The sequence below is a fragment of the Ktedonobacter sp. SOSP1-52 genome (assembly GCF_016587395.1).
Genome location: NZ_BNJH01000004.1, coordinates 110,001 through 1,032,746, shown reverse-complemented (window position 1 = coordinate 1,032,746; position 922,746 = coordinate 110,001). Strand labels below are relative to the sequence as shown.

768 protein-coding genes, 17 tRNA genes, 7 rRNA genes, 10 pseudogenes and 1 other annotated feature (2 of these 803 running past the window's edge) are annotated in these 922,746 nt (G+C 54.2%); of the genes and pseudogenes, 454 read left to right on the top strand and 348 right to left on the bottom strand.

The window, feature by feature from the left end; translation table 11 throughout:
• Positions 1 to 1,471: the 3' portion of a hypothetical protein gene (locus JMJ16_RS39605; protein WP_201390438.1), read on the top strand. Its footprint begins 1,133 nt before the window's first position; 1,471 of the gene's 2,604 nt are visible here — the last part of the coding sequence; the start codon falls outside the window, past its left edge; its stop codon occupies positions 1,469 to 1,471.
• A gap of 72 nt (positions 1,472 to 1,543) precedes the next feature.
• Here the strand turns inward: JMJ16_RS39605 and gyrB are convergent, their stop codons facing one another.
• Both gyrB and JMJ16_RS39595 read right to left on the bottom strand, forming a co-directional pair.
• Positions 1,544 to 3,550: a DNA topoisomerase (ATP-hydrolyzing) subunit B gene (gene gyrB / locus JMJ16_RS39600; RefSeq protein WP_236601900.1), complete on the bottom strand. Its 2,007-nt coding sequence runs from the start codon at positions 3,548 to 3,550 to the stop codon at positions 1,544 to 1,546.
• A 541-nt stretch (positions 3,551 to 4,091) separates the two neighbouring features.
• A complete protein-coding gene (locus tag JMJ16_RS39595) occupies positions 4,092 to 4,670 on the bottom strand; it encodes a zinc ribbon domain-containing protein (protein ID WP_201381999.1) in 579 nt (192 codons plus the stop codon).
• A gap of 904 nt (positions 4,671 to 5,574) precedes the next feature.
• Here JMJ16_RS39595 and JMJ16_RS39590 point away from each other — a divergent pair.
• Positions 5,575 to 6,609, top strand: coding sequence for a glucosaminidase domain-containing protein (locus JMJ16_RS39590; protein WP_201390436.1), 1,035 nt, complete (start codon positions 5,575 to 5,577; stop codon positions 6,607 to 6,609).
• A gap of 9 nt (positions 6,610 to 6,618) precedes the next feature.
• Here JMJ16_RS39590 and JMJ16_RS39585 read toward each other — a convergent pair whose 3' ends face one another.
• Together JMJ16_RS39585 and clpB are read right to left on the bottom strand one after the other, a co-directional pair.
• Positions 6,619 to 8,016, bottom strand: coding sequence for a response regulator transcription factor family protein (locus JMJ16_RS39585; protein ID WP_201390435.1), 1,398 nt, complete (start codon positions 8,014 to 8,016; stop codon positions 6,619 to 6,621).
• Positions 8,017 to 8,224: 208 nt separating this feature from the next.
• Complete coding sequence (gene clpB / locus JMJ16_RS39580; RefSeq protein WP_201390433.1) at positions 8,225 to 10,819, bottom strand: ATP-dependent chaperone ClpB; 2,595 nt, start codon at positions 10,817 to 10,819, stop codon at positions 8,225 to 8,227.
• A 492-nt stretch (positions 10,820 to 11,311) separates the two neighbouring features.
• On the opposite strand from clpB, the gene JMJ16_RS39575 reads away from it, so the two are divergent.
• Positions 11,312 to 13,738 carry an FtsK/SpoIIIE domain-containing protein gene (locus JMJ16_RS39575; protein ID WP_201390431.1) on the top strand — a complete coding sequence of 809 codons (2,427 nt, stop codon included), beginning with the start codon at positions 11,312 to 11,314 and terminating at the stop codon, positions 13,736 to 13,738.
• Positions 13,739 to 13,816: 78 nt separating this feature from the next.
• The gene (locus JMJ16_RS39570; RefSeq protein WP_201390429.1) at positions 13,817 to 14,938 is read left to right on the top strand and encodes an FtsK/SpoIIIE domain-containing protein; all 1,122 of its coding nucleotides are present in this window, start codon (positions 13,817 to 13,819) and stop codon (positions 14,936 to 14,938) included.
• A 399-nt stretch (positions 14,939 to 15,337) separates the two neighbouring features.
• On the opposite strand, the gene JMJ16_RS39565 is transcribed toward JMJ16_RS39570, so the two are convergent.
• Positions 15,338 to 15,622, bottom strand: a complete 285-nt coding sequence (locus JMJ16_RS39565) for a hypothetical protein (protein WP_201370016.1) — start codon at positions 15,620 to 15,622, stop codon at positions 15,338 to 15,340.
• Between the two features lie 342 nt (positions 15,623 to 15,964).
• Here JMJ16_RS39565 and scpB point away from each other — a divergent pair, with 342 nt between their 5' ends.
• On the top strand, positions 15,965 to 16,699 hold the full coding sequence (gene scpB, locus JMJ16_RS39560; RefSeq protein ID WP_201390427.1) for an SMC-Scp complex subunit ScpB: 735 nt from the start codon (positions 15,965 to 15,967) through the stop codon (positions 16,697 to 16,699).
• Positions 16,700 to 16,750: 51 nt separating this feature from the next.
• Entirely contained in the window at positions 16,751 to 17,629 is an 879-nt protein-coding gene (locus tag JMJ16_RS39555; protein ID WP_201390425.1) for a deoxyribonuclease IV, read from the top strand.
• Between the two features lie 147 nt (positions 17,630 to 17,776).
• Here the strand turns inward: JMJ16_RS39555 and JMJ16_RS39550 are convergent, their stop codons facing one another.
• On the bottom strand, positions 17,777 to 20,599 hold the full coding sequence (locus JMJ16_RS39550; RefSeq protein ID WP_201390423.1) for a choice-of-anchor D domain-containing protein: 2,823 nt from the start codon (positions 20,597 to 20,599) through the stop codon (positions 17,777 to 17,779).
• A 468-nt stretch (positions 20,600 to 21,067) separates the two neighbouring features.
• Between JMJ16_RS39550 and JMJ16_RS39545 the strand changes: the two genes are divergently transcribed.
• The 4 genes from JMJ16_RS39545 (at position 21,068) to JMJ16_RS39530 (ending at position 25,328) form a co-directional block, all read left to right on the top strand.
• A complete protein-coding gene (locus JMJ16_RS39545) occupies positions 21,068 to 22,084 on the top strand; it encodes a Gfo/Idh/MocA family protein (RefSeq protein ID WP_201390421.1) in 1,017 nt (338 codons plus the stop codon).
• Positions 22,085 to 22,181: 97 nt separating this feature from the next.
• Positions 22,182 to 23,195: an AraC family transcriptional regulator gene (locus JMJ16_RS39540; RefSeq protein ID WP_236601899.1), complete on the top strand. Its 1,014-nt coding sequence runs from the start codon at positions 22,182 to 22,184 to the stop codon at positions 23,193 to 23,195.
• Positions 23,196 to 23,338: 143 nt separating this feature from the next.
• Entirely contained in the window at positions 23,339 to 24,334 is a 996-nt protein-coding gene (locus tag JMJ16_RS39535; RefSeq protein WP_201370020.1) for a Gfo/Idh/MocA family protein, read from the top strand.
• Positions 24,335 to 24,515: 181 nt separating this feature from the next.
• Positions 24,516 to 25,328, top strand: a complete 813-nt coding sequence (locus tag JMJ16_RS39530) for a site-2 protease family protein (protein WP_201370021.1) — start codon at positions 24,516 to 24,518, stop codon at positions 25,326 to 25,328.
• A 39-nt stretch (positions 25,329 to 25,367) separates the two neighbouring features.
• Here the strand turns inward: JMJ16_RS39530 and JMJ16_RS39525 are convergent, their stop codons facing one another.
• Entirely contained in the window at positions 25,368 to 25,931 is a 564-nt protein-coding gene (locus JMJ16_RS39525) for a GNAT family N-acetyltransferase (RefSeq protein ID WP_201390417.1), read from the bottom strand.
• A 17-nt stretch (positions 25,932 to 25,948) separates the two neighbouring features.
• Complete coding sequence (locus JMJ16_RS39520; protein ID WP_201370023.1) at positions 25,949 to 26,227, bottom strand: Lrp/AsnC family transcriptional regulator; 279 nt, start codon at positions 26,225 to 26,227, stop codon at positions 25,949 to 25,951.
• Positions 26,228 to 26,468: 241 nt separating this feature from the next.
• Between JMJ16_RS39520 and JMJ16_RS39515 the strand changes: the two genes are divergently transcribed.
• Entirely contained in the window at positions 26,469 to 27,656 is a 1,188-nt protein-coding gene (locus JMJ16_RS39515; protein WP_201390415.1) for a carboxylate-amine ligase, read from the top strand.
• A 38-nt stretch (positions 27,657 to 27,694) separates the two neighbouring features.
• Here JMJ16_RS39515 and JMJ16_RS39510 read toward each other — a convergent pair whose 3' ends face one another.
• Entirely contained in the window at positions 27,695 to 28,186 is a 492-nt protein-coding gene (locus tag JMJ16_RS39510; protein ID WP_201381969.1) for a hypothetical protein, read from the bottom strand.
• 320 nt (positions 28,187 to 28,506) lie between these two features.
• Here JMJ16_RS39510 and JMJ16_RS39505 point away from each other — a divergent pair, with 320 nt between their 5' ends.
• The 4 genes from JMJ16_RS39505 (at position 28,507) to JMJ16_RS39490 (ending at position 32,925) form a co-directional block, all read left to right on the top strand.
• Complete coding sequence (locus JMJ16_RS39505) at positions 28,507 to 29,175, top strand: hypothetical protein (RefSeq protein ID WP_201390413.1); 669 nt, start codon at positions 28,507 to 28,509, stop codon at positions 29,173 to 29,175.
• Between the two features lie 85 nt (positions 29,176 to 29,260).
• Positions 29,261 to 30,445, top strand: a complete 1,185-nt coding sequence (locus tag JMJ16_RS39500; protein WP_201390411.1) for a CaiB/BaiF CoA-transferase family protein — start codon at positions 29,261 to 29,263, stop codon at positions 30,443 to 30,445.
• Positions 30,442 to 31,611, top strand: coding sequence for a M20 family metallopeptidase (locus JMJ16_RS39495; RefSeq protein ID WP_201390409.1), 1,170 nt, complete (start codon positions 30,442 to 30,444; stop codon positions 31,609 to 31,611). Before JMJ16_RS39500 ends, JMJ16_RS39495 begins: the two co-directional genes overlap by 4 nt.
• Before the next feature lie 108 nt (positions 31,612 to 31,719).
• Positions 31,720 to 32,925, top strand: a complete 1,206-nt coding sequence (locus JMJ16_RS39490) for a pyridoxal phosphate-dependent aminotransferase (protein WP_201390407.1) — start codon at positions 31,720 to 31,722, stop codon at positions 32,923 to 32,925.
• A 52-nt stretch (positions 32,926 to 32,977) separates the two neighbouring features.
• Here JMJ16_RS39490 and JMJ16_RS39485 read toward each other — a convergent pair whose 3' ends face one another.
• Positions 32,978 to 33,829 carry a methyltransferase domain-containing protein gene (locus JMJ16_RS39485; protein ID WP_201390405.1) on the bottom strand — a complete coding sequence of 284 codons (852 nt, stop codon included), beginning with the start codon at positions 33,827 to 33,829 and terminating at the stop codon, positions 32,978 to 32,980.
• 212 nt (positions 33,830 to 34,041) lie between these two features.
• Between JMJ16_RS39485 and JMJ16_RS39480 the strand changes: the two genes are divergently transcribed.
• Positions 34,042 to 34,605: a PadR family transcriptional regulator gene (locus JMJ16_RS39480; protein WP_201390403.1), complete on the top strand. Its 564-nt coding sequence runs from the start codon at positions 34,042 to 34,044 to the stop codon at positions 34,603 to 34,605.
• A 62-nt stretch (positions 34,606 to 34,667) separates the two neighbouring features.
• Entirely contained in the window at positions 34,668 to 35,546 is an 879-nt protein-coding gene (locus JMJ16_RS39475) for an isoaspartyl peptidase/L-asparaginase family protein (RefSeq protein ID WP_201390401.1), read from the top strand.
• Positions 35,547 to 35,603: 57 nt separating this feature from the next.
• Here the strand turns inward: JMJ16_RS39475 and JMJ16_RS39470 are convergent, their stop codons facing one another.
• A complete protein-coding gene (locus JMJ16_RS39470; protein WP_201390399.1) occupies positions 35,604 to 36,779 on the bottom strand; it encodes a protein kinase in 1,176 nt (391 codons plus the stop codon).
• Between the two features lie 110 nt (positions 36,780 to 36,889).
• Entirely contained in the window at positions 36,890 to 37,954 is a 1,065-nt protein-coding gene (locus JMJ16_RS39465; protein WP_201390397.1) for an ROK family protein, read from the bottom strand.
• Between the two features lie 402 nt (positions 37,955 to 38,356).
• Between JMJ16_RS39465 and JMJ16_RS39460 the strand changes: the two genes are divergently transcribed.
• Entirely contained in the window at positions 38,357 to 38,854 is a 498-nt protein-coding gene (locus JMJ16_RS39460; RefSeq protein ID WP_201390395.1) for a hypothetical protein, read from the top strand.
• Positions 38,855 to 38,926: 72 nt separating this feature from the next.
• On the opposite strand, the gene JMJ16_RS39455 is transcribed toward JMJ16_RS39460, so the two are convergent.
• Positions 38,927 to 40,069, bottom strand: coding sequence for an ABC transporter ATP-binding protein (locus tag JMJ16_RS39455; RefSeq protein ID WP_201390393.1), 1,143 nt, complete (start codon positions 40,067 to 40,069; stop codon positions 38,927 to 38,929).
• 243 nt (positions 40,070 to 40,312) lie between these two features.
• Here JMJ16_RS39455 and JMJ16_RS39450 point away from each other — a divergent pair, with 243 nt between their 5' ends.
• The 7 genes from JMJ16_RS39450 to JMJ16_RS39420 all read left to right on the top strand — a co-directional run bounded on the left by JMJ16_RS39450 (position 40,313) and on the right by JMJ16_RS39420 (position 47,512).
• A complete protein-coding gene (locus JMJ16_RS39450) occupies positions 40,313 to 40,726 on the top strand; it encodes a helix-turn-helix domain-containing protein (RefSeq protein ID WP_201390391.1) in 414 nt (137 codons plus the stop codon).
• A gap of 160 nt (positions 40,727 to 40,886) precedes the next feature.
• Positions 40,887 to 41,390: an HIT domain-containing protein gene (locus JMJ16_RS39445; RefSeq protein WP_201390389.1), complete on the top strand. Its 504-nt coding sequence runs from the start codon at positions 40,887 to 40,889 to the stop codon at positions 41,388 to 41,390.
• Between the two features lie 409 nt (positions 41,391 to 41,799).
• Positions 41,800 to 42,930, top strand: a complete 1,131-nt coding sequence (locus JMJ16_RS39440) for an ATP-binding cassette domain-containing protein (RefSeq protein ID WP_201390387.1) — start codon at positions 41,800 to 41,802, stop codon at positions 42,928 to 42,930.
• A complete protein-coding gene (locus JMJ16_RS39435; RefSeq protein ID WP_201390385.1) occupies positions 42,917 to 43,777 on the top strand; it encodes an ABC-2 family transporter protein in 861 nt (286 codons plus the stop codon). The genes JMJ16_RS39440 and JMJ16_RS39435 overlap by 14 nt, the downstream gene beginning before the upstream one ends.
• 4 nt (positions 43,778 to 43,781) lie before the next feature.
• On the top strand, positions 43,782 to 44,591 hold the full coding sequence (locus tag JMJ16_RS39430; RefSeq protein WP_201390383.1) for an ABC transporter permease: 810 nt from the start codon (positions 43,782 to 43,784) through the stop codon (positions 44,589 to 44,591).
• A 147-nt stretch (positions 44,592 to 44,738) separates the two neighbouring features.
• Positions 44,739 to 46,094, top strand: coding sequence for a hypothetical protein (locus JMJ16_RS39425; protein WP_201390381.1), 1,356 nt, complete (start codon positions 44,739 to 44,741; stop codon positions 46,092 to 46,094).
• Between the two features lie 140 nt (positions 46,095 to 46,234).
• Positions 46,235 to 47,512 (top strand): pitrilysin family protein, encoded by a 1,278-nt coding sequence (locus JMJ16_RS39420; protein ID WP_201390380.1) that lies wholly within the window; start codon positions 46,235 to 46,237, stop codon positions 47,510 to 47,512.
• A 67-nt stretch (positions 47,513 to 47,579) separates the two neighbouring features.
• On the opposite strand, the gene JMJ16_RS39415 is transcribed toward JMJ16_RS39420, so the two are convergent.
• From JMJ16_RS39415 to JMJ16_RS39390, 6 genes are all read right to left on the bottom strand, one after another.
• Entirely contained in the window at positions 47,580 to 48,497 is a 918-nt protein-coding gene (locus JMJ16_RS39415) for a WD40 repeat domain-containing protein (RefSeq protein WP_201390379.1), read from the bottom strand.
• Positions 48,498 to 48,574: 77 nt separating this feature from the next.
• Positions 48,575 to 49,060 carry a molybdopterin adenylyltransferase gene (gene mog / locus JMJ16_RS39410; protein WP_201381926.1) on the bottom strand — a complete coding sequence of 162 codons (486 nt, stop codon included), beginning with the start codon at positions 49,058 to 49,060 and terminating at the stop codon, positions 48,575 to 48,577.
• Between the two features lie 95 nt (positions 49,061 to 49,155).
• A complete protein-coding gene (locus tag JMJ16_RS39405) occupies positions 49,156 to 49,806 on the bottom strand; it encodes a CpXC domain-containing protein (RefSeq protein ID WP_201390378.1) in 651 nt (216 codons plus the stop codon).
• 191 nt (positions 49,807 to 49,997) lie between these two features.
• The gene (locus tag JMJ16_RS39400) at positions 49,998 to 51,272 is read right to left on the bottom strand and encodes a DNA double-strand break repair nuclease NurA (RefSeq protein WP_201390377.1); all 1,275 of its coding nucleotides are present in this window, start codon (positions 51,270 to 51,272) and stop codon (positions 49,998 to 50,000) included.
• 87 nt (positions 51,273 to 51,359) lie between these two features.
• On the bottom strand, positions 51,360 to 54,506 hold the full coding sequence (locus JMJ16_RS39395) for an AAA family ATPase (RefSeq protein WP_201390376.1): 3,147 nt from the start codon (positions 54,504 to 54,506) through the stop codon (positions 51,360 to 51,362).
• A 262-nt stretch (positions 54,507 to 54,768) separates the two neighbouring features.
• A complete protein-coding gene (locus JMJ16_RS39390) occupies positions 54,769 to 57,183 on the bottom strand; it encodes a cation-translocating P-type ATPase (RefSeq protein WP_236601898.1) in 2,415 nt (804 codons plus the stop codon).
• Positions 57,184 to 57,770: 587 nt separating this feature from the next.
• On the opposite strand from JMJ16_RS39390, the gene JMJ16_RS39385 reads away from it, so the two are divergent.
• On the top strand, positions 57,771 to 58,037 hold the full coding sequence (locus JMJ16_RS39385) for a metal-sensitive transcriptional regulator (protein WP_201370059.1): 267 nt from the start codon (positions 57,771 to 57,773) through the stop codon (positions 58,035 to 58,037).
• A 38-nt stretch (positions 58,038 to 58,075) separates the two neighbouring features.
• On the top strand, positions 58,076 to 58,291 hold the full coding sequence (locus JMJ16_RS39380; protein WP_201390375.1) for a heavy-metal-associated domain-containing protein: 216 nt from the start codon (positions 58,076 to 58,078) through the stop codon (positions 58,289 to 58,291).
• Positions 58,292 to 58,350: 59 nt separating this feature from the next.
• Here the strand turns inward: JMJ16_RS39380 and JMJ16_RS39375 are convergent, their stop codons facing one another.
• Entirely contained in the window at positions 58,351 to 58,989 is a 639-nt protein-coding gene (locus JMJ16_RS39375; protein WP_201390374.1) for a TMEM175 family protein, read from the bottom strand.
• A 295-nt stretch (positions 58,990 to 59,284) separates the two neighbouring features.
• Between JMJ16_RS39375 and JMJ16_RS39370 the strand changes: the two genes are divergently transcribed.
• The 4 genes from JMJ16_RS39370 (at position 59,285) to JMJ16_RS39355 (ending at position 61,395) form a co-directional block, all read left to right on the top strand.
• A tRNA-Ile gene (locus JMJ16_RS39370) sits at positions 59,285 to 59,357 on the top strand.
• Between the two features lie 169 nt (positions 59,358 to 59,526).
• A complete protein-coding gene (locus JMJ16_RS39365) occupies positions 59,527 to 59,841 on the top strand; it encodes a hypothetical protein (protein ID WP_201390373.1) in 315 nt (104 codons plus the stop codon).
• Between the two features lie 313 nt (positions 59,842 to 60,154).
• On the top strand, positions 60,155 to 61,090 hold the full coding sequence (locus tag JMJ16_RS39360; protein ID WP_201390371.1) for a tyrosine-type recombinase/integrase: 936 nt from the start codon (positions 60,155 to 60,157) through the stop codon (positions 61,088 to 61,090).
• Between the two features lie 65 nt (positions 61,091 to 61,155).
• On the top strand, positions 61,156 to 61,395 hold the full coding sequence (locus tag JMJ16_RS39355) for a hypothetical protein (protein ID WP_201390369.1): 240 nt from the start codon (positions 61,156 to 61,158) through the stop codon (positions 61,393 to 61,395).
• A gap of 123 nt (positions 61,396 to 61,518) precedes the next feature.
• Here the strand turns inward: JMJ16_RS39355 and JMJ16_RS39350 are convergent, their stop codons facing one another.
• Together JMJ16_RS39350 and JMJ16_RS39345 are read right to left on the bottom strand one after the other, a co-directional pair.
• Complete coding sequence (locus JMJ16_RS39350) at positions 61,519 to 62,205, bottom strand: hypothetical protein (RefSeq protein WP_201390367.1); 687 nt, start codon at positions 62,203 to 62,205, stop codon at positions 61,519 to 61,521.
• Positions 62,206 to 62,310: 105 nt separating this feature from the next.
• Complete coding sequence (locus tag JMJ16_RS39345) at positions 62,311 to 62,541, bottom strand: helix-turn-helix transcriptional regulator (RefSeq protein ID WP_201390365.1); 231 nt, start codon at positions 62,539 to 62,541, stop codon at positions 62,311 to 62,313.
• Positions 62,542 to 62,685: 144 nt separating this feature from the next.
• On the opposite strand from JMJ16_RS39345, the gene JMJ16_RS39340 reads away from it, so the two are divergent.
• From JMJ16_RS39340 to JMJ16_RS39320, 5 genes are all read left to right on the top strand, one after another.
• Positions 62,686 to 62,907, top strand: a complete 222-nt coding sequence (locus JMJ16_RS39340; protein ID WP_201390363.1) for a hypothetical protein — start codon at positions 62,686 to 62,688, stop codon at positions 62,905 to 62,907.
• Between the two features lie 215 nt (positions 62,908 to 63,122).
• The gene (locus JMJ16_RS39335; protein ID WP_201390361.1) at positions 63,123 to 63,503 is read left to right on the top strand and encodes a hypothetical protein; all 381 of its coding nucleotides are present in this window, start codon (positions 63,123 to 63,125) and stop codon (positions 63,501 to 63,503) included.
• A gap of 6 nt (positions 63,504 to 63,509) precedes the next feature.
• On the top strand, positions 63,510 to 63,911 hold the full coding sequence (locus JMJ16_RS39330) for a hypothetical protein (RefSeq protein ID WP_201390359.1): 402 nt from the start codon (positions 63,510 to 63,512) through the stop codon (positions 63,909 to 63,911).
• A gap of 452 nt (positions 63,912 to 64,363) precedes the next feature.
• The gene (locus JMJ16_RS39325) at positions 64,364 to 64,543 is read left to right on the top strand and encodes a hypothetical protein (protein WP_201390357.1); all 180 of its coding nucleotides are present in this window, start codon (positions 64,364 to 64,366) and stop codon (positions 64,541 to 64,543) included.
• Between the two features lie 83 nt (positions 64,544 to 64,626).
• Positions 64,627 to 64,842, top strand: a complete 216-nt coding sequence (locus JMJ16_RS39320; protein ID WP_201390355.1) for a hypothetical protein — start codon at positions 64,627 to 64,629, stop codon at positions 64,840 to 64,842.
• 381 nt (positions 64,843 to 65,223) lie between these two features.
• Here the strand turns inward: JMJ16_RS39320 and JMJ16_RS55005 are convergent, their stop codons facing one another.
• Together JMJ16_RS55005 and JMJ16_RS55000 are read right to left on the bottom strand one after the other, a co-directional pair.
• Complete coding sequence (locus JMJ16_RS55005) at positions 65,224 to 65,856, bottom strand: IS630 family transposase (protein ID WP_236601897.1); 633 nt, start codon at positions 65,854 to 65,856, stop codon at positions 65,224 to 65,226.
• Positions 65,745 to 66,206: a helix-turn-helix domain-containing protein gene (locus JMJ16_RS55000; protein WP_236601896.1), complete on the bottom strand. Its 462-nt coding sequence runs from the start codon at positions 66,204 to 66,206 to the stop codon at positions 65,745 to 65,747. The genes JMJ16_RS55005 and JMJ16_RS55000 overlap by 112 nt, the downstream gene beginning before the upstream one ends.
• 30 nt (positions 66,207 to 66,236) lie before the next feature.
• Between JMJ16_RS55000 and JMJ16_RS39310 the strand changes: the two genes are divergently transcribed.
• The 3 genes from JMJ16_RS39310 (at position 66,237) to JMJ16_RS39300 (ending at position 69,509) form a co-directional block, all read left to right on the top strand.
• The gene (locus JMJ16_RS39310) at positions 66,237 to 67,418 is read left to right on the top strand and encodes a hypothetical protein (protein ID WP_201390354.1); all 1,182 of its coding nucleotides are present in this window, start codon (positions 66,237 to 66,239) and stop codon (positions 67,416 to 67,418) included.
• Between the two features lie 259 nt (positions 67,419 to 67,677).
• Positions 67,678 to 68,892, top strand: coding sequence for an IS256 family transposase (locus JMJ16_RS39305; protein WP_201381603.1), 1,215 nt, complete (start codon positions 67,678 to 67,680; stop codon positions 68,890 to 68,892).
• 281 nt (positions 68,893 to 69,173) lie between these two features.
• Positions 69,174 to 69,509, top strand: coding sequence for an endonuclease domain-containing protein (locus tag JMJ16_RS39300; protein ID WP_201390352.1), 336 nt, complete (start codon positions 69,174 to 69,176; stop codon positions 69,507 to 69,509).
• A gap of 811 nt (positions 69,510 to 70,320) precedes the next feature.
• Here JMJ16_RS39300 and JMJ16_RS39295 read toward each other — a convergent pair.
• Complete coding sequence (locus JMJ16_RS39295) at positions 70,321 to 70,572, bottom strand: hypothetical protein (RefSeq protein WP_201390350.1); 252 nt, start codon at positions 70,570 to 70,572, stop codon at positions 70,321 to 70,323.
• A 211-nt stretch (positions 70,573 to 70,783) separates the two neighbouring features.
• On the opposite strand from JMJ16_RS39295, the gene JMJ16_RS39290 reads away from it, so the two are divergent.
• Positions 70,784 to 71,248 carry a hypothetical protein gene (locus JMJ16_RS39290; protein WP_201390348.1) on the top strand — a complete coding sequence of 155 codons (465 nt, stop codon included), beginning with the start codon at positions 70,784 to 70,786 and terminating at the stop codon, positions 71,246 to 71,248.
• A gap of 604 nt (positions 71,249 to 71,852) precedes the next feature.
• On the opposite strand, the gene JMJ16_RS39285 is transcribed toward JMJ16_RS39290, so the two are convergent.
• The 3 genes from JMJ16_RS39285 to JMJ16_RS39275 all read right to left on the bottom strand — a co-directional run bounded on the left by JMJ16_RS39285 (position 71,853) and on the right by JMJ16_RS39275 (position 72,193).
• Positions 71,853 to 71,925 (bottom strand) — tRNA-Met (locus JMJ16_RS39285).
• Between the two features lie 92 nt (positions 71,926 to 72,017).
• A tRNA-Met gene (locus JMJ16_RS39280) sits at positions 72,018 to 72,093 on the bottom strand.
• Between the two features lie 24 nt (positions 72,094 to 72,117).
• Positions 72,118 to 72,193 (bottom strand) — tRNA-Met (locus JMJ16_RS39275).
• Between the two features lie 525 nt (positions 72,194 to 72,718).
• Here JMJ16_RS39275 and ftsH (JMJ16_RS39270) point away from each other — a divergent pair.
• Positions 72,719 to 74,725, top strand: a complete 2,007-nt coding sequence (gene ftsH, locus JMJ16_RS39270) for an ATP-dependent zinc metalloprotease FtsH (protein WP_201390346.1) — start codon at positions 72,719 to 72,721, stop codon at positions 74,723 to 74,725.
• A gap of 111 nt (positions 74,726 to 74,836) precedes the next feature.
• Here the strand turns inward: ftsH (JMJ16_RS39270) and JMJ16_RS39265 are convergent, their stop codons facing one another.
• Complete coding sequence (locus JMJ16_RS39265) at positions 74,837 to 75,748, bottom strand: toll/interleukin-1 receptor domain-containing protein (protein WP_201390344.1); 912 nt, start codon at positions 75,746 to 75,748, stop codon at positions 74,837 to 74,839.
• Positions 75,749 to 76,540: 792 nt separating this feature from the next.
• Here JMJ16_RS39265 and coaA point away from each other — a divergent pair.
• The 3 genes from coaA to JMJ16_RS39250 all read left to right on the top strand — a co-directional run bounded on the left by coaA (position 76,541) and on the right by JMJ16_RS39250 (position 78,375).
• Entirely contained in the window at positions 76,541 to 77,500 is a 960-nt protein-coding gene (gene coaA / locus JMJ16_RS39260; RefSeq protein WP_201390838.1) for a type I pantothenate kinase, read from the top strand.
• A gap of 253 nt (positions 77,501 to 77,753) precedes the next feature.
• Positions 77,754 to 78,089 (top strand): hypothetical protein, encoded by a 336-nt coding sequence (locus tag JMJ16_RS39255; protein ID WP_201370073.1) that lies wholly within the window; start codon positions 77,754 to 77,756, stop codon positions 78,087 to 78,089.
• A gap of 136 nt (positions 78,090 to 78,225) precedes the next feature.
• Entirely contained in the window at positions 78,226 to 78,375 is a 150-nt protein-coding gene (locus JMJ16_RS39250; RefSeq protein ID WP_201390342.1) for a hypothetical protein, read from the top strand.
• A gap of 88 nt (positions 78,376 to 78,463) precedes the next feature.
• Here the strand turns inward: JMJ16_RS39250 and JMJ16_RS39245 are convergent, their stop codons facing one another.
• From JMJ16_RS39245 to JMJ16_RS39230, 4 genes are all read right to left on the bottom strand, one after another.
• The gene (locus tag JMJ16_RS39245; RefSeq protein WP_201390340.1) at positions 78,464 to 79,411 is read right to left on the bottom strand and encodes an LLM class F420-dependent oxidoreductase; all 948 of its coding nucleotides are present in this window, start codon (positions 79,409 to 79,411) and stop codon (positions 78,464 to 78,466) included.
• Positions 79,412 to 79,417: 6 nt separating this feature from the next.
• Entirely contained in the window at positions 79,418 to 80,665 is a 1,248-nt protein-coding gene (locus tag JMJ16_RS39240) for an RNA polymerase sigma factor (RefSeq protein WP_201390338.1), read from the bottom strand.
• Entirely contained in the window at positions 80,658 to 81,032 is a 375-nt protein-coding gene (locus JMJ16_RS39235; RefSeq protein WP_201390336.1) for a YciI family protein, read from the bottom strand. Before JMJ16_RS39235 ends, JMJ16_RS39240 begins: the two co-directional genes overlap by 8 nt.
• A 403-nt stretch (positions 81,033 to 81,435) precedes the next feature.
• Positions 81,436 to 82,053 carry a TetR/AcrR family transcriptional regulator gene (locus JMJ16_RS39230; RefSeq protein WP_201390334.1) on the bottom strand — a complete coding sequence of 206 codons (618 nt, stop codon included), beginning with the start codon at positions 82,051 to 82,053 and terminating at the stop codon, positions 81,436 to 81,438.
• A 296-nt stretch (positions 82,054 to 82,349) separates the two neighbouring features.
• Between JMJ16_RS39230 and JMJ16_RS39225 the strand changes: the two genes are divergently transcribed.
• From JMJ16_RS39225 to JMJ16_RS39205, 5 genes are all read left to right on the top strand, one after another.
• Complete coding sequence (locus tag JMJ16_RS39225) at positions 82,350 to 83,117, top strand: SDR family oxidoreductase (protein ID WP_201390332.1); 768 nt, start codon at positions 82,350 to 82,352, stop codon at positions 83,115 to 83,117.
• Positions 83,118 to 83,185: 68 nt separating this feature from the next.
• Complete coding sequence (locus JMJ16_RS39220) at positions 83,186 to 84,367, top strand: acyl-CoA dehydrogenase family protein (RefSeq protein WP_201390330.1); 1,182 nt, start codon at positions 83,186 to 83,188, stop codon at positions 84,365 to 84,367.
• A 150-nt stretch (positions 84,368 to 84,517) separates the two neighbouring features.
• Positions 84,518 to 85,048 carry a flavin reductase family protein gene (locus tag JMJ16_RS39215; protein WP_236601893.1) on the top strand — a complete coding sequence of 177 codons (531 nt, stop codon included), beginning with the start codon at positions 84,518 to 84,520 and terminating at the stop codon, positions 85,046 to 85,048.
• A 116-nt stretch (positions 85,049 to 85,164) separates the two neighbouring features.
• A complete protein-coding gene (locus JMJ16_RS39210) occupies positions 85,165 to 86,055 on the top strand; it encodes an SDR family oxidoreductase (RefSeq protein WP_201390328.1) in 891 nt (296 codons plus the stop codon).
• A gap of 465 nt (positions 86,056 to 86,520) precedes the next feature.
• Entirely contained in the window at positions 86,521 to 88,179 is a 1,659-nt protein-coding gene (locus JMJ16_RS39205; protein WP_201390326.1) for a glycosyltransferase family 39 protein, read from the top strand.
• A gap of 78 nt (positions 88,180 to 88,257) precedes the next feature.
• Here JMJ16_RS39205 and JMJ16_RS39200 read toward each other — a convergent pair whose 3' ends face one another.
• Both JMJ16_RS39200 and JMJ16_RS39195 read right to left on the bottom strand, forming a co-directional pair.
• Positions 88,258 to 89,001, bottom strand: a complete 744-nt coding sequence (locus JMJ16_RS39200; protein ID WP_201390323.1) for a TetR/AcrR family transcriptional regulator — start codon at positions 88,999 to 89,001, stop codon at positions 88,258 to 88,260.
• A 564-nt stretch (positions 89,002 to 89,565) separates the two neighbouring features.
• Positions 89,566 to 89,907, bottom strand: coding sequence for a hypothetical protein (locus tag JMJ16_RS39195; RefSeq protein ID WP_201390321.1), 342 nt, complete (start codon positions 89,905 to 89,907; stop codon positions 89,566 to 89,568).
• A gap of 299 nt (positions 89,908 to 90,206) precedes the next feature.
• Here JMJ16_RS39195 and JMJ16_RS39190 point away from each other — a divergent pair, with 299 nt between their 5' ends.
• From JMJ16_RS39190 to JMJ16_RS39175, 4 genes are all read left to right on the top strand, one after another.
• A complete protein-coding gene (locus tag JMJ16_RS39190; RefSeq protein WP_201390320.1) occupies positions 90,207 to 92,234 on the top strand; it encodes a hypothetical protein in 2,028 nt (675 codons plus the stop codon).
• Positions 92,235 to 92,503: 269 nt separating this feature from the next.
• The gene (gene modA / locus JMJ16_RS39185) at positions 92,504 to 93,334 is read left to right on the top strand and encodes a molybdate ABC transporter substrate-binding protein (protein ID WP_201390319.1); all 831 of its coding nucleotides are present in this window, start codon (positions 92,504 to 92,506) and stop codon (positions 93,332 to 93,334) included.
• Positions 93,335 to 93,349: 15 nt separating this feature from the next.
• Positions 93,350 to 94,180, top strand: coding sequence for an ABC transporter permease (locus JMJ16_RS39180; RefSeq protein WP_201390318.1), 831 nt, complete (start codon positions 93,350 to 93,352; stop codon positions 94,178 to 94,180).
• Positions 94,181 to 94,354: 174 nt separating this feature from the next.
• Positions 94,355 to 94,816: an SRPBCC family protein gene (locus JMJ16_RS39175; protein ID WP_201390317.1), complete on the top strand. Its 462-nt coding sequence runs from the start codon at positions 94,355 to 94,357 to the stop codon at positions 94,814 to 94,816.
• 71 nt (positions 94,817 to 94,887) lie between these two features.
• On the opposite strand, the gene JMJ16_RS39170 is transcribed toward JMJ16_RS39175, so the two are convergent.
• The 3 genes from JMJ16_RS39170 to JMJ16_RS39160 form a co-directional block, all read right to left on the bottom strand.
• On the bottom strand, positions 94,888 to 96,378 hold the full coding sequence (locus tag JMJ16_RS39170) for an aldehyde dehydrogenase family protein (protein WP_201390316.1): 1,491 nt from the start codon (positions 96,376 to 96,378) through the stop codon (positions 94,888 to 94,890).
• Positions 96,379 to 96,589: 211 nt separating this feature from the next.
• Positions 96,590 to 97,858 (bottom strand): transcription termination factor Rho, encoded by a 1,269-nt coding sequence (rho, locus tag JMJ16_RS39165; RefSeq protein WP_201381872.1) that lies wholly within the window; start codon positions 97,856 to 97,858, stop codon positions 96,590 to 96,592.
• A gap of 528 nt (positions 97,859 to 98,386) precedes the next feature.
• Positions 98,387 to 98,911 (bottom strand): hypothetical protein, encoded by a 525-nt coding sequence (locus tag JMJ16_RS39160; RefSeq protein WP_201390315.1) that lies wholly within the window; start codon positions 98,909 to 98,911, stop codon positions 98,387 to 98,389.
• 520 nt (positions 98,912 to 99,431) lie between these two features.
• On the opposite strand from JMJ16_RS39160, the gene JMJ16_RS39155 reads away from it, so the two are divergent.
• The 3 genes from JMJ16_RS39155 to JMJ16_RS39145 all read left to right on the top strand — a co-directional run bounded on the left by JMJ16_RS39155 (position 99,432) and on the right by JMJ16_RS39145 (position 101,877).
• Positions 99,432 to 99,884: a hypothetical protein gene (locus JMJ16_RS39155; RefSeq protein WP_201390314.1), complete on the top strand. Its 453-nt coding sequence runs from the start codon at positions 99,432 to 99,434 to the stop codon at positions 99,882 to 99,884.
• Between the two features lie 293 nt (positions 99,885 to 100,177).
• Positions 100,178 to 100,660 carry a septum formation initiator family protein gene (locus JMJ16_RS39150; RefSeq protein ID WP_201370115.1) on the top strand — a complete coding sequence of 161 codons (483 nt, stop codon included), beginning with the start codon at positions 100,178 to 100,180 and terminating at the stop codon, positions 100,658 to 100,660.
• A gap of 437 nt (positions 100,661 to 101,097) precedes the next feature.
• A complete protein-coding gene (locus JMJ16_RS39145; RefSeq protein WP_201390312.1) occupies positions 101,098 to 101,877 on the top strand; it encodes a gamma-glutamyl-gamma-aminobutyrate hydrolase family protein in 780 nt (259 codons plus the stop codon).
• Positions 101,878 to 102,221: 344 nt separating this feature from the next.
• Here JMJ16_RS39145 and JMJ16_RS39140 read toward each other — a convergent pair whose 3' ends face one another.
• The 5 genes from JMJ16_RS39140 to JMJ16_RS39120 all read right to left on the bottom strand — a co-directional run bounded on the left by JMJ16_RS39140 (position 102,222) and on the right by JMJ16_RS39120 (position 109,699).
• Positions 102,222 to 103,319: a BMP family protein gene (locus JMJ16_RS39140; RefSeq protein ID WP_201390311.1), complete on the bottom strand. Its 1,098-nt coding sequence runs from the start codon at positions 103,317 to 103,319 to the stop codon at positions 102,222 to 102,224.
• 354 nt (positions 103,320 to 103,673) lie between these two features.
• A complete protein-coding gene (locus JMJ16_RS39135; protein WP_201390310.1) occupies positions 103,674 to 106,436 on the bottom strand; it encodes an NYN domain-containing protein in 2,763 nt (920 codons plus the stop codon).
• 532 nt (positions 106,437 to 106,968) lie between these two features.
• Positions 106,969 to 107,730 (bottom strand): CDP-alcohol phosphatidyltransferase family protein, encoded by a 762-nt coding sequence (locus JMJ16_RS39130; RefSeq protein ID WP_201370118.1) that lies wholly within the window; start codon positions 107,728 to 107,730, stop codon positions 106,969 to 106,971.
• Positions 107,731 to 108,169: 439 nt separating this feature from the next.
• Complete coding sequence (locus JMJ16_RS39125) at positions 108,170 to 109,033, bottom strand: PHP domain-containing protein (protein WP_201390309.1); 864 nt, start codon at positions 109,031 to 109,033, stop codon at positions 108,170 to 108,172.
• Positions 109,034 to 109,297: 264 nt separating this feature from the next.
• Entirely contained in the window at positions 109,298 to 109,699 is a 402-nt protein-coding gene (locus tag JMJ16_RS39120; protein ID WP_201370120.1) for a helix-turn-helix transcriptional regulator, read from the bottom strand.
• A gap of 437 nt (positions 109,700 to 110,136) precedes the next feature.
• Here JMJ16_RS39120 and JMJ16_RS39115 point away from each other — a divergent pair, with 437 nt between their 5' ends.
• Positions 110,137 to 111,045 (top strand): LLM class flavin-dependent oxidoreductase, encoded by a 909-nt coding sequence (locus JMJ16_RS39115; protein ID WP_201390308.1) that lies wholly within the window; start codon positions 110,137 to 110,139, stop codon positions 111,043 to 111,045.
• A 48-nt stretch (positions 111,046 to 111,093) separates the two neighbouring features.
• On the opposite strand, the gene JMJ16_RS39110 is transcribed toward JMJ16_RS39115, so the two are convergent.
• From JMJ16_RS39110 to JMJ16_RS39075, 8 genes are all read right to left on the bottom strand, one after another.
• Positions 111,094 to 111,168 (bottom strand) — tRNA-Lys (locus tag JMJ16_RS39110).
• A 163-nt stretch (positions 111,169 to 111,331) separates the two neighbouring features.
• Positions 111,332 to 112,819 (bottom strand): cell wall metabolism sensor histidine kinase WalK, encoded by a 1,488-nt coding sequence (locus JMJ16_RS39105; protein WP_201390307.1) that lies wholly within the window; start codon positions 112,817 to 112,819, stop codon positions 111,332 to 111,334.
• A 53-nt stretch (positions 112,820 to 112,872) separates the two neighbouring features.
• Positions 112,873 to 113,616 (bottom strand): response regulator transcription factor, encoded by a 744-nt coding sequence (locus JMJ16_RS39100; RefSeq protein WP_201390306.1) that lies wholly within the window; start codon positions 113,614 to 113,616, stop codon positions 112,873 to 112,875.
• A gap of 233 nt (positions 113,617 to 113,849) precedes the next feature.
• Complete coding sequence (locus JMJ16_RS39095; RefSeq protein WP_236601912.1) at positions 113,850 to 114,422, bottom strand: NUDIX hydrolase; 573 nt, start codon at positions 114,420 to 114,422, stop codon at positions 113,850 to 113,852.
• Positions 114,423 to 114,606: 184 nt separating this feature from the next.
• Positions 114,607 to 115,002 (bottom strand): response regulator, encoded by a 396-nt coding sequence (locus JMJ16_RS39090; protein WP_201390302.1) that lies wholly within the window; start codon positions 115,000 to 115,002, stop codon positions 114,607 to 114,609.
• Between the two features lie 334 nt (positions 115,003 to 115,336).
• Complete coding sequence (locus tag JMJ16_RS39085; RefSeq protein ID WP_201390300.1) at positions 115,337 to 116,971, bottom strand: benzoate-CoA ligase family protein; 1,635 nt, start codon at positions 116,969 to 116,971, stop codon at positions 115,337 to 115,339.
• Positions 116,972 to 117,120: 149 nt separating this feature from the next.
• Complete coding sequence (locus tag JMJ16_RS39080) at positions 117,121 to 117,882, bottom strand: TlyA family RNA methyltransferase (protein ID WP_201390298.1); 762 nt, start codon at positions 117,880 to 117,882, stop codon at positions 117,121 to 117,123.
• A 69-nt stretch (positions 117,883 to 117,951) separates the two neighbouring features.
• Entirely contained in the window at positions 117,952 to 118,968 is a 1,017-nt protein-coding gene (locus JMJ16_RS39075; protein WP_201390297.1) for an ROK family protein, read from the bottom strand.
• A 281-nt stretch (positions 118,969 to 119,249) separates the two neighbouring features.
• On the opposite strand from JMJ16_RS39075, the gene JMJ16_RS39070 reads away from it, so the two are divergent.
• The 4 genes from JMJ16_RS39070 (at position 119,250) to JMJ16_RS39055 (ending at position 127,796) form a co-directional block, all read left to right on the top strand.
• Entirely contained in the window at positions 119,250 to 120,434 is a 1,185-nt protein-coding gene (locus JMJ16_RS39070) for a lysylphosphatidylglycerol synthase transmembrane domain-containing protein (RefSeq protein ID WP_201390295.1), read from the top strand.
• A gap of 220 nt (positions 120,435 to 120,654) precedes the next feature.
• Entirely contained in the window at positions 120,655 to 124,173 is a 3,519-nt protein-coding gene (locus tag JMJ16_RS39065) for a DNA polymerase III subunit alpha (RefSeq protein WP_201390293.1), read from the top strand.
• Between the two features lie 148 nt (positions 124,174 to 124,321).
• Entirely contained in the window at positions 124,322 to 126,076 is a 1,755-nt protein-coding gene (locus JMJ16_RS39060; RefSeq protein WP_236601911.1) for a PrsW family intramembrane metalloprotease, read from the top strand.
• 445 nt (positions 126,077 to 126,521) lie between these two features.
• A complete protein-coding gene (locus JMJ16_RS39055; RefSeq protein WP_201390289.1) occupies positions 126,522 to 127,796 on the top strand; it encodes an MFS transporter in 1,275 nt (424 codons plus the stop codon).
• Positions 127,797 to 127,821: 25 nt separating this feature from the next.
• Here JMJ16_RS39055 and JMJ16_RS56225 read toward each other — a convergent pair whose 3' ends face one another.
• The gene (locus JMJ16_RS56225; protein WP_255553279.1) at positions 127,822 to 127,950 is read right to left on the bottom strand and encodes a hypothetical protein; all 129 of its coding nucleotides are present in this window, start codon (positions 127,948 to 127,950) and stop codon (positions 127,822 to 127,824) included.
• A gap of 73 nt (positions 127,951 to 128,023) precedes the next feature.
• On the opposite strand from JMJ16_RS56225, the gene JMJ16_RS39050 reads away from it, so the two are divergent.
• From JMJ16_RS39050 to JMJ16_RS39035, 4 genes are all read left to right on the top strand, one after another.
• On the top strand, positions 128,024 to 128,791 hold the full coding sequence (locus JMJ16_RS39050) for a kanamycin nucleotidyltransferase C-terminal domain-containing protein (RefSeq protein ID WP_201390287.1): 768 nt from the start codon (positions 128,024 to 128,026) through the stop codon (positions 128,789 to 128,791).
• 759 nt (positions 128,792 to 129,550) lie between these two features.
• Positions 129,551 to 130,864: an aspartate--tRNA(Asn) ligase gene (gene aspS, locus JMJ16_RS39045; protein ID WP_201390285.1), complete on the top strand. Its 1,314-nt coding sequence runs from the start codon at positions 129,551 to 129,553 to the stop codon at positions 130,862 to 130,864.
• Between the two features lie 152 nt (positions 130,865 to 131,016).
• Entirely contained in the window at positions 131,017 to 131,553 is a 537-nt protein-coding gene (locus JMJ16_RS39040; RefSeq protein WP_201390283.1) for an NUDIX domain-containing protein, read from the top strand.
• A gap of 28 nt (positions 131,554 to 131,581) precedes the next feature.
• The gene (locus tag JMJ16_RS39035) at positions 131,582 to 132,130 is read left to right on the top strand and encodes a GNAT family N-acetyltransferase (protein WP_201390281.1); all 549 of its coding nucleotides are present in this window, start codon (positions 131,582 to 131,584) and stop codon (positions 132,128 to 132,130) included.
• Between the two features lie 20 nt (positions 132,131 to 132,150).
• On the opposite strand, the gene JMJ16_RS39030 is transcribed toward JMJ16_RS39035, so the two are convergent.
• The 4 genes from JMJ16_RS39030 to JMJ16_RS39015 form a co-directional block, all read right to left on the bottom strand.
• The gene (locus JMJ16_RS39030) at positions 132,151 to 132,939 is read right to left on the bottom strand and encodes a class I SAM-dependent methyltransferase (RefSeq protein WP_201390279.1); all 789 of its coding nucleotides are present in this window, start codon (positions 132,937 to 132,939) and stop codon (positions 132,151 to 132,153) included.
• A 74-nt stretch (positions 132,940 to 133,013) separates the two neighbouring features.
• A complete protein-coding gene (locus JMJ16_RS39025; RefSeq protein ID WP_201390277.1) occupies positions 133,014 to 134,432 on the bottom strand; it encodes an aspartate ammonia-lyase in 1,419 nt (472 codons plus the stop codon).
• A 239-nt stretch (positions 134,433 to 134,671) separates the two neighbouring features.
• Positions 134,672 to 137,869 carry a protease pro-enzyme activation domain-containing protein gene (locus JMJ16_RS39020; protein WP_201390275.1) on the bottom strand — a complete coding sequence of 1,066 codons (3,198 nt, stop codon included), beginning with the start codon at positions 137,867 to 137,869 and terminating at the stop codon, positions 134,672 to 134,674.
• Positions 137,870 to 138,592: 723 nt separating this feature from the next.
• Entirely contained in the window at positions 138,593 to 140,125 is a 1,533-nt protein-coding gene (locus JMJ16_RS39015; protein WP_201390273.1) for a zinc ribbon domain-containing protein, read from the bottom strand.
• Positions 140,126 to 140,317: 192 nt separating this feature from the next.
• On the opposite strand from JMJ16_RS39015, the gene JMJ16_RS39010 reads away from it, so the two are divergent.
• A complete protein-coding gene (locus tag JMJ16_RS39010) occupies positions 140,318 to 140,815 on the top strand; it encodes an NUDIX domain-containing protein (RefSeq protein WP_201390271.1) in 498 nt (165 codons plus the stop codon).
• 30 nt (positions 140,816 to 140,845) lie between these two features.
• On the opposite strand, the gene JMJ16_RS39005 is transcribed toward JMJ16_RS39010, so the two are convergent.
• From JMJ16_RS39005 to JMJ16_RS54990, 4 genes are all read right to left on the bottom strand, one after another.
• Positions 140,846 to 142,015 carry an RNA-guided endonuclease TnpB family protein gene (locus tag JMJ16_RS39005; RefSeq protein ID WP_201390269.1) on the bottom strand — a complete coding sequence of 390 codons (1,170 nt, stop codon included), beginning with the start codon at positions 142,013 to 142,015 and terminating at the stop codon, positions 140,846 to 140,848.
• Positions 142,002 to 142,181 (bottom strand): Arc family DNA-binding protein, encoded by a 180-nt coding sequence (locus JMJ16_RS39000; RefSeq protein WP_201390267.1) that lies wholly within the window; start codon positions 142,179 to 142,181, stop codon positions 142,002 to 142,004. Before JMJ16_RS39000 ends, JMJ16_RS39005 begins: the two co-directional genes overlap by 14 nt.
• Before the next feature lie 609 nt (positions 142,182 to 142,790).
• Positions 142,791 to 143,288 (bottom strand): IS5 family transposase, encoded by a 498-nt coding sequence (locus JMJ16_RS54995; RefSeq protein ID WP_236601241.1) that lies wholly within the window; start codon positions 143,286 to 143,288, stop codon positions 142,791 to 142,793.
• Complete coding sequence (locus JMJ16_RS54990; RefSeq protein WP_236601243.1) at positions 143,233 to 143,658, bottom strand: transposase; 426 nt, start codon at positions 143,656 to 143,658, stop codon at positions 143,233 to 143,235. Before JMJ16_RS54990 ends, JMJ16_RS54995 begins: the two co-directional genes overlap by 56 nt.
• Positions 143,659 to 143,877: 219 nt before the next feature.
• Here JMJ16_RS54990 and JMJ16_RS38990 point away from each other — a divergent pair, with 219 nt between their 5' ends.
• The 3 genes from JMJ16_RS38990 (at position 143,878) to JMJ16_RS38980 (ending at position 145,695) form a co-directional block, all read left to right on the top strand.
• A complete protein-coding gene (locus JMJ16_RS38990; RefSeq protein WP_201390266.1) occupies positions 143,878 to 144,153 on the top strand; it encodes a hypothetical protein in 276 nt (91 codons plus the stop codon).
• Between the two features lie 232 nt (positions 144,154 to 144,385).
• Positions 144,386 to 144,790 carry an aspartate 1-decarboxylase gene (gene panD / locus JMJ16_RS38985; RefSeq protein ID WP_007912939.1) on the top strand — a complete coding sequence of 135 codons (405 nt, stop codon included), beginning with the start codon at positions 144,386 to 144,388 and terminating at the stop codon, positions 144,788 to 144,790.
• A gap of 251 nt (positions 144,791 to 145,041) precedes the next feature.
• A complete protein-coding gene (locus JMJ16_RS38980; RefSeq protein ID WP_201390264.1) occupies positions 145,042 to 145,695 on the top strand; it encodes a RecX family transcriptional regulator in 654 nt (217 codons plus the stop codon).
• 99 nt (positions 145,696 to 145,794) lie between these two features.
• On the opposite strand, the gene JMJ16_RS38975 is transcribed toward JMJ16_RS38980, so the two are convergent.
• A complete protein-coding gene (locus tag JMJ16_RS38975; protein ID WP_201390262.1) occupies positions 145,795 to 148,080 on the bottom strand; it encodes a serine/threonine-protein kinase in 2,286 nt (761 codons plus the stop codon).
• Between the two features lie 622 nt (positions 148,081 to 148,702).
• Between JMJ16_RS38975 and groES the strand changes: the two genes are divergently transcribed.
• From groES to JMJ16_RS38960, 3 genes are all read left to right on the top strand, one after another.
• On the top strand, positions 148,703 to 149,005 hold the full coding sequence (groES, locus tag JMJ16_RS38970) for a co-chaperone GroES (RefSeq protein WP_007912946.1): 303 nt from the start codon (positions 148,703 to 148,705) through the stop codon (positions 149,003 to 149,005).
• An 82-nt stretch (positions 149,006 to 149,087) separates the two neighbouring features.
• Positions 149,088 to 150,725, top strand: a complete 1,638-nt coding sequence (gene groL, locus JMJ16_RS38965; RefSeq protein ID WP_374229150.1) for a chaperonin GroEL — start codon at positions 149,088 to 149,090, stop codon at positions 150,723 to 150,725.
• Positions 150,726 to 151,244: 519 nt separating this feature from the next.
• A complete protein-coding gene (locus JMJ16_RS38960) occupies positions 151,245 to 152,024 on the top strand; it encodes a class I SAM-dependent methyltransferase (protein ID WP_201390260.1) in 780 nt (259 codons plus the stop codon).
• A 64-nt stretch (positions 152,025 to 152,088) separates the two neighbouring features.
• Here JMJ16_RS38960 and JMJ16_RS38955 read toward each other — a convergent pair whose 3' ends face one another.
• From JMJ16_RS38955 to JMJ16_RS38945, 3 genes are all read right to left on the bottom strand, one after another.
• On the bottom strand, positions 152,089 to 153,633 hold the full coding sequence (locus JMJ16_RS38955) for a carboxypeptidase M32 (protein ID WP_201390258.1): 1,545 nt from the start codon (positions 153,631 to 153,633) through the stop codon (positions 152,089 to 152,091).
• 15 nt (positions 153,634 to 153,648) lie between these two features.
• Entirely contained in the window at positions 153,649 to 155,577 is a 1,929-nt protein-coding gene (locus tag JMJ16_RS38950; RefSeq protein WP_201390256.1) for a prolyl oligopeptidase family serine peptidase, read from the bottom strand.
• 183 nt (positions 155,578 to 155,760) lie between these two features.
• Positions 155,761 to 159,420, bottom strand: a complete 3,660-nt coding sequence (locus JMJ16_RS38945; protein WP_201390254.1) for a helix-turn-helix domain-containing protein — start codon at positions 159,418 to 159,420, stop codon at positions 155,761 to 155,763.
• Between the two features lie 263 nt (positions 159,421 to 159,683).
• Between JMJ16_RS38945 and JMJ16_RS38940 the strand changes: the two genes are divergently transcribed.
• Together JMJ16_RS38940 and JMJ16_RS38935 are read left to right on the top strand one after the other, a co-directional pair.
• On the top strand, positions 159,684 to 160,382 hold the full coding sequence (locus JMJ16_RS38940) for a hypothetical protein (protein ID WP_201390252.1): 699 nt from the start codon (positions 159,684 to 159,686) through the stop codon (positions 160,380 to 160,382).
• Positions 160,383 to 160,626: 244 nt separating this feature from the next.
• Positions 160,627 to 161,961, top strand: a complete 1,335-nt coding sequence (locus JMJ16_RS38935) for a hypothetical protein (protein ID WP_201390250.1) — start codon at positions 160,627 to 160,629, stop codon at positions 161,959 to 161,961.
• Positions 161,962 to 162,036: 75 nt separating this feature from the next.
• On the opposite strand, the gene JMJ16_RS38930 is transcribed toward JMJ16_RS38935, so the two are convergent.
• The 3 genes from JMJ16_RS38930 to JMJ16_RS38920 all read right to left on the bottom strand — a co-directional run bounded on the left by JMJ16_RS38930 (position 162,037) and on the right by JMJ16_RS38920 (position 163,770).
• On the bottom strand, positions 162,037 to 162,519 hold the full coding sequence (locus tag JMJ16_RS38930) for a peroxiredoxin (RefSeq protein WP_201390248.1): 483 nt from the start codon (positions 162,517 to 162,519) through the stop codon (positions 162,037 to 162,039).
• A 65-nt stretch (positions 162,520 to 162,584) separates the two neighbouring features.
• Entirely contained in the window at positions 162,585 to 163,010 is a 426-nt protein-coding gene (locus JMJ16_RS38925) for a DUF3037 domain-containing protein (protein ID WP_201390246.1), read from the bottom strand.
• Positions 162,988 to 163,770, bottom strand: coding sequence for a HipA family kinase (locus JMJ16_RS38920; protein WP_201390244.1), 783 nt, complete (start codon positions 163,768 to 163,770; stop codon positions 162,988 to 162,990). The genes JMJ16_RS38925 and JMJ16_RS38920 overlap by 23 nt, the downstream gene beginning before the upstream one ends.
• A gap of 506 nt (positions 163,771 to 164,276) precedes the next feature.
• Here JMJ16_RS38920 and JMJ16_RS38915 point away from each other — a divergent pair.
• Together JMJ16_RS38915 and otsB are read left to right on the top strand one after the other, a co-directional pair.
• Positions 164,277 to 166,448 (top strand): amylo-alpha-1,6-glucosidase, encoded by a 2,172-nt coding sequence (locus JMJ16_RS38915; RefSeq protein ID WP_201390242.1) that lies wholly within the window; start codon positions 164,277 to 164,279, stop codon positions 166,446 to 166,448.
• Positions 166,449 to 166,540: 92 nt separating this feature from the next.
• Positions 166,541 to 167,368, top strand: a complete 828-nt coding sequence (gene otsB / locus JMJ16_RS38910) for a trehalose-phosphatase (protein WP_201390240.1) — start codon at positions 166,541 to 166,543, stop codon at positions 167,366 to 167,368.
• Between the two features lie 197 nt (positions 167,369 to 167,565).
• On the opposite strand, the gene JMJ16_RS38905 is transcribed toward otsB, so the two are convergent.
• Positions 167,566 to 169,137: a trehalose-6-phosphate synthase gene (locus JMJ16_RS38905; RefSeq protein WP_201390238.1), complete on the bottom strand. Its 1,572-nt coding sequence runs from the start codon at positions 169,135 to 169,137 to the stop codon at positions 167,566 to 167,568.
• An 833-nt stretch (positions 169,138 to 169,970) separates the two neighbouring features.
• Between JMJ16_RS38905 and JMJ16_RS38900 the strand changes: the two genes are divergently transcribed.
• From JMJ16_RS38900 to JMJ16_RS38885, 4 genes are all read left to right on the top strand, one after another.
• The gene (locus JMJ16_RS38900; protein ID WP_201390236.1) at positions 169,971 to 171,137 is read left to right on the top strand and encodes a hypothetical protein; all 1,167 of its coding nucleotides are present in this window, start codon (positions 169,971 to 169,973) and stop codon (positions 171,135 to 171,137) included.
• 12 nt (positions 171,138 to 171,149) lie between these two features.
• Positions 171,150 to 172,262: a histidinol-phosphate transaminase gene (gene hisC / locus JMJ16_RS38895; RefSeq protein WP_201390234.1), complete on the top strand. Its 1,113-nt coding sequence runs from the start codon at positions 171,150 to 171,152 to the stop codon at positions 172,260 to 172,262.
• 306 nt (positions 172,263 to 172,568) lie between these two features.
• Positions 172,569 to 173,873: a phosphopyruvate hydratase gene (gene eno, locus JMJ16_RS38890; protein WP_201390834.1), complete on the top strand. Its 1,305-nt coding sequence runs from the start codon at positions 172,569 to 172,571 to the stop codon at positions 173,871 to 173,873.
• 322 nt (positions 173,874 to 174,195) lie between these two features.
• The gene (locus JMJ16_RS38885) at positions 174,196 to 175,065 is read left to right on the top strand and encodes an alpha/beta fold hydrolase (protein ID WP_201390232.1); all 870 of its coding nucleotides are present in this window, start codon (positions 174,196 to 174,198) and stop codon (positions 175,063 to 175,065) included.
• A 67-nt stretch (positions 175,066 to 175,132) separates the two neighbouring features.
• Here the strand turns inward: JMJ16_RS38885 and JMJ16_RS38880 are convergent, their stop codons facing one another.
• A complete protein-coding gene (locus JMJ16_RS38880) occupies positions 175,133 to 175,417 on the bottom strand; it encodes a hypothetical protein (RefSeq protein WP_201390229.1) in 285 nt (94 codons plus the stop codon).
• A gap of 26 nt (positions 175,418 to 175,443) precedes the next feature.
• The gene (locus tag JMJ16_RS38875) at positions 175,444 to 176,214 is read right to left on the bottom strand and encodes a hypothetical protein (protein ID WP_201390228.1); all 771 of its coding nucleotides are present in this window, start codon (positions 176,212 to 176,214) and stop codon (positions 175,444 to 175,446) included.
• A 426-nt stretch (positions 176,215 to 176,640) separates the two neighbouring features.
• On the opposite strand from JMJ16_RS38875, the gene JMJ16_RS38870 reads away from it, so the two are divergent.
• On the top strand, positions 176,641 to 177,471 hold the full coding sequence (locus JMJ16_RS38870) for an XdhC family protein (protein ID WP_201381768.1): 831 nt from the start codon (positions 176,641 to 176,643) through the stop codon (positions 177,469 to 177,471).
• Positions 177,472 to 177,499: 28 nt separating this feature from the next.
• Here the strand turns inward: JMJ16_RS38870 and JMJ16_RS38865 are convergent, their stop codons facing one another.
• Both JMJ16_RS38865 and JMJ16_RS38860 read right to left on the bottom strand, forming a co-directional pair.
• Positions 177,500 to 178,870 carry a glycoside hydrolase family 18 protein gene (locus JMJ16_RS38865; RefSeq protein WP_201390225.1) on the bottom strand — a complete coding sequence of 457 codons (1,371 nt, stop codon included), beginning with the start codon at positions 178,868 to 178,870 and terminating at the stop codon, positions 177,500 to 177,502.
• A gap of 259 nt (positions 178,871 to 179,129) precedes the next feature.
• Entirely contained in the window at positions 179,130 to 180,074 is a 945-nt protein-coding gene (locus JMJ16_RS38860) for an LLM class F420-dependent oxidoreductase (protein WP_201390224.1), read from the bottom strand.
• 494 nt (positions 180,075 to 180,568) lie between these two features.
• On the opposite strand from JMJ16_RS38860, the gene JMJ16_RS38855 reads away from it, so the two are divergent.
• Positions 180,569 to 181,387, top strand: coding sequence for a helix-turn-helix transcriptional regulator (locus JMJ16_RS38855; RefSeq protein ID WP_201390222.1), 819 nt, complete (start codon positions 180,569 to 180,571; stop codon positions 181,385 to 181,387).
• A gap of 305 nt (positions 181,388 to 181,692) precedes the next feature.
• On the opposite strand, the gene JMJ16_RS38850 is transcribed toward JMJ16_RS38855, so the two are convergent.
• The 5 genes from JMJ16_RS38850 to JMJ16_RS38830 all read right to left on the bottom strand — a co-directional run bounded on the left by JMJ16_RS38850 (position 181,693) and on the right by JMJ16_RS38830 (position 187,380).
• A complete protein-coding gene (locus JMJ16_RS38850; protein WP_201370170.1) occupies positions 181,693 to 182,148 on the bottom strand; it encodes a carboxymuconolactone decarboxylase family protein in 456 nt (151 codons plus the stop codon).
• A 391-nt stretch (positions 182,149 to 182,539) separates the two neighbouring features.
• Positions 182,540 to 183,262, bottom strand: coding sequence for an NAD-dependent deacetylase (locus JMJ16_RS38845; protein WP_374229148.1), 723 nt, complete (start codon positions 183,260 to 183,262; stop codon positions 182,540 to 182,542).
• A 178-nt stretch (positions 183,263 to 183,440) separates the two neighbouring features.
• Complete coding sequence (locus JMJ16_RS38840; protein WP_201390218.1) at positions 183,441 to 185,036, bottom strand: ABC transporter ATP-binding protein; 1,596 nt, start codon at positions 185,034 to 185,036, stop codon at positions 183,441 to 183,443.
• A gap of 17 nt (positions 185,037 to 185,053) precedes the next feature.
• Complete coding sequence (locus JMJ16_RS38835; protein ID WP_201390216.1) at positions 185,054 to 185,998, bottom strand: ABC transporter permease; 945 nt, start codon at positions 185,996 to 185,998, stop codon at positions 185,054 to 185,056.
• Positions 185,999 to 186,000: 2 nt separating this feature from the next.
• Entirely contained in the window at positions 186,001 to 187,380 is a 1,380-nt protein-coding gene (locus JMJ16_RS38830; RefSeq protein WP_201390214.1) for an ABC transporter permease, read from the bottom strand.
• A gap of 351 nt (positions 187,381 to 187,731) precedes the next feature.
• Between JMJ16_RS38830 and JMJ16_RS38825 the strand changes: the two genes are divergently transcribed.
• Both JMJ16_RS38825 and JMJ16_RS38820 read left to right on the top strand, forming a co-directional pair.
• Positions 187,732 to 188,946, top strand: coding sequence for a GAF domain-containing sensor histidine kinase (locus JMJ16_RS38825; RefSeq protein WP_201390212.1), 1,215 nt, complete (start codon positions 187,732 to 187,734; stop codon positions 188,944 to 188,946).
• A 30-nt stretch (positions 188,947 to 188,976) separates the two neighbouring features.
• Positions 188,977 to 189,660, top strand: a complete 684-nt coding sequence (locus tag JMJ16_RS38820) for a response regulator transcription factor (protein WP_236601891.1) — start codon at positions 188,977 to 188,979, stop codon at positions 189,658 to 189,660.
• Between the two features lie 76 nt (positions 189,661 to 189,736).
• Here the strand turns inward: JMJ16_RS38820 and rsgA are convergent, their stop codons facing one another.
• From rsgA to JMJ16_RS38805, 3 genes are all read right to left on the bottom strand, one after another.
• A complete protein-coding gene (gene rsgA, locus JMJ16_RS38815) occupies positions 189,737 to 190,786 on the bottom strand; it encodes a ribosome small subunit-dependent GTPase A (protein ID WP_201390208.1) in 1,050 nt (349 codons plus the stop codon).
• Between the two features lie 880 nt (positions 190,787 to 191,666).
• Positions 191,667 to 192,380 carry a zinc ribbon domain-containing protein gene (locus JMJ16_RS38810; protein WP_201390206.1) on the bottom strand — a complete coding sequence of 238 codons (714 nt, stop codon included), beginning with the start codon at positions 192,378 to 192,380 and terminating at the stop codon, positions 191,667 to 191,669.
• Positions 192,381 to 192,560: 180 nt separating this feature from the next.
• A complete protein-coding gene (locus JMJ16_RS38805) occupies positions 192,561 to 193,109 on the bottom strand; it encodes a DUF4288 domain-containing protein (protein WP_201390204.1) in 549 nt (182 codons plus the stop codon).
• A 462-nt stretch (positions 193,110 to 193,571) separates the two neighbouring features.
• Here JMJ16_RS38805 and guaA point away from each other — a divergent pair, with 462 nt between their 5' ends.
• The 3 genes from guaA (at position 193,572) to JMJ16_RS38790 (ending at position 197,386) form a co-directional block, all read left to right on the top strand.
• Complete coding sequence (guaA, locus tag JMJ16_RS38800; protein ID WP_201390202.1) at positions 193,572 to 195,218, top strand: glutamine-hydrolyzing GMP synthase; 1,647 nt, start codon at positions 193,572 to 193,574, stop codon at positions 195,216 to 195,218.
• Positions 195,219 to 195,309: 91 nt separating this feature from the next.
• Positions 195,310 to 196,125, top strand: a complete 816-nt coding sequence (locus JMJ16_RS38795) for an NUDIX domain-containing protein (protein ID WP_201390200.1) — start codon at positions 195,310 to 195,312, stop codon at positions 196,123 to 196,125.
• A gap of 241 nt (positions 196,126 to 196,366) precedes the next feature.
• Entirely contained in the window at positions 196,367 to 197,386 is a 1,020-nt protein-coding gene (locus tag JMJ16_RS38790) for an ADP-ribosylglycohydrolase family protein (RefSeq protein ID WP_201390198.1), read from the top strand.
• 23 nt (positions 197,387 to 197,409) lie between these two features.
• Here the strand turns inward: JMJ16_RS38790 and JMJ16_RS38785 are convergent, their stop codons facing one another.
• Entirely contained in the window at positions 197,410 to 197,760 is a 351-nt protein-coding gene (locus JMJ16_RS38785; protein ID WP_201390197.1) for a hypothetical protein, read from the bottom strand.
• Between the two features lie 262 nt (positions 197,761 to 198,022).
• Here JMJ16_RS38785 and JMJ16_RS38780 point away from each other — a divergent pair, with 262 nt between their 5' ends.
• Complete coding sequence (locus tag JMJ16_RS38780; RefSeq protein ID WP_201390195.1) at positions 198,023 to 198,661, top strand: hypothetical protein; 639 nt, start codon at positions 198,023 to 198,025, stop codon at positions 198,659 to 198,661.
• 300 nt (positions 198,662 to 198,961) lie between these two features.
• Positions 198,962 to 199,171, top strand: coding sequence for a hypothetical protein (locus JMJ16_RS38775; protein WP_201390193.1), 210 nt, complete (start codon positions 198,962 to 198,964; stop codon positions 199,169 to 199,171).
• Positions 199,172 to 199,253: 82 nt separating this feature from the next.
• Here the strand turns inward: JMJ16_RS38775 and JMJ16_RS38770 are convergent.
• Positions 199,254 to 199,766 (bottom strand): annotated as a pseudogene (locus tag JMJ16_RS38770) (aminopeptidase); the annotation flags it as partial.
• A 426-nt stretch (positions 199,767 to 200,192) separates the two neighbouring features.
• On the opposite strand from JMJ16_RS38770, the gene JMJ16_RS38765 reads away from it, so the two are divergent.
• A complete protein-coding gene (locus JMJ16_RS38765; RefSeq protein ID WP_007913050.1) occupies positions 200,193 to 200,522 on the top strand; it encodes a hypothetical protein in 330 nt (109 codons plus the stop codon).
• Positions 200,519 to 200,932: a type II toxin-antitoxin system PemK/MazF family toxin gene (locus JMJ16_RS38760; RefSeq protein WP_201370191.1), complete on the top strand. Its 414-nt coding sequence runs from the start codon at positions 200,519 to 200,521 to the stop codon at positions 200,930 to 200,932. Before JMJ16_RS38765 ends, JMJ16_RS38760 begins: the two co-directional genes overlap by 4 nt.
• Before the next feature lie 55 nt (positions 200,933 to 200,987).
• Here the strand turns inward: JMJ16_RS38760 and JMJ16_RS38755 are convergent, their stop codons facing one another.
• From JMJ16_RS38755 to JMJ16_RS38735, 5 genes are all read right to left on the bottom strand, one after another.
• The gene (locus JMJ16_RS38755; RefSeq protein ID WP_201390191.1) at positions 200,988 to 202,943 is read right to left on the bottom strand and encodes a hypothetical protein; all 1,956 of its coding nucleotides are present in this window, start codon (positions 202,941 to 202,943) and stop codon (positions 200,988 to 200,990) included.
• Between the two features lie 249 nt (positions 202,944 to 203,192).
• Positions 203,193 to 204,788, bottom strand: coding sequence for a WD40 repeat domain-containing protein (locus JMJ16_RS38750; RefSeq protein WP_201390189.1), 1,596 nt, complete (start codon positions 204,786 to 204,788; stop codon positions 203,193 to 203,195).
• Between the two features lie 37 nt (positions 204,789 to 204,825).
• A complete protein-coding gene (locus tag JMJ16_RS38745) occupies positions 204,826 to 205,359 on the bottom strand; it encodes an RNA polymerase sigma factor (protein ID WP_201390187.1) in 534 nt (177 codons plus the stop codon).
• Positions 205,360 to 205,550: 191 nt separating this feature from the next.
• Positions 205,551 to 206,387 (bottom strand): TRM11 family methyltransferase, encoded by an 837-nt coding sequence (locus JMJ16_RS38740; protein ID WP_201390185.1) that lies wholly within the window; start codon positions 206,385 to 206,387, stop codon positions 205,551 to 205,553.
• Between the two features lie 239 nt (positions 206,388 to 206,626).
• Positions 206,627 to 208,012, bottom strand: a complete 1,386-nt coding sequence (locus JMJ16_RS38735; protein ID WP_201390183.1) for a hypothetical protein — start codon at positions 208,010 to 208,012, stop codon at positions 206,627 to 206,629.
• Positions 208,013 to 208,325: 313 nt separating this feature from the next.
• Between JMJ16_RS38735 and JMJ16_RS38730 the strand changes: the two genes are divergently transcribed.
• The 15 genes and pseudogenes from JMJ16_RS38730 (at position 208,326) to JMJ16_RS38660 (ending at position 225,214) form a co-directional block, all read left to right on the top strand.
• Positions 208,326 to 208,679, top strand: a complete 354-nt coding sequence (locus JMJ16_RS38730) for an NADH-quinone oxidoreductase subunit A (RefSeq protein ID WP_201390181.1) — start codon at positions 208,326 to 208,328, stop codon at positions 208,677 to 208,679.
• A 59-nt stretch (positions 208,680 to 208,738) separates the two neighbouring features.
• Positions 208,739 to 209,194: pseudogene (locus JMJ16_RS38725) on the top strand (NADH-quinone oxidoreductase subunit B); the annotation flags it as partial.
• 550 nt (positions 209,195 to 209,744) lie between these two features.
• Entirely contained in the window at positions 209,745 to 210,383 is a 639-nt protein-coding gene (locus JMJ16_RS38720; protein WP_201390179.1) for an NADH-quinone oxidoreductase subunit C, read from the top strand.
• A gap of 190 nt (positions 210,384 to 210,573) precedes the next feature.
• A complete protein-coding gene (gene nuoD, locus JMJ16_RS38715; protein ID WP_374229154.1) occupies positions 210,574 to 211,746 on the top strand; it encodes an NADH dehydrogenase (quinone) subunit D in 1,173 nt (390 codons plus the stop codon).
• Positions 211,743 to 212,261 (top strand): NADH-quinone oxidoreductase subunit NuoE, encoded by a 519-nt coding sequence (nuoE, locus tag JMJ16_RS38710; protein ID WP_007913085.1) that lies wholly within the window; start codon positions 211,743 to 211,745, stop codon positions 212,259 to 212,261. Before nuoD ends, nuoE begins: the two co-directional genes overlap by 4 nt.
• A 26-nt stretch (positions 212,262 to 212,287) precedes the next feature.
• Positions 212,288 to 213,619, top strand: coding sequence for an NADH-quinone oxidoreductase subunit NuoF (gene nuoF, locus JMJ16_RS38705; protein ID WP_201390176.1), 1,332 nt, complete (start codon positions 212,288 to 212,290; stop codon positions 213,617 to 213,619).
• Positions 213,620 to 213,660: 41 nt separating this feature from the next.
• Entirely contained in the window at positions 213,661 to 215,850 is a 2,190-nt protein-coding gene (gene nuoG, locus JMJ16_RS38700; protein ID WP_201390174.1) for an NADH-quinone oxidoreductase subunit NuoG, read from the top strand.
• The gene (gene nuoH / locus JMJ16_RS38695) at positions 215,843 to 217,081 is read left to right on the top strand and encodes an NADH-quinone oxidoreductase subunit NuoH (RefSeq protein WP_201390173.1); all 1,239 of its coding nucleotides are present in this window, start codon (positions 215,843 to 215,845) and stop codon (positions 217,079 to 217,081) included. Before nuoG ends, nuoH begins: the two co-directional genes overlap by 8 nt.
• 182 nt (positions 217,082 to 217,263) lie before the next feature.
• Positions 217,264 to 217,890: an NADH-quinone oxidoreductase subunit NuoI gene (gene nuoI, locus JMJ16_RS38690; RefSeq protein ID WP_201390172.1), complete on the top strand. Its 627-nt coding sequence runs from the start codon at positions 217,264 to 217,266 to the stop codon at positions 217,888 to 217,890.
• Between the two features lie 12 nt (positions 217,891 to 217,902).
• Positions 217,903 to 218,427, top strand: a complete 525-nt coding sequence (locus JMJ16_RS38685; RefSeq protein WP_201390171.1) for an NADH-quinone oxidoreductase subunit J — start codon at positions 217,903 to 217,905, stop codon at positions 218,425 to 218,427.
• 115 nt (positions 218,428 to 218,542) lie between these two features.
• Positions 218,543 to 218,863, top strand: coding sequence for an NADH-quinone oxidoreductase subunit NuoK (gene nuoK, locus JMJ16_RS38680; protein WP_201370208.1), 321 nt, complete (start codon positions 218,543 to 218,545; stop codon positions 218,861 to 218,863).
• Positions 218,864 to 218,875: 12 nt separating this feature from the next.
• Positions 218,876 to 220,894: an NADH-quinone oxidoreductase subunit L gene (nuoL, locus tag JMJ16_RS38675; RefSeq protein ID WP_201390170.1), complete on the top strand. Its 2,019-nt coding sequence runs from the start codon at positions 218,876 to 218,878 to the stop codon at positions 220,892 to 220,894.
• Between the two features lie 5 nt (positions 220,895 to 220,899).
• Positions 220,900 to 222,471 carry a NuoM family protein gene (locus JMJ16_RS38670; protein WP_201390169.1) on the top strand — a complete coding sequence of 524 codons (1,572 nt, stop codon included), beginning with the start codon at positions 220,900 to 220,902 and terminating at the stop codon, positions 222,469 to 222,471.
• Positions 222,472 to 222,522: 51 nt separating this feature from the next.
• Positions 222,523 to 224,238, top strand: a complete 1,716-nt coding sequence (locus JMJ16_RS38665; protein ID WP_201390168.1) for an NADH-quinone oxidoreductase subunit N — start codon at positions 222,523 to 222,525, stop codon at positions 224,236 to 224,238.
• A 181-nt stretch (positions 224,239 to 224,419) separates the two neighbouring features.
• Positions 224,420 to 225,214: an alpha/beta fold hydrolase gene (locus JMJ16_RS38660; RefSeq protein WP_201390167.1), complete on the top strand. Its 795-nt coding sequence runs from the start codon at positions 224,420 to 224,422 to the stop codon at positions 225,212 to 225,214.
• A 108-nt stretch (positions 225,215 to 225,322) separates the two neighbouring features.
• Here the strand turns inward: JMJ16_RS38660 and JMJ16_RS38655 are convergent, their stop codons facing one another.
• Positions 225,323 to 225,757: a helix-turn-helix domain-containing protein gene (locus JMJ16_RS38655; protein WP_201390165.1), complete on the bottom strand. Its 435-nt coding sequence runs from the start codon at positions 225,755 to 225,757 to the stop codon at positions 225,323 to 225,325.
• Between the two features lie 318 nt (positions 225,758 to 226,075).
• Between JMJ16_RS38655 and JMJ16_RS38645 the strand changes: the two genes are divergently transcribed.
• Positions 226,076 to 227,068, top strand: coding sequence for an NADPH:quinone oxidoreductase family protein (locus tag JMJ16_RS38645; RefSeq protein WP_201390161.1), 993 nt, complete (start codon positions 226,076 to 226,078; stop codon positions 227,066 to 227,068).
• A gap of 161 nt (positions 227,069 to 227,229) precedes the next feature.
• Here the strand turns inward: JMJ16_RS38645 and JMJ16_RS38640 are convergent, their stop codons facing one another.
• Complete coding sequence (locus tag JMJ16_RS38640) at positions 227,230 to 227,637, bottom strand: DoxX family protein (RefSeq protein WP_201390159.1); 408 nt, start codon at positions 227,635 to 227,637, stop codon at positions 227,230 to 227,232.
• A 185-nt stretch (positions 227,638 to 227,822) separates the two neighbouring features.
• Here JMJ16_RS38640 and JMJ16_RS38635 point away from each other — a divergent pair, with 185 nt between their 5' ends.
• The 4 genes from JMJ16_RS38635 to JMJ16_RS38620 all read left to right on the top strand — a co-directional run bounded on the left by JMJ16_RS38635 (position 227,823) and on the right by JMJ16_RS38620 (position 231,470).
• Positions 227,823 to 228,833: a phosphotransferase gene (locus JMJ16_RS38635; protein WP_201390157.1), complete on the top strand. Its 1,011-nt coding sequence runs from the start codon at positions 227,823 to 227,825 to the stop codon at positions 228,831 to 228,833.
• Positions 228,834 to 229,099: 266 nt separating this feature from the next.
• Entirely contained in the window at positions 229,100 to 229,669 is a 570-nt protein-coding gene (locus JMJ16_RS38630) for an RNA polymerase sigma factor (RefSeq protein WP_201390155.1), read from the top strand.
• Positions 229,669 to 230,715 carry a hypothetical protein gene (locus tag JMJ16_RS38625; RefSeq protein ID WP_201390153.1) on the top strand — a complete coding sequence of 349 codons (1,047 nt, stop codon included), beginning with the start codon at positions 229,669 to 229,671 and terminating at the stop codon, positions 230,713 to 230,715. Before JMJ16_RS38630 ends, JMJ16_RS38625 begins: the two co-directional genes overlap by 1 nt.
• Positions 230,716 to 230,792: 77 nt before the next feature.
• Positions 230,793 to 231,470 (top strand): hypothetical protein, encoded by a 678-nt coding sequence (locus JMJ16_RS38620; RefSeq protein WP_201390151.1) that lies wholly within the window; start codon positions 230,793 to 230,795, stop codon positions 231,468 to 231,470.
• Between the two features lie 165 nt (positions 231,471 to 231,635).
• On the opposite strand, the gene JMJ16_RS38615 is transcribed toward JMJ16_RS38620, so the two are convergent.
• From JMJ16_RS38615 to JMJ16_RS38580, 8 genes are all read right to left on the bottom strand, one after another.
• On the bottom strand, positions 231,636 to 232,268 hold the full coding sequence (locus tag JMJ16_RS38615; protein WP_201390149.1) for a DUF899 domain-containing protein: 633 nt from the start codon (positions 232,266 to 232,268) through the stop codon (positions 231,636 to 231,638).
• Positions 232,269 to 232,595: 327 nt separating this feature from the next.
• On the bottom strand, positions 232,596 to 233,234 hold the full coding sequence (gene purN / locus JMJ16_RS38610) for a phosphoribosylglycinamide formyltransferase (RefSeq protein ID WP_201390147.1): 639 nt from the start codon (positions 233,232 to 233,234) through the stop codon (positions 232,596 to 232,598).
• Positions 233,235 to 233,370: 136 nt separating this feature from the next.
• A complete protein-coding gene (gene purD / locus JMJ16_RS38605) occupies positions 233,371 to 234,633 on the bottom strand; it encodes a phosphoribosylamine--glycine ligase (RefSeq protein WP_201390145.1) in 1,263 nt (420 codons plus the stop codon).
• 18 nt (positions 234,634 to 234,651) lie between these two features.
• Positions 234,652 to 236,157, bottom strand: a complete 1,506-nt coding sequence (gene purF / locus JMJ16_RS38600) for an amidophosphoribosyltransferase (protein ID WP_201390143.1) — start codon at positions 236,155 to 236,157, stop codon at positions 234,652 to 234,654.
• Between the two features lie 31 nt (positions 236,158 to 236,188).
• A complete protein-coding gene (locus JMJ16_RS38595; RefSeq protein WP_201390142.1) occupies positions 236,189 to 236,947 on the bottom strand; it encodes a phosphoribosylaminoimidazolesuccinocarboxamide synthase in 759 nt (252 codons plus the stop codon).
• Between the two features lie 158 nt (positions 236,948 to 237,105).
• Positions 237,106 to 239,043: a phosphoribosylformylglycinamidine cyclo-ligase gene (purM, locus tag JMJ16_RS38590; RefSeq protein WP_201390141.1), complete on the bottom strand. Its 1,938-nt coding sequence runs from the start codon at positions 239,041 to 239,043 to the stop codon at positions 237,106 to 237,108.
• Positions 239,040 to 242,060, bottom strand: coding sequence for a phosphoribosylformylglycinamidine synthase subunit PurL (purL, locus tag JMJ16_RS38585; protein ID WP_201390140.1), 3,021 nt, complete (start codon positions 242,058 to 242,060; stop codon positions 239,040 to 239,042). Before purL ends, purM begins: the two co-directional genes overlap by 4 nt.
• Positions 242,061 to 242,602: 542 nt before the next feature.
• Positions 242,603 to 243,994 carry an N-acetylmuramoyl-L-alanine amidase gene (locus tag JMJ16_RS38580; RefSeq protein ID WP_201390139.1) on the bottom strand — a complete coding sequence of 464 codons (1,392 nt, stop codon included), beginning with the start codon at positions 243,992 to 243,994 and terminating at the stop codon, positions 242,603 to 242,605.
• 410 nt (positions 243,995 to 244,404) lie between these two features.
• Here JMJ16_RS38580 and JMJ16_RS38575 point away from each other — a divergent pair, with 410 nt between their 5' ends.
• Both JMJ16_RS38575 and JMJ16_RS38570 read left to right on the top strand, forming a co-directional pair.
• Positions 244,405 to 244,908 (top strand): RNA polymerase sigma factor, encoded by a 504-nt coding sequence (locus tag JMJ16_RS38575; protein WP_201390138.1) that lies wholly within the window; start codon positions 244,405 to 244,407, stop codon positions 244,906 to 244,908.
• Positions 244,908 to 246,437, top strand: coding sequence for a WD40 repeat domain-containing protein (locus JMJ16_RS38570; RefSeq protein ID WP_201390137.1), 1,530 nt, complete (start codon positions 244,908 to 244,910; stop codon positions 246,435 to 246,437). The genes JMJ16_RS38575 and JMJ16_RS38570 overlap by 1 nt, the downstream gene beginning before the upstream one ends.
• Before the next feature lie 73 nt (positions 246,438 to 246,510).
• On the opposite strand, the gene JMJ16_RS38565 is transcribed toward JMJ16_RS38570, so the two are convergent.
• The 3 genes from JMJ16_RS38565 to tilS all read right to left on the bottom strand — a co-directional run bounded on the left by JMJ16_RS38565 (position 246,511) and on the right by tilS (position 249,999).
• Positions 246,511 to 247,521 (bottom strand): NAD(P)H-dependent glycerol-3-phosphate dehydrogenase, encoded by a 1,011-nt coding sequence (locus JMJ16_RS38565; protein WP_201390136.1) that lies wholly within the window; start codon positions 247,519 to 247,521, stop codon positions 246,511 to 246,513.
• 181 nt (positions 247,522 to 247,702) lie between these two features.
• The gene (gene hpt, locus JMJ16_RS38560; RefSeq protein ID WP_201390135.1) at positions 247,703 to 248,290 is read right to left on the bottom strand and encodes a hypoxanthine phosphoribosyltransferase; all 588 of its coding nucleotides are present in this window, start codon (positions 248,288 to 248,290) and stop codon (positions 247,703 to 247,705) included.
• Between the two features lie 212 nt (positions 248,291 to 248,502).
• A complete protein-coding gene (gene tilS, locus JMJ16_RS38555; RefSeq protein ID WP_201390111.1) occupies positions 248,503 to 249,999 on the bottom strand; it encodes a tRNA lysidine(34) synthetase TilS in 1,497 nt (498 codons plus the stop codon).
• Positions 250,000 to 250,126: 127 nt separating this feature from the next.
• Between tilS and def the strand changes: the two genes are divergently transcribed.
• Positions 250,127 to 250,636 carry a peptide deformylase gene (def, locus tag JMJ16_RS38550; RefSeq protein ID WP_201381664.1) on the top strand — a complete coding sequence of 170 codons (510 nt, stop codon included), beginning with the start codon at positions 250,127 to 250,129 and terminating at the stop codon, positions 250,634 to 250,636.
• A gap of 85 nt (positions 250,637 to 250,721) precedes the next feature.
• Here def and JMJ16_RS38545 read toward each other — a convergent pair whose 3' ends face one another.
• The 8 genes from JMJ16_RS38545 to JMJ16_RS38510 all read right to left on the bottom strand — a co-directional run bounded on the left by JMJ16_RS38545 (position 250,722) and on the right by JMJ16_RS38510 (position 259,039).
• Positions 250,722 to 251,087, bottom strand: coding sequence for a hypothetical protein (locus tag JMJ16_RS38545; protein ID WP_201390109.1), 366 nt, complete (start codon positions 251,085 to 251,087; stop codon positions 250,722 to 250,724).
• A gap of 200 nt (positions 251,088 to 251,287) precedes the next feature.
• Positions 251,288 to 252,190, bottom strand: coding sequence for a phytanoyl-CoA dioxygenase family protein (locus JMJ16_RS38540; RefSeq protein WP_201390108.1), 903 nt, complete (start codon positions 252,188 to 252,190; stop codon positions 251,288 to 251,290).
• Between the two features lie 75 nt (positions 252,191 to 252,265).
• A complete protein-coding gene (locus tag JMJ16_RS38535) occupies positions 252,266 to 254,821 on the bottom strand; it encodes a response regulator (RefSeq protein ID WP_201390107.1) in 2,556 nt (851 codons plus the stop codon).
• A 172-nt stretch (positions 254,822 to 254,993) separates the two neighbouring features.
• The gene (locus JMJ16_RS38530) at positions 254,994 to 255,614 is read right to left on the bottom strand and encodes a chemotaxis protein CheW (protein WP_201390106.1); all 621 of its coding nucleotides are present in this window, start codon (positions 255,612 to 255,614) and stop codon (positions 254,994 to 254,996) included.
• A 53-nt stretch (positions 255,615 to 255,667) separates the two neighbouring features.
• Positions 255,668 to 256,066, bottom strand: coding sequence for a response regulator transcription factor (locus JMJ16_RS38525; RefSeq protein ID WP_007913149.1), 399 nt, complete (start codon positions 256,064 to 256,066; stop codon positions 255,668 to 255,670).
• Between the two features lie 348 nt (positions 256,067 to 256,414).
• Entirely contained in the window at positions 256,415 to 257,224 is an 810-nt protein-coding gene (locus JMJ16_RS38520) for a hypothetical protein (RefSeq protein ID WP_201390105.1), read from the bottom strand.
• Positions 257,225 to 257,388: 164 nt separating this feature from the next.
• Complete coding sequence (locus JMJ16_RS38515; protein ID WP_201390104.1) at positions 257,389 to 258,546, bottom strand: cell wall metabolism sensor histidine kinase WalK; 1,158 nt, start codon at positions 258,544 to 258,546, stop codon at positions 257,389 to 257,391.
• A gap of 418 nt (positions 258,547 to 258,964) precedes the next feature.
• Positions 258,965 to 259,039, bottom strand: a tRNA-Asn gene (locus tag JMJ16_RS38510).
• Between the two features lie 323 nt (positions 259,040 to 259,362).
• On the opposite strand from JMJ16_RS38510, the gene JMJ16_RS38505 reads away from it, so the two are divergent.
• From JMJ16_RS38505 to JMJ16_RS38495, 3 genes are all read left to right on the top strand, one after another.
• Positions 259,363 to 259,911: an HD domain-containing protein gene (locus JMJ16_RS38505; RefSeq protein ID WP_201390103.1), complete on the top strand. Its 549-nt coding sequence runs from the start codon at positions 259,363 to 259,365 to the stop codon at positions 259,909 to 259,911.
• A 383-nt stretch (positions 259,912 to 260,294) separates the two neighbouring features.
• On the top strand, positions 260,295 to 260,825 hold the full coding sequence (locus JMJ16_RS38500) for a DinB family protein (protein WP_201390101.1): 531 nt from the start codon (positions 260,295 to 260,297) through the stop codon (positions 260,823 to 260,825).
• A 166-nt stretch (positions 260,826 to 260,991) separates the two neighbouring features.
• Positions 260,992 to 262,191: a helix-turn-helix transcriptional regulator gene (locus JMJ16_RS38495; protein WP_201390099.1), complete on the top strand. Its 1,200-nt coding sequence runs from the start codon at positions 260,992 to 260,994 to the stop codon at positions 262,189 to 262,191.
• A gap of 104 nt (positions 262,192 to 262,295) precedes the next feature.
• Here the strand turns inward: JMJ16_RS38495 and JMJ16_RS38490 are convergent, their stop codons facing one another.
• The 3 genes from JMJ16_RS38490 to JMJ16_RS38480 form a co-directional block, all read right to left on the bottom strand.
• Positions 262,296 to 262,925, bottom strand: a complete 630-nt coding sequence (locus JMJ16_RS38490; RefSeq protein ID WP_201390097.1) for an alpha/beta hydrolase — start codon at positions 262,923 to 262,925, stop codon at positions 262,296 to 262,298.
• A 161-nt stretch (positions 262,926 to 263,086) separates the two neighbouring features.
• Positions 263,087 to 264,052, bottom strand: coding sequence for a ring-cleaving dioxygenase (locus JMJ16_RS38485; RefSeq protein WP_236601890.1), 966 nt, complete (start codon positions 264,050 to 264,052; stop codon positions 263,087 to 263,089).
• Between the two features lie 268 nt (positions 264,053 to 264,320).
• Positions 264,321 to 265,247, bottom strand: coding sequence for a DUF6612 family protein (locus JMJ16_RS38480; RefSeq protein ID WP_201390093.1), 927 nt, complete (start codon positions 265,245 to 265,247; stop codon positions 264,321 to 264,323).
• 548 nt (positions 265,248 to 265,795) lie between these two features.
• On the opposite strand from JMJ16_RS38480, the gene JMJ16_RS38475 reads away from it, so the two are divergent.
• Positions 265,796 to 267,565: a trypsin-like peptidase domain-containing protein gene (locus JMJ16_RS38475; RefSeq protein ID WP_201390091.1), complete on the top strand. Its 1,770-nt coding sequence runs from the start codon at positions 265,796 to 265,798 to the stop codon at positions 267,563 to 267,565.
• 279 nt (positions 267,566 to 267,844) lie between these two features.
• Positions 267,845 to 268,957 carry a ubiquinol-cytochrome c reductase iron-sulfur subunit gene (locus JMJ16_RS38470; RefSeq protein WP_201390089.1) on the top strand — a complete coding sequence of 371 codons (1,113 nt, stop codon included), beginning with the start codon at positions 267,845 to 267,847 and terminating at the stop codon, positions 268,955 to 268,957.
• A 102-nt stretch (positions 268,958 to 269,059) separates the two neighbouring features.
• Here JMJ16_RS38470 and JMJ16_RS38465 read toward each other — a convergent pair whose 3' ends face one another.
• The 3 genes from JMJ16_RS38465 to JMJ16_RS38455 all read right to left on the bottom strand — a co-directional run bounded on the left by JMJ16_RS38465 (position 269,060) and on the right by JMJ16_RS38455 (position 270,839).
• Positions 269,060 to 269,830: an enoyl-ACP reductase gene (locus JMJ16_RS38465; RefSeq protein ID WP_201381636.1), complete on the bottom strand. Its 771-nt coding sequence runs from the start codon at positions 269,828 to 269,830 to the stop codon at positions 269,060 to 269,062.
• A gap of 249 nt (positions 269,831 to 270,079) precedes the next feature.
• Positions 270,080 to 270,427 carry a rhodanese-like domain-containing protein gene (locus JMJ16_RS38460; RefSeq protein WP_201390087.1) on the bottom strand — a complete coding sequence of 116 codons (348 nt, stop codon included), beginning with the start codon at positions 270,425 to 270,427 and terminating at the stop codon, positions 270,080 to 270,082.
• Between the two features lie 166 nt (positions 270,428 to 270,593).
• The gene (locus tag JMJ16_RS38455) at positions 270,594 to 270,839 is read right to left on the bottom strand and encodes a hypothetical protein (protein ID WP_201390086.1); all 246 of its coding nucleotides are present in this window, start codon (positions 270,837 to 270,839) and stop codon (positions 270,594 to 270,596) included.
• 316 nt (positions 270,840 to 271,155) lie between these two features.
• Between JMJ16_RS38455 and hutI the strand changes: the two genes are divergently transcribed.
• The 7 genes from hutI to JMJ16_RS38420 all read left to right on the top strand — a co-directional run bounded on the left by hutI (position 271,156) and on the right by JMJ16_RS38420 (position 279,349).
• Complete coding sequence (gene hutI, locus JMJ16_RS38450) at positions 271,156 to 272,448, top strand: imidazolonepropionase (protein WP_201390085.1); 1,293 nt, start codon at positions 271,156 to 271,158, stop codon at positions 272,446 to 272,448.
• Positions 272,449 to 272,505: 57 nt separating this feature from the next.
• Entirely contained in the window at positions 272,506 to 273,579 is a 1,074-nt protein-coding gene (locus tag JMJ16_RS38445) for a hypothetical protein (protein ID WP_201390084.1), read from the top strand.
• 265 nt (positions 273,580 to 273,844) lie between these two features.
• Positions 273,845 to 274,201, top strand: a complete 357-nt coding sequence (locus tag JMJ16_RS38440) for a hypothetical protein (RefSeq protein ID WP_201390083.1) — start codon at positions 273,845 to 273,847, stop codon at positions 274,199 to 274,201.
• A 185-nt stretch (positions 274,202 to 274,386) separates the two neighbouring features.
• A complete protein-coding gene (locus tag JMJ16_RS38435) occupies positions 274,387 to 275,265 on the top strand; it encodes a hypothetical protein (protein ID WP_201390082.1) in 879 nt (292 codons plus the stop codon).
• A gap of 334 nt (positions 275,266 to 275,599) precedes the next feature.
• Complete coding sequence (locus JMJ16_RS38430; protein WP_201390081.1) at positions 275,600 to 276,172, top strand: GNAT family N-acetyltransferase; 573 nt, start codon at positions 275,600 to 275,602, stop codon at positions 276,170 to 276,172.
• 424 nt (positions 276,173 to 276,596) lie between these two features.
• Positions 276,597 to 278,201 (top strand): histidine ammonia-lyase, encoded by a 1,605-nt coding sequence (hutH, locus tag JMJ16_RS38425; RefSeq protein ID WP_201390080.1) that lies wholly within the window; start codon positions 276,597 to 276,599, stop codon positions 278,199 to 278,201.
• Between the two features lie 290 nt (positions 278,202 to 278,491).
• On the top strand, positions 278,492 to 279,349 hold the full coding sequence (locus JMJ16_RS38420) for an SDR family oxidoreductase (protein WP_201390079.1): 858 nt from the start codon (positions 278,492 to 278,494) through the stop codon (positions 279,347 to 279,349).
• A gap of 115 nt (positions 279,350 to 279,464) precedes the next feature.
• Here the strand turns inward: JMJ16_RS38420 and JMJ16_RS38415 are convergent, their stop codons facing one another.
• Entirely contained in the window at positions 279,465 to 280,220 is a 756-nt protein-coding gene (locus JMJ16_RS38415) for an SDR family NAD(P)-dependent oxidoreductase (protein ID WP_201390078.1), read from the bottom strand.
• 241 nt (positions 280,221 to 280,461) lie between these two features.
• Between JMJ16_RS38415 and JMJ16_RS38410 the strand changes: the two genes are divergently transcribed.
• The 5 genes from JMJ16_RS38410 to JMJ16_RS38390 all read left to right on the top strand — a co-directional run bounded on the left by JMJ16_RS38410 (position 280,462) and on the right by JMJ16_RS38390 (position 286,689).
• Complete coding sequence (locus JMJ16_RS38410; RefSeq protein ID WP_201390076.1) at positions 280,462 to 281,991, top strand: pyridoxal phosphate-dependent aminotransferase; 1,530 nt, start codon at positions 280,462 to 280,464, stop codon at positions 281,989 to 281,991.
• Between the two features lie 501 nt (positions 281,992 to 282,492).
• On the top strand, positions 282,493 to 283,506 hold the full coding sequence (gene gap / locus JMJ16_RS38405) for a type I glyceraldehyde-3-phosphate dehydrogenase (protein WP_201370261.1): 1,014 nt from the start codon (positions 282,493 to 282,495) through the stop codon (positions 283,504 to 283,506).
• A gap of 3 nt (positions 283,507 to 283,509) precedes the next feature.
• Entirely contained in the window at positions 283,510 to 284,703 is a 1,194-nt protein-coding gene (gene pgk, locus JMJ16_RS38400; protein ID WP_201390075.1) for a phosphoglycerate kinase, read from the top strand.
• Positions 284,704 to 284,813: 110 nt separating this feature from the next.
• A complete protein-coding gene (gene tpiA / locus JMJ16_RS38395; RefSeq protein ID WP_201390073.1) occupies positions 284,814 to 285,623 on the top strand; it encodes a triose-phosphate isomerase in 810 nt (269 codons plus the stop codon).
• A gap of 175 nt (positions 285,624 to 285,798) precedes the next feature.
• The gene (locus JMJ16_RS38390; RefSeq protein WP_201390070.1) at positions 285,799 to 286,689 is read left to right on the top strand and encodes a maleylpyruvate isomerase N-terminal domain-containing protein; all 891 of its coding nucleotides are present in this window, start codon (positions 285,799 to 285,801) and stop codon (positions 286,687 to 286,689) included.
• A gap of 23 nt (positions 286,690 to 286,712) precedes the next feature.
• On the opposite strand, the gene JMJ16_RS38385 is transcribed toward JMJ16_RS38390, so the two are convergent.
• Positions 286,713 to 287,486: a DeoR/GlpR family DNA-binding transcription regulator gene (locus JMJ16_RS38385; protein WP_201390068.1), complete on the bottom strand. Its 774-nt coding sequence runs from the start codon at positions 287,484 to 287,486 to the stop codon at positions 286,713 to 286,715.
• Between the two features lie 150 nt (positions 287,487 to 287,636).
• Between JMJ16_RS38385 and JMJ16_RS38380 the strand changes: the two genes are divergently transcribed.
• Positions 287,637 to 288,860, top strand: coding sequence for a sugar MFS transporter (locus JMJ16_RS38380; RefSeq protein WP_201390066.1), 1,224 nt, complete (start codon positions 287,637 to 287,639; stop codon positions 288,858 to 288,860).
• A 162-nt stretch (positions 288,861 to 289,022) separates the two neighbouring features.
• Here JMJ16_RS38380 and JMJ16_RS38375 read toward each other — a convergent pair whose 3' ends face one another.
• The 3 genes from JMJ16_RS38375 to dnaG form a co-directional block, all read right to left on the bottom strand.
• Positions 289,023 to 289,622 carry a hypothetical protein gene (locus JMJ16_RS38375; RefSeq protein ID WP_201390064.1) on the bottom strand — a complete coding sequence of 200 codons (600 nt, stop codon included), beginning with the start codon at positions 289,620 to 289,622 and terminating at the stop codon, positions 289,023 to 289,025.
• 280 nt (positions 289,623 to 289,902) lie between these two features.
• On the bottom strand, positions 289,903 to 291,147 hold the full coding sequence (gene rpoD, locus JMJ16_RS38370) for an RNA polymerase sigma factor RpoD (protein WP_305068358.1): 1,245 nt from the start codon (positions 291,145 to 291,147) through the stop codon (positions 289,903 to 289,905).
• 190 nt (positions 291,148 to 291,337) lie between these two features.
• Positions 291,338 to 293,524, bottom strand: coding sequence for a DNA primase (gene dnaG / locus JMJ16_RS38365; RefSeq protein ID WP_201390062.1), 2,187 nt, complete (start codon positions 293,522 to 293,524; stop codon positions 291,338 to 291,340).
• 2,133 nt (positions 293,525 to 295,657) lie between these two features.
• Here dnaG and JMJ16_RS38360 point away from each other — a divergent pair.
• The gene (locus JMJ16_RS38360; protein WP_236601909.1) at positions 295,658 to 296,548 is read left to right on the top strand and encodes a transporter substrate-binding domain-containing protein; all 891 of its coding nucleotides are present in this window, start codon (positions 295,658 to 295,660) and stop codon (positions 296,546 to 296,548) included.
• A gap of 58 nt (positions 296,549 to 296,606) precedes the next feature.
• Here the strand turns inward: JMJ16_RS38360 and JMJ16_RS38355 are convergent, their stop codons facing one another.
• On the bottom strand, positions 296,607 to 297,347 hold the full coding sequence (locus JMJ16_RS38355; RefSeq protein WP_374229147.1) for an HD-GYP domain-containing protein: 741 nt from the start codon (positions 297,345 to 297,347) through the stop codon (positions 296,607 to 296,609).
• 523 nt (positions 297,348 to 297,870) lie between these two features.
• Between JMJ16_RS38355 and JMJ16_RS38350 the strand changes: the two genes are divergently transcribed.
• Together JMJ16_RS38350 and JMJ16_RS38345 are read left to right on the top strand one after the other, a co-directional pair.
• A complete protein-coding gene (locus tag JMJ16_RS38350; RefSeq protein WP_201390059.1) occupies positions 297,871 to 299,169 on the top strand; it encodes a metallophosphoesterase in 1,299 nt (432 codons plus the stop codon).
• A 71-nt stretch (positions 299,170 to 299,240) separates the two neighbouring features.
• Positions 299,241 to 303,131 carry an AAA family ATPase gene (locus tag JMJ16_RS38345; RefSeq protein WP_201390058.1) on the top strand — a complete coding sequence of 1,297 codons (3,891 nt, stop codon included), beginning with the start codon at positions 299,241 to 299,243 and terminating at the stop codon, positions 303,129 to 303,131.
• Between the two features lie 69 nt (positions 303,132 to 303,200).
• On the opposite strand, the gene miaA is transcribed toward JMJ16_RS38345, so the two are convergent.
• Both miaA and JMJ16_RS38335 read right to left on the bottom strand, forming a co-directional pair.
• Complete coding sequence (gene miaA, locus JMJ16_RS38340; RefSeq protein WP_201390057.1) at positions 303,201 to 304,133, bottom strand: tRNA (adenosine(37)-N6)-dimethylallyltransferase MiaA; 933 nt, start codon at positions 304,131 to 304,133, stop codon at positions 303,201 to 303,203.
• Between the two features lie 20 nt (positions 304,134 to 304,153).
• Entirely contained in the window at positions 304,154 to 306,598 is a 2,445-nt protein-coding gene (locus tag JMJ16_RS38335; protein ID WP_255553283.1) for a serine/threonine-protein kinase, read from the bottom strand.
• A gap of 413 nt (positions 306,599 to 307,011) precedes the next feature.
• Here JMJ16_RS38335 and JMJ16_RS38330 point away from each other — a divergent pair, with 413 nt between their 5' ends.
• The 10 genes from JMJ16_RS38330 (at position 307,012) to JMJ16_RS38285 (ending at position 314,029) form a co-directional block, all read left to right on the top strand.
• Positions 307,012 to 308,292 carry a glucosaminidase domain-containing protein gene (locus tag JMJ16_RS38330; RefSeq protein ID WP_201390055.1) on the top strand — a complete coding sequence of 427 codons (1,281 nt, stop codon included), beginning with the start codon at positions 307,012 to 307,014 and terminating at the stop codon, positions 308,290 to 308,292.
• 147 nt (positions 308,293 to 308,439) lie between these two features.
• Positions 308,440 to 308,521: transfer RNA gene (locus JMJ16_RS38325), tRNA-Leu, on the top strand.
• 68 nt (positions 308,522 to 308,589) lie between these two features.
• A tRNA-Val gene (locus tag JMJ16_RS38320) sits at positions 308,590 to 308,663 on the top strand.
• Positions 308,664 to 308,904: 241 nt separating this feature from the next.
• A complete protein-coding gene (locus JMJ16_RS38315) occupies positions 308,905 to 309,645 on the top strand; it encodes a GntR family transcriptional regulator (protein ID WP_201390054.1) in 741 nt (246 codons plus the stop codon).
• A 166-nt stretch (positions 309,646 to 309,811) separates the two neighbouring features.
• Positions 309,812 to 309,961: a hypothetical protein gene (locus tag JMJ16_RS38310; protein WP_201390053.1), complete on the top strand. Its 150-nt coding sequence runs from the start codon at positions 309,812 to 309,814 to the stop codon at positions 309,959 to 309,961.
• A 289-nt stretch (positions 309,962 to 310,250) separates the two neighbouring features.
• The gene (locus JMJ16_RS38305) at positions 310,251 to 310,850 is read left to right on the top strand and encodes a glucosaminidase domain-containing protein (RefSeq protein ID WP_201390052.1); all 600 of its coding nucleotides are present in this window, start codon (positions 310,251 to 310,253) and stop codon (positions 310,848 to 310,850) included.
• A gap of 218 nt (positions 310,851 to 311,068) precedes the next feature.
• Positions 311,069 to 311,401: a hypothetical protein gene (locus JMJ16_RS38300; RefSeq protein ID WP_201390050.1), complete on the top strand. Its 333-nt coding sequence runs from the start codon at positions 311,069 to 311,071 to the stop codon at positions 311,399 to 311,401.
• Positions 311,402 to 311,480: 79 nt separating this feature from the next.
• The gene (locus JMJ16_RS38295; RefSeq protein WP_201390048.1) at positions 311,481 to 312,407 is read left to right on the top strand and encodes a hypothetical protein; all 927 of its coding nucleotides are present in this window, start codon (positions 311,481 to 311,483) and stop codon (positions 312,405 to 312,407) included.
• 384 nt (positions 312,408 to 312,791) lie between these two features.
• The gene (locus JMJ16_RS38290; RefSeq protein ID WP_236601889.1) at positions 312,792 to 313,772 is read left to right on the top strand and encodes a hypothetical protein; all 981 of its coding nucleotides are present in this window, start codon (positions 312,792 to 312,794) and stop codon (positions 313,770 to 313,772) included.
• A complete protein-coding gene (locus tag JMJ16_RS38285; RefSeq protein WP_201390046.1) occupies positions 313,769 to 314,029 on the top strand; it encodes a hypothetical protein in 261 nt (86 codons plus the stop codon). Before JMJ16_RS38290 ends, JMJ16_RS38285 begins: the two co-directional genes overlap by 4 nt.
• Positions 314,030 to 314,076: 47 nt before the next feature.
• Here JMJ16_RS38285 and JMJ16_RS38280 read toward each other — a convergent pair whose 3' ends face one another.
• Positions 314,077 to 314,334, bottom strand: a complete 258-nt coding sequence (locus JMJ16_RS38280; protein WP_201390044.1) for a hypothetical protein — start codon at positions 314,332 to 314,334, stop codon at positions 314,077 to 314,079.
• A gap of 39 nt (positions 314,335 to 314,373) precedes the next feature.
• Here JMJ16_RS38280 and JMJ16_RS38275 point away from each other — a divergent pair, with 39 nt between their 5' ends.
• A complete protein-coding gene (locus JMJ16_RS38275) occupies positions 314,374 to 315,813 on the top strand; it encodes a hypothetical protein (protein WP_201390042.1) in 1,440 nt (479 codons plus the stop codon).
• 11 nt (positions 315,814 to 315,824) lie between these two features.
• Complete coding sequence (locus JMJ16_RS38270) at positions 315,825 to 316,847, top strand: tyrosine-type recombinase/integrase (protein WP_201390040.1); 1,023 nt, start codon at positions 315,825 to 315,827, stop codon at positions 316,845 to 316,847.
• Between the two features lie 362 nt (positions 316,848 to 317,209).
• Here JMJ16_RS38270 and JMJ16_RS38265 read toward each other — a convergent pair whose 3' ends face one another.
• From JMJ16_RS38265 to JMJ16_RS38250, 4 genes are all read right to left on the bottom strand, one after another.
• Complete coding sequence (locus JMJ16_RS38265) at positions 317,210 to 317,398, bottom strand: hypothetical protein (protein WP_201390038.1); 189 nt, start codon at positions 317,396 to 317,398, stop codon at positions 317,210 to 317,212.
• 356 nt (positions 317,399 to 317,754) lie between these two features.
• Positions 317,755 to 319,401 carry a PQQ-binding-like beta-propeller repeat protein gene (locus JMJ16_RS38260; RefSeq protein ID WP_201390036.1) on the bottom strand — a complete coding sequence of 549 codons (1,647 nt, stop codon included), beginning with the start codon at positions 319,399 to 319,401 and terminating at the stop codon, positions 317,755 to 317,757.
• On the bottom strand, positions 319,398 to 319,943 hold the full coding sequence (locus JMJ16_RS38255; protein ID WP_201390035.1) for an RNA polymerase sigma factor: 546 nt from the start codon (positions 319,941 to 319,943) through the stop codon (positions 319,398 to 319,400). The genes JMJ16_RS38260 and JMJ16_RS38255 overlap by 4 nt, the downstream gene beginning before the upstream one ends.
• A 222-nt stretch (positions 319,944 to 320,165) precedes the next feature.
• Positions 320,166 to 320,525, bottom strand: coding sequence for a hypothetical protein (locus tag JMJ16_RS38250; RefSeq protein ID WP_201390034.1), 360 nt, complete (start codon positions 320,523 to 320,525; stop codon positions 320,166 to 320,168).
• Positions 320,526 to 320,759: 234 nt separating this feature from the next.
• On the opposite strand from JMJ16_RS38250, the gene JMJ16_RS38245 reads away from it, so the two are divergent.
• Positions 320,760 to 321,797 carry an endonuclease/exonuclease/phosphatase family protein gene (locus tag JMJ16_RS38245; protein ID WP_201390033.1) on the top strand — a complete coding sequence of 346 codons (1,038 nt, stop codon included), beginning with the start codon at positions 320,760 to 320,762 and terminating at the stop codon, positions 321,795 to 321,797.
• A gap of 85 nt (positions 321,798 to 321,882) precedes the next feature.
• Here the strand turns inward: JMJ16_RS38245 and JMJ16_RS38240 are convergent, their stop codons facing one another.
• From JMJ16_RS38240 to JMJ16_RS38210, 7 genes are all read right to left on the bottom strand, one after another.
• Positions 321,883 to 322,290, bottom strand: a complete 408-nt coding sequence (locus tag JMJ16_RS38240) for a response regulator (RefSeq protein ID WP_236601888.1) — start codon at positions 322,288 to 322,290, stop codon at positions 321,883 to 321,885.
• Between the two features lie 307 nt (positions 322,291 to 322,597).
• On the bottom strand, positions 322,598 to 325,204 hold the full coding sequence (locus JMJ16_RS38235) for an FAD-binding oxidoreductase (protein WP_201390031.1): 2,607 nt from the start codon (positions 325,202 to 325,204) through the stop codon (positions 322,598 to 322,600).
• Positions 325,205 to 325,607: 403 nt separating this feature from the next.
• Positions 325,608 to 328,575 (bottom strand): 23S ribosomal RNA (locus JMJ16_RS38230).
• A 298-nt stretch (positions 328,576 to 328,873) separates the two neighbouring features.
• Positions 328,874 to 330,355 (bottom strand): 16S ribosomal RNA (locus JMJ16_RS38225).
• 86 nt (positions 330,356 to 330,441) lie between these two features.
• Positions 330,442 to 330,699, bottom strand: a complete 258-nt coding sequence (locus JMJ16_RS38220) for a hypothetical protein (RefSeq protein ID WP_201390030.1) — start codon at positions 330,697 to 330,699, stop codon at positions 330,442 to 330,444.
• Positions 330,700 to 331,169: 470 nt separating this feature from the next.
• Complete coding sequence (locus JMJ16_RS38215) at positions 331,170 to 331,625, bottom strand: MaoC/PaaZ C-terminal domain-containing protein (protein WP_201390028.1); 456 nt, start codon at positions 331,623 to 331,625, stop codon at positions 331,170 to 331,172.
• A 36-nt stretch (positions 331,626 to 331,661) separates the two neighbouring features.
• Positions 331,662 to 332,123 carry a MaoC family dehydratase N-terminal domain-containing protein gene (locus JMJ16_RS38210; protein ID WP_201390027.1) on the bottom strand — a complete coding sequence of 154 codons (462 nt, stop codon included), beginning with the start codon at positions 332,121 to 332,123 and terminating at the stop codon, positions 331,662 to 331,664.
• A gap of 351 nt (positions 332,124 to 332,474) precedes the next feature.
• Between JMJ16_RS38210 and JMJ16_RS38205 the strand changes: the two genes are divergently transcribed.
• The gene (locus JMJ16_RS38205; RefSeq protein WP_201390025.1) at positions 332,475 to 333,629 is read left to right on the top strand and encodes a glycoside hydrolase family 3 protein; all 1,155 of its coding nucleotides are present in this window, start codon (positions 332,475 to 332,477) and stop codon (positions 333,627 to 333,629) included.
• Between the two features lie 21 nt (positions 333,630 to 333,650).
• Here JMJ16_RS38205 and JMJ16_RS38200 read toward each other — a convergent pair whose 3' ends face one another.
• On the bottom strand, positions 333,651 to 335,126 hold the full coding sequence (locus tag JMJ16_RS38200; protein WP_201390023.1) for a serine hydrolase: 1,476 nt from the start codon (positions 335,124 to 335,126) through the stop codon (positions 333,651 to 333,653).
• Between the two features lie 447 nt (positions 335,127 to 335,573).
• Between JMJ16_RS38200 and accC (JMJ16_RS38195) the strand changes: the two genes are divergently transcribed.
• From accC (JMJ16_RS38195) to JMJ16_RS38185, 3 genes are all read left to right on the top strand, one after another.
• Positions 335,574 to 336,926, top strand: coding sequence for an acetyl-CoA carboxylase biotin carboxylase subunit (accC, locus tag JMJ16_RS38195; protein WP_201370286.1), 1,353 nt, complete (start codon positions 335,574 to 335,576; stop codon positions 336,924 to 336,926).
• A 219-nt stretch (positions 336,927 to 337,145) separates the two neighbouring features.
• A complete protein-coding gene (gene fabF, locus JMJ16_RS38190; RefSeq protein WP_201390021.1) occupies positions 337,146 to 338,384 on the top strand; it encodes a beta-ketoacyl-ACP synthase II in 1,239 nt (412 codons plus the stop codon).
• A gap of 6 nt (positions 338,385 to 338,390) precedes the next feature.
• The gene (locus JMJ16_RS38185) at positions 338,391 to 338,846 is read left to right on the top strand and encodes a biotin/lipoyl-containing protein (protein WP_201390019.1); all 456 of its coding nucleotides are present in this window, start codon (positions 338,391 to 338,393) and stop codon (positions 338,844 to 338,846) included.
• 92 nt (positions 338,847 to 338,938) lie between these two features.
• Here the strand turns inward: JMJ16_RS38185 and ilvA are convergent, their stop codons facing one another.
• The 5 genes from ilvA to pdxS form a co-directional block, all read right to left on the bottom strand.
• Positions 338,939 to 340,246: a threonine ammonia-lyase gene (gene ilvA / locus JMJ16_RS38180; protein ID WP_201390017.1), complete on the bottom strand. Its 1,308-nt coding sequence runs from the start codon at positions 340,244 to 340,246 to the stop codon at positions 338,939 to 338,941.
• Positions 340,247 to 340,788: 542 nt separating this feature from the next.
• A complete protein-coding gene (locus tag JMJ16_RS38175) occupies positions 340,789 to 342,612 on the bottom strand; it encodes a R3H domain-containing nucleic acid-binding protein (RefSeq protein ID WP_201390015.1) in 1,824 nt (607 codons plus the stop codon).
• 11 nt (positions 342,613 to 342,623) lie between these two features.
• Positions 342,624 to 343,661 (bottom strand): hypothetical protein, encoded by a 1,038-nt coding sequence (locus JMJ16_RS38170; RefSeq protein ID WP_201390013.1) that lies wholly within the window; start codon positions 343,659 to 343,661, stop codon positions 342,624 to 342,626.
• Between the two features lie 40 nt (positions 343,662 to 343,701).
• A complete protein-coding gene (pdxT, locus tag JMJ16_RS38165) occupies positions 343,702 to 344,313 on the bottom strand; it encodes a pyridoxal 5'-phosphate synthase glutaminase subunit PdxT (protein ID WP_201390011.1) in 612 nt (203 codons plus the stop codon).
• A gap of 22 nt (positions 344,314 to 344,335) precedes the next feature.
• On the bottom strand, positions 344,336 to 345,223 hold the full coding sequence (pdxS, locus tag JMJ16_RS38160) for a pyridoxal 5'-phosphate synthase lyase subunit PdxS (RefSeq protein WP_201390009.1): 888 nt from the start codon (positions 345,221 to 345,223) through the stop codon (positions 344,336 to 344,338).
• A 393-nt stretch (positions 345,224 to 345,616) separates the two neighbouring features.
• Between pdxS and JMJ16_RS38155 the strand changes: the two genes are divergently transcribed.
• Positions 345,617 to 346,042, top strand: coding sequence for an MSMEG_6728 family protein (locus JMJ16_RS38155; RefSeq protein ID WP_201390007.1), 426 nt, complete (start codon positions 345,617 to 345,619; stop codon positions 346,040 to 346,042).
• Here JMJ16_RS38155 and JMJ16_RS38150 read toward each other — a convergent pair.
• The 14 genes from JMJ16_RS38150 to JMJ16_RS38085 all read right to left on the bottom strand — a co-directional run bounded on the left by JMJ16_RS38150 (position 346,020) and on the right by JMJ16_RS38085 (position 362,303).
• Positions 346,020 to 346,802 (bottom strand): class I SAM-dependent methyltransferase, encoded by a 783-nt coding sequence (locus JMJ16_RS38150; protein WP_201390005.1) that lies wholly within the window; start codon positions 346,800 to 346,802, stop codon positions 346,020 to 346,022. The two genes, JMJ16_RS38155 and JMJ16_RS38150, sit on opposite strands and share 23 nt — an antisense overlap.
• 105 nt (positions 346,803 to 346,907) lie before the next feature.
• Positions 346,908 to 347,576 carry a response regulator transcription factor gene (locus JMJ16_RS38145; RefSeq protein ID WP_201390003.1) on the bottom strand — a complete coding sequence of 223 codons (669 nt, stop codon included), beginning with the start codon at positions 347,574 to 347,576 and terminating at the stop codon, positions 346,908 to 346,910.
• A gap of 17 nt (positions 347,577 to 347,593) precedes the next feature.
• Entirely contained in the window at positions 347,594 to 349,333 is a 1,740-nt protein-coding gene (locus JMJ16_RS38140) for a sensor histidine kinase (RefSeq protein WP_201390001.1), read from the bottom strand.
• A gap of 196 nt (positions 349,334 to 349,529) precedes the next feature.
• A complete protein-coding gene (locus tag JMJ16_RS38135; RefSeq protein ID WP_201389999.1) occupies positions 349,530 to 350,054 on the bottom strand; it encodes a hypothetical protein in 525 nt (174 codons plus the stop codon).
• 225 nt (positions 350,055 to 350,279) lie between these two features.
• The gene (locus JMJ16_RS38130; RefSeq protein ID WP_201389997.1) at positions 350,280 to 350,621 is read right to left on the bottom strand and encodes a hypothetical protein; all 342 of its coding nucleotides are present in this window, start codon (positions 350,619 to 350,621) and stop codon (positions 350,280 to 350,282) included.
• The gene (locus tag JMJ16_RS38125; RefSeq protein WP_201389996.1) at positions 350,582 to 351,712 is read right to left on the bottom strand and encodes a zinc ribbon domain-containing protein; all 1,131 of its coding nucleotides are present in this window, start codon (positions 351,710 to 351,712) and stop codon (positions 350,582 to 350,584) included. The genes JMJ16_RS38130 and JMJ16_RS38125 overlap by 40 nt, the downstream gene beginning before the upstream one ends.
• Before the next feature lie 201 nt (positions 351,713 to 351,913).
• Positions 351,914 to 352,825, bottom strand: coding sequence for a hypothetical protein (locus tag JMJ16_RS38120; RefSeq protein WP_201389995.1), 912 nt, complete (start codon positions 352,823 to 352,825; stop codon positions 351,914 to 351,916).
• An 8-nt stretch (positions 352,826 to 352,833) separates the two neighbouring features.
• Entirely contained in the window at positions 352,834 to 354,762 is a 1,929-nt protein-coding gene (locus JMJ16_RS38115; RefSeq protein ID WP_201389994.1) for a cyclic nucleotide-binding domain-containing protein, read from the bottom strand.
• Between the two features lie 3 nt (positions 354,763 to 354,765).
• Positions 354,766 to 356,853, bottom strand: coding sequence for an FAD-dependent oxidoreductase (locus JMJ16_RS38110; protein ID WP_201389993.1), 2,088 nt, complete (start codon positions 356,851 to 356,853; stop codon positions 354,766 to 354,768).
• 100 nt (positions 356,854 to 356,953) lie between these two features.
• Positions 356,954 to 358,531, bottom strand: coding sequence for a protein kinase (locus JMJ16_RS38105; protein WP_201389992.1), 1,578 nt, complete (start codon positions 358,529 to 358,531; stop codon positions 356,954 to 356,956).
• Between the two features lie 232 nt (positions 358,532 to 358,763).
• Positions 358,764 to 359,576, bottom strand: coding sequence for an RNA methyltransferase (locus JMJ16_RS38100; protein ID WP_201389991.1), 813 nt, complete (start codon positions 359,574 to 359,576; stop codon positions 358,764 to 358,766).
• Between the two features lie 62 nt (positions 359,577 to 359,638).
• The gene (locus tag JMJ16_RS38095; RefSeq protein WP_201389989.1) at positions 359,639 to 359,782 is read right to left on the bottom strand and encodes a hypothetical protein; all 144 of its coding nucleotides are present in this window, start codon (positions 359,780 to 359,782) and stop codon (positions 359,639 to 359,641) included.
• A 545-nt stretch (positions 359,783 to 360,327) separates the two neighbouring features.
• Positions 360,328 to 361,530, bottom strand: coding sequence for an FIST N-terminal domain-containing protein (locus JMJ16_RS38090; protein WP_201381533.1), 1,203 nt, complete (start codon positions 361,528 to 361,530; stop codon positions 360,328 to 360,330).
• A 248-nt stretch (positions 361,531 to 361,778) separates the two neighbouring features.
• Complete coding sequence (locus JMJ16_RS38085; RefSeq protein ID WP_201389987.1) at positions 361,779 to 362,303, bottom strand: hypothetical protein; 525 nt, start codon at positions 362,301 to 362,303, stop codon at positions 361,779 to 361,781.
• Positions 362,304 to 362,565: 262 nt separating this feature from the next.
• Here JMJ16_RS38085 and JMJ16_RS38080 point away from each other — a divergent pair, with 262 nt between their 5' ends.
• The 4 genes from JMJ16_RS38080 (at position 362,566) to JMJ16_RS38065 (ending at position 370,650) form a co-directional block, all read left to right on the top strand.
• Complete coding sequence (locus JMJ16_RS38080) at positions 362,566 to 363,078, top strand: NUDIX hydrolase (RefSeq protein WP_201389985.1); 513 nt, start codon at positions 362,566 to 362,568, stop codon at positions 363,076 to 363,078.
• A gap of 233 nt (positions 363,079 to 363,311) precedes the next feature.
• Complete coding sequence (locus tag JMJ16_RS38075) at positions 363,312 to 363,959, top strand: helix-turn-helix domain-containing protein (RefSeq protein ID WP_201381529.1); 648 nt, start codon at positions 363,312 to 363,314, stop codon at positions 363,957 to 363,959.
• 311 nt (positions 363,960 to 364,270) lie between these two features.
• On the top strand, positions 364,271 to 367,753 hold the full coding sequence (locus JMJ16_RS38070; RefSeq protein WP_201389983.1) for a transglycosylase domain-containing protein: 3,483 nt from the start codon (positions 364,271 to 364,273) through the stop codon (positions 367,751 to 367,753).
• 488 nt (positions 367,754 to 368,241) lie between these two features.
• Positions 368,242 to 370,650: a transglycosylase domain-containing protein gene (locus tag JMJ16_RS38065; protein ID WP_201389981.1), complete on the top strand. Its 2,409-nt coding sequence runs from the start codon at positions 368,242 to 368,244 to the stop codon at positions 370,648 to 370,650.
• Between the two features lie 71 nt (positions 370,651 to 370,721).
• Here JMJ16_RS38065 and JMJ16_RS38060 read toward each other — a convergent pair whose 3' ends face one another.
• A complete protein-coding gene (locus JMJ16_RS38060) occupies positions 370,722 to 371,582 on the bottom strand; it encodes a PHP domain-containing protein (RefSeq protein ID WP_201389979.1) in 861 nt (286 codons plus the stop codon).
• 418 nt (positions 371,583 to 372,000) lie between these two features.
• Between JMJ16_RS38060 and JMJ16_RS38055 the strand changes: the two genes are divergently transcribed.
• From JMJ16_RS38055 to JMJ16_RS38015, 9 genes are all read left to right on the top strand, one after another.
• Positions 372,001 to 374,517 carry an ATP-dependent helicase gene (locus tag JMJ16_RS38055; protein ID WP_201389977.1) on the top strand — a complete coding sequence of 839 codons (2,517 nt, stop codon included), beginning with the start codon at positions 372,001 to 372,003 and terminating at the stop codon, positions 374,515 to 374,517.
• A gap of 384 nt (positions 374,518 to 374,901) precedes the next feature.
• Positions 374,902 to 375,606, top strand: a complete 705-nt coding sequence (locus tag JMJ16_RS38050) for a hypothetical protein (RefSeq protein ID WP_201370310.1) — start codon at positions 374,902 to 374,904, stop codon at positions 375,604 to 375,606.
• A 678-nt stretch (positions 375,607 to 376,284) separates the two neighbouring features.
• Positions 376,285 to 377,922 (top strand): MDR family MFS transporter, encoded by a 1,638-nt coding sequence (locus JMJ16_RS38045; protein ID WP_201389975.1) that lies wholly within the window; start codon positions 376,285 to 376,287, stop codon positions 377,920 to 377,922.
• Between the two features lie 75 nt (positions 377,923 to 377,997).
• On the top strand, positions 377,998 to 378,651 hold the full coding sequence (locus JMJ16_RS38040) for an HlyD family secretion protein (protein ID WP_201381514.1): 654 nt from the start codon (positions 377,998 to 378,000) through the stop codon (positions 378,649 to 378,651).
• A gap of 33 nt (positions 378,652 to 378,684) precedes the next feature.
• On the top strand, positions 378,685 to 379,215 hold the full coding sequence (locus JMJ16_RS38035) for a hypothetical protein (RefSeq protein ID WP_201389973.1): 531 nt from the start codon (positions 378,685 to 378,687) through the stop codon (positions 379,213 to 379,215).
• Between the two features lie 272 nt (positions 379,216 to 379,487).
• Positions 379,488 to 380,126, top strand: a complete 639-nt coding sequence (locus tag JMJ16_RS38030; RefSeq protein ID WP_201389971.1) for a TetR/AcrR family transcriptional regulator — start codon at positions 379,488 to 379,490, stop codon at positions 380,124 to 380,126.
• 291 nt (positions 380,127 to 380,417) lie between these two features.
• Positions 380,418 to 382,616: a tetratricopeptide repeat protein gene (locus JMJ16_RS38025; RefSeq protein ID WP_201389969.1), complete on the top strand. Its 2,199-nt coding sequence runs from the start codon at positions 380,418 to 380,420 to the stop codon at positions 382,614 to 382,616.
• A 33-nt stretch (positions 382,617 to 382,649) separates the two neighbouring features.
• Complete coding sequence (locus JMJ16_RS38020) at positions 382,650 to 383,912, top strand: VWA domain-containing protein (RefSeq protein WP_201389967.1); 1,263 nt, start codon at positions 382,650 to 382,652, stop codon at positions 383,910 to 383,912.
• A gap of 87 nt (positions 383,913 to 383,999) precedes the next feature.
• Positions 384,000 to 385,592: a tetratricopeptide repeat protein gene (locus JMJ16_RS38015; RefSeq protein WP_201389965.1), complete on the top strand. Its 1,593-nt coding sequence runs from the start codon at positions 384,000 to 384,002 to the stop codon at positions 385,590 to 385,592.
• A 129-nt stretch (positions 385,593 to 385,721) separates the two neighbouring features.
• Here JMJ16_RS38015 and JMJ16_RS38010 read toward each other — a convergent pair whose 3' ends face one another.
• From JMJ16_RS38010 to JMJ16_RS37975, 8 genes are all read right to left on the bottom strand, one after another.
• Positions 385,722 to 386,135, bottom strand: coding sequence for a hypothetical protein (locus tag JMJ16_RS38010; protein WP_201389962.1), 414 nt, complete (start codon positions 386,133 to 386,135; stop codon positions 385,722 to 385,724).
• 170 nt (positions 386,136 to 386,305) lie between these two features.
• Positions 386,306 to 387,265: a hypothetical protein gene (locus JMJ16_RS38005; protein ID WP_201389960.1), complete on the bottom strand. Its 960-nt coding sequence runs from the start codon at positions 387,263 to 387,265 to the stop codon at positions 386,306 to 386,308.
• A gap of 9 nt (positions 387,266 to 387,274) precedes the next feature.
• Positions 387,275 to 387,583 (bottom strand): 4Fe-4S dicluster domain-containing protein, encoded by a 309-nt coding sequence (locus JMJ16_RS38000; RefSeq protein WP_201389958.1) that lies wholly within the window; start codon positions 387,581 to 387,583, stop codon positions 387,275 to 387,277.
• A 3-nt stretch (positions 387,584 to 387,586) separates the two neighbouring features.
• Positions 387,587 to 389,623, bottom strand: a complete 2,037-nt coding sequence (locus JMJ16_RS37995; protein WP_201389957.1) for an NAD(P)/FAD-dependent oxidoreductase — start codon at positions 389,621 to 389,623, stop codon at positions 387,587 to 387,589.
• A gap of 82 nt (positions 389,624 to 389,705) precedes the next feature.
• Entirely contained in the window at positions 389,706 to 390,053 is a 348-nt protein-coding gene (locus JMJ16_RS37990; protein WP_201389954.1) for a hypothetical protein, read from the bottom strand.
• A 285-nt stretch (positions 390,054 to 390,338) separates the two neighbouring features.
• Positions 390,339 to 391,727 carry an L-seryl-tRNA(Sec) selenium transferase gene (gene selA / locus JMJ16_RS37985; protein ID WP_201389952.1) on the bottom strand — a complete coding sequence of 463 codons (1,389 nt, stop codon included), beginning with the start codon at positions 391,725 to 391,727 and terminating at the stop codon, positions 390,339 to 390,341.
• A gap of 258 nt (positions 391,728 to 391,985) precedes the next feature.
• A complete protein-coding gene (locus tag JMJ16_RS37980) occupies positions 391,986 to 392,417 on the bottom strand; it encodes a type II toxin-antitoxin system PemK/MazF family toxin (RefSeq protein ID WP_007913369.1) in 432 nt (143 codons plus the stop codon).
• Positions 392,418 to 392,546: 129 nt separating this feature from the next.
• Positions 392,547 to 392,771, bottom strand: coding sequence for a hypothetical protein (locus tag JMJ16_RS37975; protein ID WP_201370324.1), 225 nt, complete (start codon positions 392,769 to 392,771; stop codon positions 392,547 to 392,549).
• A 614-nt stretch (positions 392,772 to 393,385) separates the two neighbouring features.
• Between JMJ16_RS37975 and JMJ16_RS37970 the strand changes: the two genes are divergently transcribed.
• The 14 genes from JMJ16_RS37970 to JMJ16_RS37905 all read left to right on the top strand — a co-directional run bounded on the left by JMJ16_RS37970 (position 393,386) and on the right by JMJ16_RS37905 (position 404,231).
• Positions 393,386 to 393,469, top strand: a tRNA-Tyr gene (locus JMJ16_RS37970).
• A gap of 25 nt (positions 393,470 to 393,494) precedes the next feature.
• A tRNA-Thr gene (locus tag JMJ16_RS37965) sits at positions 393,495 to 393,566 on the top strand.
• Between the two features lie 245 nt (positions 393,567 to 393,811).
• Positions 393,812 to 395,017 (top strand): elongation factor Tu, encoded by a 1,206-nt coding sequence (gene tuf / locus JMJ16_RS37960; protein WP_201389950.1) that lies wholly within the window; start codon positions 393,812 to 393,814, stop codon positions 395,015 to 395,017.
• A gap of 118 nt (positions 395,018 to 395,135) precedes the next feature.
• The gene (gene rpmG, locus JMJ16_RS37955; protein WP_085954412.1) at positions 395,136 to 395,306 is read left to right on the top strand and encodes a 50S ribosomal protein L33; all 171 of its coding nucleotides are present in this window, start codon (positions 395,136 to 395,138) and stop codon (positions 395,304 to 395,306) included.
• A 75-nt stretch (positions 395,307 to 395,381) separates the two neighbouring features.
• Positions 395,382 to 395,765 (top strand): preprotein translocase subunit SecE, encoded by a 384-nt coding sequence (secE, locus tag JMJ16_RS37950; protein ID WP_201389948.1) that lies wholly within the window; start codon positions 395,382 to 395,384, stop codon positions 395,763 to 395,765.
• Positions 395,766 to 395,797: 32 nt separating this feature from the next.
• On the top strand, positions 395,798 to 396,388 hold the full coding sequence (nusG, locus tag JMJ16_RS37945; protein WP_201389946.1) for a transcription termination/antitermination protein NusG: 591 nt from the start codon (positions 395,798 to 395,800) through the stop codon (positions 396,386 to 396,388).
• A 140-nt stretch (positions 396,389 to 396,528) separates the two neighbouring features.
• The gene (rplK, locus tag JMJ16_RS37940; RefSeq protein WP_201389944.1) at positions 396,529 to 396,951 is read left to right on the top strand and encodes a 50S ribosomal protein L11; all 423 of its coding nucleotides are present in this window, start codon (positions 396,529 to 396,531) and stop codon (positions 396,949 to 396,951) included.
• A gap of 82 nt (positions 396,952 to 397,033) precedes the next feature.
• The gene (gene rplA / locus JMJ16_RS37935; RefSeq protein WP_374229146.1) at positions 397,034 to 397,744 is read left to right on the top strand and encodes a 50S ribosomal protein L1; all 711 of its coding nucleotides are present in this window, start codon (positions 397,034 to 397,036) and stop codon (positions 397,742 to 397,744) included.
• A gap of 270 nt (positions 397,745 to 398,014) precedes the next feature.
• A complete protein-coding gene (rplJ, locus tag JMJ16_RS37930) occupies positions 398,015 to 398,551 on the top strand; it encodes a 50S ribosomal protein L10 (RefSeq protein WP_201381489.1) in 537 nt (178 codons plus the stop codon).
• A gap of 48 nt (positions 398,552 to 398,599) precedes the next feature.
• Positions 398,600 to 398,977 carry a 50S ribosomal protein L7/L12 gene (gene rplL, locus JMJ16_RS37925; protein WP_201370330.1) on the top strand — a complete coding sequence of 126 codons (378 nt, stop codon included), beginning with the start codon at positions 398,600 to 398,602 and terminating at the stop codon, positions 398,975 to 398,977.
• A 358-nt stretch (positions 398,978 to 399,335) separates the two neighbouring features.
• Entirely contained in the window at positions 399,336 to 399,605 is a 270-nt protein-coding gene (rpsO, locus tag JMJ16_RS37920; RefSeq protein WP_201370331.1) for a 30S ribosomal protein S15, read from the top strand.
• Positions 399,606 to 400,131: 526 nt separating this feature from the next.
• The gene (locus JMJ16_RS37915) at positions 400,132 to 402,573 is read left to right on the top strand and encodes a polyribonucleotide nucleotidyltransferase (RefSeq protein ID WP_201389942.1); all 2,442 of its coding nucleotides are present in this window, start codon (positions 400,132 to 400,134) and stop codon (positions 402,571 to 402,573) included.
• Positions 402,574 to 402,747: 174 nt separating this feature from the next.
• Complete coding sequence (locus JMJ16_RS37910) at positions 402,748 to 403,389, top strand: uracil-DNA glycosylase (RefSeq protein WP_201389940.1); 642 nt, start codon at positions 402,748 to 402,750, stop codon at positions 403,387 to 403,389.
• Between the two features lie 323 nt (positions 403,390 to 403,712).
• On the top strand, positions 403,713 to 404,231 hold the full coding sequence (locus JMJ16_RS37905; RefSeq protein ID WP_201389939.1) for a L,D-transpeptidase: 519 nt from the start codon (positions 403,713 to 403,715) through the stop codon (positions 404,229 to 404,231).
• 49 nt (positions 404,232 to 404,280) lie between these two features.
• Here the strand turns inward: JMJ16_RS37905 and JMJ16_RS37900 are convergent, their stop codons facing one another.
• Complete coding sequence (locus JMJ16_RS37900; RefSeq protein ID WP_201389937.1) at positions 404,281 to 404,784, bottom strand: hypothetical protein; 504 nt, start codon at positions 404,782 to 404,784, stop codon at positions 404,281 to 404,283.
• A gap of 142 nt (positions 404,785 to 404,926) precedes the next feature.
• On the bottom strand, positions 404,927 to 407,803 hold the full coding sequence (locus tag JMJ16_RS37895) for a transglycosylase domain-containing protein (protein WP_201389935.1): 2,877 nt from the start codon (positions 407,801 to 407,803) through the stop codon (positions 404,927 to 404,929).
• A 471-nt stretch (positions 407,804 to 408,274) separates the two neighbouring features.
• Here JMJ16_RS37895 and rsmA point away from each other — a divergent pair, with 471 nt between their 5' ends.
• Positions 408,275 to 409,159 (top strand): 16S rRNA (adenine(1518)-N(6)/adenine(1519)-N(6))-dimethyltransferase RsmA, encoded by an 885-nt coding sequence (rsmA, locus tag JMJ16_RS37890; RefSeq protein ID WP_201389933.1) that lies wholly within the window; start codon positions 408,275 to 408,277, stop codon positions 409,157 to 409,159.
• Positions 409,160 to 409,333: 174 nt separating this feature from the next.
• Complete coding sequence (locus tag JMJ16_RS37885; RefSeq protein ID WP_201389931.1) at positions 409,334 to 411,577, top strand: tetratricopeptide repeat protein; 2,244 nt, start codon at positions 409,334 to 409,336, stop codon at positions 411,575 to 411,577.
• Between the two features lie 77 nt (positions 411,578 to 411,654).
• Here JMJ16_RS37885 and JMJ16_RS37880 read toward each other — a convergent pair whose 3' ends face one another.
• Complete coding sequence (locus tag JMJ16_RS37880) at positions 411,655 to 412,137, bottom strand: PRC-barrel domain-containing protein (protein WP_201389929.1); 483 nt, start codon at positions 412,135 to 412,137, stop codon at positions 411,655 to 411,657.
• Positions 412,138 to 412,408: 271 nt separating this feature from the next.
• On the opposite strand from JMJ16_RS37880, the gene JMJ16_RS37875 reads away from it, so the two are divergent.
• The 3 genes from JMJ16_RS37875 (at position 412,409) to JMJ16_RS37865 (ending at position 414,961) form a co-directional block, all read left to right on the top strand.
• Positions 412,409 to 414,151 carry a serine/threonine-protein kinase gene (locus JMJ16_RS37875; RefSeq protein ID WP_201389927.1) on the top strand — a complete coding sequence of 581 codons (1,743 nt, stop codon included), beginning with the start codon at positions 412,409 to 412,411 and terminating at the stop codon, positions 414,149 to 414,151.
• 199 nt (positions 414,152 to 414,350) lie between these two features.
• Positions 414,351 to 414,467: ribosomal RNA gene (gene rrf, locus JMJ16_RS37870) — 5S ribosomal RNA — on the top strand.
• 101 nt (positions 414,468 to 414,568) lie between these two features.
• Positions 414,569 to 414,961, top strand: a complete 393-nt coding sequence (locus tag JMJ16_RS37865; RefSeq protein WP_201370340.1) for a MerR family transcriptional regulator — start codon at positions 414,569 to 414,571, stop codon at positions 414,959 to 414,961.
• 61 nt (positions 414,962 to 415,022) lie between these two features.
• On the opposite strand, the gene JMJ16_RS37860 is transcribed toward JMJ16_RS37865, so the two are convergent.
• Positions 415,023 to 415,712: a response regulator transcription factor gene (locus JMJ16_RS37860; RefSeq protein ID WP_201389925.1), complete on the bottom strand. Its 690-nt coding sequence runs from the start codon at positions 415,710 to 415,712 to the stop codon at positions 415,023 to 415,025.
• A 211-nt stretch (positions 415,713 to 415,923) separates the two neighbouring features.
• Between JMJ16_RS37860 and JMJ16_RS37855 the strand changes: the two genes are divergently transcribed.
• Complete coding sequence (locus JMJ16_RS37855; RefSeq protein WP_201381474.1) at positions 415,924 to 416,145, top strand: ATP synthase F0 subunit C; 222 nt, start codon at positions 415,924 to 415,926, stop codon at positions 416,143 to 416,145.
• A gap of 251 nt (positions 416,146 to 416,396) precedes the next feature.
• Positions 416,397 to 417,119 carry a histidine phosphatase family protein gene (locus JMJ16_RS37850; RefSeq protein WP_201389923.1) on the top strand — a complete coding sequence of 241 codons (723 nt, stop codon included), beginning with the start codon at positions 416,397 to 416,399 and terminating at the stop codon, positions 417,117 to 417,119.
• Positions 417,120 to 417,205: 86 nt separating this feature from the next.
• Here JMJ16_RS37850 and mgtE read toward each other — a convergent pair whose 3' ends face one another.
• The 3 genes from mgtE to JMJ16_RS37835 form a co-directional block, all read right to left on the bottom strand.
• A complete protein-coding gene (gene mgtE / locus JMJ16_RS37845) occupies positions 417,206 to 419,143 on the bottom strand; it encodes a magnesium transporter (RefSeq protein ID WP_201389921.1) in 1,938 nt (645 codons plus the stop codon).
• 1,005 nt (positions 419,144 to 420,148) lie between these two features.
• A complete protein-coding gene (locus JMJ16_RS37840; RefSeq protein ID WP_201389919.1) occupies positions 420,149 to 420,937 on the bottom strand; it encodes a thymidylate kinase in 789 nt (262 codons plus the stop codon).
• A gap of 16 nt (positions 420,938 to 420,953) precedes the next feature.
• Positions 420,954 to 421,736: a thymidylate kinase gene (locus tag JMJ16_RS37835; protein WP_201389917.1), complete on the bottom strand. Its 783-nt coding sequence runs from the start codon at positions 421,734 to 421,736 to the stop codon at positions 420,954 to 420,956.
• Between the two features lie 464 nt (positions 421,737 to 422,200).
• Here JMJ16_RS37835 and JMJ16_RS37830 point away from each other — a divergent pair, with 464 nt between their 5' ends.
• The 3 genes from JMJ16_RS37830 to JMJ16_RS37820 all read left to right on the top strand — a co-directional run bounded on the left by JMJ16_RS37830 (position 422,201) and on the right by JMJ16_RS37820 (position 424,243).
• Entirely contained in the window at positions 422,201 to 422,860 is a 660-nt protein-coding gene (locus tag JMJ16_RS37830; RefSeq protein ID WP_201389915.1) for an alpha/beta hydrolase, read from the top strand.
• Positions 422,861 to 422,955: 95 nt separating this feature from the next.
• Positions 422,956 to 423,429 carry a GNAT family N-acetyltransferase gene (locus JMJ16_RS37825; protein ID WP_201389913.1) on the top strand — a complete coding sequence of 158 codons (474 nt, stop codon included), beginning with the start codon at positions 422,956 to 422,958 and terminating at the stop codon, positions 423,427 to 423,429.
• Positions 423,430 to 423,547: 118 nt separating this feature from the next.
• Positions 423,548 to 424,243 carry a hypothetical protein gene (locus JMJ16_RS37820; RefSeq protein WP_201389911.1) on the top strand — a complete coding sequence of 232 codons (696 nt, stop codon included), beginning with the start codon at positions 423,548 to 423,550 and terminating at the stop codon, positions 424,241 to 424,243.
• A 141-nt stretch (positions 424,244 to 424,384) separates the two neighbouring features.
• Here the strand turns inward: JMJ16_RS37820 and rrf (JMJ16_RS37815) are convergent.
• Positions 424,385 to 424,501: ribosomal RNA gene (gene rrf, locus JMJ16_RS37815) — 5S ribosomal RNA — on the bottom strand.
• A 304-nt stretch (positions 424,502 to 424,805) separates the two neighbouring features.
• Here rrf (JMJ16_RS37815) and JMJ16_RS37810 point away from each other — a divergent pair.
• The 8 genes from JMJ16_RS37810 (at position 424,806) to JMJ16_RS37775 (ending at position 431,325) form a co-directional block, all read left to right on the top strand.
• On the top strand, positions 424,806 to 425,177 hold the full coding sequence (locus JMJ16_RS37810; RefSeq protein ID WP_201389910.1) for a hypothetical protein: 372 nt from the start codon (positions 424,806 to 424,808) through the stop codon (positions 425,175 to 425,177).
• Between the two features lie 233 nt (positions 425,178 to 425,410).
• Complete coding sequence (locus JMJ16_RS37805; protein WP_201370351.1) at positions 425,411 to 425,734, top strand: hypothetical protein; 324 nt, start codon at positions 425,411 to 425,413, stop codon at positions 425,732 to 425,734.
• A gap of 393 nt (positions 425,735 to 426,127) precedes the next feature.
• Positions 426,128 to 427,069, top strand: coding sequence for a phosphate ABC transporter substrate-binding protein (locus JMJ16_RS37800; protein WP_201389908.1), 942 nt, complete (start codon positions 426,128 to 426,130; stop codon positions 427,067 to 427,069).
• Between the two features lie 179 nt (positions 427,070 to 427,248).
• Positions 427,249 to 428,145: a phosphate ABC transporter permease subunit PstC gene (gene pstC, locus JMJ16_RS37795; RefSeq protein ID WP_201389906.1), complete on the top strand. Its 897-nt coding sequence runs from the start codon at positions 427,249 to 427,251 to the stop codon at positions 428,143 to 428,145.
• A complete protein-coding gene (gene pstA / locus JMJ16_RS37790; RefSeq protein WP_201389905.1) occupies positions 428,142 to 429,074 on the top strand; it encodes a phosphate ABC transporter permease PstA in 933 nt (310 codons plus the stop codon). The genes pstC and pstA overlap by 4 nt, the downstream gene beginning before the upstream one ends.
• A gap of 78 nt (positions 429,075 to 429,152) precedes the next feature.
• The gene (locus JMJ16_RS37785) at positions 429,153 to 429,383 is read left to right on the top strand and encodes a hypothetical protein (protein WP_007913455.1); all 231 of its coding nucleotides are present in this window, start codon (positions 429,153 to 429,155) and stop codon (positions 429,381 to 429,383) included.
• Positions 429,384 to 429,548: 165 nt separating this feature from the next.
• Positions 429,549 to 430,484: a phosphate ABC transporter ATP-binding protein PstB gene (pstB, locus tag JMJ16_RS37780; RefSeq protein WP_236601887.1), complete on the top strand. Its 936-nt coding sequence runs from the start codon at positions 429,549 to 429,551 to the stop codon at positions 430,482 to 430,484.
• Positions 430,485 to 430,590: 106 nt separating this feature from the next.
• Complete coding sequence (locus JMJ16_RS37775) at positions 430,591 to 431,325, top strand: response regulator transcription factor (protein ID WP_201381456.1); 735 nt, start codon at positions 430,591 to 430,593, stop codon at positions 431,323 to 431,325.
• A gap of 77 nt (positions 431,326 to 431,402) precedes the next feature.
• On the opposite strand, the gene ppk1 is transcribed toward JMJ16_RS37775, so the two are convergent.
• A complete protein-coding gene (ppk1, locus tag JMJ16_RS37770) occupies positions 431,403 to 433,565 on the bottom strand; it encodes a polyphosphate kinase 1 (protein ID WP_201389904.1) in 2,163 nt (720 codons plus the stop codon).
• A 326-nt stretch (positions 433,566 to 433,891) separates the two neighbouring features.
• On the opposite strand from ppk1, the gene JMJ16_RS37765 reads away from it, so the two are divergent.
• The 7 genes from JMJ16_RS37765 to JMJ16_RS37735 all read left to right on the top strand — a co-directional run bounded on the left by JMJ16_RS37765 (position 433,892) and on the right by JMJ16_RS37735 (position 441,259).
• A tRNA-Leu gene (locus JMJ16_RS37765) sits at positions 433,892 to 433,974 on the top strand.
• A 97-nt stretch (positions 433,975 to 434,071) separates the two neighbouring features.
• Positions 434,072 to 434,146: transfer RNA gene (locus JMJ16_RS37760), tRNA-Gly, on the top strand.
• A 224-nt stretch (positions 434,147 to 434,370) separates the two neighbouring features.
• Positions 434,371 to 434,445 (top strand) — tRNA-Gly (locus tag JMJ16_RS37755).
• A gap of 377 nt (positions 434,446 to 434,822) precedes the next feature.
• A complete protein-coding gene (gene tig / locus JMJ16_RS37750) occupies positions 434,823 to 436,256 on the top strand; it encodes a trigger factor (protein WP_201389903.1) in 1,434 nt (477 codons plus the stop codon).
• A gap of 68 nt (positions 436,257 to 436,324) precedes the next feature.
• Entirely contained in the window at positions 436,325 to 437,599 is a 1,275-nt protein-coding gene (gene clpX / locus JMJ16_RS37745; protein ID WP_201390826.1) for an ATP-dependent Clp protease ATP-binding subunit ClpX, read from the top strand.
• Positions 437,600 to 437,735: 136 nt separating this feature from the next.
• Positions 437,736 to 440,351, top strand: a complete 2,616-nt coding sequence (gene lon, locus JMJ16_RS37740; RefSeq protein ID WP_201389902.1) for an endopeptidase La — start codon at positions 437,736 to 437,738, stop codon at positions 440,349 to 440,351.
• Positions 440,352 to 440,659: 308 nt separating this feature from the next.
• Positions 440,660 to 441,259 (top strand): DUF4870 domain-containing protein, encoded by a 600-nt coding sequence (locus JMJ16_RS37735; RefSeq protein WP_201389901.1) that lies wholly within the window; start codon positions 440,660 to 440,662, stop codon positions 441,257 to 441,259.
• 161 nt (positions 441,260 to 441,420) lie between these two features.
• Here JMJ16_RS37735 and rrf (JMJ16_RS37730) read toward each other — a convergent pair.
• The 3 genes from rrf (JMJ16_RS37730) to purK all read right to left on the bottom strand — a co-directional run bounded on the left by rrf (JMJ16_RS37730) (position 441,421) and on the right by purK (position 443,498).
• Positions 441,421 to 441,537: ribosomal RNA gene (rrf, locus tag JMJ16_RS37730) — 5S ribosomal RNA — on the bottom strand.
• 156 nt (positions 441,538 to 441,693) lie between these two features.
• Positions 441,694 to 442,302 (bottom strand): AIR carboxylase family protein, encoded by a 609-nt coding sequence (locus tag JMJ16_RS37725; protein WP_201389900.1) that lies wholly within the window; start codon positions 442,300 to 442,302, stop codon positions 441,694 to 441,696.
• A 32-nt stretch (positions 442,303 to 442,334) separates the two neighbouring features.
• Entirely contained in the window at positions 442,335 to 443,498 is a 1,164-nt protein-coding gene (gene purK, locus JMJ16_RS37720; protein ID WP_201389899.1) for a 5-(carboxyamino)imidazole ribonucleotide synthase, read from the bottom strand.
• A gap of 229 nt (positions 443,499 to 443,727) precedes the next feature.
• On the opposite strand from purK, the gene JMJ16_RS37715 reads away from it, so the two are divergent.
• Genes JMJ16_RS37715 through JMJ16_RS37705 form a run of 3 tightly spaced genes read left to right on the top strand, consistent with a single transcriptional unit; the run spans position 443,728 to position 444,500 of the window.
• Complete coding sequence (locus tag JMJ16_RS37715) at positions 443,728 to 443,949, top strand: carboxymuconolactone decarboxylase family protein (RefSeq protein ID WP_052568254.1); 222 nt, start codon at positions 443,728 to 443,730, stop codon at positions 443,947 to 443,949.
• A 36-nt stretch (positions 443,950 to 443,985) separates the two neighbouring features.
• A complete protein-coding gene (locus JMJ16_RS37710) occupies positions 443,986 to 444,240 on the top strand; it encodes a carboxymuconolactone decarboxylase family protein (protein ID WP_201381440.1) in 255 nt (84 codons plus the stop codon).
• A gap of 14 nt (positions 444,241 to 444,254) precedes the next feature.
• Positions 444,255 to 444,500: a hypothetical protein gene (locus tag JMJ16_RS37705; RefSeq protein ID WP_201389898.1), complete on the top strand. Its 246-nt coding sequence runs from the start codon at positions 444,255 to 444,257 to the stop codon at positions 444,498 to 444,500.
• 66 nt (positions 444,501 to 444,566) lie between these two features.
• Here the strand turns inward: JMJ16_RS37705 and JMJ16_RS37700 are convergent, their stop codons facing one another.
• The 3 genes from JMJ16_RS37700 to JMJ16_RS37690 form a co-directional block, all read right to left on the bottom strand.
• Positions 444,567 to 444,818 carry a YtxH domain-containing protein gene (locus JMJ16_RS37700; protein ID WP_201370363.1) on the bottom strand — a complete coding sequence of 84 codons (252 nt, stop codon included), beginning with the start codon at positions 444,816 to 444,818 and terminating at the stop codon, positions 444,567 to 444,569.
• Positions 444,819 to 445,244: 426 nt separating this feature from the next.
• Positions 445,245 to 445,646, bottom strand: coding sequence for a PleD family two-component system response regulator (locus tag JMJ16_RS37695; protein ID WP_201389897.1), 402 nt, complete (start codon positions 445,644 to 445,646; stop codon positions 445,245 to 445,247).
• 478 nt (positions 445,647 to 446,124) lie between these two features.
• Positions 446,125 to 446,196, bottom strand: a tRNA-Lys gene (locus JMJ16_RS37690).
• A gap of 292 nt (positions 446,197 to 446,488) precedes the next feature.
• Here JMJ16_RS37690 and JMJ16_RS37685 point away from each other — a divergent pair.
• The 4 genes and pseudogenes from JMJ16_RS37685 to JMJ16_RS37675 all read left to right on the top strand — a co-directional run bounded on the left by JMJ16_RS37685 (position 446,489) and on the right by JMJ16_RS37675 (position 449,010).
• Positions 446,489 to 447,028 carry an NUDIX hydrolase gene (locus JMJ16_RS37685; RefSeq protein WP_201389896.1) on the top strand — a complete coding sequence of 180 codons (540 nt, stop codon included), beginning with the start codon at positions 446,489 to 446,491 and terminating at the stop codon, positions 447,026 to 447,028.
• A 224-nt stretch (positions 447,029 to 447,252) separates the two neighbouring features.
• Positions 447,253 to 447,369, top strand: a 5S ribosomal RNA gene (rrf, locus tag JMJ16_RS37680).
• Positions 447,370 to 448,143: 774 nt separating this feature from the next.
• A pseudogene (locus JMJ16_RS57525) lies at positions 448,144 to 448,275 on the top strand (WD40 repeat domain-containing protein); the annotation flags it as partial.
• A gap of 3 nt (positions 448,276 to 448,278) precedes the next feature.
• Positions 448,279 to 449,010, top strand: a complete 732-nt coding sequence (locus JMJ16_RS37675) for a WD40 repeat domain-containing protein (protein WP_236601886.1) — start codon at positions 448,279 to 448,281, stop codon at positions 449,008 to 449,010.
• Between the two features lie 168 nt (positions 449,011 to 449,178).
• On the opposite strand, the gene JMJ16_RS37670 is transcribed toward JMJ16_RS37675, so the two are convergent.
• A complete protein-coding gene (locus JMJ16_RS37670) occupies positions 449,179 to 452,358 on the bottom strand; it encodes an efflux RND transporter permease subunit (RefSeq protein WP_201389894.1) in 3,180 nt (1,059 codons plus the stop codon).
• 348 nt (positions 452,359 to 452,706) lie between these two features.
• On the opposite strand from JMJ16_RS37670, the gene ruvB reads away from it, so the two are divergent.
• The 5 genes from ruvB to JMJ16_RS37645 all read left to right on the top strand — a co-directional run bounded on the left by ruvB (position 452,707) and on the right by JMJ16_RS37645 (position 458,994).
• The gene (gene ruvB / locus JMJ16_RS37665) at positions 452,707 to 453,741 is read left to right on the top strand and encodes a Holliday junction branch migration DNA helicase RuvB (protein ID WP_201370369.1); all 1,035 of its coding nucleotides are present in this window, start codon (positions 452,707 to 452,709) and stop codon (positions 453,739 to 453,741) included.
• On the top strand, positions 453,723 to 454,862 hold the full coding sequence (queA, locus tag JMJ16_RS37660) for a tRNA preQ1(34) S-adenosylmethionine ribosyltransferase-isomerase QueA (protein WP_201389893.1): 1,140 nt from the start codon (positions 453,723 to 453,725) through the stop codon (positions 454,860 to 454,862). The genes ruvB and queA overlap by 19 nt, the downstream gene beginning before the upstream one ends.
• Before the next feature lie 187 nt (positions 454,863 to 455,049).
• Positions 455,050 to 456,990, top strand: coding sequence for a S9 family peptidase (locus JMJ16_RS37655; protein ID WP_201389892.1), 1,941 nt, complete (start codon positions 455,050 to 455,052; stop codon positions 456,988 to 456,990).
• Between the two features lie 205 nt (positions 456,991 to 457,195).
• The gene (gene yjjX / locus JMJ16_RS37650) at positions 457,196 to 457,747 is read left to right on the top strand and encodes an inosine/xanthosine triphosphatase (protein WP_201389889.1); all 552 of its coding nucleotides are present in this window, start codon (positions 457,196 to 457,198) and stop codon (positions 457,745 to 457,747) included.
• 140 nt (positions 457,748 to 457,887) lie between these two features.
• Positions 457,888 to 458,994, top strand: a complete 1,107-nt coding sequence (locus JMJ16_RS37645) for a peptidoglycan-binding protein (protein WP_201389888.1) — start codon at positions 457,888 to 457,890, stop codon at positions 458,992 to 458,994.
• Positions 458,995 to 458,998: 4 nt separating this feature from the next.
• Here the strand turns inward: JMJ16_RS37645 and JMJ16_RS37640 are convergent, their stop codons facing one another.
• The 4 genes and pseudogenes from JMJ16_RS37640 to JMJ16_RS37630 form a co-directional block, all read right to left on the bottom strand.
• Complete coding sequence (locus JMJ16_RS37640) at positions 458,999 to 459,511, bottom strand: PaaI family thioesterase (RefSeq protein WP_201389886.1); 513 nt, start codon at positions 459,509 to 459,511, stop codon at positions 458,999 to 459,001.
• Positions 459,512 to 459,650: 139 nt separating this feature from the next.
• A complete protein-coding gene (locus JMJ16_RS37635) occupies positions 459,651 to 460,478 on the bottom strand; it encodes a protein phosphatase 2C domain-containing protein (protein WP_201389885.1) in 828 nt (275 codons plus the stop codon).
• 20 nt (positions 460,479 to 460,498) lie between these two features.
• Positions 460,499 to 460,612 (bottom strand): hypothetical protein, encoded by a 114-nt coding sequence (locus tag JMJ16_RS57520; protein WP_374229153.1) that lies wholly within the window; start codon positions 460,610 to 460,612, stop codon positions 460,499 to 460,501.
• 47 nt (positions 460,613 to 460,659) lie between these two features.
• Positions 460,660 to 462,087: pseudogene (locus JMJ16_RS37630) on the bottom strand (PAS domain S-box protein); the annotation flags it as partial.
• A 438-nt stretch (positions 462,088 to 462,525) separates the two neighbouring features.
• Here JMJ16_RS37630 and JMJ16_RS37625 point away from each other — a divergent pair.
• Positions 462,526 to 463,791 (top strand): nitrate/nitrite transporter, encoded by a 1,266-nt coding sequence (locus tag JMJ16_RS37625; protein ID WP_201389883.1) that lies wholly within the window; start codon positions 462,526 to 462,528, stop codon positions 463,789 to 463,791.
• Between the two features lie 127 nt (positions 463,792 to 463,918).
• Here the strand turns inward: JMJ16_RS37625 and JMJ16_RS37620 are convergent, their stop codons facing one another.
• Positions 463,919 to 464,839 (bottom strand): RNA polymerase sigma-70 factor, encoded by a 921-nt coding sequence (locus tag JMJ16_RS37620; protein WP_201389882.1) that lies wholly within the window; start codon positions 464,837 to 464,839, stop codon positions 463,919 to 463,921.
• 153 nt (positions 464,840 to 464,992) lie between these two features.
• Between JMJ16_RS37620 and JMJ16_RS37615 the strand changes: the two genes are divergently transcribed.
• Positions 464,993 to 465,805: an SDR family oxidoreductase gene (locus JMJ16_RS37615; RefSeq protein ID WP_201390824.1), complete on the top strand. Its 813-nt coding sequence runs from the start codon at positions 464,993 to 464,995 to the stop codon at positions 465,803 to 465,805.
• An 82-nt stretch (positions 465,806 to 465,887) separates the two neighbouring features.
• Here JMJ16_RS37615 and JMJ16_RS37610 read toward each other — a convergent pair whose 3' ends face one another.
• The 8 genes from JMJ16_RS37610 to JMJ16_RS37575 all read right to left on the bottom strand — a co-directional run bounded on the left by JMJ16_RS37610 (position 465,888) and on the right by JMJ16_RS37575 (position 474,502).
• Positions 465,888 to 466,439, bottom strand: a complete 552-nt coding sequence (locus tag JMJ16_RS37610) for a TetR/AcrR family transcriptional regulator (RefSeq protein WP_201389881.1) — start codon at positions 466,437 to 466,439, stop codon at positions 465,888 to 465,890.
• A gap of 16 nt (positions 466,440 to 466,455) precedes the next feature.
• Entirely contained in the window at positions 466,456 to 467,406 is a 951-nt protein-coding gene (locus JMJ16_RS37605) for an alpha/beta fold hydrolase (protein WP_201389879.1), read from the bottom strand.
• Between the two features lie 94 nt (positions 467,407 to 467,500).
• Positions 467,501 to 469,048: a tetratricopeptide repeat protein gene (locus JMJ16_RS37600; protein ID WP_201389877.1), complete on the bottom strand. Its 1,548-nt coding sequence runs from the start codon at positions 469,046 to 469,048 to the stop codon at positions 467,501 to 467,503.
• 141 nt (positions 469,049 to 469,189) lie between these two features.
• Positions 469,190 to 470,392: a tetratricopeptide repeat protein gene (locus JMJ16_RS37595; protein ID WP_201389875.1), complete on the bottom strand. Its 1,203-nt coding sequence runs from the start codon at positions 470,390 to 470,392 to the stop codon at positions 469,190 to 469,192.
• Positions 470,393 to 470,566: 174 nt separating this feature from the next.
• On the bottom strand, positions 470,567 to 471,517 hold the full coding sequence (locus JMJ16_RS37590; protein ID WP_201389873.1) for a YafY family protein: 951 nt from the start codon (positions 471,515 to 471,517) through the stop codon (positions 470,567 to 470,569).
• Positions 471,518 to 471,548: 31 nt separating this feature from the next.
• The gene (locus JMJ16_RS37585; RefSeq protein ID WP_201389872.1) at positions 471,549 to 473,063 is read right to left on the bottom strand and encodes an MFS transporter; all 1,515 of its coding nucleotides are present in this window, start codon (positions 473,061 to 473,063) and stop codon (positions 471,549 to 471,551) included.
• 361 nt (positions 473,064 to 473,424) lie between these two features.
• On the bottom strand, positions 473,425 to 473,586 hold the full coding sequence (locus JMJ16_RS37580) for a hypothetical protein (protein WP_201389870.1): 162 nt from the start codon (positions 473,584 to 473,586) through the stop codon (positions 473,425 to 473,427).
• A gap of 49 nt (positions 473,587 to 473,635) precedes the next feature.
• Positions 473,636 to 474,502 carry a TIGR03560 family F420-dependent LLM class oxidoreductase gene (locus JMJ16_RS37575; RefSeq protein ID WP_201389868.1) on the bottom strand — a complete coding sequence of 289 codons (867 nt, stop codon included), beginning with the start codon at positions 474,500 to 474,502 and terminating at the stop codon, positions 473,636 to 473,638.
• Positions 474,503 to 474,641: 139 nt separating this feature from the next.
• Here JMJ16_RS37575 and JMJ16_RS37570 point away from each other — a divergent pair, with 139 nt between their 5' ends.
• Positions 474,642 to 475,142: an Lrp/AsnC family transcriptional regulator gene (locus tag JMJ16_RS37570; RefSeq protein ID WP_201389866.1), complete on the top strand. Its 501-nt coding sequence runs from the start codon at positions 474,642 to 474,644 to the stop codon at positions 475,140 to 475,142.
• Between the two features lie 29 nt (positions 475,143 to 475,171).
• Here JMJ16_RS37570 and JMJ16_RS37565 read toward each other — a convergent pair whose 3' ends face one another.
• Positions 475,172 to 475,954, bottom strand: a complete 783-nt coding sequence (locus tag JMJ16_RS37565) for a sulfite exporter TauE/SafE family protein (RefSeq protein ID WP_201389863.1) — start codon at positions 475,952 to 475,954, stop codon at positions 475,172 to 475,174.
• 191 nt (positions 475,955 to 476,145) lie between these two features.
• On the opposite strand from JMJ16_RS37565, the gene JMJ16_RS37560 reads away from it, so the two are divergent.
• Entirely contained in the window at positions 476,146 to 476,439 is a 294-nt protein-coding gene (locus tag JMJ16_RS37560) for an antibiotic biosynthesis monooxygenase (RefSeq protein WP_201370389.1), read from the top strand.
• 80 nt (positions 476,440 to 476,519) lie between these two features.
• On the opposite strand, the gene JMJ16_RS37555 is transcribed toward JMJ16_RS37560, so the two are convergent.
• From JMJ16_RS37555 to JMJ16_RS37525, 7 genes are all read right to left on the bottom strand, one after another.
• Positions 476,520 to 476,999, bottom strand: a complete 480-nt coding sequence (locus tag JMJ16_RS37555) for a hypothetical protein (protein ID WP_201389862.1) — start codon at positions 476,997 to 476,999, stop codon at positions 476,520 to 476,522.
• A gap of 123 nt (positions 477,000 to 477,122) precedes the next feature.
• On the bottom strand, positions 477,123 to 478,862 hold the full coding sequence (locus tag JMJ16_RS37550) for a phospholipase D-like domain-containing protein (protein ID WP_201389861.1): 1,740 nt from the start codon (positions 478,860 to 478,862) through the stop codon (positions 477,123 to 477,125).
• A 128-nt stretch (positions 478,863 to 478,990) separates the two neighbouring features.
• Positions 478,991 to 479,308, bottom strand: coding sequence for a Nif3-like dinuclear metal center hexameric protein (locus tag JMJ16_RS56220; protein WP_255553282.1), 318 nt, complete (start codon positions 479,306 to 479,308; stop codon positions 478,991 to 478,993).
• Positions 479,309 to 479,340: 32 nt separating this feature from the next.
• On the bottom strand, positions 479,341 to 479,742 hold the full coding sequence (locus JMJ16_RS56215) for a Nif3-like dinuclear metal center hexameric protein (RefSeq protein ID WP_201389860.1): 402 nt from the start codon (positions 479,740 to 479,742) through the stop codon (positions 479,341 to 479,343).
• Positions 479,743 to 479,786: 44 nt separating this feature from the next.
• Positions 479,787 to 481,163, bottom strand: coding sequence for a CCA tRNA nucleotidyltransferase (locus JMJ16_RS37535; RefSeq protein WP_007908735.1), 1,377 nt, complete (start codon positions 481,161 to 481,163; stop codon positions 479,787 to 479,789).
• Positions 481,164 to 481,382: 219 nt separating this feature from the next.
• Positions 481,383 to 482,360, bottom strand: a complete 978-nt coding sequence (locus JMJ16_RS37530; protein ID WP_201389859.1) for a tetratricopeptide repeat protein — start codon at positions 482,358 to 482,360, stop codon at positions 481,383 to 481,385.
• Positions 482,249 to 484,228 (bottom strand): helix-turn-helix domain-containing protein, encoded by a 1,980-nt coding sequence (locus tag JMJ16_RS37525; RefSeq protein ID WP_201389858.1) that lies wholly within the window; start codon positions 484,226 to 484,228, stop codon positions 482,249 to 482,251. The genes JMJ16_RS37530 and JMJ16_RS37525 overlap by 112 nt, the downstream gene beginning before the upstream one ends.
• A gap of 347 nt (positions 484,229 to 484,575) precedes the next feature.
• Here JMJ16_RS37525 and JMJ16_RS37520 point away from each other — a divergent pair, with 347 nt between their 5' ends.
• The 3 genes from JMJ16_RS37520 (at position 484,576) to JMJ16_RS37510 (ending at position 487,162) form a co-directional block, all read left to right on the top strand.
• Positions 484,576 to 484,977: a response regulator gene (locus JMJ16_RS37520; protein ID WP_201370394.1), complete on the top strand. Its 402-nt coding sequence runs from the start codon at positions 484,576 to 484,578 to the stop codon at positions 484,975 to 484,977.
• Between the two features lie 289 nt (positions 484,978 to 485,266).
• The gene (locus JMJ16_RS37515; RefSeq protein WP_201381381.1) at positions 485,267 to 485,965 is read left to right on the top strand and encodes a hypothetical protein; all 699 of its coding nucleotides are present in this window, start codon (positions 485,267 to 485,269) and stop codon (positions 485,963 to 485,965) included.
• Positions 485,966 to 486,223: 258 nt separating this feature from the next.
• The gene (locus JMJ16_RS37510) at positions 486,224 to 487,162 is read left to right on the top strand and encodes a metallophosphoesterase (RefSeq protein ID WP_201389857.1); all 939 of its coding nucleotides are present in this window, start codon (positions 486,224 to 486,226) and stop codon (positions 487,160 to 487,162) included.
• Positions 487,163 to 487,173: 11 nt separating this feature from the next.
• Here JMJ16_RS37510 and JMJ16_RS37505 read toward each other — a convergent pair whose 3' ends face one another.
• A complete protein-coding gene (locus JMJ16_RS37505; protein WP_201389856.1) occupies positions 487,174 to 488,205 on the bottom strand; it encodes a glycosyltransferase family 2 protein in 1,032 nt (343 codons plus the stop codon).
• Between the two features lie 843 nt (positions 488,206 to 489,048).
• On the opposite strand from JMJ16_RS37505, the gene JMJ16_RS37500 reads away from it, so the two are divergent.
• Positions 489,049 to 489,315, top strand: a complete 267-nt coding sequence (locus JMJ16_RS37500; protein ID WP_201389854.1) for a hypothetical protein — start codon at positions 489,049 to 489,051, stop codon at positions 489,313 to 489,315.
• Positions 489,316 to 489,520: 205 nt separating this feature from the next.
• Here JMJ16_RS37500 and JMJ16_RS37495 read toward each other — a convergent pair whose 3' ends face one another.
• Complete coding sequence (locus JMJ16_RS37495) at positions 489,521 to 490,189, bottom strand: transaldolase family protein (RefSeq protein WP_201389853.1); 669 nt, start codon at positions 490,187 to 490,189, stop codon at positions 489,521 to 489,523.
• A gap of 4 nt (positions 490,190 to 490,193) precedes the next feature.
• Between JMJ16_RS37495 and JMJ16_RS37490 the strand changes: the two genes are divergently transcribed.
• The 7 genes from JMJ16_RS37490 (at position 490,194) to JMJ16_RS37460 (ending at position 500,489) form a co-directional block, all read left to right on the top strand.
• Positions 490,194 to 491,222, top strand: a complete 1,029-nt coding sequence (locus tag JMJ16_RS37490; protein ID WP_201389852.1) for a class I SAM-dependent methyltransferase — start codon at positions 490,194 to 490,196, stop codon at positions 491,220 to 491,222.
• 359 nt (positions 491,223 to 491,581) lie between these two features.
• Positions 491,582 to 492,508 (top strand): alpha/beta fold hydrolase, encoded by a 927-nt coding sequence (locus tag JMJ16_RS37485; protein ID WP_201389851.1) that lies wholly within the window; start codon positions 491,582 to 491,584, stop codon positions 492,506 to 492,508.
• A gap of 99 nt (positions 492,509 to 492,607) precedes the next feature.
• On the top strand, positions 492,608 to 494,227 hold the full coding sequence (locus JMJ16_RS37480) for an amidohydrolase (protein ID WP_201389850.1): 1,620 nt from the start codon (positions 492,608 to 492,610) through the stop codon (positions 494,225 to 494,227).
• Positions 494,228 to 494,415: 188 nt separating this feature from the next.
• A complete protein-coding gene (locus JMJ16_RS37475) occupies positions 494,416 to 495,162 on the top strand; it encodes a LysM peptidoglycan-binding domain-containing protein (protein ID WP_201389849.1) in 747 nt (248 codons plus the stop codon).
• Between the two features lie 519 nt (positions 495,163 to 495,681).
• Entirely contained in the window at positions 495,682 to 498,357 is a 2,676-nt protein-coding gene (locus JMJ16_RS37470) for a GAF domain-containing sensor histidine kinase (protein ID WP_201389848.1), read from the top strand.
• 1 nt (position 498,358) lies between these two features.
• Positions 498,359 to 498,736, top strand: coding sequence for a response regulator transcription factor (locus JMJ16_RS37465; RefSeq protein WP_201381364.1), 378 nt, complete (start codon positions 498,359 to 498,361; stop codon positions 498,734 to 498,736).
• Positions 498,737 to 498,767: 31 nt separating this feature from the next.
• On the top strand, positions 498,768 to 500,489 hold the full coding sequence (locus JMJ16_RS37460; protein WP_201389846.1) for a hypothetical protein: 1,722 nt from the start codon (positions 498,768 to 498,770) through the stop codon (positions 500,487 to 500,489).
• On the opposite strand, the gene JMJ16_RS37455 is transcribed toward JMJ16_RS37460, so the two are convergent.
• The 5 genes from JMJ16_RS37455 to JMJ16_RS37435 form a co-directional block, all read right to left on the bottom strand.
• Complete coding sequence (locus JMJ16_RS37455; protein WP_201389844.1) at positions 500,458 to 501,963, bottom strand: acyltransferase; 1,506 nt, start codon at positions 501,961 to 501,963, stop codon at positions 500,458 to 500,460. The two genes, JMJ16_RS37460 and JMJ16_RS37455, sit on opposite strands and share 32 nt — an antisense overlap.
• 154 nt (positions 501,964 to 502,117) lie before the next feature.
• Entirely contained in the window at positions 502,118 to 504,007 is a 1,890-nt protein-coding gene (locus JMJ16_RS37450; RefSeq protein ID WP_201389842.1) for a hypothetical protein, read from the bottom strand.
• 509 nt (positions 504,008 to 504,516) lie between these two features.
• Complete coding sequence (locus JMJ16_RS37445; RefSeq protein WP_201389840.1) at positions 504,517 to 505,056, bottom strand: hypothetical protein; 540 nt, start codon at positions 505,054 to 505,056, stop codon at positions 504,517 to 504,519.
• A 30-nt stretch (positions 505,057 to 505,086) separates the two neighbouring features.
• Positions 505,087 to 505,323, bottom strand: a complete 237-nt coding sequence (locus JMJ16_RS57515; RefSeq protein ID WP_201389838.1) for a CPCC family cysteine-rich protein — start codon at positions 505,321 to 505,323, stop codon at positions 505,087 to 505,089.
• Positions 505,324 to 506,012: 689 nt separating this feature from the next.
• Positions 506,013 to 506,085: transfer RNA gene (locus JMJ16_RS37435), tRNA-Phe, on the bottom strand.
• Between the two features lie 444 nt (positions 506,086 to 506,529).
• Here JMJ16_RS37435 and JMJ16_RS37430 point away from each other — a divergent pair.
• From JMJ16_RS37430 to JMJ16_RS37420, 3 genes are all read left to right on the top strand, one after another.
• Complete coding sequence (locus tag JMJ16_RS37430; RefSeq protein ID WP_201389836.1) at positions 506,530 to 508,191, top strand: ribonuclease J; 1,662 nt, start codon at positions 506,530 to 506,532, stop codon at positions 508,189 to 508,191.
• 149 nt (positions 508,192 to 508,340) lie between these two features.
• Positions 508,341 to 509,768, top strand: coding sequence for a hypothetical protein (locus JMJ16_RS37425; protein ID WP_201389834.1), 1,428 nt, complete (start codon positions 508,341 to 508,343; stop codon positions 509,766 to 509,768).
• A gap of 137 nt (positions 509,769 to 509,905) precedes the next feature.
• Positions 509,906 to 513,064, top strand: coding sequence for a DNA translocase FtsK (locus JMJ16_RS37420; RefSeq protein WP_201389832.1), 3,159 nt, complete (start codon positions 509,906 to 509,908; stop codon positions 513,062 to 513,064).
• A gap of 200 nt (positions 513,065 to 513,264) precedes the next feature.
• Here JMJ16_RS37420 and trmD read toward each other — a convergent pair whose 3' ends face one another.
• Positions 513,265 to 514,017, bottom strand: coding sequence for a tRNA (guanosine(37)-N1)-methyltransferase TrmD (gene trmD / locus JMJ16_RS37415; protein WP_201389831.1), 753 nt, complete (start codon positions 514,015 to 514,017; stop codon positions 513,265 to 513,267).
• Between the two features lie 320 nt (positions 514,018 to 514,337).
• Between trmD and JMJ16_RS37410 the strand changes: the two genes are divergently transcribed.
• The 6 genes from JMJ16_RS37410 to JMJ16_RS37385 all read left to right on the top strand — a co-directional run bounded on the left by JMJ16_RS37410 (position 514,338) and on the right by JMJ16_RS37385 (position 519,889).
• Positions 514,338 to 516,053: a cell wall metabolism sensor histidine kinase WalK gene (locus tag JMJ16_RS37410; RefSeq protein WP_201389829.1), complete on the top strand. Its 1,716-nt coding sequence runs from the start codon at positions 514,338 to 514,340 to the stop codon at positions 516,051 to 516,053.
• The gene (locus JMJ16_RS37405; RefSeq protein WP_201370429.1) at positions 516,053 to 516,775 is read left to right on the top strand and encodes a response regulator transcription factor; all 723 of its coding nucleotides are present in this window, start codon (positions 516,053 to 516,055) and stop codon (positions 516,773 to 516,775) included. The genes JMJ16_RS37410 and JMJ16_RS37405 overlap by 1 nt, the downstream gene beginning before the upstream one ends.
• Positions 516,776 to 516,808: 33 nt before the next feature.
• A complete protein-coding gene (locus JMJ16_RS37400; RefSeq protein WP_201389827.1) occupies positions 516,809 to 517,795 on the top strand; it encodes a uroporphyrinogen decarboxylase family protein in 987 nt (328 codons plus the stop codon).
• Positions 517,796 to 518,377: 582 nt separating this feature from the next.
• Entirely contained in the window at positions 518,378 to 518,893 is a 516-nt protein-coding gene (locus JMJ16_RS37395) for an NUDIX hydrolase (RefSeq protein ID WP_201370432.1), read from the top strand.
• A gap of 4 nt (positions 518,894 to 518,897) precedes the next feature.
• Positions 518,898 to 519,209, top strand: a complete 312-nt coding sequence (locus JMJ16_RS37390; RefSeq protein ID WP_201370433.1) for a hypothetical protein — start codon at positions 518,898 to 518,900, stop codon at positions 519,207 to 519,209.
• A gap of 17 nt (positions 519,210 to 519,226) precedes the next feature.
• Positions 519,227 to 519,889, top strand: coding sequence for an MEDS domain-containing protein (locus JMJ16_RS37385; RefSeq protein WP_201370434.1), 663 nt, complete (start codon positions 519,227 to 519,229; stop codon positions 519,887 to 519,889).
• An 89-nt stretch (positions 519,890 to 519,978) separates the two neighbouring features.
• Here JMJ16_RS37385 and JMJ16_RS37380 read toward each other — a convergent pair whose 3' ends face one another.
• The 6 genes from JMJ16_RS37380 to JMJ16_RS37355 all read right to left on the bottom strand — a co-directional run bounded on the left by JMJ16_RS37380 (position 519,979) and on the right by JMJ16_RS37355 (position 527,920).
• On the bottom strand, positions 519,979 to 520,968 hold the full coding sequence (locus JMJ16_RS37380; protein WP_201389825.1) for an AIM24 family protein: 990 nt from the start codon (positions 520,966 to 520,968) through the stop codon (positions 519,979 to 519,981).
• Positions 520,969 to 521,132: 164 nt separating this feature from the next.
• Complete coding sequence (locus JMJ16_RS37375; protein WP_201389822.1) at positions 521,133 to 521,516, bottom strand: hypothetical protein; 384 nt, start codon at positions 521,514 to 521,516, stop codon at positions 521,133 to 521,135.
• 85 nt (positions 521,517 to 521,601) lie between these two features.
• Positions 521,602 to 522,909 carry a bifunctional phosphopantothenoylcysteine decarboxylase/phosphopantothenate--cysteine ligase CoaBC gene (gene coaBC / locus JMJ16_RS37370; RefSeq protein WP_201389820.1) on the bottom strand — a complete coding sequence of 436 codons (1,308 nt, stop codon included), beginning with the start codon at positions 522,907 to 522,909 and terminating at the stop codon, positions 521,602 to 521,604.
• Between the two features lie 262 nt (positions 522,910 to 523,171).
• Positions 523,172 to 526,303, bottom strand: a complete 3,132-nt coding sequence (locus tag JMJ16_RS37365) for an FHA domain-containing protein (protein ID WP_236601885.1) — start codon at positions 526,301 to 526,303, stop codon at positions 523,172 to 523,174.
• 259 nt (positions 526,304 to 526,562) lie between these two features.
• Entirely contained in the window at positions 526,563 to 526,784 is a 222-nt protein-coding gene (locus JMJ16_RS37360) for a hypothetical protein (RefSeq protein WP_201389816.1), read from the bottom strand.
• Entirely contained in the window at positions 526,781 to 527,920 is a 1,140-nt protein-coding gene (locus JMJ16_RS37355) for a hypothetical protein (RefSeq protein ID WP_201389814.1), read from the bottom strand. Before JMJ16_RS37355 ends, JMJ16_RS37360 begins: the two co-directional genes overlap by 4 nt.
• A gap of 244 nt (positions 527,921 to 528,164) precedes the next feature.
• Here JMJ16_RS37355 and JMJ16_RS37350 point away from each other — a divergent pair, with 244 nt between their 5' ends.
• From JMJ16_RS37350 to JMJ16_RS37320, 7 genes are all read left to right on the top strand, one after another.
• Positions 528,165 to 529,118, top strand: a complete 954-nt coding sequence (locus tag JMJ16_RS37350; RefSeq protein ID WP_201389812.1) for an MBL fold metallo-hydrolase — start codon at positions 528,165 to 528,167, stop codon at positions 529,116 to 529,118.
• The gene (locus tag JMJ16_RS37345) at positions 529,115 to 529,855 is read left to right on the top strand and encodes a site-2 protease family protein (protein ID WP_201389810.1); all 741 of its coding nucleotides are present in this window, start codon (positions 529,115 to 529,117) and stop codon (positions 529,853 to 529,855) included. The genes JMJ16_RS37350 and JMJ16_RS37345 overlap by 4 nt, the downstream gene beginning before the upstream one ends.
• A gap of 131 nt (positions 529,856 to 529,986) precedes the next feature.
• On the top strand, positions 529,987 to 530,514 hold the full coding sequence (locus tag JMJ16_RS37340; protein WP_201370442.1) for a hypothetical protein: 528 nt from the start codon (positions 529,987 to 529,989) through the stop codon (positions 530,512 to 530,514).
• Positions 530,515 to 530,520: 6 nt separating this feature from the next.
• On the top strand, positions 530,521 to 531,429 hold the full coding sequence (locus JMJ16_RS37335) for a ScpA family protein (RefSeq protein ID WP_201389809.1): 909 nt from the start codon (positions 530,521 to 530,523) through the stop codon (positions 531,427 to 531,429).
• A 234-nt stretch (positions 531,430 to 531,663) separates the two neighbouring features.
• Complete coding sequence (locus JMJ16_RS37330; protein ID WP_201389807.1) at positions 531,664 to 532,230, top strand: nucleotide exchange factor GrpE; 567 nt, start codon at positions 531,664 to 531,666, stop codon at positions 532,228 to 532,230.
• A gap of 147 nt (positions 532,231 to 532,377) precedes the next feature.
• Entirely contained in the window at positions 532,378 to 533,391 is a 1,014-nt protein-coding gene (locus JMJ16_RS37325) for a DnaJ C-terminal domain-containing protein (protein WP_201389805.1), read from the top strand.
• Between the two features lie 24 nt (positions 533,392 to 533,415).
• Positions 533,416 to 533,808 (top strand): MerR family transcriptional regulator, encoded by a 393-nt coding sequence (locus tag JMJ16_RS37320; protein ID WP_201389803.1) that lies wholly within the window; start codon positions 533,416 to 533,418, stop codon positions 533,806 to 533,808.
• Positions 533,809 to 533,866: 58 nt separating this feature from the next.
• On the opposite strand, the gene JMJ16_RS37315 is transcribed toward JMJ16_RS37320, so the two are convergent.
• From JMJ16_RS37315 to JMJ16_RS37300, 4 genes are all read right to left on the bottom strand, one after another.
• Positions 533,867 to 535,690: a glycoside hydrolase family 3 N-terminal domain-containing protein gene (locus JMJ16_RS37315; RefSeq protein WP_201389801.1), complete on the bottom strand. Its 1,824-nt coding sequence runs from the start codon at positions 535,688 to 535,690 to the stop codon at positions 533,867 to 533,869.
• Positions 535,691 to 535,837: 147 nt separating this feature from the next.
• The gene (locus tag JMJ16_RS37310; protein WP_201389799.1) at positions 535,838 to 537,811 is read right to left on the bottom strand and encodes a zinc-binding dehydrogenase; all 1,974 of its coding nucleotides are present in this window, start codon (positions 537,809 to 537,811) and stop codon (positions 535,838 to 535,840) included.
• Between the two features lie 212 nt (positions 537,812 to 538,023).
• Positions 538,024 to 539,271 carry a cell wall metabolism sensor histidine kinase WalK gene (locus JMJ16_RS37305; RefSeq protein WP_201389797.1) on the bottom strand — a complete coding sequence of 416 codons (1,248 nt, stop codon included), beginning with the start codon at positions 539,269 to 539,271 and terminating at the stop codon, positions 538,024 to 538,026.
• 42 nt (positions 539,272 to 539,313) lie between these two features.
• Positions 539,314 to 540,072, bottom strand: coding sequence for a response regulator transcription factor (locus JMJ16_RS37300; RefSeq protein WP_201389796.1), 759 nt, complete (start codon positions 540,070 to 540,072; stop codon positions 539,314 to 539,316).
• Positions 540,073 to 540,530: 458 nt separating this feature from the next.
• Between JMJ16_RS37300 and JMJ16_RS37295 the strand changes: the two genes are divergently transcribed.
• From JMJ16_RS37295 to rpsI, 43 genes and pseudogenes are all read left to right on the top strand, one after another.
• Positions 540,531 to 540,968 carry an Rrf2 family transcriptional regulator gene (locus JMJ16_RS37295; protein ID WP_007908625.1) on the top strand — a complete coding sequence of 146 codons (438 nt, stop codon included), beginning with the start codon at positions 540,531 to 540,533 and terminating at the stop codon, positions 540,966 to 540,968.
• A 330-nt stretch (positions 540,969 to 541,298) separates the two neighbouring features.
• Entirely contained in the window at positions 541,299 to 541,709 is a 411-nt protein-coding gene (locus JMJ16_RS37290; protein ID WP_201381310.1) for a response regulator, read from the top strand.
• A gap of 41 nt (positions 541,710 to 541,750) precedes the next feature.
• A complete protein-coding gene (gene cysK, locus JMJ16_RS37285; protein WP_201381308.1) occupies positions 541,751 to 542,704 on the top strand; it encodes a cysteine synthase A in 954 nt (317 codons plus the stop codon).
• A 491-nt stretch (positions 542,705 to 543,195) separates the two neighbouring features.
• A complete protein-coding gene (locus JMJ16_RS37280; RefSeq protein WP_201389794.1) occupies positions 543,196 to 544,029 on the top strand; it encodes a hypothetical protein in 834 nt (277 codons plus the stop codon).
• Between the two features lie 1,015 nt (positions 544,030 to 545,044).
• Complete coding sequence (locus JMJ16_RS37275; RefSeq protein WP_201389792.1) at positions 545,045 to 548,536, top strand: DNA-directed RNA polymerase subunit beta; 3,492 nt, start codon at positions 545,045 to 545,047, stop codon at positions 548,534 to 548,536.
• An 85-nt stretch (positions 548,537 to 548,621) separates the two neighbouring features.
• Positions 548,622 to 552,974, top strand: coding sequence for a DNA-directed RNA polymerase subunit beta' (gene rpoC, locus JMJ16_RS37270; protein ID WP_201381301.1), 4,353 nt, complete (start codon positions 548,622 to 548,624; stop codon positions 552,972 to 552,974).
• A 100-nt stretch (positions 552,975 to 553,074) separates the two neighbouring features.
• The gene (gene rpsL / locus JMJ16_RS37265; RefSeq protein ID WP_007908613.1) at positions 553,075 to 553,524 is read left to right on the top strand and encodes a 30S ribosomal protein S12; all 450 of its coding nucleotides are present in this window, start codon (positions 553,075 to 553,077) and stop codon (positions 553,522 to 553,524) included.
• Between the two features lie 649 nt (positions 553,525 to 554,173).
• Entirely contained in the window at positions 554,174 to 554,644 is a 471-nt protein-coding gene (gene rpsG, locus JMJ16_RS37260; RefSeq protein WP_201389790.1) for a 30S ribosomal protein S7, read from the top strand.
• Between the two features lie 9 nt (positions 554,645 to 554,653).
• Positions 554,654 to 556,729, top strand: a complete 2,076-nt coding sequence (gene fusA, locus JMJ16_RS37255; RefSeq protein WP_201389788.1) for an elongation factor G — start codon at positions 554,654 to 554,656, stop codon at positions 556,727 to 556,729.
• Positions 556,730 to 557,226: 497 nt separating this feature from the next.
• Positions 557,227 to 558,432 carry an elongation factor Tu gene (tuf, locus tag JMJ16_RS37250; protein WP_201381297.1) on the top strand — a complete coding sequence of 402 codons (1,206 nt, stop codon included), beginning with the start codon at positions 557,227 to 557,229 and terminating at the stop codon, positions 558,430 to 558,432.
• An 81-nt stretch (positions 558,433 to 558,513) separates the two neighbouring features.
• Positions 558,514 to 558,831, top strand: a complete 318-nt coding sequence (gene rpsJ, locus JMJ16_RS37245) for a 30S ribosomal protein S10 (RefSeq protein ID WP_201370456.1) — start codon at positions 558,514 to 558,516, stop codon at positions 558,829 to 558,831.
• Positions 558,832 to 559,175: 344 nt separating this feature from the next.
• A complete protein-coding gene (gene rplC / locus JMJ16_RS37240) occupies positions 559,176 to 559,964 on the top strand; it encodes a 50S ribosomal protein L3 (protein WP_201370457.1) in 789 nt (262 codons plus the stop codon).
• A 5-nt stretch (positions 559,965 to 559,969) separates the two neighbouring features.
• Positions 559,970 to 560,674, top strand: a complete 705-nt coding sequence (rplD, locus tag JMJ16_RS37235; RefSeq protein ID WP_201370458.1) for a 50S ribosomal protein L4 — start codon at positions 559,970 to 559,972, stop codon at positions 560,672 to 560,674.
• A gap of 17 nt (positions 560,675 to 560,691) precedes the next feature.
• The gene (gene rplW / locus JMJ16_RS37230; protein WP_007908592.1) at positions 560,692 to 560,988 is read left to right on the top strand and encodes a 50S ribosomal protein L23; all 297 of its coding nucleotides are present in this window, start codon (positions 560,692 to 560,694) and stop codon (positions 560,986 to 560,988) included.
• 12 nt (positions 560,989 to 561,000) lie between these two features.
• Positions 561,001 to 561,837 carry a 50S ribosomal protein L2 gene (gene rplB, locus JMJ16_RS37225; protein WP_201370459.1) on the top strand — a complete coding sequence of 279 codons (837 nt, stop codon included), beginning with the start codon at positions 561,001 to 561,003 and terminating at the stop codon, positions 561,835 to 561,837.
• A 3-nt stretch (positions 561,838 to 561,840) separates the two neighbouring features.
• Entirely contained in the window at positions 561,841 to 562,128 is a 288-nt protein-coding gene (gene rpsS / locus JMJ16_RS37220) for a 30S ribosomal protein S19 (RefSeq protein WP_201389787.1), read from the top strand.
• A gap of 2 nt (positions 562,129 to 562,130) precedes the next feature.
• Entirely contained in the window at positions 562,131 to 562,481 is a 351-nt protein-coding gene (gene rplV, locus JMJ16_RS37215; protein ID WP_201389786.1) for a 50S ribosomal protein L22, read from the top strand.
• 15 nt (positions 562,482 to 562,496) lie between these two features.
• Positions 562,497 to 563,237: pseudogene (gene rpsC, locus JMJ16_RS37210) on the top strand (30S ribosomal protein S3); the annotation flags it as partial.
• Between the two features lie 294 nt (positions 563,238 to 563,531).
• The gene (rplP, locus tag JMJ16_RS37205) at positions 563,532 to 563,963 is read left to right on the top strand and encodes a 50S ribosomal protein L16 (protein WP_007908579.1); all 432 of its coding nucleotides are present in this window, start codon (positions 563,532 to 563,534) and stop codon (positions 563,961 to 563,963) included.
• A complete protein-coding gene (gene rpmC / locus JMJ16_RS37200; RefSeq protein WP_201370462.1) occupies positions 563,950 to 564,156 on the top strand; it encodes a 50S ribosomal protein L29 in 207 nt (68 codons plus the stop codon). The genes rplP and rpmC overlap by 14 nt, the downstream gene beginning before the upstream one ends.
• A gap of 2 nt (positions 564,157 to 564,158) precedes the next feature.
• On the top strand, positions 564,159 to 564,539 hold the full coding sequence (rpsQ, locus tag JMJ16_RS37195; protein ID WP_007908576.1) for a 30S ribosomal protein S17: 381 nt from the start codon (positions 564,159 to 564,161) through the stop codon (positions 564,537 to 564,539).
• Between the two features lie 21 nt (positions 564,540 to 564,560).
• Positions 564,561 to 564,929, top strand: a complete 369-nt coding sequence (gene rplN / locus JMJ16_RS37190; protein ID WP_007908574.1) for a 50S ribosomal protein L14 — start codon at positions 564,561 to 564,563, stop codon at positions 564,927 to 564,929.
• An 11-nt stretch (positions 564,930 to 564,940) separates the two neighbouring features.
• Entirely contained in the window at positions 564,941 to 565,324 is a 384-nt protein-coding gene (gene rplX / locus JMJ16_RS37185; protein WP_374229145.1) for a 50S ribosomal protein L24, read from the top strand.
• Positions 565,325 to 565,329: 5 nt separating this feature from the next.
• Complete coding sequence (rplE, locus tag JMJ16_RS37180) at positions 565,330 to 565,875, top strand: 50S ribosomal protein L5 (RefSeq protein WP_201370463.1); 546 nt, start codon at positions 565,330 to 565,332, stop codon at positions 565,873 to 565,875.
• A gap of 14 nt (positions 565,876 to 565,889) precedes the next feature.
• A complete protein-coding gene (locus JMJ16_RS37175; protein ID WP_007908564.1) occupies positions 565,890 to 566,075 on the top strand; it encodes a type Z 30S ribosomal protein S14 in 186 nt (61 codons plus the stop codon).
• 100 nt (positions 566,076 to 566,175) lie between these two features.
• Positions 566,176 to 566,571 (top strand): 30S ribosomal protein S8, encoded by a 396-nt coding sequence (gene rpsH / locus JMJ16_RS37170; RefSeq protein WP_007908563.1) that lies wholly within the window; start codon positions 566,176 to 566,178, stop codon positions 566,569 to 566,571.
• Between the two features lie 12 nt (positions 566,572 to 566,583).
• Positions 566,584 to 567,159, top strand: coding sequence for a 50S ribosomal protein L6 (gene rplF, locus JMJ16_RS37165; RefSeq protein WP_201370464.1), 576 nt, complete (start codon positions 566,584 to 566,586; stop codon positions 567,157 to 567,159).
• A gap of 360 nt (positions 567,160 to 567,519) precedes the next feature.
• On the top strand, positions 567,520 to 568,110 hold the full coding sequence (locus tag JMJ16_RS57510; RefSeq protein ID WP_374229144.1) for a 50S ribosomal protein L18: 591 nt from the start codon (positions 567,520 to 567,522) through the stop codon (positions 568,108 to 568,110).
• Between the two features lie 47 nt (positions 568,111 to 568,157).
• A pseudogene (gene rpsE / locus JMJ16_RS37150) lies at positions 568,158 to 568,655 on the top strand (30S ribosomal protein S5); the annotation flags it as partial.
• 213 nt (positions 568,656 to 568,868) lie between these two features.
• The gene (gene rpmD, locus JMJ16_RS37145) at positions 568,869 to 569,078 is read left to right on the top strand and encodes a 50S ribosomal protein L30 (protein ID WP_201370466.1); all 210 of its coding nucleotides are present in this window, start codon (positions 568,869 to 568,871) and stop codon (positions 569,076 to 569,078) included.
• 5 nt (positions 569,079 to 569,083) lie between these two features.
• Positions 569,084 to 569,539, top strand: a pseudogene (gene rplO / locus JMJ16_RS37140) (50S ribosomal protein L15); the annotation flags it as partial.
• Between the two features lie 254 nt (positions 569,540 to 569,793).
• The gene (gene secY, locus JMJ16_RS37135; protein ID WP_201381289.1) at positions 569,794 to 571,125 is read left to right on the top strand and encodes a preprotein translocase subunit SecY; all 1,332 of its coding nucleotides are present in this window, start codon (positions 569,794 to 569,796) and stop codon (positions 571,123 to 571,125) included.
• A gap of 162 nt (positions 571,126 to 571,287) precedes the next feature.
• Positions 571,288 to 571,947, top strand: coding sequence for an adenylate kinase (locus tag JMJ16_RS37130; protein WP_201370469.1), 660 nt, complete (start codon positions 571,288 to 571,290; stop codon positions 571,945 to 571,947).
• Between the two features lie 789 nt (positions 571,948 to 572,736).
• Positions 572,737 to 572,955: a translation initiation factor IF-1 gene (gene infA / locus JMJ16_RS37125; protein ID WP_007908553.1), complete on the top strand. Its 219-nt coding sequence runs from the start codon at positions 572,737 to 572,739 to the stop codon at positions 572,953 to 572,955.
• A gap of 171 nt (positions 572,956 to 573,126) precedes the next feature.
• Positions 573,127 to 573,243 (top strand): 50S ribosomal protein L36, encoded by a 117-nt coding sequence (gene rpmJ, locus JMJ16_RS37120; RefSeq protein WP_007908552.1) that lies wholly within the window; start codon positions 573,127 to 573,129, stop codon positions 573,241 to 573,243.
• A gap of 92 nt (positions 573,244 to 573,335) precedes the next feature.
• On the top strand, positions 573,336 to 573,716 hold the full coding sequence (gene rpsM, locus JMJ16_RS37115) for a 30S ribosomal protein S13 (RefSeq protein WP_201370471.1): 381 nt from the start codon (positions 573,336 to 573,338) through the stop codon (positions 573,714 to 573,716).
• Between the two features lie 20 nt (positions 573,717 to 573,736).
• On the top strand, positions 573,737 to 574,138 hold the full coding sequence (gene rpsK / locus JMJ16_RS37110; RefSeq protein WP_007908550.1) for a 30S ribosomal protein S11: 402 nt from the start codon (positions 573,737 to 573,739) through the stop codon (positions 574,136 to 574,138).
• 25 nt (positions 574,139 to 574,163) lie between these two features.
• Positions 574,164 to 574,796 carry a 30S ribosomal protein S4 gene (gene rpsD / locus JMJ16_RS37105; protein ID WP_201370472.1) on the top strand — a complete coding sequence of 211 codons (633 nt, stop codon included), beginning with the start codon at positions 574,164 to 574,166 and terminating at the stop codon, positions 574,794 to 574,796.
• A gap of 203 nt (positions 574,797 to 574,999) precedes the next feature.
• The gene (locus tag JMJ16_RS37100) at positions 575,000 to 575,980 is read left to right on the top strand and encodes a DNA-directed RNA polymerase subunit alpha (RefSeq protein ID WP_007908548.1); all 981 of its coding nucleotides are present in this window, start codon (positions 575,000 to 575,002) and stop codon (positions 575,978 to 575,980) included.
• 1 nt (position 575,981) lies between these two features.
• On the top strand, positions 575,982 to 576,608 hold the full coding sequence (locus JMJ16_RS37095) for a bL17 family ribosomal protein (RefSeq protein WP_201389784.1): 627 nt from the start codon (positions 575,982 to 575,984) through the stop codon (positions 576,606 to 576,608).
• Between the two features lie 192 nt (positions 576,609 to 576,800).
• Positions 576,801 to 577,595, top strand: a complete 795-nt coding sequence (truA, locus tag JMJ16_RS37090) for a tRNA pseudouridine(38-40) synthase TruA (RefSeq protein WP_201389783.1) — start codon at positions 576,801 to 576,803, stop codon at positions 577,593 to 577,595.
• Positions 577,592 to 578,062, top strand: coding sequence for a 50S ribosomal protein L13 (gene rplM / locus JMJ16_RS37085; protein WP_201389782.1), 471 nt, complete (start codon positions 577,592 to 577,594; stop codon positions 578,060 to 578,062). Before truA ends, rplM begins: the two co-directional genes overlap by 4 nt.
• 54 nt (positions 578,063 to 578,116) lie before the next feature.
• Entirely contained in the window at positions 578,117 to 578,488 is a 372-nt protein-coding gene (gene rpsI, locus JMJ16_RS37080) for a 30S ribosomal protein S9 (protein WP_201387060.1), read from the top strand.
• Positions 578,489 to 578,730: 242 nt separating this feature from the next.
• Here rpsI and JMJ16_RS37075 read toward each other — a convergent pair whose 3' ends face one another.
• Entirely contained in the window at positions 578,731 to 579,654 is a 924-nt protein-coding gene (locus JMJ16_RS37075; protein ID WP_201389781.1) for a branched-chain amino acid transaminase, read from the bottom strand.
• Positions 579,655 to 579,781: 127 nt separating this feature from the next.
• A complete protein-coding gene (gene rocF / locus JMJ16_RS37070; protein ID WP_201389780.1) occupies positions 579,782 to 580,675 on the bottom strand; it encodes an arginase in 894 nt (297 codons plus the stop codon).
• A gap of 618 nt (positions 580,676 to 581,293) precedes the next feature.
• On the opposite strand from rocF, the gene JMJ16_RS37065 reads away from it, so the two are divergent.
• The gene (locus JMJ16_RS37065; RefSeq protein ID WP_236601883.1) at positions 581,294 to 582,802 is read left to right on the top strand and encodes a peptide ABC transporter substrate-binding protein; all 1,509 of its coding nucleotides are present in this window, start codon (positions 581,294 to 581,296) and stop codon (positions 582,800 to 582,802) included.
• A 392-nt stretch (positions 582,803 to 583,194) separates the two neighbouring features.
• On the top strand, positions 583,195 to 584,448 hold the full coding sequence (locus JMJ16_RS37060; RefSeq protein ID WP_201370480.1) for a Glu/Leu/Phe/Val dehydrogenase: 1,254 nt from the start codon (positions 583,195 to 583,197) through the stop codon (positions 584,446 to 584,448).
• Between the two features lie 69 nt (positions 584,449 to 584,517).
• On the opposite strand, the gene recJ is transcribed toward JMJ16_RS37060, so the two are convergent.
• The 6 genes from recJ to rpsF form a co-directional block, all read right to left on the bottom strand.
• Positions 584,518 to 586,338 carry a single-stranded-DNA-specific exonuclease RecJ gene (gene recJ, locus JMJ16_RS37055; RefSeq protein ID WP_201389776.1) on the bottom strand — a complete coding sequence of 607 codons (1,821 nt, stop codon included), beginning with the start codon at positions 586,336 to 586,338 and terminating at the stop codon, positions 584,518 to 584,520.
• Between the two features lie 19 nt (positions 586,339 to 586,357).
• Positions 586,358 to 587,602 (bottom strand): radical SAM family heme chaperone HemW, encoded by a 1,245-nt coding sequence (hemW, locus tag JMJ16_RS37050; protein ID WP_201389774.1) that lies wholly within the window; start codon positions 587,600 to 587,602, stop codon positions 586,358 to 586,360.
• A gap of 126 nt (positions 587,603 to 587,728) precedes the next feature.
• Positions 587,729 to 589,198: a peptidylprolyl isomerase gene (locus JMJ16_RS37045; protein ID WP_201389772.1), complete on the bottom strand. Its 1,470-nt coding sequence runs from the start codon at positions 589,196 to 589,198 to the stop codon at positions 587,729 to 587,731.
• A gap of 134 nt (positions 589,199 to 589,332) precedes the next feature.
• Positions 589,333 to 589,626 (bottom strand): 30S ribosomal protein S18, encoded by a 294-nt coding sequence (gene rpsR, locus JMJ16_RS37040; RefSeq protein WP_374226773.1) that lies wholly within the window; start codon positions 589,624 to 589,626, stop codon positions 589,333 to 589,335.
• Between the two features lie 21 nt (positions 589,627 to 589,647).
• Positions 589,648 to 590,055, bottom strand: a complete 408-nt coding sequence (locus tag JMJ16_RS37035; protein WP_201389771.1) for a single-stranded DNA-binding protein — start codon at positions 590,053 to 590,055, stop codon at positions 589,648 to 589,650.
• A gap of 82 nt (positions 590,056 to 590,137) precedes the next feature.
• On the bottom strand, positions 590,138 to 590,650 hold the full coding sequence (rpsF, locus tag JMJ16_RS37030; RefSeq protein WP_201389769.1) for a 30S ribosomal protein S6: 513 nt from the start codon (positions 590,648 to 590,650) through the stop codon (positions 590,138 to 590,140).
• Between the two features lie 432 nt (positions 590,651 to 591,082).
• Between rpsF and JMJ16_RS37025 the strand changes: the two genes are divergently transcribed.
• The 4 genes from JMJ16_RS37025 (at position 591,083) to JMJ16_RS37010 (ending at position 594,760) form a co-directional block, all read left to right on the top strand.
• The gene (locus tag JMJ16_RS37025) at positions 591,083 to 592,840 is read left to right on the top strand and encodes a hypothetical protein (protein ID WP_201389768.1); all 1,758 of its coding nucleotides are present in this window, start codon (positions 591,083 to 591,085) and stop codon (positions 592,838 to 592,840) included.
• A 390-nt stretch (positions 592,841 to 593,230) separates the two neighbouring features.
• Positions 593,231 to 593,434, top strand: coding sequence for a 50S ribosomal protein L35 (gene rpmI / locus JMJ16_RS37020; protein WP_007908521.1), 204 nt, complete (start codon positions 593,231 to 593,233; stop codon positions 593,432 to 593,434).
• Between the two features lie 35 nt (positions 593,435 to 593,469).
• The gene (gene rplT / locus JMJ16_RS37015; RefSeq protein ID WP_007908520.1) at positions 593,470 to 593,835 is read left to right on the top strand and encodes a 50S ribosomal protein L20; all 366 of its coding nucleotides are present in this window, start codon (positions 593,470 to 593,472) and stop codon (positions 593,833 to 593,835) included.
• Positions 593,836 to 593,929: 94 nt separating this feature from the next.
• Complete coding sequence (locus JMJ16_RS37010; protein ID WP_201389766.1) at positions 593,930 to 594,760, top strand: RNA methyltransferase; 831 nt, start codon at positions 593,930 to 593,932, stop codon at positions 594,758 to 594,760.
• 84 nt (positions 594,761 to 594,844) lie between these two features.
• Here JMJ16_RS37010 and JMJ16_RS37005 read toward each other — a convergent pair whose 3' ends face one another.
• Positions 594,845 to 597,106, bottom strand: a complete 2,262-nt coding sequence (locus tag JMJ16_RS37005; RefSeq protein WP_201389765.1) for a methyl-accepting chemotaxis protein — start codon at positions 597,104 to 597,106, stop codon at positions 594,845 to 594,847.
• A 232-nt stretch (positions 597,107 to 597,338) separates the two neighbouring features.
• On the opposite strand from JMJ16_RS37005, the gene accC (JMJ16_RS37000) reads away from it, so the two are divergent.
• A complete protein-coding gene (gene accC / locus JMJ16_RS37000) occupies positions 597,339 to 598,904 on the top strand; it encodes an acetyl-CoA carboxylase biotin carboxylase subunit (protein WP_201389764.1) in 1,566 nt (521 codons plus the stop codon).
• Between the two features lie 46 nt (positions 598,905 to 598,950).
• On the opposite strand, the gene JMJ16_RS36995 is transcribed toward accC (JMJ16_RS37000), so the two are convergent.
• The 4 genes from JMJ16_RS36995 to JMJ16_RS36980 form a co-directional block, all read right to left on the bottom strand.
• The gene (locus JMJ16_RS36995; protein WP_201389763.1) at positions 598,951 to 599,832 is read right to left on the bottom strand and encodes a PHP domain-containing protein; all 882 of its coding nucleotides are present in this window, start codon (positions 599,830 to 599,832) and stop codon (positions 598,951 to 598,953) included.
• 101 nt (positions 599,833 to 599,933) lie between these two features.
• A complete protein-coding gene (gene rny, locus JMJ16_RS36990) occupies positions 599,934 to 601,490 on the bottom strand; it encodes a ribonuclease Y (protein ID WP_201370491.1) in 1,557 nt (518 codons plus the stop codon).
• A 6-nt stretch (positions 601,491 to 601,496) separates the two neighbouring features.
• The gene (locus JMJ16_RS36985) at positions 601,497 to 601,724 is read right to left on the bottom strand and encodes a hypothetical protein (protein WP_201389762.1); all 228 of its coding nucleotides are present in this window, start codon (positions 601,722 to 601,724) and stop codon (positions 601,497 to 601,499) included.
• A 453-nt stretch (positions 601,725 to 602,177) separates the two neighbouring features.
• Positions 602,178 to 603,470, bottom strand: coding sequence for a mannosyltransferase family protein (locus tag JMJ16_RS36980; RefSeq protein WP_201389761.1), 1,293 nt, complete (start codon positions 603,468 to 603,470; stop codon positions 602,178 to 602,180).
• 291 nt (positions 603,471 to 603,761) lie between these two features.
• On the opposite strand from JMJ16_RS36980, the gene JMJ16_RS36975 reads away from it, so the two are divergent.
• Complete coding sequence (locus JMJ16_RS36975; RefSeq protein WP_201389760.1) at positions 603,762 to 604,244, top strand: NUDIX pyrophosphatase; 483 nt, start codon at positions 603,762 to 603,764, stop codon at positions 604,242 to 604,244.
• A gap of 122 nt (positions 604,245 to 604,366) precedes the next feature.
• Here JMJ16_RS36975 and pcaF read toward each other — a convergent pair whose 3' ends face one another.
• The 4 genes from pcaF to JMJ16_RS36955 form a co-directional block, all read right to left on the bottom strand.
• Positions 604,367 to 605,563, bottom strand: coding sequence for a 3-oxoadipyl-CoA thiolase (pcaF, locus tag JMJ16_RS36970; protein WP_201389758.1), 1,197 nt, complete (start codon positions 605,561 to 605,563; stop codon positions 604,367 to 604,369).
• Positions 605,564 to 605,656: 93 nt separating this feature from the next.
• Complete coding sequence (locus JMJ16_RS36965; RefSeq protein ID WP_201389757.1) at positions 605,657 to 606,433, bottom strand: enoyl-CoA hydratase-related protein; 777 nt, start codon at positions 606,431 to 606,433, stop codon at positions 605,657 to 605,659.
• Positions 606,434 to 606,580: 147 nt separating this feature from the next.
• Entirely contained in the window at positions 606,581 to 607,366 is a 786-nt protein-coding gene (locus JMJ16_RS36960) for a CoA-transferase subunit beta (RefSeq protein WP_236601882.1), read from the bottom strand.
• A gap of 56 nt (positions 607,367 to 607,422) precedes the next feature.
• Positions 607,423 to 608,337, bottom strand: a complete 915-nt coding sequence (locus JMJ16_RS36955) for a CoA transferase subunit A (protein WP_201389756.1) — start codon at positions 608,335 to 608,337, stop codon at positions 607,423 to 607,425.
• A gap of 367 nt (positions 608,338 to 608,704) precedes the next feature.
• Here JMJ16_RS36955 and JMJ16_RS36950 point away from each other — a divergent pair, with 367 nt between their 5' ends.
• Complete coding sequence (locus tag JMJ16_RS36950) at positions 608,705 to 608,974, top strand: hypothetical protein (RefSeq protein ID WP_201389755.1); 270 nt, start codon at positions 608,705 to 608,707, stop codon at positions 608,972 to 608,974.
• A 117-nt stretch (positions 608,975 to 609,091) separates the two neighbouring features.
• Here JMJ16_RS36950 and JMJ16_RS36945 read toward each other — a convergent pair whose 3' ends face one another.
• Positions 609,092 to 610,159 (bottom strand): ribonucleotide-diphosphate reductase subunit beta, encoded by a 1,068-nt coding sequence (locus JMJ16_RS36945; RefSeq protein WP_201381249.1) that lies wholly within the window; start codon positions 610,157 to 610,159, stop codon positions 609,092 to 609,094.
• Positions 610,160 to 610,344: 185 nt separating this feature from the next.
• Positions 610,345 to 612,885 carry a ribonucleoside-diphosphate reductase subunit alpha gene (locus JMJ16_RS36940; protein WP_201389754.1) on the bottom strand — a complete coding sequence of 847 codons (2,541 nt, stop codon included), beginning with the start codon at positions 612,883 to 612,885 and terminating at the stop codon, positions 610,345 to 610,347.
• Between the two features lie 862 nt (positions 612,886 to 613,747).
• Here JMJ16_RS36940 and JMJ16_RS36935 point away from each other — a divergent pair.
• Positions 613,748 to 615,367 carry a response regulator transcription factor family protein gene (locus JMJ16_RS36935; protein ID WP_201389753.1) on the top strand — a complete coding sequence of 540 codons (1,620 nt, stop codon included), beginning with the start codon at positions 613,748 to 613,750 and terminating at the stop codon, positions 615,365 to 615,367.
• A gap of 41 nt (positions 615,368 to 615,408) precedes the next feature.
• Here the strand turns inward: JMJ16_RS36935 and JMJ16_RS36930 are convergent, their stop codons facing one another.
• Positions 615,409 to 616,209, bottom strand: coding sequence for a response regulator transcription factor (locus tag JMJ16_RS36930; RefSeq protein WP_201389752.1), 801 nt, complete (start codon positions 616,207 to 616,209; stop codon positions 615,409 to 615,411).
• A 184-nt stretch (positions 616,210 to 616,393) separates the two neighbouring features.
• On the opposite strand from JMJ16_RS36930, the gene JMJ16_RS36925 reads away from it, so the two are divergent.
• On the top strand, positions 616,394 to 617,074 hold the full coding sequence (locus tag JMJ16_RS36925) for an HD domain-containing protein (RefSeq protein WP_201389751.1): 681 nt from the start codon (positions 616,394 to 616,396) through the stop codon (positions 617,072 to 617,074).
• Positions 617,075 to 617,120: 46 nt separating this feature from the next.
• On the opposite strand, the gene JMJ16_RS36920 is transcribed toward JMJ16_RS36925, so the two are convergent.
• The 3 genes from JMJ16_RS36920 to JMJ16_RS36910 form a co-directional block, all read right to left on the bottom strand.
• Positions 617,121 to 619,046, bottom strand: coding sequence for a serine/threonine-protein kinase (locus tag JMJ16_RS36920; RefSeq protein WP_201389748.1), 1,926 nt, complete (start codon positions 619,044 to 619,046; stop codon positions 617,121 to 617,123).
• Between the two features lie 349 nt (positions 619,047 to 619,395).
• Positions 619,396 to 620,715: a serine/threonine-protein kinase gene (locus JMJ16_RS36915; RefSeq protein ID WP_201389747.1), complete on the bottom strand. Its 1,320-nt coding sequence runs from the start codon at positions 620,713 to 620,715 to the stop codon at positions 619,396 to 619,398.
• A gap of 259 nt (positions 620,716 to 620,974) precedes the next feature.
• Positions 620,975 to 622,081 (bottom strand): dipeptidase, encoded by a 1,107-nt coding sequence (locus tag JMJ16_RS36910; RefSeq protein WP_201389745.1) that lies wholly within the window; start codon positions 622,079 to 622,081, stop codon positions 620,975 to 620,977.
• A 143-nt stretch (positions 622,082 to 622,224) separates the two neighbouring features.
• Here JMJ16_RS36910 and JMJ16_RS36905 point away from each other — a divergent pair, with 143 nt between their 5' ends.
• The 7 genes from JMJ16_RS36905 (at position 622,225) to JMJ16_RS36875 (ending at position 629,702) form a co-directional block, all read left to right on the top strand.
• Positions 622,225 to 622,581, top strand: coding sequence for a stress response translation initiation inhibitor YciH (locus tag JMJ16_RS36905; RefSeq protein WP_201389743.1), 357 nt, complete (start codon positions 622,225 to 622,227; stop codon positions 622,579 to 622,581).
• A 403-nt stretch (positions 622,582 to 622,984) separates the two neighbouring features.
• Positions 622,985 to 624,241 carry an RNA-guided endonuclease IscB gene (iscB, locus tag JMJ16_RS36900; protein ID WP_201389741.1) on the top strand — a complete coding sequence of 419 codons (1,257 nt, stop codon included), beginning with the start codon at positions 622,985 to 622,987 and terminating at the stop codon, positions 624,239 to 624,241.
• A gap of 65 nt (positions 624,242 to 624,306) precedes the next feature.
• Positions 624,307 to 624,783 (top strand): hypothetical protein, encoded by a 477-nt coding sequence (locus JMJ16_RS36895; protein ID WP_201389739.1) that lies wholly within the window; start codon positions 624,307 to 624,309, stop codon positions 624,781 to 624,783.
• Between the two features lie 139 nt (positions 624,784 to 624,922).
• Positions 624,923 to 625,579 carry a hypothetical protein gene (locus JMJ16_RS36890; protein ID WP_201381235.1) on the top strand — a complete coding sequence of 219 codons (657 nt, stop codon included), beginning with the start codon at positions 624,923 to 624,925 and terminating at the stop codon, positions 625,577 to 625,579.
• 748 nt (positions 625,580 to 626,327) lie between these two features.
• Positions 626,328 to 627,542 (top strand): 1,4-dihydroxy-2-naphthoate octaprenyltransferase, encoded by a 1,215-nt coding sequence (gene menA / locus JMJ16_RS36885; RefSeq protein WP_201389738.1) that lies wholly within the window; start codon positions 626,328 to 626,330, stop codon positions 627,540 to 627,542.
• 614 nt (positions 627,543 to 628,156) lie between these two features.
• Complete coding sequence (locus tag JMJ16_RS36880) at positions 628,157 to 628,630, top strand: hypothetical protein (RefSeq protein ID WP_201389736.1); 474 nt, start codon at positions 628,157 to 628,159, stop codon at positions 628,628 to 628,630.
• A 199-nt stretch (positions 628,631 to 628,829) separates the two neighbouring features.
• Complete coding sequence (locus JMJ16_RS36875) at positions 628,830 to 629,702, top strand: hypothetical protein (protein ID WP_201389733.1); 873 nt, start codon at positions 628,830 to 628,832, stop codon at positions 629,700 to 629,702.
• Positions 629,703 to 629,916: 214 nt separating this feature from the next.
• On the opposite strand, the gene JMJ16_RS36870 is transcribed toward JMJ16_RS36875, so the two are convergent.
• A complete protein-coding gene (locus JMJ16_RS36870) occupies positions 629,917 to 630,552 on the bottom strand; it encodes a hypothetical protein (protein WP_201389732.1) in 636 nt (211 codons plus the stop codon).
• A 164-nt stretch (positions 630,553 to 630,716) separates the two neighbouring features.
• Here JMJ16_RS36870 and JMJ16_RS36865 point away from each other — a divergent pair, with 164 nt between their 5' ends.
• On the top strand, positions 630,717 to 631,313 hold the full coding sequence (locus tag JMJ16_RS36865; RefSeq protein ID WP_201389731.1) for a Uma2 family endonuclease: 597 nt from the start codon (positions 630,717 to 630,719) through the stop codon (positions 631,311 to 631,313).
• Positions 631,314 to 631,389: 76 nt separating this feature from the next.
• Here the strand turns inward: JMJ16_RS36865 and JMJ16_RS36860 are convergent, their stop codons facing one another.
• Positions 631,390 to 632,181, bottom strand: a complete 792-nt coding sequence (locus tag JMJ16_RS36860) for a helix-turn-helix domain-containing protein (protein ID WP_201389730.1) — start codon at positions 632,179 to 632,181, stop codon at positions 631,390 to 631,392.
• 835 nt (positions 632,182 to 633,016) lie between these two features.
• On the opposite strand from JMJ16_RS36860, the gene JMJ16_RS36855 reads away from it, so the two are divergent.
• From JMJ16_RS36855 to JMJ16_RS36820, 8 genes are all read left to right on the top strand, one after another.
• Positions 633,017 to 633,223: a hypothetical protein gene (locus JMJ16_RS36855; RefSeq protein ID WP_201389729.1), complete on the top strand. Its 207-nt coding sequence runs from the start codon at positions 633,017 to 633,019 to the stop codon at positions 633,221 to 633,223.
• Between the two features lie 242 nt (positions 633,224 to 633,465).
• Positions 633,466 to 633,630 (top strand): hypothetical protein, encoded by a 165-nt coding sequence (locus JMJ16_RS36850; protein ID WP_201389728.1) that lies wholly within the window; start codon positions 633,466 to 633,468, stop codon positions 633,628 to 633,630.
• A gap of 291 nt (positions 633,631 to 633,921) precedes the next feature.
• Complete coding sequence (locus tag JMJ16_RS36845; protein ID WP_201389727.1) at positions 633,922 to 634,242, top strand: hypothetical protein; 321 nt, start codon at positions 633,922 to 633,924, stop codon at positions 634,240 to 634,242.
• Between the two features lie 20 nt (positions 634,243 to 634,262).
• On the top strand, positions 634,263 to 634,967 hold the full coding sequence (locus tag JMJ16_RS36840; RefSeq protein WP_236601881.1) for a hypothetical protein: 705 nt from the start codon (positions 634,263 to 634,265) through the stop codon (positions 634,965 to 634,967).
• A 340-nt stretch (positions 634,968 to 635,307) separates the two neighbouring features.
• On the top strand, positions 635,308 to 635,466 hold the full coding sequence (locus JMJ16_RS54965; RefSeq protein ID WP_236601880.1) for a hypothetical protein: 159 nt from the start codon (positions 635,308 to 635,310) through the stop codon (positions 635,464 to 635,466).
• Positions 635,467 to 635,469: 3 nt separating this feature from the next.
• Positions 635,470 to 636,072: a SprT-like domain-containing protein gene (locus JMJ16_RS36830; RefSeq protein WP_236601879.1), complete on the top strand. Its 603-nt coding sequence runs from the start codon at positions 635,470 to 635,472 to the stop codon at positions 636,070 to 636,072.
• A gap of 11 nt (positions 636,073 to 636,083) precedes the next feature.
• Entirely contained in the window at positions 636,084 to 636,413 is a 330-nt protein-coding gene (locus tag JMJ16_RS36825; protein WP_201389725.1) for a hypothetical protein, read from the top strand.
• A gap of 574 nt (positions 636,414 to 636,987) precedes the next feature.
• The gene (locus JMJ16_RS36820; RefSeq protein WP_201389723.1) at positions 636,988 to 637,362 is read left to right on the top strand and encodes a DUF488 domain-containing protein; all 375 of its coding nucleotides are present in this window, start codon (positions 636,988 to 636,990) and stop codon (positions 637,360 to 637,362) included.
• 393 nt (positions 637,363 to 637,755) lie between these two features.
• Here JMJ16_RS36820 and JMJ16_RS36815 read toward each other — a convergent pair whose 3' ends face one another.
• Complete coding sequence (locus JMJ16_RS36815) at positions 637,756 to 638,394, bottom strand: pentapeptide repeat-containing protein (RefSeq protein WP_201389721.1); 639 nt, start codon at positions 638,392 to 638,394, stop codon at positions 637,756 to 637,758.
• 613 nt (positions 638,395 to 639,007) lie between these two features.
• Positions 639,008 to 639,613, bottom strand: coding sequence for a hypothetical protein (locus tag JMJ16_RS36810; protein WP_201389719.1), 606 nt, complete (start codon positions 639,611 to 639,613; stop codon positions 639,008 to 639,010).
• 146 nt (positions 639,614 to 639,759) lie between these two features.
• Here JMJ16_RS36810 and JMJ16_RS36805 point away from each other — a divergent pair, with 146 nt between their 5' ends.
• The 8 genes from JMJ16_RS36805 (at position 639,760) to JMJ16_RS36770 (ending at position 644,184) form a co-directional block, all read left to right on the top strand.
• Complete coding sequence (locus JMJ16_RS36805; RefSeq protein WP_201389717.1) at positions 639,760 to 640,836, top strand: hypothetical protein; 1,077 nt, start codon at positions 639,760 to 639,762, stop codon at positions 640,834 to 640,836.
• 634 nt (positions 640,837 to 641,470) lie between these two features.
• On the top strand, positions 641,471 to 641,800 hold the full coding sequence (locus tag JMJ16_RS36800) for a hypothetical protein (protein WP_201389715.1): 330 nt from the start codon (positions 641,471 to 641,473) through the stop codon (positions 641,798 to 641,800).
• Entirely contained in the window at positions 641,782 to 641,940 is a 159-nt protein-coding gene (locus JMJ16_RS36795; RefSeq protein ID WP_201389714.1) for a thiol:disulfide interchange protein, read from the top strand. Before JMJ16_RS36800 ends, JMJ16_RS36795 begins: the two co-directional genes overlap by 19 nt.
• Positions 641,941 to 641,971: 31 nt before the next feature.
• Positions 641,972 to 642,181 carry a hypothetical protein gene (locus JMJ16_RS36790; RefSeq protein ID WP_201389713.1) on the top strand — a complete coding sequence of 70 codons (210 nt, stop codon included), beginning with the start codon at positions 641,972 to 641,974 and terminating at the stop codon, positions 642,179 to 642,181.
• Positions 642,182 to 642,185: 4 nt separating this feature from the next.
• The gene (locus tag JMJ16_RS36785) at positions 642,186 to 642,473 is read left to right on the top strand and encodes a hypothetical protein (protein WP_201389712.1); all 288 of its coding nucleotides are present in this window, start codon (positions 642,186 to 642,188) and stop codon (positions 642,471 to 642,473) included.
• A 72-nt stretch (positions 642,474 to 642,545) separates the two neighbouring features.
• Positions 642,546 to 642,779: a hypothetical protein gene (locus JMJ16_RS36780; protein WP_201389711.1), complete on the top strand. Its 234-nt coding sequence runs from the start codon at positions 642,546 to 642,548 to the stop codon at positions 642,777 to 642,779.
• A 29-nt stretch (positions 642,780 to 642,808) separates the two neighbouring features.
• A complete protein-coding gene (locus tag JMJ16_RS36775; protein WP_201389710.1) occupies positions 642,809 to 643,012 on the top strand; it encodes a helix-turn-helix domain-containing protein in 204 nt (67 codons plus the stop codon).
• Between the two features lie 8 nt (positions 643,013 to 643,020).
• Positions 643,021 to 644,184 carry a site-specific integrase gene (locus tag JMJ16_RS36770; protein WP_201389709.1) on the top strand — a complete coding sequence of 388 codons (1,164 nt, stop codon included), beginning with the start codon at positions 643,021 to 643,023 and terminating at the stop codon, positions 644,182 to 644,184.
• 211 nt (positions 644,185 to 644,395) lie between these two features.
• Here the strand turns inward: JMJ16_RS36770 and JMJ16_RS36765 are convergent, their stop codons facing one another.
• The 3 genes from JMJ16_RS36765 to JMJ16_RS36755 all read right to left on the bottom strand — a co-directional run bounded on the left by JMJ16_RS36765 (position 644,396) and on the right by JMJ16_RS36755 (position 646,236).
• A complete protein-coding gene (locus tag JMJ16_RS36765; RefSeq protein ID WP_201389708.1) occupies positions 644,396 to 644,860 on the bottom strand; it encodes a hypothetical protein in 465 nt (154 codons plus the stop codon).
• Between the two features lie 190 nt (positions 644,861 to 645,050).
• Positions 645,051 to 645,983, bottom strand: a complete 933-nt coding sequence (locus JMJ16_RS36760) for an ISAs1 family transposase (protein WP_236601878.1) — start codon at positions 645,981 to 645,983, stop codon at positions 645,051 to 645,053.
• Complete coding sequence (locus JMJ16_RS36755; protein ID WP_201389704.1) at positions 645,928 to 646,236, bottom strand: transposase family protein; 309 nt, start codon at positions 646,234 to 646,236, stop codon at positions 645,928 to 645,930. The genes JMJ16_RS36760 and JMJ16_RS36755 overlap by 56 nt, the downstream gene beginning before the upstream one ends.
• 557 nt (positions 646,237 to 646,793) lie before the next feature.
• Between JMJ16_RS36755 and JMJ16_RS36750 the strand changes: the two genes are divergently transcribed.
• From JMJ16_RS36750 to JMJ16_RS36735, 4 genes are all read left to right on the top strand, one after another.
• Complete coding sequence (locus JMJ16_RS36750; protein WP_007908437.1) at positions 646,794 to 647,000, top strand: hypothetical protein; 207 nt, start codon at positions 646,794 to 646,796, stop codon at positions 646,998 to 647,000.
• Between the two features lie 214 nt (positions 647,001 to 647,214).
• Entirely contained in the window at positions 647,215 to 647,694 is a 480-nt protein-coding gene (locus tag JMJ16_RS36745; RefSeq protein WP_201389703.1) for an Hsp20/alpha crystallin family protein, read from the top strand.
• A 159-nt stretch (positions 647,695 to 647,853) separates the two neighbouring features.
• The gene (gene lon / locus JMJ16_RS36740; protein WP_236601877.1) at positions 647,854 to 650,709 is read left to right on the top strand and encodes an endopeptidase La; all 2,856 of its coding nucleotides are present in this window, start codon (positions 647,854 to 647,856) and stop codon (positions 650,707 to 650,709) included.
• A gap of 200 nt (positions 650,710 to 650,909) precedes the next feature.
• A complete protein-coding gene (locus JMJ16_RS36735) occupies positions 650,910 to 651,326 on the top strand; it encodes a VOC family protein (protein WP_201389702.1) in 417 nt (138 codons plus the stop codon).
• An 82-nt stretch (positions 651,327 to 651,408) separates the two neighbouring features.
• On the opposite strand, the gene JMJ16_RS36730 is transcribed toward JMJ16_RS36735, so the two are convergent.
• Complete coding sequence (locus tag JMJ16_RS36730) at positions 651,409 to 651,711, bottom strand: RadC family protein (RefSeq protein WP_201389701.1); 303 nt, start codon at positions 651,709 to 651,711, stop codon at positions 651,409 to 651,411.
• Positions 651,712 to 652,299: 588 nt separating this feature from the next.
• On the opposite strand from JMJ16_RS36730, the gene JMJ16_RS36725 reads away from it, so the two are divergent.
• The 4 genes from JMJ16_RS36725 (at position 652,300) to JMJ16_RS36710 (ending at position 656,742) form a co-directional block, all read left to right on the top strand.
• Positions 652,300 to 653,001 (top strand): response regulator transcription factor, encoded by a 702-nt coding sequence (locus JMJ16_RS36725; RefSeq protein WP_201389700.1) that lies wholly within the window; start codon positions 652,300 to 652,302, stop codon positions 652,999 to 653,001.
• Positions 652,998 to 653,999, top strand: a complete 1,002-nt coding sequence (locus JMJ16_RS36720) for a HAMP domain-containing sensor histidine kinase (RefSeq protein WP_201389699.1) — start codon at positions 652,998 to 653,000, stop codon at positions 653,997 to 653,999. The genes JMJ16_RS36725 and JMJ16_RS36720 overlap by 4 nt, the downstream gene beginning before the upstream one ends.
• Before the next feature lie 84 nt (positions 654,000 to 654,083).
• On the top strand, positions 654,084 to 654,848 hold the full coding sequence (locus JMJ16_RS36715; protein WP_201389698.1) for an ABC transporter ATP-binding protein: 765 nt from the start codon (positions 654,084 to 654,086) through the stop codon (positions 654,846 to 654,848).
• Positions 654,823 to 656,742, top strand: a complete 1,920-nt coding sequence (locus JMJ16_RS36710) for an FtsX-like permease family protein (protein WP_201389697.1) — start codon at positions 654,823 to 654,825, stop codon at positions 656,740 to 656,742. Before JMJ16_RS36715 ends, JMJ16_RS36710 begins: the two co-directional genes overlap by 26 nt.
• Here the strand turns inward: JMJ16_RS36710 and JMJ16_RS36705 are convergent.
• A complete protein-coding gene (locus JMJ16_RS36705) occupies positions 656,696 to 657,277 on the bottom strand; it encodes a UPF0758 domain-containing protein (RefSeq protein WP_201389695.1) in 582 nt (193 codons plus the stop codon). The genes JMJ16_RS36710 and JMJ16_RS36705 overlap by 47 nt on opposite strands.
• 207 nt (positions 657,278 to 657,484) lie before the next feature.
• On the opposite strand from JMJ16_RS36705, the gene JMJ16_RS36700 reads away from it, so the two are divergent.
• The 3 genes and pseudogenes from JMJ16_RS36700 to JMJ16_RS54955 all read left to right on the top strand — a co-directional run bounded on the left by JMJ16_RS36700 (position 657,485) and on the right by JMJ16_RS54955 (position 659,654).
• Complete coding sequence (locus tag JMJ16_RS36700) at positions 657,485 to 658,075, top strand: RNA polymerase sigma factor (RefSeq protein ID WP_201389693.1); 591 nt, start codon at positions 657,485 to 657,487, stop codon at positions 658,073 to 658,075.
• Positions 658,072 to 659,436 (top strand): annotated as a pseudogene (locus JMJ16_RS57505) (PQQ-binding-like beta-propeller repeat protein); the annotation flags it as partial. The gene JMJ16_RS36700 and the pseudogene JMJ16_RS57505, both read left to right, overlap by 4 nt.
• Before the next feature lie 41 nt (positions 659,437 to 659,477).
• A complete protein-coding gene (locus tag JMJ16_RS54955; protein WP_236601875.1) occupies positions 659,478 to 659,654 on the top strand; it encodes a hypothetical protein in 177 nt (58 codons plus the stop codon).
• A 71-nt stretch (positions 659,655 to 659,725) separates the two neighbouring features.
• On the opposite strand, the gene JMJ16_RS36690 is transcribed toward JMJ16_RS54955, so the two are convergent.
• Positions 659,726 to 660,106, bottom strand: coding sequence for a hypothetical protein (locus JMJ16_RS36690; protein ID WP_201389689.1), 381 nt, complete (start codon positions 660,104 to 660,106; stop codon positions 659,726 to 659,728).
• Positions 660,107 to 660,635: 529 nt separating this feature from the next.
• Complete coding sequence (locus tag JMJ16_RS36685) at positions 660,636 to 662,339, bottom strand: molybdopterin-dependent oxidoreductase (RefSeq protein ID WP_201389687.1); 1,704 nt, start codon at positions 662,337 to 662,339, stop codon at positions 660,636 to 660,638.
• A 217-nt stretch (positions 662,340 to 662,556) separates the two neighbouring features.
• Between JMJ16_RS36685 and JMJ16_RS36680 the strand changes: the two genes are divergently transcribed.
• Complete coding sequence (locus JMJ16_RS36680; protein WP_201389685.1) at positions 662,557 to 663,381, top strand: class I SAM-dependent methyltransferase; 825 nt, start codon at positions 662,557 to 662,559, stop codon at positions 663,379 to 663,381.
• A 76-nt stretch (positions 663,382 to 663,457) separates the two neighbouring features.
• Here JMJ16_RS36680 and JMJ16_RS36675 read toward each other — a convergent pair whose 3' ends face one another.
• From JMJ16_RS36675 to JMJ16_RS36665, 3 genes are all read right to left on the bottom strand, one after another.
• Positions 663,458 to 664,294 carry a GNAT family N-acetyltransferase gene (locus JMJ16_RS36675; protein WP_201389683.1) on the bottom strand — a complete coding sequence of 279 codons (837 nt, stop codon included), beginning with the start codon at positions 664,292 to 664,294 and terminating at the stop codon, positions 663,458 to 663,460.
• The gene (locus JMJ16_RS36670) at positions 664,295 to 666,169 is read right to left on the bottom strand and encodes an ABC transporter ATP-binding protein (protein ID WP_201389681.1); all 1,875 of its coding nucleotides are present in this window, start codon (positions 666,167 to 666,169) and stop codon (positions 664,295 to 664,297) included.
• A 110-nt stretch (positions 666,170 to 666,279) separates the two neighbouring features.
• On the bottom strand, positions 666,280 to 668,070 hold the full coding sequence (locus tag JMJ16_RS36665; RefSeq protein WP_201389680.1) for an ABC transporter ATP-binding protein: 1,791 nt from the start codon (positions 668,068 to 668,070) through the stop codon (positions 666,280 to 666,282).
• Between the two features lie 617 nt (positions 668,071 to 668,687).
• Between JMJ16_RS36665 and JMJ16_RS36660 the strand changes: the two genes are divergently transcribed.
• Together JMJ16_RS36660 and JMJ16_RS36655 are read left to right on the top strand one after the other, a co-directional pair.
• Positions 668,688 to 669,698, top strand: coding sequence for a YafY family protein (locus tag JMJ16_RS36660; RefSeq protein ID WP_201389679.1), 1,011 nt, complete (start codon positions 668,688 to 668,690; stop codon positions 669,696 to 669,698).
• A 268-nt stretch (positions 669,699 to 669,966) separates the two neighbouring features.
• Positions 669,967 to 671,397, top strand: coding sequence for a DUF512 domain-containing protein (locus JMJ16_RS36655; RefSeq protein WP_201389678.1), 1,431 nt, complete (start codon positions 669,967 to 669,969; stop codon positions 671,395 to 671,397).
• An 80-nt stretch (positions 671,398 to 671,477) separates the two neighbouring features.
• Here JMJ16_RS36655 and JMJ16_RS36650 read toward each other — a convergent pair whose 3' ends face one another.
• The 3 genes from JMJ16_RS36650 to JMJ16_RS36640 form a co-directional block, all read right to left on the bottom strand.
• On the bottom strand, positions 671,478 to 672,137 hold the full coding sequence (locus JMJ16_RS36650; protein WP_201389677.1) for an SOS response-associated peptidase: 660 nt from the start codon (positions 672,135 to 672,137) through the stop codon (positions 671,478 to 671,480).
• A gap of 148 nt (positions 672,138 to 672,285) precedes the next feature.
• Entirely contained in the window at positions 672,286 to 673,512 is a 1,227-nt protein-coding gene (locus JMJ16_RS36645; protein ID WP_201389676.1) for a YafY family protein, read from the bottom strand.
• A 263-nt stretch (positions 673,513 to 673,775) separates the two neighbouring features.
• Entirely contained in the window at positions 673,776 to 674,975 is a 1,200-nt protein-coding gene (locus tag JMJ16_RS36640) for a M20 family metallopeptidase (protein WP_201389675.1), read from the bottom strand.
• Positions 674,976 to 675,368: 393 nt separating this feature from the next.
• Here JMJ16_RS36640 and yedA point away from each other — a divergent pair, with 393 nt between their 5' ends.
• Entirely contained in the window at positions 675,369 to 676,304 is a 936-nt protein-coding gene (yedA, locus tag JMJ16_RS36635; protein ID WP_201389674.1) for a drug/metabolite exporter YedA, read from the top strand.
• 69 nt (positions 676,305 to 676,373) lie between these two features.
• On the opposite strand, the gene ychF is transcribed toward yedA, so the two are convergent.
• Positions 676,374 to 677,549, bottom strand: a complete 1,176-nt coding sequence (ychF, locus tag JMJ16_RS36630) for a redox-regulated ATPase YchF (RefSeq protein ID WP_201389673.1) — start codon at positions 677,547 to 677,549, stop codon at positions 676,374 to 676,376.
• A gap of 213 nt (positions 677,550 to 677,762) precedes the next feature.
• Positions 677,763 to 678,473 carry a GerMN domain-containing protein gene (locus JMJ16_RS36625; protein ID WP_201389671.1) on the bottom strand — a complete coding sequence of 237 codons (711 nt, stop codon included), beginning with the start codon at positions 678,471 to 678,473 and terminating at the stop codon, positions 677,763 to 677,765.
• Positions 678,474 to 678,782: 309 nt separating this feature from the next.
• Between JMJ16_RS36625 and JMJ16_RS57500 the strand changes: the two genes are divergently transcribed.
• The 8 genes from JMJ16_RS57500 to hemH all read left to right on the top strand — a co-directional run bounded on the left by JMJ16_RS57500 (position 678,783) and on the right by hemH (position 685,750).
• Positions 678,783 to 679,100, top strand: a complete 318-nt coding sequence (locus tag JMJ16_RS57500) for an FmdB family zinc ribbon protein (protein ID WP_374229143.1) — start codon at positions 678,783 to 678,785, stop codon at positions 679,098 to 679,100.
• 144 nt (positions 679,101 to 679,244) lie between these two features.
• Positions 679,245 to 679,757, top strand: coding sequence for a hypothetical protein (locus JMJ16_RS36615; protein ID WP_201389668.1), 513 nt, complete (start codon positions 679,245 to 679,247; stop codon positions 679,755 to 679,757).
• Between the two features lie 255 nt (positions 679,758 to 680,012).
• Positions 680,013 to 680,783 (top strand): ParA family protein, encoded by a 771-nt coding sequence (locus JMJ16_RS36610; RefSeq protein ID WP_201370574.1) that lies wholly within the window; start codon positions 680,013 to 680,015, stop codon positions 680,781 to 680,783.
• Positions 680,776 to 681,795, top strand: coding sequence for a ParB/RepB/Spo0J family partition protein (locus JMJ16_RS36605; RefSeq protein WP_201389666.1), 1,020 nt, complete (start codon positions 680,776 to 680,778; stop codon positions 681,793 to 681,795). Before JMJ16_RS36610 ends, JMJ16_RS36605 begins: the two co-directional genes overlap by 8 nt.
• A gap of 79 nt (positions 681,796 to 681,874) precedes the next feature.
• Positions 681,875 to 682,378, top strand: a complete 504-nt coding sequence (locus JMJ16_RS36600) for a DinB family protein (RefSeq protein ID WP_201389663.1) — start codon at positions 681,875 to 681,877, stop codon at positions 682,376 to 682,378.
• 235 nt (positions 682,379 to 682,613) lie between these two features.
• Entirely contained in the window at positions 682,614 to 683,693 is a 1,080-nt protein-coding gene (hemE, locus tag JMJ16_RS36595; protein ID WP_201389661.1) for a uroporphyrinogen decarboxylase, read from the top strand.
• Between the two features lie 20 nt (positions 683,694 to 683,713).
• Complete coding sequence (gene hemE / locus JMJ16_RS36590) at positions 683,714 to 684,787, top strand: uroporphyrinogen decarboxylase (protein WP_201389659.1); 1,074 nt, start codon at positions 683,714 to 683,716, stop codon at positions 684,785 to 684,787.
• A 30-nt stretch (positions 684,788 to 684,817) separates the two neighbouring features.
• On the top strand, positions 684,818 to 685,750 hold the full coding sequence (hemH, locus tag JMJ16_RS36585; RefSeq protein ID WP_201389657.1) for a ferrochelatase: 933 nt from the start codon (positions 684,818 to 684,820) through the stop codon (positions 685,748 to 685,750).
• 59 nt (positions 685,751 to 685,809) lie between these two features.
• Here the strand turns inward: hemH and JMJ16_RS36580 are convergent, their stop codons facing one another.
• Positions 685,810 to 689,832: a tetratricopeptide repeat protein gene (locus tag JMJ16_RS36580; RefSeq protein ID WP_201389655.1), complete on the bottom strand. Its 4,023-nt coding sequence runs from the start codon at positions 689,830 to 689,832 to the stop codon at positions 685,810 to 685,812.
• Between the two features lie 513 nt (positions 689,833 to 690,345).
• A complete protein-coding gene (locus JMJ16_RS36575; protein ID WP_201370581.1) occupies positions 690,346 to 690,840 on the bottom strand; it encodes a YajQ family cyclic di-GMP-binding protein in 495 nt (164 codons plus the stop codon).
• Between the two features lie 597 nt (positions 690,841 to 691,437).
• Between JMJ16_RS36575 and JMJ16_RS36570 the strand changes: the two genes are divergently transcribed.
• Positions 691,438 to 691,761: a hypothetical protein gene (locus tag JMJ16_RS36570; protein WP_201370582.1), complete on the top strand. Its 324-nt coding sequence runs from the start codon at positions 691,438 to 691,440 to the stop codon at positions 691,759 to 691,761.
• Positions 691,762 to 691,816: 55 nt separating this feature from the next.
• Here the strand turns inward: JMJ16_RS36570 and JMJ16_RS36565 are convergent, their stop codons facing one another.
• The 4 genes from JMJ16_RS36565 to JMJ16_RS36550 form a co-directional block, all read right to left on the bottom strand.
• Entirely contained in the window at positions 691,817 to 692,986 is a 1,170-nt protein-coding gene (locus JMJ16_RS36565) for an outer membrane lipoprotein carrier protein LolA (RefSeq protein ID WP_201389653.1), read from the bottom strand.
• Positions 692,987 to 693,121: 135 nt separating this feature from the next.
• Positions 693,122 to 693,568 carry a FixH family protein gene (locus JMJ16_RS36560; protein ID WP_201389651.1) on the bottom strand — a complete coding sequence of 149 codons (447 nt, stop codon included), beginning with the start codon at positions 693,566 to 693,568 and terminating at the stop codon, positions 693,122 to 693,124.
• Positions 693,565 to 694,419 (bottom strand): ubiquinol-cytochrome c reductase iron-sulfur subunit, encoded by an 855-nt coding sequence (locus tag JMJ16_RS36555; protein ID WP_201389649.1) that lies wholly within the window; start codon positions 694,417 to 694,419, stop codon positions 693,565 to 693,567. Before JMJ16_RS36555 ends, JMJ16_RS36560 begins: the two co-directional genes overlap by 4 nt.
• 22 nt (positions 694,420 to 694,441) lie before the next feature.
• Entirely contained in the window at positions 694,442 to 695,008 is a 567-nt protein-coding gene (locus tag JMJ16_RS36550; protein ID WP_201389647.1) for an RNA polymerase sigma factor, read from the bottom strand.
• A gap of 53 nt (positions 695,009 to 695,061) precedes the next feature.
• Between JMJ16_RS36550 and JMJ16_RS36545 the strand changes: the two genes are divergently transcribed.
• The 3 genes from JMJ16_RS36545 (at position 695,062) to JMJ16_RS36535 (ending at position 697,090) form a co-directional block, all read left to right on the top strand.
• Positions 695,062 to 695,235 carry a hypothetical protein gene (locus JMJ16_RS36545; RefSeq protein ID WP_201389645.1) on the top strand — a complete coding sequence of 58 codons (174 nt, stop codon included), beginning with the start codon at positions 695,062 to 695,064 and terminating at the stop codon, positions 695,233 to 695,235.
• Between the two features lie 455 nt (positions 695,236 to 695,690).
• Positions 695,691 to 696,110 carry a hypothetical protein gene (locus JMJ16_RS36540; protein ID WP_201389643.1) on the top strand — a complete coding sequence of 140 codons (420 nt, stop codon included), beginning with the start codon at positions 695,691 to 695,693 and terminating at the stop codon, positions 696,108 to 696,110.
• Positions 696,111 to 696,184: 74 nt separating this feature from the next.
• The gene (locus tag JMJ16_RS36535) at positions 696,185 to 697,090 is read left to right on the top strand and encodes a 4-hydroxy-3-methylbut-2-enyl diphosphate reductase (protein ID WP_201389641.1); all 906 of its coding nucleotides are present in this window, start codon (positions 696,185 to 696,187) and stop codon (positions 697,088 to 697,090) included.
• 71 nt (positions 697,091 to 697,161) lie between these two features.
• Here JMJ16_RS36535 and JMJ16_RS36530 read toward each other — a convergent pair whose 3' ends face one another.
• Positions 697,162 to 698,049: a nucleoside hydrolase gene (locus tag JMJ16_RS36530; RefSeq protein WP_201389639.1), complete on the bottom strand. Its 888-nt coding sequence runs from the start codon at positions 698,047 to 698,049 to the stop codon at positions 697,162 to 697,164.
• 408 nt (positions 698,050 to 698,457) lie between these two features.
• Between JMJ16_RS36530 and JMJ16_RS36525 the strand changes: the two genes are divergently transcribed.
• The 3 genes from JMJ16_RS36525 to JMJ16_RS36515 all read left to right on the top strand — a co-directional run bounded on the left by JMJ16_RS36525 (position 698,458) and on the right by JMJ16_RS36515 (position 701,912).
• The gene (locus tag JMJ16_RS36525; protein ID WP_236601873.1) at positions 698,458 to 699,240 is read left to right on the top strand and encodes a polysaccharide deacetylase family protein; all 783 of its coding nucleotides are present in this window, start codon (positions 698,458 to 698,460) and stop codon (positions 699,238 to 699,240) included.
• Positions 699,241 to 699,717: 477 nt separating this feature from the next.
• Positions 699,718 to 700,662 carry a ribose-phosphate pyrophosphokinase gene (locus tag JMJ16_RS36520; RefSeq protein ID WP_201381145.1) on the top strand — a complete coding sequence of 315 codons (945 nt, stop codon included), beginning with the start codon at positions 699,718 to 699,720 and terminating at the stop codon, positions 700,660 to 700,662.
• Positions 700,663 to 701,072: 410 nt separating this feature from the next.
• On the top strand, positions 701,073 to 701,912 hold the full coding sequence (locus JMJ16_RS36515) for an alpha/beta fold hydrolase (RefSeq protein WP_201389636.1): 840 nt from the start codon (positions 701,073 to 701,075) through the stop codon (positions 701,910 to 701,912).
• Positions 701,913 to 701,977: 65 nt separating this feature from the next.
• Here JMJ16_RS36515 and JMJ16_RS36510 read toward each other — a convergent pair whose 3' ends face one another.
• From JMJ16_RS36510 to JMJ16_RS36495, 4 genes are all read right to left on the bottom strand, one after another.
• Positions 701,978 to 703,084: a peptidoglycan bridge formation glycyltransferase FemA/FemB family protein gene (locus JMJ16_RS36510; protein WP_201370592.1), complete on the bottom strand. Its 1,107-nt coding sequence runs from the start codon at positions 703,082 to 703,084 to the stop codon at positions 701,978 to 701,980.
• A 157-nt stretch (positions 703,085 to 703,241) separates the two neighbouring features.
• Positions 703,242 to 704,522 carry a peptidoglycan bridge formation glycyltransferase FemA/FemB family protein gene (locus JMJ16_RS36505; protein ID WP_201389634.1) on the bottom strand — a complete coding sequence of 427 codons (1,281 nt, stop codon included), beginning with the start codon at positions 704,520 to 704,522 and terminating at the stop codon, positions 703,242 to 703,244.
• 225 nt (positions 704,523 to 704,747) lie between these two features.
• On the bottom strand, positions 704,748 to 705,326 hold the full coding sequence (locus JMJ16_RS36500) for a GNAT family N-acetyltransferase (RefSeq protein WP_007908294.1): 579 nt from the start codon (positions 705,324 to 705,326) through the stop codon (positions 704,748 to 704,750).
• A gap of 170 nt (positions 705,327 to 705,496) precedes the next feature.
• Positions 705,497 to 707,266 (bottom strand): serine/threonine-protein kinase, encoded by a 1,770-nt coding sequence (locus JMJ16_RS36495; RefSeq protein WP_201389632.1) that lies wholly within the window; start codon positions 707,264 to 707,266, stop codon positions 705,497 to 705,499.
• 253 nt (positions 707,267 to 707,519) lie between these two features.
• Here JMJ16_RS36495 and JMJ16_RS36490 point away from each other — a divergent pair, with 253 nt between their 5' ends.
• From JMJ16_RS36490 to JMJ16_RS56205, 4 genes are all read left to right on the top strand, one after another.
• Positions 707,520 to 708,182, top strand: coding sequence for a hypothetical protein (locus JMJ16_RS36490; protein ID WP_201389630.1), 663 nt, complete (start codon positions 707,520 to 707,522; stop codon positions 708,180 to 708,182).
• A 268-nt stretch (positions 708,183 to 708,450) separates the two neighbouring features.
• Positions 708,451 to 710,196 (top strand): AAA family ATPase, encoded by a 1,746-nt coding sequence (locus JMJ16_RS36485; RefSeq protein ID WP_201389629.1) that lies wholly within the window; start codon positions 708,451 to 708,453, stop codon positions 710,194 to 710,196.
• Between the two features lie 160 nt (positions 710,197 to 710,356).
• Positions 710,357 to 711,901: a glycosyltransferase family 39 protein gene (locus tag JMJ16_RS36480; RefSeq protein ID WP_201389627.1), complete on the top strand. Its 1,545-nt coding sequence runs from the start codon at positions 710,357 to 710,359 to the stop codon at positions 711,899 to 711,901.
• A gap of 19 nt (positions 711,902 to 711,920) precedes the next feature.
• Positions 711,921 to 712,049: a hypothetical protein gene (locus tag JMJ16_RS56205; RefSeq protein ID WP_007908285.1), complete on the top strand. Its 129-nt coding sequence runs from the start codon at positions 711,921 to 711,923 to the stop codon at positions 712,047 to 712,049.
• A 53-nt stretch (positions 712,050 to 712,102) separates the two neighbouring features.
• On the opposite strand, the gene JMJ16_RS36475 is transcribed toward JMJ16_RS56205, so the two are convergent.
• Positions 712,103 to 713,278: a glycosyltransferase family 1 protein gene (locus JMJ16_RS36475; protein WP_201389625.1), complete on the bottom strand. Its 1,176-nt coding sequence runs from the start codon at positions 713,276 to 713,278 to the stop codon at positions 712,103 to 712,105.
• Positions 713,279 to 713,907: 629 nt separating this feature from the next.
• On the opposite strand from JMJ16_RS36475, the gene JMJ16_RS36470 reads away from it, so the two are divergent.
• The 6 genes from JMJ16_RS36470 (at position 713,908) to JMJ16_RS36445 (ending at position 721,348) form a co-directional block, all read left to right on the top strand.
• On the top strand, positions 713,908 to 715,767 hold the full coding sequence (locus JMJ16_RS36470) for an LCP family protein (protein ID WP_201389623.1): 1,860 nt from the start codon (positions 713,908 to 713,910) through the stop codon (positions 715,765 to 715,767).
• Positions 715,768 to 715,781: 14 nt separating this feature from the next.
• On the top strand, positions 715,782 to 717,029 hold the full coding sequence (locus JMJ16_RS36465) for a PD40 domain-containing protein (RefSeq protein ID WP_201389621.1): 1,248 nt from the start codon (positions 715,782 to 715,784) through the stop codon (positions 717,027 to 717,029).
• Between the two features lie 183 nt (positions 717,030 to 717,212).
• Positions 717,213 to 718,184: a protein kinase gene (locus JMJ16_RS36460; RefSeq protein WP_201370602.1), complete on the top strand. Its 972-nt coding sequence runs from the start codon at positions 717,213 to 717,215 to the stop codon at positions 718,182 to 718,184.
• Positions 718,185 to 718,388: 204 nt separating this feature from the next.
• The gene (locus tag JMJ16_RS36455; RefSeq protein ID WP_007908269.1) at positions 718,389 to 718,778 is read left to right on the top strand and encodes a RidA family protein; all 390 of its coding nucleotides are present in this window, start codon (positions 718,389 to 718,391) and stop codon (positions 718,776 to 718,778) included.
• A gap of 43 nt (positions 718,779 to 718,821) precedes the next feature.
• Positions 718,822 to 720,369: a chromosomal replication initiator protein DnaA gene (dnaA, locus tag JMJ16_RS36450; RefSeq protein ID WP_201389619.1), complete on the top strand. Its 1,548-nt coding sequence runs from the start codon at positions 718,822 to 718,824 to the stop codon at positions 720,367 to 720,369.
• A 190-nt stretch (positions 720,370 to 720,559) separates the two neighbouring features.
• Positions 720,560 to 721,348: an HAD-IIA family hydrolase gene (locus tag JMJ16_RS36445; protein ID WP_201389616.1), complete on the top strand. Its 789-nt coding sequence runs from the start codon at positions 720,560 to 720,562 to the stop codon at positions 721,346 to 721,348.
• Between the two features lie 87 nt (positions 721,349 to 721,435).
• On the opposite strand, the gene JMJ16_RS36440 is transcribed toward JMJ16_RS36445, so the two are convergent.
• A complete protein-coding gene (locus tag JMJ16_RS36440; protein WP_201389614.1) occupies positions 721,436 to 722,059 on the bottom strand; it encodes a hypothetical protein in 624 nt (207 codons plus the stop codon).
• Positions 722,060 to 722,180: 121 nt separating this feature from the next.
• Positions 722,181 to 722,795 (bottom strand): PadR family transcriptional regulator, encoded by a 615-nt coding sequence (locus tag JMJ16_RS36435; RefSeq protein WP_201381119.1) that lies wholly within the window; start codon positions 722,793 to 722,795, stop codon positions 722,181 to 722,183.
• A 799-nt stretch (positions 722,796 to 723,594) separates the two neighbouring features.
• On the opposite strand from JMJ16_RS36435, the gene glmS reads away from it, so the two are divergent.
• Positions 723,595 to 725,466: a glutamine--fructose-6-phosphate transaminase (isomerizing) gene (gene glmS, locus JMJ16_RS36430; RefSeq protein WP_201389611.1), complete on the top strand. Its 1,872-nt coding sequence runs from the start codon at positions 723,595 to 723,597 to the stop codon at positions 725,464 to 725,466.
• 324 nt (positions 725,467 to 725,790) lie between these two features.
• Here glmS and JMJ16_RS36425 read toward each other — a convergent pair whose 3' ends face one another.
• Together JMJ16_RS36425 and JMJ16_RS36420 are read right to left on the bottom strand one after the other, a co-directional pair.
• On the bottom strand, positions 725,791 to 726,687 hold the full coding sequence (locus JMJ16_RS36425) for an ABC transporter permease (protein ID WP_201389609.1): 897 nt from the start codon (positions 726,685 to 726,687) through the stop codon (positions 725,791 to 725,793).
• A 2-nt stretch (positions 726,688 to 726,689) separates the two neighbouring features.
• Positions 726,690 to 727,736: an ABC transporter ATP-binding protein gene (locus JMJ16_RS36420; RefSeq protein WP_201389607.1), complete on the bottom strand. Its 1,047-nt coding sequence runs from the start codon at positions 727,734 to 727,736 to the stop codon at positions 726,690 to 726,692.
• 395 nt (positions 727,737 to 728,131) lie between these two features.
• On the opposite strand from JMJ16_RS36420, the gene JMJ16_RS36415 reads away from it, so the two are divergent.
• The 3 genes from JMJ16_RS36415 to JMJ16_RS36405 all read left to right on the top strand — a co-directional run bounded on the left by JMJ16_RS36415 (position 728,132) and on the right by JMJ16_RS36405 (position 730,683).
• Positions 728,132 to 729,037: a serine/threonine-protein kinase gene (locus JMJ16_RS36415; protein WP_201389605.1), complete on the top strand. Its 906-nt coding sequence runs from the start codon at positions 728,132 to 728,134 to the stop codon at positions 729,035 to 729,037.
• Positions 729,038 to 729,210: 173 nt separating this feature from the next.
• Positions 729,211 to 729,876 carry a response regulator transcription factor gene (locus JMJ16_RS36410; RefSeq protein ID WP_201370613.1) on the top strand — a complete coding sequence of 222 codons (666 nt, stop codon included), beginning with the start codon at positions 729,211 to 729,213 and terminating at the stop codon, positions 729,874 to 729,876.
• Positions 729,877 to 730,104: 228 nt separating this feature from the next.
• On the top strand, positions 730,105 to 730,683 hold the full coding sequence (locus JMJ16_RS36405; RefSeq protein ID WP_201389603.1) for a general stress protein: 579 nt from the start codon (positions 730,105 to 730,107) through the stop codon (positions 730,681 to 730,683).
• A gap of 351 nt (positions 730,684 to 731,034) precedes the next feature.
• On the opposite strand, the gene JMJ16_RS36400 is transcribed toward JMJ16_RS36405, so the two are convergent.
• Positions 731,035 to 731,727, bottom strand: coding sequence for a bifunctional 2-polyprenyl-6-hydroxyphenol methylase/3-demethylubiquinol 3-O-methyltransferase UbiG (locus JMJ16_RS36400; RefSeq protein WP_201389601.1), 693 nt, complete (start codon positions 731,725 to 731,727; stop codon positions 731,035 to 731,037).
• A gap of 368 nt (positions 731,728 to 732,095) precedes the next feature.
• Between JMJ16_RS36400 and JMJ16_RS36395 the strand changes: the two genes are divergently transcribed.
• Together JMJ16_RS36395 and rsmD are read left to right on the top strand one after the other, a co-directional pair.
• Entirely contained in the window at positions 732,096 to 733,421 is a 1,326-nt protein-coding gene (locus JMJ16_RS36395) for a hypothetical protein (RefSeq protein WP_201389599.1), read from the top strand.
• Positions 733,402 to 733,986 (top strand): 16S rRNA (guanine(966)-N(2))-methyltransferase RsmD, encoded by a 585-nt coding sequence (gene rsmD / locus JMJ16_RS36390; protein ID WP_201389598.1) that lies wholly within the window; start codon positions 733,402 to 733,404, stop codon positions 733,984 to 733,986. Before JMJ16_RS36395 ends, rsmD begins: the two co-directional genes overlap by 20 nt.
• Positions 733,987 to 734,078: 92 nt before the next feature.
• Here rsmD and JMJ16_RS36385 read toward each other — a convergent pair whose 3' ends face one another.
• Entirely contained in the window at positions 734,079 to 735,281 is a 1,203-nt protein-coding gene (locus tag JMJ16_RS36385; RefSeq protein ID WP_201389597.1) for a sensor histidine kinase KdpD, read from the bottom strand.
• Positions 735,282 to 735,612: 331 nt separating this feature from the next.
• Between JMJ16_RS36385 and JMJ16_RS36380 the strand changes: the two genes are divergently transcribed.
• The gene (locus tag JMJ16_RS36380; protein ID WP_201389596.1) at positions 735,613 to 736,107 is read left to right on the top strand and encodes a helix-turn-helix domain-containing protein; all 495 of its coding nucleotides are present in this window, start codon (positions 735,613 to 735,615) and stop codon (positions 736,105 to 736,107) included.
• Between the two features lie 45 nt (positions 736,108 to 736,152).
• On the opposite strand, the gene JMJ16_RS36375 is transcribed toward JMJ16_RS36380, so the two are convergent.
• Positions 736,153 to 736,902 (bottom strand): SDR family NAD(P)-dependent oxidoreductase, encoded by a 750-nt coding sequence (locus tag JMJ16_RS36375; RefSeq protein ID WP_201389595.1) that lies wholly within the window; start codon positions 736,900 to 736,902, stop codon positions 736,153 to 736,155.
• A gap of 243 nt (positions 736,903 to 737,145) precedes the next feature.
• Between JMJ16_RS36375 and JMJ16_RS36370 the strand changes: the two genes are divergently transcribed.
• Positions 737,146 to 738,021, top strand: coding sequence for a metallophosphoesterase (locus JMJ16_RS36370; RefSeq protein WP_201389594.1), 876 nt, complete (start codon positions 737,146 to 737,148; stop codon positions 738,019 to 738,021).
• 20 nt (positions 738,022 to 738,041) lie between these two features.
• Here the strand turns inward: JMJ16_RS36370 and JMJ16_RS36365 are convergent, their stop codons facing one another.
• From JMJ16_RS36365 to JMJ16_RS36355, 3 genes are all read right to left on the bottom strand, one after another.
• Positions 738,042 to 739,013 carry an HAD family hydrolase gene (locus tag JMJ16_RS36365; RefSeq protein ID WP_201389593.1) on the bottom strand — a complete coding sequence of 324 codons (972 nt, stop codon included), beginning with the start codon at positions 739,011 to 739,013 and terminating at the stop codon, positions 738,042 to 738,044.
• A gap of 120 nt (positions 739,014 to 739,133) precedes the next feature.
• Complete coding sequence (locus JMJ16_RS36360) at positions 739,134 to 739,613, bottom strand: YggT family protein (protein WP_201389592.1); 480 nt, start codon at positions 739,611 to 739,613, stop codon at positions 739,134 to 739,136.
• A 112-nt stretch (positions 739,614 to 739,725) separates the two neighbouring features.
• A complete protein-coding gene (locus JMJ16_RS36355) occupies positions 739,726 to 740,325 on the bottom strand; it encodes an AAA family ATPase (protein WP_201389591.1) in 600 nt (199 codons plus the stop codon).
• Between the two features lie 345 nt (positions 740,326 to 740,670).
• Here JMJ16_RS36355 and alaS point away from each other — a divergent pair, with 345 nt between their 5' ends.
• The 6 genes from alaS (at position 740,671) to JMJ16_RS36325 (ending at position 751,145) form a co-directional block, all read left to right on the top strand.
• The gene (gene alaS / locus JMJ16_RS36350; RefSeq protein ID WP_201389589.1) at positions 740,671 to 743,313 is read left to right on the top strand and encodes an alanine--tRNA ligase; all 2,643 of its coding nucleotides are present in this window, start codon (positions 740,671 to 740,673) and stop codon (positions 743,311 to 743,313) included.
• Positions 743,314 to 743,590: 277 nt separating this feature from the next.
• Positions 743,591 to 744,934: a cell division FtsA domain-containing protein gene (locus JMJ16_RS36345; protein WP_201389587.1), complete on the top strand. Its 1,344-nt coding sequence runs from the start codon at positions 743,591 to 743,593 to the stop codon at positions 744,932 to 744,934.
• Positions 744,935 to 745,315: 381 nt separating this feature from the next.
• Positions 745,316 to 747,994 carry a baseplate J/gp47 family protein gene (locus JMJ16_RS36340; RefSeq protein ID WP_201389585.1) on the top strand — a complete coding sequence of 893 codons (2,679 nt, stop codon included), beginning with the start codon at positions 745,316 to 745,318 and terminating at the stop codon, positions 747,992 to 747,994.
• Positions 747,995 to 748,247: 253 nt separating this feature from the next.
• Positions 748,248 to 748,730, top strand: coding sequence for a Holliday junction resolvase RuvX (gene ruvX / locus JMJ16_RS36335; RefSeq protein ID WP_201389583.1), 483 nt, complete (start codon positions 748,248 to 748,250; stop codon positions 748,728 to 748,730).
• Positions 748,727 to 749,857, top strand: a complete 1,131-nt coding sequence (mltG, locus tag JMJ16_RS36330) for an endolytic transglycosylase MltG (protein WP_201389581.1) — start codon at positions 748,727 to 748,729, stop codon at positions 749,855 to 749,857. The genes ruvX and mltG overlap by 4 nt, the downstream gene beginning before the upstream one ends.
• A 376-nt stretch (positions 749,858 to 750,233) precedes the next feature.
• Positions 750,234 to 751,145, top strand: coding sequence for an undecaprenyl-diphosphate phosphatase (locus JMJ16_RS36325; protein ID WP_201389579.1), 912 nt, complete (start codon positions 750,234 to 750,236; stop codon positions 751,143 to 751,145).
• 99 nt (positions 751,146 to 751,244) lie between these two features.
• On the opposite strand, the gene fmt is transcribed toward JMJ16_RS36325, so the two are convergent.
• Entirely contained in the window at positions 751,245 to 752,222 is a 978-nt protein-coding gene (gene fmt, locus JMJ16_RS36320; RefSeq protein ID WP_201389577.1) for a methionyl-tRNA formyltransferase, read from the bottom strand.
• Positions 752,223 to 752,512: 290 nt separating this feature from the next.
• Between fmt and JMJ16_RS36315 the strand changes: the two genes are divergently transcribed.
• From JMJ16_RS36315 to JMJ16_RS36300, 4 genes are all read left to right on the top strand, one after another.
• A complete protein-coding gene (locus JMJ16_RS36315; RefSeq protein ID WP_201389575.1) occupies positions 752,513 to 754,678 on the top strand; it encodes a tetratricopeptide repeat protein in 2,166 nt (721 codons plus the stop codon).
• A 141-nt stretch (positions 754,679 to 754,819) separates the two neighbouring features.
• Complete coding sequence (locus tag JMJ16_RS36310) at positions 754,820 to 756,472, top strand: spermidine synthase (protein ID WP_201389573.1); 1,653 nt, start codon at positions 754,820 to 754,822, stop codon at positions 756,470 to 756,472.
• Positions 756,473 to 756,713: 241 nt separating this feature from the next.
• Positions 756,714 to 757,994, top strand: coding sequence for a pitrilysin family protein (locus JMJ16_RS36305; protein ID WP_201389571.1), 1,281 nt, complete (start codon positions 756,714 to 756,716; stop codon positions 757,992 to 757,994).
• 84 nt (positions 757,995 to 758,078) lie between these two features.
• Positions 758,079 to 758,954 (top strand): sugar nucleotide-binding protein, encoded by an 876-nt coding sequence (locus JMJ16_RS36300; protein ID WP_201389570.1) that lies wholly within the window; start codon positions 758,079 to 758,081, stop codon positions 758,952 to 758,954.
• 130 nt (positions 758,955 to 759,084) lie between these two features.
• Here JMJ16_RS36300 and JMJ16_RS36295 read toward each other — a convergent pair whose 3' ends face one another.
• Complete coding sequence (locus JMJ16_RS36295; protein WP_201389569.1) at positions 759,085 to 760,317, bottom strand: sorbosone dehydrogenase family protein; 1,233 nt, start codon at positions 760,315 to 760,317, stop codon at positions 759,085 to 759,087.
• Positions 760,318 to 760,976: 659 nt separating this feature from the next.
• Between JMJ16_RS36295 and JMJ16_RS36290 the strand changes: the two genes are divergently transcribed.
• Positions 760,977 to 762,410, top strand: a complete 1,434-nt coding sequence (locus tag JMJ16_RS36290) for a glutamine synthetase family protein (RefSeq protein ID WP_201389568.1) — start codon at positions 760,977 to 760,979, stop codon at positions 762,408 to 762,410.
• A 66-nt stretch (positions 762,411 to 762,476) separates the two neighbouring features.
• On the opposite strand, the gene JMJ16_RS36285 is transcribed toward JMJ16_RS36290, so the two are convergent.
• The 4 genes from JMJ16_RS36285 to JMJ16_RS36270 all read right to left on the bottom strand — a co-directional run bounded on the left by JMJ16_RS36285 (position 762,477) and on the right by JMJ16_RS36270 (position 765,521).
• Complete coding sequence (locus JMJ16_RS36285; protein WP_201389567.1) at positions 762,477 to 763,172, bottom strand: metalloregulator ArsR/SmtB family transcription factor; 696 nt, start codon at positions 763,170 to 763,172, stop codon at positions 762,477 to 762,479.
• A gap of 112 nt (positions 763,173 to 763,284) precedes the next feature.
• On the bottom strand, positions 763,285 to 764,382 hold the full coding sequence (locus JMJ16_RS36280) for a glycosyltransferase family 4 protein (RefSeq protein WP_201389566.1): 1,098 nt from the start codon (positions 764,380 to 764,382) through the stop codon (positions 763,285 to 763,287).
• The gene (locus JMJ16_RS36275) at positions 764,379 to 764,789 is read right to left on the bottom strand and encodes a 6-carboxytetrahydropterin synthase (RefSeq protein WP_201389565.1); all 411 of its coding nucleotides are present in this window, start codon (positions 764,787 to 764,789) and stop codon (positions 764,379 to 764,381) included. The genes JMJ16_RS36280 and JMJ16_RS36275 overlap by 4 nt, the downstream gene beginning before the upstream one ends.
• Positions 764,790 to 764,810: 21 nt before the next feature.
• Complete coding sequence (locus JMJ16_RS36270) at positions 764,811 to 765,521, bottom strand: SDR family NAD(P)-dependent oxidoreductase (RefSeq protein ID WP_201389564.1); 711 nt, start codon at positions 765,519 to 765,521, stop codon at positions 764,811 to 764,813.
• Between the two features lie 584 nt (positions 765,522 to 766,105).
• On the opposite strand from JMJ16_RS36270, the gene JMJ16_RS36265 reads away from it, so the two are divergent.
• Complete coding sequence (locus JMJ16_RS36265) at positions 766,106 to 767,368, top strand: DUF4388 domain-containing protein (protein WP_201389563.1); 1,263 nt, start codon at positions 766,106 to 766,108, stop codon at positions 767,366 to 767,368.
• 125 nt (positions 767,369 to 767,493) lie between these two features.
• Here JMJ16_RS36265 and JMJ16_RS36260 read toward each other — a convergent pair.
• The 8 genes and pseudogenes from JMJ16_RS36260 to uvrC all read right to left on the bottom strand — a co-directional run bounded on the left by JMJ16_RS36260 (position 767,494) and on the right by uvrC (position 776,576).
• Positions 767,494 to 768,986: pseudogene (locus JMJ16_RS36260) on the bottom strand (aldehyde dehydrogenase family protein).
• Positions 768,987 to 769,225: 239 nt separating this feature from the next.
• A complete protein-coding gene (locus JMJ16_RS36255) occupies positions 769,226 to 770,605 on the bottom strand; it encodes a helix-turn-helix transcriptional regulator (RefSeq protein ID WP_201389561.1) in 1,380 nt (459 codons plus the stop codon).
• Between the two features lie 231 nt (positions 770,606 to 770,836).
• Positions 770,837 to 771,151 carry a hypothetical protein gene (locus tag JMJ16_RS36250; protein WP_007908158.1) on the bottom strand — a complete coding sequence of 105 codons (315 nt, stop codon included), beginning with the start codon at positions 771,149 to 771,151 and terminating at the stop codon, positions 770,837 to 770,839.
• A 495-nt stretch (positions 771,152 to 771,646) separates the two neighbouring features.
• Entirely contained in the window at positions 771,647 to 772,489 is an 843-nt protein-coding gene (locus JMJ16_RS36245; protein ID WP_201389559.1) for a sensor histidine kinase KdpD, read from the bottom strand.
• Between the two features lie 136 nt (positions 772,490 to 772,625).
• The gene (locus tag JMJ16_RS36240) at positions 772,626 to 772,850 is read right to left on the bottom strand and encodes a hypothetical protein (protein ID WP_201389558.1); all 225 of its coding nucleotides are present in this window, start codon (positions 772,848 to 772,850) and stop codon (positions 772,626 to 772,628) included.
• A gap of 350 nt (positions 772,851 to 773,200) precedes the next feature.
• Positions 773,201 to 773,371, bottom strand: a complete 171-nt coding sequence (locus JMJ16_RS36235; RefSeq protein WP_201389557.1) for a hypothetical protein — start codon at positions 773,369 to 773,371, stop codon at positions 773,201 to 773,203.
• A 562-nt stretch (positions 773,372 to 773,933) separates the two neighbouring features.
• Positions 773,934 to 774,257, bottom strand: coding sequence for an FmdB family zinc ribbon protein (locus JMJ16_RS36230; protein ID WP_201389556.1), 324 nt, complete (start codon positions 774,255 to 774,257; stop codon positions 773,934 to 773,936).
• Between the two features lie 246 nt (positions 774,258 to 774,503).
• Positions 774,504 to 776,576 (bottom strand): excinuclease ABC subunit UvrC, encoded by a 2,073-nt coding sequence (gene uvrC, locus JMJ16_RS36225; protein WP_201389555.1) that lies wholly within the window; start codon positions 776,574 to 776,576, stop codon positions 774,504 to 774,506.
• Positions 776,577 to 776,877: 301 nt separating this feature from the next.
• On the opposite strand from uvrC, the gene JMJ16_RS36220 reads away from it, so the two are divergent.
• From JMJ16_RS36220 to JMJ16_RS36145, 16 genes are all read left to right on the top strand, one after another.
• Positions 776,878 to 777,858, top strand: coding sequence for an ABC transporter ATP-binding protein (locus JMJ16_RS36220; protein ID WP_201389554.1), 981 nt, complete (start codon positions 776,878 to 776,880; stop codon positions 777,856 to 777,858).
• Between the two features lie 53 nt (positions 777,859 to 777,911).
• On the top strand, positions 777,912 to 778,823 hold the full coding sequence (locus tag JMJ16_RS36215) for an ABC transporter permease (RefSeq protein ID WP_201389553.1): 912 nt from the start codon (positions 777,912 to 777,914) through the stop codon (positions 778,821 to 778,823).
• A gap of 210 nt (positions 778,824 to 779,033) precedes the next feature.
• Positions 779,034 to 781,073 carry a selenocysteine-specific translation elongation factor gene (gene selB / locus JMJ16_RS36210; RefSeq protein WP_201389552.1) on the top strand — a complete coding sequence of 680 codons (2,040 nt, stop codon included), beginning with the start codon at positions 779,034 to 779,036 and terminating at the stop codon, positions 781,071 to 781,073.
• A 485-nt stretch (positions 781,074 to 781,558) separates the two neighbouring features.
• Positions 781,559 to 783,490: a protein kinase gene (locus tag JMJ16_RS36205; protein ID WP_201389551.1), complete on the top strand. Its 1,932-nt coding sequence runs from the start codon at positions 781,559 to 781,561 to the stop codon at positions 783,488 to 783,490.
• 343 nt (positions 783,491 to 783,833) lie between these two features.
• Positions 783,834 to 785,252: a glycosyltransferase family 4 protein gene (locus JMJ16_RS36200; protein WP_201389550.1), complete on the top strand. Its 1,419-nt coding sequence runs from the start codon at positions 783,834 to 783,836 to the stop codon at positions 785,250 to 785,252.
• Between the two features lie 18 nt (positions 785,253 to 785,270).
• Positions 785,271 to 786,698 carry a glycoside hydrolase family 57 protein gene (locus tag JMJ16_RS36195; RefSeq protein WP_201389549.1) on the top strand — a complete coding sequence of 476 codons (1,428 nt, stop codon included), beginning with the start codon at positions 785,271 to 785,273 and terminating at the stop codon, positions 786,696 to 786,698.
• Positions 786,699 to 787,084: 386 nt separating this feature from the next.
• Positions 787,085 to 788,152, top strand: a complete 1,068-nt coding sequence (locus tag JMJ16_RS36190) for a lytic transglycosylase domain-containing protein (protein ID WP_201389548.1) — start codon at positions 787,085 to 787,087, stop codon at positions 788,150 to 788,152.
• 229 nt (positions 788,153 to 788,381) lie between these two features.
• The gene (locus tag JMJ16_RS36185) at positions 788,382 to 789,341 is read left to right on the top strand and encodes a Phenylacetic acid catabolic protein (protein WP_201389547.1); all 960 of its coding nucleotides are present in this window, start codon (positions 788,382 to 788,384) and stop codon (positions 789,339 to 789,341) included.
• Positions 789,338 to 789,691: a metal-sulfur cluster assembly factor gene (locus tag JMJ16_RS36180; protein WP_201389545.1), complete on the top strand. Its 354-nt coding sequence runs from the start codon at positions 789,338 to 789,340 to the stop codon at positions 789,689 to 789,691. The genes JMJ16_RS36185 and JMJ16_RS36180 overlap by 4 nt, the downstream gene beginning before the upstream one ends.
• A complete protein-coding gene (locus tag JMJ16_RS36175; protein ID WP_201389543.1) occupies positions 789,688 to 789,936 on the top strand; it encodes a hypothetical protein in 249 nt (82 codons plus the stop codon). The genes JMJ16_RS36180 and JMJ16_RS36175 overlap by 4 nt, the downstream gene beginning before the upstream one ends.
• A 27-nt stretch (positions 789,937 to 789,963) precedes the next feature.
• Complete coding sequence (locus JMJ16_RS36170; protein ID WP_201389541.1) at positions 789,964 to 790,740, top strand: Phenylacetic acid catabolic protein; 777 nt, start codon at positions 789,964 to 789,966, stop codon at positions 790,738 to 790,740.
• Complete coding sequence (locus tag JMJ16_RS36165; RefSeq protein ID WP_201389539.1) at positions 790,740 to 790,979, top strand: hypothetical protein; 240 nt, start codon at positions 790,740 to 790,742, stop codon at positions 790,977 to 790,979. Before JMJ16_RS36170 ends, JMJ16_RS36165 begins: the two co-directional genes overlap by 1 nt.
• Positions 790,976 to 791,779, top strand: coding sequence for an enoyl-CoA hydratase/isomerase family protein (locus JMJ16_RS36160; protein WP_201370668.1), 804 nt, complete (start codon positions 790,976 to 790,978; stop codon positions 791,777 to 791,779). The genes JMJ16_RS36165 and JMJ16_RS36160 overlap by 4 nt, the downstream gene beginning before the upstream one ends.
• A gap of 158 nt (positions 791,780 to 791,937) precedes the next feature.
• Entirely contained in the window at positions 791,938 to 792,069 is a 132-nt protein-coding gene (locus JMJ16_RS36155; protein WP_201389537.1) for a MerR family DNA-binding transcriptional regulator, read from the top strand.
• Between the two features lie 279 nt (positions 792,070 to 792,348).
• On the top strand, positions 792,349 to 792,951 hold the full coding sequence (locus tag JMJ16_RS36150) for an enoyl-CoA hydratase/isomerase family protein (protein ID WP_201389535.1): 603 nt from the start codon (positions 792,349 to 792,351) through the stop codon (positions 792,949 to 792,951).
• A 537-nt stretch (positions 792,952 to 793,488) separates the two neighbouring features.
• Positions 793,489 to 795,486 (top strand): HAMP domain-containing protein, encoded by a 1,998-nt coding sequence (locus JMJ16_RS36145; protein WP_201389533.1) that lies wholly within the window; start codon positions 793,489 to 793,491, stop codon positions 795,484 to 795,486.
• Between the two features lie 104 nt (positions 795,487 to 795,590).
• On the opposite strand, the gene JMJ16_RS36140 is transcribed toward JMJ16_RS36145, so the two are convergent.
• Both JMJ16_RS36140 and JMJ16_RS36135 read right to left on the bottom strand, forming a co-directional pair.
• Positions 795,591 to 796,508 (bottom strand): DMT family transporter, encoded by a 918-nt coding sequence (locus JMJ16_RS36140; RefSeq protein ID WP_201389531.1) that lies wholly within the window; start codon positions 796,506 to 796,508, stop codon positions 795,591 to 795,593.
• 496 nt (positions 796,509 to 797,004) lie between these two features.
• Positions 797,005 to 797,931 carry a phosphate ABC transporter substrate-binding protein gene (locus tag JMJ16_RS36135; RefSeq protein WP_201389529.1) on the bottom strand — a complete coding sequence of 309 codons (927 nt, stop codon included), beginning with the start codon at positions 797,929 to 797,931 and terminating at the stop codon, positions 797,005 to 797,007.
• 237 nt (positions 797,932 to 798,168) lie between these two features.
• On the opposite strand from JMJ16_RS36135, the gene JMJ16_RS36130 reads away from it, so the two are divergent.
• The 5 genes from JMJ16_RS36130 to JMJ16_RS36110 all read left to right on the top strand — a co-directional run bounded on the left by JMJ16_RS36130 (position 798,169) and on the right by JMJ16_RS36110 (position 802,343).
• Positions 798,169 to 798,756 carry a hypothetical protein gene (locus JMJ16_RS36130; protein ID WP_201389527.1) on the top strand — a complete coding sequence of 196 codons (588 nt, stop codon included), beginning with the start codon at positions 798,169 to 798,171 and terminating at the stop codon, positions 798,754 to 798,756.
• A 296-nt stretch (positions 798,757 to 799,052) separates the two neighbouring features.
• On the top strand, positions 799,053 to 799,820 hold the full coding sequence (locus tag JMJ16_RS36125) for a Stp1/IreP family PP2C-type Ser/Thr phosphatase (RefSeq protein ID WP_201389525.1): 768 nt from the start codon (positions 799,053 to 799,055) through the stop codon (positions 799,818 to 799,820).
• 337 nt (positions 799,821 to 800,157) lie between these two features.
• A complete protein-coding gene (locus JMJ16_RS56200) occupies positions 800,158 to 800,703 on the top strand; it encodes a cation:proton antiporter (RefSeq protein WP_201389524.1) in 546 nt (181 codons plus the stop codon).
• 2 nt (positions 800,704 to 800,705) lie between these two features.
• Complete coding sequence (locus tag JMJ16_RS56195) at positions 800,706 to 801,443, top strand: cation:proton antiporter (RefSeq protein ID WP_307813326.1); 738 nt, start codon at positions 800,706 to 800,708, stop codon at positions 801,441 to 801,443.
• A 108-nt stretch (positions 801,444 to 801,551) separates the two neighbouring features.
• Positions 801,552 to 802,343, top strand: coding sequence for a LarC family nickel insertion protein (locus JMJ16_RS36110; RefSeq protein ID WP_201389522.1), 792 nt, complete (start codon positions 801,552 to 801,554; stop codon positions 802,341 to 802,343).
• A gap of 66 nt (positions 802,344 to 802,409) precedes the next feature.
• Here the strand turns inward: JMJ16_RS36110 and msrA are convergent, their stop codons facing one another.
• Complete coding sequence (gene msrA, locus JMJ16_RS36105; RefSeq protein ID WP_201380978.1) at positions 802,410 to 802,892, bottom strand: peptide-methionine (S)-S-oxide reductase MsrA; 483 nt, start codon at positions 802,890 to 802,892, stop codon at positions 802,410 to 802,412.
• Positions 802,893 to 803,306: 414 nt separating this feature from the next.
• On the opposite strand from msrA, the gene JMJ16_RS36100 reads away from it, so the two are divergent.
• Entirely contained in the window at positions 803,307 to 803,900 is a 594-nt protein-coding gene (locus tag JMJ16_RS36100; protein WP_201389521.1) for a YIP1 family protein, read from the top strand.
• A 90-nt stretch (positions 803,901 to 803,990) separates the two neighbouring features.
• Here JMJ16_RS36100 and JMJ16_RS36095 read toward each other — a convergent pair whose 3' ends face one another.
• Positions 803,991 to 804,515 carry a GNAT family N-acetyltransferase gene (locus JMJ16_RS36095; RefSeq protein WP_201389520.1) on the bottom strand — a complete coding sequence of 175 codons (525 nt, stop codon included), beginning with the start codon at positions 804,513 to 804,515 and terminating at the stop codon, positions 803,991 to 803,993.
• Between the two features lie 396 nt (positions 804,516 to 804,911).
• Between JMJ16_RS36095 and JMJ16_RS36090 the strand changes: the two genes are divergently transcribed.
• The gene (locus tag JMJ16_RS36090) at positions 804,912 to 805,982 is read left to right on the top strand and encodes an LLM class flavin-dependent oxidoreductase (RefSeq protein WP_201389519.1); all 1,071 of its coding nucleotides are present in this window, start codon (positions 804,912 to 804,914) and stop codon (positions 805,980 to 805,982) included.
• Here the strand turns inward: JMJ16_RS36090 and JMJ16_RS36085 are convergent.
• The 4 genes from JMJ16_RS36085 to JMJ16_RS36070 form a co-directional block, all read right to left on the bottom strand.
• On the bottom strand, positions 805,871 to 807,157 hold the full coding sequence (locus tag JMJ16_RS36085) for a M48 family metallopeptidase (protein WP_201389518.1): 1,287 nt from the start codon (positions 807,155 to 807,157) through the stop codon (positions 805,871 to 805,873). The two genes, JMJ16_RS36090 and JMJ16_RS36085, sit on opposite strands and share 112 nt — an antisense overlap.
• A 185-nt stretch (positions 807,158 to 807,342) precedes the next feature.
• Positions 807,343 to 808,092: a sugar phosphate isomerase/epimerase gene (locus JMJ16_RS36080; protein WP_201389517.1), complete on the bottom strand. Its 750-nt coding sequence runs from the start codon at positions 808,090 to 808,092 to the stop codon at positions 807,343 to 807,345.
• Between the two features lie 242 nt (positions 808,093 to 808,334).
• Positions 808,335 to 809,219 carry an alpha/beta fold hydrolase gene (locus JMJ16_RS36075; RefSeq protein ID WP_201389515.1) on the bottom strand — a complete coding sequence of 295 codons (885 nt, stop codon included), beginning with the start codon at positions 809,217 to 809,219 and terminating at the stop codon, positions 808,335 to 808,337.
• 31 nt (positions 809,220 to 809,250) lie between these two features.
• Positions 809,251 to 810,048, bottom strand: a complete 798-nt coding sequence (locus JMJ16_RS36070) for a helix-turn-helix transcriptional regulator (RefSeq protein ID WP_201370686.1) — start codon at positions 810,046 to 810,048, stop codon at positions 809,251 to 809,253.
• 214 nt (positions 810,049 to 810,262) lie between these two features.
• Here JMJ16_RS36070 and JMJ16_RS36065 point away from each other — a divergent pair, with 214 nt between their 5' ends.
• The 5 genes from JMJ16_RS36065 (at position 810,263) to JMJ16_RS36045 (ending at position 818,154) form a co-directional block, all read left to right on the top strand.
• A complete protein-coding gene (locus JMJ16_RS36065; protein ID WP_201389513.1) occupies positions 810,263 to 812,050 on the top strand; it encodes a long-chain fatty acid--CoA ligase in 1,788 nt (595 codons plus the stop codon).
• A 46-nt stretch (positions 812,051 to 812,096) separates the two neighbouring features.
• Positions 812,097 to 813,887 (top strand): acyl-CoA dehydrogenase family protein, encoded by a 1,791-nt coding sequence (locus JMJ16_RS36060; protein ID WP_201389511.1) that lies wholly within the window; start codon positions 812,097 to 812,099, stop codon positions 813,885 to 813,887.
• Positions 813,888 to 814,088: 201 nt separating this feature from the next.
• Positions 814,089 to 814,493 (top strand): MaoC family dehydratase, encoded by a 405-nt coding sequence (locus JMJ16_RS36055; protein ID WP_201370689.1) that lies wholly within the window; start codon positions 814,089 to 814,091, stop codon positions 814,491 to 814,493.
• 62 nt (positions 814,494 to 814,555) lie between these two features.
• Positions 814,556 to 815,755 carry a thiolase family protein gene (locus tag JMJ16_RS36050; RefSeq protein WP_201389509.1) on the top strand — a complete coding sequence of 400 codons (1,200 nt, stop codon included), beginning with the start codon at positions 814,556 to 814,558 and terminating at the stop codon, positions 815,753 to 815,755.
• Positions 815,756 to 815,757: 2 nt separating this feature from the next.
• Entirely contained in the window at positions 815,758 to 818,154 is a 2,397-nt protein-coding gene (locus tag JMJ16_RS36045) for a 3-hydroxyacyl-CoA dehydrogenase/enoyl-CoA hydratase family protein (protein WP_201389507.1), read from the top strand.
• Positions 818,155 to 818,447: 293 nt separating this feature from the next.
• Here JMJ16_RS36045 and JMJ16_RS36040 read toward each other — a convergent pair whose 3' ends face one another.
• A complete protein-coding gene (locus tag JMJ16_RS36040) occupies positions 818,448 to 819,554 on the bottom strand; it encodes an ABC transporter ATP-binding protein (protein WP_201370692.1) in 1,107 nt (368 codons plus the stop codon).
• Positions 819,555 to 820,324: 770 nt separating this feature from the next.
• On the opposite strand from JMJ16_RS36040, the gene JMJ16_RS36035 reads away from it, so the two are divergent.
• Positions 820,325 to 820,558 (top strand): hypothetical protein, encoded by a 234-nt coding sequence (locus JMJ16_RS36035; RefSeq protein ID WP_201370693.1) that lies wholly within the window; start codon positions 820,325 to 820,327, stop codon positions 820,556 to 820,558.
• Between the two features lie 367 nt (positions 820,559 to 820,925).
• On the opposite strand, the gene JMJ16_RS36030 is transcribed toward JMJ16_RS36035, so the two are convergent.
• Positions 820,926 to 821,885, bottom strand: a complete 960-nt coding sequence (locus JMJ16_RS36030) for a methyltransferase domain-containing protein (protein ID WP_201389505.1) — start codon at positions 821,883 to 821,885, stop codon at positions 820,926 to 820,928.
• A gap of 523 nt (positions 821,886 to 822,408) precedes the next feature.
• Between JMJ16_RS36030 and JMJ16_RS36025 the strand changes: the two genes are divergently transcribed.
• Entirely contained in the window at positions 822,409 to 823,599 is a 1,191-nt protein-coding gene (locus JMJ16_RS36025) for a GAF domain-containing protein (protein WP_201389503.1), read from the top strand.
• A 173-nt stretch (positions 823,600 to 823,772) separates the two neighbouring features.
• Positions 823,773 to 824,717, top strand: coding sequence for a hypothetical protein (locus JMJ16_RS36020; RefSeq protein ID WP_201389501.1), 945 nt, complete (start codon positions 823,773 to 823,775; stop codon positions 824,715 to 824,717).
• A 148-nt stretch (positions 824,718 to 824,865) separates the two neighbouring features.
• On the opposite strand, the gene JMJ16_RS36015 is transcribed toward JMJ16_RS36020, so the two are convergent.
• The 3 genes from JMJ16_RS36015 to JMJ16_RS36005 all read right to left on the bottom strand — a co-directional run bounded on the left by JMJ16_RS36015 (position 824,866) and on the right by JMJ16_RS36005 (position 827,344).
• Positions 824,866 to 825,078 carry a helix-turn-helix domain-containing protein gene (locus JMJ16_RS36015; protein ID WP_201370697.1) on the bottom strand — a complete coding sequence of 71 codons (213 nt, stop codon included), beginning with the start codon at positions 825,076 to 825,078 and terminating at the stop codon, positions 824,866 to 824,868.
• Positions 825,079 to 825,365: 287 nt separating this feature from the next.
• The gene (locus tag JMJ16_RS36010) at positions 825,366 to 826,373 is read right to left on the bottom strand and encodes a hypothetical protein (RefSeq protein WP_201389499.1); all 1,008 of its coding nucleotides are present in this window, start codon (positions 826,371 to 826,373) and stop codon (positions 825,366 to 825,368) included.
• Between the two features lie 281 nt (positions 826,374 to 826,654).
• On the bottom strand, positions 826,655 to 827,344 hold the full coding sequence (locus JMJ16_RS36005) for a response regulator transcription factor (protein WP_236600654.1): 690 nt from the start codon (positions 827,342 to 827,344) through the stop codon (positions 826,655 to 826,657).
• A gap of 641 nt (positions 827,345 to 827,985) precedes the next feature.
• On the opposite strand from JMJ16_RS36005, the gene JMJ16_RS36000 reads away from it, so the two are divergent.
• Positions 827,986 to 829,296: an FHA domain-containing protein gene (locus tag JMJ16_RS36000; protein ID WP_201389497.1), complete on the top strand. Its 1,311-nt coding sequence runs from the start codon at positions 827,986 to 827,988 to the stop codon at positions 829,294 to 829,296.
• An 18-nt stretch (positions 829,297 to 829,314) separates the two neighbouring features.
• Here JMJ16_RS36000 and JMJ16_RS35995 read toward each other — a convergent pair whose 3' ends face one another.
• A complete protein-coding gene (locus tag JMJ16_RS35995) occupies positions 829,315 to 830,028 on the bottom strand; it encodes an MBL fold metallo-hydrolase (RefSeq protein ID WP_201380950.1) in 714 nt (237 codons plus the stop codon).
• Between the two features lie 334 nt (positions 830,029 to 830,362).
• Between JMJ16_RS35995 and JMJ16_RS35990 the strand changes: the two genes are divergently transcribed.
• Positions 830,363 to 831,610, top strand: a complete 1,248-nt coding sequence (locus tag JMJ16_RS35990; protein WP_201389495.1) for a 3-oxoacyl-ACP synthase III family protein — start codon at positions 830,363 to 830,365, stop codon at positions 831,608 to 831,610.
• 69 nt (positions 831,611 to 831,679) lie between these two features.
• On the opposite strand, the gene JMJ16_RS35985 is transcribed toward JMJ16_RS35990, so the two are convergent.
• Positions 831,680 to 832,576, bottom strand: coding sequence for a GNAT family N-acetyltransferase (locus JMJ16_RS35985; RefSeq protein WP_201389493.1), 897 nt, complete (start codon positions 832,574 to 832,576; stop codon positions 831,680 to 831,682).
• A 189-nt stretch (positions 832,577 to 832,765) separates the two neighbouring features.
• Between JMJ16_RS35985 and JMJ16_RS35980 the strand changes: the two genes are divergently transcribed.
• Positions 832,766 to 833,584, top strand: coding sequence for a phosphatase PAP2 family protein (locus JMJ16_RS35980; RefSeq protein WP_201389491.1), 819 nt, complete (start codon positions 832,766 to 832,768; stop codon positions 833,582 to 833,584).
• Positions 833,585 to 833,657: 73 nt separating this feature from the next.
• Here JMJ16_RS35980 and JMJ16_RS35975 read toward each other — a convergent pair whose 3' ends face one another.
• Positions 833,658 to 834,389 carry a hypothetical protein gene (locus JMJ16_RS35975; RefSeq protein ID WP_201389489.1) on the bottom strand — a complete coding sequence of 244 codons (732 nt, stop codon included), beginning with the start codon at positions 834,387 to 834,389 and terminating at the stop codon, positions 833,658 to 833,660.
• 366 nt (positions 834,390 to 834,755) lie between these two features.
• Between JMJ16_RS35975 and JMJ16_RS35970 the strand changes: the two genes are divergently transcribed.
• Positions 834,756 to 835,244 (top strand): PaaI family thioesterase, encoded by a 489-nt coding sequence (locus JMJ16_RS35970; RefSeq protein ID WP_201389487.1) that lies wholly within the window; start codon positions 834,756 to 834,758, stop codon positions 835,242 to 835,244.
• Positions 835,245 to 835,338: 94 nt separating this feature from the next.
• Here JMJ16_RS35970 and ftsH (JMJ16_RS35965) read toward each other — a convergent pair whose 3' ends face one another.
• Together ftsH (JMJ16_RS35965) and JMJ16_RS35960 are read right to left on the bottom strand one after the other, a co-directional pair.
• A complete protein-coding gene (gene ftsH, locus JMJ16_RS35965) occupies positions 835,339 to 837,369 on the bottom strand; it encodes an ATP-dependent zinc metalloprotease FtsH (RefSeq protein ID WP_201389485.1) in 2,031 nt (676 codons plus the stop codon).
• Positions 837,370 to 837,715: 346 nt separating this feature from the next.
• The gene (locus JMJ16_RS35960; RefSeq protein WP_201389484.1) at positions 837,716 to 838,537 is read right to left on the bottom strand and encodes a hypothetical protein; all 822 of its coding nucleotides are present in this window, start codon (positions 838,535 to 838,537) and stop codon (positions 837,716 to 837,718) included.
• Between the two features lie 476 nt (positions 838,538 to 839,013).
• Here JMJ16_RS35960 and minC point away from each other — a divergent pair, with 476 nt between their 5' ends.
• The 5 genes from minC to JMJ16_RS35935 all read left to right on the top strand — a co-directional run bounded on the left by minC (position 839,014) and on the right by JMJ16_RS35935 (position 844,248).
• Positions 839,014 to 839,787: a septum site-determining protein MinC gene (gene minC / locus JMJ16_RS35955; RefSeq protein ID WP_201389483.1), complete on the top strand. Its 774-nt coding sequence runs from the start codon at positions 839,014 to 839,016 to the stop codon at positions 839,785 to 839,787.
• Positions 839,788 to 839,977: 190 nt separating this feature from the next.
• Positions 839,978 to 840,814, top strand: a complete 837-nt coding sequence (gene minD, locus JMJ16_RS35950) for a septum site-determining protein MinD (protein ID WP_201370709.1) — start codon at positions 839,978 to 839,980, stop codon at positions 840,812 to 840,814.
• A gap of 12 nt (positions 840,815 to 840,826) precedes the next feature.
• Entirely contained in the window at positions 840,827 to 841,186 is a 360-nt protein-coding gene (gene minE, locus JMJ16_RS35945; protein ID WP_007908016.1) for a cell division topological specificity factor MinE, read from the top strand.
• A gap of 1,275 nt (positions 841,187 to 842,461) precedes the next feature.
• Complete coding sequence (locus JMJ16_RS35940) at positions 842,462 to 843,148, top strand: hypothetical protein (RefSeq protein ID WP_201389482.1); 687 nt, start codon at positions 842,462 to 842,464, stop codon at positions 843,146 to 843,148.
• Between the two features lie 131 nt (positions 843,149 to 843,279).
• A complete protein-coding gene (locus JMJ16_RS35935; RefSeq protein WP_201389481.1) occupies positions 843,280 to 844,248 on the top strand; it encodes a VOC family protein in 969 nt (322 codons plus the stop codon).
• Between the two features lie 65 nt (positions 844,249 to 844,313).
• On the opposite strand, the gene JMJ16_RS35930 is transcribed toward JMJ16_RS35935, so the two are convergent.
• Together JMJ16_RS35930 and aroE are read right to left on the bottom strand one after the other, a co-directional pair.
• Positions 844,314 to 845,258 (bottom strand): fumarylacetoacetate hydrolase family protein, encoded by a 945-nt coding sequence (locus tag JMJ16_RS35930; protein WP_201389480.1) that lies wholly within the window; start codon positions 845,256 to 845,258, stop codon positions 844,314 to 844,316.
• Between the two features lie 123 nt (positions 845,259 to 845,381).
• Positions 845,382 to 846,284 (bottom strand): shikimate dehydrogenase, encoded by a 903-nt coding sequence (gene aroE / locus JMJ16_RS35925; RefSeq protein ID WP_201389479.1) that lies wholly within the window; start codon positions 846,282 to 846,284, stop codon positions 845,382 to 845,384.
• A gap of 309 nt (positions 846,285 to 846,593) precedes the next feature.
• Between aroE and JMJ16_RS35920 the strand changes: the two genes are divergently transcribed.
• Positions 846,594 to 847,385 carry a hypothetical protein gene (locus JMJ16_RS35920; RefSeq protein WP_201389477.1) on the top strand — a complete coding sequence of 264 codons (792 nt, stop codon included), beginning with the start codon at positions 846,594 to 846,596 and terminating at the stop codon, positions 847,383 to 847,385.
• A 28-nt stretch (positions 847,386 to 847,413) separates the two neighbouring features.
• Entirely contained in the window at positions 847,414 to 848,214 is an 801-nt protein-coding gene (locus tag JMJ16_RS35915; protein ID WP_201389475.1) for an MBL fold metallo-hydrolase, read from the top strand.
• Positions 848,215 to 848,332: 118 nt separating this feature from the next.
• On the opposite strand, the gene JMJ16_RS35910 is transcribed toward JMJ16_RS35915, so the two are convergent.
• Positions 848,333 to 850,015 (bottom strand): AarF/ABC1/UbiB kinase family protein, encoded by a 1,683-nt coding sequence (locus JMJ16_RS35910; RefSeq protein ID WP_201389473.1) that lies wholly within the window; start codon positions 850,013 to 850,015, stop codon positions 848,333 to 848,335.
• Between the two features lie 438 nt (positions 850,016 to 850,453).
• Here JMJ16_RS35910 and JMJ16_RS35905 point away from each other — a divergent pair, with 438 nt between their 5' ends.
• The gene (locus tag JMJ16_RS35905; RefSeq protein WP_201389471.1) at positions 850,454 to 853,123 is read left to right on the top strand and encodes a M1 family aminopeptidase; all 2,670 of its coding nucleotides are present in this window, start codon (positions 850,454 to 850,456) and stop codon (positions 853,121 to 853,123) included.
• An 86-nt stretch (positions 853,124 to 853,209) separates the two neighbouring features.
• Here JMJ16_RS35905 and JMJ16_RS35900 read toward each other — a convergent pair whose 3' ends face one another.
• The 4 genes and pseudogenes from JMJ16_RS35900 to JMJ16_RS35885 form a co-directional block, all read right to left on the bottom strand.
• A complete protein-coding gene (locus JMJ16_RS35900) occupies positions 853,210 to 853,509 on the bottom strand; it encodes a DUF2752 domain-containing protein (protein ID WP_201389469.1) in 300 nt (99 codons plus the stop codon).
• Between the two features lie 7 nt (positions 853,510 to 853,516).
• Positions 853,517 to 853,750, bottom strand: a pseudogene (locus JMJ16_RS57495) (TM2 domain-containing protein); the annotation flags it as partial.
• A gap of 385 nt (positions 853,751 to 854,135) precedes the next feature.
• A complete protein-coding gene (locus JMJ16_RS35890; protein ID WP_201389465.1) occupies positions 854,136 to 854,774 on the bottom strand; it encodes an HD domain-containing protein in 639 nt (212 codons plus the stop codon).
• Positions 854,775 to 854,808: 34 nt separating this feature from the next.
• The gene (locus JMJ16_RS35885; protein ID WP_201389463.1) at positions 854,809 to 855,429 is read right to left on the bottom strand and encodes a PadR family transcriptional regulator; all 621 of its coding nucleotides are present in this window, start codon (positions 855,427 to 855,429) and stop codon (positions 854,809 to 854,811) included.
• Between the two features lie 305 nt (positions 855,430 to 855,734).
• Here JMJ16_RS35885 and JMJ16_RS35880 point away from each other — a divergent pair, with 305 nt between their 5' ends.
• From JMJ16_RS35880 to JMJ16_RS35870, 3 genes are all read left to right on the top strand, one after another.
• Positions 855,735 to 857,432: an FHA domain-containing protein gene (locus tag JMJ16_RS35880; RefSeq protein ID WP_201389461.1), complete on the top strand. Its 1,698-nt coding sequence runs from the start codon at positions 855,735 to 855,737 to the stop codon at positions 857,430 to 857,432.
• A gap of 158 nt (positions 857,433 to 857,590) precedes the next feature.
• Positions 857,591 to 857,828, top strand: a binding site (T-box leader).
• A 180-nt stretch (positions 857,829 to 858,008) separates the two neighbouring features.
• Positions 858,009 to 860,735 (top strand): valine--tRNA ligase, encoded by a 2,727-nt coding sequence (locus JMJ16_RS35875; protein ID WP_236601872.1) that lies wholly within the window; start codon positions 858,009 to 858,011, stop codon positions 860,733 to 860,735.
• Positions 860,736 to 861,663: 928 nt separating this feature from the next.
• The gene (locus JMJ16_RS35870; protein WP_201389459.1) at positions 861,664 to 862,209 is read left to right on the top strand and encodes an RNHCP domain-containing protein; all 546 of its coding nucleotides are present in this window, start codon (positions 861,664 to 861,666) and stop codon (positions 862,207 to 862,209) included.
• A gap of 54 nt (positions 862,210 to 862,263) precedes the next feature.
• Here the strand turns inward: JMJ16_RS35870 and JMJ16_RS35865 are convergent, their stop codons facing one another.
• Positions 862,264 to 864,219: an ABC transporter ATP-binding protein gene (locus JMJ16_RS35865; protein ID WP_201389457.1), complete on the bottom strand. Its 1,956-nt coding sequence runs from the start codon at positions 864,217 to 864,219 to the stop codon at positions 862,264 to 862,266.
• A 508-nt stretch (positions 864,220 to 864,727) separates the two neighbouring features.
• A complete protein-coding gene (locus JMJ16_RS35860) occupies positions 864,728 to 865,411 on the bottom strand; it encodes an RNA polymerase sigma factor (RefSeq protein WP_201389455.1) in 684 nt (227 codons plus the stop codon).
• Positions 865,412 to 865,995: 584 nt separating this feature from the next.
• On the opposite strand from JMJ16_RS35860, the gene JMJ16_RS35855 reads away from it, so the two are divergent.
• Positions 865,996 to 868,143 (top strand): MerR family transcriptional regulator, encoded by a 2,148-nt coding sequence (locus JMJ16_RS35855; protein WP_201389454.1) that lies wholly within the window; start codon positions 865,996 to 865,998, stop codon positions 868,141 to 868,143.
• 128 nt (positions 868,144 to 868,271) lie between these two features.
• Positions 868,272 to 868,958: an AAA family ATPase gene (locus tag JMJ16_RS35850; RefSeq protein ID WP_201389453.1), complete on the top strand. Its 687-nt coding sequence runs from the start codon at positions 868,272 to 868,274 to the stop codon at positions 868,956 to 868,958.
• Between the two features lie 81 nt (positions 868,959 to 869,039).
• Here JMJ16_RS35850 and JMJ16_RS35845 read toward each other — a convergent pair whose 3' ends face one another.
• On the bottom strand, positions 869,040 to 869,723 hold the full coding sequence (locus tag JMJ16_RS35845) for an RNA polymerase sigma factor (protein WP_201389452.1): 684 nt from the start codon (positions 869,721 to 869,723) through the stop codon (positions 869,040 to 869,042).
• A gap of 493 nt (positions 869,724 to 870,216) precedes the next feature.
• Between JMJ16_RS35845 and JMJ16_RS35840 the strand changes: the two genes are divergently transcribed.
• From JMJ16_RS35840 to JMJ16_RS35820, 5 genes are all read left to right on the top strand, one after another.
• A complete protein-coding gene (locus JMJ16_RS35840; protein WP_201389451.1) occupies positions 870,217 to 872,361 on the top strand; it encodes a MerR family transcriptional regulator in 2,145 nt (714 codons plus the stop codon).
• A 317-nt stretch (positions 872,362 to 872,678) separates the two neighbouring features.
• Positions 872,679 to 873,323: a hypothetical protein gene (locus tag JMJ16_RS35835; protein ID WP_201389450.1), complete on the top strand. Its 645-nt coding sequence runs from the start codon at positions 872,679 to 872,681 to the stop codon at positions 873,321 to 873,323.
• 101 nt (positions 873,324 to 873,424) lie between these two features.
• Complete coding sequence (gene rho, locus JMJ16_RS35830) at positions 873,425 to 874,327, top strand: transcription termination factor Rho (protein WP_201370733.1); 903 nt, start codon at positions 873,425 to 873,427, stop codon at positions 874,325 to 874,327.
• Positions 874,328 to 874,649: 322 nt separating this feature from the next.
• A complete protein-coding gene (locus JMJ16_RS35825; protein ID WP_201389449.1) occupies positions 874,650 to 875,408 on the top strand; it encodes a zinc ribbon domain-containing protein in 759 nt (252 codons plus the stop codon).
• Between the two features lie 75 nt (positions 875,409 to 875,483).
• On the top strand, positions 875,484 to 876,791 hold the full coding sequence (locus tag JMJ16_RS35820; protein ID WP_201389448.1) for a thymidine phosphorylase: 1,308 nt from the start codon (positions 875,484 to 875,486) through the stop codon (positions 876,789 to 876,791).
• 65 nt (positions 876,792 to 876,856) lie between these two features.
• On the opposite strand, the gene JMJ16_RS35815 is transcribed toward JMJ16_RS35820, so the two are convergent.
• From JMJ16_RS35815 to dnaB, 8 genes are all read right to left on the bottom strand, one after another.
• Positions 876,857 to 879,466 carry a protein kinase gene (locus tag JMJ16_RS35815; protein ID WP_201389447.1) on the bottom strand — a complete coding sequence of 870 codons (2,610 nt, stop codon included), beginning with the start codon at positions 879,464 to 879,466 and terminating at the stop codon, positions 876,857 to 876,859.
• A gap of 262 nt (positions 879,467 to 879,728) precedes the next feature.
• Positions 879,729 to 881,684: a hypothetical protein gene (locus JMJ16_RS35810; RefSeq protein ID WP_201389445.1), complete on the bottom strand. Its 1,956-nt coding sequence runs from the start codon at positions 881,682 to 881,684 to the stop codon at positions 879,729 to 879,731.
• A gap of 8 nt (positions 881,685 to 881,692) precedes the next feature.
• Positions 881,693 to 882,526: an alpha/beta fold hydrolase gene (locus tag JMJ16_RS35805; RefSeq protein WP_201389443.1), complete on the bottom strand. Its 834-nt coding sequence runs from the start codon at positions 882,524 to 882,526 to the stop codon at positions 881,693 to 881,695.
• A gap of 30 nt (positions 882,527 to 882,556) precedes the next feature.
• Positions 882,557 to 883,264 (bottom strand): class I SAM-dependent methyltransferase, encoded by a 708-nt coding sequence (locus JMJ16_RS35800; protein ID WP_201389442.1) that lies wholly within the window; start codon positions 883,262 to 883,264, stop codon positions 882,557 to 882,559.
• A 196-nt stretch (positions 883,265 to 883,460) separates the two neighbouring features.
• Entirely contained in the window at positions 883,461 to 884,117 is a 657-nt protein-coding gene (clpP, locus tag JMJ16_RS35795) for an ATP-dependent Clp endopeptidase proteolytic subunit ClpP (protein WP_305068353.1), read from the bottom strand.
• Between the two features lie 255 nt (positions 884,118 to 884,372).
• Positions 884,373 to 886,148 (bottom strand): ATP-binding protein, encoded by a 1,776-nt coding sequence (locus tag JMJ16_RS35790; protein ID WP_201389441.1) that lies wholly within the window; start codon positions 886,146 to 886,148, stop codon positions 884,373 to 884,375.
• Positions 886,136 to 886,894, bottom strand: coding sequence for a DnaD domain-containing protein (locus JMJ16_RS35785; protein WP_201380881.1), 759 nt, complete (start codon positions 886,892 to 886,894; stop codon positions 886,136 to 886,138). The genes JMJ16_RS35790 and JMJ16_RS35785 overlap by 13 nt, the downstream gene beginning before the upstream one ends.
• A gap of 18 nt (positions 886,895 to 886,912) precedes the next feature.
• Positions 886,913 to 888,256, bottom strand: a complete 1,344-nt coding sequence (gene dnaB, locus JMJ16_RS35780) for a replicative DNA helicase (protein WP_201370742.1) — start codon at positions 888,254 to 888,256, stop codon at positions 886,913 to 886,915.
• A gap of 503 nt (positions 888,257 to 888,759) precedes the next feature.
• Between dnaB and JMJ16_RS35775 the strand changes: the two genes are divergently transcribed.
• Entirely contained in the window at positions 888,760 to 889,731 is a 972-nt protein-coding gene (locus tag JMJ16_RS35775; RefSeq protein WP_201389440.1) for a peptidylprolyl isomerase, read from the top strand.
• 82 nt (positions 889,732 to 889,813) lie between these two features.
• Positions 889,814 to 890,326 carry a peptidylprolyl isomerase gene (locus JMJ16_RS35770; protein ID WP_201370744.1) on the top strand — a complete coding sequence of 171 codons (513 nt, stop codon included), beginning with the start codon at positions 889,814 to 889,816 and terminating at the stop codon, positions 890,324 to 890,326.
• 155 nt (positions 890,327 to 890,481) lie between these two features.
• Here the strand turns inward: JMJ16_RS35770 and JMJ16_RS35765 are convergent, their stop codons facing one another.
• The 7 genes from JMJ16_RS35765 to JMJ16_RS35735 form a co-directional block, all read right to left on the bottom strand.
• Positions 890,482 to 891,756, bottom strand: a complete 1,275-nt coding sequence (locus JMJ16_RS35765) for a phosphatidylserine/phosphatidylglycerophosphate/cardiolipin synthase family protein (RefSeq protein WP_201389439.1) — start codon at positions 891,754 to 891,756, stop codon at positions 890,482 to 890,484.
• A gap of 186 nt (positions 891,757 to 891,942) precedes the next feature.
• Positions 891,943 to 892,479 carry a signal peptidase I gene (gene lepB, locus JMJ16_RS35760; RefSeq protein ID WP_236601871.1) on the bottom strand — a complete coding sequence of 179 codons (537 nt, stop codon included), beginning with the start codon at positions 892,477 to 892,479 and terminating at the stop codon, positions 891,943 to 891,945.
• A 244-nt stretch (positions 892,480 to 892,723) separates the two neighbouring features.
• Entirely contained in the window at positions 892,724 to 893,284 is a 561-nt protein-coding gene (locus tag JMJ16_RS35755) for a hypothetical protein (RefSeq protein ID WP_201389437.1), read from the bottom strand.
• Between the two features lie 159 nt (positions 893,285 to 893,443).
• Positions 893,444 to 893,998, bottom strand: coding sequence for a signal peptidase I (lepB, locus tag JMJ16_RS35750; RefSeq protein WP_201380870.1), 555 nt, complete (start codon positions 893,996 to 893,998; stop codon positions 893,444 to 893,446).
• 246 nt (positions 893,999 to 894,244) lie between these two features.
• A complete protein-coding gene (locus tag JMJ16_RS35745; RefSeq protein ID WP_201389436.1) occupies positions 894,245 to 895,915 on the bottom strand; it encodes a hypothetical protein in 1,671 nt (556 codons plus the stop codon).
• A gap of 120 nt (positions 895,916 to 896,035) precedes the next feature.
• Positions 896,036 to 898,201 carry a glycosyltransferase gene (locus tag JMJ16_RS35740; RefSeq protein WP_201389435.1) on the bottom strand — a complete coding sequence of 722 codons (2,166 nt, stop codon included), beginning with the start codon at positions 898,199 to 898,201 and terminating at the stop codon, positions 896,036 to 896,038.
• Positions 898,198 to 899,574: a lipopolysaccharide biosynthesis protein gene (locus tag JMJ16_RS35735; RefSeq protein ID WP_201389433.1), complete on the bottom strand. Its 1,377-nt coding sequence runs from the start codon at positions 899,572 to 899,574 to the stop codon at positions 898,198 to 898,200. Before JMJ16_RS35735 ends, JMJ16_RS35740 begins: the two co-directional genes overlap by 4 nt.
• Before the next feature lie 337 nt (positions 899,575 to 899,911).
• Here JMJ16_RS35735 and JMJ16_RS35730 point away from each other — a divergent pair, with 337 nt between their 5' ends.
• Positions 899,912 to 900,280 (top strand): hypothetical protein, encoded by a 369-nt coding sequence (locus tag JMJ16_RS35730; protein WP_201389431.1) that lies wholly within the window; start codon positions 899,912 to 899,914, stop codon positions 900,278 to 900,280.
• A gap of 48 nt (positions 900,281 to 900,328) precedes the next feature.
• Here the strand turns inward: JMJ16_RS35730 and JMJ16_RS35725 are convergent, their stop codons facing one another.
• The 4 genes from JMJ16_RS35725 to JMJ16_RS35710 form a co-directional block, all read right to left on the bottom strand.
• Complete coding sequence (locus JMJ16_RS35725; RefSeq protein ID WP_201389429.1) at positions 900,329 to 900,964, bottom strand: RNA polymerase sigma factor; 636 nt, start codon at positions 900,962 to 900,964, stop codon at positions 900,329 to 900,331.
• Between the two features lie 389 nt (positions 900,965 to 901,353).
• Entirely contained in the window at positions 901,354 to 902,499 is a 1,146-nt protein-coding gene (locus tag JMJ16_RS35720) for an AI-2E family transporter (protein ID WP_201389427.1), read from the bottom strand.
• 130 nt (positions 902,500 to 902,629) lie between these two features.
• A tRNA-Gln gene (locus JMJ16_RS35715) sits at positions 902,630 to 902,703 on the bottom strand.
• A gap of 66 nt (positions 902,704 to 902,769) precedes the next feature.
• Positions 902,770 to 902,840 (bottom strand) — tRNA-Gln (locus JMJ16_RS35710).
• Positions 902,841 to 903,068: 228 nt separating this feature from the next.
• Between JMJ16_RS35710 and JMJ16_RS35705 the strand changes: the two genes are divergently transcribed.
• From JMJ16_RS35705 to JMJ16_RS35695, 3 genes are all read left to right on the top strand, one after another.
• Complete coding sequence (locus tag JMJ16_RS35705) at positions 903,069 to 903,479, top strand: hypothetical protein (RefSeq protein ID WP_201389425.1); 411 nt, start codon at positions 903,069 to 903,071, stop codon at positions 903,477 to 903,479.
• A gap of 137 nt (positions 903,480 to 903,616) precedes the next feature.
• Positions 903,617 to 904,543: a malate dehydrogenase gene (gene mdh, locus JMJ16_RS35700; RefSeq protein ID WP_007907923.1), complete on the top strand. Its 927-nt coding sequence runs from the start codon at positions 903,617 to 903,619 to the stop codon at positions 904,541 to 904,543.
• Between the two features lie 194 nt (positions 904,544 to 904,737).
• On the top strand, positions 904,738 to 905,964 hold the full coding sequence (locus tag JMJ16_RS35695; RefSeq protein ID WP_201389423.1) for an FHA domain-containing protein: 1,227 nt from the start codon (positions 904,738 to 904,740) through the stop codon (positions 905,962 to 905,964).
• A 91-nt stretch (positions 905,965 to 906,055) separates the two neighbouring features.
• Here the strand turns inward: JMJ16_RS35695 and rsmI are convergent, their stop codons facing one another.
• Together rsmI and JMJ16_RS35685 are read right to left on the bottom strand one after the other, a co-directional pair.
• The gene (gene rsmI, locus JMJ16_RS35690; protein WP_201370757.1) at positions 906,056 to 906,760 is read right to left on the bottom strand and encodes a 16S rRNA (cytidine(1402)-2'-O)-methyltransferase; all 705 of its coding nucleotides are present in this window, start codon (positions 906,758 to 906,760) and stop codon (positions 906,056 to 906,058) included.
• 1 nt (position 906,761) lies between these two features.
• Positions 906,762 to 908,336, bottom strand: coding sequence for a long-chain fatty acid--CoA ligase (locus tag JMJ16_RS35685; RefSeq protein WP_201389421.1), 1,575 nt, complete (start codon positions 908,334 to 908,336; stop codon positions 906,762 to 906,764).
• A gap of 789 nt (positions 908,337 to 909,125) precedes the next feature.
• Between JMJ16_RS35685 and JMJ16_RS35680 the strand changes: the two genes are divergently transcribed.
• The 3 genes from JMJ16_RS35680 to JMJ16_RS35670 all read left to right on the top strand — a co-directional run bounded on the left by JMJ16_RS35680 (position 909,126) and on the right by JMJ16_RS35670 (position 912,713).
• A complete protein-coding gene (locus JMJ16_RS35680) occupies positions 909,126 to 910,508 on the top strand; it encodes a helix-turn-helix domain-containing protein (protein ID WP_201370759.1) in 1,383 nt (460 codons plus the stop codon).
• 205 nt (positions 910,509 to 910,713) lie between these two features.
• Positions 910,714 to 911,625 (top strand): hypothetical protein, encoded by a 912-nt coding sequence (locus JMJ16_RS35675; protein ID WP_201389419.1) that lies wholly within the window; start codon positions 910,714 to 910,716, stop codon positions 911,623 to 911,625.
• 32 nt (positions 911,626 to 911,657) lie between these two features.
• Complete coding sequence (locus JMJ16_RS35670; RefSeq protein ID WP_201389417.1) at positions 911,658 to 912,713, top strand: hypothetical protein; 1,056 nt, start codon at positions 911,658 to 911,660, stop codon at positions 912,711 to 912,713.
• A gap of 12 nt (positions 912,714 to 912,725) precedes the next feature.
• Here the strand turns inward: JMJ16_RS35670 and moaC are convergent, their stop codons facing one another.
• Both moaC and JMJ16_RS35660 read right to left on the bottom strand, forming a co-directional pair.
• Complete coding sequence (moaC, locus tag JMJ16_RS35665; RefSeq protein ID WP_007907906.1) at positions 912,726 to 913,238, bottom strand: cyclic pyranopterin monophosphate synthase MoaC; 513 nt, start codon at positions 913,236 to 913,238, stop codon at positions 912,726 to 912,728.
• A 145-nt stretch (positions 913,239 to 913,383) separates the two neighbouring features.
• The gene (locus JMJ16_RS35660; RefSeq protein WP_201389415.1) at positions 913,384 to 914,742 is read right to left on the bottom strand and encodes a helix-turn-helix domain-containing protein; all 1,359 of its coding nucleotides are present in this window, start codon (positions 914,740 to 914,742) and stop codon (positions 913,384 to 913,386) included.
• A gap of 546 nt (positions 914,743 to 915,288) precedes the next feature.
• On the opposite strand from JMJ16_RS35660, the gene aroC reads away from it, so the two are divergent.
• Complete coding sequence (aroC, locus tag JMJ16_RS35655; protein WP_201389413.1) at positions 915,289 to 916,440, top strand: chorismate synthase; 1,152 nt, start codon at positions 915,289 to 915,291, stop codon at positions 916,438 to 916,440.
• Positions 916,441 to 916,681: 241 nt separating this feature from the next.
• Complete coding sequence (locus tag JMJ16_RS35650; RefSeq protein ID WP_201389411.1) at positions 916,682 to 918,313, top strand: penicillin-binding transpeptidase domain-containing protein; 1,632 nt, start codon at positions 916,682 to 916,684, stop codon at positions 918,311 to 918,313.
• 120 nt (positions 918,314 to 918,433) lie between these two features.
• Here the strand turns inward: JMJ16_RS35650 and JMJ16_RS35645 are convergent, their stop codons facing one another.
• Positions 918,434 to 918,889, bottom strand: a complete 456-nt coding sequence (locus tag JMJ16_RS35645) for a Fur family transcriptional regulator (protein WP_201389409.1) — start codon at positions 918,887 to 918,889, stop codon at positions 918,434 to 918,436.
• 390 nt (positions 918,890 to 919,279) lie between these two features.
• On the opposite strand from JMJ16_RS35645, the gene JMJ16_RS35640 reads away from it, so the two are divergent.
• The 4 genes from JMJ16_RS35640 to JMJ16_RS35625 all read left to right on the top strand — a co-directional run.
• Positions 919,280 to 919,564 (top strand): hypothetical protein, encoded by a 285-nt coding sequence (locus JMJ16_RS35640; RefSeq protein ID WP_201389406.1) that lies wholly within the window; start codon positions 919,280 to 919,282, stop codon positions 919,562 to 919,564.
• A gap of 23 nt (positions 919,565 to 919,587) precedes the next feature.
• Positions 919,588 to 920,466 carry a formate dehydrogenase accessory sulfurtransferase FdhD gene (gene fdhD, locus JMJ16_RS35635; protein WP_201389404.1) on the top strand — a complete coding sequence of 293 codons (879 nt, stop codon included), beginning with the start codon at positions 919,588 to 919,590 and terminating at the stop codon, positions 920,464 to 920,466.
• Between the two features lie 46 nt (positions 920,467 to 920,512).
• Complete coding sequence (gene mnmE / locus JMJ16_RS35630; RefSeq protein WP_201389402.1) at positions 920,513 to 921,937, top strand: tRNA uridine-5-carboxymethylaminomethyl(34) synthesis GTPase MnmE; 1,425 nt, start codon at positions 920,513 to 920,515, stop codon at positions 921,935 to 921,937.
• A gap of 671 nt (positions 921,938 to 922,608) precedes the next feature.
• Positions 922,609 to 922,746 (top strand): 16S ribosomal RNA (locus JMJ16_RS35625); it runs 1,345 nt beyond the window's last position.

The window sequence follows — 922,746 nt, the reverse complement described above, 5'->3', positions numbered from 1 at the left end:
GGCCTATACCCTCTTTCAGGCCTGGGGCAACACGCCTGAACAGTTTGCAGACGGCTCTGGGCAGCTCCTGCTCTCAATGCTCGATAGCTGGCAGGGGCAAGAGGGGGCGGAGCAACGCTTGATTGATGAACTCATTGGTATGCCCTTGTCCTACAATGGGCAGGGCGAGCTAGCACGCTCTAAACGGGCTTTGCACTGGCACTACACCTACGAAGCCCCCAGCCACCAGGTCATCATCATGGATACACGCACACAGCGTCACTACGATAGCCCCAAGGCTTTTCCGGGCCTGCTCTCGCCCCAGGCCTTGCAGGAACAGATTGTCACGGCTGTACGACCCGAGGCGCAGGTCAACATAATCATTTCAGCGGCCCCGGTACTGGGCATCGACTTCATCGAAAATATTCAATTCTGGAATCAGCTGCGCGCCCACGACAATTATTCTATGGACTGTGAGGCCTGGGGGCTAGAATGGGGGGCGTTCCAACAATTTTTGCGGGCCGTAAGCGGCCTCAAGCGTGCCGTGATTCTGGCTGGAGATGTGCATTATGCCTTTGGCTCCAGCATGGAATACTGGGATATGCACACAGGCGAGACGGCCAGGCTAATCAACTTTACCGCTAGCCCACTCTGCAACGAGGGCGCAGGCGAACATATGGCCGTCCTGGCGCTTGGCTATCCACGCCTCTTGCGCCTGCAAAGTCGTGGGCGAGATCCCTATGTCAGCTTCCTGGCCTGGGATCTCAAGCCGGACAGCAATCTCATTTTCCAGACTGTGGTGAGAAACATTAGCCAGCACCTCTTCCGCTTCTGGTGGTCCCTGCCAAGGCTTATGGCGGCCCACAGGTCCCAGCGGGAGATAGTGTTGCCCTCCAGGGGCTGGCTGCCAGGCACCTTTAAACAGATTCCGCCAGATCGCGTCTATCGCATTCGTTACCTGCAAAACACGCGGGCGCCTGAGACAAGGCAGCGGAAACGGGGCGTGCTCCTGCGCTTTAGCCGCCTGCTACAGCGTCCGCAGCGCCTGGCCCTGGGCATAACCTGGTTACTAGAAAGCGCGCTCAGGAGGATACGGCAGAGGACTACGCGCCTGCATCAAAAGACAGAGCGCCAGCCCTTGAGTGTGCGCTGGCTGCTCGACCGGCCTACCCATGCCGTTACCCACGAAATTCTGGATAAAAGTGCAGACCTGGAGCAAGCGTTGAGCAAGCGCCGCAACGCCCTTGTCACGACGCTTCTCAAGGGCCGCAACTGGCTCAATAAGTGGAAGGCGGGCACGCTTATCGTTGGCTATAACAATATTGGCGAGATCTACTTCACGCCCGGCGACGAGGGGCTGCGCGAGGTCCGTCAGCGCCTCTGGTGGTGGCGGCAGGATGACGAGGGACAGAGCGGCGATATGATGCAAAGCACAGAGTACCGCGAGCGCCTGGCGCTGCCCACAAGCGCCGAGCGCCCCCCGCTGCCGTAGTTGTAGGTAGAAAAGCGAGAGAGACCTACAGCAATGCATTGCTGTAGGTCTCTCTCGCTTGTTATTTCTCTCTTAGATGTCCAAGTTGGCGTTGCGGGCGTGGCTCTCGATGAAGCGGCGGCGAGGTGCGACCTCGTCACCCATGAGCATGCTGAAGACCTTGTCGGCCTCGACGGCCTCATCGACGGAGACTTTGAGGATGGTACGACGCTCAGGGTCCATGGTGGTCTCCCAGAGGGTCTCCGGGTTCATCTCACCCAGGCCTTTATAGCGGCCAACCTCGGGTTCCTTGCCGTTGTGCGTGGCCTTGTATTCGTCGATCAGGGCATCACGCTCTTCTTCTGTGTAGACGAAGTGGATCTGCTTACCAAACTTGACGTGGTAGAGAGGTGGCTGCGCGATATAGAGATGGCCTCCACCGATCAGTTCGGGCATATAGCGGTAGAAGAAGGTCAGCAGGAGGGTGCGAATATGCGCGCCGTCAACGTCAGCATCACACATAATGACGACGCGGCCATAGCGCAGGCGGGAGAGATTGAACTGCTCACCAATACCCACACCCACGGCGGTAATGATATTTTTGACCTCTTCGTTGTGCAGGATCTTGTCCAGCGTGACGCGCTCGACGTTGAGGATCTTACCACGCAGGGGAAGGATGGCCTGGAAGTGGCGGTCGCGCCCTTGCTTAGCACTCCCACCAGCGCTATCGCCCTCGACCAGGTACAGCTCACAGCGGTCTGCGCGTCGCTCGCTACAGTCGGCCAGCTTGCCGGGGAGGGTGGTATCGAGCACGTTTTTGCGCTGGACGAGGTCACGTGCGGCCCGGGCGGCCTCACGTGCCTTGGCGGAGGTCAGACACTTGCTGATAATGGTCTTGGCCTCGCTGGGGGTCTCCTCGAGGTAGCGGTTGAGCATGTCCGCGGTAATGTTTTCGACAATGGGGCGGACCTCGGCGTTATTTAGCTTGCTCTTGGTCTGCGCTTCGAACTGTGGATTGGGGATCTTCACGCTGACCACTACGGCCAGGCCCTGGCGTACATCGTCGCCAGTTAGATTGGGATCCTTCTCTTTGAGCAGACCAGCCTTGCGGGCATAGTCATTGAGAGAGCGCGTGAGAGCGCTACGAAAACCAGTGATGTGCATGCCACCGTCTACGGTGTTGATGCCATTGGCAAACGAGAACTCGGTGGTTGACCAGCTATCATTATATTGCAGGGCAATATCGACTTTGACTTTATCAATCTCGCGGCTGGCGCTCGCGGGGCGTGCCTGAAGCGTGTTGCGATTCTTGTTAAGGTAGCGAACAAAGGAGACCAGGCCACCCTCGAAGTAGAAGGTTGCTTCACGGTCGCTACGCTCATCGCGAATGCCAATGGTCATGCCGCGATTGAGGTAGGCCATCTCGCGGAAGCGCTGGGCGAGGATATCAAAGTTATAGTCGCGTGTCTCCATAACGGAGAGATCGGGCAGAAAAGAAGTCCGGGTACCCGTGCCCTCGAAGCTGCCTACGGCGGCTAGCTTGGTGACAGGCGTGCCCTTTTCATAGCGCTGGCGATAGATTTTTCCATCGCGCCTGACATCGACCTGGCACCACTCTGAGAGCGCGTTCACCACCGAGACACCGACGCCATGTAGACCACTACTGATCTGGTAGCCGCCACCGCCAAACTTACCACCGGCATGCAGGACCGTCATCACGACTTCAAGCGTCGACATGCCCGGGCGCTGGTGATGCTCTTCAACAGGGATACCGCGACCATTATCCTCAATCGTGACCGAGCCATCGGCATGAATGGTGACCTGGATAGTATCGGCATAGCCGGCCATAACCTCGTCAACACTGTTGTCGACCACCTCCTGGATGAGGTGATGGAGGCCACGCTGATCGGTCGCCCCGATATACATACCTGGACGCACACGTACAGCTTCTAAGCCTTCGAGAATCTGAATATTCTGGCCGCTATAGCCATTGTTGCCATGATTCTGAGTGGTGCTACCCAGGTCAACCTCATCACTGCTAGAGATTGTATTGGCAGGAGTTGCTAGGGCCTCCTGCTCATCTGAAATGTGCTCTGCCATTATTGATTCTCTTGTCTTTGCCATAGAACCTGTACATTCCTTTTGCTCAGTAAACACGGAACTGCGGCGGAGGCCGTTGCGCCTGGATAAACAACGGACAAGCCGCGGTCTGATACGAATTGCTGTTCTTTGAGTGATCGTCGTGGCTGGTCCCCCTACCACAATGGCACAACAGTAGTAGCGCTAGGAACAGGGGGCGAGTTATAGATGTAGAAGCTAGCCCCAATGCCTGCTGGTTGGACGTCTTCAGGTTTTCGCCTGGCGTTCGCCTTATACATGACACGTGCTATGCACGTTCCAGGATGAGCAACAGACGACTGTGGAAGGCTAGTATTTCTCTGTGTAAGTATTCTGCTTGAGCATAGAAAAAGTGGCAATGAAAGCCACTGTGCGCCACATCATTATAGCACATTTTGCTTGATAAACAAAGCAGAGAAGTGGGTTGAACGGACAACCGCAGGGGAAAGAAAAGGGAAGAGATGAAGTGTGTCCCCTGGTGGCCCAGGCCACCAGGGGACACACTTCATCTCGCATAGTTTGGCTAGAAACGGTTCCCGGGAATCGGTCCCCCCATAGGAATGTTTGAGTTGGGAACGCCCGGCATATTAGCCATGCCTGGCATACTCGGCATAGGCGCGCCTGCCAGATTGGTTGTGCAGTACGGGCAAAAGGTCCAGCGCAGTTCCAGCAAGCGCTCGCACTTGGGGCAGGAGCGCTTGAGCTTTTGGCCACAGGAGGGGCAGACCTGGAAATCCGACTCGATGCGTGCATGGCAATTGCTGCACGTCTGACGCTCGGTCATTTCAGCCAGGAGCGACTCTTCTTCCAACTGGCGCTCATAGATCTCGGCCAGGGTCTGGCGGGGGCGCAGAATCATATACACAAAGACGCCCGCAATCGGAAAGATGGCGACAGCGACGGTAGAGATAATCTGCAGGAGGAAGTCTTGCGTGCGCGCGCGAATGTCGCGAAACGTCCAAATAACGGTGCTCAGCCAGAATACTACCAGGAAGGCCACCATACAAGCGACCATAGGACCGACCAGGTTTTGCAGTGTTGTGAGCCAGCCGGGCTGGGTAGTGGCCAGGGAGGTGCTCAGATTTGCATATACAAAATTCACAGGACAGACGCCCCTTTCAGAAAATAGAATAAAGTACTATTTACTACTCGCAACTTTTGCTTGCGTCGCTCCACTATTTTTTATCTGGATTAACGAGTTACATACACTCTCTTACAACGTTCGTTTCCCCTAGCATGATGACGACATAGGACTATAAGCTGGCAGAGTTTTTGCTATCTTCTTTATATAATACTCTACAAACGCCATATAATCACCTATGAATACCTCCCTGACCCTTCGCACCTGTATCCACATACCCTTACCCGCCGGGGGTGTGAAGGCTGCTGAGCTAGTCTCAGCAGTTGAGGCAGAATGGTTCCTGTTGGCTCTCAAGCCTGGTAAATAGCCTCTCTCTAATATATATCGAGAGGGATACGAAAAAGGAACATTTTCGTAACTTACCCCAACCTATAGGCTAGGTGCCGACGCTGCAAAAGCAAGCGTCTACATATAATGGCCCTGCATATCGCCTCTGATGTCCTCTCCCAGAATAATAATATGTTTGTGAAGGCTCGTCCTGGGCAAGCCCATGCCAGCAAGGACCCCGCATACTCTTTTATTCTCCAGTGCTGGGCATGATATTGTGGGCCGGGCGGATGCCCGGCCCACAATATCATGCCCAGCACTTTAAGATTCTAAGCAAATTCTAATGTAGTTCGAAAAACAGGACTTAACTCTTACTAGTTTAGATGTTTTAAAGGTGATATGATAGTTTCTAACTAGAGGTTTATCATGAAGGCTGCGGTTATAGCGCCAGTGAGAATATGGTAGACCTGTATCTGGCCCCGCTTCAGCCGCAAGCGGAACGTGTAGCCAGAGAAACGTATAGGTAGGAAACTTGTGCGGTTCTGAGCATTATGCTACAATAGAACACTAGTTCAAAGGCCCTATAAGGAGGTTATTCATGGCGAGTGGTAACTACGCCAGGAAGCGCTCACCACGCCAGCCAGTCGACACGACTTCACCCATACCCGCTCGAGCTACTCGACAATTGCCAGCCGTACAACAGCATCCCTTTGATGATGAAGATATTCTGACGGAATCGCTTCCGCCGCGTACACGCCCTACACCCACGACCACTGCGGCAATCAGGCGGACGACAGCGGAGGCACAGCGTCAGACGAGTGAGTTCAGGCGGGCGGGCACACCAGCGCCACGTGCGGCGCGCCCATTACAACCAAATAGGAATACTACACGTAAGCCCGCATCCAAACGTCGCTACCAGGTCATCGACGATTACGCGCCGCATCCATTACACCGGCATCGCCGCTGGCTCAATCCACTCGTCTATAGTTCACTCATTGGCGTTGTCTTCCTGGCTCTCTTGCTCTGGGCCGCTATCGCGCAGCGACCGGGTGCGCCGATGCTCTTACCATATGCGGGAGGACAGGTCTACAATATCCAGGTTGGCGCCGATAAGGCGGGGACCTGGGAGTCCCCTAAGCCCGCGCCCCCTAAGGTTCCGGTCCCAACAGGGCCCTACTCGATCCTGGGCAAGCCCACGGTCACCGCCGACTTTATTAATAAGGTGCTGGCTAACGCTGGCTCTCCGGCGGCAGGCAAGGGGCAAGCCATGTATGACCTGGGTGTGCAATATGGCATTGATCCGGTCTTTGGCCTGGCCTTTTTCCAGCATGAGAGCACCTTTGGAAAAAATGGCGAGGCTCGCACTACGATGTCGCTGGGCAATCTGCGCTGTATCCCGGACCATGAGTGCATTGACCAGGACCGTGGCGGCTACGCCAAGTTTAATGGCTGGGAAGATGGCTTTCGCTCATGGTACGCACTTATGCGCAACCTCTACGTCGCCCAGTGGGGACGCAGTACCATCGATACTATTATTCCCAAGTATGCCCCCAGCGCGGATAACAACAATGAAGCGGCATATATCGCTTCGGTCAAACGGGCAGTCGATAACTGGCGCGCTGGCAACCTTTGATGTGGAGTATCATCGCGCTTCCACGAGGCCTTGAGCCAGGGCTTTGCTCAAGGCCTCAGTCCGGCCTGAGACATTCATCTTCTGGTAGATATTCGCCAGGTGAAAGTTGACGGTACGCTCACTGACATAGAGGCGGGCCGCGATCTCTTTATTACGCAAACCACGTGCCAGGAGGCGCAACACCTCCAGCTCACGCGTAGTAAGCGCCTCGCTACGCGCTCCCCGTTCACGCTCACGCCCCACACGCGAGAGAAGACGGCCAGCAAGCTGTGGCTGCACCAGGACCTCTCCACGCGCCACTACGCGCAGCGCCTCAGCCAGCTCCTCAGATGAGACATCTTTTAAGAGATAACCATCGGCTCCGGCACGCAAGGTTTCATACAGGTAATCTTCCCGCTCCTGCGTTGAAAGCATCAGGACACGCGTGTTGAGGTTCAATTGCTTGATCCGGCGCAGGGCCTCCAGGCTCTGACCTTCAGGAAGCTGGGCATCGAGCAAGACGACCTGGGGTCCCAGTTCTAATGTCTCGCTCACGGCCTGCACCCCATCTCCAGCCTCACCCACCACCCACAGGTCCGCGTAGCTTTCCAGCAGGTGATGCAGGCCCGCGCGTACGACTGGTTGCGCATCGACTATGAGCAAGCTGAGGCGCGCTTCAGGCTGGGATGGTGCCGAGACAGAAATAGGGGCCGCGAGTTCCGCAGGCACTACTGCTTGCGCTCGTTCATGCTGATAGGGGAGGCGCGCCTGCACACGCGTTCCCTGCGTAAGCACCTCGCTCGTCAAGGTACCCCCCATCGCCTCAAGGCGGGCACGCAGGTCACAATAAATATGTTCGGAGAAGTTTCCTACTCCCTCTTGCACGTCAGACCAGAAGGGCGGAGGATCATCGGGGGTAGGAAGATCCGAGGGCGCGGCTAGCGTTGGGAGTGTGCCATCATCCTCAATCGCCAGGAGGATATCCTCCTGTGTATAAGCTAGTGTCAGGCGCACGCGCCGCGCTCCTTGATGCTGGCGCAGTTGATACAGCGTCTCCTGCGCCAGGAGAAATAGCAGATATTCAGCATGAGTGACGCCCGCGTCCTGGGCGTGTTCCTCCGCACCTGTCAGGGTGACCCGGCTGGAGAGTCCAAGCTGCTCCGCAGTAGCATCAACTAGCTGCTCAAGCGCCTCGCCAAGCGTATGCCCTTCTAGCTCGGGCAGGACCAGGTAGTCGCTCGAGGTGCGCGCCAGGTGCAGGGCCTGCCGGGTCATCTGCTCGAGTGAGCATAGATGGCTCGCCAGATCTGGCATGTGTTGCAGGTCTGCACTCGCAGATAGCACCTGGAACTCAATGAGCATAGCGCTCAGTGTCTGGAGAAGTTGCTCATGCTGCTGTTCTTGTGAATGCGCATTCTCGCTTGCCATATTTGTTTCTCACGATTCATTGTGAATTTGTTGTAGTTTCTCGCCGCAGGCGAGAAACTACAACAAACAAGATTTTCTGGGGACACCCCAGGCCCCGGCAGGAGGGGAAAACCCCTCCTGCACCTCCCCATCTGTAGATGTTAGATGGCCTGGATAGCGGCAGAGTGCAGGGCCAGTTTGCCCTCCTGCACCTCCCCATCTCTAGATGTTAGATGGCCTGGACGGCAATGGAGCGTAGGGTTAGTTTGCCGTTCTGGATGTCGATCTGGACGGTGTCGCCGTCGCGCACGGAACCATCGAGGATAGCGCGCGCGATGCGGTTCTCGACCTCCTTCTGGATCGTCCGTTTGAGTGGACGGGCGCCGAAGTGGGGGTCGTAGCCCTCCTCGGCCAGGTAGTCCTTAGCGGCGTCGGTCAGTTGGAGCGTGATATGGCGCTCGGCCAGGCGTGGGCGCAAGCGGTTGATCTGAATATCGACGATGTTGCGCACCTGCTCCTTGCTGATGGGGTGGAAGATGATGACCTCATCAATACGGTTGATAAACTCGGGCCGGAAGCCCTCCTCGCGCAGGCGCTGGCGCACCGAGCGCTGTACGTCTTCCTCGTCCATGCCATCATACTCATGCAACCAGGCTGTGCCGACATTACTGGTCATGATAACGACAGTGTTACGGAAGTCGACCGTACGCCCCTGGCCATCCGTCAAACGCCCATCATCCAATAGCTGCAACAGGACGTTAAAGACTTCGGGCGCGGCCTTCTCGATCTCGTCAAGCAAGATCACACTATAGGGATGGCGGCGCACAGCCTCGGTGAGCTGGCCGCCTTCTTCGTAGCCCACATAGCCAGGAGGCGCTCCGATCAGGCGCGAGACTGAGTGCTTCTCCATGTACTCTGACATATCGATACGCACCATGGCCTGCTCATCATCAAAGAGGAACTCGGCCAGGGCACGCGCCAGCTCGGTTTTACCAACGCCGGTCGGACCCAGGAAGAGGAAGCTCGCCAGCGGACGATTGGGATCTTGCAGACCCGCACGCGAGCGACGTATGGCGTCTGAGACCGCCTCAAGTGCCTGCTCCTGGCCCACAACACGCTCACGCAAACGCTCCTCCATGTGCAGGAGCTTCTGCACCTCGCCTTCCATCATTTTGGAGACGGGGATATGCGTCCATTTCGAGACGATATTCGCGACATCCTCGGCATCCACCTCTTCTTTGAGCATACGCGAGGACCCTCCAGTCGAAAGCTTGGCCTCCATCGCCTGGATACGTTCCTCAAGCTCTTTGATGGTACCATAGCGCAGGCGCGCCATGCCCTCGTAGTCATAGGAGCGCTCGGCCTGCTCGTACTGAACCTGGGCCTCTTCAAGCTGCCTCTTGAGCGACCTCAGCTCATCCACGGGAGCACGCTCGCTCTCCAGGGCCAGTTTCAGGGAGCGCAGTTGCTCATTCAAATTGGCGATATCCGCCTCAACACGCTCGCGGCGCTCACGGCTGGCGGGATCGGTCTCTTTCTTCAGCGCCTCCTGTTCCACCTGTAACTGGCGTATGCGGCGGTCCAGGGCATCGATCTCGGTTGGTGTGCTATCCAGCTCTACACGACGATGACTGGCCGCCTCATCGATCAGGTCAATGGCTTTATCGGGCAGGAAACGGTCTGTGATATAGCGATTTGAGAGCATGGCTGCGGCCACAATGGCGCTATCCTGAATGCGTACGCCATGATGGACCTCGTAGCGTGGTTTCAGGCCACGCAGAATACTAATGGTATCTTCAACACTGGGTGGATCGACCAGCACTGGCTGGAAACGACGCTCAAGCGCGGCGTCCTTCTCAATATGTTTGCGATACTCATCGAGCGTGGTCGCGCCAATACAGTGTAGTTCACCACGCGCCAGCATTGGCTTGAGCATGTTTGAGGCATCCATGGCGCCCTCAGCGGCTCCCGCTCCGACAAGAGTATGCAACTCGTCGATAAAGAGGATAATGCCGCCCTGGGCACTGGTGACCTCCTTCAGGACCGCTTTGAGTCTTTCTTCAAACTCGCCACGGAACTTGGCGCCTGCGACCAGGGCGCTCAGGTCCAAGGTCACGACCTGCTTATTCTCCAGCGTCTTAGGAACATCACCACGCACAATACGCTGGGCCAGGCCCTCTACAATGGCTGTTTTTCCAACGCCAGGCTCGCCAATCAAGACGGGATTATTCTTCGTGCGGCGGCTCAGCACCTGGATTACGCGCCGGATCTCTTCGTCGCGCCCAATGACGGGGTCAAGCTTTCCCTCGCGCGCCGCCGAGGTCAGGTTACGCCCATACTTCTCCAGCGCCTGGTATTTCCCCTCGGGATTCTGATCGGTCACGCGCTGCGCACCTCTAATAGATGTCAAAGCCTGTAAGACAGAATCGCGACTCAAGCCAGCAGATTGCAGGGCTTTGCGCGCCTCGGTATCGCTGTCGAAGAGCGCCAGGAGCAGGTGCTCGACGCTCATATATTCATCTTTAAATTTCCCCATCTCGCTCCACGCATCATCCAGGACTTTGTGCAAGCGAGGTGAGATGCCAGGATCACTGCCGCCATAGACGCGCGAGAGTCGATCCAGGTCGCTCTCGACACGGCGCAGAACGGCCTGCGTGCTTCCACCAGCTTTTTGAATAACCTGGGGTACAACCCCGCCCTCTTGCAACAGGAGTGCGTTCAGCAAATGCTCTGGCTCTACCTGCGCATGATTGCGGCTACGCGCAATCTCCGATGCCTCATATATGGCCTCGCGGGCTTTCTCTGTAAAGCGCTCTATTTTCATATGCAGCCTCCATCGCACCCTGAAATGATTTTTTTACGCTATCACTATACTACAATGAGTAGTAATCTAGCAAGAAGTTTGAGTGCTTATCTATCAAACTTTAACATTTCTTTGTGGGCTATTTATTCCCACATCTGCTAGGAAATTGAGAAACGCCCCGCTCCGGTAGGGGCCCGCTTTAGCGCGCCCAAAGGCGATTAATCGCCTGTAGGCGCAGCCTATACGTTTCCTCTTGATTGTATTGCCTACCCACGACAAAACCAGGCTTGCGCCGCACTGCCATGAATGGCATTCGGACGCGCTAAAGCTGGTCCCTACCGGTTTGGGAAGCCGCCTCGCGTGGCTGAAATAAATCGCTGAAACGCTGTAGGCACGAAGGTTTATAAGAACGTCCTAGAAATTTGCAATAATATAGAAGCTTTGTTACCATAACATAAGAGTAGAAAGATATGCAAACAAGTAAATCCGGTTTATGTTGAGAGGGAGGGGTCAGTGTCTCACCAACAAGCTACGTCTAAGCCTGCCAGTCATGTGATCTCGCGTAAGGCCCGCATCTGGCCGGAGATTCCCCAGGAGAAGGTTCTATTACCTAGCGCGCCACAGCTCCCACAGGGGCCGCAGGTGGGGACACTTTCTTTTGTGCTTTTTAATCTGCTGGGCATGGGACTCTATGTGCTTATCTTTAGTACCTTCAAAATTGGGGGAGGCGCTCAGTTCTTTTTGCTGCCATTTATCGCCATTTCGGGCATGATGGCGCTGGGGACGGTGGCGAATTTCCTGGTACAACACTTCAGCACGAGACGTAAGAGTAAGGCATTGATGGAACGCTATGAGGCACAGATACAGAAGATAGAGCAGAGACTCCAGAGCTTGCACTGGAAAGAACGGCAGGCGCGCCTGGACCTTGATCCGCCACTTCTTCCCCCCAGGCCTGAGCAACAACTCTATCAGGGCCTGAGCATCGTGCCCTTGATAGAGCGTGGCTTCGATGAACAGGATACTCAGCTCTGGGCGCGCAAGCCAGATGATCCAGATTTCCTCACTGTGCGCATCGGCATGGGCAGCCAGCCAGCTACGTATGAAATTCAGGCTCCCCCCACGGCAAACACCTTCCCCAACCAGCCGAGCCTGGAGGCCTCCCTGGCGCGTGTCCAGGCCTTACAGGAGAGGCATAGCACGTTAAAGGTCCCCATCACAGTCAAGCTCAACGAGCCAGGGCCTATCGCGCTAGTGGGGACACGCGACAGGCTTGAGGCGGCGCGTGAGTTGCTACAGGCCATGGTTTGCCAACTCGTCTATCACCATTCACCTGAAGAGGTGCGCATCATCATCCTGACACCACGCTCACAAGAGCAGGCCTGGCGCTGGGCAACGGCTCTGCCTCATACGGTACTATATGATCCACGCCAGGCAGAAGAGGTTGTGGACGAGAGTAATCAGAGACACGCCGTCGCCATTGGCGCGGGGGCGATCCTTGAGCATTTGCCCTTAATCTCGCGGGAGCTGGGGCGGCGCGAACTCCTGCTTGGCGATACACGCCGGGAGGCAGGGCAACACCTCTTACCTCACCTAGTAATTGTCGTTGACCACTTCGATCTCTGGCAGGATCTAGATCAACCCTCGGCTCCGCAGCCCGTGGTCTCGCCCCATAACTCTATTCAGCGCACTGGCTCGCTTGAGCACCGGCCTCAGCTCTCCGTCTCTCCCCTCAAGCGCCCCGAGATGACGCTGGCGCTCAGCGGACCTACAACCCTGGGGGTCTCAGTGCTCTGCCTCTGCGCACACAAGGCGGATGTCCCCATGAATAGCAACCTGCTGGTGGATATCACACACATTCAGGATGATAAGCAGGCAGGAAAGGAGAGTTATACACACCAGGCGCAGGTGCGCCGGCTCTGTCCCAATCCGCCACCTGCTATTACATGCGACGAGGTAGATGGTGTGCCCTTGCAGGCGTTGAGCTACTTCTCACAGCGCATGTTCCCGCTGCATGTCAACCGCACTAAACGCCTGGAGTTGCGCACGCAGGTCGATCTGCGCACGCTCTTCGAGCCGCCACTTGACCTGCTCTACTATGACCCCTTCGCCTACTGGAGCGATCCTATGTTCCGTGGACGTGACGCGAAGGGCAAAGAGATGCCCATGATGCGTATTCCCATTGGGACGAAGATAGGTGATGAAATTCAATATCTGGACCTGCTCAAGGATGGCCCTCATGGCCTGCTCATCGGGCAGACTGGTTCAGGCAAGAGCGAGCTACTCCAGACCATTATCATGGCGCTCTCCATCATCTATCGCCCCAATGAGGTCAATTTTCTGCTGATCGACTATAAAGCGGGGCTGGCGCTGGAGCCTTTCCGCCATTTGCCGCATACCATCGGCTTCCTCTCCAACGTCTCCTCGCCCGCGCTCATCCAACGCTTTATTACGATGTTACGAGCCGAGGCCACGCGTCGCGAGATCCGCCTGAAAGAAGGCAAGAAATCGCCGCGCCTCATCATCATCATTGACGAGTTTGCCGAGATGGCCAAGCAGACCGATTCTGTTCTAGATGAGCTCTTCACGATCACACGCGTTGGGCGCGAGATTGGCATGCACCTGCTCCTGGCATCACAGCGACCCGAGGGCATTATCGCCACGCGCGTCCGAGACTATGTCCAGTACAGACTCTGCCTGCGCTGCGCCTCGCCGGAGGACAGTCGGGAGATCCTGCGCCGCGTCGATGCCGCCTACCTGCCCGCTAGCATTCCAGGGAGAGGCTATCTCCTGCATGGAGACAATCAGCTTGATCTCTTCCAGGCGGCCCGCGTCTCGATTCCTGTTACCCTTGACCAGCTCTATGTCAAACCCAATGGGATCGAGACCCCGGTCGATCCCACCAACGACGTCTTGATCGCCCAGCTAGCAGCAGAAAAGTAATTTTGTGGTGGAGGGTGCACGCTGACAGCCAGCGGCTGTCAGCGTGCACCCTCCACCACAATAGAAAGAGAGAGAAAGATGAGCACTCCCCATTTACAAACATTTCAGAATGCACAGACGGTTGCCGAGGTTCTGGTTGGACGCATTACCGAAACCTACTCGCGCGAGGATGCGCGCAAGGCTGGCATTTACTACTGGCCGGAGCCGCTGCCAACGCCCAGCCAGCCCCTTGATCCCGATCCATTGATTCTTTTTCGTCCCGGGGGTGAGCATGAACAGCTAGCAGGCTCCCGTCCTGGGCGCGTATCGCTTGTGCGCGGAAGTATCGCCGAGTTTCTTGCCAGGCATGAGCGAGAACGCCTCAAACCAACAATGCAGCTTCCACTGGGCCTTGTAGACAAGCCTGAGCAGCAGAAGCAGGAGACGCTTATCGTCGATCTGCATGGTTCAGCGGGAGCTTTGAGCGGCGGCCCGCTTTTGATCGCAGGCGCGCAGCATAGTGGCAAGAGTACGGCACTGCAAAGCATCCTGCTCTGGCTCACCACGTACTATGGCCCCAACCAGTTGCGCTGCGCCATCATCGACCCACACTATGAACTGGATGTCTTTCGCGAACTGCCTCATCTCCTTGATGGCGAAGGGCATCAACTCTGGACTGATGGTAGCAGCGACGAGAAGTTGGAGGAGTTCGCGCGAAACATGCATGGTCTACTGGCCAAACGGCGCGAGGCACTCCCTGAGCAACGTTGGACCGAGAACAGCCTGGGTCAGCTCTGGGCACAGGGGCATGTTATTCCTCAGATACTACTCATTATCTGCCACTATCATAGCTTTGCCGAGCGCTTCAACGCCGCCATAACGCTGAAGAAGCTTGCTTTAGCGATGGCCGAGGCCCGTACCATGGGAATGTACCTGGTTGTCAGTAGCGCCGAGGTAGGGTACCGCTTCCTCTCGTCAGAGCTGATGGGGAAATTTGGCACCAGCATCGGGCTGTACCTCAATGAGATCCAGCGCTTAGACCTCTTCGGGCGTCCCCCCATCCTTCCGGACCCCATTCCTGGTCGTGGCCTGATCCTGGCACCAGATCGCAGCATTCACCAGGTGCAACTGGCCCTGCCCATTGCAGGCCCCAGCGAGAGCGTGCGCTACGAAATACTCAAGCATGAGATCGCCAAACTTGCTACACGCTATAACGCTTGAGAGCCCACTACTGGCATACGCGGCTACTGTGGGGCTGCCAAACACAGGCGCGCCATGTACCGGTGGCGTCTCTGTAATTTGGTTTGGGAAGTTAGTTTGCTTTGTTGGAGGGGATTTGTGGTAAGAAAACGAGGAAGGAAGGCGTGTGAGTTCTCAGGCACAAGACACCACAAAGAGACAAGTAATAATGGGCAAAGAAGGCCATCGAACATACACGCCCAATACGTGGGATCGGCAGCCAGGCACAAACGCCCTCGGTACCGGATGTGGGAGGTTTGTATATGACCCTGACAAGGGATTGGGCCTATACAAACCCATCACATTGCGTGACCCTTTATCTTTACATGGTCACCTCTCAAATACACAATAGTTGTGTATGTATCCTGCCGGTTCAGGAAATTAGTGCATGCCGTTGAGGCGGCTTATGTGGCTGCTGCTATCATCCAGCATATTCTGCAAAGCACCGTTGTAGCGCCCCATCTGATCGGTGATGTTGGCGACGTTAGTGGTCCAGCTATTCAGTGAATCCTGAAAGTTCGCAATCTGGTTGCCATTGAAAGAGTTGTTCAAGAGGTTGTTCGCTACATGAAAGTCCTTCAAGACATTTGTCAGGTTAGCCTGAATGTTGCTCAAATTAGAAATCAGGACACTAAGGCTTTCGAGATCCAGATTTACACCTGCCATTTTGAATATTCTCCTTACTACGTACCTTCTATAGTATTCTGGCCTTGTGACGTTTATATTGGCCATTAACGGATTTATCTTTCCGTTGTCAATACTTTATCAGAGTATATTTTTAAAGTCAATACATTTTTACACTAAAATATCGTAGATTAATATATTTTAATTGCAATTATATGCAAACATGTTACTTTATCTATATATTTTGCATAAAATGCAATCAGGACATGGGCGATATGAAACGACCTTCAAACTCAGGTGTTCTTCATGTAATGATTGTTCAGAGGGATAGGCATGGTGGCGAGTTGGCTATTAGATAGAGAAAGAAGAAGAATTTTCTGGTGATTGTGTTATACTTTTCTCACTATGCAAGAGAACAAGCTCGAACCATCGCTTGAGAGGGCCATAAGCGCCCAGGGGCCAGTTTTGGCGCCCGAGGCACACCAGTTGGGGGCAGCTATCGAAAGCCTGCTCTTCGTCTCTGGACGCCCCTTAGAACGTGCGGAGCTGCGCAAGTTGCTGGGTATCGGGAATGAGCAATTGGAGCCCGGCATCAGGGCGCTGGAGTCTACGCTTCAGAATGGGCAGCGAGGGATTCGCCTCCAGCGGCTGGGTGAACAGGTGCAGCTTGTCACTGCGCCAGAGAATGCGCATTATGTCGCGGCCCTGCTGGGGCTTCCCATGAGCGCGAAGCTGACGAATGCATCCCTGGAAACGTTAGCGGTCATCGCTTACCGCCAGCCCATGACGCGCAGCCAGATTGAAGCCGTGCGCGGCGTGAACAGCGACCGTGCGCTGGCAAGCCTGCTGCAACACGGGCTGGTGGCTGAAGTCGGTCGCGCCCAAACAGTGGGACGCCCGGCGCTCTTCGCGACCACCGCCGAGTTTCTACAGCAATTCGGCCTGACCAGCCTGGAGGAGTTGCCACATATCGACCTGGCAACCCAGCAGATGCGTATTGTGCCAACTGAGACGGCGGAACAAAGTACGCCCAACGGTGAGAGTGGCCAACCTGGCCAGAATTCCGCCGCCAGCCAGCCAAATCTCCCTACGTTTCAGGTGCCCCAGGGCACAGACTAAGCTGGCGCCTGATTTATTTATTTTGCGGCGGATCGCGAGGAAAAGGATAACATGCGTATTGGACGACATATGCCCACAGGCTCCAAGCCCCTCAAGGCTATTGAGACCGCCCGGCAGATTGGTTGCCAGGCCATCCAGGTCTTTGCCAGCAATCCCACAGGTTGGAAGCTGCCAGTTCTCGATGAGAAGAGTGGCCAGGCCTTTGCCATGGCGGCACGCGAGCAGGAACTGAACCCCATTGTGCTCCACGCACCCTATTTAATTAACCTGGGCACGCTCGACGCCACCATCTGGGAGAAGTCTATTCTCCTATTGGCTGGCACACTTCAGCGAGGCGCGCAGCTCGGAGCATCCTATGTTGTTTTCCATACCGGGAGTCACCGGGGTGCGGGCGTGCCCACAGGTCTGGCGCGCATCGCACAGGGCATTGAGCGTGTCATGGACCAGAGTCCCGCCAAGGTCATGCTACTCCTCGAAAACGATGTTGGGGCTGGCAACGCCCTGGGGCATAGCTTTGAACACCTGGCCACTGTTCTCGCGCATCTCCCACAGTATAGCCAGCGCCTCGGCGTCTGCCTGGATACGGCCCACCTCTGGGGCGCGGGGCACGACATAAGTACCCCCCAGGCCGCGCAGCAGGTGCTTCAGCATTTTGATGACACTGTTGGGCTAGCACGCCTTAAGGTGCTACACCTTAATGATACCGCGATGGCCCTAGGCAGCCATAGAGATGTGCATACACGCCTGGGTGAAGGCATTATTCATCCCACTGGCCTGCGCGCCCTGCTCACTGATCCTCGCCTCTCACATGTAGACGTACTTATGGAGACGCCTATTGAGACAGACGAGGATGGCAAAGAGGACTGGGTCCATGACGCGGGACAAATCGCCTACGCCAAAAGCCTGTGTCTCCCCGAAAAGCGCTGCTAAAACTCTTTTAAGGAATAATCCGAGAATGTCCGTGGGAAGCTGCGCTGCGTCGCCCCAGGTACCATTGATGCGTGAACATGTTTCGCCTGGTATTCTCAGATTATTTTTTTAAACAGCATTAGCACGCGCATAACGTTTCGGGCCACTTCAGGGGGTAGGTGTGCCTCCAGGCGTAGAGATGGCAGGCACCACCACTGTCACGGTGACTGGCTGAGGGCTTCCTACGATAGCGGTCCCGCCTTGCGTGGCAGTCACTTGAAGCGTCGCGCTATAGGTACCCGTGCTCAATGTGGGATCCACCAGGGTCACAGTAAAGGTTGTGCTCGCGCCCGGTGCTACAGTGACCGTTTGCGGCGTGACGCTCAACCAGCCTGAACCAGTACTATAAGAAGTCTCTGGCATGACGGTGATATTCCCCTGGCAGGTGTTCGCGACTGCGAGCGAAAATTGTGCAGTGGTTATGGATGGAGATAGATCCAGGCTTGCTGGCGCCGCGGACTGAATACTGCAAGGCGCTACGATGTTCAACCGCACAGTGATGCTATGGGGGGCGCCTGTCGTGGTCCCGGTATCCGCGTCAAAGGTGGAGAGGGAGACAGCACCCTGGTAGACTCCAGGTGAGAGGCTAATGCTGCTTGCGCTCACGGTAAGAATCGTTGAGGTACCAGGATCCAGCCCACCAATTTTTTTACCCACGCTTAACCAGTTCCCGCCACTGGTCGCGCTGGCCTGCCAATCCAGAGACTGCGCGCATGAGGCGGGTTCTTGCAGTGTGATGGAGTGCTCAACCGGCGTAGACTGATAGGCGGGCAGGGTGAGAGAGAGCGTTCCAGGCGTCACACTGATATCGCACGTAGCGGGTGGTTGAATCACCAGGTTCACTGGAAGCACGTGCTCACTTCCAGCAACCGGGTGGCCAGCCGCGTCCAGGCTCTTGATGCTCAGAGAGCCATTATACGTCCCCGGCCCCAGAGCTCCAGCGGGCTGGGCAGAGATGTGCAAGGTCAACGACTTGCCTGGATTGAGGGAACCCGCAGCGGGAGAGACACTCAACCAGGAGCCGCCAGAGGAGGTAGAGGTTGTGGCTTTCCACACCAGCCTGCCTGTGCCGTTATTCGCGAGAGTCACATCTTGTCCGACCGCTGTTGCCTGCCCCTGAATTGTGGTTAGTGAGACCCGAGTCCTGGAGAGCGTGATCGCAGGCACAGGCACGGCTGCTTGTAATGACAGGGTGACTGGTAGTGGTTGCACTCCCGAGGGAGATGAAAAGAAAAGGGTAGCATGATAGTCACCTGGCACAAGCGCGGAGGGGTCAACACTCACATGGAATGTGCTGGGGAGTGTTCCCTGATCTGCATCGAGGTGCAACCAGTTGGCATCGCTCTTGACACTCCAATTCACGGGACCACTACAACCCTTTGTGCCTCCAAGCTTAAGAGATTGCGCTTGGGGCAGTGCTCCTTGATAGGTCCCTGTAAATGTAAGACTGGTGGGAGCGGCCTGCAAGAGACAGCCCTGAGTGACGGTCACACTCACAAAAAGCTTTTGCGGGCTACCAGGCACATCCTGCCCATCCCAGTCCTGCCCCCGTAGAGTCACCGCCGCTTGATAGATCCCCGGCAACAAAGCGTGTGTATCGACTGAGAGGCGCAGGTTCCCATGTTCGCCTGGGACCAGGGTGTGGGTCGCTGGATCAGCTTTTAGCCAGGAGGCATCACTGGTCGCGCTCCAGTTCAGTGAGCGGATTCCAGCATTCAAGAGAGTAACATCCTGTGGGGAAGGCGAGCTATCCCCATCGGCTGCCAGGAAGGAAAGCACAGGAGGACTGACGCTCAGTGCTCCAGACGAGAAAAACGGCGCGGAGACGACGCGCATCCGGGTCGTCAATCCATTGTTGCCCGCATCCGAGGTAAAGGCGACATGCCCGCTGTAGGCTCCAGGCTGCATATGTGAGCGATCAATTGCGATAAAGAGGCGCATACTCTGTCCACTGATGAACGTCCCGCGCGCCGGACTAATCTTGAGCCAGTCCTGGTCGGATTTCGCCTGCCAGTTAATCGCTCCACTGCCCGTGTTTGAGAGCGTCAGCGTTTTCACCCCATTGGTAATGGTGTCGCCAGTACCAAAATCAAAGACCTCACTGGAGAGACGCAAGTGTGCCGGGCGTAGCACGCCTCCATTCCCCTTTACCAAAAGAGAGAAGGTGGCAAATGTATGCGTCTGCGCATCCTCGGCACGTAACGTATGCCAGCCCTGAGACCACTCGCTCAAGGCAACCACCGTATCCGTAAAATTTCCCTGCTGATCAGCCTGAATGATAGCTTTCCCCACAGTATCCACAACAGGGAAGCCATGGTCACGAGAGAGGCCAACCTGGCTCCCGGGCGAGAAATGCGACCCATGTAGCGTCAGTGTCGCGCCAGCAGTAACAGTGCCAGGCGAGATCTGGAGCGTCATCCGCGTGAGGCCTGCGCCAAAGGCGGAGAAGACGCCAAAACTGCCTCCCGCGACCAGTACAACCAGGACCAGGCAGGAGAGCCAGAAGAAGAGCGTCGGTGAGATAGACCGTCGTGTCGCGGTTCGTGGCTTAGGAGGCACGGAGGATTCAACGTGTGCAATCGCATTACGCACCTCTTTATACCAGGTGCTAGCATAGCTCTCAGGCACCAGGATAGAGGTCTCTGAAAGTCCTGGCTGCTCTTCATCTTCCGGAAGAACCTGGATACGAGGTACATGGTGGTACGCATCCTGAAGCGGGTCCTGAAGTGTGATGTCCTCATCGCTTTCAAGAGACGCAAAAGGGCTGCTCACGGCACTCAAAGCGGGATGGAGATGTTCGTACAGTGGGATGGTTTGCGCCTGGTCTTCCGGGCATATATGCTCACAGGGAACCACGGAGCCGCCACATGAGGGGCAAAAGATAGCATCCTCCTGCAATTGCGCGGCGCAATGAGGGCAAGATATCAACATGAGTCGTGGTCCCTCTTTTTTCTGTTCTTACGCAAACGCGGTGTGCACCTTTTTGGTGTGACGCCTCCCACTCTGGTTAGTGGTAAGATGCAGTAGCCCGCTACTTGTGTACGTGGCTACTTGCACCCATCACACTCCCTACCCGAAAGAACTTGCACATGGCGCTATCAATGCATCTATATAGTAAGACGCGCTTTCATGGCATTTTGTGACGCCCACTTTGGATTTTTAGAATTTTTTCCCATTGATGCGCGTCACACTCTTCACCTCGTTCCAAATTGTCGCAATTTCGCAGGGCATAGAGCGACTTTGTCGCGTGGGTGCATTGTCATTCTTCAGTACCAGAGATTACAATGGATAGAGACGCATTGTGCTCGGTCGCAATTTCGCAGATTGGTGGGGCTTGCTGTCTAGAGCACACAACATTCTAAGCGCGCCACTCCATACATTGAAAGGAAACGCAGATTTATGATTCGAGTTGCCATGGTCAGCTTCTGGCATGTGCATGCAAACGACTATAAGCGCCAGGCCCAGCAGCATCCATCAACACAAATAGTCGCGGTCTGGGACGAAGATGTCCAACGAGGGCGTCGTTGGGCAACAGAGTTAAGCGTCCCTTTCTATGAGAATCTCAATGAGCTACTGAGCCAGCCCGATATCGATGCCATCATCGTTGATACCCCGACCAGCATGCATCATGAGGTGCTCCTGGCTGCGGCACGCGCGGGCAAGCATATTTTTACCGAAAAGGTCATTGCGCCCACGCTTCACGAGTGTAACGCTATCATTAAGGCAGTTGAAGAGGCCTCTGTCAAGCTCACGGTCTCCCTCCCACGCCTTAGCGCAGGATATACCCAGGCCATCCAGAGCCTCATCCAGCGCAACGCTTTTGGGCAGTTGACCCTGGCACGTGTACGCCTCTCACACAACGGAGCACTCCCCAACGAGCGTTCACCTCTCGGCTGGTTGCCTGAACACTTCTTCAATAAAGAGCTATGTGGTGGCGGAGCTATGATCGACCTGGGATGCCACCCTATGTATCTGACGCGCCTCTTCCTGGGCATGCCCGAGAGCGTCAGCGCCAACTACGGCTATGTGACCGGGAAAGAGGTCGAGGATAACGCGCTGGTCTCGCTCCACTACGCGAACGGAGCGATTGGTGTTGTCGAGGCGGGCTTTGTCAATCCGTACTCGCCCTTCACTATCGAGCTGCATGGGACGGAGGGTAGCTTGCTCTTTGGCACACCCGAGGAGCAGCTCCAGATTCGTAGCCGCCTCTTTGCAGAGGGTCAGCAATGGAACACAATCACCGACCTGCCCGCGGACGCCCCACTGCCCTTCCAGCAATGGGTCAAACATATTGAGGAAGACACACTCGCCTCCGAAAACATCCAGGCAGCCATTGACCTGACAACGCTGATGGAGGCGGCCAATCGCTCCGCGCAAGAGGGGCACGCCATCAAAATTTCCGAGCTGGCACACTAGACGCAAAGCGCGCTAGTGGTGAGCGGTCAGCAAAGCCATGATCGATCTGGCGCGCCTTTTGAGGGTTGACAGATTCGCAGAGCAGGAGGAGGCTTTCGTGGCAAAAGCGGCTCGAGAACTGGACCGAGGTGCCATCCAGGCCTTGCGCAAGCAGGGCGGTCCTTTTCTCTTTGCGCCCATGCAGGCGGAACCTGATGCGCTTGACCGGCTTGATATCAGCTTCCGCTGGGGTCATTATGGCATTCGTATACTCCGTTGTCATCTTATCGCCTTTCAGGCAGGGCATGTTATTCCCTATCATAAGCACCATAACTACGAGTTTCACTTCATTCCGCGTGGACAGGGGCGCTTGATCCTGCAGGACGGAAGCTATCCCCTGCACGCGGGGATGTTCTACCTTACCGGGCCACAGGTATTTCACCAGCAGGAGGCGGGACCTCGTGAGGCTATGTACGAACTCTGCCTGCACCTGGACATCGTGCCCCTGAAGGAGCCAGACACCAGCATGGAATGGGGTGAGCAATGGGAGATTGTGGAAGCCGATGCCTGTATCCAGCAACTAAGCACTATGGAGGCCAGGCCAGTGCTTGACCAGTATAGTGCCATGAACTGGTTTCTTACAGCCTACCAGGCGTGGCAGGAAGGCGAATTTGGTGCCTTTACCACGATTCGTCAATCCATCATTCAAATCTTGCTGCGCACAGCACGCGTCCAGCATACGTCGCAACATCAACCGTCGCTCCCTTCACGCGATATGAACACGTATCGCTACCAGCTCGCGACACAATATATACGCGACAACTATGCGCGCCCCTTGACGCTCAGTGAGGTCGCAGAGAGCCTGCATATCTGTGGACGCCAATTGCAACGCATTCTGGACCAGTATGCTAACGAGACCTTCAGCGGCTACCTGGAGCGCTATCGCCTGGCGCAATTGTGCCAGGCCCTGACACACTCTGAGCAGACGATTGAGCAGCTAGCATATAACCACGGCTTCTCAAGCGGTAGCTACCTGCACTACGTTTTTAAGAAGCGCCTGGGTATGACACCGGCCCAGTACCGCCAGCGCCAACAGCAAACGTTGGCTAATGGGTACCACGAACCCTGTTAATTTTGCGCGCTCATCCGTTGTAAAGAGTTTAGTGTATGTGATGTGAATTGGCGGCCCAAGGCCGCCAATTCACATCACATACACGACCCGGAAAAAATTGTGCATGACATTCATAAGGTTCATTCTTCTAAGGAGAGAGAAAAATGACGATTAAAGTTGGACTAATCGGCTGTGGTGGTATCGCCGCCGTTCACGTCGGTGGCTATAATAAATTGACTGATGCAAAAATAACGGCGGTCTGCGATGTCGTAGAGGAAAGCGCACGTATTCGCGCTGAGGAGGCCGGCGGAGCCGATGTCTATACCGATATGGGCAAAATGCTCCAGGAGGCAGACATCGATGCTGTAGACATCTGCCTGCCCCATCACCTGCATAAAGGCGCGATCATTGCCGCCGCGCAGGCAGGCAAGCACATTCTCTGCGAGAAGCCGCTCTGTCTCTCGCTGCAAGAGGCCGACGAGATCCGCCAGGCCGTCGAGGCCAATGGGGTCACGCTGATGTGCGCGCACAACCAGCTCTACATTCCCGCGGTCCAGTACGCCAAGCGCCTGATCGCTGGTGGTACGATTGGCGATATCTATGAAATCCGCACCACCGATTCGTTCTATCACACCTTTGATCCCAAGACCATTGGCTGGCGTGGTCAGCGCCAGTTCATTGGCGGTGGCGAATTGATCGATACGGGCTATCATCCCTCCTATCTCTTGCTCTACCTGGCCGATAGCAAGCCCGTCGAGGTCACCGCCATGACGAGCAACCATCGCCTGAGTTTTATGGATGGTGAAGACTCGGCCCAGGTCCTAGTCCGCTTTGAGAATGGCGTGGTCGGCAACATCGTCACCAGCTGGGCCTACGAGCCAGGCGACAACACCGAGAAGTTTGGCATCGTCGGCCAGCGCGGCTACGCCTATAGCAAGGGTAGCGACATCACCTACAAGATGCGTATGAGCGAACCACCTGTGGTGAACACGGTGAAACTCTCGGGCATCAATACCTTCGACGCTGAGATCGCCGACTTCGTCAAATGCCTGCAAGAGCAGCGCCGCCCCATCAACAACCACGAGGATGGCATCAACGTCCTCAAGATCATTCTCGGCGCATACCAATCAGTCGAGCAGAAACGCACCATCGAGCTATAGCCCGCTACTAGCGTACACGGCTACTGGCGGTGGCATACCCTTTATAGAATCAAGGTGTGTCGGTGTGGGTTTCGGGCGGATGCCCGAAACCCACACCGACACACCTTTACTTTTTGCCGGGTCGGCGGGTTATAATTAAGGGAGGATAAACACAAAAAGCTAATCTGAGAAACGGTGAACAGTGCAGAAACGTCCCCTCTCGCCTCAAGCGCGCTTCTGGCTCCAACAAACGCTTGCGATCCTCTCTCTGATCGTTAGCACCCTGGTGCTGGGCTTGATCTTTCGCTCATGGCCTCTGGCGATTGCCTTTATGCTGCTGCTCCTGGTCCATGAACTGGGGCATCTGCTGGCGCTACGCATCAAGAAATTGCCCGCGCGTGGGCCATATTTCATTCCGCTTATTGGCGCGTTCGTGGCCATGCCCAGGCTACGCAAGCCCGCAGATATTACCTTTGTCGCGCTGGCAGGCCCCTTTCTGGGAGGGCTGGGAGCTATTTTCTGCTATGGAATATCATGGTATGTGAGCGCGCGTAGTTGCTACGGTCCTGTCTTTACGAGTATCAATACGCTGATCCCCCGGCTCTGTTTTCTGCTCGATGGGGGACACTTCTGGCTGGTACTGGCAAATGTTGGCTTCTATCTGAATCTACTCAACCTCTTGCCTCTACACCCGCTGGACGGAGGGCGGGTCGCACCGCTGATCTCGAAGTGGCTCTTCTTACTGGGCATTCCCCTGGGTATATTCTTACTCTTTGATTCATTTTCGACCAGGTCTCCCCTGGAGAGCGTCTTTAGCCTGATTACCCTGGTACTGGTTATTGTCAGCGTGACCTTAACCGTCGTTAATATGCGCAAGCCACCCTACCGGGTGCTCCCTGCTCGTGGCCGCACGAAAATCATAATAGCCGTAGCCTATGTGGCCATGGTGGCCATGCTAGGCTACGGCTGGTGGCTGACTTATCACTTATTGAACATTGTCAACGGGTTCTCGTAACATATGTAGTATATCCTGGTGTAGTATATCCGGTGCCGCTTATACGGAAAGAGAGTCATTTGCTTGCTGAGCACGCCATTCGCTGGCGAGAATGCCATAGACGAGGGTGTCCCACCAGCGTTCTTGCATCCAGCCATTTTCGCGCAAGTGCCCCTCCAGGCGCATGCCTATCTTTTCCAGGACATGCGCTGAAGCAGTGTTTTCGACGACGCATTGCGCGTAGATACGATGCAGGCGTAACTCGTTGAAACCGAAGTCGAGCAACGCGTGTGCAACCTCGGTAGCATAGCCATGGCCCCAGTGTGTGGAGGCAAATTCATAGCCGATATGGGCCTCCCAGGGTTGCGCATGCGTTGAGCGAATACCGCCATTACCGATCAGTGTACTGCTCTCTGGCAAGATCACAGCGAACTGGTAGCGGTAGCGAGGGCGCTCTTCACGCCAGTTAATAAACATCTGCACAAAATCGCGCGCATCCCCTTCTGTGCGGTACGTCCAGGGAGTATAGCGCAGATAGAGTAGATCGTTCTGATAGGCCTGTACGGCCTGCCAATCGTCCTCCTCGAATTCGCGCAGTTGGAGACGAGCGGTAGAGAGAAGCATGCAACGATCCCTTATCCTTACTCGATACCAATATCCCAGGCCTGTTGCAGGTCTGCGCGCGAAAAGCACTTAAAGGCCATCAGCGTATGGGTCTTTTCGATGGAGGAGATCTTCTGCATATGCGTCGTCACCACCGTTGACAGATCATCGTACTGCGTCACACGCACCAACGCGACCAGGTCATATTCGCCAGTAACAGAGTACACATCAGAGACGCCGTTGATCTCTAACAGTCGTTGCGCGGTCTCATTGACCTGCCCACGCGCTACATTGATTAACACTATCGCGGATAGCATAGAGTCTCGACCTTGCCCTTTCTTCAAAGTTTGTATGTAGTATTTCTACTCTATCATGCAACACCAGAAACCGACAAGAGAAAGGTGGTGTTGTATTGAATGGGGACGGGCGAAGCGCAACCCCCACTCAATACAACACTATCCCAGTATAAGTAGATTTGAAGCCGTCCGATAGCAACCAGGCGTATTGCAGTAGGGTCTAACGAAACGTACTTCATCCTTCACATAAGGAGACAAACCCATGTCCACTACCGAAGTATTCTCGCTGGGGGTTGAGGAGGAGTATCAAATTGTCGACCCAACCAGTCGAGAACTGGATTCGATAGCGGAAGAAGTTGTGCAGGAAGCGCAAAAAACACTGGGCAAGGATGTACAACTCGAAATTCAGCTGTCACAGGTCGAGGTCGCAACTCCCGTATGCGCGAACCTGGCCGAAGTCAGAAATCAGCTTACGCGTTTGCGTGGCGCGGTCATAGACGCAGCCCACGTCTTTCATAAACGCATTGCCTCTTCGGGGACGCACCCGTTCTCCCTCTGGCAAGAGCAACCCTTCACGCCTCGTGCTCGCTACCTGGCTCTTGAACGCGATTACCAACAGCTGGCACGCGAACAGGCCATCTTTGGCTGTCATGTGCATGTCGGCATCAGTCAACGCGAGCTTGGACTCCAAATCATGAACCAGGCTCGGACCTGGCTTTCACCGCTGATCGCGCTTACCGCGAACTCGCCCTTCTGGTGCGGCCTGGATACAGGCTATGCCAGCTATCGCATCCCCCACTGGGGACGCTGGCCACAGTCGGGCCTACCACAGCATTTCTCCTCGCTGCGAGATTATGATAATCTGCTCCAACTCCTGGTCAAGACGCGCAGTATCGATGATCCAACTAAGATTTATTGGGATATTCGCCTCTCTGAACGCTATCCTACAATTGAGGTACGCATCGCGGATGTCTGCCTGACTATTGACGAAGCAGTCATGGCTACTGGCCTTATACGGGCCCTGATTCGCGCCTGTCATGAACAGGTAATCCAGGGCCAACAAGCGGAACCAATCCGTATGGAGCTCTTACGCATGGCCCACTGGCGCGCCGCACGCTACGGCCTGGAGGGCGACCTGCTGGATGTGCACGCGCAAGAGACCGTGCCCGCACCAGTCATGATTGAGCGCTTCCTGACCTTCCTGCGCCCATCGCTGGAAGCCTCTGACGACTGGCAAGAGGTTTCGACGCTGGTCCAGAAAACGCTGCGTGAGGGCAATGGTGCAATGAGGCAGAGGCGGATCTATCGCCAGCGTCAGGAACTACGCGATGTCGTGGATTATATCGTGCAGGAGACTGCAGAAGGCGCCCTGAGGTCACCCATAGACCCATCCTTATCTCAGTATATCAATCCAGGCCTGAGTGGCGGAGCCGAATCCAATCCAATGTAACCCCATCAAGGTAAGCGTAGCACGCCAGGTCTCCGCTCCTATGAGAAGGCAGAGGGCATCATCGTTCGCCAGGGAGTAGGTGGTGAGGCAATGACGGCTGGTTCCCAGCCTATTTCACCATAAAGGATCGAACCATCCCAGGTAGGATTTTTATGGAAATAGCGATAGCGCACCTGCCAATGCCGCCCCACTTGCTTCTTCTCATAGCAAGCGGTCACGACGTTGAGATGAAATGCCAGCAACTGCGCATAGTATGGTTGCAAGTTATACTCCATTTCATCTGTATCCAGTGTATGTTCGTTGAACGAGAACTGAATATTAAAGCAATAAGGATACTCTATAACTTCAGGATCCCGCTCCTCCTCTTCAGTGCATTGCACAAGCACAAACATACCCAGCGTCTCAAACTGACAATAGGGTGAGCCCGCGAAAGATTTATCGGTAAAGGGGGGTAAATTAAGAAGCGCACGTATCTCCGTTGCAAGCTGCTGCAATGATTGGTGCGTTTTAATAGAGATCTGCAATGCCATAGAACGGCTCCTTAGCAATACGGAGATTTACGTATACGTTCCATGAAAATATGTAATCAATATCTTACGACTGATAAGGAGCGGTGTCAAGCAGGGGAAAACAGAGAAAATAGTTGCGATGGCAGATTATGACTGGTATACTCAAAAGGATTGAACAGTACTTCCGCAAAAATAGGCGAAAAGAAGAATTCTTCTCTATCACTACTCTCATCTCTATAGACGAAAAACTCAATACCCGGTATGGATGGGAGACTCTGGTGTAACCCGAAATTACCTTGAGCAGGCAGTAAGTAGCGCGGCTCTAGACCATCTGAGGATATATGACCACGACAAAGAAGAGCAAAAACACGCGGACGCGACGAAGCATGGCTCCTGTTCCCCCCACATTGATGGGTGCCCCCTGCATTTATGGAGATCGAACGACCTTACAGCACTGGCTCAAGCACTACTGGCAGAAGCTCCAACTTCCCGAACACGAACTGGCTCACCTGGCTATTACCCAGGACCGGCAGGAGTTTATGCGCTGGACCGGGAAACGCCTCAACCTCATGACACTGGGCTGCTATTGCTATGTCACTATGGCGCAGGCTTTACGCAAGGAGTACTGGCACCTGATCTTTATTGAGCCAGATCTGCAACCCAAATCAATCGAGGTCACGGTCGCCCATGAGCTCATCCACCTGGCGGATCGTGTCAATGGCACGCCCCGCAAACACCGGCACCACGGCTATGACTCAATCGCCGCTGACGAGGCGGCTGTGACTGGTTATGGGTTGGAAGAGTTACGCGCGCTCCTCTTTGAAGAGAGCAAACGCCGCGAAGAGATGCGCCGCGCACGCCGCCCCATCCGCTACATCTATGAATGCCCCAGTTGTGGCAAGCAGTATCCGCGGACCCGCCGCTACAGCCGCCCGGTCTCCTGTAGCAGCTGTGATAAACACTATAACCCGCAGTTTCGCCTCCAGGAGAGCAACGCCGCCTCGGCATAAATAAATTGTTGTGGTGAGCGCCGCAGGCGCGAGGAGCTAATTAAGGCTGGGGTATACTGAGAGCAGAGAAAAAGGAGAGAGAATCATGGGCTTGCCTCTACAATCGATACGCGTCCTGGACCTGTCTCGCCTCCTCCCGGGCGCCTATGCCTCCCAGATCCTGGCGGACTTTGGTGCCGATGTGATCAAGGTCGAAGATCCTGAGAGCGGCGACTACTCGCGCAGCCTGCCGCCTTATGGACCTGGAAACATGGGCCTCTATTTCATGGCGGTCAATCGCAACAAGCGGAGCATCGCCCTTAACCTGAAGAGTGAGCAGGGAAAAAACCTCTTCCTGCGCCTGATCAAAGAGGCGGATGTGCTGCTAGAAAGCTTTCGGCCTGGCGTCATGGAGCGCCTGGGTCTGGGCTATGAGCGGCTGAAACAGGAGCAACCGGGCCTGATCTACTGCGCGATCAGTGGATATGGGCAGGATGGTCCCTATCAGCAGCGCGCGGGCCATGACCTCAACTATGTAGGCTATGCCGGGCTGCTCCATTACCAGCGCGATGAGTCGGGGCGCCCGCTTATGCCTCCCACGCAAATGGGTGATCTGGCAGGCGGGAGCTTTATGGCGGCCATGGGTATTCTTACCGCCCTGGTGGGGCGTGCCAGCAGCGGCGAGGGCCGCTTTGTCGACGTGGCCATGACCGAGGGCGTGATGTCACTCATGCCCCTGGCGATGACGGCGTATTTAAATACGGGCAAGATGCCGATACCTGGTCATTCCTCACTCGATGGTGGACTTCCCTGCTACAATATCTACGAGACGCAGGATGGCAAGCATATTACCCTGGCGGCCCTGGAACCCAAGTTCTGGCATACCTTCTGCACCAGAATAGGGCACCTCGAACTCCTGCCGTTTCACTCGCCCGTTGGACGCGGGGAGCGCGACCAGGCCGTTGAGATACTTGCAAACATCTTTAAGACGAAGACGCGTGACGAGTGGCTGACGGAATTCGCCGACATCGATGCCTGTGTCGGGCCAGTCTACACGCCAGAGGAGGCCATGCAGGATCCCCACATACAGACCAGGGGCGTCGCCTTACAACACGGCGAGGGCGGGGCGCGCTTTCAATCTCTGCTCAGTTTTCCACGCCTCTCGGGCGTTCAGATTGAGCAGCGCTACGCGCCGCCCACACTGGGCGAACATACCGGCGTGATTTTGCGCGAGGCCGGCTATAGTAACGAAGAGATAGAACGTTTACGCGAAGAAGGAGTCATCGCATGACGGAGCACCACCCACGCATTGACCAGGCCCGGCAGCTACTTCCCGAGCTGCTCAAAGACCTGGAAGCCATCGTCAATATCGATTCAGGAACATATAACAAAGCAGGCGTAGATCAGGTCGGCGCATACCTACAAAAGCGCTTCACAGACCTGGGCTTCTCCACCTCATTTGATTCCCAGCAGGAGTATGGAGACCACCTGATCGCGACCCGCAAGGGAGGCAATCCCCAGGGGGCGCGCGTGCTCCTGATCGGGCATATGGATACGGTCTTTCCCGATGGCGAGGCCGAGAAGCGGCCCTATACCCAGACCATGCTAGATGGCCGAGAGATCGCCAAGGGGCCTGGCGTACTGGACATGAAAGTTGGCCTGCTTATGGGCATGTATAGCGTGGACATGCTGCTCCAGGAGGACTGGAATTCATATCAGAGCATCACCTTTGTCTTTAATAGCGACGAGGAGATTGGCTCGCCCGTCAGCAAGGAGCTGATTACAGAGTGGGCAAGAAAGTCGGATGCAGCTCTGGTGCTGGAACCTGGCCGTACCCTGGAGACAGTGGTTTCGGCACGCAAAAGCTCCGGACTGTATCGTGTCGAGGTCTGGGGACGTTCAGCCCACGCGGGTGTTGAGCCAGAAAAAGGCCGCAACGCCATCATCGAGCTCTCGCACCAGGTCCAGGCCATGCAGGCGCTCCATGAGAGTTTCCCTGGCGTCTCAGTCAACGTGACCAGCATCCAGGGTGGCGACCGCAAGAACGTCATTCCAGACTATGCCTACTGTGATATGGACGTACGCGCCAGCAACATGCGGGGCATTCACGAAATCGAAGAAGCCATGCAGCGCGCCGTACGCCAACAGCATATTCCCGAGACGCAAGCTCAGGTAAGCGGTTCGATGCGCAGCCTCCCCTTTGAGCATTCAGAGGTCAACGCACCCCTGATCCGTATGACCCAAGAGGCCGGGGCAGAGCTGGGCATAGCGATCCATGACGTCGCCAGCGGCGGGGCCTCAGACGCCAACAACACCTCGCCTGTAGGCGTTCCCACGCTCGATGGCCTGGGAGCAGGGGGCGGCCTGGCGCATAACCCGGACGAGTATGTCGAACTTGAGTATCTACCAGAGCGTATCGCCCTGCTCAGCGGGCTGATAGAGCGCATTTGTAGATAGGAAGCATTCAGGAACATATCCTTAGACAAAACCAACGCCCATTCGGGGGCGCAGCGCCCGCTCACGCGGCTAGCGCTTGCGCGCTCAGGTTTTCGAGAGGCACCACGCATGAAAATTGGCAAAGAGAGTATTTATAACCAGCCAGCAGGCGGCTTCGGCGCGGTAAGTGCCTATGCGCGCCAGCTACAACGCGAGGCCCAGGAGCACGGAGAGGCCCTTCCGCCTCCCCACCCACTCCAGATGGGGGAGCCAAATTTCCTCACGCCCATGCACATCCGCAAGGCCGCCATTGAAGCTCTGGAACGCGAGGTCATTCCCTACGGTCCGCCTCCAGGTTGGCCCTGGTTCCGTGAGCTGCTGGCGGAGAAGATCAGGCGTGTCAATGGCTATCATGTCGGCGTCGAGAACGTCGTCGCCACGATGGGCGGCACCAACGCTCTGCAATCTATCTTTCACGCCACCGTGGGACCTGGTGATGAGGTACTCATTCCCGATCCCTGCTGGCCGGTCTACTACACACAGCTACTGGCCTGTGGCGCGACCGCCATTCCCTACCGGCTCGATCCCGCCAACGAATGGCTGCCCTCAGTCGCCGAGCTGGAGCAACTGGTCACACCGCGCACGCGCATGCTGCTCATCAATACGCCGGGCAACCCTACAGGCGCGGTCTTCCCCCGCGAACTGATCGCTGACCTGCTGGCCTTCGCCTTGCGCCATGACCTCTATCTCCTCTCGGACGAATGCTATGACCAGATCGTCTTTGAGGGCGAGCACGTCAGTCCCGCTACACTGCTGAGTGCAGAAGAGCTAGAGCAGGGGCACTTTATCGGGGTCTATACCTTCTCCAAGACCTATGCCATGACGGGCTGGCGCGTGGGCTATGCTGTGGCCAGCAAGGCCTTAATCAAGTCCATCACAGAGGTCCTGGCCGGTAGCCATACTAACGTGAGCCTGATTGGGCAGCGCGCCGCCGCCGCCGCGCTCACGGGACCACAGGACTGCGTCACCACCATGCGCGAGGCCTATCGCCGCAGGCGCGACCTGGCAACGCGGCTGCTCAAAGAATATGATCGCTACATCTATACACCCCATGGCGCCTTCTACACCCTGATCGACGTCCGCGACCGGGCGGGTCGGGTCTCGCGCCGGGACAACCAGTTCGCCCTTGACCTCCTGCGCGAATATAACGTCATGATCGCGCCCGGCAACAGCTTCGGCGCCACCTCAGCCGAGTTTGTACGCATCTCGCTTGCCGCCTCCGACGAGGACGTGGAGTACGGCGTGCGCGCCATCTGCGAATTCGCCGACAAATAAAGAGAAAATGGGATGTGGGGCGACTGATGTCACTCCACATCCCATTTTCTCTTTATTTATACGCCAGGATACCGAAGGCTTCAGGGCGCTTGATGACGCGCTTAAAACCGGCCTCTTGCAGGCGCTTAAACGCGCCCTTGGCCACCGTCCCGCCCGACTTGCTCTCCAGATTCCCAATGTAATGGAAGAGCCGCCCGCCTTTTCTCAGCACGCGGTAAAGCTCGCGGTAGAAGACAGCTGAGTAGAGCTGGCCCGCGAGGCTAAAGACGGGGGGATCATGGACGATGCGGTCAAAGCTGTTATCGCCAAAGGTCGGCACGACCTCGTAGGCATCCCCCATCACCTGGCGAATCTTCGGATTATCAAAGAGCTCGTGGGACCAGGGATTCTGGCGCGCGATATGCTGCGCACCGGGATCAAACTCAATTGTCGTCACCTGCTCGGCGCTTTTGGCGGCGGCAATCGCCGTATAACCCAGGCCGGTCGCCGTATCCAGCACGCGTCCCACCACAGGCGTCAACGTGGCCATCTTCTTGCGCGTATCCTCCATGGGATCGATATCCACAATGCGGTGCATGGTAAAGCCAGCAATTAGCATGGTAGGCGCGCCACGCGTGGGCATCAGGCTACACATGCGGTTGGTATCCTCAGAGAAATACTGGATGGAGCGGATCTCATTCTCTTCCACCACAAAGCAGTTCACCTCAGAGACGGCAATCTTCTCTACCTGAGTCCAGCGTAGATGGACTCCGCCAGGAAAGACTACCCCGCTATCTGACAGTTCAACTGTCACACGCGAGAGGCCCAGGTCAGGCGAAATGCTTGTCTGCTCCTGACCGCTTTTATAGGCGGTGCGCAGCTCCCTGGCCTGCATAAAGGCCAGCACAATCGGTGGCTGAGACATGATACAAAGATGCTCCCAAAAATATAATCAAATGGCATATTGCCGCTCATAGAGCACTGGAAATGTAGCATATTTGCTACCTTGGCGCAACAACCATCCCTAACGTCTCAGCTCACAAGCTCACCGCAGGCGCGAAGGAAGGATAATGTGCATGATAATGTTATAATGGGCGGCAAGCTTAGCTATTTCTTGTTGGAGGGAGGATGAGACGCATGCAGATCAGTGAGCCGGCGGAATACGCGCTGCTGGGGCTTTTACAAGCACAACCAATGCACGGTTATGAAATGTTCCAGGAATTTGAGCGAGGCACGCTGGGCGAGATAATTCATCTTGAGATGAGCCAGCTATACGCCTTTCTCAAGAAACTGGAGCGCCTGGGATATATCGAGGTCACCGTAAAAGAGCAGGGAAGCCGTCCGCCACGCAAGGTCTATCACTTGCGCGAGGAGGGGAAGGCGCTCTTTCATACCTGGCTGCTAGAGCCAGTGGAGAAGCCGCGCGATATTCGCATCCACTTTTTGATCAAACTCTATTTTCTGCGGCCATACGCGCCCGAGCAGACCATCGCGCTCGTACAGCGCCAGGCCGAGGCCTGTGAGCACTTCCTTCAGCACCTGGAGCTGCGCCAGCAGGCCAGCATCGATGATAGGCAGGACCCAGAACACTTCTTAGCCCATGTAGTACTACGCAGCCGTATCTATCAGACACGCTCGCTTCTGGCCTGGCTCACGGAATTGACCGCAGAGTTGCGGGATGAGAGCCGCCCGAGCTCTTGATGGCTTCGTGATAAAATGGATGAGCGTCTAATTATCTTATTTACATATTGGAGATAGCAAGCATGTCAGTAGCAATTGTTGTTCATGGTGGGGCGGGAACCATTAGCCCGGAGCGGATCGGTACCGGTATGGCGGGCTGCCACGAGGCGGCACAGGTCGGAATGCGCATTCTTGAGCAAGGGGGCACGGCCCTGGATGCCGTTGAGGCCGCTGTGCGCGCAATGGAAGATAATCCCAACTTCAACGCAGGCACAGGCTCCTGTCTGACCTCTGAGGGCAATATCGAGATGGATGCCGGCATCATGGAGGGACACACCCTTCAGGTTGGCGCGCTTGCGGGCATTGAACTGGTGAAGAACCCGATTGCCCTGGCACGCCTGGTCCTTCAGAGTCCTCATGCCATGCTGATTGGCCGGGGGGCCAGCCTCTTCGCCGAAGAGCAGGGTGTCGCATTCTGCCAGCTTGAAGACCTGCTTACCGAGCGCCAGTATAACAACTGGAAGCGCGCCCAGGCCCAGGCTCAGCATACAACCGAGGCCGAAGATCTCTTCGAGGAGAAAAAGCATGGAACAGTGGGCGCCGTCGCCGTCGACAGCCATGGGCATCTCGCGGCCGCGACCTCCACAGGTGGCATCGTCAACAAGCATCCCGGGCGTGTTGGAGACTCGCCCCTGGTCGGCTGCGGCTTCTACGCGGACGCGAGCGCGGCCATCTCCTGCACAGGCTATGGAGAAGACTTCACGCGCCTGATGATCGCCAAACGTATCGCGGACGCCGTTGGCACAGGCAAGACAGCCCAGGAAGCAGCGGACGAGGTCATCGCCTTCCTGGGAACTCAGACAAAAGAGACTGGGGGCGTCATCGTCGTCGATAAACACGGCAACACTGGTCAAGCCTGGAATAGCGAAAACATGATGTACGGCTCCGCGCAAAACAAATAGGTGCATAAAGAAAAAGCGAGGGGCGCCATCCTGCAGATGGCGCCCCTCGCTTTTTCTTTACTTTAATACCATTTGGGCCAGGAAGTAGCCGATGACAAAAAATAGGGCGAATAGCAGCAGACCAGCGACGATCAAGACTGGCATATTTACGCGGCTGGGAGCCTGTTGGGCTTCGGGATAGGGAAGCGCCTGGTCCGTCATGGGAGACTGGGCGAACTGGGGATCTGCCAGGGCGGCAGCAGCCGGGGGGGCATCCGAAACAGCCAGGGAGCCAGGCTCAGAGCGATAGTTGGAGAGCAGACCTGGCTGTGAGCGCTCCTGGCGGACTCCAGCAGAGGCTGAGCTTAGCTTGCCAGTGCCAGTAGGCAAGACCTGGTGTGGCTTTAAGACATCCTCTGGCTTGAAGGTGGACACGGGTTCATAGGGTTCCAGGGCGTCGGCAATCGCTTTGAGTTCGCTATAGAGGGCATCTGGGGTCACGATATTTTGAGGATGCTGGCGAATGAGCGCCCGGGCAATCACATCGCAGACCTCAGGCGGCACATTGCGGTGAAAACGCAGGCGGCCATCAGTGGGCGCCTCAACGGAGGTCGCGCCCTGAGGTCGACCCGAGAGCAACTGGTAGAGCAGGATACCGACCGCGCGTGTGTCATCCGCAAGCCGATTCTCGCTCATCTGTCCCCAGGGGGTCTCGGCATCGAGCAGGGCAACTCCATCGGCCCCTACAATGCTCCAGGCATTAAAGTAAGCCATGTCAGGAGGAGAGGCAAAATTGCTTAAGCGCACACTGCCACGACGATCACGTAAAATAGTGGCGGGCGTCAGATCTCCATGACAAACTTTGCGTGAAGAGGTATTGGCGTACATGAGCGCCTGGCAGATCTGGCGACCGAGGTCAGCAATTTGGTAGATAGATGGCTGAGCCTGGAGCAGCGTAGCAAAATCATCGCCGTCTACATATTCCTGCACAATATAGAGGCCATCAGCTTCAGGAATCACATCATATACACCAATGATATTAGGATGTGAGAACTGAGATGTCAGTCGGAGCGAGGCCCGATATGCGGGAATCTGTTCAGCGGGAGCAACCTTGACTGCAACCACACGCTGCAATACCTGGTCGAATCCTTGATAAACAGCACAGACCTGGCCCTGCTTCACCAGACGTTGCAGCAGGTAGCGCCTTTGTATGACTCGACCTGTTTCTACCATAAGCCCCTCGAGATTCTGCATTATTCCTTACGATCTTATTCCGAAACCCAACGTCACTGACGTGCCTAGCGCTTCCCCCATTCGGGGGCACAGCGGCCGCGCGCTCAGGGTTTTCGGAGAAGAAGTACATGTCATAAATCCTGGAGAGCCAGTGTGACGGCTCCAACCAGGCTGGCATCCACTCCTAGATGCCCTTGCACGACCTTTAGATCCTGGCACACCTCGGGCAGACACAACTCGTGTATCTGCTGCTCCACGGGTTTCACGAGGAGATCGCCAGCCTGGGCGACCGATCCTCCCAGGATAATCATACTCGGATTGACTAAATGCACGATATTAGCAAGTGCGATGCCAAGTGAGGTATGCACATCTGATACGACGCGCTGTGCAACCTGGTCGCCCTCATCGGCCAGTTGAAAGACCTGGGCAACCGTCAGGCGCTCCGCCCAGTTATGTGAGAGGCGCATAATCGCGGCATGCGTCTCTGTCACCTCAACCGAGAGGCCAAGCGTGGTACTGATAATCGCTCGCGCCGACGCGATGGCTTCAAGATGCCCATAACCACCACAGGAGCAACGGGGGCCCTGCTCTTTCACCAGCATATGGCCAATCTCTCCGGCCATCGAGTTCACCCCGTGATAAATTTTCCCGTTAATGATCAGCCCCCCGCCGATACCTCGCCCCAGGCCAACATAGAGTATCACACGCTCGCCAATACCAGCCCCACGCTGATACTCAGCCAGGGCCGCGGCATTTGCGTTATTATCAATAATACAAGGAGCATCAAAGCGCTCAGTGAAATAATCCTGAAGCGGAAAATCTTTCCATCCATGAGCGTGATACAGCCTTCGCACCATACCACGCGAAGCATCTACCAACCCTCCGACCGCAATCCCTACACGTAAGATGCGTCCGTCCACAAGGCGCTCAGGCGAGGTGACCTCGGCCAGCATCGCCTCCAGTTGCTGCAAGACAGTCGCACTATCAGGAACAACCTCCAGTGGGCGGCTGATACGGAAGAGAATGTCTCCATCCAAATTGGCTAATGCTACCGATTGGCGCAGACCGCTACTGCTAATCTCGATGCCTACGACATAGCCATGAGTGGCAAGCAGTTTGTCTGTAACGCGCTGTGGATGTACCAGCCCTGTGGAAAAAGATCCGGTTGGCATATCGGAAGAGTGCTGTATAGACACGGCGGTTCTCCCTTTCACGCGACCCTTCGCCCACGCGCCTAACGATTTTCCCGAGAAAGATCTTATTCCGAAACCCAACGCCGCTCTCACGACTAGCGCTCCCCCCATTCGGGGGCACGCGCGCTCAGGGTTTTCGGATAAGCAGTAAGCGACGCAGGGCGGTCTTCTCTAAGGCCCCTTGTGACTGATTAATACAGGTGCTACCGGGCAACAAGGCATACTACCCTACCGGGACAACGTGTTCAGTATATCATACTGGTCGGGCAACGCAAAGGTGCTAGGATGCCTGTCCCAGTTTTGGCATGTTGCATTGTTTTCGCCCTATTGTTACAATACCTGTTACTACTATACTGCGTTAACATACGTCCGCCTATATTTATAAATTTATGGGAGCAGTTTTCCATGGCATCATCTCCTGCCTCCTCCAAGCAGGTCTTTATAGGACCCGGCCTGAGCCGCTTTAAGCTCGTTGTGACCGTTATAGGCATTATTGCTATTACAGCTTTAGTGCTCTGGATCGCTATTCATCAGGGTGCGTCGGTACTGGCCAGCACCATTATCGCCATCCTGTTTATCCTGGGCTTCGCGATCTATCTGCGCATCGTTGCCCCCATCCCCTTTACCATCTCGCTCGAGCCAGATGCCCTGGTCAGACGCAATAAAAGTGGCGAGGACGTTGTCATTCCCTGGGAGAACCTGACTAAAATCAAAGAGGAGTTTTTTCCCAATGGCAAGCGCATCAGCGTTATCGCCTACCGCAAGGTGACAGAGCCTGGCATGAAGGCTAAGGCCTGGGCGGTCTATCGCGACGACGTTACCGACCTCGATGGACTGGCCGAGGCCCTCAAGCAGAATCATCCCGATACCTGCCAGTGGGAGAGCGAAACCGTTCATGAGTAGTTAATGTTTTGGCTATGTATGATGAGTGCTGTCAGCCTGCGGCTGACAGCACTCATCATACATAGCCAAAACTTACATATATGCGTGAGCGGCGGAGGCTTTGAAGGAGGCGTAAATCTCCTGGCCCTCGTGCAGGTTCAGGCGCGCGGCGGAGGAGGCCGTGATCTCAGCCGTTAGGGAGATGGGCGCGGACGCCACACCGTCGACGGCCATACTGACACGGACGCGCCCCTCAGAAGGCGAGGGCAGATGGAGCAGTTGCACAATACGCCCCTTGCAACTATTGCGCGCCGAACTCTCGGGGGGACCAGGGTGCAGCGTGATGTCACGCGGCTCCACCACGACATAAATCTCACTCTCGCTCGGGGGCGCTCCCTGGCGCTCCTCAAACATGACCGTCAGATCCAATGCTGGCTGAGATTGCGCGATACGCACCACACAAGAGCCGTCGTCCTCGGTACGCAGCAGGCGACCATGTAGAAAGTTCATACCGACCAGCTCGGCCACATAGGCTGAGCGCGGCTGCTGCGCCAGGTCAAGCTGCGAGCCCTGCTGCAAGACCTGTCCCTGGTCCAGCACCAGGATATGCTGACCAAAGACCAGCGCATCCACATACTGGTGCGTCACAAAGACCGTCGTAATACCCGCCTCAGTCAAGATACGGCGTAGTTCCTGGCGTATCTCGCGCCTCGTCTGTACATCCAGGGCAGAGAGCGGCTCGTCCAGTAGCAGTAGCTGTGGCTGTAGAACCAGGGCGCGTGCCAGCGCCACGCGCTGCTGCTGTCCCCCCGAGAGCTGGGCAGGATAACGTTGGGCATAGCCCTCCAGGTGTACCTGTGCCAGCGCCTCTGCAACCCGCAAGCGTATGCGCGAGCGCGCCTCTGCCTGCGCTCGTAAACCAAAGGCAATGTTCTCAAAGACCGTCAGGTGCGGAAAGAGCATATACTCCTGGAAGACATAGCCAAAGGGGCGTGCCTGGGGCGGTAACGCCAATCCGCGCTTGTTATCGTAGTAAACCTGCTTATCGAGGATGATATGGCCTGCCTGAGGCTGCAAGAGGCCCGCCAGTAAACGCAGAACGGTGCTTTTCCCCGCGCCACTCTCTCCAAGCAGCACCGTCGTTGTTCCCTGCGGCACGGCGAAGCTTACATCCAGCGTAAAGATATCCAGTTGTGTTGAAAGGGAGACATCCAGCATACCGCTAGTGTAGCACAAATCCCCCCACCAGGCTCACGAGCTGGCCTTATAGGAGAACCTTCGCGCCTGCGGCACTCAGGGAAGTGGCCACTATATAACAAAAGTATGAGGGAAGAAAAAAGCTTTCCACTTACTTTTTAGCTGTATCCATCCTTGCCTTAGAGAATAAAACATGGTATACTTACAAGTAATTCTAAACAGGCGCTTTTTATCCCTATTGGTACAATCAAGGTACCTGTGAAATGGCAGGTAGGTGAATCCATGGCTACAAAGCCTACAACCTCAACAACATCGGCGCAAGACTCACCGGCGCGCATGTGTCCTCGCTATGAGCACGCGGTTCAGATACTTGGCAAACGCTGGACAGGTCTCTTATTGAACACGCTTCTTAATGGCCCGTGTCGCTTTGGTGAGCTGACCACAGTCGTCGAAGGACTTTCTGACCGCGTATTGAGTGACCGCTTACGCGAATTGGAGAGCGAGGGCATCGTTAAACGCGTTGTCTACCCCCAAATTCCTGTGCGCGTCGAGTATCAGCTCACGGAGAAAGGGCACGCCCTTAAACCGGTCGTTGATGCGATCCATCTATGGGCCGAAGACTGGATTCCACTGCGTACAGAAGCCGAAGGCTGTCCCGCACTGGAAGAACAACCAGAAGAGTCCATACAAATGTAGCCGCGAAAACGTGTTTTCGCGGCACGTTTCTTTTTCCCTCTCCAACACCTACAGCATCCACTCCCAAACATAGCAGGCTTCGCTGTGATGTGATACTCTCTCTAAGAGCAGCTCTTCACGAGAACAAAAATTTTCAACTTGCACACTGTAGAGGATGTCTATGGAAAATTTATGGGCGCCATGGCGCATGGCCTTTATTCAACCCAAAACTCCACCCAAGCCCGGCTGTATCTTCTGTACCCAGCCAGCCGAAGGGCGCGACGAGGAATATCATATCCTCCAGCGCGGCGAGCACTGCTTTGTAATGCTCAATCTCTATCCCTATAGCAATGGACACCTGATGGTCGCGCCCTACCAGCATATCGGCGCACTAGAGAAGCTTGATGCCGCGACGCTGGCCGAGATGATGGCCCTGGCTCAACTCGCCATCAAGGCCCTGCGCCTGGCTATGAATCCCGATGGCTTTAATATGGGATTTAACCAGGGGAAGGTCGCGGGCGCGGGCTTCGCGGAACATATTCACTTCCATGTCGTTCCGCGCTGGAACGGCGACACCAACTTTATGCCCGTCCTGGCCGATATCAAAGTCATGCCTGAACACATCGATACCGTCTACCAGCAGCTCAAAGAGGCCCTGGCAAAAGTCCAGAACAACCAGGAATAGATAAACTTTCTCCAGAGAAGGGTATGTGGTGGCGTGCTGGCTCCGCCAGCACGCCACCACATACCCTTCTCTGGAGAAAAACTATTTGACAAAGCGCGAACTTTATCTGTACAATTGCTCTAAGTTATATATGTGCTTAGAGTAGAAGGATGGCGATAACCACCATGCAGGCGCAGAGCGTATGGTTTACCACTACCATGTTTGCCTCCATTGCCCAATGTTATTCCCTTGTGGAATATCCTCGGGTAAGGTGTCGTTGTCCTCTAGCTCATTCTCCATCAGTAGGCTTACCGTTACAACGTAGCTGTCAATAGGCAGAATGAGGTAAAGAGAGAGGCGCAGGCGACACACCTGCGCCTCTCTCTTTTTTTACTCTGGATCTACTTTTCTCAGGCAAAGGAGGGTATGTATGCCAATCGTCGAAGTGGAACAATTAGCCAAGACCTTCAGGATTCGGGAGCGGGCTTCGGGTCTTGCTCAGAGTCTCCAATCGTTTGTGGCGCCGCGTTATCGGACACGTGAGGCCGTGAAGCATATTAGCTTTGCCCTTGAAGCGGGTGAAGTGCTGGCCTTTATTGGTCCCAATGGAGCTGGTAAAAGCACGACCATTAAGATGCTGACCGGTATTCTCCACCCTACGGCAGGCAAGGCACAGGTGCTTGGGTTCACCCCCTGGCAACAGCGGAGACAACTGGCTTACCACATCTCCAGTGTATTTGGGCAGAAATCACAGTTGTGGTATCACCTTCCACCACAAGACACCTTCAATCTTCTGGCACGCATCTATGAGTTGGATATGGATGAGTACCGCAAGCGACGAGACTTTCTGATTGAGGTCTTTGACATTGCTGACTATATTCACACGCCAGCACGGAAATTGAGTCTAGGTGAGCGCATGCGTTGTGAATTGGCGGCAGCCTTTCTGCATAAGCCACGTATCGTCTTTCTGGATGAGCCAACGATTGGCCTGGATGTCATTGCCAAGCAGCGCATTCGAGACCTCATAGGTCTGCTGAATGTGGAAGAAGGCGTGACCGTGTTTCTCACCTCACATGACGCTGGCGATGTCGAACAGGTCTGCCGCCGGGCAGTGGTCATCAATCATGGAGAGATCATCCTGGATGAATCGGTGGCGATTCTGAAGCGCGATTACCTGAAAGCGAAGACCATTGAGCTGCAACTGGCTGAGAATGTTGAGAGTCTGATCACTAGCGATCATGCTCCTCAATCCCGGTTGCAAATGAAGTTAGCTACGCCCGCATTCGCCCAGGAAGGCATCCAGGTTTTAAAGGCGCAAGGGCATAGTCTCACGCTCGAAGTCGATACTGCCCGCTGCCCACTAGAGCCGGTCATTGCAAGCATTATGCAGCAACAACATATTCTGGATATGACCATTTCGGACCCGCCGATGGAGAAAATTATCGCCTCGATCTATGGGGAACAGAGGGAGAAAACAAGCAGTACCACTCACACTCAGGTTGAAGAGGTCGTACAGCAGCAAGCAGGAGCGGAAAGGGAGCTACTCCATGAAGATGTATAGCGAGAGGGAGCCAGCAGGGGGAATCGTTGAGCGCATCCAGAAACGAGGCCGCCTCTCTACCCTCAAATACCTGGCCGTCTTACGGGTGAGTATCTTAAATAACCTGGCATACATCATGGAGGTCTTCTTTCGCGCATTATTGCTGGTCGTACTGGTCTTCGTTCTCACCCAACTCTGGAAAACGACCTTTGCCCTGCGTGGAACCAGCGTCCTGAGCGGTTTTAGTATCGCGGATATGATCTGGTATCTCGTCGCGGGTGAGGCCATTGCCATGAGCCTACCTGCCTTAACCAGGCGCATTGATCAAGAGGTCCGTTCTGGACAACTGGCCTACCTGCTAGGACGTCCCAGCAGTTACGTGCTTTACAATTATGCTCACTACCTGGGGGAGCGCCTGGTTCGTCTGCTGATGAATGCACTGATAGGGACGGTGCTGGCTTTTATTATGGCTGGTCCTCCCCATTTCACCTGGCAAGGAGTGCTGGCCTGGCCGCTTGTCGCCTTCCTCGCGCTCAGCATTGACTTCGTCATGCACTTTAGCATTGGATTAATGGCGTTCTGGAGCGAGGAAACACAATCGTTTTCACTCATTTTGAGTCGGCTCACTCTAGTACTGGGAGGCGTACTGGCGCCGCTTGAAATCTTTCCCCAGCCATTACGCAGTATCGCCCAGGTCTTACCATTTAGCACCATTCTCTATGGGCCATCGCGCACCCTGGTACATTTTGAAACCGCTCGCTTTACAGGCCTGCTCGTGCAACAATTCGCGACACTGGGAGTGGGAATAATTATTATGCTGAGCATTTATCATGCTGCAGTGCGTCGCGTCAACATCAATGGAGGGTAGAAACATGGCTATGAGCTGGCTTAAACGTTGCATTTCTGAGGTCCGCTTGATCCATGCCTATACCATCGCGAATACGCAAGCGGCGCTCGAATATCGTTCCGCCTTTATTGTACAGGTCGTTGCTATGCTCGCAAACGACTCGCTCTGGCTCTTCTTCTGGTGGAACTACTTCCAACAATTTCCTCTCGTGAATGGGTGGCAAGGGAGCGATATTGTCATTTTATGGGCCGTTTCGGCCTGTGGATTTGGCATCAGTGTCGCCATATTTGGCAATGCCCGCCAGATTTCGGCTCTGGTGATGAATGGAGGTCTGGATGCGTATCTGGGGATGCCTCGCTATGCACTGATCCATGTATGTATTGCCGCGACTGATCCGACTGCATGGGGAGATATCATCTTTGCCATTGGCGCCTACCTGCTCTTAGTGCGACCAGACATAGGTCATATCGGACTCTTTATCCTCCTGGTATTGCTGGTCTCACTCATTTATACCGCTTTTATGGTGTTGCTTAACTCGCTTGCATTTTTTCTCGGCAACACTGAAGGGATGGCTCAACAATTGTTTGGTGCCCTGATCTCATTCAGCACATACCCGATGGATATCTTCAACGGATTTGTGCGCGTGCTGCTCTTCACCGTTCTACCTGCTGGTTTTATCTCGTTTGTGCCATTACAACTCCTTCGTCATTTTTCATGGTCACTACTGGGCATCCTTATCAGTGCAGTAGCCATATTCATCCTGGCTGCTGCTGGCCTGTTCGAAGCTGGCTTACGCCGCTATGAAAGTGGAAATTTGATGGGTTCACAAATGTAGTTAGAGAGTGGAGCATGCTGGCAGCCCGAGGGCTGCCAGCATGCTCCACTCTCTTTCCCCTGGAAGAGATGTGCCAGGATTGCTTTTCTGCGCTATCATTGCTAGAGGCACACTACTTTCAACACGAGATACGAGGAAGCCAGGCGTATGCACCAGTTACCCGAACATGAATTTGATGATAAGACAATAGAAGTCAGCGATCTGCCAGGCGCGGAGAAACAGGGCGGAGTACGCAGGCTCTGGCTTGGATCACGCCTGACACGCAAGCAGAAGCGGCGACGCCTTTTCTGGACAAGCGCACTTATCGTCCTGGCGCTGCTTGGTCTTCTGGCAAGCCTGGCTCCAGTACGCGTGCTTATTGGCGAGAGTTTCTCAGGGAACAACACTCCTGGCCCCAATGCGCGCAACCTGTATTTTGTGCAACTCTTGCCCGGCTGGGGACAACTCAGCGTCGATGGTAAGCCGTATAATAATTCTAATAGCCCCTTGCCGACAGTCCTCAATGAGCAACCCATACACCTGGCCAGTGGAATCCATACGCTCACCTGGGAGGGCGAGCCCTTTGCCCCTCTTACCTGCCAGCTTACCGTGCCGGGCGCAGGCAGCGCGCCTCCAGCCAGGGGGCAGGCCTGCCTCACCAGCAGCGCCAACACGGCTCAGTACAAAGCCAGTGTCATTAGTTTTCCGCGTGCCGTCAATCTGACAAGCCTTCCAGGCGATGAGCAGACGAACCTCAAGCAAGCGGTCCAGGGCTTTCTGGACAAACAAGGTAGCAGCGAGTATGTGCAGCCCGGCGAACAGTATAAGCTGGACTATGATGCTCAAGAGACCTTCACCGCGCACCAGCGTATCCAGGCAACGCAGAGCTTTCTCCTGGATACAGATACGCAACGGCCAGGCGCCTGTGATGGACCAACTGTCGGCCCGGGCTGTACACTGCAACAACAAGACTGTCGCCTCTTCTGCACGGTCCCAGTAGGCAATAACCATCAAGCTGACAGTCAGCATTACTGGGACACCTTCGTTGTGGTACGCGAGCATTGGAGCTTTCAGGGAGACAATACCAGCCAGCAATCGCGCACCAATCACCAGACCCTGGTCCTGCTCCGTATTAGCAGGGTCAAAGATAGCTGGCAGATCATGTTTCTCCCCCAGGGATATAGTGGCTTTAACAACCCTGCCTGTACACTCACCATGGGAACGGTCTTTGGCGATCCCCGCTATCGACAGATTACCCAGAAGCAGCAGGACGCGGACTGGCAGTTTGCGACAGGCGATAGGGGGGCACGAGGTTGCCTGGCGGCGGCGCAGTTTTATATCAACTATTCCCGGACCTCGACCCAGAGTGAGCTGAGCAACGCCGACGCCTATCTCTTAGCGCGCTTCAACATCCTGCTTGCTGGAAACGCCAAAGCGCACGAGATCTGGCCCGACCTGCCCCTCGCCAGCTTGGAGGCGCGCCAGGCCACCGACGAGATTGTCCAACACCCTAAGATCATTTGACAATTAATCCACAGCAGGTCTATCATGCTAGTAATATGTCCTTTTGCCTGTTGAAGAGAGAAGGCACAAACAGTATATCTTTCGGAGGCGAGGCTTCACGTAGTGGGGGTGGCGCAGCCGAATTGTGAAAGGAGCATTCGATGTCAGAGAGCCAGAATAATGGCGCTGTGTTTCATACGCACCGGCTGAGCAATGGTCTACAGATCGTGGGCCAGCCCATGCCAGACTTTGAATCGGTGGCAATCGCCTATTATGTCCGCACCGGCTCACGCGATGAGTATGATCCAAAGGTCGCGGGCGTCTCGCACTTCCTGGAGCACATGGTCTTCAAGGGAACCCAACACCTGGACTGGCAGGAGATCACGCTGGAATTCAATAAGATTGGAGCGGAGATCAATGCCTTTACCTCCCACGAGGCGACCGTGTACTACGCTCGCGTGCTCGGCGAGTACCTGGATCGCGCCATGGAGCTATTGAGCGACATGATGTATCCACGCCTAGACGAGAACGATTTCAATATGGAGAAAGAGGTCATCGTCAACGAGATCGCTCGCTCAGAGGATCAGCCCTATAACCTGACCTATCGTCGCATGATGCAGACGTATTTCGGGGAGCATCCCCTTGGCCACGATGTCCTGGGCACACGCGAGAGCATTCGCGGGATGCACATTGAGCAGATGCGCGAGTACTGGCAGCGGCGCTACGCGGCCAACAACCTGGTCCTTACCGTCGCCGGTAACTTCGACTGGGATCACCTGGTCGAAATGGCCGAGAAGCACTGTTCAGGCTGGCGTACAGGCGATGCCAGTCGTAACGCGGCCCACTATGAACCAGCGCAACCCATCAATAATATCGTGGTCGATCCCAAGCTGAAGCAGCAGATCATGATCCTGGCCATGCCCACCGTTGACGTCAAACACCCCGACTACTACGCAGCCATGCTGGGTGGTAGCATCCTGGGCGATAGCGATGGCTCGCGTCTCTTCTGGAACATCTATCAGCGCGGCCTAGCCGAGTCGGCCAGCGCGGGCATCTGGTCCATGGAGGGCACCGGAATTATGATCATGGAGTCCAACACAACTCCTGATAGCGCCCCCCGCGTGCTCAAGATGCTCCGCGATGAGCTAAACAGCCTGCTGGCAGACGGCGTCCACGAGGACGAGCTACGGCGCGCCAAGGATAAGCTGATCAGCAGCATCGTCATCAGCAATGAGTCCACCTTCGTCCGTATGCGGGCCCTGGCCAGCGATTGGGTCATTGAGGGCCGCCTGCTAAGCGTCGAAGAGGAGATTGAGCGCATCGAGAAGGTCACGCCAGAGGACGTCATGCGTGCCCTGCGCAGCTTCCCCTTGCAGGAGAAACAAGTGCTCACCGCGCTTGGTCCCCTGAACGAAGAGGAACTGCTAGCAGAAGTTTAGTAAGTACTGAATGTGGGTGTGGTGGGTGCTGGCAGCCGCAGGCTGCCAGCACCCACCACACCCACATTCAGTACCAGAGATAAATATCAGAGGCGCTGGCCGAGGCCAGGCATGTGCCGTCGGGCGACCAGGCCAGGGCTCTCACCCAGGCGCGATGCTCGGTAAAGGTATGCAGCGTCGCGCCTGGTTCGGTCGCGAACGGCTCATAGACATTCACCAGCTTGTCCTCGCCCGCGCTAGCAAGTCGCTCGCCACCTGGCGACCAGGCCAGTGTTTTAATGGGACGCGTATGCATGGGCAAGACACGCGGCTCAATGATTGCCGGGGCCGAAGCAGACTGATGGCCGATTCCTGGCACACTCCAGATATGCACCTCCGCATCCTCCCCAGCCGAGGCCAGGTAGCCATGAACAGGTGACCAGTCAAGCGCATAGACTGGGCCACTATGGCCGCGATAGATGAACACGGGCACTCCATCCGGCACCGACCAGACATGCACACTGCCATCAAAGCTGGCCGAGGCCAGATAGACTCCATCTGACGACCAGCCAAGCGAGAAGATGCGATATTGAGCGGTATACGTTGTGAGTAGCTTCCCCGACGTGGCTGACCAGACCTGCACCGTATTATCTCCAAAGTCACCACCAGAGGCCAGGTAACGCCCATCTGGCGACCAGGCCAGGCAGCGCGCAAAGCGCCGATGTCCACGATAGATTAGCTGGGGTTTGTCGGATCCTGTCGCCACATCCCAGAGAAAAACCGGGCCAGTGGTCGAGCCAGCCGCGAGGTAGCGCCCATCCGGCGACCAGGCCAGGGAGAGGAAACAGGTGGTCGAGGGTTCATGATAGGTATATTGGAGCCGTCCCGAGGTGAAATGCCAGAGATGCACCTTGCTGTCACGGCCAGAGGAGGCCAGGAATTCACCTGTAGGAGACCAGGCCACAGCAAAGATATTATCGCTGTGAGCATCGAGCAATGTATGCATATGGCCTCCATTTATCATTGTAGGTGGGCTACGGATTGGCTGCCTTCGGCAGCCAATCCGTAGCCCACCTACAACCTTTAATGTTCCTTTGGGCCTTCTACAAGCAGGTTGATGGCATGGGGCAGGACAGGCAGGATATATTCCAGGCATTCTTTGACGGCCTTGGGGCTGCCTGGAAGGTTGATGATGAGCGAGTTGCCACGCACGCCTGCCACGCCTCGGGAGAGCATCGCCATAGGCGTATATTGCAGGCTGTTGAAGCGCATGGCTTCGGCGATGCCGGGAGCCTCGCGCTCGATAACGTCAAGTGTGGCCTCGGGGGTGACGTCGCGTGGCGCCAGGCCAGTCCCGCCGGTCGTCAAGATGAGGTTCAGGCGTTTCTCATCAGACCACTCGCGCAACAGGGCTGAAATCTGGTCACGCTCATCTGGCACGATTGCGCCTGCTTGAATAAGCGCCTCTGGGAGCTGCGTCACCAGGGAACGGATGCGCGCCCCGCTCAGATCCTCCCGCTGCCCATGCGAGGCACCATCGCTGATCGTCAGTACACCAATGGTAATCATGGTATTTATCCTACTCTATCCTGTAAAAACATAATTGATGGTGTGGATGACGAGGCTTTGCCTCGTCATCCACACCATCAATTATGTTTTTATGATTACCCTCCAGGGGCGAGTTCGCGCATGAGGGCACCGATCTGACGCCGTGAACCGTAGAGCCAGACAACATATTCGTCGGGGAGACTCTCCACCTCCACGCTACAGTCCATCTCGCTGGCAAGCTTGCGCGCGATACTGTAAAACTGGCCGCGCTCCGCATCGTTCCGGCTCTGAGTGCTCAGTGCGAGCTTACCCAGGCGCTCTTCCGGCGCGAGTACTCCACTGATAAGTTCTGAGAGCTGATCCAGGCCGAAGACCACCTGCAATGGGGGCAGGTCCTGGGCCTGGCGAGGGGAGAGCGTCGCGATATGATCGCCAGGCCCATCGGCTCTATCACGAGCCACGAGCAGCGCCTCGACGTTCTCATAGGCCGAGCGCAGATTCTCTAAGATGAGCAGCCGTGCCTCCTGAGGAGCATCGCCACGTGGATGGACATAGGCCAACAAATTGTGAGCCGGGTCTGAATATATGAAAGGCGTCGAGATAGCCGCTTTCAGTCCACAATTGGGGCAGACGGAGACGTTGAGCAGGCCCGCGAGCACGGTATAGCGGAGACCGGCATCTTTAGCGACGTTGACATACTCGTATATTGAGCTGGAAAACACTTCGCCACAGGGGCAAGTGAAAGTGTGTATTGTTGAACGAGACATATGTGTTAGGTTCTGTTTCTCACTTCTCGCGCCTGCGGCGCTCGCTGTAGATAGTGGGTGTGTGCTGTGGGTTGGCAGCCGAAGGCTGCCAACCCACAGCACACACCTGACGCTAGTTTATGAATCTTTTCTCTATTGTAACTTAGTATAACACATGAGCGAGGAAGAACCTTCCCTCAAAGAGGGTTGAATTAAGGATAGCGGCGGCGTCCTTTGCTCATAGACTTCTGTGAGTAGGTGAACTTCATGCCCTGATGCTGGATAAAATCTTGAAACTGGTTGTAGAAGATGTCACGGTCAACCGAGCGAATGACTGAGACCTGGTCGGCGGTTTCAATCGCATAGGGATAGCCCTTGCCAATAATAATCTCGGCACGTACTACATCCATCACTGGCTCTACAAGTCCGTCATCAAGCATCCAGCGCGGGAACTCCAGGCGAGCAGGCGGGCGCGTAGAGGAGGTTTGCAGGTACGAGAAGGCGACGCGGTCGCGATAGGGCCCATAGCTATCGAGGATATCGTTACGCGCACACAACATGGCAGGCGTGCGATCACCCCAGTTCATATGTCCCTGCCAGAGCAGGGCGTCGTGGATCTTCTTGGTATCCCGCAGAATAGGTTGGCGGTCGGCCCCATCCACACGGCGCAGCATGGTAATCATATCGCGGGCATAGCTGGTATCGATATACCCAATCAAAGGAACGCGCAAGTCCTCGGAGAGCTTTAGGAGCATTACCGCCGAATCAACATATTTCTGGCGATACTGCGGAAGCATGGTCAAGGCGAACGAGACCACCAGCGAGCCATCGAAGAAGACCACGGGGCTATGAGCAGGATCATCGACGCGACGGTTACGCGCCTGCTGTTCCATCAGATTACAAAGCGTCTCAATCTCCAGCAGATAGCGGCGCAGCGTCACCTGCATATCGGAGTAGGGATAGCTATCGGGGTCATCCCCTTCTTTGCGTGCATCCTCCATGATCTCATCTGGGGCTAACACTTCAAGGCGTACATCCTTCGTGTAGGGACGGTTGTGCCCGTGCGGATTGACAAAAAAGCCCACCTGGACCAGCGCGACTGGAATCGAGGCATCGCGCCAGGGAAGCAACTGGCTGCCATCCACGGCAATCGTGGTGACGCCCTCGATACACTCGGCCCACTGATTGGCCTGTTCATGATTGGCAAAGGCCTGACCAAAGGGATAGTGGGGCCCGCGATATTCACGCAAAGCGGCCTCAGCCAGCCAGTGGTCAAACTCGATGGTTGGGCGAGCACCAGCAGAGGGCATCCCTGCCTCTGCTGGTGGCAGAATCTGCTCCAGCGCTGCGCTGGAGGGATAGCGATGATAGAGGTTCTCCAGCACATGGCGATAGGACTTGAGCTGGTCGCCAAAGCTGCCGTCATAGAGCGAGAACTGACCGCGCTTCAAGTTCAGGGCAGCGAGCAGCTTGCCTTTGTGCAGCATGAGCAAACTCCTTTTTGTTAAGTGTGATGTTGGTGTGTAGAGGACCCTGGCGGCCTAGGCCGCCAGGGTCCTCTACACACCAACAGATTAAACATGCTCCATGGAAGGCTCATTGGACCCGTTGGGGTAGAGCGCTTCGTCGCTAAAGGATGACTCAGAGAGTCCCTCCTGTTGGAGCTGGGTCTCGCCGCTGGCCTTGCGCAGACGAATCAGGCTATCCAGCCCCTGCTCAAATGTATCGTCGTGGCTGATGACGATCAGCTGCTCAAAGCCACGGACACGGCGGATCTGCTCGGCAAGGTTCATGCGGCGTAGCTCGTCCATGTTCTGCGTTGGCTCATCGAAGAACGCGAGATTGAGTGTCGAGAGCTTCTTGAGCAGGGCCAGGCGCACAGCAAGGGCGGCGCTCATCTGCTCGCCACCGCTCAACTGTGCAAAGGTACGAGAAACGCCCTGACGGCGTAGCACCACCTCGTAATCGTTCTGCCAGGAGAGTTGAGCGCTACGGTCACCCATGATCTCGCCAAAGATACGATTAGCCTCGGCCGAGATATCGTTGAGCATGGCCTTGAGAACGTAGGGCGCGGCCTCCTTGATCACCTTGCGGAAGTATTCCATCATAGTGTGCAGGTCTTCCAGCTCGCGGTACTCCTGACGCACCTCCACCAGCTCGTGCAACTGCTGCTCAGCGTTCTGGATACGCTGCTCAGCCTCGTTGATGGCACGTTGGATCTGCTGCATCTTCTCCGCGAGGCTGCTAATCTCGCCGTGCAGGTCGCGTCGCTGCCTGCGCACCTCGTCAAGCTCCTGCTCATTGAAGGTGGCTCGGGCCTGCATGTATGCCTGCTCGGCCTCGCGCATACGCTGGTGAGCCTGCTCGGTCTCCTGCTCCTGCTGGTGGCAGACACGCTCGTGCTCAGGCAAGGCTCGCGCCTGCTCGATGTGCTTGAGGTAGTTCTGATGCGCGCCCTGGGAGCGCTGGCGTAGCTCCTCCTGTCCCTTGATACTCTCATCAAGCTCATAGTAGGCCGCAAGCTGTTCATGCAGGGCGGCGAGTTGGGTGTTTAGTTCCGCAAGCTCCTGCTCCGCCTCGGCCACTTCCTTCTGAAACTGGGCAGCCTGGGCGACGATATTTCGCTGCTCACGCAGTTGCGCGCGTGGATCGTTGAGGGTAATCAATTGCTCGTTGACCTGCTGTAGACGCGGCTCACTATCGCGCAACTGGTTGGCGCGTTCGCGCATCGTCTGGATATCGGTCTCGTACTGCGTGATGAGCTGCTCGTTTTGCTGGAGCTGATCGCGCAGCCCTGGCAGAGTGGCGACCTTCTCGCTTGCGAGTTTACTCTCTTTATACTGTTCTTCGTTTTCACGCACCCGACTATCATGCTCTTTGAGCATCTCAAGCTGGGCTTCCAGTTCAGCATATGTCTCCTCAAGCTGCTCCATTTCCCTCTCTAGCTGCTGCATCTGCCGCTTGAGATCATCGCGCTTCTCGACATAGAGGCTATATTTGCCCAGGGCATCGGCATATTTTTTGATCTGCTCGATGCGAGTCTCAACGTCCTTGCGCTCAATGAGGACCTGCTGCCGCTGCGCACGCTCCTCGACGAGCAGGTTCTCGAAATAGGATTCCAGGCTGACCATACCCCGATTCTTGATATTGAGGCAGGGTTCGCGCAAGAGGGGACACTGCCCACCCGCCGACTGCTTGAGGGAATCACTATAGGCCTCGATGTTGCCATCCAGACGATGAAGGCGGGCGTTGATTTCATTCAAGCGCTCCTGAAGCGCAGGCATCTCTTCCGCTTCAGCACGATTCTCATCGATAAGCTGGACATTGCGCTCGGCCTTTTGGAGTTTGGTGAGCAGGGGCGCATGCTGATCGTGTCGCTCCTGCAAGGCACGCCGCTTCTCATTTAGTTGCTGAAACTTGTTCTTGCGCTCGACGCTCTGTACTTGCAAGCGCGAGCGCGCCAGGTCAAGCTCTGGCAGGCGTTGAGCCAGCTCTACCAATGGTTCAATCGCCGCGATACGTTGCTCCAGCACACCGCCAGTCTTCTTCGTGCTCTCCAGGCGTTCACGCTGGTTCTTCCCCTCTTCGCAGATGGACTTATAGAGCTTGACGTTCTGAAGTAGCTCATCGCGTCGCTCCTCCAACTCTTGCTGACGCTGTACATCTGGCTGGAGCGCCTCGATACGCAGGCGTGCCTGCTCTACCTCCTGCAAACGCGTATGCAGCCCCTTCGCCTTCATCTCAATCGAAGCGTGTTTATTACCCAGACGTGCCTGCTCCTTGAGCAAGCGATTGCGCTGCTGCTCCTGCTGGCGCAGTTGCTCAAGCACGCTCTCAGCCTGGAGATACTGCTGATAACCCTTCTCTGTCTCGCGGGCGATCTGTTCGGCGGCCTGGGCCTGTGCCAGAGCTTGCTGATAGTTTGCCAGGATGCTACGGGCAGAATCATACTGGCTGGCGCGCGCCTCGGAAGAGCGGCGTAGATCCTGGAGCTGGTTATATTGCGCATTCAGCTCCTGCTCGCGCTTCTCCAGTTGTGCCAATGTTGTTGTAAGCTCGGCATTACGCACCTTCTGCTGCGCGTCCTCCTGGCGAGACTGCTTCAACTGCTCACGCCACTGCTCAAGCTCGCGCGTCTCATACTCAAGCTGATCAATGCGGCTCTGACGCTGCTGCATCTGTTCGCGGTAATCTTTCTGCGAATCCAACAGATACTCGGCGGCGGCCTTGTAATCTTCAATCTGGAGCAGCGCATCAAAGGTCTGCTTGCGCTTACTCGCTGCCTCAAGAAAGATGGAGGTAAAGGTTCCCTGGGGGACGCCCAGGGCATCGCGGAAGAGCGAATCGAGCGGACGTTCGCGATCAATGCCGAAGAGCTCATGTAGTTTATCCAGTACATCGGCGCCCTGCTCGATGCGCATATTGGCCTCTTCATCGTGAATCAGCCAGCGCGAGCCGGAGCCACAGCGACGCTCCACGACATACGGACGCTCATCTCCGCCCAGCAGATGGACAAGTACCCGGCCCCACTTCTCGCCCTCGCGCACGAAACGCGCCTGGCTATAGGGAAGGGAATCAAAAAGGGCGAAACCAATAGCCTCAACCAGAGTGGTCTTGCCGGCCCCGTTTTCACCACTAATGGCCGTCGTCCCACGGCGAAAATCTACGCTAAAATGACGGTAGCTCTTGATATTCTCTAACTCAATACGCGTAATGAGCATTGCAGGTCAGCCAGCCTTCCCAACAAACGACACAGACGATCAAACTCTCCCAATTTGCTTTTCTTGCTCAGCGGGGCAAAAGCGGAAAAGAAATACAAATGTACCGCCAGATTATAACATAATCTAGTGGTACACCTTATGTCTACGGGGCGAGCGCCTGCGGCGCTCGCCCGGGTAAGGGTGTGGAGGGTGCTGGCAGCCGCAGGCTGCCAGCACCCTCCACACCCTTACCGGTTATTTGTCTAAGGTGAAACCCTACCCATTATTTAACGCGGAAGCCGCGCAGGCGTAGGGAGTTTGTCACTACTGTGACGGAGGAGAGCGCCATTGCGCCTGCGGCAAAGATGGGGGCCTGGGTCTGTAGGAAGGGGATCAGCGGCGAGAGAATGGCCGTAGGAATCAAGAGCACATTGTAGGCGAAGGCCCAGAAGAGGTTCTGCTTGATTGTACGCATCATGGCCCGCGAAAGCTCCAGCGCGCTCACCACGCTTTGCAGATTGCCCTTCACGAGAGTAATATCCGCCGCCTCCATAGCGATATCGGTTCCGGTCCCCATGGCGATGCCGGCATCGGCCTGCACCAGGGCAGGCGCATCATTAATGCCGTCACCCACAAAAGCCACGACCATGCCCAGGTCTTGCAGGCTCTTGACCTGCCTGGCCTTCTCCTCGGGCAGAACATCAGCCAGTACATGCTCGGCATCGATGCCCACCTGCTCGGCAATGGCCCGGGCCGTGCGTTCGTTATCACCAGTAATCATCCAGACCGCCAGGCCGCGCTGCTTCAGTTCGGCGATGGCTGCGGCCGAACTCTCCTTGACCGTATCCGCGACGGCGACCAGACCCGCCAGATTGCCATCCACACTGATCAGCATTGCTGTCTTGCCCGCCTGCTCCAGAGATTCAAGTTGTGACAGTAGCGCGTCAAAGGCGATTCCATGCTCCTGAATAAGGCGCCGATTCCCAATCAGCAACTCACGCCCCTCCACCAGGGCCTCGACGCCCCGTCCTGGAAGTGCGACGAAGCGCGTGGGATAGTGTGCCAGGGCAAGGCCCCGCGCCTTCGCGCCCTCGACGATGGCCGCCGCCAGTTGATGCTCTGACCCTTGCTCGGACTGCGCGACCAGCCGCAGCAGCGTCTCCTCGTCCAGGGTCTCATCCAAAACTAATACATCCGTCAATTCAGGCTTGCCTCGCGTAACGGTACCGGTCTTGTCGAGCATGACGGCCTCGATGGCCTGAATGCGCTCCAGGCTCTCACCGCCGCGGATGAGAATGCCCTGCTCGGCACCCTTGCCCGTTCCAACCATAATTGCCGTTGGGGTCGCCAGACCCAGCGCACAGGGGCAAGCCACCACGATGACCGTGATCGCCGTTACCAGGGCGTTGACTGTAGGGTCCATATGCATGAGCATGTTCATCAGGTGGCCGCCCATATATATCGGCATCATCATGGGGGGCAGAGAGAAGAGGTTGCCATAGATCAACCAGCCAACGAAGGTGAGCAGGCCAACTACGAGCACCGCTGGAACAAAGATACCCGAGGCAGTATCGGCCAGGCGCTGGATCGGTGCCTTTGAGCCCTGGGCCTGCTCTACCATACGTACGATCTGGGCCAGCATGGTATCGGCGCCCACCCTGGTTGCCCGAACCTGCAACAGACCCTGCTGGTTAAGGGTTGCGCCAATGACCGTGTCGTCCTCAGCCTTCTCGACAGGCAGGCTCTCGCCGGTCAACATCGACTCATCGACAGAGGATTGGCCCCCCAAAACCTCGCCATCCACGGGGATCTTCTCACCAGGGCGCACGCGCAAGATATCGCCCACGCGGACCCGCGCCACGGGAATATCCATCTCCTGGCCCTTGCGCACAACGTGGGCCACATGAGCCTGTAAGCCAATCAGCTTCTTCAGAGCATCATTCGTGCGTAGGCGCGCGCGTGCCTCCAGATATTTACCCAGGTAGATCAAGGTAATGATCAGCGCGGTCGTATCGTAAAAGGTCATAGTTCCCAGCGAGGGATTAAAGGTGATTGCGATACTGAGAGCAAAGGCTGCCGTCGAGCCAAAGGAGATCAAGGTATCCATCGTGGCGCTCAGATGGCGTAGATTCTTCAGCGCGTTGCGGTGGAACTCCCAGCCAACCATGCCCCAGACTGGCGCGGTAAACGCCAGCAGCATGGTATTCATATTGCCCATGCCGGGCATGCTAGCACCCATAAAGAACATGTTGAAGAAGACCACAATAGCGCTCAGGATAACGCCCACAATGAGCAGGCTGCGTTTGCGCTCAAGCTCGGCGCGGTGGCGCGCGCTCTGCTCCTCCTGGCGCTGGGCAATGAGCTGCAGGGGATCGAGGGCCTCGCCCTCCTCCTCTTGCTCCTCCTCGTCTGCTGGACGAACCACCACATCGGCGCGAGGAATAGCCTTATAGCCCAGGGCATCTACCTTCTGCGCCATCTGCGCAAAATCGACCTGCTGAGGATTGAAGGCCACGCTCGCCATCTCAGAGGCCAGGTTGACGCTAGCCTCATTGACACCTGGCAGCTTCTTCAAGCCCTTTTCTATACGCATCGCGCAGGCAGCACAGGTCATCCCCTCCACCGCGAAGGAGAGCTGCTCGGGCATATATGTCGCCTGAGAGAGACTCTCAGACGGTGTATGTGTCTCCATACTCATGGGAACGAACCTCGTTCTAACAAACGAATCACATCAAATTTATAATATCGGCGAGTCCAAGCTTGCATGAACATTGAAGCTGAGCAAGTCTCGCCCCTACACATTGCATACGCATTACTACCATGATACGAATTACTATCCATACCCCCCCGGTAGGGGTACAGCAGACACTATACCCCACAAAAAGAGAGAAGTCAAACCTCATCCGGAGGGTACAATTCATGTTTTCACGCATTCAACACAAACTGAGGGAGACGCTCCCCGCTCGGTAGGGACCAGCTTCAGCGCGTCCGAAGGCGATTAATCGCCTGTGGGCGGAGCCTGAAGTGTATCCATGTGCCATGTCATGTATAAGGTCGCTTTTCACAGGCAATAAAAGGCTAGCACCGCACTGCCATAAATGGCGTTCGGACGCGCTGAAGCTGGTCCTTACCAAAAATTTTACCAGCCTAACTTGTAGATGCCGACAACACATGTTATAATACACCCCATACCCCCCGGTATGGGGTGTAGACAAAACATATCAAGCAGGCCGGCGGCTAAGGTGACCAGTCGTGTTGCTGAGATGAAGAAGCAGGAGAAAAGGAATGAAAGCCGAAAAGCAAGATGTCCTGAAGCGACTCAATTACATTGAAGGTCATGTCGCGGGTATTCGCAAGATGGTCGAAGAGGACAAATACTGTGTTGACGTACTGCGCCAGACGCATGCTGTCCGCAAGGCCATTGAGAAGCTTGAGCAATTAATTCTCAGCGGACACCTGGAATCATGCGTTGTGGAGGGCATCAAGGAGGGGCGTGAAGAGGCGGTTATCGATGAGCTGCTCCAACTCTACAACGTCGCCGGCAATAAATAAATCCACCTTATTCCGCATTAAAGATAGAGGAGAATATCATGAAGGAAGTCACGCTTTCAGTACCTGATATGAGCTGCGAGCATTGCGTCAATGCCATCAACAAGGCCCTCACCGGACTGGATGGCGTCGAAGACGTCAACGTCAGCCTCCCCACGAAGACCGTCTCCTTTGGCTACCAGCCCGAGCAGGTCTCCATGGAGAAGATCGAGGCCGCCCTCGACGATGCAGGCTACACCGTCGCCGGCGTACAATAAGCATAAACGATGGTGGAGGGTGTGGTCAGCTCATGGGCTGACACACCCTCCACCATCGTTTATTCTGGCTTCTGGCTTGTCGAAAGGGCGATCCCTGGCAGTAGAAAAAAGATCGCCAGTAGGGTATTCACCGCCAGGCTGATCCAGGGATTTACGAAAGCCAGGGCAAAAGCAATGGTGTAAAAAAGTGGTCCCAGCAAGTACTGCCGATCAATACGCCTGACTGCCTCCATATTTACATTTGGACTCAGCAGGCGTCCTTTATATGTGGCATAGAGCCAGAGCAGATGATAGCCAAGCGCCACAAAGAGAAATACGCCATTATACAGAATGGTCGCCTGCTTAAAATTGGCCTCATTATTCGCTACATCCACGCCATATCGGCCCAGTAAAGCTGTGGGGAAGGGCACCACGGTCGCGGCCAGCAGCAAAAGAAGATTGAGCACAAGCAAGTTATGATCGGCACGCACGATCAGCGTGAATAATCTATGATGATTTAGCCACATAATACCGATGGTGGCGAAACTCAGCAAAAAGGCCAGCAGCACCGTCCACTGCTGGCGAAGCAAGTCAAAGAGCTGAAGCTTTGATGCGTCACTAAACGCAGACGTTACATCCAAAATTAGCAATGTAATAGCGATAGCAAACACGCCATCGCTAAAGGCTTCGACCCTCGATGTTTCCTTCTTCTCATCCATAAAGATACAACCTCTCTTTATTCATCGCCCCATATAGCACAGTATAGCTGCTACAGGCGTGCGCGGCTACTCTCTACTTTTTATTCCATTCCACCCATTAGAGATTTTTGTATTTCCTTTAACCAATAAAATCCGAAAATAACCTTGACAAAACGCAAAATGAATGTTAATTTGTCAATTAATAAAAGCAGTAACAAAGCACCATTTCTCTTAACACAACACATCGAAAAAAATACATACTATTAGCTTTGCAGCTGAATATAACATAGCGATATATTCAGTTTCTGCGCTTCCTAGTGGCATAGCTCAATGGTGAGAGCATCGTCCTTATAAGACGGGGGTTATGGGTTCGAATCCCATTGCCACTACTACTTTGCTCATCTATCATTTCCCACGCCTTCATTGTCTCAAGTGCCGCGTGAAGTGCTCGCGCGTCCTTTTTAAGCACAGGTGGCTAGCCTGGGACGACTGGCGCGACCTGGCAACAGACCTGGTAGGGCTGACGCTGGCATATACGTTGGCATGGGGTTGGTATGCGTGGCGAAAATCACGCATGAAGTGCGAGAATACGCCATTCCTAATAGATTAGTCAAAAAACTTATCCACAACTTATCCACATATTTATCCACAAAAGTTGAAAAACGACATTCCGCTTTGATACATAATGCTATCCCCATGGAATGGTCAATCTCTTGTGAAATGGAAACGCTAGATAGCAAAAGACACAGCAGCTTTGGGCCTGAAAGAAATATTCTGACCTACCAGGTTTCCGCCAGCCAGAAGAGCTTCACGCTCGCATTTGAAGCCGGCCTTCTCTCCTCAGGCCAGACCGTCTGGGACCTGAGCATCTAGTTCCCGCCCTGGGTGACTTCTCTGAGGTCAGAGAGGTCGCTCTTTTTCTTTATTAGGAGCCACGTCCCCTATACCCTTTAGGATAGCTATTGGAGCATGATGAAGATGTCCCTGGTGCGCCCCCGCCGATGTAGTAGAATAGCCAAAAATAAAAAACACCCCCGACCTGCTCTAAGAGCTAGTCGAGGGCAACTGAGTAGCGGCTACTGGACTCGAACCAGTGACACAGGGCTTATGAGTCCCTTGCTCTCGCGAATCGGCCTGTATAGCGGTTTTATGCGGTTTCTCGGCGTAACTAAGAAAGGGACGACACATGCCGAAGAAACCAGTCACCAAAACCACTATCGAAGAAGCCATCGAAGTCTACGAAGTCTCCAACAGCAGCCTCTCCGGCGAGACGCTTATCTGGTACCATAACAAACTCAAGGTGTTCGCGGCCTGGTGCAAGGAACAGAAGATCGAACTGGAAGACATCACACCCAAAACCGTCCTCACCTTCCTGGATTATCTCAAGACGCGCATCAACCCTCGCACGAAGAAGCCAATCACCTCTGATACTCTCCACGGCTACATTAAAGTCGTCAAGCTGTTTCTGGGATGGTGTGCCGAAGATGAGGAGTACTCACAACACGTCAAGGCACGAACCGTCAAGCTAATTGCCAGGCCAAAGGTCGAGCAGAAAGTCATCGAAACGTTCACAGGAGACGAATTGAAGGCGTTTTTCGCTGCGGCTAGTGCCTCGGATATGCCTCATCGAAATATAGCTATTCTTTCGCTTCTCCTAGACACAGGGGTACGTGCAAGTGAGTTGTGCACCCTCACCCTTGAGAACGTCGTCATCACACGCGACGATGCCTACATCCGCGTTATGGGCAAGGGGAGGAAAGAGAGGGAGATAGGGCTAGGAAAACAGTCCCGCATCCAGGTCCAGAAATACATCCGGCAATACCGCAAAGGAGCCGAAGAAGGGGATGTGGTCTTCATGAGTCAGCGACGTGAACCTCTGACCATCAACGGCCTCGATCAGCTCCTTTACCGGCTCCGTGACCAGGCCAAGCTCGATGTCTCCGCTGGCGCTCACAAGTTCCGTCACACCTTTGCAGTCAATTATCTTCTCAACGGCGGCGATGTCTATAAGCTCAGTCGTCTCATGGGCCATACGTCAGTCAGCACTACAGAACGGTATGTGAGGTCGATGAAGCAGAGGGACGCCAGGAAGGGGCTATCAGTACTAGACAACCTGAAATAGGCGATTGACAGAGAAGAAGGGATTAGACGATGATACTGAGACAGCGGAAGAAAGGAGGCGGATACATGGATGAGAAAGAACTAGAGGAAATGTACGGACCAGCCGCGCCCTATAGCGAGCACAGGCGAGGCGAGAAAATCACCTTCATAGAGGCCGGAGAGACGTGTAGTGGGGTCATCCTATGGGTATGTGCTGCTGGGACCGTAGGAGGGCGGCAGACGCCAATAAGCTACCTCGTAGAGTCAGATCAACAAGATGACTTCCCGCTTGTCGTGTGGCCTGGGGACATCATAGAGAGCGATTGACAGATAACAAGGATAAGAGAGAGCCTAGAGGGCATTTTAACCCTTTAGGCCCTTTCTTTCGCTTCTACGCAGTCTCTTCGGCCTGCTCCCTTAGTCAATCCTCTGCCACTGCCTCAGCTAAATTTAATCGGTTGCAGAAGCGGTAATTCCTACAAATATTTTCGTCTTAGCATCGTACACAGTCCATAAGTAGCTTCCCCACCAATCATACCCCTCGTAAAAGCACAGATAGTCTACCCAATCAGTGGACCATTGATAAACTACGATACCGTCGAGGTTCTCTCCAAATAGCTGCTTATTAATGGCCGCAAAGAGCGCATCAATTTCTGCTTGAGGAATACGTCTATGCAAACTTAGGGTATAGGGTGGATCACTGAAAGCATGGCAATAACTTCTCGAATCAAGAGGCTTATCTCTATACTCTTCTAGAGAACCAAGAAGCGGTTTGACATCAATCCGTACTCCATCCTGCACCACCCACAGCTTATCTGGAGCAAAGAACTCAGCTATCGATATCTGCTGTCCCTTTGCTTCATCTGGCCTCATCTGAAGACCTTTTCGCTCCTCGATTAACAACGCTTCTAACTGGGAAATATCTTGCTGAGTTTTTAACAAATAGCCAGTAAGATGTTGCTTGTGCCGATTTACCAATGTTGTAGCAGTAAAGATGGCGGCTTCTTTGTGAAGTTCATAGGGATCTAGAGAAACACTTGCATCCCAACCACTAAGAACATAATCAACAACCCCACCCCAACTTTCGAACGTACGCAATAAAGACGCCAAGGGTTCTGAAGGAAGAATTTCGTACATCGCTCGAATCTCTCCTTATACACCACAAAGCAAAAAATCACAGAGAGCAATGCAACCTATAACCAGATACAAAAATAGCAAAGCTAAAGAGGGCGAGAAGAAAACTTACTCATCATTGCTTACTTCATCCTCATCCACATACTCGATAAGGTCTGCTATCTCCGCCTCTAGCGCATGGGCAATCTTATCTAATGTATCAAGAGAAGCATCACGGTATGGGTCATCGTAAATCAATTTGATCGTTCGATATGATACATCAGAAGAGCGAGACAGTTTTCCCATACTCATCTTTTTCTCTGCTGCTACTTCTTTGACTTTCAATCGTCTACGACGCATGTCTATTCCTCAGTCTAGCTCAATTTGGCCGCATTGTAACAAAGTACTACACTTGAAAATAGTCCTAACGTAATGCTAGTATTATTATTGTCAAAATTAGATACTAGTAATGTATTACTACTACCCAGCAAAAAGGAGCTATGAATGAGTGAAGTCGCACGTCTTCGCAAGGAGTTTGAATTAGAGTGTCTGGGGATACAGCAAGCCCTCTATGGTCTCTCTTCAATCGCACGTCACAAGATTATCGCTCGCAAATATGCAGCTCTGGACACGTACCAAGAGCAGCTTACCCCACTGGTAGGAGAGCAAGAGGCATTGGATATTACGAACGCGATATTTAGTAAGGCGGTGCAGGACAATGCTTAAGCGAAAACCCAACCTCGTGCAACTGCTCAACTATCACCGGGTAACTATGCCTCATCTCGCTCGCATTATTGGCGTTAAACCCGCAGAGATCTATGCTATAGCTCTCGGTGTAGCAGTAGACAGAAGGCTTGCAGAACAAGTGCTGGCAGCGTTCTATCCCCTTGTAGGCGTCAGGTATACCGTTGATCTCGTACAAGTGAATGTGAGGGAATCTCATGAGCATTACCACACCACCTCTTCGGCTAATCACCTCCAATCAGCTTCTTACGTACCAGGCAACCAGTACCGAAATCCAACTTATGCTCACAGTGCTCCAACAATACCTTCACTTCCTTCGCGGCAAAACTACACCAACGCAGGATGAGCGACAGACAGCAGAGACGATTGACACGATTCTGACCAGACTGGATGAGCAGATGGAGACGCGAGGAATCGGACCAACGTATCGAGATACGATTAAGACGCTTGACCGACTGAACAAGGCAGAGACTATGCAGGAGTTTCAGGAGTGCTACGAATGGTTTATCTACCACGGCATACACATCACCCAGGCCAGCGAGCCGAGGAGATGGATACTCTTAGAAGGGATGGTATAGCAAACGATGGGAGAGCCACCACTAACGCCCTGGATCGTCGATATAAGCACACAGAGGAAAAGTGGCGAGGCTGGGAAGATGATTGTGATTTGGGCACGAGACGAGGCCGACGCAAGAGAGCAGGTAGCAATCCGAGTGCAGCTCCATCCACATCTCCCTATCCACCGTTTCGTCAACTGCACAGAAATGTTTCCAGACCTGGCTCGCACACTTCCATGCCCTGCTACATACCAACGCCATCCAACGCAGGAGGAACACGAAGCCCTGGAGCGACTGAAGAGACTCGACAATCCTACCAGTAAAGGAAAGGCAAGAGAGGCTGGGATAAGGCGAGCATGCCAATGGTTTGAGCAGCACGGCATGAAAGCTATTTTCCACCAAGACATACGACAATGGATAGTGTTGTGATAATAGTGCTTGTTCTAGCCCTGTAGAGCGATCTGCGGGGCTTTTTCTTTATCCCCAAACTGTCCACATATTTATCCACATTTAACGTGCAGTGTCTCTTGCGGCTCACACACAATAACACATGTGTCCGTTCGTTCCCCTGGTTTTCCCTATCTTATCCACAACCATTTTGAGCTTATTTACAACCTTTAAAATTTTCAGGGTTTCTAATAAATTCCCTCTAAAACGATGATAAATGCTAAAGAATCCTTACTTAATTACCCGATAATTCCCTATAAATAGCCATTGCACTCAACAAAAGACACGCTTTACGAGTTTTACAGGAACAAAAAATTAGTCTCAAATGTGTCTTTTGGAAGGCCTGTTTTTAGTATGATAGATACAGAGATAGTAATTCAAATCCCCAAGTTCTCGTTCACATTTCATTCCCCAAATTTGAAAGGAGCTTTGCTGTGCCCCTATTACCACTCAAGGATGCCGCCAGAGCTATTGGGATTCCATACAATTCTGTGTGGCATCATTATAAGCTTGGTCGCATTCCAACCCAGCTAGCCGGGCGATACCACCTGATTGACCCAGATGTGCTACAAACAGTACTTCTAGCATACGGTTACCGAAAACGTCAGCAATAAGAAGAATAAGCAATCAGCCAAAGAAAGTATCAAGCCAGAGCACCCCATGCCCTGCTTTTTCTTTGTCACAGAAAGGACTCACTATGGCCTATCTGCGTAGCATTGACCACCCCTACCATAGCACCCTGCAAGAATACTGCTTCTATTGTGGAAGCCCTATCAGCTACCCAGCAATTCATAGAGTAGGAAACACAGGCTCAATTACTCTGCATACCAATTGCGCGGTAGACCTCTCCATCAAGATTATGGCAGATGTCAACCATATGCAAAATGACATGCAACGGCGCATACGCCTGTAAATACCTGCACTTCGATCTTTCAAGCCGACTCATCTCTTGGTGAGTGCGCTGTCTTTTTGGAAATCGGCCTGGGAGAGACTTATCTTTTCCAGGTTTAAGGAAAGGGCCAATCTTTTGAAGCTTTACACTGAACAGGACCGTTTGATCCAGATGCACCCTGCTCTTGATATAGTGAACGGCGTAGTATATGTAACCGTAAGAGCCAGAGACGAAAAAGGACGATCACTCAATGCTATCATTACAAGCGAGCAAGAAGTCTACGATTATGAGGAGTGGACATTAGAGCAGAAAAAACGCGGGTTGGAGCCATATACTGACGTAAATCTTGAGTACGGTTCTAGATGGAGTCATAAGGGCATTACTACCTTCTTACAGCAGTAATCAAAAGGCTTGAGCCTCGAACTGTTGTGCTTCTGTAAAGATGGCATTCTCCTCACGGGCGAGATAGCCGCAGTGAGTAAACCAACCATGGGCATCCTGAGCAGTGACTGCCTCCAAGGCTTCGGCAATCGCCTGTTGGAGCGCCTCCCGTGTCCGAGCTCCCTTGCGCCGTAAACAGGTTTTCATCTTGGAGAATGCCTGCTCAATCGGCGAGAGATCAGGTGAATAGGATGGTAGGTACAAGAGATGGCATCCTTGGGCCTCAATGGCCTGACGAACACGTGGGCCTCGATGCGTACTCAAATTGTCCATGACCACGGTTTGCCCTGGCTTTAAGCTAGGAGCCAGGACCTGCTCGATGTACACCTCGAAAGCGCAAGCATCCGCTGCACCGTCTAGAAGCAACGCCTCACCCATCCCAGTCACGCAAAGCGAGGCGATCAAGGTGATATTTGCTCCATAATTGCGAGGAACGTTGCCGTAAGCTCGTGTCCCTCGAGGTGAGCGGGCATACAAAGGAGTCAGGGCAATGTGCGTTCCACATTCATCGACGAAAATCCAATCCTCCCGCTGTTGCTGTCCGGCTTGGACTCGCCAAGCGGCTCGCGCCTCCTCGTCCCGCTCGGCGGCCACCAGCGTCTTTTTTTTCGCGTCCAGCCCAGGTTCTTGATGGCACGGCCCATCGTTGCTGCACTGACCTGTTGCCCATGCGTGACTTGCCAGATGTGGCAGTGTTCTTCCAGCGTCGCCTCTCGATTGGCTTCTAGCTGGCTCCACACGTCTGATCGTAAGGCATCTCCTTTGGTTGCCGGGCGACCAGGAATGGGTTTGGGGGCCAGATTCCCAGTTTCTCGATGTTGTTTCGCATAGCGTTTGATGGTTGCGCGAGATACCCCGAAGAGCTGGACGATTTCTTCGCGTGGGCGGCCTTCTTCGGCGGCACGCACCACGCGTGCTCGTAGGTCTGTTGAATAGGCTTTCATCTCTCTAGCCTACTCTTTAGCTCAAAACTTATGCGTAACGCTCTAGATGACAAATTAGAGGCTCCAACATGGAGAGAAACATACGAAGCCATTTATCAAGCCTATGACGAGCGGCTGGTAGTCAGCGATCAACGGTATCTCGTGGTACTGACACTTCATGCGATGATGACATACTTTCATCCACTCTTTGACTTCTTGCCCATTCTCCATTTGCGTGGGCCAGCCGAAAGCGGAAAGAGTAGAGCAGGAAGCGCACTCGCCAAAGTCGCCTTTAACGGAAAGATGGACGGTAGCGCAACACCTTCAACAATTTTCCGTAGAGCGAACGAAGCTAGATACACTCAGATCATTGCGGAAACTGACCATCTAGCACAGCTCGGCTCGGGTGATGCTTTTGCTAGACAGCTTCAATCAGGATGCAGTAAAGCAGAGGCAACAGTAGAAGTCTCTGAAGGCAGGTCCAATAAATCATTTACTCCAATAAGCTATAGGATATTCAATCCACGAGTATTGCTCTCTACAAAGCAATTCAAGTCCCAACCACTTCGTAGTCGATGTATCCGCCTGGACCTCATGAAACAGATGGGAGCCGATGAGACAAAGCTGCGCCGATCACTAGAAGACGAAACAGTGTGGGGACCTTTGCGAGACAAGCTCTATAGCCTGCTAATGCTCAAGTGGAAAGAAGTTGCAAACACGCGGGATTACCTTAAGAGAGAGTGGAGCGGACTTCCTGGCCGAACCTTCGAAAAGTGGTTACCCTTGGCTACTATCGCCGGGCTAGTGTCGCAGGAAGTATTCAACGACATACGTCAACTTGCGGAAGAAAGCCTTGAAGAGCAGCAGGAAGACGCAGAGAACGTGTATGATGCACTCCTATTCAAGTTTGCCGCCAGGGTTGTCCAAAGCGGTGATCAGTTCCTATCTCGCGGTGAACTGTATGACATGTTTGTCTCGCCTTCTGGCACTAGCTTTGGCGGTAACGATGCCGAAGAGCGAGCCCAATGGGCCGAAGACACAGACGCAGCCATCACCACCACTAAACTCAAAAGATGGATACGTAGTGACAGAATGCTAATCAGTGAATTGAAACGGCTCCATTTGATCCCGCAAAATGCCAAACATACCAGAAGTGGGGATAGATATGAACTCAACCAAGCGGAAATTATGCGCATCGTTGGAGCATACATTGGCACCAACTTCCTCAAATAGGCATTCACCCACCAACCACGCCTTCTAGGCTCTTTGTCAACCGGTGAAGCTAAGATGCTGCGGCAGTGATGGTGTAGAGTTCCTTTTACTTTACACCTTCACCATTTCTTCGGCCGGGGAGCGGGTTGAGCGGTGGCGTGAAGCTGTGAAGATGACTAGATGATGAAGACTAGACAGATTAGATCTTGGTACTGTAAAGTATTTTGTGTAGAGGTCATACTGAATAGAGAGAGCAGTAGCAGCAGAAAGGAATCATCCCATGACCATACGCAAAGAGATACTTGACGAACTTCTCAAGGATTACGCTGACCCCAAGGATATTCTCGCCGAAGGTGGTCTCCTCAAGCAACTGACCAAAGCCGTCATTGAGCGCTGCTTGGAGACGGAACTTGAGCAGCATCTGGGCTATGCCAAATACGCTCCCAAAGCCGAAGGAAGCAGCAATGCTCGCAACGGGAAAAGCCGGAAACTGCTCCAAAGCGAGCAAGGACCTGTTGAGATCAGTGTTCCTCGTGACCGAGAAGGCAGCTTTGAACCCCAGCTCGTGAGAAAGCATCAGAGCCGTTTGGAAGGTCTCGAGCAGAAGATCCTCACCCTCTATGCTCACGGACAAACCACCCGTGATATTCAGGCCCAATTGCAGGAGATGTATGGAGTGGAGGTCTCACCCACCTTGATCGCCAATGTGACCGATGCCGTCATCGATGAGGTGCATCAATGGCAAACCCGTCCTCTTGATGCTCTCTATCCCATCGTCTACGTCGATTGTCTGGTCGTCAAGGTCCGTGAGAGCCAACGGGTGATCAACAAAGCCTTGTATCTGGTGCTCGGCATCACGATGCAAGGACAGAAAGACCTTTTGGGGATGTGGATCTCACAGACAGAGGGCGCCAAATTCTGGCTCTCCGTGTTTACAGAACTGCACAATCGAGGGCTCAAAGATATCTTCATTGCCTGTGTTGATGGCCTCACCGGTCTGCCAGAGGCCATCGAAACGGTCTTTCCTCGTACCCAGGTGCAACTGTGCATGGTCCATTTGGTGCGCAATTCCTTGCGTTTTGTTGCCTACAAGCACAGCCGAGAGGTAGCCGCTGACCTGCGGGCGATCTACACGGCGAGTACCCAAATGGAAGCTGAGTTCAACCTGGAACTCTTCGCTGAGAAATGGGATCAGCAGTATCCTACCATCAGTGCCTCTTGGAGAGCACACTGGACCAACGTGATCCCGCTCTTTGCCTTTCCCGAAGACATTCGCAAGATCATCTACACGACCAATGCCATTGAATCACTCAATATGACCCTGCGCAAAATGACGCGCAATCGCCGTATTTTCCCTTCGGATGAGTCCGTGTTCAAGATCATGTACCTGGCTGTCCAAACCGTCTCCAAGAAATGGACCATGCCGCTGCGTGATTGGAAAGCCGCCCTCAACCGCTTTGCCATCGAATTCGCTGATCGTTTTCCTACCAATTAGCTGAAAGTCCACAAAATACTTGACAGACCCTAGATCTTAATCAAATCAATCATCAACATCACATCCTCACAACTCCACCATCCCCACTCAGGCCGCTCCCCAAGCCGAAGAAATGATATAACAGTAACATCACTCCAACCTCACCAAGCCGCGCCTCCTTCCGCATAACCTCACATCAGGCCGCTGTAGATTCACGTTCTCCATGTCCTCGGCCTATTCAGGCTCACCCCTACCCCTTCTACAAATCCTCCTGATCCCATTCGTGAAAGGATATCCTCTTCATGTCCTACACCCCGTTTGTACCCAAAACCTCTTACATTGAAGACCGCTTCTTCGGCTTCTGGCAGAAACATAACATCCCCTACCAGCTTATCCGGCAATATCAGATAGGCCCCTACTATGCAGATTTTGCGCATCCTGAAAGCCACGTGGTAATTGAGATTGATGGGAAAGCCTATCACTCTAATCCTGAGCAGGTAGCACGAGACAAGCACCGCCAGGATCAGCTAGAGCAGTGGGGCTGGATAGTCATCCGATTTACAGGAAGCCAAGTCTATAGAGACCCCGTACGCACTATCTACCGCGCCAGAAACACAATAGAACGGCAATTATATTAGCATCACCAAGTAAAGGCGTGGATGCCCGAATTTTTTATTCAGCCGCCGAATTTTTTATTCAGTGTCATGTGTGGATTCTCCTGGCTAGTTTGGGGTGGGATAAAACGGGGAAAGGGGAAACGCTGCTTTAGCTGCTTACTTGGTGCATCGCGTATTTGGATGTGTTAATATATATACCTGTTTCAAATTGGAACTCCTTGGGAAAGTTGTTGAAAAACATGTTTTCTGAGGGGAAAAGTGATAAGAACACGAGGTCGAAGACGTGTTCTGAGTCGCAACCACTGATTAGTCAATCTGCGGTTCAGATAGCAAAGAGAACTCGCACAAGCAAGCGGAAGTCTCAATCTCAAGAAGATGCAATAAAGTTAATAATGCAAATACATAAGCCAATGCTGATACTCATTGTAGTTGCGTTATCCTTTGTGCTTTCTCTCTACAAGATTGATTCGCCATTGTTTACGCAGGTTGTTTGGATGGTAGGAGGGTATTGTGGAGTAGAGACAGGTGTGAGGAGGCTTACCGAGCGTTTGACTCTACAGCAAGAACCTCCAACCAACGCATGATTGAAAAGATCGGGAAAGGTCAGCCATCTCCGGCTGGCCTTTCTTTTTGTTTCGTTGGTTCATTTAAGAAACTGCACAAACACACCGACACACAAATTGATTAGAGGGATTATTTTGTGAGGCAACTGCCGCAATGCTCCCCCCCAGAAGCCGCGCACCGAAGCAAGGACCTCCTCAAAGTTAAGATAGCTCCCTCCAATCAGTTCTATCGCCGCCCTATTCTCATGTGGTTTATATCTTCGGCTACTTCACTTCCTCTGCTCTGCTCTGGCCTGGCTAGCACGCCCTGACTTCTCCCCACGATCTTCCACTACATAGGCATCGACCTGAGCTTTAGGATAGAGGCTCAGGCGCGTGTTGATCTTCTTAGGAGTCAGCTTGCCATACTTCGCCAGTGTACGCACATAATCAGGGCCAATCGCCTTCCCACTGTTCCTACTCAGCACCTCAGCCGCTTCCTTCGCTGTGTAGTACTGATCAAGGTCTATCTTATCAGCCATCGTCATTCGCCTCTCTTTAATCGTTCCAGTGTATTCAATACAACACAATCACACGCTATTGCGCACTTTTTAACACTGATTATAACACTATAACGAGTTTTTAGGAAGCAGGATAAATCGGCCTGAAAAGCTATTGACATCAATAACCCTACATAGTATTATTAGCACATCGAAGGGGTACACCCCAATAAAACAAAGGAGTAACACCACAATGGCAGCCACAACCAACTTTACCACCGTTACCGAAGAGCAGATCGACCGCTGTACCCGTGTGATTGATATGCAGACAGGAGAGCCGTTCTATATGGTTCTGAGTGAGTCTGATGAACTTACCACCTACAAAGTGCAGTACCACAAAGATCCTAAGCGCCCTGGCAAAGGATATTTCACTTGCACCTGTCCCGCTGGTCAAGAAGGCTTCATTCATTGTAGCAGCCTCTCCTGCAAGCATGTACGCTGGTCTATCGCGGCAGCTCGTGTCTACAAAGCGAACATGAAAGCACAGGCACAAGCGCAGGCAAAACAACGGGAGCATCTCTTGATCGTAGACGGGAAGGAGGTGGATGAAGAAACCTATAACCGGGTGATGAATGCAAAGCCCTACGCTTGGACTGAGGAGGAGATACAACACGATTTTAAACGCTACCAGGCACGCCCCTTTAGTCTGATGAAGTAGGGGAAAGGTGAGAGGGTTGGCAACCACGCTAGCCCTCTCCAATGAATGCTAAGGAGTCAAACACCACAGACACTCATCCCTCGCCCAGCAGACAGAATACCACACTGAGCAACCACCCCCAACCACCACGCTTCGTGTCAATCGCCCTCTCCTGCCTCTTCTAGCAAAGCAACGTAGTGTTTCTTCTTCGGCTGTGTCTGCTACGTGTTCACCGCGTGCCCGTGACAAAGGACGAGGTAGAGTACTATGGGGGAACATACACAGGCAATGAGTATGAGTGCCTCGAATGTACCTGCGGACAGTCTAATCTCATCAAATCGGGGCGGGCGTTCCCATCGGTGGGGCTGCCCCTTTTCTTTTGTGTCATTCCCATGTAGAATACAAGCAGAAGTCACATAGGGAACCAAAGATAGTATGTGGGCATGGACGAAAGCTTTGGCGGCGTTTAGCTCCTATGTCCCTATGTGAAGAAAGCTGTAACTGACAAAGGGAAACCGCATAACCGACAAAGGGACCTGCAATATTTGACATCAGATTCGCGTAGAAAAGCCGGGCATAGAAAAAGCCCCCGATTGGCTTCTGAAGCGTATCGAGGGCAACTGAGTAGCGGCTACTGGACTCGAACCAGTGACACAGGGCTTATGAGTCCCTTGCTCTACCACCTGAGCTAAGCCGCCATATGTTTCGTCCATCATATTACCATATGCTGTCAAGCGGGCGTATTGGACGATTTACGAAAGTTCACTGCACATGTGCAGTGAACTTTCTTTGGTAGCGGGAGCAGGATTTGAACCTGCGACCTCCGGGTTATGAGCCCGACGAGCTAACCACTGCTCTATCCCGCGTCAATTTATTAAGGTCTTGCGACCTGGTAGCGGGGGGAGGACTCGAACCTCCGACCTTTGGGTTATGAGCCCAACGAGCTAACCACTGCTCCACCCCGCGTCGGTGTTTACATAATACTACAATCTTTGTTTCCTGTCAAGTATCTAGATTTTCTTGTTTGTGTAGGCCATCATGATGCTTGCCGATAAGGAACTCAATTGCACTGGACTATTATAGCCCAAAATGTTATGGACAGGCAAGCTCTTAGGGAATACAATATGCACATCACCAGATTGCTCTATATTCTTAAGATGATTCTTAGACGAAAACCAGTGCCATTCTCGTGGCTAGCGCTCCCCCCATTCGGGGACAAGCGCGCTCAGGTTTTCGAGAGGCAGGTAATTCTTAGAGATGGCTTAGAGATGGCAGGGGGCAGGACTGTCAAACTCTGCGGTGTAACCTTTCCTTACCCACGACGTATCACAAAGTAAGAGGTTACTTTCTTGCACACACGATACGAAATTTTGCCACGTATCGTTTTACATACAATTACTCTTTCAGGCGTCTTCTTTTGAAGACGTAGGAAGCATCCGGCTTCATCCTATCAAAGACATGTCGTCAGACAAAGAAAGCAGGTCTGAACATATGGACGCTCAGGCTATATATATGTACCAGAACAATAACTCAAATGATCAACGCACTCCTGGCAACCATCAGCCGGATAACGGTAGTAATGGGAATACTCCAGGAGGCCCCAGTAATGGCGGCTCCTCGCTCTTGATTCGCGTCGTTTTGCTCGTTGTCCTCTTGCTGGGAGTCTGGTATTTCTTCCAGTTCTTCGTCTCCGGTTCCGGCGGCGCCAGCGCCAATGCGATTGAGGTCCCCTACAGTAAGTTCTATCAGCAGGTACAGAATGATAACGTTAGTTCTGTAACCTTCCAGGGACAGGACGCCTTTGGCAAATTCAAAAACGCGATCACGATTGTTGATGCCAATGGACAGAGCAAGACCGGCCAGGACTTTCACTTTACCCAGCTCCCCAACGGGGACCCGCAACTGACACAACTGTTGATACAACATAATGTCACATTCTTGTCGAAGCCCAATAGCGATAATAACCTCTTTTGGACCTTCCTGCTCAATGTCGGTCCCTGGATTGGTTTGATTGTCGTCTTCTTCTTCATCCTGCGCCGGGCCAATCAGAGCCAGCAGAACATCTTTAGCTTCGGCAAGAGCCGGGCGAAGATGGTACTGGAGGATCGTCCCAGCACCACCTTTGGGGATGTCGCGGGCGTAGATGAGGCCAAGAATGACCTGGTTGAGGTGGTCGAGTTCCTGCGCACACCTCAGAAATTCCAGCGCCTGGGTGGTAAGATTCCTCGCGGCGTCCTGCTGGTAGGCCCTCCAGGAACTGGTAAGACCCTGCTGGCACGCGCGGTCGCCGGTGAGGCCAGCGTCCCCTTCTTCTCGATGAGTGGTTCCGAATTCGTCGAGGTACTGGTGGGTGTTGGTGCCAGTCGCGTACGCGACCTGTTTGAACAGGCCAAGAAGGCGTCCCCAAGCATCATCTTTATCGACGAAATCGACGCCGTTGGTCGTCAGCGTGGCTCTAGCATCAACAGCAACGACGAGCGTGAGCAGACCCTGAACCAGTTGCTGGTCGAGATGGATGGCTTTGATACTCACCAGGCCGTGGTCGTGATCGCGGCGACCAACCGCCCCGATGGCCTGGATAAGGCGCTCCTGCGCCCTGGACGCTTCGACCGCCGCGTGACGGTTGATCGCCCCGACTGGAATGGTCGCCTGGCGATCCTGAAGATACACTCACGTGACGTTCCCCTGGCTTCCGATGTGGACATGATTACCATCGCACGCGCCACGCCTGGCATGGTGGGTGCCGACCTGGCGAACCTGGTGAACGAGGCGGCTCTGCTGGCGGCTCGCCGCAACCTGGATGCCGTGACTCAGCGCTGCTTTGAGGAGGCCCTCGACAAGATCCTGCTCGGCGCCGAGCGCCCGCTGATCTTGAGTGAATCCGATCTGAACGTGGTTGCCTACCACGAAGGTGGGCACGCGCTCACGGGTATTCTGACCGAGGGTGTCGATCCCGTCACGAAGGTGACGATTGTGCCTCGCGGCCAGGCCCTGGGCGTTACCCAGTATACGCCGCTTGACGACCGCTATAACTACTCGAAGGATATCCTGGAGGCACAGTTAGTAACCGCGCTGGGTGGACGCGCAGCCGAAGAGGTCGCGATTGGTCGCATCACCACAGGCGCGGAGAACGATCTGCAACGGGTGACAGCTATCGCGCGCCAGATGATCACACGCTGGGGCATGAGCGAGCGCCTGGGCCAGATCTCTTACAGCGAGCGCGAAGATCCCTTCTCGGGCACGGCCCTGGCGAGTAACTCTCGCGAGTATAGCGAGCGTACAGCCACCATCATCGACGAGGAGGTTACGCGTATCGTGAACTGGGCACATAACCAGGCCGTCACGCTGCTGCGTGAGAACAAAGAGGCGCTTGACCGCATCGCCAAATCGCTCCGCCTCTATGAGACAATTGACGCCAAACAACTGCGCGAGATTATGGTCGAGACCGGCTCAATTAATGCCGCTCCCGAGTCATACCGCGCGGAGGTCACGGCCTAACACCCCAAAGAGCGAAAGCAGGCAGGCTGGAGGATACATATCCTCCAGCCTGCCTGCTTTTCTTGTCTCAATCTTTCACAGGTGCCAGACATTCTAGGATTCATTGCGCGCCTATGAGATTGGAAAAGCGTACACACTCATCAGCGCCAGGAGTGCCATCGTCACAACGACGATCACGACAACGGTGGCCTTCTTCTGGGACATGTGGCTGCGAATGATACGCGTAATATTCTCTGAGAGCGAACGCGCATCGCGTTGCTCAATTGCATGTTTGCTTTCATACACCCTGCTTAACTGGTCTAACTGAAGCGTCTCCTGGAAAAATTGTTTTGCCTCACCTGGCGATGCAGATGCTTGCGTATCGCCTCTTACGCGCTCTTCAACCAGGGAATCACGTGGAAGAGACACTACGGGGAGCGAGGGATCGGTTGTGCGTAGTTGCTCGCTGGTAAGGGTTGGCGTAGCCCAGCCAGAAGGTGCGCGTTGAGCGCGTTCATTTTCAAACAGGAAATGGGAAACGGGTTGTTCGGGGTCTGTCTCGCCCTCACGAGGATGCATCATCACGGCTCGCAACTCGTCGAGGATAGTTGCGAGCACAGCGGAATCGAACTTACCGCTCTCGGGCCTGAGGAGCACGCCTCCCTGCGAGGGCAGGGGACAGAGATTGCCGAAGCTTGTTGTCACCCAGGATGTTTTGCGCACTACTATTGGATAGACAGAGACATCACCGCGCTGCTCCCGCTCTAGAATACGCTGTATTTCACGGGGATTGCCGAGGCTCAGCGTCTTGAAGTGCTCGCTTACCAGCAAGAGAATGATGTCAGCCTCTGTGATCTGGACCGCGGCCTCAACCGCCTCGTAGCGACCAGGGCTCAGATTTAAGCTCTGCCAGGTAGCAGGCACCTGCTCGCGCGAGAGACCATCGAGGACATACGTTTCAAGCCGGGCCTGGATCAGCCGGTCCTCTTCTGCGTAACAGCACAGAAGACGATAGTTTTTCCCAGAACGTGTAAGCATCTGCATTCTTTATCCCCTTCCTTAGAAAAGTGGTTCAGGTAGGCTAATTTCTACTTTTCACTTCGCCAGTCCAACCATGACTGGCGTCGGCAATGACTCGTATTGCCAAATCTTTATGGCGACGAGAGTCAATTCAGGGAGACGCGTTCTCAATGATCTTCTTAGGCGAAAGCCTGGATGACTAGATGACGAACCCGATGTTTTTTTACCAGGCTCAGCACTAGCGATATCTTCAGCTCTCCTTGACCACCGTTTGCGACACTGCAACAGGCACGCTTCTCTCCAGAATCATGCACGGCGTGCATCAAGTATGTATGATACACGTCAAGTAGAAATAAAGAATGCAGTGTAAGGCACTTTATGACCAGAAAATTTATACTTTGTAAAACTACAAATTTACAATTGTAACATTTAGCATATAGACGACAAAGGAAGACAAAGTATAAAACAGTTGAAGCAAATGTCGCTCTATCTAAACAGACCTCATTACGCTCCAATCGTCTGACAAGACATTGTTCAGGCAATCAAAAATGTCGGAAGGTTGTTGGAAAGCGCCCCATCTGTACACAAGCCACAGCATGACCGCGCACCACTTAGACGTCCTCTCTCCCCTGAAATTAAAGGTGTTCATAATGTCCGCGGAACAGGAAAGTGTAGTACAATGGAGCAGGTTTGCCAGTATTTTTATAACCACAAAGGAGTGAAGCGGCCTGGAGCAGTGTGCAGGAGCAATGAGCCGTGATGGCCGGGAGCAATGAATCAATCTTTCTGCACCCTCGCCCAGGCCGTTATATCGATATGCATCTATCAAAAATCACACCCAAGGAGCACTCACGGTTTCTCACATTTTCGCGTGAAGCATGGGCCAGCCTGCGTGCCAGTACGCCTCTAACCCTTTCAGAAGAGCGCCTGAACGCTCTGCGTAGCTTGAATGACCGCATTGACCTCAACGAGGTTGAGCAGGTCTATCTGCCACTTTCCCGGCTACTCAACCTGTATGTGGCAGCCGCGCAAAAGCTACATACCGCAACGTCGACCTTCCTGGGGCACCATACCGCCCAGGTTCCCTATATTATCGGTATCGCAGGCAGTGTCGCAGTTGGGAAGAGCACAACCGCTCGTCTCTTACAGGCACTGCTCTCCGATTGGCCTTCACGCCCCAGGGTTGACCTGATTACAACTGATGGTTTTCTCTATCCTAATCGTGTTCTGTTGGAGCGTGACCTGATGCAGCGCAAGGGCTTCCCACAAAGCTATAATCAGCGCCGCTTACTGCAATTTATGCTCGACGTGAAGGCAGGCAAACCAGAGGTCAACGCACCCATCTACTCCCACCTGATTTATGACATTATTCCCGACCGTGTGCAGACGATTAGCCAGCCTGATATCCTCATTGTTGAGGGTTTAAATGTCTTGCAGGCCAGGCGCCCCACCGGGCGCTCGGCTCAGCGCCTCTTCATCTCGGATTTCTTTGACTTCTCGATCTATGTCGATGCCGAAGAGTGCGATGTTGAGCAATGGTATGTTGAGCGCTTCCTCACCCTGCGTGAGACGGCTTTCCGCGATCCCTCATCCTTCTTCACCCGCTACGCACGCCTCTCTGAGCAGGAAGCCATCGCCACCGCACGCGACATCTGGCAGCAGATCAATGGCTTAAATCTGCGTGAAAACATTCGCCCAACCCGTGAACGTGCGCATCTTATCCTGCGTAAGGGGCGCAGGCATGCCGTTGAAGAGGTTCGCCTGCGGAAAATCTAGCGCCTCCCCAGGCAGGTAGTTCACTGTACACAACTGGCGAACTTCTCTTTGTATCGGAATTCGCTCGCAATGCGTATTCAGAGTATGAAGAAGCTACGTTTTCCGTGTCATCTTCACGTAGTATGCCTGGCTACGCATTATGGCGTATACTATATAGTACAAACTCGCAGCACCTCTTCGTAGTCATTTGCGCGCGAATTTGGTTGCTTAGGGCATGGCTGTCTACCAGCCTGCCAACAGGGAGGAATGCAAGATGGGGCAAGAACGGGGTATCAATAGGCACCGCCTGCGCGTCTTTTACCGGGCGGTCAAGAGCAAGGCCAATAAGTATACGTGGAGTGGTCTGTTTATATTCGTCCTGGGAGTCGTGTTTATCGCAGCCGGCGTCAGCCTGAGCCGGGGAGTCTACTACTCTACGCCAGGGCTTCTGATTGGGCTAGGCGCTATTATCGCCATTATCGGTTTGATTCGTCTCGCAATCGGCTTTATCAATCCCCAGACGCCCGAGGATCTGCCACCATCACCAGAAGAAGAGCTGGTAACAAATGCGCAACACACCATCGCTGTCGATGAGCTTTTCGAGGCGTAGAAGGAAAGGGCTCGACGCTATACTATAAGATACGCGTCGAGCCCTTTCACCAATGCACAGGCAGGGCCTCTGCGGCCCGAATTGAAGACTCAGGTGGTTCTGGAGGTCCTCAAAGGACAGAAATCCTGGCAGAAATTTGCCGGAGCATGAAGTCGCTTCGGATCTGGTATGGTATTGGCGGGATGTGTTTCTGGAACGCGCTCCCCAGATCTTTGTCGATCCGCGAGGCAAAGGCTCAGGTAACGAGCAGGGCCTTGCCGACCTGGAACGGATGGTTGATACTTAATGATGGATCTGGACCAGCAAAAAAAGCCTTGAGGCCGCACCTTTGATTTCTGATCACCGAAAGCGAGAATGATATCCTTATGTCTGGTCTACATAATGAACGTCCGAGCGAAACGACGAATGTCATCCAGATGGGTTGCATCAGAGAAACTGATCACGAGTTCCTGGACACCAGCAGACTCATAGGCGGCTAGCCGCTTACGGATGGTCTCAAGGGTACCAATGAGGCCATATGACCCGACGTCTCCAGGGAACACAGCGCCCGCCCATCCTGGTATTAGAGCCCTGGCCTGCTCATCGGTCTCACCAATGATACAGAGCGTGAGGGCTGTACGATGTATGCTCTCGTAGTCCCGCCCAACCGTCTCGCAGTGCTGTTTGAGCACCGCAAACTTGTGCTTGAGCGTCGCAAGGTCGCCGCTCACATTACACGCATCGCCGTATCGGGCCACGAGCTTGAGCGTCACCTGCTCACCACCTCCGGCGATCATCATGGGAATATGTGGTTGCTGCACCCCTTTGGGCTGATTGATCGCACCTCTAATCTGATAATAGTTCCCTTCAAAGGTGGCTTCCTCCTGGGTCCACATGGCCAGAATGATCTGCACAGCTTCTTGTAGCTGGCGCAGGCGTTCCGGCCCATCAGGATACGTGTAGCCATAGGTCCGATAATCGGGTTCATACCAGCCAGCTCCTATGCCAAAGGTGAGCCGTCCATGCGAGAGGACATCGAGAGTTGAAGCCATTTTGGCTTGTAAGGCGGGGTTGCGGTAACTATTTCCTGTCACCATCTGGCCGATACGCACCCGCTTCGTATCGCGCGCCAGAGCTGCTGCCATGGTCCAACACTCAAAGACCATTTCCTGCGATGGAGGAGCCGTTATAAAATGATCCGAGATCCAGACCGAATCATAGCCAGACCGGTCAGCCGTTTGCGCCAGGAGGGTCAGCGTTTCATACGCTTCCACCGGATCCTTGATGCCAGCCAGTTCATGTGTAAACCCTTGGGGAAGGAAGAGACCATATTTGAGAGACATACGTATTTACCTCTTTGAATTTAAATGACTTTGGAGGCGCTGATGAAGGAGGAATTGTTCGGCCTGGTTGCCTGTCAGCGCAAGGGCACGCAACTCGGCTGCGTGAGCCTGCTCGCGGCGACCGAGTTCCAGCAAGAAATCCCCCCGAATGGCGTGGAAGAGATGATACCCCTCCAGATCACGCGCGAGTGTTTCGACTTCGGCCAGCGCTGCTTCTGGACCGGCCACATAGCGCAAGGCCACTGCACGGTTCAGTTGGATGACTGGCGAAGGCGTCATGCACAGCAGCAGATCGTAGAGCGCCAGGATTTGTGGCCAGTCAGTCGCCTGCCATGATGAGGCTTCCGCGTGACAAGCCACTAAAGCCGCCTGAATCTGATAGGGGCCTGGACGACCTAGCCCCGCCGCTTGCTCAATCAGGGCTCCCGCCGCTGTAATCATCCGTCGATTCCAGCGTGAGCGATCCTGATCGGCAAGCAAGATCAGTTTGCCCTCGGCATCGAAGCGCGTGTCAGATCGCGCCAGATGCAGACGCATCAGCGCGAGCAACCCCAGAGGCTCTGGTTCTCGAGGATAGAGCCGCGTGAGGAAGGCCCCCAGCCAGGCTGCATCTTCGGCTAGATCGCGACGCGCCGAGGCGTTGCCTCTGCTGGTGAGATAGCCTTCGTTAAACATCAGGTAGAGTGCTGCCAGTACTTCGCCCAACCGCTCATCGAGGTCCTCATCACGGGGAACGTGGTAGGGAATACCAGCCTGCACAATCTTCTGTCTCGCCCGTACCAGACGCCGCGCGACCGCCGCTTCGGAGGTCAGGAAGGCGTGGGCGATTTCTGCGGTTGTGAAGCCACAGACCGCTCGCAGCATCAAGATCACCTGGGTCTCGCGCGAAAGCGCTGGATGGCAGCAGGTGAACATCAGCCTGAGGCGGTCATCTGGCTCTTGCACCACCGGGTGCTCCAACTCAGCGAGCTTGTCGCGGTAGCGTGCGTCACGCCGGATCTGGTCGATGGCTCGACGACGAGCGACCGTCAGCAACCAGGCGCCAGGCTGAGTTGGAATACCTTCGACCGGCCAACGTTCTAGCGCGATCAGCAGAGTATCCTGGACAATCTCCTCAGCGACCTCGAAGTTGCCCAGGATACGTAGAAGCGCTCCCACGATCCTGCCCGCCTCTTCGCGAAAGACAGCGCTAAGCGCGGCCTGGATCTCGCCACTGGAGACAGGGGGTAACAGGGGTCTTGAGGTCTCAGACATGGGGATGCTGTTCCTCCACCACCGGCCAGATCTCGACCACATTGTAGCCTGGGGCCTGAACAGACCACTCCTTGGCGAGGTGCAACGCCTCATCAAGGTCAGCCACCTCGATCTCAGCTATACCTCCGATCACTTCCGTTCCCTCAAGGAACGGGCCATCGGTCACCAGAGGTTGGCCACCCGAGCCAACGTGGACGCTGGTAACGGTATGGGGGAGATGGAGTCCATAGCTCTTTCGGATCTGGGGGCGGTGTTCGTGTATCCACTGACCGGCCTGCACACGCTTCTGGGCAATATCCTCTTCAGACAGCTCCTGCCATGCTGCCAGATCCTGGGCATCGGTGCAAAACAAAAGGAGATATTTCATTGTTTCTTTCCATTCTAGAAGTTGCTCTTTAAAAGATGCTCAGTATTCAGCCTTTATACATACGACGAACAGACCCGACCCGAAAAGGACATTCTTAAAGCTGAATATGGCGGCAGGAGCAATATGATTGGCATTTCATCTCTTTGGAAGCTCTCACATTTTCACACGTGCCGCGTTGCGCCCACATTCGGCTTCAAAGATGTCCTTTTCGGATCGTGCCTGTTCCCAAACTAAAACAACCGCTGCCCCAGTTGAATTACCTCAACCTGGGGCAGCGGTTGTTTTCAACCATGCTGTTCGGAATTGTCCCTCTTCTGTAGCTGCTTCTGACTACGAGCAGTTACTTGAGAGATACACCGATGACAATCTGTCGCTGGAGATCGGGCCTGGGGTAAAGTTTTGCTCAACCAAGAAGAGGTTCAAGGTAACGCTGCAACGCGGTTTTGAGTTCATGTACAAGCGATCTTCGATCAGCCTCCTCTGCCTCGAGTATGAGTGGGAGGACAGCCTTGAAGAGTTGAACACTCATCGTGGCGCACAAAAGGCGTTGCGCTATCGGGAGGTTGGGGGCGCGTACCTGAAAACCCCGCTCAAAGTTGGCTTGCATATCTTTCGGCAAAGCTTGCGTAAGACTCGCCAGAGACATCGATGGAGTGGGAATTGTGAGAAGGATGTAAAAAGCAGGATGGGCCAGGTGAAATGCAATCAGGGCATCAATAACCTGATCCAGCCAGAGAGAGAAGGTACGTGATGCTGCCTCGCGCGAAAAAATAGAACCATATACCTGTCGGAGTTCCTCGGTATACCGAGCAACCAGGGCCAGAGCAATCTCTTCTTTGTTAGAGAAGAATTGATACAGAGAGCCGGGCGAGATCCCGGCCTGCGCTGCAATATGATTGGTCGTTGCCTCATCATAGCCCATTTTCGCAAAGACAATTTCAGCGGCATCAAGAATGGAAGCAATACGCTGTAAACCTCGCGCGCGCCGCTGAACAGGCCGTGCGTCTTTCTGCTGATCCATACGATCCTCCAAACATTCATTCCAAACAGCATCAGTATATTTTTTTACGCTGGCAAATCTCTTGACAACACGAGTTTTTACTCGTATAATTCTTTGATAGGACGAGTTTTTACTCGCCTATGTAGTATAGGATATCAGGGCGGCTTTGTCCACAAGAAGCGGGGCTTGCCGAAAGTTATCCTGAAGTATCGCCCATGGTATCCATGCTGATCCCGGTCGTTTCGATTTCAGGACTTTTATCATGATGACCATACGTCATGTTAGGTGAATTGGTTGTTATAGAAGAAGGATCGCATATGAACACATCAGCCGAGACGAGGCGCTTAGATAGCAAGAGCGTGGTCGTCATTGGAGGCAGTAGAGGTCTGGGACGCGCCATTGTGGCCGCAACTCAGGCTGAAGGTGCACATGTGCTTACTGTAGCACGCCAGGAAGAGCCACTCAAGAAGCTCGTCGCAGAATATCCAGCCGTGCAAATGCTCAGACTCGATGCAAGTGACGAAAACGCTCCTGCGAAGGTCTTTGAAACGCTTTCGCCAGACGTCCTGATTATCTGCGGAGGTGCCATACCCCATAATGTGCCACTTTCGGAGCAAAGTTGGGAGCAGTTCTCACGCAACTGGAATACTGATGTCAAAATATCGTTGCTTTTCTCGCAAGCCGCGCTGACCAGGCCGCTTCCTGCGGGAACGAGTGTTATCCTCATTTCAAGCGGTGCGGCCATTGGTGGTTCTCCACTTTCGGGCGGCTATGCTGGCTCAAAACGTACACAGATGTTCATCGCCAGTTACGCCCAGAAAGAATCTGATCGCAGAGCACTTGGTTTGCGCTTCTTTGCTCTAGCGCCCGGAAGCATTATGCCAGAAACAGACCTTGGAAAAGCCGCGGTCTCGGCCTATGCTTCTTCGCTCGGCATTTCTGCCCAGGACTTCGTCAAAGGCATGCCATCACCGCAATCGCCGGAACGTGTCGCAAACGCGGTGGTAGAAATTGCGAGCAATCCAGGCAACAGAGAGGGGAATGTGTTCCTGATTTCTGGAAAAGGCATTGAGGCTTTACCATAGTTTTTAGATTAAGAAAACGCTACCTGTGTTCCCAGGAGTGTAAGACAACTCATTGAAAGTGAGATAGAATGACAATCACTTCTCTTCCAACTCGAGCAGAGCTCGTGAGCCGTGCGAGCGCTATTGTACCTCTTCTCCAGAAACATGCGCAATGGCACGAGGAGCATCGGCGTTTGCATGAAGAAACAATCGAGGCGATGGCACGAGCTGGCATCTTCAAATTGCGCATCCCCAAACGCTACGGAGGCTACGAAAGCGATATCCAGACCGTGGTGGATGTGCTCACTGAGATCGGGCGAGGGGACGGCTCATCCGCGTGGACGGGGCAACTCTGGTTGCATGGCGCATGGATGGTTGGCCTATTTCCCGATGCCGTCCAGGAGGAGGTCTTCTCCACCCCTGATGTCCGTGTGAGCGCGCTTTTAAGCCCAACAGCGACAGCGGTGCACACAGAGGATGGGGTCGTCGTGAGTGGGCAATGGCACTTCAATTCCGGCGCGCTACACAGCCATTGGGACCTGGTCAATGCCATATCCATCACAGACGAAGGAGCACCGGAGCCGATCCTTGCACTCATTCCGATGTCGCAGCTTGAGATCATCGACGACTGGGATACCTCGGGCCTGCGAGGAACCGGCAGTGTCACCACCGTGGCAAAAGAGGTCTTTGTTCCCAATGCCCGCGTGCTCTCGATCACCGCTTTAACGCAGGGGCAGTCCCAAAGTGCCTTAAACGCTGATCTCCCCCTGTACCGCAGCCCGGTGATCCTGACGGGCGCGACACTCTCCAGCGTGACCGGGCTTGGTCTGGCGAAGGCTGCCCTGGAGGCCTTTCTCCAGCGGCTCCCTGGTCGACACATTGCCTACACAGCCTACGACAACCAGGCTGAGGTACAACTTACCCATCTCCAGGTCGCTGAGGCAGCGATAAAGATTGAGGAGGCTGCGTTCCATGCCTCACACGCGGCAAGCCTTCTGGACACGAAGGCCGCGAGCGGTGAGACATGGAGTGTGGAGGAGCGCAGCCGTGTTCGTCTCGACGCAGCTCTGATCGCGTTGAGAGCCAAGGAAGCGGTAGACATACTCAACACCGCCAGCGGAGGATCATCGGTTTACAGCAGCGTGCCCATCCAACGCATCGCGCGCGATGTTCAGGTGCTAAACCTGAACGGACTGCTGCATCCCAATACCAATCTCGAACTCTATGGGCGGGTCCTTGTTGGCCTTCCCCCGAATACGCTCTACCTCTAGACGTGTTCTTGCCCACGCCACACGACCCGGCAGCGATCTGCTAAAAGCAGGATTGAAGGCCATCGACTATCCTTCACAAGGCCACTTTCGCGCTTTGCGCAACACCCAATGGTACATCCCCCTGGGGCCGCGTGGCTCATCGGAGAAAACATGGAACAGGCTGCATCGAAAACACATCACAATGAGTCACGGCTGGTCGATCAAGAACGCTTTCGGAGCGTGATGAGCCACTTCGCCAGTGGGGTAAGCATCATCACTACACGAAACGCAGGTGTTGACTATGGCCTCACCGCCAGCGCCGTCACCTCGCTCTCACTCGACCCGCCCATGCTTCTCATCTGCCTCAACAAAGCCTCGAACACACGAGATGCCATCGCAGAGGCACAGGCTTTTGCAGTCAACATTCTGCGGGAAGATCAGAGCGAACTGGCGCGCCGGTTCGCCACCTCTCAACCAGGCAAGTTCGAGGGCCAGAGCATCTCCTATGGAGAGCTCGGTGTGCCTCTACTGGACAACATGCTGGCTACCATGGAGTGCCGCGTTGTCGAGGTCGTTTCAGGTGGCACCCACTCAATCTTCCTGGCCGAAGCGCAGACAGCCCAGGCCACAACAGAGATGCCATTGACCTACTTTCGAGGAAGAATGGGCCGCTTTACCTTCCTGGGCGCCGATGCCAAGTGAGCAGCGATATAGTATGGAAGAGGCTGAAATATGATTCGAGAGAGGGTGCACCGAGCCTCGACCTGCCAACGTTATCTGAGACAAAACATGTACTAACGTAAGGAAAGGAATACCTTATGATTCTTGTAACTGGAGCGACCGGCTTGAGCGGATCTGCTGTGATCCACGAGTTCGCCCAACAAAAGGCGCCAGTACGCGCGCTGGTTAGGAACCGCGCGAATGCACAAGACTTGGAGGCGTTACCCACCGTGGAGGTTGTAGAAGGAGATATGCTTCGGCCTGAGACACTCAAAGCCGCGCTACGCGATGTAGACCGTGTCCTCATGATCTCTTCAGCCAGTAAACGGATGGTGCAGACACAATGTATGTTCATTGACGAGGCCCGCGAGGCTGGAATCAGCCATATCATCAAGTTTTCCGGCAAGGAATCAGGTATTGGCTTCAACCCGAATCACTTTCGCTCTACATGGGAGCACGAACACATCGAGGACTACCTCGAACACTCTGGGTTGGCATGGACACATCTGCGCCCCAGCCAATTCATGCAGTTTTACCTCCCACCAGCGCCGACGGCGGTGAATGTGGCCAAAAGCGCGCTCTTGCTCCCCATGGAGAATGCCAGGCTCTCACCCGTTGATGTTGAGGACATCGCGAAAGTCGCTTTTGCGTTGCTTCATAGTGAAGGACATGAGGGCAAGAGCTATGACATGACGGGGCCCGAAGCCCTGACAATGGCGGAGGTAGTCGAGCAGATCTCTCAGGCAATTGGCAAACCCTTCCGCTATGTCAATATCCCGCTGGAGGAAATGAGGCAGGCGTGGTTGGCGGCAGGTATCCCCACCGAGCGCGTTGACACCATCAGCGAAGTGCTCAGTGAGCGCATCAGATGTGTCGACTCGAGAGTCACCCTCGACACACACAAGATGTTTGGGGTTCGCCCTACAACGTTCGCCGAGTTTGCGCGCCGGAATGCAGCTGTGTTCCGTGGGGAAACGATGCCGTTGTAATTGCTTTGCTACCAACCTGACAACTGAGACACGCTTGCCACTATCTTGTGAGAGCCCGACGCGCTGTTTCTGAACAGAAGGCTAAGGGCTTTTCACGGGTAGGTTCCTTTTTTGCTGCGACTGGTAGGTTGGTTCCAATCGCGGTGCTCCACGTATGATCGTGGGCAACGTGATTGGGACCAATGTCACCAATGTCACTAACGATTACAGAGCGATTACAAGTTTATATGCAGTTCAGGACACTTCCATCATTGAGCGCTAGATTGCACCTCTTTCTTGAGTGGGGGCATCGTGGCACACCTGGACGAGGTGTAGCAGCGGGCCAAAACCATAAAACGCCAAAAGGTATTCACTAGCCACTCTAGTCAATTTGTCACCCTTTTCATATGAAGGCCGTTTATCATTGATGAATTATTATTTAAGGATTCTTTCGTAGCCGCACAAAACAATACTTAGGAGAGAGTCTTGCAATCTTTTAGTAAAGAGCTGCCTTCATCGCTTGAGAAGCAGCAGAATGAAGATGATGTGTCGACTCGCAGGCGCTCCTTGCCTGGACGCATCATAATGGAGAGCTGGCTACCTGGCCTGCTCGTCGTGTGTGTCGCCCTCGGGCTTAATTTCTACCGGTTGGGAGATCCTAGCCTCTGGTTTGACGAGATTCTCTCGGTCACCAGGGCAATTCAACCATTACCTGTGGTATGGAAAATCATCTGGACAACCCAACCCAATATGGCCTTGTACTATCTCCTCCTCCACTTCTGGCTGGATGTCACTAACGCGCTTGGCTTCGCGCCAACTGAGACGGTTGTGCGCCTCCCATCGGCCATTTGCGCGGCATTGAGCGCGCTGGTGGTGTTCCAAATGGGACGTCGCTACCTTAGCCTCTCGGTGGCACTCCTGGCATCTGGTCTCTACGTCATTAATGCCTTGCAGCTAACCTATGCCCAGGAGACACGTTCATATGGCTTGCAACTACTCCTGCTCAGCCTGGCATGGTACGCACTCTTGAACATACTGGCACAGGAGAAGTTGTCCTGGCGCTGGCTCGTCGTCTATGGGCTCACGGCCACGCTCTCAGTATATACCCAGATCTTTAGCTTGCTCGTCTTGCTAAGCCAGGCCATAGCGGTCGTCTGTCTACTTGTGCTGCCAACCACCTGGCGCGAGCGTACACGCCAACGCTTCCGCCCCCTGCTTTTCTGCGGAATTGTCGTAGGCATCTTGCTGGTCCCTATTTTGTTGGCGAGTCAGGGAAATGACAAGACTGGCTGGATTCCCATTCCTGATCTCGGGGACGCCCTCCATGTCTTCACCGTCATCAGTGGAGCGCAAAAAATCTACGAGGTCATCCTGCTTGGCTTATGCCTCCTGAGCGTGATTGGCGCGCTCTGTGTACAGAGTACACGCCTACGCACGCTGATTCTACGCCTCCCAGTCTTCGCGTCCCTTGGCAAGCAACCACACATACGCCAATTCTTCCCGATCATTGTCGTACTGACTTGCTGGTTTGTGATTCCCTTTGTGCTCAGTTATATCATCTCGCAAGGCTCGACACGCCTGTTTATTCCCCGCTACCTTGTCACGATTGTGCCGCCACTCATGTTACTGGCGGGCGCCAGTTGTATGCTTATCCCCTGGCGTTACCTGCGAGTAACGCTTATGGTAGGTGCGCTCCTTGTGGCAAGCTGGGCAGTACCGCTGTATTATCAGAGCGCCGAGGTCGAGGATTGGCAGACGCCTACAGCCTGGCTCCAGGATCACTACCAGTCTGGCGATGGTATGGTCTGTTACGATAACGATCAAGGCTGCGAGGTAGGCATCGAATATTATCTGCGCGCTTATCCCACCGGTGTCACTTTCCCTGAAGATGCGCCTGGCGCCTTTCCCTGGGTCCACTACGATACAACCAATCAGCTAGGGGACTCGGAATCCGCGCTTGATACAACCCAGTTGGCGACCTATGTGGCTCAACACAAGCGCCTCTTTTTTATTGTCGCGCGCCTCAGCAGTGATGACCAGGTCGCGCGGGTCAAGGCTACCCAGCAATGGCTTAACAGCCACTATCAATACCAGGACCAGGTAACGACACCTACCATGACGATCTATCTCTACAAAGTGAACTAATATAGGTGATTGCGTGGCTCACCGGGTAGGGTGTGTAGTGGCAGGTTGGAGGAGCCAACCTGCCACTACACACCCCTTTTATTGGGCGGGTTCTTCCGTCTCGGAAACCAGATCTTCTGAGAGATGTATAGGGGGGAGAGTAGGCTTTGCGTCTGTCCGATGGCTGGCCAGGCCGAAGAGTAGTATAGGCACAACCTGCTCAGCCTGTTCCAGGTAGCCAGGCTGATAAGAGGTCTCAGGCAATGAGGGATGGGATTCAGAGCCAGCAGGTCTGAGGCGCAGCGCATGTAGAATAAAGCGTTTGAGCATATTCATAAACAAGTCGGCTGCCATAAGTGCATCAACGCCATAGGTCTGCTCATTGCAAAGGAAGCCCTGGCGGATTCCATCCTCAAAAATAGAGGCAATAGGCATAAGCATACCCGCGTGAAATTCCTGATGTAAGTCCGCACGCGCGCGCTCGTGCAGTTCATGCTCGATATCGTGCAGCATCATACCAATATCGATACGATTGGTGCTTACCAGAAAACGTGCCACCAGTCGCAGGCGTTCAGGCACGCTTTCATTACGATGCGCGATCAGCTCAAGTCCAGCCCGGGACCTGGCGATAGTCTCCTTCACAACCGCGAAATACAAATCCTGCTTATCGGAGAAATGGTGGTAGAGGGCGGGCTGTGTCAGACCACAGGCGTCAGCAATCTGACGCGTGGAGACAGCGCGAAATCCGTATTCCATGAAGAGCTGATGCGCTGTGCGCAAAATCGTATTACGTGTCTCTTCTATATCCTCGCCTGTACTTGATCGTCTTTGACCGCGTGGCATACGTATGACTTCCTCTCTAAAGTTGGCACAATGATCTATAGCAGGTGGAAAATTGTTGGGGGCACTTGACTCTAATAGAACATCCTTACGTGTCAAAACTATATGACACGGCAGGTGTAGTGTCAAGAGGTGAGGAGGATAAGCTGAGAATACAAGAGATATACCTTCTAACCACCAGGAGCGAGAGGTTCGAGTAGGCAGACCTCTCGCTCGCAAACGAGCGCATCCTCTTGACCGCTAGAGTATGCGTCGTATACAGGAGCATGCCACCCCGTAGGGCAACATGGCTTGCGAGGAACACAAGGAGGGCGACAGGGGGTGCTGTAAGTAGTAGTCTGTCGATACAGACCCGCCGTCCAGCGCGCTTCAATGTGCTCGTTTGTTTCCTTCAACGATACTTATTTTAACGAGGTCGTGTTAAAGGAAAGTTATATGCATGTAAGCATACCGCAAAGGATAGGTAAAATGCGTATTAAGCAAGCGAGAGGAGCCAGAACCTTGACATTGGTTCTGGCTCCTCTCACTAGAAGCTCATCCATCAGGGTATTGATGGGTAAGCGCGGATCATTGCTGAGGGTATGATGGATAGCCGGGGCCGACTGGTGGCTGCGGATAGCCAGGACCAGCCGGTGGTTGTTGCGGATACCCGCCAAAACCAGAGCCACGTCTCAACGCCGCCAGTTCCTGAAGCACCGGCCATTCAGCAAGCGCCAGGTAGAAAAGCAACACAATCTCCGCCAGGGGAACAAAAGCCACTAACAGGCTCAGCGCGCCGCTATAGCCTGCTTTCGAGAAAATCTTCCACCAGACAAAAAGCTTAATCGCAATACTGACAAGCGCAATAACGCCTACAACAATAAAATACGTTGTTAAAATAGCTGTAAGCTGTGGTTGACTATTGTCCATCAATTGCCTCCACTGAAATATCTATAAGTAAAACTATTCACTCTATTAAACTCAACTTTTTGTTTGAGGTAACATATATCGTTAAGATGCTCTCAGCATACCATACCTCAACACGCGCAACAATGAAACAGCTCATAAGCCAAAAGTGAGTTACCTCACCCAGCAAGCTATTTGTTGACAAGGTGGGGGTGGACTCGTACAATCTGAAAAGACACATATTGGCAGTCACGTTACCGGATTGGTAGGAGTCAACACGTAGCGCAGGCTGTAGAGATAGTGCATCGAGTGTAGAGAAGAAGATGAGCGAGAAGCAGCAGCACGAGGAAGCCCAGGCCCTCTATGCCCAGGGCCTATGGTATAGTAAACAGGCAGAAGGAGAGCGCCAGGACTACCTGGATAAAGCGATAGCCTGCCTGCAAAAGGCCCTGGAGCTTTATAGTATCCATGAGACACCCACAGAGTGGGGGCGCGCGCAAAACGCGCTGGGCGAGATCTATGGCAGCCTGGAGAGAGGGAATCGCCAGCTTAATCTCAGGCGGGCTATTGCCTGCTATCAAGCCTCACTAGAGATCTTCACGCGTGAGCAAGCGCCGGGCGAGTGGGCGCAGGCCCAGTATGGATTAGGCCTGGCCCATCTCTCACTGCCCGGAAAGGATACGCGCCAGAGCCTGGAAAAAGCCCTACTCTACTTCCAGAACGCACTCAAAGTCTACACGCTACAGGACTATCCCCTGGCCTGGGCCATGGTCAACAATAGCCTGGGCAATCTCTACTGCCTCCTGCCAAACGAAGATCGCTACAATACACTGAAACAGGCCATTAGCTGCTACGAGAACGCGCTCAAAGTCTACACCAGAGATCGCGCTCCAGAAAACTGGGCCATGACACACCAGCACCTGGGCAATGTCTATGCCTTTCTCCCAGGTGGAGAAAGGCAGACACACCTGCGCCGCGCCATAGAGCACTATCGCGCCTCCCTGGAAATCAATACCTATGAGCATACACCGGAGCACTGGGGCGACATCATGCATAGCCTGGGCAATGCCTACCGTAATCTCCCCCCAGGCGAAGGCGAGGGCGAAGAAGCCAATCTTCGCCAGGCCATTGACTGTTATAGCCAGGCCCTGCGCGTCTACACCCGCGAGGCATATCCCCTGGAATGGGCCTCCACGCAGACCAATCTCGGTATTACCTATAACCTGCTGCCGGAGGGCAATGAGCAAGAACGCCTGGAGAAAGCTATTCAACAATTCCAGAATGCGCTTGAGGTCTATACGCTTGAGGAACATTCTGTCGAGTGGGCCAAGACGAATAATATGCTGGCCCTGACCTACCTGGACATGCCAGATGGGAATGAGCAGGAGAACCTGCGCCAGGCCATCACCTGCTTTGAAAACACCCTGCGCGTCTATACACGTGAGCAGTTTCCTATTGGCTGGGCCAATGTACAAAGCAACCTGGGACAGGCCTATAGCCGCCTGGAGAGTGGAGATATCCAGCAGCACCTACACCAGGCCATCAGCAACTTTGAGGCCGCGCTCACCGTCTATAATCGTAAGGCCTACGCCTTTGACTGGGCGCGTGTACAATTCTCCCTGGGAGGCGCGTACGGCTCCTTATTAGAAGAGCGCCAGGAGCACCTTCAGAAGGCCATTACCTGCTACCGTGCGGCCCTACTTGTCTATAATAGCGAGTACACGCCCCTGGAGTGGGCTGCGACCCAGACCAACCTCGGCACCTCCTACTGCCACCTGCAAGACGAGAAACCCGAGGTCCGCCAGGAACACCTTGAGCATGCGATTGCCAGCTTTGAAGCGGCTCTCAAGATCTACCAGCCAGAGCTACACCCCCTGGACTGGCAGAAAGCCCAGAGCAATCTGGGCTTTGCCTATGCCGAGCTTCCTCATGGTGATCATCAAAGTAACCTCTACCATGCGATATCGCACTATGAGGCCGCGCTCCAGGTCGACTTCGCCCAGGCGGCTCCCATAGAATGGGCCTCCCTGGTCTTCAACCTGGCCAACGCCTACCGCGAATATCAGGAAGGCAACCGGCAGAAAAATCTGGAGATGGCTATCGCCCTCTATCAGGCAACCCACAAGGTCTATACCCCCACCACCTTCCCTCTCGAATGGGCCGCGACACAGAATAACAGTGGTAACACCCTGCGTGAGCTTCAGATCGGCGACATCCGCGCTAATCTGCAAGCCGCCATCACCTGCTACGAGAACGCACTCCAGGTCTTCTCAGCCCTCAGCATGAACACATACGCCCTGGCAGTACAGGAGAATATAGCCTCCGTCCAGAAAACGCTCCAGACGCTTTAGGTGGGTCAGAGTCCCCAAGCATATACGTCCCTTGCAATCCTCATAGCACCTTCTAAACAAATTATTGTATGTGACGCTGGCTGGCGGCATTCACCAGCCAGCGTCACATACAATAAAAATCTAACCTTGACTTCCATAAGTCCTGCTCGTATACTCAATCATTGAGTACTTGTTTGCTGAGTATAAGAAGCTGGGCGCGAGCTGATGGGCTAAGATACAAACATCCCTATGTATCACGCCTGCGCTCGGATAAGGAGGTCCTCATCATAGTGCGCAAATATCGCAGCTTATCGATCCTATTGTCACTATTTACGCTACTCCTGATGGCCTGCGGAGGCACGGACACATCGACGAACACCAAACAAAATACGGCGAGCGCCTCGCCTGTGACCCTCAATGTCTTCGCCGCTGCCTCGCTTACCGAGTCTTTTAAGGATATAGCCACCCAGTATAAGCAGGCGCATCCCAAGGTGAACATCACATATAATTTCAATGGCTCGCAACTCCTTGAGCAGCAGATCGCTAATGGAGCCAGCGCCGATATCTTCGCCTCGGCTGATCAGACAAATATGAAGAAGGCCAGCGATGCCAGCCTGGTTACCACCAGCAAGGTTTTTGCTCGCAACAAGCTGGTGGTCATTGTTCCATCCAGCAATCCTGGCAAAATTCAAGCGCTGAAGGACCTGGCCCAGAAAGGCAAGAAGATCGTAGTCGCGGCCCCTTCTGTCCCGGTTGGAAAGTATATGTTGCAGGTTTTGGATAAGATGGGCAAGTCCACCGACTACGGTAGCAGTTATGAGAGCGCCGTCAAAGGCAACTTTGTCTCTCAGGAGGAGAACGTCAAGGCCGTCGTACAAAAGGTGCAGACGGGCGAGGCTGACGCGGGCTTTGTCTACCTGACGGATATCACGCAGGCCGTTTCGTCGAAGGTAACGATTATTGACATCCCTGATACCCTTAACGTCATCGCCGAGTACCCTATCGCTGTCACCAAAGACGCAAAACATGCTCAGGATGCGCAAGCGTTCATTGATTTCGTGCTCTCCACGCAGGGCCAGGCCATTCTCACACACTACCACTTTATCAGCGTGAATAGTTAATAAAGGAGAGGGCATATGGAGCAGTCAAGCAAGCAACACCTCACGTACCGGACAGGGCAGTGGCGAGGGCGCTGGGGAAACCTCCTCTTTCGCCTGGGCATCGGACTGTTGAGCGCGCTTTTTCTCCTTTTTCTGGGTATTCCCCTGGTCGCGCTGCTCTTTCACGAGGCCCCTGCTGTCATCTGGAGCGAGTTGCAACAGCCAGATATCCTCCAGGCCCTACAAATCAGCCTGTTCACAACCACAGTGAGTACCCTCCTGGCCGTTATCTTTGGCCTGCCCGTGGCCTATCTCCTGGCGCGTGGTAAATTTCGTGGGCGCGGCTTTCTGGAAACCTTAGTAACCATGCCAACCGTTCTTCCACCAGTGGTCGCGGGCGTGGCCCTGCTATTGACTTTTGGACGCATGGGACTGCTTGGGAGCTATCTTCGTACTTTTGGCATCAGCATCCCCTTTACCGCTGTCGCCGTCATTATGGCCCAGACCTTTATCGCCGCCCCTTTCTTTATCAATAGCGCCAAGGCCGGGCTAGAGCAGATGGATCGGCGCTACGAGCAGGCGGCCTATACGCTGCGGGCCTCCGCCTGGTATACCTTCGAGCGCGTGACCCTCCCGCTGATTCGTCCCGCGCTGCTGGCGGGAGTTGGCCTGAGCTGGGCGCGCGCCCTGGGTGAATTTGGCGCGACGATTACCTTCGCGGGCAATTTTCCCGGCATCACCCAGACGATGCCCACCGCCATCTATCTCGCCTCGCAGGACGACCTGGATAAAGCTATCGCTCTGGCCGTAGTGCTGCTCGCCGTCTCCTTTGGCCTACTGCTAGCCCTACGCATCAGGCGCGTATAAAAGGAGTGTAAGCATGTAGGTAGACCCGGTTCGCTTGGTGTGGCGTGTATGTTGATAATAGCAATGACAGGCGAGCAGCACAGCCTGTGCACAGGCATCGCCAGGAAGAGATAACACATTAAGCAGAACCGGGGCTGCCCATCAGCCCACCACCAGGAAGGGAAGGTTTTCACTATGGGAGAATATGAGCGCTCTATTAAGATACAGGCATCCAGACGCCAGGTAGAAGACTTTATGTCGGACGTGAGCAATCTGCCCAAGTATCTGCCGACGACGAAGCGCGCGGAGCCACAGCAAGGAGAGCGTGTACGCGTCGAGGGCGAGGCTCATGGACACCACTATGACTCTGATGGCTTCTTCCGCGTCGACAAGAGCCATAATCGCATGGAATGGGGTTCCGATGGCGAAGAGCGCTATCGCGGCTGGCTCGCGGCCAAAGGCGATGAAAGCAAAGGCCCGACCGAGGTCACCGTTCATCTATCTTTTGAGCCATCCCCTAAGATGAGCCGCAGCCTGGAAGAACCAACTGGCTCACAGGAACAGACCATCAACGAGAGCCTGGACCACGCCCTGCAATCGCTCAAGAACCTCGTTGAAGGTACTGGCGGCAAGATTGAGGGCCGCGCTGAGCGTTAGCAAATTAATAGTTAGAATAGAACCGAAGAGAGGGACCTGCCCACGGGCAGGTCCCTCTCTTCGGTTCTATTCTAACTGTCTATCTGGGCTTTCTGGAGTTTGCCGCTGTAGTCGGTGTAGACCACCTTCCACTCGGTGAAGACATCAAGGCCAGCAATGCCCGCCTCGCGGTGACCATTGCCGGTGCCACGGGTGCCTCCGAAGGGGAGCTGGATCTCCGCTCCCGTGGTGCCGGAATTGATATAGAGGATACCCGTGGTCAGATCGCGCATGGCTCGCTGGGCGTTGTTGATGTTCTGGGTATAAATCGCGCTGGAGAGACCAAAGGGCGTCTGGTTGTTGACCTTGATGGCCTCGTCAAAGGTGTCGACTGCGATCACGGAGAGCACCGGACCAAAGATCTCCTCCTGGGCGATGCGCATCTCCGGGCGCACGTCTTTAAAGAGCGTCGGGCGATAGAAATTCCCGGAAGTCAGTCCTTCGCCTTCAGCACACGCTCCACCTGTTACCAGGGTCGCTCCCTCGCCCTGGCCAATCTCGACATAGGCATGAATCTTCTCAAGCTGGCTGGCATTGATCACCGGCCCGACATCTACCTGCTCATCCAAACCATCACCCAGGCGCAGTTGCTCAATACGCGGCAGCAACTTCTCTAGCAAGTGGTCATGCACGCCACGCTGTACGATCAGGCGGCTACAGGCGGTACAGCGCTGGCCCGTGGTACCATAGGCACTCCAGAGAATGCCCTCCACCGCTAGTTCCAGGTCGGCATCATCGAGAACAATAACGGCGTTTTTGCCACCCATCTCCAGCGAGACGCGTTTCAGCGATTGCGCCGCCTCGACCGCTACATGGCGCCCCGATTCAGTCGAACCGGTAAAGGAAATGACCGCTACGGCGGGATGGTGAATCAGGGCCTCGCCTACCTCCTGACCAGAGCCACACACGAGATTGACTACGCCCTCAGGCAGACCAGCTTCCTGAAGGATCTCGACCAGACGCAAGGCACTCTGTGGTGTATCCGAGGCGGGTTTAAGGACAATGGTATTGCCGGCAACCAGCGCCGGAAACATCTTCCAGGTCGGGATGGCAATGGGAAAGTTCCAGGGCGTGATGCAGGCCACAACCCCCACGGGATCGCGCAGAGCCATACCACTCTTATTGGGTAGCTCCACGGGCACGGTATAGCCAAAGAGGCGGCGGCCCTCACCGGCCATGTAGTAGGCCATGTCTATGCCTTCTTGCACATCGCCGCGTGTCTCTTTGAGTACCTTCCCCATCTCGCGCGTCATGATACGCGCCAATTCCTCTTTGTGGCGCGAAAGCAGCTCGCCAACACGAAAGAGAATCTGGCCGCGCTTGGGCGCGGGAACGAGACGCCAGCTCTCAAAGGCCTGGCGGGCCGAGGCGACAGCCGCATCTACGTCGGCCGTGGACGAGAGCGGGAAATAACCGAGTACTTCGCCCGTGGCAGGATTATAGTTGGCAAAGGTTCTTCCCTCACGCGCGGCCTGCCACTTGCCACCAATGAAGTTTTGAAATGTCTGCACAGTAGTCGTCATGCAATACCTCCTGACAAAAAATACAGCGCTCCACCATCTGGACCGCTCAAGCGATGAGACGAGAGAAGGCCAGTTCTGCTAGCTGGTATCCTGCTCGTTGTGGTTCTACTAGCATTTAGTATGCTATGCCAAACCACCAGTCAGGCGCAAGAGCGAGGTGATGCGCTGTATATATCAGGGAATATGCGATTGTGAAGCAGTCAAACGACTGTTACGAGATGCTCCCTTTGAGGGTCGCCAGGAACTCCATGTTGTTGCCTGTCTTCGACATATGCTGCAAGAGAGCCTCCATGGCCTCCAGACCCGTGCGGCCTTGCTGATCGGACAGGGTCGCGAACATGCGGCGCATGACCACAACGGCGCGTAGTGTCTTCTCGTCGAGCAGGAGTTCTTCGCGGCGAGTGCTGGAGAGGGAGATGTCGATGGCGGGGAAGATGCGGCGTTCGGCAAGTTTACGATTCAGGACGAGCTCCATATTGCCGGTACCTTTGAACTCTTCGTAGATCACATCGTCCATACGGCTGCCTGTATCAACCAGGCAGGTACCAATAATGGTCAGGCTACCACCCTCTTCAATCTTACGGGCGGCACCGAAGAAGCGCTTGGGGGGGAAGAGCGCGCTGGGATCGAGACCACCGGAGAGGGTACGCCCACTTGGCTGCACAGCCAGGTTATAGGCGCGACTCAGACGCGTGATACTATCGAGCAGAACGACGACATCGCGTCCACCTTCCACCAGGCGCTTGGCCCGTTCGAGCACCATCTCAGCCACGCGTGTATGCGCCTCTGTTGGCTCGTCGAAAGTTGAGCTAATGACCTCGGCCTTCACGGAACGCTTCATATCCGTGACTTCCTCAGGGCGCTCACCAATCAGGGCGATCATCAAATGCACATCGTCATAGTTCGCGGTGATGGAATTGGCGATGGACTTGAGGAGCATGGTTTTACCGGCTTTAGGAGGGGAGACGATCAGGCCGCGCTGTCCACGACCGATGGGGGAGACAAGGTTAATAATGCGTCCGGAGATGTTGGAGGCACCCGTCTCGAGGTTGAACATCTCTCGTGGGGAGATCGGCGTCAGAACCTCGAAGTGGGGTCGCCGTTTAGCGACTTCCGGATCGACACCGTTGATCGCCTCGACGCGCAACAGGCCATAATACTTCTCGTTATCCTTGGGTGGGCGAACCTGGCCTGACACCATGTCACCGGTACGCAGGCCAAAGCGGCGAATCTGCGATTGCGAGACATAGACATCCATATTTCCGGGCAAGAAGCGCTCTTGACGGAGGAAGCCAAAGCCATCTTCAACGATCTCCAATACCCCTGCGCTAAAAATGTTGCCTTGCTGTTCAGTGTTGGCCTGGAGGAGTCGGAAAACGAGGTCTTGTTTCTTGAGGGTGCTGTAGCCGGAGAGTTCGAGGTCGCGAGCGATATCACGTAACTCCGGCAGCGTTTTAACTTCTAACTCTGCAATGTTCACGGTATGTAGGGCGGCGAAGCATTCAATTGCTTGAGGAAAGCGCCCCTTCTCCTTTCTGGGTTGAACCTAGATGAAATTGGTGGGAAAGAAACAAAGCTTTTAATGGAAACAAAGCTTTTAATGAAAGTACAATCATGCGGGAAGAGCAGACCTCCCCTGTAAAGCGTGGTTGTGGCATCGGGTAGCTTTGATGAAGTAAGAGGTGCCAGCTAATGGTCCAAAGAGCATGTACGACTTCTCAACACATAGCCATCGTTGGCGTGTAAAATTTTGGAATTTGCACTTGGAATTTGCATTTGAATTTGTGTGCCTGGAATTTGCTTGGACCTGGTTGTTCACCAATGGTGGCGTGGCACACATCTTTGGAGCTAGCATGAATATATCATATGGTATAAAGAGATGTCAAGAGCTGGAGTACATATCTACCTTCACATCCACTGGAGCAGTGATCAAGGCTGATTGCCAGGATCAGGAGTGTAGAAGAGAGAAGGGAGAAAGGATATCAACAGCAGCTACACTCACAGAGGACTAGCGCGACCTACGACCACGACGCGCAGAATACCGCGCACTCAGCCAGCTCACCCAGCCAGCTTTCTGTTGCTTATCATAAAAGGGATACCACTCTTTGTCAACCCACTCATTACAAAGGTATAGCTGTTCACCCAGCGAGCGCTGCTCTAGCTCTTTATCAACAACACTATTAGCATGAGGATGCTGATATAGGCGCGGACGTGGAGAGCCGAAGCCGTGCACATAGTGCACCAGTTCATGCGCAATTGTCGTGATTAGCACACATTCTGGCACTTGCGCAACCTGGAGCAAGGAGTTAATGCCAATGAAGGATGTGTTCTCATCTAACGTCATGCGAATCACTCCCAGGCGCGTCTTCCAGGGATAACAGTAGGCAATACAAACCTCGTTGACAGGTTGAATATCAGCAAAATAACTTTTCCAGATGTGCTCAAGGTACACATTTATATCTCGCTCAGGAGAAAACACACTTGCATCATTTATAGAATTTATGACAGGAGACTCTGCGGTCATTAAGAGCATTTGTGGACTCCTTATGATGGTAACACAATAGGTACTTTAAGACTAGTATAGCAGCACTGCTCTAATCGTGAACATAAGTTTTTATATCTGTAAGAGGTAACCTATCAGGACTTCTCGCCACTACGTGGCTCGCAGGGGTATAGGATGTGTGGTGGAGATGGGTCGGCTTCGCTGACCCATCTCCACCACACATCCTATACCCCTGCGAAGCGTCGCAGACGCTGAGAACATCATGTCTAACAAGAGCTCAGCATGACTTTAGTCTTAAGGGAAAGTGGGGGAATTTCGAAGTGTGCGGATGGGCAAGGGGAGAGTAAGGACAACCAGAGAAAAGGGCGTGGTCTTCACCCTAAGAATCCTTGGGCCAAAAGCTTAAAGGCAGATTGTAGAAAATTAGATTCCACTTAAAGCTGCAAAAAGTGCGCCAAATCTGGCCAATATTGGCAAGTTTTTCGTCATATTTCCGATACTTCTACTCGTATAGAGAATAGATGTGTAGTAGGAATAAGGAGGAGACACAATGTCCTGTACATTGAGCAGCACAATCGAAGCCATTGAAATGCCTCTGTGGTCTCAAGAAATTCCGGCCACATCAGAGGCAGCATACAAGAGATATGAGACCGCGCCTATGGTTGCGATCGCGCCAGTACCTGCCACCAGGGTTTCCCCTACAACCGACAAATTGAGTGAAGAAGAGCTTCACAGCTCATTTGAGGAAGCGCTGGAAGAACGCATCAACTCTGGAGAAATGCGCCGCATCAGCGCCTTGCTTGAGGAGTTGCCTTCTTCTCACCCATTGCCCCACACCGGGCCGCTGGCACCGAAACAGATGGTGCCATCCGAGTTGCAGAAGTTACTCTCCACCCTGGGAACACTAAGCGCGAAGAGCTATGCCTTGCTCATCGGCTTCGGACTCCTGTGTGTGCTGCTTGGCTTCGATCTCCTGGGTCTCCTCCTCCTCACGACACGCTAGTCGCCGGTGTGCAGGGGAAACCTGCCCTCCTGCCATAGAATAGGGATAGCGCTTTTTCCCTCCTCCTTCTCTCGCTTCTGGAAATACTTTCGGTCCGTGAGACGTTGTAGTATACAGGTGTGTTTTTCTGGTTGGGAATGTGGTGCATCTGGCTGGCGAGGCCAGCCAGATGCACCACATTCCCAACCAGAAAAACACAAAAATGCTACTTCTAGCGCGTTTATTTCGTATTAAGTACTAAAGGCAAGGGCGCAGGTAGTTACGCGGCGTCTCGCCGATTGAGAGGAGCGATTGTGCAGCGACGATCAAGGAAGCCACAATTTCCTGCACGCCCCGAGGAGAGTTACGGTCATGTGACCTCCGCCATAGGTCTGGAGGAGACCTTCGGTCACCAGCGGGCCAGGAGGCAGTCTCTCTTCAAGCAAACGCTGATGTGGATTACGGGGCTAATCTGCGCGGTGCTTCTGCTAGGAACCCTGGCTCAGGCCTGGTCCAATAGCCAGTTGACGAGGACGGTACAGAGCGAGCAACTGCGCTTACAGTCCCTGCAACAGCGCAATGACCAGCTCAAAAAAGACGTAAACAAGTATAAAGATCCAGCCGTAATCGAAAGCGAAGCCAGGCAGCAGTTAGGCTATGTACGTCCAGGCGAGAAGCCTGTTGTGGTCGTACAAGCTGATACGACAACCACAACCAGGACAGCATCCACCAGGACCACGAAGAGTGACTCAGGCTACTGGCTGGAGTGGTTGCAGGCCCTCTTTGGCAATGGCTAAGCCATCTCGATAAGCCAAAGGTCCTCTTGTAAGCGTCCAATTCTTGACATTACTTGTATGATAAATGTATAACATCTGTATAGAAATGTCATAACAAGCTTAAACGTCAGGTAACAACAGATGAAGCAACAGCGTGTTCTTGCGGCAAAAATTACCCTTATGATTATTCAGCTCCAGCATTGGCTGGAGCTTACAAGGTTTGTAGTAAGAACATTGCGTTTCGTGGAATGAGGAAGTAGCAGCTACCCGCTAGCGAAACGCACAAACGCAAGTTTGGTGTTTCGCTTTTTTTATTATGATTTTATTCCGAAATCCAACCCCCATTCGGGGACAAGCGCGCTCAGGATTTCGGATAAGAAGATCTTTCTTGCGGATGTTTTCACCGCAATCATCAATGTGAACGAGTTTGAACACATTTAGAAAGGCAGTAACTGGTAATGCGTCCATTAATCGGTATACCTTGCCATGCAGGCGTGGGGGCTGAGTCGGATCGGCCCATATTCTACAACAACATAGCATACATACGGGCAGTGGAAGCAGCGGGTGGCGTCCCTATTCTCATCCCTATTCTTGACGATCTCGCTGGCCTCCAGACGCTTCTGCCTCGCCTTGATGGCTTGTTACTCTCAGGTGGAATCGACCTGCATCCACGTCACTATAATGAAGAGCCACATCCTATGCTGGGAAAAACCAACCCGCAGCTCGATGATTTGGAGCTGGAACTGGTTCGCTGGGTTGTGCGGGAGAATCTTCCCACAATCGGTATTTGCCGTGGTATGCAGATGTTGAATGTGGCCCTGGGTGGCAGCCTCTACCAGGATCTGGAGGCACAGTATCCCCAGAGCTTGAAGCATCCTAACTGGGAGTTACCGCGCAATCAGATCGTCCACCGCATCAACGTTCAGGAGGAGAGCCGCATGGCTGCTATCCTGGGCAAGTACGATCTGGGCGTCAATAGCCTACATCACCAGGCGGTGAAAGAACCTGGTTCCGGGGTCATCATCAGTGGACGAGCAGAGGATGGAGTGGCGGAGTTATTGGAGATACCTGATCATCGCTTTATGCTCGCGGCCCAGTGTCATCCCGAAGAAATCTGGAATGATGAGCCAGCATGGAAAAATCTCTTTGGAGCCTTTATTGAGGAATGCTCTCAGCCTGTAGTCAAGCAACTTCATGCCATGGATACAGTACTCGAGGTTAGTGCCAGGACGGCCTAAGGATTTTTGACCCATGAGAGACGCCTGTACGTCTGAAGTCAGGGATTACGCCCTTCTTTATCTTCACTCGCACACACGTTTACCTGAGCCTACCTCTTATGCGAAAACCAACGCCACTCTCGTGGCTAGCGCTCCGCGCTCAGGTTTTCTGATAAGGCCTACAGTAAAATTGATAATAAACAAACCTATGCCAATGTTGTCATACTTGGTTCTTATTCCGAAATCCAACGCCGCTCTCGCGACTAGCACTTCGTGCTCAGGATTTCGGATAGGTAGACACTAAAAAGTCGAAAGCGGCCACCCAGAGTAGAGTAACCGCTTTCGACTTTTGCGTTTGATCGTATTTATTTGTCCGCAGGAATGTCAGCAGGCGGCGTCAGCGTGCCGCTCTTGATCATCTGCGCGAACTCGTCGGCCTTGGCCTTGGCGTCGGCAGGAACATCGCTCGAAGGCGTCGCATACCCAACACCATCCTGCTTCAGGTCGAAGACGGGAGGAGTGTTGGTGTACTGGTTCTTCGAGAAGTTGACAATCGTGCTGTAGACAGCGGTATCAACGCGCTTGAGAGCGCTGGTGATGACATCGCTGTGCAGGTAACCCTGGTCGGCGTCGACACCAATACCATACACGCCCTTCTGGTTGGCAGCGTCCAGTGCGCCGATACCACAACCACCAGCGACCTGGAAGACGATGTCCGACTTCTGCTGGTCGATCTGGGTCAGGGCCATGTCTTTACACTTGGCGACGTTGGCGAAATCCTGGGAGAAGCCAACCACAACTTTGACCTTGGGATCGACCTTCTGCGCGCAGTACTTGTAGCCCGCGATGTAGTGGTTCACGGGGGGGATCGCCTGGCCACCAACCGCGCTAATGACATTTGAACCGGAGAGCTTTGGCAGCTTGCTCTTGCCATCAAGCTCCATCTGGCCCGCCATCGCACCTACGAGACAACCCGCCTCCTGCTCTTTGAAGAAGAGCGGCGCAACGTTTGGCAGGGTGGTGCAGTCAGACTGACCTGGAGCCGTGGCACAGCCATCAATGATGGCGAACTTTTTGTTGGGGAACTGCTTAGCAACCTGGTAGATAGGGGTCTGCATCAGGAAGCCAACGGCGAAGACGAGGTCAGCAGCCTGGGCAGCCTGGGTCAGGTTTGAGACATAGTCGTTCTGTGATGTCGACTGGATGACGCGCTCGTCGAAGTTCAACTCTTTCCTGGCTTTGGTATAACCAACATATGAGAGGTGGTTAAAACCATTGTCGTTCAGGCCGCCGATGTCGGTTACCAGGGAGACCTTGATGGGGGCAGCGGCGTTACCACTATTAGAATTGTTACCACCATTTGAGCTACCACCACAAGCAGAGAGCACTATGGCCACGAGCGAGAGCAGCAGAGTAATCTGGATGAACCAGCCATACTTACCACGCAAATACGGGCGACGCATTCGATAGGGTCCTTTCTCCTCTATAGATAGAGAAATATATAAAAAAATGTGAACATAGCAACCAGTTATCACAGGTGGCTTGTACGATCACAAAATCGTCACATATAGATCCACTGATATAGAACTGGTATTCCTCAGATTTTGAAGGGTAAAAAATGACCCTTAACAGGACATCTCTCCCCCTGCTTATTTCCACGCACGCTCTCAGGGAGAGTGTGAAAGCTTTTTACTGCCTGCCAGTTTCGTAGTATAGCATTCTTATTGCTGTGAAGCAAAAAAATGCATCCTGAATCAGCACGAAAAAATGGCAGGGTTAAAAACCGCTGCCATTTTAACATATTTTCTCTGGGATTACTACGAGCGAATTTCTTCGAGCAATGAGAGATTGACGAAGAGATCGCAACTCTGGCGCAGGGTGGCAGACATCGCCTCGTCAAAGGCCGCCACTTCAACGCGCACACCATGATCGGAGCAGTAGTCAAGCATAGGCATAAAGTCACTGTCACCACTAACCAGCACAATGCAGTCGACCGCGCGCCCCTCAACCAGGCGTACGACATCCATACACAGATCGAGGTCCAGGTCGGCCTTTTTCGCACCGCTGGAGAAGGTCTTGTAGTTCTTAGTGGTAATGCGATAGCCGAGACCCTTCACGGCCTGCAAGAACATCTGCTCATCACCGGCCTGGGGGCTGGTGGGACAATAGGCCTGTGCACGCACCAGGCGGCGATTACCGCGCAGGAAGTCCAGCAGCTTGCCAAAGTCAACCGACATGCGCAGGGTACGCGCTGAGTAGAGCAGGTTAGCCACGTCGACGAAGACGCCTACGCGCTCGGTCGAGGGGAAAGGAGGCAGGGTGACCGAGACATTGGTGGGAGCCTGCGCTTGACGGCGCATCTCTGTCACCAGGCGGTCTGACTGCAACTGCAAGGCCTGCACTATCGAGTTGGTAAAGTGATTAAACGCGGCGGCGCTGGGCATACCCTCCTGGCCACGACCCGAGCCAGGCGTTGAGACCGGGTAGGAAGGCGTGCGCTGAACCTCGGCACGGGCAATAGTGCGTCCTCCATCGCGGCTCACGACACTGCCACGCGCGGGCGAGGGATCAGGTCCCATAAATGGGCCGGGCAGATCGCCGCCATGATTCATCTGGTTGATCGTGTAGCCCGACACGATGGAATATGCCATCCCTGAAGGAGACTGAGGCAATGAACTCATTGGTGTCGCGAGTTCATTGCTCTGTCCACGCGCGGGTGCGGTTGGCTGCGCTAGCGCTGGTGCGGGTGTTGGCTCTGAAGGCGTCGGAGTAACCGGCGCGCTTGTGCTACCTGTCGTAGGACGATGGCGACGACGACGACGTGAAGATGCCGCCTTCTGCAATTCAGAATATTCCAGGGGTGGCAGATCTTCAGGCGCGATCTCCTCGACGGCCGCCGCCAGGGTTGTATATGTTGGTGTATTATCCGAGTTTGGCGCTACAGGGGATGTTGCCATAGTGCTTATCACTTCTTTCTGGCGCTCATGTCCCCGACGACGCCCATTCTCTTTGACGGGTGGCGTCGCTGTTTCGGAGGCAGTAGAATCCTGATTAGCTTTCTTGCTTGTCTGTCCTTCGCGACCCGCTGCGGTCTCCGCAGCTTTCGGCGCCACTTCTGGCTGGGCTTCGGCTTCAACTGCGCGGATCTCCGGGGTCTCTTTGGTCTCTTTGGTTTCTTTAGGCTCTTCGGCACGCATGGCTGGAGCTGAAGGGGTCGTCCCGTTGAGGGCACTGGGCGCGCCACTGGTGGCAGGCGCCGGCTTAGCCGCTGCTGCTTTTGAGGCAGAGGGACGGTCGAAGCGATAACGACGCGCGGGACGTGGCGGTGTGCTCTCAGCAGGCGCGGGCGCAGCTTCGGGCTGGGCCTCAGCTTCAGGCTGGACCGGAGCCTCAGCCTCATTTGAGGTGGCTTTCTCCTTTTCGCGCTCCTCGCGCAGGTGACGGGCACTATGACGAGGGAAGCGAATACGCGAGGCCGGGCGCAAGAGAGGTGAGACCGCTCGCTCTTTTACTGGCTGAGCGGCGCCCTCCTCTTCGCTCTTCTCCGACTCCACATTTTTCTTCTCTTCGCTCTCGCTCATGCTTGTAGGTACCTCTTCCGTCGTGCGCTCAGGCACTGTCTCCTGCGTGTCAGCAGGGCTAGAAATCGTCTCGTCCAAACGCTCAGGCTCGGCAACGGGAGTAGAGCTAGTCGCCTCTTCTCCTGCCACCATATCCTGGCTCTCTTCCTGCTCCTGCCCAGTCTGCGTACGCTCCACATGGCGCTGAGCCAGGGGTGAAAGCAGCGCGAAGGCCTCTAGCTGAGACTCACGCAGCGAGGCATCAAAGCGCGCCTGGGCCTCGGCCTGGCGAAATTCTTCAATGAAAGAGGTAAAGGAACGAACCTCGTCTTCCTTTGACGGATGTAGCGAGGCAAAGCTTTCCTGACCAAATGGAGACAATTTCTCCTCGATGGCCTGGACATCTACTTCAATCACCGTCGGGGGCTGAGACTCAGGCGTCTCGGCCTCGCTGGAGCCTACTACAGGCAGCAGCTCCTGCTCAGGCGTCGTGGGTGCCTCCTGCACCTGCTCTTCTTTCGCACGCGGGGCTTCGACCGTCTCCTCTTGAGCGGGGATCTCCGCATCAGCTGGTTGCGTTACCTCGGCGCGATTTGTGTCCGTCTCTGAGAGTGTCGATAGCTCCTTCTGAGAGGCATCGGCAACGCTTTCGGCCTTCTCGGCAACGGGTGCAGCCTCTTCCTGCTCGTGTGCGGACGAGGCGGTGCTCAGCTCAGGGGATGGTGCAGATGCAGAAACCTCACTTGACGTGGGCAAAGATGCCTCAGTATCAGTGGAGGAAGATGCTACTGGAGTTGTAGGCTCTTCAGCCTGCTGCTGAGCCTCCTCCTCAACATGCTGCTCCTGAGAAACAGTGTCAGCAACGACAGGAAAGGAGGAACCTGTCACAGCCTCGGACTCAGAAGAAGTGGCGGTTTCAGATGCGGTCGACTCAACCGTTGAGTTGGGGTCTGACGGATGCTCTACAATGTTCGCATCAACGTCATTGTGATCATCAGAATGAGAATGTTTTGTTGTCACTAAGATCTCCAGTCTCAGTCACTACGGACAGAGCACAGGGAATCATCATAGGAAGCACGACCGAGGGATGTGGGCGAAACACTGCACGATGGCTTCTATTGGGAAGGCCAGATAAGCCTATCAGCCCTGAGGCAGATGCTTATCAACAAAGGCCTCTAGAAGTATCTCAATCAGATGCAGTTTCACGACCTACCTGGTGCGTCATCAGCATTTATGCGATTGTGCGTAAGCGAATATACTACCTATTTGAAAACCTGAGCGTGTGAGCGCTAGTCACGCGAGTGGCGCTGTTCCCCTCGCATGGGGAGTTGGTTTTCTCATAAGAAGGTACCAGGGCGAAGTGAAGATCTTTTCTGATGAATCATCGTAGTCAAGTCTCCGCCCTCCATCAACTCTTAGCAGTCCTGCCCTATGGAATGATGTTTACGAACAAAGCACGCAGGCCTTCACCATAAGTGTACACAGCCTCGTGTTATACACGCATGTGTTCTCTGTACTCTAATCCGATCTCGCAAAGTCTATGCCGTTAGAATCATTCGTGTTTTATGCCCTCATTGAGAGGCGAAACACTCGAGGGCAAGGGACGAGGGTTCGATTGAACGTTTTTGTCCGTCCCCGTGTTCAAGGTTGTATAAGGTATCGAATGACGCTGTTCGGGTTTACTGGTATCGTGTTGCTCATGAGATTGCTGTCGGGACGATTGCGCGACCTGAGCATGTGCGGACCGGCGAACAGACAGCCAGACCGCGAGCATCCGCTCTATAGCGGTTACGTTTGAGAGTACCGCGAGCAGGGCCAGCGCCCAGATACCAGTACCAGTAATAAGACCTAAAGCCAGTAGGATGACACGTTCCGGGCGAGCCAGAAGTCCGACCTTGCACTCGATACCCAGGCCTTCAGCGCGCGCTTTTGTGTAACTGACCATCAGCGATCCGACAACAGAAACAAAAATCAGAGTCACCATCCAGCCTTGCTCAAAGGGAGCAGGCCAGACTACGTCATGTACATTGGGATGCTGTAACGCATAGATGAGCAATCCCAGGAGAATGATACTCTCTGAATAGCGGTCGATGGTCGAATCGAGAAAAGCGCCAAAGGTGGTCGCGGCATTTTGGACGCGGGCCATTGCCCCGTCAAACATGTCAAAAATGCCCGCAAACAGCACCAGCCATCCCCCAAGTACCAGTGATCCCTGCGCAATGACTACTGCGGTAAGAATACTCAGCACCAGTCCAATGCCGGTCAACATATTGGGGGTAACACCCGAGCGAGCCAGGGGTTGTACGATGTACATTACCAGTTGCCTGGCTCGTTGCTGTATGCGCCTACTAAACATATATCTATTGTATCATACTTCGCCCCGATGGGACTAGCTCTTTTTGGTAGAAGATGGGCTTTCTCTAAAAAATGGTTGTCAAGCAGACAAATTTCCTATGCAGCATGGTTGGGGAGAACCTGGCTAGCAGCCATGGTGGACCGGTTCCGCGCTTCCTCGTCTCGACCAGGTGCATAGAGGGAAGAAAGTCGCTCCTTTGCATCTTGCTTAACCACCAAAAAGTCTTAGGAGAAAAGTTTGCCCCTCTGTAGGAAGGGCAGTTCTATAGCAACAGTCAATAAGTGGCCTATTATAGCAGAAACTTGTGAGCAGCACCAGGGCGTAGCTCCCTAGTAGCCGCGTACGCCAGTAGCGGGCTCCAGGAGCCCGCTACTGGCGTACGCGGCTACTATTTTGTTTAGGCGATTTGCGCGATATCGGTATTGATTCGTTCGCGACGGGCCTCGCGCCCTTGCTTGCTCATCAGGTAGCGTACCCATTGCGCGTACGCCCCTACATTCCAGAGCTTGCCGCCAGGGGCCGTCTGACCCGCCAGGATCATCGTGCGCAGGTCGGCCGCGTTCTCGCCCTCAAACCAGGTGACGCCACTAGCGATGGCGCTCAAGGAGTGCGCGTCGCTATTGCCCAGTTCCGGCAGGCCATAGCGCTGGCGATTGATGCTCATAGCGACGCCATTGGCATAGATGCCACAAAAGCTGGCGTTCCAGGTCTCCGCGCCGTCGAACCAGACGTCTTGCGCGGCGTGGATGCGATCCATGACGGTACGCTGACAACTATGGCGGAAGAAGCGATGCAGGGGGTGCGCAATAATTGCCAGGCCACCCTGTTCGTGAATCAGATCGATGCTCCGCTCCATGCTCAAACCGGCGGGAATACGCTTCTCGATAAAGAGGCCCAACAGATGCCCCTCTTTCGTGGTTACCTCTTCGCCAACAATAAAGTCGAAGCGGTATGATCCCTCGCGCCAGAGGTCACGTGCGCGCAACGACCCCTCAATCACATCATGATCGGTGATCGCGATGACATCCAGACCGGTGTTATGCTCGACATGTTGGAGTATCTGCTCAATCGTTGCGCTACCATCGCTATAAGTACTATGCATGTGGACGTCGGCTTTGCCATGTTTGCCAGCGGCCTGAGCCTGCTGCAATGTCATTTGTTTGCGGCGCGCCAGTTCTGCGGTCCCAAGCGAAGCGATCGTGTTGCTATTAAGTGCTTTGTTCTCATTGCCAGTGCCATTGTAACCATCACGAGTAACCATGTAGCTCCTTCTATACCTTTCATATCACAAGTGCATACGTACCGATTATTTCACTACAGACAGTACCATGAATGCGTTAAGTTTCCCTCTTAAGACAAGGTAAAATGCGCAAAGTTTTTGTAATATCAGGTAAATTTTGTTAAAAAAATTTCCTCTTCTGCGCATACTCAACCTCGGAAAAAGCTCTGGGAAACGCGCGTTATGCCGAGGCAAGGGTGGCATATCTGTATGATGTTGTCGAAACGTAGAGTTTTTTAAATGCATCTAGTCATTCATGCTCGCGTCGGCCTCGATGAGAGCACTCCCTACGGGAAGCACCTCTAGAATCTGAGAGGGATCTACTAACCGTCCCAGGCGCTCAAGACACTGCTGAAAACGCGAGTGATTTAAAGAACAATACACCTGGCGACCCGTACGGCGCGTCTGAATCAGGCCCGCACGACGCAGTTTACGCAGATGCCATGAGACCAATGGCTGACTGATGTTGAGCATTGCGGTCAGGTCGGTCACCGAAATCTCAGGCTGGCGGGCCAGGTGATAGACGATGGTGAGTCGAGCGACGCCACCCAGGGCTTTCGTCATCATTTTTAGATCGCGCCAGTCTTCCATAAACTGCCTATCACTCTCCAGAGAAGTTGCTTCTCTTTCGTCAACACTTACAACCAACTAGCTCTCCTCCTAAACTATATTATCGGCTAGGAGAGGTCCAGCCTTAACATATAAAGCTTTATTTATATTTTATCCATCTCTCTCCCACATGTCAAGGTATCCATCAACATTTCTTTATGTACCAACAAGGGACTTCTCTGTTTTATGCCCTGGGTTGCCGCCTGCGGCGGCAAGAGAAAAAAGAAGTTGGGGACACCCCAATCCCCGCCAGGGGCGCTGCCCCTGGACCCCGTTTGCCGCTAGAGAGGGGACGCGGGGCACACCCCCATTCCCGCCCTGGACCCCGTTTGCCGCTAGAGAGAGGGGACGCGGGGCACACCCCCATTCCCTGCCCCTGGATCCCGTTTGTCATGCCTTTTTAGGACTCTGGGGTTCGCACAATGGCTGCTCTTGCTGCTAGAATGAGTATATATTCTGATAGAAGGAGTATCTTCATGAAAATAGGTGTAGCACTTCCTATCGCCGAGCGAGAAGGGCAACAGGTGGAGTACGACGAGATCCGCGCCCTGGCGCTCCAGGCAGAAGACGAGGGGCTGGATTCTATCTGGTTCTATGATCATTTGCTCTTCCGCTCGCAGGGAGAACCTACGCGTGGCATCTGGGAATGTTGGACACTTTTGAGCGCCCTGGCCGAGGCGACAAAGCGTGTCGAGTTAGGTACTTTAGTCCTATGTACTGCCTTTCGTAATCCAGCGTTGCTAGCGAAGATGGCTGTGACGCTTGATGCTGTCAGCAAAGGTCGCCTGATTCTGGGGCTGGGCGCAGGCTGGCATCAGCCTGAGTTCGATGCCTTTGGCCTTCCTTTTGACCACCTGGCTGGTCGCTTCGAGGAGGCACTGAGCATCATTGTTCCACTGGTACGCGAGGGGAAGGTCAATTTCGAGGGTAAGTACTACAGCGCCAAAGAGTGCGAGATGGCGCCCGGAAATATTCGCGCCGGTGGGCCGCCTATTTTGATTGGTGCCTCGCGACCGCGCATGCTGGAACTTACGGCGCGTCACGCTGATCTCTGGAATACTTGCTGGCTGGGCCCTGTGGCAGCCCTTGCTCCACGCCTGGCACCTCTTGAGGAGGCTCGCCAGAAGGTGGGACGTGAGGCTGGCAAGCCAGGGGTGACCGTTGGCGTGTCCGTCCATATTCTGGCGGCAGGGGAAGAGGTTCCAGCCGCAGTTGATCGTGAACGCGTTATTGTGGGCACGGTTGAGGAGGTTGGACAGGCCCTGTACGACTATCAGCAGGCGGGCGCGGTTCATTTGATCTGCGCGCTGCGCGAGAATACCAGCCAGGCATACACCCGGTTGGCCCAGGCCGCGCAATACTGCCGCAAGCTACAAGCTCAGTAAAGCCTCGGCAACGACAAAAAACCCGCTTCTCGTGAGAAGCGGGTTTCCTGGTGGGTGACCAGGGAGTCGAACCCTGAACCTGTCGATTAAGAGTCGAATGCTCTGCCATTGAGCTAGTCACCCGTGCGACGCCATTAATACTACCACAGGTCATATACGAAGTCAAGCATTCTGCCAATGAATTTTTTATGATTGGAAAAAAAGATCTGTATGGTTGGCTGGTGGGCGCAGCCCACCAGCCAACCATACAGATCTTTTTTTCCAATTGACCCCTGATTTTGCGCTACTATGTCAGAGCAGGCGTGAGGGCTTTCTCGGCCATGGGGAGGGAGAAGCTGATACGTGTTCCCTCGCCGGGTGTGCTCCTGGCCCAGACCTTGCCCCCGTGGGCGGTGATGATCGCACGCACGATAGAGAGGCCCAGGCCGCTACCACCAGTGGCACCTGTGCGCGAGCGGTCGGCACGATAGAAGCGCTCGAAGATGTGCGGCAGGTCTGCCGAGTCAATGCCCACACCCGTATCCTCGATCCAGACCTCCACAGACTGCCCCGATTCTCCAGGGTGCGCCCCAACCGTTATCGTCCCCCCTACTGGAGTATGACGGCGGGCGTTATCCAATAAATTCAACAAAACCTGGGTAACGCGATCACTATCGGCCTGTACCAGGGGTACATCGTCCCGTGTTTCGTTATGGACGACAATGCCCGCGTGCTCACACTCTGGCTCAATAACGGCTAAGGTCTCCGCTATGAGCTCATGGAGTGAGAGTGGGGCCAGGTCAAGCCTCGTCCGACCAGACTCTAGGGAGGTCATCTGTTGTAGATCTGCTACCATACGACGCAAGCGCTGTACCTCTCGCCCAATACGTTGCGCAGTCTCCTGGCGCGCAGCCGGATCCTGGATCATATCGTCGGCCAGGGCCTCGCTAAAGCCCTGGATAGCTGTCAGAGGGGTGGCCAGGTCATGGGCGATATTGGCAAGCAGTTCCCGGCGCGCCTGCTCCTGGCGCCGCAATTCATTGACATCGGATTCAATAGTATCAGCCATTTCATTGAAGGTCTGCGCCAAAAGCCCCAATTCATCCTGGGCCGCGGGGACGGGCACACGCTGGGCATATTTCCCTTGCTTCATCTGTTCCGCGGCGAGGGTCAGCCATTTGAGGGGCCGCGTCATGCTGCGCGTGAGCAGGAGGCTAAAGAGCAGAACCAGGCTGCCCACAATCAGCGCCGTCAACTCGATTGAACTATTGATGCGATTGATTAGGGCATCCGAGTCGGCCTTGGGATCAGAGATAAACAGGGCACCAATGATCTGTCCATTAATTCTCATGGGAACACTGATATAGATTGACAGGAAGGACCCCTTGGCAGTGGAGACGTTTAAGTAGCCATCATCCTCCTGTCCGTTCAGCGATTTGTGCAGAGCGTTACCGAGCGTAGGATCTTTACAAGAAACGAAGCCATAAGGCTGGAAACATACAATATCCTGCCCACTGGCATCCACAATTTTCTGAATCTCAGGCTCACTAGAAACCAGAGTGCCATATTTATTGCCCCAGGTATAGCCCTGCTGGCGGTATTTATTCTCGTAATAGCCAGCAAAATAGATGGCCTTCTGACGGAGGTTGTCGTGCTGGGCCTCGCGATAAAAACTTTGGATCGCCAGCGAGATCACGATGGAGAGAATCAGGATCGCGCCAATGGTCACAAGCAATAGACTAAGCGTAAGCTTGGTGCGTAGACCAACTTGTGTGATATCGAAAGGCCTCTTCATGCTTCACCTTACCTGCCTGCATCCAAATACCCAGCCAGAGTGGGCCTAGCTCCTCAAGAGGACGACTCCATGCCTGGAGGAACAAACTTATATCCCACGCCCCAGACCGTCTGAATGACCTGTTGCACCTGTTTCGTAGACTCGAGCTTCTTGCGCAGCGTGCCAATGTGGACATCGACCGTACGCCCATCTCCCAGGTAGCTATAGCCCCAAACCTGGTTGAGGAGCGTCTCGCGTGTGAACACCCGGTCTGGAGCCTTCGCCATGAGCGCCAGCAGGTCAAACTCTTTGACGGTCAGCGAGAGCGCCTGTGGGCCGACGGTGACGCGTCGCGCGGGTATATTAATCAATAGGGGACCATAGCTCAGCTCTTCACCTGAGGCACTCTTCTCGTCGGTATGATGCCCCTCGCCCTCCACACCGGGACTGGAATAGAGGCCTGCCCGGCGCAGGATGGCCTTGACACGGCTTATGACCTCGCGGGGGCTAAAGGGCTTAACCAGGTAATCGTCCGCGCCCGAATCCAGGCCTGCGATGCGGTCCTCTTCGCCCTGGCGTGCGGTGAGCATCAGGATAGGCGTATTGGCCCAGGTACGAATACGCCGACATACCTCCATGCCATCGAGCATAGGCAGCATCAAGTCTAGGATCACTAGATCTGGCTTCTCGCGTGCATGGAGTTCAATACCAGCTATGCCATCGTTAGCAGTAACGACGGCATAGCCCGCCTGTTCAAGATAGAGGCGGAGTAACTGGGCAATATTTGCTTCATCTTCAATGACGAGAATCTTCATCATTCTCTACAACCTGTTTCCCTGGAAGAATATGGTGTTACTATAGCAGACGCACATCAAAGAACTTTAAGAAATATGTAAAGCTTTTTTAAGCCACGCACTGACTGCTACTACTCTGTTAAACTTCATTTGAAAGGTATTCATGCCGCCTGCGGCGGCGGGGGAGTGCAGAGGGGCGTTAGCCCCTCTGCACTCCCCACTTCCTCTCCGTTTTCCGCTTCGCGCCATGTTCCAGTCTACTCTCTGGGCCTGAGGTATCCCAGGCGCTCCAGGGCCATATATGCAGCCGCAATCTGTCCCTGTACCAGAAACTCCCCGTGATGAATAAGCTCAAGTAGCTCCGCTGGTGTAACCAGCAGGTTCTCAATGACCTCCAAAGGGTCGGGCTTGGGGACTCCTGTTTGCTGGATATTCCGTGCCAGGTACCACCAGACGCGTGTGCGCGCCCCTGTGGGATTGGCATACATGTGAGCCAGGAACTCCATATCCTCGGCCACTGCGACGCTATAGCCAGTCTCCTCCATCAGCTCACGGTGCGCCGTCATAAGCGGATTCTCAAATTCATCTGGATCGATTCCCCCGGCTGGAAACTCTAGCACCACCTGGCCGATACCATGCTTGTACTGGCGATTGAGCAAGAAGCGACCATCCTCTGTAACGGGTACCACGCCCGCCCAGCCGAAGTTCTCAATGATGTAATAGTCTTCAACGATTGGTCCCCCTGGTACCTCTACGCGCTCGCTACGCACCCGCAAATAGGGAGTATCTAAAAGCCGCCGTGATGATAGTGTCTTCCATGGCTCATGCATATCCTTCAAAACAGGGGTTCTCCTTCACTATAGAAGTATACGAAAATGGTTGCACACACATTGTAGCACTGTAGTAAGGTATGTGGTGTGGAAAAGGCATGCTGGCAGCCACAGGCTGCCAGCATGCCTTTTCCACACCACATACTTGACTCTGGATAGGTGGGGGGCTGGTTTCGAAAGAATTTCATTGACTTAATAACTGGTTGATGGTATTCATCAGAGTATCAATGTCAAAAGGCTTCTCTAGCCCCAGGAGGTGACGTTCCTCTAGTTCCTCGGTGCGCTGGCCCAGGCTCGCGCTGGTGATGATTGTAGGAACATGAGAGAGATCTTTCATGGCATGAAGGCGGTCATAGAGTTCGATTCCAGTCATTTCGCGCAATAGATAATCGATAATTAACATATCAACTTGTATACTATGCGCCAGGTTGAGCGCTTCATGCGGGGTTGTGGCAAGCAGGGTATAAAATCGTGGCTCCTCGGAGAGAGCCATTTTCATGACCTCACCAATGGCCTCGTCATCTTCAACAACGAGAATCACCTTGAGGGTTTTGTTCTCCACATTCTGGTCTTTCACCATATTCTACCTTCATTCCACTTAGTGCAAAACAGTTGACATTTCCATTTTTCTCTTGTTATACTCTTTTTGCCGATATAAGCCGGCTGCGAGAAAAGGTTGCTGAGCTACCACAACATTTCTTCGATCCGTCTGAGGATCCTGCAATCAAATGGGTTATCACCATTCTCTATCCTTATCGACAACACAAAGGTGGAGATGAAGGTTGGAAGCAAGCTGCCAAGTGAGAGATCTTCCCCAGCCAGTAGGGACCAGCGTCAGTGCATCCAAAGGTGATGAATCGCCTTTGGATGCACTGACGCTGGTCACATCGAGTTTGAAACATTTCTTAACAAAATCAAAAACTAGTCGCATCAAGTGGAACCGTTTCGCCGGTGCCTCGCAATAGGAAGCGCTGGATTTTGCCTGTCGCGGTCTTAGGGAGCTCGGCGCGGAACTCGATGTAGCGCGGATACTTGTGGGGTGCCAATCGCCCCTTCACAAATTCCTTAAGCTCCTCTTCCAGGGCCTCCGAAGGCTCTATACCCTGCTTGAGAACCACATAAGCCTTGGGCTTGACGAGCTGTGCCTCGTCTAAGTCAGCTACTACCGCCGCTTCAAGCACCATGGGATGCGCGATCAGGGTGTTCTCGACCTCTACTGGTGAGACCCACTGCCCACTTACTTTGAGCATGTCATCGGAACGCCCACAATACCAAAAGTACCCCCCCTCATCGAGATAATATTTGTCACCAGTAGAGATCCAGTGTCCCTTGATCGTATCCTTCGTCTTCTCGTGTTTGTTCCAGTATGAGGCGGCAATACTCTCGCCACTGATCAAGAGGTTGCCGATATCCCCCTGAGGTACAGACTGGCCCTGTTCATCGACCAGGAGCGCCTGGTAGCCTGGAACAAGCTTGCCCGTGCTGCCGGGCCGGATATCGTCAAGGCGATTGCTGATAAAGATGTGCAGGATCTCAGTTGAGCCAATGCCATCGAGAATGGGTACCTGGAAGGCATCCTGCCAACGCCGCAGGAGATCGGCGGGCAGCGCCTCACCAGCGGAGACACAGACACGCAGCGAGGAACAATCAAAGCGGCGTGCAGCCTCAGGCAGCGCCAGCATACTGGCATACAGGGTGGGAACGCCAAAGAAGATGCTCGGGCGATACTGCTCAATCACACGGAACATGTCTTCCGCCACGGCGCGCCCTGGATAGTGGATAGCGGAGCCACCAACGCCAAAGGGGAAGTAGAGACCATTACCCAGGCCATAGGCGAAGAAGAGCTTGGCAGCGGAGAAAGTGACATCCTGCTCATGTATGCCCAGAACGGCGCGGGCATAGTACTCTGTGCAGTACAACATATCGTGCTGCAAGTGTACGCAGCCCTTGGGGAAACCTGTGCTACCCGAGCTATAGAGCCAGAAGGCGCTATCATCCTTGCTGGTTGCCGCCTCCTCCAGGCTCGCCGAGGCCCGCGCGATCCACGGCTCAAATGCATGCGTCCGGGCATCAGGTGCGCTCTGTGTGCCGCTCTCTTCAACGATCACAATATGGCGCAGAAAGGCCAGTTGTGGGCGTAAGGCCTGGATAATTGGCCAGAGCGAGGCATGGACCAGGAGCACACGCGCACGGCTATCATTCAGCATATAGAGATAGTCAGCAGGGCGGAGCAGGGTATTCATGGGAACGGGGACCGCGCCAATCTTGATCGCGCCAAAGAAGGCCGCGGCAAAGTAAGGAGAATCGAGTAAGAGCAGGGCGACACGTTGCTCCTGGTCTACTCCCAGGTCGAGGAGCGCGTTGCCCACGCGGTTCGCCAGTTCGCTTACCTGGGCATAAGTGTAGGTCTGGCCCTCGTAATAAATGGCGGGACGCTCGCCGCGCCCCTCTACAAGATGACGATCCAGAAAGACTGAGGTCGCGTTGAGCTGATCGGGAACAATAACCTGTGGCGTCGCGGGGTCGTGTACGGGCTTAGTGTAGAACATTGGCACACCTCTTTCATCTTCGAAAGATAGCCAACCAGGCGCGCAGGCGCGTCTCGTATGGCAAGCAAACGACATCCAGACGATTGGAGGTAAGCTACGAGACGCGGTTGTGCGTATGTACGCGTATGTACGCGTACATAAAATAGCGCTTACACTTCTGCGCGGAAGCGTATATGAAAGAGGAACTCACGGTTCCCATCGCGTCCCAAAATTGGAGAATCACACACCTCCAGTACTTGTAGCGCTGTATGCTGGGGAATCCATTCCTGCAATTCACGCAGGACACGTTGGTGAACCTCGGGATCGCTAATAATACCACTGCCTCGGTCCACCTCGGCCTTGCCAGCCTCAAACTGCGGCTTGACAAGCGAGGCGATCCAGGTTTCGGGCGAACGCGCTAAGAGGGGTTCAAGCGCGGGTAGCACGAGGCGTAGCGAGATAAAAGAGACATCAATAACGGCGCACTGCATTGGCTCTGGGAGTGACTCCAGGTGCCGGATATTGGTGCGCTCCATCACGACCACGCGTGGATCGTTGCGCAGAGACCAGGCCAGCTGGCCATGCCCAACGTCGACCGCGTAGACAAGCTGTGCTCCATGTTCAAGCAGGCACTGGGTGAAGCCGCCAGTTGAAGAGCCAACGTCTATCGCCACGCGACCAGTTGGATCGAGATGAAAGGCGTCCAGGGCCTTCTCCAGCTTCAGTCCGCCACGGCTGACATACTTCATTTCGGGCGTGATCTCTGCAAGGCGACACGCTACATCGAGTGGTATCATCGAACCCACCTTGTCAACCATGCGCTCGCCGACAAAGACCTGGCCGGCCATGATCAGCGCACGCGCACGCTCACGACTTGGTACCAGCCCCCGCCTCACCAGGGCGACATCGAGTCTCTCTTTATTCGCGGCCATAAAAATGCTTGTGCATCCTCCCACACTCCATGCAAACCATGTTCTTATTTAGTATACCTTATTTTTCGCTTATGCCTGGTTGTAGTAGATCAGGGCACCTGCGCCGACGAGACCGACGTTGGGACCCAGTTCGGCGGGTACGATGCGCGCCATCTCGCGAGGCACCTGCATCGCGCGCTGCTGGACGATGGCACGCGCGGGTGCCAGCAGTTGCTCGCCCATCTGCATCAGCCCACCACCCAGGACAATGAGTTCGGGATTAAAAATATGAATGATGTTGACCAGGCCAACACCCAGCGCCTCTGAAGCCTCGCCCAGGACCTGCTGGGCCAGGAACACACCAGCCGTGGCGGCCTGCGCGACCAGGCGCGCGTCTACACGTAGCTCTTCGTCCGCATGCAGCCCAGACTGTTGCTGGCGCGCAAAGCGCAGGAGTTCTTCGCCCTCGCCACGGGCGATAGCAGCCAAGACACGGCGCGCGATGCCCGTTCCCGAGGCCAGGCCCTCCAGGCAGCCAACATTACCACATCCACATGGCTCACCACGCCAGTCAACGGTAATATGCCCCAGTTCACCCGCGGCTCCCGCGATCCCCTCCAGAATCTTGCCGTTAGTGATCACGCCACCACCGATGCCAGTGCTGATGGTCAGATAGACCATTTCATTGCTGCCACGGCCCGCGCCAAAGAGATGCTCGCCCAGGCCAGCCGCGTTCGCGTCGTTCTCCAGGTAAATAGGTAGCTGGTAGTGTTCGGCAAAGATGTCTCGCAGGGGGATATCGGTCCAGCCTGGCAGATTGGGGGGTGAGATCACGACACCAGTGCGGTTATTAAGTGGCCCCGGCGCGGCAATGCCAATGCCCGCTATTTGGGCAGGCGTGAGCTGAGCATCAGCTAAGGCCTGATCTACCGCCTGGAAGAGGCGTGGAATTACACGTTCGGGGGTACCGTTGTCACCGGTAAGCAGATTCGCGCGCGAGAGCAAGGTCGCACCCTGCAATACCGCCGCCCGAATCTGCGTCCCTCCAAGGTCAACTCCTACCACCAGAGGATAGGAAGCGTACGTTGTCTGGTTGTCACCAATCATATCAGCTCCACAGGTCTGCTTTTTTGTTAGATGATACTCCATTTCCCCAAGAGCGACAAGATTGATAGAGATGTACTTTGGTACATTTATCTATTCCGAGTTACTACAATATGCTCATGCCGTTCTTTTACTTGAAAGCGGTAAATACCAGGGAGCAACCGTTTATTCATACAAAATATGGCAAATGATCGTCTTTAGTCGCGGCTTCCGCGCCTGACCTCTAGCAGTGGGGGAGCCGTGTAACATCAAATGATGTGCTTTGTGGATGAGGAGGGTGAGAGATGACGACGCTACCAAACCCAGGCCCCGATATGCCTTTGCGGCCTTTTCACAGCCTGCGCGACTTCGGCGCCTTTCAACACGTCCCCCAGACAACCCCACACGTAACAGTACCGGGCGCCCCCGAACCCCGTCAACCCATGGCGTATGCTACGCATCGTCCCCAGGTCAGGCAATCCCAGGTAGCGAGTACACAGATAGACACAGGCAAAGTTGCGACCGATACAGAACAGCTACAGCATGAGCAACGAAAGCGCAGGCTGATGATCAGCCTGCGCGGGAGTGTGAGCCTGATGCTGCTTGGCTACCTGCTTATTACGGCTCCCTGGACATCTTTGTTCACAACATTGCATGCGCTAAATCTCGGTCTCGTGGGCATCGCTTTCCTCCTGGGTGGCATGAGTAGCGTGGCCTACGCCTTTCAATGGCATCGCTTGTTGCGCGCCGAACATATTCGCTTTGATCTGGCGGACCTTATCAAGCTTCACCTGGTCAGCCTAACATTCTACCATTTTCTCCCGACCAGTATAGACGGGGATACGCTTAAGGCTACCTATGTTGGCAAATGCGCCGATAACCCTACCGGGGCGGCGAGCGCGATGATGCTTTGTCATGTCACCAGTTTTCTTGGCATGCTTGTGATAGCAGTGCCTATGCTGGTGTTACGCCCTGAGCGTTTTCCCTTCGCTATAAGCATGTGGTTTGTCCTGCTTGCGCTTGGCATTGGTGCGCTCTTCAGTGGCGCGCTTCTCGTCTCCTTGATGCTGCCAGAGATCATCTTTGGCAAATGGCTGGAGTATCGCCCGGTACGCGCCCTGCTGCTCCTGGGCAATGCCCTTAGTATCAGCCTCAATCGACCACGCTCTCTGCTCTTCGCCATTAGTTATGGCCTGCTCTCCTGGCTCTGCGCCATCTTTAGCTGTCAGACCTGCGCCCTGGCTCTGGACATGCATATACCGCTCGCTTTCTACTGCGTGGCTGTGCCCCTGGTCACCCTGGTTTCAATCCTGCCTATCTCGCTCTGCGGCTTTGGTCTGCGTGAAGTCATTCTTATCGCTGTCTTTAGCGCCGCGCCCATCCCAGCGGGAAGCGCGCTTGCCCTGGCGCTGCTCCTGGATGCCCAACTCCTCTTCTTTAGCGCGCTTGGAGGCTATCACTACTTCACCCTAGGACGCCATAGTGTTTAAATAGTTTGAGAGTGTGCTGCGTGCTGGCAAGCTGCCAGCACGCAGCACACTCTCAAACTATGCCTACATACATAGACACTCAACCGTATATGTCGTACACTGATACAATCTTCCAGACCTTGACTGAATGAACAAATGTTCGTATTCTATAAAGTAATATATTGACGGTATAATATTTTCCCGTTACAGGCACATATGAATCGCGCATGGAGGAGGCGCCATGGGGGCAGATTTCGCACACTTGCACGTGCATACCGAGTATTCTTTGCTCGATGGCTTGAGCCACATCAAAAAACTGGTACAGCAGACAAAAGAGCTAGGTATGCAGCACCTGGCGATCACCGATCATGGAGCAATGTACGGAGCGCTTGAGTTCTACAAGGCCTGTCGCGCGGGTGGCGTCCATCCTATTATTGGCTGCGAGGCCTATCTCACGGAAGATATGCAGGACCACTCCAGGCGCTTTAGCGATGACTATTACCACCTCCTCCTGATCGCGAAGAACAATACCGGGTATCGCAACCTGATGAAATTGACGACGATTGCGAATACCGAAGGCTATCATCTGCGCCCCCGCATCGATAAAAAAGCCCTGGCACAATATGCCGAGGGGCTGATCGTCACCTCAGGCTGCCTCTCCGCCGAAATTCCCAAACTGCTCCTGGCGGGTAGACAGCAGGAGGCGCAGCAGGCTGCACGCTGGTACCAGGATGTCTTTGGACCCGAGAACCTCTATCTTGAGATTCAGGAGCACCACGGCGTCTGGGATAATGATACTCCTTCCCCCCAGGAACGCCTCAACCAGATGCTCTACCAGATGCACAAGGATCTCCACATCCCTTTGATCGCCACCAATGACCTGCATTATATTCGCGCCGAAGACGCTCAGTCTCATGATGTGCTCTTATGTATCCAGACCGGCAGGCAGATCGATGCCCAGAAACGCTTCAAGTTTGATAGTCGCGAGTACTACCTCAAGAGTCCAGCGGAGATGCTCCAGCTCTTCCCCGAACTTCCGGACGCCTTGAGCAATACGGTCCGCCTGGCCGAGCAGTGCGAGGTCGATCCCCTGGCTCATAAAGCCAGCCTTCCCCAGGTGCAGATCCCAGCGCAGTATGCCTCCGCCAACGACTATCTCTACGCCCTCTGCCTTGAAGGCGTGAAGTATCGCTTTGGCGAGCTGACGGAGCCTATCAAGCGCCAGCTCGACTACGAGTTCAGCATTATCATGCAGATGGGCTACGCGACCTATTTCCTGGTAGTCTGGGATTACGTTAACTATGCGCGCTCGCATGGCATTCGCTGTTCCGCACGTGGCTCGGCGGCTGGCAGCCTGCTAGCGTATGTGCTGGGCATCACTAACGTCGATCCCCTGCGTTACCAGTTGCTCTTTGAGCGCTTCCTCAACCCCGAGCGCGCCGATATGCCAGATATCGATATGGACTTCCCGGATGATCGCCGTGAAGAAGTTATCAACTATGTCGCGCAGAAGTATGGCGTGGACCACGTGGCGCAGATGGTCACTTTTAACACCATGGCGGCCAAGCAGTCGGTCAAAGACGTTGCGCGTGCCATGGGACGGCAGGACGTCGGCGACCGCATTACGCGCCTCATCCCTACTGGTCCCCGTGTTACCCTGCGCGGCTCGCTGGAGAGCGTGCGTGACCTGACCTCTACCTACGAACAAAATCCGGAGGCACGCGAGATCATCGACCAGGCGCTGGAGCTGGAAGGTGCCGTGCGCAATACTGGCATCCACGCCGCAGGCGTCATCATCTCCTCGGAGCCGCTGGAGCTCTTTGCGCCCCTGCAACTGCGCGACTTCCGCGATGCCAGTAAGGGCTTTATTACCCAGTTTGAGCAATCACACCTTGAGGAGTTGGGGCTGGTCAAGTTTGACTTCCTAGGCCTCTCCAACCTGACCATCGTCGATAACACGCTCAAGTTTATCAAAGAGGCGCGCGGCGAAGAGATCGACCTGGAGAAGCTGCCCCTTGATCTCACGGGCGACCCCAAACAGGATCGTAAGCGCGCTAAGGCTTTTGAGCTGCTGGCCGCAGGCGAGACAACCGGCATCTTTCAGCTTGAGGGGGCGAAGATGCGCGAGTATATCAAACAGCTCAAACCCACCAGTGTCGAAGATATTATGGCCATGATCGCCCTCTACCGGCCCGGTCCTATGGAGAGCATTCCGCACTTCATTGATGCCAAGCATGGACGTCGAGCCGTGCAGTATCTCGATGAGCGACTCAAAACCTGGCTGGAGGAATCGTACGGCATTATCGTTTACCAGGACCAGGTGCTCCTCATTGCCGTCAACCTGGCGGGCTTCTCCTGGGGCAAGGTCAACAAGTTCCGCAAGGCTTTGAGCAAGAAGATCATGCACGAGGTCGAGGGTTATAAGGGCGACTTTATTCAGGGCTGTATCCATAATGGCATGTCGCCTAAGATCGCCGAGGAGCTATTTGAGCAGATCAAGCCCTTTGGTGGTTATGGCTTTAACAAGGCCCATGCCGCCAGCTATGCCGTTGTAGCCTTCTCTACGGCCTACCTCAAGGCCAACTATACCGCCGAATTTATGGCCGCCACGATGACGACCGAGGCCGCGGACGCCAGGAAGATCGCCAACGCCATTGCCGAATGCAAGCGCATGGGAGTCAAAATCCTGGGTCCAGACGTCAACAAGAGCAGCAAGGGTTTTACCGTTGAAGAGGGCGGTGTGCGCTTTGGCCTGCTGGCGATCAAGGGCATTGGCGACGCCCCGATTGACGCCATCATTGAGGCCCGCCAGGCCAAGGGACCCTTTAAATCCCTGGCGGACTTCTGTATCCGCGTTAATCCTCAGTCGGTCGGCAAGGGTGCCCTCGAAACGCTCGCCAAGGCCGGGGCATTGGATTCACTTGGGCGAGGCGAGCGCCACGTCCTGCTGGCCTCGCTGGAGCGCGCCATGCAGTATGGCAAGGGCGAGCGCGAGGCACAGGAGCGCGGCCTGCTCAGCCTTTTTGGCGATATTGAAGAGCATGGAGGCGCCCTGGCCTTTAGCCTGGCCACCAATGTTGAGGAAATTCCCATGCAGCAGTTGTTGGATTGGGAGCGCGAGCTGATCGGTGTCTACATTACGCAACATCCCCTGACGCACCTGAGTGACACCCTGGCGAGCAAGGGCGTCACACATCACCTGGGGCAGATCACAGATGAACTCACTGGCCAGAAAGTCATTGTTGGAGGCATGATCAAAGAGGCTCGGCGCATTACCACCAAAAAGGGCGACGATATGTGCGTCATCCAACTAGAAGATATGTATGGTACAGTCGGCGTGACCGTCTTCCCACGCCTCTACGCTCAGACCAGGGAGCGCTGGGTAGAGCATAGCATCGTGATCATAAAAGGGGGAGTTCAGGTACGGCGCGACGAACCCGAAATCATCTGCGACGCCGTCGCGGTCCTGGAAGTTGAAGAGGTGGAGGCCCCGCGCAAGCCCTACCAGGTCTGGCTCACGATCCAGATCAGCGGCAACGACCAGCAGGCCATTGAAAACGACATGCTCAAAGTGCAGGATATCTATCGTTTCATTCAGGAGCGTCCGGGACGCGACCACTATGAGATCCTGGTTAGTAATGGAGAGTGGCAGGTACGCCTGACGCCCGGTGACAACACCATGCACTACAGCGAAGAACTGCATCATAAGCTTGAAGATGTTCTGGGTGAGGGCGCGGTGGAAGCTACGCTTGCCGGTTGATTCTCGCAGCGCGGACCTTTTTTCTTTGACAGCAGAGATGGTCAGCCGTTATACTTAGTAGCAACCATTAACCCTAGCAATTCGTACTAAGTATTAATCGCAAAAAATATACATATCTAAATAGTTTAAAAGAGAAGGCTTGAATATCGTGGGCGCAGAATATCGCGAGTCACCAACTGACTCAAGGCCAGTCTCTGGCCCTACTTCTAGCAACATGCCGCCGCATGAGCCACGCCAACCAGGCTCACAGCCCGCGGCCAATCCAGGGCAACACCCATTCGACAAACACCAGGTAGTGGAGACACCTCGTCCCGCGATCCAGGTCTCTTCTCATCACTATAATGATTATCCAGGTGACAGCTACCAGGAACCTGTGTACCGGGAGCATGTTTCTGGCTATCTAGGGGCGCCATACCGGCCACCCTTCCCTCCTACGCAGGCTGGACAGCCAAATGGACAGGTGCATCAGCCATACCAGCCTCAGGCGGCCCATAATGGGGCTTATGGGGCACAGCAACCCTATGCCCCTCATGCGCCCTATAATCCTTATGCTCCCGCTTCCTACGCACAACCCCATTACTACTATGGGCAGGTGCCATATGGCTATCCATACACCTATGGCTACCCTTATGGTTACTATGTGCAACCCGAGGTTAAGGAGCCAGGGCGCACCTACCAGCTCACAATGGGTATTATTACCCTGATTGCATCGGCCCTCGCCTTTCTGGGAGGTCTCTTCTGTGTGCTCATGCTGGTGCTTACCTCGACCTTAGAGACCGCGACCTCCAACCTGCCTGCGGACCAGCGCTTCGCGTCGATCAGCCTGTTCACGGCCCTCGCCTTCGCGGGCATCATTGGTGGCGCAGCCTGCGGCTATCACAGCATTCGCGCGCTGCTGCGTAAACAGTCATGGGCCTTTAAACTTCCACAATTCTGGATTTTCCTGGCCCTCTATGTGGTCTTGATCGGTATCGCGATCGCGATGTCCATTGGCGGTGTGGCCACCGCTAGCATTCCCCTGACACTATTCTTGATTGCCCTGGCGGGCGTCTTCCCAGCCCTTACGGTAGCCTCCCTGGCCATTCGCCACATTCGCAAACCGAAGACCGCCCCCTGGCCCACGACCTGGAGACGTTTTATCGTCGCCATGGTTAGCGGCGCCACCATCTCAATTGTGCTGGCCTCAGTGCTGGAGCTACTACTCGAAGTGGTAGTCAGGCTCGTCCTGGGGACCTCCAGCAGTATTCTAAGTAATCCCGATCAACTCCCAAGCGATCCTCGGAGTATCATCGCCTTGCTGGTCACGCTGTCGATCATCGCGCCCCTGGTTGAAGAGGCCGTCAAGCCCCTGGCCGCGATCACGATGCTTGGGCGCATGCGCAGCGCTGCCGAGGCCTTTGTCATGGGCATGGGCTGCGGTATCGGCTTCGGCTTGGTGGAGACCGTGATGTATATCAGCACGGGCTACCAGGACTGGCTCCAGGTCGCGCTCCTGCGCAGTAGCGCCTGCCTGCTCCATGGCTTTGGCGCAGGCATGGTCTCGCTGGGCTGGTATTATCTCACGCATAAAAACTCCACCAAGAAATACAATCGCATCTTGCTGGGCATCGGGTGTGGCGCATACGCTGTACTCCAGCACGCCATCTGGAACGGCTCAACCGGGCTGGAGCTACTCCCTTTCTTCCCCAAGGACAATTTCCAGCTTGGCACCTTCTCGCTCAGCCCCGAGTGGGCGATTGTACCCGTCTACGTCGTGCTCTCCGCGCTTATGATCGCCTTCCTCCTCTTTGTCACCAGGAGGTTGCGCACACAAAACAGCCAGAGCACACCCAAAGAGGCACAGCCCCAACAGCAACCACAACAGGCATGGAATGCTGTTCCACAACCAGCCCGCGTTAGCTAGAGTAAGAATGACAGTATGGTGGGTTTGAGCAAAAGCTCAAACCCACCATACTGTCATTCTTACTTTATTTTACTTGCTTTTTCACGAACGCCATGTTATAGTTGGGCTATATATACATACTCTTCACATATAAGAAAAGGAGTTATACATGTCAGCCACCACATTCTCTCTCTTCGGCGCCGTAGCCTCACATGGCCGCGTAAGTGATGAGCATGAGTGTTGTGGGTATTCATGTATGGCAACAATCTCCACACTCAGCCTCAGGTAAGCTCTCTCCGCGAGATGTCCCTGCTCTATTACTCATTCCTACGCTCAAGCAGCTAGCTTGAACAGCCAGAGTGCTACGCTCATGGCCTTTTTCTATCCACTTTATCAAGGACCACCATGAGGAATGCGCCCTAAGGCTTTTTTTGTCTGCTTTTTTCACTGAGGAGAAATAGAGCATATGCATTCTATGAGCCGGAAGCTCAATGCTTATAGCGTATACCTGCTTATGGTCGGAATCGATTCCCTGGCCCGCAGTATTATGTTTCCCCTTAACCTCATTTACCAGGCCGAGGTCGTCCATCTCAATCCCTTGCAGCTCGTTCTGGTTGGGACCACGCTGGAAACCGCCTGCTTTCTGGCCCAGATTCCCACCGGTGTCATCGCCGATGTGTATAGTCGTCGCCTCTCGGTCGTCATTGGCTATCTCCTGACGGGAGTGGGCTTCCTGCTTGAGGGCCTGGTACCCACCTTCGCGGCTGTCCTGCTGGGAAATATCCTCTGGGGAATCGGCGCAACCTGCATCGATGGCGCCCAGGAAGCCTGGGTCGTTGACGAGGTCGGCGAGAAACACGCCGGCCGCATCTTTACTCGTGGCTCGCAGATAGGCCAGATTATGGGTCTGATCGGCATCCCTATCAGCGTCGCCCTGGGTAGCCTGCGCCTCAATGTTCCCGTTGTTACAGGCGCGCTGCTGATCACGCTCCTGGGGCTAGTTCTCCCCTTCATCATGCGTGAGGATGGCTTTACGCCGACGCCCCGCGAGGAGCGCAATTCCTGGAAATCCATGGGACGCCAGCTCACGGATGCCCGACACATGGTCAGCCTCAAGCCCATGCTGGTCAGCATCTTTGGCGCAACCCTCTTCATGGGCCTCTCCAGCGAGGGCTTTGATCGCCTGAATCAGATACACTTTCTACAGGACTTTACCTTTCCAATCCTGTGGGGCCTTACACCCGTCATCTGGTTCGGCATCATCAGCGCGGTCGGCTCACTCCTGGGCATCGCCACAACTGAGCTGGTCAACCGCCGCCTGAACCTGAATCACGCACCCTCCCTGTTACGCGCTCTAACTATCATCAATTCGTTGTTGCTCATCAGTATGCTTAGTTTCGCCCTGGCTGGCAACTTCTACCTGGCCCTCATCGCTGTCTGGGGCGTCGGGGTCATGCGTACCGCAAGCCGCCCGCTCTATAACACCTGGGTCACACAGAACAGCGACTCACGAGTGCGCGCCACCATCTTCTCAGCCACAGGCATGATCGATGCCATTGGGCAAATCGGCGGTGGCCCAGCCGTTGGCTACATTGGCGAGCGCGTCTCTATCCGCGCCGCCCTGACAGCTGCAAGCCTGCTCTTGAGCCCCATCCTCTTCTTCTTCCTACGCAGCTTCCGCCTGTTCCAACAAGGGGAAAATACCTCCTTGGAGGGCCAACCACCGGAAGTCGCCACGTAAATAGAGTAAGAGAGACGGGTACTGGTTATGTGCGAATGCACGTGACCAGTACCCGTCTCCCTTTCCCTTTGAGCGCCGAGCTATTGAATTCTCTTTTGCTCCTTGCCTCGGCTTGCTCCGCCCATACCCTCTTCCCGCGAAACGTCTGCGGCATGAAGGCACTCCTGAAGAAAGAAAGACATGAGATAGGTAAAGATTGCTATAATCTGTAGCACAAGGAGGAAGCTATGATGCATTATCCGGTGAAAAAGACACATGAAGAGCGCTTACAACTTGCGCAAGAAATCGTGGCAAAATTAAAAGAGCGATATCGGGATAATTTGCTGGCGGTTGCCATTATTGGTTCGGTGGCACGGGGAGAAGATAAAGATTTCTCTGATCTCGATATGATTGCCGTGATACAGGGCGCAGGTATCGCAGACGATTTTAACGCTATCATTGATGGGTTGAAGTATACAGTTGATGTCTTCAGCCAGGATATCATCCTCGGAAAAATCACAACCGTGCATATGCGCTGGCCCTTTCTGGCGGGCAAATTTGTCACGGCTATCCCTTTATATGATGAGCAGGAAGTGTTTGCCTCGTATAAAGAGACCTTCCAAACCCTTGTACAGGGAGATTTTGCACCTTATGTGAGGCAGGTGTTTGTCGAAGAGATCTACGAGGAGTGCAACAAATTCATCAACATAACCTATACTGGCAGCATGGGCCAGGCCTACTACAATGCCTATCACCTCTTCACCAAATTCGCCATCTTTCTTGGCATTATCAACAAGTCGTTTTATACCAGTGCTGTTGCCCTGCCTGAGCGGGCAATGGCACTCCCAATCAATTTCCCTTCATTTAGGCTTCTTGGGAGATTTGTCACAGGAGAAGTCATCCATAGTCCTGAGCAGCTGCGAGATTTTGTTGAAGGTATGATGCTTGAGGTCATAGACTATCTGCGAAGCAAAAGCATAGAGTTTGAGACGAGAGAAATCTCCTTTGAACTTTGAACATGAAACCTTTTCAGAAAGGGAGCGCGAGGTGCCCCCGAAAAAGCTCTTTTCCTGCTTTTGCTCACCGCCGCAAGCGCGAAGAAGACTTAGCAACCCCATTGAAGGTCAAAAAAAAGCTTGACAGCGCCATCAAAGCCATGTTATGCTATATAGAACAAACATTAATCGTATACAGGCGATGAATGGGACATATTAAGTAGTTATCCCAACACACAGAGAGCGATGCCATGGCTGCAAGCATCACAGTTGGTCCTGCTTAATGACACCCCTGAGCCAGGCAGTGAACCGCCTACAAAGAACGATACACTAGGCGCAGTAGCTGTTCCTTCGGGATCGCGCCCGTTAACGCGCGACGGTTTTACTCTTGCGTAAGCACAAAGATAAAACCGACTGAGGCTCCTTGAGAGGTCTGCCTTGTAAAGGCTACAGACTGCTCGGGGCAAATGGTGGTGGTACCACGACAGGCAAAAAGCAAATGATGCCCTCGTCCTCCAAAGGATGAGGGTTTTTTGTTTTGTCCGTCAAGCCGGCACACGTGACTTCTCGCGCCTGCAGCACACCGCTTACCCAGAAAAGAAATGCACACCGAGAAAATATAGCGGAGAAAGGATGCCTATGGAGAGTGATGACGGTAATGACGACGATGACAACAATTTGAACCTTTGGGGAAGCACCTGACAACTGCATGTCTGTATGACTCCAGGTATGCTTCCCTGCGCTCAAAACACAGAAATTTTATGAGAAGGAGCATACACCATGCAGAAGGCAAGAACATTAACTACGGAAATCCATAAACATGTCGGTGAGCGCGTACGCGTGCAGGGCTGGTTGCAATCCTGGCGCCAACTTGGCAGTATTCATTTCCTCGTTATTCGCGATGGCTGGGGCCAGATTCAGGCCGTGGCCGAGAGCGAGGCAGAGATCACACCCCTAACCAAGGCAGAGGCGGGAGTTGAAAGCCTGGTCACGATTGAAGGGCTGGTCGAGAGCGTTCCCCAGGCCCCCGGCGGCATTGAGCTCCACAACCTGGCGATTGAGCTTATTGAGCCGATTCGCGAGACGCCTCCCTTCCCTATTAACAAGCGCAAGATCAACGCTCAGCTTAGCACGCTGCTTGATCACGCCGTAATCACACATCGGCATCCTACCCGGCGAGCAGTGCTGCGCCTCTCGTCCGTTCTGTCACAGGCCTTTCGCGAGAGTGTGCTCACCCGAGGCTTTACCGAGATCCACACGCCCAAGATCCTTGGCACGACCACGGAGGGTGGCGCCAACGTCTTCAAGCTCGATTACTTTGGACGGCCCGCCTACCTGGCGCAAAGTCCACAGCTCTACAAGCAGATCATGGTTGGTGTCTTCGAGCGCGTCTTTGAGGTTGGTCCCGTCTTCCGGGCCGAGGAGCATGACTCAACACGCCACCTGAACGAATATGTCAGCCTAGACGTAGAGATGGGCTTTATCGAGAACCATTTCACGATTATGGCGCTCCTACGCGACATCCTGGCAGACATTATTGGCGCTTTTCAGGAGCACTGCGCACCCGAACTAGAACTGCTCAAGGCCAACCTGCCTGTTGTGCCGGCCGAGATCCCACATATTCACTTTCAGGACGCCCAGGAGCTTATCCTGAAACTGCACAAGGTCGACGTCAGAGGCGAGCCAGACCTCTCGCCCCAGGACGAGCGCTGGCTGGGAGAGTGGGCGATGAAGGAGTTTGGTAGCGACTTCCTGTACGTAACGGGCTATCCCACGAAGAAGCGCCCCTTCTACACCCATACAGACCCGGAGCGGCCTGAATACACTAACTCATTCGACCTGCTCTTCCGTGGCCTGGAACTTGTGACCGGTGGCCAGCGCCTGCATCGCTACGCGGACTACCTGGAGGCGCTCCAGAGCCGCAACATGTCCATGGAGCCATTTGAGCACTACCTGGAGGCCTTCCGCTATGGCATGCCACCACATGGAGGGTTCGCCATTGGCTCCGAGCGCCTGCTCATGCAGCTGCTCGGCGCGCCCAACGTACGCCTGACAACGACCTTCCCCCGCGACATGCACCGCCTCGTGCCTTAAGCTTTTGAAAGAAGAATGGGCCAGCCTGGAGACTCCCAGGCTGGCCCATTCTTCTTTCAAAGACTACTATTCCATGAAACGAAGCCTGAATGCTATAATATTTGCACACAAGCTAGAACATAGCGAAGGTTAGAAAAGAGGAGCAGCACGCCATGACGGAGCCAGAAAAGATACTCAACGAGCCAGTGGCACGCCCTAAGCGTCCCCTGAGCCTGGGCGCGGGCGCCATCGTGGTTCACGATAACAAGGTCTTGCTAGTACGCAACCGCTATGGCGTCACCAAAGGGCGTTACCTGCTGCCTGCGGGGCGTGTAAAGGCAGGCGAGTTGCCGGACCAGGCAGCTGCGCGCGAGACCTTCGAGGAGACAAACCTGCGCGTTGAGATTGAGGGTCTGCTTGGAGTGCGTCTATGGGTGATGGATGATGGCGAACATAACTACTTCTTTATGTACAAGGCCCATCCTATCTCACCTATCAGCGAACTGCTACCCAATCTGGCCGAGGTCGATGATGCTCGTTTCTTCTCGCGAGAAGAGATGGACGCGCTGGGACCGGACGAGACGTGGTCTGGCGCCATTGCCATCGCCTATAAAGGGCTGGATTCTGAGGCTATCACCTGGCCCAATCACGCTCACCTCTCCGATTCATCCGGCGTAGAGAATGCGGAGAGATGGCGCATCTGGCTCTAGAAGTGCATGTGGTAGAAGAGAGGTTACTGTGCGCATACGCTTGCTCACCCTAGGCCCCCAGGAGATCAAATACTGGACAGAACAGATTCTTGATGTCTATCGCCAGGCCTTTGCGGCCCCTCCCTACAACACACAGGAAGAGGGAGTGCAGAGCTTTGGGCTGGTCCTACCGCGCCATAGCCTGCGCTCTGGCTTTCGCTTCCACGCGGCCTACGACGAAGAGGCTCAGCGAATTGCAGGCTTTATCTATGGCTATACCAGCCGCCCAGGCCAGTGGTGGCATGATACGATCCGCGAGGCTATGCCTCACGCCATGGCGTGCGAATGGTTCCAGGATACGCTGGAACTGGTGGAGCTAGCGGTGCTGCCAGGCGCGCAGGGCCGTGGCCTTGGAGGCTGGCTCCACGATATCTTGCTCCAAAACACGCCCCACCGCACAGCTCTGCTCTCAACCTATGACGGCGAGACCAATGGTATGCAGCTCTATCGCAAACGTGGCTGGCTGCCCCTCCTGCCTCACTTCTACTTTCCCAGCGGCGACAAGCCCATGAGCATTATGGGGCGCCAGCTTCGCTAATCATTACAAATGGAGTGGGGCTATGCCTTCTCGGCGCGCAAGAGCAGTTTGTCGTCGGTAAAGGTCACTGGCGTGCCATCATCCAGGAAGCTGATCTCATAGTGCTCCCTGGCGGCTGGCGAGGCCTCGACGAAGGCCTGGTACACGCCCTGCCTGGTGGCTTCATCCACACCGGCGCGCCGCAGCCAGTCGGCAATGGTATGCGTCTTGCGGAAAATCTGAGCTTCGCCGACCCTGAAGCCTGCCTGCTCCAGGAAGCGCCGCCACTCCATCTCACTATAGGAGCGCACATGAGTTGGATCGCGCATCTTCTCGACAGTATTAATAAACTGGTCCAACTCCTGCGCTTCTGGGACCAGGCTATCTTCAAGCGCAAAGATACCACCCGGGCGCAGGACGCGCGCGATCTCATGTACCGCGCGCTCAATATCCAGGAAGTGGTGAGGGGCGATACGGCAGGTCACAGCGTCGAACGCCGCGTCTGGAAAGGGCAGATCTTCGACGTCGGCCACCTGGGTAGAAATATTAGTCACGCCACGCGCCTGGCATAGCTCCTGGACGCGCTCCAGCATCTCGGGTGTGAGGTCAGAGGCCACGACTTCCTGCACATATGGCGCTACCGCCAGCGCCGTGTGGCCACCGCCCGTCGCGATATCCAGCACACGCATGCCTACTTGAGGTGCTAACAGGTTCAGCAGGAGTTGCAAGTCATGTCCCTTAGCATGGGTCACACTCTCGACATAGGCATGAGACATACGCCCAAACTGGCGCTTTATATCGTCCTTTGAAGGTTGAGACATCGAAGCCATAAAGCCCTCCTTGACACAGTCTATTTCCCAACGAAAAAAGAAAGACCGGAACTGAGCGTTCCGGTCCTGTCTGTTTAGCCTGCGGCAGGTCCTCCGTCCAGGCCAGGTTTAGTCATGCTTGAGGGGTCCAGGATGCGGTCCAGGTCCGCCTCGGAGAGGTCGGTCTTCTCGCGGGTCACCTCGCGAATGGTCTTGCCCGTTTTATGCGCCTCTTTCGAGATCGCTGCTGCGGCATCATAGCCAATCACTGGCGCTAGCGAGGTACAGATCGCCAGGCCACGCTCGACCATCTCGGGTCCTTTCGTCGTCGCCTTCAGTCCCTTGATGCACTGACGTGTGAAATTGCGCGCAGAGGCCGCCAGCAGTTCAATCGACTGCAAGAGATTGTAGGCCGTGACCGGCATCATAACGTTGATCTCGAAATTACCCGCCTGCCCCGCGACTGTAATCGTCGTATGATTGCCCATCACCTGGGCGCAGACCATGCAGACCGACTCAGCGATAACTGGATTCACCTTACCCGGCATAATTGAGCTACCGGGCTGTACGGCAGGCAGTTCAATTTCGCCAATGCCCGCGCGAGGACCAGAGCCAAGCCAGCGAATATCGTTCGCGATCTTCATCAGGCTGACCGCCAGAGTATTGAGCGCGCCGCTCGCCTCTACGACGTTATCCAGCGTGCTCTGCGCCTGGAAGTGATTGCTCGTCTCGCGTACCTCGATGCCATTGACTCTGGAGAGGCGCTGGCAGACACGGGCCGAGAACTCGGGATGCGTATTCACGCCAGTCCCAACGGCTGTTCCACCCAGGGCCAGCTCAGCCAGTTCACCCTGCGTGTGGCGCACACGAGCGATGCCGCGTTCAATCTGGCCTACATAGCCCAGAAACTCCTGACCCAGGCGAATGGGGGTCGCGTCTTGCAGGTGGGTGCGCCCGGTCTTGATCACGGGCATAAACTCGTCAGCCTTCTCCTGCAAAGCCTGCTGAAGCTCCTGAAGTGCAGGAACAAGGTCTTTCTCTATGCTGACCAGTGCCGAGAGATGCATCGCCGAGGGAATGACATCGTTGGAGGACTGACCAAAGTTGACATGATCATTGGGATGCACCTTGCGCGAGCCACGCGAACCACCCAGCAGTTCGCTGGCGCGGTTGGCAATCACCTCATTGGCGTTCATATTGGTCGAGGTGCCAGAGCCAGTCTGAAAAATATCCAGCACAAAATGCGCGTCCAGCTTGCCATCAATGACCTCTTGCGCCGCCTTAACGATGGCTTCAGCGATAGCGCCATCAACGGTCCCCAACTCCTCATTGGTCTGCGCGGCTGCCTGCTTAATCTGGCCAAGCGCACGAATGAAGGCGCGGGGGAAGCGCAGGGAGCTAATAGGGAAATTTAATACGGCGCGCTGTGTGCTCGCGCCATAATAAGCGTCTATAGGAACCTGCATCTCGCCCATTGAGTCGCGTTCGATGCGGGTCTCTTGAGTCATAGTCATATCTATCTCTCCTCATCGAGCATAGTTGGTAATAACGCTGGTATTATATCACGCTCACCCATTTCAGTGAGTGCCCAGGCAGAACATGGGGCGATGCGTGGCACGACAGCGCCACATCCTCCATACCATTATATGTAGACGCGTGCTTTAGCAGCGTCGGGACCTTAACAAAAAACGACGACCCTGGAAGGTTTCCAGGACCGCCGTTTGCAGATCAGTTCAGATCTGCTCTGCCATGCTTATTTGCCAGTATAGCCGACGATGTCGGTGCCGCCATTCTTGTCATGGTAGCCGAAGTACATCACGCGCTCGGCCACAATTGTGCCGCTCATCGCCTGCACCGTCGAGGAGTTGACACCTGACCCGAAGGGCAGGATCGTGTCGCCCACGTTGACCAGGATGACCTTGTGTGCCTTCACCACAAACTGCTGCTGGAAGACGCGGTTATCACCAAAGTAGGTGATCACCACCGTCTCATCAGCATCCGTCGGGTTCTGCACACTGATGTACTCCGAGAAGGAGGAGGTGACGTAGCCTTCAGCGAAGGAGTAGACTCCCTGCGACTGAGGCGCACCGATCACATCCGTCAGGCCCGACTCGTTGGCTGGACCATAGTGGAAGAACTGCTCGCGATCCACTACCACTGGCTGATCGGAGGTGATCTCCGCGCCAAAGATAGCAGGCTTGCCAGCGTTCAACTGGTTCACATCCACTGTCGCCTGGCTGAATGGCAGAACCTGCACATTGGCGGTGTAAGGAGCCGTAGAATCGGAATAGGTCAATTTAACGGTTACGGTAGCAGGGGCCGCACTGTAGTTCGCCACCACGTAGTACTGCTGATACTTCGAACCAGTGTTACCCTGCGCGAAGTCCCAGGTCGTTCCAGGGATGGTCGCACCAACCTGGCTGGCCGCGCCAGTAGTCGTGCCACCCGCAGTCGCGATGTTGGTCTTCACATACATTGGGCGCTCAACCACGATGGGCTGGTCGGAGGTCACCGAGACCGCCACCTTCTTCAGCAGACCCACCGCCGAAGGCGTGCCAGTGCCACGCATGAGCGCGCCAACGCTAATCGTCTGTGTTTTACAAGCTGCCTGTCCGCTGGCACCGCAGGTGCCATCGTAGTAGGTCAGTGTTACATGAGCCGTCTGACTCGTGCTTGGATTCAGGATACTAATATAGGTCCACGACAGCGTGCTATCCTGGCGCGTATCGGCCAGCGGGAAGTAATAGCTGGTGCCAGGATTGGAGGCGCCCAACACATCGGTACCGCTGCTGATGATGCCACGATAGTTGAAGTACATGGGGCGTTCCGCCACAATCCCAGGTCCGCTCGTCACCTGAACAATTGTCGAGATGGCGTACTGTGTGCTCTGGGGCAGGCCCAGCTCACCATTGACGTTGACGGTGAAACGCGAGCTTGGACTGACCGTGTACTGCTTCACGCGCGATGGCATGTTCGTGAACAGGTAGGTAATGTTTACCAGAGACGCGGTCGTCGTGCTCGGATTCTGCAGGGTGATGAACTCCTGGAAGGCCCCACCACCACCGACGCTGCCCTCGGCAAAGTACCACGTCTTGCTCGTGGGAGCTGCTGGACGTGCTCCCTTGCTCACGTTCGCTGCCGCTACCAGGTCATTGGCCAGGTTGGCGGCGTTGAAGCTACCCAGGCCCGTCGCCATATCATAGCCAGCCGTGGCTGGATACTTACCGCCCTGTAGATTGTTAAAATCATTGGTGCCGCTGGTGACATCATGGAAATCGTTGTTGTAGCTACTACCACTGGCGATCTGGTAGAGGAAGGGATTGATAAAGCCCAGGTTATAGCCACCATTCTTGATCGACTGCTCGTTTGCCAGGGTCACAAAGGATGCCCACATGGGAGCCGCGGCAGAGGTGCCCCAGGCAAACCACCAGCCAGCCGTGTTGCAACCTGTTGCCGTCACAGAACAATACATCCGGTACGCCTCCCCTGAGGCGGCTTCTAACGAAACGTCGGGCACCTGGCGATTCACGCCCGTATCTGTACCAGGAGCGGTCTGCCACGCGGGATGTGCCCAGTAGGAACTGATACCGCCGCCACCGGCACCAGTAGTATCGTTCCAGCTAGTCTCACTGGTATAGTTGTTGCTGCTATTAACTGACACCAATGTACCACCTACGCCCGTTACGTAAGGCTGGCTGGCTGGATCATCTACAGAGAGAGAGGTATTGCCGGAAGCAGCTCTATTACAATCGGAGCTACCAGCATCTCCAGATGCAGCTACAACTGTTTGCCCTTGAGCTGCCGCCATCAAGAAGAGGTTATTCTCGGCATTCTGATCATTGGTACCCTGAAAAGCTTCACACAATCCCCAGCTGGTGCTCACCACCGGAACGTTGTCGGCAATGATCTGCGCCCACTCGCTGAAATAACCAGCATTGGTATTGTCAGCTTCATAGATACGCAGCTGGTTAAGGTTGGGAGCCATGCTTAGTACGATATCCGCATCCAGCTCGACCTCGAATGCTCCGCTCGCATCCGGGGCCGTGGCTGATGCCTGGATGGTGCGAATACTGGTCGGAGTGTTTTGATCGTAACAACTGATAAAAGTCTGTACATCGCTCGCTGAGTAGGTTGACAACTCAAAGAGCGCCACTGATTGCCCCTCACCTTTATCGCCCTTGGCATACAAACCGTTGTAGTTGTAAGCTGTCGCAAATTGAGAAGGGAGCAGATATCCCGAACCCGGAGTAGGGCAGGAAACGCTATTCGCAACCGCAGTGTTGGCGCTGCTACTCGTCGCAGGTGTTGTTTTGTGAATTGGTGGATGAGAATACTTCGCGTAGTTATCCAAACCCACAATACTCTGCACCACACCAGCGAGTTCCTGAGGAACCGTTGGATCATTGGCGTTGGCGTAGTACTGCTTGCCTTTGGCATCGACATAGTTGTTGATCTGCACATGGAAGGCGTTCTCCACCTGGGAGGCCGTACCACTGAAGGAGATCAACAGGCGATGATTGTAGGTGTGATCAATCTTGAAGCCCTGAGATTGCAAGTAGCTCACGACTGCGTCATAGCTTTGCTGCGTCGGTGAGAAGGAGTTCTGCACCTGGCTGGCCGTGAGATGACGACCGTAGTTGATCGATTTCTTATTCTTGGAGTCCTGCAGCAGGCCTTGCAGGGCCTCTTTGTTCCGCAGCTTAAGGCTGATCGCCAGCGAGAGGGTCTGGTCGCCCGAGACCGCGCTGACGTTCTTACTATGTGCCACGACAGCGGGAACCGATCCGGGAATGGACGACAATGACTTTGCCGAGGCTGACATATTCAAATTTACAAGGACGGTCGTGACCAGTCCGAGCAGGAGCGCGAGTCCAATTGAGGCGCCAATAAACCAGGAACGTCGTCCGCGTGGTTTAGGCTGCTCGCCACTCACAGGAGACTTAAAGGGCATATGCTTTTTACCCCCAGAAAATAAACTCAACAATTAAAGAAGAGACGTCTCCATCGACAAGCATCTATACAATAGTCGAGGAGAAAAGACGAGAAAGATGAAGGGTTAGAGGTTCACCATAGGAGGTAGAGAGGGATGGCTCGCTCAACTACCTGCATACTCAAGAAGTTTCTACAACAAAAATTTTTACATAGGCAGAAAGTGCAACATTTACATTGTTGCTGATCAATATATTGCACCGGAGTCGCCGAGAGTTCGACTTCGTGCGCACCACGAAAAACTCCCGCATAGAAGAGATTAACATAAAATCTTTTGGAAACGCAAACATACAAGCATAAAAAGAATAAAGTACTAAAGACAAAAAATGTCTTGCAAGACGCAGAAGCTTCACAAAAATACAGAGAGAAACTCATCGAGACACAATACTTCTTTTGCCTGCAAGCGTGTGAAACTGGTTGACACCTTTAGCATGGTACAATATTCAGAAATTAGAGGCTCAGGGCGTTTTCTGCTTCTCTACTTGAGAGACATTTTCCGCTGGAAACGGGCATAAGCGTGCAGCAGGCATGAATGCGTCTGTCAAGTCTGCAAGCCTGTCGTCTGTGCCTATGAGCCGCTGCCGGGATCGTCGTTTATGCTGCTAGTGACACTCCGCGTCGGCTAAAGCCGAGCAGCTTCTGACACTGTGCCGTAGTCGGATTCGTGAGATATGTGGCGTAGCCACTACTCAAAGTGAATCCGTAGTTGGGACGCAATATCTGGGAGAGGCGCGCCCATCCGGCGCCTTCCTCTCTGGGCGGTGCCATGCCCGTTGGCATGATCTCCACGCCTTGCCGCAGGGAGAGATGGTCCCAATTGGCGTTTGGCATCCTGGGAGATCCCAACACCTGAGCCTTTCGGCTCCCTCTTCGCACGTCGCGTCAGAGCATGAGGCTTTTCCTTCAAAGGTGCTTGCGTACGTTCGATCAAGCGCTGTCCGACTCTCAGGCTGGCATTTCTGTCGGCATGGTCGCGCATCTGACACTGTGGGCAGAAGCAGAGGGCGGCGCCGGGAGTATAGCCCTCCTGGGGTTGTCCCTGGTTGTAGCGCACGACCAGGCCATGACAGCGATGGCATTCCCGGCTTGTATTGCGCGGATTCACACGGGCCGTGATGATACCGCCTCCATTCCACGCCTTGTACTTTGCGTAGCGGAAAATGCGGCCCTTCATCCAGTAGGCCCGTTTCGTATTGCCCCGACGCGAATACTTGCCCTGCTCTGGTCGCAGGTTGCCTAGATGCTCGAAGACGAGAATACTCGCCTCGTGCTTGGTGGCGAACTGGGCAATGCGGCTGCTCACCAGGTGCGCGATCTGTTCGTCCACGTGCCTGATTTTGGCCCAGAGGTCGGCATTGTCCTGTTCGTTCTCGGCAATGATGCCAGTCTGAGATCGGTTGCGCGCAATACGTCCAAGCAGTTTCTTCCTACAGCCCGATACCGCTGTGCCATTCCCAATGAAGGAAGTAGCCAGGATGGTGCCGTCAACGGTCTGGACGCTGCACACGGCTATGTGATGATCAAGATTGAGATCCACCGCGCAGAGACGTGTATCGGCGGCGGTGAGTTGCTCTCTGACTTTTGCGGGCGCCTCGAAGGTCTTTTCGATAGGGGTATGCAACCACCAGCGATCTCCCTTGCGGACGAGTTGCGGACTGCCCATCAGATCACCATCAGGGAGATTGCGACCGAGCGTGTGTATTTTGAGCCAGGACCAGCATGAGCCGGTCCAGACTTTGAGCATGATAGAACGGGTACAACGCTCGCGCCAAAGGCTTGCGTAGAAGGGAGCTGACTTATTCCATGATCGGGGCGGAACTGGTGGCCGCACCCTGAACGGTCTACTCTTGCCCTTCTTCGTTTGTTTGGCTTCGTGTTTCTGCTTACGTGCTCGCCATGTTTTGAGAGAGGAGAAGAAGGAGCGAGCCGAGCCGAGCGCGGCATTGATAGCAGCGCGTCGGAACATAGCAGGGATATCTGGCGCGAGATCGGTGAGTGGCATGATCGGATTGGGGTTGGACTCCGTTGTATGCGTGAGTTTCTCCAGGGCCGTGAGGGCCTCCTTCTTGTTGAGGGCAAGAAGACCTTCGTGTGCCTGGATGACTTCAAAATAAAAGGCCACGACGCGATTGAAGAGGACCTGGTTTGCCGCGAAGTAGGCAGCATACTGCGGTGGATAGTGTAACGCCTGCCTGACGGTTTTCGTGGCTTTTGCCATGTAGTACCTCCTCTCGCAAAAATATATGGTATCTCTCTTCGAGAATACCAGACTGATGTAAAATTGTCAAACATGCGTTCTATATAGTATGATATTGTACAAGGGCTAAAGCCTAATAACACGCCTCACCACGGTCTCAAGAACCGTGGCTTGCGGCGGGCTAAAGCCCTATCCGGTCAGGAGAGTATACGAATGTCCGATCTGCACATCAAATATTGCCCGGTATGTGCTACACCGCTGGTCAAAAAACAACTTTTCAACGCAGAGCGCCTCGCCTGCGAGAACTGCGGCTATATCTTCTTCCTCAATCCCAAGGTGGTCGCGATAGTCGTAATCCGCCACGAGGGAAAATTTCTGCTTGGCAGGCGCAATATTAATCCAGGCAAGGGTAAATGGGGCTTCTCCGGCGGGTACGTGGACCGGGGAGAGACCGTTGAAGAGGCCGCACTACGTGAAGTTAAGGAAGAGACTAACCTGGATATAGAGCTGGGCGGCCTGATTGGTGTCTATAGCGAGACCAGCAGTCCCCATGTCATCATCGCCTACCAGGGCACCATCCTCGACAACACACTTCATACCCTCTCGGCCCAGGCAGAAGAGGTCAGCGAGCTAAACTTCTTTCAGCCCGATGCCCTCCCTGAACTGGCCTTCCCCGTAGACCAGCAGATCCTTGACGACCTTTTCAAGTGACGACTCCCCACGGCTCAAGCCGGGGGCTTCTCAGGAGGCTTGCGCTTCCTGATGGCTCCGTCCGAGCCAAAGAGCTTTGATGTTGAGAGCAGCGTTGTGGTCTCGATCCAGTTCGCAGCCGCATTCGCACGAATGCCAACGCTCTGCAAGCGTCTTCTTGCGAACAGTTCCACAACTGCTGCACACTTGGCTGGTATATTTGGGGTCAACTTTCACCACCTGTACCGTACCAGCCTCTTCCGCTTTGTACTCACAGAATGCAATGAACGTTGACCAACCAGCATCCATGATTGATTTATTCAGGCCAGATTTCGCACTGGCTCTGTTGGGAAGATACTCGCCTGTTTCCTCATCCTGTTTGGGCTTGGCCCGTTTCGAGAGATTGGCAGGAGCAATATCCTCAAAGACAATCGTTTCATAGGTGTTCACCAAGCGACGCGACCACTGATGAAGGTAGTCATTACGCTGATTTCTCACCTTGCGATGCAGACGAGCTACACACTTGACTGCCTTCTTCCTTCTCTTAGAACCACGCTTCTTTCTCGACAAGCCTTGCTGTGCTTTCTCAAGCTTCTTCTCTGCCTTGCGATAGTAATGTGGGTTCTCAATGACATCACCTGTGGAGAGGGTTGCCAGCTTCGAGACACCCAAATCAATCCCCACTGCTTCATCTATGTAGGGTGTGCGTGAGCAAGCCTCCACTTCACAAGAAAGGCAGACGTACCAGCATTCTCCCTCTCGCTTGATTATGCAGGTCTTGATGGTGCCAAGCACCTTACGATGCAACTTGATTTTGATATGTCCTATCTTGGACAAGAACAACTTGCCTTGCTCATCGATGGAGAAGCCTGCTTGTGGGTAGGTAAAGCTATCGTAGTGATCGCGCCCCTGAAACCTGGGATAGCCCGGTGTCTCATGATTCTTCACACGACGGAAGAAGTCTTTGAACGCTTTCTCCACACGCTTCAAAACATCCTGCAACACCTGAGAGTGGATCTCCTTGTACTCTTCCCTGATCTCCTTCATCTCAGGGAGTTGATTGGCTTGCGCGTTGTAGTTGGTGCCTTTGCCAGTGCACTTATACATCTCACGACGCTCTTGCAGGGCTGCGTTGTACAGCTCACAGCACCGTCGTAAGGTCCATTCAAGCTTCTCAGCTTGCTTCCTGGTTGGGAACAAGCGATACTTAAACGTTTTCATGCCCATCTGGCTTCCTCTCTTTCTTGAAACGGGCTATGCGTTCGCGTATCGCCTGAACAATTTCCCAATTAATGGAACGTTCCTCATGTTCTGCCATATGTTCCAATTCATTCCATACAGATTGAGGAATACGCGCCTTAAATGGATGTTCTTGTTTCTCTTTCATGATATCATTTTAATATTTTAATGATATCATGTCAAGCATACTATTCCACCAACCACCCTATCCACCACAAAAGAACTCGCTTCTATCCCCCTGCTTCAAGGCTGTCTCTTATACACAAATATGCGATCTGGAGAAAGAACACGGAAACGATGCGCTACACATGCCCCGTTTTTTCCTACACGAGAGGTGACACACGTTCGCTGAAAAAGTCGCTTGTCTCGCCAAGCTGAAAGCACATCATTGTGTATCAAGGGGCGTTTTTTCAACACCTTTCCCTCGCATCATGCTGAGGATCTTCTGCAAACTTTCATATTTGTGTATAAGTGACAGGCCTCAAGGCAGGGGTTTTACGCTCGGTCCGATAAAAAATTGTTCTCTATAATAGGCTCATCAATACTCTTTGAACTCTCACAAATGATGGATTGTAATATGAAGTGCGACAAATGCTTTTAAACTGTTCACTCTGATTTGCGCTTAATCCATTCATTCTGTTAATAGATGGGGAGATGTTTATTTGGGCGCTTGGCGCCCAAATAAACATCTCCCCATCTATTAACCTCTGAGCGCCGCAGGCGCGAAGAGACTAAGAGTGTGTCTTAAGACGAATAATTAGTATCGGGAAGGAGCCAAACGGGTCAATAAAAGACGAATGGAAGCCACCTGGATGAAGGCCTCGCTGCTTGAAGGCAACCCCTCGTAATCGCGAGCGAGTCGTCGGTAGCGGATAAGCCAGCCAAAGGTTCGTTCCACGATCCAGCGCTTGCGCTGAACCTGGAAGCCTCCCTTTGGTTTGCGAATCTCGACCGGCTGCCCATTGATGAGCGCCCACTCGGTATGCACCTCACGCTCTTGCTGGGGAACGATTTCGATCTCCCATCCAAGATGGTGTTGGAGCCATTGCTCAAAGGGTTCCCCGTCATAGCCATGATCGGCGAACAGATGCGAGAGACGAGGGAACTGGTTGGCGAGCCCTTCTAACAAGAGGCGAGCGCCAGTCACATCGGCGATGTTGGCTGCAAGGACCATGACAGCCAAGATGAAGCCCTGAGTGTCAACAAGGAGGTGCCTTTTGCGTCCCCAGATTTTTTTTCCCGCCATCATAGCCACGCCCGATGCCTGGGACTGGACTGGTCTTGCTCGATTGGCTGTCGATGATACCGGCGCTAGGTTCTTCCTCTCGCCCCATCGAGCCACGCACCTGGCGGCGTAAGGCATGCATCGCTTTTTCCCAGGTCCCATCCCGTTGCCAGCAACGGAAATAATGAAACACCGTTTTGCCATTGGGCAGGTCGTGAGGCATTTGTCGCCAAGAACAGCCTGTCCGCAGGACATACAGAATGCCATTGACGATTTCTCGTCTGGGAATCACTTCCTGGGTTGCGTTGGGGGATGGTGGTGGGATGAAGGGTGCCAACAGGTCCCATTGTGCATCGGTAAGATCCGATGGATAGCGCTTTCTGTTGATGCTCTCATTCATCAGCTTCGACTCCTTCTTGCTCAGTTTGGCGTTCCTTTATTGTCTCCTTTCAGTTTACTCCTGGCTCTCTGAGCCTCTTAAGACATACTCTAATCTTCCAGGCAGTGAATACTCCAAAAACAGCGTGAAGCCGATGGCGATGTTGGGGAGTAAATATAATAGAGATAGCAGTTTGTTGCAGAGTTATCTATATCACAGACAACACAGGTGGAATATCTTATGCTTTCTACAGAGACCCAGGCACGTTTACAACAGCAAGGCCTTAGCGCCTTCGACGAAGTTTCCTTGCGCGAAGAGCTGGAGAAACACGCGTCAACCTATACGCTTATTCGCCTGGCGGCCTGGCCCGCACGCCGCTGGAAATGTCACTATCGCTTGATGCTAGGCGACGCCATCCATGATGCCCAAAACGTAGCCGAGGCCTATGCGATGGCTCTCCTCTCGCTCCTGGAGCGCCCTCTCGTCGAAGCCGAGCCTCAGCCCAGCCATAGTTAGCAGGCGGCAAGCAATCGCCGCGCCACGCGAGCAAACAACCAATTAGTAATAGCCACTCTGCCTAAATATAGGACAAGTGGCAAAAGTATGGCTATAATAAGGGTGCGGATCGTTTATTCTTATGAATAGTTATAATAAGGGTAGAGTATTCAATACTCAGCCATTGTTAATGCGTATCGTTAGTTCTACATAAGCACATCATTTTGTAACGCGGAAAGGAACAACCACTATTATGCTGCGTACCATGTGTAAAGGGAAAATCCATCGCGCCACCGTTACTCAGGCCAATCTCAATTATGTTGGTAGCATCACGATTGACCAGGATCTGTTGGATGCGGCAGGCATCTACCCTTACGAGAAGGTACAGATTGTCAACATCAATAATGGTGCCCGCCTCGAGACCTACACCATCGCTGGCGCGCGTGGTTCCGGTGTCATCTGCTTAAACGGTGCAGCCGCTCGCATGACCGCTGAAGGCGATCTGGTCATCATTATTAGCTATGCTGATTTCACGGAAGAAGAGATTCGTACCCTGACTCCACATCTTGTATTCGTCGACGAGAATAACCGTTTGACCGAGAAAAAAGACGTTCCTCTGTACGAGATGTTGCCAGAGCCTGAAGCCGCCCTCTTCTAGGAGCGCAAGCTTCAAGTAGTCATTTCATTCAGCCAGGAGGTTGGATGAATTACTACTTACATCCAGCCTACCAAACGTTTGTAAGGTTCCCTCCAAACCCTCCTCATTTCACAGATCCACTCTAAGATTAGACCCTCTTCCACTTTTATAAGTATGTTTAAGAATAGGAAGGAAGCGTACTTTTGTCCGTAGGAAAAGGCTTATATGTGCCTCCACTTGGAGCCACACCGTAAAAAAACTATAATACCCCTATGCGAATTACATCACTGCAAACACAGGTCAATAATCCTGACCGTATAAATATTTTTGTCGACGAGCACTTCCTGCTCGGCGCCAATGCGATGCTGGTCTTACAGATGAGCTTACATGTGGGACAGGAGATCACTCCCGCCCAGGTTGAGCAGATCCAGCAAGAGGAGGCCCTACAGCAGTCAGTCGACCGCGCCTTGAACTACCTCTCATTTCGTCCCCGTAGCCGCCAGGAGGTTCGTAACTATCTTCGCCGCAAAGGTACCACTCCCGAACATATCCAAGTGGTACTAGAACGCCTGGACCGCATGGACCTGGTCAATGACCGCAGCTTTGCCTCGTTCTGGCTGGAGAATAGAGAGCAGTTCAGTCCCAAAGGCGCTCAGGCCCTTAAGAATGAACTGCGCCAGAAAGGCATACAGCGCGAAGTCATTGACGAGCTTGTAGATGAGGAGAACGACGAGGGGCGCGCACAACGCGCCGCAGAGAAGAAGGCGCGCAGCCTGCTACGCCAGTCCAGTATCGACTACGCCACATTCTATCGTCGCCTGGGAAGCTTTCTGCAACGTCGTGGCTTCAGCTTCGAAATCACCAAGCGCATCGTCAAGCGTATCTGGGAGGAACAGCGACAGGAGACGGTAGGAGAGGAAGAATAGAACTGAGACGCAGGAGTTGGGCGTGGCCCGCTACTGGCGTACGCGGCTACATATCATGCCCTATATATAGCCGCGTACGCCAGTAGCGGGCAGTTTTGCTCACTGCCCCATATAGCGAGGATCATATGGCGGGAAAGCCGGGCTACCCATACTGTTATTGTCATCGTTATTGTCGGAATTATCCGTCGTAGGCGTATTCTGCGGCGTGGGTACTGCTGGTAGCTGGACGGAGGGCAGGGTCGCGGGATTCTGGCTTGACACTGCGATCTGCTGCACATTGCCAGGAAGTGTATCGCCGTACGAGAGATTGACCGAAACACTATTGGGATCAATCCCCTCCTGCTTTGCGATATACGCCCGGGCATCGCTTTTCTTCATGCTCTTGAGATGATTCTGCATAGCCTGGAGTTTCTGAGGCGTGATCTGATAGAGTAGCACGCCGGCAATCGGCACCAGCAGCGTTGCCCCCTGCGCATCAGTTCCTTTAAGCACGGGTTGGCCTACGCGTACCGTAGAATTCATCACCTCAAAGTTCGCCCCCGCATCCTGCAACAGTTTCTGGCGCGCCACCGCCTGCGCATCGCTGTTGCTGTAGTAGCTCAGTATCCCCTCCTCCGTCAGCGTCACGGAGACGGTAGAACTCTTCTGGCCAACTTCGGGCTGGTAGGAACTCTGCTTATCGTTAAAGGAAGGCTGCCCCAGCGGACTGGCGTTTTTGCCTTTGACCTCGTTATTCAAATCCTGGGTTAACTGTTTAATTAGACCTTGTTTGGTTTCAATACCCAGGTTAATAATATCGTTGCTGGCAACCACGGTTGGGCAATTAAAGAGGCAGAAGAAGGGTCGACCCGTTGCTGGGCCAGAGCGTGTACCCGTCTCGGTCTTACGAGCCTCATTAATAGGAATGGTGCCCGCGTTGGTATCCACATGAGAGGTTCCATCGACAGCCCGGATAGTATACACCTTACTGATCGTCTGCACCTGTGGGCTAAATGTCACTTTGGCCGTAATGGCATTCTGAAAGACAAAGAGCGACATCCCAACAATCAGTACAACAATTGCTACGATACCAATGGGAATCAGAAGGGCTAAAGGACGCCTGTTCTTTTGTGGCCTGGGTGCTGGAGGACGACTTGTCTGTGGTGAGGATTGCCGCAATTGCGCAGGATCTACAAATGAGGTGGGCGCATCATAGTCGCCACCGCCAAAGGACTTCGTACTGCCAGGCAGGATAAACTCTTCGCGCTGCAAGACCGCCTGCTCCTTGCGAGGCGGAATAGGACTCTTTTTTCCAGGCAGTCCTTGCCCGAGATCGGGTGAGCTCTTCCCCCGCACCTGCATGCCCTCGGCTGAGGCAACTTGGTAGCTACGTGGAGAGGCAGGAATCGCGGGATAAGCTCCCGAGGGCGTGCCAGACGCTGTCTTACTAGCCAGATCACGTCCCTGACGTGTGGGCGTTGGTGGTAGATTGGATGGTCCAGCAGATTTTGGCGTAGGCGAGACGGCAGGAAATTTATCGCTCAGGCCAGAGGGCCGCGTCTCGGGCGACACACGTAGAGATCGGTAGGCCTGCTCAAATGCCTGAAGTAGCTCGTCGGCGCTGGCATAGCGGCGCGCAGGATCAGGGGCGACAGAGCGCGCAACAACCTCCTCAAGTGGAGGTGGCAGCATCGTACCGGTGCTGATATGTGGCAGGTGCCCCGTAATCATTTGATAGAGAATAATACCCAGCGAATAGATATCGTTGCTGGGAGCTGCGACGCCATCAGCCCGTTCAGGCGCCATATAAGCCACAGTCCCCACCTCGTGATCAGCCGTGGTCAGAGGAGGACTGGCAAGCGACCCCTGGAGTGAGGCAATCCCAAAGTCGATTAGACGCACATAAACCTGATTCCCATCATCCTCGCGGTCCAGCAGGATGTTACTGGGTTTCAAGTCACGGTGAATGACGCCTCGCTTATGAATATAGGCGATAGCCTGCACCAGTGCCTTGAAGAGCTGATAGATTTCGCCATATGAGAGCGGCCCCTGCTGCAAACGCTGCGCCAGCGTGCCGCCCTTGATATAGGGGGTTACGAGAAAGAGGCGCCCCTGCTCCTCACCAAACTCGAACAAGGGAAGAATATGCTCATGCTTCAGATGCGCGCTGACCTCGGCCTCGCGCAGAAAGCGCTTGCGCGCTACACTATCATAGGCCAGGTCCGAGCGGATAATCTTGACCGCGACTTCACGACCAAAAGCACTACGCTGGCGCGCCAGGTAGACCTCGCCCATACCACCCACGTCGATACGATGCACCAGGTCATAGTTGCCAAATTTCTGCGGGTTCGCTTGACCATCTGTCGCACCAGGCAAATTTCTCAGATTTCCACGCTGTTCTTTCATGAGTTATTTTTCGAGGGCCATAGAAAAGACGGACTCTGTAGAGTACTACGAAGACAGAAGCTTATAAGTTCTTATTCCGAAACCCAACGTCACTGGCGTGACTAGCGCTTGGCGCTCAGGGTTTCGGATAAGTAGTAAGTCGCAAGAAGATAAACGTTTTTCAGCCCAGTTTTCCACGTCCTCTCCTCCCAGGTAGCTCTCGTTGTCTACCACACCTATCAGTATACATTCTCAACAGGTATCCACCAGGAGCAATTCACAAGCTCGCATTGGGTAAGGTGTGTCTGGTTGAATAATTCCCATATTGGCTCTATTTTGCAGTATAGCACCTAAAAGGAAGGAATGGAAGAGAAGCTTATCATGAGAAGAGAAGGGGCGAAGGCAGTAACGTACTCATAAATATAACGTAGAGTCTCTCGCTAGCGCGTTATAGCTTTTCGTGTCCCTTAGCTGCACGCCATAGGCAAAATTTGGGTACGAAACCCTTGCACATTCGCTATTGATGGTGTATTATGTATGCGGTTCGCACTCTCATGCGCAGAGTGCTAAAGTTAAAGGTCATACAAAGATCCGATCCAGTTGCCTGGAATAAAGCAAAGCAGTAATCAGGGAGAAAAAGAGTATGCCAACTGTGAGTGTCAAGCTTCGACCACTTGGTGATCGCGTGGTAGTTAAACCCCTGGCTCGTGAAGCCGTCACGAAGAGCGGTATTGTCCTGCCGGATACAGCCAAAGAGAAGCCTCAGGAAGGCGAAGTGCTAGCAGTTGGTTCTGGCAAAGTGCTAGACAACGGCAAACGCACCACTCTCGAGGTTCAGGTTGGTCAGACCGTCCTATTTGCGAAATATGCTGGTACTGAGATTAAGCTCGAGGGTGAGGAGTATCTGATCCTCCGCGAGAGCGACATCATGGGTATTATCGAGTAGACCAAGACACACATCATTGAAGAGAAGCAAACAACTTCTCCAAGAAATACAACCAATGTACCATAAATAGGAGAGATGTATCGTGGCTAAACGTGTACAGTTTGATGAGAAAGCACGCTATTCTCTGAAACGGGGCATGGATGTGCTGGCCGACGCCGTCAAAGTGACGATTGGTCCTAAGGGCCGCAACGTTGTGCTGGACAAGAAATTTGGCGCCCCCACCATTACCAACGACGGCGTCACCATCGCCCGCGAGATTGAACTGCCCGACCAGTTCGAGAACATGGGCGCTCAGCTGCTCAAAGAGGCGGCGACCAAGACCAACGATGTCGCTGGTGACGGCACCACCACCGCCACTGTGCTGGCGCACGCCATCGTGACCGAGGGCCTGAAGAACCTCGCCGCAGGCGCCAACCCCATGATCCTGCGCCGTGGCCTGGAGAAGGGCTCCGAGGCTGTCATCAACGAGATCAAAGCGATGAGCAAGCCCGTTGAGACCCGCGAGCAGATCGCCCAGGTCGCCTCGATCTCCGCCGCTGATCCTGAAATCGGTGACCTGATCGCCGAAGTCATGGAGAAGGTCGGCAAAGACGGCGTGATCACCGTCGAAGAGGGCCGCGGCATCGAGATGGAGAAAGAGTATACCGAGGGTATGCAGTTCGACCGTGGCTTCATCTCCCCCTACATGACGAGCAACAACGAGCACACCCTGGCCGAGCTCAACGACCCCTACATCCTCATCACCGACAAGAAGATCAGCGCCATCGCTGACATCCTGCCCATCCTGGAGCGCGTGCTTCAGAGTGGCCGCAAGGACCTGGTGATTATCTCTGAGGATATCGACGGCGAGGCCCTGGCAACCCTGGTTGTCAACAAAATGCGCGGTGCCTTCAACGTCCTGGGCATCAAAGCTCCTGGCTTCGGCGATCGCCGCGAGGCCATGCTGGAGGATATCGCCATCCTGACCGGTGGCGCTGTTATCACCGAGAAGAAGGGCCTCAAGCTTGAGAGCACTTCTCTCGACGACCTGGGTAGCGCCCGCTCCGTAACCTCGACCAAGGACTTCACCACCATCGTCGAGGGTGCCGGCTCCAACCAGGCCATCCAGGCTCGCATCGCCCAGATCCGCACCCAGATCCAGGATACCACCAGCGACTACGACCGCGAGAAGCTCCAGGAGCGCCTGGCCAAGCTGGCTGGTGGCGTTGGCGTTATCAAAGTTGGTGCCGCGACCGAGGTCGAGATGAAAGAGAAGAAGCATCGTGTTGAGGATGCGCTCTCCGCGACCCGCGCCGCAATCGAAGAGGGCATCATCCCTGGTGGTGGCTCCGCGTTGATCAAGGCCCTCAAGGTCCTCGACAACGTCCAGGCTCCCGCGGGTGACGAGGCTACTGGTGTGACCATCCTGCGCCGCGCGCTCGAAGAACCTCTGCGCCAGATCGCCAAGAACGCCGGTCTCGATGGCTCCGTTATCGTCGACCAGGTCCGCAAGGCCGATGGCTTCGTTGGCTTCGACGCCTACGCGAACCGCTACGTTGACATGTTCGAAGCTGGTATCATCGACCCCGTGAAGGTGACCCGCTCGGCCCTGCAGAACGCGGTCAGCATCGCCGGAATGGTCCTCTCGACCGACACCCTGGTCTCCGAGATCCCCGAAGAGACCCCCGCAGCCCCCGCCGGCGGCATGCCCGGCATGGGCGGCATGCCCGGCATGATGTAGTATTGCCGAGGAATAAAAAAACAAGAGGTGGTCCTGCGTATGCAGGACCACCTCTTGTTTTTTTTATTCCTCGGCAATACTCAGGAGCATGAAGCCTGTATGACCCAACGTTGCTGTAGGAAAACTAATCGTCCAGAGAGACTGTTCCCTCGGGAGTAAGAGTCGAAGGAACCTCACCTTTCATCAATGTTTCAGCATGCTATAATACGCCTTCACTCTCTGCTGACGCTCTTCATCAAGAAGCATTTTGTACCTCAACAACAGGCTATTAGAGCAGACAAAAATATGAGTAAGATATATTACACATGCGTATATCTAATCTCATGCATTATAGGGGCTACAATGCCTGCTTGTCTATAAATGGCGCATGAAAATCTTTCGCAGGAGAAGTTCAAGCTAGCCTGGGCTCTACAATTTATCAGGGAAGCACTGCTGCGCTTTTGAAAGAGAGGTAAGCGATGTGGTACCATGACGGGCGGTATTTATCGAAACCTACGGATAAGGAAGGGAACCACCGCTATGCCTATCAATTTTCACGCCTCAAATAATCGCAACTCCTATACTGACCGCCAGGCCGATGACTCCTGGAAGCGCTTTGTCTCGGCACTTGTGGAGATACCAGGGAAAGAGGTCGCCGATATCGCCTGTGGCGGGGGCATCTATAGTATCGCCTTCGCGGAGCTAGGTGCAGCCCATGTTACAGGCATCGACTTCTCGCAGGAGATGCTGGAGGCGGCGTGTGCATTCAGTCGGGACTATCCCACGATCTCCTTCCAGCAGGGGAATGCGCTGGCAACCGGGCTGCCTTCCGCCAGCGTCGACATCATTCTAGAGCGTGCGCTGACCCATCACCTTAAGGTAGAGGAGCTACCCATCGCCTTCGCGGAGGCCAGGCGTCTGCTTAAGCCAGGTGGCACCCTCTTGATCCAGAATCGTACGCCGCAGGATTGCCAACTTCCAGGGAGTGCCTCCAATCCACGCGGCTATTTCTTCGAGCGCTTCCCTCGCCTGCTGGAGATTGAGATTGGCAGGCGGCCAGACAATGAAACTATACAAGGAGCGCTAAAGCAGGCAGGCTTTACACAGATCGGGGAGCATCACCTGCTTGAGCACAAGGAGACCTTCCCTGACTTCGAGGCCCTGGCGCAGAACATTCGCTCGCGCAAGGGCCGCTCCATCCTGCACGACCTCTCAGACGCGGAACTGGCCGAACTGATCACGCACATGCGCGAGCGCTACGAGGGGCACACAGGTCCCATCGAAGAGACCTGCTGGGGGACCGTGTGGAGCGCAAAATAAAAAGATCAGAAAGAATGGGTGCACCTACTAAATACAGGTGCACCCATTTTGTTTGCAACAACAGTTATAGGCCGTAAATTCCAGAGAACTTCTCGGTCAGGTAACGGACGAAGTACTGGGGATCGGCCTCCTCGCCCACGACACGCTTGAGCAGGTCGGCAGGCTTGTAGGTCGCGCCATAGGCGTACATGTTTTCCTGCAACCAGCTCAGAACGAAGCGGGTATCGCCCTGCTCCAGGCGCGCATCGAAATCGGGGAAGACGCTGCGCAGCTTGGAGTAAATTTGGGCGCCATACAGGTTGCCCAGGGTGTAGGACGGGAAGTAGCCAAAGCCAGAGGACCAGTGGACATCCTGCAACACGCCCAGGGTATCGGTTGGCGGCTCAACACTCAGGTACTCTTTGTACTTGCTGTTCCAGATGCTGGGCAGCGACTCAACGGCGATATCGCCGTTGATCAGGGCGCGCTCGATCTCAAAACGAATGATGATGTGCAGGTTATAGGTGACCTCGTCGGCCTCGGTGCGGATCAGGCTTGGCTCCACATGATTAAGCGCGTGGGCAAAGGTTTTGGCATCCAGGTTCTGGAACTGCTCGGGGAAGGCGCGCTGGACCATGGGGAACTGGCCACGCCAGAAGGCCTCGGAGCGACCAATCCCATTCTCCCACAGGCGCGACTGCGACTCATGCACGCCCATTGAGGCACCACTGGCCAGCGGGGTGCGTAGCAGCGAGGGCGCACAGCCCTGCTCATAGACAGCGTGACCGCCTTCATGCAGGGAGGACATGATCGACCAGGGCAGATTCTTCTCGTCGTAGCGCGTGGTCAGGCGCACATCGAGAGGCGAGCCAAAGCTGGTGGTAAAGGGGTGCGCGGAGACCGCCATCTGCCCACGATTAAAGTCATAGCCCATGCTCTCCAGCAGGTGCTTATTCAGCTCTTGCTGCTTCTCGACAGGGAAGGTGTTGGAGAGGCTACTGGTGTCGACCTTGTGACCACTCTCCTGAATACGCTTGAGTATGGTGGCGCTGACATCACGCACGGGAGCGAAGAGCACATCGACGCGGCTGGCAGTCAGACCCGGCTCGTAGAGATCGAGCAGGGCATCATAGCGGCACTCCTGGTAACCAAAGCGGTCTGCGACCTCGCGCTGAAACTCGACCGTGCGCTGGAGCCAGGGCGAGAAGCTGGCGAAGTCGTTGTTGTGGCGTGCCTTGACCCAGGCCTCGAAGCTCTTCACGCGCACGCGCTCCATCTCTTCAACCATCTCGCGTGGGAGCTTGGTCGACTGGTCATAGGAGCGACGCGCATGATACACCAGGCCACGATCAGCATCGGTATACTCCGGCTGCTTGACGACCTCTTCGAGCTGCAATACCAGCTCACCCAGGCGAGGATTGGTCAGGCGCTCATGAATCAGACCCTGCATGGTTGCCATCTGATGCGCACGCGCCTCACCCGCTCCCTCTGGCATGCCCGTCTGCTGGTCCCAGTCGGCCAGGGCGGAGAAGGCTCCCAGGTCGGAGATAATATTCATATGCGTGAGCAGTTCGCTGATGCGTTCGTCGCTGCTCGTAAATTGAAGATTCTTCGGTTCTGTCACCGTCACGGTATGTCCTCTCTTCTATAAATTCTCTATCTCGACTGGCTCAACCTCGTCTGCAAGGGAGAAGCCAAAGATACGGGCGTAAAAGTATAGTTCGGCCTCCAGGGAACGTTTGATGTTCTCCGCCTTGCGGAAGCCATGCTGTTCTCCCTCAAAGGGGAGATAGGCCACGGGAATTTTCTTGGCGCGCAGGGCTTCAACCATGACCTCGGCCTGGCTGGGAGGTACGATCTTATCTTCAAGCCCCTGGAAGAAGATAATCGGACGAGCAAGCCGGTCTACGTAGGTCATGGGCGAACGCTCAACATAGAGCTGCTTCGCCTCGGGATAGGGACCAACCAGGCCAAAGAGGTAGCGCGACTCAAACTTGTGTGTGTCATGCACAAAGGTCGTGAGATCGCTGACGCCAAAGTGACTGGCCCCGGCGGCAAAGGTGTCGCCGAACGAGAGCGCACACAGGGTTGTATACCCACCCGCGCTCCCGCCATGAATGAGCAGGCGCTTGCCATCGGCCAGCGAGCGCTCAACCAGGTAACGCGCGCCATTGACGCAATCATCAACATCTACAACGCCCCACTGGCCCTTCAGGCGCTCACGATAGGCCCGACCATAGCCAGTACTGCCACCATAATTGACATCCAGGAGCGCGAAGCCCCGGCTGGTCCAGAAGAGGCGCCCCAGACCCAGGACACTCGATGTCGAACTGGTCGGGCCACCATGGATCTCCACAATCAGCGGGGGAAGCTCGCCCTCCGGCGCCTGAAACTCGGGATTGGTTGGCGGATAGTAGTAGGCGTACGCCGTCTGGCCGTTGGTAGTGGGAAACTCGATTGGCTGGGGTAAGGCGAAGTAGCGCTCGTCGAGCGCAACAGCTTCAGCGGCACGTAGGACCTCAAGTTTCTTGTTGGCGAGATCATACTGCACAATCGCCGGGCGCTGGGTCGGCGAGCCAGCGGTGAAAACGACGCGCTCAGAAGAGATGGCGGGTGAACTCAGCGCGGTATAGGGAGTCTCGATCTCCGTTAATATACCGGTCTTCAGGTCGATGCGTCCCAGGTGGTCGCCATTCTGGCCATAGATGCATACCAGGCGCTCAGCCGAAACAAAGCCATAGGTGCTTGTACCAAAGACCCATTGCGGACGCCCAAACTCGGCCTCCATTGGGCAAACGGCCTCGATGAATTCGCCCTTCAGGCGGTAGAGGTTCCACCAACCGCTGCGATCAGAGACGAAGTAGAGTGTGCCATCAGGCGACCAGGCAGGTTGAAAGATCGACTCGCTCGCTCCCCCGGCGACATATTGGGCATAGCTCACAAAGCCGTTGGCATCCAGTTCGCCAACCCAGAGTTCGGTGCCATCCCAGGGCATGTTGGGATGATTCCAGGTCAGCCAGCAGAGGCGTGTCTTATCGGGACTCAGGCGTGGTGTGGAATAGAAATCATTGCCCGCGACCAGTGTATGAACCGAACCGCTTCCGTCCAGGGCGATGCTCACCAGAGTATTGACGGCCTCGCGCTGTGTATTGGTATGGTCCTCACAGACACAGAGCAGGCGCTGGCGCTGCCCATCGATAACCAGGTCGGCATAGCGCTTATTGCCGGCCTCAGTTAGCGGCTCTGGCTCTCCACCCAGAGGCTGACGGTAGAGGCGCTGGTCGCTAAAATTCGCGAAATACACTGTATTTTCGTGAACTATATAATCGCCGCCGCCATATTCGTGGACCCGCGTGCGGGCGTTAAACGGGGCTGGTGTGATATCCTGCGTCACACCATCGGCTCCCTGGCACACGATTACACCACGCCCACCTTCTTCGGGGCGCACTTCCAGCCAGTAGGTATCCTGGCCCTGGACCTGTACCTGTCCCCGCCTGACCGCTTTAGCGACAATCATATCGGTCGTGATAGGAGATGCCCAGGCACCATAGGGGGCAATTTGTGGTTTTGTCATGATGTGTATTCTTCTCCAAATATATTCTTCCCTGCTATATACTAGCACATTGCCATATGGGCCAACTACTTTTCTATGTTCTCCTGAGGCGGGTATAGATACCATTTGGGATAGATGATATGGTGCGCCCTGGCAACCAAAGGTTGCCAGGGCGCACCATATCATCTATCCCAAATGTTGTTATTACTCTTCTACGGCTCCAAGGGCGCGGAGCATGGCGCGCTGAGCGGATGAGATGCCAGTCACTCCGCGAATATTCATGCACTCGTATGGGCGCTCCCGGCGGAGCGTTTTGAAGCACTCGCCGTTCTGCACGTCCCAGAGGCGAATGGTACCATCATAGCTCCCGCTGGCAACCATATGCCCCTGAGGGTGAAAGGCCACGGCATAGATGCGCTTATTATGCTCGCTTCCCGTCCAGAGCAGGCGCCCGCTTGCGATGTCCCACAATCTGACGCTATTGTCATCCCCACCGCTAGTCAGGCAGCTCCCATCGGGGCTGAAGGCGACCGACCAGATCCAGTTGATATGGCCCTTAAAGATGCGTACACATTTGCCGGTCGCCAGTTCCCAGAGCCGGATTGTACTATCATCGCTACAGCTTGCCAGCACCAGGCCATCCGGGCTAAAGGTGACGGAGCGCACACGCCGCTCGTGCCCATGCAGTTCTCTCAGGCATTCACCCGTCTCCTTGTGCCAGAGGCGCACGACGTTATCCTCACCCCCACTGGCAATCGTATGGCCGTCCGGGCTGAAGGCGACCGACCACAGGCGGCTCTGCCGATGCTGTAAGATGCGTATGCAGAGACCAGTGTTGACTTGCCAGAGGCGCACAGTCTGATCATCGCTACCACTCACTAGTTGCGTACCGTCCGGGCTGAAATCGACGGCGCGCACCCAGTTCTCATGCCCTCCCAGGGTACGCAGGCAATAGCCAGTATTCACATCCCAGAGGCGAATGGTCTGATCATCACTGCCACTGGCGACAATATTGCCATGGGGACTGTAGGCCACGGCATAGATCCAGGTGCTATGGCCTTGCAGGGTCTTGATGCTCTGGCCACTTGCCACATCCCAGAGGCGCACGGCGCGATCATCGCTACCACTTAAGAGGCGCGTGCCATCCGGGCTAAAGCGCACCGAGCGCACACGGCTACTATGACCCTGGAGCGTTTTAAAACACTGGCCGTCCTCGCAGTTCCACATGCGAATGGTCTGGTCATCACTGCCACTGACGATGACGCGGTTGTCAAAGCTATACGCCAGCGCCCAGACACGATTATGATGCCCCCTGAGCGTGGAGAGGCACGTCCCGCTGGCGACATCCCAGATACGGATAGAGCGGTCCTCGCTACCACTGGCAAGCTGCTTGCTATCATAGCTAAAGCGCACAGGCCAGATGCGCCCGGTATGTCCCTGTAGGTTTTGTACACACTCACCGCTTTGTAGATCCCACAGGCATATTGCCTGGTCCTCACTTCCACTCGCCAGGTAACGCCCATCGGGGCTGAAGGTCACAGAGTGCACACGCCCGCTATGTCCCTTGAGCACACGCACGCACGCGCCACTCTCCACATTCCAGACACGCACAGAAAAATCGCTGCTCCCACTAGCAACATAGGCTCCATCCGGGCTATAAGCCACAGACCAGATGCGGCTCTCATGCCCGCGAAAGATGCGCAGACACTCGCCCTTCTCCAGGTCCCAGAGCATCAAGGTCATATCATCACTACCGCTGATCGCCCGGTCGCCCGTGGGTGCGAAGGCGATTGAGCGAATGCGGTTGGTATGACCCACCAGGGTCTTCAAGCACTGTGTAGTCCTGGTATCCCAGAGGCGAATGAATTGATCGTCGCTGCCGCTGATCACACGCTTACCATCGTAGCGAATATCGACCGCGCGCACCCAGTCGGTATGCCCCTGACAGATACCCTGTGGCGCACCCGTATGGGCGTTCCACAATCTGACGTCGCCATTAGCAGTGCCCGCCGCCAGGCGCTCCCCATCGTTGCTGATGGCCACTGAGAGGATACTACCAAAGGTATCACTGAAGACACAGCGCTCCAACTGGGCATTGGAGAAGTCAACCTCGGGGAGTGAGACATCTTGCAGATAGGCGTTCCAGACTACCAGGTTAGAGAAGTCATAGCCACGCAGGTCAATCTTAAGCTGGACCAGCAGGTTGAGAATATTCCCCGCCACATATTCAGGCGTTTGCGGGCGCTGTAGCTGGAGGTTGCGCAGCATCGTCTTCAGCCGCGCCCCACACTCCACCATTCCCAGGCGCGTGAGGAGTTGAAGCGCGATTGGCTCCAGAAAGAGGCGCACCTGGTTGTTACGAATATGGTCCTTGGCCTCGGCCCGCACCAGGGCGTGGCTGGTGAGGAGCGCGTATTCATCTTGCTCAATCTCACGACAGAAGCTGCTCACCAGGGCATCTGTCACATACTCCATGATGACAGGCTGGAGGCCGAAGCGTGCGCCACTACTATTCTCAATCATAGAGCGCCGGCGTAGAGAATCAAGGGCGGCAAGGAGCATACGACGCGGCACGGGACGCACAATCTCTTTGGAAATATCATTCAGAGAGACCGGCTCGCAGGCCAGCGCCAGCCAGTAAATCATCTCGCGTTCCTCGTCTGAGAGACGATGAAACTGTTTATCAATGAGGTCATAGACATCGCCAATTACCATGCCACGCTCGGCAAGGAACTCCGCGATATCTCCACCAAAGACCTCGCGGATAGGCGCGGCAACCAGTTTGAGCGCCAGGGGGTTTCCGGCATAGCTCTGGATCAGTTGGGAGTAATCCTCCTCGCTGCCAAGAAGCTCACGTTCTTGAAGGATCATACGTCCCTCATCCAGGCCAAAACCGGATAGATGAAGCACCTGCCGCCGGGGATGATTCCAGAACTCTACCTCCTGGGGCAACTCACGACTCGTCAGCACCAGGCTACTCATATGCTCGCTATTGCCAACATATTCAATAAACTCGCCATATCCCTCGTAGCCAGGGCGATAGCTCCCTACGCTCTGGCCGCTCGCCAGAATGGTCTCCATATTATCCAGAATCAAGAGGCAGCGATGGGCGCGCAAATATGAACCAAGCTGTTTAATCAGCTCGCCAACGTCATCTGGCAGCTCTACCTGTTCCAGACCTGAGAGAAAGCGAATACAGTCTACGAGAAATTCTTCCAGGGGGAGTGCATTTTGGAGTGTCCGCCAATAGACAAAATCAAAAGTCTCTCTCAGGCGTTCCTTAAGCATAGAGGTTAGCGTTGTCTTGCCAACTCCGCCAATGCCCAGGACAGCCGCAATACGACAGTGATCCTGCGCTAACCACTGTTCCAGGGTCGCCAGTTCCTGGTTACGTCCATAGAAGTTTGTAATACGGGGCGCTTCACTGGTCTGCTCCTGCGCGCGAGCGGCTTCTAGTACCGTGGCCTGCTCACTTACAGCTAGATGCGCGGCCCGCTTATGATTGGGCGCCTCCGGTTCCTCTTCACCAGGCTCAGTTCCATGTCTTTGCATCTCCATATCTGGATGCAGCACACTACTGCCAATGCCAGCCGTGACAGGCTGGGCCACGATCACAGGTTTACTGATCTGCTCCAGCAGCGTTCCTCTCGCAAGTGCTAACGCCTGTTCATATGCCAGGAGTAGTTCTTGCGAAGGGCGACCATACCCATTTTCAACTGCGGAGAGTCGACTTTTGGTGTAGCCGATCTGACGCGCCATATCAGAGAGGCGAATGCCCTTCTCCTGGCGTGCCAAGCGCATCCTGGCCCCTACCGAGGTTGCCTCCCCATTCTCAAGTTCGATATGCTTTTCTTTTCGACCCATCGCGTTTTCCTCCTCTTTCACAGTATAACGTAAAAAGAGTAAGAACAAAATAGTTTTGTCAACAAAAATTGCTCTGTAATGTATTGCCCTCTTATAGTTTTCCATGTTATTATTGTTTTGTAAGCGACAATGAAACAATGAAACAATTTGAACTGTTCTCCTTTAAAAACAAAAACAATTTTTACTGTAGGGAAGAACCCACGTAGTAAAGTAACACCTATGGATGGACACCACAGCAGTAAGCCATATAAGGAGACTCGATCATGCAAGCGACCATGGCGGTGCCAGTAGACACAGAACCTCCCCTATATCCTGGTGGACAAGAGATAGACCGCTTTTTTGACCAGTACGACAGCTACATCAGTCTTCAGGCACAGCGCCGCTTTAGCCGGAAGAATAGTATGGCCCGCGCCGAGACATATGATCTGGACGTGGATGATGTGAAGCAAAGCCTGCGCCTGCATTGCTGGCTCGTGCTGCGCCAGCACACCATCGAAAATCCCAGGGCCTATATCAGCCGGGCGGCCTTCAATGAAACAGTCTCGCTCGCGCGCCAATATAAACCATGCAGTCAGCTTACCCTTGACGATGATGGCGAGCTCTTCCAGGGCAACATCTCTCAGACCTTTCATACGAGCAACCAGGACCCCGATCCTGCTGAAGTGCTGGAACATAATGAAGACGCCACTCACTGGCTGGAGCTAGCCATTAACGCCATAGTGCAGCTACCACAAACACAGCGTTATGCCATGCTCAGTTCAATCAAAGAGCGCTTCGATGATCCGCAACAGTTGCGCGCCGTTTGTCATAAACACAATATCGATCTGGATGACATTCAATGGCCTGAGCATCCAGTTGAGACGCAGCGCCTGCGCGCCTCGCTCTCGGTCGCGCGCAAAAATAAAACGATGCAGCATCTACGCCTGGCCCTTCAGCATAAGCTGGAAAATCCCGCTGAATAACTTTTCGTCTACCTGTTGACAGGATGATAGTTATGCCTTACTTTATACTGGATATAAAGGAGCCTGCACACCGAGAAGGTCACAGCTCACTGGTTTTCTCAGCACAATAACAAAACTAGAATTTTCTCTGGCATTTCATAATTTTTATCCGGCCTTCTTAGACGGAAACCAACGCCACTCTCGTGGCTAGCGCTCACGCGCTCAGGTTTCCGAGAGGCACAGTATCAAAGTAAGGCAACAACATATGGGAAGTAGTATTCAATTGCCAGCTTATGGGCATAGATTGCAGGTCCGTTTGCAGAAAGGCGACCTTTATCGCCTCTTTACTTCTCTTGAAGATGCAAAACATGAGGAGGCTATACTCCGCCAGCTTGGGCCTTTGCGCGAGGCCTTCGCCAGTTTCCTGGGGCACGAGCGAGAGCTCGATCCACCCGATAACGCAACGCTGGCACGCTATTTTGACGCCTGTAGTGACCCAGAACAGGGCCCACAGGAGCTGCTAGAAATCCTGCGGCTCCTCGCGCCGGGCAATGGACATATCGGGCGAAACCAGGTCAACTTTCTGGCCGATCACCTGCGCACACGCGTTGAACACTTTCTACAGAGCAAGCAGCAGGATCTATCGCTTCTGCACACACACGACCATGTTTTCGGTAGCGGCGGTGACTTCTGCAAAACAATTCACGCTAGCACAGCCGCCGCGATTGTCGCGGCTCCCCTGGTAAAGATTTGTAAGACCGGCACCACCAACGTTACTTCCTATCATGGTAGTGCCCAGGCGATGGAGACCTTTGGCTATCGGCACCCGCACTTATCTATTCCTACACTCAATCAAGAGCTTGATAGCAACGGCTTTACCTTTATCCCACTCTCGGCCTTAAATTTCCCCTACTCCCAGGCACTCAAACAGGCACGTGAGGCGCTCTGGCACGAAGCCATGAAGCAGTTAACTCAGCACTGTGACGTGGGCGACCCCAACTGGCAGGAGATGCTACGCACCACCCCGCTTACGCTGGATATCTTCAAGATTGTTTCACCTAACGCCCAGGTCCTTCGTCCTGCTCACCACTCCACGGGCGTCTGTAGCCTGGCAATGATTCCCTACGTGCTCTCACTCTATCTTCACCTGAGGAGTGAAGGCATCATCGTGCATTGCTATGATGGCATTGATGAGCTCTCCAATGCCTCCAGCGTTTCTGATCCCCAGCAACCCATCAACCTGCTCATCCAGGTCACACGCGACGAGGTCATTTTCGAGGAATGCTCACCGGAGGATATCGGCCTGACACGCGCACAACTTGCGGATATTCGCGAAGAAGTAGATTTAGCAGCCACTCAGAGCGACATATGGCATATCCTCTCAGGTGAGGAGCAGGGGCCCAGGCGTGACTTCATCGTCGCCAATGCCGCCCTGCTGCTGGTTGCCAACCAGGGCATCATCCCACCTCAGGACAGCCTGCACATCCAGCTACGTGAGGCCATCGCCCGCATCAACGCCGTAATTGATTCGCACCAGGTCGCCGACAACTTCACCCAGCTCCTCAATGCTCACCAGCAACAATATACACAACAGCAATAACGACTATGGATGATACAAAAGTGGCTCTCGGCGCGCGCCGAGAGCCACTTTTGTATCATCCATAGTCGTTTTCATCTAAAACTGTTTTAGAATCTTTAATGCCTCATCAACATGCTTTTGCGGCGCGAACTGCGACGAGAAGATGTGGCGCACAATTCCCTGCTTATCAATAATATAGGTCACGCGCCCTGGCAAGAGACCAAGCGTCGAGGGAACTCCATAGCTCTTCCGAAGCGCACCGCCCTCGTCGCTAGCGAGAATAAAGGGAAGATTGTTCTTCTTCGCAAAGTTTTCGTGAGACTCGCTCGAATCTGAACTTACGCCAATCACTTCCGCGCCGGCCTCCTGAAAGACCTCGTAGCTATCGCGGAACGAGCAGGCTTCAGCAGTGCAGCCAGGGGTACTATCCTTGGGATAAAAATATAATACGACGTTTTTCTCACCACGAAACTCACTCAAGCTGACCTGGTCACCCTTTGCGGTTGGGAGGGTAAAGTCAGGAGCCTGGTCGCCAACCGTGACGCTCCCCGAGGTACGTTCCTGTGTGCTCATGCTCATACTCCTTATGATTAGAGAACATATTTTTATTCTCTGCTCTAAATAAACATACCATAAGCCAAACTTTATTTCCCACTAGTGCCAGCTCGCACTATCTTCTGCTTGCGTAAGCGGACCATGGTATCGAGGAGATGCTGGAGCGCTGCGGCAGGATCGCTACAGAGACCTGAGTGAACCGCCGAGGTCTGGATGATAGCGCTACGCGGCGCGACCAACCAGTGGAAACGCTCGGAAAGCGAGAGGTGCGCAATTGGGCCTCCTTCCGCCTTCCCCTCACAAATCAAGGCGATGGTCTCCAGGTGCTCGCGTACCGCCGCCACGTCGATATCTGGATCGAGCGCGAGCAGGCGCTGCTCATCAAGCTCGATGCGCGCGCAGAGGAACTGGCGCGTGCGGCAGAAGAGGATCACACCCACATTGAGGCACTCACCACGCTCCACGCTTGGCACTACACGCACAAGGGCGTAATCATACGAGCTGTTCGCGAGCATGCAACGCCTCCTCTACAAAAACATGTGAAGCCAACAAACGATCCTGTAAATAGGCCAGGTACGCGGCTCGATGCGCATCGGGATCGGTATAACGTTCGTCATTCTCCAGCCAGGATGTAGGGATGGCGGCGACAATATCGGCCAGACGCGCAACAGGCAATAAAGCCTTCATGCGCGCGTCCACCTCTTGCAAGCCATTGGCAAAAGGCAGGAGAACATGATCTTTGATAGCCGCAAATGGCGTACGACTGCGCTCCATATAGTTGATTGGCATATGGTGAAAATAGAGCGAGGAGCCGTGATCAATCAGGATCAGGCGGCGATGCCAGAGCAGCATATTCGTATTGCGTGGCGTGCGATCCACGTTGGAGACATAGGCGTCGAACCAGACAATGGAGGCGGCCAGGAATGGATCTAGCTCACGCGCATCGCGTGGATCAAAGGCCAGCGCGCCCGGCAGGTAATCTAGCGCCAGGTTCAGGCCCGCGCTCTGCTTGATCAGGGCCTGGATCTCAAAATCTGGCTCAGAGCGACCCAGCACAGGGTCCAGCTCCACAAAAACAATTTCAGGCACGGGGAGATCAAGCGCACGACCAATCTCGCCAGCAACCAGTTCGGCAATCAAGGCCTTTGGTCCCTGGCCGGCGCCGCGAAATTTCAGCACATACAGACCATCATCATCGGCCTCTACAATCGCGGGCAGTGAGCCACCCTCGCGTAAGGGTGTCACATACCGTGTGGCGGTGAGTGTTCTTAACATGGGGTTATTGTAGCATACATTAGACCAAAAAGTCCTATGCAACCTTCGCTCTCTTTTCTTAAGGCCGAGAGAAACCTTATATGCCTACAAGCAAACAAACAGCCCATGAGTACTAGGAGGGCACTACACATTTTTGCCAGGCCCCATCATCAAAAGCATTTCCCTGTTATTATTTCTCTAATCTCTGTGTTAACTCAGGCATAGAGACGCTTGCAGGAGCCTGTAAGCACGCTAGAGTGCTCTCTGGTAAGATGTCTTTCTCGTAGTATCACGCTACGTCACTTTCTGCCCGTAACCAGAGGAGAAGAAAGTCGCATTCAGAGATTGAAACATGTCTGAACTTTAGCATCGGTACAATTAAAGCTAGCCCCTGGAAGGGTGTAACACGGGCAGGAAGCATATAACATACCGGGTACCCCTCACACTCCTGGCGTTTCGCGCGCCTGGCGTGACTGTTCACTCTTAACGCATCGTAGCGAAGTATCAGGTAGAAAGTTATTAGCATTATGACGGATCACAAGCCAGATGTACTGCTGCTTCCAGCAGAAGAAGGCCCCGATGGAGCCTTCAAGCAACCAGAGATAGTCGAAGAAAAGGCCCATTCAAGCGCCACACACATTACTTTGAAGAGCGGAGATGCTTTTCTTGTCGCCAATATACGCGGCGATTTGTTGGGCGCGAACCAGGCTATGGGTCTCTACTGGCATGGGACGCGCTTTCTCCGCGAGAACAATTTCTTTCTGGAGGGCCACCCTCTCGCCATGCTTTCACACCACATCTCACCAGCGGGACTTGCCAGCCAGGTAGATTTAACGAATCCAGCGCTCAGAGTCGACGCTGACACCTTCATTGAGCAAGGCGAAATCTATGTCAGTCGACTTCTGGAGCTACATAATGAGGAGATGATCCAGACCTTTACCATTACAAGCTTTCGCGAGCTTCCACAACCGCTCCGTTTTAGCCTCAAGTTTGGTAGCGACTTCTGCGACCTCTTTGAGGTGCGAGGACTCAAACGCGAAGAGCATGGTCAGTTACAGCCGGCCCAGGTTACCGACAAGGGTGTAACTCTGAGTTATATCGGACGTGACCAGGTCACGCGCGAGACGCAAATTACCTTTACGCCACATAGCAAATATATCAGTGAGGATCGCGTCCACTGGTCGCTCCAGCTTGAGCGTGGCAAACCAGTCGTGCTCCAGATGCGCGCCCAACTGCGCGAGCTTAATGCCGAACGCTTTGCCAAACATATCGAAGTTGAGGGCGTTCATCCTCTTGAGCGCCCAACAATACATACCGATGACTATCTCTTGAATCGCCTGCTCAAGCGTGGGATGGATGACCTGTTAATGCTCTGCACACTGACGCCTTATGGCTACTATCCCTACGCAGGCATTCCCTGGTTCTCCTGTCCCTTTGGGCGCGATGGCCTGATTACCTGCCTGCAATATCTTCCCTGGTTCCCCCAGGTCGCACGCGGCACGCTGGCCTTCCTGGCTATGCACCAGGGTACAAAAACTGACGATTTCACTGAAGAAGAGCCAGGCAAGATGTTCCACGAGATGCGCACAGGCGAGATGGCAAACTGCCGCGAGATCCCCTATGTGCCTTACTATGGAAGTATCGATGTCACACCGCTCTTCCTCATCACCCTCGGCGAGTATATTCGCTGGACCAATGATCTCGATTTTCTGCGCCAGCTCTGGCCAAACGCACAACTGGCCGCGCGCTGGATGATTGAGTATGGCGACAAAGATGGTGACGGCTTCCTGGAGTACCACCGTATCCTTGATAGCGGTATCTCAAATCAGGGCTGGAAGGACTCCTGGGACTCCACCTCTCATGAGAACGGCGAGCTGGCTCGCTCTCCCATCGCGCTCAGCGAGGTTCAAGGCTACGCCTTTGCCGCGTATCGCAATATGCATTACCTGGCCGGGCACCTGGGTTACCAGGATGAAGCTGAACGCTGGGAGCAGAAGGCAAGCGAGCTTCAGGCCAATTTCATGCGCGCTTTCTGGTGGGAAGAGGAGCAGAGCATCTATATCGCGCTGGATCGCGAGAAGAAGCCTTGCAAGACGGTTAGCTCCAACGCGGGCCAGTGCCTCTGGAGCGGGATTGTCCCCAAAGAGCAGGCAAAGCTGGTCATCGAGCGCCTGATGCGCGAGGACATGTTCAATGGCTGGGGCATGCGTACCCTCTCGGCCAATGCCATTCGCTATAATCCTATGAGCTATCACAATGGCTCGGTCTGGCCACACGATACGGCCATGGTTGGAGCTGGCTTCGCACGTTACGGCGGCAAGTCTGAGGCGTCTCAATTGCTCAAAGGACTCTACCAGGCCAGTCAACACTTCGAGGATGCGCGCCTGCCCGAGCTGTTTTGTGGCTTTATCCAGCGCGAGGGCTTTGGTCCGACGCGCTACCCGGTCGCTTGCTCACCCCAGGCCTGGGCCACGGGCGCACCTGGACAGATCTTTAACGCGCTCCTTGGCCTGCGCGCCGACGCCGAGCAGAAGCGGCTGGTGCTCGAACAACCGACCTTACCCTCCTGGGTCAATATGCTGGAGGTGCGCGGCATCTACATAGGTGACCAGCATGTACACTTCCACGTACACCGTCATGGCTCACAAATAGAGGTTCAGCCAGGCACAGAGAACGAAATAGAAATTATAGTCAACTAAAAAGAAGTCCGCTGGGCAAATTGCCCAGCGGACTTCTTTTTAGTTGACTATAATAAGGGGGACGGCACCATATTTAGGAGAGAAAGGCATGTATGAGCAAGATACAATTGCAAGATGTTCTGGCACAGCGGCCGCTGGGACTGGTTTTTGACATTGATGGTACTCTAAGCGAGATCGTTCCTACCCCTTCAGAGGCCCGCCTCTACCCGGGCGTCGCTGAGCTCCTCACTGAGCTGGCTGGCTACGCTGAAGTAGCCATTATGACGGGCCGGGCCGCAGAGGATGGCGCGCGAATGGTTCAGGTTTCCAGACTGACATATATAGGAACACATGGACTGGAGTGGAGTGAGGACCTGCCGACAAGCAGCGCCCAGATCCAGCTTGTGCCCGAAGCGCTGAATTATGTAGAGCCTGGTAAGCGCCTGCTGGCCCTGGTAGAGCGCGAAATGGCACATGAAACCGGCATTATTGTCCAGGCCAAAAGCGTGGGTGGCTCCATTCACTATCGTCAGTGCGCCAATCCAGACGGGGCGCGTGAGCAAATTCTGGCGCTGCTCGAAGAGCCTGCGCGCCAGGAGGGTATGGTGATCGGCGAGGGAAAGCGTGTCGTCGAGGTACTCGCGCCCTTAAAAATCAACAAGGGTGAGGCGCTCAAGCGCTATATAGAACGCAAGCGGCTTCGTGGCGTGGTCTTCGCGGGCGATGACCGCACCGACCTCAACGCCATCTACGCGGTACGTGAGCTACGCCAGGAGGGATTCACCGGCTATACCATCGCCGTCCGGCATACTGACGCCCTACCCGAACTGCTGACAAGCGCGGACGAAGTAGTGGACGAGGTGCCCGGCATGGTAGAACGCCTGCGACAGATACGGGATATGCTGGCTACACTGCGGCAATCCGGAAGGCATGAGGAGTAGAGTGGGAGGGGAGAAGAGAAAATAGAAGCCCGCTCTTCGGTGATGACGCAACCATTGCGTCCACCGAAGGTGCTTCCAATCCTGATATATAGATGACCTCTATGAGGATACTATCGAGGGTGCGAGAAGCCAGCTTGTGGGCTGCTGGCATCTATTCATCTATCTAAAGAGTTCGCTCAGTTCGCTACGAAAAGCCTCTACCCAACGTTCGCGACGACATCGTCTGGGGAACCTTCGGCTTCTTCAACTGGCGTCTCCGCTGGCTCGCGCTCAAGGAGATCATTAATATCATTGATCTGCTTCGCTAGCCAGGTTGTCAGATTGCTACGCTCCACCGCCTGGCATGCGAAGGTCGCCTTCGCGTGACGCTCCTCTTTCGACATTGTCAGCGCCTTATAGAGCGCCTGCGCTGTCTCCATCACATCTGTGGGCGAGGTAGGAACCGACCCCTTCGCGAGTTGCTGGAACGCGCCAACGGTACGCGAGAGCACCAGCACCCCATCTCTCTGATTGACGACCGGCCCTTCTTTGGCAACCAGGTTCATACCATCAATAATGGGGTTAACCAGCAGCACATCATAGAACTGCATAGCCGCAAGGGCGCGTACACGATCATTGCCATAAAAGGCGTGAATAGGCGTCCAATTGTCGGTACTATATTTCTGATTGATCTCCTCTACAATCGCCTGAACCTCCGCAGTTGTACGGCGGTAGATGGGCAATGATTGGCGTGAAGGCACCAGGAAAGCCAGGAAGTTCACGCGACCGATCAGCTCTGGATGCTCCTCAAGCATGTAATCATATGCCTGGAAGCCACGAAGAATGTTCTTGGTGGGTTCAATACGATCTGTGCGCATGATCGTAAATTCGTTGAGGAGAGGCTTCATCTCCTCGGCGGCACGTTTACCGGGCGCGCTTTTCACAACGCGTCGCTCTTCATGAACGGAGATCGAGATGGGATAGGCTCGCGCCTGCGTGCGGTGGCCCTGCCACCAGACAGCCCCCTCTTCAAAATCCACCACGGCTCCCTCTAAGAGGGTGCGTGCCCCTTCCAGGAAGTTGCGTGCATCGCGTTCTGTCTGAAAACCAATGATATCGTTGCCTACCAGACCACTATAGATAGCCTGGGTGATATTGCTTGGCAGAAAATGCCAGCAGCGAACATCGGGCCAGGGGATGTGAATAAACTGCTGAATAACGATTGAGGGGTGGACTTTGCGAATGAGCGAGGAGACTAAGTAGAGATGATAGTCATGTAGCATAACAACTGGCATCGAGTCTTCGCGCTCAATTTCGTCGACTACAGCATCCGCGATAGCCTGGTTGGCCTCGCAATACCCATTCTCCCAGGCGTCTTGCAACTGTCGCATGTTGCTTTGAACGGGATCATACATATAATGCTGTAGGAACCAGAGCAGTTCATTACTAATCTTATCATAATGCTTACGGTAGGTTGTTTTGGGAACCGAGACGTAATGCAGTTTCATCTTCTGACCACGTAGTGGAGAAGGCATTACGCCTCCATGTTGCTCCATCTCCTTGAGGATCATGCGATCGCCTTCGGTCATGGTCATCGCAACCCATGTCATATCGAGTTGGTTCCCAACATCAATGAGGGCAGTTACCATTCCACCTGCGCCACGTCTTGCTTTGAGCGTATTATCCTGGCCGAGTTGGAACTCAACGGGACCGCGATTGGAAGCAATAATCAGACGACGCGCATGCTTCAACTGCGGAAGATGAACATCCGTCTTCATCCGCGTGGGCATGAGGTTTGTCCTTTCTAACAGGTGCTTACTGTTATAGCCTGGGAGACCGGCTACAATTGTTTCCTCCAGGTGGGAAGCAAATTTACCCCTCTTATCTCAAGAGTACACCTGGCACATACAAAGGTATGATCAGACCAGACAATATAAGAAAGCGTTACGCAAGACACCATGTGTAATGTTACCATACAATGGAGCAGAATTACCAGAACACACCAATGCCTATGGAAATAATGCGACGCTGCACCCGCATTCAAGGCTCTCTTAGGAGCTATGCCTTTATCTCGACAGTACTTTGAGAACACAGGACGGTTCCTTCATCTATGATACGAATCAGTAGATGAAAATAGACTCAACAAGTGGTTCCTATGGGGAGTGAGGTGCGCCAGAGGCGTAAGGATCCCCCAGAGAGTTAGACGCAAATCGTAGCCATCCTATCAAATAGCCCGTTAGAGAGTAGCCAAAAGTTTCATCGTTCTCCCTCTAAAAGCTATCGCATGTTCAGTACCATAGTACTGCCTGTCGTTTCTTCTCACGACGCTCCTCGTTGTAAAGAAGAGAAAGAAGGCAAATAACTGTCGTGTGCCAGGACTGCCACCTCGTTTTTCCGCGCCTCCCTGGTCAAAAACATGCCTCGCTATCTGTTATTTAAAGATAACATCGAAATAAAATCAAGGTAGCGCAGAAGCATCGACATCACCCATAACTACCTGCCTTCTAGACAAAATTTGCAGTTAAATAGGGCGCATGCTAGAATCAGCTTTGCATAAGCCCAAGAAACGTATCGCAAAAATAGTACTCTGTCGAACCAGTGGCAGAACCGAGAGGAGCGCATTTTGGAAGAGAGGAAAGGCAATAGCTGGCTAAAACGCATCCTGGATTTTGTGAATCCACTGCGCGATCCTAGCCTGATGGTCGCCGCAGTACTAACCTTCATAGAAGAAGCGGGAAATCGTGACCCCTGGTACATGATTGTCATTCTGGCGCTCGTAAACTGGTTAGCAGTGCGCGGTATCGTCTGGCTGGTCGTCAATTTTACATTTGCCTCAACGTTCCTGGTCCGCCGCTTCTGGTGGGCAATGAAACATCCTCGCCTGGCCTGGCGCATTCTGGATGCCGTAGGCCACGAAGAGATCGTGATTGGTGGCCTGCCCTCAGAGGGTGTACTCCTGCAAGATGGAACCGCCATCATGGGACCCATGCTTGGTGCCAGTGGCATTCAAGTTATTGGTGAGCTCCCCGCAGGCACTGAGATTCCTATGCTTGGTCTTCCCAATCCCAATGGGCAGATGGGCCAGTTTACGACCGATGGTCAGAACATGCATACTCCTGGGTTCTTTCCCGGTGCTGGATCATTCGCGAATGTCAATGGTTTCGGCAATCAGGGTATGGGCAATAATAATTATATCAGCACGCAGAGCACGGATGGCTTACCGCGCAGTTTCCCTCAACGTTCATCTGAAGAGGAAGAGCGCCTGCGCCAACAACTGGCTACCTACTCGCGCCTCCTCGACGACTGGATTCAGTTTACCGAAGAGAAATGGCGCACGATCAGCGACGGCCAGCTTGGCTGGAAACCCCTCCGTGGCCGTTGGAGCGACTGGGACGATATCTTCCAGGATGTTTACGCCGCCAAAACCTCCGACCCCATGGCCGAGGCCGCGCAAGCCGCGGGTGCCGCGACATCTCGACGCTTTGACTCCTCTCGCGAAAAAGGGTCCGCTGCCTCAGCTGTCGCTTGCTTTATGCGTGATATGATGACACTGCGCCAGGGTCTGGATATCTTGCAGGGTTCAACGAATGCCGGAGACGAGGCTTCCAGCACAAATGCCCAGCAGCAACAGTCCCCTGGCTCGCCACTTAATCGCTCATTCGGAGGCATGAATAGTGGCAACCTGGGCAGTGGCAACCTGGGCAGTAGCACCACAGGCAGCTTTAGCCCGCGCAGCACTCTCATTCGCAGGCCCGCGCAGATCTTCGTCGACGCCGATTCAGAGAAGTAGGACTAGTCGTACATGTATACATACTCTTCTCCCCGTCTTGTTACGGTGCGCCCAGAGATGGATCGCCTGGCTCAATATGCTCCAGGCGAGTCTCTGGAGGCATTTAGCGAGCGCACAGGTATTCCCATAGAGGATATTATTAAACTTAATAGTAATGAAAGCCCCTATGAACCCGCACCTACAGTATTGCAAGCACTCAGCAATTTTAGAAACTATAATAATTATCCCGACGCGAACTCAACCGCTTTACGCAATGCACTCGCCGATTATACTGGTGTCGATGGACGCCATATCGTCGTGCATCATGGGAGCGCCGAGCTTATCAATCTCCTCTGGCACCTCTTTCTCTCGGTAGGAGATAACATTCTCTGCTGCCCCCCAACCTTTTCACTCTATACCTCGGTCACGACCTTCTGTGGCGCGCATGTACTGGAGGTTCCTCGCAAGCCAGGCTATGGGCTTGATATCGATGCCATCCTCGATGCGCTCACTCCTGAAACCAAGCTCATTGTGCTAACTTCGCCCAATAACCCCACTGGCAACTCCATTTGCGAGCAAGATATATTGACGTTGCTCGATACAGGTCGCATCGTGATTGTGGATGAAGCATATGTGGAGTTCGCGGATAATTCTCGCGGCTTCGCGTACCTGGTACCTCAGCATGAAAATCTGATCGTGATGCGCACCTTCAGTAAATGGGCCGGGTTAGCAGGACTCCGCATCGGCTACGCCCTGACTCCTGAGTGGATTCAAGCCTATATGCGCCGCGCACAGTGTCCCTTTGAGGTGAATGTCGCCGGTCATATCGGCGCGATTGAGACCCTCAAGGCCCTGGATTATACTCTGGATAACGTCCGACGCATTACGCAGGAGCGCGAGCGGCTGTACGCCCTCCTGGACAGCTACTCCTTCCTTCATCCAGTACCCTCGCAAGGAAACTTTATCCTGATGCGCGTAGATGAAGACCAGGTGAGTGTGCGAGAGATTCGCGCAGCGGTTGAGGCCCATGGCATCCTGCTCCGCTACTTCTCGCAGCCAGAGATGCGCGACTTCATCCGCGTCACCGTGGGCAAGCCAGAGCACACCGACAAGATCGATAGCGCTCTACATAATCTCTTACCATAACACGGTACCTGCCTATGCTAGTGTCGAAGAGAGGTACATGGTCTATGCTCGCCCTCGGGTGAGCATAGACCATGTACCTCTCTTCGACACTAGAGGGATTGCTTGCCCACCTCCCTCTCCAGGATGTACAATAGCCACGGCGAGGATGTATGGCACTTACTACATCCTGTACTGGTATGGCTATACTACCTATATATGGTATAGCACAGCTTCGAGGGTCCCGCATGGCGCTATCATAGCAATGCACTAGATATCGAATCTTGTTTTCGTGGAGGATTTTGTAGTATGCCATTGAACACGGATGATCTGACAACAATTGAAGAGGTTACCGCGCACGAGATACTCGACTCGCGTGGCAATCCAACAGTTCAAGTTGAAGTGCTTCTGATGGGTGGAGCACATGGGATAGCAGCGGTTCCCTCGGGCGCGTCAACTGGCGCCCACGAGGCCGTCGAACTGCGCGATGGCGACAAGAGCCGTTATGGCGGCAAGGGAGTACTCAAGGCCGTTGAGAACGTTAACGACCAGATCAGCGATGCCCTTGTTGGCCTGGACGCCTCCGACCAGGTAATGATCGACGAGATCATGATCGAACTGGATGGAACCTCTAACAAAGGGAAACTGGGGGCGAACGCCCTCCTGGGCGTTTCTCTGGCCGTTGCCAAAGCCGCAGCCCAGGCCCATCAGCAGCCGCTCTACCGCTACCTGGGAGGTGTCTCGGCTCGTACGCTACCTGTACCAATGCTCAATATTTTAAATGGTGGCAAGCACGCCGATAATTCGACCGATTTCCAGGAATACATGATTCTCCCCGTTGGTGCGCCTTCCTTCCGCGAGGCTCTGCGCTGGGGTGCCGAGGTCTATCAGGGCCTGAAAAAGGTGCTGCACGGCAAGAGGTTTAATACCAACGTCGGCGACGAGGGTGGCTTCGCGCCTTCGCTCTCATCCAACCGCGAGGCTCTTGAGCTGATAGTCGCCGCCATTGAGGCCGCAGGCTACAAACCAGGTGTGGATATCTTCCTGGGTATGGACACAGCCTCGACCGAGCTCTATGAGAATGGGAAATACGTGCTCGCGCGCGAGGGTCGCACCCTTAACTCTAAAGAGATGATCGATCTCTATGAGCAGTGGATTGGCGAATATCCCATCGTTACCATCGAGGATGGCCTGGCGGAAGACGACTGGGAAGGCTGGTCTATAATGCGCCAGCGCCTGGGAGGCCGCGTCCAACTGGTAGGCGACGACCTGTTTGTCACCAACACCACTCGCCTCAAACGTGGTATCAGCGAGGGCTCAGCGAACTCCATCCTGGTCAAACTGAACCAGATCGGTACGCTGACCGAGACTCTGGAGGCCATTGAGATGGCCAAGCGTGCGGGCTATACCGCAGTCGTCTCGCATCGCTCCGGCGAGACCGAGGATACGACAATTGCCGACCTGGTCGTGGCCACCAATGCTGGGCAGATCAAGACTGGCGCACCCGCCCGCAGTGAGCGCGTCGCCAAGTACAACCGCCTGCTGGTGATCGAGGATGAGCTAGGGGCTGAGGCGGCTCGCTATGCTGGCTTTAACGCTTTCTACAACGTACCTGCTCTGTACGCCAAAGCCTAGCTAAGCCGGTAGGGACCAGCTTTAGCGCGTCCGAAGGCGATTAATCGCCTGTAGGCGGAGCCCGAAACGCTTCCATGGCACCATATTGGGTGGGCGATCGTTTGCTGCTCACTCAAGGTTTCGGCTTGCGCCGCACTGCCATAAATGGCATTCGGACGCGCTAAAGCTGGTCCCTACCGAGGTCCGAGAACTGCGTGCTTCAAATGTTTCAGCCATTTATCTGCCTTTCGTTCAACGAGAGGGTTCTTGCCTGCATGGACGTCTCCAACGTGGCGCGCTATAGTATATAGATGTCATCATTTATCCAATTAAGAGAGGACTTATGCCTACAAGTACCAATACCTCACGAGAGCGGCGCACAGGGCGCGCCATCCATTACAAATATAGCTACATCGTCCAGAATGCCGAGCGTGGTCCCGAGGGGGCAATCGTGCTCCTGCACGACCTCCCCGCTGGCGCCTTCGCCTGGGAAGAGATTATGCCCCAGCTAGCTGGCCTGGATCGCGCGGTCTATGCCTTCGATATGCTTGGCTATGGCCAGTCGGATCATCCCTGGCCCGCCGATACCTCGGTCTGGGGACAGGCAGACGGCCTGGCCCTGCTCTTCAAAGACCTCAAATTGAATAATATCATCCTGGTCGGGCATGGCGTTGGCGGTGGCGTCGCGCAGATCCTGGCGACGCGTCTCTATCGCGAGCAGACTTCGGCCCTGGTCCTCCTGGATACGATTAGCTACCTCCACTCCTTCGACGAGAACTGGCCCCTGTCCGAGATGAGCAAGCGCCAGGATTTTGACGCTCCCAAAGAGACTTCAGTCGAGGATGTCGTGCGCGATCTGCGTGAGACCCTGGGCAAGGGCGTGGTCAATGTCAAAGGCTTCGCCAACGTGATCGATAACTATATCGCGCCCTGGGACAGCGAAGTAGGCAAAGAGGTGCTCTACCAGCACATTCGCCTGCTCATCCCCTACTATACCAATGCCGTCTCAACCGACCTGGCGGTGCTCAAGAAGCCAGTCCTCCTCATCTGGGGTGAGAAAGATCAGCAGATGCCGCTCACATATGCCGAGCGCCTGCACCGTGAGATTCCCCATTCCAGGCTGGCAATCATCCACAACGCCGGCCACCTGGTCAACTTCGACGCTCCTGAGGCCGTGGCCACAGAGATCGTCAATTTCGTCAATGGCCTGTAATATGTAGGTCAAAAAAGCGGGCGCAACCAGATGGGTTGCGCCCGCTTTTTTGACCTACAATATCACCCTACGAGGCTTTCCTACGTTGACGACGCTCCTTTGGGCGCTCCTCGCCCTGTGACACACACATAAGCTGCTGCGAAGTCCGCACAGCGGGCAGTGTGCTTCTGGCCTGCTGCTGCTCCACGAGATAGGACTCGGAACATCGGTTATACTCTTCGACAGCGAGCATATACGTGTTAAAGAGCCGCTCAAGGGTCGGGAGCGAGGCTCCCTGCTGCTCGGCAAGCGCCAGGTCATACCATTTCTGTTTCATACGCTTTTCGGCGTACTCGATATCGTTGGGAGTCATGTAGAATCAAGCTTTCTGGAGGATGCTCAGGACGCCTTTTTCTGTTGCTTCTGCGCCCTATACTCCTCCGTAAACTGCTGGAGCAACTGTTTCGCATTTAAGAAGGTCAGGTTCGAGAGGTTGTCTGGTTCTGGCTTCTCCAGATGCTGACAGAGCTTCTTAATGCTAGAAATCTGCTGCTCCGTCGCAGCCGCATCAGGCGCTGGTTCACTCTTGCTCGCGCCTCCATTTGGGCCCTGCGCATTCGCGCTCTGCTGCCCCTGGCCGCTAAAGCGCCCATTGGCGGTGGCCGCAAAACCACCCTGTATGTGACTATTGCCATTGCTACCAGCATAGCTGCCATTCGTGGGCCGCTCTACGGGCGCATCGACAATGCGCTGCTCCTCATTAAGTTCTGGCGCGAACTGTGTGCCATAGCCAAGCGCGGCCAGGGCACGGCCAATAGAGCCCGACTCGGCCTTCTCGATAAAATCTGGAAAGTTCGCCGCGTTCTCCGACTTGGTCCCCGTCGCCGATCCGCCCTTGCCATCATGGACAGTCGCCCGGAAGATGGCCACACCCTTTGCCGTCTTCACGACCTTCTCGCTGCGCCGCTTCTCGGCGTTCCACACAAATGCCTCGGCCTCGACATCCTTATCCAGGTCCAGGTGTACGATTTCGGTTTCAATCGTACCTTGAGGGCACTCCTGGCGGAACCACACCAAACGCCACTTCACCTCCAGGTACTCCGATACGCCCTTCCCATTCTTAATATTTATCAGGTGTTCTCTAGGGTTAAACGTCTGGCCGTTACTCATTGTTAACACTCCTATTAGATGATCAATCACGTTGTCTTCTCTGGGAAATATGCGCTTTGCCCAGTATGTACGCCTACTCAATACAACTCTACTGTGCCATCCCTGACAGAAACACCTATTCACATTCCGCTAGAATCTCGCCCCATTCAATCCATACCTTGAAAATTTGTTCTAACATTATAGAACAACCTGGAGCATGCTGTCAAGTTATGAAGATTGGTCACGAGAAGGCTGCTAGCGTGGCTTGAACCCTATATCTACCTCGCCTATCGCAAGGAAGATTCTCGTTATCGTGTCACTATCATATTCTTTTCACGTAGGCAAAAAGAGGAAAATACTAGCGACCAGGGGAGAGGTTGCAGTCAGCGTAATAGTATAATAACAGGATAAGTATTCAGTGATTGAGTAGTGCGCGAGAGGTGGGCAATGACTGCCATTACTTTATACAATGAGATTCAGGCGGCCCTGCGACGTGGTGAGCGCGTCGTCGTGGCCACAGTTGTGAAGACGATGGGTGCGGCCCCCTGCGAGATTGGTACCAAGCTGCTAATCGCGGCGGACGGTACACCCCAGGGGCATATGGCGGGACCCGTCACAGATAAAAAGGTCGTCGATGAGGGATTGAAGGCACTGAGTGAGAATCACTCACACCTGGCACATATCCATATCGATGCCGATAACGGCGAGTCAGTCGGCAGTTGTGGCGCGACGCTGGAGGTCTTCTTTGAGGTCCTACGCCCCGAGCCACGTCTGGTTATCGTAGGCGCGGGCTATGTGGCACAGGCCCTGGCGCGCCTGGCGCATAGGCTGGACTTCCGCATTGTCGTGGTGGACGACCGGCGCGACCTGGCCGATCCTCAGCTCTTTGGCGAGAAAGTACAGCTCATTTTCGGCGATATCCCCGCGACCATCCAGGCCCTTGAACCTGATGAATCAAGCTGGCTAGTGATCGTCACGCGTGGGCATCAACTAGATAGGGACGCCCTAAAGGCCGCGCTATCCACCCGGGCAGCCTATATCGGTATGATCGGGAGCACCAGCAAGGTTAAACAAATTTTTCACCACCTGCGCGAAGAGGGCATCCCACGCAAGCAGCTGGAGCGCGTCCACGCACCCATAGGCCTGGACCTTGGCGCGGAAACTCCTGATGAGATCGCGCTGAGCATCGCCGCGGAAATGGTGATGCTACGCCGCCAGGGAAGCGGCCTCTCGCTCAAAAACAAGCACAATCTTCTAGAGGATGAGGTGCTCGCCTGAGCACCTCATCTCACACGCCAGGAATAGACTAATCGTCTGAATCAGAGTGGAAGCCGTTGTAGACCGTCGTGGTCAGGGTAGCCGAGCTATCATCCCCATCCAGCGACCAGAACATTGCGCCAGCCAGATCGTGGCTTTTCACATAATGGACCTTAGTAGCTACCGCCGTGGCATCGTCAAACGACCAGAAGGTGGTGCCATCAAAAATCCAGGATGCTTTTGTAATGGGGTCGCGATACGTAGGATAATTGAGCTGTGCCAGGACGTTGTAGTCATTAGTGCCAGCCTCGTACACGCCTGGCGCGGGCTGCATGTCCGGACTGCTCTGATAGAGTCCATGGTTCTGATTTGGTACATTCGTCCAACCATGACCATAGAAGGGAATACCGACCACCAGTTTTTCTTCCTCAAAGCCCGCTCTCAAGTAGGCGCGCACAGTGTTATCGACGCTGTACGCGTTTGTGGGAGCAGGGGAGGGATCCTTATGGCTGCTATAGAGCGGGGCAGCAAAATCGGTTGGTCCCTGGGCATCCCATGCCCCATGCAGATCATAGGTCATCAGATTAGCCCAGTTCAGGTAATGACCAATCTTATTTAGCTCGATCTTCTGATACTTATCCGGGCCAGCAGGCAGGGCGGCCGATAGGAGATAGCGCTTCCCAGTCTGCTTGCTTAAGGCATCAAGCTGATGGCGGAACTCGGCCAGCAGGGCCGTAAAATTCTGCGTATCCTCGGGCCGATAAACGTTACCAGTGTTACCAGGCGCGGCTGGATACTCCCAGTCAATGTCAATGCCATCGAAGACGCCAGCCCCCGCGCCATTGGCGGATGGCAAATTGCCCTTGATATAGAGATCGATGCAGGACTGGACAAAGGCCGCCCGGTTCTGAGGTAGTGCCGCGTCCGAGAAGAGCACGGACCAGCTCCAACCGCCAATCGAGATCATGGTCTGGAGACCGGGATGCAAGGCTTTCAGCTCTTTAAGCTGATTAAAGTTGCCCCGCAAGGGATCAGACCAGCTATCGGCCTGGCCGTTCACGGCCTCGGTGGCAGCGAAAGGCCTGTCGGTATCCGCCCAGCTATCCCCAAGCTGACATTTAAGATCGCTACTGATGTTGCTAAAAGCATAGTTAATGGTCGTCAGCTTGCTGGCCTGACCATTTACATCTACGTTATGCAAATTATAGTTGCGTCCATAGATGCTCCAGGCCGTGAAATAACCCACAATGCGCTTGCTCGCGGGAGCTGGCGCGGCGAACATGTCATTGCCGCTCTTAGTAGCGGAGAACGTCTGTGCATAAGCCTTGCCACCACCATTGAGCAGGGTAAAAGCACAGAGATAAAAGAGGAGTAGAAAGAGGGTGCCTCCCAGCACCAGGGGTCGACGAGAGTGCGTCATACAGCTCTCCTTTCTGGCAATCATTGCCAGCACATTTTAAATACCCTTTTTAGGGCCTATACCCGAACAATATATTCTAAAAGCAACATTACCCACTTCCTATGACTTTGTCAAGACATCTAGACCACTAGACCTTATAAATAAAATTGTAGGGTCCATGCCGGAATGGACTGCGAGCGAAGCGATCTTCCCGCGTCAGGGGATCGTCCTGCCGGCCCCGAAGTCCATGCCAGCATGGACCCTACAATGACTGTTCCGTTTATGCAATGAACTCTTGAGCGAAGAAGCGCAAGGTGTCCAACTGCAAACTATCGGAGGAGAAACTAATGATTACTTCCTGGATACCAGCTTCCTCCAACTCAGCAAGCTGACGGCGAATAGTATCTGGACTACCGATCAGCGCGCCTGCTGCTACCGGTCTGCCCAGGAGCGCGGCAGGAAATTTCGCCCTGGCCTGCTCATCGGTCTCGCCAATGGCACATAGACAGGTGATCGTGCGATGAATGCTCTCGTAGTCGCGCCCAACCGTTTCGCAATGCTCTTTGAGCACGGCCAGTTTATGCTTGATGTCTTCTAGATCGCCGCTCAGGTTGCATGCATCAGCATACTGCGCGACCAGCTTGAGAGTGACTTTTTCGCCGCCACCTCCAATGAGCAGGGGAATATGCGGCTTTTGCACACCTTTAGGCTGGTTGATAGCTCCACATACCTGGTAATGTTTCCCCTCGAAGGCGGCTTCCTCCTGAGTCCACATGGCTCGAATAACTTGAACAGCCTCTCGCAGGTAACGCAAGCGCTCAGGGGCCTCGGGATAGTCGTATCCATAAGCGCGATACTCATGCTCAAACCAGCCTGCCCCGATACCAAAGTTGAGTCGCCCATGCGAGAGCACATCGACGGTACTGGCCATTTTCGCGAGCAACGCGGGGTGACGATAGCCATTGCAGGTAACCAACTGGCCGATGCGCATACGCGTCGTATCACGTGCAAGGGCTGCGGTAGTGGTCCAGCATTCAAACGTGAACTCCTGGGATGGGCGTGGGATAGTATGAAAGTGATCAACAAGCCAGGCGGATACAAAGCCCACTTCTTCAGCAACCTGAGCCACGCGCGTCATTGCTTCATAGGCTTCGACTGGATCCTTAATTCCCTCCAACTCCATTGCCCAGCCTTGCGGCAGGGATACACCAAACTTCAGAGACATAGAATAATTTCCTCGCTTCTAAGCAAACATTTACAGAGCTTCCAATGCTCTTCTGACTCTCTTCTGACTCTCACCTCGGTCCTCCACACCATCCCTCTGACTCTCACCTCGGTTCGTCAGTCTTCAGGGGTAAGGGTGTGCGCGTCAATATTTTGCAAGAGCGCTTCCAATCCCATAGGCGCCCCGTTTACGGCGCGCAAGGCGATTTATCGCAGGAGTACAGAGTTGCGACCGATGGAAGAGCGTGGTGTGGCTTGCCCTAGGGCGTCAGAGTGTTCTGGAAAGATGCTCTTCATGCTGTATTCTTGCGATAAATCGCCTTGCACGCGATTTATCGGGTGCCTATGGGATATATTGTGCAAAAATATGGCGCATACCCAAGGAGCCCGGCCCTGTTGACGCAGGTGCCTGGCTTGACTATACTCTGTTGCTGATGCCAGGAACAGGGTTTCTTAATCATAGGTCTCTCACCACCAGGATAAGGAGCAACCAATATGCATGAGCGTGAACGCCGTCAGACCCTCGCTACTTTTTTACGCCAACGGCGGATGCACCTTTCGCCCACCGATGTGGGACTGCCGCCTGGTATCCGCCGTCGCACGCCAGGACTGCGCCGAGAGGAGGTAGCACAGCTCGCCAATATTGGCACCTCCTGGTATGTCTGGCTGGAGCAGGGACGCGATGTGCATCCCTCGGCCCAGGTTCTTGAGAGTATCGCCCAGGCGCTCAAGTTGACCTCAAATGAACGCCGGCACCTCTTTGTGCTCGCCGGGCAACCACTGCCGACTCCGCTTTCTCCTACACACGAGAGTGTTAGCCCGGCGCTCCAACAAGTGCTTGACGATCTCAATCCGTCTCCCGCTTATGTCATGGGCCGCCGGTATGATTATCTAGCCTGGAATAAAGCCGCTGATGTCATCTTCTCCATTTCAAACACAACCTCCACATACACGCGCAACCTGATATGGCGCCTCTTTACCAGCCCCACGATGCGGACACGCTCAAATTGGGAGACAATTGCGCGAGGCACATTAGCAGAGTTTCGTGCGGCTAGCGCGCGCTATCCCGACGATCCCTATTTTGAGGAGTTAATTGAGGATTTGAAGCAGGTAAGTCCCGAGTTTTGCCAGTGGTGGCCCCACCATGATGTACGGAGCGCGCTAGAGGGTCCCAAGGTCATAGAGCATTCAACCCTGGGCACTCTGGAGTTTGAGCATTTCACCTTGCAGATGCTTGGTAGCGCTGATATCAGGCTTATAATCTACACACCTAATAGCCGGACCCGAGCAATCCTGCAAAGCCTTAACATTTGAAACCTCGCCAAGGATGCCCCTCGTTTTATTTCCTTTGTCTCCGTCATGGGATCGGAAATACCCTCTTCCCACTCTCAAGACGAGCGCTCCCCTCTCTTACTCACCTTGTCGAGCTTCCTCTTTTGCGCCCAAGCTGTGCATCGTTGGTGATAAGAAGCCGCCTGCCTCTTGACATGATACGACACCGAACGTCCGAGATGGGAAGATGAACGTGTGTATCGAAGAAATCTGTAACGACGGAGTTAAAATCGGCGCGAATCTCAAACCGGCGCGAATCGTGCCCGGTTTGAGATTCATCATTCACATTACCAATTCTGGCCCGCCACCTGCCTGGTAGTGGCGTTGAGGCGGTTGAAGAGGTTGGTCGTGGCAATCATAAGGACGATGGCCGCGAGCCCTTTCTCGTCGTAGTGGCTGGCGGCCTCGTTCCAGATCGAGTCTGGGACCGGGTCAGTCCGGTCGGCGAGGCGGGTGGCAGCCTCTGTGAGCGCGAGAGCGGCACGTTCGGCGTCGGTGAAGTAGGGCGTCTCGCGCCAGGCTGCCACAGCGAAGAGCCGCTCATCTGTTTCGCCTGCCTTTTTGGCGCTGCGTGAGCCTGAGTCAACACAGGCACTACAGCCATTGATCTGGCTCGCACGCAGGTGAACAAGCTCAAGCGTCTGCTGCGGTACGCCGCCCTTTCTCGTGGCTTTGAGCAGGGTGAGTATGGCATTCATGGCGTCAGGAAGAATCGTTGCGGGATTGCTCATTCGTGCTTGCATGATGGATTTCTTCTCCTTATAGGTATCTTTGTTGTACATGGTTAGGTGATGCTGAACCGGGATACTGGTTTACGCACGTTTTAGCATGCTGCCGATACCATCAGTCAGTTTCCCAAGTATGCGGCTTTATGGTCGAAGCGCCCAGGAAGCGGCAATGAGAAGAACTACGGAACCGGTCGCGATGAGGTGGATTTCCCTCATCACTTCTCTGACGGAACGCGGCGAGGAAATGTGACCGAAATCTCGACTCTCTTTGCGGTTCTCCTATGCCAAAGAATAGCGTATGGGCTGTGTATTGACAGACGCCAAAATTCTACCTCACGGGAGAATGTTGAAAAGGGAAGAGACAGGTGTTGGGGAGGAAATGAGCAATCCTGCAAAGCCTTAACGTTTAGCCCTCTTCCCGCCAGGCCTGGCGCACTAGCTCCGGCAGGATCTGCCCGGCAGGTCCATTGAGCTGGTAGAGGTCGGGTGAGGCCAGTGGCTCGACTTCAAGATTGATGACGACAATAGTGGCCCCGGCCCGGCGCGCGACCTCTGTCAGCGAGGCGGCTGGCTCCACAAGACCCGAGGTACCGATAGAGAAGAAGAGATCGCAGAAGATCGCGGCTTCTAGCGCCTGCTCAAAGGTCTCCTCAGGCAGCGATTCCCCAAACCAGACCACGTCTGGTCGTAACAGGCCGCCACAGCGAGGACAATGCGGAGGCACCTCGCCATTCGCCGACCAGGACTCCACCAGCGTATCCTCTTCAAAGCACCTGGTGCGCGTTATATTGCCATGCAGTTCCAGCACATTCCGGCTGTCCGCTCGCTGGTGCAAACCATCGATGTTCTGGGTGACGAGCGTAAAGGTCGCGGCATGCCGCTCAATAGCTGCCAAGGCCGCGTGCCCTGGATTGGGCTGAGCCTGGCCCATCAGCTCGCGCCGATGCGCATACCATTCCCAAACCAGTTTAGGGTTGCGCTGGAAGGCCTCAGGAGTCGCCAGGTCCTCCGGGCGAAACTTCTCCCAGAGACCCGTCTGGGGATCGCGAAAGGTAGGCAGGCCACTCTCAGCCGAGATGCCCGCCCCCGTCAGGGCAGCAATGCTTTTCGCGCCACGCAACGCCTCCACCAATCCTGGGGAATCGAGACCGCAGATTGCTCACTCATGGTTCATCTCTTCTTTCTTAGAAAATCAGCTTGCCTCTATTTTAATATTACCCGCAAACAAAGACATAAACAAATAGAGGGTGTATGGGTACGGGTTGGCCGAGCCAACCCGTACCCATACACCCTCTATTTGTTTATGTTTATCTCTCTTCGTGGTGCGCTCCGCCGCCGGTCATGAGCACGCCGAGTTCCTCCTCGGTGACCTCTGGTCCGACGATGTCTACGATTCGCCCTTCGTACATGACCGCGATGCGGTCGGAGAGAGAGCGGATCTCATCCAGCTCGGCTGAGATCAGGAGCACAGCCTTACCAGCATCACGCTGCTCAATCAGGCGGCGATGAATGAATTCGATGGCACCAATATCGACGCCACGCGTAGGCTGGGCGGCAATTAGGGCCTCGGGATTGCTCGCAAGCTCGCGCGCGATGATCACCTTCTGCTGGTTACCACCGGAGAGCGCTCTGGCGGGAATATCAACCGATGGCGTACGCACATCAAAGTCCGCGACTAGCTTGCGCGCCGTCTCGCGAATCTTGCCCAGCGAGAGCAAGAATTTACCGCGTGCGAACTCGGGCCAGCGCTGACGTCCCAGGATGATGTTGTCGCTAATTGACTCGCTGAGCACCAGGCCGCTCTCGCGCCGGTCTTCGGGAATATGCGCCAGGCCCATTAAGCGCTCATCATCGGCGTGCATATTGGTCAGATCGACGGTCTTGCCTGCCTTCCCCTCCTTGACCGGAGTGATGGTGATCTGCCCCGAGGTCGCCTTGCGCATGCCAGAGATAACCTCGATCAGTTCAGACTGGCCGTTGCCCTCGACGCCCGCGATGCCCAGGATCTCGCCTGAGCGTACCTCGAAGTTGATATCATGCAACACATCAAGGCCCAGATCGGACTTAGCACAGAGATCCTTCGTTTGCAGCACCACTGATCCCGGCTGGGCAGGCGTTTTCTCCACCCGCAGCAGTACATCGCGGCCAACCATCATACGCGCGATCTCGCGCCGGTTAGTGTCCCGCGTCACCAGGCTGCCAGCGTTCTTACCCCGGCGCAAAACCGTGATGTTATCGGTCAGGTCCAGGACTTCGCGCAGCTTGTGGGTAATGAAGATGATGGTCTTGCCCTGCTTGACCAGGCCACGCAGCACACCAAAGAGTTCATCCGTCTCCTGGGGTGTGAGCACACCTGTTGGCTCGTCCATAATCAGGATGTCCGCGCCTCGCGCCAGGACCTTAAGGATCTCTACGCGCTGCTGCAAACCTACCGAGAGATCTTTGATTTTGGCGTCGGGATCAATGGGCAGGCCATACTGATCGCTCAGGCGTTTCAGCTCGGCGCGCGCCTGCTTTAGATTCAAAGTACCAGCCACACCGCCGGGTTCGCGTCCAAGAATGATATTCTCTGCCACCGTCAGGGGTGGGATGAGCATAAAATGCTGGTGCACCATACCAATCCCGAGGCGAATGGCATCACGTGGCCCGTGAATGGAGACCGGTTTGCCATTGACCAGGATCTCTCCGCTGTCGGGTCGAATCAGACCATAGAGAATATTCATCAAGGTCGACTTGCCCGCGCCATTCTCGCCCATGAGGGCATGAATCTCGCCCTGGCGCACTTGCAGGTTGACATGATCATTGGCGATCACGCCAGGCCAGGCCTTGGAGATCTCACGCATCTCTACCGCGTAAGGAGCGTTGCTCTCGCCCACGGGTTGTATAAGCGTGCTTTCTTGCATAATTTTTTAATTACCTCCTATTCCGTGCCTGGCTCGTAAGGAACGCCATCGGCGGCTGGTGGAATCGTGCGACCAACCAGGCCAACGAGGGCGAACAGCGTCAGGATATAGGGCAGCGTGCTCAACAGGTTAGGATCAATGCCCGGTCCCTGTAGACGTGAGACCAGCGCCTCACCCAGGCCAAAGACTATACACGCGCCCGCGGTCCCCCAGGGAGTCCATTTGCCAAAGATCATCGCTGCTAGCGCGATAAAGCCTGTGCCAGCCGTCATGTTGGAGGTAAAGACGCCAGCGATGCCCAGCGAGAGATAGGCGCCCGCCAGGCCAGCGAAGGCACCACTGGCACCCACGCAAATGTAGCGCATCAAGCGTACATTAACGCCCGCTGTATCCGCGGCGTGAGGGTGCTCACCGACCGCGCGGATACGCAGGCCAAAGTTGGTATGGAAGAGCAGGAACTGCGTCGCGAATAGGATCACCACCGCGACATAGAAGATGATATTCTGTTGTAGGAAGACGGGACCGATAAAGGGAATGTTGGAGAGCGGGCCCAGCGAGACCTGGGGCAGGCGCAGCGAATCATTCAGCGAAGGCACGCCCTGGCCCGCCGTCTGGATAAAGACGATATAGTTAGTCAGGCCCAACGCGAACAGGTTGATCGCGATACCGCTGACGACCTGGTTGGCCTTGAAGTTAATCGAGACCAGCGCATGAATCAGGGAGATCAGCGTAGCCGCGACAATCGCGCCCACGACGCCTAGCAGCACGTTATTGGTCGCACGCGCCACCATGACACCCGCGCACGCCCCGGTCAGCATCATGCCTTCCATGGCAATATTAGTGATACCGCTGCGCTCTGAGATCACGCCACCCAGCGCGGGCAACAGCAGCAGGGCGGCAAACTGAAGCGTCGCGGCCCATAGGTCGCTTGAACGCAGCACACTCAAGATTAAGCCAAGCATTACTAACGACCCTCCTCAATGGGATTTGATGGGCGCTCCTCGGAGTGGACGCTCTCGACAGGAACCCCCTCGTGCTTTGTTGTCACCGCGTCCGACGCGCCAGGCTCGACTTCGTGCAAGCTATCGTTCTCAATCACGATCAGGGGATTGCCAACGATGGGACCCGCCAGCGGAACCTCAATCGCAGGCACCGCCGCGCGCCTGGACCGGCGACGGAAGGCGCGTGTGAGCGCGGGCAGGAACTCGGAAGCGATACTAAAGAGCACCAGCGCCTGAATGACATACACCATGTCGCCAGGAATCTTGGCAAAGAGTTGCATCGTGGTTCCCCCCTGGCGCAGGCCACCAAAGAGGAGGGCGCTCAAGAGAATACCAACGCCCGTGGTCCGCCCGAGCAGCGAGACGCCAATCGCGTCAAATCCGGTCGGGTCAATCGCGAAGGTCGAGCCAAACAATTGATACGGAGGTTGGCCCATGAGGTGGATCGCGCCCGCCAGGCCAGAGAAGGCACCAGACAGCGCCATCACCAGGAACATATTGCGCCTGGTGCGGATACCCGCGTATTGCGCGGCCCTGGGATTCTGCCCAATGACGCGAATTTCATAGCCAAAGGCGGTCCGGCTCGTAAGGAACCAGTAAAAGATGAGAACGACAAGCGCGATCAGCAAGCCGACATCGGTAAGATACTGCTCAGGATTAGTAATCTGAGGCAAGAACTGGCCCAGGGTATTATTATAGGTCGTGGCCAGGAAGGGAAGTTGCGCCTGAGTTGGCAGAGATGGCGTCTGCGTCGCCTGGTGAGGAGCCTTGTAGGGGCCAGAGATGAGATAGTCGGTTACATAGAAAGCGATCCAGTTGAGCATGATCGTGGTCACCACTTCGTGCGCACCACGCCAGGCTTTAAGCAGGCCGACAATACCACCCCAGATACCACCAGCGACAATGCTTCCCAGCAGCATCAGTGGCACAAGCACGATGCCCGGGAGGGTGGGAAAGGTATAGGCGATAATACCCGCGGTCATGGCTCCAACAGCGAGCTGGCCTGCGGCACCAATGTTAAATAGGCCAGCCCGGTACGCAATAGCGACAGAGAGACCAGTCAGTATCAAGGGACCTACGCGCACAAGAGTATAGGAGAGACTCTGTGGATCGCCAAAGGAGCCCTGAAAAAGGTACTGATAACCGCTAAAGACGGTGTTCAGTCGCACATCAAACGCGCCTGGAGTCGTCGCCATGATAAAGATACCGCCGACAACCAATGCCAGCAGCACCGAGAAGAGAGGACGGCTCAGAGCAATCCAGATTCTATACAACCAACCGAGAAATTTCGACGCCGAAGAAGGTGTACTCTTCGCTTCGCGCCGACCTGGTGGCACGGCCATAAGGCTTCCTCCGAAACAGGAGACGGCATGATGCGCCGCCAACAAATTGTAAGTCAGGAATGTATATCGACAATCAGGAATGTATATCGACAAATATGATAACATTAGCAATGGAGATAACACAAGCATAGATCTGGGGTGGCAAAGAGACGCAACATGGCATAACGAGAACTAGCCCTACAGCTTCCAAAGAGCCAGCAACGCATCATCTCGTGCTTCTAACGAGATAGCAGGCACCCGCTCGACACCCTCACCCAGCGGTGTTATACTTCTCTTAGCGCTGAGAATCTTCTATCAAGTGCGCTCCTACCAACTAACCGTAATGGCTATATCTTTCTCCCTGTGTGAGCAATGACACAAGAACCATTTGAGAAACAACCAGTTGAAACTCCTTCGCTGCTACATAATAACCGTGACCTGGCGGTGCTCTATGATATCGCGAGCTATCTGAATCATAGCATCGATGTTCACGAAGCCCTCCAGGAGGTCCTGGTCCGTGTCACGGACCTGCTCGGGCTACGCACGGGCTGGGTCTGGCTACTAAATGAATGGGGCAGTACCTATATCGCGGCCTCGCAGGATCTCCCGCCCTACCTGGCGGACCACCCTGAGCGCATGACAGGCTCCTGTCAATGTCTCGATACCTTCTTAAGTGGCGAGCTTTCGGGTGCCTCAAATATCGACGTGCTACGCTGTAGCCGCTTAAAGAACGCGGAACGCAACAGCGATCCATCGGCGCTTGGCCTACGCTTTCATGCCAGCATTCCTATTTACGCTGGTGATACGCGCATCGGCGTCCTCAATGTCGCCAGCGAAGATTGGCGCGAGCTACAACCAGAAGAGCTACAACTGTTACACATCATCGGCGACCAGATCGGCCTGGCAATCCAGCGGGCGCGCATCTCGTCGCAACACATGCGCGCCGCGGCCCGCCTGGCAACCATCGAGGAGCGCAACCGCCTGGCCCGCGAGATTCACGACACGATTGCGCAAGGCCTGGCCGCGGTCACCCTACAACTGGAGACCGCCGACGCCCTGGCCGAGAGCAAGCCCCAGCGCGCGCACGAGGCCTTGCAGCGCGCGCTCCGCCTGGCTCGCGGCAACCTGGAGGAGGCGCGACGCTCAGTGATGGATCTGCGTGCCGCGCCACTCCAGGGGCGCACCCTACCCGAAGCCCTTGAAGCCCTGGTCCATGAGGAGAAGGCGCACGAAGAGCAGGTGCCGCACGCACTGGTTAGTTTCCAGTACGCGCCAGAAGCCCTCTTTCCGCCGCTCCCGGCGAGTGTGGAGTCTGGTCTCTACCGCATTGCGCAGGAGGCGCTCAACAACGCCCATCGTCATGCCCAGGCCACGCATATTCACCTGGAGCTGACCGCCAACGAGCACCAGGTCCAGCTAAGCATCAAAGATGATGGTCAGGGCTTCGACCTCGACACGCTTGCCACCCAGGAGGGCCACTTTGGACTCAAAGGCATAGGCGAGCGCGTCAAGCTTCTCAATGGCACGCTCTGCCTTGAAAGCGATCCCGGCCAGGGAACATATCTCTATATCGCGGTCCCCTACTAACGGGAAGGGTCCATGCAAGCATGGACTAACATGAAGAGAAAGGCACAGACAATGATCCATATATTGCTGGCAGACGATCACCCTATCGTACGCGAGGGATTGCGCGCGGTACTGGAGACCCAGCCCGACTTTGAGGTCATCTCAGAATGTGCCAGCGGCGACGAGGCCATCCGCCAGGCCGAACTCCTCAAGCCAGATATCTTGCTCTTAGACCTGGAGATGCCCATTATGGATGGAGTCGAGGCCATCAAGCAGCTCCGCCAGCGCCGGCAGAATGCGCGTATCATTGTCTTTACCGCCTTTGATACAGATGAACGCATCATTCACGCCATCCAGGCGGGCGCGGACGGCTATCTGCTCAAAGGCTCGCCCCGCGATGAGATCTTCAAGGCTATTCGCCTGGCGATGGAGGGAGGCTCGCTCCTCCAGCCTCTCGTCGCCTCTAAGCTGCTGCGGCACATGGGCCAGCGCGAACGCGAGAACAATTACCGGACCCTGCAAGGCATTCCCCAGGTTGAAGAGCTCACCGAGCGCGAGCTGGAGGTGCTGGGCCTCCTGGCTCAGGGTATGCCTAATAAAGAGATCGCCTCCCATCTCGTCATCAGCGAGCGCACCGCCAAATTTCACGTCAGCTCCATCATGAGCAAGCTGGGCGCGACCAACCGCACCGAGGCCGTCGCCCTCGCCGCCCAACGCGGTTTAATAGACTTATAAAATTTTGATAAGAGAAGTGAGGCCCTCTGGCAGCCGCAGGCTGCCAGAGGGCCTCACTTCTCTTATCAAAATTTTCTTACCGTTCATCCCCATGATAAATGCGAACATAGCTACGATAGCGGTGCTTATCAATCACATCGTCCTCTACGGCCTGAATAATAGCACAGCCCTCTTCGTCGATATGGTTACAATCGTTAAAGACGCATTCGCCCAGGTAGGGGCGGAACTCGACAAAGCAGCGCGGAAGATCCTCTGGCGAGACATCCCAGGCAGCGAGAGCGCGAATACCCGCCGAGTCCGCCAGCCAGCCGCCAGAAGAGAGCGGATAGAGCTGCGAGCCGGTCGTCGTATGTCGACCCTTGCCCGTCGCCTCGCTAATCATCCCCGTACGAATCGCCATCTCTGGCTCAATGGCGTTCACCAGCGAGGACTTGCCCACGCCTGAAGGCCCGGTGAAGAGAGTGGTGCGGTCCTTCAGGATCGCGCGCAGGTCTTCTATCCCCTGTCCAGTGTGCGCACTACTCCAGACAATGGGGTAATCCAACTTAGCATAAAGATCGGCGGCCTCCTCCACACGCGAGGAATGAGGAAGATCGGCCTTATTAAGACAGATGATGGAGCGAAGTTGCGCCGCCTCACAAATGACAAGGTAGCGATCCAGAAAAGCGAAATGCGGCTCTGGCTGGGCCACCGAAAGCACGATAATCACCTGGTCAAGGTTTGCCAGCAGTGTCTGCGGAATCGCTTTACGTTCCGTTGAGCCAGCGTCCAGGCGCGAGAGCTCGCTCTGGCGCGGCAGAATCTCTTCGATCAGGCCTGTACTCTGATCAAGCTTACGAAACTTGACATGATCGCCTGCCGAGAGGCGTGATTGAATAGGATTTTCGGGTTCAGGTGCGGTTTTACTATTTTTCTCACGTTCACGTTCGGCGCGTCGCAACTGATACTCATTCAGCTTGCGCCCTTTAGCAACAACCTGCGTGTTCTGAGACTGGACGCGTGCGAAGGCTTTCTTTAATTTCCCGCGCAGCGTACAGCGAAAGACGCCAGCATCAGTGTGAACGTCATAGATGCCATGTGCTCCATTGAGCACAACACCGGTAAGCAAAGCCGGATCATCAATCAAGCTTGTTCCCTCCCAAGGAATTGCAGGAAAAACGGCAGCCATATTGCCAGGCAAACATAGCTATCTCTTGAAGAGAGGTATGCTGCACTGGTTCATCGATAGAAGAATGGCGCGCTACAAACAACGGCATGAAGGTGTCTGCCACGTGGGAGGGAGTGTCGACCTCTCAACTGGGGAAGCACTACGTTGAGAGCCTTTTCCAGTCAACCCATGGCCTCCTTATACGAAAACCAACGCCGCTCTCGCTTGTCCCCGAATGGGGGCAGCTAGCGCTCACGCGCTCAGGTTTTCGGAGAGGCATGACCGGAAGCGATACAGACAGGCAATACTAGCATGCGCCAGGTACCTGCTGAACCAGGAGAATCAAGGGAACCTGACGGGCGAACGACTGTCTATAACACTCGCCTCATGCCGGACAGACAAGGTGCATTCAAGCACACAGTAACAGGTTTTGTGCTCTTGCATAGAACTGCACCTCCTTTATACTGGCCAGGCCAGAATTTGAACGAACGGTTCCTCGTACTCAAAGCATACTCGGAACCCATCGTTTTTGTCAACGTTCGCTCTTCTCATTATCGACATTTCGCCAAAATTCATTTGCTTTCGCGCCTACGGCGCTCAAGGGTAAGATGTATGAGTTGTGACGTGGGCGTTCGCCCACGCCACAACTCATACATCTTACCCGGGTTGTGTGACCACAAAAAGACAAGGAAAACTCTACCACATGAGGAGAGATAGTAGGCTAGTGGGATAGGAGGAGAAGTGCGCTACATTGCGCCTTTCACTGAGCGGCCAGTGAGTCGTGTAAACATCCATTACTTTCAGAAGGGTTACCAGGTAGGCATTGGCACTGTCGGACGATGCATATGGGTCAAAGAGATTAAAGTTCGTAGTAGAGAATGCGACCACAATTGGTGCAGACCTGAAGTTCAGGACTACGGAGCGCCTCTTGTAATTCGCTGGGGGCAAGCACGGCCAGGCACCACTGGCAAGAACTCTGTTCAACTCTGGAAATGGCTCGTCCTTGCTTGGTGCGCCGCATCAAGGTATAGCGCTCAAGCAGGTCCATTTCGAGAACTGAGGTAATCAGGGAACGCTGCTGATCGAGATTGGCGCGCTGCGCCTCAAGTTGTTGCTGGCGAGTCAGTTCCGTGGAATTGTCCCGTGACCATGACTCTTGTGCCTGCTCTAACTCGTGCGCCTGACGCTCGGAGGTTTCTTTCAGCGATTCAGTAACGTCTACAATCTCACGCAGGGACTCTTCCTGGCGAGCGTGCTGAGCTCGAAGCTGCTGGACCTCCTGCTGAAGCGCCTGCAAATCCCGCGCATTGCTCAGACTCCCACTGTTAAGGCGCTGCTCTTGCGCCTCAATACGCTTCGTCAGGTCTTCGAGATGCCATTCAGCCTCGCGTTGTGTCTGGAGACTGGCCTGCAACTGTTGCGCAATGCTCTGCTGCTCAGATTGTAGCTTACGCAGCTTATAATTGTTCTGAAGAGATTGCTGAAGGGACTGAAGCTCAGCCTTGACGCGGTCGAGATCCAGGTCGAGCTCCTGTAGCTGGAACAACCGCGCGGCTAGCTGGGTCGTACTCATGAGTAGAATTTCTCCTTTCAGCGCGTCCGACATTCTACCATAGATTACTATTGTACTGCTATCCAGGAGGAACATCAATAGCATTTTCCCTTTTGCCTACATTATTCACATTTTTCATAAAGAGATAGAAAACAGGGTGTTCTGGTGCGTACGCACCAGAACACCCTGTTTTCTATCTCTTTATCTATAGTCTTCGCGTGTGTCGCGAGGCTCACGTAGAATACGCTCTACCTCGGCCAGCACAGCCTGGGGATCGATCTCTTCCAGATCTTCTTCAGCGGTTGCGGACGCTTCAACCTCGTAGGCTGGCTGCGACGCCTCCTCTAAGAGTGCTCGCGCGCGAATATCGGGAACATCTGAATCTTCCTCTTCATTCCACTGGCGAAAGATATCCAGCTCATCCTTGGGCAAGAGCATACTCTGAATCTCATCTTCATCGAGACCCACCCACTGATAATAGGTAATCTCCTCCCCATCCTCCAGATCGGTATAGATCTCCGTCAGGTTGCTCAGCCCACGAAAAGTCGAGGTTACACGCTGGCCCTGGGGATTATCATAGATCATCTCCCCCTCCTGTCCATGAGCCATAGCCTTCTGGAATGCCTCTTCTGCAGAGTTCGCCCGAATCAGGACAAGGTTTCTATGGACAACATTCTCTTCCGCCCCCTCCACATGAATCTCCTCAACTATTTCGGCAACATACCATTTTCCCTGTTTAGACGCCCCCATAGCATGTTCCTTTCTTGCTCGGACGCAGGCCCTGCTTCGATTCCCAGGGTATCTCAAAAATCACCTCTTCTCTTATTCGGCTCCAGGCTTCGCTTTCATAAGCAGCCCAGGCACAAAGAGAGAGAAAAAGGCTATTCCTTGAGCCACCCTGCTTCGACTCCTACTTTGACGATGACGAAGGTGCAATCTGTGGTATACTCAAACATCATATCTTAAATTGAGGCAAATGTGTAGAGGTCTACACGCGAGTATCAGAAGTATGAGGATGTGGAGTTGGAAATGCCGCGGCATTTCCAACTCCACATCCTCATACTGGACGATTTAAGGGACGAGGAACTAGTACAAGCGGCGTATAGATCAAACTATTGACCGCTTTGGACGATTAGATATACTTGCAAGCAATGCTGACTGAATTATTTCGCTCTTCACCACTATAGCATCGATATTAACAAAGAGGGATATATGCAACTGGAGCGCCGTCAGGCAATTATTGTACTAGATTATGGATCGCAGGTTAGCCGCTTAATCACGCGCCGCATTCGCGAGTGCCATGTGTATAGCGAGCTAGTGCCTGCCTCGACCACGCTGGCCGAGCTACAGGCCAAAGACCACCTGGACATCAAGGGTTTTATCCTCTCGGGCGGTCCCTCAAGCGTCTATGACGAGGGCGCCCCAAGCTGCGACCCGGCCATTCTCCATAGCGGCTTGCCCGTGCTCGGCATCTGCTATGGCATGCAGCTCATGGCCCAACAGCTAGGCGGCCACGTCGAGCCCAAGCATGGCACACGCGAGTATGGACCCGCGACCATCGAGGTTATGGCAGACGCAGAGCAGGATTACGCGACCTATCGCATCTTCGAGGGCCTCAAGCCCTCCCCAGAGCAGACTACCCACCTGGATCGCCCTACGCAACATACCCCGCTGCGCCTGCCGGTCTGGATGAGCCATGGAGATAGCGTGGACCAGCTCCCCGAGGGCTTTAAAATCCTGGCGACCACTGAGAGCAATCCCGTCGCGGTCATCGCACACCCCAAGGGGCTGATCGGATTCCAGTTCCATCCCGAGGTCACGCACACACCCCAGGGCAAAGAGCTCATTAAGAACTTCCTCTTCCGTATCTGCGACTGTGAGGCCAGTTGGACACCGGAGAAGGTCATCGACGAGACGGTCGAGCGCATTCGCCAGCAGGTCGGCAAAGAGCGCGTCCTCTGCGCCCTCTCGGGCGGCGTTGACTCCGCCGTCGCGGCCCTGCTAGTCCATAAGGCCATCGGCGATCAACTCACCTGCATGTTTGTGGATACCGGCTGTATGCGCGAGGGCGAGGGCGAGCAGGTCGTCGAGACCTTCCGCAACCACCTGCATATCCCCCTGGTCGCCATCGACGCCGAGGACCGCTTCCTCGGCAAGCTAGCCAGTGTGACCGATCCCGAGCGCAAGCGCAAGATCATCGGCGAAGAGTTCATTCGCGTCTTCGAGGAAGAGGCCGTCAAGCTCGCTACAGAGCAGGGCAAGATCGGCTTCCTGGCCCAGGGCACGCTCTACCCAGACGTCATCGAGAGCACCAGCCACGACACCGCCAATACCGCCAAGCGCATCAAGACACATCACAACGTAGGTGGTCTCCCCGAAGAGATGGTCTTCAAGCTCGTCGAGCCACTGCGCATGCTCTTTAAGGACGAGGTACGCGAGATCGGCCTGGAGCTGGGCCTGCCCGAAGAGTGGGTCTGGCGCCATCCCTTCCCCGGTCCCGGCCTAGCCATTCGCGTTATCGGCGATATCACAAAAGAGAAGCTCGACATTCTGCGTAAGGCCGACAAGATCGTCATCGACGAGATCCGCCGCGCGGGCGTCTATCGCGAGCTAGGGCAGGCCTTCGCCGTGCTCACACCCATTCAGAGCGTGGGCGTCATGGGCGACGGTCGCACCTACGGCAACCTCGTTGCTGTGCGCGCCGTGACCACAGGTGACTTTATGACTGCCGACTGGGCGCGCCTCTCGCCCGAACTCCTGGCGCGCATCTCCAACCGCCTCGTCAACGAGGTCCATGAGATCAACCGCGTCGTCTACGACATCACCTCCAAGCCACCCGCCACTATCGAATGGGAATAAAAATACGCTGAGAACATGATGTGGCTGGCGGCCGATGGCCGCCAGCCACATCATGTTCTCAGCGTATGTAATACATAGAGAAAGGTTATTTATGTTGGAATTTGAGATCCTGGCGCAGGGCTGCTTTCCAGCAGACAAGGTCGACATTCTCTATCAGCCAGAGGAGCGTATGCCCATGACTCCTGCCATTCAGGCCTGGATGGACGCGCTCTGGGAGGAGAGGCTGAGCCAGGCCCGCGCCCTCAACAAGCGCCTCTTTGATGCCCCGCTCTACCGCCTCGTAGGTGCCGAGACAACGGGCGAGAGGCTCACGCTCCACCTGGGCGATACCAGCTATAAAGAGTATGTCACGACACGCGAGGCCAGCTTCACCCGCGAGCGAAGGCGCGACGAACTGGGGAACGCCATCGGCGTCTGCTCCGTGGTCGAGACCAGCGACGACTATATCCTGCTAGACAAACGCCAGGGCGTCGACGTCTATGAGGGGCGCGATCACGTCATCGGTGGCTTCTTCGAGCGTGGCCTGGACGTCCAGGGACAGCGACCAGATCCCTTCGCCGCCATTCGCCGCGAGATCCGCGAGGAGACCGGTATTCAAGAGGCCGATATCCGCGAACAGTACTGCCTGGGCGCAGCCTACGACCTCGCCATGCCCCACGGCGAATTCCTCTTCCTGACGCGCCTGCACATTCCTCTCTCCGAGGTCCAACAGAGAGAGCCCGAAGAGGACGAAATCAAAGAACTCCGCTTCCTGCACGCCACAGAGGAGAGCCTACGCGCCTTTATTCTGGAGCACCATGGACGCATCTCCGCCACTGGTGAACCCAACCTCCTGCTCTATGGTACCTGGAAGTTCGGCCAGCCCTGGCTCGCCTCCCTACTCCCAACCCTGGAGAGCCTGGCATAGCCCAGCATATTTCTAATCCAAATATTTTCCATGCTAACTCTGCTCCACAACCACCTCCAGGGTAAGAGGTCTGTATACCTTTTGCGCGGCAATCGCCGCGCAAAAGGTATACAGACCTCTTACCCTGAGCGCCGCAGGCGCGAAGTGTCGCGATCTCTCATGACAAAGATTGAACAGGTATGATATAGTATTTCAACATATTCTATGTTTTGCCGGGCCGATAGTAGAGGATTTTTTTAAGATGAATAAGGAAAGACAGAGAAGAGCGTCGGGGAGCCTGTTCGGGCTGGCATTTGGCGACGCCCTGGGAGCCGATACAGAGTTTATGAGCATCGAGCAGATTAGCGCGAAATATGGGCCAGAAGGGCCGGGCGAGCTACAGGGCAATCCCACCCGCGTGACGGATGATACGCAGATGACGCTGGCGGTTGGAGAGGCACTCCTGGCCGCCGAGAAGCCCTATAGCGCCGATACGTTGGAAGAGCCGCTGCGCGCCGCCTTTATCGCCTGGGATCGCAGCCCAGATAATAATCGCGCGCCCGGCAATACCTGCCTCCAGGCCTGCGAGGGGCTGGCGCGTAACCTTCCCTGGCAGAATGCCACTGTCATCAGTTCCAAGGGCTGTGGCGCTAATATGCGTGTAGCACCAGTGGGACTCCTACGCGCCGAGCAAGACGAGGCGACACCTGAGACACGTGCCGCCATCGCTCAGTTCCAGGCCGCGCTCACCCACGGCCATCCAACCGCGCTCGCGGCCTCCGATCTGACAGCCTGGTGCATCGCCGACCTTGTGTCAGGCGGCGAACCCGAGGGACTCGTCGAGCGCCTGCGGGATTATGCCTTGAGCCAGCGCAGCGTCTACCATCAGCTCTGGCTGGGGCCGCTCTGGCAGATCTCACTCAGCAATACACCACAGGAGTTTATCGAGCGTGGCTGGGATGAATGCCTGCAGGTACTTGAGCGGCTCGATGTCGCACTGAAGCAGCCAGACCGCCAGAGTGATCCCTGCTTGCAGACGGGCGCAGGCTGGATCGCCGAAGAGGCATTCGCCACTGGCCTGCTCTGCTTCCTGCTCTATCCCGAAGAGCCTATCAAGGCCATCCAGCGTGCCGCGACCACCAGTGGCGACTCCGACTCCATAGCCTGCCTCACCGGAGCCTTCGCGGGCGCCCACCTGGGTCTCGAAGCCTGGCCCCAGGCCTGGCTCGACCGCATCGAATACTGCGATCGCCTGGCAAAGCTAGGAGCAACCTGGGATTAACAACTTCGCCAGGGGCACTGGCTCTATGAATGATACTCCGCGATGACCTCGATGGGGCCAACAATATTACGGTTGAACTCATCCAGCTCCTCCGCCGGAATCCAGTACTCCTGGTGGATCGCACTGCCCACTTTTTGCACTTCATAGCGATCGAGAAAGGCCTTGCGCACCTGGAAACGCGTCACATACCCTGAATTGCCATCGCGGGCGTTCCAATCACGAGCGATCTGGACGGCATATTCCTCAAAGAGCACAGGATAGAAGATAGGTTGCCAGAAGAGGCGCGGCGGAAAGGTGGTATACAGGCTCTCCGCAATCAAGGCCAACTCCTCTGAGCCAGTAGGACGATACAGCGTGATGGTCTCCTCTTGCATGAGTGACATCCTTTCACAACCAATTAGCGAGCGCCTTCGCGCCTGCGGCGATCAAGGGTAAGGGGTGTGGGTGGAAAACGGCTTTGCCGTTTTCCACCCACACCCCTTACCCCGAGGCGAGCGTAGCGAAGCCAAGGCAAGAGCTGGAAAGCCTGGGGTTACGACTCACAGATAGCATATTAAGCAATTTATTGATAGAATAAAGGGAAACTTCCCACAAAGCAATAAGTAAACCAGCTTCTATCCATGAAGGATTAACGATATGGCAACTTACGCGCAAATTCAGACCTATGCAACCTATGAAGATCAAGAAGACTTCGCAGAACTCCTGACCCGCTACCAGGACACGCTGAAAGAGTTGGGCTGCGACGACCAGGGCGTCCTGGCATGGCTGGACGAGATCACATGGCCCGAGAGCGAAGAGGAAAGCTTTGGCGATATCTATCCCGCGACCTTTACTCTCCGGCCTGCGCAAGGCGAACCCATCACTTGTTCTGGTATCGATGTCTCGCTCTATCCAAATATTGGTACGCCAACCCTGGATGAAGAGCCACAGCCCTGGATTGGCATCAACCTGCAATTTGAAGACGAAGCCCTGCTCACAGAGACAGGCGCGACCTATAAACCAGAGATCGGGGCTGGCATCTGGCACATCCTGCGCGTCCTGGCCAACAATTTTCCCGAACTGGGCGTCTACTTCACAGAGGAGTGGCAGGAAAACCGCTCCTGGCGCTCCATCGTTGAGGAGGCAGGCGACCCCTGGGCCTTCGACCTGGCAATCTTCCCTCGCAAGCTCGCCGCCTATTTCGAGGCGATCCCTGCCGGCTATGAAGGTACAGTTACCGACGAAGGCTTTGGCTTTGCCCAGAGCAATCGCTGGTCCCCCCTCCCCTGGAAATAATCAGATTAATTGCGACAGGTAGTATGGTGACCCTGCCAGCCTTTGGCTGGCAGGGTCACCATACTACCTGTCGCAATTAATAAACTCATATGTCACAAAATCAAGGTTCCAACGTCTAGTTGTATAGAGAGGAAAACCTTGATTTTCTTTTTGGTCTTATCAAACGCTGATTTTTTTAACTGGCAGCTATTTTTCTCGTCTACCTTATCGACATGTCTTACCTTCATTGGCGAAGGAACGCTTGCAAGGAGCGCAAGGGGGTCATGAGGTGAAGTCAACACAAGAAGGAAGGACACGCATATGCAGCAGGACGTTCTACAGGACTTTTTTATCTATGTCCCAACACTCGACCGCGTTGACGAAACCCTCACACAGCACGCCACAAACACACCAGAAGTTGGGGAGAAGCTGAGGGGGTTAGCGATGGACAAAAAGTGGCAGAAAATCGCGCTGGCAGGCCAGCTGGTAATCTACGCTAAATTGCCAGAGGAAGAGGCCAACTGCGCATAGTCTCCATAGAAGCGTTCAGATGTATTGTAAGGTATGTGGTGGCGTCCTAGCAGAACCAGGGTACCACCACATACCTTATTCATTAGATGAGAAAGCGGCCGTTCTCGTAGCAGAGTTCGCCATCGGCATAGACCTTGCCTTCATGGAGGTCGCATACAAGGTCCCAGTGGAGGGCCGAGTCGTTGATGCCGCCCGACTCAGGCAGGGAGGCTCCTAGAGCCATATGCATAGTGCCACCGATCTTCTCATCGAAGAGGGTATCGCCCGTGGCCTCTTGAATCTGGTAATTGAGGCCAAAGGCGGCCTCGCCCAGGGTGCGCGAGCCAGCTTCCATATCCAGCATGGCATTAAGGAAGTCCTGGCCGCGCTCGGCGCTGCTCTCAATGACCTTGCCATCTTTAAAGGTCAGGCAGATTCCCACAACCTCATTGCCGTGATAGAGCGAAGGATAGCGGAAGCAGACAGTTCCATTAACCGAATTTTCGATAGGTCCGGTAAATATCTCGCCGTCAGGGAAGTTCTCCGTCCTGGCACAGTTGATCCATTTACGTCCACCAGCGCGATAGGTAATGTCGGTCTCCTGGGATCTGTCATAAAATAATTCCTTCCGCTAACAAATAAAGCTCGTGATTCATACAAGCAACCTCATCTTCAAGTTGTATAGGAAATTTGTCCAGCTCCGCTTACTGTTTTTCTAGAACCACTCGACTAGCTATCGTAGCGTCACTTTAAAGACTTTCTATACATGAATTTATAAATAAAAGCGAACATGCTTATAGGCGCATTAGTAGACGGAGCTGTTTTTAAGGAAGCAAAGAGGTACAGATTTATGTTGGCATACCGATAAAGTAAAGCAAGAAAGCTCTAGAAGCTTTACGAAAATACCGCAAAACTACAAATCCCAATTACTTAGAATTTCTTATTTTTCTCAGCAAACCAGATCCAGATTTATTGACTTTTGCTTAGGCGACAAGTACAATAGAGAGAGTAAGACGTCGTGTACAGACCAGGAGGCATCTTCATGGCTATTGCGCATACCGACTTTTACCGTCATGAGAACCTCGTTCGCAAATCCATTCAAATCCCCTCAACACAGCACAAGGAGCTCAAAGCCCTTGCAGTTGAACTAGACTCCTCACTAGGAGATGTAGTGGAGACTATCATGGAACTCATGCGCCAGGATAATTATCAGCAGCTCAAATCAGCCATTATTCAGAAGCGCGAACGCGAATTATCTTCCTCACTTAATTACTCCCTCGACGAAGCCTACGCTTATCTTGGTTCCCTTCCAGAAACGCTAGAAGACGCCCAGTTCTTTTTTGAGGCCGGGCATGAAGGTATGGTTGCATGAGCGAAGAGGCCAGGCATGTCCGGGCCAGCCCCAGAACGTATGATGTGCAGCAAGTAGATTACCCACAACCTCGCCGAGGCGAAATATGGGATGTTAACTGGTCGCCCGGACGTGGAGCCGAACAACAGGGCACACGCCCGGCTTTAATTATCCAGAACGACCGTGGTAACGGCTCAAGAAATTATCCGCTTACTATCGTCGCCTCCATGAGTCGCACGGAACGCGAACTGCCATTGCATGTGCGTATCTCCCCCAATGCAGAAAATGGGCTGACCGATTACACGGATGTCAAATGCGAACAACTGATGACGATTGAGAAATCACGTCTCTTACGCCGCAGAGGCGTCATCACCTATGAAGAGATGCAGCGCGTCGACTACGCACTCAAACTCAGTCTCAGCATCTCCTAAACACAAATAAAGCATAAAAAAGAAGTACGGCTAGGCCGTACTTCTTTTTTATGCTTTAGGATACCTTGCTTCCTTCTTCGGTTGCCTCGAGTGAGACGACCTGGTGGGGCAGGGGGCGCGGCATCTTCTGCCGCTTCAGGTACGCGACCTCGTGCTCAAGGATACGCTTGGTAATGGCAATGGTAGTGGCGTAGGTCGAGTCCATACCAAAGTAGGAGAGACTGCCCGCGCCCAGGTTCTTGCCTCGCGTGTAGGGCGTATCTGAGGCGTAGTGTAGCAGACCCACTTCGTAGGGGAGGCGCGCGAAGTTGATATTCTCGCCCACGGGGTAGCGCGTGAGGTACTGGTCTTCGTAGACCGCGTTGAGGTAGGGGCCGCTCTCCATCTCGACAACGGTGTAGTTGGCGCGATAGTAGAAGTCCAGGTACTGACGGTTCTGCAGGTAGGTACCTTTGGCCGAAATGGCCTTCTGGTTATCCAGTACGGAGCCATAGATCAGGTAGGGCTGGACATCGTGCGCCGTGAAGCAGTTGTCGAGCCAGTACGTGTTCTGGCTGTGCTCGTCCAGCACAACATTAGAAATCATGACATCGCCGATGCTACCATTGAGCGTCGCAGCCTTGCCCAGGATATAAATGCCACGTAGCTGCGCCAGGTTCTCCATGATCTCGCGCATCATCCGATAGGCCGCCATGCCCAGGGGATAGTCGATATTCAGGATCAAGGCCTGGCTCTGGGCCAGGTAGTCCAGGTGTGGCATACGGCAGCGCGGGTCGATCTCGCCTGGATGTAGTTTGGAGAGGTCGAAGATCTGGGCATCGATCTCTACCCCATGGCGCGCATCCACGCGATAGATGCCTCGCGCTCGCTCCTCCTCCTCGCGCTGGCTCAGGAACTCTTTGCCCGCGGGCGTATTGACCCACTCGCGGCCCGCGAAGTAGAGGAAGTTATGCCAGTTGCCCGGAACCTCGCCCTCCTGCAACTTGCGGCATTCCGCGTTCAGGTAGGGATCGCTGCCTTTGAGGGCAAAGCGCGTTAGCTCCTCCTCGCGATTGAGCAGGGAACCGGAGAGGACGTTCACCATGCTATGGGTATTGCTGGAGACGAAGTAGATTGGGCGATTCTGCACGTTCAAGCTCTCCAGCACATCTTTGACCGGGTTCCACCACTGGCGCGTGGCGCGGACGTAACCTACATGCGAACCACCCAGCATGCGCAGGCGGAAGTTCTTGCGCTGCTGACCCATACTCAGTAGGGTCTCCCACAGTTGATCGCCCCAGATGACCTCCAGGCGATTCCAATCATCGGGCGCGATATGCAGGCGCTCGCGTAGCACTTTGCTGATCTCGGCGAAGACCGGCGAGCTACGATCCATGCGTGTCTCCAGCAGCTTGATCGTTGTCGGGTCCTCGTTGATCAGGTAGTACATCTTGTTCCATTCGATCTGGAAGGCCACCAGCACAGGCACGATATCATCGGTGTCACTGACGCTGGCGACGTAGGCTGCCAGGGTCTCCTTGCCATCATAGAACCACTTGCGGCGCCTGGCCGAAGCCGTCACGGCCTGCCAGCTATTGACCGGGAAGTTATGCTGCACAAAGACATCCTCGGACTGCCCCAGCAACACCAGGTTACAGTGCAGGATGGAAATTGGCAGGCGCAGCACACTATAGATGAACGCCGACATATCGGGCTGTGGCGCGCGCGCATCGGGGTGCAGGGTCGAATCAATGTTGTAGTGCGCCTGCATCAGGGCCTTCAGATTAACCTCGCCGGAGCTACGCAGCATCGTATTGTAGGTGCGGATGTACAACTCAACATCACGCTTGCCGGCGGCATGGAAGCGCTCGCCGTACTCAAGTGAGGATAGGACGGCGATATGGTTGCGCTCGTTTAGGACTTCGTCGATTCCGTGTGTCTCTTCTTGCATGGGGATGTGTGTCTCTTCTATCACTTCACGTCGCTGAAATTGGTCACTGTACTCGTTGTTCTCTCGTGTCTTCCGTGGCATAGCGTTACTCTCTTTTTCTGGGGGACTTCTTTCATCCTATCTATTACCGTAATGTTTCCAATAATTATACTCGCCAGGCAATCTTATTGGTAGGGCAGCGGTACCGCCTGAGCCTGCACACCATCTAAGCACAGCTTTTCCCGGCAAAAACTCTTGTTTTGGGCAGTCATTGCCAAGAAAAGAAGCAGGATGGAGGCTGCCGGACGCGTCTGGCAGCCTCCATCCTGCTTCTTAAATGAATACGCGCTTCTATTTAGCGGGAGTTTTCCACACTTTTACATTGATTGTAGCGTTATTCGCTTTCTTATCTGGGGGCAGGCTACTTACACTCATACTTGCAGTGGCAATGAGAGTATCATCGGGTGACCAGGTAACGCCTCGCATATCCCCACTCTTTTCCTGATAGGTGAAAAGTGTCTTCCTGGTCAGAGGATTCCAAATCTCGACGTCGTTTACTGCTATCTGTTGGCCTTTATTTGGTCCGCTAGAGATCGTCTGTGTCTCATTCTCAACTGTGGCAATGCGTGTGCCATTATGTGACCAGGCCAGGTACTGCACAGTGTTGTTTGGTGAGTGAAGTGTATAAGTTACGACAGGCTTACCTGTTAATGCCTGCCAAATCTGGACCTGGTACTTGTTCTTGATCTCTCCAGTAGTATTATTGCCAATTTGCACACTCATACTCACAGCCAGGTACTGGCTATCTGGCGACCAGGCCAACTCATTCATCGTTCCGTAGCCTACGGCGTGAACGGTATGAACGAGTTGCCCCGTCTTTGCATTCCAAACACGCACCGTTTCATCCCAATTCTGAGAGAAAGAGGCCAGGTATGTGCCATCCGGCGACCAGACTACGTGATAGGCATCGGCGGTATGGCCAATCAGCGTCTTGACCACTGCACCAGTACTGCTATCCCAGATGAGAATAGGGTGAGCCTGCGGATTACGAGATTCGTTGATCGGGTCATTCAGGCTGGAAGCAATATATTTGCCATCTGGTGACCAGGCCAGGCCTGTTATGGAGGCAGTGCCCGCGCTATAAGGTGTCAGAGGGTTCAATAAGCTCGTTAACAGGTTGCCGATATGCGCTGTGGACTGTTTGGGGCCACTGACCAGGACCTTGCCGGTATTCGCATCTATGATCTGTACATTGTTGGTGGCAACTGCGAGACGCTGGCTGCCATCTGGCGCCCAGGCAACGTTTTGAATGGGATTGCGCCCTCCGCCAGTTGGATGATATGTCACCTCGTTTTTCCCAGTTGTGGCATCCCAGATATGCGCGCTATCTCCTGCCATCACGATGCGCTTGCCATCGGGTGACCACTGCAAACCCATAATACCGCTGTCTTCCACTGTATGAGTATACACAACCTGGCCTGGATGAACCTGTGTGGGCTGGTTCGTTGCTTTGGGTATTACAGTAGCAGGTGGAGAGCCAGGATTCCCTTCCTGGGCAGTACGTGCCCGGTAGAGTACGGTGAGCAAGCTGCCCACGACCAGAGCCGCCACCAGAACAGCAGCAATGAGTGTGAAAGCTCGCCGGGTGGAGGCAAAGCGCTGCTGGAGTGGCATGCCCTGCGTCTTGTCAGGCATGCGTGATGAAGGTATATGCATAGGGATAACCTTCCCTTCGTTATTCAGAGATCGCTGCGAGCGATTGCGCGCGCGAATATGTTGCCAGGCGTAGTTGAGCGATTGCGCATCAGCCTGGGCATCCGTCTGGTGGAGCCGTTGTAGATCGGCCACCAGTTGCGTGTTGGGTTCATTAGATGGGGCCTGTGCCAGTGATTGCTCGATCTGCTTATCTATGTTTTTAGCGTTGAAATGTTCTTTTGATGTAGCCATAGTGCCTATTCCTTTTATCACTTCTCATCTGTACTTCTCATTTGTGCTTCTCGTAGATGGAGCGAAGGGTATTGAGGGTGCGCGAGAGCAACATACGGACTGTACCTTCACGTTTATCGAGGATGCGCGCGATCTCCGCGCTACGCAGGCCATTGACAAAGCGAAGGTAGAGGAGCTTCCTCTGGAGCTCCGGTAATTCCTGTACATGTGTACGCAGCAGCGCATGGCGCTCTGTGCGCATGGCGTGTTGTTCCGGCTCCTGATCTTCATCGAAGTAGAGCGCGTCCGCGACCTGTTCTATGGGCGATACCTGGCGGCGCTTCAGACGACGATGCAGATCGACCGTCTTGTTCTGCGCTACCCGCCACAGGTAGGCTCGCTGTCTCTCTATCGGCACATTCTGAAAGTTTTTCTGTTCAAGCGCCGCCAGGAAGACATCAATGAGCAGGTCCTCGGCATCCTCGCGCGTTGGCGTATGCATGCGCAAGTAGGCAAAGATCTCCTGAGCATAGCGCTGGTAGAGTTCAGCCGCGAAGGCGTCATTCCCGGCTGACAACAAGTGTTGTTGCATGTTCCATCCTACTGTAGTTCTTCTCGCTAGCGATTTCACTGCATATGTCGCTCAAGAATGAAATTTGCCACATTGTTTGACTTCTCGCCGCTGCGTGGCTCGCAGGGGTAAGGGTGTGGGGCGGCGTGGCGGAGCCACGCCGCCCCACACCCTTACCCGGAATTTACGTTGGTATGAGCCTTACGTCTTTGTTATTGTGTTTTTTGCAGGATGACGATGTACTGGTGGGCGATGTTGGGAATGTAGGCGAAGGGGTAGCCGTAGGGGCGCAGGCGTGTTCCGGTCTGGTACCAGATGATCTCGCCTTTGGGGATCAGACCGTGGAGGCGAGCACGGCGCGCCAGGTCGACGTGGGTAAAGATGTACTCACCATGCTGATAGGCGTCGCGCACGATGATGACCATGTATTTCCTGGGCTTCAGGAGGCGGGCACACTCTTGAAAGATATGCTCCATGGCCTCTAAGTAGGTCTCATAGCTGGGCAGGTTGGCGAGGTCGGCGGGATCATCTGAGCGCATATCATAGGTGGTGCGCCGGCTGGCGTGCTGGTTCGCCTTGCGCTTGCCCGACATGGTCTGGGTCATGTGAATATTGTAGGGGGGATCGGTGGCAATAAAGTCAAAGCTGGCGCTCTCCATCTCGCGCATGAGGGTCAGGCAGTCGCCATGCAGCATAGGCTGGGGCAGCAACTGGTCCAGGTTCTCTTCCAATACACGCTGGTAGATCTCTACCCATTGCGAATTAATCTCGATCCCCAGGGCCTCGCGGGGTTTGATACAGATCGAGGCACCTATAAGCGTTCCGCCTACGCCCGCGAAGGGGTCGAGGACACGTGCGCCCGGCTTGGTAAAGAACTCTATCAACTGACGCATGAGCTGTGGGGGCTTGTTCGCGCCGTGGGCCTTGCGTAGGTGATGGCTATATTCTGAGGGGTATGAGGTCGTCAGGATGCTACGAGTAAAGTAGACCCATTCGGCTCCGTTTAACTCGTTGAGTCCGTTGCGCGATGATACATCTTGTCTCTTCATACACGCTCTTCCCCATATACTTACTGTATAGATCTATGCTCAAAAACAACACTTTTTCTCTCGAAATTATGCGACTAATTACCTGCGCAAAACGTAAATTTATAATAGGAGGTATCACTAAAACGCGGGGTCTCCCCATGTCCTGCGTTTCCCCCTGGTGATGCCTTCTTTTCGTGTAAAAGTATGTAGCAGGGGCTGGGCGGGATCATGTTCCTTTTACTTGTTACTTGTAAGATTTACTAGGGCCAGATGAGTAAGTCGTCGTTACCAGGCGAAACAGGGTCTTCGCTGGTGGAGTGTGTGCGCCGCCATTCGCAGCCTACCTCGCCACTCTGTAGCAGGTGCTGCATGACGTCGTCATAGTCGTTGAGCGTAAACTGGCCAAAGTATTCAAGCATAGCCTGCTGGCGTAGATCGGGCCAGCGGCGCACGCGCTGTCCTCGCCCTAACTGGATGATGCGCTGCGTTAACTGCTCCAGAGAGGCTGCATGCCGCTCCTGCTCCTGGACGAGAAACCACTCCTCGGCAAGCACACCGTCATGGATCAGGGCATAAAGACGCCGCCGGTAGTCACAAAGCGCCTCATTCATATGTTGAAAGCTGTCCTGGCGCCTGGTCGCGAAGAGCAGGGTCGAGGGTACATACTCCATCCAGGCTGGCCCCACCTGGACCGGTAACGCGAGTCGTTGGATGGGCAGGCTAAAGTAGCGCTTCATGCTCAGTATAAACAGCTTAAGAAAACCATCTATGGCCTGCGCACGCTCAGCTTCGGCACTGGGGAGGGTCTTCCAGCGGTCGGTGCGCAACAGATTGGTCAGCTTAAGTCCCACCTGCTCGTCACTTCGCGCGGCATGGAGACAGGCATCAATCGCTTGATGGGGAAGCCAGAGGAGGAGTTCCGTGGGGGCGGTACGCTGGTAGATCTTGAGCAAATGGTCATTGCTAAAGAGCGAAGGCGTAAAGGGATTAAGCAGAAATATGGCTGGCGAAGGCTCAAGCTCACGCAGCAGAGCAGCGCCACCATCCAGCCAGTTGCTGCGCAGGACACCACCATCCTGGGGCAGCATCTCTTGCGTTGTATGGGCATTCTGCCTGGAACCGCTTAGCAGCAGCCCATAAAGCGAGAAGGGTGGCTGCTCCTGAACAAGTTCGCGCGCTAGAAGCGAGATAGGGCACAGGGCCTGTGGCAGCATGAGCACATCTGGCTCTTTTTTGCGCCGCTTCTTCGAGCCATTGCCATTCTCAATGTTTTCAGGCATTGGCACAAGTATCTGCTCGCGCGCGTTAAGCCCCAGGGCATCGACCCAGTAGCAGCGCCGGAAGATGCGCGTGGCGGCAAGGGCACGACAATATGCCGCTACATAGTCATGCAGCAGCCAGTGGCGCAGCGTCGCCAGGATCTCTCGTTCATTTGGCCTGCGCGCGCGTTTGCGCGGGCCATTCCCGCTTATCTGCGTCCATACGTCCTTATTCGCGTCGTTGCTTTCGATGTTGGCCCAGAGGTTCATTTGATATATTTTATCATGTTTAGGCGCGTGGAAGTAGACATCCCTTTCGCGCCTACGGCGCTCAAGGGGTAAGAAGATGAATGTGCAGGTCCGAGGCCTCTGGCCTCGGACCTGCACATTCATCTTCTTACTCGGGGGGAATAGTGCTATGCACTGGAATAAGAAGTAGCCTCGGGGGGAATAGTGCTATGCGCTGGAATAAGAAGTAGCCGCGTACGCCAGTAGCGAGCCACACCACCAGTAGCGGGCGTTCCCAACAGTAGCCGCGTACGCCAGTAGCGGGCCTGTAGCCGCGTACGCCGGTGTGGGCTTATTTGACACACCTGTGAGACTGTACTACAATAGATGCTGAGGAAGTGTATTTTTGACACTAGTCGATGCATTTTTTTCATGCAAATAGTGCAGTTATTAGAAATTGAAGGTTCCGCATATGGGATCAGCACTCCCCATTTTTATCTTAGTAACGCTTGCGGTCCTCTTCGGCCTCCTGGTTATGGTGGTGACCAACGTGCTTGGGCCACGCAAACCCTCGCCGGAGAAGCTCGCGCCCTATGAATGCGGTATTCAAGAGATTGAGCCGCCCAAGAAACGCTTCCCAGTCAAATATCTGTTGACTGGTATGCTTTTTATTGTGTTTGACATCGAAATTGTGTCGTTCTATCCCCTTGCAGTCCTGCTCCACCAGCTACAGCTTTTCGGACTCATTGAACTGCTCGTCTTCCTGGCGATTCTGATGGTGGGCTATGTCTATGTTTGGCGGAAGGGAGCTTTTTCATGGGAATAACCAATCCCTGGGAGCCGGTACAGACCTACTCCAACACGCAGACACCACGCGAGCTACCAATGCATCAGAAGGATGGTAGCTTTGGCGTGCTAACCACGCAGGTAAGCAAGATCCTGGATTGGAGCCGTAGCTCCTCGCTCTGGCCCGCGCTCTTCGGCCTGGCCTGCTGCGCCATTGAGATGATGTCGACCAGCGCCAGTCGCTTCGACCTTGCGCGGTTTGGAGCCGAGGTCTATCGCGCCTCACCACGCCAGGCCGATCTGATGATCGTCGCTGGACGCTGCTCGGTCAAAATGGCCCCTGTGTTGCGCCAGATTTATGACCAGATGCCAGAACCAAAGTGGGTCATCTCAATGGGAGCCTGCGCCTCCTGCGGTGGCGTTTTCAACAATTACGCCATTGTACAGGGAGTAGATAAGATCGTCCCAGTCGATGTCTTTATCCCAGGTTGCCCCCCTACTCCCGATATGCTGTTGTTCGGCTTCAATGAGTTGCAGCGCAAGATTCGTGAAGGCATTCCCAATCCACCCGATCCTTTGAAGGATAGCGGCCTCAAGCTCGTCGGTCCTTCAAGCACGAATATGGATCTGTAGGGTCAGCTTCTTTTAGTCCATGCAAGCATGGACCCTACACGATATACCAATCTTGATTGCCTGCCTGAGAGAAGGTAGCAGCGGCACGTTCTTCTTAATACGAAAACCAATCCCCATTCGGGGATGCGGCGCCACTATAGTGGCTAGCGCTTCGCGCTCAGGTTTTCGAGAGGAAGTTCAGACAGAAGAAACGAAACACAAGCGAAAAGTGGGGGCAACCAGTTTCTGGTTAGCCCTCTTTGTGCGCAAGGGCGGTTATTTCCAGTATCGTCTCCTTGCCCTGACGCCGCAGGTGTAAAGCGCGACTCGTGTCGCCATGGACCTGGCTTTTAGCTCTACGTTCCCCTACGACCTGCGGCCTATGTTGATGATCTTTAACTAATTGCTTTGGTAATGATTGCACTCACAACTTGCCATATTAACTGGTTAAAGTTCCATTCAGTGTTCGGTTACTTTTTTAGGAAGTTATTTTATGGTCATAACAGCAGCTTCGACAGTGGACGTTGTGCGGGAGAAGTTTCCGCAGGCCGTGCTCGAAACCGTTGAACACCGTGACGAGCAGACAATCATCCTCGATCCAGGCTCCCTGGTCGAGGTCTGTCAGTTCCTGAAGGCACAGCTCCAATACAATTTTCTAGAGACGGTAACAGCGGTTGATTGGCCAGAGCGCACACCACGCTTCGATGTCGTCTACCAGCTTCTCTCCATTGAACACCAGTGCTTTATTCGTCTCAAGGTGCGTGTGGGTCAGCGACGCGAGACCCATCCAGAGGTTCCCAGTATTACGAGCGTCTGGGCTGGCGCGAACTGGTATGAGCGCGAGGTCTACGACCTGTTTGGGATTACCTTCGCGGGCCATCCCGACCTGCGCCGTATTATGATGCCTGAGGACTGGACCACTCATCCTCTGCGCAAAGATTATCCTATCTCGGGCTTCGAGCTTCCCGAGCCTCACTGGGGTGGACAGGTTCCTTATAATGTCGATCCTGGCGTTGGCGATTACTATCAGCAGTCGCTGCGTTCTTCCGAGGGTCGTCAGTTTAACGAGGGCCGCACTCAGGTCAATCCTGGTCAAGAGCCAGGCACATTGCCAACAACGGAAGAGGCCTAGATCAGCTCCATGACCTTATACGAAAACCAACACCGCTCTCGCGGCTAGCGCTCACGCGCTCAGGTTTTCGGAGAGGCACTAAAGAGGACAGCTTATGCAGCAAAAAGAGAAGACGAGTACACCGCTAGCCGGGTACTCCTATACCCTTGATGAGGGGCAGCTCCTCGAAGATGGCCAGCGTAACGATACGATGACCATCAACATGGGGCCCCAGCACCCCAGTACGCATGGCGTATTGCGCCTCATTCTAACCATCGAGGGTGAGACCGTTATTAAAGCCGTACCCGATATCGGCTTTCTCCATACTGGCATTGAGAAGACCGCCGAGGTCAAGTCCTACCATCAGGCCCTGGTTCTGACGGACCGCATGGATTACCTCGCGCCGCTCAATAATAACCTGGGCTATAGCCTGGCGGTGGAGCGTCTCCTGGGCATCGATGACGAGATCAACGATAAGATTAATGCTAAGATCAACTACACACGCGTCATCCTTGCTGAGCTTCAGCGTATCGCGAGCCACCTGGTCTGGCTAGGAACCTCGGCGCTTGACCTGGGCGCGCAGAGCGTCTTCCTCTATTGTTTCCGCGAGCGCGAGATGATCCTCGATATCTTCGAGCTGATCTCAGGCGTGCGTATGATGACCAGTTACATCTGCCCCGGTGGTCTACAGGCCGAGCTGCCCAAAGGCTTCGAGGCGAAGGTACGCGAATTCCTGAAGGCCTTCCCGGCGCGCCTGCAAGAGTATCATGACCTGCTCAGCAATAATCAGCTCTGGCTGGAGCGCACCCGCAATATCGGCATCCTGACACAGGAAGATGCCCTGGCCTATGGAGCCTCGGGTCCGACCCTGCGCGGTAGTGGCGTGGTCTGGGATATCCGCAAGGTCTTCCCCTACAGCGGCTACGAGAAGTTTGACTTCGACATTCCAGTCGGCTCCACGGGCGATGTCTATGATCGCTACATGGTGCGCATGCTGGAGATGGAAGAGAGCCGCAAGATCATTGAGCAGGCGCTAGAAGGTCTGCCCACAGGTCCCTACCGCGTCCAGAACAAAAAAGTCACACCGCCACCCAAGTGGCAGATCACCGGTAGCATGGAGGCCCTGATCCACCACTTCAAGCTCTTCACCGAGGGCTATCGTCCACCCCAAGGCGAGGTCTTTGTGCGCACCGAGGCCCCCAAGGGCGAGCTAGGGTTCTATATGGTCAGCGATGGCGGCCCCAAACCCTATCGCATGCATGTGCGTGGCGCATCCTTCGCCAACTTGCAGGTGCTCCCGCGCATGGTCGAGGGGACCTTCCTTTCGGACGTTGTCGCCGCCATTGGTAGCATTGATATCGTGCTTGGAGAGGTTGATAGATGATTTCAGAGAAGGCTAAAGAGCGCATGCGCGAGCTGGCCAAGCGTTATCCTGCCGCGCGTTCAGCGGTTATGCCCTCACTCTATATCGCGCAAGAAGAAGAGGGCTATATCACACGTGCGGGCCTGGAGGCCGTGGCCGAGGCTGTGGGTATGACAATCGACGACGTGGAGAGCGTCGCGACCTTCTACACCATGTACCATAAGCAGGCGCCGGGCAAGAAGATAGTGAAGGTCTGCACCAGCATCTCCTGTTATCTGCGCAACTGCGATAGCGTGATGGAACACCTGGAGCAGCGCCTGGGCATCAAGCGCGGCGAGACTACCCCGGACGGCAACTTTACCCTCCAGGGCGTCGAGTGCCTCGCGACCTGCGGCTATGCGCCTGTCATTCAGGTCAATGGGCAGTTCGTCGAGAACGTCACGCTTGAGAAGGCCGATGCCCTCATCGACGACCTTGAGCGCGAACTGAAACAGGGCAAACAGGTCAACGAGTCCAAGTCCGGTATCTCCCGGTAAAGGCACCAGTTACGAGGAAATGTGCAATGCCAGAAACAGCCAAGTTTCTTACAAAATATATCGATGTGCCGGGAATCGACACGCTTGAGGTCTATCGCCAGAACGGGGGCTACGAGGCCCTGGCCAAGGCCCTGAAGAGCGAGCCAGACCAGATCGTAGAAGAGATCAAGAAGTCTGGTCTGCGCGGACGCGGTGGCGCGGGCTTCCCCACGGGCATGAAGTGGAGCTTCCTGGCCAAAAACGATAAGCCACGCTACCTCTGCTGCAACTCGGACGAGAGCGAGCCTGGCACCTTCAAGGACCGCATGTTGATGGAGCGCAACCCACACCTGCTGGTCGAGGGCGTGCTTATCACTAGCTATGCCTGTCGCGTCAAAACGGCCTTCATCTACATTCGTGGCGAGCTACCCTACGCGGCGGATCAGGTCCAGCGCGCCGTTGATGAGGCCTATGAAACGGGTCTGATCGGCAGCAACATCTTGGGTAGCGATTATAGCATCGACGTGATCGTTCACCGTGGTGCGGGCGCATACATCTGCGGCGAAGAGAGCGCGCTGATGGAGTCGCTGGAGGGTCGCCGTGGCTATCCTCGCCTCAAGCCACCCTTCCCAGCGGTGGTCGGCCTCTATGGCGGACCCACGGTTATCAATAACTGCGAGACGCTCTGCACAGTGCCCGCGATTATTGAGCAGGGCGGCGAGTACTACGCCTCCTTCGGCACGGAGAAGAGTAAGGGCACGCGTATCTTTGGTTTGAGCGGGCACGTCAAGAAGCCCGGCAACTATGAGGTGGCCCTGGGCATACCTCTGCGCACTCTTCTTTATGACGAGCAGTATGGTGGTGGCATCCTTAACGACCGCCAGGTCAAGGCCGTCATTCCCGGCGGTTCCTCGACCTTCTTCCTGGGTCCCGACAAGCTGGACATCCCCATGGACTATGAGTCCGTGGCGGCGGCTGGCTCGATGCTCGGCTCAGGTGGTGTGATCGTTATTAATGACGAGACCTGTATCGTTGGAACCATCGCGCGCGCAGTCGAGTTCTACCGCGATGAGTCCTGCGGGAAGTGTACGCCCTGCCGCGAAGGTACCTACTGGCTCACCGAGCTTCTTGAGCGCCTGGAGCATGGCCAGGGCAAGATGAAAGATATCGATCTGCTCACCAGCATCTGCGGCAATATCAGCGGTAAGTCGTTCTGCCCCCTGGGCGACGCGGCGACCAGCCTGATTACCAGCGGCGTGCGCATGTTCCGTGAGGAGTTCGAGTACCATGTAACGCATGGCCACTGCATGGTTGGCGGACCTCATAAGCACGGAACCATCAACGCCGAAGCCGCCACCTTGAGCGCTGGCGCTAATTAATTATCCATAGGAATGATACAAACCGTCAGGTAGAAATAATTATGCCAGAAGAGAAAAAGGACGAACTCGTACACCTCACCATCGATGGCATTCCCGTCGAGGTTCCGCCAGGTACCCTAGTGTGGGCCGCCGCGCAGAAGGCTGGTATTGAGGTGCCGATCTACTGCTACCATCCCAAAATGCCGCCGCTGGGTGCCTGCCGCATGTGCTTCGTCGAGGTGGAGAACATGCCCAAGCCCCCTCAGACGGCGTGTACCACGCCTGTGAGCGAGGGTATGGTAGTGCATACCAAGACCGAGAAGGTGCTAAACGCGCGCCAGGGTACGCTGGAGTTCCTGCTCATCAACCACCCGCTGGACTGTCCGATCTGCGACAAGGCTGGCGAGTGCGACCTGCAAGACTTCACCCTACGCCACGGCCCAGGCGGGACGCGCTTCGATCTCAACAAGCGCCACTATCCCAAGCCTGTGCCCATCAGCAAGGATATCAACATCGACCGCGAGCGCTGCATTCTCTGCCAGCGTTGCACGCGTTTTAGCAGTGAGATCTCGATGGACAACGGCCTGGTTATGATCTCGCGTGGCTACAAGATGGAGGTCGGCACGGCCCCAGGCAATGCCTTTGACTCAAACTTCTCTGGTAACACGGTGGAGATCTGCCCAGTCGGCGCGCTGACGGCCACAAGCTATCGCTTCAAGGCTCGTCCCTGGGAGCTTAAACGCGTTCCCAGCGTGTGTAATAACTGTAGCGTCGGCTGTAACGCTCGCGTCGATGTGCGCGTCGACCGTGTGACACGCTTGATGTCGCGCAACAACGACGCCATCGATGATGGATGGCTGTGTAACCGTGGTCGCTGGGAGTTTGACTATGTGAACAATCCCGAGCGCCTGCGCACACCCTTGATCCGTCGCAATGGTACACTTACGCCCGCCTCCTGGCCCGAGGCCATCGCCTATGTCGCTCAGCGCCTGCAAGAGATCGCGAGCAAGCATGGCGCGCAGGCCATCGGTGGTATCGGCTCGACCCGCACTACCAACGAAGAGACCTATCTCTTCCAGAAGTTGCTACGCGAGGTCCTAGGCACGGCCAACGTTGATCACCATCATGGACTCTTCCTCGGCCCGCGCGACCGCCTGACCAGCAAGCCCTGGATGATGACCAACAGCATCGCCGAACTGGAGAAGGCTGGACACATCGTCCTGGTCGCCTCCGATCCCTACGAGCGCCAGCCAGTGCTCAACCTGCGCATCAAGAAGGCCATGAAGGCGGGAGCGAAGATCAGCATCATCAACTCGGAAACCACCGAGCTGGATCGTTTCACCAATAGCCCCTACAAGGCCGCCAAGGTGAATGTCCCTCAGAAGGGCGCGGGCAAGGCGGCCAAGCTGCTGCTCAACTACGTTCTGGAGGCAGGCGAGGTCCAGACCAGCGGCTACGAGGATATCAAGAGCAAGATTGGTCGTGAGAAGAGCGTTATCGCCGACGCCGAGAGCGCCTTTGGCGCCGAGGTTGTGGCGCAGCTCCGCCAGTTGGCCCAGGAGATCGTCAGTGCTGGCAGCGCCGCGAAAGGCGCGGTTATCCTGTACGATGAGATGGCGACCCTCGATCCCGGTTGCGAAGACCTGGCCGCCGATCTACAAGCCCTGGCCTTTGTCACCAAGAACATCGACCGCGAGGGTGCGGGCGTTGGTCCCCTCTTTGAGGATGCCAACTCGCTCGGCGCGCGCGACATGGGTCTGCTGCCCGACGCGCTTCCTGGTTACCAGGCGACGACGAAGGTTGGTATGACCTACAATGAGATGCTCACTGGCTCGCAGTTGAAGGCCCTCTTCGTCATGGGTGCCAACCCGTTGCGCCACCTGAATGGCGCGACCCTGCCCCAGTCCATCGAGTTCCTGGTCGTGCAGGACGTCGCCCTCAATGAGACCGCTCAGCAGGCCGATGTGGTTCTGCCAGCCGTGACCTTCGCCGAGAAGGACGGCACCATGACCAACCTCGACCACCATGTGCAGCTCGTACGCAAGGCCCTGCGACCCCTACCCGGCGCAAAGGCCGATTGGGAGATCCTAATCCAGCTCGCCCAGGCCCTGGGAGCCGACTGGAACTATATGCACCCCCGCGATATCTTCGACGAGATCGCCGAGCACAATCCCTTCTACGCGGGCCTGGCCCACGAAGATCTGGGCATGCAGGGCGTCCGCTCGTTGGAGCAGGAGGTAGCTCATGCTTGATTTTTTGAATAACGAGATCGTCGCCGCGGTCATCAAAAGCGCTATCGTGATCGCGATCCTGCTCACGGTCTTTGCCTATATGACGCTCATCGAGCGTCGCGTGCTGGCGAAGATCCAGGGCCGCCTGGGACCAAACCGCGTTGGCCCTTTCGGTCTCTTGCAGCCACTCGCCGACGGTATCAAGATGGCTTTCAAAGAGCAGCTTGTTCCGGGGCAGGCGCGTAAGTTTATCTACGGTATCGCGCCAATCCTCTCGACCATCGTGGCGCTCTCGGCCTTCGCCGTGGTGCCCATTGGCCTCAACTGGAGCGGCAAGACCAGTGTCCATAACGTCTGGGATCCCCTGATCGCCGATGTCAACATTGGCCTGCTCTGGATCCTGGCCATCTCTTCGCTGGCAGTCTACGGCATCGTGCTCGGTGGCTGGGCCTCCGGCAACCGTTACTCCATGCTGGGCGCACTGCGTAGCGCGGCGCAGATGGTCTCTTATGAGACCAGCCTGGGTATGGCCCTCGGTGGCGTGCTCATGTGGTCCCAGACCCTGAGCATGGTTGGCATTATCGACGCGCAGCGCGCTCCTGGCATGTCCTGGTTCATTCTGGCGCAGCCCCTGGGCTTTGTCATCTATCTTATCGCGGGCATCGCCGAGACCAACCGCGCACCGTTCGACCTACCCGAGGCCGAGCAGGAGTTGACCGCTGGCTACTTGACTGAGTACGCTGGCCTGCGCTGGAGTCTCTACCAGATGGCCGAGTATATCAACATGATCACGGTCAGCTCGGTGGCGACAACGCTCTACCTGGGTGGCTGGAGCCTCTTCGGCCTGGAGACGCTCTTTCCTGGCGCCTCGATCATCATCTACGTCGTCAAGGTTGCTATCTTCCTGTTCATCTTTATGTGGTTACGCGCGACCCTGCCGCGTATCCGTTATGACCGCCTGATGCGCTTCGGTTGGCAGTTGCTGCTACCTCTGGCTGTCCTCAACGCGGTAATCACCGCCTTTGTGGTGGCTCTTAACGGTGCCTGGTACATCAGCGGCCTGGCTGGCCTGGTCATACTCGCGATCATGTTCTTCGTCGCTCGCCGCCAGGGCTTTAGCGAGGGCACGCGCTTCGAGGAGAAGCAGGGCAAGGTCCTGCTCCCCACCTCGGTCCGCCTCGTCAAGTACGAGCCTAAAGCCATCGCCGAAAGCACCAGCTCCGAGCAAGAGCCAACAGCAGTCCAAGCGTAGGATGACAAGCGTAGGAGACTCTGTTACTATTTTGTCGTGTGAGCCATCAATAAGGCAACGCAATCATTGATGAGCTATCTCAAGGAGAGTGGCAATGTCGACCTACGCTTATCATCAGATCTTACAGCAGGTTCAGCAGTTATCACCTTAAGAACGCGTCCTTAAAGCTTTAAGGAGTTCATATGTCTTTCGAAATTCTCAAGGGTATGGGTACTACCCTGAAAAATATGGGCAAGAAGCCTACCACCATCTCCTATCCCGAGGAGGAGCGCGACCTGGCGCCGCGCTTCCGTGGTCGCCATGTGCTACACCGCTACGATAACGGGTTGGAGCGCTGTGTGGGCTGCTACCTCTGCGCAGGGGCTTGCCCGGCTGACGCGATCTATATCGAGGCCTCGGAGAACACCGAGGAGGAGCGTGTCTCCCCAGGTGAGCGTTATGCCCGCGTCTTCGATGTCAATATGCTGCGCTGTATCTTCTGTGGCTATTGCCAGGCGGCCTGCCCCACGGGCGCGATTACCCTGGAGAAGGAATACAAGCTGGCCTCGTTCCATCCCGAAGACCTAGTCTATCATAAAGAGCAGCTTCTGGAGGCGAAGGGCAGCGCGACCGTTGGCTCGAACGAGGTCTGGGCCGATCCCGCGCCCGAACCTGATTCGGCTGAGCAGCCTGTGCCGCAGAAGAGCAATGTCTTCGATGGCTCACAAGCCAGCGCGACCGCGGTCGGCCTGGGCGACTACCAGACTGAGCGCCCCGTGCTATTCGAGGATCCTGACCAGGACGCGGACCGCCGCCAGCTAGGAAAATAAGGAATCGTTATTATGACACCTACGATACTCGCATTCGCCGTGCTGGCAGTCGCCAGCGCCGCCTCCGCTATCGGGGTCATCGCCTTTAAGAACGCCGTCCATAGCGCGCTCAGCCTGATTCTGACGCTCTTCTTCCTGGCGATGTTCTACCTGCAACTAGGCGCGATGTTTATCGCCGTGGTGCAGGTTCTGATCTACGCGGGCGCGATCATGGTGCTCTTCCTCTTCGTTGTGACCATGCTCACGACTGATGCGCAGGACAAAGGAGAGGATCGCATCCCCTGGCAACGCTATGTCGGCAGCCTGCTGGGCGTAGTCCTGGTTGGCGCGCTGAGCTACCTGATTTTCAAGAATGTCTCTGGTAGCCCAACAGTGCTTAAGGCTGGCGATAGCTATAGCCAGGCCGTTGCTGTGCATGGCAACGTTGAAGCCTTTGGACTGGCACTCTTCCATGGTTATCTCTTCCCTTTTGAGGTCACCAGCCTGCTGATCGTGGTCGCCATCCTGGGCGCCCTGGTCTTTGGTCGGAGGGCCTAGATGAAGCTATTCTTCCCTGTTTTTCAGGGTCTTCGCTGAACGTGAGGATGGAGGTCTTTTTCCCTTCTTATCAAGGGTCTTTCGCTGAATGTAATGATGGAGGTTTTTCCTTCTTATGCCTGAAATTTCTACATTGCCGCCACTCTCAGCGTATCTGATCGTCAGCGCCATATTATTCGGTATCGGTGCGATTGGCGTGCTTATCCGGCGCAACCCGCTGGTAATCTTTATGTCTATTGAGTTGATGCTCAATGCCGTCAACCTATCGCTTGTGGCCTTTTCAACATTTCTCGATTCCGCGGATGGACAGATGTTTGTCTTCCTGGTGCTGACCGTGGCCGCCGCCGAGGTGGTCGTGGGCCTGGCCATTATCGTTTCCATCTTCCGCACCCGCCACAACATTGATGTTGACGAGATGAATATGTTGCGAGGTTAATGAGGGGGCAGTATGATCAATCTTAGTCTGTGGGTACTGCTACCACCCCTGCTCGGCTTTATCGTGCTAGGGCTGGTCGGCAAAGTCTTGCCCCGCGCCGCGATCCTGACTGTGGGCTGGGGCGCGTGTGGCCTTGCCTTTCTCTTCGCGCTAAGCAACTTTGTCTCGATGCTCGGCACGCCAGCCAATGTTGCCGGCGGTCGTGTCAATGATACAGTGGTCTATCACTGGATCACATCGGGTACTGGTAGCGGCGCGTTCAATGTCGACTTCGGTCTGCTGCTCGATCCCCTGACCGCGACGATGTTGCTGGTCGTGACGGGCGTGGGCCTGCTGATCCATATATACTCGGCAGGGTATATGGAGGATGATCCGGGGTTCTGGCGTTTCTTCGCCTACCTGAACTTTTTTATTTTCTCGATGGTGTTGCTGGTCACCGCGGATAACTTCCTTTTCCTGCTGATGGGCTGGGGCCTGGTGGGCCTGGCCTCGTTCCTGCTGATCGGTTTCTGGTACCAGCGCTCGGCCCCTGTGGCCGCAGCACGTAAGGCCTTCGTCATCAACGTCATTGGTGATTTCGGCCTGATGCTGGCCATCTTCCTGATCTTCCTGAACTATGGTACGCTGAACTTTCATGATGTCTTCACGAACGTCAACGCGGTCTCGACTGGTAGCGCGACGGCAGTGGCGATTACGCTGCTGATCTTTGTGGCCTGTGCCGCCAAGTCAGCGCAGTTGCCGCTCTACATGTGGTTGCCCGACGCTATGGAAGGCCCGACACCCGTCAGCGCCTTGATCCATGCTGCGACGATGGTAACCGCTGGTGTCTACCTGGTCGCGCGCGCGCATCCGCTCTTCCAGATCGCGCCCGTGGCGCTCAACGTTGTAGCAGGTATCGGTGGCGCGACGGCACTCTTCGCGGCGACCATCGCCCTGGTACAGTTGGATATCAAGCGCGTCCTGGCCTACTCGACCATTAGCCAGCTGGGCTATATGTTCATGGCCGAGGGCGTCTACAACTATTCGGCGGGCATCTTCCACCTGCTGACGCATGCCTTCTTCAAGGCCCTGCTCTTCCTGGGCGCGGGCGCGGTGATTCACGCCCTGGGCGGCGAGCAGGATATGCGCAACATGGGTGGCCTGCGCAGCCGCTTGAAGATTACCTTCTGGACCTTCCTCTTCGCGACCTGGGCCATCAGTGGTCTGCCACCCCTGGCTGGTTTCTGGAGTAAGGACGAGATTCTGGGCGGGATCTTCGCCCAGGCCGTGCATACCGTCAACCCCGGCTACTATGTGCTGTGGGGCATCGGTATTCTGACAGCTGGCCTGACCGCCTTCTATATGTTCCGCCTCTTCTTCTCAGTCTTCTATGGCGAGTATCGTGGCGGCGCGGCGGTTCAGTCTGGGCACGAGGATGACGAGGTAGAAGACCTGGCTCCCGCGAATCATGGTCACGGCCATGGCGCACCCGCCAGCATCTACCAGGTCTACGAGGTTCCAGCTGTCATGTGGATGCCGCTGGCGATCCTGGCCTTCCTCTCGATCATCGGTGGTGTCTTCGGCTCCTTCTCGCTGATCGGTCTGCCTAACTGGTCGCCGCTGGGCAATTTCCTGGCTCCGGTCTTCTCGGGTGTTCAGACCCCTGAGATCTCACTGGGTCTCGAATGGGTCTCGGCTGGCCTGAGTATCGCGGCGGCGCTTGTAGGTTTCTTCCTGGCTCGTGCTCGTTACGGGCAGGGCTTTGCCTACAAAGAAAGCACCAGCCCGGTCTACAAGCTGCTCTTCAATAAGTACTATGTCGATGAGGCCCTTGGCTGGCTCATCGTCAAGCCCGTTCAGGGCGTGGGTCGGCTCGCCACGCGCTTCCTCGATGGAAGCCTGCTGGGTGGCATCAATACTGGTATTACCGCGCTCTTCCGCGGTTCGAGCAGTGGCATCCGTCGCCTACAGACTGGCTATATGCGTAACTACGCGCTGGCGATCCTGTTCGGCGTGCTGCTGATCGTTCTGTATTACGCGGTGAGGGGGTAGAGGTTATGCAGTCGTACATTCTCTCGTTACTAATCTTCCTCCCGCTGCTTGGAGGAGCCGTTGTGCTCTGCCTGCCGAAGGCGAACCAGGCGCTTATTCGCTGGGTTGCGCTAGCCTTCGCGGGGATCAACGTGATATTCTCGTTCATTCTGGCTCTGCTGTATTCGCAGGCTACGGTGAGCAATTTCAGCCATTCGAGCTTCCAGGAGCGCCTGCCCTGGATTCCTTCGATTGGCATCAACTATACCCTTGATGTCGATGGCATCAGTCTGCTGCTGGTCGTGCTGACCTCGCTGCTCGGACTGGTGTGTATGGCGGCCTCCTACCGCCAGCAGAAGCGCTTTAAGAACTACATGGCCTTTATGCTGCTCCTGCAAAGCGGTATCCTGGGCGTCTTTCTCTCGGCGAACCTCTTCCTCTTCTATATCTTCTGGGAGTTGATGCTGATTCCAGCCTACTTCCTGGTGGGTACCTGGGGCGGAGAACGCCGCATCTATGCCGCGTTCAAGTTTGTGCTCTATACCTCCGTGGGTAGCCTGCTGATGCTGGCGGGTATTATCGCCGTGGGCTACTTCTACACGCGCACGGCGGGTGCAGGTTGTCTCTTCACGCTCGATATCGGCACCCTGACCAACGGTCTGACCAACCCCAATACGGGTGCGGTCACCTGCGCGGCCCATTTCGATAGCACGACGCAGCTCTGGCTCTTCCTGGCCTTCGCGGCGGCCTTCGCGGTGAAGATTCCCTTTGTACCATTCCATTCCTGGCTGCCTGATACTTATAGCGAGGCGCCCGCGCCCGTGACGGCTATCCTGGCTGGCGCGATGTCTAAGACCGGCGCCTATGGCTTCCTGCGCATCTGCATTCCGCTCTTCCCGCTGGCAGTGCAGACCCTGGCCCCGTTCTTTAGCATTCTGGCCGTCGTCGGTATTCTCTACTGCGCGGTCCTGGCCCTGGTCCAAACGGATCTCAAGCGCATTCTGGCCTACTCCAGTATCAGCCACCTGGGCGTGGTGATGCTGGGTATGTTCGCCTTTAACGCGCAGGGTGTCGAGGGTTCGGTCCTCCAGATGGTCAACCATGGTATTACGACCGCGGCCCTCTTCCTGATCGCGGGCTACATTGAGGAGCGCGTGGGGACACGCAATATCGCCGACTTTGGTGGCATCGCGACACGTGTGCCGATCATGGCGACGGTGCTGCTGATCGCAGCCCTCTCGTCGCTGGGTCTACCTGGACTCAACAGCTTCGCGGGCGAGTTCCTCTCGCTGCTGGGCGCGTTCCGCAGTAACGTGACTCTGGGTGTGCTGGGAACTGCTGTGGTCGTCCCTGCCGCCTGGTACATGCTGCGCTTCTTCCAGGGCGTGATGACAGGTCCAGGCCCGGCCCTGGGTCCAGTAGCGCAGGTCACACGTCGCGGCGGCCTGGCGGATATCCGTATGGGCGAGTTCCTGGCGATCCTGCCACTCCTGGCGTTGATCTTCTACATCGGCTTGCAGCCTGCGCCGCTCACCTTCCTGCTGCACCAACCGGTGTTGAACACGATGCAAAATCTAGGCAATGCGTTCATCAAATGAGCGTAGAGGGAGCCTCCCGCGTGGCGGCTCCTCTCTCACGAGGTATGGTCAATGACGTTTACATTCACTGTCACCGCCGCTGATTGGTGGCGAATAGCGCCATTAGTGGTCCTGGTGGGCATGGCTCTCATTGTGATGCTGGTTGATGCCGTATTGCCGCATGAGGGTGAGCGCACCAAGCATAGCGGGCCACAGAACTACACCATTCTGCCAATCCTGGCATTTGTGGGTGTGGTTGGCGCTATCGGAACCACGATCGGGCTTTTACTTGGCGGAGATCAGCTAGAGGCCTTCAATGGCATGCTTGGATCAGATCAGGGCACGCAACTGGCGTACCTGATTATTCTGAGCGCCGCTGGCCTGGGCATCCTGCTCTCGCCGCCGTATCTCAAGCGCCTGCAACTGGTACACCAGGGCGAGTATTACGCCCTGATGCTGCTGGCTGCCGCGGGCATGATGCTGCTGGCCGCTGCGACCAGCCTGCTCACGGTCTTCCTGGGTATTGAGATGCTCTCACTGGCCCTGTATATTCTCTCGGGCTTCATCGAGCGCCGTCGCGCCTCGCTGGAGTCAGGCATGAAGTACTTCCTGCTCAGCTCCTTTGCCTCGGCCTTCCTGCTCTATGGCCTGGCCCTGACTTATGGCGCGACAAATAGCACGCGTTTCCTGGATATCGCCTCCTTTGCCGCGCACCTGCATGGTGCGGCCAACGGCACGGCACAGGTTCCGATCCTTCTGATCGTGGCCCTGGGCCTGCTCACGGTAGGCTTCGCCTTCAAAGTCTCGGCGATTCCCTTCCAGGCCTGGACGCCCGACGTCTACCAGGGCGCGCCCGCTCCTGTGACCGCCTTTATGTCGGTTGGTACTAAGGCCGCGGCCATGATCGCCTTTGGGCGTCTCTTCGGACTGGTCCTACTGCCCTTCCATGATACCTGGGCGCCCGTGATCTGGGCCATCGCCATCCTGACCATGGTTGGCGGCAATATCATGGCCGTGGTACAGACCAACGTCAAACGCCTGCTGGCCTATTCCAGCATTGCGCACGCTGGCTATATGCTGATCGGCATCGTAGTTGGTGGCACGCTCGGCATGAGCGCGCTGCTCTTCTACCTGGCCTGCTATACCTTCCTGAACCTAGGCGCATTCGGCACCATCTCGGTCCTGGAGGGCCTGGATAACGGGGGTAGTAGCGCCAACGACCTGCGAGGTCTCTGGTATCGGCGCCCGGTCGTGGCTGGTCTGCTGGCCTTCTTCCTGCTGGCCCTGGCGGGCTTCCCGCCCATGGCTGGCTTCGCTGGTAAGTACTACATCTTCTACGCCGCGCTCGCGGGTGGGCATCCTGAACTGTTGATCATTGGTGTCCTCGCCAGCGTCCTGGGTATGTACTACTACCTGCGCGTCATCGCCACCATGTTTATGGAGCAGACGGAGGAAGAGAAAGAGACACTGACCCTGGGAACCGTTCCGGCCTCGCCCAAGGTCAGCGAATCCCGCCGCCCGGCACGCGCCTCTGGTGCTGCTCGGAGCACCACCGCGACACTCTCGCGTGGTGGCGCCGCCGTCGCCGTCAAGCCAGAGACACGCACCGCTGTGGTGAACTCACCTCTCCCCACCGAGGCGGAGGAGCAAGATCCAGCGCGCAGCCTCAACTGGTTCGCCTGGACCGCTCTGGTCATCGCGGCCATCGGCACGCTCGCGGTCGGCACGGTCCTGCCCTTCTGGCTCGTCCAGCTCGCGCAGCAAGCCGCCCCCATGATGCTCAAGTAGGAATACTCAAGAGAAAGAAGCAGGCCCGCTGTGCATGCACAGCGGGCCTGCTTCTTTCTCTTGAGTTACTCTGGTTGGGCACCACAAAAGGCAAGATTGGAGAAGATTTTTAGAGCTAGAATGGTACAATTAACACCTGTGAGTGAGAAAGGAAATATAAACCAACATAAGAGGAGACAGTATGCGAAAAGTCACTTCCAAAGACAGCACACCTATAGCCTTCGATAAGTTCGGGGAAGGTCCCACGCTCATCCTTGTGGCAGGCGCGACCGCAACGCGTGTAGCCGAGACATCGCTAGCCACGGTCCTGGCACCACATTTCACAGTATTCGCCTATGATCGGCGAGGACGAGGAGACAGTGGAGATACCACGCCATACGCGGTCGAGCGCGAGGTAGAAGATATTGAGGCCCTGATTGACGAGGCTGGAGGTTCGGCGTTTGTCTTTGGTCACTCCTCTGGAGCGGTCCTGGCCCTTGAGGCAGCGCGCCTCCTCCCCGGTAAAATCACAAAGCTAGCGCTATACGAACCACCATTTATCATCGATGATAGCCGACCTCCCACGCCAGAGAATTATGTATCACACTTGAACGAGCTGATATCATCAGGTCAGCGCGGCCAGGCGGTCAAATACTTTATGATAGAGGCTGTGGGTGTTCCTGTCGAAATGGTTGCTCAGATGCATCAGTCACCCATGTGGTCTGGGCTAGAAAAAGTAGCCCACACAATCGTGTATGATGGCACCATCATGGGTGACACCATGCGTGGCGATCCGCGACCACTCAAGAAATGGGCCTCTGTCAGCGTTCCCACCCTTGTAATGGATGGCGGAGCCAGCCATGTGTTCATGCATCACGGAGCGCAAGCAATTACCGACATCCTTCCCAACGCGCAGTGCCGCACCCTCAAAGGCCAGGACCACGGCCCAGCGGATGATGTTCTCGCCCCCGCACTCGAAGCCTTCTTCCTCAGCTAACGATACCATCCTGCTGAGTGGCACGACGCTGCTAAAGCACGCGTCTACATATGCAGGTACGAGATCGCCCGTACCTGCATATGTAGACGCGTGCTTTAGCAGCGTCGGTTAATGGGATATTTCTCCCCTTTGCTGGACAAGCGTGATGATCTGATCCTGAAGCGTGGTTCTATCCACCTGGTCATAGTCGGCGCGCTTCTGTTCAACTTCTTCGATATATTGCTCCGACCACTCGCGTAGTGCCCAGATCGGCTCGATAAGCGTCCGGCCCAGGGGCGTCAAAGAGTACTCCACCATGGGCGGAATCACGGGATAAACCACACGTTTGACCAGGCCATTACGCTCCAGGCCGCGCAAGGTCTGCGTCAACATTTTCTTCGAGATACCCTGGATATGCCCGTGCAACTGACTAAAGCGTCTTGTCTCCCCACGCAGAGCCACAATGACCAGCATAGTCCACTGATCGGCGATCAACTCCAGGCCACGCCGTGTGCGGCAATCCGGCCGAATAATCGGCTCTTCAACTTTATTTCTGGTAACCATGAGGTAACTATATCACTTTGCGGTCACTCCTTACAAGAAGAAAGCTTCTTCTCTATAATTTGCAATAACAACACTGTTTTACGACGCTTCAAGCGCACATATAGAAGAAGAGGAAATTAAATATGTCTTCATTGAGTATTACTATCCTGGGCGCAGGACCTATCGGGAGCACATTGGGCCGCAAGTGGGCAAAAGCCGGGCATAGCCTTGCCTTTGGGGTGCAGAATCCTTCGAGGGAGTCAATAACGTCGCGTTCAAGGTGCTAACACGCTGGCAGAGAGTAGTTACTATATAGAATAGATTCTGAAGGAGAAAGACATGAAAGCCAACTTGATTACGGCATTTGGTGGACCCGAAGTATTGCGGATTGGTGAAGTGCCGGAGCCCAAGCCCGGACCTGGACAGGTCGCAATTAAAGTAGCCTACGCTGGTGTGAATTTTGCCGAGACGATGGCACGGCGCGGAGGACGGCACAGGGAAGAACTCCCATTCATTCCCGGCCTTGAAGTCTCAGGGCACATTCATGCGCTTGGCGAAGGGGTCGAAGGCTTGCGTGTGGGGCAACCAGTCGCCGCGCTGACGTTGAGCGGTGGTTATGCCGAGGTGGCACTGGCCCAGGCCACGCTCACCTTCCCCCTCGACGCGACCAGTGGAGAGATTGATCTCGCGACAGCGGCTGGTTTTCCAACCATCGTGCCAACAGCTTATGATATGCTTGTGCGGGTCGCGCACCTACAACCGGGTGAAACAATCCTTGTTCATGCAGCAGCAGGTGGTGTGGGGAGCATCGCGGGACAGATAGCCAGGCACCTGGGTGCTGGCCTGGTCATTGGCACAGTAAGCAGTCAGAAGAAAGCCGACTATGCAAAATCTTTCGGCTATGATCATGTCATCCTGCGTGATGATTTTCTCCAGCAAACGCAAGAGCTCACACAAGGGCGCGGGGTTGATGTCATACTAGAGGCAATCGGCGAGCCAGTACGCAGTCAGAGCCTCACAGTTCTTGCACCATTTGGCCGACTTGTTATCTTCGGTAACGCCAGCGATGAGCAGGGGCGAGGCCAGAGTCTGCCACAGAATCCTGGCAACTTTCTCGTCGAGAGCAAGGCCATCATGGGCTATAGCATTGGCGTATTGAGCGCGACAGCCCCCCATCTCGTCGCCGATACCGCACGTCGCTCCCTCGAACTGGTCGCCCGCTCTCAGGTAAAGATCGATATCACTGATATCCTACCACTGGAACAGGCCAGCGAGGCCCACCGCCGCCTGGAAACTGGCCAGACCATGGGAAAACTGTTACTGCGTATATAGAAGGAGAAGACGCTGCTAAAGCACGCGTCTACATATACCCGCAATATGTAGACGCGTGCTTTAGCAGCGTCTTCTGAAACGCCCCCGAAAAGCTCTAGTATTCTCATTTCATTCGGAGTGGTGCGCTGCCTTCAGCGCATGACGTTTCGGACCATGCCCGATTACTTTTGTAGGGGAAAGAGGGCGCGCAGCCGCTCATTGCGCAGGTACAGCCCTCCCCAGATAAACAGGCCGACATAGACCGGGAAGAGAATATTACTGAAGAGTGGAGCATCTATGCGCAGGTTGGTAGCAACGGCACCTCCAAGATAACCTGTCAGCAGGATAGCACCGAGAACAGAGGTAGATGGAATTATATAGAGGACTAGGCACACAAGTTCCACAATTCCGATCTCAAGCGCGACGCTCGCAGGATATCCAAGTTGCTTGAATGAATCCATGACTGGGGGAATTTGCAGTACGTGTGTTACGCCATCGAAGAGCAGGAATAGAACTACTAGACCTGTCAAGATACGTCCAATCCAGAGTTGCGTTTTTGAACCCGAAGCCATTTGTGTGGCTGTTTGCATGAATGTTTCTCCTCAATATTTTTATCTCTCTATATACTTATTCCCTCCTGATGAGTAAAAAGCGGAAATGAGTTTTTCTTCGTGGCATCTTCGCTTCCACATCAGTTCACTAGAGAACGTACTCACCGCACAAGGGAATAAAATACGGTATACTTCAGAAAAAATATGCTTGAGGTGAGAAAGAGATGTCTCGAACAGGTGTGGAAGAGAAGCTTCCTTGGAGGGAGGTTCCCAAAGCAGTGCGTCAGCAAGTCGATAGCGCGTTAGGTTCCCCCGTGACACGAGCAACACGCGTCTGGGGTGGATATGGACCAACACCAACCTATCGCCTGGTGCTAGAGGATGGACGGCGGGCCTTTTTAAAAGGCACCTACCAGGAATCTAATACCTTCATGAAAAACGCGCTACGTTCTGAGGAGCGCGTCTATCAGGACCTAGCACCTGTGCTGCACAGATGGATGCCCCGTTTATACGCAGCCATTCATTATGCTGACTGGCACGTGCTAATCCTGGAGGATCTCGGTCCACAGAGTGTTCCGCCCTGGACACCTGGGAAAGCTCGTGCCATCACGCAGGCCCTGGCCGATTACCATAAAGCGTTGCTTGGCACTCAGCCTCCCACGTGGCTCTCTCAACCTCAGGAAGACTTAGCGCAGGAGAATTGGACTCAGGCGGCTCAAGAGTCTCAGGATTTTCAAACAATCGCAGCCTTTGCAGGTGCAGAAGCCTCCCAGGCGTTGGCCTGGTTGCAAAAAATTTCTCCCACCATTGAGACTGCACTGAAGCAACCAGCGCTCACAGAAGCTCCATATGCCATTCTGCATGGTGATTTACGCTCAGATAATTTACGCTTTAACCAGGGGCGTTTGTATCTATTCGATTGGCCCTCCATTCAGCTAGGGCGACCAGAGTGGGATATTGTTGCCTTTGCTCAGAGTGTGGCCGTCGAAAATGGGCCTTCTCCCGAACAAGTAATAAAATGGTATGGAGAACAATTTCCCTTGCGCACAGAAGCCATTGAAGGTGCTCTTGCCTGGTGGCTTACCTTTTTTGCCCGGCGAGCCTGGCAACCTGAAATCCCTGGACTTCCTCGCCTCCGCCGCTTTCAGCGTCAGCAACTGGGCATCCTGATATTCTGGGCAGCACGTCACTGGTCATTTCCATCCCCTAAGTGGGCCAGGTTACTACTAGAGTAGAAGCGGCACACTTTGCAGCATTATCTATTTGCGTGCTATACGCAACTAATTCCTCCTCCTCCTCCAATTTTTGCCTACTACTATCAGATCCCCTTTTTAGTTAGAACTTGGCTCGACTGGCTCAAACAACTACAATCAGAGGTAGAAGAAAAACGCGACAAAATGTCCCACTTTCCATAAAGCGGCGTCATTATAAATGGAAGAACTTTGAGGCCTCAAAACTTCTGTTTGCAAAAACATCACTCTTATCCAAGGAAATAATACATATGCAAGCTGGTTATACCTTTTCAACGATGCACCAGCCGGAGGAATTACAGGGAGAAGAAGCGCTTGTGCAGGCGGCCAAAGCAGACCCGGTCGCTTTTGAGCCGCTCTACCAGCACTATAAAGCTCGCATCTATCGCTACCTGTTACTGCGCATTGGAAGTCAGGAGGACGCGGCGGATCTTACTCAGCAGGTCTTTCTCAAGGCTATGATCTCGCTGCGAGATTATAAAGCGCGCGGCAGCTTCGCGGCCTGGCTATTTCGTATCGCTCTTCATACCGCAAGCGATACGTATCGCCGGAAGAAATTTGCCTTCTCCTGGTATAGCTTGCCAGAGGCAGAGCAGCTCATAGGTGACGAAGATCCCGAAAGCATCTTTCTCCTGCGCGAGCGCCGCGTGCATCTGCGTGAGCTAATCGATCAGCTCGATGAGCGCAAGCGCGAACTGATCGCTTTGCGTTTCTCGGCGGGCTTGAATGCCAGCGAAATCGCTCAGGTTGTTGGCAAGAGTCCCGCCGCCGTCCGCAAACAGCTTACCCGTATCCTACAAGGCCTCAAGGAGCAACTGTAATGTCTAAACAACAGAAACTCATCCAAACATATAATGACTTACTTGAGACAGCAGCCGACCAGAGACTCATGCACGTGGTTGAGGAACTAGATAGCCTCAGTAACACTTCGCCTGTCCCCAATAATGTCAACTGGCAGAACCTGCGCATGCGCTATGCCCAGCACTCGTTTCAGAAGCCCACGGTCGTGCCTTTCCGTGAACAAACACAGTCCTGGTGGTTCACTCTGACCAGAAAAGCCATCCTGGTGCCACTGATTGCCGCGTTGTTGATCGTGACTACAGCCTCCGCCTTCGCGGCCACCCCACTCCTGCAAACCTTGCTCCAGGGAGGAAGCTATAATGCAAAAGATTCTATCAAGTACAGCACCTTCGGTGATATCCAGCTTTCACAGAAAATTGGGAACGCCACTGTAAGGCTGGAGAAGGGCTACGCTGAAGACCATAATATTGTACTAGGCGTCACGGTCACACCGGTTGATGACAATTCCATACTGAACAATCCGCGCCTCACGACCGCCGATGGTACCGATCTCTCATCGAGTGGTCAGCTGCTGGGCGATGTCGAGAATCATATCCTGGCCCAGTCGATGACCTTTAGCGATGCTAATGTTACTGGAGCGCCAGCCTCGCTCAATCTGATACTCAAGATGGACCTGGTACAGAACGGGAGTACGCAAACAGTTGTTTTCCACTTCCAGCTCCCATATCACCAGGGCGAGATCGTAGCACCGCATCAGCAAGAGACCTCACAGGGTCAGGTCATCACACTGGAGAAAGCGACCATTGGTAAGACGCAAACCACGATTGAGTTCTCAGGCCTGAATGAGATTTCTGTTACATCGGCTGTTGGAAAGCCTGTCACGCCGCAAATCGATATGCAGACCAGCAGTGCCAATCACATCACGACCTTCGATTATGCTGGCAACAATGAGAGCGGGAAGTTTGTCTTCCGCTTCAATAGCGACCTGAGCCACTATCACGGCCCCTGGACCATCATTGTCACCAAGGGCAACACTTACAAGTGGACCTTCCACATCAATGTATAAAGCATAAATAGTGTGGTACGAGTTGACAGCCTATGGCTGTCAACTCGTACCACACTACCCAGCAAAGGATTTTTGTTATGCTACAAAAAATGCGTCTAAATGATGTGTATATCTATTGCGCGACGCTGCTCTTTTTTCTCCTCTGGTTCTTTGCCCAGAGCCGGGTTGTCGCACCCAACCAGCCCATGATGCTCTCAAGCTTTCTCTCTTACACGACCTCATCGTTAATGGTGAATATAGTACACCTCGTCTCGGCCATCCAGGTGCTACTTATCTTCTTTGGCGGGCTACCCATTCTGCTGCTTACTTGCCTCCAGGCATTGAGAGAGCGTACTAGAAGCGCTCTGCTCTTCTGTCTTTTAGGAATCATCGCTCCAATCGCTACGGCAATTTTGGCTTTCTGGACCCTCACATCTTTGGAGCTGCCCCTGATCAGTGGAAATATAGTTATAGGGCTGGCTCTGCTTATCTTCGTCCTTGGTCTGGGAGTAAGCAGAGGACTTCTATTCAGAGCAAGTCAACATCTTAAACCAGGTCGACTCATAGCTTACTATACAATCATCATTGCCAGTGTTACGACCCTGGTTATGTTCAGTGGTATCGTCGCGTTGCTGACCTGGCTTCTCTCATCCTTCAGTAGTGCACGTGGCGAAGCCTCCTATCTGATACGCGAGGGCGTGTTGCTCCTTGCTTTAATCATAGCCCTGGTATTCTCAGGTGTCTCGCTCCGTAATACATATGTGGACCGAAACTAATAAAGTTGTACTGATATGCCCCCTACACCTCTCCTTTATTCTTCTGCCCTTCATAAAGGGGATGTGGCTATCTACGGGCTGGCATTGCCAGCCCGTAGATAGCCACATCCCCTTACCCAGCGAACCACGTAGTGATCATAAGGTGCAATAGAGGCGGGGTTACCCTTAAACAGAAGTAGCACTGCGATTGAGGGCCTCTTCCCACTCCTCTTGCCGACCAAGAGGGGTAAGATCAAGGTAGTTATATGTCCCCAGGAGGATATCGACGCCGCGTCCCGTCGTCGAGTACGTGTGAAAGATCTGCTCGCCATCGCGCAGGAAAACACTTACCCCAGGTACCTCGCCGCTATCAACCGTAGCTTCGAAATCGTAGTTGAAGTCGCTGCCATATGAGGAGAACCAGGGAGTGGTCCAGTTCTTCTGCTGCTTATAGGGCTCAAGCTTCGCCAATGGTGCGCGGGAGACCAGGACCAACGAGGTATCGCCTTCATACAGGCGGGCTATATTGCCAGGAATGTTGTCAACCAGGTTCGTGCAACCCGGGCAACCTTTGTCCCAGCTTGGATCAAACATGAAATGGTAGACGATCAGCTGGCGGCGCCCGTCAAAGAGGTCGAGCAGGCTCACCTTGCCTTTCGGGCCATCGAAGACGTACTCCTTGTCGATCCTGACCATCGGCAACCTGCGGCGTTCAGCATTGAGCCTGTCGCGCGCACGGGTGGCCTCCTTCTCCTTGACCAGTAGCTCCTTACGGGCATTGAGCCACTCTTCTCGTGTGACGATTTGCGGATAGTTCATTGGGTTCTCCTTTGCTTCGATGATCACATTCCTGAGCTCTTTCCTTGGCCATCACTGGAGGATACAAAGAGCCATTAGGGACAATCTATCACGAGTCGGTCAGGAAAACTTCTCCAATGTTGCTTTTTTGCATTTCGTCGCTCAGGAGATGTAATATACTTATCTTCATTATTGCAGAGACATGCGCGGCGCCTTATAGCCTGGCAACTACGCCGCCTGGATGACGACCTATCAGGCTTATGGTATAGATCGAAGTAGGGCGTGTTTAGAATGGCCTGCAAGCTTAATACTGTTTGCCAGGCCATCTTAAACATATTGTTCCGACTCTTATACGCGCTGCTGGTGGATCTTGACGGCCTCAACGATCAACTGATGCTCAACCTTTTTGATGCGCTCCTGGAGCGTATCTTCGGTGTCGCCTGCCTCTATGGGGACCTCGCGGCGACAGATGGGTGGGCCGGCGTCGACCTCGGGGACGACATAATGCACAGTGCTACCGGTGACACGCACCCCGGCCTCCAGGGCCTGGAGGGGCGCGTGCATGCCGCGAAAGACGGGGATAAGACTGCCATCGCTGGTGGTATAGGTGTCGCCCTTGCCGCCATCGGGGATGAGTGCGGGATGCAGGTTAATGATGCGCTCAGGGTAACGGGTGATAAAGTCGGCGGAGATGATGCGCATAAAGCCAGCCAGGACGATAACGTCTACCTGGAAAAGCTGGAGCAGGTCAACAACCCTTCGCTCCCACTCCTCGCGTGTACGCCAGGGAAGATAGAGCGCGGGTACTTTATGCTTGAGGGCGCGTTGTAAGCCAAAGGCGTTGGCTTTGTTGCTAATGACCAGGGCAATCTCGACCCCGGGCAGGTGCCGAGCCTCGATGGCATCCAGCAGGGCCTGGAGGTTACTGCCCGAACCAGAGATTAAGACTGCTATGCGCAACGTTTTATTGATGTGTTGATCTTCCATTCCAAATCACTACTTGCTTTTATATTTTGTATTATGACTATTCGCGCCTACGACACTCACTTAAAATAGAATCAATTATTGTGTTGTGAGTTGCCTTCGGCAACTCACAACACAATAATTGATTCTATTTTTATACCTACAGGGCGCGGTGGCCGATGTCACTGCGGTACTGCATACCTTCGAAGGAGATGAGTTTGGCGGCGGCATAGACACGATCGGCGGCCTGTTGCAGGGTTTCGCCGTGGGCGACGACGCTGAGAACGCGGCCGCCTGCAGTGACGAGCTGGCCATTTTGCAGGCGGGTGCCGGCGTGGAAGACGTGGACGCCATCCAGTTGATTGGCCTCGTCAACACCCTGTATGGGCAGGTCGCGCTCGTATTTGCCGGGATAGCCGCCTGCGGCCAGGGTCAGGCTCATGGCGTAACCGGGATGCCAGAGGGTCTCAGGATCGATGTGCTGGCCGTCCGCATAGGCAAGGACATCCAGCAATTCGGCTTTGAGCAGGACCATCTGGGCCTGAGCCTCGGGATCACCGAAGCGTGTGTTATGCTCTAGCACCATGGGACCGCGCTCGGTGAGCATGATATTAGCGTAGAGCACGCCTTTGAAGTGGATGCCGCGCTCCTTGAGGGTCTGGAGCGTGGCCGCGATGACGCGCTGCTGAATCTGCGCTTTCTGGTCCTCGCTGACAAAGGGCAAGGGCGTGTAGGCCCCCATACCACCCGTGTTCAAACCCTGGTCGTTGTCGAGGGCGCGCTTGTGATCCTGGCTGAGTGGCAGGGGCAAAAAATCCGTGCCGTTACAGATCGCGTGCGCGCCGATCTCGTCGCCTTGCAGGTAATCTTCAATGACGACGACATCGCCCGCCGCGCCAAAGACATGGTCGACCATCATCTGCTTGAGGGCATCCTGGGCTGTCAGCATGTCGAGGGCGACAATGGCGCCCTTGCCCGCGGCGTTGCCGTCAGCCTTGACGACGACGGGGACACCATGTTCTTCCAGGTAGGCACGGGCCGGTTCGTACTCGGTGAAGGTGCGATGCTGGGCCGTGGGGATGCCTGCCGCGGTCAACAACTCTTTGGTGAAGGCCTTGCTGCCTTCAAGCGCAGCACCAGCCTTGTCGGGGCCAAAGACGCGCAGGCCTCGCTTCTGGAGGATATCGACGATGCCATCGATAAGCGGTGCCTCGGGGCCGACGATGGTGTAATCGATCTTGTTGCGCTCAACGAAAGCGGCCAGCGCCTCCAGGTTATCGACACTAATAGGAAGGCATTCCGCGTGGGGTAGCATACCGGGATTGCCTGGCGCGGCATAGATGCGGTCGATCCGCTGATCCTGGGCCAGCTTCCAGACCAGTGCGTGCTCACGCGCACCCGAGCCGATGACAAATACTCGCACGAAATTTTTCTCCTTCTGTTATGAGAGCACGCCACGAGGAATGACGGGCACACGCCTGGGACCATGCTGAGACTCGACCTGGGGGTCAAAGGGCCAGCCCTGCATCTCCATACACCCATAACAAAACTCTTGATGCAGCATCTTCAATGCGCGGGGATCGTCCACCTGGCGAGGATCAATGTCAACCGTTTCATCGATGTGGGCAGCGTTGATGGCGCGACCCAGGCCCGGCAGGCTGAGATAGCCCAGGCTATCGACCCCCATGTAGTCGGCGACCTCCTGCACGGTACGACCCGCGGCGATTAATTCTTTGTCACGCGGAATATCGATGCCGAAGTAGCAGGGGTGACGTAGGGGCGGCGAGCTGATGCGCAGATGTATCTCCTTCGCGCCATAGTTGCGCAGCGCGGAGGCCAGGCGCTTAAGCGTATTGCCGCGTACAATCGAGTCGTCGACGATAATCAGGCGCTTGCCCTCGATTTTAGTGCGCACGAAGTTGAATTTCAGGTCTACTTCGAGCTGGCGCAGGCGCTGGTCAGGCTTGATGAATGAGCGATCGCTATAGCGATTCTTGATGATACCCTGGCTATAGGGAATCCCGGAGGCCTCAGCATAGCCCAGGGCTGCGGGAATAGATGAATCGGGAACAGGGACGACCAGGTCCGCCTCTATGGGATGCTCATGGGCCAACTCGCGTCCCAGGGCCTCGCGCACCTCGTAGGTATAGCGATTGTTGATACGCGAAGTCGCGTCCGAGAAGTAGATATACTCGAAGACACAGAGCGAGTGGCGGGGCAGCTCAAAGAGCATCTCCGAGTGGATGCCATCCTCATCGATAGTTACCAGTTCGCCTGGCTCGACTTTGCGCACAAACTCGGCTCCGGTGCGGTCAAGCGCGCAGGATTCCGAGGCCACAATCCAGCTATCGCCCAACTTGCCAATGCACAGCGGGCGCATCCCCCAGGGATCACGCGTCGCGTACAATTTATTCTGCGCCAGGATCACCAGGCTAAATGAGCCACGCAGGTGCTGCAAAGTGTCCGCCAGGCGCTCATTAAAGGTTTTCCCCTCAGAATGATGGAGCATCAAGGCAATAACTTCGCTATCCGTCGTCGAGCGGAACGAGTCCTCGGGGAAGGCGTTCCGCAGCATAGCTCCGTTTACCAGGTCACCATTGTGGGCGATGGCCAGCGATTCATACTGTCCAGCACGATCACCTACGACAAAAGGTCCTGCATTCTCGACGCAGCTTGAACCCGTGGTGGAATAGCGCACGTGGCCTATGCCTGCATAGGTAGAAGGCAGGCTGGTCCCCGAATCGGTAAATACCTCGCGCACCTTGCCCATGCCTACACGATAAACAATCTGGCCTTCATCGTCATAGACAGCCATGCCCGCGCTCTCCTGCCCACGGTGCTGCAATGCTGTCAAAGCCAGGGTAATGTAACTACGTACATCCAGGCTTGCCTTGCCATGTGGCGCGTAAATTCCGACGACTCCGCATGCATCATGAAGTCGCTCCATCGCTGAACTCCTCTCTGGTAAGATGATCACATTAAATACTCAGCTTGCCCGTAAGATCAGCGACCAGGGCATAACGATCCGCGATCTCGCGCAGACTGTCCGAGGTGACTTCCTGGAGGTTGCGGTAGACCTGCTTATCGAGCATACGATTCTTGTCACCACCAGGCCAGAGCCGCCAACTATCATTATCAATTACATCGGCAACTAATAACTGACCCTGAGGGTTGCGACCAAACTCAATCTTGAGATCAACCATGGTCACATCCATTTTGGCCCAGGCAGCCTCTAGCACTGCAAAGACGCGCCGTCCTTCGCGCGCCATCCAGTCGATCTCCTCCTGCGTCGCAATGCCTTGCTGTATGATCTCTTCAGGCTGAATCTGCGGATCATGACGCGCATCATCTTTCAGGAAGGTCTCAATCAGGACGGGATCAAAGCGGGTGCCTTCGCTTACTTCGGGGTGGCGCTTCAAGAATGAGCCGGTCGCGAGGCGTCGCTGTACATGCTCAATGGGCAGCATCTCACAGCGCTTAATCAGCATCGTGACCTCGTCAACTTTTTTCACGAAGTGCGTATTGATACCAGCCTCGTTCAACAGGCGGAACACGTTGGCGGTCGTCGTCGTGCTCCAACGCGATTTCCCCTCTAGCTCGTTGCGGCGCGCACCATCGCCCGCGGTAATCTGATCCTTGCTGACCATATAGGCCAGTTGCTCGTCCTGTGGATAGCTATAAATCCGTTTGGTCTTGCCTTCCGTCAGCAAGGGTCCAAACTGCGCATGTTGTGTCATGAGTTTTTGTCTCCGAGAGAAGTGTGGGCACATGGAAGCGCTACTGACTACCCTAAAGGGCACAAGGTACACACCTACGCTGGGAAGCAAATACGCTTCCGGGGAAGATATTCGCCCGAAAGCGTAGGCGCGTACGTCAGTAGTGCTCCTCCTACAGGTTAGCGAATAAGAACGGCACCCTGTCCCTCGCGAATGGTGCCGATCTGCACCAGTTCGGGAAGGATGCTGCGCGCCTCAAGCGCACTCTTGGGTGAGAGCACAAATATCATGCCAATACCCATATTAAAGGTTCGATAGAGTTCTTCCTGGGGCAGACTACTCAAGCGCGCCAGGAGCTGAAAGAGGGGCGGCACCTGCCAGGAGCTGGTTTCGATCTCAGCCTGAGTACCAGGAGGCAGGATACGCGAGATATTACCCTGGAAACCGCCGCCTGTGATGTGTGCCATGCCCTTAATGAAGCGCCCGCGATCCGCCAGATAAGAGCGAATCTCCTGCACCTCGCGCAAATAGCAGCGATGGGGGCGCAGGAGCGCGTCCGCCAACGGCTCCCCCAGTTCGGGATAGACGGTATCAAGCGAGGTCTGGGCGAAGAGCTTGCGCACCAGCGAGTAGCCATTGGTGTGCAGGCCGCTGGAGGGTAGGCCCAGGATATAATCTCCTACGCTGATCGTGCTGCCATTGACGATCTCGTCCTGCTCTACGATGCCAACAATGGTTCCCGCCAAGTCGAAGGCGCCGGGCATATACACGTCGGGCATCTCGGCAGTCTCGCCGCCGAGCAGGGCACAGCCAGCTTCTTTACAGGCCTCGGCCACTCCCTGGACGATTCTGGCGACTTGCACCGGGTCAAGCTTATTGACGGCGACATAATCCATAAAGAAGAGCGGGCGTGCGCCCATCATCAGCAGATCATTTACCGAGTGATTCACGATATCATAGCCGATGGTATCATAGCGCTTAGCCTGGGCCGCAATTAAGGTTTTGGTACCCACGCCATCGGTGGAGGAGACCAGGGCCGGGCGACGCATTTTATCGATCGCGTGCAGACTCATCGCGCCCGCGAAGGCGCCGACACTCTCCAGCACCTCGGGTCCATGCGTGGACTGGACAGCCTTCTTCATCAGGCGCACAGCCTGCTCGCCTGCGGTGACATCGACGCCGCTCTCGGCATAAGAGAGCGGAGTAATCGTGACGCTGAGAGCCTGAGCCGCGCTTGTGGCGCTACTAGCCCCCGCAACGCTCTGCGAAGCCAGGGGCGAGGCCTCCGGACGGCTCACCGGCGTCACGCCTTCACCGCTGACGAGCTTCTGTGCATAGTTAAAGGCGTTCTGGAAGATGAGCAGGCCGTCGCCAATATCGCCCGTGAGGGAGCGGCGCTGGGGATGCTGGAGCGCACTCACAAAGCGCTCTGGATGAGGCATCAGACCAAAGACGTTGCCCTGAGCGTTACAGGCACCCGCGATGTTGTCCATCGAGCCGTTGGGGTTGGCGGGATACGCGACCATCTCGCCAGTGCGGCCAGCGGGCGTGGCGTAGACCAGAGGAAGCTGACCGCTGGTATGTAGTTCTCCCAGATCGCCGTTATACACAAACTGGCCCTCGCCGTGGGCTACAGGAAACTCGACCGGCTTGTCGATCCCCTGCGTAAAGACGCAGTTGCTTGGCTGGGTGACGAGCGTGACCCAGCGACATTCAAACTGCGCCAGGGCATTCTCGGTCAGCGAGGCCCGCGCTATGTCGCCCGCGCCATCACTTGCCAGAACACCGGGCAAGAGACCCGCGCGTACCAGGACCTGGAAGCCGTTACAGACGCCCAGGACCAGGCGACCCTCGGCCACAAAGCGGCGCAATTGATCGCCCAGGTGAATGGTCAGGTTCTTGGCCAGCAGCGTGCCCGCGCCCAGATCGTCCCCATAGGAGAAACCACCGGGCAGGGCGAGAAAATGATATTCTAGCAGAGACTCTGGATTCTTTAACAACTGGTTGATATGCACCAGTTCTGTCTCAAAGCCCACCAGGCGACAGGCATACGCCATCTCCCGGTCGCAGTTGATGCCAGGGGCGCGCAAAACGAGCGCGCGTGGTTTCCTGGTCATGCCTGTCCTCCCTTCCATGACTCTTGTAGTTCCTCAACGCTAACGTTGATCAGCTCTTCGTCGCCATCCTGAACAATAAAGCGTGGGGTATTGGTTACCATGCCCAGGTAGGTCAGTTCAGTGGCACCCGCGGCACGCATATGCTGCTCAAAGGTGCTCAACTGCTCAGGCGTGACCTCGACGATAAAGCGCGAAGGAGACTCGCTAAAGAGTCGTACGATATCGCGCGCGTGTGGATGGACCTCGTCGAGGGCGGCGCCCTCGCGTCCAACCTGCGCCACATCCAGTTTGACACCTAGCAGGCTCGCCAGCGACATCTCGGCCGCCGCGACCGCCAGGCCACCTTCTGAGAGATCGTGACAGGCGCGCACCAGGCCCTGGCGAATGGCTTCACCGAGCGCCTTCATGGTTGTATACGCACGCTCAATATGCACCGTTGGCACTGAGGTATGTGGCACAAACGCCTTGAATGAGGCCTGATCAATGACCTCGGTATAGTGCGAACCCGCCAGCTCATTGCGCGTCTCGCCAACGAGGTAGAGCAGATTGCCCGGCGTCTTGAGCGACATATCGACGCTCTTGCTCGCGTCCTCGATCACGCCGACCGCTGAGATCACTAGAGTCGGGATCACGGGCAAACGCTTGCCATCGGCGCGATACTCGTTATTCAGGCTATCTTTACCGGAGATGAACGGCACTTTAAAGCCAACCGAGGCATCATAGCAGCCCTTCACGGCGCGCACGAGCGTGCCAAGCTGCTCGGGATCATTGGGATTGCCCCAGCAGAAGTTATCCAGCACCGAGGTATGGGTGATATCGCCACCAACGGCGGTCAGATTGCGCAGGGCCTCGTCAACGGCATTGAGCGCCATCTGATAGGGATCGAACTTACCATAGAGTGGGTTGACGCCGTTTGAGAGCACAATTCCGGCCTTCGTCGGCTCACCGATAATAGGCCGGAGCACCGCGGCGTCGCCTGGACCATTACCCGCGCGTCCCACCATGGGTTTGAGCACCGTCGCGCCCTGAACCTCGTGGTCATAGCGGCGCACCACGTCCTCCTTCGAGGCAATGTTCGCGTGGCGCAACAGCGTCAAGAGGGTCGGGGTAATCGAATGCGTGATAGCCTCGGCGTTGCCCTCCGTCCACTGTGAAGGCTGAGCAGTCGCGCGCTCTGGTCGTGTCCACAGCGCTTCAAGCGTCTTGATGGGATTGCCATCGTGCAGGAAGTCCATGGCGATATTGGCAATCACCTCGTCCTGATAGGTTACCGTCAGGCGTTGATCGCTGGTGAACTCGCCGATGATGCTGGCCTCGACCTCTTCGATGGCACAGATATCCAGCAGTTCCTGCAAATGCTCCTGGGGAACCGCCAGCACCATACGCTCCTGAGCCTCGGAGAGCCAGATCTCCCAGGGCGCCAGGCCCTGATATTTGAGGGGAGCTTTGGTTAGCTCGACGCGCGCGCCGGTCTTCGAACCCATCTCGCCCACAGCGGAGGAGAAGCCGCCCGCGCCGCAGTCGGTAATCGCGTGATAGAGGCCACGGTCACGTGCCTGGATGATCACGTCGGTCACCTTTTTCTCGGTGATGGGCGCGCCAATCTGGACAGCCGTCCCGGCCTGGGTATTGATCTCATGGCTCATCTCACCAGAGGAGAAGGTCGCGCCATGCACACCGTCGCGGCCAGTGCGCCCACCGAGGACGACCACCAGGTCACCCGGCTCGACCTTGCTGGGGTGGCTTCCATGGGGCAACATGCCCAGGCAGCCACAGAAAACGAGCGGGTTATAAGTATAGCCGGGATGGTAGAGCACCGCGCCATTGACCGTGGGGATACCCATCTTATTGCCATAGTCGCGCACACCATTCACCACACCGCTGGCGATGCGCCGTGGAGGTATGATGCCTTTGGGCAGCGAGGCGCTCTCGGTCTCAAGCGGGCCAAAGCAGAGGATATCGGTACAGGCAATCGGCTCCGCCGAGACGCCAACGACGTCACGGATCACGCCGCCCACGCCTGTATTCGCACCACCAAAAGGTTCGATGGCCGAGGGGTGGTTGTGCGTCTCTACTTTGAAGGCGATATCGTGTGTATCGGTGAAGCGCACGATACCCGCGTTATCGCTAAAGGCTGAGACCAGGTCGGGATGCTGAACCTCGTTGGTGGCGCGCATGATATAACTCTTGAGCAAGCCACGGATAGTCTCATTCTCGACCTCGTTTCCCTGGGCATCCAGCTCGCGGTAGGCAATAGTCGCCTTAAAAGTTTTATGCGAACAATGCTCTGACCAGGTCTGGGCCAGGGTCTCCAACTCGATATCGGTTGGCTCACGTCCCTGCTCGCGGAAATGCTGCTGAATGACGCGCATCTCGTCCAGGCTCAGCGAGAGCAGGCCTTTTTTGCTGACCTCAAGCAACTGCTCATCGCTCATCTGGGTGAGCGGAATCATTGCCACCTGAGAGCCTGCCACATCGGCTATAGGCGTGTCCTCAGACGCATTTGCGGCCTCGGGCTGTGAGCCATTGCCATGCGCCGGGTGGAGTTCATAATGCTGGATCACGGGATTATAGAGCAGGGCGTCGGCAAGGGTACGTACTTCGGCCTCGCTCAAGCGCTCATCCAGCAAATAGCGTCGCCCCGTCTCCACACGCGCAATACCAGTCAGGCCCAACATACGTGCACCCTCCAGGACGCTCTCAGCCAGGGTATCGGTTACACCAGGGTGAAAAAAGACATCGACCGTATGCGCGGTGTCGGCATAGGTCGATAGGTGGGCTTCCTGGATGACCGGATCGGTAAGCAACTCCTGGGAGAGTCGCTCAACGTCCTGGGGTGAGAGTGAGCCAGTAAGGTGATAAAGTTGAGCTGTATGAAGGTAAAGCGGGGCATCAGCGATAGTAGCAAGCGATGGAAGAGAATCTATCGATAATTGTGCGATGTCACGAGCAAGTTGACGGGCATGCACATCGTGGCGCTCCGCGGTTGCTCGCACTTCAATATGAAATGATGTCACGTTTCTGTTTCCTGGCTGGCATTATAGCTTAAGAGGAAACCAGGACCACTGTTGCGGCTAGCGCTCACGCGCCGGGTTTCCTGATAGGTAGCAGGTCGCATACAAAACAAGTCACACGTATCCCATCCATGCCATAGATCTTATTCCGAAACCTCCCCATTCGGGGACACGGCAACACCACTAGCGTATCTAGCGCTTCCCCCATTCGGGGGCAGGCGCGCTCAGGGTGTTCGGAGACGAAGATAATGACTATAAGCGACCTCATCTGGTGGGACAAATTCATTGTAACACTAAGGGCCAGAGTCTAGCAAATTACCTGGAGCGAGAGGCAGAGCTTCACAAACGTCATTCATGCTCTTGCAGATCGGCTCGCAGGCTCGCCTTTGGGTAAGAGGGATTGCCCGCGTAGCACATCCAATCCCTCTTACCCAGAGCACCGCAGGCGCGAAAACAAATGTCCAAAAGAAGCGATAGAAAAGGGAAAGCCAGGCGGAGCACCATCGCCTGGCTTTCTGAAAGTGAGTAGGTATCTGGGAAGTGCTCTATGAGTTGGGGCGGCGTGTCAGGATGCGCTTCATCAAGTCGGTAAAGCCGCTGTTTTTGACCACTCCGTCCAGCAATATGCCCAGCGAAGATTTGGGGGGCGCTTCCAGAGAAGGGAAGGCATTCCCAAATGGATCTGAGTTAGGCTGGTTATTGTTGGGCTGGCCATAAGTAGACTGGTCATATCCAGGTTGGTTGGGTACCTGACTCGCTGGACCTGGCTGGTAGTAGCCTTGATCCTGTGAGTAGGGTTGATACGGAGCATTATAGGTATCGGTGTTTGCAGGTACCTGGCTCGCCGGATCTGGCTGACCATAGCCCTGGCCCTGTGGATAGTACTGGTACGGCGCATTATAGGTATCGGTATCAGCGGGCACCTGGCTCGCTGAATCTGGTTGATTATAACTTTGATCCTGCGGAAGGGGTGTATTGTTTGTATCCGTGGGCACCTGAGGAGTCTGTGGAACGTCCTGGCTCTGCGCTGGAGGCGTCGAAGTGACCTGTCCCTGGGGCAACGGTTTATCAATATGCATCAGGTAGATTGTCCCCGCGCCAGGGGGACGATCAAAACTATGATTGGGATCATAGGCCAGAATACCACGCTCAAAGCGCTGGTAGGAGAACTGAGCATTAGGATCGGGATAGTATTCGTTCATTAGAGGCATGCCCAGGTGGGTCAGGCCATTCTTGCCTGTCCCGCCAAAGCTACAGTAGAAGTTAAGCATACCACCAAAGATGTAGTAGTTCGTAGCCTTGCAATGCCAGCGACCGGTGCCAGCCTGCTCAAAGTAGCGCGCAACGATTTCATCATTCAGGTCGATCATGGCACCATTGCCTGTACTTCCGCCACTGCCACCGCTGTTGGAGCCACCACTTCCCAGGTAGGAGATCAATTCATCCCAGGGATAGGGGCCGGGACAGCGGCTACGGTTCACGGGATCAATTGAGTAGTGGCCTGTAATGCCGCCATTACCATCAGCGCGCCGCCGGGGAATTTTATGTCGATCACAGATGTGGCTGATCAGGCGGAAGCTTGCCGCTTTCTGCGCATCGGTGATGGTATCTGAATTGTCGGTATGCGGTTTGACATGCTCAATGGAGATCGTTACCCAGTTGGGGTTAACACTTGAGGTCCACCAGGAATCATGCCCGGTACTGATGACGCCATTGCCCCAGGCTCCATCCTTCTCGGAGACGCACTGGACGATGGTGCCATCCTGGCCTACGACATAGTTCGCGCTGACATCGGCCGTCTGGAAGTAGGTACCCACATCGCGAGCACTACTAAAGCCCGCAGTACCATGCACGATAATCCACTTAGGGGTATAGCCGTTGCGGTTCGCGAAGTAGTTAGGAGAAGGTATCCACACCGCCCCTGCTTCATCCACCATATACTCACTCCTTCAAAATGTTGACAACCACTTCCTACTCGTTACCGCCCACTTGCTACGCACAACAGGTGAGAGATGATTGATACGCCATAAAGTATACCCCGAGAAAAAAGAATTGCAAAGCGCACAATGTTTAGGGGTACTTCCTACAAATTATGGGTAGACTGGCCTCTCAGGCCGATTTATGCTATCAGCATCTACATACTTCTTTCTATGGATGTGTAAGGAGGTATGGTGATGTTGGTGGTGCGGCGCACCTTTTACAACCTATTTTGAAAATAGAACAGAACGTTGTCACAGTCGCAAAAGAGGGAGCGATAGTAGGAGTGAAACCCTTAAGGGAAACACTAATAACCTGAAGGTTAAGAATACAACAACATGTTGAAAGAGATGGTGAAACCAGCAAATCCGTGGCAGAGGAGCTGTTTCACTGTCATGCACCCGCTATTTTTGCTTTTTTGCGACGGCAAACATCCTCCCGCGAGGATGCCGAGGATATTCTGCTGGAGGTCTTTACCGCCGTTATCGAGCAAAAACGCCTTGGCTTATTGCCACAAAGCCAGCAAAGGCAGTTGATCTGGAAAATAGCGCGCAATAAATTGGTGGATGCCTATCGGCGTAATCTACGTCGGCCATCCTCGTCGATAGAACTTCTGCAAGATGACCTGTTCGCCGATGATGAGCAGGCACCGGAACAGGAGCTACTGCGCCTGGAGGAATACGCTCAATTGCACGCTAAGCTCCAGAAATTGCCACATCTCCAGAGGAAGATTCTCAGCCTGCGCTTCAATCATGAGATGCGCAGCCCACAGATCGCCTCTCTGGTGGGAAAGAGTGAAGCCGCTGTGAGAGCCATCATCTCGCGTACCCTGAACCAGTTGCGCACATTGTATAGAGAAGAAGGTGAGAAGTGATGTCCAGGCACGAAGATTTCTACACCCCTGAGCAGGTCGACGAACAGGTCGACACGCTTCTCCAGGCACGTGGAACATCATCGCGGGATAAGCGGCTGGCCTCCGATCTCCATGACTTGCTCAAGCACGAGGATGAGGATGCATACTCACTCCAGCGTGTCCTGGGAAAGTTTCTGGAGAACGAAAACCTGACGCAACAACAAACTAAAATTATCCCCTTTAGTGGTCAACGCATTCAACAACAAGAACAAGGAAGGTTCGTTGCCATGCCTGATATAAAGAAGCAAGCTCGTGGGACCGAGCGTACACACCCTATCCGACGTACGCTCACCACGATCGCGGCTGTCCTGGTGGTCTCCATTCTGGTTGGCAGTATGATATTCGTCCTGAATGCCGCCCGCCAGAAACAGCAAAGTACGACAACCGCCAGTTCTAACACGGCAACACCAAAGCCGACAGAACATGAGGGACAGGTCATTTATACGAAAGAGGTCAATAGTCGCGGCCCAGCGGCAGTCTGGTCGCCCGATGGCAGTCGGGTCGCCGCGGTCATCAATGGACAAGTAGAGAGTTGGGATGCACGTACGGGACAGCATGTTCAGATCTATCATCTCACGCTGAATCCTTTTGTATGGAATATGGCCTGGTCGCCGGATGGAAATATTCTGGCCATCAATAGCTATTCCAATACCTCTGCAAAGATTGATCTCGTCAATACCAAAACGGGAGCCTTGTTGCACACCTTTGGCACATCATCGGTCGTGCTTAACACTAATGGTACCTCGCCTTTGAATGCCACTGGCACGGCGCACACGTCTAAACTGCTGAGCAGCATGCAAACGTTTTCTGGCGGCGGTGGAGCGATGTTTGGTGCGCTTACCTGGTCACCAGATAGCAAATACCTGGCTGCCTCCGCGACGAATGACCCTGCAACCAATCTGGTCAGCATCTGGAATGCCAGCAACGGTTCACAAGTAAAGAGCCTCACAGACTTCCATGGACGCATCCTGGACCTCCACTGGTCACCAGATGACAACTGGCTTGCGACCACCGCTTATCCAGCCATGGTCTCGCCAGAAGTCAAACTCTGGGATACCAAAACATGGCAGGTCAAAAAGCAGTATGCCAATGTCGCCAGCCTGGACTGGTCGCCGAATGGAAAACAATTGGCGCTAGTCGATGCCCAAGATGGTAATGGGAAAGATGTACGTATTGTCGATGCGCTAAGCGGGCAAACAACGAAACAATTCGCACAAGTAGGAGAAGGAATGGTCATGGCGGTCCACTGGTCGCCAGACGGTAGTCGTATCGCTGTGGAGACGCAGGATAGCACTGGCTTCAAAATGACAATCACGCTCTGGAGCGCTCAGAGTGGGAAGCTGCTCTACACCTTTTCCAGTCAGCACTCCATTTCTGATGTGGCGTGGTCACCGGATAGTAAATACCTCAGCAGCCTTGAAAGCATATACGCCAAAGATAAAAATGGGAACGCCCTTAATAAGGGCAACATTTTGATCTGGGTAGCGTAATCACCCTCTGTCCTGAGAGAAAACATGTTGCGCCCCGGCAGCCTGCGGCTGCCGGGGCGCAACATGTTTTCTCTCACATAATCCCTTCGCGTTCGTCTTTGGGATCGCGCATCATCAATTCAAGCACGGCCTTGTGGGGGTCGAGGCCCTGGAAGAGGATCTGGCTGAGTTTGGTGGTCAGGGGCATCTCAACATGGAAGCGCTCAGCGAGCTTGAGGGCGGCCCGCGTAATATAGATACCTTCGGCGACTGAATGAGTCGAGGCCAGAATATCGTCCAGCTTCTCGCCAGCAGCCAGGCGGCGTCCCAAACGCTGGTTGCGGCTGAGAGGGCTGGCGCAGGTCGCGATCAGGTCGCCGATGCCAGCCAGGCCCGCGAAGGTCATGGGGTTGGCACCTGCGGCGATGCCCAGGCGCGCGATCTCCGCGACGCCACGCGTGATAAAGGCCCCCTTGGCGTTATCCCCATATCCAAGCCCCTCGGTCATGCCCGCGCCAATGGCGATAATATTCTTTAAGGCTCCTCCTAGCTCAACACCCACCACGTCATCTGAGGTATAGATACGCAGGTGGCGCGTGGTCAGCAGGTCACGGCAGGCGATAGCGACCTCGGTGCTCTGGCTGGCAATGACGGCGGCGGTAGGCTTCTCGCGTGCGACCTCGGGCGAGAGGTTGGGGCCACTCAAGACGGCAATGCGCCCGGCCGATGCAGGCAGTTCCTCGGCGATGACCTCGCTCATACGCTTGAGGCTCTCAATCTCGACGCCCTTGCTGGCGCTAACCAGCAGGGTCTGGGGAGAAAGGTGGGGAGCGACAAGGCGCAGGTTCTCGCGCATACGCTGCGAGGGCGTGACCAGGATCAACAGCTCTTTCTCACGCACAGCCTCGCCAATCTCGGCGGTGACACGCAGCGTCTCCGGGAAAGTGATTCCTGGCAGGAACATTTTGTTCTCGCGTTGCGACTGCATCTCTTGCGCACGCGCGGCCTGATGATCCCAGAGCGTGGTGGCAATTCCTTTCCTTGCCAGCAACAAAGCCAGGGTTGTGCCCCAGGCACCGCTTCCGATTACACCTACTGCTACCATGTCGTCTTCGTCTCCTCTATCAAGTTGTCTGTTAGCTAGCTATATGTCCAGGCCCATTGTAGCATAGAACGCTTTGATAGAGGGAGGGCAATAGACATGGATAAGGGGTGTCTGGTGGAGGTCGGGCAGCCCGACCTCCACCAGACACCCCTTATCCATGTCTATTGCCCTTGCATATTTTTTAAATTGCCTGAGTTTCGGCGGGACTGGAGTGCTGCTCTTCAGGCTCCGTTCCCTCATAGACGGAGGGTTTGAGGATACCAATGTAGGGCAGGTTGCGGTAATACTGGGCGTAGTCCAGGCCATAGCCCACAACAAACTTATCTGGAATGGTGAAGCCGGTATAGTCGACCGGGACCTCTTTTAGGCGTATGCGTTCCTTATAGAGTAGGGTGCAGATACGCAGACTCAGGGGATTGCGGCGGCGAATGACATCTACGAGGTAGGCCAGGGTGAGGCCACTGTCGATGATATCCTCGATGATGAGGATATGTTTGTTATCGATAGGCCCTTCCAGGTCCTTGAGGATGCGGACCACGCCGCTGGAGTGGGTGCTATTGCCGTAGCTGGCAACCGCCATGTAGTCGAGTTCCAGGGGAAGCTCGATGGCGCGAGCCAGGTCGGCAATGAAAGGAACTGCGCCCTTCAATGTACCCAGGAGTAGCAGGTGCTTGCCCTGGTAATCAGTGGTAATCTGCTGACCAAGCTCCTGAACCTTGGCCTGAATTTGCGCTTCTGAGTAAAGGACCTCAGAAATATCTTGATGCATTTGTTTTCCTCTTTTAATAAACACTTAAATGCGAGTGACTTCTCGCCACTACATGGCTCGCCAGGGTAGAGTGTGTGGGTGGGGAAATGCCGTCAGGCATTTCCCCACCCACACACTCTACCCTGGTATAAGGTATCGCGGCTGCAATGGTTGCATATGCTCTACCCTCATATGAGATATCCCTTTGGCATCGCATCCATAATAGTTACTTATTATACTCTCTGCATGGTGAGGTGGAGCAGGTGACGGGTCTCGCCTGTCAGGCGGACACGGTCATCGATACATACTCCTCCTAGCCAGATACATTGTGCACGCGAGAAGATAAGCGGAATGTGATCACGCTCCTGGAGCGGGATATGCCTGTCTACGCATATATCCTGCACCTTTTTGCTATGCGCCATCCCCAGGGGACGAATACGGTCTCCCGCCCTCCTGGTGCGCACACGGAGAACTGAGTCGAGATGTATTCGATCAATATATACAGAATATCTGTTGGATGCAAGTTTGTGCCAGGTTTGGGTCATGTCTTTCGTACGCAAGCTCTCCAGTATCTCGGCCTCTTCTTCCTCTGCCACAAATTCAGCACGTACCAGCCATGGAGTACCGGGCACCGCCACCGCGCCTGGCACTGGCAAAATAAGCTCGACGTTATTCTGAACGATCTGGGGCGGTTGTTGCTCTTCTGTCACACGCTTGAGCAGCACCTGCTCACCCTGGCGCCAGAAATGTAGCTGACCCGGCAGGTGGAGCATGAGTGCCTCGCCTGTCTCCTGGCTTAGAGCCTGCTCGATCAGCGTATAGTGGCGCAATTCGAGCGGCGACTGGCCCGCGCATAAGCTGGCACTGGCCCGGCGCCAGAGGTGGCGTTGCAGGCTTAAGGGTAAGGCCAGTAGTGCTGAGCGGCGTAGGGCGATAGTCTCAGTCTCTTCATGCGAGACGACGGCTGACCAGTGCTGATCGACCTGAACCTCGATCCAGGCCGCGTCTACCTGCATGACCTCTGAGTTGCGCAGGAGCGTGGCACGAATATTGGGATTGAGTTGCTCCAGAAGGGGGAGGAGTTCATGGCGAATGCAGTTGCGCTGGTAGCGGAGATCAGCATTGCTGGCATCTTCGAGGGGAGTCAGGCCATGCTGAGAGCAGTAGGCCAGCGTATCCGCGCGTGTGAAGATGAGCAGGGGGCGGATTATATCCTGCTGGCGCGGCTGCAAACCGCTCATGCTGGCGATGCCACCGCCGCGTATCCAGTGGAGCACGAGCGTCTCCACCTGGTCGTCCCGGTGGTGAGCGACCGCGATAGGATCGCCAGCCGCGACCCGGCGTAGGAAGCGATAACGTGCCTCACGCGCTGCCTCCTCCAACGAGAGGTGCTCACGCTTTGCTAGTGCCTGGACATCCTCTTCGCCAAGAGTTACGGGAAGTCCCCAGGCACGCACCAACTCGGCTACTGCCGCAGCGTCCTGGCTACTCACTGGCTCGCGGAGGCGATGATTGAGGTGCGCGATATGCAGTTGGAGGGTGGGATAACGCTTGCCTGGTCCACACAGGCTCCGCAAGAGGTGGAGCAGGCAGAGCGAGTCGGCCCCGCCTGAGACGGCGACAACTAACCTGCCGCCCGAGGCTGGTAGGAGCCGTTGCTGGTCGATAAACGCGGCCAGCGCATCTCTCATAGATGCGACTCGCGCCTCTGATCTCTCCTGTGCTGACATAAAGATTGCGCCTGCGACCTTTCATATGATACTATATAGGCCAATTATAGTGGCAGTGTATGGTTACTCACAAGGGGGCCCTCTGCCCGGAGTGCATTAGTTGCAGTGCAGGGGATAAGAATATCCAATGGCTATGCGTCAAATTATTACATCTGAAAATCCAATTTTGCGCCAGAAGGCCAAGAAGGTGCATCGCTTCGATGCATCGCTCCAGAAGCTCGTCGATGATATGTTTGAGACGATGCACGCGAGCAACGGGGTTGGATTAGCAGCTCCCCAAATCGCGCTCTCGATCCGCGTCTTCGTCGCTGAGTACGAGGGCCGCAGGGTCGCAATCTTCAATCCCGAGATTGTTAAGGCCGAGGGCGAGGAGCGCGGCCAGGAAGGGTGCTTGAGCATCCCTGGCTACGTAGGAAACAACATTCGTCGCGCGGCAAAAATCGTCGTCAAAGGTGTTGACGTTAAAGGCAAGCCCGTTCGCGTCAATGCCGAGGGCTGGTTCGCACGCATCCTCCAGCATGAGATCGACCACCTGGATGGCATTCTCTTCCTGGACCGCCTGGATAGCCCGGATGACCTCCTCGAAGTCCAGCCAGAGGAGTATGAAGAGGCCGAAGAAGCCGCCATTATCGAATAAAGAGTTCATTGGATAAATGATATGAGGTTGGCTGAACTTCTGCAGAAGTTCAGCCAACCTCATATCATTTATCCAACAGTTTAATTTATAGCTTCTGCTGTTTGCGTACCATAGGCAGGCCATGCTTACCCAGCCCCTGTGCGCAATTCTGGCAGACATAAAAACCTTCTTCGCGGTAATGGAGTTCACCCACAGAAAAATGAAGATAGCAGATGCCGCAACGCGTCGCATCGGACTGGCTGGCGATCTGGCGATCGTGCTCAAACAGCTCGTGGAGAGACTGAATCATCTGATCAAAATCAAATGACTGGCCACTATAGTATCCCTTCTCTGGCGTCAATGACACGGGAGATTGGAGCTGCCCGGTGAGATGCCCGGTACGCTCACGGCGAAAGCTGTGGCCATTGCTCGCCGCCCCACTGCTATAGTGGGAGGAAGAATGATTACTCAAGAGACATCTCCATACATAATAACTACTGATAAGACTTTCCGTTAATTATACCTTTGGCACAGGTAGAAATCAAGGAAGCCTTTGCGCCTACCAGGCCTTGCCTCGGCTCGCTATGCTCGTCAGGGGTAAGGTGTGTATGGAAAACGGCAAAGCCATTTTCCATACACACCTTACCCCTGAGTGCCACAGGCACAGAAGGATTAGAGGCCGTCTGTATTTGACCAGTCGTTGTTCCAGCGGGGATCAACCTGATCTTGGAGGCGCTGGAAGCGGATATCTGTAGAGAGGCGGATGCGTCCACGGGCATCGTTGTTCACGGTTGCCGCGTGGAGCATATAGGGACTATGCATCACCATATCGCCAGCCTCATAGTTGGCGGCCAGCCAGCGCGTATTAAATTTCTCAGCCATTTCAGGCAAATTGGCGCTGATCCATCCTCCCTTGCGCATGTTCTTGTTATAGGCGCTAATGCGCTCTGCAAAAGGCAGTTCGGCATTTTTCGCGCTAAACTCGGCCTCCATCTTGCGTCCAAGCGCGTCGGAACCCTCCAGGTAGACCAGTCCTCCCATCTGTGGTGGACAATCGCCTAGCGGTATCCAGCTACTACAGAGCCGGTTAGTGCCTGCACGCAGATAAATAAGGTCATAGTGGGCGGCGGTACAGTTCTTTTCTCCGGGAACGTTCTGGCGAATCAGGCGTCGCTGCAAGAGATGCGGCTCCGCCTCCAGGAAAGAGGTGTAAAACTGCCAGAGGCGCGGTGTCTTGCATAACGCTTCATACTCGGGCCAGCGTACTGCCTCATTGAAAAGTTGGCTCACACACGCACGATCCACTGGCCCACCACTATAGAGCCCCTCCACGGGGTCGCTGCCCTTAGCAAGCAAACCACAGGTCTGAAACTGGGTAAAATAGTGACGGCGGAAGGCTAGAATCTCCGCACGATCGAGAATGCCCTTGAACCAGATATACCCCTGCTCTGCATAGATCTCGTGCAGCTTTTTCAACGGAAGGTGTGGATCAGTCGGCGTCAGCCAACCCAGGCGCTCGGGAACAGTTGAGAGCGTATACCCATTGCTCACCAATGGTTGCGATATTATTGTCACTTGCCCACTCCTTTTTCGTCTTTTCGCAGTCAAAATGACATCATGGAACGTTTTTTGGCTAACGCGGAAGTGTGATTAATCACCTTCGGACGCGCTAGCCTCCTGATTCATCGTGGAGATCCCTACCGACTTCTTGAGGGCTTGCTGCACCTTCTCAAGCAGCAGTTCCAGGGGGCAGGGCTTAGTGAGGTAGCCGAAAGCGCCCAGTTCCATAGCATGCTTCATGTGTTTCTCAGAGGAGCGCGAGGTCAGCATGATTGTCTTGACGGTCGATAGTTCGGGGCGCAGGCGCATCAAATTCAGCAGATCATAGCCATTGAGATTGGGCATCTCAATGTCGAGCAGCAACACATCTGGGACATGAACCTGTAAGAGTTCAAGGGCCTCCAGGCCATCACTGGCTTCCATGACATTATAATGGGCATGGGTCAGGGTCTGGCGCAAGGAGAGACGCATCGAGACCGAGTCGTCCGCGATCAGAATACGTGGGGCCTGGGCCTGGCCGGAATGTGCTCTTTGCGGCACGTATGGACTCTCCTCGTGCTCCTTCAACTCATGCTGGTGTGTGGTATAGGTCTTAATTAGCTCTGGCAGTTCCAGGACCAGTAACACATGCTCATGCCCATCGATGGCGGTACCTGCCAGGCCAGGGCGGCGCAGGTGTGCTGGAAGCGGTTTAATGACGAATTCGGCCTCGCCTATCACCTCGTCGACGACGATGCCAACCTCGCGATGCGTCCCCCATCGCGGCAACACCAGCAGCGTCTGTCCACTTACCAGTGGCGCCGAGCCCGTCTCGGGAGCAGACGACAGCGACATATCCAGTAGATCATTCAAATTGAAACGCAGATCTAGCTGCTCACGAGTACTATCGCCGAGGCGCTGCACCTGAGAGAACGGCACGACAACTTTCTCGCCACCACAACGTAGCAGGAGGCAATGGGTAGAACCACGCGAGGTTGGAAGATAGAGATGGAAGCTCACACCTCCCTGGGCGTTACGCTCAAGGGCGACTTTGCCATTGAGCCGCTGCACTGGCTCGTGGATGAGCGTTAGCACGCCACCGGGCAGGGCCGTAGAGAAACCAATCTCAAGCTCCAGTTCGCTTCCCTCCTGGGAGGCGTGGAGCCAGACACGATACTTTTCCCCCTCGCGCCTGGTTCCGGCCTCTTCGCTCTCCGCCAGTACCTCGCGCACACAGGTTTGTAGTAGGTAGACCAGCGGCTCAGTGAGTACCGTTAGCACCTCCTGGTCGACCTCAAGCGTCTCACCCTTCATCTCAAACTGCACCTGGGCGCTGGTAAACCATTGGAAGGCTTCGCCCAGGCGAGGCATGATAACGCTCAGTGGCGTCAGACGCATGAGGCGCAGGTCATTACGCACGTTGATGACCTGGTTCAGGCAATCGGCAATGACCTGGTTATAGCGTTCGACCGAGTTCTGGACATGTGTGGAGGCCACTGAAACATCGGCCACCGCCTCGCGAAAAGAGCGTAGAAGCATATCTTTTTCGTCATAGCGTTCCATGTTCAGCTCATCTAAACGCCACTGGCTAGTGAGGCCGGGTTGCTTAAATTGGCGTAGTATGGGCTGGATATATTTAGGGCGCTGGGGAACAATCGAATGTTCTTTTACACTCTGCTTCTCTTGCAGGATGCGGCGAATAAGCGACGAAGAAGAGAGAAACTCACCTGTGGCAGGGGCCTCTTTCTCTGGCAAGAGAGCATTGGCCAGGAGCGGTTCAAGTTGTTGTAGGCGTATCTGTGCGGCCTGGAGTTCCTGCATAGCTCCCTCAACTTGGCGCTGCGCCTGTTCCAGCGGCATCCGTTGCCCAATCAGGCTCTCGGAATGTTGTAGCAACTGGTCAAAGCGCCGCTGCTCAACCCGCATCGAGGAAGAGGGCGTAGAGGTCAGTTCCTCAGCGATTGCACCTGAAGGGATGTTCCCTTTCATCTCATACGAGGCCATGGGCTTTATCTGGCGCATCAGCTCGCGTGCCAACGTAACCTGGTCACTCTCTTCAAACTCTTCCTCCTCACGCTCGGCGGGAAGTAGATGGAGTTCGTTTAATAGAGCCTCAAGTTCCTCGCGTGGCTGTGTGCTCTCATTCCCTTGCTGGATAAAGCCCTCAAGCGTGACTTCGAGTGCATGTGCTCCACGAACCAGGGCGTTCAAAGACAGAAATGGCTCGACGCGCCCGGCCAGCACATATTCGCTGATCTCTTCCAGATAGTGTGCGATAGTTGAGAGATTGCTGCATTCAACCATACCCGCCGAACCGCGAATCTTGTGAGCGGCTCGCTTGACTGTCACCAGGCGGGCGCTATCGATAGAGGTGCCATCCTGCTGCTCCAATTGGTTCAGCGCCCGGCGTATACGCGCGATATCTTCCTCGACTTCATCCACAAAAATAACGAGCATATCGTCGAGGGTGTCTTCAATAGGAGAGGAGAGCGTGGGAAGCGTAAACAACCCTGGCTCGCTATCCTGCTGCCAGGGCGAGTCATCCATCTCCTCAAAAGCCTTAATAATAGCCAGGTCCTCAGGCGTAAGTTCCTGCTCGCGAGCAAAATCGAAGGAGTTCTCGATATCTTCATCTTGCCAGGGCAAGGGGTGCTTGTCGTTCTCCATAGTTGGATGTTTTCATGCTACTTCTTGTAAAGAGAGCCACTATAGACAGCAAAATAGTGTGTTTGCTAAAAAATGGGTGTAGGGTCCATGCCAGCATGGACTCTTGTGCCCACAAGCTAAGATTCAGCCGCTGGCAAGATCGCTTCGCTCGGAGTCCATGCCAGCATGGACCCTACATGGTTAGCGATTGAATAATATGCTGAAAGAGAAGGTCACTATCAAGTAGCGGCGTTTCTGGCTCTACTTTACCCTTTATCACGCCATTAGGCAAGTGGGACGAGGATGAGGCAGGAGAATTTAAGGCCTGGAACGTCTCCTGCGGGAGGTGAATGGGGATCGCATCCATCACATAAAGGCCCAGTACAACTCCCTCGTGACCTGCGATGAGGAGCAGGCCTACGCCTCGAGAGGCGGCTTCACGGTCAGCGACAGACTGTGTGAGATATGCCTCAAGGTCCACAATAGGAAGAATTTCCTCACGCCAGGCACGTACACCAAGCATCCAGGGAGGAGAGGTAGGAAAAATGGAGAAGTGATAGGGAGATGAGATCACCTCGAGCAGCATCTCCAGTGGCAAAATGCAGCGCCCCTGACGCAAATGGCATTCAAGGTATTGCTCATGTAAACCTGTAGCAGGCGTGGCGAACGTCTCAGCCATTGAGTGAGCCAACGACCAGAACTCATCATCACTCAACTGCTCCAGGGTATGGGGTGGAAGGATAAGTGGCTGATGCTCACCATCCACTGCTGCCTCCGGTCGCATGGGCATTCCCTGATTAAATGACTCGTTCATTTTCGCCCTGTGCATCCCTTCTTCATCGGCTGATCCTGGACGTTTATGATCCGCTAATTTGAAGCTGACGAGGCTGGTGCCCTAAGATGGGAATCGATTACCGCGATAATTTCCTGGGTCTTAAAGGGCTTGGGTATGTAATCTTTCGCGCCCGCCAGGCGTCCTTTGAGGCGATCAATAACGCCATCACGCCGTGAGAGCATCACAATCACGGTATGCGCAAATTGAGGCCTGGCTTTGAGACGGCGCGCAACCTCATATCCATCCATCTTGGGCAGGCCAATATCTAATAAGATCAGGTCTGGAATCTGGGCCTCGGGCAACGTGAGCCAGCGCATAGCCTCTACGCCATCTGGAAACCCCTGCACCAGATAGCCCTCGCGCCCCAGACATGTCTCAATGATTTTGCGCACAGTAGCAGAGTCATCGATAACCATAATAAACTTGCGCATAGAAAGTTCCTCTTTCTTCCTCACCAATACGTGATGCCAGGAGCCATTCCCGGTAGAAGGAAAGGCAGCATCACCCCTCCTGCATCATGGACGCCTTTTCGACGTTCAACGAACCCAGGTCAGCCTGGCACATGACAACGTCATCTCTCCCTTGCCACCTGTTTAAATGTCTCTCGTAAATGCTCTCTTCTCTTCGAGTATCCCCTGATGAGTTACTTAGAGTGGATGTTACCACAGAATCCCGCTTTGTTTCAATCTGTATCGTGTAAAAAATTGCTTAAAAAATTGCTATTTAGCTAAACTTTTCGATCAGGAGCACGGAGGTCAAAAAATCATATGCTCGTGCCATTACTCCTGTTTCGTATACGGCAACTCTTTTAAAAAGCGCTCCAGGACACGCAGGCGATACTGCTGGTTAAGATCTACAATGGTGGATGACTTGCCTTTGCGCAGGCGCTGCAACTCATTTGTCACCATCTCCATAAGTATAGGTATGTCTTCTTGCCAGATCATATCCAGGAGAATCTCAGAGAGATCTTCCTCAATCTCGCGATTATCCAGGCGTTTCAACCAGAATGTCACCAGGCGGGTGAGCCAGTGCTGGCGCTCTTCAGTGCTCAGGAGGGGTGCGACATTGCTATCATATCCCAGGCTACTGCTGGCCTCGCTCAATAGGGTCGCCAGGTCGGGAATGACTTCATCCATTGAGTGATCTAGCAGACGTATCAGAGTGGCATTCCGCTCCTTGAGACGTTCATCCAGTACAATCGCATAGATGCCAAGGGCATTATAGTAATCATATTGTAGTGTACGCTGCTCCGCCTCAAACAACAACTCCTCCAGATCAGTGGTAATCATGGTAGCGCTCTCACGCTGGCGCAGGCGCTCACTATACCGCTCCACACGCTGGCGATACGCCTCCAGGTCCATGGGAGGCGCGACAGGGTGACGCGAGGAAGGAAGAATTACGACTTCCTCGATATTCCCCTCATCCCAATCGTCGAGCCGCAAATCTTTATCTTCCTTCTGCGCTATTCCGCTTAACAAGGCAGCCATCTCGGTTAATAACTCTGGGTGCCTTTGAAGCAGTTCCTCAAGTAATTGGACCATTTGCTGCTTACTCGTACTATTAAGACGAGCCTCTAATTCTGGCTCCATAGCCCCTCATCCTGCCTTCCCTGGTGGTATGCATACTCTTTGTGCTACATCGCAAGCTTACAACAAGAATTGATAGTTATCTATGAAACGTACCAACCAGTAAAGACGACGCAGAGAAGGTGTGAAGTGATAATTATCCGACGCTACCTTGCCTGAGTACGCTACTAGCCAGGTATAATCGGGAGAGTAAAGCTAAAAATACTACCTTTTTCAACTGCACTTTCAGCCTTGATACTACCGCCATGTGCCTCAACCACCTGGCGGGCAATGGCGAGACCCAGACCAGCACCACCACCGCCACCGGGACCAATAAAGTTGGCTTTAGCGCGGGCGCGATCTACTTTATAGAAGCGTTCAAAGACGCGGGCCAGGTCCTCCTCGCGCATCCCCACACCGGTATCTCGCACGAAGAAGCTCTGTCTCGCCTGTTCTCCTTTCACCCTCGTCGTACCCACTGTGATCTTACCACCTGAGGGAGTAAACTTGATGGCGTTATGTACTAGATTAAACAGGACACGCGTGATTAATTTGCTGTCCACGTGCACTCTTGTCGTTCCCTGCTCAATATCTGTCAGCAGACTCACGCGGTGCCGCTGGGCCAGGGGAAGCATGCGAGCCATGACCTCGCGCACCAGTTGCTCAGCCTCAACGAACTCAAAGTTCATAGGCACCTGTCCGGCCTCCAGGCGCGATAGCTCTAAGAGTTCCGCGACCATGCTCGAAAGGTATTGGAGTTCGGTCTCAATCTTATTGAGAAACTGGAGTGAGCGCTGAGAATCGGTCTCGATCACATCCTCAAGCGTCTCGGTAAGTAAAAGCGCTGAAGTCAGTGGCGTGCGTAGCTCATGCGAGATATTGGCGAGGAACTCGCGCTGAATACTCTCTAAGCGCTGCATCTCCGCCATATCTTCGATGCTTAAGAGAAAATACAGACTTTCAGGCTCTTCTGCCCTGGTGTGAGCCACGTGTTCTTCCTGGTGCGCCTCGCTGCCAGGCTCATATTTTGCGCGTGCCTTGCTCTGGTGCTCAAGGGAAGCCACCGTTACATGCCAGGTCACGTTACTCCGCGTACGCTCGATACTGGCCTTCTGTGTGGTACCGCTCTGTACGCATTCGCGTGCCAGGCGTGCGATAGCCTCATTATTTAAGAGGTGGCTGATCGTTTCGTGGCGGGCCAGTCGTTCTTTGCCACATAACTTTAGCGCGGCCGCGTTGACCTGTACAACTTTCAAGTCACGATCAAGAACAAACGCTGCCAGTGGCACCGCCTCTAGTAAACTCGTAAACATATGGCGATAGTTGATTGTGGTCTTGCCTGTCACAGCCTTTTGCCGTCCTCATTATCATGATTAGGTGTCTTCTTATCTAGCAGACATTCTAGTATAAACGCATTTATGGGTAGGACGCAAACCTGGACTATTTTCCTGGGTGTGATTCTTTTTTTACAACCTCCAAAGGAAGAGCGGTAGCACCCCTCCCACCTCCATAGGCGCTACATTTACGGCGCGCAAGGCGATAAATCGCCTGAGTACAGGGTGGCAACCAACCATATAGCCTGACGTCCTATCCCAGAAGAGGTTTTTCCGTTTGAGAGTGTGCGCCTCTATTTCTATATTTCTGCGATAAATCGCCTTGTGCGCGATAAATCTGGCACCTATAGAGGTGGAAGAGGAGGGAGAAAGATGTGTGGAGGAGGAGTTTGAGGGCAAAAAGAAAAGGTCACCAGAGTGGTGACCTTTGTGGCTCCTCGAGTAGGACTCGAACCTACAACCCATCGGTTAACAGCCGATTGCTCTACCATTGAGCTATCGAGGAAGATTTTGCTTCGTCTCTCAACGACATCGACAGTATATACCAACTGCTCCGTTTCGTCAATACTTTTTTTAGCAATTTTCCGCCAAGTATAAAAATTTCTTCTTTCGATGCACTCTATCATCGCTGTTAGAGCGCACCTATCCATTTTGATCGGTTGGAGCTTTACTCAATGACACCAAATTTGACACTAGAAAGGCCAAAAAACACTTTATTTTCGGTCTTTTTTCTTCCCATATAGAATACCAGATCTGAGAGTGTTTCTGATCCAGGTGCTTTTATGTTATAACCAAGTATAAGAGCACCTTTTTGAAAGGTATACAAGCATGGATTCCATCACAATATGGGCTTCTAATCAGGCAATACGCCTCATTGGTTCTTTAGGGAACCGTTGGCTCCATGTACAAAGCGTAGTAAAACAAGCTCACAGGGTAAGCCAAGTATTTGATGAGAATGAAGGAACGTATCTCATAGCAGTTGCCTATCTACATGACATTGGATATGCTCCAGAGCTCAAGAGAACAGGCTTTCATCCCATTGATGGAGCCAATTATTTACGGTCGCAGGGATATGAGCGCCTGGCCTCCCTCGTCGCGCATCACTCGGAAGCACAATGTGAGGCACAGTTACGAGGACTGGAAAGTGAGCTTGCGCAGTTCCCTCGTGAGCACTCACCACTTGCTAAAGCTCTCAACTACTGTGATATGACTACGGGGCCTCAAGGCCAGCGTGTCAGCTTTGAGGAGCGCATCGCCGATATTTTGAGTCGCTATGGAGAGACAGATATTGTAGCGCAAGCCATACACCGGGCCACACCTCAATTGCGGCAAGCAGTTGAACACACACAAGAACTACTTCGCAGTCACAATCTCTAGAAGAAAGCAAAGAAAGCATCTGGATCTGAAACACTCCAGGTGCTTTTATGTTACAACCAAGCATAAAAGCTCTTCCTAAAAGGGGCATGAGAATGAACAAGCAGGACTAAGATATGGGAGTGAAAAAAACTTTTATGATTGGCCCCTTTGCACTCCACAGTGCGATGCTCCCTAATAATTACACAACCAAAGATAATATGTCTCTAGAGAGAATGTGCTTCCCCTGGCATTTGAGTTGAGGCCAAAAAACTCTCGCTCGGGCTTGCTCTCCCCTGACTATTAAGCCGTTGAACTGGACAATAAGGATGAAATAGAAGATAATATTTTTCGACAGGGGTAAAGAAGAATTTCTGCGTATTCCAGATGGTAGGAGCGGTAGAATATTGGATATTATCAGCTTTTATCGCCAGGAGCAGCGCCGGGTACACGTGGCGCTACAAGAAGCGGTGCAAGAGCTCACAACCGATGAGTGGCACTTTCTACTTCCAGGCGCCGGGAACCATATTGCCTTTACGTTCTTACACTGTATACGCACTGAGGATAATGTCTATCGTTTTATTCTCCAGGGTCGTCCACCCATCTGGAATGAAGATAAATGGCATGAGATCCTGCACCTTCCTGAGCGCCTTCAAGGTGCTAGCATGTCAAGCGCTGACGCTCGACGCATCTTTATCCATGAACCAGCTTCCCTGCTCCAATATGCCGAACAAGTCTGGCGAGATAGCGAGACCTATCTCTCTTCTATCCAGGATGGCGGGTCCGCGCTCGCCGACCGCATCATCCATGTCAATCCCCTGGGCAATATGCCCGCCCTCCAGGTCATTGGGCAAGTCTGTATCTCAGATCTCTTCACCCGCCTGGGAGAGATACATACCTTGCTGGGCGCACAAGGGAAAAAAGTACGCCTGCTATAGCGACCTGCCAAAATTTTAATAAATTTTTGATATACTTGCACTTGACCCGTAATCTAAAATCTTTTATAAACAAAAGTGCAGGCAATGCTATGCCGTACGTTCCCAACCATTTTGTGAGCAGAGAGGCACTATGACCATGCGTACCTGGAATTTTGGGGAGGCTTCTGTGTCGAAAAAGCAGAATACGTTGTTAAGGTCTGCCCGTCTGAAGAAGAGTTGGACACCCGAATTCGTAAGTGGGAAGGTGGGAGTGAGTCGCTACACCTATATTCGCTGGGAAGAGGGCTTGCAGGCTCCCCGCCTCACCTCCCTTCAGGCACTTTGCTCCATCTTTGAAATGTCACCTACTGAGCTTGGCTTCGCCGAACTACTCGAAGAACGTATGCGCTCCCGCTCCTCGCTTAATGGCAAGACGACCCTACGACCACCCACTGACTCGCTAGAATTGCCAACTATAGAGGGTCCCCAGGAACCTACGCTGACCGAAGCCCTGGCCATGTGGAGTATGGGCCTGGCCTCGTGCTGGCGCCTCTATATGATTGGGGGACAGAGCGAGCTTGAACGCCTCCTACCTACCTACCTGGCACAATTGACCGCACCAACGCTACATCCCGGTCCCGAACAGAGAAGCGCCGCCTCGCTTACCGCCCAGGTCTATCAGCTTATGGCCATGCTCGAACTCCAGCGTGGCGATTTTGTCTCGGCCCAGATGAATGGCACACAGGCCGTGGTGTATAGCCAGCTCGCAAAAAATTGGAACTTGTACATCGCCTCGCAGTTGCGCATGGCCACGGTCTTTACACAGCGCAAGCGCATAGGTGCGGCCCTGGGGGCCTATAATGACGCCCTCAAGCGCATCAACACGATCAGCGAGACCATTTCGCCCCTACTTCATGGCTGGATCTTCGCAGGCCTGGCTGAGATTCAGGCCGCGATGAACCATGAGCAGGAGGCCATGCAATTTCTGCGCCTAGCCATGGCCGTCTTCCCCGAGCGCCCGGAAGAGGATGCTACCTTTGCCTATACATATTGTGATCGCTCACTGCTCTATTACTACCAGGGGCATGTCTTCCTGCACCTGGGAGAGCCGCGCCTGGCCTGGGACGCCTTCGCCCAGGTTGATGAGCTTAAGCCGGCTCCCCCAGAGAGAACGCGTGCCGAATTTCTCAGGCTCAAAGCCTATACCTCACTTGTGCTGGGCAATATGGTACAAAGCTGCATCTACCTGGAGGCCGCGACCCGCGCCGCGCAGGCTATTAGTAGCGATTTGATCCATAGCCAGATCTATGGCCTCTATGAGCATATGCTCTCGATCTGGGGTCAGGAGCCACGCGTGCGCTCCCTCGCCCATCTCTTCCAGAACTAACTCCTTATTCCGAAACCCAACATCACTTTCGTGACTAGCGCTTCCCCCATTCGGGGACCACCTAAAGGTGGCACGGCAAGCGCGCTCAGGTTTTCGGAGAAGAACTAGAAGTGTTTCTCAACCCAGGTCCGCGCCTCGCGTACCTCTTCATGGATGATGGTATGTCCAGTGTTATTCCAGTATGCCTGGACCTCGGCCCCCTGCTGCTCAAGCAGGTTGATGAGTCTCTGAGTATTCTCAGTGGGAATCAGCATATCGGAGCGACCGGCAGCCACAAAGATTGGGCAATGCTGCAAATCCACCTGTGTCTCTGGCTCAAAGGGGAACATGGCATGCGAGAGATAGGCTCCCGCTAGGGCCTCGGGCCTGAGTAGGAGCATACTGGCGGCGATATTCGCCCCGTTGGAGAAGCCGACCGCGACCACCTGGTGCGCGTCAAAGGCATATTCCTCGCTGGCCGCTTGGAGGAAATCTGCCAGCTCTACAGTCCGCTGCTTCAGGTCATCGATATCAAAGACACCTTCGGCGAAGCGACGGAAGAAGCGCGGCATACCATTCTCCAGTACATTGCCGCGTGGACTCAGCAGCGCAGAGCCAGGGCTGAGCATGCGCCCCAGGTTGAGCAGGTCGTTCTCATCGCCGCCCGTACCATGCAGCAGCAGGAGAGTGGGCTTATTGGCTTCCTGCGCGGGCTGAAAGTGGTGAATATAGTGTTGTAAAGTGTCTTTTGCCATGGTTTTGCCTCTTTTTAGTTGTCTATTCCGGTGTTGCAGACTTCTCAGCGCCTACGGCGCTTCGCGAAATTTAGGATGTGTGGAATGGAGTTGCGTTGGCTGCCCCATTCCACACATCCTGACCCGTATCTGCCAGGTGGTTTGATTTCTGTCTTTTTATTTTAGCGGGCTTCGGTGTCGGTCCAGGGAATGGTGAGGGCGGGCAGCGCCTTCTCGAGTTCCGGACGATTGCTCTCCAGCCAGGTAGGGAGCTTGAGGTGCGTTCCCAGTTCGGCCACAGGCTCATCTACTGGGAAACCGGGCTGGTCGGTCGCGATCTCGAAGAGGACCCCGCTGGGCTCTCTAAAGTAGATGGAGTGAAAGTAGTTGCGGTCGAGCACCTGAGTGACATGCATCCCCTCGTCTGTCAGGGCCTGGCGCCACTGGAGCTGCTCTTCATCGTTCGCGGCGCGGAACGCTACGTGGTGAACGCTGCCTACTGCCTCCTGGCCTCGCGCCTGGCCTGGCAGGTCCAGCAGGTCGACGATTGAGGCATTGCCACTCTGAGCGGCGACGAAGCGCGTACGTTGTCCCTCCTGCTGCTGAAGCTTAAAGCCCATAACCTGGGTCAACAGCTTCGCGCTTAACTCATAGCGTGCGACCGTCAGAGTCACGCCATAGAAGCCACGAATTGCCTGCTCTGCCGGAACCGGGCCCTGCTTCCAATAGATCTCTCGCTGCTCAATCCCTGGGGCCGCGACCAACTCAAGTTGCAAGCCATTAGGGTCTTCGAAAGAGAGCACCTGCTCCTCAAAGCGCTGTGTCGGCCCCTCAAAGGCGATATGGTGAGCGCGCAGCCGCTCCTGCCAGTAGTCCAGGGCCTCTGCTGGGATGGCGAAGGAGGTCGTAGCAACCTGGCCTGTGCCACGTCGCCCCCTGGGATATCCGGGCCAGGAGAAGAAGGTCATGATCGTGCCAGGATAGCCAACCTCGTCCCCATAATAGAGGTGGTAGGTCTCCGGAGAATCGAAGTTCACGGTCTTTTTGACAAAGCGTAAGCCAAGCAAGCCAGTGTAAAAATCCAGGTTACGCTGTGGATCATCGGTGATCGCCGTCACATGATGGATGCCCGAGATAGCGTTTGCCATAGTGTATACCTCCAACGGTATGAATAGAGTCTCTTTATTCTTGTGATGCCCTGTGTTGAGCTTACAAGTCAACATCAGAGCCTACTTAAAACAACATGTTTATTTACAAAATAATAGTAACTTATTTTTAGTTAGCTGTCAAGTAGGAGTCATTACTTGGCCAACGCTGCTCAAGAGTAATAGAAAAAGAGCCGAGACTCAAATCAAAGTCTCGGCTCCAGCGATGTGTAATGGACGCTCTAGTCAAGGGTAAGCGTCTGAGCTGGCGTTATTTCTTGGGCAGATCAACACCAAGGACCTGCTCCAGGCTAGTAACGCGGGTCGCGTTGGCAGGAGCATCGATGGTGACAGGATCATTAAACTTGCTCAGGTCAAGGATAGAGTTCATATTGACCGTGAAGTCCTGGGTCGCGGAGTCGCTAAAGAGTTTCCCATCGGCTACCAGGTTAATCTTGAGCTGGGTGCGATGGACATAGTACTGTGACTCATCGATCCAAATGTCCAGGTTCGCCTTTACCGACTTGGTGCCATTAATGACTTTATCGACGTTCTGCTGGCTGACACCAAAGTAGCTAGCAATCTGGGGATTCTGCTTGAGAAGTTGGCGCAGAGCCTCTTTATCCAACTCGGCACCCAGGTGGCGCAGTTGCTGCCCACTTACATTCTCGGTGTGGTAATCCGTGATCTTTGAATTCTGGATCAGGCCAAGCAGGCTATTCTGGTCCAGAGAGACATTGGAGGGTAGAGGCAACTTGCCGGCCTCGGCCTGTAAGTCGCTCTTGCTGATGACATACCACTTCCCATTTACCTGGAGGTAGACGTCATTGCCTTTTACAACCTGTTGCTCAGGGAAGCTCTGCCCCTGTGCACTCGCGGTGTACTGGACTCTGGCGTTATCGGTACCAGCCTGGTCGCCCTCACCACTTACGTTCGCGCTGACGTTCTGAGGCTGAGTAGTTCCATTGCCTGTCGATACCTGTGGTACCTTGACGTCATCGGTCAATTGCAACTTAAAGTGCGAAGACTTGAGTTGCTGCATGGCAGTCGAGCTTTTCTGCACAACCTCCAGGGGTGTGGTACTGGTAGTGCCTGTTCCCGTGGAACTCTGGCTACAGGCGCTCAGGAGCAGCATAAGCATGCTCACCAGGGCCAGAGCCATGCCAGAGCGCTTCCATAATTGCATCTTCTGTGGCATTATATTTTCACCTCTATTTGCTTAAAGTATCTTGCTTAAATTACGTAGCATATTGATTGTTTTTAATACTCATAATACGGGGCAAAGGCCCGTTTTAGTTTCAAAGAGAAAAATAGGATATAGCGTGCATGTGAACTGGCAGACTTCATCCACCAGTTCACATGCACGCTATATCTCTCCTCTGGAGAAGCCTTCGCGCCTACGGCGCTCAGGTAAGGGTGTCTGATGTGAGGCTGGCGGAGCCAGCTTCACATCAGACACCCTTACCCAAGGCGAGCTTGCGAGCCAAAGCGATACCAAGAAAGATTTTGAAAAGCCTTGCCTGAACATACCTATTCTCTATACATAGGTGCTTATCGATGGTAAGATATATGGTATAGTAAGAAAATTCATTTCTAACAAAAGCATCCTGATAAACGTTACTCCTTTTTGCAACGTTTGCAACAAATTGTGAACTAGTACGTATCTCTACTGTCGAAATATAGGATATAATACTACAAGCAATTGCTCTCTATTCCCAACCAGGCCCAGGACAGGATTTACAAGATATGAAACGAAGATTACCCACACAGCATACACAGCAGAAGCTGCGTTTCAGTTTCCTGGTCATGCTGGCAGTGAGTGCTCTAGTCTTCGCCACCTTCGGCAATACAAAGAGCGCACTAGCCGATAGCAAACCTGGAGGAAACATTTCTGATCCCGTTGTTCGCGCGGTGGATGTTGCCAAGCCGGCAGTGGTACGTATCATCACCACCCTGACCTCGCATGTGACGGTCCATTTCGCCAGTGGAGATGTGAAATTTCCCCAGGGTGGCGATGGTTATATCGCACAACTCTCGGGTAGTGGCACATTTATTACCTCCAATGGAGATGTGCTGACCGCTGACCACGTTGTCAATCCACCCAAGGATGATTCGCTCGTCCAGTATATTAATAAGCAGGCTGCCAATGACGTCGCGGCATATCTGACCCAAAAGGGAAAAGCGACGACCGCCAGTGACGCGGAACAGCAGCTCGATAGCGGCGCCTTGCGGTCGGACGCAAGTATTGACCAGACGCAGAGCGAGGTCTTTCTAAGCACCGACTATACGGGAAACCTGACAGCATCCAATTTTAATAGTGTGCCCTCCTATATTCATGCCAGTGTCGATAAGATCGAGCAACAGAGTTCGCTGGACCAGCGCGACCTGGCGATTGTGCACGCGAACTTCCAGGACACCCCCAGTGTTCAGCTCGGCAACTCCTCCTCAGTTCAGCAGCAGGACGAGCTAACTATCATTGGCTTCCCCGGCAACGGCGATGTCAGCAACCGTCCAACGGACCTGCTTACCTCCTCCGTCAATAAGATCTCGGTAAGCTCGATCAAGACCACGGATAGTGGGGCGCCCGTCATCCAGGTCGGAGGGAATGTCGAGCATGGAGATAGTGGTGGCCCAGCCCTGGATAACAATGGTCGCGTCGTGGGGGTCGTCAGCTTTGGCCTCTCCAGCCCCAATTCGCCAGGCAGCACAACCTTCCTTCAGGCCAGTAGTGGCGCCGCTGATATGGCACAGAGCCTGGGCCTGAATACAGCGCCCGGCCCTTTCCAGAAGCTCTGGCAGCAGTCCTTTGACGCTTATGCCTCTCAGGATGCGGGCCACTGGCACAAAGCGCAGACGCTCTTTGATCAACTGCAAAGCACCTACCCAAACTTCAAGTCGGTTGAGCAGTACGCGAGCTATGCGCACACACAGGCCAACAGCGAGAGCCAGACTGGTTCAACGCCCAGCAAGTCAGGCAATCAGCTTATCAATACTTCCTCCATTTCCTGGGGACTCATCCTGGCGGTCATTGCAATTCTGGCAATTGTGGCCCTGCTCTTCTTTACCATCTCCGCTCGTAGCAGGAATAAGAGGCAGGTGGCAGTTGCAGGTTACCCTGGCAATCCTGGTCAACCAGTCTATCCGAGCCAGCCTGGGGCGTTCGCTAATAGCCACCCAGGCGCCACGCCAGGACCCTTCCCGCCGACGTCTGGCGCGTTTAATACTCCAAGCGGTTATGACGATGGCATGGCGGCCTTTGGCGCACCTGCACGTCCATCGTCGTCTCATCCTGCTTCCTCCCCCATGCCTCCACAGCCGAGCTTTGGGGGCCAGCCGTCGCCATTTATGGCACAGCCTGGACCTACGCCCCTGGCGACGCCATATCCAAATAATCCTCCAGTGACGACACAGATCTGGCCCTGTGGGCACGCCAACCGCCCCGAGGCACGTTTCTGTAGCATTTGTGGTGAATCTGCCCCCCAGCCACCCATAGTGCGACGTCCAGTCGAACAGTAAACACCCTAACAAACCAGAAGGAGCGCCAGGCGAGATTGCCTGGCGCTCCTTTTTGGAGTGCAGGAAAAGCGTAGTGAATAGAGGGGTCATGCAGATTGAGAGTCTTATTTCAGGCAGAATTCAGGAGAGAGGTGTATCTCTTCAGGTAGATAATCGTTGATGTAATTGTAATAGGCGTGATAGTAACCTGTCTCTACAGACAAGGTCGTATAGATTGAATAACACCCAGATCGCTATCCAGATTCATAACAGGGAGGTTCCATGACCAGCAGCAGAACCATGCCAGATACACGATATAGTAATCCCCCTAAAGAGCCGGAACCTGTACGCACATCCCGCGCCCTGGCGTTGTTGCCGCTACGCCTCTTTCTGGGTGTCACTTTTCTGTATGCAGGTATGCAAAAACTGACCGATCCAAACTTCTTGCGGCCAGGAAATCCAGACTTCATCGGCCAGCAGATTCTCACGTTCGCACAAACATCGCCACTGAGTGTATTGTTGCTCCAGGTAGCGGAGCCACACGCGATTCTCTCTGGCCAGGTCATCGCCTATGGCGAACTGGCGCTTGGCCTGGGCGCCCTGCTGGGACTCCTACTGCGGCCAGCTTCCTTCTTTGGTTTACTGCTCAACATCTTGCTCTGGCTCAGCGCCTCCTGGAGTGTCTACCCCTACTTCTATGGCTCTGACATCGTCTTTGCCTGCTGCTGGCTCGTGCTCCTGCTCAACGGTGCACACGGTACCGGTCTGCCAACGCTTGATGAGGTCTTCTTTACGCCTGTGCTCATGCGGCATATGGCGCAGAGGAGAGAGTCGGCGGCGCGCACATTCTCTCTCTTGCTGGGCCTCCCACTTGCGCCAGCCCTGACTAGAACAGCATATTCACAGGTGAACACGATAACCAGGCGAGGCTTCCTCTGGGGAGCCCTGGCGGGTGGCATAAGTGTGGCTGTCATGACGACCCTGGGCAATCTGCTCCAGGCGGGACGCCAGGCGAATATTCCCATTGTCAACCAGGCGACACCTACGGTTAGCACGCTCCCTGGCAGTACGGCAACGGCAACCAATGTTGGGAGTCCTTCTAATAGGGCAATTGCACGTGTAAGCGATGTACAGTTTAATAGCGCGCTTCCCTTCATTGACACAGGAAGTGGGCAGAATGCCTTATTAATTCATCTCGATAGTAATCAGTTTGTAGCCTATAGTGCGCGCTGCACCCATGCAGGCTGTACCGTTAGCTACGATAGTGATAGTAAGCTGATAGTCTGTCCCTGCCACGGCGCCAGTTATGATCCCGCTAAGCAGGCCGAGGTCGTTCGTCCGCCGGCCCGTCGTCCTCTTGCCTCGATTCCTATTCACGTTGATAGCGCTACCGGCGAGATCCTACCCGGCTAAAGCTAGCTATAATGTTTCACGTGAAACATTGAAAAAAGCGAGAAAAAAGGTTGGCTCTCTCTCTGGTCAGAGAGAGAGCCAACCTTTTTTCTCGCTTTTTGCTTACGCACCCATGACGTTGTAGCCGGCGTCGACGTAGAGCGTCTCGCCAGTGATGGCACGGGCCAGGTTGCTGGAGAGGAAGAGGGCGGTATCGCCAACCTCGCTCTGCTCGATGTTGCGGCGCAGAGGCGCGATCTCGGCCACGTGGTTACGGAAACCAGTCAGACCAGAGACACCACGCGCGGCCAGTGTATTGAGCGGACCAGCCGAGATGGTATTGACGCGAATATTATGCTCGCCCAGCTCATAGGCCAGGTAGCGCGTGCTGCACTCCAGCGCGGCCTTCGCCACGGCCATGACATTATACTTGGGCATGACACGCTGGCTGGCCATATAGGTCAGGCTGGTGATACTGCCACCATTTTGCTGCATCAATGGCACGGCGCGTTTGGCCATAGCGACCAGGGAATAGGCACTGATATCCAGCGCGGTATGGAAGCCCTCACGCGTGGTCTGGACAAAGGGATTCTCCAGTTCAGAGGGAGGCGCGAAGGCCACGGCATGAATCAGGATATCCAGGCTGCCGCCGAAGATCTCTCCGGCTTTAGCAAAAGCGCTATCTAGCTCCTCATCGCTCTGCACGTCGCAGGGGATAACCTCGGTACCGGGAATCTTGGCCGCCAGCTCACGCACATATTTCTCCATGCGCTCCTGATACGTAAATACCAGTTGCGCGCCCTCGCCAGCCAGCGACTGTGCGATGGCCCAGGCAATCGAACGATGGTTAGCGACGCCGAAAATCAGCGCCTTTTTTCCTTCCAATAGAGGCATATGCTCTATCTCCTCTCGCAAATAGCTATCTAACCCCATGTACAACTTTTGGGTGCCACACCTCGCGCCTATGGCGCTCGCCGGGGTAGTGGGTGTGGTGCTGTTTGGCAGCTGCAGCTGCCAAACAGCACCACACCCACTACCCAAATAACGTGTACATCGGGTTAGCTAGAACCAAATCTTTATAAGTTCTTGCAGCGATGTGACACGCCTGGTGTAACAGTAACGCTGTCAAGTAGAGGGGGTGTATTAGCGTGTGGCGGGAAAGCCATAGCTCATCCAGCCGTGCATGCCGTGCGCCAGATTGTAGACCTTCTGAAAGCCCAGGAGGCGCGCGATCTCGGAGGCCGAGGCACTGCGACGACCAGAGGCACACACAAAAATGACATCTTCATCCTTGGGGAGATTCTGTTCTGCCAGCGCCTTGCCAAAGGCGTAGATGCCATCGATGGGAACCAGGGTAGCCTGGGAGATGTGGCCGCCATTCCACTCATCCAATTGACGAACATCAATGGCATGCGCGCCTGCTTCGATTAAGCGTTTGGCCTCTTCGGCGTCAATCTCGCTATAGGGAAGCTGCTCTTCCTCGTCGTACATAGTTGATCACTCCTTAAGGCTCCCAACCATCCAGGACGGCTTGAGCCATATTTTACAGCCAATGTGCAACAGCATTGAGTTGGGGGACGACGCTACTAAAGTACGCGTCTACATATAAGGCCCCATATGTAGACGCGTACTTTAGTAGCGTCGGGCAGCCACAGTGCTACACTTTACCGTTCTCAAACTCTTCCAACCAGACCTTTCCCATGAGGGTGGGAGAGATAATATATTCATCGCCAATGAATGCCATCGTTAACAGTCCCTGATCCTCCATCTCGCGAAAGTCATCTGTTACCAGATACTGGTCGCGCAACAGGCGTGAGACATCGCTCTCAGGCAACTGTTTCCAGGTTTGCAACACACGTAAGACCGCCGCATAACGCGACCTGTTATCGTCTACAGCTCGCATAAACCTTCACAAGCTCCCTCATCGTTTTCTCTGGCATCCTTGCACAGCGTACGCAACGGCATTAACATACCTCCACATGCGCACTGCTCACAGTGTAACAAATCCGCCTGTACTGAGCAAGTCAGTATTACAAGTCTATGTTCGGTATGCCTGCGTCCTAAGTCGGTATTACAAGTCTATATTCGATATGCCCGCGTCCTAAGTCTACATTCTAGCCTATATTCGCTTGAACGACAGCATGATATACTGTAGCCGTCAGCACGCAGAAGCAGCAGAAATGCAAGTGTTCTTGTGAACTATAGAAGGAGAATATAGTATGGTGCTTGATCCCTCCCAGTCCGCGCACATGATACGCGCGGATACAGTGATTCGTAATATTGGTCAACTGGTAACAGTGGCTCAGGAACCACTTCCCGGCGCCAGTGGTCCCCTTCAGGTGATCAACCACGCGCTGGTGAGTATTAGTCAGGGGCGTATCACCTGGATTGGGCGCGAGGGCGAGGAGGAGCCGCAATTTCAATCCGCCACCACAGAAGAAGATATTGCCATCATTGATGCCGAAGGTGCGGTCATCACGCCTGGCTTTGTAGATTCCCACACGCACCTCGTCTTCGCGGGCGACCGCGCCCAGGAGTTTCACCTGCGGCGCGCCGGGACCAGCTATGGTGAACTCCTCGCGCGCGGTCAGGGCATTTTAACCACCATGAACGCCACCCGCTCTGCCGACGAGGAGACACTGTTAGGCCTGGCGCAGGAGCGCCTGCGCAGCCTGAGTGGATATGGCACCACAACCGTCGAGATCAAGACCGGCTATGGCCTGAATCCAGATTCTGAAGAGCAGTGCCTTCACATCATCAATAAGCTGAACGCCGCAGACACAAACACATTGCCCACACTGAATGAAGTCCGCGTCATACCGACCTTTCTAGGCGCACACAGCGTTCCCCTCGAGTATCGCGAGCAACGCGAGGCATATGTAGAACTCGTCATAGAGGAGATGCTGCCCCGCTTCGTGGGACTCGCCCGCTTCTGCGATGTCTTCTGCGAGCGCGAAGCCTTCACCCTCGACGAGAGCCGACGTATCCTCACACGCGCTAAAGAGCTTGGCTACCTGCTCAAACTGCATGCCGATCAGCTCAGCCCATCGGGAGGTTCACGTCTGGCCGCAGAGTTGGGCGCGGTCTCCGCCGACCATCTCGATCATGCCAGCGACGAGGACCTTGAGGCTATGCGTGAGGCCGGAGTCGTCGCCACCCTCCTGCCGGGCTGCTCCTATACCCTGCGCTCACCTTATCCCACAGCGCGCCGCTTCCTCGACCATGGCCTGCACGTGGCCCTGGCGACCGACTTCAATCCTGGCACCTCCTACTGCGAGAACATGCAGATGATCCTGGGCCTGGCCATGTCCTCCATGGGTATGCCGCTGGAGGAGGCGCTTACGGCAGCCACCATTAATGGCGCGCGCGCCCTCGCTCTGCAAGACGAGATCGGTAGCATCGAGGTTGGCAAACAATGCGAACTCGCTCTCTGGTCCATCCAGGATTACCACGAGATCGGCTACCACTTCGGCACCAACCTCGTGCGCACCACCCTTGTGAAACGCCAGTAGAGGGAATGTTTCACGTGAAACATTGGCAGGCAGAATATTTGTTGAAGGAACAGAGCCTTGGGAAATCGAGCGAACTATGTGCTCATTGAAAATGGGCAGAAACAAATCTTCTATTCGCAATTTGGTGCGATTACAATCCCTGCTGTATTACTAGCAGGGCCAGAAGATACGTTGAAGTACATCCTTAAACTCGCCACTACAGATCAGCTTATGAATAATGTCTGGGCAGAGGGCGGCATTCTCTTTAATGCGGATGAGCGCCATATGCTATTCTGGGGAGGAGATAGCATTGCGGCCTACCCTTATCTGCGCCGTCCACTCCTGAAATTACTGCCAGCCCTCTGGCAAGGATGGTCCATTGATTGGGCAATACATGGAGTAGCTGATCTAGCCTATGCCCTTGGGTGGGATGTCTGGAAAGTTTTAGAAGATGATTTTGATGATACCGACTTTTTGCAAGGCTATGGTGCAGTCATCACAGAAGCCCAACTGATGGACTCACTACTGGCAGATGGTGCAAAATCACTTATCACTATCCGCCGAAAAAATGGAGAGGTACGCGATTATTTCTTTTCAGCTCATTCCTCTCTCGGAGAAGCCTTCTTCTCACCAGAGCCTTACAAAATGCTCTCTCTAGGTCCCCAACTAATCACATTTCTAGATGCTCAATCTACCGCTCCACTCCCCCTCGAAAGTAGTGAGCAGGAACCAGATAAGGGTGCGCTTATCGATGAGGAAACGCACACCCTCTGGGTTTGGGATAACGAACTTGACCCGCGCTATCAGGAGGCAATTGCTCGCCGCTGGCCCGGCTGGCAAGTAAAGGGTCACGTGGAAGGTCTGATTCGCCACGTTCAGCTCTCAGGAAGGAACGCCACCCCACTCATGCTTCCAACTGAGCAGGTAAACCAGAAACTACTGCATGAGCTTGTCGATTTTCAGAGCTTTGATCCTGACAGATTAGCCCATGTCATACGTCAGGCACTGCCAGCGGAGAAACAGCAGAACGTAAAATTTGCTCAGGGCTTTTTTAGTGTTGATACACCACCATTGGCGTCTCAGGAGAGGCGCAAGATCCTGGAAAACCTGCTATCACAAGTGAGTGATCATACGGCCAATGTGGAGAAATGATTACGATATGTCTAACTCATTAACCTGATTCAAAGGAGAGCATACATAAGTAGCATGGGCCTTACGTTTCACGTGAAGCATTGTGAAACGTCGGCCGCAATGTGGATACTGAGGGGATTACGCTGCTAATGCTGTTTTAAAACATTAACCCAAAAATGTACTATCCGACCGACGCTACTAAAGTACGCGTCTACATATGGGGCCTTATATGTAGACGCGTACTTTAGTAGCGTCAGCCTCTCAGAAAGACAAAATATTAATGAGATTGAGTGAATTTCAAAAGGGTCATAGTTTACATGATGGTCCAATAAATAATCTCCAATTTTTCCCAGAGCAAGGCAAATTGATTTTAGAAGTAGACATTTGCGATGATGGACAGTGGCCCTTTCTCAAAAATAGCATCGATCCTTTTCCTATCAAATTTGTCTTCACAGGTGTTTCTCACTATAGCATCAGCACAGGTTCTCTTGATTTTGAAAACGATGAAATTAACGACATGCGTATGCTCTCATCAGCGAATCCAGAAAAAGAAACATTAGAGTTCCTTCTACTCATTACTCCAAACCAGGGAGTAAAGTTACTACAAATCGAAGCGGAAAACGTGGATTGGGATATTTCTTAGACGTCTTCACAGATTGACATAGCATTCTTGCCACATGAGGAATGTTTCACGTGAAACATTGGGGTCAATCAAGTGACTCTCGCAAAGTCGCGATCGCTGCTGACATAGGGTTGTCACTCCGTTCATCTATACTTCCTGTGTTGGAACACACAGTACTGGATGAAATCGAAGAAAGGAACACCTCTATGAATCGTAGCCAGCGTCTCGCCAAAGCGCAGGAATTTATCTGGTTGCATGCTCGGCTCCTTGAGTGCAATCTGTTCGCCTACCTCTTCGCCAATGGCGGCAAGGAACCTGTACTTGCTGCCCTCCACCCTTACCAGAATGAGGACGGAGGCTTTGGTAACGCGCTAGAGCCAGATAAGCGCTGCCCAGATAGTCAGCCTCAGGATGTCGAGGTTGCTCTGCATATTCTAGATACTATCAACGCTATGGACGATCGCATGGTTACACGCGCCTGTGATTACCTGGCTACTATTACCACCCCTGAGGGCGGTGTACCGTTCGCCCTGCCATCAGTCAATGCCTATCCCCATGCCCCCTGGTGGACAGCCGAAGCTAACCCGCCTGCCTCGCTCAATCCTACCGCGGCACTGGTGGGCCTGCTACTCAAGCATGGCGTCCAGCATCCCTGGATCGAGACCGCGTCCACGTTCTGCTGGCGAGAGATTGAGGCACTGGATTCAACCGAGTTTCACACATTGATGCCGGTTATCACATTCCTTGAACATACTCCAGATCGTGGTCGCGCTGAGCACGAGCTACAGCGTATCGCCACGCGCCTCGCACAGCCCGGCGTCATTGAACTCGATCCCCATGCCCAGGGTTATGTACAGAAGCCGCTGGACTGGGCGCCAAACCCGCGCAGCTTCTGCCGCCGCCTGTTCACCAATGACATCATCGAGAGACACCTGACTACTCTCGCTGAGCGCCAACGCGACGATGGTGGCTGGCCTATCGCCTGGGATCCTATTAGCTCGACGGTCGAGAGCGAATGGCGGGGTCGCGTTACCATAGAGGCCCTGCGCACTCTGGACGCATACGAAAGCGCTAGCTCACATTGATGCCCTTCAGTAACGTGCGCTACTTATGTACGCGCCTACACGGGGTTTTACCAGAAACATAGGTGAGCCTTCTGTTCGTCAGCAACAACAGCGTAGGCGCGTACGTAAGTAGCGCTTTCTCCTAGCGTATGCACCTACTGTCGGATTGTTTAGAGTTTGATGTTTCACGTGAAACATTGGGTGGTATTGAACAGCGTTCCCGAAATTCCATGTTGGAATGGGAACGCTGTCGTGTTTTTTCGGAAACGCTTGTATAAGATCACAACCCTCCGCTTGCTTTTTAGAGGGAGAGATAAGTATACTGGTAGTGTCTTACAAGGAGGTACTTTTTTTCATGACTTTCGCAACATGGTGGCGGAGAGATTCCTTACCCGATCTCTCGCCTCTCCCAACATTCTCCGCTCGTATCTCAACAGATATAGAAGAAATCGCACGCCTTACCAATCACTCCCCACAGGTCGTTATCACCCGTTTGCAGACGGGCAATCGGCCTTATCTGGCTTTTATGGGTGATATGCCAGTCGCCTATGGTTGGGTGGCGACGCAAGAGGGAAGTATTTCCGATCTTCAGTTGTCCTTCGTCATCCCCCCTGAAAATTGCTACCTCTATAGTTTTCTTACAGTTCCAGAGTGGCGTGGTCATGGCATCTATCCTCATCTGCTCCAGGCTATCATTCGCCAGGAAGAGCGGCTTCAGCGCTTTTGGATTGGCTACCTGCCCAACAATACAGCATCGGGGCGCGGTATCGAGAAAGCAGGCTTTCACGTTGTGAGCGATCTCATTGTCTCCCAGGGTCAGGTCTCTGGCATCACGCTTTTCGAGTCGAGTGAGCAAGCCCAGGCGAGCGCCGATTTCTTCCGTCTCCCTGTGGTAACTGAAACGCAAAAAGTCAGTTCAGACAATTGATCACAATTTTTCTACCACATTAACATGGTCACATTGGTTCTCATGTTTCACGTGAAACATTGTAAAGATGTGAACCCCAACGAGCGCTACTTGGACGTGATGTGATAGGAGGGATGTTTCACGTGAAACATCCCTCCTGCCGTGCAAGCCAGGGCCATTTAATTCTCTTCTGCTTCTTGGCTCTGCTCGCTACGCGAGCCTCGGATAAGGGTATGTGTGTGGAAAACGGCAAAGCCGTTTTCCACACACATACCCTTATCTCTGAGCGCCGCAGGCGCGAAGGACCCCATATGTTCGAGAATTAAATAGCCCTGCTTGTAAGCATACATGCATTTACGAGCAGGCTTACTTCTGCTATCATCTAAGGAGAACATACATTTTTACAAAGGCAGACTGGCAATGAGGCCGGAAAGGATTATCTTCTATGACGAAGCATAAGACCAGGCAGAAACACACTACAATGAAAAATAATCAGTCACTTATAGCACAGACCACGCCTCTTTCTTCAGTGGATATTGTTCATATTACTGGCGAGGCCCTTACTCCCTCTGAGGTCATAGGAGTGGCGCGCCGCGCCATGCCTGTGCAACTTGAAGACACGGCTATTGTGCGCATTCAGGCTGCGCGCGATGTTGTTGATGCGGCGGCGGCTGAGGGACGCAAAGTCTATGGTGTGACAACCGGCTTTGGCCACCTGAGCAGCGTGCGCATTCCCCAGGATCAGCTTGTTCAGCTTCAGCATAACCTGCTGCGCAGTCACGCGGCTGGCGTGGGCGAGCCGTTGAGTGAAGATGTGACGCGGGCGATGGCCCTGCTACTCGCCGCCAGTCTCGCGCGCGGCAACTCTGGTGTGCGCGTCGAGGTTGTGCAGCAGTTGCTGGCACTGCTTAATCATGGCATTACTCCGGTCGTGCCATCGCGTGGCTCGGTGGGTGCAAGTGGTGACCTGGCTCCCCTCGCACACCTGGCCCTGGTCTTGATTGGTGAGGGCGAGGCACTCTATAAAGGAGAGAAAATTTCCGGCGCTGAGGCCCTGCGCCAGGCTGGCCTTCAACCACTGATGCTTCAGGCAAAAGAGGGACTGGCCCTGATCAATGGCACACACCTGATGGAGGCTATCGCCATTCTGGCCCTGGATGATGCGCGCACGCTGGTCGAGAGCGCGGAAGTGGCCTGCGCGATGAGCATTGAGGCATTGATGGGTAGCCATGTACCGCTGGACCCACGCATCCATCGCCGCCGTGGCCAATATGGCCAGCAGGTGACGGCGACACGTCTGCGCCAGTTGCTGCATGATAGCGAGATTCGCCAGAGCCATGAGCATTGTCCGCGTGTACAGGACCCCTACACCCTGCGTTGTGCGCCCCAGGTCATTGGTGCGGTACGCGACGCATTAGACTACTGTCAGCAAATCTTTGAGCGCGAGCTAAACGCCGTCACCGACAATCCCCTGATCTTCCCCGAGGATGGAGACATCCTGAGTGGAGGCAACTTCCATGGTCAGCCCCTGGCCCTGGCCCTCGATACCCTGGCCATTGCCCTGACCCAACTTGCCAGTTTCTCTGAGCGCCGCGTCTATAATCTGATGGGTCCCCATGAGTGGGATACCAATGGCGCGCCCCTCTTTCTCACACCCAATCCGGGCCTCAACTCGGGCTTTATGATTGTGCAGTACGCGGCGGCAGCCCTGGTCAATGAGATCAAGATTCTGGCCCATCCCGCCAGCATCGATTCTATACCCACCTCGGCTGGCATGGAGGACTTTGTGAGCATGGGTGTGACCAGTGCTCATAAACTCCTACGCCTGCTCGAACTGGCACGCCAGGTGATCGCGATTGAGCTACTCAGCGCGGCCCAGATGCTGGAGTTCCGTCTCCCACTTAAGCCGGGCGCAGGCGTTCAACAGGCCTATGACCATGTGCGTCGCTATGTCGCCAAACTTGAGGAAGATCGCGTGATGGCCCCCGATATCGCCATCATCGCTCAAGCTTTGCAAGAAGGCGTCTTTGCCTTCCCTGTAGAGGGTTAGGCTTTTTCATCATAGCGAGGAGATGTTTCACGTGAAACATCTCCTCGCTTTTTATTTCAATGTTTCACATGAAACGTTGGGCCTAGGCCTACAAGTCAATGCTATTTTTCCTCGCCCAGCGCTACTTGACTTGGAGCACGATCTAAGGTGTAGACTACTACTTATAGATAGATAAAGTTGGCAGAGTTGAGCCACTTACGTACGCGCCTACACAAACATTCAACGTAAGCGCGTATGTAAGTAGCTCAACCCCCTGTCGGGTCTCCATACAAACCTTAAAGGATACTACTATGAGTACAGCATTCTCAGAGAAGATTGCGCTCGTCACTGGCACTTCATCTGGTGTCGGATTGAGTACCGCCATCCAGTTGGCACAGTCCGGCTTTATAGTCATTGCGACGATGCGCGACACGTCGAAATCTGGAGCACTCCAGGCGCGAGCGCAGGAGGCGGGTGTACATATCGAGGTACGCCAACTAGATGTGCAGCAGGATGCCTCCGTTACTAACTGCATGCAAGAGGTGAGCAAGATCCATGGTCGGATTGACGTCCTGGTGAATAACGCAGGGGCCGGCTATCTTGGTTCTCTTGAGCAAACATCCGCTGACGATCTCCGGCGCACAATGGAGACGAACTTCTTTGGCGTATGGCGGGTCACCCAGGCCGTCTTTCCGTTGATGCGCGCCGCCCGGTCAGGGCGAATTCTCACGGTTACCAGTATCGGGGGGCTTATCGGGCAGCCATTCAATGATGCTTATTGTGCCGCCAAGTTCGCGGTCGAAGGTTTTATGGAGAGCCTGGCTCCTGTTGCCAAACGCCTGGGCGTGCAGCTCTCAATCATCGAGCCAGGGGCAATTAATACCTCATTTGTGGATTCTGTCCAGGCATTACGGTCCGAGTCAACGCAAGAGCTACCAGAGGAATATGGCCAGATGTTTGAATCGTACCTGGCTATGACACAACAGGTCTTCGCCTCTTCGGGCCAGACACCGGATGAGGTCGCGCGGATCATTATCGAAGCAGCAACGACAGATACCCCACACTTTCGCTACACAACATCTGAAATGATCCATGGCTTGATCTCCCGCAAGTATGTAGACCCCACGGGCGATAGTATTATTGCGCTTACCGGCTCCCGCCTCTCGTAGAGTGCCCGACGCTGCTAAAGCACGCGTCTACATATTATGGTACGAGGATGTCCTCCTATGATATATAGACGCGTGCTTTAGCAGCGTTCACCATTGAATGTTTCACGTGAAACATTTAGTGGCGAACGCTGCCGCCATTGACTGGCAAGATCTGACCGGTGATATAGGCGGCGGCGGGCGAGGCGAGGAAGAGGGCCACACCAACAATATCCTCTTCCTGACCCCAGCGCTTTAGGGGAATAGACTCTTTGACACGCTGGTAGAATGCGAGACTGGCCTGCTCTTTGGCCCACGTGTTCTCGATCCAGCCAGGGGCAATACAATTGACGCGGATATCTGGAGCATACTCGACCGCCAGGCAACGGGTAAGAGAGATAACCGCGCCCTTGCTCATGGCGTAGAGCTGGTTGGTGAGGCCAGCCGCACCTGAGAGCGCTCCATCCCAGCCTATGTTGATAATACAGCCTCCGGGTCGCATATATGGCCTTACCTCACGACAACACGTCCATGTCCCCTGGACATCCACGCGCATCATGCGCTCAAAGCGCTGGATTTCGTTTAAGCCTCCAGCCTCCGCAGAGTTAGCGCTGGCTCCGGCATTGTTGATCCAGACATCGATCTCGCCCAGGCGCTTCGCCGCCTCTTTGACTAAACCCGTTGCCTGGTCGCTATCGCTAATATCTGCCTGGAGCGCATCCGCCAGCCCTCCGCTGCCTTGTATCTCGCGCACGACCTCCCCGGCCTGCTCCCAGCTCTTCCCATAATGTATCAATACCCTGGCACCTTCGCGCCCAAAGCCCAGGGCCATGGCACGTCCAATCCCACGTCCCCCACCGGTTATCACAACATTTTTCCCCTGTATGCCCGTCATAGCCACACTCCTTTTTGTTAGTAAATGTTTCACGTGAAACATCAGGGCTTTCTCCGCTGGAAATTATGGAGATCAGCTCGTACAAACGCGGGGCGAGCCTACTTCTGTCGCCTCATAGATCTACTTGTCGCTTCTGCAGCGTATGTGCTACACTCATAGGGATGGTATCACCAATGAAGATGGTACCGCTCCTTAACAGGATGAAGCGCCATGTGTTGCGCGTATGAAGGGAGTATATCTTATGGTTACCCATGATCTCTCTGTGGACCTTTCCACCACGTCTTTGAATCAGGAAGAACAACAAGCTACTCTACGCGAACTGCGCAGTCAGCTTATTAAATATTATCGCCCTCTCTTGCAGGATGGGCCAGGGCCTATTCGTATTATGGCACGGATAGTCACAGAACTGGAAAAGGCCTGCCGCCAGCACAATATCTCAGAAGAGGTGATCATATCTGAGATTGTCAATCGTACGATTGGCGATATCAATGTGCGCTTGATTACCGAGTGCGAGGGTGAGCCAGGCGGTTCGCGTGACTATCGCCTCCTGGCCGATGAGCTGGGCGTGGCCCTGCCAGGAGAGAAGCTGGCCTCTGGCTATATCGCCAGCGGCTCGACCTATCTCTGGCTGCGCGAGCAGATGCTAGAGTGCGAGCGCCTCCTGCTGCAACAGGGCTTTGATCTGCGTATCTATGATATCTATGGCGTTGGTAATCCCGTGCTCCGCTCCTGGCTGGCACACGAGATGGCTACCCTCTGGAACCTGCCCGTTACATATGAACATATTCTCCCCAGCCTGGGTGCAATGGATGGCATCGATAAAACCCTGCGCGGCCTGACCCTCCACTTTCAGCAATGCAGCACGGAAGGCATAGGCATTCTCTTCCCTGAGCCAGGCTTTGGCGTCCCCGAATGGCAGGCGCGTACCTATGGCTATACTCTACATCGCTTCCAGACGGCAGAGGAGCATCACTTCAAACTAACTGGCTCCCAGCTCGACGCCTTGTTACAGGAGCATGAAGATATTCGCGTTGTCTACCTGACCATCAGTAATAATCCTACGGCATTCTCTTTTACGGCCGCCGAGCTACGCTCGCTCTACGATGTATTGCATCGCTACTGGCAGAATGGGCGCGAGATCCTGGTTCTGGCCGACCTGGCCTATATCGGTACTAGTCAGCCAGAGTTAGACCGGGAGCGCATGTCTGCCTTCCAGAACACGGATATTCTCCAGCACACACTCTTTGTTAGCAGCCTCTCAAAGACCAGTACACTGACCGGCGAGCGCTTTGGCTGGGTCACCTGCGCGAATCCAGCTATCGCCAACACCATTGCCGCTAGTTGGACGAATGGCATGGCCTCCCTTCCCGGCGAGTGGCAACTACGCTTCATGGCCTATTATCGTCTCCTACAGGAACGCCCCTGGCTAATGGAGAAGTTGCGCACCTTCTATCGTATGCGCCGCCAGCGTTTCATTGAGCAGCTACGCCAGATCAATACCCAGCAACCCCTCTTCGCCGAGATCTATGTCGATGATGACACCACCGTCTATAACTGGAGCAAGCTTGCTCCCGGAGAAGATGCCTTCTCGCTCTTTGAGAAAACAGGCATCGCGGGCGTGCCTGGTTCAGGCTTTGGCTATACCGATGCCTATATTCGCTTCTCAATCGGCTTTCTTCCTGTGCCAGCAGCAGACTCGACAGACTCTAAAGACGCATCTACATCCGATGCCACGTTGAACAACATGAGCACACCAAATATTCCTACTTGATATCAGTTGTCCTAAATGGTACTCTGTAGAGGGCTATGAACTTTTCAAAGTTCTTGCCAGGGGAGCAGGGAGGCTGGCTGACAAGGCTCTAGCCAGAGCAGGTTGTGCCACCTGTCATTTACCACCTTCCATACTTTCCAGGATATAACTTCCATTAACTTGCACACAATGCGTTGGATCAGGTAAGTTCCTCATCCTGGGTGTGCGGGGCAAACCAAGACAAGCATACTGGCGTTTCTTTTTGGATGCACTGTCGCATCGCCCCTTGTTAATGATGACATGGTACTACATGCAGTTAAAACCCGGTTGTCACGATCAGTACTATGTGTTATGACAGGAGTCCATGATGGACGGATTGTAGCCCTGTCATAGCCATACCTACTTTTATTCGTACACACACACTCAGTCGTTGCAGCTATCTCTGCGCGCTGAAAAAAAACCGGTTCGCTCTGCTCGTTAGTACACTCGTAACCGTTCAGATGAAAAAGGAGAAATTAGGATATGACTCTTCGTGTAGGTATCAACGGTTTTGGACGCATTGGTCGCCAGTCTATGAAAGCCATGCTGGAACGCCACCCCGAGGACATTGAGGTCGTTGCGATTAACGACCTGACCGATACGTCAACCAACGCCCACCTGCTTAAGTATGACTCCACCTATGGTCGTTTCCCTGGCACCGTCGAGGCCACAGAGGACTCGCTGATCGTCAATGGTCATAAGATTCAAGTTATTTCTCAACGTGATCCGGCTCAGATTCCCTGGAGCGACCTCGGCGTGCAGGTCGTAATTGAGTCCACTGGCTTCTTCACCGATGCCGAGAAAGCTGCCGCTCACCTGCGCGGCGGCGCCAAGAAAGTGATCATCTCGGCTCCCGCCAAGGGCGAGGACCTGACGATGGTGCTGGGCGTGAACGAGAACACATACGATCCCGCCAAACACCATATTATCTCCAACGCCTCCTGCACCACCAACTGTCTCGCGCCAGCCGCCAAAGTGCTCAATGATACCTTCGGTATCGAGCGCGGTATGATGAACACCATTCACTCATACACCAATGACCAGCGCATCCTTGACCAGGTTCACAAGGACCTGCGCCGCGCGCGTGCCGCCGCTGCCAATATCATTCCAACCACGACCGGTGCCGCCCGCGCCCTGGCCCTGGTCATTCCAGAGCTAAAGGGCCGCTTCGATGGCATGTCCCTGCGCGTTCCCACCATCACCGTCTCTGTCGTTGACTTCGTGGCAACCACGCAGAAGCCTCTGAGCAAAGAGGCCGTCAATAACGCCTTCAAGGAGGCCGCCGCTGGTGCACTCAAGGGCATCCTCGATTACACCGATGAGCCCCTGGTCTCCAGCGACTTCCGTGGCAACCCGCATTCCTCCATTATTGATGGAGAATCAACGATGGTGCTTGGCGATAATATGGTCAAGGTCGTCTCCTGGTACGACAACGAGTGGGGCTACTCCTGCCGCGTCGCAGACCTGGCGAACTTCATCGGCCAAAAGGGCTTCTAGCCCATGAACAAGAAGACGATTCGTGATATTGATGTCGCTGGTAAGCGAGTTCTGGTGCGCGTTGATTTCAACGTGCCCCTGGACGAGAACCAGCGGATCACCGACGATATCCGTATCACTGCCGCGCTGCCGACGCTGCGCTACCTGCTTGAACATGGTGCGTCGCTGATTCTGATGTCTCATCTGGGCCGCCCCAAAGGGAAGGTTGTAGAGTCCATGCGCTTACGCCTGGTGGCTCAGCGCTTGAGCGAGCTACTCCAGCAGCCAGTGAAGACCACGTCGGACTGCGTTGGCGCCGAGGCACTCTCCGAGGCCCAGGCCCTGCACCCTGGAGAGGTGCTCTTGCTGGAAAACCTGCGCTTCCATAAGGAAGAGGAGGAGAACGATCCAGCCTTCGCGCGCCAGCTGGCGGAACTGGGTGATCTCTACGTCAACGACGCCTTTGGCACCGCACATCGCGCCCACGCTTCAACCGAGGGCGTGACGCACTACCTGCCCGGTGTCGCTGGCTTTCTGATGGAGAAAGAACTCAATTATCTTGGCTCTACGCTGGAGAACCCGCGCCGCCCCTTTAAAGCCATTGTGGGCGGGGCCAAAGTCTCCGACAAGATCGCGGTCCTGGAACGCCTCATCGCCATCGCCGATGGCATCCTGATCGGCGGCGGCATGGCGAACACCTTCCTCAAGGCTCAGGGCCTGGAGATTGGTGAATCGCTCGTCGAGGACAGCAAGCTGGATGTAGCGCACGATCTTATACGTAAGGCCAGCGAGCGGGGCATCGAGTTTCTCCTACCAGGCGATGTCGTGATCGCAGATCGTTTCGCTCCCGATGCCGATGCAAAGGTTGTGGCGAGTCAGGAGGTTCCCACGGACTGGCGCATCCTCGACATTGGACCCGCGACTATCGAGCAGTTTGCACAGGCCCTGGCCTCGGCACAGACAATCATCTTCAATGGTACCCTGGGTGTGGCTGAGATGCCCGCCTTCGCGAAGGGCACCAATGCCGTGGTTGAGATCCTGGGCCGTCGTACCGCCGAGGGTGCCACAACCATCATTGGTGGTGGCGACTCCGCCGCCGCGGTCGAGCAGGCCGGGGCCGCGCAGAAGATGTCACACGTCTCCACGGGTGGGGGCGCCTCCCTCGAATTCCTCGAAGGTAAGACCCTACCAGGCGTAGCAGCCTTGCAAGATCGTTAGCCCAGTGTTTATGATAATAGAGTCGGATCACACATGTGATCCGACTCTATTCGTGTGACAATCATGAGAATTGCTTATACAAAGAGGTATAGCAAAGAGGTATAAATTATATGACTGCATCCTCAACTGGCCGTGCCGCCATTATTGCGGGCAACTGGAAGATGAATTATGGGCCGCGAGAGGCCGCGAAATTTGTGCAGGAGATCCAGCCAGCCCTGTCAGAGGCTCTTCAAGCCCCTGGCTCACCGCTGTGTATCCTCTGTCCACCCGCTATCTCCCTAGCAGCGGTACGCGCCGTGCTAGATATTCCCGATGCCGCTAGCTCGCCCCAGATAGAGCTTGGCGCCCAGAATATGTACTTTGAGGAGAAAGGGGCCTTCACAGGCGAACTCTCTCCCAATATGGTACATGAGCTTTGCACGACCGTCATTCTCGGCCACTCCGAACGCCGCACATATTTCGGTGAGACCGATGAACTGGTAAACAAAAAGACCCTGGCCGCGCTACGCCATGGACTCAGGCCCATCGTGTGCATCGGCGAAAATGAGCAGCAGCACGAGAGCGGTGAGACGGCCCACATTATCACCATCCAGGTGCGGGCAAGCCTGGCTAATCTCACGTCCGAGCAGGCTCGTGAGATCGTGATTGCCTATGAACCCATCTGGGCCATTGGCACAGGCAAGGCCGCGACGGGCGAGATCGCCAACAACGTTATTCGCCAGATTCGCCAGGAGTACCAGGCGCTCTATGGGGCCGAGGCCGCCTCAGTGGTACGCATTCTCTACGGTGGCAGCGTGACCTCGGACAACATCGCCGAATTCATGGCCTATCCAGACATCGATGGCGCCCTCGTCGGCGGAGCCAGCCTCAAACCCGACTTTATCAATATCGTCCGCAACAGCCGCCAGGTTCATCACTAAAATAGCAATCAACTTATCGATCAGAATGTAGTCAGGCTCGTCACTGGGAGGACAAGCCTGACTGCATTCTTTTGGGGACGGCATTCTACACACATGTTCTCTCATATGCTAAGATGGTTATATCGTCAAGAACGGGTAAAAGATCACGAAAATATGCATCATACAGAGGTCATACATGGTACAGCCACACCCTTCTCCCCTGCTCAGCACGCCTGCCTTCGCGCCAGAACATCTCGTGGGCGATCTGGAGCAGCTTGCGCTCATACTTACCCAGAGCCTGGATGCAGTACCAACGAAAAGCTGGGCGCGCCCAACCGAGAAACATGGGGCAGGCTGGACAATGCATGAAACACTGGCCCATGTCACAGCCACAGCGGAACTATATTTGCAGACCATAGAAAAAGCACTCACTGGTGAGCGCTTTGCTCGCGTCAATGTGACGCGTCGTTATGAACTCCCTGCCTTTCAAAAAGAAGATATCGCGGCGAGACATCACCTTCCACCCACCCAACTACTTGAGCAGCTCGCTCAAGCGCTTCGTCAGACCGCCCAGCTCATCCCTATGCTCTCAAACGTCGACCTGATGCGTCCAACGGCTATTGCCTTTTTTGATCGCCCGCCCACCATTATTGAACTCATCGGTACTCAACTGATCCATCCAGCCATTATTCATGCTCAGCAGCTTACGGCAGCGGCGGGCAGACCTCCACTCTGGAACACCTATGTGCCTGACTTCTTGCAGCGTAACCTAACGCGTTTCTTCCAGGTGCTCACATTTCTGTACTGGCGTGAACGCGAGCGCGACCTTTACGCTACTGTCAACTACGACATCCAGGGACCCGCTGGCGGCCAGTGGACACTTACGCTCACTCCACAGGGAGCATATGCTGACAAAGGCCATGGAGAGCGTCCTACGCTCTCCATCTGGCATCCTGGTGCTGAAGCCATGTGCTCCTGCTTTACAAAAGAGTCCAGCCTGCGGCGCGCTCTTGTGTTGGGACGTATGAGATTTCGCGGTGATCTGCGCCTGGCGCAGCGCCTCTATGATTTATTTGAACCTGCCTGATAGAAGAAGGGCACATCTCAGGCTTAGACACTGCTCGTGTGCAGATCACCACGTATCGTGGTGATACCCAGATAGCGATAATCTTTGAGCACCTCCTCGGGAACTGAAGACTCTGTGACCAGGTGGGTTACCTCTCTGAGGGGTGCGACGACAAACGGAGAGGCTGTGTTTAGCTTCTTCGCCGATGCCAGCGCCACGACCTCCGCCGCGTTAGCGATCATCGCCCGCTTGACGTAGACTTCGTCCAGTTCAGGGGCACAGATACCTACCTCCAGGTGCAGGCTACATACCCCTAGCATACATATATCTGCTTGATAAGTGCGCAGAGCCTCTACCGTCTCGACTCCTACCGTTACCTGAGAAGCCTTATGCAGTCTTCCACCCAGCAGCACGACCTCAACCGTTGGATGCTCGCTCAGTTCAACGGCAATTGGCGGGCTATTTGTTACTACTGTGGCCCGTAGATCACGCGGCAGGTAGCGCGCCACCTGTAGTGTCGTGGTTCCCCCGTCCATGACAATCACCTGTCCACTCCTTACCAGCTTGGCCGCGGCTCTGGCAATCTCATCTTTTTGCGCGATCTCCTCTTCCTGGCGTTTGATATAATCCATACGTGGGACACGCAGTAGCGCTCCACCATGTACGCGCTGGATTAGACCTGCCTCAAACAGGTCGCGCAAATCGCGGCGTATCGTATCCTCCGAAACCACCAGTGCCTCGCTCAGCTCTGAGGCCAGCACACTTCCCTCGTTATGCAGCATATCCAGAATACGCTGCTGACGCTGCTCCTTTAACATGGTTCTCTTTTCCGCCTCCTTAAAAACGCACAAGCATGCATTGACAAAGGGAAATTTTGCGGTTATCATCTTGATTGTGCATTATATTGCGTTTATATCTATATAGTCAAGCATAGATAGCCATATAACAAATGGATAGGAAAGACTCGCGTGATTTCAACAGACCAAAAGACTCCAAGCCCCAGACGTGCTCCCTCTTCGTTCGCCCTACATATCGCAATCGCCTTCTTCCTGATTTTGCTCATTGGGGCAAACGATGGTGCCTTTGGCGTACTGCTCCCCCATGTGCGCTTACACTATGCGCTCAATAATTCTGTAGTCAGCTTGATCTTTCTATTTAGTACCTTGGGCTATCTCAGCGCGGCCTTTAGCAATGGCCTGATTATCGAGAAGATAGGCAAAGAGCGCGCATTGATGACCGGGGCAGGACTGCTTATCCTGGGAGCAGCGCTTACCAGCCTACAACCGTTTTTCTTCTTGCTCTTACCCTGTGTCCTGATCCTTGGCTTTGGCATCGCCATGCTTGACGCGGGCCTTAACACCTTCATCGCCAGTCTTCCGCGTAGCTCAGCCCTGCTCAACTACTTCCACGCCTTCTATGGCATCGGAGCCTGGCTGGGGCCTCTCACGGCGACAGGTCTCTTTGCGCTCAGGCAAAACTGGAATGTGATCTATATGCTGTGGGCTGGGGCGGGACTTCTTGGCATACTCTGCCTCTGGCTCATCTTGAGACGTACCCCCATTACGGCACCCGTCGAGGGGACAAACGAAGAAGGGCAGGGCAATGTACTTGTTCAAGCGCTTAAACTGCGTGTCGTCTGGTTCGCAGCCCTCTTTCTACTCTTCTATGTCGGCGCGGAGGTCACCCTGGGCGCCTGGAGCTATAGCTTTCTGACCGAGGAGCGCCATGGAGACGTCGTGCTTATGGGCACCCTTGTCAGTGGCTACTGGTTTGGCTTAACCGCTGGTCGCGTTGCGCTGGCTCACCTGACACAGCGCCTGGGCGCAAAACGTGTGATTCTGATCTGCCTCGGAGGCTTTGCCGGTAGTTTGCTGCTGGTCTGGTTTATCCCCTCGGCGATATGCGCAGCCATTGGACTCTTCGTGGCGGGCTTTAGCCTGGGGCCAATGTTCCCCACCACTATCTCTATCATGTCAGATCTTGTGCCCTCACGTCTCCTGGCCAGCAGCATCGGTTTTCTGGCCAGCCTGGGCAGTATGGGGGCCGCGCTCTTCCCCTGGCTCACAGGAAATATCGCGCAACTTCTTGGACTCTGGGCACTGCTTCCCTTTGTCATTCTCCTGGCACTACTCATGATTGTCTTCTGGCTGTTTCTACACTCATCAGCGCCTACAGCGCTTCGCATAAAGTAAAGTATGCCCGGCAGGAAGGCTGACAAAGCCAGCCTTCCTGCCGGGCATACCGTAGTAAGATGTCTCGACGCTTTGCAGGGTTATGATATAGCTTAATGATATATCTTCTTTTTCTCTCAAATAAAAAGTAGCAAGATACTTTTTATTTGGAATGGCAAATTATTATTCTGTATCCTGGCCTTCGGTGATCTCGCCGAGCATGAGGCGCTCAGCGAGAATATCGGCGCTCTCGCGTAGCAACCTGCGGCGCCTCAGCCAGTCTCTAATGGTTACACTGACCAGGAGAACTCCCAGGGGAAAGAGGAAAATGATGGCGAACGTGGCGATTCCCTGGCTGGCTCCATAAAGCACAAGCAGATCAGTCGACCAACCCAGGCAGAGAAGCGCAAGCACACCCTTTGTGATGAGGCTGGGGAGGCCCAACGTGCGTGGGATCTGGCCCTGGGCCGAGGCAAAGAGGAAGGCGCGCTCCTGGAGCCTACGCTCCTCAATATCTATCGTCGCAATAGGTAACTTACCTGTCCGATAGTTACGCATACCGTTATAAATGCCCCAGATCAGCAATCCCATGAGAAGGAGGAGGAAGAGTGATACAACCAGAGGCTGCTGAGTAAAGAGCGCGCGTAACGTGGTCAGTGAGCAGAGGAAGAGTGTCGCGCAAAAAATTATCATTGCCCGCAGGCCGCGCCGCCTTTGCGCGGCGCGCTCCTTTGCGATCTCTTCACGTAAAAACTCGGCTTCAGGATTGCGTTTCACATGCATAGTTTGCCATTCCTTTGGACGGGACTTCTCGCCACATTGTGGCTCGCGTGGATATGGAACGCAGTGATGAGTCGTAACGATAGATCAGACCTGGGCCAAGACAAGCAGAGACACGCCGCATATTCCTGACGACGTGTCTCTGCCTCTTATCGTTTTAGTGATCGGGGAACAATGCTTACCACGTGGATACGGCCACATGGCATTGTGGATTACTATAACTGGCTACCATTTGCTGCGCGATGCACCTGCTAGTAGCAAAGCCCGGCAAACAAGCAAGCAACTAATCCAGGTAATCCTTCAGCTTGCGGCTACGGCTTGGATGGCGTAATTTGCGCAGGGCCTTGGCCTCGATCTGGCGAATGCGCTCACGCGTGACATGAAACTCCTTGCCGACCTCTTCGAGGGTACGGCTACGCCCATCGTCGAGACCAAAGCGCAACTGTAAGACCTTGCGCTCACGCTCAGTCAGGCTATCGAGTACATCCTCCACCTGTTCTTTCAACAGCTGGTGGCTCGCGGCGTCCGCGGGGGCAAGTGCCGTATGATCCTCGATAAAGTCGCCGAGGTGGCTATCGTCTTCCTCGCCGATGGGAGTTTCCAGGCTTACTGGCTCTTGGCTGACCTTAATGATCTCGCGCACTTTCTCCGCACTGATCTCCATCTGAGCGGCGATCTCTTCCGAGGTTGGTTCGCGACCAAGATCTTGCAGCAGGCGACGGCTAATGCGGATCAGGCGGTTGATCGTCTCCACCATGTGGACGGGAATACGGATCGTGCGGGCCTGGTCTGCAATAGCGCGGGTAATAGCCTGGCGAATCCACCAGGTCGCGTAGGTGCTAAACTTAAACCCTTTGTTATAATCGAACTTCTCAACCGCGCGAATCAGGCCGATATTGCCCTCCTGGATGAGGTCCAGCAGGTTCATACCGCGCCCAATGTACTTTTTCGCCACGCTCACGACCAGGCGCAGGTTAGCCTCTGTCAGGCGTTTCTGTGCCTCTTCACCCTCAGAGATATAGCGATAGTTTGGCGCGGGCTTGAGGCGCTCAGCCTTTCCTCGTTCCATCAATTGAGCCAGGCGAATCTCTTCATTGGCCGTCAACAGAGGTACACGCCCGATCTCGCGCAGGTACATACGCACGGGATCATCCAGGCTGCTTTCCAGGTCGGCCACAACGATACCGAAGCCATCCTGTAAATCCTCCCACTTGGGATCAGCCAGGACCTCGGCGTCTACATCGTTCATTTCCTCAGGGCTGGGCTCCCAGTCTGCTGGCGGCTCTTTGTTTGGGTCCAGGGCGTCCATAGACTCTTCGTCCTGTAATTTAAACAGATCGAAAGACTCACCCTCCGCGCCCAGAGCTGCACTTGAGGCATTTCCAGTCGCTTCTTGATGAGCACGACCAATGGCTTCAATATCAAAGACACTTTCCGTATCGTTTAAAAGAGTCTCATTAAAGGTTTCCATTTCAAAAACATTCCCCAATGACCCCGTGCTCACATGCCCACTTTGTACTCGATCCATAACTTCTTGTTCCCGATTCACCATTCTGGCATCCCCCTTCAGAAAACAGGACGTGGCTGTACATACATAAACGATAAGATGAAATATCCCGTTTCCTGATCCTATATGTAAAAAGATGATACCGCGCCTAAATAATTTGCGCTTGCTTGAAATGTCGACAGTAACATATACACAACAGGGCCAGGTAGGACTAGCCTTGCAGGTGTGTTGCAGAATCAATCGTGTGTAACTGCCGGTGAATTTCCAGTAGTCGCTGCTGTAACTGTCTCCTCATTTGTGCATCACCAGCAGCAGTGGCTTCGCGTATGAGAAATTGCAATTCGGTATTCAGTTGTACAAGCCTTGCTCGTTTCAGGCGCGTCGCACACTGGACCGCTTCTTTTACCAGTCCAGCTCCATCGCGTGGAGTCTCCATGTCTACGCATTCGCGCGCCCGATTGAGCGCGTCCCATAACGAGGCAGGCACATACTGATCAAAGGATTGAAGTGAGGGGGAAGAAGCACGTTGTTGATACACAGAATAGAGAATGTGGTACAACTCTCGCGTATCTGTCCCGGCGAAGTCACCATCGTCTATTATACCATAAACATAGGGACTTAATCCGGGATTTTGCAGGAGTAGCCCAATCAGGTAGTCCTCCCATTTTAGCCTATTCGCCTCACCTCTGTCAAGTATACCACTGGTACCATGACGCTGTGCATCGACTAGACCATTCGTCCTTGCTTCCCTCTTCTGCCCGCTGCCTGGATGGCCTTGTTCACCAATGGGTAGTGCTCCAAGCACCGACCCTGCTTGTTCTTTGCCAAATCCCTTCCCACTATCAGCGTTCCTTTTGTCTAACGGAGCAGAGAACGTTGCAGTAACACTCGTCGCCCGTTGTTCCCTCAGGGTATGTTGTAATTCAGCATACAAACTTCGCTCATCGATAGCAATAAGCCTTGCAAGCTTGCGTATGTAGGCGTCACGCTTAATACGATCGCTGATCATGCCAATGACTGGCAACAAGCGTTTCGCGGCCTCGGTCTTGCCCACTGGCTCACGAATATCCAGGTCCGCTGTCTTGACGACAAAGAAGTAGTCTACCAGGGGTAGTGGATGGCCGACAGCGTAGAGCCAGGCAGCATGGTCACGCCTGATAAACTCATCAGGATCTTCACCCAGGGGCAACTGAAGCACATTGATCTCCGCATCCACCTGCTCCTCCAGGCGAATAATCCCACGTGCCTGCTGCTTGCCGGCGTAGGATCCCTTCTGCTCACGTACATTATTGCCCCCCTTGCGCCCCTCTCGCGTCCATTGACGATCAGCGGCTCCGGCAGGCAATGGCACAGGTACAACAGTGCGATCAAAGCCCTTCAAGGCTTCCTGGATACCGTGCTCCGTCGCCGCGCTTCCCGCGGCGTCAGGATCCAGCGCCAGGGTTACTTGCTTGGTCATCTTCTTCAGTTGCTGAATGTGCTTTTCGGTGATCGCGCTACCAATACAGGCCACGGTTTGCCTGGTGCCATATTGGTGAGCAATGATGGCATCAACATATCCTTCGACAATAACAACTTGCCGGGCCTGTTTTATTGCATCGCGCGCCATATCCAGGGCGTATAAGACTGTATTTTTCTCAAACAGCAGCGTCTGTGGCGAGTTGAGGTATTTGGGTTTGCCGTCTCCAAGTGCTCTTCCACCAAAGCCAATCACGCGTCCCCGTATATCCCGTATCGGAAAGATAATTCGGTTTCTAAAGTAATCATAGATGCCATTTTCTGTATTTCCCTCGCCGCTCTCGCGTCCACTTCGGTCAGAGCTACCCATTTCTCGCTCACGTGCCAGTCCCCCAACAACCAGCTCGCGCTCGCTATAACCGCGACTTAGCAGATAGCGCGACAAACCATCCCACTGGTCGGGTGCATAGCCCAAGCCAAAAGTAATAACGGTATCCGCGGAGATACCCCGGCTCTGGATATATGCGCGCGCCTCCTCTGCCTCACGCGAACGCAGAAGCATATGGTGAAACCAGAGCAAGGCATCCTCGTTCAACTGGCGCAGGCGCTCTTTGGCCGCACTCGTCTCACGCGAAGCCTCGGCGTTATGACTCTCCTGCTCCTCCAGCGCCACACCAGCCTTCTGGGCCAGGTATTCTAGGGTCTCGCGAAACTCCAGGCCCTGCTGCTTTTGCACAAAGGAGAAAACATCTCCCCCCTCGTTACAGCCAAAGCAACGCCAGGTCTGAGTCTCTGGGAAGACATAGAACGAAGGCGTCCGCTCGTTGTGAAACGGGCAGAGCCCCTTCAAGGTCTTTCCCGATTTGTGTAGTGCAACAACCAGGCTGATCTCTTCGGCTACGTCAACTTTAGCCTTGATAGTTTCGATAATAGATGTCATTTCCTGGCCCTCAAAGATAGATGTTGCTCTTACAAAACATATAACGGGTCATCACAGAGAAAATAGTGGCACATAGCTTATGAGGTGGGTAAGTAATAGTGCCCAGGTATTCTACAGCATGAAGATAGCGCACTGCAAACATGTGTGCCATAGATGTAACCGGCCAGGGGGTGTGACCTGGAGAGTGTATATTCCTGGCTTAAGATTATTCTAACACGCGTACAAGGCCATACAAAAATAAAAACGCCGCTCTCTCTTAGCCACTTAACAGAACATCCATTCTATAGACGATCTCTGACTCTATCAGGTGACAAAAAAATCCACTTTTCTTTCTTGTGTTTCTTGAGTAACTCAAAGTTATCCACATTTTCCACAACCCTAACTACTAATATATTTATTTTATTTTAAAAAAAATATTAGATAGTAGTAGTAGGGGATGTGGATAAGTGGATAACTTTTGGTTTCCCATCATTGTCTCTCGCCCCTAATATATGCATAAAATCCCTTCACAAGCGGCTCCAAACTATGTGGAAAAGTTATCCACAATGTGGCAAAAAGGCCAAAAAAAGGTGGATAACCTGTGGATAACCTGTGGATAACCTTGTGGATAAAACTCACTTCTAAAGAGGGTGCTGGAGGATTGTGGATAAGTTATCCACAAAGGGTGTGGATAAACTCCGAAAGTTATCCACCGGATTGTGAATATGTGGAAAAGTTATCCACACAAAATGTGGATAACTCCTGTTTCTGACATTCCGTTCATGTAAGTATATCACTAATTAGGAATGCATAAAATTGTGCTGTGGAAAAATCCACAATTACAGCCTGCTTGTGTGGATAGTGTGGATAACTTATCCACACAAAATGTGGATAACTCTACCGCTATATCGTATTGTGTGAAGATGCTTTGTCTTGTGGATAACTTGTGGATAAGTTATCCACATTGATTGTGGATAACTTAGAAAAAATTTCCAGATGCTTTGTCTTGTGGATAACTTGTGGATAAGTTATCCACATTGATTGTGGATAAGTCTTAGATGCGCAAACTTCAATGGATGGTCTTGTGGATTTGTGGATAAGTTATCCACAACGATTGTGGATAACTTAAAAATACTGCTCGCTTTGTGGATAACTTATCCACAAAAATTGTGGATAACTCAAAAACGCCGCTCGCCTTGTGGATAACTCTTTCATCTTTGTTCATTCTTCTGCGGAAAAATCCACAATTACAGCCTGCTTGTGTGGATAGTGTGGATAAGTTATCCACATTTTGTGTGGATAACTCTACCGCTATATCGTATTGTGTGAAAATACTGTGAACGGTGGATAACTTGTGGATAAGTTATCCACATTGATTGTGTATAAGTTTGAAAAAATTTCCAGGTTCTGTGTCTTGTGGATAACTTGTGGATAAGTTATCCACATTGGTTGTGGATAACTCTAACGTTATATCGTATTGTGTGAAAATGCCGTGAAGATGTGGATAACCTGTGGATAACTCTGTTGTGGTGTTGTGGAAAAAACCACAATTACAGCCTGCTTGTGTGGATAGTGTGGATAACTCTAACGTTATATCGTATTGTATGAAAAATGCGCAAAGTGGTGGATAACTTGTGGATAACTTGTGGATAAGTGCTTATTTTTTAGGAGTATTCCCCACATTTAGTACAAAGCAGGTTGTGATTGTTCTAGCTTATCCACAAAAAATGTGGATAACTCTTATTTCTTGCCAGAAATATGCGATAAAGCGTGGTCGTTGCGGAGAAGTTCGATCTATAAAGGTGAAATGTGGACAATGGAGAAACGTTTGTGTTCTTCCAAAAGGGGGTTATTCAGATAATTATACACTTATCCACAATTTTTGTGGATAAGTGGGAGGAAAATGTGCAGAAGTCGAGAGCTTATCATTGCGCCTGCCTTTACAGATGAGTATACATACAAGCTTTCTGTGTTTGTTGAGAAAGTAAAGGACATAAAATTTTGTAAACTTTTGCTTGCCGTGCATCGCTGAGACGATTTGTTATGCAAATAGGTGTGATACAAGATGCTTTTTTAAACGTAGTGTTAATATGTGTATTTAGTACACCTTCTTGTGGAGATATTCTGGGCTTTTTAAAGAGGAGATGATGATTGGTGTACCGCTCCCGCTTCAATCAAGGCTGGCTTTTGTGGCTCTGTATGTGGAGCTGCCTGGTGATCGTGCTCTCTATAAGCGCGTGTAGCGGCGTCGCTCTCCCCGCACCCAATAATGGAAAGCCACCCTCCCACTTGAGTTCGCCACTACCACAGGCCTCTCCTGACCTGATTCAACCAGGGGTGTTAACAGTGGGCAGCTATTTGCAGTATCCGCCACAGGCCTTTCTTGACCCGGCATCTCAGCGTCCAATGGGCTTTGATATCGATCTAATTACTGAAATTGCGCATCGCCTGGGAGTGAAGGTCTCTATTACAAACATGGAGTACAAAACACTGCCTGATGCGGTTACGCAGGGAGAGGTGGATGTAGCTATCGCCGCGATACCTATCTCTGATACCCTCCAGGCAAGGGTGAATTTTGTTCCTTACTTTAAGGGAGGAGAGGCCCTTTTGGTGGCACGAGGCAATCCTTTGCAGATTGCTACACTTAATGATTTGTGTGGCAGAAGCGTGGGCGTCGTCCAGAATTCTCTTGAGCAGAGCGATCTTGAATTGACCAGCGCCAGTTGCGTTGAAGCCGGACAGGCATCGATCAGGCTTACATATATCTCTCAGCCCGATACATTCATTGATGCCCTGACCCAAAAGCGTGTAGAGGCTACATTTCAGGATCTGCCGCAGGTTGATTTTTATGCTATGAAATATGCTAACCTCGTGCAGCAGGCGGGCCCCATTCTCAACGTCACAATGGAGGGAATCGCTGTACGCAAAGAGAGCGTAAACCTGGGACATTTGATACAGGTCGTGCTAGATACACTGCGGAAGGATGGTACCTATAATCGTCTCATCAAGAAATGGGGCCTCATACACGGGGCTTTAAGCTCCTAAAGACGAGTTTGAACCCGAACAGCGTCCAGGCTCAAACCTTATCTTTCTATCCTAGAAATCAAGCCCCCGTTAAAAAGGTTTGTGGCGAGAGCATGAGTTCCAGGTCCTCGGTTTGCGGCATACCGCACAGATTCTGGCGCACTGGAAAACCTGGAGTATTGTCTAGTAGGTGGAGAAAAGCGCGGATGATCATGGGGTCAAAGCTTGCTCCAGAGGCTTGCAGGAGCCGTTCGCGCGCGGCGTCGTTTGAGAGCGGCGCCTTGTAGGGGCGCTGAGAGGTTAAGACATCATAGACGTCCGCGACCGTCAGGATACGCGCACTCAGAGGTATCTCTTCCCCTTTAAGTCCCACAGGATAGCCATGCCCATCCCAGGCTTCGTGATGATGCAGGACCGCCTCTACATAGAAGGGATGGATATCGCAACCAATAAGAATGCGTGCGCCAATGAGAGGATGGCGCTCCATCTTGCGACGCTCTTCCTCTGATAGGGCCGCTGATTTATTGAGGATATCATTGGCGATCCAGGTTTTACCCAAATCATGTACCAGGGCCGCAAGGGCCAGGTCACGTGCCTCGCGCCTACTCCACCCTAGGTGGCGAGCCAGGCGCGAGGCATATGTTGCTACGCGCCGGGAGTGCTCATAAGTCACGATGTCACGCTCTTGAATACTTTGAGCAAATGAAAGAAGTACTTTTCTCGTCTCTTGATCTTTTGTTATCTGTTTAGCGTCCACCACGTTGCTCTCCCACCTACAGGTGAAATGTACCCTCTGCCTGGTAATCGCGAAGATCACCATCACCTACTTATGCGAAAACCAACGCCACTGCCGTGGCTAGCGCTTCGCGCTCAGGTTTTCGAGAGGTAGTCCATAGAAAACGAGAGAAAACGAGTAAAAAGATAGGCTTTGATATACAACCTGTACCTCCAGGAAGTAATGACTACCTACTGCATAGAAGACGCAAGGTAGGCCTTGTTCCGACCGCTCTTCTCGTTTCTATTCAACCAATCGTCACATGTGTGAATATGTCACATCTTAATACGTAGCTTTGAGTGGTGTCTATGTACACCTGCAAAAAAGGTACTTTTGGCTAGCATAATGCCCTTTGCGTGCGCTGGCGCGTTCTTTTCTTTAGCTTTTTCTAGAGGAAGAACGTAGACAATGCTATTCCCCAATTAGTCCCTGTTTCCCTCCTATTTCGTTTGGTATTGCACTCTTTTGTGATAGACTCAGCTTGATACTCTGAGAAAAGAATACTCATACCGTGTTTCTTTATTAGTGGATAAAGCCCTTCATGCATAGCATCTGGAAGTGACGAAAAATGGCGGAGAAATCTACACAACAGCAAAAGAAGACGCAAGAGTCAAACGTGTTAGAAAAGAAGCAAAGCGATATCGTGACCCTGGTTTTGACCGCTGATAACCACCTGGGCTATTCCGCCTTTGGACAGCAGCCTCGTAGGCGTGAAGAGCGCCAGCTGCGGCTGCGCCAGGCCTTCCAGCAGGCGACGGATTTTGCTATCGTGCAGGGAGTCGACCTGTTTATTCAGGCGGGCGACCTCTTCGATACACCGAGCCCTGATGAGCAAGATCGCAGTTTTGTGGCTGAGCGTCTTGCCCAACTTAAACAGGCAGGCATACGCACTTTTGCGCTGGGGGGAACGCATGATACTCCATTGACCGGGTCCACGCCCGCCCCTCAGAGCAGCTTTGCGCGCCTAGGAGCCTTGCATTATATTCCGCCCGCTCTCAAAGCTGGAGAACGGCTGGAATCAGAACTCATTGATGTGCATGGCGTGCGCGTTGGTATTGCAGGTATCGGCGTGTTAGCTGGCCAGAGTGGTGATCCCCTGGCGAATATCTATGTGCGTCCCGATATTGAGGCAGCAGACATACCGATCTTACTTTTGCATGCACCAGTAGAGGGCCTGGGCGTGAACTCCTCGCTCCTGGATGTGCGTGCCAGCGTGAGCCGCGAGAGTATCGTGAACCTATCCATGTTTAAATATATTCTCGCCGGATATCACCACGGACATACACGTATGCGCATGGCTCATTCTGAACTGGTGGTGGCCGGTGCTACGCAGCATGTGGACTTTACTAGCCCTGAGCAGACACCCGGATTTGTCTTTATGGGCATTGCCGCCGATGGGATCCGTTGGTGTAACCATATTCCCTCACTCGAGGCACTTCAGTTCAAGCGTCTGGTATTACATACGAATGAACTATGGCTGGAACAGAATGGAGATGAAACCCAGGCTGTTTCTCCCACCACTTTGATTCTTGAACGCCTGCGCCCCTTGTATGGTGACGATACCATGTTGCAGGTTCGCCTGGAGGGCCAGCTCTCGCGCCGTCAGTTTCACGATTTGGACCTGAATCAGATTCGGCGCACGGGCGAGGAGCATTGTTTCGCCCTGGCAATCGATGATAGCTCTCTTACCGTTTTGCCTGAGCAAGAGACCTCTCCTGTTGAAGAAGGGGCGCGCCTTTCACTGCGTACAGAGCTGGTGACCCTGGCCGACGAATGGATTGCCGCGGCATCTGCTGAGCAAGAGAAAAAAGCACTACAATATACGAAGCATGAATTATTGCAAGCGATGGATGAGGTAAAAAGGTAGATGGTGTCCGGGGTCTACCAGGTGCGTCTCGTCGATGATCTGGTAAGGGCTTGGCGAACGGAGTTGTATCCATGATTATCCTGAAGCATTTAACGGTCGAGCGGTTCCGCCTCTTGCGCGAGGTAAATATTCATTTCCCTCAGCGAGGTAGTATCCTGATTCAGGGACCTAATGAATCTGGCAAGTCGGCGCTACTCGAAAGTATTTACTTTGCTCTCTATGGCGAGCCAATGGCCTCTGACCGCAAAAAGAAGCGCGTCCTCGATGATTTAATATCCTATGGCTCACCGCGTGCGACTGTCTCGCTCTCCTTCTCCATTGGTACGACCAATGTGAGCATGACGCGCATCCTGGAGCGCGGCCAGGGACAACAGGTTCGCCTGCTGGTAAGCCGGGGCGGAGTGACGCAAGGCGATGAGATCACTGATTTAAGCGAGGCCAATGCCCGCATTGTTGCGGAACTGGGCCAGATCAATGGTGAGACGTTACGTAACTCTTGCCTGGTGGAGCAGAAAGGCCTGACTCGCCTTGAGGATTTGAGTGGAGCCGAGCGCGAAGAGACGGTTCGCCATCTGCTTGGCCTGGAACAACTGGCCACTCTCGGCGAGCGCTTCAAAGTTCTCCCGGAAGATGAGCAGGCACTCCAGGTCAGTCGCGAACGCCTACAGCTTGCTGAGATGCAGGCGCGTATCCCCGAGGTGAGCAAACAGCTTGGCGAGGTAGAACTGGCTCTGGATGCTGTCACGATCCATGAGAGTCTGGACGAGATCCAGACCCAGGAGACCGAAATTGCCGAGGAGGAGACCGCGCTTAAAGATATCCAGAAGCAGCGCGGTGAGCACAAAATGCGTCAGCATCGTGTGCAACAGTTGCGCCGTGCTGATGCGACGCTGGCAGAAATCATCTCGGCCTATGATGGCATTGCCGAGGCCCGGCATGAAATTCCAGAGCTAGAGCGCCAGCTAACCGAACTGGAGCGCCGTGAGCAGGAGGAACTGCCCGCGTTGGAGAAGCGCGTGAGCGAGTTGAGTGAGTTGCTGCGCTCCTTTGGTACCTTACAGCGTATGTCCAATGACCTTTTGAGTGTTGTCGATACCATCAAGGAACAGGAGCAACAGCAGAAGGAGCATGAAACGGTGCGCGAGGACCTCAAAGGCATTGAGGTCCAGGTCGGGAACGCCCGCGAGCGCTTGCTACAAGCTCAGCAATCCTTGCAGGATCTTGAGGATCGCCGGCGCATCAATCGTCCACGCCTGGAAGCACGCCTGGAACGTCTCCATACCCTTGCTTCGCGCCTGGCTGAGCTGCGTCGCCTAGAGCAGAAATATCTGCAGTCCCTGGAAGAGAAGAAGTACGCGGCCCAGAATGCGCTTCAGATTGAGCAGTTCTCACGCTCACTGCGTGATGCCCAGCGCGAGCTAGACAATATCGAGGCCGAGGCCCACCAGTTGCAGCAGCAGGCGGAAGAGTTGGAGAAGCGCTGGCGTATGCTGAGCATGCGTCGTCACCTGGAAGAGTGGCAGCGCCTCAAGGGGCTTTCTCAGGGCCTGGCCCAGGCAGAGAAGCATGTTCATGAGGCTTATCGCCATCAGGAGAAACTAAATCACCTGGCGATGGACGCGCGTAGCTCCGTTACCCGCTACCGACTTCTGCTGCTTGGCAGCGGTGGAGCTTTTATCGTGGCTCTGGGCTTCGCACTCTGGGCGATTTTTAGCCAGGGTAATGTGCTGGTAGGCGTGATCTCTGGTGTGATTGCGCTCCTTTTAGTTGGAGCCTTTGCCTGGGGCTGGCAGAAACAATCACAAGCGCATGAAGAGGCCACAGAGGCGGATCGGCAGATGCAGGATGCCATCAGCAAAGTGGGCATGATGGTTGCCGCGCGTGAAACAGCCATCCGTATGGGTGGTAGCCCTGAATCTCTGGCTCAGGTGGAGCGCGAGATTCAAACGCTGGGTGGTACCATTCCTATCTCGCTCGAAGATGCGCATCATATGCTGCACCAGATTCGTGACGAGGGCGAGAGCCTGGCCGATATCCAGAAACGCGCCCAGGGTCGCCGCGAAGAGGCCAATGGTGCGCGCAACCGTGCCAACCTGGCGGGCGAGGCCGTCAATAAGTTGCGCCAGGAGCGCGCCCTCCTCGAGGAGCAGCGTCGTAAGGCCGGCTGGGATCACCTTGAGGAGCGCATCCTGAAAGAGCTCTCGGCGGTTCAGCTTATGCACCAGGAGATCACGTTGCTAGCTGGTCAGGAGGGCTTGCCCCTTCCCAGCGTCAATGAGCGCCTCCAGGGCGCTGAACCGGGAACGGTGACGCCGTTTATTGGCCTTTCGGCGCCCGAGGATCTTGCCAACACAGGCGTGCCTGAGTTAGAGTCCCTGGTCGAAGGCAATATCAAGGATACAGAGCGTGAAATGGCCTCCCTGGATGGTAAGCTGGATATGATCACCAACCTGGCGGCCCAGGTAAAAATCCACCAGGAGGCCCTGGATGTCTTGCTTGAGCGCCAGCGGACGATCAGCGCGCGCAACACGCAGTTTATGGCAAACTCTCCAGCCCAGCAGTTGGAGCGCACACGGGAGCAACAATTCGCCCTGAAGCAGGCCCTGCAATCCCTGAACAATTCGCTGCGCCAGCGTGTTAGTGCCCTGGGCATCACCTTTGGTCAGGCCCCCGTCAGCAACGCTGAGCTGGCGGCGCGCAAGAAGCTCGAAGAGCTTCACATCTCGCTGGGCAATAAGTATACTCTCCAGGAACGCCTGAACAAGTATACGAAGCAGCTTCGTGAGCTACAAGATCTACTGGCTGAACACTACAAGCAGCTTGCCAAGTATAGTAATACCCTGGGAAGCTGGATTGTACCACCCAATCCCTTCGCGGAGGCGCTCTCCGCCCTGCGTGAGCGCTGTGCTGAAGAGCTCAAGGAGACCAACGAGCAGACGCTGGCCCGTGATAAGGAGAGATTGGATGGGCGTGAAGGCGCGGCCAAAGCCAAGATTGCGCTGTGTAAGCAGGAAATTCTCAATATTCAGGAGCGTATACATACCCTCCTGGAGCAGTTGAAACGCCCTGAACCCGGCTCGCTAGCCCTTGAGGATATCGTGGCTATCTGGCCGCTCCTCGCCGATTATAAGGCTGAGGAACGTCCAGAGCTTGAAGAGAAGCGCGACACCTTCGCGCAGGAACTGCAAGATCTGGAGCGTCAGGAGCTTGAGTTGAGCGAAAAGCTGCAAACTGGTCGTCTCTCCCTCGACCTGGACGAGACGCGCCAACAGGCCGAGCAGCAGGAGCGTTCGTACCAGATAAAATATCATGGTCAGCGCATGATCAATGAGCTCTATCAGCGCGTGTTGCAGAAAGTGGTTCCACGTACGCAATACTATATGCAGCAGATCCTGCCCCTGCTCACCAGCGGGCGCTATCACGATGTCCACCTGACAACGGATGACGAGGAAGGCACCATTAGTGGTGGGCCTGTGCGCGTCAATGTATGGGAGGCCGCCGCGGGTGAATACATCCCCAGGTCGGCGCTTTCGGGTGGTACTGCGGATCAGCTCTCATTGGCATTGCGCCTGGCCTTCTCTATCGCAGCCCTCCCGCAGGACGAGCAGGTGGTACCCGGCTTCGTGCTTCTGGATGAGCCACTAAGCTCCTTCGACCATACACGTGCCCAGACCCTGGTCGATGTGATTACGAGCGAGGTGCTTAGCACGCACTTTGAGCAGATTATGTTGATTTCGCATAGCAGCGCCTTCGATCCTGCCATGTTCCCATATCACCTGTACATGAATAATGGCCTGGTGGTCGAGAGCAACCTTCCTGTGGCTCCAAGCCTAGCAACTGTTGCCGTCAGCGAAGATACCCTGGCGTCTTCCGACCTGACCTCTGAACTGGAAGATGAGGAGGATGAGGATCTGCTGGGGGCCACACAGGTCGTCGCAGCCATCAGCCCTCCAAAGAAATAACAATCGTAGACATGAAGGAGCCGGGCAGCCTGTAGGCTACCCGGCTCCTTCATGTCTACGATTATCTCCCTATTTTCCTGACAGAAAAACCTTGACTAAATCCTGGGCCTGTTGCTCCATCGCGGCACCACCCGCCAGCCAGAGAATGCGTTTATCGCGCCTGAACCAAGTGAGCTGACGCCGGGTGAAGTCGTGGATCGCATATTTGAGGCGTTGCACCATCTCCTCTTTACTGCTGATCTCGCCACGCAGCCAGCGGCTAATAAAGCGGTACTCCAGTCCCAGGGCCTCCATGCGTTCATGGCTGATGCCCTGCTGAAGCAAGCTCTCTACCTCCTGTACCATGCCCTCAACCATGCGTTCATCGACCCGCGCATCAATGCGCTGGTAGAGGATCTCGCGTGGCCAGTCAATGGCCAGGAGCAGGCAATGGTAGAGTGGTCGTGCTTGCCCGCGCTGGTCCGAGAAGGGCTTGCCCGTAACCAGGCAGACCTCCAGCGCGCGGATGACACGCCGGGGATTGCGCCGGTCAATAGTGGCGTAGGTCTGGGGATCAAGCTGTTCCAGTTGGGTAAGTAGAGCTTCCAGAGGCTGCTCCTCTAGCTGTGCTCGTAGCTCGGGTTGGGGGGCGACCGCTGGAATGTCGAAGTTATCGATAATCGTCTGGATATAGTGAGGCGATCCTCCAACCAGGAAGGGCTGCTTGCTACGCATCAGAATATCGTTGATGACGGTAATAGCTGCCTGTTGGTATTGGGAGACGGTATAGGTCTCGCCTGGATCGACGACATCAAGCAGGTGATGAGGGATCATAGCCCGCTCCTCAGGCGTGACCTTGGCTGTTCCTATATCCATACCACGATAGACCTGGCGTGAATCTGCTGAGATGATCTCGCCCGCGAAGCGCTGTGCAAGCTGAATGCCCAACGAACTCTTGCCGGAGGCAGTTGGTCCTACTATAACTGGTAGCCTGGGTAAAATTGCAGTTTGGGAATACTCCATGTTTGCGGCCTACTCTTCCACTACTCATCCTCAAGGATTTGCTTTGTCTTCACTATGTAATGTACCCGCCAGAGCAGGCTTGATGCAACCAGCATGCCAACCAACATGCCTGCAATCGTGAACCAGCCCAGATCATACTCGATTGTTAGCAGGAAGCCAAGCATCCCACCAATCGCGATGAGTAAGCCAATGACTAGTTGCCGCACCGAGGTTAAAGCCCAGGTCATCCATTCGATAACCATATTGCTCATGCGCTTATCAGTGCCTACGATGGCCGCGATGGCGGCAGTGGCTAGCATAAAAATCATTTGTACAGAGCCTGGAGTTATCTGTGCTAGCAGTTGCCAGAAGAGTTTGAGGACAGCCAGCGCCAGCAGGGTTGCGCTCATGCTCGTACAGAGGCGGTTGAGAATATCCTGGAGGCGCCACGTCCATCTCCAGTTGCTACTCAAGGCGCCAATGCTTGTGGTGGGAATAAGCATTGCGAGTACGAACACAAACCAGGGACTAGGCGCGAGTGGCTCAATATGCCAGTTTGCCAGCAGTGATCGCAGAAGTGTATAGCCCAGGCCGCCTATAGCCCAGGCTCCACACCAGGTAAAGATATGTTTAAGAATTGTTTGCTCGCGCTGAGTTGTGCTCACAATCTCCCAACCCTGATAGTCGCTTAGACCAGGGTCGCCATACTTTTCGATATCTGCAGCCTCTGCATCCATATGCGTGTCGGGTGCCTCGGTTACGTCTTGAGCCTGGGATTGCACCTGGCTCTGTTGCGCGGATACGCTTGCTGTCCTCGCGCGAATGGGTGTCCTGTGCTTCCCCGTGATCCCTGATTGCGCGCCAGTTGTCTGCTTCCAGTTATAGGTGTCGTCCAGCTCATCAAGATATTCGTCATCCTCGTCATTCAGGTCGGCGCCAATAGTTTTGCCACCATGATGCTGGGTATAGCGGAGAGCTAATTCTTGCTTATCGGCCTCAATAACGACCTCAATGGCGCGCTCCTTGCCTGCTCCTTGTTTCCCAGTGGGAAGAAGGGTGATTATTCCACTATTGTGTCCGGCATAGAGCAGATGGCTCTGAATTTGAACATTGACGTAGGTGGTCTCGCCCGAAAAGTCATCGCGGTCAAGAACAATCCAGGGATCACTGGCCTGGAGTGTGCCCTGAACGGGCTTGCTTGATGTGCTGCTAATGATAAGCGGGAGTGGTTCTGAGAGGTCATCTAGCACCTCCCCAAAATCGAGCCGAATGGGTTTCACTTCAATGGCAGGCGTGCTCCAGCGTAGCCACTGCATCTCCTTGTAGCGCCCACCTGACAGGATGGACCTGGTTGCGGGTTTCGCGCTCTGTTTGCTGCTATGCCTCTTCTGAATTGAACCGGCTGCTGTCGTTGCAGCCAGGTGTTTGCCACTCTGGCTGCCCCGGCTGCCTCGGCTATGTCCATTGCGTTGTGGAGCCTCACCTGGCTCTGGCGAGGGGAAAAGAGAGACCTGTGCGCCAGGAATCTTGCGGATAAATTGCTCGACCGACTCCAGGGGGTCGAGCACGGTGACGCGAATATACCGCGCTGCCCGTGCCAGGTCGTTCTCGCCAATCTCACGTAGCCAGGACTCGATCTCACCATTGGCCAGGTAGTCAGCAGCCTCGTCGGGGTAGAGCGCGCAAAGCTCTGCCAGTTCCAGGGGATTCGTCGCCTGTTCACTACTCTCAAAGCTGAAGGTATGTTCGCCAAGTAAGGCACTGCGGAACTCCTCGACGCTATTGTAGCGGTCGTCGGGGTCGATTGCGGTCGCGATCTCCAGCGCGCGCGCCACGGCTGGCGAGATATAGGGGTGAGACTGGCGAATATTCTTGAGGCCAAAGCCCTTCTCTGAGAGAGTATTGGTGAGGAGTTCAAAGAGCGTCATCGCCAGAGAGTAGATATCGGAGCGTTCATCGGTCTGGGCCTCGCCATACTGCTCTGGAGGCGCGAAGCCAGGAGTGCCTAGTTGCTGGGTATCGTGGTGCCGGGCCTGGCGAAAGAAGCGCGCGATTCCAAAATCAATCAGCTTGATGCGCCCATCGCGTGTGAGCATGGCGTTGCCGGGTTTCATATCGCGAAAAATGATGGGCGGATCCTGGCTATGCAGGTAGGAGAGTACGTCGCAGAGCTGGCGCGCCCAACCCAGGACTCGCCGTTCGGAGAAGGGGCCGCCATTGCGATGGAGCAGGTCCTCCAACGTCATGCCGTCGATATACTCCATCACCAGGAAATGGCGATTATTCTCGGAGAAGAAGCCAGTGAACTTGGGCAAGTTGGGGTGATCCAGCCGCCAGAGAATTTTCGCCTCGATCTTAAAATTCTCAATGGCCTGTTCTTGCTCTTCATAGGGAACTGTCGAGAGGCTCATCTCTTTGATGGCACAAACTGCCTGGCGTTTGAGGTCGCGTGCCTGGTAGACAGCTCCCATACCTCCCTGCCCGATGGTGCGTTGAATAAGAAAGCGCTTGTGAAGTAGCGTCTTACTTCCCAGGCGTCCTGTTTGTGGATTCCACTGGCCGCTACGCTGGTTGATGGCGAACCCCTCCGTCTTAGCTAGCGTCTTCTCCTAGAGGCCGAGCGCGATGGTGTGGTCTCTGCTAAACCCGAACACCAGGCGATTGCTCAAATGCGCGACTTTAGTATAGCATACCCTACTGGGACATACTACCTAGAAAACACCGTTCTAGCCGTGCGCCGGGACTATCTCGTGGTACAATTGAACGAGTGCCTATTTGCTGGCTACAAAGGTTGGTATCTGAAATCTTGTTCTTTTTACGGTTCCCTATATAAAACGAACGAATGCGTGTAAGTATCTGAAAAAAGGCAAAAGTTATAAGCGCAGGTGGGTATTGATAAATGGTGACAAATCGAAATGCATCACGAAGTATACCAGAAGTCTCGCGCAGGCGAAAGCGCTCGTATGCTGTGCTCCTCTGTAGCGTGCTGTTGATCGTTATGGGAGGCGCGGCGACCCTGATCTGGCAGATTCAGCAGGGCACGGCCACGCGCGCGGCTGGCGCCAATGTTATTGGTCCACCCTCGCTACCTGCCGCCTATATCGACCAGGTCTTTGCTCAAAATGGTAGCCGTATGGCTGGCACGGGCCAATTGATCGAAAACGAATCGCGCCTGACGAATATTGATGACGCCTTCGCGCTCGGCGTTTTCTCAGCTGAGACCAGCTATGGAATGGCAGGTGTGGGCATTAACTGTCTGAATCCCGGCAGCATCTCTGGTCCCGGTTGTGGCAGCTTCAAGTCCTATCCTTCTTATAGTGCCGCCATTATCGATTGGTTCACCATCATCAAAAATAATTACGTGCTGGGGCGTGGTCTGACAACCGTTTATGCCATCAGTGGCCCCTATGTGGGCACCTCTGGCGCGGGCACCTGGGCCGCCAAAGTCGTCAACTCCATGGCGCGTTATCAGGCACAGACGGAGCCGCCACCACCACCTGTCACACCCACTCCCACGCGTGAGAGCCGTCCCTTTAATGAGGGCCCGACAGGCTTCTTCCCGGCTCAAAGCTTCTCCCAGGATGCTAGGCATATTGCTCCAGGAACTGAGGTTCCCGGTGGAAAGAACACTCAGCCACAGGCTGATGGCCTTCCAGTGGCTTTACGTAATACCATTGTCGCGGTGTGTCTATTGCTCTCAGTGGCCGTATTCGCCCTGGGCGTGATGCTACGTAGGCGCAATTCTAGCGTGAGCATACTGGAGATAGAGGTCCAACAAGCCGTGTTCGCCGTCACGCCTCCTCTGGCAGCTGTCCCACAGACGCCATTGCCAGCCGAGGTGTTTGCGGCGCCGTCCTTTGTGCAGGAGGCAGGCGTCTTCCAGGTGGTCTCGCTCTCAGCCTCGACGGAGGAACTGGAGCGAGATGCGTCTCAGTTTGTGGCCTCTCAGGGACAGAGCATACCTATTGCACCTCTCTTTGGAATCTCGGCGAAGAGCGCAGCTCCCCGCGAGCGCAACACCGACGAACACGTTCCATTGACAGGACTGCGCCCAGGAGGGGGGCTGCTCTCGCGTTATCGCAACACCGAGGCCCTGAATAACTCAAGCAATGGTCCCTCACAGAAGCAATCAGATCCCAACCTGGTCTCAGTAGGGAGTGGGCAGCAAGAAGGCTTTTAGCTGCCTTAAAAGCACGCCTACACGGTCCGAAGAGGCAAGCGAGCGGATAGAGCGGAAATTTGGGGAACCTATAAAAAAAGGCCAGAAAAACTGTTGACAAAAATCGCGCTTAGGTGTATTATGGCACACGTAATCCGTTAGCAATTAGCCCTCGTGGCGGAATGGTATACGCAGCAGGTTGAGGGCCTGTGCTCGAAAGGGCGTGGTGGTTCGAGTCCACTCGAGGGCATTTGTAGGGCATCCAAATATTGAGTAAATATCTGGGTGCCTGATTTTTCGCCAACAAGCGGAATACACGGGCGATTAGCTCAGCTGGTTAGAGCGGCTGCTTTACACGCAGTAGGTCTGGGGTTCGAATCCCTAATCGCCCATCTCAAGCGGCTTTAGAGGCTCTTCTGTAGCAAGCAAACACAGTGCTATAGAAGAGCTTTTTTGCGCCTTTTTTCTAGTCCAAGCCTACTGCCTTAACGTTACAGTCTAGACTAAATTGTGTGATTAGATTTCGCTTTATTGTGGATAGCATTTTGAAACTTTTTATGTTAAAATCAATCTAGACCAAATAGTTATAGCTTGATAGTCTAAGCTAATTTAAAGGGAACGGTGGGCTATATTATGTCAGAAATGAAAGTGGACCATATCGCTGATGTTTTTAGGCAGCGAATTGAGGGCGGTATGTACGGGACTGCCGGGCGTTTGCCATCACTATCGATGCTTGCTCAGGAGTTCGATACTACTCGTGAGACAATGAATAAAGTTGTTCAGTTGTTGCAGTCTGAGGGCCTTGTTGTCTCAAAAGGTCGTGCTGGTGTTTTTGTAAGTAAGCCTCGTGCTCGCGTACCTGGTATCACTGCACGCTTTGATCTGTTTTTGAAGGAACAGGGATTGACGCCTGTAGAGGTCAATATAGATCCTCCAATGTTGGTTTCTGCTCCTGCTGATGTCGCCGAGGTGTTTAATATTCCTGTGGGCGAAAAAGTAGTGAGAAGAGTACGTTTGCAGGGTACGAAAGATGAGCCTTATCGTGTTGCAGAGAACTTCTATCCTGCCTCGCTAGCTGGAGGTCCCATTTTTCAGAAGATGCAGAGTGATGTTAGCACTGATGTGTTGTTGGAGATCAAAAATCGGCACGGCCTGGCGGTGCAGTTTGTTCATGAGGATGTGATTGCTCGTCTTCCGTCAATGCATGAGCAAGAGCTGCTGAAGATCAATCGTAGTTCTCCGGTCCTGGAAGTCCATCGGAAGAACTATGCAGAAGATCATGAGACAGTGATCATGTTCAATCGGATCATATTCGTCGCCAAGTTTTTTCTACTATCCTATGAGTATCAAACTGGATTGTGGGCTAAGAAGTAGTTATTCAGAAGTGTTCTAATGCATCATTGAGGCTATTTCTTAGCCTCTCTTTTTTTGTTCTTATTTAGTCTAGACCAAATAGTCTTGACATAAACATAAAACTTGTGTTATTCTTCTATTGAAGATTGGTCTAGACTAAAAAGTCTGGTCTGAAAGGGGGTATCTAGTGAAACTGGATCGGACAAACGTTTTGCTAATGGTGACAGGGTTTGCATTGATGGGCCTGGTCCTGGCGTTTCAGGGGCCGTTGGTGCTGGCCGGGCACTGGTTCTTCCATGTGGTTCTGAGTGCCCATCTCCCTCTACTGCCTTTCTAGCCTGGAGGTGTTATGGGCAAGAAGATGAACACGGATGTGCAATTTATCAAACGGGTGACTTGTAGCAAGTGTGGGCAGACTGCGCTTGAGGTTGGGAAGTCGCCTTTAGGTCGGACACTGTATCGCTGTTCTCGGGGGCATGTCTCTGTGCGGTAATGCGGTGTTGAGCTAAGGTCTGGTACACCTTAGCCCAACGGTTTGAGCGTTTGCAGTCGATTGTTGCTAGGCTCGATTTCATTTAGACATATCGGGCCTGGCCTGTCAACTTGTGCATCAAGGAGGGTGCGGTATGTCTCGATTCCTGGTGAACCTGGTCGGCCTGGTTCTCATCATTGGCGCTCTGACGCTTGGCCTGGCCTGGTACTCCTCGGCTCCTCTGGTCAAGCACGTCCAGGCCAGTGGCAATGCTGGCGTGGTTCGCTCGTCGTCTGATGCTGCGAACATTCTTGGTACTCCTAGCATCTCGGCGGCTTTCATTGACCAGGTGCTTACGCATTATGGTTCTCCTGCGGCTGGTACTGGTAAGGCGCTCTATGAAGATGGTGGCATGTACGGCATTGATCCGGCCTTTGCTCTCGCCTTCTTCTGGCATGAAAGTACGTTCGGCCTCTATGGTGCTGCTCACGCGACCAAGTCGCTTGGCAATATTATCTGCACGCCTGGCTATCCCTCTTGCATTGGTCGGTTCCGTGCCTACTCCTCCTGGGAAGCGGGCTACCTCGATTGGTTCCGCTTGCTCAAGTCGGAGTACTTACCTCGCGGTCTGACCACCGTTGACGCGATTATCCCGGTCTATGCTCCTGGCTCTGAAAACAATGTCCCGGCGTATGTCTCTGCGGTTAAGCAGATGGTGGCCGCGCTGCGGTCTGGTCGTATGGAGGTGGCGTGATGCTGGTTCGCTCTCGGCGTGCAGGTGTGGGAGCTGGTGCCCATCGTCACCAGTGGATCAAGGTTGTCGGTTCTGTAGGTTGGTTTCAATGTCGTGCATGTTCTTGTAGTGCGGTTTGTCCTGGGTGCCTGGGTGGTGTGCCTGCTGGTCGGGTGCCGTTGGCCTGGTGCGCTCGTCATCAAAAACAGTTTCGTTAGGTGCGAAAAGGAGAAAACACTATGGCTGCGATTTTAACCGGTATCGTTCTGAACAAACGCCCTCTTTCTGGTGTGATTGAAGAAGGTGCTCGTAAAGGTGAAGGATGGCGTTTCCTCTCAATGGAAATTAATGACATGCGCTTTGGTCGTGTCTGGTCCTGCCAGCTTCGTGGCGATGATCCCCAGTATGATGACCTCGAAGATGCGAACCTGATCGGGCATAAGGTCAAGGTGACCGTTTCCGCGCAGACGGCGGGTGAGCGCACGCTCAAGGATGGGCGCAAGATCATGCAGATTCGTACCCAGATCACGAACCTCAAGGACCTGGGTGTCCCTGCGGACGAGGACGAGTAGCGCGTTTCTGGTGGGCCTGCCTCCGGCTGGCTCACCTTTCTTTTGATAGTCTCACACATGCGTGCAAGGAGTGAACGCAATGCAACAAGAAGAAATGACTTCCTCTCCCAACGAGACCCAGGGCGACAAGCTCACCTATGAAGACATGATGAAACGACGTCGGATGGAACGTATTGAGAAGGCTCGTGTAGGTAAGCCCTTCCATGAGCGGGTGATGCTCCTGGGTTTGCGTGTCTGGCTCCTCATTGGTCCGATTGCCTTTGTGCTGCTGACGGCTGCAGAAGTAGCCTATATTCTCACACACCTGGTTGCACCTGGTGACCAGAATGGACAAACCATCATCTGGGGCGGTGCGCTCTTCATCGAGCTGGCCATGATGTTTACGACCTTCGGCCTGGGGATCATACGGCAAAAGGTGGCCGAACAGCGAGAGATTTACGGCCATGCGGACCCTTCGCAAGAACGGGCGGTCAAGGTTGGCACGGCTCTCTGGCTCACCTTCGCGGCTATTAACATCATTGGGCAAACCTCGTTCCTCTTGAGTATCGTCCAGTCGACCCATGACCCAAACATGGGGATTATGTACCTCTTCGTGGCCTCGCGTGTGATTGGTTTCATCCTGGGTGATGCCGGGACGGCCTTCTTTCTCGGCCAGGTCGATGAGCATGATGTACGGCTCATGGCTCGGGCGGAACATGAGAAGGGCAAGCTCTACACGGAGCTGGCGGAGGCGGAGGGCAAGCGCAAGCTGTTGGAGGCGGAGGCCGATAGCAAGATCAAGATGATGGAGATAAAAGTCGAGCAAGAACGCGCTGATGCTGACTTCCTCGCCCAGATCAAGATGCAGGCTTTCACGCGCCTGTTGGAGATGTCAGGTGGTGCGCCTGGTGGTGCGTTGCCTGCGCCTGGTGCTGACCTGCCGATCACGGGCGAATTTCAGACCTTGAGCGCTGAAGATCAAGCGCCTGAGCGTCAACGGGTGCGCTTCCATCGCCTGGATAAGTAACGGTTTCTCTTTGAGCGCCACGCGCCAATGGTTCGGCCTGGTGTGCGGCGCTCATTCTCCCTCTGGGTGCGCCTTTCTGATGATCTTTCATGCATAACAAAAAGGTTATATCTTATGGCGCTCTCTCAAAGGCTTCTAATAAAGAACGTGGCTTGCGGTGCGGTGGGAAGGCATATCGCTAAAACGGACAAGAGAGTTCACAACGCAAATGAGCAAGGTGATTCTACGTCTGGAGGTCCGGGCGTTCGTATGAACGTCTTAGTGCGATTAAAGGGCATATTTGGAGCTCAAAAAGGCTATTCCAAGGTGTTTCTAACTATTTCATCATTTCTCATTTATTACTTTTGCTTATGGGTGGTTCTGCTCTAGAAAGGAGGTGATGCAGTGACGTTCTCGCGTGAGGACCTGGGTAGCCTGGTCAAGACCTGCATTGGGCGGCGCAATGACTACGCCGTCCAGCGGGACGACGGCGGGTATCTGCGGGCAGGTCGCGCTATGACCTATGACCTGGTGGCGGCACACCTGGCCGGGCAGGTTACGCTTGGTAGTTATGTCATTGACGAGCAAGGGCGCTGCCGGTTTGGGCTGTATGACTGCGATAAGCGGGGCGGCCTGGTCGACCTGGTTGCGTTGCAAGAACGGCTTGCCATTGATGGCATTGTCTCCTCCCTGGAGGCCTCCAGGCGTGGTGGTCACCTCTGGGTGTTCCTGGCCTCGCGGCTGTCTCCCCTCCAGCTCCGGCGCTGGCTCTTGCCGTACTGTCCCGAGGGGATGGAGTTCTTCCCCAAACAGGATAATGCGCTGGCCGGGCCTGGCTCTCTGGTGCGCGTGCCTCTGGGGGTGCATCGTCTGACAGGTGAACGCTATCCCTTCGTGCGCCTGGATCGCTCTGAGGGGTTCCGTCGCCTGGTGCCGGTGGCCTCTGGCGTTGGGGCCTCCCTGGCCTGGCTCTCGACGGCCCAACGGGTGACGCCGCCCGCGGCGATCACCTCTCCTGAACGTGACCATGCAGAAGACGCGACCAAGAAAAATACCCTTCAAAAAAGCGCTGCGGTGCTCTCTCGCCCGAGTTCACGCATGACGATTCGGGAATGGTGTGCGCAACAGGACCCGGTGAGCCTGATCGGGCGCTATGTGGACCTGAACACAAAAGGTTTGGGATATTGCCCGTTTGGCTGGCATCACTCGGATGGGAACGATACTCGGCGCTCCTTGTGGGTCTATCGGCCCAAAGCCTCGGATGTCTGTTGCTGGTACTGCCATGCCTGGCAGCGTGGTGGCTCAGTGTTTGATTTCCTGCGCTTGTATCACGGCCTGGAAGCTCGTGAGTTGTGGCGGCGCATTCAGGAAGGAGGGCCTTTATGACAGAAGAGCAAACGCCTGGCCGTCTCGCTCGTTATGATGTCGCGCTCTGGTCGCGCTGGCCGGACTACTTTCCGACAGTGACAACCATCATTGAAGCTGAGCAACCGTATGAGGCGATTGAGGCGGCAATGGTGGCGCATGGGCTAGTAAAGCTTGCTCGTGCTGCTGCTCATTTGCTTGGAACGGCGGAGATCTGGCGCTATCGTGCGGTGCAACTCCTGGAGGACGGAATGGTTGGTTTTCCTGTCCATGAGTGACGGCACAATGCGCTGAGCGGTACCGTAAGTAAACCGTACCGCGCAATCTACATGGGTGGTCGGTTGGCTTTTTCTCTTTTCTCTAAGTGCTTTTTATGTTCACGGGCCATGAAGAATAGCCCTACGAATCCCACTCCATGGACGATAAGTTCCTCGCCAATGACGAATTGAGTTACGAACAAGAAATTGATGCTATGCCCATTTGTCAGCATGATTCCTATGCCTAGACCAATGAAGCAGGCAAGAAAAAAAAGTTCAAAAAGGATGAACTTTGCTGTTTTCACTGCTTTGGGATTGATTTGCATGTTTCTTCATTCTCCCTTTACATCGGAAAGGAGGCGACTATGAATACGACAGTAAGAGTGCTTGGGGCCTTTGTGGATACGCTTGTGCTTAATATATACCAAACCAGGGCGGATTTCCAGGTGGTCAAGGGGCGTCTGGATGGTGAGCTTCTTGAGGAGCTCAAGGCTCTGAAGGAAAAGGCACAAGATGATGAGGAGCCTGCGGTGTCCCGCTTCGTCTTCTGTGGGGCTCCGTTGCTGATGACGGCAAAAGGCGGTGATGGCTTTCAGTGGATCTTGAAAAATAAGCTGCTCACACTGGCGGTCAATCGGAGTTCCAAGATGCAACTGATCGCACAGGTGCGGTGCTCTTCTGAGTACCTGTGGAGTGTTCGCGACCTGGGCAAGGTCATTCATGAGGTGTTTGGCTTCCTGGTCACGATCTTTGGGCAACGTATCAAGCTGCAAGTCTCGGCCTGTGACCTGGCGGCTGATGTTGTCGGGTTGCATCTGGGGACGATCTCAGACGTGAAACGCAACTTTGTGACCCGTGCCCAACTCACGGAAGAGCGGCCACTCTCTGAGGACGGCATGATTGATGGGCCTGATGGTATTAAGCAACGGTGGGGGCGCATCACGGGCCTGCCCTTTGGCGCTCGCAATGGACATGTCTCGGCGCTGCTCTACAACAAACAGCATGAGATTAAGTACAAGTCCAAGGAAAAGGAGTGGTTCTACGACCTCTGGCGTGTGGCGAGAGATGCAGAAACGGGTGAACCATTGTGGGATGGGGAAGAGGAGGTATGGCGCGTTGAAATGCGTTTTAAGCGGCCTGCGCTCAATGAAATGAAAGGTGAAGACTTCCACGGGATCGATGATGCCTTTGACCTGGAAGAGCACTTGCCGGGTCTATGGGCCTATGCCGTCGGACACGTCGGAGGTGGCGAAGATGGCCTTCCTGATGGCTGGTTGCGCTATGTCATGGCGACTGAGGACACGAACCGCTCACGCTGGCCGGTGCATCCTGATTGGGAAGTCATCCAGGGCGCATTTCAGCAGAAGGAGGAGCTGGAGGAGACAGCCTATGAGCGTGAGGAACGAGAACGAGAAGAACTGCTCCAGTTGGTTGATGAGGAGCTGGAGGCTCGGCCTTTCTCGACTGACAAGAAAAAAGGGCGTCGGCCTGGTTATCGCATTGTGGCGACTGCATGTCCAGTGGTGCCGGAGTCCTTTACACTCAAGCCGTATATTCGTGAACGCAAGCGCCAGGTCAATACACGTCAGATGGCTGCGCAAATTGGGGGATGTATGGAAACAATAGAGGCATGGCGTCCGGCGGGTGACGGTTTTGATGTCGAGCATGATCTTTCCTCAACCTTTTCCTATGTGTTCCGCCTGGTCGAGGACTACTTTGAGGAAAAAGATCGCGATTATGGTCAACGTGTCAATAAAAAGCGAGTTGTGTATGGCATTGATGATCGTTCTTCTGATGCTGCATAAGGAGGTGCTTTATGAGTGAGAGTAAGACACTTTTAACAAAGGCCATAGAGGACTTTTTAACTGATCGTGACTTAAATAATCATAGTCAGAAAACAATCAGGACATATGAACAGCGATTGCGCTACTTTAGGACGTGGATTGAGTCCGCTTATAAGATTCTTTATGTTGATGATCTAGAGCTTATACATCTGCGTGGCTGGATTGCCTATTTGCAGAAAACACCGTCTCATCGAGGGCAACTGTTGAGTGATGAGACTATACAGAGTTATGGTCGTTCTCTCCTGGCCTTCTGCCATTGGTTGGAGCAAGAGGAGATCATTGCTAAAGTCATAACCAGACGCTTTAAGTTGCCTCGCGTTGAGGAGAAGTTTGTACCGACTTACACCTATGATGATGTTCAGAAGTTACTTGATGCTTGTGAGGAGGGGAAAGGAAGCAGACCACATCTGTATAAGGCGCTGACGACTCGTAACCGCGCTATTGTCTCTTTGTTTGTTGATACTGGCATACGCTTGCAAGAGTTGGTTGGTCTGCGCCTGGGTGATGTGGATCGCGACATGCGGGTGTTACTGGTCCATCGCAAGGGGAATAAGTGGCAGCAGGTACCAGTAACACGAGACGGCTTTAAACCACTCCATGAGTACTTGACTAAGTATCGCCCATTGCTCGCTAAACAAGCAGGCATTGATATCACTCATAGGGAAGATGCCGTTTTTCTTGGGGACGATGGCAAGCCATTAAAGTATTATGGTGTAGCTGCCCTGTTTCGTCGCCTGAAAAAGCGAACGGGCATAGATGGCAAAAAGGTAGGGCCTCATAATTGCAGGCGTTATATGGCGACGACTCAGCTTGCGAGTGGTCGGAGTCCTCTCGATGTCCAGCGCCAAATGGGACATCGTACGCTTGCTATGACGAATAAATATGCTTCTCTGACTATCGATCATTTGAAGAAATCTCATGAGAGGCATTCAGCTTTGCGGGGAGATCAAGGTGTCCTGAAAGAAGGGTATGGTACTGGTTATTGGGATGAATAAGGACCAAAAAGAGACACTCCAAGCCTACTGCTTATATATTGTAGGCAGTAGGCCTAGGTGTCATAGATTGGCTCTACAGGCGGTTTTATGGAGTTGCTTAAGTGTAATGCTTTACACGCAGTAGGTCTGGGGTTCGAATCCCTAATCGCCCACTCTCAACACTTCCTAAACTGGCTCTAGAAGCCAGTTTTTTTGTGCCTCCAACCAAGCTAATCAATGCCCTAAGTCTCCGATGAATACGTAGTTACGCCTACTGTGTTCCTATTTTTTACTTCTGGCTAACACGTTTTGCAATGCGGTGATACTTTTGCAGAATATGAGAGTCTGAGTGCTCAAGGGCATATTCGAAGCGTAGCAGGTCGTCACCGTATCAGACCAGCAAGCGCAAATGGTCCAAAGAGTGGCGGCAATGGCTGGCTCATCTGCGTCAATTGGTCGAGTTGATCTTTGTCAAACTGCTCAATGCTTTTCGTTTGGAACGAGAACGTCCGCATGCTCTGACCAGCTCTCAAGCTCGTCTGGCAGCTAAGATCAGCCTGCAATTCTGGCAAAAGCTCTCGTCAATCAGTCGCCTTCTTAAATTCTTTCATGGGTACCTGGGTTCGAATCCCCATATAATGCCGCTCTTTGCAATCTTCCAGTTTGGGTTTGGTTATGATATCTTAATGAAGATTAAGCGGCTCTGGCCCACTTTGGGTGATAAGCTCTTCGATATGCCACTAGAAGTCAGAAGCTTGAGCACAAAATATAATATCGCTGAACGAAGTTAAGAATCTATTATTTGCTACCACGCAACGCCCTGAGTAAAGTGCAAAAAACACTTGCTCGTTGTTCAATTGCAGTAGAATAAAGTACGCGCCTACATCACGTAATATGTAGGCGCGTACTGTGCTATGAAGCGTAATGGTTACGGCACAACATTGATATAGCCAAGATGAGCGCTATGCAAGCCCGTCTTATCAACGAGATCAAAGCCATACTGGCCCTGCCATAGCTCCTTCTGGTTTGTGAGATCGTAGGCGATGATCTTGAGACCGCTCTTAGTGTAGAGCACGCCATCTATAATGGAGACGGGATCAGCCACTACATCCTTCTGCCAGGCTGGTTGTCCGTTAGCTTTCAGCATATAGAGCGTATAGGAGGTAACTTTGCCCTGGTCATAGGTTCCTCCGCTGACGCTGACATAGCCATTGCCAGCGGTTAGCCAGTACACACCTAAATTGCTATAATTATGCTTCCAGACCTTTTTCCCCTGAGTATTGAGTGCATAAAGGATAGAATCATCCGGTGTGGAGGAGAGTTGGTTCGCAATAAAGTAGATGTGACCGTTATCGATAGCAAGTCCGCTTGAATTCAGGCCCTCAATTGAATAGTTCCAGCTCTGCTTTCCATCCTTTGTGTTGAAAGCGTACACGTAACTCTGGTATGCTTGCCCGTCATGATGCTGGCTTACTGAGTGCGAGGAGGCATAGATGATGCCATCCACAACCTGCGCGTCGCCAAAAACTTGCTCTTCGGATGTGATTTTGGTGCTCCAGACCTGCTTGCCGCTCTTGATGTCAACCGCGTATAATGTGTGCTCTAAGGCACCGTAGAGCACTCCGTTACTCACCTGTGGCACGCTTCCATCGTAGAATGTCGAGCCTGCTAACTTCTTCTTCCCAGTGTTGGGATCAGTATAGTACTGTTTCACCAACGCAGATGCGCCAATCTTATATGTCCAGTTCTGCTTGCCAGTTTCGCTGTTGAACGCGAACACAGTACCAGCACGATTGGCTACGAACACCTGCCCATCAGAGACGACAGGCATGGTCAGGTAGCCCATATTAAAGGGACCACTGCCATTCTCATCAATTGTTGTAAGCGTCTTAAAAGGAATGTCCCAGCGCACCTTGCCAGTCGTGGCATTCAACGCAATAAGATGGGACTGGCTTGCCAAGTCGTCTGAAGCGTTGAGATATACTGTATCGCCATAGACAGTTGGGTAGCCCAGATCTGCAAGCTTCTTGTTCTGGTAGGTCCACAGTGATTTATGCGTCTTAGAGTCCAGCTTGTCGACAACATAGAAGTATTGCTCATTTTGATACATTATATAGGTGCCGGAAGAGTTGACGACTGGCGTGCTAGTAGGTTTGACAGAAGCTGTGTTGCTTTGATTGTGAGCCGTGTTATTCTTACCAGCCATACTGAAGATGAGGGCTGCGCTTCCTGTCAGTACCGCAACCACTATTACCGCCGCGATCAGGCTCAGGACGCGCTTGTTGCTGCCCCGTGAAGAGCTATCTGAAGACGATGTATCCTTCATCGTTTGTTCCCTTTGTTGCAAAGAGATAGGCGCGGTTCGGGCCGCATCCTGTAGGCGCTGTTCCTGCCTTTCTTGTTCCAGACGATTCCAGACACGCTGCAAGGACTGAGCATTTTCGCGCTCATATGCCTGATGTGTATGCCGCAGATCTTGTACCAGGCGCTGATCGTCGGGTGCAAGCCAGTTTGTGGGGTGCTCAATCTGTTCATCCAACCGCTCCGGCATAAAGGTCATATCGTCGTTGTTCACAGCGTGCCTCCTTTCTCGTTCCTGGTATAGAGTGTGCGTAGCAGTTTGAGCGTGCGATGGAGTGTCATACGCACAGCCCCCTCACTCTTCTTGATGATGGTGGCTATCTCGCCGCATGACAGGCCATGTCCGAACCGCAGCCGAACAATTTCGCGCTGTAATTCCGATAGTCCTTGCAAGGTCATGTTTAACTTGTGATATTCCTCATTTCGGAGGGCCACGCGCTCAGGCGCCTGCTCCTCGCTTTCGTAGAGAGAGTCCTCTACCGTGAAAAGCTGTATACTCGCTCGATGTTTGCTGCGTCGATGATAGTCCACGACTTTGTTCCGCGCGACTGCCCAGATCCAGGAGGGTAATCGCTGCTCATCCACTTCTGCGGACGACCTTTTTTCTAGAACTGCCATGAAGACATCGAGTAACAAGTCTTCCGCGTCCTCTCGGGAGGCGACATTGCGCAAAAGATAAGCGAATATGGTGGGAGCGTATTGCTGATAAAACTCGGCATCCTCTTCTCGTGAGTGAACCATATATGGTTGCTGCATGTTACGTCCTTGTGCTGTTTGAGATCTCGTGTATATATTCGCATGAGCGAGGCAAACATAACACATCTATGCCTGATTTCAGAGCTATTGAATTCTCTTCCACAGGTTGTCTTGCCCCGCTGCGTAAAGTGGAAGAAGATTTATAACCATGTGAGTTAACATATTATAAAAAAGCACCTCGCATGCCTTTATAGGCATGCGAGGTGCTTTTATCTGAGGAGATTAGTTGAGAATAGAAGCGATCTGATGCCAGTTCTGGCCGTCATTCTGGCTCTCATAGAGGTTTTGAGCAGTGGAATCGGAAGTTCCTGCGCTCATGAATAGGTGGTTCGAGCTTAAGATCGACAAGAATGGGGTATCACTGAGGTTACTCGGCAATGTCACATTCTCGACATCCCAGCTACCTGCTTGCAGCGAGGCAAACCCTACTTTACCTCCAATGACAACGAAGGAAAAAGCCGCATGGACCACGTGCCAGTTATCAATCTGAATCACCTGGGTATTAGCTGGTATGGCACCTCCGTAGACTTGCCAGGTTTGGCCACCGTCCAGAGTGCGATAGATGTATGAGCTATAGGTCATATATGAGTCTGTCTCGCCAAAGGTCGCTGTCAGGTAGCCTTCCTGCTGATTCCCGAAACCAAGGAAGCGAATATTTCAGTAAATATTTGCTTTTGACATTTATATTAGTAATTTGAATCAAATATTTGTATCACAGTTAATAAACATAAAATTTGAGAAAATTTTTTGGCATCTTATAGAGTGTGACTGATTGCTTGCTTAATACGTCCCAAGTAGAAAAAGGGGCATACTTTTATGGCTCGTATCTCTCGCATGCTCTTGTATTTTTCACAGCAACGCTGGACACTTGTCGCCCTTACATCTTTATATCCTTGTGCTCTACTCCTACTTCTATTGGTTCAGCATATTTTTCCCCAGCATGATGGAGCCCTTGCTATTACCCAGGTTTTTGCGCCCTATCTATTTCTCCCTCTGCTTTTTCTTATTCCCTTTGCCTTTCTCTCTCGCACCATGCTCTTGCGCCTGGTCCTGGTTGCTTGCCTGCTCGCCTTTAGTTTCACCTACTTTCCTCGACTCCCTTTTCACGCTTCCAGCGACTCCACTTCCAGAATGATGACGAGTGTTCTTTCCTGGAATATGGAGGTAGGCCACTCTCATGATGCACTGCTCCTCCCGTTACTCAAAGAGAGGCATCCCGCGATTGTGGCCCTGGAAGAAGTTGATCCAGGCGATGCCTTCACTCAGTCGCCTGATTTTAAGCGTCTTTATGCTTATCAACTCGCCCAGCCCACTACTAACGTCCCATATAATCTCGCTCTTCTGAGTATCTATCCTATCATCGAGTATGGCACACTCAAAACCAGCGATGATACCTGGGCGGAGCCTCAGGCGCAGGTTCTCTGGGCGCGCCTCGACCTGGGTTCGGGACAGCGGTTGGTGGTCATCATCGGCCATCCCGTCTCCTCCATCCATGCCGTCGCAAATTGCTACTTCTGTTCTGAGCGCCGTGATGGCCAGCTTCGCTCTCTCAATGCTTTTGCCCATTCGTTTATGTCTCACGGTGAAGCGGTGCTCCTGATGGGAGATATGAACGTGACTGATCGTGAACCGGGGTATGCTTCTCTTACCGCTGGTCTGCAGGATGCTTTTCAGCTTGCTGGTACCGGGAGTGGCCACACCTGGGGCTTTCACCGCCTCAACCCTTACTGGCCTATGCTGCGCATCGACTATCTGCTTGCCAGTCCACGTGTCCATCCCTCAACATTTGATGTTGATTGCACTCCACGTGCCAGCGATCACTGTGTGATTTGGGGACAGTTTGGCCTCTTGTAGGAGGAGATATTTAGAAAGTGATGCCAGCCGCGTGGAGAGTGCTCATATTGGCAGAGCAAGGCGACTGGCATAGCGAAGTTGCGCGTTAGTTCAGGGCCTGTTCGATGGCTTGGAGTAGGTCACCACGGCTACAGGGTTTGCACAGGCCTGGGATGTTGCGCTGGCGGATCTCTTGCTCGGGCAGGCTGGCACTGACCATGATAGCGGGGAGATCGGCCCATTCGGGAGTGCTATGTACCAGGTCGTAGATCTCGATGCCGTTCATACCAGGCAGGTCATAGTCGAGCACCAGCAGTTGTGGTCGGTGCTCCTGTAGCATCTGCAAGATATGGCTTCCCTCGCTGAGGTGAAGCACCTGGTAGGGAGTATGCTCGGTGATGATTCGTTTCATGATCATGCCCAGGACAAGCTGGTCCTCTATCAGAAAAATTGTTCCGCTGGCGACGCTGCTTCTGGAGGTCTCTTGTGTGTACAACTCTTGCTCCTTAAACATTTCCAACCACCTCCTGATTCTCTGACTTATCACGTTTTGCTTATAAAAGTAGCATAAGGCAATTAAGAGGCGATGTCGAAGCTGTGGTACCATTGGTCTACTATTCTGGCTATAGAGGAGACGAAGCGGTTGACGCTAACCAAAATGGCTAAAGCGGTAATGTGATGGATGAATGGAGAAGATGCATTGCACCAGGCATGGGTAGTTTTATATCTGCCCGCGCCTGGTGCACTTTAATCCTGCTGAGTCTGCTTCTATTCAGGCCACAATTTGTAGGTTTAGCGTTGACTATAACGTTAGTGGATCTCTAAACCTCTAAAAAGCCGATTCCTGAAGTGAGAACACTCTGTGGATCCCAGCGCTGCTTGAGGGCTTGCATGACTTTGAGTCCGTCGGGCTGGTAGCCCCAGCGTTCGATGTGACCGTTAAGCGCGTCCGGGAGAGCGATGACGAGGGCGTAGCCGTCCTGCTGGAGGGCAGGTGTGCGTAACTCCTCTACCCATGCCTGGGTGCTGGGTACGCTCCCCTCCTGTGAGGCTGTATAGATATGTCCGCTGTTGAAGTCGACCATGTAATCGTCGCGCTCCAGTACTGCTTGCTGTTGCCGGATATAGGAGAAGGCTTTCCTGGGAGAAACACCGACACGCACATGCGTTCCCTCGCGTCGGAGGAATTGCTCCCAGGCATTGGTGGCGCTCCAGTTCTCAATTATCTGCGCTTCAGGTGCGCCTGCTTCGCGCAGGGCCTCCTGCACTTGTTGGAGTTCGGTCTCGACATCTTCGCGCAGCCCCTCGGCGCTATAGACCAGGGTATACGGTGAACCCTGTGTATGCGGACCCTGATTACCATGGTAGAGAACAATGCCAGAGCCGACGAGGGGATAGGCAAGCGCCGTCCTGGCCCAGTTCAGGCCCTGTTGTAGATCATCTACTGGTATGACAAGCGTTTGCTGCTGGCGGGAAAGGCTCGAAACCTTGAGGGTGATATCGCTCATCAGCCCCAGGGTGCCATAGGAGCCGACAAAGAGCCTGGTGATGTCGTAGCCCGCGACGTTTTTAACGATGGGGCGACCTGTCCGAATGACACGCCCATCTGACAGTGCCACTGTCGCATAGAGCACGAGATCGCGTATGGAGCCGTAGCGCATGCGCAGAGGGGCATTGATATTGCTCGCGATAATGCCGCCAATGGTGGCATCTGGCCAGGGCGACGTGATTGGCAGTTGTTTCTTCTCCTCGGCCAGGAAGTCCTGAATCTCACGGAGCGTTGTGCCAGCACCCACTGTAATATACATGTCGTCGCGAGCATACTTCTTGATACCGCGCAAATTCTCTGTGCTGATCTGCACTCCGGGTTGCTGGAGGCGCTTATGGTTGATATAAGCCTTCTTGCGGCCTTCAGCGAGCGCGAGGAGTCCCTGCGCAGCATCCTCAGCATTTTCGGGCGTGAAGACGTGCTCAGGCGTTTCTCTGTTTGTGGTGGCATCTTGATAGTCGAGGATATAGCCCTTGAAGGGAGTCTGTGAGCCAGGCTCTGGCGAGGGGAAGAGCTTGCCAGGATTGAGAATGTTCTTGGGATCAAATGCTTGCTTGATGTCCCACATGGCCATCAGTTCATGAGGCTTGTGCATGAGCGTCATAAACTCGCGCTTCTCGATCCCGATGCCGTGCTCACCGCTCAGGCTACCCCCCTTTTCAACACAGCACTGGACCATGTCGCGGCCAGCCATATGTACCCGGTGCATTAGCTCAGGATTGCCCGGCTCGGGTACCAGGATCATGGGGTGCAGGTTGCCATCACCAGCGTGAAGCAGGTGTCCTGCGCGCAGGTTATGCCGCTCGATTATTTGGTTAACCTCGCTCAGCGTCTCCGCCAGGCGGCTGCGAGGGACTGTAACATCGACGGTGTAATATGAAGGGCTCAGGCGTGTGACCGCGCCTGCGGCGCTCTTGCGGGCTAGCCAGATACGAGCACGCTCATCTTCGCTATTGGCGATGCGGATATTCTTGCCACCGTTGGTAAGCAAGATTTGCTCAATTTCATGTATCTGCGTCCCCAGGCTTTCGGTATATCCATCGACTTCAATGATCAGGATGGCCCCGGCATCCAGGGGAAGGCCGGCTTTGGCAAAGGGCTCAATGATGTGTGTGATTTTCTGATCCATCATCTCCATGGTAGCGGGAACCAGGCCAGCGGCGATAATGGCGGAGACCGCAACGCCTGCCTGCTCGACCGAGTCGAAGACGACGAGCATGGTTTTGACACCTGGCGGGTTGCGTTGCAGGCGCACCGTGATCTCGGTAATCATGCCCAACATGCCTTCGCTGCCGGTTAGCAGGCCGCAGAAGTCATATTCAGGATAATCAAAGGCGCTCCCTCCGGCGTGGATGATACTGCCATCGGCCAGGACTGCCTTGAGACCTGTCACATAGTTGGTGGTCACGCCATATTTAAAGCAATGGGGGCCGCCGGAGTTTTCCGCGACGTTGCCGCCCATGGTAGAGGCGCGCTGACTGGATGGATCGGGAGGGAAATAGAGGCCGTGTGCCCTGGCCTGTTCATCCAGGCGAAGATTGATGAGGGCTGGCTCGACGATGGCACTCCTCCCCAGGGTCTCTATCTCCAAAATATGATTCATATGCGCGAACTCGACGATGACGCCGCCTCGATCCGCGACCGCGCCGCCCGAGAGGCCTGTTCCTGCTCCCCGGGCAACCAGGGGAATATTGTGCTGGGCGGCCCAGCGTACAACGCAGGCGACCTCTTCTGTGGTGCGAGGAAATACTACACCTTCGGGTCTGCCTCGATCGATGCCAGCATCGACCTCGTAGGCGATGAGCGTAGCCCTGTCTATAAATACCTGCCCTTTGGGAAGGACATGTTCAAGTGAATGTCGCGCTGTCTCTTTCAGCATTGAAATCCCCTCTTCCTAGATGGATCTTACTTCTTTCTGGCAGTATATAACATGGAGCATTAGTATTTAGTGTTTGTTTTCGCGCCTGTGGCGCTCACAGAGGAAGAGATGAGCATGAAAACCCGGACATTGCCCGGGTTTTCATGCTCATCTCTTCCTCTGAAGGGGTGTTGTCTCAATAGAGACCAAAACACAAAAAAGAGCGCTGACAACATAAGGTCTCTTGTTGTCAACGCTCTTGTCGATACCTGCCAAAGAAGTACTCCCTCAATTTTGCTGAGCCACGCTGGCCTGCTCCTGCTCCCCATGCCGCGATGTCCTCTCGCTCGTGAGAAGGTCCGATCAAAGACCGCTCTCACTCACACCACAAGGACTCACCACACATTCGCGAAGAAACACAATGGGAAACAAGCCGTACGATCATTAGTACTGCTCCGCTGCACCTGTTACCAGGCGTCCACGCGCAGCCTATCCACCAGGTCTTCTTCCTGGGATCTTGACTCTTCCAAGAGAGTGGGAAAAGTTATCTTCGGGTCGGCTTCGCGCTTAGATGCTTTCAGCGCTTATCCCTTCTTGACGTAGCTACCCAGCTCTGGAGGAGGCCCCCCAACTGGCGCACTAGCGGTCAAGCCATCTCGGTCCTCTCGTACTGAAGATGACTCCCCTCACTTTTCCGACGCCCACGACGGATAGAGACCGAACTGTCTCGCGACGTTCTGAACCCAGCTCGCGTGCCGCTTTCATGGGCGAACAGCCCAACCCTTGGGACCTACTCCAGCCCCAGGATGCGACGAGCCGACATCGAGGTGCCAAACCTTGCCGTCGATGTGAACTCTTGGGCAAGATAAGCCTGTTATCCCCGGGGTAGCTTTTATCCGTTGAGCCACACTCCTTCCACACGGGAATGTGGGATCACTAAGCCCGACTTTCGTCCCTGCTCGGCGTGTCAGCCTCACAGTCAAGCTCCCTTGTGCCTTTACACTCTACAGAGGGTGATGTCCATCCACCCTGAGGGAACCTTTGGGCGCCTCCGTTACTCTTTGGGAGGCGACCGCCCCAGTCAAACTACCCATCTGGCCCTGTTCACGTCCCGGATCACGGTGACGTGTGAGACACAAACCATGGTGAGAGTGGTATTTCACTGCTGCCTCCTGCAAGCCCACAAGCCTGCTCTCTCCGGCTCCCACCTATGCTACGCACACCATACTTCGTTTCCAGGCCAAACTGTAGTAAAGCTCCACGGGGTCTTTTTGTCCTGTCGTGGGTAACCCGTATCTTCACGGGTACTTCAATTTCGCCGAGTCCTCTGTCGAGACAGCGCTCAAGTCGTTACTCCTTTCGTGCGGGTCGGAACTTACCCGACAAGGAATTTCGCTACCTTAGGACCGTTATAGTTACGGCCGCCGTTCACCGGGGCTTAGATTCGTGGCTACGCACACCACTCCTCGTAACCTTCCGGCACTGGGCAGGAGTCAGCCCCTATACTTCCGCTTTCGCGTTCGCAGAGACCTGTGTTTTTGGTAAACAGTCGCTTGAGCCGATTTCTTGCAACCTTCTCACCACCTGTGCAAGCACACGCAGCTACGCAGGCACCCCTTCTTCCAAAGGTACGGGGTTAATTTGCCGAGTTCCTTAACAGAGGGTCGCTCGATCACCTGGGGAGATTTCCCCCTGCCTACCAGTGTCGGTTTGCGGTACGGGCGGAACAATTTCTGGCGAGAGGCTTTTCTTGACGGCCTGGGGACCAATGACTTCCGCACCCTCGCGGGCGCTCGGCCTCCGTGTTACGCATCTGTGTCCGGGATTTTCCTCGGTCACGCGCTTCAGCAGAGGCACCGATCCTGTCCATTCGATCGGCTCACCTTCCCTACCGCGTCCCCCCATTGCTCATAACGAAATGTTCCGGTGCAGGATTCTCTGACCTGCTTTCCATCGCCTACGGCATGACGCCCTCGGCTTAGGGCCCGACTCACCCTGGGACGATTGACGTTGCCCAGGAACCCTCAGGCATTCGGTGTGTCTGGTTCTCGCAGACATTGCGCTACTCATTCCGGCATTCTCACTTCTCTTACCTCCACCAGTCCTTGCGGTCTGGCTTCTCAGGCGTCGAGAACGCTCCCCTACCAATATAGGTAGTCCTATATTCCACGGCTTCGGTACGATGCTTAAGCCTCGATACGTTGTCGGTGCCATTGCACTCGACCAGTGAGCTATTACGCACTCTTTAAATGGTGGCTGCTTCTAAGCCAACATCCTGGCTGTTTGGGCGCATTGACCCCCTTTGACACTGAGCATCGATTTGGAGACCTTAGCCGATGGTCTGGGCTGTTTCCCTTTTGACGACGAAGCTTAGCCCCCGCCGTCTCACTCACCTGGATCCTGTCCTGGCATTCGGAGTTTAAGTAGGGTTGGTAACCCGCACAGGGCCCCTAGCCTATCTAGTGCTCTACCTCCAGGATAGTCGTGTCAGGTGGCTGTACCTCAATACATTTCGGGGAGAACCAGCTATCTCCGTGTTCGATTAGCATTTCACCCCTACCCACAAGTCATCCCCCAGTTTTGCAACACTGGTGGGTTCGAGCCTCGACGGACTGTTACATCCGCTTCACTCTGCTCATGGGTAGCTCACACGGTTTCGGGTCGCATCGCCGCTACATACACGCCTATTTGAGACTCGGTTGCCCTCTGGCTCCCCAGCTTTAGCGCTGGTTAACCTGCAACGTGCGATGCACTCGCCGGATCATTCTACAAAAGGCACGCCATCAGCCCTTGGTTCCTCATGGAACAGTGGCCTCTGACTGCTTGTGAGTACGTGGTTTCAGGGACTCTTTCATCCCCCTCTCGGGGTACTTTTCACCTTTCCCTCACGGTACTTGTTCGCTATCGGTCGCTGAAGTTCTTTAGCCTTGGAGGGTGGTCCCCCCAGCTTCCCACAAGATTGCACGTGTCTCGTGGTACTCAGGATACTTCTCACAGCCATTCTCTCGTCCTCTACGGGACTCTCACCCCCTCTGGTGGCACGTTCCAATGCCTTCGAGTAAGAAAATGTCTGTTGATAGAAGTCCTACAACCCCGCCTATTCCAAGGAATAGATGGTTTGGGCTCGTCCCGGTTCGCTCGCCACTACTACGGGAATCTCGGTTGATTTCTCTTACGCAGGCTACTGAGATGTTTCAGTTCACCCACGATCCTCCATATCGCCTATGTGTTCAGCGATAGGTCTCCAGACATGACTCTGGAGGGGTTGCCCCATTCGGATTCTCAGGGCTCATCGCTTGGATGCAGCTCCCCCTGAATGTTTCGCCGGTCTCCGCGTCCTTCATCGGTCTTCAGCGCCAAGGCATCCACCTCGTACTCTGTTTCGCTTGTTCTGCCTTGTCTGCTTCTTGCTTGTTGGTTCGTTACCCTTGTTGTATGGGATCTCGGTCTTCTTTCTTCACTGTCACGAGCTCGATATGACTCACGCCACGGTTGAACACTTACATGCCAACGTGCTCGCTCAGCAAAATTGAAGGATACTTCTTTGGTTGTTCAGGTACAATGCGGGCTTCGGATCTGGAATAAACCAGCGGCCGAACCGCTCAAGAGTGGAAGCAGGGTATCAACGGACAGGTCGTTCCTGTTCGACCTGAGAGTGCACTACCTCGAAGGGTAGTGATGACTCCCTAGAAAGGAGGTGATCCAGCCGCACCTTCCGGTACAGCTACCTTGTTACGACTTCACCCCAATCACCGACCCCACCCTCGACGCCTGCCTCTCCGAAGAGTTAGCCTGGCGGCTTCAGGTGTTGCCGACTTTCGTGGTGTGACGGGCGGTGTGTACAAGACCCGGGAACGTATTCACCGTAGTGTGCTGACCTACGGTTACTAGCAACTCCACCTTCATGCAGGCGAGTTTCAGCCTGCAATCTGAACTGAGACCAGGTTTTTGAGCTTGGCTCCCCCTCGCGGGTTGGCATCCCTTTGTTACTGGCCATTGTAGCGTGTGTGTCGCCCAAGTCGTAAGGGCCGTGCTGACTTGACGTCATCCCCGCCTTCCTCCCTTACGGGCAGTTCCGCCTAGAAGTTGTAATAGGCAGTAGGGGTTGCGCTCGTTGCGGGACTTAACCCAACATCTCACGACACGAGCTGACGACAGCCATGCAGCACCTGTGCAAATGTCCCGAAGGAACAGCGCATTACCGCTGGTGCATCTGCATGTCAAGACTTGGTAAGGTTCTTCGCGTTGCATCGAATTAAACCACACGCTCCGCTGCTTGTGCGGGTCCCCGTCAATTCCTTTGAGTTTTAATCTTGCGACCGTACTCCCCAGGCGGACCACTTATTGCGTTTGCGACGGCACGGAAGGGGTCGATACCTCCCACACCTAGTGGTCATCGTTTACGGCTAGGACTACCAGGGTATCTAATCCTGTTCGCTCCCCTAGCTTTCGCACCTGAGCGTCAGATGCTTCCCAGGACACTGCCTTCGCCATTGGTGTTCCTCCGGATCTCTACGCATTTCACCACTCCACCCGGAATTCCGTGTCCCTCTGAAGCCCTCAAGTCTCGCCGTTTCCGAAGACCTTTCCCAGTTGAGCCGGGAACTGTCACTCCAGACGTACGAAACCGCCTGCGTGCGCTTTACGCCCAGTAACTCCGGACAACGCTCGCCCCCTACGTATTACCGCGGCTGCTGGCACGTAGTTAGCCGGGGCTTGTTCCTGAGGTACCGTCCTTACTCGTCCCTCAGAAAAGCAGTTTACACTCCGAAAAGCGTCCTCCTGCACGCGGCGTTGCTCGTTCAGGGTTGCCCCCATTGACGAAAATTCCTCACTGCTGCCCCCCGTAGGAGTCTGGGCCGTTCTCAATCCCAGTGTGGCTGACCATCCTCTCAGACCAGCTACCGATCGTGGCCTTGGTGAGCTCTTACCTCACCAACAAGCTAATCGGCCACAGGCCCATCCCAAGGCGCCCTTGCGAGCTTTGTTTCTCTTGCGAGAAGCATATGCGGTATTGTCGGCGATTTCTCGCCGGTATTCCTCACCTCGGGGCAGGTACCCATGTGTTACTCACCCGTCCGCCACTCCCTCTCTTGCGAGAGAGCGTTCGACTTGCATGTGTTAGGCACGCCGCCAGCGTTTATCCTGAGCCAGGATCAAACTCGCCATTCAAATGTGAATGTATCTTTCTACATCACTGCTACACAGCGATGGAGTAAGCATTGGAAGTTTGCGTCCAGGCTAGAAGCACGTTGTCGTTACTTCATTGCTTTGTTCGCAGAATTGACAGGAACGGTGTTCTCCGCGATTGAGAGATGCTCAATCAACGAAGTTCCGTTGTACTTCTGCATTCCACTCTTCAGTTGTTCAGGGTGCTCTGGTTCGTTCTTCTTTTTGTTGATGAACCGCAACCCGGCAAGCCCGTGGGCTTGCACTTGTGTGTCGGGTGTTTCGAACTCTTGCAGCGTTTCCGCTGTTTTTGTTCGCTCGTCGACTGCTCCGGTAGTATCGCACACCGCCTGGGGTTTGTCAACCCCTTTTGCAAGGCTTTTTCGAAATTCGTTTTTCGTTCTCGCTGTTCCCTGGCCTGCCAGTAGCAGATATGTGAACGTGGCGTGATCGACTCAACAATTTCGTGTGCTGTCGTTGGAGCGAGGGTAAGTATGCCATACGAAAAAGAGCTTGTCAATACTTTTCATGGCCAATCTCAAAACCCTCTTTTCTCGATGATAAGCGGTTTCTGTTGTGAGAAAGCCAATGTGTGGGGCTAAATTCATTGCGCGATGATATTGCAGAGTTATAATCGATATAAAGATATAGCTGTTTTTTTCGGGTCTGTTTTGAGTCATTCCACTTTTTAGCGAAAATTTATTTTCAATCCCTGCAACACTGAGCCGAAAAAAGAGGTGGCGGGGCAATGTCATAGGCATTGCCCCGCCACCTCTTTTTTCATGAAGGTATGTGACCGTTATGGAGAAGCTATAGTTTAGCGTTCCCCCTTTTTGGGGAGGATCGCGCTAAAGGTGCCGCTCACTTTGATATCACCATTCTGATCGGCTGCCTGGACTTTGCCCGCAATGATAGCCTCGCCATTAACTTCGTTTTTCTCGGTGATGGTGCCGCTACAGGTGATAGTGTCGCCAAGATGGGTCATACCTTTAAAGCGGACGTTAAACTTGCGGAGCGCGGTTGGCCCCGCGTAGTCACTTAACATCTGTCCCACAAAGCCCATAATGAGCATACCATGGGCGATAATACCACCTGTACCAACCGCTTCGCCTACCGCAGGGTCGGTGTGAAGTGGATTGAAGTCTCCCGAGGCTCCCGCGTAGCGCACCAGGCGTTGCAGGGTCATGGGGTCTTTGGTGAGGGTGGGAATCTCGTCGCCCACCTGGACATCTTCAAAATAGCGCCTGGCTGTTGGCTGTGTATCTGTGGCCATGGCTGGCTTCTCCTTTGCTCTTTTATGATCTTGTTACTAACTGGCTTGTATGCGTACGATTACCATCGTGCGGGCAACTAGAACCTCCTGCTGATCCTGGTTGCTATAGCGTGTCTCCAGGGTGACGATGTCCATGCCAGAGCCATCCTTGCCACGGCGCGACTTTCCACTGGCAATCGTTGTAGTGCCTGTTAGCTTATCGCCAGGATAGATGAGGGCTAAATATTCGTATTCTTCTTCTCCATGAAGAATGCGTTCGATTTCTAGTCCAGTAGATCTCAATTGCTCATTGAGCTGGGCGTTGCCCCAGAAATTAAAGATGGTGGGGGCGGTAGGAAAAAGTGGTATATCGCGGTAGCCAGCGGCCTGTGCAGCCTCGCGGCTGGTATAGATAGGGTTCTCATCGCCTATGGCGAGCGCAAGCTCCTGGATCTTGCAGCGCTCTACCTCGATGTGGAAAGGAGGAAAGCTCTGACCAACTTTACTGGTATCAAACATATATTTTCTTTTCGCTCCTCTATAAAGTACTTCTTGTGGACAGTATCAGACTTTCATTTTGCGTTGTCAAGCGATCCCGGCTCGCAAGCTCGCCTCTTGATAAGTTATATGGTGGTGTGGTTGCGGGCTGGCGGAGCCAGCCCGCAACCACACCACCATATAACTATCCATTTGCTTTGTTGCTTCGTTAGTAGTAGGTAGAGCTGCAATTTTCGATCTATTATTTGGCGGAGTATTACTATGCATGAACCTCATCGACAGAGGAAGCGTTTGATAAGGAAGCTTTCCTTCGCGGCTACCTGGCTTCTGTGTCTATGTTTACTACTGAATGCCTGCGCTCAGCAGGCTTCTATGGCTCCTCAGACAACGGCCACGCCTCAAGTTCCTGCTGGACCGGTTCCTACCCCGATCGTGCTTGATGATGCTATGCTGATTCAACGTATGGTGCAGCATATGAGCTTGGAGCAGAAGCTGGGCCAGATGGTAATTGTGGAGTTTAATGGCTTGACGCTTGATGATACTTTGCGCCAGATGCTACAGAAATATAACGTCAGCGGTGTATTGATCGAGAATAAAAATGGCAATGCGCAGACGCGTGAGCAGCTCACGGCTTTGAATAAGGCTATGCAGCAGGCAGCACCTTTTCCGCTTTTTATTACGACTGATTATGAAGGCGGCGTCGTTAATGAGTTGCGGCGTATTACGGGTGAGCGCCCATCAGAAGCTACTATTGGGGCTAGCGGTGATCCCCAAAAAGCCTATCAGGCGGGGAGTAGTGCCGCCAGGGATTTAAGTGGATTGGGTCTCAACGTGAATTTTATGCCTACAGTGGATGTGCTGACAAATCCTAATAATCCCGGTTTACCCCAGCGCACCTTTGGCTCTAGTGCGACCCTGGTCACAAATATGGGGCGTGCCTATCTTAAAGGTTTGAATGAAGGTGGTGTCGTGGGATGCCTGAAGCATTTTCCGGGCCTGGGTAGCGCTAATCTGGACCCCCATCGCTCGCTGCCATATATGGATCGCAGCCTGGAGACCCTCAACCAGGTAGACCTTGTTCCCTATCGCACGATGATCGGCGAGGGTGTGGTACCAATGGTCATGGTGACCCACATTCTCAATCCCCAGCTGGACCCACAATTGCCTACATCGCTCTCGCCAAACGTCGTGACTAATATTCTTCGTAAACAGTTGAATTTCCAGGGCGTGATTATTAGCGATACCCTCTGGATGGGTGGTGTAAGTAACACATATGACCTATCACACGCGGCGGTCCTGGCTGTCAAAGCAGGCACCGATCTTCTGCTGGGTCCGCGTGGACTTACTGAGACCGCGACCATGCTTGAAGGGCTGGCCCAGGCCGTCCATAGCGGGACGATTACTACACAGCAGATCGATGCCTCTGTCACACGCATCCTTGCGCTGAAGCTAAGGTACAATATCATTTCGCATGAGCAGGCCCTGCTGCTAGCAGGTGTGCTGGAGCCTGGCGAGCAGCAGAAATAGGCGCTCTGATTAGAAGTTTTTTTATTGGACGCGGGTGAAGTTGGCAAAGTTGGCGACGCGCATCTCTTCTACCTTGCCTTCAGCGTTCAGGACAAAGGTGATGAGATCCTCACCAACCAGGGGTTTGCGCCACTGGGCTTTAAATGTATCGTAGTGCCAGTGTTCCAGGTCCGCGTACTTAGAGCCAAAGCGGAAGGTGAGCTTACTGCCCTCTTTATTGATGAAGGCTCGGCCATAGAAGGCATCCTCATATTCGCCCACGTAGCCCACTGGATCTAGCGAAGGGTGAGTGTTGCTTATCTGCTGGCTAATGCGATCCTTGCGCTCCAGGCTCATCCACTCCTTGACTTGCTTCTCCTGCTGTCTCTTCATCTGAAGGAACTCTTCGCTCCAATCACGTTCGGGTAGCTCAAGGAAACTATCAAAGACCTTCTGCTTAAGCGCGATCAGGGGCCACCTGGACTGAAAACCATTGGCGAGGGCGACGATGCCTAGCTGCTTCTCTGGCAATATGGCGATGAGCGCCTCCATTCCTGGCATTGCTCCACTGTGATCGATAACTTTTTGCCCACCGTAATCCGCGAGGAACCAGCCCAGGCCATAGCAGACAAAGTTCGAGCCGGGGTGATCCAACTGCATCAAGGGCGATTGATGGACGATCTGGGGTGTGTGTAGTTCGTTGATGACCTCTGAACTTAAAATCTTCTTCTGTTTAAAGGTGCCTTTTCCCAGTTGCAGGCGTATCCACTGGGCCAGATCAAGCACATTCGAGGTGATGCCGCCACCGGGTCCTACGTTATCCGGGATGCTATAGATGTAGGGATCAGGGGCGTTATCGTTCTCTATATGAGGGATCGCGACGTTGCGTGTGTGCAGCGCCGAGGCGCGAGTGGTGCCACTGGCGCTCATGCCAAGCGGTTTGAAGAAGCGCTCTTTTATAAATGTGTCCCAGGGGCGCCCGGTAACGGCGGCGACAACCTGGCCCGCGATGGTGAACATAAAGGTAAAGGCACCCTGGCGCGTGCGAAAGCTGTAGCTGGGTTTGAGATAGCGCAGGCGATAAATAACCTCGTTGCGATCAAAGTCGCCCCCTTCCCGCATCAGGTCGCCGCCGTCCAGGCCGCTCCTCGCGCAGAGCAGGTCGCGTATAGTTAGCTCTTGTGTCACATAGGGATCATAGAGCTGGAAATCTGGCAGATACTTGATCACAGGATCATCCCACTGAAGTTTCTCTTCATCGACGAGTAGCCCAATGGCTGCCGCGGTGAAGGTTTTCGTGACCGATGAGATGCCAAAAATAGTATGCTCGCTGATTGCTTTATGCTCGCCTGCTTTGCGGATACCATAGCCTTTCGCGAAGATGGTTTCATCATCTTTGACAATGGCCAGCGCAAGCCCTGGGATATGCCAATCTGTGAGCATCTTCCCAATGTAATCGTCCAGGTCTGGGAGCAGTTCTTGCCGTACATACGTGGAAAGCGATGTCTGTGCTTGCATGTTATCCTCTCCTAATGCTTTAGCTTTATGGCTTTGCATAATGACGCCCGTTGGAACACATTACAATACTTCGGTAATTTTCTGCCGCACGCTATGGAATTGTATCCTCTTGCCAGGAGTCTTGTCCATCTTGCTCCTATTTATAGGATACTCAGCACCCGGTAATAGGATATATGGAGGGCACATTCAGTGTATATGTCGTTATCTCTTAAGTGTATTACGATAGTGTAGCCTTTCTGGCTATAGAATGGTAGAGGGGCGCCTTATCCTGGTTTGTAATGCTAGCTAGCTAACACTATTTGGTCATTTCAGGCCCTGTGAGCAGCCCTGTTTTCCAGGGTGTGGTATAATTTACCAAATCGACCCCTCCCCTAGGGCTTTTTTGTGAGAGGAGTAAGGTGAGGCGCGTGTTCTCTACTAGAACCTGTCGCGCTTCATTAGTGACATATGTTTCGAAAAATTCTGATCGCCAATCGTGGTGAAATCGCGCTGCGTGTCATCCGGGCCTGTCGGGAGATGGGTATACGCAGCGTCATTGTTCACTCCGAGGCTGACCGCGATTCGCTTCCTGTACGCCAGGCTGATGAGCGTATCTGCATCGGCCCCGGCCCGAGTGGGAAGAGTTATCTTAACATTCCCAATATTATTAGTGCCGCACTTATTTCTAACGCGGAAGCAATTCATCCCGGCTATGGTTTTCTCTCTGAGAATACCAGCTTTGCTGAGATCTGTAAGGACGTCAATATTACCTTTATTGGCCCCTCGGCGAGCGTCATGTCCGTCATGGGCGATAAGGTATCCGCGCGCGAGGCCATGATCAAGGCCGGTCTGCCCACGCTTCCCGGTACCCCTGTTTTGCGCACGCTCTCTGAAGCTCAGGATGCCGCGCGCGAGATTGGTTTCCCGCTGATGCTGAAGGCCGTGGCGGGTGGCGGTGGTCGTGGTATTCGCCTCATTAACAAGCCTGAGGAGTTTGATCGCGTCTTCACCGTGGCTCAAAATGAGGTCCGCGAGGCCTTCCGCGACGATGGTATCTATCTTGAGCGCTATGTCGCCAAGGCGCGCCACGTCGAGATCCAGGTCCTGGTGGATAACTATGGGCATGGTGTACACTTGGGCGAGCGTAACTGCTCTTGCCAGCGCCGTAACCAGAAGGTACTTGAGGAGTCTCCGAGCCCGATTCTGCCGCGTGAGCTGTGCGAGGAAATGGGCCAGAAGGCCATTCGCGCCGTTCAGGAGGTCGGTTATCGCAACGCGGGTACGCTAGAGTTCCTGGTGGATGAGCAGAATCGCTACTACTTCATGGAGATGAATACTCGCCTCCAGGTGGAGCATCCTGTGACGGAGCTGGTGACCGGCATTGACCTGGTAAAGGAGCAAATTCGTATTGCCTCGGGCCTTCCCCTGCAACTCAAGCAGGAGGATATTAAGTTCCGGGGCCACGCGATTGAGGTTCGCATCACCGCTGAGGATGCCGACGCCGATTTTCGCCCACAGACCGGCGTGGTTGAGAATTACCAGGTTCCCGGCGGACCTGGCGTGCGCGTCGATAGCCACCTCTACTCGGGCTACGAAATTCCTCCGCACTATGATTCGCTGCTTTCAAAGCTTATTGTCTGGGCTGAGACACGAAATGAAGCCATCGCTCGTATGCAGCGTGCGCTCGATGAATATGAGATCGAAGGCTTGACGACGACGATCCCCTTCCATAAACGCTTGCTCAGTCATGAGGGCTTTATCCAGGGGGATACGTATACACGCTTTATTCAAGAAGAGGCCACTGCTCTAGGTATTGGCTAACTGCATTGGGAGGGGGAGAGAGTCAGCCGGCGGCGCGGTTACCGGCTCGGGCTTGGTGGGGAGTGATAAACCGCTTACTTCCTCTCCGAAAACCCTGAGCACTTGCCGTGCCACCTTTAGGTGGTCCCCGAATGGGGGCGAAGCGCTAGTCACGCCAGTGACGTTGGGTTTCGGAATAAGGATTTTACTTCTTTTATGTAAACTACAGGAGGTGACTTCGTGTCTCGCGTAGTTGTAACCGGATTAGGACTGGTTACCTCGTTGGGTAACGACCTGGCTTCCTCGTGGGAGGCACTCTGTCAGGGCAAGTCTGGTGTTGGTGAGATTACTTCTTACGATACCGAACGCTTTCGAGTGCATTTTGCCGCTCAGATTAAGAACTTCGATCCCACTCCCTATATGGATCGCAAGGAAATTCGGCGCAATGATCCCTACGAGCAACTCGCCATCGCCACGACCAAGCAGGCATTGGCTCAGGCTGGTTTAGAGATTTCAAATGATATTGCCGACGAGGTCGGCGTGTATATTGGCAGCGGTATTGGTGGCCTGGTCACGTTGCACGATCAGTTTACGGTCCTGCATGAGCAGGGGCCAGATCGTATCAGCCCGTTCTTCATCAATATGATGATCGTCGACGGCGCGCCTGGCATCGTTTCGATTATGACTGGTGCGCGTGGTCCAAACTGGGCCGCGGTTTCCGCCTGTGCGACCAGCGGAAATACGATTGGTGAGGCCTGGGAGACCATTCGTCGCGGTGACGCAAAGGTTATGATTGCGGGCGGCTCCGAGAAGGCGGTCACGCCTATCTCGATGGCGGCCTTCGATAATATGAAAGCGCTCTCGCGGCGTAACGATGATCCGCAGGGTGCCAGCCGTCCCTTTGATGGCACGCGTGATGGTTTCGTGATGGGTGAGGCCTCGGGCATGCTGATTCTGGAGGACCTGGAGTTTGCTAAAGCGCGTGGCGCGACTATTCTGGCTGAGCTAGTTGGCTATGGTAGCACGGGCGACGCGAGCCATATTACCGCGCCCGCCCCCGGTGGCGAGGGCCTGGTGCGCGCGATGCGCCGCGCCTTGCAGAAGGCCAGCCTGCGCCCTGACCAGGTCGACTATATCAACGCGCATGGTACCTCCACTCCGTTTAATGATAGTACTGAGACGCAGGCCATCAAGACCACCTTCGGTGAGCATGCCTACAAGGTCGCTATCAGCTCAACCAAGTCCATGACGGGCCACACACTCGGCGCGGCTGGGGCAGTTGAGTCGGTGATCTCGATTCAGAGCATCCTGAATGGCATTATTCCGCCGACCATCAACCTGCATCATCCCGATCCAGAGTGTGATCTCGACTATGTGCCTAATGAGGCGCGTCACGCGACCGTCAATGTGGCCATGTCGAACTCCATGGGTTTTGGTGGTCATAATACCTGCTTAATATTCAAGCGATACGAAGAGTAATAGGTTATGAAGACTGAGAATCATGAGCAGTGGCTGGAGCGCGTTGAGAAACTGATCCAGGTCCTTGAGGGGAGTTCTATTGGTGAGTTGGAACTTGCCGAAGGGGAGTTGGAGATTACGATTAAACGCGATCCAGGTATGGTACTGGTCTCTGCCCCTACCGTCTCCGGACCGGTAGCCATCGCGGGGGCACCGGCTCCACGCGCTCAGAAGGCGGATACAACCGTTGCGGTCAACGCGCCTCTTACAGGTGTGTACTATTCCGCGGCCTCGCCCTCCTCTCCACCATTCGTCAATATTGGCGAAACGATTCACGTTGGTCAGGTCGTGGCGCTCGTTGAGTCGATGAAAGTCTTCAATGAGGTCGTGTCCGAGGTTTCTGGTCGCGTTACCGCCCTGGTGGCGAAGAGCGGAGACGTGGTGCAGAAGGGCGCACCGCTTATTCGCGTCGAGCCCCTATAAATAATTTTTGTTTGAAAGTGAGATGCCCCTGGCAGCCTGCGGCTGCCAGGGGCATCTCACTTTCAAACAGAATAACTTGCGTAACGAGTTCTTTAGCGGCGAGCATCGTGCTCGTCGTCAAATGATTGGGCCTCTTCCACCATGTAGCCGGCAGCACGCAGGCGGCGCAGGAGTTCTTCGCACTGTGCTCGGTTGCGCGTCTCCAGCGTAATTGTTTCCTCGCGCTGCATAATGGGCAGGCGCTCGGTGATGCGTTGATAGCGTACGTCGATGACGTTGATACGCATCTCGGCGATGACGTTGAGCAGGCGCATTAGCTCGCCTGGCTTGTCGTCGAGGCGTGTGTGGATGACGAAGTAGCGACCCGAGACCGCCAGGCCATGCTCAATAAAACGCCCAACAAGGTTGATGTCGATATTGCCGCCCGTGAGCGGCACGAGCACCTTTTTCCCCGGCAGCTTGATGACGCCACTCAGGAGAGCAGCCAGGCCAATCGCGCCCGCGCCCTCGACGACCATCTTGCTGCGCTCCATGAGCAGGAGTACGGCCTTGATGATATCCTCATCGCTGACCAGAACGACATCATCGACGAGCTGCTTGATAATAGAGAAGGTCAGCTCGCCTGGGCGCTTGGTGGCGATGCCATCGGCGATGGTGCTGATGGCGGGGAGCGTAACTGGTGTACCACCATCGAGCGAGGCACGACAGCTGGGCGCGCCCGCGGCCTGCACACCAATGATTTTGATGTCGGGTTTGAGTGCCCGTGCGGCGATGGCGATGCCTGCGATCAAGCCACCCCCTCCGATGGGGACAAGAATGGCGTCAGCATCGGGGAGATCATTGAGCATCTCTAAACCCAGGGTACCTTGCCCCGCAATGACATCCGGATCGTCGAATGCATGGATAAAAGTCGCGCCACTCTCACGCTGTAGCTCACAGCAATACTTATAGGCGTCATCATAGGTGCTGCCGTAGAGCTCGACGGTCGCGCCATATTCCTGAGTGGCGACGACCTTGGCCAGGGGAGCGCCCTCCGGCATGACGATGGTGCAGGGAATCTGGTGCTGGGCCGCGGCGATGGCTACGCCTTGCGCGTGGTTGCCCGCCGAAGCCGCGATCACGCCAGCTTTATATTGTTCAGGAGTAAGTCGCGAAATTTTATATGCCGCCCCACGTGCCTTGAACGAACCTCCACGCTGTAAATGTTCAGCTTTGAGATAGACATCCGCCCCGGTCATCCGCTGATAGGTTCGTGATGGCGTGAGAGGCGTATGGTGCATAATAGGCTTGAGGAACTTATAAGCCTGCCAAATATCGGCGATAGTGACTGGTAATGGTGGCGTCTCGACCAGGGCAGGTAGCCGGGTGGTACCTGTTGTCGAGTCATGTTCGATAAGCATAAGACTGACGACTCCTTTCAACCCTCCGCATGCCACACCACGACCTTTGTGGTTTTGCGTAATTGCTGGTTCTCCATGCAGCTTTGCATCTGTGACTTGCAGAGCATTATAACATGCCATGTCATGGTAGACAAAAGGCTGTGACGTTCATGGCGATGTACTTGTATGCGCTTGCCTTGCGCTTCCGTCTTCATTGATCGGTTTTGCTGTACTTATAGGTGGAGTGGTCGTCGCCGCTTCCCCTTTATATTTACGATTATAACCGCGTGTATGTGTCAGCGTATGTCGATGTGAGAGTAAAAGAGTGTAGAGGTGTGTTTTCGGGCGGCCACCCGAAAACACACCTCTACACTCTTTAGATAAAAAAGGGAACCAGCACACCACTCTGGTTCCCTAACTTTATGTTTGCCTGTTTATGTTGTTACTTCTGGCCTGCCTGGGCGCTCTCTTTTCATGGGCTGGAGAAGAGATTAGGCTGGCCGAAGTCCTTCCTGTTGTGCGCGATGAATGAGCTAAAGGGCGGGATGGTTCCTTATGCCATATTAGTCGCGAGCGCGAAAGATTTTGACACGGCGGTTGGGCTCTTTGCCCCGGCTGCGTGAAAGCAGGTTATAGCGTGTCGCCATCTGGTGCTGCAAGCGGCGAATATGGGAGTTGGCTGGCGGAAGCTCAGCCGTGGTCAACCCTTTATTGAGCACTTGATGAATCGCGTCCTCTGTCTCCAGAAGGGCCTGTTTGGTTGGGTCATCGAAGTGCATCTCATCCAAGGCTGGATGGCTCTCCTCACCTTCGACGGTATCCTCCTCTGGAATGTCGAAGATACGTGCCAGGGCGTGCTGCATTTGTGAGACGGTATTGTTCTTCAGGATGATGAGTAGTTTACCGTCTTGTGCGGCCAGTTGCAGGCGCTCTCCCTGGTGCCGATAGTAGTTTTTCAGCGTCATCACGGCATCGGCCTCTTTCTGGTTGTTTGTGATCACAACCGGAACGCGTAGATGGCGTGATGCATCGCTAAGTCGGTCACGGTTGACCCCGAATGGATAGACACGTAAAGTCCGATTGAGCGGAAGGGTCTCGGTCCTATGATCCTCCTCAGGCTCGCTCTCGATGGCTGTGCCTGGCGTAGTCGTGACTTCAGCGGGCGAGGTGCCGGTCGGGGCTAAGGCCCTCATTGGCATGGGCGGTTCATTGGAGCCGCGCCGTGGGCGCTCTATCTGACGCACCCCCTTGCTGCTGCCACGCTCTGAGCGATCACTACGTTCGGAATGATCACCACGCTCGAACATACTGGGAGTAAAGCCCTGGCTACGGTTGCCCAGGCCTCCGATCCCATTGGGGGAAGCGTTCTCCATACCGTTTCGGCTGATACGGCGGAGCCCGATATGCCCCGTGTTCTCGTCGCGTGTGCGTTCCTCGGCCACAATGATCATGCCTCTGAGCATGGTATCGACTGTGTCGGCGACATCGCGATGCACAATGACCTCTTCCCAGCTCTGCTGTTCCACCACGACATCAAAAGTCGGTGGCGCCTTACGCTCAAGGATACTCTTTTGCGTATGGCGGCGGCGCGCCTCTTCGTCGCCCAGGGTGACGGTTTGAATACCACCAACCAGGTCCGAGAGGGTCGGATTCATCAGCAGATTGCCGAGGGTGTTGCCATGAGCCGTCGCGACGAGCTGGACACCACGTTCCGCGATGGTGCGGGCAGCGGCGGCCTCCAGTTCTGTACCGATCTCGTCGATGACGATAACCTGGGGCATGTGGTTCTCCACAGCCTCGATCATCACCGCGTGCTGCTCAACCGTGCGTGCCACCTGCATACGACGCGCGCGTCCGATACCAGGATGAGGGATATCACCATCACCCGCGATCTCGTTGGAGGTATCAACCACCACGACGCGCTTGTTTGCTTCGTCTGCCAGGACGCGCGCGATCTCACGTAGAAGCGTGGTTTTACCCACGCCTGGGCGACCCAGAATCAGGATGGATTGCCCCTGTTCCACGATATCGCGGATGAGGGCGATGCTTCCTAACACGGCTCGACCGATGCGGCACGTCAGTCCCACGACTTTTCCTTTGCGGTTGCGCAAAGCGCTAATTCGGTGTAGCGTTCGCTCTATCCCTGCGCGGTTATCATCGCCAAATTCGCCGATGCGTTCAACCACATATTCGAGGTCAGCATAGGTCACGGGCTGATTGCTTAAGAGGACCTCTCCCTCGGGGAAACGTCCCTCTGCCAATCGCCCGAGGTCCATTACGATCTCCAGCAGTTCGCTTCGGTTCTCTAGCCGATTGACCGCGTCGTGGATGCTAGGTGGAAGGGTCGCTAGCAGAGCCTCAAGATCGTCGGTGACCACATGTTGCATAGGCAGTTCTATCACCTCATTAACTTTTGGCGTGAATTGACCGTCCCCAGGCCCTTCAAGCCATAGACCGCTCTTTGTTCTAGCAGGGGGACTGTGCTTTGCCTCGTAGCTAGTGATGCTACGTGTCGCACGAGCAGCAGCCTGGTGGTTGACTGCTCAAATCCACTGTTGCTTAGAGCGGTAATAACACATGAGTCGTACTCGCGCACCAGGCAATAAATGCGGCGTACGTCTGCTTCCAGTAACCTGCGCATGCCAAAGCGTAACAGCGGCTCCGCCAGGTCGGCATGTTCTGGATGGACAATAAGAGAGAGACGGTGAGGTATGGTGTTATGCCCTCGGCAAATGCGTAACCAGGCGCCCAGGCGCACGCCAACGTCGCAGACATAGTTCTCGTTCCAGGGTGAGAACCAGCGCTGTGGCCCGACATGCAATTTGGCGTATTCCTCGCTGTTTTCAAGCAGCTCGGCCATGCGCACACGCTGTGGTGTGGTGGCCCGGTACAGTTGATGCAGGCCCCAGGCATAGTGGCGATGCCACTTGCGCAGGGAGCTCAACTGTTCACCTTGCTTAGGTAAAGTTGTTCCCGGTTCATAGACATAGGTGAGTTCGCGCGCATAGCGTTGGAAGCCACTGCGTACGAACATGTCTACCTCTGGCACCTCATCTTCAACCTTCGCAAAGATACGCAATATTCCATGCGCCCCCGCCATCTCTAGGGTGTAGTCGAGCAGCGCGCTCAGTACCTCTTCGCTGGAGACGTTTCTGTTGCGCATGGAGGCAAGATATGAGAGATCCCACGCTTTGCGCGCGGGTCGTTCGTTCATTTGTGCGAAACCGAGTAATTGCCAGTGATCTTCACAGATCCAGGTTCGCGAAGCTGGGGTAAGCGGCAGAAGGTTACGCAGGATAGGTGAAGGCAGCGAGTCTCTCTCTACAGGCTCCAGCCAGCACACGAAATTCGCAATTCCGTGTTTCGGACTACGAGCATGTCGGTCCATTGCATAGATGATTCCCGGTAGATCCACGAACAGGACCGGTCGTATCATCCAGTTCTCCTGCGTCCCTTTAGGGGCATCAATGATGCCCCTAGTTGCTGACGCTCTCTACTATGCGGAGAAAGTATTGGTGGAAACGGGTGTCTCCCGATACCTCGGGATGAAATGCAGTACCTAGCCTGGTTCCTTTTCGGACAGCAACGATGGTTCCATCGTCGAGCGTAGCCAGCACTTCTACTCCTGGTCCAACCTTTTCGACCAGTGGACCGCGGATGAAGAAGGTGTGGAATGGCGCTTCGCCAAGTTCTGGCACTACGAGATCTGTCTCAAAACTTTCCCGCTGACTGCCGAAAGCGTTACGACGAACTTTGATGTCCAGCGAGGCCAGAAGTGGTTGGCCTGCCAGCGCATTATCCGTCTCTTGTGCTAACAATATAAGACCTGCGCATGTTCCCCAGACCGGTATGCCGTCCCGAATTTTCTGCCTCAAGGGCTCCAGGAGGTTGTACTCGATCATGAGTTTGCCTATCGTGGTACTTTCACCACCTGGTATAATTATACCATTTATTTCCTCTAGTTGCTCAGGGAGCCGAATAGCTTTTCCCTCAGCGCCTAACTCGGCCAGCATCCGCAGGTGGGCCTCAAAATCGCCCTGTAATGCTAATACGCCGATACGTGGCAAAAGGTTGTGTCCTTGTGTCATGGTGCCTGAGCCTGTTCCGCTACTACCAGCCACGACGAGCCATCAGGTCGTCCTGCGAGAGCTTATCCAGGTTGATACCAACCATTGGTTCACCCAGGTTGCGCGATACCTCGGCGACGATGCCCGCGTCCTGGAAGTGTGTGGTCGCGCGAACGATGGCTTTGGCACGCTTGAGAGGATCGCCAGACTTGAAGATGCCCGAACCCACGAAAATGCCTTCTGCGCCCAGGCGCATCATCAAAGCGGCGTCTGCCGGGGTCGCGACACCACCCGCTGAGAAATTGACGACGGGTAGTTTGCCGGTGCGTGCGATCTCACGGACCAGGTCATATGGCGCGCCAAGGTTCTTGGCCTCGCTCATCAGCTCTTCTTCTGGCAAATTCTGCAAGCGGCGAATACCGTCCATGATGGTGCGCATATGACGAACCGCCTCGACGATATTGCCGGTTCCGGCCTCGCCCTTGGTACGTAACATTGCGGCGCCCTCACCCACGCGTCGCAGCGCCTCACCCAGGTCGCGCGCGCCACAGACGAAGGGCACGTTGAAGAGATGTTTATTGACGTGGAAATTCTCATCGGCGGGCGTCAATACTTCCGACTCGTCGATGCAGTCAACACCGATGGCCTGGAGGATCTCAGCCTCGACAAAATGACCAATGCGGCACTTCGCCATGACCGGGATAGTGACGGCCTCTTTAATCTTGATGATTAGCTCGGGATCGCTCATGCGAGCAACGCCACCATGGGCACGGATGTCCGCTGGCACGCGCTCAAGAGCCATAACGGCTGAGGCGCCGGCTTCCTCGGCGATCTTAGCCTGCTCGGCGTCGATGACGTCACAGATGACGCCACCTTTGAGCATCTCGGGGAAACTGCGTTTAACCTGTACTGTACCTGTCTGTTTTTCCATTGTGTAGAAATCTCCTGCCATTTATCTGAGAAATTTCGCGGCCGTAAATTTTCTTTTCGAATTTTAACATAGCCTTCTGGCTCTTGCTACAGCCAATCCCTTCCACCCAGGCCAGCCATCTTACATTGGCTCCATCCATGTGAGCATAGTAGCTGGCTCTCTTCTTTTCTATCGACTACTTGGGTTACCTTCTACATCATTGAGCGAGACAGATGACTTCTCGCGCCTACGGCGCAAAAAAATTGTATGATGGTGTTTGTCGTTGAGGGCGCCAATGGCGCCCTCAACGACAAACACCATCATACAAAAAAAATGTTACCAGCCAGGTTGGCGGGGCGTGCTACTCTCGTGTGAGGTTATGCTGTGTTCTGTGGAAGGAGAGACCTGGCGCGTATGCAGACGTTCCTCCCTTTTGCCTCTTTTGAGGAGACGGCCCGGGTGTTGGACTCCAGGCGCCTGGGAAAGCAGCGGGTAGAGGCATCTCAAATCCTGAAGATCATTACGACGCCGGACTACCTGGGCGCGTGGCGGCATCATCCTGCTGTTATGATGTGGCATGGCTATGCTACCGCCCTGCGCGAGTATCTTAATACAATGTTGACCGAGTGGGAGCGTCGTGGTTACAAAAACATGAAGCTACATCACCACCTGGATGAGCAACATATTCAATATCCCTGGTGGCTTGGTGACCCACACCTGCACGACTCCCATAAATCAAATCTGCTGCGTAAAGATTGGCTCTACTACAGCCAATTTGGCTGGGAGGTCTCCGACGATATTCCTTACTACTGGCCCGTTACCTATCGGCCGCCCGAGTAGTGTTCTCCTTCCGGATATACCAGATGTAGCCACTGAAGCGGAAGGTTCCGTGCTCACTGGTAAAGAAGGGACTGACCTGCTCCAGTAGTGAAAGATAGACCTCTTCCTGGCTCCTCTCACCTCTCTCCAGCACAGAGATGACCAGGCTTTTCGTCATCAAGTATCTTACTAAATCCTCTCTGGTGAAGAGTACTTCGTTGACATAGCGTTCCTCTCGGATGAAGCGCAGACCATGTTCGGCCAGGACATGCGGGTCAAGGGGTTTATTTTCGCGGGGAGTAACGGGGTACTGGGTAAGATATTGCTGGGCGACCCATTGTTCAAAGGCCTGATTTTCGCGCATCGACCCTTCAAAGCTGTTGTCATAGATTACCAGCCAGCCACCAGAACGGAGGACTCGCGCGGCTTCAGGCAGGAAGCGCATACGATCCACCCAGTGAAAGGCAGACGAGATGGTGATCAGGTCGATGCTTGCGCCATCAAACGGCAGTTGCTCAGCTGGAGCCAGGATATAGCTCACACCTGGCAGTTCCGTGGCGGCGGCAAGCATTTCGGGCGAGAGATCACAGCCAATCACCTGGTCCGCGATATGTTTGAGCGCGCGGGTAGATTGTCCCGTTCCACAGGCCACATCGAGCGCCTTTTTGACGGGTGTGTCCAGGTGAAGCGCGTTCTGGACCTTGGAGATCACAAGAGGGTGAAAGTAGGGCCGGAATGTGGCATAGCGCCGCGCCACGTCTGCATCTGCAAAGTAGTTCATAGCTGAATGGTTCCCTCCTCCGTAGGAAAATTTCTTCTTAATTAAAATCATAGCACAAGGGGCGAACCATTCAAAAGAAAAAACAAATAAAAAGTAGTAAGGGCATCAAGGTAAATCAATTTCATCCAGCGAGATCAAGCCCTTTTTCAAGGCATAGATGACAGCCTGGGTGCGATGTGCAAGCTGCAATTTGGTGAGGATATTGCCCACATGGGTTTTGATTGTCTCTTCGCTGACGACAAGGGCCACGGCAATCTCCGGGTTTGTGCGCCCCATGGCGAGCTGGCGCAGCACCTCTTGTTCGCGCTCAGTTAGCTTGGTGCCACTCTTGCTCCCCTGCAGTAACTCTTGCATGACGATACTGGCGATGGTAGGATCGAGCAGGGATTGGCCGCGTGCCGCCACGCGGATGGCATCAAGCAGTATCTCTGGATCGGCCTCTTTGCGAATATAACCAATTGCGCCCGCCCGGAGAGCCGACACAACGCGTGTATCCTCGGTATAGCTGGTGAGCACGACGATGCGCGTATTGGGCAGGATCGCGTGTACCTGCTTGATTGTTTCAATGCCATCAATGCCACCAGGCATAAGTAGATCCACCACCATTACATCGGGTAGCCACTCTTCGATGTGCTTAAGTGCCTCTTCGCCACTAGCGGCCTCACCAGCGATCTCTATATCTTCAAAGGCCTTCAAGAAGCTCTGCACACCACGACGTACAATAGTGTGATCATCGACGAGCGCGACGCGTATGGGTGCTTTGGGTATGGTCACCTTTACCCTCCTTTGAATTATGTCGAAGCTGTATGCTTGTTTATAGTAAGTTTGTTGTGCCAGTGTTTGACTTGCATGTATTCGATAAATATGAGGATGCCCCAGTATATAATTCCGCCAACACTCAGTAGGCTAATCCAGTTGCCTATGTTGTGTGGAGGGAACGCAAAGACAAAGCGGCTTGCGAGGAGCAGAGCAATGATTGACAATCCCCATAAACGTATCTTCCGTCTGCTCTCTACAGTGCTAAATTCTACCTCCCAGGTATATGTCTCCGCTGTTGATCGACTGAAAAAACGCTCGTTTGCTCGATAGCGTAAGAGCATCAAAGGTATGGTCGTCGCTGGTATGAGTAGGCTTACCCCTAGAAGTAGCCAGAAGGGGTCAAACTTGCTCCATAGATACTGTTGCATACCGGATATGACAATGTAACCAAGCAGAAAGCCATAGAGGCGTAGATAAAGACTACATTCGCGCTGCCAGAGTCTATCAGCCTCCAGGGGCATCTGGGCGAGCGCTCGCAAACGCCTGCGAGCATAGACGCCTTGTAACAAGCCGAAGAGGCTGATCAATAGTGCTATAGGGGCAAAGGGGAGTGGCCCATTAACGGTGAGTAGCATAAACGCGACCATCATGGAGCCTGCACTTAATTGATACGCACTCTGTGCTTGCTCAATCAGACGCTTGCTCTCAAGGACGAGAAGTGCCTGGTCCGGCTCGTCTGTGTGTGGTAGAAGCAGGGGAACAAGGACCTGGATATGAGTTCCCTTGTCTGGCTGGCTTTGTAGCTCCAGGGTTCCTCGCAAGTTGTGTGCACGCTCTTGTAGGTTGGCTAGCCCCATACCGCGCTTGACCAATTCGCTCACAAAGCCCTGGCCATCGTCTCTAATGCTGAGAGAGAGCTTCTTATCCTGGAGCTGAAGCGTAAGCCAGACATGTGAGGCACGTGCGTGGCGAGCGATATTGGCGCAAGCCTCTTGCACGATACGGAAAAGCTCCTCTTCGGCATGTGGAGGAAGTTGGTCCGGCGCTGGAAGGTCGCCAATTTCGCAGGTTACCTGTGCACCTGTGCGATACCCCAAAGCCTCGGCCTGCGTCTGTATGGCTTCGCGCAGGCTGCCGTGTTCAAGGGGAGTAGAGCGAAGCTGCTGGAGCAGGGCGCGCATCTCGACCTGAGCCTCTTTGGTTGAACGCTGAATATCCTCTAAGGCCTCGCCTGCGCTCTCTATGTCCCCGCGCATATGCGCCTTGATAGCTGCCGCGCTCATGCTGATACTAAATATCTGCTGCTTGATGGAGTCATGCAGGTCGCGCGCGAGACGATTGCGCTCCTCCTGGGCCGCCGCTTCGCGTGCCTGCTTGAGTATCTGCTCGTGGTATTCACTCTGGCGTTGCTCCTGCTGCGTAGAGCGTTCGAGATGTGTACGCAACGTGCGTAGTTGGGAGAAGAGCTTTGTGTATGGCCAGAGGAGGAGAGTAGTGTCTGGTAGGCGTGGCAGCCTGCCACGCGCGAGCTGTTCAAAAAGCGCTTCCAGTTTTGCATACGTATATTGCAGATTCGCCGTCAGAAGCAGACCGCTAGCGCAGGCACCGAGGAGTGCACAGAGCCAGGTGAGTGGCAATGAGAGCTGTAGACCTGAGAGCCAGCCAAAAAGCCCTAATGCTACACAACCTGCCAGGGCATGGCTGAGTAGCATATGTAGCGAGACAATAGATCTTGTTCTGAGTACTGGCGCAAATGAGTTACTCGCTATCATCGTTACCCCCTCATTGACGCTGCTAAATGGTAGATTCACGTCGTTCGTAGATGTAGGGTCCATGCTGGCATGGACTGCGAGCGCAGCGACTTCTCGTGCCAGATTGCCGATCTGAAGGCGAGAGAGTCCATGCCAGCATGGACCCTACAGATTTTGTGAATCTGCTGCTAAAGCACGCGTCGTACCATATATCGCTCTAGTATTTTGTGGCCTGTAGCGGCACTTGCTTTTGCTGAAAGGCCGTTGCGCGTAGCCACAGCCCGACGCTCTCCGAGAGCAGATTGCCAATGAAGAGGCCATGGATCGGGGTCGTCACGAGAACAATGGTCACTACCATGCTTGCAGGTGTCATGTAAGTGAGCAGCGTGGCGCCTATCTTGAGTATAAGTAGTACGATCCAGATGGCAATGCTTACCACTCCCGCGCGTTGAGCTAGCACTATGCCCCTCGCTTCGTCGATGCGCAGGTGATACAACAGCGAGCGAAAGCCACCCAGTACCAGCCCTGGCAATAAGCCCGCTCCAAAGAGCGCGAGCAAGAGGAGGACACTGGCCTGATCCTTTGCCACCTCTGTTGTTATGTTAGTATAGGTATACCATACCAGGAGCGCGGGCATGATAAAAATCTGAGGAAACTGAATTTTTCGCGCCTGTAGCTGGCGCACTACCATATATGCCATGACGGCGATGGCGACAATAATGATTATATATTGCTGCGACATATGCTCTCACCTCAAATCACTACCTTTCGGAAACCTGAGCGCGCTTGTCCCCGAATGGGGGGAGCGCTAGCCACGAGAGTGGCGTTGGTTGTCCGTATAAAAGGTTTTCTTATGAAGAAGTATTTTCTCTGATCTGAGAGCAAGTATACTGTCGCGGTCCCGCTTTGCCATCGCTGAAGGGCAGGATCTTGTTCTCCCCCAAAAGGGGGAGTTAAGAGTTGGGAGCTAGGAGTTCAATTGAGCCATAAGTTGCCCATAGCTATAGGAGGCATTAGCCCCGCCCTGCTTATTTCCATTACCGTTGAGTACCTGGTCGCAGAGGGCGCGAATTTGTTGTAGTGTGGCCTGGTCGAAGGGATTCTGAGCGAGATTGATTGCCAGTTGATCCAGGCGGGAGACCCACTCACGGATATTTTCCAGAGTGGTTCGTGCCTGCTCGGCGTGCTGCTTGATGGTGGCGCTGGAATCGCTTTGTGTGGCTGCCAGCGAGACATGCATCAGGCTCATCTCGATATAGGCCCCCGCTCCTACAAGGCCAAAGCCGTCGCCTGCCTGCGCAATCTGCATTGTTGCGCACCGGGAGGAGAGTGCGGCGTAGTGCGCTCCTCGCGTTCCCTCGACGATATTGAGTATATTCTGTGCGACACAGCGTACTGCCTGAGAGGGCAATGTGCGATTTTTAAGGAGGGTGGCCTGGGCGTTGAGCTGCCGCGCCTGCTCGCGTAGTCCGACCAGTAGTCCGACCTGTCCGGGTGTTTCGTCCAGGTGGACCAGCAGGTGACGTAGATGCACAAAGGCAAGCGGGGGAAGTCAGCCTTAAAGACGATTTTTCCTGTGGGAACGGTGACCTTGCTACTTTCTTGAGTGACCTGGATGCGGTTCCCCAGGCTAAGCAGATTGTTTGCTCCCAGCGTCCGTTGCAGGACAAAGTCTGTCCCGCGTGGCATCAATTGGCCCAGTGGAGTAATATGCTCCGCCTCATCGTCGATGAGCCAGGCCTGGTAGGTCGCATTATCGGCTGGAGCGTTGAGCTGCTTGAGCGTAATGGTCACGCGGTTGCTTTTGCCTGGTGTTTGTGGATCATCCGTGAAGGAGACTTCGCCCTGAACCTGGGTGCGGCTTTGACTGTTAAAATCGCGTGAGAGGCGATAGCCACCAATCGAACGGGTTTTGATCAGAGCATAAGCGCCTACACCAATCGAGCTAATCAATAACGCGATGGTAATGAAAATAAGCATGGAGCGAAAGAAGGTGTTGTGCTGTCCCCGAGGAAGCCCGGTGATAGGCTCGGCCAGGGCGAGGTGTAGCGCGGAGGGTGAGAGTTCTTTTCTGGCGAGATTGATCTCAGGAAGCTCCCTGGTGACATATTGCCTCTTCGCTTGCATTTCATTATGGTGAGGGACAAATGCGTTGCGTGGCCCTGTATGTCCTGGTCGCAGGTCGAACTCTATGCCTGATGCGGCTTGTGGCCCTGGTAGCGGAGCGTGTACTATGGGTCTCTCCATAGTGATACCACGCCCTGCCTGGCCTGGTACGATGGCGAGGGGGGCTGGCTGCCGCTGCGACAACGGCTCTTGTTTGGAGTGCAGGCGCTGCCCACAATGGCCACAGAAGATGGCCCCTGGCTCCATTTCCTCACGACAAATAGTACATTTCATGATGACTACCCCTGGCTTCCCAGTAGCTATTTCTCTTTACCTCCTGGATGGGGGAGGTTCAGAAATATCTGTAATATGGCAGTATAGTGGTTATCTTTTGACTCTTCAGGTTTCTGGTACTTTGTTAATAGTTATGTTGTGTTTGTTGGTGGCACATGACCGGAGGCCATGTGCCACCAACAAACACAACAATTATTATTTTTAATCTGCTGGGAGTGCGTGAAAGACGGTGATAAGTAGTTCCATGATGCTGTGGTAGGAGATGATGAGCAGGGCTCCGCTAGCCAGGACGATGTGTATGGTGCGCCAGCGACGCATGAAGAGCTGGGCTGCTTGCTGGCGGTGGAGCGAACCCAGTAATTTTGTGCGTTCGTTGAGAGCCTCGGAGGCGCGTTGGAAGTCATGTCGCTCGCTTGAGGGGAGTGCGGTCTGGTATGACGCGCTATTAGGTGCAGATCTGGTTTGTGCCAGGTGTTCGATGCAGTACCCTTTGAAGGGGGCGGACTTGCCCGCGCATAGGCGTTCAACCGTTTCCTCCAGGAGGGTAATACGCTCCTTGACGCCCTGGACGATACCTACCCCGTTGGTTGCAGCCTCATAGGCCAGGCGGCACGTTTGCCACTGGTCAAGCAGACGACCAGTAATGCCGCTAAGGACGAGGAAGATCAGGGCGAAGAGGGCGGCTGGCCCCGCCTTGGCCTGGATCAGGTCACCCGCGCTTTGTACGAAGTCGTGTGTGATATAGGCATAGTTTTCGTGCAGGAGCGCGACCAGGATCGTGATGATTCCCAGCCAGGTGTGCATCCAGAGCCAGTTCTGCACTTTTCCAGGCAATGCGCGCACAAAGCGTCGGCGCAGGCTATAGCTCGCGCTCAGCAGGACCAGGGCGAAGGCGCAAATGCCAAAGATGCGGAAGGGATCAAGCGCTGGTTCCGCGTCCTGTCCGTTATGGATGGCATAGGCGCTCCAGGCGAAGAGGAACAGGTAGAGTGCGCCACTTCCCAGGAGCCAGAACCACTTCCCGCGTGAAGCGGGGGCGCGCCAGAGTTTTTTATACGTCTGCTGGCCTGCCATTTTATTTGCTTGTGAGGGGGATTTGGGTAGACTGGACATGCTTGCTCCTACTTCAAAAGAATCTCTTCGGTCGAACCAAAGAAGGTGCGCGGATTAACACGAATGGCCGCGCCCGTGGGGCAGGCCTGGACACATGCCTGGTCGTTATAGCCAGCGCAGAGATCGCATTTGACGGCAATTTTCTTACGTATCTCCTCCGCGGGGTCGAGTGGAGAGGTATTGTCCAGGGGACCAGGCGTGGTCAGGATTGGCAAGAGTTTGCGTTTCTTGCTGGAGAAGAAGGCGCTAAAACTTCGCCAGAGATCGCCCTGGTGCTGTGTCTGCTGTTCTTCCAGGTCGACGATAGAGATGTTGTCGTAGGGACAGCGCTCGGCACAGATACCGCAGCCGATGCAGCTCTCAGTAATGTAGACTTCGCCGCTGGGCAGGCGAGCGATCCCCGCGCGGCTACAGAGCATGCAGACGGGATCCTGACATTGGCGGCAGGCGGTGGCAATGCTGATATTGCCTACTACCAGGCCGTTGCGGTTCATGCGCGAATGCCCATGGCGGCGCTCGCAGGCCTCCTCACATTCATTACAATGAATGCATTTGGCCAGGTCGATGACCAGCACCTCGGTCCCCTCGATGACGCCATCGTCCACCAGCGCGTGCAATCCGGCGCGAGCGGCGGCATTGGAGGTAGTGCTGGCAGCTGGCTGTTCCTGGTCAAATTGGAAAGGCTCAAAGATCGCGCTCTGGGCGGCCAACTTGGCGTCATTATAGAGCTGGAGCTGCTGCTGAAAGCGCTTTTTGACCTCGGGATAGCGGCGGAAGAGGCTGAGCAGTTCGCGGCGCGGAACTTCGGCCACGGTCGTGCGCGTGATTGCTGAGACTTTGACCGCGCGCTGGTCTCCCAGCATGTCAAGTCCTCCAGCGAAATAGTCGCCGTTCTGGCGATAGGCGATAATGCGCTCTTTGCGCCCCTTGCCAGGGGGAAGCTTGCGTGCTACCTTGACGAAGCCATCCAGCAGCAGGTGCAGGGTCTCGCGCTCGGGCTGGTCCTGGCTCTCTTCGTCAAAGAGTTGCTCACCGCGCTCATAGCGGCGCGTAATGGCCTGTTCTGCCAGGTGACGTAGATCGATTGTGGCGATGCCTTGCAGGAGTGGTAGGCGCCTGAGCACGGCTTCGATAGAGCGTTCCAGATGGAGCGACTCAAAGAAGACTCTGACCTCCGGCACGATCTCCATCAGGCGCTGGACGACCTGCTCGGGAATGACAAGCAGGGCGCATTTGCCGATGGCGTAGGCGCTGGTCTGCCGCGTCTGTCCGCTGAGCATTTCATGTTCGCCGAAGTATTCGCCTCGGCGTAGGACGGCGAGGGGCAGCCCTGCCTCGCCAGGACCTGTCGAGGAGATCTCCACGCGCCCGCTCAAAATAAGCACGAGGTCGCGGCCAAACTCTCCCTCGCGCATAAGCCAGCTCCCAGGTTGTGTGATACGCAGTTGTGAGGAATTGACCAGGTGCAGCAGGTAGTTATCAGGAATAAGCATCTCGTCGCCGAGCATTGGCTGCTCACGCAGGCGCGTAAGCAATTGTGAGACGCTCCAGCTTTTGGGCAGCATATCGCGCACACGCTCAATATCTGCCTTGTTCTCCCAGGATGTTCCCAGGCGTTCTTTGAGTGAGAGCATCAGCAGGTCGCGATGGTTATCCACTGGACAGACGGGGACGCAGGAGCCACAGAGGACGCATTCGTCGGTGAAGCGAACGAGCAAAGGCGAAAGCTCATCATCGATCGTGGCTTTATTGAGTTCGGCGATACTAATTTTTGATGAGAGGGGAACCGGGCAGGCACGCATGCAGCGATCACATCCAATACACATGTCGATCTCAAAGCGAAGCTGCTCAGGCGTCAGTGGCCGAAGAGCGCGTTGTAGCTCAGTACCTGGAACTGGCTGCACCTCTTCTGGCCGAGAGGCTTTAAATCCTTGCATCGGCTATTCCTTGCTCTCTATGTCTAGTGGCGCGCTACAACTGGCACAGAAGCGAGCCTTCTGCGTGTTCGCGATGCCACAACAGCGGCAAATGACCAGGCCCGGCAGGGGTGTGGAGCGCTGGTGCGCAGCCTCTTTGTATGCTACCAGCTCTGTGAGCACCTGGAGTGCGGGTATCTTCTCGGTTTTGCCCACACTCCCCGCTGTCGCAGTAGCGAAGCGCCGCATCAGCCCTCCGGTATTTCCTTCCATGCCCATGAGTGGGATGGGAAGTTTTTCAGAGATTCCCTTTAGAGGGGCTAGAGGGGCGGTGTCGGGCCCGTCATGGGTATGGCACAGACAGATAAAGCGTGCGCGGCTGCCAAAGCTGATCTCTTCATTCTCTTGAAGAAAGTGTACTGAGCGTGGCGGCATGCGGTATCCATTGATAAAAATACCGTTGGTGCTGCCCAGGTCGCGCAGGACGTAGCGCCCATCGGTGAAGAAGATCTCGGCATGCGTACGCGAGATGGTCTCCATATCCAGCAGCAGGTGGGAACCAGGCTGGCGCCCAACAAAGAGCTTCTCGCTCTTGCTCAGTTGTAGGGGTTGGATATGTGCCCACTGTGAAACGTTCGTGTCGGGGACCAGGTACCAATCGATTCTCTGTGGCTTCTCTTCTGGCTTGAGCGCTGGCTTTTTATCGGTTGTAGGCAAAGGGGACGCGATAGCAGGCCTGGGCTGAGCGCCAGGTTGCTGCTGCCGCGCGGGGGTGGTACCTTGTTCGGGTGTGGCTGCCCTGGCTTTCCCGGCGAGGTTCGCCCCCAGGAGCGGCGGGGGCACACCCTGGCTATCCAGCCAGTTGTTTAGGTTAAAGTCAGGGAGGAAGAGACAGAACGCGATGGCACCCATTTGTACACGGTGATCGATGGCCCGTTTGAAGGCCAGAGCCTGTGCCCGATTGCCTAGCCCCAGCATCCCAATGGGAACGCCATTTTTGAGCAGGACCTTGCGATAACTGCGTGGCTCGGGGTCCGCGATGATCTCCTGAAGCCCCTGGCCTCCGCTTGGGTATGTGTGTCCGGTCGCGGCAAAGGGCAGGCCATAGAGAAAGGTGGCGTTGTAGAAGGTTTGCGCCTGGAAGGAAGGCGTATCGTGCTGTGGATCGAGCAGATCCAACATGCTATAAGCGGCGGTTCGCGCCTGTTGAATGGCGGGATACCACTGCCCCAGGACGCGCATGCGCTGGGTAAGGGGGTCTTGGATCTCGACTATATCCCCGGCTGCGTAGACGTTAGGAGTGCTGGTACGCATGAAGGCGTTGACGTGTATGCCTCTACCATGAGCGATGTTGCTCCCCTCGATGCAGTCGAGATTGGGTTCAATGCCGATAGCACAGATGAGGAGATCGCAGGGCAGGGCCTCGCCCGAGGACGTCAGGAGCGCGTGTACCCTGCCCTGACGTCCCGTAACCTCAGCAATTTCTGTCGCGCGCCGTACTTGTACGCCATCGCGGCGCTCCTGCTGTAATACTAGGTCCGAGGCCGTTTCATCCAGGATCTCTGACCAGAGCGTGCGTTTGCGGACCAGGTGCGTGACTTCATGCCCCTGCTGACGCAACGTCTCAATTGTTTCCAGGGCCAGGGTGCCACTGCCACAGACAACGATATGGCGCGCGCGCGGCAGATAGCCCATGAGCTCCTGGTAATCTTCCAGGTTACGCAGGGTTACGACGCCCTTCAGGTCGTTGCCCTGACATTGTAGGCGCGCCGGTCGCGCTCCACAGGCCAGGAGGAGGCGTGAGTAGCGGAGCTTTTTCCCACTCTTGAGCCGCACATACTGCTGCTGTGTATCCAGGCCCACTGCCGGGTCGGCGTAAAAGTGGATATCGTGCTCCTGGTAGAACGTCTCTGTGCGTGCTGGTAGCCTTGTTTCATCGAGTCTTCCCGCCAAGTAGTCCTTTAGCGCGGGACGGTACAGGACAGGTTGTTCATCGTTGCTGAGCATGACGATAGCGGCCGAGGTATCCTCTTGACGTAATACCTCGGCTGCCGTAATCGCGGCAATGCCATTGCCGATGATGACATATCGCTTCCCCACCTGGTTGCTCATTACCCTTTGCCCTCTTTCAAAGCGACTCTTCTCCTCTTGTGATTATTATATGGGCATGTGCCTATCTGCTATCGTCATCCTTGCTTGCATGTGCCTTGCCTCAAGCCATGGCAATAGTGCCATCGGCATTAACCATAATCTGCACCTTCTTAAGCGGCGTCATGGCGGGACCCTGAAGGACACTGGCATTATTCGCGGGATCGAAGACTGCTGAGTGACAGGGGCAGACCAGATGTTTGCTTCCTTGGTCATAATGTACAGCGCATCCCTGGTGTGTGCAGGTTGAATCAAAGGCGACGAATTTGGTATTGGGCAGATGGATCAATACCCCTGGATTCTTTTGGTCAGGTAAAGTAAACGTAATTGCTTGATTGATTGGGATATCTCCGGTATGTGCCAGGACTTTTCCGTTCATGGGCTTGGGAGCCTGTGTCGGTTGTGCAGCCTGTGTTGGCTTGTTCTGCGCGCGTGGAGGCTGAGTACTGGTTGCCTTGGGCTGTCCTGCCTGCGGCTTTGTGCCAGGCATCGGTGCTGTGGGATGGATCACATGCGCGCTGAGCATATTCACGCCCAGAGCTGCGATGGTGACCGCGGCGGCTGTCCCGCCGCCAACTGCGAACAGCGTTCGCCTCGAGATCTGCTTATGGGGCACGCCTTCACCTGCGGGAGTCACTGGACGTGAAGCGTGCCGCTGTGCTCGGCCATGTTCGGTGTCGATTTCGTTTGCATCCCTGCCCAGGGAATGGTTGCTCGCGGCCTGTGATGTGTTTTGCATCAGTGCTGCGACCGCTGGGAGGCGCTCGGGGGCGACGACCTGGTAGTATGCCTGTAGGACCTCGCCTGGATGCCGGTAGCGCATCTGGGGTTCCTTGGCCATAGCTTTAAGTAGAAGTGCTTCTAATCCCTCGGGTGGCTCTGAGAGCCAGGCGCTTAGGGATGGTACCTCGGCATAGAGGTGCTGGCGCATGACCTCATTGCGCGAGCGACCCTGAAATGGAGGCTGGCCTGTGAGTAAACGGAAGATGATCGCTCCCAGGGCATAGATATCTGTATAGGCACCTACGGATCTACCAAGAAGCTGCTCGGGCGCGCTCGACTCGCTATCGCCTTCAAAGGTATGCTTCTCGCTCCGTATGGCGAGGCTCAACTCGCGTATGCGTAGCAGGCCAAACTCGCCCAGGAGGAGATGCCGGTTGTTATGCAGGAAAATGTTGTTGGTCGAAAGGTTACGGTGCAATACGGCGTGCTCATGGGCATACTCCAATGCAGAAACGATCTGTTCCAGGTATTGTCCCACGATACGCAGGTCGGAGGGAACGTTGCGCGCCAGTAGGGTGCGCAAGGGCACGAGCGAGACATAGGGATAGACCAGGAAAGGCATCCCCTGAAAATTGCCGTAATCCAGAAGAGGCAGGATGTGTTGGTGCTCTAGCTTCGCCACCTGGCTGGCCTCCTGTTGGAAGCGACCCAGGTATATCATGTGATTCTCGGGTGGAAGCGACACTCTGGCTGGATTGGCTGCGGATTCAAAATCCAGAAGGCGCAGCATGACGCTCCGTCCCTCGCGGTTGTGAGCGAGAAAGACAGGACCCCATGGATGTTCTTGTAAGACCTGTTTTAACTGGTAGTTGCCTACCGTCGTCCCTGCCAATCTGGCATTGGTAAGGCTTTCAACCATTTGGCACCTCTCAATACGCATTGGTATATTCTGCTACATGAATCAATCATAGCAGAGTATAACTGAGGTTAAACAGGAACTGCATAGAAAGTATTACTCATTTCCTACAAATCAGATAGATAACTCAAAATCTTAACCAGGATTCGTCGAAAGGATAAGAGGCGATACATGTGTAGCACGCTGGTCAGGTGTGTGATAGCAGACTGGCGGGGCCAGCCTGCTATCACACCCTTTATCCTTGCTGCTGGTGTAGGACTTCGTAGAGCATCAGGACAGCCGCGTTGCCGACGTTGAGCGAGTCGGCGCGTCCGCGCATGGGAATGGAGACGCTCAGGTCATGGCACGCGAACCAGTCCTCTGAGACGCCTTCTCGCTCGTTGCCCATCACGATAGCTGTACGCGCGCTATAGTGGGCCTGGCGAAAGCTGACCCTGGCCCGGGGGCTGGTCGTGACGACCTGGTAGCCATAGCGCTTGAGCCAGGCATAGGCCGTCTCTACATCGCTCTCGATGATAGGTAACGTAAAGAGCGAACCCATACTGGCGCGGACCAGCTTGGGATGCGTCAGGCGCTGGCGGCTCTGTGTGATGATAATTCCATGGGCGCCTGCGCCATCGGCACTGCGAATAACCGTGCCAATATTCCCAGGAATTTGCAGTCCATCCAGGATGAGGAGCGTCCCTTTCTGGCGCGGTTTGAGGTGAGACAAGTCGTATCGCCGCAGGCGCACCATGGCTGCCAGTCCATCGGGACCCTCCCAATCGACCATGCTGCCTAAGACCTTCTCGCTGACCTGGTAGAGGTGTACCTTGCGCGTGATGGCTAGTTCTATGAGAGCCATGCCATCGCTTCCTCGTAGTCGTTCAGGGCAGACGAAGAGGCAAGAAAGCTCTAAGCCAGCCTCCAGCGCTGCCTGGATTGGCCCTAGCCCTTCGAGGGTTATCAGGTGCTCTGGATTGTGCTTTGTGTTATTTTTCAAGGCCAGGTACTGGCGTACATGTATATTATGTTGCCCGGCGGGCATAATCTGGTGCATATCCAGCATAGTAACCTCCTGTTGCTGGCCTGCCTCTGAGAAAAGAGGCGAGCCATTCTGTATCTGTCGTACTAACTAGAGTTCGTATAGGTCTCTTGCTCCTGGCAATCAGTGACCAGGAGCAGACTCAGTTTGTTTGTAGTCAGCGCCCAGGCGCAGGGTGGTCGTGCTCCAAATGGTGTGCCGAGCATACAGAAAAGACTCAGGTATAACATAGTGTCTATCTCCTTGCCAAAAACGCAGAGAAGCCGTGAAGGGTGGCTAAACGTCGCCACTCTTCACGGCTTCTTTTCTGATTAGACGAGGGAAGCGTAATTGCCCCTCTCCTTGCCTTTCTGGGCTTTTCAAGACCTTTCAAGATCTTTCAAGTCAAAAAAGGCAACAAAAAAACCGTGGCACTGACCATCTATGGCCCCACGGTAGGTACTATTCGAGCTTTGCGTCTTTAAAGAAATTCCTGCTTAGCTCAGGTCGTGTTCCGTCCTCCTGAAAAAGGGCATAGTATGGCCTTGGGCGACGGAATGGGCCTCGCCATATTTGCGCACTGTACACCAACTGCTCACAGGCAATTGTGTCAGGATCGCTTTTACCATACTCCTGGAGAACATGAAAACGTCTCTCTTTTCCTGAATAGCACAGACAATAACTACTGCAAGCGTAACATGCCAATTATGACTTGTCAAGCGGGAATAGGCATTCATGAGTAAAAGATATGTGTATGAAAAATGGAGCCAGGCTCCATTTTTCATACACATATCTTTTACTCATTACGTTTGACGATAAGGGCCAGGCAGGCGGTAAAGCTGTGTAGGAAGGGGCGGTCGCCAACTGGCCCGATTTCACCATTGCAGAAGAGGCCAATAGTTGGCAGGGGTCCCAGGATCTCTTCAACCATGCCCGCGTCGTGATTGGGGGTGGGAAACAGGCTTTCGCCACGCCCGTTGCAGGTGCAGAGGATGCCGCTGACGACCTGGTACGCCTCGGCTTTCTTGAGGCGGTAATGAAGCTTATTAAGGAGTTCGCGCAGGTCTAAGTCCGCGGTCTCTGAATCGCGCATCTGGAATTGGATGGTCTGGCCGACGCGTGGCTGCGCGCCGATTGCCAACGCCTTGTTGCGCCGGTCGACGCCGAGTAGATTGCGTATTAAGAAGCTGCCACGCCCAAAGCGCTCGCTGTACTCGTCCGCGGCCAGCCCAACCAGCAACAGGTTTCTCTGGGCGCGGATTTGCGCGGCGGGCGAGAGTTTCTGAAAGGTATCTACGAGCATGTCATAGGCTGGCCGGTTAGAGATGGTTTCGATCAGGCCATTATCCTGTACTTTAGTGATTGTCCAAGGTTCACCAATAGGTTCGCACCCCTGAGAGACGATTGAGAGAATCTTGTAGGGACCGCCAATTGCCAGGCCAATGCCACCATCGGTATAGACGGTATCGTTAAAGAAGAAATAGCAGGGCGAGTCTTGCATATCGTTTGAGGCCAGGCCACCCATCATAGATACCTGGGGATAGGCCCTGGCCAACGCGTCAATAAGAGACTCACTATTGAGATGGAAGGGATCGAGGAAGAGGAGCCAGCCATTCACGTCATCGAGCGGCACATCGAGGAGGGTTCGTAACTCTTCAGGGGTGTTAAACATCTCTACAATGTCTGGTGGCAAGCGAGTCGCGTGGAGCGTGGCTCCTGGCAGTGACATCGTCATGAGCGAGAGTGCTGGCACATCCTCCAATTCCATCCCTGTCCCTATAATACCCTGGCCCGAGCATCCCAGTACAATTGAGGCACCTGTTTCCTTTTTGATGATACGCAACATCTCCGGGAAATGTTCCTCATATTCGCCACTGGCAAAGAGTAAGGCTACATCGGCCTGGATATCGCATGTCTGCGCGAGTGCCTGGAAGAGGGCCTGGTCCCAAATCTCATCAGCTACAACGGCTTCCCTGGCGACTGGCATACCTGACTTCATAGTTCTCATTCTTCCTCATAAGTGAAAAAGATGTATCCCGCTAACTCGTTCCAAAGTTAGTATCGCACACGATTACGTCTAATAGCAATGAACACTATGAAGACACGAGAAAGCCCTCATTGTCTCTCGTCTTACAATGAGGGCTTTCTCGTCATATTTATCAGGTAGGAAGTGGTGAGCTTTTATGCTGGGAGTATAGCATGTTTCTTATAACCGATGTGTTAAAAAGGCATTAATATTTTTGCTTCCTATTGTTCTTCTGTGTCTTTCTTTTGTTCAGCTTTACGCGCCTCTTCCTGATCTTGTACATGCCTGGGGGCACGCGAGGTCATGGGATCAATAATGTTTTGGTTGGTGCCCTGCCCGCCTGAGGTATGGGGATCACGGTCTCCCATGCTGGTTTGGGGTTGGTCGGGTGTACGACCACCAATGCTCTGGCTGGCTTGTTGATCAACAGCGTTGATATTGGCCGCAGTGCTTCCAGAGCGGTTATCAGCCGTAGTACCACTACCGCGCTCACGCTGTTCCTCTTCAATGGCTCGACCGCCTGTGGCTCCTCCTTCAGGTGTCCCCATGCCACCGCGTGCGTTTCCAGAGCCACCCGCGGCACTATCGGGAATCATTCCTCCTCCAGCCGTTCCTAGATCGCGCGCGTTGCCTGTGCTGGTTTGTCCAGCCACTTCTTTGCGCTGGGAGGCTACCAGTTGCTCATATTGCGTAGCTTCTTCCTGGCGCTGTTGTTCACCTGGCTGAGGCGTATTATGGTCTGGCATGGCTCGTTCTCTCCTTTTACTCGCTTACCCTGGTTTGTCCTGACCAGCACTGACTAGTAATTGGTAGTAATTGGTGGCGCATCTATATGTGTACGCTTTGTACACGTGTCAGCGGCAGGCAAGGTGACTCCCCTGGCAAAGCAAGAACCGCTGTTCCCCAATTGCTCTAGAATATGGTATTACATAGAGAAGATGCTTATGCGTTTGCTGGAGTTGTAGAAATTAGAAATTAGAGATCAGAAACCAGAAAAGTGAGGCGTATATGGTTCCATCCAGGCATATGATTACCTTTGCGATTGATGGTATTCTCTTTGTATATCGTGTGGGGGGTGTTATTCTCCATAATGGTCGTGTTCTCTGTCAGCGCGCCGTCCGGACCACTCCCCCCTACTGGTTTCTCCCAGGTGGGCGTGCGGAACTGCTTGAATCTGCTGCCACAACGCTCCAGCGTGAGGTTGAGGAAGAATTGGACCTGACGCCAACGATTGTGCGTCCCCTGGCGATCATAGAGAACTTTTTTGGGCAACAGCCCAGGGCAACACATGAAATAGGTCTCTACTTCTTGCTCGACTTTCCTGAAGACGCATATATCTATCAACAATCGTCGCTTGCCTTGCGCGATAAAGACGGCTCTCGTGTCTCCTCAAATGAGGAGCTACTCTACTTCGATTGGCTACCCTTGGAGGAGATAGAGCGTGCGCCACTCTATCCACGAGCCTTGCATACACTTTTAAAAGATCTCCCAGAGCACTTTCAGCATATTGTCTCCCAATGAACAATGTTTTCTGGTAGAGGTGTGGTGAGCCTGAGTGCCGCATACGCGGCACTCAGGCTCACCACACCTCTACCAGAAAATACTTATCTATTTTGCGCAACTTCGCGTTGAAAAGCTTCTGTGCTCTTTTTTCCTACTTGACGGATCATACGTAAATTACATACAATCAGGCTGAGAGAAACATGGTATTCGTTGGTAGTGTGATACATAGCTAGTACACAGAGGAGGTTCTGGTGACGTCACAGGCTGGAGAAGAATGGCTGAGCTTGCGCGAGGCTGCGGAGATGCTTGGTATGCACCCCGCCACTGTACGCCTGTGGGCTGATCGGAATGAACTTCCATCTCGTCGTACCAGTGGCGGACACCGGCGCTTTCGGCGTACTGATATTGAGGCGCGTCTACGACAGGAGAGCGAGCTGAAGCCTAATGTCGCCTCACAGATGCTTATTCAGAACTTGATCGGGCGGGTCCGCCTCGATTTTACTGCTGGTACCCTTGGCCGGTTCTCCTGGTATCAGCATTTTAATGAGTCCGCGCTGAATGCCTATCGTATGTTGGGGCGACGGGCACTGGATTTACTCTTGCGTGGTCTGAATGATCCCGCTCATAAGGAGGATCTGCGCCAGGAGGCCATCCAACTGGGGACCGAGTATGGCACAGTGACGCGCAAGGCTCATGTGCCAGTGGCGGACGCGGTGCGTGCCTTCCTCTATTTTCGTACCATCATGGATGAAGCGGTGCTGCAACTTGCCGAGGTGCGCGGTGCACGCGAACAGGATATTCCCTGGCTGGAGAGCCTGTACCAGATTCAAACCATCACCAACGAAATTCTTCCCGCGCTGATCGAGGCCGCGGTCACGCCCGAGTCGCCTTCTTTTTGAAAAAATAGCTACTTTTGATAGCGCTAACGGGTACTTATAGTATACGCCTTTATGTCAGGTGTCACATTTCTTCCACTGTCGCGTCTTACTTAATAAGGGGGACTTTGTTTTGTGCTGGCCAGAAGAGCTTTTTGCGCGCTTTTACACCCTTCCTCCTGTATATATTCTCAAAGTTAAAAATAGTTATCGCCTGAAAAGATATTATTAATTCTGAACCTCCTTGTTTACTGTGTATTTTTTTCGCAGCTACGTGCGGATACTTTCTCTATTCTGTTATCTGCATCTAAGGGGTAATATCAGGGGAGCATAGAATGTCACCAGATCAAAGAAAAAAGGAAACCAGCTCTGAGCGGTCTCCGGCTTCATCGGAAGCGATGGAGCAAGGACTGCCCGCCTCACCATTGGAAGAGCAGACTCAAGAACAGCAGGAAAATAACTCTGAACAGAAAATAGAGCAGGCTTCTCAAGAAGTCTCTCCCCGTTTAGAAGACTCGGAAGACTCTGACATCGATGATGATGACGCTCCAACCGTTCCTGGCTTACCCGCAATTGGCCGTGTGCCCAGGTCCACTACTCCTGACGTTACCTCGCCTGCCCATAAAGAGGAGCCCGACGCTGCTAGCTCTACTAACGTGAGTGAAAAGGCTGTGGCTGCATCAGAGAAGCATTCCCAGCCGGAGCCGCAAGCGGAGGTTTCCGCCTTGCCTGCTAATACAGAGGAGCCACAGGTAGTCGAATCCAAGGAAGAAAGCCTATCGCAGGAGTCGGCGCCGTCTGAGGATGACGCTGAACAGGATATCCCAACTGTGCGTATCTCGCCAGCAACCATACAAGAGGCGACGTCACCAGAAGCGCCACTGGCGAACGAGAGCGAGGAGCATCCAGCCACGCAGGCTGAGGAGCAGGTAACTTCTGCCTCAGCTCCAGAAGAGCAATCCGAGCCTGCTGAACCGAAAGCGACACCTGGTATTGCTCCTGTACGCCGTCCCAGGGCAGAGACCTTTATTTCTACGCGGCAGCAACGGGCTGTGCGTGCTTTTGAGAAGCGCCAGTCTCGCAACCAACCTGCAACGACGAACACCGAACCCAAAGGGACATCACCCGCGGAGCAGCCCCAAAACGACCCATCCGGTCCAGATATCACAGACGCACCCACTCGCGAGCTCACGGCGCCAGAAGCCTCAGCGAAGCCAGCTAATCCGCCTAAACCTGCTATGCCAGCCTCGGTACCACGTCGCCCGGGCGCGGGTGCCTCCAGGCGCAGCGACAAAAAGAAGCTAGAATCACCCGTTCCCCCTTCCAATAAAGTGAGCGCAAGCGAGTCACAGGGGGCAGAGGCTCAGCCTGGAGCCGTAAATAGGCAGAAGATTGCTGTCGCCCAGCGAGAGGCCCATAGAGATGAGGCTCTTGAACAGGCAGCCTCGCTTTCGCCTGAGGAAGTGATTACCGCCTCTATGGTAGGCTTGCCGGATGAAGAGTTGGCGCAAGAGTACCGCAGACATCTCGTGCGCCGCCATCATCGCAAGATATTACGCGTGGCGCGCTGGCACATTCGGCGTAATCATTTGCAGAAAAAGCAGACCCGCAACAATGTCCTGGTTGGAGCTTTCTCCGTCCTGATGGTCCTATTGATTGTCTTCCTGGCCCTGAGCGGTACGGGAGCGTACTTTGGTTATCGTTTCTACAGCGATACCCAGGGACGTTACCTGGGGCGCGTGCTTAGCCTGCACGAGCTTTTGCCCAAGGATAATCTGAAGGTCTACGATAGCAAAGGGACATTACTAGGGCAGCTAGCTGATAATGGTGTGCATACATCGGTGAAATTGCAAGATGTCTCGCCCGACCTGGTAAATGCGACCATCGCGGTTGAGGATAAAAACTTCTGGACGAATCCTGGCGTAGACATTGCGCGTATCCTTCAGGCCGCGCTTGATAACCTGAAGAGTGGGCACGTCGTCGAGGGTGGCAGTACAATTACGCAGCAGTTGATCAAGAAGCTGGTTGTGGGTGACAAGGTAGACAATGTGCGTAAGCTTGAAGAGATCATCCTGACGCCCCAGGTCAATGACGTCTACACCAAACAAGATATCATGGAGATGTATCTCAACACCATCTACTATGGGTCTCAGGCCTATGGTATCGATGCCGCCGCGAATATGTACTTTGGTTTGCAGGATAAACCAGGTTTACCAGCCTCAAAGCAGCTCGACCTGGCCCAGGCAGCGATGCTTGCTGGCCTACCTCAGAACGGCGATTACTATAATCCCTGGAACTATCGCGCGCGCGCGACGGACCGTATGCATCTAGTGCTGGACTTGATGGTAAGTCAGAAAAATATCACAAAGGCCCAGGAGAGTGCCGCTCTGAAGGAGGCCGGGCAGAAGGATTTCTTCAAACATTCGCCCGATATGGGCCTGCTCGCGCCTCACTTCTTCTACTTTGTGCTCAGCCAGTTGCAAAGCATGACGCATATGAGTAAGGAGCAGCTCTCGCGCTCTGACATGAAGGTCACAACCACGCTGGATATTGCTCTACAAAATAAGATTCAGAAGGTAATGACGGATCATACCGATGAATTGCATACGTATGGTATCTCCAACGCCGCCGAGGTGCTTATGGACCAGCACACCGGCGCGATCATCTCGTTGCTGGGGAGCCTGGACTACAATAATAACTCTATTGGCGGCAAGTTTGACGTCGCGACTCAGGGCTGGCGCCAGCCTGGCTCATCCTTCAAGCCCTATGTCTATGCCCTGGCGATGCAGTCGAAAGGAACCTCGCCCGCACAGGCGGTGAATGATGTCCAGACGCGTTTCCCCACGCCAGGGGCTGAAGACCCATACTGGGAGCCTAAGAACTATGACCTGAAGTACCATGGTCCGATGACGCTACGTTGTGCTTTACAGAACTCGCTCAATATTCCAGCCGTACGCGTGCTCCAGCAGGTTGGAATCAATAATGCCGTGGATAAGGCCAAGGAGATGGATCTCTCCTATGAAGGAACACCTGGCCTCTCAATGGTCCTGGGTGGCTTGAGCGTTCATCTGCTTGACCACGTCTCGGCCTTTGGTTCCTTTGGCAATAACGGAGTCCATGTGCCCTACTACGCCGTACAAAAGATAGAGTACATGAGCACTGGCAAGGTCATCGAGCACCAGCAGACTAAGGGCAAGCAAGTCTTTAGTCCCCAGACAGCGTATATGATCTCGAATGTGCTCAGTGACAATCAGAGCCGCCTACCCGAGTTCTTTGATTGCAATCAGTTGCAGTTGTATTCGAACTCAGAGCAGTCATGCTATGCGGGAGATCGTGGGGCAGTCCGTCCTGCCGCCGCGAAAACCGGTACCACCAACGACTTTCGTGACAACTGGACGCTTGGCTATACCACTGACTATGTCATGGGGGTATGGGCAGGCAACAACGATAACTCACCGATGTCTGATGGCACAACGGGTGTTGTTGGCGCCGCGCCAATCTGGCACGATGCGATGTTGCTTGCTGAGAAAGGGAAACCCATTCGCGACTTCTCGGTTCCGGGTGGCCTGGTGCGGACCACGGCGACAATTGATGGTATTACGTCGACCGACTGGTTCTACTCCGATAAGGTGCCTAGTGGCTATGACTCGACCAATGGTCAGTCCTGGAGTCCACAGTCTCTGCTACAGGATCCCACGGATAACAACCAGAATCCGCCGCCTGGAGGCGATAAAAACAAAGATAAGGGTAAGACCAAGTATACGCCTTACTGTCCCAGCTTCTCGTATACTGGCAACCCTGGCGCTGGCGGTTGGTAGCACCTATAGCGTTGAGTTCTGGAGGTGCGCAGCCAGTCATGGCCGCATCTCCCAGGGCTCATATCCTTTGTCTGCAAGCAGCTGAGTTAAAACAGGATTATTATATCTAATTGTACCGTTACGCGCTGGAGGCGTTACCACCCTTTTTGTGTTCCGTTAAAATAGACAGTTTGCTGTACTCTATTTCTTTGTGAAATTGCTCACATTTTTTGCGTGCACCAGAAATACACTTATTTTGTCGTTGCACATCCGACTGCTCAGAAGTTAGAATAAGTGTGGGAAAGAGGGGATGGACTGGGTATTCATTGCTACAAATTGCAAGATACAGAGTATATCTATCTTTTTTAGCGACTCTATCTGTATGGTAAAAGAGTAATGCGAAATTTTTATTGTTCCTGCTACAGGTCTTTTCTCAACCTGTCCGTGAAAGTTGATTTATCACCAATCCAGTGTATAAATAGAAAGATTAAATAGAAAGAGGTTGCATTATGCAGGATGAGCAGCAGCGCCCTGAGCGAGCGCAAGCTTCAGCGACAACCTCGCAAGAAGCTTTGCATTCTACGCTGACTGCGGCTAATGAGCCTACCCAAGCATCCGTTCAAGATCAAGCTCCAGGTAGTGAAGAGCGCAAAGGTCTGGTTGCTACCGCGGATGCACAGGTCGTAGACGCCGATGATGATCCAGGCAAAACCGCGAAAATGCGGGTGATCCTTCCCGCGAAGCTGCCCACACATTCCAGGGCCGCCGCCGCGCAACGCCTGAGTAATCTCCCACTCAAGGCGCCCCGTGGTGTTTACTATCCAGTGGCGCATTTGCTTCCCCTGGCACCAGGTTGGCGTACCAAGCGCCATATTAAACGCAAGGGGTTGCGCGAGAGTAATGAGCGCTTCAATGAAGCCGAGCGCAAAGGATCGCGCTGGGGCTTTATGCCGCTGGCCATCATTTTTATGGCTTTTCTGGTTGTTGCCGCCTCTTCTATTACTCTGTATACGGCTCTCTATAATTCAACTGAGCAGCTCTATGGGAGTAAGGTAACGACGCTGCCGGATATATTACCTAAAGATAATCTGAAAATGTATGACGATCAGGGGCAGATGATCTATCAGATGATCGATGATGGTGTGCAAACATCTGTTCCCTATTCGCAGCTCTCGCCTACGCTTATGCATGCGACCATTGCCATTGAAGATCAGTATTTCTGGTCGAATCCAGGATATGATATCACTGGTATTGTGCGCGCGGCACTTGATGACATCACGGCTCATGACACGGTCTCAGGTGCCAGTACGATTACGCAGCAGTTGATCAAAAATACGATCCTTGGTCAGCAACGGACGGCTATCCGTAAATTGCAAGAAATCTTGCTGGCACCAGACGTAACACGCTACTATACTAAAGAGCAGATCATCACTATGTATCTCAACACGATCTACTATGGTGATCAAGCCTATGGGGCCGATGCTGCCGCACAGATCTACTTTGGTTTGGAGGATAAGCCGAATTTGCCGGCGGTCAAGCAGCTTGACCTGGCACAGTCCGCTATGCTGGCTGGCCTCCCTCAGAACGGCGACTATTATAACCCATGGCTGCATAAAGATCGTGCGCTTAACCGTATGAAAGATGTTCTGCATAATATGAATGTGCAGAACTATATCACCCACGCCCAGGAGCTACAGGCGATTGCCGAGGCCGAGCAAGAGGATTTCCTTAAGCCAATGCAGGTGCATAATGACCTGGCTGTGCACTACTCTGCTTATACCCTGCGCGAGTTGATGGACAAGCTGCATTTAAAGGCTGGCGACCTCTCACGTTCAGGACTTACGGTCATGACGGCGCTCGATCTGGCCAAGCAGAACCAGGTGCTGAAGATCGCGCAGAAGCATATCGCCGAGAATGCCAAAATTCATAATATGTCTAACTCGGCTGTGGTGGTGATGAACCCCCATGATGGCTCACTATTGACCCTGGTAGGCAACATTAATCCCAATGATCCCAAGTCGGGAGCCTTTGACGTGGCCAGCCAGGGCTTACGCCAGCCGGGTTCATCTTTCAAGCCTTTCATCTATGCGACCGCCTTTAATAAGGGCGTCAGTCCAGGTGATCATGTACAGGATGGTCCGCTGACGATTAACATGTGCTGTGGACTGCCAGCCTATCAGCCAACGAACTACGACATGAAGTATCACGGCAATATTACCTATCGCTATGCCTTGCAGAACTCGTTCAATATCCCTGCCGTCAAGCTGCTGATGCAGACGGGGGTTGATCCCGCGCTACAGATGGCGCTTAACCTGGGAATTACAACGTATGCAGGTGTACCTAACTACACGATGGTGCTTGGTTCGCTGAGCGTGCACCTGACGGACATGGTCTCGGCCTATAGTACATTTGCCAATAGTGGTAAGCACGTCACGCCGCATGCGATTACTGAGGTGCGCGACTCGCAGGGCAAGGTGGTGTATCGTCCCGATATGAACGCCAAGCGTGTGATTAGCCCGCAACTGGCATACCTGATGGCAAATGTGCTTAGCGATAACAATTCGCGTACCTTCGAGTTCGGTAAGTGTAGCGTGCTCTACCTGTACTCGACCTCGCAGTCGCAGTGTTACGCTGGCAATCCCGGCCCCATTCGTCCCGCGGCTGTGAAAACCGGTACTTCCAACGACTTCCGCGATAACTGGACCGTTGGCTGGACGACCGACTACACAGTTGGTGTGTGGTCTGGTAACAACGATAACTCGCCGATGTTCAATGTCACTGGTGTTGATGGCGCCGCGCCTATCTGGCACGATACCATGCAGCTCTTTGAGCAGGGCCACGCCATCCGGAACTTTACAAATCCCGGTGGCCTCGCGCGCCGTGGCAATGACTGGTATATTCCTCAAGGGAAGCACTAAGAATTTAGTGTATACGAAAAAGGTCACGGTTCCTGGCATGCCGGGAACCGTGACCTTTTTGCGTGTTATGTTTACACGTTGATGGTCACGCCCAGGCGCTCCAGCAGGCGCCGGCTGACCTCTGCCCGGTGCTTGCGTGGCATACGAGCGGGATGGCTATGGGAGTCGGAGCCAGTGCTCTGTAGCAGATTGTGCTTGTGTACATACTCTTCGTACATGGCGATGGTCTCAGGGCTATGGTAGGGATGGTAGACCTCGATGCCATCTAAGGGAATCTCGGCGCGCAGGCGGTCCAGCAGCTCAGTATCATAGAACGTAAAGCCGCTCTCCTTACGTCCTGGATGGGCGATCAAGCAAACCGCGTTACTCTTATGCGCCGCCTCAACGGCCTCTGCCATATCCGCCATAATGCTGACAAAGCCTGCCTGTTCGATCATACGCAGGCCAGTCATACGGTCGGGCGCGTAGCCATGTTCTATGAGGAGGGTAATGTTATCCGAAGGACGGAAAAGTTTGCCGCCATGCTCTGCCAGGACCTCGGTCTCGCGAGGAAAGGCGTAGCCCTTGCTTACCAGTGCATCATGCACCTGGTGCGTGTTCTCCAGTTGCAGGCGCGCCACCTTCTCTGTAACCTCTTGCACTGCGTTCTGTGCCGGATCGAAACCGTAACAGAGCATATGGGCCATGTACCCATTCCACTTGCAGGTGATCTCTACTCCAGGCAACACAGGAAGCCCCTTGCTTGCCGCCAGCTCTCGAATTTCAGCCACTTTATCGACACGGTCATGATCAGTGACCGCAACCAGGTCAAATTTCTCCTCAACCAGGTAGTTAATTAACTGTTCGGCGGGCCAGCGCCCGTCGCTATATGTAGTATGCATATGCAGGTCTACAGCCGCCTCAGGAGATAAAACGAGATTATGTGTCGCCAACAGCCTCTGCTCCTTTACTTACTGCCAAAAACTTTAAGGAGGAAGATACCCTCCTCATGCCATACTGTTCATCGCTTTCATAGTATCACACTTGCTCGCTTGTGAATTGCGGCAAATTCGCAACAGATACGCGATAAGGCTTTGACATTTGCACCGTATTATTGCTTTCAGAAGAGAGCGCAATGGAAGCCATGGGGAGCTTTCTCCATACATCTCAGCCTCTTCCTGTAGTCTTTCCCTGAGTACCATGCCTGTCCCCCTGCGAGCACAACTGTGATACAATAGCCTGGACCCCGAAATAGACCTGGAAAAATCATATCTTTCTTCCTCCCAGCCCTCTCGCAGGGTACGCAAACCTATAGAACTAATGGACCGACTAGCTAGATAGCTGACGACTTGAAGCCTGATCTGGAGCGTGATGATGTTGGAACAGATAAACTTACTCGATGGACTCAATGAACCGCAGCGCCAGGCTGTAACCACAACACAGGGACCTGTGTTGATCCTCGCGGGTCCTGGTAGCGGCAAAACGCGTGTCATTACACATCGTATTGCCTACCTGGTCCAGCATGAACACGTCTCTCCCTGGCATATCCTGGCCGTGACCTTTACCAATAAGGCCGCGCGCGAGATGCGCGAACGTATGGAGAAACTGGTGGGGGTGAGCGCGTCGAAAGACATGAGCATTGGCACCTTCCATGCCATTTGCGCACGCGTGCTGCGTATGGAGGCCGATGCGCTCCTGCCCCTGGGCCTGAACAAATCTTTTGTGATCCTGGATACCGACGATCAGCTTTCCCTGGTGAAGCAGGCCATCAGAGAACTGAACCTGGACGAGAAATTATATCGTCCAAACGCTATCCACGGCCAGATATCGCGCGCAAAGAACGAGATGCTTGGTCCAGACCAGATGGCGGAGCAGGCCCGCAAGTATAGCGAAGAGGTGGCCGCCCGCGTTTATAAAGTGTACCAGCGCTTGCTACGCGCCAATAACTCCGTCGATTTTGACGACCTGCTGATGCTTACCGAACAGCTTTGGCGGCGCGAGCCAGAAATTCTGCAACGCTATCAGCGCCATTGGCAATATATTCATGTCGATGAGTTCCAGGATTGTAACCTTCCACAATATAAGCTTATTCGCTTGCTTGGCAGCGGGACTGCCGACCGGCAAGAGGGGCTGAGAAACGTATGTGTTGTTGGCGATGATGACCAGATGATTTATACCTGGCGGGGTGCCAGTGCCGAGAACGTGGTGCGCTTTGAGCGCGACTTCCCGCACACAAAGGTGATCTTGCTGGAGCAGAACTATCGCTCGACGCAGAATATCCTGGATGCCGCCCAGGAGATCGTACAGCAGAATCGCCTGCGCAAGCAGAAGAATCTCTGGACCGCGCAGGGACAGGGCGAGAAGATCACCATCTACGAGGCCTTTAACGAAGAGATGGAAGGCCAGTTTACCGCGCATGAGATCATACGCCTGCTGGCGCGTGGAGACGTGGGAGGACGCGGCGATATCGCCGTGATGTATCGCACAAATGCCCAGTCGCGCGCCCTCGAAGAGCAGTTCCTGCGTATGAATATTCCCTATAAGGTCATCGGGAGCCGCAAGTTCTACGAGCGCAAAGAAATTAAGGATATGATCGCTTACCTGCGCCTGCTGGCCAATCCGCATGATGACCTGAGCTTTGAGCGGATCGTGAATGTGCCTAATCGCAAGATTGGGCCGAAGACCATTGGCGAGCTGAAGAAATGGGCCAAGCAACAGGGGATTTCGCTGTATGAGGCTGTTCAGCGTGTTGAGAAGCATACAACGCTGGGAACCGCCGCCCGCAACTCGCTCCAGAACTTTAGTAAGCTGATCGTGGGCCTGCAAAGCGCTGTTGAAGAACTCCCGCTTCCCGAACTGCTGGATCGCATCGCTGAACGTACGGGCTATGGACCTGAGTTGCGTGCAAATGCCGAAGAGGAGCTTGATCGCTGGGCCAACGTCCTTGAATTGCGCCGCGTGGCCGAGGATTATTCAGAGATTGAGACGCCGGTCGCGCTGGAGTTGTTTCTGGAGAATGTGGCCCTGGTAGGCGGGGCCGACACGGCACAGACGAGCGAGAATGGTGCGCTTGTCAACGAAGAGCAGAACGACTCGGTGACACTGATCACTCTGCATGCTGCCAAGGGTCTGGAATATCCCGTGGTGTTTATCGTGGGTATGGACGAGGGTTCACTACCGCATTCGCGCTCCATTAATACACCTGAGGAGCTAGAGGAAGAACGCCGCCTGGCATACGTTGGCTTTACACGTGCCATGAAGCGTCTCTACCTGGTTCGTGCTCGACGGCGCTCGCTCTGGGGCGAGACCCAGTATACAGAGCCATCGCGCTTCTTGAGCGATATCCCTCTCCATCTGCTCAGTCGTCCGGGCCTGGGGGCCGAGGATGGCAGCCGCTCAAAGCCGTCCGTTGATGCCGGTCATAATAGTGGCGTACAGATCAATCGTCGGCGTGCCCCCTCCTGGGAAGATGAGTTTAACCAGGATCCTTATGGCGATGAGGGAGGGCGTGTCTTTGGGCGTGGTGATAGCTCTAGTTCTGGTGGACGCCGCTTGCCAGAGACAGGAAATGAGAGCTATGGCTCCCCGCAGCGTACAGGTGGGCCTGGTCTCGCTGGCCGTGGCGCATCGTCCTCGGCCCGTCCAGGGAATACATCTAATACACGTCCACCTGTACCGCCTGCTGGCAAGCGGACCGAGCCTGCCAGCCCAAAGCCTCGAGACCCGCAGTTTAAAGCGGGCGACCATGTACGTCACGATAAATTTGGCGAGGGGCTGGTGCTAAAGAGTGAGATGGAGGGGCCGACCGAATATGTGGAGGTCCAGTTCCAGGGGAGCGTCGGCAAGAAACAGCTCAGCATGGACTTTGCGCGCCTCAGTAAAATCTAACAAGCGGAGGGTAATAAAGGGAGAGTGAGGGTCGAAGACCCTCACTCTCCCTTTATTACCCTCCGCTTGTAGTAAAGCCGCATAAAAATGACATTAAAAAAAGAAACATCGAGCATATTGGCATGATTTATTTGACAATGACACATTGGCGGTTGTAATATAGCAAGCGAGACAGTTCTCATTGAGCTGCTTTGATTCTCTATCGGAAGCGCCCTTGCTTTCCCTAGCGAGAAAGGTAGAGTCATGCCGCCAGGTGATGAGTCCCATCAAATGCCGCGGAGGAAAATACGCTCAAGTTCTTTGGAGTATTCGACGACGAATGATTCGAGTCCACGAAATACACGAATCGAAGGTCGATATACTACAGGTTCAAGATTTAATGCAGTGGATGATATACTTGAGGATTCACGCCCTCACACCAGCGTTGTACGTTTAAGTCAGCAACCCTCTCAAGTAAATCGAACCACGGCAGCAAGTTTTCCCACAACGACTGTTCCGCAGCGCCGCCAGGCAGCAACCACCAATGATTTGCCTCGTCAAGCTCCACGCACCACCACCTACCAGCCTCCCAAGAATGCTCCACGTCAGCCAAAAAGGAACGCCGCTTCACGTCCATCGGCTACGCATCATCGCATTCACTGGCTTCTTCCCCTGGGTGTTGGTATGCTGGCTATGCTCGCCATCTGGATTACTGGTTCCTGGGCGTTGGCGTGGGCACATCAAGTTTCCGACGATGTGCACTATGGGAACCCTCGTACCTATCAAGTCGATGCTGTCGTTGGTCATGGAACCGACGCGACGACGCATCCCAGCCATTTCGTTGCCATTAACCTGAATCGCCAGGCGGTGGTCTTTGAGATGGTTGCCGGTGATCCCGCCAAGTCGATAAGCTATGTGGCACCTATCTATATCGCTGGCGATGGAGGCGATAAGGCACCTGTCACCCTGGAATTTAGGGATGTCAATGGAGATAGTAAGCTGGATATGATTATTCATATTCATCTACCTGCCCAGGAGCAGCTCTCCGTCTTCCTTAATGATGGGAACAAGTTCCGCCCCTCCACCAACAACGATAAAATTCACCTATGACAGGCACACGCTTTTTTGTGGCGTGCTTGTACACAAGAGAACGCGGATTCTACCTGGTCGTGTAACTCTATCTTTCCCTTACCAGGTAAGAACCCGCGTTTTTGTTATTTTATGGAATGAGGGTGTGTGATGGGAGGCTAGCGGAGCCAGCCTCCCATCACACACCCTCATTCCATAAAGCGTCGCAGACGCTGAGAAATCCTCCAAGAGAGCGAGGGGTATAGTCTGGGCAATTGCCAGACTATACCCCTCGCTCTCTCTATCTCCATATCCTCCTGGATAAGCCGCATAAGCAATTATGGCTATTTTTTAAAATGCCGATATATCCCTATTGACAAATGCTATGACGTTCTGGTAAATTTATGACTATAAAGTCAAACTTCCAAGCTTAAGTCAAACTAAGGGATGGATGGTCATGTTTTAGCTTGTTTGGTCAATCTATAAACGGCTGAGGCGTGAGATACTTCCCTGATTAACCTGGTTAAGCGTTGCCAACTGAATGACAACCCTGTAACCGTATGTCCTGCCATCATTGTGCAAGGTTCCCTTTCGGGAAGGCCTTGTGCTATGTGTAACCTGTGAGCGCTATAAGCATTGCACCTATCGCTTCAAGGTTGAATCTGCGGTGATATCTGCTAGCTAGAAGTGCTGTAATGGTAACGCAAAGGAGGTTCTCGAATGCAAGTTCCTGCCCCGGCTGCAAGGCGGGAAGGAGGTCTCCCTTATAAGTGGATCGTGGCTTGTGTGGTGATTTTTGGTACCTTTATGTCTATCCTGGACAGTACCATCGTCAATATCGCCATTCCGCGCTTACAAAGTGCCTTTGGAACAGACCTGAACAGCGTGCAATGGGTGTTGACTGCCTATACACTTGCTCAAGGTGTGGCCACTCCACTGACGGCCTTTCTTGCTGACCGTGTTGGTATTAAACGTTTTTATATCATGTCCCTGGTTGGCTTTACATTGGGGTCCGCCCTGTGCGGCATCGCCTGGAGCTTACCTGTTCTGATCATCTTCCGTATCTTTCAGGGGGTAACGGGTGCCTTCCTGACTCCGCTGGCGATTACTCTGCTCTATCGCGAGTTTCCTCCTCAGGAGCGCGGTACCGTCATGGGTGCCTTCGGTGTGCCGATTCTAATCGCCCCGGCGATTGGGCCGACAATTGGCGGCTATATCGTCACCTACATCAACTGGCAATTGATCTTCTACATTAACTTGCCTATTGGTGTTGTGGGTCTACTGATGGCTTTCTTCTTCCTGCGTGAGGGAGAGATCATTCGTAACAAAACCTTTGACATTCCTGGTTTCCTTCTCTCGGCAATTGGCCTGGGCCTCCTGTTGTATGGCCTCTCCGACGCCAGTACTGATGGCTGGCTCTCGGGACCTGTGCTTGGAACGCTGGCTGGAGGCGCACTGCTACTGATCCTCTTCATTTATGTCGAGCTCAGTGCCGCTCGCCAGGGGCGTCACCCTCTGCTTGATCTGACTGTATTCACAGATCGTTCGTTTACCACCAGTAGCATCGCTAGCTTGTTGGTAACCTTCTCGCTGTATGGTGGCCTCTTCCTGGTCCCGGTCTACCTGGAGAACCTACGGGGGTTGAGCGCATTTAATGCGGGCCTGGTTCTCTTGCCACAGGCCTTTGCCTCGATGATCACGATGCTTCTCGGAGGACGCCTGGTAGATAAATTTGGTGTGCGTGCGATTGTTATTCCAGGCCTGGTCATTATGAGCATCGCTCTCTGGTTGTATTCACTGCTGGATCTCTATATTCCTATTGGTCAGTTCCAATGGCTGCTAATCCTGCGCAGTTGCGGTATCGGGCTGTGTATGCAGCCGCTCATGGTTTCGGCCCTATCCAATATTGAGCCACGCCGTCTCTCGCAGGCCTCTTCGGTGAGCACAACACTTCGCTTCGTTGGTAGTTCGCTCACAATTGCTATTCTGGCAACAATGGTGCAGAGTCAGAATAAAATCCATTATGCTCACCTCGCCGAGCGTGTCACAGCAACCTCTCCACTTGGGAAGCTGGTTGTGATGCTCCAGGGCGCTTTGATGGGCAAGGGCCTCTCGGCAACCGCGGCTTATGCCTACGCGCTGAAAACGATCGGTGGTTTGCTGCAAAGGCAGTCTTACATGCTTGCTATGCAGGATGGTTTCCGTTTGAGCTTCTACCTGGGAATCATAGCTATCATCGCGACACTCTTCGTTAGTGGTGCGAAGAAGAAAAAGACCGCTCAAGAAGAGGCTTCAATGAGCGAGGAGGAGCGCGCTGAGGCTGAAAAAGCTCGCGAAGAGGCTTCACTCGCCGTTTAATCTCATACACTTGTTCTTTAGCACAAAACAGCACATTTATTCATCAGCATTTATATACCTAAGGAGGATACGCACGTGCGTCGTCTCATTCTTGTTCCCGTTCTTGTTTTCGTTGCGCTCCTGGCTATCGCGGGCGCCGCAGGTTACTGGGTCTACAATAGCTACTACTTCTACTCTACCGATGATGCGCAGATCAACGGGCAGATTCTCAATATCAGCAGCCCCCAGGCGGGTCAGCTGGTTGACATGAGCGTTAAGCAGGGCGATAAAGTGACCGCCGGAGAAACCGTTGGCACGATCTCGACCCTTTCTCAGACCGGTCAGAAGGTAACCGTGAATCTGACCAGCCCTATTGATGGTACAATTGTGCAGGAGAGCGGAGTCGTCGGTCAGAGTGTCACCCCGGGTGCGTCACTGGCTCAGGTGGTTGATCTGAGCAAGCTAAATGTTGTGGCTTATGTCGACGAGGGTCAGCTCAACAACATCAAAAATGGTCAGGATGTGGACATCACCGTTGATGCCTACAATGGCGATTCGTTCACCGGCCATATTGATCACATCGTTCAGGCGACCGCGGGCCAGTTCTCCCTGTTGCCCTCAACGGATATGTCCAGCGGCAACTTCACCAAGGTTGGTCAGCGTGTTCCCGTGGTCGTTACCCTTGACACCAATGGTGGGCATAACCTGGTTCCTGGCCTGAGCGCCGAGGTCAAGATCCATCTGCACTAAGGTGTCTCCTTATAACCTGGAAAGGAAGTTCGCATGTTAATTATTGGAGGCCTGATCGTCGTCGCCGTGCTGGCGGTTGTGGGAGCTTTTCTCCTGGCACGTGGCGCCGGTCAGGAGACGGGGGCAACTACACCTGTTCCCGCACCCGTCGCGGAGCAGCCTGCGACTCCAGCGCCAGCGGCAACGCCGCAGCAAGAAGCCGCTTCGGTCGCAGATGCGCCTACGGTCTACCAGGACGCGCAGACAGGCGATCTGAGCGCTTCGCATCCCTATCCAACGCCCAGGGCCGCGTATACCGATCCTGCTACTGATTTCGCGGGTGCGCAGTCAGGTGAGTATCTCAATGTTTCTTTCCCGGTCTTTGCTCTGCGCCAGGAAGTCCATATGCTTCAGGCACAGGTCTACCAGCTTTCAGAGCATCTCCAGGTACTCAATCAGCATGCTCGTGAAATTGAGCAGCGCCTGAGTCATGTGCATGAGATGCTGCCTCCAGGTGAGCAGGAAGAGACGGCCAACAGCGCATTGGATTCACGAAACTCTTTCTCTGAGGGCCATACCTACTAACCTTATAGCGCCAAAGCTCGTGCCCCTATCGAGAGATAGGGGCACACCGGAGAACTAGTTTCCCATACCTGGTGAGCCAGTTCTCCTACCCATCGCACTAGCCATCCATTTAGGGAGCATTCTCATCTATAGCCCTTATCTTCACAACGGCGTGAAATGTAATATTGAAGTACGTCTTTGTATAGACTGCTACATTACGTACGATCAGCCCCCATGAACAATAGGGGTACTGCTTTCATGCTTCATTTTTGCTCTACACTGGAGGGAGCCACATGCATGAGCCTATACCTGCGCTCTCGCTTAAAGAACGTCAGCGTCAGCAGCGTAAAGCACTTATACTCCAAGCAACCGAAGAAGTTTTGCTGGAAAAGGACTACTATGAATTATCAATGGATGAAATCGCTGCTCGTGTAGGTATCGCCAAAGGCACACTCTACCTCCACTTTGCTCGTAAAGAGGACCTGGTTCTGGCCATTCTGGAGGAGCAGCTCCAGGGCATCATTCAGATGTTGCAGAGTATTGTTGCTACTCCTGGTTCGGCTCAGGTGCGCCTGGAAATGATTCTCAAGTCAGTCTTTATGAGCCTGCGTGGCCAGAGGGGGCGCCTGCTCTATGCACTCTTTGGCGCCGTTGAGCTACGCTCTATTCTCAAAGAACATCATCGCTCAATGTTTGATCAGCTCGCGTCCATACTTATGGGACTTATCGAAGAGGGGAAGACCAGTGGCGAGTTTGATCCCTCTCTACCCAATCCCATCGTGCTCCACACCTTTACCAGTATGCTCGCCTCGTATTCTTTTAAACGTTTGCTGCTCAGCGAGGCGATAAAGCCAGAGGAGCTTGTGGAGTATGTCAGCTTGATCTACTTTCGTGGTATTGCCAATCCAGCTTCTCACTCCCTTCCCGAATGACGCTGCTAAAGCACGCGCCTACATATACAGGACTTCTCGCCACTGCGTGGCTCGCTGGGTCAGGATATGTGATGGGAGGTGGGAGGCTGGCTTTGCCAGCCTCCCACCTCCCATCACATATCCTGACCCATACCCCTGATCTCCTTTTGATATTTTTTCTGGCCTCGCGTTTATCCAGGTAGGATGTGACTCTTGAGGTAATACTCTTTGTAGTCACATCTGATATTGATGTCGCTATTTTTTGCTCTTCCAAGATGAAGAAGGTAACGCTGATTTTTAGAAGGAAATCATATGCGAACCTGCCCCAGTTGTCGGCAAACGGTGTCTATGAGCGATGATGCCTGCGAGAATTGTGGTGCGATTCTCACGCAGATTACGGTTGCGCCACGCCTGGCCACAACTTCTCAGCCCACAGCCGCGTCGCTGCATTCAGCGCCTGTGGCAACTGTAACCCCTACGATTTGTCCAAATTGTAAGTCTGCACTCCAGCCTGGTGATGATGTCTGCGAAAACTGCGGACTAGTTGTGAGTGGCGTCTTGTTAGCTAGCACCTCTCGACCTGTCTCCAGTACTACCACCCAGACGAGCAACCTGTGCCCTCGTTGCCATAAGGCGTATAAGAGCAATGCTCGTTTCTGCAATGGCTGTGGCTACCACTTTCCTGATCCAGTGTCTGCACCCGCAACCCTTGCCAGTATGGTGAGCGCTCCTCAGACCGATCCGCTCTCGCGCCTGAGTGTGGGCCAGGTCCTTAACTCAAAGTATAAAATTGTCAAAGAGATTGGCGCGGGCGGAATGGGAGCGGTCTTCCTGGCTGAGGATACTGTGCTGAAGCGCCAGGTCGTGATCAAAGCTCTGCTGAGCGAAGACGATTCGGATATGGTGGAGCAGAGCGTCAAGGAGCGCGAGTTCCTGGCCGCGATCAAGCATGCGAATATCGTATCGATCTACGATTTCATCACGATGAATCGCAAGGGTTATATCGTCATGGAATATGTCCATGGCCAGACGCTGGAAGACTTGCTGCTGGCGCGTGGCAAGCCTCTACCTGTGGCCGAGGCCATTGGCTATATTCTGGACATCCTCCCCGCCTTTACCTACCTGGCGAAGCTGGACCTGGTCTATTGCGATTTTAAGCCCCAGAACATGATGGTCGAGCTATTAAAAGATGGTAACCAGATCGTGAAATTGATCGATATGGGTACGGTTATTAAGTATGAGCCACGGCCGAAGGATGTGTATGGAACGCATGGCTTCTATGCCCCCGAGGCGGTCAAGCACCCTTCGTCCCAGACCGATCTCTACTCTATCTGTCGCACGCTGGCCTACCAGGTCTCCTTGATGGACCTGGCCAATCCCATGTTTGGCATGCCTATTGTTGAAAACTATCGCATCTTTCGCGACTACCCTGCGCTCTATCGCTTGCTTGTCAAAGGAACGCACAGCAAGCCAGAGCAGCGTTTCCAGAGTGCCGATGAACTGGCAGACCAGTTGCGCGGCGTCTTGCGCCAGATTGTAGGTGGCAAGGCCAGCGAGCCTATTGCCTCTAAACTCTTCGCTCCCGGCATTCTGACGACGACAGGTAAGCTTGGGTTTCGTGGCGAAGCTGCCCTCGATGAGCGTGACCCCGTGATTGATACACTGCGTTATGGTGACCAGGCATTACGGGCTGGCAACTATGTCGGTGCACGAGGTTTCTACAATCAGGCCACGCGCAACAACCAGCGCAGCCTCGATGCTCATTTGCGCCTGGCCGAGGTGTATATCGACCAGGGCGAGTATAGCCTGGCTCTCTCCGAAGTCACACTGGCCCAGCGCCTCTCCCCCAGTCACTGGAAGATCTCCTGGTATACCGGGCGCCTGCTGGAGGCTCAGGAACGGTATAACGAGGCCGCTGCCCAGTATCGCGAATTGCTCGCCGAACTGCCCGGCGAGCTACCGCCTCAACTGGCCCTGGCGCGTGTAAACAATCGCTTGCAGCAGCACCAGGCGGCAGTTGATCTCTATAGTGCTGTGTTGAAGGCTGATCCTGCCAATACCGAGGCGGTCCTCGGCGCAACCGACTCACTGATGAAATTACAGCGCTGGAGTGATGCCGCGACGCTTCTGGGTGGAGTGAACGAGGCTGCGGCCCGCTATATCGATTCCCAGCTCTTGCTTATCAACATCTACATCCAGCATATGCAGCCTGTAGATGAGAAGAACGTGCAGAAGGCCACGACCGTTGTGACTGCCCTGGAGGGGCGCACCGAGGACTCGCGCTACTTTCTGGTTCGGGGACACGTCTATCGTACGGCCTGGGAACTGGCGAAGCGTGGCGCACTCGCGAAAGGCGCCAGCCTTCCCGGCGTTAGCGCTTGTTCACCGCGTGTTCTGGGAAGCGCCGCTGAGCATGGTTACAAAGAGTACCTGCGCCGCGCCTCACATCCCGCCGACCGTGAGCAGGTTGTGAAGTATCGTCTCCAGGTTGCGCCCTGGCGTTGGTGGTAAGAGACGCAACGAAAGAAGAGAAGGACATCCGCTATGTTTAGCTTACGTGCATATCAAAACCCCTACCTGCAAGTGGGCCAGAATACAATCCAGGTCGTTATCTCCCTGCATGTCGACGATAATGCCCAGTTCACACCTGCTCCCCTCTCGCTGGCCCTGGCTATCGATCAATCGGCCTCGATGCATGGAGCGAAGATGCAGGCCGCGCGCGAAGGTGCGATCCAGGTTGTGCAGGCCCTCGACGAGACGATGCAATTTATGCTGGTCTCCTTTAATGACGCTTCACGTCTGCTCTTTGGCCCTGCCATGGGGACGAGTGCCAATAAGCGTAGCGCCGTCGCCACCATCCAGCGTATTACGGCGACGAATGGAACGCGCATGAGTACCGCGCTCAATATGATTGTTGAGCATCTGGGACGCGATCAGTCACGGGCGCGCAAGGTATTGTTCTTAACTGATGGGCGTAACGAGGGCGAGACGCGTTTCCGTCTCAATGAGGCGGTGGAGCGCTGTCGCGTGGCGAATATCAGTATTAGCGCCTGGGGCGTGGGTACGGATTGGGATGCTAACGAACTGCGCCATATGGCCGATAGCACCCATGGTAGCGCGGACATTATCCCCCAGCCCCAGCAGATTATTCCGGCTTTTACCCTGGCCTTTAACGAGATGCGCCGAACGGCGATCACGCATGCCACGCTTGACCTATGGTCGCCCGCTGGCGTGAAGATCACGCGTATGCAGCAAGTCTATCCTTCCCTGGCTGAGTGCCAGCTTGAGGGCGATGGCGCGAACCCACGCCAGGTGCATGCCTCGCTTGGCTCTCTCTCGAGGGGCGAGCAGCGCGATTATCTGCTCAATCTGGAGATCCCAGTGCATGATCCAGGTCAGCCTTTCCTGATGGTGCGCCCCAGCGTTCGCTACCTGGTAGGAGGTGGGACCGAGCAGGTGCAGAAAAGTACTCAGGATGGCTGGGTCTTTGTCGAGTGGACCGAGGATCTCAACCTGGCGGCCCAGGTCGAGGAGCATATCGCCCACTATACGCACGAGGAAGAGCTCTCCGATACAATCAAGCAGGGACAGGCCGCGCTGGTCGCTGGCGATGTCGTGCGTGCGACCAAACTGCTGGGCGAGGCCTTGCTTATGAGCGAGCAGAGCGGAAACGAAAAGATTACGCATCTGCTTTCCAACCTGGTCTTGCGCGACGATAAGGGAACAATTCGTCTCAACCCTCATGTCGATGCCGTGGCGCGTAAGACGCTGGCCATCAATACAGGACGCACCTCCAAGCTCAAGTAGACTATTGCTTTACGCAATTGGGAAACGCTCTATAGGAGAACGTGTATGGGTCGAACATGAGGCCCATGCTTGAAGGAAAAATAGATCATGGCGAAGCAGATGGGGCAGATAATGACCCCCTATTCAAAGGCGGCACCTGCGCCAGCCAGTAGCCGCTTTCTGGGTGTAGACTGGGCGCGTTTCTGGCAATGGCTAGGTGGCACATACAAAGGAAAGTTTTCGACCCTTGCCAGTTGCCTGTTATTACTGGCTGTCATCCTGACCCTTGTATCCGCGCAGGCAATTTCGCGCTCCTCTGATGATCTGATGACCATTGCTCAAGGAAGTGTGCCGAGCGTAGATGCCGCACAATCCATGTCACAGTATATTGAAGATATCGATGCCAAGGCCGCCGACTACCTGGTGACCGCTGAGCTGACGCAGTATGCGAGCTGTGTCCTGCCAGAACAGCCACGTACGACCTACTCCTTGACAGTACATGACTGTGATGATCAGACCATCAGTTCCGAGATGCTGCTTTTCAACCAGCAGCTCTACCTGGCGGCGCATAATGTGACCTATCCGGGCGAGCGCACCGCGATTGAGCGGATTATGGCAGGCTCCCAGGAGTATATGGCTGCCATCGAGCGCATGCGTACCGAGTACATCCAGGCGAAAGATAAAGGTGATGCCAGTGAGCCACACCTGCAAAATGCCTGGAAGGCTTACCTGGATGCCAGCCAGGTGTTGCATACGAAGATTGGTTGGCAGTTACCGCAAGATAGCGATGGGCATATCATCTTTCCCGAGGCGAACCCACCTGTTTGTACACTGACGAGTCAGGGCGACAGTGTTCCGGCGGAGCAGTGGGCCGCTGGCAGTATCGAAGATAATATTACCTGCTTGAATAACATCAATAAGACCTCTCTGGATAATGCCTATGTGGATACGCAGAATTTTTTGAGTGGAACCTTTGCCCTTCTGGTGCTATTGTGTGGCCTGCTCACGTTGCTCTTGCTTTGTGGCTCGATCTATATGGCCGTGACAACGCATCGTGTGTTTAATCTTGGTCTGGTACCGGCTTTCCTGGTGGGCCTGGTCTTGAGTGCGAACCTGCTCTCGCTCTTTGGTACCATGATGGGCCAGCACGGCTCCTTTGGTCAGGCCGTGAAGGATGATTATGACAGCGTCTACTATGCCGCGCAGTTGAAGCGTTATGGCACGATGGCCAACGGCGATGAGTCGCGCTGGCTGATCTCGCTTAAATTCAACGATCAGGAGCAGGCACGGCACTGGCAGAACGATTGGGAGCTGAACATCCGCCAGGTGAATACATTGATCAGTCATGCTCAGCAGAATCGCACCTGGCCTGAGGAGGACCAGCCTCTGGCCGATATGAGCCAATACTGGAAGAGCTACACCGATATCGATACGCGGATTCGTACTACAGCCAAAGACCAGAACGATGACCAGCGTATCGCGGACGCTGAAATGCTGAGCACTGGCCAGTCCAACGATACTTTTAACACCTTCAGTAATGCAGTTGATCGCCTAAGCCAGGCTAATCGCTCCCACTACGGCGGGACCGTTGCCAGCACGCAGAGCGCGCTCTCGCTCTATGTGCTTTTGTGCTCGATTCTCTTTCCGCTGGTCGGTTTTGCCTCTGTCTGGGGCATCGGTCGTCGCTTTAGAGACTTTTAATCCCGAGTCGGTCAGTCTGACGCTGAAGTGAGCAGACAAAAGGCGACGGCTGTGTTTCACGTGAAACACAGCCGTCTCGCTGGAGGGGCCAACGCTACTAAAGTACGCGTCTACATATCGTAGACCATATTAGAAGTCACTCTCGATATATTGGTGTCGGCCTCCGTGGAAGATGTCTTCATAGTGCTCAGAGACGCGTTCCTGGGGAAAGAAGCGCAGCATATTTGTCGCGAAGAGGGCGAAGACACCCCAGTCCAGCCCGGCGTCCAGGGGAATGCCCAGAATATTGCCAATGACTGGCAGGATGGTTCCCGCCAGGATGACCTCCGTGTCGGGGATGAGGAGGAGCGCAAGCAGGAGCGCCACGGTCCCACCAAACGCGAATTTGCGGAACACTGGCACGCGCCTATCCGCCATCAGGCGCTTGATCAGCTTCCCTGTTTTTACGAAGTGGAAAAGGATCTCAAACCGTTTGGGATGGCGTAATAGGTGTACGGCGTGCTTTTTTGCCTGCTCCCGGTAACTGCCTTGTTGTTGCGTCATGCCTTGCTCTCCTTCTTGGCGCACCTGCTGTTTTTCCATCTGGGCAGCTCCAGCAATTCCCTTCTATATAATACGTTCCAACTCGCCACTTCGTTTATGGAAAAGGTAAGAAGATATGAAAATTTGTGGCGCGGGCATTCGCCCGCGCCACAAATTTTCATATCTTCTTATTAATGTCCCATCCAGGTTGGAATGAGGAGCTGCAAGGCGTAGACGATGTGCCAGATCGTCAGACCTAGCGTGACCAGGGCCAGGAAGATATGGAGCGCGCGCCAGTAGCGCAATACATAGCGGTAGAACTGCTCTTTTTGTAGTGCCAGTTGCACAACTTGTAACTCGCGCATCTGTCTCTTGAGGTTGGGAGCCTGTTGTCCTGTTGTGCCTGAGCGTGGCTGTAACTCGTGTGGCGTCTCTTCAAGGGTGATATATGCCAGGTCCCACGAGGGAGGAAGTGATATGCCTGCAAGCGAGCGCTCGCGAATGGCCCCTACGGGCGCGCCATGCATGCTTTCTCCTGGACGGCCTTCGCCAAAGAGCAGCCCAGACAGGCTGAGGTTGTCCGGACTCTTGTGAGCCTGCTGCCTGGGATCGCGCTCTTCCGTCAGGGCTTGTAGTTTCTGTGAGATTCTCTCAATTCTATCCTCGCCTGAATCTGTTAGGGCATTGCGTACCTCGCGTGCAATGAGCCGGGGAATGATGCGATCCAGGACTTTGCCGACTATGCCACACATGACCAGGGCGAGCATGCCGTATAAGGCATATGTACCCGAGCGAGGATTAAAATTGCCGAAACTATGCAGGATAAGGAGCCCCAACCCCATCAGGCCAAAGCCGATATGCCAGTTGAGGGCCGCGTTAAGCTTTCCTATAGCTTTGCGGCGTGTCCGGCGCGTCAGGCTATAGCTAATGGCAGCAAGCAGAAAACAGGCGATGCCACCGAAGGCTAAGGCATAGCCCAGGAGACTGTCTGGCGAGTTATCCGTGCTGAAGCGTCCCCACCAGAGGTAAAGTCCGAGGCCACCACCCAGCACAAAAAGCGCGAAAAAGAAACTGCCCACCCATGAACTGTTCATATAGAAGAAAAGCAAGGGATAGCCATGCGCCCCTGGCTTGTTTGATTGCATCGGCATACGCATAGGTTAACCTCTCCAATCGTCGCGTATTAGCCGCACTTTGAGCCACATCATCATTGCGTCACGATGCAATCCCACCGGACAGGGTGAGACACAGGCTCCACACTGGTAGCATGTCCTGGCAAAGCGGGCAACGGCAGGCGAGATGGTTCCCGCTACAGTCTCGTGGTTTAAGCGATCTATGGTGATGGGCTCAGCCAACGCGGGGCAGGCGAGGAGACACTCATTGCAGCCGATGCAGGCGTTAATCTCTTGCATGACTTGTGGCCCTGTCTTATGGAGTAGGACTGGTTCTTGCTTAAAGATCTTACTCAACCGTTACCGTCCCTTCTTGTGGTTATCTGATTTCGCATATGACCAGAGTGTACGTGTAGCGCCTGTTTGTCCACTTGAATGCTTCGTCTCCGGCGTTTTTGGCTGTTTATTTCCCTCTATATGGGAACGAAAGCTGGGTAATCTACTCTGCGTAATTCCTAACAGGGGGACAGGATTCCGGGAGGTCTCCCCCTGCTGAAGGTTTTCTCCTTTGGCTTTTTTGCTATCCTTCTGTGCAGACGACGAAGTTTCCAGGCTGGGAAGTTTGCCACTGAAGGCATCTAGCTCCTCATCCCAGGCCATAGATGGACGTGATTGAGGCAGGTTCCCGCTGAAGGCATTGATCTCCTCAGGCAGGCCAACCAACGAGGGAGGTAGGGCTGGCAGATTGCCGCGGAAGGGATCAATCTCGCTCTGACCACCCACCAGCCATGATGAGGGATCGGGTGTCTGTATATGCTTGTGAGCATCTGGCGTTTGCCCAGGGCGTGTTGACCGCGTTCCATGCTGGGAGATCACTACGGGCGCTACCTCACCTGTATTTTTTTGCATTGTCTGGCCAGATATGCGTGGATCATGCTCCCCTCTTGTCAATGGCGCGAGAGGATTGGTTTCTCGTGCTTTATCTCTGGCGACGGGCTGGATCCGTTGTAAGGGACCCGTTGTGCGCGCTGGCGGAATCAGTGGACCACTCTGCCCCGGTTGAGGCATGCTAATGGCTTCTTGTTTTCTCGCCTTGACGAGCGGCTGTTTGCTGGTAAGCATACTGCGGGCTGTCTTAGTTTCTACCTGTGAGAGGTAGCGTCTGGCGTCAAAGTTGCCCTTCAAAAGCGCGCGTGTGATGCCTTGAACGGGATGGCCCTCCTCAATGATGCGTTTGACGGCCAGGCTATCTGGCTGGCTCTGACCCAGCGAGAGGTAGCCAACGAGCCGTTCGCCCGCGATGGCAAGCCTGCGATAGCCGCCCTGGCTCTTATCTTTGAGGATCTCTATGCCGCTGCCTTCCGCCAATGGGTCACCAACGGTTAGCATGGAGAGATCGCCAACATGCGTGGCATGCCAGGCGATGCCGAGCGGCTGTTTTGCCAGGTCTTCGCGTCCCGCTAACATCGCCCCTGCCAGGCGACCCTGGAGTACTGCCGCGTACCATTGCGCCCGGGGAGCATGCTGGCCCGTCTGGGGATTGGGGAGTGCGGCGACATCGCCTGCCGCGAAGATATTCGCCACATTGGTTTGCATAATATCGTCTACAACAATCCCATTCTGAAATTCAATCGGGATGGTGCTGCGCCTGGCCAGTGTCTCCGCAGGCTTTGTGCCCGTACAGATAAGGACCATCTGGCAGGAGAGCATCTGCTGCTGATTGGTAATCACTCCTACAACTGCTCCCACACGACCCACAACACCAATGACCTCGGTCTCGGTATGCACCGAGGCACCAGAGCGCCGCATGCCTTCCAAAATAAGGTCCGAGGCCTCCTGGTCCAGGGTGCGCCCCATAAACGTGGAGCCGCGAATGAGCCAGTGGACACGAATCCCCCAGTGGAGGAGCCCCATAACGGTTTCTATGGCGTGCACTCCTCCCCCAACAACGACCGCCTCGCGCACCTCTGGCAAGCGCCTGCGCAGATCGAGATAATCCTGTAAGCGGTGGAGCGTCAGAACGCCATCGAAGTGGCGCCCGGGCATGTTCTCAGGCAGACCGAGGGGGGAGCTACCAGTTGCAATCAAGAGCTTGTCGTAGCCAAAGGCACGTTTATCCGCCAGGGCAAGGTACTTGCTATTGGCATGGATCTCCTCTACCCGCGTGGTAACGATGCGGATATGCTCCTGGCGCTCGGTCCCCACGGGATAAGCCAGCAATTGCTCGCGCGTCAGGCGCCCGGTCGCGTATTGCTTAAGCGCGGGCGTGTTGATCGTCGGATGGACTTGCTCGGTGATCATTACAATCTGCTTCTCTGGCGCGTGCTTTCGCGCCTCTACTGCGGCGGTCAGGCCAGCAATGCCATTGCCGACAATCACGATATCTGCTCGATCCATCTCTGGCTACCCTCTTCCTACCTCTGTCCTTGCGCTGTGGCTCAAATTAGTGTGCTGTCCTTCCATCTGCATGGTGGTGGCTTCAATCTACATAAAGTGCCAGGAGCTGCTGCGTTCCTCCCTGGTGCCCTGGCAGAGCCTGATAGTAGACGTCGGTCGTGGCTTTCTCGGTAATATGCCTGCGTATGTGGGCCAGTGAAGCCTTACACCCGGTACCACAGCGAAAATGAAGCACATGGCCATCACTTACACGCAGGAGGAAATCTTTCTCGGAACCGGTCAGACTAACAATTTTTCCCTGCGCATGTTGCGTCGCCCCAGCCGTCATCTGTGCGCTTGCGACCTGTGTTATCCCTAGTACCAGCACAGCCGCTATTCCTACGAGCAATAAGATGCATAGTGCCGCCTTCCCGCGATTTAACCAATTCATGTCAGCTGGCTCCTTCCCCATAAAGTGGCAGCACATATTTCCCAGGTGGCTTTATACATACCTCAAGGCGTTTCTTTAAAATGTGCAATGCGCCAGGAAGTAAATCTTTACTTTAAAATATATCTATGCATACCCTGGTTGTATTGTACCCCAAAGAAGAGATGCAATTCAGTAGACATGCTCTAAATTGGGCTAAATGTCTTATCCTGTAAAACACATCTTAACCATGTTTGACGCTTTTAGAGAATTTGATGTGAGCAATGAGGAGGAGGTAAGTGATTAAATTTATTCACCAGCCTGTACTAGGATGGCCTGGACGAGAGCCTGATCCTGTTCTTCGAGGACGGTGCGCGGGTCAAAGAGCAGGGTATCGCGCGAGATGCGGGCGATGACAGGTAGGCGCTGGGCGCGCAGGTCGCTGGCTATCTCTTCCAGGGGCCTGGCGCAGTGGCGCTGTTCCAGGGTCAGGAGGACGGTTGGTAGGGTCTCGGTGGGGAGCGAGCCGCCACCAACCGTTGATTGTCCAGCCTGGCGCCGGGCGTTGATGCCTTGGGCCTTGAGCTGCTTGATCCAGTGATCGACGCGAACCCCTAACTGCTCCGGGCGAGCCGCGATCATGCGCCAGATGGGGATGTGGCGCTCAGCCTCGCCGCGCTGGTAGTGCTGGAGCGTGGCCTCCAGTGCGGCGAGGGTCATCTTGTCAATACGTACGGCGCGCATCAGGGGGTGCTTCGCCAGGCGTTGCATGACGCTCGCCTTCCCCACCAGGATGCCTGCCTGCGGTCCACCCAGCAGCTTATCGCCCGAGAAACAGACCAGGTCAACGCCCGTTTTGATGCTCTCCTGGGGAGTTGGCTCGTGCGCCAGGCCATAGCGCTCGCTCGGCAAGAGGCAGCCGCTTCCCAGGTCGTGCATGACCAGGAGTTTATGCTCATGGGCGAGGGAGACCAGCTCATGCTCGGGAGTCGCTTCGGTAAAGCCGCTGATCAAGAAATTACTTGGATGTACTGAGAGAAGCAAGGCTGTCTCGCCGCTGATGGCGTGCTTATAGTCGGTGATACGTGTACGATTAGTCGTGCCGACCTCAACCAGTTGGCAGCCACTCTGGCGCATTACATCTGGTACGCGGAAGCCGCCACCGATCTCCACTAATTGCCCACGAGAAATAATAACCTCGTGTCCCTGGGCAAGGGCGCTCAGCCCCAGCAGGACAGCCGCGGCATTGTTATTGGTGACCAGCGCTGCCTCGGCCCCTGTAATCTCTCTCAAGAGCTGGCTGACGTGGCTATGCCGCGAACCACGCTCTCCCGCAGCGAGATCGTATTCTAAATTGGAGTAGCCACTTGCGACCTGGCGTACCGCCTCCAGAGAGGCGGCACTCATCGGCGCGCGCCCAAGATTTGTATTGATAATCACGCCGGTCGCATTGATCAGGGGACGCAGGTGCGGTAGCTCTCGCTCCTGGAGGTAGTGCGTGGCCTGCACAAGCAAAGTTGTGTGTGAGGGACAGTCCTCCCCACGTAGAATCGACTGGCGTGCCAGGGTGATACTCTCACGAATAGCCTGGACAGCCAGGGAATGTGAATAGCGTGCGACCAGGTCCTGCCCGCTCTGCGTGTGCAACAATTCATCCACAGAGGGCAAGAGACGCAGCTGGCTCTGATATAGTGACATGATCGGCTCTGCTCCCATACGGTTCAAGCTTTAGAGCGTTCATATGGCTCGGCTTGGCGCTTTGTTCTATGCTCTATATAAGGTATACGTCAGCAAGAGAAGGTCTGTAAAGAGGTCTGGTAGGTGGTGTGGTGCACCTGGGCAACCGCAGACTGCCCAGATGCATCACACCACCTACCAGACGAGCGCCGCAGGCGCGAGGTGTCACGCTATAAAATATAACTTAGGAGTAATGAGTAAACGAAGAGAAGGCACGAGTTAATGGAGCGAATAGTAGTAGGTAATTGCCAGGCTATTGGCGACCTTGGCCATAATGGCACGCATATCGGCGTCATGCAGACGGCAGATGGCATACTGGTCCGCCATGAGACTGCGCAAGACAGGATACATCAGCTCAGTCTTCACCAGGCTATCGGTATCAAGGAGGGGATAGTCACGCTTGAGAAGAAGATGGTGGTAGGGGCGCAACTTGCCACGATATGAAGTCAAGGCAACAACGTTGATCGCCCCGGCGTGACGACAAAAAGGTTCAGCGGATACCACAAGTGCGGGATGCCAATCGAGAATACGCTTCTCCTCAATGCCGGGAGGCAGCGAGGGATAACCAAAGTTCACCCAATAGACCATGCCAAACTGCACAGGCGTTTGATAGGTCAACTCTTCCGGTGCAAGGTCAGGTGGATGGGGCATAGCTTATTCTACTTGTACTTTTTCTAGCTAAACGAACATTCTCGACAAACAATGATAAAATCTTCTTCCGAAACCCAACGCCACTTGCGTGTCTAGCGCTTCGCGCTCAGGGTTTTCAGATCAGAAGTACTATGGGCGAGCTAAAGCGACGGGTGCAAACGTTACTGCTTCATTGGGCTCCAGCTGGCTCTGAAAGCAGGCGGCGGTGAGGGACCAGGAACGTGCTACAAGACCTAAGCGCTCCTCGCGTTCGTCCTGACTCTCTTCTTGCAGGGCAAGAGCTATGAGTTCCATTTCCTTTTGATACTGTTCCATGAGAAAGGAAGAACGACTGAAGTCACAATTCGTTGCCATAGCACTTTACCTCATAATTCCAAGTCATAATGCCAGTCGAAACCAGCCAACGACGAACTAACCGGCTGTGTTACTACTGGTTAGTGGATGACTAAGGATAACTGCGGAAGGAATAAAAGAATTTTCTCCAACGTTGGGAATTATACCAGCAAATTGAGCAAGAAGCAATGCTTTTGCCTCTTATTTTTTAAAATTTGCTTAGAAATACTTTACAAATTCCTTACGTTTTTGTGCTCATTCTCTCCCTTTCCTGACACACATTGGCTCCAAAAGGAGCCGGAGATAGGCCGGATCGTGTATGTCCCTCCTCTCACCCGTTCTTCCTACATAGATCGAAGAACGTTCGCTATAAGAGGAAGAGGTGACCTTATTGCAAGTAGCGCTGAGCGTGCTTTCACACCCACTCTTCTCTTTTTTCGTGGCGGTATTCTCCCCTACTTTGTTTATAACTCCGGCCTCATAACGAATTTTTTAAATCTTGGTAGAACTGATAAAAAAGTGCTTGACATCGCTATGAGGGTCGGCTATAATACGTCACGTCGACCGGTTCAGAATGACGGCGACAAAACGGTGTGATTTCTAGGGATAATTCCTAATAGAGAGCGACACCACCTGGGCAGTTACCAAAGTGGCCAACTGGGACTGACTGTAAATCAGTTGCGAAAGCTTCGGAGGTTCGAATCCTCCACTGCCCACCAAGTCAGACCTCTCCTGGTCTGTCTAGCCCGTGTGGCGCAGGGGTAGCGCACATTCTTGGTAAGAATGAGGCCATGGGTTCAAATCCCATCACGGGCTCCGTGGTTTCTAGATGAAACCGCCGGGCACTTCCGCAGCGCTTTCATCTTTATAAGATTCCGCGTGAACGTACTAAAAGCTTTTGCTGCCGTCTTCTGAATTGATCAACCATTCCCTTCCCGTTGGTAGAATAAATAGGAAGATATTTTCCAAGGAATGCGATCAAATATCAGGGGGCGGCTGCTGCATGTTTACACCCATTGCTATCTGATCGCAAGAGGATTGCAAAGGAGCCTCATTAGGAAATGGCAAAGCAGAAGTTCGAGCGTACAAAGCCCCACGTTAACGTGGGTACGATTGGTCACATCGACCACGGCAAGACGACCCTGACCGCGGCCATCACCAAGACCCTGGCTGCCGCTCAGCTTGCTAAGTACACGGCCTTCGACCAGATCGACAAGGCCCCCGAGGAGCGCGAGCGTGGTATTACCATCTCGATCGCGCACTTGGAGTACCAGACCGAGAAGCGCCACTACGCTCACGTGGACTGCCCCGGTCACGCTGACTACATCAAGAACATGATCACCGGTGCCGCCCAGATGGATGGCGCGATCCTGGTCGTGAGTGCTCCTGATGGTCCTATGCCTCAGACGCGCGAGCACGTCCTGCTGGCGCAGCAGGTTGAGGTTCCCGCGATGGTGGTTTTCCTCAACAAAGTCGACATGATGGAAGACGAGGAGCTGCTCGAGCTGGTCGAGCTGGAAGTTCGGGAGTTGCTCTCGAAGTACCAGTTCCCTGGCGATGATGTTCCTATCATCCGCGGTTCAGCGCTCAAAGCCCTGGAGAGCAAAGGCGACCTCTCGCGCAACGACGAAGCAGCCAAGTGCATCTGGGAGCTGATGGATGCGGTGGACTCCTACATTCCTACGCCTCCTCGCGCGACCGACAAGCCGTTCCTGATGCCAGTGGAAGATGTCTTTGGCATTAAGGGTCGCGGTACCGTGGCCACGGGTCGTATCGAGCGTGGTATCGTCAAAGTTGGCGAGAACATCGAGATCATTGGTATGAAGGAAGAGACCCGCACCGTGGTTGTCACGGGTGTGGAGATGTTCCAGAAGACGCTGGATGAGGGCCAGGCGGGCGACAACGTTGGTTGTCTGCTGCGTGGTATTGAGCGTGCGGACATCGAGCGCGGCCAGGTGCTGGCCAAGCCGGGTTCGATCAAGCCCCATAAGAACTTCCTGGCGCAGGTTTACGTCCTCTCGAAAGAAGAGGGTGGCCGCCATACGCCATTCTTCAACGGCTATCGCCCTCAGTTCTACGTCCGTACCACGGACGTGACGGGATCGATCAAGCTGCCTGAAGGCGTGGAGATGGTAATGCCTGGCGACAACATTGAGATGACGGTCGAGTTGATCCAGCCGGTCGCGATGGAAGAGGGCGTGAAGTTCGCCATCCGCGAAGGCGGTCGTACCGTCGGTGCTGGTATCTGCACGAAGGTTCTTGCATAAGATCAATTGGTTGTAAACGCATGGGCGCTCCAGCAGCAATGCATGTTGCGCCCATGTTCTTTCGCAAACAAAGCAGATTTAATGCATCCTCTGCAAGCCAGGCAACAAAACGGAGAAAATCATGGCTAAAGGCAAAGAAAATCGCATTGTGGTCACGTTGGCTTGCACGACCTGCAAGAGCCGCAACTATACCACCGAGAAAAACAAGAAAAACAATCCCGACCGTATGGAACTGCGCAAGTTCTGCACGACTTGCCGGGAACATGTGCCCCACCGCGAGACCAAGTAAGATAGTAGAGTATGTGTAAGTTAGCACCTGTGCTAGCGCGCATGTACAGTAGCTACTGATCGAGAAAGGCTGAACGTGGCAAACAATATGGCCGAGAAAAAGAGAAATACTAGCCGGAGTCAGATGGCTGAGGCGAAGGTGAGCGGTAGGGAGAAAGAACAGCCAGTTAAGAGTAACAAAACACCCGTGACAACAAAGGCAGCTACTCGTGATCGTGGCAAAACCACGCGTCGCGAGCAGAGAGGCAATTCTACGTGGGCCCGCTTCCGTAATACTGCCTTTGGTGGTTTTGTTGTTGACTCTTATTACGAACTCCGCCACAAGGTGACATGGCCCACCTTTGAGCAAGCTCGCAACATGACTATCGCTGTTATCGTCATTTCTTTAGCGGTTGGGTTGTTTCTGGGGTTGGTTGACCTGGGTTTGAATCAAATTTTTGTGCTTATTAACGGTAAATAGCTTCGTCACCTGGCGACCAGAAGGGGAGAGCCGTGTTTACTGAACATACCAGCGAGAATGACCAGCCAGATACTAATGCAGGTGCTACTACCGAAGATCGTGCCTGGTTTGCGATTCATACTTATTCCGGCTACGAAAACAAGGTGCGTAGCCACCTTGAAGCTCGTATTGCTTCCATGGATATGCGTGGAAAGATTTTCCGCGTCATTGTGCCCATGGAGGAAGAAGTTGAAATCAAGCAGGGCCAGCGCCGTACGGTGCAGCGCAAGGTCTTCCCTGGCTATGTGCTCGTGGAAATGATCATGAGCGACGAGGCCTGGTATGTGGTGAGAAATACACCCGGCGTCACGAGCTTTGTCGGTTCTGGTAATAAGCCTGTGCCCCTGCAAGAGCATGAGGTCAAAACGATCTTGAAGCAGGTCACAAAAGAGACTGAGAAGCCCAAGGCCAAAATCAGTTTTTCCAAAGGTCAGAGTGTTCGCGTTGTCGATGGACCCTTTGCGGATTTCATCGGTACGGTCAGTGATCTCAATATGGATCGTAATAAGGTCACTGTACTGGTCTCTTTCTTCGGTCGCGAAACGCCTGTAATTTTGGACTTTTTACAGGTCGAGAAGATTTAGGTGCCTCTCGAAAACCTGAGCGCGCTAGCGCTAGCCGCGAGAGCGGCGTTGGTTTTCGTATAAGGAGGCAGCCCCTTGTGGGCAGCTAAATCCAGCAGGCCGTTCATTCATAGGTAATTCTTGAGGAGTTGACATAGGTTATGGCAAAGCGTATTAAAGCTGTCGTTCGCCTACAGATTCCGGCGGGCAAGGCAAACCCGGCGCCCCCAATTGGTACAGCGCTCGGTCCTCACGGCGTCAATATTATGATGTTCTGTAAGGAGTACAACGCGCGTACCCAGGATAAGGCTGGCATGATTATCCCAGCTGAAATCACCATTTACGAGGACCGCTCGTTTACATTTGTAATCAAGACTCCGCCTGTCTCCTATCTGCTGAAGAGTGCAGCAGGCATCGAGAAAGGTTCCGCGGTTCCCAATAAGACCAAAAACGGCTCGATTACGCGTGAGAAGCTCCGCGAGATCGCCGAGTTGAAGATGGTAGACCTTAACGTAAACAGTGTCGAGGCGGCCGAGCGCACCATTGAAGGTACCGCCCGCAGCATGGGTATCACCATCGGTTAGTTCACGATTCATTACCCATCGTAGACTAAGCATTGGCCCGAAAGTCACTGCGGTTGTAGCCTCAAGGAGGGCTTAAAAGAATATGGCAATCAAAAAGCATGGCAAGAAGTACTTGGAGGTCAGCAAGCTCCTGGAAGTGGAGAAGCTGTACGAGCCCAAGGAAGCTGTCGAACTCCTCAAGAAACTAAATTACGTTAAATTCGATCCGACCGTCGAGGTCCATATGAAGCTTGGCGTCGATCCCCGCCACGCTGATCAGATGGTTCGCGGCGTCGCGATGCTTCCCGCTGGCACCGGTAAAGAAGTCAAGGTGCTGGTTTTCGCCCAGGGCGAAAAAGTCAGTGAGGCCGAGACCGCTGGCGCGGATTTTGTTGGCCTCGATGACCTGATCAAGCAGATCGAGGGCGATTGGCTCGGCTTTGACGTCGCTATCGCTACCCCCGATGTCATGGGTAAAGTTGGCCGTCTCGGTAAGAAACTTGGTCCCCGTGGCTTGATGCCCAGCCCAAAAGCTGGTACAATCACTTTTGACCTCGCTAAGACGATCCGCGAAGTCAAAGCTGGCCGCGTAGAGTTCAAAGTCGACAAGACCGCACTCCTGCACATCCCTGCTGGTAAGCTGTCGTTCAGCGAAGATGCGCTGATGTCGAACATTACATCGGTGATTGACGCGGTCGTACGTGCCCGCCCATCTGGCGCGAAAGGCACCTATGTGAAGAGCGTAGTGCTTACGTCGACGATGTCGCCCAGCATTCGCCTGGACATCCCGACCGCCCTGGCGCTCAAACCTTAACAGACAAAAAAGATACTTCGCAACCGAAGACCGCAAGCACACGTGCTGTGTTGAAATGATGCTCCTGGCATCGGCTTGCCGAGGATTGCGCGTCTCCATGAAGATTCTCCATGCGTACTCGCTACGTGTGCGCCTGAATCTCATGCCGAGAAATACGCAGCTCTCCTCAAGCCTTCGGTTGCATCCCGAAGGCTTTTTTCATGCCTCGCGCGAATATCTCGCAAGGCGTTTAAAAGATAAAACATTTTTTAGGAAAGGAGGGAGAGCAACATGCCAACGCAAGCAAAGGCTCAGATGATCGAGGATTTAACCGATAAGCTGGGTCGGGCGACGATTGCTATCCTGGTTCAAACTCAGGGTCTCTCGGTCAAAGACATGAACGACCTGCGCAAAAAGATGCGCGCCGCCAATGTCGAGTTCCAGATCGCGAAGAATACCCTGCTGCGTATCGCGAGCGAGCGCAACAACATGAATGAGCTCGACACGAGCATCTTCAATGGTCAGACCGCCGTCGCTTTCGGTTTCGACGACGAGGTAGCAGCCGCTAAGGCCGTCGTTGATTATACCGGCAACTCCAAGGTTGTCGTCCTTAAGTCTGGCATCCTGGGTGGCCGCACGCTGTCTTCCGAGCAAGTTGAAGGCATCGGCAAGATCAGGGGTGGCAAAAACCAGACCAAGGCTGAGGTAGTGGGCACTATTCAGGGTCCGCTGTCCAATGTGTATGGCTTAATTAGCGCTCCCATGCGCGAACTGTGCTATGTCCTACAGGGTCGTGCTGATCAACTCGGTGGAGCTTCCGCCGAATAAAACTGTGTATTCAATGCATATCTATGTGCATATCTAGGAGGAACGATCATGTCCGTTGAGACAATCATTGCTGATATCGAAAAGTTGAACGTCCTTGAGCTCGTCGAGCTGAGCAAGACCCTTCAGGATAAGTGGGGCGTCAGCGCTGCTCCCGCCGCCGTGGCTGTTGCCGCTGCTCCTACCGAGGCCACCGCTGCTCCTGTTATTGAAGAGAAGACCGAGTTCGACGCCGTCCTGACCGAGGTTGGCGCCAACAAGATCAACGTCATTAAGGTTGTTCGCGAACTGACCGGCCTGGGTCTCAAAGAGGCGAAGGCTGTCGTCGACGAGGCTCCTAAGCCCGTTAAAGAGGCTGTCTCCAAGGAAGAGGCCGAGCGCATCGCCGCGAAGCTTGCCGAGGTTGGCGCGAAAGTCACCATTAAGTAGCTTTTAAGTAAGTAACTTAAGTGACTGTCCCCTTCGATACCGAAGCGAGACAGGGAAGCTTCTACGTTTCCCTGTCTCCTCTCCGACTTTGAAGGCGTGCTCTTAATCTTTCCCACCCTCCCGGTAGGGAGGTTCTGGCCCCATCTTGCTGGAAAAACCCTCTAGCTTGTATGTCTACACACGATCTTCCTGAACAGCTTTCGATACAATACACCTATACACAACACGAACAACAACGACACAACCCAAAAGCTGATCTGGGGGACGCCTTTCGTTGCGCCCTCCGGTGATCCATGTTATAATGCTGAAAGATCTTACGTCTTTCCCAACTTTTCCTAGTAGGAGGTGAGTTAGAAGCGTGGCTTTGACAGTTGAAGAGAAATCACAAATTATTGCTGATTCCCGCGTCCATGAGACCGATACTGGTTCGCCCGAAGTTCAGGTAACTATCCTGACTTCCCGCATTCTGAGCTTGACTGAGCATCTCAAGGTGCATAAGCATGATGTCCATTCACGCCGCGGCCTGAGAATTATGGTTGGTCAGCGTCGGCGCCTGCTTGCATATCTGAGCAAGAAAAGTCCAGAGCGCTATCGCGCCCTGATCCAAAAATTGGGCCTACGCCGCTAAAACGGTATCGCGAAAGCCGTTGGGCTACAATTAATGCGGTCGGCGCAATCCTGGCGTACGCCTTTGCGTTCGCCCGACCGCTGCACCTTTTCCAAGAGTTCACAGGGATAGGGAGTGTCCCACAGATGTTGCTATTTCCACTGGATAAGCAGGCATCGTATAAAAAACTCCCAGTTGTGTTTGCGAGGTCGCAAGTATTACTAAGTATTGCTCCTCAAGGTTGTTCGTGTGTCATTGGTGTTTACGAAGGAAGCTAGAGACGAAGGAACGAGCGAAGACGATAGGCAGAAGAGGGTTTTATTCTCCACACAGCAAGTAATAAATCAGCACGCAACGCACTGCTAGAGCGAAGACGATGTTTTGAAGCCAGTTGCAGCTATGTTTGCGAAAAAAAGGACATTTCAAAGAGCAGTGATCCGCACCCAGGTTATAACGAGAGATGGGCCGGCAAGACTTCAGACCCCTCCTGAGGAGCTTTAACACACTTTCGCGTTTTAGGTATTAGGGTGCATTAGTCGGAGGAAATATGATTCACCGTCAAGAAGCCGTTATCGGTGGCCGCGTCATGAGTATAGAGACCGGTCGCGTAGCGGAACAGAGTAGTGGCGCTGTACTTGTGCGATACGGCGACACCGTGATCCTGGCAACCGCGGTTGGCAGCGATGAACCCCGTGAAGGCATTGACTTTTTCCCGTTAACTGTAGATGTTGAAGAACGCATGTATGCTGCTGGTAAAATTCCCGGTGGCTTTATCAAGCGTGAAGGTCGCGCGACTGAGCATGCTATTCTCGCCAGCCGCCTTACTGATCGCCCTCTTCGCCCTCTCTTCCCCAAAGGTTATCGCAACGACGTCCAGATCGTGATTACTGTCCTCTCCGTCGACCAGGAAAATGACCCCGATATTATGGGTATTGTTGGCGCTTCTGCCGCTCTCTCCATCTCGGATGTCCCCTTCGCTGGCCCGGTTGGGGCCGTACGCGTCGGCTACGTCGATGACCAGTTTGTGATCAATCCTCCGGCTTCCGCGATGTCGCGCAGCAAGCTTGACCTGGCAATTGCCGGTACCGCTGACGCGATTATGATGGTTGAGGCCGGCGCCAAAGAACTGCCCGAAGATATGATGCTGGAGGCTCTGCGTGTTGGTCACGAGGCCCTGCAAGATCTGGTGAAGATGCAGGAGAAGCTGGTCCAGGTCTGTGGGAAGCCCAAGCGCACCTTCGCGGCCCCCGTGCCCGATGCTGAGCTTCAGGGCAAGGTGGCGGAGTTCGTTCGCCCACGCTTCGAGGCCGCGGTCAGCAATCCCGATAAAACGGCTCGCTCAGCCTCGCTCAGCCAGGTGCAGGACGATCTGGTGACCGAGCTGGGAACGCAGTATCCTGATCGCCTGAAGGAGATCATCGGCTTCTATGAGAAGGAGCTGAAGGCCTACGTTCGCAATACCATTCTGGATTCAGGTATACGTCCCGATGGTCGCGATACCAAGACCATCCGTAACATTACCTGCGAGGTTGGTCTCCTGCCCCGCACGCATGGCTCGGCGCTCTTCACTCGTGGTCAGACGCAGGTGCTCAGCGTGATAACACTTGGCTCACCCGGAGAAGAGCAGGTGCTCGATGGACTGGGGACCAATGATAATAAGCGCTTCATGCACCACTACAACTTCCCGCCTTATTCCACTGGTGAGAGCAAGCCACTCCGTGGCCCTGGTCGTCGTGAGATTGGCCATGGTGCCCTGGCTGAGCGCGCGGTCTCGCCTGTCATTCCAACACAGGAAGAGTTCCCCTATACCATTCGCGCGGTCTCGGATATTCTCTCCTCCAATGGTTCAACCTCGATGGGTTCGGTATGTGGCACAACCCTTGCCTTGATGGAAGCGGGTGTTCCCATTCACGCGCCTGTGGCTGGCGTGGCCATGGGTCTGATTACTGGTGAGGGTGAGCGCGAAGGCAAGTGGGCCGTCCTCAGCGATATTCAGGGCATCGAGGATGCTCTGGGCGATATGGACTTTAAGGTTGCGGGTACCGCCGATGGTGTGACCGCCCTTCAGATGGATATCAAGGTCAAAGGTATCACCTATGATGTGATGGCCAAGGCGCTTGAACAGGCACATGAAGGCCGTATGTTCATCATGGAGAAGATGCTGGACGCAATCGACGCTCCACGCGAGGAACTCTCGATCTACGCACCGCGTATTCAGAGTATTAAGATTAACTCTGATAAGATTGGTGCAGTTATCGGGCCGGGCGGCAAGATGATTCGTAAGATCCAGGATGAGAGTGGCGCCAAGATCGATATCGAGGACGATGGGACCGTCAACATTGCTGCCACCTCTGGTGAGGCGATGCAGCGTGCGATGGATGCGGTTCGCGCCCTGACCGAAGAGGTCGAGGTTGGTCGCATTTATACCGGTACAGTTCGCCGCCTGGTCGACTTTGGTTGCTTCGTCGAGATCCTCCCCGGGAAAGAGGGCCTGGTCCGCACATCGCAGCTTGCTGACTACCAGGTGATGCGCCCTGAAGATGTCGTTTCACTCGGTGATGAGATTACCGTCATGGTAATCGAGGTCGATGGTCAGGGACGCGTCAACCTCTCGCGTCGCGCAGCCCTGAGTGGCGAGATGCCCAGTCAGGCCGAGATTGAGAGTGAGCGCGGTGGTCGCGGTGGCCCAGGTCGCGGTGGCATGGGCCGTGGTGGCTATGGAGATCGTCGTGAAGGCCCGCCTTCTGGCGGTCGCATGGGTGGCGGCTATGGAGATCGAGACCGTGGTGGCTACGGCGGTGGCGGTGGTCGCGGCTATGGAGATCGAGACCGTGGTGGCTACAGCGGTGGCGGTGGCGGCGGAGATCGTGGCTTTGGCCAGCGCCGTCCCATGGGGGGCCCTGGTGGCAGTCGCCCAAGCGGCCCAGGTGGTCCACCACGCCGCGATAACGGTGGCTTTGGTCCGCGTTCGACGGATCGCCGCTGGTAAAACCTCAAATAAGCAGCAACACTATAGGCGACCTCGTGTCGCCTATAGTGTTCTTAACTTGGTTCTTGACCCTATTATGCACAATATAGTTGTGTAATACACAAAAGATCTGTACAATATAGAGACATCTTAGGACCTCAACGCTAGTAACGATTAAAAAAGGGGTAATATGCCATGTCGTCAGAGGAGATACTGAGAGAGGTAGCCGTAGAGGTTTCTACCTGTTCGAAATGTAATCTCTGTAAGGGTAGAACGAGGGCTGTACCAGGCGAAGGTAGCACAAGTGCTAAGATCCTTTTTATTGGTGAAGGCCCTGGTTACCACGAAGATCAGCAAGGACGTCCATTCGTGGGTCCCGCGGGACAATTCCTCGATGAACTCCTGGCAAGCATAAATCTCAAACGCTCCGATGTTTTTATTACCAATGTCGTGAAATGTCGCCCTCCGCAGAATCGCGATCCCCAACCCGATGAGATTGCGGCCTGTAATAATTATTTAGATCGCCAGATTGAGGCACTGAAACCGCGGGTCATCGTGACTCTCGGACGTTTCTCAATGGCCAAGTTCTTTGGCAATGAGAAGATCAGTGTTATTCATGGACGGGCGCGCAAAAAGGATGCAGGGTATATCTGTATTGCTATGTATCACCCGGCGGCAGGTCTGCACCAGGCCAGTCTGAAAGACGTGATTCGTGAAGATTTCAAGAAGATTCCCCTGGTGATGGCGGAGGCGGAACGCATGGCCGCGGCGGCTCCCAAAGTTGCCGTAGCACCCAAGAAAAATGAGGAACCACCTCAGCAGTTATCTCTGTTCTAATAATCTCCTCTACATCTCCCGACCAGCAAGTCATGGAGGTGAGAGCAAGCAAGGGTAGTGGCAAGGTGTGTAGGAACTGACCTCGTGCGCACCAGAGGCTATGAATCTGAAGGTGCGCACAGTATGACTACTGATGACCAGGGCTATCTCTGTTGTTGAGATTGGTTTACCTGTGCAAAATAGTCTGAGAAGGTCATCTGCGTTGAGAGATGAGCCTGTCCCTTGTTGCAATGGAGTGGTGGGTTGCATAGCGCTGATCGCTGTGCACGAAGTGGATGTGTGGATAAAGATTTGCTTTCACAATGGGAAAGGGAGATAATACTATGCAAACAAGCTTTCAACGTTCCCTTTTACTAGGGGGACTTGCTTTATTCTGTCTGCTCAGTCTCATACTCGCACCCCAGGCGCTACACCGTGTTTATGCCCAAGGCTATACTGACCAGATCACGCAAGGTAAGCGCATCGTCGTAAGCATCTCACAACAGGAGTTGACTGCTTACGAGGGCGATAAAGAGGTCTTTGATACGCTGGTAACGACGGGTCGAAGCCAACTTCCGACCCCAACCGGCACCTTTCATGTGATACAAAAGCTCAGCCCAACCTGGTTTCATTCCCCCTGGCCAAAGAACTCACCATACTACTACGCTCCAACCTATATTAACTACGCCCTCGCGTTCAAGGAAGGTGGCTACTTCTTACATGACGCGACCTGGCGCTCCGCCTTTGGCCCCGGCACGACCGATGATAATCAGGGTTCACATGGCTGTGTAAGCATGAATCTGGATTCCGCGAAATGGCTTTACAACTGGGCACCCGTGGGAACAACTGTACAGATTGAATAATGAGTTTATGTGTGATTTGCGGGCATTGCCCGCAAATCACACACCCTTGTTATTCGGTGGTGGCGCCCAGAACGAAGGCTTCAACGGCGCTGACGCGCCCACGCCAGTATGGTAGCTTAGTCTTATGGCCCCCGCTGATGATGGTGATATCGCGCAGGTGTACATACTCATAGAGCACGGGCAGTCCTGCTGGTCCGATCTCAGGCTGGTCGGCGGGTGGAACCAGGTTGGTGTAGAACTCACGCAGGAAGTCTGCAGTATCGGGATCTTCCTGGCGATACATCCCCTCATAAAGCTCGACATGGAAGCGAGCGTAGGCGAGCGTGCTGATCATCTGCCCAAAGACGAGCTGCCCATGCATCTGAAACATCACGGGAAACTCCTGGTCTGTCTGCTCTGCAAGTTTTACCCAGAATTGGAGCGCGATATCCTGTTTGCCATACTCTTTGAGCCATAGGTTGCGCCGCTCGGTGCGCGTAAGGGGACGAAAGTTTGGGTCCAGAGGTGGCAACTGCTCCTCGCCGCCCTGGCCCTGGTTCGATCTATCTGACATAGAGAATGTAGACCTCCGGGAAGTAGTATCGTTTAATGGCTGAATAGCTTCGTCAGTATTATAGTATTTTATCATCCACAAGTAAGGGGATAATAACATTGAATGGACAGGCGCGCCTGTCCATTCAATGTTACTGTTTCACTTACGGACCCGGGGTCACATCGATGATTTGCGGGTTGTTGGTAGGGCTATTCCCGCCGGTACTGGTGGAAGGCGTCGCCTGGCTGCCGTTGGGGCTATTTCCTCCACCAGTGCTCGGGCTGCCGGACGAGTTCTTCCCGGTATCTCCATCTTTGCCGTCCTTGCTACTGTCTTTCAGGCATGCCTCTGGTATATCCTCGTTGCTGGTGCTGTCGCCTTCTTCATCATCTTTGGGTTTTGGGCATACCAGGGGGGGAACATAGTAGTTGGCGCCCTGGATAGTTGGCTGCGTTCCATCGATAAACCAGTCGCTTACCGCGCCCTCGCCAGCCGTATATGCCAGGCCGGTGTTGGCGGAGACTGCACCTCGATGCACATTATCGGGACGAGGGAAGTCGTCTGGCGGAAAGTTATAGTGCTGCGAGGCGTACTCCATGACATCGTGCCAGATCGGACCTGCTCCCGTGATACCAATGACATCGTACATCTGCTCATTGTCGCTATTGCCCGCCCAGACTCCTACCGTCAGATAGGGCGTATAGCCAATCGTCCAGTTATCGCGGAAGCTATCCGTGGTGCCAGTTTTGGCGGCGGCTGGTCTGCTCAGTTCCAGGGGATTACCTGGATAGAACTCTTTATAGCGGGCGACTCGATCCGAGAGAATGTCATTCATGAGAAAGGCAACGTCGGGGCGCAGCGCGCGAATGCCGCGTGGATGGAAGCTATAAAGCTCGCGCCCCTGGTTACTCTTGACCGAGAGGATCGAGACTGGGGGCATGCGTAGTCCTTGATTGGCAAAAGTCGCATAGGCATCGGTCATATGCAGCAGTGAGACCTCTTTTGAACCCAGGGCCATAGAGGGACCCGTCTGTGAGTCAGGCAGGTTTGCCACCTCTGAGATGCCCAGGCGCGCTGCCATGTTCTGGACGTTGTGTACACCTGTAAACATAATCGCGTCGATGGCGGGAATGTTGAAAGAGTTGGCCAGCGCCGTGCGTACCGTCATCGGATAATCGCTATGGAAGCTGCCATCGTAGTTCTGGGGATGGTAGTAATCCGGCGGATCGACCGGGTAGATCGTGCGGTGGTCAGAAACGATCATCGCGGGATACCAACCCATTTCAAAGGCCGTCGCGTACACAATCGGCTTAAAAGAGGAGCCTGGCTGGCGTGGTGTCGTCGCACCATTGAACTGGCCGCGCACTTGGGGATAATTCGCCTCGTAGGAGGCGCTCCCGTTCATGGCAAGGATCTCGCCGGTTTTGGGATTCATCACGACGACCGAGGCGTTATTGACGTTTTTATCGCGGCTTAAGACGTTATAGGTTCCCAACCCACGATCATATGTTGTTGTATAGAGGTTGTTATAAGTGATCTCTTCAACTTTCTGCTCCAGGTCATAGTCCAGAGTAGTGTAAACGTCAAAGCCTCCATCCCGAAGCTGCTCCGGGCCGCCCAACACCTCCTCAAGCTGGTTGATGACATATTGTACAAAGTGGGGAGCCTTCATCTCCTGGTCAGTAGAATAGGATTGGATATCGCTCTGCTGTGTCTCCTGGCGAGCCTGGCGGGCCTGTTGGGGTGTGATCATCTTCATCGCGACCATGGCGTTGAGGACTATCTGCTGACGCTCAAGCGCGACGTCCTTGTTGATGACCGGGTTGTAGTAGGTTGGACTCTGTGGTAAACCTGCCAGCAGCGAGGCTTGACCCAGCGTAAGGCGCGAGACGGCTGGCTTGCAGTGATTTCCCTGGCAATCTGGCTTAAGACCAAAGTAGTCGCGCGCGGCCGCCTCGACGCCATAGTTGATATTTCCATAGTAGACGGTGTTCAGGTACATCTCCATGATCTTCCACTTGGGATACTGCTGGGTGATCCCGGCGGCGAGAATGGCTTCCTGAAACTTGATGCCTACCGTGCGCTCTTTGCCACTAAAAAACTGATTCTTGATAAGTTGCTGCGTAATGGTGCTGCCGCCCTCGCGTACGCCACCACTGCGAGCATTGGAGAGGAGCGCGCGCCCAATGCCTTGGAGATCGACGCCGCCATTGCTCCAAAAGGTATGATCCTCCGCGGCGACGGTGGCGTTGATGAGCAGGGGCGAGATATCCTGATAACTGACATAGGTACGGCGTCCCTTCCCAAGCTGTTTATCGTATAGCTCGTAGAGCAGCTTCCCATGCCGATCATAAATATGCGTGTTCTGGAAAAGCGAATGCTGGGCGATACCATTGATCGACGAAAGCTGCATCTGATAGTAACCATATGCTATACCGGTCCCGCCAAATGTGAAAAGGAGAGCCACCAGGAAGAGCAGGGAACCACCCATAAGCAGACGTGCCACCATATCTGGCCTGGGCTGCTTCAGGCGTACCCGCTTTTTGCGTAGCACACGGGCGTGCCTCTGGCGTTGCGATGCGTCTGGCAATGGCTGGGAAAGAGGCCTGGATCCACTACTGGCGTACGCGGCTACAGGGGGACTGACAGACCCGCTACTGGCGTACGCGGCTACAGGGGGTGGCACTGCTGGTTGCATTAGGCTCCCTGGCTGGACAAACTGACTACGAGCTTGTTTGCTGTCTGCTTGACTGCTTATCCCTGCTTGCTGAGAGACAAACTGGCTGGTGCGATTGAGAGGCACAGGGGGCTTTACTATTGGCGCGGGAGCCGTGGAGGCATTGGGATGGGGAATGCCTGTTTGTCCCAGGCTTTGCTGATAAGTAGGCTGACGCGTGAGAGGAGGGCGAGGAAGTGTTGACTGCTCGCCATAGGCCTCCGCGTGTTCGTTCTCCTGTTGCCATGCCGGGCGTTCCTGTGGAGAGGAGCGTGAAGGAGAGGAATCGGAGCTAGAATTCGTTTGAGAATGATTAGTTGGCATAAAGTTATAAATCCTTCCTGCGTTAAGATCTTTTTATTATTTCCTCGCAAGCGGCCCCACCTCTGTCCACATGCTTTATCTGAATTCTTCTGACTTATATGCACAATTCGCTCACTATTCATATTACGAAACGAACGAAAGCGCAATCAGGAGTATTTGCGTAGGAATTCGGGGATATTGGTACTTCTATTTGTAGATATATATGTATATATGTGGATATTGAGCGGAAAAGAAACCAGCGTGCTAGCTGAAAATCACTTATCTCGTGCGTATATTGCAACTCAAGAGGTGGTCCGACGTAGAAAATGTGAGAGTATCTCAGCCTGAGTGCAGGATAGACCCGATAGTATATAATGGTGGTGCAAAGAAAGGGTCTGCTAGCGACTGGCAATACCTGTACAAAAATCAGGCATACGTGGTAAGAACGGACGAAAGAAAGCATTGGGAAAAGAGAGAGAGCTACACCAGCCCATGGCGGTGCCAAATATAAATTATGACGCCATCGACCTGACGAATATGCGGGACCTGAGAAATCTTCTCTACGCGCATGGGATGCGTCCAAATAAGGCCTTTGGACAAAATTTTCTGATTGACCGGAACGTGTTGCAGCGGATTGTCGAGGCGGCTGAGATTAACGCGAATGACGAAGTGTTGGAGGTGGGATCTGGAACGGGCGTCCTGACGCGCGAGCTTGCGCAGGAGGCTCGGCGCGTCGTAGCGGTTGAGCTAGAGCGTGATATGCTCACCCTACTAGAGAAGACGGTAGGAGAGAGGCCCAATGTTGAACTGGTGGAGCGTAACCTGCTCTTTATCAATCCCCAGGACCATTTTGAGCACAGACCCTACAAACTAGTGGCGAACTTGCCTTATTATATTACTGCGCCCACCTTTCGGCACTTTCTGGAGAGCCAGAACCCACCCAGACTACTTGTCGTCATGGTCCAGCTGGAGGTGGCACAGCGGATTGCCGCGGCTCCTGGCGATTTAAGCGTCCTGGGGGTCAGTATCCAGTTTTATGGTAAGCCACGTATTGTAAGCAAGGTGCCAGCCCAGGCCTTTTATCCCGCGCCCAAAGTTGACTCGGCCATCTTGCGTATTGATATCAATGACGAGGCGCCCCTGACGCTGGATGAGCGTGACCGCTTCTTCCGCGTGGTCCAGGCGGGTTTTGCGGAGAAACGCAAACAGCTTCACAATTCGCTGACGCATGCCTTACACTATAAAAATGAGGTAGTGCGTGCCTGTCTCAGCCAGGCAGGTATCGAAGCCAACAGGCGTGCAGAGATGCTCAGCATTGAAGAGTGGATGCAACTCTGGCGCGCCTTCGAAGCCCTGCGCACCACTCCTGCTGAGTAACCAGGTGTTGATACATCCGATAAAAAGGGGAGGTGCAGGAGGGAGATCCCTCCTGCCGGGGAATGGGGTGTCCCCATAAAAATCCCCCTCCATAATTTCTGGGGGCACCAGAAATAAAATTATTGAGAACATTTAGCGTGTAGCCTATTCTGAAATGAAGAAGTAGCGAGATTTATGTCGACACTGGAGCAGTTCTGCGAGAACTGTGGGGCGGCGAATGCGGCGACGGCGCGCTTCTGTCAATATTGCGCCACCGCGCTACCATTTCGACACACCACAGGAGCTTTACCCGAACAAACCCTACTCGATGGCCGTTATCAGCTTGAAGCGCTGATTGGTCAGGGAGGAATGGGCGCGGTCTATAAAGCATTAGATACGCGCTTTAATAACCGTCCAATCGCGATTAAAGAGATGAGTAAAGCGGGACTCTCCTCGACGACTGCTCAGGAGGCGGAAGACGCCTTTGAGCGCGAGGCTCTTCTCCTGGCGGACCTGCTGCATCCCAATCTACCGCGCATCTATGACCACTTTAGCGAGAATGAGCGCTCCTATCTGGTTATGGACTTTATCGAGGGCCGCACGGTCGAGGACTATTTGGAGCAGGCGGGAGGTAAGCCGCTGCCACTCGACCAGGTGCTGGATTGGGGCAAACAGCTCTGTGATGTATTGAACTATCTTCACAACCATCAACCACCCATCATCTTTCGCGATTTAAAGCCATCGAATGTGATGGTCAATGGCAATCATATCTACTTGATTGACTTCGGTATCGCGCGCGTCTTTAAACCTGGTCAATCGCATGATACCGTTGCGCTTGGCTCGCCGGGCTTCGCCGCCCCTGAGCAGTATGGGAAGGCACAAAGCACGCCACGCTCCGATATCTATAGCCTGGGTGCCTTAATGCACTGCCTGCTGACAGGCGTTGATCCCAGCGAGCAACCTTTCTTCTTCCGCCCGGCATCGCAGCTCAATCCCATGGTTCCCCACGAACTTGAGGCTTTGTTAATACGCATGCTTGATATGAGCGCGGAGAAGCGCCCGGCGAGCGCGCAAGAGGTATTGGATGTCTTGCGCCATGTAGATCAACAGCGCATCAGCGGCACCTTGAGCCAACCCATCGCGACTATGTCGGGGCCAACCTCCACACCGTATGCCTCAGGGTTCGCGTCCACAATGACGGCCTCCTCGCCTGAGACGAGCCAGCTCTTACAGGATGCCTATACCTTCTATGCACAGCGGCGTGTCCCTGAGGCCCTCAAGCTCTATGACCAGGTAATCAGAACGGACTCGCTCAATGCCCAGGCCTGGCAGGGACGTGGCTTGACGCAGGCCTTAAATGGTCAGCATCGCGAGGCGTTGCAGTCGTTTACGCGTGCGCTCCAGCTTGATCCCGATCTGGTAACATCCTTAAATGGGAAGGGGGTCGCGCTCAATCGCTTGCGCCAGAACCGCGAGGCGTTGCAGTCGTTTGATCGTGCCATCCTGCTTGAACCTGGTAATGCCGTTGCCTGGAATGGGAAGGGCGCGGCCCTGAGCGCGCTTGGCCTTCCCGAGCAGGCTCTCAATGCCTTTGATACCGCCCTGAGCTTCGATCCCAGGATGGCCCTGGCCTGGAGCAATAAGAGCCTGGTCCTGCGCCAGATGCGCAAGTATGAAGAGGCTTTGCAAGCATCAGAGCAGGCTCTGAGCTATGAGCCTAATTCCGCGCTCAACTGGAACAGCAAGGGCTTGATTCTGCTCGAAATGGGGCGCTTACGCGAAGCCTACCAGGCCTATCAAGAGGCGCTCAAGCGCGATTCACGCTTCGCGCCTGCTCTCTATGGCATGGGCAATGTGCTCTACGCGCAGCAGAAGTTTAAAAGCGCGCTTGACAACTATGACCGGGCGCTCCAGTTCGATCCAAACTATGTGAAGGTCTGGGAGAGAAGGGGCCAGCTCCTGCAAGAGTTGGGCAACTATCGCCGCTCGCTGGAATCCTTTGAGCGTGCGACGCAGATTGATCCCAGCTTTGCCCCCGCCTGGCTCGGTAAGGCGACCGTCTTGAGTCGTATGGAGCGCTATGACATGGCGTTGAATGCATATGAAGAAGCCCTGCGCCGCAATCCCAGCCTGCCCGCAGCCCTCAATGGCAAAGGGAATGCCCTCTATCGCCTCGGGAACTATAGCGCGGCCCTGAGCGCCTACGATAACGCACTCAAGGTCAATCCACGTATGGTCTCCGCGCTACATAACAAGTCCCTGATCCTCAAGCTATTGGGCCGGTATAACGAGGCTCTGGCAGCGGCCGAGTCGGCCATTCGCCTCGCGCCCAACGATCCGGATAATTGGTTGCGCAAGGCAGAGGCTCTGCGCAAGCTCTACCGCAAGAGAGATGCCCGCGCCGCCGAGGCCGAAGCCGAGCGCCTGCGAGGGGTATAAAAAGAAGGGAGGAGAGGAATGGTCAGGACGCGGACCTGTCCGCGTCCTGACCATTCCTCTCCTCCCTTTTCTGAAGGTTACTTTAGCTTACGCGCGATATGATTCTCGACCACCACCTTTTCATTGGTGAAGGACAATATGCTATCGGCGGAGATGCCCCTGGCTTTGTGTCCATTAGTGGAGATACCCAAAGCATTCAAGCGCATCGCGTTAAGAGGATACAGGGCGATGCTGATCTCGCTCACCTCGCCCAGGGTCTCGTCCTTCTCGCTGACAACGGGCATGCCGATCAGATCTTTGCTCTGTGGCAGTGGGGGAAGTGCCTTTATAAGCATGTTCTCGTTATCGATAGTCACTCTGTCAACTTCAACGGCCTTGATGCCGCGCACTGGCAGTGCAAAATCGCCATTGACGCGTGTATGGACGCGCAGGGCATCGATAGAGTTTGATCCCTCTTTAAAGAAAAAGTCCACGACGGTCCCGAGAGACTTTCCCAGTTTGGGTACATAGACCGGAAGGCCCAGTAACTCAGACCATTTTCTGCTACTTGTAGTTTCCATATGTATTGGGTACTCCTTGATAGGATTGATCAATATAATTATAGCGGGACGCTAACCTACTGTGTTCTGACCTATTATACACTTTGTCGCTCCCCTTGGTAATTCTCTTTATCCACTGTGAGATACCTCATAGGGAATTGCGTAAAATTGCTTTATCATGTATTTGACTTTATAATGGACATTGGTTGGAGATATATGCAAATATGGCTCCATTGCTTTTAGCAAGCGGAATTTTCATTGTTCGTTTGGAAGAATGATAAAGGTGGGTGCGATGAAGGAGAATGAAAGCGCTTTTTTAGGCAAAACAGTAGGTAATTGCACCATCGAAAAGGTCATTGGGCGGGGTGGCATGAGTACCGTGTACCTGGCGCAACAGCAACGGCCCGCGAGATCGGTAGCAATTAAAATCTTGCGCTCAGAGGCTGAGGGAGAGGAGGCTGCGGACTTTCTGGCGAGATTCCAGCGCGAAGCGGATATCATTGCCCGGCTTGAGCATGTACATATCATCCCTATTTATGCCTATGGCGAAGGCGAAGGTTATGCCTACCTGGTGATGCCGTATGTGAGTGGTGGCAGCTTAAGTGGTCTGCTGGCAAGACAGGGAAAGCTGGAAATGCATCAGGCGCTGGGTTTTGTGATGCAGGCCGCCTCCGCCCTGGACTATGCCCATCAGCAGCATGTGATTCACCGCGATCTCAAGCCAAGCAACTTCTTACTCTACCCCGATGGCAGACTCTTGCTCGCCGACTTTGGCATCGCGCGCCTGGTAGACAGGGCAGAAGATGAGCATAACTCAACCCTGACCTCCCAGGGAACTATTCTGGGAACGCCAGCCTATATGGCGCCAGAGCTTTTGCGCGGTGAGGAGATTGACGCGCGTGTCGATATCTACGCGCTGGGCGTGATTTTTTACCAGATGCTTAGCGGGTCCGTGCCTTTTAAAGGTGACAATCACTACACAGTCGTTGATAAGCACCTGCATGAACCCTTCCCTGCGCTCTATGGTGTCAATCCCGAGGTCCCGCTGGCGGTGGATGCTGTATTGGCCAGGGCAACTGCTAAGAGCCGTGAGGAGCGCTATGAGACGGCTGGAGCCTTCGTCAAAGCGCTACAAGATGCTATCTATACCTCTGAGGCAGTGACAGAGATGAAGGCTGTAGCAAGCGGCGTACTGCCAACGCTGCCCGCAAGCTTTGCGGGCATTGAACTGGTGCAGCGTTCCGCTCCCTACGCCATGCCTGCCCCTGCCGGTTATCTTCAGACGCCTCAGCAGCCTTATCCAACCCCTCAGGGCGTCACTGCCCAACCACCCTATCCAACGCCTGCGAGTCAGGCCTACTGGCAGGCGACTCCTCAGGATGGCATACCTGTGCAGGGAGGCTGGCCCCAGCAGCCTGTCTATCCGCAGCAGAAGCAAGAGCGTGCCTGGCCACTGGTTCTGAAGGCTCTGCCGAGCCTCGCCCTGTTGGCCGCTATTATCTTTATCAGCTTGCAGGTCATGGGCGCCTTCGCGCAAAAGCCCCAGGGCAACACGGGGCAATCGGGGAACCAACAGCAGGGAAATGTCCTGGTCGCTACCACCACACCAGCCAGTCAGGCCACTATGGTCCCTACAATCGCGCCCACTGCTACCCCTACGATTGCCCGAACCTCAACTCCAACGCCGATTCCTACACAGACCCCGGTACAGAAAGCGCACGCCGTTGTGCAGTCATACTATGATCAGTTAAACCGGCGTGGTTATCAAGGTGCTTATAATCAATTGTCGCCCAATTTTCAAAACAGTTTATCTTATGATCGCTTCTCCAGCGGCTACTCTAAGGTGCATCACCAGGACATCACCTTCCTGAGCGAGACACCCAATGGTGATGGGACCGTGACGGAAGCCGTTCACTTGGTGGTTCAAGAGGAGAATGATCAGGGTGTTGTCCAGACGCATGAGCAAAACTGGACGGGGATCATTGTCCAGCAGAGCGATGGAAGCTGGAAGATCGATAGCGCAAAATTTAGTTAATCAGTAGTTGATGAAGTGGTGCCCCTGGCAGCCAGGGGCACCACTTCATCAACTACTGATTAGCGCTGGTTGAGCGCCGCAAGCGCGAAAGCCAACGAATTTGATGATTTTTGAAAAGTCGCAAAAAAAGTGTTGACAAATCGCGAAGAGGATGGTATCATGCACCATGTCAATCGGAACCGCTTGTATGCGCAGGCGAACCGGTGGTTATTGCGAAGAGGGTACACCCGTTCCCATCCCGAACACGGTAGTTAAGCTCTTCAGCTCCAACGATACTTTGGGGGCAGCCCCACGGGAAAATAGGACACCGCCGTTTCGCCCGCTCACACAAGCGGTCTTTTTATTATCAATCTGGACACCGCCGTTTCGCCCGCTCACACGGGCGGTTCTTTGTTTATATCGAACACGAGCAAACGCATGGAAGAACTCAGTATTGGTGAAGTCGCCCGGCGCACTGGCCTGCGCACCTCGGCGATTCGTTACTACGAAAGCATTAACCTTCTGCCGCCGCCGCGCAGGGTGAGCGGTCAGAGACGTTATGCGCCAGAGACGGTGCAAACACTGGAGTTCGTGCAAACCGCCAGGCGTATTGGCTTCTCTCTTACAGAAATTCAATCTCTATTAGAGAAGCGACAGGGCGAAGTTCCCCTTGGGGCGCACTGGCAGGGCCTGGTGCAGCGTAAACTCATCGAGGTACAAAACGTTATCAATCAGGCTCAGACCATGCAGCACCTGCTGGTGCAGGGCGGCGGATGCAGCTGTACCACCCTCGAAGAATGCATCGATTGCGTACTGGCAAACTGCCAATAGCAGAGAGATAATCAAGGCACGATGGAAACGCCCTGCCGGGTTTGGAAAGTCTTCTCATGTGTTAGGAGAGAGTGACCCCCGACAGAAGGCCTCGCTTCATGGCGACGGCGACGGCTGAGGCGCGTGAGTCGACCTGCAATTTAAAGTAGATGTTTGCCAGGTGTGTCTTGACGGTTGGCTCACTGATACTCAGATAGATGGCAATCTCCTTGTTGCGCTGGCCATGTGCGACACAGGTCAGCACCTCTAGCTCGCGCTCCGTTAGATCCACCCACTGCGCCTGCGCAGACGATCTCTCCTCTACAGGTGTCGCTCCTTCTATTCGCTCAAGCAAACTCCGCACCAGGGCGTGCTGGAGGAGTGTCTCCTTGTGAACGCTCGCAGTCAAGGCCTGGTGGAGGATCGTGCGACTGACATGTAGCGGCAGGCACGTTGCCATGCCCGTTTGCAGACAGGCCAGGAGGAACTCTGGGTCATCGGCATTCATGGCGAGCCCCACTATCGCCAGGGCTGGCCACTCGCCGTGCATCATGCTGAGGGCTTTGTGCGTCGCGCCCTGGTGAATATGCGTATCAATGAGCAGGACCTGGGGTTGGAGTTCGCCTACAAGGCGCATCGTCTCAGGGAGCGATGTGGCGATGGCAAGCAGTTGAATATCCGGGCTACCGGCAAGCATAGTGCGCAGGCCTTCGCAGACAATCGGGTGTGCGCTGGCGATGAGCAGGCGCAATGGTTTGGAGGCGTCGTTCATCGTTCTTCCTCAGGTGTGTATTTAGCTTTATTACTTCTTTTGCATAGAATAGCAAAAAATATGGTATGAAAACCAGGATAGATGGATGAGATCCGTTTGGCCGAGAAGTAATCATCCATTCGTACGATGTTGCCTGTCCGGTGAAGCCGCTACAATTGAGGTGTAAAGAGAAAAGAGATACATACAACTCATCTATAAGGAGGTAGGAGACATGATGTGGCAAGCAATAGCCGCCGCCCTGGCGATTGGCCTGGGAGCAATTGGCGCGGGTATCGCCATGGGTTTAGCTAATGGGCGCGCTTATGAGGCGTTAGGGCGCAACCCTGAGTCGGGAAGCACCGTACGCACAAACTTCATCCTGGGCCTGGTTTTCTCTGAAACGATTGTCATCTACGCCCTGGTCATGGGCCTGTTGATCCTCCTGCGCCAGTGACAAAGGATTCTCCTCTGGCTCTTGCTTCGGCTCGCTACGCGAACCTCAGGGGGAAGATGTGCATGTGGAAAACGGCTCTGCCGTTTTCCACATGCACATCTTCCCCCTGAGCGCCGTAGGCGCGAAGAAAGCAGGCAGGATAAAGAGTGCATATGCTACAATGCCAATATAATCAATATTGTAGCTATGGTGTAGGCTCGAGGGATAGTTCTCGCGAAGCTGCGCTAAAGAAAGAGGAGAAAACTTCTTTTATGACCACCCAGCTCTATCTGATTCGTCATGGTGAAGCCACAAGCCAGATACACCAGTTTCTTCGCGATGATGGACTTACCGAATTAGGCGTCAGGCAGGCCGAGCGCCTGCGCGATAGATTGATTGCTACACGCGAGATTCAGGCAGACGTTGTGATCGCCAGTACCCTGCCACGAGCCAGGCAGACCGCCGAGATTATCGCCCCGGCCTTTGAGCTACCAATTATCTTTGATGATGAGGTGCAGGAAATGCTAGAAGGCGAAGCCCATGGCCTGACCTATGATGAATATCACGAGCGCTATGGTCCCGGCCCGGACTTTCTGCACCAGCCATTTAAACCGATAGCGCCGGGTGGCGAGAGCTGGCCCTCCTTCGCCCTGCGTGTTGCCACAGCTTTAGAGCGCATTACTCAGGAGCATGCGGGCAAGAGTATTGTTATCGTCTGTCATGGCGGCGTGATCGATAACTCTTTTGCGTACTTCTTCCGCTATAGCTCCTTTGCCATGCCCCCTGCCCATTTCTTTACCCAGAATACCTCCATTACTCAGTGGCGAGAGGATGAACATAAGGGAACCAGTTTCTGGCGCTTGATACGCTATAACGACAACATGCATGTGCGTGGTCTAGAGACGGATACCCTCATCCCCTGGGAGCAGCTTCCCCTGCCAAAGAGAAAGCGCTACCAGGTCGACCAGCCTGATGAACCTGCCAGCGAGCAATAAGAAATAAGAGGTACAGGATGTTAGGAAGGATATGCCGCAGGCATGTCCTTCCTAACATCCTGTACCTCTTATAAAAAGGAAAAGAGCTATAGCGCGACGCGCTCGATTAGCATAATGGTTACGGTCAGGAAGACCCCCAGGCTGATCACGGAGATAACAGGATCAAGTAGAGGCGCTGTGATTAAACTGCCACGCAGGCGCAGGCGCTGCAAGAGATTGGGCAGACCCAGGCCGCAGAAGTAGGCGATCAACTGTGTAAAGCCAAAACCCAGCGCCGTCACCAGGCTTAAGGCAATGGTATGGAAGAGCACGAAGGCCGCGATTCCAGCCAGGATGCTCACGACAATGCCGCTAAAGGTGCCGATCAGTAACTCACGCAGAATCGTTTTCCACAGATCACGCCCGCTTGTGCTGCGCAGGTTCCAGCCTGCGATGCCCAGGGCCTGTGAGCTGGCACTCCCGCTTGTGAGCAGCAGCATCGGAACCAGGCAGAAAAGACCTCCAAGCGCCAGTGAGAGCCGATTATCGCTTACACTTCCTACGAGGCTAACGAGTGCGGTGGTATGTGCGAGCAGGGGGGCGAAGGCCTGAGCCAGGACCAGGGCCAGAACAAAGCCTGCAATCACATTGACAATAGGCCAGATTGTGCGCCGAGCGGCGGTTGACCAGGAGAAATTCTCCTCTTCTTCAGACTCCTCCACATCCGCGCCCACGATATCGGAGAGGTCTTCAGCTTGCTCCTCGTGGATAACGTCGATGACATCGTCGACCGTGACCAGTCCCACAAGGTGATCTTCCTCATCAACGACGGGCACGCCGAGCAGGTCGTACTTGGCGATGATCCGCGCCACCTCTTCCTGGTCGGTATCCACATGCACTTTGATGACGTCGGGGTCCTTCAGATCGGCGATGCGTGTCGTGGGTTCGGCGACAACCAGTTGCCGCAACGAGACCACGCCCTTTAGATGGTGCTGCTCATCAATGACATAGAGATAGTAAACCATCTCCAGGTGCTCTGAGTGCTGGCGCAGGTAGGTCAGCGCATCTTCGACCGCCGATGTCTCGGAGAGCGCCAGGTACTCAGGCGTCATAATACCGCCAGCCGTCTCGGCGTCATAGCGCAGGAGATCGCGAATGGGGCGCGACTCCTCAGTGGGCATGAGGTTAAGCAGGTGCTCGGCCTCAGCCGGAGCCATCTCGGCCAGGATATCGGCGGCATCATCGGGTGCGAGGCGCTCCAGGAGATCAGAGGCGCGCTCGGGATCCAGCTCGCTGATCAGCTCGCTCTGCAAGGGATACTCGACCTCGTTGAGGGTATCGGCGGCGGTCTCCATGTCCAGGCGCTCCAGCATGGCCCCGGCCTCTTCGACATCGAGCTGCTCCAGGATATCGGCGATATCGGCGGGATGGAGATCGATCAGTTTGTTATGACTTACGTTGAGCTGGAGCTTGGGGATAACGCCAACCGCCCCCACGGTTGCAGCGGTGGTACCTGCCAGGGCGAGCTGACCGGTGTGTGCGCCCACCACCTGAATGGGTTCAACATAATTCCAGGTAATGGTTCGCTCTGGTAACTGCAATGGAACGACGCGCCCGATGCGGTCAATCGTGGCTTGCAAGCCAAGGCGACGCAGCAGGCCACTCAGGCTAATATCCACACCAACCAGGCGCGCGGTGCGCTTAATCTGAGCCAGTTTAAGATCATTGACTTTAACAACGCGGAAGCCCTGAGTATCTACAATCTGCTTATCAAGGATATCTCTTTTTAATAAAAGCTCTTCAGTATGCGGGATATAAGGTGTAATACCATCTTTATTAACATTTAAGCGTACTTCTGGTCCCTCTACAGTGGCTACCTGGGACCAGGGAATCATCGTTTCTCCGTTGCCGCTGCGATGGACGACGAGCGCGGTCACCACGGGAAAGGTCTCATCAAGGGAGACGCAGACATCGCGCACGCTACCCACGCGGCGATGGTCGTTATCGACAATGCTCCGGCGGAGCAGATCGCTCAAGAAAATCATGAAATCACCGCCTTTTTCAAGACTCAGTAGTGCGTATCCACTTATCCACATTCTGTGCACATATGTGTATAAGTAGTTTGAATGTCCTTTGCAGTTGCTCGTTTGCGGTGGTAGATGCCCTGTTAAAGGAGCAAGGCGTACAGTGCTCCTAGTTCTCCTGTGGGCAGGAGGGTCACTGGAGACTGTGTAATATTCTTCGGATAGCAAAGCCGAGCACAGGTTGGCCTGTCGGGAGCGGTATAAGCCTGTCGCGCGGACAGGTAGGACTAGCGATGCCTCTTTTGTAAGAGAACATCGTCAGAGACGCGCTCATAGACAGAGCAGAAAATCCATAAGGGGGATGCTGCTGAGCAGCACAAGGACTTGCTGGCAAAGGCGGGATCGTCCTTACTCGACATCTCTTGGGTCTGACTATAATGCTATATCATAGGGGGAAACTGGTGGATGTCAGCTCATCGAGTAAGGGTATGGTGGTTATAGGTCAGGCAAGCGAGGTATTGGAAAGTGAGCCATCGCAACCACACCTGGCTACTCGATGAGGAGTAGAACTCTCCCATTGGCAGGCACAATCAGGCCTGCCGCTAGTACTATGACTAGAACTAGGGCCAGCGTCCATATCCCTCACCTCCTTTGCCCAGGCAATCAGGCGTATTTACTCCGGGGCGCCACTACTGGCGCTAGATCGGTAACGAAGCGGAGCAATCGCGTTGATTGTGGGTGTACGAAAAAAATTTTGGAAATTGTGAGATTTTTCTCTCTTCACTGAGTATAACATGTCCTTAAAGAGGTGACAAGTTACTTAGTGTACATAGTACATATGTGCATGTTGCACAATATGCACATAACGAGAAGTATCACAATGATTCAATGTGGCTTAGAATGTGTTATGCGTCTTCTTGTACACGGGAGAAGGGTGCACAGGGTTTCACTGTCTGGTTGTAATAAGCAGGTTAATAATATCTCCTGGCGTGCCATTGCGCGTAGCCTCTGGTTGGGTGGCTGATTTTATCCCTGCGGTAGGAGAGGATAGATTGCATTCTTCAGTTGGGCACAGATATCTTCCACTGGTTGTTTGGCGTCGATGATCCGAAACTCGTAGGGCTTGACCATGTGCTCGAACTGGGTGAGGAGCCGGGCCTGGTAGGTTATAAAGCTTTCATAGAGATCGGGACCCAGGCGCATATCCATCCCTGATTCCCAGTAATTGAAACCACCGCGCTGGAGCACGCGTGGAATCAGATCATCAATACCAATGTTGAGATAGAAAATGGCATCAGGCTTGAGGGCCAGGCTGTAAATAGAGCGTAGCCAATGAGGATTGGCGCCACGCACCATTGCACGAGCCATCAGTGTATAGATATACCGGTCAATCAGAACAATAAAGCCAGCTCGTAGCGCGGGGAGAACCTGGTTCTCCAGGCGATCTACGAAATCGGTGGCGTAGAAGAGATGCATCGTGATCGGGCCAAGAGTATGCCCGGCCTTGGCCTGCCTGATACCATCGCCTGCGAGTGCCGAGCGCGTGAACTCGGTATCTGCTACTGCGTAGCCCAGGCTCTCCAGCCAGGGACGTAAGAGCCGAAGCTGTGTTGTGCGACCTACACCATCGGTACCTTCAATAACAATCAAGCGTCCTGGCAAAATTTCTTCGCCAACCTGAATACCCAGGGTATCAATACCATAACAATCAGGGCGGGTCATAAGTATGTGTTCCTCCTTAAACAGATCCACCAGCGTGGTTGAAGCTGAAATCCCTTTCGTGTCGCGGATGATTGGTTCAATGACGACACTCATGGATAGAAGTGACTCCTTACTTGACAATAATCTCGGAACGTCCAGTAGACTGTGAAGTCTGTTTCCAGGATAACTCTCCAGGTGTCGTTGACTCTAGTGAGGTTGATCCTAAAGGAGGTAGCGGCATACTGATGCGGCGCACACCTTCAAGGTGAGGAAGGACGAGCTCGCGCATATGTCGCTGCTGCTCTTGAATGGAGAGCGTGGCATCCATCACGGTGAGGCCAAACTCCTTGACCATTGCCTCATATTCCTGGACCACGCGATGCTGAAAGATTTTGAAGCTCTCATAGGGATCGGTGCTCAGTCCAAGATCCATGCCCGCCTCATAGTACTTCAGATGTGGTCTCCCATTCATAATCCGGCGTAATGAGAGCGAGAGGGGCACGCGGTAGTAGAACGCCAGGGTAGGTTGGACCGCGAAGCGATAGAGTTCCCGTACCCAGGTGCGGTTCACTCCACGAGCCGCGTCGCGTGCAAAAGCTGTATAAATATAGCGGTCCGCAAGCACAATCGCGCCAGCCTTCAGTGGCGGGATAATGTCATGTTCGGTGCGATCCGCAAAATCCGTGGCATGAATCAGGCTAAACGTGGTCGGCGTGAGAATTTGCTTTTTCTTACCGCGCGAGGTCGTTTGTTTGACGAGCGGTGAGGAGTTCCACTCGCTAAAGAAGACACTATACCCCTGGCTGATCAGCCACTGGCGGAGTAGCGCAATCTGGGTGCTCTTACCGGAGCCATCGATTCCCTCAACAACGAAGAGCTTACCAGGAAACTGATGTGACCCGTAGGTTTCCATATAAAGTCCTTTTTGCGTAACAATGCATAGATATCGATCATATGCGATGACATATCCCTTGAGATTAGTGTCACGAATAGAGAAGCCGACCTTTTATATACGCTTGTATGTTGGGTTTGTTATGTATGTATAAACACGTATACAAAGGCATTATAGACACAAAATGAGAAAGGTATATCTGTCAACACCGATGTATGATATGAAACGTCTAAGCCAGGAGTATGGTAGAAATAGTATACCATGTATAGCAGGAGGTATGGGTATATGGAGCGGGCGCGAAAAGCCGAAGCTCTGGTGAGGCGAAAACTTTTGTGGTACGATGCAGTGCAGTAAAACATGTTGAAGAGCAATAGAGTAATGCATTGCCCTGTGACGAAACGTATTCCTACATATAGACAGTGTCTATGCAGCTGATAAGCCAGAAAAGATGAAGCGATATACATAGCCTTAAAAGGATAATGTCTATGGTAAACCAGATTTTGCATATCAATATACAGACACCCAGTGGGTATCTTGAAAGCATACTCAAGCCCGTAGATGATAGCCAGAAGCCAGCTTATGTCGGCATTGTCTGCCATCCTCATCCTCTATTTGGCGGCACGATGCATAATAAAGTCGTTTTCAAAGTAGCACAAGTCATGCAGGCCAACAACATCCCTTCACTCCGTTTCAATTTCCGTGGCGTTGGCCATAGCAGTGGGACATATGACGAGGGGCGCGGCGAGATGGATGATGTGCGCTATGCTCTCGATTTTATGAGCCGCAAGTATCCTGGGGTGCCAGTGATCCTGGCTGGTTTCTCGTTTGGTGCATTTGTTGGACTCAAGGTCGCAGCCATTGACGACCGTGTCCAGGCTATGATGGGCCTGGGCGTGCCCGCGCGCTGGTTCGGCGCTACCAATCCCCTGGCCGGTTGCCATAAACCCAAGCTGTTTATCCATGGGACCAGGGATGACCAGGCGCCTTATGAGGCTGCGATGCAGTGGTTTGAGCAGGTGCCAGCGCCCAAACGCATCGTTACCGTGCAGGATGCCGACCACTTCTTCCAGGGCAGGTTAGAAGAGGTGCAGGTCATCATCGCAAATTTTGTCACCACCTTGCCCCAGCCCTCGCATAGCCTGTAAACTATCGCTGGGAGAGTATGGACCCTGGCAGCCTCTGGTTGTCAGGATCCATACTCTCCCAGCGATTTTAATTTATTTTCAAGGAGCACATCACCATGACACAGAACCAGACCGTATTTGAAGTGCACACCATTGCCGCGGAAGACACATATGTGTTGCGTCAGAGCGTCCTGCGTCCCATGCAATCCCTGGCCGAGTGCGCCTATCCTGAAGATCACGAGCCGGAAACGCTGCATGCAGGCTGTTATCGCGATGGTCAGCTAGTAGGCGTGGGAACAATTTTCCGCGAGAAGCGGGAGGGCAGCGAGGCTCCAAGCGGCTGGCGTGTGCGCGGCATGGCGGTAAGTCCAGAAGCGCGAGGCTCCGGCTGTGGCGGCTCCGTTCTAGAGGCACTGCTCGCGCACGCTGAGAAGCATAGCCCCCAGGGAGAAGCATTCGAGATCTGGTGTAATGGTCGCGTGAATGTAGAAGGCTTCTACCAGCGCTATGGCTTCCAGCGTGAAGGCGATATCTTCGACGTTCCTCCCATTGGTCTACATGTTGTGATGGTCAGGTATATCCAGCTTTAAGCTCCACAAATATATGTAAAAGCTGCACAAAATAGAAAATTTAGCATACAATAAGAATCGTGGGAAAGATGCCACGAATATATCGGATTGATAGGTGAGCGTAGGAGAGGCAGAGAGCATGGAAGATATTGTGCGTATCGCGTTGATAGGTGATTACCGGGAAGACATGATTGCGCATCAGGTGATTCCCCAGGCCCTAGAGCGGGCGGCGCGCCCGTTGTCGCTATGCCTTGAGATACGCTGGCTGGCGACCTCCCAGGTACAGCATATGCGTTGGGAGGACCTAGCTAAATTCGATGGACTCTGGTGTGTTCCTGGCACAGCCTATGCGCAGCCTGAGGGAGTGTTGCGCGCGATTCGCCTGGCGCGAGAGCGCTGGCTCCCCTTTCTAGGTACCTGCCTGGGTTTCCACTACACACTTATCGAGTATGCCCGTCATGTCCTGAGCCTTCCCGAAGCAGATCACGCTGCTATCAAGCCTGATGCGGGCCTGCCCCTCATCGCTCCGCTCGCCCGTTCACATATGGATGGGCGTATTCTATTTCAGCCTGGTTCATCTATCAGTCGGATATATGGGGCATACGAAACCATTGAGCAGTATGGAAATTATGATTTTGGCCTGGATCCTCGTTGTCGCGACCTGCTTACCTATGATGATTTAGCCATCTGTGGGCTGGATAGAAGTGGTGCGGCGCAGGCTGTAGAGCTTCATGGGCATCCCTTCTTCTTTGCCACCCAGTATCAGCCAGAACTCCATGAAGTTCGCAACGAGATGCACCCTTTAATCAAGGCCTTTTTGCGTGCCGCAGCATAGTATGGTGGATAACTTGTGGATAACTTGTGGATAACTAAATGGTAGGTTTAGCAACGGTGAATAGGTCAGGCTTGCCTGACCTATTCACCGTTGCTAAACCTACCATTTCTCAAAACAAAGAACCACTTGTGTGAGCGGGCGAAACGGCGGTGTCCTATTTTCCCGTGGGGCTGCCCCCAAAGTATCGTTGGAGCTGAAGAGCTTAACTACCGTGTTCGGGATGGGAACGGGTGTACCCTCTTCGCAATAACCACCGGTTCGCCTGCGCATACAAGCGGTTCCGATTGACATGGTGCATAATATCATGGTCTCTAAATATTGTCAACAGTTTTGCGAGGCAATTTTTTTATTGCGCAATAAAAAAATTGCCTCGCAAGGTGACTTATTGTATCAGTGCGAGAGATATTTTGCAGCAGAGTTATTCACAAAAGGTAGAGTTTATGTGTCTCCCTTTTTGTTGCTCATCCGTGTACAAGTAAAGAAAAGCATACGTTGCTAAACTGATATATAGGCTTGCGAGCGCTTATAGCATGGCGCGAGTGATACGGAAGGAGGATATAACGTGAGTACCTATCAAAATCCTAATCCGCAGCAGACGCCGATTGTGGCTGGTGTCTTCCAGAGCGAGAACCAGGCCAAGGTGGCCGTGGATGAATTGCGCAAGCACAATTTCGCCCATGATCAAATTGGGGTGGCCATTCCTGAGAAGAGCCAGGTAGATAGCCTGTCACAAGATTTCATGAAATTGGGCGTGCCTCAGCAGAAGGCTTCGTACTACGAGAGCGAGTTCAATTCTGGCCATATCGTAGTCTCGGTGCGACCAGATGGGCGCGAGGGCGAGGCCGAGCATATTCTCCGCGATAGCGGTGGGTATGATCAGGGCGAGAAAAAAATGGGAGAAGAGCCTCCCATGGAAAACAAGGGAGAGCGCTAAGCCAGCGTTTTTCAATAGCAATATAGAGAGAAGAAGGGGCGCGTCCCTGCGGGATTGCGCCCCCTCTTCTGGTTTTGAATGCTCAGACTTTGACTCTATTTTTTCATATGACACGTATAGTTACTAACGGTGGTGTGGAGGGCAAAGTGGGGCGAGAAATAGGGTGGGGGGTGAGGGGCAATTCTGGCACGGGTCAATTATTAGTAGCGAGTGATGAAGGAAACACAGAAGGCATGGCAAAGAAGCATGTACTGTCACCCGAACAACGTATCTATATCCCCCTGATTGCGATAGAGAGAGCGACCCAGAAGCATTCCTGGAGCCGTCTACCGGTTGCTATGGCATCTAAACCTGATCAAGCATGTGGTGAGGCGCGACGCATTGGCTATACGGGTCGCGAGGAACACGACCTGGCACTATATCGCTTAAAGATTAAGCCCGCTGGCTTGCCAACTGTAACGCTACCGGGTATCTATATCATTGACAAGGGCATATTTCAAGACTATGAGGAATGGAAGGCGATTCAGGAGCCGAGCTTGGAGACCCCCGTTGAATAAACTATTTTTATATGGGTTGTGGATGAGTGAGAAGTTCTGAGTAGGCAACCTTTCGCGACTTAAAGCAAGGCAATGCTGATTTTTGGGCTTTTTAGCTCTACCTTTCTGATATGGGAAGGTAGAGCTATTTTTATTGCTCGTTTGCTTAAAATAGCCTGTGGAGAGGATGTAACTGGTATTTACCTGTTTGTGTTAAGCGGGTGTTAACCTATCCCTGGGGAAAGTTTAACACTCATTTAACTATGCCATAAAGCATAGTTAATTCTGCAATGATAACTTATGAGTGCGACAGAAAATAGGATTTTAGGAATGGGTGAAGATAATAGATTGAAGTTCTTCATCTTTTTCCAAAAAATAGGTTAAGTTATATCAACTTTATTTGTAGGAGATACTATGTTGAAGAAATGGCGCGTTGCCCTCGTGCTTCTGGCCATCGTGGCGCTCTCAATGATTATCGCGGCTTGCGGTGGTGATACCGGTGATGCCGGCAGTAGCGCTACTAAGACGACTTCGACCCCTCAGACTTCCAGCGATAGTGCTTTCTCTTGTGTTTCCGGCTCCATCATTGCCAGTGGCTCGACGGCTCTGCAGCCTTACGTCGACGCGGTTTCGAAGAAGTATACGGCGAAATGCTCTGGCGCTCAGATTGCTGTTCAGCCTGGTGGCAGTAAGAAGGGTCTCTCGGACGCCGAGGCTGGTACCTCGCAGATCGGTAACTCGGACGTTTTTGCTGATAGCACCCAGGGCGATCTCGTCGACCATCAGGTTGCGATCGTCATCTTCACGATGATCGTCAGCCCTGACGTCACCGCGAAAGACCTTACCACTCAACAGCTGACCGACATCTACACTGGTAAAGTGACCAACTGGAAACAAGTTGGTGGCGCCGACGAGCCCATCGTGGTTGTGAGCCGCCCCACCTCTTCTGGTACCCGCGCGACCTTCAAGAAGTTCGTCCTCAATGGTCAGAACGAGAGCCCTGCTCAGGCGAAGGCCCTGACCTCCGATAGCACCGGCACCGTTGTCCAGACCATTCAGCAGAACAAAGGTGCGATTGGTTATGCCGCCCTTGGTGCCTCGCAGACCGCTCAGAAGAGTGGCCAGGTCAATATCCTGACCATCGACGGTAAAGAGGCGAACGCCGACAACGTGAAGAGCAATGCCTACAAGTTCTGGAACATCGAGCACATGTACACCAAGGGCGAGGCCACTGGCCTGAGCAAAGCCTTCCTGGATTACATGTTCAGCTCCGATGCCGACACGATTGCTGAGGGCCTGGCCTTCGTGAAGATCAAAGATGTCCCCCAGGACATCCGCGACACCCACAATAAATAAGCTTTAGCCTGATGATCGTCCTCTCCCCGAGTTGGGCGAGGACGATCTGGCTTGTCGGCCATGTTTGACACTGTTTCAGTACTGCCTCTCCGAACACTCTGAGCGCGAAGCGCTAGGCACGCTAGTGCCGTTGGGTTTCGGAATAAGAGCTTAGGAGGATAGGTGTGCAGAGAGCGCGAATGATGCGTATATCAGACCAGGTCGCGCGGATTGTCTTCCTCATCTGTGCCATTTTGGTTGTCGCTATCATTATCAGTGTGTTCTACTTTATTGGCTCCAAGGCATTCAAGGTCTTTTACCTGCCTGGTGGGTCAAGCGTTCAAGAGTTTTTCACAAGTACGCACTGGGATCCGACAGCGGGTAATAGCGATAATCCGGCATACGGTGCCTGGGGATTGATTCTCGGTTCGATTATTATTACCCTGGCCTCCGTACTGATCGCGACCCCCCTCTCGTTTGGGATGGCACTCTTCATGGCGGAAGTAACTCCCCGCTGGCTTTCACGCATACTCCAGCCTTTGCTGGAGGTTTTTACTGGTATGCCCTCGGTGGTCATTGGCTTTCTGGGCCTGACGGTTCTGGTACCCTGGCTTGGAACCATCTCGCAGACGTTGGGCTATGGCTACAGCGCGGCAATCATCGTCCTGGTGGTGATGATCATTCCGACCATCGTCAGCGTGTCGATAGATGCCATTCGAGCTGTTCCATCCAGCGTGCGCGAGGCGAGCCTGGCTCTGGGGTCGTCTAAGTGGCAGACCATGTCGAAGGCGATTATTCCAGCGGCCTCCACGGGCCTGGCGACAGCGGTTGTGCTGGGCATGGCGCGTGCGATTGGTGAGACGCTGGCGGTGGCAATGGTCCTGGGTGGCCAATCGCTGCCTGACAAATTGTACAACCTGAAGGCACTTTTCTTTACGCCAACAACTAATATTACGCAGGCCATTCTTAGTGACTTTGGCGAAACCTCTGGTATCGCTCAGGACGCTTACTGGACCCTGGCCTTCCTGCTCCTGGTCATCTCTCTGGCCTTTATCTGTGTGAGCCGTTACCTGGCGAGTAGGAGTGTCTACAAATGAGTATGCAAGCAATGGCGGGCAAGCAAGAAAAGCAAGCATCTGGACGAGTCGCGGAACTGACGCGAATTGCGCGCAGGCTACATGCAGGCAACCGAGTTGCTCTGAGCATACTCTGGGTTGTCGCCGCCTTGATCGCGCTCCTGTTTATCGTCATTATCGTCCTGCTGTTTATTCAAGGCTTTAACTACCTGATTGATCCTGCTTTCTACTCGACCTCGGTGACCGGGGTGGGAATGCAGCTCTTCAGTACCTTCTATATCCTTATCCTTACCGAGATACTACTCTTTCCCATTGCGCTGGGCGCGGCGATCTACACGGTTGAGTATGCCCCGCAGGGAAAACTGGTGGCGACGATCCGCTTCGCAGCCGAAACGCTGGCGGGTGTGCCATCGATTGTGCTGGGCCTGTTCGGCTTTGTCTTCTTCAGCGCGTTTCTGGGATTCCATATCAGCCGTATAAGTGGTGCTTTGACGCTGCTGTGCTTAAACTTCCCCCTGGCACTACGTCTCTTTGAGGATGCACTACTCTCGGTGCCACGCGAGTTGCGCGAGGGAAGCCTGGCCCTGGGTACGACGAAATGGACGACGATTCGCAAGGTAGTCTTGCCGTCCGCGATGCCTGGACTGATCACAGGCTTGATCTTGAGCGCGGGCAAAATCATCGGCGAGACTGCGGCCCTGGTCTTTACCATGGGTGTTACCCCAGCGAGTACCTTCTCGGCTGATCCCTTTATTCCTAGCGACACACTAACCATTCACCTGTGGTACATCAAGACCCAGGGTGCTGGCTCGATTTCTGGCTTGTCGGCGGCAGGCGCCTCGGCTATCTCGGCCGGATCGGCGGCACTCCTGATTATCGTCCTGTTGGTAATCAACCTGCTTGCCCGAGGGATCGGACGTCTGATCCAACGCCGGGTCATGGCAGTTTGATGCATGTAGAGCGATTACAGTAACAAGCATGGCAATCCACTATGGAGTGCCTCTTGAAGAACAAGGGTGAAGCGATCTATGAACTCGATAGCAGCAAACTCTTCTCTTATCACAGAGAATGTGACTCTGCCCAAGGGGGCGAGCATTTTCTCACGCAAAGTAGCACGCAGTGGCCACATCTCATATGAGGGGCGTCCATACTTTATCAGCAAAGCCCTGGCTGGCCGCTACATTCGATTGGTCGTTATTGAGGATCGCCTGATTGTCGATGAGTCTATTCCCCTGCATAAGGAATATGAATTATCCTGAGCAAGGCTTCCTGTTTGGGCACGCATCGCGTGCCCAAAAACTGTTTCTTTTTTCAGAAGCCATGAGCCAGAATCAGAAGATCGATGCGATTGAGGAACGTATCCCTTAAGCATAGTAGCGCAATAGTGAAGAGCTGAAGCATCGAGAAGGAGAGATGTGAACGTTATGACACCAGAGGAACAGCAGGTAAACTATGATCAAGGGCGGCAGGGAGGCACAAGGACGAGGCAGCAAACATATGATCATGCCTGGAATGAGAATAATATGACAATTGAAAGTATACCAGAGGACCAGCAAGACCCTGGCAAAGTCACGGAGATCCGCCGCGAGCGTACTCTGAATCCAAACGCAGACTTTGCTATCAATGTAGAGCATCTCAATTTCTACTATGGCAAGAAGCAGGCCCTGTTTGATGTCTCGCTGCCACTGCGTAACCGCCAGGTGACGGCCTTGATTGGCCCCTCTGGTTGTGGTAAGTCGACCTTCCTGCGCACACTCAATCGTATGAATGACCTGATTCCTGGCACACGGACTGAGGGACAGGCCCTCTTCGATAGCAACAACATCTACAACGCAAAAACAGATGTGGTACTGTTACGTCAGCGCATCGGCATGGTTTTCCAGAAGGCCAATCCCTTTCCCAAATCCATCTTTGAAAACGTAGCCTACGGCCTGCGCATTCAGGGCAAATCCAATCACCATATCAAAGAGATGGTAGAGAAGAGCCTGCGCGGCGCGGCCTTGTGGGATGAAGTGAAGGACCGCCTGAATGCTTCGGCCTTGGGACTCTCCGGTGGGCAGCAGCAGCGCCTCTGTATCGCGCGTGCCCTCGCCGTCCAGCCAGAGGTACTCTTGATGGACGAACCCTGTTCAGCGCTGGACCCCATCGCGACCCTTAAGATTGAGGAGCTTATCACCGAACTGGTGAAGGATTACACCATTGTAATCGTCACCCATAATATGCAGCAGGCGGCGCGTGTCTCTCACTTTACGGGCTTCTTCCTGAGTGGTAAGCTGATAGAGCAAGCGCCGACAAAAGACATTTTTGAGCGACCAACCCAGAAAGAGACTGAAGATTACATTAGTGGTCGCTTTGGTTGATACCTGGATGTTTTCCGCATACGATGTATCTGTAGCGCAAAAATAGGTGTTTTAGGAAATTTGAGCGCGTGAGCGCTTACGCATAAAAAGCCGTTGGAGGTACTGCGTGGCACGCAAAATCCTGGTGGTGGATGACGAAGCGGTCCTGGCCGAGACTATCGCGTATAATCTGGAACAGGCCGGTTATCACGTCATCACCGCCGCTGATGGTAACAGCGCGTTGGACGCGGCGCGCAGTGAACGCCCAGACCTGATTGTGCTGGATATTATGTTGCCTGGCATGGATGGTCTGGAAGTGTGCCGCCAGTTGCGACGCGAAAATAAGACCGCAACGACTCCTATCCTCATGCTTACTGCCAGGGGCGACGAGATCGACAAGGTCGTGGGCCTGGAGGTTGGCGCCGACGACTATGTAACCAAACCCTTTGGGCGGCGTGAATTACTAGCTCGGGTGCGGGCTTTGATCAGGCGCTCTGATTATGTACCGGGGGGTGAGGGTGAGAACGGGGAAGAGCCTGAGCAGGAACGGCGCCCTGCCAATCGCGAGCTGGTTGTGGGTCCCTTACGCATCGACCTGGCGGGTCGGCGCGTCAATTGCCGAGGGCAGGATATCGAGCTTCAACCCAAGCAGTTTGAGTTGCTGGCCTACCTGGTGCGCAATCGCGGTACGGTCCTGACACGCGACCAGTTGCTTCATAATGTCTGGGGCTACGACTATGTTGGTGACACACGTACCGTAGATGTGCATGTGCGCTGGCTACGCGAGAAACTCGAAGAGGATCCCGCCAATCCCAAGCTCATCCAGACGGTGCGCGGCGTCGGCTACGTGTTTCGTTGGTAAGAAAAAAGAAGTTGGGGTGAGGCCGGGGCATTCGCCCGGCCTCACCCCAACTTCTTTTTTCTTACTTACACTTTATTTTAAGCTGAAGAGGGGATGGCGCTGATGGTCGTATCAGGACCTTCTTTCTCATCCGTGACCTCGAAGAGAGGGTGGGCGATAAACCAGCTCTGGCTATCCATCACTGGTACATCAGGATCATCGTTTTGCACACGGTGATAGCAGCCATCCGCGTTAAGCTCGTGCGCGTTGACATTGTCGGCCAGGACCGGGCGCAGCATGTTCTCATAGAGCGCGTCGCGTATATAGCGATGCTCAATCGGGAAGAGTACTTCTACACGATTGTTGAGATTGCGTTGCATCAGGTCCGCGCTTCCAAGCAGAATCTCGGGGTTGCCGTTATTGCCAAAGTAGTAGACGCGGCTATGCTCAAGAAAACGTCCGACGAGGCTGCGCACACGAATATTTTCGCTGATACCGGGGATGCCCGGGCGTAGGCAGCAGATGCCACGAATCACAAGATCGATCTCAACTCCGGCCCGCGAGGCTTTATAGAGCAGTGAGATGATTTCAGGATCGGTCAGCGAATTAAATTTGAAGATCAGGCGTCCATTGCCATGCTCCTCATGTAGCCTGATCTCGCGTTCAATGTGTTCGTTGAGGCCACGTCGCAGCCCGATGGGAGCAACAAGTAACTGACGGTAGTGCGCCTGGCGCGAATAGCCTGTCAGTGAGTTGAAGAGCAACGTCACATCATCACAGATCTCCTGGTTGCTGGTGAGCAGGCCCAGGTCTTCATAAATGCGGGCCGTAGCGGCATTGTAGTTGCCTGTTCCCAGATGGACATAGCGTCGCAGGCTCTTGCCCTCCTTGCGCACCACCAGGGCAAGCTTGGAGTGGGTTTTTAAGCCTTTGAGTCCATAGACTACATGTACCCCTGCCAGCTCCAGCTTACGTGCCCAGACAATGTTGTTCTCCTCGTCGAAGCGTGCTTTTAGTTCGACCAGCACTGCGACCTGTTTCCCATTCTCCGCCGCGCGCAGCAGGGCCTGCACAACAGGTGAGTTGGGTCCAACGCGATAGAGGGTCTGTTTAATTGTGAGCACATCGGGATCATCGGCGGCGGCATTAATAAAGTCGACGATGGTGCTAAAGCTGTCAAAGGGATGATGTAGCAAGACATCGTGATTCTTAATGGTAGTAAAGAGGTCGTATCCACGCCGCACAAAGCGGGGAACACGCGGAGTAAAGGGAGGATCCTTCAGTTCAGGACAATCCAGGTTTTGTAGCTCTATGACATCTCCCATTCCCAGCTGCCCGTCAATGACCGTCAAATCATCATGCGTAATCTCAAGATTATCGATCAACAATTGACGAATGCGCTGAGGCATAGAGGGATTGACGGCCAGGTCGACGACGACGCCAAAGCGGCGATCACGCACCTCTTGCTCGATTGTTTCAAGCAGGTCGGAGGCGTCATCCTCTTGTAGTTCAAGGTCTGCATCGCGTACCACGCGGAAGGGATAGGACTCCCAGATATCGAAACCGGGGAAGAGTGTGCTCAGATGTGCGGCGATGAGCTGCTCTATCCAGACAAAGACCTGTTGTGTCTGCTCGTTGTCATTTTCCATGGAGCGTGCGACGGGGACCAGGCGTGGCAGAGATGGCGGGATTTTTACACGCGCGAAGAGTTCCTTATTATGCAGGACATCTGTCAGGACCACGGCCAGGTTCAAGCTCAGGTTTGAGATATGTGGGAAAGGGTGTACAGAGTCGACTGCGAGGGGGGTTAGAACCGGAAAGACTTCACGTTCAAAGTAGTCCCGTAGTTCGTTGCGTTGGAGCGCATCGAGTTGTTCATAATCGAGAATATGAATATGCTGGTCTGCCAGGAGTGGAAGGAGATCATGTCGCCAGTACTGGCGGACCTCCTGTACCAGGGGGGCCAGTTGCCTGCGCACCGCTTCTAACTGTTGCGCGGCTGTACGACCGTCTGGACTGCGTGGCGCTGCGCGCGAAGCAATCTGATCTTTTAGACCAGCCAGGCGAATCATAATAAACTCATCCAGATTTGTCTCAAAAATGGATACAAATTTGACGCGCTCAAGCAGCGGGTGACGTGGGTTTTTAGCTTCCTCAAAGACACGGCGATTAAACTCGATCCAGCTTAATTCGCGGTTGATATAAAGATCGGGCTGTATGGTGTCAGGTAAGCTAGAAGTCGATGAAGTTATTTGACTCATACGTAATAGGTCCCAGCATTATCGTACAGCGTTTCTTTATCTTCATTGTATCATCCAGGTAAGCACGATGCAAAAAGGAAAGAGTAAGTGATATGGTGTCCCCCTGGTAGCGCAGGCTGCCAGGGGGACACCATATCACTGACTTTATCAACATTGAGGCTCTCAAGTTTATCGCTTTATGTGGCCTGAAGGTATAAAATCTGGAAATTATCTTGACAGCAGGTATCTCACTGATGTATTATCTCTCAAGTGAGATGACTAGCGTTGTGCTGGACGAAAGCATTGTCTGAGAGTATCAGCCCTGGCTAGACATGCGTATCAGTAGCGGGCGGTTGCTGAAATTGGTAGACAGGACAGACTTAGGATCTGTTGGTGATGAACCGTGAGAGTTCGAGTCTCTCACCGCCCACCGGAAACCGAAAGGTTGCCGAAAAGCTGGATACCCTGTTAAGAATACAGCTAAACGTGTCCTTTGATGTCCTTTAGTGTCCTTTTAAATGGCACTTGCGGGAGTGGCTCAGTGGTAGAGCGTCACCTTGCCAAGGTGAATGTCGCGGGTTCGAATCCCGTCTCCCGCTCCAGGTGGTCTTGCACTAGAGTATCGTAGCGCTCTCTTGTCTACCTTGTTTGTTAGCTAAGAGGTGCGAAGGCTGACGGTGTGACAAGTGGAAGAAAAAAAAGCTTTCGTTTGTTATACTGGACAGGAAGGAAAAACGATATGTATCGCAGTGGCCACGCTGAACTGTGGTGGTTGGAGTAAGCATCGCTATGATGCACGCTGGTAGCTACCATGACAACCGAATATGCGGGAGTGGCTCAGTGGTAGAGCGTCACCTTGCCAAGGTGAATGTCGCGGGTTCGAATCCCGTCTCCCGCTCCAAATTCTTGAAGCAGAGGGCGACTGGTAACACGGTTAGCCCTCTGTGGGCAAGTGCAGACAAAACCCACACAAGACATACCATCATAACATCTGTTTTGAAGGATGCGATAAGCGAGACGAGATACTCTGTTGTGGGGTGGTCTAGAGGTGGGAGACAGCTGAGAGAGTACGGGGCATGGCCTATTCGCGCTGCAATCATGTGGGTCACCTTCGATATTGTGCCTCGAATATACCAACAATCCTATGTATTCTCCCAGGATAGGTACTTCCCACAGCCTACTTACCCGCGATATAATAAGACACTGTAGCTTTGAATTTTATTTCCGAACAAAGACTACGTACGCGATTTATGATAAAGAAAACCTGTTGGAGGAACTGTGAAGGTCTCTGTTGAAAAGTTGCCAACCAGCGAGGCAGTACTGGAAGTAGATGTTACCTGGGATGAGATGGAAAAAGCCTCGGATAAGGCATATAAAAAGATTGTAAAGCAGGTAGATATACAGGGGTTCCGTCGAGGGAAAGCCCCTCGCTCAATGATTGAGCGCAGACTGGGCAAGGAATACATTTACCAGGAGGGCCTTGATGAGCTGATTTCCGAGGCCTATCGTGACACCCTTGTTGAGCACGAGATTGTTCCCATTACGCAGCCGACGCTGGATGCGCCCTCTATCGAAATGGGAGAACCCTACCACTTCAAGATTACTGTTCCCATCGTTACTCCCGTTGAACTGGGCGATTACAAGTCCGTCCAGATGGAGCGCGAGGAGGCTGATGTTACCTCTGAGGAGGTCGAGCAAGAGCTGGACACTCTGCGCCAGCGTTTGACCACCTGGAAAGAGGTTGAGCACGCCGCTGAGTATGATAACCGCGTGACGATGGACCTCAAAGTGACCAGCGGTGAGCAGAAAGTCTCTGACCTGAAAGATAATCCCTTTGAGTTGACCCACGAGCGCGTTGGTCTCTTCTCGGGCATGGATGAGCATATCGTAGGCATGAACGCCGGAGAAGAGAAGAGCTTTACCACAACCATCCCCGCTGACTATGGCAACGAAAAACTTGCTGGTCAGGAGGCGCAGTTTGAAGTCAAGCTGCATAAGGTTGAAGAGAAAGAGCTTCCTGAACTAAATGACGAGTTTGCTGAAAAGGTCAGTGATGGCCAGTATACCAGCCTGGAAGACCTGCGCAAGTTCTTGAGCGATAACATTCTGGAAAATAAGAAGCGTCGCATTCGTGAGGAACTGAGAGACAAGGCCCTGGATGCCGTCATTGAGCAGTCAAGCTTTACCCTGCATCCGCTGTTGATTGACGAGCAGGCAGAAGAGATGCTCCACCAGTTCTCGCATCTTCTGGAGCAGCAGAAGCTCTCGCTAGACCAGTACCTGATGATGATGCGCAAATCGCGTGAAGAGTATCTCAAAGAGCTGCGCCCCGACGCCGAGAAGAGCGTGAAGCGCCAGTTGGTACTGGATGCGATTGCCAAGGCCGAGGACATTACGGTTTCGCCAGACGAGATTAAGATGCTCTTCGATCTCTATGATCAGAGTGGACAGCCACTTCAGCGCAGCAAAGAGCAGGCGGATGCGCTAGCCCGCAGCTTCCTGCGCGAGAAGACAACTGGTCGCCTGGTTGATATCGTTGCCGGACCCGATCCAGACGCGGCGGAAGGCACAGAGAGCGAAGAGAGTGCTATTGCGGCCGCGGCTGCTGCTGAGGAGATTGCGGCCGAGACTGATAATGAGAGTAGCAAGAGTGAGGCGTCTGCAACAGAAACATCTCTACCCGAGGACACCAAGGATCAGACCGTAGAGTAAGCATATCGCTACCAGGTGCGGAGAAAGCACTAGTAGGAAAGGTAACAGACGTGGCAAACTCGAAAAACATGCGCACAACATACCGTTGTTCATTTTGTGGCAAGAGTCAGGACCAGGTTCAGCGTTTAATCGCTGGGCCTGGCGGGGTCTACATCTGCGATGAGTGTATCGACCTGTGTCGAGAAATCATCGAAGAGGAGCAAGCCACTGTTGCCAAGCCTCGTGGTACGCAGACAGGGAAGATGCCCGCGCCCAAGAAGATCTATGAGCAGCTTAGCAATTATGTCATTGGTCAGGAACGTGCCAAGCGTGCCCTGGCGGTAGCGGTCTACAACCACTACAAGCGCATCGGCGTCGGCATGCAGATCGATGATGTCGAACTGGGCAAGAGTAACATCCTGCTGATAGGTCCAACTGGTAGTGGTAAGACCCTGCTGGCTCAGACGCTGGCAAAAGTCCTCGACGTTCCCTTCTGTATCGCGGACGCGACCGCGTTGACGGAGGCCGGTTACGTCGGTGAGGATGTGGAGAATATCCTCCTCCGTTTGATCCAGACGGCTGACTTCGATATCGCACGCGCTGAACGCGGCATTGTGTACATTGACGAGATCGATAAGATCGCGCGCAAATCGGACAACCCCTCGATTACGCGTGATGTCTCGGGCGAGGGTGTGCAGCAGGCGTTACTGAAGATTATCGAGGGTACGGTGGCCAATGTGCCTCCTCAGGGTGGACGCAAGCACCCGCACCAGGATTTCATCCAGATCAATACTTCAAACATCCTCTTTATCTGTGGAGGTGCCTTTGAGGGCCTGGATAAAATTGTGGAGCAGCGCCTTGGTAGCAATAAGATGATGGGCTTTAGTGGTATCAAACCGGCTGGCGAGACTGCGGAGCAAGAGAAGGATCAGCCGATTCTCACCAAGCTCAATCCCGATGACCTGCTCAAATTCGGCCTGATTCCCGAGTTTGTGGGACGTCTCCCCGTAAGTGTTTCGCTTGATCCATTGGATCAGGAGGCCCTGGTGCGCATCCTGACTGAGCCTAAGAACGCGATTGTAAAGCAGTATCAGAAGTTCTTACAGCTCGATCATGTGGACCTTGTCTTCACCAGTGATGCGCTAGAGGCGGCAGCCGAGCGAGCGCTGAAGCAGAAGACAGGTGCGCGCGGTCTGCGCTCGATTATCGAGGACGTCCTGCTGGACGTAATGTACGAAATTCCTTCTCGCGCCGACGTGAAGAAGGTGATCATAAACGGAGAGGTGATTTCTTCCCGCCATAAGCCCTTGCTTGTGACGAGGACGGATCGCACCAATGCCTATTCTGAGAATGAGTCTGCCTAGGGCAGACTCATCAACTTTTGTAGCCTAGCATGAGGGCAGAAATAAAGCGGTGCGATGCCCAGCGATCGTTCATTGGATTTGATGCAGTAGGTTTTTGTAGGTAGGTGACCGGTCAGGCTAGACAGGTGGGAAACCAATGAGTGAACAGGAACGCCAGGAACATGTAGAGGAGATGTTGGAAAGTTATCCGCTTGTGGCGTTGAAGAATATAGTGGCCTTCCCCCATAATCGGCATGCGTTGGTCATTGCCCGCGAGAAGACAGTTCGTGCCGTTGAAGAAACTATGATGCGACCAGACCGCATGCTGGTCGCAGTGACGCAGCGTGATGCAGATATAGACGACCCCGAGTTCAAAGATATTTACCCCATCGGTACCCTGGCTGAGGTCTCCACTATGCATCGCCAGCAGGATGGCAGTATGCAGGTGGTCATCCGTGGCATAAACCGGGTCAGCGTGAAAGAGTTTACTGAGACCGAGCCTTTTATGCGTGTGCAGGTTGAGGTGCACGACGATGTCCAGGCCACTGGCTCGCAGGCCGATGCTATGGTCCGCCACGCCATAGGTCTCTTTGAACAGTATGCGCAGCTAAGCCGGCGCTTCTCAGTCGAGGATATCAATTCGATTGTGGCGCTCAAGACGGCCAGTCGCCTCTCTGATACCCTGGCGGCTCATATTGTCACCGATAGCCAGCACCAGCAGGACCTCCTGGAGACGTTAGATCCCATGGAGCGCCTGGAGAAGATCTGTGTCCTGATTGGCAACGAGATTGAGATCCTGGAACTGGAGACGACTATTCGCAGTCGTGTGCGCTCGCAGGTGGATCGCACCCAGAAGGAGTTCTACCTGCGCGAGCAATTGCGCGCCATCCAGGAAGAACTGGGGATGGATACCACTTCCGAGTCGGATGAACTGCGCAAGCGCCTGGCTGAGAAGAAGCTACCAGACGAGGTCACGACCAGGGTGCGCAAGGAGATCGACCGCCTGGAGCGTATGCCCCAACAGTCGGCTGAGATCAGCGTGATTCGTGCCTATATCGATTGGTTGCTGGCGCTTCCCTGGAACGAGCGGAGCCAGGAGACCTTTGATATCGAGGCCACGCGACGTATCCTCGAAGATGACCACTACGGCCTGGAGGGTATTAAAGAGCGCATCATCGAGTTCCTGGCTGTACGCCAGCTACGGCAGCAGCAGGCCAGTCGCGAAGGGCTTCCCAAGAGCGAGAGCCAGGGGCAGATTCTCTGTCTGATTGGCCCGCCAGGCGTGGGCAAGACCTCGCTGGGTTACTCCATTGCTAAGGCTCTGGGGCGCAAGTTTGCGCGTATCTCGCTTGGTGGCGTCCACGATGAGGCGGAGATTCGCGGTCATCGCCGCACCTACGTCGGCGCTCTGCCTGGTCGCATCATTCAGAGTATGAAGACGGTGGGTGTGCGTAATCCGGTCTTCCTGCTTGACGAGATCGATAAGCTCTCGGCGGAGCAGCGTGGAGATCCAAGCGCGGCCCTGTTGGAGGTACTGGACCCTGCTCAGAACAAGGCCTTCGTCGACCACTACCTGGAGATCCCCTTTGATCTCTCCGAGGTCTTCTTCATCTGTACCGGGAACGTAAAATACCAGATTCCCCGGCCCCTGGCCGACCGTATGGATATCATCGACCTGCCAGGCTATATGCTTGACGAGAAGGTGAATATCGGCACAAGGCACCTTTGGCCCAAGGTATTGAACGAGCATGGCCTGGGTCTTGAGCAGGTACGCATTCCTCAGCCTGTTATGCAGCATATCGTGACGGATTACACGCGCGAGGCAGGTGTGCGTAATCTGGAGCGCCAACTGGCCACAATCTGTCGTAAAGCCGCCCGGCGTGTGCTGGAGAAGCCGAATACACGTATTCGTCTGACGACGCATAACCTGGGGCAATACCTGGGCCTGCCGCGCTACGCGGATATGCAGTTGACGCATAAGCCACGCGTCGGCTCAGCAATGGGCCTGGGCGTGACCGAGAACGGCGGCGTTATGCTACCCGTTGAGGTTGTGACCATGGTTGGTAAGGGCGACCTGATGGTGACTGGTCAGCTTGGAGACGTAATGCGGGAATCGGCCATGGCGGCGCTCTCCTATATCCGCACGCGCGCCGATATGTTGAAGATCGATCCCAATTTTCAGGATGCCACCGACCTGCATATCCACATGCCAGAGAACGCAATGCCCAAAGATGGACCCTCAGCAGGCATCACCATCGCCACAACCCTGGTGTCGGCATTGACCAGGCGCGCCGTACGTGGTGATATCGCCATGACTGGTGAAATCACCTTGCTGGGTGATGTCCTGCCTATTGGAGGCCTGAAAGAGAAGGTCCTGGCGGCCCAGCAAGCAGGCATTACCCATATCATTGCTCCCGCTGAAAACAAAAAAGATCTCATCGAAATCCCCTCCCGTATTCGTCAGCGACTCCAGTTTACCCTGGTCGAGAATATGGACGAGGTAATTGAGATTGCCCTGCTACCACCTGAGGAGGAGGTAGAAGAGCGACCAGCAAATGGAGGCGAGATTGTACCCCTGCGCCTGGAAGAGCGCGATGGCCCGCTCGTTTCCGAGAGTCAGAAGCGCCCACGCATGAATAAAAGCGCGGCCATGGAGCAAGAGAAACGTGATGCCGAAGAGCCAGAGGAGCGTGAGCCGTTTATCGTGCCCCGCGAGACCCCCTCGCCTCTCTATCCCCAGGCACGCTCCCACAAAGAGCAAGAAAAGCAATAAAGGGGTAATATAGACCACAAAAAAGAGGCCGATTGCATCGGCCTCTTTTTTGTGGTCTATAAAAACAACAGCAAATAAGTAAACATAGAAGCGTTTATGTGGTAGAGAGAAATGAAAGCAAGGGAACGATTTGATAAATTTGGCGGGGAGACGTTTAATTCTGTAGCGGGCAAACAGTTTGCTCCAAAAAGAATAGTCATTTATGCCCTGTAGATGGTATAGTTAGAACAGTCAGGGATGTGCTACTAGAAAGTGATGCTACCCCTGAATGGATTTATAAAGATACTCAAAGAGAGGATGTGTCGTACATGAGTTACTACGATCCAAACCAGCAGCAGAACCCTCAATATGGCAGCGGGTATCCTCCTCAGCAGGGAGGCGATCCATACAGCGGGCAGCAGGGGCAGCCTAACCCCCAGCAGTATGAGCAGCAGAACTATCAGCAGCCGGGTCAGGGCTATCAGCAGCCAGGCCCGCAGGGTTACCAGCCGCCTTATGGCCAGCAGCCTGGATATGGTCAGCCGGGCTATGGTCAGCCCGGCGCCGGCGAGCCCATGTCGATCAACATGCAGCCGAACGTCGCGGCGGGCCTGGCCGTTATCTTCGGTTGGATCAGTGGCCTGGTTTTCTTCCTTATTGAGAAGCAGAACCGCTTTGTCCGTTTCTATGCGATGCAGTCAATCTTGTTCTCTGGCGCGATTTTCGTCATCAACATCATCCTTAGTATCGCCACGGGTACTCTACCATCTGGGATTGCGTTGGCGCTGGGATGCGCGAGTAGTATCCTCTGGATTGCCTTCTTCGTGGGCTGGCTGATCACTTTGATCAATGCCTTCCAAGGTAAAACCTTCAAGCTACCTGTGATTGGCGATCTCGCTGAGAAGTATGTTAACACTGGCTCATTCTAGAAATCCATTCAGAAAAGAGCAAGAGGGAGGGGCAGCGTCATGTTGCCCCTCCCTTTCTGTTTTTTAGGCAATATATCTGGTAGAGAGATGCTCCTGGCAACTGCAGGTTGCCAGGAGCATCTCTCTACCAGATATAAAGAAACCGCTTGTGTGAGCGGGCGAAACGGCGGTGTCCTATTTTCCCGTGGGGCTGCCCCCAAAGTATCGTTGGAGCTGAAGAGCTTAACTACCGTGTTCGGGATGGGAACGGGTGTACCCTCTTCGCAATAACCACCGGTTCGCCTGCGCATACAAGCGGTTCCGATTGACATGATGTATAATACCATCCTCTTGGCGATTTGTCAACACCTTTTTTACGACTTTTCAAAAAGTGGGTAAATTGATGTGAAAATGAAGGGCGGTGCGTCAGCACCGCCCTTCATTTTCACATCAATTTACCCTTTTATTTTCTCTTCGAGGGTTTCGTTTTGGCGGCGGACTTTGCCTTTGCGTTTCTCGGCGTAGGCCTGGAGACGTTCGCGAATGGCGGGGTCGCCGATGGCTACTTCTTTGGCGGCGTGGATGCCGGCGTTGACCGCGCCGGCATCGCCGATGGCCATGACAGCGACGGGGGCGCCCTCTGGCATCTGGACCATGGAGAGCAGGGCGTCTATGCCTTTGAGTGCTCCCAGGTCGCGTGGGACGCCGATGACTGGCAGGTCGGCGCGCAGGTCAGCGATGTTGCCTGGCAGGTGGGCTGCGCCGCCCGCACAGGCGATGACGACCTGGATGGAGGCTGGGAGATTCTCAATATGTTGCACGGCGGCGCGCAGGTCACGGTGGACAGAGTTGATCTGTACCAGGCAGGGGATGCCAAACTCGTAGCGCAGGATATCGACGGCCTTCATCATCAAGGGCAGATCGGAGTCGCTACCCATGGTGACGAGGACTTTTGGCTCGCCCCGGGCGGCTTCTCCTACCCCCTCGGTTGAGACCAGCACACCGTGCTCGTGGCCCAAATTCAGTGCTGCGCGCACGTTCTCGCCAGGTTGCTCTTGTTGCATATATTGTTTCTCGCTTTTCTCAGATTATGTTTTTAAATGGTGAGGGCGGCTCTGACTTTGAGGGCTAGCTGATAGACATCTTCGAGGTTGTCGCCAACGACTGTGATATGCCCCATTTTGCGGTCAATACGAGTCTCGCGCTTGCCGTAGAGATGGACGAAGACGTGCTGGGGATCAAACTCCTGGCTCCAGTGAACTTCTGCTGGCCCATTGCGCTCGCCCAGGATGTTAATCATGACTGACGCCGGATAGCGCATGGTGGTTGTGCCGAGCGAGAGGTTGGTGATGGCGCGCAGATGCTGCTCAAACTGGGAAGTGAGGCAGGCCTCGATGGTATAGTGCCCTGAGTTATGAGGGCGGGGTGCGATCTCGTTTAGCCAGAGCTTGCCAGCCTTGTCCAGGAATAGCTCGACGCCGAAGATACCAATGCCGTGTAGCTGGTCAATGGCCTGGTGCGCGATGGTCTCGGCCTCCTTGAGCAGGGTGGCATCAATGGGAGCGGGCGCCAGGACAGCCTGGCAGATATCGCGTTCATGGATCATCTCAACGACCGGATGCGCGGCGATCTCTCCGCGTGCATTGCGCGAGATCATCAGGCCCAGTTCTTTCTCCAGATCAATGCGTTGCTCAACGTAGAGTTCGCGTCCCGCCAGGTGGGCCAGGGCGCTATCAATATCCTCTGCGTTATTGATGCGCGCGTTGCCGCGTCCATCATAGGCATCTTTCTTCGCCTTGAGCACCAGGGGATAGCCCCATGTCTGGGCCAGCTCCTCAATATCGCTTCGCGAGGCTACGGAGCGGAAAGGGGCAACGGGGATACCGTGCGCGGCCAGGAACTCCTTCTGACGGAATTTATCCTGAATTACGGCCAGAATCTGGGGTGAGGGATGAATGGTATGCCCTTCGTTCTGGAGTTGTTCAAGGGCCTCAGTGTTGATATGCTCGATTTCGTAGGTGAGGATATCGCTGCGCTCGGCCAGCTTGCGTAGCGCCTGGGGATCTTTCAATTCTCCCTCGATCTGCTCGGCTACTACCGCTGCTGGTGCGTTGGGTGTAGGATCAAGTACCGTCAAGGCTTGATAGCCCATGGCCCGTCCAGCTTCACTGATCATCAGCCCGAGTTGACCACCACCGATAATGCCAATATGTGTAGAGGCAACGATCTCGGCCTCTGTAGGATTCAATTGTACGTTCACTCGCCAGAATCTCCTTTGGCTTCGCCTCATATGGACGCGGCGAGGCCAGTCTTTTGCTGCTTAGCTTGTGCTACACTCTCCATCACACCTTGCCAGGTATATTCTAAGAGGATATGTTCATTCTAAGCAACCATAGGATAACATGTCAAATAGAGTATGTGTGAGGTAGATGTGATAGAATGCACAGCGTTAGTTGTATATTCCAAGAAAAGAAAAGGACTTGTTGAGGATGTCGCGTATTCCTCCTGATAATAAAATAGCCATCTCCATGGAGAATACTCCTGGTGGCGCGACAATGGAGTCACTCTTTCGCGTCATGGCACATCGGCCAGAGCTTATGCAGCCAGCACTGCAACTGGTCGAAGCCGCGATGCGCAGTGGCACCGTAGAGCCGCAGCTAAAAGAGCTGGTGGCGATTCGCGTCTCCCAGGTCAATCACTGTTCATATTGAATGGCTGCTCATACTGCCTTGGCAAGGCAGCTGGGTGTGAAGGAAGAGTTGCTCGATGCGCTCTACCATATTGATCGCCATCGCCACCTCTTTACGGAGCGCGAGCTGGTTGCGCTACACTATGCGGAGGTCGTGACGACGAGTGCGCGCGATGTGAGCGAAGAGTTATGGGATGAGCTGCAAGAGTACTTTGACGATGGGGAGATTGTTGAGATTACGACTGTTGTCGGTCTCTTCAACTTTTTTAATCGTTTCGCGGATGCATTGAAGATTAATCCACCACCAACATAAGGGAAATAAGAGTTATGGCGAATATAGAAGAGAAATACCAGGCGCTTTTGAAAGATCTGCAAGAGCTGGCAGTCTATTTGCATGGACGCGGCGATAAAACGCTGGCGCTCTCACAACAGTTTTCGGCCAATGCACAGAAAGATCCAGGCAATCGCGACTTTGACCTTAATCAGTCGCGTATGCTGGATTACCAGCACCATATCTGGCACGAAATCGGCAACAAAGTTGACCAGTTGCTCAAACTCTACGAGCGCCAGTAAGTAGCCGCGTACGCCAGTAGCGGGTCCGCTACTGGCGTACGCGGCTACTTGTTTGTTTGGCAAATGTTACAGGTTACCGGAGCGGGCCTGGGTGTAGCGGTCGGTCAGGTCGTCTTTGGTGCGGCTGTAGAGCTGACGACCCTGGGTGAGAGCTTCCTGTGCGCGTGCGCGAATTTCCTCACTAAAGTTCCCCGAGCGGAGCAAGACGCCCTGCTCGTTGAGCTGCGCGCGTGTCGCCTCGCCAGATTGTGGTGCGATGAGGAGACCAATACCAACACCGATTCCGAGTCCAAGCAAGAGTCCTAAGATAAACTTCATCGCCTCTTTCCTTTCTTCCCTGCGATTGGCATATGCCAGCAAGTGATGCGTCTTCCAACGCCTGAATAGAGAAAATTCTGAGTTATATAAAAGCCTGTTTGATGACGATATAGGTTTGCGAGTATGAGCGGAATGCTTACTCGCGCCTATAGTATACATAGTATATGCGTTGCATGAATGGATTGAGACGCATATACTACCCAGAATACCTATTGAGTCTCGCGGATATGGATAGTATCATAGCCAGGCTGCTACACCAATCCTGGCTACAGTAAAAACATGGCTTGGAAGCATGTAAAGGGGACCTGGCAGTGACCGAACCCGTAAGCAGCCGCGCACTACTCAGGTGTATGTCGCTCGCCTGCCTCACCTCTATAGAAAGGTGTTAGATCTGGTCAAGGTGTCAGACCTGATCGATATGAATGGTTAGCGCCCCTGACCGGCTTTTTCGAGCAGCTCTTCTACTTTGTCGAGCAGGACCTGTAGCTCAAAGGGTTTGCGCAACAGGTAGACGCCGTTGTAGAGTTGAGTGTCACTCTCGATGAGCCGGGAGACCTCATCGGCCTCTAGCACAGCCGCTGTATATACGATAATGGGAATATCGCCAGTGACGGAGTCACTTTTGAGCTGCTTGAGAATATCCTGTCCGGAGATATCGCCCAATTTGAGATCAAGGATGAGAAGATCGGGCAACTGGCTTTTGACGCGTGCGACTGCGTCTCGGCCTTCTTGCAGGATCGAGACCTGGTACTGCTCGTCCTCCAGGACGCGGCGCATCAGGTGTAGCAGCTCATTTCTGTCATCAACAACTAATATCCGTTTCGTCACATCTCTTCAGTGCCATACACGAGCCAGGCCCGCTCAAGACACCGCCTCCTGCTAGCGCGAACGCACCCCTAATCCACTTCGTGTGTCTGTGAGGCACGGTTTTGCGTCTTATTGTTGTGCCATAGCATTCTGCTTGTATTGTAGTGTACCATGTTTCTCTTATCTCAACAAGGCCGCAAGGCTGACCACTAGAGACTTCCAACCCTTGCCTTGGCTCGCTATGCGAGCGCTCAGGCTCTCCTATTACATATCATACGTCAGAACCATGTCAGATAGATACTGGTTAGGCTCAGCTGAATGGGTAATATTGTTACTTAACCATAAAGAAGATGGTTAGTAATCGCTGTAATAGGGGAAAAATTACGCCCACGCCTACATTGGTGAGATGTACCTTGTTGTATGTCCGTTTGTTTGTGCGTTGAGATGCAGAATGAAGTTGTATTAGGGAGTGCAAACCGCGAAAAATAAAAAAAAAGAATGAGCGTGGTGGGGATCGAACCCACGGCAACCCGATTAAAAGTCGGATACTCTACCACTGAGTTACACGCTCATTTCGAAGACATGGCTATTGTAGCGTATTTTTCTCAATCTGGCAAGGGGTCTTTGTGCTCAAAACCATGATTTTTTAGCAGAGTTGCATCGAATTGATAAAGATCGAAGTAGGATGCTGACCGGAGGAGAAATATTCTCTGGGATCATACTCGCTTTAAGGCTTGCCAGCGTCGATACAATAGGATAATACTAAATCATCAGGGTATTCATAGAATATGTGCTACCTCCATTGCCTATGCTTCGTGCTTATATTAATGCATATAAGTGGAATAAAAGAAGGAGGTAACTATATGGAGAGACCTACGATCCCTCAAGGCGAGACGCCACAGAATCAGGGGCAACAACAGCAACAGGGAGAGACAAAGACGCTGGCCAGCATCGCCGTGCTGATACACAAGGGCGACAGTATTCTATTGAATAAGCGGGTCAATGTTCATGGAGCTGAAACCTGGGCGCCGATAGTGGGGCACCCTGAGTTTGGCGAATCATTTGAAGATTGTGCCATACGCGAAACAAAAGAAGAGGCTGGCGTGACGATCAGCGATGTCAAATTCCGTGTCGTCACCAACGATGTCTTCGAGAAGGAGCATAAGCACTACGCGACCATCTGGATGGAGGCAAAGTATGTTTCTGGAGAGCCACACGTGGGAGACGCCCATGAAGAATCAGAGGTAGGCTGGTTCACCTGGAATGCACTGCCGGAGCCACTCTTCCTGCCTTTGCAGCACCTGCTAGAGGGCAAGACCTATCCCTCACAAACAGTCAGCAAAGACCAGGTTGGCGAGGCCTTGCAGCCCCCGTCCATCCTTCACGACCCTCATGCCCAATAGACCTGCATTCCTCGGCTCGTTATCTTCTCTGAGAGAGTGAAGTGGCTGTGTGGTGGGCATCCGCCCACCACACAGCCACTTCACTCTACTCCTTGAGCGCCGCAGGCGCGAAAGCCAATGACTTTTTGATGACTTTTGAAAAGTCGCAAAAAAAGCGTTGACAAATCGCCAAGAGGATGGTATTATACATCATGTCAATCGGAACCGCTTGTATGCGCAGGCGAACCGGTGGTTATTGCGAAGAGGGTACACCCGTTCCCATCCCGAACACGGTAGTTAAGCTCTTCAGCTCCAACGATACTTTGGGGGCAGCCCCACGGGAAAATAGGACACCGCCGTTTCACCTGCTCACATGGGCGGTCTTTTTTATTATCAAGCTGGACACCGCCGTTTCGCCCGCTCATATGAGCGGTTTCTTTGTTTTTAACCAAGATAAAGCACCATCTTGCTAGATACAGAAAAGCTCCATAATCCCTCATCGTAATAATGAGGGATTATGGAGCTTTTTTTTGGGGAAAAAAACAGTAGAAATATATCCGCAGATCTTGCTGCTAGTACACCTGCAAGTCCTATAATCTGAGTAAGAACTTAAGCAAACGAGCAATTTTATTAACGAGGATGATACGCATGATGCATTCTCCCCTTTTCTGTCAGACATGCGGCGCAACGAACGAACCTGCATATACTCGTTGTGCCGCTTGTGGAGCTCCTCTGGCAAGTGAGAAAGAGAAGATAGATGTGCAAGATGTTACCACACCTGATGCTGAACACATCTGGCTATCCTCTCAGCCACAGGAGTATTTGCTACCAGGTGGCCTGCAGGTCCAGCCTATCCCAGTTTTGCCTCCGAAGCCTCCAACACGAATGAGCCGCCGCAAGCTTCTCACGCTGGTTGGAGCTGGAGTAATTTCCATAGGCCTCATTTATGGTGGCTCATTATGTGTTGCGAATTCCGCTGTAAATTATTTAGCCAATCTCCCTCCAGACAATGTGTTTACCCATATAAGGCATGATGGCCCTGTATATAGCGTTGCCGGTTCACAAAAAATACTACAAAAGATACTACCACGTATCTGGCCTCCGCCAGCGCCGATCAAACTGTACAAGTGATCGATATGGAATATGATCCCGATGTATATGGTAGTTCTCCTCCTGCCTCCTATATCTATCGGGGACATAAAGACTCGGTTAACAGTGTGGCCTGGTCTCCTGATGGCACACATTTGGCCACTGCTTCCAGGGATGGTCTTGTGCGAATTACGAAAATGGTAGAGGGTCCCAGCAAGATAACGAGCTATTCTGAGTTTTCTGTGATCGGCGACGACGATGTTCTCACATATACAGGTCATAAAGAATCAGTACATACCGTGGCCTGGTCTCCCAATGGGAGATATCTGGCTTCTGCATCCGCCGATATAACAGCTCAGGTTTGGGATGCGACCAATGGTAAGACCGTTGTAAGATACCGGGAACACAGAAATGTAGTCACATGTGTGGCCTGGTCTCCTGATGGAGCTCACCTGGCGTCTGCCTCTACCGATGGTACGGTACATATCTGGGATGCAACTAACGGCAAGACGACTGTGATGTATCGAGAACATGTTAGAGAAGTGACATGTGTGGCTTGGTCTCCTGATGGAGCCCATCTAGCATCTGCCTCTACTGATGGTACGGTACATATCTGGGATGCAACCAATGGAAGCAGGATACTTACCTATTCTGGTCATAAAGGGCCAGTGCAAGTCGTTGCCTGGTCTCCTTATGGAGCGCTCCTGGCCTCGGGTTCTGCTGATACAACGGTACAGGTTTGGAGTGCCACAAATGGCAAGCTTGTATATACATATAAGAGACATACCGCAGCGGTAAATACTGTTGCCTGGCCTGTTGGCTACGGAGTCAGCGGTCCAGAAGTATCCGGTCCTACCATTGCTTCTGGTTCTGATGATGGAACTGTGCTTGTTTGGGACGTTATAGGTCAATGACGTCTGCTTTTACATATATGGTTTCTGGTACATCAGATATCACATTCTAAAAAGAGGAATAACAGGAAATGTTCTGTTAGCAACAGAAATGGGGAGGTTCGCAGCCCGTGGCTGCCAACCTCCCCATACTAACCAGTAGATTTTTCTTGTCCTGGCACAAACCTATTGCTAATTGGCCCTTAAGGGATGGCTGGGTGGTTGCTGGCCCATGATCCACTGTGGAGGAGGAAGCGCCTGCATACGTGGCGGAGCCAGGATCGGCTGCATCTGGGGCTGCGGTACAGGCTTCTTGCGCTCGCGTATGCCTTCGGCGACCATGTAGAGCGCGGGCACCAGGAGCAGGGTCAGCACCGTCGAAGAGGTCAGGCCGCCAATGACCACGATGGAGAGCGACTTCGACATGACGGCGCTGGAATCACTGAGACCCAGGGCCATGGGGAGCAGGGCAAGAATCGTCGCGCTGGCGGTCATCAAAATGGGGCGCGCTCGCTCGCTACCGCCACGAATGACCGCGCTACGCGCGTCCAGGCCGCGCTCGCGATACTGATTTACGCGGTCGATCAAGACGATGGCATTGGTGACCACTATGCCGATAAGCATCAGCAGACCAATCAGTGAGGTCACGCTGAGCGTCGTATTGGTAAGCAGCATGAGCAACACCGAGCCAGTGCCCGCGAAGGGAATAGAGACCAGCAGGATCAAGGGCTGGAGCAGGCTGCGTAGTGTGATAGCCATAATAAAGTAGACAATGCAGATGGCCGCAAGCATAGCGATGCCTAGCTTTAGGAAAGAATCGTCCTGGCGTTGTTTGACGCCACCAAAGTTATAAGAGGCTCCTCCAGGGAGCTTTAGTTTAGCGATACGGCTCTGGACATCCGCTCCGGTCGCGCCGATATCATTGCTGGTCACCTGTGCACTGATGGTCGCGGTACGCGTCCCATCCAGGTGCGTAACCTGGACAGGCCCCAGCGTAGTGGTGATATCGGCCACATCGCTGAGCCTGACGACGTTTCCGCCAGAGGTGGGTACCAGCTGATTTTGTAGCTGATCCATGCTGGTGGCGGGCGCACCAAAGTGAATCTGTACATCCTGCTGGCTATCGCCCAGGGTAATGCGTGTGGTGCTCGTGCCAGTAAAGGTGGAGCGCAGGTACTGACCAACCTGTGACGGGGTCAGGCCATATCTTCCCGCCTTGTCTGGATCAATATGGACATCGACCAGGGGCGAGGCCGCAGAGAGATTACTCTTCACATTAGCCAGGTTGGGGGTATGCAAGACTGTGTCGAAAATTTGCCGGTTGGTCTCTTCCAGGGCCTGCTCATTGGGAGCCTGGATATTGATCAACAGGGTTGTGTCACTGGTACTATCGCTGCTGCTGAGGGTTATTTTGCTGTCGACCAGATGCAGGCTATTGATGACTCGCTGCTGCAAATCATTCTGGTCCGTGTCCTTATCGGTGACAACGTTGTAGATCGCGCTGTTGGGGGCGCTGGAGGAGAAGAAGCTACTCTGGGCAACTGTGACCTGGTAGGTCTGAATTTCTGGGAAGCGTGCCAGGATATCCTCGACCTTCTTGACCTCGCCCTGGGCCTTCTGGATACTGGTGCCAATCGGCAATTCCTGGTTGAGGCGGAAGTTATTCTGACTTGAGCCATCCAGGAAGGTCGTATGCAGCGTAGGGATGAGCACAAAGGTGGCATCCAGGAGAACGATAGCTGCCAGGATGGTCAGGCCGCTATTGCGCTTCTTTGTGATCCAGGCCGCGATGGGAATATAGCAGCGCTCAACCGAAGAGCCCTGAGGCCGCGAAGCGGGAACAAACTCAGGCTTAGGGACGCGCAGGAACCAGTAGGCCAGCACAGGTACGATAGTGAGCGCGATTAGCAACGAGGCCAGAAGCGCTACGGCTACCGTGATGGAGAAGGGGCGGAAGAGCACGCCGACCTCGCCATTGACGAAGCCAAGCGGGAGGAAAACCGCGACCGTGGTTAAGGTCGAAGCGGTAATGGCCGAGGAGACCTCGCGCACACCCGCGTAGACCGCGCTCCTCTTCTCTTCCCCCAGTTGCAAGTGACGATAAATATTCTCCAGTACCACAATCGAGTCGTCAATGACGCGCCCAACTGCGATGGTTAGACCGCCCAGGGTCAGGATATTCAGGGTATAGTTCCCGATCCAGAGGGCAATCAGGGCCACGACAACCGAGAGCGGAATCGAGACCGCTGCCACCAGCGTCGAGCGTAGTGAGAACAGCGAGACCAGGATCACCACAATGGCGAAGAGTGCTCCAAGCAAGCCTTCATGTATCAGGCCAGTCATTGACAACTCAATAAAGGGAGCCTGGTCAAAGACGGTCAGGATCTTTGTATTGTGCCCAAGCCTCTTCTCAAGATCGGCCAGGTGATTGTGGACGGTGTGTGAGATCGTTAGGCTATTGCCTGCGCTCGTCTTCGTGAGCGAGATGCCGACACTGGGCGCGCCATTGATGTGCGAGAGCGAAGTCTCGGGCTCGAGTCCCTGTTGTATATCGGCGATATCACTGAGCCTGGTTGCCTGGCTAGCGGTCGCGAGACTACTGTCGGACGAGGCCGCGCTGCTTGTGGCTCGCGAGGCACCAATCACCAGGTCTTTGAGATCTTGCAGAGAGTTGAAGGTATTGCCCACGCGAATGGGGCGTGAGAGGTCCTGATCGATCAGGCTACCCGCGGGTAGCGTGACATTATCGGCTTGTAGGGCGGTCTGGACCTGCTCAAAGGTCACGCCCGCGCCCTGCATCTTCTGTGGATCCAGGGTAATCGTGACAATAGTTGCCCTGGCCCCCGTCAGGTCAACTCGGGCGACGTTGGGAATGCCCTGTAGATCTGGCACAACGATCTGTTTAAGGGCCTGAGCCAGGTCCTGTGGTGCCTGGGATGAGGAGACACCAAGCGAAATAATGGGAATATCCGACGTACTATACGACTGTAAAGTTGGCGTCGCACCTTTGGGCAATTGGGCCTGAATAGCGCTGAGACGCTGAGAGAGGTCCTGGCGCGCCTGGGCGATATTAGTTCCATAATCGTACGTGACGCTAATAATCGAACTTCCCTCGTTTGAAAGCGAGGTATATTGTTGCAGCCCTGGTGTGCCTTGAATGCTCTGCTCTAGCGGATTGGTCACCTCTTTCTCAACAGCCGAGGGCGAGGCCCCGGCATAGGTGGTCACAATGGTAACGACTGGCAGGTCAATTGAGGGGTATAACTCCTGTTTGAGCTGCGGGATAAGTAAGCCACCAATGAGGAGCAAGACGATGGTGACAAGCGCCATCAGCCCTTTATTGGCGAGACTAAAACGCGAAAGCAATACCATATGTACGCTCCTGATGACAGCACATCTCTATGTACGTATCCAAATATGCGTGAGTTGTCGCTCTGCCTATTCTATGCGATTCTGTATGGTATACATTGTACTCACGCAATTGGGAAAAGCTATCAACAACCTCCTAACCGGGCGTAATGTACCATGTGATTTCATTGTGTTTCTATGTGCACATGCTACAATAAGTTTATAAGTAAGACGTGTTTGCGTGCGATTTGGGCATCCGCCTAGATCGCACGCAAACACATCTTACTTACAACAATCTCGACGGGAGAAGTGGGATTTGGTATAATGAAGCGGTAGCGTTGTAGAACACTAGTTTCATAGCAGGAGTACGCCATGAGCGACCGCCTCGTCTCGCCAAATATCAGCGATGAGGAACAGATACTGGAAGGCAGCTTGCGACCGCGCCGTCTTGCTGAGTACATTGGTCAGGAGAAGATCAAGGAGAACCTGGGGATATTATTGGAGGCTGCACGCCGGCGCAATGAGCCTGTGGACCATGTCCTGCTCTATGGGCCGCCGGGATTGGGCAAGACAACGCTCTGTAACATCATTGCGGCCGAGATGGGCGTGAATTTGAAGACCACCGCTGGCCCCGCGATTGAGCACGCGGGCGACCTGGCTTCGATTCTGACCTCGCTGCAACCAGGCGAGGTGCTCTTTATCGATGAGGTGCATCGCCTGGCGCGTGCCGTGGAAGAGCGGCTCTACTCCGCCATGGAAGATTTCGCCCTGGACGTCGTCATTGGCAAAGGACCCAGCGCGCGCTCCCTACGCCTCTCGCTGCCTCCCTTTACAGTGGTGGGAGCGACCACGCGCGTAGGATCATTGACGGCTCCCTTGCGTGACCGTTTTGGGGCTATTTATCGTATGGAATATTACGATAATACTTCACTAGAGATGATTGTGCACCGGTCAGCGGGCATCTTAAAAGTACCTGCCGACGAAGGAGGCATCAAGGAGATCGCCGGGCGTGCACGTGGCACTCCCCGTATCGTCAACCGCCTGCTCAAGCGTGTACGCGACTATGCGCAGGTACGCGCCGATGGTTTTATTACACGCGAGGTGGCCAATAGAGCGCTTGATGCTCTCGAAGTAGACGAGATTGGCCTGGATCAGACCGACCGCAATATGCTCACGACGATCATTCAAAAGTTCAATGGGGGACCTGTGGGCCTGGATACCCTGGCGGCGAGCACGAGTGAGGATTCGGAGACGATTGAAGATGTCTATGAGCCTTACCTGCTCCAGCTAGGCTTTATTGCGCGCACGCCGCGAGGGCGTGTCGCCATGCGCGCGGCCTATGAGCATCTTGGGTTGACCCCGCCGGGTGGAGAAAGTGGACCAAATTTGTGGACAGCAACACCGTAGAACAGAGAACACAACAGAGCCTACCTGATCTCAAGATCAGCGATTTTGATTATCATCTACCAAACGAACTAATCGCACAGACGCCGATTGAGCCGCGAGACTCCTCGCGGCTACTCGTCGTGAAGCGCCAGGATGAGACGCTGGCGCACCAGCACTTCCGCGACATTGAGGGGTATCTTCAACCCGGGGATCTCCTGATCGCCAACCAGAGCCGGGTTATCCCGGCTCGTCTACTAGGCAAGCGTGCTGAGAGTGGTGGGGCCGTTGAGGTCCTGCTCCTGGCCGAGCGCCCAGACCTGGGACAGGATACCTGGGAGGCCCTGGTAAGGCCCGGAAGGCGCCTGCGCGAGGGCGCATGCATCTTCTTTGGCGCTGAGACAGAGGAACAGGCGCGCTTGATTGGCGAGATCCTTGAGCGCACCGAGGCCGGAGGGCGCGTTGTACGTTTCCATGTGCCAGGTCGTTCCCAGGTGCGACAAAACGATCCCTATGCCCTGCTCGATGTGCGCCAGGCCATCGACGAGATTGGGAAGATGCCGCTTCCGCCCTACATCCATGAGACCCTGGACGATCCCGAGCGTTACCAGACGGTATACGCGCGCATTCGTGGTTCGGCGGCGGCTCCCACGGCGGGCCTACACTTTACGCCCCAACTGCTGGAGCGCCTGCGCGCCAGGGGTGTGCGTACTGGCTTTGTAACCCTGCATGTGGGTTTGGACACCTTCCGCCCCGTTGAGAGCGAGGATGTACGCGAGCATAAGATGCACAGCGAAGAGATCGAACTCGACGAGGCCACGGCCGCGCTGATCAACGAGACGCGGGCGCGCGGAGGGCGTGTAGTTGCCGTAGGCACAACCTCGGTACGCGTGCTGGAGAGTGTTGCCAGCCTGCATGAGGGGCGTATCGTGCCCTATAAGGGTCATACCCGCCTCTTTATTACTCCCGGCTATCGTTATCAGGCCGTCGATGCGCTCATCACCAATTTTCACCTGCCGCGCTCGACCCTACTGTTACTGGTCAGCGCCTTCATGACTAAGCCGCTAATGGAGCGAGCCTACCAGGAGGCCATCACCGAACGCTACCGCTTCTTTAGCTTCGGCGACGCTATGCTCATTCTCTAGAAAAAAGCAGGAAGAAGGGCTTCCCACGCGCGTGGGAGGCCCTTCTTCCTGCTTTCCTATCGGTCCTTATGTAGAAGATTTAGGGAGAGAGAAGCAGGCGAAGGGACGTATATCATTTGGAGAGGGGTGGTGGGTAAACGCGAAGAAGCCAAAAAAAAGTTGTTGCGAGAGAAGTAAAGGAGCAGGCATGAGTGAATTGACCCCTGAGCTGATTGTTGACTTGCAAATTCCCCAGGATATTCAGATCTCCCCCGATGGCAAGCGTATCGCGTATACCCTGGGCGCACTATGTAAACGTGATGAGCACGCAGAGAGCGCGATCTGGCTTGCCACAACAGATGGCGCGGAGACGCCCCGGCAATTTACCGCGGGCGGTGTGCAGGATAAAAGCCCGCAATGGGCGCCCGATGGTAACGCGCTGGCCTTCCTCTCGGATCGCGCGGAGCGTGGAACCGCTCAACTTTACCTTATCTCCGCCAATGGTGGTGAAGCGCAGGCTTTGACATCCAGGGAGAACAAGCGCGGCGTAGAGCGGTTCACCTGGTCTCCTGGAGGCGGCCAGATCGCCTTTATCAGTGTTGATGAGCCAGATGAGGAGGATGAGCGCCGCGAGAAGGAGCGGGACGACGCCCAGGTATATGGAGAAAAGTGGCCCTATGCGCGCCTGCGCCTGCTCTCGCTGGCATCCAGGGAGGTCAGTACACTGGTCACGGGTGAGCGGCACGTGGCGAACTTCGCCTGGCATCCTCAGGGGAGGGAACTGGCCTATACGACCTGGAAGACGCCAGAGCTGAACTCGTCTATGCAGGAGACCATTATTGAACGCATTCCCCTCGCGGGTGGAGAGCCGCAGGTGGTCTGCCATTTTGCCTATGGCGCGTCGAATCTAACGTGGTCTGCTGATGGCGAGACCTTGCTCTTTACCTCTGCTACTGCACAGCGAGATCAATCTTCCTCAGCGGTCTACGCCGTTCCTGCCAGTGGAGGCGAGCCAAAACGCCTCGCAGGCGGAGAGACCAACTGCATCTTCGAACTGCAACATTTACGCGAGGATGTGCTGGTAATAGTTGCCGAGGAGCTGGAGACGAAGCTTTGTAGTTTGCAACCACAGAGCGGCGAATTGATCTCGCTCCTTCCTGACAGCAAGGACGTACGTGAAAGCGATATAAGCAGCGCTCACGCGTGCGTACTGGCGGATGGCCGTACCGTCGTGGCCCTGACGCGTTCATCCGCGCAAGAAGCCTTTGAGATCTGGAGTGGCGTCGCCGAAGTGGGGAAAGCGGCTCAGGAGCTACGCCAGGTCACGCATCACCAGGAGCATTTCACCGGTTTTGCACTAGGTGAGCAGGAGGCCTTTTACTGGACCGCGCCCGATGGCTGGAAGATGGATGGCATCCTCATTCGTCCGCCAGAGGCCTCTATGGATCAGCCTCTACCAATGATTGTGCTGGTCCATGGTGGTCCCTATGGCCGCTGGGATCATGGGCTGCATTTGAGCTGGGGCAACTGGGCGCAATGGCTGGCAACGGCGGGCTACGCCATCCTGATGCCCAATCCACGTGGCGGCCTGGGTCATGGCGAGGAGTTCGCCGCCGCGGCCCGAGGCGATGTCGGAGGCGCCGATTTCCAGGATATCATGTCGGCCCTGGACGCCGCGATTGAGCGTGGCATCGCCGATCCAGAGCGCCTGGGTATTGGCGGCTGGAGCCAGGGCGGTTTTATGAGTGCCTGGGCCGTAACACAGAGCTCTCGCTTCAAGGCCGCGATCATGGGCGCGGGCGTCAGCGATTGGGGGATGATGGTCGTTACCAGCGATCTGCCAGCCTTTGAGCAGGCGCTGGGCGAGACCTCGCCCTGGGATGGTGTTGGCCCGCACCGGCATGCACAGCTCAGCCCTATCTCGTTCGCGCAACAGGTGCAGACGCCTGTGTTGATCCTGCATGGTGAGCGCGATGCACGTGTCCCCTTAAGCCAGGCTATTGGCTTCCAGCGCGCGCTGCGCCATTATCAAACGCCTGTAGAAATGGTCGTATACCCCCGCGAGCCTCACGGCATTCGCGAGCGCGCCCACCAGCTTGACCTGCTCCGCCGCGTGCGCGCCTGGTATGACCGCTGGCTTCGTGCATAGCCCATTAGATAGCCTATACAAGCCTCTTTCAAAGTAGGAGATATTCTGCTTTTCAGATAGGAGATATTGGTGTGGTGCTCGGGCGCCAGCCCGAGCACCACACCAATATCTCCTATCTGAAAAGCGCCGCAGGCGCGAAAATGGCTTTCTGGCATATTGAAAAAGATGCAGAAATGTATTATGGTAGTTGGAGGAGATAAAGCCCATGCAAGAGATGCACCCGGTCATACGCGTCGCGGTTGGCTCGCGCAACCCGGTGAAGGTAGAGGCTGTGCGCCAGGCCTTTGAACGGGTATGGCCCGAACAGGCGTGGGAGGTGCAGGGAGTAGAGGTGCCATCTGGCGTTAGCAATCAGCCTATGAGTGACGAAGAGAGTATTCAGGGCGCGCGTAATCGTGCGAGTGGGGCTATTTCTGCCCTGGACGCGGATTATGGCGTGGGCCTCGAAGGCGGAATGCAGCACACGGGCGACCAGTGGCTGGACTGCGGCTGGATCGCGGTCGTGGATCGTCAGGGGCACATGGGCCTGGGTTCTACCGTGAAGATGGTCGTACCGGAGCGCATGGTCAGGATGATTCATGAGGGGCTGGAACTGGGTGAGGTCATTGATATCGTCTTTGAGCGGCAGAACAGTAAACAGGCTGAGGGTCATTTCGGCCTGATGACGCGCAACGCCCTCACACGCACAAGTGGCTATGCTGATGGCGTGGTCGCGGCCCTGGCGCGTTTCGTGCAACCATATCTCTTCACTGAATAAGCTGGAGTGCTTGTAGGGTCCATGCTGACATGGACTGCGAGCGTAGCGACCTTCCAGCGTTAGAGTATCGGCCTGCGGGCCAGGCGAGTCCATGCCAGCATGGACCCTACATTTATTTCAACACAAGGATGTATATTCGTATGCAGAGACGAGTGCTCGCAGGGCTGGGAGGAGCATGGTTGCTTCTCATTGCCTTGATCGCGGTATGTGCGCCCATGGGTAACGTGGCCTGGGCGTCCAATACGAAAAGTGTCTCATGGCCTCTCTATACCCTGGGGAGGAGCGGTGAGAATGTACGAGCCATTCAGTATTTGCTGAAGGACCAGGGGTATGGAGTCGATGTCGATGGAAACTATAGCCAGGAGACAGCCGACGCGGTAAAGAACTTACAGCATAAAGAGAGCCTGAGCGAGAATGGGCTGGTGGGCGCATTGACCTGGCCAAAGCTTATTAAGGCCACCAGTAGCGGCTCCCAGGGCTATACGGTGATGGCCTTGCAGCGCCAGCTCAATCAGGCCGGATTCCACCTGAACGTAGATGGCGTCTTTGGTAGCGACACGGAGAAGGCGGTGCGTGCCTATCAAAAGCAGGTGGGCCTTAGCGTCGATGGCGTGGCGGGGGTACGCACCTGGCAGTATCTCCTGGCCGCGACAGCCGCCGGGGAGAAGAAGAACGAGCCAGGGCGTCTGCACATTGGTTCAACCACGCCGCCAGCGCACACCAGTCCTCCCGCGACCAGTCCCACCAATCTTAGTTCCAATAGTAGCGCTCACGGTATCTTTGGCCTGGACCAGGTGCCAAGCGTTGATCCAGGCTTTATCGATAGCGTGCTAGCCTACTACAACTCGCCCGCGCGGGGAATGGGGCAGACGATCTATGATAATGGTGTGCGCTACGGAATTGATCCTGCCTTTGCCCTGGCCTTTTTCGGCCATGAAAGCACCTATGGCCTGTATGGTGTCGCTCCAGTGACGCATAGCCTGGGTAATATCCGTTGCTCGGCTGGCTACGCCTGCGAGCAGACGCAGGGCAACGGCAGCTTTCGCAAGTATAGCTCCTGGGCCGAGGGCATCGAGGATTGGTATCGCCTGATGCGCGAGGCGTACCTGGACCAGGGACACCTCTACACGGTCGCCCAGATTATCCCAGTCTACGCACCCCAGGCCGATCACAACAATGAGCGGCTCTACATCCAGTTTATCCAGGACAATGTCCTGGCCTGGCGCAATGGGCAGATCCTGCCATAGGGTGTTATCGCAGGAGGATGCAGGTGGTGGTACCGTGGGCGTAAAGCTTGCCGCTTGCATCCGTGATGCGCCCCTCGGCGGTGGCGATGCGCCCCCCTCTATGGATAATCTTGCCTTCAGCGTACACGAGGCCAGTCTGGCTACTGAGCGCACGCAGATAATTGACCTTGAGTTCAATGGTGGTGTAGCCCGTGCCCAGGGGAAGCACGGATTGGACGGCGCAGCCCATGCAGGAATCAAGTAGGGTCGCGGCGACGCCACCATGTACCGAGCCAATAGGATTATAGTGGAACTCCGCTGGCTCCAGGGTAAAGACGACGCGCCCCTCCTCAACCTCGGCGAGGCGCATGTTCATCAATTCCGCGATGGGTGGAGGCGGGATCTCTCCGTTGTGTAGGGCCTGTAAATATGCTAGCCCGCTCAACTGCTTGCCAAGCTCTGCACTGGCCTGTGGATCGGCCCAGGAGACATTTCGTGAGCGTACGGGTTGTTTCGGTGGTGTCTCTATCTCTTCCATAAATTCCCTCTCGCATACACAAATCCAGCTATCTGCTTCATCTTACCACGCCCAGGCACGTAAACGCGCATTGGAAGATTTGTAGGGTCCATGCTGGCATGGACTTGCTTGCCCAGCAGAGTCCATGCCAGCATGGACCCTACGAGGTAGCCTGTGGGGTTTCGCAGTCCCAGAGGAGGAGGGTAGCGCTGTCAAGCCCGCCTTCCTCGTGGACGCGGGTGAGGGAGTCGCGTGCCAGGGGGCGCAGGTCTAGAGGGCCTACCTGACGTTTCTGGGTGAAGTGGTCGTAGAGATACCAGGGGTTTTCGAAGGGATGCTGGCCGAATTCGAGCAGGCCATCGGTGAGCATCAGGATGCGATTACGACCGGGGCGTAGCTGGCGCGTGCCTGTGGCATAACAGGGGATGGGAAGATCAAAAGTGTTGACGTGACCAACCCATTCAAAGAAACTGCGCCGGTTGAGGGCGAATTGACCCAGCCTGGCCAGGTCAGGATGCAGCAAGTAGACAACGCAATCGCCGATGCAGAGCCACCAGAGAAATTGCTCTTTGCGTGCGCATACCAGGCAGGAGGCCTCTCCCTGGAGGCTGCGGCAGCGCTTTACGAACGCAGGAGCGCTCAATGCCTGGTGAATCTGTTGCTGTAGCGCGGGGAAGGCGGTCGCGACCGGTTGTCGCATAAGGGAGTTGACGGTCTCTTGCATGTCGGCAAAGAGATTGACGAGCAGCTCGGTGCTCTGGGCGGTTGTATGTCCATCGATCAATGCAGCGAACTCCCAGGAGGAATTGCCCGCGCAGCAGAGAAAGGCCCCATCCTCATTTTTGTGCGCGCCAGAAGATGTCCTACCTCCATAGCGGCCAATGGTGACATGGCCGCAGGTCGTGACATTAGGGGTATCCAGATACATGGCCTCGCTACCGAGCCAGCGTAGCGACTCGACCGGTTTTTGGGCAAGAAGGCGTTTCACAGTCTCTTCGTCCTCCACATCTATTGTTGAGTGAGCAGTGGCAGGGAGAACCAGAATGTAGAGCCTTGCCCTTGCTCGCTCTCGACACCGATAAGGCCGTTATGGAGTCCAATGATGGTCTGGCTGATATACAAGCCGAGGCCAGGCCGCCTCCCACATGTTGCTCTGTCGTAGTGGGTTGGTGATGATCATTGTGTTCAATCTGATAGTAGCGCTTCCAGATACTCGCTTTCTGTTCCTGGCTCAGACCTGGCCCATGATCCTCGACCCAGACGCGCGCCTGGCTTGCCTGCTGCTCAATGCCGATGCTGATAGGCTCTACAGGGTCGGCATACTTGATGGCATTATTGAGCAAATTGCATAGTACCTGCTCGATGCGATCTTTGTCGGCATGGATCCGCATATCGCCGAGATCCATGGGTATCTTGAGCAAAAATTTACGGCCTGGGAAGGAGCGCCGCTGATCTAACACTGTATCATGTACAATTGCCAGCAGATCGCAGGTATCGGGATTGAGTACCAGTTTATTGGCCTGGATGCGAGTCGTATCCAGCAGGTCGCCAACCAGACGGTTGAGTTGTTTGAGTTTGCCTAGCGAGCGCCCGACATGCGTATGGACATCATCGATGACGCTGTGCAGGTCTGTTGGCAGATTGTCGCGCTCCTCCAGCAGGCGTTTAAAGCGCCGCTCGGCCAGTTGTAGGTTTCCATAAATAGCAGTGATAGGATTGCGTAACTCATGGCCTGCCATGCCGATAAAGTCATCTTTGCGGCGTTCCAGCTCTTTGCGCTCACTGTTATCGATCACGAAGCCAATCCATTGATATGGTTCACGCTGGTAGAGGACCGTGCCCAGCAGAACGGGGATACGCGAGCCATCCTTGCGAATGTATTCCTTTTCGTAAGGCGCGCAGGAAATATGTTCAAGCATCTCGTGGAGCATGGCTTGATCCAAGGCAGCATACTCTGGTGGTGTAATCTCGGCCCAGGCCAGTGGCTGTGGGGGTGGCTCTGCTTCTGTATAGCCGAGTAATTCAAGGAAAGCAGTATTGCCATGAAGTATGTAGGTATCATCGGCGATGAAGAGGCCAATGATATTGGAGTTGAGGAGGAGTTCGAGGTGCTTACGTTCACGAGCTGCCAGTTCCTTGGCGCGTTTCTGCTCGGTAATATCGTGGTAATAGACGGAGATTCCATGCTCTCTCATCGGATAGACGTGGATCTCGTAGTATTTGCCGCTATAGAGTCCATCGGTCTCAAAATGCATAGGCTGCTGGGTCGCGACGGCCTCGCGGTAGCGCTGTTCTAAGACTGAGTCGCGCATACGCGGATACTCATCCCAGACGCAGCGCCCCAGCAATTCCTCACGGGTGCGCCCACTGAAATTTTCGGTTTTGGTATTGATATAGGTGTAGCGCCATTGACTATCCAGATGGAAAAAGCAGTCGGACATGTTATCGAGGAGCTGCGCAATATATTGCCCTGTCTGTTGCTGGCGCTGCTGGAAGGCCACCAGGTCTAATGTGGGACGTGCCTGGCTGGTGTGTGGCTCGCTTATGCATGCTTTAGTTGTTTCTGCATTTAAGTCTGATCGATCTTCAGTGTGCATATATTGGTTTCCCCGCAACAATAAAAAAAGCGCGTCCATCCTAGATAAAGAACATATAGACCTGGGGACACCTAGGTACGCACTAGATGTACATGGATACACGCCAGGAGAATACATATTGCCGCTACTACATACATGGTAGCATAGCATAAGCGACATGTACAGCGAAAAGGATATCTGGCCCAGGGCTTTCACTTCTCCTCTAGCTCTTGCCTCGGCTCGGGGTAAGGGGTGTGGGCGCTCCTGTTTAGTAAGAGATGTCTGGGCGGGACTGGCTCCGCCAGTCCCGCCCAGACATCTCTTACCCTGAGGGTCGCAGGCGCGAAGATACTGGTATATACACGGGCTGTATAGCGCTTATGACTCACTCATGTCAAAATGTGATACATATACAAGTAGGAATTATTTGTACCTCTTAACACGCTAAGGAGTGCCCTGGTGTCACATTTTGAAACCTCTCCGTTGTCCTCGCAGAGTGCGCAAGCTGTGGCTACAGTTGCCCTGGATAATAAGAAGCAGGCAGACGTTAGTAGCGTCTGGTTGCGCATCCTGGTCGCTGTAAGCATGGGTATTTTGATCTCGATCCACTACACGAACTATAGTCCCCTGGCATCTTCTATGAAGACGGATCTCCACATCAATAGTGGCGAGGTAGGACTCTTCTCAACGCTGCTCTTTACGGGCATGGCTTTGACTTATATGGTGGGAGGTGTGCTGGCAGATCGCTTTGGCGCGAAGCCCGTGTTGCTGGCATCCTGTGCTGTCTTGACGATGGGGAGTCTCGCGCAGCCCCTGGTGCCGAATTTACTCTGGATGCTGGGCTGGCAAATCGTAATTGGTTTTGCCGCTGGTTGCGCCTTTCTGGCTGGCGCGAATGTGATTGCGGGCCTGGGCAGGTACGCGACGCTGGGGCAGGGTCTGTATGGTGGCTCCGTCCAGTTTGGGGCGGGTATTGGCCTGCTGGCTACGCCATTGCTCTTGCCTTATTTGGGCTGGCGTGGCTGCTTCTTTTTCTGGGGTGTGCTCAGTATAGCTGGGACGCTGGCATGGTTTCTTGTACGGGAGAAGCGCGAGACGCAGCAGGTGGGAGCGCTCCAGGTGGGAACGGCCCTGCGCTCGCCCTCACTCTGGCTACTGGGTCTCTCACACATGGGAACATTTAGCCTGGGAAACGCGATTGCGGCCACGATCACACTCTACCTGACGCACGTCTATGGCCTCTCCCTGGTGGAAGCGGGCGTGATTGGTTCGCTTACGCCCATTATTGGGACGCTTTTTCGCCCTCTGGGAGGCTGGCTCCTGGCGCGTCATATGCTGCGCTCGATCACGCTGTTACGCCTGGGGACGGCCATGGGTTGCCTGGGAGTCGCGCTCCTGGCCTGTCCTTTTCACTGGCCCTGGCTGGCTGCTGTAGGCCTGGGCTTGATTGGCATTGGTTCGACGGTCCCCTATGCCTCTGTTTTTAATAGCGCAGCCAACCTGCGTAGCGTGAAGAAGGGCCTGGCGCAAGGCTTTGTTAGCATGGTTTCCACGCCGCCAGTTATCGTGGGGCCGCCCTTGATCGGCTTGATCTTTGATCGCACGGGCAGCTTTCTCTATGCCTATGGTTTAATCGTAGCCTTTGGCTGTATCGCGACAGGCGCGGCCTTCCTCGCGCGCCGCGCGCTCAAACGTGAGTCGCTTCAGCCAGCCAGCGAAATCTAAGTGGTTGCCCCAACCACTTGTAGAACCCATGCTGGCATGGATTTGTCCGCCCCACAGTCTTCTGTTTTCCTGTAGTCGTGCTATGCCTCATAATATATAGAAAGAGGATCATTGCAACTGGCGATACTCAAAGCAGCTTCATCTTGCTGTCGTTGGAGAGCTGTTTTTGCAGATAGGCCAGTTTTTCCGGGTTCAGCAGTGCATAGATCTCCTGAATACCCACAGCGCTCAGGGCCAGGCTGATGACTACAGCCAGGCTGCCCTCTTCCCAGAACACGATGGCCGGGCTGCCATTGATCTCGGCCAGCGTCACGGTCAGAGACCGCTGATTTTTGCGCTCTCGACTTAGCCAGAAACACCAGAAACGCGCCACGGCTTGCTGGCCTTGGATAGGCTTGAGAATTGACTGTACTTTGCCGCCACCATCCGCCCAGGAGACGGCATCCTGAGCCAGAAGGCTGGTCAGAGCCGCCATGTCCCCGGCCTGACTGGCGGAAAGAAAACTATGCAGAAGCTGGCGCTGCCGCTGGCGCTCCGGCTCGAAACGCGCGCGCTTGTCCTGCAAAGCTTGCCTGGCCCGATGAAAGATCTGGCGGCAATTGGCCGGACTTTTCTCCAGCATGCTGCCGATTTCGCTAAAGGGGTAGTCAAAGACTTCATGCAAGAGAAAAACGGCGCGTTCTGGCGGGCTGAGAGCTTCTAGCAGGCGTAAAAAGGCCAGCGAAAGTGCTTCTTGTTGCTCAAGGCCTGCTAGTGGGAACCCTTCGTCCTCCAATGTAAGGATCGGTTCGGGCAGCCAGTCTCCAATATACTGTTCGCGGGCGACCCGAGCCGATTTCAGATAATCCAGCGCTAGACGGGTAATAATGGTGGTCAAATACGCCTTCAAGGAAACTATCTCCGAGCTTTCACTCGCCTGATAGCGCAGATAGGTCTCCTGCACAAGATCCTCCGCGTCACTCGCGCTACCAGTCATCCGGTAGGCAATGGAAAAGAGCAGCACGCGGTAGTGCTCGAACTCTTCTCCCTGGTTCATGGATTCGTCCATCGCTCATATTTCTCCTTCTCCCCTCGTATTATAAGCCCATATCAGGACAGAGAACAAACGAGGGGTGTCACATCTGCCCGTGCTCTCTCGTCTCCTGTACGAGTCTCTGAGAGATATTCAAAGTACAGAGAAACCAAAAGAGGAAATAAAGATATGCAACATATTCTGGTCACAGGCGGCACCGGTACGCTCGGTCGCCACCTCATCCCCCGACTACAGGACGCCGGCTGCAAGGTACGAGTGTTAAGCCGCAGCAGCCACGAGAACAGGGAGGGCATCGAATTCGTGACCGGTGACCTTGCCACGGGCGAGGGGGTCGAAGCCGCCGTGGAGGGGACCGAGACCATCGTGCATTGCGCGGGCAGCAGCAAGGGAGACGAGGAGAAGGCCCTGAACCTGGTCCGGGCAGCGACGAAAGCCAGAGTGCGCCACCTGGTGTACATTTCAGTCGTTGGCGCCGACCTGGTCCCAGTCAAAAGTGGCATTGACCGCGCCATGTTCGGCTATTTCGCGTCCAAGCGGGCCGCCGAGCACCTCGTGATCGACTCCGGCATACCCTGGACAATCCTACGGGCCACCCAGTTCCATGACTTGCTCCTCACATTCGCGCAGGCTCTGGCGAAGCTGCCCGTCGTGCCGGCTTTTGCGGGCTTCCGGTACCAGCCCGTCGATGCCGACGACGTAGCAGCCCGGCTTGTACAGCTTACCCTGAGCGAGCCTGCTGGTCTGGTGCCTGATCTTGGTGGGCCGCGGGTGTATACCTTCGCCGATCTGCTGCGCTCTTACCTGCACGCCAATCACCAACGTCGGCTGATCATACCGATCTGGCTGCCGGGTCAGGCTGCCCGCGCACACCGGGCTGGCGCTAACCTGACTCTCGACCACGCCGATGGTACCCGGACCTGGGAGGAGTTCCTGGCCGACCGGGTGAGTTCGCCAAGTGAGACCAGTCCTAGCCTGCCTTAGCGGCCGGAGAGGAGTTAATCTCCTTGCTATATACTCACATATGCTCTCTCATTGGGACAATCTCTCCCAATGAGAGAGCATATCAATACGCTATCCCATCAATAAACAAAGCATGATAGAGCATATATGTAATTGTGGAGACGACGGTATCGGGCTCTTGGAGTGAAACTTCTGCCAGTCGCCAGAACAACAAACTTACTACCCAGGCAAGTGCCGTGACATCTACGTCCTTTCTCGCTCCTGGAGTTTGAAGCAACGTATGTAGCATGTGCTCGATTTGTTGCGCTGTCCACTGTTCAAGCTGTGCATGCAGTGCCCGCAATTCTCCATTGAGTGCTGTCGCCTCTCGCCATGCTCGATATGCTCCAACATAGGCCCAGTCAATGAGCAGTCTTTGACGAACAGCCTGTTCGATAGCGCTACGGGCCTCAAGGGTATTGTCTGCTGTACACTGCTGAGAAAGATCTTCTACCCCATTGAGAAAGCTGTCCATAAGCACAAGGAGGAGTTGCTGCTTGGAGGCAAAATGTTGATAGAAGCCTCCTACAGCTACTCGTGCTTGATGGGCAATCTCTTCAATAGTTGTGGCTTCATATCCTCGTTCCGCGAAGAGACTCAGAGCTGCCTGCAACAACGCATCTCGTTTTTGCTTACTCCTCTTTTGTTGTGGGAGTGGTGGAAACTGCTGACCCGTCAACAAATTCGGACGCAGATTCGCCTCGCTCTTCTCTGTTGGATCCGAATGCACTTGACTCACCTACAAATTCAACAATTTTTTGAGCAAGGAGAACAGGTTGATCTTCTGGTACAAACGCACGTGATCGCGAGACAAATTCCAGCCTGGCATGAGGAAATGCCTGTTGAAGCCGCCTGGCGTTGTGTGCCGAGAAAAAAAGATCGTTCTTGCCCCATAGAATCAACACAGGATGCTGGAAATGCTGAAAAGATTTCGCGGCTTCTATTGTATAACGGTTCGAGACCTGCTTTAGGAACTGGATAAGGTCGCGCCTGATCTCTCTATTTCCACTCCGGAGAGCCGAAAAATAGGCGTCAAGCGTCTCATCATCTGCGTGCCGAAGAGAAACAGTCGCCATAAGAACCCGCTGTGCGCGTTTCGTCTGCAAAGCCCACGTGAGAAAGTCCGCGAAACGGGTTCCGAAGAGCTGCGCTCCAGAAGCAAAAGGCTTAAGAAGTGGCGGAAAAAAATCCTCAAAGGCATCGCAGTTCGTCAAAATCAGCCGCGTGATACGCTCAGGATGATTGACAATCGTCAATTGGCACATGGCGCCACCAGTATCATTTCCGACGAGTGTGACATCGTGTAAATCTAATGCCACTAAGAAATCAGCAATGAGTTGAGCAATTCCTGATGGACTAAGATCAGCATCGGCATGTAGGGGAACCGTCTGCGCTCCAAAAGGCAAATCCAGGGCAATACAGCGAAACTGGCCCGAAAGAGCAGCAATTACATCGCGCCAGAGAGCACTATTGACCAGTAAGCCATGAATGAAGACAAGCGTTGGCCCTGTCCCCTCATCTCGATACCGTACAATACCTTGCGGTAGAGATACCTCGCCATTCGTATGCAGTGAAGCAACCATAATATTCTTTCTCCTCCATGAATTTGAATACATATTCATGTTAGCGCAGAGAAAGCGAATAAGTCAAGGGGTATATTTTTGCTAAGTGCAAAATTTACCACTGCTTGAGTAGGGGTAAGAGGCGCCCGTTATAGAACTCGGGGCGTGAGTAGCGGAACCAGCGCAGGGGTGCGAGGAGTGGCAGGGGGAGGCGGGCATCAAGGATCGCGTGATCCAACGCGGAGAAAGCCTCCTCATCCAGGTGCATCGCTCCCCAGGCCATGGTGAACCAGAAGAGCGCGCCCCAGTGCTGACTATCGAGATTATAGGCTCCAGCCAGTTCGCTGAGCGCGCGTTCGGGTTGCTCGCGTAACAGGTGTGCCACGGCGCGGCACAGGCAGGCATGATAATCGGCTGGATTGCGGCTGGCGATCTCCTCTAGCGTTTCGGGTGAAATCGCTCCAGGGTAGTCATCCAGGCACATATCGAGCCAGGCTCCCATCCAGGCGGGTTCGATGTGCGTGCTATCCAGTTCCCAGCTCTGGCGATAGTCTACGCGTGCCTGCACCAGGTTGCCCAGGCGCAGGTGGGCCTCGGCCCGCTGAGCGTATGCGCGGGCGAGATTTGGCTCATGGGCGAGGACGTAATTAAAGTCTTGCAAGGCCTTGTGAGCCTCATTGAGGTGTAGATAGGTTGTGCCGCGCTGGAAGATGGCGAGCACATTTTCCTCATCATGCGTTATGCTGCGCTGGAAGTCCTGTAGCGCCTCGTTATACATGCCCAGGGCGGCATAGGATGCCGCCCGGTCGGCGTACACAATATCGAGGTCAGGATTAAGCTCTAAGGCGTGCTGGAAGTCTTGCAGTGCCCGCGTATGTTCATTGAGCGCGGCCAGGGTTAGCCCACGATTATAGTAGACTGTGGCCAGGGTTGGATCTAAGGCCAGGGCGCGGTTGAAGTCCGCAATAGCTTCCTGGTAACGTCGCTGTAGGCGATAGGCTTCGCCGCGATTATTGTAGGTAAAGGGCGTAGACGTGGAGAGCTTCAAGGCGCGATCATAATAGGGAAAGGCCTGTTCAGGGTGACCACTATCGGTGCAGGTCGCGCCAATACGATTGAGCAGGAGCACATCATCTGGGGCGAAATGCAGGGCCCGTTGAAAGTTTTCCAGTGCCTTATCGTATTGTTGTTGGGCTGCATGCGCCTGGGCGCGATTGGAGTAGGCTCCCAGGCGTCCCGCCTCCTCGGGATCAAAGGCGATGGCGCGATCCAGGTTGAGAATAGCCTGGGGAAAGGCTTCTAAGGCATAGTAGCTAATCGCGCGCCCGAGCAAGGCCTGTAAATCGTTATGCTCAAACGAGAGGGCCATGCTAAAATCATGGATTGCCTTGTGATAATCCTTTAATACATAGTAGATTAGCCCACGTTGATAGTAGGCTGAGGGATACTCGGGTTGCAGTGAGATAGCCTGAGTAAGATCAGCCAGGGCATGTTGGGGATCGTTGAGACCACGATAGATGAGCGCGCGACTATGATAGTTCGCCGCCTCAGAGGGTTGAAGCTCGATGGCCTGCGTAAATTCGGTTAGGGCGCTTTGATAATCGCCAGCCAGCGCGTATACTGTTCCGCGTTTCTGGTACTCAAGCGTATTGTCTGAGTCCATCAGAACCTACCTCATGCGGTAATGCTTAAGTTTTATCATAGGTGATTATATACTTAATGTCAACCTCTATTGCCTTATACCGCTACTTTGTGAAAATATTGCTATTTATTTTATGCATTTTTAATATTGGTGTGTTTGTATTTAATTGGTAGTGGGAGCTGGTAGCGAGAGGAGAGAGGAGAGGATCGGGAGCACATCCTGCTGGTAAAAGCCAGGGTTCAGGGGCGCGACAAGTTGAAGGGGGGTAAAAAGTATCAGAGGCAGAGAGCTTTCCAGGGCGATATCCAGTGCCGAGCGCGCCTCCTGGTCGTGCTGGAGAGAGGCGTAGACGATGCAGAGCCAGAGATGAATACTGCTGTTATTGGGGTCGAGAACTAGCGCCTGTTGGAGGGATGCGAGCGCTTCCTCTGGCTGCTGGCGCAGATAGAGGGCGATTGCGCAGCAGAGAAGCGAGAGTTCCGGGGCTGAGTTGAGGGTGGCGATCTGCTCCAGGCGGTCGGCCATGGCCTCGGTATTGAGTGCTGGTAGCTCAAGGCAGAACTGAAGGGCCGTCAGCGAATAGTGAAAGCAGAGGCTCAGTGAATCGAGTGCGAGCGCCTGGCTGAGATCGTTCTGTGCCTGTGGCAACTGGTGCAGGGCCATGTGTACCAGGGCGCGCTGGTGGCTGGTTGCGGCATCACCTGGATTGAGTTGGAGCGCGTAGTTAAAGCAGGAGAGGGCCTGCTCAAAATCTTTTAGCTGATAATAGAAGATCCCTTGATATTTATACGTCGAGGCCTCGTCGGGTTGCAGGCGAATCAGCATATCGATATCCTGGAGCGCTAGCTTATAGTCGCGGCTGCGCAGGTGGAGCAGCGCCCGGTGAAAGTAGATGGCCGTCACGCGTGGATTGAGCGCGAGGGCGGCACCGAAATCATTTAAGGCATTCTCTTCCTCGCGCACAGCACTATAGACGAGTCCACGTGCATAATAAGCTGGCACCAGGCGTGGATGCAGGTCGAGCGCCTCGCTAAAGTCCTCGATGGCCTCTCTGTGATCTTTGAGACTTGCATACTGCGTGCCCCGCTCATAGTAGGCCCAGGCAAGGTGGGGATGGCCTTCAAGGACGTGATCCAGGTCCAGGATCGCGAGGCGGCAATCCCCCTGCTGTCCATAGGCCCTGGCGCGTATTCCATAGAGCTGTGAGCGAAATAAAGGCAGGTGCAGGAGCCAGGATGTCAGAGCAATAAGCGCGGCGGTATGGCGGCGTTTCGCGAGGTAGTGAAGCAAGAGGAAGAACACGAAATACAGACCCAGCAGGAGGAAAAGCAACACAAACACTATATTTAAGACAAAAATATTCATATCGCAGGCCTTCCTGGCATGAAGAGAGAGATGTGTTGATGTAGAATAGGAAAGGGAGTATAAATATATGATATTGTTTTGTATTGCTTTTTGTCAATCTTTTGTAAGGATAAAAGATACCATTTGTGAGTGATGTATGGTGGTGATGTGGCGCAGCCATATCGCCACCATACATCACTCGGCGTTGCAGAGCATAGCCCGTGCTTCTTCCGCGAGGCGCTGGCGCAAGGATGCCGGTTCGAGAACACGTACCTGGCGACCCCAGCTCAATAGCCATTGCAGGATATCGCGCTCATGGCGCACGTGGAGGGTGACGAGCAGACCTTCAGCGGTCTCCTCGCTGGAGGTCATATAGTAATTGGGCGTCTCACGCAGCCAGCGTGCGACCTCGGCCGGGAAGAGCACGCGGACGGCGATAGAGCGTGGGGCCTCACTAGGTGCAGGCGGGTTGGCAAGCTCGGCGGGGCGTTCAAATGTGTTGGGACACAATTGTAGCTCTTCCATGCGATCCAGGCGGAAGTGACGTCTATCCTGGCGCAGGTGGCAGTAAGCGATCAGGTTCCAGATACCGTAGAGCGAGACCAGGCGATAGGGATCGGCCTGACGCGGCGTTACGACATTCTGTCCACTTTCAGGGTTTGTGCGTTGGTGATAGGTGAAACTGACGCGTCGGCGGTCGAGGATAGCGCGGCGCAGCAACTGCAGCTTACCCTGCTCCTCCAGGGAGCCGTGGGCATTGGGTGTCACAAAAATAATATTGTCTTGTAGATAACCTACCTCCGCACGTAGCTCCTGCGGCAGGACGCTGCTGATCTTGCGCGCGGCGGCGCTCGCGGCCTCGCGATACTGCGCATCGAAGTATTGTGCCATAAGATCGCTACCGAGCAGGAGCATCGTCGCCTCCGAGGTGGAGAAACTGAGTGGAGGCAGAAAATAGCCCTCCATCAACGAGTAGCCCAGGCCCGGAATCGAGACAACTGGCACACCGGATTCACACAGTGCCTGAATATCACGGTAAATCGTGCGCTTACTTGTCTCGAAGGTCCTGGCGAGATCCTCGGCCCGTTGACGGCCTTTGCCCTGTAACTCTAAGACGATGGCCAGGAGGCGGTCAGTTCTATTCATGAGGCGAATTATAACATATGCATCCGTCTTTCTACGCGCGTTTGGCGGAGCGGTCTTCTTTGCCTCGTACCAGGGAGGCGAAGATGCCGAGCGCCGCGATACAGGCGCAGATGATAAAGGTCCACTGGAAGCTGTGTACAAAGGTCTGTTGCAGGATCGTCAACTGCGCGTCCCGCGGATGGCTTGTGCTGAGCAGTTGACCTGCTGCGGAGCCACCCAGCGCGCCGAAGATGGCACCGGCGAGAGCGACACTAAAGCTCTGTCCCATCGTGCGTCCTGTGGCCAGGAAGCCCGACGCGAGACCCTGGCGATGGCGGGGAGCCGCCCCCAGCAGAGCGCTATTATTGGGTGACTGGAAAATAGCCTGCCCGATACCGACCACGATCAGGCGCCAGACGATATCAAAGATTGAGCTTTGGGTATTGAGCTGGCTGATGAGCACCAATCCCAGACAGGCAATGGTCATACCAGTAGCGGCGAGCCAGCGCGAGCCAAAGCGGTCGGCAAGCGAGCCGCTGATGGGCGCGATGACCGCGATGGTCAATGGGAGGGGTGTCAGGAGTACGCCCGCCAGCTCGGTTGGAAATTTGCGTAGCTCCTCAAAGTAGAAGGGCAGCATAAAGCTGACCGCGAACAGAGCCAGGAAGTTAAGTACCAGGCTAAGATTGGCCGACAAGAAGACGCGGTTGCGGAAGAGCGAGAAATCGATAATCGGGCTTGAGACGCGCTGCTCGACAAAAGGGAGGACCGCGAGTGCGAGCACACCAATGCCTATGAGTGCCAGGATCCAGGGCGAGGTCCAGCCAATTTCACCTCCAAAGGAGAGGCTTCCAGTTAGCGAGGCCATACCGATGGCGAGTAGAAGCGCGCCCAGCGGATCAAAGCGCCCGGGATTGCGCTTATTTGCCTCTTTCAAAATGCGCAGGGTTGCGATAATCCCGATGATGCCAATAGGCACATTGACGTAAAAGATCCAGCGCCAGCTCAGGGTTGAGGTAATCAGGCCGCCCAGGGTCGGACCAACGCTGACCCCTAAGGAGACCGTCACGGCGTTAAAGCCCAGGGCGCGCCCGCGCTCACTGGCGGGAAAGGCGCTCGTCAGCAGGGCGGGACTGACGGCCATGATCAGCGCGCCGCCCAGGCCCTGAAAAGCGCGTGCGATGATGAGCGTAGTCAGGTTGGGCGCGGCGCCACAGATCGTCGAGCCAAGAGTAAAGACGATCAGCCCAATGATCCAAACTATCTTTCGTCCCATCATGTCCGCCAGGCGGCCAGCAGTCAGCAGAATCGCGGCAGTCGCGACCAGGTAGGCGATAATAATCCATTCAACGGCACCATTGAGCGGAACATGGAAGTACTGAGCGATGGTAGGCAGGCTGATATTGACAATCGAAGAGTCGAGGGTCGCCATAAAGACCCCTACCCCTACGATTGCGAGGACCGCCCATTTATTCGCGCCCTCCGGGTTAGAGGCACTTGAGGGGATCGCCGTGACGGACTCAGAGTCATTGTGCTCGGTTGGTGAAAGCGAGTGTTGCTGTTTCATAGTGTGTATCTATCATTTCATGCATGCAAGGGAGGGGTGAAAGACACTCCTCCATCTGAGGAGAGAGGCCTCTCCCAGTGGTCTTCTCTTTAAATACGTGATTGCGACTACACGGAAGGTCAGCACTAATAGCATGGCACATTGCCATGTAAGAATGCAAAGTCACGCTCAATCCCACTGGACCTTTCCTGTGCGTAACACGATGGAACAGCCACGCTTGTTGCAAGAATGACGCTTCCTCCGCTTAGAGCATTGTGTGGCACCATTGGGCTATACGGGGGCCAACGCTGCTAACGCACGCATCTACATATGCGCATCATATGTAGATGCGTGCGTTAGCAGCGTTGGTTAACAGCCAGGATCAACCATTCGGTAATGTGAGCATACTCCACAATAATTTGAGCGCAAAGAAGCCAAGGGCGAGGCCACAGATGAGATTGACGAGGCGGAAAAATACTGGCGTGACGAAACGCCGTCCATAGGATATCAGGTAGACATTTCTCTCCTCGAAGAGATGAGCCACCTGGACTGGCACCTCTGAAGAGAGAAATTGGTCTTTAAACTGGCAATAACTACTTATATGCAGCTTGCAGAGGCAAAGCCACTTCCTCTGCCAGGCGATGGAGGAGATTTTGAGAATCGGGCACAGGCACATGATAGATAATATGTGTTACTCCAACCTCTATAAATGAGCGGGTCTCCTGAAATGCTGCCTTCAGATCAGAAGGGTCAACAGAGATATGCCTGGAATGTTCAATGCTTGCCGGATCGCGACCAATGGCCACACAATAATTCTCCAGTAGAATACTCTTCTGCTGATAGATCTCAGGAGATTCAACACTACAATCCCAGATGTCTGCATGCTGAGCAATAACTTTCAAGGTTTGCTCACCTTCACCGCCAATGACAAGGGGGGGCGATGGTTTTTGAAGAGGCTTGGGATCGCAAGGCGCCTCGCTCAACTGGTAGTAGCGACCCTCAAAGGTTACTAGAGGCTCTGACCATAGTCGCCGGATCAGTTCACATGCCTCGCCTAAACGGCGAATGCGTTCTCCAGGTGGGGGAAGGGGAATGCCATAGGCGTGATGTTGCTGCTCTGACCATCCTGTCCCAATACCGAAATTCAGCCGACCGTGGGAAATGACATCAACTGTCGCGGCCATCTTCGCCAGAAGTGCGGGATGACGATAGGTGTTATCAGTGACCATGACTCCAATCCGTAAATGCCGTGTCTGAGCTGCAAGTGCTGCAAGTAGAGTCCATGACTCCAGATAAGGGCCTGTTGGAGTACTGCCCAGGCCCATGAAATGATCATTGATCCAGGCATGCTCAAAAATGGAAATGTTATCTGCCGCTTGCCAAACGTCCAGTAATGCATCATGGGTTGCATGTCGTTGTGCCGTTTTAATACCGAAGCTTAGTGGTCTTGATTTGTGCATATGCCCTTTGCCCTCTCGCTAATAGTGGATGGATACATCAATTTGGTGCGCCTAGTATATACTTCTCTTGTGCGAGAATACAGAAATAAAGGAAGCCATTTCTTTTGTTTGGCCTAATTTAAGAAGGGAAAACATCATAATGTCTTTAGAATTTGAAAAGATATTGGATGAAACAGGTTGGCGCTTGCTCTATGAATTGCAGCAGAATGCGCGCCTCTCTTACAAAGAACTGGGCCAGCGCGTTGGACTTTCTCTTCCATCGGTCGCTGAGCGAGTGCGGAAGATGGAGGAAGCGGGCATTATTACCGGTTATCATGCAGAGGTTAATCTGACCAAATTAGGTTTGCCAATCCTCGCTATAATTCGCCTGGGAAGATTTGTGGGAGAGAGTTGCGTACGTGTTGCTGCCCAGGCCAGCGAGATTCCTGAGGTTCTGGAATGTTATAAAGTGACAGGAGCTGACTGTGTCGTCGTTAAAGTGGCCGTTACCTCGATGCCTCACCTGGAGCAAGTCATTGAGCAACTCTCCCGCTTTAGCACAGCCTCTACCTCTCTTGTATTCTCTAAACCTTTAGAGAATCGGGTTATTACCCATGAATTGTTGGAGTGGGCAGAGGGTATACAGGATAACTCGTTGTAGCGTCCTTATCGCAGACTCTATGCACGCGCTCATAGATAAGTGCGAATGAAGAAGTAGATGGTGAGGAGAACGCCAACCACAATCACAAAAATGCGCACATAGCGTGGATCGATCTTGCGCGCATAGTACGCGCCTCCGTAGCCGCCCAGGATGGTGCCCACAATCATCAAAAGTGCCTGTGGCCAGAGCACCGCTCCCTTGAAAATAAAGAGGAAGGCCGCAGCCCCGTTGATGATGACTGTCAGCAGTGTCTTGACGCCGTTCATCTCGTGGATATTGTCCATGCCCATCAGGGCTAGCGTTGCCAGCATCAGAATGCCAATGCCACCGCCAAAGAAGCCACCATAGACGGCGATAACGAACTGAGCAATGGCGATTCCTATGAGAGTGGGGATAGTGATGGCAGAGCTCGCTACCATGCGAGCCCGTAGGCGTGCGGTAAAGTAGGGGCTGGCGGCGAAGAGCACTGTTGCCAGCAGGAGGAGAAAGGGAAGCAGTTGCACAAAGGTATTCTGAGGTGTTCCAAGTAGTACCAGCGCGCCAATAATGCCGCCAACCAGGCTACTGATGAGCAGGATAATCAGGATCGCGGGCCGTTGGCGCCGAATCTCCTGCCAATAGGCACTGGTACTGGCAATAGAGCCTGGCCAGAGCGCAAGCGTGTTTGTCGCGTTAGCCTGAATGGGAGGAAGACCAGTAAAGAGCAGCGCGGGAAAACAGAAGAAACTGCCGCCGCCCGCGACCGAATTGAGTGTACCACCTATAACAGCGGAGACAAACAGAACGATGATGTCAAGTAATGTTAAGTGCATAGCGAATGTCCCTATTCCATAGTATAAGATTTCTATTCTACTATATCACTTTAGCAGCTTTATTGCGTTGGGGATGCCTGCCCTGGCTCGCGTAGCGAGCCTTTAGGGTAAGGGTGTATGCGTGAAAAAACCTCTCTTGAGAGACTATAATAGCATTAGAGGATAGCACAATAAAATTAGGAGAGATACAAATGTTTGTAGCTGTCAATAAGATTGCCGTTCCCGCCGAGCGTATGCAGGCCATGATGGAGGCTTTTGAACGTGAGGCACCCAGAATGAAGCACTTTAAGGGGTATCTGGGCATGGAGCTGTGGAAAGGCGAAGATAACACCGTGCTCGCCGTTTCCCGCTGGGAATCGAAAGAGGCGATGGAGGAATATACCAATCATCCGATGTTCAAAGAGCATCATGGTGGCGGGAGCACAGGTAGCGGCCAGGGTGAGCGCTCAAGCCTGGTCAGCCACTACGAAGCAAAAGTATTGTAAAAGAAATAGAGAACACATTGTGAACAGAGTCTTCGGCTCTGTTCACAATGTGTTCTCTATTTCTTTTACAAGAGTAGTCGCTAGAAGGGGTGGCGGATGATGATGAAGATCACGATGATCAGCACCACGATGGCCAGTGTGCCCAGCACGAAGAAGAGGGTCTGGCGCCCGAGCTTGACGCCGCCAATGGGCGCGGCGGACTTCAACCTGGCGCGCTCGGCTTCCAGGCGCTCTTTGCGACGGTCGACACGATCCTGGCGCTTCTGGCGCATCTTTTTCAGGCGGTCATCTTCGCTCTCAGGTCCTGTACCCATCTGCTCCATACGTCGGCGCATGGTGCGGTTATAGCTCTCATATTCCTGTTGTTGTTTGGAAGCCTTGTTGTCGATTGGCTGGCGTGGCTGTGTTGATTTGGCTCCCTGTACAGCGGTTCCGCCGATCTGCGCGCTCCTGGTCGTCTTCCTGGATTTCTTGCCGCTGGTAGCGGTTGGTGGGGTGGGCGTGGTCGCAGGTTGGGCGGACACGCTCTCCTGCTTTGGGGCTTTGTTCTCTTTCGCCATGGCGATGTAACTCCTTCAGTTAAGCCTCGATGTTTGCTTTTTGATGACCCATAAATGATCTATAGTATAATGTCGGCCCTGATTATCTCTCATTCATGGCTCCTTGTTCAAGAGGGTAAGAGATCAGGGTTTGGAGAACTGATAGAGCCAGCCTTTGGTCGCGTCAACTGCTAGCTCATAATCGTCAGCCAGATTCTGGCGGATATATGGGACTAAATGCCCAGTCAGTGCATGGCCATTTCTGATAGCTTCCAGATTTGTTCGAGCCTGCTTGGCGAATGCCGCCATAGCGGCGTAGGGATCGGTGAGCAGGGCTTGCAGGCTGGCCCAGAGCGCCCCCAGTTCGCCGCTGACCCTGTGCATCTCATCACTGGGTTCGAGGCGTCCCATAATTTCAATCATAGCAAAAAGCATATCTTCGTCAACCACACCCAGGTGTTCGGCCATCAGGAGTACGCGCAGGGCATGCGCGATGGTCTCATGTTGCATGGCGATATTGAGTTCGGCATCATGACGCATGCCCCGGTCATTGAGATTGGCCGAGCCAACGGTCGCCCAGTAGTCATCGATAATGGCGACCTTGGCATGGACATAGATTGGACGATAGTAGCGCCCCGCCTCTTCCTCCTCCTGGTGATCTGTGGCCAGGGTATAGACCTGGAGTCGGCCCGCGCCAATGGCGCCGGGAGCCAGCTCTTGTAAATAGCTCAGGCCGTCATCGGTAAAGTGGCGTCCCACATTTGGGTGGTCTGGCAGGACGAGCACGATATGGACACCACGTTCTAGGGCGTCCGCCAGGGCCTGCAAGAGCCGTTCCATGTCCTCGTGTGGCGGGCCAAAGGTTGGGTTATCCAGGCCGAGAAAGGTTCGCCGCCATAAGTACTGGTTTTCCAGATAGATGAAGCATTGAGCCTGCCCAATGGCGTGGAGATAGGCCTCGAAAATACTGGCAATACCATCGGGAGCAAAGTCATAGGTTTGGGTAGGGATGGTACGCGTCACCTGAATGGGAATGGCTTCGTGCTTGCGCCTATCGGTGGGTGGCACATCCTTCGAGGGGGCTGGCAGGAGCAGGGCCTCATCAAGCTGCTGGCGATCCACGACAGCGTTCCAGCGTTGGTAGAAGTTATAGGCGACATCCCCGACGGCTGGCCCCTCGAAGCGGAAATGTACATCATGCCAGGAGTGAGGCATCTGCCCGTCCAGGCCCTGACGCAAGAGATTATAGTAAATGTGGCCCTTGGTGTCCCAACGGTCAAAGTCTCCATTGCGCTCGGTCATCAGGTCGATGCCGCCAACGAAGGCGTAGCGATTATCGATGACCACCGTCTTCTGGTGCAACGATTGAATGGGATGGTTGAGCAGGTCGCGGTTGCCATTGTCGGTGAGGCAGCGAATACCGTAGCTCTCAAGCTCTTCTTTTACCTGCTGGGGACCAACCTGTAAGGGTGCCGAGAAGAAGTCCCAGAGCAAGACGCAGACATCGACGCCCTGCCTGGTCACATAGCCGAGTACACTGGTGACGGTCAGGGCCTCGCTTTCCTGCCAGAAGGTGATGGCACTTTCGGAGAGGCCCTTCTTGCGCAGCCAGATAAGTAGCTCTTCTTGTTCGGGGGAGCCATCAGGACCGGCGCGGTGGTGCTTGCCACGAATGATAGGGAGGTTGGGGGTCAGGCCCCAGGCGGCGATATAGATAGAATTTTTCGCGCGTAGAAAGTGGATACACATCTCAAGCATTGTCATACGCCCATCAATGAGAAAGGCGGCGCGATATGCTGTGCTGGGAGAGAAATCGCTGGTGGCCCAGCGCTCCTGTTGCCCGGCTTCTTGCTCATCCTGTGATGGCATACTGGTTGTATTCATACGTATATTTTCGCCAATATATTTCACTACCTAATATGTATTTGCAAAAGCTTGTAGTGCCCAAAAGCTTGTAGTGTCGTGGTGCAGGGGAAGGGCATAGCCAGCCCCCGCACCACGACACTACAAGCTTAGATTGCGTTGGGGACGTCGCAGAAGAGGGTTTCGACCTCAAACTGGCGCTCTAGTAGTGGTCCCAGTGCTTGGATACCGATCTTCTCAGAATTGTAGTGTCCAATCGAGATAAAATTGACGCCCTCCTCGCGCGCGTATGCCTCAGTCGGCTCGTCGGCCTCGCCTGTCAGGAAGGTGTCACAGCCAGCGACTATGGCCTCAAGCAGGTAGCCGGGTCCACCACCAGTCACCACTCCCAGGCGGCGTACCGTCTGGCGTCCATATTCATAGACCAGGGGTTGAGTGCCAGCCGCTTTGGCGATCTCCTCGACCAGTTCGCGCAGGACCGTGCGTTGAGGCGCGGTCCCTATCGCGCCAATGGCCTTACCGCGAGAGCTGGCAAAGTTGACTCCCTCAAGGGTTGTAGCCAGAGCACGTTATTACCTATCTCAGGATGGGCATTGAGGGGGAGGTGATAGCCAAGCAGGGTGATATCGTGCTCAAAGAGGAGCTTGAGACGTCCCTTCATCATGACGCCGATTTCGCGGGGCATATTCTCCCAGAAGAGGCCATGATGGGTAATCAGCATGTCGGCACCCGCGGCGGCGGCCATGCGAAAGCACTCAAGATTTGCGCTCACTCCCAGGGCCACGCGTCTGACCTCTGGCTTGCCGATGACCTGCATGCCATTTGGGCAGTAATCACGGAAGGCGCTGATATTGAGATGCGTATTGAGAAACTGCACAACGTCATCGCGGAGGGCACTCATCGAACGTTCTCGCTTCCTGTTTTTCTTAGGAATTGCATAAGATGTTAAAGCTTTTCGCGCTCAACGAACTCTTTAGCCAGGCTGACCGCACGCTCCTTGTCATCAGAGGCCAGTGCGCCATCAATGACCAGGCTCAGCAGGTACTCTTTTAATGGGCGGAGCCAGGGGCCGGGTCCGCGCTCAAAGAGCTGCATCAGCTCATTGCCATCCAGTGGGCTCTTGATGGGAACACGTTCGGCCTCCTCGCGCAAGCGCTGGCAGCGCTCGGTAAGCTCCGCGACGCGTGCGGTTGCCCGCGCGACCTTGTCAACGCGATAGCTTGTAATATCGGCGCTCGAGAGATCGAGCAGTGTTGGCAGATCGTGATCGGCGTCGAGCATCAGACGGCGTACTGCGCCATCGGTCCAATCGATAGTATAGGCATTAGCGCGCATGTGCAGGCGCACCACGCGGGAGACCGAGTCGATAAACTCGCGGTCAAAGTGCAGGCGCTTGAGTATATCGCGGGCCATGTGCGCGCCGACATCCTCGTGGCCAAAGAAGTGAACCTTGTGATCTTCAACGCTCTTGGTGCGGGGCTTGGCGATATCGTGCAGTAAGCCACACCAGCGATTCTTCAGCTTTGGCTGAGTGCGCTCGACGACGCGCAGCACATGGGCGTATACATCCTTGGAGGAGGCCGCGCGCGGAGTAGGCTGCTGGCTGACGCCACGCAACTCCATGACCTCGGGCATGATATACTCCATCAGCCCGGCCTCTACCAGGAGGTCCAGTCCCTTAGCAGGATGCGCCGAGACCAGGAGCTTGTTCATCTCGTCACGGATACGCTCGCGACTGATCTTCTGCAATTTGTTGGCCTGGCGTTTGATTGACTGCCAGGTCGAAGACTCGATTTCGAAGTCCAGTTGCGCGGCGAAACGAATGGCGCGCAAGAGGCGTAGAGGATCTTCATCGAAGCGTTTATCCGGCTCGTTACCAACGGCGCGTATAATATGCTCCTCAAGGTCCTGGCGTCCCGCAAAGAGATCAATAATGGAGCCATTGAGGGGATCGCGTGCAAGAGCATTAATGGTGAAGTCACGCCGTTGCAGATCTTCCGCCAGATCGGTTCCAAAGCACACCTCTGGCTTACGCGACTCTGGATTATAGCGTTCGCTGCGAAAGGTCGTAATTTCGATAATGTTGTTGCTCTCGTAAATGAGACGTACCGTCCCAAAGCGCTCGCCTACCAGGACGACTGCACTCGGCCGCGTGGGAGCCACCAGGCGTTTGATTTCTTCTGGAAGAGCATCAGTGGCCAGGTCGGCGTCGGCGGACTCGCCACGTTGAAGAAGCACGTCGCGTACCGTCCCACCTACCATATACAGTTGTTTGTGCTGAGCACGAAAATCTTGAGCCAGCCTGATAATAATATCTAGCATGCTAACATCTATGCTTTATTTCTTCTTAATGGAGCCTGCCCGATTCCCCGGCGAAGTGATCCGTGGCCAGGTCAAAGCAGTAAAACTCTACGATTTGAAAATAAGGAAGTCCAACCCAGTTTTGCAATGGGATTATTGTATCATGTTCGGATAGTGACTTAAAAGAGGTTTAGCGCATAGGTTTTTCTCTGGACCCATAGCGAAGACATATTTGGCACGTTAATATTCTGAGGCTTTCTCCTCCTGCGAGAGAGGTAAGCTGTCCAACCAGAGCCGCGCTTCCTTGCTTAATCGATGGTGCTGTTGAGCGAAGAAGGTCGCACTGATATTGCCCAACTGGTGAGCGGTCGCGTAATCTCCCTCAAGGGCCGCGGTACGTGCCAGGCCATAGCGTGCGCGTGCCATAACCTCCTCGCCGATGGCGGGCATTGTGAGCATCTCCTGAAAATAGACGCGTGCGCGCAGTGGTTGCTGGCGACAGCCCTCTAACTTGCCATACTCATAGAGCAGGTTGCAGAGCTGGTGTGGGCGATGAATATCGCGCGCCAGGGCCAGACCCTCTTCCAGGTAGTGTTCGGCGTCCTCGAAGCGCAGGCAGGCCGTCATAGTTGCGCCCAGGCCTGTGAGCATGCTAATGATAGAGCGTTTATTATTCATCAGGCGCGCGCGTACCAGGCCTTCCTGGTAGTATTTCTCGGCCTGAGTATAGTCGCGACGGTTGCGCGCAAGTGTGCCCAGACTTTCCAGGCATTCGCAAATTGAGACGGAATGACCTATTTTGCTGGCTAGAGCCAGGCCTTCACGCAGAAATGGCTCCGCCTTCTCATATTCTCCACACTCATTGGCAACGTAGCCCAGGTTGCCTAGGATAGTGCAGAGGATCTCCTGGGCGTTGATCTGCTGTGCCAGTTCCTGAGCCTCCTGGAAATAGCGCTCGGCCTGGGGAAAGTCTCCCAGCTCACCCAGAACACAGCCAATATTGTTGAGGATATGACACATCTTCTCCCGGTGAGCGATCAGGCTGGCCTGATCGAGGCTCTCAAAGAGCAGTCCCAGGGCTTGTTCATAATCGCCCCGTTCATAGATCAGTGTTCCCAGACGATGAAGGACGTCCGCGAGATGCTCGCCATTGCCGAGGGAGTGCGCGATCTCCAGGCTCTCCCAGGCATACTCCTCGGCCTGCTTATGATGATCCAAACTACCATGAGCCTGGGCCAGCCCAGCAGAATATAGGAGAGCTGTTCCTGGTCGCCCGTGTGACGTGCGTGAAGCATTCCATCTTCTAAATAGGCGATGGATTCGCTGAAGAGGCCCCGACGATGCATAATCGTTCCCAGGTGTGTGAGGAGTCTGCTGATGGCTAACTCATCTTGTTGTTGGCGTGCCAGTTGGAGGCCGCGCTGATAGTACGTCTCAGCCTGGAGATAATTGCCGCGCGTATGGGCGATGCGTCCCAGGTCGCGCAGAAAAACAGTGGCATCCGACAAACGTTGCAGCGAGAGCGCCAGTTCTAGCGCGGTCGAAAAATACTTTTCGGCCTCTGAATAGCGACCACGCACGAAGAGATAGGGGCTGCTGGCCTTGACGCCGCGCAGAAAGGCATCGTGCATCTGGCGGGTATGCGCCAGTTCCAGCGCGATATGAGTGTTACGGCTCTCCTGGTCTAGCAGAGAATAGTCCTGGGTATGCTCCTCCAGGTAGGAGATAAAATACTGCACAAAGCGCGTATAGACCTCGCTATCCTCAAGCAGGACGCGGGCGTAATCGGCGATAGTCTGATGCAGGGTATAGCGATTGGGGCCATTGCTCTCTAGCAGTCCAGCATCCGAAAGCGTATCGAGTACCTCCTGTGAGAGAGCCATGGCCGCCAGCGCGGCCTCCTCGGAGAAGCTATTCGGTTTAGCCGGGAAGACAGAGAGAGCGCGTAAGCCGGTGCGTGCAGGTAGATCGAGCAGGGCGTCGCTGACCTCAATGATGGCCTGGAGTGAGACACGGCTCTCGGGCGTAAGGCTGGTATGCCGGTTAATGAGTGAGCGGGGCTCACTGATTTGCAGGCGTTCTCGCGCGTCGCGCAAGCGCGTGAGAGCCGCGTTGATGCGGCGAGGCTGGCGGCCATACGACTGAATGCGTAAGTATTTGCCTATCAGGGTCAGAGCAAGAGGGAGGCCGCCAACGGAGCGGACCAGTTCCAGCGCGCTCTCGGTCTCGTCCTGGACTACGTGTGGCGCGAGCCGAGCCAGCAGGGCCAGGCCATCATTTTCGGCCAGCTCGTGAACCGGGGTGGTGTTACCAGCGGCAAAATGGAGCGCGATATGGGGAAAGCGAGTGGTCAGCAGAAACGCGCAGTTGGGGCCGCCAATCTGGCAGCTCAGGGCATCTTCGATCTGCCAGACATCATCGATAACAATCAATATGCGGCGCTGCCCAATGGCGAAGCGGATGGCCTGTGCCCAGGACTCACAACTCTCCTTATTAGAGAGGGAGGCCTCATCGACATGCAGGAATGTACCCCAGCGGCTGAGATGTTCCAGGACCTCGGGATGAGGACCAAGCCCGGCCCAGAGAATGCCATCGCTAAAGGTTTGCTGTAGAGAGGGATCATGCGCCAGGGCGACGGCCAGGGAGGTTTTGCCCACACCAGGAAGGCCGTTGAGCGCGACAAACGCCGGACCACGCGTCGTGTCGCTCAGCTGGTCACGAATATGCTGCAAAAGATCATCACGCCCAATGAGTGAGCCATCAATGGCGGATAGAAGAGGGATGGTGGGGTCGAGAATGGGATCTGGTGAGATAGGAAGGACGGGTGATGGTTCGCTATCAATGGCAGGCAGAGCCAGGCTCTCTTCCACAGGCAAGGTCGTGGGCGTCTCCTGAACCAGTCCTAGTTCCTCAGCATTTTTACCAAAGAGTTCACAGAGACGTTCGCGGAAAAATGGGTAAGGGAAAGAAAGCCCTCGTTCCCAGCGACTGACCGTCGCGGGATCGGTGCCAAGTTCTTGTGCTACCCTGGATTGTGACCAGCCACGTAGCTCGCGCTCGCGCCGTAAGCGCTGATTTGGTTTCATGCCTGTCACCCCTAAGATCTTATTCCGAACCCCAACGTCACTGCCGTGACTAGCGCTTCGCCCATTCGGGGACACGCGCGCTCAGGGTTTTCGGATAAGAGTATGTCAAAACGCAGGCCCCATGGGTGCAAATACTCTGCTTATTGGGATTTATAAAATAATGCAGGCAACGTGCGAGAGTTTGTAAATCAAGCACATCCTTATAAGGAACGTCGCAAAGTTGTTATGTAGTTGTCTAGTAGTTGTCATTGTACCAGATAATACTGTATATGCATAATTAGGTAGGGGAGACATAGGTAAAAAGGTTTACGTACAAATGGGGTAAAGAGAGTAAAAGGAAGTCAAACATGAGTAAACTCGTGATGATCATTGATGACTCTCCTACGGTACGGAAGATCGTCGAGATAAGTTTGCGCCGCGAAGGTTTTCGTGTTGCAGCATTCAATGATGGCGTCGAGGCATTGCAGGCAGTGACGAATCGTGAATTGGAGCGCATTCCAGATCTGGTCATCCTGGACATTGATTTGCCCAAGATGAATGGCTATGAAATTGCACGGTATTTAAGATCGAAGTCTGCCTGGAGCAATACGCCGATTATTATGCTGTCGCGGCATAATGGCGTTGTAGACCGCTTGAAGGCGCGCCTGGCTGGTGTTCAGACGTACCTATCGAAGCCATTTACGACCCAGACGATTCGCGAAGCCGTCAACGCAAGCTTAAAATTAACCCGAGAGGCGCAAGCTGTATAAAAGCGCCCAGGCGCTTATTGTTTTAAGCTTAGTAGTTTATTAAGCTATCACATAGCTACGGCGAAGAGACTATTTTCTAACCCAACCCGCCTCGCATCACCGGGCAAGCCGAGGAAACTCTCCTCGGCTTGCCTCTATATGTTTGTATGGAATCTTTCTTGCTTCAGGCTCCCATAGCCATTTTTTGCTATAAAGGCCCTTCTGGATTGATATTGCTTGACTAGAACCTATCTTCTGGTATACTTAGGAAAATATGTTCTAGAACTCTGCTAGAAAGGAGGAAGGGTCATTGGATACTATGCAGACAAGAAGGGAGCCACGTCCGCTGATGTATGATCCAGCAGAAGAAGATGACGCTATCTACGAAACCCGGTCGAGGACAAGTACACGGAGGTATCGCTCAAACCCGCCGACACGTGAGCGCAATACGCGCGACGATGTCATGATTGATCGCAAGGCTGTTCCCCAGCGCAGGCGCTCGGGTCAGACACGAGAGATGCCTATGGTTGAGGTTCCCGTCCGTGAGTCACGCGACCTGAAGCGTGAGCGTCCAAAGGCAAAAAAGGGCAATCCCGCCCTTTTGATTATGGTCATTGGCATGGCCTGTACCGTGTTATTGATTCTCGGGATGAGCACGCTGGCTTCCTGGTGGCATGTTTACCAGGATGATCTGCACTATGGTCGCCCGCGAACATCTCAGTTTGACGCCGTGGTTGGCCACAATGATAGCGCACAAAATAAAACTCATTTCGTCATTATCAATCTAAATCGTCGCATCCAGATTATCGAGATTCCTGGTGGCGATCCCTCAAAGTCACGTATGTTTACTGGCCCCTCGCTCGTGGGGGCTGGTCAGGATCTCACACCCGCCTGGGGTGAGGCCGACAAAGACGTGAACGGCGATGGAAAACCCGACTTAATCGTGCATGTGCTTGATCAGCAATTCATTTTTCTCAATGATGGATCTACTTTTCACCAACAGCACTGATTAATTTCTTCTTTTTATAACCTGACACCCCCTTTGGGATGCCAGGTTTTTTCAGGGGCTGGCAGGGTGTGTTATTGTGCAAAAATAAAGTTTACTATGAATTATGTTATTGACTTATGTGCCTGTGCTTTAATAGAGTATATGACGTGACCGGGCTAATGGCCCGGTCACGTCATATACTCTATACTCTAATTACCCCGCCTTAATATGTATAGTTTACAATAGTACAGAGTTAGAAATGCATACAGAGAGGTGAATATGAGTGAAGGAACGCATGAGGCGGCCCTCTATTTCTGGGCGATTGGAGATATGCACTACCGTGCCATGCCGGCCTGGCACGAGGTGCACGAGCAGCGTTTGCAGTTAATGTTTGTTGATCTGCGCGCGCTCTGGCAGGAGGAGGGGGAGCCTGCCTTCTGTGCCGCCCCGGGTGATCTGGTGGAGACCTGCGCGCCCGCTAACTATGAGCTTGCCCGGACCTGCCTTACTCGAGAGCTGGGCGATATTCCTTTCTATCCGGGTGTGGGCAATCATGAATTTCATGGCCCCGATGGCGAAGATCCAGCCACTATGCTAGAGACTTTTCATCACTTCTGGCAGCGGCCCCCGCGCTATAGCTGGCAGGTGGGAGGCGTCACCTGCATTATGCTCGACTACCCAGATCCACATATGCTTCAGGACCCGGCCTATGTCTATGTCTCACGTGAGACGTTGGCGTTCCTGGACGAGACCTTGATGGCTTCTCGCGGGAAACCAGCCGCTATCTTCTTTCATGCCCCGCTGCGCAACACCGTCCTGGACCGCGACCCACATGTCGGTCGTGACTATAACTCTATGCAGAACTTCTTCTCGCCCGAGAACTCGCAGGCCGTGCGTGATATCCTGGCGCGCCACGACCGGACCTGCCTCTTTCTCAGCGGGCATACCCATACTGGCTGGGAGGCTCCGGGTCTCGTCAAGAGCGAGCAGTTGGGGCAGAACACGGTGACCTTTGTCAACCTCATGTCGCCCTGGTATACAGGGAATCAAGGCGCGGTCCGTATTGATAAGGAGCTGCAAACCGTGACCTATGTCCCCGATGAGCCGGATGTAGTGGTGAGTTTCGCCTTTCAGATAAGAGGGGAAGAGGCGCTGATCCGTGCGCGTGAGCACCACTCCCGGCGTTGGCTCAAAGAGTGGCGCGTGAGTATACGCTAAACAAGGTTTGCTTATTTTACTGTTCGCCTGGGAGAGCGTATTCCCTGCCTCGCACGAGTCACTTTTTCTTCCTCCTCGAGTCCAAGGAGATGATGCACAATATAGAGGGGGCGTGCGCGTACCTCATCGTAGATACGTCCCAGGTATTCTCCGATGATGCCGAGAAAAATGAGCTGTATGCCTCCCATAAAGAGCACCATAATCAGGGTCGAAGCCTGTCCTACAATTGCATCCGTGAAGAGACGTAGCGCAATCGCAATAATAATGCCTATCAGGCTTAAGAAAGCCAGGATCATGCCGAAGGTAGTCGCGATTTGCAAGGGTAGGTGACTGAAGCTGGTAATTGCATCCATTGAGAAGCGGAGCATTTTCTGGAATGGATATTTGGTTGTTCCGGCGAAGCGCTCATGGCGGTCATAAAGAACGGCCTCCTGGCGAAAACCAACCCAGGCTGAGAGGCCGCGCATAAAGCGATGATGCTCACGCATGGAGATCAGGGCATCCACAACGTGACGATCCAGCAGGCGAAAATCACCTACATTGCGTGGAATCTCGACAGAGGTGATGCGGCTAATGAGGCGGTAAAAAAGCGAGGCGGTGATAAGCTTGAATTTTGTCTCGCCATCGCGTTTGGCGCGTTGAGCATATACGACCTCGGCTCCCGCCTTCCAACGTTCAATCAGCTGTAGAATGACTTCGGGTGGATCTTGTAGATCGGAGTCAATAATAACCACAGCCTGTCCCTGAGCGTAGTCGAGTCCCGCTGAGATCGCAACCTGGTGCCCAAAGTTGCGCGAGAAATCAACTACGCGCACGCGAGTGTCTTGCCGATGAAGTGACTGCAAAATCTGGTAAGAGTTATCGCGACTACCATCATTGATCAAAACTAGCTCGAATGGTTCCTGTAACTGTTCCATAACAGCTACAACCCGAGCGTAAAAGTGGGGAATGGTCTCTTCCTCGTTAAAGACCGGAGCAACAATTGAATACGTTAGTTGGGTGGTAGGTGGTGTAGTTGAACTTTCTTCTTGTTGGACAACCATTGTACGTTTTTCTCCTCGTACCTTTAGGCCTTTTTCTTTCTTAGCAAGTAGCCTTTCAGGCATAAGTTTACCATGATATTTCTAGCTATGATAGTAGTGGGAGGTTTTTACTGTTGGAGCTGGGCACACCTGTTTCTTAAAACAAGAAGAAGCCTGTGGAGAACACTCCACAGGCTTCTCACCACCACCTCTCATCACCACCCGTTCCGGTTTCTATTAAGAAGAATGTGCATGCCTGGCTCTTCCACTTCCCACTTTCCCCAATATCCATCTATTTGGCTCAGATAGATAGTGGCATACCCATTCGCACCCCTGGTGCCGGTACCTTTGCGACCCCTCATCAATCCCCACCCCCAGGTACCTGAGCAAAACACCCTTACCACGTAAGCACCACTACTTCTTATCCACAAACCAATGCCATTATTGTGGCGAGCGCTCCGCGCTTAGGTTTCCGGATAGGTCGTAGACAAGAAGACCACCACGAGACCAATTATCCCTCTCTTACCACTTACAGAGTTCGACTATGTCCTATGACTGACCACCTGCATCGCACCATATCGCCTACCCTGACGCCTGACATCTTCCGCAACCACATGGTCTCCCACTTCCAGGCTCCCCACTGCATCATCAAAAGTGCATATAATGCGATCCACCACCTTAAGCAACGCCTATCTCATCTACATATCCCCACGCTCCACCTTGGCGCTGTCTCCCCGGCCGTTCTCCGATTATCCCACCTATTGGTCAGATATTTTACCTGATGCGACGCTAAAGCCCCAACGTTGATGTCTGGGGAGGAAGCGCCGCCTACGCAGCAGATTTCCCCTTGCAGGGGAGTCGTTTTTGTCGGAACGACTCCAAACCCCTCTCCTCAGCTTGCGCCTTGGAGGTAAGGTTGGCCTCGACAAAGATATCGGTCGGTACTATCTCTTGAGCACTGCTTTAACCCCGCTATCGCTGGTTAACTCAAGAGTTCTAGAGCAGCGAGCTGGCCTCGCACCCGCAGGTAGGAACGTAAACGCTTACCGATATCGTAGCCCGATAGCCTTGATGATTCTATCCATCAAGTTTGCCCTGGCTGAGTCTGCTCAGGATAGTGAATGTGCCTAACCTCCCCAAAAAGGAGGAACAGAGACACGTCTTAGCGAAAACTAGGAGAAAAGACCCTTACTTTCGCTATGGGGTTCCTGACCAGGGGTTTCCTCTTTTCCGTTACGACAATACTATAACATGAAGTGATGACGAAGCAATGAATTGATAAACGTGTATGATGAATAGTATTTCATAGTATTGGCAAAAGCAACGAAAAGAATAATTACAGTTTTTTCATCTTCTGCCAATCCTGGGAGAAACGCTCGACGGCGGCCTCGGACTCCGGGTCTGTGACCATCTCCAGTAATACCTCGGGTGCCACGGTCAGGTCGTGCGCACCGGCCAGGAGCGCGGATGCAGCCTCTAACGGTGTTTTGATGCTGGCCGCGAGGATGCGTGAGGGGAGAGCGGACTGCGTAAGAAGTTGCGCCATGCAATGGATACGCTGGCTGGCGTCAACCCCAGCGCGCGTTAAACGATTATAGTAGGGGATGATATAATCTGCGGGAACCATGGCGGCACTGTAGGTCTGGGCCAGCGAGGTGACGGCGGTAAAGGCGATGCGTCGTCCCTGCTGCTTAAGCTGCCGGGCAACACGCATTCCGCTCTGTGTCAGCGGAATCTTCGGAACGACTCGCTCGGGGGCGGCGTTGATATACGTAAGCGCCTCACGTAGCACCTCTTCAGCCACGCTTGCTCCTGGCTGGATAAAAATAGTCTCGCTGGATAGCTGGCGCAGAAGTTCTTCCAGGAGAGCCTGGGGGCTCAGGGTTTGACCGCGTTGGCGTGCGGTGAGCATCAACGTTGGGTTAGTCGTCACTCCCGCTATGGGGACGACTCGCGCAACGGCTATAATATCATCGAGAAAAGCACTATCAATGTAAAGGGCCATAGCTATGAAACTCCAATCTTCTTTACTTGATGCAACCGTTCGCCTCGCGGGGCATGAGTCTGTACTTGTCCTTAATTCCGCGCTCGATCCTTATGTACGCCGCCTAGTAGAGGGGCGCCAAACACAGCAGATCCAGGATGTGCGCTTGGTTCTCGCTGAAGATTCGATTGCCAATGCTGAGGCCAGCATGCATATCGCTCCTGAGCGCGTGCAGCATGTGGCTTTTCATGATTATATCTTATCCCACGATGCGGGTGAGGTAGAGGTTGCGCTGATGAATCTTCTCTACCAGCCATCTAACGCCTGGATGATATATGGCTTGCGCGTCGCGGCCCACGCGCTACGCAAAGGCGGCAGGCTCTACGTGGCTGGCGCGAAGGAGCGAGGAATTCTGACCATTGGCAAGCATATGCAGGCGATCTTTGGCAACTGTGAGACCCTGGAAATTAGCAAGGGGCAACGTGTGCTCTGTTCGGTGAAGGAGGACAATCCACTCACCAGTGAGAAGGCTTCTGAGGTGTTGAAGGTCTTCGCGGAGAATCAACTAGATGAGGGGACGCGCCTGCTGCTGGATGCGCTAGAGGTGAAGCCCACTGACCAGGCTATTGACCTGGGGTGTGGCGCGGGTTTTATTGGCCTGCATATCGCGCGTCTTGCAACTAGGGGCCGGGTCACAATGGTGGACGTTAGCCTGGCGGCTGTGGCGACCTCTCGGCAACAGGCCGCTGAGCAGGGCTTAACCAATGTCCGTATCCTGCCCAGTGATGGGGCGCTCGCCGTCTATACAGAGCAGTTCGATCTCGTGGCAACGAATCCCCCTTTTCATCAGGGGGGCCTGCAAACAACCGAGATTGCCGAGCGCTTTATCCGCGAGTCCGCGCATATTTTGCGTCCAACGGGACGCCTCTACCTGGTTGCCAATCGCTTTTTGAAATATGAGCCTGTGCTACACGCACATTTTCACGCCTTCGAGGAGGTTGGCGGTAATACCAAATTCAAGGTGCTGTATGCGCATGGCTTACGCACGCGCTAAGCGAGTGCTACCAGGGCTGTGAAGATGCCTCGCAAAGACGAACGCGCGTATACTAAAAATATTCTTTTCGATGAGGTACAATATAATAACATATTATGCAAACGCAACGTCAGTGGCTCATAGATGTGGGTGGTGTGGTTCTGGCTTGCCGAAGGCAAGCCAGAACCACACCACCCACACCAAAAGAAGCGCCGCAGGTGCTGAGAAGTGGTGGGGCCAGGGTCCAAGAGGAGTGTGGGTGGAAGGTGAGATAAGCTTAACACTGGAGTTGAGCGCGGAAAGTCTGTTGATGGTGAGCGTCTTTGTGCAGTTCGGCTTTGGAGCTTGCTGCTCATTACCTTTAGAGAATGAGGATAGAGATGATCAAGCCGCGCAGTTCTTTTGTTGACACCGATATTATTCGCCTACACTACCTGGAATGGGATCCGGCACAACTGAACACGGCTCAGGAGCAGAGCCTGGAATGGGATAACGATAATATTCCCCTGATACTGCTGCATGGGTTGGGCGCGACTGCCGATACCTGGCACCTGGTAGCTGAACGGCTCTACAAGCACTCTCCGGTCATCGCCTTTGACCTGCGGGGCCATGGCTTAAGTGAGCAGTCGGAGACGGGTTATGACCTGGTGAATATCGCCGAGGATGTGGTACATGGTATGGCGGCCTTGGGCCTGGGGCAGGTCGCTCTGGTTGGGCATGGCTGGGGGGGACGTGTGGCCCTGGCCCTGGCCGCGCGCCATCCCGCGCTCATCAGCCATCTTGTGCTCGTCGATTGCCCGCATGTCGAACCGCGCTATTGGCCTGGAATGACGCGGGAGCGCTTTTTACGTGGGCGAGGTGACCAGGAACGCTCGCTCTCCTGGAACGATTTTGTGCGCGAGATGCGTGAGGAGATGGATGATTTCTGGACGCCAGACATTGAGGCCATTGTGCATACCTATGTGCGCGAGAATCCGGATGGCAGTGTTGAAGAGCGCCTGGGACTTGAGCAGCAGCGGCAAATTCGCGCCTCGCTCTGGGATGATCGCGCCCTGGACTACTATGGCAAGCTGACTTGCCCGGTCCTGTTGATACCCGCGGCGGCCCAGCCTCGGCAGGGTGAGGATCCGCCCGAGCGCCTGGAAAGTGCGAACGAATTCGCCGCTGCCAAGGGCTATATGGCCTCTCAGGTGGCACGCGTCATCTCGCGCTGCTCGGTGCTCTGGATGCCGCACACCGCGCACGATATTCAACTGCATCGGCCAGATATTCTCTCACAGGCGATCATCGACTTTATGGCTGAGTAGTTTATTTTTCGCAAGAGGAAGTGCGATGAGCATGGCATCCGCCATGCTCATCGCACTTCCTCTTGCGAAAATACACTGGTAGAAAAGGTAGGTCTGGTTATGGCGAGAGTTATTTATCTCAATGGAAACATATATACGATGGATGCGGCGCAACCGCGCGCGCAGGCTATGGCGATTGACCTGGCCAGTGGGCGCATTCTCGCTGTGGGCAGCGATGACGAGGTCCGTCGCCTGGCTGATATGCAGAGCGAAATGGTTGACCTGCGTGGCAAGACCGTTTTGCCAGGCTTTATCGATGCGCATATTCACCTCATGAGCGCCGCCTATCGCGCGCATCATATCGATGCGGAAATGTGTACCAGCGAAGACGAGGTCGCCGAACTCGTGTGCCAGCGCGCGCAACAGACCCCACCTGGACGCTGGATTCAGGGCGGGCGCTGGGATAAAAATACCTGGACGGGCAACAGCGCGGGCCGCTTCCCCACAAAGGCTTCGCTTGACGCGGTAGCCCCCCATCATCCTGTCGTGCTCTGGAGCAAGGATGGACACCTGCTCTGGGTCAACTCTCTGGCCCTCCAGCGCGCAGGCATTACCGCCGAGACACCAGAGCCTGAGACAGGCGCCATCTTGCGCGACGGATCAGGCGAGCCAACGGGTGTCTTGCAGGAGGAGGGAGCCACGGAACTGGTATATCGCGTAGTTGAGCACTCGGACCCCGAACTGGATCGCCTGCTGATAGAGCGCGCCTTGAGCCAGGCCCAGCGCTATGGTATCACTACCGTGCATAATATCGAAGGCGAGAATACCTTGCAACTCTTCCAGCAGTTGCGTAGCGAGAATAAACTTGGTGTGCGTGTGCAGATGATTCTTCCACGCCAGATGTTGCCACAACTGCGCGAGTATGGCATCAGCATGGAGAAGAATGACCTGGTAGGGGTCAGTGGCATCAAGATTTTCGCCGATGGAACGCTGGGTTCGCAGACCGCAGCCATGCTAGAAGGCTTTGAAGGCAATCCCAACAATCGAGGCATCCTCTCAATTCCCGAGCAAGAGATGCAGGATGTCGTGCGTGACGCAACGGCTATGGGCTTGACAGTCGCTATTCATGCTATTGGCGACCGGGCGGCGCGTGTCGCGCTCAACTCGATTGAATATGCTCAGAAGTGGGCGCAGCGCGAGGGTCTCTCGCCCCAGGCATCGGCGCTCCGCTATCGCCTTGAGCATGTGCAGTTGATCGCGCCCGAGGACCTGGAGCGGATGAAACGCCTGGGCGTGGTTGCCTCCATTCAACCCTATCACGCCGTCGCCGACCGAGACCTGGCGGTACGCTACTGGGGCAAGCGTCACAAGCGTGCCTATGCCTATCGTACTATGCGTGCTATGGGAATTCCCATTGCCTTGGGCTCTGACGCGCCTGTAGAGACATATGATCCGCTGAGTATTCTCTACGCGGCGACTGTTAGAAGCGATCCCTTTAGTCAGCGACCATCCTGGTTGCCAGACCAGGCGCTTGACATACGAGATGCGCTCTGGGCCTATACCTTAGGCGCAGCCTATGCTGCGGGTGAGGAGCAAGTGAAAGGATCGTTAACAAGAGGCAAGTTGGGAGATGCCATTGTCCTGCGCGACGATATACTCGCAGTACCGCAACAAAAAATGCCTGAGAACGGCGTCGCAGCCACGATCTTAGGGGGCCATATCGTGTACGGGAGCATCTAGAGCGGGGTTAAGGCGTTTTGGTTTGTATAGTCCTTTTGGCCTATGCTTCAAGGTGTTTCAAGCTGTACCAGGATATGCATATGCTAATATACACATCAATGAACAGCACATTGACTGTAAACACCAATACGGTGCTCGCGGGTGACGGGCCCGCGCATTAGCAATGTAGTATATGGAGGCAAACGCACATGCAGAAGTATTACCAAAAGGCTTGGCAATACTGTAAACAGCACCAGACAACAAGTATCCTTGCAGGACATGTTGTTATCCTGACCGTACTTACGATAGCGCTGCTTACGACGGGCTTCATCGGCTCTATGTCTAGCGCGTTCGCTGCTTCCTACTGTGGAAGCAATGACCAGACATACATTGTCAAATCAGGTGACACTCTCACTCAGATTGCGAATCAGTATGGTACTAACTTTAGCAAACTTGCTGACTACAACAAATTGACAAATCCAAATGTAATTTATGTTAACCAGCATATTTGTGTTCCCAAAAACGGGTCCACAACCACGACCTCGGATAATGGCTCAACCACAACGGTTCAGACCAGCACCACAGGTTACACAGCTCCTTTGAGTAAGGGAACTGGCAACTATTTTGCCTATCCTCAGTGCACATGGTGGGCGACTGAGCGCTATCATCAGCTTCATGGTATTTATGTGCCCTGGACCACCAACGCGAATGCCTACCAGTGGGTTGACCGCGCTCATCAGTTCGGCTGGCGCGTCTCCTATACCCCTGTAAAGGGTGCGGTTGTTGTCATGCAGCCTTATGTGCAGGGTGCGGGTAGCCTGGGCCACGTGGCCATCGTTGAGAGCATCAACGCCAATGGTACCATCACCGCCAGCAACATGAACTGGGGTGCCAACCCTTATTCGGTGGCCTACACCACCCTCACTCCTGGCGCGGGCATCGCCTTCGTCTACTAAATTAAATAGTTCTTGTAGAGACAGAGAAGCGGTAAGCTTTCAGCTTACCGCTTCTCTGTCTCTACAAGAACTTGACCGGATAGTCTGATGAGCATGTGAGAAAGCTCGCCTTCTTTTCGCACAATGCCTGCCTAAAGGGGGAGAACGGGTCAAGGCGCTCTGCCCTTTGCGGGAAGTGAGAGATCTCCCAAGCCGCTATTCGGTGAAAGAGGGAACGGGGTCAAGGGACAGCGCCCCTTGCGGGGTTTGGGGTGTCCTCAATGCCTTTTTTACCCCCTTTGCCGCCGCAGGCGGCAGAAAAAACTGCACATCGAATTCGTTAGATCAAGTATAGGATAATAGATAGAGGGGAGGGATATAGGTGTGATGATACGCTAATACTAATGGCGTTGAATCCACTAAGGTGGTATGATATGCTACGCAAAGACGGATAGTAGCGTTTATTTTGGTAGTATAGTCGCCATTTCCACACGAAAGACTAAACAGCTAGCGGTTTAGAGAGGAACCGAGGGGAAAGTAATGACTTCAGCCTCGACCTGGGGAAACTCCGAATTTCATAGTGAAACGACCTTTTCTGCATCCCTCATACGAAAACTGTTGCAGCAGATGATGGTGCAGTTTAATGCGCATGGAGCTTGCATGGCCCTGTATGACGAGAGCGAGAACCAGATGTGCATTACATGTCATATACGCGTGCGCAACGTCGCATCCCTGGCTTCGGGCCAGCTACTGGAGCCTGGTGTGGCCAATATGCGCGTTCCCAGACGGCGTGTGACGCTCCAGCTTCAGCGTGATGAATCCGAGGAGCTGCATCGGGGTGAGGAGTTTGATCTTCCCGAGGTAGAAGATGTTACGCCTCAACAGAGCGAGCTTTTTGCCGTAGGCGAGTGTTATACACGAGGGCAGGATGCCATTGGACGGGTGTGGCAGCGCAATGAAGCCTTCCTCATGACCCATGATGAGTACCTCTCGATCTTTCATCGCAGCTATGGTCATACTCCCCAGGTAGATGTAACGCCCAGCGCCTACCTTGTCGTGCCCGTACAGGAAGTGAACACTATTGAGCTTCCTGAGAGCCAGAATCCACAGCCGCAGACGCTGGGTATCATCGTGCTCTACCAGCTAGAACACACTGGCGGCGCAGTCTTTCAGGTACGCCAGCGCCATGAAGCGTTGCAATACGCTGAACGTGTAGCGTTGTATCTCCAGAATGACCGTTTGCAGCGCGCGCAGAGGCGGACTGGTGAGTACTTGCAGCGCTTGCAGGATATCAGTACCGCTTTCCCCACGAATGTTAAGCTTTATGATCTTATTGAAGATATTTATCGCTTTGCCTCGCGGATGGTAGATGTCTCGTCGCTCCAGTTGACTCTCTATGATCGCGATACCGTCTGCCTCTATGATGTCTTTGCCATTGAGAATGGACAGCGGTGCGAAGAACTGCTGACAAATCCTACGGTCTCGACCAAAGAGGCGCGCCCCATATGGTGGGATGTCGCCCAGGTACAGAAGGAGAGCCTGCAATTCTCGCCCGCGCAAGAGCCAGCCTTGGTTGAGCGTTATGGCGAGCTCTTGCGGGGAGCCTGGGGCGATCAGAGCCAGGCCGAATCTTTCGTCTTTCTCCCGATGAAGATGTTTAATCGCGTTACGGGTTCTTTAAGTCTGGCGAGTCCCCGGACGGGCGCCTACCCTTCGCAGGAAGTTCAGGTTCTGGAGACCATGATCCAGATCGTGACCGTGAGCATCGAGAATGCCAAGCTCTATGAGCGGGATCGTCACCTCTTGCGAGATGCCAAGCAGCGCGAGGCACAGCTGGCCGCCATTAATAGTACCTTGCAGACCATTACCTCGGTGCTGGATATCAACGAACTCTTGAATGGCTTTGTGGAGAAGGTCGCGAGCCTGGTCGATGTCGAGTTATGCGTCTTCTTCCAGCTCTCACCCACGCATGAAGAGCTGGTCGCCGAGGCTATGTATGGCCGCCCGAGTGTCAGTCTGCTTGACGATGGAAGTGGGCGGCCCGCCATTGAGCCGCCGCACAATAAGGAAGAGCATGAGGCCCTGACACGTATGATCCGCCTCCCCTTCCGGGAGACCTTTCTGGAGCCGCAGATACGCGATGAGGCTTTCTTCTATCTCAACTCAGAGCGTATTGAAGAACTGGCCCAGCATAGTAACGAAGGGGGCATCTTTTTCCTGCACGCCATCCCGGCGCAACAGCTCCTGATGATCCCCATGTTCTACCAGGAGGACTTTATCGGCTTACTCTCAGTCTCGTTGCCCAAAGAGGGACGAACCTTTAAGCCGAAAGATGTTGGAATGTTGCTAGCGATCTGTGCTCAGGCCGCGAGTGCCATTCGCAATGCCCAGTTGTTCTCTGAGCGCGAAGAGGCCTATGCCGAGCTACAGCGCATGGATAAGCTGAAGGACGAATTTCTGGTCACCGCCTCGCATGAGTTACGTACCCCGATGAGCGCTATCATTGGGTATTCCAGCCTGCTCAAGCGTCAGAGTTCACGCATTGGCCCTTCGGATATTCTGCGCTTCGCGACTAAGATCAGTACCGCCGCGCAGCAATTGCATGATCTGGTTGAGAATATGACCGAGGCGGCGAAGATGGGCGCTGTCGATAAGAAGCTCGAGCTGAAACCCGAGGTGGTACAGGTGCGCTCCGTGGCTGAGATGGCGGCGAGCACGCTGCTCTTGAGCATTGAACAACGCATTAAGCTCCCTATTGATGAGCGTCTGTGGGTCAGGGCCGATGCGGTCCATCTGCGCCAGGTAGTCCAAAATCTCCTAGATAATGCGTCAAAGTACTCGCCAGCGAAGAGTGAGATTGTCGTAACAGCGGAAGAAGATATTCTCTCACATGTCGCGGAGAAGCTTCCCGAGGGTTCAATTGACCATATGACCATTGTCGAGCAGGGGAACGCTTCCGTCATCGTCATCCAGGTGCGTGACCAGGGAGAAGGCATCTTGCCAGAAGATCAGCAGCGCATTTTTGATAAATTTGTGCGTGCGCCGCGCTCGTTGACAACCCCGGTGCGCGGTTCGGGCTTAGGCTTGTATATCTCCCGGCGCTATGTTGAGGCCATGGGGGGCAAGCTCTGGTTGGAGAGTAGTGGGCTCAATGAAGGTTCTGTTTTCGCTTTTTATCTACTACAGGTAGAGCCGCCAGCCGAAGCAGGAGAATAACATGCAGGTGCAGAAGAAGCCGCAGGAGATCCTGATTGTAGACGACGACCCTATTATTCGCGATATGATGGTGGATATTCTCAGTTTTGAAGGCTATCCTATTGTGATTGCGCGCAATGGGCGTGAGGCCCTGGAGAAGATGCTTCAGGGACATGCTTATCTCGTATTTCTTGATATGCTCATGCCCATTATGGATGGACGTGAGGTATGCCTGGAACTGGCGCGCCAGCCAGATATACGCATGCGTCACGCCATCGTCTTAATGTCCGCCCTGGACAATCTCTTAGATACCATTCCCTTGCAAGTGGACGCGACGATGCCCAAACCCTTCTCCGTTGATGATGTTTTGCGCATCGTTGAGCCATTTATGCGCACATAGTAGAGACATAAAGTTTTAAGGTGTTATTTGTATGAAGTTGCTAAAAAATAGGAAAATCGGCACTCACGAATTATTGTTTGTGGGATTGCTGGTGCTGGCATTTGTGATACGCCTGGGTTTAATCAGTCAGGGATGGCCGGCGACAAATAGCGATGAAGGTACGATTGGTTTGATGGGCTTGCACATCGCGTTTAACGGTGAGCATCCCACTTTTTATTATGGTCAGTATTATATGGGACCACACCAGGCCTATGTTGCCGCCTTACTCTTTCGCCTCTTTGGTTCCTCGCTTTTTATGCTGCGTTTCGGTCTGCTGCTGATTTTTACCCTCTTTCTGCTTAGTACCTACTTACTGACACGCCTCATCTATAGCAAGGGCTGGGCGCTGTTCTGCCTGTTTCTCCTGGGAACTGGCTCGTCATTTGTAATGGCACGGGAATTATCGGCTATCGGTGGCTATACAGAGACGCTGCTCTTTGGCTCACTCCTCTTCTTGCTGGCGAGCTGGCTCGTTATTTCTTATCGTCCATATCAACGCTTGCGTGAGTGTCGTTGGCGTATTGTCGTCTACCTGGCATGGGGATTAATCGCGGGCACAGGCCTCTGGGATGATATGCTTGGTGCTCCCTTCGTCTTGATGACGGGCTTGCTCCTCATGGTCTTCTGCTGGCGCGAGCTGCTGCAATTGATTACGCCCCTGGCTGCGCTCATTGGTTTGCTGGTAGGGGCATTCCCCATGCTCTACTACAACCTGCACGCTGCCCCTGGCGAGGACTCGCTCTCTGTGCTCAATGACTTGCGTAACAGCGGTGGAATGACGACGCATCTAAAAATCCTGGCGCTCAAACATGCTATCGATATCAGCGTCCCTATGATGACGGGTGAGCCTTTCTGCCAGGCCAATGAACTGGCCTTGCTGGGACCAACCACCTCGTATTCGCAAAGCTGTAACCTGATTCGTGAAACCTGGGGCTATAGCTATATGCTGCTCCTGGGGATTGCGATTCTTCTGGCGCTCTGGGGCCTGTGGGGAGCCTGGAGAGAATGGCGTGGTAATCGCCAGGTCGAGCTAGAAGCGGCTACGCTGGAATCTACACACTGGCTACGCCGCCAGGCCATTCACCTGGCATTGCTCATCAGCGCGGTTCTTACTTTTTACCTCTATGCCTTTAGTTATGCCCCCGTTGGTTGGCCAGGTATTCATGCCCGCTATCTGATCGGTTTTCTGGTGGCGACTCCCGCCATCTTCTGGCCTCTCTGGCAGGGTTTTATCTCTGTTCAGGCACGGTTACGTATGCTGGTGCAGGTCCGGCGCGTTGTCTGTGGCGCCCTGCTGGCACTGGTTGGCGCCCTACTAGTTGTGGGGTCCGTGAAGGCCTATACGGAGGTGCCAAGGATTAGCGCGAATAATGCTCGCGACATGGCCCTCATCGATACGCTGTTGAGTCATCATGTTACCCACTTCTATAGTGACTACTGGACATGCAACAAAATTATGCTTTTGAGCAATGAGCGTGTCATCTGCTCAGTGGTGAATGGGCAACTCCAGGATAGCCATAATCGTTATCATCACTATTATGACATAGTAAGTGCGGATCGCAAGGCAGCCTATGTCTTCCCCATTTATAGTGATTATGTAGTGAAAAGCGACAATCAATATACTCTCCCCATCGTCGATGAGTATGCGCCAAGGAGAGGTTTTACCTATCAAATTCTCGTCGCTAATGGATATGTGCTGGACCTGGCTCACTAAGCCCAGGCGAATGGGTGTCTTCGACTGTAACTGTGGATGACATAGTAGCAGGTGGTTCCTCTTGATGAGGAGCCGCCTGCTTTTTTGTGGCCTTTGTCAGGCGAGCGCCAAACTGAATAAAGGGGCGCTCAACGGCGACGAAGAGCAGGAAGACCAGGGGAATAATAAAGATGGCGAACCAGCCCCAGTAGACAGCGTAGCGCAACAAGGCTGGCCACTCGGGATGCCGAGCCACAAAGCTAGTGGGAAGGCGCACCAGATTCAAGTGCCACATATAGAGGCCATACGAAAGCAGGCCAAGCCAGCGGAGCGGCGTCCACTCAAAGGGACGTTTTAGCCAGCTTCGACCAAAGAGAATCGCCAGAATGAGCAGGCCATAGCCAATGCCATATCCCAGTTCAGCATAGGTCGCGTAATTCGCTGGTGTGAACACAGATTGCGTGAAGAATGGAAAGGCCTGGGGCGCTGATTGCGCAAATTTCCAGGCGAACATCGCTAACTGCCACAGGAGCGCGAACACGAAAAGCACAGGGCTCAAGCAGCTCAGCCAGCTTGCTAATATACTGGAAGAGTGGGCCCCCCCCTTTCCAGGCATGCTTTGAGTGTAGATATAGAGCGTACTTACCAGCATGCCCATGGCGAAATCCTCCATAAATTTGCCATGGAGTCCAGCCACAGGTGCGCCAAAACCAAAGAAGAGAAAAAGGTTAATCAACCAGCTCGTGAGGCGCGTGGTGGCGAGCTGTGGATTGGCAACCAGGTAGATGCCCAGCCAGCGTGAAAAGACGCCCCAGGCAGCCAGTACAAACAGACTACCTATGATCCATCCCAGGCGGATACGGGGATTGCTTGAGCGCTGTGAGCAGCGCTCTACCAGAAAGGCAATCCCTAGCGCGATGAAGGGCAAGGCCAGGTAGAATTGCCATTCCACCGCCAATGTCCAGAAGGGACCATTGATCTGCTTATAGGCATCGGCCGAGGAGTCAATAAAGAGAAACAGAAAAGATAGCAGGCCCTGCCAATGATGGATGCTAAGATAATCCGGGCGAAAGAGCAGGATCATCAAGAGCAGCGAGACATAGTAAGCGGGCAGGATACGGAAGATACGCCGCAGGTAGAAGCGCTTCCATGAGGGGCGGGGTTTGCGCCAGAGAATGGCACTTGCGAAGGGCATAAAGAGCAGAAAACCTGAGAGGACAAAGAAGAGATTGACCCCTGTATCTCCCGCGAAAGCCACAGCCGAAAAGAGGGGATTGAATTGCGAAGCTGTCCATAAAGGCACATCTCGCGTCGTAATCAATGAGAGATGGAAGGCCACGACAATCAAACAGGCAATGGCGCGTACCCCGTCCAGCGCGGCAATGGTATTCTGCTTATGGTCGGCCTGTTTCCCCTCTAGAAGATAACTGATATACGGAAAAATACGTTTCCAGAATGGTATCGTACGTGATTCTAACTCTTTCTGTGCCTGCATCGAAAATCCTCTACGATTGTTGTACTTCTGACCCTGGTCGCTCTATGTACAAACGGACAAAGAATAGCAAACGCAACTACCATAGGACCAAGTGTGAAAGGAAGTGTAATGACCAGCTAGCAAAGCCAGCCCGCCATTGCACTTCCTTTCACACTTACACCTCTTCTAGCTGGGCGGGGACGGCTGGCGCGCCGGGCCAGCTAATGGGCAGGCCCTCAAGGCGCATGATCTTGAGCGCGTTAGACGTGGGGCAGGGACCCGTACGCAGGCAGTAATCAAAGCTCATTTTGCCTTTGATGACGTGCTCGCGGAAATGATAGTTGTAGATTTGCGGAAGTTCGTCAGAGAGTGCGACCAGTTCCAGGTCATGCGTCGAGATTGCTCCCAGGCAGTGCTGGCCCGCCAGGGCATAGATATAGGCGTGGCTGCCGATCAGTCGCTCGCGGTTATTGGTGCCTTTGAAAATCTCGTCAATCAAGAAGAAGAGCGGGTAGCGTGGCTGGCCCTGCAAGCGCGAGAGAATCTGGCGTAGGCGTCGCACCTCGGCGTAGAAGTATGAGTAGCCATCTGTCACCGAATCCACGACGCGGATACAGCAGCAGAGCTCAAAGAGCGTGGTACGCAGCGAGGCCGCATTGACTGGTCCACCCGCGTAGGCCAGACAGAGATTGAGTCCTACAGTACGCAGGAAGGTGCTTTTCCCCGCCATATTAGAGCCTGTAATCAGCATCACATCGCCCTGACGTGCGAAGCTGACATCATTGGTCACCTTGCCCTCTGGCTCTAGTAGCGGGTGCCCAAGTGCCGTACCCTGGAGCAAGGGCGCGTCTCCCCGCTTCTCCTGGGCGACTACCTCTGGCAGGGTGTATTCAGGGTTGAGATAAGCGAAATTTGCCAATGAGCAGAGCGCCTCCAGCTCAAACCAGGCCGAGAGCCACTGAGGCAGGTTAGTAATGGCGACTTGTTTGGAGAGGGCCAGCTGGTCCGCGATATAAGCGTCCCACGGCAGGATGGCATTCAGGAAGAGCGCCCCCACCTGGTCCTGTGAGAACGAGGCCATGCGTGCCAGGCGACGTAGGCGTGTCAGGAGGTGTGTAGGACCCTGGGCTTTCTCCTGCGCGAAGGGCGCGCATAGCTCTTGCAGGCGCGAACCCTCCTGATAGGGATAGTGCTCCAGGTAGCCAAAGATATCCCCCAATTGCGCGAAGCTCTGGCTGATAAAAGAGGCGTCCGCGAAGAGAGCCAGGCGGTCGCGCATAGTAAAGAGCGACCAGGACACACTTACCAGCAGCGAGACCAGAGGGACCATCACGGGAAGTATTCCCAGCGCGTAGAGCAGGAGCGATGCGAGTAGGATCACCGTCAAGACGCAGGGGACGAGTAACTTATAGCGTGGCGGACGCGGCGCGTCATCCTGGGCCAGCCAGAGCAGGATGCGTTTGGCATCAAAGAGTTCGCTCATGTAGCGCGTTGTGTAGAGCGAGTGAAAGGCCAGCTTGTGGCGAAAGCGCGTCTGTGTGGTCAGTTCGCGCACCAGGGCCTGGCGCTGCTGAATGGTCTCCAGGTCTGGCTCGCGCTGCAAAAGCCACTTGCGCAGATGCAGCGAACCCTCATGAGAGAAAGCTGTATTAAGCAACTGGTGCAGCGAATACTCGCCCGAGATATCCAGGTCGTTCTCAAAGGGATGATCTGATTGCTCGCTCCTGGCTGGCACAGCGGGAATATGCTCCCAGTCCAGCGTAGCGCGGGCCACCTGCGTCTCATAGAACTGTACCAGGTTTTTTAGTTTGAGCGCGCTATCGCTGTAGGCCACCTGTTGCTTGCGAGAATAGTAGAAGTACGCTATGGCGCCCAGGATGGCTAGCACACCCAGCGGGCGAAAGATCGCGAGCAGCACGAAGCTAATCACAAAGCCAAGCAACAGCGCCATGACCTGCTGCCAGGCGAAGTAGTTTGATTTTAGTTCACGTCTGGCGCGACGAGCTTCGAGGCGCTCAATCTGATGTTGAAGAAGGGCGAGGCGTTCTGTTCTGGTCGTTTTCACGCTAAAGTCCTTGCTCAGAAAAATACTGGATTTGTATGTAAAAGATTGGTCTTTGGTTGCTGCCCAACGCAGCGTCGGGTCTTATCGCACGTCTGCTTTATAAAGTTGGCAAACAATAACTCTACCTGACATAGCATAGCAGAAACACGTGCCCACTTTCAATTTTTTCTATATGCGCATTTTAACTTGAAAAAAAGCGCTTTTATTTATAAATAGTGGACATATAATCATTTTAAAGTTATCATCTATTGTTATTCCTTCGTATTGTCTTTGTAGAAATTACGACCTGCAATTACAGCCTCGTCAAGTTAAAGAACCCCTGTACACATTGTTTTTCAAGCTCCTGATAGGCAGTGTGGTTGATGTGTTGGGAGGAGAAAAAACTATGACCTCTGAAAACCCCTTCGAGCGCTCCTTTATGTCATTTACGTCGGTCAATCAGTTTCATGTGCCGAAGGAGCAGCGGGGCCGCTGGGCCATCTCCAACCTGCTCTCATGATTTTATTCCCTTATTGTTCTGCCCACGCATTGACTACCCAGGTTTCAGTTTTGCTATAGGTCAGGAGTGATGTTTCCCAACCTTCCAGTACCAGGGCCAGGGGGCGTATGGCTAGCACAGGATCAGGATGATGGCGTTTGCTTTCCCATTTCACGTGAGCCGCGACCATACTGGCAACAAACGCCAGTATTTTTTCTTGCCCTGGTCGAACCCGACGAATAACCAGAAGCTCGCCCACAAAGTTGCTATTAGGCGCTAGTGGTGTTGAGTTATTGATGTATGCACGGGTAAACATCCAGTCTTCCGGGGCATCCCAGTTTACTTTGTGCCCTTCACGAAATTCAGAGAGGATGGGCTCATCATAACCATATTCGCGCACAAAGGCGTTGGCCATATCCCATTCACCCTGCCACGTGTGCGCGTCGACTTCTGTGATACCACTCTGAGTCATGCCCAATATAACAGCAATGGTGCTTGTTGGCATCTTAATAGGGCAGGTAAAGAGCCATTGGTTAGGCAGAGGGTTATGTGTATCGCGCCTCTTCTTCATAGGTATTCTCTTGTATCAAGCTATGAAAGCTTACTCTTCTTCTGGAAGTGGAGGACGAGTAAATTTGAAAGCTTCTTCTTTGCAAGCGCCAATCTTCCAGAAATTATCTCGCGCCTCCGTCAAACTTAGCCAATTGGGTCCACCAAAAATCATGTCTGCTCCATGATCATCTTGTCCATCATCTTCCCAAAAGCAGACAGGGCAAATATCATAGCCTCCCCTGCTATCCAGTGTTTTATAGTAGCAACATGGGCATCTATATTGCACTCCCTCTCTTCTGGGAGCGAAAATCAGACTATATCCTTTCCCCCGTGTCGCGAACAAAGCATAGCTCTTGTATTTCTTTGTTTCTTTGCTTGATGCGTTCTTGTTCTCTGCGTAATTCTGTCAATGTCTGCTCCCGGGGCGCAGGATAAGTGACTGTGCCCCTAATTTTTTTGTAAACTTACTTTTGTGGTATAAGATCCTTTGGTTCGGAGGCATACCAGGCTGTATAGCCGCAGTTGATACAAGTAAGAGCGGACAGAGGCGTGTTTATGGCTTGATCTGCGGACCATTTGCCGTTTTTAGAATTTTGTACCATTGGAAACACACGAAAAGGATATGAGTGAAAACCATACTCGATGGCCGTTGGAATACGTTGGCCCCCACACTCAGGACAGGGGCGTATCATGAATTGCTGCATACGTGGCTTGACTCCTTTATCTTAATAACTCTCTCTAGCTAAACGTATCAAGTAGAGAAAAGTGAAGCCCGTTTGTGTTGTTAGCCTTCCTATCTATCTGGTTGGTGGAGCAACGACGAAATAAAGGGGCGGATCGGCATAAATAGGCGCATAAACCGGCATGGGTAGTGGTTGGGGATGCTGGTTGCTGTCAGTTTTGCTGTCACGAGCATATGAGAACAAAGAAGAGGCCCGCGTGCAAGCTCTTGCACGCGGGCCTCTTCTTTAAGAGTGCCAAGGGCCGGGATCGAACCGGCGACACCAGCATTTTCAGTGCTGTGCTCTACCGACTGAGCTACCTTGGCGCAGGACATAATATAGCATGTCTCTTGCGAACCGTCAAGCCCCTTTGGCGACTTTTTTTGGCGGCGCGCAAAAATTGGTTCGCTTGCGGTGGAGCGCGCCTCCCTTTGCGGATGATGACACGTATATCTGCCCTTTTGGGTTGCCTGGGGATGCTTTTACCTCTTTCGTTTGTTATAGTAAGTAGAGAAAAGCTATAGATTTGCCGATAGTGAAACATAACATCATTTTATGGTTGGGGGGCGATGTGGGGCGGCACGGTTCTAGGCCCTTACCCCTTGCTTGTGTTTTATGACCTGCTATGCTACACTGTCAAATGGAATAATATAACTTATTTTGCCTTTACCTCCTGTGGCGGATGCAGGAGTGAAGATATATACAACACAAAAGAGATACGTTTGTCACATCGTGATACACATATAGTTCATTAGGAGGTCCTTTATACATTGACGAAGGATAAAATTCGAGTGGTGCCCCTGGGTGGCTTGGGCGAGATTGGTAAGAACATGATGGTCATCGAGTATGGTGATGACATCCTGATCGTAGATGTGGGGGTGATGTTTCCAGATGACGAGATGTTTGGCGTGGATCTGGTGATCCCTGATACGAGCTATCTGGCTGATAAGAAGCACCGTATACGTGGAATACTCATTACGCACGGACATGAAGACCATGTTGGTAGCCTCCCCTACGTCTTGCCAATGCTTGACTTTCCCCCCATTTACGCGACCCGCCTGACGCAGGGGTTGATTCAGGTGAAGCTGAAAGAGCATAGGCTGCTTGAGAAGACGATCATTAACGTGATCTCCCCTGAGGATAAGCTGGAACTGGGAAGTTGTGGGATTGAGTTCTTCCGCGTCAACCATAGCATTCCCGATGCGATTGGCATTGTCATTCGCACGCCCATCGGTACTGTTGTGCATACGGGCGACTATAAGTTCGACTATACCCCCGTTGATGGCAAGCCCGCCGATCTTGGTAAATTGGGAGAACTGGGCAATCAGGGTGTGCTGCTCATGATGGGCGATAGCACGCGCGTTGAGTCTCCCGGTTATACGCCCTCCGAGCGCGTCATCAATGACTCGCTGGACAAGATTTTCGCCAATGCGCCTGGGCGCGTGATCGTGGCAACCTTTGCCTCGCTGATCTCGCGTGTGCAGCAGGTGGTGGATACGGCGGAGCGCTATGAGCGCTTTGTGGCCCTGGTTGGGCGCAGCATGGTCAACAATGTGCAGATGGCCATTGAGCTTGGCTACCTGCGTGTGCCGAAGGGTATGTTGATTCGCGCCGAGGACATCAATAAGTTCAATCCCGGGCAGGTGGTGATCATCTGTACAGGAAGCCAGGGTGAGCCAACATCGGCTCTGACACGTATCGCGAACGAGGATCATCGCTTGGTGCGCATTCAGGAAGCGGACACGGTCATTCTCTCCGCGACTCCGGTGCCGGGCAATGAGAAGATGGTGCATCGCACAATTAATAGCCTCTTCCGCCAGGGGGCCGAGGTCTTCTACCAGGGCCTCTCCAATGTGCATGTCTCCGGACACGCCGCGCAGGAAGAGTTGAAGCTGATGCTGAGTCTGCTGCGTCCGAAGTTCTTCCTCCCCGTTCACGGCGAGTATCGCCAGTTGATCCTGCACGCGAAGCTGGCCTATTCGCTGGGTACTCCTGAGGAGCACATCGTGGTTGCTGAGGATGGCGATATCATTGAGCTGACGCAGGAGCGCATCGAGATGGTTGGACATACCACCTCAGGGAATGTCTATGTTGATGGCTTGAGCGTGGGTGACGTGGGTCAGATTGTCTTGCGTGACCGCAAGGTGCTGTCGCAGGATGGTATCCTGATGGCGGTGCTCACCGTCGATAAGGAGACTGGTCAGCCTATCGCGGGCCCCGACATCGTGACGCGTGGCTTTGTCTACATGCGCGATGCCGAGGAGTTACTGACGAGCGCTCGCGAGCGTGTGATTGACTCTCTCAGTGGCCTGAACGGCCATAGCTCCGACTGGTCCTTTGTGAAGGACAAGATCAAGAGCACGTTGAGCGAATATCTCTATGAGAAGACGCGCCGCCGTCCCATGATCTTGCCGGTCGTCATGGAAGTTTAAAAAACGCACATAAAAATGGGTCTAGGCATTCGCCCAGACCCATTTTTATGTGCGTTTTTGTGCACAGGCTTTGTACGGTTTGGCGCTGTTTTGCGTGTTATAGTAGTAAGTAGGAAAATAGCGCGGCGCGCAGTGAAAGGCAATGGGGCATGAAGCCGTACGAAGACGATGATGATATGGAGTTGGAGGTCGTCGACCTGGGCGATTTCGAGAATGATCCGGAAGATGTCTGGAAGAGTTCACTGCCATCGCGGGAGAAGACCGCCTCGCCGGAGTCGCGCGAGCCTCTTCCACTGTGGCGGAGGCGGCGCGTGCAAGTGCCTTTTGTAACGGCGGTCTTCTGTGTGGGGCTGGTGGCGTTGCTCCTGACCAGCGGAAGCTGGTCCTGGTTCGCTAGCAAATTCGTGCCTCAGCCACCCATCACTTCCGCAAATACCCTGGATATGGGTGAGTCATGCATCAATGATGCCGAACTGGCCCCCAATAAAGAGGTGATCGCGGTCATGGAGCGTGATTATTGTTATCTGCCCTCGCTCTCTCGTATCGAGGGGCGCACTGGTAATGCCAGACTCAAACTCTTTGACGCACACTCGAAGCGTCTCCTGGGCCAGTTTGCCCTCGCTAACGCGATTCTCGATATCGTTCATAAGCAGCAATTGAGGACGGAGGATGTGAGCGATATCTACTACCTTACTGTGAGCTGGTCACCTGATAGCAAGAAGGTGATTTGCGCCTTCCAACTGGCTCTGACACCCAGGAACTCGATGTTTGTAGGGACGCTCAGGACGCTGGCGGGCCTGTATGTGCTCGATCTGCCGAAACAAACGCATATCTACCTCGCCACTGACGAGTCCAGTGCCGCATCTCCTTCGAGCTTTATGGAACTGGGCCTGGTCTGGGATGTGCTGAAGGGCATCCAGGTTCCGCAAGCTGAGCGCGTGCTGGAGACCAGCGCCAATACTGGCTTACAATGGGATAGGCAAGGGCACCTGGTACATCCGCCAGCAGGTACGCTCTCTGGTATAGATGTGGGAAGTGTGCATAGTGGAGAGCCCTTTACTTTCTGGCAGCCTGGAAAGGTCCAGGTCTTGGATACGACGCCGGAGAGGCAGTATGTCTGGAATGCCTCCTGCGTGAGCTGGTCGAGTGATGGGCGCTACATGGCTATCCTCTACTGGCAAGCGCGTATAAGCCTACCCGGGCAAGCGCCCTTAGCGCCGGATGTGTTGAAGGGAGCCTCACTGGATCAATTGCCGGTCCTGCCGGTGCATGATAAAGCTCTCGAGATGCTTCTGCGTTCCCAATCTAAAGGTCTGGAGACGAAGACGTTTGCCTGGCGGTCCGATGGCCAGGTGCTGGCAGTGTATGATCATCAAGGAGAGCGTCTCTCGCTCTATAATGCCAATACGGGCGCGCTCTGGCGTGTGTATGGTGTCTCCGTGAGTGATCATAACGATGAGGCGGCGGACCTGATCGCCTCCAGCGTGCTGCAATGGACCCCCGATGGCAAGACACTCTTCCTGGCCCTGCGCACCGGTTCCATGCAGCTCTGGCAGGGAAGTGTCCTTCCCGCCTGATGAGGTTGTGGTGCTGCATGCAGCACCACAACCTCATCAGGCGGGAAAAACTCCTGTTCTGCTACTTGCTTCTTTTGAACATCTGCGCTATCATAACGGGTGTCTCCGACGTTATGCACTCAGGAGGGAACCTCATTATGGCTGGTAGTAGCTCGAAAAAAGAGGCGAAGAGCCAGGTAAGCGGCACTTCGCGCGTGAGTAGCGCCGCGGGCGCGGTTGGTTCGCAAAGCGTACAGAAGGCTCAAATGGAGCAGCGCACGAACCTTCCCTCTTCGCGCCAGGGGCAGACTCCGCGTACGCGTGCCAGCGCTTCGTCTTCGCCTTCACGTTCGGGTCGTGGAGCATCCGTGTCGGGGGCGCGCAAGAAGGGCGCGGCCTCTAGTCGTCCGGGCGCGTCTCCTCGCTCTGCCGCTCCCCCTCCTGCCACTAGCGATACGCGCTTTCTTCAGTGGGCGCAGCAGAAATGGGCCTCGTTGGAGGCACACCAGCGCCAGCGGGTATTTAGTAGTGTGCTGTTGGTGCTTTCTCTGCTCCTCTTTGGCTCGCTGACCTTCTTTAGTAAGGTTCCCGTTCTGCGCAATATTAACCAGTTCTTTCTCGTCTTCTTTGGCTGGTCGGCCTATCCGCTCTCCATCGGGCTGGTGCTCTTCGCCGCCGCTCACTTAATGGAAGGCTTGCGCAATGAACGCTTGGTGCGCCTCTCTATGGTCTGGGGACTGGTCGTTATCTGGCTCTTGCTCCTCGTGGAGAGTCGCTTGCTGCTGGGCTATGGCAAGGCGGGCGTGCTGGCCGACCTGCTGGCGTTGCCGCTCCTGGGCTGGCCGACTGCGGTCGCACACGTAGGACTAATTGGCCTGCTTATCTTAGCTATTATCCTTACCTTCCGTATCACCTTTGGCCATGTTCTGCTTGTCGTGGGTTTCTTCCAGCGCCTGGTCGCTGATCCCCTACCGCGTGCAGGTGAGTCTGATGAGATGGAGCTGAGCGAGAGGCGGCGGATCTCCGCCTTCCTGGGACAGCGCCCGCGCTTCAGTCGCTTTGGCCGCAGCGCCGGTATTAAGATTGGGCCTCAGGATGATGAGGAGGAAGAGGAGGAGATCGACGAGACGCCAACGATCCCCAATGACCGCGAGGCAGTACAGCAGATCGTGATGGCCGCCAAGAGGCGCTCCGCTCCTCCTCAGCAATATGAGGACGAAGAGGATGATGAGAATGTTGAGTTTGAGCAGGACTTCGGCTTTGATGACGAAGACGATGACCCGCGCAACGATATCAATATTCATAAGCACCACGTTGGCTCCGTGCCACGCCGGGACCTCAAGGTTCCCCCGGCGCTCGACGCCAGGGGCTATGCCAACTCGGTGCGCGGCGCTAACCAGCAGGAACTGCCCTTCAATGAAAGCCAGGCGCGGCGCGCAGGCGCAAAACGTGGCGAAGAGATCGCGAACAGCCGTATGGAGCCGCTCGCGCCCAATCCCCGCTTGGGCAAGCGCCAGGAGCAGCAGGCGATAAATCTGCCAGGGGCAGAGGCCGTCCCCAAAATTCCTAAGGGCGCGAAGAATGTTCCATCCCAGGTCATGCCGAACGTGATCTCGCGCTGGAAACTGCCAGAGAACACACTGCTCAATAATGCCGAAGAGACCAAGCTCCAGGCCTATGGCGACGACACGGCTGAACTGGCGCGCCTGATTCAGGAAACCCTGCACAGCTTCCATGTCAATGCCGAGGTGCGCCCGGAGGATATCAGCATTGGGCCTACCGTGATTCGTTTCGGTATTCGGCCCACCGGCAAGGCCTCGATGATCAAGGACGACAAAACCGGCAGGATGATTCCCGCGCTCGATGCCGCCGGGAATATCGTTTATGAGACGCGCACGCGTGTGAGCCGCATTATGGCCCTGCAAAACGACCTGGCCCTGGTGCTCGAAGCCAAAACGATTCGTATGGAGGCACCCGTCCCTGGCCGCCCCTACGTCGGTGTGGAGGTCCCTAACAAGAACAGTCGCATGGTGACCCTGCGCGAGGTGCTGGAGAGCAAAGAGTATCTCGCCGCGAAGGGGAAGTCCAAGCTCTCTATTGGCCTGGGCAAGGACGTTGCCGGTCAGGTGCGCCTGGGTGACCTGGCGCGTATGCCGCACCTGCTGATCGCGGGCGCGACTGGAGCTGGCAAGAGCGTCTGTATCAATACGATTATCGCCAGCATCCTGACGCAGGCCACGCCCGATGATGTACGCATGCTGATGGTTGACCCCAAAATGGTTGAGCTGAGCCTGTACAATGGGATTCCGCACCTGCTCTCGCCCGTGGTTATTGATGTCGATAAGGTGGTGCCGCTCTTAAAGAACGCCATCAATGAGATGGAGCGGCGCTATCGCCTCTTCTCTCAACTGGGCGTGCGTAACCTGGACGGTTACCGCAAGATGCGCCGCGAGCGCATCGCCAATGGCGACACCTCGCTGAATAATCTCCCGGCAATCGTGATCATTATCGATGAGCTGGCCGACCTGATGATGGCCGCCCCCGAAGAGGTGGAGTCCATGATATGTCGCCTGGCGCAGCTAGCGCGCGCGACCGGTATTCACCTGGTTATCGCGACGCAGCGCCCCTCGGTGGATGTCATCACCGGCCTGATCAAGGCGAATATTCCCACGCGTATCTCCTTCATGGTCAGCTCCGCCGTGGACTCGCGCACGATTATCGATATGGGCGGTGCTGAGCGCCTGCTGGGACGCGGCGATATGCTCTATCTTCCGGCGGATGCAGGACGCCCTGAGCGCATTCAGGGGGCCTTCCTGGCTGATGAGGAAGTGGAGCGCCTGGTGGAATACTGGAGCAAGCAGGCCCAGGCTATCGCTAATGAGGGCGCTGAGGATCCAGTTGCCGCACCTGCGCACCAGGTGGTTGAGCCGGGCTGGGAGATCAAGGATGAGCCAAACTCCGATGACGTGGAACTGGATGACGAGCTGCTTGACCGCGCCGAGGAGATTGTGCGTGAGTATGGACGTGCCTCCATCTCGCTGCTCCAGCGCCGCCTGCGCATCGGCTATTCACGCGCGGCCCGCCTGATCGACCTGCTGGAGGATAGAGGCATTATCGGCCAGTTCGAGCCAGGAGGGCGTGCACGAGAGATTCTGGATAGCAGCAATGGTGGTGGATCGCATCATCACGCCGATGAGTCTGGCGACTCACTGGCCGATGTCGCAGAGGATATCGCCGCCGAAGAGCGTGCCCGTAACGACTTCCTCCGCCAGCAGGCCGCAAAACGTAATATAGCAGCAGGGCGCCAAGAAGAGTAATGCGTGGTGGAATGAGACTGTCTATTGTGCGAAAAGGCGTCAAATACTCGGTAGGGACCAACTTTAGCGCGTCCGAAGGCGATTCATCGCCTGTGGGCGCAGCCCAAATTGTTCCCTTCCATATCTCGCTTGATGAGTCGCTTCGTTCCACAACAAAAATTTGGCTTACGCCGAACTGCCATAAATGGCGTTCGGACGCGCTAAAGCTGGTCCCTACCGGATTGGTTGTCGCGCTCCTCTTCGTCCATTTCCCTGAGCAGTTTTTTATCTTGCTTGCTAGTGAGGTCGAGTTGGGCGTAAAGGTCGGGGCGGCGCAGGCGCGTCTTCTTCAGGGCCTCCTTGCGGCGCCAGCGCGCGATCTGCTCGTGGTGTCCCGAGAGCAGGACATCGGGCACGCGCCAGCCACGGAACTCGGGCGGGCGTGTGTAGTGAGGATATTCCAGCATATGGCTGGAGTGCGACTCCTCAGTGGTTGAGCCTTCGGCAAGAACGCCGGGCAAGAGGCGACTCACCGCGTCAACAACGATCATGGCCGCAAGTTCGCCCCCTGTGAGCACATAATCGCCAATCGAGATTTCATCGGTGACAAGGTGCTGGATCACGCGCTCATCGATGCCCTCGTAGTGCCCACACAGCAATGTGATGCGCGACTCCTGTGCCAGGTCCTGCGCGATCTGCTGGTTAAAGAGGCGCCCCTGGGGCGTCAGGTAGATGATGGGACCGCCCTGGTGGACCGCCTCAATGGCGTTAAAGATGGGATCTGGCTTCATGACCATGCCAGCGCCACCACCATAGGGATAATCATCCACGACATGATGCTTATCCGTTGTGGCATTACGAATGTTGTGGAGCGCCACGCTCAGCAGCTCACGGTCCTGGGCGCGCTTGAGAATGCTCTCAGTTAATGGCCCCTGAAACATGCCAGGGAAGAGGGTAAAAATATCAAAATGCATGATAATATTCCGGTCGTTAATGAAGCAGTATGTCTCCAGGGGGTATTAGGATGTGTTGGTGGGCTGGCTCCGCCAGCCCACCAACACATCCTAATACCCCAGTGAGCCACGCAGTGGTGATCTGTATTGAGAGAAAAGTATATCAAGTGAGGGGAAAAAAGACAAGAAAGCAGGAGGTGCGCATAAAGAGTATCTTTCTTTCTGCCAGGAGGTGTGCTACACTGACAGAAGCAATTTTAACCTTCTAACGAACTCCTGGTTTTCAACCGGCCAGCCCGTACATCTGCCAGATCAAACGTCGAGTGGAGTCTATTATTCCTATGTCCTGGTCTCAATCGCATCAGTCCGAAGATCTGCACGACCAAGTAACTCTTCTGGTTGGAAGCGCTATACAACTGCTAGGAAGCGATGCTGGTGTCTTTGTCATCTCCAATGAGGCCTTTGATCCACAGCGAAACGTTGAGTATATCGCCTATCATCTGCGCCCGGAGGTGCCTCCTGATCTATTACAGCGCGTTCAGGAGGGTTTGCAGCCTACCTCGCGCCACCCCATGGTGATAGAGATTCTGGAGCCTGCCTGGGCCAGGAGGGTGTATGGTGAGGAGCAGGTGGAGAGTAACGGCACGCATGACGCCAGCGGTGAGTCGCATGAGTCTGAGGCAGCACCTTCACCAGGCCCGGAGAGGGACGCGTCCTGGCACGAGCTAGAGGTTTGCTCACTCGCCGTCTTTGATGCGGCAGGCCCGCTGGGGACACTGCACTTTCTTCGCCCCACCGGTACCCGCTCATGCTTTGAAGTGCATGAAGAGAAGATTGGGGCGCGCCAGGGGAAGCGTACGTATGACTCCGACGCGGAAGAGGGAGGCGAGGAGAACGCCACTCTGCACATGTTTATTGTGCAACTGGCCGCGTCCCTGCGTTGTGCCTTTAAGGCACAGGCCCTGGTGAGCGAGCAGGAGCGCCTGGCTTCCATCTTTCGCTATAGCACCGAGGGCCTCCTGACCGTCGATAGCGCGCTAAGGATCATTGATTTTAATCCCGCCATGGAGAAGTTGACCGGGTGGCGCGAAAGCGAGGTATTGGGGGAATTATATTTCTCGGCACTGCGTCCTCGCGACCGGCAGGGCAATGAACTAAGCTTGCAGGAATCGCCAATCTTGCAAGCCTTCGCGGGCCAGCGTGTCGTCAACCGCGAGATGATTTTTACCACGCGTGATGGCCTGCCCGTCGATGTGCGTGTAACTGCCTCCTGTGTTCGTTCAGCGCGTGGGGAATTGCTCAATGGCTTTCTCACGGTGCATGATATCACGCTGGAGCGCGAGCAGGAGGAGCAGCGCTCGACCTTTATCTCCGTGGTCTCGCATGAGCTACAGACGCCCATTGCCATCATCAAGGGCTATGCCTCGACCCTGGCGCGTATTGGGAGTCGTCTCGCGCCCCAGGCCTTGCAGACGCGGTTGGTTGCGATTGAAGAGGAGGCCGACCGCTTAAATAAGCTGGTGGGGAACCTGCTGTATGCCTCGCGTATCCAGGCCAATGGCCTCCAGATGGAGATTGCGCCCCTGGATCTGGAGCCACTGATCGAGACAGTCGTCAGGCGCTTGCAGATTCGCTACGCCGACTTGCAGGCCACGCTTGAGATATCGCCTGACCTGCCGAGTGTCATGGCGGATCGCGAGCGTATTGAAGAAGTGTTACAAAATTTGCTGGATAACGCGATCAAATATTCGTCGGGCCAGCTTAAGATTACCATTTCCGCGCGTGCTACCAGCAACGAGGTCATTGTGAGCGTACGCGATATGGGCATGGGGATCTCACTACGCGACCAGGAGCAGATTTTTAAGCGTTTTCGCCGCATTGGCAATCCCCTGGCGCAGTCCACTCCAGGCACGGGTCTAGGCCTCTACATCTGCCGTGCCATCGTGGAGGCTCACGGGGGCCGGATCTGGGTAGAGAGTACCCTGCGTCAGGGGTCAACGTTTTCGTTTAGCCTGCCGCGCGAGAAGCAGGCACAGTTACCGATGGTGGTGTTTTGATGGAGAATGAAGTTTTCGACCAGCGTGATATGACCATTTTAATTGTGGATGACGAGCCACGCATCCGCGACTTTGTGCGTATGAACCTGGAAATGGAGCACTACCGCGTTATCGAGGCCAGTAATGGCTTGGAGGCGCTTGATCAGCTACGCGAGCACCTGCCTGACCTGGTAGTCCTGGATGTCATGATGCCAGAGATGGACGGCTTCGAGACCTTAAAAGCCATTCGCGAGGTCTCGACCGTGCCTGTGGTGATGCTGACGGTGCGCCAGAGCGAGCAAGATAAGATTCGCGGGCTGGACCTGGGAGCCGATGACTATATCGCCAAGCCCTTCAGCCCACCCGAACTACTCTCGCGTATTCGCGCCCTGCTGCGCCGCTCGCTCATGTCCCCCCCGGCGCGCAAGACCGAGATCGTGGTCGACGAAGACCTGCAAATAGACTTCGCGCGTCGCGAGGTCATGGTGCGCGGCAAGAAGGTCGTCTTGCGGCCAACGGAGTACCGTCTTCTCTATCACCTGGTGAGCAATGCGGGGCGGCTGATGACGCACGAGACCCTGCTCTCAAAGGTCTGGGGGCGAGAGTATCGCGACGAGGCCCACTATTTACGTCTCTACATCACCTATTTGCGCCAGAAACTAGAGGAAGATCCAGCCCATCCTAAATATATACTCACGGAACGTGGTATTGGATACCGCTTCAAAGAGCTAGACAATCAGTAGATCTCGCATCAGAGAAAGGATCAAGAAGCTAGCATGAATAAGAAGGAACGTGTTGAAGCCGTGCTACGCGGTGAGGCGGTTGACCGGGTTCCGGTGAGCGCCTGGTGGCATGATTACCAGCGTGAAGGCAGCGCCCAGACGTTGGCCGAGGCCACTCTGGAGAGCTATAGCCGCTATGACTGGGATTATGTCAAGGTCACGCCACGATCGAGCTATATTGTGGAAGGCTGGAAAGCGCGCTATAAGCCGTCCACGGAGAAGTATATGCCGCCTGTGTTGGAGGCCACGCCCATTCGTGGCTCCTCCGATTGGAAGCGCCTACGGCACATCGAGCCTGACCAGGGCGCGCTGGGTGAGCAACTTTTAGCACTACAACTGATCAACCACGCGTTGGGCTTTGAAGCCTACTTTCTGGAGACTGTCTTCTCGCCCCTGGCGGTGGCGCAGATTCTGGTGGGTGGGAGCGAACAGGTGCTTCTGACGATGCGCGAGGATCGAAATGCCATGCATGCCGCGCTCCGTGTTATCTCTGAAACGATTACCTCGTTTGCGATTGCCTGCCTGGAGCAGGGCGCGCATGGTATTTATTATGAAACCAATGGCTGGGCCAGCACCGAGCAGTTGACCGCCGACAAGTATCGTGAATTTGGCGAGCAGTATGACCAGGAGATTCTCGACGCACTGAAGAGTCGCAGCAAGTGTACGGCGCTCCATAATAGTGGCGCGAACATCCATTTTGACCTGCTGGTGAGCTATCCCATTCATGCCATCAACTGGGCCAGCGAGGCGAGTGGGAATCCCGACTTGCGCGATGGGCAGCGCCGCTCAGGGAAAGTTGTCATGGGTGGCTTGAGCCAGAGAGCCTTCCAGAAGGGCGCCAGCCCCAGCCAGGTGCAGGACGAGGTTGGTAGTGCGCTTGAAGCCACGGGCGGAAAGCATCTACTGCTCGCGCCCGGAGGTTCTCTCACCCCCGACGTGCCGACGAAGAGCCTCAATGCATTACGCCGCGTGTTATCTTGAGTTATCCTGCTTGACACTCTGAAGCGCATTCGCTATACTCACACATAATTTTAACCGCAAAATGGATGCACTCCATTTCGGTAGGGACCCGCTTTAGCGCATCCAAATGCCATTTATGGCAGTGCGGCGTAAGCCTGCTTTTTGAGGAGGCGTGTTTGCCTCACGATGGTGCAGACAGAGGCGTTTTTGGGCTGGGCCTACAGGCGATTAATCGCCTTTGTAGGCGCTAAAGCGGGTTCCTACTGATGGGAGAGCCGCCTTTGTAGGCGCGTACGTGAGTAGCGCTCTTGCGTGATCCGCTCTAATCGCCAAGGATGGCTAAGGACGGGGCAGGATGGAAAAAATGTTGTATAGTGTATTCGATATTCGTCTACGATAGAGAAGCTAGCGAGATACGCCTGGGTTGTCATGAGGTATGGGCGTGTATAGCGCGAAATAGTCAATGATGACGAACTGAATAGGAAGATAGAGTGTGCTACCAGTCTGCCAATCTGGTAACATGGTAGTAATTCATTCATCTATAGACCTATTCAGTACAATTAGAGGGGGGTTGAAGCGCGAGAAATGGAGCGATACCGCACAATGCGAGCGTACTCGGCAGGGGGCGTCGTGTTTCGCCTGGTTCCGATGCGGGCCTCGGAGCAATTGTTATTGCAGCACGAGGCATATGCTGGAGAGCATGAGCAAGCGGAGGGAGCGGGCAGCATGGAGGTAGTGCTGGTTGGGCGTAGCCATGCGGGAATATGGGCTTTGCCCAAGGGAACACCTCAACCTGGCGAGACAGCTGAGCAAGTCGCGGTTCGTGAGGTGCGCGAGGAGACAGGGCTTGAGGTACGATTGATCACTTATGTGGGCAGTATCTCATACTCTTTTGTGCGAGACCAGGTACGATACCATAAACAAGTGCGTCATTTCCTGCTGGAAGCAGTTGGTGGGGATACCTCTTTCCATGATTGTGAATATGATATGGTGGAGTGGTTCCCCTTGCATGAAGCTTGTCGTCGTCTGACCTATCAAAATGAAGTACATATTCTGTACCAGGCGGAGGAAATGCTCTCGCGCTGGTTACAGTATCAACGTAAAGAGAGGCAACCATAGCTTTATGAGCCAGCCGCAGGATTATTCGCTCATTCGTCGCATACTCTTGCCCTTTAGTGGGAATGAGACCATCACGCCCGGGCAGAGGTGGAGAGTCATGCTTGTGTGGGGGCTGGTGTTTACGCTTCCCATGGTACTATGTACTCTGCTTGTGGGGCTCGCGGCCAAATCAAGCACCGGGAAGTTAATCACGTTGCTGACGATTGTGTTTCTGGCAGGTATCATTATATTTGGAGCGACCGCGGCCTTCGCCGTGAGCAGTATTAACCGCTCTGTGCGTCTGCGAGAGCAACGCAAGGAACAGGCCAATAAATAGCACCAGTGGAGGTAGGTATGGATCTTAGTGTTGAAGGCAAATCTGAGCGCATTCCCCCTGGCTCACATATCTGCCAACTTTATAGTAAGGTGACAGAGATACCAGGTGTCACGGCGCGTTTGATGAAAGTCGGCCTGCTCTCACAAGAGAAGTGTATGTTCGCGGCCGCACCCGCCCAGGTGAAGGAGTTTCGCGACGAGCTACAAAAATTGCAGATTGATGTAGAGCAACTTGAGGCCTCGGGTCAGCTTGTTTTGTTTGAAGAGCGCGAGGCTTTCTTGGCGGCGGGGAAGCGTTTTGACCCCTATTACCTGCTCTCATCGCACCAGACATTCATTGCCCAGGCCCTGCGCGAGGGCTGGAAGGCGGTACGCATCTCTATTGATATGACCTGGCTCTCAAAAGATATTGCCACCCCTGAGCAGGTCTTGAAGTATGAAGCGGCCTCGGACGCGGTCTTCACCTTCCAAAATGCACCAATCATCGCGCTTATCCATTATGATCACAGCAAGCTCTTGCCCAGCCTGGTGGTAGAGATGCTCAAACTGCATCCTATTTCGGTGGTTGGCAAATATATCAAGCGCAACCCCTACTACCTCAACTCTGAGCAATATATGCTCAAGATCTTGCGTATCAACAAAGACAAGAACGGGAACGGTGGCTCATCTGCTAGCGCATAAGGTAGTGTTACCTCGTCAGCAATGAAAGGGGGGTGATGGCAGGTAAAGCCTGCCATCACCCCCCTTTCATTGCTGACGAGGTATAAATGCTAGAAGAGGTCGCCCAGGCCGCCGATGTTCATATTCATGTTGTTCTGGCCGCCTGCCTGGGAGGCGCCTTCGGCCGTGGGTGGATGATAGGTCATGGACTGGATACCCACGCGACCGGGGCCGATAAAGCGGTTCAGCGTGATAGAGGAGCCAGCCATAAAGTTGCTGATCGCGCCCAGGATGCCACCGCCGCCGCGCTGGGATCCAGCCACTGTGGTCATCTCCATGCGGACCGAGGGATCCTTCCAGAGCCAGGCTCCAGGCTCGATATCGAGGACCTCGCCGGGAGCAAGCATCTTCTCGAAGACATTGCCATAGCCATGGAGCAGTAGCATGCCCTCGCCGCCCATCGCAGTAAACTGGTCGACAAAGAGGCCGGTGCGGCTGAAGAGGATGTTGGAGACGCCCTGGACAAAGGTGAAGTTGTAATCTATATTGCCCGTGGCGACCAGGAACTGGTGTTCACGGACCTCGACCATCTGGCCGGGCTGCAGGCGTAGCGCCACGATCTGCCCCACTGAATCGCGTGAGAAGGCGATGTTGCCGGGACCCTGTGCCTCGCCAATGAAGATCTGTAGGCCCGCGAAGAAGCGCCGCGCCGCTCCCCGCATCGACTTAAAGCCCAGTTGTACCCCAGGGTGCTTCCAGAGCAGGATGTGATGCTCGAAATAGATAGGCATCTGGTTGCCCAGCATGATATCGACGACCGGGACCAGTTCACCATCGATAGTAATGGTCATGTCCGCGATATGCAGGGGACCCTTGGGGTTATGCAACTCGGAGCGAGGAACGACATTGCCAAAGACGCTGTTGCTATACTCCTCAAACTGGTTAGGGGGAACATAGGCTTGAGCTGGTGCTGGCTGCGGATCGCTATAGGCCCCGGAGGGGTGCTGAGGCGCCGCTTGTGCCGCGCGCATATCCTGCCCGCAGGTGCCGCAAAACTTGACATGGTCGGCAACCTGGTTATGGCAACGGGGGCAAATCATGAAGAATCCTCCTTCAACGTGCGCCCAGTAATGACTTTCGCGGGCGGACGGTTCTATCAGGAAAGACGTAAACGGGACCCTTATATCAAAAAGAGGGAACCCGAAAGGGGTTCCCAATTTGGATGCGACAGAGTATACGATTCGTGATAGATAGTTTAAGAGACTTAGAGCACGAAGCTATCGGCGAGTGGGCTGCGAGCGTTGTTATTGCTCTCCCGCTTGTCGCCATTCAGGTTGACGGTGCTCTGCCCATTGTTGGAGCGTGCCGGCTGATTGTAGGTGTTCTGCCCTGTTGGTTGAGGGGTGCCCTGAAGTGATTGCAGGCTCTGCAGTGCGGCCTGCGACTGTGGGTTGGTGGCGCTACCGCCATCGGTTGCCAGCTGAATTGTCTTGCCTTCGATAACGACGGCGATGCCGACGCCACGGCGTAGATCAGCCAGTTGACGGCGAAGTTCGCGGTTCTCCGCTTCCAACGCATCCATTAATTTTTTCTGCTCGAGCAGCATCTGAGCGATGCCTTCAAAACCAGCGCTAGCAGTGCGATCCATCGGGGATTCTCCTCCTGCGTACTTTTCGTACCCAATATATCTAGAACAAAAGCTCCCATCACAGCGCCACGTCCCCCCAGCTACCCTACGCCAAAAGGGATATAACTCTATCCCAAATCGCCGCCGCAACGCCTGCTTTGGGCATAACGGGCAAGTCTTCCATTGACCCATCGGCATGGAAGAAGTAGACCTTGTTAGTATCCGCCCCAAAACCGCTATCTGAGCGCATCACATCGTTTGCCACGAGAAGATCGAGCTGCTTACGCACGAGCTTATCGCGTGCATTCAAGATGACGTTCTCAGTTTCCGCTGCGAAGCCAACGCGAACGAGTCGCCGCGGTCGCGGCTGCTCTCCAGCGCTGCTTCGTGGCTGCGCTGCCTGAAGAGAGGCCAATTCAGCCAGGATATCTGGATTGCGGACCAGGTGTATTGAAAACCCGCCACCAGAAGTGTCAGCGTCTGGTGTCGCCTGCCCCTGCTGCCCAGGAGGGGTTATGGCTAGGTGCTCTCCCGCGTGTTTCTTGATTTTCTGAGGAGAGGGATGAGCGGGCCGAAAATCGGCGACGGCAGCGCTCATAACCAGGGCATCAGCATCATGTACGGTGGCCATGACGGCATCACGCATCTGTGAGGCCGTTTCTACCCGAATCAGGTCTACCCCATAAGGAGCGGGAAGCGAGACCGGCCCTGTCACCAGGACGACATCAGCCCCACGATCACGCGCCTCTGTCGCAATGGCGTAGCCCATCTTTCCCGAAGAATGATTCCCCACATAGCGAACAGGATCAATTGGCTCCTGTGTCCCGCCAGCCGTCACGATGACGCGCCTCCCCGCCAGGTCTCCACTGCGGCGACCCAGGGTCAGGCGTATGGCCCCCATAAGGAGGTCTGTATCTGGTAGGCGGCCAGGTCCAATCGCCCCTGATGCCAGGCGTCCCACCGCTGGCTCGACAACATATGCCCCTCGTTGCCGCAACACCTCCAGATTGGCCTGTGTCGCAGGATGAGTATACATATCTTTATACATGGCAGGAGCCAGGAGTAAGGGTGCTTGCGTCGCCAATGCTACTGTGGTGAGCATATTATCGGTGAAACCATGAACCAGTTTCGCGATTGTCTGTGCGGTCGCTGGTACAATCGCCAGGATATCAGCCTCCTCCGCCAGCTTAATATGTGTCTCCGCGGCCTCCCCTGAGGGCTCCCACAGATCGCTATAGACCGGGCGGTGGCTCATCGTTGAAAAGGTTAGTGGGCGAACGAATTCTTCGGCGTGCTCCGTCATAATGACGTCTACCTTCGCGCCAGCTTGCTGTAGCTTACTGGCCAGATCGACTGCTTTATAGCAGGCGATCCCCCCACAGACGCCGAGGACAATATGCCTATTGAGTAACATGTAGGTGATCTCGTTCCCTTGTGTTGGACAGTCCTAATGAGAACACCATTACAATAGCATACGCCGATTGTAAGGGGCAAGGGCCTTGCCAATAAGTACCATATATCATGAATCACGTACTACATTTAAAGGAACGTATAGAAATCAGGTATTGCCATATTTAAGACCATATAAAAGGGGAAGACGTACATACTTGATAATGTTGTTGCGTGTATGGCGGGCGGAGCGCACCATACACGCAACAACATACATACTACAAATTCTAGCGACGGATATCTTTGCGCTTGAGGCAGAAGGCGATGATCAGACCAAAGATGAGAGTCATCGCCAGCAAGGCGAACCAGGTGAGGAGCAGATGCGAGGTTGCCTCTCCCTTCGTTGCGTGCCCAAAGAGCGTGCTGACATACGAGAAATCGTCCGCGCCAAGTTTATCGCCACGCAGGCCAATCGTAGTGCCCATCGCGGCCATGGCCCAGCGAGCCGGGAAGAAGGCAGCGGGGATCTGGAGCGCCTTGGGACTGTCCAGCGAGAAGATGACGCCCGCGAAGATGACCTGCGGAATGAGCGCGATGGGAACCATACTCATGGCGCGGTCATTGGTGGGCACCAGGGCCGAGATCATCAGGCCCAGCATGAGGCCCGCCAGGGAGGTCAGACACATCGTGATATAGATCTCCAGGAACGGTGGCAGGATGACGCTCGTTTTAAAGGGCGTCTTCAGGGCCACAAAGGCGACCAGGACCAGGCTCTGGACCAGGCAGAGCAGGCCCAGGACGATGATCTTGGAGAACATATAGGGCGCGATACCCAGGTTCACCGTTCGCTCACGCCGGTAGATGGGTGCCTCTTTGACGATCTCGCGTGCGCCATTGATACAGCCAAACATAACGGCGGCGAAGGCCATGATAAAGAGAATCTTTTGCGCGTCCCCGCCTGAGCCCTGCTCGACCAGGTCGTCTTTGATCTTGTTCTTGAGTGCATCGCCTTGCAGGTCCTTGTAGCGCTGGGGGTTCTGGCTCTGGATATTACTGATAATCAGCTTGCCCTGCGGACCATCAATCTGTTCGTAGGCATCCTGACAGTTATAGCTCATTCTTCCCGTGCCCGTCAGTAGATTCTGCTGGTGCGGGCAGGTGACGATGCTAGTATTGTTGAAGACGTTGGCCTGCGTCATAAAGAAGAGGATCAGGCCAATAATGGGAGCCTGTAAGAGCAGGATGGCCAGGTTCCCCACGTCGTTACGCAAGAGTTCAAGATAGCGGCGCGAGAGAATCTGGAACTGCTTCCAGGGATTGCCGCGTTTGGGTGGCTTGATAGTCGCTGGCTGCGCCATAAGTTGAGCGCTCTTGGCGGCGTTTTGCGCCAGGGGCTGCGCGACATAGCGCTGGTAGTCAGGCGACTGGCGGAAGCGTGCCCCAGCCTCGGCGGGAATATTTGGATTCTCGTCGGTCGGTTCAAGTGCGCTATAGATCTCAGCGAAATCTGCCTTGCCAAAGTAGGCCTTGGCTTCATCGGGCGGTCCGAAGTAGGTCAGGTGTCCACCTGCGGCGAGGAAACAGACATAGTCACAGGCATTGATATTGTTGGTCGCGTGAGTGACGAGCACAATCGTGCGTCCGCGGTCGGCCAGGCGGCGCATGAGGGTCATCATCCTGCGGTCCAGACCTGGATCGAGGCCTGAAGTAGGCTCATCCAGGAAGAAGGCGCTGGGGTTTGCCAGGAGCTCAAGCGCGATAGAGACGCGTTTGCGCTGACCACCCGAGAGCTTGCTGATGAGCAGATGGCGACGTGCCGTCAGATCGACATCGGCCAGGACCTCTTCGATGCGCTGGTGAATCTGTTCTTTGGTCACGTCATCGGGGAGGCGCAGGCGAGCGGCGTAGTAGAGGGCATGCTCAACGGTCAGTTCGCGGTGAATAATATCGTCCTGGGGCACATAACCAAGCTGAGTGCTGAAGGCCGCCAGGTTATGATAGTAGTCCTGTCCGTTGTAGAGCACGGTCCCCTTCGTCGCCGGGCGCAGACCGTTGAGTGAATCCATCAGCGTTGATTTACCGGCGCCCGAGCCACCGACCAGGGCTACAAACTTGCGCGGTGGGATGGCGATTGAAATGTCATTAAGCAGGATACGATGGGCCTGGCCCTCTTTGACGAGGTTGATGGCATCAATACGAATTGTATTGCTCTCGTCCTGCTGGATGAGCATCTGCCCGGTATAGATGAAGCGGAATGGACCGATGCGAATCTCGTCATTGGGTGCCAGGTTGCGTGCACCACGCGAGATGCGTGCGCCATTGACATACAGTCCATTCTTGCTGTTCAGGTCAACGATGCGATAGCCACCTTGAACCTGTTCCAGGCGGGCATGGAACTTGGAGATTTGCAGGTGGTCCAGCACCACAGTATTCTCAGCGACGCGACCCAGTGTGATGACAGGCATCCCAAGCTGAATCGGGCGAATCTCGGGAATGGCGTCACTTGAGTTGCCACTACCATCTTTAAAGAGCAGGGTCGTAAAGGTGCCATGCTCATCACTGATACGGAAGGTATCACCATTGGCCAGGGCATGCTGGAAGGACTCGCTGCCGCGTACCACATGTCCCTGGAACTCCACACCATTGCTGGAACGCCCGGTTTTAGGATGCGGATGGACCAAGACCAGGCTCTGTCCCTGGCGCTGAATAATGGCGTGATAGGCCGAGACAGTGGGCCGGTCAATCACGATATCGTTGTCGGGCGCGCGCCCAATGCTAAAGCCCTGCTTCTCCGGCGCGAGCTGGAAGACGCGGCGATCCTGCCCGGTATAGTTGGTCACTTCAAGGGTGGGAATGCCCTTGATCTCGGGCGCGCCAGCCTTGAAGCTATCCGGGCCCATGGGTCCATTAGCCTGAATAGTGGGCTGGTATCCAGCCTGAGATGGTGTCTGTGGCGGCATGGCCTGGTACCCCGCCTGTTGATAGCTGGCCTGAGGCGGTGTCTGTGGCGGCATAGGTGGCAATTGGGGTGAAGCTGCGTATGGTGCCTTGCCTACCGCTGCAGGGGCCGCCGTAGGGATGCCCAGGCGGAAGGTTACCCGACCTCCTATGCAGACAATATCGCCTGCTTTGAGGAAGGCCTGTTGGGCCTCCTGCTGATTGACGGTTAGTGTGTTCTGGGGAGCCAGTTTCTCGATCTTCCAGGTGCCGTTGACCAGCGAGAGCTGGACATGGCGACGAGAGATTGAAGGATCGGAAATAACAATATCATTGCCCGGCTCGCGTCCAATTTGCAGGACTGGCTTGCCAACTGGCAGAACCGAGCCCGCGCTTGGACCTGAGAGAAACTCAAGCGAAGCGAGATTTGGGGACGGTGGTTGAGCCACGTTCATGTAGTGTTGTCGCGAGCGGACGCGCATAGCATGCACGACGCGCCAGCGACGTCTCCTTTCCGCGAGAGGTAAGGTAAAAGATTGCGTTACAAATATGATAAATGCGGATATTGAGTATGTAATATGCCCATTATAGAGAATAAGCATTGCCTATGCAACCACTCGCTTATTATAGAGAACGATGAAGCAGTCCTTCTCTCGAGGATAGATTTTGTTTGTGAAGATGATGTGCCTGGGCAACCGTAGGCTGTTCAGGCACATCATCTTCACAAATAGGGAGGGCTATTCACACGCGGGGGGCTTTGTGGAGGTTGATGTTGCCGATACTCACATCAAGGTTGAGGGAGGCGGGCGCGGGCGTGCCAGCCTGGGGATTGAGTGGGCCGTTATAGCTCATGGAGTTCTCGTCTTTGGGATCTTTTTGAGGCTGAATAGGGAAATCGCTTTCGATTTTGCCAATATTAGTGGTGAGGTTGACCTGAATGTTCAGGTTGGCGGGCAGGGTCACATCGACATCGCCCTGCTCGCTACGAATGTAGTAGCGTGCGGGAGCAGTGGCGGTCGCCGTGGGGGAATCAGGAGCAGGCCATTGAAGGTTACGCCCTTCTGACCCGTTTCGAGGCGCGAGCCGGAGGCGAGGATGGCCTGGGTCACCTTGATGGCCCCTGTATTGCCGTGAAGGCTATATACACCGCTTAAGCCCTGAACGGTGATGTTGCCCACGGGGGCCTCGACCCCTATCTGGAGCGAGGGCGTCTGAGGGAGAATACCGGGCGGGATATGAATGGTAATATCGGTCGAGGCCGTCGTGTCCTGTGCCAGTCCACCAGTAGTGGGAAAGACCACGTTGACAATCAGCGCCTCACCGCTGGTGGTGGTGCCCTGCTGATTGGTGGGATTGGGAAGGCGGGTACAGGTCAGAGGCTGGGTAACAGTGGCAGGCGGCTGGACCTCAACCTTCATCTGGGCGAACTTCTGTTGCGCTTCGCCCTGTGAAGTGGCCTGGACCATCTTCTTGCTGGTGATAGTCGTGGTGGCGCTGCTAGGATCGACGAGCAGCGAGACATTGCCGATTTTAGTGCAGACCTCAATTGTGCCCAGCGAGGTGATAGGCGTGGTCACGCTCTCTTCTTTTGTGTACTGGTGTAGTGGATTAAAGGGATTGACGGGCGTGCCACCGTTTTTGAGCGAAGGGACGACGAAGTAGAGCACCACCGCGATAGCGAGACCCACGGCCACAAGCATCCCCAGCCCACAGCCAAGGAGCATTGAGGGGAGAGAACTCTTGCGGCGGCGGGGACGCTTGCGTGCCACCGGGCGCGAGCGAGCTGGTTCTCTGGGGCCAGGCGAGCGGCGTGGAGGTGTAGATGAATACGCGCTGGAGCGCCTGCGCCGGGGGATGTATTCGGGATAGGTCTCCTCGTCGGCCTCGCCAGTGTTTACTGAGTCTTCCCACGCGTCATATGCGTCATACTCTTCAACTGGCTGCTCTTCTTCAAGGTAATCCTCGTCATTAATGGGCCGTGTGCGCTGTATATAGGGCCGCTGGCGGTTGGTGTAGTAGCGCCCCTGGTCCTGTGCTCTGCGCCTGTTGCGCCCATCGGGATACCGTCCCTGATTGCCGCGTGGGGTTCCCTGGTCCATACTCTCTCTCGCTTTCCCTGTCGTATATATGTTACACCTATCATACGTTACGCAGGCCGAATTTGCAGCAGTTTTATATCCCTTTTTCGTGTCATAAGCATATGGATGATGGATGTGGCTGGTGGGCAAAGCCCACCAGCCACATCCATCATCCATATCACAAAACCTTTTCAATCCCCTGACTGCACGTTATAATAGGGAAGATTATCTCATACGTTAAGCTGCGAGTAGGAGCAATTTTAAGATGGCTGGTAAGCAGCGTTTGCTAGTACACTTTTGGGGTGTACGTGGCAGCTATCCAACGCCGGGAGCACATACGCTCCGTCATGGTGGCAATACCTCCTGTATTGAGGTGCAGGCAGGCGAGCATACCCTGATTTTCGACGCTGGCAGCGGCATTATTCGCCTGGGCGACGCGTTGATGCGGCGCCTGGCTCAGGATACGACGAAGCAGGAGAGCCTGGACCTGGCGTTGTTTATCACTCATGGGCATGGAGACCACCTCGTGGGTTTTCCATTCTTTGCTCCTCTCTTCGAGGCTCGTACGAAGTTACACCTCTTCGGCCCGGACCTGGCGGGCCAGAATATAGAACAGCTTGTAACACCACTTATGTCGCCCCCATATTTCCCGGTAGATATGCGCCAACTTCCCTCCCAACGTACCTTCCACACGCTCTATGATACGCAATGTGTCACCTGGCATGCTGGCGGTCCTGCTTTGGAGGAGAGCGCTGAGGACAACGTGGGAGTCGAGGGCGAATTGAGGGTCGTCGCGAAATTGACGCAATGTCACCCACAGAATGGAGCCTGTATTTATCGGATCGAGTACGCGGGGAAGCGTATTGTGTATGCGACGGATGTTGAGTGGAAGGAGGGGAGTGATGCCGGGTTTGTGCAATTTATAGAGGGGGCGGACCTCTTGATTCATGATGCACAGTATACCGTGACCGATTACCAACAGGAGAAGCATGGCTTTGGGCATAGCACCATTGCCATGGCGACTGAGGCGGCCCGCCTGGCGCAGGTTCGTGAACTGGTGCTCTTCCATCATGAGCCGACCTACGACGATAACCAGCTTGACCTGATGGAGGCTGAGGCACGCGCGCAATTCGCGCATACACGCTCCGCCTGCGAGGGGATGGAGATCGATCTTTTGGCAGAGACGCAGAAAGAACAGAGAAGAGAGAAAACGTTATGAAAATAAACGTGCTTCTAGCGCTGATAATCATCCTGTCATTTCTCGTGGCCATTGTGTTGCACGAGTGGGCGCATGCCGCCGTGGCGAACTGGCTGGGTGATTCGACTCCGCGTCGCGAGGGACGCCAATCTCTCCGTCTGCGTGCGCATATTGAGCCGCTTGGATTGATCATGTGCCTCTTCCTGGCGTTTCAGCCCATAGTGGCCCTACCTATGGGCCTGGGATGGGGTGCGGCTGTGAAGCCTGACCCATGGAAGCTACGTAACGGTCCCAATCGTGGCGTTTTGATGGTCGCCGTGGCTGGCCCGCTGATGAACTTGGCATTGGGTATCCTCAGCGCTCTGATAGTGCGAGTTCTAACGTCTTCGCCTGTCTCGTTGTATATGTATAATCCAGTAACCATTCGCGTGTTACAGCTCTTCGTCGTCTTTGCTATTGTCAACTTCTCCCTGGTGCTTCTCAATATCCTACCACTCTATCCCCTGGATGGCTACCAGGTGCTGTACACGCTGCTTCCGAGTAAACAGGCTGTGAAGTTTGCGCGCTGGGCTGCCCCATATGGGCCAGTGATTATCTTAGTTATCTTTCTTGTTTTACCCTTTATAGGGAGACTGCTGGGTATTGGCGACTTCTTCCTCTTTAATCTGGCCTTTTATGTCTGGTGGGGAGCTGCGGCAGTGATCGCAATGCTGACTGGTATTCCCGTCCAAATTCTGTTAGGCATGTATACCTTTTAATCTTGAGGAATGGCCTTTGGATGTGCTAGCCCCCGATCAATCGAGGGTTCCTGCCGAGGATGATTATGTGGATGTGTAAAGGTGGTTCTGAAAAGGATCACCGATAGTTGTAAGGGTAGTGGTAAGACGACATGATATTACAGAAGGTTCACTATCGACTGGGACAGGTGCGGCAGCAGATGGGTTTTGTGCAGCCGCTCACGCTGGATGAGCATCGAGAGGTCACGCGCTGGCTTCCACAGTCGGCGCTCTCGTTGTTTTATACAATGACGCCAGCGGACCAGAGACATAGCGTACGTGTGTGTCAGGGGTTGCAGGAGAGCGGTTGCCAGGAAGAGGATATGCTCGCGGCGGCACTCTTGCATGATGTGGGGAAGGCTGAAGGACGTGTACCTTTCTGGACTCGACCTGTGATTGTACTAGGGAAATTACTGGCCCCAGCCCTGCTCTCGAAAATCGCCGTCTCTCCCCTGGATGCTGAGAAGAGTCGCGTAACACGCTGGCGGCTGACGCTTGGCTATGCCTGGTGGCACGCAGAGGTAGGAGCAGAACTGGCCCAGGCCGCGGGCCTCTCGGAGCGCGCGGTCCTCTATATCAAAACTCATCACCAGGCAAATGGGCCCGCCGCCATCTTATACCGCATTGACGAGGTATCATAGCCCCCCATGTTAAAAAAAGCTGAAAAAGTTAAAAAGACTGAACAAGCTGAGCAGTTTGACCCACGTGCCACCGTGCAACTTGCCTCGGAACTCTCGCCGCAGGAGGCGGCAGAGCAGAGCACGCGCGAGCAGGCACGCTATGTCGTGCATCTTCCCATTTTTGAAGGTCCCCTGGATCTGCTGCTGCATTTAATTGAGAAGCGGCAAATGGAGATTACCACCGTTTCGCTGGTCGCGGTAACGGATCAGTATCTGGAATATTTAGCGCAGTGTGAGTCGGAGGCTTTGCCCCTGGCGAATATGGCGGCCTTTGTCTCCATTGCCGCGCGTTTGTTGTATATCAAATCGCAGAGCCTGCTTCCTCAGATCCCGCGCGAGGAGGGCAATAGCGAGGCCGAGAGTGCCAGCAGCCTGGCTGAGGAGCTACAGCATCACCTCTTAGAGTATCGGCTGGCTAAAGAAATCGCCTCGACGTTAAAGCAGCGTGAGGAAGAGGGTTTGCAGACGCATGGGCGTTCGAGCCTGTTAGCAGGTATCGAGGCCCAGCTTGCCTGGACGCCGCCCACGCTCACAGGCATGGAGGCCCAATCGCTCAGCCGGGCCTTTCAGCGCCTACTGGAGATGAAGGTCAAGGAGGAGGCCCAGGGCGAGCACCTGATGCCCGTCGCACGCGTACGGGTGAGCGACCAAATCGCCGAGATTGTTGAACGCTTGCAGGAGCGCGAGACAATCTTACTCGAAGAGGTTCTAGAAAATGAGTCCTCACGCTTCGTGATTGTGGTCACCTTTATCGCCGTCCTTGAACTCTGGAAGTGGCGCCGCGTGAATGTGGCTCAGGAAGAGCTTTTCGGCGCCATTGTGTTAGAGCGCGGTGAGCGCTGGTCCTCAACTGAGCACGACGACGTGGAAGATTAATGAATTGAGAGAAAAACGAGAGGATCGGTGCGCGGCTAGTCGCGCACCGATCCTCTCGTTTTTCTCTCAATTCATTAAAAACTCTATGTGACTTCTAGCAGGAAACTTGACAGTAGTCGACTCAAGTTCTATACTCGAATGCATAATAGCTTGCAGGAGTTTACCGCCTTTGGCATAGCGATATGTAGCGTCCGTCGTCGTAAAGATAAATAGATATGAGGAGATTGAAACACCGTGAAGGAAGAGTTTCAGGAGCAGACCAACCAGCAGCAGAATGAGCAGCAAACCTCTGGTGCCGAGGCGCGCGTCGCCGAACTGGAGGCTCAGCTAGAGCAGGCACGCAAGGAGGCCACAGAGAATTGGAATAAGTATCTGCGCGAGCGCGCGGAGTGGGATAATTTTCGCAAGCGCCAGGAGCGCCAGTTAGAGACGCGTGTTCTTGCTCACAAGAAATCTCTCTTTCACAAACTGCTTGATGTCATGGATAACGTGGAGCGCGCCCTGATGTACCAGGAGAGCATGGATAAGCAGAACTTGCAGCAGACACTACGTATGTTCCACTGGCAGATGAATGAAATTCTCCGTGGTGAGGGTCTGAACCCTGTCCCCACGGTGGGCGAGCCCTTTAACCCCTATATGCACGAGGCCATTGAGGCGGTCGAAAGCGCCGATAAGCCAGAGGGCACGATTCTGGAGGAGACGCGCAAAGGCTACACCCTTGGTGAGGAGACGCTACGCCCTGCCCACGTCAAAGTTAGTGTTCCCCTGGGAAAGAATGGCAACAACGGAGCCAATAACTAACTGATTTGTTTCACTGTGGATTCTGCTGGGAAATGCGTTCCCTCTCGGTAGGGACGCGCTAAAGCTGGTCCCTACCGAGTTTGAGAGCCATCTCGCGTGATGACTTCTGGTTAGAGCATAGCATGGTAAAAGAGTGAGGCCGGGCCGATGGATTATAAGGACTACTATAAAATTTTAGGGGTATCGCGCACTGCCAGCGCCGATGACATCAAGAAAGCCTTTCGCAAACTGGCGCGCACTCATCATCCCGATGTCAATCCAGGTGATAAGAAGGCGGAAGCGAAGTTCAAAGAGATTAACGAAGCCTACGAGGTCTTATCTGACCCCGATAAGCGCAAGCGCTATGATACGCTTGGACCAAACTGGCGCGATCAATTTAACGGCTTTTCGGGAGCCAGGCGGAGTGCGGGTAGCTATCCTAACTATGATCCTAGCGGCTCAGGCTTCTCTGATTTCTTCGAAGTACTCTTTGGTCGTAGCGGCGGGCAGGGATTTCCCCCTGGCGCGAACGGGCGAACCTCTACCGCGGGCATGCGTAGCCGCGCGGGCGAAAACCTGGAGCAGACTGTCGAGGTGACGATTGAGGAGGCCTATCTTGGTAGCCAGCGTACGTTTACCATTCAGGCTCCTGAGACCTGTTCCGCCTGTAGGGGCATGGGGCAGATTGGTGGACGCCTATGCGCGAAATGTGGTGGCCGGGGCAGCCTGAATGGACAGGGCAAGCGCCTGCAAGTTAAAATTCCGCCCGGTGTAGATAACGGCTCAAAGATCCGTGTGGCGGGTGAGGGTCACCCCGGCGCCGGTGGAGGGCCGCGTGGCGACCTCTTTCTGGTCATAAGCATCAAGACGGATTCTGCTTATGAGCGCAAGGGCGATGATCTGTATATGGATGTGGATGTTGACCTCTTCACAGCTATGCTGGGGGGATCAGTGCCAGTGGCGCTCCCCGATGGGAAGCGCCTGAGTCTGACGATTCCCGCCGAGACGCAGAATGGCAGTCTGTTTCGCCTGGCTGGGAAGGGCATGCCACATCTCAAGAGCGAGGGGCGAGGGAGCTTCTACGCCCGCGCTAAGGTTGTGCTGCCAATGCGTCTCTCGCCAGAAGAGCGTGGCCTATTTGAGCAGCTAGCGCGCGCCCGTGGGGTTGAAGCGCATCCATAGCTCGCTGAAAGGAGGGATGTACGCATGCCAGAGATGCGTGATGGCGCCTGGTATATCATCAGTATTGCCGCACAAAAGGCTGAGGTACACGAGCAGACGCTGCGGCACTATGAGCGCCTGGGCTTGATAGCGCCCGCGCGCAAGGGCGAGAGCCCTCATAGCCCCCGGCTCTACTCGGATAAAGACATCGAGCGCGTGCTACATATCCGGCGCTTGATGCGTGACCTGGGGGTGAACCTGGCAGGCGTCGAGGCCATCCTGCGTATGAAAGATCATATGGAGCAGATGCAGGAAGAGATGAAGCACCAGTTGGAGGAGATGCGTATCCAGCACGCCAATGAGACCCGGCGCCTCAAAGAGATCATTGAGCGGCTACAAGGCACGCCCGATGTCTTCTCTCCCGAGGAAGGCGAGTAGAGTAGCCAGAGAGAAAGAGAGGTGGAAATCCCGCAGGGATTTCCACCTCTCTTTCTTTTTAATTTTGGGGTGGGATGGCGGGCATCAGGTGACGCTGCATCTTGAGCGCGATTATGCGTGTGGCGGCCTCGTCCAGGCGTGCCTTGGAGAGCGTGCCATCCTGGAGGGCGGCTTTGATGGCATTGACCATGTCCAGGGTTTGGACGTAGCCGGTGGGGCCAAGCAGCATGTCGTTGCCAGCCTGGAGGGCCATCACGCCCGCCTGGGCCATGCTGATGGGCTGGCCGTTGATGGTAACACCCTGCATATAGAGCGCGTCCGTTAGCGTCATACCATCATAGCCAAGCTCTTTGCGCAGGATATCAGTCATAAAGGTGTGCGAAAGTTCGGCGGGATAGACCGGGTCGATGGCGGGCATCAGGATATCTGTTGGCATAACCATGCCAGGATTCTCTAGCTTATCCTTAGTCTGGATGAAGTGCTTAAAGGGAGCAAGCTCCGTCTGGTAGAGCTGCTCTTTGGTGCGATTTACTACAGGCAGGCCTTTATGAGGATCAATCTCGGCAGCGCCCATACCGGGAAAATGCTTGATGCAGGCGATAACACCATCTTGCTGCATAGACTTGATATAGGGGCCAGCGAAATTGATCACTGAGTCCGCGGTATAGCCAAAGGTGCGTGTGGCCTGGCCGGGACCCTGGACCAGGGCCACATCCACGCTGGGAGCAAGATTGGTATTGATGCCCAGCGCGAGAAGGTCTTGCGCAACTTTATGCCCCTGCTGCGCCGCGACCTGTGGATCGCCAGTATTGTAGATATCCAGCGCCGAGGGGCGTGGTGGATAGATGTTGGTGAGTCGGTGAACGATGCCACCCTCCTCATCGGTGGAGATGAGCAGCGGGAGCTTCGCGTGTTGCTGCATGCTGCTAATATCACCTTTGGTCTGAGCCGCTGTCAGCATCTGAAATTCGTACATGATGACGCCCCCGGCGTGCAGCTCGGTGAGCATGCGGTTCAGATCGTCGGAGTAGTAGGTGTCATCGTACTCGACCATGATAATCTGCCCGATCTCCTCGTCCAGCGACATGCGGGCGACATAGAGACCAGCCAGTTGTTTATCACTCATACGTGTCGAGAGATGATGTAGCTCATCTATCTGCTGGGCATTGAGCGAGGTTTGCGCAAAGGTACTGGGATCGTTGGTGGTGTCCAGTGGATTCGTCGCGCTACCAGCCAGTAAATGCATAAGCGTAAAGGAGCCGCCAGTCAACACGATGAGGGCCAGCAGTATGACCGAGATCAGCAGGCGCAAGTGTTGTGGCCGACTGTGTCCCCGAGGGCGTTTAGCAAAGACTTGAGGTGTGACCTCCAGTTTTTTCGGGGTAGCCACGGGTGTATGGTCGGGTGGTGGTAGCTCCAGCCCGCCTAATATCGGCATAGGCGCGGGAGCCAGCGTTTCCTCGGGCTGTGGGGAGGTTGGCGCGACATTCTTCTCTGGCGTCGCGGGCAATTTGTCGCTGCCCTGCTCCTTCTTATATTTAAGTGCGGGCATAGGGCGAGAGAGCTTAAACCAGCGCGAGGGCGGGGCCTCATCCTCGTCCAGCAGGCCTGTAGGGAGCTGGTTATCGATCCAGACCTGTGAACCTGGCGAGACGGCTGGTGGCTCTATCTTGCCTCGTTTGCCTGTGGTCTGTTTCCGCTGGGTGCGCAGACGTGGTTGGGTAGGGGTGTTGTCCTCCTCCTGGAGGGGGCTTTCCTGCTTAGGAGCAGGATTAGACCCGTCAGGGAGGGAGGTAGGTGTGCTATATGATTGTGTGCCGGGCGCTGCCGGGGAATGTCCCTCGGTCGTATCCAGGCGAGGCTCCTGTTTATCGGTTGACATGCAGTTTTTCCCGGAAATTAATGATTTCTCTTCTCTATTTTGTAGGGTCCATGCTGGCATGGACTGCGAGCGAAGCGACCTCCCTAGCGTCAGGGTGTCGGCCTGCGGGCCGGATGAGTCCATGCCAGCATGGACCCTACAAACAGTCTACTTCTTGCGGCGATTACGTGTTCGCGAAGGTCGCTCCTGTTCAATGGCTGGAGGGGGTATAACTGGCTGCTCCTGGCTGTCTGACTCCTGGGCGCTGTCTTCAGTCACTGGCATCTCCTCTTCGTGTTGGAGCGCGGACTCATTGGAGTGCTCAATAGGCGCGTCAAGCATTGGCTCGAATGGTTCCTCAGGCTGCTCGGGTGTGGCGATGGGGGTCACTTCTGTCTCGGCTGGCTCCTCGGCTTCGACGGAGAAGTCGGTTGGCAGCTCCTCGGCCTGCTGTTCAGGTGTGGCTGGTAGAGGCTCAACTGAGAGGGCCTCTGGCTCGCCAGGTGTTTCTAGCACTGGTGGCTCGCCGGGTTGAATCTCGGCGCCGCTCGTGGATAGCGCTGGCAGTGGTTCGCCCTCCGCGTTCGCGGGGAGTGATGGCAAGTCTGACGTCGAGGGAATATCCAGGAGAGGCTCGCTTTTCTGCTCCTTGACATGTGTCTCACTGGCTTGAGCCCTGGCCTCTACTCTGGCTTTATGCCTGGGGTTGGGCATCGCATCCATCTTCTCGACGCCGGATGTAGCAGGAGGGGCGGGAGCTACAAACTTAGCAGTTGACTCCTCCTCGGGCGCCGGGGTCGCTGGCGTGACAGGCTCTATGTTTGGTGTCGTGGCAGAGCTGGTTTTGAGCACCTTCTCGCGTAGCGGGAGCAGCGAAGCCGAGCGCCTTGGACGCGCGGAGGCGCGCACGTTAGGCACGACGGATTGAGGGACAAGCGAGTAGTCAAAAACGACCTTGATGGCCCGGCTCTTGTCCTTGCCCATGGCAGTTTCGAGCGCCTGGCGATAGTCGGTCAGCGCGAAGCGATGGGTCAGGAACTGCTCGGGCGCAATACGTTGCTCGCGCATCATATCGGCGGCGACCTCGAAGGTAGAGTGCATGCGCCCGCTGCGCTGTGGCCAGTGCTCCTGTCCATGGCTCATGGTGCCAATGAGCTTAATTTCCTGGTTCCAGATGGGCGTCAGGTCGATATGCATCGGGTGGAGGTGGACGCCCACGAGAACCACGTTTGCACGCGCACTGGCCCAGCGCAGGGCGTGGGGGAGCGTGCGGTTGCTGCCAATAGTATCAAAAATTGTCTCATAGCCGCCGACCAGCATATGATTGCCCAGCCAGCCCCGATAGCTCCTGGCATTTGTGACGGTCTGGACGCCGAGATAGCTATCATGCGTATAAATAATATGGCTGGCGCCCAGGCGCGTGGCCTGTTCTATCTGGAAAGGGTGGCGTGCCAGAACGCTGATCTCAGCCTCAGGAGCTAGGGCGCGCAAGACCTGGAGTGTCAGCAGGCCAATGACGCCCGCGCCAATGATAAGCACCTGGCTGTCGGGCCGGGGTAGGGCGCGCAGGACCGCGTGCAGGGCCACGGCTGTGGGTTCTAGCAGGACTGCCTGCTCATCACTCATCCAGGAGGGAACGCGGAAGAGCTGTTGCTCCGGCAAGAGCATCTCCTCGCTCCAGCCGCCGCCGATGGCGTGCGGGCCGGGCAGCTCGCCGTGTTCACACAAATTGTAGAAGCCCTCGGCGCAGAAGCGGCAGATGGGCTGGACTCCCTGCGAGAGGCAGTTCGCCTCGTGCTGGAGCACAACGCGATCCCCTACGCGCAGGTGCGTTACCTCATCGCCAATTTCGACGACTTCGCCCACGACCTCGTGCCCGGGATAGTGCTGTTGATGACCGGGCAGGGCCGCCAGAGAGATGCGCAAATCACCGTCGGCACTCACGAGATGCAGATCGCTACCACAGATGCCAGCGAGTCGGTTGCGGACGCGTACCCAGGAGGCGGCGGGGAGGGTAGGGCGAGGCAGGTTTTCAACACGGAGAGGAGCATAAGAAGAGAAGTACGCGCCATGCCAGAAGCGGCTCAGCACTCGTGTGAGAAGAACGCGTTTCGGGTCGAGATCAAGCGTTGAGGTCCACATATTTCTGTCTCTCTTTGGCGAAACTACCGCTTTGGACAAAATTTGTAGCTAACAATAATAGTAGCAGTACTTATTTTTAATGATGGCAGTGTAACACGCTGCCAGCGAGACGGTCAATAAGCATAGGAAGGATTGCGGTTTTATTATGAAAAGGTGGGTGCGGTGGCGGCTAGCGCAGCCAGCCGCCACCGCACCCACCTTTTCATAATATATTACTTGGTGTAGGGTAGCATAAATGTAAAATCGCTGCCCGCGTCCGGGGTGCGCTGAACGGTAATATGGCCCTGGTGAGCATCGACGATAGCCGCGGCAATGGCCAGGCCCAGGCCGGCTCCAGGGGTTCGCTGGTGCTGCCCATGATAGAAAGCCTCGAAGATATGTTTCAGTTCATCTTCTGCAATGCCAGGTCCATTATCGATTACATGTACCTCGATCTGTTGCTCGCGCTTGGTCAACTGAACGGTAATCGAGCCTTCAGGCGCGGGCAGGCCATGTTTTACCGCGTTGTCCAGCAGGATATAGAGCAGTTGTTTGATGCGCTCTTTATTGGCTTGCAGGCCGAAGGGAGCCTCCCCACGCAGTGAGATTTGCATTCTGCGATCATCGGTTGCCTGGGTGCGTGCCTGTTCGATGCTCTCTTTGACGAGGTCGAGTAGATCTATATACTGCATTTTTAGTGGTTGATGTTCACTGAGACGCGAGAGTGTGAGCAGATTGTTGATCAAAGCTGTCATACGCTCGCCCTCGTTGCGCATCAATGTCAGAACGCGCAGCGCGGTCTCGGGATCGTCTTTGGCGCCGCGCAAGAGAACCTCGGTAAAGCCCCGAATCGAGGTCAGAGGCGTGCGTAACTGATGGGAGGCGTCGGAGAAGAAGCGACGGAAACGCTCCTCGGCTGCATGCTGTAACTCTTCGGCGCGTTCCAGGCGCGTCACCATCTCATCGATGCTGCCACACAGGCGGTCGATCTCGTCCTGTGGTGGCAGGTGAAGAGGCGGGAGGCGACTGCGCTGCTTCAGATCGCCCAGAGCAATGGCTTGTGCTGCATCGGTCAAACGTACCAGTGGGCGCAGGAGGAGCGTCGTAAAGGTCGCGCTGAGGACAATACCACCCAGAGCCAGCAGGGCCACCGTTGGATAGAGCAGGGCATTGCTGCTCGACGCATCACGCAAGAGTATCGCCGCGACCATCAGCACCATGAGCAGGATCAGGCTGAAGATAGTCGAGAGCTGTACGGGCAGGCTAAGAAAGGGGCGGAGCCAGCGTGGAGTCTGAGCCGTGAATGTGCGTGCAGGCATGATCATGCCCGTCAGAGGCGATGTAGTAGTGGAAGAGGTCAGAGGCGAGACAGGCTGAGATGGCACTGGAGCCGAGGGGCTTTCAGTGTTGGCGTGCTCGCTTGCGGCCGTTATCTTCCGCCGTGAGGTCTCTTGTGATTGCTTTGAATATGGATCAGGCATTACCTTTGGACTCCGCTATAGACAGGAACAATGTGTTGCGCTTTACCCTTTCAACACGTATCCAACACTACGAACGGTTTGGATGAGCCTTGGAGTACTGGGTGAATCCTCAATCTTCTCGCGCAAGTATCGTACGTAGACCTCAATGATGTTCGTTTCGCCGAGAAACTCATAGCCCCAGACGCGTTGAAGAATAGTCTGTCGGTCGAGCACCTGGCGCGGATGGCTCATAAAGAGGTGAAGCAGATTATATTCGGTCGCGGTCAGCTCAATCAGGCGACCAGCGCGAGTGACCTCGCGGGTAGCGGTATTCATACGCAGATCTTCAAACTCGAGTATGTTGCCATTCTCGGCTCCTGCCGCGCCCTGGGGACTCTTCGTGCGTCCCTGACGGCGTAAGATGGCGCGAATACGCTCAAGCAATTCATCGAAATCGAAGGGCTTGGTTAAATAGTCATCCGCACCCGTACGCAAGCCCGCGATACGGTCGCGTACCTCGTCTCGCGCTGTAAGCATTAGAATAGGAATCTCGCGTGTTGTTGGATTCTCGCGTAAGCGGCGACAGACTTCCAGGCCATCTATGCCGGGGGGCATCATGACATCCAGAATAATGATGTCTGGATTGATGCGCAGTGCCGTAGCGATACCAGTCTCGCCATCGTTAGCCGACTCAACCTGAAACCCTTCATAGCGGAGGCCGAGGCGAATAAATTCAATAATATTCTCTTCATCGTCGACGACCAGGACTCTTAAGAGCGGCTGTTTCTCCTGTCCTGATTGCCATGAATTGCCTTGCTGCATAAGTACAGGACCCCCTTGAACCCAGAAAACGTGGCCATGGCATGCATGAATCGAGTGCCTTAAAATGTTTAGAATGACAATCTCATTATAGATGTCCTTATGCAGGGCTGCAAGCTTGTACGAGCATATGCGCCATATTCTCAGCAGAAATTAATCAATGGAGGTGGCAGAAGCGGTGGCAAAGATGAGGTGTGTAACAAAACGGGAAAGCGGTAATAGCGGGGTTGAGGAGCGATGCTACCCATTGACATGCATGCTTTACTGATATATTCTAATATCAACTTTACTTAGTATCCATCACTCTTTCCTCACCTGGAAAAACGGGTTGGCAGTGACTGGCAAAGGGAGGCGTCACGCGCACTTCAACGTCCACATAAGATTACCGTAATTTGGCATGTATTAATAATCGATGAGTGGAAGCTAGATCAGTCACATCGCCCGAAAGAAAGGTCCCATATATGAAGCTTACAATGAAGGGAGACTACGGCCTGAGAGCAATGCTTGATATGGCCGCTTATTATGGACAGGGGCCAATTGAGAGCTCAGATATTGCCAGTCGCCAGTATATCCCTGAACAATACTTAGATCAGATCTTGATGGTCTTGAGGAAAGAGGGTCTGGTAAAGAGTGTGCGTGGTCCCAAGGGTGGTCATATGCTAGCGAAAGCGCCGGGTCAGATTACAATGGCTCAGGTGATGCAAGCCCTGGAAGGCTATGTACCACCGATGGAGTGTCTCCCAAATCCCGACTTTTGCAAACTCTCCCCAGGATGTGCGCTACGCGAGGTCTGGCAGAAGATCGACGCTGCGACCCAGGAGATACTTAACTCGACCACAATTGAGGAACTGGCGCAGCGGCATCGTACAGGCACCACCGAGACCATGTACTATATCTAGCTCACACACGAAACGCGAGACGGCTTTCCATCTGGTAGGGACCCGGTTTACCGCGTCCAAATGTCATGAATGGCATGCCAGCACAAGCCGAAGTCTTTGGTGGGCAATAAATCTTGTTGCGCGATATCATGAAATGGAACATTTTGGGTTCTGCCCACAGGCGATCAATCGCCTTCGGGCACGCTAAAGCTGGTCCCTACTCAAAAAAGCGCGTTTTTATATCCATAAATAATAATCCAATTGAGGAGGGGTGGGCGGAGAGGCGCCAGGGGCGTGGAGGGTATTAAGCCAGGAACGAGGACGTTAGCCGATAAGGGGGTTTGGAAGCACGTGGCTGAAGCAATGGATGCAACGCGGCCAGGAGCGAGCAAGCGTATCGCTATCATTGAGGATGATCCACTCCTGAGAACGCTTTTTAGTGATACCCTGGACTGTTTTGGGGATTGGCAATTAAGCTTTTTTATAGATGGGCAAGAGGCCAAGGATCGTTTGCCTGAACTGGATGCGCACCTGATTCTCCTGGATGTCGGCCTCCCCAATCTGGATGGTGCCTCGCTCTACAAGATTCTCAAGGGGCACAACAAGACGAAAAACATCCCTATTATTATGATTACAGGGAGTCATGAGTGGGAGCTACATCGCATGGGCTTACAATCTGGCTTGCTGTTACGCAAGCCCTTTAAGATTGAGGAGCTCATCAATATTATTACAGCTTTGCTGCCCGCTGAACCCCAGAGTTAAGGGCAGGCAGAGAAGTATAGCAAAAGGAAGAACAGGATATTATGACCGGTTGGGCGCACGACGCTTCTGAACTCGTTGGTCGCACTCCCCTGGTCGAGCTGACGCGTTTTCCCGCTAGGGCTGGAGGCGCGGCAGCGACGATACTGGCCAAATTAGAGATGTTTAGCCCAGGTGGGAGCGTCAAAGATCGCGTGGCGAAGCGCATGATCTGTGAGGCGGAGAGCCAGGGCCTGCTCCGCACGGGAAGCACAGTTATCGAGCCTACAAGCGGTAATATGGGCGTCTCGCTGGCGATGATCGCGGCTGCACGGGGGTATCGCTGCATATTGACCATGCCAGATACCGTAGGCCTGGAGCGGCGTCTCCTGTTGCAGCGTCTGGGGGCTGAAGTCATGCTCACGCCCGCGCGCCAGGGGATGCGGGGTGCTATCAATAAAGTGATTGAGCTGCGCACAACCCTTCCGTACGCCTGGTATCCCCAGCAATTTTATAACCAAGCCAATCCACGCGCACATCGCGAGGAGACCGCGGTCGAGATCTGGGAGGAGACGGGTGGTGCTGTGGATATGGTGATCTTAGGTGTAGGGACGGGTGGCACACTAACAGGTATCGCCGAGGGGCTGCGTGAGCGCAAGCCCGAGGTCGAAGTCGTTGCCGTCGAGCCCGCCTCCTGTGCCGTCCTTTCAGGTGGACGTCCGGGCCCACATCGCCTGGAGGGCCTGGGTCCGGGTTTTATCCCCGATACGTTGCGCGTGGACCTGATTGACCGGGTCATTCCTGTCAGCGATCAAGACGCGGTCGCGACCGCCATCCAGCTGATGCAGGACGAAGGGCTCTCGATTGGTATTAGTAGTGGAGCCGTGGCCTGGGCCGCCTTGCAGGAGGCGCGCAAAGAAGAGAATCGGGGCAAAATCATAGTGACGCTCTTCCCCAGCGCAGCCGAACGCTATCTACACACCGTCCTCTTCGATGATCTCCGCGGCAAAACACGCTAACTTAGCGTGTTTTTGCCACTCTACACTTTTTTCTGCCGCCTGCGGTGGCGAGGGGAGAAAGGAATTTGGGGACACCCCAAACCCCGCCAGGGGCAGCGTACCTGGACCCGTTTTGCGAGAGAGCGTATCAAGTCCGCTCCGAAGGCGCTGCTCCTGGACCCCGTTTACATAATCAAGCCAATTCCGAGTCAAGAATGAAGACAGGGAGGCGGACCGCCAGGTCCGCCTCCCTGTCTTCATTCTTTATCCCCTCGTAGGGAATCAATACGAAAAACGAAGATACAACGTGTTATAATTAGCAGCCAAATAATGTAACCTCAGCGCCAGGGGAATCGTTTAAAGACATAGGAGATAATGGCTAGGCATACGTTAAGTGCTGAGAAGCAAACGCAATCTGTAGATCCTGAATCTTCTTCTCCGAAAACCTGAGCGCGGAGCGCTAGGCACGCCAGTGACGTTGGGTTTCGGAATAAGATCCATAAGGGGATAATATGAAACAACCTGCTAGTGATACCTATATCTTTCACCTGGGGCGTACAGCCTATCAGAGGACGCGCCTGCTGGGTGTGTTGATGGCGGTCGCGCTGTTTCTGGGCGCACTTGGGTCGGCCTGGGCGTGTGGCTGGATGTGGGGCACTTATCGTCATGATTTTACTTTTTATCTGAAGTGGCAGGATGCGCTGGTCGGCCTGCTGGGTTTCCTGACCTTCGCGATGCTCAAAGGGGATATTTTAATTGCGCGCTTCCTCTTCGCGCTTCACCAGGGCTATCGCAAGGGAACGTTTCTCGTCAGCGAGCATTCGCTCGAGGCACGTGATCTCTCTCCACTGAACCTTTCCAGCATTTTCTGGATGATGAACAGCGAGTTCTGGTGCTTTGTGGCCGTGCTGGTGGGCCTGGTGCCAGCCATTCTTGTGGGCTGGACCCTGCATATTACACAGCCGCTCTTACTGGTACTGGCGACCGGGTCTGCGCTCTTGTTGAGTCTGGCGGGCCTGGTAGTCAGCATCGTCGCATTCTCATTTATCCTGATTGGCTGTGTTGGTGCCATCTCGTTCACTAAAAGCCTCGGCGCGCCCCAGACCTATGAGTTGAGCAATCGAACTATGGTACGCATAGATGCTTGTCAGTTGACCATCATCTATCCAGGCGCTCAGGAATCGCTCGTGGATCTGCGTTTATTGGACAAGGAAGATCGCTGCTTCTTGCTGGACTTGCTACGTGAGCGCTGGAATAACGCGCAACAGGTGTGGAATCCCACGCTGGGCGAGGAGATTGAGCAGGCCCTACGCGAGTCTGAAGAGCGCCGCGCCGTTTTAGCGTAGAGTGGCGTGGGACAATCTCCCGACTGTGGAATAAATGATGGCTGGCCGATGTTTCCTATGGTAGATATAATGATGGGAAAACGTGCTGGTTAGTCACTTTACTGGCAGGCGAAGAAAATACAGACCAGAGTATTGACATATGTAGGTGGAAGTAGTATACTTACCTCTTGCCAGTGTAGTATACTAAAAGCAGCGATATTTCCAATAGCTGCTGATGAGAAGATACATAATAGGCTAACAAGATTGACTAACAAGCGAGCAAAGAACGGACAAACACATCATCTCCCCAAGTGCGCAGAGTGAGCGTAGATACCACAAACAATACTTTTATCCACAGCAGAAGACCGACACCGATGTCAGTATGCAGCATGGATTTGTGTTTGATTGTGTTGAGCGGGGGGTGGTGTGAGTTTTCTGCTGTTCCAGGCTCTTAGTTGTAAGATCTTATGCGGAAACCAATGTCACTGGCGTGACTAGCGCTTGTCCCCGAATGGGGGCGAAGCGCTCAGGTTTCCTTATAGGCAGTAAACTCTTGTTCCGAAACCCAACGTCGCTTACGCGACTAGCGCTCGGCGCTCAGGTTTTCGGAGAAGTAGTAAACAGAGTTTGTAAAGCATGCCAAGAGTATATCCTGTTGGGGGTGATGATGTGTGGGCGCAAGGCAGGAGAGATTGTTAAGTTTCAATGCGAGTAGGAGTAACCGCTTATTGAATTGGTGAGCGGTTACTTTTCTTGTCGTTGACCGTTTCACAACACAGTCACTCTAGGTACTAATAGATAACATTTCGCAATTATCTAGAAATTTTTTCTGTTTCCCGTTACTCTTTGAGAATGTCTCCATCCCGTGCCTCTACGCTATGCATACATGTAATACGCTTATGTATTATACAACGTTGACAAACGGTTGTGTATGCGGCGAGTGGTGTGGGCCTCTGGTGCATTCTGTGAGTGGCATGCCCCCGCGTGTCCCTCATGATCCTCTATGGGCGAACTAGGTGAGAGGAGAATACCACATATGGCAGTAAGCACGAAGGCCGTTGCACTCCCAGAGCGCGTCTCTTTTGGGCGTATCCCGGACATACGGCCTATGCCTGGCCTAATTCAGATTCAGCTCGACTCCTTTGAATGGTTCAAGAAGGAAGGTCTCCGCGAACTTTTCGAAGAAATTTCTCCTATTGAAGACTTTACCGGCAAAAACCTCAGCCTGGAATTTATTGTCCCTCCTGAACCCTTTGGCAAGCCAAAGTATGACGAGGATGAGTGCCGCGACCGTGACGCGACCTATGCCGCACCCCTCAATGTGAAGGCTCGCTTGATTAATAAAGAGACAGGTGAAATCATCGAGAAAGACATCTTTATGGGTGACTTCCCGTTGATGACAAAGGCTGGTACCTTCATTATCAATGGTGCCGAGCGCGTTGTGGTGAGTCAGTTGGTGCGTTCCCCCGGCGTCTACTTCACAGTGGACGAGGATGCGACGACTGGTAAAAAACTCTTTGCCGCAAAGTTGATTCCTGGACGTGGTGCCTGGCTGGAGTTTGAGACCAGCAATAAAAACCTGCTCACAGTCAAGATTGACCGCAAACGTAAGCTACCTGTAACGACCCTGTTGCGTGCCATTTCGCGCCTGGCCAAAGAGCACTGGCATGTGGAGGACCTGGACCTCTCGACCGACCAGGGCATTCTGGATGCCTTCGCTGGGGTAGATAACGACCCAGTCATCCGCTATATTCAGGCGACCCTGGACCGCGATCCCGTGAAGAAGGAGGAGGAAGCCCTCCTGGAGCTGTACAAGAAGCTGCGTCCTGGCGATCCCGCCACTCTGGACAACGCACGCTCTCTGGTTAAGAACCTCTTCTTCAATCCACGCCGTTACGATCTGGGCAACGTTGGTCGCTATAAGTTAAACCGCAAGCTGGACCTCTCGATTCCGCAGAGCCAGCGTATCCTAACGCAGGACGACCTGGTGGCTATTATCCGGCGCCTGGTCTCGCTCAACAATGGGCGTGGACGCAAGGATGACATCGACCACCTGGGCAACCGCCGCGTGCGTTGCGTGGGTGAGCTGATTCAGAGCCAGTTCCGCGTTGGTCTGCTGCGTATGGAGCGCGTGGTGAAAGAGCGCATGAGCATTCAGGAGCCTGGACAGGCCACCCCGAACGCGCTTATCAACATCCGCCCAGTCGTGGCCGCGATGAAAGAGTTCTTCGGTGGCAGCCAGCTGTCGCAGTTTATGGACCAGGTCAATGCCCTGGCGGAGATCGGTCACAAGCGTCGTCTCTCGGCCCTGGGTCCCGGTGGTCTTTCTCGTGACCGCGCAGGCTTTGACGTACGTGACGTACACGAGTCGCACTATGGCCGCATCTGCCCGATTGAGACCCCTGAAGGTCCAAACATTGGTCTGATTGGTAACCTGGCGACCTATGGCCAGATTAACCCCTATGGCTTCATTGAGACGCCCTATCGGCATGTGATTAAGCGCCTGGCGGCAACTGACGGGCGCCTGCTTGGTCGTGAGTTGCGTGGCTATTACGGTCGTCGCGAAGATATTGTTACAGAGGACGGCGAGGTGCTGCTCAAGCGCAACAATCCTGTGCGCGTGGATGAGGAGCTCTTTGAGAAGCTGGCCTTCCTGGGCGATACGCCTTTGAGCATCAAGCCATTTGTCACCGATGAGGTCGATTATCAGACCGCCGATGACGAAGAGAACTTCTATATCGCCCAGGCGAACGCTGTGCTGACTGATAACAACGAGTTTGCTGACGCACGCGTGCTGGCTCGCTATCAGGGTGAGTTTACCGAGGTTCCCTCGGAGAGCATTGACTACATGGATGTCTCGCCGCGTCAGACGGTGAGTGTCGCGACCGCGCTGATTCCCTTCCTGGAGCATGACGACGTGAACCGCGCACTGATGGGCGCGAACATGCAGCGCCAGGCCGTGCCTCTGCTGCGACCGCAGTCGCCCATTTGTGGTACGGGCATTGAGCGCCAGGTGGCCGTCGACTCGGGCCAGGTTATTGTGGCTCAGGCGACCGGTGAGGTTGTCTCCTCTACCTCGCGCAAGATCGAGATCATGGACCAGCATGGTCAGCTCTACTCGCACGCCTTACGTAAGTTTGTGCGCTCCAACAATGGTACCTGCATTAACCAGCGCCCCATTGTTAAGAAGGGCGACTATGTCACCAAGGGCCAGGTGGTTGCCGATAGCTCCTCAACAGAGCTGGGGGAACTGGCTCTAGGTCAGAACATTCTGGTGGCCTTTATGAGCTGGGAGGGTGGCAACTTCGAGGACGCCATCCTGATTAGTGAGCGTATCGTGCGTGAGGATCTCTTCACCTCGATCCACATCGAGAAGTACGAGGTGGATGCCCGCGATACCAAGCTTGGTCCCGAAGAGATCACACGTGACATTCCGAACGTGGGTGAAGAAGGTCTGCGCAACCTGGATGAGCGTGGCATCATCTATGTGGGCGCCGAGGTTGGTCCACAGGATATCCTGGTCGGTAAGATCACGCCGAAGGGCGAGACGGAGCTGACCGCTGAAGAGAAACTGCTGCGCGCTATCTTCGGTGAAAAGGCTCGTGAAGTCAAAGATACCTCACTGCGTGTGCCTCATGGTGAGCGCGGTAAGGTTGTCGAGGTCAAGGTCTTCTCCCGCGAGGCGGGCGATGAACTCTCGCCAGGCGTCAACCAGCTGGTCCGCGTCAGTATCGCGCAGAAGCGTAAGATCGGTGCTGGCGACAAGATGGCTGGACGTCACGGAAATAAGGGCGTTATCTCGCGCGTGCTGCCAATTGAGGATATGCCTTTCCTTCCCGATGGTTCACCAGTGGATATCATCCTGAACCCGCTGGGTGTGCCTCACCGTATGAATATCGGCCAGATCATGGAGACGCACCTGGGCTGGGCTGCCAGCGTTCTTGGCTTCAAGATCGCGACCCCGGTCTTTGACGGCGCGACTGAGGAAGATATCGAAGAGATGTTGCGGCGTGCGGGCCTGCCTGAGTCAGGTAAGGTTCAGCTCTATGATGGGCGTACCGGTGAGCCATTCGATCACCCGATCACTGTTGGCTATACCTATATGCTCAAACTGGCCCACCTCGTCGAAGACAAGGTACACGCCCGTTCAACTGGACCATACAGCTTGATCACGCAGCAGCCGCTAGGTGGTAAGGCGCAGTTCGGTGGACAGCGCTTCGGTGAGATGGAGGTATGGGCGCTTGAGGCCTACGGCGCGGCTAATATCCTGCAAGAGATCCTGACCGTCAAGTCGGATGACGTTGTGGGTCGCGTGAAAACGTATGAGGCCATCGTCAAGGGCGAAAACATTATGGAGCCTGGCGTGCCTGAATCCTTTAAGGTGTTGGTCAAAGAATTGCAAAGCCTCGGTATCAACGTTGAGGTGCTGAACGAGGACGAGCAGAAGATACAATTTGTGGAAGACACCTCGAATGATGTGATGCCGGAACTGGGTATTAATCTGTCCGGTTTCGAAGGAGACCAATAGTAGGGAGTGCGACCGTGTATGCGTGTCTGTAGCCGCGCCCAGAGGATGCTCACGCGCATACACTGCCCTTACCCCAGGAGGTAGCATGCTCGAAGTCAACGATTTTAACGCTATCCGTATCAGCCTTGCCAGCCCTGAGCAGATTCGTGGCTGGAGCTATGGTGAGGTCACGAAACCGGAAACCATCAACTATCGTACACTCAAGCCCGAGAAGGATGGCCTTTTCTGCGAACGCATTTTTGGCCCCACCAAGGACTGGGAGTGCTACTGTGGTAAATATAAAAGAGTTCGCTTCAAGGGCATCGTTTGCGATAAGTGTGGTGTAGAAGTCGCGCGCTCAAAGGTTCGCCGCGAGCGCATGGGCCACATCGAACTCGCTTCGCCCGTCAGCCATATCTGGTACTTCAAGGGCACGCCAAGCCGCATTGGCCTGCTGCTTGATTTGTCACCACGTAACCTGGAGCGCATTCTCTACTTTGCTTTGTATGTCGTCACACATATCGACGAAGAGGGGCGTCAGCGCGAGCTGATGCGCATCGACGAAGAGTTGCAGCAGCTCGACCAGGACCTTGATACGAAGGTCGTTGATCGCGTCAATAGCCTCAAGTCGAAGCGCGACACCGCCATTCGCGATAGTGAGCAGCAATTCTCTACGCTTGACCGTAAGAGCATCGAAGAGAAACGTGAGCAGGACCTGGATAACGCGCGCCGGGCCGAGAGCGAGACGCTCTCTGAACTGCGCGACCTGATGAACCAGGCGACTGACAACGATATCATCTACATGCCCACCGATTCCGTCATCGTCCGCTCGGGTGAGACCGTTTCGCCCAAGCACCTGGATACGCTGGAGCGGGTTGCCGAGTCGTCGCGTAACGCTATCGCCGAGCAGGCGCGTCGCGAGATTGAGGCCGCTCTCTCTGAGAGCAAGCGCGAGGCCGACCGCCTTGGCCTTGAGTACCAGGGCCAGATCGATACCGCACAGTTGACGCTGGAGCGCGAGCGTAGCGAGTCCCGCACACGCCTGGACAACATGCGCCGCGATCTGGAAGGTCTCAAAAAGCTTGACCTATTGCAGGAGAATCGCTATCGCGAACTCAGGGAGTCCTTTGGCAGCGTCTTCCGTGCCGGTATGGGTGCGGAGGCAGTGCGCGAGCTGATCGCAGCCATCGACCTGGAGAAGCTCTCTAATGACCTGCGGCACGAGATCATTTCGACGGTTGGCCAGCGTCGCAAGAAGGCTACCAAGCGCCTGAAGGTTGTTGAGGCTTTCCGCAAGTCGGGCACCTCGCCTGAGTGGATGATCCTGACAGTGTTGCCAGTGCTGCCGCCTGATCTGCGCCCGATGGTGCAGCTAGATGGTGGTCGCTTCGCGACATCCGACTTGAACGATCTCTATCGCCGCGTGATCAACCGCAATAATCGTCTCAAGCGTCTGCTGGAACTGGGCGCGCCTGAGATCATTATTCGCAATGAGAAGCGCATGCTGCAAGAGGCCTGCGACGCCCTGATTGATAATGGACGTCGTGGTCGTGCCGTGGCGGGCTCGGGTAACCACAAGCTCAAGAGTCTCTCTGATATGCTCAAGGGTAAGCAGGGTCGCTTCCGCCAGAACCTGCTCGGTAAGCGCGTTGACTACTCTGGTCGCTCAGTTATCGTGGTTGGTCCTGACCTGAAGCTGCACCAGTGTGGCCTGCCCAAGCGCATGGCGCTGGAGCTCTTCAAGCCGTTCGTCATGCGTAAGCTTGTGGAGCAGAACTTTGCCCACAACATCAAGAGTGCCAAGCGCTTTGTTGAGCGTGTCAAGCCTGAGGTTTGGGACGTTCTGGAAGAGGTGATTAAGAATCATCCCGTCCTGCTCAACCGCGCGCCAACGCTGCACCGCCTGGGTATTCAGGCCTTTGAAGCCGTCCTGGTTGAGGGTAGCGCGATCCAATTGCACCCGCTCGTCTGTTCAGCCTTTAATGCGGACTTTGATGGTGACCAGATGGCTGTGCACGTGCCCCTGTCCGATAAGGCGCAGGACGAGGCGCGTCGCTTCATGATGTCAACGCGCAACCTGCTCTCACCGGCCCATGGCGAGCCTTCGATTGGTGCCAGCCAGGATATGGTGCTTGGCTGCTTCTACCTGACGCAGGATCGCCCTGGCAAGAAGGGCGAGGGACGACGCTTTACTGACGCCACCGAGGCCTTGCTGGCCTACTCTCAAGGCATTGTAGAGCTACAGGCGCGTATCAAAGTGCGCATTGGCGATGTCGAGGTCTATGACAATCCTCCGCCCGCCAAGCCATCGATGAGTGCGGCTGGTAAGCTTGTTGAGACCACGGTTGGCCGTCTCATCTTCAACGAGGCGTTGCCTGAGCGCTTGCGCTACCGCAACTACGCGATGAAGAAAGAGAATCTGCGCCAGGTGATCGCAGACTGCTTCAAGTACTATGGTCGCGTGAAAACCACCGAGCTGGCCGACGAGGTCAAGCGCCTTGGCTTCTCCTACGCTACCAAAGCCGGTGCAACTGTCGCCATTAGCGACGTCAAAGTGCCGATTGAGAAGCAGGAAGAGATGGCGAAGGCCGATCTCAAGATTGCTGAGCTGGAAGAGCAGTATCGCGACGGTCTGATCACCGAGAACGAGAAGTACCAGCAGACGATTGAGACCTGGAACGAGGTGACCGATAAAGTCACCAAGATGGTCGAAGCGACGCTGGACCCCTACGGCTCAATCTTCACCATCGCGAAGTCTGGCGCGACCAAAGCGAAGTTCCAGCAGATCCGTCAGCTTTCCGGTATGCGTGGTCTGATGGCCAGCCCGTCGGGCCGTATTATCCCGGTGCCAATTCGTGGTAACTTCCGCGAAGGCCTGAGCGTGTTGGAGTACTTTATCAGTAGTCACGGCGCGCGTAAGGGTCTGGCTGATACCGCGCTACGTACCGCGGAATCTGGTTACCTCACCCGTCGCCTGATCGACGTCGCGCAGGATGTCATCGTCACCGAGGAAGATTGTGGCTCGACCGAGGGTATTCTCATCACCGATGAGGACTCCAAGGAAATGGGTCTCGACAACCTGGGGACGCGCCTGCTGGGTCGTGTGCTGTCCGAGTCAATTCCTGGCCTGGAGCACATGGAAGCTGGTGATGAGATAACCGAGGAAATGGTCGAAGAGATCGTGGCCGCGGGCGTCAAGAAGGTGCGTGTCCGCTCCGTCTTGAACTGCCTGGCACGCCGGGGCATCTGCCGCAAGTGTTATGGTCGCGACCTGGCAGCGAACGCGCTGGCCAACATCGGTGCAGCGGTCGGTATCATCGCCGCTCAATCGATTGGTGAGCCGGGAACGCAGCTCACCATGCGTACCTTCCACACTGGTGGTATCGCAGGTGCGCAGGGTGACATCACGCTGGGTCTGCCACGCGTTGAAGAGCTGTTCGAGGCGCGTGTACCGAAGGACAAAGCCGAGATCAGTGAGATCGACGGCGTTGCCGAGATCATTAAAGACGAGAACACAAACCAGCGTACCGTACGCGTGGTTGCCAGTAATGTCTTCTTTGATGAGTACATCATGCCCGCGAAAACCAAGGTACTGGTCAACGACCAGGACCAGGTCGTCAAGGACCAGGTGATCGCGTTGATGCCTGCGGAAAAGGGCGGTGAGCCGGTTCCGGTCATGGCACGCACGGATGGCACGATCAACATTGGCGCGAATGGGCTGCTCTCGATTCGCTTTGAGGAGCATGATGAGCGCACTTATGCAGTGCCAGCGGCACGTAGCATCGCCGTGGAGCATGGACAGAAGATTCAGGCGGGCACACCCATCACTTCTGGCCAGCGCGATCCACAGGATGTTCTGCGTATCCAGGGACGTGAGGCAGTGCAGTTGTACCTGGTCAAAGAGGTGCAGCGTGTGTACCGTAACACTGGTGTGTACAATAACGACAAGCACATTGAAGTTATCGTCCGCCAGATGCTTCGCCGCATCAAAGTAGAGGATTCTGGCGACACCGATATGTTGCCAAACGACCTGGTTGATCGCTTCCATTATGATGAGACCAACGCGCGCGTCCTGGCCGAGGGTGGAGAACCCGCCACCGCTACGACCGTGTTGTTGGGTGTCACTAAGGCCTCGCTCAATACTGACAGCTTCCTGGCTGCGGCCTCCTTCCAGGAGACCACAAGGGTGCTGACAGAGGCGGCGATTGAGGCCCAGACCGATCACCTCGTTGGTTTGAAAGAGAACGTCATCATTGGTAAGCTCATTCCGGCGGGTTCAGGCATTGCCCAGCGCCGTAAGGAGCAGATCGCACGCCAGCAGGCGGCGGCCGCACGCATCGCGGCGCAGCAGACTCCCGTGGTTGCTGGAGTCGTGGCTGGCAGCGCGAGTGAGAGCCTGGGGGATGGTTTTGCCAGTGGTACCCTTGGGCTGACACTTGACAGCGGGGACAATGAGTGATATTATATGCAACCGCGTATATGTGATAAAAAGTCGCGGGTAGCAACTTTGCTATCCGCGCTTGCAGTCATTCTTTTATAGGGACAGGGAGGACCTTTCCTTGCCGACAATCAATCAGTTAATCCGAAAGGGCCGCAAACAAAAGCAGAAAAAAGTGAAGGCCCCAGCGCTGCTGTATTCCTACAACGCGCTAAAGAATAAAACGTCGCGTCTGCGCGGATCTCCACAGAAGCGTGGAGTATGCACCCAGGTGCGTACCATGACCCCGAAGAAGCCGAACTCGGCGATGCGTAAGATTGCTCGTGTTCGTCTCTCGAACCAGATGGAAGTCACCGCATACATTCCTGGTGAAGGCCACAACCTACAGGAGCACTCTGTTGTCCTGATCCGCGGTGGTCGCGTGAAGGACCTGCCGAGTGTGCGTTACCATATCGTTCGTGGTACACTTGACAGCGATGGCGTCTCCAAGCGCCGTCAGGGTCGCTCAAAGTATGGGGCGAAGCGTCCGAAGCCCGGACAGGCAGCAGCACCAGCGAAGGGGAAACGCTAAGCTGGTCTGGCTGCGTCAGTATTGCCCGCAAGCCGCGGCTTGATGGGAAGGCCAGGGTAAACTGGAGTGGCCATCAAGTTTCGCGCCAACTCCCTGCTATAGCGTAAGCGGGGTGGTTATCACGGTCACCGTGGGGCGACTTACGGTGATAGTCGGGTGTCCTCCTGGTACATAGCCAGTGCGACGCATGAGTTATCTCGTCGTGGCTATGATTCTCAGAACGTCTCCTCTCAAGGACGTGAGGGAAAAAGGGAAAGGCGCCCGCGTGTAGGCGTCAGAGAGAGATTAAGGCGAAACGCAAGAAATAGCCTTAATCATTAGGCTCGACGCCTTTTCTGGTGTCTGTAAACTCCTTCTGGCTAATGCGGAGCGGGGGAGTTCTTGTGAGACACAAGTCTCATCTTATGCGGAAACCACCCCCCATTCGGGGACAAGCGCGCTCAGGTTTCCTAATAGGTAGTATATCTTGCACTAGACGCGCGAGCGTCGGTTCTATGGCTTGACGAGAGGACAACATCGCATTCAGAGCGAAGAGATGCAGCAACAGTAGGGAATTTGGGTTAGTGGGATGTGAAAACTATCCACCGCAGCCGAAGTAATTCTAGAATGTGGTTGCTTCGTATCTGAATGGCTGAAAGGGAGGCAGAAATTGCCAAGACGCAAAAGAGTGGTGCGACGGCCCGATGTGCCGGATGCAAAATACAGAAGCCGTAACGTGGCTCGCTTCATTAACAAAATGATGGTTGATGGAAAGCGCAGCCTGGCTGAGCGTATTCTCTACGATGCGCTGGAAGCCATTGAAGTAAAGCAGAAGCGCCCATCTATTGAGGTGTTTGATCAGGCATTGAAGAATGCGACACCCAGTATTGAGGTTAAGCCCCGTCGTGTTGGTGGTTCCACCTATCAGGTCCCTGTGGAAGTCCGCAAGGATCGTGGTAACGCGTTGGCAATGCGCTGGTTGATTCGTGCTGCTCGCACAAGAAACGGCAGGTCGATGTCGGATAAGCTGGCTAGCGAGTTGATGGATGCGGCGGCGGGACAAGGGTCCACTATTAAAAAGCGTGAGGAAACTCACAAGATGGCGGAGTCCAACAAGGCTTTCGCTCATTATCGCTGGTAAAAAGACATCATGGCTAGAGAATTCCCACTCGATAAAATTCGCAATATTGGTATCATCGCTCACATTGACGCGGGTAAGACGACCACCACAGAGCGTATCCTCTACTACACCGGGCGTATCCATCGCATTGGTGAGGTGCACGAGGGCGGCGCGACCATGGACTGGATGCCGCAGGAGCAGGAGCGTGGTATCACCATCACTTCAGCGGCCACTATGTGCTTCTGGAATGATTATCAGTTCAACATCATTGACACCCCTGGACACGTAGACTTCACGGCTGAGGTTGAGCGCAACTTGCGCGTACTCGACGGCGGCGTGGTGGTCTTCGATGCTGTCGCGGGTGTTGAGCCTCAGTCCGAGACTGTGTGGCGCCAGGCGAACAAGTATAACGTGCCTCGTATCTGCTACGTCAACAAGATGGACCGCACGGGTGCCGATTTCTGGCGCACGGTTGATATGATCAGAACGCGCCTGAGTGCCGTTCCTGTGCCCATTCAGGTTCCTCTCGGCAGCGAGAGCAACTTCAAGGGCTTTATCGACCTGATCACGATGAAATCCGTAACCTTCACCGACGAGAAGGGCGCTTCGCCAATGATTAGCGAGATTCCCGAGGCGTTGAGGGACGAGGCGCAGCAGCATCGTGATACCATGGTTGAGCGCGTTGCCGAGACCGACGAGGAACTGACGCTGAAGTTCCTTGAGGGCGAAGAGATCTCCGAAGAGGAGCTGAATACCGCGCTGCGTAAGGCGACCATCTCCAACGCCCTGGTGCCTGTTCTGTGTGGTAGCTCCTACAAGAATAAAGGCGTGCAGGCCATGCTCGACGCTGTCGTGCATTATCTGCCATCGCCAATTGATATCGCGCCACCTGTAGGTATCAATCCAGATACCGAGCAGGAAGAGACCCGCGAGGTTGATGACAACGCTCCCCTGAGCGCCCTGGTCTTCAAGATCGTGTCGGACCCCTTTGTTGGTCGCCTCTCCTATATTCGTGTCTACTCTGGCACCTTGAAGAAGGGCGCCTCGGTCGAGAATACGACCAAGGACAAGACCGAGCGTGTTGGTCGCCTGTTGCGTATGCATGCCAACCACCGCGAGGATATCGATGAGATTCGGGCGGGCGACATCTGTGCCGCCGTTGGTTTGCGCAACACCTTCACAGGTGATACGCTCTCCGACTCGTCCAAGCCGATCATCCTAGAGTCGATCTCCTTCCCCACACCGGTTATCGAGATTGCTATCGAGCCTAAGACGCGTGCCGATCAGGAAAAGATGGGTGTTGCTCTGGGCAAACTGGCTGAAGAGGATCCCACCTTCCGCGTCAATACTGACCAGGAGTCTGGCCAGACCATTATTAAGGGTATGGGTGAGCTGCACCTGGAAATCATTCAGGATCGCCTCTTCCGCGAGTTCAAAGTTGAGGCGAATGTTGGTCGCCCACAGGTGGCCTATCGCGAGACGATTACGCGTACCGCGCAGGCCCAGGGTCGCCACGTCCGTCAGACAGGTGGTAGCGGTCAGTACGGTGACGTCTGGCTGCGTGTTGAGCCAAATGAGCGCGGTAAGGGTATCGAGTTCGTCAGCGAGGTCGTTGGCGGTACCGTCCCCAGGGAATACATCAAGCCGACCGAGCAGGGTGTGCGCGAGGCGCTGGAGAACGGTATTATCGCCGGCTTCCCCGTCGTCGATGTCAAAGTTGCTCTGTATGATGGTTCTTACCACGACGTTGACTCCAGTGAGGCGGCCTTTAAAATCGCCGGTTCGTTGGGCGTCAAAGAGGGTGTCCGCAAAGCTGGTCCTGTGCTTTTGGAGCCGATCATGGTTGTAGAGGTTACCACACCTGAGGACTTCTATGGCGATGTCATCGGCGACCTCAATCGCCGCCGTGGCACCATTCTTGGTATGGAGACCCGTGCTGACTCGAATGTCGTCAAAGCTAATGTTCCCCTGTCCGAGATGTTCGGCTACGTGAACGAGCTGCGTTCGATGTCCAGTGGTCGTGCCAGCTACTCAATGGAATTCTCCCACTACGATCCCGTTCCAAAGAACATTGCCGACGAGATTATCGCCAAATCGAGCCGCTAATCTGAGCAGATCGTAGTCAAATTTGTTTAAGTGCCCGCCGTTTGTGGTGGCAATGCGCCGCAAACGGCGGGTGGCTGAGAAAAAAGGTTTTGGGTGGGGTTGGTAGCTTCGTGGTTCTGACCATATAGCTGCCAGCGTATACTGAACATACGCGGCTTATGGTGTATAAGTGGTGGAAAAGTCAGGGATGATCCCCCAAACCTCCCTATCTACTTGTCAGCAAGGACTCGAAAAGAGTACAATCTTCTTTGCGTGTTTTGGCTTACTACCTATCGGAAACCTGAACGCGCTTGTCTCCGAATGGGGGAAGCGCTAGGCACGGAAGTGATGTTGGTTTCCGCATAAGGAGAGACTACCTGATTGGAAAAGGTAGGATGTAGAAGGACCTGCCCGGTGCCGAGCTCAGGGACAGGCCTACCGGGCCAGGGCATGAGTCTGCACTGAGAAGATAAAATCCTACGGTAAAGTAGGGGATGGAAAAATTAAGAGGATAAAACATGGCAAAACAGAAGTTCGAGCGCACAAAGCCCCACGTTAACGTGGGTACAATTGGTCACATCGACCACGGCAAGACGACCCTAACCGCGGCCATCACCCATACCCTGGCCTCCGCTCAGCTTGCGAAATATACCGCCTTCGACCAGATCGACAAGGCCCCCGAGGAGCGCGAGCGTGGTATTACCATCTCGATCGCGCACTTGGAGTACCAGACCGAGAAGCGCCACTACGCTCACGTGGACTGCCCCGGTCACGCTGACTACATCAAGAACATGATCACCGGTGCCGCCCAGATGGATGGCGCGATCCTGGTCGTGAGTGCTCCTGATGGTCCTATGCCTCAGACGCGCGAGCACGTCCTGCTGGCGCAGCAGGTTGAGGTTCCCGCGATGGTGGTTTTCCTCAACAAAGTCGACATGATGGAAGACGAGGAGCTGCTCGAGCTGGTCGAGCTGGAAGTTCGGGAGTTGCTCTCGAAGTACCAGTTCCCTGGCGATGATGTTCCTATCATCCGCGGTTCAGCGCTCAAAGCCCTGGAGAGCAAAGGCGACCTCTCGCGCAACGACGAAGCAGCCAAGTGCATCTGGGAGCTGATGGATGCGGTGGACTCCTACATTCCTACGCCTCCTCGCGCGACCGACAAGCCGTTCCTGATGCCAGTGGAAGATGTCTTTGGCATTAAGGGTCGCGGTACCGTGGCCACGGGTCGTATCGAGCGTGGTATCGTCAAAGTTGGCGAGAACATCGAGATCATCGGCATGAAGGAAGAGACCCGCACCGTGGTTGTCACGGGTGTGGAGATGTTCCAGAAGACGCTGGATGAGGGCCAGGCGGGCGACAACGTTGGTTGTCTGCTGCGTGGTATTGAGCGTGCGGACATCGAGCGCGGCCAGGTGCTGGCCAAGCCGGGTTCGATCAAGCCCCATAAGAACTTCCTGGCGCAGGTTTACGTCCTCTCGAAAGAAGAGGGTGGCCGCCATACGCCATTCTTCAACGGCTATCGCCCTCAGTTCTACGTCCGTACCACGGACGTGACGGGATCGATCAAGCTGCCTGAAGGCGTGGAGATGGTAATGCCTGGCGACAACATTGAGATGACGGTCGAGTTGATCCAGCCGGTCGCGATGGAAGAGGGCGTGAAGTTCGCCATCCGCGAAGGCGGTCGTACCGTCGGTGCTGGTATCTGCACCAAGGTTCTTGCATAAGATCAGGGGAAACCCTATAGCAAAAGAGAGGCTGGTAACAGCCTCTCTGGCTGTCGGGAACCTGTCAGGAGAAAAGTATTCATGGCTACGGGATCAAAACAGCGCATCCGCATTCGCCTGAAGGCGTTTGACCACCGCATTCTCGACCAGTCTGCGATGCAGATTGTGGATGCTGCCCAGCGCACTGGCGCACGTGTTTCGGGGCCAGTGCCACTGCCTACGAAAATCGACAAGTACACGGTTATGCGCTCACCCTTCATTGATAAGGATGCACGCGACCAGTTCGAGATTCGCACGCATAAGCGTTTGATTGACATCGTCGATCATACTAACAAGACTGTCGAGGCCCTGACTCATTTGAATCTGCCCGCAGGTGTAGACATTGAGATCAAGCTCTAGCTTATGAGCATTCTGGCAAGCGAAGCACTCATCTTACTACCTATCGGAAACCTGAGCGCGCTTGTCCCCGAATGGGGGAAGCGCTAGCCACGAAAGTGGCGCCGCGCCCCCGAATGGGGGGTGGTTTCCGTGTAAGATCTTTAAGGCTTGCCGGAGGCTGTGTGAGCAGCGAGGTCATCTGAAGAAGCGCGAGAAAGCCATCGTTGCAGGGATGGGAACCATTTTGTGTGTCTTTTTGTGAGACATAGAGGGTGGAAAAAGAGCGTTAATGCTCGATCTCTTAACACGAGAGACGCTGGTGGACTGAGTATTCAGATGCCTACAGTATGAAGAGGTAAAAGAATATGCTAGATGCATTGTTGGGCAGGAAGGTCGGCATGACCCAGGTGTTTGGCCAAAACGGCACCGTCATTCCGGTCACTGTAATTGAAGTCGGCCCCTGCATCGTAACACAGGTCAAAACGGTGTCCCGTGATGGGTATGAGGCAGTGCAGATTGGTTTTGAAGAGACCACCCTTAAGCACTCAACCCGTCCTGAGTTGGGACATCTTGGTCATAGCCTGCCATTGCTGAAGGGACAGCGCAAGGCATTGCAGACGCATGACCAGCAGGCAAAGAGCGAAGAGAACAAAGAAGAAGAGAAGCAGAGCAAGCAAGTACGCAAGTTGCTCAAGATCAGAGAGAACCGCCAGCGCCGCCCAGGACCAGAACTTGGCCCTTTCAAAGTGTTGCGCGAAGTAGGATTGCAGGAAGGTGTGGACCTGGGGAGCATTGAGCTGGGACATAGCTTTAATGCTAGCCTGTTCACCGATGGCGAGATCGTTGACATCGTGGGCATTACCAAAGGTAAGGGCTTCCAGGGTGGTGTCAAGCGTCATGGCTTCCGCGGTGGTCCTCGCACGCATGGTCAGTCAGATCGCTTGAGAGCCCCGGGTTCCATCGGTTCTGGTACGACTCCGGGCCGTGTCTTGAAGGGCACACGCATGGCTGGTCGCATGGGAAATGCGCGCGTAACAGTAAAGAAACTGCAAATAGTTCAATCTGATCCTGAGCGCAATCTGCTGGTGGTAAAGGGTTCGGTACCTGGCGCCAATGGCGGCTTGCTCACGATTAAGAAGCATGTGATGAGGTAACCGAAATGCCCTCGACTACAGTGTATAACATGGCCGGAGAGGCCGTAGAACAGCTCGAGCTGAGCGAGCAGGTGTTCGGGGTCACTCCCAACATGGCGGTTTTGCACCAGGTCGTTACCGCACAACTGGTCAATCGCCGTCAAGGCAATGCTTCAACCAAGACTCGCGCCGAAGTCTCGGGCGGCAATAAAAAGCCTTACAGACAGAAGGGTACGGGTCGTGCTCGTCAGGGTAGCACCCGCGCACCTCAGTTTCGTGGCGGCGGTACCGTCTTTGGTCCGAAGCCCCATCCATATCACCACGATGTGCCCAAGAAGATGCGCCGCTTGGCAATCCGCTCGGTGCTCTCGGACAAAGTGGCGAACCAGAGCTTGATCATTGTGAACAAGCTTGAAATGGAGACCCCCCGCACAAAGGACATGCTTGAGTTGCTGAATAAGCTTCCATCAAGCGAGGGGAAAAAGGTCCTAATGATGTTGCCGAAGCGCGATGAGAACGTCGTATTATCTACGCGTAACATTCCTTCGGCGAAAGTCCAACATGTCTCCTCGATCAACGTTGTTGAACTGCTGAAGCATGATTATATCGTCATGACACCCAAGACTGTGCGCTGGATTGAGCTGGTCTTTGGTGAGGGGTTGAGCGCTGAAGAAGCCACCCTTAAGATTGCCGACGAAGCTACAGCAGCGGAGACCAGTAGCGAAGCGTAGGCGAGGAGGAACAGACTGTGGAAATCACAGAGATACTACGCCGAGGTATCATCACCGAGAAAACGGTGAAGCTGCAAGAGCAGAATCAGTATACCTTTGAAGTGGCGAAAACTGCAACCAAAGTTGACATACGCCGCGCGGTCGAGACGCTTTTCAAAGTCAACGTGACGCATGTCAACACGATGCGTATGCCTGGTAAGCCGCGCTCGATCCGTCGGCGTGGAGCGGCCCCGCGTCCAGTCGAGGCTCGCGAATGGAAAAAGGCGATTGTCACCCTCAAAGAAGGACAGACAATCGACGCAATGAAGGCGTAAGGGATATAAGAGATGCCAATCAGACAGTATCGACCAACGTCTCCTGGGCGTCGTGGCATGTCCGTCTCGACATTCGAGGAGATTACAAAGACAAAGCCTGAGAAGTCGCTGACTGTTTCGCTGAAGAAGCATTCTGGTCGCAACAATCAGGGTAAAATTACGACCCGCCATCGTGGCGGTGGTGCAAAGCGTGCGTATCGTATCATCGATTTCAAGCGCAACAAGTTTGGTGTCCCAGCCCGGGTCGCGGCGATCGAATATGATCCAAACCGCTCTGCCAATATTGCTCTGTTGCATTATCTAGATGGTGAGAAGCGCTACATCATTGCTCCTCTGGGCCTTAAGGTTGGGGATCGTGTAGAGGCTGGCCCTGACGCGGATATCCGCGTTGGTAACGCCCTGCCACTCAAGAACATCCCGACTGGTACCACGGTTCACAACGTGGAGATGGAGCGTGGCCGTGGTGGTCAGCTTGCACGCGGGGCTGGTGTCGGCATCCAGTTGATGGCGAAAGAGGGCGATTACGCCTTGTTGCGCCTCCCCTCTGGAGAGCTGCGCAATGTGCATATTCTGTGCATGGCGACCATTGGCCAGGTTGGTAACCTTGATCACGAGAACATTAGCATCGGTAAGGCCGGTCGTTCGCGTCACCTGGGGCGCCGCCCGACCGTCCGCGGTTCGGTAATGAACCCACGAGACCATCCTCATGGTGGTGGTGAGGGCCGTGCACCCATTGGTGGTAAGCCACAGACGCCCTGGGGCAAGCCTGCAATGGGCTTCAAGACTCGTCGGAACAAGCGAACCAATCGCTTCATTGTTCGCCGTCGCAATGCGGGCAGGAGGAAGTAAGGAATGTCGCGCTCAAGAAAAAAGGGACCATATATACACGAGTCTCTCAGGAAAAAGGTGCTTGTCATGCGCAAAAGCGGCGACCGCCGCTTGATCAAGACCTGGTCACGCGCTTCGATGATCTTCCCCGAGATGGTTGGTATGACCATCGGTGTGCATAACGGGAAGACCCATGTGCCGATTTATATTACTGAGAACATGGTTGGTCATAAACTTGGTGAATTTGCCCCGACAAGGCATTATCGTGGTCATGCGGGCGGCAAAAGTGAGAAGACCACTTCGGTGAGGTAGAGATGCAAGTCAGAGCTATTGCAAAAGACATCGGAATTTCGCCGCGCAAAATGCGTCTGGTGACGAATGCGGTGAAGGGGCTTCGCGTAAATGAGGCTCTGGCTATTCTCCAGTATTTGCCCAACGCTGGTGCGACACCTGTACGCAAGGTTGTCGCCTCGGCTGCGGCGAACGCGGAGAATAACTACAGTCTCAATGCCGATGATCTATACATTTTGAACATTGTCGCGGACGATTCATTCCGCATTAAGCGTGTAAAGCCACGCTCTCATGGCCGCGCGGCTCGTATTTTGCGCCGCTTCTGCCATGTGACAGTGATTGTTTCTGACGATCCTGCTGACGCGGGCCGTTAATTAAGGAGGACACAGTTGGGACACAAGGTACACCCAATAGGGTTCCGGCTTGGCGTCATCAAAGGCTGGGAATCATGGCAGTCACGCTGGTACGCTGAGAACAACTACAAAGATATCCTGGCGGAGGATTTCCAGATCCGCCGTATGATCAACAAAGAGCTTTCCAGCGCCCATGGGGCCAAGGTTGACGCGGGCGTTTCAAAAATCGAGATCGAGCGCGCAGCCCCCAAACAGGTGCTGGTAAAGATCAACACCGCCAAACCCGGTATTGTTATCGGTAAGAGTGGTGAAAAGGTAGAGAGACTGAAGGCTCACCTTGAGGCCAAAACGCAGAAGCGTGTGCGCGTTGAGATCGTCGAGATCCGCCAGCCTGAGCTGGACGCGTACCTGGTTGGTCGCAGCATCTGCGATCAGCTTGAGAAGCGCGTCTCTTTCCGTCGTGCGATGAAGCAGGCGGTTCAGAAGTCGATGCGTGCTGGCGCGAAGGGCATCAAGGTAATCGCTGGTGGTCGCCTGGGTGGCGCGGAAATTGCTCGCACCGAGAAAGAGGTTGAGGGCAAGGTTCCTCTGCATACCCTGCGTGCCGACATCGATTATGGCCTGGCCGAGGCACACACCACCTTTGGTGTGATTGGCGTAAAAGTGTGGATCTATCGCGGGGACATTCTGCCAAGCCGCCGTCGCGAAAGCGCGGAGGCCGTGGATCTGTTTGCACCTACCGCCCCGCGTGAAGCTGGCGAACGCCGTCCTGATCGCCGTAGAGGCGAGGGCGGCCCCCGCGGTCAGCGTCCTCAGGGAGACCGACCACGTGGTGGTGAGCGCCCCCAGCGCGGACCTCGTCCGCAGGGTGAGCGTGGACCTCGTCCGCAGGGTGATCGACCGCCACGCGGGCCTCGTCCGCAGGGTGAGCGCGCCCCGCGCCCACAGGGCGAGCGCGCACCACGTCCACAGAGCGAGCGTCAGCAGCCAGCGGCCGAGCAACAGCAGCCGCAGCAGCCACCGGCTGGGCCTACCGAGTCCACTCAGGGCGAATAAGAGGAGAGCGAAGCCATGTTATTGGCACCATCAAGAACAAAGTACCGTCGCCAACATCGTGGGCGTATGAGGGGCGAAGCCACTCGCGGCGCAACGCTTGCCTTCGGCGATTTTGGCCTCCAGGCTCTGGAGCCATGTTGGATGGAGGCGCGTCAGATCGAGTCCGCTCGTATCGCGATGACGCGTTATATGAAGCGTGGTGGTAAAGTCTGGATCCGCGTCTTCCCCGACAAACCTATTACCGCCAAGCCTGCCGAAACCCGTATGGGTAGCGGTAAAGGTGCGGTCGATCACTGGGTTGCCGTGGTGAAGCCTGGACGCATCATCTTCGAGATCGGTGGCGTCAGCGAAGAGATCGCGAAGGAAGCCATCCGCCTTGCTATCCACAAGCTGCCTGTCAAGTGCCGCTTTATTACTAAAGGGGAGGCGGAGAGTGTCGAAGCTTAACGAACGTCGCAAGCAAATTAGCGAGATGGGCGAGGGCGAGGCGCGCAAAGAGATTCAGGAACTTCGTATGAAGCTCTTTAACCTCCGCTTGCAGCAGCAGCGCGGTGAAGTCAAAGACAACCGCGTCTTCGCGAACACCAAGAAAGATATTGCACGCTTGTTGCATCGCCTGACGATGTTGGAGAGTGAATAATCATGACAGAGCGAGTAGCCACTACTAGCTCGACCGCGGCGCCTTCAGTGCGCCGCGTCCAGAAGGTCGGGCGAGTAATTAGCAATAAAATGGACAAGACCATTGTTGTATCGGTCGAGTCCTTGAAGAAGCATCGTATCTACAAGCGAACATACAAGCAGACGAAACACTTCCATGTCCATGATGAGAACAACCAGTGTCAGATTGACGACGTTGTGCGCATCGAGGAGACTCGCCCCATGAGCAAGCTTAAGCGCTGGCGCCTGGTCGAGATCGTAAAGAGCGGAAGTGGTATCGTCCCGGTTGCAGAAGTTCTGGCTGAGGTTGATCCCAACCTGACGCAGAGCGAATCATCCGCGGAAGCTGAAAAGTCTGCCGAATAGAGTTAAGAGAGGGACGAACAGATGATTCAGCCGCAGACACGCTTGAAAGTCGCCGATAACACCGGCGCTAAAGAGATCATGTGTATCCGCGTGATGAGCGGTTCGGCCAAGCGCTACGCTGAGGTTGGCGATATTATCAAAGCCTCAGTGAAAGTCGCGACTCCGAACGGACAGGTAAAAAAGGGCGAAGTAGTGAATGCTGTGGTCGTGCGTGTGACGAAGGAATATGTCCGCCGTGATGGCTCGCATATCCGTTTCGATGAGAACGCCGCAGTTATCCTGGCTCCCGGTAACAATCCCAGGGGCACCCGCATCTTTGGCCCTGTAGCTCGCGAACTGCGTGAGAAGAACTTTATGAGACTAGTCTCACTCGCGCCAGAAGTGCTATAACGAGGGGAAAGATGTCAGTAAAAAAGAAAGAGAAGAAACCCCTGCACCTTGCGAAGATGAACATCAAAAAGGGTGACACCGTTTTGATCATCACGGGCAAGGATAAGGATAAAGAAGGAACGGTTTCGCGAGCGTTGCCCCAGGACAGCAAGGTAATTGTTGAGGGCTTGAACGTCGTGAAGAAGCACGTTAAACCGCAGGGACAGACCCGCCAGGGTGGTATCATCGAGAAGGCAATGCCATTGCATGTCTCGAATGTTATGTTGAAGTGCACAGAGTGCGGCGAGCCTACACGCGTTGGTCATGACCGTCGCGTCATGGGCGACAAAGAACGCTCGGTTCGCGTCTGCAAAAAGTGTGGCAAAGTCATTCAGGACCGGACGAGGAGTAGTTAAGCATTATGTTGGCATCACGCTTGAAAGAAAAATATCGTCAAGAGGTTGTGCCGGCCCTGCATAAGGAGTTTAACTACGCTAATCCGATGCAGGTTCCTGGCATTCACAAGGTTGTTGTTAATATTGGCATGGGCGAAGTCATCCAGAACGCCAAGGCTATGGATGCCGCCGTTGCCGACCTGGCGACCGTTACTGGTCAGCGCCCGGTCGTGACACGTGCCAAGCGCTCGGTGGCCGCGTTTAAACTACGCGAAGGGATGCCGATTGGCTGTATGGTGACACTGCGCGGTACGCGCATGTTCCACTTCCTCGACAAGCTGATCAACGTCGCGCTGCCACGTATCCGTGACTTCCAGGGCATCTCGGCTGATGCCTTCGATGGCCGCGGCAACTATACTCTGGGACTGCGCGAACAGCTGGTCTTCCCAGAGATCGACTACGATAAAGTAGACAAGCTGCGCGGCATGGAAGTGAGTATCGTCACTACGGCTCGCACAGATGAAGAGGGGCGCAGATTGCTCGCACTAATGGGCATGCCCTTTAAGAAGTAACGCTGGAGGGCGCGATGGCAAAAATATCAATGATCATTAAGTCGCAGCGCAAGCCCAAGTTTGAGGTGCGGCATCACAATCGCTGTCAGGTTTGCGGGCGACCCCGCGCATATATGAGAAAGTTTGGCCTGTGCCGCATTTGCTTCCGCGAACGGGCGTTGCGCGGTGAGCTACCTGGCGTCACAAAATCGAGCTGGTAGATTGTAGTCGCGAATTGTTCCAGTTGGCTTTGATGACTACAGAGCAGCGTCGCTGTATCTGAGCGTCAAGTTGCCTGGGAAACTTAGTGGAGGATGTTCCATGAACATGACTGATCCCATTGCGGATATGCTGACGCGCATCCGTAATGCGGCTACAGCACGACATACTCGCGTACTCATTCCAGCGTCGAAAATGAAGCTGGCGATTGCGCGCGTGCTGAAAGAAGAAGGTTACATTAAAGATATCGAGATCCTGAAGGATAATCCACAGGGAACGCTGCGCCTGACGCTGCGCTATGTGGAGAAGAAGCCTGTCCTGACGCAGCTCAAACGCGTGAGCAAGCCTGGTCTGCGCGTCTATAGCAAACAGACCGACATTCCCCGCGTGCGTGGTGGCCTCGGTATCTCGATTGTATCGACATCCAGGGGCCTGATGACTGGCGCTAGCGCCTACAAACAGGGCGTGGGTGGCGAAGTCATCTGCTACGTTTGGTAAAGGGAGGTTAGAATGTCGCGTATTGGACGTGCTCCTATCACTGTCCCGCAAGCGGTGCAGGTGAACTGGACCGAAGACAATCTCGTGACGGTTAAAGGCCCCAAGGGCACGCTGTCTGAGCAGGTCGACCCTCAGCTTCAACTGAAGTTGGAGGACGGCACGCTGACGGTGACCCGCCCTTCGGATAGCAAAGAGCATCGCTCAAAGCATGGCTTGTATCGCACGTTGATTAACAACATGGTTGTGGGTGTGACCACTGGTTATACCAAGATGCTTGAGATCCATGGTGTGGGTTATCGCGCCGTCCAGCAGGGGAAGAACCTGATCATCCTGGTCGGTTACTCGCACCCGGTGGAGGTTCAGGCCCCTCAGGGTATCGAGTTGAAGCTTGAAGCGCCTGATCCCGCCAGCAAGGCGACTCGCATCAGCGTTACTGGCATCGACAAGCACGCGGTTGGTCAGTTGGCGGCCAACATTCGCCACATCCGCAAGCCCGAGCCTTATAAAGGCAAAGGCATCCGCTATGCTGGCGAGGCCGTGCGCCGCAAGGCTGGTAAGGCCGGTAAAGTCGGCGGTAAGAAGAAGTAAATAACGGCAAACACATTCTGCTGTAGGCGTCCGGGAGGAGTCTTCGAGAGTCCTCCCGGTACCTGTTGCATACGGCCTGTTACGGCAGGGCCAGCATACCTGGTCCTGGTGACTGGCATAGTGTTTACGACTGCTTTATACTATCTTTCGATGGTCTCTTATCACGTCATGAAAAAGCAATCGTGAATGCCGCTTCGCAGCGGCTAGCTTTCGCTCACACGATTGTATGGCAAGACAGAAAGACGCGACGCGAGGGCTGAACCCGGGAGACGTAGTGCCGACCACGTATTCCAAGTCCCTCAATCGCGCATTTTGCAGAAAGGGGATGAGCAGAGGAAGTTTTCCTGTGTCCTCCCGGTAATGGGAGAGCAGAGAACATGGATCTTCTGTTCACAGACAATGATTAAACAATTTCATGCAAATCAAGCAAGGCTGCGGCGGCACCAGCGAATTCGACGCCACCTTGAAGGCTCAGAACTGCGCCCACGTTTGAACGTATTCCGTAGTGGGCAGCATATCTACGCGCAGATTATTGACGATACCACGGGCAAGACCCTGGTCTCGGCTTCTACTCTGGACGAGAGCCTGCGGGATTTTAAACCGGTCGCTGAGCAGCACAAGCAGGCTGCGAAGACTGAGAGCGCGCCCGTCGCAGTAGAAGAGGTTGTGGAAGAAGCCGCCCCCGCCAAAGGGAAGAAAGCCGCTAAAGGTGGTCGTGCCGCCGCTGTGGCCGAAGCTCCGAAAAAAGAAAAGAAGAGCCAGACCGAGAAGCTGGCGGGCATCTTGAGCAATCGCAAGGTCTCCCTGGCGCACGAGGTTGGGAAGCTGGTGGCTCAGCGAGCGCAGGAAAAAGGTGTTAAGCAGGTTGTCTTCGATCGCGGTGGCTATGCCTATCACGGCAGAGTCGCGGCGCTTGCTGAAGGCGCTCGTGAAGCGGGACTGGATTTCTAGGGCCACGAGAGAGCCAATGAGCCTTTCAAAGAGGCATGAGGAGTATTATGGCAAGAATTGATGCTTCAAAACTGAACCTTGAAGAGACCGTGGTTGAGGTCAGCCGCGTCTCCAAGGTGGTGAAGGGTGGCCGACGCTTCAGCATTCGTGCCCTGGTGGTTGTCGGTGATCGCAATGGTTTTGTTGGGTATGGTTTCGGTAAGGCAGCTGAGTACACTGAGGCGATTCGTAAGGCAGTGGAAGACGCGAAGAAGCACCTGGTTGAGGTGCCTCTCTCTGGCACAACCATTCCTTACCTGGTGAAGACGAACTTTGGTGCATCTGAGGTGCTGCTCAAACCGGCGGCCCCTGGTACGGGTGTTATCGCTGGTGGTGCGGTCCGTGCTGTCATGGAGGCCGCGGGCGTTCGCGATATCCTGACCAAGACGCTGGGAAGCACCAACAAGGCAAACACCGTACAGGCATGTGTCAAGGCGCTACGCGAACTGCGCTCCCCCGATGCCGAGGCGGCACGCCGTGGGAAGACCGTGGTTGAGTTGCTTGGCAAGAAGCGCGCCGAGCAGATGGCAGCCGCGACAGCAGCCGCGGCTGAGCAGGCTGCGGCCGCTCGTGCGGCACGTGAGGAAGAGGCGCGTGAGAGTCGCGCCGCAGCAGCAGGTCGTCGTGGCGGCGGTGATCGTCGTGGCGGCGGTGATCGTCGCGGTGGTGGCGGTGAGCGCCGCGGTGGTGGCGGTGAGCGCCGTCGATAGGAGTAAGCAATGGCAACAACGGGAATAACAGGATCAAAAAAATTACGCGTAAAATGGGTAAAGAGTTCAATCGGTTACGCGCAGGATCAGAAAGATACCATCCGCGCTCTGGGGCTGCGCAAGCTGCACCAGATCGTTGAGCATAACGACCAGCCTGCGGTGCGTGGCATGATTCGCAAAGTCAATCATCTAGTGCAGGTTGAGGAGATTGCAGAGTGAGTCTAATTAACCTTTCCAATTTGCAGCCTGCTCCAGGTTCGCATAAGACTGAGAAGCGCCTCGGCCGCGGTCACGGCTCCGGTCGTGGTAAGACCGCTGGTCGTGGTACTAAGGGTCAGAAAGCTCGCACTGGCGGGCGCGTCCATCGCGCATTTAACGGCGGTCAGACTCGCCTTTCAAAGCGCTTACCTTTCCTTCGTGGTCTGGGGAATCAGAATCCCCTTTTCCGCGACGACTATACTATAATTAATGTTATTGATCTCGCTCACTTCAATGCCGACACTCAGGTTACTCCTGAGGCCATGGTTGAGAAGGGGCTGCTCATCCCTGCGCAGGCTCGCGGTCTGATCAAGGTGCTGGGCGATGGCGAGATCGACCGCGCGCTGACCGTCCGCGCGCACAAATTCTCGGCGAGCGCGAAAGAGAAGATCGAGGCGGCCGGTGGTCGTATCGAGATTATCGAGCGCAAAGTGTACGAGAAGACGAAGCGTCGTAAAGATGAGAAGTCTGCAACAGAGCAGGGCGCGGGGGAGTAATCCCCCACGACCCTGCCCCGTGGCAGCGGTTACTTGAGAGTCTGTCCTTCATTCCTCTCCATCTATGCAAGACTCCCGATATATAGAGAATATATTGAGACTTTAGAGATAGAGTCGAGATAGAGTCTTGGAGCTTTGCATAGCAATGCGGGAGGATTGAAAGCCGGAAGGAGGCTCCCATGTGGGAAAAGCTGCGTAGCATTTGGACTGTTCCCGATTTACGCAATAAAATACTCTTTACGTTGGCAATGTTGGTCGTGGTCCGCATCCTGGCCCACATCACCATTCCTCTTACAGGCGACGAACATAAAGCCCTGGTTAGTCTCTTCAACAGCGGCAAAAACGTCGGCCAGCTCCTGGGTCTACTCGATGTGTTCTCTGGTGGTTCGTTGCAGACGTTCTCCATTGTGGCTCTGAGCGTCTACCCGTATATCACCGCTACCATCGTCATGCAGTTGCTGCAACCCATCATTCCGGCCTTGCAGAACCTGGCCATGCAGGGTGAGGCAGGTCGCCTGCGCACCAGCCAGATTACTCGCATGATCGCTGTTCCTCTTGCCTTCTTGCAGGCGTTCGGCCAGTGCGCTCTGTACCAGAATCAGCACGTATTGACAAATTTCAGCCTGGTCGATCCAAAATACGCCCTCGAATCGTTCGCCATCCTCATCACCCTGACCGCCGGTGTTATGATCCTGGTCTGGATTGGTGAGCTGATCACTGAGAACGGTATCGGTAATGGTATTTCGCTGGTCATCTTTGGTAATATTGTGAGCCGCCTGGGTCAGACAGTCCAGCAAGGCTATGTCTCCGCGACCTCTGGTGGTGGTAATGGTAGTGGTATCGTCAGCATCGGCGTGTTCCTGCTGATCGGCCTGATTACCATTGTCGGCATTGTCTACATTTATCTGGGACAGCGTCGCGTACCCGTGCAGTATCCAACCAAGCGTATGGTCGGGCGTAATATGCTGGTTGGTTCCGCGCAGACAACCTACATTCCGATGCAGGTCAATAGCGCGGGTATGATCCCGCTGATCTTCGCGCAGTCAATGATGCTCTTCCCGTCGGTCATCTCGCAGTACTTGACCTCGAGCACCACACCCTGGTTGCGCGATAGTGCTGTATGGGTTTCGACCTACCTGGTCAACCCGAAGTTATGGTGGTACTGGGCGATCTACTTTGTGCTAGTCGTCGCGTTCACCTACTTCTATGCCTACGTTATGTGGCAGCAGCAAAATATACCGGAGAACCTGCAAAAGCAGGGCGCATTCATCCCGGGCTACCGGCCCGGTCAGCCTACGAGCGACTACCTGTTCGCGATTCTCAATCGCATTACATTGGCAGGTGCGTTGTTCCTGGGCATTATAGCTGTTCTACCCTTCTTTGCAAGCGTTGGTGGCAATCAGCTGCTTGGAAGTGCTTCGCTACTGATTGTAGTCGGCGTCGTTCTGGATACCGTGAGACAGCTTGAGGCCCAGATGGTAATGCGTAACTATTCGGGTTTCCTGTCTTAATAAGGGAGTTGTGCCGCCCCGCAGTGGCTGTTTTCACTGCACTTCCATAGGGGTACTGAGGGACATGGCAGCGGTAGAGCGGTCTGTGCTGGAGAATGTCTATCATGTGTGTATGGGAGTGCAGCGGCGCACTCCCTGTCATTTTTCCGCTGGAGGAAAAACGTGAACATTATCCTGATCGGTGCTCAAGGGTCTGGCAAAGGAACACAGGCCGAGAAGCTATCGCAGTCGCTCGATATTCGTCACGTGGCTAGTGGCGATTTGTTTCGCAGCGCTATAAGCCAGCAGACGGAGTTGGGGCTGAAGGCGAAAAAGTACATGGATGATGGTCACCTGGTCCCCGATGACCTGACCATCGCCATGGTGCTGGATCGCCTGCAAGCCCCGGACTGTGCGAATGGCGTGATTCTGGATGGCTTCCCTCGCACTATTGCCCAGTCCCAGGCACTAGATAAAGGATTGGCAAATGTAGGCAAGCGGGTTGACTGCGCACTCTACCTGGAGGTGCCGCGAGCCGAGTTGCTCAAGCGTCTCTCGGGCAGATATATCTGCAAAGCTCACCAGCATGTCTATAACATTGAAACCAACCCCCCGCAGGTTGCGGGGATCTGTGATATCGATGGTAGCGAGCTGTACCAGCGCTCCGACGACCGTGGAGAGGCGATACAGAAGCGCCTGGATATCTTCTTTAATGATACGATTCACCTGATCGATTACTACGATGGTCAGCAGAAGTTGATTCGGGTGAATGGGAATCAAAGCATTGATCGTGTACAGCAGGAGCTGGTCAACGTGATTAGCGAACGCGCCGGTCAGCGCTAAACTGGGATCATATTAGGTAGGTGCTCGCCGCCGCCAGGTGGTGCTCTCGGTTTAGAGCCAGCCAGGTGGAAACCGGATAAACGAGTATGCAGGCAGAAGAGCTGAAAGCCGCTCAACAGAGGAAGCCTCTCCCTGAGGGGTGAGGCCTTCACTGCGAAGGCGGCTCTTTACTGGAAGAAGGACTGGGGGCAGAAAGTGTACTGCCTGATAACCCACAAAGGGCTATCCTGGTTACTCCGCGCGTCGTTGTACGTCGGTACACGAAGAGTGGGGTACAAGAGAGTTGTGGGGGACACGGGCGACTACGAATGTTCTAATGGCGAAGTCGAGAGGTCTATTCTGGCATCAGAGAATTGCCCTCTCGACTTCCTGGAGAATGTATGCTATAATTCGTAGTTGGCTGCAGCAGTACATACTGCTGCCCTTTTGTACTTGTAAGAGTAACAAAGCTTTAGCTGAGCAAATACACTCAAATGGGATAAGAGTCACAAGCGGTACTGAGGTGTGCTGCCTCAAGGGGAGCCGTTTTGTGTACCTGTAGAGAGGCTTGAGCAAAATGTATCTGTCGTTGTCCGCCAGATAGTTCTTATGCGGAAACCAACGTCATTCTCGTGACTAGCGCTTCGCGCTCAGGTTTCCTAATAGGTAGTAATCGCGGATAGCCGTCCTCTCTCTCAGATGCATTTTATAGAGAAGAGCTGCCGCGTGCTGGCTGCCACGCGTAGACGATCCTTGTGATGAGCCGAGAGCAGGAGAGAAAGATGTCCCGATGATCAGGGAAAGGATGCTATGCCAAAAGATGAAATAGCTGTCGAGGGTACTGTACTAGAGGCCCTCCCCAATGCCATGTTCAAGGTGAGAATAGACGAGCAACATGAAGTCCTGGCAGTCCTCTCAGGGCGTATCAGAATGAACTTCGTGCGTATCGTTCCAGGTGATAAGGTACGAGTAGTGCTATCCCCATATGACCTGAAGCGAGGCCGTATCACATGGCGAGTTAAGGGTTGATGGTGGAGTAGGCATCCTTCTTTGTTCCCGTTGCTACCTGTGACCCAGACAGGTGTATGAGAAAGCGACAGGCACCGTCTAGGAAGTCGAGGCATGCTCACAAGCGTGCTGTTGTACTTTTGTGTGCCTGGAAGGTTAGTAGAGACTCAACTATCTTGAGGAGAGCAAGTCATGAAAGTGAGTGCCTCGGTAAAGCCACGTTGTGACGGATGTAAGATTATCCGCCGTCACCGTGTGGTAATGGTGATCTGTAGTAAAGATCCAAAGCATAAACAGAAGCAAGGCTAAAATGGCGTTGCGAGTTTCCATTCCGTTCCCGTCCAGAGAGTTCCTTGTTGTGGCGGGTGAGTGGAAGGGGGAACTCGAAGCTGGAGGAAAAGATGGCTAGAATTGCTGGCGTTGACATTCCACGCGAGAAGCGCGTGGAGATCTCGCTGTGCTATATCTATGGTATCGGGCTTACTACAAGCCAGAAGATCCTGGAGAAGACAAGAATCAATCCGGACACCCGCGTTAAGGACCTGACTGAAGAAGAGGTAAACCGGTTGCGCGAGGTCATCGACCGTGAACACAAGGTTGAGGGTGACCTGCGCCGCGAAGTTCAGACGAATATCAAGCGTTTGATTGATATCGGCTGCTATCGTGGCTTGCGTCATCGTCGTAACCTTCCTGTACATGGTCAGCGTACTCGTACGAATGCGCGCACGCGCCGTGGACCAAAGAGAACCGTTGCCGGTAAGAAGAAGGCCGGTAAGAAGTAACGCCGGGAGAGATAGAAAGCATGGCAGACAAGAAGAAAGCTACTACTGGCAAAGTCAGGCGGCGTGAAAGAAAATCCATACCGCGTGGACAAGCTCATATTCAGGCTACGTTTAACAACACGATTGTGACGCTCACTGATCCCAACGGGAATGTCATCTCCTGGGGTAGCGCGGGAGCGCAGGGCTTTAAAGGCTCGCGCAAGAGCACGCCATATGCCGCGCAGGTGACTGCCGAGACGGCGGCGCGCCGCGCCATGGATCATGGGCTTAAGCAGATCGATGTGTTTGTGAAGGGACCCGGCTCCGGTCGTGAGGCGGCCATCCGCTCATTGCAGGCTTCAGGTCTCAATGTCACATCGATTACCGACGTAACACCTATTCCGCACAATGGCTGCCGCCCGCCCAAACGGCGTCGTGTATAGCCTGGGTTTTGAGGAGGATATATAGATGGCGCGTTATACCGGCCCGGTCTGCAAATTATGCAGACGTGAGGGGGTAAAACTATTCTTAAAGGGCGACAAGTGTATCCAGAAGTGCACACTTGAGCGCCATGGTCGCAATACTCGCCCTGGACAGCATGGCACGAGCCGTGCGCGTAAGGAGTCGGGTTATGCGAAGCAGTTGCGCGAGAAGCAGCGCGTGCGTCGTACATATGGAGTGTTGGAGCGCCAGTTCAGCAAACACTTCGTCGCCGCGGCCCGCCGCCCTGGTAAGACCAGCGAGAACCTGTTGCAGATCCTTGAGATGAGGCTCGACAATCTGGTCTACCGCCTGGGCTTTGCCGATTCGCGCGCGCAGGCTCGCCAGCTGGTCAATCATGGTCACTTCGTTGTCAATGGCCGCAAAACGGACATTCCGTCCTTCATCGCCAAGCCAAACGACGTGATCGCGGTGCGTGATTCCAACAAGAGCCTTGAGTACTTCAAGAGCCGCGCGCTGCTGTTGTCTCAGAAGGGTATTCCAACCTGGCTGCGCCTGGATGTGGATGCGATGTCTGGTCGTGTTCTGACGTTACCTTCACGAACAGATCTCGAGCTGCCCTTCGATGAGCAGATGGTCGTCGAGTACTATCAGCGATAACACGTTGAGTTGCGGTGGGTCGATCCCTGGGCGTAGCTCCTTATATGGAGCCGCTTGGGGGCATAGCACTCTTGGACTACCGCCATTCGTGGCGTCTCCCTCTTCCAGTGCGTGCTCCTAAGGCTGCGGTAATGCAGCAAACCTGGGAGAGAGAGCACGCTTGCGGATGGATAGTGGTAGAAAAAGAAAGGCAGGTTTGAACCTTGCTAGATATTACTCTGCCTCGTATAAAGAACACCAAGACACAAGGGAATTATGCGAGTTACGACATTGAGCCGTTAGAGGCGGGGTACGGCCAGACCCTGGGCAACGCGCTTCGGCGTGTATTGCTGTCATCGCTGCCTGGTGCAGCCGTGACCTCTATTCGGATCGAGGGCGTGCAGCATGAGTTTCAGGATGTCCCCGGTGTGTTGGAGGACGTGACCGATATTGTCTTGAATATCAAGAAGTTGCGCCTGCGCAGTTTCTCCGAGCATCCCGTTACGATGCGCCTGGAGGTCAATGGCGAGCGCGAGGTCACGGCGGCGGATATCGTCGCACCGAGCACGGTGGAGATCGTGAACCCGGAGTTGCATATCGCATCTCTGGATAACGATAATGCTCATCTAGACATGGAACTGGTGGTGGAGACTGGTCGCAGCTACGTGCCTGCTGACTCGAAGGAGGATCAACCCATTGGTGTGATCCCCGTCGATGCCATCTACACACCAGTACAAAAGGTCAATTACACGGTTGAGCACACTCGTGTTGGCCAGATGACAAACTACGATAAGATCGTTCTTGAGGTCACGACCGACGGAACTATTACACCGGATGAGGCCTTGCGCCAGAGCGCTGATGTCCTGGTAAGGCACTTTACGTTGCTTGCCAACTATCGTGCCTCTCTGCCCGAGCCAGAAAAGGCTCCGCTGAGCAGCCTGCCCATCCCACAAAAGATCTACGATACGCCGATTGAGGAACTCGATCTCTCGGTACGTGCCTATAACTGCCTGAAGCGTAGCAATATTACGAAGGTAGGTCAGGTGCTCTCGATGAATGAGGAAGATCTTCTTGGCGTACGCAACTTTGGTGAGAAGAGCCTGCAAGAGCTGCGTGAGCGCTTGCTAGCGCGTAACTTCTTGCCTAATCCGCGCACAAGCGCGGTCGGAGCCGACGTAGACGGCGACCACGAAATGGAGGAATGAGTTGAGGCACCGAATTGCCGGAAACCGGATGAACATGCCTGAGCCGCGCCGTCGTTCTGCGCGCCGTAACCTGATGGCAGGCCTGATCCGGTATGACCGTATTAATACAACTACCTCGCGTGTAGAAGCTATTCGCGGCGAAGCAGAGAAGCTGATTAGCACGGCCGTCAAGGGCCGCCTGGCTGCTCGTGAGCACCTGGCTAAGGTGGTCAGCGATACCGAGAAGGCTGAGCAGATCCTGGCGTTTGCGCGTCGAGGTCGCTTCTCACTGAAGGCGACTATCGGGAGCAACGAAGAGCGCGCCAAGCAGCAGAAGGCTCCTCTGACCGATAAGGGCCGCAAATTCCTGGAGGATAAGCACAAGGCTCGCCGCGAAGAACTGCTGAAGATCTTCTCGAATGAGTCTGAGGCGGAGAAGGCTCTGGCGGCTGCCTACGAGGCAATGGTGATCGAGCTTCACGCTCGCCGCCAGATCCTGAGCGCGCTCCCTGATGAGCTGGTCGTGAAGAAGATGTTCGACGAGCTTGCTCCTCGCTATGTCGGACGCCCGGGTGGCTACACGCGCATTACCAAGCTGGGACGGCGTAAGGGTGATGCAGCGGAGATTGCGCAGATTGCCCTGGTATAACCCGGAGAGCCTACACACAGCGTAGGGGCGACAGCGCTACGACAGAACGTTCGTAGCTTTTTCATGAGATTATTCATGATGGGTCGCCGGCGCAGGCTCGATCAGCAAGGGCGTACCGGGTGCGGAGAAAGTCGCTTTCACTCTATTCAAGAAGCGTACGGAATGTACGAAAAGCTGTACTTTTGAAAATGTATGATTATTGCGTGCGGTATTGAGTATGATGGCACTGACTACCATGGTTTTCAGCGGCAACGCGCGAGCCATGGTCCGACGGTGCAAGGAACACTGGAAGCTGCGGTAACGCAGATCAGTGGCGTACAAACCACGGTAATGGGAGCGGGTCGGACCGATGCTGGCGTTCATGCCAGCGGTCAGGTTATCCACTTCCGTACGGAGTCGCGTCTGACCGTTGAGGTCTGGCGGCGAGCACTGAATGCCGTTTTACCTAGTACTGTCGTGGTCCGCTGGGCGAAAGAGATGCCGGAAGGCTTTCATGCTCGCTTTAGCGCGCAGAGCCGTTCGTATCGCTATACGATCTGGAATGAGCGCTTTCCCACGGCCCTACGCGCGCGCTATGCCTATCACTGTTCACGTGAGTTAGACGTGACCCTGATGGATGATGCGTGTCGCTATTTACTGGGTCGGAAGGATTTTGGAGCGTTTGGACATAGTCCCGACGACTCCAATCCACTCAAGCCAGGACCACATCACTGTATTCGTACAATGTTAGAGGCCCGCTGTTTGCGTGATCATCAGCAAGCAGAACTCATCTATTGTGACTTTACTGCTGATGCCTTTCTCACGGGGCAGGTACGCAGGATGGTTGGCACACTCCTATTGGTAGGACAGCAACGCCTAAGTGTTGCGGAGTTTGCCGAGATTGTGCAGCGGGCGGAGAAAACGCACCCTGGTTCAGCGGCCCCATCGCTTGGGCTGTGTCTGGTACGGGTTGAGTATCCTGAAAAATTTGGAGTTAATGGACAATGAATAAGACATATAGCGCCAAGGCCGCTGATCTGCAACCCACATGGTATGTTATCGATGCCGAGGGACAGGTATTGGGTCGTCTGGCATCGCAGATCGCGCAGATCTTGCGCGGTAAGCATAAACCTACCTTCACACCGAATCTTAACACTGGCGACTGTGTTATCGTCATCAATGCCGATAAGATCGCGGTCACGGGCAAGCGCCTGGATCAGAAGGTCTACTATCGCCACTCACAGTATCCTGGTGGCTTGAAGCAGCAGACGCTGCGCCAGGTAGTCGAGGGCAAACATCCCGAGCGCGCTCTTGAGCACGCGATCCGTGGTATGGTTATGCACAACCGCCTCGGTGCGAAGGTGATGAAGAACCTGAAGATTTATGCTGGCTCAACACATCCACATGAGGCCCAGAAACCCGTGATCTGGGCGGGGGCGGAAGCTCTGTTGAAGCAGCCCGCCGCTGAGAAGTAAAGAAGAGGAGATCCTACCTTGGCTGAAACACCTAAAGGTGAGTACTATTACGGCATGGGTCGGCGCAAGACGGCGGTTGCTCGCGTGCGCCTCTATCCCAACGGTGATGGTAGCATTACAATCAACGGCAAACCTGCTTTTGACTACTTTGGCAAGCGTGAGACACATGTCTCAACGATCATCTCGCCCGTCCGCGAGCTGAACATTGGCAACTACACCATTACCGTGCGTGTAGTCGGCGGTGGCACAGCTGGTCAGGCTGGCGCGATCCGCCATGCCCTGGCTCGCGCCCTGGTTCGCCAGGATGGCGAGAATAAGCCCGCCATGCGTAAAGCTGGTTTCTTGACCCGCGATCCACGCATGAAAGAGCGCAAAAAGCCAGGCCTCAAGCGCGCCCGCAAGGCCCCACAGTACACAAAGCGTTAGTTTCCCCGCGAAACAAGCGTCTTTGGTGGTCCTGTTGGAACCCAAGATTTCAACCCCTGCCGGAACTCTTCTGGCAGGGGTCTTTTTTTATCTGTTTTCGTGGTTCTTTGTGTGCAGCCTTAATAAAGGGGATAGTAGTGAGGGGCCATTAGTTCAAGAGAGAAGCGGGGAAGTTGTAGGCTAACCTACAACTTCCCCGCTTCTCTCTTGAACTAATGGCCTTTTAAGGGCCGTAAGAGGCTTTATTTTTTGTAGACGGGGGTACACCACTGCGCGCTATATTCAGGGTGTTTGCCGCGCACGATATCGAAGTAGAGTTCCTGCAATCTGCGTACAACAGGGCCTACTTTGCCGCTGCCAACCGGGCGGCGGTCGACCGCGATGACGGGGGCGATCTGCGCGCCTGTGCCACAGAGGAGGATTTCGTCGGCGAGGTAGAGTTCTGTGCGGTCCACCGGGCGCTCGCGTGTGGGAATGCCAAGCTCGCGCTCCGCGATCTTGATAACGGTGTCGCGGGTGATGCCCAGGAGAATGTTCTCGGTTGGGGCTGGGGTGACGAGCTCGCCATTAGTGTAGAGGAAGATGTTCTCGGCGCTGCCCTCAGAGACGTTGCCCTCATGTGTGAGCATGATAGCTTCATCGAAGCCGTTTTGCAGGGCCTCGGTCTTGGCGAAGGCCGCGTTGACGTAGCTGCCGCAGATTTTGGCGCGCGCGGGCATGGCGTTGTCATCGATACGGCGCCAGGAGGAGACTCCACAGCGCAGACCCGTGATCTCGACGTAGTTGCCCAGAGGCTCGGATGTGAGGATGTAGTCGTCGCGCAGATCATGCAGCTTGACGCCGATGATTTCATCACCCTTATAGGCGACGGGGCGTAGATAGACGTCCTCATGCTGGCCATTGCGGCGTACCAGTTCCGTGCTCTGCTCGATCAATTGCTCAACACTATAGGGGAGAGACATGCTTAAGATCTTGCAGGAGCGGAGCAGGCGCTCATAGTGCTCGCGCAGGCGGAAGAGATAGAGCTGCTGCTCCTCTTCGTTCCAGTAGCCACGGATGCCTTCAAAGCACCCGGTGCCATACGCGAAGCCATGAGTACGTACGGAGATAATGCCTTTGTCGGCGGGGATAAATTCCCCATTCATAAACAATTCTTTGGCGTTCATGGCGTGGTACTGATAAGAAGCCTCGTTGCTCCCTATCTTCCCTCCTTTTCTGGAATGATTGGTGAGATGAATTGTAGTAGTTATACGATACTCCAGAAACAAGGCTTTGGACAACATTGTCCCAGAATTATAGGATCTTTTTGCCCAGGGCCGAGAGGATAAGCTCAACGGCCAGGCGGGCCGTCGCGTTCTCCCGGTCGAGAATGGAGTTGACTTCTACGACGTCCATAGAGACCATGTGTTTGGAGTCTGAGACCATTTCCATTGCCAGGTGAGCCTCGCGATAGCTGAGACCACCACGGACCGGAGTCCCAACGCCTGGAGCCTCGCGTGGGTCAAGCGAATCCATATCCAGGCTCAAGTGAATGGGTTGATCCTGGCGGCCCGCAATTTCGATGGCCTGGCTCATAATATTGGACATGCCATAGCGGTCGACATCTGACATGGTGTAGACATGGACGCGATGCTTGCGCAGGAGATCTTGTTCGCCTGGATCGAGGTCACGAGCGCCTACGATTACAATGTTCTCTGGATTGAGCTTGGGCGCCCAGCCACCGATATGGGTGAGCCTGGAGTTTCCCTGGCCAACCAGGGCCGCGAGGATCATGCCATGGATATTGCCGGATGGGCTTGTCTCTTCAATATTAAAGTCGCCGTGTGCATCCACCCAGATGATGCCCAGGTTTTTGTGTACATTGGCTACGCCGCTGATTGAACCCAGGGCCATACTATGATCACCGCCCAGGATGAGCGGAAACTGGTCGGATTGGAGGGCGTCAGTGACAACGTTTGCCAGTTCCTCAGAGACTTCGACGATGGGGTCGAGGTATTTGAGTTTGGGGCTCCCAATGGGCCTGCTTTCAGGCTGGGGAACATGTATATTTCCAAAGTCAGAGACTGTATGTCCAAGTGCGCGTAGGTGGTCGTGAAGTCCCGCATAGCGGATGGCGCTGGGGCCGATATCAACACCACGACGGTCTGCGCCAAGATCGATTGGCGCGCCTATAACACGAATATGCATAGAAAAACCTCTTGTTCAACGCTGAACGCTAACTCTTTCCACGTTCCTATGTTCATTATAGACCCCCACTTGAGGTTTGTCTATGAGGGGTAGTTGAGTATATATGTGGGTGTGTTTGGCAGGCATCCGCCTGCCAAACACACCCACATATATACTCAACTACGTGGATAGGTGGTATGGAGCGTGACTTTTGATTACAGATGGGGCTTTTGGATTTGGGTTTAGTTCGCTATACTATGGGGGTTGGAGTATGCTCAGTTATTCTTATTCCGAAACCCAACGTCACTGGCGTGCCTAGCGCTTCGCGCTCAGGGTTTCGGAGAAGTAGTATTTTGCTTTATGGCGAAGAACAATCATTACCTGTAATGTTGTAATAGACGTAGGCTCGCGAAGGCGAGTACATTTTGTGGCTTAAGAAAGTGAGGAGCCTGGATGCATCATCGCACGCTCTCTCAAATGAGCCTTTCTCCTGGTGCCCATAATCAGGTGGCGTCACGAAGGGGGAGGCAGAGAGTCGGAACCCTCTTGCTGCTGCTTTGCACTTTACTACTTATTCTCGTTGCATGCAGCAATGGAAATTCATCAAAATCACCGGGAAATGGTACGCCGAGCCAGTCTGTGGCACAGGTTCTTAAATTCCCTAATGTTGGTACAGAGGATGCTGCCTCGCTCGATCCAGCGCAGGGTCCAGATGAGAATACGGGCCAGGTCATTTCGATGATCTTTAGTGGCCTGGTGGCTCTGGACGCGAATTTGAATGTGGTGCCAGACCAGGCAACCTGGCAGGCGTCCGATGATGGGAAGACCTATACATTCAAGATTCACGATGGCATTCGTTTCTCCGATGGTACGCCTGTAACCGCGCAGTCCTATATCTATACCTGGACGCGTGCGCTGCTACCAGAGATTGCCTCTCCCATTGCCAGTACCTTTGAAGACCAGATCATTGGCTCTGATGAAGTGGCCAGTGGTAAGACGAAGACGCTTAGCGGCCTGAAGGCGCTGGATGATCATACCCTACAGGTTTCACTAAAGACGGCCTCGCCCTATTTTCTCTCGGCACTTACTAATTCCCTCTTTGCTCCGCTTAACCAGAAGGTGATTGAGAAGTATGGTGAGAAAAGCTGGCCGCAGAAAGCCCTGGGCGAGGGAATAGGCGCGGGTCCCTTCATCGCGCAGAGCTGGGATCACAATGTCAAAATGGTCTTTGTGCCAAACAAGTATTACTATGGCAAGAAGACGCGTCTGCAGCAGGTCGAGATGTATTTTGTCAATGACGCCTCGACCGCTTTTAAAGCCTATCGAGCTGGGCAGTATAGCTTTATCTGGAAAGTGTCGCCACAGGATCAGATAACTGCGCGCGGTATCTCTGGTTTCCGCAGTCAGTCGCGTTTACAGACTGACCTGCTCTTCTTTGATAATACCAAGCCGCCGTTTGATCGTCCCGAGGTGCGCCAGGCCTTTGCATATGCGATTGATAAGACGAAACTGGTTAATAACGTACTCAAAAATGCAGCGCTAGCTGCGCCAACCATTATCCCTCCTGGGATGCCTAGCTACCAGCCGGATTATGCGGGCATTCCCTTCGATCCAAATAAGGCTAAATCCCTGATCCAGTCGGTGTATCCTGATATTACGAAGGTTCCGACGATTACGTTCTCTTACCCCAATTCGCAGGTGTCTTCGGCTGAGGCTGCGGCGCTGCAAAATATGTGGCAGAGCGCGCTTGGCATCCAGGTAAAACTGCGCTCGGTCGAGGTCACTGCCTATAATGATGAGACGGCGAAGAAGCAGATCCAGTTTGGCTTTACCCAGTGGGGCGCAGATTTCCCCGATCCTTATGACTGGCTGTATCTGAACCTGTTGTCGTCGGCGGCCAATAACAATGGCCAGTGGAAGAACACTGAATTTGACGCCACGGTGCAGACCGCTGAGACCAAGACGGGGGATGAGCGTATCTCTCTCTACAACAAAGCGGAGCAGATCGCGATTACCGATGTTGGCTGGCTGCCCCTGGATCATGCCTCGCTGGCCGCGATTATCCCACCAACCTTGCACGGCGTAACCCTGAATGCGAACGGCCTGTACTTTGGTAACTGGTCCAATGTCTACCTGATACAGAAATAGAGAAGAGAGTTATGGGTGTGGTGGGTGCAGGCGACCTGCGCCCACCACACCCATAACTCTCTTCTCTATTTCTAAAGTGGGCTTGGAAGCTCGCTAGAGGCCAGGCGAACTCTGCAATATATTGTAGGATTGATGGCCTTTTTTCTTGAAGGTCGCATTGACTGGTGCTATACTGAGGGCATATTCACATGCACATTTTCCCGGCCAGCAATGGGCGGACTTTTCTAATAACCCTTTAAAGAGATAAAGGCTTAAATATTCATAGGTTTCACTTCTATGATTTATTACAATGTGTGTCAGGTATCTTTTCTCTTTTCGAAGCAAAGATGCTTCACATGCGATGACGCAACACAGTCGAATGATCGACTCATACCAAGGAGGATCTAAACGTTATGGTTATTGAGATGGTCAATCCATACGATGTAGCAGTTCATCAGTTTGATGAGGCGGCGGAGCGTCTGGGACTTTCGCAGGCTATGCGCGCTATTTTACGCAAGCCCAAGCGTGAACTGATTGTAAATTTTCCTGTACGCATGGATAACGGTGATGTTGAGATGTTTACCGGTTATCGCGTTCAGCATAATATTAACCGTGGACCAGCCAAAGGCGGTATTCGCTATAGCCCGGCGGTCTCCCTCGACGAGGTGCGTGCCCTGGCTATGTGGATGACCTGGAAGTGCGCGGTCGTCGATATTCCCTTTGGTGGTGCGAAGGGTGGAGTCATCTGCGACCCCCACTTGATGTCGAGCGCCGAACTTGAGCGCATGACACGACGCTATACAACTGAGATCTCTCTCCTGATAGGCCCCGATAGCGATATTCCCGCGCCAGATATGAATACTAATCCCCAGATTATGGGCTGGATTATGGACACCTATTCCATGCACCGTGGCTACTCGGTTCCAGCGGTAACGACTGGTAAGCCCCTGGCGATTGGCGGGAGCGAGGGACGCCTGGAGGCCACGGCGCGTGGTGTACAGGTGGTGACACGCGAGGCCATTCGTGATAAAGGTTGGCAGCCAGAAAATTGCTCAGTCGTCGTGCAGGGCTTTGGTAACGTTGGTGGTATCGCCGCGCGCCTGTTGCATGAAATGGGCTGTAAGGTGGTTGGTATCAGCGATATCTCTGGTGGACTGTATAACCCCAATGGCATTAATGTTCCGGCGGCGATGCGCCACTCACGCCGCAATGGCAGCTTGAAGGGCTATGCCGAGGCCGACGCCGTAAGCAATACTGAGTTGCTGGAGCTGCCCTGCGACATCCTTATTCCCGCGGCACTAGAGAACCAGCTTACTGAGCGCAACGCTCCTCGCATTAAGGCGCGCCTGATCGTTGAGGCCGCCAATGGTCCTACCACCAATGAGGCGGATGCGATCCTCAATGATATGGGAGTCACGCTCATCCCTGATATTCTGGCGAACGCGGGCGGTGTGACGGTTAGTTACTTTGAATGGGTACAGGACTTGCAGCGTTTCTTCTGGGCGGAGGACGAGATCAACAATCGCCTGGAGATGATTATGAAGCGCTCGTACAAGGCGGTCAAAGCTAAAGCCGATGAGCAAGAGGTGAATATGCGTATGGGGGCCTATCTACTGGCTGTTGCGCGTGTCGCCGAAGCGACCGAGATTCGCGGCGTTTATCCCTGATCTCAGAGGTTAAAGGCAAAAGAAAAGAGGGTGGCGGAGCAAGTTCCGCCGCCCTCTTTTCTTTTGCCTCTACAGGGGTTCGATGTCGAGTAATTTGAGGCGTGTGCTGGGACCAATGCTGTCCTCGTAGACTTCCAGGTGGAAGATGATGTTGACCTGAGTGACCTCGCGCAGGCTCTCGAAATGCGCGGCACCGCGTACAAAGGTGCCTTGCAGTTGTGTGCGAGCGCCTTTTTGCTCCAGGCGCAGGCTCAAATTCTGCTTCTCGCGTCCCGAGAGCCACTTGCTTTTAATGGTCAGGTGCTTCATCTTGAAGACTGGCTCGGGATTGCCCGCGCCGAAGGGGGCCAGTTGATGAATCTCTTTATACAACTCGTGATTGAGGTCCTGGAGATGCAGGTGGTTGAACTCCAGGTCGATCATACGGGGTGGGAGCGGAATCTCCTCGCTCTCCTGGGTACTCTCGACAACCAGGCCAGTTTGATCGGGGAGTTGAGTGCCCTCAATCTGCGCGGGAACGCTTGCTCCACCATTCTCCTTCCAGGCGATCAGGTGCTGGTGTAGCTTCTCAATAGAAGCCTGCTGGAGGGTGAAGCCCGCGGCCTGGGCATGGCCGCCATAGCGCTCAAAGGTGCCATCGAAGCCGCGCAGGGCCTCGATGATATTGAAATCTTTAGGGCTGCGGGCTGAGCCACGGCTGAGACTGGTCGCGTGATTATCGCTCAAGACCAGGACGGGTTTCTGTACCTCTTCGGCGAGTTTGCCTGCCACCAGGCCAATGATGCCTTCGTGCCAGTCCTCACCTCGCACCAGGATCACGGGAAGCTCGGACTGGGTCTGGGCCTGGGTACGCACGTTTCGCATCAGCTCCTCGGTCTCTTGTTGGCGCCCTTGATTCAGACTGTCCAGTTCAGCAGCGATGCGTGTGGCCTCGTGTGTGTCGTCGGTCGTGAGGAGATCAAAGGCGATGCTGGCCTCTTTCATGCGCCCGGCGGCGTTGATGCGTGGCGCGATGGCGAAGGCAATATCGCGTTCGCGAATATGACCCATCTGGAGGGTAGAGCGCCGAACCAGTTCGAGCAGGCCGGGCTTCTGAGTACGATTGAGTTTGTGCAGGCCCAGGCGCGTGAGGGTATGATTCTCACCGAGCAAGGGAGCGATGTCGGCGACGGTACCAATCGCGACCAGGTCAAGCAGGTCTTGCGCATCCTCTACAGGGTGCCTATATGCCCGGTAGAGGGCCTGTACCAGTTTGAAGGCTATCCCAGCCCCGCAGAGGTAACGCTCGCCGTATTCGCAGTCTGGGCGCCAGGGATTGACCATGGCATAGGCGCGAGGCAATTCTTCGGGTGGGCGGTGGTGATCGGTAATAATGACATCGATGCCCAGCGTACGCGCATACTCCACTTGCTCTACATCCGAGCTAGCGCAATCGGTAGTAATGATAAGCATGGTGCCGCGTGCTTTAAGCATATCCAGGGCGTGGAGGTTGAGTCCACAGCCATCATTGAGGCGGTGAGGAATATGAAAGCTGAGTGGCGCCTCAGGATGTTTGAGAGTGCGCAGCGCGCGGTAGAGGAGCGCTGAGGAGGTTACGCCATCGGCGTCGTAGTCGCCATAGACCGTGATATGCTCGCGCTCCGCCAGGGCCTGCTGAATACGTGTTACAGCTCGGTCCATGTTGATCAGCTTGCTAGGATCGAGCAGGTTCTCATAGCGTGCCTCCAGGAAGGAGCGCATTCTGGATGTTTCTTCTATGCCGCGATTATAGAGCAGTTGAGCGCGAATACGTTCATATTGTGTACGTGTGCCGAGTTGTTTAAATTGTTCTGCGCTTAGCTGGGGAAAGACATCCCAGGTGGAAGAGGAAAAATTTGCCGATGATGCCATAGTGTCGCCTCCCTTTCAGTTAGTCTGGCAGCAGGCGGAGAAAGACCTCGTTGCCAAGGAGGCGTCCGCGCTGGCTCAGGCGCAGCCAGTCGCCTACCTGTTCCAGTAGTCCCGCTTCGTCAACGATGTGCAGGCGATCCCCCACGAACTGGGCGAAAGGCTGGGCGAAGCGGCGTTCAAAGGTAGGCAGGTGCAGACCCATCGCGGTCCGCAGTCCCAGGAAAGCTGTTTCAGACATCGCCTGAGCCTGATCTACCTCCTCGCTCTCGCTCTCTATGACGGGGATCTCATCGCGCTTGAGCCTTTTGATATATGCCTGCGGATCGCGCTCGTCGGTATAGCGTTTCTTGCCAAAGAAGGAAGAGGCGCCAGCGCCCATGCCGATGTAGGGCAGATTCTGCCAGTAGGTCAGGTTATGGCGGCTATGGTGACCAGGGAGCGCCCAGTTAGAGATTTCGTAGTTGATATAGCCCGCGGCGCGCAGGCGCTCGTCGGCGTATTCATACATGTCCGCGCACAGGTCTTCGTCGCCCGGGGTGATGCGTTTCTCCGCGACCCACTGGTGGAAGGGGGTGCCCTCTTCGATGATAAGCGAGTAGAGGGAGAAATGCTCTGGATGCAGGTCGAGGGCGCGGTCAAGCGTTTCGCGCCAGTGTTGCATGGTCTGGTCGGGCAGGCCGAACATAAAGTCCAGGTTGATGGAGGTAAAGCCCGCGGCGCGCGCGAACTGGACAGCCTGGGTAATCTCGTCTGGATTATGGATGCGTCCCAGCTTCTGCAAGAGCGCGGCGTCATAGCTCTGGGCGCCCATGCTCAGGCGATTGATGCCTGCCTCGCGGATGCCGGCAAGTTGCTCCTGGGAGAGGGTACCTGGATTGGCCTCCAGTGTGATCTCTGCCTCTGGGTCAAGCGCGAAAGCCTGGCGGCAGGTGTCGAGCAGGCGCGTAATCTGAGCGACAGTTAATAAGCTGGGGGTGCCTCCGCCAAAGAAGATGGTGCGTGAGCGACGTGGAGTGCCATCAGGATGTCTTGCTTGCAGACCCGTCAGTTCTATTTCGTGCAGGAGTGCCCGCACATAGGGTTCGCGCAGGGGGAGGATACCGGCGTAGGTATTAAAGTCGCAGTAGTAGCAGCGTGTATGGCAAAAGGGGATATGAAGATAGAGCGAGGCTGTCTCCAGGAGATCTTCAATGGGTTCGGTCCGTAGAAGCTCCTGGGGGAGGGGATCTCTCTGTTGGGTTGTAGCGGGTGCAAAGCTGGTCATAGTGAAAAGCTCATCCTCAACTGGCTTAGATAGCGCGAAGGGTCGACCATCCATGGTGTCTGGTCGACCCAGGCTCGTGCGGGTACGCTATGAGCGCCTGCACGAGCGCGAGAACAGTGTATAAAACTATTGGCCGCTTGTGGGATCCTGCCCAGGCAGGCCGCTGGGCAGGCCAGTGCCTGAACCATCCTGGTTCTGCTGTGCAGGCGGCGAAACAGGAACGCTAGAGGGCAGATTTGACGCATCGAGAATCGTATCGATATCGGTGGCCGTAATCTTCGAGCCGAGAAGCGCTTTCTGCTTCACAAGCCAGAGGTCTAAGGCGCTGCCCTTGAGCGATTGCAGCTTGGCGCTATCGACGGCACGTGACTGCTGGATCCCTGTAATCTGCACGATGTGGAAGGTGCCCGCATCGGAGATGATAGGACTGAGCTCATTGACTTTGCGCTGTGAAGCGAAGAGCCAGTTATCGACGACGCCCCCGACTTTTTGTGCGTAGTCTAGTGAGTACTGGCCGTTGACCAGCCAGCCGAAGTCGCCACCCTTGGTATTGGTGTTGACGTCCTTGGACATATCTTTCGCCACTTTTGCGAAATCATCGCCCTTATGCAGGCGATCGAGGGCCTTCTGAGCATCGGCCTGGGTATCCAGGGTCATACCGCGTGCCTGGACCTGGTAGGCGGGAGTGGTGTACTGTCCGGCCAGGTATTTCTGCATATTATCGCGGCGGACCTTGATGGTGATCATATCGTGGATATCCTGATCGCTGACATTGTCGCTGCTCAGGAATTGCGAGTAGCCGCCATTGGAAGACGCAGTATCGGCCTTGAAGGCATTGAAAGCCTGAGTAATGGTGTTGGGTGCTGGATCGATCTGGGTGCGTACATTCGCGCCCTGATTGGCCTCCCATTGGCGAATCATGGCGTCTTGCTGGAGCCAGTCGGAGCTATCATTGGCGACCTGCGACTGGGTATAGAGCTGCTTCGCGTTGGGGATCTGGTTTTGCAGGATATCGTTGGACTGGGCATCCAGAGTATCTTTTTTCGTCTGTGTATCCTTCACCTTGGCCTGAGCGTCGGTGACCTGCTTGGTCAAGGCATCATGCTGGTCCTTCTGGTCGGCGGGCAGGGCCTTGATCTGCTTATTAAGGTCATCGATCTGTTTATTGGTCGAGTCGATGGTCTTTTGCAGATCTGATGATTGCTTGGTGAGGGAATCGCCCTGTTTGGTGAGATTATTGATGCTATTCAGGCGCATCTGGGCCTGAAGTGCGGCCATCTTGCGGAAGTTCGCCAGCGGGATATTCTCACCATTAACGGAGGTGATGGTGTGATTAGGAATGATAACGTTGATATTGACCCATGAAAAGACGACTGTGCCCACGATGGTGAGGGCGATGAGAGCGGCAAGGACCCAAATAGCACGACGTTGTAGGCGTGTTTTTTCGGTGCGAGAAAGGTGGCCTCCCCAACCAAAAATTAAGGGTGTTCTATCGCGCCGGGCCTCGACATGAGCTGTCTGTTTCGCGTATTTGCGGCTTCTTGCAGGGCGCGTGTTTTTTGTTTTCTCGGGGCGACGCGCTGTTTGACTGTTCATCAAAACCTCCAGTGAGGAAATCCAGCGGATATCCAGAACTGAACTACGAGGGAGAACTGGGAGTAAGGGATGAAGTTGGAAATTTACACATGGGCCTCTCCCGTAAGAGGAAAGGCCCAAATGGTTACCACTGTTTACATTCCGCGAATGTGCTCGGCGGTATAAGGAAGCAAGGCCATATAGCGGGCTTGCTTGATCGCTGTGCTCAAACCGCGCTGATGCTTGGCGCAGGTGCCGGTTTTGCGGCGCGGCTCGATCTTACCACGATCCGAGATGTAGCGCTTCATGAAGCGGCTGGCATCTTTATAGTCGATCTCACGAACATGATCGTGGCAGAACTGGCAAATTTTGCGGCGAGAGCCACGCTCTCCGCGTCCGCCCTCGCGTCGTGGGCGAGGGGCGGAGGTAGAATCAGTACGTCTCTGCACTGATAGTCTCCTTCTATCTGACTAGAAGGGATGATCGCCTAAGTCTCCCAGGTCGTCGTCGAAGTTTCCTCCGCCAACACCAGCAGGGGCACCCTCGGGCTGTTGATTTTTGGGTGTGAGCATTTCCATGTCTGTTAACGTAACATCGATAGACACTCGTTCAACGCCGGACTTGTCCATGTATTTACGCTGGACAAGACGACCCTCAACATAGACTTTAGAGCCTTTATGAAGGTATTGACTACAACGTTCAGCGAGTTGACGCCAAGCAGTAACATTATACCAGTCAGTTTCGCGCTCACGTTCACCGCCGCTACTGCGTGCGGGACGACTGACCGCCAGGCTGAACTTGGTGATAGCGGTGCCATCTTGAAGGTAGCTCATCTCCGGGTCGCGACCCAGGTTTCCAATCAACAAAATTTTGTTCATGTCTCAAACAAATCCTTTCGCCCGTAAAACTGCCCTGACCTATGATTGAGAGTTAGAACGAACATGCCCTGACATGTGACAACTAAGCCTCAACAGACTCCTCAGAGCTGGGGGGGACGGGTCCCTCCTCGGATGCAGTAGCGGGGCTGCTCTCAGTGCTGGCCTCGGCAGTAGCGACCTCGGGGGTCTCTTCCTGCTCGCTGGTCGGCGCCTCACCCTCGCTGGCGGGAGCAGCAGCGGCGGCGGCAGCTTCGGCTGCACGTGCCTCGCGGGCCTCACGATCCTCGCGCTCCTTCTGCACTGCTTTGGGGTCACGTTTCTTGGTCATATAACGAAGGACAGACTCCGAAACCTTGAGCGTACGCTCGATTTCGGCTACCGTCTCCGGGGTCAGGATCATATCAATGAATACATAAATGCCGTCGCGGTGTCGCTCGATAGGATAAGCGAGACGCCGACGTCCCCAATTATTCACCTTTACAATCTGACCGCCATAATTTGCGACGATCTGTTCGACACGATCCAGAATGGCGCGTGTCTCCTCTTCGCTGACTTCGGGGTTGAGAATGAAAGCCAGTTCATAATCTCTTCTCACGAAGCCCCCTCCTTCCTGTGGGTTCGACCCTGGTCAGGTATTTTTTCTGCCAGGGCTAGGTGGAGCATCAATTCCAGTTGAACGATGCAAGTGACAGATGCCGCGCACGAATTGGCGGCTTATAACAAATTGTCCCACGCTCAAGCGTGGGAGCGACATCCACTGCCATCACGACGGGTATCTGTAGGTAACAGGTACCAGCAGCGGCTATTGTGGGCATCAGTACCACGCTATTATAACATTGTTCATTCTAACTGACAATAGAGTCGGGCAAGTGACTCTTTGTATCTACCTATTCTTTTTATACACCCTAAATCTGGCAAAGCGGAAAGAAAAGTGGGGAGTTTTTGGCGTTTATTTCCAATGTACGCCAAATTCATGTTTTGGGTTTGTGTGCTCTGATCAGTACTTTTTATATGGTAAGGATTGGCTATGTCACAGCGAGCGCCCCATAGAGGGATGACTTCAACTTATACACAAGAGCGTGAGTTTATTGAGTCGTTGCCTACTACTCCTGGTATAACGCGTATGCGCAGGTATGCTCAGGCTCTGCTAAAGGGGGAGCGTCCTCCTGGCTTTGGGCGCTGGCTTTTGAGCTTGTATGGCCTGGGTGCTGGATTGGGCCTCTGCCTGGTCGCGCTCTACCCATCCTGGCTTCGTCTGGGCTTTGCGCCTATGCAGGCTAGCCTGGCTACGCTCTGGCCCTGGCTGTCTGGCATCTATCACCTTTTGGAGGAGAAGCTCCCACTAGATGCTGGCTGGTGGCAGGGGCTGATGTTCTTGCTCGCACTGCTGGTACAGGCGCTGCTCTGGCGTTGGGGCGTGCGAGCGGCACGCTACCAGGATCGTGCTGCTCAAGGTATTCTGCTTGGTAGCATCGTTGGTTGGGCTGCCCTCTTTGTCGTGCTGATGCTCTTTGCACCGCTGGGCAGTAGCCTCCTGGCCAGCGATATCTTACATTCAAGTTTATATGGGCGCTTGATAGTTCTTTACGCGGTAAATCCTTACCTTGTGAGCCCACAGATGTTTCCTCAAGATGTGGCTGTCATGGCGCTAGGGGGGCATCTCACCCCTGCCGCAGCATATGGCCCGGCATGGCTAGATATAAACTTACTACTCACACTGGTGGCGCGGGAGCATGTGGGATGGCAGGTGCTGGGTTTGCGCTTGCTTGGGAGCGTGGCTTACTTCTTGACGATAGCTCTGCTCTGGCAGTTGACGAAGCACCAGAAGCCAGAATGGCGGATTTCGGCCGTGCTACTATATGCCTGGAATCCCCTGGTACTGGCACTGGGTATCGCGCAGATGCATGTGGAGACCGTGGTAATTTGCCTGCTATGCGTCGTGCTCTGGTGCTGGTTGCGCGGGGCTTTGCTGGTTGGCTGGCTCTTTCTACTGCTGGCAATGCTGATGTATCCTCCCTGTGTCGTACTGCTCCCGCTCTGTGCAGGCTTCTTTATCCGGGAGAACGCGCTACGGCATGCCTCGCGCTGGCGACGTCTTGGGCAGTGGACTCTGTTGTGTGTGCTGAGCTTTTTTGCGCTGGGGCTTACCTATCTGCCGTATTGGCAAGGTTGGGGAGGAGGGGGTCTGCTCCAGCAGGGGCAGATGATCTTCTGGTCGCCAGAGGCGCGTGCTTCATTGGAGGCGGGCCTGCTTGCACTTATCAGGGGCCATCCTGGCTGGGTTACAGATATGTGGCAACCTTCGTGGTGGGTGGTGGGTGAGCTAGTAGTAATGGCGTGCTTTCTTGGCTTTAGCCTCTGGCTGGCTCAGACGCTAGAACTACTCGCTTTTTGTGCGGCCTGGTTGCTATTATTGCTGGCTTATCTGCATCCAGTATATCGACCAGCAAGTTTGTTGCTGCCTCTGGCGTTATTGCTGTGTACTGGGAGTTGGCGTAGCCTGGCCTTACTCTTCCTGCTCCAGATTGGCGCGCTTGCCACGTATGACTATGGGCTACAGCAGCCCGGTTGGGAACTGGCTGGCTTGCTGGGTATCTGCCTCCCGTTTCTGCTCTGGGGATGGGGACTCTGTATATGTGCAGCCTGGCGTATGGCACGCGCGCGTAGTGTTCCCGAGGAGCCGGTCAAGCCTCGGCGTGGGCTAAGCCGCTTTAGCAGCCGCCTTTCGCGCCCTGGCTGGCTCTCCAGGCCCTCTCTGCGCGGCTTCAAAAGAAATATACCTTAAAGGGAAGGCTGCATATTGCGAAGAGAGAGCCAGTTATGCTATAATCGTTCACGCAAGCGGGGAATATCTCTTGAAAAAGGCTTCTCTGCGCCTTTGATGGAGTGCTTATTGCTTGAAAGGGCTGAAAAATTTAGCATTCAAGCATTGCGGGATACGTTATAGTACCGCCCTCTTCTGATGTAGGTGCCTTCGATCCTCACGCTGTTGGCTGTTCTTGATATGAGAGCATGAGACTACAGAGAGAAAAGATTGATGCGCTGCGTTAGCAATTGAGCGGCTGTTTTTGTGTGGGAAACACAGGCAGCCATGAGGATTGTGAAGAGGTATGGCTGCATAGAAAGCAGTTGCTCTCATTTATTGTCTACCCCGCCAGAAATGGAAAGAAGAGTCATGAAGCAGAAACTGAAGACACACAAAGCCATGGCCAAGCGGGTCCAGGTGACCGGCTCTGGCAAGTTCATGCGTCGTAAAGTGGCCATCAACCACCTGCGCACCAACAAGTCCTCCCATTTCACCCAATCGGCCGACAAGAAGTTCCAGCTCGCGACAGCCGATACACGTCGTCTGAAGCGCTTGCTGCCTTACGCCTTCTAGTTGTTAAGATTCGAAACGGAGGATTCTAAAGAACTATGCCAAGAGTAAAACGTGGCGTACCTGCCCACAAGAAGCATAAAAAACTTTTACAATTTGCGGAAGGCCACCGTGGTACACGCAAGCGCTTATTCCGCCCGGCGCATGAATCAGTCATGCGTTCAATGGCTTACATGTATCGCGACCGCCGTAACCGCAAGCGCGATATGCGTAGCCTCTGGATCACACGTATCAACGCCGCCGCGCGTATGCATGGAATTTCTTATAGCACTTTGATGCACGCCATTCATGTTGCCAACATCGACGTTGACCGCAAGATTCTTGCTGAGATGGCCGTCAATGACATGGACGCCTTTAGCGCTGTGGTGAAGGCCGCGCTCGCGGCTGTTGAAGCCGCCAAGTAAGATTGTAGCAGGAGCGCAAAAGAATGCGCCGGAACCAGCATGCTGGTTCCGGCGCATTCTTTTGCGCTCCTGCTACAGAGGGAAAAACATAACATTGATTAGTAGTACAGCTAATCCGCGTGTGAGTAAGCTACAGCGTTTGCATACCACGCGTGGGCGTAAAAAGAGTGGCCAGTGCCTTTTAGAGGGACCACACCTCTTGCTGGCGCTGCTGGACGCGGGGATGATTCCGCTGGAGATATACTACCAGCCGGAGGTCATGCAGCGCCAGGCTGAGACGCGACTCTTACTTGAGCGGGTGAAAAACGCCGAATTGGGCGAGCAGCGGCTCTTTGACGTCAGTGAGCGGGTAATGGAAGCCATTAGCGACGTGCAGACCTCTCAGGGAATTGTGTGTGTCATGGACCTGGCGGCCTTTGAGGCCGCGACCGTGACCCGGCGACGTGCACCCGCATCGCGTCCCGCGCTCCTGATTCTGGACGACCTGGCTGATCCAGGCAATATGGGGACCATTATGCGTACCGCCCTGGCCGCTGATGTTGAGCGTGTGCTTCTGACACCCAACTGTGTCGATTGTTTTAACCCCAAGGTGATTCGTTCTGCTGCTGGCGCTCATCTCTTCTTGCCTGTTGAGAGCAATGTCAACTGGGATGAGATTCAGGAGCGCGTGCGGGCACATTGCCAGGAGCGGGTATTGATGGCAGAGGCACACAGCCCCAATGTGTACTTCGACCTCGATCTCGTGGCGCCTTTTGCGCTCATCATCGGAAACGAGGCGCATGGTCCTTCGCAGGCCGCGCGTGCCCTGGCAACCATCCCTGTAGCTATCCCCCAGGCGGCTGGCATTGAGTCGCTCAACGCCGCAATGGCTGCGGGCATTCTGCTCTATGAGGCGGTACGCCAACGTTCTGTAGCTTGCAGATAGTCCAAGCGAGCTTGGATCCTACAGCTGGTAGACGAAAAAGAGGACGCTGTCATTTGTGACAGCGTCCTCTTTTTCGCTTGTTGATTACCAGTTCGAATTTTGCGGCTTCTGTGGATAGCCTCGGCTGCCATTGCTATTGTTATTGCCATTGTAGTCGCCACCGTTATTGTACGGCTGCCCGTTTTGCTGGGGAGCATTCAAGCGAGGTGGATTATTGCTGGTTGGTGGCCGCCCTGCATTCCACCTTCTGCTGTTGGCCTGAGCTTCGATCGGGAACTGGGGCGAGAACTGATTAAAATCACCGTAGCCATTATCGAAGCCGTGATTATCTGAATTTGGCGAATAGGCTGGCATGGCGGTTGATGAGACAGTGCGGAACGTGTTTGTCATGGGGACTCCAGGATTGTTTCCATCGTCGACCGAGATGCGAGCGTTGCTATTAGGGGCGAGATAGCCTTCATTTTCGCGTAGCTTAAAGGCTTCCACCGAGGCGCGTAGCTGTTCAACCAGGCGTGCCAGGCGCTCCATGTTCTCGGAGGCATCGCGTGTGCTCGCGTTGCTCTGATGCGTCGACTCCGAGACGGCATGCATCAGATTTACGACGGAGCCAGTTGATGTGAGCTGTTCAACGGCTAGCTGGTTGATGCCATCAATTTCACGGGCCTGGTTTTCAATGGCGGCGAAGATCGAACCCAGGGAGATACCGGCCTGCTGCGTCAATTGTGCTCCACCAGCCGTCTCGCGCTGCGTATCTTGCATGGAGACTGCTACCGCGCCAATGTCTTCACGAATGCTGCGTACCAGGCGGTTAATAAAGCCTGCCTGCTCCTTTGAGCGTTCGGCCAGGCGGCGGATGTCGGCGGCAACGGCGCCAAAGCCCTTACCGTTCTCACCAGCCATGGCGGCCTGGATGGCGGCGTCGAGCGCGAGTCGATTTGTCTGGTGGGCGATGCTGGAGATAACTTCAGCAATTTCATTGATTTCGCGTGAGCGGTCACCCAGGTTCTGGACTTTACTCGCAGTGGTCTGTACGTTTTCGTTGATGCGTCCCATGCCTTCGATGGCTTGATACACCGAGTTACGACCGGCGCGGGCATCGGTACGCGCCTGATTCGCTACTTCCAGGAGTACTTGAGAACGGCTGGCGACCTGGCGGCTGGAGGATGCGAGTTGTTCGACCACGGCCTCGGCTTCACCGATCTGGCCGATCTGAATGTCGCCGGTCTCTACCAACTGCGTCATACGGTCGAGGGTAGAGGTAGCCGATTTTTCAACCTCGCCTGCCACCATCTTGACGCGTACGACCAGACTACCTAGCTCTTCAACCATATAGTTGAAGGAGTCGGCCAGCACACCCAGAGCGTCCGCGGTGACCTCAGCCTGAACGCGCAGGTCACCTTCACCAACACCACTGACCTCACTCACCAGCTTTTCAACTTGTCCTTGTAGAACGTCGCGCTGCGATTGTGTCTCTTGAATCAGGCGAACGATGTTATCGAGCATATTATTCATGGAGGTGGCGACGGTGTAGATCTCGTCGCGTCCATCGATATTAGCGCGTGCGTTTGTCTCGCCGCGGGCGATACGCTTAGTCAGGTTAGCGAGGTCGCGCAGGGGATCAGTAATGGTGCGGTTGACGACGTAACCGATAACGATGATGATGGTGATAGTAAACAGGAAGGAGATGGTGGTCGCGCTGATAAGGGTATTGTTCAGGGACGCTCCGGGATCGGCCACAATGTTGCTTATCTCGGTCGCGTAGACATCAACGAAGCCCCAGCGGTCGGAGAGCTCTTTATATTTGCTATCTAACGTTTGGAGATCGTTCAGGATAGCAGTTTTGTCGCCATTTGGCATATCGTGGTTATCCAGCCTCTGTTCTGCCGCGTAGTATTGACGCCAGGTGGTGCTTGTTAGCAGGTTAAGGGTCTGCGTCTGAACATGTGGAATATTGGTGTCGGCTGAATCAGCGGTGACGGCGTCGAGAATACCCTTCATCTTAGGGGAATCTTGAAGCGAATACTTGTCCTTAAATTGGCTGAGGTTGCGATCAATCTCACTGGCCTGGGCATCGAGGTTCTGGACAAAGTTCGTCAGGCGATCACCATTGGAGAGGTTAGACCGAATCAAGTCTGGCTGATCGCGCAAGAGGCGAATCTCCGATTTGATATACGCGCTATCCTCGATCATGTTTGTCGCGTAGCGCAGTTGGGCACTACGACCGTTGATCGTATTTGTGAAGACAAATCCAAGGATGATGATGATAAGGCCAGGAACGACTGCCGCCAAAAGAAAGGCGTAGAAGAGGCGGCGAAAGATTGGAATATTCGCAATAGACTTAAACATTGTACGCGTGTCCTCCGCAGGCGGCAGGGTGATGATTTTATGAATTGTGGACTACAAGGCACATTGCTGAGTGGTGAGTTTCAGATTTGAAAGGGCTACATTGGAGTGTAGCGTACTTTATAGTGAAAAGAAATACTCTTCCAAAAGAATGGCCTTTTTTTCCTAGTCGTCGATGTTTATGGCATGTTATACTGTGTCAAGGAAAAATACCTGAAGTCGAAGGAGCCTTCATATGCATGCCAACTCTCTTGATCTCTGGCCATTTCGTAAAGTTTTGATCGTGAACCGCGGGGAGATAGCGCTGCGCATCATTCGTGCTTGTCGCGAGCTAGGCTTGCGCAGTGTTGCTGTCTACAGTGATGCGGATCGCGATGCCCTGCACGTACGTATGGCCGACGAGGCGTATCATATAGGACCTGCCCAGGCGTCACAGAGCTATCTACATATTCCAACGTTGTTAGAAGTCGCGAAGCAATCAGGCGCCCAGGCGGTTCATCCCGGTTATGGCTTTCTGGCGGAGAACGCCGAGTTCGTGCGTGCCTGCCAGCAGGCAGGACTGATTTTTGTGGGCCCTCCCGTTGAGGCACAGCTTGCGATGGGTGAGAAGACCGCGGCTCGCCGCACTGCCCAGGCAGCGGGAGTTCCCATTGTTCCTGGCGCGATGGCAGATGTAGAGGATGACCAGGTGGCGCTGGAGATTGCCGAGGAACTGGGATATCCTATTCTGCTGAAAGCCGCGGCGGGTGGTGGTGGCAAGGGTATTCGCCTGGTACGTGAGGCCAGGGATCTCTCATCCTCGTTACGGACGGCACGCAGCGAGGCTCAGAGCGCCTTTGGCGATGGACGCGTCTACCTTGAGAAGGCTATTACGCCCGCGCGCCATATCGAGGTGCAGTTTATCGTTGATACGCATGGTAATGCGGTTCACCTGGGAGAGCGCGAGTGTAGTATTCAGCGTCGCCACCAGAAGCTGATTGAAGAGTGCCCCTCGCCTATTGTCGATGAAGAATTGCGCGAGCGTATGACCTCGGCGGCGCTAAATTTGATTCGCTCTATTGGCTATGTTAACGCTGGCACGGCGGAGTTCCTGGTTGGACCAGATGGTAATTTCTATTTCCTGGAGGTCAATGCGCGTATCCAGGTCGAGCATCCTGTCACAGAATGGTGCACAGGAGTTGACCTTGTCCAGGAACAGTTCCGCGTGGCCGCGGGCCTACCCCTCTCCTTTACCCAGGAGGATATCGTCTTGCGGGGGTCTGCGATTGAGTGTCGCATCTCGGCGGAAGATCCCGAGAACCGCTTCCTGCCTGCCACTGGAACTGTAAGCGCGTTGCAGGAGCCAGGCGGACCGGGTGTGCGGGTTGAGAGTAGCCTCTATGCGGGCTTGCAGGTGCCACTGTATTATGATCCGCTGCTTTCCAAGCTGGTTGTCTGGGGCAAGGATCGAGAGCAGGCCATCGCGCGTATGCGCCGCGCCCTGGCTGAATACCAGGTGGTGGGAGTGCGCACTACGTTGCCCTTTGCGCGCTGGCTGATGGAGCAACCGCGTTTTCTCGCAGGCGATATGTCGACAGACTTTATCGCCCAAGAGTGGGATGGGCATAAGGCGCAGACTTTCGAGGAGCAGGATGCTCAGGAAGAGCCATCGCTTGAGCAGGTCGCCGCGCTTGCCGCCAGCCTGCTAATGGATGCGAGTATCAAGGAAAAGCAGCTTCGGACGCAGCCCCAGGAAGATGGAGCAGGCGGACATAGCCGCTGGCGCGAGCGAGGCTGGAGAGAAGCCGTCTGGCGTGTATAGGTAGATATATTGGGTTGAAATCATTGATTCCAGCCCAATATATTTTTTATTCTTCGACGGGATGGGGAAGTTCAAAGGTGGGAGGCTCCTGGCCCTGGCGTGCGGCGGCGGCAGCCTTGAGGCGTTCGACGGCCTCATAGGGGACATAGCGACCACCCAGAGGGGTGGGATGGATGCCAGGCCCATGAAAATCTGAGCCTCCGGTTGGGATGAGGCCATAGATTTTCGCTAACTGGAGCAGGGTTGTCTCCTGTTCTGTGGAGTAGTAGCCGTAGTAGGTCTCCAGCCCCACGAGTCCTGCCTTGCAGAGATCTGGCAGCCATTCTTGCAGGCGAACGACCCCTGGATGATCATAGGGATGCGCCACGACGGGCAGGCCGTTGGCGCTGGCAATCAGGCGAACGGCGTCTATTGGTGCCAGCTTATAGCGCGGTACGTAGCCGACCTGACCGTTGCCAATATATTTCTCGAAGGCCTCAGGGATGCTCTGGACATAGCCTGCTTCAAGCAAGGCTCGCGCGACGTGGGGGCGCCCGACCGATCCCCGGGCAATTTCGCGCACCTGCTCCCAGGTGATATGGATGCCAGCCTCATTCAACTGTTCAACCATGCGTTGCCCACGATGCTCACGCGCGTTGCGTAGGCTCTGCAAGATGTGCTGAAAGGCTGGCCGTTTGTACTCAAGGAAATATCCCAGGACATGGACCTCTCCCCCGCTGAAATCGGTGTTTAACTCGATACCAGGCAGCAAATCAATGTCATACGAGCGCGCGGCCTCCAGTGCCTCGTCCAAGCCATTGGTGCTGTCGTGATCGGTGAGGGCCATGACCTTGAGTCCAGCCTCGTGAGCATGGCTCAGGAGTTCCGTGGGAGAATAGATGCCATCAGATGCCGTGGAATGGGTGTGAAGATCGACAAGATTTTTCATGAGTGATCTTTGTACCTCTTCTATGCTTTACGGAGGTATGGGTGTGGGACAGAGGGTGCGAGTACACCCTCTGTCCCACACCCATACCTCCAGATGTTTCTTTAGCGGGCGTAGTCGACCGCGCGTGTTTCGCGGACGACGCAGATTTTAATCTGGCCTGGATAATCAAGGCTCTCTTCAATTTTGTGAGCGATCTCGCTGGCGAGCTGGGAGGCGCTGTACTCGTCCACCTCTTCAGGTTTCACGATAATGCGCACCTCGCGCCCGGCCTGAATGGCGAAGGATTTCTCAACTCCGGTAAATGAATTGGCGATATGCTCAAGTGCCTCCAGGCGTTTGATGTAGAGATCAACCGTCTCACGGCGCGCGCCAGGGCGAGCCGCCGAGATGGCGTCCGCGGCCTGCACGATAGCTGCTTCGAGGGTCTGAGGCTCGGTCTCGCTGGCGTGGTGGGCAACGATGGCATGCACGATGCGCGGCGACTTGCCGAAGCGCCGCGCGACCTCGCCACTGATGATGGCGTGTGGCCCCTCGACCTCCTGGTCAATGGCCTTGCCCATGTCATGCAGTAGGGCTGCAGCCTTACACACATTGACGTCGGCGCCCAGTTCATGCGCGATGGTCGCAGCCAGAATCGAGACCTCGACCGAGTGGGCCAGCACGTTCTGCCCATAGCTCGTGCGGAAGTGCAGGCGCCCCAGAATCTTGAGCAGTTCTGGTTGCAGGCCATGAACATTGGCCTCCAGCGCGGCATTCTCACCCGCCTCGCGGATGATGATATCCACCTCCTGACGGGCCTTGGCCACGACATCTTCAATGCGTGCCGGGTGAATACGCCCATCAATGATGAGCTTGGTCAGGGCGAGGCGGGCCACTTCACGCCTGACGGGATCAAATCCCGAGAGAATGACTGCCTCGGGGGTATCATCAATGATCAGGTCAACCCCGGTGGCGGCTTCCAGGGCGCGGATATTGCGGCCCTCACGTCCGATGATACGCCCTTTCATCTCATCATTAGGAAGCGGCACAACGGAGACAACGGCCTCTGCTACCTGGTCGGAGGCACAACGCTGGATTGCCAGGGTGATGATCTCGCGTGCGCGGGACTCGGCCTCCTCACGCGCCTGCTCTTCGATCAGACGCGTGCGCTGGGCGGCCTGGACACGCACCTGGGCCTCGATGCGCGAGAGGAGCAGTTGCTGAGCCTCCTCCTCTGTCATCTGTGCCAGGCGTTCAAGTTCAAGCAGGTGCTGGCGCTTGAGCTCCTCAATCTTGTCGCGGGCCTGCTCCAGGTCGCGCTCCTTCGTATTGAGTTTACGCTCGCGTAGTTCCAGGTTGTCCAGCTTGCGCTCCAGGTTCTCTTCTTTAGTTAGAATACGGCGCTCCTGGCGTTGCAGTTCAGAGCGGCGCTCCGCATTCTCTTTCTCTATGGTCGCCCGAAAGCGTGCGGTCTCCTCGCGTGCTTCCCGCAACGCCTCCCGCTGTTCGGTTTGGACTTCCAATAATTTCTGTTCACTGGTCTCGCGAAGCTCGCGTAGATTCGTTTCATGGCGTCCTTTACTTTTAGTTATCCCATATTGATAACCAGAGTACAGGGCCATGAGTACGCCAATGATGAGCAAAAATGCTACTAATAACAAACTTATTTGTGGTGACACGACGGCCTACCTCCCGGTCGTGGTAAACAGGCCATTATAGGCTTGGAATAGCAGTATAAGTGTTCCATTCCCTTTGTAATTCATGCTTGGACTGTCTGTCAGCTTCCCTTCATAACAGTTCTCAGCACCTGCGGTACTTCGCTCGGGGTTATGGGTGTGATGGTGGGCTAGCTCTGCCAGCCCACCATCACACCCATAACCCCGAGCCATGAAGTGGCGAGGTGTCTTAAACATGTTCACTCATATGAAAAGAAACATAACACTATGCAATATGGAATGGTGCAGCGCTTAATATGATGTTCTTCAATGATGGGCTTTCAAGGCATTCTGCAAACGGATGGAACGTACAACCGAATTATACATTAAAAAAAGATAACAAGGGTATTCTGTATATGTCCTCGCGAGAGGAGAGTGCGCAAAAAGCGCAAATGCATCCTACTCTATTTTTGCCTGCTTGCGCGGGAAAGCGTTCATCAAACCATACGACTAAGCGTGCGGCTATGCACACGCTCAGGCCATATCAGAAGGTATATTATGCGCCTAGCCTACTATATAAGAGTGGGAAGGCTACGTCAAGGCTGAAAAATGGGGGATATGGCGGAGAGCAAGGGGGGAGCGGGCAAGCAAGCAGGATATCTGGCTGATTTTGTAGGTAACCAAATATCCTGCCAATGCGTGATGATTGTATTATACCGTCCAATGTCCTGTCATAAATTGCAGGGTCAGGAAGGTGAGGAAAGGGAGTGAGAGCAGCAGATAGGCTTGATGGAATTTAGGAGAGCGCTCTCCCAGGCGGGCAAGGATGATAAAGGCCATAAAGAGTTCCAGCACAAAGCGCTGTGTGGAAGGCATTGGATCGTAGCCCTGTCCAGGAGCGCCAGGAACGCCTGGCCAGAGGATGGCGTAAAGCAGGGCGCAGCCCCAGAAGACTAGCAGCGGCCATTGATCGCGTGGGAGGCGATCTCGTCCAAAGATCGCCAGGAGGAAGAGGACCAGGAAGGCTATAAACGTACCCAGGTCAATCAAGATATGTGGTGTAGAGAAGCTCAAGGGACTATGCACGACAAGCTGTTGCAGGGATTGGTAGATTGCCATTCCAGGAATGACCGCGCCCGTACGCCAGTCTACCTGGGCATGCGAGAAGGCCAGAGGATCACCCAGGCGTACATACAGACCAAGCATGTAGACAATAAGCCCCAGTGGAATGAGGAGTGCTGGCAATAGGTGTGGAATGTGTTTCAGCAGGGCCACGGGACGCACTGGGCGCAGATTGGGGCGCAGCTCCGGCCAGCGCTGGCGCACATACTCACAGAAGAAGATAACAAAGAGTAGGATCGCGATAGAGCGGCTCATTGCAGCCAGGAAGCCGAAGACGCCCGCGAACCACCAGGCTCCCCGACGCAGGGCATAAAAGCAGCCGAGCATCAAAAAGATAAAAAGCGACTCGTTATAGCCAGCAAAAAAGAAGAACGCCGTGGGGAAGATGGCCTGGTAGAAGACGGTGCGTTGCGCAAGCTCTCTACTAAACTCCATCTCCACAAAGCGGTAGAGCATAACCATCATGCCGAGCGTGGCTACATTTGAGACCAGCATGCTGGCGACAAGTATGCTATGGGTCGGAATGATCTTACTGGTAAGGGCCACAAGTGCGGGATAGAGCGGAAAGAAGGCTGCGTTCTGCACCTTGGTGTAGCCACTGGTAGCGATGGTGATAAAGCGAATGGCGTCCCAGCGATACCAGGTATGAAGCATAGTATTAAAAGAGAGATGATCGTACGAATAGTTCGGGATATTGAAGAGGACGCCCCCAAAATAGGTGAGTAGTAGAAAAATCAGGCGTGTGATAATGTATAAGAAGAGAATGTTACGCGTCGCCTGCCACCAGGGGGAGAGAAATTCGTTCCATGCCTGGCGGGGACTACGCGTGACCGGGGCTGAGCTATCGGTCGTGATAGCTGAAGGTGTATGCTGTATGCTCATTTGTAGAATACCTGCTCTCACGGCTAAAAATTGTATGCGTTCGGTGTAGTGGCGGAACTATATAGCGATCCAGCGATGGAGTATCTGTAAAGTTCCACGCGAGAAAAATTTTGTTGATGTATGTAACGTGGTTAGTATAGCGGAAAATAATTGTAGCTGTCACCGTCCTAACCCTTTATTCCGAAAACTAACCCCATCCGGGGGAGGCGGCGTCACTTTCGTGACTAGCGCTTCGCGCTCAGATTTTCGGAGAAGAAGTAACCTGAATATCGCAATGAGGTGCAAAGTTCTATGAATGTTCAGAGCTCAAAAAAGGCGGTACCACGCTCGGTACTGCGTCCAACACATGTCGTGACCTGTTTCCTCCAAAGGGGTGATGAAGAGCATACTCGCTTATTGCTGGTGAGAAGAAGTCAGCAGGTGGGGAGCTATCATGGTCGCTGGGCTGGTATCAGTGGATTTGTCGAGGTAGGGATCTCACCTGAGCAGCAGGCATATACCGAGATTCTTGAAGAGACGGGACTCGCACGTGAGCAGGTGCATATGTTGCGGCGCGGTGGGATTGTCGAACATGTCGACCAGGATTTGGGGCGTCACTTCTATGTGCATCCCTTCCTCTTTACCGTTAACGAGGACGAAAGTATTACGACGGACTGGGAGGCGACAGATATGCGCTGGGTCGATCCAGATACCATGCGTAATTTTGAGACCGTACCCAAATTGCGTGAGGCCTATGAGGCGGCTTTGCGTGGCGAAGAGGTCCAAGCTGAATAAACGCTCCTTTTGTTTGCTTCTCTGGATGAGCAGAAACGTATTTGCGCTGGAGCAAGAAAGGAGGCACATCCGTTAATTTGGGATGTGCCTCCTTGGTGTTTGAAGCCTATTTTTAGAGGCGCTTAGAGGCGCTCAATAATGGTTGCGATGCCCTGGCCAACGCCGATACACATGGTCGCGAGGCCATAGCGTCCCCCACTGCGCTCTAACTCGTGGAGCAGGGTAACGACCAGGCGGGCGCCGCTACAGCCTAGTGGATGGCCGAGGGCGATGGCTCCGCCATTGACGTTGAGCCTCTCCTGGTCGATCTCTAGCTCATGGCTGCATTGTAGCACCTGGCAGGCAAAGGCCTCGTTCAGCTCGACCTGGTCGATGTCCTGCATGGTTAGTCCTGCGCGTTGCAGGGCTTTGCGGGTTGCGGGAATGGGTCCCAGGCCCATATAGGCCGGGTCGACGCCAGCGACGGCTGTCGCCACGATGCGCGCCCGTGGACGCAGGTCCAGTTCCCTGGCACGGGAGGCGGAGGTCACGACCAGAGCCGCGGCCCCATCATTGATGCCAGCCGAGTTTCCGGCTGTCACGCTGCCTCCCTGGCGGAAGACTGGCTTCAGGCGCGCCAGTTTCTCTAGCGAGGTATCGGGGCGCGGATGCTCGTCCTGGGAGACGCTGAGCTCCTCGCCCTTCTTTTGTGGGATCGCGACCGCGACGATCTCCTGGGCAAACTTTCCTGACTGCTGAGCGGCGACGGCGCGCTGGTGACTGCGTAGGGCATAGGCGTCCTGCGCCTCGCGGCTGATCTGGTAGCGCTCGGCAACGTTCTCGGCGGTCTCGCCCATGCTATAGGGATGATACAACTTGGACAGTTTGGGGTTGACAAAGCGCCAGCCGAGCGTTGTATCCTCAAGCTTCTGAGCACGACCAAAGGCGTTGTCGCTCTTGCCCATGACGAAGGGGGCGCGCGTCATGCTCTCCACCCCGCCAGCTATAAAGGTATCGCCCGCCCCGGTTTGAATGGCCTGGGCGGCGCTATTTAGCGCCTGGAGTCCCGAGCCGCAGAGGCGGTTTACCGTCTGACCAGCCACTGTGATAGGGAGGCCCGCCAGGAGCAGCGACATGCGAGCGACGTTGCGGTTATCCTCGCCAGCCTGGTTTGCGCAGCCAAAGATCACATCTTCCACGCTGGCTGGATCAACCTGCGCTCGCCTGAGCGCCTCCTGAATGACCAGGGCGCCCAGATCATCTGGGCGTACATCTTTGAGGATACCACCATAGCGCCCGATGGGCGTACGAACTGCCGAGAGAATAACCGCGTCTTCCATGTGTTATCTCCTTAGACGAAAACCAAGCCCCATTCGGGGGCGCAGCGCCCGCTCACGCGGCTAGCGCTCACGCGCTCAGGTTTTCGAGAGGCACTACCTGCCTTTGAACTCGGCCTGGCGCTTCTCAATAAAGGCGTGCATGCCCTCACGCATATCCTCGGTCGCGAAGAGCAAGAAGAAGTTTTTGCGCTCGATCTCCAGCCCATCTTCCAGCGGCGTCTCAAAGGCGAAGAGCACCGACTCCTTCGCCAGGCGTGCGGCAACAGGAGCCTGCTGAGCCACCTTCTTCGCCAGCTCAAGAGCGGCTTTCAGGTGTTCGCCCTTGGGCACGATGCGGTTGACCAGGCCCAGGTCGGCCAGTTCTTGCGCGGGAATCTGCGCGCCTGTCAGCACCATCTCCATGGCGCGGTACTTGCCGAGAGTACGCGCCAGGCGCTGTGTGCCACCCGCGCCGGGGATAACGCCAATGAGGATCTCAGGCTGGCCAAAGCGCGCGTTCTCCGAGGCGATGATCATATCGCAGAGCATTGCCAGCTCGCAGCCGCCGCCCAGGGCGTAGCCACCAACGGCGGCGATGAGCGGCGTATGCACGCGCTTGATACGCTGCCAGCCGTCGAAGGCGCTCAGCATCATATCGATGGGCGACTTGTCGGACATCTCCTTGATATCGGCGCCCGCGGCGAAGGCCTTCTCGCCCGAGCCCGTAATGACGATACAGCGAATCGCCTCGTCGCGATCAAACTCCTCCAACGCGTCAGCCAATTCATTTACAAGCTGGAAATTGAGCGCATTCAATTCTTTAGGACGGTTCAGGGTCACAATCCCGACGCGCTCGTCACGTTCAATGAGGATATACTGATATTCTGTCATAACTCTCCTTAGATGCTTGCTAGAGAACGAGGGGCGGGGGACGCTGCATGGCCCTCATATGCCCCTCAAAAAGGGTCTATGTGCCAGAAATATTCTGCTTGTAGTATATCATCCATGAGGGACGCGACGCTGCTACAGCACGTGGCTCTAACGGGTCCAGACGCCCTGGGGATCGCATTCGCGGATGATGTGTAGTTCCTCGGGGCTGGGTGGTGGCGTCTCGCGGCAGTCGGGCGCGAGGCGCAGCGGCCAGCCGGTCTGTTCCTGTACTTCCTCAATAGAGGTGCCTGGATGGTAGGATTGTAGCAAGGCCTCGCCGTTATCTGGATCGAAGGTGAAGAGCCCCAGGGTGGTGATGAGCGCGGCGGGGCCTCCACGGGGCAGGCCGACCCTGCGTCGCCAGGCGCTACCCGCGGGGCCCTCTGCATCGGGATAGCCATAGCCGGGGCTGGTCACAAAATCGACGCGCTCACGCAGGCGATGGCGTTCATGGGGCATGATGATCGCCAGGCGGTGGGCGAGCGAGGCGATATCGGCTCCGCCCCCGCTGCCAGGGAGGCGCACGCGTGGCTGCTGCCAGTCGCCAATGAGCGAGGTGTTGAGATTCCCATAGCGGTCAATCTCCGCCCCGCCAATGAAGCCAAGCTGAACGTCGCCTGCCGCCAGCGAACCCAGGACATTGACCATATCCGTCGTCCAGAGCGCACCAGTGATGTTAGGGGCATCGCCCATGGTGTAGAGCAGTTCGGGCGCGGGCGTATCGCGCACGATGCCACACTCAAAGAGGCCAATGCAGTTGGGGGCATGCGTGCGTTTCGCCAGGGCAAAGGCCAATAGAGGGAGGCGCATCCCGACGAAGACCAGTTCATGATCGCGGATCTGGCGTGCCGCGCATACGACCATCAGTTCGCGCTCGCTATATTCTCTTGCCATATGGATTGCCTTTCTGCACTCGAAAGTGGGCCTTAAGCATGGACCCTACCAAGTATTTAATAACCATAGTCGACGGGGGAGGCGTAGCGATGTTCTCTGATTTTCAGGGTACGCATGCGGTCTTCTCCCAGGCGTGCGAGGTAGGTAGCGCGGTTAGGGACGTTCAGGACCCATTCCTCCAACCATTGCTGGAAGCCCTCCTGGGTGCGGGTGCGCTGGTGATACTCATGATAGAAGGCGTGATCGCGATTGTAGCAGCCCTGGACCGAGGAGGGATGTGCTCCCCAAGGTTCATGCACCACGGCGCGAACCTTGTAGGATGGGCCAAGCACGCGGTTGGGATCGCTCAAAATAGTCTCGCGTGAGACGAGGTCATCGGCGACGATAATTACATCGTGTGCGGCCAGAAAGGCGCTTGCACAGATACCGAGATTTCCCCAGGCGTGGGCATTGCCCTCCTCGTCGCTGCGTTGCACATGTACGACGGCCACATCTGGCTGGAGCGCAGGTACAAGCAGGATGGGGGCCTCATCCAGGGGTGAGCGTTCAACGCGCAGGCGCGGGTTCTGGCGGGGAATATCGCTTCCCAGTAGGGTGCGCGTGGGTATGTAGGGCGAGCCGACGCTGGCGGCCAGGAGGGCCAGAGCGATGGTATGATTGCTATATTCTTCAACATGGATGGAATGGGGAAGCTGTTTCTCTACAGCGCGGCGATAGCAGTGGCCCAGGCCCTCGCTCACATTACCGACCCAGGCAGCCTGGATTGTGCTGACGCAGCCTGCGCCGATTAACTGGTCAAAGAGGATATCGGAGATGGGGCCAATGAGTGCCAGGTTCTGGCGACGCTGGCGAATGATCTCGTGTCCGACGGCAAAGGGAATGAGGGGTTCGAGGGCCAGACCGAGAGCTACGGAAGCTCCATCGGGAATGTAGCGCGCTACGGCTTCGGCCATTGAGAGACGTTTGCTCATACGCTTGTTCTCCATCGAAGCTAATGCAGGGAGACACGATAGGGCACCATTGCCACTACCACAAGTATTCAAGCACACGCTCTTATCCTACCACATTACGCTTTGTATGAAATATTGTGTTCAATTTTTACACTTACATAATTCTTGTCCTAAAAATGGGTGTAGAAAGCGTCTAAAAGAGTGAGAGAGGAAAATTGGATGCCTCAGCTTTACCGTTTTTAAGCGCGACAGAAAGAATAGATGAGTGTGTGGATGGAGGAGGCGGAGAAATGGTGCAAATGTCCCATGTGCCTGGGGGAATGGGACGGTATAGTTGTACCTGTAGCGATGTGTTGGTCATCGAAAGTATGTGCGAGGAGAAACAGCAATGAAGAACCAGCAGCCAAAGAATGTCCTGTCCGCTCTCGGCCTGTCGTCGTTTGTGTTTGGTATGTTGATTGCGGCTGTGGCACTGGGCGCGAATATGCTCCGCCCAACAGTGCATGTGGGAAATACGAGCCTGGACCTGGCGCAGATGGTCGTGTTGGTTCTGGGTGTGGTGCTGGTTCTGGCGGGGGGCGCGCTGACCTTCCTCAAGGGGAAAGTGGTGAGGCTGATGCGCTGGGATGAGGATGTGCAGGTCGCTGAGCAGGCGTAGGACGAGCTTACGAAACGCCCTGGAAAGCGTCATCCATAGATAAACGTTACTGGTAGATAAAAGAGGACAACCTGGAACGAGAGCCGTTCCAGGTTGTCCTCTCTGGCTATGCCGCGTCTATTCCCACTCGAGTGTTGAGGCGGCCTGGTACTCGGTGACGCGGGTCTCGAAGAAATTCTTCTCTTTGCTCAGGTCCATGGTCTCGCTCATCCAGGGGAAGGGGTGAGACGAATGGAAGATGGGCGCGAGGCCGATGCGCTCAAGGCGGCGGTCGGCGACGTGCTGAACATAGCTGCGGAAGGACTCGGCGTTCAGGCCGAGGATGCCATTGGGCAAGCAGTCATAGGCATAGGCGATCTCCAGCTCCACGGCACGCTTGATCAGGTCATAGATATGCGCCTGGAACTCGGCAGTCCACAGTTCGGGATTCTCAGCCTTGATGCCATTGATCAGGTCGATGCCGAAGTTGAGGTGGATAGTCTCATCGCGCAGAATATACTGGAATTGCTCGCCCACGCCAGTCATAAGGTTGCGGCGATGGAACGAGAGCATCATCACGAAGCCACTGTAGAAGAAGATACCCTCCATGATGATATAGTAGCCGATCAAGTTTTGCAGGAACTTCTGCATGCCCTCAAAGGTCTCGGTCGAGAAATCGGGATCGAGCACCGCTGAAGTCAGCTGCATCTCAAACTCGTCCTTCTCCTTGATCGAGGGGATTTCGTGGTACATATTGAAGACTTCGCGCTCGCTCAGGCCCAGGCTCTCCACAATGTAGAGGAAGGTATGCGTGTGGATCGCCTCCTCGAAGGCCTGGCGTAGCAGATACTGACGGCACTCGGCGTTCGTAATGTGTTTGAAGATCGCGAGCACGAGATTATTGCCGACCAGGCTCTCGGCGGTGGCGAAGAAGCCCAGGTTGCGCATGATGACGAGGCGCTCGCCGGAGGTCAGCTTATTGGAGCGCCAGGTCTCGATATCCTTGGTCATGGGAACTTCGGTGGGCATCCAGTGATTGGCGCAGCCGTTGAGATAGTGTTCCCAGGCCCAGCGATACTTGAGGGGCATGAGCTGGTTGACATCAACGTGCCAGCCATTGATTAGGCGTTTCTTCTGGGCCTGCTGCTCGCTGGCGGGGGTGGTATTGGTAGGTGTGATAGGGGTATCGTCAAAGGATATGCTCATGTTCTCTACGAAGCTCCTTATGTTATATATAATCGGTTTAACCGCTAAATGGTGCGGAGATCTGTAGGGTCTATGCAAGCATGGACTCAAAGCGTCGCCCTGCGAGACGTAACTCATCTAGTGGATATCTCGCTTGGGTTGCGTTAGAGTCCATGCTTGCATGGACCCTACAATTTGTGTGAGTGTTACTGGCAGGCTTCGCAGTCATCGCCGAGATTGCAGACCGCGCCCTCGCCGCTCAGTTCCAGGGGAATAGGAGTGGACTTAGGCTGCTGGGCCTGATTCTCGCGCTCGACCTGGATATTGCTCGATGGGCTGCTGTTCTTCATCCAGCGAGGCTGAATGCCGAAGCGGTTAATATCGACGGTCGACTTCTCAACCTGGGTCGCGGCCAGGGTACGCAGGTAGTACGTGGTCTTGAGGCCACTGTTCCAGGCTAGCTGGTACATATCACTGAGCTTCTTGCCGCTGGGATTGTAGAGGTAGAGGTCAATCGACTGCCCCATGTCGATCCACTTCTGTCGGCGGCTGGCGCACGCGATGAGCCAGCGTGGCTCGATATCAAAGGCGGTCAGGTAGCGCTGGCGAATCTCCTCCGGCAGGAAGGTCATCTCTTGTAAGGAGCCGTCGTAGTACTTGAGGGCTTCCAGCGTATTGCGATCCCAGATCTCCAGGCGCTTGAGATCGTCAACCAGGAAGGAATTGATGATCGTGAACTCGCCCGAGAGGTTGCTCTTGACGTAGAGGTTCTTGTAGCTAGGCTCAATCGACTGGCTGACGCCAACGATGGAAGAGATGGTTGCGGTCGGAGCAATCGCCATGACATTGCTATTGCGCATACCATTCTGCTTTACAGCCGTGCGCACTTTATCCCAATTCAGGGTCATGCTGCGGTCCATGTCGACCTTCTGACCGCGTTCCTCCTCCAGGATGGCAATGCTATCGATAGGCAGGATGCCGCGATCCCACTTCGAACCCTGATAGCTGCCATAGGTGCCACGCTCGGCGGCCAGCTCGCTTGAGGCCAGGATGGCGTAGTAGGAGATGGCCTCCATGCTGCGGTCGGCGAACTCGACGGCGGCCTCGCTGGCATAGCTCACGCCCAGTTTGTAGAGCGCGTCCTGGAAGGCCATCAGGCCCAGGCCAACGGGGCGGTGACGCAGATTGGCATTGCGCGCCTCATCGGTTGGATAGTAATTAATATTGATCACGTCATCGAGCATGCGAACCGCTGTACGGACGGTCTTCTGCAAGCGCTCATGATTGAGCTTGCCATCGATGATGTGCGCTGCCAGGTTAATCGAACCCAGGTTACACACGGCGGTCTCGTCGTTCGAGGTGTTGAGCAGAATTTCGGTGCAGAGGTTGCTGCTATGCACGACGCCGGCGTGATCCTGGGGCGAGCGTACGTTGGAAGGATCCTTAAACGTGATCCAGGGATGACCGGTCTCGAAGAGGCGGGTCAGCATCTTGCGCCAGAGGTCGAGAGCCGAGACGCGGCGGTAGTGTGTGATCTGGCCTGCCTCAACCATGCGCTCGTACTCCTCGTAGCGCTGCTCGAAGGCCTTGCCATAGAGGTCATGCAGATCGGAGACCACGTCCGGACTAAAGAGCGTCCATTGCTCGTTGCGCTCGACGCGCTTCATGAAGAGATCGGAGATCCAGCACGCGGTATGCATATCATGTGTGCGGCGGCGATCATCGCCCGTGTTCTTGCGCAGGTCGAGGAACTCCTCGATGTCCAGGTGCCAGTTCTCAATGTAGGCACAGACCGCGCCTTTGCGCTTGCCGCCCTGGTTGACGGCCACCGCGGTATCATTGACGACCTTGAGGAAGGGGATGATGCCCTGGCTGATGCCATTGGTACCCTTGATGTGTGCGCCCAGAGCGCGAACGCGCGTCCAGTCGTTACCCAGGCCACCAGCCCACTTGGAGAGCAGGGCGTTATCCTGGATGCACTTGAAGATATGGAACAGGTCATCGTCTACCGTCGTCAGGTAGCAGGATGAGAGCTGTGGATGGGCCGTACCAGCGTTAAAGAGGGTTGGCGTCGCCGAGGTGAAGTAGAACTGGGAGAGCAGTTCGTAGAACTCGATGGCACGAGCTTCTTTATGCTCTTCGTTAAAGGCCAGGCCCATCGCGACGCGCATCCAGAGCAGCTGTGGCAGCTCGAAGCGGCGATTGTTGTCCTGGAGGAAGTAGCGATCATAAAGGATCTGCAAACCCTGGTAAGCGAAGAGTTGGTCGCGCTCAGGATGGATGGCCGAGGCCAGTTCAACCAGGTCATACTCTTGAAAGCGTGGGTCGAGATAGCCCTTGCTCACACCAAATTCAACATAGTCTGAGAGATAGTTTTTATAGATACTGGCCGCGTCATTGAGTCCAACACGTGTGGCCTGAGTCGTAGAGAGGGCCTCATTGTAGAGGCTGATCAACAGGAGACGGGCAGCGACAAAAGTGTAGGCTGGCTCGAACTCGATATTCGTGCGGGTCGCCATAATCAGTGCCTGCCACAGCTCCGCATCAGAGATACCAGCATACGTGGTAGCATTTACAGATTGGAATAATTGATCAACATTGACCTCGGGTCCAAAGCCCTGACAAACTTCTTCGAGAATACGTCGTACTGCTTGAGAGTCGGAGGGACTGGTCGCCCCGGTAGAGGTGCTACCCTGCTCGGAATTGCTTGCCGTATTTAATTCAAATGTATCTGATACTTGAGACATGGACTAATACCTCTTATAAAATACAATCAAAAAAGCCTGTCCACAGCCGGATCAGGCTTGAGAAAGAGGAACGACATAGAGAACAGTCAGACGCGTGTGTTCTGACTGCTAGCAATGCCTCGCGAAAGGCGGAAAGCTCTAGAAAACTCTAAATATACGTTCTCAGTCTCACCAGTTAAAACGCCAGGGTGAAAGTGTTTTCACTTGTATGAAAATGGTAATTGTTCCCAATAGATTGTGTCTGTGCCAGCCAACCCGTGTTAACCGTTTTTCTTATATACAGTCTTTTTATCGCTTTTATTGGCTAGCTCGCGGCGTGTTGGGTTCTGTATCTTTTATTTCCGCGTGGTATTACACTACCATAAGGCTTGGGAGAAGTCAAGACCGTATGGGACCGAATTCTCAACATGTTGTGTCGAGGTGCACGCTCAGAAACAACATATAGTGGTTTTCTCGCCAGGGACGACCTCATACTCTAAGCTTTGCCATACAAATCTTCTACCGGAAGGGCTATAAGCGCTTCTCTGGCTGTTCTTGGCCCTAAAAAGACCGCGATACCGAAGGCCACAATAGAATGTCTTATCACCTACACGCGGCCAGGACAAGCCTGGGTTCAGAACCTGGAGCATGAGGAGGCGAAGGTACTACGCCCTCCAGCAAAGAGGTACTACCACATCGTGGATGAACGGGCATGCTTTTGAACCAGGGGGCGATTCAGCCCGTGGCATTACTGTTGCCGGTAAAATAATATCTTTAGCCAGGGCTAAGGGGCCTATTATAGCGTTGCCTGGGCATTGGCGGTGGCGGGTATGATAGAGACAGGGGCATGGCCGTGTACACCATATGTCGAAGGGACAAAGCGGTGACCTCTGAGCGTCTCGTGCGCTTTATCATGCAGCTACAGAATGAGAAAAAACCAGCTGAAAGGCGCCAGTTACTGCTAGACGAAGTCCGCCAGTGTAGCGGGGCGCTCCTGGCTGCCTTATTTCTCTATGTACCTGGCGCACATGCTTTTGTATTGCGTGGGTATAGTGGCGCGTACCCACCAGGAGCGCCCCCCCTCATTCCAGGTGGTGGGGGACTAAGCATGGCCCAGGCCCAGCAGGGATGGCTCCTGCTCCCCACCCAGGAAAGCAGGCAGTACCTGAACTCACAGGAACTGGCATGGATTGAAAGAGACGCGTCTATTCGCCTGCATAGTTTACGCTCAAGTAAGCGTAGTGAGGCGGATCAAGGGGTTATATTACTGGCCCCCAGAGATACAGGTCCGCAAGGTCGTGAAGGGATGGAGGCACTAGACGTCTATGTCTCGTTGCTACCGGCTTATCTCTCGCTCGCACAGGAGGAGGAGAGTGTGATGGATGAGTTATCATTGATTGACACTGGCGAGGGTGGGCGCCAGGAGACAGTTGCATTGCAAGAGATGGAGCAGCGCGCCGGAGTGGATACGTCCGCGACAAAGGACCAGAAAACCCAGACAAACCCACGCACAGTACCCGCTGAGAACTCCCTGGCGAGGTCTATTGATGCGGGGTTGCATCAGGGGAACACTCCCGCCCTCGCAACCAGTCTCAGCAGGCTCTACGAGGTAATGCTGATAGGTGAGTACAAGGTTGAGGATGATGCCTTATATTCGTTGCTGATGGAGCAGATGAGCGATCTCATTGGCGCCAAGCAAGCCTGGCTCTTTCTCTACCAGGCGGAACAACAACGTTTCTCCCTGGCGGGAAAACAGGAAGCGGGTGATGCTGAGGAGCTATTGCGACGCCTTCCTGAGCCCGGAATGCTGGAAGAACTGGCTCAGCGCGAGCCAGGAGAGACAATGATCGCACTTCATATCGAAGATGGCGTTCTACTGATCCTGCCGCTGAGCCATGAGCCAGGGCTGGCCGGGGTCGCTCTCTTCAGGCTCTCTCACTCCATGCCCCCTCTCGAGACCCGGCTTGTACTGTCATACATGGCGCGAGTCGCGGTACTGCTCCTGTGTGACCGCGAGGCGCATGCGACCATTCAGCGTGAGAGTATGCTAGAAGAGCGCAACCGCCTCGCGCGCGATATTCATGATGGCCCCGCGCAGCAATTGACGCTAGCTCTGCTCAAATTAGAGTATGCACAGAGGCGTCTATTGAAGTCCCCGGAGTATGTCGAGAGCGCGTTCTGGCACACCCTATCCGAGGATTTGGATCGCGTAGGCGCGGTCTTGCGCGAGTGTGTGGAGGACCTACGGCACACCATCACCACCGAGCTACCCATGCAGCTAGAGCAGCAGAGCTTTATATTCACACTTCGCCTGGAACTTACTGAGCGCGAGCGGGAGGTTCTACGCCTGATGAGCGAGGGCCTGACAAATCGTGCAATTGCTAGCCATCTACTGATCAGCATTGAGACCGTCAAAACGCATATTCACCACATCATGCAGAAGCTCCAGGCCAGAGATCGCACCCAGGCGGTCGCGCTTGCCATAAAGTATGGCCTGATCTAGTCGATGGACCGACGCGTGCTTTAGCAGCGTCGTGCCCCACTCTAGGATTGCTCGCGCAAGGCTCGGGGTGCCATCTCTTCATCTGTTAGCAGCCCCTGACGCAGGGCAAAAATAGCGACCTGGGTGCGGTCGCGCAAGTGGAGCTTCTGGAAGATAATTGAGAGATAGTTTTTCACTGTCTTCTCTGAGTAGGAGAGCCGTTCAGCGATCTCCTTGTTGCTCAAGCCCGCGGCGACATAGCGGATAATCTCCAGCTCTTTCTCCGTGAGCAGGTCCGTGCCCTGGTTACTGCTGGTAGTATCGGCCAGGCGGCGAAACTCGCCTACGATGGCACGCGTCATCTCTGGTTGGATGGAAAGCCCCTCGTTATAGACGGTACGAATGGTTTCAGCTACCTCGTGCGCAGAGGCCGACTTGAGGATGTAGCCGCGAGCACCATTCTTCATGGCCTGGAGCATTTGCTGGCTCTGGCGATACATGGTGAGCATAATGACGCCCACTGTCGGAAACTCCTGTACAACCTGGCGCGTCAGGGTGACACCATCAACTATAGGCATCAGGATGTCCATAAGCACGATATCAGGCTGAAGCTGGCGAATCTTTTGCAGGGCCTCAAGGCCATCTCCGGCCTCTCCCACTACCTGGATATCCTCTTCCAGCCCTAGCAGGTGATGCACACCCTCGCGGAAAAGAGCATGATCATCCACCAGCAAGACCGTAATAGTGCTTGCTCCTCTCTGCTCATGTCTCTCCCCCTCACCCCCTCCCTGCTTTGGGAGATAGGGACTATCGATATGATCTTCTGGGGATTCACGGGGTAATGGCGAGGGTCGCTCAGTCATGGCTATGGTATACTTCCTAGCGTCTCTATCCTAAGAGGCACACTATATTACATGCAGAAGCTTTCTTTGGCGAGATGGTTGTTTGGGTTGATTGGCTACAATGCGGATAATTCTTTCTGTAGTATACCAAGCAAGCGAAATACGGCATCACTCATTTGAGGGATTTTTGTTTCGGAGAAGTTTTATGAATTTAGATTTGGCAGAGCAGGCGATTGTAGAGGCGGTATACGCTGAGGTCAAAGAGCACTTCACGCAGGTTCACGACCTGGCTCATGGTTGGGACCATATCGAGCGCGTCTATAAGCTGGCGCGCTATATTGGCGAGCGCGAGGTGCGGCGCGAGCCATGCGACCTGTTTGTGGTCGAGATGGCGGCGCTGATGCATGATCTGGGGCGTGCTGCGCCACATGACATCAGTGGGCACCATGCCGATCTCTCTGTGTCGATGGCACGCGATGTGATGCAGCGCCAGGCCCTCGCTGAGGAACGCCAGCAGGCCATTGAGCATGCTATCATCGCGCATAGTTTTAGCCGCAAAGTTGAGCCGCAGACGCTAGAGGCAAAGATCGTACGCGATGCCGACCGCCTGGATGGGCTGGGAGCGATTGGCGTCATGCGCTGGGCTGTTACTGGCGCGGTCCGTCATGGCAGGGAAGGCGAGACCGTTGCCTATCACCCAACTGATCCCTTTGGCCAGCGGCATGAACTGGATGATAAACACTATATGCTGGATCATTTTTACAAGAAGTTGCTTCAATTGATGGAGACTATGCAGACGGAGACTGGTCGCGCCCTGGCCTGGAGGCGCACTCAGTTTATGGAGCAGTATCTCGATGAATTTCGCAAAGAATTGGAGTTGTTCTAGCCCCTTGGGCCTTTAGTTCATGCCAGCATGGACCCTACAGAAGGGGCTAGAGCTTATAGAGCTTGAAGTTGTTAAAGATCCCTTCACCGATATGCTGTGGCGCGAGTGTGCCGGTGACAAGGGCAATCTGACCACTGCTATAGAAGCTATCGCGAGTCTCGGCCACAAAGCTGCCATTGATGTAAAACTTGAAGGTCGCACCTTGCGCGATTACCAGCAGCGTATTGGACTGGCCTACTTTGATGGCCGCGCTACTGGTTGGCTGAAGCAGGTAGACATAACTGGCCCCTAAGCCAACATCATGACGGCGGAAGAAGTAGGTGCCCTGAGAGCTGATCTCAAAATCGTAAAACTGTTCGCCCTGGACACGCACCAGAATGCCAGCGTTGTTGCCACTCAGCAGGGTACTGTCGACCTGGAGCGCGCCATCACTAAAGCTGGTGTTGCGCAATGGACATGGTTGCAAATAGTCTGCCTGTTGCACCAGCACGTGGTAGCCACCATTTGTGAAAACGCAACGCCCCGCGCCCTCGCTCCAATTGCCGCTATCATTGCTGGCCAGAGAAGTGTTGAGCAGCGGTGTGGCGCTGGTAACTGTGGCGATGGGCGCGGCTGTGGCTGTCGCGCTTATATCCAGGCTGCTGGCCTGTGAGGTTCTGGCAACGCTGGGAGTGGCGATCTCATTGGTCCCAGGTGTGTGTGTTCCCCCCTGGTGCGTGACAAAGATATAGTAGATAAAGGCCATGGGCAGCACGACTGTAAGGAGCAGCCCGATCAGGATGATTGCCAGGACGCGGTTCCTACGCTTGCGTGCATGCTCCAGGCGTTTTTGCTGTGCCGCCCGAGTGGTATTGGTGCGTACGGCTCGGATGGCACTGTCTCCTGAGAAGTGCTCTCCAGAAGGGGCGTTTGTGCCAAAGAAAGGTGTGCGCCTGTCGTCACGCGTCTTCGTCACCGTCGTGGGTGCGAGCATAGGATTATCAGGAAGCACCAGGCGTTCGCGGGTCGTATACGGCGTATGATGGGAGGAGTGTTCAGCCACCTGGACGGGGGCATCACCGTCCTCAAGCCGGGCCGACGGGTCATCTAGCTCTCCCGATGCATAGTTCGCCCCCTCGTAGAGGTCATCGTCGTCTGCGGACAGAAGTATTTCAGGAGAGATGAGCGCGATCTGAAACTCATCGGCTAGCTCTCTGGGGGACTGGTAGCGTTGCGCCGGGTGTTTGGCGAGGGCGCGCATGACAACGTGATCAATCGCGGGCGAGAGATCTGGCTTCAGGTGCGAGGGGGGATGTGGACGCTCACGGAGCTGTTTCCAGTAGACGGCAATGGGGGTCTCGGCGGTAAATGGGAGACGCCCGGTGAGCATCTGGTACAGTACGACTCCCATGGCATAGATATCGCTGCTGGCGGTGGCAGGCCCCTCGGCCAGGTCGGGGGCCATATATTCTGGGGTCCCTAGCAGGGTGCCACTCTGCGTGAGCGTCATTTCGTGCGAGTTCTCCAGGGATTTGGCGAGGCCAAAATCGGCCAGGTAGCTGTAATGGTCATCACGCATCAATATATTCGAGGGCTTGATATCGCGATGAATAATGCCGCGGTCATGCGCAAACTGCAAGGCGTCCGCTAACTGATAGAGTATTTCACCAACATGTGCCGGTCGCAGGGGACCTTGTTTGATCAACTGGCGGAGCGTTCCCCCTTCGATATGGGGCATGACCAGGTAATGCCAGTGTTCCTCGGTGCCATAGTCATACGCGGGCAGAATGTGCTCATGCTCTAACTGCTCAATCGCACTGATCTCGCGCCAGAAACGCTCAAGATATTCCTCATTGTCCGCGTGCACGACTTTGATGGCGACTTCGCGTTCTTGTGCGGCGTCGTGAGCCAGGTAGACGCGAGCCATGCCACCTCTACCGAGCAGGCGTATGATGGTGTAGGGGCCAAGTGTTGTTCCCTCTAATTCAGACATCGTTGTTGTGTGTTTCCTCATCTACCGGGTCATGGGGGAGCCGGTGGGTAGGTGTTCCCTTGCAGGCGAAAACGCTTGATGCTTGTGCTTGAAAGTTTATATAGTCAACCGGGCCAGTAGCGCCTAATGACTACAGGGCCGGAAAATATTTTGTCAAAAGCGCTGATCAAAAAGCACTAATCAAAAGTGCTAAACTGCGCATTTTACCAGTATAGAGTCTTGCCTCGCTGATGTCAATGTTGCCTGTATCTCTTATTCTTGTTCCCCTGCGTTTGCTCTACTGACCAATGACCAGGTCCAATCAGAACGCATCAGGTGACCAGGCCCGCTCATCGAACAGTATCATTGTTTACTTGTTATGCCCTTTCCCACTGGAGGAGCCACCACGGTGACTTCCTCCATTTCCGTTGCCATTGTTCCCGTTTTTGCCATTTTTTCCATCTTTCTGGCCAGATTTGCCACTACCACCATTACTGCTACTGGCTGGCACAGGATTGCCGTGATTCGTCCGAGCAGGTGCGACGGGGGCCACGTTCTGTGGATTCCCTCCCTTGTTATGCCCAACCGTGGGAGAGGGGGAGGTCCCGGCCGTTGGGGTGCTGCTCGCTGCCCTCGCTTTAGGCGTGGACGAAATCGTTCCATTAATGATTGGATGTGTAGATTTCGCATCGGTGGTTTTGAGCATATAGATTGAGAAGCCAAAGAGAAAGGGAATCAATAAAGCCAGAGCCAGCGCGGGCAGTGCAGGTGTAGGCCTTCTAGTCCGGCCAGGTGTCAACCCTTGCTCCGTAGCTTCTGCTTTCAGCGTGACCACATGAACTGTAGTTTTCTCATCGTTTGCGATGCGCTCTTTATAGGCGGCAAGTGCCTGCTGATAGGCCTCGGCAAAGGCGCGAGCCGAAGGGTAGCGTAAGCCCGGCTCTTTCGCCAGGGCACGGAGCACGACCTTCTCAATCTCTTTGGGCACATTACGATTACGCCGCGAAGGCAGTGGTGGACGCTCAGAGAGATGCTTCATAAAGGTGCTTACGGGAGTCGCACCCTTAAAGGGCACATCTCCAGTCAGCATCTGGTAAAGCAGGATGCCCAGGGAATAGATATCGCTTGCGGGAGAGGCGTCTTCTTCCGCCAACTCAGGTGCCATGTATTCCGCGGTTCCGATTAAGTAGCCGCTCTCGGTCAGGCTCTCTGCTGTGTCATTTAAGCTTTTGACAAGACCAAAGTCAGCCAGGTAAGCAAAATTTTTGTCGCGCATCAAGATATTAGAGGCCTTGATATCGCGATGAATAATACCGTGCTCATGAGCATGCTGCAAGGCAGAGGCGATCTGCGCAAGATAGTCTCCAGCCTCATCCAGGGAGAAGGGTTCGCGCTGCATATAGTCGCGCAGGGTGCCATTGGCGATATAGGGTGTCACTAAATAGCACCAGGGGCCATACTCTCCATAATCGAGGGCGGGGAGTATGTGCTCATGCTGAAGAGAGGCAATCGCGCGCGCCTCGCGTTGGAAGCGTCGGCAATACTCCTCATTGCTGCTATGCACCATTTTAATTGCGACATCCTGCTGTGTTTGGAGATCACGTGCCAGATAAATTTCGGACATGCCGCCTTTGGCTAGATAGTGTTGGATGGCATAGTGTGCGATAATCGTGTTTTCTATGTCACGCATATTTTTCCCGCACTTCCTAACTTAAGCGAAAGAATAATTACTACCAAGTACACGCATGCCGGTGGGAATTAGTCTCACCACTCTTATGGTAAGCATAATGCGAAAACACAGCTCCAGACGGGGGCACAGCCAATAATACCTTATTGAAGGAAAAGAAAAAATTACACAGGTTTAATATAGGGCGTATCAATGATGGGATAAACGCAGAGAGGCCTGCCAGCCGCAAATGTTCGCGGCTGGCGTGGGGGAACAAGGATAGCTAGCTTGCAGGTAACGCATGACTCAGAAAACGTTGCCAGTTGCCTCCCATGATGTTGAGGATATCGGCTTCTGTATAACCGTTCTGGCGCAAGACGTCGGCAATCTTTACAAAGTCCAGGGCCGTATCCAGTTCTTCGGGCGTCTCATCGCGGCCAAAGCCGCCGTCTATATCGCTGCCCAGGCCAACGTGTAGGGCGTCACCGCTGAGCTGACAGATATGATCAATATGGCGCACGACCTGTTCGAGCGTCACCGGAAAGCGGTGGTTGCGCCGCCACTCGCCATTTAGGAAGAAATTGCCGGGAACCATACCAATCACCGCGTCGCGTTCAATAAGGGCGCGAATCATCTTATCGCTCAGATGGCGGTCGGTTGGGGTATAGATACGACAATTACTGTGGCTGGCCATGACCGGGCCAGAGTAGTTCTCCAGGGCTTGCCAGAAGCTCTCTTCCGCGCTATGCGACATATCCAGAATAATGCCTACGCGCTCCATGACACGTAAAAGGTCACGCCCCAGTTGCGGAAGTGGTCCGGGCGCCCTTGTTCCGCCAGAGTAGCGCGTTCCCTGCCAGGCCAGGCCCATAATGCGCAGCCCCTGGGCGTACCATTGCTCGGCCTCCTCAGGAGTACGAATGGGATCAGCCCCCTCCATGAGGGGAATGATGCCAAAGGGGCGCTGTGGATCTTCGGGGGAGCTAGCCTCCCAGGCTTGCAGATGCCGTTGTAGATCGGCCTGGTTAAGAATCAGCGAGATGCCTGGTTCACGTGCCAGCTCGTGGTAGTAGGCGAACTGGGCTTGTCCAACCTGGTACGCCTCCTCGGCGGTGTGGTAGGACTGTGTAAGCTGTTTGCTGCACGCGGGAATATGTTGTGAGGAGCATGGTTCACAAAAAATAGTGGCACACACCACGGCAATGCCAGCGCGGCGTAGTTCTGGCAGTCCCGACATGGCAATGCCGCCCGCGCCTTTGGTAGGGTGCGATTCGGGATCTCCAGTATAGCGTTCTTCACGCTGGCGTGTCTCGTAGACTGAGCGTCGAATGTCGCGGCCCCATTCGAGCGCATTGTAGGCAATGTCCTGGTGAGCATCAATGATAAGCACGGCTCAATCCTCTCTAGCTCTAAGTCCATGCTTAGCATGGACCCTACAACTTTGCTCTCTATCATACACTGTTAGTGATCGCGAAGGATAGGCTCCTATGGTAAGATAAGGGGCGTAGTGGAAGCATGAAAGGAGCCTGTTGTATGCCAGACCGAATCGTCTATTCGACCGATAGTGGCCGCGTCTCAACCTGTCCGCGCTGTGGCCAGTCGTATAAAAAATGTCGTTGTGAGCAGGCAGGAGCGAGCGCGCCCGCCAAGAAAAGCGATGGCTTTGTCCGCATCATGCGTGATCGCAAGCAACGTGGCGGGAAGACGGTCACAGTAATTGCTGGAATTCCCACGGAAAACCTGGTTGAACTGGGGCAGCAGCTCAAAAAATTATGTGGCTCCGGCGGAACGGTCAAAGACGGGAACATCGAAATTCAAGGCGACCACCTGGAAAAGGTAGAGGCCAAACTCATCGCCCAGGGCTTTAAAGTCAAGCGCGTCGGCGGATAATTTTAAGCATATCAGCATATAGTCCTCAGCAGGTACGATGCCAGTAAAGATTCGTGCAAACGCGCGAATCTTTACTGGCATCGTTATGTATTTCCGCTTTTCCGCTTTTGGGATGTATAGAGAGAATAGCAAGGTGTGAGAGAGAAGATGCGGCAGATACAGATGTTCTCCAACACATAGTTCCTAAAAATCTAGCGTTTTATGGCACTGGCTTCATGGAACTACCAGCGGGCTTGACTAGTTCGAGCAGCAGTTTGATAGGTGATCACACCTTGGGATATTGTTCCAGTTCCAAGCTCTGTGGGTCTGCATTAAGGGTAAGTGAAAACTGAAGGTGTGCAGATCGAGACAAGCTTATTGAACAGTCGCGAGGGGCATTTACTCTGAAAGGAGAGCTTAAAGCATGTTTACTGTTGTGTATGTTGTGAACCAGAATAGCAATCCACTTATGCCTTGTCGACCATCCAAGGCCCGCAAGTTGCTACGTGATGGGCGCGCCAGAGTGGTCAATCGCAGCCCGTTTACCATTCAGTTGCTCTGGAACTGTGAGGAGCATGTGCAGGAGGTTGTTGTGGGTATTGATAAGGGCAGCCACGTCACTGGACTATCGTGTGTTGGTAAGGGCGAAATCCTCTTGTCCGGGGAGATCCATCATCGCTTGGATCTTAAGGAAAAGATGGATGGCAGGCGTGCCCATCGACAAAGTCGACGCAGGCGCAAATGGTACCGACCGGCCCGCTTCCAGAATCGTGCCAATAGCCTGCGCTGTGGGCGACTTTCACCATCGATTAAGACTAACGTGGAGGAAGTAATACGCGTTTTTCAGCATATTCCACTCCCGATCAGCGCCATCGTGATCGAAGATGTACAGGTCGATATAGCACGCCTGAACGATCCCACCCTCAAAGGAAGCCGGTATCAAGATCCAACGCGATTAGATGAGAACCTGCGCATCGCCTGTCTGATGCGTGATGACTACATGTGCCAGCACTGTGGGAAACGCAGTGTGCGACTCGAAGCGCATCACATTATCTTTCGGGAGAATGGCGGAAAAGATACGCTCTCGAATCTGTTGACGTTGTGTGAGAGGTGTCATCACCATCTCCATCAGGGAAAAATCACCCTCAAGGTTACAGGCACGCATGGGCATCTCGATCAGATCGCACAGCGCACCATGCAGGGAAAGAGTTATTTGTATGCCACACTTGGTGCACAAACCTCCCTCTCTACAATCTTTGGCTACCAGACGGCAACGCTGCGCAAGGCTAGAGGGTTGCCCAAAGAGCATGATGTAGATGCGCTCTGCATTGCTACGTATCAGACAGGCGAACAGATTCCCTATCATCAGGAGTATTTCTACCAGATCTCGTTTCGTCCACGACGAACCCGCAGGCAGTATCATGACCTGCCTAGAATCGGTCAGGGTCGAGTGAAATATCAAGTGAACGAGGAGCTGGCAGGCTTCCGTAAGGGCGATATAGTACGCGTGAAGGGCCATTTTGTCAAACAGATTAACTCAATTTATTCCAATGGTTATCTGGCGTTCAAACGGGTCAAAGGTGAACCCTTTCAGGCTCGTCCCAGAGACTGCCAACTCCTCGAACGTGGGCAGACAATCCTCTGGGAAAAAAGTGTCATCAAACGCTATGAATCGCTATAAAACGCTAGATTTTCAAATACTAGTTTCGATACTGCAAGGTATGGTGTACAGAAGAGGCGGCGAGCATGAATATTCACGAGCAATTTGAAGAGTTTCTGGCAAAGCTGGGGGTGGAGATGGAGCGACCAGAGGAGCAGCCTTTTAAAAAAGAGCGCTACAACGGCGAGGCGCTACCGGAGGTTTCAATCTTCCAGGCCTCGCGCGATCATTATGGCGTGTTCTACCGCCTGGACATTGTGGAGCAGCGACCCGAACTGCGCATCATGGTCCCGACGGAGCGTGGCGAGACGAAGATGAACATTTACCTGGTGCGTTTAAGCGACATGATGCCCATAGCCGCCTGCTTCGAGGATATGGATGTGTATGAGGGGAGTGATGCCTATGAGCACGGGCGCGAGGCCACCCTTCAGCATCTCCTCTATGCGACCGCCGAGATGATGAAGCAGTTGTTCTGGGCCGGAGACCTGGAATCCCAGACCTTTCCACCAGAGATTGAAGTACATGCCCTGTTACAGCAGGACCAGTTGAAGTTGCAGGGATAGGGGATGAGGATGGAAGCAGATGGCGTGCTAACCATGGCTCCTGCACATCGCTCTAGACAACAGTACCTATGCGGGTGTTTTCTGCTGTGTCCTTCTGGCTATGATACACTGTCTATAGTACAGAAAGGAAGCAAATCGTATGCCCGACAAATTAGAGCAGATTGGACAGCAAGCGATAGAGCATCTCTCCCTTAAACATGCCGCGCGCGAAAAGGCTCTGCCCAAGTCACGTACCGTGATTCGCCATTGTGCAAACAGTATTCGCGCGACGCATCGCCATGAGCGCGAGCGGGCCAATGAGCTTATGGTCCAGGCGGCACAGCTATTGCAAGAAATGAAAGATGATCTGCTGGATCACCAAGATATCTACTATGCGGGCTTCGCGCAGGATGCGCAGAAAGAGTATGCTGAGGCGCGGTGCCTGGCGGCGCTTACCCAGTACCAGGAGCTACCAGATGCCGAGGAACTGGGTATTGGCTGGGCCGCCTACCTGAATGGGCTAGCCGAGGCCGCGGGTGAGTTACGGCGCTACCTGCTCGACCAGTTGCGGCGCGGAAATCTCCGCGATTGCGAGGCGTACCTGCGCCAGATGGATGATATTTATTCCCTGCTCATCTCCGTTGATTTCCCCGATGCTATTACCTCTGGCTTACGTCGTACCACCGATGTGACGCGTGGTATTCTAGAGAAGACACGTGGAGACCTCACAACCTCCGTCGTCCAGGCGCAACTTCAACACTCTATTCAGGAACTTTACCAAGCGCTAGGACAGGCTGGCACCACGGATACCAAATAATGACTTTCCTGGGAAATTGGGAACGCACCAAAACCCGGTAGGGGCCTCCACGATGAATCGGGAGGCTAGCGTGTCCGAAGGCGATTCATCGCACCTCGGCGCGAGCCAAAAACGATGAGATACTCCTCTGCTGGGATAACGCTTCAGGCTTACGCCGCACTGCCATGAATGGCATTCGGACGCGCTAAAGCTGGTCCCTACCGAGTGTGAGAAGCCACCTCGTGAGATGGCTTCCCGGTTGGTGGCATCGCCGTAGACGCGAGAGGTATTGACCAGCGTCCCAGGCAACTTGACGCCCTCTATGGAAGCGTATATAGTTTATAGATAGTGAGATGCATATTCTTATAAGAGGGTGTTTCCTTGCCTCTGTATACTAAGAACAGTAATAACGCTCCTGAAGGTTATGGGAGCGCGAAACGCTGCGCTTATCATGACCACCTGGGTAGCGATCCACTTATATTGAGCCAGGGGCGCAATATTCTTATTCTTTTCCTGAATGCTGCGTTCTAGCCATCCACATCGTCTTTCTTAATGAACAGTCAAAACATAATAAACATATCGCTTAGCTAGTTAACGCCAGATGCACACTATTTCTGATAGATGGTGTGATGTACCCTGGCAGCCGCAGGCTGCCAGGGTACATCACACCATCTATCAGGACGAGCGCCGCAGGCGCGAGAGGTCAAGATGACGTTAGCAAAAATGCACTTATTTGCTATTTCATGGGTCTATGCCGAGAGGGAAGCGTATGGAAAAAGAAGAGCAGAAGAAGCAGGCTATCGAACGGCCTGAAAAGGAGAGCAAGAGTTCGATAGCGGGTACCACGGCACCAATTATTGAGGCTGATGGTGAGAAAGCGGAGCGTTTACCAACGGTTCCGCTAGATTCGCTCAAGGCTATAGGTGAACTGGAGCCACCCGTGGTCTCCGTTCATTCGGTAGAATCAACGCGCACCTTTAGTGTGCCTACTCCTCTGGTTGTGCAGCCAGCGGAGTATCATCGTTCCACTGGTGAATGGATGCGTATCTTCTGGGATGGCATACGCCCATCCTATTTGAGCCTATCGCTTTTCCCATTTCTCTTTGGAACGGTTTTAGCATGGAGTCAGCAGGTCAGTTCAGCCCATGTGCTGGGCCATTTCCGCCTCCTCTCCTTCGTGCTTTCCCTGGTGGCACTGCTTCTGGTGCATATGGGCGCTAATCTTATCAACGACTACTATGACTATATCCGTGGGGTCGATACCAGCAATCCTCTTGGACCTGGTGGTTTGATCCAGCAGGGGTTGATCAAGCCTACACGCGTGCTTGTGCTGGGCCTGATTTTCCTGGGTGCTAGCGCACTATCTGGCCTGGCTACTGTGCTCATCTCAATGAACTGGATGCTGGCTTTGTTTGGCCTGGTGGGCCTGCTTTTCGCCTATTTTTATAGTGGTAGCGGGAAGTCTCTCGCTGCTCTATGCCTGGGTCCGCTCGTGGCTCTAGGGATCTTTGGTCCCTTGGTAACGATAGGAGCATACATAGTCCAGGGGGGTGGTGATCTGCACAAAGCCTTGCTCTATAGCCTTCCGCTTGGCCTGACGGCGGCGGCAACGATCCTGGTAAACGACATGCGTGACCTGGAGGGAGACGAGCAGGCGCGCAAGTTTACCCTGGCCAATCGTCTGGGACTGACATGGAGCCGTGCCATCTTCCTCGTTTTGCTACTGGCTGCCTATGGCTTTGCGGCTTTCCTGGCCGTGCCATCGCATACGCCACACTGGCTGCTCCTGGCCTTTTTGACGCTGCCGTTACTGGTTAATATTGTGACTGGGATATTACGTGCCAGCAGCCCGAACAGCCTGCATCTCGTCTTTCGGGACATGCTCAGGCAGAATGCCTGGTTCGGTGTACTGCTTCTTATAGGCTTGATTGTCTCCACCCTGGTCTCGGCCATATCACTGGTGCCAACGCACCTGATGCGTTAAATACTTGCAATTGCAAACACGTTCTTTTGGGTAATATAATGAGCACTGTGGCAACTTGCAGTTGCCACAGTGCTCATTATATTACCCAAAAGAACGCCGCAGGCGCGAGAAAAAGTAGCTTCTGGGCCTTAAATGTACTACAACAAAATTCCTACTATAAGCGTGCTAACTGTAACCATTCGGGCCATTTACAAGGCTAAAACACTGTGTTACACTTCGCTTAGTGCAGGATCCTCAGACGGATCACGGAAATAACCCAAAGCTCAGCAGCCATTTACCACATTCAGCTCATACTGGCGCGAAGAGCCTAACAAGGGAAATCCGGGCATGTCAGATGGTTTTGCATTAGGGCGTAAGGTAGACAGAGACAGAAAAGGCCATAGCGAAGACATCCCTCAGTGCTTGCCCTCAACGATCTTTTCTGTTCCCGTGACTTCCCCATGGTAGCATATGCTTTGTTTGTACGCATGGTGTCACCGCCTGGTCCGCTTACTTCTTCTCCGAAAACCCTGAGCGCGAAGCGCTAGTCACGCAAGTGACGTTGGGTTTCGGAATAAGATCTTAATGGCCCGACTCAGATCACTGTTTGCGGTTGTTTCACAAGGAGGTGCTCTATGGCTGGCTGGGAAGAAGAACTGGCTATACTGTTGCACGAACTGGGTGTCAAACAGGAAGAACCTCAAACACCTTTATGGCAACGAGGCAGGCCCTATCCCCAACCTGATGACAACAGAAAACAAGATCACATTGCCGACGTGCTTTCCTGGCGTTTAGAGCAGACGACAGGAGAGGATGCAGCGGATATTGACGATGAGATTGAAGAAGCGTGGGTAAACGACCTGAACTCCATGCGTCAGGAGGTCGACGCTATCGTCAACCAGGTAGTCCTCTTGATGCAACGCGGTGGGCTTGATAGCTCAATTAAAGAAGATATTATGGTTGTGTTGCGTGCCCTGCGTCGGCGCGCCCTCCAGCAGCACCAGTTGACATCGAATGATGAAGCGAGCTACCTGGAGTCCGCTACTGCCATGCTACACTTCTGTCGTCTGGTCCTGCAACTTAGTGAGCAGGCCACGGAACACGATTAGCACCCCCCTCTCCTCATGAAACAATATTTTTGCCCTAAACAAGGTTTCTCCTTTTGGTTATATGCCAGGTGCGCCAGGTCTGCGATTGTTAGATCTTGCAAGTAACTCCCTTGCTTGACTTTCGAGCTTTCCAACTGAAATACTATACTATTCGTGTACAGAGTATTAGGTTGTACCAAGTTGAGCGAGGAGAGTACATATGCCAAAGGTGAGACAAGAACAAGAGGTCCAGGAGTTCTCCACAACGAAACCTTCGTTAAGTGAGTCTCTCTGGGATTTGACAAACTCGCCCTACGCGCAGAATATAATACAGCGAGGGGAAGTACTAGCCGACGAACTACGGACACGGGGAGAGCGCGTGGCCTCCACTGTGCGTCATCGAGGTCGTAAGCAGAGCCAGCAATTGGCGAAGCACAGCGGGCACTTACGCCATGATCTGGGCGAATATAGCGAGCAGGCCGCGCATAAATTCGCGAAGAGACGCGAGCAGGCTGTGCGTGAACTGGCTCGTTTTAGTGATCGGACCGCGAAGCGACTCTCAAAGAAGAGCGAGAAGGCTGCTCGTTCTGTGACAAAGAAGAGCCGGAAGATCAATAAAGGTCTGAACGAGTATGGCCAGCGTGTATTCCAGGGGATCAGCGAGCAGGATGGGCGCTTCTGGGCGCTTATCGGTTTCGGTATTGGCTTGGTTGCCACAACGATTGCCATGATCTTTGTCATACGTAAGCGTATGCAACAGCCTGAATTGACAGAGGAAGAGCATGTCCTGCTCAAACAGAATGGAAATCTGCGCGAGAAAACCGTTGAAACCGCGCGAGGAACTATTCACGCCATTAACCTGCCTCGTGAGGAGGATGCGCAACCAGCAGAGGCCGCCCTACCGATTGTAACCGAAGAGCAGTCGACAGCCGACCAGGAGACGCCAAAACTGGTTGGTGTGGCAAGTTCAAAGCGTTACTATCCTATTGGTACACCCCAGCAACTCACATCTGAGTCTACCTCACCCCTGGATATCGTCTACTTTGAGTCAGAGGCACAGGCACAGGCCGAGGGATATACACCCGCGGAATAGCCTGTCAGAAGCACAGTTAAAAGACGGGAGGACTCTCCTCCCGTCTACACTTATTTTTGGGTGGCTCTATATTTCCCTTTAAAGGCTCTATAAGCCTCTTTAGGAGATTTTGTTTGTTGAAGTTTGTCGAATGATTTCTTGTATTATTGATCGTCTTTGGTGTCTAAATTGGTGTCTAGTCGAATTGTACGTGCTCAATATTTGTTGATATCTTTCACTGCTCTTCTTCGAGAGAAGCCGTTTGTCTCATGACATCATTTGGGCCAAAGTAGCGTTTCAGCAAAAAGAAAAGAGGATTATTATCTAGTCGTTTAAATGCCCCATTTCTGTAGGAGAAAAGCGTAAAGAAATGAGCCACATCAAAACCTACAAGTGGGAGAGCGCATGAATCGAAGACATCTATAAACGTATTGGGAAAAGGATGCCGCAATGCGTAAATAACAGCTCCATCCCAATCGCTCTCTGTAAGGTCTGCGTGAAGATTTTCAAAACAGATACAAACATCCTTTTCTTCAAGAGGAACGTTTTTTAAGGCGTTGATGAACTCTTCCTCGTTATCTCCATAATACCAGTATGTTGCTTCGGGAATTTTTCGCTGTTTCATAAGCCTAACCATGGTATCTGGGGCATTTGGAAGAATATATTTTTCTTCGTAGCGCTCATCATAGTCCGGTGGATAATCGCCATTATCATCTGTTCGTGGTTCATTATAGGCTTGACCAGCACATATGGCTGCTGGTAACTGCACTAGCTGTGTATGTAGCAAATCCAAGGTTAAGGCTATGAGTTCTTCTTTCGTAAGCCTTTTGTCGGTTTTTGATGTGGCAAGGAAGAAGGTCATTGCGGCCATGTTCGCTCCTTTTTCTCCCTGAAGGAGTGCAAAAATACATGAGTTAATAATACCCTAGTACTTCGTATGGTGTCCATCAGAATGTTCTACGACTTATGTTCTTATTCTTCCTATTATGGTATGCTTACTGTTAAGAGTAGGTTCTTGAGAGAGGCAGGATCTATATGACGACAAGAGCAAAACTGTTTTCAGTGACACCTGCTGATTGGGTTCCAGGTCCAGGTCAAGGGCGGTGGACATATCAGGAATATGCAGCGATACCAGAGGATGGGCATCGTTATGAAGTGGTGAATGGAGTCTTGTATATGGCACCCTCTCCAAGCTCGAATCATCAGGATATTGTTCTCGCAATAGCGTCTTACTTGCGGTTTTATGTGAAGAGTACAGGCTTAGGGAAGGCGTACGTGGCTCCTCTAGATGTGGAATTGAGCTATGGGAATATTGTACAACCTGATGTCTTTGTGCTTCTGAACGAGCATCTTGATCAAGATATTGGTTCTCGTATTGTAGGTGCTCCTGATCTCGTGGTAGAGGTGGCCTCTCCGAGTACGGCACGTCATGATTTGAGTGAGAAGCTTCAGGCGTATGGCGCAGCTGGTGTTCCTGAATATTGGGTGGTGACTCCCGATGCTCATGTGGTAGAGGTGTTGATTCTGGATCGCGGGACGTATCGGTCTTTGGGGCTTTTCATTGCTGATGATGTGCTGCCTTCTCAGGTGTTGCCTGGGTTACCTATGACTGTGGAGCAGTTCTTTTCTTAAGTGGTTTTTGCAAGAATAACAATAGCCCTGGTAGCTATAAACTACCGGGGCTTTTTGCTGGTTGCTTACTGTGCTGCTACTTGTTTTCAGATGATAGAACTTGCTGGCCTTCTGTTGACTTAAGGAACTGGCTAATCAGTTTAACTGGTTGTGCAGCGGCTTCGAGCATAAAGCCTTGGCGTTCTCCTCCGTCTAGGTCGGTCAACAATTTGAAACCTAGAGCTTTCAAGATTCTCTGCCCATCGGGTGTTGTTCCTATTGCGTACCAGTTTTTAATATCATGCTGGAGCATTAATGTAGCAGCCCACTTGATTGTTTTTCTAAGAAGGAAAGCACCCACCTCCTTGTCCCTCTCTGAATCTTCAGTTGATACTACTTCAATGATCGGAACATATACCGATAGCTGTGGATCATCCCATTTTCTGATGGCCTGCAATGGGATGTCTTTTTCTCTGATTCTGTCGTGTAGCAACTCAATGATAATACTCTCATCCAAAGGCAAAAATGTAGTCCAGCCAAGTATTTTGTCACCTTGCTTGACATTCATCGATATCTCGTCGTTTCTTTTCCTCCAAGCTAGCACTGTCTTGAATGGTACAGCATCATCTTCTGCGTAAGGCTGTTTGGTTATTTCTTGCTTTGTCCAAGCATCGGCAATAGTAGAGACGGAAAAGGTGAGTTTATTTTTGTCCTCCTGGTTTTCTCTTTCCAGCTCTGCGAGGGCGTCTATTGCTTCCTTGGGGAATTGTATATTAGGTCTTTTGCCTTTAGACGGTATTTCGCCCTCTCTCACCTTTCGGTAAAAGGTAGTAGTAGGTATATTAAGTACTGCCATTGCTTCTTTGGCATTGTAGAAATTTGTTGCCATTTTTTCCCCTTTGTTCCCTGTATTCTAGGAGTTTCTATAAGATATTGTACTTGACAAATGGTAAATAGTAAAGAGTTCTTGGTATTTGGCAAATGATTTGGAAATTGGCAATTGGGTATTAACAATGATTTCTGTACATGTTACTATTTAATTGGAAATTGGAAATTGGAAATTGGAAATTGGAAAAAGATATTAGGAAAATGGTTCATTAACAACAGAATACCTTGTAGCTTTTGCTCTGATGTTGACTACGGGCTAGACGATGGTTGGACAGTGCAATGATGCACTAGGACGGTCTAGAGGAGAATGCAAAGTGTGCAGGCTTTGACTGAGAGGCGGCGTGAGCTGTCAGTAGGTCAGGCTACGGGTCGTCTTGAGCGGCCTGGGCGTGGCTTGAACTGTGGAGAACAGTTTGGGGGCGGTCTGGACTTCACATCATGTTGACGTGTCCGTGATGTGCGAGAAATGAGGAGCTGAGCTATGAGGGCCTGGTGAGGCGGTGAAGAGCTGCTTGGATGACTCACAGTCTATGAGGAGTTGCTAACGCCTGCCAGGAACCTTTTATTTTGAGTGTGGATCGCTGCGGTGGTTGGGAGTGTGGTTTGAGGGTGTGGTCGTGGTCGGTGTGGTGTGCGGTCTGCATGTTGGGATGGTGGGAAGTGGGCGTTTAAACGTGGGGTTTGTGCGGTGGTCGGCGTGTGGCTGTGATGGTAGGGTCTGGTAAAGCATGTGGCGAGGGTGGTGCTGGTGGTCTTGGGTGGGTACGTGGTCAGGGGTCTAGGCCTTCTTCTCGGGTGTGTGGTTGTTTGTTGAGGCATTGAGGAGGGATTGTTGGATGTGGCTGCATACAGTGTATGTGTGGATCGCCGTTGAGTCGGGTGAGGCGGATGTGGTGGAACAGGTGCGAGCCTGGAACCATCACGAGGCCATGTGGAAGGTGATGCGGCGGTATGGCCTGACCTTTGCGCATACGACGTGGGTGGTGCCTGCCAACGACAAAAAGCCAGATGGGATGTATGCCGGGGTGCGTTACTGCTTCTAGGGGAGGTACTGGTGGAAGAGCAGAAGAAGTATTCAACGTGGCGGCGTCCATTTCGACTGTACCTGTCATCTCAAGCGGCTGAGGGGTTTGATGCTCCTGCATCTCGTGGGCGGTGTCAGTTCGATGGTGGGTGTGATGGCTTTGAGTAGTGCAACGGAGCGCGGTTTTGTAGGGGTCATTGGCTCCTGACGTATGGGAAGACAGAACTTCCTGAGCGTCCCTATGGGGTCTAGGAGGTGGATATGGCGATGCAATTGGCGGTGGTGGGTGCGCTGGCGGGTGGATTGGTGTTGATGCGGCGGCGTGGCGTGCAACGGAGTGTCGGGCTGGTGCTAGTCGGTGTGGCCTGTGTGGGTGTGCTGGGGTTGTTTGCCTGGGCGTCGATGGTGGGTCAGGTGGTCGTGTAGTGCGGTTTCTGTAGGATGGGTCTGTGGAAAGTGACTGTTTAAACGATGTGTTGTGTGGATGGAAAGGATTTCCTATGGGAAAGAAAGAATTGTTGTGGTTGCTCGGACTCCTGGTGATGTTCATTCTGGTTGGGAGTACGGTGGGTTTCGGCTTCGTGGGCGACTTTCTGTATCGCGTTTTCTAGTTGGTGTGGGCGTACTCCTTTGGCTCTCCTTAGTCGTATGCCCTCTTGTCCTGTTGACAGTTTACATGAGTAACAGTGATGATGGTTCTGAGGAGGAACAACCGATATGCAACTTGAGGGAAAAGTACAAACCGCGAAAATGAGTGATTTCTTCAATGGCCTGGAGTTGGTAGTGGTGGATCGCGCTGTGATTAAGCCTGCTGGTGGTCGCCCACAATATAGTGTGCGTGTGGTGCGTGGCTGGCCGGGACTCGATGAGCTGAAGGAACTGCGCAAGAATAACGCTAGTGCACAGGATCTCGCCACCTTCGCGCAAGGCATTCCACTTCCCCAGGAAGATCAAGTGATTCCGCTCACGGTGCTCGACATCACGGGCAAGCAGGGCTTTAAGACGCTGATCTGCGAGGTCGCGCAAGCTGGCGCATAGTGGATGAAAGGGTGTGATGCATGAAGCAGATGCCGCAAGGCAGGTCAATGAGCTTTCAGCGCTCAAGTCGGTTCGATCAAGTGGTGCATAGTGCGGGACATACCGTGTTTCGGGTCGTCTCCATCTTCTTCTCGTTTGTGACGGCACATGCCATTTACTGGTTTTTTAGTGCGCTCAATGGAGTGGATGCCTTACAACAATATGTCACGTTAACCATTTCAATCGGGTTCGTGGCGCTTGGCTACTTTGTGACACGTGGCCTGGCGCATCGCATGCTTGAGAAGCATTCCATCTGGTCGTACCTGCTGGTGGGAACGCTCTATGTCTTCGTCGAGGTGGTGTGTAACTTCGGCGAGGCGGTGGCGCGCTATCCCGATATGCTGTGGATACAACAATTGCATGGCTGGCAGTTGAGTATGTTCACGGTCCTGGCTCCTCTGGTACTCTCGATTATCCCTCTCTTTAATATCGCGCTGGCGTGTATCGATGTGGATTTGATGCGCGAAAAGAGGGCGATGGCTCCAACAACACCAGTCAAGAATGTGACGATGGGCGCTGCGCCAACGATTCAACTGCCACAGGCGGTTTATCCTCAGATGCCACAGCCTTCTCAGGGCAATAATGGTGGTGGGAACAACCTGGGCAACTTCTGGAAAAATGTAGGGAAGAAACAGCCTCACCCGGCGATGGGAATGAACGGCAACGGGCCACAACCGAAGCCGTAGCGTGTGGTGGGTGATGGAGATGGTGGGCGGTGTGCTGCGCAAGTGATGTGTAGTATGCCGCCTTTTTTGTTGCTTGATTGTAGTGGTGAAAGCGTGTGTTTAAACAGGTTGTTTGATGAAGAGGTGAGATGATGGGTCATGTGATATCGATGATTGGTTCTCTGATGCTTCCTTTGTTCATCTTTTGTGGTGCGTGCGTGGCTCTGCTGGCATCTTCGCGTGAGCGTGGAAGTCTGGCGTGGGCGTGGCGGGTGTCGGCCTTGATCTTGTTTGTCACGGCTGCATGCATCTTTTACACGGCGGTGAAGGCATGAGGCGGTATGTAAGGACCATTCGCGAGATGAACGATGTGCTTCGCGGTGGAAAGGCCGTGTATGCGGATCTGGCTGGTGGGCAGGTAGCGCGTATTCATCGTGCAAAAACCGTCAAGGGTGTGCTCCTGGTTCGCTGCTTATCAAGTGGTGAATGGGTCCAGCCTGAGGCGGTTTGGTGGGGATGAGTGATGTCGGTTGAGATGAGTGAAGTTGATGCAGATGTCAAGCAACTTCGTGAGTGGTGGTTGTTTGAGGCCACAAAGTTTCTGCTGACGCTCGTGGTGGAGCAGGGCATAGAGGCGTTGCCGGTGCGCGTGTCGTGTGGGTGGCCCTCGCGTGGTGGTATGGGCCAGGGCAAGCATGTGATTGGGCAATGTTTTCCTCAGGAGATGTGTGCTGATGGTGTTCCACAGATTTTTGTGTCTCCTCGCATTCATGAAAGCATTGAGGTGCTTGGGACGCTCCTGCACGAATTGCTTCATGCCTCGTTAGGCTGGCGAGTTGGGCATAAAAAGCCATTTTCACAGGCGGCGCGCAACGTTGGTCTTGTGGGCCCTCCCACGGCTACAACGGTTGGGCCTGAATTGCAAGTGGTGTTACAAACCTATGTCGATCAGATGGGGCCATATCCGCATGCTCCTATTCAGGTGGTTGCAAAGCAAAAGCCAGGGAGTCGGTTGCGGTTGTTTGAGTGCCAGTGTGATCCACCTGTGAAGCTGCGAGCTGGCCGGGATGATCTGCGCGTGGTGTGTCTGGATTGTGAAGAGCCATTTACTCTGGCTGAAGGGTAAGGGGGTTGGTGATGCCTCAAGCATTTGGGTTGTGGCCTGAGGTGGTCGCGATTGCTGCGGATGCGGAGATGTATTGTGTTTCTTGTGCAAAGGTATTGTATGGAGAAGAGCCGATAGAGGCGGTCGTTGCTGGTGAGCCTGGATACGAGCAATACACCGATCATGAGGGGAATCCTTTTACAGTGGTATTGCGAGGCTCTGAGAGCTTACATACGACGCATTGTGGCGCTGTCGCGTGTCGGGTGCCTCTCTGTGATGAGGGGTGTTCGTGTTACCTCGATCCTGAGCAGTGGAACCAGTACGGCACGCTACCAGAGAGAGGGAATGTGGTGAGAGGGTGAGAAGCATGAAGCATATGGTACTCCTCTTCTTCTTGGGGGTTCTGGCCGGGTGTGTCGTGATGGTTTGCACGTCTCTGTTGATAGGTGTGTCGGCGAAACATTTGCCAGGGGGGTCGATGGCTGCGGGTGTGTGTCTTGGTTTGGTGTTTCCTCGCAGAGATGGAGAAGCGCGTTGGTGCCTCCTGCTGGTGGGTGGATGTGCTGGCTTTGGAGGTTGGTATCTTGCTACTTGCCTGTAACGCAGTTCATCAGATGGTAAAAGTCAGCGTTTAAACGTACTGTTGTCTGTATGTAGACACATAAGTAAAAGATTATGCTTTGTCGTGTAGTAAATCGTGTGAAGCGGCTTCGTAGGCTGTTCTAAGGCGTATCGTTGAGGCGGTCAAGAGAGGTTTTGGCGGAAAGTGGCTGAGTGTTGGTCTCAGAAGGTGGGAAGGACGCTCTATGACCGTCTCAGTGTGTTCTGAGGCATATTTTTCTTGCTCTGGCGTCAAAAATGGCTACTTTGCGGGCTGTAGGGTGTCCTTGGATGATTGATCGATCAGGTTTGCTTATGGATGAAAGGGGGTGAGCTATGGGTGGTCAAGTGTACCTGCTTGGCTATGCTGCGCCTGATGCTGCTGAGCAATTAGAGCAGTGGATGGCTGATGCCTCGGTGGTGCTGGTGGATATTCGCTTGGCGGCGCGCTCTCGCTGGTTGCGACAGTGGAATAAGGGGTGGTTAGTGAGACAGTGGGGGGATCGGTATGTGCATGAGTCAAGGCTCGGCAATCTCAACTATCGAGATCGGAGTCAACCAATTAAGATACGCGATCTGCTGGGTGGGCTGGCGACAGTAACGGATTTGCTGAGCCAGGGCCGCAGTGTGGTGCTGCTATGCGCGTGCATGGATGAATCCCACTGTCACCGTCGCGTGGTCGCTGATGCGCTAGCGTCCCTGGAAACCTAGCAAGCGGCATAACTGGGGCCCGAGTATGATCCTACCGAAAAACAACGTGAAGGATTTTTGAGCGTGAGTGGCACTTCTGAGAAGGGAGCAGAGCAAACATGATGGGCCATGAAGCGAGCCTCCGAAATGGACCAGCGCAAGAGTTCCAGATACCCTATGAGGCCCTGAATCACGCGAGTTTATTCGCCGAGGTTCGACAGATACGATAAAGCCTCTGATGGTCTCAGAGGCTTTGTTTGGGGCAAACGTTGAGGGCCTGGAGCATGCCCAGAAGAACAAGAGGTATCTCTTTGCGGAAGTGGGATGGTGGAGAGCAGTTGGCTCGCGAACAGAGCAATGGTTGGCCTGGATGAGCAGGAGGGATGCCCGATGAGAACATCCCTCGGAAATACTTTAGTGGAGTCTGATGGCTCCTTTGAGGTTGGCTCCTGAGAGGTCGGCTCCTTCGAGGTTGGTTCCTTCGAGATTGGTTCCTTCGAGATTGGTTCCAGCGAGTTTGGCTCTTTCGAGGATGGCTCCTTTGAGGATGGCTCCTTTGAGATTGGCTCCTGAGAGGTTGGCTCCTTCGAGGATGGCTCCTTTGAGGTTGGCTCCTGAGAGGTTGGCTCCTGAGAGGTTGGCTTTTGGGAGCATGGCTTCTAGGAGGATGGCTCCTTCGAGGTCTCCTGAGAGGTTGGCTCCTTCGAGGAAGGCTCCTTCGAGGAAGGCTTTGAAGAGTTTGGCTCCTTGGAGGTTGGCTCCACCGAGGTTGGTTCTTGCGAGGTTGGCTCCTTTGAGGATGGCTCCTGAGAGATCGGCTCCTTTAAGGTTGGCTTCTGAGAGGTTGGCTCCAGCGAGTTTGGCTCCTGAGAGGTTGGCTTCTGAGAGGATAGCCCCTTTAAGGTTGGCTTCTGAGAGGTTGGCTCCAGCGAGTTTGGCTCCTGAGAGGTTGGCTTCTGAGAGGTCAGGCTTGACGTTTGGCTTCTGCTCTCTCCATTGATTCCACGCCTCTGCTCCTTGTTTGAGACGATCAAGCTGTTGCTGATTGGTCATAAAACATTGCTCCTGTTTTCTTTGCCTTTCATCGGATGAGCGCTCTCCCTCGTCCATCGGGGCATCGCTGGTTGCTCATCGTTTCTCTTTTCAGAATAGCGACTGCTCAAAGTGGAGCGTTGTTCGTAGTTCCCACTTCTGGAGCGCTTGAGAGGCCATAAGAGACTTCGTTTCTGTCTGCTTCTCACGCTCAAAAGCGTCAAAAATGCCTGTCTGCGACGTGTTTTCCGTCCTTATCGTTGTTTTTCGGTCGGATCATACTCGGATTCCTAACTCGCCGTTTAAACGCGTCGATGCTGCGGTACTCCCCCCTCTTTTTCCTTTCGGGCGCAAAAGGAATCCCTCGGATGTGACGCGCTTGTCAAGGCGGGTTCCCTTTAGGGTGCCTTGACAAGCAAGAGGGGTGGTGGTGCGGGTGGGGTGGGTCACATCCGATACACTCGGACACGCCCGAAAGGGAAGAGAGGGGGGCCTCGTATGCGCGGGATGCAGCGAAGCGTGCGGCGGCGGCGAAGCCGCGTGGCCGACAGCCCGCGCACCAGGGTCTTCACTTGACCCTAATAAGGATAATTCACACAAATAAAAGTGTGAAAGCATGTTACTCCTGGCAATACTACTCTTCTTGAGCGAAGGGATCTAATTCCTTCCCCAGATAATAGTAGAATGGGGGAAGGTGTTTCATTGGAGCTAAGTCTTTTCCATAGAGGTTATACTCCTCTATTGTCCCTATTGCATAGTAGTTAACACCGTCTTTACTTACCTCCGCAGTATAAAAACTTGTTCCCCCTTCGTCGTTGTTGAGAGTGAATTGATCATTTAATGAGGAGTCTTTATAGCCATCTGTTTTGAGTTGCTCAAAAAAAGCCTGTTTGGCTTCCTGGCTTGATTCCCTCAAATAGTTCTCCCGATGCGAGAGTGTGAACTGGGTGTACCAGCCTGCGTAACAATAAATCAATTCCTCGGGTGTGAAACTGCTCCAGCTATCCCAATCGATTCCAATAAAGCTCCATGTGATTGGTCCTGTAAAGCCAATGCCCTTTATTCCTTCACTTAGTTCGTATTGAACAAGAAAGACTTTTGTTAGACCTACACTCGGCCATTTAACCTCATTTTCATAAATGACATGCGCTTCTATTGGTTTTTCCCCGAATTCCATTGGATGGGCTAGCCAGTTTGACATCTCGTTTACTGCCCATTGCTGGTCTTTTTCTTCAGACATATGTTTCTCCTGAAAAGCAAAATACAATCGATGGAGAGCCGAGAAAAGCCTTCTTTGAGAAGATTCCCCTTCTGTGCTGCTGAGTCTAAGTATATAACTATTTGAGCTGTTTCTGTCTCTGTTGATGAGTGGGTGAGAGGAGCTGGATGATGTATCGACCGGGATATACTCCAACACTAGAGGAACGGGTGGAGTGGCATCTAGAGGATGGAACCGATACGTTGTATGTCTGCCCTGATGCCTGGGCGCTGCGTCATCGGTTCATCAATCGAGAAACGGGTGAAGTGAGACGTGCGCGGTGTGATCGCTGGACGTGCCTCTATTGTGGGCCAAGAAAGGTGGATATGTGGCGGCAAGTGATTGCTGAGGCTGAACCAACTTTGCATATTGTCTTGACAAAGGCAGGAAACACAATGGAAGAGGCGGCGCGTGCGCTCACGACGTGGGTTCAGGCGTTGCGTCGAGGGTCAAAGGGTCGTGGGCGTGGGCATGTGGGTGCTCGGCCTGCCTTCCATATTGAGTACCTGGGTGTCTCTGAGGAACATAAAAACTTTGAGGAAAACGGCTTCCACTGGCATTTGCTGGTCAAGGGAGCCGATTTTATTCCACATGAGCATCTGGTGGCCTGTTGGAAGTCTGCGACAAAAGGGCGTGCCTCGGTCGTGTGGGTGAGTGCGATTAATAACACGCGTGCCATTGGCTATGTCACCAAGTACCTGACCAAAGATGTCACGCGAGAACGCAAGGGGCAGAAGACGGTTGTGCGCGAGGGCCTTATCCTGCGTGTGGGTGAAGATGGGCAGCTCGTCGAGGATCGTGAGCAGGTAGAGGCGTTGGTGGAGAGTAAGGCGCGTCGGATTCGTTATTCGCGTGGCTTCTTTCCTGAGACGACCAGGGCCATACGGGCGCGGTTGTTCACTCGGTCGGAGGAAAATGGGGATGCTGCGGTGGAAGAGCAGGGGGATGGAACGCTCTGGCCTGAGTTAGAAGGGAATGGTGTGGGTGGTGACGAGAATGGAGGTGTATCAGAAGAGCCACAGGTGTCGGAGTGGAAGTTGGAAGAGGTAGCGGAGTTTACGAGGGAATTAGAGGTGTATCGTGAGCGTCGGCGGCGTGCCTTGACTGAGGCAATACGTGAGCGTGATGGGAATGGACGGTATGTGTCAAGGCGCGTGCTGACGCTGTGGGAGTATCAGCGCTCTCAACTGCGTTTGGCTGGCTAGCCTTGTAGTGCGATGTGGATTTATCCTGGTCATGTCTCTTTCTTCTATGGTGTTGCACTAGAGTGAGGAAAGAGTTCATGTGTGAGGTCTGGGTTAAACCAGACTTCCTGCTCAGATGCATTATAACCGCGAATATCCCAGGCATACATTCTGTTGGCTAAGGCTGAGAAACCGAGAGAGGTAGCTATCAGGCTGCCCTTCTGGAAGTGTCCTGCGATTCTCATTGTATACATAGGATCATGTGGAGGATTATCCGTTGAATCCTTCTTGACTGAAGTAATGGTAGGCGAAGATTCACCATAATGCTTGGCAACTTCTTGGGCAATAGTCTTAGGATCTAGGAGAGACTGTTCTGTTGAGCAAGCACTTATGAAGGTGCTCCCGAGAAAGAGCGTGGCTAGATGTTTTATGTGTATGCGACGAGAGATCATGGTTTTACCAATTCCTTCGTTTTCCTGTTGATTTTATCATGATTTGATGCAAATGGTACAGAGCGTCGGTGGTTAATTTGCTGATCTGTACTGATACGTAAACATCGAGCGGAGGGAAAAGGGCATCATTTCCTTTGTTGCCACTATCCGCAAAGAAAGTCACTGTTTCAACAGTGGCTTTTCTTTTTGTCTGAGGAGTGCTGATGAGGTGGTTTGAAGTGGCGTTATGGCGACGCTGGCCTTCACTGTTTCCTGATTGTACGGCAAGAGTGTGGGCCTGGGATGCCTTCTCAGCGGTGGAATATACCATGCGTCGGTATCGTTTGGCACTGGTGGATTATGCATCGGTGTATGCAGAGGATCATGCATTGATCTATCGGGCGCATAAAATAGCGGTTCCTTTGGAAGAGGAGCCGCTTCTTACTGCCGCTGAGGAGACGGTGTGTGTCGATGGCTTTGTGGTTGGCAATGTAGCAAGGTTGGTAAGACAAAACGAGCGAACGGAGGAGGTTGAATGGGTATCGGACTCGTAGCAGTGATTTTCCTGGGGCTGTTTGTAGCAGTGTGGTCAATGCGGCTGCGTGGGTGTGTGTATGGGTGTGCCTGGATGACGTTGGGGGCACTGATGGTGGTAGCTGCATACCTCTTTAGCACTGGTGTCTTGCGCGTCTAGGGAGGTGGTTCTATGCGGAAAGGAACACGTGATGTCTACAAAAAGGATAAGCCTTGCAAGGCGGGTCACGTCTTTACAGCGACAATGGTTCCTGGGTGGTTCCAGTGTACTCGTGCTGAGTGTGGTGTGGTCGCCGTGTGTCCTGGGTGTCTCGGTCATGCTCCACAGGGATATGCGCTCTGCTGGTGCCAGGCGCATCGGGGTCATGCTGTGGCGTCGTCGTGAGAAGAGAGTGAGGTGAGGGTGTGGCTGGTGACGTTGTCTTTGAGGTAGGTCGTGAGGGCTTAGGAACGGGTTGGTACTGCGTTTCATGTGCTCGTCACCTGCTTGGCAATGAGATTGTGGATGCCTATCTCATCGGTCCGTGTCGAGAGGGAAGTGTGTGGGTGCCTGAGCTGAGGAGCTGGCTTGGTGTCACGGTCGTTGATGGCTCTGCTAGTACAGACTTGAGCGGCCTGGGGTGCTGTCAGTGTCTCTATACGCAAGGCTGGCGGGTTGTGGATCGTGGTGGTGCTCAGGCCGTTTTCTTCTAAATCACGTGTAGGTGTGGTGAGAAAGTCATCGTTGAAACGGTGGCTTTCTCTTTTTCATAGGGAGGTGAAAACATGCTGAACTTGATGGATTGCCGTTGCCGTTGCCAGTGTCATGTCTGTGATAGGCGGGAGGTGCGCTTGTTCACCTGTATCGGGTGTGAACATCGCTTCTGCTTCACTTGCGTGCATCGTCTTGATGAGCACTGGCTCTGCGTGGGATGCATGACAAAGTGGTTAGGGGTTATGTGCAAGCTGGCGATTCCTCCCGAGGTGGAACGCTGGTTTAATGAGGTCACACGGCTGTAGTCTCTGAGCTAGTGGATGGGAGGTTCGTTGTGTCCAAACTGAAGCGAAAAGTAGCAGTTGTTGAGTCGGTGTTTTTGACAGTGGAGGATGTTGCCGACCTCTTTCAAGTGGATCGTTCGACGGTCTATAACTGGATGTATTATGCTGGTCTACCTTCTATGCGGGTTGGTCGTCGTTCTCGCCGTTTTGATCGTCGTCAGATAGAAGCCTGGGCGAAGAGCCGTGAAGGATGAGGAAGAGTATGGGTAAATCGAAAGCGCGTGGGAATGGTGAAGGAACGATTTTCCAGCGGAGTGATGGACGTTGGGTTGGTGCTGTGTCTCTTGGCCCAGGACGGCGTAAGAAACAATTTTATGGAAAGACAAGGCCAGAGGTTCAAAAGAAGGTCAAGCAGGCACTTCGAGAGCTGGAACAAGGGGTTGCTATTGAGAAACCAGACCCAACGCTTGAATCTTTTATGCGTGATTGGCTGAAACATAAACGAGATCTTCGTGTGAGTTCGCGTGTGAAGTATGACCAACTGATGAGAGTGCATATCATTCCTGCATTGGGTCGTCTCACGCTGAAGAAGCTTACACCTCAAATCGTGCATGATTTCCTGAATGAGAAGCTAGAGGATGGGCTTTCTACAAAGTCAGTGAATATGTTACATAGTCTCCTTCATCTGGTTTTAGAGGAAGCTTTGAACCTTGATCTTGTCGCTCGGAATGTGTGTGATCGGGTGAAGCCTCCAAAAGTTGTTTCTAAGAAGTCGGTTGCTCTAAACGAGGATCAGTTGTTGAGATTGTTGAGAGCGGCTGAAGGTGAGCGTTTAGAGAAATTTCTGATGCTGGTCATGGCAACTGGAATGCGTCGGGGTGAATTGCTGGCGCTGAAGTGGGATGAGATAGATCTAGAAAACCGTGTGCTCCGTGTTCGTCGTACGTTTGATTATGTCTATGGGCATGGGTATGTGGAGAATGAGCCCAAAACAGAACATGGCATTCGTGAGATTTTGCTCCCTGTTTTTATTGTGGAGATGTTGGTGAATCATCAAGAGGATCAGCGTCAAGCGAGAGAAAAATGTGGTAGTCGCTGGATTGAGATGGGGTATGTCTTCACTGGCCTAAAAGGCGGACGTTTGAACCCTGGATATACCTTGAAGATGTACAATGAGTTGCTGCAAAAGGCTGGCCTTCCTCATATTCGAATTCATGATCTTCGTCATAGTTATTCAACACTAATGGCTGCAATGAAGGTACATGGAAGGGTTGTGCAGGAGATACTCGGCCATAGTGATTATCGATTGACGATGAACGTCTATACGCATGTCGATCTCGCGATGCAAGAGGAACCTGCAAGACTTTTAGATGAGTTCTTTGAGAAGAGTAAACCTGCAGATGTCGAAGATGACGAGAAAAGCTAATTGGTGTCTGGATTGGTGTCAGCTCAGGTTTTACAGCTTGTAGTGCTAAATGCAAGCCGCTTGTGAAGTGATTTTAACAGGCGGCTTTCTTGGTGAAAAGACGGGAGGACTCTCCTCCCGTCTTTTCTTTTTGTTTGTCTTACTTCTTCTACGAACACCCTGAGCGCGAAGCGCTAGACACGCCAGTGGCGTTGGGTTTCGGAATAAGACCTTAGTCGTGGAAGCGTCTCTTGCGATATTGTCTGGGTAGTGCGTCATCCGCGAAGCCCTCATTGATGAGCCCATGTTGATAGAGGTAGCGTAGGTAGGCGAGTTGCTGTTCAAAGGTGGATGCTGGTTTCTCGGGTTTATTGGCGACGGCATCATCTTTTCGGGCATTTTCGGCGGCCTGGTTACTAGAGGATGGCGTTTTGGGAAGCGCCGTCTGGTCAGTGGAACTGCCTGGTTTTTGACTAAAAGGTGTATCAAGAATGGAGGGATGCTCATGCTCAATAGCGACAGTGGTCATGCCTGTTTGAGGCATAGGGCCTTCTGAGGAGAGGAGCCTGGGGGGATTCGAGAGCATGGAGGCATTCCCCAAGTTTGCTGCCTGCTGGTTGCTCATCGCTTTGGGGCGTCCCCATGGCCACCATGCGAATACGTTGCGCAACCACCTCTGGATTGTTTGCGTGATCATAACTCTACCTCTTCATTTACGGCGGACAATCGATTACTGATTACCCTTCAATCACGCACGATTTGCGATTAGCGTCTCAAATAAGGTAACTCATATTGAGAAACATAGAAACATAGTAGCATATCAACCCACCCCTTTGCAACCGTTAACTGTATTGATTGCAGGGCTGTTGCAAAGTCGACAAGCCCGCTCAAGCAGCGACCTTTGATAAAGCTTTGTCGAATTGATAGCTAAAGGTCCGTTGGGCATGTGGAAGATTCGTTTTGCCTCGACGAGCCATCAACCCAATGGCGGTATTGTTCAGCAAGGCAAGCACATGAGGAGCATGACCCATTCGTAGCTGCGAATGATCTTCTTGCAAGGTCCGGTCTCGCCGATAGTGCAAACCATTCTCAATACCCCAATGTTCTCGAACCAACTCCAGAAGACGTTTGGGAGTGGCATAGGAGGTGGGCAAACTCGTGATCCCATAGGCAATCTCTTGCTCGATCTGCCCCTTGGCATTGATGCGTTGCCGCTCCAATTTGAAGACCTGAGAGAGACCAGGCCACTCAGCATAGTGAGACAACAGGCTACTGACCGTGATGTGTCGTTTTTCTCGCCGTCCATGCCCTTTGTTCACGGAGGACGCCGAACGAAAGTCAGTGGGAGGAGCTGACCAGCCAGGCCGCACCGATGGCGGCTCAAAGAGCGTTTGCAGATCTTGATACATCTGCTTTTGATTTTCCTTGATCATCCAGAGATAGTCTCCTTTGGCTTGCAGGATCATGTGACTTAGAGGGCGAGAAGCAAAGATGGCATCGCCACTGACCAATGTTCCACGCAAATCGATGGTTGCCAAGAGCTCGGGAGCGGCGCTCACCTCACTGCCTGAGGTACTCACCTGAACCTGAGCCAGGACGACGCCTTCTTTGGGAAGGTAGGCTGCAAGCAGATGGACGCCTTGCGTGCTCCCAAGAGGAATCGTCCCTCGTAAGGTTTTGCCGTCCAAACACAGATGCCTTTGGCCTGGAGCTAACCGACGAGGGGTCTGACGAGCAAAGAAGCGACCGATCACTTGCTCAAGCTCATCTGGATCGGTTGCTGACGCCAAGAGACGACTCCAGGTACTGAAGTGTGGCATGCGTTGATGTCGCCAACCAAACAGCGAACGCAATTCGTGCTGGCGCAACTGAGTGAAGTCGAGCCATCGCTCGGCTACTGGTTTGTCCGGCCAGTTTCGCTAGGACTCCGATGAGCAGAATGTCTGCCAAGGGGTAGCGCACGCCACGCCGATCTCGATGATCTCTGACATGCTGTAACTGTTCATACAAGGCCTCTAGATCAAAGAGGAGTGCCTGATTGGGAAGAGAAAACTGATGGGAACGTGTTATCATCTTCATGAACGAGCCTTTCGTGGTGTGGAATTGGACCTCTCAACCATTCCTAATGCACGAAAGGCTCTGTTTTATTCCTTCTTTTTCCATTTATTCCCGACTTTGCAACAGCCCTGGTATTGATTGGCGGCGCGAAAAGTTAGCTTGAAGTTGGCGCACTGAATGCGCATGGGACTTGAGCTTACCTATAGTCAATTGTACTTGCAATTTCAGGGTGCGCGTGCCATAATCAATAGGTCAGATCGCCTTATTCCAGAGAGAAGCGTTGTGTGCTATGAAACCGGTTATATGCGCGTGGCTGGATACGTAAATGAGCATATCAGTCAGCATGACCCGGTTGGGAATAGTCGCAGCTTCTGTATGGTTCTTATGGATAGTGAAAAGACGTTGTGGCGAAGCGATCTGAATACTTCTTCTCCGAAAACCCTGAGCGCGCTTGTCCCCGAATGGGGGAAGCGCTAGTCACGTAAGTGGCGTTGGGTTTCGGAATAAGATCATAGCTAAGGTTTGTAGGACATGTCATCGCTGAAATAGTACAAGAAAGCCAGGTGTCGGCTATGCAGGAAGACGTTCTTGGAACCCGCCGAACTGCCGTCCCAGAAGATATTGTGCTGTGCGCACGATGTGGTAAGGCAACTCCTATAAAGGACTCCCATATCATTGAAGGCGATGTACTGGACGAAACCCTTTCCGAGTTCGAGTACCTTTGCCCCGATTGCTGGCAGGCACTTGAAACGGGCGAAAAAGACCTGCCTATTGTATAGGCGTGTCGTCTTGTAGAAATATTGTAGGCAAAAGGCAAGGTGACACTACAAAAGGTAGTGAGCTTTGGACTTTTGCCTTTTTGCTCTTCATTCGCATCGCCGTTTATCGCCAATTTTGGAGAGAGAGTCGTAGGGAACATATCAGCCAGGGCTATGGCTCATGTCTAGATGCCTATGGTGATTGGTTCCCCGTCTCATAAAGAGGGATACTAGTATGCGCATGCGTTACAGGCAGGTAACCTATCGCTCAGTGGGAGCGGGGGCGCAACACCAGTTGGAGCAGCATTATCGTCGTCTCCTTAATGAGGCCTTGCGCCAGGGACAGCAGTCTATATCGCACCGCTCTTCCTCCTGGCGTCCGCTTGCTGACATCCTTGAATCGCCTGAGATGATGATCGTCAAGGTAGAGCTGGCTGGCATGACAGAAGAAGAGATAGAGGTAACACTGTACGAAGATGCTCTTATTGTGAGTGGAACGCGCCAGGATATCCATGGTGGTTTGCCAAATCTCTATTATCATGAAGCCCAGGTACGCTACGGCCCATTTCGCCTGGAGGTGTATATTCCCTATCCCATTCAAGGGGACGCAGTCACCGCGCGCTACGAGAATGGATTCTTATGGGTCGAATTGCCCAGGCTACCTCAGGCAGGAGCCGAACGTGTAGCTATACAGCGTCCTGATACAGACGCCTGATGAAGATGTGACAATGTATTCTCATTCTCTCTACCCTTCTAATAGAGGCATATCAGCCAGGTGAGATTGATGTTTCTTCCAGAGGTGCGCAGCCATTTCGCTCGCCATTGTGAGTCACCCTGTAAGAAGTCGTAGAGAAGATTTTGGAGTTATATAAAAATGCATAATAGTGAGCAAGAGTTTGTACAGCAGGAGACACAAGAGGATGAAACTCGATCTGCTAGCATCCCGGGCCAGAATGAGCCCGATGCTGCCGAGGTGACTCAGCCGCAGGAGCATGAGGAGTCTCCTGCCGATGAGGTCGAGGATTCTGCTCAGGATGAGGAGTCTCCCAGCGCCGAAAGTGAGGAGGAGGAGAACCCGGAGGAGAGCGAGACGCCACGCGAAGAGCCGCAGGCGCAAGAAGTGATCGAGGAGTCCCTGGCCCAATTCATAGAAGAAGGTGTGAAGGCTGAGGGGGAGGAAGAACCCTTCAACATCCCTGAGATTCTGCCCGTACTGCCGCTAAAGGATGTCGTGGTCTATCCCTACTCGGTACAGCCACTGGGCGTAGGCCAGGAGCGCTCGATTCGTTTGATTGACGATGTGATGCGCGGAGATCGCCTGGTCGTCCTCGTCGCGCAGAAGTCGGCCGAGATTGAGCAGGCTGGCCCCGATGAGATCTTCCGCATGGGCACGGTCTCGCGTGTGGGGCGTATGTTCCGCATGCCTGATGGAACGCTCCAGATCGCTGTGCAGGGACTAGAGCGCGTCGAGATCGGCGAATTTACCCAGGAGAAGCCCTACTTGATGGCACATGTTACCGCTCGCCCAGATGTGCAGGAGAGCGATAACGAGACCGAGGCCCTCAAGCGCAACGTCATCGGTTACTTCCAGCGCCTAGTCGCCCTGGTGCAGAACATGCCCGAGGGGGTTGCCGCCGCAACCCTCAATCTCGAAGAGGCGCGCCAGGTCGTATATGTAATCGCGACCTTCGTTCAGATGGAGCTGGAGCTTCGCCAGAAGCTACTTGAGCTGGACTCTGTGCACGAAAAGCTGGTGCAGTTAAGCTCTTTCCTCGCACATGAGCTTGAGATCCTGGAGCTGGGCAAGAAAATTCAGACCAGCGCTCAGGAAGAGATGGGCAAGATGCAGCGCGAGTATCTCTTGCGTGAGCAGCTCAAGGCCATTCAGCGCGAGCTGGGCGAGGAGAGCGAGGAGCAGGCCACCGTTAACGAGCTTCGGCGCAAGATCGACGAAGCGCAGATGCCCGAGGAGGCTCTCAAAGAAGCCAATCGCGAGCTCTCACGCCTGGAGAAACTGCCCTCGGCCTCGCCCGAATATAGCATCATTCGCACCTACCTGGAGCTGCTCGTCAGCCTGCCGTGGGGGCGGAGCACGGGCGAGAAGATCGATGTCTCGCATGCGCGCCAGGTTCTGGACGAGGATCACTATGACCTGCAAAAGATCAAAGAGCGCATCCTGGAATACCTGGCGGTACGCCATCTGAAGGAAGAGCGCCAGCAGGAAGAGGAGCAGCGCGAGCGCGAGCAGGAGGAGGCTGAGAGCCAGATCGAGCTTGAGGAGACAGGTGAGAAACGCCGCACCCAGCCACTCTTAACGCAGGAGCAGAAGCGGGTCATTAACCGTGAGCCAATCCTCTGCTTCGTTGGCCCTCCTGGAGTCGGTAAGACCTCGCTGGGCCACTCAATCGCCCGCTCGCTCGGTCGTAAGTTCGCGCGCATCTCCCTGGGTGGTATTCGTGACGAGGCGGAGGTTCGTGGTCACCGCCGTACCTATATCGGCGCGATGCCTGGCCGTATCATCCAGACCCTGCGCCGCGTCGATTCCAACGACCCGGTGATCATGCTCGACGAGGTCGATAAAGTGGGCGCTGACTGGCGTGGAGACCCCTCCTCGGCGTTGCTGGAGGTGCTTGATCCAGAGCAGAACTACAACTTCCGTGACAACTACCTGGACCTGCCCTTTGATCTCTCCAAGGTAATGTTTATTGCCACGGCGAACTCTCTGGAGCCTATTCCGGCCCCCCTGCGTGATCGCATGGAGATTCTGGAGCTCTCCGGCTATACCGAGGACCAGAAGATACATATCGCGCGTAACTACCTGCTGCCCAAGCAACTGGAAGCCAATGGCCTCAAGCCGGAGGAGTTGACCCTCGATGACGATGTCCTGCGCCTGGTTGTACGCAACTATACCCGCGAGGCGGGCGTGCGTAACCTGGAGCGCGAGATAGGAGCGCTCTGCCGCAAGGTCGCCAAGCAGATCTCTGAGGGAAAAGAGGGTCCCATTCATATCGAGTCTAACCAGTTGACCGACTACCTGGGTCGCAGGCGCTTCTTTGAAGAGGCCGCCGAGCGCCTGGATCGTCCCGGCATCGCGACCGGCCTGGTGTGGACCGCTGTCGGTGGCGAGATCATCTTCATCGAGGCCGCGACTATGCCTGGCAAGGAGGAGCGCTTGATTCTTACTGGCCAGCTTGGCGATGTCATGAAGGAGTCCGCGACCGCCGCCTTGAGCTATGTGCGCTCTAACGCTCAGGCGTTGGGTCTGCCAAACCACGTCTTTGAGAACCAGAATGTGCATATCCATGTTCCCGCAGGCGCGATCCCCAAGGATGGCCCCTCGGCTGGCGTCACCATGACGACAGTCCTGGTCTCTCTGGCGAGTGGGCGCAAGGTTCGCTCCGATGTCGCCATGACAGGTGAGATTACCTTGCGTGGCAAAGTGCTACCGATTGGCGGCGTCAAAGAGAAGGTTCTGGCGGCCTACCGCTCAGGCATTCGCGTCGTGCTTCTGCCCAAGAAGAACGAGAGCGATCTCATGGAAGATCTGCCCAAAGAGCTACACGAAGAAATGGAGTTCCACTTCGTCAGCGATATCAACGAAGTGTTGCAGATCGCGCTTGAGCCAGAGGAGGCCGGGGCCGATCATAAACACGAAGCAAACGGCACAGCGCGCACGCGCAAGCGTAAGAGCGACAAGGGCGAGAAGGTCGTCGCCCACGCTCACGAATAAATAGACAGTCAGTCACCAGCAAAAGAGGAGGCCCGGCATCGCTGGGCCTCCTCTTTTGCTGGTGACTGACATTTATCAATACTTTTATGCTTTTCTTGACGTATATATTGTTTCGTGTTATGCTTAATCCATCTTAATAGAACAAAGTTTCTACTTGGCGAAAAGTAGCTTCTCATGTAAGTGTTAAATCAGGAGGGACTATGCGGACCAAACTTAACCCATACCTTAGCTTTAAAGACAATGCCCGCGAAGCCATGACATTCTACAAAACCGTCTTTGGCGGCAACCTGACGATGAGTACTTTCAAAGAATATCATGCATCTCAAGATCCGAGCGAAGCCAACAAAATCATGCACTCTGTGCTGGAAGCGGATAATGGCATTACTTTTATGGCTTCCGACACTCCAGACAGTATGGAATATCGCGCTGGAACGAACTACACTATGTCGCTCAGCGGCGACAATGAGACTGAGCTAAGAACCTATTTTGAGAAGCTTTCGGCTGGTGGTAACATCACCATGCCTCTTGAGCAAGCCCCATGGGGCGACATCTTCGGTTCATTGACCGACAAGTTTGGTGTGCCGTGGCTCGTGAACATTGCGGGCCAAAAAGCGTAATTCTCTGGAGACCCCATATCACGAAAAGAGCTCACCATGTGGTGAGCTCTTTTCGTGATATGGGGTCTCCAGATCTAATATTTTACCAGCGCATCTGTTCTTTGAGGCTCACATAGCGCGGGTTGCCAATGACCACGTGATCAAGAAGCTCGATTTCGAGCAGACGCCCCGCCTCAACAAGCTGGCGAGTGACGTCGATGTCCTCGGGACTGGGAGTCGGATCGCCGCTTGGATGGTTGTGGCAAACGATAATGTGGGGGCAGTTGCGTACTACCGCAGGCCGAAAGACCTCCGAGGAACGCAGTACAGAGCTATTGACTGTACCCTTGTAGCGCTTGGCGTGTTCTACCACGCGGTTCTTCGTGTCGAGAACCAGTATGTGCATTTCGTCTGATGCAGCCCGAAGTTACTCAATACCTAATGCGAGCAACAGATGAACTAGCCGAACTGCTCGGGAGGGCCGTGTAACCAAAGCGGGAGGGAGGCAATCGGCTCCCTCCCGCTGCTCCTTGGTACTATCGCGAACGTTGCAAATGATGTAGTAGTGGGAAGTGGTCACATCTGAACAATAACTCGAGAAAGTCCGTCTTGATGAAGTTGCGCTTGTAGAACCTCGCGGGTTAGAAAACTTACTGAGCGACATCCATGAGTTGTTGGAGGGCAAGGGACTAGCTGTCGCCGTCTAACCAGATTCTGGAGCATAAGGAGGAAGAGGCTGAAGCGATACGGTTTCACTTCAGCCTCTTTTGTGTTCTCTCATGATGAACGCTTCAATTTCTCGGCGAAGGAAACGTTCCTTCTGTTCTTGGCTTCTACTGAATTGGGGCAACTCCACCTCCAATACGTGTACTATCGGTGGCGAAAAAATCCTTGTCTGGACTGGAAAAATTGCGTAAGATAGAGGGCAAGAGAACCTTGAGTTGCTCCATTCGGTCCAGATCTCTTGCAGTCCCACCACCGAAAGTAGATGGATATGCATACTATTTTGCTTGTTGAAGACGATCCCAAGATTGTGCAATTACTGCAGGCTCATCTTGAGAAATATGGTTATGCAGTCGCCGCAAGTCGCGATTTTTCGTCTGTAGTGGATGAGTTTGAGCGTATCCGGCCTGCATTAGTTTTACTTGACATTAATTTGCCACGCTTTGATGGTTTCTACTGGTGTCGCCAGATCCGGAAGACGTCAACCTGTCCGATCCTCTTTATCTCAGCTCGTGAAAGTGCGATAGATCAGGTGATGGCACTGGAAAATGGCGCGGATGACTATATTACTAAGCCTTTTTCCTTTGAAGTTGTGGTGGCGAAAGTGGGCAGCCAGCTTCGTCGGGCCTATGGTGAGTTCGCTGTTCAGGTCAGTGAGCGTGTCATTGGACATGCTGGACTCTTGCTCTATCCTGAACGCCTGCAAGCAACACTCAACATGAAAACCGTCGAATTGAGCAAAAAAGAGGCACTGTTATTGGAATATTTACTGACACGAGTCAATCGTGTCGTCAACCGTGAACGCTTGCTTGAGGCATTGTGGGACGAAGCAAGCTTTGTGGAAGAAAATACATTGAATGTGAATATTACCCGTGTGCGCAAAAAGTTGCAGGAACTGGGCCTCAATGACGCATTGGAGACGGTGCGTGGCGCAGGTTATCGGCTCAATGTGACGTGGAGCCAGAAGGAATGAAACTCTTTCTCCGTGATCATCGCGCTTTGCTTCTGCTCAATTTCCTGCAAGTGGGGCTTATCTTCTTGATCTGCTGGCTCGGCGGTTTACTTCCTTGGGAGCTGATGCTTTATGCCTTGCTGCTCTGTCTGTTTTTGCTCGTATGTTATCTTATCCATCGTTACTATACATTGCGTCCGTTCTATCGACGGCTCAGTTCTGCCTTTGAATCGCTTGACGAGTCGATGCAGCACTATGGCGTGGCACCGCTCGGCGAGTCTTTGCAAAATCTGCTGCAAACGCAATATCGTGCCTACCAGAAGAACCTCTTGCGTTATCAACGTCGTCAGGAGATGCATATCACCTTTACTAATCAATGGGTCCATCAGATGAAAACGCCGCTCTCGGTGATCTTGCTGACCACACAGGATGAGGATGACGCTCGTTTTGTCAGTATTCGGGAAGAGTCGGAGCGACTACAAAAGGGATTGGACATGGTGCTCTATGCTGCTCGTCTAGACACGTTTGAGCATGATTTTCGTGTTGAAGCGGTTGCGCTGCGTAAGACCATCAATGACGTCATCCAACAAAACAAGAGGCTCTTTATTCGAAACCATGTGTATCCTGAAGTGCATATTGCCCCTGATATTCTTGTACTCTCTGATGCCAAATGGCTCGCCTTTATTTTTGATCAAATCATCGTCAATGCCATCAAATATTCTGCTAATACTCAGGCGAAAGTCAGTGTGAGCGCGCAAACCTATGATGACCGTGTTGAAGTCGAGGTGCGCGATCACGGTATCGGAATTCCTCCACAGGATCTGCCACGTATCTTTGAAGCCTATTTTACTGGCGAAAATGGGCGAACACATCGCCAATCGACGGGCATGGGCCTTTACCTTGCACATGAGGCCTGTCAACAACTTGGACATCCTATTCGTGTTGACTCCTCCGTGGGTCAGGGGACAACGCTGCATCTTACCTTTTTCCGCCGTGCGCCCAAGCTTACAGTTCTGTAAGATTGCTGTAAGCAAAATCGATGGTTTCCCATCCTGCCACCTGCTATGCTCTCAAGAGAACAATATGAGAGAGGTGAATATTTTATGCTTCGTATTCGCAATTTGAATAAAATCTATGCAGGGAAAGTCACTTATCAGGCACTCTCAGATATCACCATGGTAATTGCGCAAGGTGAATTTGTTGGTATCATGGGGCCGTCTGGGAGTGGGAAGACGACGCTACTCAATATGGTCTCTACGATTGATCTCCCAACCTCCGGGGAAGTCCTGATCAATGGCAAAAATCCCTACACGCTCTCTAAACGGCAGCTGGCGCTCTTTCGACGCCATGAATTGGGCTTTGTCTTTCAAGATTTCAATCTCCTCGATACGCTCACCATCGGAGAAAATATTGTGCTGCCGCTCACTTTGGATAAACGGAGCGTCAATGAGATGGATGAGCGGCTTGAGTGTGTCACACAACAACTGGGCATTCAAGATCTATGCAACAAGCGCACATACGAAGTTTCAGGTGGGCAGGCGCAGCGAGCTGCCATTGCACGGGCCATTATCCACACTCCTTCGCTGCTCCTAGCTGATGAGCCCACTGGCAACCTGGATTCAAAAGCTACCTGCGATATCATGGGAATCCTGGAAAGGATTAATCAGACACAGGGCACCACAACACTGCTGGTAACCCACGATGCGTTTGCTGCCAGCTATTGTCACCGTATTATCTTTATCAAGGATGGACGTTTCTACAACGAGATTCGCCGTGGCACGAATCGACAAATATTTTATCAGCAAATTGTTGATGTACTTGCTTTATTAGGAGGGAATACGGATGACGTTCTTCCAATTCGCCAGTAACAATGTCAGGCGCAACGGACGTGCCTATGCCGCCTACTTCTTGAGCAGCGTCTTTGCGATTCTCATGTTCTTTCTGTATGCCACACTGGCTAATCATCCGGTCCTGCTCACTAAAGGGTATGTCGATCCACGGGTGATCGCTGGTATGCAGGGTGCGGAATATATCATTTTTGTGTTTGCATTCTTCTTTATTCTGTACTCAATGAGCTCGTTTTTGCGTGGGCGAAACAAGGAGTTTGGCATTCTCACACTGCTGGGTATCTCGAATCAGCAATTGACCTGGCTGATCTTTCTCGAAAACATAGTGCTGGGCATCGCAACCATTCTTGTGAGCATCGTAGTTGGCCTTCTCTTTTCCCAACTCTTTCTGATGTTAGGATCAATGATCCTGGACACTCCAACCTTACCATTCTACGTGCCCATACAGGCATTACAGGTTACCTGTAGTGCGTTTATTGTTCTGTTTTTCTTGGGCTCAATTGCAACAATCTTCTTCATACGCCACAATACGGTGCTGGCTTTGTTGAAAGGGAGCCAACGACCCAAACGTGAGCCCAAAATATCGATTCTCTTTGCCTTGTTGGGTTTTGCTCTTCTGGTTACGGGCTATGTGATTGCCCTAACGTTCCAGAATAATGGTAATCAACACCCAGTGCAACCAATCCTGGTGGTCATCTTGAGTACTATTGGAACCTACGTGCTCTATTCACAAGGAAACGTCTTTCTCATTCAGATACTGAAGAAGCGTCGGAGCTATTACTGGCGTGGGACAAACATGCTCTGGCTCTCGGAATTGGCGTATAACATGAAAGACAACGCCCGCCTGCTCTTTATCGTTGCCATGATCTTAAGTGTTGCGTTTTCCTCCACGGGTATTTTGGCGGTTTTCAGACCAGAAGAAAGAGCTAGTGCCAATGCGCCCTTTACTTTTACTCTGGCATTTGGACAAAGAAACTCGCAATCTGCCCAGCCATCGCAAGATGTGTTGAATCATGCGCTGGCTGCCAAGCATTTTACCTATACCACAGTTTCGGTCCCCTTCATTACCCTGCAAGCAAAAGAAGGTGTTTCTGCATATGTCCTGATGAGCATGACAAGTTACAATCGTCTGGCGGAGTGTGCTCATGTACCACTGTTGTCAGTTCATACCGGAGAGGCTATCGCTCTCGATCCACCGAAGAGTATCAGACCCACTGACACACTTTCTCTCAGAGAGAGCAAGAAACGACTTCATCTTGTCGCTGCAAAGGCCCCAATAGCGTTGAATGATTCTTCAACGAATGGAAGCCCGTTGATCGTGACAGATCTAGCATTTCAAGAACTGAGCCAGCATACACAACAAGGTCTCTACGTTGGATATAATTTGTCAGATTGGAGGATGACCACTGACCTGGCAAGGAATGTACAAAATACGTTAAACGCCAGTATTCCATCCGGAAAACCATTAGGCCTGGATAGATTTGTCTTTACATCGCATGCATGGACGTATTTTAATCGCTATCAATTACCGCGTGTCGCCCAGTTTATTGGCTTGTTCACCGCGCTGATTTTCCTGATCGCATCCGGGAGTTTTCTCTACTTCAGGCTCTATACCATCCTGACCGAGAACAAAGAGCAATATCGAGCCATCGCGAAAGTAGGCCTCACTGAATCTGAGATGCAAAAAAGCGTCACAATTCAGGTTGCCATCCTGTTTTTCGCCCCATTTCTGATGGCGGTGCTTAATACTGTGTTTGCCATGCTCGCATTTAAGAACAATATAAATCCACAGGCTGGTTCACGTGTTCTGCTCGCGCTTGTAGAAACGATTGGGCTTTTTCTGACGATACAGCTTGCCTATTTCTTGATCATCCGCATGCAATACCTCTCTCAATTGAGGCAGGCACTTGTGTAACTGTGTGACTGGGCGTTTGTCGAAGATGAAGAGGATGATCACAACAATGGAAGAACAAACATTGATGTGTTCTAGCATATGTATACCACATTCTCGATCGCGCGAAGTCCTCATGTTCTAAAAACATAAGTTCCATACGCACCAGGTTAGCCACGTCATCCGCCGAGCGAATTTGATATTTTTGGTCATGCTGAAGCATGCTGAGGCGCTTGCCAAGCTCAAGCGCTGCCTTGAGCTGCGCGGCTTTCGCCAGCCCAAGCCCATATTCTTCGCTCAATTGATGAAAGCTGGCGCTCATCAATCCCCCCAGCCCCCCGTACTTAGCTAGCAGCTTCCCGGCCATCTCCATCACGTTGTCGCGCTGGGTCCCGGTGCGCAAGATGATCGCCAGCAGGTCCGCGTTCGACAGCGAATCCGCACCCTGCTTCTGCAGGCGTTCCCGTGGTCGTTCATCGTGGGGAAGGTCGTGTACTGTAGCGTGATATTCCGCGCGTACAGGCGGCTGTAGCTCGTCGTCATAGGCGCGTTCGCGCATGCTCTCTCTCCTTAGGTAAACTCATCGAATTACTTCTATGGAGAAGAGTATGCCGATCACCTGGAAAAGACAATAGGCAAAATAGGAAGTAACCAAGCCAATTATCCGGGAAAAATAGGAAGTCCCCGGTGGCACGCAGGAAAAGCACACTCACCTGCGTTACAGGGAATAGAACGAGAAGATACATGAAGGAGAGGATAACTATAGATGTACCAGGTCTTTGGCGAAGGACCTCCAGACTGCTCAGGGGAAGAGGCCTCTCTTGAACAGTTAGTGGCGCAGGCTCGTCAGGGAGAGGCTACCGCGTTTGCCCGCCTCTTTGAAGCCTTTAACGCGCCCATTTGCACCTATCTAGCCCGCCTGGTGGGAAATGATGAACTGGGGCGTGATCTGGCCCAGGATACCTTCTTGAAGGCCTGGAAGGGCTTACCAAGCCTACAGGGTGAGCTACAGTTCCGTGCCTGGCTCTATCGTATAGCAACCAACATAGCCTACTCACACCTGCGTCATACACGGCACGTACGCTGGCTACCCTGGATCCAGGTGAGCGAGCATGAAAGCCCAAGCATTGAGGGGCCGGAGGAATGGGTGAGCGAAGTCGATGTGATTCAGCATGCCTTGCGTCAGATCTCGCCACAATACCGAGCATGTTTGTTGCTCCAGGTGATTGAAGGCTTTTCGCAACGCGAGATCGCACGCATGCTGCATATCAGCGAGAAGAGTGTAGGCTCAAATGTCTCGCGGGCACGCGAGCAGTTTCGCCGATTCTATCAGCCCACGAAAGGAGCAATGGAATGAGGAAGCAGCAGAGGCGGCCTGTTTCCACGCCCTGTGTTCAGTGGCAAGCGCAACTGGCCAGCTTGCATAGGAATGATCTTCTGCCACGTGAACGGGAGGCATTAAGGGTTCACCTTAAGGAGTGCTCCGTCTGCGCCCAGGCACAGGCAGACTACCGGGCCATGGATGCCGCTCTTCGTAGTTTACCGCCGGTCGCTCCCCTGTCTCAACTTCCCAGGGAACTGGCGGAAGCTGTGTACAAACAGCAGAGAGGAACAAGAATGCTCAAGGATGACACCCCAATCAAAGGAGTAACCGGTGATCTTGAAGTGATTGACCTGGATGAACAGCTTGCGAAGCGTGCACGCAAAGTCGGTTCCAGGCCAGTGCTCTCAACTAGGCCTGAGCGACACAGGAGCCGCCCTGTACGTATCATTAGCTCACTCGTAGCGGTCCTGGTAGTGGCGGTCCTGGCTGGAGGAGCCTTGTTCCTCTTCTCGGACCATTCTGGCCCCGATAGCAGTGTGATGGGTTCGCAAGTGCCTTTCAATGCCAGGGTGCTCTATACTACCAGCCCAGAGATTCCTGGCCAGGTGAAGAAGGCAAGCATCTATGCAGTAAACCCGCAGAACGGCTCGACTTATTGGAAAACCACGTTCAAGACCAAACTGTCGATAAACGAACTGGTTCCATATAAGGATACACTCTTTGCGCCGGGTGAGGATGGTAATCTGTATGCGCTGAGCGCGAGGACAGGGAAAGTCCTCTGGAAATACACGCTCAAGGATACTTCGAGCAATAATGTTCCCGACTCGCCCATTGCCGATGGAAACACGGTCTACTTTAGCACAGGCAATGGCTTTTACGCCGTAAGTATTCTTGATGGGAAATTGCTCTGGCATATAGCGAAACCCTGCAAGCCACAGTCTGAGAGCGGTGTAGTAGACCCTGCCTGCACTCATGATTTGAGCGCAGTTGCCAATGGGAAGGTGTATGGTTTCTTCGACGGCCTCTATGCCTTTGATGCCAGCAATGGCAAGCAGCTGTGGCATAATTCGCAGATACTCACTAAAGGTTCTCCGAACGTTGTAATCTCTGGGAAGTACCTGTATACGATTGCTGGTTTGCATCTCGATGTGCTGAATGCCGTTGATGGTAAGCAGGTGGAAGCGCCTGCGTTGGCGACCTCTGGGGAGGCAAATGGATTATTGGGTGCAGATGGAGTAGTATACTATTCTACAGAAAACCAGCTTGTCGCTCTTCGTGGCACAGCGGTGCTCTGGAGGCAGAGCTATACTTCTACTTTGCTCATGGCTTTCAGCCAGAAAACGCTTTTTGTCGAGACAATGAACCCTCTGGCGCCTGCCAGTAAAGCATTTGGTTCTTACTTCTACGCCCTGGATGCCAATACAGGAAAAATTAAGTGGCATTGGGGGAAAAGGCGCCTGACGGGCAAGGAGCCTGGGGACCAGGTTACCCCACCTCGCAGGATGGCAAGCTCTACTTCTTCTCCATGGGCCAGGTTACGGGGAATAAATGGGTCGAGGGTCTCTGGATCTTGCATGATGGCAAACGCGACTTCTATCCTTTGCAGGATTAGAGGCGTAAAAGAAGAGGGGGAGCCCTGCGGCAGGCAGGGCTCCCCCTCTTCTTTTACTACTTATAGGATGGTTAGCGTATACGCAACTCGTTGCGCGTGCGAAGCCGTGGCTTCGGGGCCTCGTGTTCGCGCTGTTGCAGTTCTAAGACGAGCTGTGTCACCGTAGCGGTTGTGGTCAATTTGGCTGGCTGGTGCTCGGCTTCCCGCGGCTCACTCGTCGCGGAAGGGAGGAAGCTTACAGCGGCCTCTCGGACCTGTGAGGACGCGACTGGCTTGCGTGTTTCTCGTGTTGTCTCTGTTCCTGGCGTTTGCATTGCCTGTTCCATTAACAGCGTGCCACAAACACCGCACATCCCATGGCTTGCCTTATACAGTTTTGGCAGCGGTAAAAGGGAGACCCGCTCGCCCGCGCTATCAATCAAGCGCAGGCACCATGCACACTGTCGTACCATAAATCCACACTATCCTTTCCCTCACGGTGCAAACGATACATAGCGACATAGTATGTCTCTGGTACTTGGGTGGGAACAGGACCGGTGAAGATCCGCCTCTGTGTATCGTCTTGCTGGTTTCAAAAATCAGTCAATGTCATCCGTTGACTACCGTGTAACATCCTCCTTGTTATAATACCTTCCACAGAAAGTAATTTTCATCCTTTGTCTGAGAATTTGTACATATAGATATGCGGCATTTCGTATATTATCTCCCCTTTTCTACATACCTTCATACCCACCACTACCTTTTCTTTGTAATGGTTGCTCGATTTTGTCTTTTAGATGTAGTGCAGGTGTCCCGCATGTCGTTGCCCTCTGACCTACTGTCAGGGTGCGTAGCACTCAGACACCAAGGAATAAGACAAAGGTAAGACAAGGCAAGATATTGATGATTGCCTATTTTTTCCTACATCTTAAACAACGAATGGCAGGCGAAAAAGTTGCAATTAATTTAATGTAATGCATCTTCATACGTCTTTCACCTGCATTAACGAACTGTAATGGAAATGGTGTGATAGCCGGATGAACCTGCGGGTGCGGGCGAGGCAATGGCCGGGTCCTGGACGTTGCTCTCCAGATCGATCGCTCGCGCTACAACCGAGTACTGTCCCGCTTTAGGGGTCCAGGAAAGCTCCCATAAGATCCAGGTGATCTGCGAGAATGGTTTCTTCAGGGTTGCTCGCTGCCAGTTCGCACCGCCATCCAGACTCACATCTACCTGGCTGATGCCTTTATTTCCCGAGAAGGCGACGCCGGCAATATAGCTGGTTCGACCGGCTGTGAGGGTCGCCCCGGTCAGTGGCGTATCGATACGCGTGGTCATACGCACGGGGGCGGCATCGTCCCAGCCGCGATTTTGCCAGTAACCTTGAAAGTCGTAGTTGACGACCTCAATGCCTGTGATCCACTTCACGTGTTTCATGCCATAGATGCCAGGGACCAGGAGGCGAGCCGGGAAGCCATGCTGCTGCGGAAGGGTCTGCCCATTCATGCGCACGGCGACGAGGGTTGTCGGCTCCAGGGCCTTGCTCAGGTGAATGCTGTCACTATAATCATCCGCCGCGTGCAGGACGACCTTGGTCGCGCCCTCTTTAACGCCTGCACGCTCCAGCAGTGTGGAGAGTGGGAAGCCTTCCCAGAGGGCGTTTCCCATATAGGGACCACCAACCTCGTTGCTGATGCACATCAGCGACTCATATTGTTGCCTGGTTGGCATCTGGAGAATCTCGTCATAGTTGAGTGTGTAGGGGGTGCGTACCTGTCCCTTGACCTCCATATGCCAGCCTCTGGCGTCGACTGTGGGATCGGAGACCAGGTTTTTGGAGACGGTATAGAACTGGTCGTTACTGGTAAGCTCTGGCGAGAGATTCTGCGCGGGCTGAAGTGTGCCATAGTTGGGTGTAGGTGGTGGCACGATTTTACGCTTGAAGTTCTGCGTAATGTGCGCAACATTCGTGCCCGCGCTTCCAAGTCCATTGGAGATAAAGCGCCATGCCAGATAACCCATGACGCCTACGCCCAGTACCAGGCCGCCGCTACGCAGGACATCGCGGCGCGTCTGACGAGAGCGCTCGCGAGCCGCCTGCGCGCCCAGCGCCTCTTTCGCGACCTGCTCGCGTACGCTAAACAGATTGCGGAGCAGGACGTAGAGCAGGCCATAGACCAGGCCGACCACGCCCATACTCCACATGCTGCCGCTAAGGCCGCTGGTTGTGTTCGCGCCAAAGAGCCCACTGCCAAAGAGGGGGAGCAGAAGTAAACCGCTGAACAGCCAGAGCAGAAATGCCAGGAGGAGTCCAGCGCTCCATCTCATGGTTGTACTCTTGCCATCCGGGCGGGGATGCGCGATACTAGAATGCCCGCTTAGCTGGTTAAAGAAGCCGCCTGCGAGACCGAAGACCGCGCACTGCCCCACCACAACGATGGCGACGAGAACATGTTTGGCATCGTCGCCAATCAACTGGTGCAGGAAGGCGAAGAGGGGCGCAGGCATAAGTTGGGTGATCCAACTGCCCATCTCTTCGGGCAGCGAGACGCCATGAAATTCGATATTGAGCAGGAGCATGATGCCGGTGGCAAGAATACCTGCTGCAAGTCCCGCTAAGAAGCCATTGGCAAAAAGCTCCTGGCGCGCCTGCGCTTCTGGCGGTGGCGTCTGCTCGGGTTGGGTCGGTGGTTGTGTCGTTTGCACGGTGATGCCTCTGTCTGTAAGAAAATAGAAAAGTTCCTGATTGAATCAGATTGTTCTTAGATTCACACGTTGTCTACGAGCTTCTTTTACAGAGATGCTGGACATGTAGTAATCGTATCATTACGGGGAACTTTGTGTAACCTTAAGCCTATGGCTGTGCGTACTATAAATGCTATCTTATCAATCTGCTGGCTTTGTGCCTGAAAGGAGGCCCACCATGATGGGCAGGGATTCAACGGATCTGACGTTGGAGATGCTTAACGAAGAGGTGCGTATGATTTGGGACGCTAACGCACCCTTCTGGGCGAGCTACATGGGCGCTGAGGGGAATAGTTTTCATCGCTTACTAGTTGCCCCATCTGCTGAACGATTGCTAGCTTTACAAGCTGGGGAGGAGGTATTGGAACTTGCCTGCGGGGGTGGTCTTTTTGTCAAACAGATGGCACGCCTGGGAGCCAGAGTGGTCGCCACAGACTTCAGCTCGGTTTTTCTGGAGCTTGCGCGGGAGCGCGCCGCCGAGTTCGAGGAGCAGGTACAGTTTGCGCAGGTGGATGCCACGCATGAAGAAGAGATTGTCGCCCTGGGCGAGCAGCGTTTTGATGCCGCGGTCTGCAATATGGGTATCATGGACATGGCGGAGATTGATCCCTTGATGCGTGGCCTGGCGCAGGTACTCAAGCCTGGAGGGCGCTTCGTCTTTACGATTATGCACCCCTGTTTCAATTCATCACATGTAACGATGGGGGTTGAGACCAGGGATGAGAGTGGCGAGGTCATCACGGAGCGCTTCTTGAAGAAAACAAAGTATTTGTATATGGAGCCTGAGAAGGGCACGGGTATCATGGGCCAACCTCTCCCTCAGTACTATTTTCATCGTCCGCTACATAAACTCCTTGGAAGTGCCTTCCGCGTGGGCTTTACCATGGATGGCATCGAGGAGCCAGCCTTTGGCGGAATCGAGGAACCAAAGGCGCGGGTGCATTGGCCAGATTTCCACGAGTTTCCCCCTGTGCTGGCGGTGCGCTTACGCCTGCGTCAATAAAACAGTATTTTATAAGTGGTGTGGGCGCGGATGGGCAGCCATAGGCTGCCCATCCGCGCCCACACCACTTATAATGTTAGCCTGCCTGCCAGGTGCTTGCTGGCAGAAAGTAGAATTCAAAGGTGCAGAGCTCTTCAAAGCCGAGACGACCGTAGATGGGAAGCCCCATCTTTGATGATTGCAGGGTGGCGTAGCGGTAGCCCCTGGCGTAGGCGCTACGCAGGGCGGCCAGCGTTACAGCTCGTCCGATACCGCGTCCCCGTTCCGCGGGCAGAGTGCAGACGTTATAGATTCCAGCCAGGCCCCCACCCGGGCTAAGCAGTGAGGTACCAACCACGCGCCCCTCGCATAGCGCACTGTAGGGGCGATAGTGCTCCGATTGGCGATAGCCCTGGCGCTGTAATATATCAAGCAAGAGGGTTGTGACAAAGGGTGGGAAACTGCTTCCCTCCGAGAGGGTATATATCCATTGCTCCATCTCAGCGGCATTTTCCACCACTTTGATCGTGATCCCCACTGGTGGAGCTTCGTCGAGAGGGAGGTTCCGTAGGTCAACGGCCATGCCAGGCAGGCGTTCATCCAGTGCCAGTCCGTGCTTGAGCAGGTGTTTTCCCAGATCGCCCGGCGTTGTTGAGGGAAAGGTTAGCCACGCCATCGGCAGATCTCGCTCGCGAAAAGGCGCCAGCAGACGTTCAATCTGGGCGTTCAGACCCTCGGGCGAGAGCTGGGCGCGGATGATGCCATTAAACATAGAGAGCTGGGTTCCAGAGAGAAACCAGTCAACCTCTGGTGTTGAGTGGATCTGGCAGCCGAGCACGCGGCCCCAGAGGGCCGCGGTCTCCTGAACGTTTGCCTCCATTGCACGCACGAGGTCTTCGCGCGTGCCAGAGGTAGATGTGAAGATCGGCGCCATTTAACGCACCTCTTCGGGTTGAGGCGTGGTTGCCTGGTCTATCTCATCCAGAACTGAAGCATGTACCTCCACAAAGCCCTCGCCTGGCTTATAGTCCGGCGATTGGTGGCGGAAGTAGGTATTGTACAGGTGAGCGTAGTGTCCCCCCTGGCGCATCAGGTGCTCATGATTGCCCTCTTCAACGATGCGACCACGGTTGAGTACGATAATACGGTCGGCCTGTTTGATGGTCGAGAGACGGTGCGCGATCAGGATGGCGGTGCGGTCCTCAAGAAGGATATCCAGACCCTCCTGAATCTGAGACTCCGTCAGGGGATCAACGCTGGCGGTGGCCTCGTCGAGGATCAGGATGGCGGGATCTTGCAAGAGCACGCGTGCCAGGGCCACAAGCTGACGCTGGCCCATGGAGAGCGCCTTGCCCTCTTCGCCGACCTGTGTCTCCAATCCCTCGGGTAGCGCTTCGATCCAATCGCCATCGCCGATCTGGCGCGCTATCTGGAGCACCTCGGCGTCGCTGGCCTCAGGCCGCGCGTAGCGAATGTTCTCCGCGACGGTACCTGAGAAAAGGAAGGGCACCTGGGGCACGATGCCCAGGCGGCGGCGATAATCCTGTAGGTCGAAGCTGCGAATATCACGCTTATCGATAAGCAACTTGCCACCCTGGTACTCATAGAAGCGCGCCACCAGCTTGGCGATGCTGGATTTGCCCGCGCCAGTGTGGCCGACGAAGGCGACCGTCTCGCCAGCCTGGATCTTCAGGTTAAAGTCAGGCAGCACCGTCTGGCGGTCATCATAGCTAAAGAACATGTCCTGGAACTCGATCTCGCCCTTAAGGGCTGGTACCGTTTCGTTACCCGTCTGGTGTACGCGAGGCTCAGCGTCGAGCAGAGCGAAGACACGCTCACTGGCGGAGAGGCCAAGCTGAAACTGGCTCCAGAAAGAGGCGATGCTGGTCACCGGGAACCAGAGTGAGGCGATACCCTGTACAAAGAGAAACCAGTCGCCAGCAGTGATACTGTGGTTGAGGACGTTATGTCCACCAAAGTAGATCACCAGGGTTGAACCCAGGTTTGCGATAGCGACCAGGACGGGGAAGACCCCGTTATAGAGGATGCCAGAACGTACATCGACGTGAAAGGCCTGGGTGTTGACCTCCTTGAACTCGTTGTACATGTTCTGCTCCTGGCGGAAGTTCTTGGCGACGATGATGCCGCTGACCGCCTCCTGGACATTCGAGTTCACGCGTCCCATGGAGCGCTGTGAGCGCTGGGTCGCTGTGCGCGCCAGGTAGCGAAAGCCCAGCGCTACCAACATGATTGCGGGCAGAATCGTAAAGGCGATCAACGCAAGCTGCCAGCTGCGGAAGAAGAGGATGATCGCGATCAGGATGAAGAGCAAGAACTGGCTGAGCAGGTTGACGGTCAGGGTCACCACTGTGGCAAATTTATCGGTATCCGAGGTGACACGACTGACTATCTTGCCCGACGAGAACTCGTCGAAGAACGACATATCGCGATCCATCACCGCGTTAAAGGCGTCCTTGCGCAGTTGCAGCACGACATCTCCAACCGCGATGGCGGTGAGCCATTGGCGCAGCATATTGAAGACCCAGGAGAGGACGCCCGAAACCAGGAGCAGCGCCGCCAGCCAGATCGCTGTTTGCATTGCCTTATTCGATACCAGGGTATCAATACCATTGGAGACGAGCAGGGGGAAGGCGGTGTCCATTAGCGTCTTGAGCACGACCAGAATGCTGACAACGACCACCACTCCCAACTTTGGTTTAAAGTAGCCTGCGATGCGCTTGATAAGCTGACCATCGGTATATGTTCGATCATAGGCCTCGGCGTCCAGGCCATCCATAAGAAAACCCATTGTTCGCTCTCTTTCCTCTCACTTCTTATGCGGAAACCAACGTCGCTCACGCGACTAGCGCTTCCCCCATTCGGGGACAAGCGCGCTCAGGTTTCCGAAGAGGCACTCAACTATTCGCCACTGGCCAGAACAGCCTCCGGCGCCGCTACGTTCTCATAGTGTGAGAAGATGCGCTGGTAGGTGCGGCAGCGCTGCATCAACTCCTCGTGTGTACCCTGATCGATGACCTCGCCATTGCGCACAACGAGCACTTTATCCGCCCAGCGAATCTGTGAGATACGATGGGTGATAAGGAGGGTGGTGCGATTCTGAAGTACACGCTTGATCGCCTTCTGAATCTCATCCTCAGTGGCGCTATCGATGGCGCTGGTTGAGTCGTCGAGGATGAGGATACGTGGATCCGTGAGGAGGGCGCGCGCGATCGCCAGGCGCTGGCGCTGGCCGCCTGAGAGCATGACGCCACGTTCGCCGATAACGGTCTCGTATCCCTCTTTAAAGCTCATGATAAAGTCATGGGCCTGGGCATCTCTGGCCGCCTGCTCGATAGTGCTGGCATCGGCTTGTTGGCCCATGCCATAGGCAATATTGTCGGCGATAGAGCGCGAGAAGAGGAAGATGTCTTGCTCAATGGTCGAGATCTGTGAGCGGAGCGCATCCATATTCCAATCGCGAACATCCTGCCCATCAATGAGCACACGTCCATTGCTGACATCATAGATGCGGTTGACCAGCTTGGTGATGGTACTTTTGCCCGAGCCGGTCTGGCCCACAATGGCGATGGTCTGCCCGGCTTTGGCCTGGAAGGAGACGTTTTTCAGGATGGGTGTCTCGCCATAGCCGAAGGAGACGTTCTCGAAGACGATATTGCCCTGGATCTCGGCCTTGTAGCCATCCTCGTTCTCGTCGATCTCTGTCTCCTCTTTCATCATATCGAGGACACGCCGCGATCCCGCGATCCCCAGTTGGACCAGGGTAAAGCTCCAGGTCGACATATCTGTGACGAAGCGCAGGTTCGTGGCCAGGCCAATGAACGTGACCAGTTGACCAATGGTGATCTGATGTTGTAGGAGCAAGAACAGGCCATGCAGGAAACAGAAGGCCAACGCGATACCCAGCAGAAGTGTCGGCAGGTACTGACCCTGGATGATGCCGTTCTTGACGAAGAAGTCGCGATAGCGAGAGGCATTCTTTGTGAACTTCTCTTTCTCTTGCTCCTCCTGCGAGGTAGCTTTGATGACCTCGATGCCGGTAACCGCTTCGTTTAGGACCGCGTTGGTCACGCCAAACTGCTCGCGCATCTCTCGCGAGACGGGGTTGAGGCGCCGTGAGTAGAGACGCAATGTTAGCAGAAAGACCACCAGGTAAAGTAGTGGCACCAGCAAGAGCTGGATATTCAAGATGCCGATAAAGATCATGATTGCCAACAGGCTTGAGAAGGAGTCGTAAATGATATCGAAGCCGGGCGAAACCATGTCGCTGATCTGCGACATATCATTGGTTGCACGCGCCATGATATCACCGACGCGCTGTCGATTATGGAACGACTGGCTCTTGCCTAAGAGACTGACATAGAGCTCCTCGCGTGCATCGCGGGCGAGGCTCTTGGCAATGATCTCAATCATGAAGCGTGCGCCAAAGTCGATCAGGCCACAGCAAATGACCAGGGCCAGCATCTTGAGCGCGATAATGCCAACCTGTGCGCCATCTCCCTTGAGGACAGCATCAAAGGCATTACCGGTCAGCACACGGGTCCCCGAGAAGGCAAAGTTGGTGATTAGGGCCAGCACCATATACAGCAAGACGCGAAATTTATAGCGGAACAAATGCGAGATAATCCAGCGCGCAGGGCTGGCGCGGTTAAATGTATATTCATTAGAGACGGTAAACTCGCGTTTGGACAAGGGGTACCTCCGACGAGCTAGGATAAAAACAGACTACAAATACTGCCTCTTAGGAAACCTGAGCGCGGAGCGCTAGCCATCCCCATTCGGGGGCACGGCGGTCTGGCGTTGGTTTCCGCATGAGATCTTGCTTCTTATGCGGTCGTACATTGAAGTACACAGATGAGAATGAGGTATAGGCATGTATATGTCTATAAATACACGCGGCATCTCCCTTCCACACAAAACAACCTACAAAGGATGTCTTCCTTCTATCTATACATTCTTCTGGTCACAGATATACGCTGATGAGTATACCATGAAGCACTGCTTGCTTGTCTATGCCCTATTGGACAGTTTCTCTCAACACATTGCCTTCATAGTATAAGCTGGAAAACCTGCCATCTTCTGTCAGGAAAGTCATACCTCTGATAGAGTGCCTCATAAAGCCAGCATACTCCTATTCTTTCTCCCCCTGTTTCTTTTTGTCGTGCCTCAAACTGGTAAGATGGTAGGCGACGCTGCTGAAGCACGCGTCGGGCTTTATTCTTGCCACCTTCTGTCAGGAATATAGGGTAATATAGAGATGAGCAAATGTTTTGGCGAAGCCTGATGGCTTTGTTTGAAGGAGGAGTAGTATGCGTGCTGAGCGCTTGATCTCGATTTTGATGTTGTTGCAGACGCGGCGGCATATAACGGCACGCGAGCTTGCAGAGCGCCTGGAGGTCTCGGAGCGTACCGTCTATCGCGATGTTGAGGCTCTAAGCGCGGCTGGTATCCCGATCTATACCGAGCGTGGTCCAGGAGGCGGCTGTAAATTGACGGATGACTATCGAAGCAATCTAACAGGACTCAATGAGAATGAACTACGCTCGCTGCTGGTCCCTGGCTTTAGTCCAGCACTTCCAGAAGGGAAGGGCGAGAAGGCGCGAGACGCCGCACTGCTAAAGGTGCTGGCTGCCTTGCCTGCTGTGCAACGACGAAGCATCGAGCATGCACGTGAGCGGCTCTTCTTTGATCCACGACCCTGGTTTGTGGGCGAGGCCATTACGCCATTTCTCCCTCTGCTACGTGAGGCGGTCTGGCACGATCGCTATGTGCGCCTCTTTTATCATAAACCCAGTGCCGAGGTTGTCGAACGCCTGGTAGAGCCGCTGGGGCTTGTCTCCAAGGCAGGGATATGGTATCTGGTGGGACGTAATAAGCAGCAGATGCGCGTCTATCGCCTCTCGCGTGTGCGAGATGTAGTGGTGCAGGAGGCGACATTTGAGAGACCGCTCGATTTTGACCTGGAACGCTACTGGACGGAGTGGAGCGCAAACTTCCAGGAGAGTATCGCTACTTATAGCGTGATCGTGCGTGTCGCGCCAGAGTTTCTACCAATTTTGCCTATGATCATGGGCGAGTCGGTGCGCCAATTGATTCGTGAGGCGGGATCTGGCGATGAAGAGGGGCGCATCACGCTGACTCTGCGCTTCGAATCCAAAGAGACGACAGTAAGCTTTATTCTGGGCTTTATCTACCGGCAAGAGGTAACCCCTGGCTTCTCGACCTTTGTACCAGGCATAGAGATTCTGGACCCACCAGAGATGCGCCAGGCGGTGCTAGAATGCGCCCGCAAGATCGTAGCCCTCTACAATGTCGAATAAAATGGCAAACTGCATTGTTTGTGAGAGAGGGGGACGCGGTACTATGGCGTGATAGAGTGTCCTGTGCATTTGACGTGAGAAGGCCCGCGGTTTATAATCTTGCGGATAGCATTCCTTTTTCTTTGCGTGAGCTTATGTACGACGCTCTCTACCATTCGTACAGCTTTTATAGCGTTTTTCGTAGAGCCAGCACAGGTTCTCTCCCAATCGAGCGAAGATGTAGCAGGAGTAGTAAATTTTCTTCCCCCACAGGTTTCGAGGTTAAACAATGCCAAAACTATATGGATGGGTGCGTGAGGTAGTGCCCGAGAGCCCGGCTGACCACGCAGGGTTGCAGCCAGGCGATCTCATAAAAACAATCAATGGTCATCTTATTCGCGATCTCGTCGACTATCGTTTCTATGTGGCCGAGGAAGAGCTGCTCATTGGTTACGAGCGCCAGCAGGATGAGCGCTCAGTAGCGGTTGCTAAGCGTGCGGATGAGAATCTGGGTGTTCTCTTCGGTGAAGAGCCGGCCCCTTTTATTCGCCAGTGTGCCAATAAGTGTGTATTTTGTTTTATTAAGGGGCTGCCTGAGCGTTTCGCGCCTCAACCGGGTCTCGAACATGGAATGCGCTCTTCGCTCTATATCAAGGATGACGACTACCGCTATTCCTTCCTCTTTGGAAACTTCATCACGCTCACCAATCTGAAAGAGCTTGACTGGCAGCGCCTGGACGAGCAGAAGCTCACACCGCTCTACGTCTCGGTGCACTGCACCAATCCCGAACTACGGCGCAAAATGGTCGACGGCCCGCGCGCGGGTGAGATCATTGAGCATATCAAGCGTTTGGGCGATATGGGTCTGACCTGTCATACTCAGCTCGTGCTGTGTCCCCCCATCAACGATGGCGAGGAGCTGGAGCGCAGCATTCAGGAGCTGACCGCCCTGCGCCCAATTGTGGAATCCATTTCAGCGGTGCCGGTGGGCCTGACCAAATATAATAATATGATTCAGCCAACCGGCGATCTACCAGCGTTGCGACCCTACACGCGCGAGGAGGCGGAGGTGGTGATTGATCAGGTGGAGGCGCATCAGCGGCGCTTTGCCGCGGAGAATCCCGATGGCGATCCCTTTGTCTTTCTCTCGGATGAGTGGTACTACATCACGGGCCGCGAGTTCCCGCCCAGCGAGCACTATGGCCTCTTCTCACAGATTGAGAATGGCGTTGGCATGACCCGCTTCCTGATAGAGCAGTGGAACCGCACCAGGCGTCGCTTGCCCGTTGAGATGCCCGAGCCACGTCCCAGGCGTATTACCCTTGTAACCGGTACGATGGCGCAGCCCGTGATCGAGGGCTTCGCGCAGGATATTCGTGAGCAGGTACAAGGTATCGAGGTAAACGTCGTTCCCGTCATCAACCAATTCTTTGGCGCCCAGGTAACGGTCGCTGGCCTGCTATGCGGCCAGGATGTGCTGGAGACGCTTAAGGCCCAGGATGACCTCGGCGACCTGGTCTTGCTGTCTCGCGTCATGCTGGACAACGATGGTACGCGCTTCCTGGACGATATCACTGTTGAGGAATTTAAAGCCCAATTGCCCACACGCGTAGAATTTGTGCGCAATGCCCAGGAGACGATTGAGGCCATTCGTACGCTAGCTGGTCTGCCCGCCGCGACGCGTGGCCGCCAACTGGTACGCCTACAATCTCGCTTATAGAGGAATAAATAAAGTCGTAAAGGCACGCAACATCATGCACCGCGCTAGCGCGGTGCATGGTGTTGCGTGCCTTTACGACTTCAAGCTATCAGATCGGAGCTATCGTACTGGGGGCTATTGACACGCCGGGAGACCTCGCGTGCTTGCATCGCCTCGGGGTCACATGGCTTGAGAAGCGGTAGTAAGATATTTGCATCATGCAAGCCTGGATCGAGCCATATCTCGCGTGCATCTGGCGGGAGAATCACTGGCATGCGTTCATGGATTGGCGCGACTAGATCATTGGCATGCGTGGTGATAATCGTACAGGTGCGCAACACTCCCCCATCAGCAGTCTTCCAGCTATCCCACAGGCCCGCGAAGGCGAATGGCTCATGCCCTTTGAGTGTGATGTACATTGGGACCTTGCCCCCATCGACCTTCTGCCACTCATAGAAGCCATCGGCGGGAATAAGGCAGCGCCGTGAGTTGAGGAGGCGCTTAAAGCTTGGCTTCTCCGCCAGCGTCTCGGCGCGGGCATTGATCATACGTGAACCAATGCTCGCATCTTTCGCCCATGAAGGGATTAGCCCCCAGCGTAGCAGGTCCAGGTGCGGTTCGCCGTCGTTCAAGACAGCCACGACATCCTGGGTTGGCGCGACATTATAACGCGGACCAGCTTGCAGAGATTTAGGCACTGCCACGTTGAACGCACGCGCCACGGCATTGCTATCAATTGTTAGAGTAAAACGACCACACATAAAGTATCCTCTTTCTTTCTCCCAAAGGGAAAGTTCTCTACTTCCTAGTGTATATATCTTAATTCTTTTTGCCTTATTCTTTTTGCGGGCGTTGCAGATGGTGATGAACGGAGAGGGAAGAGATCAACGTCGACGAGTGAGAAGAGGATCAGGCCGCCTGGGTAGCGGGAAGAAGTAAGTTTGAAACCGCTTTTTTTTCTTGCGTAATAAAAATCTTTTTTTCTTTTGCAGAGAGGGGAGAGGCGAAACCGTTTTTTTTGTTGGACCTCTCGGCTGGCTTTATATATGTGTGAATTATAGCGTTTTTTTCTTGTGCCTGCTCTGGGTTCTGGCTATTTGTTGAATTATTAGAAAATGAGACTTTTTTTTGAGCGTTTCGCGCCCTGTCAAGAGACGGAATTGCTTTTTTTTGTTGGAGCGGGAGCCATGAGCCATCATGATGCTGGAGCGAGAGTCGAGACGCAGGTTGCATATGCCTGCCCCTGGCGCTTTTTTTTGTTTGGCGAGGGGTTTTCGCTGAGGCATGCAGGCTTTCAGCAGAGCCAGTATGAGCTTGATTGGTTGCTACCTCGTCGTTCTTCAGCAGGGTATAGCCCCATTCACCCAGGACATGCGGGAGATGACGTGCCTCATAAGGTGCGAGGTGCAGTGAACGTGCATAAAGCGGCATCTCTTCTTCCATCCCCTGACAGTATGCCTGCCAGTAGTCTTCCAGATTGAAGTCCTGGGGATAGGTGAAAGGGAGATCCAGTATCTCAACACCTTGAAGGTTTGCTACGCCTAACACTGTCACTTCTGGCCTGTCCGCAAACTCTCCGATCAGGAACCAGGCGCCTGCCTTGGCGACAAGGCCATAGGGGGTCATGACATGTTCGCGATGTGTTCCGTTGGCGATGCCGTAGCAGACAAAAAGTTGCTGCTCGCGATAAAGGGCTTCTCGGATCAGGGGCAAATGTTGTTCGCCATGCCGTTCGCTGGCAAACCAGGCTTTATGATCCAGGTGAATGCGTTGGCGTGCCTGTTCGGCCTGTTCGCGCCTGGATTCTGGGAGCGCGGTGAGTAGTTTGAGCATGGCTTCATTGAGGGGTTGTTCCAGGCCCAGGTCAGCGACAGGCTTGCCACCGAGAGTGGTAAAGAGGGCCTGGATTTCCGCGGGCGTGAGGCCAGTCAGGTTGGTCTGGTAGCCGCCAAGCAGTTCGCAGCCACCACCATGGCCGCGCTCGGTATACACCGGGATGCCCGCGATGCCCAGCGCCTCCAGGTCGCGATAGATGGTGCGTTCCGAGACCTCCAGGCGCTCTGCCAGGTCCCGCGCCGTCATACGCCCCTTCGTTTGGAGCAGCATCAGGATCGTGAGTAAGCGATCCGCGCGCATAAAAATAGACCTCCATGTCTTGCTACTATGGTTGGTCAAACAGCATATCAAGTATACCATGCAAAATGGCGAATTTCCATGCTTTTATCAAAGCTTCAATGCTATGCTGTATGAACGCCCCCTTTCTCTGGAGAGCCTTCGCGCCTGCGGCGCTCAGGGTTAAGGGCATCTGATGATGGGCTGGATTCGTCAGCCCACCATCAGATGCCCTTAACCGGATACGAGCTTGTGAGCCTTCTGGAGAGAGGCTCTACACAAAAGATCTATGAGTTGAAAAACTCGAAGACAGAGCGTGTCAGGACCTCAACGCCGACGGGGAGCGCATCCTCGTCGAGATTGAAGCGTGGGTGGTGATGAGGAAAGTCGGAGCCTTTCTGGATATTGCCGGAGCCCACAATAAAGTAGCAACCAGGCACGGCATCGAGGAAATGCGCCATGTCGTCGCTACCAGCGATCAAGATCGCTTCGCTTTCGTCGACGTTCTCGCTTCCCACGGCGCCAATAGCCGCCTGGCGCACAATCTTGGTGATTTCGGGATTATTGGTGCAGGGTGGACAGCCCTGGTTGGGCGTTACCTCACAAGAGCCGCCCATAGCGCTGGCAATTCCCTGTGAAAGCTCGCTGATGCGTTTGAGCAGGTAGTCGCGATGCTCCTTGCTATAGGAGCGCATAGTGCCTTCCATAATGGCATATTCCGGGATGATATTAGAGGCTGTCCCGGCTTTTAGCGTGCCAATGGTAATAACCGCGGGACTGAAGGGCGAGGTCTCGCGGCTAATCAGGGTTTGCAGGGCTGTAATGATATGCGCAGAGATGACGATGGGGTCGATTGCGCTTTCAGGCATTGCCGCGTGCCCACCCTTGCCTTTGACCGTAAAATTCAGCGTGTCCGCGCTGGCAAAAACGGTGCCGCTACGCACGCCAACTTTGCCAATGGGCATATTGCTAATGAGGTGCAGGCCGATAACGGCATCGACGCCCTGCATTGTCCCCTCATCGACCATGGGTTTCGCGCCACCTATGCGCTCTTCGGCGGGCTGGAAAATAAACTTGACATTGCCCGTCAATTCGGCGCGACGCTTAGTCAGGATATCGGCGACGGCAAGTGCGATGGCGGTGTGCCCATCATGTCCGCAGGCGTGCATCTTGCCATCAGTCTGCGAACGGTAGTCGACCTCGTTTAGCTCGTGGATAGGGAGGGCGTCGATATCAGCACGAATGGCGATGGTGCGAGCGTTCGCAGGAGCCGCTTCTCCGCGTAGCAGGCCGACGACACCTGTCTTTGCGATGCCAGTCTGGACCTCAAGGCCTAGAGCTTGCAGACGTTGCGCTACAATGCTCGAAGTGCGTACCTCCTCAAAGGCCAGTTCGGGATGCTCATGCAGATCGCGGCGTGTCGCGACCAGGTCTGGGATCAACTCATCAATTTCGGCTTTTAACATATCAATGGGGGATACGGACATGTTTCCTCCTTGTTGAATGCTGGCTATACAGGACGCTAGAACATGCTGGAGTTATGAGTGGAAGAGATATCTGGCTGTCTGCCACATACTACTCTAGCATAGTACCACATATTGATGTATTTCCCTGGGTTCGCTTTCTTCGAAAGCTTGCCTTTGATATGAATATTTTCGCCAGTGAGTAATGTGTATTTCGCTGTCTAGGGATGGCTGTATGGCAGTGCTCTGATGGCAGGAGATATAGGCCAATGTGTTGGGATTTGATGCGGATTGGCTGTGGCAATGCAACACTTTCTCGGGTACAGTAGAAGTTACGTATTTGCATTTTCTGTTTTAAGACTGTGATATCTGATTATTGTATGAAAAAGACGTTTATGTATCTATTTGGGAAATCTGATGAGCAAAGTACAATTGACACGTTCTGAACCGGTTATTGCTCCTGCAGCGCAAAGCACTGCGCCCGCCTTGAGTTCGCGTGAGCGACTGGGGGTGGGCCTGGCGCTGGTCGCGCTCTATATTATCTGGGGTTCGACCTATCTTGGAATGCGTATCGCTATTGAGAGCTTTCCGCCCTTTCTCATGGCAGGTATACGCTTTATCTGTGCTGGTCTCCTGTTGTACGCTTTTCTGCGCTTGCGCGGGCATGCTGCGCCTACCGGGAAACAGTGGGGTGGTGCGACCATTATTGGCGTGCTCATGCTGGTATGTAGCAATGGCATGGTCTCATTCGCGGAACAATGGGTGGCGACAGGAATCGTGGCTATCGCCCTGGCGGCGGTTCCACTTTATTCGGCATTGATCTTTGGCTTTTTGGGGCGCTGGCCCTCACGCTTCGAATGGTTGGGGTTGGGGCTGGGCTTTGTCGGCGTCATTATGCTGAACCTGGAGCATGGATTCTGGACCAATCCGCAGGGCGCCCTGGCGCTCTTGATTGCCCCTTTCTGCTGGTCACTGGGTTCCGCGCTCAGTTCACGTTTTTCTATGGCTTCAGGTCTGATGGCTAGTGCGACCCAGATGCTGGGTGGAGGCGTGGCTCTTCTGCTGTTAGGTGTGGGGTTGGGCGAGCACATAAGCGGCTGGCCTTCGACTCGTTCGTGGCTGGCGATGCTCTACCTGGTCCTGATTGGCTCACTGGTAGGGTATACCGCGTATGGCTATCTCCTGCGCAAGGTCCGACCCGCCCTGGCGACGAGCTATGCCTATGTCAATCCAATTGTGGCGGTTGGCCTGGGCGCCCTGATGGCTGGAGAACAGATTACGCCTGTTGGCATCATTGCGATGCTGATTATTCTCACAGGCGTGGCCCTGGTCTCACTACGCAAGCGTAGATAAGAGAGAGGTTTAGAGTAAAGAGTTGAGTAGCAGGTGCCCTCTGGTCAGCCTGCTACTCAACTCTTTAGTTTACTTACCCTTGTTGAAGCGGAAGTGAGCGATATCGCCGTCCTGGATCTCGTACTCGCGACCCTCCAGGCGCTGAACGCCCTTTTTGGTGGCCGCCGCGAAGGAGCCACACTCCATAAAGTCTTTGAAGTGTGTGACCTCGGCGCGGATAAAGCCCTTCTCGATATCTGTATGGATTTTGCCCGCTGCTTCGGGTGCCTTCGCGCCCCGTGTCACGGTCCAGGCGCGTACTTCGTCCTCGCCAGCGGTCAGGAAGGTAATCAGGTTCAGCAGGCGGTAGCCGACCTGGATAACGCGATCCGCGCCAAGCTGGGGCAGACCCAGGGCCTCCAGGTACTCGTTGGACTCCTCCTCGGAGAGCTCAGAGAGCTCGGCCTCAAGCTTTGCCGAGACGGCAACGACCTGCGCGCCCTCTTCTTTGGCGCGTAGGGCCACCTGCGCAATGCCCTTCAACTCCTTCTGCACTGCCTCGGGATCGACGACCTCGCCCTGCTCGATCTTTGCCAGGATCTCGTTGGCCGAACCAAGCATGTCTTCGCTTGTGTTGAGCACATACATGCGTGGCTTGAGTGTTAGTAAGAAGAGTTCGTCGGTGACAACCTTATCCTGTGAAGAGATCTCAACCTCTCTCGCGAGCTTCAGCTCATTGAGGGCTTCCTGCAAGCGCAGGAGGAGATCTAGCTCTTGCTGATATTTCTTATCACCGGACTTGGCGGCCTTCTTTGTGCGCTCGATACGGCGCTCGACGGTTGAGAGGTCAGTCATGACCAGTTCCGCGTTCAGGCTATCCAGGTCACGTATGGGATCGATCGTGTTGTACACATGGGGCACATTATCGTTGGCGAAGGTGCGTAGTACGATTGCCAGCGCATCGGCGTTACGAATATGGCCGAGGAATTCCGCGCTCAGCCCTTCCTTCTTCTCTTTGGCTGCTTGTGTAGCCTGGCCCATGCCTGCCACATCGACAAACTCGACCGTCGTATAGGTCTTCTTGCGAGGTTGAAAGATCTCAGAGAGGGAATCTACGCGTGTATCGGGCACCTGGACCACGGCGAGGTTCGCCTGTACGGTGCTGGTCGCGTAACCACTGACGGGTGCCCCAGCTTTTGTCAGGGTGTTAAATAGGGTGGTTTTGCCACTTTGGGGTAAACCAATAATGCCAATTGTGAGAGCCATAAATTATCCTTCTTTACTGCTACATCTGCCACCTGAAGAAGTCTTTGGGGAGATGGGAAAATCGCGCGTTTGTGTCTCTCTATTGTACTATCTTTGGCATGTGAATGGTACATTTACTTTTCGCGCCTGCGGCGTTCAAAGATATGAGGAACGGGTGTGTGGCACGGGCATTCGCCTATGCCACACACCCGTTCCTCATATCCCCAGTGAGAGCTAGCGGAGGCACATATTCGCGCCACTCTCATCACCGAAGCAATTTCCACTGCGCGTGAGAATGATCACTTTACTGATCGTGGGAAATTGTTTCAGCGTGGCATTGATCTGTGACTGCACACGTGCATCCATGCCGACTCCCGCTGAACTGAGATCCCGGCAGAACTGAACGGTGGCGGTTCCTGTCTCGGGAGTACTGCCTTTGGTGTTGAGCTTAATAGTGAAATCCGCTCCACACGTGGAGGCGCCCTTGAGCATAGAGGTTAGCTCGGTATAGTACCCCTGTGCCTGCTCGCTGGCATCGGGACCCGCGATCAGGTACTGCAGGGAGGCGGTGGCAACTGCCTGGCTTGTAGTGGTCCGGTTAACGGGATAGACCAGGGTCATGCTATCCTGGCCATGCTTCGAGAAGTAGACCTTGACATGATACTCCTTGCCTGGCTGGCTGGTTCCCGTATTGGTGGGCTGCTGACCACCATTATTGGCAGTACTGCCATTGCCATTGGTGGAGCCTGTAGCGCTACTGGCTGGGGTAGCGCTACTCGTTGTGCTGGTCTGGCTGGCGATGTTGCGACCGGTGCCGCCATCGCTAGCGCAGGCGGTAATGAAGGCTGCGAGTACGAAGAGCAGACTAAGCGTGAGTATTGTGAAGAGATGCGAAGAGCACATAGAGTTAGTGGATACAAGGCGTCGTTGCGATTTACCACTCATGTTGGGCACTCCTTTTTGTTCAGCATTTAACTGTGATTTTAACACGAGAAAAGTGTTTCAAGCTTAAAAGGAAACATAACATAGAGAATATAGTATGCATGTTAACTAACAGTACTTCTTTTAAGAGTGCTTTTCTACGAGAAGCGGATCTCCATGTCTCATTTTACACGCCAGTCAAAGAGTAAATGGTACTTCTGGAGGTATGGTAGTGCGAATTGTAGCATTTTGTTATGAGGTGTTTCACAATTTGGCAGAGAACTTCATCACATTCAGAGATGTTTTGAACACCTGATTTTGCTGCATAATCCCATGCCTGCGCACTTGACGATGGGTAGAGCAGGCACTACAATATTCTTGGATCAAAATGTCTTCCCCATATTTCATGGAGGTGTTTTCTACATGCCGTTGTACGAATATTACTGCCCAGACTGCAAGAACAAATTTGAGTTGCTGGTCAGCTATAAACACGCGGATGATGTCGTGTGTATGAAGTGTCATAGCGAAAAGGTGCGTCGCCTTCTTTCTGTATTTGCTGCCCAGCGTGGTGGGGCGGAAGATGGTGGAGACGACTATTCTCCCTCTATGGGTGGCTGCGGGTGTGGTGGTGGTAGTTGTGGATGTCATTAAGTATTTTGGCGCAGTAGACATTTCCTATGTATAGTGGACTTGGCAGTATGTCCTGGTGGCGGCCTGGGGGGCGCCTGGTAGCAGGATCTCTCATGGACTGGCTCTTCTGGTCGCGCGAGGCATCTATAGACAGGTTTATGGCATATGTTGTTTAACAAAGTAAGTTATCGGCGTGGTCTCATCGAAGGAATTATTCTCTTTACTCTTGGTCGTCTTTGCGCACTCATTAGCCCCCTTGTCTTTCCAGACTGGACCTATGTCGCGGCCCCTATGTTCTTTATGTTTTTAGAGTACATAGTTCCGCCTATCTGGGCGGCTCGCCGCATGACCTCTACCAAGCGTGAGCGTTTGAGCAAGCGCTTTGTGTTCCTGGGACCTCTGATGGCTGCCTGGTGCCTGGGAATTGATCTGGTGATCTCGCTTGGGCTTGGCCTGGCGGTTAATCCCTTTGGGGGCATCCAACAGGGACCTGCGTTGCTGCGTATGCTGCAAGGTGGTCCAAATCACCTGACCCCTGGTGCTTTTGCCCTGGCTGAAGTGAAGACTGCCCTCACCTTATTAGCCTTCTATACCATTGCTGTCATCTGCACTCGCCTGGCTGGCGGAGGCTTCCTGCGCTTTACTATGCCTGCAGGCGGCAATCGTGTCACCCTCTAGGAACGTATATCACGCTATCTTGTCTTTCGCCTTTCGTTGATGCTGTATATTGTTCTGCATAAGATGCGGTAAACGCTTTTTTGTTAATCTTCTTAGTCTTCAAACGACTCCTGTTGCCTGCCTATATCGTGCGTGAGAAAGTACAGAAGGCAGAATTCTTGCTTATGACAGGCCCATTTGTTACAATGTTTCTGAACTGTTATGCTTAGCTTGTCTCCGTTGGCATGGCGAGATGAAAGGTACGGTAAGTAATCCGTGTCAAAAGTGTACGCAATCACGAACCAAAAAGGGGGCGTGGGCAAGACGACAACTGCGATTAATCTTGCCACGTACCTGGCAGCCGCTGGCCGGAAGGTGCTGCTCTTAGATATGGATCCTCAGGCCAATACCACCAGCGGGATTGGCGTCACGGATCGCAAACGCCAACACACGCTCTATGACCTGCTGGTGCAGGAGGATGAGTCAATCACTATTTTTGATGTTATCGTGCCTTCTGATCGACGCGAACTGGTGGTTGCCCCCTGCACGGTCGACCTGGCCGCGGCCGAGGTGGAACTGGTGGGTGCACTGGCGCGCGAGCATCGCTTGCGCGACGCCATCCAGCCCATTCGTGATCGCTGCGATTATATCATTATTGATTGCCCACCCTCCCTTGGTCTGCTGACGATTAATGCCCTGGTGGCCTCTGATGGTATTTTGATTCCCATCCAATGTGAGTACCTGGCGCTCGAAGGCCTTACTCAATTGCTCAATACCGTGAATATTGTCAAAAATAAGTTGAACCCATCGCTCTTTATTGCCGGGGTGGTGCTGACCATGTTTGACCCACGCACCCGCTTGGCCGGTGACATCGTGCGCGAGGTACGCAATCACTTTCCCAAAGAGGCGTTTCAAACGATCATTAATCGCAATGTCCGCTTGAGTGAAGCTCCCAGCTTCGGTCAGCCAATTCTGGACTACGATCCGACGTCTCCGGGTGCGCTAGCTTATCGTGCGCTCGCTGAGGAGGTAATGGCTCGTGGCTAAACAACGTTTTGGTCTGGGGCGCGGCCTGGATGCCCTGATCTCGGGCGCATCCGATGTGATGGGGCCCCAACAGCAGGCGTCAGCCGCGAATGCCGATGTTGGCGCTCTGCCCCTGGTCTCTCTGGAAAGCATTATCCCCAATCCACGGCAGCCTCGTAAAGTGTTTCGCGATGATGATCCCAAACTCCTCGAACTGAGTGCCTCCATTAAAGAGCATGGACTCTTACAACCCATTGTCGTGGCACGTCTGGACCAGGTTGAAAAGCGCGCCGATACGGGCGATAGCTGGTTTGGTGAGCCAGGCGAGTCCACTTCAGCGGCTGCCTCAAACGATGAGGCGGTCGTGCGCTATCAGATCATCGCGGGTGAGCGTCGCTGGCGCGCCTCCAAGATGGCGGGCCTGAAGCAGGTACCTGTCGTCGTCAAAGAGGTAACGCCACAGCAGATGCTGGAACTGGCTCTCATTGAAAATATCCAGCGCGCCGATCTCAATCCAATCGAAGAGGCGATGGCGTATCAAGAGCTGGTCCAGACCTTTGGCCTGACACAAGAACAGGTGGCGCGCCAGGTGGGGAAGGATCGCTCCACGATCACAAACTCCTTGCGTTTACTGCAACTGGCACCCAAGTTGCGTGAGGCCCTGGTCAATCAGCCAGATATCTTCACAGAAGGCCATGCTCGCGCCTTAGCAGGTATTACGCGCGAGGAGGACCAGGTAACCGCGATGAACCAGGTAATCGCACTCCACCTGAATGTGCGCCAGACCGAAGAGCTTGCTTCGCGCATCAAAGCCTCGCAAGATATCGAGGCCGCAGTGAAGAAGATTACGACGACATCGGGTCGCACACCTGAACTGGAGTCGCTCGAATCGCAGTTCCGCGATTCCCTGATGGTCAAAGTGGATCTTAAGTGTAACGCCAAAGGCAAAGGCACACTTGTGCTCCATTTTAACGATCAGGATGAGTTGGAGGGCCTTTATTCACGCCTGGTCAAGAAAGAAGATGCAGAGTAGTGGTTGTATGCATGCGGGCAATCTACTGCTGCCTGCATGCATACAACCACTACTCTAAGTTGTTAGAGGGGTGAAGATAGTGGAAGATGAGCAGAATCTATTTGAGGCGTTTCGCGGCCAGTTAGTTGCCGCGCGCATCGCTTTTCTCGGGCAACTGGCAAAGTTTAGTCGTGAGGAACTGGCCCTCTCGCCCGGTAAGGTTGAGTGGTCTCCTATCCAGGTCGCCTATCACCTGTATGTAACGGATGGTGAAACGCTGGAGCAGATGCAACGTGTGCAGAGCGAGGAGAACCCGCTTCTCTCCTTCGCTGAAATCGAGGGGCCAGCCCAGGTTGGAGCAAATACTGAGCTGCCAGCGACCCTCGAAGCGATCATGGCTGGTATGGCCGCGCGTCGCGAAGAACTCTTTCAGTTCCTTGCGGAGCTTCCCCCTTCAGGCTGGGAGCGAGTATATCGCCACCCTCGCGAGGGCCAGCTCAACTTTCCCCAGCTCGTTCAACTCCTGGTTGAGCATGACCAGCGCCATGCTCAGCACCTGGCACGCATAAAACTCGCCCGCGAACAATATCCCCACGAAATTTAGATTGATAATGTGATGCGCTTTGGCAGCCGGAGGCTGCCAAAGCGCATCACATTATCAATCTATTAAAATCTCTACAAAAACGTAATTCTCAAACAGGTTTTGGTAGGTTTATCCTTGTCAGGACACGCAAAGCACGCTATGATATGAAGAGATTTCGCAGAGGACATCAGGCCCTGCAATAGAAGACGCAGAATCAGGCCCACCGGGCTGATCGATACAAGGATTAATGGAAGCAATGCAGCATTATACAGCTACTTCTACCGCGAAGACGCCCCCTCCTCACACGGGCGTGGCGCGTTTTCTGGACGCGTGTTATCATCGTCAACCCGACGCGACGCCGGTCTGGTTTATGCGCCAGGCGGGGCGTTGTCTCGCGGAATATCGCGCCCTACGCCAGAAATATGATATGCTCACGATGGTCAAGACTCCTGAGTTGAGCGCGGAAGTCACCTTGATGCCGGTCAAAACCTTTGGCGTGGATGCGGCGGTTATCTATTCTGATATTATGACGCCGCTTGAGGCGATGGGCGTCTCATTTGAGATTCGCCACGAAGTTGGACCGCTCATTCACCACCCTATTCGCAACCAGCAGGATGTTGAAAATATTCGCATCCCAAATGGACCAGAGATCGCGCCCTATATGATGCAGGCGATCCAGATGGTGCGCCGCGAGGTTGAGGGAAAGCAGGCGGTGATCGGTTTCGCGGGCGCCCCTTTTACCCTGGCATGTTACCTGATCGAGGGACGCCCCTCGCGCGATTATCGTAATGCCAAGGCCATGATGTATAGCCAGCCTGAGTTGTGGCACACGCTGATGGAGAAATTAACAACGGTCACCCAGAGCTATCTTGGTGAGCAGGTGCAGGCGGGCGTCGATGTCGTACAGCTCTTCGATAGCTGGGTTGGCGCGCTTAGCCCCAGCGCCTACGAGCGCTATGTACAGCCGTATGTACGCCGTATCTTTGACAGTGTCAAGCAGACAGGTATCCCCGCGATCCACTTTGGTACTGGCACAAGTGCCTTGCTGGAGTCGATGACCGCGGCGGGCGGAGATATTATTGGCCTGGATTCGCATGTGGAGCTTGATGAAGGTTGGGAGCGCGTCGGCTTTGAGCACGGCGTACAGGGAAACCTGGATTCCATCCTGCTTCTAACTGAGTGGCCGGTGATTGAGAGTGCCATGCGCGATGTCTTGAAGCGCGCGGCCAATCGTCCGGGGCACATCTTTAACCTGGGGCATGGCGTATTGCCTCCCACCAATCCAGATCTCTTGCGCCAGCTGGTCGAGGCCGTTCACGCCGAGACGCAGAGGTAGTAGGGAGGAGCAGAGCTATTATGTCAGCAGAGAAGAAGAACCTCTCAACCGTGTCAGAACATACCGGTCTGGCACGCTTTATGGCCGCCTGTGAGCGCCGCCAGCCCGATGCGACCCCGGTCTGGTTTATGCGCCAGGCTGGCAGCACCTTTGGCGCGTACCGCAAGATGCTGGAGAAATATGATGTCCTCACCATCGCCAAAACGCCCGAACTAAGCTCACAGGTCGCGCTCTTCCCCGTCCAGGAGTTGGGTGTAGATGCCGCCGTACTCTTCGCGGATATCATGCTACCTATCGAAGAGATGGGCGTTGAACTGCACCTGGAGCCGGAGGTTGGCCCCATCATTCACCATCCTATCCGCGATATACAGGCCGTCGAGGCCTTGCGTACGCCTGCCCGGGACGAGGTGACGCCCTTCGTCATGAATGGAATTCGCCTGATTCGCCGTGAGCTCGAAGGCAAACAGGCGGTGATTGGTATCGCGGGCGCCCCCTTTACCCTGGCGTGCTACCTGATCGAGGGACGCCCCTCGCGCGATTATCGCCATGCCAAGGCTATGATGTATAGCCGCCCCGATCTATGGCACGCGCTGATGGAGAAGATCTCTACGGTAATCGCCGACTACCTTGTGGCGCAGGTGCAGGCAGGCGCGAATGTAGTGCAGGTCTTTGATAGCTGGGTTGGCTCGCTTAGCCCCAGTGTGTATCGCACCTTTGTCCTGCCCTATACGCAGCGTGTCTTCCAGGCTGTCAAAGCGACTGGCGCGCCCGCCATTCACTTTGGCACAGGCACGGCCTCCCTGCTCAATGTTATGACTGAGGCGGGTGGCGATGTGATGAGCATTGACTGGCGCATGGACCTGGATACCGCCTGGGAGCGGATCGGCTATGAACGCGGCATTCAAGGCAACCTCGATCCCGCGTTGATGTTAACCTCCTGGCCTGTCATTGAAGAGCATATGCGCGATGTCCTGCGCCGCGCGGCGAATCGCCCAGGACACATCTTCAACTTTGGGCATGCCATGCCCATCGGCTCGCAAGCCGACCTGCTGCGCCGCCTGGTAGAAGCAGTCCACGAACAAACCCAGAGGTAAAGATAGAGAGAAAGATAAAGGATAGAGACCATGGCAGAGAAACATATTGGCGTTCTATTGATGACCTATGGCTCCCCATCGACGCTCGATGAGGTGCCTGAATATATGCGCAATGTGCGTGGTGGACGCGAGCCTGAGCCGGACCTGGTGGTGGAGTTTCGCCGCCGCTATGATTTGATTGGTGGCTCGCCCCTGGTGCGTATCACGCGCGAGCAGGCCGCGGCCCTGCAAGGGGAGCTGAATAAGGATGGCGGCGATGCGCACTATCGTGTGGATGCCGGAATGCGCTTTTCCCGTCCATTTATCTCCGAGGTTATGCCCGAGGTTGCCAGCAACGCCGACGAACTTGTTGGCATCGTGATGTCGCCCCAGTTCTCGCCCATTATTATGGGTGGCTATGTGCGTACTATCAACGAGGCCGCGGCCCAACTTGGTCGACCAGAGATGCCAGTGCGCGTAGCTGGCGATTGGCACTTGCAGCCCCTATTTATCCAGGCGCTTGCCGAGCGTGTACGCCAGGCCCTCGACGAGAAGTTCGCGCCCGAGGAGCGTGACCAGGTGCCAGTGCTACTGACAGCCCATAGCATGCCGAAGCGCGTCATCGAGAATGAGCCCAACTACATCAACAACCTCAAGGAGACCGCCGCCGCGGTCGCGAAAGAAGTTGGCCTGGCCGATGATCGTTGGATGTTCTGCTATCAGAGTGCAGGCCATACCCCCGAGGAGTGGCTCAAGCCCGATTTTGCCGACATTATGCCCGAACTGGAGGCGGCTGGTCGCAAGCATGTGCTGATCGCGCCGGTGCAGTTCCTGGCCGATCACCTGGAGATCCTGTATGATATCGAGGTGGGTGCACGTGAGCAGGCTGAGGAGCATAACATCCACTTCGCGCGCATCGAGTCGCTCAACACCTCGCCACTCTTTATCAAAGCCCTGGCCCAGGTAGTACGCGAAACATTATAAGTCACAAACATAAAGAAGCGGTGGCGTCGCCGACGCCACCGCTTCTTTATGTTTGTGACTTATAAACCTGCGCGAAGCTCCTGGAGGGTTGCCAGGCGCTCGCGAGCGATTGAGCTGCCGGGATTGATCTTGGCCAGATTGCGGTAAACGCGGCTGGCCTGTTCATACTCGCCAACGGCCTGGTAGGTCTGACCAAGCATATCGTAGGCGTCGAAGTTGTTGCGATCAATCGTAATCAACTGCTGTAGCGCGGCCACAGCCTCTTTGACCTGCTGGGTCTCGAAGTAGTGGCGAGCGATAACAGCCTGGTACCTGGCTGCTTCCTGAGGATGCCCGACGCGGAAGCAGAAGCCAACTACCTCACGCAGCAGATCCATCGAGTTGGGGTCCAGCTCCGCGGCGCGGCAGAAGGCGGCCAGGGCCTCCTCGCTATCACCCGTTTCGTCATAGATACTGCCGATGCGCTGAAGCGTCGCGGCGGCCTCGGCGGTGTTATTGCGGCGCAGGTTAGCATCAACTAGCAGGCGCAATTCCGCGATGCCCTCATCGAGCAGGCCACGATTGATGTAGATGTCGGCCAACTCTTCGTGGGCCTGTGGCTCCTGGGGGGCGAGGTGAACTAGTTCGTTGAGCACCTTGAGCGCATTGTCGATCTGACGACTCTGGCGGTAGTGGCGAACGAGATCCATATACTCACGAACGGCGGTCGAAGGATCTGGGCGGCGTGCCGAGATCTCCGCCAGGGTTGAAGCGACCTCGTCGTTGCCGGCGCGCACTTGCTTGACCTGGCGCAAGATATTCTCGGCCTGGTCCTGGCGCCCGCTACGTCTGTAGGCCTGGGCCAGCAAGAGCGAGATTTCGACCTCGGGTGCCTTGTGCTCTTCACCCTCTTCGCGTGGGCGGGCAGCCCATGTGCTGGGGTCCAGCAAGGCAGGAGCGCGACGCACAGCTTGTAGCGCCTGCTCGAATTGCTGAATGGCTGCCTCTGGTTTGCCCTGGCGCAGATAGCAGTGAGCGCTACCAACGCGCGCCAGCACCTCTACCGCGCTATCGCGGCTCGCCAGTGCATAGGAGTCGAGCGCCTGGTCAAAGTTTCCGCACTGCTGGTAGACCTGGCCGAGAGAGTAATGCACATCGGCGTTATTGGGATAGATATCGGCGGTCTGGGTGTACTCACGAATAACCGTGTCCGCGTGCTTCTGCCCCTCGCCGCGCAACTGCCAGCGAATGCGATTTAGCACCTCAAGTGTGTTGGCGCGGATGGCACCAATATTGGTGACCTGGGCGACATGCCAGCGCACCAGGGCAGTGATATTGCGTGGATCAACCTGGAGGACACGCTGGTACTCCGCTACCGCCTGCTGACTACGGCCTAGCTTTTGCAGGGCCAGGGCGTAGTTGAGGCGCGTTGGCACGCTGGTTGGGCTCTCCTGGAGGGCCTGCTCAAGCTCGGTCAGCGCACGATCCATATAGCCCAGGCGCAGGTAGGATTCCGCGGCGAGGGTGCGCTCGCGCAAGAGATCCTCTTTATTGCCCTGAGAGGAGAGCAGATTGATCAGGCGCATGCGATAGGTCAGGTTATTTGGCTCAAGCTGGAGGATGCGGCGATAGGTCGCGATAGCATCCTCAATGCGCCCGTTTACAATGTAGGTATCGACCAGGATGGCATACTTGGTAATGGCCTGCTCAATCTTGTTCTGGCGGACGTAGATCTCACAGAGCACCTGGTGAACATCCAGGTACTGGGGAGCCATATCGATGACCTTCAGGCACTCCTCAGTCGCGGGCGTTAGTAAGCCGTGGTTGATGTAGTTTTGGATATCGCGCATGGAGCGCACAACCTGCGAGCGTACGCTCTCGGGAAGCGTGGCCGTGCTGGCAAGAACCGCCTCGGCTGCCTGCATATTGCCCTGGTTTCCCGCCATCTGGCTCAGCAACTCTTCGGTTGACTGCTTGCGCTCGGGTGTGACGGCGCGATACTCCTGTGAGGGAGTGCTGCCGGGCAGCATCAGGTTCATCTGCTCGAGAGGAACGGGTGCTCCACTGGTGGTCAGCGGAGGCGTTCCCAGCGCCTGTAGCATCTGTTGCGCGGTAGGGATAGCGGGCGCGGCAGGCTGCTGGACAGGTGGAACCGCTTGCATTGGCTGTGAGGCCGATGCCGGAGCAGGAATCGGCGCCACTGGCTGAATGGGTGCCGATAGTTCCTGCTGGAGCGCGGCCAATTGTTCAGCGGCTGAGGGCTGAACATGGCTGGGTGCCAGCGGCTGCGATGCAGGCTGCTGTTGTTGTAGTTGGGCCAGCGGTTGTGACGCGGGCTGCTGCTGAGGCTGGGCCAGGTTGTCAGCCGCGGGAGCCGGCTTAGGATCATCTGTGAGCCAGGATGTCGAGGTTGGCGCTTGTGCGACCGGCTGCTGTGGCAGCGGCTGTGATGCCGGCTGTGGTGGCTGCTCGTTCTCGCCAATGATACCAGTCAGCCAGTCGGGAAGCTCGCCGACCACGCTCTGACCTTGAGGCTGAGGCGCGGGCTGCGGAGCCTGTGGCTGTTGGGGTGCCTGAGGGGCCTGCGGTGTGTTAAGCGCGTTATTGATATTCGCGGTATTAAACATCATCGTCGAGGCTTCAGAGATGGTCTGTGCATGTTGCTGCTGTGGTGGCTGCTGCGCGGGTGGCGGCGTGACCGGCCGCGTTGGCAAAGGCGCGTTCTGGGCCTGTTGGAGCATGAACTCCACCTGCGCGACCTTGTCGTTCCAGCCCCGGCTGCGTAAGAAACCCAGCAAGGCGTTATAGACCGTCATGGCCTGTTCTTGCTCGCCCAGCAAACGGTGGGCTTCTGCTGCCTCTTGACAGAGCTGAACCAGCTGGTCAGACTCCTCAACGGTTAGTGCATCGAGGTTGACGCGGTCGACTGCCTCGTCAAAGTGGATGGTGGCTGTACGCAAATCGCCACGCGCACGGTAACACTGACCGAGTGCGTAATAGCAAGAGAGCGCATAATCTGGATCGTTAAGGAGCAACTGGAACTGGTTGATTGCGTCATCCCAGCGCTGTTGCTCTTGATAAAGCCAGCCAAGAAAATAGCGGGCGTCTGGCCTATCGAAGCCGCTCTCCAGAATCTGCTCACAGAGGTCGATAGCATCATTGAAACGACCCTGGTCTTGAAAAATCTGGGCCTGCTTCAAGACCTCTGTGACCTGGTTAGCTGTAATACGATTGCGAGGCGCGCCTACAGGTCTATTGAGTACCTGGGATGAGTCTGGACCCACCCCACCGAAGTTGCCCATGCTACCCATGTTACCCATGATGCCAGTGTTACCTCCGCTGATATTATCCGATGAAACAGTATCGGCTAGAAAATTATCGGAAAAAGGTGTTTGAGCTTTTTGTGCTGCTTGCTGTGTCTGTGCAGAGCCAGGGGAAGCGGCCTGGATCTCTGGAAAGACCTGGTTCCCCGGGGGACCTGCTGCCGCTGGCGGTCCATTCATGATATTTGTCATGGTATTTGTAATCTGGGCCAGTAGCTGCTTCGCTTGAAGGTTCGACCCATCGGCTCTTAAGACTTCTTCGCATTGTGTACGTGCGGCGGCCAGATCCTGCTGCTCTATATAGCCTTGCGCGGCAGCCAGGCGTTGCTGAAGCATGGCCGCGATATCTTTTTTTTCAAAGTAGTAGCTTGCCAGGCGCTCGTGAGGCTCGGGACTTCTGGGAGAAAGCTGAACCGCTTTTTGCCAGGCTGCTTCGGCGCGCGCGCCCTGGCCAGCTTGAGAATAGAGATCTGCCAGGTGTAAATAAGCTTGATACGCATCCTGGCGTCTATTGAGTATGCCATAGAGTTCCGCGGTCTTGCTTAAAGCAATGACATTGCTTGGATCGCGCTGGAGCGCGAAGGCGTATTCTTCGAGTGCCTTTTGCCACTGCTTCATCTGCATATAACAGAAACCCGCCCCACTACGCGCGGTCACATCTTCTGGGAACTCTTTGAGCGCCTGCTGATATTCATATAATGCTGTCTCCCACTGGCTATCCCAGCGATAGCGGTCGGCAGCATTGACGGCTGTACTAAAGACTTGTCGGTTCCCAGGCATAAAATCAACTTTCTCAATCGAGAGAACTACATATCAATGGCTATCGCGCATGCATCTCTGAGGCTAGGAAGGCGATTCAATGAGTCTAGCTTAGCCTAGTCAGAAGTTAGCGTACTACAAATATCCCACCTGGACACTTGTTTTGGTACTAAAGTACTTGAGACAGAACCAGGGAAGAAAACGTGCGTTCGCTTGAATGCTTCACAAGGCCAAAATGACTCTGTAGGCGGTTCTACACCATCTTATAGGGGGATCAGAGCGCGTTTAGATATTGGCGCTCTACCATGTGGTAGGAGACTATGCCTCCGACAACTCTCTCGTGTTTGCCTATCCCCTGGCTAGAGACGCGAAGCCTTCTTACTTACCGCGTACCTGGGAGGAGGAAGCCTCTGTTGTAGACGCCACTCCTCCCTGGCTCATTGAAGTAAACGTTGCTTGTGTCTCTCTTTTGCATGGTTGCCTCGACGGTTGGCATGCTTCTGGGACTTCCTGCCTATACGGAAGCTTAAGAGATTAGCTGCGGTAATTTATGAACTGGAGGGGAACGGGAAGATCTTTCTCTTTCAGGAGCGCTATGACAGCCTGGAGCTCATCGCGGCTCTTGGCTGAAACGCGAATAGCCTCGCCCTGAATCTGTGGCTTGACCTTGGGATATTTATCGCGAATGGTTTTGGTAATACTTTTCGCGAGATCTTGCGCAATTCCCTGTTGCAGTTCAATAACCTGGCGTACTCGTCCCGAGGCCGCGTCTTCCTCTTTACCCGGCTTGAAGATCTTCAATGATAGGCCGCGACGGACCGCCTTTGACTCGAGGATATCGCGCACACCCTTGAGCGTGAGTGTGCTTTCGGTGTTGATGACAATGGTATCTTTCGTCTGTGTAATCTCAGTTTTCGTGTCTTTGAGATCGAAACGTGTCTGCACTTCACGACGTGCCTGGTCGATCGCGTTTACGAGCTCCTGCTCATCATACTCTGAGACTATATCAAATGAACATTCTGCCGCCATAAAATCCTCTCCCTCGGTTGATGCTAGCTATCCCCGTGTGCAAATTATTTCGGGTAAGTGGTGTGGTGCGCGGTGACAGCCCGCGCACCACACCACTTATTCTACATCGATGTATGACACATGTTTCAGGGGCATTGTAAACCATTTTGCCGATCATTGCCACTTTATCCCCCAAGTGGGACACTATGAAGCTCAGTGAATTATGGCAGCGCACTATAAAGCGCGAAAAGGCGCGGAGACGTCCTGGCCTCTCTCACTTCTCGAATTCATTCAACATACTAAAGAATGCTATCTCACTTTTTTCAAAAGTTGCTACTAGTACTTTCTGCCTCTGCATTTTCTAGGTTGCCTCTACTTATTGTAAACCTCTATCCTGGCTGATGCGATAAGAGCGAAGCGGGATTTCATGGGGTGAGACCTCTTAAATGCTTGCTTCGTATTGTAGCGATTCCTTAACCGATGTGTGAGGCATCTTTACTTCTTCACACTCTTGTGTTTAACGGAGAGTAATGCTAGAGTCCATTCAGGGAGGAGTGGCGGATTGTTGATGATGAATGCGACACGCAAGCCTAGTGTGAAAGGTAATCGGGCCATATCATGGCGAAGTATATACGACCTAAGTTACTTCCCCATCACGAGGGTGATTCCGCGCTCTCTTCAATTACTATTTCGCAGTTCTGGCATGGGGGCGAGATGGCCACTGAGGAGCAGGCGCGCAACTTTGAGCTGTTACGGCTCGCGTTTTTTGTGTTAAAGCTCCGCAAACTAGAGGCTACAGTCGCTGAGAGTGAGCGCGACGCCGACTTCGCGTTTCGCTGCAACCTGCTCCGGCATGCGATCTTTCACCAGGTCGTGACGCTGACCCGCCTACAAGCCCGTGAGCAGGCGCTACAAATCATTACCGCTTGCCAGCATAATTAGCCCGCCCGCTTGATTGACAGTGCTCAATGCTGCCAGACCACCCTTGGGGAATGAATTAGATCAGTAATCGAGCTATTGTTGTCGCTTGATCCTGGGTGAGGTGCCCGGTGACACGGATGCCAACCCCTTTTTCTGTCCAGGCCAAGCTGGCCAGGTTATTTATCTGCGCGAAGATCGCGTTGGTGGATCGAAGATTGAGGCTCTGCCCCGTTGCCCCCTCCAGGTTCGCCAGAGGCACTCCTTCAGCTATGGTGAAGACCTGGCTGCCCTGCATGTAGTTGAGCAGGTAAATGGCATTCTTCGGCGTGCCAAGCGTCGTGACACCATTTAAAATGTACTCGCTATGGTCCCCCGAGATGGCCAGCAGGCGATAGCCAGCCTTCTTCTGGGCCTGAGCCAGGGAGAGCAGGTCACTATTGCTACTGTTTGCCGTGGGCAGCGCCTCCTCTTTGACTCCCGCGGGGACAACAAAGGTAAATTTTCCTGAATCGACAGGGGCGTTCAGCTCGAAGGCATCAAAATGCATGCTCACCGGCCCCAGGCTGGCGAGCATTAGATCCATGCGTAACGGCTGCTCGCTGCTTTTATCGAGATAGACCTCGCCCTGGTAACTTAAGCTCCCCGTATTCGATCCACCCTGATCACCACTCTCCTGGGGCACCACATGCACCTGGTAGGCCGCCTTGCCATCGACGCTGGCTTTATCGCTGACAAGCGTGCCAGTACTGCTGCCAAATACAGAGAGCAGTGTATTGAGCAGCAACTGAACCTGGCCGCGACCAGGAACAGCCAGAATCGAGCTACTCTGCTGGGCGGGACCTACATAGACCACCTTCTGCGAGGGATCATACTGCCACATCTTTTTGCCATCACTTACCGTGAGGCTCCCCGCGACCGCCTGTGGAAGCGTTGAGGTGAGTGTCTCATTCCGGCTCTTGCCTCCCTGTGCGCTCCACTGCTCCAGCTTGATTGTACCCGTGGCTGCGCGTCCCTGAAGTGTAAGGGTGAATCTGCCATGCAGGGTTTTTGCGCTATTGAGACGCTGCGCAATGCGGTCAAGCAGCTGTTGTCCCGGCGAGCCAGTCAGAGTCAGGTTGCGTATACCAGGATAGGTTCCTGTATGGATCATAGCGTCTGTAGAGGTTGGCTGACAGGCGCTCAGTGCCAGGGCTAGCATGACCAGCAGGACAACAGGTAGGCTGAGTATAGAGCGATGGCGGTTCATAATTGATGTGCTCCCAATAGATATCTAATATATCTACGGCCTTCTACGGATGCGTGCATTATGGCAGCAAAGATATGCTCTCTCATTATATATAGCACGGGTTAGCGGAGTATGCCAGGGTGAGAGGGCGCAGTGCTACTGAACGGTGACTTCGAAGCTGGTGTCTTGCGCGGGAGAGCCGGGTACTTCAAGATGCACGCGTAGCAACCATGTCCCACTCATGGAGAATTGCAGGCGCATGGTATAGACGCCATTGCTCTGGCGCTGTGCCTCGGCTTGTGTCGTCTGCATATTCATCTCCTCCATGTCTCCGCTAACGAAGAGATGCGCGTTTGTCACGAGTTGCTGCTTGCCTGTATGTACGATCTGAAACGCGAGGGTGGCTGGATGGGTCGTTACAGGGGGATTGGGATCGACCTGGAGCGTGATCGTGTAGGCCCCCACCTGTTTGCTCTGAACAGGGGCGGTGGGCGCCTTTTGAGACTCAACATTACTGACAAACGCGCCAAACCAGGCCACGAGAAGGAGAAAGCCGATTCCCACGGCGAGAACCAGCATATTTCTGCGTAAGTATGGCTTCATGCTTTTTTACCTGCGCCGGGTACTTTGACGTACACCTGGTTATCTTGAATGCGAGTTTCCAGGCGAGGGAGCGCCGCCAGGTAGAGCACGGGGCCTCGCATAGGGTCCCCATACTTGCTAAAGAGGCCGCCGTGACAGGGGCAGGCGAAGCAACGTCCATCGCTATCCCATTGTAACAGGCATCCCATATGGGAACAAGTCGCTATTAAGGCTACAATCTTGCCTGCTTCCTGCCCATCGTCCTGGTCATAGCGCACAATATAGCCCGCGAAGGCCTCAGTTTGGAAGCGCAGTGCTTCTTCTTTTAGTTGGTCGAGGTGCGCGATGGATTCCCAGTGTGAGGGGATGTTATCGGGGACAATCTTGGTGGCATATCCCTGACCTTTTTGATGCGGCGGCGGATTACTATTGGCTTGCCTGGTAAGTATGGAGCCGAATGTGGCTCCTGCGGCAAGAGAGGCTGCAGCCACCGCGCTATTCGTCAGAAGCGAGCGGCGTGAGAGTCCCTGCTTAGGGTGAGACGTAGATGAATGAGGCGTTTCGCTGGTTGCGGTTGGCGTGGGCCGTGGTGAGATGGCCTTGTCTAAATCTAAAGTTTTTCGATCAGATGCAGACTGCTTCGTTTGGGTTGTGAGGGACGAGAGGAGTTCTTGCTGCAAGCGCTCTACAAAGAAGGGGCAGGGCGTTATATCTTTGGCTGCGGCGGCGCGTAAGCATGAATATATGTGTAGCACAGGAAGTTGCCCAGGAGGGAGCCGGGGTGGCTGTGCTGGGCATTCCATGCGTAAAGCCTCGATATAGCGTTCTAGCTCGGCGTATTCTACAAGCAGGTCCTGGTCCTCGTCCGACATAATCGTTGTTCCTGGTGTCGTTCTACTGTTCTACAAGTATTTTTTCAAGTTCGGCCGCGCGCCTGAGCGCGCGGAACTGAAGCACTTTCACGTTGGCTTCAGTTAGATCCATCTTTGTGGCTGTCTCTTTAATCGAGAGACTTAAGAGGAAACGGTAAATGAGTACATCACGGTAGTGGTCCGGAAGGGCCTGTAAGATGCGTCGTACGTACTCTGTGGCCTGAAGGGAGGAGGCTGATGGTGTTTGCGTCTCCTCATCCTCATCTATAGGTCCCTCCCAGCCCGCCTCTAGCAATGCTTCTAGTGAACTGGTAGGAACGCGATAATGGATACGCCAGTAGTCTGCCAGGGTGGTCTGCGCGATGCGAAACAGCCAATTCTGCATGCTTTGAGGCGAGCGTTCTTGATCCAGCCCATGTACGGCTTTCATAAATGTTTGTGAGGTTAGGTCCTCCGCCTCTTCTCGATTGCCTACCTTACTGTACATATACCGGTAAATTAAGCCGATATTGTCCTCATAAAAATGTTGCAGCACTACATTCGCATTCCGTACGCCAGGCTGCGATGCACCCTCTTCTCGCTGGTCCATAGCGAATGCCCTGTTCTGCTGGAAAAGGCCATGAGCGTTGCTGGCGAGCTTGCATGCCCGAGCTATTCGTGCCTGGTTGCTTGCTCCTGGTGTCCGCGCTTTGCTTTGTGCTTGGGATTTGCCTGGGAAGTGTTCTATCGGGCTGGTTGGTTCAGGCCAGTAGTATGGATCAGGGTGCGCGGTATCTACCTTACCTGGCGAGCATCTACTATACTGTAGATCTGTAGGTTTTTATATGGTGCCTATCCAGATGGAGTATGGTTGGACGCATGGGCTTGCCAGGCGTGTTTGAGCTTCTTGCCAGTTTAGTACACATGGCTGGTTGTCGTGTATAACTACGTTTAAGGTTACAGGCCTATAGCTGCTTGTGCTTCTGGCTTACATCCTGTGTTACTTCTACTGTAAGTATATATGCTCTTCCCAAACCTGCCAGACAGGTAAGGGTTTCGCGCCTGCGGCACTCAGAGGGAAGAAAGCACGATAGTGGTTTTGTTCCTAAACTTAGGTAGAAAATGTACAGCAAATAGGGTGGGTACCTGATGGTCGTTGGACCGGGTTTGCTATAGTATAAACGTACGTATTTTTCTAAAGGACCTCCATCTACAGGGCCTTAATTGGCCAATAATTGCATCTTCTAGATGGGGATCTGGTTGTGTAACCAGGGTAGAGGAGCACCATTTTTATGTTTAATATCGCACCACAGGTGGTGTCTATTGCTGAGGCTTGCCTGGGGGGGTTACAAGGTCGATCCGCGTTGTTGATTGGTCCCGAAGAGCGACGAAACCCCTATTCATATCTCTTGCGCGATGCCCGGATGAGACAGGTATATCAGGAAGATACGTCACTGCATATTGTGTCTCTCCTCCCTGCCGTTGATCTCTTGATCAGTGTGCCTACCCTGGATAATGGAGGATCTGCTATTCAGCTGAGTGCCGCGAAACTGGCGACAGCCTGCACTGGGCGCCGCAGCCCTCTCTTTATCTTTGATCTCTCGCCCACGCCTTCAGTAGAAGAGATGGCTGGACTATTGCCAGCGGTCTGCCTCTACACTCCCGAAGATTTGCGCCGAATAATAATTAAAAACGAAATGAAGGCGTCTTGATCCATGTGGTAAACTCAAGTCGTCTTATATATGGAAGGTTTTGATCGGCTTGAACTCTTGGTAAAGGGACAATAATGGAAGTTATAAAAATATCGCCTCGTGGCTACTGCTATGGTGTTGTAGACGCCTTAAATATCGCGCGTAAAGCGGCCAAGGATGTCTCTCTTCCCCGGCCTATTCATATAATTGGACAGATTATTCATAACCGTCATGCTATCGAAGAGCTTTCAAGCATGGGCGTGATCACGGTTGATGGCCCTGATCGCCTCTCGATTCTGGAGAATATCCAGCAGGGGACCGCGATCTTTACCGCGCATGGCGTTTCGCCTGAGGTGAAGCGGCGTGCCCAGGAGCGTGGCCTCTACTGTATCGACGCAACCTGCCCTGATGTCACGGTGACACATGACCTGGTCAAGGACCTGGTCGCCAAGGGCTATTATGTGATCTATATCGGCAAGAAGGGCCATCCCGAGCCTGAAGGGGTCATAGGTGAAGTTCCTGGCCATATTAGCCTGGTGGAAACCGAGGCCGATGTGGATGCCCTGGCATTGAGCGAGGAGCAGCTACAGAAGCTGGCCGTCTCGACCCAGACCACGCTCTCGCTCTGGGATACCCATCGCGTCATCCAGCATATTAAGACCAAATATCCTCAGACCGAGGTCTATGTCGATATCTGTCGCGCGACCCAGACGCGCCAGGAAGCGGTCGCTGATCAGGCCAGGGGCGCGGACCTGACCGTGGTTGTGGGTGATCCACGCAGCAATAATACCAATCGCTTGGTCCAGGTCTCTGAGGAGAAAGCCGGCGTACCCGCAGTGCGTATCGAGGATCTCTCCCAGCTCGACCTCAGCTTACTTAAGGGCAAGCATAAGATTGCGGTAACAGCGGGTGCCTCGACACCTAGCCAGATCACGCGTGCCGTGATTCGTTTCCTGGAAGAGTATCAGCCAGATCAGATCGAAGAACCAAGCAACGTTTAGAGTAATAGGGGATGAGCTGGGTCCTGGTAAGCCGCAAGCTTACCAGGACCCAGCTCATCCCCTATTACTCTTTATGCTTCAAAGACCTCAAAGAAGTGCTCGAAGAAGTGTTGCGTATTCACACTTGTGGCAAGCTGATGACGTGCCTCCTGCCTGTCAGGCTGCCAGTAGGTCTTGCCCAATAGCTCTTCGTCTTTGAGTTCTATATTAATCGTGCCAGGCGTGAAGGTTGCGACCTGTTCATCAAAAATTGTAGCCGCAGCCAGGGGACTGTAAAACGTAATCGTTTCCTTATGCTGGAACCAGACCTCCGCGAAATCGAGAACCGGGCGCAGGTGAGGTAGGTGGCAACGCGCACGGAACTCCCCAGCAGGTGTACTGATCTGTTCGGAGATGTCAAAGCCAACGCTACGATGAATGGGCACATTGGCCCGGTAAACAATGGCAGCGGCATAGGGATCATTGAGCACATTCCATTCGCGCCCAGGAAGCGTGTATTGGCCACATGCCAGAATAAGGCCCTTGAGGAGTTGGGGGATATCGGGTTGAGTAGCGAAGAGGAGCGCGATATTCGTCAATGGCCCGGTTCCAAGCAGCATCACCTCGCCTGGGTAGGCGCGAATGGCATGATTGAGAAAGGCGATGGCCTGCCCATGAGGAAAGTCGACATCGTGTTTCCAGTTGGCGAGCGCCATGGCCTGAGGAGCATGGGCTTGTCGTAGTGGTGTCATCAAAGGTTGCTCAACCCCGGGATAGATGGGAATATCCTTATCCACGGCATTGCAGAGGCTACTGGCGAGCATGGCGCGTAGATACGGTTCTCCTGTGACTGTGGTAATACCCAGGAGATCACACGCTGGCTGCGCGAGGAGGTAAGCGAGGCACACCGCATCATCAATATTGCTGCCAATATCTGTATCGAGGATGACACGGGTCCTGGATGTTGTAGGTGAAGACATAGTACCTGGCTGCCTCCTTCGCTCGCTAGTTGATATTCTACTTTATTATAGCCATGTAGAAATAAGCTGTTTCTGCCCCTTCGCGCCTGCGGCGCTCAGGGGTAAGGGATATATGGTGGATGGCTGGCGTAGCCAGCCATCCACCATATATCCCTTACCCCTGAAGGCTAGCGTAGCGAGTGGAGAATGTGTGTTGGCTCGCTCAAAATCTGTGAACTTCCTCTCCTATGCCTCACCTCAAGGCAAATTGTGATGTGTATCATACTCAACCATCCATTCTCCGGGTATGCTTCTTGACAAGAGAGACAAGAGAAACCTGTCAACAAGATCTCTCGCAACATCTGCTGTTAATGAATAAGTTTAAATGTGCCGATATAAAAAATAAAAAGTATATGTGAGAAAACGGCTATGAAAAAGATGATCATGACGACCCTCCTGCTGATAGTAGGGCTTGGTGCCTGGGCCTCCTATATAATTACCTATCCCAACTCTGCACACAGGGCCTCGGCGCAGGCTGCGGCAACCACTCCGACACCAACGCCTATCAAAGATGAGACGAAGCCTATTCCGCCCGCGGTGAAAGCGAGCGTCTTCTCTCAGGGGAGTGATACGGTCAACGAAATCGCATTGACCTTTGACGATGGTCCAAGCGCAGCCTATACCGCGCAGGTGCTCGATATTCTGCAAAAATATGGGGTCAAAGCCACCTTTTTCTGTATTGGTCAGCAGGTGCAGGCGACTCCAGACCTGGTAAATCAGGAGTTGCAGAACGGTAACGTGGTGGGAAATCACACCTGGAGCCATCCAGATCTCACAACCCTATCCGCGCAGGATATATATACACAATTGCATATGACCTCTGACGCGATAAAGAGCGCTACTGGTACATCGCCAGTACTGTTCCGCCCTCCCTATGGAGCTATTAATGACACAGTAAAGCAGCAGGCCAATGCGTTGCATATGACACCAGTGTTGTGGTCCATTGATACCGAGGACTGGCAAATGCCGGGCGTGGATGCGATTGTGAACACTGCATTGAATAATGCTGGCAATGGGAGCATTATCCTCATGCACGATGGCGGCGGAGATCGCTCGCAGACCATCGCGGCCCTCCCTCGCATTATCACCGGCTTGCAGCAGCGCGGCTTTAAGCTCGTCACGGTCCCAGAACTCATGGCGGACGCCAACTAGAAAAGAGTAGCCGTTTTCTCAAAGAGTAAGGGGTGTGCGTGGAAAATTGGGCTTTGCCCAATTTTCCACGCACACCCCTTACTCTTAAAAGCTCGCGTAGCGAGCCGAAGCAGATACCACCTGACAACCACTCGATTGGCATGGCGATAGGAGTTTTTGGTATAATTCTTAGCTGAACAACTAGCAAGCTGCCTGGCGCCTTGTCGCTATTCTCCCTGTACCGACACTGGCACATTGCCGATAGAATGTGTGTATACTCTTATACTTGGGGGCAGATATCTATTGGTGGGAGGTTAGTAGGGAAGGTGTTTGTATGCTATGCCCGGTGGAATATATCGTGTCAAGACTTTTTATGAGGCGTGTGAGGTGAAGGCAGCTGCCCTGGCTCTATATATTCAACTTCAAAACTGACAGTGCTTCTTTGATGTGAAGATAAAGAAGTATCTATAAAAGCAGAGGGACAAAGAGGACATATAAATGCGTGAAATCACCATTTTCAGTGGAAGTGCTCATGTCGAGCTGGCTCGTGAGATTTGTCATCATCTAGAGGTGCCGCTATCGCCAACGACGATTCGGCGCTTTGGTAATGACTGTTTGCATGTCCAGCTGAACGCGAACTGCCGTGAAAGCGATGTATTTTTGATCCAGCCTCTTGTGCCACCGGTGCAGGATCATCTGATGGAACTGCTGTTGATGCTCGACGCGGCGCGAGGAGCGTCCGCAGCTCGCACAACGGCGGTTATCCCGTATTATGCTTATGCGCGCTCCGACAAGAAGGACGCCTCGCGTATCTCTATCGCTGGCCGCCTGGTCGCGGACCTGCTGGCGACCGCTGGCGCCAACCGGGTGCTGGTCATGACACTGCATGCGTCCCAGGTACATGGCTTCTTTAGTGTACCAACAGATCACCTCAATGCTTTGAATGTCCTGGCTCAGCACTTCCGCAACCGCGACCTGAGCAATACGGTCGTCGTTTCGCCCGATCTGGGCAACGCCAAGGCAGCCTCGCATTTCGCGCGCCTGTTAAAGGTGCCTGTCGCAGCAGGTAGCAAGCGCCGCGTTGATGACAACAAGGTGATTATTGATACCATCGTGGGCGATGTTGAGGGACGAGACGTGATTGTTATCGACGACGAGATCGCCAATGGCGGTACGATTATCGAGATCCTGGATCGCCTGCGTGAGCGCAACGTACGCCGCATCTCGGTCGCCTGTACGCATGGTGTCTTTAGCGGCAAGGCTATCGAGCGCCTGGGGAGCCAGGAGGACATCGATGAGATCGTCGCGACTAACACTGTGCCCATTCCCGAGGAGAAGCGTCTCCCCAACATGACCGTCATCTCCATGGCGCCCCTGCTATCGGAGACTATCCGCCGCATCCACAATGGCGAATCGGTCAGCAGCCTCTTCGCCGACGCATAGTTTATATGTAGGGGGCGTAGTAGAGATAGGCCGCAGGTCTATCTCTACTACGCCCCCTCTCTTACATCGGATAGTGCTTTTGTGATATACTCGGCATACGCGCAAGCGTCGATATGGTTTTTGTGTGTTTGCGCCCCACTCTAGACAGAAAGGAGGCACGCCGATGTATCAGGCGAAACAAATGTTTGCTAAGCCTATCGAGACTGGGCTGTGTAACTCCTATCTCTTCCTTCTCGCGCAATAGAGCCGTTAGTGATGGCTGCGCGGGAGCGGTATGTGCAAGGTCCTGCCCCGTTTTTCGATCAGGTTGATCACCTCTTTTAACTGTATAAGATATGTTGTGTCTGTAGCACGACATATACAGCAGCATGCTGTAAAAATTGAGAAAAATAGAACAGGAACACTGCAACATGAAAGAATTTACTCTTCAAAAAACGGGCTATCTGCACGCGCAGGGCGCGCCACTTTACTATGAGTTCGCGGGACCAGAGCGCCCTGTTAGTGATATTCCCATATTATTTATGCATGCGGGGGTCGCCAATTGCCAGATGTGGGATGAGCAGTTCGCAGCCTTCGCGCCCGATTATCAACTTATTCGCTATGATCTGCGTGGCTTTGGCAAGTCCGCTTATCCTGCTAAGCGTTTCGCGAACCACGAAGATCCCTCGCTGCTACTGGGCTATCTGAATATCACCAGAGCCCACGTGGTGGCTTGCTCCTTTGGTGGCAAGGTCGCCATCGACTTTGCCCTGACCAATCCAGACTCTGTGGCCTCGCTGACCCTAGTCGCGCCAAGCGTGGGTGGCCTTAAGTCAGATGAGGAGATTGAGCGTTTCTCTGAGCAAGAGGAGGCTCTGCTGGAGAAAGGCGATGTCGCAGGAGCGACCGAGCTGAATATGCGGATGTGGGTGGATGGTCCCAAACGCTCGCCCCAGGAGGTCGATCCCGCCGTGCGTCAGCGAGTATACGAGATGCAGTATCAGGCCTTTGGCGTCGAGATACCCGAGGGAGCGGATTTGATTAATCTTGATTCCCCCGCCTGCGAGCGCCTGCGCGAAATTGCTGCTCCAACGCTAGCCGTCGTGGGAGATCTGGATCTGCCTTCGCGCTTTGACATTGTCTCTCAGTTGACTGAGGCTATGCCAAACGTCCAGACGTTGACCCTGGAGGGTGGTGCGCACATGGTCACCATGGAACAGCCCGAAGCCTTTAACCAGGCTCTACGCGCTTTTCTTCAGACCGTGAAATAGTAGCTTATCTCCAGAAAATGCTGAAGGCGAGGTCCGTGGACCTCGCCTTCAGCATTTTTTCTCTTTTATGCCTGTACGGGTGTTTTCTCTTCTGGCTTCTGGGGTTCGCGCTCTTTAGCGGACTCAGCGGCGGCCTTCTTGAACTGTCGCTCGTCGCGCCAGTGCTTGAAGTCGAGCAGTGCGCGGTAGGCCTGGTAGACGATGGGATTGTAGATAAGGTCCTGCGTGGGGAAGAAGCGGATAGGATAGCCGCCAAAGCCACGCTTAAACTGGTAGACGCCCCACAGCTCCTGGCCCTCCTCAAGCACATCTGGAATGCCCCGGAAATTGTAGTACTTAGCACCTTTTGATTTGGCCCACTGCATGCTGGTCCACTGCAGCAGGTGGTTGGGCATCAGGTTGCGCTGCTCGTTGGAGGAGGCACCGTACATGTACCAGCTCCACTCGCCCAGGACGCTGATGATGGTGCCCGCGATGGGCTTGCCCTCGTACTCGGCCAGGAAGAGGGCCACGCGGTCTCCCTCTTTGTAGAGGTCAAGGTACTGGCGATAAAATTCCTTGCTGTTGATGAAGAAGCTATCGCGCTCGCTGGTGACCTCGTAGATGCTGTAGAACTTCTCCAGGTCCGCCTCGGTCTCGCCACGGCGGACGGTAATGCCTTTGCGACCAGCCAGGCGAATGTTGTAGCGCCACTTCTCCTTCATACCGGAGAGAATGCCCTTTTCATCGGGGCTGATGTCGAGCACCCACTCATGGCGGATATGCATATGATGGGGATTGGTGCGAAAACCGAAACGCTGCATGGCGGTCTGCCATTCGCGGTTATCTGTATCCACACTTGGCTCGACCTTGAGCATGAAGGCACCACGCTTGCGTGCCTCGGCTCGCACAAAGTTGAGCAGGACGGTCATTGCGGGCGACTGGGGATCAGTGATGACGGGACCGCGTGGGGAGTAGAGATAGACCTGTCTGATCACGGGCGCGCGCGATACTAGTACCATCATCCCTGCGCATAACTTGCCCGAGTCATCAAGCACGCCAACACGCAAGACTTCCTGTACCCCGAGCAAGGGGAGTTCTCCCCACTCATAGGATTGAGTGATGTTGCAGCAGGGGGACGAGGCAATAAAGTCGTTCCACTGCTGGCGATCTGTAATGATACGGGCTTCCATGGGTCATTATATCCTTTTATATTCTAACGGATCCAACATGCCTTCTCGCGCCTGCGGCGCTCATCTTTCTGTTATGTATGTTGTGTGGTAGGGTGGGGCTTTGCCTCGCCCTACCACACAACATACATAACAGAAAGATGAGCTTGCGAGCCTTTACTTATGATACAGGAGAACTGGTTTCCTCTGGGGTGTCGGCGATGGGAGAGCTGCCTGCTTCTTGCGGCTTCTTCCCATTCTTGCCTGCCTGCTGTTTCTGCTTTGCCTTCGCGGGTTGAGGCTGCTCTTTGGGCGTTGCTGGAATCTGTTCTGCTGGTTTGGCCTCTTCGCCCTTGCGCTGGACCTGGCCCCGGGCGGAGCGCTCTAGCTCAACCTTCTGGCGTTCCTGGTGGCGTTTGGCGCGGCGGTACTCGACTAGCCTGCTCCAGAGCGTATAGATCAGTGGGCGATAGACGTAGTCCTGCGTTGGCATGTTCAGGCGCGAGAAGCCGCCAAAGCCTTTCTTATATTCATAGACACCCCACATCTCTTCGCCCGGCTCAAGTATCTCGGGAATAGTGCGGAAGTCAAAATAGCTGCACCCACGTGCCTGCGCCCACTGGAAGCAGGTATATTGCAGGAGATAGGCTGGCTTCAGGTTGCGCTTCTCGTTGGAGGTCGCACCAAACATATCCCAGCACCAATCGCCGAAGCGGATAAGCATCTTGGCCGCGATAGCCGTACCCTCGTGTTCAGCGATATAGAGCACCGCGTCGCCCTTGCTAGCGAAGTGGCGATAGATCTCCTTGTGGTAGTCCAGGCTATGGATAAAGAAGGCGTCGCGCTCGCTAGTAACCTTGAGAAGCTCATAGTAGGCCTCAAAGTCGGCGTCGCTACTGGCTTCACGGATAATCACACCTTTACGGCCCGCGGCGCGCACATTCTGGCGCCAGGTCATTTTAAAGTTGGCCAGCAACTCCTCGGCGCTTGGACGAATATCCAGCACCCAGCTTCGGCGACCATGGACCGCGATGGGGTTGGTGCGGAAGCCAATCTTGCTATAGGCGGCCAGCCAGGCGTGTTCATTGGGATCGTCGTCGGCGATATTGGGTTCGATGCGCAGGATGACCGCGCGCTCTTTACGGGCGACTTTGTGGGCATGCTCAAGGAGCGCGGATAGTGCAGGTGAATCGGGACTCTCTACCGTGGGACCGCGCGCACTGTAGAGCCAGCTAAGTTTAAGACCGGGAATACGCGCGGGCAGGGGAACGGGATTGACCGTGAGCAGCATGACTCCGGTCAAACGCCCATCCTCCAGGGCACCCAGGCGATAGATGCGACCACCAAGGTATTTATTTAGCTCACCCCACTCATAGGACTGCAAGAGGTGTCCACGAGGCTGGCTGGTGAGAAAATTATTCCATTGTTCCCGGTCATTGATTTCCTGGATGGTAAGAGTCATAGTTTTTCCTATGATGAATAGTGGGACCAACGCTGCTAAATGGTGAATTCACAACATCTGTAGGGCCCATGCTGGCATGGACTGCGAGCGAAGCGACCTCCGCAACAGTTGGGTATCGGCCTGAGGGCCTCGGGAGTCCATGCCAGCATGGACCCTACATCTAACAACTACGTGAATTACCACTAAAGCACGCGTCTACATAATAATGGTACGGCGTCGTGCTCACTATTGAGCGTCTTCCTGCTCGTACTTCTCCAGAAACTCGCTTCTCAGCAGGCTATATACACGCACATCATGGTACTTGCCGAAGCGGAAGATGACCTGGCGCATCGTGCCCTCGTGCTTGAAGCCAGCCTTCTCGTCCGCGCGCCAGCCACCAATGTTCTCCTCCATATCCTGCGTCTGGATACGGTTCAGATTTAGTTCAAGGAAACCATAGCGCAGCATCATCTTGGTGCCCTCGGTGCCGTAGCCCTTGCCCCAGGCCGAGCGATCCAGAATGATGTAAAACTCCGCGGACTGGTTCAGTGTATTGATATCTTTTAGTCCGACCAGTCCGATCAGGCTGTTATCACTTTTGAGGGCCACGCCAAAGATAATATGCCCAAAGGTCTTGTAGAGGTTCTCGATGCGCTCTTTGGCCCGTGCATCACTGGTTGGATAGATAGAGAACCAGCGGCGCACATCGGCGTCGTTGAGCCAGGTAGAGTAGAGGTGATTATCCTGAGCAGGCTCCAGTGGCCTGAGATAGAGTCGTTCGCCAATGACGAATGGATTCTGCATTCGTGAGAGTTCGTCTGCCATTTTTTCGTCCTCCAAAACATACTGCTTCGAGGGCAGTATAGCATAGGGGCGGAAATCGGTGCAATTAAACAGGCAGATATATAGCTCTTTTGAGTTAGGAATAGAGGGGAAAGAGGATGAGGTAGGTTGCTAGCAACCTACCTCATCCTCTTTCCCCTCTATTCCCAAAATTACCCACGATTGGAGTAGCGTAGGGCGCGGCCCCCGATGAAGGGAATTCTAAAGCGGGTGCCAAAGAGGGCACTGATAATCGCGATGATGCCCAGGACGATAAATGCCAGAAAGACCCAACCGGTAACTGTATGTAAAAATTCCAGGATATTAAAAACCGCAGTGTTGTTATACTTGTTATCTATCATACCTTGTTGAAGCCAGCCATTGAGCAGCGTGAGGGCGATTAGGATGACGTAGAGTTGGAAGCCTTGTACGACGTGGAAGCGTGGCAAGGCCTTGCTACGCTCGGTAAAGAAATAATATATCCAGGCGGCAATGCAAACAAAAGGCACATAGGCCAGTGCGGCCAGGCCCCGGCCCTCTGAGGGAACGGGTCGCATGTTGGCCCCTGGTGCGGGCTGCTGGTAGGCCTGTTGCAGCTGAGGTGTGGCAGCGTAAGGCTCGTGGGCCTTCGGGGTTGCGGGCTGGCGGCGCTCGGTTGGCCCTGGCGCGGAATAGGTCTCCTGCGGAGCGGGCCTGTAGCCTCTATCAGGTGTCTGGGGATAGGCGTTGTCGTTTCTGCGTATGTTGCCTGGTTGATTATTTGGGTTGCCTGCATAGCCAGGTCTATAGCTCCCAGCCTGATTGTTGTAGTCACCTGTCTGCAAGGGGCGGCGTGCCTCAAGTTCGTTCTCTCGCTGAGGCGCGACCGGTGGCATATAGGCATTACGTGCCTGGGGTTGCTGGTGCTGATTATTCTGGTCGAAGGCGTTATAGGCAGGTGCTGGTCCCGAGTGTGGATTGAATGCATCGTTATATGGTGGCGTGAGCTGCGGACGAGGCGGCGTAGCCAGCGGCGTGTTTTGACCAGCCTGGGGCGCGCCCCCCTGCTCATAGCGCATGCCAGCGAGGCCTGGCTCACTGCTATTTATGGCTGGGGCGGCTTGCAGACGCGCATTAGGATTCTTGAGCGCCTCCATGAAGGTACGGACATCCGCGAAGCGCTGCGTGCGCTCCTTGCCCAGTGCGCGAAATATGACGTTTTCAACATATTCAGGAACGGCGGGATTCAGTTCACGTAGGCGCTGCGGATATTGCTGCATCTGCATCTGCATGACAACATAGTTGGTCGTGCCCGCGAAGGCTTTGCGGCCCGAGAGCAGCTCGTAGGCGATACAGGCCAGGGCATACTGGTCGGTCTCGACACTCACCATGCCTGTAAATTGCTCAGGAGCCATATAAGTGGGTGTCCCGATCTCGCGCGTCTGCTTGACCGTTGCCGAGGTAAGAACTGTTGAGATGCCAAAGTCGGCCAGCAGGGCCTCGTCTCTAGCGTTAAAGAGAATATTCTCTGGCTTCAGGTCACGGTGAATGACATGTTGATTGTGTGCATGCTGGAGCCCTGCCGCGATCTGTGCAAGGATTGCCAGTGTTGTCTCCAGGCTCAGGGGGTTGCCGTTCTGACGCGCAATGCGCTCGCGTAACGTGCCATTGGGGGCATATTCAGCAATGATATAAGGCTGCTCATTCTCAATGCCGACATCATAGATGGGGAGAATGTGAGGATGTTTGAGCCGCTCCAGGATTTGGGCCTCGCGAATAAAGCCTTCGCGTTCCTGTGGCTCTGAGAGATACACGCCCTGCAACAGTTTAATAACAGCGCGCCGCTCGGTGAGGTATTCATGTTGCGCGAGATAGACGCTACCGAAGCCTCCACGTGCTATCTCTTTCTCGATACGATAGTTGCCAAACTTTCGACCTGAAAGGGCGTAGGGTTCTTGCGCCATCGAAGATACCACCTGCTTTTCGGCTAGAGAGACTATAAAGACCATGCTATACCAGCTAAGGCATACAGAAGTGACTATAGCATGCACATACAGACGTGTCAATTAGCGAGATCACAATTTCTATCCCCTCTTGCCAAATAATCGTACGTGGTGTAATGTGAGAAGTATAAAATGCATATCTGCTAAGAAGTGGTGATTGTGTGCAGAGTATGTCATGGCGTTATATTGGGTGGTTAGTGATGGGAGCGTTTGTATGACGATTAGTACTCCTCCGCCTGCGCGAGAAGCCTCTCGCGCAACTCCTCAGAAGCAAGATGTTGCTGGCTTGCCTCCGCGAGCAGGGGCCAGTCGACCCGGCCGCCTGGTGAAGGCGATCCTACGTGTGCCCTTGAAGTGGTGCTACTACGCGTTGCGTTTCTGCCAGCGCTACCGATTGTTTGTGGGCCTGGCGCTGCTCCTGCTTATCGCCAGTGTGGTAGCCACAGTAAGGCTTACGACCCAGGAGTGGCCCCTGGGAATTGATAACGATCCCTTTCATATACAGACGCAGCCCAGAGATGGGCGCGATGCCAGCGCCAAGATTAAAGGCTGGCTCTACGCCTTGCGTAAGGGCGATGCGACGGCCTTGCAACTCAGCAGCGCCACGCTCTCCTCGCCTACGGATGCCAGCACGCTCTCACAGTATATCGAGAGTCTGAGCGCGACCGATACGCGGCAGTGGGGCGAGATCATGGTCTTAAGCGTGCAGCCCCGAGAGGATACCTCGCTTGATTATTTTCTCTCGGTCGAGATCGTCACGAATGGACCCGAGGGGAAGCATAAGGCGCTGGCCTATTTCTATTTTGTGACGGCCCCGGGACAGGGCGGCGAGCGTCTCCTGCGCGCCGATTACCTGTTTATGCGCGCGCTGAGCTAGATGGTGTACAGTGAATTCACATAGGCGCCCGATTTATCGCGCGTAAGGCGATTTATCGCAGTGCTATAGGACGACAGCTAATCACATTATCACGGTGGAGCGTGCTATGGGGTACCGCTCGTTATAGATAAATATGTGCTATGCCGTATCGCTGCGATAAATCGCCTTACGCGCGATAAATCGGGCATCTATGGTATACGTGGCTTGTCTGGTGTATGGGAAGTTGGAAAGGGAGAGCGATAACGTGTTAGCAAAGGATAGACGGAAAGTGGCTGAGCGTAAGCTGGAGAGCGACCTGGACAGGTCGATTGATGTGGGGCTGGACCAATTTGGACGCTTTGTAAAGTATCGCTGGCTCTGGCTGGCGCTGGCGGCCCTGGTCGGTTGGTATTTTCTGACCACCGTTCTGCCGCAATTGACGCCGCCCAGCCCTGGCTCGATCTTGCTCTATGCCCTCCAGATTATGTTTGCCATCTTTTATGTCCTCATACAATTTGTGGCTATTTTCTGGTTTATGGGGCGGCCACGTCTCTACTGGGTGATGCCGGGCGAGACTGGCCTGGGCTTTAAGGACTATAAAGGCAATCCCGATGTCCTGGAGGAGGCACGGCGCATCGTGCGTATTCTGACTGGTATTAAGGCCTACCAGGAGATGGGCGGGCAGCCTGTACGCGGTCTCCTGCTCTCGGGACCACCCGGAACGGGCAAGAGCTACCTGGCCCAGTGTATCAGTACCGAGGCAGGCGTCCCTTTCGCCTATGCCAGTGCGGCCAGTTTTCGTGGCATGTTCTGGGGCATGGATGTGCTGATGGTCAAGAACCTCTACCGCAAGGCGCGGCGCTACGCGCGCGAGTATGGTGCCTGCGTTATCTTTATTGACGAGTTCGATGCCATTGGTATGTCGCGTACGGGCGGCGGCGAGCAGAATGGCCAGTCGCGGAATATGGGCATGGGTGGTATGGGTGGCATGTTTGGTGGTGGCAATGGCGGCCTGAATGAACTCTTGATGCAGATGGACCCGCCTCCCATTGATAATGGCTGGATCAAGAAGGTCTTGCGTGTACTGGGGCTCTTCCAGGGGCGTGCCCAGGTCGAACCTGTGCTTACCATTGGCGCGACCAACGTGCCACAGGCGCTGGACGCCGCCCTTCTGCGCCCGGGACGCTTTGATCGCCAGATTCGCGTGCTACCGCCCACGGATAGATATCGCGGCGAGGTCATCGAATATTATCTCAACAAGGTGAGCCATGATCCCGCTATCTCTCTGCCTGCGCTGGTACAGCGTATGTTTGAGTATACGCCAGTCGCGATCAAGCATATCATCAATGAAGCAGTGATTCTGGCTCACTTCGACGGTCGCGACCTGGTCACGTATAAGGACATAGCCGCCGCTCAGGATAAGCATGAGTTTGGCATCCGCCAGTTGAGCGACCTGACGCCCATTGAGCGGCGTCGCCTGGCGTATCACGAGGCCGGGCATACCGTTGCCTGTTACTACTTGATGGAGCGTGAGTTTCCCTCATATGTGACCCTGCATCGTCATGGTGGTGAACAGGGGGCCGAGGCCTTCGCCGCCTGGCGCAATAAAGAGACGGTCAAAACGCGTAACAAGCAGGAGGTGCTGGCGCTGTTGCAGGTCTACCTGGCCTCGCGTGCAGCCGAGGAGCTTTTTCTGGATATGAACTTGGACGGGGTAGGCGGAGACCTGTCTCAGGCCACAACGCTGGCGGGCCTCTATGTTGGCGCCTATGGCATGGATGGGACCTTTCTCTCGCACCTGAACAGTTTGGAAATCGCTGTGCCTCGCCTGGCGGAGCGCGTTGAGGAGGTGTTGCAGCAGCAATATCGCGAGGTTTTGCAGCTGTTCCGTGAGCACAGCGAAGCTGTGATTGCGCTCGCCGAGGCCCTCAGCGAGCGTGATGAACTTCTTGCCGATGAAATCAAGACCATTATCGATGAGGCCGACGCAAGCCAGGTCCTGGCCGAGGTCACTGGCGCCCTGCAGACTATATAAATCAGATGGTGTGGCCTAGACTGGCAGCCCAGAGGCTACCAGTTTAGGCCACACCATCTTTAGTACTTCTTGATTATTCAGTTCATTTTTGATAGTGTTACAGTGGCATCGTTCGATATTGTTGTTCAACGTATAGCAAGATCGTGCTGGTCTTTTTCTGATGAATACTAACCTGCTTGCTGCGCGCCAGTCCTCCTCACGCCTTCAGCGCTATACGGGGGTTCTGGTTTCTTCGCGCCTTATTTTTGCTCTGGTCACTCTGGCTATTTTTGTTCTGGCTCTGCTGCTCCGCTTATACCGCATCGATATTCCTATCGATCTGGATAGTTATGATGAAGGCGTCTACTGGCAGACGCTGCGCGCGTTAAGCTCAGGTCATGCCCTCTATCAGCAAACCTTTTACTCTCAACCACCCTTCTTTGTTCTCTCTATTTTTCCGACGTATCTCGCTCTGGGTCAGAGCTTGTGGGCGGCGCGTTTCGGTGTCGTTCTTATCTCGCTGCTCGGTGTGCTAGGCTGCTATTGTATTGGATATGCGCTCGCGGGACGCCTGGGAGCGCTGGTGGCCGCGCTCCTGATGACCCTTGATCCGCTCTATCTCTCACAATCACAGAAACTCCAGGCAGAGGCCCCTTCGGTCGCCTTTATGACTCTTGCGGTCGGATTGGCCTGGCTCTGGTGGCGGCATCCTGGCGGAAAACGCGGAAATGCCCTGGTTGTGCTCTGTGGTATCGTACTTGTGCTTGGTGTTCTGTGCAAGCTGCTGGCTGTGGCGGCTCTCGTGCCAATTGGTATTCTTCTACTTATGTATCTCTATCGGGGGCTGCGTCAGCCACGCGAGAAGCGCTGGCCTCTGTTTATGCCCCTCTTATTGGCCCTAGGCGCCTCCATCCTGGCCTTCCTGGTAATTATACTGCCCTATCTTGGAGCCTTTGCGCAGTTGTGGGATGGTGTCGTGACCTTTCACCTGGTCGCGGGGAAGGTGCTTGCGTCTTCGGCGAAGGGGAATATCCATATGTTGCTCACCATCCGCAGCTATCCTCTGCTCTATGCCGCGCTCGCGGCCGCCTTCTTTGCCTGCGTGCGCCGCGATTGGCGTATTATCGCGCCCCTGGCCTGGTTTCTTGTCTCTGCTGTGTTGCTCTGGCGCCAGGTGCCGCTCTTCGCCCATCACCTGGTGTACCTGGTACCCCCGATGATTGCCATGGTAGCAGTAGGCCTGGCTCCCCTGTTAGATCGTTTGCAACGGACCGAGGTTGGATTAGCACGCCTGGCTCGCTGGACGGTCGCGCTTACTCTGCTTATTGTGCTCTTCACGACCGCTAGTAACATCCTCCAGGTGCGACATAATTTCAGAGCCTTGCCAGCCGGCACGCGTGCGCAGGACCAGCGTGTTGTCGCAGATATGCGAACGCTCACGAAGCCTGGTAGCCTCGTTGTAACGGATGCGCAATTCCTGGCGGGTCTGGCAGATCGTAGTACACCTGCCTCCCTGGTTGATACTTCGGGTGTGCGTATTATGACGGGCTATGTTACAGAAGAGCAGTTGATTCAAGAAGCTAGCCGTCCCGAGGTCCAGACCGTGCTGTTCTATACTGGACGTCTCCATTCTTCGCAGGTCGCCGGTTTCCATACCTGGGTGCGACAACATTACACCCTCGCGCGTACATATAGTAATGGGCAAGAACTCTGGCTCAAGAGCTGAAGATAGAGGAGAAGAAATAATGCCACAAAAGAAGAAAACCTTCAGCACCATGGAGATTGTGCTGGTCTGCACGCTGGTTGGTTCTCTTATCCTCTCGCTGCTTCAGGCGCGCAAAGATGAGAAGCAGCGAGAGGGTGCTGATTTTTAGTACATTCTCACACAAAATGTGCGGCAGTTCCTAGGAATTGCCGAGGATTGAAATTAGCTGGCCTGCGTAAGTAGCAGGGGGCGCGAGGTCTCGATGACCTCTTCATAGCCGCGTATCACGCATTCCATGGACTCGTACCAGCTATAGCGATTGGCTTGCTGGTGCGCGGCCTCGCCCATCTCCAGGCGCATCGCCTCCTGCTGGACCAGGCGCTGTAAGTGGTCGCGATAGGTCGCGACGCGCTCATCTGCTGATAGCGTTTCCGCCTCCAGGAGTAGTCCTGTGCTTTCATGCTGCACCAGGTCGCGCACTCCCTCCGCGCGTAAGCCTACCACGGGCAGTCCTGAGGCCATGGCTTCCAGTACGACCTGCCCAAAGGTCTCCGTATACGAAGGAAAGGCGAAGAGGTCCGCCGTCGCATAGGCCCGCGCTAGTTCTTCGCCACGCAGGTAGCCCGTGAACGTCACGGGTAGGCCCTGCAACTCCTGGCGAATTTCGTCATGGGCCGGCCCATGACCAACGATGACCAGGTGGCTGCGTGTATGATCCATCTGGCGATAGGCCTGGATCAGCAGTTGTAGATTTTTTTCCCAGGAGACACGCCCTACGTAGAGCAAGACTACTTTCTGTTCAGGCTGCTCACGGCCTTGCAGCCAGCTCGCCCGTAATTCCGCGTCATGTTGCTCGGGGCGGAAGAGGGTTGTATCGACGCCGCGAGGCCAGAGGCGCAGGTGCTCAAAGCCTTGCTGGCGTAGCATCTGTGCCGTGGAGGGTGAGGGACAGAAGGTTAACTCGCACTGGTTATGGATAAAGCGATTGTAGTGCCACATGGGCTGTGTAAAGAACGAGAAGCCAAAGTGGGTACAGTAGGCGGCCAGGTTGGTATGGTAGGAAGAGACGAGTGGCTTATTGAGGAGGCGGGCCGCTGCCAGGCCTGTTGCTCCCAGGACAACGGGATCTACGATATGCACGATATCTGGTTGAAACTCATAGAGACGGCGTATGAAGAGGGGGCGAAAGAAATTAAACTTGAGCTCCGGGTAAAAGGGGAGCGGGAGTCCCGCCGTGCCGATAACCTCGGCCCCAGCGTATTGTTCCATGCCGCTTTCAGGGCCTAGCAAGAGGGCTTGATGCCCCGTTGCCTGCACATGTTCCAGAAGGCGGGCAAGCGTGCGGGTAACACCATCGAGTTTGGGCAGGAAATTCTCTGTAATAATCGCTATGCGCATAGGACACCATTCACCTATCGTGGAGAGTGCGGCAGACAATGATCCAGGAGGTTGACAGCCTTCGCGAAAATCCCGAGGGCAACCTTCCACTGCAAGCGTAGTCTATACTGGTTAGTGGAGGGTTAAGCGATGTTTACGGTTGTGTAATGTGTTGACTAACAGGGAGTTAAGATCGATGTACCAAAATGTCCTATCCTAAGCAAAAAGGTAGGCATAATCGTGATGTTTTTTCCCAACAATACGTTATACTTGGTAGATATCAATGAGCGTGTCTTTATGTATCAAAGAAGTGTATGAACCAGAAACAAGGCGGAAAGTGGTGTGAGGCCTCTTAAGGAGCATCTGTGGTATGACGTTGTTAGGGTGAGAGAAAGCGAGAGAGGGCATGCGAGTAAGGTTCTAATTAGATAAAGCAATTGTTAAGGAAGCAGGTAAACGCAGTGAAACGGCAATTTGTTAATATGAAACCTTCGAGCGGGCAACTCCCCCCAACTGCCCCGCGCCCAGGTTCAGAGGGACCGAGGACTGAACCCGTTGTTCCTCGCAATACAGGGTCTCCTCCTGGTCAGATTATATCTAATGGGCCTGGTGCGTCACAGCCACAGGCTGGCCCTAAAAGTGGGCAGTTTATGCCTCCTCGTGGACTCTCCCTTCCTGGTGTCGCTCCTCGTGCTACCAGACCCCTGGCCGGCAATAATCAGGGTTCGAGCTTTGACACTGTGCCCGTTTCACCTCAGCAGTCGGGCATTGGCGCCCCCCTGTTCCAGGAAAAAGAACCAAACTCAACGCCTTTTCGCAATTCGGGCGCGAATAATGACCCAATATCTGATCGATTCGCCAATCCTCAGTATCCTGCTATCCCTGCTTCTGAACCAACTCTGCGCTATCCTGGCAATGGCGCCCCTATGCAACAGCCCCCTATGGGTCAGCCATCGCCATTTTCTCAGGCGCCTCTGCCTGGACAGGGTAATAATGCCTTTGGCCCCAATAGTTCGCCATTTGCAAATCCAATGATGAGCGCGCCTCCGCAGACGCCACGCCCCCAGACTGGGAGCCTTGGCCCGGCCTCTATGGGCGCGCCAGGGAACATGCCCAGTATGTCTGGTATCCAGGCGCCACCCCTTATCCCACAGGGAACGCCGCCCCGAGGTCCAGGCAATCTTCCCCGGACGCCGATGCCGCCTCAGCCGCCACGAGGTTTCAGGAGCACGCAAAAGCGGCGCTTCCCCATATGGGCGCGGGTGTTGGTCGCGGTTATGACTGTGCTGTTGATCTCGACGGGTGGCTTTTACTGGTGGTACCAGGTTAACTTTGGGAGTGCTGTGAGCCAGATTACTGGACACAAGGCAACTACCTTTACTAGCAAAGGGAAGGAGGATAGCTCACAACAGAGCGCTTCCGCTAACAATAGTGCAAGCCTCAGTGGTGGAAGGGTAAATATCCTCTTGCTGGGTAGCGATAATGATGGCAAAGGCAATGATGGTATCAGTGGCTCGCCCTTGGCACAGACGGATATTGTCGTGACCATCGATCCATCGACACACTATGTGGGTATGCTCTCCATTCCACGCGATCTGCGTGTCTTGATTCCCAGTGTTGGCATGGATAAGATGGATGCCGCCTTTTCTGATGGCTATCGGAGCCATACCACGAAGGACCCTTATGCCGATGCGGCAGGGCTGGCGATTGCCACAATCAAAGAAAATTTTAATATCACCATTGACCATTACGCCTGGGTCGGCCTGGATGGCTTTATTAAAGTCATTGAGACCGCGGGCGGTGTAGACATTGATGCCATGCACCCGATGGTTGATGATGTGTATCCGAATGATGTCAGTACCAAGGATATCTATGGCTTTAAGCGCCTCTATATCGCGCCCGGCCCCCAACATATGAACGGCATCCAGGCACTTGAGTATGTGCGCACGCGCCACTCGGATCTTAACGGTGACTTTGGCCGCTCGGTGCGCCAGCAGCAGATTCTGACTGCGCTGAAAGGGAAGCTTCAGAGCACCGATACAGCAGGTAAGTTGCCTGAGTATGCCAAAGACCTGGCCAATTATCTCAAGACAGATATGGAAATTCCAGATGTCATTCAATTTGCCAACTTTGCGCGCGGCATCGATACAAAGAACATTAACAAACTTATTCTGAGCCCGCCCTATTCTAGTGGGATAAGCGGCAGTAGCGATTATGCGCCTCATTGTGATAGGATCTTGCCGGATCTGCAAAAGATGTTTGGCTCGAACGCGGACTGCAAGTCTTTCCCAGACTCGTATGGCAGCGCGACGCCTTCTCAGCAGGATAAGCAACTGGCACAGAGCAACCCATCGCATGTCAATGCTGATGTGCCCAATGCCACGGCCTCCACACAACAGATGCTTTCGTCGAGCGCTATGAGTGTACCCCAGCTCAATGATCCCTTTGGTGTGCGCAGCCTGCTGGACTTGATGATGATGGTTACTTTTGAAGATATTAAAGTAGAGTAAGGCGGGACGTGGCGATGAAGCAAAAGATACTGGTGAAAAAACGACGATATACATATGGGCACTATAGCCTGCTGGCACTGCTTGTCTTGCTCTCGTTTAGCTTGCAAGGCTGTCTCGGCTTTGGCAATGACAAGAGTAATACCTTTGATACCAAGCAGACGACGAAAGATGGCACCTCGATTGGTATCAATAAGACCGATCAGGCGGTGTTTAGTGGGAAGTTTTACTTTACCATTGATCGCAACCTGTATGAACTGGATAGCCAGCGCAATCTCAAGCAGTTGACGCAGGGCCTGGATGTACGCGATCCCGCGCTTTCGCCTAATGGTAAGCAGCTTATCTTTGTGATTCGTCATGGCGATTACTCTGACATCGCGACCATGCCAGCTGAAGGTGGCAAGATCAATGTCATTCGCAGTGGACAGGGGAGCTATTACAAGGACTCTATCTATGTGAAATCCCATGCCAACTGGATTGGGCAGCCCTCCTTCTCGGAGGATGGAAAGTCTATCCTCTTCGAGAGTGACTTTGGTAAAGAGGATTGGTACAAGGCTACAGGTCAGAACGCACCTATGTTGGATCCCCAGGTGTTTACAGTTCCAGCCTCTAATCCTGGAACTGATACACCCCAATATGTAGCGTATAGCGACTTCGGGGCAGGTGGTGACCGGGATGCGGCCTTCCGCCCGAACACACCAAACGAAATCGTCTATACTCACTATACCTATGACTCTAACACTAGATCCAATTTGCTCACCCAGATCTATCTTGCGGACTCGACCTTGATCGCTAAAAATCCATATAGGTATCGTCCAGGAACAGCCAAAAGCCAGCCCGATACCGGTGTCGCGCTTACGCCTGAGGATTCGAACATACGCAACTATCAGCCTATCTTCTCGCCCTCGGGTGATTCTATCGCCTACACTCGTAGCGAGAATACCAGTGATCAGTTAAGCATCTATGTCCAGAAGGTTCCCAAAGGGATCACTGCCACCCCCGGCGATGCCGCGGATCAACAGGGGACAGCACCATACAAGTCGGCTCAGTTGATCGTGAAGGGCCAGTATGTGTGTCAGCCTGTCTGGTCGCCTGATGGCAAGTCCCTGGCGTATATAACCTACACCAATGGTGCCTTTGATCTCTGGCTGGCGCATCTGAACGTGGATACGAAAGGCAATTTCAAGCTTACTGGTAATCCCATTCAGTTGACTGACACCAACAACAGAATCAACGCCGACTCCCGCCCCATCTGGGTGAAGTAGTTTTGGAGGTATATGTGTGCATGGGAAGTGGACGAATGCCCGCTCTCCATGCACATATACACCTCCTACTCCTAAAAACTCGACGACATAACGCATTGATGATATACTACCCTCTGAACGTGCAGATTTAAACTTTATTTTTGTCTTACTTTCACCTGACCCAGGTCGCTTGAGGTAGGTACGTTGAACCAATTCGAAGGCACTTTAATTGCTGGACGGTACGAAATTCGCGAGCATATCGCTACTGGCGGTATGGCCAGCGTCTTCAAAACCTGGGATCATCGCGTAGAACGTATCGTGGCGGCCAAAGTTTTGCGCTCACTTGATAAGAGTGATGCGCGAGCTGTGGAACGTTTCCGCCGAGAGGCACGCGCCGCCGCTGCGCTCGCGCACCCCAACGCCGTCACTATTTATGACTTTGTAGAAGAAGCGGGCCAGTATTTCCTGGTCATGGAATATATTCATGGCCCGACATTAAAGCAATTAATTGGGCAGCGTCGGCAGCTACAGGCGCGCGAGGCGATAGAGATTGCCTCCCAGGTATGCGCCGTGCTCCAGGTAGCGCATGCGCGAGGCTTTATTCATCGCGATATTAAGCCGCAGAATATTATGCTTGCCCGTAGTGGGAACGCAGGTGGTGGCCTGAGCGATGGCGGGGCGTGGGTGAAGCTTACAGACTTTGGTATCGTGCGTGTGGCTGAGGATGCCGGACTAACGAATAGTGGTATTGTGTTGGGAACCGCCGATTATCTTTCTCCAGAGCAGGCTCGTGGCGAGACATTGACCGCTTCGTCTGACCTCTATTCTCTCGGTGTTGTAATGTTTGAGATGCTTGCTGGGAGACCACCTTTTGTGGGTCCAACCGCCGTCTCCATTGCTATGCAACATGCCTCGGCGCAGCCTCCGCCTTTGCGTCCCTTCAATCCAAATGTCCCTCCCGCTGTTGAGCAGGTAGTGATGCGAACATTACAGAAGGAGCCGGAGGACCGCTTTACATCCGCGGCCGAGATGCAGCAAACCTTGCGCCAGTGCGCGCGTGAGATCAGCAAAGCGAGGCCCGCAACCACGCCTGCTGCGCAGATGTATCCCCCCCAATATAATCCGGGCATCGATGGGCAGGGGCGAGTACCACCCTCAGGGCGTGGACCTTACTAGGAGTTAGCGCCCGTTTGCATAAGGAGAGGCAGGAGACTTTTCTCGTCTTTTAGGATAGAGGATGTCTCCTGCGCATTTTCGTCTGTGTGACTTACCTAAATAGCACACCGCAGATGAGCCAATGGGAGTGTGTGTAGGCGCGAGAAGTCACGCCAGGGCCAAACATAGAATGAACAAAAATATCAGGAGTGGAGAACAACATTTATGGAACGTGAGAAGATTCAAACTGCTAATGCTCCGGCCGCTATTGGCCCTTATAGCCAGGCCATTCGTTATGGACAGTTTATCTACACCTCCGGACAGATTCCCCTGGATCCAACCAGTGGTGAGATTGTCGGTGCAGATGTAACCGCTCAGACGCACCAGGTGTTACAGAATCTGCGCGCAGTGCTAGAGGCTGCGGGTTCCTCCCTCCAGAAGGTCGTCAAGACAACCGTTTTCCTGACCACCATGGATCACTTTCAAGCCATGAATGCCGTTTACGCGACTTACTTCACCGGTGACATCCTCCCTGCTCGTTCGGCGATTGCAGTCGCTGACTTACCACGCAAATCCTTGGTCGAGATTGAATGCGTTGCTTTGGCCGAGGACTAGTTTAAGCAACTAGTACGAGAGCTGCTATGCCCTACTGGAGTACATGGTGAATACTGCTACGATTTGGCGCTCGACGCTTGAGCGGCTGCTGCAACACGAGTCGCTAGACCCTGTGACGCGTCAGTGGTTGCAAGAGGCTCATCTACTTGCCTCTCAGACTACTGAAGGTGGCGCGCATGAGGAGACGGAATCGCTTTATTTCTCGCTGCAAGTGCATAATGACCTTGCTCGTGATGTCCTGACCTCGCACTGGCTAGAAGTAATGGAAGAGGCCTTACAAGAGGTAACGGGGCGGACCATTGTGCTTGAAGTGACTCATGAACCAGGCGAGGAGTCCTTGCCAGCTCAGGAAGAGGTCGCAACACCGCATCTGGCCGCATCGACATCGGCGGCGCAGAATGGATATAACTTCTACGATCGCAGTATTAACCGCAGTATTCCCCATAAAGCAGCGCGCACACCTGAAGCGCCGTCGTATGAGCAAAACGCAGCATCTTATCAGTCATTCCAGGCTGGTGTGGCTTCTCAACAGGAGCAATGGGAGAATGAGCAGCGGTCAGGCATATTGACAAATAATCGCCTCAATCCTCGGTATAGCTTCGATACCTTTATTGTCGGTAGCAGTAACCGGTTGGCTCATGCCGCCTCACTGGCGGTTGCCGAGGCTCCCGGTGAGTCGTATAACCCGCTTTTCCTCTATGGAGGTGTCGGACTGGGAAAGACTCACCTGCTGCATGCTATTGGTCAGCAGGGGGTGCAGACAGGGCTGGCGGTCCTCTATGTCTCCTCCGAGCAGTTTACTAATGAGATCATTAACGCCATTCGTTATCGTACGACCGAGGAGTTTCGTGCCAAGTATCGCTCGGTTGATATCCTGCTCGTTGACGATATCCAGTTTATCGCTGGCAAGGAGTCGACCGAAGAGGAGTTCTTTCACACCTTTAACAGCCTGCATGAGATGAGCAAGCAGATTGTGATCTGTAGTGATCGCCCGCCCAAGGCCATTGCCAGCCTGGAAGAGCGTCTGCGTTCGCGCTTTGAGTGGGGCCTGGTGGCGGATATCCAGCCACCAGACCTAGAGACACGTATGGCGATTCTGCGTGTCAAAGCGGATGCCTTGCACTATCGGGTCCCTGACGAGATCATCTCGTATATTGCGGGCCGTGTGCAGACGAATATTCGTGAGCTAGAGGGCTGCCTCAATCGCTTGATGGCCTATCAGCAACTGCATCGCGTAGATTTAACGCTAGACGTGGCACGTGCCGCCATGTCCTCGTTGGGGGCGGATCACCGTGAAACGCATCTGGATGGGCGTCAGATCGCGCAGGCCGTCGCTGATTACTACCGTGTCTCCTTTGAAGCGATGTGTAGTAAACAGCGCGATAAGCATATCGTGGTTCCGCGCCAGGTCGCTATGTATTTAATTCGCCAGGAGACTCAGATCTCACTGTTTGAAATTGGCCAGCTCTTCGGTAAACGTGACCATAGCACAGTGCTCCACGCCTGCGAAAAGATTGAGCGCAACCTCAAACAGAATCCCACCCTGCGCCAGGATGTCTCCACTATCCGCGAACAGCTTTTACGAGATTAGAGGATGTGGTTATACAGAAGTTGGCGGCCATGTGCCGCCAACTTCTGTATAACCACATATTACTCTATACCCCCCATTCTTCCTACCAACTCTCGTTTTTTCCGCGTTGGCCGATTTTTTATTTTTGTCTAGTCCCGTTTTTAGACGATATAATAGAAGCATATAATAACTTGCATGTATTTGGAGAAGTATGTTACCATCATATACAACCTATCTGATTGACCTGGATGGCGTCGTTTACCGTGGGGAGACCCTGGTGCCGGGCGCGAAGGAGTTTGTAGACTGGCTTGAACTGACAGAGAAGAAATACCTCTTTCTGACCAATAACTCGTTTGCCAGTGAGCAGCAGGTCCTGGATAAGCTTATTGGCCTGGGCATTGATACAAGCCTTGAGCATGTGCTTGGTGCTGGCCAGGCCGCGGTTAAACAGATCGCGCGCCGTTTCCCTAATGGGACCATTCACCTGATTGGTGAGCGCCCTCTGTATGATATCGCGCATGAGCATAATTTAAAGCTTGCCGACACCCAGGAAGAGCATGTCGATGCTGTTCTGGTCGGGCTAGATCGCCAGTTTACCTATGAGAAGCTGACCGCGGCAGTGCATGCCGTCCGTAACGGCGCGGCCTTTGTCGCCATTAATCGCGACCCCTTGCTGCCAGTTGCCGACGGCTTTATCGCCGGTACTGGTACGATGGTGGCCGCCATCGAGGCGGGCAGTTCCGTGACACCCGAGGTCATAGGCAAACCTCAGCCAGGTCTACTGGTGGAGGCCATGCAGACTCTTGGCAGCCAGCCAGAGGAGACGGTCATGATCGGCGATGGCCTGGAGGTCGATATCCTGGCGGGTAAGTCGGCAGGAACACACACACTGCTCGTCCTCTCTGGTCGTGCCAGCCGTGAGACGCTTGAGCGCTCGACGATTCAGCCCGATCATGTCTATGAAAATCTGGCCGCCGTCCTGCAAGATGTCCAGGAGTAACGGTATCTGGGCGACGCCGTGCGGGGGACGAGATAGTGTCAAATATATGGGATTGGGCTGGCTCCGCCAGCCCAATCCCATATATTATTATTGCTGGGAGGAAGCGGCTTTGAGGGCTTGAATGCGAGCCGCCTCGCGCTCTTCCTCTTCCTGGCGCTGGGCCTCAACGACCTGGTGTGAGGGAGCGAGCTTTTTGAAGAGCCGATGGCCTGCATAGAAGGCGATGGGCCAGAGCAGGACGGTGAGCACAATGCCACCCACGCTGTCCCAGTGCAGGTACGCGGTATGTGTGGCTGCCCCATACACGTCGCGCAGGATGCAGAACAGGGGGATGCCAAAGAGGAGCAGTTTGGCGAACCAGGCTTTGGGTCCCTTCTCAAAGCGCCAGATAAGCAGGTAGACGATTGAGCCATAGACCAGGCCAGTGCTGATATAGTACGTCACAGGAAAGTGCGTCACCAGGTGATAGAATGCCTGAGGATCGATATTCCAGGGAAAACGCTGGCTTGGCTTAGGCGCGGTGAAGACATAGTGCCAGAAATTGGCATAGGCGGCGATTACGTCAAAGAGTATATTGACCAGTGCCAGGACCAGGCCGCCAAGGAGCGAGGCTATGAGGACAGCTCTCGACGGGCGAATAAAGAGAATTGCTGCCAAAAAGACAACAATAACAAACGAGAGCACGAGAATCGTGAAGTCTAAGAGTTCCATGCGAGAGCTTACCTCTACTATGTGATCTACTGAATTAGCAATGCTTTACCTAGTACCATAGTGCGTTTTGCGTGTCTCGTCAAGAGCAACAAGGCGAATCCTCGGCAAAAGTCATCTATGACTATTCCTCGCTTTCGCCCAGGGCTTTTTTGCGGCGTGCCTTCTGGAGAACCGCCAGCCATTTGGGGTCCTGGGGAGGCAGTTCTGGCTCCTGTAAGAGTTGAGTGCTGGCCTTCTCAATCCACGCCAGCTCGCCCTCAATCTTTGTTTCCATGTATGAGAAGACCAGCATGCCATATTCATCAATAAAGGTAACGCCGTCGCTCTGGAGGCTGCGCAGGTAGGTGAGCAGCTCCTCTGATTCCTCGCGGCGCGCCTGTAAATGCTCGCGCAGGGTGTGGCGCTCCGCGCCAGCGATGCCCCAGAAGAGAATTTTCACCAGGAGTTCGTCGCGCATGGGGAGAGGATAGGCCGCCTCTTCGTCCATAAGCCAGCGCTGGAGTTCTTGCCAACCCTTGGCCGTCAATTCATAGAGTTTGCGTTTGCGCCCATCTTTATCTTCTTGCTCCATACGTACAAAGCCTTCGTCCTGAAGTGCGCGTACACGGGGATAGATACTGCCAAAGCTCAGCGCCGAAAGGAGACCAATGCTGCCCTTCTCGATCTCGGCGCGCATATCATAGCCCGTACTGGGCGCCAGGCCGATGATACCCAGCACAATATGATCAACTGACATAAAGCCACTTATCCTCTATCAACAGTTCTCCAACATACTAAGATCGGCGCCAGGGAAATATATCTTGTAGATACATTACTCCTCCTCTCTGGTTTTTTCAAGTTCTGCGTAATGTCTACTATTTCTATCCCAAAAACGTCCTATAGATAGGGCATAAGTATCAGTGGTTACTTGCCCTATGTTATACTCAACATAGAGACACGTAAGCTCCGTTAAAGGTGCGTAAGCTTCCAAATATCCAATATCGCTTACGCAAGCAGGTACATGTGCGACTTTTGATTTTCTTCTTCGTTTATATAGGTAGATAAGTCGTGCATAGGCTTACGGAAAAATATGACTATTGGACTGGATTGAGTAGCGCATGGACCAGGCTTGAGGAGGAGGCCTGGTTGACGAGGAGGAGGCTGTTCGGAGCATCAGCGGGGAGCCTCCAGGGCCGATCACAGCCCTGAGAAGTGAGTCGACAAAACCGGGTGGTAACGCCAGGGACAATATACTCACAGTGAGCAAGCAAGAGTACATTGCCAGGAGCCCTTTTTTAGAAATTTTTAGAGATTCTTAGAAATTTACTGCTCCTGGCCCGGGGCTTTGTGCGCTTTTTCCAGCTTAATGCCTTTCGAAGACCTGAGCGCGCTAGTGCTAGCCACGAGAGCGGGCGCTGCGCTCCCGAATGGGGGTTGGTTTTCGCATAAGGATTCAAGCAGGAGAAGTGAAGGGAGGTTATGCCCTTCTTCCCGCTTGGTCGCGCATGCCTATGACCCCACGTACTCTGCGACATGAAGAAAGGATACCTTCCTCCATGTGTGGTATCATTGGCTACGTCGGGCCTGAGAGCACCGATGTTACGACTATATTGCTTGATGGACTCAGTAAACTCGAATATCGCGGTTACGATTCCGCCGGTATCGCTGTTCTTACCACGGCAGGTAAGCTTGAACTACATCGCCGTGTTGGCAAGATCGCCAACCTTGTAGCATCCGTCTCCAACGGCTCGCGTCCAGGTGAGGGCACGCTTGGCATTGGCCATACGCGCTGGGCCACCCATGGACGCCCTAATGATAGTAATGCTCATCCCCATACAGACTGCTCTGGCACACTCTCGCTCGTCCACAACGGCATCATCGAAAATTATGCCGACCTACGCCAGGAGCTTAGCGCCAGCGGTCACACCTTCCAATCCGAGACCGATACCGAGGTATTGGTCCACCTGGTAGAGCAGGCCTACCTCGGCGAGGCCAACCATGACCTGATCCAGGCCGTGCGCCTCGCGCTCAAGCGCGTCGAAGGGACCTATGCCATCGCCGTGGTCAGCCGCGAGCAGCCCGACCTGTTGGTAGGCGCGCGCCACAATGGTGGCCCCTTGATCGTAGGCCTGGGCGAAAACGAGAATTTCCTCGCTTCCGATATTCCCGCCCTGCTCAAACATACGCGCAACATTATTGTGCTGGAAGAGGGCGAGGTCGCCGAGCTGCGTCCCCATGGTGTCACCATCACCGACCCGGCTGGCAGTGTTGTACTGCGCAAGCCACTCACTGTCGAATGGGATATTGAGGCGGCTGAGAAGGGTGGCTACCCTCACTTCGCCATCAAGGAGATCAACGAGCAGCCTGAGTCCCTGCACCGCGCCCTCCTGGGTCGTGTGCATGAAGGTGAGCTGCGCCTGCCCGAACTGGAGCCGTTGCGTGCCTCTGGCTCCCTAGAGAACCTGCGGCGCATCATCGTGGTGGCCTGCGGCTCTTCCTATCACGCGGGCCTGCTGGCCAAGTACGCCATCGAAAAGTGGACGCGCATCCCGGTTGAGGCCATTACCGCCTCCGAGTTCCGCTACTGTGAACCCATCGTCGGATCCGACACACTCTGTATTGCCGTCACTCAGTCGGGCGAGACGCTGGACACCATTGTGGGTATTCGCCAGGCGCGTGAGCATGGCGCGACCGTGATCGCCATTACCAACGTCGTCGCCAGCGCCATCACGCGCCTCTCTGACGCCGTGCTCTACTTGCACGCGGGTCCCGAGATCTGCGTCGTCGCCACCAAGTCCTTCATCAACTCGGTGGCCGTGCTCTACCAGCTTGGCCTCTACCTGGGCCAGCTCAGTGGCTATATTCAGCCTGAGCAGATGCGCGAAATTCTGAGCGCGTTTGAGCGCCTGCCCGAGCAGATCCAGAGTATCCTGGAGCATGCTAATAACCCTGATGACGTCATTGCGCCGCTTGCGCAAGAGATGGCTCAGGCGCGCAGCATGATGTTTATCGGGCGCGGTGTTGGTTTTCCCACAGCCCTGGAGGGCGCGCTCAAGCTCAAAGAGATCTCTTATATCCATGCCGAGGGCTTTCCAGCGGGCGAACTCAAGCACGGCTCCATTGCCCTGCTTGATCCCGAGACACCCCTGGTTGCCGTCGCCACCGCCTCCCACGTCTACGACAAGGTCGTGAGCAACATCCAGGAGGTGCGCGCGCGCGACGCCCGCGTCATCGTCGTCGCCACCCAAGGCGACGAGAAGATCAAGCGGCATGCCCATGACGTCCTCTACGTACCCGCGACCCTGGAGATCTTCAGCCCCTTGCTGGCGAGCATCCCACTCCAGCTCTTTGCCTACCACGTCGCCGTCGCCCGCGGCTGCAACGTCGACCAGCCCCGCAACCTGGCCAAATCCGTCACCGTGGAATAGGCGGGTTTCGTGTAAATGTTACGCGCATACAATGGCTAAAGTTGTAGACTGGATCGCTTTAACAAAAGTGATCCAGTCTACAACTTTATTGCTTGAGATTTTTCTTATAAACTATCTACCCCTAGGAGAGGGTCAGGGAGTTATTTTTATTTCATGCTTAGCAGTTTCATTTCGTGTGCGAGGGTTTGGCGCAGGCTCTCTCCTAGGGAGCGGGGGCGTATCCGAGTTTGCGGTGGCCCTTGTCTATAGCAAGGAATAAAACTGTCTGGCGTCCATGGTTCCTGCTGCGCAGCAGGAACCATGGACGCCAGACAGTTTTATATTTTACTCTGTCATGTCGCGGCGACTGTAGAGGAGGTAGCCACCAACGATGAGGATGAGTAGGTAGACTATCAGGACGATGAGCGCCGTGGTAGGACTCATAACGTCGGGATTATTGGTAGAATTGGTCGGTTCCTGGAAGAGCTGTCCAGACGGACCACTCAGCATAGTCTGGGCGACCACGCCGGGGAGCCACTCCTGGAAGTGGATGAGATTCTTGGCGGTATTCTGGTCGAAGAGGCTGACCAGGACGACGAGAATGCTGCGCACCAGGGTCTCAAAGATCTGGTAACCCAGGGCGACGGCTGTGCCCGCGATGGGATTGCGCCCCAATGTCGAGACGAAAACAGCGATAGTCACAAAGAAGTATATGTTGAGGGAGTGCCCCAGCCAGTAGGTAAGCAGGCCAAGCCACGCTCCGCCCACGGGGAGTGCCATTTGCACGCCAAAGATGTTGCCAAAGAGCAGTGAGAGGATGATCCCCAGCAGGAGGGTGATCGCCGTTCCCAGCAGGGTCACGACGGCCAGGGCCGCCAGTTGCCCTGTGTAGACCTGGAGGCGGCTCATGCCACGCCCTAGCAACTGACGTTGGATGCCATAGGTATATTCGCTACCGATGAGTGTCGCGGCCAGAATTGGCAGCAGGAGCGGCCCCAGCGAGCTGAGTATCGAGCCGAAGAGGCGAAATAGGGTTGGGTAGGCCAGTAAATCGTGTTTGCCGGTTGCCAGGAAGATGCCAACCATGACGATCAGGGGCAGAGCAAAGATAATGCTCAGCCATTTACTCATGGCGCGGCGCCGCATCTGGTAGAGGTTCCAGCCGATCATGCGTGCGACCTGGGCGAGCCAGCCACCTCTAGGGGCTACCTCTATGCTTGTAACCAGTGATTCTGCTTTCATAATTAGATGCTCCTCCCTTGGCCAGTAGAAAGTTGGGGCTGGGCTGGCTCCGAAGTTTCATTAAAGTCCGCGTCCTCCCCGGTCAGTTCCAGGAAGAATTTCTCCAGGCTGGCTTCCTGGCGGCGAATCTCGGCGGCATAGATACCACGCTCGCCCAGGAGCGCGTTGACCTCCATGGCGTAGTCGATGGGAGCCTCAACCTGGAGAAGCGGACTGCCTACGCTTGCCCAGGAGCCCGGTTCGGCCTGGATGTGGGTAACACTCTTCATCCAGGGAATCTGGGCCTGAACTTCCTTGAGGGCCTGTTCCGCTTTGCTGGCCTGCTCGGGGTATTTAAAGCTCAGGCTGATGCCTTCGCGTTCCGCCAGGAGTTCATTGACGTTGCCCTGGACCAGGAGCTTGCCGAACTTAATAATGGCCACACGTGAGCATACCTGTTGGATTTCGTGCAAGATATGGCTGGAGACGATGACCGTGATGCCCTGCTGCGCCAGTTGCCCGATAAAGCGGCGAATCTCGACGACGCCCGCCGGGTCCAGGCCATTGGTTGGTTCATCGAGAATAATCAGTTCGGGCTGGCTGAGGAGGGCTGCGGCAATGCCCAGGCGCTGTTTCATGCCCAGGGAGTATTTCTTATAGCTATCGTTAGCGCGCTCTGCCAGGCCCACCTGCTCCAGAACCTCCTCTACGCGAGCATGCGTTGCCTGATCATTGGCCAGACCCGCAAAGGTCGCCATGCCACGCAGGTTTTCGCGCCCGGAGAGGAAGGGATAGAATGTGGGCTGCTCGACAATCGCGCCCGTGCGGCGGAGGGCATCAAGATAGCCACGCTTATCCTCTGACTGCTTGCCCATGAGCATGATAGAGCCCTGGTTTGGTTGAATCAAACCGAGTATCATGCGAATCGTGGTGGTTTTTCCTGAACCGTTGGGACCTAGCAGACCAAAGACGTCGCCTCGGAACACTTCTAACGCCAGGTTATCCACGGCGGTACGCTTCCCGAAGCGTTTCGTTAAATGCTCTGTGCGTAAGATCGGTTCTTGCTGCATGAGTAAGGTTCCTATCTTTTTATTCTCAGCCTACAGTATGATTGCGTTCTAGTCTAGTGTCGCGCTGTTTCTGACCTTTTTCTTACCCCACTAGTCCTAGTGTCTCTTTGTGTCATCACACCTCGCGCCTGCGGCGCTCGCTTGGTATGGAGGGTGTTAGAGTAGCCGCGTACGCCAGTAGCGGGCCCACCACTGGCGTACGCGGCTACTCTAACACCTTTTCTACTTATTTATAACGGTAGATGTTTCTATCTCTCGCCGATGTCCTATAATTTAACTCTTTTGGTTGATGACATCGGGTTGATGACATCTATACACTTGAAACGAGGCACGTTTTCATGCTGCTGAGGGAGTGGGGGTTCTATGAGTGTAGCAATAGTGTCTGGATGCCAGCAATGTCAACACAAAACCAGTATTTTCCTGAACCGGGTACGCTTGAGCAGTTGGGGAGCTATCATCTATTGCGTCCGCTCAGGTGTGGTGGATACGCGACGATTTACCTGGGAGAACATCAATATTTGCACACGCTGGGAGCGGTGAAGGTGCTCAATACCTGGTTTGCCACGGGGAGAGATACTCAGCGCTTCCTGGCAGAGGCTACCTTGCAGGCGCATTTGCGTCATCCGCATATCGTGCGTGTGCTCGATTTTGGCGTTGAGGAGCGGATTCCCTTCCTGGTCATGGAGTATGCACCACATGGGACCTTGCAGGACCGTTTCCCCCAGCAGAGTCAGGTTGCCCTGGACGTGGTGCTTCCCTATGTGCTGCAACTTGGCGCGGCGCTGCAATATATGCATGATAATGGTGTGCTGCACTGCGATGTCAAGCCGCAGAATGTGTTGCTTGGGCCACAAGAGGAGGTCTGGCTCTGTGATTTTGGTATTGCGACCTCCGTGCTTAAACACTATCAGGAGACTACTGATGGTTCGAATGGAACAGCGCTCTATGCCGCGCCAGAGCAGATTCATGGCCGCCCTGAACCCGCCAGCGATCAATATGCGCTAGGAATTATGCTCTACACCTGGCTCTGTGGCCATTTCCCTTTTTCCGGTAGCACCACCCAGGTCTGCCACCAGCATCTCTATATACTACCAGAACCTATTCGCGTATTGATGCCAGAGGTCCCTATAGCTATCGGGCGCGTGGTGATGCGCGCACTGGCCAAAGAACCCGCCCGGCGCTTTCCTAACATTACAGCCTTTATGAAGGCCCTCCAGCAAGCCGCCCACGCGCGTCCCACTCTGTCCAGGGGACCGCTCAAGTGGGCGCGCTCCCTTTTTCATGCGAAGCACACCCCTTAACCTGTGAATTACGCACAAATATAGGCTAGTGTGGGGGAACGCTCGCGGACCGTTCCCCCACACTAGCCTATACTCCAATGAAGCGGATTTACGAGCGCTTGGTAGAATAAAAAAGGAGTAGTGACAGCGCCTTTATGTCAAGTGGTTTTGCACTAAGGTAGGAGATGACCCCTATGATTAGCGTGGTAATTGTGGATGACCATGGTATGGTGCGCGAGGGATTGCGCCAATTTCTAACAGAGGATCCCGAGATTACGGTTGTGGGAGAGGCTTCCGATGGCGCCTCTGGTGTGCAACTCGTGCAAAGCCTGCGTCCCGCGGTGGTGCTTATGGATGTGATGATGCCTGTACTGGATGGTATCTCCGCCACGGCCTCGCTGCGCCACTGCTGTCCTGAGTCCCGCGTGATTATTTTGAGCAATCATGTCGAGCGCTCAACGGTCATCCATGCCGTCAAGGCGGGCGCTGTAGGATACTTGTTGAAGGATGCCCTGGCTGAAGAGCTTTGCCACGCCATTAAAGAGGTGGTGCAGGGTAACGTGCACTTTGCCCCTCAAGCCTCTATCTTTCTCCTGCACGAGGTACGTGAACCCAACCTGCCCGAGAATCTGACGGAGCGCGAGGCTGATGTACTGCGCTTGCTTGCCCAGGGACGCTCGAATAAGGATATCGCGCGTCATCTGCATATCGTCGAGGATACGGTTAAGACGCATGTGCGTCATATTCTCTCAAAGCTCGGGGTGCAGAGCCGAACCCAGGCCGCGCTCTACGCGACCCGCCTGAACCTCGTTCCTATTGATGAGCAGGAGCAGAGCCTACAGTCGAGCCAGGCCAGGTGAGTGGTTCGGGGAGCTATGGCGAACGACGCAACTCAATGCACATATCTATATATGATGGGATGAGTCGCTGAAACTCGTTTTTCCCTTCTCCCGTGTATCATGCAAGTGACACAACAGGTCTTTTTTGTGGAAGTAAATGAGGCTGAGAATGTCATCCAGGTTAGCTGACAAGAGTATGTTAAATTTCCCTGTCCAACCACCTCTCTTATTATGAAAGGAGGTCTGGCTATGGCAATGGTGCAGAAGACAATCGCCGTCGGAGTTTTCGCGGATAAAGAGCAGGCCAGGAACGCTATTGAAGCGCTGCGGCACGCGGGCTTTACCGATGATGAGATTGGCTATCTGGCTCATGCTCGCCTGGAGGGGCTTTCAGAGGCGACCGCTGTCAATACGGCTACCGGTATGGTGGAGGGTGGTGTGTTAGGTGGTGTGCTGGGGGCCGTGGCGACATTGTTGATTCCAGGGATTGGTCCAGCCATCGCGGGTGGTGTCCTGGTGGCAACTCTGGGTGGTGCCGCGCTGGGCGCAGCGGCCGGTGGCTTAATTGGCTCGTTTGTACGTATTGGTATTCCCGAGAAGGATGCACGCTTCTACCAGCAAGAAATCGCGGCAGGCCACACTGTTGTCACGGTCAAGACGGCCGGTGAGGCCAGCTATGACGATGCATTAGCGATTATGCGTGCCAATGGGTCCTATGATGCCGCGACCAAAACGGGTGTGATCAATACGACACCACCCATCCGTCCACATGGAGTCTCCGGCCCTCTGAACACCGGCGAGAATAATCCGTCTGAAGCCCAGTCCTAGCATGAAGAACGCTCCAGAAGAGAGCGAGGTCCTGCTCTCTTCTAGGGCGTTTTAGTCTCGCTCGAATAGCTGCTCACCTGGCGCGTTGACGTTGAAGCGGAACGAATTTCGTTTCTTCCCTATGCTAATGTTGAAGTGAATGAGGCGACTGTAGTTGCGTCGCTGTTTTTTTGAATTGTGATATTTTATTTGTCCTCGCATCTTATGGTGACTTCTCGTCACTGTGGGGGTCGCGGAGTAATAAATGCGCTATGATGGCTACACTGGCCGAGCCAGTGTAGCCATCATAGCGCATTTATTACCTATCGATTATTGGTAAGGTCTGAATATTCAGGCAGTCCTGGTGTTGTGCTATGAGTTACTGAGGGTGTTGGATAGGTGATAGTGGATGCGGAAGCGGCGCCTGGGAGGCTCTTCCTGGTCGTAAAAGTCGTCGAAGGTGACCTCTTGCAGGCCGCAGGCCTGGAAGACTGAGAGGCTTTGCCGGCTCAGGGGAGAGGGGATTTTACCGTCGCGCTCCTCGCTCTCTGTACCACGGCAGATTACGAGCAGGTCGCCGCCGGGGGCCAGGCAGAGGCTGATGCATTCCATGGCGCGGGACCTCAGTTCGTGAGGAAGGGTCTGGATAGTATATATCTCTAGAATGAAGTCGAAGGTTTGCTGCCATGCTTGTGGTAGGGCGAAGAGGTTTGCAGCCTCGTAGTGGACCCTGGTCTCGGGGAAGCGCCGTTTGCTCCATTCAATGGCCTCTGGCGCGATATCGAAGGCGGTGACTTGAAAACCCAGGCTCGCCAGGTACTCGGCGTCATCTCCCAGGCCACAGCCAACGACGAGCGCGCGCCTGTTGTTCCCCTGGAGTTGCTGATGTTCGGCCCAGTCCTTGAAGTGCGTATTTACTTGCTGGTCCGCCCAGGGAATGGCTGAGGCGTCCCCCTGGGCTTGCTGGTAGAGCGTTGAGAAATAATTCAGTACATCGCCCCGGCTGGTGTAGGTATCATAGAGATGCTGGGCTTTTTCCCGTGCCTGCTGTTCATCTAGCGTCATGCATATACATCCGTTTCTAAATGGAGTTAAAGGCGCCCGCTGGCAAGCCTGTTATCGTTGTATCATATTCTGCATTTACCAGGCAAGCGAGCGATAAATGGACCCGATATGTAGATGGAGTTTCCTAATCAAAGGAGGGGAATGGGTGACTTTTATCAAGGCCCTGAAAGAGGGATGAGGAAAGAGTGTACATGAGATCAGTTTTTGCTATAATAAGACACGTACACTAGTTCCAATTTTTGTGTCCTCGGGGCGTAGGACGATGACTATTTTGTGTTTCGCCGCGGATTGTGTAGAATTGGATGGGTAGGCGTGAACACATTGTCGGCATAAGAGTGGGCAGAACAGCAAAGAGGAGAAAGTGTCTTATGGATGGCCAGAAGGCGAAACTGGAAGGAGACAACAGGCATATCTGGTTGCGCTATGCGACTGAATTTGAGAGTGGAGGGCGCAGGCATACGCTTGAGATGGGTATCCCTATGCCGCTGGGGGCGAGCGATCAGGAGCGCGAGCGGCTGTTGAACGAGGCCGAGCAGGGCATGGATCAGTTAATAAGTCGCATAGAGAAACGTGTATCTCGTGCCATCCCCCCGAGTAGCGCTCCAGGGAATGTTCCAGGTAGCCTCAGGGTGAGTACGCCTGCTCCTCAGGGGGCGCCAGCTGGTGGGCGTCCTGCGACTCCACCACAGAGACCAGCCTCTGCGCCTGCTCCGCAGACGAGTACGCAGCCGACTCAGCCCACACCTAAGGTGCGCGAGAGTGCTGCTCCTGTCGAAGAGGCACAGGTGCCAGTGCCGCGCCAGCATAGCGGTGTCAGCCTTCCCTCGGTCCCGAAGGTGACTGGTGATCTCGGTGGCGATATGTCGCTGCCAGATTTTATCCACTATATTAAAGAGACCTGGGGGATTGAGCCACATGAGGCTATGAAGCAGTTGAATGTGCGCTCCCTCTCCAACATTAATCGGCGCTCAGCAATTGCACGGTTGCGTGAATTGCGGGATTCCGACAGTGGCGGCGATGATAAGCAGCATTCGGCCAATCAATCGACGCAGACCACTGCCTCTACAACGGGCAATGAACGACCACATCAGGCTTCTTCAGCGGAGGCACCGAATGAGCAGAGGTCGCAGCCCAGGCAGGCCGAGGCACAGCCTGTTCCCCAGAGGCAAATTGAAGCTGCCAAGCGGGAAGCCGTTGCTGATCAGCCGACGCGGCCAGTTATCGCGGCTCCCCAGGTAAATAGTAACAATCAGACCACTTTGCCCACGAATGTGGTTCCCCTGAATGGGACGCGCCAGGCTGCCTCACGCCAGGCGAGAGCCTTTGATGAGGAGGTTGAGCCTGAAGATCTCGATGGCTTGGTTGACCTGGAGGAGGGCGAGGAGCCGATGTTCTCTCAGGTGATCCTGGACGTGGCTTCTGATAAATTGCACGCGTTTCGTGAAATGCAGGGCGCGACGGCTGCGAGTCCAGATCGCTTGAAGGTCCTCAATATACTGGTGGGTTCGCAGATTAGCAAAGAGCAGTTGCAGGCCTTGCTCGCGGGCGTGTGGGGAATAACCATACAGAAAAAATTGAAGGTAGATCAAAACGAAGCTTTGATTTCGTGGGCTAAGGAAGATAATTTTATACCCGAGGTCGAGGCCGTCTTACACCTGTTGGAGGAGGAAAAATATGCGCGTGGTAACCGGTGAGGCGAAAGGGAAACGGCTCAAGTCACCTAAAACGATTGACACTCGACCCATCCTGGATCGCGTCAAAACAGCGCTCTTTGATATCCTGTCTGGCGAGGTCCAGGGGACACGCTTCCTGGATCTATTTGGTGGTGTTGGCAATGTTGGTATTGAGGCCCTCAGTCGGGGGGCTGCCCACGCGACCTTTCTGGAACTCAATCCCCAGGTATTTCGTATCCTGCGCGAGAACCTGCAATTGACGGGCCTGATCAACCGGGCGGAGACGGTACGGGGAGACGCCTTTAAGTTTCTCCAGGCTGGTGCAGCACCCGGAGCCGCGCCAAAACCCTATGACATTGTCTACGTCGCGCCTCCTCAATACCAGGAGATGGCGGCGCGTGCACTAGAGATGCTGGACCATTCGCCCCTGCTTCCTGATGATGGTCTGGTGATTGTGCAGATCCATCCCAAGGAGCGTCCCGGAGTTGCCGCAGTCACCTGTCAGCGTCTCACCCTCGTCGACGAGCGACGCTATGGCAGCACCCTCTTGATGTTTTACCGTGTTCCCGGCGCTGAAGAAGAGTAATAAGAGATAGTGTCGCATGGCCCTGGCAGCCTTCAGCTGCCAGGGCCATGCGACACTATCTCTTATTATTGCGAGCACCGCAGGCGCGAGACCTAATTGAGCATCGCGGGGCCAGGCGCCGGTATGGGCGTCTGAGGCGCAGGTACAAATTGCTGCTGCATCTTCACAATGCCGGGAAGCGTAAAGTGGAACTGGCTCCCTATGCCCGGTATTCCCTGGCTCTCTACCCAGATCTTTCCATGCATGGCTTCGACCAGATGCTTGCTGATATACAGGCCCAGGCCACTGCCACGTGTTGGTCCCGCCAGGTCTTGTGGCAGGCGCGCAAATTGCTCGAAGAGCATGGCCTGCTCTTGTGGGGGGATGCCTGCCCCTCTATCGCTGACGGTGATGCGAACCTGTTCCCCATCAGTGCCCGCTTCAATAAGGATGGGACTCATGTTGGGAGAGTATTTGAAGGCGTTGGAGAGCAGGTTGTAGAGAATATGACGTATGCAATGAGCATTCCCACTGACAAAGAGGTGACGTGAGATCCTGGTATACACCTGGTTATGACACTGGTAAAGCATTTCAAATTGGGCGACCATGTCATACACAATACGATAGAGTTGTAGATTCTCTACCATCAGGTCACCTCTATTATTCGCGATAGCCATGGTATCCAGCACGTTGTTGACGAGGCGTCGCAGCTCGTCGCAGTAGTTGAGTGCATTCCTGAGATAGACCCCGTGGAGGTCGCGTGTCAGATGGCCGGTCTGCTCCAGCAGGTGTGCGAGCATTTCTATATAGCCATATGCCGCTGAGAGGGGGGTGCGCAACTCGTGATTGACGTTGATAATGAACTGGTTCTTGAGCTGGTTGAGTTGGCGCTGGCGCTCATAGGCGTCGTGCCCCTGTTTTTGTGCCTCCTCTGCGCGCCGCTGTGCCTCTTCTGTGGTGTCGAGCATACTGCGTAGCGTACACATCAGGTAACCCTCAATAAGCAAGACCACGATACTTCCCAGCAGCGAGTAGAGATAGGTCGGTGTTAGTGGTGCCAGGTGGTAGATGAACAGATTATAGAGGATCAAGACGCCAATGTTGCAGACAAAGACGCAGAATGCTCCGTACCTATTGAAGGTCCAGGAGGAGAGCAGCATTGGGACCGCGAGAATATACCCAGTGTGCGTAAAGGGCAGGGTCCAGTAATAGATGGTCGTACAAGCAATAAAGCAAACTCCGCAAATACATAATTTCAGCGCTAAGGGGAGACGTAAGAAGAGGCGCGGCCAGGAGGTAAGTAGGTAACTCCACATAATGACTAATCCTTCGCAATCCACATATTGACAACTAGCACATGCCATGCGCAATTTACAGAATCTGCAAAAATATCTTGTACACGGATAAACAAGATAGAGAAGAGGTATGTATAGAAATATATTAACATGCGGGAAAAGTAATTTTCCATAGTAAATTACTTTTGGTTTGCAATTTAGCTTATTTTGTTCCTCTTGTGTTACAAATGTATATGTTATTGTAAGATGCCTGCCCGATTGGACAGGTTCTCTGGGTCGTGGTGTGCGCTATAATTGGGGAGAGAAGCCATAAAATTCATGATTTGCAGATACTATGGAGGAATAAAGAGCTATGCTAAATAAACCTGGAGGGCCGGGAGGTCCCGGTGGGCGTTTTGCCTTTATCGATGCGGGCGAGGCGGCGCGTATGCTGGGGATTGATCGTATTACCTTGGAACAGTGGATCAAGGATGGGCGTATCAAGCCAAAACGAGGCGTGGGACGCGAGTCTTTCTTCCGCGCGGCAGACATACAGGCGCTCTACAATGAGCTGCATCCCGAGGCTGAGCTTGTGGCGGCAGTCGAGGCCGATGAGCGCGAGAGCGCAGGCGAGGCGCCCCAGGCCCCGGTGCGTAAGAAGCAGGACCCGCAGATGCGTGTCTATCTGCGTTTGCAAGCTGATGCCAAGTGGTTTGACATCTCCGAAGAGGATATTCAGACCTGGTTTAAGCAGCTGGCCCCCGATGGCTACGAGCGTAACAAGCGCAATGTTGAGCATACGATCAAGAAGCTCCAGTACCTGGTGGGCCTGATTGATGACGCTCAGCAGCGCCAGGCTGAACTATAGTGTTGAGCCTGGCGAGCTTTGCCCGCCAGGCTCAACACTATTTTCTTAGTACATAAATCCTCCGCCATCCACGATGAGCTTCTGCCCGTGAATAAAGTCGGCGCCAGGTGAGAGCAGAAAATCAACGGCCTGGGCTATCTCTTCAGGCTGGCCGATGCGGTTAAGGGGGATGCTCCGCTCAATCTCTTTGAGGCGTTGAGGATCCCTCGTCCCATAGCGCTCCTCAACCTCCTGGGTCTGGATGAAGCCAGGCAGGATGCAGTTGACGTGAATCTTTGGCGCCAGTTCCAGGGCCAGGCATTTGGTCATCGTCAGGATACCAGCTTTGGAGGCGCAATAGTTCAGGCCATTTTTTCGTCCCGTGATGCCTGTTGTGGCTCCCAGGTTAATAATGTAGCCACCTGCTTCCTGTTGGAGCATGTAGCGCGCGGCGCATTGGGAGCAGAGAAAGGTCCCCTTCATGTTAGTATCTACGACGCGATCCCAGTCCTCTTCGCTTAGCTCCAGCACTGGTTTATCGATATTCAGTCCCGCGTTATTGATCAGGACATCGATGCTTCCAAACTGGCTGCTGGCGACATGAAAAAGATTCTCAACATCGTGGGTATTGGCGACATTGGAACGTATTACCAGCACCTGTGGGGTAAGCACATGGCATTCCTGGTAGGTTTCCTGAGCTGCCACGTCATCTGAGTGATAGCTGAGTACCAGGTGATATCCTTCACGTGCCATATGCAACGCAATCGCCTTCCCTAGCCCTTTGATACCGCCTGTAATGATCGCGGTTCTGGCCATTACTGCATGCTCCTTTATCGATGTTCAAGACAAGTGCAGCGGTTGAAGTTGAGTCCGTGGAGCGAGTAGTGCCTGTTTTTCTTAGTATATAGATAGCTTAGAGTGGGTCCGACGCTGCTAAAGCACGCGTCGGGCCTTTTCCCTCAGCGTCAGGCAGCGCTATAATATCCACTGAATGCAAAGTGAACCAGGAGCCTGTATGAAGAGCATAGCAGGCAGCCAAGGAAAAGGAAGACAGAAAACATGGAATGGAAAGCGGCGGGTGCGGTTCTGGTTGGAGCTCTGGGAGCTATTGGTGGCATGAGCTATTATGCGCGCCGCATCGAGCCATCCTGGCTGGAGGTAAACGAGTTCTCGCTGGCGTTGCCACGCCTGGACAGTGCTTTTGCTGGCTACCGGATCGCTCACATTAGCGATATCCATGCCGATACTACCTGGATGGATTATGCCCGCTTGCAAGAGATTGTGCAGACGGTTAACCAGCAGCACCCCGATATGGTGGTCATTACAGGCGACTTTCTCTCGGTGTACGAGCCACCTGCCCTGGAGGCGTTGAAAGCGCTGCGTTTTCTCCAGGCGCGCGATGGCGTCTTCGCGGTCCTGGGCAATCATGATCACCGGGTGGGAACACAGGGTCCCGCGTATTTACGTGCCCTCTTCACGGAGTATGGTATTCATGACGCCACCGAGATGGTATTCTCGCTTGAGCGGGCGGGCCAGATGCTGCATATCGTCGGGCTGGCGGATCTCTTTCAGCAACGGAAGGTGCCTTCTGTGCCGCGCACTGTCTCCTACCAGGAGAAGTTTCAGGCTGTCGTACGCAAGATACCTGAACAGGGCGCGGCTATCCTACTTGTGCATGAGCCAGACTTCGCCGATGTGGCTGCCAAAGCGCAACGTTTTGATCTCCAACTCTCGGGTCATTCGCATGGCGGGCAGGTACGCCTTCCATGGTTGGGCGCGCTCAGGCTGCCGCCGTTGGGCCGCAAGTACTCCTGTGGCCTCTACCGCGTGGGCGAGATGTGGCAATATACCACGCGTGGCCTGGGGATGAAGCTACCCCAGGTGCGTCTGAACTGCCGCCCAGAAATCACTATGATTACCTGCTGTGTACAATAATATGCACAAACTACATAATCTTATTTCACGGCTTCGGGGAGGATATCCAGCAGGTCCTCGACTGAGGGGACGATGATCTCCGCGCCACGCTGTTTGTAGAGGTCGACCTCGGCGGGATTGACGCTCATCGCGCCAATGATTATAGGTTCGCCGGGTGTTCGGCCCTGCATGTACTTGCGCACGAAGTCATGGTCGTCGGCGGTATCGCCGATAAAGAGGCCAGCACGTGCGCGCGTGCGCTCAATGGCCATACGCAGGGCCTGGGGATTAGGCTTGGGGCAGATATCCGCCGGGATAACGACCTCCCACCAGCGCTCACCGCTATAGGCCTCCATGCGCTCAAGCGCGCTTTCCACCTCGGGTCCAACGCGCCCGGTGATCATGCCCATATGCTTTATACCAGCGGCGCGCAGGCGTTGAAAGAAATCGGGCTGGTAGAGCATATGCTCCCGGTGATAGAGTCCCGCGAAGTCACTAGGGAGGTAGCGCATCTCCTGGCCGTAATATCTACGCATGCCCTCGCCGCCCCAATAGTATTCGTGATAAATGTCGCCAATAATTGCATAGTCGGCGCGGGCGCTGGCGGGAATGGTCTCCTCAACCCAGGTGCGTCCTCCGTGTCCACGCAGGTTGGCCTCACGTGAGAGGGCAGCCCATTGTGCATTGCTGCGTTCGGCCAGCTCGGTGCCTCGCCATTCGCGCAACTTCGCTGTGTAGAGCGAGGCGAGCAGGTAGCACATATCCCAGTCATTGTTATAGCCACCTGCCTGCTTGAAGATATCCACATCCATGGAGGTCAGCAGGGCTTTCCCTTCATGCTGACCCCAGTCCAGTCCATGCAGTGTGCCGACTATGTATTCGGCAGTGGCGATATCCGTGGCATGGAAGGATTCGAGTGTATGAATTAGGATGCCATCGACATCGAAAAAGATGCTATCAAAGTCAGGGGGGAATTGTAGTTCCGGTCGTTGCCAGATGCCCGGCTTGCTCATGCGGTAAAGGCCCTTCCTCTCAGGTCTTTGGTCAGAGAATCTGTGTAAATTAGCTCTCCCATTATAGCAAGTTATAATGAGACAGGTCTGAGGAGTGGGACCCTTAAACGTTCTTGTGTGCTATGCAGGGCGTGTGACCAGGAGTTTGAGGAAGCGACGCACCAGGAAGACACCGAGCCAGTAGATAAAGATGGCGACCAGGATGGAGCCATCGATGGCGTAGCCGCTGTAGTGTGAGATGGGCATGAAGCGTTCGAAGGGGAACATAAAGGGTGCGCTGGCGGCGAAGACCCACTGTGAGAAGAGGCTATGGGTTAGTCCAAAGAGGGTGAAGAGGAAGCGCGCAGCCAGGAGCAGCGTCAACATCCAGAGCAGGAAGCCAAGCAACTGGTTGAGCTTGCGAATGAGGGCGGCACAGAAGCGCCCTATGCTGTAGAGGGCACGCCGGTGCCACGGCAGGTTGGAGAGATACTGTGGAGGCACTGGAGCAGTCGAATCAGGCCACCACGGCTCTGTGGTGGAGGCGTTGTATGTATTCTGGTTGAAATGTGGGGTGTTGCGCATGCGCTCATAGGCTTCCCGATAGTTACGACGAAACATGCTTCTTGCTCACACTTCTGCCTGCAGTCAGAAAATAATAATGCTGGATGCTCTCACTTATATTGTACCATAGGTTTCCTATACATAGCACGCGCAACAAGAGAATACAGACTTAGGCCTCAGGTGAGGGCGTGAAAGGGAGAACATGAAGCTGGATATTAGCTGCTGAGTGATCGATATCCTCCTCGTCAAGCTGGTATATCTGGTCCCAGCCCTCCTGGGGACTGTTGAGTAGTATCTGTTGTAACTGGCCAAAGTGATAGTTGATCACGTCGGCTCCCACGCGTCGCTGCCGTTGTTGTTCATGGCGTAGGCAGATGTCGGGTGTGATATTGAAGACGAAGAGACAGGTATGATAGTTGTAGCGGTGCGCCAGTTCAAGCAGGTTGCGCCGGGCGTCCCAGGAAATGGCCGTGCTATCGGCGATGGTCGTGCGGTTCTGTCGCATACGTTTGGCGATAATAAAATGAAAGAGATCGAAGGCTTCACGATTGGCTTGCTGGCTGGCCTCGTCATCGAAGATTACGCTGCGGCAATAGTCAGATGAAATAATCATGGTTGGCGCGAAGCCAGCATGCTGGTTAGCATGAACGAGGTTGTGCGCAAAGGTGCTTTTTCCGGCGCCAGCCGGGCCACAGAGCACGATTAATGTTCGCTGTGGCAGCGTAATGTAGAGCGGCCGTTGTCGCTGCTGGGAGCTTGCTGTGTCCATTGCGATGCTTCTTCTCCTTTGATATAATGCGCATGCATATATACGCCTTTTTAAGAAACAGATGAAAAGGTGGAACGTAAGGTTATATGCAGCTTTTGTGTTTCATTGTATACTAACAAATACTCACACAAATGTTGTTGTTAACAGCATTTTGATGATAAAACCAGCTCTTATCTATTGCGTCTGTCTCTTTGTGTGCAGAAACGAATACAGGTTGGCGCATCTTATACCGTAATATTATGGTAACGGTAATGACGCCCCGCCTGGGCATTCCAGGCCACCTGAAACCATACACTCTACGTGTCTTTATCGCAAGAGACGCTCCCATACGCTGAGGAGGTTGTTGTGTCTGTAGAGATCGCTCTTACCAGCACGGAAATTCGTGCGCGTTTTTTAGATTACTTCGCGAGCAAAGGCCACGTCAAGGTGCCCAGCTCATCCCTGGTTCCACGCAATGATCCAACGGTGATGCTGACTACCGCGGGCATGCAGCAGATGATCCCCTACTTCCTGGGGCGCGAGACGCCTCCAGGATCACGTCTGACCTCGTCTCAGAAGTGTTTCCGCACAACTGATATCGATATCGTGGGCAACGAGCGCACGTTGACCTTCTTCGAGATGCTGGGTAACTTCTCGGTTGGCGATTACTTCAAGCGCGAGGCCATCACCTTCGCCTGGGAGTTCCTGACTCAGGTAATCAAGTTGCCCGCCCAGCGCCTGCATCCAACGGTCCATCCAGAGGATGACGAGGCACCAAGCTACTGGAGTGAGATCGCAGGTTATCCTGATGAGGCTATTGTACGCCTGGAGGATAACTGGTGGGGTCCTCCAGGAGCGTCGGGTCCGTGTGGCCCAGACTCTGAGATCTACTACGACCGTGGCGTTGAGCATGGCTGTGGACGTGCCGATTGTAAACCGGGCTGTGATTGCGAGCGTTTCCTTGAGATCTGGAACCTGGTCTTTATGCAGTTTTTCCAGGATCGCGATGGGGTCCGCACGCCGCTACCCAAGACTAATATCGATACTGGCATGGGTCTGGAGCGCCTCTCAATGGTTGTGCAGGGGAAAGAGTCGGTCTTTGATACCGACATCTTCCGCGCCATTATCGATCACTTTGCCCAGCTTACAGGCAAGATCTATGGGCAGGAGACGCGTGTCGATACCTCATTGCGCGTCATCGCCGATCATGCGCGTGCCCTGGTCTTCCTGGCTGCCGATGGCGTGCTGCCCAGCAACGAGGGGCGCGGCTATATCTTCCGCCGCGTCTTGCGCCGCGCGGTGCGCCATGGCAAGCTGCTAGGACTGGATCAGCCCTTCCTCTCCATTGCCGCGGACACCGTCATCAGGCTCATGGGTGACTACTACACCGAACTGCGTACGCAGCGCGATCGCATTGTCGACGTGTTGAGCCTGGAGGAGAAAAAGTTTAGCCAGACCCTCAACACGGGCTTGCAGTTGCTGACGAGCCTCTTGAGCGACCTGCGCCAGAAAGAGATCTCGGTCATTCCAGGCAACGAAGTCTTCAAGCTCTATGATAGCCACGGTTTCCCGGTCGAGCTGACGCAGGAGATCGCCTCTGAGCAGGGTTTTACCATTGATGCAGCAGGCTTTGAGCAGGCCATGCAGCAGCAGCAGGAGCGCAGCCGCGCAGCTAGCAACTTCGCGCAGGCCGACCACGAGACCAACCTCGACGAGGTGCTCCAGCGCGTTGGTCCGACGAAGTTCACTGGCTACCAGGGCATCACCGGCACGGGCAAGGTGGTAGCCTTGTTTGTGGATGGCAAAGAGGTCGAGAGCATTAGCGCGCCCCAGCAAGCCCTGGCGATCCTGGATGCGACCCCCTTCTATGCCGAGAGCGGTGGTCAAATTGGTGATCGTGGAGACCTTCTGGCCCAGGCGGGCGTGTTTAAAGTACACGATACACGCCGCCCGGTAAAAGGACTCTATGTGCATTATGGAGAAATCGCCGAGGGCTACCTGCGCGTCGGTGATAGCGTTCAGGCCGAAGTGATTAGCCAACGCCGCGAAGATACCATGCGTAATCACAGCGCCACGCATCTTTTACATAAGGCGTTACGTGATTTACTTGGGACACAGGTGGAGCAGCGGGGATCGCTGGTGGAACCTGAGCGCTTGCGCTTCGACTTCAGCAGCCAGCGTGGATTGACTACAGATGAGCTTGCCCAGATCGATGCGCAGGTGAATCGTTGGATTCGCGCCGATTATCCCGTTGATACTACTATCATGCCTATTCAAGAGGCACTTGCCACAGGCGCGATGGCGCTCTTCGGCGAGAAGTACGATGACCTCGTGCGTGTCGTCTCGATGGGCAGTAGTACCGAACTGTGTGGTGGTACGCATTGCGCCTCAACAGGCCAGATTGGCCTCTACCTGACCGTGCAGGAGACGAGCGTTGCCGCGGGCATCCGCCGTATTGAAGCCTTAACCGGGCGGGCTGCTGAAGCCTATCTGCGCCGTCGCAGCGCCCTGATCGACTCACTCGCCGCCCGCTTGCAGGTACAGACCGACACGCTTGAAGCGCGCGTGGAGCAGATGCAGCATGAGCTGAGCACGTTGCGTAAGCAGGTGGCGCAGTTCCAGCGCGAGAACGCGGTACGCCAGGTGGAGACCCTGGTCTCACAGGGGCAGGAGTTGTCCGGTGTAATCATTATCGCGACCAGCGTGGATGTGCCTGACGACAAAGTCTTGCGCGAAATGGGCGAGATGATGCGTTCAAAATTAAAGCAGCCACACGTGGTGGTTCTTGCCGCCCCCCTGGAGGAGCGCATCGCTCTTCAGGTAAATGTCGAGCCATCCTTGACGAAGCGTGGCCTGCACGCTGGGAAAATCGCCGCTGCCGTCGGCCAGAAGCTTGGCGGCAAGGGCGGTGGTCGCCCAGACGTCGCGCAGGGTGGTGGCAAGAACAAGGCTGAGTTGGGCGCCGCTTTAGAGTTGGTAACGCAGTTCGTGCGAGAGAATCTACAGTAGCTTCTTATACGAAAACCAACCCCCATTCGGGGGCGCGGCGCCACTGTCGTGGCTAGCGCTGCGCGCTCAGGTTTTCGAGAGGTAGTAACTTTGCCAGAAGTACGTTCTTTGTGCTATAACGTACACGTCATGCACTTTCGTTTTTGAGGCGGCGGTGCATGACACTCTGAGCGTATATAGCGATGAGAGCGGTAGTCAGCGCGCTGTTTCTGGCGAATGTAGGTGGACCCCATCACCTGTGAAACAAAGAAAGAATGAAATCAGGGAAGACACGCATATGAATCTCTTTCAACGTCTGCGCAATTTGTTTGGCAGAGGACACGAAGAGAATGGGTATTATCCCGAACTAGATGAAGAAGAGTATGAGGTTGAACTTGAGCCTGTGGGTTCGAGCTCTGAGCGTCAGCTCTTTACAGCGCTAGATATTGGTACCGCCTATGCCAAGGCTATGATTATCGAGGTCCATGGGGATAGCGCTGAGGTTCTAGGCGTGGGACACCATCCTCAAAGCTATACACATATGTCGGATGGTATTGTGACCGATATTCCCGGTGTTATCGCCAACTGTAACAAGGCTCTGCTCAAGGCAGAGCAAGCAGCAGGGGGGGTTATCGCGCCTTCCGCGATCATTGGTATCGCAGGCGAACTAGTCAAGGGTAGCTCGACAACGGTCAGTAAAAATCGGCAGCAACCGGCGCGTCCGATCACAGCGGATGAGCTGGAAGCGCTAATGGCTAGTGCGCAGAATAAATTATTGAAGAGCGCCAAGGAGCGTATTGCCGCGGAAACGGGTTACCATAATATCGAGGTTCGTCTAACCAATACCGCCGTTGTCTCGGTGCGTATTGATGGGCAGGCCGTGTCCAATCCTATTGGCTTTCCCGGTCGCTACTTCTCGCTGACGCTCTTTAGCGCCTTTGCGCCACTAATGCAATTGGGCGCGCTGGAGGCGGTGGCCCAGGGGCTGGATCTTACCCTGCTGGCGATTGTGGCTGAACCCTATGCCCTGGCACGTTGTTTGAGCACGAATGCCGGAGCGGATAGCGGCGCCATCTTTATTGATATTGGCGGTGGTACGACCGATATCGCCCTGGTACGGCAGGGAGGCATCGAGGAGACGCGTATGTTTGCCCTGGGGGGGCGCTCGTTTACGCGTCGCATTGCCACAAGTAAAAGTATCTCGATTCGCGAGGCCGAGCGCCTGAAATTGAGTTATAGCCGGGGAGAGATTACAGGCGAGGCCTATGAGGAGATGCGGGCTATTCTCGAACCCGATTGTCAGACCTGGATGGATAGCGTCGAACTCTTGCTCGAAGAGCTTGCCAAGGAGGAGTTATTGCCACCAGCCATTTATGTTGTCGGGGGTGGCTCGGGGCTTTTAGATCTGTTTCAGAAGCTTGAAGCCTTTCCCTGGATAGAGCGCCTGCCCTTCTCGCGGCAACCAATCATTCGCACTGTGCAACCAGAGATGGTGGGACATATTACTGATCCCGAGAGTATGTTGCGTAGCGCCCAGGATATTACGCCCATGGCTCTGGCCTACCAGGCCGTCGAATTAGAGAACGATGATTCAATGCTCGAACAAACCCTGTATCATGTTCTAGACACGATGCGCATGTGATACATATTCTCTAGCATATAGATCTTATTCCGAAACCCAACGCCACTTGTGTCTAGCGCTTCGCGCTCAGGGTTTTCGGATCAGAATAATCTTATTCCGAAACCCAACGCCACTTGTGTGTCTAGCGCTTCGCGCTCAGGGTTTTCGGATCAGAATAATCTTATTCCGAAACCCAACGCCACTTGTGTGTCTAGCGCTTCGCGCTCAGGGTTTTCGGATCAGAAGATACTTGAAAATAGGCAGAAAATGTGTCGGGAGAGCGGAACTGGCACTATCATACGTTATTATATGAGAGACACAGGGATGTGATACTACGCTATAATTAAGCTGCACAGCCCGAAATTCGTGTGGATCCGTTATTGATGGGGAGAATCTGGGCTTATGAGTGATGAACAAACAATTTATATTGGTCCTGAAGACGATTTAACCAGTGTACGTGAGCGCCTACAGCGTGTTGAATCGCGGCATGTGACCATGGTAATACCGGCGCAGACGCAGTTGCGTAGTCATGTGGCCTGGAAGTTACTGCATGCACGCGCACGGGAGATGGGGAAGGACGTGGTCATTGTAAGCTCTGATCCCCAGGTGCGTTCGGTGGCCCAGGCGGTGAAGTTTAAGGTAGCTCAATCACTCGAGGCCCAGCCCAGCGATCCTCGCCAGAATAGTCGCCCGGGGCGCTCGGCCCCGGGCGGTCGAGGACGAGGCACTTCTCGTAAGTCCCCTGAGGGACGTAGCCTGGGGCCTCGCCGGTCTCGTCAGTTAGAACGTTCGTCCGAACGATGGAGGTCTGCTCCCCCCTCTCCCCTGCCACTCTCTCCCTCTCCTTATATTCAGCCAGTCTCCGAAACCTTTGAGCCAGGCCAGAAAGAGCTACCCAGCAAGCACTCCCAATTTGATGGAAGCTTTGAAGAACAGAAGCGTCCAGTTGAGGAGTTGCCTGCGCGTAAGTTCGAGGCACCCTATGCCTATGAGGGGCAGAGCCGTCCTTCAATTCACTCGCTGCCTCCCCAGGAACTGGATGATGACGAGGCCGATCTGCTACTCGAAGACTATAACCAGGCTCAGAGTATTCGGCGATCCGCCATGCAAGAGCAACCACGTGCACAGGCAAAGGCGTCCGAGAGCAACGCCAGGCTAGCCGCCTCGCCGCGCACCCCCGATGAGGCGAAGCCGAGCTATACAACGCCCCCTCTCTCGCCAACGGTCGCGGATGCCATTCTCTCCGATCCCTTCGCGTATTTTGATGATGAGTTACCGCCGCCACCACGTGCCGAGCAACGAGGCGCGGTAACGATAGATCAGCTTGAGAGTGGAATGCATCCCATTCCCGAGACTCCTGTACATGGTGGGCCATCGACCCAGGCCGGTATTATCGTGGATGGCGAGATTGAAGACCTGGGTGACATGGGCCGTGATGACGCCTTTCCGCCTGCCCGCCAGCAGGAGATGGAGTCGGATGACGAGATTGATGAGCTTACGCCTCCTTCGCTGCCCGCGGCGCGGCGTGATCGACGTTCGGTACCATTGCAGAAAAGCTCAAAGCGCCCTATGCCCGGACGAACCCCTCTGGAGGAGGACCAGGATGAGTATGAGGCGCCGGATGTGGAGGAGCAGCCAACACAAATTATGCCACCACGCCCCGCCGCCCAGGCGCCCGCTCAGCGTTTAAGCCGCGAGTTGACCCCGGTGCATTCGCGCGCGGTACGGCCCGCGAGTGGGATACAGGAGCATCCCAATCAGGTAAAACCAGCTTCGCGTAGCAGCCAGGCGTCACAGCGACCATCCAGGCAGGCACCTCATAGCCGTGTCAGTCGCCGCTCTTATCAGGAGCGTAGGCGTGGGGCCAGGGGAGGCTTCCTGGTGGCAGCCGGTATCTTACTGGCGTTTCTAGTGGTTGGTTTGCTGGCTTTTTTTGTGCCGAGCACAGATGTGACGATTACCTTTGCGGGACGTAGTTATAGCCATGCGCTCACACTGGCCGCGGTTCCCAATGGTCCGGGTGTGGTTGGGCCACGCCTCGCGCAAGCCACGAGCGCAAGTGTTCCGGCACAGCGACTCTCACGGGACTTCACACAGAATGGTATTGGCACGGCAACCGGCCAGAAGCTTATTGATAATCAGGTGGCCACCGGCAGCATCACATTTACCAATAATGGGAGCGCTAATATTACCATTCCCTCCGGGACGGTATTAGAGACGCAGAGCGATGGCATTCAATTTGTGACAACCGCGGAGGCTGTGGTTACGCCTCAAGGTGGTGGCGCGAACCCTGTGGATGTACCTGTGCAGGCGCAGAAGCCTGGGACGAGCGGCAATGTGGGCGCTAAGACCATTACCATACTCCCCGATAATAGCAAGAGCGAGATCGCCCGGGCGAGTCATCTCTCCTCGCCTGACCAGGTAAAGCTAACCTTTACCAATGCGGACCGCATGACGGGTGGCGGTGCTGGCAAGGCTACCGTGGTTACTCAGGGAGACCTGGATGCTCTGAAGCAGAAGCTACAGGATGCCTTGAGCGCGGATATCCAGAACTGGTTGACGCAGCAGAAGAAGTCGCCACAGGATGTCGTGGGGAAGCCTGATCTCCAGAGCACCTTAACCGATGCCCCCAAAGTTGACCAGGTGGTAGATAATAACTCTTTTACCGCGAATCTGCATGTGACCTTGACGGCACTGCTTATCTCTGGTAGCGATATCCAGAAGGCAAGTGTCGATCCACTGAATGTAGCCTTGCAGCAGGAGCAGAACTTTAAGGACTACATCGTGACTGCCGATGCGGCCCCCTCCATTCAAATTCAAAAACTCTCGACAAGTGGCACAGGAGAGCATCTGACGCTTAACTTTACCGCCCAGGTAAACACCACACCCTCAATCAAACCTGAGAATGTACAGCACCAGGTGCTGGGGAAATCGGCGACCAACGCGCGTACCGAGGTGTTGCATAGCTATCAACCCTACAATGTAAAAGAGGTCCAGATCTCCTCCACACCATCGTTTGTCTTCTGGGTGACGTTCTGGCAACCAAATATTCATGTCCACCTGGTGCCAGCAAATTCCTGATCACATGTTCAAGGCTAATAGCTGCACCATCTCTGCCGGGCCAGTCAACGCTAGCCCGGCATTTTTCGTATGACCCCTTACCTCAAAGGCTCGCGCAGCGAGCTGAGGTGGAAGTGAAGAGATGACTTTTGCGAGTTCCCTGATGGTAAATCTTGGGTGAAAGTAGACAAAGCGAAGCCAGGTTCGCTAGAATGCAATAAAGAGGGTCTGGTAGGTTGGTGGTGTTCGTACAATTTTTGGGAAGGGGACGTTCATGGGGAGATTGCTCGCATTAGACGTAGGCGAGGCCAGAATAGGAGTTGCAGCGTGTGACGCAACTGGTTTTCTGGCTTCACCGTATACCACTATATATGTTACTCGGGATGAGGCGCAGACCTGGGATGCGATTGAGCGATTGATTGCAGAGACCGATGCAGAGGGCCTGGTAGTCGGACTACCGGTAAGCCTGGATGGTCAGATACATGCCCAGGGCGAGCGGATCATGGCCTTTGTAGAGCGTTTAAAAGCCCATATCGCCGTTCCGGTGACCTTCTGGGATGAGCGCCTCTCAACGGTAGAGGCCGAACGCCTACGCACACAGCAGGGGGGAAAAAAGTCGAAGCATACCGGTGGGCGCCAGCGCTCTCAGGGGAAACGTCGACGTCCAGGACATGAGATTGATGCCCTGGCGGCGGCCGTATTTCTCCAGGAGTACCTGGATGCACAAAGGAGTAGCACAAAAGAGGATTACGAATGATGAAACGACCGAAGAAATCACGTGCTGGTCTTATCTCAGTGCTGATGGTTGCGGTGGTGATATTTGTCGTCAGTCTCGTGGCATGGAATACTTTTACCTCTGTTTTTCAACCGGCAGACACCAAGAATAACAAAACGGTGGCCCTGGAAATTCGTCCGGGCGAGAGCACGGCTGAAATCGCCAACGACCTGCAAAACAAGGGCTTGATTCGCAATGCGCTCGTCTTTCGCATCTGGGCGCGTGTGCGCGGCCTGGATAATCAGTTGCAGGCAGGCGTGTATAAAAAGCTGACACCTGATATGACGGTAGACTCGATTATCAACCAACTCTTGCGGGCCCAGCCGGACGCAGTCGCAGTCGTCTTGCCTGAAGGCTGGCGCCTCGAACAGGTCGCCAATGCCTATGCGCAAGCGCAACCCACGCTCTCGAATTTTAAGAAGGACGACTTCCTGAAGTATGCCAGAGATATCAATGCCTTTGATGCCTATGTGCAGGGCAAGTACAAAATGTCCGCGCGGGATAAGTACCCCATCTTAAAATCGATTCCGAACGGGAAAGGGATGGAGGGCTTCCTCTTTCCTGCCAGTTACCAGGTCGACCTCAAATCTGATGCGGGCGACGCTATCGGCTTGATGCTGACAACTATGAACGACGTCATAAAACAGAATAACCTGGAGGCGCTGGCTCAGCAGCATAAGATGAGTCTGTATGATATGGTCAATCTGGCCGCCGTCGTCGAACGCGAGACGGGCCATGCCTCTGATCGCGAGGATGTAGGCAGCGTCTACTGGAACCGCATCTACCGGCCTAATGACGAGACCAATGGGAAGCTACAGGCCGATCCCACGGTTCAGTACGCCCGTGATAGCGATCAAACGCCTGCAAAGTACTGGCTGCCGCTCAATACGGTTGGGGGAGATACAGCCTCTAATAGCCCGTACAATACCTATAATACGGCGGGCCTGCCTCCCACGCCCATTTGTAGCCCTGGCCTGGCCAGTATGAAGGCCGTTGCCAATCCCAAACAGACCGACTACTACTACTTTATCGCGGATAAAGATGGCAAATCGCATTTTGCGAAGACATACGCGGAGTTCCAGCAACTGGAGTCCCAATATGGCGGCTAAGCTGAAGAGGCCATGCTAGCATGGCCTCTCAGTTTCACTGGGAAACTTTGTCCAGATAAGTCGCTGAAAGAGAGGAAGCCCTCACGTGAGGCGCTTCCCAAGGCCGGTAGGGACCAGCTTTAGCGCGTCCGAAGGCGATTAATCGCACTTCGGCGTTAGCCAAAAACGTTTCCAGGCGTCATGTTGGGTGGTAGTTGCCTGTTTCTCAACAAAAATCCGGCTTGCGCCGCACTGCCATAAATGGCGTTCGGACGCGCTAAAGCTGGTCCCTACCGGGTATACAGCGTCTTCCCAGATGAGAAGTCCAAGTTAACTTGGACTCTACAATGCGGCGGATGTGTTTACAATTACAACAATGAGAGAGATATAGTTATTTATGAATATAACAATCTGGCAGACGATTGTTCTGGCGCTATTGCAAGGCGTAACTGAGTTATTTCCGATTAGCAGTCTGGGGCATACAGTTCTTGTGCCGGGCCTGCTGGGCTGGGGCAACATGACGACCGACACGGCCTGTGGGGGCGATAGTTGTTTTGTTCCATTGATTACGGCGCTGCACCTGGGAACAAGTATTGCTCTCTTACTCTATTTCTGGCGCGATTGGTTGCAGGTAGGCAGGACGCTGGTGGTGACAGCCAAAGACTGGAAGAGTGTGCGTAAAGGCACACCGGAGTGGGTAAGCTGGCTGATCATTGTTGGTACCATTCCCGCTGGCCTCCTGGGTCTCCTGCTGGAGCATACGCTCAAGCGTGTTTTCGCCTCACCCCTGCTCGCCGCTGCGTTTCTGGTACTCAATGGCGCGGTTCTGTTCCTGGGCGAGGCCATGCGGCGCAGATCTGCTGCAACGTTTTCCGCCTTGCCGCCACGCGAGCGCGAGAAGCAGTTTCGCCACCTGGACTCGCTCTCCTTCAAAGAGGCCCTGGCGGTTGGAGCTGCGCAGGCCCTGGCCTTGATTCCAGGCTTTTCGCGCTCTGGCATGACGATTGTGGGGGGCCTCTCTGTGCGCCTAACGCATGAGGATGCTGCGCGCTTCTCCTTCTTATTGGGGACACCAGTCATTCTGGCGGCCTCGGTTCTAGAGGTGCCCAAACTGCTGCACCTGCCAGTCTCGACACTGCTGATGGTGCTCTTTGGCGCGGTCCTCTCTGGGATCGCGGCCTTCGTGAGCACCAGGTTCCTGCTCAAATACTTTGAAACTGGTCGTCTTGATCCCTTTGCCTATTACTGCATGGGAGCTGGCCTCATTATGCTGATCCTGTTCTTTACCGTCCTGCCAGGGCGGGCATAAAAAGGATTGTAGTGTGGCACAGTAACCCGCTACTTGCGTACGCAAGTAGCGGGTTACTGTGCCACACTACAAGCGAGTGAGCGCCGCAGGCGCGAGGCGTCAGTTGCCGAGTGGCTGTTCTGAGATCTGGCTATAGCCACGGAGAAATTCTTCAGTGGTCATGGCCTTTTTTCCCTCTAGTTGTAGGCGTTGTACCTGTAAGAGGCCCGAGCCAGTCGCGACCACCAGTACCTTCTGTCCGGCATGCTCGCGAACGAGGGCGGTACCCGGCGCGACCGCTGTAGCGGGCTGGCGATCCAGGGGGCGGGCTGTCAGAATCTTGAGCAGCTTGCCTTTCCACGTGGTGTAGGCGCTGGGCCATGGCTGGTAGGCGCGAACCTGGCGTGAGATGGCGCCCGCCGAGCGTTCCCACTGGATACGGCCGTCCTCTTTCTTCAGCATACGTGTATGCGTCGCGTGCTCCTCATCCTGGGACTCAGGCGTGATTTTTCCCTGAATCCAGAGCGGAAGGGCCTCTAAAAGCGCCTCTGCCCCCAGGTCTGCAAGTCTGGGGGTGAGTGTTCCCGTGGTCTCGTCTTCAGCCAGGGTCAGCGTGCGCCTGAGCAGGACGGGGCCGGTATCGATACCCGCGTCCAGGAGCATAATGGAGACGCCGCTCTCAGCATCGCCCTGGAGAATACATTCAGCGATAGGGTCGGCTCCTCGATACTTGGGGAGGAGCGAGGCATGGACGTTGAGCGTTCCATAACGTGGCTGATCCAGCACATTTTGTGGTAGAATCTGCCCAAAGGCGGCCACAATGTAGAGATCGGCTTTGTAAGCGGCGAGCGCCTCGCTATTTTCGGCCTTCTTAAAAGAGCCTGGCTGCCATACGGGCAGGTCATGCTCTACGGCGGTCTGTTTTACGGGGGAGTAGACGATGCCGCGCCCGCGCCCAGCTGGTTTATCAGGCCGGGTAATAACGGTCACGATCTCGTAACCTTCAGGGAGAAGCACTCCTGGCTTTGAATGCTGGATTAAGGCTTCCAGGGCAGGGACAGCAAATTGTGGTGTTCCCATATAGATGATGCGTAACAAGTCTTACCCCTCTACTACAACTCTTGCTAGATAGCGTTTATCCTTGTATTATGGTATGTATCTTGTTGTGTTTAGCGTTGCTAAGGTCATGTTGTGGCGGTATGTACAGTCCTGTTTTCCTGTGTGCCACTTCTGGCATGCAAGAAAGACTCTCTTATAGTAGCATATTCAGGCTATTTTATCACTCTTATCCGTTGATAGGGTTATGCTATATTTGCATTTGACTCATCATTAGTATTTTGTCGTTTCTAGCGTGGGAGGAAGCGTCACCTATTTTTATGGAGCCGCCCGTGAATAATGAGTATTCGTTGCAACTACCCCCAGGCCAGATTGCGCCATCTGCCACCCCCCATACTCCGCGTGATTTCGCGGCCATGCGGCAGCATCAGCCATCCCAACTGCCCTTTGGCATTAACGCAACCATGCCGTCTCCCACAGACGCACAGCATATCATGCAGCGCGTTGATGAAGTAACGACTCTTCAGCGTATGTTGATGGATCCAAACACGAGTTCTGTGATCGTGACTGGTAATCCTGGAGCAGGGAAGTCTACCCTGGCTGCCCTTCTTTTTCAGCGTCTGCTGCAAGCGCGTAATGCTGGTCAGCCCGCGCCCTCGCGCCTGGTCTGGCTTGAGATTAGCCCCTACACCACGGTCCCAGATATGCTCGCGGCTATATTGAATGGTATCGATGCAGGTGACCCCGGCCTCTTTCTGCTCAAACCAGAGCAACAGATGCAGCGTTTATTGGATGCCTTGCGCGATCCGCGCAAGAATGCCCTCGTTGTGCTCGACCAGTTTGAGGCGCTGCTCTACCCCGACGATATTCAGCCGGGGGTGGCGGCTCGGGGCGCGCTTCCCCTCTTTCTGGCTCTCTTGCAGCAGGACCTGGGCGCTAGTCGCCTGCTGCTGACGAGCTATAGCTCACCTTTTGATGAATATGCCGAGAATACACGCGTACGCTCCTGCCTGATCTCGCGTATCAGCATCCCGGAGGGAATTGCCCTGTTGCAGCAGCGGGGGGTGCGTGGCTCTCCTGAAGAGCTCTCCCTGGTCTGGCAACGGTGTAGTGGTCATGTGTTTGCCCTGGCCCTCTTTGGCGCCTTGCTCAACCTGAGTGGTATATCGCTGAGCTACTTCCTGAACTCAGACGATTATCAGCCTATGTGGGCGGGCGATGTGACCTCGCACCTGTGCGCCGCCGTGTATCACTTTCTCAATCCCATTCAGGCTCAGCTTATGCACGCGCTCTGTCTCTATCACGAGTCTGTACCTCTGCCCGGAATCTTGACGACAATTACGGGCGAGAAGGCTTTTGGTGGACAGACAATGACCGTGTTTGAGCATGAGTTGAATATGCTTGTGCAGTACTCGCTGGTCCAGCGGACATATAACTTAGAACGTTCGGCGGAGCGTATGCCACTCTTTATCCTGCACCCGTTGCTGCGTCACTACGGCGTGGAGCATTATCTCGATACTCCTGAGCAGCGCACGGCTGGCAGTACCAGCGCAACGGGCCTGCGCCTGGCTCCCAATTTTGATGATACCCCTCAGCAGAACGACGCGTTGCAGGCGGCCCTCTCGCATGCGCATATGCAGGCCGCTGCCTACTACCTACATTTAGCCCGTGAGACGGCTCCCCCCCAGGAGCAGCGACAGACGCTTGGCGATGTCGAGCCATTTATCGCAGCCGCACGCCATTACTGCCTGGCCTGGCGCTGGCAGCGTGCGTGCGACCTCATTTTCGCCGAACACCTGCATGAGATGATGGTGCAACTCGGGGCCTGGAATACGTTGATCGGGCTATATACGACCCTGCTGCCCCCTCTGGGCGTCATTGCACGCCAGGATCAGGGCCTGGTCGCTGGCTATAATGGCATGCTGTATGGGCGCCTGGGCGATTATCAACAGAGCATAAGCTTCTTTAGCCAGGCGCTGGAGATCCAGAAACAGATGGGAGACCAGCAGGGAACCATCGCGACCCTGGTAAACCAGGGCGAGATGCTGCGCCTGCATGGCGATTTAGAGCAGTCGTACGCGAGCTTTGAGCAGGCACATGTGCTTAACGAGCAGGTGAAGGATCAGCAATTGCAGTGCGCCATCTACCATAACCTGGGCTTGCTCTATCATTCTGCCAGGGATTTTGAGCTGGCGTGCAACTACTATGTAGATGCCTTGAAGTTGACTGACGAGTCCTCGTCCCTGAATAAAGGGATGATTTTGACGAACTTGGGTATGCTGCTCTATCAGCAGAAGCAGGTGCGCGAAGGGATTGCCATTCTGCTCGCCGCACTAAGTCTGCGTCAGCGCATCCATGATCCAGCGGTAGTCTCTCTAGAGAAGTTTCTCCACGCTATTGAAACAAAGCTGGGTCCTGAGCACTATCAGCACCTCTGCCAGGAGGCGTTGGAACTCCAACAAGAGGTATTCTCACGCTTCGTTCTCCTCAATATCTAAACCTGAGTGGAAGCTGAGAAAATTTGACAAGGGTTCTTTTGCTCGCTAAAGTAGGGGTAGCCTGATTGCCAGTTGCCAGGCTTGTGCTGGTTGCCTGTCAATTACTGCCTAAAAAGTAAGAGAAAGAGAGTTCGTCGCGCTATGTCGTCTACTGCTGAGTCTGATTCGCGTGCCACAACCATGGTGGAGAAAGCGGCTCCCCCTGGAAATGGACAACGTGTACAGGATTGGTTTTTGATCCTGCTGGTATTTGTCTCTGGTGCCGTCTCCCTGGCGGTAGAGCTGTCGGCTTCGCGCTTGCTGGCTCCTTACTTTGGGACGTCGCTGTTTGTCTGGGCAAACGTGATCGGCCTGATTTTGCTGTACCTGACCGTCGGCTACTATGTTGGTGGCCGCATCGCCGACCGTTATCCCCGCTCATCCGTGCTTTACGGTATGACGGCTGCCGCGGCCCTGCTGATTGCTGCGATTCCTGCATGCTCACGCCCAATTTTGCAGTGGGCCTTGACCTCCTTCTCCTCCTATTCTATTGGTGTCTTTTATGGCTCATTGCTCTCGGTCATTCTCCTGTTCGCTCTGCCCACGATTCTGCTAGGGTGTGTCTCGCCCTTTGCCATTCGCCTGCGTATCGAACAGGTTGGCACATCTGGACGTATCGCTGGTGTGCTCTATGCGATTTCGACTGCGGGTAGTATTGTGGGAACGTTCCTGCCCGTCCTGGTCTTGATTCCTACCTATGGCACATATGCGACCTTCCTGATCTTCGCGGGCCTTCTACTGGTCGTCTCACTGATTGGCTTACTTTTTTTCGCGGGCGGGAAGCCGAGCCTTCCCAAAAGTAATAAGCGTTTTTTGTTGCTGCTACTGATTCTCGCCTGGTTACTGACAGGAGTGCTCGGAACGCACGGCTCCATTAAACCCGCCAGTGGTACGGGTGATGGGGGGCGTCTCCTGGAGGAACATGAATCGGCATATAATTATATTCAAGTGGTGCGCGCAGGAGATGAGACCCAGCTAGTGCTCAATGAGGGTTTGGGCATTCACTCCATTTACAATCCGCATGCGGTGCTGACGCAGGGGCCGTGGGACTACTTTATGGCGGCCCCCTACTTCAATAATCCACCCTTTACCCCTGACCAGGTCAAGCGCGTTGGCATTATCGGTCTGGGCGCTGGGACCTCCGCGCGCGAGTTTACTGCCGCCTATGGCCCCATTCCAATTGATGGCGTCGAGATCGACAGCAAAATCGTCGAGATGGGCCGCAAATACTTTCATATGAATGAGCCCAATTTGCACGTTGTGGTTCAGGATGGGCGCTATTTCTTGAGCACCACACAGAATAAATATGATGTAATTGGCATCGATGCCTACCAGCAGCCATATATTCCCTTCCAGCTAGTTACGACGGAATTCTTCCGCGAAGTACGCTCTCATCTCTCCTCGACTGGCGTAGCGGTCATCAATGTGGGACGCACAAGCGAGGATTACCGTATGGTTGATGCCATGGCGCAAAATATGAAGACCGTTTTCCCCAACGTCTACATTGTTGATACCCAGCGTTTCTCTAATAGCTTGATTATCGCGACCAATGCGCCAACGAAGTTCGAGAACTTCCGCAATAACACAAATGAGCTGACCAATCCCCTGCTTCAGCAGGTGGCGAACACGGCTCTGCGTTATGGCAGTATGCGCGAGCAGTTGCAGTCGCATGTCTTCTTCACCGACGATCTCTCGCCCGTTGAGCAAATGACCGACCAGGTTATCTTTGGCGAGGTCAACCGCTTACAGAAGTAGAGCCTTCGCGCCTGCGGCGCTCAGGGATAAAGAGATGTGCCTTGACAACGGCTTTGCCGTTGTCAAGGCACATCTCTTTACTCGAAGGCTCTCGCAGCGAGCCGAGGCGAGAGCCAGAAGACATTGGGAAGGCCGGTATTTGCGCAGCTCTGCGCGCTATTTGTTCCGTGTTGTGATATACTAACCATTGTTTCTCTTTGCTCGCTTCGCTATTCCTTGCCCAGAAAGGATAAAGATATATATGAGTAGTGAACAGCTACCCCAGAATTACTATTTCCATAAGCTGCCCAATGGGATTGAGCTGATTGGGCAGTATATGCCCAGCTTGAGCTCGACCACGCTGGGCTTTCAGTTTGATGCCGCGGTTATCCATGAGCCAGCGGATAAGCCGGGCCTGGCGCATCTCTTTGAGTATATGCTCTTTCAAGGTACGAAGCAGCATGATGCCCGTGCGCTCAATGAAGCATTTGAGTCGCTGGGAGCGCGCAAAGGCGCAAGCACAGGGCTGGAGACCAGCCAGGTGTGGGCGCAGATTGTGCATACCAAGCTCGATGCCACACTAGAGCTCTTGCGTGAGGTCATACTCCAGCCTACCTTCCCGCGTAATGAGCTGGACCAGATGCGCAATATCGTGCTTCAGGAGATTCGCCGTCGCGACGATGAGCCGATGAGCCGCATCTTTGAGTTGGTGCGCTCAAACTTCTATCATGGTTCTCCCCTGGGACGCCCTATGCTTGGTAGCGATGACACGGTGCGGGCCTTACAGCGCCAGGATTTGCTGAACTTTTGGCAGGAGCGCTATCAGCCCAATAACATGCTCTTTGCCATCGCGGGCAAGTTTGATTGGGAGCATGTGGTGGCGAAGATTGAGGAGCTGTTTGGCTCCTGGCAAGGCAACGCGCAGGCCCTGACGTTGCAGAAGCCGCAGCCAAGCAATAGTATTGCGCTGGAGCACCAGGAAGGCAAACAAGAGCATATCGCCATGATGGTCCCCTTCCCCAACTACATGGATGAGGATTATTATGCCGCCCAGGTGCTGAGCGAAGTGCTGGGTGGTGGCATGGCCTCGCGCCTCTTTGTCGAGGTACGTGAGAAGCGTGGCCTGGTATATGGCGTCTCCGCGGGCCTGGCTGGCAATAAGCAGATTGGCGTGCTGCGTGTCTATGCAGGCACCACGCCCGAGCAGGCCAACGAGTGCTTGAAGGTCATTGTCGATGAACTGCGCAAGCTGGAGCAGGATGGGATTACCGCCGATGAGCTGGAGCGCGCCAAGATTCAGCTTAAGAGCGAGCTGGTAATGCGTGGCGAGGGTTCTGGCTCACGTATGGGCGCGATCAGCCGCTCCTGGTGGTATGAGCGCAAGTTTAAGACGATCTCGGAGGTCAAGGAGGCGATTGATGGCGTGACTCAGGAGCAGGTGCTCAAGGTATTGCGCCGCTTCTCGCCGCTAAGTCCACTCACTGTAGCCGCGATTGGTCCCTTGCAGCATGACGAACTGGTTGGCGACACACTTTCCTTCTGAGTAGAAGGAGACGACGCTACTGGCGTACGCGTCTACTTCCGGAAGTAGACGCGTACGCCAGTAGCGGTAGAAACAGGATTTTTTATGAGAATACCGCAACGCTTCTTGCTGCTTGGTTCCAGTGGCTATCTTGGGCGTACGTTGACCACCCTAATGCAGGAGCAGCCAGTAACCCTGTTCCCTACCTATCGCACCACAGCTCTCTTTCCTCAAGCGTTGCGCTATGATTTCTGGCGTGATGACCTGGCAGACTTCGTGCGTGAGCAGAAAATAGACGCGGTGATCATGGCGGCTAGCATGGCATATGAGGCCGTGGACCCTCTTTTCGATGGAAAGCTCTATCGGCGCCGGGTGAACCAGCTGGTTCAGGCCTGTATGCATTGTCGTTTTATCTATATCTCCAGTGATGGTATCTTTGATGGGCGGCAGGGGACGTACACAGAGAGTGATCCTCCCCATCCAATGACTCCTTACGGCCAGAATCTCCACTTTTTTGAAGAGCGTGTGCGCGAGTTTTGTGAGAACTACTGTATCATTCGCCCCAGTTACCTGTACGGTTACTCACTCGGTGAACTGGATCGTCGCTTGCGGCGTGTGCGTGAGGGGCTATTGCAGGGCGAGCATTTTGAGTATTTTGACGATATGCTGAAGAGCCCCCTGGATGTAAACCAGGCCGCCCAGGCCATTGTTCAGCTTGCACTCTCCAATTTTGTGGGTATTGTGCATGTCGCGGGTAAGCCTATGAGTGTCTATCACTTCTATCAGGCCGCGATGCAGGCCTTAGGAGTTCCTGTTGAGCATCTGCATCCCATCTCGATGCCGCCTGAGACCTATCTGCCGCGCGATACCACGCTACGGACGCGCCTGATGAAGGGGTTAACGGGGATAGAGCCGTTAGAGATCGCGGAGGCGTTGGCGCGCTATGCCCCGGTTTCCCTCAAGCCTCTGGAGGAGGCGTAAGCGCTCCATGTTGTAGGGTCCATGCTGGCATGGACTCCCGAGCGAAGCGATCTCCCAGCGTTTGGGTATTGTCCTGCGGACCGGGCGAGTCTATGCCAGCATGGACCCTACCGTTTATGTGCGTACCGTGCTAGCCCGCGTACCAGATACGGTAAATGGTTCCAGCTTTATCATCGCTAACATAGAGGGCGTGATCGGGCCCCACCGCCAGGCCCACAGGGCGACCTGAAGCATCATTTCCTTTGAGGAAGCCTGTGGCAAAATCTTGCGCCTTGTCCGCGACCTGCCCGTGGGCGGTCAGGGGAATAAAGACCACCTTGTAGCCTGTGGGAACGCTACGGTTCCAGGAGCCATGGAAGGCGACGAAGAGGCCCTGGTCCTGCTGGGGAAAGGGTTTCGCTCCCTGCGTGCCCTGGTCCTGCTGTTGAGTGTCATAGAATGCCAGTCCAAGCGGAGCTGAGTGCGCCTGCATCCTGACCAGGGGCTGTGTTACCCCTTTACATGAGTCTGAATTGCCCAGGTCAGGATCAATAATTGTTCCGGCATGGCAAAATGGCCATCCGTAATTTGCTCCATCTACGAGGTGATATACTGTTTCGGGGGGAACGTCGTCCCCAAGCAGGTCGCGCCCGTTATTGGTGACCCAGATCTGCTGGTTCCAGGGATTGATGCTCATACCAACGGCGTTGCGCAGCCCCCTGGCGTAGAGGCGCCCATTGCTCCCGTCCAGGTTGTAGCGCCAGACTGTGGCGCGCTGTGGATTCTGCTCCACGCAATTGTTACAGGTTGAGCCAATAGAGACATAGAGATAGTTGTCGGGTCCAACCAGCACTGTGCGCGTGGAGTGGTTGCCGCCGACTGGCAGATTGGGCACGATCACCTTGCGCTCAGTGACCTTGTAGTCTTTGTCGAGAGTAAAGCGCGTGATACGTGAGCCCTCGCCTACATAGAGCTGTCCAGCGTGGAAATCCAGGCTAGTGGGGTCGTCGAGTCCACTGACGACGACGATGCGCTCGCTGGCCTTTCCGCTGTGATCGCGATCAGGAAGGGCAATGATACTTTTGGCATAGCGCTCCGCGACAAAGAGCGTACCATCGGGGCTAAACGTAATCATACGCGGTCCCGAGAGGCCACTATAAAAGGCACTGGCATGAAAGCCAGGTGGCAGCGTGAGCGGAACTGTCGCGGCATCGCCACCAACATAGTGTGTGCCAGTCAGGAGGGAATCAATCGTGCGCCACTTGCTGGCGAGTATCCCCCCACCGATGAGCAGGAGAATTAATACAACGATGAGTGCGATATGCCAGGGCCTGAGGCCGCTCCGCTTCCCGGCGGCTGGCACCTTGTTTTCACTGGTATCCATGTGTTGCGCCTCTCTCTTTCGCCTTTTGTTATATCTCATTATGTCTCATCATGTTTTTGATTATAGGGAGGCTGTCGTATATCCGCAAGCTGTTCCTCACGTTTATCCCCGAAAGGTCCGGTATGCTGGTAAAGGTCCAATCGTGCAGTATTTGGAGGATAGGAGAGAAAAGCGCGCTCACCTCCATTATTGGTAGCTTGCTTGACACTGGCGTGAAGGCATGTGACAATGAGCATCCAATCCGTGGAGGGATGTCAGGCGAACAGATAAGAGAGAGCCCCAGTTATGCTTTGTGCAGGATGCAAAGGTTGGTATATGCAGAGATGAGAAATAATTATTATGATCCTACCCGCACGCTGATTGTACCCTGTTCTAACTGTGGAGCGCGCCCCCAGGCGCGTGTCTGGTCGAATGCTCCATTAGAGCAGGTACGTATCTATGGCTCTGGTAGCCAGCCCAATATGTGGGGGCCTCGTCCCTTTTCCCTCTGGTGTGTAGCCGCTGTGGATTGGTACAGTTGTTTACTGATCCACGCAATTTTCAAGCAGAGACCGATATCCCGGTGAAAGAAGATATGTACACTCCCGTACCGGGTAGCGATCCAGATTAGCCTGGTCAGAGTAGACTAAAAAGAGAGACCTGCAAAGAGGAGCAGTGATATGGCAGACGAACAGAGTTACGCGAAGCAGACGGATATGTCTAAACGACACGATCAACAATATTACGACCAGGTAATGGCCCGCATCGAACATGAGCGGGTGCGTTTCATCAACCTGGAATTTACAGATGTGGTAGGGATGGCCAAGTGTGTGACTATCCCTGTCGAGCAGTTTAATGACTGCCTCACGCATGGCAAATGGTTTGACGGCTCCTCAATTGAAGGCTTTGCGCGTGTCGCTGAAAGCGATATGTACCTATTTCCGGATCTCTCGACCTTCGCGATCCTTCCTGATAAAGTCCGCCTATCCTATGCGGCGGAGGGCCATCGCAGCGACGATATTGGGAATGCGGACGTGGTTGCACGTGTGATCTGTGATGTACGCACGCCTGATGGCGAGCATTTTGATGGCGACCCGCGTGCGACCTTGATGCAGGCTCTGAACCTGGCGCGCGAGATGGGCTTTCAATATAAAGTCGCCCCTGAACTAGAGTTTTTCTTGCTCAGCCTGGAGGACGAGACACCGAAGCCGCTGCCCCATGACCGGCGTGGCTATTTCGATCTCTCGACCGATCTAGCCGCGACTGTACGGCGACAGATGGTCTACTCCCTGCATAAGATGGATATCAATATTGAGGCCAGCCACCATGAAGTTGCCGATGGTCAGCACGAGCTAGACTTTGAGATCGCCGACGCACTGCGCATCGCCGATGGCTTGATGACGGCGAAATATGTGCTCAAGGCCGTCGCGGCTCAGCATAATCTCTACGCGACCTTCCTTCCCAAGCCCTTCTTTGGTGTGAATGGCTCGGGTTTACATATCCATCAGCAACTGATTAATAGCTCGACGGGTCGCAATGCCTTCCTCAATCCCCAGGCTGATTATGCGCTCTCCGAGGAGGGGCGCTGGTTTATTGCCGGGCAACTGGCGCATGCGCCCGCCATGTGCGCCCTGCTCGCCCCCCTGGTCAATTCTTATAAGCGCCTGGTCGGTGGCTATGAGGCTCCGGTGGTTATCAACTGGGGGCGCATCAATCGCCAGGCCTTGATCCGTGTACCACGCCTGGGAAGCGATCCTGAGAGCACGATGCGTGTTGAGCTGCGCTGTACAGATCCAAGCTGCAACCCCTATCTTGCGCTGGCTGCCATGTTGCGTGCTGGCCTGGACGGTATTCAACGTAAGCTTACATTGCCAGCCGCTATGGACGAGAACCTCTTCCTGCATGACGAGGGCGACCGCTTGCGCCCACGCGCGCCGATGCTGCCCGCGACCCTGGGCGAGGCTCTGGAGGCCCTGCGCGAGGACCCACTGATCCGCGAGACCCTGGGTGACGCCATCTATGAAGGCTTCCTGGATGCCAAGGGCATCGAGTGGACCGAGTATCGTGAGCAGGTCCACCCCTGGGAGATCCAGAGGTACCTCTCTGTGTTTTAAGAAAAATAAAGAGAAGCACTGCCATTGCGCATCGCGCATGGCAGTGCTTCTCTTTATTTTGACTCCTTACGCTTCCTGGGAGTGAGGCGGACGAATCAGCCAGTAGCGCCCATTCTCGCGCATCATTAGCTTCTGGTTGATCAGCTCGCGTCGAATGAGTGGTACATCGGTATAGATGGGCTTGAGAATGGCATTGACCTCGACTTCTTCATAGATGCGCCCCCACTCAAAGGCGCGAGCGATCTTCTCCATGACATAACGCCTGCCCTGAGTGCCGCGTGGAATACTGAGCAAGCGTTCGCCCTCGAAGAAGGAGGACTCCACCATCTGGCGATCATCTTCCTGTGTAGGATTCACCAGGGCATTTGTGTGCTGAAGTTCCGCGCCAATGCTCCGCAGGTGCTCTAGAGTGAGAAGTGAGCTGGCTTGTTTAAAGCCCTCGGCCTCAAGCTCATAGTGATGGTAGTTATTCTCCTTGCGCACCTTGATCAAGCCCGCGCCGCGCAGGAGGGCCATATGATGTGAGATGGTAGGCGTCGAGACGTCTAGTTGCTCCGCCAGTTCCTGCCCATACATTGAGCGCTGGGCTAAGACCGCTAGGATGCGCACGCGCATAGGGTCTGCGATGGCACGCCCCAGGCGAATAAGCGGCTCGGCCTTCTCCAGGCCATAACGCATCCGTGCCATACCATAGTTTGTATCGGCTTGGCGCGCATTCTGGCGCTGTTCACGCTGTTGCTGAGCGATTTCTTCTTCTCGCATTGCCCTTCTCCTTCGTGCGCTGAATATATGACCAAGTAGGCGAATTACTAGTTGTATAAGTGCCTAATTAGATGATAATTAAATTACCCACTTTTGTCAAGTGGGTTGTATTTTACTCGATTGATGCCTGATAGGCTTGCTCGTGCTGTTCAAGCATGGAGGTGAAAGAGAAATGGCGTTCGACATGTTGACGGCAGGTAGACCGTTGTATGGAGTCCAGTTCTGCCACCTGGTGCGCGGCCTGGAGTGTATCACCGGGCCTGATTAAGTACCCGGTCTCGCCATGCTTGATTACTTCTGCCGCAGCCCCGCGCTCGAAGGCCAGCACGGGTGTCCCACACGCCATAGCCTCAATCATGGTCAGGCCGAACGGCTCGTCCCAGGTGCTGGTAAAGAGCAGGCCACGCACCTGCCCCATGAGTTGCCAGAGCTCATGTTGCTCAAGCGATCCCAGATAACGTGCTCTCTCTCCCATTTCCTGTAGTCGTGGTGAAATGCGTTGCTCATAATAAACCTGGTCATAGATGCCGCCTGCTAGGAGTAGAGGGACATTCGCGCGTTCAGCGATCTCCAGGGCCGCCTCAACCCCTTTCTCGGGAGTGATGCGCCCGGCGAAGAGCAGCGGCGCGTCCGGCTCGATATGCGGTGCGAAATGAATAACGTCGGTATCGAGGCCATTGTAGATAATATGATCAAAGGGGGTGTAGGGTTTGTAAGTGCGCGCGCAGGCTTGTGAGACCGTGATTAGCTTCAGGGGATGGCCTTGCTGGTGGAACAGGCGAAGCGCCTCGTTGATCTCGGGTGTGACGGCGGGCAGGTGAATGGTGTGTATCACGGGAGTCGCCGTCAGGAGAGCGCTCAGCGAAAAGGCTGGCCAGTCGAAGGCATGGGCATGAACGAGATCGAACTCATGTTGACGCTGGCGCAGTTCAAGGAAGAGATCAAGAAAGATATTGGCTTGTGCGAAGAAGCCGGGGTCTGCCGGGCGCTCCTGAGAGGGGGCAGAGAAGCGTGCCGGAACAACGCTTTCAGGGACAACAAGCTCTTCAATCTTAATTCCCGGCACCGCTGATCCCTGGCGCGCAAACAGCGTTACCTCGTGTCCACGCTGTTGTAGTCCCTGGGCGAGTTGTGCCACCATGGCCTGTGAGCCGCCCAGGAAGGGTTGTGCGATGGGGGTGACGATAGGAGCAATAAGCGCTATTCTCATGCCTCTGGCCCTCGATAGGAGGCGTAGTTGTTCTCGGTTTCGTGAAGCGTGATCTCGTAGAGTCGTCCCTCGAAGGCTGGCGTCAGGCGTTCCCAGAATTTGATAACCAGCATCTCGGCGGTAGGGATAACCCCCTCCAGCCAGGCGACATCGTGATTGAGATGCTTATGATCCACCCCATCCACGACGCGCTCATTGATGATACGCTTCATATCCGTCAAATTGAGAACCATCCCGGTCGTGGGTTCTGGCTCGCCGCGAACCGTCACTTCCAGGATATAGTTATGACCATGTCCATGGGGATTGGCGCATTTATCGTAAACGTTATAGTTTTCATCCTCTGAGAGATATTCGCTCCACAGGCGGTGTGCGGCACTAAAGGTCACCCGCCTTGTGAGATATACCATATCTTTCTCCTTGCTTGGATTCTAGGCATTGGTAAAGAGTTCGATATTGCTCCCGTTGAACTTACTCCCGCTTTCGTCATCCGCCAGGAAGAGGAGGATTTTGGCGAGTTCTTCGGGGGTCATGCCTGCCTTCAGGTGAGGCGCGGCCTGGCGCAACATATCGGTATCGATGGCGCCCGGGCTGACGGCACAGACGCGAATATTGTATGGTTTTCCCTCTACCGCGAGGATTTCTGTCAAGCTGGCTACACCTGATTTAGAGACGTTATATGCGCTCAAGCCGGGGAACTTCTCTACCCCTTTCACGCCAGAGAGGGAGGAGATGTTGATAATGACTCCCTGTTTCTGACTAGCCATCAGGCGAAAGGCTTCATGGCAACAGAGGAAGGTGCCGCGCAGGTTGACGCCCAGCACGCGATCCCAGGTCGCGCTATCCATCTGGAGAAATGGGCGCACCAGGACCACGCCAGCGCAGTTGACCAGGATATCGACGCGCCCGAAACGCTCGCTTACCGTTGTGAAGAGTGCATGGACATCTTCATCCTGTGAGACATCGCCTGCCACAGCCAGCGCTTCGCCTCCCTGCTCCTGGATCTCGCGCCCGCAGGACTCAATTGTTTCGCGTGTACGGCCAAAGAGCGCGACTTTCGCGCCCTCGCGTGCAAACAACTGCGCGGTGGCGCGTCCCACGCCTCGCCCCGCACCCGTTATAATAGCAACTTTATCTTTCATGCTCATGCCTGCATTATAACATCCAGGGAGTTGTGCCTGTCAGCCAGGCAAGCCTTTGGGTAGAATGTGTGCTGGGAAACGGGCAAAAACCGTTTCCCAGCACACATTGGTACTATCTCTGTATCTGCTCCTTTTGCCGGGACGTGTTTAACATTGAAAAATGTAGATTTTTGATGTAGTATGGGTCAGAGGCTGAGATATATGTTGCGTCGATGTTATGCTGAGTAATAGTGACGAGGTTGATGCAGGTTGGGGATGGCTTGTTCTACTCTACCGTGTACATGGATACCAGTTGTATGCCTGGGCTACTTGTTGGAACATGTGGGGCTTGCTATAATTGCTCGGGATTGAGCGTTCTCTGCTGTGACCAGGAGAGGGATATCTCTCGTACCGCATCGTATAATTGCCATTGTATGAGTACCTGGTACGACTTTCAGAATTATGATCTTATTCCGAAACCCAACGTCACTGGCGTGCCTAGCGCTTCCCCCATTCGGGGACAGGCGCGCTCAGGGTGTTCGGATCAGAAGTATCATGACATCGACGTTGTAACGTTTTCGCGACGACCTGACGCATGGGGGATTATGAGCATAGGCACGGTACTGTCGGGTTCATTAAAAGACTTTGGGCTGGTGGAAGTTTTACAGGTTGTGGAACTGGGTGGCATGACTGGTGCAATTCATTTAAAGCAGAGCCAGGGCCGGATGGGCATTCTCTATTTCAACGAGGGCAAGCTCGCCAATTGCAGTGAGTTTGATCCCAGTGCACTCACACTTGGCGATGTGTTGCAGCAGTTAGGTATGACCACCTATCACCAGATTGAGCAGGCCTTCGCGCAGCAATTACAGGACCCCATTGGCAAACGCATTGGTGAGCGCTTGATGATGATGGGTGCTATTACCGAGAAGCAATTGAATGAAGCATTGCGCATGAAGACCCTTTGGACCGCGCGCGAATTGAGCCTCTGGACCGATGGTACCTATGAGTTTATTGCCAGTCAGAACGTGCAAAAGCTTTTGCCGCATGGCGAATCTTCGCTGGATATTGATGTGATGCGCGTCACCATGGATATGGTGCGTTATAGCGATGAGTGGCAGGAACTGCGTAACTTTCTCCCCATGGGCATACGGACTATGCTACAACTCTCCCCCGCAATTCCCTATACCATTCGCTTCGATCTGCGCAGCCTGGAACTCTTCACGCATGTAAATCTCTATCGTCGCATACGCCGCATCGCAACCGCTATTCGCCGACCCGAGATGGAGGTCGCGCGTGAGCTGGGACAGCTCGTGCAGCAGAAGTTTCTGCAACCTGTCTACCAGGATACAACTCCCCGCGCCAATGGCAGCAAGATGCGCCTCCCCGATCCCGCCGAAAAGCTGCGCCTGGAAAACTTTGCGTTGCTTGACCTGCTTAGCCGTATGGAGCAAGAGTGGGATAAGCGCAAGACTCCGATGGAACAGCTCGCAGCCCTGGTTGATTTCGTCAACTGGACCATGGATGCCCTGGCCGAGACCTGCCGCGCCAATGGCATCACCCTGGATAGCAATGCGCTCCTGCAACTCATGCATAATGAGCAGGTAGATCGCCTGGGCAACTACGCATTTCGCGTGGAGCAGAATCACATCGATGTCGAGGACTTCACACGCCTCTGCTATGACGTGATGAGTGGAAAGATGCAGCAGGCTGAGCATTTCTATAACCAGGCCTCCATGCTGCTACACCACTTGCTCTGTAGCCTCTTCGAGATGATCAATGCGCGTGTGGCCAATCCCCGGGAGCGCATGGAGAATCAGGAGGTATGGGAGGCCATGTTCGAGCAATTCTCGCTAGTAAGCAGCTCTTAGCCCTCAAGACTTCTCGCCACTGCGTGGCTCGCCTGGGTAAAGAGGGTCTGGTGGCAACGCGGCAGAGCCGCGTTGCCACCAGACCCTCTTTACCCTATTAAAGTATCGCATGTGCTAAGATGACATCACTTCGCGGGAGGATAGGAGACGAAGACGCTCTTGGTCTCGCTAAACTCCTCTACGGCATAAGAACCCAGCTCACGGTGGCCATTACCACTACTCTTCATGCCGCCGAAGGGCAGGTGAATTTCGGAGCCGGTGGTGCCGGCGTTGATGTAGACCAGCCCGGCTTCGATATCACGGATAGCACGGAAGGTCAGGCGCGAGTTCTCGGTAAAGATGGCGGTTGAAAGGCCGTACTCTGTGCCGTTAGCCACGGCAATGGCCTCTTCGTAGCCTGCGACGGGCATGACCGCGACGAAGGGACCAAAGACCTCTTCGCGTGCGATGCGCATCTCTGGACTTACCTCGTTGAAGATTGTGGGCTTGTAGAAGGCCCCTTCCTGATAGGAGTCCTCGGTCAGTGGCGTGCCGCCATAGACGAGCTTCGCGCCCTCCTGCTGACCAATTTCCGTGTAGGCATGGACCGCGGGCACGCGCCCGGTGTTGACCAGGGGACCCATCTCGACCTGGCTATCCAGGCCATCACCAATGCGCAGGCGTTCCGCCGCCGCGGTGAGGCGCTCGGTGAAGGCTTGTTGGACTGAGCGCTGGACAATGACGCGGCTGGTGGCTGTGCAGCGTTGTCCTGTGGAGCCAAAGGCACCCATAGCCACGCTAGTGGCGGCCAGGTCCAGGTCGGCATCCTCAAGTACGATGACCGCGTTTTTGCCTCCCAGTTCAAGTGCGCAGCGGCGTAGATCGCGTCCACAAATCTCTGAGACCTGTCGACCAACCTCAGTTGAGCCGGTGAGGGAGATCATGTTGACGCGTTTATGGCTGGCCAGGGCATTGCCCAGTGTGCCACCGCCGCCAGTGACAACGTTTAGCACGCCATCGGGCAGGCCTGCCTGCTGCAGCAGTTCGGCCAGTTTGAGGGTTAGCGCGGGCGTATCGCTGGCGGGCTTTAGAACCACCGCGTTGCCTGCCAGGAGAGCCGGAAGTGTCTTCCAGACCGGAATGGCCAGGGGGAAGTTCCACGGCGTAATGATGCCGACAATACCTAACGGATGGCGTACCGTCATGCAGAATTTATTAGGGAGACCCGATGGAATGGTCTCGCCCTCGGGCGGCGCCCCTCGCCGGCGATAAATTTGGCAACGTCTATGGAGACCTGGACCTCGCCCAGCGTCTCTTTGAGAATCTTGCCCATCTCGCGTGTCATGAGGGTCGCGAGCGCATCGCGCTGCTGCTCAAAGAGGCGGGCCAGGCGGAAGAGGACCTCGCCGCGCTCGGGTGCGGGCGTAGCGGCCCAGCCCTTCTGGGCCTGGGTTGCGGCCTCAATGGCGTCTTCCAGATCTTCAACGGTTGATTTTTGATAGCTGCCAATGATATCGCTGGTGCGAGCGGGATTAGTGCTGATAAAGGTCTCACCACCGCGTGAAGCGCGCCATTGACCCGCGATAAAGTTCTTGTAGTCTTGTCCTGACGTGGTGGAAATAGAGGATGAGAGTGACATTGAGAAAAGCTCCTCGACGAATTTCCCGATCTTCTTTGATTGGGACTAGCTTCGCGGCCCCCTTTTATGGGTGGACTAGACGAATGCATCCGCTTATGAGAGTGTAGGTGGTTCAGTGGCATTACTTGCCTGCCGACATTATATCAGCCTACACGGTAGCACGTCGAGGAAGTTAAGAAGTCATGTGCAGTTGTGAGTTGCGTGCATGCACGCAACTCACAACTGCACATGACTTCCTTTTAATGTTGAGCGATGAGGGGCCGTATGGCGAGGAGCTTCTCATCCAGTTGTTTGACGTCGGGGAGGCCTTTCCAGGGGGTTAGGGCGTGATTGAGATCGTTCAGGCGTTGCAGGACGCGGGCGGATTTCACCTGTTTGAGCGTCTCAAGGGCCAGGTCTATGTGGTGGAGTGTGCCCTCGATCTCGCCTAGCTGTAGGTAGGCGGAGGCAATATCGGTGAGGACGATAGTTCGATGACGTGTGCGCACGCCGTCCATATGCTGAAGAGCCGCTTGTAGGGCCGGAAGAGCCGCTTTCGGGCGCTGGAGCTTCAGGTTGCATACTCCCTGGTAGCCGAGGAGTACGGTATAGGAGAAGCGCGTGTGTGCGTTTTCGCCGCTGCGTCGGGATTCATGTTGCTCCAGGAAGTATTCCGCCTTTTGCAGGGCTTGCAGGCTGTCCTGGGCCTGACGGAGATTGGCGTATGCCTCTGCCTCGATGGAGGCCAGCCAGGCTTGCGTGATGGAGGGGACATTGCGCCTGGCGATGACATTTGCTTGTTGCAGCCAGGGGATGGCTTTTTCTGGCTTCTCCTCATAGATCGGGATAAAACTCCGGCGCCCCAGGAGGGTCACTTGCATCAGGGGATTTTGCGTGACGCGCGCTGCCTCCAGCCCTACTGCATAGTAGCGGTCGGCCTGCTCGCTCTCCTTCATGTCGAAGAGAAGCTCGCCCGCGATCTGCGTAAGTTCAGCTGCTACACTAGCGATGCGTATGCGTTGCTCAGTCACAAGAGTTGTTGAGAGGAGCTGCGTGACGATTTCCAGGCGTTGGAGCACATATTGCAAGAGGCTTTGGGAAAAGGTGCCAAGCATCGTAGGGAGGACGCGCCAGCTATCGCGCACAATGGCTTCCAGGTGCAGGAGTGTTTCATTATCCATGTTGGATGGTTGGGCGAGGACTCGCGAGAGTCGCTCCCAGAGCGGTGGATAGAGTAATGGTGAGGAAGAGGCCGCTAGCGAGGTGCCGGTGATTCCCAGGGCCTGGAGAAAGTCGCGCCGGGATTGCTCCATATCGGTGCTCTCTAACTCCTGGATGGCCAGGGCCTGACCACGAATGAGCATCCGTGAGCGCATTTGTGAAGGCACAGGCTCTAAAGCTTCGTCTTCGCCATGTCTCCCTTTGTGTTGCTCGCGCTTATCGCTGACCAGTCCCAGAGCATCCGAGGTCATGTGAAAATATGCGCAGAGGCGGCGACGTGAATCCGCGTTGATGGGTTTATTTTGCTCGGCGCGCATAATGGTCTGGGGGGCGACACCTGTCTCCAGGGCCAGGCGTTTTTGCGTAAGGTTGAAGCTTTGGCGGGCGGCACGTAATGGATGGATAGCGTGATCACTCATATTTCCTCTTCCCTTTCCACATGTCCTACAGTATAGGCTGGTGACACAGTGCAAACATCTATATTGTATTTTGTTTTACAATGTGTCCTTATTTGTTAATATATAACATAAAAATGTATAAAAGCTAGTAAATAGGATAAAAGTATATAAAATAAGTGATATGCAAGAAGGAGTGCTGATTGGCAGCAAATGGCTGCCAATCAGCACTCCTTCTTGCATATCACTTATTTGTTAAGCATTTTCGATGGTCGGCCCGCTCGCGGGATTCTCGCTGGTGGGTTGTGCCTGTGGCTGCTCAGCGCTGGTGGCTGGCTGCTCTTCCGCGTAGTCGCCCTCCTGAGCAGGGCGCTTGAAGATGTAGTAGGCCGAGTTAGAGGTCAGAGGCTGGAGGCTGACCAACTCCCAGTTCTCCTTGCCCAGCTCGTTCATGTAGCGGCGGGCAAAGGCGCTCCGTCGCTCTTGATCGCCAATGAGGGTCTCCTGACCCTCGCATGAGATACGCCCGCGATAATCAATATACACGACCTTATACGCCCACTGGCTCATGATCCGCTCCTTTCGTTTATAAGCCCCGATACTTCTGATCCGAACACCATGAGCGCGCCTGTCCCCGAATGGGGGAAGCGCTAGACACGCCAGTGGTGCTGTGCCCCCGAATGGGGGTTGGGTTTCGGAATAAGATCTAATGGTCCCCACCAGGCCACACCAGCCATGCGCTACATCAGTAGGCATGTCAAGGTTTGACGACGCGCAACGCCGGGTTCCACAAACAGCGTTGCTCACCGTTGGTGTGGTTACTGGTGGGCTTCCCTCGCACAGTGGTAAGTATACTCTGCACATAGGTCGCTTCACACCGCTAATTTAGCGGGTTTTTCTGCCCGTGCAAACGAACAGGAGAGGAGCCTGTAGAAATAGACAGGGGATGGTGACCGCTGCTAACCCCCATTCGGGGGCAAGCGCACGCGTCTATATATACTATTACGAGGTATTCCGCGCCATTATATGTAAATGCGTACTTTTGCGTACTTTAGTAGCGTCACGCTATTGGGCGAAGAGGTTTTGTTGTATCGGCAGCTCGAAGGTGAAGGTCGTGCCGTTTTGACCGCCTGGGGTCGCTTCTTCTAGCCAGAGCTTCCCATCATGAGCCTCGATGATGGACTTGGTGATGTAGAGACCGAGCCCTGACCCCTGGCGAATTTCGCGTGTTGCTTCCAGTCGCCCAAAGGGGCGGAAGAGGTGCTGCATATCCTCTGTGCGGATACTGACGCCCTGGTTATGGACGCTGACCTTGACCTTTTCCGGTTGGTCGAAGGCAGGCTCTAAGAGTTGGATGCGCAGAGTGATGGTGCTCCGCTCATCGGAGTACTTAATCGCGTTGTCTAGCAGGTTGCCTATGGCCTGTTGGAGCCGCCCCCCATCCCAGCAGCCGTTTATCGCTTGAACAGGTGCGTCCACGACAAAAGAATGATAGGGCGCTACAGGGCGCAGCTGTTCAACAACCTCGCGGCCAAGCTCGACAACATCACAGGGTTTGCAAATAAGCGTAAACTGGTCAGAAGCCAATCTTGAGGCATCTAGCAGGTCGTTCACCAGGCGTGCCAGCTTCTGAGCCTGGCTGATAATAATACTGGTATTGCGCGAAAGGGATTTTTTGACAGGCTCCGCGACATTGTTTTTGGGAGCGAAGAGACCTCGGTTTAACATCTGCGCATAGTTGATGATGGGCGCAAGGGGGCTACGCAGTTCATGCGCGATCATGGCCGTGAACTGCTCCTTGCGCGTAATTTGCTCCTTGAGCAGGAGGTTTTCCGCTGTGAGCTGATCTATCTGTTGTTGTAACTCTTCAATGAGCCTATCTTGTGATTTCTCGTGTTGCACCTGCATACCCCGGGTCTCCTCGGATTCTGGCTTTTCTATCTCCTGGTATAGATTGTGTAATTTTAGTATACACCGAATAACGCCCGCACACGCGTTAATAAGACAAGCTCCTAGGAGTATTGGGTAGTATTGAGCGTGAGGGCTATACCTCCTTGCCGAGTGGAGGCAGGAGATTGAGATCCGCCAGTTCTTCGCGTGCCATCTCGCTAAATTTCGTGATATCAAGCGTTCGGTCAGCATGGGAAATTAAGTGGCGGATGCGCTCAGCGATGCTGCCACGCATGTAGTGATCACTACTCAAGAGTAGTTCACCTACCGCGATTTCGATCTGCTGGCGCTGTAATGCAGCTAACATTGACTCTTCCATGCCCTTCCCTCTTTCTAACAGTTGTTCTGTGATATTTCTTTTTCATATGCCACTTATGCCTATTTTACTACAAAATAGATATCTAAACCAATAAAAGCACAACAGCAATCAAACAATATTATATCTCTCCTATCGAGAAGCATTAAACGAGAGCACAAAAGAGTAAGAGAGCCCCTGGTAGTCACTACTATCAGGGGCTCTCTTCATTCTGTAAAGGCGAGCCGATCAGGTCCGTTCCACTTCGCTACACGGAGCTGGCTCGGGTCGCCTAATTTTCTCCTTTTTTAACGGAAGCAGCCACCTAAGCGACCGTAGTCGCCTCCGTAGAAGCCACAACCGTAGCCGCCTCGCTAGCGGTAATAATACGGGTGATAATATGGGTAGTAGTACGGGCGATAGTACGGGTAGTAGTACGGGCGATAGTACGGGTAGTAGTACGGGCGATAGTACGGGTAGTAGTACGGGCGATAGTACGGGTAGTAGTACGGGTATTGGGTAGCTGTTGCTGTCTTGCTTGGCATCGTCGTTGTAGTACTGGCGGCTGATGCTGATTGTGTTGAACCTATGAGTAGCAGCAGTGCAAACAGCCCACTGAACACGGTCAGCATAACTATCTTTGTAGAGAATTTCACTGAGTCCTCCTTTCTGTACAAAAGCATTAAATTCAAATTTAATGCTTTTGTACTAAGAAAAAACCACTGTTGAGATTCATATGCGCAAGCACTACAAAAACCTTTTACTTCGTATGTTTCTATTCATAGCACCAAGAACAAACTCAAGATACATAAATGTAAATGCAACAAACCCTATGTTGACCCATAAAGAATTATGTAAGAGAAAAAGACAAGAAAAATGGACATTTATCAACAGAAAAATATGCTGAAGCCGTTTGTAGACTGGAAAAGCATTTTCCCATAATACTACAAAATAGATGTTTGCCAAGCGGCTTATCCTACAGATCTTAATATTGGTAAAAGCTCTCAATCCCTCGCTGGCAGGGGGAGTGTATAAAAAAAGCACCTTGCGGTGCTTTGGGCCTGGAACTCAAGATGGAACGCGGAGAAAGGTCCGCGCCTGGCAGCATTAGGATGCTGCTGGAGTCGCGGCCTTGCTCTCGGTTGAGGGCGTTGATGTCGGGCTTTCGCTCTTACTCTCCACTTTACTGTCGCTTGTCGCGCTCTCGTTCTTGGCGCTCTCGCTACCCGTGGAGGCAGAGGCGGTGCCGTTGCCACCTTTATGGTCTGTTGAATAGAAACCAGAACCCTTGAAGATTACGCCCGACGCGTATAGCACGCGGCGAATGGCGCCACCACACTCAGGGCAGATTGTTAAAGGCTCATCAGTCATTTTTTGCCAGGTTTCAAAGCGATGATTACAGGCTCGGCAGAGATACTCGTACGTTGGCATATATCAATCACCTCTCACATATTTCGATTATTCCAAAGGCGCCTTTGCGCCCCACATCACATACCATTGTTCAGCATAGTAGCGCGAAATTGTGCAGCTGTCAATCGCAGATGATGATTGCTAGCACTCGTTATGCATAACACTCTGGAGCGCCATTTTATTTCTGTTATGTATTATGTCCTATCGGCAGGGGTGCGCATGTTTAGAGAATCAGCCAGGCTGACCAGCCCTTGTCTCCCATTGTCACTAGTCTGAATTGCCTAGTTGCTCAGAGGCGAGGCCTGTGATCGCTCCCATATTGCGTCCGATGAACTCTTTGACCTTTTCGGCGGAATCCCTGGTCATGCCATCGATGGCTGTCAGCTCGTCAAGGCTGGCTGTGCTGATGGCACGTACGGAGCCAAAGTGCTTCATGAGCGCCTGCTTGCGCTTGGGACCAATGCCGGGAATCTCGTCGAGCAGTGACTTAAAGGTGCGATTTGTGCGTAGCTTGCGGTGATAGGTGATACCGAAGCGGTGGGCTTCGTCGCGAATACGCTGTACGAGGTAGAGGCCCTGCGAGTTGCGCGGCAGGAGTATGGGTTCCAACGTCCCCGGAATATGTAGCTCTTCCTGCGTTGTGGAGCGGGTATGCGAGCCTTCCTCCTTGGCAACACCAACGATGGGAATATCCAGCTCTAGCTCCTGTAATACCTGGAGTGCGGCGTTGAGTTGGGGTTTGCCACCATCGATCAGGATCAGGTCAGGCATGGCCCAGTTATGTTGGAGGGCGTTTTGCTCACTCTCGCCCCCGGTCTCTTCCTCGCCGTTCGCCCGCTGGCTAACCCTATCCACGGCGGCCGCACTCTCACGCTCAAGCGTGGCCTCCTGGAGTGCTGCCGCCTTGCGGAAGCGCCTGCGCAGCACTTCTTGATGACTGGCTACGTCGTTGGCTCCTTCGACGGTCTTGATCTTGAAGCGACGGTATTCGCTGTTTTTTGGCTTGCCACCCTCGAAGACCGCCATCGCGCCGACTGAGTTAGAACCCTGGGTGTTGGAGATGTCGTAGCATTCGATACGCTGTGGGGCTGAGACGAGGTTGAGGGCCTCCTGCAACTCCTCCAAGGCCATCTGTGTCTTCTGGCTATCGGTGAGCCACTTGATGCGCTGCTGCTCCAGAACCTCCTTGGCGTTATTATGTACCATTTCGACCAGGCGCAACTTCTCGCCGCGTTTGGGTTCGTTGATGGTGACACTGGCGCTGCGTCCCGCGGCACTGGTTCCGCGTCGCTTCTCTTTGAGCCAGCTCTGCAGAACCTCGCGGTCATCAGGCTCGGCCTCGACGAGAATTTCGGCGGGGATATGGGGTGAGCTTTCATAGAATTGCTGGAGAAAGGAACTCATGATCTCACCAGGCGCGCTATCACGCGTTCCCTGGAGAATGAAGTATTCGCGTCCAATCAGCTTGCCGTTGCGGAAGAAGAAGACCTGGGCGCAGGTCTCGTCGTCACCGCTGGCAAGCGCGACAACATCCTGATCATCCTGTCCCTCGGTGTTGATAATCCGTTGTTTCTCCAGCACGCGCTCAACGGCTTTGATGCGGTCACGAATGCGCGCGGCCTCCTCAAAATTGAGGTTCTCCGCCGCCTCTTCCATGCGGCGCTGGAGGTCTTTGAGCACCTCGTCGTGTTTTCCTTCCAGGAAGAGGATGACCTGCTGGATAATCTTATCGTACTCCTCGCGGCTGGCGTAGCCAACGCAGGGGGCGATACAGCGATGAATATAGTACTGGGTGCAGGGACGGTTCAACAATTTTTGCTTCCAGCCAGCGGGTGGCTCGCCAGTACGTGGAGGCGCCCAGACGCTGGCGTCATAGCGACAGGTGCGGAAGGCGAATAATTTATTGAGCAGGTCCAGGGTCGCATCGACGGCCCCCGAGTTTGTATAGGGGCCAAAGTAGCGGTTGCCATCGCGTTGAAAGCTACGCACGCGGTATACGCGGGGAAAGTCCTCGTTGAGCGATACTTTGATGTAGGGGTAGCTCTTGTCGTCGCGCAGAAGCACATTATATTTGGGGCGATACTGTTTGATGTAGTTACTCTCCAGGACAAGCGCCTCGACCTCGTTGCGAACGACCAGGAACTCAATATCCTCGATCTTAGCGACCATGCTGCGGTTCTTGGGACTGTGGTCGGTCGATTCTTGAAAATATGAGCGTACGCGGTTATAGAGCGAGATGGCTTTGCCCACGTAGATAATCGTTCCCTCGCCATCCTTCATCAAGTAGATGCCCGGTTTGTGTGGTAGTGAGTTGAGTACCGACTGAATCTTTTCGTTCATATTTATTATCTCTTGCTCTCGACCAGCGCTACTGGCTACCCTGAAGGGCACAGGGTACGCGCATATTTTCAGAAGTGTGTGGATAGATACTTTGTTCGTGCCCTCAATTATACCCCTTTGCGCCAGTGCTGTCGACGCTCTGACAATTTGCGACAGGTTTGCGACAATTATGTGATGTCTCCGCGACATTGTTGAGATATGATTACCTACGTCCTACTAGTGAAGCTGAATACTCCTCCCGTTTGACGCGACTTTTAGCGGCGTGCAGATGGGCAATGGTAGCGAAAGGAATCTTCTATCTATGTCGCAAGTTGACATTGCGGGCCTCGCTCGCCAGGTCTCCGCTCACGCTGCTTCTGAGCGTGCTGGCGAGACTGTGTTACGCACACATAACCTGACCAAGCAGTATAAGCAGCGCGTGGTCGTGGATAACCTCAACCTGGATATTCGCCGGGGCGAGATTTATGGTTTCCTTGGCCCCAACGGTGCGGGCAAGACCACAACTATCCGTATGATTCTGGGCCTGATCAGGCCGACCTCTGGGAGCGTCGAGGTCATGGGACAGGATACACTGGCACATCGCAGCGAGGTGTTGCCCCGTGTTGGTGCCCTGATTGAGACGCCTGCGCTTTACCGCTATATGTCTGGGCGAGATAACCTGCTGGCCTTGAGTAAAGTCCTGGGTGGCGTGCCCGCAAAGCGTATTGACGAGGTTCTGGAGATTGTTGGCCTGACAGGTCGCCAGAAGGACAAGGTCCGCACCTATTCCCTGGGTATGCGCCAGCGTTTGGGGATCGCGGTCGCGCTCCTGCAAGATCCTGAACTGTTGTTGCTGGATGAACCCGCTAATGGCCTGGACCCGGCGGGTATTGTAGAGATGCGTGACTTCCTGCACCGCCTGACGTCTGAGGGCAAGACCATTCTCATGTCGAGCCACTTGCTAACCGAGGTGCAGCAGATCTGTGACCGCGTGGCAATCATTAACTTTGGCAAGCTCATTACCGAGACGACGGTGAAGGATTTGACGACAGGCAAGGGCGAGTTTACGGTGAAACTGGAACAGGCGGCGCAGGCCCTGGCTCTACTGAAAGAGCAGCCATGGGGCGCCAATGCGCGCCTGGATGCGCAGGGCGATATCGTAACCCTGGCGCCCAATAACCGAGGGCGTGACCTCAATGCCTTCCTGACCCAGGCTGGCTTTATGCCTGACGAGCTAAAAACGACTAAATATGATCTTGAAGAAACCTTCTTGCGCCTGACCGACGGTCATACTGGCATCTAAAACGATATTATCAACTATCCAGCTATATTCGATTGAGGAAAGAGAGTGAAGTCGTGAGCACAGTGGTTGCTAAGTCCCCTGCGTCATCTCTGGCGCAGTCTGCGCGGCCTAGTTTTCTGGGTCTGATCCAGGGCGAACTGATCAAATTATCACGCCAGTGGTTGACCTGGCTTATGGTTCTCTGCCTGGTCGCGGGAACAATCTTATTGCACTTTATTATTGCCAGTAATAGCAGCACTCATACGAACATTGCCACCAACTCGCCGCAGTTCTTCTATAGCGAAATGAATATGACCCTGTTTGTGCTGCGCGTCTTTGGCGGCATCTTCTTGATGATCCTGATGGGCCTCATGATCGGTATGGAGTATCAGAACGGAACCATACGTATTATCCTGGCGCGTGGTGTTGGGCGCGTACAACTCCTGCTGGCCAAGCTTACGGCCATGTTGATTGTCGGCATTGAGCTGTTTGTGGTTGGTGTATTGTTCAATGCCTTACTGATGCTAATAACGCTCTACTCCCAGGGCGGCAATATTAGCATCATCAATAAGATGCCGGCCGAGGTCTGGAATAATATTGGCATCTACCTGTATACGGTCGCGATTAGCTTCGCGGTGACCATCCTCATGGCTGCTACCGTAAGTGTGCTTGGGCGCTCGCTGGCTTTTGGGATGAGTGTGGCCCTGGCCTGGTTCGCGGTGGATAACATTGGGTCGCTCTTCCTGTACCTGGCGCATGGTTTTACCAAGCAGCAGTTCTTCCTGGATGTCACGGCGTACCTGCTGGGACCCATCTTGAATGTGATGCCCAAAGCTTTGCTCCCTAATACCCTGGACATCACAGTGACCTTCTCGCCCTTTGTCAAGGTGGATGGTCCACACACGCTCTGGGTTGCTCTGGCCTATGCCGTTGCCTTCCTCGTCATCTCCATTGGCGTGATCTGGAAACGCGACGTTCACGAATAAGTTTCTTTTAAAGAGAAAAGGGTGTATGCATAGGAAGTGGGCCTTGCCCACTTCCTATGCATACACCCTTTTCTTTTGCGCACCGCAGGCGCGAAGGCTCTTATGCAAATGTCTCGGAAAAGGTCTATAATATGGTGAGCAAGAATAGGAGACACTTTGGATTAGGAGGAAGGCCATAACAGTGTATGCTGCCTGCATGTTGGTGACGCGATGAGTTGTATTGGTACAGCTGGCCATGTCGACCATGGTAAATCGACCCTGGTTGAGGCCTTAACGGGCATTGATCCCGATAGGCTTGTGGAGGAGAAAGAGCGAGGTATGACCATTGACCTTGGTTTTGCCTGGCTCAAGCTTCCTCATGGGCGCGAGGTGAGTATTGTCGATGTGCCTGGTCACGAGGCCTTTATTAAAAATATGCTGGCGGGTGTAGGCGGGATTGACGCGGCGCTGCTGGTCGTTGCCGCCGATGAGGGTATCATGCCTCAGACGCGTGAGCACCTGGCGATCCTGGACCTCCTACGTGTGCGCCACGGCGTGGTCGCGATCACCAAGGCGGACCTGGTGGATGAGGAGTGGTTGGAACTAGTACGCGAGGAGGTCGCGCAACAGATACGCCCTACAACCCTATCAGGAGCCGCTATTCTCCCGGTGTCGGCCTACACTGGCCAGGGACTGCCTCAACTCCTGGCTGAACTTGAGCGCCTGCTTGATGAGGCCGAGGCGCGCCAGGATATTGCGCGTCCCCGCCTGCCCATCGACCGCGTATTTACCCTGACCGGTTTTGGCACGGTGGTGACGGGAACTCTGCTCGATGGGAGTTTGCGCCAGGGGCAGGAGGTCGAGGTGTTACCAGGAGGCCAGAAGAGTCGTGTCCGTAGCATGCAGATGCACAAACAGAGTCGCGATGTGGTGTATCCCGGTAGCAGGGTCGCGATCAATCTGCCAGGCATTGCACGTACGGAGCTTAAGCGTGGAGATGTGGTCGTCTTGCCGGGCCAGTTACGTCCGACGCTGCTGCTGGACGCGCGTATCTCGCTTCTTGCTGATGCCGAGCGTTCGCTAACTCATAATACCCAGGTGGAGTTCTACTGCGGCTCACAGGAGATTCCTGCGCGTGTGCGTCTCCTCGATACAGATGAGTTGCAGCCGGGCGAGAGCTGTTGGGCGCAATTGCGTCTGAACCGTCCGGCGGTAACGGCTCGTCGTGACGCTTTTATCCTGCGTATTCCCTCGCCCAGCCTGACGATTGGAGGTGGCGAGGTTGTAGATGTGCATCCGCGCTATCATCGTCGCTTCCAACAGCCCGTGCTGGCAGCTCTAGAGCAACTTCAGCAGGGAACGCCAGAGGAACTGGTGCTGGCAGCTCTGGATAGGCGGGCCATTGCCGCGCGCGCTGGGAGCACAAAAGCAGGTGAGGTAAGTCGTCTGGCGGCCAGGACGTTGATCGGGCTGCAGGGATATGAGCTGGCGGAGGTTGCACGTTTAGCGAATCTTGCCGAAGATGTGACATGGCAGGCGCTCAAGTCGTTGTTAATAGAAGAGCGAGTTCGCTATATAGGAACGAAGGGTGTGGCTGGGGATAAGGATGAAGGCACTCGAGGACTCTGGTTCGCGCGTTCCATCTGGAATATCCTGATCGAGGAGAGTAGTCGCCTACTTGCCAACTATCACCGCCAATATCCATTGCGCAATGGGTTGGCCAAAGAGGAGTGGCGTACACGCTTGAATCTTTCAGCCAGGCAGGTAAACGACATCTTTATGGCCCTACTTGAGGAGGGTGTTCTGGAATTGGCTGATCAGGAGACGAGCGCGTCGCGTCCTATGAGCTTGCTACACCTGCCTGACTTCAAGCCAAGATTTACAGATGCGCAACAGCGGCAGGTTGAGGTTTTGGAGCGGGCTTTTCGCAAGCAACCGTTTGCGCCACCAGTGCTGGGAGAGGCTGAGAAACTGGCGGACCCCGAGGTGGTGGCGGCGCTGATTGAGCAGGGACGCCTGGTCAAAGTGAGCGAGAGCGTGCTCTTCCTGCATGAGACCTATGACGAGGCCATCTCTAGATTAGTGCGCTATATGAGCACGCATGAAACGATAACTGCAGCGGAGGCGCGTGATGTGCTGGACACCAGTCGTAAATATATCGTGCCCTTGCTTGAGCACCTGGATATACTACGCATAACGCGTCGTGCTGGCGATGTGCGTATGCTGGCCCCTGGTAGTAATGCCAGGCTACCTGTGCTGGGAACCGAATAAGCCTCTACAGACTTTTAGAGCTAGATGAGATAGCTTGAAAAAGCTTGTAGTGGAACACTATTTCCTAGTTTTGTGGAGAGTGTTCCATTCTGTCGCAGAATAGGTTACAATAAGTTGCACGATGTATACATGTACTGGCTGAGCCTGAAATCCCCGAGGCGTACGCCCGGAGAGTCTGGAATACCAGGGTTGAGCCGTTGATCTGCGCCTTCGGGTCCAAAGGTGTCTCTTCTTTTCGTCTTTTTTGCATGTCTTCTGATCCGAAATCCCTGAGCGCGAAGCGCTAGTCACGCCAGTGACGTTGGGTTTCGGAATAAGAGTTCGCAGTTGTTGCGAGCGTTGCAACATGTAAAAATTAGCTCTTTATATGACGGGCTTCTTTATCCCAAGCAGCACCTGGGGATATCCGTGGTGCCGCCTTCTGACTTCTGTGTTGCCCCGGTATGGTTGGCGACACAACTATTGCCTGTACAGTGCGGAGAACTATGCAAATCGAAGTTTTGGGTGAGCGATACCGACTACAAGAGGCCATAGGCCGTGGCGGCATGGCCACGATCTATCGTGGACGCGATTTGCACATGGAACGCGATGTCGCTATTAAAGTGCTGCGCGAGGTCTATAGCACCGATCCAAAGTTTGTCACTCGCTTCCAGCGCGAAGCAAAGGCCGCTTCGTCCCTTCAGCATCCTAATATCGTACAGGTCTACGATTATGGCCAGAGCGATGGCAATTATTTCATCGTGATGGAACTGATCGAAGGAACCGATCTGCGCCGCTACCTGCGTTCACGTGGTGTGCTGGCCGTGGACCGGGCGATCATTATCGCGCACGATGTCGCTCTGGGCCTGGGTGCCGCTCACCGTCGCCAAATTGTCCATAGAGATGTCAAACCTCAGAATGTGCTTGTGGGACGTGATGGCTCTATCAAGCTTACCGATTTTGGCATCGCTAGTGTATACAAGGATATCAACGCCGAGCGCCTGACAACGACTGGTATGACGCTGGGAACCGTACAATACTATGCGCCCGAACAGGCGCAGGGCGAGATCGTGAGTCCTGCCGCTGACGTCTACGCCCTGGGCATCGTCATGTACGAGATGTTGACGGGGCGGACGCCCTTTGATGGCGATACCCCTGTCGCGGTAGCCATGCAGCATATTCAAGATACTCCCGCGCCCCCCAGTCATTTCAATCCTAATATCCCTCCAGCTCTGGAGGACGTGATCCTGCGCTGCCTGGAGAAGATTCCTGAGATGCGGTATCGGGATGGAAGCTCACTGGCGCGTGCGCTTGAAACACTGGGCCAGGAGGAGATTGGCCTCGCGCACGGTGTGACGCCAGGCAGTGTGTCAACGCCTCCCGCTGGCTCCAGTGGGTATGGTGCCGCTGTCTCGTCTCCTCGCTTAGGTGTCTCCTCGCCTTATGGACAGATAAGCTCGCCCAATCAGGGGGTGGTCGCGCCTGCCCAGGGCTATCCGGGCGATCAAATGCTTATTCCAGGACCCGCCACCGGTGATCCGATGATGGTCGCCGAGCAGGGGACCGTGCCGTATACCGCGACCACCGGGACTGGGACAACACGCCCATTCCAGCGTGACGATTTAGCATATCCGTATCCTGGGCGTCCCCAGAATAACTCTCGTGCTGCTGGTTTTGTGACGGCGCTTATTGTGCTCGCCGCTTTGCTATTATTAGGTTTTAGTTTTTTCCTGGCAGCCGAACTGGGAGTTGTGCGTATTCCTGGCTTGACGCCTGCGGCAACCTCGACGCCTGGCCCGAACATGGTGACGGTTCCCACCTTTACTAATCTGACCTTTGATGAGGCGCAACAACTCGCGCAGCAGAATCACCTTCAGGTCAAGATTATCAAGGGTCCCCAGGATGGCGTGGTACTGCACCAGTCATCCCAACCTGGCAATAAGATTGCCCCCAATACGGTGATTGGGCTGGAGATGCAGAAGAAGTCGACTACCCATACTGTGCCATCTGGCCTGCTCAACAAGCCGCTTGACGTAGTGAAAAAGCGTTTAGAGGAAGCAGGCATCACGGATGAGCAGATTGCGCCTCGTGATGCGGGTCCGGACGCTACACTCCCTCCAAATACAGTGATTCGTGTTGATCCACCTGAAGGACAGACAGTTACCGATGGCGGTACGGTAAATGTCTACGTTGCGAATCTTGGCGTTAATCCAACGCCCTCGCCAGCTGCGACGGCGACACAGCAGCCGACGCCGACACCAACGCCGACAAAGGCACCGACACCGACACCGACGCCAACACCGCCGACGCCGACACCCACCTCACCACCGGCTGCGACGCCAACACCAAAGACGACAATTGGCACGCCAGGCACTGGTTCGCCAATGAACTCGATGGAATCGCCGCCGCAACTGCGCTCTCAATCCTCTCGGCCCTAACCGGGTCTGAATGGTTCACAGAGGGGCATGTAGATCTAAGCGATATGGAAGCAACATCCTGCCGCTTCCATATCGCTTTTTTGCATTATCTGCCACAGAAATTGAATTTTATGGAAATAGATAGAGGAGGCTTGAAGTTGAGGTGAGAAGCCGATGAAAACTCTACCTTCCTACGCCTTGCATAGGACATTTCGCGTTGCCTGTGCTATAGCCTGCCATGCGTGTGTGATATACTGGAAATATAGTCGCGAAAGAATGAATCTCTGTTCTGCGGCCTTGTTTTGACACGGAACAATCACCTCTTCCTCGTGCTTGTTATTCTAAACCAGAGGATTTTCTGCTTATGATGAAACTTGATGGAGCCATATCGCCAGAGAATACACTTTTTGTATTGCTGTGCTTTGAGGGACCAGATATCTACTCGACGGCTGGCGGCCTGGGAACACGCATCGCTGAGCTCAGTGAAGCATTGGCAACGCAGGGGTATACGACCCACCTTATCTATATTGGCGATGCTCAGAAGCCCAGTGTTGAGCACCGTATTGAGGGGCGTTTGATTCTCAAGCGCTGGTCTCAGTGGGTAAGCCAGTATTATCCCAACGGTGTCTATGATGGTGAGGAACAGAAGCTCTATGACTACAACGAGAGCGTTCCCTATCATATCTATAGTGAAATTGTGCGCCCCGCCGCCGCCGAAGGCAAAATGGTCGTAATTATGGGTGAGGACTGGCATACTGCTGAAGCGATGATGCGTACCTCCGACCTGTTGCACTGGTTTGGCCTGCGCCAGCGAACCCTCATGCTGTGGAACCTCAATAGCCTGATGTCGCTGCATCGTATCGACTGGGGACGCCTCAATTTTGTGACGACGCTGTGTACAGTTAGTAAGTATATGAAGCATAAAATGTGGAACTACAGCGTCAATCCTTTGGTGATCCCCAACGGTATTCCAGCACGCTATTTGCAGCCAGTGGACCAGGACGCTGTGACGCGCCTGCGCGCCGTGGCCCGTCAAAATGACCCACGTCGTTTCTTCCTCTTCAAAATTGGTCGCTTCGATCCCGACAAACGCTGGATGATGGCTATCGAGGCTGCGGCCCGCTTAAAAGAGAGTGGTCATCCGGTAACGCTTTTTGTGCGCGGTGGTATCGAACCTCATGGTGCGGATGTGCTACGTCATGCCTATCATCGTGGCCTGGTCATTCGCGATATCGAAGCCAAGCGTCCCAACTTGCAGCAGTGTATCGACCTGATTGAGCAGGCGGGTCCCGCCGATGTCTACAATCTGCGCTTCTTCCTTCCCGAAGAGTTTGTGCGTGTGGCGTACGCCGCCGCCGATGCAACGCTTGCTAATAGCGGACACGAGCCATTCGGCCTGGTGGCCCTGGAGGTCATGGCTGCGCAGGGTATCGCTGTGACTGGCTCTACCGGTGAGGATTACGCTATCTCCTTCGAGAATGCGATTGTGACTGAGACCGAGGACCCCGATGAGATCGTCGGTTATCTCCTCTACATGCAGCGCCATCCCGAGGAGCAGGAGCGCATTCGCCAGGGAGGCTATCGCACCTCCTCGCAGTTTGTCTGGGATCGTGTCATTGCCAATCTGGTGAGCAAGCTTGAGTTCCTGGCTCGCAAACAGAATGTGCCGCTGCTGCCAATACAGGCAAATGCAGCTTTACATGCCCCAAGTGCGCCCCAGATTAGTAACACAAAGCCAGCTTCGCAGGCGGAGGAAAAGGTCGCGGAGAAGCATGGCGTCTAGTTTTGAGAGGACGGTTTTATGGTCGCGGATGTCGCGCTCTATACCGTAGTCCATCAACCTCGTCGTTTAAAACTACCCGCGCAACCTATACCGCGCGGGGCCTCCTTTGAGGATATCGCTCGTTGCCTCTTCGACGAGGCGTTAAATGAGCGCTATTTTCGACAGGTTGCTCAGAACTGTTATTATCCAGCTACAAGGGTGTTCCTGGACCTGGTTCGTCATGGCCTGCGTTTGTCTATTGGCTTCTCTCTCTCGTTCCTCCAACAAGCTCAGACGTGGGAGCCATCCTTGCTGGATCTCTTCCGCGAACTGGTGGCGGAAGAGCGTGTTGAATTATTGGGAGTTGAACCCTACCATAGCCTGCTTTTCCTCTTCGATCTGCCTGCCTTTGAGGCCAGTATGCGCAAGATGGCTGAGGGCCTTCATACAATTTTTGGCAAGCGTCCACGCATTGTGGATAGCACTGAACTGGCTATGTCGGCCCCGCTATACAATGCTCTGGATGCCGCTGGTTTTCAAGGCGCGCTGATGGATGGGCAGGCACATATCCTGGGCTGGCGTGATTGTACCTACCTCTATCGTTATGGCGACGAGGGAGCCTATGCACGCCCGATTGCCGCCAGGCGTCTGAGAGCGAGAGAGGAGCGTTCATCACATGCTCCGCTCCTGTTTGCCCGCCATCGCCAGTTGAGTGATGATATCGGCGTACGCTTCAGTGATATATGCTGGTCCGATTTCCCCCTCTATGCCACCACATATGCCTCATGGTTAGCTCAGACCCCTGGTGAGCAGCTAGTGCTGGGCTGGGACTTTGAGACATTTGGTGAGCGCCATAGTCGCGGAAGCGGTATCTTCGACTTTTTGCGTGCCCTGCCAGGCGAGCTAGAGCACGTTGGGATACAGACGCGTACGCTAAGTGAGTTGGGCGAGCGTCACCTGGTGGGGGCACATTATCTACCACTTCCAGTCACGCCAGCGCTACAAGGTGGCTCGCTCGATCCCGAAGGTGGCTCAGAGTATGTAGCAACCTCCGCGCAGCGGCGCCTGCTCCTGTTGATGAGCGCGGTCCATAATATGGCTCGCCTGACCGAGCAGCCTGCACTAGTCGATATCGCTCACTGGTTGAGCCAGGTGGATCACCTACGTTATGCCGATGTCAGCGCCCAGATCGCGCCGTTTCTTCCTCGTGAATGGCGGCACCTGGAAGTCCCTGAGCTAATCTATGAGCAACAGCAGGTATACCTGAACACACTACACGCGATGGAACCCTATCTTCCAGCCCGTGCGGCCCGTCGTGTGAAACCTCGTGCGCGTCCCTTAAAGAGGCAACACGCTCCTGTTGACGCTGATGTGCTCCAGGAGGAGGCTTCATTTGCGACGCCTAAACCTCGCTCCAGGAGGCGCCAGCGCGAGCTGGCTGCTCCTACCCCGACCCCAAAGAGCTAACAAAGAAGCCCGGTAGGTAAACTCCTGCCGGGCTTCTTTTTGTTTAACCTCATATGCAAGGTGCTTTTTTAGATGTCTGCCCTAAAAAGGAGGTGTGGAGGATGTTGGGAGCCGCAGGCTCCCAACATCCTCCACACCTCCTTTTTAGCGAGTGCCGCAGGCGCGAGAAGTCATTCACGAATGCGCATATGATATTAGGTGTTGCCCAAAAGTAAGTATAAAGATACATCTGCTTTAAGTATGTTCTTATACATAAGCTATGGTTAAAAATTGCTGTGCTTTACCATATTACTTTTCACCCAGTTGACGGCGGAAAATTGACGAGCGCATCCACATCGTTTAGACTCATTCCCAGTAGGTAGTTTATTGTAGTAATGAGGTAGGTTATGTCGCAATTTCGCTCTCTCCCGTCGTTTAGCCGTGTGGAAGGGACTTCTACGGATGAAGTGACGACTGAGCGCCCTATTCACACCAATGCTCTCTTCCCTCCCATTACGTCCGCTGCCGCAGGCGATGGTGTCAATACGCAATCGGTTTCTGCGCCCAACACTACTACTCTTCCACCCCAGTACACGGGATCGCTCGCCCCCGCATTTCAGCCAGGCACTACGACAACGGGTCTGATCCAGCCTGCTTCGACGCGTGTGCTCTACGATGTCGCAACGACGCAGGCCCTTGTTACCTCTGCCCTTCAGTCTGCACCCGAGCGGCAGACCGCCGCCGCAAAATATCTTGTAATCCCTGGTAAGAAGCCGAAAGCTTCGCGCCGGACGACCACGCTTCTGCCCGAGTCAGAACGTCACACGGAAGACCTGAAGCCTGTAAGGAAGATTAACTCACAGCTCCGCTATGCAATTGTTCTAGGGGCGTTGTGCGGTGTGGTCCTGACCTCTTTGCTCTCCTTGACTCCTTTAGGTGGAGGGCAGACCAGTAATCCATTGACGGATCTTATGAACTTGGCTCAGTCACCAATTAATAGTTGGAACGTTTCTCCTCACCAGGAGGATAAAGCTGCCAATCCTTCTCAGGCGGGCTCTGTTCCAGCAGGCGTTCCATCACAGCTCTCGACTAATCAGTATGTACAGATCGCACGTGAGGCTGCGGCGAAGTATGGGATTAACCCTGACTATTTTGTGCGCCAGATCTATTCCGAGAGCAGTTTTAATCCTAATGCAGTCTCGCCAGCGGGCGCGGTCGGTATCGCGCAGTTTCTTCCTTCTACCGCAGCGGGCCTGGGCTTCAATCCCTGGGACCCAGTGCAGGCGCTCTATGGAGCCGCCAAATATATGGCGCAGCTACGTGACCAGTGGGGCGGCGACTATGCCAAGGCCCTGGCCTCCTATAATGCTGGCTCTGGTACCGTGCAGAACGCTGTCAATCAGGGCGGGGCGAACTGGATGAATTATTTACCCGCCGAGACACGCAACTACTTGACCAAGATCATGGGCATTTAAAAAGGTCTGGTGCTGGCTGTGTGTTGTGGGCATCGCCCACAACACACAGCCAGCACCAGACCTTTTTTTGCTCTCCTTGACTTTTTCCTGTGCTACAACATACAATGGATATGTCCATATGGAGATATAGTGGTGTGGTATGCTGGGGTAAGAAGATGGATGGTATGCTCTACCCATCTTCAAGGGCGGTTCCTGCTTGTTCAATGTAGACGAGAAGGAGTGACGAGTCATGACCACCGCGATCCCAACGCTCCAGAGCGAGGAGGCTCTGCTGCAACGTATTCGCAAGCAACAGTTAATTGAATCGGTTGAGCATATGAGTCCGCTGTATCTTGAAGGGATCAAGCGTATCTTGACGGTCTCCGCCGATACTGAACTCATCAGCTCACCTGCCTACTATAATGCCGCTATTCACGCGCCCTCCCTCAATGCCTTCGGCTCGGCGATCTCGATTATCCAGGACGAACTGGGCCATGCGCATATTGCCTACCGTCTTCTACGCGACCTAGGGGTCAACACCGAAGAGCTGATCTTTGAGCGCGAGCCCGCCAAGTTTAAGTATCCTTACGCCTTTGATGTGCCGCTGGAGAGCTGGGTCGAACTGATCGTCGCGAATGCCTTCTATGATCGCGCGGGCTATACTCTCCTCAGCGATGTTTATCAAAGCACGACCTTTGGTCCCTGGAAGCGTGCCCTGCTCAAGGTTGATAAAGAGGAAACCTTCCACCTGCGGCATGGCGAGCAGTGGATGCGTCGCCTCAATAAAGATCGCGCAGGTCACGAGTCGCTGCAAAACGCGGTCAATTGGATGTTTCTATTGACGGTTGAGTGGTTTGGTCTCCCCGATACGCTGAAAAAGCATACCGAGCAGCTGGAGTATGGCTTTAAGGGGCATAGCAACGACGAGCTGCGTCAGATCTGGATGTCGACCGCGGTTCCCCTCTGCGAGGAGCTTCAGCTTCAGGTGCCGGCTCACTACGATACTGAGCAACAAAAGTATGTGATTGATTGTGCTTTTCCCGCCCATTTTGACGCCACGCGGAAGCGCTGGCTGCTAGAGGAGAGTCCCTGTACATGGAACGATGTACTGGTGCGCTGGAAGGCCAGAGGACCCAGCAACGAGCGTTTTGTGGCGATGATCCAGCGGGGGAAGAAAGCCATGCTGCGCCAACTGGAGCAAGATGTATGACCACGATATATCCCTCGCTCCAGGATCTTCCGCACGATCATCCAAGCTGCCCCGCGCTCTGGGACGCGCTACGTGACGTGATGGACCCGGAGCTACCCATCAGCGTCGTGGATATGGGCCTGATTGTTGCTATTGAGCGGCACGACTCGCATGTGGCCGTACAACTAACCTTCACGGCTATGGGCTGTCCCGCGACCGACTTTATCCTTGAGGATGTGCGCGAGCGTCTGTTACGCGAGCCAGGGATTGAGCAGGTGGAGATCGAGGTGGTCTGGGATCCGGCCTGGACGAAGGCCCGCTTGAGCGAGGAGGGAATCGATATTATGCGCACCTGGGGAGTCTCCGCATGAATATGTCAATAGAGAGCAGACAAGCGGAAGAGGGGCATGCGCGCCGCGAGGCGCTCAATGATACACGGGTCTGGTGCGTCTATGCCCGCCGCAAGTATGAAGAGCCGCTGCACGAGATCGGCAATGTCATGGCCGATGATGTCGAGCTGGCGCGTGTGTATGCCCGTAGTATTTACGACGAGTTCGCCTGGGTTGAGATGGTGCTTATCCCGCGTGATTGTATTGTAACCGTTATCGCTTCGTAATGCTTGTAGTGCTAGGAGCTTGTATCTATGACGACAACCATGCGTACCGATCACGCGGCCCTCTTCGCTGTGCTCTCGTCGCTGGCCGATAATAAACAGGCCATTGGCCGTCGCTATGCCTTCTGGTGCAATGGCGCGCCGACGCTGGAGGCGGCTGTTGCGGCGGCGGCGATGACGCAGGACGAACTGGGGCATGCGCGCACGCTCTATCCCCTGCTGGCAAACTTCACCCAGGCGCAGGCCGATCCCGCTCAGGTCGAGCCGGAGACGCGCACGCTGAACTATGCGCTCTCCTTCCTGGATCAGGATTTCGCGGGCTGGAGCGATTTTGTAGCGACCAACTTCCTGCTGGATACCGCGCTGACAACCTTTTTCGTGGCGGCGCAACGCTCAATTTATGAGCCGCTAGGCGCGCGCGCGCGCAAAATTTTATTGGAAGAGCGCATCCATGCCGCGCACGCCGATGGCTGGGTGCGACGCCTGATGAAGGCTGGCGGCGCGGTACGAGCGACGATGTCCGCCTCTCTCTTAGGACTCTGGGAGGAGACGCTCTGCTGGTTTGGCCCCGAGGACGATCCCGCGATGCAGCGCCTTCACCAGGAAGGCATCATTGACGCCACACCTGATGCTTTGCGCGCCCGTTTTCTGCACACGATTATGCCAGCCTTGCAGGCCGTGGACTTTGAGATGCCAGTCGCCTTTGACTCAGAGAACAATACCTGGCGCGTCACGCAAGCACTTCCCTGGGAGCGCTGGGACGCGGTGACGCGCCGTTTGCGACCTCAGGGGCAAGGAGCGCAGTGATGAAGCAGTTTCAGCCGGATCAGGCAGCAACGCAATCATTTTCTGCCGCTCAAGACCAGCGCGAGAGCGCGGTCGCCTGCCCCTTCTGTGCTTCGACACAGACTGAACTTGATGCCTTGTTCGGCCAGCAACTGCTGACCGTGCAGTACTACTGTCATGCCTGTCATACGCCTTTTGAGTATATTAAGGACGATGCTGTCCTCTACGACTATGTTGAGCGAAAGGACGAACTACTATGACAACCACTTCCGAGCGCACCCTGGTAAACTATGCTGTCACTGATGGCGTTGCCGTCATTGAGTTGAGCAATGCACCAGCCAACACCTATAGCTATGAGATGATGCGCCAACTGGATGAAGCTATCTTGCAGGCCCGCTTCGATGAGAACGCGCATGTCATCGTGATCCGGGGCGCGGGCGAGCGTTTCTTCTGTGCGGGAGCCGAGATCAGCATGCTCAATTCCGTCTCCCCCACCTACAAATACTATTTCTGCCTGCATGCCAATGAGACGCTCACCCGACTGGAGCAGACGCCTAAGCTGGTGATTGCCGCCCTCAATGGGCATACTGTAGGTGGTGGCCTGGAGATTGCCCTGGCCTGTGATATTCGTATCGCGCGCCGTGGCGCGGGCCAGGTCGGCCTGCCCGAGATCAACCTGGGCGTGCTGCCGGGAACGGGTGGCACGCAGCGTATGGCACGTGCCCTGCCCAAGAACAAGGCCATCGAGTATATGACCGAGGGCAAGCTAATGAGCTTCGAGGAGGCACAGGACCTGGGCCTGATTAACTATATCTATGACTCCGAAGGCTACTGGGAGAAGGTCCTGGAGTATGCCAAAACCTTCTGCCCGCCGAATAAGGCCTCGCGCACTGTTGGGCGTATCAAGCGCTCCGTGCAGTCGGGGTCTGAGGTCGCCTTCTCCGAGGCCCTGGCCATCGAGCGCGAGTTACAGCAGCTCTGCTTCCAGAGCGAGGACGCCAAAGAAGGCATCAGTGCCTACATCGAGAAACGCAAGGAGCGCAACTTTACCGGGCGCTGATCCTAAACATACACCCTTTTCCCGTTTTCTGCACTCTCATACGCAAGCAGGAGAACGTCAATGGCGACGTTCCCCTGCTTGCTCTTTTTTTGTTATGATAGGGGCTTGACCGTGACGTTACGTCACGTTTTATACTCCTGTTTGAAAGGAGGTAGCACTTGGATCGCCAATTTTATCATACCGGTCAGTTCGCGCAGATGGCCTCGGTCTCAATACGTACGCTGCGCTTTTACGATAAGGTGGGGCTGCTCTCGCCCTCGGTGCCTATGCCCTACTCCAGTGAGGAATGAGCCTTTATCAATCAGATGCTCGCTGCCTACCAGCAGAAGCGCTAGGAGAAGCCCCGCATAGGGAGTGAGTGTACCACTCATTCCCTATGCGGGCTTTCACTTACGGCGCCTGCGGCGCTCAGGGAGAAGGGGAGCGAGCCGGGGTAGGAACCGAAAGGCCCTGACCTTACATTTGCATGCTTCTATAAAAGGGAATACGATGGTATAATAAACAACGAGTCTAAGCATCAGTAGAAAGTATGTGCCCTCCCGCGAGGCGCAAAGCAACAGGAAGGTCGTATGTCAAGCGTCCGTACCAGGGTACGTAACGATATCCTCTGGATTATCCTCGATAATGTTCCCCACAATGCCTTAAATACGGCTATGCTGTTACGGCTGGCGGAAATTCTCCGCTCTGCTCGGCAGCAAACTCTGAACCTGGTCGTCCTCACTGGCATGGGCGAAGAGGCATTCTGCTCGGGTTTTGACCTTCCCGTGGATCCCATGGAACTACAGAAATTGCACCAGGCGGCGCGAAGCGTCGACGAGGCTTTTCAGCAGCTTGCACAACAGGGAATCCCCTCGGTGGCGTTGATTAAAGGTCATGCCTATGGTCCTGGCAGCGAGCTGGCCGCGCTCTGTGATACGCTTATTGCGCGCGAGGATGTGACTTTGCGTCTGCCTGCTGAAAACGCGCGCCTCTTTCCTTCCGCGACCTCGCAGCGCTTTCCCTCGCTCCTAAAACCGGAGGTATTTGAGCGTCTCGCCAAGAGTGGTGAGACCTTGAGCGCGCACGCCGCCCTTGAAGTTGGCCTGGTTCACCAAGTGTTGCCTGCCGCACGCTTCCTCCAGGAATCCGAAGAACTCCTGGTTATGCTCTCCATCGTTGGCCTGACCGCTTAGAAGAAATAAAGAACGTAGTGAAGGAGGGCTGGCCGAGCCAGCCCTCCTTCACTACGTTCTTTACCAATTTTATGAAAGGGTATAAGGTTTAAGAGGGTGTTAAGGCATAAGTTAAGGTAATAGTAAAATTTCAGCTCGACTAAGACATGAGAGACTGCTAATGTACTCAGGCTTTTTTATGTTAACCTGGCTTTAAATCTTTCTTTGTATGCCATAAAGATGGGTCTTTTTTACCTTTACATAATACTCTCTTAATCCAACGGCAGTAAGCTACTAAGTAGCGGCATGATGCGCAAGGCTAAATAGCCTTCCAGAGTAGACAATGAATTTGCTTATATGTGCACTACTCTGCATCTCTGCTGTATATAGATGGATATTCATGTGTTTTTCTTCTGTGTGAACAAGGCGTAGCTGTAGCATCTATTTTACTGGCTAACGTGGCGTGACAGGTAGCAAGGTGATGAAGAGATGGGTAGAGCATAAGAGGCGGTTACGGGATGCAGATACAGCTTTGTAGAAAGGTAAAGGTTGAGGGCCATGAGTTTGATCAGGCCTCAAACACGCAATATATCTCCTGTTTCCGATGGACTTGCCAGGAATACGAGAACACCGCTCGCAAATCTGTCTCAGACACCTTCAAATACAACTATTCATATTCGCCCGCGCATGCGCGGAGGACGTACGCTCGTCCTTGATATGCCAATTGGACAACGCCTGGCTATCGGCTTCCTCCTGGCTGCTGTAATTGCGGCCCTGGTGGCAGGCCTGGTAGGAGCGCAGCGCTCGGCATCCCTTGGTCGCCAGTCAGAGTTCTATCAAGATCTCTTACGTACCAATACCTCTCTTACGACAGGCGCCAACTTTTTGCAGTTGATGAATACTGAGACGGCTACGTTGATTAGTGATGCAGGTGCCGCCTCTCCTTCCAAAGAGACAATCAAGCAGGATGAGACAGCGCTCCGTGGATTGATTACACGCTATGACACGACGCTCAAGAACTATGTGGGCCAGGACTTGGTAAGCAAACATCCAACGCAGGTGGCTATGCTGGAAGAGGCCAGTAACGGCGGGCAGGTACACCAGCAAGAGACACTAGCGGCCAGTGCGCAGCGTACCTGGCTGGTATATAAGGCCTCGTTGGAGCAGGTCCTTTCCAGCGTCGATGCACATAATCTGACTGAGGCTGCCAATTTTGAGCGCGTGCAGGCCGAGCCTACGAATGGTGACGCGCTGAGCGCGTTACGTGCGCTTATTCAGCTTAACCAGCGCCTTTCCAACTCCATTAATATTGCCGCGGGTGTTGAAGAGCAACAACAGCTCCTGACGACGATCATTGGCTCCATTCTGGCCTTTATCGCCATTGCCCTGGTTGGTTGGTTTATCTCTGGTACGATTGTGCAGCGCTTGAAGCAATTGTTGCGCGTGACACAGTCCGTTGAAGGGGGTGACATTTCGGCGCGTGTAGATGTCGTTGGGCGTGACGAGATTAGTAGCGTTTCGGCCTCGACCAATGCCATGTTGGATGCGATTGTCGCGTTGCTGGAGGAGACTCAGCGCCAGAACGTGGCCTTGACGAACGCCGCTGAGCACCTCTTCTCAACCATGCGCGTTGTAAATGCGGGCGACCTGCGGGTAAGTACCAACGTGAATAGCGATCCTATTGATCTGCTGGCCAATGCCTTTAACTTCACAGTTGGTCGCTTCCGCCGCTTCGTTACACGTATCCAGACCGTTATTGATCAGCTTGATTCCGCCTCGCGCTATGAAGTTGAGCGCGCGGAACACTTCCTCTCCATCCTGAATACGCTGGAGAGCGGCAAGCCCGTCTCGCGACTGAAACCCGCGCGTCTACAGGGAGATGAGAAGGCGGAGGCTGCCTCACTCGATGTGGAGTCGGTGGCGACACAGCTGAAGCAGACGCGTGAGCGCCTACACAATCTCTCTGACGAGAGCGCGCAGAAGCGACTCCTGGCCATGCAGAGTTTGAATGAGCAGATTATCCAGGTGACGGATCGCTTACAGAAGGGACTGACACGTGATTCGACGGTTCGAGGAGGGAGCGCGCTGGGAAATGGCGTAGCCTCTATGTACCTGCAAGAATTGCGTACCCTTGAAACTCAGGCGCAGCGTATGTGCCGTGACGCACAGCAGACACAATGGCAACTGACGCAAAATCTTGTAGAGGTTGAGAAGGAATTAACGAAGTTGACGAATGCGACCCAGGTGTTGGGCAAGCAAGGAAGTGTAAGTGGATCGCTTTCGGCTGAAACGCGTGAAGAGTTGTATCGCTCAGGGAGCGTCTTTGTGGGTGACGTGCTCTCTATGGCGCGTAAGCTCAATGCCCTCTCGCAGGAGATACGCGTCAATATGATATCCTTCCAGCTTGAGGGCAATGATGAGGTTGGCTATCGTGTCCGCCCCATCTCTGATGGCGAGCGTATGTTGTCGCAAGCTTCACCCGAGTACAACTTCAGCGTCCGCCCAGGGGGGCATAGCGCAAGTTCGGATCGCCGCCTACATTCATCGCAGGGCTAAAAGCGTCGCTCTCAGCACCTGTGGGGCTTCAGTAAGAGTAAGAATAGAGGGTGTGGTTGTGGATCAGCAAAGCTGATCCACAACCACACCCTCTATTCTTACTCTTACTTGCTTATATTGTGTGCCAGGCGTTTGCTCCAGCTTCTCGGGAGCAAGTTGCTCTGCTGGGTCAGGGTAATGCCCAGCAGAATGAGCACAACGCCTGCCCATTGGATAAGCTCCACATGCTCTTTGAGGACCAACGTAGACATAATGATAACCACGGGTAGCTCAATAGAACCTAGAATGGTTGTGATGCCTGCGCCAACGACGGGAACTCCTCGCGCGAAGAGGAATGGCGGGATAATGACGCCAAAGCAGCCAAGAATGATAGCCCAGAACCAGAGTCCATGAGAAAGCGCGTCAGTAAAGAGAAACTGTGGCGGAAAAATTACAAGAGTGATGATGAGTGCGCCCGTCATAATGAGGGTGCTACGCAGCGTTGGAGGGACCTCGGGCGCTACGCGCTCATTGATGACGATATTACCTGTATAGCTGGCTGCGGCCAGCAGGCCCAGGCAGATACCCTTGAGCTCCAGGTGCGAGGTAAGTAAAACCTGGTAGTTGGCTGCCAGCACAGTGCCGATCAGGACCGCGACCAGGGCCAGCCAGCGACTAAGCGTGGGCGCCTTGCGTTGTAAGATCCAATCGACCAGCAACCCCATCCAGACAAACTGGAAGAGCAAGACGACGCCAAGCGAAGCCGAGATGGTCTGTAAGGCCATATAGTAAAAAACGCCGGTGAGTCCTGGAAAGAGGCCGCTGAGCAGGAGCTGCCCAAGCGTTAGCTTACGGATGTAGCGCAAATATTTGAGTGAAGGAAGGCTTAAGAGCCAGAGCCCCAGGCAGCCGAAGAGGACCTGGGAGCTTGTGATCTCTGCCACGGAGAAGCCCGCATGATAGCCTAACTTGACCACAGTGGAGAGAATGCCGAATGAGGCTCCCGCCAGCAGGACAAGAAGGGATGCTATAAATCTGTTCAAACCGATACACCTCCTGCATATGTCGCCTCCTCACCAACCGGGTCTGGGCACGCTGGCATGGTGTACAATCACAATAACATGTGATTATAGTGCTCTCAATGGCTAAAGCATCAGGAATGCCTACTAGCTGGATTGAGCCGATACCGTCGGTAATTGCTTACCCGTATTAGTTAGGTACGTAGCAGAAGATGTATTGCCTGAATGGTCGGTCTACGTCTTGTTTTGCTCAATGGGGAGAACCTGAAGAGATGTAACTGCAATAGTTAAGCTACTAGAGTCGTGTACAACTCTCCCATTCGCTAGAATAGACGCGTGTGTGCCTCACCCTGCCAGGCTGGTGGGAGGCTCGTGTTCTTTTGTAGAAATCGTCTAACCAGAGAAATATTGTAACGTTCTCTGTTGCCATTTGTCAAATGAATTTATAGAAGTCTCGGGGCAAAATTTCGGGCGTCCGCCCGAAATTTTGCCCCGAGACTTCTATGCTATGGAAAAATGCTTAGGGGGAGACGCTGGCTACACCTGGGGTCTGCATGCTGTTGATGGGAACGTAGCCCATCTCCTGGGCCTTCTGCTGGACACCTGAGCTAAGCATGAATTGCAGGAAGGCCTCCAGTGCGGCATCATCGCCTCCCAGCGTGTACATGTGCTCATAGCTCCAGAAGTTGTATTTGCCTGAGGCGATCGTGCTGACGGTACCCTTCTGATTATCGATCTCTACGGTATGAATCGCGTTTGCCACGTATGAGGCCGCCACATAGCCAATGGCTCCGGGCGTCTTCGCGACCGTGTCGCGGACGGTAGTAGAGGAGTCAGTTGTGAGTAGGGTACCCTTTTCGTCGCGGCCACCTAGAATGTATTTGCGGAAGGTCGCGCGTGTGCCGGAGTTGCTCGGGCGCACGATAGGGGTGATCCTGAGGTCTGGGCCACCTAGCTGGCTCCAGTTATTGATCTTGCCAGTTGAGAAAATATCAATAATCTGTTGCTGGGTGAGCGAGGGGACGGTAATACCTGGATTGGTGATCATCTCAAAGGGGGTGACGCAGACAATATGATCGGTGAGATTGGGATCAGGGTAGATCGCGGGATTGGCATAAATATCTGAATTGCCTATCTCCGCCTGTTGGGCAGTAACGGCATCGAGTCCATGTCCGCTGCCACCTCCGCTGACTTCAATCTTTGTTCCTGGATATTGCTGTTCAAATAGCTTGCCCGCTTCCTGTGCCAGGGGCAGCAGGGCTGTAGAGCCGGTGACGCGTAGTTTTCCTGTGATGGGCTGGCTCTGGCTGCCTGGTGCGCTACAACTGGTGAGCACATAGGTGCCGAGCAATAGACAACATAGTAGGGCTGCCCGGCGTAGCAGATTCTTACTTGAGGCCAGGCGACGTTTTTGGCCACTGGAGCGTAGTAAATATATACTTTTCAATGTTTCTAGTCCTCGACAAAATCAACATAGTATTGCTCAGTCTCTATTATCCTGCCCTTTTTTTAAGATATAGTTAACGATTTGTAATCTTTTGGGTGGTGGGAACTTTTTCACATGGTGAGACGTTTTGTCTGTGATGAAGATGGCGGAGCAGGGAAGAGGAAAGTGGTGCCTGGGAGGCACCAGAAAATGCCAGGTATGATGGCGTCTTAGTTACAGCCAAAGGAGCGTATGTTTATGCATACCCGATCTATAATAAAGCAGGAGGCGCATCCTATGCCCACTGAAAATGGTGCCTATACGTTGCTGGTTCTTCGTCGCAAGCCTTTTTTGATAACCATTGTGCTCTCGCTGTTCCTGCTGCTCTTCCTGGCTGGATGTGGGGCTACGAGTAGTGGCACGGGCGGGACAGGCAGCGGCAATAGTAATCCAGGCAATGGCAGTACGAAGACCGTCAAGGGGTCTGGAGCCCAGAATGGCTGCCCCTCTGATGCCGTCCTTGAGACGCGCCCGTCTAACCCGACTGTAACAGTGAAGCCTACGCAGCAGGATAGCACAGTCACCGTTCATAAAGGCGATGTGATGGAGGTACAACTGCCCTTTGGTAGTCGCTGGGCTGGACCTACAAAGTCCGAGGGGCCGCTCCAGATGGAGATGACGGCTGGCTTTGCGGACCAGGGAGCCAAGGTCTGTGTCTGGCGCTTTAGTGTTCAGGGAACGGGCCATGCGACGCTGAACTTCAGCAAACGGGCGTTGTGCAATGGTAAAGAGCGCGTCTGCGCCATGTATATCATGCCTTATACCTTTACTGTTAACGCGCAGTAGCCGCGCAATGTGACTCCCTGACTCCCCCTGTTTGTGACTGGGCCGACCTCTCCAGGCGAGGTCAGCCCTTTTTGTGCCATGAAGAGTTTCCCCTGTTCGCTATTGCTCTGTTGCCATGCCCGTTATTGCTGCTGCTACCTCTTGACAAGAAGGCGCTCTCAGTATATCGTTACAACATTCTACTAGCTATCTTATGCATTATCTTATTTCTATTGCCTGCTGTCTGTGTCGCATTTGTGCGAACCAGTGTTTTTATCTATTATTAGCGTGCATTGGGTTTGGAAAAGGAGTGTTTTATGGTGGAACGTTCGCTTCACATCACGGTTGCTCAAGGTACCGACACAGGACGTAAACGCTCGTTGAATGAAGATAGTTTGCTCGTTGAACTGCCTGAAGATGCACAAACCTTGTGCGAGCGAGGCGTGTTGCTTATCGTCGCCGACGGCCTGGGGGGTCATGCGCGCGGCGAGGTCGCCAGTGATATGGTGGTTAACGCGGTCAAACGCTTATATTATGAGAACAAGGAAGCGAATATCGCCCAGGCTCTAAAAGGGGCGATTCGCCAGGCCAACCTGGATCTTTTTAAGCGCGCCATCCAGGAGGGGAACGACATGGGAACCACCTGCGTGGCCTGCGTCATCCAGGATTCGACCGCCTATATCGCGAATGTTGGTGATAGCCGGGCCTACCTGTTGCGCGAAGAGAACATGCACCAGGTAACAGACGATCATTCCTGGGTGGCGGAACAGGTGCGAGCTGGCCTGATTACAGAAGAGCAGGCCCGAGTACATCCCCAGCGCAATGTCATCCTGCGTAGCCTGGGCATCGATCCAGGGGTGGAGATCGACATGTTTACCGAGACTCTACAGAATGGTGATATCTTGCTGCTCTGTTCGGATGGCCTCTCGGGTATGGTTGAGGATGATGAGGTCGCACAGATTCTTCGCCAGCAGGAGCCTGAAGAGGGCGTGAAGCAATTGATCGCCCAGGCCAATGAGCATGGCGGGCTGGATAATATCACCGCCATTGTGGCGCGTGTCACTCTGGCTGAGGAGAATGGGTAGGAGCCAGAAGTCAGCGCATAGCCATGCCTGGGGGGAACTAGAATAATTTTCCTTCACTTTTCCTTTTTTTGGCGCTTTCTTTATTTAGGTGAGGTGGGTATTACTCATGTTCGTGGGTAATACCCACCTTTTTCTTTTCGGGTACAGGCCGCCTTCTCGCGCCTGCGGCGCTCGCCAGTTGGTTATTGAGTGGTGTGATGTCTCCTGGCAGTCTGCAGGCTGCCAGGAGACATCACACCACTCAACAAGAAGGATTTTATACCGCTAGTAGTTTGTTTGTTGTGCTATGATGAAACCGTCTATTTATTCTGCCTGCCTGGATTCATAGTGGAGCTTTATGAGAGTGCAATTTGTGCCTATTGTAACTGCCGCCTTGCTACAAGGAGATCTGGCTGACCTTGTGCGTGAGGTCGTTTTTTTGGCGTTGATTGCGTTACTGGTAATTCTTGTGACGCGTCGTCTGACTGTCCCATACACATTGGGTTTGGTGGTGGTTGGGTTGCTAATTGGTGTCTTTAACCTGGCTCCCGAGGTACGGTTGACTCCTGACCTGGTGCTGTTTGTCTTTCTGCCTGCGCTGCTCTTCGAGGGGGCATGGTCGCTCTCGGTTGAGCGCCTGCGCGAGAATTGGAAGGTGATCTTTCTCCTGGCGTTTCCTGGTCTGTTGCTCTCGCTGGTGTTAATCGCGGTACCGCTACACGCCTTCGCGGGCCTTACCTGGCTGGATGCCTTCTTGCTGGCTGCGATCCTCTCGCCTACCGATCCGATTGCGGTGCTGGGCCTCTTTCGCCAGCTCTCGGTCAATGAGCAACTCGCGACTGTTATCGAGGCTGAGAGCCTCTTTAATGACGGGGTCGCGGGGCGCTCTATCAGACATTTCTAGCGCTGGTCCTGCTCTCAATCAATGGCCAGGGCTTGCAGCCGGCACAGGCCTGGGGCCAGGGACTATCTACCTTCTTGCTGGAAGGAGGTGGCAGCGTTGTCGTGGGTCTGGCCTGTGGCTTCATCGTCACGCGTGGCGTGCGCTTAATCGATGACCCTATGATTGAGACGACGATTACGATTGTTACCGCCTATGGTGTCTACCTGATCGCTGATTTTTTGCATATGTCGGGCATTCTGGCAGTGATCTGCGCGGGCCTGGTGCTGGGCAGCTATGGACGCAAGCATGGCCTCTCTGAGCGAACCCTGGAGGTAACGGATAATTTCTGGGCTATGAGCGCCTTCCTGGTCAATGCTCTGCTCTTCTTGCTGGTAGGGGCGCAGATCAACCCGGTCCAATTTTTCGCCTCGCCCGATGCATATGGATTGCTGCTGAAGTGTGCCCTCGTGGTATGTTCGGTTCTGGTCTCACGCCTGGTCATGGTGCTCTTAATTCCGAGCAGCTTCCCGCCTTTTTCGGGTATGCGCTTGCGCTCTTGGCGTTTTGTCATCTTCTGGAGTGGCCTAAGAGGCGCGCTCTCGCTCGCACTCGTCCTGGCGCTTCCGCTCAATGTTCCAGATCGAAGTGCTTTGATCTATGATACCTATGCAGTCGTGCTCTTTACGCTCCTGGGTCAGGGGCTCAGCCTGCGCAGCATCCTGAAGAAACTTCCCTCTGTCACGCGCAAGCTGGTCGACTAGGGAGCATTTTTTCTCGATAGGGACCTCCCGACTCATCGTGGGGACCCCTACTGGCCTGGAGAGCTGATGTATAGCAATTTTTGTCATAAAGGATAGATGGACTTTAACATGTCTCAGGTAATTTACTTTGATTGTTTCTCGGGTATCAGTGGCGATATGACGCTTGGGGCCTTGCTGGACCTGGGTCTCTCTCTTGAAGATCTGCGAGCCGAACTGGCGAAGCTCCAGATCACGGATTGGCAGATTGGCAGCCGCCAGGAGGTACGTGGCTATATCGCGGGAACGCGCGCCCTGGTGACAGCTCCTGAGCAGGAGCAGCATCGCCACCTCTCAGATGTGCGCGCCCTCATTGAGGCTAGCACGCTTTCGGAGCGGGTCAAGCGCCAGAGCCTGCATGTCTTTACCCTGCTGGCGGAGGCGGAGGGCAAGGTGCATGGTTATCCTGCCGAAGATGTGCATTTTCACGAGGTAGGCGCGCTGGATGCGATTGTCGATATCGTAGGTGTGGTGGCGGGCCTTGAATTGCTGGATGTAGAGCGTGTCTTTGCCAGCCCCTTGCCCCTGGGGGCAGGCTGGACGCGAGCCGCGCACGGCTGGTTACCCCTACCCGCGCCTGCCGTCCTAAACCTGTTGTCTGCTGTCGGCGCGCCCGTCACTTCAGATATGACGCCTGCAGAACTGGTCACGCCAACTGGGGCAGCGCTGCTGACGGCCCTGGCAGAGTTCCGCCGCCCTCCCCTGCGCCTGAGCCGCATCGGCTACGGCCTGGGCAAGCGCGAGCTAGAGCGCCCCAATGTCCTGCGCTGTTGGCTCGGCGAACTCCTGGATGAACCCCAAAGTCATGCTCATACTCACCACCATGAGCACACGTGCACGCATGAGCATAAACCTCTTTCCTAGGCATCGGGCTAATGTACAAAAAGAAGATGGCGCGCATTTTGCGCGCCATCTTCTTTTTGTACGTTTTTATTCAAAGTGGCAGTGTGAGAGGCCGCGCTTCGCCAGGTAACGCTGGTGATACTCCTCCGCACGGTAGAAGGTAGTGGCGGGAACGATCTGGGTCACGATGGGGCGCTTGTAGCGACCGGAGGCCTGCATTCGCTCCTTGGAGGCCTCCGCCTCCTTCTGTTGCTCGGGAGTGTGATAGAAGATGGCCGAGCGGTACTGGGTGCCGACGTCGGGACCCTGGCGATTGAGCGTGGTCGGATTATGGTTCTCCCAGAAGACCTGTAAGAGCTGGTCGTAGGGGACCTGTTCTGGATCGTACTCCACCTCCACGACCTCGGCGTGCCCGGTTTGGTCTGTACAGACATCGCGATAGGTTGGGTTCGTGTAGGTGCCTCCCTCGTAGCCAACAGCTGTATTGGTCACGCCCTTGATGCCACGGAAGGTCTCCTCAACGCCCCAGAAACAGCCCGCGCCAAAGGTGGCTTTCTCTAACTGTGCCATATGATACATTCTCCTTTCAGAGAAAACTGAAAAATGCTATAGACTATAAGCTTCTACCTTTGAGAACAATCTCCTATGGCCTTTAGTTCCCGGCAAAGGCCACACATATAAAACTCGTGATAAGTCGACTTACCCTTGCAATACCTCATATATGGTCCTGGTTGTGTGTGCTGGTGTGGCTGGCTACGCCAGCCACACCAGCACACACAACCAGGACCCGGCGAGCCACTTAGTGGCGAGAGGTCTCTTAGAAGAACACGTTGCACGCAGCTTATATTTGCAAACAATGTTGGCTATTTCACAGACAAAAAGAGATTTTTCGTGTATAACTTATAGGGATCTCTTTTCCTGATGAACACTGTCCATGATTAATATATTGATGTATGTGTATTTTGAAGGGAGCACGCTTTTATTATGTCTAGCCAGCCTTCTCAAGATGTTCCCCCGTTGACATCGACGGGTACTCTCTCCTCCCTGGTGCGTACGTTGTTTAATCGCTATGCGCGTGTCCTGCGCAATCCTGGTTTGCGTGTCTTTTCTGAGGAGAAAACGCGTGCCAGTGAGCCGCTGGTCCTGGTACAGGTTCTGGCTCTGGCCTGTTTTATCGCGCTGACGATCGCGCTCTCGCAGCCATCGTTTACCCTGGTGACGCCAATCTTCTATTCGGTCGCCTGTATCTTTGTCATTGGTGGCTTCTTCCTGACGGAGTATGTTTCTTACTTGACGGCGCGTGCCTTTCGTGGGCAGGGTAGCTTTGTACAACAGTGCTATCTCTCGCTGCTCATCTCTCTCCCTTTGACCGTCATTTACTTCTTTGTGGCTCGCATCCCCTTCGTGGGGGATCGCCTGGTGTGGCTGCTGGATGTCTATGGCTTCGTGCTCTACGTGATCATGATTCGAGCTGTACACAACCTGGACCTCTGGCGCGCGCTTGCCGCCACCATTACGCCATTTGTGGTAAGCATGGCTCTTATTGGGACACTGATCTTCCTGGGGATTGTACTGTAACAACATACACATTTGCGATGAGAGAAGGGCCGTGGATATGGGTAGCCTGTGGCTACCCATATCCACGGCCCTTCTCTCATCGCAACATTACTACTCGCCGCGGAGTTTGCTGTAGAGGATCTGGTCGTGCCAGGCACCGTTGCGCCATTGAGCTTTGCGTACCACGCCCTCGCGTGTGAAGCCAGCCTTCTCCAGTGCGCGCTGCTCAGGGCGGTTTGTTATGTCTGTCATGGCCTCGACGCGCATAATGGGGAATGCCGCGAACAGATAGGCGGAGAGGAGTTGTTGTGCTTCGACGCCATAGCCTTTTCCCTGGTGCTCAGGTGCGAGGGCGATGCCGATCATATAGGCTTTGCTGCCCTCGTTTGGGCCATAGCGTGTCATGTGGTAGTCCATGCTCCCCGCAAGCTTTCCCTCTAGTGTCGTCACGACGAGGTGCCCCGAGCGGTCGCTGAGCGTGCCCCCCTCATCAAAGGCGCGTATCTGTGAGCCATACCCGCGCAAGCCAAAGTTGTTAAACTCGCCAATAAAGTCTGGATCATTGTTCCAGCGCTCTAATGTCTCCAGGTCTTCCTGCTTGATTGGTCGCAAAATAATATTTGTGCCGCGTAGCATATACAATTACCTTTCCTTTTGGTAAAACATTTGCATTTATCGATTTATATGAAAGTTATTGTTGCGTCACTTCTCAGCACCTGTGGTGCTTCGCGGGGGATAAGGGATGTGGTGGAGAGCTGACTCCGCCAGCTCTCCACCACATCCCTTAGATGATATAAAGTATATCATTTTGTTCGTAGGGGCGTCTTCGCGCCTGCAGCGCTTAGGGTAAGGGTGCGGGTGGAAAAGCTGGGCATCGCCCAGCTTTTCCACCCGCACCCTTACCCTAAAAGCTCGCGTAGTGAGTTGGAAGGTGTTTTCTGGCTGACACGTTTTCAACGCGGAAATATGTTACCATGCAGAGAGAAGTATTTCGTTACTGGTAGTTTATTTGAAAGGATAGATGTGCGAGCTATGTCTGACACACACTCTTCTCCTACCTCGCGTAGAGCCTATCGCTCGCGTATCGGCATCGTGGCCGACTCTCCTAATTTTCCAGGGGCCTGGAATGAGATTGTCGAGAAGGTACGCGTGGCTGATGAGTTGGGCTTCGACTCGGTCTGGCTGGGCGAGTCCTGGGGATATGAACTCTTTACCTCGATGGGCGACCTGCTGCGGGCCACAAAGCGTATTAAAGTGGGTGCTGGAATCGCGAATATCTATTCGCGCACGCCAGCGTTGATTGCTAGCACTATTGCTACCCTGGACGAGCGTTCGGGTGGGCGTGCCCTGCTGGGTCTGGGTCCCTCGGGTGCGAACGTCATTGAGCACTGGCATGGCGTCAAGTTTGAGAAGCCGCTCAAGCGCACGCGTGAATATGTGGATATTATCCGTATGATCTTACGCGGCGAGAAATTGGCCTATACAGGTGAGTTCTTTCAACTTGAGCGAGGTTTTAAGCTGCGCTTCACACCTTTGCGCACCGATATTCCGATCTACATCGCGGCCATGGGACCCAAGAACATTTCGCAGACAGGTGAGATCGGGGATGGCATTCTGCCCGTGTACTGGCCGGTGGAGAGGTTTGGCGAGATGCGCGCGCAACTGGATGAGAGTTCACAACAGGCGGGCCGTCCCGCGCATAGTGTGGCTATCGCGCCCTATATTACGACCGCCCTTCTGCCAGAGGGTGCCAGCGAGCAGCAGATGCTGAGCGCGCGCCGAGCGGCCGCCTCGCCTCTGGCTTACTATATCGGCAAGATGGGGGTCTATTACGCGCAGATGCTCTCGCGCCATGGTTACACGGAAGATGTCCAGGCTGTGCTGGCTGGCTGGGAGAAAGGCATGAAGACGGCCATCGAAGCGGTTAGCCCACGTATGCTCGATGCCGTCTCCATTGTAGGTACGCCACGGGAGGTTGTTGCTCGGCTAGATCAGTGGGCTGACCTAGGCGTGGATGAGCCATTATTGACGATGCCTGGCGGTTCGCTTGATGAGACCGCGACCCTCCTGGGCATGTTGAGGGATGCCTTAAGCGAGGAGTAGCGCTTCTCGGCGAACGTATCCGCGTGTTGCAGTCTCCGCTTGACGGAGGGGTGCGAATGGAAGAGGAACTCCACAAGCGGAGAGGGCGAGATCTCGGTGAGATTCTGGTTAGCGAGCCTGCGCATGGCGCTTTTGAAGGCATCGACCTTCTGCGTCATCTGGAGCGCGTACTCGTCGGCCTGGTACTCCATGTGACGGCTGTAGATGTTGCCTACGGGCATCACGATCAGGCTAAAGAGCGCTGTTAACAGGAGGAAGAAGGGCAGCGTTGCCGGGTCCGTGAGGGACTGGTAATGCCCTTGTTGTTCAACCGCCTGGTGGAGTGCCAGGTTGGCGAGGTAGAGCCCACCCAGAGTCAGGATCGACTGGCTGACGATCATCTTCCAAATGTCGTGATGGACATGGTGTCCGAGCTCATGGGCCAGCACGACCTCGATCTCATCCTCTGAATACCTGTCGGTCATGGTATCACCCAGGACGATACGGCGTGTATTGCCCAGGCCCATTAGAGCCGCGTTGGTGGTCGTGGTCTTATTGCTCATCTGCATGGTGAAGACGCCCTGGACGCGTGTATCAGCGCTGGCTGCCAGCTTGACCAGGCGTTCTGTCAGCTCGCCTGCTGGCAGTGGCTTGAATTTGTAGAAGAGGGGAAAAATCAAGATGGGCGCGAGATTAGCCATAACCACGGAGAAGAAGAGCATGGCCAGGGCTGTCCAGAGCCACCACCACTGGGGTTGGAGCGCGAGCAGGCCATAGATGAGCGAGATGGCTGCCGCCTCAAGTCCCAGATTGAGCACAAAGTTTTTGCCTACGTCGCTGATCCAGCCGCTTAGGGTCTGGATAGAGATGCCATAGCGACGCGGCAGGATAAAGCTGCCATAGACCAGCGCGGGTGTGGCAAGCAGTTGATAGAAGAGTATGATTGCCAGGAAGTAGAGCAGAATCTGCCAGGGATACCAGCCCGCCAGGGGTTGCCACTGGAGGAATGGGAGGGTATGGGAGACCCAGCCTATGCGCGTCCCGGCCCGCACCAGGTCGCGTAATCCCGCATCCCATCGCGTAATGAGTATGATAAGCAGGCCAGCAGATACCACCCCCATATTGATGAGTGTGACATGCCGTCGCTTGCGTGCATATGCGCGAGCTTTCTTTTGTCTTTCCTTATCGATCTCCATACTACCGTACTCCTACCACGTGAAGCTGCCGCACTCATTATTTCTACATTGCTTGCCTGTGCCAGCCATGCTGGGAGGCGTTCGTCCTGACAATTCGCCCTGACACTTCTATTGTAGCAAGGGCCTGGCAGGGGGGATCTCCTGCCAGGGGGTGCATCTCTTCCATCTATTGATGGAACTAATGACTAGCGTTGGGTAAGTTTAGCCAGATTGCTAAAGGAACGCTCAGCACTCTCCAGTGAAGGAATGGTTGGAGCGTCGTTCTCAACGATATACCAGGCCGCGCCAACCTCTTTGGCGGTGGTGTAGTAGCCTAGGATGTCCAGCGTGCCATTGCCCACTTCCGTGAAGGTGCGCTCCGCCGTCATGTCTTTGAGGTGTACCAGGGGTACACGCCCGGCATGCTGTTGGAGATAGGCCTTGGGATCGACACCGGCAAACGCGACCCAGTAGGTATCCAGTTCGAGTTTGACCAGCTCAGGATCTGTATTCTCGGCCAGGATATCCAGCAAGTAGCTGCCGTTTAGCTTCTCAAATTCGTGGTTGTGGTTGTGATAGGCGAGCGTGATTCCCGCCTCGTGGCAACGTTTCCCATACTCGTTCATCTGCTTGGCGAAGGCCAGCAGACGTTCCGTGTCGTTGAGGTCCTCACGCGACATGTAGGGAACGATCAAATAAGGGCAACCAATCTGGCGGCAGTACTCGATCTCGCGTGCGCTGTCGGCCTGTAAAAGATGGTAGCCTACATGGCTGCCAGCCACTTTGAGCCCAGTCTCCTGGAGTAGGCCGCGCAGTTCTTCCGCGCTCAGATCGCCATAGCCTGCGAATTCGACGCCCTGGTAGCCTAGCTGCGCAACCTTACGAATCGTCCCTTTGAAATCCTGCGCTGTCTGATCGCGTACGGTGTAAAGCTGAAGCCCTACTTGCATAGACATGTATTCTCCCTTAGAGTGTTGTTACTTGATGTATCCACTGTCTTGAATTTCTACCCTCATTGGCAATAAGTAGTGCAGCTGGTAAGCAGCTGGCAAATTGTAGGGTTCAAGCTGGCTTGGACTCCTCTCGCAGGCAGGGTACCCTGACTCGTGGTGATAGGCCATGCCAGCATGGCCCCTACAACGCCCTTTGTGCCGATGAAGATACTTCAGTATATCACCTGTGGCGCCTGCTAATATATCTATGGCTGCTTCGGAATAGTGGAATTGTTTGAGATCTTATGGTTTTGTCGCGCGCGCTTGTCAGATTTCGCAATAGGGGTCAGCGTGAGCTTATCTGGCAGGGCCTCCGTGATTTCATGCAAAAATTGATTAGGTTGATCAAGGTGCATATAGTGTCCCGCCGCTGTAATGATGCGGTTACGTGTTTGTGGCAAGGCACTGGCGAGCTTCTGTGCAACTTCGCGGAAGAACGGCTGACTACGTGTACTTATCAGGCAGGTGACTGGCTGCTTGATCTGTGTGAGTTCATGCGTATGTATATACTCACCTGTTCCCGCCGCGTTCTCCTGTAGAGCCGCCTCCGCGTTGGTAAGTAGCACCTCGCGCCATTCCGGTGAGAGGTGTGTAAAGCCACTCTCGCCGGATTTTTCCTCTAAGAGGTCGTGATAATATACCTCGGCTGCGGCTCGTAGACCCTTTGTTTTCTGGAGATAGCGTAGGCGGACATTATCCAGGAAGGCGGTCACGGCCTTTTGCTTGCGCAGGTGAAAGGTGGCTTCGCAGAGGACGAGGGACGCGACCAGTTCTGGATGATGTAACGCCAGGTCGAGGGCGATAATCGCGCCCGTGTCTGCGCCAACAATAGTCGCTGGTGTCGCGCGCAATTGCTGGAGCAGAGTGGCGGCATCCTCGGCATGTTGATGGAGATCGCCTACAGGTGACTGCCTGGAGCGGCTAAAGCCCCGGCGATCATAGGCGATAACACGGTTGCGTGTCGCCAGGCGTTCAAAGGTACTTCCCCAGAGATCCGCGTTGGCCCCATTGGCATGAATCAGCAGGATGGGGAGCCCGGCGCCCTTTTCTTTGTAAAAAAGGTCTGCGTTGTGTATGCTGGCTGTTGGCATAGACATCTCTCTTTCCAGGTGAAACGAAGTTTTAAGATTGTGGTTGCCATCCCTGTTCGCGGTAAATGCGCAGTGTTTGCTGATCGCCGGGTACATAGCTGACCATGGAGTAGTTTGCGATGCCAGTAAAAACGGTGGTTGCGGTGCGTAGGGTCAGTCTTCCCAGTGTACTATGTTGTACCTGGAACACGAATGAGGGGACGGGTTTCCCCTGCGAGTAGGACGAATTGGCGATGCGTCTAAACTCTGGAAGTTCGCGCAGGCGTTTGCGCAGGGCCTTATATTCTGGGAGATGGGTGCTGGTGCTGGCGTTGTACTGAAAGTCGCTGACCAGGCGGCGAGCCAGGTTCTCCCAGCCATGGAAGCGCCGGCGCATCTCGGGATCAAATACAAACTCCAGTAAATGCAGATTCTTTTGCTGAGAGCGCTCTTCGGAAATTTCAAATAATTGTAGGGAAGCCTCGTTCCAGGCGTGTAGGTACCAGAGGCGATTGAGGGCGTGCGCGGGATAAGAGGTATTTTGTACCAGCAGGCTTGCCAGGTCTCCTAATTCGAGGAGGGCTTCTTCGGGTTCCTGACTAATATAGTGCCCCGTCAGGCGCGTATAGGCATCGTAGAGCTCCTGCCGTTCGTCGCTCACGAGTTCAAAGGCCCTGGCGAGAAGTTGCACGACATGCGGCGAGGGATTGGCGCGCTGCCCTGTCTCCAGGTGATAGATATAAGTGCGGGAGAGGCGTGTGGCCTGGGCGAGCTGCCCCTGGGACATGCCTCGTGTCTGGCGTAAATGGGTGATCAGTTGTGGAAAAGTAAATGTTTTGCTATGTATCATCCCTGGCCTTTACTCTCTCTATGATAATCCCTTTTTCGTTAGCTATACTCTATTATGCCCAAAAATTTGTTAGCTGGCAACGTGGCTATTACTCTATAAGCGCCATATAATTAGAGAAAGGAGAAATGGGTTGTTGGTGCTTATCGCCGCGACAGAGTGGTCGCTCAGAGCGTCGCATGGATGATGTCCCCCTATGGAGAGGAGCTTTGGCTAAATGTCTGACCCATCTTTAATCAACAACACCCCAGAGCAGCAGCGTTTCTCTACTCTTACCAGTGATGGGCGCGAAGAACTTCTTCGGGAGCGACCATGGATACGTCACTACCAGGAAGGTGTTCCCGCTCTTCTTGATATTCCTGATCGCGCTGTAACGTCTCTGCTCGACACGACTGCCAGTCGCTACCCAAGCGCTTGCGCTATCAGCTACTTTGGCGCCAAGCTGACCTATGCTCAGCTCTCGCACCTGGCCAATCGCTTTGCGATTAGCTTACAGAAGCTAGGTATTCACAAGGGCGACCGTGTGGCCATCGCATTGCCAAATATTCCCCAGTACCCGATTGCCTTCTTCGGGGCATTGCGTGCGGGCGCGGTTGTCGTTCCTACCAATCCACTGTATACAGCGCATGAGATGCGTCACCAGATGGCCGATTCTGGCGCGCGTGTCCTGGTTATGCTCGATGATTATTATCCTGTTGTACGCGAGATACGCAAGGAAACAGCCCTTGAGCATGTTATTTTAACCAGTCCCTCGGATTACTTGCCAGCCGTCTTGCGCACGCTCTATCCCCTGAGCCATCGTGGCACGAATAAGTCGGGTCCGCTCTTATCTGAAAAAGAGCGGCGCGGCGATGAGTCGCTACATATCATGAGCACTATGTTAGAGTCACATGCCACGCGTGGCGGCATTGAGTTGTTTAGCCTGCCCCAAGCGGCGAAGGGCGATGACCTGGCCCTCCTGCAATATACAGGTGGCACCACTGGTCTCTCCAAGGGTGCGATGCTTACGCACCGCAACCTGATAGCCAATGCCATGCAGACGCGCTATTGGACAACTATGGCTCGCGATGCCCAGGAAATTACGCTGTGTGCCGCTCCCTTCTTCCATGCCTATGGTCTGACGGTCGGCATGAATCTCTCGATTCTGATCGCGGCAACGATGGTCCTTATCCCTCGTTTCAAGCCCGATGAGGTCCTGGATACAATTCGGCGGACGCGTCCAACACTCTTTCCGGGGATTCCGACGATGTATATCGCGATTTTGCGCGAGGCGGGCAAGAATCCCGAGTACCTTAGCTCTATCCAATATTGTATCAGTGGCGCAGCTCCTTTGCCAGCCAAAGTACAGACGGATTTTGAGTCCGCGACCAGGGCCAAGCTGGTCGAGGGGTATGGTCTGAGCGAGGCCGCGCCTGTGACGCACTGCAACCCACTGAATGATAATCGGCGCGGCGGCAGTATTGGTCTTCCCCTCCCAGAGGTCGAGGCTGCGATCATGAACATTGCCACTGGCGAACTGCTTCCCGTCAACGAGATTGGCGAGATCGTGGTCAAGGGTCCCAATATTATGCAGGGGTACTGGAATCGGCCAGAGGAGACCACGGATATCTTCCGTAACGGCTGGATGCGTACGGGCGATATTGGCCGCATGGATGAAGATGGCTTTTTCTACGTGGTTGACCGGGCCAAGGATCTGATCCTCGCCAGCGGCTTTAACGTCTATCCGCGCGAGGTCGAGGAGGTACTCTTCCGCCACCCTTCGGTTGTTGAGGCCGCCGTCACCGCTGTCCCCCACGAGTATCGTGGCGAGACGGTGGGAGCCTTTATCGTGCTCAAGCCCGGCGTCGCGCCCTCTGAAGAAACTCGCCAGCAAATTATCGCTTTCTGTAAAGAAGAATTAACCGCTTATAAAGTGCCTAAGGTTGTGGAGTTCCGCAAAAATCTGCCGAAAACACTTGTCGGCAAGGTCCTTCGGCGCGAACTTCGTGTTGAAAAACAAGCATAGCCGCATAGATGCGTTTGACTTCTACTCCAAAGGAGAAAGGGAACCTATGTCGACAACTATGAAGCCAACTGAAGCTGGAACAGCCTTTTTGACGACTCCCGTCAGTGAGAACGCGGATAGAATATTTACCCCGGAGCAGCGTGACGAAGATCAGCGCATGTTCGAAGAGTCCAGCGTGACCTTCGTCGAGCGCGAAGTCTTGCCCAAACTCGACGCCATCGAGAGCCAGGAGCCGGGCGTTATGCCCTCCCTGCTGAAGAAAGCTGGCGAGCAGGGTCTGCTGATGATTGAAATCCCCGAGGCCTACGGTGGCGCGGAACTGGGCCTGCTGACCAGTGTCCTGGTCGCCTCGCAGCAGAAGGAGGCCTCCTTTAGCGTGGCCTTTGGCGCGCATACCACCATTGGTTCGCTCCCCATCGTCTACTACGGTACCGAGGAGCAGAAGCAGGCCTACCTGCCCAAGCTTGCGACCGGCGAATGGATCGCTGCTTATGCGCTGACTGAGCCGGGCGTTGGCTCTGACGCCATGGGCCTGGGCACGCGCGCCGAACTCTCCGAGGATGGCAAGTACTATATCCTCAACGGCACCAAGCAGTGGATTTCGAATGCTGGTTTCGCTGATGTCTTCGTGGTCTTTGCCCGCATCGGCAATGAGCGCCCCTCCGCCTTTATTGTCGAGGCCAACTGGCCAGGTGTCACTACTGGACCCGAAGAGAATAAGATGGGCATCAAGGGCTCCTCGACGCGCCAGTTGATCCTTCAGGATGTCAAGGTGCCTACCGAGAATCTGTTGGGCAAGATTCACAAGGGTTACAAGATCGCCTTTAACATTCTCAATATTGGCCGCCTCAAACTGGGTGCCGGTACCGTTGGTGGTGCGCGCAACGCCTTAAAGCTGGCTGCGACCTATACCAATGAGCGCAAGGCCTTCGGCAAATTCCTGCATGAGTTCGGCATGATCAAGAAGAAGCTGGCTCGTATGGCCGCCGAGACCTATGCCGCTGAGAGCGAGGTCTTCCGCACCGCCGCCAACATCTCCAACGCGCAGCATAGCGGTGGCGACAATACAGATGCCATCTTCAAAGCCGTTGAGGATTATGCCATTGAGGCTTCCCTGGCCAAGGTACATGGTAGCGAGGTCCTGGCTATGGTGGTCGACGAGGGCGTACAGATCTTCGGTGGCTACGGCTTTATGAAGGAGTACCCCATCGAGAAGGCCTATCGCGATGCGCGTATCCAGCGTATCTTCGAGGGTACGAATGAGATTAACCGCATGGTGGCCTCGGGCACGCTCTTCCGCCGCGCGATGAAGGGCCAGGTCAGCTTGATGACCATCTATCCCCAGGTTGAGGGGCGCATTAAGGCCAATCAGCCGTCGAATGGTGCCGATGAGAAGGTGCCTGCCGAACTGCGTGAGGCCGTTAACACTCTTGAGCGCTCGAAGGATGCCACCATCTATGCTGCCGTCAACGTGGCCATGAAGTATATGCAGGCCCTTGAGCAGGAGCAGGAGTTTATCGAGTACCTGGCGAATCTGCTGATCGACCTGTACGCGGTCGATAGCGCCCTGGCGCGTGCCATCCAGGCCGTGCGTCGTGGTGATGCCGAGAGCGCGACCCATGTCAAACTGGCGCAACTCGCCTCCTGGCTGGCCTTTACTCGCATCCGTGCCAACCTGGATCAACTCCTGATGTCCTATATTGACGAGGGACGCGTCGCCAAAGTTCTGGAGCGTGTGCGTACCTACGTGGGCGACTATGCGATCAACGGTGTTGCGCTCCAGCGCGAGATCGCCTCTATCGTGGTTGAGAAGCAGGGCTACCCCTTCTCCCTCTAATACAACCTATCGGATTGCTACAAGCAAATACCCTACATTCTTAGCTCCTGGTTGTGGGATGTGGGGGGGAGTCACTCCCCCCCCCACGTCCTGTTCTCTCTTTTTATCCTCAACGAGGGATTAGTGCCCCCCTCTTGAGCTAAACCAGGAAGTTGTAGCACCTCTATCGCGTACTGCCACAATACGAAGAGGAGTTTTGCTATGCAGGTTGGAGATACGAAGTCTTGGGAGCGTACATTTACCCTGGATGAGGTGCGGCTCTTTGCTCACCTCTCAGGTGACAAGGGTGCGCATCATATCCTCCCCGATGAGCAAGGACGTGTCATGGTGCATGGATTGCTTACCGCGACGCTTCCCACCAAACTTGGTGGGGACCTGAACTATATCGCGCGTTCGCTCAACTTTGATTTTCTACGTCCCGTCTATGCTGGAGATACCGTCCGCTGTATCGTCACAGTGACCCAGCTTGAGCAGCAGGCTGGGCGGACACACATGACTTCCATCTTCACCTGCTTCAATCAGCATGGCAAGCGTGTTCTGGCTGGCGAGACACAGGGAGTTGTGCGTGACCTCGAGCCAGATGAGATGTGTGTGCCATGCGACTAAACCAGGGCGTTGGTACCCTCACTGTAAAACAACTATTCACTCTCATAAAGGAGCCATAGATAATGCCAGAAGCCGTGATCGTGAGTGCTGTACGCACTCCTATTGGGCGCGCGAATAAAGGCGTGCTAAGAGATGTACGTGCCGATGACCTCGCCGCTCTAGCGGTTAAAGCCGCCGTTGAGCGCGTGCCGAATCTGGATCGCTCGCTGATCGAAGATCTGATCCTTGGCTGTGCCTTCCCTGAAGGGGAGCAGGGCATGAACCTGGCGCGTATTGTAGGTGCGCTCGCTGACCTGCCCGAGACCGCAGGCGGTGTGACTGTCAACCGCTTCTGCGCCTCCAGCCTGCAAGCAGTGAACATGGCCGCGCAGAGCGTTATGCTTGGCCTGGGAGATGTGATTATCGCGGGCGGCGTTGAGAATATGTCCCGTGTGCCTATGGGCGGCTTTAACCCCAGCTTTAATCCGCGCCTGGTCCCGCCGCGTGAGGGCGAAAAGGCCGAGTCGTATCTCCCGCCCTGTGAGCTTGAATATGGCTATGCCAGCTATATGCCCATGGGGATTACCGCCGAGAACCTGGCGCGCCTGCATAATATCAGCCGCGAGGCTCAGGATGCCTTCGCGCTGCGCAGCCACCAGCGCGCCATTGCGGCGACTGAGAAGGGCATCTTCAAGCGCGAGATCGTACCCGTGCCCCTGCCCGATGGGCGCGTGATGGAGATCGACGAGGGACCACGCCGAGATACCTCGCTTGAGAGGCTCGCCAGCCTGGAGCCCGCCTTTATCAAAGGTGGCACCGTGACCGCTGGTAACTCCAGCCCGCTCAATGATGGTGCCTCCGCCGTTGTGATCATGTCCGAGGAGAAGGCGCGTGAGCAGGGGATTACGCCCCTGGCCCGCATTCGCACCATGGCTGTCTCTGGCGTACGCCCCGACATTATGGGCATTGGACCCGTCTCCGCGGTGCGCAAAGTTCTCCAGCGCTCGGGCCTGCAACTAAGCGATATCGATGTCTTCGAGCTGAACGAGGCCTTTGCCGTGCAGAACCTGGCCGTAATCCGCGAACTGGGCCTTGATGATGAGGCGAAGCTGAATCCCCATGGTGGCGCGATTGCCCTGGGGCATCCCCTGGGTTGTAGCGGCGCTCGCTTGATTGCCACCCTGGTGAATGATCTACAGACTCTGGATAAGACGCTGGGTATTGCCACGCTGTGTGTCGGCGGTGGCCAGGGCGTTGCCACCTTGATCGAGAGGATTTCATAGTCATGTCTACCACGCCATATCGCATTCGCAAAGTAGGCGTGATCGGCGCTGGTGTGATGGGCGCGGCTATCGCCGCCCATCTCGCCAACGTTGGCATCCCCAGCCTGCTGCTAGATATTGTGCCTCCAGATGCCAAAGATCGGAGCATTGTGGCCCGTACTGGGCTGGAGAAGGCTCTCAAAGCCAGGCCAGCCGCCTTCTATACCAAACGCGGCGCGCAACTGGTAACGGTTGGCAATATTGAGGATGACTTGCAGACGCTGGCCGAGGTGGATTGGGTCATCGAGGCCGTCGTTGAGCGTCTCGATATCAAGCATTCTCTGTATGAGCGCCTGGAGAAGGTGCTGGCGCCTCACACCATCATCAGCTCGAACACCTCGGGCCTTCCCGCGCACCAGCTGATCGAGGGGCGTGGCCCCGAGTTCCGCCGCAACTTCCTGATCACGCACTTCTTCAATCCCGTGCGCTATATGCCCTTGCTGGAACTGGTTCCCACGCCCGATACCGATCCTGCGCTCCTGCCCTTTATGCGCGAGTTTGGGACGGAAGTGCTGGGTAAGGGCGTGGTCCTGTGTAAGGATACCCCGAACTTTATCGCCAACCGTGTCGGTGTGTATGGCTTTCTCTCGACCATTCACCGTGCGCTGGCCGAGGGCTATAGCGTTGGTGAGGTGGATGCCATCCTTGGCCCCTCCATGGGACGCCCGAAATCAGCCGTTTTCCGCACAGCCGACCTCTCGGGCCTGGATACCCTGGCGCATGTCGCCGACAACCTCTATCAGAACGCGCCAGAAGACCCCTGGCGTGAGACGTTTAAGCTGCCAGAGATCATCCGCCAGATGGTCGCGCAAGGCAAGCTTGGGGAGAAGAGCGGGCAGGGCTTCTATAAGCGCGTGAAGCAGCCCGGTGGCGGCTCAGAGATCCTTGAATTGGATCTAACGACGCTGGAGTATGGGTCGAAGCAGAAGGTGCGCCTGGCCTCCATTGGCACGGCACGCAATTATGACGACCCGGCGCAGCGTGTGCTTGCCATGCTCAATAGCGATGACAAAGGCGGGCAACTGGCCCGCGAGACCATGGCGGACTCCCTGATCTATGCCGCAACTCTGGCGGCTGAGATAGCCGATAGCGTCGTCGCGGTCGATGAGGCCATGCGCTGGGGCTTTAACTTTGACTTTGGTAGCTTTGAGGTCTGGGATCTCCTGCTCAAGAATCCCCAGGTGCTGGAGAAGACTCTTGAGGGACGCGAATTGCCCGAACTGGTCCAGCGCGTGCGCGAAAAGGGGCAGGGGACATTCTACGTCGAGACCAACAGCGTCCGCCAGTACTTTGACTTCAAAGATGACACTTATAAGCCGGTGCCTGTGCCAGCGGGCAGCATCACCTTCACCGCGCTCAAAGCCAGCAACAAGGTCGTGCGTGACAACGGCTCGGCGGCCCTGATCGACCTGGGTGATGGTGTGGCTTGCCTGGAGTTCCATACCAAGATGAACTCCATCGATGAGGGCATCATCGAGATGATCCGCTATGCCGTCGAGGAGGGGCCAAAGCAGTTCCGCGCCCTGGTCGTCGCGAACGACGCTTCCGACTTCTCGGCTGGTGCGAACCTCTTCCTCGTGCTCATGGGGGCGCGTCAGGGGGAATGGGATATGATCAATAATGCCGTCAACGGGTTACAGCAGGCGAACCAGATGCTCAAGTACAGTTCCATCCCTGTTGTGGCCGCGCCGACTGGTCGCGCACTTGGCGGTGGCTGTGAGATCATTATGCATTGTAACCATACGCGCGCCCTAGCCGAGTCGTATATTGGCCTCGTCGAAGTGGGTGTTGGCGTGGTGCCAGCGGGGGGCGGCTGTAAAGAGCTTCTCCTGCGTCATGGAGCCGACCTGGAGCGTCAGAAGGCGGGCAAGACGGGCGGTCCTTTCACCCCGTCGCGTAAGGCCTTTGAGACCATCGCCATGGCCACCGTCTCGACCAGCGCGGTCGAGGCCCAGGAGCTACGCTTCCTGCGTAAGACGGACAGGTTGAGTGTCAATCGCGCCGTACTCCTGCGCGATGCCAAGGCGGATGCTCTACAACTGGCCGAGGCCCAGGCCGCCGGTAAGTGGCAGCCAGCCCAGCCGCAGCTGATGATCCTGCCAGGTTCTGGCGCGCGCCTGGTCCTGGAGCAGCAGGTAGATAATCTGTTGCTTACCGGCAAGGTTAGCGAGCATGATGCCGTTGTCGCGCGCCACCTGGCACGCGTCCTGACTGGTGGCAATTGCTCACCTCTCACACCGCTAACGGAGCAGCAGGTGCTCGACCTGGAGCGTGAAGCCTTCCTGAGCCTCTGTGGTATGGAGAAGACCCAGGAGCGTATGCAGGCTATTCTGATGACAGGCAAGCCCCTGCGCAACTAGCAAACCAGGCAAGCGCTTAAGCCGTAGATTTTTCTCTAGCGTTTGTCGTTACGGTTCCCCAATCCTTTAGTGAGGTGTCCTGCTCAGACTGAGCAGGACACCTTTTTTGTGGGAAGCAAGCACCACGTATTTCACCTGGTAAGAGTATGTGGCGGCGGTCCGGCTGAGCCGGACCGCCGCCACATACTCTTACTCCTGCGAAGCGCCGCAGGCGCTGAAAAGCCAACTTCCAACAAAGAGAAAGAGACCAGTGGCAGACGCGCCACTGGTCTCTTTCTCTTTGTAAAGTTTGCTTAGAAGATGGATTCGCCGGTCGCGGTATCGAAGAGGTGAATACGATCACTCTCAACATACAGGCGGATCTTGTTGCCGGGAACCGCGCGGGAGCGAGGATCGAGCGTCGCGATCAGGCTCTTGCCGCCAGCGGTCAGGTAAACCTGGAGCTCGTTACCGAGGTTCTCAACCACGTCAACCGTGCCGTCGATGCTGGAGCGTGTGCTGCTCTCGCCGACCAGGGTCGCATCCTCAAGGTGTGAGGGGCGGATACCGAAGGTCAACTCGCGGCCAGCCGCGTCACGAGCGAGCTTGGCCAGCTCAGCAGGTAACTCAATCTGGCCAATGCCTTCAAGCACGAGCTTGGTCAGGTCGCCTTCACCAACGACCTTCGCACCGGGGATGAAGTTCATGGTAGGAGTACCAATGAAGCCAGCGACGAACATGTTCGCGGGATGATCATACAGGTCCTGTGGTGTACCCAGTTGCTGGATAACGCCGCCATTCAGGACTGCAATACGGTCACCCATGGTCATAGCCTCGACCTGGTCGTGGGTAACGTAAATAGTCGTTGTCTGAATGCGCTGGTGCAGTTTGATGATATTCGCACGCGTCTCAACGCGCAGCTTGGCATCCAGGTTGGAGAGCGGCTCGTCCATCAGGAAAACCTGCGCCTCGCGGACAATCGCGCGACCCAGGGCAACGCGCTGGCGCTGACCACCAGAGAGTTCTTTGGGTTTACGCTTGAGCAGGTTTTCGAGACCGAGCTGCCCGGCTGCGTCTTCAACGCGCTTCTTGATCTCTGCTTTGGGGTAGTGGCGTAATTTCAGACCGAAGGCCATGTTGTCAAATACGGTCATGTGAGGATAGAGCGCATAGTTCTGGAAGACCATGGCGATATCGCGATCCTTAGGATCGACGCCATTGACCATGCGGTCACCGATGTAGATCTGGCCTTCGCTAGGCTCCTCAAGACCTGCAACCATGCGCAGGCAGGTACTCTTACCACAACCAGAGGGGCCGACCAGGACCATGAATTCCTTGTCCTTGATATCAAAGCTGACATCATGGACGACTTCTACCTTGCCGAAGCGTTTGTAGATGTTCTCAAATTGGACACGAGCCATGAAGGGATACTCCTTTCGCTTCGTAACAGTTCGCAGCTTTGCTTACTGTTACCCTTCTTCATATAGAATGAAGCTCCTGCTTGGTGCTATGCCGCGTCAAGCGTGAAGTAGAGCGATCTTTTTATAGAGATTCGTCTATATAAATCACTGCTTAAAGGGAGATCGACATAGCTTCTACCTACCGGCTCCGCTAAAAGTATACTTCATTGTTTCCAGCCGGCAGGCTAACAATAAAATTAGTATAACACAACTTTAACAAGAAACATAGGCTAATTTTGATAAAAAAGCATGGTTGCTCAAATCTGGGCCTTTATGAAATTTTAATAAGATGTCGGCTGCGTAGTCTCTATATGTATTGCCATTGGGGGAGAGAGTAATCGACATTGTATGAGGGAGAATGTATGAGGGAGAATTAGTACTCAAGTACCTGCCTATTTCTGAGTATCTTTTTGTTAAGGCTAGAGGAACAGCCTGGGGAAATTTTAGCGGTTTTAGCTTATTGAAGTGGCTTTATAAAACGTTTCTCCTTTGTTATAACAATGTAGGCATATTACATAAAAATATGTAAAAATTGTATGAAGATTTCTTGTGTATAAGCTGTTTCAAGAGAAAAACACTAGACAATTAGATGCAACTTCATGCATACTATTAACGTGCAATGTACAGTATGTGACTACAAAAGAGCAACATTGTATGTACATATGTGCAAGTATAGGTAAGAGAGTAAAACGCGGAGAAGCAGTCCACCCATAGGGACAGTGGAGGAATGAATGATGCTAGAGGCACAGGAACAGCGCAGTGAGGTTGCGCGCTTATTGTCGCAGATAAGCGCAGAATATGAGGCAGCACAACGCGGATTATCTGAAATTTCTTACGGTATGTCACAACATGAGTTTATTACTGCGCGAATGGAGAATATGGGACAGCTCCACAACCAGTTACAATCACTGGTGGGGGATGTTGCCATTGCGATGATTGCCGATAAACTAGGGAGCTGCCATTAGGCTCGCGGGTGATAGGATGCCGCATTTTCTAATTTGATATCAATTTCATCGATATCAATTTCATCTCTCTACAAAGGAACCCTGAAAATGGGTTCCTTTTTGTATCTGTGCTGGCTGGTATGATAAAGCGCCAAAAAAGAGGATTGTATTTATACGTTGTCAAACAATACATCTTACAATGTACGTCACAATGTATAAATATAATCCCTGGGCGCAACTCACGAAACATGTAGCCCGCATAGTTCTTTGATCAGAAAGATCTATGCGCCGCTATAAGGCGGTTTCAGCTATGAACTGACAGAATAAAGTGTCGAAGTTTGTCTGCGTGACACTTACTTCGCCCCTCCATTCACGGAGAGGGCAGTTTTTAGCGTGAGAGTGATGGTGTTAAGGAGCCCGGTTCAAAGACAAATGTATGCAAATGTGTATCTATTTGTGCCCTGGCTTGCTCGTCGAATAGCGTTTCTTTCTGTATATTGCGGATGCCACTCACGACATACTCTACTTCTTCGCAGAAGAAGTCGGGATGGTCAAAAATGCAGTTTTTTTCCGAGAAGAAGCTGCGTCTCCATTGTACTTTTTCGGTAGCGGAGAGAAAAGGTGCGCCCTCGCAGAGAAACCACTCGGCGATCCCCTGAAGATAGGAACGATATTCAGGCGTGAGGGGAGAGTGTCGGCGAATGGGATAGGCGTGTTCAACCACCGCATTATATCCTGCCTCGCGCAGGTAGTGCTGGAGCTTGGAACCGATCCAGCTATCTTCATGTGCGTACCCCAGAGCTGCCCGCTTCTCCTCCCACTTTTGTCGTGCGCGCAAGACACGTTTTTGTAGCGCCTGACTCAGAACACCAAAGCGCATAGTGCCGAAGTCGATATCCTTCACAATCAGGCGTCCACCATGTTTGAGGTAGGGTCGCATGGCGGCAAAGGTATTCACTGGTGAAGGAAAGTACTGGCTGACATTTGCACTGAAAATGATATCCGCTGTATTGAGTTCAATGGGAAGTTGTTCCAGGTCGGCCCGTCGATATTCAACCTGGTCCTCATACCAGGCACCTATGCTTCGCTGGTGCGCAACGTGGAGCGACTCATCTGAGATGTCAACTCCAAGGATACGCCCCTCTGGACCAACGGCCTTGGCCAGCATTGGTGTCCAGAGCCCTGGTCCACAACCCGCATCAACAATAAATCCTCCCTGTGGGAGGGCGATTTCCTGGATCATATGGATGCGTTCGTTGGCCTTGCTTTGATGGTGTGTCTCCAACCATTCAATTGCATTGAGAGGTAAACCGTAATCATTTACGTGAATGAGATTGTTTCCCGCCATTAACACTTAACCTTAACCTTCCAACCAGATACAAAATTCTCAGCACGAGCATTAACAGCAGTAATATTAACATATCGATGGATGAAAAATCAATAGATGTGCAACATTGTATGAAGTTAGTGTATACATTGTAATGTATCTTTGTTTAATCAAATGTATTTTGTAAGTGATAATATAAATGATGCGTTTGCAATAGGAACGTATATGGCATCTCTCTCTTATGAGCTAACCCTCTATGTTTTGGGCAAGGTGCCTCAGGCCTGCAGTGCTCGCCTGAAATAAACTTGTACAACTGGGTTAATTGAAGAGGATAAGCGGTGGGGCCTTGGTGAAGAAAAAAGGATGCCTGCTAGAAATATGCCCTGCTCTTTTCTGCTAAATATTCACATTTGTGAAATAACTGCCTGCATTTTTTTATCTATTCTTCATGTGAATATCTACAATAAAGTCCCGTTTCTATGCTATAATGGGTGAGATAAATAGAGATGGAGCATGTGGCTCCCTAAGGAAGAGGGCTATTGGTATGCAGAAAGGACGCAATCCCGAACAGCCAGGCAACGAACTGGAAGAGAATGTATTGCGTGGCAGTTTGAGGAGTGGGCAAGGAAAACGCAAGAATACAGCCATCCTGAAGCAAGCGCGTCCTCCACGCAAGAGTGCCCTCTCGCGTACTGAGAATGCTAAAAGTACGGCGCAAGCGCGCAAGGGGAGCCAGGTCGCCGCCGATAATATTCCTGTGCTCAATAGCGCTAATGAGAAGGGGCTCTCACCATTTAGTAGTACGTTGCATGCTATTTTGCATCGTAACCGGGCTGAGATTGGGCGCATCTCACGCGAGTTGGATGTCGCAGAGAACACTATCTACCGCTGGATGAATGGTACCTCTGATCCTCGACACTCACATTTACGCAATCTTCCTGATGTGATGTCAGAGCATCGACAGGCAATAATACAGGCGATTAACAAAACCTTTCCAGACGTTCTTGATATGAACATTCTGGCGAGTATCCCTGAGATTCGGGTCGAGATCTATCGCCGTGTCCTTGAGTTGATTGCGAGCACCGCTGATCCAGCCAACTGTCTCTGGCAAGTTGCGCAGACGATTTTTGATTATGCCCTGCTCCAGTTGGATACAGAGCACAAGGGAATCACCATCATCTATGCCTCTTTTATGCCTCCTTGCGAGGACGATGGGACGATTCATTCGTTATATGAAGCGCTGGCCCGTGGCACCGAACCCTGGTCGCCAGCGACTGATAGCCGTGTCTTTCTGGGAAGTACGACGCTTGCCGGGTCGGCGGTGATGCAGCAACGCATGATGCGCTGGGATAGCCGGGACGAAGCGGCTCGCCTCCTCGTTGAAGTCGATACCCATGAGGCAAGTTCATGTGCGGCCCCCGTCATGCGTGGTGGCAGAGTCGCCGGGGCGCTTGTGGTCTCCAGCACTCAGCCGCGTTTCTTCGATGATCCCACCGCCTGTAAAGCAGTTAACGACCTGGCTCATCTTCTGGCGACAGCGCTTCAGGATAAAGACTTTTACCCCTATACAAAATTGAAATTACGTCCTATGCTTAGTCTAGCAGAGCAACGCGAGATTTTGGCCTCTTGCTATGTGCAGCGCCTATTGAGCTATGCACGTGAGCATCGCGTGTCACGCGCCGAGGCCGAGATATATGTGCGTCGCGATCTGGAGAGACAATTTGAGCAGCAATAAGAACTTTCGCCTTCTCTCTGGCGTATAGTTAATGTACGCTATAATTGTTTCTGGCTAAGCTCTTATTCCGAAACCCAACGTCGCTCTCGCGACTAGTGCTCCGCGCTCAGGTTTTCGGATAAGCAGTAAAGGGACTAATTTTCATTTTTTGATTTGGATAAGAGTAAGTTATTATGCAGCAGACCCCAGAAGAAGAAGCCAAGACAGGGCCTGGTCAATCGGCTCAGCCATTGTACGAGTATCCTGCGCCTACCCCCTCGCAAGCAACTCCTCCTCAACAGGGAGAGAGCCAGTCGCCATCTGTAGACATGGCACCTGAGGAGGAAGAGCACAAGCAGCCCGGTACCATACCTGAGCAGTATGGCTCTGTCGCAGCGGCTCCTAATGAAGACAGGCCCGCACAGGAGGTCTCCGCGGAGGATATCCGGAGTGGACTGGTTTATCCACCCCCGCCCTCATTCTACGCACAGATGCAGGAGCCAACCTCTGTCGAACGAGAGCCAACACCGCCTTCACGGCCTGAAGAGACGCCCTGGTCAACTTTTCCGCCCGTCCCTGCAAGAGGAAACCCTGGCCCACAGGGTTCCCAGCAATTTCAGGGAGAGTCGCAGTTCGCGCCCGCGCCTCCATTTGCGCCTTTTCCCGCGCCTGGCCTTCCTGTACGACGCAGGGCCAATAAGTGGGTATGGCTCTCGCTTGCTATTTTTGGTGTGATCGCCCTGGTGAGTTGTGGCTTGTGTACCTGGACAGCTTCATCAGTCATGGCTCCTGTAGTGTTGCAAACCACGGGTTCACTGACGACGATCAATAACTACTACACCGCCATTCAGAGCCGTAACTACGATGAGGCTTTTAGTTATATCGAGCCGAAAGGACGTTTGCAAGGCCTCACGCGCGAGCAATTTATTGCCGAGGCCAAGGCGCGTGATGCTCGCTATGGCCAGGTACTCTCCTTTACGCCACGCACCAACCAGGTTTCAGCACAGCCGAGTGCGCAGGGGCTCTCCAATCTCAAGGTCACCTTCGATATCACGCGTTCAAAGTTAAAGTACGCGGTGACCTTGACCGTCGAGAAGGTCGGCGACCAATACAAGATTGTAGATTACCAGCAGATTTAGATGTAACCAGACAAAAAAGGTGTAAGCCAGGATTCTGGCTTACACCTTTTTGCAATGAATCAGCAATAGGTTTTTAAAAAATGAAAACGATATAGATAAATCTGGAAAACTGCAAATGTAGTAAACTTAGACGGGCAAGGGAAATCAATTACTGCGCATTTGCCAATGGAGCGGAGGAAATTTCGCGTCCCACGCATGCACGCAGATCCTCGCGGTAGAAACGCCAGGTGCTACCGACCTTGTGTCCAGTAAGCTGCCCGGACCACATCAAGCGGTAGAGGGTGGAGCGGCTCACGCGCAGGTAATCCATTGCTTCCTTGAAGGTTAAGAGGGTATCATCCTGAATCATCTGAACTACCATGTTAGGTTCTCCTTAAGAATTGTTAAATAAGTACAATTGCCACTAACGATGTAATCCGGGAGACGATAAATTACGTTACATAAATTGTCTCATTGCATACTATAGTAACCAATGTTGATGTAAAACTGTGTTAAGGAAAAGTTGCGATCTGGTTAATTTTAACGCTAGCATGGTTAGATATTCGTTACCCTGGACTGGCTTGCTATCCGATATTAAATCTTCCTGCTAGACGTTCTTCGTCTCCCTTTTTCTGATTATATCCTTTTTCGGTTTCTTTGTAACTCCTACTACCACTTTGTGGCTAGTAGTATGTCAAGTTCCTCGTGCTTGCAAGCCACGGGAAAGATTGTCATATGCGTAAGCTGAGCCAGGTAGTCGAGACTCTCGCGATTCGAGGGGTCGGCCAGGGCTACAGTTAGCGCCTGTTGTTCACGACCTACTGGTACGCAGCGCAAGGTGCAGGCGACCCTGTGGGGGATGAGGCGTGTCAAACGCCTGGGCAGGCAGGTTGGCAGGTGCATAAACGGGACTGAGGATGGCATTGCTGCCTCGTATGCTGGCGGCTGATGATACAGGTTACTATGCCTGCTGTGTGCGGCGCTGATTGGTAAGAGCATACGTGGCTTCAAGGTGACGCGTCGCGCGCAACGCCCTAACTGCTGGAGAAAGCCCTCATAGGTCTCTTGCTGCTCGGGGAAGGAGGCATACCCGATGACAATATGTGTTTCATGTCGTAGGGGAGGAATTATCGTCTCCGCCTCCAGCAGGTCTACCTGTGCATAAATACGCTCCAGAATGTTGTAGGCGCCTCCAGATCCAACACCTGGGAGGAAGAGCAGAGCGCTCCCTTCGCCGTGTGTGCGTAGTTGATCACTACCACGTAGGACGGCTTTGATCTTGTCTTCGAGTTGGTTCATAAAACCAGGTGCCGGATGGCTGCAACATGGAGGCCTGAACACATACTTATGTGTGGTGGCATCATAGGTGTTTCGGCGTTCAACTTGCACAATATGCAGGGCAAAAAGGCTGAAGGACTGTCTCTGTGCCAACAACTCCTGAATGTGTTGTTGTACCTCCTGCAACAGCTCTGTTGGGAGTAAAATGTTCTCCAGAAGAGGCTCTTCTGCTTCTCTTGTTTCTTGAAGCGCTTCTATATGCATGAGCGGCAAAAGTTGGCAGGTGCAGGGGTCGCCCTGATACCGCACAGCTCGCCTACCTCGGGCTGATTTTATGCTTGCACGCTTGAGATGCTGCTTCTCGGAGGCTGCCTCGCCTGTTGTTAGTCTTGTAATCATCAGACCTCCGCCTCTGGATACCCCTGCCTTGGGGCATGAGGCTCCTGACTGTTTCTGTGTATTTGCCCAAATGGATATAGGGAAGTGTATCATTGAAGAAGACGAAGGTGTGATGGTTAATGTGTTACAGAGTGGTTAAGATTCACCAAGGCAGGTTAAGAAGCAGGGCGAGAGGAATGTGTTCTAGAGGGGTATCCAACCATGTATTGCCGTCTCGCGTATGGCTGGATACCTGATTGTTGTCGTCGCTTGTAGCCTGATTGAAAGCTTAAGGGGCCGGGTTAAGGTTCTATAGCCACAGGGGCAGTGAAGGTATAGCCTACTCCTGGAACCGTCATAATAAAACGAGGGCTATTAGGAGAGGGCTCTACTTTCTGGCGCAGGTGGCGGATGTGGGTCTTCACCAGGCCTGAGTCACCGGTTTCATCGTAGCCCCAGACACGTTCGATGATCATATCTGTGGTCAAGACCTGGCCTGTATTGGTAATAAGCAAATGGAGTAAACGGCTTTCAGTAGGAGTAAGGCGAACTTTGACGCCATCGCGTGTGACCTCATGCCGCATCGCATCAAGCGTAATTGGTCCAACAGTAACTGTAGAGGTGCCCGCGGCCCCGCGTACATTGCCTGCGCGGCGCATAACGGCTTTAATGCGTGCCAGGAGCTGTCTTGGGCTGAAGGGTTTGCGCAAATAGTCATCAGCACCCAGTTCCAGGCCACGGACTTCGTCGTCTTCGCGGTCGTGAGCAGTCAAGATAAGTACCATAGAGTTGGTTTCGTTACGCATCTGGCGACAGACCTCGAAACCATCAAGTTTAGGCATCTGAATATCTAAAATCACCAGGTCTGGTAATGATTCGCGCCAACGCTTGATTGCCTGCTCGCCATCAAAGGCGCGTATGACCTCGTAGCCATGCCCTTTGAGCCAGTAGCTCAGCATATCTACCATGTCGCGGTCATCGTCCGCTACCATGATCTTCACGTACGTTTTCCTCCTACACTACAGGCCTACGTTACAATGCAAGGATGTACAGACGTGTCTTCTTATAGACACGTTACTCATCATTTCTGCGTCTCACGTTCCCAACGGGACGCAACTATGAGAGTAACATAATGATACAATGTGTGACAGGAATAGTCATGATCAATAGTTCTTTTGGGCAATTGGCTCTGTTTATTACGGCAATTTGATCCGCCTCCAGGTTTATTTCGCTGGCCATATGCCCAGCAGTGTCTCGCAAAAGCCTGCTCTCCCTTATCTATCCCGGTTCACAAGCTCGCCCCAGTGGAGATGGTTCCTAAAAATGCGCAAAGGAAGAGGTAGAAAGGCGTATGTGCATCTTAAGCATTTTCTACTTCACCCACAAGTCCTACTATTTTGTCTGTGGTGAAACAAGATGATATCATTTTTCTGAAGCTATCCTCTAAGAATGTGTGTACGCTGGGAGTCATGTACCCCCGCTTTGAATGCGGGGCTTGGAGCGAGGACATGCGCCTCGTTGTGATAAAAGCGGGCAGTGGATGGCTCCTTGAGGGAGGCAGACAACGAATACAGCAAGTTTCCCAACCTGGTTTTATCTTGGTAGCTACGGTGGAGTCGCCTGCTGCCTATGTATGCTCGTGGGCAATATTCTCTATGCCTACATACGCAAACGTGGGGCACGGCGTCAGCTTCTGGCTGTCTCTTTCGCCTGCATAATAGCGGCCCTGCTGGTAATTCCTGCCTTTATATGGTATGCGCTTTATTTTCATACCACACGTGCCTCGCTCTCATTTCTAGAGGCGCTGATCGTCCTGGCTTATCTCGCTATTTGTGGTTGGTTGCTACCCATAGGGGCCAGCGCCCTCTTTCTGGCGCTAGCGCGACCGCGTGTCGCGGAATCTCTCCTTAGATCCACATCTGTGCAGACCGCTGCTACACGCTCGAATTCCACTAGCGCATCGTATGTTCCTCCCCGCTATATACCAGGTAACCCCGTGTCGCTGGTCTTTGGTGAGGAGACGCCCTGGGCCTGGCTAGAGTATCGGAATGGAAACTTTCAAGGCCAGCGCCTGGCTTTCAAGCGTGCGATCATGACGATTGGACGCGATGAGAACTGCGATATTTGGCTGGATGACGATATGGTCTCGCGCCACCATGCCGAGATCGTGTGGGACCGTGGCATGGTCTTTGTGACGGATTGTGGGAGCATGAATGGCCTCTCGCTCAACGGTCAGCGTGTCAAAGGCTTTGCACGCCTGGAGCATAATGACTTGCTTGAAGTTGGCTCACACCGCTTTATCTTCGCGTTGGCTGAGTCTCAAGAGGCCTCGTTAGAGGAGAGTGACCCTCTTGCGCACCACAAATGGCGCCTGACCAGTGAACTGGGTCAGGACACCCCTACCGGAAATAGTCGTGATCTGCCTGCAACCAGGCCACTCACCGACCGAGCTTCGGTCCTCTTTTCGGGTCGCGTAACGGAAGATTGGAAGGACACTGCTGAGGTAACAAGGCCGCCAACTCCTTTTCAGACCTCGACAAATCTGGGAGGTGCGCTGACCATTTGCGATGGTGAACTGGTGGGTCGTAGCTTTATGCTCGAACGGGCCGTTCTCTCGATTGGGCGCGGTATCGAGAGCGATATCGTGATCAATGACTCTTCGATCTCACGTCGGCATGCTCAATTCTTGCGCCAGGCCGATGGCGACTATGTGCAGGATCTCAATAGCCGGAATGGAACACGCGTCAACGATGAGTACCTGACCAAGCCTCGCTTGCTCCAAGGCGGCGATATCGTCTCTGTAGGCAACATTCGCCTGGAGTATATCTCGATGCTGGTGGCTCATACTTCTTCTCTGCCACATCTGATCACACCCCGGCCCTATACCGCGCCTATTAGTGGCATTGGCCCCGCTCCTATCAAGCTTCCTAGCCGCCAGAAGTAGTGCTCCACGCGAACGAGTTTACCACGCAATTTCATAGCGTTGAAGTGGGTGGAGCGAGAGGATGGGTCGCCCGTGGCCAGGATAGAGGTAGCGAATATCCAGGCTACGGAGGACGTGCAGCGTCTCGCGTAAGAGGTGGCGGTTAGCTCCGGCGCGTAGACGTGGCCTCTCACTTTCATTAGTGAGCACTGTATCTCCACAGATTAATTCCAGAGAGAAGGGATTGTAGAGGCAGAGGCTTTCGGGAGTATGCCCGGGACTGGCAATGACGCGCCACTCAGGATGCTCAGGCAGTCCCGTAATATCCTCTAGCCAGATATCAACCAATTGCATCTGCTGGAGATAGGCTGGTGGGAAGAGATCGAGGTGTTGCAAGGAGTCCGGTAGCATCCGCCCGGCGAAATGGCTGATGCGTGGCAGGACATTTCCCTTGCTCTCATTATCGAGCGCGAGCTGCTTAACCAGGGCCGAGGCCGCAACGGGGGCCGAGCAGATGGCTTTGAGCGCCGCGAGACCTGCCGTATGATCGGGATGGAGGTGGGTAAAGACAACCAGGTCTATGTCTTGAGGGCTGCGACCAAGAATGCGCTGAATGTAGTGGTGGAGCAGGCGCACATTCAACTCAGAACCAGGGTCGACGACCACCAGGCGCTCATCGTTGATGAGGTAGGTGTTGGCCATAGAGAAGCGATCTGTGATGGTGTGCACCATCCTGGCTTTGGTTGGATGCATAGGCTCTAGGATGCATTCCTTTCCTTCAATCGGGTTCCCTGGATGCTTGCTGGCTTGCCCTGTATCTGCTAAGAAGAGCTATATAGGGTGATGAGGGCACAGGGTATGTTTTAACGACCTGGATAGAATGCATTATAAAACCTGGCCTGCTACAAAGCAATGAGATGCTTATTTAGGAGCAAACTCCCATGTACTGTACGCTTTTTTTTCTCTGCCCTTACCGAAAACGAGGCCGCCTCCCATCGTAGATCAGCTTATACGCAGGGAGTGATCTCATATGTTATACTTACGGTAAATTAGGTGGTACATCCTCGATACGGAGGTTCTTTTTCGAATGACACTAGCCCCTGAGGGTCAATGGCCGCACTATACCTATGCTGTGCCACAGACCTATACCAAATCCCAGGTTCGCCTTGTGGGTTTGGGGAATTATTCTCCTAAAGGTATTATCACAAACGAATTTTTCGCGTATATTTCGACCTGTCTTGGTGATCCGCGTAAGGCGGAGGATCTGGAGCGCGTTACTGGTTTGAGCACCCGTTATGTCCGCGCCAGTACAATGGCTCTGTGCCGGAGGATGGCTGGTAGCGATGCTCCCGGCCTGATCGATGATCCCGAAGCGGCCGAAGATGAGTCGCTTGTTGATATGGCGGTTGTGGCTACGAAGCGCGCCCTGGCGAGTGCGGGCCTGGAAGCCACAGATATAGATACAATCATTGGTGCCTCCTCATCCGATAATGATGCCTTTCCGACGATTGCAGGCTGGGTGGGAATGCGCCTGGGTATCCCAACTATTCGCGCAACCATGCTGCGGGGCGCCTGTGCTTGCCAGACGGAGGCCTTCCAGGTCTGTGCCGAGGTACTGGCCGCCAGCTCTGCCAGGCGCGTGTTGCTGGTGATGTCTGAGGGCCTACTCCCCAACATCATGAATGTGTTGGATTGGAAGACCAGTTCGCTCTTTGGCGAGGGGGCCGTGGCCTACATTCTGGAGCGTGGCGACGAGCCAACCTATGTCATTAATGGTTCTGATGCTCGCCAGGCGGCTTCCCTCTTCTACCAGACGCCGCTGCGTAAAGACTCGGTGGAGATGGCCGAGGTCGATCTGCGGATTCGCCAGCTCTTCAAAGAGGGCAAGGGCAAAGAGCTAAGCCAGCTTCTCTCGCAGTACCATGTGGGCTATACCAAGATGAATGGCAAAGAGGTCTTTCGTGAGGCTCCCCGGGCCATGGCAGAGTCTGTAGATGCGCTCCTGCGTCACTCGGGCTTGCAGTATGATGATGTGAAGCATATCGTGCCTCACCAGGCTAACTCACGCATTACGCGTCGCATGGGCGAGCTGCTGATGAATGATTATGGCTGGCCTGAGTCTACCATGGGGAAACTGGCCGATAACTTCCGCTACTATGGCAACCTCTCCAACGCGAGTATTGGCACCGCACTGGTTGAGCTGTTGCGCAATGACCGCCTGCATCCTGGTGAGTGGCTAGCGCTCCCCGCGGTAGGTGGGGGGCTTAACTATGGCTGCTGGCTTGTACGTTATCAAGGATTGAAAAACGTAGATGCTGTGATCGACCCCGCTTAGAAATTTTTGATGAAGAATATAATGACGTTGGCAGCCGCAGGCTGCCAACGTCATTATATTCTTCATCAGTTAAAAAAGTCCTCGCTCGTAGGTATAATAGACTTCGCTGTCTTCGGCAATGGCCTCTTCACAGCCCAGGCCCGCGAAGGCATCACGCATAATAACCAGGTCGGGCGCGTAGATGCGTACGTTTTCGATCTCTATCTCGATTGCATGCTGGAGTAGCTCGTTGCCGATGAGGCTGATGGCTTCTATGGCGGTTCCGTCGATGTACCCGATTGAGAGACTTACTGTTGGGTTCTCGCGCACCTCAAAGATGGCCAGCCCATCCAGGCGTTCCCAGCGATGAAGAACATAAATTTGCTGCGCCTTGATTTTTTTCTCTAGAAACTCTGCCGTGATGGGGTAAGCGCGGAAGCGCAGGTAGTAGAGACCTCCGACAATAGGAAAGATATTCGAGGCATTTAAGAAGTCAATGATGGCGTCCAGGTCCTCAAGCGTGGCCAGGCGCGGTTTATCGCTGCCATGTACACGCGTGATTTTCTCGGGCGTGGCTTGGGTATTAAAGGGGAGAATGGCCCCCACGCGGCGAAAATATCCCCCTTCACTCACCTGCTGCGAGCGCTCATTGATATGTGAAATGGCCATACGTGCATATTGCGCACCGCGCCGCATTGCCTCGGTCAGCGCGGCCTCATTTACTTTGCGTGCCAGGCCCTGGCGGCGAAATTCTGGAGCGACGCGCAGGCCCTCAAGCCAGGCGTCCTCGGGCGTAAGCATCTCCATATGCACCAGGGCCGCAGGTTGTTTATCAACCGTAGCTACGATGAGCTGCCCTGCTGGATTCTGTAGCCATTCATTCCAGACGTGCTCGATATAATCTCCATGTTCCCATGTATGTGCGCAGAAGGCCAGAACCGCCTCGCGGTCCTCTGCCTGTGCCGGTCGTACTTCAATGTGTGACATGACCAGTGATACCTCCCTTTCCTATGTTGACTATAGCGAGAAAACGTCATTTTCGTCAATATATTCCGCAACTATTGCTCAGCCCTGGACGTGCTATATGTATCGTTTACCTATCCGTAAAGATGATTTCCGCTGTAGACAACTACAACTTTTGATAGAGAGTTAGCTAGAGGCATAGAGGAGGAGGCCATGCCAGAAAAGAATCCACTTTCTAAAGATGAGGCAGTAAAAGAGCTTGAGGGCCATGCTCAGGAGGCTGTACAGAAGGCACAGCAGGAGGTAGAGGAGTCGCGCTCTCCCTGGTGGAGCGTCTTACGCAAGACGAGTTTCTTGATCACGTTTGATGCCATTATGCTTGTGCTTTTTGGCGCCCTGGCCGCCTATGTGCATTTTAATGCCGTCCTCAATATCGATGTGTTTATTACGCAGGAATTTCAGGAGTTACGGACTCCGTGGTTAGATGTGTTGATGACGGCTGTTAGCTATATTGGGACCAGTCTTATGCTGTCGATTCTGCTAATAGTTGTCATGGCGGTTATCTTCTGGGTCGTCAATTTGCGTTTGGAGGCGATCATTCTCATCGTGCATACCACTGTGAGTTCGCTCTTGAATGGTCTGTTCAAAGCCTGGATTGGACGCCCACGCCCGACAACCAACCTGGTCGAGATCCTACAGGCCGCTGGCGGCAAAAGCTTTCCCAGTGGGCATGTGATGGGGTATGTTGCCTTCTGGGGCCTGCTCTTCTCCTTCGGGGTGATTCTCTTTAAGCGTGACCGCTGGTGGCACTATGTATTGCTGATTGTACCTGCATTGTTTGTGATCCTGGTCGGGCCATCACGTGTCTATCTTGGCGACCACTGGGCCTCGGATGTGCTGGGGGCCTATATGATTGGCCTCTTCTTGCTCTCCATAACGCTCTGGATCTATGGACGCCTGAAGCGCCGAGGGGTGCTTGAGTATAAGCATACGCCCGCGCCCGCTAAGGCTCATCCAGCCCATTCATCATAAGATCTGCCTGGTACACAGAGAGGAGGGGAACGGCATCACATGGCCGTTCCCCTCCTCTCTGTGTATATGCTACTTACGCGTTAGTGCTTCGTCTGCGACGATGGCTATGGCCAGTGGATGTCTCGTGCTCTGGCGCCTCTTCCTGCTCGTCTGTTTCATCCTCTTCTTGTGTCTCTGCCTGATCCTGTGTGGTTGGCGCGTCCTCTGTGCTTGAGGATGGGGAGGACTCATTTTCTTCTCCCTGGGTCTGTGGTTGATCTACGCTGGCCTGTGTGGCGGGCTGCTCCTCTGTGTTGTCCTGGTTTGCGGGTTCCGCATGGCTGTTGTCGAGCGCTGAAACGGTTTCTGGGGTGTGTTCCTGGGTTAGCTCCTGAAGAATATCGTTCAAGGGAACTGGCTCGGGTGCTGGCTCGTCCTGGGCGACTGATCCGGCGTGGAGCGCTGCGCGCTCCTGCTCGAGTGTGTTTGTCACGGGAGTGTCTGTCAATTCCTCAAGGATAGGTGCGGAGGATGTGATAGGAGGCTGCTCATTTGTTTCATTGGCAGCTTTGTTGTTTTTCTTCTTACCTGGAATGGACTCCAGCGCGCTTTGCACCTGTTGTAGCTGCATCTCTAAATTGTGGAGCGCCACCTGAGCCTCCTCGAGGCGCTGTTGAGCTTTGGCTACCTTTTGCTCCGCCTTCTGAGCCTCTTTCTTGCCCTCTTCAATTTTTAGCATAAGCCTGGCTTCGCGCTTGGCGAGCTTTTTTCGCTCTTTTTTCTGATTAGTGGGAGATGCGGCCTGCACGTGATTGGTAACTGTCATAATGCACTTCTCTTCCTAAAACTATGCACGGACGTCTACATAACAACGATTGCCTGGCTGCAAAAATACCTGAAGCTGTCAACCTGGAGTAGTATACGCGTACTGTTGTTGGGTTCGGGGGCGCGAATAGTGACAGCTATTATGAGAAAGATACTCCATAGTGACGGCAGTTGGCAAGAGGCAACCCGCCAGGCAAGAGATGTTCGTTGTATTAAGCACGTGTAGGGGTGCTGGGTAGTTTCGCTCTCTGTGCCTCTGGCCGTAGATGGCTGCACGTTTGCCCCTTCTCAGTAACTATGATAGACTCAACCGGGGAGAAGAGACTCGCTTTGCTTATGCCAAAGAAACGTTAGGAACGATATAATCATGGAATTGAATGATACGACTGATTATCAGCTCTGTTTTGTGTGTGGCCAACGGAATCCCTATGGCCTCAAAATGGTATTTAGCCTGGATGGGGATACGGTGGTCTCGGACTTTCGGCCTGCGGCTGAGCACCAGGGGTTCCCAGGAGTCATTCATGGTGGCATTGTTGCCGCTGTGCTAGATGAGGCCCTTAATCGCACCACTATGCTTACCGATACGCCCGCCTGGACAATGACCGGGCGCCTGGATGTGCGCTATCGACGCTATGTTCCCTATGGACCTCTGTTGCGTGTCCGGGCGAAGCTTGGTCTCCAGCGAGGGCGTATGTCGCAGGCATCTGGCTATCTTACCCTGGCGGAGGACGAGAGTGTCGTGCTGGCCGAGGCACATGGAACCTTTATGGCACTATCGAACCAGGTTATTGATGAGATTATGCAAGAGTATCCTGGCATGCGTGATTTTTTTACTTCCTCTCTGCCTGAAGCGTAACTTCTCGCACCACACTACTTACCCCAGGTAGAGAAAAGCGAAGAGCCGTGCGGTCCTGTTCAGGGCCGCACGGCTCTTCGCTTTTCTCTACCTTCTATTGCATCTCGGGTGGTTGGAGGAGTGAGGCGGGAGGAGGAGGGGCCTCGACGACCTGTACCTGCTGTGGGGTTGGGTGGAGCTGGGTGGAAGCGATGGGTGCTCCCGTGCTCTCCATAATCGTATGTAGTTGTTTGGCGTCAATGGTTTCGTGCGTGCGCAGATCTTTCGCGATCCGGTCGAGAGCCGGACGATAGGTGCGCATGACGTTGAGGGTGCGCTCATAACATTCATTGATGATGCGCGACACCTCTTCGTCAATGATCTGGGCCGTTTCCTCGCTATAATCGGTCGGATTGCCCATATCGCCGCCCATGAAGGGGCTCTGACGCTCGCTGAAGGAGACTGTACCCAGGCGCTCGCTCATACCCCAGCGAGCTACCATTTGCCGCGCGATCTGCGTAACGCGTTGCAGATCGTTCTCCGCGCCTGTGGTAATGCGGTCAAAAATGACCTGTTCAGCGGCTCGACCACCAAGGGCGTAGACGAGCTGGGCCAGCAAGTACTCCCTGGAGTAGTTGTAGCGATCATCAAGCGGAGTCGACATAGTCACGCCCAGGGCCTGCCCGCGTGGGACAATGGTAACCTTGGTAACGGGATCGCATTCCTCGGTAACCAGGCCTGCAAGCGCGTGCCCGCCCTCATGATAGGCTGTCACATCGAGGTCCGCATCGCTCAGCACGAGTGGACGCTCGGCACCCAGCAGAATCTTGTCTAGAGCCTCGTCGAAACTGGGCTGTGTGACATAATCCAGGTTACGGCGTGCCGCGATAATCGCGGCCTCGTTGACCAGGTTGGCCAGGTCCGCACCAACCATGCCAGTCGTGCTGCGGGCGATAGCCGTCAGGTTGATATCGGGTGCCAGGGGGACAGTACGCGTATGAATCTTCAAGATGGCGAGACGACCATTCCAGTCGGGGCGGTCGACGGTAACACGTCGATCAAAGCGGCCCGGGCGTAGCAGCGCCTGGTCGAGTCCATCCGGGCGGTTCGTGGCGGCGACCACGACGACTGCCTGGCGGGCATCGAAGCCATCCATCTCAACGAGTAACTGGTTCAGGGTCTGCTCGCGCTCATCATTGGTGTTGATGCTTGAACCGCGCTGGCGACCAACGGCGTCAATTTCGTCAATGAAGATGATGCTGGGTGAAGCCTTCTTCGCCTGGTCAAAGAGGTCGCGGACACGGCTGGCGCCGACACCTACGAGAACCTCGACAAACTCAGAGCCGCTCATTGAGAAGAAGGGAACACCAGCTTCACCAGCGACCGCGCGCGCCAGCAGCGTCTTACCGGTTCCTGGAGGGCCTACCAGCAGCACACCGCGAGGGATCTTACCGCCCAGGCGCTGGAACTTCTGGGGTGTCTTGAGAAACTCAACAACTTCCTGAAGCTCATATTTTGACTCGTCCACGCCTGCGACGTCCGCGAAGGTAGTGCTGGGGCGATCCTCAAGGATCAGTTTAGCGCGGCTCTTGCCGAAGCTAAAGATGCCCTGCTGCCCCTGTGAGGCGCGGCGTGTCAGGAAGAAGATAAAGCCAATCAGGAAGATCCAGGGTATGGATGCGATAAGCAGGTTCAGCCAGAACGAATTGTCAGGTGGCGGCTGATAGGTGACCGTAGCCCCGCTCTGAATCAGATTCTGTGCCAGCTTGTCATCCCCGTTGGGAAGCTGGTAGACATGGAAATTTGGCTTGCCCTTAAAAGGTTCGCGCAACGTACCCGTGATGTCGCTTTGCCCTACAATCGTGGCAGACTTGATGTTCTTCTGTTGGATTTGCTGATAAAATTGCGTATAGCTTAAATCGTTGCTTTGTGACGAGTTGGTAGTGTTCTGGCTGGCGTTGTTGAAAAAGTTGAAAAGAGCCAGGCCCAGCATAACAACAACGAGGGCTAGCAACACAGAATTGAGCCGGTTGGATGGTCGTGGCTGTTGATTCTGCCCATTATTGTTGGGAGGGCCACCCGGGCGTATTTGCTGCCTATCGTTGTTATTTTGAAGCCAGTATCTATTCCCCGGCTGTCTGTCCATAAGAATTACCTGCTTTCTGGGCCTCAGACATATATGTCCCCTGAAGTGAGTGTGGTGTTGAAATTGGATATGTTTGAGTTAGCGTATAGCATGCCTTATTATAGCGTACTGGCATGGGAAATGCACGCATAAACGTAGCTGCTACCGGTACACCGTACTCTTATCTCTGGTGATATGACTCCTGGAAAGAAGAGGTCGGGTTACCTGCTCTTGTGGTGTTTATGCGCTCGCTCCTCCACGTTGCTACACATGCTACTATCTCTACGATAGAGAGGACTGCAACGTTGCAGTCAAAAAAACATTGTAGGGTCCAAGCCAGCTTGGACCCTACAATGTTTAGAGGGGTTTAGCGAGGTTGTGCTTGCAAGTGTAGGGTGATCTGTTGCTGGGTATGGGAGGCGATATTGAGTCGGTCCTGGGGACGGTTAAGGCCATTCTCGTGGGTCACAATTGGCTCAAAGCAGATAAACTCGTGATCGGGCGCCGTGACTGGCTCCGACCAGACCTGCATCTCTTTGAGCAGATAGCGTCCAGCGTGTGGAACCTCTGCGATGCGTAGAGTGCCGCGTTGTGGAAACTCGAAGCTGCCCTGCTGGCTGAAGGGGTAGTAATTATCGGGCGGATTGGTGTCCCAGTGGATCGTGCTGGCATCGAAACCTTCGAGACCATTGACAACTACGCGAGACTTCTCCCCCTGGTCCAGGGCGAAATAAGGGTGAAAGCCGGGCGCGATAGGCATTGTTTCATCGCTCTTATTCTCCATTGTGAGCGTATAGGTAAGGCTTCCCTCGCCTGCCACGATTTCACTGGTAAAGACGAAATCATAGGGATAGCTTGCGCGTGTAGCCTCACTGCTTGTAAGCTGGAGGCGAATACTCGTCTCGGTGTGCTCCGCGACCGACCAGGGCAAGTTGCGCCCGAAGCCATGCATCGGGAGGGTGGTTCCTTTCTCTTCAAAGAGGCCATCTTTTAGCCGCCCGAAGTTAGGGATCATCAGGGGAATACCCCAGCGCTTGACATTCCCCGTCTCCGAGGCCCGGTAGAGTATCTGCCAGTCGCCAACCTGGAAATGTGATACCAGGTTGATCTCAGGCATGACCGCGATAGTGGTGGTTCCACTGGTAATGACGCGTTCGTTGGGCATAGGAAATTGCGTAAATGCAGCCATTGTATTGTGCGCCTGCTAACTAGAGTAGCTGCGCATCCTCCTTCTGTAAAAATTGCGTTTTGAAAAGTGGGTTATGTCATCGGGGACGATAGATGTGTGCTACTGCACGCTTTCATATTACCACTTTAGCAGGCTGGTCTCGCTTTCTGCCTGCTCTATGCTACAGTATTAGAACAGGAAGCATGGAAAGTAGCGCCATTTGAGGTAATATCAGCCAGTAATCCTATTACGACCCAAAACTCGTATGCTCTATTGCGTTTTAATCACGGCAAGCTTATACTGTATGTAGTCTAAGACGCATATCTATGTAGACATATGCGCCACAATTGATCTAGTTGTTTGGTGTTCTCTATGGACGCCGTGTTGCTTTCGTTAGGAATATGGGGACTGCATTGGGTATGGAGGAACAATCGCTTCGCGAAGCGTTTCAGGTCAAAAGGCAACCGTATGGGCAGCATAGGGAGGAGATACAAACGGTGTCAGCGAATATCGCTATCAAAGGAACTCGTAGTGGCTTGCTCCTGACGCTAGAGCCAGAAACCCCATTTAATGATTTACTCCAGGCGCTAGCGATGCGCCTGGAAGAGGCTCCTGCCTTTTTCCGTGGCGCCTCTTTGACGGTGGATACCACGCGCCGTAACCTGCGTGTGACGGAACGCATCCAGTTAGAACGGCTCCTGGCCGAATATCAGATGTCTGTTGCTCCACTTGAAAAAGCCGCGGAGGCGCGCAGGGACGCGCGCACAATTACGTTTCCCACACCCGAGACGCCTTCTCGCCCTCCTATTGTAGTACCCAGGGCAGTTGTGACACGCCAGTTAGATATGCAGGTTGATATGCAGGCCGAGGGTAATCCCTCCTCGCCCGGTGAAGATGTCTATGAGCAGCGTGATCCCCGTTCGCTTGATGACGCGCTCTTCATTCGGCGTACGGTTCGCTCGGGCCAGGCCATTAGCCATCACAGCCATGTCGTCATTCTGGGCGATGTCAATCCCGGAGCCGAGATCGTGGCTGGTGGCGATATCATTGTCTGGGGGATGCTCAAAGGCATGGTGCATGCAGGTTATCCAGATAACGACCAGGCCCTCGTCTGCTCGCTCTATCTCTCGCCCGTGCAGCTACGAATTGCGCACCTGCTTTCGAGGCCACCCGAAGGCTTTGAGGTGCAACCTTATCCTGAAGTGGCAATGATACGCAATAACCAGATTATTGTTGAGACCTGGATGAATGGTCGCCCACCTCGTAAATAAGATGGCATAAAAACTGTTCTGGTAGCGGTGCTGTGGTAGGTCAGGCTAGCCATGATAGGCTTGTTGAAACTTTGGTGACGTGCAGGTTCGTGGTATACTAGATAACGATGCGGACGGGCATGAGATGCGAGCGCAAGGCAACGTCCGAGCCGATAGTGGCTGAACAAGTTTTAGCATTTGGGAGTAGAGCATGGACAGCAGGGTGATTACGATTACTTCGGGTAAAGGCGGCGTGGGTAAGACCACGACAACCGCGAATCTAGGCACAGCTTTAGCAATGCAAGGCAAAAAGGTGGCCGTGGTCGACTCAGATATCGGCCTACGCAACCTGGACGCCGTCCTGGGCCTGGAGAATAGGATTGTCTATGACCTGGTGGATGTTGTCGAGGGACAATGCCGCCTGCGCCAGGCTTTGATCAAGGATAAACGTCTTCCCGAACTCTATCTTCTCCCTGCTGCGCAAACACGTGACAAGAATGCTGTGAACAGTGTTCAGATGGAGCAGCTCTGCCAACAGTTGCGCCAGGAGTTTGAATTCATTGTCATTGACTCCCCTGCCGGTATCGAGCAAGGCTTTCGAAACGCCATTGTAGGTGCAGATGAAATTATTATTGTTGCGAACCCGGAGATGGCGTCGGTCCGTGATGCGGATCGCATTATTGGCCTGGTGGAGGCTGCGGGAAAGCCCGAACCTCGTTTGATCTTGAACCGTCTGCGCCCAGAAATGGTGAAACGAGGCGATATGATGGATGTGGCGGATGTGTTGGAAGTGTTGGGTATCGACCTGCTGGGTATCATCCCTGAGGATGAAGCCATTATTGTAGCGACGAACAAAGGCGAACCCGCCGTGTATGAGCGGCGTTCCCGTGCTGGCCGCTCCTTCCTGAATGCTGCTCAGCGTATTTTGGGCGAGGAGATTCCGCTTGACGAGGTTGCAGACGTTCCGTCTCTGCTAGAGCGGTTGCGCCGCCTGGTAGGCTTTGGTCCTGCCTCAGCTGAGAAGCGTTTGCGCTCTCAATCGTCTTAAAGGGGGCCGGTTATGGGTGTCTTTGAGTTTATGGTCGGTCGGAAGAAGCAGACACCAGGCGAGATCGCCAAGGAGCGTCTCAAAGTGGTGCTGGTCAATGATCGTTTAAAGCTCAATCCAGAGCTACTGGAACTGATCAAACAAGAGTTGGCAAGCGTGCTTTCACGTCGTCTGGATGTCGACGAGGAGCAAATGCAGGTTATTTTCTCGCGCGACGAGGGCTATGATAAGCTGCTGGCGAATGTGCCTATCAAACGTCAGCGGGTGGGTTTTGAATGGGACCCACCATCGCATACTCCTGCGACAAACGTGCTGCGCGGCAAGGTGTTCCTCACAGATGCAGACGATGATTCGGATAGTGCCGAAATTTAAAGTGTAATCGATACAACTCAATATCGATCCAGAGAGGGAAGGGCAAGCCATCGTCCAGGGTGTCGCGGCTGGCTTTTCCCTCTCTGCTTTCTATAAGCTCAACTATGAAAGCTTCGTCACATTACCTCGTGCGTTCAGCGCAAATCGGGAAAAGTAGAAATATCTTTATACATAAATTATTCATTTATATGGTTAAGAACTTCATAAAAAAATTAATTGTCCTTAACTGAATCTTCATAGCTTCACAACCGCTAAATGGAATAACACATGTTACAATACGTTCAGCGACAATGAAATAAACCTTTTATCGAAAACATTGTGCGAATCCGCTTTGTATGGGAAGTGATCTTACTAAACCATTTTCCAATATCGCTGAAACAGCTATATTTACAGTGTAGATGTTTCAGTGTACGGCAGCGAAGTGCCGGTGTAAAGTAACACCTTGGCGTGGGTCGATGCGTTTGCATCGCCTGCAACTTGCTTCTTGTGGTGTGGATGGGTGGACTTTGAGTGGTTCACGAGCACGCAGCACGCATGTAGAGCGACATGGACTTTCATGTCTCCAGAGTTGAGAGGTCTCGGCCTTTCTCTGCTCTCTGGTGCGGGCTGAGGTGTGGATGAGTGGAAAAGGAATGTCACGCTAGATTCTTAAACAGAAACCAACCCCCATTCGGGGGCGCGGCGCCACTGTCGTGGCTAGCGCTCCGCGCTCAGGTTTCTGATAGGAAGAGACCAAAATGCTGTAGTTCTCTTTGAGCTGGCCTTTATCTCAGGCCGGTGGAGTGGATGTGTGGGGATGTAGCGAGATAATGGCTCGTGAGCTCCTGGAGGACTGCACTTTTTCCCTTCGCAGGTGGTGATGTTGGGTGGTATATGGTGGCGCGAAGGTCTGGCTTTAGCGGTCACATTCGTGGATGTTGGGTGTGCTCGTACCCGCTCAAATGGTGGTGTTGAGTCAAGCAAGGTGTCTACTACGCCGGAGACTGAGGTGCTCGGTTACTATGCCGGCACTTCGTTGCCGTCTATTTTTCGTTTGCTATGTGCAGAAACTCTATGCCACCAGCACATAGTCTGTTTTCCCCGGCCTCTTACAGTACCAAACGCGGACCCCTCTATTTTTAGCGCTTTCCACCTGTTACTGGTCCGTTGTTTTACCAGGTGTACTGGTTACTACCTTTCGAAAACCTGAGCGCGCAGCGCTACTACGGCAGTGGTACCGCTGTGTCCCCGAATGGGGGTGGTTTTCGTGGTAAGAAGGGAAGTGGGGAGAGCAATATGTGCAAGGGAATGTCTACCAATGTCGGACGTGCGCAGACACCAGGTCTGGCTTTGCGTGTCAGTCGGGCTATCTGGCCTCTACAGTGGCGCCATAGCCTTTCGACCAGCCCGGTCGCGCAACAACGACGCTTCTTGCGGCTCAAAGGTCTCTGGTATCCTGGCCTGGATGTGCCAGGGCGCTTGCTGAAGCTCAGGCAACGTCAGTATCGCGCCCTCTCTATGCTTGCCTCCAGCCTCGCTGTACTGACGCTGATAGCGTTCAGTGTATGCGTGCCTCTCTTCATCTACCAGCTCTGGATATTGCTCCTGGCGCTGATGGTGGCGTGGTGCTTTATCGCGGGGACTGTAACAGGGCTTCTTGTGCGTGAGATTCGTGTGGTGCTGGTCTACAAAAAGATGTTGCGTATGCGTCATATGCAGGCTGCCATGCGGTTGTATCGTCCTTTCCACATCATGCGAGGCACGCTTGAGACGCCTATGCCGCTGCTCTCTACCTCTCGGGTACGTATTATGAATACGATTGATCTCTCCTCTAGTGGCGTTCGGCATTTCCTCCATGAAGAACAAAGAAGGCAGACAGATGATGTTCCACAAACCCAGTTCCCGTACAAGGAGGAAGGCGTGAGGGATGCCTCTACTCTGCCATACTCTACACGCCATTCCTGGAAGCTGCCGCGTGAATAAGGCGCTATAGTAGCGCCTGCTCCCACATATGACCTTCGGGTCAATTCGTTGACCCCCCTCTTTTTGCTAGGTATGATAGGCTGTGGTGTAGTTAGAACTCGTAATAGCTGAGAAATGAGGAGGGCTGGGCCTTGAGCAATCAGCAAATTCAGAAGGTTAAAGTCAAGCGTTTGGTGCATGTTGGTTTATGGGCTTCGGATGTACAGGCCCAGGCTCGTTTCTATCATCGCGTTCTGGGATTCGATCTCTATACGCATGCTGATGGCCCGCTTGAGCAGCATCTTGAGGAAGAGGATGCAGCCATATTCCTCGCCTTAGGCGAGGAGATGCACGCCCTGAGCATCTTTAATGATACACGCGTCTTCCCGACGAATGGACGGCGTCCCGTGGTGCGCTCCACCCTCCATCATCTCTCCTTTGCGGTTGATACCGATGCTGAACTGGCCGCGATGGCGGCACGCCTGCAAATGTCTGGCATTGAACTCTCCTTTGAACCACGCGATGGCGCGCCCGACCTGGGAGACGCGCTCTGGTTGAACGATCCCGATGGCAATCGCGTCGAAATCTCCGTGATGCCTGACGAACTGTATACTGCTATCTCTAGCAACCGTAAAACGCGCCGGGCGCTTCTACGTCCTTATGGCCTGCAACATGTGGCCTTGAAGACCAACCGCCTGGAAGAAATGGTGGAGTTCTACACCGAGTCTCTGGGTTTTGATATCTCAGACTGGCTCTTGCGCGAGCGTGCCTGGTTGCGCTGTAACAACGATCACCATAGCCTGATCTTGAGTGAGGGGCAGACCGGCATCGAGCATGTTGGCTTCACCATCGCCGATGGCAGTGAGCTGCTGGGCTGGGCCGACTATCTCAGTCATCAGCTGGTACCGCTGCTGTGGGGGCCGGGACGCCACGGCGTTGGCGATGACCTCTTCTTGCAGTTCCCCGATAGTGACGGTCTGCATATTGAGCTATCTGCTGGCCTGAGCCAGTATTATGATCGTGATGTCACAACGCCGCCACGCCTCTGGCATACCCGCGAGACGGCGCTCAATCTCTGGGGGGCAATCCCCTCCTGGCTGCGCGAAGAGTCTCATGTCTAAGGTGTATTAAAAACAAAAAGTGCTGGTTCGCATACGCGAACCAGCACTTTTTGTTTTTAATAGGTTTATCTTTTGACAGCGACGACCAGGTTGCGGAGTACGCCGATGCCCTCGACCTCCGACTCCATCACGTCGCCTTCCTGAAGGAACTCCGGTGGTACACGTGTGAAGCCCACGCCGCTGGGTGTGCCGGTTGCCAGGATATCTCCAGGCTCCAGGGTCATGCCTTGTGAGAGCACACTGATGGCATGCTTGATGTTGAAGATCATCATCTTTGTGTTGCCATCTTGCTTGGTCTCGCCATTGATGCGCAGGCTTAGATTCAGATTGTGGGGGTCCGCGATCTCGTCCGCCGTTACGATGCAAGGACCCATGGGGCAGCTACCATCCAGGCTCTTGCCCTTGAAGAATTGCTTATGGCGCTTCTGCAAGTCGCGCGCCGTAACGTCATTGAGCACGGTATAGCCAAAGACATACGAAAGCGCCTCGACTTCAGGTATATTCTTGCCTCTCTTGCCGATAATAACGCCCAGTTCCACTTCCCAATCAAGCTCGCTTGACACCTGGGGATCAAGCTCAATCTCGCCGTAGGGATCGTTGACGCTGGTGGGGGACTTGGTAAAAAATACGGGGATGTTGGGTGTCTGCCCCTTGTGATCGCGCTGACTGGCGGTCTCTTCAGCATGCGCTTTGTAGTTTACCGCCAGGCAGTAAATATTTTTACGTGGCCTGGGAATGGGGGCCGCCAGCCTGACCTCATTCAGGGTATGGGCTGCACCAATCTCGCTAAAGGTTTTCACCTCGCGGAAGCTACGCGACTGTACCTTCTCCATTAATGTCTGGAGCGCTGGCAGGTAGCGATCATAGTCTTCGATCAATGTGAGCACCTGGTCGGGAACGTCCAGGCCCAGGGCTCTGCCCGCCAGGTCCACATCTAGAACTTCGTCGTTGCGTAGGATGCCCAGGTGTGCCCTGGGAATCTGGCTGCTGGAAAAACTTACAAATCTCATGTATGAGACGCCTCCTTCTTGCTGCTACCTTATTGTACAACATCATACATTCTGTTCCTGGTGGACTGATGCAGGTTGGTCGCCGTAGGCGACCAACCTGCATCAGTCCACCAGGAACAAACCCTAGCGCATGAGGGCGGCGCGCATGATCTCAAGCGGAGCCGACTGATTGGTCCACAGTTCAAAGGCCAGCGCTCCCTGGTGCAGGAGCATGGAGAGGCCATTGGCGGCGCGAAGTTCCATGGTCCGTGCCTGTAAGAGCAGGTTCGTCTGAATGGGATTGTAGATCATATCATAGACGAAGGTGTCGGCGTTAAAGCGCGCTAGTACATCGGCTGGCAAGGGGCTGACCTCTTCATGCAGACCGACCGAGGTAGCATTAATAATGATCGAGGAGGAGTGAGGGATAAGAAAATTGGGATCGCTGAGGCTGAAGACGGGACACTCATAGCTCTTCTGAATAAGTGCCGCCAGGAGCTGAGCGCGTTCCAGGCTCCGGTTCAAAATGACGAGGCGCTCAATGCCAGAACTGGCGAGGGCAAAGGCCGCACCGCGAGCCGCTCCTCCCGCACCCAGCAGTACAGCGGTATACCCCTTTAGCGAGATCATTCCCTCTGCTTGCAGGCAGCCTAACCCATGCTCATGGAGCGCGCGAAGCAGTCCCGGCGCATCGGTATTATAGCCATGTAGATAGTCATCCCGGTTGACAATCGTATTGACCGCGCCAATCTGAGCCGCCAATGGATCAACCACATCCAGCAAGGGCAGGACAGACTCTTTGTAGGGAATCGTGACATTGGCACCTAGGTACCCTTGCTGACACAAGGCGCGTATACGCACCAGGAGTTGCTCGGCGGGCGTGCGCCAGAGTTCATAGGTCGCCGGAATGCCCAGGGCATCGAGTGCTGGCTGTTGGAGACGTGGCGAAAACGAGTGGGCCACGGGATCGCCGATCAGCCCCACTCGTAGCTGTGGTCCCTTTGAGCCTGATTGCTTGCTCCCTACAACGGTATTTCTGGCCGACATGTCAACTCCAACTCAGTCTATACTTTGCCCCGTGCGCAAAAATAAGCGGTCAATCGCGTGTGGTCTCCTGGCCGCATTGTATCATATCAGAACCTCTCCACCAGGATATGGGGCAGGTCTGCTCACTTCTCTAGCATAGCATATCCTCCCTATTTGTCTAGCTGCCTGCCAGCGATATTTCATGGAGGAGTAGCGTGAAGCTCTCACTTATCGAGTAGGGTGTGGGTGTGAGGCAGGTGCGAAAGCTTATGTGATACGATAAGAAAAACGGCAACCGCTAGCATAAGCGAAGAAGGAGAATAATCCTCTATGGTCATGCAGCCACGCCTGGCGGCAACAGTGATGTTGTTACGAAACACTGCACAGCAGCAGGGCATCGAGATATTTATGGTGCGGCGAGTGGTGCAGAGCGAGTTTATGCCTGATATCTATGTCTTCCCTGGCGGCTCGGCATCCGCTGTGGATAAAGAGCTGGAGCAGAGCGCGACACTCAGCGTTCCCCTGGAACATTCAGCCGCTGATCCTGAGGGGCGTACGGCGCTCGGCAGCGGGGTGCGTGCCGCCGCCATCCGCGAACTGTTTGAGGAGGGCAATGTCCTGCTGGCCTATCAGCAGCAGCGTTTGCTGGCCATCGGCGCGCAGGATGTGCCTCGCTTCGCCGAGTATCGTCAGCGGCTCAATGCACGCGGCGCGACCCTTCTAGATATTGTCCAGGCTGAGCACCTGGTGCTGGCGACCGAGCAACTGGCCTATTTCGCGCACTGGATCACGCCTGAGCAGTTGCCAAAGCGATTTGATACTCATTTTTTTCTGGCGGCAGCCCCCATGGAGCAAGAGGCGCTCTACGATCAGCTTGAAACCAGTGAGGGTCTCTGGATACGTCCCGATGAGGCTCTGAAGCGTTTCGCTGAAGGAACCTTCCCGGTGGCCTTCCCGACCTATCACCAGTTGCGTGACCTCGCGCCCTTTGCGACGGTACAGGAGGTCCTGGCGGCGACACAAACGCGCTATGTCCCCACCTATCAGCCGATCTGGCTGGAACGAGAGGGCGGCCCTTTCGTCTATCTGCCTGAAGATCCCGATTTTCTCTGGAAGCTCTAGCACGCGTCGGAGAACGGAGGCCTTACCTATGTCACAGGAACGCTATACCATACTCCTTGCTCCCAATCCCTCCATAATGACGGGACCGGGAACGAACACGCTGCTCATTAGTAGCTCTGAGGGAGCCATTGTCATTGATCCCGGCGATCCTGATCCTGAGCACCTTGAGCGCATCGTGCGGGAGGGCCAAGCACGCGGTGGTATCCGCCATATCCTCATTACGCATGGGCACCCGGATCATGTGGGAGGCGCAGTTGAGCTACGCGAACGTACGGGTGTTCCTATCTCTGCTTTTAGCCGGGCAGGCGTTCCCCTGGCAGACCATGAGATTCCCGATGGAACGACCTTTGATCTGGGCGATACGGCCCTGCGTGCCATTCATACACCTGGGCACCGCTTCGACCATCTCTGCTTCTGGCTTGAGCGCGAAGGCATCCTCTTCGCGGGCGATGTCGTAGCTGGTGCGGGAACGGTCGTCATCATTCCTCCTGAGGGGCATATGGGGGTATACTTGCAGACGCTCAAGCGCCTGCAACAGCTCCCAATCGCGCGTATTGTCCCGGCGCATGGCCCGACTATTGAAGATCCGCAGGCGAAATTAAGCGAATATATCGCGCACCGCCTGGAACGCGAGCGCCAGGTCATCGATGCCTTGGAACAGTTTGGCCATCCTGCGACACTTATAGGGCTTATCCGACGTATATATACGGATATTGACCCTAAACTCTATCGTATGGCGGCTTACTCATTGGAAGCCCACCTGATTAAGCTACAAGAAGAGGGCCGCGCCCAGGTTGACGCCCACAACCACTGGCGCCTTCTCCCTTAAGAATCCACTGACGCCTTAATAAAGTAGATGGAGGCTGGATGTGAGTTGTCGCAGACAACTCACATCCAGCCTCCATCTACTTTATTAAGGCGAGCACCGCAGGTGCGAGAAGTTACGCTTAGCGCCTGAATAGGAGTCCAAGGGCGCTGATGCCCGCAATCCCCAGGCAGAACCAGCCGGGAAGCCCTTGATGGAGGTTTGTCAGATAGACTCCAGCCGCGAGCGAGGCGCCGAAGAAGAAACTCCAGGTCAGACCTCCAACACCACTCCCCCCTGTACTCATCGCCGCGCCATTGCGCTGGCGTGCTCTGCGTGAGCGGCTATTATTGCCGGGAAGATTTGCCAGCCTCACCTCTACCTGACCCGCCTCTATCTTGCCGATAAGCCGGTTGACGGATTTTGGAAGCTCCAGCAGCACCTGTCCAGCGTCTATGGCCTCCTTGAGGATATTCTGGGCGGTCTGGCTGATGCCTTCAGCGTCCAACTTTAGGAACTTACGTGCGTAGGGAGTCGCCACATCCACAAAGTTGAAGTTGGGGGCCAGACCCGTTGAGACGCCTACCAGTGTGCTTACCGCGCGTCCCGCGAAGGCAAATTGTGAAGGGATACGGAATGGCTGCCCATAGAGCAATGTGTCCAGGTCATGGGCCACATCCGATACCTCCAGTTCGCGCACCTGGCCCAGCGTCATGCCGAAATAGTGCTCCAGCATAATGTCCAGGGCCTGTTCCAGTGCGGCCTGATTCGCCCCTTCTCCCACAAAACCCAACTTAAGCAGCGAGTCCACCATCTTCTTGGAATCGCTTAAGACCAGCCCGAGGAAGAGGTCGCGGATGGCGCGCTTCATGCTGCCCGTAAGCGAGCCGACCATGCCAAAATCCAGAAAGGCGATCACCGGGTCATCAGAGGGCGAATTCTTCTTGACAAAGATGTTCCCAGGATGGGGATCAGCATGAAAAAAGCCCTCTTCAAAGAATTGGTAAAAGTAGGCGCGCACTGTGCGGTTGGCGATCTCCAGGCGCGAATAGCCTCCCGCGTCCAGTGCCGCGTAGTCATTGACCTTAATGCCATCGATCCATTCTAGTACCAGCACGCGCTTAGAAATATACTCCTCGTAGACATGGGGAATATAAATGGTTGGATCTTCGCGGAACATCTCGCGAAAGCGTTTGGCGTTCGTCGCCTCCGTCACATAGTCGATCTCTTCATAGACGGTGCGACGAAACTCTCGATAGAGTCCCTTCAAATCAATAAAGTCGCTTTGGAAGAAGCGATTCACGACCCAGATCACAAAGCGCAACGTGCTCAGGTCCATCCCCACCAGTTGCGTGATGTGTGGGCGCTGTACCTTAACTGCGACTGTCTCGCCTGTACTGGTCAGCGTAGCCCGGTGAACCTGGCCCAGCGAGGCCGCCGCCGTGCACTGCTCCTCAAAGGAACTGAAAATCTCTGTGAGTGGCTTGCCATACTCCGCCTCAATGACTGCGGCCACATGCTCAAAGGGGGCAGGCGGAACCTCGTCCTGCAAATCGGCCAGCACGGAGAGGGCCTGCTCTGGCAGGATATCCGCGCGTGCACTCAAGAACTGCCCCAGCTTAATCATCAGCACGCCCAACTGGAGGGCGGTGGCTCTAAAGGCGCGCAGGACCTTTAACAGCACCTCGATATTCGGCTGTACCTCGTAGTTGCCACGCTGCCGCGCTTTTACCACCCGCTGACGCTCTCGGTAAATAATCCAGAGCGTCCATAACAACAGGCGCGATACACGTAAGAAACGCAAGAATTGAGCAAATCTATTCATACTACGTGGTTCATTTCTCATAGAAGAGCCTTTCTGCCAACAAGAAGGATCACACATAATACTCTACGGTGAAAAGCAAGATATGTTCAAGATCTGTGATTTTCTCCTTCGCGCCTGCGGTGCTCAAGGGTAAAGGTATGTGCGCGGAAAAGGGGCCGCAGACCCTTTTCCGCGCACATACCTTTACCCCGAAGGCTCGCGCAGCGAGCCGAGGTAGGTGCTATAGGAGAATTGGGAAGGTCTGAAAAGCTGGTTTGTGGGCGGATAACACTCAATAAAGATGATATACTAATGAAATACCAGGGATGAGTTACAGCCAGAGAGAACCCAGAAGTGTCAGATCAAGACTCTGGGTCGGGCCTGTATGGGTTGGTGGCTGTGTGGTAGTGGGACTGTTCTTCCGTTGTCAGATTATTTCACGCAAGAGGAGCTATAACCTTGACACACTGTACCAGAGCACACTCTGTAGACCTCGGGAATGGCTATAGCCTGCTGTTTATGCAGGGCCAGGAGACATTGCCCAATCCGCCCGCGCGCAACTATGAATTGCCCGGCGATACGCTGCACTACGCACCCGATCGCCCCGGCGACGTTAAACACGTCAAATTGGATATCGCGCTGGACTTTGACCAGGAAGTGATCAGCGGTACCATCTACACAACCTTCACAGCTCTCTATGAAGAGGCCAAGAGCGTCACCTTTGATGCGATTGAGCTCTCGATTGATAAAGTTGCACTCGCAGATGGTCCAGAACTGAACTACAGTCTTGGCGAGAAGAAGTTGCATATCAAACTCGACCGCCCTTACAAGCATGGTGAAGAGTTTACGGTCGCGGTGACCTATCACACCAGGCCGCGCAATGGTCTGCACTTTGTTAAGCCCGCGTCCGAGGATCCCACGCGCCCGGTGCAGGCCTATACCTTTGGTCAGCCACAGTATCATTCCTACTGGTTCCCCTGCCATGATTCCCCCAACGACCGTGCCACAACCGAGTTCCTGGTGACCGCGCCCTCACAGTTTATTACCATCGCCAATGGTAACCTGTTGGAGGTCGTTGACAATGGCGAGACAAAGACGCACCACTGGCTGCATGCCGTGCCTCATGCCGCCTACCTAATCTCGCTCGTTGTGGGCGACTTTGCCGTGATCAAGGATGAGTATAAGGGCAAGCCGGTCTCCTACTATGTGCGTAAGGACCGCGCGGACGACGCGCGCCTGTACATGGGAAAGACCCCTGATATGATGGGCTTCTTCTCCGAGTATACCGGCGTCGAGTATCCGTATGACAACTATGACCAGACCGTGGTCGAGATCTATACGGGTGCCATGGAGCATACCACGGCCACGACGCATAGCTTTGGCTTGCTCTTCGACCAGAAGGCCAACCTGGATATGGCCCCCGAGTTCGTCTCGGTGACTGCGCACGAACTGGCGCACCAGTGGTTTGGTGATCTGGTAACCTGCCGCGACTGGCCCAATGCCTGGCTGAATGAAGGCTTCGCGACCTACTTCGAGCACCTGTGGACCGGCCATGACCAGGGTGAGGACTACTTCAAGTGGGAGATGTTGCAGACGCGCAAGGGTTACCAGAACGAGGATCGCCGCTATCGCCGCCCGGTTGTCTATCATAAATACTATAACCAGGGCTTTGAGCTCTTTGATGGACACATCTATAACAAGGGCGCCTGGGTCCTGCATATGCTGCGCAACCAGCTTGGGGATAGCGCCTTCCGCCGTGGTATCAAGTCGTACCTGGAGCGCAACCGTACGCGTGAAGTCATCACCGCCGACCTGGAGCGCGCGCTTGAGGAGGCCACGGGGCGTAGCCTGGCGCACTTCTTCCATCAGTGGATCTACAGTGGTGGCTATCCCGAGTTCGAGGTCAGCTATTCCTGGGATGGACAGCATAAACTGGCGAAGGTCAAGGTGCGCCAGGCGCAGAAGGTCGATGATCTGACGCCCTGCTTCAAAGTGCCAGCCGAGATCGCCTTTACCATTGCCGCCTCAGAGGGAAGCGACGAGACACGTACGATCCCGCTGCACGTCACCCTGGGTGAGGATGGCGAGGTCGAGCAGACCTTCTACCTGCCACTGGAGCGTGAGCCGGTGATGGTACGCTTCGATCCTGAGGGTCGCCTGCTGAAGTCGCTAAAGTTCGAGCGCCCCACTCATCTGCTCGTCTACCAGCTTGAGCATGACGCCGATATCCTGGGTCGGGTTGAAGCTGCCGAGGCTCTTGCCGACCGCCGTGAACCACAGGCGCTGACCGCTCTCACCAACGCGTTGAACAGCGATGCTTTCTGGGGCGTGCGCACCACCGCCGCCGAGGCCATTGCCAAGCACGGCACAGCCGAGGCACAGGATATCCTCATTCAAGCCTTTAGAGAGCTGGATGTGAAGGAGTACTCACGCGTACGGGCTGCAATTGCTACGGCCCTCGGAGAGTTTCCAGCGCACACCCATGGTGAGCTGGCCCAGCGCTCTGCCGAGGCTCTGCGTCCCGTGGTTGAGGACGGCGATGTAAGCTATCGCGTCGAGTCAGCATCTGCGGTTGCGCTGGGTAAAACGCGTACTGAAGGTAACATTGAACTGCTAACAAAGGCCCTGGAGCGCCCCTCCTGGAACTACAATGTACAGGGCGGCATCTTTAATGGCCTTGCCGCTACTGGCGATGATCGTGTCATTGACATCCTGATCGCCTACCTGAGCGATACGAGCAACTATATCATGCTTCGTCGCGGCGCGATGATGGCTTTCCTCACAATTGGTGGTCTACGCCATGAATATAGCGAAGCGGCGCGTCAGCGAGCTGTGACTGCCCTTATGCATGCCGCCGAGCATGATACCTGGGGGCCCGCCCGCGCCACCGCGGCCTGGGCCTTGCTCTCGCTTGGTGAGAAGCGTGCTATTCCGGTGCTGGAAAGCGTCGCCAGCCGCGAGACGGAGGATGGCGTGCAGCGAGCCATGCGCTGGGCCGCACACAACCTGCGTAGCAGCGACAAGGGCGAGGAGCAGCTTAACCAGGTGCGGAAAGATCTCGACGAGCTACGCGCTGAGAATCGCAAGCTCCGCGAGCAAGTCACAGGCCTGGAGGCCCGCCTCTCTTAAACAGTAGGACCTACATACATGATCTGGTACGAAGAAACGTGCCAGGTCGTTCTCTTTTCTCCAGGTTTCTTACGCGCCCACACTATCTAGAGATGGGGCCAGTGAAAATATTGGCGCAGCACTTCGCGCAGCCAGCTCTGTGTCAGGAGGGGCAGGACGATCACGACGAGTTTGTTGTAGTGCCAGGCTTTGCGAAATTGACCATGGATGGCGCAGGACATCGCTCGCGTCATGCCACAGCCGGGACAGCGGCGCTTGAAAATGAGGCGCGAGAGGCAGACTGGAGGATGGGCCTCAAGCCAGGAGGTCGGTACCAGGAAGAAAAGTAAGGGAAGAAGGATGAGCCATCCTGCCTTCCCTCGCGCAACGTGTTTCTCTATGCGCATAGCTGAACTACACATTGTTGCGGACGAGTGGCTGACCGTTGGCGTCAGTGAAGCTGCCCGATGCAATCATAATAATATCGATAAGCGCCCAGATGCCGCAGCCACCACCGGTAAGCAACATGGCGACGCCGGTACCAGTCTTACCAACGTAGAAGCGATGGATGCCCAGGCCACCCAGGAAAATTGACAGGAGCAGCGTTATCAACCAATCTTTTCCCTGCTGAGGATAGCCCGGCTGGGGATAACCCTGCTGGAAGGGAGGCTGCTGATAGCCCTGCTGGAAGGGAGGCTGCTGATAGCCCTGCTGAGGGTAACCCTGTTGGGGATAACCCTGCTGGAAGGGAGGCTGCTGATTTGGCTGCTGGAACGGAGGCTGCTGATTTGGCTGCTGGAACGGAGGCTGCTGATTTGGCTGCTGGAACGGAGGCTGCTGGCTCATAGTGAATAAGTCCCTTCATGGCTTAGCTTTAAGCGCTTTTTTTATTTTAAGTAAAGTAAAATGATTGTTGTGAATATTTGCTACTCACGAAGGAACTATAAGCGAGCAACTCATCAACTGTCAAGTATCAAGATATGCCTTTATAGAACGCCTTATAGATTCTTAACGCGCATTTTGCTCTATATGCTTACGATAAGGCATGAAGCATCTGAAAATATGCATCACGTAACCAGGGATGAAGGACTGCGAGCTGTTCGCGGCACTCCCACATATAGCGCAAATAGAAGAAGGTGGCCGCGTCCAGCGAGATTTCTAGCGCTGCTTGCATGCCTTCGTGAAAGGGGGCCTGTCCTGGTTGGTCCCAGGCCAGCTTGTCCGCTACGAAGAGCACTTTGTCGAGCTGGCTGGCGTCGCGCTTGAGTGTGGTATGGCACTCGACCGCGTTCAAGACCTCTGGTTGGATAATCTGAAAGACCTGGGCGGCGAGGACGCGTGAGAGCTTCTGGTGAACGATCATGGGGAAAGCCGCTTCTTCGGGCAGAACGGAAATACCCAACTGATAGGCTATTTTGACGCGTTCTGGTGTGGGGAAGATCGCGCTTACGTCGTGTAGCCAGCCTGAGACCTCGGCAAACTCCAGGTCCGCGCCAACCAGGAGGGCGACACGCCGGGCTTCTGTCGCGACCTCGCCACAATGTCTGGCTGTCTGTGGGCAACCGTGGACGATGAGAAAGGTGGCGACGTCGTGTCCTGTATCTCCTGTCAGGGTGATGGATTGGCGTAAATCTTCCAGGAGCGGCGAGGAAAGCGGTGCATCTTGCATCATGTTAGAGAGTATCCTGCTCTTTCTATACTGGCGCTTAAGGGCGTTCGGGTGTCTGATCGTTCAGGCGCTCAATTGCGCGCTCTGTGACTTCCAGCCCGGCTTTAAGTACCGCCTCTTTATACTCGCGTACCAGCATCTGGTATTCAAGCAGGCGAGGACGACGCGTTGGGCGCGAGGCGTACTGCTGTTTGACCCGTTCCATATAGGCTAATTGCTGGAGCAGGCTCTCACGATGATGCTGGAGGTGGTGAAGCGCGATCTCATCGCTGGTCTCACCACAGAAGAAGAGTTTAGTGAGAAATTCATCCTTGGTGAAGCGATCTGGAACCTCCTCTTCAAGCCATTGCTCAAGCTCGGTTTGTCCGGCCTCGGTCAGGCGATAGACCTTGCGATTAGGGCGCGCCGTCTGCACGATGACCTCGGATTCTACCAGTCCGGCCTGGCTTAAACTCTTGAGTGTGGTATAAATCTGGCTGTTGCCCGCGTTCCAGTAGCTTGCAATGGCGCGATCAAAGGCTTGCTTGATGTCGTAGCCACTCATTGGGTGCGCCCAGAGTAGTCCCAGGATAATATAGCGCAGACGGTTGCGCGCGGACGGTTCTCCCCCATTGGTTTCCGCTGGCTCATGTCTATCTTGCTCTAGTGGTTCGTGCATAAGCTCTTTCCCTACTGGCAACAGGCATTAGATTGTAACTCTCGATTTGCGTTCTCCATTATAGCATCTCAAGCGAGCTATCTCACTCCTCTTCGCGCTTGCGGCGCTCAAATCGCGTAGTGTGGGTGTATGGCAGTGGCAGGGCAAAGCCCTGCCACTGCCATACACCCACACTACAACTTTCACGCGATAGAAACGTAGTACCTCCAGAACGATACTTTCCTATGTGCCATATAACCGGTAAGATGGGAATGAGGAGAGAGAAGAGGCTTCGCTGGCTGTAACGCTTTGTTGGAGGATTTTAGATGGATGCCCGTTTTTATAACTCAGAGGATATCGATATTGAACGCCTTGCCAGAGACATGGTAAATGCCTACATGGCCCAGGGGTACCAGGCGCAAAGTATTGGTAATAAAGACCAGATGCTAGTGCAGTTGAAGAAAGGCGGTGATTTCGAGGCCATTATTGGTATGCAGGCCGCGCTCTCTCTGACGCTGCAGCGCACAACTGGTGGTGTGCTGGCGATGATTGGTCAGCAGAAGTGGATCGATAAGGCGGCTGTCGGAGCCGTGGGTATTGTAGCGTTGCCCATCCTCTGGCCGCTGGCACTGACGGCTGGTGTAGGTGCTCTGCGGCAGGCGAGCCTGAGCAACCAGGTGTTGAATATGACCGATGGCCTGGTGCGCCAGCAGCGCCCAGGAATCATGCCTGGTCCTGTCCCCTACCAATTGCTGCCCCAGGTGCAGCAGTCGATGACGCCTCCGGCAGGAGCGCAACAGCCGTACTATATTCCACAGAACCGGGATGTGCCACCGGCCCCACCTATGGCGAGGCCACCCCAGCCGATGATGCAGGCTCCCGCGACAGGTGGTTTGCGCTGTCAGAACTGTAATACGCCCTATGAGCCGGGTGATACCTTCTGCTCCGGGTGTGGTCGTTCGTTGACGCCTCCCAAACTCTACTGTTCACGCTGCAACTCGGAGGTCAAGGATGGAGCAGCCTTCTGTCCCAAGTGCGGAGCATCAACGTTCCATACGATTGCCTCACAGGCCGCATCTCAGCCTGCTCAGCCCACAGTACCGGCTCCCCAGCCACGCGTGACGTATACCCCGCCGACGCCGTCACCGGCGCCGCAACCAACCTATACACCTCCGACGCCACCACCGGCGCCAGTGTATACGCCACCACCCACACCAACCTATACGCCGCCCGCGCAGCCGCAGCCCAGTGTGGTGGAGTCGACAATCTTCCCAGGTCAGCAGCCATCGCAGCGGCCCGTGCCGCCGGAGTATGTGCCACCAACGCCGCAGAATCCTACAGTCGCGCCACAGCCGACAGTAAAGTATGTGCAGGGTACAGAGAAGAAGGAAGCGGCGCCCGCGCCCAAGAAGCCTGAGATCCAGTACTATGTGCCTTCAAATCAGCAGAGCCAGGCGACTGCTTCACAGCCTACTGTTCCCAACACGGCTCCTACACCTGCCCCCGCGAAGGAGACTCCCTCTCAGCAGCCTAAGAAAGAGGAGGTCTACTACACTCCGCCTGCGCACCTGCAACAGCAGATGCAGCAGAAGCAAGAGCAACAGGGCGGCAAGGCTAACCTGGTTCAGCCCGCGCAACAGCCTCCGTCGCCTCGTGCAGCTGGGCATGCTCAGCCTGCTCCTCACGTCTCCACCGCAGCAGGTCCAGCCTGGGGCGCGCTCATCTTTAGCGATGGCTCGCAGGTGCAGCTAAAGGGCGAGTCGGCCGCCGTTGGCCGCTACGACAATGACCTGGGTGGTATTCGCCCCGATGTTGATCTGAGCAGCAAGCAGGGCGCGGACACCATTTCACGTGTGCATGCCGCCTTTGAACATAGCGGAAACAACTTTACCCTGACTGACTTGAATAGTACCAACTCTACACGGGTCAATGGCAAGCGCCTGGAGCCCGACAATGCGACCCAGCTGAATGATGGCGATTCCATCTCCTTCGGCAAGGTCACCTGTACCTTCAAGAAGTTCTAACAAACCCGAAGAGTTTCAAGCGTAAGGGATATGCGTGAGAAAATGGCCGTGGCCATTTTCTCACGCATATCCCTTACGCTTCTAGTCTATTGACATTCGTGCTTGCACTCGTTAGACTACAGATAATTGCCGAAAAAGAAAATAGAGAGCATAGAAATAATCTGGCTACGAGCAGGAGGAGTAGACGCACACACCGCCAGAGAGAAGGGATCATTGGCTGCAAGTCCCTTTCGGTTGACGAAGCGTCGAAGGTCGCCTGGGAGTCTGAAAAGCACCCCATCTATTTAAGAGGGGGAATTTTCACGGATGTGTCCGTTATCGCACCCATGAGGATCAATCGCACAGATTGATCGAACAAAGGTGGTACCACGAGTCATGTCCTTTCTCGTCCTTTACGAGGAAGGCTTTTTTTATTATGTTAAACAAGAACGCAGACGTTTCCACCACCCATTAACCTACGCCGGGTAAGGGTGTGTGGATGCTGATGTGTCGCTAAGCGACACATCAGCATCCACACACCCTTACCCTCGCGAAGCGCCGCAGGCGCTGAGAAGTTAAAAAACAAGAGGAGTCAACATGGCTGAGCAGGAGCAGAATACACTCACAATGCCCACTCCATCCGCCGCCGATCTTCCCAAGGCCTATGAGCCCCAGGCAGTCGAGGCGAAATGGTATCGCTTCTGGGAAGAGGGAGGCTACTTTAAGCCACGCCCCAATCCTGAGCGCAAGCCCTTTGTCATTAGTATGCCTCCGCCCAACGTGACGGGCGCGCTGCATCTGGGACATGGTATTACCTCCACCGTTGAGGATATCCTGATCCGCTACCATCGCATGCTGGGCGATGAGACGCTCTGGGTTCCGGGCGAGGACCACGCCGGTATCGCGACCCAGACCGTTGTCGAGCGCCTGATCGCCAAAGAGGGGACCGACCGCCATAAACTGGGGCGTGAGGCCTTTTTAGAGCGTGTCTGGCAATGGGTACACCAGTATAAGGGACGCATTCAGGACCAGCATCGCCGCCTGGGCGCTTCCTGTGACTGGTCGCGTGAGCGCTTTACCCTCGATGAGGGGCTCTCTCACGCTGTGCGCGAGGTCTTCGTCAGCTTGTATGAAGAGGGACTGATCTATCGTGGCGAGCGCATCATCAACTGGTGTCCCCGTTGTATGAGCGCCCTGTCTGACCTCGAGGTCAACCATGTCGACACCCCTGGAAAGCTGACCTATGTGCGCTATCCGCTCAAGCCAGTTGAGGGCGAGAGCGAGACGCGCTATATCAGCGTCGCGACCACGCGACCCGAAACCATTCTGGGTGATACCGCGATTGCCGTGAACCCCAAAGATGCACGCTATAAGGATATTGTTGGACGCCTGGCCATCGTACCCGTAGTTGGACGCGAGATTCCTATCGTCGCCGACGAGGCCGTGGACCTGGCCTTCGGTACCGGCGCGGTCAAGGTCACGCCCGCGCACGATCCCACCGACTTCGAGATTGGTTTGCGCCATAAGCTGCCCGCCGTACAGGTCATCGGCTTTGACGCTATTATGACCGAAGAGGCTGGTCCCTACGCGGGCCAGGATCGCTACGAGGCGCGCAAGAACCTCGTTGCCGAGCTTGAGCGCCAGGGTCTCGTGGTCAAAATCGAGGATTATAACGTGCCGCTGGGTCACTGCCAGCGCTGTGACACCGTCGTTGAGCCACTGATTTCCAAGCAATGGTTCGTCAAGATGAAGCCTCTGGCGACCCCCGCCATTGGCGCGGTGAAGCATGGCCTGATTCGCATCGTACCCGAGCGCTTCAACAAGACCTATATGGATTGGCTGGAGAACATTCATGACTGGTGTATCTCGCGCCAGCTCTGGTGGGGCCACCGTATCCCGGTCTGGTACTGCGAAACCTGTGGCGAGATGTCGGTCAGCCGCGAGGATGTGACGGCCTGTTTGCATTGTCATAGTACGGCTGTACGCCAGGACGAGGATGTGCTGGATACCTGGTTCAGCTCATGGCTCTGGCCCTTTAGCACGCTTGGTTGGCCTGAGGATAGCGCTGACCTGCGCCGCTACTATCCAACGGCAGTCATGGAGACTGGCTACGACATCATCTTCTTCTGGGTTGCGCGCATGGTCATGGCGGGCATCCACTTTATGGGAACTGTGCCCTTCAGTACCATCTACCTGCACGGCCTGGTACGCGATGCCAAGGGTGAGAAGATGAGTAAGTCGAAGAATAACGTCATTGATCCGTTGGAGGTCATGGACAAGTTTGGCACCGATGCGCTGCGCTTCACCCTGGCTACCAGTAGTACGCCGGGCAACGATATGAAGCTGATTGAGGAGCGCATTGTTGGTAACCGCAACTTTGCCAATAAGATCTGGAATGCCTCGCGCTTTGTGCTTATGTCCACGGCTGAGGTCGGTGGTGGCGTCCCCAATATTAGCGTGGTCAGGCCTCGTACCCTGGCCGATCGCTGGATCTTGCAGCGCCTGAATCGCCTGACGCAGTCTGTGACACGCTTGATCAACGATTTCCAGCTTGGCGAGGCTGGACGCCAGATCAATGACTTCTTCTGGTCCGACTACTGTGACTGGTATGTTGAGAGCGCCAAGGTCCAGATGCAGGGTGACGAAGCGACACGCCAGTCGACCACGGCCATCCTGCGTGCCGTGCTGGACCAGAGCCTGCGCTTGCTGCATCCTTTCATGCCTTTTGTCACTGAGGAGGTCTGGCAGCACCTCTACCGCCTGACCGAGTCTGATCAGAGCAAGTGGCCAGCCTCGGCGCTGATCATCGCCCCCTGGCCAACCGCCCAGGAGCAGTTCGTCGATGAGGAGGCCGAGCAGCAGTTTAGCCTCTTGCAGGAAGCGATCACGCGTATCCGCGATGCGCGCAACCAGATGAACGTTGAGTCAGCACGCCGCATCCCGGTCATCATGGCTGCAGGCGAGTATGTCACGATGCTCAAGGAGCAGAGCCCGCTCATCCAGTTCCTGGCGCGCACCGAGGAGCCACAGTTGCATGTAGCTCTGGAGAGCAAGGTCGAGCAGGCGATGGGCCTGCTAGCTGGCAACGTCGAGATCTACCTGCCTCTAGCTGGTATGGTCGACATTGCTAAGGAGCTTGAGCGAATCGACAAAGAGATCGCCCAGGCTCAGCAGGAACGTGCGCGCTTGCAGGGCAAGCTCTCCAACGGAAACTTCGTAGCCAAAGCCAAGCCCGAAGTAGTTGCCAAAGAGCGCGAGAAACTCGCCGCCCAGGAGGAGCGCGTCGTCAAGCTCGAAACCCGCCGCGCCCAACTCGCCGGCTAAATAAATATTCGCACGCAATAAAAAGGGAGGAGTGTGGTGCCAGATCTGGCACCACACTCCTCCCTTTTTATTGCGTGCTGTGACTCCCTTTCTTAGTAGTATGGCGCAGGCGCGAAAGGGAGCGTTTGAGTGTTTAAAAGGGCTTGACTTTGGGGGGGAATGCAGGTATATTTGTAGATATCTCAACAATATTTTGTCTAGAATGAGGTGTATTGGATGACCGCCATTGCTCGCTAGAGCGCGGTGGACTGCTTCTTTAAGAAACTTTGCTGATATGCTGTGCTGCTCAAGGCACGGGGCAAATAGTCCTACTGCGACTACACACATGACAACTTTATAATGCATAAGCTTCTCTCCGCCGTAAAAGTGGGGATATAGCTTGGTATGTATGCGCTGGAGCCTCTGCCAGTGTCGGTTGTTTATGCTTTTTGTTAGTCGCGTTATCAGCATATTCCTGGAGTACTTGACTCCTGACTCTTCTGAGCATCTCCACACGCTCTCCCCTACATCATTTTCCCTTCTTTGTGTGTAGCTTTGTGTGCTGGCTTATTGTAAGCCTTTCTGTCTATTCCTGGGTCGCTTTCTGCCTTTTCAGGCTTACGGCGCGTCGTGTGCTGAATGATAACCACCGCCGCCACTTTCCCAGGGTATCTCTTGCCCATTTTTGCGACCCTATAGATGTCTCAAGCTGCTCACTCCTACGAAATGTATTTACCTGTATGGCCGTTCACACTTTGACCGAAATTCGAAAGAAATGGGTGTGTGCTGGCGGCCCTGGAAAGAAGCCGAGGACCTATGTGTACTAGTAAATGGACCACCAAACTGTGCGCGGCGCTTGTCGCCAACGCGCTTTCCCTGCTGAAAGCGCCTCTCACCTTGCGTTTAATTCTCCCCAATACAGTTGTGAAGATAAAAAAGAGGTTCACCCTTGCGAAAACGCATGTCGCGCGCAGTAAAGAGTCACAAACAGCCTTTGCGCTTCAACGAATTTGGTATCCTGGATGCATATGACGGTGTAGATGCAGAAGATTTTCGCCCCAGCGGTCGGGGAAAGAGCGCCAGACCACGCTACAATACTGAGGAAGAGGTCTTTAAATGTCGGCATTGTCGGCGCTTCGTATGTCCATTGCCCAGTGGCGGACATCACCGCAACCATTGTCCCTTTTGCTTACACTCGCGCCACGTCGATGACCGGCAATCTGGTGATCGCTTGAGCACCTGTGGCTCCTCTATGGAGCCGGTTGGGCGCTTTCAGCGTACGCGTGGCGAGGATGTGATCGTGCATCGTTGTTTGGGCTGTGGCTTCGAGCGTTTTAACCGCGTCGCCGCCGATGACGATTACGAGCTGATGCTGGAGCTGCCCATGGTTCCACCCCGCACGAGCCGCGACCTCAAAGCCCACGAGGTTGAGGCCTGGCTGGAGGAGCAGCACGAACTAGAGCGTGCTGAGTGGGATGTCTCTGACGCAGGCTAAAAGTACAAGAAGGGTGGAAGGCTCAGCCTTCTACCCTTCTTGTTATCAGGTAACCTAGTCGGCGCTGATCTCTTCGAGGGCAACCTGTGAGAATTGTTCTTGGTAGAGGCGGGCGTAGAGGCCGCCAAGTTCGAGGAGTTCCTGGTGCGTGCCGCGCTCAACGATCTCGCCTTTGTTGACCACCAAGATGACATCCGCGGCCAGGATAGTGGAGAGGCGATGAGCGATGGCCAGCGTGGTGCGTCCCTTCATAAGGGGTTCCAGGGCAGCCTGAATGAGGCGCTCCGAATGTGTGTCGAGGGCGCTGGTAGCCTCATCCAGGATCAGGATGCGGGGATTCTTGAGGATGACGCGCGCGATAGCGATACGCTGCTTCTCTCCGCCTGAAAGCTTGTAGCCACGCTCGCCCACGACCGTGTCATAGCCATCTTCCAGTTCAGTGATGCGCTCATGAATCGCCGCCGCCTTTGCCGCTGCGATCATCTCCTCATCGGTTGCGTCCTGGCGTGCATAGAGCAGATTTTCACGAATCGAGGCATGGAAGAGGTAGGTTTCCTGGGTGACCATGCCTATTAGCTCACTGAGCGAGGTGAGGGCAAGATCTTTCACATCATGTCCATCGATGGAGACGGTGCCACTATCTACCTCGTACAGGCGAGGTACCATATAGGTCATGGTGGTTTTGCCTGCGCCACTGGGACCAACGAGGGCGGCTAGCTGCCCCGGTTTGATCATGAAGGAGATGTTCTTCAGGGCGGGACGCAGCTCCTCGTCCTCGTTCTTTATAATAGCCAGCTTCTCTGCTTCTTGCTTCTCTGTGGAGTTCTCGTCTCTGGATACTGTGTGAGAACTGTCGCGCTTGTAGGCAAAGGCGACGTGGTCAAAAGCGACCTCGCCACGAATCTGTTCAGCCTGCAATTTGAGGGCGTTGGGTTTATCTTTGATCTCAATAGGCATATCCAGATATTCAAAGATGCGATCGAAGAGTGCCAGCGCGCCTTGAACGTCTACCTGCACGCTCAGGAGCTGACCGATGGGGAAGAAGATACGGCTCTGAAGCGTGGTAAACGTCACGATGGTACCCAGCGTCATATAGCCGCCGAATATAGGCGCGTGATTGATGATTTGCGCACCCGCGATCAGGTAGACGATGGCTGGGATGACCGAGAAAAAGGTACCAATGAACATAAAGAACCAGCGCCCAATCAACTGCTGGCGAACCTCCAGATTGGCTAGATTCTGGTTCTCCTGCTCAAATTGATCGCGGGCACGCTCCTGGCGACCAAAGGTCTTCATCAGAAGGATGCCGCTCACGGAGAGCGTCTCCTGCATCATCGCGGTCAGCGAAGCCATGCTCTTCTGCGTCTCTTTGCTGGTCGCGCGGCGGACATTGCCGACGCGATAGGTAAACCAGAGGAAGAGTGGGAGCAGTCCCAGGGAGACCAGGGTAAGCAGAGGACTGATAATAAACATCGCGATCACGGTACTGAGAGCCGTCGAAATGTTGGAGACAATGCTCGTCGCCGTATTCGTGACTACGCCCTGTACACCCCCGACATCATTAGAGAGGCGTGACTGAATCTCACCAGTGCGCGTGCTGGTGAAGAAGCTCAGCGACATGCTTTGAAGATGGGTATAGAGCCTGTTGCGGAAGTCACGCATGACGCTCTGCCCGATTGTGTTGTTGAGGTATGACTGCCATACGCCGATAAAGCCCGATATAATCGGCGTAATAAACATAATAATGACATAGATGATGAGGAGGGAGAGATTGCCTTTTCCGATAGCATCGTCAAAGATGCGTTGAATGAGCAGAGGATTGATCAATCCTAGCAGAGTCGTTGCCAGGATTGCCGTAAGGACCAGGAAGACCTGAAACTTATAAGGTTTGAAGGCTTGTATAACGCGACGCACGGTGCGCGCATCTGTTTTACGACCACGTCTCTTTTGTTCCTCTACATAATCAGCCATGCCTCCCCCACGCCCACCACGCATTCCATGTACACCCATATGCATTTCTCCAGGTAGGTAGTGTTGTATGAGAGATCTCTTATATGCCTCTCTGGTGTCTTTTTTTTGTCCACTAAAATCAGAGTATATATAAGTGTAACAGATTGCTGAGCAAGATACACTGGTCGGGTAAACGGTTTTCCCCCTGTTCTTTTTGACAGGCTAGCTGATATGATGGGCAAATTTTTAGCCTGGTGTAGAGTTCTTGCCCTGGTAGATGATGAAAGAGCCCTGGCGCCTTCGGGCACCAGGGCTCTTTCATCATCTATCCAATGCGCGCTAGCGCATGATGGGCCGACTCAGCACGATTCCGGTCACAAGTCCAGCAATGAACGCCAGTAAGATCAAGATGACGAACATTTGCGTGCTTAGCAGTAATTCTTGCATATGCAGTGCCTCCGTTTCGGCAGAGTGAGTAAACGCGTTCTAGGCCTGATCTCTCGCGTCTGCGACGCTTGTCTGATTGTTGAGGGTGTGAGGCTGCCAGACCTCACACCCTCAACAACCTTTATGCTACGAGATGTGCATACTGCTGAAAGAATTCATTCCGCAGTCGCTTGTAGGCGATGCTTACCAGGGAACTATGGCGTGCTTTGTCCGCCTGTTCGTCAGGCTGCTTGTCTCGATAGGCGCGAAGATTGATGTTGACCTTGCTCAGGGCTTCCTCAAGCAACGAGGGTATAGGCGCGTCGAAGTCATTCTTCTGTGCCAGGTCAATGAGCAGGGCCTGGCGTTGTTTCTCTGGGAACGAGGCTATCAGCGTGGCCGAGGCGAAAATGACAGGGCGTGCGAACAGAGCCTCAAAAATGGCTTCGACGGGATCGTCCTTCACCTCTTCAAGAATGTAAATTTCAAAGGAATAGTCTCCCTCAGGGAAGTGCTCCAGGCGCTTCTCCTTGCGCCTGAGGTCACGGCAATAGTTGCGCGCGATGGTCTTGCAGAAGGATTCCAGGTGCAGGATGGGTGTTGCATCTGACGCCTGTGCCAGTTGGATCTGGCGATAGATGCGGATGACTGTCTCCTGTAATACGTCTTCGACCAGGTCATTCTCCTGACCATGCCACGCTGATACGGCATACATGTATACAAAGAACGTGACTGTGGGCCGTAAGAAGTCGTACAGTCTGCTCCAGCTTTGCTCATGAGCAAGAGCAAGTTCCTCAAGAGAAGGGAAGTTTACTTGTTTTGTCATAGCTTGTGCTCCTCCATAGGCGCTTATCTTGTCATGAAGACGTAGGTTTGTTGTGAAATGCCGCTAAATTTATTGCAAAACTACGTTTGTTCTATACGAGAAAAGGTTGTTTGCCATAAAATATGTTTTTGTTTTGAGAAAACTTAAAACAATAAAGAAGGATACTTAAGTTTTCTTATTGCTAAGTATAAGTAAATGGAATATGGTAGTCAAGATTTCTAAGTACGTATATATGTTTTTTTGCTTTGTGATAGAATATTTGTAGGAAAAGCGTAAGTCTGGTGGGAATTATGTAGGATTGCTGTTGAAAAGTTTTGCATGTGCGAGTACAATCTAATTTATAAAGAGTGATTAACATGTTTTTAATATCTGGCCTCAAGAAACATCAAGAATAGAGAAGATATTTTGTACCTCAAGCGAGGTGAAGATAAGGTTTTGTGTATGTGAGAGGTGGAAAAGTTGAAAGGATTGTATTTACTACCTTTCGGAAACTTGAGCGCGAAGCGCTAGCCACGCGAGTGGCGTTAGTTTCCGTGTAGGAAACTACTGTGAGAGCAAACACGCAAACAATACAGGGGCTAGTTATGGAAGACTACACCAGGCAGCGTATTCAACTACATTTACGCAATGAAGAAGTGCAAGCGCGTATCCTTGAAAATATACACCGCAGCCGGGCAGATGCCACGGTTACCATTGGCCGGGCGGCGCAACTCTCTGGCTTTAGCGAGAGTAAATTGCGTGACCTGGAGAGCCAGCATATGCTCAATCCTATGCGCTCCAAGGAGAATAAGGGGACCAGGGAGAGCAAGGGCCAGCGACAGTATCCTCTTGAGGAACTGGATAAGTTGGCCGTGATCCAGGAGTTGCTGGAGTCGCGTTTTGCGCTCTCTGATATCCCCAAAGATATCGGCGAAATCTGGGATGAGATCTTGCCAGAGGGGCGTCAGCTACTAGAGCCAGTACCAGCGATCAGCGAAGACCCGGTTGGCATGCTTTCTATTGATCGGCGCCTGGCTCGCGAAAAGTCTCTGCTCTTCTGGCGTTATTATGCCGCCCAGGCCTTGCGCATGTCCTTGATGCTGATTAGTGAGTTTTTGCCAGGGTGTGCTATTGGCTTGATCTTGCCGCTAGCTTGCGATCCAGTTGAGGTAGGTGTACGAACGACTGAAGACCTATCTCGTCTTGGCGAGTCCCTGGTTGGTTGGCTGGATACTAGTGGAACAGTGCATACGTTACTGACCCACAATCCCTCATTCCAGTATGAGACCGATTATTGTGTGTATCCACTAGGCATTATGCGCCAGGAGCGTTTGCTTGAGAAACCAATCTATCACACCTTGATTGTGCTTGACCGGCCAGATAAGCGTTCACGTCGCCTCTCCCTAGACGAGGCCTATGTACAAACAATCAGGCGGGTGTTGGCACCTTTATATGAAGAAGTTGAATTTATGCGCCGCTGCTTTGGTCCCGGTTGGCATGACCATCGTGAGGTCGCAGCGGACCTGGGCAAGGTAGGTTATTACCAGGATAGTATTCTAGAGGGTCTGGCAGATATGGTTGTGCGCATGGGGGGAACGTTTGCGAATGGTCGGCACCGCTGGAAGTTTTCTGTGATCCTCTTGCCTGACAATAGCGTGGGGAAAGTTCCCTTACAGGAGCGCACGCTTGTTGTGCGCGCTCATAGTAAGGAGAGTCCCTATATTGTGGGAGAGTCCAGGTTCATTCCGCAGAAATCAAGAACAAGCGTGGGTATTCGTGCCTACCAGAGCGGACGCATTCTCTATCGCCCTCATATCTCCTTGCGCGAAAGGACGCGCGCCTTTATTGATGTCGAAGGCGAGATACAATCCAATGTAGCGGTCCCTATTGGCGGAGAGCATGGGGATCCGCTGGCTGTCCTCTATGTCGTCTCAGATAACGTAGAGGCCTTTTCCCTCGTAGATCGGCAGTTGCTGAGAATCGTTGGGCGCTTTATTGAAAATGCCATCACGACCTACGATGTCCGCCTACGTACGACTGATGATCTAAAAAGCCTTATACATACCCCTGACGTTGTGGACACATTGTTTAACGAGTTCCGTTGCGAAAACGACTTTATGCGTGATGTGGAGGCGCTTGTGTCCGATGCACATGCATGGGAGGAGGATATAAAAGAGGAAGAGTTCGCTAATGAAGAGCCTGGCAGGAGTGATGTTGTCTCCTTTATCGCTATTGACATGGATAACCAGATCAAGCTAGCGCGGAAATATGGCGATCACACTATTCGCTTGTTAGACCGGGCTATAGGCTTGCGTATTCAAGAGTTAATCGCCCCGCTGACAACCAGGGCATCACAATGCTACCTCTATCATATGTACGCAGACCGCTTTTACTTGATTTTGCGTGGCTACTCGCGCGAGAAGGCCTGCGCAAAGGCCGAGCAATTTAAAGTAAACCTGGCCAGGAGCATCGCGGTACACCAGCACGTGGCCGCCGATAGCGCGCTCGTCATATCGGAAGTGAGCGCACACCTGGCCGTGACCTCGTACTCGCGTACTAAGTTGAGCGAGTTTCTGCAAGAATATTCCTCCGCCGCCGAGGTAAGCGCCATGATCAGCCAGACGCTGGATGCGGTGTTAAAGCTGGGAATTGGTGAAGGTGGCAACGTCGTTATGGCCTGGAATCCCGACGCTGAAAATGGAATAGGAGGTTATTCACGCTGGTCTCAGTTGGAAGAGAACGAGACCAAATAGCATCTCATTCAAGTGTTTCCAGTAAGGCTGCGTTTTATGATCCACTGGGGGGTGGATCTTTTGCAAGACCTGGAGATACTGTTTCTTATTTCTACTGTCTTCTTGATGATCTTTGGGAGTAGCTGTTAATGGATGTGAAGGTATTTGTATTAGGACGCCCTGGAAGCGGAAAAACGACCGCAATGCGTCGTATACAAGAAGTCGCTCACCAATGGGGGGTGAAGACGACGCGTGTAAAGGATTATGATGTTCTTTATGAGATGTTTCTTGGAGACGAACGCGAACAGCAAGGCCGCTTTCGGCGCACCGATTTCGCGGGCTTTGATGTGTTAGATATGACGGTTTTTGATGATGTGCTCAAGAAGATGGGAAAAAGTATGCAAAGCCTCTCTTCTTCTGTATCATCTGAAACAAACGAGCAGGTAGAGAAGATAATCACTATTGAATTTGCGCGCGATGACTATCAACACGCGTTAAAAAACTTTGACAAAACATTTTTGCAAGATGCCTACTTCTTTTTTGTCGAAGCTGACCTGGAGACGTGTATGCGTCGTATCCGTCAGCGTATTACCTTCCCTATGGATGGTGAACGGCCAGTGGATGATTGCCACTTTATTTCAGACTATATCATGCAGACATATTACCATAAAGACTGTGAAGAATATGTGTTGGAGCAGCTGGCGCGGGACTTTGAACTAGATTCAGGGAAGATTATTATGTGTCGCAATGAGGGGTCATTAGAAGCTTTGTTAAAGCGCGTTGACCGCTTTATGGAGCAGGTTGTTCCCGCTCTTTCTGTCGTGGCAACAAAATAATGCCACAATAATACATATGTGTAGGAAGAGAGGAGCCTGGCAGCCGCGGCTGCCAGGCTCCTCTCTTCCTACACATATGTATTACACTGCTACCTCGCGACGAAGGCGTTTATAGGCGATGCTGAGCAGCGCGGCGTGGCGGTTTTTTTCGCCGGGCTCGGTTGGAAGTGGATGTTGATAGGCTTTGAGTTCAACTCCCGCTTCAGCGAGCGCCTGCTCCAGCAGGGTGGGATACTCGCCAAAATCGGTAATGTTGGCCAGGTCAGTGAGGAGGGCGGCACGTTGCCCAGGGGGAAATTTGACCAGGATGCGTGCCGCCATTGAAATGACGGTGGTCAGCATCACGCGGTCAACCGCGACCTGGGAGGGGTCAACAACCTGGGATGGGGCGCTGCGCTCCAGGGGAGATGATACCTCCAGAAAACCTTCAGTGTTCTCACTCTCCTGGGCCGGGCGCACCAGGTTCCAATCTTTCTTGCGCCGGTCGCGGAAGTAGTTCTGAGCAATCGTTTTACCAAGCGATTTTAAAGAGTCTATGGGACGAACTTCCCCGTGTACGGCCCGCTGGCAGTAACGAAAGGTGCGTAAGACCGCCTCTTGAGTAATATCCTCAGAGACTTCTCGCTGTTGACCATACCAGGCATTGACGCTGGCATTGCGCACCCACTTTTCCACGCGTGGGAAAAGCCAGGTATAGAGATCATGCCAGGTCGCCTCGTCGTCAGGCTGGTAGCGGAGAGCGGCGGTATTGTTGGTGTGTGCCATCACGTGTAAACTTCCTCCTTGAAGGGGGGATGAATACCAACGTCCTTACGTAGACCTGCCCTATAAGCACATTTGCACGTTTGAGAAGGCAAATGCACGAATGAAATGTACTCAAGAAATTTGACATTAAAGAAGTAATTTTATCTTTACATGATTTATACTACCTAATAAGGCAGGGATTTGTCAACTCACTTCATGTTGTATTTTAAGCTGTGTAAAGAAAATTGAGAAAATTCATGTTCTAAAAACGATGTTTTTTCTTTTAAATTCTCCATGCGCATATAACAAACTTGGGGAAGATGAAGAAAGTTGACAATAGGCGTGCGTAAAGAGGAAGGAAAGTTGACGAGCTAGGCCTCTATTAGCTATACAAAAGAAGTTCGATGTGTTACTATTATATAAAAGTATTTGCAGGGTTGTATGGTGCATTTATGAGAGCGAAAGACAACATTGACCAGGGCTGGCTTGAGCGTGCCTGAATAGGATATGCATTATGGATGAACGAAGTGTGCACCGCATACAAGAACACCTGCAACAGGAAGATGTGCAGCGACGTATACAGCGTTATATGGAGAAGGGGCATGCCGAGGCCTCTGTCACGATTAGCCGGGCCGCCGAGCTCTTTAATCTGAGCGAGAATCGGTTGCGTGACTGGGAGGAGTATGGCTTACTCTCTCCGCTGCGTCCTACGGGCCCCAAGGGGCGGCGCCTCTATACGCCCGCCGAATTGGATAAGCTCGCGATTATTCGTGAATTAATTGATGCTGGCTATGCGCCCAGTGATATTCCTCCTACCATCAAGTTACTATGGAATGCTGTAAGTCCCCATCCCATCCATTCCTTTTATCCCTCACCAATATCCTCCGGCGACGTTCACCCACAAGCCGATTTACCTATCAACCGGCGTATAGAGCAGGCCCGTGAGGAGGCCTTCTGGCGTTTTTATGTCTCACAAACCCTACGCCTGACGTTGATGTTGATTTGCCAGGATCTCCCCAACACGAATGCATGCCTGATCTTGCCATTGGAGCAGGCTCATACCCTGGATGCGCCGCCTCAACGTGTGGAGGACCTGGAAAATCTAGGAGAGTCGCTCGTGGGCCTACTGGACCAGAACCTGGCTTCACATACGCTCTGGACGATGACGCCCACCTTTGAGTATGCTTCTGACTATCGTATTCTCTCCCTGGCGCCGATGACGGAAGATGTCCCCGAGGGGCTATCACACGAACGCGCCTTTATTTTGCTTGATCGGCGCTCGCGTAAATTGTCACTGAGCGCACCCCTGGTCGAGACGCTCTCCCGCTTGCTGGCTCCGCTTTATGCCGAGGCTCCGCGTTTTCGTGTCTGTTTCGGCCCGGGAACTCGCGATGCTATAGATATTGTGCCGAACCTGAATGATACCTTGCTAGGCGAAGATCGTACCCTCAAGGGGATATGTGAAATGGTGGTGCGGCTAGGTGGGGTAGCTGCAACAGGGCAACCCTGCTGGCACTATAGCTGTCTCCTACTGCCAAACTATCCGTCCTCCATCCTCTCTTTGCAGCAACGTGCGCTCCTGGTTCGTGCTCAAAGCAAGCAGGGGCCATTTAAAGTAGGCGTGACGCGTTTTGACCCGCAAGATATCGCTACTACCCCCATTGTGCGTGCCTTTCAGGTAGGGCGTATTCTCTTGCAGCCCATTATTCCTGTGTTGGAAGAGCCAGTCCTGGGGAGGCTGGAGGAGGGCGAGCGCATACGCTCGGCTGTTGCCATTCCTATTATGGGGCGTGAAGGGATCGCGATTGGCGTCCTCTATGTTGCTTCGCAACAAGCGGAGGCATTTCAAGAGCGCGATCTGCGTGTTTTGCGTGTCATAGAAAATATGTTGGGAAGTCTAATAGAGACGTATTATGCACGCTTATTGCCACTGAAGGGTTTACGTACGAGTATCGAGGCCCCTGCCGTGGTAGACCCGTTCTTTCAAGAGTTTCTCTCTGAAAACGAGTTCGCCTCTCATGTAGAAGAACTGTTGTACGCGATTCAGGGGCGTAGAGAGTTTAGTATGCGCGAGGTCGTCTCGTTTATTGCCCTGGATATTGATAATATGAGTAGCCTGGCGAATAAGTATGGCGACCGCATGGCGCGTGATCTGAGCCACGAGGTAGGCCTGCGGATTCAAGGCCAGTTGCGTGCCTTCAAAGACAACGCTGAATGCGAACTCTACCGTATTAGCGCAGACCGTTTCTATATCATGCTCAAAGGGATGCCTCTGGAGCAGGCGCAGGCCAAGGCCGAACTCTTGCGTACAGTGCTCAGTGGTTCTTACCAGATCGACCCCCAGCGCGTTCCAGCGGGCCAGCCAACTCTCCCAGCCAATAAAGTAGCTTTAAATGGCATTACTGTCCGCCTGGGCGTATCATTTTACTACTATGCCAAGCTACAGGAAATCTTACAACGCTACACAGCGCATAATGCCCTGGTAGAGGCGAGGCTTCTTATCGAGCGCTTCCTGGACGAGGTTCTTGATATTGCTAAACGTGAGGGCGGCAATGTGGTCATGAGCTGGGACCCTCATCAGCGTGGCTATGTACGCCTGCCTGGCGCCCCAACCGCAGTCGTTCCGATCCCCATAAGCCCCTCGATATCCACTTCATAGAGAGGAAAGAAGTGTTTCATATTCTGTAGAACTGCCTGCTTGTAGTATCTACATAGCCATTTTAGGTACAGTTATAAAGCCTAAGCATGTTTTTGTAGAAGTCTTCTGTATACTTATCTTTAATACAAAGCTAACGTGTAAACTTATTTTTGTTCACAGCTTCGCTATGGGGATACGTATATGGGTTGTGGTGGCGGGCTGGCTTTGCCAATCCACCACCACAACCCATATACAATAAGCCACGCAGTGGCGAAGTCTCTCACTCATCTGCGAATGAGCGCTTGTGAGGTATACGTTAGCAAAGGGAGAGTATACACATGGGCGTAAAGGTATTTGTTCTGGGGCGTCCAGGCAGTGGAAAGTCTACTGGAGCTCGATATATCAGGTACCTGGCTGAGCAGGCCAGTTGGAGCAGCGCACATTTTAACGATTACCATATTTTACAAGAAATGTTTCTCGCTGATACGGAGCATAAGCAATTTCGTCCTACCGAGCATAACGGATTTGACGCCATTGACCTCTCGGTTCTCGATTGCGCCTTACAGGAATTAGAGCGCCGGGTGCAGCTAATAAGCGCGACCACGGATCTCGTCACTATTGAGTTTGCCCGCGATGACTATCAGGCGGCCTTTCAACATTTTAGTCCGGCCTTTCTGCGTGATGCCTCTGTGTTATTTCTTCATGCCGATCTGGATACTTGCTTACAGCGTGTGCATGAGCGCGTGAGCTGTGCCTTTTCGGCGGACGATCACCCCTCCTTCTCGGATGATATTTTTAAGCGCTACTATGCCCACGATGAGACAGAGTATATTTTAACTTTCTTGAAGCATGAATATGGGATAGGACAGGAGGTGTGTGTGCTCAATAATATGAGTGGCCTGGAGCATCTCCAGCGAGGCCTGGAGCTGTTTGTGCAGAATACTCTCTTACTGCCGAGTAAAGTGCTCTCCCTAACCGCCTAAGTGGCATCGTATACCTCTCCATAACCTCTACTTTTTCATTGACTACATGTGATACAGTTATGGGTGAGTCGTCCGCTAGTACAGAGGAGGTTTGAGGTTTCGTGGCTTCCATACATATCCCCTTTGAGAAGCTCACACCAGTTCATCCACGGCGCCGTATTACACTGGAGACGGAAGCTAAGCCCATCTCAACACGTGTGATTGACCTGTTGATTCCGCTGGGATTTGGGCAACGCGCCCTGGTTGTCGCGCCACCCCAGGCTGGAAAGACAACCATTTTACGCCAGATATCGACCGCGGTTTTGCGGAACTATCCCCAGGCTTACTTATTCCTGTGTCTCGTTGATGAGCGCCCAGAAGAGGTGACTGAATGGCGCTCTGAGATTCAAGGTCCCCAGGTCAGGCACTATGCCTCCAGTTTTGATCAGCGCATAAGTAAACATGGCTACATCGTTGAGCAGGCTCTCTTCGATGCCAAGCGTGCAGTGGAACAAGGTGCTGACGTTATTATTATTCTAGACTCTCTGACGCGCCTGGCGCGGGTACACAATTTGCAGCCTGATATGTGGCGTCAGGGGCGAGGAGGGCGCACCCTTTCGGGTGGTATCGACGCCCAGGCGCTGGAGATTGGGCGGCGTACCTTTGGTGCTGCTCGTGCCCTCGACGAGGGTGGTAGCCTCACGATTGTGGCAAGCTGCCTGGTCGAGACAGGGAGTCGCCTGGACGAGGTCGTCTACGAGGAGTTTAAAGGGACAGGCAATTTAGAGATACGGCTCTCACGCGAGATGGCTGATAAGCGTATCTTTCCAGCCATTAATATCACGTCTTCAAGTACGCGCCAGGAAGAACGCCTGCTAAGCGAAGAGGATCTGAAAGCGGCAACAGATATACGCCGCCGTATGGCGCCCCTCCCTAAATGGGATGGGAATGAGCAGGCAATTCGCCTCTTCGAGAAGACCAGCAGCAATAGTCAGCTAGTGAATGCTATTCTCAAACAGGCGTAATTAGAATTCAAGGGCGCGCTTACGTCTACCTCAATATATGTAGTATGTATGCATCGTTGTGTCTTGCTACCAGAAGTCAATGTTGGCAGACACTAAAAGGCATGTGACGCATCCCAGAGAGAATGTCAGGTGGTGGGGTGGTATTTCCGCGTACTTCTTATCCGAAATCCTGAGCGCGCTTGCCGTGCCACCTTCAGGTGGTTCCCGAATGGGGAAGAGCTAGTCACACAAGTGACGCGCCCCCGAATGGGGGTTGGGTTTCGGAATAAGATCTTAGAAGCGGATGTGTCATTGATGCTGCAAGTGAACTGGAGGAACCAGTATGCGTTGTCCTTACTGTGGAGAACCAAATAATAACGCCAGCGCGTCCTTTTGTATTCGTTGTGGTCGAGATCTTAAGACGGGTGCCCAGGTTCGACCACGCCAGCGATCGTTTCAACCACCCCAGGGAGCACCCGCGCCGCACAATATGAGCCAGCCGCAGCCGGGGTCTGGGCCATACTATGCCCCTTCTTCATATCAGGTGCCGGGTGGAGCTGTCAATCCCATGCCAGCCAATATCTCAGGGCAACGGCAGCCAGGCACACCCGCCCAATCTGGGAGAGCCGCGCGGCCAAAGGTGTCCTCTGGACAAGTAGCCAGGCGTGAAGAGCTTAATCTGTTAACGCCAATCATGGCGCCTGTTCAAGGTCCACAGGCTCCTGAATCCTTCCCACCGCGTACTTTCGCGCAATTGATTGCCTTAGAGAGGGAGGCCCTGGACTACAAGGTGCTGAGCGACGACCTGGGCTATGGGCGCAAGAAGATCATTAAGATTGAGTTTGCGCGTTCTGTTCCCTGGCTCCAGGTGGCGACACTGCTCAATGCGCTCAGCAAGTATCGCTCGACCTCATCTGATACAATTATTATACAAGGCAGCTACCCACAGAGCTCCAATCTGTATGATTTCAGTAACGGGCAGCTGCAATATGACCATAATGTGCGCCTGGGAAGCCAGATGGTTGATCGCTACCTCATTGATAGTGGGACGGGCTTAGAGAGTGATGGGGTACGTATTGTGTTTACAGAGCGGGGTAAGTAAGAGCAGCTACAACTTGTGTATCTCCAGGCGCAGATGCGCAATGAGAATACGTAGTAAAAAAGAGCCTGGAGATATATGCAAGCTGTAGAGCTTATACGAAAGAAGCGGGACGGAGGCGTCCTCGATACCGACGAAATTAACTGGCTTATTGAGCAATATACCCAGGGAGCGGTTCCCGATTATCAGATGGCGGCATGGCTCATGGCCGTTTGTTGGCGAGGAATGGACGCGCGCGAAACACGCGACCTGACCATGGCCATGGTGCATTCGGGAGATGAATTGCATGTGTGCGATATCGTCTCGCCTGTGATTGATAAACATAGTACCGGGGGCGTCGGAGATAAGGTTACCCTGGCGGTAGCGCCCCTGGCCGCCGCGTGTGGCATCGCGGTAGGAAAGATGACTGGGCGCGGCCTGGGCCACACCGGCGGAACGGTTGATAAGCTTGAATCGGTCCAGGGCTTTCGTCCTGAACTGACGCGTGAAGAATTTGTACATATCCTCAAGTCAGAAGGCGTTGTGCTCGCGGGCCAATCGGCGGACCTGGCACCAGCCGATGGCAAGATGTATGCCTTGCGTGACGTCACTGGAACGGTTGAGAGTATTCCCCTGATTGCCGCCAGCATTATGAGTAAAAAACTGGCCATTGGCTGCTCCCACCTGCTCCTTGATGTCAAATTTGGTAGTGGCGCGTTTATGAAGACAGTCGAGAAGGCACGCGAACTGGCCCAGGCCATGGTAGACATTGGCCGCCTGGCCGGGATACACACAGTAGCCGCCCTGACCTCGATGGAGCAGCCGCTAGGGTGCGCAGTGGGCAATGCACTGGAAATGATGGAGGCCATCGCGATCCTGCGTGGTGAAGGGCCAGAGGACGTCAGTGAGCTCTGCTACCATGATGTGGCCGAATTGCTGGTCATGACCGGAAAGGCACAGACCATGGATACGGCGGAGCAACAGGTGCAGCAAGCTATCCGTTCGGGTGCGGGCCTGGCGAAGCTGGCGGCAGTGATCGCGGCCCAGGGAGGAGACGCTCGCCAGGTCGAGCAGCCGCACTTATTGCCGCAAGCACCGTACAAAGTGATGCTGACATCACCACACACAGGTTATATCGCGGCCATTAACGCGGAAGCCATAGGTCTGGCCAGCATGCGTCTGGGGGCCGGGCGCTTCCGAAAAGGCGAGCCGATCGATCATCGCACGGGCCTGGTCTTGCAAGCCAAGGTCGGTGCGTATCGGCAGGCCGGAGAGTCTCTGGTGGAGGTGCATGCACGGAGCGAAGCAGAGGCGCGCGACCTCTTTGAGACTCTGCTGGCGTGCTACCGTTGGAGCGATACGTCAGTACAGCCAGGAGCACTTATTCACGAGGTAATCCGCCCATAAGCATATCTTGTTCTAGCTCAGGGGGCGGGAGGCAGCGTTTACACAAACGCTGCCTCCCGCCTTTTCTATTTGCCTATAGGTTCTTTCGGGTTGGTACCTTCTGTAGGAGTGTTCTGCCCGGGTGCCAGGGTAGGAGTGTTCTGCATGGATGCCTGAGTAGGAGTGTTCTGTACTGGTGCCAGGGTCGGAGGAACACTCTGTGGTTGGGTTGCGTGAGGGAGCGTCAGGGTGAGCTGCATAAAGTCGGCTGTAGGGATGCCAGGATCACGCGTGCCGCGTAGAAGGTAGAAGTGTCCCTGTGTGTCACATGTGGCTGTTCCCAGGAGCGAACCCCCATTGGGAATGTCAGGCAGAGCACTGGCATGCAGGGTCTTCAGATCAAGCAACCAGGAACGAGCCAGGCTACTATTATGTGTCGCGTCGAAGCCGCCAAGCATAACGAGTTGATCGCTGGAGGGGGCGCAACTGGAGCTACCACTCAGTGGAGTGGGGAGGGTTGCCTGCTCCTTATGCCAGGCGTTATGCGCGCTATCGTAGCGGTAGATCGCGTTTGAGGGATGCGCCTGGGCGGCATCGCTTGCGCCGCCAAGCAGAAGAATCTGATTTTGCGAGGTGAGTGCCAGCATCACATAGCCCAGGCCCTGAGGGAGAGGGGCGAGCGCCTGCCATTGACCGGTATGTGGTGTGTAGCGATACCAGCCCGTCCCTGCGACTGTCTGCCCTGCACCAGCCTTGCTAAACCCTTGCGTCAGGTAAACATCGCCTTGCTGATCAGTGAGCATTGAGAGACCAAAACCAAGAGGAATATCCTGGTTGGGGATGATTTTATTGAGTGAGCCATCTGCCAGTCGGTACTGATAGAGGGCAGATGAGACGGAGTAAGTATCTGTCGAGTACCCATTGGCGAAGAGCAGATTCCCATAGGTATCGTGAGCAATGGCGTTATTGAGCATGCCAGGGAAGGCGCCATTCGTGGTTGGAGCCTGCTCCCAGCGCCCGCTACTGATATCATAGCGGTAGAGGTGACGGTCATATTTAGGGTTTTGTTTAGGGCCACGATAGCCGCCGGTCATATAGACATAGGAGTGTCCCTCGACCTGGGCAAACATTGAGGCGTTATCCGCGACGGGCACTGGCGGCGAAGCCAGTTGATGCCAACTGGCTACGTGGCCAATATCAAGCGACTCAGCGCCAGGAGGATTAGGATTGTCACCTGGCGAACCTGCCTGGCTGAGCAGAAAGGGTGTGCCATAAAAGTAGGCCACACTCGCTGAGATGAGCAGGAGTAACAGAAGGGCAAACATCAGGAGTGTCAGCGCACGTGTTTCACTACGACTTTGCTTGGCTGAAGGGTTGACAGCGAGCGCAGCGGGAATGCCATTGGTTGCCGGAGAAGATGTAGGCCTGTATTGAGGTCTGGGAGTAGGCATGTTACGTGGCTGAGGTGTAGGCGTTGGTGGGCTGTATGGCCGAGGAGTAGGATGCCTGCTCTGGCGTCGTAAGCGCTGTAAGTGTTGCCTGGTCTGACGGCGCCCATCTAGTATCTGCGCCAGGAACACTGGTGAGGGTCGTACGTTGGAGAGGGAGAGTGGGACAAGAGACGAAGCAAAATTGTCGCCAGCATTCAAGTCCTGGTGTAAGTCTGCGGCCTGATCTTCTTTGCGCGCAGCCTGTAGCGAAGACGATGGCGTGGGAAAGGCATGTAAATGGCTGAGGCGCTCTTCATACGCGGCCCGTTCTTCAATCGCATACACGCGCTCAAGGGCCTGAGCAAAGAGGGACGCATTCTGATAGCGTTGGGCTGGGTCCGGGCGTGTCGCAAGATTCACGAGGCCTTGTAGCGCGGACGAGACTTTGGTCTGGATCGGGCGTGGCTCATCCTTCATAAGCGCAGAAGGGGCTACACGCTGCCCTGTAAGCATCTCGTGCAGAATAACGCCCAGGCTGAAGAGATCGGAGCGCCCATCTGTCTGAGAGCCGCCATTATACTGCTCGGGTGACGCATAGCCTGGAGAGCCAAAGCCGGTTGTGTCGGTGCTCTGCCCCTCTTTGTAGTAGCGCGCGATGCCATAATCGATCAGCATCAGCATGCCGTTGGGCATCAGCATAATATTTGAGGGCTTGAGATCGCGATAGATAACAGGCGTCTGCTGTTGATGCAGGTAGGCCAGGACATCGCAAAGCTGGGTCGCGTAATTGAGTGCCTCCAGGGGTGGCAAAGGGGCATGCTGGCTCAGGTAATTGTTGAGGGAGATGCCGGGCACATAATCCATCACCAGGTGCCACGACCCATGCTCATGAAAGTAATCATAGAGCGTAGGGATGGCGGGATGCTGTAGGCGTAACAGGAGCAGGGCTTCGCGCGTAAAACGGTCTGTATGCTCCCCTCCACTCACGGGAAAGCGTCCCGGAGGCGCAGGATGAGGATCAGCGATCACATCGTCGGGGTGCAAAATCTGCTCTAACTCAGCTACAGCGCTCTCAGCGAGAGGGCTATCTGCGAGGGCTTGCTTGATCGCAAATGGCGTCCCGAGGCGTGTGTGGGTTGCGAGGAGTACCTTGCCCATGCCGCCGCGACCGAGAATGCGTTGAATCTGGTAGTCTCCATTATGGAGATACGTTACAGCGGAATCAGATGCTTGTGAGTGTGTGGGTTGTTGCATGTTGCCTGGCATTGCTCTGCTTCTCCCTTCCAACTTTCCACCAATAGCTTCTCTTCTTACTTCTGATCCGAACACCCTGAGCGTGAAGCGCTAGACACGCCAGTGAAGGCTTGCCGTGCCACCTTTAGGTGGTCCCCGAATGGGGATGGGGTTCGGAATAAGATCTTAAGAAGTATTCTAGTCAGGCGTACGAGAAAAAGGGAGCGAAGCTCTTATCTGCTCCCCTATTTCTTGTAATTCTATACTCTCTCTATTGTACTAGAAATGCGGAGGATTAGCTATGTGGCCAGAGCGAACCTAACCAGTGTCCTAGCCTGTTTATGGCTGTTTTCGGTGTTTTTCTATATGAGGAAGGCGAGATCGCTTCTGGTTTGGGCTGATATGGAGTGCGATTGCGTGCGACCTGGGCCATGAGTGCATGGTGGCGGCGAACTGCAAAGGCCCGGCGAGGAGAGGAGGCTTCCAGCCTCTTCAGGAAGAGTCTCATAGGAGGCAAGGCCAGGAGAGTCCGGACAAGGGGATAAAGCGACCAGTAGAGGGTAAAGATCGCGGATTGACGTCCCAATTTGAGCCAGGCCATGATCCATCCCAGAATTTCGGTTGGCGCGAGGGTCGAGAGGGCCAGGCGATAGATCGCCGGGTAATATTTAGGTGTATTCAGCACGACACGTGTATAGTCGAGCCAGCCGATGCGATCCTTAAAGAAATCGTTGGTGACGCGAGGTCCAAGGTCATACAGGACGCGACAGAAGACATTCAGCGTCTCGTTGACCTGCCAGGGGACTTCGCGCCCGGCGGGTTTCGCAATCATGAATTTGCTAAAGGCGCGTGCTACGGCTGGAACGGCCTCGGAGGCTCGAATTTTGTCGAGGTTGGAAGCGCTCAGTAAATCATGCTCCAGGGCGTAGGCCAGGAGGGTCGTAATACGGCGCAGATTGCGGACGTAGGAGCCGAAGCCACAGAAGGTGAGCGGCGATTGAAAGGCCGCGGCATCGCCCAGGGAGATGACGCGATCATAGGCCAGGACCTTCTGCTCTTGCTGCCAGGGAAGGGTAATGTTGTAGCCCGCAGGAATGAAGCCATAGACTGGCTTGAGGATCTCTACCTCGCTTGTGTCTTTGTAATCAGGAAGCAGGGCGAAGAAATCATCAAAGAGTTCAAACAGGTCGACGCGCTGCCCGGTCTCTGCGTAGTAAAAGAGATAGATCGCCACCTGCTCGTCGCGTCCAGGGAAAGCCTCCCAGATAAGCTGCCGCTCGCGCCGCACATCTTCCGTGGTCACCAATATCTCTCCTAGCGTGGGATCAATCGCGTCCGGAGCAGAACCCTGCTTATATCCGCGCGCGACTGTGCCCACGGTTGGGCAGACAAGCGAGAAGGGGCGGCCACAATTGAGCTGACAGGCGATGGGCGAGGTTGAACCCATACCATCGACCAGGAGGTGGGCGGCATAGAGGTGCGTCTCGTTATGTGTGCTTACATGTACATTGATATTGTGCTGTGGATCGACAACGCAACGCTCAAAGGTCGTCTGGTGCAGGATAAGGTTGGCCTGGCCTCCTCGTGGCTGATGAGCCTGAATTTTCTGTATACACAATTGGGTGAGCCGCTCTGCATCGACGGCGATGTTGAGCACATCCTGTAAGTGAAGCTCTGCCGTGGGTACCCCAATATACTCAGAGGAGAAGCGCACCAGGCCATCCATGTACTCGCGCTGAATAATCTGTTCCAGTTCTTCAGATGTCAGTAAGCCAACAGCCAGCAGCTCATTGAGTTCCTCGCGCGAGATGTTCCATTCGCGATGGACCGCTCCCACTGTGAAGCGATCAAAGACGAGCACGCGCAGGTTATAGCGTAGCGTCATCACGGCGGCGTGCAGGAGGTTGAGACCCCCACCCGCGTAGATAATGTCGAAGGTATCGACGGCTGGTAGATCCTGAGTAATGCCATTGGCGACAACTTCGACATACTTCTTCTCCGAAAACCCTGAGCGTGCGTGTCCCCGAATGGAGGAAGCGCTAGGCACGCTAGTGGTGCGCCCCCCCGAATGGGGATTGGGTTTCGGAATAAGATCATCGTCACGAGATGCACCTGAAAGCAGCAATCCCTGCCAGGACTGGTTGAGGTCCTGAATGCGGCGGAGATGCTCTTCCGCCTGGGGAATATGCGCGAAAGCAGCAGCCAGGTGAGGGTAGCGCATAGAGAACTGATCCAGGTGTGTCTGCTGCATTGTTTTTCCTATAGTTCCTTCAGGAAAGGAGTCACGGCATTCATAAAGTGAGCGAAGCGGTCGCGCCGGATATTATGCCCCGCTCCTTCGATATGCACCACCTGACAGCGTGGGTTGATCTGCTGAAGCTCGCTGGCCAGGGAGGGTGTGACGATGGCTCCACGCTGATTCTCGCCGGTGATGATCAAACTGGGGCAGGTGATACGCGCGACCACTTCGCGCCAGGGCGTCTGGCGCCAGGGGACCTGTAAGCTGTCCGCGATATGTCCAAAGACGGCCATATCGAACTGGTCCTGAGCCGTCATCCAGGGACCGAGATCATCGGTGGTCCAGAGTGGTTGCTCAAACTGTGCCTGCTCCAGGCGATCCTCATGCGAGAGATCCTTCTGGCTCTGGATATAAGTCTTCCAGTGCTCGACCTCGATTTTGTGGTGCTCATCGCTCTCGTCCTGGGTCTCCCACCAGGCGGGATCCTCAAGCACGAGGGCGCGTACCAGGTCAGGGCGTTGAGCGGCTACAACCGCTGCGTTACTTGCTCCCATGGAGTGCCCCATGAGAATGGCCTGCTGCATGCCAAGCGCTTCAAGCAAGGCGATGGTATCGTTGGCCAGGTCTTGATAGGTAAAGCCAGGTGTTTGCTCAATGCTGGTCAGACCATGAAAGCGCGCATCCGGAAGTAGAATATCGAAATCGCGTGCAAGCGTTTCGGCGACGCGCCGCCCATTGAGGCCATTGTCATAGAAGCCATGAAGGAAGACAATAGGAGGCTTTTCGCCGCCAGTGCGCAGATAGTGAATTGTGAGACCATTTGCCTCAACGGTTTGAGAAGGCCAGTGTACCATGAATAGAAACTCCTTAAGACAGTTTTTCCTCTATTGTAATTTTTCCCCTATTGTAATATACACTTCCCACCGGGAACTACGGATGCGCTCGGAGCGGCGGCATAGATTGAAACGCTCTAATGGTATGAGGCGCCCAAACTCAGCATCGGGTAATACATCGGTCACGAATTCCTCGCCTATGATGTTTTGGTGTTGCCTGCCCCTCGTGGATGCGCTCCTCTTGCGAGGTCCATAGACGAGCAGCTGAAGCAAGACAAGGATCGGCTGAAGTGCCCCAACGGGCAGGAGTTGTGAGCCGAGGACGACAATCAGCCGCCCGCCCGGGCGTAGCACCCTGGCTACCTCGGCAATAGTATCTGGATCGAAAATGTATTCACTGGGAAAGGTACTGACAACGGCATCGAAAGAGGCATCGCCAAAGGGTAGCACCTGGGCCGAACCCTGAATAATCAGCCCCGAGGTGCCAACGTGGCGTTTGCGCAAGGTGTCGCGCGCGGCAGAGACCATTTCGGGCGAGTGCTCCACGGCCTGGCAGGTGTAACCGGCTTCGAGCATATCTGCCAGCAGGTCTCCAAGTCCACAGCCCAGTTCCAGCACATTTTGTCCCTGAATACGAGAGAGGACAAGGCGTTGCCAGGTACGCCACTGGCCCGCGAAGGGGACGGTGCTGGCGAAGCGATAAAGATAGCGATTGCGATAGAGCGTTTCGAAAAGCGCTTTGCGTAAGGTTGGAAGCATCGTAACCTCTCCTCGCGCCTGCGGCGCTCGCCTGAGTTGTGGGTGTGGTGCTCCCTGGTGGTCTACCACCAGGGAGCACCACACCCACAACTCAAAAGTAAGTTGCATATAGCGTTAGAAAAAGAGGCGCCGCACAGTAAAGTGTGCGGCGCTTCCATGTATGATGCTACGTCTTAAGTCAGATGCGCGACGAGAATTACTCCTCGTTGCTAGGATTGAGAACATCATCGACCAGGCCATACTCAACTGCCTGCTGTGCGCTGAGGTAGTAGTTACGGTCAGAGTCCTGCATGATGCGCTCGATGGTCTGGCCTGTATGCTTGGCAAGAATCTCATAGAGATTGCGGCGCAAGCGCAGGATCTCGCGCGCGGTAATCTCGATATCGGCGGCCTGGCCTTCCGCGCCACCGAGAGGCTGGTGGATCAGCACGGTGGAGTTGGGAAGAGCATAGCGTTTGCCCTTCTGGCCAGCGGCCAGAATGACTGCGCCCATGCTCATTGCCATACCCATGCAGAAGGTGGAGACGTCAGGACGTAGCCACTGCATGGTGTCGTAGATCGCGAGACCGGCGTAGATGACACCACCTGGTGAGTTGATGTACATCTGGATGTCTTTGGTAGCGTCCTCGCTCTGGAGATACAACAACTGGGCGACTACGCTGTTGGCAACCTGATCATCGATGGGGGTACCCACGAAGATGATGCGCTCTTTCAGCAAGCGAGAGTAGAGATCCCAACTGCGCTCACCGCGAGGTGTTGACTCGACGACGGCGGGAATGATGCCGCGTGGCTCCAGAAATTCATTGGACTCCTTGACCCATTTCGGATCACGGGGATTGAAAACACTACCCATGTTAACTCCTCACTTTATCTATCACGCTCTCCCTTCCAGGGTGGAAGGGCATAAACCTGTTACAGGAACGATGTGTGCGCAAGAAGCCCACGATGTGGGGATATTTACCGTTATGATAGCACCTGGATGTGTCAAACGCAAGGACAAGAAGTTCTGACATGCAAAAGCATGTTGTTAAGTTAAAGGAAGTATATGGATGTGATGCGGGCAGCCGTTGGCTGCCCGCATCACATCCATATACTTCCTTTAGGGTTATTATTCGTTGCGGCCGGGATGAATGGGGCGATAATCTTGTGATTGGTTCATATTGACGCGGCGCACCAGACTGATATCGCCCAGGCGCGAGCGGATGCGCTCATCGATATCCTGTAGGCCCTTAGGATTAGCGGTAATCACCGTTGGCATGCTCATGTTGTAGCGATAGTTTAAGAGCTGGAAGAGCTTCTCTTTGGCCCACTGAGAGCTTTGCTGCGCCCCCAGGTCGTCGAGGATGAGTACCCCCGCCTCGCGCATCTTAGAGAAGAGCTGGTCGTATACCTCGGTGGCATTGGGGGCGAAGGCTGCCCGCAGGTGATCGAGGAGGTCGGGAACCACGGAGAAGAGCACGACATCGCCCGCCTCTAGCCGCTGGTGTGCAATGGAGAGTCCCAGGTGTGTCTTGCCGCAACCGTTGGGTCCGATCAGGAGTAGCCAGCCCTGCGGGTCGTGCGCGAACTCCCAGGCGGCCCGATAGGCCTCATAGACGCCGGGGCGTTGGGGATTAAAAGTATCAAAATTGAAGTCCTGGTAGGCATCCAGGTTCGACATCTCGCGTAGCTGGGTGCGGCGTTTCTCTTTGACCTCAGCAACCTTGCAGGTGCAGGGAATGGGCTTGCCAAAGTTGGGATGGCCAAAGTTGACATTGGCGCGCAGATAGCCCGCGCCTTTGCAATGGGGGCAGCGTGCTCGTGCTGGCTGTAAGGCCCGGCTTTCGACTGGCTCCGGCAGACGTGGGCGCCTGGCGATGTCGCGCGTGATAGCCTCACGAAAGGCCTCTGTCTCTAGGCGCTCACGGCGGAGTTCTTCCAGGTGGCGCGGATCGAGTGGCTGTGTAACACGAGCATGATACTGAGGCTGCGCGACCGGGGGCTGAGCCGCAACTGGCAGTTGGGGCTGTGGCGCGCGCGTAGATGGCAAGTGTGGTTGTATCTGCTGTCCAGGGTGAGATGGCATTGGCATGCTCATATCACGGGTAGTGTGGCCCGTACGTGGCGGCGTGGGCGTGTTGTAGCGTGCCGCGGGCGGTTGCCCGGGGCGTGGCGCATAGTTAGGCTGATAGGGCGCATGAAACGGCGACGTTTGGAGCGTCTCTACATCTGTATGCTGCGCATCATAGGCGACTGGATTGTGATTGGGATTATTATAATAATTATTATTGTAGCTCTCGTCGCTGTCCCCTTCCCAATCCCCATACATTATCCCTGGACCATCCTCGTGCCCTTCTTCATTGCTCCACTCCTCAACGACGTCTGCTGGTAGTGCATGGGCGTAGTCATCGTGATGGTAGGGAGGATAGCCAGGGCGAGACGGCATCGGCGCCCTGGGTGCTTGCCCCTGGGTGCGTCGTGGTTGTGCCGGGTAGTGCGTCGCGGTCGTGCTATTGAGTGGTGGCTGGACACCTGAGCCACGCGGACGAGGGCGTGCGGGTAGCTCATAGGCCTCGCCTTCGTAGGTCTGACCGCTTTCTGTATAGGGATAGTCGGTAAAGGCCGCTGTCTGCGGATCGCCTTGCCCGCCAGAGAGGAAGCGTGTGGTGGGTATTGAAGGCATCTGCGGCGCCTGTGCCTGGTTGGCTGGCGGCAACTCCGCTCTCCGATTGTCTGGGCGCATACGTGCCTCGGGCTGTGGATGACGCGGATAAGCGGCTGGACGTGGCTGAGCTGCGCCCATAGGCGTGCCTGGGCGACGATGCTGTTGCTCATCCGTATTTATATTTATATTTGGCTGGCGCCTGGATTGGGTGCGACTAAAAATACGATTCAGGCTCTCCATGATTGCCTGCCTTCCGTTTCCCAGCGCTTAAGAATAGCGCGAATATAACTCCAACTGCGTTTATTATTTTCTACAGCTTCGCGAAACGCATCCTCAATCCACTCTGGTGGGAGGCGCTCGGCATAATCTTCTAGCTGTTGCGCGATCATCGGACCAAGTAGTCCAATGTTTTGTTCATAAAGTGTAAAGATATTTGGTCGATCGACCTGAACCTGCGCATAGGCTGGGTCTGCCGGGGACGGCGGAGCATGCCCTCTAGATGTAGCATACTCCCTCGCAGCAACAGGCCGTTTCTGTTCAGGAAGCTCATGCTCTTCGTCCACTTTCAACAAGCTGCCCGGCATCATCTCACCGCCCTCGATCGCCTCAACCACCTTGCGGCTGCGGGCAGTATTGAAGAAGTACCAAGCAATGACGTCATCGCCCTCACTCAGGAGGCGTAAATGGACGCATAGCAGCGTGCCACGCGCGACCGCTTGCTCCAGGCCATGTTGTAGACGCTCTTCTGGCGGGCGTGGATCTCCACGACGTCTGAGACCCTGTAATAGGAGCTGATCACCGAGTAACTGCCTATCGCTCACACAGCGCGGATTACCTTGCATACGCGCCAGAACCCAGAAGAGATGCAGGGTCACCTTCAACTCGGCGCTATCTTCAATCTCCGGCAGCAATTGTGTAAAAAAGACCTCTGGTATCGGCACAAAGGGATTATTTTTCCCGGCAGGGAATCCGGCAAACGCATTCATAGCTGTCCACCTCCACCCTTACTCTTCGACGCTCGACGAGACATCGACTTCCAGGTCCGCAAAGCGCGTCTGGCTCGCCTGGAAGAAGAGGCTCACCTCGCCCACAGGACCATTTCTATGCTTGGCAACAATTATATCTGCAATGTTTTTGCGCTCAGTATCAGGATTGTATACTTCATCTCTGTAAATGAACATCACTATATCAGCGTCCTGCTCAATGGAACCGCTTTCTCTCAGGTCCGAGAGCTGGGGGACCTTGGATTGGCGGCTCTCAACGGTACGGGAGAGCTGCGCCAGGGCCAGCACGGGCACGTCAAGTTCGCGGGCCAGGCCCTTCAGGTTACGGCTGATCTCGGAGACCTCCTGCACGCGGTTCTCGTTGCGTTTGCCTCCGATGGAGGACTGCATGAGCTGGAGGTAATCGACAATGATCAGGTCCAGTCCCTGCTCGCTGGCGAGGCGGCGGGCCTTACTGCGCATCTCCATGGTGGAGATGCCCGCCGTATCGTCGATGTAGATACGCGCCTGCGAGAGGCGCCCCATAGCCTGCTCGATCTGCTCCCAGTCTTCGTCCTCAATCCAGCCGGTGCGTAGGCGCTGCTGGTCGATGCTGGCCTCCATAGAGAGGAAGCGCTGTACTAACTGTTCCTTACTCATCTCCAGGCTGAAGACGGCCACGCTCTGCTGATAGCGGACGGCGGCATTGCGCGCCAGGCTCAGGGCGAACGAGGTCTTACCAACGGCGGGACGCGCGGCCAGGATGAGCAGGTCTGAGCGCTGAAAGCCGCCCGTTAGGCGGTCGAGATCTGTGAAGCCAGTTGGCACACCCACGATGGTGCCACGGCGCTCATGAAGCTGTTCTAGCTTCATCAGGTAGCTGGTGAGGACATCGTTAATGGCGGAGAAGTCTGAGCGCGTTGTACCCTGACTGATCTCGAAAATAAGCTGCTCGGCCTTGTCCAGGGCCACGTCGGCATCGCCTTCGTCGTAGGCCACGGCGGCGATCTGCCCGGCGGCGTGAATCAGGCGCCGGAGGATGGCGGTACGGGATACGATACGCCCATAGTGCTCAACGTTGGCACTGGTGGGGACGAGGTTGACAAGCGAGGTAATATAGTCGGCCCCGCCCACCTCTTCGAGCTTTCCCTGCTGCTCTAGCTCGTCACAAATGGTGATGAAGTCGGCTGGCTCATGTTGCTCGTAAAGCTGAACAATAACTTCAAAGATGACACGGTGCGCGTCGCGGTAGAAGTCTTCGGCGCGTAGAAAGTCTGCCACCTGAACGATAGCTTCAGGATCGATAATGATACTCCCAAGTACACCGCACTCGGCCTCTACATTTTGCGGTAGCAGTTTTTCCACGTCAGCGACTCCAGCATCTACGAATAACTAAGAAAAATATGATCTGTATTTCAGATGGAAAAGTGTGTGCTCAAAGTGTAACGAATCTGGCGCCCGAAATCAAATGCCAGGAATGGCTGTGCTATGTGGATATGTGGATATCTTCGCGTCAAAACGGCAGATTTTGTGGGTAGGAAAAAGGTTATTTCTCACTTATCCACCAAAGAATGGGAGTTATCCCCACTTAAAAGCAGTTATCCCCGAACTTATCCACATACTTATCCACAAAAATTGGCATGATTGTGGATAAGTACAAGTAGGAAAGTTGGTATGTGAGGGGGAAACCTGTCCTAGGAGGACGTGAGATGTATGAGGGGAGTCAAATGGGGAAGAGAGCGAGAACGAAGGAAATAGTAGCCTGGAGGAGGGCTTGACCCAACCATGCAAGAGGTTTATTATAACACAAAGAATTATGCGGTATAGAGGACCACCGCATAAGAAAAAAGGAGCATCGCTAAGAACCCATGCCAAAGACGACAAAACGTACAGCCACAAAACGGGCGGCGCGCATAGCGAAAGCGCACGCTACTGAACTGCCAAAGGTTGAGCCAAAAGTTGCCCAGCAGTCCCAGCAGCGGCGGACTCCAAAGCAGCAAGCGCCAGCTCGTGGGATAGCACGATATCCATGGGCGATTACCATGTCTATCCTGGTTATCGCAGCCGGCGTCGCCCTCCTGTATTTCAACCACGTTGGCCCTTTCGCTCCCCCAGCTAAACAAGCTTCAAACGCGAAGAAGGCGACTGCCATTGCGACGCTCGCTCCAGATGTGAAAGCGAAGGCAACCACTGTAGTCGCGAGTATGCCAGCAGATCATAAGCAGGCCTTCACCAGTTCTAATTGTCTCAAGTCTGATATCCTGAGCAAGATTACTGATACCGCCGCAGCCCCGAGTTCCGCAGATAAGGACAAAATTAAGCACAGCTACGATAAGGCCCCGGCTATGACCATCAACCAGAAGACGACCTACTGCGTTGGCATCAATACCAATCGCGGATTGATTGTCCTCGAACTGATGCCCCAGTGGGCACCTGAGACAGTCAATAATTTTGTCTACCTGGCGCAGAACAAGTTCTATGATGGGCTGACCTTCCATCGTGTTATGAAAGACGCTGGCAACCTTCAGATCGCCCAGGGTGGTGATCCCAAGGGGGATGGCACGGGCGGCCCTGGCTATACGCTGCCTGACGAGACGGGGAAAAATGGCGATTATACTGCGGGCACGATCTCAATGGCGCGCAGCGATAAAGTCTCTGGTAGTCAGTTCTTCCTTAACACTGGCGACAACTCCACTGGCCTGAAGGGACAAAACTTCAACACCTTCGGCTGGGTTGTCAAAGGCATGGACGTCGCTCTGGCCCTGCAAGGTCCAAGCGATAGCAACAAGAACATTACCTCTGATGTAATGAATCATGTACTTGTTGTTCCTGCCTCCTAAAGGTACAATGTAAGGAGTACAGTGCATTGTGTCTGTACACAGTGCACTGTTTTTTGTTGTTAGCTTTAGGAGGATGTTTTTCGTGGCCAAGCAATATAACAGTGCACCTGCACTGCAGATTGATCCCAAGAAGAAATATACCGCCGTCATGCACACTAGCAAGGGCGATATTCGTATCGAGCTATTCGCCGCACAGGCGCCAATAACAGTCAACAACTTTGTCTTCCTGGCGCGCGAGGGTTTCTATAACAACACCACTTTCCATCGCGTCATTGGTGGTTTTATGGCCCAGGGTGGGGATCCCACGGGTACCGGCATGGGTGGTCCCGGCTATAAATTCAATGACGAGCAGGGCGCGCTTAGTCTTAAGCATGACAAGGCTGGTATTCTCTCGATGGCCAACGCGGGGCCAAACACAAACGGCTCTCAGTTCTTTATCACGCATGGTCCCACGCCTCACCTCAATGGGCGTCATGGCGTCTTCGGCCAGGTCGTTGATGGCATGGATGTGCTGATGGCTATTCGCGAGCGCGATCCACAGCGTGATCCACGCCCCGGCGATGAGATTAAGTCCATCGATATCATCGAGGAATAATTTCTCGCGCCTGCGGTGCTCACCCAGGTAAAAATGATGTGGAGTGTGCTGGCAGCCATAGGCTGCCAGCACACTCCACATCATTTTTACCTGGAGAAGGGTTAGAGCGTACACGCTCCACATTATTTTACCTGGAAAAATAGGCAGGAAAGAATTTAGAGGAAGGGGCGGAGTGGTCGCAGGAGATACTCGGCGTATTTGTGGAGGCGTGGACGGCTCTCCCATTCTACCAGGGATAGTTCACGGGCGTGGGTTGTATCGTTATGAAAGATAGTCTCCATCTGGGTCGCGAGTTCGCGATTATAGATGGCGAGGTTGATTTCATAGTTTCCAAGCATGCTCAGGCGGTCGATATTGGCAGTGCCGACCGTTGACCAGATGCCGTCGATGGTCGCGGTTTTAGCGTGCACCATGGCATCCTGGTAGAGGAAGAGGCGAATGCCAGCCTTGAGACAGGTCGTATAAAAGGCACGCCCCAGCCAGTCGGCGATAACGTGATTAGAGATGGCTGGCAGGAGGATGCGTACATCAACACCACGCTCGGCAGCTTTGAAGAGCAGGCGGATGAAAAAGCGATTGGGAATGAAGTAGGCCTGCGTCAGGTAGATTCGCTTGCGCGCCCGATCAATGACCTCGTAGTAGGAGGCGCGGATGGGGAAGGTCAGAACGGAGGGTTCGTTCCGGAAGAATTGTATATAGGGGTCCCAATCACGTTTCGCACTCGCTGCCAGCCGTGGTAGATCTCGCGTGCGATGGGTGTTCCAGAAATCGACAAAGGTGGCCTCGACCTCCCAGGCATCGTGGCCGATGATGCGTGCATGCGTATCGCGCCAGTGTGTTGCGTAGAGACTGCCAATGTTATAGCCACCCAGGAAGGCCACGCGACTATCAACGACCAGGATCTTGCGGTGATCGCGTGCGTAGCTGGCCAGGCTCAAGGGATTGAAAGGGAGCGTGAGAAAGGGATAGGCTAGCATGTGAATCTGTGGCGCAAAAGAGGCAAAGAAGGCGCGTGGCACAACGAGATTGGCGAAAGAATCGTAGATAACATAGACCTCGATACCTCGGGCCGCTGCACGACCTAATGCGTCTCTGAATTGCCGTCCCACCGCATCACCTTTCCAGATAAAGGTCTCGATGAAGATATGTTTACGCGCGCCCTCGATGCTTGCCAGCATATCCGCGTAGAGATCCTCTCCATAGGTGTACAACTTGATCTCGGAATTGACGACGTAGACGGGGGAGGTTGGGATGCGGGTAAGATGCCCCTGGGGACGTGCCTGCTTGCGCCGCTGATCCACGACCAGTAAGATCATACTGACCACGAAGGCGGGCGCAAAGATTGCCATGAGCAGCCAGCAGAGCAAGCAGGAGAGCGAGAAGCGTGCTTGCCGGGAGGTCAGCCTGGGAATGTGTTCAGGCGTCGGCATAGAATAGTAACCCTCCAGTCTGACTGTTTGCTTCCATGGACAAAAAAGCGTACCACTATTACTATACAAAGTGGTCCATTAGTGGTTTGCTCACCGAATTCGTAGGGTCCATGCTGGCATGGACTGCGAGCGCAGCGACCTTCTAAGCGCAGGAGAGTCCATGCCAGCATGGACCCTACAGGTTCTTTAGCGGTAGGCATCGGAGAAGTTATTGACGGATTGCCACTGGTCCATGGGCCAGTAGACAAAAGCGGCCTTGCCGATAATATAGTCGCGTGGAACAAAGTCCCAGAGGCGCGAGTCGTTACTGGTGCGGCGATTATCGCCGAGCACAAAGTACTGGTTTGAGGGAACCTGCCAGGTTTTGGCGAAGGGATTGTCATAAGAAAGCCGTGTGTATGGCTCATGGAGCTGGCGACCGTTGATCCAGATATGTTCGCCATTGATAAGGATGCTATCGCCCGGCAGGCCAATGACGCGTTGCATATAGGCGATACGTGTATCGCGAGGATAGCGGAACACAATCACATCGCCGCGTTCAGGATTATGCGTGGTATATGCCAGCTTATTGACCAGCACCAGCGAAGACTGGACAATGGCTGGGCTCATACTTGTGCTGGTCACCTGGTAGCTTTGTAGAATGATACGGAAGGCAAAAAAGAGGATTGCCACAAAGACGGCGATTTCGACGCATTCTCGCACAAACTGTCGCTGGTTCAACACACCACTCCCTCTCCACATACTCCCCCTCGGAAACCTGCATGCAATTTATTTTTATTGAATGGTGCAGGTTGGCAGCCCGAGGCTGCCAACCTGCACCATTCAATAAAACAAGGCGAGCGCCGCAGGTGCGAGGGGCCAAGCCAAGAACTTGCTCATGACATTCTCTACTTAACAGTATAGCTAAGCAGGTGACTGGAGTAGTACCGAGTGGCTATGTTTGGGGAGACGTGAGGGGGAAAGTAGGCTATTCCCCTTCCTCTTCCTCTTCCTCTTCTTCCGCCCCATAATAGTAGGGATGGTTTAAGGTCGCGCGTATCGCGCCCCATTGTGAGAAGATACCACCAAAGAGACAGCCTATGACCAGGATCACCAACTCAACCGCGATGCCGCCAGCCACCTGGCCGCTATATTGTTGCCCCGAAATATTGCCAGGATAACCGGGGATATAGCGCAGGAGAAAGCTAGCGATATAGATGATAGCGACGGCCACGACACCAGTCCAGAAGGCAGGGCGGCGCACGATGATACGTTTGCCGGTGATAAAGCCAGCGATAAAGCAAAGAACGATATTGATGATAAGGGCGAGACAACCTAGGCCCAGGGCGAGATAAGTCCAGGGGCCAGCGGAGGCTTCACGAGCCTGGTTCGCATAGGCGGGCACGCTCAAAAAGTTGATGATCACGTTGAGCACGACGCCAATCAGGCCAAAGATCACACCCATGGTCAGGGCGCGACTGGTCGCGTTGGCCGGGGGGGCGTAGACACCAGCATCCTCATTGGGATCGTAAGAAGATCGATTACGCATAGAACCTTTGTATTCCTCTTATACAATGTAACGCTTCGGCACACTTCGCGTTACCTGTAGGGGTAGTGCACGGTAGTGGTAACGCTTTGGCAAACAAACTGTTTGCGCTATGGCATTCGCCACTACACGTGTCGTGAAGCGCTTGAAGGCACGGACGAATTACTGCTTTCCGACTCCCGCGAAGGTATCGGAATGAGTATTAATAAATTTCCACCTGTTAACAGGCCAGTAGACGAGCACGGCCTTGCCGATAATATTGGCCTTGGGAACATAATCCCAGTAGCGTGAATCATCGCTCACAGGTCGATTGTCGCCTAGTACAAAGTATTGACCAGGTGGCACCTTCCATATTTTAGCAAAAGGATTGACTGGCGCACTAATATAAGCCTTTTCATCGAGAAGTTTATCATTTACCCAGACATGAGTACTATCTATGCGAACCGTGTCTCCAGGCAGACCAATGATGCGCTTGATATAGTCGACGCGAGGATCGCGCGGATAGTGAAAGACGATGACATCACCGCGCTCAGGGGCCTTAAAAATATAGGCCACCTTGTTAATGAGCACATACTCATTCGCATTGAGTGAAGGCTCCATGCTTTGCCCATCGACTTGGTAGGTTTGCACGACCAGGCGGATCAGAAAGAAGATCAAGAGTGTGAGGACAATGATCTCCACGAGTTCGCGTACAAGATGGGAACGTGGTTGTTTCAACGTTGAACCTCGCCTTTTCTTTTTTTATGTCAAGGGTTTTGCGCCGCTGGCTTAAAAGAACGTGGATGGCACGTGCGCACGACCCAGGATTATGCGGTAAAGATGGCCTCACGGATGAGGGCTTGCTTTGTGGATAGGGTATCCTGCGACAGAGAATGCCATTGCCTGTCATTATAGCTGAAAGTCTATGAGCTTGCTAGAAAGTAGAGAGCATGGGGAGGCGTATCCTCCCATGCTCTCTACTTTCTAGCGCCTGGAATAGATGACATAGCCGGCTACCGTTTCACGCCGGTAATGCGTTGGATCTGACGCGTACCTTGTGGCCTCAAAATTATGTGCTTGCAAGGAGGTCAGCGGAAAGACATAGGTTGGTGAAGGGACCTGGCCTACTATCGTCGCATACTCAGGATAACGATTCTGCCCAGGTTCCAGGTTGTAATCGAGATTGCTGCACAGAATGTTTTCATCTGATGCGAAGATCAGGCGATTACACGTCCAGTACTCCGAATAGATACGCGTCTGCTGGTGTGACAGCAGGTATGACACCAGGGTTTGTTGGCGCTCGTAGGCGGCCTGTGCGTTGGGCGTATCAGCGAAGGTACGAATGGTCCCCACAACTAACATGACCAGGATAAGCAGGAGCGCGCCCACGCGAGCGAAGAAGAGGAGGCGCTCGCCTCCCTTTTCTGGAAACGCCAGCGTTTGGATGCCCCGCCAGAGTGGCCAGAGTATGGCAGGGAGCGCGACGCACATGCTCAAGAGATAACGTGCCGTCGGGCCAGGATTGACCGCCGAAGAGGCGCTCACCGTATAGAGCAGTAGAATCGCGCCCGCGCTGAGCAGCAAGGCCAGGCGCAGAGCCTCCAGCACGAGCGTTCGATAGGCTGGCGACTTGGCCAGTGGTTCCTGGCGTGGCCAGTGCCGCCAGAGCGAGGTCACCGCCATCACAGTTGCGCTCCCCCAGAGCACCAGGTAGCCTAGAGACCAGAGGCCCTGTGTGATGCTACAGGTAAATGTGGCGGCCGTTGTCGGGCCAAAGAGAGGAAGACTCTCAGTTGTGCATACGGGGTTAAAGCCGGTAATCGCCGGCAGGGCAAAGAGGAGTGAGCCAACCAGGCGCCGCCAGGGAGAGATATTATGGGCTGCCATCTCATTGGCCATGACTTTATTCACGTTGATGATATCGTTGAAGGTATTGTGCGTGATAGGCATAGATATATTGTAATACGCCATGGGCGAGATACACAGCAGAAAGCCAGCCAGCAGGCCTACAAGATTCCAGCCACGAACCTCCCTGCGGCAGAAGACCAGCAGGAGCAACAGGGACAGTCCCACAAACGGAAGGGTAATCTGATCGGTCCAGACGGCCAGGCCACAGAGTATACCCTCAAGTAAGAAGAGGAGGCGGCGGCGTATTGTGAGCGTGGCGGTAGGGGTAGTCAGGGCCAGGTGCGCGGTTAGCAGCAGCAGCGAGGTGCTTAAAACCAGGATATCGGGATAGCGTCCAAAGGCTTTAAGCTCTTGAATTAACATATCAAGCGAGCCAAAACTTAGAAGCAGGACGCTAAAGAGGGCCAGTTTCCGTGAATAGAGCTTACTGGTCAGGTTATACAGGAGTATGAGAAAGAGCGCAAAAAGCGTTATCAGAAGCAGGCGTACCGTGAAGACCGATGGGCCAAGCAACAGAACAAATGGAGAGGCCAGGTGGGCTTCCAGAGAGCCGAGATAGGATTGCCCATAGTAAAAGATGGGATGTTCGCCCCGAAAGGCGATATGCAGGGCCATTAGATCGATGACGCTCTCATCGCTGTTGGTCGTTGGCCAGTTGAGAGAAATAAGTGCAATACGAAGGACAATAGCCACGACAACCAAGGCCAGCAAGATTAATTCAGATATGCCGATGCGGAATCTCTTCAAAAATACCATACAATTCCTAACGTTAGAGCAGCCCTGGTGGTTGCATCCAGGGAAGAATGTCGGGGGTAGTGAAGTTGCCCCACTACCCCAACTCAAGCATACGTTGTCTAAAATAAGATGTCAATGGAAGATAAGCTTCTTATAAAGATCTATAAGCTCTTGCGCATAACGCCGCCAGCTAATCACAGAATCCAGAGACTGAAGCTCGTCTGTGGTGGGATGATAGTAACGACGTGTGGCAGCCTGGAGCGCCTCTGACAGCGATGAAGGACTTTCAGGCTGGTAATAAATACCAGTGTGTAGAGGAAGCATCCCCTGGTAGCGTGGCAGTGTAGGCGCGATAACCAGTCGATCATAGGATGCAGCCTGGATCGCAGCGTGCAGGTTGCCAACAGTGATATTCGCCCGGTGAGGAAAGATCACTACATCGCACGCGCCCATGTAGAGCGGAAGATCAGCCTCGCGCGCCTGGGGATACACATGAACATGCTCATCCACGTAGGCAATGCGTTTGAGCTTGCGCGTGAAGCGTTTGGTTGCAGGAGGACCTGCCAGGAGCAGGTGCAGTTGGAGAGGCTCCGGCTCGCGATTAGCCATCTCCTGTTGTATCTCTTGAAAGCCCTGTATGAGCTGTAAGACCTCGCTCTCAGTGTGCAAATGCGTGTGACAGAGATAGATAAAGGTATTTGGTTCGGTCAGGCCAAGCTGCTTACGCGCCTGCTCTTGCAAAATAAGGGGAGGATTGGCCCCGCGTGAGCCGGGATAGGAGAGGCCATAGGTACGCTGGCGCAGCTCTTTCTCGGCATAGAGGTCCTGGGGCTGGCGCGTGAAAGCCTGAATCGCGTTACTTCTCGAGAGAAGAGTATACTCAATCTCCAGACATTTACGGGCACGCCGACCTGGGAAATTGTGCCACCAGCCCCCCGCATCCGTCGCAACGATGGTAACACCCAGGAGGCGCGCCACCCAGAGCGAGAACAGGAGGCGTCGTCGCGCAAGCCAGGAGAGCTTGAAAGCGCCTGGCTGGTAGATATGGACCACGCCAATGGAGCGTTGCTGATAGGCACGATGACGCCAGAGCCAGTTGAGCGGAATGGCCCGCTTTTTTGTGACCAGGGGAACCTCATCTTTTAAATAGTCGAGAACGCGTGGCTGTTCTTCTTTATTGGGATATACAAAGAGAACCGAGGGAAGCGTGATTTCGGCAGGGGCATGGTAGAGTGCCTGGATGAGCTGTCGCAGTCGGCCCGCGGCCCGTGCCCGCTCCATCGCCGCCATCATATACTCCGAAGTTGGCTTGTGAGCAAGCACGATCAGGGGGCGCTGGATACAGGCCATATTGAGAATATTCAGACACTCCATAAACGCCGCCAGGAGGATCTGGCGTGTCGTGGAGGGTGCTGGCGCATCGGCGCGAGGTTGACAGGCATAGCGGGCCAGGATTTCAGCACGCCCCTGCCAGTAAGCTCGCCCTAGAAAGAAGGCTTTTTGTAGACGTACAATTGGCGCGCGATGAAAGACCAGAGCCTGTGGCTCATACCAGAGCTGGCAGTCATGCTGGCGTAGGCGCTGGCATAACTCTTCTACATCTAAGTTGGTAGGACTATGCAGGCGTTTGCTAATATAGGGCGAGAAGAGACCCACCTTGCGCAGTGATTTGATTTTTACGGAGAAACAGCAATTGCTAAACGCGAGACCAGGCGGCATTGGCAGGCGCTTCTGCTCGAAACCAAAGGGCGAAAAATAACCCAGGACATCCAATAACTCGTCCGAGAGCCAGTAAGGCCGATCGCCCTCCCAGCGAATATCGACGCGTCCACCAATGGCGTCCGCGTTGGTCTCGTGGTAAGCGAGTAGCAGTGCCTCTAGCAGGTTGGCATCCGCGATGCTATCATCATCCATGAAGACGGCAATCTCTCCACGTGCATGAGCCAGTCCCGTGTTGCGTGCGTAGGCCAGCCCATTCTGGGATTCAGAGATGCAGCGTGCCTGCCAGTGTTTTTCGGATGGTGTGCGTTTATCGTAGAGCGATTGCAGATAGTTTTGTATGGCTTCAGCCGTCCCGTCGTTTGATCCATTATCAACCACTATCACCTCGTAGAGGTGTGGTGGCAACGTTTGACGGTGCAGGCTGGAGAGCGCCGAGAGAACTAGGTTGCGGCGGTTATATGTACAGAGAATAATGCTCAAGCGCGGTAGCTGTGGCCTCCCCTGGGAGTGATAGACCGCAATCGACTGGATATGGGCATCGGTATTTGGCGAATGGTACTGGTGAAGTGTCATCATACCTCCTTGGGCGCTAGCGCCACCTGCTTTTTCAGCGAAATATGGCAGAGCAGTATCGACCCCACTGCCGAGAGAATTTGTGCACTGGCGCTGGCGATGGCCGCGCCTGAAAGACCCCAATAGGGAGTAAGCAGGACCGCGAGCAGAATGTTGAGGATAGCAGCACATAATCCCAGACGCAGGCGTAAGGGATGCTGCTTGTAGGTTGCCAGGTAGGTTGTACTGACCGAAGCCACGCTCCCAAAGGCGGCGGAGACCAGCAGGATACGGAACGGTACGACTGCCTCCAGGAACTCTGGCCCCAGGCAGAGTTGAATAAGAAAGGGGCAGAGCAGCATGATAAGGCCGCAGAGCGGGAAGGCTAAGACTGCCATCGCGCATGATGTATGGATAAATTGTTGTTGCGGAGAGCTACAGAGCCAGTGCGCGCGTGAGACCAGGAGCAGTTGGGTACAGAGTGGGGCGAGAAAGGTCGAAAAAAGCAGCGGGATCAAGCTCATCAGCCAGCTACTTAGCAGCGCGCCCAGCGCATAGAAGCCCAGGTAGGCGGGGCGATACCAGAGAGCCAGGAGGAGGAGCTCGCTACGTTGCCAGACGATGGCATCAATGAGAAAGAAGAGCGGTGAGTTTCTGATCTTGCGTACCAGTCGCTCGCGGAAGAGGTGACTGGGAGCATGAGCCTGGCTGACTGGGAGCAGGCGCAGCACGCAGATCATAGCCATGACCAGTGTAAGAGTATCCGCGATGGCGCGTGCCAGTAAAAAGATGCCAATCCGTTCACCATCGATGTGCAGGGCGACAACCACCAGGAGGAAGCTGACAAAGGCTCCAAAAATTTGCAGCATGAGTAGGAGATCTGAGCGTTGCTGACCACGCAGCGTCACCCCGGCAATGTTGCTAAAGAGCAGGGGAAGACTCGAGAGGCTGCCGAGTAGAAGGAGAGAGCGACTGGGTATGTGGAAGAACCAGGCAACAGGAGTGACAAGGATCAGGCAGGCCAGGATATAGAAGCCGATATGGCAGCACTGGCGGCACCAGAGAAAATAGAAGATTCCGGCTACCAGGCGAGGGGCTTCGTGACTCTGCGTGCCTGCGATATGCTGATTAGCAGGTGCTGAGGCCCCTATGCCAATCAAAGGGATCACCAACGCGCCGAGCCACTGCACAAACGCAAAGATGCCAAAGTCATCGGGGCCGAGCGTACGAATAATGAGCACCTGTGTGCAGCATGTAATGAGTGTCGCGTAGAGAGTCGCATAGAGATGCCAGTAGCCTGGAAGTAAGAAACCTCCCTGTTCACGATCAGAGAGCAGACCCGGAAGGTGAATATTTTGTAAATGAGAGCGAATATTATTTGAGCGTGGTAAGAGCATGACCCCTCCACCCATACCGCACCACGTTACCACAAAGCAACATTGAATCCCAACCCCACAAAATAAAAAATACAAACCAGAGTATCCAAACAGAACCCATACTCTCTTTCATTGTAGCAGAGAGTTCGGGAAAGGCTTGTAGAGGTGCATTTTGTGTACCATAATGTACCATAATAGATCATTGTAGGGCAATGTATAGTTGTGTCGATATGTGAGGCAGTGAGGCACATGGTAGTAGCAAGCAGTAGTATGTATAGAGAGGGTGTGTGCTTTTAGGATAAAAGACGGTCCTCTGCACAAGGTTTGTTGCGTGTAGTTGATGTTGAGGAGTGGCGGAGTGAGAGAACAGACCAGTCTTAGTGAGCGTGGCATGGTGATTCAAGAGCGTGTGGGGGGCAAGAAGCTCCATGCAATCATTCATATCGAGGTGCATGAGGCATATTTTTTGCCTTATTTGCCACAGTTAACCTGCTATCCTTCTCGCAGGTTGCTTCACCTATTTCCCTACGAGCTCGCAAATGAATATCGTTGTGTGCCAGTAGGTATCGAGCGGGGGGCGGTCACCCTGGCTACAGGCCACTGTCTCGCTAGTGACGTTCTGGCCCGGCTTCAGAAGCATACGCACAAGCGTATTTTTCAAGTGCGTTGTGCGGATATAATCCTTGACGAGTTACTACAGTACTGGCGAGGCGTGCTCCTGGCTTAAGGGTAGCGGCTCTGCCTGCACTGGCGGCTTTCTCTCTTTTCATATATTTTAAGCAAGAGAGAAAGCCGCGCGCGAGGCTGGGTAAGCAAAGCCTGCATCTACCGACTGAATATCGGGGGTGCGCAACGTGCGTCGCAGGTTATTGAGCGCGGCCTGAATGCGCTTCTTTAACGTATTTTCGGAGGTCTCAAGTGAGCGTGACATCTCCGGCAGTGTCATCCCATTGTAGTAGTGGAGCACGATGACAACACGTTGTTTCATAGGAAGATTATTAATCGCCTGGGCCAGGTCCCAGTCTCGTTCCATCTTTCCTTTGAAGTCATCAGCTGCCTGGGCGATCAGGTCTGTTTCCTGCTCTAAGAGTGTCTGGCGCATAAAGGCAGTATTGCGTGCGAGGCGTCGCTTAAAACTGATGCATTGATTGACAACAATACGCATGAGCCAGGGGCGAAGCGCACCCGCCTTGCGCAGATCTGTGAGATGGTTCCAGGCAAGGATGAATGCATCCTGTACAACGTCTTCGGCCACATCACGATCCGCAACAATGAGCGTCGCTGTACGCAGCATCAAGTTGCCATACTGCTCCACAATATCCTCAAAGGCTTTTTGATCGCCCTGGAGCGCACGGCTCACAGTGATTTCTTGCTGTACCTGCTCGGGCGTCAGTTCACTGGTCATCTCCATCTCTTGCCCCTCTCTACCTGTGTAGGGATGGTGGAGGTATGTATCGCAGGCGCGTCGATTGTAGATGCGAAAGGTGCAGGCTGGGTTGTAAGCGCCACCATGATGTGTATAACCTCCTCATATGTATGCGTGATGCAAACTCTGTACAAAATATAGCACGATGATAGGGCACGTTCAAGGTGTGCCCACTCACGAATTTGTGCATGTGTAATCTTTGTGCATGGAAAATGGCTTGTTTTGGAGGATTAAAATTGTATTAGAAGAGATTTATGGTTTTGCTTATTATATTTGTACAGTGTTTGACGCATAAGTGAAATGGGTTTGTGCAATGTTTGGTTAAAAAGGACGGTGAGAGGCATAATACCCCTCACCATCCTTTTATTCGGACGTTATTCTCCTGTAGCGGCTTCTTTAACCTGTCCTTTGGTCTGAGCAAACTGATCAGGATGGCGTGTGCGCCACTCGCCCCACAGGACAATAATGATGGTTTGCAGGACGCCGGCTATGGGTGAGGCAAAGAGCGTACCCCAGATGCCAAAGAGCTCGCCACCAGCGACCAGTGCGAAGAGCGAGACAATTGGATGAAGTCCAACAGACTTGCCGACGATACGGGGACCCACCACCTCGCCCTCGATAACGTGTATGAAGACAAAGTATACCAGGACAAGGAGGGCTGTAACCCAGGACTGGGTTAACGCAATGAGGATGCAGACCGCGCCTGAAATAAAGGTGCCAAGGACTGGAATGAAAGCCATAATAAAGGCCAGTATACCCAGGAGGAAGGCATAGGGCAGGTGGAAAATGAAGCCCATGCCCAGGCCAACCAGTACCGAGATCAGCAGAGCCAGGATAAATTGTCCACGTATATAGCCGCCAACCACGCGTTGCAGAGTATCCAACAAGAAGTTGGCGCGTGCGGCCTGGGGAGTATTGCGACGCAACCATTGAATCACGCGTGTGCCATCAATGAGCAGATAGATGCTTAAAATGGCAACGATAATGGTATCGATAAGAAATTCAAGGAAGCTGCGTAGAAAGGGAATGGCGTCGCGGGTAAACTCCTCGCCACGTGTAAGTAGAAATTGCCGGCCCTCGTTTATTTGTGCACGTGTGATGCCAAAGTTTACCAAGGAACGTTCTAGCTGTGTTGGCTGGCCTCCATGTCGCTCGGTCAGGCTTTGCATGTAGCGCAGCAGGTCATGCGTTTGTGTAATCGTTGCGCGCGAGGTCATATAGCCAAGCAGGCTAAACGCTGAAAGCACGATTAAATAGACAACCAGGATCGCCACGATACGCGGCATGACGCGCTGGAGTAGTTTTACCAGAGGGGCAAGGGCAAAGGCAAAGAGAGCGGCAATCGCCAGCATCAGCAAAGCCTTTGTGATGTGTGATGCCAGCCAGAAGACGAGGATAATGAAGACGCTCCAGGCCAGGTAGGTTAGCGGAATATCGCGCCTGGTGGCCCACTTCTGCCAACGTTGTCTCTGGGTGAGGCCTGGTTGCCTATCTGGAAGTTCGGGTGCATCTTTGGCCATAGAGCAGAGTCTCCCTCAATAAAGGCTGAACAAACAGTAAGAATACTACTATACAAGCCATTGTAGCAGAGGGAGTGTGAGCCAGGTGGAGAAGGGCAAGAAAAAAGGAGAGGTGATTCACCTCTCCTGATGGCTGGGGTACAGGGACTCGAACCCCAATTAACTGATCCAGAGTCAGCCGTCCTACCATTGAACGATACCCCAATGTGTCGGTGTGTGTAGAAGCTAAGAGTCAAAGAGGAGGAGAGGTGAGTCACCTCTCCTGATGGGCTGGGGTACAGGGACTCGAACCCCAATTAACTGATCCAGAGTCAGCCGTCCTACCATTGAACGATACCCCAATCTCTTTGCCAAAGCTCTGACGCTCTTGACGTCAGTATGATACCGTAACATGGTTGCGTTGTCAAGAGGGCAAAAGGAAAAACTGGGCTTCTCAGAAAGTTTTTTGTTCTGAACCAGAAGCATCGATACAAACGTATCCTTACCAGGATGTGCCACGCGGATTTGGGCGAGTGTGAACGTTCATTTTGTACACCTATGCACAATAAAGTATAGGAGCAAGGGAGTATATGATGGTTTTTATAAAGTCGCACTTGATAGCCTGGGACCAGGGAGAGAGCCAGAAACGAGGTGGCAAGATGCAGCGTGGACCTGGTGTGCCGTGTCCACAAGAAGAAGAAATCGTGCAGCGAGCGGTAGCGGGGGAGCCATTCAGTGACGACCTGACTCATCATATTGCTTGCTGCGAGCGGTGTCAGGAGAAAGTGGCAGTGTATCAACGTTTAAATGCTAGCCTGGTGCAGAAGCTCTATAGATTTGACTGCCCCTCCGGTGAGACCCTGAGTTATTATTGTGCTGGTTTGCTGGAGAAAACGCGCGCAGACGAGACTGAAGGCCACCTCCGTGTCTGTCCTCTCTGTGCAGAAGAGGTGGAGCAGACGCACACCTTTTTGCAAGCTGAACAGTTTAATGATTCATAGATGGCGGAGAATTGCCATAAGGATGCGCCAGGGCATACAATAAAGAGAAAGTAGAATACTGGTTTACTCTCTCTTCGGAACACCCGAGCACGCAGGGCTCGGGTGTTCCGAAGAGAGAGTTTTGAAAGGACGCGTCAATGCGAAGAAAAATCACCGTCGTAGGAGCCGGCTTTGTAGGCAGCACTCTTGTCCAGCGCCTGGCAGAGCGTGACTACGCTGATGTAGTCATGTTTGACATCGTACCTAATATGCCACAGGGAAAGGCGCTTGACATCATGCAGGCCGGACCTGTGCTTGGATTTGATACACAGGTAACTGGTACCAACGATTACGCCGATACCGTCGGTTCCGATATCGTCGTTATCACCTCTGGTTTCCCACGTAAGCCGGGAATGACGCGTGACGACCTGGTGAAAAAGAATCAGGAGATCGTCTCGCAGGTTACCGAGCAAGTGGTCAAATATTCACCTGACTGCATCATTATCTGTGTGACTAATCCTCTCGATGCCATGGCGCAGATCGCGCTCAAGGTCAGCGGTTTCCCACGTGAGCGTGTGCTTGGCATGGCAGGTGTGCTGGATACCGCGCGCTTCCGCACCTTTATCGCGCAAGAAGTCGGAGCCTCGGTACGCGATGTTCAGGCCTATGTCCTGGGTGGGCATGGCGACACCATGGTTCCGCTTGCACGTATGTGTACAGTCGCGGGCGTACCCATCTCGCAGCTTATCTCGCCTGAGCGTATTGAAGAGATTGTACAACGCACCCGCGATGGTGGCGCTGAAATTGTGAAGTTGCTGGGCACGGGTAGCGCCTACTATGCTCCCTCGGCCTCCGTCTTGCAGATGGTCGACTCCATCATGTTGGATAAGAAGATGATCATGCCCTGCGCGGTCTACCTCCAGGGTGAGTACGGCATTCACGATCTCTTTGTGGGTGTGCCGGCCCAAATCGGCTCAAAGGGTCTGGAGAAGGTCATTGAGATCGAGTTGAATCCCAGTGAGCGCGAACAGCTCACCAAATCGGCCGATGCCGTCAAGGAACTGGTGCATGTAATGGGCATCTAGCCTTATACGGGCATGAAAAAGCAGCGTGCGCGCTCTCACTACCTGAAGCCAGGGAAAGGTGGAGCGCGCACCGCCCGTAGAAGCGTATGTTATAATATAACAAGATTTCTTGCTTATTTGCCATTGTATTTCGCGTGTAACACGCAATGCCAGCCTCAAACGCGACCTAGCGGGGACAAGAAGGGGAGGCTCTTATGAGAGAACGTCAGCCACTTGCAAGTGTGAGTGTAAAGGGACAGCATGGCAATGCATATCGTATTGATCAGCCGGTGACGTTAATTGGACGCTCTTCTAAGAATGACATCCCTCTCTCTGGCGACCGACTTGTATCGCGTCGACATGCTACACTCTGCTTTGAGCAAGGGAAATATATTCTCACCGATGAGGATAGCGCGAATGGAACCTATATCAATGGGATAAAAATCGCGCCCCACCGGCCCTATATCTTGCGCCACGGAGCTGAGCTGCGTATCGGGAGCAATATCCTCGTGTTCGAGCTACACGATGTTGAGATACCTCGCATAGAAGACATACCCACTGTGATACTCCCCGTACGGGGAGTGATGGGATCTCAGGCGGATGAGGCCAGAGTGGCGCAACCAGGTGCGGCTGCCGCCTGGCAGTTGACGAGTTTCTCTCCCCGGTTGATTGGTATTGGATCATGGAATGCCTTCTTTATCTATCTTCATCGTCCGGATGCTGCGCAACAGGTGCACCAGGATGCCTTGAGACTTTTGCACGAAATCGAGAATGATACGGAGGAGTCTGCGGATGCAGGCGAAGCACTTGTCCATCCGGATATGAACCTGACGATTGTTCCCGAAGGCGAGGGCATCTTCTTTCATCCGCGACGTATCACGCTGAACGGGATGAAAGATTGGCAGCGGGCTACCTTTCGTTTCTATGTCAAGCCAGAGCAAGAGGCGAAGATGCGCACCTGTAGTATCGCCTTTTATGCCGGGCCACTCTTGCTTGGCCTGCTTGAGGTGCCGCTTGAGTTCGCTGGAAAAGAATTAGATACCTGGCCGCCTGCGCATGAAAATTGTATTCAGATGACGACCGAGAGCCTGAACACTGTCTACCTGGCTTATAGTCATGAAGATGAGGTCATAGCACGAGCAATTCACAAGGCGTTGAGGACTCTGGACCTTCCGTTTCTGCGGGAAGTGGAGGCGCTACGAAGAGAGCAGCGGGAGGGACCAGCGTTAGAGCAGAAGCTCAAGAGTGCCTCAATCTTTCAGCTCTTCTGGTCGAGTAACGCCGCGCGTTCGGCATACATGAAACAGGAGTGGGAATCGGCCTTGCGCCTCGCGGGCGAACACGCCTTTTTGCGCCCGGTGTACTGGGAAGTGCCGCTTGTGTCCCCGCCCGAGGAGTTACGCGAGCTGCACTTCACCTATATCCCGGCCAATGTTTTATAATGGCCCAACGCTGCTGAAGCACGCGTCTACATATGAAGGCGCGGAGTCGGTCGTATCTTTATATGTAGACGCGTGCTTCAGCAGCGTCGTCCTATCCCTCATCATCCGCATCAGCACCGCTACTAGTTTCGCGTCCCTTGCCTGCGATCACCACGATATACTCGCCTTTAAGCTTGCTCTCGGGCGTAGCCGCGATGAGAGAGGAGAGGCTGCCGCGCTCGACTTTCTCAAACATCTTTGTCAGATCGTTGGCAAGCGCGGCGGGGCGGTCGCCATAGACCTCAAGTGCATCTTTCAGAAAATCAAGCACGCGATAAGGGCTCTCATAGAAGACCAGTGTATGAGGTGAGTCTTTATCGACCTCCATAAACTTGCGGCGTCCAACAGTCTTGCGAGGGGGAAAGCCGCGAAAGGTAAAGCTGTGGGTTGGCAGACCAGAGAGCACAACCGCCATAATACAGGCGGTTGGCCCTGGAATCATCGTGACCTCGAGATTGGCCTGAACGGCTCGCTGGACAAGCGTATAGCCTGGATCCGAAATGCCGGGTGTGCCCGCATCCGTCACTACTGCGACCGACTGACCCTGGCGTAGCAGGTTTTCGATGCGTTCCCCTGCGCGTTGCTCATTGAAGGCGTGGAACGCGATCTGAGGTTTGGAGATCTCGAAGTGTTTCAGCAGCATGCCGGTCTTGCGCGTATCTTCGCTGGCGACAGCATCGACTGAGCGCAAGACCTCGAGCGCACGTAGCGTAATGTCATTTAAATTTCCAATCGGAGTAGCGACCAGATAGAGCATATTAGTGTATCTTCTGTTCCTTCCTGAGTGTGGTGAGTTGCGAGAATACTTCCTGGCGCTTCACTTTCAGTGTATGTGTGCGAGGGAAATCGCTCTCAGGCCAGATGGTAAAGCCTTTGATTTGTTGATGGCTCGCCAGACGCTTGTTCGCTTGCTGAATCGCAGCCCTGGCTTTTGCCTGATCAGGCTGTTCCATGAGCAGAATGGCATGTACTTCGGGTCCACGATCCTCATTCTCAAGCCCCATGATAACAACATCTTTAAGGTCTGGATTGCCCTGAAAAGCGTTTTCGACATCCTCGGGATAGACATTCATCCCATTGGAGAGGACAATCAGGTTCTTTTTGCGTCCCTTGATATAGAGTCTATTCTGCTTATCGAGGAAGCCGAGATCACCTGTGCGATACCACTCGCCCTCAAAAGCGGCGGCAGTTGCCTCAGGATTATTCCAGTAGCCTTGCGTGATATTCGGGCCGCGCACCAGGATCTCGTTATCGGGAGCGATGCGTACCTCTACGCCGGGCAGAGGCTGCCCCGCCGACTCCATATGGTGGTCATGCTTGCGTGTGACGCTGACCACGGGCGAACACTCGGTCGTACCATAGCCTGGGTGAACGCGCACACCCATATTCTCCCAGCGGCTTCCTAGCGCGGGCGGCAGGTAGGCGCCACCGCTGACGAAGAAGCGGAAGTGACCACCCAGTTTCTTATGCACCGAGCCAAAGAGATAGCGGCGCAAGGAGAAGGGGAGCAGAGCCGCCACGGAGTGGAGCCGTTCCCAGATTTTCTCCTTATGCTGGCGCCGTACCTCGCGATCAATGCCATTCATAAAGAGTTGGAGCACCTGGGGAACCAGGACCATAAGCGTGATACGCTGTGAAGCGAAAAGCCTGAAGAGGGTATCAGGGGCCAGGGAGCGAGCATAGGTCACGCTGGCACCAACATAAAAGATAGCCAGGTCGATTGTCAGTTCAAACATATGTGAGAGTGGCAGAATAGAGAGCGCCCGTTCCTGTGGACGAATATCCACAACCTCCACCGCTGATAGAACATTGGAGGTAATATTGTAGTGGCTGAGCATCACGCCTTTGGGCTGGCCAGTTGTGCCGGAGGTAAAGACGAGGGAGGCCAGGTCATCTTTTGCGATGGTGGGGAGAGCAGAGGGATCAAAAGCGGCTTGAGGAAGATTATCTATATCAATGAAGGTCAGAGGAAGCGAGGGGAGAGTTTCAAATTGTTTCTGCGTTGTCAGCAAGAAACGAGCGCCCGTCGCCTCGATGAGACGAGTGATAAAATCCTCTTTGCTATTAACGTCGACGGGAACAACCACCGTACCGAGAAGAACGGCGGCAAAATAGGCGATGAGCCAGTCAGCTCGGCTCGCCGACCAGATCATAATACGTTCACCCTTCTGGGCCTGCTGACTCTGAAGATAGCCCGCGAACTGCTGCATGCGTTCGCGCACCTGGAGATAGGAGAGGATGGATATGGAATTACCATCGGTCGGTTCGAGGAGTACGGGTTGGTTACGGTATTGTTCAACAGCATAGTTAAACAATTGAGGAATAGTTTCCATCGCGTAGCCTTTCTGTGTACTGGCAAGAAACTGAAGTTATGCGCAACGCTGCACCTGAACAATAGGCAAGGTTGAGCTATAAAAAGGAAGCAAAAATAAAATAAGACCATGCGTGTGTACAGGTACGCATTTATCAAGTGTATCATAAGATGGGCGCGAGAGATAGCCGGAAAAAGGGATGAAACCGTGGTTTTCCAATTCTGAAGGCGGTTTTCTCTCTTTTCTATAGGCTGCTCTAGCAGGCACTCGGTAGAGCTACGTAAATAGTTATGTAAGGATGGTGAGAGGCTTGTAGAGAGCAAGCATGCAAGAGAGCAGGGTAAGCAGAAGGAGGCATGCTGTAGAATGAATCATTGTGAAATAATCTGATAAATTGTAGCGAAAATTTGTATAGGAACTCGAGCATAAGACCATACGCAGAGATCGTAAAATGAATAGAAAACGTAGAGATTTTTAACTCAAAAAATATTGAATTATGCTCTGATGTGCCGATGTAAAATTTTATGCAATAACACTATGATGAAAGTACAATATGGGTTGACTCAAATCATAAGTGTATGTTAGACTACAAGAGAGAAAGTAGTATCTAGCTAATTCCTGTCTTACGTCAATGCTCTTACGCTAAAGCCTCATGTAGATTCCATGAGTGATACAAGAATTGCTGTAGTAAAAAAATCGCGTGAGACTCGTAAGGCAATCGCTAGATCGGTTCGATTGTATGTGTTGACGTTTTACCTGGGAGAGTGAAAAGCGTTAACATGTATGGTTTAAAAAAAGGAAACGATTTCCATGCCATCCCTCGAAACTGCTAATGTAGGGAAGGCGGTTGCAGCGCGAGTAGGGACGAATATTCGAGAAGTGCGCACAAAGCTAAACATGACTCAAGCGCAGCTGGCCGCCCCCGAGTTCTCCATTTCGTATATTTCAGCGATTGAACGCGGGAAGATCCGCCCTTCGCTCAAGGCGTTGTCGATTCTTGCTCGCCGCCTTGATGTACCTCTAACCTTCTTATTAGAAGGTTCTCCTGCCGGCGCGGCAGAAGCGCGCGCGGTAGGCTACTCGCCCGCTGATACCGGCCCTGATCAGCGCGTTGACGTTGACCTGGTGCAGGCCAGTGTTCTGGTTGAGCAGGGTTCCTATCTAGAGGCCGAAGAACTCCTGGTTCCTATCCAACCCGAGCGTATCACCACAGAGCAGGTCTATCGCCTCTACCTGCTACGTGGGCAGATCCACCTGGGGTCAAGAGAGTATCAAGAAGCAGTGGTTGATCTACGCGCCGCCATCGGCCAGGGCGAGGCTATCAACGATAGCGAGTTGACTGAGCGCGCGCGCAACCTGCTAGGCAAGGCCTACTTCTTGCTGTACAACTACACGCTGGCCATGGAGAATCATCATCGCTGCTTTACAGCGATTGAGAATGGACAGATTACTGATCCCGTCTTCTCCCTGGAGGTCTTTAGCAACCTGGCTAATGACTACTTTCGCCTGGGCGATCTGGAGAAGTCGATTGAGTTCTACAATCGTGCTCTGGATATGCTCAATGCCATGAGCCGGGATAGCAAGAGCTTCGCCAGGAAGTATATTGAGATCAGCCAGCATTATAAGACGGTTGGCAAACTGGCGATGGCGCGCGAATATGCCTTGCGCAGCCTGGCCATTTACGAAATGCGCGACGAGCAGCGCCTGGTTGGTCTAACTCACCAGCGCCTGGGCAAGGCCCTGGAGAAGAAGAACGACCTGACGAGCGCGGAAAATGAGTACCGACAGGCCATCGCCATTGAGCGCGAGCTTAATGATGAGATCACCGCCTCTCTCTGTCATACCTCCCTGGCGGAGCTCCTGCTCAAGCGTGGTGAGGTCGAAGAGGCTCAGCGCGAGGCGAGCCAGGCACTTGAGTTTGCGCGCTCCAGTGAGGACGCCCAGACCCAGGGGCAGTCCTTGATTACCCTGGCGCAGATCTATCATCAGAAGAGCGATTTTGCGCAAGCCGATGCGTACTTTACGCAGGCCCTGGATTTGCTCGATGCCTCGAATGCCCATGAGATCGCGGCGAGCGCATACTTCCGCTTCGCGAACCTCCTTGAGGAGCGCGGCGAGGTTCAGCGCAGCCTGTCGGCGATTAAAAAGGCCTATGAGCATCAGCGCCTGGGTAAGCGTGGCGACCTGGAATAAACAGGGGCGCGGATGACTGCGTCACCCCGTTGCGTTGATCACTAGATAGAACAAATTGCATCCCTCCATATCTGATGTATGGAGGGATGCAATTTGTTGCGTTCCCTCACTAATCCTTGTACAATGCAAGAGGCAAGCTCTGTGATCGAAGAGGTGCGGAGCATGCAGAAGACTATTTTATGGGCATTTTGTAGGAGTTCCCCGCATGCCATTTACAGCAGACGACCTTCGGTATCGACCAGAGCAGAGCTATCCCCTTCTCTACGCCTATTTGCATCGTAATGCACAGCGCTTTCTGGGTTCACTCAAATATGATGCCTTCGAGGTGGACACGGTGGTGGGCCATGTCGTGGAGCAGCTTGTGCGTTTAGGACTCCTGGGTGGAGAAGATCAAACGTCAAAGACGGCGCTTGACGGCTTAACGGATGCTCAATTCTATACCTTTCTTAGCCGAAGCGTGAGAAATAAGGCGATTGATCGTCTTCGCAAGCGCCGACTTCAGGTGAATACGGCGGCGGAGCTGGAACAATTTGAGCGAGAAGAGAGCGACGAAGATCCTCTTGAGGACGCAGTTGTTACGGCCTGGGGAACGACTCCTTTCGCTACTCCAGAAGATCTTGCCTTACACCTGGCTTCTCAGGCTCAGTTACGCAATTTACTTAAGCACTGTATCTTTGTACTCAGCGCCGCCCCCAATCAACTTCAAGCAGTCATGCAAGAACTGCATGAGATGGGAGCCGATGATCTCTTGCAGGCAGTTGTGAAGGAGCTGCATATCGATACATCGACTCCTGTGGAGACTAACCCTCATATGAGCCAGCATAAGGACCATGCACACCGTAAATTGCGTCACTGCTTGCAGCAGCAAAGTACCAATTTGACAGTACGCGTTGCGTTACGTTTGATAGAATATAAGGCATCCGCTCCAGGTAAGCAGGACAGTACATTGGCGATTCACACACTTGTCCATGATGATCTCACAGCGGAGCAGATACGTACGGCCCTGAGACAACTGGTCACAGAAGGCTTACTCGAATGGGATGGCACGGATGCCATCCATGTAACAGCCGCCCAGCTGAAGCGCCTGGCCCGCTTCTACCGTGAAGAAGAGGAATAGCAAGAGATTGAAGGCTCGAGAGGAGTAGAGAAATGGACAAGCAGTTTGATCACAACGCAATGGCCCCTGGTAGCGAAAGCCGGCTGGCCCAATGGTTATTGCAACTCCTGCGCGAGCCGAAAAGCGATGCGGGAATACCGGCAGCAGCCTCCAGGCATGGAGCGCGTCCTGGTCACAGACCTGAGGCGCTACTGGAGCTGCAAGTTGAGAGTAGCTATCACCTGCCTTTTTATCAGCAGTTGCCAGACTTTGTGCTGGCGCAACTGCGTGGCGATGAAGAGGCTACACTGCGCTATGCCACACTGCTCTACCACCTTGTTGGTTGTGCTGAATGTCATCAAGCATACCTGGAGATCTATGATGCAATGGGGGCGGCCCTCCATGAAACCGATACCTATGCCATGTATGGTCTAGGTGGAAATCGCGGCGCGGGTGTGACTCCCCAGCGGATGCTTGGTCACCTCTGTCGCACTCTTATTAGCCAGGCGGAGGCGATCTTGAAGCAGGCGCGGCGTAGTCATCAGGATGATGCCGAGGCGGCGCGGGCGCTTCTCCAGCTGGCCCTGCGTATGAGTGCCCGTATTGGTCAGAGCACCATTCGCCAGAGTGCCACCCAGGATCTCGTGCGCGTGGCTACCCTTGCGCAAGGATCAGCGGTCCCGCCTGGCTCGGGTGCACAGGTGTACCAGTATACTCCTACTCTCACGGGAGCTGGCGCACGCGGCAAAACGGTACGCCGGGCCGATGTGCTCAGTCGCCCCCTTGAGCAGCCAGTAATCCACTTGCAGGCCAGGGGTTTACATGGCTCAATTACCCAGCGTGAGCGTACTCTTGAGCTGCATTTGCAGCACCTCGACCCACAAACTTATAGCCAACGCCTCCTCATTACTGTCCCCCTTGGCTCCCTCATCGAGCCTGTGCGCTGGCGTGGAGGCAACCCGCTCGCCATTCGTAGTGAGCAGCTCGTCGATGCCCAGGGTTCCCTGGTGATGACATTGGGCGAGACCGATCTTAACTTAAGTGATCCAGAGGAGCATAACCTGCTGGAGACACTCTTTCTCTTATTAGAAGTACGCGTAAGCGCATAGTGAGCTGAGGTACTAACTCCGTTGCTCTGGCGTAAAGGAGACGGTGCCGCTTTTGCCGCCGCTCTTCTGTGCGACATAGGCCTGCTCCAGAGTAATTGTGGTGTCGAGTCCTTTACACATATCATAGATCGTCAGGGCGGCTACAGTAACGGCGGTGAGTGCTTCAACATCGACACCTGTTTTATAGGTTGTGCGGGTGCGCCCCTCAATCGAGATACATCCCTGCTCGCTATCAAGGAGAAAATGGAGATCAATATGCGTCATTGGCAGTGGATGGCAGAGCGGAATGAGCTGTGGAGTCTGCTTGGCGGCCATGATGCCCGCGATCTTTGCGGTCTCCAGGACGCTCCCTTTCGAGACCTGGTTGTGTTCAATTAAGCGGACGGTTTCGGGCTGCATGCGTATGCGTCCCTTGGCGATGGCCTCTCGCATCGTATCGGGACGGGTGGTCACATCGACCATGTGGATATTGCCCTGTTCGTCCAGGTGTGTCAGTTGCTGTGGTTTATCGATTGGCGAAGACATAAAGCGACCTCCTTTTGTGCCCTCCAGTATAACGTACCCTTGTAGTGCTTGTCACCCTCACAAAAGAAGATTCTGGCTAGTAGGTGGTGTGGTATAGTTGTTCGCTACTGGCGTACGCGGCCACTGTACTACACCACCTACTAGCTTACTTGCCAACCTTTTGGCGGCTCTGGAAAGCGCGGCGGAAGTAGGCGAAGGCCTCGCGTTCCTTGCCATTCTCCTCAAGCAGTTGCGCGTAATGCACAGATTCATTGGCCAGTTCTTCGTGGCGTTCCAGGTGTTCAAGAATATGCAGGCCCTTGATGAAGTCTTCATCGCCCCGAGCCCGTTTCCCCTGGGCATAAGCGATGCGCCCAAGAACAATATAGGTCTCCGCACCGATGATATTGTCTTCAAATTCATCAGTGAGCGCCTTGCTCTTCTGGGCAAAGGCGTAAGCCTGCTCATAGTCTTGCTGGGCAAAGTACCAGGAGGCATTAGTAATGTAGAGGCTTGCGAGCGAGAGTGGGTCGAGCACGCGGAGGCGTTCTTCTTGTTGAAGCACATTGTCCAGAAATGAGCGAGCCTGCTCTGAATCGTTTTTGAGTATTGCTTGGCCCAGATAGTAGTACACTTCGCTTCTCAGTTGAGCAAGTTGGGCCTGGTTTGTGAGATAGAGGCTCTTAAAAGCGTAAAGAGTAGCAAGATCATACTCTTTACTGATGCTGTGATGGCGAATGATATCGAGATAGGCTCCATGATTCTGAGAGGAGTTGATCTCAGGGCCGATGGCATCAAGGGCTTTACGGAAGGCGTCAATGGCTAGATCCAGGTTCTCTTGCTGGGTGTAATATTGTCCTATCTGCATGTGTAACTGTGTTGCAAAGAAGGGATCAACAGGAATGGGCGAGGTTTCCAGGACGTTGAGGCAACGTTGAAAGGAGAGGAGCGCCTGGCTGTAGTTACGCATGGCATTGTAGGCGAGAGCAAGCAGGTAGAGTATGCGTAGCGTCAAGTAATGATCGTTGAGTTCTTTGGCGATTTGCAAGGCTTCATTAAATACATACTCGGCTTGCTGGAATTGAGCATTTTTGAAGTGTGACCAACCTGTAAGGAACCGATGGCGCAAGAACTGGGGACGTTTGAGGCGCTTTAAGGGAATACGATTGAGTTGTGCGAGTGCATGGGCGGTATTTCCTTCATGCAAAGAGACATTGATCTCTATAAATGCGAGATCGATTTCTTCTTCTTCCCGTTCTGGGAGTGGAAAGAGACTATTCGCACGATCCTCTGCCTGAGATCGGTTAGGCAGAAGTTGTGTAGAAGAGAGGCCAAGGCGAGTCGCCAGGATCTCCAGGGCGCGCAAAGAAGGGTGGATTTGTCCACGCTCAATGGCTGAGATGTAGCTGACAGAAAAATCAGGAGCTGCGAGCTGGCTCTGCGTCAAGTGTTGCGCAATGCGAGCGGTTCGCAATTTTTCTCCTACCGATTTTCCAATTTTGCTTGACGTTTGTTCAGGGGACATAGTTGCCTCCTACATAGTTCTTGCAAATTTTATCCATAAATACACAAAAGGTACTTTCAAATATATTGTAAAGTACAATTATGTTTTCTGTCAATACGCTAATGCAATAAATATTGTAAAGATAAATTGTAAAGTCAGGCTTGTGTTACAAGTAAAGTCGCTTTGCGAACAAACACGTCTATCAACATGCTATAATGATTCCTAAGAGAGAGCGAACGTATATCTTTAAATGCCGCTGAAACCTGTACATGAGAAACGTACAGGAGTAATCGAGCTGTGATATAGCGCAAATCTGAAATAGGACGTACCTGGCTGAAGCCAAATATGCTCTCATCCCTCGCAGCGACAGATTTCAGGTTTATTGGGTGGGTTGTAGAAAAAATCGTTCTAACTTGTAGAGTAAACGACCTCCAGCAGTATTTTTGGTGTTAGAAATATATAGCACAAGTGGGGATGACGCATTTTCAAGAACAGCGAGATGCTATAAAATAAGCTAGATGCGTAGTTGAGTAGGCAAGTCAAAGAAAAAAGAGAGTTTAAAAAAATATGTTCCGTTTTTTGACCGCAGGTGAGTCGCATGGTCCCTGTCTGACGATTGTTGTTGAAGGATTGCCCGCTGGATTGCAGGTAGAGAAGGCGCTGGTAGACGCTGATTTGCGCAGGCGCCAGGGAGGCTATGGCCGGGGTGGGCGCATGAAGATCGAGAAGGATGAGATCCGCTTCCTCTCCGGTGTGCGTCATGGAAAGACCCTCGGCTCGCCCATTACCATGCAGATCGAGAATCGTGATTGGGTGAACTGGGAAGAGCGCATGAATGCCGCCCCTGTCGAGGCTGAGATGGAGACGGTTACGCGTGTGCGTCCAGGGCATGCCGACTTTACCGGAGCGATCAAATACGGACAGGACGATGTACGTAATGTTATTGAGCGTTCTAGTTCACGCGAAACAGCCTCGCGCGTCGCCATTGGTGGGCTCTGCCGCCAGTTTCTAGCACAGTTTGGTATTGAGATTCATAGCCATGTCCTCTCCGTCGTCGATATTGGCTACGAAGAAGAGCGCGCGCTGACACCTGAAGGCTACTCTCCCCAGATGTGGGAGGCGGTTGAAGCCTCGCCAATGCGCTGCGCGAGCCCAGAACTGACCGAGAAGATGATCGCGCGCATTCTGGAGGCCAAGCGTGCGGGCGATACCTGTGGTGGTGTATTTGAGGTTGTCGCCTTCGGAGTACCCATTGGCCTGGGAAGCTACAGCCAGTGGGATCGCCGCTTGAGCACTCGCATTGGCATGGCACTGATGAGTATTCCCTCGACCAAGGGCGTTGAAATTGGCGCGGGCTTTGGCGCGACGCGTAAGACTGGTTCTCAGGTCCATGACGTCTTGCGCCGCTCGCCTGAGGGAGCCTGGTCGCACCTGACGAATAACGCAGGTGGCATCGAGGGTGGTATCTCCAATGGAGAGCCTATTGTTGCCCGCGTCGGTGTCAAGCCCATCCCTAGCCTGGCGCATCCGTTGCCCTCGGTTGACCTGGCGACCGGCGAGAACATCGATCAGAGCCGCTACGAGCGTAGTGACGTCTGCGTCGTTCCCGCGGCTGGCGTTGTCGGCGAGGCCATGCTGACCGCTGTCCTGACCGAGGCCATGCTGGAGAAGTATGGTGGCGACAGTATGGAGGAAATGCTGCGCCATTATCGGGCGTAGAAACGTTTATGTTACTAGAGGTATCGCCACAATTACCCACAACATTGCAAAATAGTGTGTAAGAATGATACATTCCTATAAATGCGTATACTGCTTACCCGAAATCCTGAGCACGGAGTGCTAGTCACGAAAGTGACGCCGTGCCCCCGAATGAGGGTTGGATTTCGGAATTAAGAACATAGCACCATGCGATAAAGAAAAAGGGCAGTCGCGAACGCTGTCTGCACATTTGAGGATATGAATGAACATAAGCAACGGTATTCGCCGTATCACGCAATTGTTCCTGGTCTTGTTTCTGGCTATGAGCGCAGGCCTGGTCTACTGGCAGGTCGCGGTCGCCGACCAGGTGACCTCTAACCCGCGCAATTTGCGTAGCTGTATGAGTACCAGCGTGCCACAGCGCGGACGCATTTTCGATCGCAACGGCGTCCTTTTGGCCGACTCACAGCCAGACCCAAATGCCTGTGGTGGCTTTGTACGCCATTATTACGAACCCTCGCTCGCGGGCTTGATTGGCTACTATCCCGGGCCATACTTCCTGGCCACGGGACTGGAAGCCAAATTTGACGACTATCTCTCCGGGCGCGTCGGCATGACGTCATTAGATAACCAGGTAAATAAGACGCTGCACCGCTCGCCCGTGGGCGATGATATCTATCTCACGATAGATGTGCGTATCCAGCGCATTCTGGTGCAGCACTTTAATCAGCAGGCTCCCGTTGATAACGTCTACTCGTTTGCCTCGGATCGCGGCTCAGCCATGGTTATGGATCCCCATACAGGCGAGGTCCTGGCCATATATAGCAGCCCCGGTTATGATCCCAACAAAATGGCGCAGACGCTCACTCATGCCAGCCTCTCCTACTACAACCAGATGGTCAATGATCCAGAGCGCCCCCTGGTCTTCCGTCCCACCCAGGGCCAGTATGTGCCTGGCTCAACCTATAAGGCCATGACCCTGATGGCGGGTATCGACTCGGGAGCGACCTCCCTGGAGCAGACTTACGATCCAAAGTTTACGATGGGACCAGTCACGCTAGGTCAGCACCTCTTTACGCCTGCTGTGAGTAACATTAACACCTTTACTAATCCTAATGCGCATGTCTCAACAAATTATGGTTTCTCGCACTCAGACAATATCCTCTTTGCCAAAATTGGCCAGGATATGGGTGTTGATTCATGGCTGGCGTACAATAAGAAGTTCATGGTGGGCGAGAAAATTCCCTTTGAATTGCCCGTCGCAGTCAGCCGGGTGACTCAGACGAATGGGACGCTCGACGAGAACACCCTGGTTGACAATGCCTTTGGTCAGGGCGTCGACTTTGTGACCCCTTTCCAGATGGCGATGATCGACAATATTGCCGCCAATGATGGTCAGCTCATGCAGCCGACCGTCTTGAGCAAGGTCGCCACGCGTGATAAGGCGCCGGTCAAGACCTTTTCACCGCAGACGCTAGGTGATGCCCAGATCAAGCAGTCAACGGCCATTGATACGCGCAGAGCCATGTTTGGCGTCGTGCAGTGTGGCTCCGGTAATAATGATTTCGTTCACGGTGCTATGCTATCGACCTCGCCCTGGAATATCATCGGCAAAACTGGCACTGCCGAGCTTGGTAACGGAAAACCAGCGCATGGTTGGTTGATCACTCAGGCTCCCTATGATTGGCAGCAATCTGATAAATTGCCAGCTCTGACGATTGTGGCTATGAAAGAGAATGGCGGTGAGGGTGCGAACGCTGTTGGCCCCATGATCACCAACACCTATAACGACATCTTTAACCAGCACCTGGTGAAGGTGGACCTGCCGCCCGCAGCGCCGTCAATCACCGGGTCGACCATGAATTACTGTCATAATATTGCGCATCTGTTGTAATAAGCTAAGAGACCATACAAATAGAGAGCAGAGGCTTTCAGTTTCGGCTGAAAGCCTCTGCTCTCTATTTGCAATATTTTCTGGTGCCCTGCGGTGTCTTGGCTAGGGCAAGAGTTGTATTTAAGGCTGCTGCTTATCCTGTGTGAGCTGCTTCAAGCAATCATCACAGTAACCGGAGGCCAGCAGGTCAAGGGTAACCTCGTGGAAGCCATACATATGCGCCAGCTTTTCGTGTAGATCTCCCAGGAGAGCCGTATCCAGGTGAATAGTGTGTTGACACTGGCGACAGACGAGGTGGTGGTGGTGAATGTGGTCCTGAACTGCCTCATAATAAAGCTGTCCGCCTGGTAAGTGGGCGGAGCGAATCAAGCCCAATTTTTGCAATAGCTCCAGTGTGCGATAGATTGTTGAGAGGCTAACATAGGGGTTGCGCTCCTGGACTCGCAGGGCTATCTCCTCGACGCGTAAATGGGCATCGGCATCCTGAATCACACTCAAAATCATATGACGTTGAGGCGTGAGGCGATAGCCACGTTTACGCAACAGTTCGTTGCCCATGCGAACATAATGATGCATAGCAGTTCCCTTACCTGACTGGACTGGATTGAAATTATACTTTGAGCCTATCCTAGCACCCCATACACAAAGCGTCAATGTAGGCATGGTGAGTGTCAGGGCTTTCTCTATCTTCTCTAAGATCTGCTTCAAGATCTGCTTCAACTCGCTGCGCGAGCCTTTCAGGTAAAGAGGTGTGAGTGGGACCTCGGGCAATGCCCGAGGTCCCACTCACACCCCTTTACTCCCTGAGCGCCGTAGGCGCGAAAGGTCAGCGAAAGTATATGCGGAACAGAAAAAGGCAAGCGTTTATTCTCCTAGTAGACCCTGAAGAAAACGCCAAAAGCAGGTATTCTTAACAGCAATAAAGCGTTGATATGCATGCTAGATAGAGAGAGAGGAATGTAAGATATGATACACTGGGAGCACAGGTATCTTCTGGGAACCATGATCTTTACTGTCGCGGGCGATGTAGTACGTGACTTCGATGATGAGTATGAGGCCTGGCGCTGGTTGGAGCAGGAGGGATGGGGCCTGGCCGCCATTGAGCCGCCCGATCCTGTGCGCCCAGGAGCCTGCAAATACTATTTTCGCCGACGTGTGCGGGAACAGAGCCAGCAGGCACGCATGACCGCGGAATACCAGGCCTTTGATAGCCAGGATACGGAGAAACAGGGGCGCCGCTGGCGTTATTAGTTCCATGAAGAGTGGAGAGAGAAGTGAGTACGCAGCGTGATTTATGGCGTTCGGAGTTGGATCCAGAGCGCATCGTACAAACGACAGTCAATCACTGGCAGGAGACGGAGCACCATGAACGCGAAGATGTTCTGGCAGTAGAGGAGCCCTTTGAGGTTCGGATCAATGGCGAGAGCCTGGCCGTGATTATGCGTACTCCTGGGCATGATAGAGAACTGGCCCTTGGCTTTCTCTTTAGCGAAGGTATGCTCTCCACTACTGATGATATTGAAGGCATTGAAAGCGCGGTAGATAGCGACGGCCTGCCACTGGAGAACGTCATCAATGTGCGTCTACGCCAGCCAGGTAATGCTGCAAGTGAGACCAGTTGTGGCCTGGTAGGTGGCGTAAGTTTTGAGCGCCATTTCGCCGTCTCATCTAGCTGTGGTCTCTGTGGAAAGAACAGCATCGCCTCGCTGTTGCAAGACGCTCCATCTCTAGAGCAAGACACCCTGCAAGTTTCTGCCAAAACGTTATATATGCTCGCGCAACGCCTGCGCGAGCAACAGGCGGTCTTCAGTCATACGGGAGGTCTGCATGCCGCTGGCCTCTTCTCGCTTGGTGGTGAACTTCAGCTCTTGCGCGAAGATATTGGACGGCATAATGCGGTAGACAAATTGATCGGACATGGACTCTTACATAAAGGCTTGCCGTATCGCGAGAACCTCCTCCTGGTCAGCGGTCGCACCTCATTTGAAATAATCCAGAAAGCCCTCCAGGCGCGTATCCCCTATGTGATAGCCATCTCAGCTCCCTCAAGCCTGGCCGTTGATCTGGCCGAAAAGAGCAATATGACGCTGGTAGGCTTCTTGCGCGGTCACTCTATGAATATTTACACGCATCCAGAGCGCATTACTCTATAGTTAGGGGCTGCTTGCGAGCGTATGAGGGGTGGGGTATAATCCTGCCATGCAGAAAGACACAATTGCCGCTATTGCCACCCCTCAAGGGGTGGGTGGTGTTGGTATTATTCGCGTAAGTGGAAGCGATGCCTTTAGCCTGGTTGCGCCCTTGTTGCGCAGGCCATCCAGGGAAGATATTCCACCTGTGCCGCCAACACATCAGCTTACATATAGAGTAATTATAGATCCAGCGACCCAGGAAATTCTAGACGAGGTCCTGGTCGCCTTTATGCGTGCCCCGCACACGTACACCTGTGAGGATGTCGTCGAGATTCAAGGCCATGGTGGTCCATTGATTCTCAGACGTATCCTGCGGGCCGTACTGGCTCAGGGGGCGCGCATGGCCAACCCTGGTGAGTTCACCTTACGCGCATTTCTCAATGGGCGACTGGACCTGGCTCAGGCTGAAGCTGTGATGGACCTGATTGGCTCACAGACTGAAGTAGGGCAACGCCTCGCCATGCAGCAACTACGTGGCAAGCTCTCAGACCAGGTGGAGCAGGCGCGTACCTCTATGCTTGGAGCCATCGCGCGCATCGAGGCCAGTATTGATTTTCCGGAAGATGATATTCCTACTCCACAGGCCGAAGAATTGCTCCCTTTTATCGAAGAGGCACAACGGCAAATCGCCAGGTTGCTAGCTGGCTCTGAGCAGGGAAAACTTTATCGCCAGGGGCTGCGCACCGCCATTATTGGCCGACCCAATGTGGGAAAATCGAGTCTGCTCAATGCGTTGCTAAGAATTGAACGCGCCATCGTGACCCCCATTGCCGGTACAACGCGTGACACCGTAGAAGAGATCGCGAACTTACGCGGTATTCCCCTCCACCTGATCGACACGGCGGGCATTACGCCTACCCAGGACCCGGTAGAGCAGCTTGGAGTTCAGAGGAGTCGCCTGGCCGCGGAAACCGCGGACGTCATCCTGCATGTCTTTGATGGGGCGACCGCTTTAACTGAGCAGGATTGGCAGGTGGCTCAAGAGCTGCGAGCCATGGGTTATGGTGAAAAGCGCGAGGGACAGGCAGCCAGGCGTCCGGTAGTCGTTGTCATTAACAAGGCTGATTGTGAGCAGGTAATTGATGTCGCCGCCATTCAGTCGTTCTGGCAGGATGCCTCGCTGGTGCAGACCTCCACACTGACAGGAGAGGGACTGGAGGCGCTAGAGAATACGCTGGCCGAACTGGTGCAAGCTGGTAACGTGAGTGGCAATGAGAGCGTTCTCATCACCAGTGCACGCCATCAGGAGGCGTTGCGCAGGGGCGCGGAACACCTGAACGCCGCTATCCTTTCTTTAGGCCAGGAAGTGCCACTGGACTTTGTCTCCATCGATTTAAGAGCCGCCTATGATGCCCTGGGCGAAGTCACAGGCGAGACGGCCAGCGAAGACCTGCTAGACCGTATCTTCAGTGAATTTTGCATTGGCAAATAGCATAACTATTGCTCGTGTCACGAAGAATAGCTTAGTGTGGTATAAGGAAGGATAGAGCATGAGTAAACTTATAAGGGACCCTAAAGCTACCCTCTTTGTATTGCTTGTCATATGCAGTCTCCTGGCCGCGGGATTGGTTTTCCTCTTCACGGCCTACGCCGGAGCAGGACACTGATGAAACCCCTACTTTTTAGATTTTTAGAATTTTTGTAAAATTATAAAATTACTCAAAAAAACTATTGACAATGCCGGAAGGCTATGGCATAATAGCACATGTCGCCGATACAGAGACGAAAACCTCGACGGTAACGACGTCGAGAAAGTTTCCCAGAAACTAAAGAATCCGGGGATCACGCCTCATTCGATGAGAGAAGATCACTGGTTTCTATAATTGTCTCTAAGGCACAAGCGCAAGCCCATGGGCTTGCCGGGTTGCGGTTCATCAACAAAAAGAAGAACGAACCAGAGCACCCTGAACAACTGAAGAGTGGAATGCAGAAGTACAACGGAACTTCGTTGATTGAGCATCTCTCAATCGCGAAGAACACCGTTCCTGTCAATTCTGCGAACAAAGCAATGAAGTAACGACAACGTGCTTCTAGCCTGGACGCAAACTTACAAAAGATCATTGCAGATGCCTGCTGGTGTCTGTGAGATATACATTCACAACTTGAATGGCGAGTTTGATCCTGGCTCAGGATAAACGCTGGCGGCGTGCCTAACACATGCAAGTCGAACGCTCTCTCGCAAGAGAGGGAGTGGCGGACGGGTGAGTAACACATGGGTACCTGCCCCGAGGTGAGGAATAC

Coding starts and splice junctions, on each gene's coding strand:
- gyrB (WP_236601900.1), bottom strand. CDS start 3,550: ATGGCAGAGCACATTTCAGATGAGCAGGAGGCCCTAGCAACTCCTGCC.
- JMJ16_RS39590 (WP_201390436.1), top strand. CDS start 5,575: ATGGCGAGTGGTAACTACGCCAGGAAGCGCTCACCACGCCAGCCAGTC.
- JMJ16_RS39585 (WP_201390435.1), bottom strand. CDS start 8,016: ATGGCAAGCGAGAATGCGCATTCACAAGAACAGCAGCATGAGCAACTT.
- clpB (WP_201390433.1), bottom strand. CDS start 10,819: ATGAAAATAGAGCGCTTTACAGAGAAAGCCCGCGAGGCCATATATGAG.
- JMJ16_RS39570 (WP_201390429.1), top strand. CDS start 13,817: ATGAGCACTCCCCATTTACAAACATTTCAGAATGCACAGACGGTTGCC.
- JMJ16_RS39565 (WP_201370016.1), bottom strand. CDS start 15,622: ATGGCAGGTGTAAATCTGGATCTCGAAAGCCTTAGTGTCCTGATTTCT.
- JMJ16_RS39555 (WP_201390425.1), top strand. CDS start 16,751: ATGCGTATTGGACGACATATGCCCACAGGCTCCAAGCCCCTCAAGGCT.
- JMJ16_RS39550 (WP_201390423.1), bottom strand. CDS start 20,599: ATGTTGATATCTTGCCCTCATTGCGCCGCGCAATTGCAGGAGGATGCT.
- JMJ16_RS39545 (WP_201390421.1), top strand. CDS start 21,068: ATGATTCGAGTTGCCATGGTCAGCTTCTGGCATGTGCATGCAAACGAC.
- JMJ16_RS39535 (WP_201370020.1), top strand. CDS start 23,339: ATGACGATTAAAGTTGGACTAATCGGCTGTGGTGGTATCGCCGCCGTT.
- JMJ16_RS39525 (WP_201390417.1), bottom strand. CDS start 25,931: ATGCTTCTCTCTACCGCTCGTCTCCAACTGCGCGAATTCGAGGAGGAC.
- JMJ16_RS39520 (WP_201370023.1), bottom strand. CDS start 26,227: ATGCTATCCGCGATAGTGTTAATCAATGTAGCGCGTGGGCAGGTCAAT.
- JMJ16_RS39515 (WP_201390415.1), top strand. CDS start 26,469: ATGTCCACTACCGAAGTATTCTCGCTGGGGGTTGAGGAGGAGTATCAA.
- JMJ16_RS39510 (WP_201381969.1), bottom strand. CDS start 28,186: ATGGCATTGCAGATCTCTATTAAAACGCACCAATCATTGCAGCAGCTT.
- JMJ16_RS39505 (WP_201390413.1), top strand. CDS start 28,507: ATGACCACGACAAAGAAGAGCAAAAACACGCGGACGCGACGAAGCATG.
- JMJ16_RS39500 (WP_201390411.1), top strand. CDS start 29,261: ATGGGCTTGCCTCTACAATCGATACGCGTCCTGGACCTGTCTCGCCTC.
- JMJ16_RS39495 (WP_201390409.1), top strand. CDS start 30,442: ATGACGGAGCACCACCCACGCATTGACCAGGCCCGGCAGCTACTTCCC.
- JMJ16_RS39490 (WP_201390407.1), top strand. CDS start 31,720: ATGAAAATTGGCAAAGAGAGTATTTATAACCAGCCAGCAGGCGGCTTC.
- JMJ16_RS39485 (WP_201390405.1), bottom strand. CDS start 33,829: ATGTCTCAGCCACCGATTGTGCTGGCCTTTATGCAGGCCAGGGAGCTG.
- JMJ16_RS39480 (WP_201390403.1), top strand. CDS start 34,042: ATGCAGATCAGTGAGCCGGCGGAATACGCGCTGCTGGGGCTTTTACAA.
- JMJ16_RS39475 (WP_201390401.1), top strand. CDS start 34,668: ATGTCAGTAGCAATTGTTGTTCATGGTGGGGCGGGAACCATTAGCCCG.
- JMJ16_RS39470 (WP_201390399.1), bottom strand. CDS start 36,779: ATGCAGAATCTCGAGGGGCTTATGGTAGAAACAGGTCGAGTCATACAA.
- JMJ16_RS39460 (WP_201390395.1), top strand. CDS start 38,357: ATGGCATCATCTCCTGCCTCCTCCAAGCAGGTCTTTATAGGACCCGGC.
- JMJ16_RS39450 (WP_201390391.1), top strand. CDS start 40,313: ATGGCTACAAAGCCTACAACCTCAACAACATCGGCGCAAGACTCACCG.
- JMJ16_RS39445 (WP_201390389.1), top strand. CDS start 40,887: ATGGAAAATTTATGGGCGCCATGGCGCATGGCCTTTATTCAACCCAAA.
- JMJ16_RS39440 (WP_201390387.1), top strand. CDS start 41,800: ATGCCAATCGTCGAAGTGGAACAATTAGCCAAGACCTTCAGGATTCGG.
- JMJ16_RS39435 (WP_201390385.1), top strand. CDS start 42,917: ATGAAGATGTATAGCGAGAGGGAGCCAGCAGGGGGAATCGTTGAGCGC.
- JMJ16_RS39430 (WP_201390383.1), top strand. CDS start 43,782: ATGGCTATGAGCTGGCTTAAACGTTGCATTTCTGAGGTCCGCTTGATC.
- JMJ16_RS39425 (WP_201390381.1), top strand. CDS start 44,739: ATGCACCAGTTACCCGAACATGAATTTGATGATAAGACAATAGAAGTC.
- JMJ16_RS39420 (WP_201390380.1), top strand. CDS start 46,235: ATGTCAGAGAGCCAGAATAATGGCGCTGTGTTTCATACGCACCGGCTG.
- JMJ16_RS39415 (WP_201390379.1), bottom strand. CDS start 48,497: ATGCATACATTGCTCGATGCTCACAGCGATAATATCTTTGCTGTGGCC.
- mog (WP_201381926.1), bottom strand. CDS start 49,060: ATGATTACCATTGGTGTACTGACGATCAGCGATGGTGCCTCGCATGGG.
- JMJ16_RS39405 (WP_201390378.1), bottom strand. CDS start 49,806: ATGTCTCGTTCAACAATACACACTTTCACTTGCCCCTGTGGCGAAGTG.
- JMJ16_RS39400 (WP_201390377.1), bottom strand. CDS start 51,272: ATGCTGCACAAAGGCAAGCTGCTCGCTGCCCTGAACTTGAAGCGCGGT.
- JMJ16_RS39395 (WP_201390376.1), bottom strand. CDS start 54,506: ATGCTCATTACGCGTATTGAGTTAGAGAATATCAAGAGCTACCGTCAT.
- JMJ16_RS39390 (WP_236601898.1), bottom strand. CDS start 57,183: ATGAGTATGGAGACACATACACCGTCTGAGAGTCTCTCTCAGGCGACA.
- JMJ16_RS39385 (WP_201370059.1), top strand. CDS start 57,771: ATGAAAGCCGAAAAGCAAGATGTCCTGAAGCGACTCAATTACATTGAA.
- JMJ16_RS39380 (WP_201390375.1), top strand. CDS start 58,076: ATGAAGGAAGTCACGCTTTCAGTACCTGATATGAGCTGCGAGCATTGC.
- JMJ16_RS39375 (WP_201390374.1), bottom strand. CDS start 58,989: ATGGATGAGAAGAAGGAAACATCGAGGGTCGAAGCCTTTAGCGATGGC.
- JMJ16_RS39360 (WP_201390371.1), top strand. CDS start 60,155: ATGCCGAAGAAACCAGTCACCAAAACCACTATCGAAGAAGCCATCGAA.
- JMJ16_RS39355 (WP_201390369.1), top strand. CDS start 61,156: ATGGATGAGAAAGAACTAGAGGAAATGTACGGACCAGCCGCGCCCTAT.
- JMJ16_RS39350 (WP_201390367.1), bottom strand. CDS start 62,205: ATGTACGAAATTCTTCCTTCAGAACCCTTGGCGTCTTTATTGCGTACG.
- JMJ16_RS39345 (WP_201390365.1), bottom strand. CDS start 62,541: ATGCGTCGTAGACGATTGAAAGTCAAAGAAGTAGCAGCAGAGAAAAAG.
- JMJ16_RS39340 (WP_201390363.1), top strand. CDS start 62,686: ATGAGTGAAGTCGCACGTCTTCGCAAGGAGTTTGAATTAGAGTGTCTG.
- JMJ16_RS39335 (WP_201390361.1), top strand. CDS start 63,123: ATGAGCATTACCACACCACCTCTTCGGCTAATCACCTCCAATCAGCTT.
- JMJ16_RS39330 (WP_201390359.1), top strand. CDS start 63,510: ATGGGAGAGCCACCACTAACGCCCTGGATCGTCGATATAAGCACACAG.
- JMJ16_RS39320 (WP_201390355.1), top strand. CDS start 64,627: ATGGCCTATCTGCGTAGCATTGACCACCCCTACCATAGCACCCTGCAA.
- JMJ16_RS55000 (WP_236601896.1), bottom strand. CDS start 66,206: ATGAAAGCCTATTCAACAGACCTACGAGCACGCGTGGTGCGTGCCGCC.
- JMJ16_RS39310 (WP_201390354.1), top strand. CDS start 66,237: ATGCGTAACGCTCTAGATGACAAATTAGAGGCTCCAACATGGAGAGAA.
- JMJ16_RS39305 (WP_201381603.1), top strand. CDS start 67,678: ATGACCATACGCAAAGAGATACTTGACGAACTTCTCAAGGATTACGCT.
- JMJ16_RS39300 (WP_201390352.1), top strand. CDS start 69,174: ATGTCCTACACCCCGTTTGTACCCAAAACCTCTTACATTGAAGACCGC.
- JMJ16_RS39295 (WP_201390350.1), bottom strand. CDS start 70,572: ATGGCTGATAAGATAGACCTTGATCAGTACTACACAGCGAAGGAAGCG.
- JMJ16_RS39290 (WP_201390348.1), top strand. CDS start 70,784: ATGGCAGCCACAACCAACTTTACCACCGTTACCGAAGAGCAGATCGAC.
- ftsH (WP_201390346.1), top strand. CDS start 72,719: ATGGACGCTCAGGCTATATATATGTACCAGAACAATAACTCAAATGAT.
- JMJ16_RS39265 (WP_201390344.1), bottom strand. CDS start 75,748: ATGCAGATGCTTACACGTTCTGGGAAAAACTATCGTCTTCTGTGCTGT.
- coaA (WP_201390838.1), top strand. CDS start 76,541: ATGCATCTATCAAAAATCACACCCAAGGAGCACTCACGGTTTCTCACA.
- JMJ16_RS39255 (WP_201370073.1), top strand. CDS start 77,754: ATGGGGCAAGAACGGGGTATCAATAGGCACCGCCTGCGCGTCTTTTAC.
- JMJ16_RS39245 (WP_201390340.1), bottom strand. CDS start 79,411: ATGTCTCTCAAATATGGTCTCTTCCTTCCCCAAGGGTTTACACATGAA.
- JMJ16_RS39240 (WP_201390338.1), bottom strand. CDS start 80,665: ATGTCTGAGACCTCAAGACCCCTGTTACCCCCTGTCTCCAGTGGCGAG.
- JMJ16_RS39235 (WP_201390336.1), bottom strand. CDS start 81,032: ATGAAATATCTCCTTTTGTTTTGCACCGATGCCCAGGATCTGGCAGCA.
- JMJ16_RS39230 (WP_201390334.1), bottom strand. CDS start 82,053: ATGGATCAGCAGAAAGACGCACGGCCTGTTCAGCGGCGCGCGCGAGGT.
- JMJ16_RS39225 (WP_201390332.1), top strand. CDS start 82,350: ATGAACACATCAGCCGAGACGAGGCGCTTAGATAGCAAGAGCGTGGTC.
- JMJ16_RS39220 (WP_201390330.1), top strand. CDS start 83,186: ATGACAATCACTTCTCTTCCAACTCGAGCAGAGCTCGTGAGCCGTGCG.
- JMJ16_RS39215 (WP_236601893.1), top strand. CDS start 84,518: ATGGAACAGGCTGCATCGAAAACACATCACAATGAGTCACGGCTGGTC.
- JMJ16_RS39210 (WP_201390328.1), top strand. CDS start 85,165: ATGATTCTTGTAACTGGAGCGACCGGCTTGAGCGGATCTGCTGTGATC.
- JMJ16_RS39200 (WP_201390323.1), bottom strand. CDS start 89,001: ATGCCACGCGGTCAAAGACGATCAAGTACAGGCGAGGATATAGAAGAG.
- JMJ16_RS39195 (WP_201390321.1), bottom strand. CDS start 89,907: ATGGACAATAGTCAACCACAGCTTACAGCTATTTTAACAACGTATTTT.
- JMJ16_RS39190 (WP_201390320.1), top strand. CDS start 90,207: ATGAGCGAGAAGCAGCAGCACGAGGAAGCCCAGGCCCTCTATGCCCAG.
- JMJ16_RS39180 (WP_201390318.1), top strand. CDS start 93,350: ATGGAGCAGTCAAGCAAGCAACACCTCACGTACCGGACAGGGCAGTGG.
- JMJ16_RS39175 (WP_201390317.1), top strand. CDS start 94,355: ATGGGAGAATATGAGCGCTCTATTAAGATACAGGCATCCAGACGCCAG.
- JMJ16_RS39170 (WP_201390316.1), bottom strand. CDS start 96,378: ATGACGACTACTGTGCAGACATTTCAAAACTTCATTGGTGGCAAGTGG.
- JMJ16_RS39160 (WP_201390315.1), bottom strand. CDS start 98,911: ATGCTCTTAATGACCGCAGAGTCTCCTGTCATAAATTCTATAAATGAT.
- JMJ16_RS39155 (WP_201390314.1), top strand. CDS start 99,432: ATGTCCTGTACATTGAGCAGCACAATCGAAGCCATTGAAATGCCTCTG.
- JMJ16_RS39145 (WP_201390312.1), top strand. CDS start 101,098: ATGCGTCCATTAATCGGTATACCTTGCCATGCAGGCGTGGGGGCTGAG.
- JMJ16_RS39140 (WP_201390311.1), bottom strand. CDS start 103,319: ATGCGTCGCCCGTATTTGCGTGGTAAGTATGGCTGGTTCATCCAGATT.
- JMJ16_RS39130 (WP_201370118.1), bottom strand. CDS start 107,730: ATGTACATCGTACAACCCCTGGCTCGCTCGGGTGTTACCCCCAATATG.
- JMJ16_RS39125 (WP_201390309.1), bottom strand. CDS start 109,033: ATGGTTACTCGTGATGGTTACAATGGCACTGGCAATGAGAACAAAGCA.
- JMJ16_RS39115 (WP_201390308.1), top strand. CDS start 110,137: ATGAAAATAGGTGTAGCACTTCCTATCGCCGAGCGAGAAGGGCAACAG.
- JMJ16_RS39105 (WP_201390307.1), bottom strand. CDS start 112,819: ATGAAGAGGCCTTTCGATATCACACAAGTTGGTCTACGCACCAAGCTT.
- JMJ16_RS39100 (WP_201390306.1), bottom strand. CDS start 113,616: ATGATGAAGATTCTCGTCATTGAAGATGAAGCAAATATTGCCCAGTTA.
- JMJ16_RS39095 (WP_236601912.1), bottom strand. CDS start 114,422: ATGCATGAGCCATGGAAGACACTATCATCACGGCGGCTTTTAGATACT.
- JMJ16_RS39090 (WP_201390302.1), bottom strand. CDS start 115,002: ATGGTGAAAGACCAGAATGTGGAGAACAAAACCCTCAAGGTGATTCTC.
- JMJ16_RS39085 (WP_201390300.1), bottom strand. CDS start 116,971: ATGTTCTACACTAAGCCCGTACACGACCCCGCGACGCCACAGGTTATT.
- JMJ16_RS39080 (WP_201390298.1), bottom strand. CDS start 117,882: ATGGCCGCGAATAAAGAGAGACTCGATGTCGCCCTGGTGAGGCGGGGG.
- JMJ16_RS39075 (WP_201390297.1), bottom strand. CDS start 118,968: ATGATTGGTGACAACCAGACAACGTACGCTTCCTATCCTCTGGTGGTA.
- JMJ16_RS39070 (WP_201390295.1), top strand. CDS start 119,250: ATGACGACGCTACCAAACCCAGGCCCCGATATGCCTTTGCGGCCTTTT.
- JMJ16_RS39065 (WP_201390293.1), top strand. CDS start 120,655: ATGGGGGCAGATTTCGCACACTTGCACGTGCATACCGAGTATTCTTTG.
- JMJ16_RS39055 (WP_201390289.1), top strand. CDS start 126,522: ATGCATTCTATGAGCCGGAAGCTCAATGCTTATAGCGTATACCTGCTT.
- JMJ16_RS56225 (WP_255553279.1), bottom strand. CDS start 127,950: ATGCCGCAGACGTTTCGCGGGAAGAGGGTATGGGCGGAGCAAGCCGAG.
- JMJ16_RS39050 (WP_201390287.1), top strand. CDS start 128,024: ATGATGCATTATCCGGTGAAAAAGACACATGAAGAGCGCTTACAACTT.
- aspS (WP_201390285.1), top strand. CDS start 129,551: ATGCAGAAGGCAAGAACATTAACTACGGAAATCCATAAACATGTCGGT.
- JMJ16_RS39040 (WP_201390283.1), top strand. CDS start 131,017: ATGACGGAGCCAGAAAAGATACTCAACGAGCCAGTGGCACGCCCTAAG.
- JMJ16_RS39030 (WP_201390279.1), bottom strand. CDS start 132,939: ATGGCTTCGATGTCTCAACCTTCAAAGGACGATATAAAGCGCCAGTTT.
- JMJ16_RS39025 (WP_201390277.1), bottom strand. CDS start 134,432: ATGACTATGACTCAAGAGACCCGCATCGAACGCGACTCAATGGGCGAG.
- JMJ16_RS39020 (WP_201390275.1), bottom strand. CDS start 137,869: ATGCCCTTTAAGTCTCCTGTGAGTGGCGAGCAGCCTAAACCACGCGGA.
- JMJ16_RS39015 (WP_201390273.1), bottom strand. CDS start 140,125: ATGGCAAAAGCCACGAAAACCGTCAGGCAGGCGTTACACTATCCACCG.
- JMJ16_RS39010 (WP_201390271.1), top strand. CDS start 140,318: ATGTCCGATCTGCACATCAAATATTGCCCGGTATGTGCTACACCGCTG.
- JMJ16_RS39005 (WP_201390269.1), bottom strand. CDS start 142,015: ATGAAAACGTTTAAGTATCGCTTGTTCCCAACCAGGAAGCAAGCTGAG.
- JMJ16_RS39000 (WP_201390267.1), bottom strand. CDS start 142,181: ATGAAAGAGAAACAAGAACATCCATTTAAGGCGCGTATTCCTCAATCT.
- JMJ16_RS54990 (WP_236601243.1), bottom strand. CDS start 143,658: ATGAATGAGAGCATCAACAGAAAGCGCTATCCATCGGATCTTACCGAT.
- JMJ16_RS38990 (WP_201390266.1), top strand. CDS start 143,878: ATGCTTTCTACAGAGACCCAGGCACGTTTACAACAGCAAGGCCTTAGC.
- panD (WP_007912939.1), top strand. CDS start 144,386: ATGCTGCGTACCATGTGTAAAGGGAAAATCCATCGCGCCACCGTTACT.
- JMJ16_RS38980 (WP_201390264.1), top strand. CDS start 145,042: ATGCGAATTACATCACTGCAAACACAGGTCAATAATCCTGACCGTATA.
- JMJ16_RS38975 (WP_201390262.1), bottom strand. CDS start 148,080: ATGAAAGAACAGCGTGGAAATCTGAGAAATTTGCCTGGTGCGACAGAT.
- groES (WP_007912946.1), top strand. CDS start 148,703: ATGCCAACTGTGAGTGTCAAGCTTCGACCACTTGGTGATCGCGTGGTA.
- JMJ16_RS38960 (WP_201390260.1), top strand. CDS start 151,245: ATGCCTATCAATTTTCACGCCTCAAATAATCGCAACTCCTATACTGAC.
- JMJ16_RS38950 (WP_201390256.1), bottom strand. CDS start 155,577: ATGACAAAACCACAAATTGCCCCCTATGGTGCCTGGGCATCTCCTATC.
- JMJ16_RS38945 (WP_201390254.1), bottom strand. CDS start 159,420: ATGGGTCGAAAAGAAAAGCATATCGAACTTGAGAATGGGGAGGCAACC.
- JMJ16_RS38940 (WP_201390252.1), top strand. CDS start 159,684: ATGCAAGCGACCATGGCGGTGCCAGTAGACACAGAACCTCCCCTATAT.
- JMJ16_RS38935 (WP_201390250.1), top strand. CDS start 160,627: ATGGGAAGTAGTATTCAATTGCCAGCTTATGGGCATAGATTGCAGGTC.
- JMJ16_RS38930 (WP_201390248.1), bottom strand. CDS start 162,519: ATGAGCATGAGCACACAGGAACGTACCTCGGGGAGCGTCACGGTTGGC.
- JMJ16_RS38925 (WP_201390246.1), bottom strand. CDS start 163,010: ATGCTCGCGAACAGCTCGTATGATTACGCCCTTGTGCGTGTAGTGCCA.
- JMJ16_RS38920 (WP_201390244.1), bottom strand. CDS start 163,770: ATGTTAAGAACACTCACCGCCACACGGTATGTGACACCCTTACGCGAG.
- JMJ16_RS38915 (WP_201390242.1), top strand. CDS start 164,277: ATGACGGATCACAAGCCAGATGTACTGCTGCTTCCAGCAGAAGAAGGC.
- otsB (WP_201390240.1), top strand. CDS start 166,541: ATGAGCAAGATACAATTGCAAGATGTTCTGGCACAGCGGCCGCTGGGA.
- JMJ16_RS38905 (WP_201390238.1), bottom strand. CDS start 169,137: ATGCCCACGCGGATGAAGACGGATGTTCATCTTCCGCAGTTGAAGCAT.
- hisC (WP_201390234.1), top strand. CDS start 171,150: ATGTATACATACTCTTCTCCCCGTCTTGTTACGGTGCGCCCAGAGATG.
- JMJ16_RS38885 (WP_201390232.1), top strand. CDS start 174,196: ATGCCTACAAGTACCAATACCTCACGAGAGCGGCGCACAGGGCGCGCC.
- JMJ16_RS38880 (WP_201390229.1), bottom strand. CDS start 175,417: ATGACTCCCAACGATATCGAGTACGCCGAAAAGCGTATGAAACAGAAA.
- JMJ16_RS38875 (WP_201390228.1), bottom strand. CDS start 176,214: ATGAGTAACGGCCAGACGTTTAACCCTAGAGAACACCTGATAAATATT.
- JMJ16_RS38870 (WP_201381768.1), top strand. CDS start 176,641: ATGACTGCCATTACTTTATACAATGAGATTCAGGCGGCCCTGCGACGT.
- JMJ16_RS38865 (WP_201390225.1), bottom strand. CDS start 178,870: ATGACGCACTCTCGTCGACCCCTGGTGCTGGGAGGCACCCTCTTTCTA.
- JMJ16_RS38860 (WP_201390224.1), bottom strand. CDS start 180,074: ATGTCTCTGAAGTTTGGTGTATCCCTGCCGCAAGGCTGGGCAATGGAG.
- JMJ16_RS38855 (WP_201390222.1), top strand. CDS start 180,569: ATGCATGAGCGTGAACGCCGTCAGACCCTCGCTACTTTTTTACGCCAA.
- JMJ16_RS38850 (WP_201370170.1), bottom strand. CDS start 182,148: ATGCAAGCACGAATGAGCAATCCCGCAACGATTCTTCCTGACGCCATG.
- JMJ16_RS38840 (WP_201390218.1), bottom strand. CDS start 185,036: ATGCAAGAAAGCACGCTTATACAACCCGTGGGCGAGAGCAACGCTCCT.
- JMJ16_RS38835 (WP_201390216.1), bottom strand. CDS start 185,998: ATGCTTGGCTTAATCTTGAGTGTGCTGCGTTCAAGCGACCTATGGGCC.
- JMJ16_RS38830 (WP_201390214.1), bottom strand. CDS start 187,380: ATGGCCGTGCCACCAGGTCGGCGCGAAGCGAAGAGTACACCTTCTTCG.
- JMJ16_RS38825 (WP_201390212.1), top strand. CDS start 187,732: ATGACACAAGAACCATTTGAGAAACAACCAGTTGAAACTCCTTCGCTG.
- JMJ16_RS38820 (WP_236601891.1), top strand. CDS start 188,977: ATGAAGAGAAAGGCACAGACAATGATCCATATATTGCTGGCAGACGAT.
- JMJ16_RS38810 (WP_201390206.1), bottom strand. CDS start 192,380: ATGAGTACGACCCAGCTAGCCGCGCGGTTGTTCCAGCTACAGGAGCTC.
- JMJ16_RS38805 (WP_201390204.1), bottom strand. CDS start 193,109: ATGGGGGCGTCTAAACAGGGAAAATGGTATGTTGCCGAAATAGTTGAG.
- guaA (WP_201390202.1), top strand. CDS start 193,572: ATGCAACTGGAGCGCCGTCAGGCAATTATTGTACTAGATTATGGATCG.
- JMJ16_RS38795 (WP_201390200.1), top strand. CDS start 195,310: ATGTTGGAATTTGAGATCCTGGCGCAGGGCTGCTTTCCAGCAGACAAG.
- JMJ16_RS38790 (WP_201390198.1), top strand. CDS start 196,367: ATGAATAAGGAAAGACAGAGAAGAGCGTCGGGGAGCCTGTTCGGGCTG.
- JMJ16_RS38785 (WP_201390197.1), bottom strand. CDS start 197,760: ATGCAAGAGGAGACCATCACGCTGTATCGTCCTACTGGCTCAGAGGAG.
- JMJ16_RS38780 (WP_201390195.1), top strand. CDS start 198,023: ATGGCAACTTACGCGCAAATTCAGACCTATGCAACCTATGAAGATCAA.
- JMJ16_RS38775 (WP_201390193.1), top strand. CDS start 198,962: ATGCAGCAGGACGTTCTACAGGACTTTTTTATCTATGTCCCAACACTC.
- JMJ16_RS38765 (WP_007913050.1), top strand. CDS start 200,193: ATGGCTATTGCGCATACCGACTTTTACCGTCATGAGAACCTCGTTCGC.
- JMJ16_RS38760 (WP_201370191.1), top strand. CDS start 200,519: ATGAGCGAAGAGGCCAGGCATGTCCGGGCCAGCCCCAGAACGTATGAT.
- JMJ16_RS38755 (WP_201390191.1), bottom strand. CDS start 202,943: ATGCCACGGAAGACACGAGAGAACAACGAGTACAGTGACCAATTTCAG.
- JMJ16_RS38750 (WP_201390189.1), bottom strand. CDS start 204,788: ATGGCTACATCAAAAGAACATTTCAACGCTAAAAACATAGATAAGCAG.
- JMJ16_RS38745 (WP_201390187.1), bottom strand. CDS start 205,359: ATGCAACAACACTTGTTGTCAGCCGGGAATGACGCCTTCGCGGCTGAA.
- JMJ16_RS38740 (WP_201390185.1), bottom strand. CDS start 206,387: ATGAAGAGACAAGATGTATCATCGCGCAACGGACTCAACGAGTTAAAC.
- JMJ16_RS38730 (WP_201390181.1), top strand. CDS start 208,326: ATGGGATCAGCACTCCCCATTTTTATCTTAGTAACGCTTGCGGTCCTC.
- JMJ16_RS38720 (WP_201390179.1), top strand. CDS start 209,745: ATGGTCATAACAGCAGCTTCGACAGTGGACGTTGTGCGGGAGAAGTTT.
- nuoD (WP_374229154.1), top strand. CDS start 210,574: ATGACCATCAACATGGGGCCCCAGCACCCCAGTACGCATGGCGTATTG.
- nuoE (WP_007913085.1), top strand. CDS start 211,743: ATGATTTCAGAGAAGGCTAAAGAGCGCATGCGCGAGCTGGCCAAGCGT.
- nuoF (WP_201390176.1), top strand. CDS start 212,288: ATGCCAGAAACAGCCAAGTTTCTTACAAAATATATCGATGTGCCGGGA.
- nuoG (WP_201390174.1), top strand. CDS start 213,661: ATGCCAGAAGAGAAAAAGGACGAACTCGTACACCTCACCATCGATGGC.
- nuoH (WP_201390173.1), top strand. CDS start 215,843: ATGCTTGATTTTTTGAATAACGAGATCGTCGCCGCGGTCATCAAAAGC.
- nuoI (WP_201390172.1), top strand. CDS start 217,264: ATGTCTTTCGAAATTCTCAAGGGTATGGGTACTACCCTGAAAAATATG.
- JMJ16_RS38685 (WP_201390171.1), top strand. CDS start 217,903: ATGACACCTACGATACTCGCATTCGCCGTGCTGGCAGTCGCCAGCGCC.
- nuoK (WP_201370208.1), top strand. CDS start 218,543: ATGCCTGAAATTTCTACATTGCCGCCACTCTCAGCGTATCTGATCGTC.
- nuoL (WP_201390170.1), top strand. CDS start 218,876: ATGATCAATCTTAGTCTGTGGGTACTGCTACCACCCCTGCTCGGCTTT.
- JMJ16_RS38670 (WP_201390169.1), top strand. CDS start 220,900: ATGCAGTCGTACATTCTCTCGTTACTAATCTTCCTCCCGCTGCTTGGA.
- JMJ16_RS38665 (WP_201390168.1), top strand. CDS start 222,523: ATGACGTTTACATTCACTGTCACCGCCGCTGATTGGTGGCGAATAGCG.
- JMJ16_RS38660 (WP_201390167.1), top strand. CDS start 224,420: ATGCGAAAAGTCACTTCCAAAGACAGCACACCTATAGCCTTCGATAAG.
- JMJ16_RS38655 (WP_201390165.1), bottom strand. CDS start 225,757: ATGGTTACCAGAAATAAAGTTGAAGAGCCGATTATTCGGCCGGATTGC.
- JMJ16_RS38645 (WP_201390161.1), top strand. CDS start 226,076: ATGAAAGCCAACTTGATTACGGCATTTGGTGGACCCGAAGTATTGCGG.
- JMJ16_RS38640 (WP_201390159.1), bottom strand. CDS start 227,637: ATGCAAACAGCCACACAAATGGCTTCGGGTTCAAAAACGCAACTCTGG.
- JMJ16_RS38635 (WP_201390157.1), top strand. CDS start 227,823: ATGTCTCGAACAGGTGTGGAAGAGAAGCTTCCTTGGAGGGAGGTTCCC.
- JMJ16_RS38630 (WP_201390155.1), top strand. CDS start 229,100: ATGCAAGCTGGTTATACCTTTTCAACGATGCACCAGCCGGAGGAATTA.
- JMJ16_RS38625 (WP_201390153.1), top strand. CDS start 229,669: ATGTCTAAACAACAGAAACTCATCCAAACATATAATGACTTACTTGAG.
- JMJ16_RS38620 (WP_201390151.1), top strand. CDS start 230,793: ATGCTACAAAAAATGCGTCTAAATGATGTGTATATCTATTGCGCGACG.
- JMJ16_RS38615 (WP_201390149.1), bottom strand. CDS start 232,268: ATGAACTATCCGCAAATCGTCACACGAGAAGAGTGGCTCAATGCCCGT.
- purN (WP_201390147.1), bottom strand. CDS start 233,234: ATGGAAGATCAACACATCAATAAAACGTTGCGCATAGCAGTCTTAATC.
- purF (WP_201390143.1), bottom strand. CDS start 236,157: ATGGAGCGACTTCATGATGCATGCGGAGTCGTCGGAATTTACGCGCCA.
- JMJ16_RS38595 (WP_201390142.1), bottom strand. CDS start 236,947: ATGACACAACATGCGCAGTTTGGACCCTTGCTGACGGAAGGCAAGACC.
- purM (WP_201390141.1), bottom strand. CDS start 239,043: ATGACCAGGAAACCACGCGCGCTCGTTTTGCGCGCCCCTGGCATCAAC.
- JMJ16_RS38580 (WP_201390139.1), bottom strand. CDS start 243,994: ATGGTGGATGAAGCAGGGGCGGTGTGGATACCTTCTCCTAACTACTTC.
- JMJ16_RS38570 (WP_201390137.1), top strand. CDS start 244,908: ATGTCCAGGCACGAAGATTTCTACACCCCTGAGCAGGTCGACGAACAG.
- JMJ16_RS38565 (WP_201390136.1), bottom strand. CDS start 247,521: ATGGTAGCAGTAGGTGTAATCGGAAGCGGTGCCTGGGGCACAACCCTG.
- hpt (WP_201390135.1), bottom strand. CDS start 248,290: ATGCATCAAGATATTTCTGAGGTCCTTTACTCAGAAGCGCAAATTCAG.
- tilS (WP_201390111.1), bottom strand. CDS start 249,999: ATGTCAGCACAGGAGAGATCAGAGGCGCGAGTCGCATCTATGAGAGAT.
- def (WP_201381664.1), top strand. CDS start 250,127: ATGGCTATGCGTCAAATTATTACATCTGAAAATCCAATTTTGCGCCAG.
- JMJ16_RS38535 (WP_201390107.1), bottom strand. CDS start 254,821: ATGGAGAACGACAAGCACCCCTTGCCCTGGCAAGATGAAGATATCGAG.
- JMJ16_RS38530 (WP_201390106.1), bottom strand. CDS start 255,614: ATGAACGAGTCATTTAATCAGGGAATGCCCATGCGACCGGAGGCAGCA.
- JMJ16_RS38525 (WP_007913149.1), bottom strand. CDS start 256,066: ATGCGCAAGTTTATTATGGTTATCGATGACTCTGCTACTGTGCGCAAA.
- JMJ16_RS38520 (WP_201390105.1), bottom strand. CDS start 257,224: ATGGAGCCAGAATTAGAGGCTCGTCTTAATAGTACGAGTAAGCAGCAA.
- JMJ16_RS38505 (WP_201390103.1), top strand. CDS start 259,363: ATGGATTCCATCACAATATGGGCTTCTAATCAGGCAATACGCCTCATT.
- JMJ16_RS38490 (WP_201390097.1), bottom strand. CDS start 262,925: ATGGCAAAAGACACTTTACAACACTATATTCACCACTTTCAGCCCGCG.
- JMJ16_RS38485 (WP_236601890.1), bottom strand. CDS start 264,052: ATGGCAAACGCTATCTCGGGCATCCATCATGTGACGGCGATCACCGAT.
- JMJ16_RS38480 (WP_201390093.1), bottom strand. CDS start 265,247: ATGCCACAGAAGATGCAATTATGGAAGCGCTCTGGCATGGCTCTGGCC.
- JMJ16_RS38475 (WP_201390091.1), top strand. CDS start 265,796: ATGAAACGAAGATTACCCACACAGCATACACAGCAGAAGCTGCGTTTC.
- JMJ16_RS38470 (WP_201390089.1), top strand. CDS start 267,845: ATGCCAGATACACGATATAGTAATCCCCCTAAAGAGCCGGAACCTGTA.
- JMJ16_RS38465 (WP_201381636.1), bottom strand. CDS start 269,830: ATGCCTCTATTGGAAGGAAAAAAGGCGCTGATTTTCGGCGTCGCTAAC.
- JMJ16_RS38460 (WP_201390087.1), bottom strand. CDS start 270,427: ATGTACGACGAGGAAGAGCAGCTTCCCTATAGCGAGATTGACGCCGAA.
- JMJ16_RS38455 (WP_201390086.1), bottom strand. CDS start 270,839: ATGCGAGCTGTAGACGATAACAGGTCGCGTTATGCGGCGGTCTTACGT.
- hutI (WP_201390085.1), top strand. CDS start 271,156: ATGGTGCTTGATCCCTCCCAGTCCGCGCACATGATACGCGCGGATACA.
- JMJ16_RS38435 (WP_201390082.1), top strand. CDS start 274,387: ATGAATCGTAGCCAGCGTCTCGCCAAAGCGCAGGAATTTATCTGGTTG.
- JMJ16_RS38430 (WP_201390081.1), top strand. CDS start 275,600: ATGACTTTCGCAACATGGTGGCGGAGAGATTCCTTACCCGATCTCTCG.
- hutH (WP_201390080.1), top strand. CDS start 276,597: ATGACGAAGCATAAGACCAGGCAGAAACACACTACAATGAAAAATAAT.
- JMJ16_RS38420 (WP_201390079.1), top strand. CDS start 278,492: ATGAGTACAGCATTCTCAGAGAAGATTGCGCTCGTCACTGGCACTTCA.
- JMJ16_RS38415 (WP_201390078.1), bottom strand. CDS start 280,220: ATGACGGGCATACAGGGGAAAAATGTTGTGATAACCGGTGGGGGACGT.
- JMJ16_RS38410 (WP_201390076.1), top strand. CDS start 280,462: ATGGTTACCCATGATCTCTCTGTGGACCTTTCCACCACGTCTTTGAAT.
- gap (WP_201370261.1), top strand. CDS start 282,493: ATGACTCTTCGTGTAGGTATCAACGGTTTTGGACGCATTGGTCGCCAG.
- pgk (WP_201390075.1), top strand. CDS start 283,510: ATGAACAAGAAGACGATTCGTGATATTGATGTCGCTGGTAAGCGAGTT.
- tpiA (WP_201390073.1), top strand. CDS start 284,814: ATGACTGCATCCTCAACTGGCCGTGCCGCCATTATTGCGGGCAACTGG.
- JMJ16_RS38390 (WP_201390070.1), top strand. CDS start 285,799: ATGGTACAGCCACACCCTTCTCCCCTGCTCAGCACGCCTGCCTTCGCG.
- JMJ16_RS38385 (WP_201390068.1), bottom strand. CDS start 287,486: ATGTTAAAGGAGCAGCGTCAGCAGCGTATTCTGGATATGCTGCATAAC.
- JMJ16_RS38375 (WP_201390064.1), bottom strand. CDS start 289,622: ATGCATGTGAAACGCAATCCTGAAGCCGAGTTTTTACGTGAAGAGATC.
- rpoD (WP_305068358.1), bottom strand. CDS start 291,147: ATGGATCGAGTACAAAGTGGGCATGTGAGCACGGGGTCATTGGGGAAT.
- dnaG (WP_201390062.1), bottom strand. CDS start 293,524: ATGACATCTATTATCGAAACTATCAAGGCTAAAGTTGACGTAGCCGAA.
- JMJ16_RS38355 (WP_374229147.1), bottom strand. CDS start 297,347: ATGGTGATCTTCGCGATTACCAGGCAGAGGGTACATTTCACCTGTAGG.
- JMJ16_RS38350 (WP_201390059.1), top strand. CDS start 297,871: ATGGCGGAGAAATCTACACAACAGCAAAAGAAGACGCAAGAGTCAAAC.
- JMJ16_RS38345 (WP_201390058.1), top strand. CDS start 299,241: ATGATTATCCTGAAGCATTTAACGGTCGAGCGGTTCCGCCTCTTGCGC.
- miaA (WP_201390057.1), bottom strand. CDS start 304,133: ATGGAGTATTCCCAAACTGCAATTTTACCCAGGCTACCAGTTATAGTA.
- JMJ16_RS38330 (WP_201390055.1), top strand. CDS start 307,012: ATGGTGACAAATCGAAATGCATCACGAAGTATACCAGAAGTCTCGCGC.
- JMJ16_RS38315 (WP_201390054.1), top strand. CDS start 308,905: ATGTCAGAAATGAAAGTGGACCATATCGCTGATGTTTTTAGGCAGCGA.
- JMJ16_RS38305 (WP_201390052.1), top strand. CDS start 310,251: ATGTCTCGATTCCTGGTGAACCTGGTCGGCCTGGTTCTCATCATTGGC.
- JMJ16_RS38300 (WP_201390050.1), top strand. CDS start 311,069: ATGGCTGCGATTTTAACCGGTATCGTTCTGAACAAACGCCCTCTTTCT.
- JMJ16_RS38295 (WP_201390048.1), top strand. CDS start 311,481: ATGCAACAAGAAGAAATGACTTCCTCTCCCAACGAGACCCAGGGCGAC.
- JMJ16_RS38285 (WP_201390046.1), top strand. CDS start 313,769: ATGACAGAAGAGCAAACGCCTGGCCGTCTCGCTCGTTATGATGTCGCG.
- JMJ16_RS38280 (WP_201390044.1), bottom strand. CDS start 314,334: ATGCAAATCAATCCCAAAGCAGTGAAAACAGCAAAGTTCATCCTTTTT.
- JMJ16_RS38275 (WP_201390042.1), top strand. CDS start 314,374: ATGAATACGACAGTAAGAGTGCTTGGGGCCTTTGTGGATACGCTTGTG.
- JMJ16_RS38270 (WP_201390040.1), top strand. CDS start 315,825: ATGAGTGAGAGTAAGACACTTTTAACAAAGGCCATAGAGGACTTTTTA.
- JMJ16_RS38255 (WP_201390035.1), bottom strand. CDS start 319,943: ATGCAGCAACCATATATGGTTCACTCACGAGAAGAGGATGCCGAGTTT.
- JMJ16_RS38250 (WP_201390034.1), bottom strand. CDS start 320,525: ATGACCTATAGCTCATACATCTATCGCACTCTGGACGGTGGCCAAACC.
- JMJ16_RS38245 (WP_201390033.1), top strand. CDS start 320,760: ATGGCTCGTATCTCTCGCATGCTCTTGTATTTTTCACAGCAACGCTGG.
- JMJ16_RS38240 (WP_236601888.1), bottom strand. CDS start 322,290: ATGTTTAAGGAGCAAGAGTTGTACACACAAGAGACCTCCAGAAGCAGC.
- JMJ16_RS38235 (WP_201390031.1), bottom strand. CDS start 325,204: ATGCTGAAAGAGACAGCGCGACATTCACTTGAACATGTCCTTCCCAAA.
- JMJ16_RS38215 (WP_201390028.1), bottom strand. CDS start 331,625: ATGGCCACAGATACACAGCCAACAGCCAGGCGCTATTTTGAAGATGTC.
- JMJ16_RS38210 (WP_201390027.1), bottom strand. CDS start 332,123: ATGTTTGATACCAGTAAAGTTGGTCAGAGCTTTCCTCCTTTCCACATC.
- JMJ16_RS38205 (WP_201390025.1), top strand. CDS start 332,475: ATGGCTCCTCAGACAACGGCCACGCCTCAAGTTCCTGCTGGACCGGTT.
- JMJ16_RS38200 (WP_201390023.1), bottom strand. CDS start 335,126: ATGCAAGCACAGACATCGCTTTCCACGTATGTACGGCAAGAACTGCTC.
- accC (WP_201370286.1), top strand. CDS start 335,574: ATGTTTCGAAAAATTCTGATCGCCAATCGTGGTGAAATCGCGCTGCGT.
- JMJ16_RS38185 (WP_201390019.1), top strand. CDS start 338,391: ATGAAGACTGAGAATCATGAGCAGTGGCTGGAGCGCGTTGAGAAACTG.
- ilvA (WP_201390017.1), bottom strand. CDS start 340,246: ATGCTTATCGAACATGACTCGACAACAGGTACCACCCGGCTACCTGCC.
- JMJ16_RS38175 (WP_201390015.1), bottom strand. CDS start 342,612: ATGCAACATGTGGTCACCGACGATCTTGAGGCTCTGCTAGCGACCCTT.
- JMJ16_RS38170 (WP_201390013.1), bottom strand. CDS start 343,661: ATGATACGACCGGTCCTGTTCGTGGATCTACCGGGAATCATCTATGCA.
- pdxT (WP_201390011.1), bottom strand. CDS start 344,313: ATGACACAAGGACACAACCTTTTGCCACGTATCGGCGTATTAGCATTA.
- pdxS (WP_201390009.1), bottom strand. CDS start 345,223: ATGGAAAAACAGACAGGTACAGTACAGGTTAAACGCAGTTTCCCCGAG.
- JMJ16_RS38155 (WP_201390007.1), top strand. CDS start 345,617: ATGCAGACGTTCCTCCCTTTTGCCTCTTTTGAGGAGACGGCCCGGGTG.
- JMJ16_RS38150 (WP_201390005.1), bottom strand. CDS start 346,802: ATGAACTACTTTGCAGATGCAGACGTGGCGCGGCGCTATGCCACATTC.
- JMJ16_RS38140 (WP_201390001.1), bottom strand. CDS start 349,333: ATGATAGCGAGTAACTCATTTGCGCCAGTACTCAGAACAAGATCTATT.
- JMJ16_RS38135 (WP_201389999.1), bottom strand. CDS start 350,054: ATGTCGCAGCAATATATAATCATTATTGTCGCCATCGCCGTCATGGCA.
- JMJ16_RS38130 (WP_201389997.1), bottom strand. CDS start 350,621: ATGCAGATTGCGCAGGCAGGCGACGGCTTTGGCCTTGTAGGAGCGGGG.
- JMJ16_RS38125 (WP_201389996.1), bottom strand. CDS start 351,712: ATGAAATGTACTATTTGTCGTGAGGAAATGGAGCCAGGGGCCATCTTC.
- JMJ16_RS38120 (WP_201389995.1), bottom strand. CDS start 352,825: ATGTCCAGTCTACCCAAATCCCCCTCACAAGCAAATAAAATGGCAGGC.
- JMJ16_RS38115 (WP_201389994.1), bottom strand. CDS start 354,762: ATGCAAGGATTTAAAGCCTCTCGGCCAGAAGAGGTGCAGCCAGTTCCA.
- JMJ16_RS38110 (WP_201389993.1), bottom strand. CDS start 356,853: ATGAGCAACCAGGTGGGGAAGCGATATGTCATCATCGGCAATGGCATT.
- JMJ16_RS38105 (WP_201389992.1), bottom strand. CDS start 358,531: ATGGTTGAAAGCCTTACCAATGCCAGATTGGCAGGGACGACGGTAGGC.
- JMJ16_RS38100 (WP_201389991.1), bottom strand. CDS start 359,576: ATGCTGGATATGCACCAGATTATGCCCGCCGGGCAACATAATATACAT.
- JMJ16_RS38095 (WP_201389989.1), bottom strand. CDS start 359,782: ATGTTATACCTGAGTCTTTTCTGTATGCTCGGCACACCATTTGGAGCA.
- JMJ16_RS38090 (WP_201381533.1), bottom strand. CDS start 361,530: ATGAAGTCAGGTATGCCAGTCGCCAGGGAAGCCGTTGTAGCTGATGAG.
- JMJ16_RS38085 (WP_201389987.1), bottom strand. CDS start 362,303: ATGCCAGACCATAATACGCCTCAGCCAGGTGAACAACAGCGCCAGGAA.
- JMJ16_RS38080 (WP_201389985.1), top strand. CDS start 362,566: ATGGTTCCATCCAGGCATATGATTACCTTTGCGATTGATGGTATTCTC.
- JMJ16_RS38070 (WP_201389983.1), top strand. CDS start 364,271: ATGTCACCAGATCAAAGAAAAAAGGAAACCAGCTCTGAGCGGTCTCCG.
- JMJ16_RS38065 (WP_201389981.1), top strand. CDS start 368,242: ATGCAGGATGAGCAGCAGCGCCCTGAGCGAGCGCAAGCTTCAGCGACA.
- JMJ16_RS38055 (WP_201389977.1), top strand. CDS start 372,001: ATGATGTTGGAACAGATAAACTTACTCGATGGACTCAATGAACCGCAG.
- JMJ16_RS38045 (WP_201389975.1), top strand. CDS start 376,285: ATGCAAGTTCCTGCCCCGGCTGCAAGGCGGGAAGGAGGTCTCCCTTAT.
- JMJ16_RS38035 (WP_201389973.1), top strand. CDS start 378,685: ATGTTAATTATTGGAGGCCTGATCGTCGTCGCCGTGCTGGCGGTTGTG.
- JMJ16_RS38030 (WP_201389971.1), top strand. CDS start 379,488: ATGCATGAGCCTATACCTGCGCTCTCGCTTAAAGAACGTCAGCGTCAG.
- JMJ16_RS38025 (WP_201389969.1), top strand. CDS start 380,418: ATGCGAACCTGCCCCAGTTGTCGGCAAACGGTGTCTATGAGCGATGAT.
- JMJ16_RS38020 (WP_201389967.1), top strand. CDS start 382,650: ATGTTTAGCTTACGTGCATATCAAAACCCCTACCTGCAAGTGGGCCAG.
- JMJ16_RS38015 (WP_201389965.1), top strand. CDS start 384,000: ATGGCGAAGCAGATGGGGCAGATAATGACCCCCTATTCAAAGGCGGCA.
- JMJ16_RS38010 (WP_201389962.1), bottom strand. CDS start 386,135: ATGACGCAACAACAAGGCAGTTACCGGGAGCAGGCAAAAAAGCACGCC.
- JMJ16_RS38005 (WP_201389960.1), bottom strand. CDS start 387,265: ATGCCGATGCAATCAAACAAGCCAGGGGCGCATGGCTATCCCTTGCTT.
- JMJ16_RS37995 (WP_201389957.1), bottom strand. CDS start 389,623: ATGGATCGAGCAGATATCGTGATTGTCGGCAATGGCATTGCTGGCCTG.
- JMJ16_RS37990 (WP_201389954.1), bottom strand. CDS start 390,053: ATGAATTGGTTAAATCGCGGGAAGGCGGCACTATGCATCTTATTGCTC.
- selA (WP_201389952.1), bottom strand. CDS start 391,727: ATGTCACTATATCAGAGCCAGCTGCGTCTCTTGCCCTCTGTGGATGAA.
- JMJ16_RS37980 (WP_007913369.1), bottom strand. CDS start 392,417: ATGCCCCATCCACCTGACCTTGCACCGGAAGAGTTGACCTATCAAACG.
- JMJ16_RS37975 (WP_201370324.1), bottom strand. CDS start 392,771: ATGGCAACGAATTGTGACTTCAGTCGTTCTTCCTTTCTCATGGAACAG.
- tuf (WP_201389950.1), top strand. CDS start 393,812: ATGGCAAAGCAGAAGTTCGAGCGTACAAAGCCCCACGTTAACGTGGGT.
- rplK (WP_201389944.1), top strand. CDS start 396,529: ATGGCAAAGCGTATTAAAGCTGTCGTTCGCCTACAGATTCCGGCGGGC.
- rplA (WP_374229146.1), top strand. CDS start 397,034: ATGGCAATCAAAAAGCATGGCAAGAAGTACTTGGAGGTCAGCAAGCTC.
- rplJ (WP_201381489.1), top strand. CDS start 398,015: ATGCCAACGCAAGCAAAGGCTCAGATGATCGAGGATTTAACCGATAAG.
- rplL (WP_201370330.1), top strand. CDS start 398,600: ATGTCCGTTGAGACAATCATTGCTGATATCGAAAAGTTGAACGTCCTT.
- JMJ16_RS37915 (WP_201389942.1), top strand. CDS start 400,132: ATGATTCACCGTCAAGAAGCCGTTATCGGTGGCCGCGTCATGAGTATA.
- JMJ16_RS37910 (WP_201389940.1), top strand. CDS start 402,748: ATGTCGTCAGAGGAGATACTGAGAGAGGTAGCCGTAGAGGTTTCTACC.
- JMJ16_RS37905 (WP_201389939.1), top strand. CDS start 403,713: ATGCAAACAAGCTTTCAACGTTCCCTTTTACTAGGGGGACTTGCTTTA.
- JMJ16_RS37900 (WP_201389937.1), bottom strand. CDS start 404,784: ATGTCAGATAGATCGAACCAGGGCCAGGGCGGCGAGGAGCAGTTGCCA.
- JMJ16_RS37895 (WP_201389935.1), bottom strand. CDS start 407,803: ATGCCAACTAATCATTCTCAAACGAATTCTAGCTCCGATTCCTCTCCT.
- rsmA (WP_201389933.1), top strand. CDS start 408,275: ATGGCGGTGCCAAATATAAATTATGACGCCATCGACCTGACGAATATG.
- JMJ16_RS37885 (WP_201389931.1), top strand. CDS start 409,334: ATGTCGACACTGGAGCAGTTCTGCGAGAACTGTGGGGCGGCGAATGCG.
- JMJ16_RS37880 (WP_201389929.1), bottom strand. CDS start 412,137: ATGGAAACTACAAGTAGCAGAAAATGGTCTGAGTTACTGGGCCTTCCG.
- JMJ16_RS37875 (WP_201389927.1), top strand. CDS start 412,409: ATGAAGGAGAATGAAAGCGCTTTTTTAGGCAAAACAGTAGGTAATTGC.
- JMJ16_RS37865 (WP_201370340.1), top strand. CDS start 414,569: ATGGAAGAACTCAGTATTGGTGAAGTCGCCCGGCGCACTGGCCTGCGC.
- JMJ16_RS37860 (WP_201389925.1), bottom strand. CDS start 415,712: ATGAACGACGCCTCCAAACCATTGCGCCTGCTCATCGCCAGCGCACAC.
- JMJ16_RS37855 (WP_201381474.1), top strand. CDS start 415,924: ATGATGTGGCAAGCAATAGCCGCCGCCCTGGCGATTGGCCTGGGAGCA.
- JMJ16_RS37850 (WP_201389923.1), top strand. CDS start 416,397: ATGACCACCCAGCTCTATCTGATTCGTCATGGTGAAGCCACAAGCCAG.
- mgtE (WP_201389921.1), bottom strand. CDS start 419,143: ATGATTTTCTTGAGCGATCTGCTCCGCCGGAGCATTGTCGATAACGAC.
- JMJ16_RS37840 (WP_201389919.1), bottom strand. CDS start 420,937: ATGAGTGTCGTCATTGAACCAATCATCCGCGACACGAAAGGGATTTCA.
- JMJ16_RS37835 (WP_201389917.1), bottom strand. CDS start 421,736: ATGGAAACCTACGGGTCACATCAGTTTCCTGGTAAGCTCTTCGTTGTT.
- JMJ16_RS37830 (WP_201389915.1), top strand. CDS start 422,201: ATGGTAAACCAGATTTTGCATATCAATATACAGACACCCAGTGGGTAT.
- JMJ16_RS37825 (WP_201389913.1), top strand. CDS start 422,956: ATGACACAGAACCAGACCGTATTTGAAGTGCACACCATTGCCGCGGAA.
- JMJ16_RS37820 (WP_201389911.1), top strand. CDS start 423,548: ATGGAAGATATTGTGCGTATCGCGTTGATAGGTGATTACCGGGAAGAC.
- JMJ16_RS37805 (WP_201370351.1), top strand. CDS start 425,411: ATGGCAAAGAAGCATGTACTGTCACCCGAACAACGTATCTATATCCCC.
- JMJ16_RS37800 (WP_201389908.1), top strand. CDS start 426,128: ATGTTGAAGAAATGGCGCGTTGCCCTCGTGCTTCTGGCCATCGTGGCG.
- pstC (WP_201389906.1), top strand. CDS start 427,249: ATGATGCGTATATCAGACCAGGTCGCGCGGATTGTCTTCCTCATCTGT.
- pstA (WP_201389905.1), top strand. CDS start 428,142: ATGAGTATGCAAGCAATGGCGGGCAAGCAAGAAAAGCAAGCATCTGGA.
- JMJ16_RS37785 (WP_007913455.1), top strand. CDS start 429,153: ATGAACTCGATAGCAGCAAACTCTTCTCTTATCACAGAGAATGTGACT.
- pstB (WP_236601887.1), top strand. CDS start 429,549: ATGACACCAGAGGAACAGCAGGTAAACTATGATCAAGGGCGGCAGGGA.
- ppk1 (WP_201389904.1), bottom strand. CDS start 433,565: ATGAGTCAAATAACTTCATCGACTTCTAGCTTACCTGACACCATACAG.
- clpX (WP_201390826.1), top strand. CDS start 436,325: ATGCGCACAACATACCGTTGTTCATTTTGTGGCAAGAGTCAGGACCAG.
- lon (WP_201389902.1), top strand. CDS start 437,736: ATGAGTGAACAGGAACGCCAGGAACATGTAGAGGAGATGTTGGAAAGT.
- JMJ16_RS37735 (WP_201389901.1), top strand. CDS start 440,660: ATGAGTTACTACGATCCAAACCAGCAGCAGAACCCTCAATATGGCAGC.
- JMJ16_RS37725 (WP_201389900.1), bottom strand. CDS start 442,302: ATGCAACAAGAGCAACCTGGCGAGAACGTGCGCGCAGCACTGAATTTG.
- JMJ16_RS37715 (WP_052568254.1), top strand. CDS start 443,728: ATGTCGCGTATTCCTCCTGATAATAAAATAGCCATCTCCATGGAGAAT.
- JMJ16_RS37705 (WP_201389898.1), top strand. CDS start 444,255: ATGGCGAATATAGAAGAGAAATACCAGGCGCTTTTGAAAGATCTGCAA.
- JMJ16_RS37700 (WP_201370363.1), bottom strand. CDS start 444,818: ATGAAGTTTATCTTAGGACTCTTGCTTGGACTCGGAATCGGTGTTGGT.
- JMJ16_RS37685 (WP_201389896.1), top strand. CDS start 446,489: ATGGAGAGACCTACGATCCCTCAAGGCGAGACGCCACAGAATCAGGGG.
- JMJ16_RS37670 (WP_201389894.1), bottom strand. CDS start 452,358: ATGGTATTGCTTTCGCGTTTTAGTCTCGCCAATAAAGGGCTGATGGCG.
- ruvB (WP_201370369.1), top strand. CDS start 452,707: ATGAGCGACCGCCTCGTCTCGCCAAATATCAGCGATGAGGAACAGATA.
- JMJ16_RS37655 (WP_201389892.1), top strand. CDS start 455,050: ATGAGTGAATTGACCCCTGAGCTGATTGTTGACTTGCAAATTCCCCAG.
- yjjX (WP_201389889.1), top strand. CDS start 457,196: ATGCAAGAGATGCACCCGGTCATACGCGTCGCGGTTGGCTCGCGCAAC.
- JMJ16_RS37645 (WP_201389888.1), top strand. CDS start 457,888: ATGCAGAGACGAGTGCTCGCAGGGCTGGGAGGAGCATGGTTGCTTCTC.
- JMJ16_RS37640 (WP_201389886.1), bottom strand. CDS start 459,511: ATGGAAGAGATAGAGACACCACCGAAACAACCCGTACGCTCACGAAAT.
- JMJ16_RS37620 (WP_201389882.1), bottom strand. CDS start 464,839: ATGGACGAATCCATGAACCAGGGAGAAGAGTTCGAGCACTACCGCGTG.
- JMJ16_RS37615 (WP_201390824.1), top strand. CDS start 464,993: ATGCAACATATTCTGGTCACAGGCGGCACCGGTACGCTCGGTCGCCAC.
- JMJ16_RS37605 (WP_201389879.1), bottom strand. CDS start 467,406: ATGGTTGCTTCACTGCATACGAATGGCGAGGTATCTCTACCGCAAGGT.
- JMJ16_RS37600 (WP_201389877.1), bottom strand. CDS start 469,048: ATGGACTCAGACAATACGCTTGAGTACCAGAAACGCGGAACAGTATAC.
- JMJ16_RS37595 (WP_201389875.1), bottom strand. CDS start 470,392: ATGAATATTTTTGTCTTAAATATAGTGTTTGTGTTGCTTTTCCTCCTG.
- JMJ16_RS37590 (WP_201389873.1), bottom strand. CDS start 471,517: ATGAATAGAACTGACCGCCTCCTGGCCATCGTCTTAGAGTTACAGGGC.
- JMJ16_RS37585 (WP_201389872.1), bottom strand. CDS start 473,063: ATGAAACAGCAACACTCGCTTTCACCAACCGAGCACAATGACTCTGAG.
- JMJ16_RS37575 (WP_201389868.1), bottom strand. CDS start 474,502: ATGCACAAATCAAGACCACTAAGCTTCGGTATTAAAACGGCACAACGA.
- JMJ16_RS37570 (WP_201389866.1), top strand. CDS start 474,642: ATGTCTTTAGAATTTGAAAAGATATTGGATGAAACAGGTTGGCGCTTG.
- JMJ16_RS37565 (WP_201389863.1), bottom strand. CDS start 475,954: ATGCACTTAACATTACTTGACATCATCGTTCTGTTTGTCTCCGCTGTT.
- JMJ16_RS37560 (WP_201370389.1), top strand. CDS start 476,146: ATGTTTGTAGCTGTCAATAAGATTGCCGTTCCCGCCGAGCGTATGCAG.
- JMJ16_RS37555 (WP_201389862.1), bottom strand. CDS start 476,999: ATGGCGAAAGAGAACAAAGCCCCAAAGCAGGAGAGCGTGTCCGCCCAA.
- JMJ16_RS37550 (WP_201389861.1), bottom strand. CDS start 478,862: ATGAATACAACCAGTATGCCATCACAGGATGAGCAAGAAGCCGGGCAA.
- JMJ16_RS56215 (WP_201389860.1), bottom strand. CDS start 479,742: ATGAGTGCCCTCCGCGATGACGTTGTGCAGTTTCTCAATACGCATCTC.
- JMJ16_RS37535 (WP_007908735.1), bottom strand. CDS start 481,163: ATGCTAGATATTATTATCAGGCTGGCTCAAGATTTTCGTGCTCAGCAC.
- JMJ16_RS37525 (WP_201389858.1), bottom strand. CDS start 484,228: ATGAAACCAAATCAGCGCTTACGGCGCGAGCGCGAGCTACGTGGCTGG.
- JMJ16_RS37520 (WP_201370394.1), top strand. CDS start 484,576: ATGAGTAAACTCGTGATGATCATTGATGACTCTCCTACGGTACGGAAG.
- JMJ16_RS37510 (WP_201389857.1), top strand. CDS start 486,224: ATGAGTGAAGGAACGCATGAGGCGGCCCTCTATTTCTGGGCGATTGGA.
- JMJ16_RS37505 (WP_201389856.1), bottom strand. CDS start 488,205: ATGGTTGTCCAACAAGAAGAAAGTTCAACTACACCACCTACCACCCAA.
- JMJ16_RS37495 (WP_201389853.1), bottom strand. CDS start 490,189: ATGGCCCTTTACATTGATAGTGCTTTTCTCGATGATATTATAGCCGTT.
- JMJ16_RS37490 (WP_201389852.1), top strand. CDS start 490,194: ATGAAACTCCAATCTTCTTTACTTGATGCAACCGTTCGCCTCGCGGGG.
- JMJ16_RS37485 (WP_201389851.1), top strand. CDS start 491,582: ATGATCAAGCCGCGCAGTTCTTTTGTTGACACCGATATTATTCGCCTA.
- JMJ16_RS37480 (WP_201389850.1), top strand. CDS start 492,608: ATGGCGAGAGTTATTTATCTCAATGGAAACATATATACGATGGATGCG.
- JMJ16_RS37475 (WP_201389849.1), top strand. CDS start 494,416: ATGCAGAAGTATTACCAAAAGGCTTGGCAATACTGTAAACAGCACCAG.
- JMJ16_RS37470 (WP_201389848.1), top strand. CDS start 495,682: ATGACTTCAGCCTCGACCTGGGGAAACTCCGAATTTCATAGTGAAACG.
- JMJ16_RS37465 (WP_201381364.1), top strand. CDS start 498,359: ATGCAGGTGCAGAAGAAGCCGCAGGAGATCCTGATTGTAGACGACGAC.
- JMJ16_RS37460 (WP_201389846.1), top strand. CDS start 498,768: ATGAAGTTGCTAAAAAATAGGAAAATCGGCACTCACGAATTATTGTTT.
- JMJ16_RS37455 (WP_201389844.1), bottom strand. CDS start 501,963: ATGCAGGCACAGAAAGAGTTAGAATCACGTACGATACCATTCTGGAAA.
- JMJ16_RS37445 (WP_201389840.1), bottom strand. CDS start 505,056: ATGAAGAAGAGGCGCGATACACATAACCCTCTGCCTAACCAATGGCTC.
- JMJ16_RS37425 (WP_201389834.1), top strand. CDS start 508,341: ATGAAGCCGTACGAAGACGATGATGATATGGAGTTGGAGGTCGTCGAC.
- JMJ16_RS37420 (WP_201389832.1), top strand. CDS start 509,906: ATGGCTGGTAGTAGCTCGAAAAAAGAGGCGAAGAGCCAGGTAAGCGGC.
- trmD (WP_201389831.1), bottom strand. CDS start 514,017: ATGCATTTTGATATTTTTACCCTCTTCCCTGGCATGTTTCAGGGGCCA.
- JMJ16_RS37410 (WP_201389829.1), top strand. CDS start 514,338: ATGTCCTGGTCTCAATCGCATCAGTCCGAAGATCTGCACGACCAAGTA.
- JMJ16_RS37405 (WP_201370429.1), top strand. CDS start 516,053: ATGGAGAATGAAGTTTTCGACCAGCGTGATATGACCATTTTAATTGTG.
- JMJ16_RS37400 (WP_201389827.1), top strand. CDS start 516,809: ATGAATAAGAAGGAACGTGTTGAAGCCGTGCTACGCGGTGAGGCGGTT.
- JMJ16_RS37395 (WP_201370432.1), top strand. CDS start 518,378: ATGCGAGCGTACTCGGCAGGGGGCGTCGTGTTTCGCCTGGTTCCGATG.
- JMJ16_RS37390 (WP_201370433.1), top strand. CDS start 518,898: ATGAGCCAGCCGCAGGATTATTCGCTCATTCGTCGCATACTCTTGCCC.
- JMJ16_RS37385 (WP_201370434.1), top strand. CDS start 519,227: ATGGATCTTAGTGTTGAAGGCAAATCTGAGCGCATTCCCCCTGGCTCA.
- JMJ16_RS37380 (WP_201389825.1), bottom strand. CDS start 520,968: ATGATTTGCCCCCGTTGCCATAACCAGGTTGCCGACCATGTCAAGTTT.
- JMJ16_RS37375 (WP_201389822.1), bottom strand. CDS start 521,516: ATGGATCGCACTGCTAGCGCTGGTTTTGAAGGCATCGCTCAGATGCTG.
- coaBC (WP_201389820.1), bottom strand. CDS start 522,909: ATGTTACTCAATAGGCATATTGTCCTCGGCGTCTGTGGGGGGATCGCC.
- JMJ16_RS37365 (WP_236601885.1), bottom strand. CDS start 526,303: ATGCGCGTCCGCTCGCGACAACACTACATGAACGTGGCTCAACCACCG.
- JMJ16_RS37355 (WP_201389814.1), bottom strand. CDS start 527,920: ATGGACCAGGGAACCCCACGCGGCAATCAGGGACGGTATCCCGATGGG.
- JMJ16_RS37350 (WP_201389812.1), top strand. CDS start 528,165: ATGGCTGGTAAGCAGCGTTTGCTAGTACACTTTTGGGGTGTACGTGGC.
- JMJ16_RS37345 (WP_201389810.1), top strand. CDS start 529,115: ATGAAAATAAACGTGCTTCTAGCGCTGATAATCATCCTGTCATTTCTC.
- JMJ16_RS37340 (WP_201370442.1), top strand. CDS start 529,987: ATGATATTACAGAAGGTTCACTATCGACTGGGACAGGTGCGGCAGCAG.
- JMJ16_RS37335 (WP_201389809.1), top strand. CDS start 530,521: ATGTTAAAAAAAGCTGAAAAAGTTAAAAAGACTGAACAAGCTGAGCAG.
- JMJ16_RS37325 (WP_201389805.1), top strand. CDS start 532,378: ATGGATTATAAGGACTACTATAAAATTTTAGGGGTATCGCGCACTGCC.
- JMJ16_RS37320 (WP_201389803.1), top strand. CDS start 533,416: ATGCCAGAGATGCGTGATGGCGCCTGGTATATCATCAGTATTGCCGCA.
- JMJ16_RS37315 (WP_201389801.1), bottom strand. CDS start 535,690: ATGTCAACCGATAAACAGGAGCCTCGCCTGGATACGACCGAGGGACAT.
- JMJ16_RS37310 (WP_201389799.1), bottom strand. CDS start 537,811: ATGTGGACCTCAACGCTTGATCTCGACCCGAAACGCGTTCTTCTCACA.
- JMJ16_RS37305 (WP_201389797.1), bottom strand. CDS start 539,271: ATGCCTGATCCATATTCAAAGCAATCACAAGAGACCTCACGGCGGAAG.
- JMJ16_RS37300 (WP_201389796.1), bottom strand. CDS start 540,072: ATGCAGCAAGGCAATTCATGGCAATCAGGACAGGAGAAACAGCCGCTC.
- JMJ16_RS37295 (WP_007908625.1), top strand. CDS start 540,531: ATGAAGCTTACAATGAAGGGAGACTACGGCCTGAGAGCAATGCTTGAT.
- cysK (WP_201381308.1), top strand. CDS start 541,751: ATGACCGGTTGGGCGCACGACGCTTCTGAACTCGTTGGTCGCACTCCC.
- JMJ16_RS37280 (WP_201389794.1), top strand. CDS start 543,196: ATGAAACAACCTGCTAGTGATACCTATATCTTTCACCTGGGGCGTACA.
- JMJ16_RS37275 (WP_201389792.1), top strand. CDS start 545,045: ATGGCAGTAAGCACGAAGGCCGTTGCACTCCCAGAGCGCGTCTCTTTT.
- rpoC (WP_201381301.1), top strand. CDS start 548,622: ATGCTCGAAGTCAACGATTTTAACGCTATCCGTATCAGCCTTGCCAGC.
- fusA (WP_201389788.1), top strand. CDS start 554,654: ATGGCTAGAGAATTCCCACTCGATAAAATTCGCAATATTGGTATCATC.
- tuf (WP_201381297.1), top strand. CDS start 557,227: ATGGCAAAACAGAAGTTCGAGCGCACAAAGCCCCACGTTAACGTGGGT.
- rpsJ (WP_201370456.1), top strand. CDS start 558,514: ATGGCTACGGGATCAAAACAGCGCATCCGCATTCGCCTGAAGGCGTTT.
- rplC (WP_201370457.1), top strand. CDS start 559,176: ATGCTAGATGCATTGTTGGGCAGGAAGGTCGGCATGACCCAGGTGTTT.
- rplD (WP_201370458.1), top strand. CDS start 559,970: ATGCCCTCGACTACAGTGTATAACATGGCCGGAGAGGCCGTAGAACAG.
- rplB (WP_201370459.1), top strand. CDS start 561,001: ATGCCAATCAGACAGTATCGACCAACGTCTCCTGGGCGTCGTGGCATG.
- rpsS (WP_201389787.1), top strand. CDS start 561,841: ATGTCGCGCTCAAGAAAAAAGGGACCATATATACACGAGTCTCTCAGG.
- rplV (WP_201389786.1), top strand. CDS start 562,131: ATGCAAGTCAGAGCTATTGCAAAAGACATCGGAATTTCGCCGCGCAAA.
- rplP (WP_007908579.1), top strand. CDS start 563,532: ATGTTATTGGCACCATCAAGAACAAAGTACCGTCGCCAACATCGTGGG.
- rpsQ (WP_007908576.1), top strand. CDS start 564,159: ATGACAGAGCGAGTAGCCACTACTAGCTCGACCGCGGCGCCTTCAGTG.
- rplN (WP_007908574.1), top strand. CDS start 564,561: ATGATTCAGCCGCAGACACGCTTGAAAGTCGCCGATAACACCGGCGCT.
- rplX (WP_374229145.1), top strand. CDS start 564,941: ATGTCAGTAAAAAAGAAAGAGAAGAAACCCCTGCACCTTGCGAAGATG.
- rplE (WP_201370463.1), top strand. CDS start 565,330: ATGTTGGCATCACGCTTGAAAGAAAAATATCGTCAAGAGGTTGTGCCG.
- JMJ16_RS37175 (WP_007908564.1), top strand. CDS start 565,890: ATGGCAAAAATATCAATGATCATTAAGTCGCAGCGCAAGCCCAAGTTT.
- rpsH (WP_007908563.1), top strand. CDS start 566,176: ATGAACATGACTGATCCCATTGCGGATATGCTGACGCGCATCCGTAAT.
- rplF (WP_201370464.1), top strand. CDS start 566,584: ATGTCGCGTATTGGACGTGCTCCTATCACTGTCCCGCAAGCGGTGCAG.
- JMJ16_RS57510 (WP_374229144.1), top strand. CDS start 567,520: ATGGGAGAGCAGAGAACATGGATCTTCTGTTCACAGACAATGATTAAA.
- rpmD (WP_201370466.1), top strand. CDS start 568,869: ATGGCAACAACGGGAATAACAGGATCAAAAAAATTACGCGTAAAATGG.
- secY (WP_201381289.1), top strand. CDS start 569,794: ATGTGGGAAAAGCTGCGTAGCATTTGGACTGTTCCCGATTTACGCAAT.
- infA (WP_007908553.1), top strand. CDS start 572,737: ATGCCAAAAGATGAAATAGCTGTCGAGGGTACTGTACTAGAGGCCCTC.
- rpmJ (WP_007908552.1), top strand. CDS start 573,127: ATGAAAGTGAGTGCCTCGGTAAAGCCACGTTGTGACGGATGTAAGATT.
- rpsM (WP_201370471.1), top strand. CDS start 573,336: ATGGCTAGAATTGCTGGCGTTGACATTCCACGCGAGAAGCGCGTGGAG.
- rpsK (WP_007908550.1), top strand. CDS start 573,737: ATGGCAGACAAGAAGAAAGCTACTACTGGCAAAGTCAGGCGGCGTGAA.
- rpsD (WP_201370472.1), top strand. CDS start 574,164: ATGGCGCGTTATACCGGCCCGGTCTGCAAATTATGCAGACGTGAGGGG.
- truA (WP_201389783.1), top strand. CDS start 576,801: ATGATTATTGCGTGCGGTATTGAGTATGATGGCACTGACTACCATGGT.
- rplM (WP_201389782.1), top strand. CDS start 577,592: ATGAATAAGACATATAGCGCCAAGGCCGCTGATCTGCAACCCACATGG.
- rpsI (WP_201387060.1), top strand. CDS start 578,117: ATGGGTCGGCGCAAGACGGCGGTTGCTCGCGTGCGCCTCTATCCCAAC.
- JMJ16_RS37075 (WP_201389781.1), bottom strand. CDS start 579,654: ATGAACGCCAAAGAATTGTTTATGAATGGGGAATTTATCCCCGCCGAC.
- rocF (WP_201389780.1), bottom strand. CDS start 580,675: ATGCATATTCGTGTTATAGGCGCGCCAATCGATCTTGGCGCAGACCGT.
- JMJ16_RS37060 (WP_201370480.1), top strand. CDS start 583,195: ATGGTTATTGAGATGGTCAATCCATACGATGTAGCAGTTCATCAGTTT.
- recJ (WP_201389776.1), bottom strand. CDS start 586,338: ATGGCATCATCGGCAAATTTTTCCTCTTCCACCTGGGATGTCTTTCCC.
- hemW (WP_201389774.1), bottom strand. CDS start 587,602: ATGACCAGCTTTGCACCCGCTACAACCCAACAGAGAGATCCCCTCCCC.
- JMJ16_RS37045 (WP_201389772.1), bottom strand. CDS start 589,198: ATGAACAGTCAAACAGCGCGTCGCCCCGAGAAAACAAAAAACACGCGC.
- JMJ16_RS37035 (WP_201389771.1), bottom strand. CDS start 590,055: ATGAACAAAATTTTGTTGATTGGAAACCTGGGTCGCGACCCGGAGATG.
- JMJ16_RS37025 (WP_201389768.1), top strand. CDS start 591,083: ATGTCACAGCGAGCGCCCCATAGAGGGATGACTTCAACTTATACACAA.
- rpmI (WP_007908521.1), top strand. CDS start 593,231: ATGAAGCAGAAACTGAAGACACACAAAGCCATGGCCAAGCGGGTCCAG.
- rplT (WP_007908520.1), top strand. CDS start 593,470: ATGCCAAGAGTAAAACGTGGCGTACCTGCCCACAAGAAGCATAAAAAA.
- JMJ16_RS37005 (WP_201389765.1), bottom strand. CDS start 597,106: ATGTTTAAGTCTATTGCGAATATTCCAATCTTTCGCCGCCTCTTCTAC.
- accC (WP_201389764.1), top strand. CDS start 597,339: ATGCATGCCAACTCTCTTGATCTCTGGCCATTTCGTAAAGTTTTGATC.
- JMJ16_RS36995 (WP_201389763.1), bottom strand. CDS start 599,832: ATGAAAAATCTTGTCGATCTTCACACCCATTCCACGGCATCTGATGGC.
- JMJ16_RS36985 (WP_201389762.1), bottom strand. CDS start 601,724: ATGTTTAAGACACCTCGCCACTTCATGGCTCGGGGTTATGGGTGTGAT.
- JMJ16_RS36980 (WP_201389761.1), bottom strand. CDS start 603,470: ATGAGCATACAGCATACACCTTCAGCTATCACGACCGATAGCTCAGCC.
- JMJ16_RS36975 (WP_201389760.1), top strand. CDS start 603,762: ATGAATGTTCAGAGCTCAAAAAAGGCGGTACCACGCTCGGTACTGCGT.
- pcaF (WP_201389758.1), bottom strand. CDS start 605,563: ATGGAAGACGCGGTTATTCTCTCGGCAGTTCGTACGCCCATCGGGCGC.
- JMJ16_RS36965 (WP_201389757.1), bottom strand. CDS start 606,433: ATGACAGAATATCAGTATATCCTCATTGAACGTGACGAGCGCGTCGGG.
- JMJ16_RS36960 (WP_236601882.1), bottom strand. CDS start 607,366: ATGGCAAGAGAATATAGCGAGCGCGAACTGATGGTCGTATGCGCGGCA.
- JMJ16_RS36955 (WP_201389756.1), bottom strand. CDS start 608,337: ATGAGCAAACGTCTCTCAATGGCCGAAGCCGTAGCGCGCTACATTCCC.
- JMJ16_RS36950 (WP_201389755.1), top strand. CDS start 608,705: ATGAAGAACCAGCAGCCAAAGAATGTCCTGTCCGCTCTCGGCCTGTCG.
- JMJ16_RS36945 (WP_201381249.1), bottom strand. CDS start 610,159: ATGAGCATATCCTTTGACGATACCCCTATCACACCTACCAATACCACC.
- JMJ16_RS36940 (WP_201389754.1), bottom strand. CDS start 612,885: ATGTCTCAAGTATCAGATACATTTGAATTAAATACGGCAAGCAATTCC.
- JMJ16_RS36930 (WP_201389752.1), bottom strand. CDS start 616,209: ATGACTGAGCGACCCTCGCCATTACCCCGTGAATCCCCAGAAGATCAT.
- JMJ16_RS36925 (WP_201389751.1), top strand. CDS start 616,394: ATGAATTTAGATTTGGCAGAGCAGGCGATTGTAGAGGCGGTATACGCT.
- JMJ16_RS36920 (WP_201389748.1), bottom strand. CDS start 619,046: ATGTCTGAATTAGAGGGAACAACACTTGGCCCCTACACCATCATACGC.
- JMJ16_RS36915 (WP_201389747.1), bottom strand. CDS start 620,715: ATGCGTGACATAGAAAACACGATTATCGCACACTATGCCATCCAACAC.
- JMJ16_RS36905 (WP_201389743.1), top strand. CDS start 622,225: ATGCCAGACCGAATCGTCTATTCGACCGATAGTGGCCGCGTCTCAACC.
- iscB (WP_201389741.1), top strand. CDS start 622,985: ATGTTTACTGTTGTGTATGTTGTGAACCAGAATAGCAATCCACTTATG.
- JMJ16_RS36895 (WP_201389739.1), top strand. CDS start 624,307: ATGAATATTCACGAGCAATTTGAAGAGTTTCTGGCAAAGCTGGGGGTG.
- JMJ16_RS36890 (WP_201381235.1), top strand. CDS start 624,923: ATGCCCGACAAATTAGAGCAGATTGGACAGCAAGCGATAGAGCATCTC.
- menA (WP_201389738.1), top strand. CDS start 626,328: ATGGAAAAAGAAGAGCAGAAGAAGCAGGCTATCGAACGGCCTGAAAAG.
- JMJ16_RS36880 (WP_201389736.1), top strand. CDS start 628,157: ATGGCTGGCTGGGAAGAAGAACTGGCTATACTGTTGCACGAACTGGGT.
- JMJ16_RS36875 (WP_201389733.1), top strand. CDS start 628,830: ATGCCAAAGGTGAGACAAGAACAAGAGGTCCAGGAGTTCTCCACAACG.
- JMJ16_RS36870 (WP_201389732.1), bottom strand. CDS start 630,552: ATGGCCGCAATGACCTTCTTCCTTGCCACATCAAAAACCGACAAAAGG.
- JMJ16_RS36865 (WP_201389731.1), top strand. CDS start 630,717: ATGACGACAAGAGCAAAACTGTTTTCAGTGACACCTGCTGATTGGGTT.
- JMJ16_RS36860 (WP_201389730.1), bottom strand. CDS start 632,181: ATGGCAACAAATTTCTACAATGCCAAAGAAGCAATGGCAGTACTTAAT.
- JMJ16_RS36855 (WP_201389729.1), top strand. CDS start 633,017: ATGTGGCTGCATACAGTGTATGTGTGGATCGCCGTTGAGTCGGGTGAG.
- JMJ16_RS36850 (WP_201389728.1), top strand. CDS start 633,466: ATGGCGATGCAATTGGCGGTGGTGGGTGCGCTGGCGGGTGGATTGGTG.
- JMJ16_RS36845 (WP_201389727.1), top strand. CDS start 633,922: ATGCAACTTGAGGGAAAAGTACAAACCGCGAAAATGAGTGATTTCTTC.
- JMJ16_RS36840 (WP_236601881.1), top strand. CDS start 634,263: ATGAAGCAGATGCCGCAAGGCAGGTCAATGAGCTTTCAGCGCTCAAGT.
- JMJ16_RS54965 (WP_236601880.1), top strand. CDS start 635,308: ATGAACGATGTGCTTCGCGGTGGAAAGGCCGTGTATGCGGATCTGGCT.
- JMJ16_RS36830 (WP_236601879.1), top strand. CDS start 635,470: ATGTCGGTTGAGATGAGTGAAGTTGATGCAGATGTCAAGCAACTTCGT.
- JMJ16_RS36825 (WP_201389725.1), top strand. CDS start 636,084: ATGCCTCAAGCATTTGGGTTGTGGCCTGAGGTGGTCGCGATTGCTGCG.
- JMJ16_RS36820 (WP_201389723.1), top strand. CDS start 636,988: ATGGGTGGTCAAGTGTACCTGCTTGGCTATGCTGCGCCTGATGCTGCT.
- JMJ16_RS36815 (WP_201389721.1), bottom strand. CDS start 638,394: ATGACCAATCAGCAACAGCTTGATCGTCTCAAACAAGGAGCAGAGGCG.
- JMJ16_RS36810 (WP_201389719.1), bottom strand. CDS start 639,613: ATGTCTGAAGAAAAAGACCAGCAATGGGCAGTAAACGAGATGTCAAAC.
- JMJ16_RS36805 (WP_201389717.1), top strand. CDS start 639,760: ATGATGTATCGACCGGGATATACTCCAACACTAGAGGAACGGGTGGAG.
- JMJ16_RS36800 (WP_201389715.1), top strand. CDS start 641,471: ATGAGGTGGTTTGAAGTGGCGTTATGGCGACGCTGGCCTTCACTGTTT.
- JMJ16_RS36795 (WP_201389714.1), top strand. CDS start 641,782: ATGGGTATCGGACTCGTAGCAGTGATTTTCCTGGGGCTGTTTGTAGCA.
- JMJ16_RS36790 (WP_201389713.1), top strand. CDS start 641,972: ATGTCTACAAAAAGGATAAGCCTTGCAAGGCGGGTCACGTCTTTACAG.
- JMJ16_RS36780 (WP_201389711.1), top strand. CDS start 642,546: ATGCTGAACTTGATGGATTGCCGTTGCCGTTGCCAGTGTCATGTCTGT.
- JMJ16_RS36770 (WP_201389709.1), top strand. CDS start 643,021: ATGGGTAAATCGAAAGCGCGTGGGAATGGTGAAGGAACGATTTTCCAG.
- JMJ16_RS36765 (WP_201389708.1), bottom strand. CDS start 644,860: ATGATCACGCAAACAATCCAGAGGTGGTTGCGCAACGTATTCGCATGG.
- JMJ16_RS36760 (WP_236601878.1), bottom strand. CDS start 645,983: ATGCCACACTTCAGTACCTGGAGTCGTCTCTTGGCGTCAGCAACCGAT.
- JMJ16_RS36755 (WP_201389704.1), bottom strand. CDS start 646,236: ATGATAACACGTTCCCATCAGTTTTCTCTTCCCAATCAGGCACTCCTC.
- JMJ16_RS36750 (WP_007908437.1), top strand. CDS start 646,794: ATGCAGGAAGACGTTCTTGGAACCCGCCGAACTGCCGTCCCAGAAGAT.
- JMJ16_RS36745 (WP_201389703.1), top strand. CDS start 647,215: ATGCGCATGCGTTACAGGCAGGTAACCTATCGCTCAGTGGGAGCGGGG.
- lon (WP_236601877.1), top strand. CDS start 647,854: ATGCATAATAGTGAGCAAGAGTTTGTACAGCAGGAGACACAAGAGGAT.
- JMJ16_RS36735 (WP_201389702.1), top strand. CDS start 650,910: ATGCGGACCAAACTTAACCCATACCTTAGCTTTAAAGACAATGCCCGC.
- JMJ16_RS36730 (WP_201389701.1), bottom strand. CDS start 651,711: ATGCACATACTGGTTCTCGACACGAAGAACCGCGTGGTAGAACACGCC.
- JMJ16_RS36725 (WP_201389700.1), top strand. CDS start 652,300: ATGCATACTATTTTGCTTGTTGAAGACGATCCCAAGATTGTGCAATTA.
- JMJ16_RS36720 (WP_201389699.1), top strand. CDS start 652,998: ATGAAACTCTTTCTCCGTGATCATCGCGCTTTGCTTCTGCTCAATTTC.
- JMJ16_RS36715 (WP_201389698.1), top strand. CDS start 654,084: ATGCTTCGTATTCGCAATTTGAATAAAATCTATGCAGGGAAAGTCACT.
- JMJ16_RS36710 (WP_201389697.1), top strand. CDS start 654,823: ATGACGTTCTTCCAATTCGCCAGTAACAATGTCAGGCGCAACGGACGT.
- JMJ16_RS36705 (WP_201389695.1), bottom strand. CDS start 657,277: ATGCGCGAACGCGCCTATGACGACGAGCTACAGCCGCCTGTACGCGCG.
- JMJ16_RS36700 (WP_201389693.1), top strand. CDS start 657,485: ATGTACCAGGTCTTTGGCGAAGGACCTCCAGACTGCTCAGGGGAAGAG.
- JMJ16_RS36690 (WP_201389689.1), bottom strand. CDS start 660,106: ATGGTACGACAGTGTGCATGGTGCCTGCGCTTGATTGATAGCGCGGGC.
- JMJ16_RS36680 (WP_201389685.1), top strand. CDS start 662,557: ATGATGGGCAGGGATTCAACGGATCTGACGTTGGAGATGCTTAACGAA.
- JMJ16_RS36675 (WP_201389683.1), bottom strand. CDS start 664,294: ATGGCGCCGATCTTCACATCTACCTCTGGCACGCGCGAAGACCTCGTG.
- JMJ16_RS36670 (WP_201389681.1), bottom strand. CDS start 666,169: ATGGGTTTTCTTATGGATGGCCTGGACGCCGAGGCCTATGATCGAACA.
- JMJ16_RS36660 (WP_201389679.1), top strand. CDS start 668,688: ATGCGTGCTGAGCGCTTGATCTCGATTTTGATGTTGTTGCAGACGCGG.
- JMJ16_RS36655 (WP_201389678.1), top strand. CDS start 669,967: ATGCCAAAACTATATGGATGGGTGCGTGAGGTAGTGCCCGAGAGCCCG.
- JMJ16_RS36650 (WP_201389677.1), bottom strand. CDS start 672,137: ATGTGTGGTCGTTTTACTCTAACAATTGATAGCAATGCCGTGGCGCGT.
- JMJ16_RS36645 (WP_201389676.1), bottom strand. CDS start 673,512: ATGCGCGCGGATCGCTTACTCACGATCCTGATGCTGCTCCAAACGAAG.
- JMJ16_RS36640 (WP_201389675.1), bottom strand. CDS start 674,975: ATGTCCGTATCCCCCATTGATATGTTAAAAGCCGAAATTGATGAGTTG.
- yedA (WP_201389674.1), top strand. CDS start 675,369: ATGAGCAAAGTACAATTGACACGTTCTGAACCGGTTATTGCTCCTGCA.
- ychF (WP_201389673.1), bottom strand. CDS start 677,549: ATGGCTCTCACAATTGGCATTATTGGTTTACCCCAAAGTGGCAAAACC.
- JMJ16_RS36625 (WP_201389671.1), bottom strand. CDS start 678,473: ATGAGTGGTAAATCGCAACGACGCCTTGTATCCACTAACTCTATGTGC.
- JMJ16_RS57500 (WP_374229143.1), top strand. CDS start 678,783: ATGCCTGCGCACTTGACGATGGGTAGAGCAGGCACTACAATATTCTTG.
- JMJ16_RS36615 (WP_201389668.1), top strand. CDS start 679,245: ATGTTGTTTAACAAAGTAAGTTATCGGCGTGGTCTCATCGAAGGAATT.
- hemE (WP_201389661.1), top strand. CDS start 682,614: ATGCAGCATTATACAGCTACTTCTACCGCGAAGACGCCCCCTCCTCAC.
- hemE (WP_201389659.1), top strand. CDS start 683,714: ATGTCAGCAGAGAAGAAGAACCTCTCAACCGTGTCAGAACATACCGGT.
- hemH (WP_201389657.1), top strand. CDS start 684,818: ATGGCAGAGAAACATATTGGCGTTCTATTGATGACCTATGGCTCCCCA.
- JMJ16_RS36580 (WP_201389655.1), bottom strand. CDS start 689,832: ATGCCTGGGAACCGACAAGTCTTTAGTACAGCCGTCAATGCTGCCGAC.
- JMJ16_RS36575 (WP_201370581.1), bottom strand. CDS start 690,840: ATGGCGGCAGAATGTTCATTTGATATAGTCTCAGAGTATGATGAGCAG.
- JMJ16_RS36570 (WP_201370582.1), top strand. CDS start 691,438: ATGGCGAAGTATATACGACCTAAGTTACTTCCCCATCACGAGGGTGAT.
- JMJ16_RS36565 (WP_201389653.1), bottom strand. CDS start 692,986: ATGAACCGCCATCGCTCTATACTCAGCCTACCTGTTGTCCTGCTGGTC.
- JMJ16_RS36560 (WP_201389651.1), bottom strand. CDS start 693,568: ATGAAGCCATACTTACGCAGAAATATGCTGGTTCTCGCCGTGGGAATC.
- JMJ16_RS36555 (WP_201389649.1), bottom strand. CDS start 694,419: ATGTCGGACGAGGACCAGGACCTGCTTGTAGAATACGCCGAGCTAGAA.
- JMJ16_RS36550 (WP_201389647.1), bottom strand. CDS start 695,008: ATGGACCAGCGAGAAGAGGGTGCATCGCAGCCTGGCGTACGGAATGCG.
- JMJ16_RS36545 (WP_201389645.1), top strand. CDS start 695,062: ATGCCCGAGCTATTCGTGCCTGGTTGCTTGCTCCTGGTGTCCGCGCTT.
- JMJ16_RS36540 (WP_201389643.1), top strand. CDS start 695,691: ATGTTTAATATCGCACCACAGGTGGTGTCTATTGCTGAGGCTTGCCTG.
- JMJ16_RS36535 (WP_201389641.1), top strand. CDS start 696,185: ATGGAAGTTATAAAAATATCGCCTCGTGGCTACTGCTATGGTGTTGTA.
- JMJ16_RS36530 (WP_201389639.1), bottom strand. CDS start 698,049: ATGTCTTCACCTACAACATCCAGGACCCGTGTCATCCTCGATACAGAT.
- JMJ16_RS36525 (WP_236601873.1), top strand. CDS start 698,458: ATGAAAAAGATGATCATGACGACCCTCCTGCTGATAGTAGGGCTTGGT.
- JMJ16_RS36520 (WP_201381145.1), top strand. CDS start 699,718: ATGCGTGAAATCACCATTTTCAGTGGAAGTGCTCATGTCGAGCTGGCT.
- JMJ16_RS36515 (WP_201389636.1), top strand. CDS start 701,073: ATGAAAGAATTTACTCTTCAAAAAACGGGCTATCTGCACGCGCAGGGC.
- JMJ16_RS36510 (WP_201370592.1), bottom strand. CDS start 703,084: ATGGAAGCCCGTATCATTACAGATCGCCAGCAGTGGAACGACTTTATT.
- JMJ16_RS36505 (WP_201389634.1), bottom strand. CDS start 704,522: ATGACTCTTACCATCCAGGAAATCAATGACCGGGAACAATGGAATAAT.
- JMJ16_RS36500 (WP_007908294.1), bottom strand. CDS start 705,326: ATGGCAGACGAACTCTCACGAATGCAGAATCCATTCGTCATTGGCGAA.
- JMJ16_RS36495 (WP_201389632.1), bottom strand. CDS start 707,266: ATGGCGCAAGAACCCTACGCCCTTTCAGGTCGAAAGTTTGGCAACTAT.
- JMJ16_RS36490 (WP_201389630.1), top strand. CDS start 707,520: ATGACGATTAGTACTCCTCCGCCTGCGCGAGAAGCCTCTCGCGCAACT.
- JMJ16_RS36480 (WP_201389627.1), top strand. CDS start 710,357: ATGAATACTAACCTGCTTGCTGCGCGCCAGTCCTCCTCACGCCTTCAG.
- JMJ16_RS56205 (WP_007908285.1), top strand. CDS start 711,921: ATGCCACAAAAGAAGAAAACCTTCAGCACCATGGAGATTGTGCTGGTC.
- JMJ16_RS36475 (WP_201389625.1), bottom strand. CDS start 713,278: ATGCGCATAGCGATTATTACAGAGAATTTCCTGCCCAAACTCGATGGT.
- JMJ16_RS36470 (WP_201389623.1), top strand. CDS start 713,908: ATGCCTCCTCGTGGACTCTCCCTTCCTGGTGTCGCTCCTCGTGCTACC.
- JMJ16_RS36465 (WP_201389621.1), top strand. CDS start 715,782: ATGAAGCAAAAGATACTGGTGAAAAAACGACGATATACATATGGGCAC.
- JMJ16_RS36455 (WP_007908269.1), top strand. CDS start 718,389: ATGGAACGTGAGAAGATTCAAACTGCTAATGCTCCGGCCGCTATTGGC.
- dnaA (WP_201389619.1), top strand. CDS start 718,822: ATGGTGAATACTGCTACGATTTGGCGCTCGACGCTTGAGCGGCTGCTG.
- JMJ16_RS36445 (WP_201389616.1), top strand. CDS start 720,560: ATGTTACCATCATATACAACCTATCTGATTGACCTGGATGGCGTCGTT.
- JMJ16_RS36440 (WP_201389614.1), bottom strand. CDS start 722,059: ATGGAACTCTTAGACTTCACGATTCTCGTGCTCTCGTTTGTTATTGTT.
- JMJ16_RS36435 (WP_201381119.1), bottom strand. CDS start 722,795: ATGTCAGTTGATCATATTGTGCTGGGTATCATCGGCCTGGCGCCCAGT.
- glmS (WP_201389611.1), top strand. CDS start 723,595: ATGTGTGGTATCATTGGCTACGTCGGGCCTGAGAGCACCGATGTTACG.
- JMJ16_RS36425 (WP_201389609.1), bottom strand. CDS start 726,687: ATGAAAGCAGAATCACTGGTTACAAGCATAGAGGTAGCCCCTAGAGGT.
- JMJ16_RS36420 (WP_201389607.1), bottom strand. CDS start 727,736: ATGCAGCAAGAACCGATCTTACGCACAGAGCATTTAACGAAACGCTTC.
- JMJ16_RS36415 (WP_201389605.1), top strand. CDS start 728,132: ATGTCAACACAAAACCAGTATTTTCCTGAACCGGGTACGCTTGAGCAG.
- JMJ16_RS36410 (WP_201370613.1), top strand. CDS start 729,211: ATGATTAGCGTGGTAATTGTGGATGACCATGGTATGGTGCGCGAGGGA.
- JMJ16_RS36405 (WP_201389603.1), top strand. CDS start 730,105: ATGGCAATGGTGCAGAAGACAATCGCCGTCGGAGTTTTCGCGGATAAA.
- JMJ16_RS36400 (WP_201389601.1), bottom strand. CDS start 731,727: ATGACGCTAGATGAACAGCAGGCACGGGAAAAAGCCCAGCATCTCTAT.
- JMJ16_RS36395 (WP_201389599.1), top strand. CDS start 732,096: ATGGATGGCCAGAAGGCGAAACTGGAAGGAGACAACAGGCATATCTGG.
- rsmD (WP_201389598.1), top strand. CDS start 733,402: ATGCGCGTGGTAACCGGTGAGGCGAAAGGGAAACGGCTCAAGTCACCT.
- JMJ16_RS36385 (WP_201389597.1), bottom strand. CDS start 735,281: ATGTGGAGTTACCTACTTACCTCCTGGCCGCGCCTCTTCTTACGTCTC.
- JMJ16_RS36380 (WP_201389596.1), top strand. CDS start 735,613: ATGCTAAATAAACCTGGAGGGCCGGGAGGTCCCGGTGGGCGTTTTGCC.
- JMJ16_RS36375 (WP_201389595.1), bottom strand. CDS start 736,902: ATGGCCAGAACCGCGATCATTACAGGCGGTATCAAAGGGCTAGGGAAG.
- JMJ16_RS36370 (WP_201389594.1), top strand. CDS start 737,146: ATGGAATGGAAAGCGGCGGGTGCGGTTCTGGTTGGAGCTCTGGGAGCT.
- JMJ16_RS36365 (WP_201389593.1), bottom strand. CDS start 739,013: ATGAGCAAGCCGGGCATCTGGCAACGACCGGAACTACAATTCCCCCCT.
- JMJ16_RS36360 (WP_201389592.1), bottom strand. CDS start 739,613: ATGTTTCGTCGTAACTATCGGGAAGCCTATGAGCGCATGCGCAACACC.
- JMJ16_RS36355 (WP_201389591.1), bottom strand. CDS start 740,325: ATGGACACAGCAAGCTCCCAGCAGCGACAACGGCCGCTCTACATTACG.
- JMJ16_RS36345 (WP_201389587.1), top strand. CDS start 743,591: ATGAATCTCTTTCAACGTCTGCGCAATTTGTTTGGCAGAGGACACGAA.
- JMJ16_RS36340 (WP_201389585.1), top strand. CDS start 745,316: ATGAGTGATGAACAAACAATTTATATTGGTCCTGAAGACGATTTAACC.
- ruvX (WP_201389583.1), top strand. CDS start 748,248: ATGGGGAGATTGCTCGCATTAGACGTAGGCGAGGCCAGAATAGGAGTT.
- mltG (WP_201389581.1), top strand. CDS start 748,727: ATGATGAAACGACCGAAGAAATCACGTGCTGGTCTTATCTCAGTGCTG.
- JMJ16_RS36325 (WP_201389579.1), top strand. CDS start 750,234: ATGAATATAACAATCTGGCAGACGATTGTTCTGGCGCTATTGCAAGGC.
- JMJ16_RS36310 (WP_201389573.1), top strand. CDS start 754,820: ATGTCGTCTACTGCTGAGTCTGATTCGCGTGCCACAACCATGGTGGAG.
- JMJ16_RS36305 (WP_201389571.1), top strand. CDS start 756,714: ATGAGTAGTGAACAGCTACCCCAGAATTACTATTTCCATAAGCTGCCC.
- JMJ16_RS36300 (WP_201389570.1), top strand. CDS start 758,079: ATGAGAATACCGCAACGCTTCTTGCTGCTTGGTTCCAGTGGCTATCTT.
- JMJ16_RS36295 (WP_201389569.1), bottom strand. CDS start 760,317: ATGGATACCAGTGAAAACAAGGTGCCAGCCGCCGGGAAGCGGAGCGGC.
- JMJ16_RS36290 (WP_201389568.1), top strand. CDS start 760,977: ATGGCAGACGAACAGAGTTACGCGAAGCAGACGGATATGTCTAAACGA.
- JMJ16_RS36285 (WP_201389567.1), bottom strand. CDS start 763,172: ATGCGAGAAGAAGAAATCGCTCAGCAACAGCGTGAACAGCGCCAGAAT.
- JMJ16_RS36280 (WP_201389566.1), bottom strand. CDS start 764,382: ATGAGAATAGCGCTTATTGCTCCTATCGTCACCCCCATCGCACAACCC.
- JMJ16_RS36275 (WP_201389565.1), bottom strand. CDS start 764,789: ATGGTATATCTCACAAGGCGGGTGACCTTTAGTGCCGCACACCGCCTG.
- JMJ16_RS36270 (WP_201389564.1), bottom strand. CDS start 765,521: ATGAAAGATAAAGTTGCTATTATAACGGGTGCGGGGCGAGGCGTGGGA.
- JMJ16_RS36265 (WP_201389563.1), top strand. CDS start 766,106: ATGAGCATAGGCACGGTACTGTCGGGTTCATTAAAAGACTTTGGGCTG.
- JMJ16_RS36255 (WP_201389561.1), bottom strand. CDS start 770,605: ATGAGTGATCACGCTATCCATCCATTACGTGCCGCCCGCCAAAGCTTC.
- JMJ16_RS36250 (WP_007908158.1), bottom strand. CDS start 771,151: ATGAGCCAGTGGGCGTATAAGGTCGTGTATATTGATTATCGCGGGCGT.
- JMJ16_RS36245 (WP_201389559.1), bottom strand. CDS start 772,489: ATGCAGGTGCAACACGAGAAATCACAAGATAGGCTCATTGAAGAGTTA.
- JMJ16_RS36240 (WP_201389558.1), bottom strand. CDS start 772,850: ATGGAAGAGTCAATGTTAGCTGCATTACAGCGCCAGCAGATCGAAATC.
- JMJ16_RS36235 (WP_201389557.1), bottom strand. CDS start 773,371: ATGCCAAGCAAGACAGCAACAGCTACCCAATACCCGTACTACTACCCG.
- JMJ16_RS36230 (WP_201389556.1), bottom strand. CDS start 774,257: ATGCCAACGTACGAGTATCTCTGCCGAGCCTGTAATCATCGCTTTGAA.
- uvrC (WP_201389555.1), bottom strand. CDS start 776,576: ATGAACGAAAAGATTCAGTCGGTACTCAACTCACTACCACACAAACCG.
- JMJ16_RS36220 (WP_201389554.1), top strand. CDS start 776,878: ATGTCGCAAGTTGACATTGCGGGCCTCGCTCGCCAGGTCTCCGCTCAC.
- selB (WP_201389552.1), top strand. CDS start 779,034: ATGAGTTGTATTGGTACAGCTGGCCATGTCGACCATGGTAAATCGACC.
- JMJ16_RS36205 (WP_201389551.1), top strand. CDS start 781,559: ATGCAAATCGAAGTTTTGGGTGAGCGATACCGACTACAAGAGGCCATA.
- JMJ16_RS36200 (WP_201389550.1), top strand. CDS start 783,834: ATGATGAAACTTGATGGAGCCATATCGCCAGAGAATACACTTTTTGTA.
- JMJ16_RS36195 (WP_201389549.1), top strand. CDS start 785,271: ATGGTCGCGGATGTCGCGCTCTATACCGTAGTCCATCAACCTCGTCGT.
- JMJ16_RS36190 (WP_201389548.1), top strand. CDS start 787,085: ATGTCGCAATTTCGCTCTCTCCCGTCGTTTAGCCGTGTGGAAGGGACT.
- JMJ16_RS36185 (WP_201389547.1), top strand. CDS start 788,382: ATGACCACCGCGATCCCAACGCTCCAGAGCGAGGAGGCTCTGCTGCAA.
- JMJ16_RS36180 (WP_201389545.1), top strand. CDS start 789,338: ATGACCACGATATATCCCTCGCTCCAGGATCTTCCGCACGATCATCCA.
- JMJ16_RS36175 (WP_201389543.1), top strand. CDS start 789,688: ATGAATATGTCAATAGAGAGCAGACAAGCGGAAGAGGGGCATGCGCGC.
- JMJ16_RS36170 (WP_201389541.1), top strand. CDS start 789,964: ATGACGACAACCATGCGTACCGATCACGCGGCCCTCTTCGCTGTGCTC.
- JMJ16_RS36165 (WP_201389539.1), top strand. CDS start 790,740: ATGAAGCAGTTTCAGCCGGATCAGGCAGCAACGCAATCATTTTCTGCC.
- JMJ16_RS36160 (WP_201370668.1), top strand. CDS start 790,976: ATGACAACCACTTCCGAGCGCACCCTGGTAAACTATGCTGTCACTGAT.
- JMJ16_RS36150 (WP_201389535.1), top strand. CDS start 792,349: ATGTCAAGCGTCCGTACCAGGGTACGTAACGATATCCTCTGGATTATC.
- JMJ16_RS36145 (WP_201389533.1), top strand. CDS start 793,489: ATGAGTTTGATCAGGCCTCAAACACGCAATATATCTCCTGTTTCCGAT.
- JMJ16_RS36130 (WP_201389527.1), top strand. CDS start 798,169: ATGCATACCCGATCTATAATAAAGCAGGAGGCGCATCCTATGCCCACT.
- JMJ16_RS36125 (WP_201389525.1), top strand. CDS start 799,053: ATGGTGGAACGTTCGCTTCACATCACGGTTGCTCAAGGTACCGACACA.
- JMJ16_RS56200 (WP_201389524.1), top strand. CDS start 800,158: ATGAGAGTGCAATTTGTGCCTATTGTAACTGCCGCCTTGCTACAAGGA.
- JMJ16_RS36110 (WP_201389522.1), top strand. CDS start 801,552: ATGTCTCAGGTAATTTACTTTGATTGTTTCTCGGGTATCAGTGGCGAT.
- msrA (WP_201380978.1), bottom strand. CDS start 802,892: ATGGCACAGTTAGAGAAAGCCACCTTTGGCGCGGGCTGTTTCTGGGGC.
- JMJ16_RS36100 (WP_201389521.1), top strand. CDS start 803,307: ATGTCTAGCCAGCCTTCTCAAGATGTTCCCCCGTTGACATCGACGGGT.
- JMJ16_RS36095 (WP_201389520.1), bottom strand. CDS start 804,515: ATGCTACGCGGCACAAATATTATTTTGCGACCAATCAAGCAGGAAGAC.
- JMJ16_RS36090 (WP_201389519.1), top strand. CDS start 804,912: ATGTCTGACACACACTCTTCTCCTACCTCGCGTAGAGCCTATCGCTCG.
- JMJ16_RS36085 (WP_201389518.1), bottom strand. CDS start 807,157: ATGGAGATCGATAAGGAAAGACAAAAGAAAGCTCGCGCATATGCACGC.
- JMJ16_RS36080 (WP_201389517.1), bottom strand. CDS start 808,092: ATGTCTATGCAAGTAGGGCTTCAGCTTTACACCGTACGCGATCAGACA.
- JMJ16_RS36075 (WP_201389515.1), bottom strand. CDS start 809,219: ATGCCAACAGCCAGCATACACAACGCAGACCTTTTTTACAAAGAAAAG.
- JMJ16_RS36070 (WP_201370686.1), bottom strand. CDS start 810,048: ATGATACATAGCAAAACATTTACTTTTCCACAACTGATCACCCATTTA.
- JMJ16_RS36065 (WP_201389513.1), top strand. CDS start 810,263: ATGTCTGACCCATCTTTAATCAACAACACCCCAGAGCAGCAGCGTTTC.
- JMJ16_RS36060 (WP_201389511.1), top strand. CDS start 812,097: ATGTCGACAACTATGAAGCCAACTGAAGCTGGAACAGCCTTTTTGACG.
- JMJ16_RS36055 (WP_201370689.1), top strand. CDS start 814,089: ATGCAGGTTGGAGATACGAAGTCTTGGGAGCGTACATTTACCCTGGAT.
- JMJ16_RS36050 (WP_201389509.1), top strand. CDS start 814,556: ATGCCAGAAGCCGTGATCGTGAGTGCTGTACGCACTCCTATTGGGCGC.
- JMJ16_RS36045 (WP_201389507.1), top strand. CDS start 815,758: ATGTCTACCACGCCATATCGCATTCGCAAAGTAGGCGTGATCGGCGCT.
- JMJ16_RS36040 (WP_201370692.1), bottom strand. CDS start 819,554: ATGGCTCGTGTCCAATTTGAGAACATCTACAAACGCTTCGGCAAGGTA.
- JMJ16_RS36035 (WP_201370693.1), top strand. CDS start 820,325: ATGATGCTAGAGGCACAGGAACAGCGCAGTGAGGTTGCGCGCTTATTG.
- JMJ16_RS36030 (WP_201389505.1), bottom strand. CDS start 821,885: ATGGCGGGAAACAATCTCATTCACGTAAATGATTACGGTTTACCTCTC.
- JMJ16_RS36025 (WP_201389503.1), top strand. CDS start 822,409: ATGCAGAAAGGACGCAATCCCGAACAGCCAGGCAACGAACTGGAAGAG.
- JMJ16_RS36020 (WP_201389501.1), top strand. CDS start 823,773: ATGCAGCAGACCCCAGAAGAAGAAGCCAAGACAGGGCCTGGTCAATCG.
- JMJ16_RS36015 (WP_201370697.1), bottom strand. CDS start 825,078: ATGGTAGTTCAGATGATTCAGGATGATACCCTCTTAACCTTCAAGGAA.
- JMJ16_RS36010 (WP_201389499.1), bottom strand. CDS start 826,373: ATGATTACAAGACTAACAACAGGCGAGGCAGCCTCCGAGAAGCAGCAT.
- JMJ16_RS36005 (WP_236600654.1), bottom strand. CDS start 827,344: ATGGTAGCGGACGATGACCGCGACATGGTAGATATGCTGAGCTACTGG.
- JMJ16_RS36000 (WP_201389497.1), top strand. CDS start 827,986: ATGCTCGTGGGCAATATTCTCTATGCCTACATACGCAAACGTGGGGCA.
- JMJ16_RS35995 (WP_201380950.1), bottom strand. CDS start 830,028: ATGCATCCAACCAAAGCCAGGATGGTGCACACCATCACAGATCGCTTC.
- JMJ16_RS35990 (WP_201389495.1), top strand. CDS start 830,363: ATGACACTAGCCCCTGAGGGTCAATGGCCGCACTATACCTATGCTGTG.
- JMJ16_RS35985 (WP_201389493.1), bottom strand. CDS start 832,576: ATGTCACACATTGAAGTACGACCGGCACAGGCAGAGGACCGCGAGGCG.
- JMJ16_RS35980 (WP_201389491.1), top strand. CDS start 832,766: ATGCCAGAAAAGAATCCACTTTCTAAAGATGAGGCAGTAAAAGAGCTT.
- JMJ16_RS35975 (WP_201389489.1), bottom strand. CDS start 834,389: ATGACAGTTACCAATCACGTGCAGGCCGCATCTCCCACTAATCAGAAA.
- JMJ16_RS35970 (WP_201389487.1), top strand. CDS start 834,756: ATGGAATTGAATGATACGACTGATTATCAGCTCTGTTTTGTGTGTGGC.
- ftsH (WP_201389485.1), bottom strand. CDS start 837,369: ATGGACAGACAGCCGGGGAATAGATACTGGCTTCAAAATAACAACGAT.
- JMJ16_RS35960 (WP_201389484.1), bottom strand. CDS start 838,537: ATGGCTGCATTTACGCAATTTCCTATGCCCAACGAACGCGTCATTACC.
- minD (WP_201370709.1), top strand. CDS start 839,978: ATGGACAGCAGGGTGATTACGATTACTTCGGGTAAAGGCGGCGTGGGT.
- minE (WP_007908016.1), top strand. CDS start 840,827: ATGGGTGTCTTTGAGTTTATGGTCGGTCGGAAGAAGCAGACACCAGGC.
- JMJ16_RS35940 (WP_201389482.1), top strand. CDS start 842,462: ATGTGCAAGGGAATGTCTACCAATGTCGGACGTGCGCAGACACCAGGT.
- JMJ16_RS35930 (WP_201389480.1), bottom strand. CDS start 845,258: ATGAGATTTGTAAGTTTTTCCAGCAGCCAGATTCCCAGGGCACACCTG.
- aroE (WP_201389479.1), bottom strand. CDS start 846,284: ATGTCGGCCAGAAATACCGTTGTAGGGAGCAAGCAATCAGGCTCAAAG.
- JMJ16_RS35920 (WP_201389477.1), top strand. CDS start 846,594: ATGGTCATGCAGCCACGCCTGGCGGCAACAGTGATGTTGTTACGAAAC.
- JMJ16_RS35915 (WP_201389475.1), top strand. CDS start 847,414: ATGTCACAGGAACGCTATACCATACTCCTTGCTCCCAATCCCTCCATA.
- JMJ16_RS35910 (WP_201389473.1), bottom strand. CDS start 850,015: ATGAATAGATTTGCTCAATTCTTGCGTTTCTTACGTGTATCGCGCCTG.
- JMJ16_RS35900 (WP_201389469.1), bottom strand. CDS start 853,509: ATGCGCATAGAGAAACACGTTGCGCGAGGGAAGGCAGGATGGCTCATC.
- JMJ16_RS35890 (WP_201389465.1), bottom strand. CDS start 854,774: ATGATGCAAGATGCACCGCTTTCCTCGCCGCTCCTGGAAGATTTACGC.
- JMJ16_RS35885 (WP_201389463.1), bottom strand. CDS start 855,429: ATGCACGAACCACTAGAGCAAGATAGACATGAGCCAGCGGAAACCAAT.
- JMJ16_RS35880 (WP_201389461.1), top strand. CDS start 855,735: ATGGATGCCCGTTTTTATAACTCAGAGGATATCGATATTGAACGCCTT.
- JMJ16_RS35875 (WP_236601872.1), top strand. CDS start 858,009: ATGGCTGAGCAGGAGCAGAATACACTCACAATGCCCACTCCATCCGCC.
- JMJ16_RS35865 (WP_201389457.1), bottom strand. CDS start 864,219: ATGGGTGTACATGGAATGCGTGGTGGGCGTGGGGGAGGCATGGCTGAT.
- JMJ16_RS35860 (WP_201389455.1), bottom strand. CDS start 865,411: ATGACAAAACAAGTAAACTTCCCTTCTCTTGAGGAACTTGCTCTTGCT.
- JMJ16_RS35855 (WP_201389454.1), top strand. CDS start 865,996: ATGGAAGACTACACCAGGCAGCGTATTCAACTACATTTACGCAATGAA.
- JMJ16_RS35850 (WP_201389453.1), top strand. CDS start 868,272: ATGGATGTGAAGGTATTTGTATTAGGACGCCCTGGAAGCGGAAAAACG.
- JMJ16_RS35845 (WP_201389452.1), bottom strand. CDS start 869,723: ATGGCACACACCAACAATACCGCCGCTCTCCGCTACCAGCCTGACGAC.
- JMJ16_RS35840 (WP_201389451.1), top strand. CDS start 870,217: ATGGATGAACGAAGTGTGCACCGCATACAAGAACACCTGCAACAGGAA.
- JMJ16_RS35835 (WP_201389450.1), top strand. CDS start 872,679: ATGGGCGTAAAGGTATTTGTTCTGGGGCGTCCAGGCAGTGGAAAGTCT.
- JMJ16_RS35825 (WP_201389449.1), top strand. CDS start 874,650: ATGCGTTGTCCTTACTGTGGAGAACCAAATAATAACGCCAGCGCGTCC.
- JMJ16_RS35820 (WP_201389448.1), top strand. CDS start 875,484: ATGCAAGCTGTAGAGCTTATACGAAAGAAGCGGGACGGAGGCGTCCTC.
- JMJ16_RS35815 (WP_201389447.1), bottom strand. CDS start 879,466: ATGCCAGGCAACATGCAACAACCCACACACTCACAAGCATCTGATTCC.
- JMJ16_RS35810 (WP_201389445.1), bottom strand. CDS start 881,684: ATGCAGCAGACACACCTGGATCAGTTCTCTATGCGCTACCCTCACCTG.
- JMJ16_RS35805 (WP_201389443.1), bottom strand. CDS start 882,526: ATGGTACACTGGCCTTCTCAAACCGTTGAGGCAAATGGTCTCACAATT.
- JMJ16_RS35800 (WP_201389442.1), bottom strand. CDS start 883,264: ATGCTTCCAACCTTACGCAAAGCGCTTTTCGAAACGCTCTATCGCAAT.
- clpP (WP_305068353.1), bottom strand. CDS start 884,117: ATGGGTAGTGTTTTCAATCCCCGTGATCCGAAATGGGTCAAGGAGTCC.
- JMJ16_RS35790 (WP_201389441.1), bottom strand. CDS start 886,148: ATGGAGAGCCTGAATCGTATTTTTAGTCGCACCCAATCCAGGCGCCAG.
- JMJ16_RS35785 (WP_201380881.1), bottom strand. CDS start 886,894: ATGAATGCGTTTGCCGGATTCCCTGCCGGGAAAAATAATCCCTTTGTG.
- JMJ16_RS35775 (WP_201389440.1), top strand. CDS start 888,760: ATGCCAAAGACGACAAAACGTACAGCCACAAAACGGGCGGCGCGCATA.
- JMJ16_RS35765 (WP_201389439.1), bottom strand. CDS start 891,756: ATGCCGACGCCTGAACACATTCCCAGGCTGACCTCCCGGCAAGCACGC.
- JMJ16_RS35755 (WP_201389437.1), bottom strand. CDS start 893,284: ATGCGTAATCGATCTTCTTACGATCCCAATGAGGATGCTGGTGTCTAC.
- JMJ16_RS35740 (WP_201389435.1), bottom strand. CDS start 898,201: ATGATGACACTTCACCAGTACCATTCGCCAAATACCGATGCCCATATC.
- JMJ16_RS35735 (WP_201389433.1), bottom strand. CDS start 899,574: ATGCTCTTACCACGCTCAAATAATATTCGCTCTCATTTACAAAATATT.
- JMJ16_RS35725 (WP_201389429.1), bottom strand. CDS start 900,964: ATGGAGATGACCAGTGAACTGACGCCCGAGCAGGTACAGCAAGAAATC.
- JMJ16_RS35720 (WP_201389427.1), bottom strand. CDS start 902,499: ATGGCCAAAGATGCACCCGAACTTCCAGATAGGCAACCAGGCCTCACC.
- JMJ16_RS35705 (WP_201389425.1), top strand. CDS start 903,069: ATGATGGTTTTTATAAAGTCGCACTTGATAGCCTGGGACCAGGGAGAG.
- mdh (WP_007907923.1), top strand. CDS start 903,617: ATGCGAAGAAAAATCACCGTCGTAGGAGCCGGCTTTGTAGGCAGCACT.
- JMJ16_RS35695 (WP_201389423.1), top strand. CDS start 904,738: ATGAGAGAACGTCAGCCACTTGCAAGTGTGAGTGTAAAGGGACAGCAT.
- rsmI (WP_201370757.1), bottom strand. CDS start 906,760: ATGCTCTATCTGGTCGCTACTCCGATTGGAAATTTAAATGACATTACG.
- JMJ16_RS35685 (WP_201389421.1), bottom strand. CDS start 908,336: ATGGAAACTATTCCTCAATTGTTTAACTATGCTGTTGAACAATACCGT.
- JMJ16_RS35680 (WP_201370759.1), top strand. CDS start 909,126: ATGCCATCCCTCGAAACTGCTAATGTAGGGAAGGCGGTTGCAGCGCGA.
- JMJ16_RS35675 (WP_201389419.1), top strand. CDS start 910,714: ATGCCATTTACAGCAGACGACCTTCGGTATCGACCAGAGCAGAGCTAT.
- JMJ16_RS35670 (WP_201389417.1), top strand. CDS start 911,658: ATGGACAAGCAGTTTGATCACAACGCAATGGCCCCTGGTAGCGAAAGC.
- moaC (WP_007907906.1), bottom strand. CDS start 913,238: ATGTCTTCGCCAATCGATAAACCACAGCAACTGACACACCTGGACGAA.
- JMJ16_RS35660 (WP_201389415.1), bottom strand. CDS start 914,742: ATGTCCCCTGAACAAACGTCAAGCAAAATTGGAAAATCGGTAGGAGAA.
- aroC (WP_201389413.1), top strand. CDS start 915,289: ATGTTCCGTTTTTTGACCGCAGGTGAGTCGCATGGTCCCTGTCTGACG.
- JMJ16_RS35650 (WP_201389411.1), top strand. CDS start 916,682: ATGAACATAAGCAACGGTATTCGCCGTATCACGCAATTGTTCCTGGTC.
- JMJ16_RS35645 (WP_201389409.1), bottom strand. CDS start 918,889: ATGCATCATTATGTTCGCATGGGCAACGAACTGTTGCGTAAACGTGGC.
- JMJ16_RS35640 (WP_201389406.1), top strand. CDS start 919,280: ATGATACACTGGGAGCACAGGTATCTTCTGGGAACCATGATCTTTACT.
- mnmE (WP_201389402.1), top strand. CDS start 920,513: ATGCAGAAAGACACAATTGCCGCTATTGCCACCCCTCAAGGGGTGGGT.